At 70.2% G+C, this 917,340-nt stretch carries 845 protein-coding genes, 16 tRNA genes and 23 pseudogenes (2 of these 884 cut by a window edge); 305 read left to right on the forward strand and 579 right to left on the reverse strand.

Annotation, left to right across the window (positions count from 1 at the left end):
* From ribD to OVA21_RS07305, 27 genes and pseudogenes are all read right to left on the reverse strand, one after another.
* Positions 1-1,022, reverse strand: a pseudogene (ribD, locus tag OVA21_RS07175) (bifunctional diaminohydroxyphosphoribosylaminopyrimidine deaminase/5-amino-6-(5-phosphoribosylamino)uracil reductase RibD) (it extends 33 nt beyond the left edge of the window).
* Between the two features lie 119 nt (positions 1,023-1,141).
* Positions 1,142-1,810, reverse strand: coding sequence for a ribulose-phosphate 3-epimerase (rpe, locus tag OVA21_RS07180; protein WP_206473322.1), 669 nt, complete (start codon positions 1,808-1,810; stop codon positions 1,142-1,144).
* A gap of 66 nt (positions 1,811-1,876) precedes the next feature.
* Positions 1,877-2,791: an alpha/beta hydrolase gene (locus OVA21_RS07185; protein ID WP_268092127.1), complete on the reverse strand. Its 915-nt coding sequence runs from the start codon at positions 2,789-2,791 to the stop codon at positions 1,877-1,879.
* Complete coding sequence (locus OVA21_RS07190; RefSeq protein ID WP_268092128.1) at positions 2,784-4,301, reverse strand: RsmB/NOP family class I SAM-dependent RNA methyltransferase; 1,518 nt, start codon at positions 4,299-4,301, stop codon at positions 2,784-2,786. The genes OVA21_RS07185 and OVA21_RS07190 overlap by 8 nt, the downstream gene beginning before the upstream one ends.
* A pseudogene (fmt, locus tag OVA21_RS07195) lies at positions 4,298-5,229 on the reverse strand (methionyl-tRNA formyltransferase). Before fmt ends, OVA21_RS07190 begins: the two are co-directional and overlap by 4 nt.
* Positions 5,230-5,232: 3 nt before the next feature.
* Positions 5,233-5,787: a peptide deformylase gene (def, locus tag OVA21_RS07200; RefSeq protein ID WP_119192946.1), complete on the reverse strand. Its 555-nt coding sequence runs from the start codon at positions 5,785-5,787 to the stop codon at positions 5,233-5,235.
* 102 nt (positions 5,788-5,889) lie between these two features.
* On the reverse strand, positions 5,890-7,935 hold the full coding sequence (locus tag OVA21_RS07205) for a primosomal protein N' (RefSeq protein ID WP_268092129.1): 2,046 nt from the start codon (positions 7,933-7,935) through the stop codon (positions 5,890-5,892).
* Between the two features lie 44 nt (positions 7,936-7,979).
* Complete coding sequence (metK, locus tag OVA21_RS07210; RefSeq protein WP_173674754.1) at positions 7,980-9,191, reverse strand: methionine adenosyltransferase; 1,212 nt, start codon at positions 9,189-9,191, stop codon at positions 7,980-7,982.
* A gap of 60 nt (positions 9,192-9,251) precedes the next feature.
* Positions 9,252-10,532, reverse strand: coding sequence for a bifunctional phosphopantothenoylcysteine decarboxylase/phosphopantothenate--cysteine ligase CoaBC (gene coaBC / locus OVA21_RS07215; protein WP_268092130.1), 1,281 nt, complete (start codon positions 10,530-10,532; stop codon positions 9,252-9,254).
* Positions 10,529-10,813 (reverse strand): DNA-directed RNA polymerase subunit omega, encoded by a 285-nt coding sequence (gene rpoZ / locus OVA21_RS07220; RefSeq protein WP_061228655.1) that lies wholly within the window; start codon positions 10,811-10,813, stop codon positions 10,529-10,531. Before rpoZ ends, coaBC begins: the two co-directional genes overlap by 4 nt.
* Positions 10,814-10,885: 72 nt before the next feature.
* A complete protein-coding gene (gene gmk, locus OVA21_RS07225) occupies positions 10,886-11,488 on the reverse strand; it encodes a guanylate kinase (RefSeq protein WP_096905428.1) in 603 nt (200 codons plus the stop codon).
* Between the two features lie 7 nt (positions 11,489-11,495).
* Entirely contained in the window at positions 11,496-11,819 is a 324-nt protein-coding gene (gene mihF / locus OVA21_RS07230) for an integration host factor, actinobacterial type (protein WP_007631925.1), read from the reverse strand.
* A gap of 412 nt (positions 11,820-12,231) precedes the next feature.
* Positions 12,232-13,067: pseudogene (pyrF, locus tag OVA21_RS07235) on the reverse strand (orotidine-5'-phosphate decarboxylase).
* Between the two features lie 5 nt (positions 13,068-13,072).
* Positions 13,073-16,435 (reverse strand): carbamoyl-phosphate synthase large subunit, encoded by a 3,363-nt coding sequence (carB, locus tag OVA21_RS07240; RefSeq protein ID WP_268092133.1) that lies wholly within the window; start codon positions 16,433-16,435, stop codon positions 13,073-13,075.
* The gene (gene carA / locus OVA21_RS07245; protein ID WP_067717951.1) at positions 16,435-17,643 is read right to left on the reverse strand and encodes a glutamine-hydrolyzing carbamoyl-phosphate synthase small subunit; all 1,209 of its coding nucleotides are present in this window, start codon (positions 17,641-17,643) and stop codon (positions 16,435-16,437) included. The genes carB and carA overlap by 1 nt, the downstream gene beginning before the upstream one ends.
* Positions 17,640-18,188 carry a PH-like domain-containing protein gene (locus OVA21_RS07250; RefSeq protein WP_119192952.1) on the reverse strand — a complete coding sequence of 183 codons (549 nt, stop codon included), beginning with the start codon at positions 18,186-18,188 and terminating at the stop codon, positions 17,640-17,642. The genes carA and OVA21_RS07250 overlap by 4 nt, the downstream gene beginning before the upstream one ends.
* Positions 18,185-19,510, reverse strand: coding sequence for a dihydroorotase (locus tag OVA21_RS07255; RefSeq protein ID WP_268092134.1), 1,326 nt, complete (start codon positions 19,508-19,510; stop codon positions 18,185-18,187). The genes OVA21_RS07250 and OVA21_RS07255 overlap by 4 nt, the downstream gene beginning before the upstream one ends.
* The gene (locus tag OVA21_RS07260; RefSeq protein ID WP_067717943.1) at positions 19,507-20,448 is read right to left on the reverse strand and encodes an aspartate carbamoyltransferase catalytic subunit; all 942 of its coding nucleotides are present in this window, start codon (positions 20,446-20,448) and stop codon (positions 19,507-19,509) included. The genes OVA21_RS07255 and OVA21_RS07260 overlap by 4 nt, the downstream gene beginning before the upstream one ends.
* Positions 20,445-21,029 carry a bifunctional pyr operon transcriptional regulator/uracil phosphoribosyltransferase PyrR gene (gene pyrR, locus OVA21_RS07265; protein ID WP_067717941.1) on the reverse strand — a complete coding sequence of 195 codons (585 nt, stop codon included), beginning with the start codon at positions 21,027-21,029 and terminating at the stop codon, positions 20,445-20,447. The genes OVA21_RS07260 and pyrR overlap by 4 nt, the downstream gene beginning before the upstream one ends.
* 69 nt (positions 21,030-21,098) lie before the next feature.
* A complete protein-coding gene (gene nusB / locus OVA21_RS07270; protein ID WP_132061343.1) occupies positions 21,099-21,677 on the reverse strand; it encodes a transcription antitermination factor NusB in 579 nt (192 codons plus the stop codon).
* Positions 21,678-21,679: 2 nt separating this feature from the next.
* Positions 21,680-22,243: an elongation factor P gene (gene efp / locus OVA21_RS07275; protein WP_067717936.1), complete on the reverse strand. Its 564-nt coding sequence runs from the start codon at positions 22,241-22,243 to the stop codon at positions 21,680-21,682.
* Between the two features lie 75 nt (positions 22,244-22,318).
* Positions 22,319-23,419: an aminopeptidase P family protein gene (locus OVA21_RS07280; protein WP_268092135.1), complete on the reverse strand. Its 1,101-nt coding sequence runs from the start codon at positions 23,417-23,419 to the stop codon at positions 22,319-22,321.
* Positions 23,416-24,543 (reverse strand): 3-dehydroquinate synthase, encoded by a 1,128-nt coding sequence (aroB, locus tag OVA21_RS07285; RefSeq protein WP_067717930.1) that lies wholly within the window; start codon positions 24,541-24,543, stop codon positions 23,416-23,418. Before aroB ends, OVA21_RS07280 begins: the two co-directional genes overlap by 4 nt.
* Before the next feature lie 58 nt (positions 24,544-24,601).
* Positions 24,602-25,150: a shikimate kinase gene (locus tag OVA21_RS07290; RefSeq protein WP_096905423.1), complete on the reverse strand. Its 549-nt coding sequence runs from the start codon at positions 25,148-25,150 to the stop codon at positions 24,602-24,604.
* Positions 25,147-26,361, reverse strand: coding sequence for a chorismate synthase (gene aroC / locus OVA21_RS07295; RefSeq protein WP_067717925.1), 1,215 nt, complete (start codon positions 26,359-26,361; stop codon positions 25,147-25,149). Before aroC ends, OVA21_RS07290 begins: the two co-directional genes overlap by 4 nt.
* 26 nt (positions 26,362-26,387) lie before the next feature.
* Entirely contained in the window at positions 26,388-26,783 is a 396-nt protein-coding gene (locus OVA21_RS07300; RefSeq protein WP_268092136.1) for a helix-turn-helix transcriptional regulator, read from the reverse strand.
* The gene (locus OVA21_RS07305; RefSeq protein WP_268093122.1) at positions 26,780-27,346 is read right to left on the reverse strand and encodes an AraC family transcriptional regulator ligand-binding domain-containing protein; all 567 of its coding nucleotides are present in this window, start codon (positions 27,344-27,346) and stop codon (positions 26,780-26,782) included. Before OVA21_RS07305 ends, OVA21_RS07300 begins: the two co-directional genes overlap by 4 nt.
* 185 nt (positions 27,347-27,531) lie before the next feature.
* Between OVA21_RS07305 and OVA21_RS07310 the strand changes: the two genes are divergently transcribed.
* Positions 27,532-29,046 (forward strand): flavin-containing monooxygenase, encoded by a 1,515-nt coding sequence (locus OVA21_RS07310; protein WP_067717919.1) that lies wholly within the window; start codon positions 27,532-27,534, stop codon positions 29,044-29,046.
* A gap of 70 nt (positions 29,047-29,116) precedes the next feature.
* On the opposite strand, the gene OVA21_RS07315 is transcribed toward OVA21_RS07310, so the two are convergent.
* From OVA21_RS07315 to OVA21_RS07340, 6 genes are all read right to left on the reverse strand, one after another.
* Positions 29,117-29,956 carry a shikimate dehydrogenase gene (locus tag OVA21_RS07315; RefSeq protein WP_067717916.1) on the reverse strand — a complete coding sequence of 280 codons (840 nt, stop codon included), beginning with the start codon at positions 29,954-29,956 and terminating at the stop codon, positions 29,117-29,119.
* A complete protein-coding gene (locus OVA21_RS07320; protein ID WP_268092138.1) occupies positions 29,946-31,118 on the reverse strand; it encodes an endolytic transglycosylase MltG in 1,173 nt (390 codons plus the stop codon). Before OVA21_RS07320 ends, OVA21_RS07315 begins: the two co-directional genes overlap by 11 nt.
* 93 nt (positions 31,119-31,211) lie before the next feature.
* Complete coding sequence (gene ruvX / locus OVA21_RS07325) at positions 31,212-31,715, reverse strand: Holliday junction resolvase RuvX (RefSeq protein ID WP_268092139.1); 504 nt, start codon at positions 31,713-31,715, stop codon at positions 31,212-31,214.
* Positions 31,712-34,372 carry an alanine--tRNA ligase gene (gene alaS, locus OVA21_RS07330; RefSeq protein WP_268092140.1) on the reverse strand — a complete coding sequence of 887 codons (2,661 nt, stop codon included), beginning with the start codon at positions 34,370-34,372 and terminating at the stop codon, positions 31,712-31,714. Before alaS ends, ruvX begins: the two co-directional genes overlap by 4 nt.
* 203 nt (positions 34,373-34,575) lie before the next feature.
* Positions 34,576-34,722 carry a hypothetical protein gene (locus tag OVA21_RS07335; protein ID WP_167457804.1) on the reverse strand — a complete coding sequence of 49 codons (147 nt, stop codon included), beginning with the start codon at positions 34,720-34,722 and terminating at the stop codon, positions 34,576-34,578.
* An 82-nt stretch (positions 34,723-34,804) separates the two neighbouring features.
* Positions 34,805-36,205 (reverse strand): replication-associated recombination protein A, encoded by a 1,401-nt coding sequence (locus OVA21_RS07340; protein ID WP_082923987.1) that lies wholly within the window; start codon positions 36,203-36,205, stop codon positions 34,805-34,807.
* Between the two features lie 130 nt (positions 36,206-36,335).
* Here OVA21_RS07340 and OVA21_RS07345 point away from each other — a divergent pair, with 130 nt between their 5' ends.
* Positions 36,336-37,637, forward strand: a complete 1,302-nt coding sequence (locus tag OVA21_RS07345; protein WP_067717908.1) for an alkaline phosphatase family protein — start codon at positions 36,336-36,338, stop codon at positions 37,635-37,637.
* A gap of 27 nt (positions 37,638-37,664) precedes the next feature.
* Here the strand turns inward: OVA21_RS07345 and aspS are convergent, their stop codons facing one another.
* A complete protein-coding gene (aspS, locus tag OVA21_RS07350) occupies positions 37,665-39,464 on the reverse strand; it encodes an aspartate--tRNA ligase (protein WP_067717905.1) in 1,800 nt (599 codons plus the stop codon).
* A 235-nt stretch (positions 39,465-39,699) separates the two neighbouring features.
* Here aspS and ypfJ point away from each other — a divergent pair, with 235 nt between their 5' ends.
* Positions 39,700-40,623, forward strand: coding sequence for a KPN_02809 family neutral zinc metallopeptidase (ypfJ, locus tag OVA21_RS07355; protein WP_067717902.1), 924 nt, complete (start codon positions 39,700-39,702; stop codon positions 40,621-40,623).
* Positions 40,624-40,699: 76 nt separating this feature from the next.
* On the opposite strand, the gene hisS is transcribed toward ypfJ, so the two are convergent.
* Together hisS and OVA21_RS07365 are read right to left on the reverse strand one after the other, a co-directional pair.
* Positions 40,700-41,980: a histidine--tRNA ligase gene (gene hisS / locus OVA21_RS07360; protein WP_268092142.1), complete on the reverse strand. Its 1,281-nt coding sequence runs from the start codon at positions 41,978-41,980 to the stop codon at positions 40,700-40,702.
* 45 nt (positions 41,981-42,025) lie between these two features.
* On the reverse strand, positions 42,026-42,691 hold the full coding sequence (locus OVA21_RS07365; protein ID WP_096905410.1) for an MBL fold metallo-hydrolase: 666 nt from the start codon (positions 42,689-42,691) through the stop codon (positions 42,026-42,028).
* A gap of 210 nt (positions 42,692-42,901) precedes the next feature.
* Here OVA21_RS07365 and OVA21_RS07370 point away from each other — a divergent pair, with 210 nt between their 5' ends.
* Positions 42,902-43,825, forward strand: coding sequence for a peptidylprolyl isomerase (locus OVA21_RS07370; protein ID WP_120283356.1), 924 nt, complete (start codon positions 42,902-42,904; stop codon positions 43,823-43,825).
* A gap of 115 nt (positions 43,826-43,940) precedes the next feature.
* On the opposite strand, the gene OVA21_RS07375 is transcribed toward OVA21_RS07370, so the two are convergent.
* From OVA21_RS07375 to thrS, 18 genes and pseudogenes are all read right to left on the reverse strand, one after another.
* Positions 43,941-46,334 carry a RelA/SpoT family protein gene (locus OVA21_RS07375; RefSeq protein WP_120283358.1) on the reverse strand — a complete coding sequence of 798 codons (2,394 nt, stop codon included), beginning with the start codon at positions 46,332-46,334 and terminating at the stop codon, positions 43,941-43,943.
* Positions 46,335-46,380: 46 nt separating this feature from the next.
* A complete protein-coding gene (locus OVA21_RS07380) occupies positions 46,381-46,938 on the reverse strand; it encodes an adenine phosphoribosyltransferase (RefSeq protein ID WP_120283360.1) in 558 nt (185 codons plus the stop codon).
* Positions 46,935-47,996: a protein translocase subunit SecF gene (gene secF / locus OVA21_RS07385; RefSeq protein ID WP_253003643.1), complete on the reverse strand. Its 1,062-nt coding sequence runs from the start codon at positions 47,994-47,996 to the stop codon at positions 46,935-46,937. Before secF ends, OVA21_RS07380 begins: the two co-directional genes overlap by 4 nt.
* Positions 47,993-49,621: a protein translocase subunit SecD gene (secD, locus tag OVA21_RS07390; RefSeq protein ID WP_268093123.1), complete on the reverse strand. Its 1,629-nt coding sequence runs from the start codon at positions 49,619-49,621 to the stop codon at positions 47,993-47,995. Before secD ends, secF begins: the two co-directional genes overlap by 4 nt.
* Positions 49,622-49,765: 144 nt before the next feature.
* Entirely contained in the window at positions 49,766-50,074 is a 309-nt protein-coding gene (gene yajC, locus OVA21_RS07395; RefSeq protein ID WP_120283366.1) for a preprotein translocase subunit YajC, read from the reverse strand.
* An 89-nt stretch (positions 50,075-50,163) separates the two neighbouring features.
* Positions 50,164-51,282, reverse strand: a complete 1,119-nt coding sequence (gene ruvB / locus OVA21_RS07400; RefSeq protein WP_067717874.1) for a Holliday junction branch migration DNA helicase RuvB — start codon at positions 51,280-51,282, stop codon at positions 50,164-50,166.
* Positions 51,282-51,881, reverse strand: a complete 600-nt coding sequence (gene ruvA, locus OVA21_RS07405) for a Holliday junction branch migration protein RuvA (RefSeq protein WP_268092145.1) — start codon at positions 51,879-51,881, stop codon at positions 51,282-51,284. The genes ruvB and ruvA overlap by 1 nt, the downstream gene beginning before the upstream one ends.
* Positions 51,878-52,537: a crossover junction endodeoxyribonuclease RuvC gene (locus OVA21_RS07410; protein ID WP_268092146.1), complete on the reverse strand. Its 660-nt coding sequence runs from the start codon at positions 52,535-52,537 to the stop codon at positions 51,878-51,880. The genes ruvA and OVA21_RS07410 overlap by 4 nt, the downstream gene beginning before the upstream one ends.
* 61 nt (positions 52,538-52,598) lie before the next feature.
* The gene (locus OVA21_RS07415) at positions 52,599-53,351 is read right to left on the reverse strand and encodes a YebC/PmpR family DNA-binding transcriptional regulator (RefSeq protein WP_067717865.1); all 753 of its coding nucleotides are present in this window, start codon (positions 53,349-53,351) and stop codon (positions 52,599-52,601) included.
* 81 nt (positions 53,352-53,432) lie between these two features.
* Entirely contained in the window at positions 53,433-54,047 is a 615-nt protein-coding gene (gene pdxT, locus OVA21_RS07420) for a pyridoxal 5'-phosphate synthase glutaminase subunit PdxT (RefSeq protein ID WP_067717862.1), read from the reverse strand.
* Positions 54,044-54,917 (reverse strand): annotated as a pseudogene (locus OVA21_RS07425) (acyl-CoA thioesterase). Before OVA21_RS07425 ends, pdxT begins: the two are co-directional and overlap by 4 nt.
* Positions 54,918-54,924: 7 nt before the next feature.
* Positions 54,925-55,830, reverse strand: coding sequence for a pyridoxal 5'-phosphate synthase lyase subunit PdxS (gene pdxS / locus OVA21_RS07430; protein ID WP_120283374.1), 906 nt, complete (start codon positions 55,828-55,830; stop codon positions 54,925-54,927).
* Positions 55,831-55,925: 95 nt separating this feature from the next.
* Complete coding sequence (locus tag OVA21_RS07435) at positions 55,926-56,075, reverse strand: hypothetical protein (RefSeq protein WP_268092147.1); 150 nt, start codon at positions 56,073-56,075, stop codon at positions 55,926-55,928.
* Between the two features lie 438 nt (positions 56,076-56,513).
* Positions 56,514-57,629, reverse strand: a complete 1,116-nt coding sequence (locus tag OVA21_RS07440) for a glycosyltransferase family 4 protein (RefSeq protein WP_163376076.1) — start codon at positions 57,627-57,629, stop codon at positions 56,514-56,516.
* Positions 57,630-57,636: 7 nt separating this feature from the next.
* The gene (locus tag OVA21_RS07445; protein WP_163375823.1) at positions 57,637-58,545 is read right to left on the reverse strand and encodes a phosphatidylinositol mannoside acyltransferase; all 909 of its coding nucleotides are present in this window, start codon (positions 58,543-58,545) and stop codon (positions 57,637-57,639) included.
* Positions 58,542-59,186, reverse strand: a complete 645-nt coding sequence (pgsA, locus tag OVA21_RS07450) for a phosphatidylinositol phosphate synthase (protein WP_163375824.1) — start codon at positions 59,184-59,186, stop codon at positions 58,542-58,544. Before pgsA (OVA21_RS07450) ends, OVA21_RS07445 begins: the two co-directional genes overlap by 4 nt.
* Before the next feature lie 12 nt (positions 59,187-59,198).
* Positions 59,199-59,711: an HIT family protein gene (locus OVA21_RS07455; protein ID WP_240341336.1), complete on the reverse strand. Its 513-nt coding sequence runs from the start codon at positions 59,709-59,711 to the stop codon at positions 59,199-59,201.
* An 86-nt stretch (positions 59,712-59,797) separates the two neighbouring features.
* Positions 59,798-61,897: a threonine--tRNA ligase gene (gene thrS / locus OVA21_RS07460; RefSeq protein ID WP_268092148.1), complete on the reverse strand. Its 2,100-nt coding sequence runs from the start codon at positions 61,895-61,897 to the stop codon at positions 59,798-59,800.
* Between the two features lie 142 nt (positions 61,898-62,039).
* On the opposite strand from thrS, the gene OVA21_RS07465 reads away from it, so the two are divergent.
* On the forward strand, positions 62,040-62,699 hold the full coding sequence (locus OVA21_RS07465; RefSeq protein WP_268092149.1) for a DsbA family oxidoreductase: 660 nt from the start codon (positions 62,040-62,042) through the stop codon (positions 62,697-62,699).
* A gap of 409 nt (positions 62,700-63,108) precedes the next feature.
* On the opposite strand, the gene OVA21_RS07470 is transcribed toward OVA21_RS07465, so the two are convergent.
* Positions 63,109-63,180, reverse strand: a tRNA-Val gene (locus OVA21_RS07470).
* 470 nt (positions 63,181-63,650) lie between these two features.
* Between OVA21_RS07470 and OVA21_RS07475 the strand changes: the two genes are divergently transcribed.
* From OVA21_RS07475 to OVA21_RS07495, 5 genes are all read left to right on the forward strand, one after another.
* Positions 63,651-63,723 (forward strand) — tRNA-Gly (locus OVA21_RS07475).
* A gap of 49 nt (positions 63,724-63,772) precedes the next feature.
* Positions 63,773-63,846: transfer RNA gene (locus OVA21_RS07480), tRNA-Cys, on the forward strand.
* 28 nt (positions 63,847-63,874) lie between these two features.
* Positions 63,875-63,949 (forward strand) — tRNA-Val (locus OVA21_RS07485).
* Between the two features lie 105 nt (positions 63,950-64,054).
* Positions 64,055-64,285, forward strand: a complete 231-nt coding sequence (locus OVA21_RS07490; protein ID WP_268092150.1) for a hypothetical protein — start codon at positions 64,055-64,057, stop codon at positions 64,283-64,285.
* A gap of 23 nt (positions 64,286-64,308) precedes the next feature.
* Positions 64,309-64,842, forward strand: a complete 534-nt coding sequence (locus OVA21_RS07495) for a GNAT family N-acetyltransferase (protein ID WP_268092151.1) — start codon at positions 64,309-64,311, stop codon at positions 64,840-64,842.
* Between the two features lie 14 nt (positions 64,843-64,856).
* Here the strand turns inward: OVA21_RS07495 and zapE are convergent, their stop codons facing one another.
* Positions 64,857-65,873 (reverse strand): cell division protein ZapE, encoded by a 1,017-nt coding sequence (zapE, locus tag OVA21_RS07500; protein ID WP_268092152.1) that lies wholly within the window; start codon positions 65,871-65,873, stop codon positions 64,857-64,859.
* Between the two features lie 57 nt (positions 65,874-65,930).
* On the opposite strand from zapE, the gene OVA21_RS07505 reads away from it, so the two are divergent.
* The 4 genes from OVA21_RS07505 to msrB are packed head-to-tail and all read left to right on the forward strand — an operon-like array spanning position 65,931 to position 69,903.
* The gene (locus OVA21_RS07505; RefSeq protein WP_194307194.1) at positions 65,931-66,671 is read left to right on the forward strand and encodes a dihydrofolate reductase family protein; all 741 of its coding nucleotides are present in this window, start codon (positions 65,931-65,933) and stop codon (positions 66,669-66,671) included.
* The gene (locus OVA21_RS07510; protein WP_268092153.1) at positions 66,668-68,209 is read left to right on the forward strand and encodes an alpha/beta fold hydrolase; all 1,542 of its coding nucleotides are present in this window, start codon (positions 66,668-66,670) and stop codon (positions 68,207-68,209) included. Before OVA21_RS07505 ends, OVA21_RS07510 begins: the two co-directional genes overlap by 4 nt.
* Before the next feature lie 53 nt (positions 68,210-68,262).
* Positions 68,263-69,459, forward strand: coding sequence for a glycosyltransferase family 87 protein (locus OVA21_RS07515; protein ID WP_268092154.1), 1,197 nt, complete (start codon positions 68,263-68,265; stop codon positions 69,457-69,459).
* Positions 69,460-69,468: 9 nt separating this feature from the next.
* Positions 69,469-69,903 (forward strand): peptide-methionine (R)-S-oxide reductase MsrB, encoded by a 435-nt coding sequence (gene msrB, locus OVA21_RS07520; protein ID WP_069389058.1) that lies wholly within the window; start codon positions 69,469-69,471, stop codon positions 69,901-69,903.
* Positions 69,904-70,007: 104 nt separating this feature from the next.
* Here msrB and hemQ read toward each other — a convergent pair whose 3' ends face one another.
* From hemQ to hemE, 3 genes are read right to left on the reverse strand one after another with little or no spacing between them, the layout of a single operon-like run.
* Entirely contained in the window at positions 70,008-70,703 is a 696-nt protein-coding gene (gene hemQ / locus OVA21_RS07525) for a hydrogen peroxide-dependent heme synthase (RefSeq protein ID WP_069389059.1), read from the reverse strand.
* Between the two features lie 3 nt (positions 70,704-70,706).
* Positions 70,707-72,089 carry a protoporphyrinogen oxidase gene (hemG, locus tag OVA21_RS07530; RefSeq protein WP_268092156.1) on the reverse strand — a complete coding sequence of 461 codons (1,383 nt, stop codon included), beginning with the start codon at positions 72,087-72,089 and terminating at the stop codon, positions 70,707-70,709.
* A 2-nt stretch (positions 72,090-72,091) separates the two neighbouring features.
* A complete protein-coding gene (gene hemE / locus OVA21_RS07535; RefSeq protein ID WP_376780881.1) occupies positions 72,092-73,213 on the reverse strand; it encodes a uroporphyrinogen decarboxylase in 1,122 nt (373 codons plus the stop codon).
* A 98-nt stretch (positions 73,214-73,311) separates the two neighbouring features.
* Here hemE and OVA21_RS07540 point away from each other — a divergent pair, with 98 nt between their 5' ends.
* Complete coding sequence (locus OVA21_RS07540) at positions 73,312-75,132, forward strand: DUF3000 family protein (RefSeq protein WP_268092157.1); 1,821 nt, start codon at positions 73,312-73,314, stop codon at positions 75,130-75,132.
* An 87-nt stretch (positions 75,133-75,219) separates the two neighbouring features.
* Here OVA21_RS07540 and dxs read toward each other — a convergent pair whose 3' ends face one another.
* From dxs to OVA21_RS07555, 3 genes are all read right to left on the reverse strand, one after another.
* Entirely contained in the window at positions 75,220-77,094 is a 1,875-nt protein-coding gene (gene dxs / locus OVA21_RS07545; protein WP_268092158.1) for a 1-deoxy-D-xylulose-5-phosphate synthase, read from the reverse strand.
* 119 nt (positions 77,095-77,213) lie between these two features.
* Complete coding sequence (locus tag OVA21_RS07550) at positions 77,214-78,557, reverse strand: class I SAM-dependent RNA methyltransferase (protein WP_268092159.1); 1,344 nt, start codon at positions 78,555-78,557, stop codon at positions 77,214-77,216.
* Positions 78,554-80,560, reverse strand: coding sequence for an APC family permease (locus OVA21_RS07555; protein ID WP_371517740.1), 2,007 nt, complete (start codon positions 80,558-80,560; stop codon positions 78,554-78,556). The genes OVA21_RS07550 and OVA21_RS07555 overlap by 4 nt, the downstream gene beginning before the upstream one ends.
* Before the next feature lie 98 nt (positions 80,561-80,658).
* On the opposite strand from OVA21_RS07555, the gene OVA21_RS07560 reads away from it, so the two are divergent.
* Positions 80,659-81,321, forward strand: coding sequence for a potassium channel family protein (locus tag OVA21_RS07560; RefSeq protein WP_069389080.1), 663 nt, complete (start codon positions 80,659-80,661; stop codon positions 81,319-81,321).
* Between the two features lie 76 nt (positions 81,322-81,397).
* Positions 81,398-82,057, forward strand: coding sequence for a potassium channel family protein (locus OVA21_RS07565; protein WP_069389099.1), 660 nt, complete (start codon positions 81,398-81,400; stop codon positions 82,055-82,057).
* On the opposite strand, the gene OVA21_RS07570 is transcribed toward OVA21_RS07565, so the two are convergent.
* The gene (locus OVA21_RS07570; RefSeq protein ID WP_132061219.1) at positions 82,032-82,724 is read right to left on the reverse strand and encodes a hypothetical protein; all 693 of its coding nucleotides are present in this window, start codon (positions 82,722-82,724) and stop codon (positions 82,032-82,034) included. The two genes, OVA21_RS07565 and OVA21_RS07570, sit on opposite strands and share 26 nt — an antisense overlap.
* 49 nt (positions 82,725-82,773) lie before the next feature.
* Between OVA21_RS07570 and OVA21_RS07575 the strand changes: the two genes are divergently transcribed.
* Together OVA21_RS07575 and hrpA are read left to right on the forward strand one after the other, a co-directional pair.
* Positions 82,774-82,962 carry a hypothetical protein gene (locus tag OVA21_RS07575; protein ID WP_067717794.1) on the forward strand — a complete coding sequence of 63 codons (189 nt, stop codon included), beginning with the start codon at positions 82,774-82,776 and terminating at the stop codon, positions 82,960-82,962.
* Between the two features lie 51 nt (positions 82,963-83,013).
* Positions 83,014-86,928, forward strand: coding sequence for an ATP-dependent RNA helicase HrpA (gene hrpA, locus OVA21_RS07580; RefSeq protein ID WP_268092160.1), 3,915 nt, complete (start codon positions 83,014-83,016; stop codon positions 86,926-86,928).
* 10 nt (positions 86,929-86,938) lie between these two features.
* On the opposite strand, the gene nrdR is transcribed toward hrpA, so the two are convergent.
* Both nrdR and OVA21_RS07590 read right to left on the reverse strand, forming a co-directional pair.
* Complete coding sequence (gene nrdR / locus OVA21_RS07585; protein ID WP_067717789.1) at positions 86,939-87,394, reverse strand: transcriptional regulator NrdR; 456 nt, start codon at positions 87,392-87,394, stop codon at positions 86,939-86,941.
* A gap of 111 nt (positions 87,395-87,505) precedes the next feature.
* A complete protein-coding gene (locus OVA21_RS07590; RefSeq protein WP_268092161.1) occupies positions 87,506-87,940 on the reverse strand; it encodes a hypothetical protein in 435 nt (144 codons plus the stop codon).
* A 189-nt stretch (positions 87,941-88,129) separates the two neighbouring features.
* On the opposite strand from OVA21_RS07590, the gene lexA reads away from it, so the two are divergent.
* On the forward strand, positions 88,130-88,840 hold the full coding sequence (gene lexA / locus OVA21_RS07595; protein ID WP_371517770.1) for a transcriptional repressor LexA: 711 nt from the start codon (positions 88,130-88,132) through the stop codon (positions 88,838-88,840).
* A 39-nt stretch (positions 88,841-88,879) separates the two neighbouring features.
* Here the strand turns inward: lexA and hflX are convergent, their stop codons facing one another.
* Together hflX and dapF are read right to left on the reverse strand one after the other, a co-directional pair.
* A complete protein-coding gene (gene hflX / locus OVA21_RS07600; protein WP_069389084.1) occupies positions 88,880-90,328 on the reverse strand; it encodes a GTPase HflX in 1,449 nt (482 codons plus the stop codon).
* Between the two features lie 52 nt (positions 90,329-90,380).
* On the reverse strand, positions 90,381-91,271 hold the full coding sequence (gene dapF, locus OVA21_RS07605; protein ID WP_268092162.1) for a diaminopimelate epimerase: 891 nt from the start codon (positions 91,269-91,271) through the stop codon (positions 90,381-90,383).
* A 119-nt stretch (positions 91,272-91,390) separates the two neighbouring features.
* Between dapF and OVA21_RS07610 the strand changes: the two genes are divergently transcribed.
* The gene (locus OVA21_RS07610) at positions 91,391-93,571 is read left to right on the forward strand and encodes a malate synthase G (protein ID WP_120283419.1); all 2,181 of its coding nucleotides are present in this window, start codon (positions 91,391-91,393) and stop codon (positions 93,569-93,571) included.
* Between the two features lie 178 nt (positions 93,572-93,749).
* On the opposite strand, the gene OVA21_RS07615 is transcribed toward OVA21_RS07610, so the two are convergent.
* Genes OVA21_RS07615 through OVA21_RS07625 form a run of 3 tightly spaced genes read right to left on the reverse strand, consistent with a single transcriptional unit; the run spans position 93,750 to position 96,174 of the window.
* Positions 93,750-94,496 (reverse strand): IclR family transcriptional regulator, encoded by a 747-nt coding sequence (locus OVA21_RS07615; protein ID WP_268092163.1) that lies wholly within the window; start codon positions 94,494-94,496, stop codon positions 93,750-93,752.
* The gene (gene miaA, locus OVA21_RS07620; RefSeq protein WP_268092165.1) at positions 94,493-95,446 is read right to left on the reverse strand and encodes a tRNA (adenosine(37)-N6)-dimethylallyltransferase MiaA; all 954 of its coding nucleotides are present in this window, start codon (positions 95,444-95,446) and stop codon (positions 94,493-94,495) included. The genes OVA21_RS07615 and miaA overlap by 4 nt, the downstream gene beginning before the upstream one ends.
* Positions 95,443-96,174: a hypothetical protein gene (locus OVA21_RS07625; RefSeq protein ID WP_268092166.1), complete on the reverse strand. Its 732-nt coding sequence runs from the start codon at positions 96,172-96,174 to the stop codon at positions 95,443-95,445. The genes miaA and OVA21_RS07625 overlap by 4 nt, the downstream gene beginning before the upstream one ends.
* Positions 96,175-96,372: 198 nt before the next feature.
* Between OVA21_RS07625 and OVA21_RS07630 the strand changes: the two genes are divergently transcribed.
* Positions 96,373-97,746 (forward strand): DUF349 domain-containing protein, encoded by a 1,374-nt coding sequence (locus OVA21_RS07630; protein ID WP_268092167.1) that lies wholly within the window; start codon positions 96,373-96,375, stop codon positions 97,744-97,746.
* Positions 97,747-97,902: 156 nt separating this feature from the next.
* On the opposite strand, the gene OVA21_RS07635 is transcribed toward OVA21_RS07630, so the two are convergent.
* The 9 genes from OVA21_RS07635 to pgsA (OVA21_RS07675) form a co-directional block, all read right to left on the reverse strand.
* Positions 97,903-98,484 carry an Rv2732c family membrane protein gene (locus OVA21_RS07635; protein WP_096905355.1) on the reverse strand — a complete coding sequence of 194 codons (582 nt, stop codon included), beginning with the start codon at positions 98,482-98,484 and terminating at the stop codon, positions 97,903-97,905.
* Positions 98,472-100,043, reverse strand: coding sequence for a tRNA (N6-isopentenyl adenosine(37)-C2)-methylthiotransferase MiaB (miaB, locus tag OVA21_RS07640; RefSeq protein ID WP_163376085.1), 1,572 nt, complete (start codon positions 100,041-100,043; stop codon positions 98,472-98,474). Before miaB ends, OVA21_RS07635 begins: the two co-directional genes overlap by 13 nt.
* Before the next feature lie 26 nt (positions 100,044-100,069).
* Positions 100,070-100,678 (reverse strand): regulatory protein RecX, encoded by a 609-nt coding sequence (locus OVA21_RS07645; protein WP_069389091.1) that lies wholly within the window; start codon positions 100,676-100,678, stop codon positions 100,070-100,072.
* Positions 100,678-101,784 (reverse strand): recombinase RecA, encoded by a 1,107-nt coding sequence (gene recA, locus OVA21_RS07650; protein ID WP_163375852.1) that lies wholly within the window; start codon positions 101,782-101,784, stop codon positions 100,678-100,680. The genes OVA21_RS07645 and recA overlap by 1 nt, the downstream gene beginning before the upstream one ends.
* Positions 101,785-102,010: 226 nt before the next feature.
* The gene (locus OVA21_RS07655; protein ID WP_067717747.1) at positions 102,011-102,205 is read right to left on the reverse strand and encodes a DUF3046 domain-containing protein; all 195 of its coding nucleotides are present in this window, start codon (positions 102,203-102,205) and stop codon (positions 102,011-102,013) included.
* Between the two features lie 67 nt (positions 102,206-102,272).
* Positions 102,273-103,100, reverse strand: coding sequence for a phage shock protein PspA (gene pspA, locus OVA21_RS07660; RefSeq protein WP_163375853.1), 828 nt, complete (start codon positions 103,098-103,100; stop codon positions 102,273-102,275).
* A gap of 96 nt (positions 103,101-103,196) precedes the next feature.
* A complete protein-coding gene (locus OVA21_RS07665; protein ID WP_067717740.1) occupies positions 103,197-103,511 on the reverse strand; it encodes a helix-turn-helix domain-containing protein in 315 nt (104 codons plus the stop codon).
* 16 nt (positions 103,512-103,527) lie between these two features.
* Positions 103,528-104,064 (reverse strand): CinA family protein, encoded by a 537-nt coding sequence (locus OVA21_RS07670; protein ID WP_205475751.1) that lies wholly within the window; start codon positions 104,062-104,064, stop codon positions 103,528-103,530.
* Between the two features lie 5 nt (positions 104,065-104,069).
* Positions 104,070-104,657: a CDP-diacylglycerol--glycerol-3-phosphate 3-phosphatidyltransferase gene (pgsA, locus tag OVA21_RS07675; protein ID WP_163375854.1), complete on the reverse strand. Its 588-nt coding sequence runs from the start codon at positions 104,655-104,657 to the stop codon at positions 104,070-104,072.
* A gap of 82 nt (positions 104,658-104,739) precedes the next feature.
* Between pgsA (OVA21_RS07675) and OVA21_RS07680 the strand changes: the two genes are divergently transcribed.
* Complete coding sequence (locus OVA21_RS07680; RefSeq protein ID WP_069389096.1) at positions 104,740-105,021, forward strand: YciI family protein; 282 nt, start codon at positions 104,740-104,742, stop codon at positions 105,019-105,021.
* Positions 105,022-105,040: 19 nt separating this feature from the next.
* Here the strand turns inward: OVA21_RS07680 and OVA21_RS19335 are convergent.
* The 23 genes and pseudogenes from OVA21_RS19335 to rimP form a co-directional block, all read right to left on the reverse strand.
* Positions 105,041-106,573, reverse strand: a pseudogene (locus tag OVA21_RS19335) (DNA translocase FtsK); the annotation flags it as partial.
* Positions 106,574-106,581: 8 nt separating this feature from the next.
* Complete coding sequence (locus OVA21_RS19340; RefSeq protein WP_442778920.1) at positions 106,582-107,892, reverse strand: DNA translocase FtsK 4TM domain-containing protein; 1,311 nt, start codon at positions 107,890-107,892, stop codon at positions 106,582-106,584.
* 61 nt (positions 107,893-107,953) lie between these two features.
* A complete protein-coding gene (locus tag OVA21_RS07690) occupies positions 107,954-108,610 on the reverse strand; it encodes a TIGR03085 family metal-binding protein (RefSeq protein WP_119192155.1) in 657 nt (218 codons plus the stop codon).
* 5 nt (positions 108,611-108,615) lie between these two features.
* Positions 108,616-110,763: a ribonuclease J gene (locus OVA21_RS07695; RefSeq protein ID WP_163375856.1), complete on the reverse strand. Its 2,148-nt coding sequence runs from the start codon at positions 110,761-110,763 to the stop codon at positions 108,616-108,618.
* Complete coding sequence (dapA, locus tag OVA21_RS07700) at positions 110,760-111,719, reverse strand: 4-hydroxy-tetrahydrodipicolinate synthase (RefSeq protein ID WP_163375857.1); 960 nt, start codon at positions 111,717-111,719, stop codon at positions 110,760-110,762. The genes OVA21_RS07695 and dapA overlap by 4 nt, the downstream gene beginning before the upstream one ends.
* 58 nt (positions 111,720-111,777) lie before the next feature.
* Positions 111,778-112,530, reverse strand: a complete 753-nt coding sequence (gene thyX, locus OVA21_RS07705) for an FAD-dependent thymidylate synthase (RefSeq protein WP_067717719.1) — start codon at positions 112,528-112,530, stop codon at positions 111,778-111,780.
* A 32-nt stretch (positions 112,531-112,562) separates the two neighbouring features.
* Complete coding sequence (locus tag OVA21_RS07710; RefSeq protein ID WP_069388843.1) at positions 112,563-113,015, reverse strand: flavodoxin family protein; 453 nt, start codon at positions 113,013-113,015, stop codon at positions 112,563-112,565.
* A complete protein-coding gene (locus OVA21_RS07715; RefSeq protein WP_096905350.1) occupies positions 113,012-113,491 on the reverse strand; it encodes a hypothetical protein in 480 nt (159 codons plus the stop codon). The genes OVA21_RS07710 and OVA21_RS07715 overlap by 4 nt, the downstream gene beginning before the upstream one ends.
* Positions 113,492-113,501: 10 nt before the next feature.
* Entirely contained in the window at positions 113,502-114,251 is a 750-nt protein-coding gene (gene dapB / locus OVA21_RS07720) for a 4-hydroxy-tetrahydrodipicolinate reductase (protein ID WP_119192158.1), read from the reverse strand.
* Positions 114,252-114,287: 36 nt separating this feature from the next.
* Complete coding sequence (locus OVA21_RS07725) at positions 114,288-115,616, reverse strand: M16 family metallopeptidase (protein WP_268092172.1); 1,329 nt, start codon at positions 115,614-115,616, stop codon at positions 114,288-114,290.
* A gap of 99 nt (positions 115,617-115,715) precedes the next feature.
* Positions 115,716-117,983: a polyribonucleotide nucleotidyltransferase gene (locus tag OVA21_RS07730; RefSeq protein ID WP_268093124.1), complete on the reverse strand. Its 2,268-nt coding sequence runs from the start codon at positions 117,981-117,983 to the stop codon at positions 115,716-115,718.
* Between the two features lie 373 nt (positions 117,984-118,356).
* Entirely contained in the window at positions 118,357-118,626 is a 270-nt protein-coding gene (gene rpsO / locus OVA21_RS07735; protein WP_067717704.1) for a 30S ribosomal protein S15, read from the reverse strand.
* Between the two features lie 112 nt (positions 118,627-118,738).
* Positions 118,739-119,716: a bifunctional riboflavin kinase/FAD synthetase gene (locus tag OVA21_RS07740; protein WP_268092173.1), complete on the reverse strand. Its 978-nt coding sequence runs from the start codon at positions 119,714-119,716 to the stop codon at positions 118,739-118,741.
* Positions 119,717-119,739: 23 nt separating this feature from the next.
* The gene (gene truB, locus OVA21_RS07745; RefSeq protein ID WP_154827638.1) at positions 119,740-120,651 is read right to left on the reverse strand and encodes a tRNA pseudouridine(55) synthase TruB; all 912 of its coding nucleotides are present in this window, start codon (positions 120,649-120,651) and stop codon (positions 119,740-119,742) included.
* Entirely contained in the window at positions 120,648-121,367 is a 720-nt protein-coding gene (locus OVA21_RS07750) for a 4'-phosphopantetheinyl transferase family protein (RefSeq protein WP_154827640.1), read from the reverse strand. Before OVA21_RS07750 ends, truB begins: the two co-directional genes overlap by 4 nt.
* Positions 121,364-122,305, reverse strand: a complete 942-nt coding sequence (locus OVA21_RS07755) for a metallophosphoesterase family protein (protein ID WP_268092174.1) — start codon at positions 122,303-122,305, stop codon at positions 121,364-121,366. Before OVA21_RS07755 ends, OVA21_RS07750 begins: the two co-directional genes overlap by 4 nt.
* On the reverse strand, positions 122,302-123,723 hold the full coding sequence (locus OVA21_RS07760; RefSeq protein WP_372509903.1) for an MATE family efflux transporter: 1,422 nt from the start codon (positions 123,721-123,723) through the stop codon (positions 122,302-122,304). Before OVA21_RS07760 ends, OVA21_RS07755 begins: the two co-directional genes overlap by 4 nt.
* On the reverse strand, positions 123,680-124,678 hold the full coding sequence (locus OVA21_RS07765) for a DHH family phosphoesterase (protein ID WP_096905342.1): 999 nt from the start codon (positions 124,676-124,678) through the stop codon (positions 123,680-123,682). The genes OVA21_RS07760 and OVA21_RS07765 overlap by 44 nt, the downstream gene beginning before the upstream one ends.
* Positions 124,675-125,136: a 30S ribosome-binding factor RbfA gene (gene rbfA, locus OVA21_RS07770; RefSeq protein WP_067717687.1), complete on the reverse strand. Its 462-nt coding sequence runs from the start codon at positions 125,134-125,136 to the stop codon at positions 124,675-124,677. Before rbfA ends, OVA21_RS07765 begins: the two co-directional genes overlap by 4 nt.
* 112 nt (positions 125,137-125,248) lie before the next feature.
* Positions 125,249-128,065, reverse strand: a complete 2,817-nt coding sequence (gene infB / locus OVA21_RS07775) for a translation initiation factor IF-2 (RefSeq protein WP_268092176.1) — start codon at positions 128,063-128,065, stop codon at positions 125,249-125,251.
* Between the two features lie 69 nt (positions 128,066-128,134).
* Positions 128,135-128,533: a YlxR family protein gene (locus tag OVA21_RS07780; protein ID WP_268092177.1), complete on the reverse strand. Its 399-nt coding sequence runs from the start codon at positions 128,531-128,533 to the stop codon at positions 128,135-128,137.
* 140 nt (positions 128,534-128,673) lie between these two features.
* On the reverse strand, positions 128,674-129,660 hold the full coding sequence (nusA, locus tag OVA21_RS07785; RefSeq protein WP_069389518.1) for a transcription termination factor NusA: 987 nt from the start codon (positions 129,658-129,660) through the stop codon (positions 128,674-128,676).
* A complete protein-coding gene (rimP, locus tag OVA21_RS07790; RefSeq protein ID WP_268092178.1) occupies positions 129,657-130,202 on the reverse strand; it encodes a ribosome maturation factor RimP in 546 nt (181 codons plus the stop codon). Before rimP ends, nusA begins: the two co-directional genes overlap by 4 nt.
* 106 nt (positions 130,203-130,308) lie before the next feature.
* Between rimP and OVA21_RS07795 the strand changes: the two genes are divergently transcribed.
* Both OVA21_RS07795 and OVA21_RS07800 read left to right on the forward strand, forming a co-directional pair.
* Positions 130,309-130,779 (forward strand): hypothetical protein, encoded by a 471-nt coding sequence (locus tag OVA21_RS07795; protein WP_143337679.1) that lies wholly within the window; start codon positions 130,309-130,311, stop codon positions 130,777-130,779.
* The gene (locus OVA21_RS07800; RefSeq protein ID WP_082923979.1) at positions 130,776-131,180 is read left to right on the forward strand and encodes a DUF4439 domain-containing protein; all 405 of its coding nucleotides are present in this window, start codon (positions 130,776-130,778) and stop codon (positions 131,178-131,180) included. The genes OVA21_RS07795 and OVA21_RS07800 overlap by 4 nt, the downstream gene beginning before the upstream one ends.
* Before the next feature lie 3 nt (positions 131,181-131,183).
* On the opposite strand, the gene OVA21_RS07805 is transcribed toward OVA21_RS07800, so the two are convergent.
* The gene (locus OVA21_RS07805; RefSeq protein WP_268092179.1) at positions 131,184-132,938 is read right to left on the reverse strand and encodes a proline--tRNA ligase; all 1,755 of its coding nucleotides are present in this window, start codon (positions 132,936-132,938) and stop codon (positions 131,184-131,186) included.
* Positions 132,939-133,019: 81 nt separating this feature from the next.
* Between OVA21_RS07805 and OVA21_RS07810 the strand changes: the two genes are divergently transcribed.
* Together OVA21_RS07810 and OVA21_RS07815 are read left to right on the forward strand one after the other, a co-directional pair.
* Complete coding sequence (locus tag OVA21_RS07810) at positions 133,020-133,769, forward strand: YaaA family protein (protein ID WP_120283463.1); 750 nt, start codon at positions 133,020-133,022, stop codon at positions 133,767-133,769.
* Complete coding sequence (locus OVA21_RS07815) at positions 133,766-134,812, forward strand: hypothetical protein (RefSeq protein WP_268092181.1); 1,047 nt, start codon at positions 133,766-133,768, stop codon at positions 134,810-134,812. Before OVA21_RS07810 ends, OVA21_RS07815 begins: the two co-directional genes overlap by 4 nt.
* A 33-nt stretch (positions 134,813-134,845) precedes the next feature.
* Here the strand turns inward: OVA21_RS07815 and cobA are convergent, their stop codons facing one another.
* The gene (cobA, locus tag OVA21_RS07820) at positions 134,846-136,084 is read right to left on the reverse strand and encodes a uroporphyrinogen-III C-methyltransferase (RefSeq protein ID WP_268092182.1); all 1,239 of its coding nucleotides are present in this window, start codon (positions 136,082-136,084) and stop codon (positions 134,846-134,848) included.
* Positions 136,085-136,219: 135 nt separating this feature from the next.
* Positions 136,220-137,716, reverse strand: a complete 1,497-nt coding sequence (gene mqo / locus OVA21_RS07825) for a malate dehydrogenase (quinone) (protein WP_268092183.1) — start codon at positions 137,714-137,716, stop codon at positions 136,220-136,222.
* 133 nt (positions 137,717-137,849) lie between these two features.
* Here mqo and OVA21_RS07830 point away from each other — a divergent pair, with 133 nt between their 5' ends.
* Positions 137,850-138,887: an alpha/beta hydrolase gene (locus tag OVA21_RS07830; protein WP_268092184.1), complete on the forward strand. Its 1,038-nt coding sequence runs from the start codon at positions 137,850-137,852 to the stop codon at positions 138,885-138,887.
* 5 nt (positions 138,888-138,892) lie between these two features.
* Positions 138,893-140,293 (forward strand): mycothione reductase, encoded by a 1,401-nt coding sequence (mtr, locus tag OVA21_RS07835; protein ID WP_159148640.1) that lies wholly within the window; start codon positions 138,893-138,895, stop codon positions 140,291-140,293.
* A gap of 102 nt (positions 140,294-140,395) precedes the next feature.
* Here the strand turns inward: mtr and OVA21_RS07840 are convergent, their stop codons facing one another.
* From OVA21_RS07840 to dxr, 8 genes are all read right to left on the reverse strand, one after another.
* Positions 140,396-141,874, reverse strand: a complete 1,479-nt coding sequence (locus OVA21_RS07840) for a flavin-containing monooxygenase (protein ID WP_268092185.1) — start codon at positions 141,872-141,874, stop codon at positions 140,396-140,398.
* A 105-nt stretch (positions 141,875-141,979) separates the two neighbouring features.
* Positions 141,980-142,855, reverse strand: coding sequence for a type I methionyl aminopeptidase (map, locus tag OVA21_RS07845; protein ID WP_067717647.1), 876 nt, complete (start codon positions 142,853-142,855; stop codon positions 141,980-141,982).
* A 46-nt stretch (positions 142,856-142,901) separates the two neighbouring features.
* Positions 142,902-143,087 carry a hypothetical protein gene (locus OVA21_RS07850; RefSeq protein WP_096905330.1) on the reverse strand — a complete coding sequence of 62 codons (186 nt, stop codon included), beginning with the start codon at positions 143,085-143,087 and terminating at the stop codon, positions 142,902-142,904.
* Positions 143,087-143,572 (reverse strand): hypothetical protein, encoded by a 486-nt coding sequence (locus OVA21_RS07855; protein ID WP_241504568.1) that lies wholly within the window; start codon positions 143,570-143,572, stop codon positions 143,087-143,089. Before OVA21_RS07855 ends, OVA21_RS07850 begins: the two co-directional genes overlap by 1 nt.
* Before the next feature lie 173 nt (positions 143,573-143,745).
* The gene (locus tag OVA21_RS07860) at positions 143,746-144,600 is read right to left on the reverse strand and encodes a GNAT family N-acetyltransferase (protein WP_096905329.1); all 855 of its coding nucleotides are present in this window, start codon (positions 144,598-144,600) and stop codon (positions 143,746-143,748) included.
* Between the two features lie 3 nt (positions 144,601-144,603).
* Positions 144,604-145,752 carry a flavodoxin-dependent (E)-4-hydroxy-3-methylbut-2-enyl-diphosphate synthase gene (ispG, locus tag OVA21_RS07865; RefSeq protein WP_096907224.1) on the reverse strand — a complete coding sequence of 383 codons (1,149 nt, stop codon included), beginning with the start codon at positions 145,750-145,752 and terminating at the stop codon, positions 144,604-144,606.
* A gap of 135 nt (positions 145,753-145,887) precedes the next feature.
* Positions 145,888-147,108: a M50 family metallopeptidase gene (locus OVA21_RS07870; protein ID WP_256385622.1), complete on the reverse strand. Its 1,221-nt coding sequence runs from the start codon at positions 147,106-147,108 to the stop codon at positions 145,888-145,890.
* Positions 147,109-147,111: 3 nt separating this feature from the next.
* A complete protein-coding gene (gene dxr / locus OVA21_RS07875; RefSeq protein ID WP_268092187.1) occupies positions 147,112-148,275 on the reverse strand; it encodes a 1-deoxy-D-xylulose-5-phosphate reductoisomerase in 1,164 nt (387 codons plus the stop codon).
* A 163-nt stretch (positions 148,276-148,438) separates the two neighbouring features.
* On the opposite strand from dxr, the gene OVA21_RS07880 reads away from it, so the two are divergent.
* On the forward strand, positions 148,439-148,825 hold the full coding sequence (locus OVA21_RS07880) for a DUF2631 domain-containing protein (protein WP_096905327.1): 387 nt from the start codon (positions 148,439-148,441) through the stop codon (positions 148,823-148,825).
* Positions 148,826-148,984: 159 nt separating this feature from the next.
* Here the strand turns inward: OVA21_RS07880 and rlmN are convergent, their stop codons facing one another.
* On the reverse strand, positions 148,985-150,094 hold the full coding sequence (gene rlmN, locus OVA21_RS07885) for a 23S rRNA (adenine(2503)-C(2))-methyltransferase RlmN (protein WP_067717626.1): 1,110 nt from the start codon (positions 150,092-150,094) through the stop codon (positions 148,985-148,987).
* Positions 150,095-150,178: 84 nt separating this feature from the next.
* On the opposite strand from rlmN, the gene OVA21_RS07890 reads away from it, so the two are divergent.
* Complete coding sequence (locus OVA21_RS07890) at positions 150,179-150,604, forward strand: LapA family protein (RefSeq protein WP_132061113.1); 426 nt, start codon at positions 150,179-150,181, stop codon at positions 150,602-150,604.
* Positions 150,605-150,696: 92 nt separating this feature from the next.
* On the opposite strand, the gene OVA21_RS07895 is transcribed toward OVA21_RS07890, so the two are convergent.
* From OVA21_RS07895 to rpsB, 5 genes are all read right to left on the reverse strand, one after another.
* Positions 150,697-151,575 carry a phosphatidate cytidylyltransferase gene (locus OVA21_RS07895; RefSeq protein ID WP_268092190.1) on the reverse strand — a complete coding sequence of 293 codons (879 nt, stop codon included), beginning with the start codon at positions 151,573-151,575 and terminating at the stop codon, positions 150,697-150,699.
* A gap of 40 nt (positions 151,576-151,615) precedes the next feature.
* Positions 151,616-152,173 carry a ribosome recycling factor gene (gene frr, locus OVA21_RS07900; protein ID WP_067717618.1) on the reverse strand — a complete coding sequence of 186 codons (558 nt, stop codon included), beginning with the start codon at positions 152,171-152,173 and terminating at the stop codon, positions 151,616-151,618.
* Positions 152,174-152,223: 50 nt separating this feature from the next.
* Positions 152,224-152,949, reverse strand: a complete 726-nt coding sequence (pyrH, locus tag OVA21_RS07905) for a UMP kinase (protein WP_119192741.1) — start codon at positions 152,947-152,949, stop codon at positions 152,224-152,226.
* Between the two features lie 241 nt (positions 152,950-153,190).
* Positions 153,191-154,015: a translation elongation factor Ts gene (gene tsf / locus OVA21_RS07910; protein WP_154827686.1), complete on the reverse strand. Its 825-nt coding sequence runs from the start codon at positions 154,013-154,015 to the stop codon at positions 153,191-153,193.
* 206 nt (positions 154,016-154,221) lie between these two features.
* Complete coding sequence (gene rpsB, locus OVA21_RS07915; RefSeq protein ID WP_067717612.1) at positions 154,222-155,118, reverse strand: 30S ribosomal protein S2; 897 nt, start codon at positions 155,116-155,118, stop codon at positions 154,222-154,224.
* Between the two features lie 465 nt (positions 155,119-155,583).
* Here rpsB and OVA21_RS07920 point away from each other — a divergent pair, with 465 nt between their 5' ends.
* Positions 155,584-156,156: a M23 family metallopeptidase gene (locus tag OVA21_RS07920; protein WP_268092192.1), complete on the forward strand. Its 573-nt coding sequence runs from the start codon at positions 155,584-155,586 to the stop codon at positions 156,154-156,156.
* 21 nt (positions 156,157-156,177) lie between these two features.
* Here the strand turns inward: OVA21_RS07920 and OVA21_RS07925 are convergent, their stop codons facing one another.
* The 17 genes from OVA21_RS07925 to ftsY form a co-directional block, all read right to left on the reverse strand.
* Entirely contained in the window at positions 156,178-157,146 is a 969-nt protein-coding gene (locus OVA21_RS07925) for a tyrosine recombinase XerC (RefSeq protein WP_442778921.1), read from the reverse strand.
* Between the two features lie 130 nt (positions 157,147-157,276).
* Complete coding sequence (dprA, locus tag OVA21_RS07930; RefSeq protein ID WP_259823305.1) at positions 157,277-158,476, reverse strand: DNA-processing protein DprA; 1,200 nt, start codon at positions 158,474-158,476, stop codon at positions 157,277-157,279.
* 5 nt (positions 158,477-158,481) lie between these two features.
* A complete protein-coding gene (locus OVA21_RS07935; protein ID WP_268092193.1) occupies positions 158,482-159,999 on the reverse strand; it encodes a YifB family Mg chelatase-like AAA ATPase in 1,518 nt (505 codons plus the stop codon).
* A gap of 2 nt (positions 160,000-160,001) precedes the next feature.
* A complete protein-coding gene (locus tag OVA21_RS07940) occupies positions 160,002-160,406 on the reverse strand; it encodes a YraN family protein (protein WP_083249681.1) in 405 nt (134 codons plus the stop codon).
* Between the two features lie 143 nt (positions 160,407-160,549).
* Positions 160,550-160,855, reverse strand: a complete 306-nt coding sequence (locus tag OVA21_RS07945; protein ID WP_007632861.1) for a DUF2469 domain-containing protein — start codon at positions 160,853-160,855, stop codon at positions 160,550-160,552.
* Complete coding sequence (locus tag OVA21_RS07950) at positions 160,852-161,556, reverse strand: ribonuclease HII (RefSeq protein WP_185950417.1); 705 nt, start codon at positions 161,554-161,556, stop codon at positions 160,852-160,854. The genes OVA21_RS07945 and OVA21_RS07950 overlap by 4 nt, the downstream gene beginning before the upstream one ends.
* The gene (gene lepB, locus OVA21_RS07955) at positions 161,553-162,317 is read right to left on the reverse strand and encodes a signal peptidase I (RefSeq protein ID WP_185950416.1); all 765 of its coding nucleotides are present in this window, start codon (positions 162,315-162,317) and stop codon (positions 161,553-161,555) included. Before lepB ends, OVA21_RS07950 begins: the two co-directional genes overlap by 4 nt.
* A gap of 62 nt (positions 162,318-162,379) precedes the next feature.
* Entirely contained in the window at positions 162,380-162,721 is a 342-nt protein-coding gene (gene rplS, locus OVA21_RS07960; RefSeq protein WP_067717600.1) for a 50S ribosomal protein L19, read from the reverse strand.
* Positions 162,722-162,883: 162 nt separating this feature from the next.
* Positions 162,884-163,666, reverse strand: coding sequence for a tRNA (guanosine(37)-N1)-methyltransferase TrmD (trmD, locus tag OVA21_RS07965; protein ID WP_185950607.1), 783 nt, complete (start codon positions 163,664-163,666; stop codon positions 162,884-162,886).
* A 32-nt stretch (positions 163,667-163,698) separates the two neighbouring features.
* On the reverse strand, positions 163,699-164,232 hold the full coding sequence (gene rimM / locus OVA21_RS07970) for a ribosome maturation factor RimM (protein ID WP_185950415.1): 534 nt from the start codon (positions 164,230-164,232) through the stop codon (positions 163,699-163,701).
* Positions 164,233-164,273: 41 nt separating this feature from the next.
* Positions 164,274-164,516, reverse strand: coding sequence for an RNA-binding protein (locus OVA21_RS07975; protein WP_067717596.1), 243 nt, complete (start codon positions 164,514-164,516; stop codon positions 164,274-164,276).
* 5 nt (positions 164,517-164,521) lie between these two features.
* Entirely contained in the window at positions 164,522-165,016 is a 495-nt protein-coding gene (rpsP, locus tag OVA21_RS07980) for a 30S ribosomal protein S16 (protein ID WP_067717594.1), read from the reverse strand.
* Positions 165,017-165,208: 192 nt separating this feature from the next.
* Positions 165,209-166,789 carry a signal recognition particle protein gene (gene ffh / locus OVA21_RS07985; RefSeq protein WP_268092195.1) on the reverse strand — a complete coding sequence of 527 codons (1,581 nt, stop codon included), beginning with the start codon at positions 166,787-166,789 and terminating at the stop codon, positions 165,209-165,211.
* 66 nt (positions 166,790-166,855) lie between these two features.
* The gene (locus tag OVA21_RS07990) at positions 166,856-169,231 is read right to left on the reverse strand and encodes a [protein-PII] uridylyltransferase (RefSeq protein WP_268092196.1); all 2,376 of its coding nucleotides are present in this window, start codon (positions 169,229-169,231) and stop codon (positions 166,856-166,858) included.
* Positions 169,232-169,424: 193 nt separating this feature from the next.
* Complete coding sequence (locus OVA21_RS07995) at positions 169,425-169,763, reverse strand: P-II family nitrogen regulator (RefSeq protein WP_067717588.1); 339 nt, start codon at positions 169,761-169,763, stop codon at positions 169,425-169,427.
* 28 nt (positions 169,764-169,791) lie between these two features.
* A complete protein-coding gene (locus OVA21_RS08000; RefSeq protein WP_067717988.1) occupies positions 169,792-171,087 on the reverse strand; it encodes an ammonium transporter in 1,296 nt (431 codons plus the stop codon).
* A 256-nt stretch (positions 171,088-171,343) separates the two neighbouring features.
* Positions 171,344-172,813, reverse strand: a complete 1,470-nt coding sequence (ftsY, locus tag OVA21_RS08005; protein ID WP_206472297.1) for a signal recognition particle-docking protein FtsY — start codon at positions 172,811-172,813, stop codon at positions 171,344-171,346.
* A gap of 194 nt (positions 172,814-173,007) precedes the next feature.
* Here ftsY and OVA21_RS08010 point away from each other — a divergent pair, with 194 nt between their 5' ends.
* Genes OVA21_RS08010 through OVA21_RS08020 form a run of 3 tightly spaced genes read left to right on the forward strand, consistent with a single transcriptional unit; the run spans position 173,008 to position 176,355 of the window.
* Positions 173,008-173,643, forward strand: a complete 636-nt coding sequence (locus OVA21_RS08010; RefSeq protein WP_206472649.1) for a succinate dehydrogenase cytochrome b subunit — start codon at positions 173,008-173,010, stop codon at positions 173,641-173,643.
* 22 nt (positions 173,644-173,665) lie between these two features.
* Positions 173,666-175,615 carry a fumarate reductase/succinate dehydrogenase flavoprotein subunit gene (locus OVA21_RS08015; protein ID WP_268092198.1) on the forward strand — a complete coding sequence of 650 codons (1,950 nt, stop codon included), beginning with the start codon at positions 173,666-173,668 and terminating at the stop codon, positions 175,613-175,615.
* The gene (locus OVA21_RS08020; RefSeq protein ID WP_268092199.1) at positions 175,612-176,355 is read left to right on the forward strand and encodes a succinate dehydrogenase/fumarate reductase iron-sulfur subunit; all 744 of its coding nucleotides are present in this window, start codon (positions 175,612-175,614) and stop codon (positions 176,353-176,355) included. The genes OVA21_RS08015 and OVA21_RS08020 overlap by 4 nt, the downstream gene beginning before the upstream one ends.
* A 32-nt stretch (positions 176,356-176,387) precedes the next feature.
* Here the strand turns inward: OVA21_RS08020 and OVA21_RS08025 are convergent, their stop codons facing one another.
* The 12 genes from OVA21_RS08025 to OVA21_RS08080 all read right to left on the reverse strand — a co-directional run bounded on the left by OVA21_RS08025 (position 176,388) and on the right by OVA21_RS08080 (position 189,407).
* Positions 176,388-176,705: a hypothetical protein gene (locus OVA21_RS08025; RefSeq protein WP_268092200.1), complete on the reverse strand. Its 318-nt coding sequence runs from the start codon at positions 176,703-176,705 to the stop codon at positions 176,388-176,390.
* 44 nt (positions 176,706-176,749) lie between these two features.
* Entirely contained in the window at positions 176,750-180,316 is a 3,567-nt protein-coding gene (gene smc / locus OVA21_RS08030) for a chromosome segregation protein SMC (RefSeq protein WP_268092201.1), read from the reverse strand.
* 16 nt (positions 180,317-180,332) lie between these two features.
* Positions 180,333-180,623 carry an acylphosphatase gene (locus OVA21_RS08035; protein WP_067717574.1) on the reverse strand — a complete coding sequence of 97 codons (291 nt, stop codon included), beginning with the start codon at positions 180,621-180,623 and terminating at the stop codon, positions 180,333-180,335.
* Positions 180,620-181,150, reverse strand: a complete 531-nt coding sequence (locus OVA21_RS08040) for an OsmC family protein (RefSeq protein WP_268092202.1) — start codon at positions 181,148-181,150, stop codon at positions 180,620-180,622. Before OVA21_RS08040 ends, OVA21_RS08035 begins: the two co-directional genes overlap by 4 nt.
* A 32-nt stretch (positions 181,151-181,182) precedes the next feature.
* Positions 181,183-182,100 carry a bifunctional DNA-formamidopyrimidine glycosylase/DNA-(apurinic or apyrimidinic site) lyase gene (mutM, locus tag OVA21_RS08045; protein ID WP_268092203.1) on the reverse strand — a complete coding sequence of 306 codons (918 nt, stop codon included), beginning with the start codon at positions 182,098-182,100 and terminating at the stop codon, positions 181,183-181,185.
* 1 nt (position 182,101) lies between these two features.
* A complete protein-coding gene (gene rnc, locus OVA21_RS08050; RefSeq protein WP_268092204.1) occupies positions 182,102-182,800 on the reverse strand; it encodes a ribonuclease III in 699 nt (232 codons plus the stop codon).
* Positions 182,797-183,396 (reverse strand): YceD family protein, encoded by a 600-nt coding sequence (locus tag OVA21_RS08055; protein WP_268092205.1) that lies wholly within the window; start codon positions 183,394-183,396, stop codon positions 182,797-182,799. The genes rnc and OVA21_RS08055 overlap by 4 nt, the downstream gene beginning before the upstream one ends.
* A gap of 23 nt (positions 183,397-183,419) precedes the next feature.
* Positions 183,420-184,211 (reverse strand): DivIVA domain-containing protein, encoded by a 792-nt coding sequence (locus OVA21_RS08060; protein ID WP_096905308.1) that lies wholly within the window; start codon positions 184,209-184,211, stop codon positions 183,420-183,422.
* Between the two features lie 129 nt (positions 184,212-184,340).
* Positions 184,341-184,814 carry a pantetheine-phosphate adenylyltransferase gene (coaD, locus tag OVA21_RS08065; protein WP_096905307.1) on the reverse strand — a complete coding sequence of 158 codons (474 nt, stop codon included), beginning with the start codon at positions 184,812-184,814 and terminating at the stop codon, positions 184,341-184,343.
* A complete protein-coding gene (gene rsmD / locus OVA21_RS08070) occupies positions 184,811-185,416 on the reverse strand; it encodes a 16S rRNA (guanine(966)-N(2))-methyltransferase RsmD (protein ID WP_268092206.1) in 606 nt (201 codons plus the stop codon). The genes coaD and rsmD overlap by 4 nt, the downstream gene beginning before the upstream one ends.
* A 20-nt stretch (positions 185,417-185,436) precedes the next feature.
* Positions 185,437-187,692, reverse strand: a complete 2,256-nt coding sequence (gene recG, locus OVA21_RS08075; protein WP_268092207.1) for an ATP-dependent DNA helicase RecG — start codon at positions 187,690-187,692, stop codon at positions 185,437-185,439.
* Positions 187,689-189,407 (reverse strand): DAK2 domain-containing protein, encoded by a 1,719-nt coding sequence (locus OVA21_RS08080; RefSeq protein ID WP_268092208.1) that lies wholly within the window; start codon positions 189,405-189,407, stop codon positions 187,689-187,691. The genes recG and OVA21_RS08080 overlap by 4 nt, the downstream gene beginning before the upstream one ends.
* 127 nt (positions 189,408-189,534) lie before the next feature.
* Between OVA21_RS08080 and OVA21_RS08085 the strand changes: the two genes are divergently transcribed.
* On the forward strand, positions 189,535-190,329 hold the full coding sequence (locus tag OVA21_RS08085; RefSeq protein WP_067717547.1) for an enoyl-CoA hydratase/isomerase family protein: 795 nt from the start codon (positions 189,535-189,537) through the stop codon (positions 190,327-190,329).
* A gap of 35 nt (positions 190,330-190,364) precedes the next feature.
* Here the strand turns inward: OVA21_RS08085 and OVA21_RS08090 are convergent, their stop codons facing one another.
* The 3 genes from OVA21_RS08090 to thiL are packed head-to-tail and all read right to left on the reverse strand — an operon-like array spanning position 190,365 to position 192,588.
* Positions 190,365-191,075, reverse strand: coding sequence for a uracil-DNA glycosylase (locus OVA21_RS08090; protein ID WP_119192430.1), 711 nt, complete (start codon positions 191,073-191,075; stop codon positions 190,365-190,367).
* Positions 191,076-191,078: 3 nt separating this feature from the next.
* A complete protein-coding gene (locus OVA21_RS08095) occupies positions 191,079-191,600 on the reverse strand; it encodes a gamma carbonic anhydrase family protein (RefSeq protein WP_268092210.1) in 522 nt (173 codons plus the stop codon).
* Between the two features lie 10 nt (positions 191,601-191,610).
* On the reverse strand, positions 191,611-192,588 hold the full coding sequence (gene thiL, locus OVA21_RS08100; RefSeq protein ID WP_253001909.1) for a thiamine-phosphate kinase: 978 nt from the start codon (positions 192,586-192,588) through the stop codon (positions 191,611-191,613).
* Positions 192,589-192,712: 124 nt separating this feature from the next.
* Between thiL and OVA21_RS08105 the strand changes: the two genes are divergently transcribed.
* Positions 192,713-193,333 (forward strand): DUF3515 domain-containing protein, encoded by a 621-nt coding sequence (locus OVA21_RS08105; RefSeq protein WP_259820601.1) that lies wholly within the window; start codon positions 192,713-192,715, stop codon positions 193,331-193,333.
* A 30-nt stretch (positions 193,334-193,363) separates the two neighbouring features.
* Here the strand turns inward: OVA21_RS08105 and OVA21_RS08110 are convergent, their stop codons facing one another.
* The gene (locus OVA21_RS08110; RefSeq protein ID WP_268092211.1) at positions 193,364-194,470 is read right to left on the reverse strand and encodes a D-alanine--D-alanine ligase family protein; all 1,107 of its coding nucleotides are present in this window, start codon (positions 194,468-194,470) and stop codon (positions 193,364-193,366) included.
* Positions 194,471-194,480: 10 nt separating this feature from the next.
* Positions 194,481-195,479: an NAD(P)H-dependent glycerol-3-phosphate dehydrogenase gene (locus OVA21_RS08115; protein WP_069388469.1), complete on the reverse strand. Its 999-nt coding sequence runs from the start codon at positions 195,477-195,479 to the stop codon at positions 194,481-194,483.
* 111 nt (positions 195,480-195,590) lie between these two features.
* Here OVA21_RS08115 and cofC point away from each other — a divergent pair, with 111 nt between their 5' ends.
* From cofC to OVA21_RS08130, 3 genes are read left to right on the forward strand one after another with little or no spacing between them, the layout of a single operon-like run.
* A complete protein-coding gene (cofC, locus tag OVA21_RS08120; RefSeq protein ID WP_067717535.1) occupies positions 195,591-196,310 on the forward strand; it encodes a 2-phospho-L-lactate guanylyltransferase in 720 nt (239 codons plus the stop codon).
* Entirely contained in the window at positions 196,307-198,403 is a 2,097-nt protein-coding gene (locus OVA21_RS08125) for an RNA degradosome polyphosphate kinase (RefSeq protein WP_096905297.1), read from the forward strand. Before cofC ends, OVA21_RS08125 begins: the two co-directional genes overlap by 4 nt.
* Positions 198,400-199,305 (forward strand): NUDIX hydrolase, encoded by a 906-nt coding sequence (locus OVA21_RS08130; RefSeq protein WP_268092212.1) that lies wholly within the window; start codon positions 198,400-198,402, stop codon positions 199,303-199,305. Before OVA21_RS08125 ends, OVA21_RS08130 begins: the two co-directional genes overlap by 4 nt.
* A 22-nt stretch (positions 199,306-199,327) precedes the next feature.
* On the opposite strand, the gene OVA21_RS08135 is transcribed toward OVA21_RS08130, so the two are convergent.
* The 3 genes from OVA21_RS08135 to leuC all read right to left on the reverse strand — a co-directional run bounded on the left by OVA21_RS08135 (position 199,328) and on the right by leuC (position 201,912).
* Positions 199,328-199,708: an HU family DNA-binding protein gene (locus tag OVA21_RS08135; protein WP_067717527.1), complete on the reverse strand. Its 381-nt coding sequence runs from the start codon at positions 199,706-199,708 to the stop codon at positions 199,328-199,330.
* A 134-nt stretch (positions 199,709-199,842) separates the two neighbouring features.
* Positions 199,843-200,439 (reverse strand): 3-isopropylmalate dehydratase small subunit, encoded by a 597-nt coding sequence (gene leuD, locus OVA21_RS08140; RefSeq protein ID WP_096905295.1) that lies wholly within the window; start codon positions 200,437-200,439, stop codon positions 199,843-199,845.
* 6 nt (positions 200,440-200,445) lie between these two features.
* A complete protein-coding gene (leuC, locus tag OVA21_RS08145; protein WP_067717515.1) occupies positions 200,446-201,912 on the reverse strand; it encodes a 3-isopropylmalate dehydratase large subunit in 1,467 nt (488 codons plus the stop codon).
* 68 nt (positions 201,913-201,980) lie between these two features.
* Here leuC and OVA21_RS08150 point away from each other — a divergent pair, with 68 nt between their 5' ends.
* Positions 201,981-202,682, forward strand: coding sequence for an IclR family transcriptional regulator (locus OVA21_RS08150; RefSeq protein ID WP_067717512.1), 702 nt, complete (start codon positions 201,981-201,983; stop codon positions 202,680-202,682).
* A gap of 26 nt (positions 202,683-202,708) precedes the next feature.
* On the opposite strand, the gene OVA21_RS08155 is transcribed toward OVA21_RS08150, so the two are convergent.
* Both OVA21_RS08155 and OVA21_RS08160 read right to left on the reverse strand, forming a co-directional pair.
* A complete protein-coding gene (locus tag OVA21_RS08155) occupies positions 202,709-203,566 on the reverse strand; it encodes an ABC transporter substrate-binding protein (protein ID WP_096905294.1) in 858 nt (285 codons plus the stop codon).
* Positions 203,567-203,642: 76 nt separating this feature from the next.
* Positions 203,643-203,715: transfer RNA gene (locus OVA21_RS08160), tRNA-Glu, on the reverse strand.
* Positions 203,716-203,827: 112 nt separating this feature from the next.
* Between OVA21_RS08160 and OVA21_RS08165 the strand changes: the two genes are divergently transcribed.
* The 3 genes from OVA21_RS08165 (at position 203,828) to OVA21_RS08175 (ending at position 207,237) form a co-directional block, all read left to right on the forward strand.
* Positions 203,828-204,565: a TetR family transcriptional regulator gene (locus OVA21_RS08165; RefSeq protein WP_119192424.1), complete on the forward strand. Its 738-nt coding sequence runs from the start codon at positions 203,828-203,830 to the stop codon at positions 204,563-204,565.
* Complete coding sequence (locus tag OVA21_RS08170) at positions 204,562-206,166, forward strand: MDR family MFS transporter (RefSeq protein ID WP_268092213.1); 1,605 nt, start codon at positions 204,562-204,564, stop codon at positions 206,164-206,166. Before OVA21_RS08165 ends, OVA21_RS08170 begins: the two co-directional genes overlap by 4 nt.
* 120 nt (positions 206,167-206,286) lie before the next feature.
* Complete coding sequence (locus OVA21_RS08175; RefSeq protein ID WP_069390252.1) at positions 206,287-207,237, forward strand: acyl-CoA thioesterase; 951 nt, start codon at positions 206,287-206,289, stop codon at positions 207,235-207,237.
* Between the two features lie 111 nt (positions 207,238-207,348).
* Here OVA21_RS08175 and OVA21_RS08180 read toward each other — a convergent pair.
* The 3 genes from OVA21_RS08180 to gltX all read right to left on the reverse strand — a co-directional run bounded on the left by OVA21_RS08180 (position 207,349) and on the right by gltX (position 209,137).
* A tRNA-Glu gene (locus tag OVA21_RS08180) sits at positions 207,349-207,421 on the reverse strand.
* 53 nt (positions 207,422-207,474) lie between these two features.
* Positions 207,475-207,546, reverse strand: a tRNA-Gln gene (locus OVA21_RS08185).
* A gap of 106 nt (positions 207,547-207,652) precedes the next feature.
* Complete coding sequence (gltX, locus tag OVA21_RS08190) at positions 207,653-209,137, reverse strand: glutamate--tRNA ligase (RefSeq protein ID WP_268092215.1); 1,485 nt, start codon at positions 209,135-209,137, stop codon at positions 207,653-207,655.
* Between the two features lie 128 nt (positions 209,138-209,265).
* Here gltX and OVA21_RS08195 point away from each other — a divergent pair, with 128 nt between their 5' ends.
* Positions 209,266-210,396 carry an isochorismate synthase gene (locus tag OVA21_RS08195; RefSeq protein ID WP_096905290.1) on the forward strand — a complete coding sequence of 377 codons (1,131 nt, stop codon included), beginning with the start codon at positions 209,266-209,268 and terminating at the stop codon, positions 210,394-210,396.
* 28 nt (positions 210,397-210,424) lie between these two features.
* Here OVA21_RS08195 and OVA21_RS08200 read toward each other — a convergent pair whose 3' ends face one another.
* The 5 genes from OVA21_RS08200 to serA all read right to left on the reverse strand — a co-directional run bounded on the left by OVA21_RS08200 (position 210,425) and on the right by serA (position 216,538).
* On the reverse strand, positions 210,425-211,219 hold the full coding sequence (locus OVA21_RS08200) for a fumarylacetoacetate hydrolase family protein (RefSeq protein ID WP_067718227.1): 795 nt from the start codon (positions 211,217-211,219) through the stop codon (positions 210,425-210,427).
* Between the two features lie 10 nt (positions 211,220-211,229).
* Complete coding sequence (locus OVA21_RS08205) at positions 211,230-211,949, reverse strand: exonuclease domain-containing protein (protein WP_096905289.1); 720 nt, start codon at positions 211,947-211,949, stop codon at positions 211,230-211,232.
* On the reverse strand, positions 211,949-213,811 hold the full coding sequence (locus OVA21_RS08210; protein WP_096905288.1) for a putative nucleotidyltransferase substrate binding domain-containing protein: 1,863 nt from the start codon (positions 213,809-213,811) through the stop codon (positions 211,949-211,951). The genes OVA21_RS08205 and OVA21_RS08210 overlap by 1 nt, the downstream gene beginning before the upstream one ends.
* Positions 213,812-213,908: 97 nt before the next feature.
* A complete protein-coding gene (locus OVA21_RS08215; RefSeq protein ID WP_096905287.1) occupies positions 213,909-214,928 on the reverse strand; it encodes a 3-isopropylmalate dehydrogenase in 1,020 nt (339 codons plus the stop codon).
* A gap of 17 nt (positions 214,929-214,945) precedes the next feature.
* Positions 214,946-216,538 carry a phosphoglycerate dehydrogenase gene (serA, locus tag OVA21_RS08220; RefSeq protein WP_067718235.1) on the reverse strand — a complete coding sequence of 531 codons (1,593 nt, stop codon included), beginning with the start codon at positions 216,536-216,538 and terminating at the stop codon, positions 214,946-214,948.
* Positions 216,539-216,687: 149 nt separating this feature from the next.
* Here serA and OVA21_RS08225 point away from each other — a divergent pair, with 149 nt between their 5' ends.
* The 3 genes from OVA21_RS08225 to OVA21_RS08235 are packed head-to-tail and all read left to right on the forward strand — an operon-like array spanning position 216,688 to position 218,818.
* Positions 216,688-217,323 (forward strand): hypothetical protein, encoded by a 636-nt coding sequence (locus tag OVA21_RS08225; RefSeq protein WP_268092219.1) that lies wholly within the window; start codon positions 216,688-216,690, stop codon positions 217,321-217,323.
* Positions 217,320-218,399 carry a phytoene desaturase family protein gene (locus tag OVA21_RS08230; RefSeq protein ID WP_268092221.1) on the forward strand — a complete coding sequence of 360 codons (1,080 nt, stop codon included), beginning with the start codon at positions 217,320-217,322 and terminating at the stop codon, positions 218,397-218,399. The genes OVA21_RS08225 and OVA21_RS08230 overlap by 4 nt, the downstream gene beginning before the upstream one ends.
* Positions 218,396-218,818 carry a phytoene desaturase family protein gene (locus OVA21_RS08235; protein ID WP_268092223.1) on the forward strand — a complete coding sequence of 141 codons (423 nt, stop codon included), beginning with the start codon at positions 218,396-218,398 and terminating at the stop codon, positions 218,816-218,818. The genes OVA21_RS08230 and OVA21_RS08235 overlap by 4 nt, the downstream gene beginning before the upstream one ends.
* An 8-nt stretch (positions 218,819-218,826) precedes the next feature.
* Here the strand turns inward: OVA21_RS08235 and OVA21_RS08240 are convergent, their stop codons facing one another.
* The 4 genes from OVA21_RS08240 to OVA21_RS08255 all read right to left on the reverse strand — a co-directional run bounded on the left by OVA21_RS08240 (position 218,827) and on the right by OVA21_RS08255 (position 223,987).
* On the reverse strand, positions 218,827-220,443 hold the full coding sequence (locus tag OVA21_RS08240; RefSeq protein ID WP_268092224.1) for a hypothetical protein: 1,617 nt from the start codon (positions 220,441-220,443) through the stop codon (positions 218,827-218,829).
* Between the two features lie 77 nt (positions 220,444-220,520).
* On the reverse strand, positions 220,521-221,534 hold the full coding sequence (gene ilvC, locus OVA21_RS08245; RefSeq protein WP_096905283.1) for a ketol-acid reductoisomerase: 1,014 nt from the start codon (positions 221,532-221,534) through the stop codon (positions 220,521-220,523).
* 54 nt (positions 221,535-221,588) lie between these two features.
* The gene (gene ilvN / locus OVA21_RS08250) at positions 221,589-222,095 is read right to left on the reverse strand and encodes an acetolactate synthase small subunit (RefSeq protein ID WP_067718247.1); all 507 of its coding nucleotides are present in this window, start codon (positions 222,093-222,095) and stop codon (positions 221,589-221,591) included.
* Positions 222,092-223,987: an acetolactate synthase large subunit gene (locus OVA21_RS08255; RefSeq protein ID WP_096905282.1), complete on the reverse strand. Its 1,896-nt coding sequence runs from the start codon at positions 223,985-223,987 to the stop codon at positions 222,092-222,094. Before OVA21_RS08255 ends, ilvN begins: the two co-directional genes overlap by 4 nt.
* A gap of 287 nt (positions 223,988-224,274) precedes the next feature.
* On the opposite strand from OVA21_RS08255, the gene OVA21_RS08260 reads away from it, so the two are divergent.
* Entirely contained in the window at positions 224,275-224,709 is a 435-nt protein-coding gene (locus tag OVA21_RS08260; protein WP_083249449.1) for a PH domain-containing protein, read from the forward strand.
* On the opposite strand, the gene OVA21_RS08265 is transcribed toward OVA21_RS08260, so the two are convergent.
* The gene (locus tag OVA21_RS08265; protein ID WP_268092225.1) at positions 224,602-226,077 is read right to left on the reverse strand and encodes a YhgE/Pip domain-containing protein; all 1,476 of its coding nucleotides are present in this window, start codon (positions 226,075-226,077) and stop codon (positions 224,602-224,604) included. The genes OVA21_RS08260 and OVA21_RS08265 overlap by 108 nt on opposite strands.
* A 189-nt stretch (positions 226,078-226,266) precedes the next feature.
* Between OVA21_RS08265 and ilvD (OVA21_RS08270) the strand changes: the two genes are divergently transcribed.
* Positions 226,267-228,105 carry a dihydroxy-acid dehydratase gene (ilvD, locus tag OVA21_RS08270; protein ID WP_096905281.1) on the forward strand — a complete coding sequence of 613 codons (1,839 nt, stop codon included), beginning with the start codon at positions 226,267-226,269 and terminating at the stop codon, positions 228,103-228,105.
* Between the two features lie 39 nt (positions 228,106-228,144).
* Here the strand turns inward: ilvD (OVA21_RS08270) and OVA21_RS08275 are convergent, their stop codons facing one another.
* On the reverse strand, positions 228,145-228,963 hold the full coding sequence (locus OVA21_RS08275) for a DoxX family protein (RefSeq protein WP_069388420.1): 819 nt from the start codon (positions 228,961-228,963) through the stop codon (positions 228,145-228,147).
* A gap of 67 nt (positions 228,964-229,030) precedes the next feature.
* On the opposite strand from OVA21_RS08275, the gene OVA21_RS08280 reads away from it, so the two are divergent.
* On the forward strand, positions 229,031-229,570 hold the full coding sequence (locus tag OVA21_RS08280; RefSeq protein WP_268092226.1) for a hypothetical protein: 540 nt from the start codon (positions 229,031-229,033) through the stop codon (positions 229,568-229,570).
* A 71-nt stretch (positions 229,571-229,641) separates the two neighbouring features.
* The gene (locus OVA21_RS08285) at positions 229,642-230,052 is read left to right on the forward strand and encodes a hypothetical protein (RefSeq protein ID WP_268092227.1); all 411 of its coding nucleotides are present in this window, start codon (positions 229,642-229,644) and stop codon (positions 230,050-230,052) included.
* 96 nt (positions 230,053-230,148) lie between these two features.
* Here the strand turns inward: OVA21_RS08285 and gatB are convergent, their stop codons facing one another.
* The 5 genes and pseudogenes from gatB to gatC form a co-directional block, all read right to left on the reverse strand.
* Positions 230,149-231,630 (reverse strand): Asp-tRNA(Asn)/Glu-tRNA(Gln) amidotransferase subunit GatB, encoded by a 1,482-nt coding sequence (gene gatB / locus OVA21_RS08290; RefSeq protein ID WP_096907215.1) that lies wholly within the window; start codon positions 231,628-231,630, stop codon positions 230,149-230,151.
* A 10-nt stretch (positions 231,631-231,640) separates the two neighbouring features.
* Complete coding sequence (locus OVA21_RS08295) at positions 231,641-232,675, reverse strand: ATP-dependent 6-phosphofructokinase (RefSeq protein ID WP_096905279.1); 1,035 nt, start codon at positions 232,673-232,675, stop codon at positions 231,641-231,643.
* 57 nt (positions 232,676-232,732) lie between these two features.
* Positions 232,733-234,119: pseudogene (locus OVA21_RS08300) on the reverse strand (DHA2 family efflux MFS transporter permease subunit).
* Positions 234,116-235,570 (reverse strand): Asp-tRNA(Asn)/Glu-tRNA(Gln) amidotransferase subunit GatA, encoded by a 1,455-nt coding sequence (gene gatA / locus OVA21_RS08305; RefSeq protein WP_096905277.1) that lies wholly within the window; start codon positions 235,568-235,570, stop codon positions 234,116-234,118. The pseudogene OVA21_RS08300 and the gene gatA overlap by 4 nt, the downstream one beginning before the upstream one ends.
* The gene (gatC, locus tag OVA21_RS08310) at positions 235,567-235,866 is read right to left on the reverse strand and encodes an Asp-tRNA(Asn)/Glu-tRNA(Gln) amidotransferase subunit GatC (protein WP_067718272.1); all 300 of its coding nucleotides are present in this window, start codon (positions 235,864-235,866) and stop codon (positions 235,567-235,569) included. Before gatC ends, gatA begins: the two co-directional genes overlap by 4 nt.
* Positions 235,867-235,943: 77 nt before the next feature.
* Between gatC and OVA21_RS08315 the strand changes: the two genes are divergently transcribed.
* A complete protein-coding gene (locus tag OVA21_RS08315; protein WP_096907214.1) occupies positions 235,944-236,600 on the forward strand; it encodes an amino acid-binding protein in 657 nt (218 codons plus the stop codon).
* 48 nt (positions 236,601-236,648) lie between these two features.
* On the opposite strand, the gene OVA21_RS08320 is transcribed toward OVA21_RS08315, so the two are convergent.
* Both OVA21_RS08320 and ligA read right to left on the reverse strand, forming a co-directional pair.
* Positions 236,649-237,023, reverse strand: a complete 375-nt coding sequence (locus OVA21_RS08320; RefSeq protein WP_096905276.1) for a hypothetical protein — start codon at positions 237,021-237,023, stop codon at positions 236,649-236,651.
* Positions 237,020-239,218, reverse strand: a complete 2,199-nt coding sequence (gene ligA, locus OVA21_RS08325; RefSeq protein WP_096905275.1) for an NAD-dependent DNA ligase LigA — start codon at positions 239,216-239,218, stop codon at positions 237,020-237,022. Before ligA ends, OVA21_RS08320 begins: the two co-directional genes overlap by 4 nt.
* Positions 239,219-239,277: 59 nt before the next feature.
* On the opposite strand from ligA, the gene OVA21_RS08330 reads away from it, so the two are divergent.
* Positions 239,278-239,973, forward strand: coding sequence for an exonuclease domain-containing protein (locus OVA21_RS08330; RefSeq protein WP_096905274.1), 696 nt, complete (start codon positions 239,278-239,280; stop codon positions 239,971-239,973).
* A 31-nt stretch (positions 239,974-240,004) separates the two neighbouring features.
* Here OVA21_RS08330 and OVA21_RS08335 read toward each other — a convergent pair whose 3' ends face one another.
* From OVA21_RS08335 to OVA21_RS08360, 6 genes are all read right to left on the reverse strand, one after another.
* Positions 240,005-241,078 (reverse strand): cobalamin-independent methionine synthase, encoded by a 1,074-nt coding sequence (locus OVA21_RS08335; protein ID WP_240341310.1) that lies wholly within the window; start codon positions 241,076-241,078, stop codon positions 240,005-240,007.
* Between the two features lie 5 nt (positions 241,079-241,083).
* On the reverse strand, positions 241,084-242,214 hold the full coding sequence (gene mnmA / locus OVA21_RS08340) for a tRNA 2-thiouridine(34) synthase MnmA (RefSeq protein ID WP_096905272.1): 1,131 nt from the start codon (positions 242,212-242,214) through the stop codon (positions 241,084-241,086).
* Positions 242,211-243,422: a cysteine desulfurase family protein gene (locus tag OVA21_RS08345; protein WP_096905271.1), complete on the reverse strand. Its 1,212-nt coding sequence runs from the start codon at positions 243,420-243,422 to the stop codon at positions 242,211-242,213. The genes mnmA and OVA21_RS08345 overlap by 4 nt, the downstream gene beginning before the upstream one ends.
* Before the next feature lie 92 nt (positions 243,423-243,514).
* On the reverse strand, positions 243,515-244,465 hold the full coding sequence (locus tag OVA21_RS08350; RefSeq protein ID WP_096905270.1) for an electron transfer flavoprotein subunit alpha/FixB family protein: 951 nt from the start codon (positions 244,463-244,465) through the stop codon (positions 243,515-243,517).
* 52 nt (positions 244,466-244,517) lie between these two features.
* Positions 244,518-245,303 (reverse strand): electron transfer flavoprotein subunit beta/FixA family protein, encoded by a 786-nt coding sequence (locus OVA21_RS08355; protein WP_067718293.1) that lies wholly within the window; start codon positions 245,301-245,303, stop codon positions 244,518-244,520.
* A 175-nt stretch (positions 245,304-245,478) separates the two neighbouring features.
* The gene (locus OVA21_RS08360) at positions 245,479-247,110 is read right to left on the reverse strand and encodes an AMP-binding protein (RefSeq protein WP_096905269.1); all 1,632 of its coding nucleotides are present in this window, start codon (positions 247,108-247,110) and stop codon (positions 245,479-245,481) included.
* Positions 247,111-247,308: 198 nt separating this feature from the next.
* Between OVA21_RS08360 and OVA21_RS08365 the strand changes: the two genes are divergently transcribed.
* Positions 247,309-248,679, forward strand: coding sequence for an outer membrane protein assembly factor BamB family protein (locus OVA21_RS08365; protein ID WP_254050443.1), 1,371 nt, complete (start codon positions 247,309-247,311; stop codon positions 248,677-248,679).
* Here the strand turns inward: OVA21_RS08365 and OVA21_RS08370 are convergent.
* The 3 genes from OVA21_RS08370 to OVA21_RS08380 are packed head-to-tail and all read right to left on the reverse strand — an operon-like array spanning position 248,664 to position 251,486.
* Positions 248,664-249,881 carry a THUMP-like domain-containing protein gene (locus tag OVA21_RS08370; RefSeq protein ID WP_096905268.1) on the reverse strand — a complete coding sequence of 406 codons (1,218 nt, stop codon included), beginning with the start codon at positions 249,879-249,881 and terminating at the stop codon, positions 248,664-248,666. The two genes, OVA21_RS08365 and OVA21_RS08370, sit on opposite strands and share 16 nt — an antisense overlap.
* 10 nt (positions 249,882-249,891) lie before the next feature.
* On the reverse strand, positions 249,892-250,638 hold the full coding sequence (locus OVA21_RS08375; RefSeq protein WP_096905267.1) for an NUDIX hydrolase: 747 nt from the start codon (positions 250,636-250,638) through the stop codon (positions 249,892-249,894).
* Entirely contained in the window at positions 250,635-251,486 is an 852-nt protein-coding gene (locus OVA21_RS08380) for an ABC transporter ATP-binding protein (RefSeq protein WP_096905266.1), read from the reverse strand. The genes OVA21_RS08375 and OVA21_RS08380 overlap by 4 nt, the downstream gene beginning before the upstream one ends.
* A gap of 151 nt (positions 251,487-251,637) precedes the next feature.
* Between OVA21_RS08380 and OVA21_RS08385 the strand changes: the two genes are divergently transcribed.
* Both OVA21_RS08385 and glgB read left to right on the forward strand, forming a co-directional pair.
* Positions 251,638-253,656 carry a maltotransferase domain-containing protein gene (locus OVA21_RS08385; protein WP_096905265.1) on the forward strand — a complete coding sequence of 673 codons (2,019 nt, stop codon included), beginning with the start codon at positions 251,638-251,640 and terminating at the stop codon, positions 253,654-253,656.
* An 11-nt stretch (positions 253,657-253,667) separates the two neighbouring features.
* Positions 253,668-256,050: pseudogene (gene glgB / locus OVA21_RS08390) on the forward strand (1,4-alpha-glucan branching protein GlgB).
* An 18-nt stretch (positions 256,051-256,068) separates the two neighbouring features.
* On the opposite strand, the gene OVA21_RS08395 reads toward glgB, so the two are convergent.
* Positions 256,069-257,013, reverse strand: coding sequence for a tetratricopeptide repeat protein (locus OVA21_RS08395; RefSeq protein WP_096905264.1), 945 nt, complete (start codon positions 257,011-257,013; stop codon positions 256,069-256,071).
* A 35-nt stretch (positions 257,014-257,048) separates the two neighbouring features.
* Positions 257,049-258,248: an acetyl-CoA C-acetyltransferase gene (locus OVA21_RS08400; protein WP_096905263.1), complete on the reverse strand. Its 1,200-nt coding sequence runs from the start codon at positions 258,246-258,248 to the stop codon at positions 257,049-257,051.
* 76 nt (positions 258,249-258,324) lie between these two features.
* Here OVA21_RS08400 and mce point away from each other — a divergent pair, with 76 nt between their 5' ends.
* Positions 258,325-258,795: a methylmalonyl-CoA epimerase gene (gene mce / locus OVA21_RS08405; RefSeq protein WP_096907211.1), complete on the forward strand. Its 471-nt coding sequence runs from the start codon at positions 258,325-258,327 to the stop codon at positions 258,793-258,795.
* A gap of 34 nt (positions 258,796-258,829) precedes the next feature.
* Positions 258,830-259,708: a hypothetical protein gene (locus OVA21_RS08410; RefSeq protein WP_254050441.1), complete on the forward strand. Its 879-nt coding sequence runs from the start codon at positions 258,830-258,832 to the stop codon at positions 259,706-259,708.
* Here OVA21_RS08410 and OVA21_RS08415 read toward each other — a convergent pair.
* The 17 genes and pseudogenes from OVA21_RS08415 to rho form a co-directional block, all read right to left on the reverse strand.
* Positions 259,689-259,991, reverse strand: coding sequence for an ATP/GTP-binding protein (locus OVA21_RS08415; RefSeq protein WP_096905261.1), 303 nt, complete (start codon positions 259,989-259,991; stop codon positions 259,689-259,691). The two genes, OVA21_RS08410 and OVA21_RS08415, sit on opposite strands and share 20 nt — an antisense overlap.
* Before the next feature lie 15 nt (positions 259,992-260,006).
* On the reverse strand, positions 260,007-260,687 hold the full coding sequence (gene nucS / locus OVA21_RS08420) for an endonuclease NucS (protein ID WP_096905260.1): 681 nt from the start codon (positions 260,685-260,687) through the stop codon (positions 260,007-260,009).
* Between the two features lie 50 nt (positions 260,688-260,737).
* A complete protein-coding gene (locus tag OVA21_RS08425) occupies positions 260,738-261,187 on the reverse strand; it encodes a DUF2550 family protein (RefSeq protein ID WP_268092232.1) in 450 nt (149 codons plus the stop codon).
* A gap of 55 nt (positions 261,188-261,242) precedes the next feature.
* The gene (locus OVA21_RS08430) at positions 261,243-261,614 is read right to left on the reverse strand and encodes a F0F1 ATP synthase subunit epsilon (protein ID WP_067718322.1); all 372 of its coding nucleotides are present in this window, start codon (positions 261,612-261,614) and stop codon (positions 261,243-261,245) included.
* 9 nt (positions 261,615-261,623) lie between these two features.
* The gene (gene atpD / locus OVA21_RS08435; RefSeq protein WP_067718325.1) at positions 261,624-263,072 is read right to left on the reverse strand and encodes a F0F1 ATP synthase subunit beta; all 1,449 of its coding nucleotides are present in this window, start codon (positions 263,070-263,072) and stop codon (positions 261,624-261,626) included.
* Between the two features lie 3 nt (positions 263,073-263,075).
* Complete coding sequence (locus OVA21_RS08440) at positions 263,076-264,068, reverse strand: F0F1 ATP synthase subunit gamma (protein WP_096905258.1); 993 nt, start codon at positions 264,066-264,068, stop codon at positions 263,076-263,078.
* A gap of 54 nt (positions 264,069-264,122) precedes the next feature.
* Positions 264,123-265,760, reverse strand: a complete 1,638-nt coding sequence (gene atpA / locus OVA21_RS08445; protein ID WP_096905257.1) for a F0F1 ATP synthase subunit alpha — start codon at positions 265,758-265,760, stop codon at positions 264,123-264,125.
* Positions 265,761-265,850: 90 nt separating this feature from the next.
* The gene (locus OVA21_RS08450; protein ID WP_067718333.1) at positions 265,851-266,669 is read right to left on the reverse strand and encodes a F0F1 ATP synthase subunit delta; all 819 of its coding nucleotides are present in this window, start codon (positions 266,667-266,669) and stop codon (positions 265,851-265,853) included.
* 14 nt (positions 266,670-266,683) lie between these two features.
* A complete protein-coding gene (locus tag OVA21_RS08455) occupies positions 266,684-267,256 on the reverse strand; it encodes a F0F1 ATP synthase subunit B (RefSeq protein ID WP_096905256.1) in 573 nt (190 codons plus the stop codon).
* Between the two features lie 25 nt (positions 267,257-267,281).
* Positions 267,282-267,521 (reverse strand): ATP synthase F0 subunit C, encoded by a 240-nt coding sequence (locus OVA21_RS08460; RefSeq protein ID WP_067718337.1) that lies wholly within the window; start codon positions 267,519-267,521, stop codon positions 267,282-267,284.
* 98 nt (positions 267,522-267,619) lie between these two features.
* Positions 267,620-268,303 carry a F0F1 ATP synthase subunit A gene (gene atpB / locus OVA21_RS08465; protein ID WP_235027792.1) on the reverse strand — a complete coding sequence of 228 codons (684 nt, stop codon included), beginning with the start codon at positions 268,301-268,303 and terminating at the stop codon, positions 267,620-267,622.
* A 363-nt stretch (positions 268,304-268,666) separates the two neighbouring features.
* A complete protein-coding gene (locus OVA21_RS08470; RefSeq protein ID WP_096905254.1) occupies positions 268,667-269,110 on the reverse strand; it encodes a hypothetical protein in 444 nt (147 codons plus the stop codon).
* A 10-nt stretch (positions 269,111-269,120) separates the two neighbouring features.
* Entirely contained in the window at positions 269,121-270,287 is a 1,167-nt protein-coding gene (locus tag OVA21_RS08475; RefSeq protein ID WP_067718345.1) for a glycosyltransferase family 4 protein, read from the reverse strand.
* A gap of 3 nt (positions 270,288-270,290) precedes the next feature.
* The gene (locus OVA21_RS08480; RefSeq protein ID WP_067718348.1) at positions 270,291-270,944 is read right to left on the reverse strand and encodes an L-threonylcarbamoyladenylate synthase; all 654 of its coding nucleotides are present in this window, start codon (positions 270,942-270,944) and stop codon (positions 270,291-270,293) included.
* A gap of 327 nt (positions 270,945-271,271) precedes the next feature.
* Positions 271,272-271,904: pseudogene (locus tag OVA21_RS08485) on the reverse strand (N5-glutamine methyltransferase family protein); the annotation flags it as partial.
* 3 nt (positions 271,905-271,907) lie between these two features.
* On the reverse strand, positions 271,908-272,993 hold the full coding sequence (gene prfA, locus OVA21_RS08490) for a peptide chain release factor 1 (protein WP_067718354.1): 1,086 nt from the start codon (positions 272,991-272,993) through the stop codon (positions 271,908-271,910).
* Positions 272,990-274,942 (reverse strand): transcription termination factor Rho, encoded by a 1,953-nt coding sequence (gene rho, locus OVA21_RS08495; RefSeq protein WP_082924017.1) that lies wholly within the window; start codon positions 274,940-274,942, stop codon positions 272,990-272,992. The genes prfA and rho overlap by 4 nt, the downstream gene beginning before the upstream one ends.
* 433 nt (positions 274,943-275,375) lie before the next feature.
* Here rho and OVA21_RS08500 point away from each other — a divergent pair, with 433 nt between their 5' ends.
* Positions 275,376-277,037, forward strand: a complete 1,662-nt coding sequence (locus OVA21_RS08500; RefSeq protein WP_253702159.1) for a long-chain-fatty-acid--CoA ligase — start codon at positions 275,376-275,378, stop codon at positions 277,035-277,037.
* A gap of 64 nt (positions 277,038-277,101) precedes the next feature.
* On the opposite strand, the gene thrB is transcribed toward OVA21_RS08500, so the two are convergent.
* The 5 genes from thrB to argS are packed head-to-tail and all read right to left on the reverse strand — an operon-like array spanning position 277,102 to position 283,556.
* On the reverse strand, positions 277,102-278,064 hold the full coding sequence (thrB, locus tag OVA21_RS08505; RefSeq protein WP_067718358.1) for a homoserine kinase: 963 nt from the start codon (positions 278,062-278,064) through the stop codon (positions 277,102-277,104).
* Complete coding sequence (gene thrC, locus OVA21_RS08510) at positions 278,061-279,143, reverse strand: threonine synthase (RefSeq protein ID WP_069389615.1); 1,083 nt, start codon at positions 279,141-279,143, stop codon at positions 278,061-278,063. The genes thrB and thrC overlap by 4 nt, the downstream gene beginning before the upstream one ends.
* Positions 279,140-280,492, reverse strand: coding sequence for a homoserine dehydrogenase (locus tag OVA21_RS08515; protein ID WP_067718363.1), 1,353 nt, complete (start codon positions 280,490-280,492; stop codon positions 279,140-279,142). The genes thrC and OVA21_RS08515 overlap by 4 nt, the downstream gene beginning before the upstream one ends.
* Positions 280,489-281,907 carry a diaminopimelate decarboxylase gene (gene lysA, locus OVA21_RS08520; protein ID WP_268092234.1) on the reverse strand — a complete coding sequence of 473 codons (1,419 nt, stop codon included), beginning with the start codon at positions 281,905-281,907 and terminating at the stop codon, positions 280,489-280,491. Before lysA ends, OVA21_RS08515 begins: the two co-directional genes overlap by 4 nt.
* Complete coding sequence (argS, locus tag OVA21_RS08525; protein ID WP_096905247.1) at positions 281,904-283,556, reverse strand: arginine--tRNA ligase; 1,653 nt, start codon at positions 283,554-283,556, stop codon at positions 281,904-281,906. The genes lysA and argS overlap by 4 nt, the downstream gene beginning before the upstream one ends.
* Before the next feature lie 193 nt (positions 283,557-283,749).
* On the opposite strand from argS, the gene OVA21_RS08530 reads away from it, so the two are divergent.
* Positions 283,750-283,822, forward strand: a tRNA-Arg gene (locus OVA21_RS08530).
* Between the two features lie 61 nt (positions 283,823-283,883).
* Here OVA21_RS08530 and OVA21_RS08535 read toward each other — a convergent pair.
* The 5 genes from OVA21_RS08535 to OVA21_RS08555 all read right to left on the reverse strand — a co-directional run bounded on the left by OVA21_RS08535 (position 283,884) and on the right by OVA21_RS08555 (position 291,951).
* Positions 283,884-284,363, reverse strand: a complete 480-nt coding sequence (locus OVA21_RS08535) for a MarR family winged helix-turn-helix transcriptional regulator (RefSeq protein WP_254050437.1) — start codon at positions 284,361-284,363, stop codon at positions 283,884-283,886.
* A 76-nt stretch (positions 284,364-284,439) separates the two neighbouring features.
* On the reverse strand, positions 284,440-287,076 hold the full coding sequence (locus OVA21_RS08540; RefSeq protein ID WP_096905246.1) for an AAA family ATPase: 2,637 nt from the start codon (positions 287,074-287,076) through the stop codon (positions 284,440-284,442).
* Positions 287,073-288,260, reverse strand: a complete 1,188-nt coding sequence (locus OVA21_RS08545) for a metallophosphoesterase family protein (RefSeq protein ID WP_096905245.1) — start codon at positions 288,258-288,260, stop codon at positions 287,073-287,075. The genes OVA21_RS08540 and OVA21_RS08545 overlap by 4 nt, the downstream gene beginning before the upstream one ends.
* 50 nt (positions 288,261-288,310) lie before the next feature.
* Positions 288,311-289,066: a hypothetical protein gene (locus OVA21_RS08550; RefSeq protein ID WP_096905244.1), complete on the reverse strand. Its 756-nt coding sequence runs from the start codon at positions 289,064-289,066 to the stop codon at positions 288,311-288,313.
* The gene (locus OVA21_RS08555) at positions 289,063-291,951 is read right to left on the reverse strand and encodes a DEAD/DEAH box helicase (RefSeq protein WP_268092235.1); all 2,889 of its coding nucleotides are present in this window, start codon (positions 291,949-291,951) and stop codon (positions 289,063-289,065) included. The genes OVA21_RS08550 and OVA21_RS08555 overlap by 4 nt, the downstream gene beginning before the upstream one ends.
* Positions 291,952-292,154: 203 nt before the next feature.
* Here OVA21_RS08555 and OVA21_RS08560 point away from each other — a divergent pair, with 203 nt between their 5' ends.
* The gene (locus OVA21_RS08560) at positions 292,155-292,865 is read left to right on the forward strand and encodes an HNH endonuclease family protein (protein ID WP_268092236.1); all 711 of its coding nucleotides are present in this window, start codon (positions 292,155-292,157) and stop codon (positions 292,863-292,865) included.
* A gap of 9 nt (positions 292,866-292,874) precedes the next feature.
* On the opposite strand, the gene OVA21_RS08565 is transcribed toward OVA21_RS08560, so the two are convergent.
* The 5 genes from OVA21_RS08565 to OVA21_RS08585 are packed head-to-tail and all read right to left on the reverse strand — an operon-like array spanning position 292,875 to position 299,363.
* A complete protein-coding gene (locus OVA21_RS08565; protein WP_096905242.1) occupies positions 292,875-294,917 on the reverse strand; it encodes a DEAD/DEAH box helicase in 2,043 nt (680 codons plus the stop codon).
* Positions 294,918-294,972: 55 nt separating this feature from the next.
* On the reverse strand, positions 294,973-296,208 hold the full coding sequence (locus OVA21_RS08570; protein WP_067718383.1) for an MFS transporter: 1,236 nt from the start codon (positions 296,206-296,208) through the stop codon (positions 294,973-294,975).
* Positions 296,205-297,539 carry a M20/M25/M40 family metallo-hydrolase gene (locus OVA21_RS08575; RefSeq protein ID WP_096905241.1) on the reverse strand — a complete coding sequence of 445 codons (1,335 nt, stop codon included), beginning with the start codon at positions 297,537-297,539 and terminating at the stop codon, positions 296,205-296,207. The genes OVA21_RS08570 and OVA21_RS08575 overlap by 4 nt, the downstream gene beginning before the upstream one ends.
* Positions 297,536-298,732: an alanine racemase gene (locus OVA21_RS08580; protein ID WP_096905240.1), complete on the reverse strand. Its 1,197-nt coding sequence runs from the start codon at positions 298,730-298,732 to the stop codon at positions 297,536-297,538. The genes OVA21_RS08575 and OVA21_RS08580 overlap by 4 nt, the downstream gene beginning before the upstream one ends.
* A complete protein-coding gene (locus OVA21_RS08585) occupies positions 298,725-299,363 on the reverse strand; it encodes a TetR/AcrR family transcriptional regulator (protein ID WP_096905239.1) in 639 nt (212 codons plus the stop codon). Before OVA21_RS08585 ends, OVA21_RS08580 begins: the two co-directional genes overlap by 8 nt.
* A 142-nt stretch (positions 299,364-299,505) precedes the next feature.
* Here OVA21_RS08585 and OVA21_RS08590 point away from each other — a divergent pair, with 142 nt between their 5' ends.
* From OVA21_RS08590 to OVA21_RS08600, 3 genes are all read left to right on the forward strand, one after another.
* Positions 299,506-300,840 (forward strand): D-arabinono-1,4-lactone oxidase, encoded by a 1,335-nt coding sequence (locus tag OVA21_RS08590; RefSeq protein WP_096907208.1) that lies wholly within the window; start codon positions 299,506-299,508, stop codon positions 300,838-300,840.
* Positions 300,841-300,923: 83 nt separating this feature from the next.
* A complete protein-coding gene (locus OVA21_RS08595; protein WP_067718393.1) occupies positions 300,924-301,619 on the forward strand; it encodes a hypothetical protein in 696 nt (231 codons plus the stop codon).
* 129 nt (positions 301,620-301,748) lie between these two features.
* The gene (locus OVA21_RS08600) at positions 301,749-305,573 is read left to right on the forward strand and encodes a multifunctional oxoglutarate decarboxylase/oxoglutarate dehydrogenase thiamine pyrophosphate-binding subunit/dihydrolipoyllysine-residue succinyltransferase subunit (RefSeq protein WP_173674747.1); all 3,825 of its coding nucleotides are present in this window, start codon (positions 301,749-301,751) and stop codon (positions 305,571-305,573) included.
* Positions 305,574-305,671: 98 nt separating this feature from the next.
* Here the strand turns inward: OVA21_RS08600 and OVA21_RS08605 are convergent, their stop codons facing one another.
* Positions 305,672-306,658: a glycine betaine ABC transporter substrate-binding protein gene (locus OVA21_RS08605; protein WP_235027824.1), complete on the reverse strand. Its 987-nt coding sequence runs from the start codon at positions 306,656-306,658 to the stop codon at positions 305,672-305,674.
* A gap of 69 nt (positions 306,659-306,727) precedes the next feature.
* Here OVA21_RS08605 and OVA21_RS08610 point away from each other — a divergent pair, with 69 nt between their 5' ends.
* The gene (locus OVA21_RS08610; RefSeq protein ID WP_371606811.1) at positions 306,728-307,801 is read left to right on the forward strand and encodes a magnesium and cobalt transport protein CorA; all 1,074 of its coding nucleotides are present in this window, start codon (positions 306,728-306,730) and stop codon (positions 307,799-307,801) included.
* Here OVA21_RS08610 and OVA21_RS08615 read toward each other — a convergent pair whose 3' ends face one another.
* From OVA21_RS08615 to OVA21_RS08625, 3 genes are read right to left on the reverse strand one after another with little or no spacing between them, the layout of a single operon-like run.
* Positions 307,802-308,374: a suppressor of fused domain protein gene (locus tag OVA21_RS08615; protein WP_096907204.1), complete on the reverse strand. Its 573-nt coding sequence runs from the start codon at positions 308,372-308,374 to the stop codon at positions 307,802-307,804.
* Positions 308,375-308,406: 32 nt separating this feature from the next.
* A complete protein-coding gene (locus OVA21_RS08620; protein ID WP_173674746.1) occupies positions 308,407-308,913 on the reverse strand; it encodes a general stress protein in 507 nt (168 codons plus the stop codon).
* Positions 308,910-309,944, reverse strand: a complete 1,035-nt coding sequence (locus tag OVA21_RS08625) for an HpcH/HpaI aldolase/citrate lyase family protein (protein WP_096907203.1) — start codon at positions 309,942-309,944, stop codon at positions 308,910-308,912. Before OVA21_RS08625 ends, OVA21_RS08620 begins: the two co-directional genes overlap by 4 nt.
* A gap of 69 nt (positions 309,945-310,013) precedes the next feature.
* Between OVA21_RS08625 and OVA21_RS08630 the strand changes: the two genes are divergently transcribed.
* From OVA21_RS08630 to OVA21_RS08645, 4 genes are all read left to right on the forward strand, one after another.
* Positions 310,014-311,327, forward strand: coding sequence for a magnesium transporter MgtE N-terminal domain-containing protein (locus tag OVA21_RS08630; RefSeq protein WP_067718399.1), 1,314 nt, complete (start codon positions 310,014-310,016; stop codon positions 311,325-311,327).
* Positions 311,324-311,875, forward strand: a complete 552-nt coding sequence (locus tag OVA21_RS08635) for a DUF1003 domain-containing protein (protein ID WP_067718401.1) — start codon at positions 311,324-311,326, stop codon at positions 311,873-311,875. The genes OVA21_RS08630 and OVA21_RS08635 overlap by 4 nt, the downstream gene beginning before the upstream one ends.
* Before the next feature lie 168 nt (positions 311,876-312,043).
* The gene (locus OVA21_RS08640) at positions 312,044-313,099 is read left to right on the forward strand and encodes a lytic transglycosylase domain-containing protein (RefSeq protein ID WP_254050434.1); all 1,056 of its coding nucleotides are present in this window, start codon (positions 312,044-312,046) and stop codon (positions 313,097-313,099) included.
* Positions 313,100-313,138: 39 nt separating this feature from the next.
* On the forward strand, positions 313,139-314,302 hold the full coding sequence (locus tag OVA21_RS08645) for an Mrp/NBP35 family ATP-binding protein (RefSeq protein WP_268092237.1): 1,164 nt from the start codon (positions 313,139-313,141) through the stop codon (positions 314,300-314,302).
* A gap of 73 nt (positions 314,303-314,375) precedes the next feature.
* On the opposite strand, the gene tatB is transcribed toward OVA21_RS08645, so the two are convergent.
* The 4 genes from tatB to sigE all read right to left on the reverse strand — a co-directional run bounded on the left by tatB (position 314,376) and on the right by sigE (position 317,626).
* Complete coding sequence (tatB, locus tag OVA21_RS08650) at positions 314,376-314,846, reverse strand: Sec-independent protein translocase protein TatB (RefSeq protein WP_268092238.1); 471 nt, start codon at positions 314,844-314,846, stop codon at positions 314,376-314,378.
* 60 nt (positions 314,847-314,906) lie between these two features.
* Complete coding sequence (locus OVA21_RS08655; RefSeq protein WP_096907202.1) at positions 314,907-316,424, reverse strand: S1C family serine protease; 1,518 nt, start codon at positions 316,422-316,424, stop codon at positions 314,907-314,909.
* A gap of 10 nt (positions 316,425-316,434) precedes the next feature.
* Positions 316,435-316,866, reverse strand: a complete 432-nt coding sequence (locus tag OVA21_RS08660; RefSeq protein ID WP_119191776.1) for an anti-sigma factor family protein — start codon at positions 316,864-316,866, stop codon at positions 316,435-316,437.
* A 139-nt stretch (positions 316,867-317,005) separates the two neighbouring features.
* Positions 317,006-317,626, reverse strand: coding sequence for an RNA polymerase sigma factor SigE (gene sigE, locus OVA21_RS08665; protein WP_163375952.1), 621 nt, complete (start codon positions 317,624-317,626; stop codon positions 317,006-317,008).
* A 202-nt stretch (positions 317,627-317,828) separates the two neighbouring features.
* Here sigE and OVA21_RS08670 point away from each other — a divergent pair, with 202 nt between their 5' ends.
* Positions 317,829-318,437, forward strand: a complete 609-nt coding sequence (locus OVA21_RS08670; RefSeq protein ID WP_159148617.1) for a hypothetical protein — start codon at positions 317,829-317,831, stop codon at positions 318,435-318,437.
* 41 nt (positions 318,438-318,478) lie between these two features.
* Here OVA21_RS08670 and glgC read toward each other — a convergent pair whose 3' ends face one another.
* On the reverse strand, positions 318,479-319,705 hold the full coding sequence (gene glgC, locus OVA21_RS08675; protein WP_163375953.1) for a glucose-1-phosphate adenylyltransferase: 1,227 nt from the start codon (positions 319,703-319,705) through the stop codon (positions 318,479-318,481).
* Positions 319,706-319,848: 143 nt separating this feature from the next.
* Between glgC and glgA the strand changes: the two genes are divergently transcribed.
* The gene (gene glgA, locus OVA21_RS08680) at positions 319,849-321,015 is read left to right on the forward strand and encodes a glycogen synthase (RefSeq protein WP_167457807.1); all 1,167 of its coding nucleotides are present in this window, start codon (positions 319,849-319,851) and stop codon (positions 321,013-321,015) included.
* Here glgA and OVA21_RS08685 read toward each other — a convergent pair.
* From OVA21_RS08685 to OVA21_RS08725, 9 genes are all read right to left on the reverse strand, one after another.
* Entirely contained in the window at positions 321,004-321,969 is a 966-nt protein-coding gene (locus tag OVA21_RS08685) for a putative RNA methyltransferase (protein ID WP_268092239.1), read from the reverse strand. The genes glgA and OVA21_RS08685 overlap by 12 nt on opposite strands.
* The gene (locus OVA21_RS08690; protein WP_268092240.1) at positions 321,966-323,438 is read right to left on the reverse strand and encodes a leucyl aminopeptidase family protein; all 1,473 of its coding nucleotides are present in this window, start codon (positions 323,436-323,438) and stop codon (positions 321,966-321,968) included. Before OVA21_RS08690 ends, OVA21_RS08685 begins: the two co-directional genes overlap by 4 nt.
* Before the next feature lie 78 nt (positions 323,439-323,516).
* Positions 323,517-323,684: a DUF3117 domain-containing protein gene (locus OVA21_RS08695; RefSeq protein WP_067718434.1), complete on the reverse strand. Its 168-nt coding sequence runs from the start codon at positions 323,682-323,684 to the stop codon at positions 323,517-323,519.
* 92 nt (positions 323,685-323,776) lie between these two features.
* The gene (locus OVA21_RS08700; protein ID WP_067718436.1) at positions 323,777-324,145 is read right to left on the reverse strand and encodes a DivIVA domain-containing protein; all 369 of its coding nucleotides are present in this window, start codon (positions 324,143-324,145) and stop codon (positions 323,777-323,779) included.
* Between the two features lie 75 nt (positions 324,146-324,220).
* Positions 324,221-325,033 carry a dihydropteroate synthase gene (gene folP / locus OVA21_RS08705; protein ID WP_083249608.1) on the reverse strand — a complete coding sequence of 271 codons (813 nt, stop codon included), beginning with the start codon at positions 325,031-325,033 and terminating at the stop codon, positions 324,221-324,223.
* An 86-nt stretch (positions 325,034-325,119) separates the two neighbouring features.
* Positions 325,120-325,677, reverse strand: a complete 558-nt coding sequence (locus tag OVA21_RS08710) for a TIGR00730 family Rossman fold protein (protein ID WP_268092241.1) — start codon at positions 325,675-325,677, stop codon at positions 325,120-325,122.
* Positions 325,674-326,474 carry a TIGR00730 family Rossman fold protein gene (locus OVA21_RS08715; protein WP_268092242.1) on the reverse strand — a complete coding sequence of 267 codons (801 nt, stop codon included), beginning with the start codon at positions 326,472-326,474 and terminating at the stop codon, positions 325,674-325,676. The genes OVA21_RS08710 and OVA21_RS08715 overlap by 4 nt, the downstream gene beginning before the upstream one ends.
* Positions 326,475-326,560: 86 nt before the next feature.
* Positions 326,561-327,748 (reverse strand): succinyl-diaminopimelate desuccinylase, encoded by a 1,188-nt coding sequence (dapE, locus tag OVA21_RS08720; RefSeq protein WP_268092243.1) that lies wholly within the window; start codon positions 327,746-327,748, stop codon positions 326,561-326,563.
* Positions 327,735-328,832, reverse strand: a complete 1,098-nt coding sequence (locus OVA21_RS08725) for an IS630 family transposase (protein WP_081470573.1) — start codon at positions 328,830-328,832, stop codon at positions 327,735-327,737. The genes dapE and OVA21_RS08725 overlap by 14 nt, the downstream gene beginning before the upstream one ends.
* Positions 328,833-328,933: 101 nt before the next feature.
* Between OVA21_RS08725 and dapD the strand changes: the two genes are divergently transcribed.
* The gene (dapD, locus tag OVA21_RS08730; protein WP_256819714.1) at positions 328,934-329,902 is read left to right on the forward strand and encodes a 2,3,4,5-tetrahydropyridine-2,6-dicarboxylate N-succinyltransferase; all 969 of its coding nucleotides are present in this window, start codon (positions 328,934-328,936) and stop codon (positions 329,900-329,902) included.
* Between the two features lie 172 nt (positions 329,903-330,074).
* On the opposite strand, the gene dapC is transcribed toward dapD, so the two are convergent.
* From dapC to OVA21_RS08745, 3 genes are all read right to left on the reverse strand, one after another.
* Entirely contained in the window at positions 330,075-331,187 is a 1,113-nt protein-coding gene (gene dapC / locus OVA21_RS08735) for a succinyldiaminopimelate transaminase (protein ID WP_268092245.1), read from the reverse strand.
* A 5-nt stretch (positions 331,188-331,192) separates the two neighbouring features.
* Positions 331,193-331,516 carry a ferredoxin gene (gene fdxA, locus OVA21_RS08740; RefSeq protein ID WP_067718452.1) on the reverse strand — a complete coding sequence of 108 codons (324 nt, stop codon included), beginning with the start codon at positions 331,514-331,516 and terminating at the stop codon, positions 331,193-331,195.
* A gap of 86 nt (positions 331,517-331,602) precedes the next feature.
* The gene (locus OVA21_RS08745; protein ID WP_268092246.1) at positions 331,603-334,182 is read right to left on the reverse strand and encodes a bifunctional FO biosynthesis protein CofGH; all 2,580 of its coding nucleotides are present in this window, start codon (positions 334,180-334,182) and stop codon (positions 331,603-331,605) included.
* 99 nt (positions 334,183-334,281) lie between these two features.
* Here OVA21_RS08745 and OVA21_RS08750 point away from each other — a divergent pair, with 99 nt between their 5' ends.
* Together OVA21_RS08750 and OVA21_RS08755 are read left to right on the forward strand one after the other, a co-directional pair.
* Positions 334,282-334,938 (forward strand): PH domain-containing protein, encoded by a 657-nt coding sequence (locus tag OVA21_RS08750; RefSeq protein WP_096905226.1) that lies wholly within the window; start codon positions 334,282-334,284, stop codon positions 334,936-334,938.
* Positions 334,935-336,581 carry a PH domain-containing protein gene (locus OVA21_RS08755; protein WP_268092247.1) on the forward strand — a complete coding sequence of 549 codons (1,647 nt, stop codon included), beginning with the start codon at positions 334,935-334,937 and terminating at the stop codon, positions 336,579-336,581. Before OVA21_RS08750 ends, OVA21_RS08755 begins: the two co-directional genes overlap by 4 nt.
* Here OVA21_RS08755 and OVA21_RS08760 read toward each other — a convergent pair.
* From OVA21_RS08760 to typA, 4 genes are all read right to left on the reverse strand, one after another.
* Positions 336,552-336,980: a hypothetical protein gene (locus tag OVA21_RS08760; protein ID WP_268092248.1), complete on the reverse strand. Its 429-nt coding sequence runs from the start codon at positions 336,978-336,980 to the stop codon at positions 336,552-336,554. The two genes, OVA21_RS08755 and OVA21_RS08760, sit on opposite strands and share 30 nt — an antisense overlap.
* A complete protein-coding gene (gene mshB, locus OVA21_RS08765) occupies positions 336,977-337,873 on the reverse strand; it encodes an N-acetyl-1-D-myo-inositol-2-amino-2-deoxy-alpha-D-glucopyranoside deacetylase (RefSeq protein WP_268092249.1) in 897 nt (298 codons plus the stop codon). Before mshB ends, OVA21_RS08760 begins: the two co-directional genes overlap by 4 nt.
* An 85-nt stretch (positions 337,874-337,958) precedes the next feature.
* On the reverse strand, positions 337,959-339,731 hold the full coding sequence (locus tag OVA21_RS08770) for an ABC transporter family substrate-binding protein (protein ID WP_268092251.1): 1,773 nt from the start codon (positions 339,729-339,731) through the stop codon (positions 337,959-337,961).
* Between the two features lie 11 nt (positions 339,732-339,742).
* Entirely contained in the window at positions 339,743-341,665 is a 1,923-nt protein-coding gene (gene typA, locus OVA21_RS08775; RefSeq protein ID WP_067718464.1) for a translational GTPase TypA, read from the reverse strand.
* Positions 341,666-342,022: 357 nt separating this feature from the next.
* Between typA and OVA21_RS08780 the strand changes: the two genes are divergently transcribed.
* The 3 genes from OVA21_RS08780 (at position 342,023) to aqpZ (ending at position 344,411) form a co-directional block, all read left to right on the forward strand.
* Entirely contained in the window at positions 342,023-342,703 is a 681-nt protein-coding gene (locus OVA21_RS08780) for an Rv1157c family protein (RefSeq protein ID WP_082924021.1), read from the forward strand.
* Positions 342,700-343,473, forward strand: a complete 774-nt coding sequence (locus OVA21_RS08785; protein ID WP_442778922.1) for an SIR2 family NAD-dependent protein deacylase — start codon at positions 342,700-342,702, stop codon at positions 343,471-343,473. Before OVA21_RS08780 ends, OVA21_RS08785 begins: the two co-directional genes overlap by 4 nt.
* Before the next feature lie 149 nt (positions 343,474-343,622).
* Entirely contained in the window at positions 343,623-344,411 is a 789-nt protein-coding gene (gene aqpZ / locus OVA21_RS08790; protein WP_268092252.1) for an aquaporin Z, read from the forward strand.
* A 99-nt stretch (positions 344,412-344,510) separates the two neighbouring features.
* On the opposite strand, the gene OVA21_RS08795 is transcribed toward aqpZ, so the two are convergent.
* The 8 genes from OVA21_RS08795 to OVA21_RS08830 all read right to left on the reverse strand — a co-directional run bounded on the left by OVA21_RS08795 (position 344,511) and on the right by OVA21_RS08830 (position 353,237).
* Positions 344,511-345,437, reverse strand: coding sequence for a hypothetical protein (locus tag OVA21_RS08795; RefSeq protein WP_268092253.1), 927 nt, complete (start codon positions 345,435-345,437; stop codon positions 344,511-344,513).
* Between the two features lie 127 nt (positions 345,438-345,564).
* Positions 345,565-346,794, reverse strand: a complete 1,230-nt coding sequence (locus OVA21_RS08800; protein ID WP_268093127.1) for an acetyl-CoA hydrolase/transferase family protein — start codon at positions 346,792-346,794, stop codon at positions 345,565-345,567.
* Positions 346,795-346,916: 122 nt separating this feature from the next.
* On the reverse strand, positions 346,917-347,903 hold the full coding sequence (locus OVA21_RS08805; RefSeq protein ID WP_268092254.1) for an LLM class F420-dependent oxidoreductase: 987 nt from the start codon (positions 347,901-347,903) through the stop codon (positions 346,917-346,919).
* An 80-nt stretch (positions 347,904-347,983) separates the two neighbouring features.
* Positions 347,984-349,222, reverse strand: a complete 1,239-nt coding sequence (locus OVA21_RS08810) for a glucose-1-phosphate adenylyltransferase family protein (protein ID WP_268092255.1) — start codon at positions 349,220-349,222, stop codon at positions 347,984-347,986.
* A gap of 135 nt (positions 349,223-349,357) precedes the next feature.
* Positions 349,358-350,227 (reverse strand): iron ABC transporter ATP-binding protein, encoded by an 870-nt coding sequence (locus OVA21_RS08815; RefSeq protein ID WP_268092256.1) that lies wholly within the window; start codon positions 350,225-350,227, stop codon positions 349,358-349,360.
* 14 nt (positions 350,228-350,241) lie between these two features.
* A complete protein-coding gene (locus tag OVA21_RS08820; protein WP_268092257.1) occupies positions 350,242-351,291 on the reverse strand; it encodes an iron chelate uptake ABC transporter family permease subunit in 1,050 nt (349 codons plus the stop codon).
* Entirely contained in the window at positions 351,284-352,306 is a 1,023-nt protein-coding gene (locus OVA21_RS08825) for an ABC transporter permease (protein ID WP_268092258.1), read from the reverse strand. Before OVA21_RS08825 ends, OVA21_RS08820 begins: the two co-directional genes overlap by 8 nt.
* Before the next feature lie 19 nt (positions 352,307-352,325).
* On the reverse strand, positions 352,326-353,237 hold the full coding sequence (locus OVA21_RS08830; RefSeq protein ID WP_268092259.1) for a siderophore ABC transporter substrate-binding protein: 912 nt from the start codon (positions 353,235-353,237) through the stop codon (positions 352,326-352,328).
* Between the two features lie 198 nt (positions 353,238-353,435).
* Here OVA21_RS08830 and OVA21_RS08835 point away from each other — a divergent pair, with 198 nt between their 5' ends.
* From OVA21_RS08835 to OVA21_RS08845, 3 genes are all read left to right on the forward strand, one after another.
* Complete coding sequence (locus tag OVA21_RS08835) at positions 353,436-353,735, forward strand: hypothetical protein (protein WP_067718488.1); 300 nt, start codon at positions 353,436-353,438, stop codon at positions 353,733-353,735.
* Between the two features lie 55 nt (positions 353,736-353,790).
* Complete coding sequence (locus OVA21_RS08840) at positions 353,791-354,357, forward strand: protein-L-isoaspartate O-methyltransferase family protein (RefSeq protein ID WP_268092261.1); 567 nt, start codon at positions 353,791-353,793, stop codon at positions 354,355-354,357.
* A 62-nt stretch (positions 354,358-354,419) separates the two neighbouring features.
* Complete coding sequence (locus OVA21_RS08845) at positions 354,420-356,117, forward strand: fumarate hydratase (protein ID WP_268092262.1); 1,698 nt, start codon at positions 354,420-354,422, stop codon at positions 356,115-356,117.
* Between the two features lie 80 nt (positions 356,118-356,197).
* Here the strand turns inward: OVA21_RS08845 and OVA21_RS08850 are convergent, their stop codons facing one another.
* The 3 genes from OVA21_RS08850 to OVA21_RS08860 all read right to left on the reverse strand — a co-directional run bounded on the left by OVA21_RS08850 (position 356,198) and on the right by OVA21_RS08860 (position 358,256).
* Positions 356,198-357,328 (reverse strand): IS3 family transposase, encoded by a 1,131-nt coding sequence (locus OVA21_RS08850; RefSeq protein WP_326493479.1) that lies wholly within the window; start codon positions 357,326-357,328, stop codon positions 356,198-356,200.
* Positions 357,244-357,639, reverse strand: a complete 396-nt coding sequence (locus tag OVA21_RS08855) for a hypothetical protein (RefSeq protein ID WP_061917909.1) — start codon at positions 357,637-357,639, stop codon at positions 357,244-357,246. Before OVA21_RS08855 ends, OVA21_RS08850 begins: the two co-directional genes overlap by 85 nt.
* 131 nt (positions 357,640-357,770) lie before the next feature.
* Entirely contained in the window at positions 357,771-358,256 is a 486-nt protein-coding gene (locus OVA21_RS08860; RefSeq protein ID WP_268092263.1) for a VOC family protein, read from the reverse strand.
* A gap of 158 nt (positions 358,257-358,414) precedes the next feature.
* Here OVA21_RS08860 and OVA21_RS08865 point away from each other — a divergent pair, with 158 nt between their 5' ends.
* The 3 genes from OVA21_RS08865 to OVA21_RS08875 all read left to right on the forward strand — a co-directional run bounded on the left by OVA21_RS08865 (position 358,415) and on the right by OVA21_RS08875 (position 361,831).
* The gene (locus tag OVA21_RS08865) at positions 358,415-358,921 is read left to right on the forward strand and encodes an LGFP repeat-containing protein (RefSeq protein WP_268092264.1); all 507 of its coding nucleotides are present in this window, start codon (positions 358,415-358,417) and stop codon (positions 358,919-358,921) included.
* Positions 358,922-358,949: 28 nt separating this feature from the next.
* Entirely contained in the window at positions 358,950-360,533 is a 1,584-nt protein-coding gene (locus tag OVA21_RS08870) for a cation:proton antiporter family protein (protein WP_268092265.1), read from the forward strand.
* Positions 360,534-360,640: 107 nt separating this feature from the next.
* Positions 360,641-361,831 carry a multidrug effflux MFS transporter gene (locus OVA21_RS08875; protein ID WP_268092266.1) on the forward strand — a complete coding sequence of 397 codons (1,191 nt, stop codon included), beginning with the start codon at positions 360,641-360,643 and terminating at the stop codon, positions 361,829-361,831.
* Here the strand turns inward: OVA21_RS08875 and OVA21_RS08880 are convergent.
* Positions 361,806-362,543 (reverse strand): CPBP family intramembrane glutamic endopeptidase, encoded by a 738-nt coding sequence (locus OVA21_RS08880; RefSeq protein WP_268092268.1) that lies wholly within the window; start codon positions 362,541-362,543, stop codon positions 361,806-361,808. The two genes, OVA21_RS08875 and OVA21_RS08880, sit on opposite strands and share 26 nt — an antisense overlap.
* A gap of 83 nt (positions 362,544-362,626) precedes the next feature.
* Between OVA21_RS08880 and OVA21_RS08885 the strand changes: the two genes are divergently transcribed.
* From OVA21_RS08885 to OVA21_RS08900, 4 genes are all read left to right on the forward strand, one after another.
* Complete coding sequence (locus OVA21_RS08885; RefSeq protein ID WP_268093129.1) at positions 362,627-363,502, forward strand: oxygenase MpaB family protein; 876 nt, start codon at positions 362,627-362,629, stop codon at positions 363,500-363,502.
* Positions 363,503-363,590: 88 nt separating this feature from the next.
* Positions 363,591-364,631, forward strand: coding sequence for a DUF808 domain-containing protein (locus tag OVA21_RS08890; protein WP_268092269.1), 1,041 nt, complete (start codon positions 363,591-363,593; stop codon positions 364,629-364,631).
* On the forward strand, positions 364,631-365,158 hold the full coding sequence (locus tag OVA21_RS08895) for a DUF488 domain-containing protein (RefSeq protein WP_268092270.1): 528 nt from the start codon (positions 364,631-364,633) through the stop codon (positions 365,156-365,158). The genes OVA21_RS08890 and OVA21_RS08895 overlap by 1 nt, the downstream gene beginning before the upstream one ends.
* A 40-nt stretch (positions 365,159-365,198) precedes the next feature.
* Positions 365,199-365,681, forward strand: a complete 483-nt coding sequence (locus tag OVA21_RS08900) for an FABP family protein (protein ID WP_268092271.1) — start codon at positions 365,199-365,201, stop codon at positions 365,679-365,681.
* 88 nt (positions 365,682-365,769) lie between these two features.
* Here OVA21_RS08900 and OVA21_RS08905 read toward each other — a convergent pair.
* Positions 365,770-366,042: pseudogene (locus OVA21_RS08905) on the reverse strand (ABC transporter permease); the annotation flags it as partial.
* Between the two features lie 124 nt (positions 366,043-366,166).
* Here OVA21_RS08905 and OVA21_RS08910 point away from each other — a divergent pair.
* Complete coding sequence (locus tag OVA21_RS08910; RefSeq protein ID WP_096905210.1) at positions 366,167-366,853, forward strand: phosphate signaling complex PhoU family protein; 687 nt, start codon at positions 366,167-366,169, stop codon at positions 366,851-366,853.
* Positions 366,854-366,916: 63 nt separating this feature from the next.
* Entirely contained in the window at positions 366,917-367,321 is a 405-nt protein-coding gene (locus OVA21_RS08915) for a VOC family protein (protein WP_132063417.1), read from the forward strand.
* A gap of 85 nt (positions 367,322-367,406) precedes the next feature.
* Here OVA21_RS08915 and ilvD (OVA21_RS08920) read toward each other — a convergent pair whose 3' ends face one another.
* The 3 genes from ilvD (OVA21_RS08920) to OVA21_RS08930 form a co-directional block, all read right to left on the reverse strand.
* On the reverse strand, positions 367,407-369,146 hold the full coding sequence (ilvD, locus tag OVA21_RS08920) for a dihydroxy-acid dehydratase (RefSeq protein WP_268092272.1): 1,740 nt from the start codon (positions 369,144-369,146) through the stop codon (positions 367,407-367,409).
* A gap of 108 nt (positions 369,147-369,254) precedes the next feature.
* The gene (locus OVA21_RS08925) at positions 369,255-370,616 is read right to left on the reverse strand and encodes a cryptochrome/photolyase family protein (RefSeq protein WP_268093130.1); all 1,362 of its coding nucleotides are present in this window, start codon (positions 370,614-370,616) and stop codon (positions 369,255-369,257) included.
* Between the two features lie 99 nt (positions 370,617-370,715).
* Positions 370,716-371,783: an LLM class oxidoreductase gene (locus OVA21_RS08930; RefSeq protein ID WP_268092273.1), complete on the reverse strand. Its 1,068-nt coding sequence runs from the start codon at positions 371,781-371,783 to the stop codon at positions 370,716-370,718.
* A 102-nt stretch (positions 371,784-371,885) separates the two neighbouring features.
* Between OVA21_RS08930 and OVA21_RS08935 the strand changes: the two genes are divergently transcribed.
* Positions 371,886-373,169, forward strand: coding sequence for a cation:proton antiporter (locus OVA21_RS08935; RefSeq protein WP_259821209.1), 1,284 nt, complete (start codon positions 371,886-371,888; stop codon positions 373,167-373,169).
* A 218-nt stretch (positions 373,170-373,387) separates the two neighbouring features.
* On the opposite strand, the gene OVA21_RS08940 is transcribed toward OVA21_RS08935, so the two are convergent.
* Together OVA21_RS08940 and OVA21_RS08945 are read right to left on the reverse strand one after the other, a co-directional pair.
* On the reverse strand, positions 373,388-374,008 hold the full coding sequence (locus OVA21_RS08940; RefSeq protein ID WP_268092274.1) for a hypothetical protein: 621 nt from the start codon (positions 374,006-374,008) through the stop codon (positions 373,388-373,390).
* Complete coding sequence (locus OVA21_RS08945; protein WP_268092275.1) at positions 374,005-374,925, reverse strand: endonuclease/exonuclease/phosphatase family protein; 921 nt, start codon at positions 374,923-374,925, stop codon at positions 374,005-374,007. The genes OVA21_RS08940 and OVA21_RS08945 overlap by 4 nt, the downstream gene beginning before the upstream one ends.
* A gap of 142 nt (positions 374,926-375,067) precedes the next feature.
* Between OVA21_RS08945 and OVA21_RS08950 the strand changes: the two genes are divergently transcribed.
* Entirely contained in the window at positions 375,068-376,051 is a 984-nt protein-coding gene (locus OVA21_RS08950) for a pseudouridine synthase (RefSeq protein WP_154827970.1), read from the forward strand.
* Here OVA21_RS08950 and OVA21_RS08955 read toward each other — a convergent pair.
* The 3 genes from OVA21_RS08955 to OVA21_RS08965 form a co-directional block, all read right to left on the reverse strand.
* The gene (locus OVA21_RS08955) at positions 376,020-376,691 is read right to left on the reverse strand and encodes a dihydrofolate reductase family protein (RefSeq protein ID WP_154827972.1); all 672 of its coding nucleotides are present in this window, start codon (positions 376,689-376,691) and stop codon (positions 376,020-376,022) included. The two genes, OVA21_RS08950 and OVA21_RS08955, sit on opposite strands and share 32 nt — an antisense overlap.
* Positions 376,692-376,740: 49 nt before the next feature.
* A complete protein-coding gene (locus OVA21_RS08960; RefSeq protein WP_206472477.1) occupies positions 376,741-377,205 on the reverse strand; it encodes an SRPBCC domain-containing protein in 465 nt (154 codons plus the stop codon).
* A gap of 67 nt (positions 377,206-377,272) precedes the next feature.
* Positions 377,273-378,046 (reverse strand): isocitrate lyase/PEP mutase family protein, encoded by a 774-nt coding sequence (locus tag OVA21_RS08965; RefSeq protein ID WP_206472479.1) that lies wholly within the window; start codon positions 378,044-378,046, stop codon positions 377,273-377,275.
* Positions 378,047-378,144: 98 nt separating this feature from the next.
* Between OVA21_RS08965 and OVA21_RS08970 the strand changes: the two genes are divergently transcribed.
* The 6 genes from OVA21_RS08970 (at position 378,145) to OVA21_RS08995 (ending at position 386,101) form a co-directional block, all read left to right on the forward strand.
* Positions 378,145-378,351, forward strand: a complete 207-nt coding sequence (locus OVA21_RS08970) for a dodecin (protein WP_069390304.1) — start codon at positions 378,145-378,147, stop codon at positions 378,349-378,351.
* A 163-nt stretch (positions 378,352-378,514) separates the two neighbouring features.
* Positions 378,515-378,958, forward strand: coding sequence for a hypothetical protein (locus OVA21_RS08975; RefSeq protein ID WP_154827978.1), 444 nt, complete (start codon positions 378,515-378,517; stop codon positions 378,956-378,958).
* A gap of 11 nt (positions 378,959-378,969) precedes the next feature.
* On the forward strand, positions 378,970-380,562 hold the full coding sequence (locus OVA21_RS08980; protein WP_363424604.1) for an ABC transporter ATP-binding protein: 1,593 nt from the start codon (positions 378,970-378,972) through the stop codon (positions 380,560-380,562).
* A complete protein-coding gene (locus OVA21_RS08985; protein ID WP_268092276.1) occupies positions 380,559-382,409 on the forward strand; it encodes an ABC transporter ATP-binding protein in 1,851 nt (616 codons plus the stop codon). Before OVA21_RS08980 ends, OVA21_RS08985 begins: the two co-directional genes overlap by 4 nt.
* A 112-nt stretch (positions 382,410-382,521) precedes the next feature.
* On the forward strand, positions 382,522-384,756 hold the full coding sequence (locus OVA21_RS08990; RefSeq protein WP_069390307.1) for an NADP-dependent isocitrate dehydrogenase: 2,235 nt from the start codon (positions 382,522-382,524) through the stop codon (positions 384,754-384,756).
* 226 nt (positions 384,757-384,982) lie between these two features.
* Positions 384,983-386,101: a N(5)-(carboxyethyl)ornithine synthase gene (locus OVA21_RS08995; RefSeq protein WP_268093132.1), complete on the forward strand. Its 1,119-nt coding sequence runs from the start codon at positions 384,983-384,985 to the stop codon at positions 386,099-386,101.
* 58 nt (positions 386,102-386,159) lie between these two features.
* Here the strand turns inward: OVA21_RS08995 and OVA21_RS09000 are convergent, their stop codons facing one another.
* From OVA21_RS09000 to OVA21_RS09010, 3 genes are all read right to left on the reverse strand, one after another.
* Positions 386,160-386,489, reverse strand: coding sequence for a hypothetical protein (locus tag OVA21_RS09000; protein ID WP_206472482.1), 330 nt, complete (start codon positions 386,487-386,489; stop codon positions 386,160-386,162).
* Positions 386,490-386,582: 93 nt separating this feature from the next.
* On the reverse strand, positions 386,583-386,915 hold the full coding sequence (locus OVA21_RS09005; RefSeq protein ID WP_206472484.1) for a VOC family protein: 333 nt from the start codon (positions 386,913-386,915) through the stop codon (positions 386,583-386,585).
* A gap of 217 nt (positions 386,916-387,132) precedes the next feature.
* Complete coding sequence (locus OVA21_RS09010) at positions 387,133-387,786, reverse strand: mismatch-specific DNA-glycosylase (protein WP_206472486.1); 654 nt, start codon at positions 387,784-387,786, stop codon at positions 387,133-387,135.
* 174 nt (positions 387,787-387,960) lie between these two features.
* Here OVA21_RS09010 and OVA21_RS09015 point away from each other — a divergent pair, with 174 nt between their 5' ends.
* Positions 387,961-388,533 (forward strand): YdeI/OmpD-associated family protein, encoded by a 573-nt coding sequence (locus OVA21_RS09015; RefSeq protein WP_268092277.1) that lies wholly within the window; start codon positions 387,961-387,963, stop codon positions 388,531-388,533.
* 62 nt (positions 388,534-388,595) lie between these two features.
* On the opposite strand, the gene OVA21_RS09020 is transcribed toward OVA21_RS09015, so the two are convergent.
* Both OVA21_RS09020 and ychF read right to left on the reverse strand, forming a co-directional pair.
* On the reverse strand, positions 388,596-389,246 hold the full coding sequence (locus OVA21_RS09020; protein ID WP_256819770.1) for a DUF1877 domain-containing protein: 651 nt from the start codon (positions 389,244-389,246) through the stop codon (positions 388,596-388,598).
* A 122-nt stretch (positions 389,247-389,368) separates the two neighbouring features.
* The gene (gene ychF / locus OVA21_RS09025; protein ID WP_185950324.1) at positions 389,369-390,448 is read right to left on the reverse strand and encodes a redox-regulated ATPase YchF; all 1,080 of its coding nucleotides are present in this window, start codon (positions 390,446-390,448) and stop codon (positions 389,369-389,371) included.
* Between the two features lie 99 nt (positions 390,449-390,547).
* Between ychF and OVA21_RS09030 the strand changes: the two genes are divergently transcribed.
* A complete protein-coding gene (locus OVA21_RS09030) occupies positions 390,548-392,053 on the forward strand; it encodes an AI-2E family transporter (RefSeq protein ID WP_206472492.1) in 1,506 nt (501 codons plus the stop codon).
* Positions 392,054-392,064: 11 nt separating this feature from the next.
* Positions 392,065-392,562: a DUF6542 domain-containing protein gene (locus OVA21_RS09035; protein WP_208636639.1), complete on the forward strand. Its 498-nt coding sequence runs from the start codon at positions 392,065-392,067 to the stop codon at positions 392,560-392,562.
* Between the two features lie 71 nt (positions 392,563-392,633).
* On the opposite strand, the gene OVA21_RS09040 is transcribed toward OVA21_RS09035, so the two are convergent.
* On the reverse strand, positions 392,634-393,614 hold the full coding sequence (locus OVA21_RS09040; RefSeq protein ID WP_069390312.1) for a 4-hydroxy-3-methylbut-2-enyl diphosphate reductase: 981 nt from the start codon (positions 393,612-393,614) through the stop codon (positions 392,634-392,636).
* A 73-nt stretch (positions 393,615-393,687) separates the two neighbouring features.
* Between OVA21_RS09040 and OVA21_RS09045 the strand changes: the two genes are divergently transcribed.
* The 3 genes from OVA21_RS09045 to OVA21_RS09055 are packed head-to-tail and all read left to right on the forward strand — an operon-like array spanning position 393,688 to position 395,599.
* Positions 393,688-394,077 (forward strand): hypothetical protein, encoded by a 390-nt coding sequence (locus tag OVA21_RS09045; RefSeq protein WP_067715593.1) that lies wholly within the window; start codon positions 393,688-393,690, stop codon positions 394,075-394,077.
* The gene (gene xseA, locus OVA21_RS09050; protein ID WP_096905191.1) at positions 394,074-395,366 is read left to right on the forward strand and encodes an exodeoxyribonuclease VII large subunit; all 1,293 of its coding nucleotides are present in this window, start codon (positions 394,074-394,076) and stop codon (positions 395,364-395,366) included. The genes OVA21_RS09045 and xseA overlap by 4 nt, the downstream gene beginning before the upstream one ends.
* Positions 395,366-395,599, forward strand: a complete 234-nt coding sequence (locus tag OVA21_RS09055; RefSeq protein WP_067715599.1) for an exodeoxyribonuclease VII small subunit — start codon at positions 395,366-395,368, stop codon at positions 395,597-395,599. Before xseA ends, OVA21_RS09055 begins: the two co-directional genes overlap by 1 nt.
* A gap of 74 nt (positions 395,600-395,673) precedes the next feature.
* Here the strand turns inward: OVA21_RS09055 and OVA21_RS09060 are convergent, their stop codons facing one another.
* Positions 395,674-396,234 carry a DUF4245 domain-containing protein gene (locus OVA21_RS09060; RefSeq protein ID WP_119191745.1) on the reverse strand — a complete coding sequence of 187 codons (561 nt, stop codon included), beginning with the start codon at positions 396,232-396,234 and terminating at the stop codon, positions 395,674-395,676.
* A 165-nt stretch (positions 396,235-396,399) separates the two neighbouring features.
* Here OVA21_RS09060 and glpX point away from each other — a divergent pair, with 165 nt between their 5' ends.
* Together glpX and OVA21_RS09070 are read left to right on the forward strand one after the other, a co-directional pair.
* Positions 396,400-397,410, forward strand: coding sequence for a class II fructose-bisphosphatase (glpX, locus tag OVA21_RS09065; RefSeq protein WP_268092278.1), 1,011 nt, complete (start codon positions 396,400-396,402; stop codon positions 397,408-397,410).
* A gap of 73 nt (positions 397,411-397,483) precedes the next feature.
* Complete coding sequence (locus tag OVA21_RS09070; RefSeq protein WP_268092279.1) at positions 397,484-398,887, forward strand: class II fumarate hydratase; 1,404 nt, start codon at positions 397,484-397,486, stop codon at positions 398,885-398,887.
* 88 nt (positions 398,888-398,975) lie between these two features.
* On the opposite strand, the gene OVA21_RS09075 is transcribed toward OVA21_RS09070, so the two are convergent.
* From OVA21_RS09075 to OVA21_RS09095, 5 genes and pseudogenes are all read right to left on the reverse strand, one after another.
* Positions 398,976-399,584, reverse strand: coding sequence for an LGFP repeat-containing protein (locus tag OVA21_RS09075; protein ID WP_268092280.1), 609 nt, complete (start codon positions 399,582-399,584; stop codon positions 398,976-398,978).
* Positions 399,585-399,670: 86 nt separating this feature from the next.
* On the reverse strand, positions 399,671-401,026 hold the full coding sequence (locus OVA21_RS09080; protein ID WP_268092281.1) for a PhoH family protein: 1,356 nt from the start codon (positions 401,024-401,026) through the stop codon (positions 399,671-399,673).
* A gap of 210 nt (positions 401,027-401,236) precedes the next feature.
* Positions 401,237-402,475 (reverse strand): acetyl-CoA C-acetyltransferase, encoded by a 1,239-nt coding sequence (locus OVA21_RS09085; protein WP_268093133.1) that lies wholly within the window; start codon positions 402,473-402,475, stop codon positions 401,237-401,239.
* A gap of 41 nt (positions 402,476-402,516) precedes the next feature.
* Positions 402,517-402,969, reverse strand: coding sequence for a MaoC family dehydratase (locus OVA21_RS09090; protein WP_154828008.1), 453 nt, complete (start codon positions 402,967-402,969; stop codon positions 402,517-402,519).
* A 13-nt stretch (positions 402,970-402,982) separates the two neighbouring features.
* Positions 402,983-404,168 (reverse strand): annotated as a pseudogene (locus OVA21_RS09095) (acyl-CoA dehydrogenase family protein).
* A gap of 155 nt (positions 404,169-404,323) precedes the next feature.
* Between OVA21_RS09095 and OVA21_RS09100 the strand changes: the two are divergent.
* A complete protein-coding gene (locus tag OVA21_RS09100) occupies positions 404,324-405,340 on the forward strand; it encodes a MaoC family dehydratase (protein ID WP_268092282.1) in 1,017 nt (338 codons plus the stop codon).
* 26 nt (positions 405,341-405,366) lie between these two features.
* Entirely contained in the window at positions 405,367-406,125 is a 759-nt protein-coding gene (locus OVA21_RS09105) for a FadR/GntR family transcriptional regulator (protein WP_268092283.1), read from the forward strand.
* 18 nt (positions 406,126-406,143) lie between these two features.
* On the opposite strand, the gene fabG is transcribed toward OVA21_RS09105, so the two are convergent.
* The 3 genes from fabG to OVA21_RS09120 are packed head-to-tail and all read right to left on the reverse strand — an operon-like array spanning position 406,144 to position 409,326.
* Complete coding sequence (gene fabG / locus OVA21_RS09110) at positions 406,144-406,884, reverse strand: 3-oxoacyl-ACP reductase FabG (protein ID WP_069390322.1); 741 nt, start codon at positions 406,882-406,884, stop codon at positions 406,144-406,146.
* Complete coding sequence (locus tag OVA21_RS09115) at positions 406,871-408,076, reverse strand: CaiB/BaiF CoA transferase family protein (RefSeq protein ID WP_268092285.1); 1,206 nt, start codon at positions 408,074-408,076, stop codon at positions 406,871-406,873. The genes fabG and OVA21_RS09115 overlap by 14 nt, the downstream gene beginning before the upstream one ends.
* Entirely contained in the window at positions 408,073-409,326 is a 1,254-nt protein-coding gene (locus OVA21_RS09120) for an acyl-CoA dehydrogenase family protein (protein WP_268092287.1), read from the reverse strand. The genes OVA21_RS09115 and OVA21_RS09120 overlap by 4 nt, the downstream gene beginning before the upstream one ends.
* A 121-nt stretch (positions 409,327-409,447) precedes the next feature.
* Here OVA21_RS09120 and OVA21_RS09125 point away from each other — a divergent pair, with 121 nt between their 5' ends.
* The 3 genes from OVA21_RS09125 to OVA21_RS09135 are packed head-to-tail and all read left to right on the forward strand — an operon-like array spanning position 409,448 to position 412,917.
* Complete coding sequence (locus tag OVA21_RS09125; protein ID WP_268092288.1) at positions 409,448-410,614, forward strand: CoA transferase; 1,167 nt, start codon at positions 409,448-409,450, stop codon at positions 410,612-410,614.
* On the forward strand, positions 410,611-411,792 hold the full coding sequence (locus OVA21_RS09130) for an acyl-CoA dehydrogenase family protein (protein ID WP_268092289.1): 1,182 nt from the start codon (positions 410,611-410,613) through the stop codon (positions 411,790-411,792). Before OVA21_RS09125 ends, OVA21_RS09130 begins: the two co-directional genes overlap by 4 nt.
* Before the next feature lie 21 nt (positions 411,793-411,813).
* Positions 411,814-412,917 carry a zinc-binding dehydrogenase gene (locus tag OVA21_RS09135; protein ID WP_268092290.1) on the forward strand — a complete coding sequence of 368 codons (1,104 nt, stop codon included), beginning with the start codon at positions 411,814-411,816 and terminating at the stop codon, positions 412,915-412,917.
* Positions 412,918-413,122: 205 nt separating this feature from the next.
* On the opposite strand, the gene OVA21_RS09140 is transcribed toward OVA21_RS09135, so the two are convergent.
* The 6 genes from OVA21_RS09140 to OVA21_RS09165 form a co-directional block, all read right to left on the reverse strand.
* Positions 413,123-414,265, reverse strand: coding sequence for a thiolase family protein (locus tag OVA21_RS09140; protein WP_268092291.1), 1,143 nt, complete (start codon positions 414,263-414,265; stop codon positions 413,123-413,125).
* Between the two features lie 73 nt (positions 414,266-414,338).
* On the reverse strand, positions 414,339-415,544 hold the full coding sequence (locus OVA21_RS09145; RefSeq protein ID WP_268092292.1) for an acyl-CoA dehydrogenase family protein: 1,206 nt from the start codon (positions 415,542-415,544) through the stop codon (positions 414,339-414,341).
* A 132-nt stretch (positions 415,545-415,676) separates the two neighbouring features.
* Positions 415,677-416,438 carry an SDR family NAD(P)-dependent oxidoreductase gene (locus OVA21_RS09150; RefSeq protein WP_154828710.1) on the reverse strand — a complete coding sequence of 254 codons (762 nt, stop codon included), beginning with the start codon at positions 416,436-416,438 and terminating at the stop codon, positions 415,677-415,679.
* Positions 416,439-416,500: 62 nt separating this feature from the next.
* Complete coding sequence (locus tag OVA21_RS09155; RefSeq protein ID WP_268092293.1) at positions 416,501-417,574, reverse strand: phosphotransferase family protein; 1,074 nt, start codon at positions 417,572-417,574, stop codon at positions 416,501-416,503.
* A 67-nt stretch (positions 417,575-417,641) separates the two neighbouring features.
* Positions 417,642-419,009, reverse strand: a complete 1,368-nt coding sequence (locus OVA21_RS09160; RefSeq protein WP_268092294.1) for an MFS transporter — start codon at positions 419,007-419,009, stop codon at positions 417,642-417,644.
* A gap of 1 nt (position 419,010) precedes the next feature.
* Positions 419,011-420,699, reverse strand: coding sequence for a class I adenylate-forming enzyme family protein (locus OVA21_RS09165; protein ID WP_268092295.1), 1,689 nt, complete (start codon positions 420,697-420,699; stop codon positions 419,011-419,013).
* Positions 420,700-420,817: 118 nt separating this feature from the next.
* Here OVA21_RS09165 and OVA21_RS09170 point away from each other — a divergent pair, with 118 nt between their 5' ends.
* Positions 420,818-421,483 carry a TetR/AcrR family transcriptional regulator gene (locus OVA21_RS09170; protein WP_182634964.1) on the forward strand — a complete coding sequence of 222 codons (666 nt, stop codon included), beginning with the start codon at positions 420,818-420,820 and terminating at the stop codon, positions 421,481-421,483.
* Between the two features lie 61 nt (positions 421,484-421,544).
* Here OVA21_RS09170 and OVA21_RS09175 read toward each other — a convergent pair whose 3' ends face one another.
* Positions 421,545-422,264 carry a LysR family transcriptional regulator substrate-binding protein gene (locus OVA21_RS09175; RefSeq protein WP_268092296.1) on the reverse strand — a complete coding sequence of 240 codons (720 nt, stop codon included), beginning with the start codon at positions 422,262-422,264 and terminating at the stop codon, positions 421,545-421,547.
* 31 nt (positions 422,265-422,295) lie between these two features.
* A pseudogene (gene glyA / locus OVA21_RS09180) lies at positions 422,296-423,601 on the reverse strand (serine hydroxymethyltransferase).
* 133 nt (positions 423,602-423,734) lie between these two features.
* Here glyA and coaA point away from each other — a divergent pair.
* On the forward strand, positions 423,735-424,667 hold the full coding sequence (gene coaA, locus OVA21_RS09185; RefSeq protein ID WP_119191733.1) for a type I pantothenate kinase: 933 nt from the start codon (positions 423,735-423,737) through the stop codon (positions 424,665-424,667).
* Here coaA and OVA21_RS09190 read toward each other — a convergent pair.
* Positions 424,664-425,779: a tocopherol cyclase family protein gene (locus tag OVA21_RS09190; protein ID WP_268092297.1), complete on the reverse strand. Its 1,116-nt coding sequence runs from the start codon at positions 425,777-425,779 to the stop codon at positions 424,664-424,666. The two genes, coaA and OVA21_RS09190, sit on opposite strands and share 4 nt — an antisense overlap.
* 37 nt (positions 425,780-425,816) lie before the next feature.
* Here OVA21_RS09190 and OVA21_RS09195 point away from each other — a divergent pair, with 37 nt between their 5' ends.
* Entirely contained in the window at positions 425,817-426,305 is a 489-nt protein-coding gene (locus tag OVA21_RS09195) for a PH domain-containing protein (protein WP_163375994.1), read from the forward strand.
* Complete coding sequence (locus OVA21_RS09200; protein WP_268092298.1) at positions 426,302-427,861, forward strand: PH domain-containing protein; 1,560 nt, start codon at positions 426,302-426,304, stop codon at positions 427,859-427,861. The genes OVA21_RS09195 and OVA21_RS09200 overlap by 4 nt, the downstream gene beginning before the upstream one ends.
* A 42-nt stretch (positions 427,862-427,903) precedes the next feature.
* Here OVA21_RS09200 and OVA21_RS09205 read toward each other — a convergent pair whose 3' ends face one another.
* From OVA21_RS09205 to OVA21_RS09215, 3 genes are all read right to left on the reverse strand, one after another.
* Positions 427,904-428,596: an MOSC domain-containing protein gene (locus tag OVA21_RS09205; RefSeq protein WP_096905169.1), complete on the reverse strand. Its 693-nt coding sequence runs from the start codon at positions 428,594-428,596 to the stop codon at positions 427,904-427,906.
* Positions 428,596-429,363, reverse strand: coding sequence for an isoprenyl transferase (locus OVA21_RS09210; protein ID WP_067715669.1), 768 nt, complete (start codon positions 429,361-429,363; stop codon positions 428,596-428,598). Before OVA21_RS09210 ends, OVA21_RS09205 begins: the two co-directional genes overlap by 1 nt.
* 114 nt (positions 429,364-429,477) lie before the next feature.
* On the reverse strand, positions 429,478-430,551 hold the full coding sequence (locus tag OVA21_RS09215; protein WP_096905168.1) for a 3-deoxy-7-phosphoheptulonate synthase: 1,074 nt from the start codon (positions 430,549-430,551) through the stop codon (positions 429,478-429,480).
* A gap of 469 nt (positions 430,552-431,020) precedes the next feature.
* On the opposite strand from OVA21_RS09215, the gene OVA21_RS09220 reads away from it, so the two are divergent.
* Positions 431,021-432,556, forward strand: coding sequence for an HNH endonuclease signature motif containing protein (locus tag OVA21_RS09220; RefSeq protein ID WP_268092299.1), 1,536 nt, complete (start codon positions 431,021-431,023; stop codon positions 432,554-432,556).
* A 37-nt stretch (positions 432,557-432,593) separates the two neighbouring features.
* On the opposite strand, the gene OVA21_RS09225 is transcribed toward OVA21_RS09220, so the two are convergent.
* Positions 432,594-433,634: a nuclease-related domain-containing protein gene (locus tag OVA21_RS09225; protein ID WP_268092300.1), complete on the reverse strand. Its 1,041-nt coding sequence runs from the start codon at positions 433,632-433,634 to the stop codon at positions 432,594-432,596.
* 312 nt (positions 433,635-433,946) lie between these two features.
* On the opposite strand from OVA21_RS09225, the gene OVA21_RS09230 reads away from it, so the two are divergent.
* Both OVA21_RS09230 and OVA21_RS09235 read left to right on the forward strand, forming a co-directional pair.
* On the forward strand, positions 433,947-435,197 hold the full coding sequence (locus tag OVA21_RS09230) for an LLM class flavin-dependent oxidoreductase (protein WP_096905167.1): 1,251 nt from the start codon (positions 433,947-433,949) through the stop codon (positions 435,195-435,197).
* Positions 435,194-435,895, forward strand: a complete 702-nt coding sequence (locus OVA21_RS09235; protein ID WP_096905166.1) for a CE1759 family FMN reductase — start codon at positions 435,194-435,196, stop codon at positions 435,893-435,895. The genes OVA21_RS09230 and OVA21_RS09235 overlap by 4 nt, the downstream gene beginning before the upstream one ends.
* 166 nt (positions 435,896-436,061) lie before the next feature.
* Here OVA21_RS09235 and OVA21_RS09240 read toward each other — a convergent pair whose 3' ends face one another.
* Positions 436,062-436,388, reverse strand: a complete 327-nt coding sequence (locus OVA21_RS09240) for a hypothetical protein (RefSeq protein WP_182634178.1) — start codon at positions 436,386-436,388, stop codon at positions 436,062-436,064.
* Positions 436,385-437,308, reverse strand: coding sequence for a mycothiol conjugate amidase Mca (gene mca, locus OVA21_RS09245; protein WP_096905165.1), 924 nt, complete (start codon positions 437,306-437,308; stop codon positions 436,385-436,387). The genes OVA21_RS09240 and mca overlap by 4 nt, the downstream gene beginning before the upstream one ends.
* 137 nt (positions 437,309-437,445) lie before the next feature.
* On the opposite strand from mca, the gene OVA21_RS09250 reads away from it, so the two are divergent.
* From OVA21_RS09250 to OVA21_RS09275, 6 genes are all read left to right on the forward strand, one after another.
* Positions 437,446-437,904, forward strand: a complete 459-nt coding sequence (locus OVA21_RS09250) for a DUF4307 domain-containing protein (protein WP_268092304.1) — start codon at positions 437,446-437,448, stop codon at positions 437,902-437,904.
* 147 nt (positions 437,905-438,051) lie between these two features.
* Complete coding sequence (greA, locus tag OVA21_RS09255; protein ID WP_067715687.1) at positions 438,052-438,549, forward strand: transcription elongation factor GreA; 498 nt, start codon at positions 438,052-438,054, stop codon at positions 438,547-438,549.
* A gap of 94 nt (positions 438,550-438,643) precedes the next feature.
* Positions 438,644-440,884, forward strand: coding sequence for an AAA family ATPase (locus tag OVA21_RS09260; protein ID WP_067715690.1), 2,241 nt, complete (start codon positions 438,644-438,646; stop codon positions 440,882-440,884).
* Entirely contained in the window at positions 440,881-442,308 is a 1,428-nt protein-coding gene (locus OVA21_RS09265; RefSeq protein WP_254050430.1) for an McrC family protein, read from the forward strand. Before OVA21_RS09260 ends, OVA21_RS09265 begins: the two co-directional genes overlap by 4 nt.
* The gene (locus OVA21_RS09270) at positions 442,305-443,537 is read left to right on the forward strand and encodes an SGNH/GDSL hydrolase family protein (protein ID WP_096905163.1); all 1,233 of its coding nucleotides are present in this window, start codon (positions 442,305-442,307) and stop codon (positions 443,535-443,537) included. The genes OVA21_RS09265 and OVA21_RS09270 overlap by 4 nt, the downstream gene beginning before the upstream one ends.
* A gap of 41 nt (positions 443,538-443,578) precedes the next feature.
* A complete protein-coding gene (locus tag OVA21_RS09275; RefSeq protein ID WP_069389598.1) occupies positions 443,579-444,799 on the forward strand; it encodes an acetyl-CoA C-acetyltransferase in 1,221 nt (406 codons plus the stop codon).
* Between the two features lie 291 nt (positions 444,800-445,090).
* On the opposite strand, the gene OVA21_RS09280 is transcribed toward OVA21_RS09275, so the two are convergent.
* The 5 genes from OVA21_RS09280 to OVA21_RS09300 form a co-directional block, all read right to left on the reverse strand.
* A complete protein-coding gene (locus OVA21_RS09280) occupies positions 445,091-445,954 on the reverse strand; it encodes a Bax inhibitor-1/YccA family protein (RefSeq protein ID WP_096905162.1) in 864 nt (287 codons plus the stop codon).
* Between the two features lie 220 nt (positions 445,955-446,174).
* Positions 446,175-446,999: an excalibur calcium-binding domain-containing protein gene (locus OVA21_RS09285; protein ID WP_096905161.1), complete on the reverse strand. Its 825-nt coding sequence runs from the start codon at positions 446,997-446,999 to the stop codon at positions 446,175-446,177.
* Between the two features lie 140 nt (positions 447,000-447,139).
* The gene (locus OVA21_RS09290) at positions 447,140-447,973 is read right to left on the reverse strand and encodes a hypothetical protein (protein WP_096905160.1); all 834 of its coding nucleotides are present in this window, start codon (positions 447,971-447,973) and stop codon (positions 447,140-447,142) included.
* A complete protein-coding gene (locus tag OVA21_RS09295) occupies positions 447,970-448,701 on the reverse strand; it encodes an ABC transporter ATP-binding protein (protein WP_241724210.1) in 732 nt (243 codons plus the stop codon). Before OVA21_RS09295 ends, OVA21_RS09290 begins: the two co-directional genes overlap by 4 nt.
* Position 448,702: 1 nt before the next feature.
* Positions 448,703-449,098: a GntR family transcriptional regulator gene (locus tag OVA21_RS09300; RefSeq protein ID WP_268092307.1), complete on the reverse strand. Its 396-nt coding sequence runs from the start codon at positions 449,096-449,098 to the stop codon at positions 448,703-448,705.
* 147 nt (positions 449,099-449,245) lie between these two features.
* On the opposite strand from OVA21_RS09300, the gene OVA21_RS09305 reads away from it, so the two are divergent.
* From OVA21_RS09305 to OVA21_RS09315, 3 genes are all read left to right on the forward strand, one after another.
* The gene (locus OVA21_RS09305) at positions 449,246-449,650 is read left to right on the forward strand and encodes a flavodoxin family protein (protein ID WP_268092308.1); all 405 of its coding nucleotides are present in this window, start codon (positions 449,246-449,248) and stop codon (positions 449,648-449,650) included.
* A gap of 302 nt (positions 449,651-449,952) precedes the next feature.
* Positions 449,953-450,123 (forward strand): hypothetical protein, encoded by a 171-nt coding sequence (locus tag OVA21_RS09310; RefSeq protein ID WP_096905156.1) that lies wholly within the window; start codon positions 449,953-449,955, stop codon positions 450,121-450,123.
* 169 nt (positions 450,124-450,292) lie between these two features.
* A complete protein-coding gene (locus OVA21_RS09315; protein WP_268092310.1) occupies positions 450,293-451,663 on the forward strand; it encodes a flavin monoamine oxidase family protein in 1,371 nt (456 codons plus the stop codon).
* 209 nt (positions 451,664-451,872) lie between these two features.
* Here the strand turns inward: OVA21_RS09315 and OVA21_RS09320 are convergent, their stop codons facing one another.
* Positions 451,873-453,255 carry a family 1 glycosylhydrolase gene (locus OVA21_RS09320; RefSeq protein ID WP_268092311.1) on the reverse strand — a complete coding sequence of 461 codons (1,383 nt, stop codon included), beginning with the start codon at positions 453,253-453,255 and terminating at the stop codon, positions 451,873-451,875.
* A gap of 223 nt (positions 453,256-453,478) precedes the next feature.
* Here OVA21_RS09320 and OVA21_RS09325 point away from each other — a divergent pair, with 223 nt between their 5' ends.
* Positions 453,479-455,128 carry an MFS transporter gene (locus OVA21_RS09325; protein ID WP_268092312.1) on the forward strand — a complete coding sequence of 550 codons (1,650 nt, stop codon included), beginning with the start codon at positions 453,479-453,481 and terminating at the stop codon, positions 455,126-455,128.
* Positions 455,121-455,732: a TetR/AcrR family transcriptional regulator gene (locus OVA21_RS09330; protein ID WP_268092313.1), complete on the forward strand. Its 612-nt coding sequence runs from the start codon at positions 455,121-455,123 to the stop codon at positions 455,730-455,732. Before OVA21_RS09325 ends, OVA21_RS09330 begins: the two co-directional genes overlap by 8 nt.
* 19 nt (positions 455,733-455,751) lie before the next feature.
* On the opposite strand, the gene OVA21_RS09335 is transcribed toward OVA21_RS09330, so the two are convergent.
* From OVA21_RS09335 to OVA21_RS09355, 5 genes are all read right to left on the reverse strand, one after another.
* Positions 455,752-456,867, reverse strand: a complete 1,116-nt coding sequence (locus OVA21_RS09335) for a sterol desaturase family protein (RefSeq protein ID WP_096905152.1) — start codon at positions 456,865-456,867, stop codon at positions 455,752-455,754.
* Between the two features lie 46 nt (positions 456,868-456,913).
* Positions 456,914-458,446 (reverse strand): MDR family MFS transporter, encoded by a 1,533-nt coding sequence (locus OVA21_RS09340; protein WP_096905151.1) that lies wholly within the window; start codon positions 458,444-458,446, stop codon positions 456,914-456,916.
* A 105-nt stretch (positions 458,447-458,551) separates the two neighbouring features.
* A complete protein-coding gene (locus OVA21_RS09345) occupies positions 458,552-459,571 on the reverse strand; it encodes an arsenic resistance protein (protein WP_096907195.1) in 1,020 nt (339 codons plus the stop codon).
* A 188-nt stretch (positions 459,572-459,759) separates the two neighbouring features.
* Entirely contained in the window at positions 459,760-461,745 is a 1,986-nt protein-coding gene (locus OVA21_RS09350) for a hypothetical protein (protein ID WP_096905150.1), read from the reverse strand.
* Positions 461,746-461,860: 115 nt separating this feature from the next.
* Positions 461,861-463,159, reverse strand: coding sequence for an ATP-grasp domain-containing protein (locus OVA21_RS09355; RefSeq protein WP_253002037.1), 1,299 nt, complete (start codon positions 463,157-463,159; stop codon positions 461,861-461,863).
* 207 nt (positions 463,160-463,366) lie between these two features.
* Between OVA21_RS09355 and OVA21_RS09360 the strand changes: the two genes are divergently transcribed.
* Positions 463,367-463,756 (forward strand): DUF1622 domain-containing protein, encoded by a 390-nt coding sequence (locus OVA21_RS09360; protein ID WP_096905149.1) that lies wholly within the window; start codon positions 463,367-463,369, stop codon positions 463,754-463,756.
* Between the two features lie 2 nt (positions 463,757-463,758).
* Here the strand turns inward: OVA21_RS09360 and OVA21_RS09365 are convergent, their stop codons facing one another.
* Positions 463,759-465,066, reverse strand: coding sequence for a cytochrome P450 (locus tag OVA21_RS09365; RefSeq protein WP_442778949.1), 1,308 nt, complete (start codon positions 465,064-465,066; stop codon positions 463,759-463,761).
* A gap of 218 nt (positions 465,067-465,284) precedes the next feature.
* Here OVA21_RS09365 and OVA21_RS09370 point away from each other — a divergent pair, with 218 nt between their 5' ends.
* Positions 465,285-465,581, forward strand: coding sequence for a hypothetical protein (locus OVA21_RS09370; RefSeq protein ID WP_096905148.1), 297 nt, complete (start codon positions 465,285-465,287; stop codon positions 465,579-465,581).
* 48 nt (positions 465,582-465,629) lie between these two features.
* On the opposite strand, the gene OVA21_RS09375 is transcribed toward OVA21_RS09370, so the two are convergent.
* The 7 genes from OVA21_RS09375 to OVA21_RS09405 all read right to left on the reverse strand — a co-directional run bounded on the left by OVA21_RS09375 (position 465,630) and on the right by OVA21_RS09405 (position 476,581).
* A complete protein-coding gene (locus tag OVA21_RS09375) occupies positions 465,630-467,837 on the reverse strand; it encodes a DUF4357 domain-containing protein (protein ID WP_268092317.1) in 2,208 nt (735 codons plus the stop codon).
* Positions 467,838-467,979: 142 nt separating this feature from the next.
* Complete coding sequence (locus OVA21_RS09380) at positions 467,980-469,194, reverse strand: class I SAM-dependent methyltransferase (RefSeq protein WP_268092319.1); 1,215 nt, start codon at positions 469,192-469,194, stop codon at positions 467,980-467,982.
* Between the two features lie 109 nt (positions 469,195-469,303).
* Positions 469,304-469,624 (reverse strand): hypothetical protein, encoded by a 321-nt coding sequence (locus tag OVA21_RS09385; protein WP_268092320.1) that lies wholly within the window; start codon positions 469,622-469,624, stop codon positions 469,304-469,306.
* Positions 469,625-469,946: 322 nt separating this feature from the next.
* Positions 469,947-471,179, reverse strand: a complete 1,233-nt coding sequence (locus OVA21_RS09390) for a Wadjet anti-phage system protein JetD domain-containing protein (protein WP_268092321.1) — start codon at positions 471,177-471,179, stop codon at positions 469,947-469,949.
* Complete coding sequence (locus OVA21_RS09395; protein ID WP_268092322.1) at positions 471,179-474,568, reverse strand: ATP-binding protein; 3,390 nt, start codon at positions 474,566-474,568, stop codon at positions 471,179-471,181. Before OVA21_RS09395 ends, OVA21_RS09390 begins: the two co-directional genes overlap by 1 nt.
* Positions 474,561-475,151, reverse strand: a complete 591-nt coding sequence (locus OVA21_RS09400; RefSeq protein WP_268092323.1) for a DUF4194 domain-containing protein — start codon at positions 475,149-475,151, stop codon at positions 474,561-474,563. Before OVA21_RS09400 ends, OVA21_RS09395 begins: the two co-directional genes overlap by 8 nt.
* Positions 475,148-476,581 carry a DUF3375 domain-containing protein gene (locus tag OVA21_RS09405; RefSeq protein WP_067712882.1) on the reverse strand — a complete coding sequence of 478 codons (1,434 nt, stop codon included), beginning with the start codon at positions 476,579-476,581 and terminating at the stop codon, positions 475,148-475,150. The genes OVA21_RS09400 and OVA21_RS09405 overlap by 4 nt, the downstream gene beginning before the upstream one ends.
* A gap of 158 nt (positions 476,582-476,739) precedes the next feature.
* Here OVA21_RS09405 and OVA21_RS09410 point away from each other — a divergent pair, with 158 nt between their 5' ends.
* From OVA21_RS09410 to OVA21_RS09420, 3 genes are all read left to right on the forward strand, one after another.
* Positions 476,740-476,955 carry a hypothetical protein gene (locus tag OVA21_RS09410; RefSeq protein ID WP_067712880.1) on the forward strand — a complete coding sequence of 72 codons (216 nt, stop codon included), beginning with the start codon at positions 476,740-476,742 and terminating at the stop codon, positions 476,953-476,955.
* Positions 476,933-477,325 (forward strand): type II toxin-antitoxin system death-on-curing family toxin, encoded by a 393-nt coding sequence (locus OVA21_RS09415; protein WP_067712877.1) that lies wholly within the window; start codon positions 476,933-476,935, stop codon positions 477,323-477,325. Before OVA21_RS09410 ends, OVA21_RS09415 begins: the two co-directional genes overlap by 23 nt.
* 116 nt (positions 477,326-477,441) lie before the next feature.
* Positions 477,442-478,155, forward strand: a complete 714-nt coding sequence (locus OVA21_RS09420) for a hypothetical protein (protein ID WP_067712874.1) — start codon at positions 477,442-477,444, stop codon at positions 478,153-478,155.
* A 61-nt stretch (positions 478,156-478,216) separates the two neighbouring features.
* On the opposite strand, the gene OVA21_RS09425 is transcribed toward OVA21_RS09420, so the two are convergent.
* The 3 genes from OVA21_RS09425 to OVA21_RS09440 form a co-directional block, all read right to left on the reverse strand.
* Positions 478,217-480,322 (reverse strand): GmrSD restriction endonuclease domain-containing protein, encoded by a 2,106-nt coding sequence (locus OVA21_RS09425; RefSeq protein WP_268092325.1) that lies wholly within the window; start codon positions 480,320-480,322, stop codon positions 478,217-478,219.
* Positions 480,323-480,947: 625 nt separating this feature from the next.
* Positions 480,948-481,277, reverse strand: a complete 330-nt coding sequence (locus OVA21_RS09435; RefSeq protein WP_067712867.1) for a nucleotidyltransferase family protein — start codon at positions 481,275-481,277, stop codon at positions 480,948-480,950.
* Between the two features lie 278 nt (positions 481,278-481,555).
* Positions 481,556-481,632 (reverse strand) — tRNA-Met (locus OVA21_RS09440).
* A 236-nt stretch (positions 481,633-481,868) separates the two neighbouring features.
* Between OVA21_RS09440 and OVA21_RS09445 the strand changes: the two genes are divergently transcribed.
* Positions 481,869-482,327: a prevent-host-death protein gene (locus OVA21_RS09445; RefSeq protein WP_067712928.1), complete on the forward strand. Its 459-nt coding sequence runs from the start codon at positions 481,869-481,871 to the stop codon at positions 482,325-482,327.
* Positions 482,328-482,592: 265 nt separating this feature from the next.
* On the opposite strand, the gene OVA21_RS09450 is transcribed toward OVA21_RS09445, so the two are convergent.
* Positions 482,593-484,719: an NAD(P)/FAD-dependent oxidoreductase gene (locus OVA21_RS09450; RefSeq protein WP_067712864.1), complete on the reverse strand. Its 2,127-nt coding sequence runs from the start codon at positions 484,717-484,719 to the stop codon at positions 482,593-482,595.
* A 178-nt stretch (positions 484,720-484,897) separates the two neighbouring features.
* On the opposite strand from OVA21_RS09450, the gene OVA21_RS09455 reads away from it, so the two are divergent.
* On the forward strand, positions 484,898-487,897 hold the full coding sequence (locus OVA21_RS09455) for an AMP-binding protein (RefSeq protein WP_268092327.1): 3,000 nt from the start codon (positions 484,898-484,900) through the stop codon (positions 487,895-487,897).
* Here the strand turns inward: OVA21_RS09455 and OVA21_RS09460 are convergent.
* Positions 487,894-489,270: a DUF3375 domain-containing protein gene (locus OVA21_RS09460; RefSeq protein ID WP_268092328.1), complete on the reverse strand. Its 1,377-nt coding sequence runs from the start codon at positions 489,268-489,270 to the stop codon at positions 487,894-487,896. The two genes, OVA21_RS09455 and OVA21_RS09460, sit on opposite strands and share 4 nt — an antisense overlap.
* A gap of 500 nt (positions 489,271-489,770) precedes the next feature.
* Here OVA21_RS09460 and OVA21_RS09465 point away from each other — a divergent pair.
* From OVA21_RS09465 to OVA21_RS09495, 7 genes and pseudogenes are all read left to right on the forward strand, one after another.
* A pseudogene (locus OVA21_RS09465) lies at positions 489,771-490,741 on the forward strand (IS3 family transposase); the annotation flags it as partial.
* A gap of 101 nt (positions 490,742-490,842) precedes the next feature.
* Positions 490,843-491,931, forward strand: coding sequence for a tyrosine-type recombinase/integrase (locus OVA21_RS09470; RefSeq protein WP_096906459.1), 1,089 nt, complete (start codon positions 490,843-490,845; stop codon positions 491,929-491,931).
* A gap of 25 nt (positions 491,932-491,956) precedes the next feature.
* Entirely contained in the window at positions 491,957-492,886 is a 930-nt protein-coding gene (locus tag OVA21_RS09475; RefSeq protein ID WP_268092329.1) for a hypothetical protein, read from the forward strand.
* Positions 492,870-493,862: a tyrosine-type recombinase/integrase gene (locus OVA21_RS09480; protein WP_268092330.1), complete on the forward strand. Its 993-nt coding sequence runs from the start codon at positions 492,870-492,872 to the stop codon at positions 493,860-493,862. Before OVA21_RS09475 ends, OVA21_RS09480 begins: the two co-directional genes overlap by 17 nt.
* The gene (locus OVA21_RS09485; RefSeq protein ID WP_007632371.1) at positions 493,859-494,140 is read left to right on the forward strand and encodes a DUF6262 family protein; all 282 of its coding nucleotides are present in this window, start codon (positions 493,859-493,861) and stop codon (positions 494,138-494,140) included. Before OVA21_RS09480 ends, OVA21_RS09485 begins: the two co-directional genes overlap by 4 nt.
* Before the next feature lie 48 nt (positions 494,141-494,188).
* A pseudogene (locus OVA21_RS09490) lies at positions 494,189-494,401 on the forward strand (integrase core domain-containing protein); the annotation flags it as partial.
* 106 nt (positions 494,402-494,507) lie between these two features.
* Positions 494,508-495,830, forward strand: a complete 1,323-nt coding sequence (locus OVA21_RS09495; protein WP_268092331.1) for a phospholipase D family protein — start codon at positions 494,508-494,510, stop codon at positions 495,828-495,830.
* Here the strand turns inward: OVA21_RS09495 and OVA21_RS09500 are convergent.
* The 9 genes from OVA21_RS09500 to OVA21_RS09540 form a co-directional block, all read right to left on the reverse strand.
* Positions 495,827-496,663, reverse strand: a complete 837-nt coding sequence (locus OVA21_RS09500; protein WP_260488171.1) for a hypothetical protein — start codon at positions 496,661-496,663, stop codon at positions 495,827-495,829. The two genes, OVA21_RS09495 and OVA21_RS09500, sit on opposite strands and share 4 nt — an antisense overlap.
* A complete protein-coding gene (locus OVA21_RS09505; protein WP_260488173.1) occupies positions 496,660-497,970 on the reverse strand; it encodes a type II toxin-antitoxin system RelB/DinJ family antitoxin in 1,311 nt (436 codons plus the stop codon). Before OVA21_RS09505 ends, OVA21_RS09500 begins: the two co-directional genes overlap by 4 nt.
* A 271-nt stretch (positions 497,971-498,241) precedes the next feature.
* Positions 498,242-498,315 (reverse strand) — tRNA-Leu (locus OVA21_RS09510).
* A 52-nt stretch (positions 498,316-498,367) separates the two neighbouring features.
* Positions 498,368-499,351 carry a Ppx/GppA phosphatase family protein gene (locus OVA21_RS09515; RefSeq protein WP_268092333.1) on the reverse strand — a complete coding sequence of 328 codons (984 nt, stop codon included), beginning with the start codon at positions 499,349-499,351 and terminating at the stop codon, positions 498,368-498,370.
* A 32-nt stretch (positions 499,352-499,383) separates the two neighbouring features.
* Positions 499,384-499,935 (reverse strand): DUF501 domain-containing protein, encoded by a 552-nt coding sequence (locus OVA21_RS09520; RefSeq protein ID WP_268092334.1) that lies wholly within the window; start codon positions 499,933-499,935, stop codon positions 499,384-499,386.
* Positions 499,932-500,834 (reverse strand): FtsB family cell division protein, encoded by a 903-nt coding sequence (locus OVA21_RS09525; protein ID WP_268092335.1) that lies wholly within the window; start codon positions 500,832-500,834, stop codon positions 499,932-499,934. Before OVA21_RS09525 ends, OVA21_RS09520 begins: the two co-directional genes overlap by 4 nt.
* Positions 500,835-500,897: 63 nt before the next feature.
* On the reverse strand, positions 500,898-502,175 hold the full coding sequence (gene eno / locus OVA21_RS09530; protein WP_268092337.1) for a phosphopyruvate hydratase: 1,278 nt from the start codon (positions 502,173-502,175) through the stop codon (positions 500,898-500,900).
* A 395-nt stretch (positions 502,176-502,570) separates the two neighbouring features.
* A complete protein-coding gene (locus OVA21_RS09535; RefSeq protein WP_268092338.1) occupies positions 502,571-502,747 on the reverse strand; it encodes a hypothetical protein in 177 nt (58 codons plus the stop codon).
* A gap of 388 nt (positions 502,748-503,135) precedes the next feature.
* Positions 503,136-503,450 carry a heavy-metal-associated domain-containing protein gene (locus tag OVA21_RS09540; RefSeq protein ID WP_311200806.1) on the reverse strand — a complete coding sequence of 105 codons (315 nt, stop codon included), beginning with the start codon at positions 503,448-503,450 and terminating at the stop codon, positions 503,136-503,138.
* A 332-nt stretch (positions 503,451-503,782) separates the two neighbouring features.
* Here OVA21_RS09540 and OVA21_RS09545 point away from each other — a divergent pair, with 332 nt between their 5' ends.
* Positions 503,783-504,127: an NADH-quinone oxidoreductase subunit A gene (locus tag OVA21_RS09545; protein ID WP_007626392.1), complete on the forward strand. Its 345-nt coding sequence runs from the start codon at positions 503,783-503,785 to the stop codon at positions 504,125-504,127.
* Between the two features lie 95 nt (positions 504,128-504,222).
* On the opposite strand, the gene OVA21_RS09550 is transcribed toward OVA21_RS09545, so the two are convergent.
* Positions 504,223-504,672 (reverse strand): hypothetical protein, encoded by a 450-nt coding sequence (locus OVA21_RS09550; RefSeq protein WP_254050713.1) that lies wholly within the window; start codon positions 504,670-504,672, stop codon positions 504,223-504,225.
* A 21-nt stretch (positions 504,673-504,693) separates the two neighbouring features.
* Here OVA21_RS09550 and OVA21_RS09555 point away from each other — a divergent pair, with 21 nt between their 5' ends.
* From OVA21_RS09555 to OVA21_RS09585, 7 genes are read left to right on the forward strand one after another with little or no spacing between them, the layout of a single operon-like run.
* Positions 504,694-505,401, forward strand: a complete 708-nt coding sequence (locus OVA21_RS09555) for a hypothetical protein (RefSeq protein WP_223210110.1) — start codon at positions 504,694-504,696, stop codon at positions 505,399-505,401.
* Positions 505,394-506,329 (forward strand): complex I subunit 1 family protein, encoded by a 936-nt coding sequence (locus OVA21_RS09560; RefSeq protein ID WP_017836399.1) that lies wholly within the window; start codon positions 505,394-505,396, stop codon positions 506,327-506,329. The genes OVA21_RS09555 and OVA21_RS09560 overlap by 8 nt, the downstream gene beginning before the upstream one ends.
* Before the next feature lie 3 nt (positions 506,330-506,332).
* Complete coding sequence (locus OVA21_RS09565) at positions 506,333-506,896, forward strand: NADH-quinone oxidoreductase subunit J (RefSeq protein WP_268092340.1); 564 nt, start codon at positions 506,333-506,335, stop codon at positions 506,894-506,896.
* Entirely contained in the window at positions 506,893-507,195 is a 303-nt protein-coding gene (locus tag OVA21_RS09570) for an NADH-quinone oxidoreductase subunit NuoK (RefSeq protein WP_017836397.1), read from the forward strand. Before OVA21_RS09565 ends, OVA21_RS09570 begins: the two co-directional genes overlap by 4 nt.
* Positions 507,192-509,138 (forward strand): NADH-quinone oxidoreductase subunit 5 family protein, encoded by a 1,947-nt coding sequence (locus OVA21_RS09575; RefSeq protein ID WP_069389149.1) that lies wholly within the window; start codon positions 507,192-507,194, stop codon positions 509,136-509,138. The genes OVA21_RS09570 and OVA21_RS09575 overlap by 4 nt, the downstream gene beginning before the upstream one ends.
* A gap of 2 nt (positions 509,139-509,140) precedes the next feature.
* On the forward strand, positions 509,141-510,631 hold the full coding sequence (locus OVA21_RS09580; protein ID WP_007626381.1) for a complex I subunit 4 family protein: 1,491 nt from the start codon (positions 509,141-509,143) through the stop codon (positions 510,629-510,631).
* A 21-nt stretch (positions 510,632-510,652) separates the two neighbouring features.
* Positions 510,653-512,068, forward strand: coding sequence for an NADH-quinone oxidoreductase subunit N (locus tag OVA21_RS09585; protein WP_042329325.1), 1,416 nt, complete (start codon positions 510,653-510,655; stop codon positions 512,066-512,068).
* Positions 512,069-512,242: 174 nt separating this feature from the next.
* Here the strand turns inward: OVA21_RS09585 and OVA21_RS09590 are convergent, their stop codons facing one another.
* Positions 512,243-512,647, reverse strand: coding sequence for a four-helix bundle copper-binding protein (locus tag OVA21_RS09590; RefSeq protein WP_069389151.1), 405 nt, complete (start codon positions 512,645-512,647; stop codon positions 512,243-512,245).
* A 224-nt stretch (positions 512,648-512,871) separates the two neighbouring features.
* On the opposite strand from OVA21_RS09590, the gene OVA21_RS09595 reads away from it, so the two are divergent.
* Positions 512,872-513,252: an ArsR/SmtB family transcription factor gene (locus OVA21_RS09595; protein WP_268092342.1), complete on the forward strand. Its 381-nt coding sequence runs from the start codon at positions 512,872-512,874 to the stop codon at positions 513,250-513,252.
* Entirely contained in the window at positions 513,249-514,454 is a 1,206-nt protein-coding gene (locus OVA21_RS09600; protein WP_163377092.1) for an MFS transporter, read from the forward strand. Before OVA21_RS09595 ends, OVA21_RS09600 begins: the two co-directional genes overlap by 4 nt.
* 134 nt (positions 514,455-514,588) lie before the next feature.
* On the opposite strand, the gene OVA21_RS09605 is transcribed toward OVA21_RS09600, so the two are convergent.
* The 6 genes and pseudogenes from OVA21_RS09605 to resB form a co-directional block, all read right to left on the reverse strand.
* Positions 514,589-515,317, reverse strand: coding sequence for a hypothetical protein (locus OVA21_RS09605; protein WP_253695599.1), 729 nt, complete (start codon positions 515,315-515,317; stop codon positions 514,589-514,591).
* Positions 515,318-515,601: 284 nt separating this feature from the next.
* Positions 515,602-516,309: a GNAT family N-acetyltransferase gene (locus tag OVA21_RS09610; protein WP_240341539.1), complete on the reverse strand. Its 708-nt coding sequence runs from the start codon at positions 516,307-516,309 to the stop codon at positions 515,602-515,604.
* Positions 516,310-516,419: 110 nt separating this feature from the next.
* Positions 516,420-516,620, reverse strand: a pseudogene (locus OVA21_RS09615) (ATP-binding protein); the annotation flags it as partial.
* The gene (locus tag OVA21_RS09620) at positions 516,619-517,128 is read right to left on the reverse strand and encodes a DUF2771 family protein (protein WP_007626376.1); all 510 of its coding nucleotides are present in this window, start codon (positions 517,126-517,128) and stop codon (positions 516,619-516,621) included. The pseudogene OVA21_RS09615 and the gene OVA21_RS09620, both read right to left, overlap by 2 nt.
* 239 nt (positions 517,129-517,367) lie before the next feature.
* Complete coding sequence (gene ccsB, locus OVA21_RS09625; protein WP_017836393.1) at positions 517,368-518,372, reverse strand: c-type cytochrome biogenesis protein CcsB; 1,005 nt, start codon at positions 518,370-518,372, stop codon at positions 517,368-517,370.
* Positions 518,369-520,015: a cytochrome c biogenesis protein ResB gene (gene resB / locus OVA21_RS09630; RefSeq protein WP_268092344.1), complete on the reverse strand. Its 1,647-nt coding sequence runs from the start codon at positions 520,013-520,015 to the stop codon at positions 518,369-518,371. Before resB ends, ccsB begins: the two co-directional genes overlap by 4 nt.
* A 318-nt stretch (positions 520,016-520,333) precedes the next feature.
* On the opposite strand from resB, the gene OVA21_RS09635 reads away from it, so the two are divergent.
* Both OVA21_RS09635 and OVA21_RS09640 read left to right on the forward strand, forming a co-directional pair.
* Positions 520,334-521,032 carry a response regulator transcription factor gene (locus OVA21_RS09635; protein ID WP_069389154.1) on the forward strand — a complete coding sequence of 233 codons (699 nt, stop codon included), beginning with the start codon at positions 520,334-520,336 and terminating at the stop codon, positions 521,030-521,032.
* Entirely contained in the window at positions 521,029-522,186 is a 1,158-nt protein-coding gene (locus OVA21_RS09640; protein WP_069389155.1) for a sensor histidine kinase, read from the forward strand. Before OVA21_RS09635 ends, OVA21_RS09640 begins: the two co-directional genes overlap by 4 nt.
* A gap of 1 nt (position 522,187) precedes the next feature.
* Here OVA21_RS09640 and OVA21_RS09645 read toward each other — a convergent pair whose 3' ends face one another.
* Complete coding sequence (locus OVA21_RS09645; protein WP_227022435.1) at positions 522,188-522,688, reverse strand: M23 family metallopeptidase; 501 nt, start codon at positions 522,686-522,688, stop codon at positions 522,188-522,190.
* Positions 522,689-523,466: 778 nt separating this feature from the next.
* On the opposite strand from OVA21_RS09645, the gene OVA21_RS09650 reads away from it, so the two are divergent.
* From OVA21_RS09650 to lnt, 3 genes are all read left to right on the forward strand, one after another.
* Positions 523,467-523,895, forward strand: coding sequence for a hypothetical protein (locus OVA21_RS09650; RefSeq protein WP_256820656.1), 429 nt, complete (start codon positions 523,467-523,469; stop codon positions 523,893-523,895).
* Positions 523,892-524,257 carry a cytochrome b5 domain-containing protein gene (locus OVA21_RS09655; protein WP_007626850.1) on the forward strand — a complete coding sequence of 122 codons (366 nt, stop codon included), beginning with the start codon at positions 523,892-523,894 and terminating at the stop codon, positions 524,255-524,257. Before OVA21_RS09650 ends, OVA21_RS09655 begins: the two co-directional genes overlap by 4 nt.
* Before the next feature lie 313 nt (positions 524,258-524,570).
* Entirely contained in the window at positions 524,571-526,049 is a 1,479-nt protein-coding gene (gene lnt, locus OVA21_RS09660) for an apolipoprotein N-acyltransferase (RefSeq protein ID WP_241504717.1), read from the forward strand.
* A 158-nt stretch (positions 526,050-526,207) separates the two neighbouring features.
* Here the strand turns inward: lnt and OVA21_RS09665 are convergent, their stop codons facing one another.
* From OVA21_RS09665 to OVA21_RS09675, 3 genes are all read right to left on the reverse strand, one after another.
* Positions 526,208-527,167: an SURF1 family cytochrome oxidase biogenesis protein gene (locus OVA21_RS09665; protein WP_081615260.1), complete on the reverse strand. Its 960-nt coding sequence runs from the start codon at positions 527,165-527,167 to the stop codon at positions 526,208-526,210.
* A gap of 204 nt (positions 527,168-527,371) precedes the next feature.
* Positions 527,372-528,115 (reverse strand): M23 family metallopeptidase, encoded by a 744-nt coding sequence (locus tag OVA21_RS09670; protein ID WP_081615259.1) that lies wholly within the window; start codon positions 528,113-528,115, stop codon positions 527,372-527,374.
* A 270-nt stretch (positions 528,116-528,385) separates the two neighbouring features.
* A complete protein-coding gene (locus OVA21_RS09675; RefSeq protein WP_069389156.1) occupies positions 528,386-529,321 on the reverse strand; it encodes a cation diffusion facilitator family transporter in 936 nt (311 codons plus the stop codon).
* A 191-nt stretch (positions 529,322-529,512) separates the two neighbouring features.
* On the opposite strand from OVA21_RS09675, the gene OVA21_RS09680 reads away from it, so the two are divergent.
* From OVA21_RS09680 to OVA21_RS09730, 11 genes are all read left to right on the forward strand, one after another.
* Complete coding sequence (locus OVA21_RS09680; protein WP_235027362.1) at positions 529,513-530,166, forward strand: TlpA disulfide reductase family protein; 654 nt, start codon at positions 529,513-529,515, stop codon at positions 530,164-530,166.
* Positions 530,163-531,017, forward strand: coding sequence for a cytochrome c biogenesis CcdA family protein (locus OVA21_RS09685; protein ID WP_326493465.1), 855 nt, complete (start codon positions 530,163-530,165; stop codon positions 531,015-531,017). The genes OVA21_RS09680 and OVA21_RS09685 overlap by 4 nt, the downstream gene beginning before the upstream one ends.
* A 358-nt stretch (positions 531,018-531,375) precedes the next feature.
* Positions 531,376-532,923 (forward strand): multicopper oxidase family protein, encoded by a 1,548-nt coding sequence (locus tag OVA21_RS09690; RefSeq protein WP_268093135.1) that lies wholly within the window; start codon positions 531,376-531,378, stop codon positions 532,921-532,923.
* A gap of 56 nt (positions 532,924-532,979) precedes the next feature.
* On the forward strand, positions 532,980-533,627 hold the full coding sequence (locus tag OVA21_RS09695; RefSeq protein WP_268092348.1) for a DUF305 domain-containing protein: 648 nt from the start codon (positions 532,980-532,982) through the stop codon (positions 533,625-533,627).
* Between the two features lie 109 nt (positions 533,628-533,736).
* On the forward strand, positions 533,737-534,579 hold the full coding sequence (locus OVA21_RS09700) for a F510_1955 family glycosylhydrolase (RefSeq protein WP_240341484.1): 843 nt from the start codon (positions 533,737-533,739) through the stop codon (positions 534,577-534,579).
* Positions 534,580-534,680: 101 nt separating this feature from the next.
* The gene (locus tag OVA21_RS09705; RefSeq protein WP_442778950.1) at positions 534,681-535,895 is read left to right on the forward strand and encodes a L,D-transpeptidase; all 1,215 of its coding nucleotides are present in this window, start codon (positions 534,681-534,683) and stop codon (positions 535,893-535,895) included.
* 130 nt (positions 535,896-536,025) lie between these two features.
* Positions 536,026-536,181: a hypothetical protein gene (locus OVA21_RS09710; protein WP_156523497.1), complete on the forward strand. Its 156-nt coding sequence runs from the start codon at positions 536,026-536,028 to the stop codon at positions 536,179-536,181.
* Between the two features lie 667 nt (positions 536,182-536,848).
* Positions 536,849-537,115 (forward strand): SHOCT domain-containing protein, encoded by a 267-nt coding sequence (locus OVA21_RS09715; RefSeq protein ID WP_003862069.1) that lies wholly within the window; start codon positions 536,849-536,851, stop codon positions 537,113-537,115.
* The gene (locus OVA21_RS09720) at positions 537,112-538,593 is read left to right on the forward strand and encodes a multicopper oxidase family protein (protein ID WP_096905124.1); all 1,482 of its coding nucleotides are present in this window, start codon (positions 537,112-537,114) and stop codon (positions 538,591-538,593) included. Before OVA21_RS09715 ends, OVA21_RS09720 begins: the two co-directional genes overlap by 4 nt.
* A gap of 65 nt (positions 538,594-538,658) precedes the next feature.
* A complete protein-coding gene (locus tag OVA21_RS09725; RefSeq protein ID WP_096905123.1) occupies positions 538,659-539,960 on the forward strand; it encodes an APC family permease in 1,302 nt (433 codons plus the stop codon).
* Positions 539,961-540,196: 236 nt separating this feature from the next.
* Complete coding sequence (locus OVA21_RS09730; RefSeq protein WP_076599981.1) at positions 540,197-540,439, forward strand: YgaP family membrane protein; 243 nt, start codon at positions 540,197-540,199, stop codon at positions 540,437-540,439.
* A 299-nt stretch (positions 540,440-540,738) separates the two neighbouring features.
* Here OVA21_RS09730 and OVA21_RS09735 read toward each other — a convergent pair whose 3' ends face one another.
* Positions 540,739-541,482, reverse strand: coding sequence for an ATP-binding protein (locus OVA21_RS09735; protein WP_268092351.1), 744 nt, complete (start codon positions 541,480-541,482; stop codon positions 540,739-540,741).
* Positions 541,479-543,055: pseudogene (gene istA, locus OVA21_RS09740) on the reverse strand (IS21 family transposase). Before istA (OVA21_RS09740) ends, OVA21_RS09735 begins: the two are co-directional and overlap by 4 nt.
* Positions 543,056-543,112: 57 nt before the next feature.
* On the opposite strand from istA (OVA21_RS09740), the gene OVA21_RS09745 reads away from it, so the two are divergent.
* From OVA21_RS09745 to OVA21_RS09760, 4 genes are all read left to right on the forward strand, one after another.
* A complete protein-coding gene (locus OVA21_RS09745) occupies positions 543,113-543,349 on the forward strand; it encodes a hypothetical protein (RefSeq protein WP_268092352.1) in 237 nt (78 codons plus the stop codon).
* Between the two features lie 35 nt (positions 543,350-543,384).
* Positions 543,385-543,732, forward strand: a complete 348-nt coding sequence (locus OVA21_RS09750) for a YHS domain-containing protein (protein ID WP_096907174.1) — start codon at positions 543,385-543,387, stop codon at positions 543,730-543,732.
* A gap of 153 nt (positions 543,733-543,885) precedes the next feature.
* Positions 543,886-544,824, forward strand: a complete 939-nt coding sequence (locus tag OVA21_RS09755; RefSeq protein WP_096907173.1) for a cation diffusion facilitator family transporter — start codon at positions 543,886-543,888, stop codon at positions 544,822-544,824.
* Positions 544,821-545,129 carry a hypothetical protein gene (locus OVA21_RS09760; RefSeq protein WP_268092354.1) on the forward strand — a complete coding sequence of 103 codons (309 nt, stop codon included), beginning with the start codon at positions 544,821-544,823 and terminating at the stop codon, positions 545,127-545,129. The genes OVA21_RS09755 and OVA21_RS09760 overlap by 4 nt, the downstream gene beginning before the upstream one ends.
* A 51-nt stretch (positions 545,130-545,180) precedes the next feature.
* Here the strand turns inward: OVA21_RS09760 and OVA21_RS09765 are convergent, their stop codons facing one another.
* Positions 545,181-545,939: an ATP-binding protein gene (locus OVA21_RS09765; protein ID WP_007633699.1), complete on the reverse strand. Its 759-nt coding sequence runs from the start codon at positions 545,937-545,939 to the stop codon at positions 545,181-545,183.
* Positions 545,936-547,591, reverse strand: coding sequence for an IS21 family transposase (gene istA, locus OVA21_RS09770; protein ID WP_247848311.1), 1,656 nt, complete (start codon positions 547,589-547,591; stop codon positions 545,936-545,938). Before istA (OVA21_RS09770) ends, OVA21_RS09765 begins: the two co-directional genes overlap by 4 nt.
* Positions 547,592-547,740: 149 nt before the next feature.
* Between istA (OVA21_RS09770) and OVA21_RS09775 the strand changes: the two genes are divergently transcribed.
* On the forward strand, positions 547,741-548,406 hold the full coding sequence (locus OVA21_RS09775; protein WP_268092355.1) for a DMT family transporter: 666 nt from the start codon (positions 547,741-547,743) through the stop codon (positions 548,404-548,406).
* 49 nt (positions 548,407-548,455) lie between these two features.
* Here OVA21_RS09775 and OVA21_RS09780 read toward each other — a convergent pair whose 3' ends face one another.
* Complete coding sequence (locus OVA21_RS09780) at positions 548,456-549,976, reverse strand: ABC transporter permease (RefSeq protein WP_096907172.1); 1,521 nt, start codon at positions 549,974-549,976, stop codon at positions 548,456-548,458.
* Complete coding sequence (locus OVA21_RS09785) at positions 549,973-550,656, reverse strand: ATP-binding cassette domain-containing protein (RefSeq protein ID WP_096907171.1); 684 nt, start codon at positions 550,654-550,656, stop codon at positions 549,973-549,975. The genes OVA21_RS09780 and OVA21_RS09785 overlap by 4 nt, the downstream gene beginning before the upstream one ends.
* Before the next feature lie 831 nt (positions 550,657-551,487).
* Here OVA21_RS09785 and OVA21_RS09790 point away from each other — a divergent pair.
* From OVA21_RS09790 to OVA21_RS09805, 4 genes and pseudogenes are all read left to right on the forward strand, one after another.
* A pseudogene (locus OVA21_RS09790) lies at positions 551,488-551,853 on the forward strand (L,D-transpeptidase); the annotation flags it as partial.
* A gap of 377 nt (positions 551,854-552,230) precedes the next feature.
* On the forward strand, positions 552,231-552,440 hold the full coding sequence (locus OVA21_RS09795; protein ID WP_007625927.1) for a heavy-metal-associated domain-containing protein: 210 nt from the start codon (positions 552,231-552,233) through the stop codon (positions 552,438-552,440).
* Positions 552,441-552,526: 86 nt separating this feature from the next.
* Positions 552,527-554,899 (forward strand): heavy metal translocating P-type ATPase, encoded by a 2,373-nt coding sequence (locus tag OVA21_RS09800; protein ID WP_067718071.1) that lies wholly within the window; start codon positions 552,527-552,529, stop codon positions 554,897-554,899.
* Positions 554,896-555,252, forward strand: coding sequence for a metal-sensitive transcriptional regulator (locus OVA21_RS09805; protein ID WP_017838595.1), 357 nt, complete (start codon positions 554,896-554,898; stop codon positions 555,250-555,252). Before OVA21_RS09800 ends, OVA21_RS09805 begins: the two co-directional genes overlap by 4 nt.
* A gap of 840 nt (positions 555,253-556,092) precedes the next feature.
* Here the strand turns inward: OVA21_RS09805 and OVA21_RS09810 are convergent.
* Positions 556,093-556,320 carry a hypothetical protein gene (locus OVA21_RS09810; RefSeq protein WP_241737405.1) on the reverse strand — a complete coding sequence of 76 codons (228 nt, stop codon included), beginning with the start codon at positions 556,318-556,320 and terminating at the stop codon, positions 556,093-556,095.
* Positions 556,321-556,368: 48 nt separating this feature from the next.
* On the opposite strand from OVA21_RS09810, the gene OVA21_RS09815 reads away from it, so the two are divergent.
* Positions 556,369-558,306 (forward strand): heavy metal translocating P-type ATPase, encoded by a 1,938-nt coding sequence (locus OVA21_RS09815; protein ID WP_268092356.1) that lies wholly within the window; start codon positions 556,369-556,371, stop codon positions 558,304-558,306.
* 8 nt (positions 558,307-558,314) lie between these two features.
* The gene (locus OVA21_RS09820; protein WP_182642094.1) at positions 558,315-558,911 is read left to right on the forward strand and encodes a CueP family metal-binding protein; all 597 of its coding nucleotides are present in this window, start codon (positions 558,315-558,317) and stop codon (positions 558,909-558,911) included.
* 95 nt (positions 558,912-559,006) lie between these two features.
* Here the strand turns inward: OVA21_RS09820 and OVA21_RS09825 are convergent, their stop codons facing one another.
* Positions 559,007-559,396: a heavy metal-responsive transcriptional regulator gene (locus tag OVA21_RS09825; RefSeq protein ID WP_061230215.1), complete on the reverse strand. Its 390-nt coding sequence runs from the start codon at positions 559,394-559,396 to the stop codon at positions 559,007-559,009.
* Positions 559,397-559,488: 92 nt separating this feature from the next.
* Between OVA21_RS09825 and merA the strand changes: the two genes are divergently transcribed.
* The 6 genes from merA to OVA21_RS09855 all read left to right on the forward strand — a co-directional run bounded on the left by merA (position 559,489) and on the right by OVA21_RS09855 (position 565,333).
* On the forward strand, positions 559,489-560,883 hold the full coding sequence (gene merA, locus OVA21_RS09830; protein ID WP_268092357.1) for a mercury(II) reductase: 1,395 nt from the start codon (positions 559,489-559,491) through the stop codon (positions 560,881-560,883).
* Positions 560,884-560,964: 81 nt separating this feature from the next.
* The gene (lspA, locus tag OVA21_RS09835; RefSeq protein WP_268092358.1) at positions 560,965-561,528 is read left to right on the forward strand and encodes a signal peptidase II; all 564 of its coding nucleotides are present in this window, start codon (positions 560,965-560,967) and stop codon (positions 561,526-561,528) included.
* A gap of 582 nt (positions 561,529-562,110) precedes the next feature.
* A complete protein-coding gene (locus OVA21_RS09840; protein ID WP_096907166.1) occupies positions 562,111-562,698 on the forward strand; it encodes a copper chaperone PCu(A)C in 588 nt (195 codons plus the stop codon).
* A gap of 6 nt (positions 562,699-562,704) precedes the next feature.
* The gene (locus OVA21_RS09845; RefSeq protein WP_096907165.1) at positions 562,705-563,943 is read left to right on the forward strand and encodes a Dyp-type peroxidase; all 1,239 of its coding nucleotides are present in this window, start codon (positions 562,705-562,707) and stop codon (positions 563,941-563,943) included.
* A gap of 114 nt (positions 563,944-564,057) precedes the next feature.
* Positions 564,058-564,702, forward strand: a complete 645-nt coding sequence (locus OVA21_RS09850; protein WP_017838589.1) for a DsbA family protein — start codon at positions 564,058-564,060, stop codon at positions 564,700-564,702.
* On the forward strand, positions 564,686-565,333 hold the full coding sequence (locus OVA21_RS09855) for a vitamin K epoxide reductase family protein (protein WP_017838588.1): 648 nt from the start codon (positions 564,686-564,688) through the stop codon (positions 565,331-565,333). The genes OVA21_RS09850 and OVA21_RS09855 overlap by 17 nt, the downstream gene beginning before the upstream one ends.
* A 181-nt stretch (positions 565,334-565,514) precedes the next feature.
* On the opposite strand, the gene OVA21_RS09860 is transcribed toward OVA21_RS09855, so the two are convergent.
* From OVA21_RS09860 to OVA21_RS09870, 4 genes and pseudogenes are all read right to left on the reverse strand, one after another.
* Complete coding sequence (locus OVA21_RS09860) at positions 565,515-565,892, reverse strand: hypothetical protein (protein ID WP_268092360.1); 378 nt, start codon at positions 565,890-565,892, stop codon at positions 565,515-565,517.
* Between the two features lie 140 nt (positions 565,893-566,032).
* Positions 566,033-566,338, reverse strand: a pseudogene (locus tag OVA21_RS19345) (SURF1 family protein); the annotation flags it as partial.
* The gene (locus tag OVA21_RS09865) at positions 566,308-566,475 is read right to left on the reverse strand and encodes a hypothetical protein (protein WP_159981201.1); all 168 of its coding nucleotides are present in this window, start codon (positions 566,473-566,475) and stop codon (positions 566,308-566,310) included. The pseudogene OVA21_RS19345 and the gene OVA21_RS09865, both read right to left, overlap by 31 nt.
* A gap of 14 nt (positions 566,476-566,489) precedes the next feature.
* Positions 566,490-566,690 (reverse strand): hypothetical protein, encoded by a 201-nt coding sequence (locus OVA21_RS09870; RefSeq protein ID WP_017838586.1) that lies wholly within the window; start codon positions 566,688-566,690, stop codon positions 566,490-566,492.
* A 446-nt stretch (positions 566,691-567,136) separates the two neighbouring features.
* Here OVA21_RS09870 and OVA21_RS09875 point away from each other — a divergent pair, with 446 nt between their 5' ends.
* Entirely contained in the window at positions 567,137-567,514 is a 378-nt protein-coding gene (locus OVA21_RS09875) for a hypothetical protein (protein ID WP_017838585.1), read from the forward strand.
* 761 nt (positions 567,515-568,275) lie between these two features.
* Here OVA21_RS09875 and OVA21_RS09885 read toward each other — a convergent pair.
* Positions 568,276-569,046: a M23 family metallopeptidase gene (locus tag OVA21_RS09885; protein WP_268092361.1), complete on the reverse strand. Its 771-nt coding sequence runs from the start codon at positions 569,044-569,046 to the stop codon at positions 568,276-568,278.
* 481 nt (positions 569,047-569,527) lie between these two features.
* Here OVA21_RS09885 and OVA21_RS09890 point away from each other — a divergent pair, with 481 nt between their 5' ends.
* Complete coding sequence (locus OVA21_RS09890; protein WP_268092362.1) at positions 569,528-570,223, forward strand: M23 family metallopeptidase; 696 nt, start codon at positions 569,528-569,530, stop codon at positions 570,221-570,223.
* 73 nt (positions 570,224-570,296) lie between these two features.
* Here OVA21_RS09890 and OVA21_RS09895 read toward each other — a convergent pair whose 3' ends face one another.
* The 6 genes and pseudogenes from OVA21_RS09895 to OVA21_RS09920 all read right to left on the reverse strand — a co-directional run.
* A complete protein-coding gene (locus OVA21_RS09895; protein WP_017838581.1) occupies positions 570,297-570,938 on the reverse strand; it encodes a hypothetical protein in 642 nt (213 codons plus the stop codon).
* Between the two features lie 86 nt (positions 570,939-571,024).
* Positions 571,025-573,067: a cytochrome c oxidase assembly protein gene (locus tag OVA21_RS09900; protein ID WP_268092363.1), complete on the reverse strand. Its 2,043-nt coding sequence runs from the start codon at positions 573,065-573,067 to the stop codon at positions 571,025-571,027.
* Between the two features lie 349 nt (positions 573,068-573,416).
* Positions 573,417-574,364 carry a cation diffusion facilitator family transporter gene (locus OVA21_RS09905; protein ID WP_268092364.1) on the reverse strand — a complete coding sequence of 316 codons (948 nt, stop codon included), beginning with the start codon at positions 574,362-574,364 and terminating at the stop codon, positions 573,417-573,419.
* 6 nt (positions 574,365-574,370) lie between these two features.
* Positions 574,371-574,748 carry an ArsR/SmtB family transcription factor gene (locus OVA21_RS09910; RefSeq protein ID WP_259843191.1) on the reverse strand — a complete coding sequence of 126 codons (378 nt, stop codon included), beginning with the start codon at positions 574,746-574,748 and terminating at the stop codon, positions 574,371-574,373.
* A gap of 208 nt (positions 574,749-574,956) precedes the next feature.
* Entirely contained in the window at positions 574,957-576,912 is a 1,956-nt protein-coding gene (locus OVA21_RS09915; RefSeq protein WP_268092365.1) for a heavy metal translocating P-type ATPase, read from the reverse strand.
* 35 nt (positions 576,913-576,947) lie between these two features.
* Positions 576,948-577,136, reverse strand: a pseudogene (locus OVA21_RS09920) (Cd(II)/Pb(II)-sensing metalloregulatory transcriptional regulator CmtR); the annotation flags it as partial.
* A gap of 156 nt (positions 577,137-577,292) precedes the next feature.
* Between OVA21_RS09920 and OVA21_RS09925 the strand changes: the two are divergent.
* The 3 genes and pseudogenes from OVA21_RS09925 to OVA21_RS09935 all read left to right on the forward strand — a co-directional run.
* On the forward strand, positions 577,293-577,913 hold the full coding sequence (locus OVA21_RS09925) for a TlpA disulfide reductase family protein (RefSeq protein WP_268092366.1): 621 nt from the start codon (positions 577,293-577,295) through the stop codon (positions 577,911-577,913).
* A 41-nt stretch (positions 577,914-577,954) separates the two neighbouring features.
* Positions 577,955-578,809 carry a cytochrome c biogenesis CcdA family protein gene (locus OVA21_RS09930; protein WP_442778951.1) on the forward strand — a complete coding sequence of 285 codons (855 nt, stop codon included), beginning with the start codon at positions 577,955-577,957 and terminating at the stop codon, positions 578,807-578,809.
* 716 nt (positions 578,810-579,525) lie between these two features.
* Positions 579,526-579,920 (forward strand): annotated as a pseudogene (locus OVA21_RS09935) (PaaI family thioesterase); the annotation flags it as partial.
* Positions 579,921-580,010: 90 nt separating this feature from the next.
* Here the strand turns inward: OVA21_RS09935 and OVA21_RS09940 are convergent.
* The gene (locus OVA21_RS09940; protein ID WP_204719062.1) at positions 580,011-580,700 is read right to left on the reverse strand and encodes a TetR/AcrR family transcriptional regulator; all 690 of its coding nucleotides are present in this window, start codon (positions 580,698-580,700) and stop codon (positions 580,011-580,013) included.
* Positions 580,701-580,817: 117 nt separating this feature from the next.
* Between OVA21_RS09940 and OVA21_RS09945 the strand changes: the two genes are divergently transcribed.
* The gene (locus OVA21_RS09945) at positions 580,818-582,389 is read left to right on the forward strand and encodes an MFS transporter (protein WP_204719063.1); all 1,572 of its coding nucleotides are present in this window, start codon (positions 580,818-580,820) and stop codon (positions 582,387-582,389) included.
* A 131-nt stretch (positions 582,390-582,520) separates the two neighbouring features.
* Here the strand turns inward: OVA21_RS09945 and OVA21_RS09950 are convergent, their stop codons facing one another.
* The gene (locus tag OVA21_RS09950) at positions 582,521-582,625 is read right to left on the reverse strand and encodes a hypothetical protein (RefSeq protein ID WP_268092367.1); all 105 of its coding nucleotides are present in this window, start codon (positions 582,623-582,625) and stop codon (positions 582,521-582,523) included.
* A complete protein-coding gene (locus OVA21_RS09955; RefSeq protein WP_268092368.1) occupies positions 582,622-583,206 on the reverse strand; it encodes a recombinase family protein in 585 nt (194 codons plus the stop codon). Before OVA21_RS09955 ends, OVA21_RS09950 begins: the two co-directional genes overlap by 4 nt.
* 395 nt (positions 583,207-583,601) lie before the next feature.
* Between OVA21_RS09955 and OVA21_RS09960 the strand changes: the two genes are divergently transcribed.
* The 3 genes from OVA21_RS09960 to OVA21_RS09970 all read left to right on the forward strand — a co-directional run bounded on the left by OVA21_RS09960 (position 583,602) and on the right by OVA21_RS09970 (position 586,302).
* Positions 583,602-583,955 (forward strand): hypothetical protein, encoded by a 354-nt coding sequence (locus tag OVA21_RS09960; protein ID WP_017838553.1) that lies wholly within the window; start codon positions 583,602-583,604, stop codon positions 583,953-583,955.
* A gap of 89 nt (positions 583,956-584,044) precedes the next feature.
* Positions 584,045-584,404, forward strand: a complete 360-nt coding sequence (cmtR, locus tag OVA21_RS09965; RefSeq protein WP_154828184.1) for a Cd(II)/Pb(II)-sensing metalloregulatory transcriptional regulator CmtR — start codon at positions 584,045-584,047, stop codon at positions 584,402-584,404.
* Positions 584,401-586,302 (forward strand): heavy metal translocating P-type ATPase, encoded by a 1,902-nt coding sequence (locus tag OVA21_RS09970; protein ID WP_268092369.1) that lies wholly within the window; start codon positions 584,401-584,403, stop codon positions 586,300-586,302. The genes cmtR (OVA21_RS09965) and OVA21_RS09970 overlap by 4 nt, the downstream gene beginning before the upstream one ends.
* A gap of 214 nt (positions 586,303-586,516) precedes the next feature.
* On the opposite strand, the gene OVA21_RS09975 is transcribed toward OVA21_RS09970, so the two are convergent.
* Together OVA21_RS09975 and OVA21_RS09980 are read right to left on the reverse strand one after the other, a co-directional pair.
* Positions 586,517-586,918, reverse strand: coding sequence for a helix-turn-helix domain-containing protein (locus OVA21_RS09975; RefSeq protein ID WP_007633541.1), 402 nt, complete (start codon positions 586,916-586,918; stop codon positions 586,517-586,519).
* Positions 586,915-587,103 carry a hypothetical protein gene (locus OVA21_RS09980; RefSeq protein WP_017838548.1) on the reverse strand — a complete coding sequence of 63 codons (189 nt, stop codon included), beginning with the start codon at positions 587,101-587,103 and terminating at the stop codon, positions 586,915-586,917. The genes OVA21_RS09975 and OVA21_RS09980 overlap by 4 nt, the downstream gene beginning before the upstream one ends.
* Before the next feature lie 133 nt (positions 587,104-587,236).
* Here OVA21_RS09980 and OVA21_RS09985 point away from each other — a divergent pair, with 133 nt between their 5' ends.
* Positions 587,237-587,362 carry a hypothetical protein gene (locus tag OVA21_RS09985; RefSeq protein ID WP_268092370.1) on the forward strand — a complete coding sequence of 42 codons (126 nt, stop codon included), beginning with the start codon at positions 587,237-587,239 and terminating at the stop codon, positions 587,360-587,362.
* Positions 587,363-587,405: 43 nt separating this feature from the next.
* Here OVA21_RS09985 and OVA21_RS09990 read toward each other — a convergent pair whose 3' ends face one another.
* From OVA21_RS09990 to OVA21_RS10000, 3 genes are all read right to left on the reverse strand, one after another.
* Complete coding sequence (locus tag OVA21_RS09990) at positions 587,406-589,010, reverse strand: ABC transporter substrate-binding protein (protein ID WP_268092371.1); 1,605 nt, start codon at positions 589,008-589,010, stop codon at positions 587,406-587,408.
* A 262-nt stretch (positions 589,011-589,272) separates the two neighbouring features.
* Entirely contained in the window at positions 589,273-589,788 is a 516-nt protein-coding gene (locus OVA21_RS09995) for a hypothetical protein (protein WP_268092372.1), read from the reverse strand.
* A gap of 34 nt (positions 589,789-589,822) precedes the next feature.
* Positions 589,823-591,076, reverse strand: a complete 1,254-nt coding sequence (locus OVA21_RS10000) for an alpha/beta fold hydrolase (protein ID WP_268092373.1) — start codon at positions 591,074-591,076, stop codon at positions 589,823-589,825.
* A gap of 57 nt (positions 591,077-591,133) precedes the next feature.
* Here OVA21_RS10000 and OVA21_RS10005 point away from each other — a divergent pair, with 57 nt between their 5' ends.
* Positions 591,134-591,835, forward strand: coding sequence for a hypothetical protein (locus OVA21_RS10005; RefSeq protein ID WP_143337766.1), 702 nt, complete (start codon positions 591,134-591,136; stop codon positions 591,833-591,835).
* 86 nt (positions 591,836-591,921) lie between these two features.
* On the opposite strand, the gene OVA21_RS10010 is transcribed toward OVA21_RS10005, so the two are convergent.
* From OVA21_RS10010 to OVA21_RS10025, 4 genes are all read right to left on the reverse strand, one after another.
* Positions 591,922-593,787: an ABC transporter ATP-binding protein gene (locus tag OVA21_RS10010; RefSeq protein ID WP_254050641.1), complete on the reverse strand. Its 1,866-nt coding sequence runs from the start codon at positions 593,785-593,787 to the stop codon at positions 591,922-591,924.
* Complete coding sequence (locus OVA21_RS10015) at positions 593,784-595,625, reverse strand: ABC transporter transmembrane domain-containing protein (RefSeq protein ID WP_096907147.1); 1,842 nt, start codon at positions 595,623-595,625, stop codon at positions 593,784-593,786. The genes OVA21_RS10010 and OVA21_RS10015 overlap by 4 nt, the downstream gene beginning before the upstream one ends.
* A 204-nt stretch (positions 595,626-595,829) precedes the next feature.
* Positions 595,830-596,507: a lytic transglycosylase domain-containing protein gene (locus tag OVA21_RS10020; protein WP_268092374.1), complete on the reverse strand. Its 678-nt coding sequence runs from the start codon at positions 596,505-596,507 to the stop codon at positions 595,830-595,832.
* A 193-nt stretch (positions 596,508-596,700) separates the two neighbouring features.
* Positions 596,701-597,294, reverse strand: a complete 594-nt coding sequence (locus OVA21_RS10025) for a TetR/AcrR family transcriptional regulator (RefSeq protein WP_241261671.1) — start codon at positions 597,292-597,294, stop codon at positions 596,701-596,703.
* Between the two features lie 45 nt (positions 597,295-597,339).
* Here OVA21_RS10025 and OVA21_RS10030 point away from each other — a divergent pair, with 45 nt between their 5' ends.
* The 9 genes from OVA21_RS10030 to OVA21_RS10070 all read left to right on the forward strand — a co-directional run bounded on the left by OVA21_RS10030 (position 597,340) and on the right by OVA21_RS10070 (position 605,867).
* Positions 597,340-598,569, forward strand: a complete 1,230-nt coding sequence (locus OVA21_RS10030; RefSeq protein ID WP_096907144.1) for an oxygenase MpaB family protein — start codon at positions 597,340-597,342, stop codon at positions 598,567-598,569.
* A gap of 215 nt (positions 598,570-598,784) precedes the next feature.
* Positions 598,785-599,126, forward strand: coding sequence for a Cd(II)/Pb(II)-sensing metalloregulatory transcriptional regulator CmtR (cmtR, locus tag OVA21_RS10035; RefSeq protein WP_096907143.1), 342 nt, complete (start codon positions 598,785-598,787; stop codon positions 599,124-599,126).
* Positions 599,123-601,117, forward strand: a complete 1,995-nt coding sequence (locus tag OVA21_RS10040; RefSeq protein WP_268093137.1) for a heavy metal translocating P-type ATPase — start codon at positions 599,123-599,125, stop codon at positions 601,115-601,117. Before cmtR (OVA21_RS10035) ends, OVA21_RS10040 begins: the two co-directional genes overlap by 4 nt.
* A gap of 71 nt (positions 601,118-601,188) precedes the next feature.
* Positions 601,189-601,887, forward strand: a complete 699-nt coding sequence (locus OVA21_RS10045; RefSeq protein ID WP_096907142.1) for a hypothetical protein — start codon at positions 601,189-601,191, stop codon at positions 601,885-601,887.
* Positions 601,884-602,324, forward strand: a complete 441-nt coding sequence (locus tag OVA21_RS10050) for a hypothetical protein (RefSeq protein ID WP_268092375.1) — start codon at positions 601,884-601,886, stop codon at positions 602,322-602,324. The genes OVA21_RS10045 and OVA21_RS10050 overlap by 4 nt, the downstream gene beginning before the upstream one ends.
* A 35-nt stretch (positions 602,325-602,359) precedes the next feature.
* Positions 602,360-603,043 carry a DUF305 domain-containing protein gene (locus OVA21_RS10055; protein WP_096907140.1) on the forward strand — a complete coding sequence of 228 codons (684 nt, stop codon included), beginning with the start codon at positions 602,360-602,362 and terminating at the stop codon, positions 603,041-603,043.
* Between the two features lie 90 nt (positions 603,044-603,133).
* Positions 603,134-603,796: a CueP family metal-binding protein gene (locus tag OVA21_RS10060; protein WP_173674811.1), complete on the forward strand. Its 663-nt coding sequence runs from the start codon at positions 603,134-603,136 to the stop codon at positions 603,794-603,796.
* Between the two features lie 45 nt (positions 603,797-603,841).
* A complete protein-coding gene (locus tag OVA21_RS10065; protein WP_096907139.1) occupies positions 603,842-604,480 on the forward strand; it encodes a GNAT family N-acetyltransferase in 639 nt (212 codons plus the stop codon).
* Between the two features lie 58 nt (positions 604,481-604,538).
* The gene (locus OVA21_RS10070; RefSeq protein WP_096907138.1) at positions 604,539-605,867 is read left to right on the forward strand and encodes an alpha-hydroxy-acid oxidizing protein; all 1,329 of its coding nucleotides are present in this window, start codon (positions 604,539-604,541) and stop codon (positions 605,865-605,867) included.
* A gap of 152 nt (positions 605,868-606,019) precedes the next feature.
* On the opposite strand, the gene OVA21_RS10075 is transcribed toward OVA21_RS10070, so the two are convergent.
* The 4 genes from OVA21_RS10075 to mfd form a co-directional block, all read right to left on the reverse strand.
* Positions 606,020-606,151 carry a putative transporter small subunit gene (locus OVA21_RS10075; RefSeq protein ID WP_096907137.1) on the reverse strand — a complete coding sequence of 44 codons (132 nt, stop codon included), beginning with the start codon at positions 606,149-606,151 and terminating at the stop codon, positions 606,020-606,022.
* Between the two features lie 18 nt (positions 606,152-606,169).
* A complete protein-coding gene (locus tag OVA21_RS10080; protein ID WP_096907136.1) occupies positions 606,170-607,903 on the reverse strand; it encodes a sodium:solute symporter family protein in 1,734 nt (577 codons plus the stop codon).
* Between the two features lie 478 nt (positions 607,904-608,381).
* Positions 608,382-609,344: a MazG nucleotide pyrophosphohydrolase domain-containing protein gene (locus OVA21_RS10085; RefSeq protein WP_096907135.1), complete on the reverse strand. Its 963-nt coding sequence runs from the start codon at positions 609,342-609,344 to the stop codon at positions 608,382-608,384.
* Entirely contained in the window at positions 609,341-613,009 is a 3,669-nt protein-coding gene (gene mfd / locus OVA21_RS10090; RefSeq protein WP_096907134.1) for a transcription-repair coupling factor, read from the reverse strand. Before mfd ends, OVA21_RS10085 begins: the two co-directional genes overlap by 4 nt.
* Before the next feature lie 129 nt (positions 613,010-613,138).
* Between mfd and OVA21_RS10095 the strand changes: the two genes are divergently transcribed.
* The 5 genes from OVA21_RS10095 to OVA21_RS10115 are packed head-to-tail and all read left to right on the forward strand — an operon-like array spanning position 613,139 to position 617,045.
* Positions 613,139-613,870 (forward strand): vitamin K epoxide reductase family protein, encoded by a 732-nt coding sequence (locus OVA21_RS10095; RefSeq protein WP_096907133.1) that lies wholly within the window; start codon positions 613,139-613,141, stop codon positions 613,868-613,870.
* 6 nt (positions 613,871-613,876) lie between these two features.
* On the forward strand, positions 613,877-614,626 hold the full coding sequence (locus tag OVA21_RS10100; RefSeq protein WP_096907132.1) for a glycosyltransferase: 750 nt from the start codon (positions 613,877-613,879) through the stop codon (positions 614,624-614,626).
* Positions 614,627-614,653: 27 nt separating this feature from the next.
* The gene (locus OVA21_RS10105) at positions 614,654-615,688 is read left to right on the forward strand and encodes an acyl-CoA dehydrogenase family protein (RefSeq protein WP_442778923.1); all 1,035 of its coding nucleotides are present in this window, start codon (positions 614,654-614,656) and stop codon (positions 615,686-615,688) included.
* Positions 615,685-616,476 carry a PIG-L deacetylase family protein gene (locus OVA21_RS10110; protein ID WP_096907131.1) on the forward strand — a complete coding sequence of 264 codons (792 nt, stop codon included), beginning with the start codon at positions 615,685-615,687 and terminating at the stop codon, positions 616,474-616,476. The genes OVA21_RS10105 and OVA21_RS10110 overlap by 4 nt, the downstream gene beginning before the upstream one ends.
* Positions 616,473-617,045 (forward strand): class I SAM-dependent methyltransferase, encoded by a 573-nt coding sequence (locus OVA21_RS10115; protein WP_096907130.1) that lies wholly within the window; start codon positions 616,473-616,475, stop codon positions 617,043-617,045. The genes OVA21_RS10110 and OVA21_RS10115 overlap by 4 nt, the downstream gene beginning before the upstream one ends.
* 40 nt (positions 617,046-617,085) lie before the next feature.
* On the opposite strand, the gene OVA21_RS10120 is transcribed toward OVA21_RS10115, so the two are convergent.
* On the reverse strand, positions 617,086-617,748 hold the full coding sequence (locus OVA21_RS10120; protein WP_096907129.1) for a TetR/AcrR family transcriptional regulator: 663 nt from the start codon (positions 617,746-617,748) through the stop codon (positions 617,086-617,088).
* A gap of 117 nt (positions 617,749-617,865) precedes the next feature.
* Here OVA21_RS10120 and OVA21_RS10125 point away from each other — a divergent pair, with 117 nt between their 5' ends.
* The gene (locus tag OVA21_RS10125) at positions 617,866-618,432 is read left to right on the forward strand and encodes an HdeD family acid-resistance protein (protein WP_096907128.1); all 567 of its coding nucleotides are present in this window, start codon (positions 617,866-617,868) and stop codon (positions 618,430-618,432) included.
* 145 nt (positions 618,433-618,577) lie between these two features.
* Here OVA21_RS10125 and OVA21_RS10130 read toward each other — a convergent pair whose 3' ends face one another.
* Positions 618,578-619,249 (reverse strand): TetR/AcrR family transcriptional regulator, encoded by a 672-nt coding sequence (locus tag OVA21_RS10130; RefSeq protein ID WP_268092376.1) that lies wholly within the window; start codon positions 619,247-619,249, stop codon positions 618,578-618,580.
* Positions 619,250-619,453: 204 nt separating this feature from the next.
* Between OVA21_RS10130 and OVA21_RS10135 the strand changes: the two genes are divergently transcribed.
* Positions 619,454-619,525 (forward strand) — tRNA-Gln (locus OVA21_RS10135).
* On the opposite strand, the gene OVA21_RS10140 is transcribed toward OVA21_RS10135, so the two are convergent.
* Positions 619,526-619,696 carry a hypothetical protein gene (locus OVA21_RS10140; RefSeq protein WP_159147944.1) on the reverse strand — a complete coding sequence of 57 codons (171 nt, stop codon included), beginning with the start codon at positions 619,694-619,696 and terminating at the stop codon, positions 619,526-619,528.
* Positions 619,693-621,498 carry a thiamine pyrophosphate-requiring protein gene (locus tag OVA21_RS10145; protein ID WP_268092377.1) on the reverse strand — a complete coding sequence of 602 codons (1,806 nt, stop codon included), beginning with the start codon at positions 621,496-621,498 and terminating at the stop codon, positions 619,693-619,695. The genes OVA21_RS10140 and OVA21_RS10145 overlap by 4 nt, the downstream gene beginning before the upstream one ends.
* A 133-nt stretch (positions 621,499-621,631) precedes the next feature.
* Here OVA21_RS10145 and OVA21_RS10150 point away from each other — a divergent pair, with 133 nt between their 5' ends.
* Complete coding sequence (locus OVA21_RS10150) at positions 621,632-622,243, forward strand: flavodoxin family protein (protein WP_268092378.1); 612 nt, start codon at positions 621,632-621,634, stop codon at positions 622,241-622,243.
* On the opposite strand, the gene OVA21_RS10155 is transcribed toward OVA21_RS10150, so the two are convergent.
* Entirely contained in the window at positions 622,240-623,523 is a 1,284-nt protein-coding gene (locus OVA21_RS10155; RefSeq protein ID WP_163376115.1) for an MFS transporter, read from the reverse strand. The genes OVA21_RS10150 and OVA21_RS10155 overlap by 4 nt on opposite strands.
* 170 nt (positions 623,524-623,693) lie before the next feature.
* Between OVA21_RS10155 and glmU the strand changes: the two genes are divergently transcribed.
* The 4 genes from glmU (at position 623,694) to OVA21_RS10175 (ending at position 627,432) form a co-directional block, all read left to right on the forward strand.
* Positions 623,694-625,190 carry a bifunctional UDP-N-acetylglucosamine diphosphorylase/glucosamine-1-phosphate N-acetyltransferase GlmU gene (glmU, locus tag OVA21_RS10160; RefSeq protein ID WP_096907124.1) on the forward strand — a complete coding sequence of 499 codons (1,497 nt, stop codon included), beginning with the start codon at positions 623,694-623,696 and terminating at the stop codon, positions 625,188-625,190.
* The gene (locus tag OVA21_RS10165) at positions 625,187-626,164 is read left to right on the forward strand and encodes a ribose-phosphate diphosphokinase (RefSeq protein ID WP_067713365.1); all 978 of its coding nucleotides are present in this window, start codon (positions 625,187-625,189) and stop codon (positions 626,162-626,164) included. The genes glmU and OVA21_RS10165 overlap by 4 nt, the downstream gene beginning before the upstream one ends.
* A gap of 1 nt (position 626,165) precedes the next feature.
* Entirely contained in the window at positions 626,166-626,525 is a 360-nt protein-coding gene (gene arsC / locus OVA21_RS10170) for an arsenate reductase (glutaredoxin) (RefSeq protein WP_268092379.1), read from the forward strand.
* 274 nt (positions 626,526-626,799) lie between these two features.
* Complete coding sequence (locus OVA21_RS10175) at positions 626,800-627,432, forward strand: 50S ribosomal protein L25/general stress protein Ctc (RefSeq protein ID WP_069389953.1); 633 nt, start codon at positions 626,800-626,802, stop codon at positions 627,430-627,432.
* Between the two features lie 133 nt (positions 627,433-627,565).
* On the opposite strand, the gene OVA21_RS10180 is transcribed toward OVA21_RS10175, so the two are convergent.
* The gene (locus OVA21_RS10180) at positions 627,566-628,183 is read right to left on the reverse strand and encodes a LysE/ArgO family amino acid transporter (protein ID WP_096907122.1); all 618 of its coding nucleotides are present in this window, start codon (positions 628,181-628,183) and stop codon (positions 627,566-627,568) included.
* A gap of 68 nt (positions 628,184-628,251) precedes the next feature.
* Here OVA21_RS10180 and OVA21_RS10185 point away from each other — a divergent pair, with 68 nt between their 5' ends.
* Genes OVA21_RS10185 through OVA21_RS10195 form a run of 3 tightly spaced genes read left to right on the forward strand, consistent with a single transcriptional unit; the run spans position 628,252 to position 630,264 of the window.
* Entirely contained in the window at positions 628,252-629,148 is an 897-nt protein-coding gene (locus tag OVA21_RS10185; protein ID WP_096907121.1) for a LysR family transcriptional regulator ArgP, read from the forward strand.
* A gap of 49 nt (positions 629,149-629,197) precedes the next feature.
* Positions 629,198-629,809, forward strand: coding sequence for an aminoacyl-tRNA hydrolase (gene pth, locus OVA21_RS10190; RefSeq protein WP_096907120.1), 612 nt, complete (start codon positions 629,198-629,200; stop codon positions 629,807-629,809).
* On the forward strand, positions 629,806-630,264 hold the full coding sequence (locus OVA21_RS10195; protein ID WP_096907119.1) for a DUF1990 family protein: 459 nt from the start codon (positions 629,806-629,808) through the stop codon (positions 630,262-630,264). The genes pth and OVA21_RS10195 overlap by 4 nt, the downstream gene beginning before the upstream one ends.
* Positions 630,265-630,302: 38 nt before the next feature.
* On the opposite strand, the gene OVA21_RS10200 is transcribed toward OVA21_RS10195, so the two are convergent.
* Positions 630,303-630,734, reverse strand: coding sequence for a DUF6508 domain-containing protein (locus OVA21_RS10200; protein ID WP_096907118.1), 432 nt, complete (start codon positions 630,732-630,734; stop codon positions 630,303-630,305).
* A gap of 290 nt (positions 630,735-631,024) precedes the next feature.
* On the opposite strand from OVA21_RS10200, the gene OVA21_RS10205 reads away from it, so the two are divergent.
* The 5 genes from OVA21_RS10205 (at position 631,025) to OVA21_RS10225 (ending at position 637,203) form a co-directional block, all read left to right on the forward strand.
* A complete protein-coding gene (locus tag OVA21_RS10205) occupies positions 631,025-632,698 on the forward strand; it encodes a peptide chain release factor 3 (RefSeq protein WP_069389947.1) in 1,674 nt (557 codons plus the stop codon).
* 57 nt (positions 632,699-632,755) lie between these two features.
* Positions 632,756-633,700: an LLM class F420-dependent oxidoreductase gene (locus OVA21_RS10210; RefSeq protein ID WP_268092380.1), complete on the forward strand. Its 945-nt coding sequence runs from the start codon at positions 632,756-632,758 to the stop codon at positions 633,698-633,700.
* A 147-nt stretch (positions 633,701-633,847) separates the two neighbouring features.
* Positions 633,848-635,440, forward strand: a complete 1,593-nt coding sequence (locus OVA21_RS10215; RefSeq protein WP_268092381.1) for a hypothetical protein — start codon at positions 633,848-633,850, stop codon at positions 635,438-635,440.
* Between the two features lie 60 nt (positions 635,441-635,500).
* Entirely contained in the window at positions 635,501-636,391 is an 891-nt protein-coding gene (locus OVA21_RS10220; RefSeq protein WP_268092382.1) for a serine hydrolase domain-containing protein, read from the forward strand.
* A gap of 17 nt (positions 636,392-636,408) precedes the next feature.
* Positions 636,409-637,203: a serine hydrolase gene (locus OVA21_RS10225; protein ID WP_268092383.1), complete on the forward strand. Its 795-nt coding sequence runs from the start codon at positions 636,409-636,411 to the stop codon at positions 637,201-637,203.
* Positions 637,204-637,250: 47 nt separating this feature from the next.
* On the opposite strand, the gene OVA21_RS10230 is transcribed toward OVA21_RS10225, so the two are convergent.
* The 3 genes from OVA21_RS10230 to ppk2 all read right to left on the reverse strand — a co-directional run bounded on the left by OVA21_RS10230 (position 637,251) and on the right by ppk2 (position 640,511).
* Entirely contained in the window at positions 637,251-638,405 is a 1,155-nt protein-coding gene (locus OVA21_RS10230; protein WP_159147609.1) for an AI-2E family transporter, read from the reverse strand.
* 74 nt (positions 638,406-638,479) lie between these two features.
* Positions 638,480-639,523, reverse strand: coding sequence for an enoyl-CoA hydratase/isomerase family protein (locus OVA21_RS10235; protein ID WP_069390334.1), 1,044 nt, complete (start codon positions 639,521-639,523; stop codon positions 638,480-638,482).
* An 85-nt stretch (positions 639,524-639,608) separates the two neighbouring features.
* Positions 639,609-640,511 carry a polyphosphate kinase 2 gene (ppk2, locus tag OVA21_RS10240; protein WP_235027705.1) on the reverse strand — a complete coding sequence of 301 codons (903 nt, stop codon included), beginning with the start codon at positions 640,509-640,511 and terminating at the stop codon, positions 639,609-639,611.
* Between the two features lie 86 nt (positions 640,512-640,597).
* Here ppk2 and OVA21_RS10245 point away from each other — a divergent pair.
* From OVA21_RS10245 to OVA21_RS10260, 4 genes and pseudogenes are all read left to right on the forward strand, one after another.
* Positions 640,598-642,207: pseudogene (locus OVA21_RS10245) on the forward strand (GMC oxidoreductase).
* A gap of 51 nt (positions 642,208-642,258) precedes the next feature.
* Positions 642,259-642,612, forward strand: coding sequence for a TetR/AcrR family transcriptional regulator (locus tag OVA21_RS10250; RefSeq protein ID WP_096907114.1), 354 nt, complete (start codon positions 642,259-642,261; stop codon positions 642,610-642,612).
* Positions 642,609-643,310, forward strand: a complete 702-nt coding sequence (locus OVA21_RS10255; RefSeq protein WP_067713320.1) for an HAD hydrolase-like protein — start codon at positions 642,609-642,611, stop codon at positions 643,308-643,310. Before OVA21_RS10250 ends, OVA21_RS10255 begins: the two co-directional genes overlap by 4 nt.
* 322 nt (positions 643,311-643,632) lie before the next feature.
* Positions 643,633-645,156: an HNH endonuclease signature motif containing protein gene (locus OVA21_RS10260; RefSeq protein WP_268092384.1), complete on the forward strand. Its 1,524-nt coding sequence runs from the start codon at positions 643,633-643,635 to the stop codon at positions 645,154-645,156.
* Positions 645,157-645,174: 18 nt separating this feature from the next.
* On the opposite strand, the gene OVA21_RS10265 is transcribed toward OVA21_RS10260, so the two are convergent.
* The 7 genes from OVA21_RS10265 to OVA21_RS10295 form a co-directional block, all read right to left on the reverse strand.
* Complete coding sequence (locus OVA21_RS10265) at positions 645,175-647,022, reverse strand: ABC-F family ATP-binding cassette domain-containing protein (protein ID WP_268092385.1); 1,848 nt, start codon at positions 647,020-647,022, stop codon at positions 645,175-645,177.
* Between the two features lie 2 nt (positions 647,023-647,024).
* The gene (locus tag OVA21_RS10270; protein WP_268092386.1) at positions 647,025-648,002 is read right to left on the reverse strand and encodes a 4-(cytidine 5'-diphospho)-2-C-methyl-D-erythritol kinase; all 978 of its coding nucleotides are present in this window, start codon (positions 648,000-648,002) and stop codon (positions 647,025-647,027) included.
* 10 nt (positions 648,003-648,012) lie between these two features.
* Positions 648,013-648,942: a 16S rRNA (adenine(1518)-N(6)/adenine(1519)-N(6))-dimethyltransferase RsmA gene (gene rsmA / locus OVA21_RS10275; RefSeq protein ID WP_268093139.1), complete on the reverse strand. Its 930-nt coding sequence runs from the start codon at positions 648,940-648,942 to the stop codon at positions 648,013-648,015.
* Complete coding sequence (locus OVA21_RS10280; RefSeq protein ID WP_096907110.1) at positions 648,939-650,129, reverse strand: resuscitation-promoting factor; 1,191 nt, start codon at positions 650,127-650,129, stop codon at positions 648,939-648,941. Before OVA21_RS10280 ends, rsmA begins: the two co-directional genes overlap by 4 nt.
* Positions 650,130-650,353: 224 nt before the next feature.
* On the reverse strand, positions 650,354-651,220 hold the full coding sequence (locus OVA21_RS10285; RefSeq protein ID WP_268092387.1) for a TatD family hydrolase: 867 nt from the start codon (positions 651,218-651,220) through the stop codon (positions 650,354-650,356).
* 9 nt (positions 651,221-651,229) lie between these two features.
* A complete protein-coding gene (metG, locus tag OVA21_RS10290) occupies positions 651,230-653,068 on the reverse strand; it encodes a methionine--tRNA ligase (RefSeq protein ID WP_268092388.1) in 1,839 nt (612 codons plus the stop codon).
* A gap of 79 nt (positions 653,069-653,147) precedes the next feature.
* Positions 653,148-654,665, reverse strand: coding sequence for a BCCT family transporter (locus OVA21_RS10295; protein WP_244200750.1), 1,518 nt, complete (start codon positions 654,663-654,665; stop codon positions 653,148-653,150).
* A 156-nt stretch (positions 654,666-654,821) separates the two neighbouring features.
* Here OVA21_RS10295 and OVA21_RS10300 point away from each other — a divergent pair, with 156 nt between their 5' ends.
* Entirely contained in the window at positions 654,822-656,051 is a 1,230-nt protein-coding gene (locus tag OVA21_RS10300; RefSeq protein WP_268092389.1) for an aminodeoxychorismate synthase component I, read from the forward strand.
* Positions 656,052-656,065: 14 nt separating this feature from the next.
* Here OVA21_RS10300 and rsmI read toward each other — a convergent pair whose 3' ends face one another.
* Positions 656,066-656,905 (reverse strand): 16S rRNA (cytidine(1402)-2'-O)-methyltransferase, encoded by an 840-nt coding sequence (gene rsmI, locus OVA21_RS10305; RefSeq protein WP_096907529.1) that lies wholly within the window; start codon positions 656,903-656,905, stop codon positions 656,066-656,068.
* 66 nt (positions 656,906-656,971) lie between these two features.
* Here rsmI and OVA21_RS10310 point away from each other — a divergent pair, with 66 nt between their 5' ends.
* On the forward strand, positions 656,972-658,483 hold the full coding sequence (locus tag OVA21_RS10310) for a dolichyl-phosphate-mannose--protein mannosyltransferase (protein WP_067713301.1): 1,512 nt from the start codon (positions 656,972-656,974) through the stop codon (positions 658,481-658,483).
* A 181-nt stretch (positions 658,484-658,664) separates the two neighbouring features.
* A complete protein-coding gene (locus tag OVA21_RS10315; protein WP_069390418.1) occupies positions 658,665-659,693 on the forward strand; it encodes a mechanosensitive ion channel family protein in 1,029 nt (342 codons plus the stop codon).
* Between the two features lie 37 nt (positions 659,694-659,730).
* Here the strand turns inward: OVA21_RS10315 and OVA21_RS10320 are convergent, their stop codons facing one another.
* The 9 genes and pseudogenes from OVA21_RS10320 to OVA21_RS10360 form a co-directional block, all read right to left on the reverse strand.
* Entirely contained in the window at positions 659,731-660,129 is a 399-nt protein-coding gene (locus tag OVA21_RS10320) for a DoxX family protein (protein ID WP_096907104.1), read from the reverse strand.
* Between the two features lie 5 nt (positions 660,130-660,134).
* Positions 660,135-660,998 carry an SDR family oxidoreductase gene (locus OVA21_RS10325; RefSeq protein ID WP_069390420.1) on the reverse strand — a complete coding sequence of 288 codons (864 nt, stop codon included), beginning with the start codon at positions 660,996-660,998 and terminating at the stop codon, positions 660,135-660,137.
* A 108-nt stretch (positions 660,999-661,106) separates the two neighbouring features.
* A complete protein-coding gene (locus OVA21_RS10330) occupies positions 661,107-662,360 on the reverse strand; it encodes an NADH:flavin oxidoreductase (RefSeq protein ID WP_067713288.1) in 1,254 nt (417 codons plus the stop codon).
* Between the two features lie 200 nt (positions 662,361-662,560).
* Positions 662,561-663,814, reverse strand: coding sequence for an alpha/beta hydrolase fold domain-containing protein (locus tag OVA21_RS10335; RefSeq protein ID WP_067713286.1), 1,254 nt, complete (start codon positions 663,812-663,814; stop codon positions 662,561-662,563).
* A gap of 124 nt (positions 663,815-663,938) precedes the next feature.
* Positions 663,939-664,011: transfer RNA gene (locus OVA21_RS10340), tRNA-Ala, on the reverse strand.
* Between the two features lie 113 nt (positions 664,012-664,124).
* Positions 664,125-665,351: a divisome protein SepX/GlpR gene (gene sepX, locus OVA21_RS10345; protein ID WP_096907103.1), complete on the reverse strand. Its 1,227-nt coding sequence runs from the start codon at positions 665,349-665,351 to the stop codon at positions 664,125-664,127.
* 132 nt (positions 665,352-665,483) lie between these two features.
* Complete coding sequence (locus OVA21_RS10350) at positions 665,484-666,152, reverse strand: GNAT family N-acetyltransferase (protein ID WP_082923740.1); 669 nt, start codon at positions 666,150-666,152, stop codon at positions 665,484-665,486.
* Positions 666,153-666,165: 13 nt separating this feature from the next.
* A pseudogene (gene glp, locus OVA21_RS10355) lies at positions 666,166-667,423 on the reverse strand (molybdotransferase-like divisome protein Glp).
* Positions 667,424-667,487: 64 nt separating this feature from the next.
* A complete protein-coding gene (locus tag OVA21_RS10360) occupies positions 667,488-668,387 on the reverse strand; it encodes a UTP--glucose-1-phosphate uridylyltransferase (RefSeq protein WP_067713277.1) in 900 nt (299 codons plus the stop codon).
* 64 nt (positions 668,388-668,451) lie between these two features.
* Between OVA21_RS10360 and OVA21_RS10365 the strand changes: the two genes are divergently transcribed.
* The 4 genes from OVA21_RS10365 (at position 668,452) to mscL (ending at position 670,684) form a co-directional block, all read left to right on the forward strand.
* Positions 668,452-669,078, forward strand: a complete 627-nt coding sequence (locus OVA21_RS10365) for a 5-formyltetrahydrofolate cyclo-ligase (protein ID WP_067713276.1) — start codon at positions 668,452-668,454, stop codon at positions 669,076-669,078.
* Positions 669,079-669,116: 38 nt separating this feature from the next.
* Complete coding sequence (locus tag OVA21_RS10370; protein ID WP_082923739.1) at positions 669,117-669,494, forward strand: FmdB family zinc ribbon protein; 378 nt, start codon at positions 669,117-669,119, stop codon at positions 669,492-669,494.
* 253 nt (positions 669,495-669,747) lie between these two features.
* Positions 669,748-670,176, forward strand: a complete 429-nt coding sequence (locus OVA21_RS10375) for a hypothetical protein (RefSeq protein WP_268092390.1) — start codon at positions 669,748-669,750, stop codon at positions 670,174-670,176.
* 79 nt (positions 670,177-670,255) lie between these two features.
* Complete coding sequence (gene mscL, locus OVA21_RS10380) at positions 670,256-670,684, forward strand: large conductance mechanosensitive channel protein MscL (RefSeq protein WP_067713269.1); 429 nt, start codon at positions 670,256-670,258, stop codon at positions 670,682-670,684.
* Between the two features lie 106 nt (positions 670,685-670,790).
* Here mscL and OVA21_RS10385 read toward each other — a convergent pair whose 3' ends face one another.
* From OVA21_RS10385 to OVA21_RS10415, 7 genes are all read right to left on the reverse strand, one after another.
* On the reverse strand, positions 670,791-670,922 hold the full coding sequence (locus OVA21_RS10385; RefSeq protein ID WP_268092391.1) for a hypothetical protein: 132 nt from the start codon (positions 670,920-670,922) through the stop codon (positions 670,791-670,793).
* A 14-nt stretch (positions 670,923-670,936) separates the two neighbouring features.
* Positions 670,937-671,455 carry a MogA/MoaB family molybdenum cofactor biosynthesis protein gene (locus OVA21_RS10390; RefSeq protein WP_200841576.1) on the reverse strand — a complete coding sequence of 173 codons (519 nt, stop codon included), beginning with the start codon at positions 671,453-671,455 and terminating at the stop codon, positions 670,937-670,939.
* Positions 671,456-671,508: 53 nt separating this feature from the next.
* Positions 671,509-672,942, reverse strand: coding sequence for a S1C family serine protease (locus OVA21_RS10395; RefSeq protein ID WP_216824147.1), 1,434 nt, complete (start codon positions 672,940-672,942; stop codon positions 671,509-671,511).
* A 61-nt stretch (positions 672,943-673,003) separates the two neighbouring features.
* Entirely contained in the window at positions 673,004-674,395 is a 1,392-nt protein-coding gene (locus OVA21_RS10400) for a HAMP domain-containing sensor histidine kinase (protein WP_096907099.1), read from the reverse strand.
* A complete protein-coding gene (locus OVA21_RS10405) occupies positions 674,395-675,078 on the reverse strand; it encodes a response regulator transcription factor (protein WP_069388691.1) in 684 nt (227 codons plus the stop codon). Before OVA21_RS10405 ends, OVA21_RS10400 begins: the two co-directional genes overlap by 1 nt.
* A gap of 193 nt (positions 675,079-675,271) precedes the next feature.
* Positions 675,272-675,442, reverse strand: a complete 171-nt coding sequence (rpmF, locus tag OVA21_RS10410; protein ID WP_067713249.1) for a 50S ribosomal protein L32 — start codon at positions 675,440-675,442, stop codon at positions 675,272-675,274.
* A 53-nt stretch (positions 675,443-675,495) separates the two neighbouring features.
* Positions 675,496-675,753 carry a type B 50S ribosomal protein L31 gene (locus OVA21_RS10415; protein WP_067713246.1) on the reverse strand — a complete coding sequence of 86 codons (258 nt, stop codon included), beginning with the start codon at positions 675,751-675,753 and terminating at the stop codon, positions 675,496-675,498.
* A 385-nt stretch (positions 675,754-676,138) separates the two neighbouring features.
* On the opposite strand from OVA21_RS10415, the gene rpmB reads away from it, so the two are divergent.
* The 5 genes from rpmB to OVA21_RS10440 all read left to right on the forward strand — a co-directional run bounded on the left by rpmB (position 676,139) and on the right by OVA21_RS10440 (position 678,246).
* On the forward strand, positions 676,139-676,375 hold the full coding sequence (gene rpmB, locus OVA21_RS10420) for a 50S ribosomal protein L28 (RefSeq protein ID WP_010542299.1): 237 nt from the start codon (positions 676,139-676,141) through the stop codon (positions 676,373-676,375).
* A 1-nt stretch (position 676,376) separates the two neighbouring features.
* Entirely contained in the window at positions 676,377-676,541 is a 165-nt protein-coding gene (gene rpmG, locus OVA21_RS10425; RefSeq protein WP_010542298.1) for a 50S ribosomal protein L33, read from the forward strand.
* A 3-nt stretch (positions 676,542-676,544) separates the two neighbouring features.
* The gene (rpsN, locus tag OVA21_RS10430; protein WP_017836289.1) at positions 676,545-676,850 is read left to right on the forward strand and encodes a 30S ribosomal protein S14; all 306 of its coding nucleotides are present in this window, start codon (positions 676,545-676,547) and stop codon (positions 676,848-676,850) included.
* Between the two features lie 10 nt (positions 676,851-676,860).
* Complete coding sequence (gene rpsR, locus OVA21_RS10435) at positions 676,861-677,118, forward strand: 30S ribosomal protein S18 (protein WP_007632792.1); 258 nt, start codon at positions 676,861-676,863, stop codon at positions 677,116-677,118.
* A gap of 183 nt (positions 677,119-677,301) precedes the next feature.
* On the forward strand, positions 677,302-678,246 hold the full coding sequence (locus tag OVA21_RS10440) for an AEC family transporter (RefSeq protein ID WP_069388689.1): 945 nt from the start codon (positions 677,302-677,304) through the stop codon (positions 678,244-678,246).
* On the opposite strand, the gene OVA21_RS10445 is transcribed toward OVA21_RS10440, so the two are convergent.
* The 9 genes from OVA21_RS10445 to OVA21_RS10485 are packed head-to-tail and all read right to left on the reverse strand — an operon-like array spanning position 678,235 to position 688,353.
* Positions 678,235-678,984, reverse strand: a complete 750-nt coding sequence (locus tag OVA21_RS10445) for a CPBP family intramembrane glutamic endopeptidase (RefSeq protein WP_096907098.1) — start codon at positions 678,982-678,984, stop codon at positions 678,235-678,237. The two genes, OVA21_RS10440 and OVA21_RS10445, sit on opposite strands and share 12 nt — an antisense overlap.
* Positions 678,981-679,643, reverse strand: coding sequence for a 3-oxoacid CoA-transferase subunit B (locus OVA21_RS10450; RefSeq protein ID WP_096907097.1), 663 nt, complete (start codon positions 679,641-679,643; stop codon positions 678,981-678,983). Before OVA21_RS10450 ends, OVA21_RS10445 begins: the two co-directional genes overlap by 4 nt.
* Positions 679,643-680,419, reverse strand: coding sequence for a CoA transferase subunit A (locus OVA21_RS10455; protein WP_067713235.1), 777 nt, complete (start codon positions 680,417-680,419; stop codon positions 679,643-679,645). Before OVA21_RS10455 ends, OVA21_RS10450 begins: the two co-directional genes overlap by 1 nt.
* 27 nt (positions 680,420-680,446) lie before the next feature.
* A complete protein-coding gene (locus tag OVA21_RS10460) occupies positions 680,447-682,096 on the reverse strand; it encodes an AMP-binding protein (protein ID WP_096907096.1) in 1,650 nt (549 codons plus the stop codon).
* 54 nt (positions 682,097-682,150) lie between these two features.
* Positions 682,151-683,017, reverse strand: coding sequence for an HpcH/HpaI aldolase/citrate lyase family protein (locus tag OVA21_RS10465; protein ID WP_268092394.1), 867 nt, complete (start codon positions 683,015-683,017; stop codon positions 682,151-682,153).
* Entirely contained in the window at positions 683,014-683,529 is a 516-nt protein-coding gene (locus OVA21_RS10470) for a MaoC family dehydratase (RefSeq protein WP_096907094.1), read from the reverse strand. Before OVA21_RS10470 ends, OVA21_RS10465 begins: the two co-directional genes overlap by 4 nt.
* A gap of 3 nt (positions 683,530-683,532) precedes the next feature.
* Complete coding sequence (locus tag OVA21_RS10475; RefSeq protein WP_268092395.1) at positions 683,533-684,690, reverse strand: acyl-CoA dehydrogenase family protein; 1,158 nt, start codon at positions 684,688-684,690, stop codon at positions 683,533-683,535.
* On the reverse strand, positions 684,683-686,770 hold the full coding sequence (locus OVA21_RS10480; protein ID WP_096907092.1) for an acetyl/propionyl/methylcrotonyl-CoA carboxylase subunit alpha: 2,088 nt from the start codon (positions 686,768-686,770) through the stop codon (positions 684,683-684,685). Before OVA21_RS10480 ends, OVA21_RS10475 begins: the two co-directional genes overlap by 8 nt.
* Before the next feature lie 8 nt (positions 686,771-686,778).
* Positions 686,779-688,353 (reverse strand): carboxyl transferase domain-containing protein, encoded by a 1,575-nt coding sequence (locus OVA21_RS10485; RefSeq protein ID WP_096907091.1) that lies wholly within the window; start codon positions 688,351-688,353, stop codon positions 686,779-686,781.
* A gap of 356 nt (positions 688,354-688,709) precedes the next feature.
* Between OVA21_RS10485 and OVA21_RS10490 the strand changes: the two genes are divergently transcribed.
* Complete coding sequence (locus tag OVA21_RS10490; protein WP_067713210.1) at positions 688,710-689,000, forward strand: DUF1540 domain-containing protein; 291 nt, start codon at positions 688,710-688,712, stop codon at positions 688,998-689,000.
* Positions 689,001-689,028: 28 nt separating this feature from the next.
* On the opposite strand, the gene OVA21_RS10495 is transcribed toward OVA21_RS10490, so the two are convergent.
* A complete protein-coding gene (locus tag OVA21_RS10495; protein WP_096907090.1) occupies positions 689,029-689,706 on the reverse strand; it encodes a hypothetical protein in 678 nt (225 codons plus the stop codon).
* 141 nt (positions 689,707-689,847) lie between these two features.
* Here OVA21_RS10495 and OVA21_RS10500 point away from each other — a divergent pair, with 141 nt between their 5' ends.
* Entirely contained in the window at positions 689,848-691,338 is a 1,491-nt protein-coding gene (locus OVA21_RS10500; protein WP_096907089.1) for an amidase, read from the forward strand.
* A gap of 3 nt (positions 691,339-691,341) precedes the next feature.
* Here OVA21_RS10500 and OVA21_RS10505 read toward each other — a convergent pair whose 3' ends face one another.
* A complete protein-coding gene (locus OVA21_RS10505) occupies positions 691,342-691,809 on the reverse strand; it encodes an Lrp/AsnC family transcriptional regulator (protein ID WP_067717341.1) in 468 nt (155 codons plus the stop codon).
* Positions 691,810-691,976: 167 nt separating this feature from the next.
* Between OVA21_RS10505 and OVA21_RS10510 the strand changes: the two genes are divergently transcribed.
* Complete coding sequence (locus tag OVA21_RS10510) at positions 691,977-695,594, forward strand: indolepyruvate ferredoxin oxidoreductase family protein (RefSeq protein ID WP_096907088.1); 3,618 nt, start codon at positions 691,977-691,979, stop codon at positions 695,592-695,594.
* 23 nt (positions 695,595-695,617) lie between these two features.
* Here OVA21_RS10510 and OVA21_RS10515 read toward each other — a convergent pair whose 3' ends face one another.
* The 6 genes from OVA21_RS10515 to sucC form a co-directional block, all read right to left on the reverse strand.
* Positions 695,618-696,247 carry a TetR/AcrR family transcriptional regulator gene (locus OVA21_RS10515; protein ID WP_096907087.1) on the reverse strand — a complete coding sequence of 210 codons (630 nt, stop codon included), beginning with the start codon at positions 696,245-696,247 and terminating at the stop codon, positions 695,618-695,620.
* Positions 696,248-696,273: 26 nt separating this feature from the next.
* Positions 696,274-697,854 carry a bifunctional phosphoribosylaminoimidazolecarboxamide formyltransferase/IMP cyclohydrolase gene (gene purH / locus OVA21_RS10520; RefSeq protein ID WP_096907086.1) on the reverse strand — a complete coding sequence of 527 codons (1,581 nt, stop codon included), beginning with the start codon at positions 697,852-697,854 and terminating at the stop codon, positions 696,274-696,276.
* Complete coding sequence (purN, locus tag OVA21_RS10525; RefSeq protein ID WP_067717350.1) at positions 697,851-698,432, reverse strand: phosphoribosylglycinamide formyltransferase; 582 nt, start codon at positions 698,430-698,432, stop codon at positions 697,851-697,853. Before purN ends, purH begins: the two co-directional genes overlap by 4 nt.
* 163 nt (positions 698,433-698,595) lie before the next feature.
* Positions 698,596-700,281, reverse strand: coding sequence for a cell division protein PerM (locus tag OVA21_RS10530; RefSeq protein WP_067717329.1), 1,686 nt, complete (start codon positions 700,279-700,281; stop codon positions 698,596-698,598).
* 127 nt (positions 700,282-700,408) lie between these two features.
* Positions 700,409-701,311: a succinate--CoA ligase subunit alpha gene (gene sucD, locus OVA21_RS10535; RefSeq protein WP_067717326.1), complete on the reverse strand. Its 903-nt coding sequence runs from the start codon at positions 701,309-701,311 to the stop codon at positions 700,409-700,411.
* Positions 701,312-701,333: 22 nt separating this feature from the next.
* A complete protein-coding gene (gene sucC, locus OVA21_RS10540) occupies positions 701,334-702,500 on the reverse strand; it encodes an ADP-forming succinate--CoA ligase subunit beta (RefSeq protein WP_067717323.1) in 1,167 nt (388 codons plus the stop codon).
* A 318-nt stretch (positions 702,501-702,818) separates the two neighbouring features.
* Here sucC and OVA21_RS10545 point away from each other — a divergent pair, with 318 nt between their 5' ends.
* Entirely contained in the window at positions 702,819-703,667 is an 849-nt protein-coding gene (locus OVA21_RS10545) for a M23 family metallopeptidase (protein WP_227022049.1), read from the forward strand.
* A gap of 76 nt (positions 703,668-703,743) precedes the next feature.
* Here the strand turns inward: OVA21_RS10545 and OVA21_RS10550 are convergent, their stop codons facing one another.
* Positions 703,744-706,242, reverse strand: coding sequence for a UvrD-helicase domain-containing protein (locus OVA21_RS10550; protein WP_096907085.1), 2,499 nt, complete (start codon positions 706,240-706,242; stop codon positions 703,744-703,746).
* 39 nt (positions 706,243-706,281) lie between these two features.
* Positions 706,282-707,706, reverse strand: coding sequence for an alanine/glycine:cation symporter family protein (locus OVA21_RS10555; RefSeq protein WP_432613283.1), 1,425 nt, complete (start codon positions 707,704-707,706; stop codon positions 706,282-706,284).
* Between the two features lie 58 nt (positions 707,707-707,764).
* Between OVA21_RS10555 and OVA21_RS10560 the strand changes: the two genes are divergently transcribed.
* On the forward strand, positions 707,765-708,046 hold the full coding sequence (locus tag OVA21_RS10560) for a chorismate mutase (protein WP_069388780.1): 282 nt from the start codon (positions 707,765-707,767) through the stop codon (positions 708,044-708,046).
* 24 nt (positions 708,047-708,070) lie between these two features.
* Here the strand turns inward: OVA21_RS10560 and OVA21_RS10565 are convergent, their stop codons facing one another.
* A complete protein-coding gene (locus OVA21_RS10565) occupies positions 708,071-708,742 on the reverse strand; it encodes a DUF5701 family protein (protein ID WP_096907083.1) in 672 nt (223 codons plus the stop codon).
* Positions 708,743-708,793: 51 nt separating this feature from the next.
* On the opposite strand from OVA21_RS10565, the gene pgi reads away from it, so the two are divergent.
* The 3 genes from pgi (at position 708,794) to OVA21_RS10580 (ending at position 713,206) form a co-directional block, all read left to right on the forward strand.
* Complete coding sequence (pgi, locus tag OVA21_RS10570; RefSeq protein WP_069388782.1) at positions 708,794-710,452, forward strand: glucose-6-phosphate isomerase; 1,659 nt, start codon at positions 708,794-708,796, stop codon at positions 710,450-710,452.
* A gap of 104 nt (positions 710,453-710,556) precedes the next feature.
* The gene (locus tag OVA21_RS10575; protein ID WP_096907082.1) at positions 710,557-711,147 is read left to right on the forward strand and encodes a dihydrofolate reductase family protein; all 591 of its coding nucleotides are present in this window, start codon (positions 710,557-710,559) and stop codon (positions 711,145-711,147) included.
* A 136-nt stretch (positions 711,148-711,283) separates the two neighbouring features.
* Entirely contained in the window at positions 711,284-713,206 is a 1,923-nt protein-coding gene (locus OVA21_RS10580; protein ID WP_096907081.1) for an HNH endonuclease, read from the forward strand.
* 69 nt (positions 713,207-713,275) lie between these two features.
* On the opposite strand, the gene OVA21_RS10585 is transcribed toward OVA21_RS10580, so the two are convergent.
* From OVA21_RS10585 to OVA21_RS10600, 4 genes and pseudogenes are all read right to left on the reverse strand, one after another.
* Complete coding sequence (locus OVA21_RS10585; protein ID WP_096907080.1) at positions 713,276-714,031, reverse strand: SDR family oxidoreductase; 756 nt, start codon at positions 714,029-714,031, stop codon at positions 713,276-713,278.
* Positions 714,028-714,903 carry a DNA-formamidopyrimidine glycosylase family protein gene (locus OVA21_RS10590; protein ID WP_069389275.1) on the reverse strand — a complete coding sequence of 292 codons (876 nt, stop codon included), beginning with the start codon at positions 714,901-714,903 and terminating at the stop codon, positions 714,028-714,030. The genes OVA21_RS10585 and OVA21_RS10590 overlap by 4 nt, the downstream gene beginning before the upstream one ends.
* A gap of 3 nt (positions 714,904-714,906) precedes the next feature.
* Positions 714,907-715,818: a cation diffusion facilitator family transporter gene (locus OVA21_RS10595; RefSeq protein ID WP_096907078.1), complete on the reverse strand. Its 912-nt coding sequence runs from the start codon at positions 715,816-715,818 to the stop codon at positions 714,907-714,909.
* 78 nt (positions 715,819-715,896) lie between these two features.
* Positions 715,897-720,662 (reverse strand): annotated as a pseudogene (locus tag OVA21_RS10600) (ATP-dependent helicase).
* 66 nt (positions 720,663-720,728) lie between these two features.
* Here OVA21_RS10600 and OVA21_RS10605 point away from each other — a divergent pair.
* The 3 genes from OVA21_RS10605 to OVA21_RS10615 are packed head-to-tail and all read left to right on the forward strand — an operon-like array spanning position 720,729 to position 722,840.
* Positions 720,729-721,478: a 3'(2'),5'-bisphosphate nucleotidase CysQ gene (locus OVA21_RS10605; protein ID WP_268092396.1), complete on the forward strand. Its 750-nt coding sequence runs from the start codon at positions 720,729-720,731 to the stop codon at positions 721,476-721,478.
* A gap of 28 nt (positions 721,479-721,506) precedes the next feature.
* A complete protein-coding gene (locus tag OVA21_RS10610) occupies positions 721,507-722,307 on the forward strand; it encodes a thymidylate synthase (protein ID WP_268092397.1) in 801 nt (266 codons plus the stop codon).
* A 17-nt stretch (positions 722,308-722,324) separates the two neighbouring features.
* Positions 722,325-722,840, forward strand: a complete 516-nt coding sequence (locus OVA21_RS10615) for a dihydrofolate reductase (protein ID WP_326493466.1) — start codon at positions 722,325-722,327, stop codon at positions 722,838-722,840.
* Here OVA21_RS10615 and OVA21_RS10620 read toward each other — a convergent pair.
* The 14 genes from OVA21_RS10620 to mftA form a co-directional block, all read right to left on the reverse strand.
* Positions 722,837-723,475, reverse strand: coding sequence for a DUF1707 SHOCT-like domain-containing protein (locus OVA21_RS10620; protein WP_268092399.1), 639 nt, complete (start codon positions 723,473-723,475; stop codon positions 722,837-722,839). The genes OVA21_RS10615 and OVA21_RS10620 overlap by 4 nt on opposite strands.
* A 14-nt stretch (positions 723,476-723,489) precedes the next feature.
* Positions 723,490-723,876: a DUF302 domain-containing protein gene (locus OVA21_RS10625; RefSeq protein ID WP_007631133.1), complete on the reverse strand. Its 387-nt coding sequence runs from the start codon at positions 723,874-723,876 to the stop codon at positions 723,490-723,492.
* Between the two features lie 88 nt (positions 723,877-723,964).
* Positions 723,965-724,306 (reverse strand): metal-sensitive transcriptional regulator, encoded by a 342-nt coding sequence (locus tag OVA21_RS10630; RefSeq protein ID WP_404850362.1) that lies wholly within the window; start codon positions 724,304-724,306, stop codon positions 723,965-723,967.
* 143 nt (positions 724,307-724,449) lie between these two features.
* Entirely contained in the window at positions 724,450-725,571 is a 1,122-nt protein-coding gene (locus OVA21_RS10635; protein WP_119193304.1) for an NDMA-dependent alcohol dehydrogenase, read from the reverse strand.
* A gap of 159 nt (positions 725,572-725,730) precedes the next feature.
* A complete protein-coding gene (gene trxA / locus OVA21_RS10640; RefSeq protein ID WP_069388609.1) occupies positions 725,731-726,114 on the reverse strand; it encodes a thioredoxin in 384 nt (127 codons plus the stop codon).
* A 181-nt stretch (positions 726,115-726,295) separates the two neighbouring features.
* Entirely contained in the window at positions 726,296-727,225 is a 930-nt protein-coding gene (locus tag OVA21_RS10645; RefSeq protein WP_268092400.1) for an alpha/beta fold hydrolase, read from the reverse strand.
* Between the two features lie 57 nt (positions 727,226-727,282).
* Entirely contained in the window at positions 727,283-728,569 is a 1,287-nt protein-coding gene (gene mftG / locus OVA21_RS10650; RefSeq protein ID WP_245847280.1) for a mycofactocin system GMC family oxidoreductase MftG, read from the reverse strand.
* Entirely contained in the window at positions 728,566-730,053 is a 1,488-nt protein-coding gene (mftF, locus tag OVA21_RS10655) for a mycofactocin biosynthesis glycosyltransferase MftF (protein ID WP_096907075.1), read from the reverse strand. Before mftF ends, mftG begins: the two co-directional genes overlap by 4 nt.
* Complete coding sequence (mftE, locus tag OVA21_RS10660) at positions 730,050-730,739, reverse strand: mycofactocin biosynthesis peptidyl-dipeptidase MftE (protein ID WP_007633256.1); 690 nt, start codon at positions 730,737-730,739, stop codon at positions 730,050-730,052. Before mftE ends, mftF begins: the two co-directional genes overlap by 4 nt.
* Positions 730,740-730,745: 6 nt before the next feature.
* Positions 730,746-731,561 (reverse strand): mycofactocin-coupled SDR family oxidoreductase, encoded by an 816-nt coding sequence (locus OVA21_RS10665; RefSeq protein WP_067716570.1) that lies wholly within the window; start codon positions 731,559-731,561, stop codon positions 730,746-730,748.
* Between the two features lie 34 nt (positions 731,562-731,595).
* Positions 731,596-732,819, reverse strand: a complete 1,224-nt coding sequence (gene mftD / locus OVA21_RS10670) for a pre-mycofactocin synthase MftD (RefSeq protein WP_067716572.1) — start codon at positions 732,817-732,819, stop codon at positions 731,596-731,598.
* Positions 732,820-732,902: 83 nt separating this feature from the next.
* The gene (gene mftC, locus OVA21_RS10675; RefSeq protein ID WP_067716575.1) at positions 732,903-734,132 is read right to left on the reverse strand and encodes a mycofactocin radical SAM maturase; all 1,230 of its coding nucleotides are present in this window, start codon (positions 734,130-734,132) and stop codon (positions 732,903-732,905) included.
* Positions 734,129-734,455 carry a mycofactocin biosynthesis chaperone MftB gene (gene mftB, locus OVA21_RS10680; RefSeq protein WP_067716578.1) on the reverse strand — a complete coding sequence of 109 codons (327 nt, stop codon included), beginning with the start codon at positions 734,453-734,455 and terminating at the stop codon, positions 734,129-734,131. The genes mftC and mftB overlap by 4 nt, the downstream gene beginning before the upstream one ends.
* Position 734,456: 1 nt before the next feature.
* Positions 734,457-734,543, reverse strand: a complete 87-nt coding sequence (gene mftA, locus OVA21_RS10685) for a mycofactocin precursor MftA (RefSeq protein WP_067716580.1) — start codon at positions 734,541-734,543, stop codon at positions 734,457-734,459.
* Between the two features lie 113 nt (positions 734,544-734,656).
* On the opposite strand from mftA, the gene mftR reads away from it, so the two are divergent.
* Together mftR and OVA21_RS10695 are read left to right on the forward strand one after the other, a co-directional pair.
* A complete protein-coding gene (gene mftR, locus OVA21_RS10690) occupies positions 734,657-735,295 on the forward strand; it encodes a mycofactocin system transcriptional regulator (RefSeq protein WP_067716583.1) in 639 nt (212 codons plus the stop codon).
* Between the two features lie 26 nt (positions 735,296-735,321).
* A complete protein-coding gene (locus tag OVA21_RS10695; RefSeq protein WP_096907072.1) occupies positions 735,322-735,834 on the forward strand; it encodes a hotdog fold domain-containing protein in 513 nt (170 codons plus the stop codon).
* 51 nt (positions 735,835-735,885) lie between these two features.
* Here the strand turns inward: OVA21_RS10695 and OVA21_RS10700 are convergent, their stop codons facing one another.
* The gene (locus OVA21_RS10700; protein ID WP_069390277.1) at positions 735,886-736,752 is read right to left on the reverse strand and encodes an ABC transporter permease; all 867 of its coding nucleotides are present in this window, start codon (positions 736,750-736,752) and stop codon (positions 735,886-735,888) included.
* Positions 736,749-737,741 (reverse strand): ATP-binding cassette domain-containing protein, encoded by a 993-nt coding sequence (locus tag OVA21_RS10705; protein ID WP_069390276.1) that lies wholly within the window; start codon positions 737,739-737,741, stop codon positions 736,749-736,751. Before OVA21_RS10705 ends, OVA21_RS10700 begins: the two co-directional genes overlap by 4 nt.
* Positions 737,742-737,874: 133 nt before the next feature.
* Here OVA21_RS10705 and OVA21_RS10710 point away from each other — a divergent pair, with 133 nt between their 5' ends.
* Positions 737,875-738,270, forward strand: a complete 396-nt coding sequence (locus OVA21_RS10710; protein ID WP_120284022.1) for a VOC family protein — start codon at positions 737,875-737,877, stop codon at positions 738,268-738,270.
* 109 nt (positions 738,271-738,379) lie between these two features.
* Positions 738,380-739,201: an HpcH/HpaI aldolase/citrate lyase family protein gene (locus OVA21_RS10715; RefSeq protein ID WP_082923926.1), complete on the forward strand. Its 822-nt coding sequence runs from the start codon at positions 738,380-738,382 to the stop codon at positions 739,199-739,201.
* A gap of 84 nt (positions 739,202-739,285) precedes the next feature.
* Here OVA21_RS10715 and OVA21_RS10720 read toward each other — a convergent pair whose 3' ends face one another.
* The 5 genes from OVA21_RS10720 to eccCa all read right to left on the reverse strand — a co-directional run bounded on the left by OVA21_RS10720 (position 739,286) and on the right by eccCa (position 746,518).
* Positions 739,286-740,644: an NAD-dependent succinate-semialdehyde dehydrogenase gene (locus OVA21_RS10720; RefSeq protein WP_067716599.1), complete on the reverse strand. Its 1,359-nt coding sequence runs from the start codon at positions 740,642-740,644 to the stop codon at positions 739,286-739,288.
* A gap of 165 nt (positions 740,645-740,809) precedes the next feature.
* Positions 740,810-741,103: a WXG100 family type VII secretion target gene (locus OVA21_RS10725; protein WP_067716601.1), complete on the reverse strand. Its 294-nt coding sequence runs from the start codon at positions 741,101-741,103 to the stop codon at positions 740,810-740,812.
* Between the two features lie 43 nt (positions 741,104-741,146).
* On the reverse strand, positions 741,147-741,467 hold the full coding sequence (locus tag OVA21_RS10730; protein WP_067716986.1) for a WXG100 family type VII secretion target: 321 nt from the start codon (positions 741,465-741,467) through the stop codon (positions 741,147-741,149).
* A gap of 153 nt (positions 741,468-741,620) precedes the next feature.
* On the reverse strand, positions 741,621-742,442 hold the full coding sequence (locus tag OVA21_RS10735; protein ID WP_067716604.1) for a hypothetical protein: 822 nt from the start codon (positions 742,440-742,442) through the stop codon (positions 741,621-741,623).
* Entirely contained in the window at positions 742,439-746,518 is a 4,080-nt protein-coding gene (gene eccCa / locus OVA21_RS10740; protein WP_268093141.1) for a type VII secretion protein EccCa, read from the reverse strand. The genes OVA21_RS10735 and eccCa overlap by 4 nt, the downstream gene beginning before the upstream one ends.
* A gap of 187 nt (positions 746,519-746,705) precedes the next feature.
* Here eccCa and eccD point away from each other — a divergent pair, with 187 nt between their 5' ends.
* Positions 746,706-748,223 (forward strand): type VII secretion integral membrane protein EccD, encoded by a 1,518-nt coding sequence (gene eccD, locus OVA21_RS10745; protein ID WP_067716606.1) that lies wholly within the window; start codon positions 746,706-746,708, stop codon positions 748,221-748,223.
* Positions 748,220-749,650, forward strand: coding sequence for a type VII secretion-associated serine protease mycosin (mycP, locus tag OVA21_RS10750; protein ID WP_268092402.1), 1,431 nt, complete (start codon positions 748,220-748,222; stop codon positions 749,648-749,650). The genes eccD and mycP overlap by 4 nt, the downstream gene beginning before the upstream one ends.
* A gap of 9 nt (positions 749,651-749,659) precedes the next feature.
* Here mycP and eccB read toward each other — a convergent pair whose 3' ends face one another.
* Complete coding sequence (eccB, locus tag OVA21_RS10755) at positions 749,660-751,102, reverse strand: type VII secretion protein EccB (RefSeq protein ID WP_268092403.1); 1,443 nt, start codon at positions 751,100-751,102, stop codon at positions 749,660-749,662.
* Positions 751,103-751,250: 148 nt separating this feature from the next.
* Here eccB and OVA21_RS10760 point away from each other — a divergent pair, with 148 nt between their 5' ends.
* Entirely contained in the window at positions 751,251-752,459 is a 1,209-nt protein-coding gene (locus OVA21_RS10760) for a type VII secretion protein EccE (RefSeq protein ID WP_268092404.1), read from the forward strand.
* Positions 752,456-752,914 (forward strand): hypothetical protein, encoded by a 459-nt coding sequence (locus tag OVA21_RS10765; RefSeq protein ID WP_268092405.1) that lies wholly within the window; start codon positions 752,456-752,458, stop codon positions 752,912-752,914. The genes OVA21_RS10760 and OVA21_RS10765 overlap by 4 nt, the downstream gene beginning before the upstream one ends.
* Here OVA21_RS10765 and OVA21_RS10770 read toward each other — a convergent pair.
* Positions 752,868-753,953 carry a DUF695 domain-containing protein gene (locus OVA21_RS10770; RefSeq protein ID WP_096907068.1) on the reverse strand — a complete coding sequence of 362 codons (1,086 nt, stop codon included), beginning with the start codon at positions 753,951-753,953 and terminating at the stop codon, positions 752,868-752,870. The genes OVA21_RS10765 and OVA21_RS10770 overlap by 47 nt on opposite strands.
* A gap of 164 nt (positions 753,954-754,117) precedes the next feature.
* Between OVA21_RS10770 and OVA21_RS10775 the strand changes: the two genes are divergently transcribed.
* Positions 754,118-755,278, forward strand: coding sequence for an NAD(P)H-binding protein (locus OVA21_RS10775; protein ID WP_268092406.1), 1,161 nt, complete (start codon positions 754,118-754,120; stop codon positions 755,276-755,278).
* Entirely contained in the window at positions 755,275-755,994 is a 720-nt protein-coding gene (locus OVA21_RS10780) for a CPBP family intramembrane glutamic endopeptidase (RefSeq protein ID WP_227022047.1), read from the forward strand. Before OVA21_RS10775 ends, OVA21_RS10780 begins: the two co-directional genes overlap by 4 nt.
* Here the strand turns inward: OVA21_RS10780 and truA are convergent.
* A complete protein-coding gene (gene truA / locus OVA21_RS10785) occupies positions 755,991-756,929 on the reverse strand; it encodes a tRNA pseudouridine(38-40) synthase TruA (RefSeq protein ID WP_268092408.1) in 939 nt (312 codons plus the stop codon). The two genes, OVA21_RS10780 and truA, sit on opposite strands and share 4 nt — an antisense overlap.
* A gap of 77 nt (positions 756,930-757,006) precedes the next feature.
* On the opposite strand from truA, the gene OVA21_RS10790 reads away from it, so the two are divergent.
* Complete coding sequence (locus OVA21_RS10790) at positions 757,007-757,948, forward strand: SGNH/GDSL hydrolase family protein (RefSeq protein ID WP_096907065.1); 942 nt, start codon at positions 757,007-757,009, stop codon at positions 757,946-757,948.
* A 153-nt stretch (positions 757,949-758,101) separates the two neighbouring features.
* On the opposite strand, the gene rplQ is transcribed toward OVA21_RS10790, so the two are convergent.
* From rplQ to rpsJ, 31 genes are all read right to left on the reverse strand, one after another.
* Entirely contained in the window at positions 758,102-758,698 is a 597-nt protein-coding gene (gene rplQ, locus OVA21_RS10795; protein WP_067716624.1) for a 50S ribosomal protein L17, read from the reverse strand.
* 34 nt (positions 758,699-758,732) lie between these two features.
* Entirely contained in the window at positions 758,733-759,767 is a 1,035-nt protein-coding gene (locus OVA21_RS10800) for a DNA-directed RNA polymerase subunit alpha (protein WP_067716627.1), read from the reverse strand.
* Between the two features lie 106 nt (positions 759,768-759,873).
* A complete protein-coding gene (gene rpsD / locus OVA21_RS10805) occupies positions 759,874-760,479 on the reverse strand; it encodes a 30S ribosomal protein S4 (RefSeq protein ID WP_067716630.1) in 606 nt (201 codons plus the stop codon).
* 22 nt (positions 760,480-760,501) lie between these two features.
* Positions 760,502-760,909, reverse strand: coding sequence for a 30S ribosomal protein S11 (rpsK, locus tag OVA21_RS10810; protein WP_067716633.1), 408 nt, complete (start codon positions 760,907-760,909; stop codon positions 760,502-760,504).
* Positions 760,909-761,277, reverse strand: coding sequence for a 30S ribosomal protein S13 (rpsM, locus tag OVA21_RS10815; RefSeq protein WP_067716635.1), 369 nt, complete (start codon positions 761,275-761,277; stop codon positions 760,909-760,911). Before rpsM ends, rpsK begins: the two co-directional genes overlap by 1 nt.
* A 166-nt stretch (positions 761,278-761,443) precedes the next feature.
* On the reverse strand, positions 761,444-761,665 hold the full coding sequence (infA, locus tag OVA21_RS10820) for a translation initiation factor IF-1 (protein WP_005140011.1): 222 nt from the start codon (positions 761,663-761,665) through the stop codon (positions 761,444-761,446).
* Between the two features lie 171 nt (positions 761,666-761,836).
* A complete protein-coding gene (locus tag OVA21_RS10825) occupies positions 761,837-763,117 on the reverse strand; it encodes a lipase family protein (RefSeq protein ID WP_268092409.1) in 1,281 nt (426 codons plus the stop codon).
* 119 nt (positions 763,118-763,236) lie between these two features.
* On the reverse strand, positions 763,237-764,040 hold the full coding sequence (gene map / locus OVA21_RS10830; RefSeq protein WP_069388735.1) for a type I methionyl aminopeptidase: 804 nt from the start codon (positions 764,038-764,040) through the stop codon (positions 763,237-763,239).
* 8 nt (positions 764,041-764,048) lie between these two features.
* The gene (locus tag OVA21_RS10835; RefSeq protein WP_069388736.1) at positions 764,049-764,594 is read right to left on the reverse strand and encodes an adenylate kinase; all 546 of its coding nucleotides are present in this window, start codon (positions 764,592-764,594) and stop codon (positions 764,049-764,051) included.
* Positions 764,595-764,642: 48 nt separating this feature from the next.
* Positions 764,643-765,965, reverse strand: coding sequence for a preprotein translocase subunit SecY (gene secY / locus OVA21_RS10840; protein WP_067716644.1), 1,323 nt, complete (start codon positions 765,963-765,965; stop codon positions 764,643-764,645).
* 206 nt (positions 765,966-766,171) lie between these two features.
* Positions 766,172-766,621: a 50S ribosomal protein L15 gene (rplO, locus tag OVA21_RS10845; protein WP_067716646.1), complete on the reverse strand. Its 450-nt coding sequence runs from the start codon at positions 766,619-766,621 to the stop codon at positions 766,172-766,174.
* A gap of 2 nt (positions 766,622-766,623) precedes the next feature.
* A complete protein-coding gene (rpmD, locus tag OVA21_RS10850) occupies positions 766,624-766,806 on the reverse strand; it encodes a 50S ribosomal protein L30 (protein WP_067716649.1) in 183 nt (60 codons plus the stop codon).
* 2 nt (positions 766,807-766,808) lie between these two features.
* Positions 766,809-767,465 (reverse strand): 30S ribosomal protein S5, encoded by a 657-nt coding sequence (rpsE, locus tag OVA21_RS10855; protein ID WP_067716652.1) that lies wholly within the window; start codon positions 767,463-767,465, stop codon positions 766,809-766,811.
* Between the two features lie 43 nt (positions 767,466-767,508).
* The gene (rplR, locus tag OVA21_RS10860; protein ID WP_096907524.1) at positions 767,509-767,904 is read right to left on the reverse strand and encodes a 50S ribosomal protein L18; all 396 of its coding nucleotides are present in this window, start codon (positions 767,902-767,904) and stop codon (positions 767,509-767,511) included.
* Between the two features lie 2 nt (positions 767,905-767,906).
* The gene (gene rplF / locus OVA21_RS10865) at positions 767,907-768,443 is read right to left on the reverse strand and encodes a 50S ribosomal protein L6 (protein ID WP_067716654.1); all 537 of its coding nucleotides are present in this window, start codon (positions 768,441-768,443) and stop codon (positions 767,907-767,909) included.
* Between the two features lie 12 nt (positions 768,444-768,455).
* Entirely contained in the window at positions 768,456-768,854 is a 399-nt protein-coding gene (rpsH, locus tag OVA21_RS10870) for a 30S ribosomal protein S8 (protein WP_067716657.1), read from the reverse strand.
* A gap of 273 nt (positions 768,855-769,127) precedes the next feature.
* The gene (gene rplE / locus OVA21_RS10875; RefSeq protein WP_067716660.1) at positions 769,128-769,700 is read right to left on the reverse strand and encodes a 50S ribosomal protein L5; all 573 of its coding nucleotides are present in this window, start codon (positions 769,698-769,700) and stop codon (positions 769,128-769,130) included.
* Positions 769,701-769,702: 2 nt separating this feature from the next.
* Positions 769,703-770,017, reverse strand: coding sequence for a 50S ribosomal protein L24 (rplX, locus tag OVA21_RS10880; protein ID WP_007628110.1), 315 nt, complete (start codon positions 770,015-770,017; stop codon positions 769,703-769,705).
* A 1-nt stretch (position 770,018) separates the two neighbouring features.
* A complete protein-coding gene (gene rplN, locus OVA21_RS10885; protein ID WP_007628112.1) occupies positions 770,019-770,387 on the reverse strand; it encodes a 50S ribosomal protein L14 in 369 nt (122 codons plus the stop codon).
* 143 nt (positions 770,388-770,530) lie between these two features.
* Positions 770,531-771,586: an alpha/beta hydrolase gene (locus tag OVA21_RS10890; protein WP_254050637.1), complete on the reverse strand. Its 1,056-nt coding sequence runs from the start codon at positions 771,584-771,586 to the stop codon at positions 770,531-770,533.
* A 526-nt stretch (positions 771,587-772,112) separates the two neighbouring features.
* The gene (gene rpsQ / locus OVA21_RS10895; RefSeq protein ID WP_172812145.1) at positions 772,113-772,409 is read right to left on the reverse strand and encodes a 30S ribosomal protein S17; all 297 of its coding nucleotides are present in this window, start codon (positions 772,407-772,409) and stop codon (positions 772,113-772,115) included.
* Positions 772,406-772,636, reverse strand: a complete 231-nt coding sequence (gene rpmC, locus OVA21_RS10900) for a 50S ribosomal protein L29 (protein WP_017838199.1) — start codon at positions 772,634-772,636, stop codon at positions 772,406-772,408. The genes rpsQ and rpmC overlap by 4 nt, the downstream gene beginning before the upstream one ends.
* Positions 772,636-773,052, reverse strand: coding sequence for a 50S ribosomal protein L16 (gene rplP, locus OVA21_RS10905; protein WP_010541175.1), 417 nt, complete (start codon positions 773,050-773,052; stop codon positions 772,636-772,638). The genes rpmC and rplP overlap by 1 nt, the downstream gene beginning before the upstream one ends.
* A gap of 2 nt (positions 773,053-773,054) precedes the next feature.
* Positions 773,055-773,888: a 30S ribosomal protein S3 gene (rpsC, locus tag OVA21_RS10910; RefSeq protein WP_067716670.1), complete on the reverse strand. Its 834-nt coding sequence runs from the start codon at positions 773,886-773,888 to the stop codon at positions 773,055-773,057.
* A complete protein-coding gene (rplV, locus tag OVA21_RS10915; RefSeq protein ID WP_067716673.1) occupies positions 773,889-774,326 on the reverse strand; it encodes a 50S ribosomal protein L22 in 438 nt (145 codons plus the stop codon).
* On the reverse strand, positions 774,323-774,604 hold the full coding sequence (gene rpsS, locus OVA21_RS10920; RefSeq protein WP_007628126.1) for a 30S ribosomal protein S19: 282 nt from the start codon (positions 774,602-774,604) through the stop codon (positions 774,323-774,325). Before rpsS ends, rplV begins: the two co-directional genes overlap by 4 nt.
* A gap of 14 nt (positions 774,605-774,618) precedes the next feature.
* Positions 774,619-775,455 carry a 50S ribosomal protein L2 gene (gene rplB / locus OVA21_RS10925; RefSeq protein ID WP_067716676.1) on the reverse strand — a complete coding sequence of 279 codons (837 nt, stop codon included), beginning with the start codon at positions 775,453-775,455 and terminating at the stop codon, positions 774,619-774,621.
* Between the two features lie 31 nt (positions 775,456-775,486).
* Positions 775,487-775,789: a 50S ribosomal protein L23 gene (gene rplW, locus OVA21_RS10930; protein WP_067716678.1), complete on the reverse strand. Its 303-nt coding sequence runs from the start codon at positions 775,787-775,789 to the stop codon at positions 775,487-775,489.
* The gene (gene rplD, locus OVA21_RS10935; protein WP_067716681.1) at positions 775,786-776,475 is read right to left on the reverse strand and encodes a 50S ribosomal protein L4; all 690 of its coding nucleotides are present in this window, start codon (positions 776,473-776,475) and stop codon (positions 775,786-775,788) included. Before rplD ends, rplW begins: the two co-directional genes overlap by 4 nt.
* A complete protein-coding gene (gene rplC, locus OVA21_RS10940) occupies positions 776,472-777,137 on the reverse strand; it encodes a 50S ribosomal protein L3 (RefSeq protein WP_096907062.1) in 666 nt (221 codons plus the stop codon). The genes rplD and rplC overlap by 4 nt, the downstream gene beginning before the upstream one ends.
* Before the next feature lie 52 nt (positions 777,138-777,189).
* Entirely contained in the window at positions 777,190-777,495 is a 306-nt protein-coding gene (rpsJ, locus tag OVA21_RS10945) for a 30S ribosomal protein S10 (protein ID WP_003938093.1), read from the reverse strand.
* A 552-nt stretch (positions 777,496-778,047) separates the two neighbouring features.
* Here rpsJ and OVA21_RS10950 point away from each other — a divergent pair.
* Complete coding sequence (locus OVA21_RS10950) at positions 778,048-778,320, forward strand: hypothetical protein (RefSeq protein WP_069388740.1); 273 nt, start codon at positions 778,048-778,050, stop codon at positions 778,318-778,320.
* Between the two features lie 179 nt (positions 778,321-778,499).
* On the opposite strand, the gene tuf is transcribed toward OVA21_RS10950, so the two are convergent.
* The 13 genes from tuf to OVA21_RS11015 form a co-directional block, all read right to left on the reverse strand.
* Positions 778,500-779,690 (reverse strand): elongation factor Tu, encoded by a 1,191-nt coding sequence (gene tuf / locus OVA21_RS10955; RefSeq protein ID WP_067716691.1) that lies wholly within the window; start codon positions 779,688-779,690, stop codon positions 778,500-778,502.
* Between the two features lie 175 nt (positions 779,691-779,865).
* Positions 779,866-781,977 carry an elongation factor G gene (gene fusA, locus OVA21_RS10960; protein WP_067716694.1) on the reverse strand — a complete coding sequence of 704 codons (2,112 nt, stop codon included), beginning with the start codon at positions 781,975-781,977 and terminating at the stop codon, positions 779,866-779,868.
* Between the two features lie 195 nt (positions 781,978-782,172).
* Positions 782,173-782,643, reverse strand: a complete 471-nt coding sequence (gene rpsG, locus OVA21_RS10965; RefSeq protein WP_067716696.1) for a 30S ribosomal protein S7 — start codon at positions 782,641-782,643, stop codon at positions 782,173-782,175.
* Positions 782,643-783,014 carry a 30S ribosomal protein S12 gene (gene rpsL, locus OVA21_RS10970; RefSeq protein WP_010541164.1) on the reverse strand — a complete coding sequence of 124 codons (372 nt, stop codon included), beginning with the start codon at positions 783,012-783,014 and terminating at the stop codon, positions 782,643-782,645. The genes rpsG and rpsL overlap by 1 nt, the downstream gene beginning before the upstream one ends.
* A gap of 199 nt (positions 783,015-783,213) precedes the next feature.
* Positions 783,214-783,864, reverse strand: a complete 651-nt coding sequence (locus OVA21_RS10975; RefSeq protein WP_067716699.1) for a TetR/AcrR family transcriptional regulator — start codon at positions 783,862-783,864, stop codon at positions 783,214-783,216.
* An 11-nt stretch (positions 783,865-783,875) separates the two neighbouring features.
* Positions 783,876-785,009, reverse strand: coding sequence for an NDMA-dependent alcohol dehydrogenase (locus OVA21_RS10980; RefSeq protein ID WP_069388741.1), 1,134 nt, complete (start codon positions 785,007-785,009; stop codon positions 783,876-783,878).
* 78 nt (positions 785,010-785,087) lie between these two features.
* Positions 785,088-785,885 carry an enoyl-CoA hydratase family protein gene (locus OVA21_RS10985; protein WP_069388742.1) on the reverse strand — a complete coding sequence of 266 codons (798 nt, stop codon included), beginning with the start codon at positions 785,883-785,885 and terminating at the stop codon, positions 785,088-785,090.
* Between the two features lies 1 nt (position 785,886).
* The gene (locus tag OVA21_RS10990; RefSeq protein ID WP_119193299.1) at positions 785,887-787,068 is read right to left on the reverse strand and encodes an acyl-CoA dehydrogenase family protein; all 1,182 of its coding nucleotides are present in this window, start codon (positions 787,066-787,068) and stop codon (positions 785,887-785,889) included.
* Positions 787,065-789,116, reverse strand: a complete 2,052-nt coding sequence (locus OVA21_RS10995) for an acetyl/propionyl/methylcrotonyl-CoA carboxylase subunit alpha (protein WP_069388744.1) — start codon at positions 789,114-789,116, stop codon at positions 787,065-787,067. The genes OVA21_RS10990 and OVA21_RS10995 overlap by 4 nt, the downstream gene beginning before the upstream one ends.
* A gap of 11 nt (positions 789,117-789,127) precedes the next feature.
* Positions 789,128-790,726 carry an acyl-CoA carboxylase subunit beta gene (locus OVA21_RS11000; protein WP_067716709.1) on the reverse strand — a complete coding sequence of 533 codons (1,599 nt, stop codon included), beginning with the start codon at positions 790,724-790,726 and terminating at the stop codon, positions 789,128-789,130.
* A complete protein-coding gene (locus OVA21_RS11005; RefSeq protein ID WP_082923930.1) occupies positions 790,723-791,925 on the reverse strand; it encodes an acyl-CoA dehydrogenase family protein in 1,203 nt (400 codons plus the stop codon). The genes OVA21_RS11000 and OVA21_RS11005 overlap by 4 nt, the downstream gene beginning before the upstream one ends.
* Positions 791,922-793,745, reverse strand: a complete 1,824-nt coding sequence (locus OVA21_RS11010; RefSeq protein WP_067716712.1) for an acyclic terpene utilization AtuA family protein — start codon at positions 793,743-793,745, stop codon at positions 791,922-791,924. Before OVA21_RS11010 ends, OVA21_RS11005 begins: the two co-directional genes overlap by 4 nt.
* On the reverse strand, positions 793,742-794,560 hold the full coding sequence (locus OVA21_RS11015) for a TIGR03084 family metal-binding protein (RefSeq protein ID WP_067716716.1): 819 nt from the start codon (positions 794,558-794,560) through the stop codon (positions 793,742-793,744). The genes OVA21_RS11010 and OVA21_RS11015 overlap by 4 nt, the downstream gene beginning before the upstream one ends.
* A gap of 135 nt (positions 794,561-794,695) precedes the next feature.
* Here OVA21_RS11015 and OVA21_RS11020 point away from each other — a divergent pair, with 135 nt between their 5' ends.
* On the forward strand, positions 794,696-796,303 hold the full coding sequence (locus OVA21_RS11020) for a class I adenylate-forming enzyme family protein (RefSeq protein WP_268092412.1): 1,608 nt from the start codon (positions 794,696-794,698) through the stop codon (positions 796,301-796,303).
* Positions 796,304-796,313: 10 nt separating this feature from the next.
* Here OVA21_RS11020 and OVA21_RS11025 read toward each other — a convergent pair whose 3' ends face one another.
* Positions 796,314-797,723, reverse strand: coding sequence for an acyclic terpene utilization AtuA family protein (locus tag OVA21_RS11025; RefSeq protein WP_268092413.1), 1,410 nt, complete (start codon positions 797,721-797,723; stop codon positions 796,314-796,316).
* Between the two features lie 36 nt (positions 797,724-797,759).
* Entirely contained in the window at positions 797,760-799,310 is a 1,551-nt protein-coding gene (locus OVA21_RS11030; RefSeq protein ID WP_268092414.1) for a succinate CoA transferase, read from the reverse strand.
* A 162-nt stretch (positions 799,311-799,472) separates the two neighbouring features.
* Between OVA21_RS11030 and OVA21_RS11035 the strand changes: the two genes are divergently transcribed.
* The gene (locus OVA21_RS11035) at positions 799,473-799,979 is read left to right on the forward strand and encodes a MarR family winged helix-turn-helix transcriptional regulator (RefSeq protein WP_268092415.1); all 507 of its coding nucleotides are present in this window, start codon (positions 799,473-799,475) and stop codon (positions 799,977-799,979) included.
* A 175-nt stretch (positions 799,980-800,154) separates the two neighbouring features.
* Here OVA21_RS11035 and OVA21_RS11040 read toward each other — a convergent pair whose 3' ends face one another.
* The gene (locus tag OVA21_RS11040; RefSeq protein ID WP_096907058.1) at positions 800,155-801,624 is read right to left on the reverse strand and encodes an MFS transporter; all 1,470 of its coding nucleotides are present in this window, start codon (positions 801,622-801,624) and stop codon (positions 800,155-800,157) included.
* Between the two features lie 556 nt (positions 801,625-802,180).
* On the opposite strand from OVA21_RS11040, the gene OVA21_RS11045 reads away from it, so the two are divergent.
* Complete coding sequence (locus OVA21_RS11045; RefSeq protein ID WP_268092416.1) at positions 802,181-803,194, forward strand: cytochrome P450; 1,014 nt, start codon at positions 802,181-802,183, stop codon at positions 803,192-803,194.
* Positions 803,195-803,301: 107 nt separating this feature from the next.
* Here OVA21_RS11045 and OVA21_RS11050 read toward each other — a convergent pair whose 3' ends face one another.
* Genes OVA21_RS11050 through OVA21_RS11065 form a run of 4 tightly spaced genes read right to left on the reverse strand, consistent with a single transcriptional unit; the run spans position 803,302 to position 807,807 of the window.
* Positions 803,302-804,165 (reverse strand): LuxR C-terminal-related transcriptional regulator, encoded by an 864-nt coding sequence (locus OVA21_RS11050; protein ID WP_132063006.1) that lies wholly within the window; start codon positions 804,163-804,165, stop codon positions 803,302-803,304.
* 25 nt (positions 804,166-804,190) lie between these two features.
* Positions 804,191-805,075, reverse strand: coding sequence for a 3-hydroxyisobutyrate dehydrogenase (gene mmsB, locus OVA21_RS11055; RefSeq protein WP_120284398.1), 885 nt, complete (start codon positions 805,073-805,075; stop codon positions 804,191-804,193).
* Between the two features lie 14 nt (positions 805,076-805,089).
* Complete coding sequence (locus tag OVA21_RS11060) at positions 805,090-806,253, reverse strand: acyl-CoA dehydrogenase family protein (RefSeq protein ID WP_268092417.1); 1,164 nt, start codon at positions 806,251-806,253, stop codon at positions 805,090-805,092.
* A gap of 27 nt (positions 806,254-806,280) precedes the next feature.
* Positions 806,281-807,807: a CoA-acylating methylmalonate-semialdehyde dehydrogenase gene (locus OVA21_RS11065; protein WP_268092418.1), complete on the reverse strand. Its 1,527-nt coding sequence runs from the start codon at positions 807,805-807,807 to the stop codon at positions 806,281-806,283.
* A 208-nt stretch (positions 807,808-808,015) separates the two neighbouring features.
* Between OVA21_RS11065 and OVA21_RS11070 the strand changes: the two genes are divergently transcribed.
* Complete coding sequence (locus OVA21_RS11070) at positions 808,016-809,752, forward strand: AMP-binding protein (RefSeq protein WP_268092419.1); 1,737 nt, start codon at positions 808,016-808,018, stop codon at positions 809,750-809,752.
* Positions 809,753-809,863: 111 nt separating this feature from the next.
* Here OVA21_RS11070 and OVA21_RS11075 read toward each other — a convergent pair whose 3' ends face one another.
* The 9 genes from OVA21_RS11075 to OVA21_RS11120 form a co-directional block, all read right to left on the reverse strand.
* Positions 809,864-810,739 carry an SDR family NAD(P)-dependent oxidoreductase gene (locus OVA21_RS11075; protein ID WP_268092420.1) on the reverse strand — a complete coding sequence of 292 codons (876 nt, stop codon included), beginning with the start codon at positions 810,737-810,739 and terminating at the stop codon, positions 809,864-809,866.
* Positions 810,736-812,376 carry an AMP-binding protein gene (locus tag OVA21_RS11080; RefSeq protein WP_096907053.1) on the reverse strand — a complete coding sequence of 547 codons (1,641 nt, stop codon included), beginning with the start codon at positions 812,374-812,376 and terminating at the stop codon, positions 810,736-810,738. Before OVA21_RS11080 ends, OVA21_RS11075 begins: the two co-directional genes overlap by 4 nt.
* 58 nt (positions 812,377-812,434) lie before the next feature.
* Positions 812,435-813,709, reverse strand: a complete 1,275-nt coding sequence (locus tag OVA21_RS11085; RefSeq protein ID WP_096907052.1) for a hypothetical protein — start codon at positions 813,707-813,709, stop codon at positions 812,435-812,437.
* A gap of 5 nt (positions 813,710-813,714) precedes the next feature.
* Positions 813,715-814,290, reverse strand: a complete 576-nt coding sequence (locus OVA21_RS11095; protein ID WP_096907051.1) for a hypothetical protein — start codon at positions 814,288-814,290, stop codon at positions 813,715-813,717.
* Between the two features lies 1 nt (position 814,291).
* Entirely contained in the window at positions 814,292-814,543 is a 252-nt protein-coding gene (locus OVA21_RS11100; protein WP_371606999.1) for a ferredoxin, read from the reverse strand.
* Positions 814,543-815,841 carry a cytochrome P450 gene (locus OVA21_RS11105; protein ID WP_096907521.1) on the reverse strand — a complete coding sequence of 433 codons (1,299 nt, stop codon included), beginning with the start codon at positions 815,839-815,841 and terminating at the stop codon, positions 814,543-814,545. Before OVA21_RS11105 ends, OVA21_RS11100 begins: the two co-directional genes overlap by 1 nt.
* A 92-nt stretch (positions 815,842-815,933) precedes the next feature.
* Positions 815,934-816,728 (reverse strand): SDR family oxidoreductase, encoded by a 795-nt coding sequence (locus OVA21_RS11110; RefSeq protein WP_096907050.1) that lies wholly within the window; start codon positions 816,726-816,728, stop codon positions 815,934-815,936.
* Complete coding sequence (locus OVA21_RS11115; protein WP_096907049.1) at positions 816,728-817,942, reverse strand: cytochrome P450; 1,215 nt, start codon at positions 817,940-817,942, stop codon at positions 816,728-816,730. The genes OVA21_RS11110 and OVA21_RS11115 overlap by 1 nt, the downstream gene beginning before the upstream one ends.
* An 8-nt stretch (positions 817,943-817,950) precedes the next feature.
* Positions 817,951-818,523, reverse strand: a complete 573-nt coding sequence (locus tag OVA21_RS11120) for a TetR/AcrR family transcriptional regulator (protein ID WP_096907048.1) — start codon at positions 818,521-818,523, stop codon at positions 817,951-817,953.
* 89 nt (positions 818,524-818,612) lie between these two features.
* Between OVA21_RS11120 and OVA21_RS11125 the strand changes: the two genes are divergently transcribed.
* From OVA21_RS11125 to OVA21_RS11145, 5 genes are all read left to right on the forward strand, one after another.
* On the forward strand, positions 818,613-820,088 hold the full coding sequence (locus tag OVA21_RS11125) for an aldehyde dehydrogenase (RefSeq protein ID WP_096907047.1): 1,476 nt from the start codon (positions 818,613-818,615) through the stop codon (positions 820,086-820,088).
* 121 nt (positions 820,089-820,209) lie between these two features.
* Positions 820,210-820,962: an SDR family oxidoreductase gene (locus OVA21_RS11130; protein WP_096907046.1), complete on the forward strand. Its 753-nt coding sequence runs from the start codon at positions 820,210-820,212 to the stop codon at positions 820,960-820,962.
* Entirely contained in the window at positions 820,959-822,008 is a 1,050-nt protein-coding gene (locus tag OVA21_RS11135; protein WP_096907045.1) for an NAD(P)-dependent oxidoreductase, read from the forward strand. The genes OVA21_RS11130 and OVA21_RS11135 overlap by 4 nt, the downstream gene beginning before the upstream one ends.
* Positions 822,005-822,403 carry a carboxymuconolactone decarboxylase family protein gene (locus OVA21_RS11140; RefSeq protein ID WP_253702067.1) on the forward strand — a complete coding sequence of 133 codons (399 nt, stop codon included), beginning with the start codon at positions 822,005-822,007 and terminating at the stop codon, positions 822,401-822,403. Before OVA21_RS11135 ends, OVA21_RS11140 begins: the two co-directional genes overlap by 4 nt.
* A 24-nt stretch (positions 822,404-822,427) precedes the next feature.
* Positions 822,428-823,087, forward strand: coding sequence for a class I SAM-dependent methyltransferase (locus tag OVA21_RS11145; RefSeq protein WP_096907044.1), 660 nt, complete (start codon positions 822,428-822,430; stop codon positions 823,085-823,087).
* A gap of 137 nt (positions 823,088-823,224) precedes the next feature.
* Here OVA21_RS11145 and OVA21_RS11150 read toward each other — a convergent pair whose 3' ends face one another.
* Together OVA21_RS11150 and OVA21_RS11155 are read right to left on the reverse strand one after the other, a co-directional pair.
* Positions 823,225-825,243 (reverse strand): vWA domain-containing protein, encoded by a 2,019-nt coding sequence (locus OVA21_RS11150; protein WP_268092421.1) that lies wholly within the window; start codon positions 825,241-825,243, stop codon positions 823,225-823,227.
* A 44-nt stretch (positions 825,244-825,287) separates the two neighbouring features.
* Entirely contained in the window at positions 825,288-826,694 is a 1,407-nt protein-coding gene (locus OVA21_RS11155; RefSeq protein WP_216824146.1) for a sigma 54-interacting transcriptional regulator, read from the reverse strand.
* A 46-nt stretch (positions 826,695-826,740) separates the two neighbouring features.
* Here OVA21_RS11155 and OVA21_RS11160 point away from each other — a divergent pair, with 46 nt between their 5' ends.
* Positions 826,741-827,157 carry a YccF domain-containing protein gene (locus tag OVA21_RS11160; RefSeq protein WP_069389572.1) on the forward strand — a complete coding sequence of 139 codons (417 nt, stop codon included), beginning with the start codon at positions 826,741-826,743 and terminating at the stop codon, positions 827,155-827,157.
* Between the two features lie 53 nt (positions 827,158-827,210).
* On the opposite strand, the gene OVA21_RS11165 is transcribed toward OVA21_RS11160, so the two are convergent.
* The 24 genes and pseudogenes from OVA21_RS11165 to rplJ all read right to left on the reverse strand — a co-directional run bounded on the left by OVA21_RS11165 (position 827,211) and on the right by rplJ (position 855,160).
* Positions 827,211-827,666, reverse strand: a complete 456-nt coding sequence (locus OVA21_RS11165; RefSeq protein WP_268092422.1) for a carboxymuconolactone decarboxylase family protein — start codon at positions 827,664-827,666, stop codon at positions 827,211-827,213.
* Between the two features lies 1 nt (position 827,667).
* Entirely contained in the window at positions 827,668-828,024 is a 357-nt protein-coding gene (locus OVA21_RS11170; RefSeq protein WP_268092423.1) for a GNAT family N-acetyltransferase, read from the reverse strand.
* Between the two features lie 13 nt (positions 828,025-828,037).
* A complete protein-coding gene (locus OVA21_RS11175; RefSeq protein ID WP_268092424.1) occupies positions 828,038-829,084 on the reverse strand; it encodes a pirin family protein in 1,047 nt (348 codons plus the stop codon).
* Positions 829,081-829,974 carry an SDR family NAD(P)-dependent oxidoreductase gene (locus tag OVA21_RS11180; RefSeq protein ID WP_067716782.1) on the reverse strand — a complete coding sequence of 298 codons (894 nt, stop codon included), beginning with the start codon at positions 829,972-829,974 and terminating at the stop codon, positions 829,081-829,083. Before OVA21_RS11180 ends, OVA21_RS11175 begins: the two co-directional genes overlap by 4 nt.
* Positions 829,975-830,092: 118 nt before the next feature.
* Complete coding sequence (locus OVA21_RS11185; protein ID WP_067716785.1) at positions 830,093-830,950, reverse strand: LLM class F420-dependent oxidoreductase; 858 nt, start codon at positions 830,948-830,950, stop codon at positions 830,093-830,095.
* A gap of 79 nt (positions 830,951-831,029) precedes the next feature.
* A complete protein-coding gene (locus OVA21_RS11190) occupies positions 831,030-832,160 on the reverse strand; it encodes a prenyltransferase (RefSeq protein WP_268092425.1) in 1,131 nt (376 codons plus the stop codon).
* A gap of 6 nt (positions 832,161-832,166) precedes the next feature.
* Entirely contained in the window at positions 832,167-832,886 is a 720-nt protein-coding gene (locus OVA21_RS11195; RefSeq protein WP_206474854.1) for a class I SAM-dependent methyltransferase, read from the reverse strand.
* Positions 832,880-834,253 carry a glycosyltransferase family 4 protein gene (locus tag OVA21_RS11200; RefSeq protein ID WP_206475028.1) on the reverse strand — a complete coding sequence of 458 codons (1,374 nt, stop codon included), beginning with the start codon at positions 834,251-834,253 and terminating at the stop codon, positions 832,880-832,882. Before OVA21_RS11200 ends, OVA21_RS11195 begins: the two co-directional genes overlap by 7 nt.
* A gap of 201 nt (positions 834,254-834,454) precedes the next feature.
* Entirely contained in the window at positions 834,455-838,414 is a 3,960-nt protein-coding gene (locus tag OVA21_RS11205; protein WP_268092426.1) for a DNA-directed RNA polymerase subunit beta', read from the reverse strand.
* A 126-nt stretch (positions 838,415-838,540) separates the two neighbouring features.
* Positions 838,541-842,048 (reverse strand): annotated as a pseudogene (gene rpoB, locus OVA21_RS11210) (DNA-directed RNA polymerase subunit beta).
* Positions 842,049-842,482: 434 nt separating this feature from the next.
* On the reverse strand, positions 842,483-843,172 hold the full coding sequence (locus OVA21_RS11215) for a hypothetical protein (protein ID WP_096907032.1): 690 nt from the start codon (positions 843,170-843,172) through the stop codon (positions 842,483-842,485).
* A gap of 19 nt (positions 843,173-843,191) precedes the next feature.
* The gene (locus OVA21_RS11220; protein WP_268092427.1) at positions 843,192-843,800 is read right to left on the reverse strand and encodes a hypothetical protein; all 609 of its coding nucleotides are present in this window, start codon (positions 843,798-843,800) and stop codon (positions 843,192-843,194) included.
* A gap of 106 nt (positions 843,801-843,906) precedes the next feature.
* Positions 843,907-845,151, reverse strand: a complete 1,245-nt coding sequence (locus OVA21_RS11225) for an MCE family protein (protein ID WP_096907030.1) — start codon at positions 845,149-845,151, stop codon at positions 843,907-843,909.
* Positions 845,148-846,404 carry an MCE family protein gene (locus tag OVA21_RS11230; protein WP_063971834.1) on the reverse strand — a complete coding sequence of 419 codons (1,257 nt, stop codon included), beginning with the start codon at positions 846,402-846,404 and terminating at the stop codon, positions 845,148-845,150. Before OVA21_RS11230 ends, OVA21_RS11225 begins: the two co-directional genes overlap by 4 nt.
* Complete coding sequence (locus OVA21_RS11235) at positions 846,401-847,630, reverse strand: MCE family protein (protein ID WP_096907029.1); 1,230 nt, start codon at positions 847,628-847,630, stop codon at positions 846,401-846,403. The genes OVA21_RS11230 and OVA21_RS11235 overlap by 4 nt, the downstream gene beginning before the upstream one ends.
* Positions 847,630-848,652, reverse strand: coding sequence for an MCE family protein (locus OVA21_RS11240; RefSeq protein WP_096907028.1), 1,023 nt, complete (start codon positions 848,650-848,652; stop codon positions 847,630-847,632). Before OVA21_RS11240 ends, OVA21_RS11235 begins: the two co-directional genes overlap by 1 nt.
* Positions 848,649-849,740, reverse strand: coding sequence for an MCE family protein (locus OVA21_RS11245; RefSeq protein WP_096907027.1), 1,092 nt, complete (start codon positions 849,738-849,740; stop codon positions 848,649-848,651). Before OVA21_RS11245 ends, OVA21_RS11240 begins: the two co-directional genes overlap by 4 nt.
* Entirely contained in the window at positions 849,737-850,366 is a 630-nt protein-coding gene (locus tag OVA21_RS11250) for an MCE family protein (protein ID WP_268092428.1), read from the reverse strand. Before OVA21_RS11250 ends, OVA21_RS11245 begins: the two co-directional genes overlap by 4 nt.
* A complete protein-coding gene (locus OVA21_RS11255; protein WP_268092429.1) occupies positions 850,332-851,174 on the reverse strand; it encodes an MCE family protein in 843 nt (280 codons plus the stop codon). Before OVA21_RS11255 ends, OVA21_RS11250 begins: the two co-directional genes overlap by 35 nt.
* Positions 851,171-852,028 carry an MlaE family ABC transporter permease gene (locus tag OVA21_RS11260; RefSeq protein WP_096907025.1) on the reverse strand — a complete coding sequence of 286 codons (858 nt, stop codon included), beginning with the start codon at positions 852,026-852,028 and terminating at the stop codon, positions 851,171-851,173. Before OVA21_RS11260 ends, OVA21_RS11255 begins: the two co-directional genes overlap by 4 nt.
* Positions 852,028-852,816 carry an MlaE family ABC transporter permease gene (locus OVA21_RS11265; protein WP_173674808.1) on the reverse strand — a complete coding sequence of 263 codons (789 nt, stop codon included), beginning with the start codon at positions 852,814-852,816 and terminating at the stop codon, positions 852,028-852,030. The genes OVA21_RS11260 and OVA21_RS11265 overlap by 1 nt, the downstream gene beginning before the upstream one ends.
* Before the next feature lie 68 nt (positions 852,817-852,884).
* The gene (locus tag OVA21_RS11270) at positions 852,885-853,985 is read right to left on the reverse strand and encodes an ABC transporter ATP-binding protein (RefSeq protein WP_096907023.1); all 1,101 of its coding nucleotides are present in this window, start codon (positions 853,983-853,985) and stop codon (positions 852,885-852,887) included.
* Positions 853,986-854,201: 216 nt separating this feature from the next.
* On the reverse strand, positions 854,202-854,588 hold the full coding sequence (rplL, locus tag OVA21_RS11275) for a 50S ribosomal protein L7/L12 (protein WP_007631805.1): 387 nt from the start codon (positions 854,586-854,588) through the stop codon (positions 854,202-854,204).
* Between the two features lie 59 nt (positions 854,589-854,647).
* Positions 854,648-855,160, reverse strand: coding sequence for a 50S ribosomal protein L10 (gene rplJ / locus OVA21_RS11280; RefSeq protein ID WP_007631803.1), 513 nt, complete (start codon positions 855,158-855,160; stop codon positions 854,648-854,650).
* 345 nt (positions 855,161-855,505) lie between these two features.
* Here rplJ and OVA21_RS11285 point away from each other — a divergent pair, with 345 nt between their 5' ends.
* On the forward strand, positions 855,506-856,492 hold the full coding sequence (locus tag OVA21_RS11285) for a diacylglycerol/lipid kinase family protein (RefSeq protein ID WP_096907022.1): 987 nt from the start codon (positions 855,506-855,508) through the stop codon (positions 856,490-856,492).
* Positions 856,493-856,520: 28 nt separating this feature from the next.
* Here OVA21_RS11285 and OVA21_RS11290 read toward each other — a convergent pair whose 3' ends face one another.
* On the reverse strand, positions 856,521-857,111 hold the full coding sequence (locus OVA21_RS11290) for a TetR/AcrR family transcriptional regulator (RefSeq protein WP_096907021.1): 591 nt from the start codon (positions 857,109-857,111) through the stop codon (positions 856,521-856,523).
* A 39-nt stretch (positions 857,112-857,150) separates the two neighbouring features.
* Complete coding sequence (locus OVA21_RS11295; RefSeq protein WP_268092430.1) at positions 857,151-857,510, reverse strand: hypothetical protein; 360 nt, start codon at positions 857,508-857,510, stop codon at positions 857,151-857,153.
* Positions 857,511-857,833: 323 nt separating this feature from the next.
* Here OVA21_RS11295 and OVA21_RS19260 point away from each other — a divergent pair, with 323 nt between their 5' ends.
* The gene (locus OVA21_RS19260; RefSeq protein ID WP_159981194.1) at positions 857,834-858,124 is read left to right on the forward strand and encodes a hypothetical protein; all 291 of its coding nucleotides are present in this window, start codon (positions 857,834-857,836) and stop codon (positions 858,122-858,124) included.
* 457 nt (positions 858,125-858,581) lie between these two features.
* Here the strand turns inward: OVA21_RS19260 and OVA21_RS11305 are convergent, their stop codons facing one another.
* From OVA21_RS11305 to hadA, 9 genes are all read right to left on the reverse strand, one after another.
* Positions 858,582-859,652 (reverse strand): MCE family protein, encoded by a 1,071-nt coding sequence (locus OVA21_RS11305; RefSeq protein WP_326493467.1) that lies wholly within the window; start codon positions 859,650-859,652, stop codon positions 858,582-858,584.
* Entirely contained in the window at positions 859,649-860,428 is a 780-nt protein-coding gene (locus OVA21_RS11310; RefSeq protein ID WP_096907017.1) for an MCE family protein, read from the reverse strand. Before OVA21_RS11310 ends, OVA21_RS11305 begins: the two co-directional genes overlap by 4 nt.
* 464 nt (positions 860,429-860,892) lie before the next feature.
* On the reverse strand, positions 860,893-861,621 hold the full coding sequence (gene rplA / locus OVA21_RS11315) for a 50S ribosomal protein L1 (RefSeq protein ID WP_096907016.1): 729 nt from the start codon (positions 861,619-861,621) through the stop codon (positions 860,893-860,895).
* Positions 861,622-861,712: 91 nt separating this feature from the next.
* A complete protein-coding gene (gene rplK / locus OVA21_RS11320; RefSeq protein ID WP_096907015.1) occupies positions 861,713-862,147 on the reverse strand; it encodes a 50S ribosomal protein L11 in 435 nt (144 codons plus the stop codon).
* 249 nt (positions 862,148-862,396) lie between these two features.
* Complete coding sequence (gene nusG, locus OVA21_RS11325; protein ID WP_268092431.1) at positions 862,397-863,389, reverse strand: transcription termination/antitermination protein NusG; 993 nt, start codon at positions 863,387-863,389, stop codon at positions 862,397-862,399.
* Between the two features lie 63 nt (positions 863,390-863,452).
* Positions 863,453-863,794 (reverse strand): preprotein translocase subunit SecE, encoded by a 342-nt coding sequence (gene secE / locus OVA21_RS11330; RefSeq protein ID WP_082923934.1) that lies wholly within the window; start codon positions 863,792-863,794, stop codon positions 863,453-863,455.
* Between the two features lie 36 nt (positions 863,795-863,830).
* Positions 863,831-863,903: transfer RNA gene (locus OVA21_RS11335), tRNA-Trp, on the reverse strand.
* 164 nt (positions 863,904-864,067) lie between these two features.
* On the reverse strand, positions 864,068-864,550 hold the full coding sequence (locus tag OVA21_RS11340) for a MaoC/PaaZ C-terminal domain-containing protein (protein WP_268092432.1): 483 nt from the start codon (positions 864,548-864,550) through the stop codon (positions 864,068-864,070).
* On the reverse strand, positions 864,547-864,945 hold the full coding sequence (hadA, locus tag OVA21_RS11345) for a (3R)-hydroxyacyl-ACP dehydratase subunit HadA (RefSeq protein WP_132063040.1): 399 nt from the start codon (positions 864,943-864,945) through the stop codon (positions 864,547-864,549). Before hadA ends, OVA21_RS11340 begins: the two co-directional genes overlap by 4 nt.
* A 181-nt stretch (positions 864,946-865,126) precedes the next feature.
* Between hadA and OVA21_RS11350 the strand changes: the two genes are divergently transcribed.
* The 6 genes from OVA21_RS11350 to OVA21_RS11375 all read left to right on the forward strand — a co-directional run bounded on the left by OVA21_RS11350 (position 865,127) and on the right by OVA21_RS11375 (position 871,691).
* The gene (locus tag OVA21_RS11350; RefSeq protein ID WP_442778952.1) at positions 865,127-866,800 is read left to right on the forward strand and encodes an acetolactate synthase; all 1,674 of its coding nucleotides are present in this window, start codon (positions 865,127-865,129) and stop codon (positions 866,798-866,800) included.
* A gap of 6 nt (positions 866,801-866,806) precedes the next feature.
* Positions 866,807-868,327, forward strand: a complete 1,521-nt coding sequence (locus OVA21_RS11355) for a molybdopterin-dependent oxidoreductase (RefSeq protein ID WP_067716827.1) — start codon at positions 866,807-866,809, stop codon at positions 868,325-868,327.
* Position 868,328: 1 nt separating this feature from the next.
* Entirely contained in the window at positions 868,329-868,592 is a 264-nt protein-coding gene (locus OVA21_RS11360; protein WP_067716829.1) for a hypothetical protein, read from the forward strand.
* Positions 868,593-868,604: 12 nt separating this feature from the next.
* Positions 868,605-869,345: a Crp/Fnr family transcriptional regulator gene (locus OVA21_RS11365; RefSeq protein WP_082923936.1), complete on the forward strand. Its 741-nt coding sequence runs from the start codon at positions 868,605-868,607 to the stop codon at positions 869,343-869,345.
* Between the two features lie 136 nt (positions 869,346-869,481).
* Positions 869,482-869,718 (forward strand): heavy-metal-associated domain-containing protein, encoded by a 237-nt coding sequence (locus OVA21_RS11370; protein ID WP_154830594.1) that lies wholly within the window; start codon positions 869,482-869,484, stop codon positions 869,716-869,718.
* 47 nt (positions 869,719-869,765) lie between these two features.
* The gene (locus OVA21_RS11375) at positions 869,766-871,691 is read left to right on the forward strand and encodes a heavy metal translocating P-type ATPase (protein WP_268093143.1); all 1,926 of its coding nucleotides are present in this window, start codon (positions 869,766-869,768) and stop codon (positions 871,689-871,691) included.
* Between the two features lie 76 nt (positions 871,692-871,767).
* Here OVA21_RS11375 and OVA21_RS11380 read toward each other — a convergent pair.
* Positions 871,768-871,841 (reverse strand) — tRNA-Met (locus OVA21_RS11380).
* A gap of 42 nt (positions 871,842-871,883) precedes the next feature.
* Positions 871,884-871,956 (reverse strand) — tRNA-Thr (locus OVA21_RS11385).
* Positions 871,957-872,087: 131 nt separating this feature from the next.
* On the opposite strand from OVA21_RS11385, the gene OVA21_RS11390 reads away from it, so the two are divergent.
* Entirely contained in the window at positions 872,088-872,822 is a 735-nt protein-coding gene (locus tag OVA21_RS11390; RefSeq protein ID WP_067716838.1) for a glycosyltransferase family 2 protein, read from the forward strand.
* Between the two features lie 42 nt (positions 872,823-872,864).
* On the opposite strand, the gene OVA21_RS11395 is transcribed toward OVA21_RS11390, so the two are convergent.
* The 6 genes from OVA21_RS11395 to OVA21_RS11425 all read right to left on the reverse strand — a co-directional run bounded on the left by OVA21_RS11395 (position 872,865) and on the right by OVA21_RS11425 (position 878,505).
* Positions 872,865-874,166 carry a prenyltransferase gene (locus tag OVA21_RS11395; protein WP_326493468.1) on the reverse strand — a complete coding sequence of 434 codons (1,302 nt, stop codon included), beginning with the start codon at positions 874,164-874,166 and terminating at the stop codon, positions 872,865-872,867.
* A complete protein-coding gene (locus tag OVA21_RS11405) occupies positions 874,163-874,615 on the reverse strand; it encodes a lycopene cyclase domain-containing protein (RefSeq protein ID WP_268092434.1) in 453 nt (150 codons plus the stop codon). Before OVA21_RS11405 ends, OVA21_RS11395 begins: the two co-directional genes overlap by 4 nt.
* Positions 874,612-876,303, reverse strand: coding sequence for a phytoene desaturase family protein (gene crtI, locus OVA21_RS11410; RefSeq protein ID WP_268092435.1), 1,692 nt, complete (start codon positions 876,301-876,303; stop codon positions 874,612-874,614). The genes OVA21_RS11405 and crtI overlap by 4 nt, the downstream gene beginning before the upstream one ends.
* Positions 876,300-877,193 (reverse strand): phytoene/squalene synthase family protein, encoded by an 894-nt coding sequence (locus tag OVA21_RS11415; protein ID WP_096907005.1) that lies wholly within the window; start codon positions 877,191-877,193, stop codon positions 876,300-876,302. The genes crtI and OVA21_RS11415 overlap by 4 nt, the downstream gene beginning before the upstream one ends.
* Positions 877,190-878,224, reverse strand: coding sequence for a polyprenyl synthetase family protein (locus OVA21_RS11420; RefSeq protein ID WP_268092436.1), 1,035 nt, complete (start codon positions 878,222-878,224; stop codon positions 877,190-877,192). The genes OVA21_RS11415 and OVA21_RS11420 overlap by 4 nt, the downstream gene beginning before the upstream one ends.
* A gap of 199 nt (positions 878,225-878,423) precedes the next feature.
* Positions 878,424-878,505 (reverse strand) — tRNA-Tyr (locus OVA21_RS11425).
* 193 nt (positions 878,506-878,698) lie between these two features.
* On the opposite strand from OVA21_RS11425, the gene OVA21_RS11430 reads away from it, so the two are divergent.
* The 4 genes from OVA21_RS11430 to OVA21_RS11445 are packed head-to-tail and all read left to right on the forward strand — an operon-like array spanning position 878,699 to position 881,975.
* Positions 878,699-879,193 (forward strand): YajQ family cyclic di-GMP-binding protein, encoded by a 495-nt coding sequence (locus OVA21_RS11430; RefSeq protein WP_067716850.1) that lies wholly within the window; start codon positions 878,699-878,701, stop codon positions 879,191-879,193.
* A gap of 10 nt (positions 879,194-879,203) precedes the next feature.
* Positions 879,204-879,989, forward strand: a complete 786-nt coding sequence (gene modA, locus OVA21_RS11435) for a molybdate ABC transporter substrate-binding protein (protein WP_268092437.1) — start codon at positions 879,204-879,206, stop codon at positions 879,987-879,989.
* Positions 879,986-880,780 (forward strand): ABC transporter permease, encoded by a 795-nt coding sequence (locus OVA21_RS11440; protein ID WP_067716854.1) that lies wholly within the window; start codon positions 879,986-879,988, stop codon positions 880,778-880,780. Before modA ends, OVA21_RS11440 begins: the two co-directional genes overlap by 4 nt.
* Positions 880,773-881,975, forward strand: coding sequence for an ABC transporter ATP-binding protein (locus tag OVA21_RS11445; protein WP_268092438.1), 1,203 nt, complete (start codon positions 880,773-880,775; stop codon positions 881,973-881,975). The genes OVA21_RS11440 and OVA21_RS11445 overlap by 8 nt, the downstream gene beginning before the upstream one ends.
* 191 nt (positions 881,976-882,166) lie before the next feature.
* On the opposite strand, the gene OVA21_RS11450 is transcribed toward OVA21_RS11445, so the two are convergent.
* Positions 882,167-883,213 carry a polyprenyl synthetase family protein gene (locus tag OVA21_RS11450; RefSeq protein WP_268092439.1) on the reverse strand — a complete coding sequence of 349 codons (1,047 nt, stop codon included), beginning with the start codon at positions 883,211-883,213 and terminating at the stop codon, positions 882,167-882,169.
* Positions 883,214-883,349: 136 nt separating this feature from the next.
* On the opposite strand from OVA21_RS11450, the gene OVA21_RS11455 reads away from it, so the two are divergent.
* Entirely contained in the window at positions 883,350-884,669 is a 1,320-nt protein-coding gene (locus OVA21_RS11455; RefSeq protein WP_442778924.1) for a geranylgeranyl reductase family protein, read from the forward strand.
* A gap of 227 nt (positions 884,670-884,896) precedes the next feature.
* Here OVA21_RS11455 and OVA21_RS11460 read toward each other — a convergent pair whose 3' ends face one another.
* The 5 genes from OVA21_RS11460 to OVA21_RS11480 are packed head-to-tail and all read right to left on the reverse strand — an operon-like array spanning position 884,897 to position 890,230.
* Positions 884,897-885,586, reverse strand: coding sequence for a demethylmenaquinone methyltransferase (locus OVA21_RS11460; RefSeq protein ID WP_067716862.1), 690 nt, complete (start codon positions 885,584-885,586; stop codon positions 884,897-884,899).
* A 37-nt stretch (positions 885,587-885,623) separates the two neighbouring features.
* A complete protein-coding gene (locus tag OVA21_RS11465) occupies positions 885,624-886,949 on the reverse strand; it encodes a glycosyltransferase family 4 protein (RefSeq protein ID WP_442778925.1) in 1,326 nt (441 codons plus the stop codon).
* Positions 886,950-886,986: 37 nt separating this feature from the next.
* Positions 886,987-887,472 (reverse strand): DUF3592 domain-containing protein, encoded by a 486-nt coding sequence (locus OVA21_RS11470; protein ID WP_083249686.1) that lies wholly within the window; start codon positions 887,470-887,472, stop codon positions 886,987-886,989.
* Positions 887,469-889,220 (reverse strand): 2-succinyl-5-enolpyruvyl-6-hydroxy-3-cyclohexene-1-carboxylic-acid synthase, encoded by a 1,752-nt coding sequence (gene menD / locus OVA21_RS11475; protein ID WP_268092440.1) that lies wholly within the window; start codon positions 889,218-889,220, stop codon positions 887,469-887,471. The genes OVA21_RS11470 and menD overlap by 4 nt, the downstream gene beginning before the upstream one ends.
* An 11-nt stretch (positions 889,221-889,231) precedes the next feature.
* Positions 889,232-890,230: a helix-turn-helix transcriptional regulator gene (locus OVA21_RS11480; protein WP_096906989.1), complete on the reverse strand. Its 999-nt coding sequence runs from the start codon at positions 890,228-890,230 to the stop codon at positions 889,232-889,234.
* A gap of 107 nt (positions 890,231-890,337) precedes the next feature.
* Here OVA21_RS11480 and OVA21_RS11485 point away from each other — a divergent pair, with 107 nt between their 5' ends.
* Both OVA21_RS11485 and OVA21_RS11490 read left to right on the forward strand, forming a co-directional pair.
* Positions 890,338-890,895, forward strand: coding sequence for a DinB family protein (locus tag OVA21_RS11485; protein ID WP_069389110.1), 558 nt, complete (start codon positions 890,338-890,340; stop codon positions 890,893-890,895).
* A gap of 67 nt (positions 890,896-890,962) precedes the next feature.
* Positions 890,963-891,580 (forward strand): mycothiol transferase, encoded by a 618-nt coding sequence (locus OVA21_RS11490; protein ID WP_069389107.1) that lies wholly within the window; start codon positions 890,963-890,965, stop codon positions 891,578-891,580.
* A gap of 71 nt (positions 891,581-891,651) precedes the next feature.
* On the opposite strand, the gene OVA21_RS11495 is transcribed toward OVA21_RS11490, so the two are convergent.
* Positions 891,652-893,142 (reverse strand): WS/DGAT domain-containing protein, encoded by a 1,491-nt coding sequence (locus OVA21_RS11495; protein WP_227022221.1) that lies wholly within the window; start codon positions 893,140-893,142, stop codon positions 891,652-891,654.
* A gap of 159 nt (positions 893,143-893,301) precedes the next feature.
* Between OVA21_RS11495 and OVA21_RS11500 the strand changes: the two genes are divergently transcribed.
* Together OVA21_RS11500 and OVA21_RS11505 are read left to right on the forward strand one after the other, a co-directional pair.
* Positions 893,302-893,892, forward strand: a complete 591-nt coding sequence (locus OVA21_RS11500; RefSeq protein ID WP_069389108.1) for a flavin reductase family protein — start codon at positions 893,302-893,304, stop codon at positions 893,890-893,892.
* Between the two features lie 413 nt (positions 893,893-894,305).
* On the forward strand, positions 894,306-895,262 hold the full coding sequence (locus OVA21_RS11505; protein WP_096906988.1) for a type IV toxin-antitoxin system AbiEi family antitoxin domain-containing protein: 957 nt from the start codon (positions 894,306-894,308) through the stop codon (positions 895,260-895,262).
* Positions 895,263-895,567: 305 nt separating this feature from the next.
* Here the strand turns inward: OVA21_RS11505 and OVA21_RS11510 are convergent, their stop codons facing one another.
* Positions 895,568-896,668 carry an o-succinylbenzoate synthase gene (locus OVA21_RS11510; RefSeq protein WP_096906987.1) on the reverse strand — a complete coding sequence of 367 codons (1,101 nt, stop codon included), beginning with the start codon at positions 896,666-896,668 and terminating at the stop codon, positions 895,568-895,570.
* Positions 896,669-896,691: 23 nt separating this feature from the next.
* Here OVA21_RS11510 and OVA21_RS11515 point away from each other — a divergent pair, with 23 nt between their 5' ends.
* The 6 genes from OVA21_RS11515 to OVA21_RS11540 all read left to right on the forward strand — a co-directional run bounded on the left by OVA21_RS11515 (position 896,692) and on the right by OVA21_RS11540 (position 904,322).
* On the forward strand, positions 896,692-897,678 hold the full coding sequence (locus OVA21_RS11515; protein ID WP_096906986.1) for a 1,4-dihydroxy-2-naphthoyl-CoA synthase: 987 nt from the start codon (positions 896,692-896,694) through the stop codon (positions 897,676-897,678).
* 60 nt (positions 897,679-897,738) lie between these two features.
* Positions 897,739-900,147: an EcoAI/FtnUII family type I restriction enzme subunit R gene (gene hsdR / locus OVA21_RS11520; RefSeq protein WP_371607111.1), complete on the forward strand. Its 2,409-nt coding sequence runs from the start codon at positions 897,739-897,741 to the stop codon at positions 900,145-900,147.
* 84 nt (positions 900,148-900,231) lie between these two features.
* Positions 900,232-900,831, forward strand: a complete 600-nt coding sequence (locus OVA21_RS11525) for a type IV toxin-antitoxin system AbiEi family antitoxin domain-containing protein (RefSeq protein WP_067716886.1) — start codon at positions 900,232-900,234, stop codon at positions 900,829-900,831.
* Positions 900,824-901,684: a nucleotidyl transferase AbiEii/AbiGii toxin family protein gene (locus tag OVA21_RS11530; protein WP_067716888.1), complete on the forward strand. Its 861-nt coding sequence runs from the start codon at positions 900,824-900,826 to the stop codon at positions 901,682-901,684. Before OVA21_RS11525 ends, OVA21_RS11530 begins: the two co-directional genes overlap by 8 nt.
* Positions 901,681-903,171, forward strand: a complete 1,491-nt coding sequence (locus tag OVA21_RS11535) for a class I SAM-dependent DNA methyltransferase (RefSeq protein ID WP_067716891.1) — start codon at positions 901,681-901,683, stop codon at positions 903,169-903,171. The genes OVA21_RS11530 and OVA21_RS11535 overlap by 4 nt, the downstream gene beginning before the upstream one ends.
* Complete coding sequence (locus OVA21_RS11540; RefSeq protein WP_082923941.1) at positions 903,168-904,322, forward strand: restriction endonuclease subunit S; 1,155 nt, start codon at positions 903,168-903,170, stop codon at positions 904,320-904,322. Before OVA21_RS11535 ends, OVA21_RS11540 begins: the two co-directional genes overlap by 4 nt.
* On the opposite strand, the gene OVA21_RS11545 is transcribed toward OVA21_RS11540, so the two are convergent.
* A complete protein-coding gene (locus OVA21_RS11545; RefSeq protein ID WP_067716893.1) occupies positions 904,306-904,974 on the reverse strand; it encodes a JAB domain-containing protein in 669 nt (222 codons plus the stop codon). The two genes, OVA21_RS11540 and OVA21_RS11545, sit on opposite strands and share 17 nt — an antisense overlap.
* Before the next feature lie 452 nt (positions 904,975-905,426).
* Here OVA21_RS11545 and OVA21_RS11550 point away from each other — a divergent pair, with 452 nt between their 5' ends.
* Both OVA21_RS11550 and OVA21_RS11555 read left to right on the forward strand, forming a co-directional pair.
* On the forward strand, positions 905,427-906,695 hold the full coding sequence (locus OVA21_RS11550) for an AMP-binding protein (protein ID WP_067716896.1): 1,269 nt from the start codon (positions 905,427-905,429) through the stop codon (positions 906,693-906,695).
* Positions 906,692-907,651, forward strand: coding sequence for a 1,4-dihydroxy-2-naphthoate polyprenyltransferase (locus OVA21_RS11555; protein WP_253702082.1), 960 nt, complete (start codon positions 906,692-906,694; stop codon positions 907,649-907,651). The genes OVA21_RS11550 and OVA21_RS11555 overlap by 4 nt, the downstream gene beginning before the upstream one ends.
* Positions 907,652-907,825: 174 nt before the next feature.
* Here OVA21_RS11555 and OVA21_RS11560 read toward each other — a convergent pair whose 3' ends face one another.
* From OVA21_RS11560 to OVA21_RS11575, 4 genes are all read right to left on the reverse strand, one after another.
* Positions 907,826-908,455: a hypothetical protein gene (locus OVA21_RS11560; protein WP_096906983.1), complete on the reverse strand. Its 630-nt coding sequence runs from the start codon at positions 908,453-908,455 to the stop codon at positions 907,826-907,828.
* A gap of 150 nt (positions 908,456-908,605) precedes the next feature.
* Positions 908,606-909,958 (reverse strand): hypothetical protein, encoded by a 1,353-nt coding sequence (locus OVA21_RS11565; RefSeq protein WP_173674806.1) that lies wholly within the window; start codon positions 909,956-909,958, stop codon positions 908,606-908,608.
* A 287-nt stretch (positions 909,959-910,245) separates the two neighbouring features.
* Positions 910,246-911,088, reverse strand: a complete 843-nt coding sequence (locus OVA21_RS11570) for a hypothetical protein (protein ID WP_096906981.1) — start codon at positions 911,086-911,088, stop codon at positions 910,246-910,248.
* 135 nt (positions 911,089-911,223) lie between these two features.
* Positions 911,224-912,285, reverse strand: a complete 1,062-nt coding sequence (locus tag OVA21_RS11575; RefSeq protein ID WP_159981180.1) for a hypothetical protein — start codon at positions 912,283-912,285, stop codon at positions 911,224-911,226.
* Positions 912,286-912,459: 174 nt separating this feature from the next.
* On the opposite strand from OVA21_RS11575, the gene OVA21_RS11580 reads away from it, so the two are divergent.
* From OVA21_RS11580 to OVA21_RS11590, 3 genes are all read left to right on the forward strand, one after another.
* A complete protein-coding gene (locus OVA21_RS11580) occupies positions 912,460-913,215 on the forward strand; it encodes an ABC transporter ATP-binding protein (protein WP_096906980.1) in 756 nt (251 codons plus the stop codon).
* On the forward strand, positions 913,212-915,812 hold the full coding sequence (locus OVA21_RS11585; protein ID WP_096906979.1) for an ABC transporter permease: 2,601 nt from the start codon (positions 913,212-913,214) through the stop codon (positions 915,810-915,812). Before OVA21_RS11580 ends, OVA21_RS11585 begins: the two co-directional genes overlap by 4 nt.
* Positions 915,813-915,905: 93 nt before the next feature.
* The gene (locus tag OVA21_RS11590; RefSeq protein WP_254050630.1) at positions 915,906-916,769 is read left to right on the forward strand and encodes a hypothetical protein; all 864 of its coding nucleotides are present in this window, start codon (positions 915,906-915,908) and stop codon (positions 916,767-916,769) included.
* A 74-nt stretch (positions 916,770-916,843) separates the two neighbouring features.
* On the opposite strand, the gene OVA21_RS11595 is transcribed toward OVA21_RS11590, so the two are convergent.
* A complete protein-coding gene (locus OVA21_RS11595) occupies positions 916,844-917,194 on the reverse strand; it encodes a DUF4229 domain-containing protein (RefSeq protein ID WP_083249822.1) in 351 nt (116 codons plus the stop codon).
* Between the two features lie 39 nt (positions 917,195-917,233).
* On the opposite strand from OVA21_RS11595, the gene OVA21_RS11600 reads away from it, so the two are divergent.
* On the forward strand, positions 917,234-917,340 hold the 5' portion of the coding sequence (locus OVA21_RS11600; RefSeq protein ID WP_167457827.1) for a hypothetical protein. Its footprint extends 55 nt past the window's final position; only the first 107 of its 162 coding nucleotides appear in the window; its start codon is at positions 917,234-917,236; the stop codon falls past the right edge of the window.

A 917,340-nucleotide genomic window follows, 5' to 3' on the forward strand; every position in this document is an offset into this window, starting at 1 on the left:
GGTCGGTGTGGACGCGGTGGCGGGTCGTGTCAGGCCGGGTCGTGTCAAGCGCAGGTGGACGTCGTCGCCCAGGACGGTGGTCCCGCGGATCCGGAAACCGTGGGCGGCCGCGAGCGTGTCCACCCCGGCTCCGGAGACCGCCGACCGCCCGGCGCCGAGCACCAGGGGCGCGAGGTACGCGTCGATCTCGTCGACGAGTCCGGCGGCGAGGAACGCCCCCGCCAGCCTGGGGCCGCCCTCGACGAGGACGTGGGAGACCTCGCCGAGAAGTCCCAGCGCCTCGGCGGGATCGCGGGTGGCCAGGTGTCGGAACCGGCCGTCGGTGCCGCGCACCGTCGCGTTCGCGGGCACCGGGCTCAGCCCCATCACCGCCCGGAGGGGTTGGCGGGGGCGGGCCGGCCGTCGTCGGTGCGGGCGGTCAGTGCGGGGTCGTCGGCGCGCAGCGTTCCGGTGCCGACGACGAGGGCGTCGATCTCCTGCCGTCTGGCGTGGGCGTGGCGGCGCGAAACCGGCCCGGTGATCCACTTGCTCGACCCGTCCGCGGCCGCGACCCTGCCGTCCAGGCTCGCCGCGTACTTCCAGGTGACGAGGGGTCGGCCGTGGTCCTGACGGTGGAGCCACGCCCTCAGCGGGCCACTGCGGGCGGCGCCCACCTCGTCGTCGTCGGCTCGTGCCACCTCGACCCCCTCGCGCCGCAGGGTCCCGGCTCCGCCGGAGGCCACCGGATTGGGGTCGGACACCGCGTAGACCACGCGGGCGAGCCCGGCGGCGACGATGCGGGAGGTGCACGGACCGGTGCGCCCGTGGTGGTCACACGGCTCGAGGGTGACCACGATCGTCCCACCGCGCGCGCGGTCCCCGGCGGAGTCCAGCGCCACCACCTCGGCGTGCCGTCCGCCCGGGGCCTCGGTCGCGCCGATGCCCACGACCTCTCCGGCGGCGTCGAGCACCACCGCACCGACCGGCGGGTTGGGGGTGCACACCCCCAACGCGGAGGCGGACACGGCGATAGCCCGGGCCAGGGCGTCCCGCTCGCGACGACGGTCGGCGGGGTCGGCCCCGCCCGTCGCTGATACCCCGGGCCCGCTCGGCACCCCGGGCCCGTTCGGGCCCTGTGGCACTTCCGGCACGTCCGGCACCGTCACGCCCGCGCGGCGAGGGCCCCGGAGCGCAGGGTCCCGATCATCGCGTCGGGATCCGGGGCACCGTAGACGGCCGAACCGGCCACGAACACGTCGCACCCCGCCGCCGCGCACTCGGCGATCGTCCCCGCGTCGATGCCACCGTCGATCTGGATGTGCACGTCGAGGCCACGGCGGTCTATCTCGGCGCGCAGCGTGCGGACCTTGTCCAACACCCCGGGCATGAACTTCTGGCCGCCGAAGCCTGGCTCGACACTCATCACCAGGACCAGGTCCACGTGGTCGAGCAGGTCGAGGTACGGCTCGACGGCGGTCCCGGGCTTGATGGAGATACCCGCCTTGCACCCCTTGGCGTGCAGCAGGTCGGCGACGGCCTTCGGGTCGTCGGTGGCCTCCACGTGGAAGGTGACGTTGAACGCGCCGGCGTCCACGTAGTCACCGACCCAGCGCGCCGGGTCGGTGATCATGAGATGGCAGTCCATCGGCTTGTCCGTGACCTTCCCGACCGCCTTCGCGACCGGCGCACCGAAGGACAGGTTGGGAACGAAGTGACCGTCCATGACGTCCACGTGGATCCAGTCGGCGGACGGGATGCGCTCGATCTCGCGGTCCAGACGGGCGAAGTCGGCGGACAGGATCGACGGCGCGATGAGCGGCTGGTACGACATGACGACCAGTCTAGGCGGGCCCGTCCGGGCTGCTCCGCCGACATGGGACGGCGGCCCACGGACCGGTCAGTCGACGGAGCCGGTGACCGAGGTCAGGAACTCGAGCTGGTCGGCGACGATGCGTTCGAAGTGCGGCTCGACGTAGGGGTCGAAGTGTTCGCACGGGTACTCCAGGTACAGGCCGCCCGGAATCCGCTCCGCGGCCCGACGCGCGGTCGCCGCGGGGGTGATGGCGTCCTCCGTCGCGATCTGCACCAGCGTCGGGCAGGTGATCCGCCGCGTGTGCCGCATCGGCGAGTAGAAGCCGATCCGTGCCAGGATCCGTGCTGCGACGTCGTCGCGGAATTCACTGCGGCGCAGTCCCGAGTCGGCCGCGAGCCGATTCACCGCGGGATCGGCGTCCGGACTCGTCATGACCGCCGTGTCCCCCGGTCGTCCGACGAGACGCACGTACCGGGGTTCGCGACGCCGGAGCGAGCGCCACAGGTCGTCGAGGATGGCCGGGCCGAGTCGGAGCGCCGCGGCGAGCCCCGTCGCCCGGACCGCGGCCGGACCGCTCACGTGGGGGACCTGGGCGATGACTCCCGCCAGCCGCTCCCCCGTGCCGGCGAGGGTGAGGACGTGACCTCCAGAGAACGACGTGCCCCACGCGATGACGCGATCCGGATCGACGCCGGGCAGCGACCGGGTGAAGGCCAGCGCGGACCGCCAGTCGTCGAGTTGGCGGCCGATGTCGAGGAGTTGCCGGGGTTGTCCGTCGCTGGCGCCGAAATGCCGGTAGTCGAAGACCACCACGACGAAGCCCGCGTCCCGGAATCGCTCGGCGTACGCGGGTAGGCGCAGGTCCCGGATGCACCCGAAGCCGTGTGCCATGACGATGGCAGGTGCCGGGCTCGCAGGGCCGTCCGACGGCGCGTCCGGGCGATAGACCCAGGCCGAGCACCCTACCCCGTGCGAGCTGAACTGCGCGTCCTCACGCATCGCGACCCCGTCGTAGTGCCGCCATGAACATCGCGTCGGTGCCGTGCCGGTGCGGCCACAGCTGCACCCACGGGCCGTCGCCCAGTCCGTCGACCGGACGGCCGACCACCTCCGCGAGGATGTTACGCACGTCGAGGAGTTCGACGTCGTCACGCCGGGCGGCTTCGCGGATGACCGACACTGTCTCCGAGAGGTGGGGCGAGCAGGTCGCGTACAGCACCACCCCGCCCGGTCGGACCAGACGCAGGGCCGACTCGAGGAGTTCGCGCTGGAGCGTGACCAGGCCCGGGATGTCGGCGGCGGTCTTGCGCCACCGCGCCTCGGGTCGACGGCGGAGTGCGCCGAGGCCGGAACACGGGGCGTCGAGTAATACCCTGTCGAACCCCGGCTCCAGACCCGGGTCGCGTCCGTCGGCCGTGTGCACGGTCACCGGCAGGTCCTTGGTCGCGCCGCGGACCAGGTCGGCGCGGTGCTCGGAGATCTCCACCCCGGTGAGCGTCGCCTGCTCGATCTCCGCCAGCGCGCCCAGCAGGACCGCCTTCCCGCCGGGCCCGGCGGCCAGATCGAGCCACCTCCCGGAGTCCGGACCGCCCAGGGGGGCGCGGGCGGCGGCCAGCGCCACGAGCTGGCTGCCCTCGTCCTGGACCGCCGCGAGCCCTTCTCGTACGGCGTCGAGCGTTCCGGGGTCCCCGGAGTCCAGGTGGACCGCGTACGGGGACAGCTCACCCTCCGTACCGCCGGTGATCAGTGCCAGTTCCTCGCCCGTGATGGCACCGGGGCGGGCGGCCAGGTGGACCTTCGGCCGGGCGTCGTCGGCGGCGAGCAACTCGGGAAGCTCCCCGGCGGCGGCGCCGAGCGAGTCCGCGAACGCGCGGGCGATCCACTCCGGGTGCGCGGTGCCGATGGCCATCCGAGCCACCGGGTCGGTCACACCGTCACGCAGCGCGTCGACCCAGGAGTCGAGGTCGCGGGCGGCGACCTTGCGGAGGACCGCGTTGACGAACCCGCCCGCCCGGCCCAGGCCGGCGGTGCGCGCGGCCTCGACGGCGGTGTCGACGGCGGCGTGCGCACCGATCCGGGTGAACAGCAACTGGTAGGCGCCCAGCCGCACGAGATCGAGGACCGGCGGGTCGATCTCCTCGACGGGCCGGGACGCCGCGAGCACGATCACCCGGTCGAGCAGTCCTTGTGCGCGGAGCGTGCCGTAGGTCAACTCCGTGGCCAGCGCCGCGTCGCGTGTGTCCAGCTTGGCGCGGCGCAGTTCCGCCGGCAGGGCCAGGTTGGCGTAGGCGGCGCGTTCCCGCACGGCCGCCATGACCGCCAGCGCGACGGTCCTGGCGTCGGGACGGGGTTGCTTCTGCTGTTTCTGTTGTTTCTGCGGCCGGGTGTCCGGACGTCGCCGGCGGTCCGACTGCGGGCGGTTGCCTCCACCGCTCTTCGGGCGTCCCTGTCCGCCCCCGCGGCGGGGATCGGGCCCCTGCCCGCGGCCCCGTCGGTCGTCGGCGCTCACTCGAACACCGCGCCCTCGTCGAGCCGGGCGCCGCGCACCCAGTCCAGCGCGTTCATCATCTTCTTGCCGTGGGGCTGGATGGTCTCGATCGCCATCGGTACCGTCGCGGTGCCCACGAGGAACGACCGCTTGTCCCACGAGATGAGTCCGGGCCCGAGGTCCGTGGGCGCGTCCTCGGCGGGGCGGGCCGAGCCGATCTTCACCCGTTCGCCGCCGAGCGTCGTCCAGGCGCCCGGCGCAGGGGTGACCGACCGGATGTGCCGGTCGACGGCCAGGGCGGGATCGCTCCACCGCACCCGCGCGTCGTCGACCGTGAGCTTCGGTGCATGGGAGGCGCCGTCGGCCGGCTGGGGAACCGCGCGGAGCTCTCCCGCCTCGATCCCGTCCAGGGTCGCCGCGAGCAGCCCGGCGCCGGACACCGCGAGTCGGCCGAGGAGGTCCCCGGCCGTGTCGCGGGGCCGGACGGTCTCGGTCATCGTCCCCAGGACCGGGCCGGTGTCCATGCCCTCGTCCAGCAGGAAGGTGGTCGCGCCGGTGACCTCGTCACCGGCGGCGACGGCGGCGTTGACCGGGGCGGCCCCCGCCATGCGGGGAGCAGGGAGAAGTGCAGGTTGATCCACCCGTGGGTGGGGATGTCGAGGACGGGGCGCGGAACGAGGTGGCCGTAGGCGACCACCGGAACCGCGTCGGGTGTCAGCGCGCGCAGTCGCTCCGCGAACTCGGGGTCGCGGGCGCTCGGCGGGGTGAGGACCTCGATGCCCGCTGCGTCGGCCGCGGCCGCCACGGGGCTGCGGGACAGTCCCCGACCGCGGCCGGTGCGGGCGTCGGGACGCGAGACGACGGCGACGACCTCGTGACGGTCACTGTCGAGCAGCGCCTGCAGGGACGGGACGGCGACCTCCGGGGTGCCGGCGAAGACGAGACGCACTTCTCACCTCACCGCCATCGCGTCGGAGAGCGTGTCGTAGATGACGCCGCCGCTGACCGCCGCGCTGCCGAACCAGCTGGCCGAGCGGATCTCGGCCATCGCCTCGCGTCGGCGCTCCGGGGTGAGGCGCTGCAGGAACAGCACCCCGTCCAGGTGGTCGGTCTCATGCTGGACGGCGCGGGCGAGGATGCCCTCGGCCTCGAAGCTGACGGGCTCGCCGTGCACGTCGACTCCGCGGGCCCGGACGCGGGCGAACCGCTCGGTGGGCAGGGAGATCCCGGGGATGGACAGGCAGCCCTCGTTGACGTGGGTCTTCTCCTCGCCGATCGGCTCCCACTCGGGATTGACCAGGTGACCCTCCCGCCCGCCGCAGCTGTAGACGAACACGCGGGTGGACAACCCGATCTGGGGCGCCGCGAGCCCGGCGCCCTCCTCGTGCGCGACGGTGTCCATGAGGTCCGCCACGGTGCGTGCCAGCCTGTCGTCGAAGGAGGTGACGGGGTCGGCGGGGGTCCGGAGGACCGGGTCGCCGAAGAGCCGGACGGGATGGACGGACATGCGTATCGGGTCTCCTGGCAGGCGTCGGTGCTGAACGGCCATTCTAGGCGCTCCGTCGGCGTGCGCCGTCGTCGGCGGTCGGCCGGACGCACGGCGGGGCGGTCAACCGATGTGGACGGGGTCCAGACGAACCCGGACCGAGTGGCTGTGGCGGCGTCCGGAGCGCCGGAGGACCAGTGCCCGGAGCTCTGCCGCGACCTCGGCGAGGACGGGCGGGGGCACCCGGAACAGCACACGCTCCGGGTCCTCCACCTCGTCATGACCAGGGAGCTCCTCCCCGACGGGCAGATCCACCGGACCCAGTACCTCGACACGGTCCGTGAGGCGGAAGTCCTCGAGGACCTCGGCGAGCGCGGCGGCCGGCCCGTCGACCGCGATCATGTGCACCGCCGGCGGGAACCCGACCTCGGCGCGGTCCGCGAGCTCCCGTTCGGCCCAGCCCTGGGGATCCCACCGGACCAGCGCCTGGGCGACCGCGGACTCGGATTCGGCGGACAGGAACACCCTGCCCCCCTCGTCGGCGGGACGGACGAGACCGGCCGCCCCGATCCACAGGCGCAGGGCGTGCTGGACGGCCCGCAGGTCGGGTCGGCCGAGAAGCGCCCACGAGTCCAGGAGCAGTGCGGCCCCGTACCCGCCCTCGGCGACGGGTTCCGCTCCCGGGGTGGCGACGATGATCGCCGGGCTCGCGGGCACGGTGTCCAGGATCTCCCCTCCCCCGCTCGTGCGGATCCGGACACCGGGGAACATCCGGCCCAGCTCTTCCGCGGTGCGGCCTGCCCCCACCACCCCGGCCCGCAGCGCCCGCGATCCGCAGGCCACGCAGCGGAAGCTCGGCTCGGGGGCCCCGCACCACCCGCACGCCAATTCCACCGGCCCGTGGACCTCGTCCATCCGCCCGGCGCGGAGCGGGCCGTTGCACCGGCGACACCGCGCCGGGGTCCGGCACGACCCACACAGCAGCGTGGGGATGTACCCCTTGCGGGGCACCTGTACGAGGACCGGGGCGTCCACGTCGATCGCCTCCCGGGCCATCGTCAACGCCACGGCGGGCAGCCTCGTGCGGCCCCCCGCGACGTCGCGGGCCTGCACCGGGTCGGCGTCGGTCACGGCGACCACGCGGGGCGCGAGCTCGCGGGTCAGTCCGGGGCGCGGGCGGATCTCGTGTGCCCACCCGGAGCGGACGTACTCGGCGACCTCGGGGGTCCGGTCCACCGACGACAGCAACAGGGGTACGCCCTCGAGGGCCGATCGCTGCGCGGCAACGTCACGCGTGTGGGGGTACGGGGCGCGCGGCTCGACGAACGAGTCGTCCCCGTCGTCGTGCAGCACGATGAGCCCGAGCTCGGGCAGGGGGGCGAAGACCGCGCTCCGGGTCCCCACGACGATCCGGGCGTGGCCACGGATCGCCCGCAACCACCGTCGGTACCGGGCGGACGGCCCGACGCCGGCGGACAGATCCGTGACGAGGTCCCGACCGGCCGCGCCGCCCCCGACGACCTCGCGACAGGCCGCGGTGAGACGGTTGACGTCCCGCTGGTCCGGGACGATCAGGAGGACCTGGAGCCCACGACGGCGCAGGGAGTCGGCGAGCGTCGCCAGGGCACCGGCCCAGTCCCGGCCCGGTGGGACCGTCCACACCCCGCGGGCGGGGACGGCGCCGGTCGCGGCCTCGAGGAACCTCGCCACCATCGGGTGGTCGCCCCACCCCTCCGGCATCTCCACCGGCCCCACCGACACCCCCAGGGGCGGCCCCGGCTCGGGAACGGACTTCTCGGCGGCCGCATGGCGCGGCGGGATCGCCAACCGGATCACGTCCGAGCGCATGCCCACCCACCGCCGCGCCACCAGGTCGACCAACCGGAGCAGGGCCGGGGTGAGGACGGGCTCGGGTGAGACGACGCGTTCCAGCCAGGCGAGATCCCCCTGGTGATCGGTCTGCGCGCGCCGCTCGACGAGGAAACCGTCGACCAGCCGCCCGGCGAACCTCACCCTCACCCGCACGCCCGGGACCGCCTCGGCGGAGAGGGACTCGGGGACCAGGTAGTCGAACTCCCGGTCGAGATGGAAGACCCCGAGCAACGGCAGGACCCGGGCCACGGGGGCATCGGCCGCCGCGACCCGGGTCGCTGGGCGCGTGGTGGTCACGTCCGGAATACTCGCACCCCGCTACGACACACGGGGTGACGGCGTCAGAGTCCGGCGGCCTGCTTGAGTTCGTCGACGCGGTCGGTGCGCTCCCAGGGCAGGTCGATGTCGGTGCGGCCGAAGTGTCCGTAGGCGGCCGTGGGGGCGTAGATCGGACGCTTGAGGTCCAGGTCGCGGATGATCGCACCGGGCCGCAGGTCGAACACCTCGGTCACCGCCTGCTGGAGCCGGTCGATGTCGACCTTCTCGGTGCCGAACGCCTCGACGAACAGTCCGACCGGGGCGGCCTTGCCGATGGCGTAGGCGACCTGGACCTCGACGCGCTCGGCCAGGCCGGCGGCGACGATGTTCTTGGCGACCCAGCGCATGGCGTAGGCGGCGGAGCGGTCCACCTTCGACGGGTCCTTGCCGGAGAACGCGCCGCCACCGTGGCGGGCCATGCCGCCGTAGGTGTCGACGATGATCTTGCGTCCGGTCAGGCCGGCGTCGCCCATCGGGCCGCCGAGCACGAACCGGCCGGTCGGGTTGACCAGCAGTCGGAAGTCGGCGGTGTCGATCCCACCGGCGGCCTCGGCCAGGACCGGGTCGATCACGTGCTGCGTGAGGTCGTCGCGCAGGGTGGTCTCCAGGTCGATGCCGTCGGCGTGCTGGGTGGAGATGACGATGGTGTCCAGCCGGACCGCGCGGTCGCCGTCGTACTCGATGGTGACCTGGGTCTTGCCGTCCGGGCGCAGGTAGGCCAGCGTGCCGTCCTTGCGCACCTCGGTCAGCCGCCGCGAGAGGCGGTGGGCCAGCGCGATGGGCAGTGGCATGAGCTCGGGGGTGTCCGAGCAGGCGTAGCCGAACATCAGGCCCTGGTCGCCGGCACCCTGGCGGGCGATGGCGTCCTCGACCGAGTCTGTGGAGGTGCGGGCCTCGTGGGAGGTGTCCACGCCCTGGGCGATCTCCGGCGACTGCTGCCCGATCGAGATCGACACGCCGCAGGAGACGCCGTCGAAACCCTTGTCCGAGGAGTCGTAACCGATCTCGACGATCTTGTCGCGGATGAGCTGCGGGATCTCCACGTAACCGGTGGTCTTGACCTCGCCGGCCACGTGGACCATGCCGGTGGTGACCATCGTCTCCACGGCCACCCGGGCCGCCGGGTCCTGCTCCAGCATCGCGTCCAGGATCGAATCTGAGATCGCGTCACAGATCTTGTCCGGATGCCCCTCGGTCACGGACTCGCTGGTGAACAGCCGACGTGCCTGCGTCACAGTGGTTCTCTCTTCCATGGTGGGATCGCGTGTGATCGTTGCCGATCGCGTGGGGACAGACTAGTCGGTGCGGTCTGCGTCACTCCGCCCGGTCCGCCCGCGAGCGATCCCCACGATCGCGTCGAGTAGACGGTCGGCCAGGAGGTCCTTGCTGGCGCGCTGGAGGGCCGTCTCGCCGCCGCCCGAGTCGAGGATCCAGCCGCCGTTGACGTCCTGTCCGAAGGTGGTGCCCCGTCCCACCTCGTTGACGACGAGGAGGTCGCACCCCTTCCGCGCGAGCTTGGCGCGGCCGTGCTCGAGGACCGTGCCCGACGCGTCCCCGGTCTCGGCGGCGAAACCCACGAGCACGCAGTCGGCCGGGACGTCCCCCGCCGCACGCGCGGAGACCAGGTCGGCGAGGATGTCCGGGTTCCGCCGGAGGCGGATCTCCGCGGGCTCCGATCCGCTGCCCTTCTTGAGCTTGGAGTCGGAGACGTCGGTGGGCCGGAAGTCGGCGACGGCGGCGGCCTTGACGACCACGTCCGCCCGGGCCGCTGCGCGCAGGGTCTGCTCCCGCAGTTCGAGGGCGGACTCGATGTGGCCGACCTCGACGGCGGGCGGGGTGGGCCGATCGGAGGATGTCCCCAGGGTCACCCTGGCTCCCCGGGCGGCAGCGACCGCCGCGATCGCGTGGCCCTGCTTGCCCGAGCTGCGGTTACCGAGGAAGCGCACGGGGTCGATCTCCTCGAGGGTACCTCCGGAGGTGACGACGATGCGCGTGCCGGCGAGGTCCCACGCCAGTGATCCGCCGTCGAGGAGGAGCCGGGCCAACCGCGCGATGTCGGCGGGCTCCGGTAGTCGCCCCGCGCCGGTGTCGGCGCCGGTGAGCCGGCCGGACGCCGGCGGCATGACGTGGATGCCGTCGCCCCGGAGGGTGTCGACGTTGCGACGCGTCGCGGGATGCTCCCACATCTCGGTGTGCATGGCCGGCGCGAGGAGGACCGGGCACCGCGCGGTGAGGAGTGTGGAGGTGAGGAGGTCGTCGGCCCGCCCGCTCGCCGCGCGGGCCAGCAGGTCCGCGGTGGCGGGAGCGACGACGACGAGGTCCGCCCGCTGCCCGAGGGCGACGTGGCGGACCGAGGGCACGTCCGAGAACACCCCGGTGGACACCGGGTTCCCGGACAGCGCCTCGAACGTGGCGGACCCGACGAATCGCAGGGCCGCCTCTGTGGGGACGACGTCGACGTGGCATCCGGACTCGGTGAGCAACCGGATGAGGCCACATGCCTTGTAGGCGGCGATCCCGCCGCCGACTCCGACGACGACGCGCGGGCTGCGCATGTCGTCCCCGGAGGGGCTCACTCGCCCTCGGCGCAATCGAGCAGGTCGGAGTGCAGCTCACGCAGCGCGATGGTCAGGGGCTTCTCGTGCAGCCCCGGGTCGACCAGCGGGCCGACGTACTCGAGGATGCCCTCCTCGATCTGGTTGTAGTACGAGTTGATCTGGCGCGCCCGCTTGGCGGCGAAAATCACGAGTGCGTACTTCGAGGACGCCCGCTCGAGCAGCTCGTCGATCGGGGGGTTCGTGATGCCGATCGGGGTGTCGTACAGCGGGGTGGCCGCTGCGGCTTCGGTGGTGGCCACTATGGGTTCTCCTCTGGGGTACTGCCTGGGGTCGGTGTCGTCGATGACACCCTGGTGACGCTGGGCTCGCCGCTAGTCGCGGCCGACCAGCAATGATACCAACTCGTCCACGGCCTTTTCGAGTTCGTCGTTGACGACGACCTCGTCGAACTCTCCGCGGGCCTCCATCTCGACCTTCGCGGTCTCGAGTCGGCGGCCCACCACGTCCTGCGGTTCGGTGCCCCGGCCACGCAGCCGGACCTCGAGTTCCTCCCACGACGGCGGGGCGAGGAATACGGTCCTGCCCTCCGGGATCGACTCGCGGATCTGGCGCACCCCGGCGAGGTCCACCTCGATGAGGACCGGTCGTCCCGCCTCGAGCGCGCGGTGCACCGGATCGGCGGGGGTCCCGGAGAGCTGCAGGCCGCGGTGGATCTCCGCCCACTCCAACATCCGACCCTCGGATACCGCTTTCCGGAAGTCCTCGGTGGACACGAAGTAGTAGTCGCGGCCGTCGACCTCCCCGGGCCTCGGGTCCCGTGTGGTCATCGACACGCTGAAGTAGAGGTCGGGGACGCACTCGCGGAGACGGGCGACGACGGTTGACTTCCCGACGGCGGAGGGGCCGGCCAAGACGATCAGCCGGCCCCTCTTCGCCGTCGTCTCCGGGGTGGCCCCGGATGACGGTGTGTTCATGCGTCGATCAGTCGACCGTGAAGTCGAACCGCTCGAGCAGTGCGCGACGCTGGCGGTCACCGAGACCACGCAGACGACGCGTCGGCGCGATCTCGAGCTCGGTCATGATCTCCTGAGCCTTGACCTTGCCGACCTTGGGCAGGGCCTCGAGCAGCGCCGAGACCTTCATCTTGCCGAGGATCTCGTCGCTCTCGGCATCCTTGAGCACCTGCTTGAGGTCGGTGCCGCCACGCTTCAGGCGCTCCTTGAGCTCAGCCCGGGCGCGACGGGCGGCAGCCGCCTTCTCCAGAGCAGCAGCGCGCTGCTCATCGGTCAACTGGGGAAGGGCCACAATTCCTCCGTCTCGTTCGTGTGTGTCTCATGACTCACGCGGATGTCCACCGTAGGACACCCCCGCCTGGTGTGCGGTGACCGGCCCCGGCGCGTCCGCGGGCTGCGGAACACCTCCGGGAGCGGGCGCTCCCTCGTGCTCACCGTACCCGGGCGGTTCCGCCGCCCCCGAGGGGGACTTCCACGGCTCCGGGCCTGATGACCTCAGCAACAGTACGCGGCCGACCGGCCGGGTACCAGACGGGGTCCCGCTGTGGCACCCCGTCTGATCTGCGCATTGACGGTTCGAGGTTGTATGGCACCCTAGCGCCGCCCGTCCGGGGGCGCGACGCGAACCGCCCGATTCCCGCGAGCCCGGCTCCGGGCGGCCGTCACCGGTGGGACGCCGGTACACCCGTGTGGAACGCGGTGACTCAGGAGTCGTCGGAGAACCTGTACTGTGCGGCGAGTTCGACGACCGTCGCGCGCATCGCGTCGACGTCCGGCCCGGCGCGCAGCACGTGCCGCGAGACGTTGACCAGGGTGAGCGGGAGCGCGGGCCCGGCGATCCTGCGGACGTCGGCGAGGGTGCCGCCCTGCTCCCCCACCCCGGGCATGAGGACCGGGCCGGAGAGCTCGTCGAGCCTCGGGGGTCGGTCACCGTCGCCCCGACGACCACGCCGAAGGACCCCGGTGCATCATCCCCGGCGCCCGCGTTCCGGAGGGCCACCTCGTCGACGACGGACTGGGCGACCGTGCCGGTGGGGCCCGCCGAGCCCTGCAGGGGCCCGGCCTCGGGGTTGGAGGTCCGGGCCAGGACGAACAGGCCCCGGCCGGTGCCGGCCGCCGCCTCGAACGCCGCGTCCAGGGCGCCCACGCCCAGGTAGGGCGACACCGTGAGCGCGTCGCAGGCCAGCGGGGACCCGTTCCGTAGCCACGCCCGGGCGTACCCGGCCATGGTGGAGCCGATGTCTCCCCGTTTGGCGTCCGCCACCGACAGGGCACCGCGCTCGCCGATGGCGGACAGGAGCTCCTCCAGGACCCGGAACCCGGCGGACCCGTGCTCCTCGAAGAACGCGACCTGGGGCTTGACCGCGGGGACCAGGTCCCCGAAGGCCTCGAGGGACCGCCGCGAGAACTCCGCGACGCCCGCCGCGTCGACGCCCAGGCCCCACGCCTCCAGCAGCGCCGGGTGGGGGTCGATGCCCACGCAGAGGTTGCCCCGCTCGGCGACCGCCCTGCGCAGGCGGGCACCGAACGGGGCCGCGATCGACGTCACCGCGCCGCGTACCCGGCGTGCAGCTCCTGCAGGGGGCTGACGCTGACGTCGCCGCGCAGCATGGCCTCGATCCCGTGGACCGCCGCGGTGGCGCCCTGGACGGTGGTCACGCAGGGCACGCGGCGGGAGATCGCCGCGGAGCGGATCTCGTGGCCGTCGGCACGGGTGCCCCCGGTCGACGAGGCGATGTTGAGGATGAGGTCCACCTCGTCGGCGTTGATGCGGTCGACGATCGTGCGGATCGGCCGGCCGTCCTCGTCGACCGGGCCGGTGCCGGACTCGGTCAGCTTGGCCACGGTCTCACAGGCGATGCCGTACCGGCGGAGCATGAGCGCGGTGCCCTCGGTGGCCAGCACCGTGAACCCGAGCGCCGCCAGCCGCTGGGCCGGGAACACCATCGACCGCTTGTCCCGGTTGGCCACCGAGACGAACACGGTGCCCGACAGCGGCAGCACGCCGTCGGCGGACAGCTGGCCCTTGGCGAAGGCCACGGCGAAGTCCGGGCCGATGCCCATGACCTCACCCGTGGACTTCATCTCCGGGCTGAGCAGGGACTCCACGGTGTCGCCCTCCGGAGTGCGGAACCGGTTGAACGGCAGCACCGCCTCCTTGACGGCGACGGGGGCGTCCGCGGGCAGGGAGCCGCCGTCCCGGTCGGACGGGAGCAGCCCCTCCGCGCGCAGGTCGGCGATCGACTCGCCCAGCATGATGCGGGCACACGCCTTGGCCAGGTGCACCCCGGTCGCCTTGGACACGAAGGGCACCGTCCGGCTGGCCCGGGGGTTGGCCTCGAGGACGTAGAGCACGTCGTCCTTGAGGGCGTACTGCACGTTCATCAGGCCCTTGACGCCGATGCCCATGGCCAGCGCCTCGCTGGAGCGGCGGACCCTGTCGATGTCGTCCTGTCCGAGGGTGATCGGCGGCAGCGTGCACGCGGAGTCGCCGGAGTGGATGCCGGCCTCCTCGATGTGCTCCATGACGCCGCCCAGGTACACCTCGGTGCCGTCGCACAGGACGTCGACGTCGATCTCCACGGCGTCGTCGAGGAAGCGGTCCACCAGCACCGGACGGTCCGGGCTGATCTCGGTGGCGCGGTCGATGTACGAGCGCAGGGAGCCCTCGTCGTAGACGATCTCCATGCCCCGGCCGCCCAGCACGTAGGACGGGCGCACCAGTACCGGGTACCCGATATCGGCGGCGATGGCGGTCGCCTCGTCGGCGTTGATCGCGGTGCCGAACGCCGGGGCCGGCAGACCCGCCCGGACCAGCACCTCACCGAACTCGCGGCGGTCCTCGGCCAGGTCGATCGCGGACGGGCTGGTGCCCACGATGGGGACGCCGGCGGCCTCGAGCTGCGCGGCCAGCCCCAGCGGGGTCTGGCCACCGAGCTGCACCAGCACCCCGGCGACCGTGCCGGACTCGGACTCGGCGTGGTAGACCTCCATGACGTCCTCGAACGTCAGGGGCTCGAAGTACAGCCGGTCGGCCGTGTCGTAGTCGGTCGAGACCGTCTCCGGGTTGCAGTTGACCATGACCGTCTCGTACCCGGCCTCGGACAGCGTCAGGGCGGCGTGCACGCAGGAGTAGTCGAACTCGATGCCCTGGCCGATGCGGTTGGGCCCGGAACCGAGGATGATCACCTTCTCGCGCTCGGTCTGCGGGGCGACCTCGGACTCGGCGGCGGGGTCGAGCTCGTAGGTCGAGTAGTGGTACGGGGTCTTGGCCTCGAACTCCGCGGCACACGTGTCGACCGTCTTGTAGACGGGCCGGATCCCCAGCCGGTGGCGCAGGCGCTGCACGCCCTCGGCACCGGCGAACTCGGGCCGGAGGGCGGCGATCTGCGCGTCCGACAGACCGTTGTGCTTGGCCCGACGCAGCAGGTCCGCGCCCAGCACGGCGGCGTCGACGATCTGGCGGCGCAGGTCCACGAGCTCGGCCACCTCCTCGAGGAACCACGGGTCGATGCCGGAGGCCTCGTGGACCTGCTGGACCGTCGCCCCCAGGCGCAGCGCCAGCTCGACGTCGTACATCCGGCCCTCGGTCGGACGGACCAGGTCGGCGAGCACCGCATCCACGTCGGTGGAGCGCCCGGGTGCGATGGTCTCGTCGGGCAGGGTCCAGAATCCCGAGGCTTTGGTCTCCAGCGACCGCATGACCTTGCCGAGGGCCTCCCGGTAGTTGCGCCCCAGGCTCATGGCCTCACCCACCGACTTCATGGTGGTGGTGAGGGTGTCGTCGGCACCCGGGAACTTCTCGAAGGCGAACCGGGGCGCCTTGACCACCACGTAGTCGAGGGTCGGCTCGAAGCACGCGGGGGTCTCGCCGGTGATGTCGTTGGTGATCTCGTCGAGCGAGTACCCGATGGCCAGCCGTGCGGCGATCTTGGCGATCGGGAAGCCGGTGGCCTTGGAGGCCAGCGCGGAGGACCGCGAGACCCGGGGGTTCATCTCGATCACGACCAGGCGGCCGTCGACGGGGTTGATGGCGAACTGGATGTTGCAGCCACCGGTGTCCACGCCCACGGCGCGGATGATCGCGATGCCCAGGTCGCGCATGTTCTGGAACTCGCGGTCGGTCAGCGTCATCGACGGCGCGACGGTGACGGAGTCGCCGGTGTGCACACCCAGGGCGTCCACGTTCTCGATCGAGCAGATCACGACGACGTTGTCCTTGTTGTCGCGCATCAGCTCGAGCTCGTACTCCTTCCACCCGAGGATGGACTCCTCGATGAGAACGTTTGCGGTCGGCGAGGCGGACAGCCCGCCGCCGGCGATGCGCTCGAGGTCCTCGGTGGTGTAGGCCAGACCCGAGCCGAGGCCGCCCATGGTGAAGGAGGGCCGGACCACGACCGGCAGCCCCAGCTCGGCGACGGTGGCATGGACCTCCTCCATCGTGTGGCAGACGGCGCTGCGGGCCGACTCGCCGCCGACGCTGGCCACGATGTCCTTGAAGGTCTGCCGGTCCTCGCCGCGGTTGATGGCGGGGATGTCCGCGCCGATGAGCTCGACCCCGTGCTTGTCGAGGAGCCCCTGGGCGTCCAGCTGCATGGCCGCGTTCAGCGCGGTCTGCCCACCGAGGGTCGCGAGCACCGCGTCCACGGGGTGGCCGTCGGCGGCCTCCTTGGTCAGGATCTTGTCGATGAACTCGGGCGTGATGGGCTCGACGTAGGTGGCGTCGGCGAACTCCGGGTCGGTCATGATCGTGGCCGGGTTGGAGTTGACCAGGGTCACACGCAGGCCCTCGGACTTGAGCACGCGGCACGCCTGGGTGCCCGAGTAGTCGAACTCGCAGGCCTGGCCGATGACGATCGGCCCGGAGCCGATGACGAGGACGTGGTTGATGTCTGTGCGCCGGGGCATCAGTTCGAACCCTTTCTGGAGTCTGCGGAGCCGAGGTCGGAGGATTCGAGCAGGCTGACGAAGCGGTCGAAGAGGTCGGCGGCGTCCCGGGGGCCCGCCGCGGATTCGGGGTGGTACTGGACGGAGAAGGCGCTGCCGTCGACCAGGGCGACGCCCTCGACGGTGCCGTCGTTGGCGCACACGTGGGTCACGGCGGCCGTGCCCCACGGGGTCTGCCAGGTGTCACCCTCCGGGGCACGCAGCGCGAACCCGTGGTTCTGGGAGGTGATGGCCACGGCGCCGGTGGCCTTCTCGATCACCGGGATGTTGATGCCGCGGTGCCCGAACTGCATCTTGTAGGTCTCCAGCCCCAGAGCCCGGCCGAGGATCTGGTTTCCGAAGCAGATGCCGAAGAAGGGGATCCCCTGGCCCAGCACCTCCTTGGTGAGGTGCACCGCGTGGTCGGCCGTCGCCGGGTCGCCCGGACCGTTGGACAGGAACACCCCGTCGACGCCGAGGTCGAGGATGTCCTGCAGCGTCGAGTCGGCGGGCAGGACGTGGACGCGGACCCCGCGCTCGGTGAGCATCCGGGGGGTGTTGGTCTTGATCCCCAGGTCCAGTGCGGCGATCGTGTAGGACGCCTCGCCCTCCGGCTCCACCACGTAGGCCTCGCGCGTGGAGACCTCGTCGGACAACGACGCGCCGGCCATGGATTCCTGGGCCCGGACCGCGGTGAGCATGGTCTCGTCGTCGGTCAGGTCGTCGCCCGAGAAGATCCCGGCCTTCATGGCCCCGAGCTCCCGGATGTGGCGGACAACGGCGCGCGTGTCGATACCGGCGATGCCGACCACGCCCTGGGCGGCCATCTCGTCCTCGAGACTGCGGCTGGACCGGTGGTTGGAGGGCTGTCGCGACAGGTCGCGGATCACGAAGCCGGAGACCCAGATCCGCCCCCCGCGGGCCTCACCGTCGAGGAGGGACTCGCCGTCCTCGTCGTTCCATCCGGTGTTGCCGATCTGCGGCGCGGTGGCCACGACGATCTGCCGGCAGTAGGAGGGGTCGGTGAGGGTCTCCTGGTAGCCGGACATGCCGGTGGTGAACACGGCCTCCCCGAGGGTGGTCCCGGTCGCGCCGAACGACGTGCCGCGGTGGATGCGTCCGTCCTCGAGGACGAGCGCGGCGGGTTGCGGGCCCGCCTGCGGCGCGGGCGTGGTGCTGTGCGGTGTCACTGGTTCTCCTCGGTGGTGGAGCTGGAGTCGGTGGGCGTGTCGGAGGGGTCGGCGTCTCCGCGCAGCGCCTCCCAGCGGGGGTAGGTGTCCTTGTCGTCCGCCCGGAATCCCGAGTCGACGAGGGTGCGGCCGTCGGGGCCGGTGACCTGCCAGCGTGCGACGAGGATGCCGCCGCCGGGCACGGTCTTGTTGGCCAGTGCCGACGCGCGACGCACGTCGACGAGGTCGGCGCGGGGGATCCACACGACGGCGTCGGCCAGCTCGAGGCGTATGCCGCCGGTGTGGGCGGTCAGGGTGCCGGCGGAGCGGTGGCCGAGTGGCGGGCGGGCGATCCGGGCCTGCCAGTCCCCCGCGACGGTGCTGCCGATGTACACACCGGTGAGCGGCCCCAGGACGATCTCGCCCGGGTCGGCGGGCGGGGTGGGGAGCTCGTCGAAGAGCCCGGCCTGGGACCGGCTACGGTTCCGCCATCCCAGCGTCATCAGACCGATCAGCGCGAGCAGCACGGCGATGACGATGATGACGGTCCAGTAGTCCTGGGTCATGCGAGTACCTCTCCGTCGCGGGTGGTCAGGCGGCCCCGGTACACGGTGCCGACGACCCTGGCCGCGAATGTCATTCCCTCGTAGGGGGTGTTGGCGGACAGACTTGCGAGCGCGTCACCGACGACGGTCCACGGGGAGTCGGGATCGACGACGACGAGGTTCGCGGGCTCCCCTACGGCGATCGGTCGCCCCTGGTCCGACAGGCCGGCGATCTCGGCGGGCCGGGTGCTCATGACACGGGCGAGGTCCCGCCAGGTCATGTCCCCGGTCTCGACCAGCAGGGCGGCGACGATCGGCAGGGCGGTCTCGAGTCCGAGCATGCCCGGCCGGGCGGCGGCGAACTCGCAGCACTTCTCCTGCGCGGCGTGTGGGGCGTGGTCGGTGGCGACGCAGTCGATCACGCCGGACCTCAGCGCCTCGCGCAGCGCGAGGGTGTCGTGTGCCTCGCGCAGGGGCGGGTTGACCCGGTAGACGCCGTCGTAGGTCTCGAGACGGGAGTCGTCGAGGAGCAGGTGGTGCGGGGTGACCTCGGCGGTGATCGAGATCCCCTGGTCCTTGGCCCACCGCAGCAGCTCGACGGTGCCGGTCGTGGAGGCGTGGCAGATGTGCACGCGGGCGCCGGCGTCGCGGGCCAGGATCGCGTCCCGGGCGACGATCGACTCCTCCGCCGACCGCGGCCACCCGGTCAGTCCCAGGCGTGCGGCGTGGGGCCCCTCGTGGGCCACGGCGCCGCCGGTGAGCCGGGGTTCCTCGGCGTGCTGGGCGACGAGGACGCCCAATCCGGCCGAGTACTCCAGGGCTCGACGCATCACCAGTGGGTCGTGGACGCACATCCCGTCGTCGGAGAACACCCTGACGCGGGCCTCCCCCGCGGCCATCTGCCCCATCTCGGTGAGCTGCTCACCCTTGAGACCCACGGTGACGGCGCCGACGGGGTGCACGTCGCACAGTCCGACCTCGCGGCCGATCCGCCAGACCGAGTCGGTCACCGTCTGGTTGTCCTGCGGGGGTTGGGTGTTGGCCATGGCGAACACCGCCGTGTACCCCCCGCGGGCCGCGGCGGCCGAACCCGAGGCGATGGTCTCGGTGTCCTCGCGACCGGGTTCGCGGAGGTGGGTGTGCAGGTCGACGAACCCCGGCAGCAGCACGGCGCCGTCCGGATCGAGGACCTCGATGTCCGTCGCGGACAGGTCCACGGACTCGCCCGCGTCCGGACCGATCGCGGCGATGACGCCGTCGCGGACGAGGACGTCGACCGGGTCGCCTTCGCCGTAGGGACGCACCCGCCGTAGCAACAGGGTCGGTGTGTGGGGGGCGCTCACTCAGGGGTTCCTTCCGCCGTGACGAGAGTGTGGAGCAGTACCGACATGCGCACGTGCACGCCGTTGGTGACCTGCTGGAGGATCGCGGAGGACGGCGCGTCGGCGGTGTCGAAGCCGATCTCCATCCCACGGACCATCGGACCCGGGTGCAGGACCACGACGTCGTCGCGGAGCCGGGCGGCGCGCGTCGGCCCGAGCCCGTAGCGCACCGCGTATTCGCGGGCAGACGGGAAGAACCCACCGTTCATCCGCTCGGCCTGGACGCGCAGCATCATGACGGCGTCCGCACCGTCCAACTCCGCGTCGAGGTCGGTCGACGCGCGGACCGGCCAGCCGTCGACGCCCACCGGGAGCAGGGTCGGCGGGGCGACGAGGACCACCTCCGCGCCCAACGTGGACAGCAACAGGGCGTTGGACCGGGCGACGCGCGAGTGCAGGATGTCCCCGACGATCACCACCCGGCGCCCGTCTATCCCGCCGAGGCGTTCACGCAGGGTCATGGCGTCGAGCAGTGCCTGGGTGGGGTGCTCGTGCATCCCGTCACCGGCGTTGATGACCGACGGGCCGACGCCGCCCGGCGCGACCCACCCGGCGATCTGCTGAGCCGACCCCGAGGCCGGGTGGCGCACGATGAGGGCGTCCGCGCCGATGGCGGTCAGGGTGAGCGCCGTGTCGCGCAACGACTCGCCCTTCTGGACCGAGGAGGCGCTGGCGGAGACGTTGATGACGTCCGCGCTCATCCACTTACCGGCCGTCTCGAACGACACCCGCGTGCGGGTGGAGTTCTCGTAGAACACGGTGAGGACGGTCTTGCCCCGCAGCGTCGGCAACTTGCGGACCTCGCGACCGAGGAGCGTCTCCTTGAGTCGCTCCGCCTCGTCGAGGATGGACAGGGCCGAGTCGCGGTCGAGGTCGGCGGCCGAGAGCAGGTGCTTCATCTCGTCCTCTCCGCGTCCGGACGCCGCAGGACCACGGCGTCGACCCCGTCGACCTCGGTGAGCCGGACGGACACTCCCTCGTCGCGGGAGGTGGGGACGTTCTTGCCCACGTAGTCGGCCCGGATCGGCAGTTCACGATGCCCGCGGTCGACCAGCACGGCGAGCTGGACCCGCGCCGGTCGCCCGAGGTCGCGCAGGGCATCGAACGCCGCGCGGATGGTCCGGCCCGAGAACAGGACGTCATCCACGAGGATCACCGTCGCGCCGTCGATCCCGGCCGACGGGACCCGCGTGGGGTTCATCGGCCGGTGCGGGCCTCCGGCGAGGTCGTCGCGGTAGAGCGTGACGTCGAGGGCCCCGGCGTGGACGTCCGCGCCGCTGAACTCACGGATCCTCTCGGCGAGTCGGGCCGCGAGCGGCACCCCGCGGGTGGGGATTCCCAGCAGCACCACGGGGCCCGAGTCGGGCGCGTCCGCAGCAGTGCGTTCGATGATCTGATGTGCCAGGCGGGACACCGTCCTGGCGACGTCGTCGGACGTGAAGAGTGACACCGAGTTCTCTTGCGAACCGTCAGCGCTCACCGATCACCACCTCCTTGTCCGCCTCGCTGGACGGCTCGTTAAAGGGATAGCTTTCGGTCCTGAACTCTATCAGTCCCCGGTGTCCGTTCCGGGATCGGCGGACGTGGCCTCCGACACGTCTCCGGGCGCGTCGCCGGCGGCCTCGGAGGCAGCGTCGGCGGGCGGGGTGTCCAGGCCCGCCACGGCCCGCTCGGCGGCCCTGATGTGCTGGGCCAGGCCGGCCACGCGGTCGAGGACCGCGTTGACGTACGGAACCGATTTTTCCGCGGACAGGTCGGACACCAGAAGGACCGCCTGGTCGATCACGACGGCGGCGTCCACCTCGTCCGAGCTGAAGAGCAGTTCCCACGCACCTGCGCGCAGGACCGCGCGGTCGACGGCGGGCAGCCGCTCCAGCGTCCACTCCCTCAGGTGCTCGGTGATGGTGGAGTCGAGGCGGTCGAGCCGCTCGGCGACGCCGGTGACGATCTCCATCGTGTAGGGCGCGACGTCGTGGAACTCCTGGGAGTCCTCGCCCATCTGCCGACGCTCCTCGGCGAGCGCCACCACGTCCGCGTCACGTAGCTCCGCCTCGAACAGCAGCGAGACCGCGCGCCTGCGCGCCCGGTAGCGTGATCCGCGACGGCGGTGGTCGACGTCTTCCGACATGATCAGTCGTTCACCCGGCTGAGGTAGCGGCCGTCACGGGTGTCGATGCGCAGCTTGTCGCCGGTGTTGATGAACAGCGGCACCTGGACCTCGGCACCCGTCTCGAGGGTCGCCGGCTTGGTGCCACCGGTCGAACGGTCGCCCTGCAGGCCCGGGTCGGTGTGCTGGACCAGCAGGTCGACGGCGACCGGCATCTCGGCGAACAGCGGGACACCCTCGTGGATGGAGACCTGGACCGAGGTGTTCTCGAGCAGGAAGCGGGCACCGTCACCCATCACGGTCGGCGTGACGTTGATCTGCTCGAAGTCCTTCTCGTCCATGAGGACGTAGTCCTCGCCGTCGCGGTAGAGGAAGGTCATGTCGCGCCGGTCGACGGTCGCGGTCTCCACCTTCACGCCGGCACTGAACGTCTTGTCGATGGTCTTGCCGCTGACCACGTTCTTCATCTTGGTCCGCACGAACGCGGGGCCCTTGCCGGGCTTGACGTGCTGGAACTCGGTGATCTGCCAGAGTTGGCCCTCCTCCTTGAGGACGAGGCCGTTCTTGAAATCGGCGGTGGACGCCATAGTCGGTACTCCTTCGGGAAGTCGTCCGCGCCGCAGCCGGGGGCGGCGTCGCGCGCATGATCGTGGGTCGGATCCTCAGAGCACCCTGAGGTCCTTCGACGTGGTGGTCAGGGACCGTCCGCCACCGCCGGTGACGGCCACGGTGTCCTCGATTCGGATCCCGCCGAGGCCCGGGAGGTAGATCCCCGGCTCGATGGTGATCACATCGCCGTCGGACAGTGTACTCGTGGACCGGGTCGACACCGCGGGCGCTTCGTGCACGTCCAACCCCACCCCGTGCCCCAGCGAGTGGCCGAAGTGCTCGCCGAACCCGGCGTCGGTGATGATGTCGCGGCTGACGGCGTCGAGCTCGGCGCACGGGACGCCGGCGCGGACGGCCTCGACCCCCGCGATCTGAGCTCGGCGGACGACCTCGTAGGCCTCCACCAGACGGTCCGGGGCGGTCCCCAACGCGACCGTGCGGGTGCAGTCGGACGCGTACCCCGAGACCGTGGCTCCGAAGTCCACCACCACCAGGTCGCCCTCCGCCAAGACCCGGTCCCCGGGAACGTGGTGCGGGTGCGCTCCGTTGGGTCCGGAGGCCACGATCGTCTCGAACGCCACGCCGTCCGAACCGGCCCGCCGCATCGCGTGCTCCAGGTCCGCCGCGACCTCTCGTTCGGTCCGACCGGCCGCCACCAGGTCGCTGCCCAGCACGTGGGTCCACGCCTCGTCGACCACCGTGCACGCCCTGGCGATGAGGGCGAGCTCGTCGGGATCCTTGGCGCGGCGCACCGTCTCCACCAGCCCGCTGGTCTCCACCATCCGGGCGTCCGCTCCCCCGGTCGCCGCGAGTGCACGGCGCAGGCCGGCGGCCGCGGACAGGGTCAGCTGATCGGCCTCGACGGCGAGCGGGGCGTCCGCGGGTCCGCGACGACGACCGAGGACGCCGGCGACGTACTCGCGCGAGATCACGTGGCCCACGTCCGGGGCCTGCTCGACCACCTGGAGTTCGTAGCGGGAATCCGTGCAGAGGACCGCCTCGCCGTCGTCCTCCACCAGGACGGCCCCACCCGACCCGGAGAACCCGGTCAGGTAGGCGATGTTCCGTGGATCGGTCACCAACAGGGCGTCGGCACCGACGTCGGCGAGGGCGGCGGCGACGGCGCGGCGACGTGGGGCGGGACGCTCGATCACAGCAGGATCCCTCCACCGCTGGGCTTACGGCCCTCCGAGATGGTGGCGTACGCCGCCGTCATCAGCGACGGGTCCGGGGCCTCCATGCGCGACGGGCGGGCCAGTCCGTCCAGCACGACCAGCCGCAGGAAACCCGAGTGGTTCTTCTTGTCGCCGGCCATCAGCTCGAGCAACCGCGGGAAGGCGTCCTCGTCGTACCCGGTGGGAAGTCCGAGGGACGCGAGGACGGAGGCGTGACGGTCCGCCGTCGCGTCGTCCAGTCGGCCCGCCAGCCTGGCGAGCTCGGCGACGAAGCACATCCCGACGCTGATCGCCGCGCCGTGACGCCACCGGTACTGCTCGCGACGCTCCACGGCGTGGCCGAGGGTGTGGCCGTAGTTGAGGATCTCCCGCAGGCCGGACTCCTTGAGGTCCTGGCCGACCACGTCGGCCTTGACCTGCACGCTGCGGCGGATGAGCTCGACGATCGTCTCGCCGCCCGGATCGAGCGCCGCAGCGGGATCCGCCTCGATGAGGTCGAGGATCTCCGGGTCGGCGATGAAGCCGCACTTGACCACCTCGGCCATTCCGGAGACCAACTCGTTGTGCGGGACGGTCTCGAGCGTCGCGGTGTCGATGAACACGGCGGCGGGCTCGTGGAAGCAGCCCACCAGGTTCTTCCCGGCATCGGTGTTGATTCCGGTCTTACCACCGACCGCGGCGTCGACCATCGCCAGCAGGGTGGTGGGGATGTGTACGACCCGGACGCCACGCATCCAGGTGGCGGCGACGAAGCCCGCGAGGTCGGTGGCCGCGCCCCCGCCGAGGCTCACGACGGTGTCCTTGCGGTTCAACCCGATCTGGCCCAGGACGTCCCAGCAGTACCCGGCGACGGCGAGGTCCTTGCCGGCCTCCGCGTCCGGGATCTCGATCCGGTGGGCGTCGATGCCGGCGTCGGCGAGCTTCTCGCGGAGCGCCTCGGCGGTCTGGGCCAGCGGCGGTTGGTAGAAGATCGCCACGGTTCGCGAGGACGAACACGCCTCGAGGATCTCCGGGAGCAGGCCCCGGCCGATGACCACGGGGTACGGGTCCGCGGCGCGCACCTCCACGACGACGGGCTCGGTGGTGTTCTCGTCCTGGTTCATCTGCTGCTCCCGCTCATCGCTCGTGTCGCACTCGTATCGCTACGCGTCTGGTCGTCACTCATCTCCGAACGCCGCCCCGCAGGTGCGGGTCGCCGGAGTGGAGCCTGTCGACGATGTCCGTCACCACCTTGCCCGAACTGCGCCGCTCGGTGCTCACGGTGGTCCAGGCGACCTCCCGGTACAGCGGCGAGCGTTCGGTCAGCAGTGCCTGGTACCGGGCTGTGACGTCGCCCCCGGCCAGGAGCGGGCGACCCGGACCCTGGGATCGGCGCACCCCCTCGGCCACCCCGATCGTGAGGTGGACGACCCGGTGGCCTCGCAGGCGTCGCCGGGTCACCGCCGACAGGACCGCCCCGCCCCCCAGGGACAGGACGCCGTCGAACGACGTGAGCGCGTCACCGATGATCCGCTCCTCGATCTCGCGGAAGTGCGGCTCGCCGTCGGTGGCGAAGATCTCGGGGATGGACCGGCCCTCGGCCTCCTCGATGAGGTGGTCGGCGTCGCGGAACGGCACGTCGAGCCGCCGGGCGAGCTTGCGGCCGATGGTCGTCTTGCCGGCACCGGGTGGTCCCACGAGCACGGCGACCGGCCGTGCCGGCTCGCTCATGCCTCGTCCGTCGCCCAGTCCAGCCGCTCGGCGACCGCGTCGAGGTATCCGCCGACGTTCCGGCGGGTCTCCGCCAGCGAGTCGCCACCGAATTTCTGCAGGACCGCGCGGGCCAGCACGAGGGCGACCATCGACTCCGCGACGACGCCCGCCGCCGGAACCGCACACACGTCCGACCGCTGGTGGATGGCGGTGGCCGCGGATCCGTCCTCCATGTCCACCGTGCTCAGCGCACGGGGCACCGTGGAGATGGGCTTCATCGCTGCCCGTACCCGCAGGGGCTGACCGTTGGTCATGCCGCCCTCCAGGCCCCCGGCCCGGTTGCTACGACGCTCGACGCCGTCGTCACCGCGGACCATCTCGTCGTGGGCGACGCTGCCACGGCGGCGCGCGGTCTCGAAGCCGTCCCCCACCTCGACACCCTTGATGGCCTGGATGCCCATGAGGGCGCCGGCGAGCTGTGCGTCGAGACGATTGTCGCCGGACACGTGGGAGCCGAGACCGATCGGGAGGCCGTGGACGACCACCTCGACGACGCCCCCGAGGGTGTCCCCGGCCTTCTTCGCGGCCTCGATCTCGGCGATCATCGACTCCGCGGCGGCGGCATCGAAGGCCCGCACAGGGCTGGCGTCGATGTCCTCGAGGTCCGCGTACCCGGGTTCAGGACCGACGTACGGCTCGGACGCACCGATGGAGATGACGTGCGAGAGGACCTCGACGCCGAGGACGTCCCGCAGCACCGCACGGGCGACCGTCCCGGCCGCGACCCGGGCGGCGGTCTCCCGGGCGCTCGCGCGCTCGAGGACCATCCGGGCGTCGTCGAAGTCGTACTTGAGCATCCCGGAGAAGTCGGCGTGACCGGGCCGCGGGCGGGTCAGGCGGGCGGCGCGGGCCTTGTCGTCGATCGCCTCCGGGTCGACGGGGTCCGCCGACATGATCTGCTCCCACTTGGGCCACTCGGTGTTGCCGACCTCGATCGCCACCGGCGATCCCATGGTCCGGCCGTGGCGGACGCCGCCGAGGACCCGGACGGCGTCCGCCTCGAACTTCATCCGCGCCCCGCGGCCGTAGCCCAGGCGACGGCGGGCGAGTTGCGAGGCGATCTCGTCGCTCGTCACCTCGACCCCGGCGATCACGCCCTCGACGATCGTCACCAGGGCCTGGCCGTGCGATTCTCCGGCAGTGGTCCACTTCAGCACGTCGCCGATCATCCCACGTCGGGGTACGGCCCGGCACATCAGGCCCGGGTCGTCGCGGACCGCCGTGCCCGCGAGGCGACGACGGCCCGGTGCGGGGTGTCACCGGTGAGACGCCGGAACGCGTGAATGAAGCTCGAGGCCTCGGCATACCCCAGACGCAACGCGACGTCCTCCACCGACAGCAGACCGGTCGCCAGCATCCGCCTGGCCAGTTCCAGCCGGACGTCGTCGAGAAGCCGCTGGAACGACGTGCCCTCGTCCGACAGGTGCCTGCGCAGGGTCCGGGAACTGACCCCCAGCCCGGCGGCCACCGAAGACATGGAGGCCCCCTGCGTGAGACGACCGGCGATCTCGACGCGGACCCGGCTGCTCACCGGCCCCCGGGTCCGGCGGGTGGCGGCCAGGTCGCGGCACATGGCCTCGGCCACCGTCACCGCCGCCGGGCTCCCTGCGGGAGCGGTTCGTCGAGACGCGCGGCGTCGAGGACCATCGTGACGCCGGTGCCGTGGTCGGACTCCGACGGCACGAGGCCGAGCCGGTCCCCGTATGCGGTCAGGGTCCCGGATGACCGCCCCCCACCGAAGGAGATGTCGGTGAACGGGACACCTCCGGGGACGAGCTCGCCGAGGACGGAGTGGATCGCGAACAGGTCGCGGTCCACGAGGAACTCGCGGACGTCGTCCGGAAGCGCGGTGTCCTCCAGACGCACCACGATCCTGTCCCCCGTCGACTCCACACCGATCGTGCTGAAGATGTAGCTCAAGTCGATGAAGCGGAGCGTCACGGCGATCACGTCGCGGAGCGTCGGGCTCGACAGCAGGGCGTATCCGAAGATCCCGAAGGTGGTCAACCGGTAGGTGGCGCCCACCTCGGCGGCGAGGGCGGGCCGGTCGCCCGCGGCGGCGCGGAGGTTGCGGATCGCGGTCAGTTCCTGGTCCGGCGTCACGAGTAGATCGGGGGTGGCGAGGTCGGCCGGGGAGAGCGCGATCCCCTGCAGGACCCCGCCCGGCCTCCACGCCGAGCCGCTCCCCGGCCTCGACGAGCACGCCGATCCCGATGGCCGAGCGGGGGAAGTCCCAGTGTGGGACCGCGGGGTCGTCCCAGGTGGTCATGTCCGGAATTATGGATTATTCGTCCGTGAATGTCTGCGGCCACGCGGGGCCGGGGCACTACCGTCACGACATGACCTCTTCCTCCTCCCCCGGGACCCGGCGGCGACGACCGCGCGTGATCATCATCGGAGCCGGATTCGGTGGCCTCGGCGCCGCCTACGAGCTCACCCGTGACGGCCTGGCCGAGGTGACGATCCTGGAGAAGGCCGACGACGTCGGAGGGGTGTGGCGGGACAACACCTACCCCGGAGCGGCCTGCGACGTCCCGTCGAACCTCTACTCGTACTCCTTCCACCGCAGGACGGACTGGGGCCGTCGCTACGCCGAGCAACCCGACATCCTGTCCTACATCCGGGAGACCGCCGACAGGTACGGCCTGCGCGAACTCGTGCGCACCGGCATCGAGGTGACCTCCGCGGAGTTCGACGACGACAGCGCCACGTGGACGGTGCACACCGCCTCCGGCGAGTCGTTCGAGGCCGAGGTGCTCGTGCCCGCGGTGGGTCAGCTGTCCCGTCCGGCCTATCCGGACATCCCCGGGTCGGAGACGTTCGCCGGCCCGTCGTTCCACTCGGCCGAGTGGCGGCACGATGTCGATCTGACGGGTAAGCGGGTCGCGGTACTCGGCACCGGGGCCTCGGCCATCCAGTTCGTCCCCCGCATCCGCGAGGTGGCCGCGCACGTGACCGTCTACCAACGCTCAGCGCCGTGGGTGGTGCCCAAACCGGACCGCGCCTACACGGACGCCCACCGGGCGGCGTTCGCCCGTGTCCCCGGCCTCATGACCGCGATGCGCGGCACGATCTGGGAGACGACGGAGGTCATCGGCCTGGCATTGACCTCCGCGCGGCCGCTCGCCAGGATCCTCGGCGGGCTCGCCCGCGCCAATCTGCGGCTCACCGTCCGCGACCCCCGGTTGCGCGAGGCCCTCACCCCGACGGAACCGATCGGGTGCAAGCGGATGCTGTTCAGCAACCAGTGGTACCCCGCACTCGCGCAGCCGAACGTCGACGTGGTGACCGACACCGTCGCCGAGGTCGTCCCCGAGGGGATCGTCACCGCGGACGGACGGGTGCGTCCCGTCGATGTCGTGGTGTACGGCACGGGTTTCCGGGCCACCGACTTCCTGGCACCGATCACCGTGCGTGGCCGCGGCGGTCGGGACCTGCACGAGCAGTGGCGAGAGGGTGCGCGCGCGTATCTCGGGATGGCCGTGCCGGGCTTCCCCAACATGTTCGTGATCTACGGACCCAACACCAATCTCGGGAGCAGCTCGATCATCCTCATGATCGAACAGCAGGCGAGGTACATCCGCCAGGTGGTCGAGGAACTGGCTCGGGCGGATCGGACGGTGGCCGTGGACGTCCGTCGCGAGGTGCACGAGGCCTACGACGACGAGATCATGCGCCGCCTCGGTGCGTCGGTGTGGAGCGGTTGCGACTCCTGGTACAAGGCGGACTCAGGCCGGATCACGACGAACTGGCCGGGACTGGTGCACGAGTACCAGCGTCGCACCCGGACCGCGGACCCGGCCGACTTCGAGACGGTCGCCCCCCGTCGTGCCACGGAGCCCTCGGGCATCTGACCGATCATCCGGCCGTGCGGCTCCGGCACGGTGGGCGTCCCCGTGTCCCCGCGTCTCCATGTCCGCGCGGTCAGCGACCGAGTGCCCTAAAAAGCGCGGCGGCCATCTCCCCGCGCGGCGCCGGGTGCCCGGTGAACAGCTCCACCTGACCGAAGGCCTGGTGGAGCAACATCACGTCGCCACCGACCACGGGGATGCCCGCGGCCAGGGCTGCTGCGCCGGCCGCGGTGGGCCAGGGGTCGTAGAGGACGTCGAACACCCGTCGGGCGCCGGCGACCAGGTCCGTGAGCGCCCGCACGCCGGGTTCGGGGACGGTGTTGATCAGAACATCGGCCCGCGTGATCTCCCCGATCAGTTCCGGGTCGGTGAGTCCCATGGTGCGGACCCCGAGCCCGAGGGCCCGTCCGCAGTCGGCCGCCGGCCCGGCGTTGTCGCGCCTGGAGGCCAGGACCACCTGCGTGGCGCCGGCCTCGGCGAGTCCGGCGAGAACCGGTCTGGCGGTTCCCCCCACGCCCAGGACGACTGCCGTCGGATGGTCCGGGAGGTCCCCGAAGGCGGCGAGCGCCCCGGTCACACCGTCGACGTCCGTGCAGTCGGCGAACCAGCCGCCCGCCCGCCGGACGAGTGTGTTGGCGCTGCCGACGATGCGGGCGCGTTCACTCACCTCGTCGGCGTGGGCGAGGGCGGCGAACTTGCCGGGCATCGTGACCGAGTAACCGATGCGGTCGGCGGGCGACGAGTCGACCACAGACGGCAGTCGTTCGGCGTCGCAGTCGATGCGCTCGTAGGTCCAGTCGTCGAGGCCGAGCGCCCGGTACGCGGCACCGTGCAGGACCGGGGACAGCGAGTGGTCCACCGGGTGCCCCAGGACGGCCGCCGAGCGCGGTGCGCCCGTGGGATCAGCGACCACTGGCGAGGACCCCGTTGGCGATGGCCTCGCTCTGATAGCGCTCGTGCTCCGGGTATTCGTCCGCGAATCTGGTGGTGCCCTCCATGTCGACCGTGACGAAGTACTTCCACTGCCCGTCGGCAGGGTTCTCCATCGCGCGCAGTGCGTCGAGACCCGGTGAACCGATCGGCCCGTAGGGCAGTCCGTCCATCGCGTAGGTGTTCCACGGGGTGACCTCGGCCCGGTCGGCGTCGGTGGTGGCGATCTCCTGGTCGGCCAGAGCGTAGTTGACCGTGGAGTCGAACTGGAGACGCATGGGCTCGGCGAGGCGGTTGAGGATGACCCGTGCGACCTTGTCGAAGTCCTGGAGCTTGCCCTCCTTCTCCACCAGCGACGCGGCGGTGACCACCTCGTAGGGGGTGAGACCGATACGGTCGGCGGCCGGTACGAGTCCGGTCTCGTCGTAGGAGGCGGTCGAGGCGTCGATGAGCTGGCGCAGGATCTCGACGGGCTCGGACTGCGGGTTGATGTTGTGGACCCCCGGGGCGATCAACCCCTCGAGGCGACGGACCGGGTCAGGGGCGCCCCGTACCTCGTTGATGGCCCACTCGGGGACCGCGAGTTCCGCCGGGTCGGCCTGCACGGCCGCGTCGACCATCTCCTGGGGCTGCCGACACATCGGGGCGGCCTCGGGCTCGTCCAGATCGCGGAGGCACGTGGCGTCGGCGATCAGGGTGTAGATGCCCTTCTCCCTGCCGCCGCCCACCACGACCGTGTCGAGCAGCCGGCCGCCCGGTTTGACCTCGATGAACCCGACGCGGTTCTGCGGGTCCGCCAGTGCGTCCACGGCGGCGGCCGCGCTCATCTCCTGCCGGACCTGGTAGTAGCCGGGCTGGATGCCCTCCACGGTCGTTCCCGCCGCCGCTCCGGTGAAGGCGCGGGTACTGGCCACGGTGCCGATGTCGTAGAGGCGGTCCCCGACGACCCCCAGGGTGTCCCCCGGTTCCACGTGCAGCAGCGCGTTGCCGCTGCCCTGTCCGTCGAAGTCCGGCGCCGCCGCGACCTCGGTGTTCTGGTTGCGGTAGACCATCACGCCGAAGGCGAGGACCACCCCGATCACGGCCGCCAGGAGGATGAACCTCGTGGTGGCTCCTGTACGCGAGCGTCCTCGTGCCGCAGACATCGTGCTCCTCGGTCATGGTGTCAGGGGAGCTGTCACGCGGACAGCATCGTGCTCGTCGGCCAGTTTATCCAGGCGGGCAGGCCGAGGGGTCGCTCATCGGCGGGCGTGCCGCGAGTCGATCCAGGCCTGGAGCAGGACCACGGCGGCCGCCTGGTCGATCACGTCGCGCTGTTTCCGCGTGGTGCGGCCGGCGCCGTGCAGTGCCGAACTCGCGGTCACCGTCGTCAGCCTCTCGTCGACGAGGTCCACCGGCAGGTCCGGCGCCCCGGCCGTCAGGGCGGTGGCGAACGAGCGGGCCATCGCGGTGGACGCGGTCTCCCGGCCCTTGAGCGAGGTGGGCAGCCCGACCACCACTCCCACGGTGTCGTACTCCTCGACGAGCTCGGCGAGACGCCGGAGCTCACTGGCCCACCCGGGGTCGCCGTCGGTGACCTTGATGGTCTCGACGGGGGTGGCGAGGATCCCGTCGGGGTCACAGGAGGCCACACCGATGCGGGCGGTGCCCACGTCCAGTCCGAGCCGACGGCCGCGGGTCCATCCGCCGCCGGACGTGGCGGGCCCGGCCGGGTCGGCCGGTGCGCCCGGGGCGTCGGTCATCCGGCGTCCCGGACGGCGTCGCGCAGCGCGGACACCGCGGTGTCGATCCCGGCCGGGTCGGACCCGGCACCCTGCGCCATGTCCGGCTTGCCGCCGCCGCGAGCGCCGAGCGAGGGCGCGATGGCCTTGACGAGATCGCCGGCTTTGAGTCCGCGATCCTGCGCGGCGGGGCTGACGGCGATGACGAACGGGACCTTGTCCTGCGCCGGGGCGGTGAGGAACACGACCCCGGCGTCCGAGCCGAGCCGCCCCTTGAGATCGGAGGCGAGGGTGCGCAGGTCTCCCGCGGCGCCGCCGGGGGTGCTGTGCGCCAGGAACCGGATGCCACCGAGGTCCTCGGCCGAGTTCAGCAGGTCGCCGGCCTGGGCCGCGAGCTGGGAGGCCCGCAGGGATTCGAGCGCCCTCTCGGCCTCACGCAGTTTCGCGGTGAGGGCGGCGACGCGGTCGGGCAGCTCGTCGGTGGGCGCCTTGAGCGAGGCGGCCAGCCCGGACACGAGCGCCCGCTCCCGGGCCTGGTGGCGGTACGCGTCCATGCCCACATAGGCCTCGACACGCCGGATCCCGGAGCCGACGGACGCCTCCCCCAGCAGGCTGACGGGCCCGATCTGCGCGGAGCTGGACACGTGGGTCCCGCCGCACAGTTCCATGGAGAAGGGGCCACCGATCTCCACCACGCGGACCCGGGAGCCGTAGTTCTCGCCGAACAGGGCCATGGCGCCCATGCGCTTGGCCTCCTCGAGGGTGGTCTCGACGGTGTTGACCCCGTAGTCGGCGTCGACGGCGGTGTTGGTGACCTCCTCGACCTGCGCCAGGACGTCGGAGGGGATCGAACCCGACCAGTTGAAGTCGAACCGCATGTAGCCGGGCCTGTTGAGCGATCCGGCCTGGACGGCCTCCGGGCCGAGGATCTGCCGCAGTGCGGCGTGGACGAGATGGGTGGCGGAGTGTCCCTGGGTGGCGCCCTTGCGCCACTCGGGGTCGACGGCGGAGGTGACGAGCTGACCGGTCTCGGCCTCGCCGCCGGTGAGGACGCCCTTGTGGACCCAGAGCTTCTTGCCGATCTTCTGGACGTCGTCGACCCGCATCTGGAAGCCGGCGGTGGAGATCATGCCTCGGTCGCCCAGCTGTCCGCCGGACTCGGCGTAGAACGGGGTGCGGTCGAGAACGAACTCCACCGCGTCACCCTCGCGGGCGACGTGGACGGCCTCGCCGCCGGAGACGATGCCCAGCAGCCGCGACTCGTCGGTCAGGTCGGTGAAGCCGGTGAAGACGGTCTCCCCGGCGTCGAGGAAGTCACGGTAGACGGACAGGTCGGCATGGGCGTGTTTCTTGGCCCGGGAATCGGCCTTGGCGCGGGCCCGCTGCTCGGACATCAGGGAGCGGAAGCCCTCCTCGTCGACCTGCAGTCCGGCCTCGGACGCCATCTCGAGGGTGAGGTCGATCGGGAAACCGTGCGTGTCGTGCAGGGCGAACGCCTGGCGGCCGGTGAGCACCGCCGCGCCCGACGACCGGGCGTCGGAGACGGCGCGCTCGAACAGCTGTGTCCCGGACTCGAGGGTCTTGAGGAACGCGACCTCCTCGGCCACCGCGATCCGCTCGATCCGGTCGTACCCGGAGACGGTCTCGGGGAAGGACGGTCCGATCGCGTCGCGGACGGTCGCCATGAACTCGGCCATCGTCTCGCCGGTCGCCCCGAGCAAGCGCACGGAGCGGACGATGCGACGCAGTAGACGGCGCAGGATGTATCCGCGGCCCTCGTTGCCGGGCGTCACGCCGTCGGAGATGAGCATGTAGGCGGTGCGGGCATGGTCGGCGATCACGCGGAACCGCACGTCGGCGGCGCCGTCCGCACCGTACTTCGCGCCGGACAGTCGCTCGGCGGTCTCGATGACCGGGCGCAGCAGGTCCGTCTCATAGACGTTCTCCACGCCCTGGAGCAGGAACGCGACGCGCTCGACGCCCATGCCGGTGTCGATGTTCTGCTTGGGCAGCGGGCCGAGGATCTCGAAGGCGTCCTTGCCGGTGCCCTCCCCTCGCTCGTTCTGCATGAACACGAGGTTCCAGATCTCGATGTAGCGGTCCTCGTCGGCCTCGGGCCCGCCGTCCACCCCGTAGGCGGGCCCACGGTCGTAGAAGATCTCCGAGCACGGTCCGCACGGGCCGGGCACGCCCATGGACCAGTAGTTGTCCGCCATACCGCGGCGTTGGATGCGCTCCTCGGGCACCCCGATCACGTCCCGCCAGATGCCGTGGGCCTCGTCGTCGTCGAGGTACACGGTGACCCACAGCAGCGCGGGGTCGATCCCGAACCCGTCCTCCTCGACCGGGGTGGTCAGCAGCGACCACGCGTGCCGGATGGCGCCTTCCTTGAAGTAGTCGCCGAAGGAGAAGTTCCCGGCCATCTGGAAGAAGGTGTTATGGCGGGTGGTGATGCCCACCTCCTCGATGTCGAGGGTGCGCACGCACTTCTGGATGGAGGTCGCGGTGGCGTACGGCGGGGTCTCCTGGCCGAGGAAGTAGGGCTTGAACGGCACCATCCCGGCGTTGACGAACAGCAGGTTGGGATCGTCCAACACCAGAGACGCACTGGGGACCTCGGCGTGGCCGGCCCTGACGAAGTGCTCGAGGAAGCGGCGCCGGATCTCATGGGTCTGCACTGGGGGCCTCACTGGTCGTCTACTGGTGGTCTCGGGCGAGGTCCCAGCCTACCGCCGCGCCCGGGCGGGACCGGGAACGAGGTGGGCCGGGACGACCTGACGACGACGACGAGGTGGGCGGCCGCGTGAACGCCTGCGGGCGCCCACCCGGCCGAACCGGCGGATGGGCGCCCGGTGCAGGGCGGGCCCTGCCTGATGGGAGGTCAGCGCGGCATCGGGGGCAGGACGATGCCGAAGTTGGCGGCGGTGATGAACGCCTCCCGGGGCAGGAGCCCCATGCTGTGTGCCCCCGTGCCCCAGACCCCGATCGAGGTCGCGACACTGACGAGCGTGGACAGGAGATAGGCCATGGTTTCCTCCAGGGTGAGCGGCGTGGTCACAGTGCCTGGTCAAGCACTTATTAACGATACTCACATATTTCTCAAGAACTGGCTACGTCTCTGTTCGTATGATCTTCCGTAGCTTGTCCACCCGAGCACCCAGGTCCCGCTCGTGCCCGTGGGGGCTGGGCTCGTAGTAGTCACGCCCCACCAGTTCGTCGGGCGGGTACTGCTGCGCCACGACCCCGGCGGGCGCGTTGTGGGCGTAGCGGTAGCCCACCCCGTTGCCGAGGCCCTTCGCCCCGGCGTAGTGGCCGTCCCGCAGATGCTTGGGCACCTCGCCCACCCCGCCCGCGCGGACGTCGGCCATCGCGGCGTCGATCGCGGCGATGACCGCCTTGGACTTGGGGGCCGTGGCGAGGTGGATGGTGGCCTGCGCCAGCGCCAACCTGCACTCCGGCAGTCCGACCTTCTGCACGATCTCAGCGGCGGCCCCCGCGGCCAGCAGCGCGGTGGGGTCGGCCATCCCGATATCCTCACTGGCGTGGACCATGAGGCGCCGGGCGATGAACCGCGGGTCCTCCCCCGCGACCAGCATCCGCGCGAGGTAGTGTAGGGCGGCGTCCACGTCGGACCCGCGGATGGACTTGATGAACGCGCTCGTGACGTCGTAGTGCTGGTCCCCGTCGCGGTCGTAGCGCACCGGCGCGGCGTCCAGGCTCAGCTCCACGATCTCCGGGGTCACCACCCCGTCCTCCGCGGCCCCCGCCGCCGCCTCGAGGATCGTGAGGCTGCGTCTGGCGTCGCCCCCCGACAGTCTGACGATGTCCTCCACCGCCTCGTCCGTCAGCTCGACCTCGCCGGCCAGGCCCCGCTCCTCGGCCACCGCGCGCCTCAGGACGCCGGCGACACCCGCGTCGTCCAGCCCCCGGAGCTCGGCGATGAGGGATCGACTCAGCAACGGGGCGATCACGGAGAAGTGGGGGTTCTCCGTGGTGGCGGCGACCAGGAGGACGATGCCGTTCTCCACCGCGGCGAGCAGGGCGTCCTGCTGACTCTTGGAGAACCGGTGCACCTCGTCGATGAACAGGACCGTGCGCTGACCGTGCACCTGGCGGGTGCGGGCGTCGTCGATGACCGCGCGGACGTCCTTGACCCCCGCGCTCAACGCGGACAGCGCCACGAAGTGCCGACCCGAGGTGCTCGCGACGAGGTTCGCGAGCGTCGTCTTCCCGGTACCCGGCGGACCGTAGAGGATCAGCGAGGAGCCGCCGCGCCCCTCCACCAGCCGCCGCAGCGGGGAGTTGGGCCGCAGGAGGTGCTCCTGGCCGATCACCTCGTCGAGGGTCCGCGGCCGCATTCGCACGGCCAGCGGTGCGGACGGGTCCACGTCCCCCGCCGCGGGCGGGAGGGGCGCGTGTCCGCCCGCGTCCCCGGCGGCGAACAACCCGGCATCGTCTGTCACGCCGACCAGGCTACCGGCGGGCCCGGACTCCGACCCCCGGGTGAACATTCGGCGTCCGATCACCGAAAGTGCGGGCAGCCCTCGTCGTCGTCGGGTTCCCTGGTGGTCGGGTGTGTCACGTCCTACGCCGGGCACACCGCCCCGCCAGCCACCACCCGACCGTCAGGACCCCAGCCCCATGTGCCGCGACGACAACCCCACCCACGGACCCACACTCACCCGTCGTGAGGCGCTCGCCGGCGCCGGCATGGTCGCCGCCGGCGCCGTCGGGGTGACCCTGCTCGCCGACCCCGCCCCCGTGTGGGCGAACCCGGTGCGCCCGGTGGCCGACGACCTCGACGTCTACGTGATCGTCACCGACGGCATGAGGCCCGACGAACTCAACCCGGCCCAGGCGCCCACCCTGCACCGATGGGCCACCGAGGGGACGCGGTTCACCGACGCCTCCTCCGTGATGATCGCCGAGACCCTGCCCAACCACGCCGCCATGGTCACCGGGGTGCTGCCCGCGCGCAACGGGGTGCCCGCGAACGCCATCTGGGACCACGCGATCGGGGACGAGAGGACCCTCGACCGGCCCGACGACCTGCGGGCGGCCACCGTGCTGGACCGCATCCGGACCGAGGCGGGTCTGACCACCGCGAGCGTGCTCAGCAAGGACTACCTACACGGCCTGTTCGGCGGCCGCGCGAGCGTGCAGTGGGCACCCTTCCCGCTGGTGCCGGTCACCGACCACTCGCTCGACTGGTTCACCGTCGAGGCCCTCAAGCAGACCATCACCGACCACGCCCCGCGGATGACGTTCGTCAACCTCGGCGACATGGACCGCTTCGGCCACATGGACCTGTCCGGCACCTCACTGCGACTGGCCCGCAACCAGGCGGTGTACAACTCGGACCACAAACTCTGGGACCTCGAGCAGTACCTGCGGTCCACCGGCCGGTGGGAACGATCGGTGCTCATCGTGCTGGCCGATCACGGCATGGACTGGTCGGAGCCGCTGCGCCTCATCAGTGCCGCCGGCGCGATCGACGCCGACCCCGCGCTGCGCGGGCGCGTCGGGATCGCCCAGAACGGGGGCGCCGACACCTTCGCCCACCTCGGCCCCGCCGGAGAACGCGAGGCGACCCTGGCGCGCCTGCGTGAGGTGGTCGGCGCGCTCCCGGGCGTCAACCGCCTCTACGATCCGGCCGAACTCGACCTGGGCGAGCGCGGTGGCGACCTCGTGGCCACCTGTCATCCGGGATGGCGGTTCTCCGACCCCACCCCGTTCTCCAACCCCATCCCCGGCAACCACGGACACGAGGTCACGCTCGGCATCCCGTTCTTCATCGCCGGCGGGCACCGGATCGTCCGCCGGGGGCAGGTCGTCGACCGTCCCGTGCGCACCCTCGACGTGGCGCCGACGGTGGCCCGGCTGTTCGGACTCGACCACTCCGGGATGGACGGGCGCCCGGCGCTGGAGGCGTTCCACCTCTGAGACGCCCGGGGCCGCCCGCCCCGGGTACTACTCGGCTGCGGCCCCGTCCTGGGCGGCCTGCCCGCGCTGGACCGGCTTGGCGTCGATGCCGGACTCCTTGCGCTGCTGGGTGGTGATCGGCGCGGGAGCGTCGGTGAGCGGGTCGACCCCGCCGCCGGACTTGGGGAAGGCGATGACGTCGCGGATGGACTCGGTTCCGGCCAGCAGCGCACAGATGCGGTCCCAGCCGAAGGCGATGCCACCGTGCGGGGGGGCGCCGTAGGAGAAGGCGTCGAGCAGGAACCCGAACTTCTCCTGCGCCTCCTCCTGCGAGATGCCCATGACGCCGAAGACCCGCTCCTGGACGTCCTTGCGGTGGATACGGATCGACCCGCCACCGATCTCGTTGCCGTTGCACACGATGTCGTAGGCGTAGGCCAGCGCCGATCCCGGATCGGTGTCGAACGTGTCGAGGTGCTCGGGCTTGGGTGAGGTGAACGCGTGGTGCACGGCGGTCCACGCACCGGAACCGACGGCCACATCGCCGGCGGCGGTGGCGTCGTCCGCGGGCTCGAACATCGGGGCGTCGACGACCCAGGTGAACGCCCACCGGGTGGGGTCGATCAGGCCGAGCTTCTCGGCGATCTCGCCGCGTGCCGCACCGAGGAGCGCCCGGGTGGACTTGACCGCTCCGGCGCCGAAGAAGATGCAGTCCCCCGGCTCCGCGCCCACGTGCGCGGCGATCCCGGCGCGCTCGGAGTCCGACAGGTTCTTGGCGACGGGGCCGCCCAGCTCGCCGTTCTCACCGACGAGGATGTACGCCAGGCCCTTGGCGCCTCGCTGCTTGGCCCACTCCTGCCAGGCGTCGAGCTGACGACGGGGCTGCGACGCCCCGCCCTTCATGACGACCGCGCCGACGTATGGCGCCTTGAACACCCGGAACGGGGTGTCGGCGAAGAACTCCGTGCACTCGACCAGTTCGATGTCGAACCGCAGGTCGGGCTTGTCCGAACCGTAGCGACGCATCGCCTCGTCGTAGGTCATGCGCGGGATGGGGGTCGGGATCTGATGCCCGGCGGTGGCCCACACCTCGGTGAGGATCTCCTCGGCCACGGCGATCACGTCGTCCTGGTCGACGAAGCTCATCTCCACGTCCAGCTGCGTGAACTCCGGCTGCCGGTCGGCGCGGAAGTCCTCGTCCCGGTAGCAGCGGGCGAGCTGGTAGTACTTCTCCATCCCGGCCACCATGAGCAGCTGCTTGAACAGCTGCGGCGACTGCGGGAGAGCGTAGAACGTCCCCGGCTGCAGGCGGGCGGGCACGAGGAAGTCGCGGGCCCCCTCGGGCGTCGAGCGGGTCAGCGTGGGCGTCTCGATCTCCACGAAGTCGTGGCGCGCCATGACGTTGCGGGCGGCGGCGTTGACCTTCGACCGCAGGCGCAGTGCGGCGCCCGGGCCCTCGCGCCGCAGGTCGAGGTAACGATGGCGCAGACGCGCCTCCTCACCGACCTCGTCGTCCAACTGGAACGGCAGGGCCGCGGCCTCGCCGAGGACCTCGAACGAGGTCACGTCGACCTCGACCTCGCCCGAGGCGAGGTTGGGGTTCTCCGACCCCTCCGGGCGGCGGTCCACCACGCCGGTCACGGCCACGCAGTACTCGTTGCGGAGGCGGTGTGCGCGCTCAGCGACGTCCTCCGAGCGGAACACCACCTGGCAGACGCCGGTCGAGTCGCGGAGGTCGACGAAGATGACCCCGCCGTGATCCCGGCGGCGCGCGACCCAGCCGGCCAGGGTGATGGTCTCCCCTGCGTCGGCGGCTCGGAGCTGGCCGGCGGAATGGGTGCGCAGCACTGCGGTTGTCCTCTCGTCGGGAAAAGTCGTGTGGTCGGCGAACTCCGGAACGGACCCACCGCCGGATGAGCGGTCGGCCCCGGGTTCGGACGAGGGACAGTCTACGTCCACCCCCGGGTGTTCCCCGTGTCGGCTGTGACGGCGTACCGCCGGCCCATACAGTGATCCGACAAGCACCGTGGTGGTGCGGCGTGCCCGGGTGGACCGGCGGCCGGTGTGGACGAGAGGTGACGATATGACGTTCCGGCAGGGCGGGAGACTGGACACCAGCGGGGTCTCCGGCGGGGGCCGAGGGGGTCGCCGGGGGATGGCGGTCGGTGGGGGTGTCAGTGGCCTCGTCGTCGTCGTCATCGCGTTGTTCCTCGGCGTCGACCCCGGCCAGCTCGGACTCGACGGCGGTGGCACGGACCCGGGCGCCACCGGCGGCCGGGCACAGACCTCCGACTCGGCGCAGCAGTTCCAGGCCCACATCGACCAGTGCGACCTGCAGCAGGCCAACACCGACACCATCTGCCGCGTCGTCGCCACCACCGAGAGCCTCGAGGACGTGTGGAACACACAGTTGCCCGACCAGATCGGGATGCGCTGGGTCCAGCCCCACACCACCATCTTCACCGGTGCCGTCGACACCGGATGCGGTGGCGCCTCCTCCGACATCGGACCGTTCTACTGCCCGGCCGACGAGGGCGTCTACCTCGATCCGGCGTTCTTCGACCGGGTCCTCGTGCGCCAGCTCGGTGGCCCACCCTCCGGCGCGGCGCAGATGTACGTCGTCGCCCACGAGTTCGGCCACCACCTGCAGACCATGCTCGGCGACATCCGCCGGTCGCAGCAGGACCCGCAGGGCCCTTCCTCGGGTGCGGTCCGGGTCGAACTCCAGGCCGACTGCTACGCCGGCCTGTGGGCCCACTACGCCACCTCGACCCCGGCGCCCGACGGCGGCCCGCCGCTGCTGGAGAGCCTCACCGGGAGCGACGTGGACGCGATCGTCCGGACCGCCGAGGCGATCGGCGACGACCACATCCAGCGCACCGGCGGCGCCCGTGTCGACCCGGGCTCGTGGACCCACGGGTCATCGGAGATGCGCCGACAGTGGTTCCTGACGGGCTACGAGCAGGGCTCGATGCAGGCCTGCGACACCTTCCGCGCACAGCTCTGAGGCGCACAGCTCTGAGGCGCCCGGCTCTGGCGCGTGGGCGGGGCCCCGGTCGGTCAGTGCCGCCGGACCGCCGGGGTCACCGGGCGACGGCCCTGGTCACGTGGTCGACGAGACCCTCCAGGGGCACAGGTTCCTGCTCGCCGGTGGCCATCGTCTTGACGACGGCCGTGGAGGTGGCCAACTCGTTCTCCCCGACGACGACGGTGACCGCCGCTCCGGAGCGGTCCGCGGCCTTGAAGGCGCCCTTCATGCCGCGGTCCCCATATGCCATGTCCGCGCGGAGCCCGCTGCGGCGGAACTCGGCGAGGACGGGCACCAGGGTCGCCTTGGCCTGCGCGCCGAGAGCCACCGCGTACACGTCGACGCGCCCCTCGGCCGCCGGGTCGATCCCCTCGGCCTGCAGTGCCAACACCGTGCGGTCCACACCGATACCGAACCCGATGCCGGACAGCGCCTGGCCGCCGAGCTGCTCCATCAGGCCGTCGTAGCGGCCGCCGCCACCGATCCCGGACTGGGCGCCGAGGCCGTCGTGCACGAACTCGAAGGTCGTCTTGGTGTAGTAGTCCAGGCCCCGCACCATGCGGGGATTGACCTCGTACGCGACGCCCAGGGCGTCCAAGTGCGCCCGAACGGTCGCGAAGTGCTCGGCGCTCGCGTCCGACAGGTGATCGATCATCAGTGGAGCGCCCTCGAGCTGGGCACGCACCTCGGGGCGCTTGTCGTCCAGGACGCGCAGCGGATTGACCCGCGCGCGTTCCCGCGTCGCCTCGTCGAGGTCCAGCCCGGTGAGGAAATCCTGGAGCCGTTCCCGGTAGTCGGGGCGGCACGTCTCGTCTCCGAGTGAGGTGAGCTCGAGGCGGAACCCGGTGAGTCCGAGGGAGCGGAACGCCTCGTCCGCGACGGCGATCACCTCGGCGTCCAGCGCCGGGTCGTCGACGCCGATCGCCTCGATGCCCACCTGCTGGAGCTGGCGGTACCGGCCGGCCTGGGGGCGCTCGTACCGGAAGAAGGGCCCCGCGTAGCAGAGCTTGACCGGGAGCTGGCCTCGGTCCAGCCCGTGTTCGATCACCGCACGCATGACCCCGGCCGTGCCCTCGGGGCGCAGGGTGACGCTCCGGCCGCCCCTGTCGGAGAACGTGTACATCTCCTTGGACACCACGTCCGTCGACTCCCCCACGCCGCGCGCGAACAACGCCGTGTCCTCGAAGATCGGCAACTCGACGTGCCCGTACCCGGCGCGACGGGCGGCGGTGGTGATGGCGTCCCGGACCGTCACGAACCCGGCGGACGCCGGAGGCACGTAGTCGGGAACACCCTTCGGTGCCTTGAGTGCGGTCTTCTTGACGTTGCCGGTCACTGGTGAGGCGTCCTTGGGTCTCGAGGGGCGGGTGGGGTGGTGGGTCTAGAGGTCGCGTAGGAACGGATTCGACCGACGCTCACGACCGATGGTCGTGGACGGCCCGTGCCCGGGTAACACGACGGCGTCGTCGTCCAGGACGAGGAACTTCTTGGCGATGGACTGCATGAGCACCTCGGTGTCCCCCGCGGGCAGATCGGTGCGTCCCACACCGTCCTGGAACAGTACGTCCCCACCGAGCACGACCAGCCGGGGTCCGTCCTCGGTCTGCACGGTGATCCGGAACGAGACCGAGCCTGGGCTGTGACCCGGGACGTGGTCCACGTCGAAGGTCATCGAGCCGAGGGTGAGGGTGTCGCCGTCGAACACCTCGATGACCTCGGCCGGCTCCGTGAAGGTGACGCCCTTGAGCATCGCCGACAGGTCGAGCGAGAGGCCCTTGCCCGGATCGGAGAGCATCTCGCGGTCCTCGGGGTGGATGTAGGCGGGGACCCCGTAGTGATCCGCCACCTGCCGTGCGTTCCAGATGTGGTCGAGGTGCCCGTGCGTGAGCAGCACCGCGCGGGGCCGGAGCCCGGCCTCGGAGATCTGACGGCGGACCTGTTCCTCCGCGTCCTGCCCCGGGTCGACGACCACACAGTCGCCCGCGTCGTCCGCCACGATGTAGCAGTTGGTCTGGAACATCCCGGCGGGGAAACCGACGATCTGCACGTCCCGTACTCCCTTTCTCGACACTGTCGGCGCCGTTCGGCGCCCGGTGCCGGGCAACGGCGCCCGACACCGGAGTGGCGTTCGGCCGTCACTACCCGACCTGGTAGACAAGGACCCTGGGCTGGACCGCCGCGTGGGGCTCTTCACGGAGCCCCACCGTACGGGTCCGCCCGTGGAGTCCCAGCCTAGTCCAGGTCCCCAGGAGGGTCAGTGTCCACCAACCAGGAACGCCGAGCCGAGGCGCGCCAACGTCTGCGTGAGCAGATGGAGGCGCAGGCGCGCCGCGAGAAGCAGCTGAAGATCGCCGGTGCCTCGGTCGTGGTGGTGGTCCTCCTCGGCATCGTGGGCGTCGTGGTCTGGAACAAGGCGGAACAGTCCCGCGCCGAGCAGTACGCCGCCGACTGGGTGTCCTGCGAGTACCCGCAGGACACCAGTCCCATGGAGAAGGTCGACCCGGCGGAGTTCGAGGACCAGGGGCCCGAGATCGTCGCCGAGGCACGTCGTTTCAACGAGCAGGTCGACGAGATCGAGGAGTCCAAGCGCGAGATGGACCCCCCGACCGGGGACCAGCCCAGGAGAGGGACGGCCGAGATCGTGGTGACCACCGGTAGCGGCGAGATCCCCCTGACGCTCGATCGTGAGGGCGCCCCCTGCAACGTCGCGAGCTTCGTGCACCTCGCCGAGCAGGAGTACTTCGACGACACCGAGTGCCATCGACTGACGCAGGGCGGGGAGGGTTCGCAGCTCTCCGTCCTGCAGTGTGGTGACCCCACGGGGACCGGGCTCTCGGGCCCCGGGTACTCGATCGTGGACGAGCCGCCCACCGATCTCCCCGTGGCCGAGGACGGTTCGGGTATGTCGGTCTACCCGCGCGGCACGGTCGCCATGGCGAAGTCGCAGGCGCCGAACAGCGCCGGGAGTCAGTTCTTCCTCGTGTACGAGGACTCCATGCTGCCGCCCGAGTACTCCGTGATGGGCACGATCGGCGAGTCCGGTCTGGAGGTCCTCGACGAGATCGCCGAGGCCGGGACGAAGAGCGACGACCAGAGCGATCCGGACTACGAGGCACCGCGCCGACCGGTGGTGATCGAGAAGGTCACGGTCGGCGCCCAGGAGGGTCTGCCCGAGGCGTGAACCCGTAGCACCCGGCCGTGAGCACCGGCCCCGGCCTCCCGGCCGGGGCCGGTGTCGTCCCACCGGGTCCGCGACCGCCGGCCGCGGAGGGGTCGGTCAGCCGCGGAGGCGTCGGTCAGTTCGAGGTCATCCGGTAGACGTCGAAGACGCCTTCGACCTTGCGGACCGCACCGAGGACGTGACCCAGGTGTTTGGGGTCGGCCATCTCGAAGGTGAACCGGGAGATCGCCACCCTGTCGTCGCCCGCGGTCTGCACCGAGGCGGAGAGGATGTTGACCTTCTCGTCGGCCAGCACCTTGGTGATGTCGGAGAGCAGACGGTGACGGTCGAGGGCCTCCACCTGGATGGCCACGAGGAACACCGCGCCCGGCTGGGGCGCCCACTCGACCTTGACCAATCGCTCCGGCTCCCGGTGCAGGTCGGAGGCGTTGGTGCAGTCGGTGCGGTGCACGCTGACCGAGCCGCCGCGCGTGATGAAGCCCAGGACCTGGTCCCCCGGCACCGGGGTGCAGCAGCGGGCGAGCTTGGCGTGGACGTCCTCGACACCGCCCACGAGCACGCCGGCCCCGGAGGTCGTGGGGCGGGGCGGGGTCATGGTCTTGTCGCGGGAGCGGTCGGCCAGTTCCTCGGTGACCTCGTCCACGCCCCCGTGGGCGGCGATGAGACGACCGACCACGGTCTTGGCGGAGACGTGGTTCTCCCCGATCGCCGTGTAGAGCGCGGTGACGTCGGCGAATCCGAGTTCGCGGGACACGCCGGCGAGCGACTCGTTGGAGAAGATGCGGTGGACGGGGACCCCGCCGCGTCGGACCTCACGGGTGATGAGGTCCTTGCCCCGCTCCAGGGCCTCCTCGCGGCGCTCCTTGGCGAACCATTGCCGGATCGAGCTCTTGGCGCGGCCGGAGACCACGAACTTCTGCCAGTCCAGGCTGGGGCCGGCGTTGTGGTCCTTGGAGGTGAAGACCTCCACCACCTCGCCGTTCTCGAGCGGGCGCTCGAGGGCGACGAGTTTGCCGTTGACCCGTGCCCCGATGCAGCGGTGACCGACCTCGGTGTGGACCGCGTAGGCGAAGTCCACGGGCGTGGCGCCGACCGGCAGGTTGATGACGTCCCCCTTGGGGGTGAAGACGAAGATCTCCTTGCTGGTCATCTCGAAGCGCAGAGAATCCAGGAACTCGCCGGGATCGGCGGCCTCACGCTGCCAGCTGAGCAGTTGCCGCATCCACGCCATCTCGTCGACCTCGGCGGGGTCGCCGTTGTGCTTGCCGCGGGTCTCCTTGTAGCGCCAGTGCGCCGCGATGCCGTACTCCGCGTTGCGGTGCATCTCGTGGGTGCGGATCTGGATCTCGAGGGGTTTGCCGTCGGGTCCGATCACGGTGGTGTGCAACGACCGGTACACGCCGAAGCGGGGCTGGGCGATGTAGTCCTTGAACCTCCCCGGCATCGGCTTCCACGTCGAGTGGACGACCCCGATCGCGGCGTAGCAGTCGCGCACGTCCTCGCACAGGACACGGATGCCCACGAGGTCGTGGATCTCGTCGAACTCCCGACCGCGCACGATCATCTTCTGGTAGATCGACCAGTAGTGCTTGGGTCGGCCCTCGACCCGCGCCTGGATGTGCGCCTTCTCGAGGTCCGCCCTGACCCGGTTGGTCACCGTTTGCAGGTAGACGTCGCGGCTGGGGGCCCGGTCGGCGACGAGCCGCACGATCTCCTGGTACTTCTTCGGCTCTAGGATCGCGAAGGCGAGGTCCTCGAGTTCCCACTTGATGGTCGCCATCCCCAGCCGGTGCGCGAGCGGGGCGATCACCTCGAGGGTCTCCCGCGCTTTCTTGACCTGCTTCTCCGGCGGCAGGAACCGCATCGTCCGCATGTTGTGCAGGCGGTCGGCGACCTTGATCACCAGGACGCGGGGATCGTGTGCCATCGCGATGATCATCTTGCGGATGGTCTCCGCCTCGGCGGCCTCGCCGAACTCGACCTTGTCCAACTTGGTGACGCCGTCCACCAGATGGGCGACCTCACCGCCGAAGTCGGCTTCCAGCCGCGCGAGCGAGTAGTCGGTGTCCTCGACCGTGTCGTGCAGCAGCGCCGCCACGAGCGTCGTGGTGTCCATCCCCATCTCCGCGCAGATGGTCGCCACGGCGAGTGGATGGGTGATGTAGGGGTCGCCGGATTTGCGGTAGACGCCCTCGTGTTGCTTCTCGGCGAGCGTGTACGCGCGGGCCAGCAGACCGACGTCGGCCTTGGGGTGGTGTATCCGGTGGACGCGCACCAGCGGTTCGAGAACCGCCGGTGTGGAGGTGACGGTCAGTCCCGAGGTGAGGCGGCGCGCCCACCGCGCTCGCACCCGTCGACCGGCGGACGGGCGGTTGCCCGGGATCACGGGGAGCGGTTGGGTCGAGGGTTGGGGTGTCGGGGGCTGGGGTGTCGAGGGCTGGGGTTGAGCCGTCTGTCCGGGTTGCGCGCCCCCGTCCGGCTGCCCGGCGGGGTCCTGCCGTTGCGTCATCTCCGGCTCCTCCCTCCAGTTCCGGGCCGTCAGGAACGGCCGGCGGTCACGCGACCGTGAGGCAGGTCAGCGGTGTGGCGGCCAGTCTATCCCGCCCCCCGAGGCCGGGGACCTCGAGTACCACGGACAGCCCCGCGACGATCGCCCCACAGTCCTCCAGCAGACCGACCGCGGCGGTGAGGGTCCCCCCGGTGGCGAGGACGTCGTCGACGACGAGGACGCGCTTCCCCCCGAGATCGAGCCCGTCCGCGGGGAGTTCCAACGTGGCGGCGCCGTACTCGAGCTCGTAGGACCGCGAATGCACCGGTGGCGGGAGCTTGCCGGCCTTACGGATGGCCAGGACCCCGGTGTGTAGCCGCACGGCTGCCGCGCCGGCGAGCAGGAACCCCCGGGCGTCGAGCCCGGCGACGTAGTCCACACTGCCGATCTCGTGCCCGGCGATCAGCCCGGCGACGACGGCATCGAAGCCGTCGGCGTCCGCGAGGACCGGAGTGAGGTCGCAGAACTGGACGCCCGCGGAGGGGAAATCGTCGACGCGACGCATCAACCGCTCCACGGCCGAACTGATGGCAGGTGAGACGGGGCTGAGAGTTGGTTCGGTCATGCGGCGGCCTCGGCCTTCTCGCGTCGGGCCAGGACCTTGGCGGTCTGGCGTCTGATCTCCGGATCGCGGTTCTTGAGCGACACCAGCAGGGGTGTGGCGAGGAATACCGAGGAGAAGGTGCCGGTGATGATCCCCACCATCTGGACGAGTGCCAGATCCATGAGGGTGCCCACCCCGAGGATCCACACGGCGATCACGACCAGCGCCAGCAGGGGCAGCACGCCGATGATGGTGGTGTGGATCGAACGCATGAGGGTCTGGTTGACACCCAGGTTCGCCTCTTCGGCATAGGTGCGGCTCGTGGTGTGTCTGATGCCGCGGGTGTTCTCCTCGACCTTGTCGAACACGATCACCGTGTCGTACAGCGAGAAGCCGAGGATGGTCAGCAGACCGATCACGGTGGCCGGGGTGACCTCGAAGCCGACGAGAGAGTAGACACCGGCGGTGGTCAGTACGTCGAACAGCAGGGCGACGATGGCTGCGGTGGCCATCCGCCACTCGAAGCGGAACGCGATGTAGGCGAAGACGATGACGAGGAACACCCCGAGTGCGATCAGTGCGTTCTCGGTGACCTGTCCTCCCCAGCTCTCCGAGCGCGCGGAGTCGCCGATCGCCTCCACTGAGGCGTCACCGTCGGCCGTGACCGGCCGGAACTCCTCGAAGAGGGCGTTCTTGGCCGCACGGATCTCGTCGCTGGTGAGGAACCGCGTCTCCACCTCGACGATGCGCGCGTCCCCGGCTCCGACAATCTGCACCGTCTGCGGTTCCTCACCCACCGACTCCTCGACCACCGCGGCCACGCGGCTCTTGTCGTGGTCGGCTGCGGGCATGGTGAGCTTGGTGCCACCGGTGAAGTCGATACCGAAGCTGAAGCCACGGAAGATGATGCTCGCCAGGCAGATCGCCACGATCACGGTGGTGAGGACGTAGAACCTCCGGCGGTTCGGGACGATGCCGAACGCCCCGGTCCCCGTGTAGAGCCGCGTGAACAAACTGTCGGACCGGCCGGCGGGGGCGGCGGCGCCGCTCCCGGGCTCGGTGGTCGTGGGAGTGCTCATCGGCCCTCCTCCTCATCGGTGGCGGGACGCTCGGTGCGCGGTTCGGTGATGGTGTCGCCGCCCGGGCCGCGGATGGTCGCGGTGACCCCGCGGCCCTGGCCCTGCTCGAGATCGCTCTCGGTCTTCCGGTCGATGCGGCGCTGTTCCGCCGCGGCTGCCTGGAGGTTCTCCATCCGTCCCATCCCGTTCGCCCAGGTCTTGGCGAAGGTGGGTTTGGTGGAGGCGAGGTAGACGAGCGGCCAGGTCACGGTGAACGCGACGAAGACGTCCATGATGGTCGTGAGGCCCAGGGTGAACGCGAATCCGCGCACCTCGCCGCTGGCCAGCAGGTAGAGCACCAGCGCTCCGATGAGGCTGACCATGTTGCCGGTGACGATGGTGCGGCTGGCACTCTTCCAGGCCCGCGGCACCGCGGATCTGAAACGGTGGCCGTCCCGCAGTTCGTCCTTGATGCGCTCGAAGAACACGACGTAGGAATCGGCGGTCATGCCGATACCGATGACGAGGCCCGCGATGCCCGCGAGGTCGAGGCTGTAGTCGACGGTGTATCCGAGGAACACCAACAGGATGTAGGTGAGCAGGAACGACAGGGCCAGCGAGAGGAACGCCAGCACACCGAGCAGGCGGTAGAAGAAGGCCGAGTACGCCAGTACCAGCAGGAATCCGATGGCGCCCGCGAGCAGGCCCGCCTCGAGCGAGGCCAGACCGAGGGACGCCGGGACGTTGTCGACGTTGGGGTCCTCGAAGGAGATGGGCAGGGCACCGTAGCGCAGGTTCGCGGCGAGAGAGGCCGCCTCGTCCGTGCTGAAGTCACCGGTGATGGAGGTCGCCGAACCGACCGGCGTGACGCCCTGGACGACGGGCGCGCTGATGACCTCGCCGTCGAGGAGGATGGCGATCTGCCGCTGGAGGTTCTCCTGGGTCAAGCGGGACCAGGTGGCGCTGCCCTGCTCACCGGGTCCGGCGTTGAACCGGAAGGAGACCTCGTTCTTGGCGGCCTGCTGGTTGAACCCGGAACTGACGGAGTCCTTGACGATCTGTTGCCCGTCGAGCCGCTTCCCGTCCTCCGGTTCCCCGATGAGCAACGGGACCGGGCCGAGGACGTACTTGGCGCCCTCGCCGCAGGCGATGAGGGCCTGGGACGGGTCGTCGAAGCCGGCCAGGACATCGCGCTCCGGGCAGCGGAAGGTCGCGAGGGTCTCGGTGAGCTCCTGCGGGTCGCCCTGGCGGAGCTCGCGGGCCTCCTCGACCTCCCTGGCGACGGCGTCGCGGTCCCCCTTGGCGGCGGGCACGGGCTCGACGTCGCCCTCGGCGACGGGCTGGACCTGCAGCACGGGACGGATCGTCAGCTGTGAGGTGGTGCCGAGGTCACGGGCCTGGCTGGAGTCCTCACCGGGCACCGTGAGGACGATGTTGCTGCCCTCGATGACGACCGAGGTCCCGGCGACGCCGAGCCCGTCGACCCGGTCCCGGATGATGTCCTGGGCCAGTTGTAGGTCCGCCTCGTCGGGGTCTCCCTTGGGGATCAGCGTGACGCGGGTACCGCCCTGCAGATCGATGCCCAGCTTCGGCGTCAGGCCGCGCTCGGCGACGGCGAAGGCGCCGAGGAAGAAGATGAACAGCACCAGGAAGAACGCGGACAGCAGCGCCCACGGTCTGGGGCGGGCGTCGGCGCCTCGAGGACGAGCTGGTGACACAGGTGATCTCTCTCGGTCTTCGTCTGGGGCCTCCGGCCGGAGGGCCCCATTACACTACTCGCCGGTCGTGGCCTACAGGGAATCCGCGGCACCGGTGCCGGTGTCGGCTCCGGGGGGCGTACCGGCGTCGATCTTCTCGCGGATGACCCGACGGTCCCACTGGGTGTGGACACCCTCCGCGATCTCCAGTTCCACGGTCTCGTCTCCCACGGAGACGATGGTTGCGCGGAGGCCCGAGGTGGTGAGCACGCGATCACCCGCCGTCAGTGAGGCCTGCATCTCCCGCATGTCCTTCATCGCCCTGCGTTGTCTCGTGCTCTGCAGGACCATCAGCACGATCAGCACGACGATCATCAACGGCAGCAGCAGTTCCAGTCCCATTCGGGTCCTCCTGACATGGACCCGCCGGTTCCGGGTCGCTGGCGGGTCCGGGCTACGGACGGTCTCGTCCGAGGATGCCAGTCCGGGGCTCAGCCGCGCGCGCCGGGGCCCCGGTCGACCTCGACCGGCAGCATTGGCTGCCCGGCCGCGTTGTCGGAGCGGGTGAGCCCCAGGTGGTCCCACGCCGCGGCGGTGGCGATCCGCCCGCGCGGGGTGCGTGCGAGCAGACCGGCGCGGACGAGGAAGGGCTCGCAGACCTCCTCGAGGGTGGTGGACTCCTCCCCCACGGCCACCGCCAGAGTGCTCAGTCCGACGGGCCCGCCCTCGTGTTGGACGAGGAGCGCCCTCAGGACCGCGCGGTCGAGACGATCGAGCCCCAGTTCGTCCACTTCGTACACCTCGAGGGCGGCCCTGGCGACGGGCACGGTGATGCGACCGTCGGCCCGGACCTCGGCGAAGTCACGGACCCGCCGCAGGAGCCGGTTGGCGATACGGGGTGTGCCCCGCGACCGGCCGGCGATCTCCAGCGCGGCATCGGGCTCGACGGGGATGGCGAGGATGTCCGCGGCGCGGGTGACGATCCTGGCGAGGTCGGTGTCCGTGTAGAAGTCCATGTGCGCGGTGAACCCGAACCTGTCGCGCAGCGGACCGGTCAGCGCTCCGGATCGCGTGGTGGCACCGACCAGGGTGAACGGGGCGATCTCCAGCGGGATCGAGGTGGCACCGGGCCCCTTGCCGACCATGATGTCGATCCGGAAGTCCTCCATCGCGAGATAGAGCATCTCCTCGGCCGGGCGCGCGATGCGGTGGATCTCGTCGATGAACAGCACGTCGCCCTCAATGAGATTGGAGAGCATCGCGGCGAGGTCGCCGGGTCGTTCGAGGGCGGGACCGGAGGTGATCCGCAGCGATCCACCGAGTTCGGCCGCGACGATCATCGCGAGACTCGTCTTGCCCAGCCCGGGCGGCCCGGAGAAGAGCAGATGGTCGGGCACGACCCCACGGCGGGTGGCGGCGGTGAGCACGAGGTCCAGTTGTTCTCGGACCGTCTCCTGGCCGATGAACTCGCCCAGGCTGCGGGGTCGGAGGGCGCCCTCGACGTCGGTGTCGAACGGGGTCGCGGACGCGGACAGCTCGCCCTCCCGGTCCGTTCCGTCGTCGATGTTGGGGGAATACCCGTCGCCGGCCGCGTCGATCGGTCCCGCCATCAGCGCCTACCAAGTGATTTGAGGGCCAGCCGCAGGGCCTGCGCCGGGTCGAGGTCCGGTTCGGCGGCGAGCACCGCGGTGGCGGTCTTCTCGGCCTCCGCGGAGGAGAAACCCAGGCCCTCGAGTGCCTCTGCGACCTCGGTCGCAGCCGACCCGACGGTCGCGCCGCCCGGGATCCCCACGGAACCGCCGTCCGCCACGGGCCCGACCTTGTCCTTGAGTTCCAGCACCATGCGTTCGGCGGTTCGCTTACCGACGCCCGGGACCCGGGTCAACGCCTTGACGTCCCCGGTTCCGAGAGCCCGGACGAGGGCCTCCGGCTCGAGGGTCGCGACGATCGCCAGTGCCAGTCGTGGCCCGACGCCGGAGACGGTCTGGACGGTGAGGAACAACTGACGCGCGTCCACCGAGTCGAATCCGTACAGGGTGAGCGAGTCCTCGCGGACGACCAGCTCGGTGTGGAGCATTCCTTCCGCCCCGCGGCGGAGTCCGGCGAGCGCCGCGGGGGTCGCGTGCACGAGCACCCCGACTCCCCCGGTCTCCACCACGCAGCGGTCCAGGCCGATCTCGGCCACGGTTCCCCGGATCGAGGCGATCACCAGCGCACTCCCTTCGTCCGCGCCATGCCCCGGGCCGCGGCCCGGGCGCGCTCCTGATCGGCGGCCGCGTTGCGACCACCGTGTGCGTTCGACGTGGCCGCGTTCCGCGCGGCCGCCACCTTCGACTCGAACCCGGCGCGGGACCGCGCGACGTGGCCGTCGAGCGCGGCGACCCGACCCTGCATGGGTGCCCGCCAGCTGTGGCACACGGCCAGGGCGAGGGCGTCGGCCGCGTCCGCCGGGCTGGGGGGCTTCTGCAGGCCGAGGATCCGGGTGATCATCAGGGTCATCTGCTTCTTGTCCGCGCGCCCGCTGCCGGTGATGGCGGCCTTGACCTCGGAAGGCGTGTGGAAGGCCACCGGGATGTCGCGGTAGGCGGCGGCCAGTGCCACGACGCCGGCGGCCTGGGCGGTGCCCATGGCGGTGGAGACCTGGTTCTGGGCGAAGACCCGCTCGATGGCGACCACGTCCGGGCGGTGGATCTCCATCCACTCGTCCGCTACGGCGTGGACCGCCCGCAGGCGCCTCTCGAGTGGTTCCTGGGCGGTCGTCCGCACCACGTCCACGTCCAACGCCGTGACGGCCCGACCCGGCTCGGTCTCGATCAGCGCGAGCCCGCACCGGGTCAGTCCCGGGTCCACACCCATCACGCGCATAGCGACCTTTCGCCGACCAGTGGTAGAACCTACGTTCGAGACCCTACCAGTGGCCCGCCCGTCAGGCGTTGAGCGCCGCCAGCACGTCGTCCGGGACGTCGAGGTTGGAGTAGACGTTCTGGACGTCGTCGGAGTCCTCGAGCGCGTCGATGAGCTTGAAGACCTTGGTGGCGCCGTCGGCATCGACCGTCACCTCGACCGAGGCGCGGAACCCGGACTCGGCCGAGTCGTAGTCGATGCCGGCCTCCTGGAGCGCGGTGCGCACCCGGACGAGGTCGGTGGGTTCGCAGACCACCTCGAACTGCTCGCCGAGGTCGTTGACCTCCTCGGCCCCGGCCTCGAGTACGGCCATGAGGACGTCGTCCTCCTCGAGCTCACCCTTGTCCAGAACGATCTCGCCCTTGCGGGTGAACAGGTAGGCCACCGAACCGGGGTCGGCGAGGTTGCCGCCGTTGCGGGTCATCGCCGTGCGCACCTCGCCTGCGGCGCGGTTGCGGTTGTCGGTCAGACACTCGATGAGCAGGGCCACGCCGTTCGGGCCGTACCCCTCGTACATGATGGTCTCCCACTCGGCGCCGCCCGCCTCCTCGCCGGCGCCACGTCTGCGCGCGCGCTCGACGTTGTCGCCCGGGACAGAGTTCTTCTTGGCCTTCTGGATGGCGTCGTAGAGCGTGGGGTTGCCGGCTGGGTCACCGCCGCCCGTACGGGCCGCCACCTCGATGTTCTTGACGAGCTTGGCGAAGAGTTTGCCGCGCTTGGCGTCGATCGCGGCCTTCTTGTGCTTGGTGGTGGCCCACTTGGAATGGCCTGACATGGGATGTTCCGCCCTCCGGGGGTGTCAGTCCGGGCCGACCTCGGTTGGCCGCCCGGTGCGATGTGTCGCTGACTGGCCAGTCTACGAGGTCGACTGCCGCACCATGTCGACGAAGTACCGGTGAACGCGCACATCGTCGGTCACCTCGGGGTGGAAGGAGGTCGCCAGGGCGTTGCCCTGCCGCACCGCGACCACGTGATCGTGGCCGTCGGAGGCGCGGACGCGGGCGAGTACCTCCACGTCGGGGCCCACCGTCTCGACCCAGGGTGCGCGGATGAACACGGTCCGGACCGGGTCGGCGCCGAGGGCGTCGACGACGAGGTCGGCCTCGAACGAGTCGACCTGCCGTCCGAAGGCGTTCCGACGGACGGTCATGTCGATCGCGGAGAACCAGGTGGCGTCGGCCCGGGTGTCCAGGACGACCGACGCCAGCAGGATCATGCCCGCGCAGGAGCCGTAGACCGGCATGCCGCCGGAGATCCTCTCGGCCACCGGTTCGTACATGTCGTAGACGTCCAGAAGCCGACTCATCGCGGTGGATTCCCCGCCGGGCAGGATGAGTCCGTCCACGCCGTCGAGTTCGGAGCGCCGGCGGACGGCCACGGCCCGCGCGCCGACGGACTCGAGGTGGCGGACGTGTTCGGCGACATCGCCCTGGAGGGCGAGGACACCGACGGTCGGGGCGTCCGCGCTCACTTCTTCGACGGGTCGTCGGTGGTGCTCACCGGGAACGGCTGCGCACCCGGGCGCAGGCGCCGGGACAGTCCCTCCTGGGTGACGGCAGCGACGAGCCTGCCGGAGCGGTCGAAGATCCGCCCCTGGGTGAGGGCGCGCCCCCCGAACGCCGACGGCGAGGTCTGGTCGTACAGCAACCAGTCATCGGCCCGGAAGGGGCGCATGAACCACATGGCGTGGTCGAGCGAGGCGTCCTGGGTGGGGCTCGTCGGGGTGCGGGACCTTGGCCGAGCCCAACAGCGTCATGTCCGACATGTACGCGAGCGTGCACACGTGGAAGTTCGGATCGTCCGGCAGCGCGTCGACGCTCCGGAACCACACCCGCTGCTGCGAGGCCAGCACCGAACTCGTCTCCAGGCGGTCCCGGGGGACGATCCGGATGTCCCACTGGGCCCATTCCTCCACGAAGACGCGGTGGGCCTCGTCGAGGTCGTCGATCGTCGGGACGTCGATCTCCTCGGGCCCCACGACCCGGGGCATCGAGTCCTGGTGCTCGATGCCCTCCTGGTCGACCAGGTGGAAGGAGGCCGACATGGAGAAGATCGGCTCCCCCTCCTGGATGGCGGTGACACGGCGGGTGGCGAAGCTGCGACCGTCCCGGAGGCGGTCGACCTGGAAGACGGTCGGCACGTCGGGGATGCCCGGCCGGATGAAGTACCCGTGCAGGGAGTGGACGTGCTTGTCGGAGTCCACGGTCCGGACCGCGGCGACGAGGGTCTGACCGGCGACCTGGCCGCCGAAGGTCCGCTGCAGGTGCGTGCGGATGGCCGGTCCCCGGAAGAGGTCGCGGTCTATCCGCTCGATCTCGAGGATGTCCTCGATCTTCGCCACCGGCGGGTCACCAGCCCCGCTCGGCGAGCCGGTGGGGCTCGGGGATGTCGTCGACGTTGATGCCGACCATGGCCTCGCCGAGGCCGCGGGAGATGGTCGCGAGCATCTCCGGATCGTCGTGGAAGGTCGTCGCCTTGACGATCGCCTTGGCCCGCTCGGAGGGGTTGCCGGACTTGAAGATGCCGGAACCGACGAACACGCCCTCGGCACCGAGCTGCATCATCATCGCGGCGTCGGCCGGGGTGGCGATGCCGCCCGCGGTGAACAGCACCACGGGGAGCTTGCCCGTCTCGGCGACCTCCTTGACCAGCTCGTACGGCGCCTGCAGCTCCTTGGCGGCCACGTACAGCTCGTCGGACGGCAGGCTCTGGAGCTTGCGGATCTGCTGCCGGATCTGGCGCATGTGGGTGGTGGCGTTGGAGACGTCACCGGTACCGGCCTCGCCCTTGGAGCGGATCATCGCCGCGCCCTCGGTGATCCGGCGCAGGGCCTCGCCGAGGTTGGTGGCGCCACAGACGAACGGCACGGTGAAGCCGAACTTGTCGATGTGGTTGGCGTAGTCGGCCGGGGTGAGGACCTCGGACTCGTCGACGTAGTCCACGCCGAGGGCCTGGAGGATCTGCGCCTCGACGAAGTGCCCGATGCGGGCCTTGGCCATCACGGGGATGGAGACGGCCTCGATGATGCCGTCGATGAGGTCGGGGTCGCTCATGCGGGCGACGCCGCCCTGGGCCCGGATGTCGGCGGGGACGCGCTCGAGGGCCATCACGGCCACGGCGCCGGCGTCCTCGGCGATCTTCGCCTGCTCGGCGGTGACGACGTCCATGATGACGCCGCCCTTGAGCATCTCCGCCATACCTCGCTTGACGCGTGCGGTTCCGGTGGTGTTCTCGCTGGACTGCGGGTCGCTCACGAAATAGGCCTTTCCTGGCTCAGACGACGTGTGACAGGGGTCCAGTGTAGGTCTCCCTCACCCCGGCGCCCCAACCGCCGCCCCACCGGGGTTGGTCAGGCCTGCGGTGGCGGTGCGTCGACGAGTTCGACGTACCCGGGCATCGGGGCCCGGCCGGCCAGTCGCAGGAGGCGGACCGGGGCCTGTTCCCGCAGACTGCGGGTGTCGCGGACGGCGTCGTTGTAGAAGCGCCGGGCCATGGACACGCGATCCGAGGCGTCCTCCAGTTCGGCGGCGAGATCGTCGGGCAGGGCGTCCGTGTCGACCCCGGACAGGACGACGCCGAGGGTGTTCTGCGCGACCTCGGCGTCGGGCTCGGGGGCGTCGTCAGGCGCGCTGCCGTCGTTGCGACGGCGTCGGTGGTCGGGGTGCGGCGCGGGGTCCGGCCCGGCGATCGCCCCCGGGGGTGGGCGCGGGCGTGCGCGAGCGCCCGCACCAGGCGGTCCGCGCCCGCCGGGTCCCGCGCCGAGAGGTCGCTGGCGACGGCGGCGGCGACCGTGTGGCGTCGTTCGAGGGCCCCGGTCAGGGCGGCGCGGGCGAGGTCGGTGCGGATGTGGAGCCGGTCCAGGCGGTGGGCGGTGAGGTACGCGGTGAACAACGCCGCGAGCGCGGCGACGAGGACGACGACGACGAGGACGATCAGCTCAGCGGACACGCAGCGTCTCCCCCGGGCCGCGGATGGTCTCGTACACACGCACGACCCGGTCGGCGACGACGGGCCAGTCGTACTCCCGGACCGCCTGGAGACCGCGGGTGCGGAGGTCGGCGCGGCGCCCGGGGTCGGTGAGGACCCTCGTGAGGGCTGCGGCGAGGGCACCGGCGTCGCCGACCGTGGCGAGTTCCCCGCACTCGCCGTCCCGGAGGACACGGCGGAATGCGTCGAGGTCGGCGGCCACGACGGCGGTCCCGGCGGCCATGGCCTCCACGAGGACGATGCCGAAGCTCTCCCCTCCGGTGTTGGGTGCGCAGTAGACGTCCGCCGCGGCCAGCACCGCGGCCTTGCGGGTGTCGTCGACCCGGCCGAGGAACTCCACGTCCAACCCGGCCGGGAGGGCGGCGCGCAGTGTCCGCTCGTCGCCGTCGCCCATGACCCGCAGCCGCAGGCCCGGGACGTCCCGCAGGACGGCGGGGAGCGCTGCGGCGAGCACGCCCATCCCCTTGCGGGGTTCGTCGTAGCGGCCGAGGAACGCCACGGTCGGTGTGTCGGTCGGTTCGGCTGAGGTGTCGACGTCGGTGAACGCGGACACGTCGACGCCGTTGGGGATCTCGACGGCGTCGGAGCCCAGGGCCTCCATCTGCCAGCGGCGCGCCAGGGTCGACACCGCGATTCTCCCGCGGATCTTCTCGAGCAGCGGGGCCAGGACCCCGTCGGCGGCGCCGAGGATCATCGACCCCGTGGTGGAGGTGTGGAACGTGGCCGTGATGGGCCCAGAGGACATCGCCAGGGCGAACATGCCGACGCCCGGGGCGTTGGGCTCGTGGATGTGCAGGACGTCCAGCGGTTGCTCGCGGAGCCACTGTCGGGTGGCCCGCCAGGTGGAGGGGCCGAAGCTGAGCCGGGCCACGGACCCGTTGTAGGGGATCGGGACGCCCGGCCCCGTCAGGGTCATCCCGGAGACCGGCGCGCTGCCGGGACTGCCCGGGGCCAGGACACGGACAGTGTGTCCGCGGCGTCGCAGCTCCTCGGTCAGGTCCACGACGTGGGCCTGCACCCCGCCCGGGGCGTCGAACGAGTAGGGGCAGATCATGCCGATGCGCACGGCGGGGTCAGCGCTCGATCCGCGCACGCCGCTCGGCCGGCAGGTCGTCCAGCCACAGTGGCTGGAGCATGTGCCAGTCCGCGGGGTGCCGGGCGATCCCCTCGGCGAACAGGTCGGCCATCGCCTGGACCGCCGGTTCGATACCACCTGAGACGTCGATGGGCGGGGTGATGCGGACCCGCATCGTCTCCTCGTCGGCGTACCAGAACTGGGCGACCAGCAGCGGCGCGCCGGTCTCCACCGCGAGCCGGGCCGCACCCGCGGGCATGCGCGTCTGCTCGCCGAAGAACGTCACGGGCACCCCGGTCCGGCGCAGGTCCCGCTCCCCCGGTAGGCAGACGATCCCGCCCCCTGCGAGGTACTCGCGCAGGGCGTCCAGCGGCGGGGTGGGTCCGCCCGTGTGCGGGTAAATGGTGAAGCCCAGGCCCTCGCGGAAGTCCAGGAAGCGCTGGTACAGCGATTCCGGCTCGAGTCTCTCGGCGACGGTGGCGAACCCGCCGTAGCGTCGCGCCAGCCAGGTGCCGCCCAGGTCCCAGTTGGCCGAGTGCGGCAGCGCGACGACCACCCCGCGCCCCTGCTCGAGCGCCGCGTCGAGGTTCTCGACCCCGGCGATCGTCCGGTCCATCTCGCGGGCCACGGCCTCGCGGTCCATCGAGGGGAGACGGAAGGCCTCGCGCCAGTAGCGGGCATAGGAGCGGAAGGACTCCCTGATGAGGTCGTCGGGGACCTCGGCCGGGGCGACCCCGAGGACGCGGGCCAGGTTCCTGCGCAGCTGCGAGTCCGGACCCTGTCGGCGGGCCGCGAGATCGGCGCCCACACGGAAGAGGGCGCGCGCGGCCGGCTCCGGAAGGGCGCGCACCACTGCCCATCCGGCGGCGTACCCGAGATCGGAAAGGCGATCACCGAGCGCGCTCATCGGTCTCCCGCCGCGGGGGCGGCGCTACGCGCCACGCGTTCGAGGTAGTCGGTGCGTCCGCCCCACACCCGCTGGATCACCGTGACGAAACTGCCCGCCGCGACGGCGGTCAGCCCGACCTCGAGTGCCCACGGCACCCCCAGCCCCTCGAGGCCGGCGCCGAGCAGGATGAGGACCAGGCGATCGGCGCGCTCCATGAGCCCGCCCGGTGTGCGGAGTCCGCCCGCGTCGGCGCGGGCCTTGGAGTACGACACCACCTGGGACAGGATCAGGCAGGACAGGAGCATGACCAGCGCGTACCGGTTGTCGGGGTCGGTATAGACCAGCCACCACAACAGCGACGCCAGGATCACGCCGTCCGCGACCCGGTCGGAGACCGCGTCGACCAGGGCCCCGTACGGTGACCCGCCCCCGCTCGCGCGGGCGACCGCCCCGTCCACCAGATCGAACAGGGTGCACAGTGCGATGACGATCGCGCCGGCCACCAGGTGACCGGGTCCGAACAGGGTGATCGCCGCGGCGCAGGTCAGCAGGAGGCCGGCGAGGGTGATCCCGTTGGCGGTGACGCCGCTGCGGACGAGGAACGCCGCCAGGGGGTGGGCCACCCTGGCGACCCCCGACCTTCCGTACTCGCTGAGCATTCGACTCCCTGCCTACTTCGAGGTGCGGTCTGGTCCGGACACATCGCCCGGTGACATCGTGGTGGACCACGCCTCCGAGAGCAGCTGCCGCGTCTGTCGGAGGAGCTGCGGGAGCACCTTGGTTCCGCCGGTCACGGTAATGAAGTTCGCGTCTCCGATCCAGCGTGGCACGACGTGTTGGTGCAGATGCTCGGACAGGGACCCGCCGGCCGCGCCACCCAGATTGAGCCCCACGTTGAACGAGTCCGGGTTCGAGACCGCCTTGATGACCCGGATCAGGTGCTGCGTGTACGACATGAGTTCGCGGGACTCGTCGTCGTCGAGGTCCTCCAGGTCCGCCACCTTGCGGTACGGCACCACCATCGAGTGACCCGGGTTGTAGGGGAACAGGTTGAGCACGACGTAGACGTGCTCGCCCCGGGCGACCACCAGCCCGTCCTCGTCGCTCATCCTCGGGATGTCGAGGAACGGCTCCCCCGTCATCCCCTCGGCCGGCTCGGGACGGGACTCGGCGATATATGACATCCGGTAGGGCGCCCACAGCAACTGGAGGTGGTCCTCCCCCACCCCGAACTGGCGGTAGACGCCCGTCGAGGACGGATCTCCGGCCGTCACACGCGCTCCGCGGTCGGCACGTCGTTGCGTCGGGAGTTGACCCAGTACGAGATCTTGTCCATCGCGGCGTTCCGCGAGACCCCGTTGAGCTGCGTCCCGTCCGGGAACCGGAAGCTCACCGCGCCCGCCTCGACGTCGCGGTCACCGGCCAGGAGCATGAACGGGACCTTGCCGGTGGTGTGGTTGCGGATCTTCTTCTGCATCCGCTCGTCGGAGACGTCGAGCTCGGCGCGGATACCGCGCCCCCGGAGCTCGTCGATCACGTCCTCGAGATGCTTCTCGTGCGCCTCCGCCACGGGGATGCCCACCACCTGCACGGGCGCCAGCCACGCCGGGAACAGACCGGCGTAGTGCTCGAGCAGGACCGCGAAGAACCGCTCGATCGAGCCGAAGAGCGCGCGGTGGATCATCACCGGCCTCTTCTTGGTGCCGTCCGCGGCGTTGTAGGTCAGGTCGAACAGCTCGGGCAGGTTGAAGTCCAGCTGGACCGTCGACATCTGCCACGTACGCCCGATGGCGTCGCGTGCCTGGACGGAGATCTTGGGGCCGTAGAAGGCGGCCCCGCCCGGGTCCGGGACCAGCTCGAGGCCGGAGTTCGTGGCCACCCGACGCAGCGTGTCCGTCGCGCGCTCCCAGATCTCGTCGCCGCCGACGTACTTCTCCGGATCCTTGGTCGACAGCTCGAGGTAGAAGTCCTCGAGGCCGTAGTCGCGCAGGAGCGAGATGATGAAGGAGAGCACGGAGGCGATCTCGCCCTCCATCTGCTCCTCGGTGCAGTAGATGTGCGCGTCGTCCTGGGTGAAGCCGCGGGCGCGGGTGAGGCCGTGGATCACCCCGGACTTCTCGTACCGGTACACGGTGCCGAACTCGAACATTCGCAGCGGGAGCTCGCGGTACGAGCGGCCGCGGGAGTCGAAGACGAGGTTGTGCATGGGGCAGTTCATCGGCTTGACGTAGTAGTCCTGCCCCGGCTTGGTCTCCTTGCCGTCCGCGTCGTACTCCGCGTCCAGGACCATGGGGGGGAACATCCCCTCCGAGTACCAGCTCAGGTGCTGGGACTTGCGGAACAGGTCGCCCTTGGTCACGTGCGGGGTGTTGACGAGCGAGTACCCGGCGGACAGGTGGCGCCTGAGGGAGTGCTGCTCCATCTCGTTGCGGATGATCCCGCCGCGGGGGTGGAACACCGGGAACCCGGACCCGATCTCGTCGGGGAAGCTGAACAGGTCCAGCTCGGTCCCGAGCCGACGGTGATCCCGCTTCTCCGCCTCGGCCAGACGGTCGAGGTAGGCGTCCATGGCCTCGGTGCTCTCCCAGGCCGTGCCGTAGATCCGCTGGAGACCGGCGTTGTTCTGATCGCCCCGCCAGTAGGCGGCGGACGAGCGCGTGAGTGTGAACGCGGGGATGAACTTGGTGGTGGGCGTGTGCGGGCCGCGGCACAGATCCGACCAGATGACCTCGCCCGTGCGGGGGTTGAGGTTGTCGTAGGCGGTCAGCGCACCCGCGCCGACCTCCATGATCTCGGAGTCCTCGAGCGCCACCGCGCCGTCGGCGTCACCGGCGTCCGCCCGGCCCTTGTCCTCGACCAGTTCGAGCTTGTACGGCTCGCCCGCCAGCTCGGTGCGCGCCTCGTCGAGCGAGGCGTACTCCCGCCGCGAGAAGCGCTGGCCGGCCTTGATGATCTTCTTCATCCGCTTCTCGAGGTCCTTGAGGTCCTCGGGCGTGAAGGGCTCGGCCACGTCGAAGTCGTAGTAGAAGCCGTTCTCGATCGGCGGGCCGATCCCCAGCTTGGCCTCGGGGAACTTGTCCTGTACCGCCTGGGCGAGCACGTGTGCGCACGAATGCCGGATCACCGACCGCCCGTCCTCCGAATCGGCGCGGACCAGCTCGACCTCGGTGTCCTCGGCGGGCGCCCAGGACAGATCCCGCAGGGTCCCCTCCGGATCCCGCACCACGACGATCGTCTCCGGGCCGCTGCGCGACTGCAGCTCCCGCTCGGCGAGGATCTTGCCCGCGGGCTCACCGGCCGGGACGACGGTCGTCACAGGGGCCGCACCCGTCGCGTCGGCATCGGTTTCCGGAATGCGGTTCTCGGACACGGGGGGAGATCTCCTCGGGCAGTGGACGTCGGGTGCCAGTGGGCCACCCGGGCTGACACCGGTCCTCGACAGGGACCGGGCCGGTCCATGCTACCCGGGGCCCTGACGGAATCCCGGACCGCGGCGCGACGTTGCACCCGGCATGCGCATCGACATCTGGTCCGACGTCGTCTGTCCGTTCTGCTGGATCGGCAAGCGGCACCTCGAGGCGGCACTGGAAACGTTCAGTGCGCGACACCCCGAGATCGAGGTCGAAGTGGTGTGGCGGGCCTACGAACTCGACCCCTCCGCTCCCCGCGTCGTCGGCGACGAGCCGACCGAGACGAGCGCACAGATGCTCTCGCGCAAGTACGGGATGTCGCTCGCCGACGCGGAGGCCGGGCAGGAGCAGATGGCCGCCCGGTTAACCGAACTCGGTCTGGACTTCGACTGGCGGTCCGCGCGCATCTGTTCGACCTTCGACGCCCACCGCCTGGCCGCCCTGGCCGCCGAGCACGGACGGGCGGACGCGGTGGACGAGGCCCTGCGACGCGCCCACTTCAGCGAGGGACGGGCGATCTCGGACCCGGTGGTGCTGCGTGAGATCGGGGTCGGGGCCGGGTTACCGGCAGAGGAGGTCGACCGGGTGCTCCGGGGGGACGCGTTCGCCGACCTGGTGCACCGCGACGTCGAGACGGCCCGCGGTCTCGGGGTCCGGGGGGTGCCGTTCTTCGTGTTCGACGACCGACTCGCCGTCAGCGGGGCCCAGCCGGTCGAGGTGTTCGACGACGCACTGGAGCAGGCGGTGGCTGCGGAGGTCTGAGTCCCCGCCGAGTCCGTACACGCCATCGAGCCCGTACACACCACCGAGCGCCCGACCCGCTGTCTGCGGATCGGGCGCCCGGTCGCGCTGTACGCCGCTATGTCATGTCACATCGCCAGCGCCGCCGCGCCGAAACCGACGAGGGCCACGAGGCCCGAGCCAGAGGTTGTGCTACAGATGCGTGACGGCAAAGGCCCTCAGCTGTTTCATACCCTTGACAAACGTTAAGTTCTCGATCACTCGGTCAATTCAGGCGCACGATCGTTTGACACATGTAGAGGCAGGCGCGGTGGATGCGCCGCCGCGTCGTGGCGCTGCCAGCACGGTCCCGAACGGCTGAAATGCGGACGACCCCCGGTCTCCGTGATGGAGTCCGGGGGTCGTCGTGGGCTCTCGCCCGCTTCAAGGGTGGTCCTAACTGGGTTCGAACCAGTGACCTCTCCGGTGTGAACGGAGCGCTCTTCCGCTGAGCTATAGGACCTCGCGTTCCGGGCGGTCTCGCCTCGGCACCGGAACACTGTATCAAGACCCGGGCCGGGCCCCAATTCGGCCCCCCGAGGGGTGGGCGGATCGCTGACGGGGTATCCGGGACGCGGTCCGGCGGGCGGTGTGGGTGCCGGAGGGCGGGCCCTGAGGGGGCGGGCGCTTCGCGGGCCGTGAGGGTCTCGATGCGTGATGGCCCGCGCCCGGGTCGCGAGCTGTGCCGTGGGCCCTCGACCATCCGCCTCGACCATCCGCCTCCACCATCCGCACCGGCTGCGGCGGCCCGTGGGGCGTACGGGGCACCCGGGGTCGAGCGTGGCTCGGCGGGGCCGCCCGGTCGAGCGCCGTGCCGTGGCCGGGTCCGCACAGCTCAGGACTTGTTTCCGCCCCCCGATTTGTGTTCCCCGAAGACCGTCGGCTAATGTTCATTCTCGCAACGCGGTGAGCAACAGTGAGCCGGGGAGCGATGCGGATGTGGCGCAGCTGGTAGCGCATCACCTTGCCAAGGTGAGGGTCGCGGGTTCGAATCCCGTCATCCGCTCGGAGGGATCGAGGAGCCAGGACGTCCTCACCAGGCTCGATACCTTTGCGGTGGAGTGGCCGAGTGGTGAGGCAGCGGCCTGCAAAGCCGTCAACACGGGTTCGATTCCCGTCTCCACCTCCACGTCCGGATACGTCCGGACGGGAAGCCCGCGCGATTAGCTCAGCGGGAGAGCGCTTCCCTGACACGGAAGAGGTCACTGGTTCAATCCCAGTATCGCGCACCACACAACGCCCCGGCTCCGGCCGGGGCGTTCGTCGTTTCGCGGACTGTCGCTCGTTCGGTACCGGAACGTACTCCCGACGTGACGTCGGTCACTGATCATGATGGTATGTCCGCGATGCCCCACCTCCACTATTCGACGACGATCGACCAAGCCGACATCGCGACCATGCGCGGCCGCGTCGTCGACTTCCGGCACACCACCGGTGTCCTCGCTGATCTGCAGCGCACGGGAACCGATGAATTCGAGGTCACGCTCATCCTCGGTGGCGGCGACGACGCGGAGAAACTCGTCGTCAGAGGGGCACGGACGGGCGAGAGCCTGCACCTGCACGCCTGAACGGCGCCTTATAGGCTCGTGGGGTGACCGCCCGACTCAGTGACGCCTCGGTGGCCGATATCGACGCCGTCTCGGCCTTGGCGGCCCGGACGTTCCCGCTGGCGTGCCCTCCCGAACTGGGGCCGGTCGAGATCAGGGCCTTCATCGCCGAGCACCTCGGCCCGGAGGCGTTCAGAGCTCACCTCGTCACGCCGGGCCACGAGGTCCTGGTGGCCCGGGGCGACGACGGTGAGATGGTCGGGTACATCCTGCTGATCTCCGGGACCGAGATGGACCCGGGCTGCGCTGGACAGGTGATTCACCGACCCACGACCGGGGTCAGCAAGTTCTATGTGGATCCCGACCACCACGGCGGAGGGATCGCGTCGGACATGCTCGACGAGGTGTGCCGACGGTGCAGAGCGGCGGGCACGCGGAGCATCTGGCTGGCCACCAACGTCGCCAACGCCCGAGCCCGCAGGTTCTACGTCAAGCGTGGTTTCGAACCACGCGGGAACCGGACCTTCGACGTCGGAGGGGTCGCCAACACCGACGTCGTGTACGAACTGGCGCTCTGAGAGGGGCCTGCCGGTCAGCCGCCGACGGTCTCGAACCGGGACAGCGCCAGGAGTCGGGAAGTGGCACGAAGGTACTTCTTGCGGTAGCCGCCGGCGATCATCTCGTCGGTGAAGATCGCGTCCAGTTTGTCGCCGGAGTTGCGCACGGGAATCCCCGCGTCATAGAGCCGGTCGGCGAGGACGACGAGACGAAGCGCGATCGACTGATCCGGCAGCGGCTTGACCCCGCTGAGGCAGACCCGCGTGACGCCGTCGACGAGGCGGTTGTACTTGGACGGGTGAAGGGTCGACAGGTGCTCGCACAGGGCGTCGAAGTCGTCGAGCGTGGCACCCTCCACCGCCTCGGCCTCGGCCTCGAGTCCGCTGTCGTCCATCGGGTCCGGGGCGGGGGGCAGGTTACGGTGCCGGTAGTCCGGGCCGTCGACCCGGATCGACTCGAAGATCCCCGACATCGTGCGGATCTCCCGCATGAAGTCCTTGGCCGCGAACCGTCCCTCCCCCAGCTGCTCCGGCAGCGTGTTGGAAGTGGCCGCGACGCTGACACCGGCGGTGGTGAGCTCCGCGAGCAGTCTAGACACCAGCATGGTGTCGCCCGGATCGTCGAGCTCGAACTCGTCGATGCACAGGACGGAGTGCCCGGAGAGCTCCTCGACGGCCCGGTTGAAGCCGAGAGCACCCACGACGTGGGTCAGCTCGACGAACGTCCCGAACGCCTTGGGCTCGGGGCAATTGTGGTAAATCGACGTCAGCAGGTGGGTCTTGCCCACCCCGAAGCCGCCGTCGAGATAGATACCGGTCCCCTGCACCGCCTTCGGTCGCCGGCCGAACAGCCCCTTCTTGGGAGTGCGACGGGCCACCACGGACTCGGCGAACTCGCGACACGCCTTGACCGCGGCGGCCTGCGAGGGCTCGGCCGGGTCCGGGATGTAGGAGTCGAAACTGACATCGTCGAACATCGACGGGGGAACCATCTGTGCCACGAGCTGATCGGCAGGAACCACCGGGGTGACGTCAACGAGGCGAGAGACCATGGGCAGAGCCTATCGTGGGGACACCCGGCGTCAGAACGGAAGGAGTCCCCGGTGCACATGACACGGCCTACCGTGATCGACGACGACCCCGCCGCCCTCGAGGCCTTGTGGGCGGCGCTGGACCCCGAACCGGGTCTGCCCGTGCCGTGCATCCGCGCGGTGATGATCTCCTCCGTCGACGGCACGACCACCGTGGACGGCCGCAGCGGCGGGCTGGGGACCCCGACGGACCGGCTGGTCTACGACGCCATGCGGGCCCGGGCCGACCTGATCCTGGTGGGCTCGGGCACCGTTCTGGCCGAGGGGTACGGCCCCGCCCGGACCGCCGCCGTGTGGGCGGACAGACGACCCGGTCCCCCGCCCGTCGTCCTGGTGTTCACCCGCGCGCTGGGCGACGCGCTCATCGAGCACTGCGCCGACGCCGGCGACGGACTGCAGGTGGTCGCCGCCCACGGAGTGCCCGGCGACCGACTCGAGGCCGCCCGGGAGCGGGGTGTCACGGTGCACGTGCTCGATCCGGGTCCACTGCGCACCTCCGTCCGTTCCCTCGCCACACACTTCGGGGCCTCCGAGGTGACGTTCGAGGGCGGTCCGCAGCTGCTCGGGACGTTGTTGCGCGAGGGCGCGATCGACGAACTCGTCCTGTCGGTCGCCCCCGAGATCATCGTCGGCGGCGACGACTCGCGACTGGCCGTCGGAACCGACGCCACCCGGGTTCCGCTGCGCGTCGCCGCGGCCTTCACGTGCCCCCGCGGCGGGCTCTACACCCGCTGGGTCGTCACCGGGGCCGACGGGTGAGGAACCGTCGAGCGGGAACACGCGCGGTCACGCGGCACCGGCACGTACGGGCACTCGGCGTGGGGCTGGCGGCCCTGGCGGTGACGATCGCCGGGTGTGCGCCCCTGCCCGCGACGGGGCCGCGCCTGGCGACCGGCGACGGCCCCGGGGGATCCTCCGGCGGTGGCGAGGCGGCCGAGACCGCCGACCGACCCGACTGGCTCGCGCCGCGCAGCGACCTCACCTGGGTCCCGTGTGCCGACGGCCGGACCGGCGGGATACCGGAGGGCGCCGCCGTGGAGTGTTCCCGCCTCGGGGAGACCCCCGTCCTGCGGCTCACCGCGACGGGGACACCCGACGACGCGGCGCCCCTCGTCGTCGTCGCCGGTCCCGAGACACCGGCCGACACCCTCGCCTCCCGACTCGCCTCGTCCGGCCCCGAACTCATTGACACCCGACCGCTGGTCGTCGTGGACCACCGCGGACGGACCGGCCCGGCCGGTACGTGCCTGACCTTCCCGGCCCGCCGCACCCTCGACGGGCTCGCGGATCGGGGCACCGACCCCGATTCGCCCGCGCTGCGCGGCGACCTCGCCGACACCTCACAGTCCTGCACGGACCAGCTCCAGGGCCGCGAACTGGACTTCGGCTCCGCCGGCGCCGCCGAGGACCTCGAACGCCTACGCCAGCAGTGGGACGTGCCCGGGCTCGCCGTGATGGGGATCGGGACCGGGGCCCGCACCGCCCTCGCCTACGCCGGCGCACATCCGGGTCGCCTCTCCCTGCTCGTGCTCGACTCCCCCGCCCCCGCCGACGGGGACCAGGAGGCCGCGGCCCGCGCCGCCCTCGACGGCTCCGACGCGGCGCTGCGCCTGTGGGCCGCCTCGTGCACCCGGACCGAGTGCGGACCCGGCGACGCCGACGAGAAGGTCGAGGCCGTGACCCGCGCGCTCGACCGCGCCCGCGAACCCGGCGTGGCGGTCCCGGCGGCGTTGCTGTCCGACGTGGTCCGGTCGGCGTTGGCGGACCTGTCCGGCGCCTCCGCTGCCGACGCCTCCCCAGGCGACGTCATCCTGGGCGACCTCGCGGCCGCCGCCCCCGAGGACACCCCGGGCAGCGTCCGTGACCGCGCCGCCGAACTGGCCGGGACGTCGCTGCCGTACGTGGCCGGGTGCTCCGACCTGTCGCGCCGCGTCCCGGTCAACCGTGTCGGGGAACTGCGGGCCGAATGGGAGCAGACCCCGCCGTTCGGGGAGATCATCGCCGCGCAGCTCTCCGCCTGCTCCACCTGGCCCGTGCCCGGGCAGTCTCCGGTCTCCGTTCCCGCCGAGACGCCGGTACTCCTGGTCGGAGGGATCGCCGACCCCCGGGCCGGTGCCGCCGCACTCGAACCCACCGCCGGGGCCCTCAGCGCCGCCGGGGCCACCGACGTGCGGATCGTCACCTGGGGCGCCCCGGGCGCACAGGTGATCCTGCACTCCGGATGCGCCCGGGGCGCGGTCGTCGATTTCCTCGACGACCCGGATGCCGCTGAGCAGTCCACGGCCTGCCCGTCCTGACCGGCCGGGGTGCCTCACCGGGACGCGGGAGGCCAGGCGGTACCCTGCGAGTCGTGCCGCTGCCCACCCGAAGCACGTCGACCGTGCCCCGCGTCCTCACCCACGTGTTGTGGCCGCTGGCGATCATGACCGTCATCCACCGCGTCCTGATCAAGGCCGTCAACGGATCCATCACGAACGACTTCGGCACCGTCTACGCCGCCACCAGGCGTTTCCTGGCAGATGAGCCGGTGTACGTCGAGAACCTGCTGACGGTGCAACCGCACTATCTCTACGCCCCCAGCGGGACGTTCGTCCTCGCCCCGTTCGGCCTGATCGACAACTACACGCTGGCGCGCTGGCTGTTCATCGGAATCAACACCGCCGCGATCATCGCGGCGCTGTGGCTGCTCATGCGGCTGTTCGACCTCGACGTCCGCTCGTTCGCCGTCCCCGCCATCCTGCTGGCGGCGTTCTGCACCGAGGCGGTCACCAACACGCTGGTATTCACCAACGTCAACGGCGTGATCTTCCTGTGCCAGGTGGCGTTCCTCTACCTGCTGCACCGACGGCGCCTCTGGTGGGCCGGCGTGGCCATCGGCCTGTCCCTGGCCGTCAAACCGATGCTCGCTCCGCTGCTCGTGCTGCCTCTCATCCGCAAGCAGTGGCAGCCGTTCGTCACCGCGGCCGCGATCCCCGCCGTCACCATGGCCGCGGGGTGGGCCCTCACCGTCGACGCCCGCAGTTACCTCGACACCACGCTCACGTACATGGGTGAGGTGCGCGACTACTACAACAGCTCGATCGCGGGGATGGGCCTGTACTACGGCGTGCCCGAGCCGGTCATCCTGGTGGCCCGCATCCTGGTCGTGGTGGCCACCCTGGTCGCAGTGTGGCTGCTGTTGGACTACCGCCACAACCACGAGGTGCTGTGGTTGGCCACCACCTCCGGGGTCGTGCTCGCCGGCGTGTTCCTCGTCTCCACCCTCGGCCAGATGTACTACTCGATGATGCTCATCCCGATCATGCTCACGGTGGTGCTGGACAGGTCCCTGGTGCGCAACTGGCCGGCGTGGCTCGCGGCCTACGGGTTCTTCACCCTCGACTTCTGGGAGTCGGCGCGCTGGCCCTACTACGGGCGGCTACTCGAGTTCGCGCACCCGACCCTGGGATGGTTGCTGCTGCTGGCCACCGTGCTCGTGGTGCTGCTGTGGCGCCGAAGCGACCCCCGCCGACACGAGCGGATCGCACCGGCCGCCGCGTCGGCGTAGCCTGCGGGCATGAGCGAGCCCACCGATACCCACACCCCCCAGCCGGACTTCACGCTGGACGACACCGAGTGGCGTCGTCGACTCAGCCCGGAGGAGTACCAGGTCCTGCGGCAGGCCGGCACCGAGCGTCCCTTCACCGGTGAGTACAACGACACCAAGACCGAGGGCGTGTACCGCTGCCGCGGATGCGGTGCCGAACTGTTCCGCAGCGACGCCAAGTTCGAATCCAACTGCGGGTGGCCCTCGTTCTTCACGCCGCTGGCCGGCGGCGCCGTCATCGAGCGCACGGATTCCTCGCTCGGCATGACGCGCACCGAGGTGATCTGCGCGAACTGCCACGGTCACCTGGGGCACGTGTTCGCCGGGGAGGGCTACGGCACCCCCACCGACCTGCGGTACTGCATCAACTCCCTGAGCATGACGCTGGAGCCGGCCGAGAGCTGAACTCGACCGGCCGCATCCGGCCCACAGAGACGAGAGGGCCGACCGGGACTGCTCCCGGTCGGCCCTCTCTCGCGTCAAGTCGAGCTGTCGGCGCGCGGTGGACCTCAGGGCATCGATGCCGCCAGCTGCCCGGCGGTGACGCGCGGTCCGGTGAAGAACGGGATCTCCTCGCGCACGTGGCGGCGGGCCTCGGTCGCCCGCATCTCGCGCATCAGGTCGACGATCCGGTCGAGCTGCGGGGCCTCGAAGGCGAGGATCCACTCGTAGTCCCCCAGCGTGAAGGACGGCACGGTGTTGGCGCGGACGTCCGGGTACTCGCGGGCGGCGCGGCCGTGCTGGGCGAGGATCTGGCGCCGCTCCTCGTCGGGGAGCAGGTACCACTCGTAGGAGCGCACGAACGGGTACACCGAGACGTACGCCCCCGGCTCCTCCTCGGCGAGGAACGCCGGAATGTGGCTCTTGTTGAACTCCGCGGGGCGGTGCAGCGCGGTGTTGGACCAGTAGGCGGTGCTGGCCCGGCCCAGGAGGGTGGTGCGCCGGAACTCGTTGTAGAACCGCTGTAGGTCCTCGATGTGCTCGGAGTGGGTCCAGATCATGAAGTCGGCCTCGGCGCGCAGGCCCGAGATGTCGTAGAGACCCCGGACCACCACGTCGGTGCCGTCGTAGCGGGCGAGGAACTCCTCCAGGTCCGCGGCGACCGCGTCCCGGTCCTCCCCGAGCTGCCCCGGCGTCACCGTGAAGACGGAGAACATCAGGTAGCGCAGGGTCGAGTTGAGTTTCTTGTAGTCAAGGCGTGCCATGGCTCAATCCTGCCACCCCGAGGCGAGTCGCCGGGCCGCGGCCCGCGCCGAGCCGATACAGGCGGGTACCCCCACGCCCTCGGTCGCGCCGCCGACGAGCTCCACGCCGGGCAGCCGCTCGGCCAGTTCGGCGCGCACGCCCGAGATCCGCGTGTCGTGTCCGGGACCGATCTCGGCGAGGGCGTCGGACCAGCGGCGCACCCGCGAGTGCAGGACCGTCGGCGCGGAGCCGCACAGTCCCCCCAGCGCGGATTCGGCCATGCGGGTGAGGGTGGCGTCGTCGGCGGCGAGCACCTCGTCGTCGCCGATCCTCCCGAACGACACCCTGACCAGGTGCCCGGGCCGGGTGTCGAGGTGCGGCCACTTGCGACTGGTGAGGGTCATCGCCTTAAACGGCACCGGTTCGTCGGTCGCCACCAGGACCCCCGACCGCTCCGGGAGGTCCAGGGACCGGTCGACCTCCAACGCGACGACGGCCGAGGACGCCGTCCGGATCCCGGACAGGCCCCGGGTCGCGGCGTCGAGACCCCCGGCACCCTCCAGGAGCGGGGCGGCGTGGGGAACGGGGACGGCGACGACGACGAGGTCCGCCTCCTCGGACCACGACCCGCGGTCGCCGGCGACCGCCAACGAGTAGCCCGAACCGTCCCGGTGGACAGCGGTGCAGGTGGCGTGTGTACGGATCACGGCACCGGAGGCCCGGACGAGGGCGTCCACGAGGAGCCGGTAACCCCCGTCGAGGGTGGCGAACACCGGGCCCGGCACGCGGTGCGCGACGAGCTCCCGCGCGGCGGCTGTGAGGCTGGGAGCGCCGCGGTCCAACGCCTGCGCCAGCCCAGGGATCACCTGTCGCAGCCCGAGCCCGGTACTGGGCGCGGCGTACACGCCCCCGAGCATGGGGTCGACGAGCCGGGCGACGACCGCGTGCCCGAACCGCTCGGAGACCAACGAGCCGAGCGAGACGTCACCGCCGGGCTCCCAGTCCAGCGGCAGGTCGGCCTCGCGCGCGGCCGCAGCGCGCTCCCGCGGGCTCAGCACGTCCGCCAACGCCCCGACGTCGGACGGCAGACCCATCAGCGTGCCGACGGGCATGGGGACCATCCGACCCCCGGTGAGGATCGCCGGCCCGAGCGGCCCGGGATGACGCAGCGACCCGGTCAGGCCGAGTTCGGCGACGAGGTCGCTCGCCTCGGGTCGGCGGCCGATGAAGGCCTCCGCGCCGAGTTCCATCGGACCGGACGGGAAGTCGACGGTGTGGAGTGCCCCGCCCGGCCGGTCCGAGGCCTCGAGGACGGTGATGTGGGCGTCCGGCAGCTCGCGCGAGAGCTGATAGGCGGCCGTCAGCCCGCTGAGCCCGCCGCCCACCACGGCGACGCGAGGGCCCACCGTCACTTCCCGGTCAGCTCGTGGACGAGCTCCACCACGTGGGTCACCGCACCCGGGTCGGTGGTGGGCAGGACACCGTGGCCGAGGTTGAACACGTGGCCGCGTGCGCCGAGGTCGCGCGCCCGCTGGCCTTCGTCGAGGATGCGGCGGACCTCGCCGTCCAGCGCCGACCGGTCGGCGAAGAGCATCGCGGGGTCGAGATTGCCCTGCAGGACTTTGCCCGGCACCCGCCCGGCGGCGTCGTCCAGGGGGATGCGCCAGTCCACGCCGACGACCTCCGGGCCGGCCTCGCCCATCGCCCCGAGCAGCTCGCCGGTGCCCACGCCGAAGTGCGTGCGCGGAACCGTCGTGATGATCTCGTCGGCGAAGATGCGGGTCGAGTGCGGGAGTACCAGCGACCGGTAGTCCCGCAGGCTGAGCGCGCCCGCCCACGAATCGAAGAGCTGGACGGCGTCCACCCCGGCAGCGATCTGCGCGCGCAGGAACACCGTGGTCAGGTCCGCCAGCTTGGCCATGAGCGCGTTCCACACGTCGGGCCGCGAGTACATCAGTGACTTGGTGTGCTCGTGGTTGCGGCTCGGGCCGCCCTCGATGAGGTAGGACGCCAGGGTGAAGGGGGCCCCGGCGAAGCCGATGAGCGCCACCTGCGGGTCGAGTTCGGCCACGACCAGCCGCACGGCCTCCTCGATCTTCTCGAGGCGGTCCGGGGTGAGCTCGGGCAGGGCGGCGACACCGGCCTCGTCCCGGATCGGCTCCGCCACCACGGGCCCGGTCCCGGGCACGATGTCGATGTCCACCCCGGCCGCGGCCAACGGGATGACGATGTCGGAGAAGAAGATCGCGGCGTCCACCCCGTGGCGACGGACCGGCTGCAGGGTGATCTCACACGTCATCGCCGGGTCGAAACAGGCCTCCAACATGGTGGACCCGGCGCGGACCTCCTTGTACTCCGGAAGCGAGCGGCCCGCCTGGCGCATGAACCACACCGGCGTGTGGGCGCCACCGACTCCGGTCACCTCGTCGAGGTACGGGCCGGTCCCGGCGCGGCGGCCTGCGGCGGCACCGGTGGCGGGGTCGGTGGAACGGGAGGTCGAGGACGCATCAGAGTTCAACACGCCCCCCATCGTCCCATGACGCCGCCACCGCGGCCGGTCAGCCCACCCGGGCAGGCGACGGCGCGCCTCCTCGGGGCACGCCGGGGCGGTCGCTAGCGTGACGACCCGTGAGTACATCGGTCAATGACGGCGAGCCCGAGGTCTTCCGGGAGGCGGTCGAGTCGCTGTCGCGACTCGAGGTCCGCCCCGAGATCTCGGTCGGCCCGATCCGCCCGCCGCAGCGACTGGCGCCCTACAGTCACGCACTTGGTGTCGAGATCATCCCGCCCTCCGGCGACGACGTCCCGGAATTCTCCGACGGCGACGCCTTCGGCCGTCTCATCCTCCTGCACGACCCCTCCGGGGACGACGCGTGGAACGGCACCCTCCGACTCGTGGCCTACATCCAGGCCGACATGGAGGCCTCGCTGGCAGGTGACCCGCTCCTGCCCCAGGTGGCGTGGAGCTGGCTCACCGAGGCCCTCGGCGATCAGGCCGGGCCGTACACCTCGCTCGGTGGCACCGTCACCAGCACCGCCTCCGTCCGCTACGGCGACATCGCCGGTCCTCCCCAGTCCCACCAGCTCGAGCTGCGCGCGTCCTGGACCGCCCTCGAGCCCGACCTGACCGGCCACGCGTCCGCCTTCTGCACGACGCTCGCCCTGGCCGCCGGCCTCCCCCGTCGGCGTGACCTCCCTGCACCGGCGGTCGTGAGCGGGCGCCGCCGCGGCGAGACCCCGCCCGGGGCACAGCCACCCCCGGCCGAGTACGAGTTCGTCGACGCCCTCCCCGCCATCGAGGCGGTCGCCGACGCCCTGCGATCCTCGCCCGGCCCCGTCGCGGTCGACGTCGAACGCGCCTCGGGGATCCGGTATGCCGACCGGGCCTTCCTCCTACAGCTCCGCGCCCCCACCGGCCCCGCCCTGCTCGTGGACCCGGAGACCCCGGGTCGGACCATCGGCTCCCTCGCCGACGTCCTGTCGACCCGCCCCCTGCTGCTCCACGCCGCGAGTCAGGACCTCCCGTCGCTGCGTGAGCTGGGGGTCTCGCCGACCTCGCTCGTCGACACCGAGCTGGCCGGACGTTTCCTCGGCACCGAGCGGGTCAACCTCGGGGCGATGATCTCGGAGCACCTCGGGATCGGCCTGGCCAAGGCGCACTCCGCCGCCGACTGGTCCCGTCGCCCGTTGCCGGCGGCGTGGTTGGACTACGCAGCCTACGACGTGCTGTTCCTCCACGAACTGGCGGACGAGGTCCTGCCGCGGCTCGACGAGCTCGGCCGCCGTGAGTGGTTCGAGGCGGAGTGTCGGTACCTGGTGGAGTCCGGCCCGGCACCTGCCGCGCCGGACCCCTGGCGTCGACTGTCCCGGCTGTCGAGCCTGCGCGACGGCCGGCAACTGGCGCGCGCCAGGGAGTTGTGGATGGCCCGGGACCGGGTCGCGGCCGAGCGGGACATCGCCCCCAAGCGGCTCCTCGGTGACGCGGCGATCGTGGAGGCCGCCAGGGTGGGGCCGACGAACAGAACCGCACTGCTGGCGATCGAGGGGTTCGACGGCCCCCACCGCCGACGGCTCGTCGGGGAATGGCTCGCCGCCCTCGAATGGGCCGACGGGCTGGGGCGGGCCGACCTGCCCTCCCGGCAGGGGCCGCCCGCCGAACATCCGCCGCACGCGTCGTGGAAGCGCAACGAGCCCGAGGCGGCGGAGCTGCTCGAGATCGCCCGCGAACGGATCGGCGCACTCGCCGACGACCTGGGTCTGGAGCCCGGGCTCCTGCTCAAACCCTCGACGCTGAGACTGTGGGTGTGGCGCGCGGCGACGACCCGGTCCGGGGACGACGCGGAACTGCTCCACGACGTCCTGCTCACCGAGAGCGCCCGTGCCTGGCAGATCGAACTGGCCACCGACCCCCTGCTCGAGGCGGTGCGGAGCTTCCGCGCGGATTCCTGAGTCCGGGCCACCGGCACCGGCCGGCGCCGCCCCTGTCACGCGTGGGTACGGGCCCGCGTGTGCACGCGTCCGGCGATCCGGCCCGGGTCAGCCCAGTCGGGTCCGGATGCTGTCCGAGATCCCCTCGGGGGTCAGTCCTGCGTCGGCCAGGATCTCCCCCCGGGAGCCGTGGTCGAGGAACTCCTGCGGGATGCCCAGCGCGATCCGATCGACCCGCACCGCGGCGTTGTCCAGGCATGCCGCCACCGCCGACCCGACGCCACCGTGCAGACCATTGTCCTCGACCGTGACCACGAGACGGCGTCCACGGGCGGCGTCCAGGATCGACGCGGGAACCGGGTAGACCCATCTGGGGTCCACTACGTCGACCGAGATACCCTCTGTCCCGAGGGCACGGGCGGCGGCGATGGCGGGCGCGACCATCGACCCCACCGCGACGATGAGGACCTCGGCGTCACCGGATCCGTGCACGCGGTCGACCCCGTCCTCGGACGTGGCGAGGGCGGGCAGAGCATCACCGACCGACCCCTTCGGGAACCGGACGACGGTCGGACCGTCGTCGAAGGCCACCGCCTCGCGCAGTTCCTGCCGGAGGGTGGTCGCGTCCCGGGGAGCGGCCACGCGTACCCCGGGGATGATGCCGGTGAGCGACAGGTCCCACATCCCGTTGTGGCTCGCACCGTCCGGGCCGGTGACGCCGGACCGGTCCAGGACCATGGTGACCGGTTGTCGGAGTAGCGCGACGTCCATGAGCAGCTGGTCGAACGCCCGGTTGAGGAAGGTCGAATAGACCGCGACGACGGGGTGCAGCCCACCGAGCGCGAGCCCTGCCGCCGAGGCCACGGCGTGCTGCTCGGCGATACCCACGTCGTACATCCGTTCCGGGAACCGCTCCCCGAACGCGGCCAGACCGGTCGGCCCGGCCATCGCGGCCGTGATGGCCACGACGTCATCGCGTTCGGCACCGATCGCACACAGTTCCTCGGAGAAGACCGACGTCCAGTCCACGGCGGAGGAGGTCGCCAGCGGCTTTCCGGTCTCGGGATCGATGATCCCGGTGGCGTGCATCTGGTCCGCCTCGTTGTTCTCGGCGTGGACGTAGCCCATCCCCTTACGGGTGACGACGTGGACCACCACCGGGCCGCCGAAATCCTTCGCGAGGCGCAGGGCCGCCTCCGTGGCGGCGAGATTGTGTCCGTCGACCGGCCCCATGTACTTGAGCCCCAGGTCCGCGAACAACTCCTGCGGCGACACGACGTCCTTGACTCCCGTCTTGATGCCGTGGAGCACCGAGTAGACGGCCTTCCCCACGACGTCCTTGCGGCCCGTGAGCGCGTTCTTCGTGCGATCCATCGCCTTCTCGTACGCCGGCTGGAGCCGCAGCGCGCCGAGGCGGTCGGCGAGCCCTCCGATGGTCGGCGAGTACGAGCGGCCGTTGTCGTTGACGACGATGACCATGGGGCGGTCCTTGGCGGCGGCGATGTTGTTGAGGGCCTCCCATGCCATGCCACCGGTCATCGCGCCGTCGCCGATCACGGTGACGACGGTCCGATCGGACTCCCCGCGCAACGAGAACGCCTTGGCCATCCCGTCCGCGTACGACAGGGAGGCCGTGGCGTGCGAGGACTCCACCACGTCGTGCTCGCTCTCCGCGCGACACGGGTAACCGGACAACCCCCCGCGGGTGCGGAGCCCGTCGAACTGATCGCGACGACCGGTGAGGATCTTGTGGACGTAGGACTGGTGTCCGGTGTCGAAGATGACGGGGTCGCGGGGTGAGTCGAAGACACGGTGCAACGCCACGGTCAGTTCGACGACGCCGAGATTCGGGCCGAGGTGCCCGCCCGTCGCGGCGACCTTACGGATGAGGAATTCACGGATCTCCCCGCACAGCGCGGCCAACTCCCCGGGGCCGAGCCGCCGCAGATCGGAGGGGCCGTCAACCTGTTCGAGCACGCTCATTGCTGTCGACTGCCCCTTTCGTGACCGACACCCTGCTGGGTCGAATGGTCAGTCTACGGGCTGGCGCCGCGCGACCTCGCCCACGGGCGGACGTGTGGGCCCCTACCTGCGGTGCTGGATCAGGAGCGTCCCGGCGAGTCCAGTACGGCGATCCCCTCGACGTGATGGGTGCCCGGGAAGGCCGCCACCCCGTGGAGGTCCGTGAGCGTCCAGCCGGCGGCCACGAGGACGCCGATGTCCCGCGCCAGACTCGCCGGATCGCAGCCCACGTGCACGATCCGGGACGCACCTGTCGCCGCGAGCCGGCGCATGACCGGGATCCCCGCTCCGCCGCGCGGGGGATCGAGGATGATGACCTGCGGATCTGGGTGGACCCCCGGCGGGTCGTCGCGGTCCTCGAGGAACGTCTCGACCCGGGAACGCAGGGTCCTCACTCCCCCGCCGGAGCCGTCGCCGGGCGCGCCGCCGAGGGTGTCCGTGGCCGCATGCAGCGACGCCGTGGCGGCTTCGACGACCGTCACGCGGGCGCCCGGGATCGCGTCCCGAACCCCGGCGGCGAACAACCCGGCGCCTCCGTAGAGGTCCCAGATCTCGGGGATGTCGGTCAGGTCGGGGGTGCGCGTCACCGCGGTGCGTACCTCGTGGCTGTAGTGGCTCGCGGCGGAGCGGTGCGCCTGCCAGAACGCGTCGGGAGGCAACCGCCACTCGTGGCCGCCCACCCGTCTCACGACGGTCGGTCCCCCGGCGACGATCTCCCAGCCGACCGCCCGCGAATGACGCGCCCGGGCGCGGGTCGCAGAGGACCGGCGGGACCGGCCGCCCCGGCCGCGCGGGGCGTCGCCGACGGCCGGGCGGTGTGCGATGTGCACGGTCCCGTCGTCACCGAGCACCCCGAGCACCTCGCGGCCCGGGGCGAACGTGGCGGCGGCGACCGCATCACGGAGACGCGGATCGGGCTGGACGCAGGGCTCGGTCACCAGTTCGCGGGAGCGCGCCCTCCGCACCCCCGGCACACCGTCCGGGCCGGTGACCCAACGGGCGGCGGTACGCCAGCCGGACGTCGCGGGATCCGCGCCGGGGACCTCGACCCGGACCGGACCCTCCCGGAGTTCGACCCGGCCGATCCGGGACACCTGCTCGGCCAGGATCCTGCCGGCGAAGCCGCGGGCGGCATCGGACGCGATATGGGTCCAGTCGCAACAGCCGGCGCCGGCGGCGGCCGCCGGACACGTCGGGACCACCCGGTCCGGGGATGCCTCGACCACCGCCTGCACCGTCCCTCGACAGAACGCGCGGCCGGGGTCGTCGTCGATGAGGACGTCGACCAGCTCGCCGGTGATCCCACCGCGGCAGAACACCACCCGACCCTCGTGGCGCGCCACGAACTCGCCGCCGTGCGCCGGCCCCTCCATGCGCAGGCGCACCACACGGCCCGTCCAGTCGGTCGCTCGGTCCTGGGTCATCTTTCCTCCGGTCCACCCCAGCGTCCGACGATGGGCTCGTCGCGGGCCTGCTCAGCGCGGCCGTCCGAGGACGACAACTGCCACGGGACGCTGGTCACCATGACACCTCTCTCGTAGAGCAGGCGGGTCTTGAGCCGCAGCGCGCTCTGGTTGTGCAGTATCTGCTCCCACCAGTGGCCCACCACGTACTCGGGGATGTACACGGTCACCACGTCCCGTGGTGCCTGATCGCGCACGCGCTTCACGTAGTCCACCACGGGACGGTTGATCTCACGGTACGGGGACTCGACCACCTTGAGCGGAACCGAGATCCCGCGGCGATCCCATTCCCGTACGAGGGCCCGGGTCTCTGCGGTGTCGATGTTCACCGTCAACGCCTCGATGGAGTCCGGCCGGGCAGCTCGTGCGTAGGCCAGTGCCCGCAGGGTGGGCAGATGCAGCTTGGACACCAACACCACGCAGTGTGTCCGGCTGGGTAGGACGACCTCCCACGAGGAGTCGTCGAGCTCGCGGGCGACCGAGACGTAGTGCCGGTGGATGAGCCGCATGATCCCGAAGGCACCGAGCATGGCCAGGACCGCGATGTAGGCGCCGGAGAGGAATTTGGTCGCCATCACGATCACCAGGACTCCGGCCGTGAGGAGGAACCCGACGGCGTTGATCGATCGGGACCTGTGGATCCGCCGACGCACGGCGGGGACCCGCTCGTGGCCCAGGCGCCGGGTCCAGTGTCGGACCATGCCGAGCTGGCCGAGCGTGAAGGCGACGAACACGCCCACGATGTAGAGCTGGATGAGGAGCGACACCTGGGCGTCGAACGCCACGACCAACACGACCGCCGCGATCGCGAGGAGGACGATCCCGTTGGAGAACGCCAGCCTGTCCCCGCGGGTGGCGAGCTGACGGGGCAGGTACTTGTCGCGCGCGAGGACCGAGGCCAGTACCGGGAACCCGTTGAACGCGGTGTTGGCGGCGAGCGCCAGGATCAGCGCGGTGATGATGATGACGGCGTAGAACGCGATCGGCAACCCCGCGAAGACCGGCCGAGCCAACTGGGCGATCATCGTCTTCTGCCGGTATCCCTCCGGAGCCCCGATCAACTGTGCTGCGGGCTGCTCGGCGATACGGACCCCGAGTCGGCCGGCCAGGGCGATGAGCCCGAGTAGGAACGAGACCGCGAGGACCCCGAGGACGGCCAGCGTCACGGCGGCGTTGCGGGCCCGCGGCTTCCGGAAGGCCGGGACACCGTTGTGGATGGCTTCGATCCCGGTCAGGGCGGCACATCCGGACGCGAACGACTTGGCGACGACGAACGCGAGTGCGAGTCCGGCCACCTCCGCACCGTCCACGGGGACCAGTTCGAATCCCGCGGACTCGGCCCGGAGGTCGCGACCCAGGATCTCGACCTGGAACAACCCCCAGGCGATGAGTGCCGTCATGGACGCGAGGAACGCGTAGACGGGGACGGCGAACATCGCGCCGGTCTCACGGAGTCCACGCAGGTTGAGCGCCGCCAGGAGGATGATCGCCAGGACGGCGAACGGGACCTCCCTGGACTGGACGAACGGGATCGCCGATCCGATGGTCGCGGCGGCGGCCGAAATCGACACGGCCACCGTGAGGACGTAGTCGAACAGCAGGGCCGCGCCGACCGCCAGGCCCGCACGGGGGCCCAGATTGACGGTGGCGACCTCGTAGTCGCCTCCTCCCGACGGGTAGGCACGGACGTTCTGCCGGTAACAGGCGATGACGACCACAAGGACCGCCGCCACCGCCAGTCCCACCCACGGGGTGAACGTGAGTGCCGAGACCCCGGCGATGGAGAGCACGAGGAAGATCTCCTGCGGGGCGTAGGCCACCGAGGACAGCGCGTCGGACGCGAACACCGGCAACGCGATCCGTTTGCGGAGGCTGGTGGCACCGATGGTGTCGCTGCGCGAGGGACGCCCCACGAGGAGACGCTTGGTTCCCACGGAGACCTTCGAGATCCTGGACACCGACATATCGTAGGGCCCGCGAGCCCCGCCGGGCAGCATCCGTGGGTGTGAGTAGCGTGTCCGTCACTGGCTCACGTGCGTGGGCCGTGAGGAGTGGACTCGTCATGAGGGTCGTCGTCATGGGCTGTGGTCGTGTCGGGGCCGCGCTGTCCGTCGAACTCGACGCAGCCGGCCACCAGGTCGTGGTGATCGACCGCGACTCGGCTGCGTTCGCCAGATTGTCGGCCGAGTTCTCGGGGCGCACGGTGACCGGCCAGGGCTTCGACAAGACGGTGCTCACCGAGGCCGGGCTCGAGGGGGCCGACGCATTCGCCGCAGTGTCCTCCGGGGACAACTCGAACATCATCGCCGCGCGTGTCGCCCGGGAGACCTTCGGCGTCGACCGGGTGATAGCGCGCATCTACGACGCGGGGCGCGCAGAGGTCTACGAACGACTGGGGATCTCGACCATCGCCACGGTTCCGTGGGCCACCGGTCGTCTGGTCCGTTACATCACCGCCGGGTCGAGTCCCGTCGAGTGGCGGGACCAGACGGACTCCGTGTCCCTCGTCGCCCTCGACGCACCGGCGGCGTGGGTCGGGGTCCCGGTCGACCGGCTCGCGGCCGCGGTCGGAGGACGTGCTGCGGCCGTCACCCGCTTCGGCGAGAGCCGCCTCCCGGACGCTCACACGCTCGTCCAGGCCGACGATGTCCTCCATATCGTCGTGCCCTCGCAGACGGTGTCGGAACTGGACGACCTGGTGCAGGAAGGACCCTCCGATGTCTGAGAATTCCGTCCCCGACTACGCCGACGGCTCGGGATTGCTCGCCGGAGCCCCGGCCAGGACCGTGTACTCCGCGACCATGCGGGTGGTGGTGGCCGGAGCCGGTGTCGTCGGACGGTCGATCGCACGCGAACTCGTGACCGGCGGCCATGACGTCACGCTGATAGACAAGCGCTCCACCGTGTTCTCGGCCGACCCGGTCGACGGGGCGGATCAACAGGTCGGCGACGCCTGCGAGCTCAGTGTCCTCGAACGGTTGGACGTGCAGGCGGCGGACGTGGTGGTGGCCGCCACGGGTGATGACAAGGCCAATCTGGTGGTGAGCCTGTTGGCCAAGACCGAATTCGCGGTGTCCCGGGTCGTCGCCCGCGTCAACGATCCCCGCAACGAGTGGCTCTACGACGAGCGCTGGGGCGTCGACGTGGCGGTGTCGACGCCCCGGCTGATCGTCTCGGTCGTCGAGGAGGCGGTCTCCGTCGGCGACGTGGTCCGTCTGATGACCCTGCGCCGTGGAGGCGCGAACCTGGTGAGCGTGACGCTGCCGGACCAGACCCCGCTGGCGGGGCGGTCGGTGTCGCGGGTGCGGTTTCCCCGGGACGCCGCCCTCGTCGCGATCCTGCGCGGCGGGCGGGTGATCGTCCCCGAACCCGACGTTCCGTTCGAGCCCGGCGACGAACTGCTCGTGGTGGCCCCGGAGGAGGTCGAGGCCGATATCAGCGAGGTCGTCCTGGGCGGGTGACCGTCACCGCGATCTCCCGTCCGTAGTCCCATCCCGGTGCGAGGGGCAGGTCGTCGCCGCTCCAGAAACGGCCGGGGTCGTACCAACTCGCCTCACCCGCGGGCAGGAGTACACCCATCGCCTCCAGGGTGACCCCCACGACCTCCGCGCAGTAGGCCGCCTCCATACGCATCGCCGCGCCGGCATCGGACCCCGGTCGGTCACTGCGCCCCGTGACGCCCGGCCGCTTCCCGCGTGCCGCCCACCGTCCTCGTGCCCACCTCGCGGTGAGACGTCCCGCGGAGGGGAAGGACACCCCGTTCAACCGGGCGATCGACTCCAGTAGCGCGTCCTCGTGTTCCCCGCCCACCTCCGGGGAGATCTGGCGGAACCACGCTCGTTGGCCGTACGGCCCGGCCCACTGCCGGACAGCCGACTCGAGGTCATGCAGCTGCACCCCACGCTGGTGGCGACCCGTCCACACGTCCGGCAGCGCCCGTCCCATCTCGGCGTGCCACAGCAGCGGCGGCATGTCGTCCAGGACCACCGCGACGCCCACGTGGTTGACGGGCGCGTTCGTGAGGGTCTGGATCAACCGGTCCGCCGTGCTCCGGCCGCGGAAGAGCCAGAGGTCCCCGGTGCGGGTGCGGTGCGCCGCGGCGGCCAGGGGGACGGTGTCGACGCTCATACCGCGATCCTGCCAGGCCGCCCGTGCGTACCCGCCTAGTCTCGGCCGTATGGCTCCCAGAGGACGACAGTGGCTCAAGGTGATCGGCGCGGCGGGTGCGGCGGGGGTGGCCGCCACGGGGATCCTGGCGGCCCGTTCCGAGCGGCGTCGGCGGTCCTACGAGCCCGATGAGGTGCGGGAGCGGCTGCACGAGCGCTACGCGAGGATCCAGAGTCGGCGGGACGGCGTCGTCGACTAGGGACCGCGCCGGTCGGAGCCCGGGGATGCGAGTCGATATCCTTGCGGCACCATGCCGTCGTCCTCCTCAGCCGCCCCCGATCTCCGCCGAGCCCGAAACGACCTCCTCGCCCGTCTCGACGATGTCGGCACCCTCGACGCCCATCGTCTCCGGTCCAGGGTCCGTCGTGCCCGCGTCGACCAGCTGGATGACCTCGGACGGCGGATCGACGAGGCCGCCGAGCGCGTGCGGCGCCGAACCGAGTCGATCCCCACCCCCCGATACCCGGAACAGCTCCCGGTCAGCGCCCGCAAGGACGAGATCGCCGAGGCGATCCGGGACAACCAGGTGGTGGTGATCGCCGGCGAGACGGGGTCGGGCAAGACCACCCAGATCCCCAAGATCTGCCTGGAACTCGGGCGCGGGGTCAAGGGCATGATCGGCCACACCCAGCCGAGGAGGTTGGCCGCCCGCTCCGTCGCCGAGCGGATCGCGCACGAGCTCGGGGTGGAGATCGGTGGCCCGGTCGGGTCCGCCGTCCGCTTCGACGACCGCACCAGCCACGAGACCGCGGTCAAGCTCATGACCGACGGTGTGCTGCTCGCCGAGATCCGGCGTGACCGGCTGCTGCGGGCCTACGACACGATCATCATCGACGAGGCCCACGAACGCAGTCTCAACATCGACTTCCTGCTGGGGTATCTCAAGCAGATCCTGCCCCGTCGCCCGGACCTCAAACTCGTCATCACCTCCGCCACGATCGACCCGGACCGTTTCGCCCGTCACTTCGCCGGCGCGGAGGGGCGCCCGGCCCCGGTCATCGAGGTCTCGGGGCGCACTTATCCCGTGGAGGTCCGGTACCGGCCCCTTCAGGTCGTACACGCCGATCGCGTGGTCGACCTGGATCCCCTCGACGCGCTCGCCGACGCCGTTGCGGAGCTCCTACGCGAGGACGACGGTGACGTACTCGTGTTCCTCTCCGGTGAGCGTGAGATCCGCGACGCCGAGGAGGTGCTGCGGGGCCGGAAGTTCCCGGGCACCGAGATATTCCCGCTGTTCGCCCGCCTCACGGCAGCAGAACAGCAGCGCGCGTTCCGGGCCCATTCCACCCGGCGGGTGGTCCTGTCGACCAATATCGCCGAGACCTCGGTGACCGTGCCCGGCATCCGTTACGTCGTGGACACCGGCCTGGCGAGGATCTCCCGCTACTCCACCCGGACGAAGGTGCAGCGACTGCCCATCGAACCGGTGTCCCAGGCCTCCGCCGCGCAGCGCGCGGGACGCTGCGGCCGCGTCGCCGACGGGATCTGTATCCGCCTCTACTCCGAGGAGGACTTCGACTCGCGACCGGAGTTCACCGACCCGGAGATCCTGCGCACGAACCTCGCCTCGGTGATCCTGTCGATGGCGGATCTGGACCTCGGCCCCGTCGACGACTTCCCGTTCGTGGAACCCCCGGACCGCAAGGCCGTCCGGGACGGGCTCACTCTGCTCTCCGAACTCGGGGCGGTCAGGGTCGACGACGACGAGCGCCCTCACCTGACCGAGGTGGGCCGTGACATGGCGGCACTCCCCCTCGATCCCCGACTCGCCCGGATGGTGGTCGAGGGCCATCGCAACGGTTCGCTGTCGGACGTGCTGGTGGTGGTCGCGGCCCTGACGGTGCAGGACGTCCGCGAGCGTCCCGCGGAGGAGCGGGACAAGGCAGACCTGCTGCACCGCCGCTTCGCGGACAAGACCTCCGACTTCCTCGGATATCTCAATCTGTGGAGGTACATCACCGAGCAGCGCCGTGAGCTGTCCGGCAGCGCCTTCCGCAAGATGTGCAAGGCCGAGTATCTGCACTGGCTACGCATCCGAGAGTGGCAGGACCTCAACTCCCAGCTGCGGAGCATGTGCCGTGAACGAGGGTGGCATCCCGCGTCCGGACACGCCGCGGAGGACGACCTCCACAAGGCGGTCCTGACCGGTCTGCTCACCAATGTCGGTATGCGAGACGAGGAGACCCGCGAGTTCCGGGGCACCCGGGGCATCCGGTTCCAGGTGTTCCCCGGGTCGGACCTGTCCAGGAAGCCTCCCCGCTGGGTGATGGCATCCGAACTCGTCGAGACGTCCCGGTTGTGGGCGCGTGACGTCGCCCGGATCGATCCGGGGTGGATCGAACAACTCGGGGGTCACCTCACCCGCACCCAGTACTCCGAACCGCACTGGTCGGACGCCCAGGGTGCGGCGATGGCGTATGAGAAGGTGCTGCTGCTGGGATTGACCGTGGTGGAGGCGCGGCGGATCCTGCTCTCCAGGGTCGACGCCCCGCTCGCCCGCGAGATGCTCGTCCGCCACGGGATCGTGGAAGGACGCCTGGTCACCCGGGTCCCGGTCATCCGCGAGAACGCCGAGGCCGTGGAGCAGGCCCGTGAACTGGAGACGCGGAGCCGCCGTCGGGATCTGGTGATCGACGACGAGGCATTGGTGGCCTTCTATCTCGATCGCCTGCCCGAGGACATCACCTCCGGCCGGCATCTGGAGTCCTGGTGGAAGAAGCGTGGTCATCGCGACCAGGAGGCCCTCCGTCTCACCCCCGAGGACATACGCACCTCCGAGGCGGTGCCCGATGCCGCCGATTTCCCGCCCCTCTGGCGTCAGGGAGAGCGGAGTTTCGAACTGCGGTACGCGTTCGATCCGGGCGTCACCACCGACGGGATCACGGTGCGCATCCCGCTGCCGCAGCTGTCCTCGGTCACCACCGCCGGGTTCGAATGGCTGGTGCCGGGGCTGCGGGAGGAGCTCTACACGGAGATGCTCCGCACGCTCCCCAAGTATCTGCGCCGACTGTGTTCACCTCCCGCCGAATTCGCGTCCCTGTTGGCGGGAGACGTCTCGCCCCGGTCCGCCCCCTTGTCCGTGGCTCTCGCGCGAGCGCTGTCTGCCCGGATCGGTACCACGGTCGACCCGCGTGACTTCGATCAGAACCAGCTACCGGGCCACCTCCGGATGCGCTTCGAGGTGGTCGACGGCGACGAGGTCGTGGCGTCCGGAACGGATCTCGCGCAGTTGAGGACCCGGTTGGTGGACAGGGTACGGGCGACCCTCAACGCCCGTCTGGTACCCGACAAGGGGCCCTGCCGGGAGTGGACATCCGACACCATCGGCGACCTCCCGCAGTCGGTCACCGGCTCGGTGGACGGTGTCGAGGTGACCGTCTACCCCGCCCTGCGCGTCGGTGGGGACGGAATTCACCTCGTGGCGTGCGCCACGGAGGACGAGCGTCGATCCACCCAGGCGTCGGCGGTGCTCACGCTGGTCTCGGGCGGCCTGGTCTCGACGGCATCGATTCTGCGCGGTCGCCCGGTCCAGCAGCGGCTCGCGCTCACCCAGTACCCGCATGGCGGGATGGAATCCCTGGTCTCGGATGCGTCGCTCGCCGCGAGTGGGCGGATCATCGCCCGGCGAAAGGGCGCACCGGTTCTCACGGTCGCGGAGTTCCACGAACTCCAGGCCACTGCGCGGGCGGAGGTCCCCGGTGCGGTGGCGTCCGCGATCTCGTCGGCGGTTCCCGCGCTGATGGCCGCCCAGTCCGTGTCGGGCCGTCTGGCGGCGGCGCCGGCAGACGTCGCCGACGAGGTCCGTCCCTCGCTGGACTTCCTCGTCGGGCGCGGATTCCTCGCCCGCCATCCCTCGGATGTGCTTCCACATCTGGAGCGACATGTGCGGGCGGTCGGCCTCCGGTTGGACCTCGCGGAGAAGTCACCCGCCCGGCACGGCAAACTCACGGCGAAGCTGAACCGCTCCGAGTCGATCGTCGAGGAGGCGTGCGCCGCGCTGCGACGGCGGCCGGGTGGCGCACGGGCGTGCCGCGACCTGCGGTGGATGCTCGCCGAGTACCGGGTGGGGCTGTTCGCGCAGTCACTGGGTACCGCACGGCCGGTATCGGCAGAGCGGATCGACAAGGCGGTCGCGTCTGCGCTCGCCCCGCGGTCATCCCGATGACGCCGAGCGGTCAGCGGCTCGCGCGGCGCTCCCGGAGGGCGATGATCTCGCCTTCGAAGTCGTCGGCCGAGCTGAACTGCTTGTACACGGACGCGAACCGCAGGTAGGCGACCTCGTCCAGATCCTGCAGAGGGCCCAGGATGGCGAGCCCGATCTCGTGGGCGGGAACCTCGGACGCACCGCCGGATCGCACAGCGTCCTCGACCTGCTGGGCGAGGCGACGCAGAGCGTCCTCGTCAACCGATCGTCCCTGGCACGCGCGGCGGACACCCCGGACGACCTTGTCCCGACTGAACGCCTCGGTCACCCCGTTCCGCTTGAGAACCGTCAGCAGGGGCGTCTCCAGCGTCGTGAACCGGTGTCCACACCGGGGGCACTCCCGTCGACGCCGGATCGCCTGACCCTCGTCGACGGATCGTGAGTCGATTACCCGAGAGTCCTCGTGGTGGCATGTCGGGCAGTACATTCCCGTGGGGCCCTTCGTCGACCGGAGTTCACGCGTCCCGGATCGTGCCTGACGGAACGCGGGGGCGGTATACAACCGCCCACGGTCCATTCTAGGAGGCCCGCTGCCCGGTCACGCGTAGGCGGGTCCACCGAGGAAGGCCACTGCGAGAAGCATGATCACGCCGAATGCGATCCCGCACGCCAGTAGCACCCAGGCCGGCACGTCGTCGACGACCCCGGTGGACGCCGGGGCCTCGACATGGCACGCCCGCACGCGGTCCGTGGAGACCGGGCGCACGAGCACACGGCGACCCGGGGCGACCGACGTGACGGCGGCCGGACGGGCGGTCACCCGCGGCCGGACGAGATTCTCCGCACGCGAGGACGTGACGGCGGGCCGGCTGCCCTCCGGTCGGGCCAGGGGGCGTCGCGGCGCACGGGTGGACCGCGCCGACACGTCACCGGGCCGGTCGAGGTGCGCGACCCGTCCACGATGGTCGTCGGGGCAGACCTCGGTCCACCGCGCGGCCGGACGTGGGTGGGACTGAAGCTCGACAACGGTCATGGTGGCTCCCTACTCGATACGGTGTGCGATCGTGATTCGCACACCTGTATGTGTTTCTCAGTACATCTGTTCGAATCCGAACTCCCCTAGAGTTGTATCACGCGACTCCGACACAGTCACGATCCACGGAGGAATTTCTTCGAACACGTGTGTGGCGCGCCGCAGCCCGTGGCACTAGGGTGTAGACAGATCACAGCGTCGAACATCCATTCGCCGAAGGGACCACACGAGATGCCGAAGCCCGATTTCGAGTCACTGACGGACCGACAGAAGAGCGTTCTGCTCCACATCCACGACACCGTCAAGGAGCGTGGCTATCCGCCGAGCATCCGCGAGATCGGGGACGCGGTCGGCTTGCAGTCCACGTCGTCGGTGGCGCATCAACTCCGCACGCTGGAGAAGAAGGGCTTCCTGACGCGGGATCCGCACAAGCCGCGGGCGGTCGACGTCCACGGTGTCCCGGGGCAGAAGTCACGGGGCCGTCGGTCACCTGCTCCGGAGCCCCAGCGTCCGGGCGGCGCGGTCGAACCCGTCTACGTCCCCGTGCTCGGCCGGATCGCGGCGGGCGGGCCCATCCTCGCGGAGCAAGCCGTCGAGGAGATCTTCCCCCTGCCGTCGGACCTCGTCGGATCAGGCGATCTGTTCATGCTCAAGGTCGTCGGCGAGTCGATGATCGACGCCGCCATCTGCGACGGCGACTACGTGGTGGTCAGGCGGCAGAACGTCGCGGACAACGGGGAGATCGTCGCCGCCATGATCGACGGGGAGGCGACGGTCAAGACCTTCCGGAACGACTCGAGCGGAGTCTGGTTGCTGCCCCACAATCCGTCGTTCAGCCCGATTCCGGGCGAGCACGCGACGATCCTCGGCAAGGTCGTGACAGTGTTCCGGAAACTCTGAGTCCCGGTTCGAACGACGCGCCGCCCGTCCCCGAAGGGGTCAGGCGGCGCCGTCATGTGGACCGCGGGCGGCGAACTCGTCCAGTTCGCCGGCCACGGACGCGGGCAGGCGGACCACCAGCCGGGTTCCGTCCTGGGTGTGTTCCTCCTCGACCACCGCGCCCTCGGCGTGGACCCGCGACACCACGTCCCCGCGGGAGTACGGGACGGACAGGGTCACCTCGGTGTCCCCCGAGGCGACGATCTGCGTGATTCGCTCGAGGAGTTCGTCGACACCCTGCCCGGTGACCGCCGAGACGAACACGGCGTCGGGCAGCGCGTGGTGCAACTCGGTGAGGACCACGGGATCCGCGGCGTCGATCTTGTTGATCACCAGGAGTTCCCGAGGCCGCTCCGCGTTCTGCTCCTCGACCACCTCGTTGATCACCTTGCGCACCGCCTCGATCTGGCGGAGCGGGAAGGCATCCGAACCATCCACGACGTGGAGGAGCAACTCGGAGTCGACGACCTCTTCCAGTGTGGACCTGAACGCCTCGACCAACTGGGTCGGCAGGTGTCGGACGAATCCCACGGTGTCCGTGAAGACGACTGCTCTGCCGTCAGGCAACTCGGCCTTGCGCGTCGTCGGGTCGAGTGTGGCGAACAGGGCGTTCTGAACCAGGACGCCGGCTCCGGTGATCCTGTTAAGCAGGCTCGACTTCCCGGCGTTCGTGTAGCCGGCGATGGCGATGGACGGCACCGGAGTGGAACGCCGTCGGTGCCGTTTGGTGTCCCGGGCCTGCTTCATCCCCTTGATGTCCCGGCGCAGACGGGCCATCCGCTCGCGGATCCGACGCCGATCGGTCTCGATCTTGGTCTCACCCGGGCCACGGAGACCGACGCCGCCGTTGCTCCCGGCACGACCGCCCGCCTGGCGCGACAGCGACTCGCCCCACCCACGCAGACGGGGGAGCATGTACTCCATCTGGGCGAGGGTCACCTGGGCCTTGCCCTCACGGCTGGTGGCGTGCTGCGCGAAGATGTCGAGGATCAGCGCGGTACGGTCGATGACCTTCACGTTGACCGCCTTCTCCAGCGCGAGCAACTGTCCAGGGGTGAGTTCGCCGTCGCAGATGACGGTGTCCGCGCCGGTCGCGGCGATCACGTCCTTGAGGACGCTGACCTTGCCCGACCCGATGTAGGTGGCGGCATCGGGCTTGTCACGCCGCTGGATGAGCGCGTCGCACACCTCCGATCCCGCGGTCTCGGCGAGCTGGGCGAGCTCGGCCATCGCGGCGTCCGCCTGCGCGGCGGACCCTTCGGTCCAGACACCGACGAGCACGACCCGTTCGAGTCGGAGCTGGCGGTACTCGGCGTCGTTGACGTCCTGGAGTTCGGTGGAGAGCCCCGCCACCCGGCGCATCGAGGATCTCTCCTCGAGCTGAAAATCACCGATGGACGGATCGAGGTCGCGTGTCGGCCGGTCAGCGGCCGTGTGATCAGTAGTCATTCGGGTTCATCTTCTCACACCGGGCCCCCGGTGTCCCGTGCGAGACGGTGTGCTACCGACCACGGTGGTAATGACCGCGGGCGACGAGTGTGGACGGCCCAGTGAGCGAGGACCCGGCCTCGGTGAGTGAGACCTCCACCTCGCCGCCGGGGACCACCACGACGACGTCGCCCGTCGCCTCCCCCGAGTCGGCCAGCGCGGCGACCGCGGTCGCGACGATTCCGGTTCCGCAGGACATGGTCTCCCCTGATCCCCGCTCGTGGACCCGCATCGAGACCCGACCGTCCACCATCGGGGTGGCGATCTCGACGTTGACGCCGTCGGGGAAGAAGTCCCGGTCATACACCGGGGCCTCCTGCACCGGCAGCCCGGCGAGGCCCGCGGCGTCCAGATCGGGGACCACACAGGCGAGGTGCGGATTGCCCATGTCGACGGCGAGTCCCGCGAAGGTCCGGCCACCGACCTCCGCCGAGGACAGACCCAGCAGACGCGGCTCCCCCATGTCCACCCGCACCACCGCGTCAACACCCGAGTGTGAGAGGACCTCGGCGGGGCGGGCCCCTGACCGCGTGCCCACCGGGATCGAGCCGGCCTCCGCTCTCCCGGTCGCGACGAGGGCGTGGACGAAGACCCGGACCCCGTTGCCGCACATCTCCGCGATGGAACCATCGGCGTTGCGGTAGTCCATGAACCAGTCCGCACCGTCCACGCCGGGCGGCAGGGTCGCGAGCACGCCGCGGTCGACGAGGGCTCCGGCGGTCGCGATCCGCAGGACTCCGTCGGCGCCGATTCCGCCACGCCGATCGCACAGTGCTCGTACGAGGTACACGTCGAGGTCCAGGTCGGCCTGATCGTCCGGGAGGATCACGAAGTCGTTGAGGGTGCCGTGGCCCTTGAGGAAGGCGATACCGTCGGGCTGCGAGGCCTGGCGCGTCGAAGTCATGGCGAAATCGTACTCGCCGGCGGGGACCGTTCCGCACTGTGGAAATGTCGGATGATGCCGGACGGTACGCCCACTAGAGTCGACTTGGAGAACGGTCCCCTACCTCCAGGAGAGCATCGATGTCCGAACGCATCACTGTCGGCGGAATCCAGGTCGACGAGGTCCTGTACGACTTCGTCAACTCCCAGGCGATCCCGGGCACCGGGGTCGATCCCGACGCGTTCTGGGCGGGCGCCTCCGAGATCTTCACCGAGCTGGCCCCCCGCAATCGCGAACTGCTCGACACCCGCGACCGGTTGCAGTCCCAGATCGACGCCTGGCATCACGAGAACCCGGCGCCGATCGACCCGGGCGTCTACAAGGCGTTCCTGCAGGAGATCGGGTACCTGGTTCCCGAGCCCGAGTCCGTCTCCGTCACGACCGAGAACGTCGACGCGGAGATCGCCACGGTCGCCGGCCCGCAGCTCGTCGTGCCGGTCATGAACGCCCGGTTCGCGATCAACGCGGGTAACGCCCGCTGGGGTTCGCTCTACGACGCCCTCTACGGCACCGATGCGATCCCGGAGTCCGACGGCGCCGAGCAGGGCTCGGGGTACAACAAGGTCCGCGGCGACAAGGTCATCGACTGGGCCCGTGAGTTCCTCGACGACGCCGCACCGCTGGCGTCGGGCAGCCACGTGGGCTCCACGGCCTACGCCGTGGTCGACGGAGGCCTGCAGGTGACCGTGTCCGACGGGTCGAGCACCCGATTGGCGGCCCCGGAGAAGTTCGTGGGCTACCTCGGCGAGCCCTCGAGCCCGTCCTCGGTCCTGCTGTGCAACAACGGTCTGCACATCGAGATCCAGATCGACCCGGACTCCCCCATCGGCTCGACCGACGGCGCCGGCGTCAAGGACGTCGTCCTGGAGTCCGCCGTCTCCACCATCATGGATTTCGAGGACTCGGTCGCCGCCGTCGACGCCGAGGACAAGACCCAGGGCTACAGCAACTGGCTGGGGCTCATGAAGGGAGACCTGTCCGAGGAGATCACCAAGGGCGACAAGACCTTCACCCGTGTCCTCAACGACGACCGGGTCTTCACCGCGCCCGACGGTTCGGGTGAAGTCCGTCTCCACGGCCGCTCGATGCTGTTCGTGCGTAACGTCGGCCACCTGATGACCAACCCGGCCGTGCTCGACGCCGACGGCAACGAGATGCCCGAGGGCATCCTCGACGCACTGGTCACCTCGCTCGCCGGCATGCACGGGATCGCCGAGGGCAACGAGCGCCGGAACAGCCGACACGGGTCGATCTACATCGTGAAGCCCAAGCAGCACGGGCCGGAGGAGGTCGCGTTCACCACCGAGCTGTTCGGTCGTGTCGAGAAGCTCCTCGGGCTGCCCGAGAACACCCTCAAGGTGGGCATCATGGACGAGGAGCGTCGCACCTCGGTCAACCTCGCCGCCTGCATCGCCGAGGCCACCGAACGAGTCGTGTTCATCAACACCGGCTTCCTCGACCGGACCGGCGACGAGATCCACACCTCCATGGAGGCCGGGCCGATGATCCGCAAGGGCGAGATGAAGGGCGCCCGGTGGATGAACGCCTACGAGGACTTCAACGTCGACACGGGTCTGGCGTGCGGCCTGCGTGGCCGCGCCCAGATCGGCAAGGGCATGTGGGCCAAGACCGACCTCATGGCCGAGATGCTCGCCGAGAAGATCGGCCAGCCCGAGGCCGGCGCCAACACCGCGTGGGTGCCCTCCCCGACCGGCGCCACGCTGCACGCCACCCACTACCACCGGGTCAACGTCATGACCCGGCAGGAAGAGCTGCTCGCCGGGGGTGCCCGCGCGAGTGTCGACGACATCCTCACCGTCCCCCTGGCCCCGTCCACGGACTGGACGGACGAGGAGAAGAAGGAAGAGGTCGACAACTCCTGCCAGACCATCCTCGGCTACGTCGTGCGGTGGGTCGAGCAGGGCATCGGCGTCTCCAAGGTGCCGGACATCCACGACGTCAACCTCATGGAGGACCGCGCCACCCTGCGGATCTCCTCGCAGATGCTGGCCAACTGGATCCGCCACGACATCATCACCGCCGACGACGTCGAGGACTCGCTGCGCCGGATGGCCGAGATCGTCGACAAGCAGAACGCCGGCGACGACGCCTACCGGAACATGGCACCGGACTTCGAGAAGTCCATCGCCTGGCAGGCGGCCCGGGAACTGATCCTCGAGGGCACCAAGCAGCCGTCGGGCTACACCGAGCCGATCCTGCATCGCCGTCGTCGCGAATTCAAGGCCGCCAACGCGGGCTAGACCGGCGCCGGCCCACCCGCCGACCCGCAGAATCCGCCACCTCCGCCCGACCTCCGATCCCACGCCGGTGGGGCCGGATCCGGGCGGTGGGTGGCGGATTCGCCGCTCTAACGGCCGCGGGCGTCCTGCGCCCGGCCCGATGGCGTCCGGCGGGCGGGCGTGCTCGCCGGACGCGAGATCAGGGGACGAGCCCGGCCACGGCCGCACGAAGGATCGCGACGGCGGCGTCGCGGCGATCGCGCGTGAACCTGGCCTCGGGCCCGGATGCCGACACCGCGAAGGCGGCGTCCCCGGTACCCACCGCGATGGCGACGCAGCGGACGCCCTCCTCCTGCTCGGACTCATCGGTGGCGAACCCCGCCTGTCGCACCACACGCAGCTCCTCGATCAACCTGTCGGGCTCGACGATGGTCGAGTCGGTGAAGCGGCGCATGCCCGCCCTGGCGAGCATCCTGCGGACCTCGTCGTCGTCGTCGCCCGCGACCAGGGCCTTGCCCACCGCGGTGCAGTGCACGTCCACCCGTCGTCCCACCTCGGTGAACATCCGCATCGAGTGTGGGGACGGCACCTGGGCGAGGTAGACCACCCCGTCGCCCTCCCGGACGGCGAGGTTGGCGGTCTCCCCGGTGCCCTCGACCACGGCGGTGAGCACCGGCACGGCCCAGGACGCGGTGGCGCGTCCGGCGACGTCGCCGATCCGCTGGAGACGCGGTCCCAGCAGATAGTCGCGGCCCGCGTCGCGCCGGAGGTGACCGCTCTCCGCGAGCGTGCCGCACAACCGGTGGACGGTGGCGGCGGCCAGACCCGTGTCGGCGACGAGGTCCCCGAGGCTCGCCCGACCCCCGCGGATGCTCAGCGCGTCGAGTAGGTCGAAGGCCCGGTCGACGGACTGGACCCGCGGCCGCCCGGGTCCGGGGCTGCTCACCGCCGGCCCTCCCCGAGGATCCCCAGCGCAGCCTCGAGCGGGCGGGGTGCGTCGGCGTCGCGTCCGTGGGTGTCGGTGTCGATCCACCGGATCCGGTGATCCCGGCCGAACCACGACCGCTGGCGACGGACGTAGCGGCGGGTCCCGATCACCGTCCGTTCCTCGGCGCGGGCCGCCCCGGCGTCGTCGATCCGCTGCTGCCCGTCCATCTCGTCGAGCACCTGGGCGTACCCGATCGCGCGCCGTGCGGTGACGCCCCGGAGCAGTCCGACTCCCACGAGCCGGCGGACCTCCGGGACGAGCCCGTCGGCGAACATCGCGGCCGTACGCGTCGTCAGCCTCTCGTCCAGTTCCGGCAGACCGCAGCGCAGGCCCAGCATGCGCGTGCCCCAGCGCGGCTCCCCGATCGTCGGTCGGGAGGCGGAGAAGGGCTTGCCGGTGAGTTCCACGACCTCCAACGCGCGCACGGTGCGCCTGGGGTCGCTGGGGAGGATGGTCTGCGCGGCCTCGGGGTCCACCACGGCGAGTTCGGCGTGCAGGGCCTGCACCCCGATCTGTTCGAGGCGACGTTCGTAATGGGCCCGGACCTCCGGGTCCGTGTCCGGTATCGACCACCCGTCCACGAGCGCCTGGATGTACATCATCGACCCCCCGCACAGGATCGGCACGTGGCCGCGATCGCGGATCTCGCTGATCTCGCGTTCCGCCTCGGTACGGAAGTCCGCGACACTGGCGGTCTCGGTGACCTCCAGCACGTCGAGCCGATGGTGCGGGATCCCGCGCCGCTGAGCCGGCGCGAGCTTGGCGGTCCCGATGTCCATCCCGCGGTACTGCTGCATGGCGTCGCAGTTGACGATCTCCCCGCCGAGTCGCTCGGCGAGGCCGAGCGCCAGCTCGGACTTCCCCGTCCCGGTCGGCCCCACCACGGCGACGGGAACACGCCCGGTCATGACGGTGCCCCGGGTTCGCCGGGAGTGGCGGCCGGCGCGTCGTCACCCACCGCGGCGTGCGCGGCCGCCACCGGTGGCCACCACGCGCTGTGATACCCCACCCCGAACGGCGCCCAGGACAGGGCCTCGACAGCCGTGCGGTCCGCGACGAGCTCCGCCAGGACGCGCCACGCGGGCCGGCTCCACCAGCCGATCTCGTCGGCCACCGGCTCGCCGGGGTCCGGGAGCTCGCCGGAGGCGCGCAACCACCGGGCGAGCCGCCCGTCGAGGGCGATACCGCGGGGATCCTCCGGTACGGGAGCACGCGGAGTGAGGGAGGCGGGGCCGTCGGCGTCGACGACGACGAGGTCGTCCGACACCGGCGTGGGGACGGGCTGCGGTCCCCCGGTCACGCCGAAGAACCTCCTCGGGAGGTCGATACCCGCGAGGTCGAGCAGCCACCAGGCGATCAACGCCGGGTCGGGAACCGCCCCCTGCGGCGCCGGCGGGGAACCGGGCGGACCCACGGGCACGTCGACCCCCCACCTGGAGAGCGAGGAGCGCATCTCCCCCAGGCTTCTGCCCGCGCGGTCGGTCCCCAGGACGACGACCCGTGCCGCGCCGCGCCCGGCCCGGCGGAGCATCTCGCATATCGCGGCCACACCGCCCTCGGTCTCGGCGACCGCAGAGCCGGACAGCTCCGGCACGAGGACCGGCGCTCCGGGGACCAGGACGACAGAGGGGCTCACACCCGGAAACCCTACTGACCGCCCCCGACACCGCGGAACGGACCCGTCCGGGGATACCGCGGGGATACGCCGGACACCCGGGCGGAGGTTGGTACACACTAGGAGGATGCCGTCTCCTCGAAACGGGGCGGCGAGGCGATGACCGGTGCGATCCCGGTGATGGTGCCGTGACACGCGGCAGAAGGAAACGAGGACGACATGACCGAGCAGTCACCCACCGCCCAGAGCGGATCGAGTTCGGGCGGAGCGACCCCGATCCCCGGTCCGAGGCCGGGTGCGCCATCCCCCGCCGCGCTGGCACGCAAGGTGGTACCGCGGCCGACCCCCGCGGGTACCCCGGGGGTCACGCGCGCCTCGGACCCGTCGCAGTGGGGTCGCGTCGACGAGTCGGGCGCGGTGTTCGTCCGGACCTCCGACGGTGAGCGTCAGGTCGGGTCGTGGCAGGCCGGTGCTCCCGAGGAGGGCCTCGCGCACTTCGGTCTGCGCTTCGATGACCTCGCCGCCGAGGTCGCTCTGCTCGAGACCCGTCTCGAGTCCCATCCGCAGGACGCCAGGAAGACCCGCGCCTCGGCGGAGACCCTGGCGGAACAGATCCCCACCGCCGTCGCCGTGGGCGATCTCGATTCTCTCGCCGCGCGTGTGGCTGCGGTGATCGAGCGTTCCGGCGAGGTCGAGGCCGTGTCGAAGCAGCGCAAGGACGAGCAGCGGGCGGCCGCGATCGCGCGGAAGGAGGCGTTGGCGGACGAGGCCGAGGAGATCGGGGCGTCGTCGACTCAGTGGAAGTCCGCCGGGGACCGTCTGCGCGAGATCCTCGAGGAGTGGAAGACGATCCGGGGTATCGACCGCAAGACGGACGACGCCCTGTGGAAGAGGTTCTCCAAGGCCCGGGAGGCGTTCAACCGTCGCCGGGGCTCGCACTTCGCCGAACTTGACCGCAACCGCGCCTCCGTCAAGAAGGTCAAGGAGGACCTGGTGGAGAGGGCGGAGGCCCTGTCCGGGTCCACCGACTGGAACGACACGGCCACGGCGTTCCGTCGTCTCATGGACGAGTGGAAGGCCGCCGGCCGGGCCCCGCGGGAGGCCGATGAGGCCCTGTGGAAGCGGTTCAAGGCCGCCCAGGACACGTTCTTCGACGCCCGCCATGCCGCGGCTGCGGAACGGGACGCCGAGTTCGAGACCAACGCCCAGGCCAAGGAGGCCCTGCTCTCCGAGTACGAGGGCCGGATCGATCCTACGGCCGACCTGGGCGCCGCCCGGTCCGCTCTCCGGCAGCTGCAGTCGCGGTGGGAGGAGATCGGCAAGGTCCCGCGCGAGCGGATGGGTCAGTTGGAGGGGCGTATCCGGGCCCTGGAGAAGCGTGTCGCCGATGCGGCGGACACGGAGTGGCGTCGTACCGACCCGGAGGCCAAGGCCCGCGCCGGCCAGTTCTGGGACCGGGTCCATGACTTCGAGGAGCAGGCCGCGAAGGCGGAGGCTGCGGGCAAGAACAAGGACGCCGAGAGCGCACGGGCCCAGGCCGCGCAGTGGAAGGAGTGGGCGGAGGCAGCCGAGAAGGCGGTCGACACCCGCTGACGCGCCCCACCGGCGGACACCCGCCGACGCGCCCCACCTGCGGCCACCCGCCGACGGGCGACGAGAACCCGCAGACGAGAAGAGCCCGGCCCGTCACGACGGGGCCGGGCTCTTCTCGCGCCGGTCATCAGACGGCGCGACGTCCGGGAGGTCGGTTCAGCGCCCGTCTCCGTGACGGGCGTTCTCCTCGAGCGTGATCTGCTCCGGGGTCCGCGCCCACAGCACACTCGCCAGCGTGATCACCAGAGCGAACACGATGATCTCACTGACGTAGAGGCCGATGCCGGGCCCGCCGAAGTCCTGCACGTCGGGATTGGGGCCGCGACCGGACTGGCGGAGCCAGATCGCCAGCACGCCGTACACGGCGGACACGCACGTCGCGCTCCAGGCGATCCCGGCGGCCCACCACTTCTGCGTCATGATCATCGCTGCCCCGAACGCGATGGTGCCCACGGAGTACAGCAGGACGAACAGATGGGACGGCAGGGTCGTGTACTGCTCACGCGCCACGTCGGTGAAGAACAGGACGTCGAGGCCCCGCACCCCCTCGCTGTGCGGCAAGGCCAGGGCCACGGCCAACAGCACGATGAGGACGGCGGACGCCAGGTAGGCCCGCCCGATCACGAGGGTGCGCCCGAGGACGCGGTCACGGTCCCGCATCTCCGATTCCGCGTTCCGGGTGACTTCCATGATCCCCGCGATCGGATCGGGGCGCTCGTCGGTGCTCACGTGGGGCATCCCTTCTCGGTGGTGACTGGGGCGCTGACGGTGTCGCGCCGGAGCGTGGGAAGTCCGAGCCCGACCCCGATGGGCGGGGTCTCGGGCTTGTGGCCCGCCTCGTGACGATCGCCGGCCCGGGTTGCTCGGTGGCTGAGCACCCCGTCATCGGCGAGCAGGTGGTGCGGGGCCGCGGCGGTGACGCGGGTGGTCACCACATCTCCCGGACGCACCCGGTCGGCGTGGTCGCCGATGGGGGCGAAGTGTACGAGCCGACCGTCGCGGGCCCGGCCCGTCATCCGGGCGGTGGCCGCGTCCTTGCGACCCTCGTCGGCGGTCACGAGGAGCTCGACGACGCGCCCGACCTGCTTCTCGTTCTCCTCGAGCGTGATGTGCTCCTGGAGCTCGATCAGCCGCTCGTAGCGTTCCTGGACCACGGCCTTGGGGATCTGGTCCTCCATGGTGGCCGCGGGGGTCCCCGGGCGGGGCGAGTACTGGAAGGTGAACGCGCTGGAGAACCGCGCCTTCTCGACCACGTCGAGGGTGGCCTGGAAGTCCTCCTCGGTCTCCCCGGGGAACCCGACGATGATGTCGGTGGTGATGGCCGCGTGCGGCATGGCCGCGCGGACGCGCTCGATGATCCCGAGGAAGCGCTCGGACCGGTAGGAGCGTCGCATGGCGCGCAGGACGCGGTCGGACCCGGACTGCAGCGGCATGTGCAGCTGGGGGCAGACGGTCGGTGTGGAGGCCATGGCCTCGATCACGTCGTCGGTGAACTCCGCCGGGTGCGGCGAGGTGAAGCGGATCCGTTCGATCCCCTCGACCCGGCCGGCCGCCCGCAATAGTGAGGCGAAGGCGCCCTTGTCGGAGGGCTCGTCGGGGTCGTGGAAGGACCGCCCGTACGCGTTGACGTTCTGGCCGAGCAGCGTGACCTCGAGGACGCCCTCGTCGGCGAGCGCCTGCACCTCGGCCAGGACCTCGCCGGGCCGACGATCGACTTCCTTGCCGCGCAGGGACGGAACGATGCAGAACGTGCAGGTGTTGTTGCATCCCACGGACACCGAGACCCACCCGGCGTACGACGACTCGCGGGTGGCGGGCAGGGTCGACGGGAAGTGCTGCAGGGAGTCGGCGATCTCCACCTCGGCCCGCTCGTTGTGGCGGGAGCGGTCGAGGAGCGTCGGCAGGTGTCCGAGGTTGTGGGTGCCGAACACGACGTCGACCCACGGTGCGCGGGACACGACGACATCCTTGTCCTTCTGCGCGAGGCACCCCCCGACGGCGATCTGCAGGCGGGGGTTCGCGTCCTTCCACGGCCGCAGGTGACCGAGGGTGCCGTAGAGCCGGTTGTCGGCGTTCTCCCGGACCGCGCAGGTGTTGAACACGACCAGATCGGGAAGGTGACCTCCGGCCGGATCGGCGTCGCCCTCGAAGGGGACGTACCCCGCGGCGTCGAGGACCCCGGACAGACGCTCGGAGTCATGGACGTTCATCTGACATCCGAAGGTGCGAACCTGGTAGGTCCGGCGGGCGTCGCCCTCGGCATGCGCGTCCTGCGCCGCCGCCTGCAGGTCGGTCACGAGAGTATCCACGCAGGCCAGGGTACTCAGGGCGATGCGTGGGCCGCCAATTCGGCGTCCACGACTTTCACGGCCAACCCCGTCGGATAACCCCGCCGGGCCAGGAACGCGATGAGCCTGCGCCGCTCGCCCTGCACGTCCGGCCCGGACAGTGCGGCGCGCGGCCGGCGATCCAGCCGACCGCGAACCAGTTCGGCGGCCTGCCGGCGGTCATCCGACTCGTCGATCTCGCCGACCGCCCGGGCGATGTGCGCCTCGGCCACGCCCTTGTCCCGCAGCTCACGCTCGAGGGCGCCGCGCGAACGGCCGCGGCGTCTCCTGCGGCCACGCACCCACTCCTCGGCGAAGTCGGCATCGTCGACCAGACCCCACGCCCTGACCCTGCCGAGCGCCTCGTCGACGGCCTCCGCGGCGTACTCCTTGTCGAGCAGCCGCTCGCGCAACTCGTGCTCACTGCGCGGCCGGTAGCGCAGGAGCCGGAGCGCGGCGTTCGCGGCCTCGTGCGCTTCAGGGGCCAGGGGCGGCAGGTCCGAGGACCCGGAGGGCCTGGCTTCCACCGCGGCGATCGCCGTACGGAGTTCCTCCGCCCCGGGCGCCCCGGCGCCGTGGGGCCCGCGGGTGTCCCTGCCCGACATCAGAACTCGACGGGCACCACGTCGATCGGCGCGTCCTCGTCGGACTCCGCCTCGATCTCGGCGATCTCCGCCCCCGCGCCGATATTCAGCTTGTCGAGGATCTTGCGCTCGATCTCGTCCCGCACCGACAGGTTCTCCTTGAGGTACCGACGGGCGTTCTCCTTGCCCTGGCCCAACTGGTCCGGTCCGTAGGTGAACCAGGACCCCGACTTCTTGATGAAGCCGTTGTCCACGCCCATGTCGATGAGCGACCCCTCGCGGCTGATCCCCTCGCCGTAGAGGATGTCGAACTCCGCGATCTTGAACGGCGGCGCGACCTTGTTCTTGACGACCTTGCACTTGGTGCGGTTACCGACCGCGTCGGCACCGTCCTTGAGCGTCTCGATACGGCGCACGTCCAACCGCACCGACGCGTAGAACTTCAGCGCCTTACCACCGGTGGTGGTCTCCGGCGAGCCGAACATGACGCCGATCTTCTCGCGCAGCTGGTTGATGAAGATGGCGGTGGTGCCGGTGTTGTGCAGCGCGCCCGTCATCTTCCGCAGGGCCTGGCTCATGAGTCGCGCCTGCAGGCCGACGTGGCTGTCGCCCATCTCCCCCTCGATCTCGGCGCGCGGGACGAGCGCCGCCACGGAGTCGATCACCAGGATGTCGATCGACCCCGACCGGACGAGCATGTCCGCGATCTCCAGGGCCTGCTCACCCGTGTCCGGCTGGGAGACGATGAGGTTGTCCGTGTCCACGCCGAGCTTGCGGGCGTACTCCGGATCCAGGGCGTGCTCCGCGTCGATGAACGCCGCGATCCCGCCGGCCGCCTGCGCGTTGGCCACGGCGTGCAACGCGACCGTGGTCTTACCCGAGGACTCCGGGCCGTAGATCTCCACGACGCGTCCCCGGGGGAAGCCCCCCACGCCCAGTGCCACGTCGAGCGACAGCGCCCCGGTCGGGATGACCTGGACCGGCGGCCGGTTGTCGTCACCCAACCGCATGACCGAGCCCTTGCCGTAGGCCTTGTCGATCTGCGCGAGGGCCAGTTCCAGCGCCTGTTCGCGATTCTGGGCCACGCCCGTCTTGGTCCCCGACTTCGCGGTGGTCTTGGGTGCCATGGTGCTCTCCGTTCCTGCGCGACCCCCGGCGTCCGGCCGATCGGTCTGGGTGGTGATTCAGTTGCGGACGTTACGGGCCGGGTACGACACGAACGTCTGGCGCGAACCCGGCGACCGTTTTCCTGTGGAGGAAGGGCGCCCTGTGGACGGGGCGAACCGTCAGCACGTGACACCCAGTGTAGGCGAACGGGTGTTCGAGGTCGACCGACACGCCGCGGACGGAGCGCTAGTGCAGCTGTTCGGGTACCTCGAACTCGGCGCACAACGCCAACCACACGCGCTTGACGGGGAGGCCGGCGTCGATCGCCTCGAGGGCGGTCCTCCCGCCACACTCCGCGAGATGGTGCGATCTGGTCAGACTGTCGGCACGGAGTTCACCGAAGGCCTCCACGGTGCGTGCGCGGAACTCGGTCAGGGTCACGTCTCGCCCTCCCCTACGGACGACGACGGGCCGCCGGCGTGGTCGCCGACGGCCCGTTGCCGTGAGATCACTGCTGTTCGGTCTGCGCCTGCTGCTGCTGCGGCGGCGCGGCCGACTCGGACTGGCCCTGGCCGAGCTGGCCGGTGGCGCCGGTACCGGAACCGAGCTGGCCGCCCTCCGCCATCGACGCGCGGATCTGCTCGAGGCGGCTGTGGCCGGCCATCTGCGTCGAGGCCTGCTCGACCTCGAGCATGCGACCCTGCACCGAGTTCTGTGCGAGTTCGGCCGAGCCCAGGGCGTTGGCGTAGCGTCGCTCGATCTTGTCGCGGACCTGGTCGAGGTTCGGGGTGTTGCCACCCGAGGACATCTCCGACATCGACTGCAGGGACGCGCTGACCTGCTCCTGCATCTTGGCCTGCTCCAGCTGACTGAGCAGCTTGGTGCGCTCGGCCACGCGCTGCTGGAGGACCATCGCGTTCTGCTCGACGGCCTTCTTGGCCTGGGCCGCGGCCCGGAGTGACTGGTCGTGCAGGCCCTTGAGGTCCTCCACGCTCTGCTCGGCCGTGACCAACTGGGCCGCGAACGCCTCCGCGGCGTTCTCGTACTCCGTGGCCTTGGCCGCGTCGCCCTTCTGGCGCGCCTGCTCCGACATCTGCAACGCCTGCCGGGTGGAGCCCTGGAGCTTCTCGATCTCCGCGAGCTGCCGGTTGAGCTTCATCTCCAACTGGCGCTGGTTGCCGATGACCGCGGCAGCCTGCTGCGAGAGCTGCTGGTGCTGACGCTGCGCATCGGCGATGGCCTGCTGGATCTGGACCTTGGGATCGGCCTTCTCGTCGATCTTCGAATCGAACAACGCCATGAGGTAGCGCCATGCCTTGGTAAACGGATTGGCCATCGCTGCGTAGTGTCCTTCTGCCGATTCGGACGACGGGTCTGTTCAACGGTACCGAACAACGCACGGTTGCGACCACCGGGCGTGACGGGCGTGCGGTCAGGCGGCGAGCACCGGCTCGGTGAACGTGCCCGGAGGGGAGACCTCGAGGGCGGCGCGGATGAGGATCTCACCCAGGGAGACGTCGAGCGCCCCCGAGATGGAGGCGAGCAGTTCGCTCGAGGCCTCCTTGCGGCCGCGCTCGATCTCCGAGAGGTAGCCGGGGCTCACGCGGGCGGCGTCGGCCACGTCCCGCAGGGTCCGACCGGATTCCCCGCGCAGCCCGCGCAGGACCGTCCCGAGCGTCTCGCGTAGCAGAGGGGCACCGCCGGGCTGGTCCGGTCTGGGCAGGGTGGTCATCTGGATGTTCGGCATCACGGGGTACAACGCATCACGACCCGGATTCGTTCCCGTCGTCGTCGTCGTCACCGGTCCCCTCCCCCGTCGCCGCGGCGATGACCAGTTCCAGCGCCGCCGCGCACGCCGCCGTACGGATACGGCTCCGGTCACCGGTCAACGCGAGCGGCACGGACCAGGGCTCCATGCCGGGAACCGTCAGCCCGACGTGGACCGTCCCCACCGGCCTGCCCTCCTGGGGCTCGGGCCCCGCCACCCCCGTCAGGCCCACGCCGACGTCGGCGCCGCAGCGCAACGCCGCACCGCGCGCGAGTGCGCGGGCGGTCTCCGGGGACACCGCCCCGTGCCGCTCCAGGACCTCGGTCGGCACCCCGGCGAGCTCGTGCTTGAGATCCGTGGCGTAGACGATCAACCCGCCGCGGAGCACCGTACTGGCGCCCGGCACCTCGGCCACGGTGGCCGCGAGCAGCCCGGCCGTGAGGGACTCGGCCGTGGCCAGGGTCCATCCGCGGTCCCGCAGTGCGGTGACGGCGGCGGACGCCGGCGGGGACACCGCACCGGAGGGATCCACGGGGGTCAGTCCGCGGTGCGTGCGGCCCGGCGGGCCTTGACCAGGTAATCGATGCCGGTGAAGACGGTGAGCACCACGGCCGCACCGACGACGATCCACTCCACCGGCCACACCCAGTGCGGCAGCGGCAGGATGAGCATTCCCATGCCGACCGTCTGTGTGACGGTCTTGAGCTTGCCGCCCCTGCTCGCGGCCACGACGTAGTCCACCCCGAACAGGCGCCACAGCGTGATGCCCACCTCGCGGACCAGGATCACCACGGTCACCCACCAGAACAGCTCGTCCACCAGTGAGAGCGAGATGAGCGCGGCGGCGATGAGCGCCTTGTCGGCGATCGGGTCCGCGATCTTGCCGAAGTCGGTGACCAGCCCGAGCTTGCGGGCCAGGTAACCGTCGACGTAGTCGGTGAACATCGCCACGGCGAAGACGACGAACGCCCCCACCCGCCACCAGGGATCCTGGGCGTCGGCGACGAAGAACAGGACCACGAAGACGGGGACCAGGAGGATCCTCACCACCGTGAGCACGTTGGCGATGTTGAGGACGGGGACCTCGTCGGTCCGGCGCCCGTTCTCGCGCGTGGAAGCAGTCACCCCCTCACCTTAGCGAGGACGGCGGGAATACCCTTGGTCGCGACGCACCCCCGACCCCGATCCCGATCCCAGGAGATCCACGATGCCGCTCTTCGTCGTCACCTACCGCTACTCCGACGCCCAGACCGAGGAGCGGGAGGCCAACAAGCCCGCCCACCGCGAGTGGCTGTCCGCCCGCGTCGACGACGGGTCCGTCCGGTCCGTGGGACCGTTCGTCGACGGATCCGGGGCGTTGCTGGTGGTGGAGGCCGACGACGACGAGGCCGCACGATCGCTCGTGGGAGACGACCCCCACTGCCTGCGCGGAATGGTCTCGGAGATCACGGTCCGGGAGTGGACGCCGGTCTTCGGCGCCCTCGCCTGACGCGCACCCCGCCCGGCCGCTACCCCACCGGGGTCTCGGCCGGGTCGCGGAGGTCGGCCGGCTCGTCGTCCGGATCCTCCTCCGGCGGGGCCCCGCCCTTGATCATCCAGAGCACCGAGGCGAGTTCCTCGGGCTTGACCAGCACGTCGCGGGCCTTGGACCCCTCGGAGGGTCCGACGATGTCGCGCGACTCCATCAGGTCCATGAGTCGGCCGGCCTTGGCGAAGCCGACCCGGAGCTTGCGCTGCAGCATCGAGGTGGAGCCGAACTGGCTGGACACCACGAGCTCCACGGCGGCGAGCAGGTCGTCGAGGTCGTCGCCGATGTCGGCGTCGATGTCCTTCTTGCCGTCCTCCTTGGCGGCGGTGATGGACTCGTCGTACTCGGGCTCGGCCTGGTTCTTGGCGTAGTCGACGACCTCGTGGATCTCCTCGTCGGTGATGAACGCACCCTGCATACGGATGGGACGCGAGGCACCCATCGGGATGAAGAGGCCGTCGCCCATACCGATGAGCTTCTCCGCCCCGGCCTGGTCGAGGATGACCCGGGAATCGGTGAGCGAGGACGTGGCGAACGCCAGACGGGACGGCACGTTGGTCTTGATGAGGCCGGTGACCACGTCGACGGACGGCCGCTGCGTGGCCAGGACCAGGTGGATGCCGGCGGCGCGGGCCTTCTGGGTGATGCGGACGATCGCGTCCTCGATGTCGCGGGGCGCGGTCATCATGAGGTCGGCCAGCTCGTCGACCACCGCCACGATGTACGGGTAGGGCCGGTAGACGCGCTCGCTGCCGGGCGGCGTCGTGATGGCTCCCGACTTCACGCGCTCGTTGAAGTCGGTGATGTGGCGAACGCGGGTGGACTTCATGTCCTGGTAGCGCTGCTCCATCTCCTCGACGAGCCACGCGAGCGCCGCGGCCGCCTTCTTGGGTTGGGTGATGATCGGCGTGATGAGGTGCGGGATGCCCTCGTACGGCGTGAGCTCCACCATCTTGGGGTCGACGAGGATGAGGCGGACCTCGTCCGGGGTGGCCCGCGTGAGCAGGGACACGAGCATCGAGTTGACGAAGCTCGACTTGCCCGAACCGGTGGAGCCGGCCACCAGGAGGTGCGGCATCTTGGCCAGGTCGGCGGTGACGAAGTCACCCTCGATGTCCTTGCCCAGTCCGATGAGCATCGGATTGTGCTTGCTGGCGGTCTTGGGGTCGGTCAGCACGTCCGCCAGCCGCACCAGTTCGCGGTCGAGGTTGGGCACCTCGATGCCGACCGCGGACTTGCCGGGGATCGGCGCCAGCAGCCGCACGTTGTCCGTGGCGACCGCGTAGGCGATGTTGCGGTGCAGGGCGGTGATCTTCTCGACCTTCACGCCGGGGCCCAGTTCGACCTCATAGCGCGTGACGGTCGGGCCGCGGGTGAATCCGGTGACGGCCGCGTCGATCTTGAACTGCTCCAGGACGCCCTGGATGGCCTCGATCATCTGGTCGTTGGACTCGCTGCGCGCCTTGGGCGGGTCACCGGCCGTGAGCAGGCTGACGGGCGGCAGGGCGTAGTCCACGCCGTTCAGCAGCTGGGTCTGGGAGTCGAGCCGCTCCACGTCGCTCTCGGAGGCGGTGTGGGTGGACGGGACGTTGGTCTGCGGGACCGCGGAGGTGTCCACCGACGGTGTCGAGGCGGCACGTCCGGGCGCGGTGGCCGGCGAGGACGGGGTGGCCGAGGCCGGCGGGCCGGCGGGGGCCTCGTCGGCGTCGCCGCCCGCGGGCAGGACCTCGGTCCTGCGGGGGGTGCGCTTCGGGCGTGCCGGGGCCCGGGCCGGTTCCTCCGGGGGAGGTCGGCGACCTCCGGTGCCGCCTCGGGCTCGGCGGATGGCCGCGAGGCGCGGGGCATCTCGACCGTCTCGCCCGCCGTGGGGGTATCGGACCACGCGGCGATCCGGCGGCGGGAGCTGCGCCGCGTCGCCGAGCGCCCGGTCTCGGACGCCCGCGTCGTCTCCGCGATCGGGTACGCCGTGGTCATCTCGTCGTCCCAGTCCTCGTCGGAATCGACGTAGTCGTGGTCGACGATGTCGCCGCTGCCGTCCCAGCCGAAGAACCCGCGGACGATCCCGGGGATCTCGCGCGCGGGCCGCCCCACCATCACCAGGATCCCGAACGCGACGAGCAGCACGAGGAGCGGTACCGCGACGAAGACGGACAAGCCGGCTTCGAGCGTTCCACCGACGATCCGGCCGAGCACCCCGGCGCCGGACCGCACCCCGTCGGGATCGGTCGGCGAGCCGGACCCCAGGTGCCACAGTCCGAGCACACCGAGGGCGGCGACGGTCGTTCCGACCAGCCAGCGCGAGTGCACGTCGGGACGGGGTTCGCGGGCCATGACGAGCACGCCCCATCCGCCCAGCAGGAGCGGCAGGAGGGCACCGGGGGTACCGACCACCGTCCGGATCCCGGTGTCGATCCAGTGGCCGATCGGGCCGGCCGCGCCGAACCACACGGCGCCGACGAACACGATCGCCACGCCGATGAGGATCAGGCCGAGACCGTCACGGCGGTGCGGCGGGACCACCTTGTCGTCGTCGTCCCCACCCCCGAGGCCACGGACCCCGTGGCCGACACCCTTCGCCATCGCGGACCACCCTCCGCGCAGCCCACGCCCCACGGCACCGAACGCACCCGTGGTGCGTTCCGGCGCCGGGACGGCGGTACGAGGACCGCTGCGGGTCCCCTTCTTGGGGGTCGAGACGACCGCACCGCGACGGGAACCGCCACCCCGCGACGACGACGGGGCGGGTTTGGTCGATCGCTGTGCTCCCGAGGTCGAAGCCGGACGTCGTCCGCCGGGGGCACGGGTGGAGCGCGTGCTCGAGCTGGATGCCATGGCCGTCACTCTATCGTCTGGAGCACCACTGGTAACAGCAGCCACACGGGGGTGGGGTGGTTCAGATGCCGCGTGGGACGGCTTCGAGCGCGTCGATCCCCCGCTGGGCACCGGAGATGTCGATCTCGACCTCGTCGCGACCGAACGTCCACAGGAGGAACTCGACGGGATCCGCCGTGATGCTCACCAGCGGGGCGAGCGCCGCGCCCGTCGAGACCGACGCGATCGTGGCCGATCCCACGTGGGCCGGGGTGCGCAGGTCGACGCGGGCCGCGACCTTGCGCAGGAAGGTCTTCGCCACAGTCGTGGCGAGGGACCAGACCCGCTCGAGGTCGTCCACCTCGAACTCGCGGGGCGCCCACCCGGGGCGCCCCCTGCGCACGTCCTCGTGGTGGACGAGGTACTCGGCCAGGTTCGCGACCCGGTCCGCGTAGCGCAGCGGTGAGTACCAGGGGGCTCCCCCGGCGATCGTGTCGAGCAGGTCCTCCCACGGGCGCTCGGCCTCCCGCAGGCGCAGGTGCTCCATGCGGTCCGCGAGGGCGGGGACGACGATCCCCGCCGCGGCGTCGGGGCGGTACTCCCGCACGACGAGGTGTGCGGCCAGGTCCCTGGTCGTCCAGCCCTCGCACAGCGTCGGGGCATCGGGCCCGGTGGCACGCATGCTCTCCACGAGAGCGCTGCGCTCCCGCTGCGCGAGGGTCGGACGGCCGGGACTCACCGGACTCAGCCCTGCGCGACGGCGGAGGTGATGACCGTGGGCACGATCATCGGCTTGCGGCGCCACTTGTCCGACACCCACCGACCGACCACGCGTCGCACGGCCTGGGCGAGGCGGTACGGATCGGTCTCGCCCTCGCCGGCCAGGTCCCACAGGGCGTTCTCCACGAGTTCGACGACCGGGTCGAGTGCGCCGGGTTCGTCGGTGAAGCCCTTGCCGATGATCTGGGGCTTGCTCACCGGCCGGCCGGTACGCGGGTCCACCACGACTGTCGCGACGATGAAGCCGTCCTCGCCGAGCGCGGTGCGGTCCGCGAGGACCGTGTCGCCGACGTCGCCGGTGGACAGGCCGTCGACGTACAGGTTGCCGACCGGGATCTGACCGACCACGGACGCCTTGCCGTCCACGAGGTCGACCACGACGCCGTTCTGCGCGAGGACGACGTTCTCCTCCGGCACCCCGGTGGCGATCGCCAGGGCCTTGTTGGCGCGCAGGTGCCGCCACTCACCGTGGACCGGCATGGCGTTCTTCGGCCGTACGGCGTTGTAGACGAAGAGCAGCTCGCCCGCGTCCCCGTGGCCGGAGACGTGGATGTTGGCCTCGCGGCTGGTCACCACGTTCACACCCATCTGGGACAGGCTGTTCTGCACGCTGAAGACGGGCTCCTCGTTGCCCGGCACGATCGACGAGGAGAACAGCACGGTGTCGCCCTCGGAGAGGTTGATCTGCCGGTGCTCGCGGCGGGCCATCCGGGAGAGCCCCGCCATGGACTCACCCTGGGTCCCGGTCGTCATGACGACGACCTTCTCCGACGGGAGCTTGGCGGCCGTGTCCATGTCCACGATCACCTTGTTCGGATCGGTGAGCAGGCCCATCTCGAGGGCGATCTCCATGTTCCGGATCATCGACCGACCGGTGAGCGCGACCTTGCGACCGCTCGCGGCGGCGGCCGCGATGACGGACTGGACGCGGTAGACGTTGGAGGCGAAGCAGGCCACCACGACGAGCTGACGCGCGTCGGAGATGAGCCGCTGGAGCGCGGGACCGATCTCCGACTCCGAGCGACTGACCCCCGGAGTGGTGGCGTTGGTCGAATCCATCAGCAGCAGGTCGATGCCCTCGTCACCGAATCGCCCCATCTTGGGCAGGTCGGTGGGGCGCTTGTCCGTGGGCAGCTGGTCGAGCTTGATGTCGCCCGTCATCATCACCGACTGGCCACCGGCGCGGATGACCAGGCCGAGGCACTCGGGGATCGAGTGGTTGACGTCGAAGTAGCGCACCTCGAACTTGCCCAGGGTGCTCACGCTGGACTCGTCGACCTCGCGGAAGACCGGCTTGATGCGGTGCTCGCGGCACTTCGCGGCCACCAGCGCGAGCGTGAACCGCGATCCGATGACCGGGATGTCCGGGCGCAGCTTGAGCAGGAACGGGATCGCCCCGATGTGGTCCTCGTGGGCGTGGGTCAGCACGAGCGCCTCGACCTGGTCCAGGCGGTCCTCGATGTGGCCGAAGTCCGGGAGGATGAGGTCGACGCCGGGCTCGGTCGAGCTCGGGAAGAGGACGCCGCAGTCGACGATGAGCAGCTTCGAGTCGTACTCGAAGGTCATCATGTTGCGGCCGATCTCCGTGACGCCGCCGAGCGCCACCATGCGCAGCGCACCCTTGCGGGGCTTGGGTGGGCTGGGCAGGCGGACCGTCATGTCGCCGCCCTGCATGGTCTTCACACCACCGAACTCGGCGGTGGAGGTGTCGCCGCGACCGCGGCCGCGTCCGCTGCGACCACGACCGCCCTTCTGGCCGCCCGAGTTCTGGCCGCCGTTCTGGTCGCCGGTCGCGGGTCCGCCCTTGGCTCCCGAGGACGACCCCCTGCCCCGGCCACGCGATCCGCCCCTGGACGAATCCTTCTGGCCGCTGTCCTTCTGGCCGCTGTCCTTCGGGCCGTCGCCCTGCTGGTTCCTACCCTGCTGGGGCTGGTCCTGCCTACCCTTGGTCCGATCGGAGCGTCCCTGCCCCGCGTCTGCGGCGGGGGCGTCGGCTACCGAGGTGGGCTCGGTGAACTGCACGGCGGCCGTGGCCGCCGGCTCTCCCGAGGGCCGTCCTGCGGCACGTCGGGTGCGGCCGCGTCCGCGGCCGGTGGAGGTACTTTCCGTCATCTGGTGACTCCTGCTCTGTGCAGCAGCGCCGCGAGGGCGTCTCGCTGCTCGTCGGTTGGTGGTAACTGCGGGAGTCGCGGCACACCGGCCGGGACCCCGAGAAGTTCTAGTGCTGCTTTGGACATCGACACACCTCCGAGCGCCCGCTGGGCGTCGAAGAGAGGGAGGAGTCCGAGGTTGATACGTCGTGCCGTCTCGATGTCGCCACTCAGGTACGCACGGCGCAGGTCGACCAGCCGTGACGCGGCCACATGGCCGATCACACTGACGAACCCGGTCGCTCCGACGGCCAGCCACGGGAGGTTGAGTTGGTCGTCCCCCGAGTAGTAGACGAGGTCGCAGTGGGACATGACGGTGACGGCGTCGTGGAAGTCGCCCTTCGCGTCCTTGACCGCCACGATGTTCGGGTGGTCGGACAGACCGATCAGGGTGTCCGCCTGGATGGGGACCACCGATCTCGGCGGGATATCGTAGAGCATCACGGGCCGGTCGGTCGCGTCGGCGATCGTCCGGAAGTGGACGTCCAGACCTGCCTGGGTGGGCTTCGAGTAGTACGGCGTCACCACGAGCAGTCCGTGCGCCCCGGAGGCAGCGGCCTGCTTGGCCGCGTGCACCGAGTGCGCGGTGTCGTACGTACCGACACCCGCGACGATCGTCGCCCGGTCCCCCACTTCGGCGAGGACGGTCTCGAGGACCGCGATCTTCTCCGCGTCGGTGGTGGTGGGCGATTCCCCCGTGGTGCCGGAGACGACGAGACCGTCGCACCCCGAGTCCACGAGATGCCGCGCGACACGTGCGACGGCCTTCAGATCGACGTAACCGTCGGACCCGAACGGGGTCACCATCGCCGTGACGACCGTGCCGAACGGCGCAGGGCGCCCTGTATCGGCGGGGGCCCGGCCACGGTCGGTCGGCGATTGCCGACCGACAGGGCCCCCGGTGGTCACGTGTGTCATGGTCTCCCAGACTACCCGCAGTACCCGGCAGACCCCGATTCCCACCCTGGGGGCGTCGTCATCCCTCGAGAACGTAGGGGCTGACCGCGATCTCCGAGCCGTCCTCCAGCGTGGCGATCTCGAAGTCCGAGAACACCGCCGGCGCCGCCTCGCGGAGACGACGGAGTACGTCGATCGCCAGGCCCCGGATCTCGGTGTCGGCGTGCTCGGTGGCGCGCATCCCGATGAAGTGGCGCCACGAGCGGTAGTTCCCCGTCACGACGATCCGGGTCTCGGTGGCGTTCGGTAGCACGGAGCGGGCGGCCTGCCGGGCCTGCTTGTGCCGCAGCATGGGGTTGGGTACGTCCGCGAACCTGTCCTCGAGTTTCGCCAACATCTCCGCGTAGGCGTCACGGGAGGCGTCGGTCGCGCGCCGGAAGATCTCGACGAGCTCGGGATCGTCCGCTATCGCCGGTGGGGGCACCACCTTCGAGTCGTGCTCGGGGACGAAGCGCTGGGACAACTGGCTGTAGGAGAAGTGCCGGTGCCGGATCAGTTCGTGGGTGCACGAGCGGGAGATCCCGGTGATGTAGAACGACACACTCGCGTGCTCGAACACCGACAGGTGCCCGACCTCGAGGATGTGCCGTAGATACCCGGCGTTGGTCGCGGTGCGCGGATTCGGCTTCTCCCAGCTCTGGTAGCAGGCCCGCCCCGCGAACTCGGCCAGCGCCGATCCGCCCTCGGCGTCCGTCTCCCACTCGACCTCGTCGGGCGGGATGAACTCGGTGTGCGCGACCAGGCGGACCTGCCGCCGGACGAGCTCGGACATCGTGGGACTCCTTCGGTGATGTGCCCGGCGGTTCAGCCGAGCAGATGTGCGGCGACGGTGGCCGCGACCTCGGCGGCGGTGTCGAGATCCTGGCGTCCGGGTTCGCCGGTCAACCGGACTGCGGGGGCGACGGCCTGCAGTCCCCAGCCGGTGGCGATCCGTTCGACCGAGGTGACCGCTCCCGCGGTGTCGTTGTCCCCGTGCACGCACAGGGCGTACGGCCGGCCTGCCACCGCTCCTTCGCAGGTGTAGTAGGTGCGGTCGAAGAAATGCTTGAGCGCGCCGGACATGTACCCGAAATTGGCCGGGGTGAGCAGGACATAGCCGTCGGCACGCAGGACGTGGTCGTCGGTGGTGGCCAACGCGGGGACGGACTCGACCGCGATCCCTTCGAGTTCGGGATGGTCGAGACCGGTGACGAGTGCTTCGAGAATGCGTCGCAGGCGTGGTGACGGGGCGTGGTGCACGACCAGTACCGTGCTCATCCCAGCCCCTTCCCCGAGGTGAGTTCCGTCTCGCGCAGCCCGATGGCGGCCTTCATGACCTCCCGGGCGCGGACGCGGTCGCCGGCGTGGTCGTAGGCCCGCGCCAGCCGGTAGGTCGTCCGCCAGTCATCGGGGGCGGCCTGGTACTCGGCGCTGACCCGGTCGAACAGCGCGTCCGCCGCGTCATGCTGGAGCCGACCGGAGGGGCGTCGCTCCATGTCCGCGACATCGAGCTCGATCCCTTCCGCCGCGGCGGCGGCCGAGATCCTCTGGAGTTCGAGACCGTTGCGGACGATGGCCCAGGTTGCCCAGGCGCCGACGCCGGTGAGCAGGATGATCCCCGCCCCGAGCCCGCGCACGGCCAGATAGTCGGAGGCGCTGACCATCGACCAGCCGAGGTACAGCAGGTACCCGAAGGCCACGACCAGGCCCAGCGCCGTGAGGGCCATGACCAGGGGCTTGACGATGCGCTCCACGGCGGTGGTCCTAGAGGTCCATGAAGGAGTCGAGCCCGACGGTCAGGCCCGGGGCCCCGGCGATCGAGCGGACCCCCAGAAGCACCCCGGGCGCGAACGAGGTGCGGTCCAGCGAGTCGTGCCGGAGGGTGAGGGTCTCCCCCTGCGTCCCGAGCAGCACCTCTTGGTGGGCGACGAGGCCCGACAGTCGCACCGAGTGCACGCGGATCCCGTCGACGTCGGCGCCGCGGGCCCCGTCGAGTTCCGTGGACGTGGCATCGGGCGACGGCCCGAGCCCCGCCTCCCGGCGAGCCGCCGCCATCATGGCGGCGGTGCGGTGGGCCGTCCCCGACGGCGCGTCGGCCTTGTTGGGATGATGCAGCTCGACGATCTCGGCGGACGGGAAGTACTTCGCGGCCTGGACCGCGAACCGCATCATCAGAATGGCGCCGATGGCGAAATTGGGCGCGACCAGTACACCGGTCCCGGGACTGTCCTCCAGCCACCCCCTGAGGGTGGCGAGACGATCCTCGGTGAACCCGGTGGTGCCGACCACCGCGTGTATGCCGTTGGCCACGCAGTACTCGAGGTTGTCCATCACCACGTCCGGGTGGGTGAAGTCCACCACGACCTCGGCACCGGAGTCGACGAGCGCGTCCAGCGGATCGCCCTGGTCGACCTCCGCGACGAGTTCGAGGTCCTCCGCGTCACGGACGGCCTCACAGATCGCCGTTCCCACCTTGCCGCGTGCGCCGAGCACTCCGACCTTCGTCACCGTCATCGTCTCCTCACGTGGTCCTCGTCGAGCCCGTCCAGCCTATCCGCCGACGCGCCCGAGCAGTCCAGCCGCGCCGTCGCCGGGCATCCCGGGGCCGACCGCCGCCAGACACCACGGGGCGGACTCGTCGGTCCAGTAGGCGGCGACCTCGTCGCGGGTGACCCGACGGAGCCTGGCCACCGATTCCTCGACGGGGACCACCGTGTCGCGGTCCAGGAGGTGTCGACCGATCCGCGTCATGCGGGAGAGCGGATCGTCCAACCCGAGCCTGATCGACCCCGTGAGGTGGCCGATCGCCCGACCCACCTCGTCGGCGGCGGGCGGCGCGGCCAGCATCCCGGACACGACCTCGCCCACCTCGTCGCACAGTGCGTCCACACGGTCGACCGGGGCGCCGGCCACCACCGTGAGCAGACCGGTCGGCCGGAACTGGTCCATGCCCGCATAGACCGTGTACGCCAGACCGAGTTCCTCGCGGATGCGTTGGAACAACCGGGAGCTCAGTCCCCCGCCGAGAACCGCGGTGCCGACCTGCGCCGCGGCCCGGTCCCGGTGATCACGGGCCGGGGTTCTGCGGGCGAGGGCGATCAACGCCTGTTCGGAGTCGTCGTCCTCACCGGTGAGCACGGACGTCGCCGCCCACCCGGGGACCCCCGCGCCCGGTCCGGTGTCGCCACCGCCGGTCGCGGTCCCGAGATCGGCGCGGTCCCGCGACGTTCCGTGGCGGGAGACCGCCGCCGCCAGTGGCCCGGCGGCGATCCGGCGCACGATGGCGTCGTGGTCGAGACGCCCGGCCGCCGCGACAACGACGTCGCCGGCACCGAGCATGCGTCGGTGGAATGCCCGTAGGGTCTCGGCGTCCAGTGCTTCCACCGACTCCTCGGTCCCGATGATCGGGCGGGCGAGCGGGTCGCTACCGAGGGCCGCGGTGGCGACCAGTTCGCAGGCGAGGTCCTCCGGGTCGTCCGCACGGCCGGCGAGCTCGTCGAGCACGACGTCACGCTCGATCTCGACGTCGGCGGGGTCACAGGACCCGTTGGCGACGACGTCCACCAGGACGTCCACCGCGGTGTCCAGCCCCTCGGCGGGGACGTGGACGTGATAGCAGGTGTGCTCGCGTCCCGTGAAGGCGTTGAGGTCACCACCCAGCAGGTCGATACGCTGGGACAACTCCAGACCGGACGCCGAGCTGGTGCGCTTGAACAGGACGTGCTCCAGGAAGTGCGCGGCGCCGTGTTCCCCGGGGCCCTCGTCCGCGGATCCGGACCCTATCCAGACACCGACCGCCGCGGTGTGGCACCACGGTAGGTCCTCGGTCACCACACGCACGCCCGGGATCGACCGGTCCACGCGGATCGTCGGGTTCACGGTCCCTCCCTTCTGTCGACGAACGAGGCACGCACCCCGCGCGCGGGGTGCGTGCCTCGTGGGGTGCCGGGCGCCGTGGGGGGGCGGACCGGCGGGGTCTCAGTCGTCGGTGCCGGAGTCCGCGTCGGCTCCGCCGTCCGAGTCGTCACCGACCGGGACGAGACTGATCTTGCCGCGGTTGTCGATGTCGGCGATCTCGACCTGCATCTTGTCGCCGACGTTGACCACGTCCTCGACCTTGCCGACGCGCTTGCCCTGGCCCAGCTTGGAGATGTGGACCAGACCGTCGCGGCCCGGCAGCAGCGAGAGGAAGGCGCCGAACGGGGCGGTCTTCACGACCGTACCGAGGAAGCGCTCCCCGACCTTGGGCAGCTGCGGGTTGGCGATGGCGTTGATCTTGTCGATCGCGGCCTGGGCCGACTCGCCGTCCGTGGCCCCGATGTACACGGTGCCGTCGTCCTCGATCGAGACGGACGCGCCGGTCTCCTCGGTGATCGAGTTGATCATCTTGCCCTTGGGCCCGATGACCTCGCCGATCTTGTCGACCGGGACCTTGATCGCGATGATGCGGGGCGCGAACGGGCTGAGCTCGTCGGGCTCGTCGATCGCCTCGGCCATCACGTCGAGGATGGTGAGCCGGGCCTCGCGGGCCTGGGTCAGCGCGCCGGCCAGCACCTCGGACGGGATGCCGTCGAGCTTGGTGTCGAGCTGGAGCGCGGTGACGAACATGCCCGTGCCGGCGACCTTGAAGTCCATGTCGCCGAAGGCGTCCTCGGCCCCGAGGATGTCCGTCAGCGCGACAAAACGTCGTTCCGACTCACCGGCCTCGTTCGTGATCTCGTCGGAGACCAGGCCCATCGCGATACCCGCGACGGGGGCCTTGAGCGGCACACCCGCGTTGAGCAGCGACAGCGTCGAGGCGCAGACGGAGCCCATGGAGGTGGAGCCGTTGGAGCTGAGCGCCTCGGAGACCTGGCGGATCGCGTAGGGGAACTCCTCGACGCTCGGCAGGACCGGCATGAGCGCGCGCTCGGCGAGCGCGCCGTGGCCGATCTCGCGACGCTTGGGCGACCCCACGCGACCGGTCTCACCGGTGGAGTACGGCGGGAAGTTGTAGTGGTGCATGTAGCGCTTGCTGGTCTCGGGCCCGAGCGAGTCGATCTGCTGGGCCATCTTGACCATGTCGAGCGTGGTCACGCCGAGGATCTGGGTCTCACCGCGCTCGAACAGCGCCGAGCCGTGGGCGCGCGGGATGACCTCGACCTCGGCGGACAGCGCGCGGATGTCCCGCGTGCCGCGGCCGTCGATCCGGAAGTGGTCGGTGAGGATGCGGTGGCGCACGACCTTCTTGGTCAGCGACTTGAACGCGGCCCCCACCTGGCCGAGTCGGTCGGAGAACCGCTCGGTGAGCTGCTCGAGGACGGTCGCCTTGAGCTCGTCGGTCGCGACGTCGCGATCCTGCTTGTCGGCGATCTGCATGATCTCGGCGAGCTTGGTCTCGGCGATCTCGGCGACGGCGGCGTAGACGTCATCGGCGTACGGCGGGAACAGCGGGAACTCCCGCGGCGTGCCGGGCGCGGCGTCGGCCAGCGCCTGCTGTGCGGCGCACAGCTCGGCGATGAACGGCTTGGCGGCCTCGAGGCCCCGGGCCACGACGTCCTCGGTGGGGGCCTGCGCGCCGCCGGCGACCTTCTCGATCACGTCGTCGGTGGCCTCGGCCTCGACCATCATGATCGCGACATCGGCGGTGTCACCGGAGCCGACGACGCGGCCGGCGACGACCATGTCGAAGACGGCGTCGTCGAGCTGCTCGACGGTCGGGAAGGCGACCCACTGGCCGGCCGGGTCGGCGGCCGTCGGGATGAGCGCGACGCGCACGCCGCCGACCGGGCCCGAGAAGGGCAGGCCGGACAGCTGGGTGGAAGCGGACGCGGCGTTGATGGCCACCACGTCGTACAGGTCCTTGGGGTCGAGGCTCATGACTGTCACGACGACCTGGACCTCGTTGCGGACCCCGTCCGCGAAGGTGGGGCGGAGCGGCCGGTCGATGAGCCGGCAGGTGAGGATGGCGTCCGTGCTGGGACGCCCCTCGCGGCGGAAGAACGAACCGGGGATCCGTCCCGCGGCGTACATCCGCTCCTCGACGTCCACCGTCAGGGGGAAGAAGTCGAAGTGCTCCTTGGGGTGCTTGCCCGCCGTGGTGGCGGACAGCAGCATGGTGTCGTCGTCGAGGTAGGCGACGACCGCACCGGCGGCCTGCTTGGCCAGCCGGCCGGTCTCGAAGCGGAGCTCGCGGCGACCGAAGTCGCCGTTGTCGATGGTCGCGACGGTCTCGAAGACCCCGTCTTCGACCTCGACGGCCGTGATCTGTGGCATGTGTTTCCTGTCGTGTCGGGTGCATGGGCCGCACGGCGGAATCGTCCCGCCGGGGCCACCGGGCGTCACGTCAGGGGGTCCCGGTTCGACCTCGGTCTTCGATCGAAGCGGCCGGAACGCGTGCCACGGATGCTGATGCTCCCGGGCGTCGGGTTCCGGCGGCCACTACCGAGGACCGTCAATCGGACCTGTCGACCACCCCGGCACGTGTGCACCGGCTCCACCGAGGCTATCAGGGAAAACCGTCCGGGTCACCGGGCGCGCGCGGGTGACGCCCCCGACACCCGGCGGCCCGGTTCGCGGAAATGCACCGACCCCGCCCGGATGGACCGGGCGGGGTCGGTGACGCGGTCGTCGTCGTGCGTCAGCGACGCAGGCCGAGACGCTCGATCAGCGAGCGGTAGCGCGCGATGTCGGTCTTGGCGATGTACTTGAGCAGACGACGCCGACGGCCGACCATGAGGAGCAGGCCGCGCCGCGAGTGGTGGTCGTGCTGGTGGGTCTTGAGGTGCTCGGTGAGCTGGGAGATTCGCTTGGTGAGCATGGCGATCTGGGCCTCGGGCGAGCCGGTGTCGGTCTCGTGGAGGCCGTACTCGGCCAGGACGGCCTTCTTGTCTTCGGTGCTCAGCGCCATGGTGACTCCTGGTTGTTCCAGTCCGCGTGAATGTTGGGCCCCGCCGCCGCGGACCACAGGAGGGCCGACGCGAGACGTTACCAGTCCGCGGACGTGTCGGCCCAATCCGAGGTCACGGTCGGTCGGCGTCCGCACCGAGCACGGTCCGGGTCGTGGTGACGTCGCGGTCCATGGCCACGAGCAGCTCGTCGACGGAGGCGAACTTGACCATGTCGCGGACGTGGTCGACGAAGTCGACCGCCGCCAGGCGTCCGTACAGGTCGGCCGACTCGTCCAGGACGAACGCCTCGACGCTGCGGGCGGAGTCCCCGAACGTCGGGTTGGTGCCGACGGAGATCGCGGACGGGTAGCGCCGTCCCGGGAGGATCGTGCCGTCGACGGGGCCGTCGTCGAGCACGGTGAACCACCCGGCGTACACGCCGTCGACGGGCACGGCGGTGTACTCGGGAAGGTCGAGGTTGGCGGTGGGGTAACCCAGGTCCCGCCCCCCGCGCCCGGCACCGTGGATCACGACGCCCGAGACCCGGTGCGGTCGGCCGAGGACCTCGGCGGCGCCGGCCACGTCGGCCTCGGACAGCAACCGGCGGATACGGCTGGAGGAGACGGTCTCTCCCCCGGCCTCGAGCAGGTCGACGATCTCGCACACGATGCCGCGGTCGGCGCACAGATCGCGCAACGTCTCCGGGGTACCGGCCGCGCGTCGACCGAACGTGAAGTTCCGCCCCACGGTGACCGCGCGGGCCCGCAGGCCGCGGACGAGGACCCGGTCCACGAACTCGTCGGGCTCCCACGACGCCATCTCGCGGTCGAACGGCAACGCGAACACGGCGTCGATCCCGAACCCGCCCGCGAGCTCGGCACGCCGCTCGAGGGGGGTGAGGACCGACGGGTGGGTCCCCGGCCTGACGACCTCGACGGGGTGGGGGTCGAACGTCACGAGGACGGGACTCGCGCCCAGGTCCCGGCCGTGGCCGACGGCGCGGTCCACCAGGCTCCGATGACCCCGGTGGAGCCCGTCGAACACGCCGAGGGCGACGGAGGTCCCGCCGTCGGGGATCACGATCTCGTCGAACGTCCGCCACAATTGCACGGCGACCACCTTACGCGCGGCGTTCACAGGCCCGCCGGGCGCATGACCACGACCGGAGCGGCACGCCGCCCCGATTCCGAGACCAGCGCCGCGACCCGGCCATCCGGCCCGACGGCGGCGACGACCCCGGCGTCACCGCGGGCCTCGAGCCATCGGCCGTGGCGCAGTCCCTCCGCCTCGTCGGCGTCGATGTCGCGTCGGGGGAACGCGGTCAGCGCGGCGGAGTCGAGGTCCAGCGACAGTGTCGGATCGGTCTCCAGCTGGTCGAGGGTCCGTGCCACGTCGAGACCGAACGGCCCGACGTGGGTGCGGCGCAGCGCCGTGAGGTGACCGCCGACCCCGAGGGCGGAGCCGAGGTCCCGGGCGAGCGCGCGGATGTAGGTTCCGGTGGAGCAGTCGACGACGACGACGAGGTCGACCACCGCGCCGGAGCGGGTCCGCTCGAGCACGTCGAACCGGGAGACGGTGACCCGCCGTGGCCGGAGCTCGACCTCCTCCCCCGCCCGCACGCGGTCGTAGGCCCGCCTCCCGTCCACCTTGATCGCGCTCACCGCGGACGGGACCTGGTCGATCTCCCCGGTCAGGGCCGCGACGGCCGCGTCGATCGCCTCGTCGGTCACGGCGGAGGCGTCGGTGGTCGAGGTGGTCTCCCCCTCGGCGTCGTCGGTGGTCGTGGTCTGGCCGAGACGGATGGTGGCCTCGTAGGACTTGGTCTCCAGTGCCAGCAGTCCGAGCATCTTGGTGGCGCGTTCGATGCCCACCACGAGCACCCCGGTGGCCATCGGGTCGAGCGTTCCGGCGTGGCCGACCTTGCGGGTGCCGAAGTAGCGCCGGAGCCGTCCGACGACGTCGTGGCTACTCATGCCCCCCGGCTTGTCGACGACCACCAGGCCGGGGTCGGGAGCGGGGCGGGGGTCGGGTCTGCGCGGCGTCACGGGCCCACGCTATCGACCCCGGCGGGCCGCAGCACGATCGCCGAGGCCACGTACCCGTCCCGGACGGCCCAGCGGCCCCGGAACTCGACCAGATCGGGCCCCCCGTCCACGGCATGGCCGTCGACGAGGATCCGCGATCGCAACGTGCCGGTGACCACCTCGTCGTCGTCGCCGTCCGGGACCAGGGTGATGTGTGCGTCACCGAACCCCAACCACCGGTGGGTGAGCGGGAACCACGCCTTGTACGTCGCCTCCTTCGCCGTGAACAGCAGCGCATCCCAGGCGACGTCCGCGACCTCGGCGCGTGCCGCACGCACCCACGCCGCCTCCTCTGGCAGGGAGACCGCCTCGAGGACGCCCGCGGCCAGCGGTGCGTGTCGCTCCACGTCCAGCCCGAGCGACCGGACGCGGGCGGTCGGCGCCAGCGCGGCGGCCCGCAGCCCCTCCGTGTGCGTGAGCGTGCCCACCAGGCCCGGCGGCCACACCGGCATGCCCCGACCCCCGCGCAGGACGGGGCCGGCGGGGACGCCGAGCCTCGACATGGCCTCCCGGGCACACGCACGCGCGCCCGCGAAGTCGATCCGGCGCCGCTCGACGGCGGCCCCGATCTGCTCGACCTCCACCGGGTACAGCGAGGCCAACATCGCCGCGTCGTCCAGGCCCAGCTCGGCGTCGGTCACCCCCACCACATCGGGCGGGAACAGGTCGTCGATCACCGCTCGTCCTCCAGGTAGGGGCCGGGGTCACCGGGCCGGGCGATTCTCGGCAGGCCACCCTCGTCGCGGACCCACCGCACCTGCGGACCGTCCGGCGCCGGGAGGATCTGACGGGTGAGCGGATCGGGCCGCCCACGCCCGTTCCACTCCCTCGGGTATCCCAGGGAGACCTCCTCGAAGCGCACGCCGTCGTGGACCGTGGTCCGCGGGATGTGCAGGTGCCCGTAGACGGCCGCAGTGGCGCGGTACCGGCGGTGCCAGTCGGCGGTCTGATCGGTCCCGCACCACAGCGCGAAGTCCGGGTGTCGCAGGACCCGGGTGGGGTCCCGCAGCAGCGGCCAGTGGTTGACGAGCACCGTCGGGTGCGCGGGATCGAGGCGAGCCAGCCGCGTCGTCGTGCCCACGAGACGGTCCCGGCACCAGGCGACCGCGTCACCGTAGGGGGCGGGGTCGATGAGGAACTCGTCCGAGGCCACGACGCGACGCTCCCGTGCACCGGCCAGGGCCTCCGCCCGCGACTGCCCCGCGACCCGCGTCCAGCTGTAGTCGTAGAACAGGAACATCGGCACCACCCACGCGGGCCCGCCCGGTCCGGTCCACAGGGGGTACTCGTCCTCCGGGGTGTCGACCCCGATGGCCCGGCACGCCTCCACCAGCCGGTCGTACTTGGTGGTGGACGTGATCCCCGCGTCGTCGCGGCCGATCCACAGCTCGTGGTTACCGGGCGCCCAGATCACCCGTTCGAAACGCGCCGCCAGTCGCTCGAGCGCGTCCACGACGTGGTCGACCTTCTCGGCGACGTCACCGGCCACGATGAGCCAGTCCCCCGGGTGCGCGGGGTGGATCTCGTCCACGACGTCCGCGTTGCCCCGGTGTCCCACGTGCAGGTCGGACACCGCGCGCAGGCTCGGTTGCACGCCCGTCGCCCCGTCGGTCATCCGTCCACCTCCTGCAGGGCCCGTGCGCCCGGCGTCTGCGCTCCCAGCACCATCCACCGGTCGCCGCGCACCCGGGCCACCACGGCGATCAGTCGGAGACCGACGAACACCCCCATCCCGACCCAGATCCCCGGCAGCCCCCACCCGAGGTACCGGGTGACGAGCAGCACGGGCAGGAAACCCAGCAGCGCCGCGACCACGGTGCTGGTGCGCAGGTACGCCGCGTCACCGGCGCCCAGCAGCACGCCGTCGAGTCCGAACACCACCGCGGCCGGGATCACCACCACCGCCATCCCGATCAGGGCGACGACCAGGCGATCAGCCACCCCGGGATCCCCGGACAGCAGCGATGCCAGGGGTGCTCTGAAGACGATCGTCAGCAGGGCGAGGGCAGCACCCAGACCCAGTGACCACACGACCACGGCACGTGCCAGCGCCCGGCAGTGGGCGGCGAGTCCGGCGCCGAGCGCGGCGCCGACCAGCGACTGGGCCGCGATCGCGACCGAGTCCAACACGAGCGAGTACAGCGCCCACAATTGCTGTGCGAGGTGGTGCGCCGCGAGCGAGTCGACCCCGGCGGCTGCTGCCGCGGTGGTGGCGACGGCGAAGGTGATCTGGAACGACGCGGTGCGGATGATCAGGTCCACGCCCATGCGGAGCTGGCTGACGATCACGGCACGCCGTGGCCGCAGCGACCCCGGGCGCTCGAGGACGAGCGCGACGAGGAAACCGGCGGCCATGAGCAGTTGTCCCGCGAGATTCGCCCACGCACTCCCGACCAACCCCAGCGCCGGGGCCGGCCCCAGACCGGGGACCAACACCACGCACCCGGCGGTCGACACGCCGATGCCCACGCCGACGAGCACGAGCGGGGTGCGCAGGCGCTGGACGCCCCTCATCCACCCGTGGCCGGCTGACGCCACGAGGATGCACGGGATGCCCCACACGGCCACCCCGAGCCATTCGGCCGCGCCGGCGGCCACGTCCGGGTCCGCGGCGAGTACCCGGGTGATCGGCCCCCGCAACGCCAGTACGACGGCCACCACCAGCGCGCCGACGGCGACGGCGATCCACGTCGCCTGCACCCCCTCGGCCACGGCGTCGCCGCGGCGGCCCGCCCCGTGCAACCGCGCCGATCGGGCGGTGGTCCCGTAGGACAGGAAGTTCATCTGGGTACCCAGCACCAGGAGGACGAGGGCTCCCACGCCGAGCGCGGCCAGGTCCTCCGGTCCCTGGCGACCGACGATGATCCCGTCGACCAGGAGATAGACGGGCTCGGCGGACAGCACCGGCAGGACCGGCAGGGCGATCGACCAGAGTCGGCGTCCGATCGCTCCCAGCCCGACGGCCGGATCGGGCCCGGTGTGCGTCACGTCAGCCGAGGAGTTCACGGAGCCTCGTGCTGATGGTCTCCACATCACCGCGCATCGTGCAGCCGGCGGCCGACGGATGACCGCCGCCCCCGAGCGCGGCCGCGATGGCCGAGACGTCCACGACGTCCGCGGCGTCCACGACGCCTGCACCCGGGCCACCGGGTCGCGAGCGGAGGGAGACGGCCCACTCGCCGGGCAGGTACTCCTTGAGGAGAACCGCCACGCGGGCCTCCCGGACGCCGCGGAGGTGCGAGACGAGGGATTCCACGTCGTCCTCGTCCGCTACCGAGATCACCTCGTGCGGGACGGCCAGCCACACCGATCCGCGCCCGCCCACCGCGTCGGCTTCCAGACGCACCGTCCTCAACAGCCCGCCCAGCACCCGAAGCCAGGCGAACGAGTGCGCGTCGAGCAGGGCGTGGGTGAGTTCGGTGGTCTCCGCGCCCGCGGCCAGCAGTCGTCGGGCGGTCTCGTGCGAGTCCGCGCCGCCCCAACGGAAGGATCCGGTGTCGGTGACGAGCCCTGCGTAGAGGCTCGTGGCCGTCACGGCGTCCACGGGGAACCCGCCCGCGTCGAGGACGTCCAGGACGAGCGACGCCGTCGACGCGGCGTCCGGGTCGAGCAGCATGTGGGAACCGAATCCGGGATTGGACCGGTGATGGTCGACGACGAGGACCTCCGATGCCGCGTCGGCGAGCCTGCCCCACCGGCCCACCCGGTCCGGGCTCGCGCAGTCCAACGTCACGACGAGACCCCGATGGGCGGGGACCTGCGCGAGGGGGACCACCCGGTCGGTGCCCGGGATGGCCCCCATCGCCCCCGGGACGACGCCGGGATCGAACGAGTGGTGGACGGTCACGCCCCGCGCACGCAACGCCCGCGCGAGACCGGAGGAGCTACCGAGCGCATCCGCGTCCGGGCGGACGTGGCACAGCACGGTCACCTCGTGGTGACGGGCCAACACGTCCGCCGCGCCGGCGGCGTCCACCGGTTCGGTCACCGATCGTCGTCCTCCGGCCGGTCCGCCTCCTCCGGCTTGCGGTACGGGTCCTCGTCGCCCGCCGGACGGGCCCCCTCGGCCACGCGCCGGACCTGCTCGTCCTGCGCCCGGGCCTTGGCGAGCAGTTCTTCCATCTGGCGCGCCGCGTCCGGCACGGAGTCCAGCACGAAGGTCAACTCCGGGGTGAACTTCACCCCGGTCTGTTTGCCGACCATCGTGCGCAGGCGGCCCCGCGCGGCGGTCAACGCAGCCTCCGCGGCCTCGTGGTCCGGCTCCTCGTCGAGGGTCACGCCACGAACCGTGTAGTACAGCGTCGCCACCCGCAGATCCGCGGTGATCCGCGAATCGGTGATCGTGATGAACTCCAGCCGCGGGTCCTTGATCTCGTGCTCGATGGCCGTCGCGACGATCTCGCCGATCCGCTTACCGAGCCGTCCCGCGCGTCCCTTACCGGTCATGGGGATCCTCCTTGGCGTGATGCGGTCGCACGGCGACCACGGGTTGACGAGCATGCCGCGGGGGCAGGTCCGTCTCCAACGGATCCCGCCCCCACGACAATGCCCTGCGACGTCAGTCGCGCGGCTTCTCGACGAGCTCGTAGGTCTCGATGATGTCACCGATCTTGATGTCGGAGTACGTCACCGTCAGACCACACTCGAAGCCCTCGCGGACCTCGGTCGCGTCGTCCTTCTCGCGACGCAGCGAGGAGATGGTCATCTCCTCCGCCACGACCTTGCCGTCCCGGATGAGCCGGGCCTTGGCGTTGCGCCGCATGATGCCGTCGAGCACCATGCAACCCGCGATATTGCCCACCTTGGAGGAGCGGAACATGTTGCGGATCTCCGCCTGGCCGAGCTTCTTCTCCTCGTAGATCGGCTTGAGCATGCCCTTGAGCGCGCTCTCGATCTCGTCGATCGCCTGGTAGATGATCGAGTAGTACCGGATGTCCACGCCCTCGCGGTTGGCCAGCTCGGTGGCCTTGCCCTCCGCCCGGACGTTGAACCCGATGATCACCGCGTCGGAGGCGGCCGCCAGGTTGACGTTGGTCTCGGTGACGGCACCGACACCGCGGTCGATGACGCGCAGCTGCACCTCGTCGTCGATCTCGATCCCCAGGAGGGCCTCCTCGAGGGCCTCGACCGTACCGGAGTTGTCGCCCTTGATGATGAGGTTGAGCTGGCTCGTCTCCTTGAGATGCGAATCCAGGTCCTCGAGGCTGATCCGACGACGGCTACGGGCGGCCATCGCGTTGCGCTTGCGCGCGTTACGACGGTCGGCGATCTGCCGTGCGGTCCGATCCTCCTCGACCACCATCAGGGTGTCACCGGCGCCACACACGCTGGTCAGGCCGATGACCTGGACCGGACGCGACGGGGTCGCCTCGGTGACGTCCTCGCCGTGCTCGTCGACCATGCGTCGGACGCGGCCGTAGGCGTCGCCGGCGACGATCGAGTCGCCGACCCGCAGCGTGCCGCGCTGGATGAGCACCGTGGCGACGGGACCGCGACCGCGGTCCAGGTGCGCCTCGATGGCGACACCCTGCGCGTCCATGTCCGGGTTCGCCCGCAGGTCGAGAGACGCGTCGGCGGTCAGGACGACCGCCTCGAGCAACGACTCGATGTTGAGACCCTGCTTGGCGGAGATGTCGACGAACATCGTGTCGCCGCCGTACTCCTCCGGCACCAGGCCGTACTCGGTCATCTGGCCGCGGATCTTGTCGGGCTGAGCGCCCTCCTTGTCGATCTTGTTGACCGCGACCACGACCGGCACCTCTGCCGCCTGCGCGTGGTTGATCGCCTCGACCGTCTGCGGCATCACGCCGTCGTCCGCCGCGACCACGATGATCGCGATGTCCGTCGACTTCGCGCCGCGGGCACGCATGGCGGTGAACGCCTCGTGACCCGGCGTATCGATGAAGGTGATCGTGCGATCCACGTCGTCGACCGGCACCGTCACCTGGTAGGCGCCGATGTGCTGGGTGATGCCACCGGCCTCACCCTCGCCCACCTTCGCCGACCGGATGCTGTCGAGCAGGCGGGTCTTGCCGTGGTCGACGTGACCCATGACCGTGACGACCGCGGGACGGATCTCGAGATCGCTCTCGTCACCCTCGTCCTCACCGAAGGAGAGGTCGAACGAATCGAGCAGCTCGCGATCCTCGTCCTCGGGGCTGACGATCTGGACCTTGAAGCCCATCTCCTCACCGAGCAGCTGCAGCGTCTCCGGGGTGACCGACTGCGTGGCCGTGACCATCTCACCCAGGTTGAACAGGGCCTGGACCAGCTGCGCGGGGTTGACGTCGATCTTGTCCGCGAAATCGCTCAGCGAAGCACCCTGTGCCAGTCGCAGGACCTGCCCGCGACCGTCGGGAAGCCGGACGCCGCCGACCTCCGGGGCCCGCATCGAGTCGTATTCCTGACGCTTCTGCCGCTTCGACTTGCGACCACGACGCGGGGCGCCACCGGGACGACCGAACGCACCCGCGGCACCACCGCGGCCACGGTTGCCGCCCCCGGGACGACCCCGGAACCCGCCGCCACCGGCTGCGGGGGCACCGCCGCCGCCACCGGGACGGAAACCGCCGCCACCCGGACGGCCACCGGGGCCACCCGGACGGCCGCGACCCGCGGCGGGACGTGCGACCTGTCCCGGCATCTGACCGGGGCTGGGACGCGACGGCATGTTGCCGGGGTTGGGACGGGGACCGCCCTGGCCCGGTGCGCCCGACCGCTGCGGGGGACGGGGCCCGCCCTGACCGGTTGCGCCCGGACGGGCGCCTCCGGGACGGGGACCACCCTGGCCGGGTGCCGGGCGGGGGCCGCCCTGCGGACGCGGCGCGGGCGTGGTGCCGCTGGAGTACGGGTTGTTCCCGACGCGAGGCGCCTTGGGACCGGGCTTCGGCCCCGCCGCGCGCGGCCCGGGAGCCGGACGGGAGGCTGCGGCGGCCGCGCCGGGGGTCGCCCCCGGGGTCGGACGCTGGGAACCGGGCTTGGCGCCCGGAGTCGGACCGGCATCCGGCTTGGGAGCCGGCGTGGGGGCTGCGGGCTTGGCGCCCGGAGTCGGACCGGCATCCGGCTTGGGAGCCGGCGCGGGGGCCGCGGGCTTGGGAGCCGCCGAGCGCGGATCCGCGCCCGGACGGGGGCCCGGTGCCGGCTTCGAGGGTGCACCCGGCTTGGGCGCAGCGCCTCCTGCGGATTTAGACGGGGCGGGGGCGGAGTCGCCGCCTGCCGGTGAATGTGCCTCGCGCAGGCGCCGGACGACCGGGGCCTCCAACGTCGAGGACGCGGACTTGACGAACTCTCCCTGATCGCGGAGTTTCGTCAGAAGTTCTTTACTGGTGATACCGAACTCTTTTGCCAGCTCGTGTACCCGGGGCTTGCCTGCCACTGCTCTCCTCACTGCGAGGTCTCCACGGCAGGGCTGGCCGCGCGACCTCGGTCTACATTCGATGGACGTTCATCGCTGGAGCTTCACGGTGTGCTCATCGTGTCTGGTCCGTTCCTTCTCTTGTGCTCCCCCTGCCGAACCGAGCGGTCGGCGGGTGATCTCGTGCCCGAGGCGTAATGCCTCGAGTACCTCCGTGAGCGCGTCCTGGGACACGTTCCCGGCGATCCGCAGGGCCCTGGTGAAGGCCTTGCGGTCCAACGCTGTCGTGATGCACTGCGGTTCGCGATGCACCCAGGCTCCTCGTCCGACCGCCCGTCGGCGCGGATCGAGCGAGAGCGCGGCCGCCTCCGGATCGTGAACGATCCGGAGGAGTCGGGAATCGGTGTCCCGACCCCGGCAACCGACGCAGGTCCTGACCGGACCCACGGCCTCGGCGGTACCGAACCGCTGGTCCTTGCGTCCCTGCATCCGGCCACCTCGGTCTCTCGCCGCCCGGCCCGAGTGGACGGGTGGACGTGAAGTCACTGTGACAACTGATCAGTTTACAGACAATGCCGTGTCGACACTAACGGCGCGCCCGACCGCGTGGCGGCGGGCTGCGCAGCGCGTCACTCCGCGTCGCTGTGGATGTCGATCCGCCACTGGGTCAGGCGGTGTGCCAGACGTGCGTTCTGGCCTTCCTTGCCGATCGCCAGAGACAGCTGGTAGTCGGGGACGACGACGCGGGCCGCCCTGGTGGTGGCATCGGCGACGGTGACGGAGATCACCTTCGCCGGGGACAGGGCGTTGCCGACGAACACCGTCGGGTCGTCGTCGTAGTCGACGATGTCGATCTTCTCGTCGTTGAGCTCCGCCATGACCGCGCGCACACGGGCCCCGTTCGGTCCGATGCAGGCGCCCTTCGCGTTGAGTCCCGAGATGGTGGATTCCACCGCGATCTTCGTCCGGTGGCCCGCCTCACGCGCGATCGCCGCGATCCGCACCGAGCCGTCGTCGATCTCCGGGACCTCGAGCGCGAACAGCCCCCGGACCAGGTCCGGGTGGGTGCGGGAGAGCGAGACGGAGGCGCCGTGGGGCCCCTTGTGCACCCCGACGACGTGGCACTTGATGCGCTCCCCGTGCGTGTAGGTCTCACCCGGTACCTGCTCGGCCGGGGCGATGGTCCCCTCGGTGCCCCCGTTCTCGGGTCCGATGTGGACGACCACGATCCCACGGGCGTTGGCGCGGGAGTCGGACTGGATGACCCCACTGACCACCTCGCCCTCGCGCGCGACGAGATCACCGTAGATGCGGTCGGTCTCGGCTTCGCGCAGACGCTGCAGGATGATCTGCCGTGCCGTGGCCGCGGCCACCCTCCCGAAGTCGGAGGGGGTGGCGTCGAACTCCCCGATGCGGTTGCCGTCCTCGTCCACCTCGGCGGCCATGACGGCGACCGTGCCGGCCTTGCGGTCCAGCGCGATCCGGGCCACCCGATGCGAGCCCTCGGTCCGCTTGTAGGCGGTGAGCAGCGCGTTTTCGAGAGTGTGCACGAGGTCGTCCAGCGGGATCTCGCGCTCTCGGGACAGCATGTTCAGCGCTGCCATGTCGATGTTCAACGGTTTTCTCCTTCTCGCACGCCGTGCCCGGGGTTCTCCGGCTCGGACAACAGGTCCAGCTCCTCCTGTGGCGCTGGCCGGAACTCGACCCGGATCACGGCGCGGGCCACCCGATCCAACGCTACCGAGTCCACTCTGGTCCCCCGCCCCGCCCTGGACACGATGCGGACGGTCCCCGAGTCCTCGTCGAGGTCTCCGACCCGCCCCCGGGTCGGCCCGTCGGCGCCGTCGACGTAGAGCAGGTCGACCTGGCGTCCGCGGGCACGGGCCCAGTGACGGGGGTGCTCCAGCGGCGCGTCGACGCCCCTGCTGGTGACCTCCAGCGTGACCGGCTGGCCCGATCCCCCCCACTGCTCGGCGAGGGGGTCGAGATCGACGGAGAGTTCGGCGAGATCGTCGAGGGAGACGCCGGAGTCCCCGTCCACGACGACCGTCACGTGCCACGTGGACGAACGGGTGTCCTCCCGGAGGTCCTCGAGATCGAGGCTGCGGTCCGAGACCGCCTTGCGTATATGGGCCCGGTCGGGCTCGGGGACGATCACTGTGCTCCTGGAGTGCGGGCTGGCGGATTCCGTTCCGGGACGCGGACGGGCCGCATCACTGTACCGCCTCGTCGCCCCCTTCTCCGACCCCTGGCAGGATGTCGGAGTGCCCCATTCCGCCCCCGTCGCCCTCTCGCGCCGTCAGTTCGCCGTCGCGGCCGCCGGCGTCGCCGGGCTCGCAGTCGCCGGTGGCTGTGCCCTGCCCACGGTCACCGACCGCCCCGATCCCCTGCTCGGCCTGCTCGAGGCCGCCGAGCGCGACGCACGGGAACTCGCGGCCGCGGACGCCTCCCACGGCGATCGGGTGGGTGCCCTGCGTCGGCTCGCCGACACCCGGAGAGTTCACGCGGAACGGCTCGCCGGGCTCGTGGACCGCCCGCAGGACGACGAGCAGCAGCCGACCCCAGTGCCGACACCGGCGCCGGTCTGCCCGCCCGCCGAGGAGGTGCGCTCGCGACTCCGCGCCGACGCGGCCGACGCCGCCGGTGCGGCCGCGGCGACCGAGGGGGCCCGCGCGGAGATCGCCGGCGCGGTCTCGGCGGCGTGCACGGCGGCGGTCGAGGTGGAACTCGCGTGAGCGCTCCGGTCGGATTGGCCGCCGAGGACGCGGCGGTCTACGGGTACGGTCTCGTCCTGTCCCGGGCGGACGGCTCCATCCGAGCCGCGGTCAGGCGTGAGCTCGCTGCTCATCGAGCCCGTCGGGACGCGGCTGAGGTGTTGTGGCCGGCATCGCCCCCCGCGCCGGTCGGATACGTCCCCGATCCGGACGCCCCCGGCGCTCCCGTCCTTCTGGCGATCCGGATCGAATCGGACTGTTGCGAGGCCTGGCGCGTCGAACTCGGCCTCGCCCGGACGCCGGAGACCCGCCGTTTCTGCGTCGACGCCCTCACCGCGGCGGCGGTGCAACTCGCACGCTGGAGAACCCTGGTCCCGGGAGCGCCGTTCGAGGCGCTACCCGGGTTCCCGCCGCCGGCCTGAGGCTCAGGGGCGTCCGGCGCCGATCAACCGGACGATCTCCTCCGCGGCACCGTCCACCGGGACCTGGGTGACCTCGCCGGTGGCGCGCTCGCGCAGCTCGACGGTGCCCTCGGACCAGCCGCGACCCACCACGACCACCCACGGCACACCGATCAGCTCGGCGTCCTTGAACTTCACTCCGGGCGAGGCCTTCCGGTCGTCGAAGAGGACCTCGAGTCGGGCGCGGTCGAACGCCTCCACCAGCGTCGCGGCTCCCGAGATCGCGGCATCGTCCTTGTTGGCGATCACCACGTGGACGTCCGCGGGCGCGGCCTCAGCGGGCCAGACCAGGCCCTTGTCGTCGGCGAACTGCTCCGCGAGTACCGCCACGAGACGCGAGACCCCGATGCCGTAGGACCCCATGGTCACCCTCGCGGGCTTGCCGTTCTCGCCCAGCACGTCGAACCCGAAGGCGTCGGTGTACTTCCGGCCCAGCTGGAAGATGTGGCCGATCTCGATCCCGCGCGCCAGGGTCAGGGTGCCGTGCCCGTCCGGTGCCGGGTCGCCCTCCCTCACCTCGGCGACCTCGATGGTGCCGTCCGGGGTGAAGTCACGGCCGCACACCAGGTCCACCACGTGCTTGCCGGGCTCGTCGGCTCCGGTGATCCACGCCGTGCCGTCGACGACCCGGGGGTCGACGAGGTAGCGGACCTCGTTCTCCTGCAGCGCGCGCGGGCCGATGTACCCCTTCACGAGGAATGGGTTGGTCTTGAAATCCGCCTCGCCGAGGATCTCGACCTCCGCCGGCTCGAGCGCGGCCTCGACCCGCTTCATGTCGACCTCGCGGTCGCCCGGTAGGCCCACCGCCAACAGCTCCCAGTCCTGACCGGGCCGACGCACCTTGAACATGACGTTCTTGAGAGTGTCCGCGGCGGTGACCTCCCGGCCGAGGTTTGCGGAGTTCGCCCAGGCGACGAGCGTGTCGATGGTCGGCGCGTCCGGGGTCTCGTGCACGACCGCCCGCGGCGAACCCTCGATCGGGAGGGCGGGCGGCGCGGGGGTGACGACGGCCTCGACGTTGGCCGCGTACTGCCCGTCGGTGGATCGGACGAACGTGTCCTCGCCGGCGGCGGAGACGGCGAGGAACTCCTCGGAGGCGGAACCACCCATCGCGCCGGAGGTGGCGGCACAGATGACGTACTCGATCCCGAGACGGTCGAAGATGCGTCGGTACGCCTGTCGGTGCGCCTGGTAGGAGCGTTCGAGTCCGGCGTCGTCGACGTCGAACGAGTACGAGTCCTTCATGACGAACTCGCGACCGCGCAGGATCCCGGCACGGGGTCGTTCCTCGTCGCGGTACTTGGTCTGGATCTGGTACAGCGTGACGGGCAGGTCCTTGTACGAGGAGTACTCGCCCTGCACGGTGAGCGTGAAGATCTCCTCGTGGGTGGGGCCGAGCATCATGTCGTTGCCCTTGCGGTCCTTCAGTCGGAACAACGCCGGGCCGTACTCGGTCCACCGTCCGGTGGTCTCGTACGGTTCCCGCGGGAGGAGTGCGGGCAGGGTGATCTCCTGCGCGCCGAAGGCGTTCATCTCCTCGCGCACCACCTGCTCGACCCTGCGGAGGGTGCGCAGACCCAGCGGCAGCCAGGAGTACACGCCGGGAGCGACGCGGCGGACGTACCCGGCGCGGACCAGCAGTTTGTGGCTGAGGACCTCGGCATCGGCCGGGTCATCGCGGAGCGTGCGCAGGAAAAGGTGGGACAGACGCGTGATCACGATGCACCAGCCTAGCCGCCCCTGCTCGCGGACCCGCCGCCCGCCGTCGGGGCTGCCGGTGGCCTCGGTACCCTGAGCCGGGTGCGTATCCTCCTGTCCCCTTCCGAGACCAAATCCGTCGGCGGGTCCGGGGAGCCGCTCGACCTGGCCGCGCTCTCGCTCCCCGAGCTCGAAGGAACCCGCCGCGCCGTCGCCGACTCCCTCGTCTCGCTGTGCTCGGGGGAGGCGGCGGCAGCTCGCGACGCGCTCGGGCTGAGTGAGAAGCTCGGCGACGAGGTGACACTGAACGCCGACCTGTGGACCTCCCCCACCGCGTCGGCGCTGAGCCGCTACACCGGCGTCCTCTTCGACGCCCTGGACCCCGCCTCGTTCACCGCGGCCACCCGGTCACGAGCGGAGTCGCGGCTGTGGATCGGCTCGGCCCTGTTCGGCCTGCTCGGTGCTACCGACCCCATTCCGCACTACCGCCTCTCCGCCGGGACGCAGTTGCCCGGACTGGGCACCCTGCGTTCGACCTGGAAGCCGGCCCTCACCGCCGCCACCGCCGGGTGGGGCGACGACCTCGTGGTGGACCTGCGCTCCGGCGGCTACCACCAGCTGGGGCCGGTCCCGGGGGCGATCACCGTCGACGTCGTCACCGACTACCCCGACGGCACGCGCAAGGTGGTCTCGCACTTCTCCAAGCATCACAAGGGTCTCCTCGCCCGTACGCTCGCCACGTCCCGGGCCGAGATGGGTGACGTCGCCTCCCTCCTCCGGGTGGCCCGTCGGGCCGGGCACACCCTCGAGCGCACCTCGGAAACCGTTCTCACCATGGTCACGGAGCCGTGAGTTCGAGTCCCGATCCCGACGCCGACGCCGACGCCGACTCCGTCCCCGCCACGCCGCGGGTCCTTCCCTCGCACGGTTCCCGCGCGGCGTGGCGGCTGCAGGAGGAACCTGGGCTCGCCTCGTTGCCCCGTCTGTGCCTGTCGCCGGTCCAGTACTACGAGGCGCACCTCTTCGGATCGCCCTCCGCTTTCCCGCCCGGACATCGGCGCCACGACCAGGGCGTGGCCGCCGACCTCGACCTCCCCGGCGACCTGCGGGACGACATCGAGGCGTGGATCGACGAATGGAAAGAGAACTTCGTCCATCTCGGCGACCGCCCCGTCGACCAACCAGTGTGGCGCGAGGGCTTCGACGAGTTGGCCTGGCTCGACCGCGGCCACGAACTCGCCGATCGGCTTGAGGTGAGCCTGACCGGAACGGCGGTGTTCTGCACCGCGGAGCGGTATGTCGTGTGTGAGCTGGCCGCCGATCAACTGGACTACGTCCACCCTCTGCGGGGCGACTACGTGCGCACCGAGGGCTGGCGGGCGCCGGGCAACGGACCCGACCCCGACCGCACACCGACGATCCGGCTCATGCCCGAGTACGGCGTGACGTGGGGACTGTGGGCGGGACGGCTCCCCTACTACCAGCCTCCCCGCCTCCGGGACGGGTTCATGGACTTCGCCACGCCTCGCAGCCTTGGACTGACCGCTGATCTGGAGAGCCGGATCCTGCGATGGAATGACGACTGGCGGCGCGGATTCGCGGACTACGGGAGCAGCGTCGACGACAGCGGCGCCGCCCTCGGCCTTCTCGGCTACGGCTACGGCGTGCCCGTCTGGACCGACGGCGTCGATCCGGTCGACTGGTACCGCGAGGGACTGGCGATCGCGCGCCGCCTGGCGGAGGAACTGCCCGGCGTGGAAGTCGAGCTGGTGGCGATCCGCAACGTCTGTTCGGCGCGGCTGGTCATGCAGGACCACACCTCGCACCTACGCGGTCAGGATCCGGCCACCTTCTCGGACGTCTTCCTGACCGAGCGGCGCCGAGTCGGTTCCTGACGGGGCGCGCACCACGCCCGGCGCCGGAACGGGTCAGCGGTGCCGCAGGTCCGTGGACAGCGCCTGCGGTAGCCCGGCCACGTCGCCGACCACCACGATGGCCGGGGGCCTGACCTCGTGGGTCGCCAGGGTGTCGGTGAGGGTGCCGAGGGTGCAGCGATGGGTCGACTGCCCGTCGAGACTGCCGTCGACGATCACCGCGGCCGGGGTGTCCGACGAGCGACCCCCCGCCATGAGCGACTCGGCGATCGCCGGGGAGTTCTTGACCCCCATCAGCACCACCAGCGTCCCGCGCATACGTGCGAGGGCGTCCCAGTCGATGAGGGAGCCCGGGTGTCCGGGCGGGAGGTGCCCGGACACGACCGTCAGTTCGTGTGTCATCCCGCGGTTGGTCACGGGAATCCCCGCGAGGGCCGGTACCGCGAGGGCGCTGGAGACGCCCGGCACGACCGTGCACGGCACTCCCGCCTCCGCGCACGCCTGCGCCTCCTCGTAGCCACGCCCGTAGAGGAACGGGTCCCCGCCCTTGAGGCGTACCACGAACTTGCCGGCGCGTGCCCGGTCCACCAGCACCTCGTTGATCGCGTCCTGTGCCATGGCCCGCCCGTAGGGGATCTTGGCCGCATCGACGATCTCGACGTCCGCCCGCAGCTCGGCCAGCGGGCGCTGGGGGGCGAGACGGTCGGCCACGACCACGTCGGCGCGGGCGAGCAGTCGACGTCCACGCACCGTCATGAGGTCGTCGGCCCCCGGCCCGCCTCCGACCAACGCGACCGTGCCGCGGAGCGCCTCGTCGACCTCGGGTGCCTCCGCCCCCGCGTCGCTGAGGGCCCGCGCGACCACGTCCCGGGCCTCGGCGGTACGCGCGCGGTCGCCGGTGAGAACTGCGACGAGCATCTCGCCCCTGCGGACCACCGCCGGGGTCACCGCGGACCCCGACGTCACGGCGTCAGCCCGGACGCAGAAGGTGCGGTTCTGCTCGGCCTCGGCCGCGACCCGGGCGTTGACAAGAGAGTTCCGCGTCGCGGCGACCACGTACCACGCACCCTCGAGATCGCCTGATTCGTACTCTCGTGGATCCCACCAGATTCGTCCGGCGTCCACGAGTCCCTGGAGCGTGGGCGTGACGTCGGGGCTCACGAGGTGCACCACCGCACCCGCCTCGAGCAGGACGGGGATGCGTCGTTGCGCAACGGATCCTCCGCCGATCACCACGACACGACGGCCTTCGAGGTCCAGACCGACGGGGTACGGGTTCACAGGCCGGATCATGCAGCTGATCCTATCCGCCCACGGCTCCGCCCCCGGCCTCGGCCCATGGCCCGTGACACGACTCATCCCCCGGCCACCACGTCGGGTGAGCGGGGGATGAGGAATGGTGCGTGGTGGCGGATCAGGGCCGATCCGTCAGGCCTTCTGGTCGAGCTTCAGGGTGCGCGTCGAGCGCTCGAACTGCTCGGTGAACAGGGTCGGCTCCTCGGCGAGGTCCCGGCCGAGCGAGGGGATCATCTCCTCGAGGGCCGGGGTCCAGTCCGCGAACCGGCTCGGGAAGCAGCGCTTGAGCACGTCGACCATGGCGTCCACCGCGGTGGAGGCGCCCGGGGAGGCTCCGAGGAGACCCGCGATAGACCCGTCCGCCGCGTTGACCACGGCGGTGCCGAACTCGAGGGTTCCACCCCGTCCGCTGGGCTTGATCACCTGGACACGCTGTCCGGCGATGACCTTCTCCCACTCCCCGTCCTGCGCCGAGGGCACGAAGTCGCGCAGTGCGTCGACCCGTGCGCCGTGGTTCTTCGCGAGTTCGGTGATGAGGTACTTGACCAGGCTCATCTCGGTGAGGCCGATGTTGGCCATGGGCAGCAGGTTCCCGGCCCGGATGCTCGACGGCAGGTCGAGGAAGCTGCCCATCTTGAGGAACTTGGGGGTCCACCCGGCGAACGGCCCGAACAGCAGACCCTTCTTGCCGTCGATGACGCGGGTGTCCAGGTGCGGCACCGACATCGGCGGCGCGCCCACGGAGGCCTGGCTGTAGACCTTCGCCTGGTGCTGCTCGATGAGCTCGGGGTTGGTGCAGCGCAGCCACTGGCCGCCCACGGGGAAGCCGCCGATGCCCTTGATCTCCGGGATGCCGGACTTCTGTAGCAGGTGCAGGGCACCGCCACCCGCGCCGACGAACACGAACTTGGCGTCGACGGTGCGTTCGTCACCGGTGTGCCGGTTGGCCACGGTCAGCCGCCAGCTGCCGTCACTGTTGCGCTCGAGGTCCTTGACCTGGTTCTGGTAGTGCACCTCGGTGCCCGTGCGGGTGAGGTACTTGATGAGCTGCCGGGTGAGCGCACCGAAGTTGACGTCGGTGCCGTTCGAGAAGTGGCTCAGGGCGAAGGGCTGCTCGGGCGAGCGACCGCGGGCCATGAGCGGAACGAGCCGCTCCAGCTCGGAGAAGTCGGTGGTGTGACCCATTCCCGGGAAGAGCGGGTGCCCGGCGAGCTTGTCGTACCGCTTCCGGAGGTAGTCCTGACCGTCCTTGCCCGCCACGAAGCTCATGTGCGGGACGGGGCGGATCCACTCGGTGGGGTCGCCGAGGATGGTGTTCTCGACCGCATAGGACCAGAACTGCCGGGAGACCTGGAACTTCTCGTTGACGCTGACGGCCTTGGTGATGTCGACGTCGCCGCCGGCGGTCTTGGGCGAGTAGTTGAGCTCGCAGAGGGCGGAGTGCCCGGTGCCGGCGTTGTTCCAGGCGTCGGAGGATTCCAGTGCGGGTCCCTCGAGCCGTTCGAACACCTGGATGTCCCAGTCCGGTTGGAGCCGCCGCAGCAGGGCACCCAGAGTCGCGCTCATGGTGCCCGCGCCGATGAGCGCCACATCCGTCGTTCCGTGCTTTGCCACCTGGTCTGAAGTCACCGGCTACCCTCGCTCATTGGTCGTGGACCCGAATCTCTCGTCGACGCGGGTCGTCCCGACAGGCCCGCGCCCACAGGGTTGTCAGACTACTCACCGCGCCGGGCGTGGGACACACCGGACTAGGGTGGTCGTCGTGTCGACGCCCTCTCCAGATCCCGGCGCCCCCGACGGATCCGACCCGCAGTGGGCCCCGGATCTGCTGGGGCCGTCGTACACACGGCGCGCCCTGCCTCTCGGTGCCGATCCCGACGGTGAGGGGCAGATCTCCGCGACCCTCGTCCGCCACGAGGACGCCCCGACCGAGCCCACCGGCGTCGTCCTGGTCGTCCACGGCCTGTCGGACTACTTCTTCCACACCCATCTCGCCGAGTTCCTCGCGTCGAGCGGGTTCGCGACCTACGGGATCGACCTGCGCAAATGTGGCCGGTCCCGGAGGGAAGGTCTGACACCGCACTTCACCACCGACCTCGAGAGGTACGACGACGAGCTGGATCAGGCTCTCGACGTGATCGTCTCCGAGCACCCGGGAACGCCGGTCCTCGTGGCAGCCCACTCGACCGGGGGGCTGGTGGTGCCGTTGTGGCTGGGCAGGCGTCGCGACAGGGGCGCTCTCGCCCCCGTCGTGGGGGTGGTGCTGAACTCCCCGTGGTTCCAGCTCGACGTCCCGGAGCGCGCCCGCCCCGTGCTGGACCCCGTCATCCGCACGCTCGGATCCCTCCGGCCCTTCTACCGACTGCCGCTACCCACCTCGGACCGGTATGTGATCAGCACGCACGTCGACCACGACGGTGACTACCACTTCGACACCACGCTCAAGCCCCCCGGCGGGGTGGGTGTCCGGGCGGGGTGGCTGGCCGCGGTCCGGCGCGCCCAGAAGCGGCTACAGTCCGGGGTCGACCTACCGCTCCCGGTTCTGTTGCTCCGGTCGACGGCATCGTCGGTCGGGGCCCGCCCACGGGGCGCCGTGCTCGACGTGGACACCGATCTGATCCTGGACGTCCGGTCGATGGAGCGCTTCGCCGACCGTGTCTCCCGTGACGTCACCGACGTCCCCGTGCCGGGTGCCCGGCACGACGTCTTCCTCTCTCGCGCCGACGTCCTCGAGGTGGTCTTCGACCATCTCGGGCGCTGGCTGGACCAGACCCTGTCCTCACACACCAAGGAGTCCTGAACCCCATGACCCAGACCCCCTCCCGCCACTTCGACCTGGTCGTCATCGGCACGGGCAGCGGCAACTCGCTGATCGACGAATCGTTCGCCGACAAGTCCGTGGCGATCTGCGAGAAGGGGACGTTCGGTGGCACCTGCCTCAACGTCGGCTGCATCCCCACCAAGATGTTCGTCTACGCCGCCGACACGGCCACCTCCATCCGGCACTCGTCCGCCTACGGTGTCGATTCGACTCTGGACGGGGTCCGGTGGCCGGACATCGTCTCGCGGGTCTTCGACCGGCGCATCGACCCGATCGCGTCGAGCGGGGAGGACTACCGGCGCAACCGTTGCGACAACGTCACGGTGTTCGACGGTCACGCGACATTCGTCGGCCCGCGCACCATCGACACGGGAACCGGGGAGATCATCACCGCGGACTCCGTCGTGATCGCCGCGGGGGCACGGCCGTCGATCCCCGAGATCGTCACCGAGGCCGGCGTCGCCTACCACACCAGCGACGACGTCATGCGGATCGCCGAGTTGCCGAAGTCCATGGTCATCCAGGGCTCCGGGTTCATCGCCTGCGAGTTCGCGCACGTGTTCTCCGCGCTGGGCGTCGAGGTCACCGTCATCGGCCGGTCGGACGTACTGCTCAAGCATCTCGATCGCGAACTCGCGGAGCGGTTCACGGACGCCGCCCGGGGGCGATGGGACGTCCGCCTCGGCCAGCACGTCACCTCGATGACCGCGACCGGTGACGACCGCCGGGGCGTGGAGATCACCTTCGAGGACGGGTCGACCTGCGCGGGCGACGCGCTGCTGGTCGCCACGGGTCGGACACCGAACGGGGACCTGCTCGATCTGGACGCGGCCGGGGTGGAGATGGACGGCGAGCGGGTCCGCGTGGACGAGTTCGGCCGCACCACGGCGGAGGGCGTCTGGGCGCTGGGCGACGTGAGCTCGCCGTTCCAGCTCAAGCACGTGGCCAACCACGAGCAGCGGGTGTTGGGCCACAACCTCAACCACCCGGAGAACCTGCAGCCGTTCCACCACAGTCACGTGCCGTACGCGGTGTTCAGCTGGCCACAGATCGCGTCGGTCGGGCTGACGGAAGCAGAGGCCCGCGCGGCCGGGTACGACGTGACCGTGAAGACCCAGGACTACGGCGACGTGGCGTACGGCTGGGCGATGGAGGACTCGGTCGGGTGCTGCAAGCTCATCGCCGACCGCGCCACCGGGTTGCTCCTCGGCGCCCACCTCATGGGCGCCCACGCCCCGTCTCTCGTGCAGATCCTCATCCAGGCCATGGAGTTCGAGATCACGGTGCCGGACCTCGCTCGCAAGCAGTACTGGATCCACCCGGCGATGGCCGAGGTCGTCGAGAACGCATTGCTGGGTCTGGACTTCCCGGACCGCGGCTTCTAGCTACCAAACGATGCCGGAAGGCAGACGACCGGGGGGCGACATCGGTGGGCCGACGATCGGGGGCGGGGCCGCGAGGCGCGTGACACCCGCTCCCCGCCGGCTTCAGGCGAGGACGAACTCGTCCGGATCGACGGTGCGGACCTGCTCGCGGTACCGGAAGGTGAACGTCGGCCACTGCAGGGAATTACGTCCCCGCGAGTCGATGTACCAGCTCGAGCAGCCCCCCTGGTTCCACACCGTGTGCGCCAGTTCGCGGTCCATCCGGGCGGCGTAGGACTCCTCCACCTCCGGACGCACCTCGATGGTGCGTCGGGCCTCCCGCCCGGCGAGGTCGAGCAACCGCAGAACGTGATCAGCCTGGGACTCGAGCATGTACACGATCGACGAGTGCCCCAGGTTGGTGTTGGGGCCGTACAGCAGGAACAGGTTGGGGAACCCCGCCACGGTGATGCCGCTGTGCGCTCGCGGACTGCCATCCCAGTGCTCGGCGAGGGTGCGCCCGTCCGCGCCGGTGATCACGCGGGAGATGGGCGGCTCGGTCGGCTGGAAGCCCGTACCGAAGATGATGACGTCCGCCGGATGCTCCGTGCCGTCGTCGGCCACGAGCCCGCGCGGGGTGACAGCCGACGCCGCGCCGGACACCAGGGTCACATCGGACCGGCTGAGGGCGCGGAGCCACTGACTGGTGAGCAACACCCGTTTGCACCCGATCGAGAAGTCGGGGGTGAGCGCACGGCGCATCCCGCGGTCCCGCACCTTGAGGAAGAGGTAGAACCGTGCGAACCACTCGAAGAACCGCAAGAGGAACTGGGCTCGCGTGAACACCACGACGTAGAGCTCACGCCCCAGGTAGATACGACCCCGGACCAGCCGCTGTACCAACGGGAAGCGTCGGTAGAGCCGCTGACGGCGTCCGGAGATCGATCGGTCCAGCCTGGGCAGGATCCAGCCCGGGGTCCGCTGGAAGACCGTGACGTGCTCGGCGGGCCCGGCGATCTCGGGGACGAACTGGACCGCGGAGGCCCCCGTCCCGACGACGGCGACCCTCCGGCCCTCGAGCGCGATGTCGTGGCGCCACCTCGCGGAGTGGAACACCTGGCCCTCGAACGACTCCAGACCGGGTAGCCGGGGGATCGAGGGGGCGGACAGCGCCCCCGAGGCCACCACGAGATCGCGCGCCCGGATCCGCCCGCGGCTCGTGTCGACGACCCAGTGCGCCGACTCGGTGTCCCACACCGCCGCGGTCACCTCGCAGGAGGTGACGAGTCGGTCACGGAGACCGATGCGGTCCGTCACGGACTCGAGATAGGCCCGGATCTCTGGTTGCCTCCCGAACGAGTGGGACCACCCGGGGTGGGCGTGTCGGGACAGCGAGTAGAGAGCGGTGGGGACGTCGCAGGCGCACCCCGGGTAGGTGTTGTCGCGCCAGGTGCCCCCCACCGAGTCCGCGGCCTCCACGACGAGGAAGTCCCGGCCACGCCCCTCCCCCAACAGACGGTCGGCCATGGCGATGCCGCCGAAGCCGGCGCCCACCACCACCAGGTCGATCTGCTCCACGGGTCCACGAGGGGTATCGATCATGGTGGACAGTATGCCCCGGATTGTCCACGACCGAGGGGCGCATCAGGACGATCGTCCACACACTTTTCCCGGCCGGCCGGGGGGCGCACGGGACGCCGGACGCGCTCAAGAGCCGGACGGCAGGGTGAGGATCTCGTACCCGTCCTCGGTGACGACGACGGTGTGCTCGAACTGGGCGGTCCACGCCTTGTCGGCCGTGGTCACGGTCCAGTCGTCGTCCCAGACGTCGAACCCCGGCCCGCCGAGGGAGATCATCGGTTCGACGGTCAACGTCATACCCGGCTCGAGGACCTCGGTCCGGGACGGCTCGTCGTAGTGGAGCACGACCAGACCGTTGTGGAAGGTCGGGCCGACACCGTGGCCGGTGAACTCCCGCACGACCGTGTAGTCGAAGCGTCGGGCATAGGATTCGATGACCCGCCCGATGACGTTGACCTCGCGCCCGGGTCGGATGGCCCTGATCCCCCGGTTCATCGCCTCTTCAGTGCGCTCGACCAGGAGCCTGACCTCCTCGCTGACATCCCCGGCCAGGAACGTCGCGTTGGTGTCACCGTGGACGCCGTGGATGAACGCCGTGACGTCGACGTTGACGATGTCCCCGTCACGGATCACCGTGGTGTCGGGGATACCGTGGCAGATCACCTCGTTGAGCGAGACGCAGCTCGACTTGGGGAACGACTTGTACCCCAGGGTCGACGGGTACGCCCCGTTGTCGCACAGGAACTCGTGTACGACCCGGTCGATCTCGTCGGTCGTCACGCCGGGCGCGACCGCCTCGCCGGCGAGCACGAGAGCGTCCGCGGCCAGCCTCGAGGCCACGCGCATCGCGTCGATGACCTCAGCCGGCTGAACCCACGCCTCCCCGTTGGCCTCGTCGACGCTGTCGCGCCAGACGTACTCCGGCCGCGGGATCGATTCGGGAACGGTCCGGATCGGGGTGGGTTCACCTGGGACGAGAGGCTGACGGGTGGAGGTGGTCATGCCCCCAGGATAGGCCCGCCCGGCGCGACCGGTCGCCCCGGTCCGGTCACCAGATGACGAAGCACACCGAGGCGATGAGCACCATCGCCCCGAACAGGCACATCGTGATCACGTCCGCGGACGACTCGCCGAGCTCTCCCTTCGCGGGCGGGCCGGCATCGTCGGGCGTCACCGGGGCCGTCTCGTCAGCCGCGGTGTCCACACCGGGGTCGGAGTCCTGGCGCGGATCCATCAGATCACCCCCAGACGGTGGAACTCGGAGACCATCGCCACGGCGAGGATCGCGAACACGACCGCCATGAAGCCGGTGTACATCCAGCGCTTGGCGTGGTCGGACGCCCAGAACCGGCGGACGCTGACCACGCCGTTCACCACGGCGACCACACACAACGCGATACCGACGGGCGCCGCGACCCAGCCGGACAGGCTGAGCAGCGGCACGAGAATCGGGATCGCGAGGTAGGTGATGAGGCACCGCACGGCCGAGACCATCACCGAGATCCGGAATGCCCGGTGGGCGCCGGAGCCGGCCTTGCGGTCGACGCCCCGGACGCCGAGCAGACGCCGCATGGCCCGGTCGGCCGGCCGCAGCGAACGGAAGCCCGGGTCGACAGCCGCGTCCCGTACCGGGCCCGTCGTGGTCACCGGCGCCACCACCGTCGGCCCCGTCGCGGCCGCGGGCGCCCGGGTGACCGGTGCTGTCATCGGGGTACTCACACGGCCCTCCCCCGGAGGGCGCCACCCACGGCGCGCACTGCCGCACTGTCTGTCATCGGATTACACCTTCCGGGGTCCGTGGTCTGACTACGCTCCACTTTCCCACAGGCGTGGCCGATCCCGTAGCCGCCGGCCGGGGGTACCCCGCTCTGGGTCGGTGCGGGCGAGATGACTCACAGCAGGACCGTCGCGTACTCGACGGAGTCGACCATGCCCACCCGCCGATAAGCGGCGCGGGCTGCACCGTTCGACCCGTTCACCACCAGGGAAGGTCGGAGCCCCCGTGAGCAAAGGGCGGCGCACACCGCGGCGGTACCGCCGGACCCCAGCCCGGCGTCCCGTCGGTCTCGGTGTACCCATACGCCCTGGATCTGGGCGACCTCCGGGGAGATCGCGGCGACATCGGCCTTGAAGACCACCTCGCCGTCGTCGATCCCCACCCAGGTCCTCCCCCGCGCGAGGGACCGCGCCACGCGGCGCCGGAACGGAATCCCGGAGCCCACGGCGAACGGGTCGGCGCGCAGTTCCTCGCGGTACATCGCCGCGGCGGCGGCGAGCACCGGTTCGAACTCCTCCACGGTCGCGGGCCGGATGCCGGCCAGGACGAGCGCCGGATCGAGCGGGCCCTCGAGCGCCATGAGGAACTGGTGAGCCCGGTACTCCCGGGCCTCGCCCCAGCGTTCTCGCAGGGCCGGCCACATGCCGGCGACCAGGTCGCGCCGACCGTGCACCGACATGGGCCCGAGTCCCAGTCGCGCCACCGCGTCACCGAGAGCGCGCTGATCCGCAGCGTCGCCCCGGAGCGGCAACACCGAACTGCCGACGAACGCGAGGGACCGCTCAGGCCCGCCCAAGGTGAGGAACCGTCCGTCGGTGCCGGCGGCGACACCCGACGTGGCGAACTTCTCCGCCGCCGGCGCGGAGACCAACGGGTCGGCGGCGAGCACGTCGCCAAGCGCCCGCGACTCTCCCCGACCGACCGCCCGGCACCCGCCGAGCCCGGCCTCCGGGGCAGCCGTGTCGGTCACGGTCTATCGCGTGACCTTGACCTGGGGCCCCTGGCCCTCGGCGGCGTCTCCCACGGGCTCGCCCATCTCCTCGGCGATCCGCATGGCCTCCTCGATGAGGGTCTCCACGATCATCGCCTCCGGCACGGTCTTGATGACCTCGCCCTTGACGAAGATCTGGCCCTTGCCGTTTCCGGACGCGACACCCAGATCGGCCTCGCGGGCCTCGCCGGGCCCGTTGACGACACAGCCCATGACGGCCACCCGCAAGGGGACGCTCATCCCCTCCAGTCCGGCCGTGACCTCGTCGGCGAGCTTGTACACGTCCACCTGGGCGCGCCCACACGACGGGCACGAGACGATCTCGAGCTTGCGCGGACGCAGGTTGAGCGACTGCAGGATCTGCGTGCCGACCTTGACTTCCTCCACCGGCGGGGCGGAGAGGGAGACCCGGATGGTGTCGCCGATCCCCTCGGAGAGCAGTGCACCGAACGCCACGGCCGACTTGATCGTGCCCTGGAACGCGGGCCCGGCCTCGGTCACGCCGAGGTGTAACGGGTAATCGGTCTGCGCGGCGAGCCGGCGGTAGGCCTCGACCATGATCACCGGGTCGTTGTGCTTGACCGAGATCTTGATGTCGCCGAAGCCGTGTTCCTCGAACAACGAGGCCTCCCACATCGCCGACTCGACGAGCGCTTCCGGGGTCGCCTTGCCGTACTTGGCCAACAGGCGCGGGTCCAGCGACCCGGCGTTGACACCGATGCGGATGGGGATGCCCGCGTCACCGGCGGCCTTGGCGACCTCCTTGACGCGTCCGTCGAACTCCTTGATGTTGCCCGGGTTGACGCGCACCGCGGCACACCCGGCATCGATCGCCGCGAAGATGTACTTGGGTTGGAAGTGAATGTCCGCGATCACGGGGATCGGGGACTTGCGTGCGATGGTCTCCAGCGCGTCGGCGTCCTCCTGCCGGGGACACGCCACGCGGACGATGTCACACCCGGACGCCGTGAGCTCGGCGATCTGCTGGAGGGTGGAGTTGACGTCGTGGGTCTTGGTGGTGGTCATGGACTGGACCGAGACCGGATGATCACTGCCCACGCCCACCTGGCCCACGAACAGCTGCCGGGTCGTGCGCCGGGGCGCGAGGACCGGCGGCGGGCCGTCGGGCATGCCCAGTCCCACTGGGATCGAGGAGGAGTCGTTCACTTCAGGCCTTCCGTAGGGGCTGCCAGCCGGGTGCGGGCAGGTCCCGCGTCCCATTATCCGGGTAACCGGGCGCGGGTGCGAGGTGGGTGTGCGCCCGGCTCAGCCGGGCAGCAGGATCGGGTTGACGAAGTCGGCGGTGATCACGATCGCGGAGACGCCGATGAGGAGTACGAACACCCCCATCGTCAGTGGCGCCAGCTTCTCGTAGTCCGCCGGGCCGCCCGGCGCGAGGCCGCGAAGCCGGCGGACGGCGTCCCGGATCTTCTCGTAGAACACCACCGCGATGTGGCCGCCGTCGAACGGGGTCAGGGGCACGAGGTTGAACGCCCCCAGGAACAGGTTGAGGCCGGCCAGGAACAGGAGGAACAGGCTCCACAGGCCCTGCTCGACCGCCTGCCCGCCGATGTAGCTGGCCCCCACCACGGACACCGGGGAGTCGTCCGCCCGCTCGCCCCCGAAGATCGACGCGGCCACCGCCGGGATCTTGGCCGGGAACGAGATCAGCCCATCGACGGTCGCCTCGACCATCTCCCCGGTGAAGACGAAGGTCGCGGGCACCGCGCTGAGGGCGTCGTAGGTGTTGACGGTCTGATAGGCCGGATCATCGAGGATCTCCCGGGGGATCCCGTCTTCCGAGAGTCGGACCCCGAGCGCACCCCGCTGCTCGCCGTCCACGCCCGTTGACGTCAACGTCGTCGTCGTCGTGATCGTCTCACCGCCGCGTTCCACCGCAACCGGCACGGTCTCACCGGGCCGCGCCGAGACCACGGTGGACAGGTCGTCCCAACTGACCACCGGCACCCCGTCGACCGACGTGATCCGGTCGCCCGGCAGGATCCCCGCCTCGCCGGCCGGGCCCACTCCGACCCCGCACCGGTCCGCCCCCGCGCAGGTGTCCCCCACGACGGCCGCGACGCGGTCGGTGGGGATCGGCTGGACGTCCCGGTTCACCAGGCCCCAGCCGAGGGCGACCGTGTAGAACAACGCGATCGCCAGGACGACGTTCATGAAGGGCCCGGCCAGCAACACCGCGACGCGCTTCCACCACGCCTGGCGCCACATCGCCCTCGGCTCGTCCTCCGGGGACAGCTGGTCGTACGCGGTCATCCCCGCGATGTCACAGAACCCGCCGAGCGGGATCGCCTTGAGCCCGTACTCGATCCCACCACGCCGGACGGACCACAGGGTGGGGCCGAACCCGACGAAGAACCGACGGACCCGCATCCCCGACCACAGCGCGACCCGCATGTGGCCGTACTCGTGCAGCACGATGGACACCATGATCCCCAGGGCGAACAGCACGATCCCGAACACCAACACGGCTCAGCCCTCCAGGCTCGTGACGAGGGCTGCGGCGTGCCGCCGCGCCCAGGACTCCGCCGCCGCGACGTCATCCGGATCCCGGGGATCGGATGACCACTGATCGGCTGCGCCCACGGTCTCCGCCACGACGTCGACGATGGCGGTGAACCCGATCCGGCCGTCCAGGAACGCCGGGGCGGCCTCCTCGTTGGCCGCGTTGAACACCGCGGTCCTCAGACCCCCCGCCTCGCCCGCCGTCCGCGCCACCGAGATCGCCGGGAACGTCTCAGAGTCCACCGGCTCGAAGGTCCAGGTGTGTGACTGCGAGAAGTCCAACGGGGTCGACGCCCCGGGAATCCGTGACGGCCACCCCAGGGCCAACGCGATGGGCAGCTTCATCGACGGCGGGGAGGCCTTCGCCACGGTCGCGCCGTCGACGAAGGTCACCGCCGAGTGCACCACCGACTGGGGGTGGACGGTCACATCGATCCGATCGTAGGGAACCCCGAACAGCAGGTGTGCCTCGATGAGCTCCAGGGACTTGTTCACCAGGGTCGCGGAGTTCAGGGTGATCATCCTGCCCATCGCCCACGTGGGGTGCTGCAGCGCCTGCTCCGCGGTGACACCTTCCAGTTCGGCGCGGGTACGGCCCCGGAAGGGCCCGCCGGAGGCGGTCAACACCAGTGACGCCACCTCGTCCGCCGTCCCCGCCCGCAGACACTGCGCCATCGCTGAGTGCTCGGAGTCGACGGGGATGAGCTGGCCCGGGGCCGCGGCGCCGGTGACGAGGGCGCCCCCGGCCACGAGTGACTCCTTGTTCGCCAGCGCCAGCCGCGCACCCGTGCGCAATGCGGCCAGGGTGGGCCCTAGGCCGATGGACCCGTCGATTCCGTTGAGCACCACGTCGGCCTCCACCGCCCCCACGAGCTCGGTGGCGGCCCCGGGACCGTCGAGAACCGTCGCCTCCGGGAACGCCGACCGTATCCGCTCGGCCGCGGCCGGGGCGGACACCGCGACGAACCGGACGCCGGTCCGGCGGATCTGCTCCGCCAGCAGATCGATCCGGCCACCGCCGGCCGCCAGACCGACGACCTCGAAACGGCCGGGTCCGGCCTCCGAGGTCACCTCGAGGGCCTGGGTACCGATCGAGCCGGTACTGCCGAGGACGAGAACGCGCGTGGTCACCCCGCCATTGTCCACGCCGGAGCCACCTGATGCCGCATCAGCGGCCCCAGGTGTGGCGGGGACCGGCGGGTTACCCGTCGACCGCCGGACGGCGTGTGACAAACTGGGCACGATGTCGGCGGCCCGCAGGGCTGCCAGCGAGCCGTGAGGAGAACCGGGGAGCATGAGCGCGGACGGGCACCACACCAGCAAGGAGATCGTCGTCGACGGGATCAGCACCCTCGACGAGCCCTCGGTCGAGTGGGGCTGGCACCAGCACAGCAGGAAGGTCGGCCTCGTCACGGGCGGCTTCTTCGTCCTGTTCCTGTTGGCCATGCTGTTCGGCAACCACATCGGACGGGTGGAGGACATCTGGCTGGTGGCGGTCGCCGTGTTCCTCGCGATCTGGATGTTCCTGTCGCTGCGACCCAAGAAGGACGACACCCTCAAGCGGAACCGTGTCTTCGAGGTCTCCTCGGACCACTACGCGGTGGTCGGCGCCGCCGCCTCGGGTCACGTAGGGGCCGAGGCCGCCCGGAACCCGCAGGGCCGGGCGCCGGCCAGGCACTGACCCCGGTCGACCCGAGAAGGGCCGCCACCACTCGATGGAGTGGTGGCGGCCCTTCTCGTCGTCCGTAGCTCTCAGTGGGTGGCCCAGTGGTCACTCGCCAGTGGTCACTCCCCAGCGATGACTCCCCCGCGATCACTCCCCACGCTCACTCCCCCGCGCTCACCCCTCGGCCGCGAGCTGACCACACGCCGCGTCGATCTCCTGGCCGCGGGTGTCGCGGACCGTGCACGAGACCCCGGCCGCGCGCACGGCGGCGACGAAGGCGTCCTGCTGATGGCGGGGGCTCGCGTCCCACTCGCTGCCCGGCGTCGGGTTGAGCGGGATGAGGTTCACGTGCGCCATGGGCCCGAGACGCTGGGCGAGCAGTCGACCGAGCATCTCGCCCCGCCAGGTCTGATCATTGACGTCACGGATCAACGCGTACTCGATGGACACCCGCCGCCCCGTGGCATCGGCGTAGTGACGGGCCGCGTCCATGACCTCGGAGACCGGCCACCGGTTGTTGACGGGCACCAGGGTGTCCCGGAGTTCGTCGTCCGGGGTGTGTAAGGACACCGCCAGGGTGACCTGGAGCCCCTCCTCTGCCAGCTTGTGGATGGCGGGGACCAGGCCCACCGTCGACACGGTGACCGCGCGTTGCGACAGACCGAATCCCGACGGCGGCGGGGCGATGATGCCTCGCACGGCGGTCATGACGCGCTTGTAGTTGGCGAGCGGCTCCCCCATGCCCATGAACACGACGTTGGACAGTCGCCCCGGCCCGCCCGGGATCTCACCGTCGCGCATGGCGCGGGCGGCGACCCTGACCTGCTCCAGGATCTCGGCTGCCGAGAGGTTGCGTTGCAGACCGCCCTGCCCCGTCGCGCAGAACGGGCACGCCATCCCGCAGCCGGCCTGACTCGAGATGCACACGGTCGCCCGGTCGGGGTAACGCATGAGAACGCTCTCGACCAACGAACCGTCGTGCAGTTTCCACAGGGTCTTACGCGTGGTGCCCTCGTCGGTGGTGACGTGTCGTAGCGACGAGGTCAGCGAGGGGAACAGTTCTTCTCCGACCTTCTCCCGCAGGCCGGCCGGCAGGTCGGTCATCTCGCGGGTGTCCGCCTCGAGGCGCCCGAAGTACTGGTTGGCCAGCTGCTTGCCGCGGAATGCGGGAACTCCGAGCTCACCCATCGCCGCCTCGCGACCGTCGGCGTCGAGGTCGGCGAAGTGACGAGGGGGCAGCCCTCGGCGGGGGGCGTCAAAAACGAGCGGGAGAGGTTCAGCCATGATGCGGCCATTGTGTCAGAAACGGGCGACCGCAACACATCGCGAGCGGTGCCGTCCGACGCCGCCAGCGCATACAGTCCAGGTATGGCACAACGATCACACGACCCGACAGACCGTCGTCACGCCGCCCCCGTCGAGGGGCGCGACGAGATCCCCCTCGAGGACACCCACGCGGACTCCACCCTCGTTCCCGCCGACGAGTCGACCCCTGCGACACGCACCCACGAGCAGGATGCTGTCCCCGATTCGTCGGGGGGACTTCTGGGCTCCGCGTGGGTGGGTCTGGTCCTGGGCGCGCTCGTCACCATCCTGCTGTTGATCTTCATCGCGCAGAACACGACCTCGACCGACGTCCGTTTTCTCGGGTTGGAGTTCACCCTCCCGCTTGGGGTGCTGATCCTCTTCGCCGCGATCGCCGGCGCGTTGATCATGGCCCTGTTCGCCGGCTTCCGGATCCTCCAACTGCGGATGCGCGCACGCAAGGCGCGCAAACTGACCGCCCGACACTGACGCGCGACCCCCGGCGCGGGTCGGAGGGTCCGGTCACTTCGCGGCTTCGCCCCGTGCCGACGTCACCCGTGCCAACGGAGGTGGTCGACGACTCAGGTCGGCACGACGTAGGTGAAGATGACCCAGACGACCACCGCGGTGGGCAGCACGGAGTCGAGGCGGTCCATGAATCCGCCGTGCCCCGGCAGGAGCGTGCCCATGTCCTTGATTCCGAGGTCCCGCTTCACCTGGGATTCCACCAGGTCGCCCAGCGTCGCGGTGAAGACCGTCAGGACGCCGAGCAACAGGCCCTTCCAAATGCTGTCGTCGAAGAGCAGGGCGACCACGAGTGCGCCACCGACCGTGGCGAACAGGATCGACCCGGCGAATCCCTCCCAGGACTTCTTGGGGCTGATCGCCGGGGCCATGGGGTGCCTACCGAAAAGCACCCCCGCCACGTACCCCCCGACGTCGGAGCACACGACCAGCAGGATGAGGGCCACGACCCGTTGCGCGCCGTAGTCACCATCCGACAGCATCGCGCCGAGGGCTCCCGGAACCGCGATCCACACCAACACGAACACCGCGACCGACACGTCGCGCAGGTAGTTCTTCGGTGCGGTGGTCAGACCGGCCATGAGCAGACGCCAGACCAGGACGACCACGCCGGTGACGGCGAACGCGGCGAACGCGCCTTCCGCCCCGTTGAGGTAACCCGCCCAGACCATGGCCTGCCCGCCTGCGAGCAGCGGGAACAGGGGAAGCGCGAACCGGGCCTGCCGTAGGCGTTTGAAGACCTCCCAGGTGCCGACGGCGACGGCGCCAGCGGCGACCAGATACCACGCGCGGGGGGTGAAGGCGATACTGGCGATCACGAGCGCGCCCAGGCCGACCCCGACCGGGATCGCCCGGGTCAGGTCACGGCCGGCGCGCGACGGAGGTGCGGCGGCCGCGGCGGTGGGCCCGGGCGGGCCCTGGGGTGCGGGGTCCACGGCATACTCCTCGGTTCTCGGGTGATGGGTGTCGCGGAGGTCAGACCTCCATCAGGTCGCCTTCCTTGGCCTTGACGAGTTCGTCCACCTCGCCGACGAATCGCTGGGTGAGCTTGTCCAGCTCCTTCTCCGCGGCGTTGACCTCGTCCTCGCCGGCCTCGCCGTCCTTGTCGATCCGCTTGAGCTCGTCCATCGCCTTGCGCCGGACGCCACGGACCGCGATGCGTCCGTCCTCGGCCTTGGCCTTGGCCTGCTTGACCAGATCGCGACGCCGTTCCTCGGTGAGCTGCGGCACGGTCACGCGGAGGACCTGGCCGTCGTTGGTCGGGTTGACGCCCAGATCCGAGTTGCGGATGGCGTTCTCGATCGGACCGATCTGCGACATCTCGTACGGCTTGATGATGAGCATGCGCGGCTCGGGTGCCGAGATGGTCGCCATCTGGGTGATGGGAGTCATGCTCCCGTAGTACTCACAGAACACGCGGTTGAACATGCCCGGGTTGGCGCGGCCGGTGCGGATGGCGGAGAGCTCGTCGCGAACGTGCTCGATCGCCTTCTCCATCTTGTCCTCGGCCTCGAGCAGAGTGTCGTCGATCATGTCTGTCCCTTTTCGTTGGGGTCGGTGTCGGTGGTCGGGTCGAGGACGTGTCAGGCCGTGCTGGCCACCAGCGTCCCGATCTGCTCACCGGCGACGGCGCGCGCGATGTTGCCCTCGGTGAGGAGGTTGAACACGAGGATGGGCATGTCGTTGTCCATGCAGAGGCTGAACGCCGTGGCATCAGCTACCTTCAGGCCCCGCTCGAGGCATTCGCGGTGCTCGATCCGGCTGAAGAGCTCGGCGTCGGGATTGGTACGGGGGTCGTCCGAGTAGACGCCGTCCACCGCCTTGGCCATGAGCAGCACGTCGGCCTTGATCTCCAGTGCGCGCTGGGCTGCGGTGGTATCGGTCGAGAAGTAGGGCATGCCCATCCCGGCCCCGAAGATCACGACGCGGCCCTTCTCCAGGTGCCGTTCCGCGCGTAGTGGGATGTACGGCTCCGCGACCTGCCCCATGTGGATGGCGGTCTGGACCCGCGTCGACACCCCCTCCTGCTCGAGGAAGTCCTGCAGGGCCAGACAGTTCATGACGGTGCCGAGCATCCCCATGTAGTCGCTGCGCGCCCGGTCGAGTCCTCGCTGCTGCAGCTGAGCACCCCGGAAGAAGTTGCCTCCACCGATCACGATCGCGATCTGCGCCCCCGTCCGGGAGACATCGGCGATCTGCCGGGCGACGGACTGCACCACGTCCGGGTCGATCCCCACGCCGCCGCCGCCGAACATCTCGCCGCCGAGCTTGAGCATCACACGTTTGTAGCCGTCCCGCGGGTCGGTCATCCCTCTCCTCGTCCCGGGCGGATCCAGCCCGTGTCGCGCGCGTTCACACCCCCGACGTCGATTGGCCGGAGTGGCGTGTGGTCCGTGGTGGGACCGGGTTCATTCTGCCCTATCGCCACGACCGCCACACTCCAGCCCGCCGGGTACGGGCACACCCGACCGTGCAGACGGCGACGGCGGTACCCGGGAAACCGGGTACCGCCGTCGTTCGGGAACCCGCTACGGCGGGTTCGGGCCGTGGTCAGGCCTGACCGACCTCGAAACGCAGGAACGCCGAGACCTTGGCGCCAGCCTCGTCCAGCAGGGCGCCGACGGTCTTCTTGTTGTCGGTCACCGACGGCTGGTCGAGCAGACAGACATCCTTGTAGAAGCCGTTGAGGCGTCCCTCGACGATCTTCTGCAGCGCCTGCTCGGGCTTGCCCTCCTCGCGGGCGGTGGCCTCGGCGATCTCGCGTTCCTTGGCGACGATGTCGGCGGGCACCTCCTCGCGGGAGACGTACTGGGCCTTCAGCGCGGCGACCTGCATCGCGGCGGAACGGGCGGCGGCCTCGGCGGCCTCGCCCTCACCGGAGTAGGCGACCATGACGCCGACGGCGGGCGGCAGGTCGGAGGAGCGCTTGTGGAGGTAGACGGCCACGGGACCGTCGAGCTTGCCCACGCGGCGCAGGACGAGCTTCTCACCGGACTTGGCGGAGAAGGACACGACCGAGTCGGCCACGGTGGTGCCGTCGAGCTCGGCGGCGTTCAGCGCGTCGAGGTCGGAGATGCCCTGGGTCGCGGCGACCTCGACGATCTTGTCGGCCAGCGCGATGAACTCGGCGCTCTTGGCGACGAAGTCGGTCTCGGAGTTGAGCTCGATCATGACGCCGTCCTTGATGGCGACCAGGCCCTCGGCCGTGGTGCGCTCGGCGCGCTTGCCCACGTCCTTGGCGCCCTTGATGCGCAGCACCTCGACGGCCTTGTCGAAGTCGCCGTCGGTCTCCTCCAGAGCCTTCTTGCAGTCCATCATCCCGGAGCCGGTGAGCTCACGCAGACGCTTGACGTCGGCAGCGGTGTAGTTCGCCATGGTGGGGCGACCCTCCTTAAAGGGGTTCGTGATCAGTCGGAAAAGTGTTGAAGAGTCGGTCGGCGGGCGATCGCCTCCACCCTAGACGCCGGGGCGTCGGTGGATGGTCCGCCCACCGCCTCCGACACCTCGGGCCCGGCCCCCGGATGATCCCCGTGGGGATCGTGGGCGGCCGGGCCCGACGGTGCTCGAGCTGGTGGTGAGGATCAGGCCTCGGTGGCCGGCGCCTCGGAGGTGGCGGCCGCGATCTCCTGGGCGTCGGCCTCGGGGGCCTCGGCCACGGGGGACTCGGTGCCGGTGACCTCGGCGGGTGCCTCGGCACCCTCTGCCGTGGCGGCGCCGGTGACCTGGTCCAGCTGCTCGGTCTCCCACTCTGCGAGCGGCTCGGCCTCTTCGCCGGTGGCCTTGCCGGCCTGCGAGCGGGCCTTGAGGCCCTCGGCGACGGCGGAGGCGATGACGCGGGTCAACACGGTGACCGAGCGGATGGCGTCGTCGTTCGCCGGGATCGGGTAGTCGACGACGTCCGGATCACAGTTGGTGTCGAGCAGCGCGACGACGGGGATGTTCAGCTTGCGGGCCTCGCCGACGGCGATGTGCTCCTTGTTGGTGTCGACGACCCACACCACGGAGGGGACCTTGCTCATGTCACGCATACCGCCGAGCGTGCGCTCGAGCTTGTTCTTCTCACGCGTGAGCATGAGGATTTCCTTCTTGGTGCGACCCTCGAATCCGCCCGACTGCTCCATGGACTCGAGCTCCTTGAGGCGGACGAGCCGCTGGTGCACGGTCTGGAAGTTGGTGAGCATGCCACCCAGCCAACGCTGGTTGACGTACGGCATACCGACCTTGGCGGCCTCCTCGGCGATGGCCTCCTGGGCCTGCTTCTTGGTGCCGACGAACAGGACGGTGCCGCCGTGGGCGACGGACTCCTTGACGAACTCGTACGCCTGGTCGATGTACGTCAGGGTCTGCTGCAGGTCGATGATGTAGATGCCGTTGCGGTCGGTGAAGATGAACCGACGCATCTTCGGGTTCCAGCGGCGGGTCTGGTGGCCGAAGTGGGCACCTGCGTCGAGCAGTTGCTTCATGGAGATGACTGCCATGATGGGTTGAGGGCTCGTCCGGCTTGGAAGCAGCCGGACCGCGAGGCCCTCGTCCTCGCTTTCTGTGTATCGGGTTTCGCCCTCGAGCCGGGTGGCCGCGGGCCCTGGTGTCCGCGCCGGGCCGGACCCCCGTCGGGCGGGGGCACCTGCTGGTCCGGCGTCCGGGGGCCGGGGCTCATGGCCCCGGGGCCCGGATGCGGCTCCCGGGAACCGGGCTGCCGCAGGACACGCGAAGTCGATCGACGCAGAGTCGACCGCACCGGAAGCATAACCCCTCGGGCGCGCCCCTCCAAGGCGGCCCACCCGACCGGTATCCGGGCACCGCGCACCGCGGTCGTGGCTCCGCCCGTGCGCGGGGGCTCCCGGGGGTGCCGGTGCACGTCTGGTCTGGGGATGGTCGTCCATTCCGTCCACAGGTGCCGATCTCCCGTGGCGAACGCGGGGTGCGTGCGGTGGACTCACGGTATGCAGTCAAACCGGGTCGATCGACGACGGCTCCGCCACCGCGCCTGTGCCGGCCTGGCAGCGGGGATCCTCGCCGTCGTCCCCGTGGCCGACGCCGCGCCGTTCGGGTCACGGGTGGGCATGGGCAGCCCCCTGCCGGGTCCGGTCTCGGTCTCGACCCCGTTCGATCCGCCCGCCCAGCGATGGCTCCGGGGGCACCGTGGGGTCGATCTGGTCGGCACGGTGCTCGCCCCGGTGCGGGCGCCCGCGGACGGGACGGTCCTGTTCGCCGGGGCCGTGGGAGGTCGACCCGTCTTGTCGATCGACCACGGTGGCGGCCTTCGCACCACCTACGAGCCGGTGCGTGCCACCGTCCGGGCCGGTGATCGCGTCATCGCGGGCGGGGAGGTGGGCCGGCTCCTCGCCGGCCACCCCGGGTGTCCGGTCGAAGCGTGCCTGCACTGGGGCGCGCGTGTGACGTCGGGTGACCCGTCCGGTGACGACGACGACTACGTCGATCCGCTGTCACTGCTCGCGGACTCCGAACGGCCGATCCGCCTCAAGCCCACACGTCCCGGAGACGGAGCCGGCTGACGCCCGGGCCGCGCTCCCCGCTCAGGCGCGGGGGTGGGCTCCGCGGTAGGCGGCCCGGAGGCGATCCGCCGAGACGTGCGTGTAGATCTGGGTGGTCGCCGGGGTGGAGTGCCCGAGGAGCTCCTGTACGTGCCGCAGGTCCGCGCCGCCCTCCAGCAGATGTGTCGCCGAACTGTGTCTCAGCGCGTGGGGCGAGACCCGGGGGGCGCCCGGCGTGGCCGCGGTGACCTCGTTGACGATCCGCCGCGCGGCCCGGGGGTCGAGTCGCCCCCCGCGCGCCCCGAGCAACAGGGACGGGCCGGACCGGGCGGTGGCCAACGTCGGGCGGCCGCCGTCGAGCCAGGAACGCAGTGCCCGGTCCGCGGGCGGGCCGTACGGGACGGCGCGCTCCCGGTCGCCCTTGCCCACCACCCGCAGCAGGCGACGCTCGGTGTCGACGTCGTCCACGTCGAGCCCGCACAGTTCGGCGACCCGGATACCGCAGGAGTACAGCAGTTCCACGACCAGCCGGTCGCGCAGGGCGATCGGGTCCCCCTCGGCCGCGGCGAGCTCGGTGGTACGGATCGTCTCGGCCGCCTGGTCAAGATCGAGCACCTCGGGCAGATGGCGACGGGCGCGGGGCGCCTCGAGCCGGGCCGCGACATCGGTCGGTACGAGGCCGGTCCGTGCGGCCCACCCGCTGAAGGATCGGGCTGCCGCGACACGGCGGGCGACGGTCGACCTGGCGGCCCCCGCACCGACCTGGGCGGCGAGCCACCCGCGCAGGGCGGGGAGGGTGAGTGCCCCGCGCAGGTCCGCCGCGGTGGAGGGTCCGTCGGTGTCCAGGACGAGGTGGGCGAGCAGGCCGCGGACGTCGGATCGGTAAGAGCGGACCGTCGCCTCGGACCGGGAGCGACCGGTACGCAGGTAGTCCGCGAAGTCGTCGACCACGCCCCCGAACGGCTCGGACCGAGCGTCCCCATCACTCTCAGACGTGCTCACCGGCCCCATGGGTACCAATTGTCTCCCTCGCGTGGGGCCGGCGCAAGCACGCCGGGCCGGGCCAGCCGGGCCGTGCCAGCCGGGCCGGGCCAGCCGGGCCGGGCCAGCCGGGCCGGGCCAGCCGGACCACGCGACGGGGTCACGACACGGGGAAAGTCATCTGCACCCCGCCATCCCGGCACCTGCGCCACCCCTCCGGGCCCCGTACAGCCGCCCCGGAGGCCAGGAGCCGGCCGAGGACGGCCCTCGCCGTGACGGGTGCGATTCCCGCCGAGGCCGCGATCTCGGCGGGCTCGGCGCCACCCGAGGTGGGCAGTGCCTCGAGGATCCGCCTGGTCGCGTCGTCCAACCCGTCCCACGCGCCGGGCTCACCCCTGGGGGGCGGCGCCGTCTCCCCCATCCGACCTGCGAGCTCGACCACGTCCGACGTCCGAGAGACCAGCACCGCACCCCGCTCCCGGAGCAGCAGGTGACACCCGACCGACGCGACCGACGTGACCGGCCCCGGTACCGCGCCGACCGGGCGGTCCAGCGCGGTGGCCCACGCCGCCGTGCTCAGCGCACCGCTCCGGGCAGCCGCCTCCACCACCACGGAGGCGCCGGTCAACGCCGCGATGATCCGGTTCCGGTCGAGGAAGCGATACCGCGTCACCCCGGTCCCGGGGGGCTGCGCGGAGATCACCGCGCCGGTCTCCGCGATCTCGCGCAGCATCGCGTCGTTCCCGCGCGGGTAGAGCCGATCCACGCCACCGGCGAGGACCGCGATCGTGGTGCCGCGAACCCCGAGGACGGCGCGGTGCGCTGCCGCATCGATCCCGAAGGCCCCACCCGAGACGACCGTGAACCCCTCGGCGGACACCCCGGCACCCAGGTCGGCGGTCACCGCCCTCCCGTACGGAGTGGGCGCCCTGGTCCCGACGAGAGCGACCGACCTGCCCAACACCCTGACCGGGTCTGCGGGGCCACGCCACCACAGCCCAAGCGGGCGCAACGCGGTGGGCACCCCGCCCGTCCCGGCGCGACGTCGTCCGCGTGGACGGTCCAGGGGCTCGAGGGCGAACCCCGGCCAACCCGGGTCCCCGGGCACGAGGAGCCGGGCGTCCACCTCGTGGGCCGCCTCGAGCAGCCGCTCCCCGTCGACGAGGTCCCGCCGTGCCTCGGCCTGGGCCGCCACCGCGTCACCGGCCCGACCGGCGCGGATCAATTCCCGTGCCCGCACCGGCCCCACCGAGTCCACCAGGTCCCACAGCTGCGCGGTCGGGCGCTCGGTCACCGCCCCCAGGTAGGCGTAGGCCGCGCGCACCTCCGACGACACCACCGATCCCTGCTCCCGTTCCACCGGCATCACTCCTCCCCTCTCAGCACGAGCGCCTCCGCCACGTGCGGCTCCCCCGGCACTGTGGCCCCGTCCAGGTCGGCGACCGTCCACGCGAGGCGCAGACACCGGTCGACCCCGCGGGGTGACAACACCCCGTGTGCCAGTGCCCGGTCCAGGGGGTGCAGCGCCCGACGATCGAGCCCCCATACGGATCGCAGGACGCGGCCGGGGACCTCGGCGTTCGCCCGCGCACCGGCGGCCTCCGGGCACCCCGCCCACCTCTCGGCGGCGGCCGCCCTCGCCGTCGACACCCTCGTCCGTACCGCGGCGGTGTCCTCACCCTCGTCCACGGCGAACAGCCCGGACCCGAGCGGCAGCGTCCGTGCGGCGATGTCGATCCGGTCGCGCAACGGCCCGGTCAGCGACCGTCCGTAGCGCCGCCGGGCATCGGGGGTGCACGTACAGGCATCGGGCCGTGCACTGCCACACGGGCAGTCGTTCGCCGCCAGCACCAGCTGAAATCGGGCCGGGAAGACGGAGATGCCGTCGCGCCTGGCGATCCGCACCTCGCCGTCCTCGAGCGGAGTGCGGAGGCTGTCCAGAACCCGGCCGGGGAACTCGGCGCACTCATCGAGGAACAACACCCCGCGATGCGCCAGCGTCACCGCCCCCGGGCGTGCGACGTTGTTGCCGCCGCCGACGAGGGCGGCCACCGACGCCGAGTGGTGGGGAGCCACGAACGGCGGGCGACGTAGCAGCGGATCCCGCGGCGCGAGCCGTCCCATCACCGAGTGGATGGCCGTCGCCTCGAGTGCGTCCCGCTCCCCCAGATCAGGCAACAACCCCGGGAGGCGACGCGCGAGCATGGTCTTGCCGGTCCCCGGAGCCCCGCGCAGGAGCACGGCGTGCCCCCCGGCGGCAGCCACCTCGACAGCCCGCCGACAGTCGTCCTGCCCGTGCACCTCCGCCAGGTCGGTGTGGGACCGCGCGCCCACGGCGCGGACCTCCGGGGCGTCCGTGACCAGGGCTCCCCGGCCCCGGCACCATGACGCGAGCATCGCGAGTGAGTCGACCCCCGCGGTGTCGATACCGCTGACCAGCCGGGCCTCCGCGAGGTTCGCGGCGGGAACGATCGCCCGGGACAGTCCGGCGTCCCGCGCCGCGAGCACGGCGGGCAGCACCCCGCGCACCGACCGGACCCGACCGTCCAACGCCAGCTCGCCCACCAGCAGGGTGCCGTCGAAGCCCGCCCCGGGCAGCTCCCCTGACGCGGTCAACGTGCCCACCGCGAGCGCCAGGTCGAACCCCGAGCCCCGCTTCGGCAACGCCGCCGGGGACAGGGACAGCACGACCTTGCCCGACGGCCAGGTCAGACCACTGTTGATCACGGCCGCCCGCATCCGCTCCCGCGCCTGCAACACCGCCGAGTCCGGCAACCCCACGATGCTGACCCCGGGCAACCCGCGGCCCACGTCGGCCTCGACCTCCACCAGCTGTCCACCGACTCCCTGCAGTGTGACAGCCCACGTCCGACCGAGCGCCACGGCTACAGCACGTCCTCGAACAGCTCGAGACGAGGCCTAGTCGGGTCCGCCAGGTCCACGCCCACCACGTCGAAGCAGACCTGGCGCCACCGGCCCGGGTTCTCCGAGAGCCAGTGGGCGGCCAACCGCCGCAGACGCCGCTGCTTGTCCGGGGTCACCGACTCGGCGGGAGTGCCGAAGCCCGTCCCCGTCCGCGCCCGGACCTCGACGAATCGCAGCCGCCCCCCGGCATCCAACACCACCAGGTCGAGCTCGCCGGCCCGGCACCGCCAGTTCCGGCTGATGACCACCCCGCCCCGGGCCTGCATCAGTCCCGCCGCGTGTTCCTCACCGAGTCGCCCCGTCCGTCGGCGTGGATCCACACCGTCCCCGGCCGCCTCGCCGCCCACCGCCTCGTCCCCCGTCATCGCCAGCCCTCCCGGCCGCCCGGTCCGTCCGGGCCCGCCGGGGCTCACCCTGCCGGACGGAAACGGCCCGACCCGCTGGTCGCGGATCGGGCCGGGGGCGCCCTGTGGAAGCGGCGCGGGCTGTGGAGAACGGGGGCCGGGTGCTACTCCGGGAGCCGCAGTTCAGGCTTGTCGAGTTCCTCGATGTTGACGTCCTTAAAGGTCAGCACCCGAACGTACTTGACGAAACGTGCAGGTCGGTACATATCCCATACCCACGCGTCGGACATCCTCACGTCGAAGTAGACCTCGCCGTCCGCCGACCGGGGGATCAGCTCGACGGCGTTGGCGAGGTAGAAGCGCCGCTCCGTCTCGACGACGTAGGTGAACTGGCCGACGATGTCGCGGTACTCGCGGTAGAGCGAGAGCTCCATCTCGGTCTCGTAGTTCTCCAGATCCTCGGCGCTCATCTCGTGCTGCTCCTCGAATGCGCCTGCGCGGCGCGACGGACGTTGGCGTACGACATCCGATGGATGCCGCTGGGACCGAGCTGCTCGATCGCCCTGGCGTGACTCACGGTGCTGTACCCCTTGTGGGCGGCGAAACCGTACCCCGGGTACCGCGAGTCGAGGTCCACCATAATCCGATCCCGCGTGACCTTCGCGAGGACACTCGCGGCGGCGATGGATGCGACCACTGCATCCCCCCCGATCACGGACGTGGACTGACATCCGAGCCCGTCGACCGCGAAGCCGTCGGTCAGCACGAAACCGGGTGCCGGGTCGAGGGCGGCGACCGCCCGGCGCATCCCCTCCAGATTGCACCGGTGGATCCCGCGCATGTCGATCCGGTCCGGCTCGATCACCACCACACTCAGCGCCGACGCCCTGCGCAGGATCACGTCGTGCAGTCGCTCACGGGTGGCGGCGGTGAGCTTCTTCGAGTCATCCAGGTCGGCCAGGTCGGGGTGGAGCCGATTCCCCAACACGCAGGCCGCCACCACCAGTGGGCCCGCACAGGAACCGCGTCCGGCCTCGTCGACACCGGCGACCGGGCCGAGACCTCGACGGGCGAGGGCTGCCTCCAACGCCAGGCGGCCGTCGCGACGGGTCACCCGGACCCGGCCGGGAAGGGCGACATCCCGGGGCCGCTGCGGTCGTGCCCGGCTCACCCCGCGTTGATATCCGGGGAGGACACCGTCCCGATCCGGCTGAACGGGAGGATGATCGCCCGGACCTTGCCGATGATGTTCTCCTCGGGCACGGTTCCCTGGAACTCGTCACCCATGTGGAAGCGAGAGTCCGCGGAGTTACCGCGGTTGTCCCCCATCACCCAGTAGTTGCCCTCGGGGACCGTGACCGGACCGAAGGCACAGTTGAGCGGGTTCCCCGCCGGCGACGGGGTCTCGTTGAGGTACGGCTCGTCCAGCGGCTGACCGTCGACGAGCAGTGCGCCATCCGGGGAGCAGCCGCCGACTGTCTGGCCCCCCACCGCGACGACGCGCTTGACCATGTCGTTCTGATCGGGTGGGACGATGCCGATCACGCCGCCGATGTTCTGCAGGGTCCTGATGACCTGATTGTCCGACCGGATGGACTGGTAGCCCTCGTTCCACGAATCGGGACCCTCGAAGACCACCACGTCCCCGGGTTCGGGGTCTCCGAACCGGTAGGTGATCTTGTCGACGAAGATGCGGTCCCCCGTGCAGCCCGCGCAGCCGTGCAGGGTGGGTTCCATGGACTCCGACGGGATCTGGTAGACGCGTCCGACGAAGGTCTGGAAGACGAACACCAGGACGAGTGCGATCACCACCAGCAGCGGGATCTCGATGTACCAGGGCTGGCCCTTCTTCTCGACGCGGCGAGCCGGGGCCCCGTCGTTACGGGACCCCGGCTCGGCGGCGTCATGTCCAGGCGTATCGGTGCTGCTCACCCGGATGAGCGTAGTCGATCCCGCACCGCCGACGGCGGCCGAGTCCGACCGGCTCTACACGGTCAGCGCTTCTCCTTGATCTTCGCGGCCTTGCCACGGAGTGCACGCAGGTAGTACAGCTTCGCGCGACGCACGTCGCCGCGGACCAGGACGTCGATGCGGTCGATCGTGGGCGAGTGCACGGGGAACGTGCGCTCGACGCCGACGCCGAACGAGACCTTGCGGACGGTGAAGGTCTCGCGGACGCCACCGCCCTGGCGACGGATCACGACGCCCTTGAAGACCTGGACGCGCTCCTTCGAGCCCTCGATGACCTTGACGTGCACGTCGAGCGTGTCGCCGGGGCGGAAGTCCGGGATGTCGTCGCGGAGCGACTTGTTGTCGATGAAGTCGAGAGTGTTCATTGCGTTCCTTGCATGTCAGGAATGAGGACAGAGGACCCTGGCGCCCGCCCGCAGGCGGGACGACCGGTTCGTGCCCCGGATCAGCGCGACCGTCAGCGGACACACGTGGTGCCCGGAAGGTCAACCTCGCTAGTGTGCCATCCGCTACTCGGCGGACTCAAATCACCCGGCCGGAGGAACCCAACCGAAGTCCGAGAGCGTCGCCAGGTCGGCCTTGTCCAGCTCGGCCGACCCGAGGAGATCGGGCCTCCGCTCGGCTGTGCGCCTCAGCGACTCGTCGCGGCGCCACCGCGCGATCCTGGCGTGATCGCCACTCTTGAGGACTTCGGGCACCGGCCGGTCGCGCCACACCTCGGGCCGGGTGAAACTGGGGCCCTCGAGCAGGCCGTCGGAGAAGGAGTCCTCCTCATGGCTGCGCCGGTTCCCCAGCACCCCGGGTAGGAGGCGGATGACGGCCTCCGCGATGACGAGCACCGCCACCTCGCCCCCGATGAGGACGTAGTCGCCGATGCTGACCTCCTCGACGTCCATCCGCGTGGACGCCTCGTCGACGACGCGCTGGTCTATGCCCTCGTAGCGACCACACGCGAACAGCAGGTGGCGTCGGCGGGCGTAGCGGTGCGCGTCGGACTGGGAGAACGGTCGTCCGGCGGGCGTCGGGACTATCAGGAGTGGGCGGATCTGACCGTCCCCCGGCTCGCCCATCGCCGTCCCCGGCGGCGGCACGAGGTCGTCCAGCGCTTCGCCCCACACCGTCGGGCGCATGACCATGCCCGGCCCACCACCGAACGGGGTGTCGTCGACCGACTTGTGGACGTCGTGGGTCCAGCCCCGGAGGTCGTGAACGGCGACGTCGACTATGCCCCGGTCGGTGGCCCGACCGATCAACGCCAACTGCAGCGGAGCGAGGTACTCGGGGAAGACCGTGATGACGTCGAGGTGCATGAGCGGCCCGTCCCCACCATCGGGGAGAGCGGTCACGACGTCCCCAGGTCGAGCAGCCCCTCCGGCGGGTCGATGACGCACGTCCGCGCGACGATGTCCACCTCGGGGACCATCTCGGAGACGAACGGGACCAGTGCATCGCCTCCGTCGGCCAGCCGGATGGCCAGGAGTTCGCCGGCCGCGGTGTGCACGATCTCGGTCACCTCGCCGAGGGTGGCACCCGAGGTGTCGAGTACCCGCAGTCCCACCAGTTGATGGTCGTGGTACTCGTCCGGGTCCTCCGGATCCTCCAGCGCATCCGAGTCGACGAGCAGCAGCATGCCGCGGAGTGCGTCCGCGGTGTCCCGATCGCCGACGCCTTCCAGACGCACCAGAAGCCGCCCGGAATGCTGCCGGGCGGCTTCGATGGTGACGTCGCGGTCGGTGGCCCGATCACCCCGACCGACCCGCCCGACGAGTCGGGTCCCGACGGCGAATCGCTCCTCGGGTGAATCGGTGCGAACCTCCACCACCAGTTCGCCGCGGACGCCGTGCGATTTGACGACGCGTCCCACGACGAGCTCCATAATGGTCCAGGTCCTCCGATTGCCGACGTGTACGGGCGGGGTCAGCGGTCGGTGTCGACCACGTCGACCCGGACACCGTCGCCGCCGACGGCGGAGACGATGGTCCGGATCGCGGAGGCGGTACGGCCACCCCGACCGATGACACGGCCGAGATCCTCGGGCGCGACGGCCACACGGATCACGGTGCCGCGCCGACCACCACTCGACCGGACGGACACCGCGTCGGGGTCCGACACGATTCCGCGGACGAGGTGGTCGACGGCGTCGACGACCATGTCATTCATCTCTCTCAGGCCTCGGCGGTCTCGGCGTCAGCCGACGCGGCCTCGCCCTCGCCGGACTCGGCGGCCTTCGCGGCCTCCTGCTCGGCCTTCTTGGCCTCGTCCTTCTTCGCCTTCTCGGCCTTGCGCTTGGCGGTGATGGCCTCAGCGGACGGCTCGCCCTGGGCGTCCTCGAGGGCCTTGTTGAACAGGTCCAGCTTCGAGGGCTTGGGCTCGGCGGTCTTCAGGGTGCCCTCGGCGCCCTCGATCCCCTTGAACTTCTGCCAGTCGCCGGTGATCTTGAGCAGCTGCTCGACGGCCTCGGTGGGCAGGGCGCCGACACCGAGCCAGTACTGCGCGCGCTCGGAGTCGATCTGGATGAAGCTCGGCTCCTCCTTGGGGCGGTAGAGACCGATGGTCTCGATGGCGCGCCCGTCGCGGCGGGTGCGGGCGTCGGCGACGACGACCCGGTACTGCGGGTTACGGATCTTGCCGAGGCGGGTGAGCTTGATCTTGACGGCCATGAGGCGTCTCGCTTTCTGTTGCGGGTCACGTGGCGATTCAGCGGCGCCCGCCCTGCTGGCGGGGCCCGGTTTCGCCTTCCGGGTGACCGCCGTTCGGCACGGACCCACGAGGGTCCACCGGTGACGGCGTCCAGCGGACCAGTCTAGACAGGCCGGGACGGTGGGCACCAATCGACGCGTCGGGCGGACCGGTCAGCGCTTGGGGAACTTCAGGTCGTTGAGGTCGATCCCCTCCAGCCCCTGCGGGAGCTGGTCGAGTCCGGGCGGCAACTGGGACAGGTCGGGCATCCCGCCGGGCGGCATACCGGGCATCCCGGGCGGCATCCCCGGCATCCCCCCGGGCATCATCCCCCGCTGCTTGGGCGGGGTGGGACCGCGGCCCTTCCCCTTGCCCTTGCCCTTCTTGCCCTTGCGCTGGTTCTTGCGTCCCGCCCCGGGCATCCCCATCTGGCCCGCCATGCGGCTCATCATCTTGCGGGCCTCGAAGAACCGGTCGACCAACTGGTTGACGTCGGTGACCGTGACCCCCGAACCGTTCGCGATGCGCTGGCGGCGCGAGCCGTTGATGATCTTCGGGTCCGCGCGCTCCTCGGGGGTCATGCCGCGGATGATCGCCTGGATGCGGTCCAGGTACTTCTCGTCGATGTCGCCGACGGCGGCCTTCATCTCCTTGCCGCCGGGCAGCATGCCGAGCAGGTTCCCGATGGGCCCCATCTTGCGGATCATCAACATCTGGTCGAGGAAGTCCTCGAGCGTGAGCTCGCCGGAGCCGATCTTCGCGGCGGTCTTCTCCGCTTCCTGCGCGTCGAAGACCGTCTCCGCCTGCTCGATGAGCGAGAGCACGTCGCCCATCCCGAGGATGCGGCTGGCCATGCGGTCGGGGTGGAAGACGTCGAAGTCTTCGAGCTTCTCGCCGTCGGACGCGAACATGATCGGCGTCCCGGTGAGCTCGCGGACGCTCAGCGCGGCGCCACCGCGGGCGTCACCATCGAGCTTGGTGAGCACGACACCGGTGAAGCCGACGCCCTCACGGAAGGCCTCGGCCGTGACCACCGCGTCCTGACCGATCATCGCGTCCAGGACAAAGAAGGTCTCGTGGGGCTGGACGGCATCCCGGATCCCCCGGGCCTGGGCCATCATCTCCTCGTCGATGCCGAGTCGACCGGCGGTGTCGACGATCACGACGTCGTGCATCTTGGCGCGGGCGTGAGCCAATCCGCGCTGCGCGACGGACACCGGCTCCTGGACACCGATCACCTCGCCGTCGCCCCCGACGGAGGTCCCGGGGTGCGGGGCGAAGGTGGGTACTCCGGCACGCTCACCGACGATCTGCAGCTGGTCGACCGCTCCCGGCCGCTGCAGGTCACAGGCCACCAGGAGCGGTGTGTGCCCCTGCCCCTTGAGCCAGTGCGCCAGTTTGCCCGCCAGGGTGGTCTTACCCGCGCCCTGCAGACCCGCCAGCATGATGACCGTCGGGGGCTGCTTGGCGAACTCGATCCGCCGCTCCTCCCCGCCGAGGATGGCGGTGAGTTCGGCGTCGACGATCTTGACGACCTGCTGGGCGGGGTTGAGCGCCTCGGAGACCTCCGCGCCCTTGGCACGCTCCTTGACCCGCGCGATGAACTCGCGCACCACCGGCAGGGCGACGTCGGCCTCGAGCAGTGCCAGGCGGATCTCGCGGGCCGTCGCGTCGATGTCGGCGTCGCTGAGCCGACCTTTTCCGCGCAGGTCCTTGAGCGCACCTGTGAGGCGGTCGGACAAGGATTCGAACACGGCAACAGCTCCCTGGTTCGCGGCCCGGGAGCGCGCACGGTTCCCGGTGTCGTCGGCGACGACTGATCACAGGGTATCGGCATGCGCCGCGGCGGGCGTCGTGGGATCACGTCGTGGCAGCAACGCCTCCACCTGACCGGCCGTACTCAACACCGCTCCGGGGCCGGAGAGCGCGAACACGTCCTCCACGGCCGCTCCCCTGGTGCGCACCACCACCCAGTCGATGCGGGCGCCGGCTTCGATGATCGCGGCCACGACCCGTGCGAACAGGCCGGGCCGGTCCTCCGACCGCACCTCCATCAGCACGCCGTCGGCGTCGGTCCGGTGCGAGATCAGGACGGAGGATCTGGCCTGCGGGGGTCCGATCGCCAGCGCCGCCCCCCGGGACAGCGCGGCGCGAAGCGGCCCGGGGAGCCCGGAGTCGATCGAGCGGCGCAGATCCTGCCGGAGTACGCGTCCGTCCACCGGGTCTCCGAAGCGGGTGGAGACCGTCATCCTCGCGCGCATCCCGCCCGGGGGACGCAGGTCGATCTCCGCGTCCACGATCTCCAGCCTGTGGGCGGCCAGGACCTCCGCGGTCACCGCGAGCGAGCGGCCCCCGCCGGGGACGACGAGAGTGACCTCGTGTGTGGTGCCGGTGTCCGCCGCCCGGAGGTCCACCACGACGTCCGGCGGACCGTGCCGCCGAGAGGCGTTCACAGTCGGCGCCTGCACCGCGGCGGGACGGGGGCCGAGCGCCTTGCCGCAGGCCGCCACGAGCGCGGCGTGGGCCCCGGCACGGCCTGTGGTCCAGACCGTCGGCCCGGTCGCGAGCGAGTCCGCCTCGGTGAGCGCGGCCAACACGTCGAGGGAGACGGCGTCCCGGTCCAGCGCGGTGAGCACGGCCTCGGCGGTGGCGGGGTCGGCGGGGTCGCGTCTCGCGGCGGTCGCGGGGAGCAGCAGATGGTGCCTCACGATGCGCGTGAGGGTCTCGGTGTCGCGGCCCCCGAGGCCCATCCGCGCGCAGATCGGGCGGATCATGTCCGCCCCGTTCTCGCTGTGGTCGCCGTCCCGGCTCTTCCCGAGGTCGTGCAGGAGCGCCGCGAGCAGCAGGAGGTCCGCGCGTGCGACGGAGGTGGTGAGTCGGGACGCCTCCACGGCCGTCTGCACCAGGTGCCTGTCGACCGTGTAGATGTGCGCGCGGTCGCGGGCGGGCAGATCCCGCACCCCCGCCCATTCCGGTAGCAGCCGTTCCCACAACCCGCACCGGTCGAGCGCCTCGTGCACGGGGATCTGCGCCTCACCCGAGCCCAGGAGCACGAGCAGGTCCGACAGGGCCTCCGCCGGCCACTGACCGTCCGGGACGGGGCAGCGTTCGGCGAGGACACCGAGGGTGGAGGTCGCGATCGGCAGCCCGAACCGGGCCGCGGCCGCGGCCACCCGCAGCGCCAGCCAGGGGTCGTCGGCCGCGCGGGCCGCGCGGGCGAGCGTCACCTCCCCCGCATGTTCCACCACCCCGTCGTCGAGGGGCCGACGGACAGGCGACCTCCGCAGCAGGCCGGTCAGTCCCCGGGAGGACAGCGCCGCGCACGAGCCACGGATCGCCTGGTCCGCGGTGAACGCGATCGTCCGGGAGGCGTCACTCAGCGCCCGGGCGAGATCGAACCGGTCCCCCAGGCCCAGCGCCTCGCCGACCTCGTCCCCGTACTCGGCGTGCAGCACCTCGCGGGGGCGTCCGCTCACCCGGTGTAGTTCGGTCCGGGCGTCCAGCACCAGCCGGTGCGCGCGCGCCATCCCACCGGGGACCACGGGCCGACCGTCGCTGAGGTGGGCCAGGCCCAGGGCCGCGACCAGCTGCGCGTCGCGGAGCCCACCGGCCCCGTTCTTCAGGTCGGGTTCGCTGCGGTGCGCGATCACCCCGGCCCGGTGGCGCCGGGCGGCCGCCGCGTCGACGAGGTCGTCGAAGCGGGAGGCGATCTGGTCCCGCCACTGCCGGCGGGCGCCGTCCACGACGAGCGCTCCCAGATCCGCGTCGCCAGCGATCACGCGCGCGTCCAGCAGACTCAGCCCGACGGAGACGTCGGCAGCGGCCACGGCCAGGCACTGGTCGACCGTGCGGACACTGTGGTCGAGTCCGACGCCGGAATCCCACAGCGGGTACCACAGTGCGTCGGCCAGCTCGCCCACGTCACGGTCCGGCCGCCGCTCGTGAACCAGGACGAGGTCCAGATCCGAGTGTGGCAGAACCTCCCGGCGTCCCAACCCGCCAAACGCGATGAGGGCGAACCCCGACCCCGGGCCGATCCCGGCCTCGTCGGCGAGCCGTCCCAGCTCCATCTCGTAGAGCTCGCACAGGGCGTCCCTCAACGGCGCGGCGGGCAGGCTCTCACGCGGGGCGGAGAGGATCCGCTCGCGTCCCGCCCGCAGCGCCGTGGCGCGCTCGCCGTCGGCCGTGACCGCCATGGCACTCCCCTTCCCTCATCCGTCGGGTCCACAATGTCGCCTCCATGTCACCGCCTCGGGGCGTACAGGTTTCACCTTTGTGAACGGCTGCGCACGGTCTGCGCGGGACCGGGCGAGGGTGGCGTCCGCAGTACACGACGGCGCGCGGCCGCCCCTGTGACGGGGCGACCGCGCGCCGGGTTCTGCCCGAGGGTCAGATCGCGGACGTGCCCTCCTCACCGGTGCGGACGCGCACGATGCTCTCGACGGGGGTCACCCAGACCTTGCCGTCGCCGATCTTTCCGGTCCGGGCCGCGTCGACGATCAGTTGGACCGCGGTGCCGGCGGTCTCGTCGTCGACCACCACCTCCACCCTGATCTTGGGGACGAAGTCCACGGCGTACTCGGCGCCGCGGTAGACCTCGGTGTGGCCCTTCTGGCGTCCGTATCCCTGGACCTCGCTGATGGTGAGGCCGTGGATACCGGCCTGCTCCAGTGCTGCCTTGACGTCGTCGATCGTGAACGGTTTGACGATCGCGGTGACGAGCTTCATGTCGTGGGTTCCTTTCGAAGGGGTCGGCTCAGCGGATGAGCGCGTTGGTGGAGGCCTCGTACGCGCTCTCGGCGTGCTGGGCACCGTCGATGCCCGCCTGCTCGTCGGCCTTGTCGATCCTCCAGCCGAGCGGCCGGCAGATCGCCCAGGCGATCGCGGTCATGATCGCGGTGAACACGAGGGCGGCCACGGCGATCACGATCTGGACCACCAGGAGTCGCCAGCCATCCGCGGAGTAGAACATTCCCGCGTCCGTTCCGAAGGTGCCGGTGGCGAACAGGCCAATGGCGATGGTGCCCCAGAGTCCTGCGACCAGGTGCACGCCCACCACGTCCAGGGCGTCGTCGTAGCCGAAGCGGTGCTTGAGGCCCACGGCCAGCGCGGACAGCACGCCCGCGATCGCACCGAGGGCGATCGCGCCGAGCGGGTGGACGGAACCGGCGGCGGGGGTGATGGCCACGAGGCCGGCGACCACGCCGGATGCGGCACCGAGGCTGGTGGCGTGGCCGTCACGGATACGCTCCGCGAGGAGCCAGCCGAGCATCGCGGCGGCGGTGGCGGCGGTGGTGTTGACCCACGCCAGGCCCGCCGCACCGTTGGCACCGAACGCGGAGCCCGCGTTGAACCCGAACCAGCCGAACCACAGCAGGGCGGCGCCGAGCATGACCAGCGGCAGGTTGTGCGGGCGGTAGGCGGTGCGACCGAACTCGAGCCGCTTGCCGATGAGCAGGACCAGGACGAGCGCGGCCATACCGGCGTTGATGTGCACGACGGTTCCGCCGGCGAAGTCGACGGGCGCCACGGCAGCGGTCAGCCCGCCCTCGCCGTCGTCGACGGTCCCGAAGATCATGGCCGCCAGTCCGCTGTCCGAGTGGGAGAGCAGTCCGCCGCCCCACACCATGTGGGCGAGCGGGAAGTACGCCAGGGTCACCCAGACGCCGACGAACGCCAGCCAGGTGCCGAACCGGGCGCGCTCGGCGATCGCGCCCGAGATGAGCGCGACGGTGATGATCGCGAAGGTCACCTGGAAGGCGACGTCGACGACCTGCGGGTAGGCGCCGGAGCCGGAGACCGCCCATTCGGTGGCGTCACCGATCACCCCGGAGAGCCCGAACATTTCGAAGGGGTTGGCGAACAGCCCCAGGACCGACTCGCTGCCGTAGGACATCGACCATCCCCACAGCAGGTAGATCACGCCGACCACGCCCATCGCGCCGAACGACATCATCATCATGTTCAGCACGGACTTCTGCCGGGACATGCCGCCGTAGAAGAGCGCCAGGGCGGGCGTCATGAGCAGTACCAGGGATGCTGCGATGAGCATCCAGGCCGTGTCTCCCGTATCGATCTCCGGCGTCGCCTCCTGGGCGAGCAACGCGACACTGTCACCTATCACGGTGCGGTCCTCCTCGTCTCGTACGTGGTGAGCGACTCTTCGCTCCCCGTCGACATGAAGATTTCCTTGGTCGTGTTGCACCGGATGCGCCGTGATGTTTCGGGGCTGTAACGCGCCCGGGTCCCCGGTTCCGGTCGTGTGTCCTGGCCGCCCGGTCGCGTATCCCGGTCGCGAATCCCGGGACCTACGTGCCGAGCAGTGCGTCGACGAACGCCTCGGGGGTGAACGGCGCGAGGTCGTCGGCGCCCTCGCCCAGTCCGACGAGCTTCACCGGCACCCCCAACTCGTGCTGGACCTGGAACACGATGCCGCCCTTGGCGGTGCCGTCGAGCTTGGTGAGCACGACGCCGGTGATGTCGACGACCTCCTTGAACACGCGCGCCTGCATGAGCCCGTTCTGTCCGGTGGTGGCGTCGATCACCAACAGGACCTCGTCGACGGGGGTCTTCTTCTCCACCACTCGTTTGACCTTGCCGAGCTCGTCCATGAGGCCGGTCTTGGTGTGGAGCCGACCGGCGGTGTCCACGAGCACGGCGTCCACGCCGGTCTCGACCCCGCGGGTCACCGCGTCGAAGGCGACGGAGGCGGGATCCGCGCCCTCCTTGCCGCGGACGACCTCGGCGCCCACCCGCTCGGCCCAGGTCTGGAGCTGATCCGCCGCGGCGGCGCGGAACGTGTCCGCCGCGCCGAGGAGGATCTCGCGACCGTCGGCGACGAGGACGCGGGCGAGTTTGCCGGTTGTGGTGGTCTTGCCGGTGCCGTTGACGCCGACGACGAGGAGGACGGCCGGCGTCCCGTCGTTCGGCAGCGCACGCAGCGAGCGGTCGAGTTCGGGGTGGAGGTTGTCGATGAGGGTCTGCCGCAGCAGATCGCGCACCTCGGCCTCGGTGCGGACCTGTCGGGTGGCGATCTCCGCCCGCAGGCGGTCCACGACGAGCTCGGTGGTGGCCGAACCGAGGTCGGCCATGATCAGCGTGTCCTCGATCTCCTCCCAGGCGTCCTCGTCGAGATCGCCGGCGCCGAGGAGACCCAGCAGGCCCTGGCCCACGGTGTTCTGCGACCGCGCGAGGCGGCCCCGCAGGCGGTCGAGGCGGCCGGCGGCCGGGTCGATGCGCTCGACCGGGGCGACCGGCTCCGGGGTCCCGGTCACCGTCTCCGGGGGCGCCGGGATCTCCTCGTCGGGCACCTCGGGCGGGACCACGACGGGCTCGACCGGGGCGGGCTCGACGACCTCGGTGGCCTCGGTCGGGCCGGGATCGACGTCCGGCTCGGGCGCGGGGACGGCTGTCTCGGGCGCGGTGTCCGGCGCGGTCGCAGGTTCGGCGGCGGGGGCCGCCCCCGTCGCAGCGGACGGCGGCGCGGGGGGCCGTGGGGCCGGTGTCGCCGGCGGCAGGTCCTCCCGCGGCGTCGGGTCACGGCGCACCGGCTCCCTGGGCGGGGCCGCCGTGGCGCCGCCCCCTCCCTGGGCGAACGAGAACCCCGTCCCGGCCTGATAGTTGCCGGAGCGCTCCTCGCGGGTGAGCTCCTTGCGCTCGGCGGCCCTGGTGAGGGAGATCTGCCGCTTCTTGCGCAGCTGCAGACCCACGACGAGGGCGATGATGGCCAGCAGCAGCACCGCGGCGACGGCGATGATGATCCAGGTGGTGGTAGTCACGGTGCCCAGTATGGCCGACCGCACCCGTTGCCATCTCGGTCCCGGGGGGCTGTGGCGGACCTAGACTGGCGCCTGTCGTCGTCCGGGGAGGAGCCCACGTGGTCGAGCTCGCCGCCCAGCCAGGGGGTACGTCCGTACGCCAGCGCCCCCTCCGCCGGGCCCCGGCCCCGCCCACCTGGCTCGCCAAGACCATCATGGCGGTGACGGGGTTGCTCTTCACCGCCTTCGTGGTGGTGCACATGGTCGGCAATCTCAAAGTGTTCGGCGGGGCCACGGGTTTCGACGCCTACGCCGCGTGGCTGCGGACGTTGCTGTACCCCCTCGTCCCCCACGAGGGCGTCCTGTGGGCGTTGCGCGTCGTGCTGGTCCTGGGTCTGGTGGCGCACGTCTGGTGCGCGGTGGTGTTGGTGCGGCGCTCCCACGCGTCCGCGGGCCCGCACCGCCGGCGGACGGGGCTGACGGCGGGCTCGTTCGGCGCCCGCTCGATGCTGCTCACCGGAGTGGTGCTGCTGCTCTTCGTCGTCTTCCACGTCCTCGACATGACCACGGGCACCGCCCCCGCCGCGTCGGAGGCGTTCGAGCCCGGTACGGCGTACGCCAATCTGGTCGCCAGCTTCTCGCGGCCCTGGGTCGCGGCCTTCTACGGCATCACCATGGTGCTGCTGGCCCTGCACGTCGCCCACGGGGTCCGCACGGCGGCCGGCGACCTCGGGGTGACCGGCGTCCGGAGCCGGGCGGTGATCACGACCGTGGGCGGGATCGCCGCGGTGGCCGTGCTGCTGGGCAACGCCGCTATCCCGATCGCGGTCCAGGCCGGGTGGCTGACGTGACCTTCACCCCGCCCCCGTCCTCGTGCCCGACGCACGACAGGGACACGTGCTGAGCTCCGGCACACCCGGGGGCGACCCGGCCTCCGCTTGGGCGAGGCGTCGCGACGCCTACCGCCTGGTCGCACCGGCCAACCGCCGCCACCTCCACGTGGTGGTGATCGGCACGGGCCTGGCCGGGGCCGGCGCGGCGGCCGCCCTCGGCGAACTCGGCTACCGGGTCACCGCGTTCACCTACCACGACGCCGCCCGGCGCGCGCATTCCGTGGCCGCCCAGGGCGGGATCAACGCCGCCCGCGGCCGCCGGGTGGACGGAGACTCCGTGGCCCGGTTCGTCGCCGACACCGTCTCGGGCGGGGACTTCCGTGGGCGGGAGGCCGAGGCGTTCCGGCTGGGCGAGGAATCCGCGCGGGTGATCGATCATTTCTCCGCCATCGGGACCCCCTTCGCACGCGAGTACGGCGGCGTCCTGTCGACCCGGTCCTTCGGCGGCGTGCAGGTCTCGCGCACGTACTACTCCCGCGGTCAGACCGGCCAACAACTCCAGCTCGCGGGCGTCTCGGCGCTGCAGCGGCAGATCCGTGCCGGCGCCGTCACGCTGCACACCCGCCACGAGATGCTCGACCTCGTCGTCGACGATTCGGGGTGCCACGGTGTGGTGGTCCGCGACCTGGTGTCCGGCCACATCCGGGCCGAGACCGCGCACGCGGTCGTCCTCGCGACCGGCGGCTACGGGACCGTCTTCCACGACTCCACGCTCGCGATCCACTCCAACGCGTCGGCGGTGTGGCGCGCGCACCAGCGGGGGGCCCTGTTCGCCTCACCGTCGTTCGTGCAGTTCCACCCCACCGCGCTGCCCAAGGACAACGACTGGCAGGCCAAGACGATCCTCATGAGCGAGTCGTTGCGCAACGACGGCCGCGTCTGGGTCCCGCTCCACGACGGCGACGACCGGCCGCCCGGTGAGATCCCGGACGCCGACCGCGACTTCTTCCTCGAGCGCCGCTATCCCGCCTTCGGCAACCTCGTGCCCCGCGACGTGGCCTCCCGGGCGATCACCGCCGAGATCCGAGCCGGGCGAGGGGTGGGGCCACGCCGCAACTCCGTCTACCTGGACTTCCGTGACGCCCTGGCCCGCGACGGCCGGGGGACGATCACCGAGCGCTACGGCAACCTGTTCGAGATGTACGCCCACGCCACCGGCGAGGACCCGTACGCCGTACCCATGCGCATCGCGCCGACGTGCCACTTCACGATGGGCGGGCTGTGGAGCGACTTCGACCTGCAGACGTCGATCCCCGGCCTGTTCGTCGGCGGCGAATGCGGCTGGGCGTATCACGGCGCGAACCGGCTCGGCGCCAACTCCCTGCTCAGCGCGAGCGTCGACGGGTGGTTCACCCTTCCCTACTCGGTGCCGGCGCACCTGGCCACCCGCCTCGGGGACGACCTACCGGGCGACGACGACGAGGTGGTCGTGGCCGCCGTGGCCCGCGCCCGGTCGCGGGTGCGGAACCTGCTCGCGGTGGGCGGCTCGACCGGGCCCGAGCACTTCCACCGTGAGCTCGGCGAGATCCTCTACTCGGGGTGCGGCGTCACACGGACGGCCGACGGCCTGACCCGGGCGATCGAGCGCATCCGTGACCTGCGGACCCGGTTCTGGACCGACCTGCGGGTCACGGGCACAGGCGGTCACCTCAACCAGGTGCTCGAACTGGCCGGGCGGGTCGCCGACTTCCTCGAACTGGCGGAACTGATGTGCGTGGATGCGCTGGACCGGGACGAATCGTGCGGCGCCCACTTCCGCGACGAGCACCAGACGCCCGACGGCGAGGCCCGGCGGGACGACCGTCGGTGGGCCTTCACCTCCGCCTGGGCCTCCGAGGGCGATGACCGTGGCGGGCCCCGGTCCTTCACCCGACACGCCGAACCGCTGGAGTTCTCGGCGGTCGCCCCCACCGCGAGGGATTACCGATGAGACTGACCCTGCGCATCTGGCGGCAGTCCGGGCCACACGAGGCCGGACGGTACGAGGAGTTCGAGGTCCGCGACGCACGGCCGGAGATGAGTGTGCTGGAGCTGCTCGACGTACTCAATGCCGACCTGGTGGACGCGGGCATTGAACCGGTGGCGTTCGACTCCGACTGCCGCGAGGGGATCTGCGGGGCCTGCGGGGTCACCGTCGACGGGCGCCCGCACGGACCCGCGGAGAACACCCCGTCGTGTCACCAGCGGCTGAGCCCCTACTCAGACGGGGATACTCTGCGCATCGAACCACTTCGCGCCGCCGTGTTCCCGGTCATCCGCGACCTCGTGGTGGACCGCTCCGCTCTGGACGGGGTCGTCGAGGCCGGGGCTTACGTGGGGATCCCGGCCGGCGCCGCCCCGGACGCGGACTCGACACTGCAGGGCCACGACACGGCGGAGACCGCACTGGACTTCGCGGCGTGCATCGGGTGCGGGGCGTGTGTGGCGGCCTGCCCCAACGGCTCGGCCAACCTGTTCGTGGGGGCCAAGCTCGGGCACCTCGCCCTCATGCCCGTCGCGGGCGCCGACCGCTCGGCCCGCGCCCGCGAGATGGTCGGCGCGGCCGACGAGGAGTTCGGTCCCTGTTCGCTCTACGGGGAGTGCTCGCGGGTGTGCCCGGCGGGGATCCCGCTGCGGGCGATCGGCGCGGTCAACCGGGAACGGCTCCGTGCGGTGTTCAGGCGCTCCTGAGTGCGTCCGCCGGCGGCTGGGGCTCCCGCACCCTAGACGTCGTCCTCCCCGACCGGTCCGCCCTCGCCCTCCCACGTCTCGATCATCCTGACCTTGGTCCGGGTGAACTTGCGGCGCACGCCCACTCCCCCGCGGTCGCTCTCCGGGATGAAGCGCGCACCGAAATGGGTCAGGGCGTCGGTGAGGGCCTGCACCTCGGCCTCGTCGAGGTCGCCCGCCCCGTGCTCGTAGTCCCGGATCCTCTCCTCGTTCACCCCGGAGCGAAGGGCGACGACCTTGGTGGAGACCAGGCACAACGCTCGCGCGGCACGCGCGAGACCGGGGTCCATGAACAGTTCTGAATGAGTCATGGCCCCATCCTGCCAGCGCGACGCCGGGGGGCGCCGTCGACGGGTCAGCGCATGCGTTGGGAGATGACCTTGGAGATGCCGTCGCCCTGCATCGACACGCCGTAGAGCACGTCGGCCACGTCCATGGTGGGCTTCTGGTGCGTGATGACGATGAGCTGGCTGGTCTCCCGCAGCTGTTCGAACAGCCCGATGAGGCGCCGCAGGTTGGTGTCGTCGAGCGCCGCCTCGACCTCGTCCATGACGTAGAACGGGCTGGGGCGGGCCTTGAAGATCGCCACCAGCATGGCGACCGCGGTGAGCGACTTCTCGCCGCCGGACAGCAGCGACAACCGCTTCACCTTCTTTCCCGGTGGCCGCGCCTCCACCTCGATCCCGGTGGCGAGCATGTCCTCCGGCTCGGTGAGGATCAGTCGCCCCTCCCCTCCGGGGAAGAGCGTGGAGAAGACACCCCGGAACTCGCGCTCGACGTCGACCCACGCCTCGGTGAAGATCTGCTCGATGCGCTCGTCGACGTCGTCGATCACCCCCTCGAGGTCGGACCGGGCCTTCTTCACGTCGTCGAGCTGGGTGGACAGGAACGCGTAGCGCTCCTCCAGCGCCGCGAACTCCTCCAACGCCAGCGGGTTGACCTTGCCCAGGGTGGCCAGGTCCTTCTGCGCCGACCTGAGACGACGCTCCTGTTCGGCGCGCACGAACGGCATCGGCGGCGGCGGGGTCACGTCCTCGCCTCGCTCGCGAGCCGCCTCGTACTCCTGCATCTCCAACGCCGACGGCGGCAGGTCCACGTCCGGGCCGTACTCCTCGACGAGGGCCTGCGGTTCGATACCGTGACGCTCGAGCACCGCCGCCTCGAGCTCCGAGACCTTGACCTCGAGCTGCGCCCGGACGATCTCGTCGCGGTGGGCGGCGTCGCCGAGCCTCGAGACCTCGGACTCGGCCGCCGCGAGATCACCGCGCAGCGCGGCGACACCGGCGGTGGCCTCGGCGCGCGGGGCGGGGAGCGGGTCCCGCTCGGTTCCGGCGGCGGTGATGAGTTCGTCGAGCCGCGAGAGCAGCCGCCCGCTGAGTTCGTCGACCACGCCGGCGACCTCCGCGCCGCGGCGCCGCTGCGCCGCCGCCCTGGCGGCCCGGGCCCGGGACTCGCGCTCCGCCTGCGCGGCCCGCCGCAGGGACGCCGACTTGCCGCGGACGCCGGCGGCCCGTTCCTCGGCGGACCGGTGGGCGAGCCTGGCCTCGAGTTCCGCGGCCCGGGCCGAGGCCACCGCGGCCTGCGCGGCACCACGCCCGTCGTCCTCGGGTGGCCGGACCTCGTCGTCGTCGTCCCCGGCCCTGGCGAGTCGGTCGGTCAGCTCGGCGTGTTCGGCGCGCGCGGCGTCGAGCTTGTCCACCGAGATCCGGCGGGTCTGCTCCAGGCGCCGCACCTCGGCCTCGGCGCGACGGCGCCGCTGGCCGATACGGGCGAGCTCCGCGTAGATCTCCTCGATCGCGGCGTCGGACTCGCTGATGGCGGCGAGCGTCTCGCAGAACCGGTCCGCCCGCTCGGTGTCCTCGGCCGACGCGCCGGCCAACTCGGCGCGGGTGGTCTCGATCTCGGCCCGAACGGCGTCGCGCTCGACGACCGCGGCGTCGATCGCCGACTGGATCTCCAACCCGGTGCGCCCCGACGCGGACCCGCCCACGGTCCACCCCGCACCGGCCAGCTCACCGTCGCGGGTGACCGCGCGCACGCGGCGGTCCGCCTCGACCTGGGCGTGGGCGGCGGCGAGGTCGTCGACCACGACCACGTCGACCAACAGGGCGGTCACCGCCGCCACGAGGTCCTCCGGGACGTCCACCACGTCCAGCGCCCAGCATGCCCCGCCGACCAGGTCGACCTCCAGTCGGTAGTCGCCACCCGGCGTCCCGGCTCCCACGAGACCCGCCCGGCCCGCGTCGGCCTCCCGCAGGGCCGCCAGGACCTGCCGGCGGTTCACGGAGGTGTCCACGACCACCGCGTCGACGGCCGGCCCGAGGGCGACCCCCACGGCGCGTTCCCACCCGTCGCGGACGCCGAGCATCTCCCCCACCGTCCCGGCGACGGCGTCGGCCCCGAGATGCCGCAGGACCCACTCGGCGCCGTCCCCGGCGCCCTTGTTCTGCTCGAGAGTCTCGATCCGGGCGGCCAGCCGCGCGATCCGCTGGTCGGCCTCCCGCTCGATCCCCTGCAACTCCGCGAGCCGGGCCCGTGCCGCGAGGTGGGCGCGCTCGGCCCGCCCCAGGTGTTCGTCGAGGGTCCGTTCGCTCTGCTCGTGCGCCCCCACCCTGGCGTGGACGGCGTCGAACTCGGCCTCGGCGTCGACCACGGCGGTGCGCGCGACCTCCGCCTCGGCGTCCACGCGCGCGATCTCCGCCTGGGTGGACTCCACTCTCGCGGCGAGGGTCTCGACCTTGCCCGCGAGCCTGGCCACGCCCTCCCGGCGGTCCGCGATCGCCCGGACGGCCTTGAGGTGCTCGGCCTCGAGCGCGGCGAGCGTCGACTCGGCCCGTCCCAACGCCTCGGTCGCCAGACGGGCCTTCTCGGCGGCGGCGTCGACCTGAGCGGCGAGGTCCTCCTCGTGCGCGGCGGCCCGCTCGGCCTGGCGGTCGAGCTCGTCCGGGTCGGTGCCGTGGTGCACGGCGACCTCGGCGGCCAGCGACCGCGCGCGGTCGGCGGCGATCCGGGCGGTGGCGCGGGCCCGCTCGGCCAACGTCGACAGGGCGAACCACCGCTGCTGCGCAGCGTCGGCGTCCGGGGTCAACCGATCGAGCTCGGCCTGGGTGTCTGCGACGGCCCGCACCAGCTCGTCCCTGCGGTCGACCGCCTGCGCGACCTGGTCCGCCAACCGGGAGCGGACACTCTCGGCATCCGCGAGCTCGCGTCGACGGGTGACCAGGTCGTCGGCGGCGAGGCGGAACGTGGCGTCGCGCAGGTCCGCCTGGATGGTCTGCGCCCGGCGCGCGACCTCGGCCTGCCGCCCCAGCGGCTTGAGCTGGCGCCGCAGTTCGGTGGTGAGATCGTTCAACCGGTCCAGGTTGCCCTGCATCCCGGCGAGCTTGCGCTGGGCCTTCTCCTTGCGGCGCCGGTGCTTGAGGATGCCGGCGGCCTCCTCGATGAACGCCCGGCGCTCCTCCGGCTTGGACTCGAGGATCTCGGCGAGCTTGCCCTGGCCGACGATGACGTGCATCTCGCGGCCTATCCCTGAGTCCGACAACAGTTCCTGCACGTCCATGAGTCGGGCGCGGTCGCCGTTGATCTCGTACTCCGCGGCGCCGTCGCGGAACATCCGGCGGGTGATCGACACCTCGGCGTAGTCGATCGGCAGCACGGCGTCGGAGTTGTCCAGGGTGAGGGTGACCTCGGCGCGGCCGAGCGGCTGCTTTCCCGTGGTCCCCGCGAAGATGACGTCCTGCATCTTGCCGCCGCGCAGCGATTTGGCACTGTGCTCGCCCATGACCCAGGTCAGGGCGTCGACGACGTTGGACTTGCCCGACCCGTTGGGCCCCACCACGCAGCAGATTCCGGGCTCGAATCTCAGGGTCGTCGGCGCCGCGAAGGACTTGAAGCCCTTGAGCGTCAGCGACTTGAGATACACGGTTGTCGATCCTAGGTCAGCGTTCGACGAATCCCGGGAGTCCGCCCCGGGCCGGCTCCCAGGTGTCGACGACGAGGTCCACGTGGCCGGGGGTCCCGCCGCCGCGGAGAAGTTCCACCAGGTCACGGCACGCCGACTCCGGTCCCTCCGCCACCACGTGGACGCGACCGTCCGGCTTGTTGGCCGCGTACCCGCTCAGGCCCAGTTCGAGTGCCCGACTGCGGGTCCACCAGCGGAAGCCCACGCCCTGGACGCGGCCGTGGACCCAGGCGACCAACCGGACCTGGTCGGGATCCGGTGCGCTCATGCCGCGCCGCCCCCGTTTCCGGCGTCAGCGCCGCCGGTCTCGGAGTCGGCGCCGCCGGTCTCGAACCCCAGCGCGATCTCGGTCCCCGCGGTCAGGGTCCGGCCGACGGTGCACGCCTTGTCCACCGAGCGCCGGATCATCGCCACCAGTCGCTCGGCCATCGCCGGGTCTAGCCCGGACAGGTCGAGCTCGTAGCTCTCCTCCAGCAGCGGGTATCGCTCGTTCTCGCGGTCGGCGTCTCCGGAGACGCGAACGGTCGCGGCGTAGTCGTCACCCAACCGGCGGGAGATCGTGAAGTCGGAGGCCATGGCCGTGCAGGCCCCGAGCGCGATCTTGAGCAACTCCCCCGGGGTGAACACCCCCTCGACGTCGGCCGAGCCGATCTCGACCCGGGCTCCCCGGGAAGATGTCCCCACGTAGCGTCGGGTCCCGGTGCGTTCGACACGGAGATCGGGAGCGGGGTGCGCCGCCCGCGGGGCGGCCGGCGCGGGCGTCTGCGTGGGGGTGGGGGGCGTCGACTCAGTCATGCGGTCATCGTACGACCGGTCCGCGGGCCACCTCAGCCCCGCCGCGGCGCGCGGGACCGACGTGGCGGGCGGGACCGGCGTGGCGCGGGCTGGCAGACCGGGCAGAAGTGCGAACCGCGGTTCATGAAGTCCTCCCGCCCCCCGGCCGTCCCACACCGCGCGCACGGCAGGCCCGCCCGTCCGTAGACATCGAGGGAGCGATCGAAGTACCCCGAGGCGCCGTTGACGTTGACGTACAGCGCGTCGAATGAGGTGCCGCCGGCCGCCAGCGCGTCCGCCATCACCTCGCGGGCGTGCTCGAGGACCCCGGTCACGGCGCGGAGTGTCACGGCGCCGGACCGCCGGCGGCCGTGGAGACCGGAGCGCCACAAGGCCTCGTCGGCGTAGATGTTGCCGATCCCCGAGACCACGGTCTGATCCAGCAGGAGGCGCTTGATCTCGGTGTCCCGGCGTCGGATCGTCCGGGCGGCGACGAGGGGGTCGAACCCGGGCTCGAACGGGTCCGCCGCGATGTGGGCGGCCGGCGCGGGCACGAGCTCCCCCGTGCCGTCGAGAGCCTCCGCCAGTGGGACGACGGTCCACCCGCCGAACGTCCGCTGATCGACGAAACGCAGCTCCCTGCCGTCGTCGAGCTCGGCTCGCGCGTGCAGATGGCGTACCGGCGGCGCACCGCCCTCGGCGACCAACATCTGCCCGCTCATCCCCAGGTGTACGAGCAGGCAGTCCGCTCCCGCCGCGTGGTCGGAGTCCAGGGTGAGCCACAGGTACTTGCCGCGACGCCGGGCGCCGCTGACGGTGCGGCCGGTCAGACGCGCGACGATCTCGGGGGCGCCGCCCGGCTGCCGGCGCGCGGTGCGGGCGCCGGTGACCTCCACGGACGTGATCACACGACCGACGACGTGATCGGCCAGGCCCCTGCGGACGACCTCGACCTCGGGTAGCTCGGGCACGTCAGCGTGTGGTCCCGTCCAGGGCGGTCCACGCCTGCTCGGCGGCCTTCTGCTCGGCCTCTTTCTTGGTGCGACCGGTCCCCTCGCCCAGGGACTCGTCGCCCACGAACACCACCGCGGAGAAGGTCTTGTCGTGGTCCGGCCCGGTGGAGGTGATCTCGTACCGCACCCTGGGCCTGCCCGTCGACGCGCACTTCTCCTGCAGACTGGTCTTCCAGTCGAGGGCCGCCCCCAGATGCGGGACCACCTGCAGTCGGTCGCCGATGATCCGTTCGATCAGACCCCGGGCCGTCTCGAGCCCGTGGGTCAGATAGACCGACCCGAACACCGCCTCGAGGGTGTCGGCGAGGATCGAGTGCTTGTCGCGACCGCCCGTCAGTTCCTCACCGCGGCCGAGCCGCAGGTGATCTCCCAGGCCGCCGGGGCCGATCTCGCGCGCGATGTCGGCCAGGACGTAGGTGTTGACCAGGCTCGCGCGGATCTTGGCGAGGTCCCCCTCAGGACGGTCCGGGTACGCCGTGTAGAGGTACTCCGTCACGACCAACTCGAGCACCGCGTCGCCGAGGAACTCCAACCTCTCGTTGTGGGGCAGACCGCCGTGCTCATAGGCGTACGACCTGTGGGTCAGAGCCTGGGTGGCGAGGTCGGCGGGGAGGGCGACCCCCAGGACAGAGTCCAGGGGCGACGGCTGCTCCGTCACGCGCGGTCCTCACCGGCGTCGCCGGCTCCGGTGGACCCGAACTTCTCCGCCAACCCGGCCCAGCGCGGGTCGATCCGGCCCTCGGCGTCGCCGGAGACGCCGTCGGGAGCGGGGGTGTCCGGGTTGATGCACTCGTCGTGTCCGTAGTCGGTGCACGTCGGCGACATGGGGAACTCCAGACCGAACGCGTCGACGAGCGCGGGCTCGAGGTCGAGCAGGTCGCCGTCCAGCAGGCGGACCTCGTCCTGCTCGGCGGCCTCGGCCGCGGCGGTGCCCTCGGCCGCGTACATGTCGGTCAGGTCCACGCCCACCGGGGCGGAGAACTCGCCCAGGCAGCGCGCGCACTCGACCTCGGCCCGACCGGTGACCGAGCCGGTGACGAGCACACCCTCGTCGACGTAGGTCAGCATGAGGTCGAGGTCCACCTCGGAGCCCTCGGGGATCCGGATGAACTCCACGCCGATGGCCGAGGGGAGGACGGCGACACGCTGCACCGGCACCATCGAGCCGGGGGCGCGTCCGAGGACGCGGGTGTCGAGGACGAGCGAATCGGCGGCGGGCCGGCCGTGGCGGGGGGTACGGGAGGTGGTGGACACGCCCAGCAGACTACCCGCCGGGGTCAGTAGTCCCCGTACCCGTCGCCCGGGCGCTCGTCCTCGCGGACCCCCCGCCGGCCGGTGGGCTCCCGTCGCCCGACCGGGGCGACACCGTGCAGCTCCTCGCGACCCCGGCTGACGGTGCGGAGGGTGGTGCCGAGGAACTCCTCGAACCGGGCCATCTTCTCGTCGATGTAGGCGTCGCATTCCTCGCGCCGACGCTCGCTCTCGGCGTGCGCGGCGTCTCGCACCCGCGCGGCTTCCTCGTCGGCGATGCGGACGACCTCGGACTCGGACAGCATCCGCTGCTGCTCCTGCCGGGCTTCGGTGATCGTGCGGTCGTAGAGGATGTTGGCCTGTTCGACGAGCCGGTCTGCCTCCGCGCGGGCGCGGCTCGTGGTGGACTCGGCGTCCCGACGCGAGCGGTCGAGGAGCTCCGCCGACTCGGCGCGGGCGTCGCCCACCAGCCCGTCGGCGTGGGTGGTCGCCTCGGCGACCATGCGGTCGGCGCGGGCCTTGGCGTCGGCGAGCATGGCGTCCGCGTCCTCGCGCGCCTCGCGCAGGGTGCGGTCCGCCTCGGCGTCGGCGGCGGCGACCGTCTCGCGGGCGGTGGCATCGGCCTCCGCGAGCACCCTGTCGCGCTGGTCCAGCACGTCCTGGGCGTCGTCGAGTTCGCCGGGGAACGAGTCACGGATGTCGTCGAGCAACAGCAGGGACTCGTGCCGGGGCACCACGCAGTTCGCGGTCATGGGCAGACTGCGGGCGTCCTCAATCATCGCGTTCAGCTCGTCGAGGGCCTGGAACACTCGGTACACGCTCGTCCCTTCACCGGATCGTCACTCTTGCCCCACCAGTGTGCCCGCAACACAGGTCGCCGGGCCGGTGCGTGGGCGGTGTGTCCGGTAGGTCCGGCGGGCCGACGCCGCTTGCCCCGCCCCTCCCCGTCAGCCCAGGCGCTCCGTCAGGGCGCGGGCGACCGGCTCCGGCAGCAGGTGGGACACGTCGCCGCCGAGTCGGGTGACCTCGCGGCACAGCGAGGAGGAGACGAACGCCAGGTCGGCCCGGGTGGGCAGGAAGACGGTGTCGATCTCGGCGATCGAACGGTTCATGTGGGCCATCGGCAACTCGTAGTCGTAGTCGGTGGAGTCGCGCAGGCCCTTGATCACCGCGGTGGCACCCTGATCGCGGCAGTAGTCCACGAGCAGTCCGTAGAAGCTGTCCACCCGCACCCCGGGAATGTCGGCGCAGACCTCGTCGATCATCGCCTTGCGCTCGTCGATCGAGAAGGTGCCCTGTTTGTTGGGGTTGGCGACCACGCACACGATCACGTCGTCGAACAGCGCGGCGGCTCGCCGGATGATGTCGAGGTGCCCGAGGGTCACCGGATCGAAGGAACCTGGGCACACGACGGTGGTCATGGGGCGACCGTATCAACACGCCGGGCCATCTCCACGGCGGTCTCGCCGTAGGTGCGCTCGAACACGACCTCGTACCCGCCCGGCCACCGCACGGCCGGGTCCCGCTTCGACCGCTCCCACACGACGAGCGCGTCCTCCGCGAGCCACCCCCCGGCGAGCAGGGCGTCCAGCACCGGTTCGTCCAGCTCCGCGGAGCGCTCGTACGGGGGGTCGGCCAGGACGAGGTGGAATCCGCCCTCGACGGGGCACCGGCCACGGACCGCGGCGGGCAACGCCGCGCGCTTCACGGTGAGGCGGAACGGGGACGACGACGAGGACGACGACAACGACGACGACGCGCCCGCCGTGTTCTTCTTCAGGCACGCCACCGCGCGCTGGTTCTCCTCGACGAACCACGCCACGTCGACTCCCCTCGAGACCGCCTCGAGCCCGAGTGCGCCGGAGCCTGCGAACAGGTCGAGAACGGCCGCGCCGTCCAGGTCGACCCGGCTTCCGATGGCACTGAAGAGCGCCTCGCGGACGCGGTCCGTGGTGGGCCTGGTGCCGGCTGGCGGCACGGTGATCGACAGCCCGCGCAGGCGGCCGGAGATGATGCGGGTCATGTCTTCCCTGTGGTCGTGGGTCAGTATCTGAACAGGTAGTCGGATTCCTCGGAGCCGGCCAGGCGGCGGACCCGCTCCGCGAGCGCCGGATGAGCGTGCAGCCCCGGGTCGGTCTCCAGGATCTGTTCGGCGTGGCGTCGGGCGATCTCGATCACCTCACCGTCGTCGACCACCGACAGCAGCCGCAACGCCGAAAGGGCACCGGACTGTGCGTCCCCGAGGACGTCGCCCTCGCGACGCTGCACCAGGTCCAGCTGCGCGAGCACGAAGCCGTCCGTCGTGGCCGCCACCGCGTCGAGCCGCTCCATCGAGCGGCCCCCGGTGCGGGAGTTGGTCACCAGCAGGCACAGGCCGGGCAGTCCGCCCCGGCCTACGCGGCCACGCAGCTGGTGCAGCTGGCTCACGCCGAAGCGCTCGGCATCCATGACCACCATGACGGTGGCCTGGGGAACGTCCACGCCGACCTCGATCACGGTCGTGGAGACGAGGACGTCGAGTGCGCCGGTCGCGAACGCCGCCATGGTGGCGTCCTTCTCCTCCGGCGGGAGTCGGCCGTGCATGAGTCCGATCCTCAGTCCCGCCAGGGGCCCGGTGGAGAGGTGCTCGTGCAGGTCCACGGCAGCGGCCAACGGCGGTCGGTCGCTGCCGTTGTCGTCGTCGCCCTTCTCGGGGTCGTCGGCGTCGATCCTGGCGCACACGACGTACGCACGGTGGCCGGCCTCCACCTCCTCGCGGACCCGCTCCCAGGTCCGCTCGAGCCAGCGCGGCTTCTCCCTCGCCGGGACGACGGAGGTGGAGATGGGGCGACGCCCACCGGGGAGCTCCTGGAGTTCGGAGACCTCCAGGTCCCCGAACACGGTCATGGCGATGGTCCGCGGGATCGGGGTCGCGGTCATCACCAACAGGTGGGGAACCAGTCCCTCGCGCCCCTTGGCGCGCAGTCGGTCGCGTTGTCGAACGCCGAAGCGGTGCTGTTCGTCGACCACCACCAGTCCCAGGTCGAAGAAGTCCACCGAGTCCTGGATCAACGCGTGGGTCCCCACGATGATCCCGGCCTCCCCGGTGACGATGTCGAGCAGGGCCGCGCGCCGCTGGGCCGTGGACATCGACCCGGTGAGCAGCACCACGCGGGTGGCCTGCTCGGCCGCTCCCAACCTGCCGCGCTCACCGAGATCGCCGAGCATCGCCGTCAGTGAACGGTGGTGCTGGACCGCCAGGACCTCGGTGGGGGCCAGCATCACGCACTGCCGCCCGGCGTCGACCACCTGGAGCATCGCCAACAACGCCACCACGGTCTTGCCCGAGCCGACCTCGCCCTGCAGGAGCCGGTTCATGGGCTCGTCACGGGTCAGGTCCGCCGAGATCTCCTCCAGTACCGACGCCTGTCCGCCGGTGAGCTCGAACGGCATCCGGGCCTCCATGGCCGCGCGGAGCCCGTCCCCGCGCACCGGGCTGGCCGGCGCCGGGTCCCGCGCGACGAACCGGCGCCTGGCGCCGAGCAGCAACTGCAGCGCGAGTGCCTCGTCGAAGCGCAGCCGGTACCCGGCCCGATCCTTGTCCCGGGAGTTCTCGGGCAGGTGGGCCTTACGCAGTGCCTCGTCGAGGTCCATGAGGCCCGCAACCGACCGGACCGTGTCGTCGAGCGGGTCGACCACCGGCACCAACGCCCGCAGGGTGGTGACCACCGCGCCGAGCAGGTCCCAGGAGGTGACCCCCTCCTTGGCGGCGTACACGGGCAACAGTGGCCGGTCGAACAGGCTCGGTCCGCCCTCGGCGTCGATCTCCGCGGCCAGGCGTGCCAGCGCCGCGAGGTCGCCGGACCCCTTGAGCTGGCCGCCCGGGCCGGTCACCGGACGCAGGACGAGGAACTCGGGATGCTTGAGGTCCAGTGACCGGCGGAAGCGGGAGACGGTGCCGTCGAACATCGCCAGCGTCCCCACCGGGAGCATGAACTTGATCTTGCGCCCGGCGAAGAACACGACCCGGAACGTGGTGTCGCCGTCCTCCACCGTCAGCGTGAGCATCTCCCGCGTCTGCCGCTGCTTGGTCTGGTACGTGCGGGTCTGCGCGGTGGTGACCTTGCCGATCACCGTGACCCGCTCGCCGTCGACCAGTTCCCGCTTGTCGTAGCGCTGTCCGTGCTGACGGTAGCGGCGCGGCAGGGTGTGCAACAGGTCGCCGACGCTGCGGTGCCCGAACGCCGCGGTGATGCGCTCCGCCAGCCCGGGGTCGAGGACCTCGGCGAGCGGGGTGTCCGTGGTGGCCAGAGAGGTCATTCGACCCCGACGTGGGCCACGGCCCGCCCGGGGCCGGCGGCGTATCCGACCACCTCGATGTCGGGGTGGCGGGACCGCACGCGGGACAGCGCCGACTCGGTCGCCGCCTCGTCGTAGGCGTCACTGAACAGCACGGTGACGAGTTCGCCTCCGGAGGACAGCACCCGGTCGACGAGCGCACACACCGCGTCGACCGCGTCGGACTCGATCAGTGCGACGTCGTGCCCAACCACGCCGAGCAGGTCGCCGGCCGTGCACCGACCCACCAGGGTCAGCGCGTCCTGCTCAGCCCGGATCAGGTGGGCGTGCCGGGTCCCGGCCGCGGCGTCGGCCATGGAGAACCCGTCCAGCGACAGGGTGGTCGTGGGGTCGTGCACCGCCAGGGCGGCCAGGCCCTGGACCACGGATCCGGTCGGCAGGATCAGTGCGTGACCCTCGCCGTCGCGCAGCGCGGCATCGATGGCGCCGATCTGGTCGCGGGACAGTTCGCCGTTGGGTAGGACGAGGAGCTCGTCGGCGTCGACGGCGAGCACTGCGTCGATCACGCCCTCCCCGTCGTCCCCGGGGTCGACGGTCTCCGCCCCGGCCTCGGAGAACAGGTCGGCCAGAGGCCCCTCCGGCACGATGGCGACGACCTTGCGCAGCCCGGGGTCGCCGGTTCGCTGGTCCGAACCGTGCGGGTCCCCGGCGTCGTGGGCCCGGTGCTGCCCGGGTCGATCGCCCGCGGGGTCGAGCATGTCGGTCACCCGGATCTCGGTGACCCGCCCGAGCGACAGGGCCGCCTCGATCGCGGCGCCGATGTCGTCGGTGTGGACGTGCACCGCCCACCTGGCGTTGGCTCCGGAGCCACCGTCGCCGACGACACCCACGCTGTCTCCCACCATCCGGAGTGCGGTCCGCAGCTCGTCGGCGCGCGCGTCGTCGGAGTGGGTGAGGGAGTACATCACCTCGTAGCGGGTCCCGGCGTCCTCGTGCGGTTCGTCCGTATCGTGCCCGGGCGTTGACGACGCCTCTGCGCCGTCCTTCGGGATGAAGTAGTCCGGCCGTTCGGGGGTCTGACCCGCCAGGATCTCGACCATGGCGTCCAGCAGGACGAGCAGCCCACGCCCGCCGGCGTCGACGACGCCGGCCCTGCTCAGCGCGGGCAGTTGTGACGTGGTCCTGTCGAGCGCCTCGGCGCCGGCGTCGGCGGCCACGCGGGCCACCTCGACCAACGAGGAGGCGGAGGACCGTCCGGCCGCGGTCGCGGCCTCCCGCAGAACCGTGACGATGGTCCCCTCGACCGGCTCGCTCAACGCGTGGTCCACGAGGGTCACCGCGGTCCGCAGTGCGCGCCGGTAGGTGGAGGCGTCGACCACGGTGAAGGTCGCCGCCTCGCCGACCGCCCGCAACACCTGCGATAAAATCACGCCGGAGTTCCCCCGCGCACCGTGCACGGCCCCGTGGCCCAGCGCGACGGCGATCTCGCGGGCGCCGGCGGTGCCCCCGCCCTCGGAGATCCACGCGTCCTCGCCCTCGGCCCGGTCCACGGCCGCCCGCATGGTGTAGAGCAGGTTCGTTCCGGTGTCGGCGTCGGGGACCGGGAAGACGTTGAGGGCGTTGATCTCCTCGCGGCGGGCGGCGAGCTGCTCGACGCACCGCCGGGCCCACGTGAGCAGCCCGTGCGCGTCGAGGGTCGACGGACGTTCCTCGACACGTGTCGACTCCTGCGTCATCACCCCTCCTCACCGCGCGCCCACCCCTGCGGCCATCTTCCCTGTCGGCCCGGCCAAGCCTAGTACCCTCTGCACTCGACAGCCGTCCGACTAGCCGAGACGGCCGACACGCCCCGGGAGCACCACGATGACCGCAGACCTCACCGCCACCCCCCTCGTCACTCTCACCGACGGGGTACTCACGCTCCCGGTCTCGCTGGAGGGCAAGGGCAACTCACTCGATTCCGACGCGGTCGACCAGGCGGCCATCGCCCTCCGTGCGCTCCTCGACGGCGAGATCGACGCCGGGTCGGTCCTGCTGGTGGGCCTGGGCAAGAATTTCTGCAACGGCGGCAACGTCCCGGGCTTCGCCGCGGCCGAGGACCGTTCGGAGCACGTGCGGGAGCTCGCGGACCGGCTGCACGGGGTCGTCCGGATGCTCGACGAGGTGACCGTGCCCGTGGTCGCCGCGGTCGCGGGGTGGGCGGCCGGCGCCGGCGCCTCGCTGGCCATGGCCGCGGACTTCTCGGTCGGCGGGCCCGACACCCGACTGCTCGCGGCCTACCCGGGCATCGGGCTGTCGCCGGACGGAGGGATGTCGTGGCGCCTGCCGCGCGCGGTCGGTCAGCCCGCGGCGCGGGCGTTCATCCTCGGCAACGAGCCGATGGACGGTGAGCGCGCCTTCCAGTTGGGCGTGCTCACGACCTTCGTCGACGGCGACGTCCGGGAGGCCGCCCGGTCTCTGGCTGTGCGTCTCGCGGCCGGACCGCGCGAATCCCACGCCGCCGCGAAGGCGCTCCTGCGTGCCTCCGAGAACGCCACGCTGTCGGATCAACTCGACGCCGAGCGCGAGTCGATCGCCCGCCTCGCCGTCTCGCCGGACGGCATCGAGGGCGTGGATGCGTTCGTCGCCAAACGCCGTCCGGAGTTCGGACGGGGCTGAGCCGGGAACGCCACGTCGTGGACCGGCCGGGTCCGCTACATCTGTAGCGGATCCGTTGGCAGTCGCCAGTCCATCGGCTCGGCACCGAGTCGCCTCAGTTCCTCGTCGGCGCGGCTGAACGGCCGTGAGCCGAAGAACCCGCGCGACGCCGAGAGCGGCGAGGGGTGCGCGGAGGCGATCACGGGGGTGTCCCCCAGCATCGGCGCCAGCGACTGCGCATGGCGCCCCCACAGGATCGCCACCATCGGGCGATCCCGCTCGACCAGGGCCTCGATCGCCCGCCCGGTGACCTCCTCCCACCCCTTGCGGCGGTGGGAGGCGGGCTCCCCGGGCGCGACGGTGAGCACCCTGTTGAGCAACAGGACCCCTGCCCGGCTCCAGGCCCCGAGGTCGCCGTGGCCGGGGGCCGCCAGTCCCAGGTCGTCGGTGTACTCGCGATAGATGTTGACCAGGCTTCGCGGGAGCGGACGCACGTCGCCATTCACCGCGAAGCTCAGTCCGACCGCGTGGCCGGGCGTCGGGTACGGGTCCTGCCCCACGATCAGCACGCGCACGTCGTCGAACGGCTGGGTGAACGCGCGCAGCACCCGGTCGGCGGCGGGGAGGTATCCCCGGCCCGCCGCGTTCTCTGCGCGGAGGAAATCACCCATCCGGTGGATCCGTTCCTCGACCGGCGCGAGCGCGCGTGCCCAGCCGGGGTCGAGGAGGTCGGACAACGGTGCGGGCGGGGTGTGTCGGTCGTCCACCGGTCAGTCGAGCCGACGCAGGTCGGCGCGGTAGCGCATGGCGTTGTCGTGGTACATCTGTGTGTTGCCCTCGAGCATCGCGGGGTCCACCTTGACGCCCTCGCGGATCTTCGCCGGCGTCCCCATCGCCATGCGTCGGGCGGGGAGGTCGAACCGGGGCGGGACCAGGCAGCCGGCGGCCACGACCGCCCCGTCCCCGATCACGGAACCGTTGAGCACGATCGAGCCCGACGAGATGAGGACGCCGTTCCCGATGGTGGCCCCCTCGATGTGCGCGTTGTGGCCCACCACGCAATGTTCACCGATGATCGTCGGTTCGGTGGCCGTGCAGTGGACGATCGTGCCGTCCTGGATATTGCTCATCGCGCCGATCTCGATGCGCCCGTAGTCGCCGCGCAGGACGGCGGTGGGCCACACCGAGGCGCCGGCGCCGAGTGTCACCCGGCCGATGACCACCGCATCGGGGTGCACCCAGGCGTCGGGTGCGATGTCGGGTTCGAGGTCTCCCAGTGCGTAGACAGCCATGCGGATCACCCTAGTTCGCGCCGCGGGCGGAGTCCCAGCCTCCCGGCGTGCGGGGCTCACCGTCGAGGGTGACCAGGCCGGGTTCTCCCGACCGGACGGTGCCGATCGCCGTGAACCCGGGCGGGATCACCGCCCCGGGTGGGAACGTCCCGAGCAGTCCGTGGTCCTCGCCACCGTCGAGGACCCAGTCCAGCACCTGACGCCCGGGGTCCGCGACGCCCAGTGTTCCCGCGGCCTCGGCCAGGACCGGGTCGACGGGCAGCGCGTCGGTGACGAGGTCGGCCGCGACGCCCGATGCCCGCGCGAGCCCCGACAGGTCGCGCAGCAGCCCGTCGCTGACGTCGGTGAGAGCCCGCGCGCCTGCGAGCCGGGCGGCGGTGCCGGAGCCGATCGGCGGTACGGGTACCCGGTGCGACCGCTGGAGCGGGCCGTCGGCGTGCCCGGCCAGGAGCAGCGCCAGCCCGGCGGCCGAGCGTCCGGGCGCGCCGGTGAGCGCGACCGTGTCGCCGGGCTCCGCCCCGTCGATCCGCAGGGGGCGGGCGCCGTCCGGGAGGGTGCCGATCGCCGTCACGCCGACGACGACGAGGTCCGCTCTGGTGAGATCCCCGCCGACCACGACGGCGCCGGATCGCGCGGCCTCCCCGTGAACACCCTCCGCAAGGTCCGCGATCTGCCCCATCGTCGTCGCGGCCGGTACGGCGAGGGCGACCAGGACACGTGTGCACTCGGCCCCCATCGCCAGGACGTCGGAGACGTTCTGCGCCACCGCGCGCCTGCCCACGTCGCCCCAGCCGGTGAGGTCGAGACGGAAGTGGGTGCCCTCGACGAGCATGTCGGTGGTGACCACGGTGGCGGCGGCGGGTCCCAGGACCGCGGCGTCGTCGCCGTTGCCGACCGGGTCGTCCACGGCGTGCCCGGCCGCGCCGCTCAGGACGGCGAGCACCGCGGCCTCGCCCGCCTCGGCGACGGTGAGGGCGCGGTCGGACACGGCGGCCACCTCTGCTTCCCGTGGTGTCTCGTCGCCGGGCACACCGGCGGGGGTCTGTAGCGTTGCCGTCAGGTTAGCGGCCGCCTGAGTCGGCGGCCGATCGTGGGAGGAAGGACGACACGACGTGGCTTCGACGGATTCGGACCCGGCCGGGCGGTATGACGCCGGCCCGCGGGACACCGGTACCCCGGGTGCGCGGGCGGTCCCCGTGTCGACCATCGTGGTGGTCCTCGCGGTGGTCGTCCCGCTGGTCATGCTCGCCGTCGTGTTGGTGCTGTTCCGCTCGGTGGGTGAGGAGGCCACGGAGGCGGCCGCGAGCGAGCCGGTGGCCGCGGTGCCCATCCCCTCGCCCGGAGCCGGGTCTGACGAGTGCGCCGCATTGATCGAGTCGCTCCCGGAGTCCCTCGGGGAGGCCGGCCGCGTCGCTCTGGCCGAACCGGCGCCGGAGGGGACGGCGGCATACCGGATGCCCGATGCCGAACCGGTGATCGTCCGCTGCGGACTGCCGGCTCCGCCGACCTTCACGGTGGGGGTGGGCCTGCAGGAGGTCAACGGCGTCCAGTGGTTCAACGAGCCCGATCCGGACCCGGCGGTCACCGCGTCGACCTGGGTCGCCGTCGACCGTCCGCAGTTCGTCGCGGTGACACTGCCCGACGGCAGTGGAACCGGCCCGATCCAGGACCTGTCCGACGCGCTCACCGCGAGCCTCGAGGCCGTCGAGCCGGACCCCGCACCGATCGGTTGACCCGGCCGACGGGGCCGGGGTGCGGCCGTCTCAGCCGCGGGCGAGTGCGGTCCGCACCAGGGTGTCGAGCAGGGTCGGGTAGTCGACGCCCGTCGCCGCCCACATCTGCGGGTACATGGAGATCGGGGTGAACCCGGGAATGGTGTTGACCTCGTTGATCACCGGCCCGTCGGCGGTGACGAAGAAGTCCACCCGACTCAGCCCCCGGGCTTCCAACGCGTGGAACGCCTCCACCGCCAGTGCGCGCAGTCGCCCGGTCTCCTCGTCCGACAGATCGGCGGGCAGGTCGAAGGTGGTCACGTCGTCGAGGTACTTGGTGTCGAAATCGTAAAAGGCGTCACCCTCGGTCCCACCCTCCCCGCCGGTGGGCTCGCCGGGGATGTGCAGTTCGGCGGGCAGACTCGCCTCCACCCGGCCATCGGGGTACTCGAGGACCCCGCACTCGACCTCGCGTCCGACTATCGCGGCCTCGACGATCACCTTCGGGTCGAAGCGTCGCGCCTCGGTGATCGCCGCATCGAGTTCCTCCGCCCGCGACACCTTGGTGATGCCGATGGACGAGCCGCCGCGGGCCGGCTTGACGAACAAGGGAAGCCCCAAGCGGTCGAGGTCCGGCGCCGGGAGCGTCGCGGTGCCCGGCCGGAGCACGACCTGCTGACCGATCGGCAGGCCCGCTGCGCCGAGGACGACCTTGGTGAACTCCTTGTCCATGCCGGCGGCACTGGCGAACACGCCCGGGCCGACATAGGGGATGCCCGAGAGTTCGAGCAACCCCTGGACGGTCCCGTCCTCCGCGTGGGTGCCGTGCATGACGGGGAAGACGACGTCCACCCGAGCGAGTTCCTCCCCGGCCCGGTCACCGCCCGAGAACCGCAGCACCCCGCGGTCGTCGGTGGACAGCCCCAGTGCGACCCCGGGGCGGTGCGGGTCGACGACCGGCATGCTGCGATCGACGATCCGCAGGTCGGACACGTCCTCCGGGCCGAGCGTCCACGTCCCGGATTCGGTGATCCCGACGGGGATGACCTCATAGATCGCGGGGTCGAGGTGCGACATGACGGCGCCGGCGGAGACGCAGCTCACTGAGTGCTCCGAGCTGCGACCGCCGTAGAGGACGGCAACGGTGATGCGATTCACCGGGCCGAGGCTACTCGGGCTTGGTGCTCCGCCTCATGAGGCGCACCGCCACCTCGACGGCGTCGCCCCCCTCGTGACAGATCTCGTGGATCGCCTCCGTCAACGGCATCTCCACCCCGACCCTACGGGACAGCTCGCGGATCGACGTGCACGACTTGACCCCCTCGGCGACCTGACCGTTGGTGGCCTGCTGGGCCTGTTCCAGGGTCTCTCCCCTGCCCAGACGCTCGCCGAAGGTCCGGTTGCGGGACAGGGGCGAGGTGCAGGTCGCCACGAGGTCCCCGAGGCCCGCCAGCCCCGCGAAGGTCATCTGGTTGGCGCCCAGCGCCACGCCGAGCCTGGTGGTCTCGGCCAGCCCTCGGGTGACGAGGGTGGCCATGGTGTTGTCGCCCAGCCCCATCCCGGTGGCGATGCCGCACACGAGGGCGATGACGTTCTTGGTGGCGCCACCGATCTCGCAGCCCACGACGTCGGTGTTGGTGTACGGGCGGAAGTAGGGCGTGGAGAAGGCGTCCTGGAGCCGGGCCGCGCGCTCGTCGTCCGTGCAGGCGATCACGGTCGCCGCGGGCTGCCCCTCCGCGATCTCCCTCGCGAGGTTGGGGCCGGACAGCGCGGCGATCCGGCGATCGTCGAGCCCGGTGACCTCCGCGACGACCTCGCTGATGCGCATCAGGGTCCCTGTCTCGATGCCCTTGGCCAGCGAGATCACCCCGGCCTCCGGCTCGAGGTGGTCGACCCAGTGCTCGAGGTTGCCCCGCAGACTCTGGGACGGGACCGCCAGCACGACCTCCTCGGCGCCGGCCAGGACCCGCGCCGGGTCGGTCGACGCGGTGACCGTCGCCGGCAGCACGATGCCGGGGAGGTATTTGGAGTTGCAGTGCGCGTCGTTGATCCCGGCTGCCACCTCGTCCCGACGGGCCCACATCACGACCTCGGATCCGGCGTCGGCGAGAACCTTGCCGACCGCAGTCCCCCAGGACCCCGCACCCATCACCGCGATCCGCGCCATCATCGCCTCCCGACCGTCGACCTGCTCCCGACCGCCACCCTCAGGCGGATCGTGGTCAAACGCTACCCGGCGGAGGACGCTCGTGAGGCCCGGCTGGCAGGATGGCGGGCGATGAGCACAGCGGGGCACGGCGGGTCGACGGCTGACGGGTGGACGATCGTCGTCCCCGTCAAGGCGCTCGAGCGCGCCAAGAGCCGGTTGGTGCCCGCACTCACCGCGGACGGCAGGAGGGCTCTCGTGGTGGCGATGGCCGTGGACGTCCTGGCCGCCTGCCGGGAGACCCCGGGAGTCGCCCGCGTTCGCGTCGTCTCCGCCGACCCCCGTGTGGAGGAACTGGCCTCGGGGGCGGGGGCGGAGTTCGTCGACGAACCCGCCCGTACGGACCCCCGCCACGGTGACCCCCTCAATTTCGCCCTGGACAACGCACTCGCCGACGTCCCGGGTCCGGTCGGAGTGGTCGCGGCGGATCTCCCGGAACTGCGACCCGAGCACCTCGCGCGGATCCTGGATATCGCCGGCCGGCACCCGCACGCCACGGTCACGGACCACCGCGGAGCCGGGACCACGATGGCGTTCTGGACGGGCGCGCCCGCTCCCCGTGTCTGCCGGTTCGGTGTCGATTCGGCCGCCCGGTACCGCGACGAGGGCGGCGCGGTACAGATCGCGGCGGTGGGCGATCTGGCCGCCGCCGCCCGGGATGTCGACGTCCCGGAGGATCTCGCGAGGTTGCCGGGGCGGTCCGTCGGTCCCGCCACCGCCGGGGCCCTCCGTGACCCCTCCGTCCGCCTCCTCGCCCACGCGACCGGGGTATCGGCCACAATGGTCCCGTGACCGCCGAACCGACCGCCCTCCAGGGATTGCCCCGGCCCCGCGACCGCTACCTCAACCGCGAACTGAGCTGGCTCGACTTCAACGCCCGGGTCCTCGCACTCGCCGGGGAGAAGGACCTCCCGCTGCTGGAGAGAGCCAAGTTCCTCGCGATCTTCGCCTCGAACCTCGACGAGTTCTACATGGTCCGCGTGGCCGGTCTCCAGCGCCGCGACAAGACGGGACTGTCCGTACGCTCCGCGGACGGCCAGACCCCCGCCGAACAGCTGGGCCGCATCAGCCGACGGACGCGGGAACTGTGCGACGAACAGACCCGCTTGTTCGAGGACGAGATCCGCCCGGCGCTGGAGGAGCACGGGATCCGGATCCTGCCCTGGGCCGACCTCACGGCCGAGGAACGTTTCACCCTCGCGGAGCTGTTCCGTAACTCGATCTTCCCCGTCCTCACGCCCCTCGCTGTGGATCCCGCCCACCCGTTCCCGTACATCTCCGGGCTGAGCCTGAACCTCGCGGTGATCATCCGCGACCTGGACTCGGGCCAGGAGCACTTCGCCCGGGTGAAGATCCCGCACAACGTCCCGCGCTTCGTCCGGGTCGACCGCGGCGGCCCGGACGAGTACGCGTTCGTCCCCGCCGAGGACATCATCGCCGCGCACCTCCAGGATCTGTTCCAGGGCATGGAGGTCGTCGAGCACCACGTGTTCCGGGTGACCCGCAACGCGGACATGGAGGTCGAGGAGGACCGCGACGAGGACCTGCTGCAGGCACTCGAGCGCGAACTCGCCCGCCGGCGCTTCGGATCGGCCGTGCGGCTGGAGATCGCGGAGGACACCACCCCGCGGATGCTCCGCATCCTGCAGCGTGAGCTCGACGTGGACTCGGCCGACGTCATCCGGTTCTCGGGCCTGCTGGACCTCACGGGGCTCTGGCAGATCCACGGGCTGGACCTGCCGGATCTCAAGGACCCGCCCATGGTGCCGGCCACTCCCCCGGCGTTCGGTGAGAGGGAGACGGCCCGCAACATCTTCGCCTCCCTCCAGGAGGGCGACGTCCTCGTCGAGCACCCCTACGAGTCGTTCGCCACCACGGTCCAGCGGTTCATCGAGCAGGCCGCTGCCGACGACGACGTCCTGGCGATCAAGCAGACCCTGTACCGGACCTCCGGCGACTCCCCCATCGTCAACGCGCTGGTCGATGCCGCCGCGGCCGGCAAACAGGTCGTCGCGCTGGTGGAGATCAAGGCCCGTTTCGACGAGCAGAACAACATCCGGTGGGCCCGCGAACTCGAGCAGGCCGGAGTCCACGTCGTGTACGGCCTCCTGGGCCTGAAGACCCACTGCAAGACCTGCCTCGTGGTGCGCAAGGAGGGCGACCGGCTCCAGCGCTACGCACACATCGGTACCGGCAACTACAACCCCAAGACGGCGCGCCTGTACGAGGACGTCGGCCTGTTCACCGCCGACGAGGACGTCGTGTCGGACCTGACGGATCTGTTCAACCACCTGACCGGGTTCTCCAACGTGAGCAAGTACCGCCGCCTCCTCGTGGCGCCGGAGGGCATCCGGTCGGGGATCGTCGAGCGGATCGACCGCGAGATCGAGCTGGCCGCCGAGGGACGCGAGGCCGGTATCCGGCTCAAGGCGAACGCCCTGGTCGACGAGCAGGTCATCGATGCCCTGTACCGCGCATCCCAGGCCGGGGTTCCGGTCGACATCGTGGTCCGTGGCATCTGTTCCCTCCGGGCGGGCGTCCCCGGCCTGAGCGAGAACATCCACGTCCGCTCGATTCTCGGGCGCTTCCTCGAGCACTCCCGGATCCTGCACTTCCGGGGCGCCGACGAGGCCCTCATCGGCAGTGCGGACATGATGCACCGCAATCTGGACCGCCGCGTAGAGGTGATGGTCACCGTCACCGATCCCCGGCTCAAGGCCCAGATCCACCGCATCTTCGACTCGGCCCTCGATCCGGCCACGCGCAGCTTCCATCTCCGGCACGACGCCAGCTGGGCCCGTATGCCCGCCCCGGAGGACTGGGCCGAGTCGGTCGACCATCAGGAGCGGTCGGCCTCACTGCACGCGGGATTCCGGGACCGATGAGCAAGAAGGCCACGGTCCGGGTGGTGCCGGCGGCGGGTGCGGTCCTGTACCTCACGGACGGCGACTCGCGCCTGTGTGCGGTGGTCCACCGCCCGCGCTACGACGACTGGTCCCTGCCCAAGGGCAAGGTCGACGCGGGCGAATCGTTGCCGGTCACCGCTGTCCGGGAGATCGCCGAGGAGACGGGATTCACCGCCGTCCTGCAGTCCCGCATCGGCACCACCGGCTACCCCCTCAAGGAGAACACCCGCAAGGAGGTCACGTACTGGTCGGCGATGGCCCGCGAGGGGACCTTCGAGCCGAACTCGGAGGTCGACGAGATCCGGTGGCTCCCGGTGGAGCAGGCCAAGGATCTGGTCTCCTACCCGTTGGACCGTAAGATCCTCACCCGCTTCTGCGCGGCCCCGCCCGAGGGAAAGACCCTGCTCGTCGTCCGGCACGCCAAGGCCGGCAGCAGGAGCCAGTGGAGCGGGAACGACGACCTGCGTCCCCTCGACAAGTCCGGACGGGCGCAGGCCGAGATGCTCGTGCCGATGCTCCGGGCGTTCGGCGTGACCCGGTTGTACAGCGCGCCCAGGGTCCGGTGCGAACAGACACTCGCGCCACTGGCGGACGAGCTCGGGGTGGGGATCGCGATCGAACCGGCGCTGAGCGACGAGGCGTACCTCGACGACCCGGCAGCCGCCGTGGCCCGGCTGGCCGCCATCGCCCCGGGCGACGGCGTCGCCGTGGTGTCCTCGCAGGGAACCGCCATCCCCGGGATGATCCGGGACCTGGCGCGCTCGACCGACATCGACGTCGGCGAGGCCGCCACCAAGAAGGCCGGCGTGTGGGCCCTGGGGTTCGACGGCACGCGGCCGACCTACGCCGACTACTACCCCAGCCCGCTACCGCTGTTCTGAGCTGCGGTAGCGGGCCGGTCGGTCAGCTGACCTTCTCGCGGTGGTTCACACCATTCTTGCGCAGGCCCCCGAACGACTGGTGGGAGCTGGAGCGCTTCGCGGCGAGCCGGTCCTCGGGGAGCGACTCGGTGCCCTGGATGACGGACTTGAAGTACTGGCCCGGCCGGAACACCGGTGAGTGGGTCGGCGGTACCGGGATCGACTCGCCGGTATGGGGGTTACGGGCGACCCGGGCCGCACGGGACTTCTTCTCGAAGATGCCGAAACCCATGATGGTGATGGATTCCCCGGACGCGACGGTCCGGACGATGATGTCGAGAGTGTTCTCCAGGGCCTCGGTGGCGAGTTGGTGATCTCCGCCCATCCGGTCCGCCAGTTCGGCGATCAGGTCGGCTTTGTTCACGTGGGGATCCCCCTTCGGGTGAGGTATGCGGGCGCGGTACCTGTCCGCGCCGAACTAGACATAAGCATACTCACATGGTTTCGCCACACGGGGGTGTTTCGGAGGTTGCTCCGAAACGACTTCTTATCCCACGATCAGCGCGGGGTCGTGACCGGCTTGAACGCGGGCCGCCGACTCTCGAACTCCTCGATCCGGTGGGCTTCGCGCAGCGTGAGGCCGATGTCGTCGAGCCCCTCCATGAGACGCCACCGGGTGTTGTCGTCGATGTCGAACGGTACCGTGACGTCACCGGCCGTGACGGTGCGCGACCCCAGGTCGACGGTCAGCTCGATACCCGGTCGCTCGTCCATGACCTTCCACAGGAGTTCGACGTTCTCCTGCTCGACCTGGGCGGCCACGAGACCGGACTTCCCCGAGTTACCGCGGAAGATGTCGGCGAACCGCGAGGAGATGACCACACGGAACCCGAAATCCATCAGGGCCCACACTGCGTGCTCGCGCGAGGACCCGGTTCCGAAGTCCGGTCCGGCGACCAGGACGGAGGCGCGGTCGTAGGGCGCCCGGTTGAGGACGAAGTCGGGCTCGCCTCCCCGCCAGGAGGAGAAGAGTCCGTCCTCGAAGCCGGTGCGCGTGACGCGCTTGAGGTACTCGGCCGGGATGATCTGGTCGGTGTCCACGTTGGAGCGGCGCAGCGGGGCGCCGATGCCGGTGTGGGTGGTGATCGGCTCCATGAGGTGTCAGGCCCCCTTCGCGGGCTCGAGGTCGACGGGTGAGGCGAAGTGTCCGAGCACCGCGGTGGCCGCGGCGACCGACGGACTGACCAGATGGGTGCGGGCCCCCTTGCCCTGGCGGCCCTCGAAATTGCGGTTCGATGTGGACGCGCACCGCTGGCCCGGCAGCAACGAGTCCGGGTTCATGCCCAGGCACATCGAACAGCCGGGTTGGCGCCATTCGGCGCCGAAGGCGGTGAAGACCTTGTCCAGCCCCTCCGCCTCGGCCTGTTCGCGCACGCGCATGGAGCCGGGCACGATGAGCATCCGGACCCCGTCGGCCACCGTGTGACCGTCGACGACCTCGGCGACGGCGCGCAGGTCCTCGATGCGACCGTTGGTGCACGAGCCGACGAACACGACGTCGACGGGCACGTCCCGCATCGGGGTGCCGGCCTCGAGGTCCATGTACTCCAGTGCGCTCTCGGCGGCGATGCGCGCGCTCTCGTCCGTGAACGACTCGGGGTCGGGGACGGCCGCACCCAGGGGCACGCCCTGGCCGGGGTTGGTGCCCCACGTGACGAAGGGGGTGAGGGCGGCACCGTCGATGACGACCTCGGTGTCGAACACCGCGTCCTCGTCGGTCCGGAGCCCGTCCCAGTACCGCACGGCCTCGTCCCACTCGTCACCCGCGGGCGCGTGCGGGCGACCGCGCAGGTAGTCGTAGGTGATCTGGTCCGGGGCGACCATGCCGGCCCTGGCACCGGCCTCGATGCTCATGTTGCAGATGGTCATCCGCGCCTCCATCGACAGCTTCTCGATGGCCTCGCCGCGGTACTCGATGATGTAGCCCTGCCCGCCGCCGGTGCCGATCTGGGCGATGACGGCCAGGATGAGGTCCTTGGCGGTGACGCCGGGCTGCAGCTCGCCGGTGACGGTGACGGCCATGGTCTTGAACGGGCGCAGGGCCAGCGTCTGGGTGGCCATGACGTGCTCGACCTCGGAGGTGCCGATGCCCATCGCGATGGAACCGAACGCCCCGTGCGTCGAGGTGTGCGAGTCACCGCATACCACGGTCATGCCCGGCTGGGTCAGGCCGAGTTGCGGACCCACGACGTGGACGATCCCCTGCTCGAGGTCGCCCATCGGGTACAGCCGGACACCGAACTCCTCGCAGTTGGAACGCAGCGTCTCGATCTGGATCCGCGAGGTCTGGTCGGCGATGAGGTTGACCGCGCCGCCGACGATGTCGGTCGGGACGTTGTGGTCCTCGGTCGCCAGGGTCAGGTCCGGGCGGCGGAGCCGGCGTCCGGCCAGGCGGAGACCGTCGAAGGCCTGAGGGCTGGTGACCTCGTGGACGAGGTGGAGATCGATGAACAGCAGGTCGGGCCCCCGGGACCCGCCCTCGCCCTCGCCCTCGACCACCACGTGGTCGTCCCAGACCTTCTCGGCCAGGGTCCGCGGTCGCGTGCCGCCGGACACGGTCTCGTTCATCACGCCTCCACTCCACGTCCTGATGGGATCCGATGGATTCTCACCATGTAGGACGATATAGTCGAACTGTGAGACAGTATAGCGGGATCGGGGTCCTCGACAAAGCGATGACGGTGCTCCACGCCGTGGCCGAGCAACCGTGCGTCCTGGCCGACCTCTGCGAGCGGACGGGCCTGCCTCGCGCGACCGCCCACCGGCTCGCGGTGGGGCTCGAGATCCACCAACTCCTCTCCCGTGACGACGCCGGGGTGTGGAGCCTGGGGCCCGGTCTGGCCAAGCTCGCCGCGCACGTGTCGGACTCCCTGGCCGAGGCCGCGTCCTCCGTGCTGCCCCGCCTGCGCGAGGTGACCGAGGAGAGCGTGCAGGTGTACCGGCGCGACGGTGACCGCCGGATCTGTGTGGCCTCCGCGGAACCACCGACGGGACTGCGGGACACGGTGCCCGTCGGGGCGATCCTGCCCATGACACGGGGCTCGGGCGCGAAGGTGTTGGCGGCGTGGGCCGACCCCGCCACCCAGCGCACCCTGCTCGCCGACGCCACGTACACCGAGCGCCAGCTCGCCGACGTCCGGCGGCGCGGCTGGGCGCAGTCGGTCGCCGAGCGGGAGGCGGGCGTGGCCTCGATCTCCGCGCCGATCCGGGATGCCGCCGGCACGGTGGTCGCCGCGATCTCCGTGTCGGGCCCGGTCGACCGCATCGGTCGCCGCCCCGGCGTGAAGTGGGCGGCCGATCTGCTCGCCGCCGCCGATGCGATCCACAAACGGCTCTAGTCGACAGGGACGCCGCCGCGCCGGCCCTACGCGGGCCGCCGGCCGCGGGTGAGCCGCTCGAGCGCCCACGGCAGGCTGGCCACGCTTGGTTGGCGCGCCGCGGCCACGAGATCATCGTCACGCGGGTCCACCCGCACCACCTGCACGCCCGGCCGCCGGAGGTCCCGGTACGGAACGGGGTCGGGGCGCGAGTCCACGTCGAAGCCCAGCGCACGGATCTCGGCGCCGAGTGGCGACGTCGCCGCGAGGGTGGCGACGGGGGTGTCGGGCCGCGCGCCGGTGCCGATGACGACGACGAGGGCGTCCACCCCGAGGCGACGCTGCCCCTCCGACCACTCCTCGAGCGCCTTCTTGGCCGTCTCGGCTGCCGGGGTGGGATCGCGGTCGACGGCCCCGGCCACGAGATCGAGGTGGTCCCGCCACCCGGGTCTCCCCTGCGGGTCGACGATCACCGTGGCGAGCTGCTCGTACCCACGGAGCTCGGGCCCGGTGACGTCGGCCGCGACCAGGACGAACGCGTCCACCCCGAACGGCAGCAGCGACCGCAGGCTCGGCAGTCCGGGGCCGTCCCACTCCGGCGACGGCGGTGCCGGGTGGTCGCGCCACGGTCGCGGGCCCGTCCCGTCGACGGCCCACGCGGCGGTGGGCTCACGGTCGAGGGCGTGCAGGACGTCGAGGTCGGCCGAGGAGAGCGCGATGAGGCGGCGTGGCGGAGCGTCCGGTGTGGGGGTACGGATCGGACTGGGGGGAGTCAGCGGGTCGCTCGCCGTCGGAGCCGGTGTCGTCGTCGTCGTCGACCCCCCTCCCGGGCCGCACGCGGTGAGCCCCGCGAGGGTCAACCCGCCACCGACGGCCAGGCGGAGGAGGTCACGGCGAGAGATCACCCCGGTGATCCTGCCACGGCCACAAATGCGAGATGTCCCGGCTCGTCGTTGCCGACGAACCGGGACATCTCCCCTGTACCCCCGATGGGATTCGAACCCACGCTACCGCCGTGAGAGGGCGGCGTCCTAGGCCGCTAGACGACGGGGGCTTGGCGCTCGACCACTATATCCGGATGGTGGACGACGAACCAAATCGCGACATCACCCCGTGCACCGGGTGTAAAGATGCACTCGGTGAAGTAAGCGGCTATCGTGACCGGAATGTCCTCTCCCCCCGACCCCGACTCGCTGCGCGACCGGAAGCGTCGCGCGACCATGGTGTCCATCGAGAACGCGGCGACCTCCCTGGTGCTCGAGTACGGCTTCGACGCGGTGACGGTCGACCAGATCTGCGCGGCCGCCGAGATCTCCAAGCGGACGTTCTTCAACTACGTGCCCTCCAAGGAGGCCGCCGTCATCGGCGCCACGCCCGAGGACGTCTCCGAGGCCGACCGCGCCGCCTTCCTCGACCGCGGCGAGGAGGGCGTTCTCGACGCGCTACTCCGTCTCTACCTCGCCGCCTTCGCGGCGACCCGTACCGCCGACAGGGACCAGACCGCCACGCTGGCCCAGCGCCGCCGGGCCATCTTCCGCGCCGAGCCCGAGCTGGCGGCCGCGCGGATGACCGCCTCGTCGCGCTTCCAACTCCGCCTGACCGACCTGGTCATCGTGCACCTCGACCGGCACCCGTCGCTGCGTCGGCTGGCCGGGGTGGCGGTCGAGGCCGAGGCCCGGGCCTGCGTGGCCCTGGTCGCGGCATCGGCGAACCTCGGGCTCTCCGCGTGGCTCGCCCGCGACTCCGCCACCTTCGAGGACCTCGACGGTGACTGCGCCACCGCGCTGCGGCAACTCGCCCTGCTCGCGGGAGCACCCGACACCACCGCACCCGACACCACCGCACCCCCCGCCACGGCGCCCACCGCACCCTCCGCCTCACATCCCGCCGGGAGTCCCGCATGAGCGACACCGATATCCGCACTACCGCGCCCTCCCCCGGCGCCCATCCGGGAACCACGACCTCCGCGGCTCCGGCGCCGGTGACCCACAACGTGCCGCTGGTGTTCACCTCCCTGCTGCTCGGGATGCTCATCGTCTCCCTGGGCCAGATGATCTTCGCCACGGCACTGCCGACCATCGTGGCCGACCTCGGTGGGGTCGACCGGATGAGCTGGGTCATCACCGTCTACCTGCTCACCATGACGATCGGCCTGCCGGTCTACGGCAAACTCGGCGACCAGATCGGCCGCAAGCCGCTCTTCGTGACCGCGATCCTCCTGTTCTCCGCGGGCTCTCTTCTGGGGGCGGTCGCGTGGGACATCGACCTGCTCATCGTGGCCCGCGCGATCCAGGGCCTCGGTGGCGGTGGTCTCATGGTGCTCTCCCAGGCGATCGTCGCCGACGTCGTCCCCGCCCGGCAGCGCGGCCGGTACATGGGCGTGCTGGGCGCCGTCTTCGGACTGTCCTCCGTTCTGGGCCCCCTGCTCGGCGGGTTCTTCACCGAGGGCCCCGGCTGGCGCTGGGCCCTGTGGTTCAACCTCCCCGTGTGCCTGGTCGCCCTCGTCGTGGCCGTGGTCTGGCTCCGTCTGCCGAATCGTGGCGCGGGTCGACGAACCGACTGGCCCGGCACGGTCCTCATGGCCACCGGCACCACCGCTCTGATCCTCATCTCCTCCTGGGGCGGCAACCGGTACGACTGGACGGACCCGATGATCCTCGGCATGGGCGCCCTGTTCGTCGTGTGCGCGGTCGCGTTCGTCCTGGTGGAGTTGCGCTCGGAACACCCGCTGATCCCCATGACGCTGTTCGCCGAGCGGAACTTCTCGCTCTCGACCGGCGCCGGGCTCCTGGTCGGTGTCGCGATGTTCGGCTGCATGGCGTACCTGCCCACCTACATCCAGATGGTCCACGGGCTCGGCCCCACCGCCGCCGGACTGATGATGACGCCGATGATGGCCGGCATGATGGGCACGTCCATCATCGTGGGCAACATCGTCAGCCGGACCGGCCGATACAAGTGGTACCCGGTGGTCGGCACCGTGATCATGGCCGCGGGCCTGTGGCTCATCGGTTCGCTGGAGGCCGGAGACACCCTGGTGCACCTGGGCGTGGTGCTGTTCGTGTTCGGCTTCGGTCTCGGATTGTGCATGCAACTGCTCGTACTGATCGTGCAGAACACCTTCCCGATCACGATGGTCGGCACCGCCACCGCGTCCAACAACTTCTTCCGCCAGATCGGCGGCACCATGGGTTCGGCGATCGTGGGTTCGCTGTTCGTCAGCCGGCTCGCCGATCTCATGGGCGAGCGGGCCCCCGCCGCGGCCGCGGAACTCGGTCCCGAGGGCGCCGCGGTGGCCGAGACCTTCTCGAACGGTTCGGGTGCGGCCAACTCCATGAGCCCGGAGATCCTGGCCGCGTTGCCCGGGCCCCTGCACGACGCGATCGTCAGCTCCTACAACGACGCGTTGGTGCCGATCTACCACGTCGTGGTGCCGCTCATCCTGGTCGCCACGGTGCTGCTGCTGTTCGTGCGCGAGGACACCCTCAAAGAGACGGTGGACTGATTCTCCTCCCACGCCCCCGCGTCCCGGCTCACCGTCCGTCGGCGCGGGGGTGAGGAGTCCGTCACGGAATCCGTACGCGCGGCAACCGTCCCGTCACGCGCCGTCACTAGCGTGCGGAGCGTGACCACACCTCGTCAGACCGTCCTGCGGTTCCTCGCCGCGCCCACCGATGTCGGCACGGGCACGCAGGTGCACACCGGCCGCATCCTCGAGTGGATCGACAAGGCCGCCTACGCCCTGGCGGCGGGGTGGTCCGGCGGATACGCCGTCACCGCCTATGTCGGGAACATCCGCTTCTCCCGCCCGGTCGTCTCCGGCGAACTCATCGAGGTCTCGGCCCGACTCGTCCACACGGGTTCGACGTCGATGCACATCCAGTGCGACGTCCGGGCCTGCGATCCCGTGACGCTCGACTACCGGCACTGCGCCGAGTGCCTCGTGGTCTTCATCGCCGTCCGCGACGGCGCACCCACCCCCGTACCTCCCTGGACGCCCGCGTCCCGCCTGGAGGTCCACGAGTCCGACGAGGCTGTCATGCGCATCGGGCTGCGCAAGGACATCGAACGGGCGATGGCGGAGCAGACCTATTCCGCCGCGGGCACAGCGCCTCGTTCGACCCTGCGGTTCCTCGCGGCACCCGGGGACGTCAACTGGGGCGGCAACGCGCACGGCGGGCGCATCATGTCCTGGATCGACGACGCGGCGAACCTCTGCGCCACCCGGTGGTCGGGTACCCCCTGCACCTCGGTGTACGCCGGCGGTGTCCGGTTCTACCACCCGGTGAAGATCGGCCACGTCGTGGAGGTGGAGGCCCGTCTGCTGCACACGGGTCACGAGACCATGCACGTCTCGGTCCATGTGAGCTCCGGAGAGGCCACCTCTCCGGAGAGGACGCTCACCACCCACTGCCTGACCGTCTGTGCGGCACTCGGGCCGGACGGGAGACCCACCCCGGTGCCCCGGTGGGCCCCGGTGTCCGCCGAGGACCACGCACTGGACGAGCACGCCCGCCATCTCATCCGCCTCCGGGGGCGGGGCAGGGTTACCGGGCCGGTCCGGGCCCCGGCCTGAACGGCGACGCGAATGCGGGGGCCGACGGCCGACCGCGATCCCTGGAATCCGCCCCCGTCCCCCGCAACGAGGAAGGCGCCCGGAGCGTTGTGCTCCGGGCGCCTTCTGCTGTACCCCCGATGGGATTCGAACCCACGCTACCGCCGTGAGAGGGCGGCGTCCTAGGCCGCTAGACGACGGGGGCTAGGACACGGATCCGCGTGGGATCCGCTGTAGCGAGCGCTGCGACGCGCTCAGCTGGCCTACCAGGACTCGAACCTAGAACGACGGTACCAGAAACCGCTGTGTTGCCAATTACACCATAGGCCACTGCATTCACTTTTCCGCCCCTCGCGGGGCGCCTCGAAGAGACTATCAAACCACCGAGGGTGAATAGCAAATCGCCTGGTCAATCCGTCTGTTTCCGGACCCCGAGCTAGTCGGCGACGGGAGCGGACCGCAGCCGCGACAGTGTGGCCTCCCGACCGAGCAGCTCCAACGACTCGAACAGCGGCGGCGAGATGTGCGATCCCGTGACCGCCACGCGCACGGGGCCGTAGGCCTTTCGGGGCTTGATGCCCAGGTTCTCCACCAGCGCGCCGGACAGTGCGGCCTCGATGGCCGGGGTCGTCCACTCCTCGACTGCTTCCAGCGCCGCGATCGCCGCGTCCACGACCTCTCGGGATTCCGCCTTGAGGTTCTTGGCCGCAGACTGGGCGTCGACGGTGAACCCGGCCTCGTCCACGAGGAGGAACCGGATGAGCTTCCACGCATCCGACAGGACGACGATGCGGGTCTGGAGGAGATCTGCCACGATCGCCCACCGCTGGGCGTCGAAACTCTCCGGCAGGGTCACCCCGTCCTCGTCGGGGTGCACGACGAGGTACTCGCGAAGGCGGCGGGCGAACTCCTCGGCCGGCAGCTGCCGGATGTGCTCGGCGTTGATCGCGTCGGCCTTCTTCTGGTCGAAGCGGGCCGGGTTGGCGTTCACCTGGCGCACGTCGAACGCCTCGATCATCTCCTGCAGGGAGAACACGTCGCGGTCATCCGACAGCCCCCACCCGAGCAGGGCCAGGTAGTTGAGCAACCCCTCCGGCAACATCCCGCGGTCGCGGTGGAGGAACAGGTCCGACTCGGGGTCACGCTTGGACAGCTTCTTGTTGCCGTCGCCCATGACGAACGGCAGATGCCCGAACGCGGGGACGTCATCCGCCACCCCGATCCGCATCAGGGCACGGTAGAGGGCGATCTGTCGGGGGGTGGAGCTGAGCAGATCCTCGCCCCGGAGGACGTGGGTGATCTTCATCAGTGCGTCGTCGACCGGATTGACCAACGTGTAGAGCGGGATCCCGTTGGCCCGCGTGAGCGCGAAGTCCGGCACGGTGCCCGCCCTGAACACGGTCTCCCCGCGGACCAGGTCGTCCCAGGCGAGATCCTCGTCCGGCATCCGCAACCGGATCACCGCGCCGCGCCCCTCGTCACGGAACGCCTGCTTCTGGTCCTCCGTGAGGTCGCGATCGAACCCGTCGTACCCGAGTTTGGGGTCCCGCCCGGCGGCCCGGTGGCGGGCCTCGACCTCCTCGGGGGTGGAGAACGACTCGTACGCCTCCCCCGCCTCGACCAGCCTGCGCACCACGTCCAGGTGCAGATCGCGCCGCTCGGACTGGCGGTACGGCGCGTACGGGCCACCCACCTCGGGACCCTCGTCCCAGTCGAGGCCCAGCCACCGGAGGGCGTCGAGGAGCGACTGGTACGACTCCTCCGAATCCCGGGCGGCGTCGGTGTCCTCGATGCGGAAGACGAACGTGCCGCCCGTGTGCCGGGCGTGGGCCCAGTTGAACAGGGCCGTACGGACGAGACCCACATGGGGTGTGCCGGTGGGGGACGGGCAGAAGCGGACGCGGACGTTCGAGGCGGTCATGGAGCCCATCCTAGTGACGGTCCCGGCTCGCACCCCCGGCGAGGACCGGCCTAGGATCGGCGGGTACCCGTGGCCGCCGTCCGAGGAGGCGCGATCCACGCAGGAGTCCGAATCGAGGGAGGCGTGCCGTGGCGTCTGGGCACCAACCCGACGTCGCGCGCCCGGTGACCGCCCCGGACTTCCTGCTGTCCCGTCCGACGGGCTCGCTGCGCACCCAGGGTGCCCTGAACTCGTTCACGGATCCGGCGGACGCGGCCCTGGCCCTGCGGTCCGGCGCCAGTGGTCTGATCGTGGGCGCGATCGGTTTCGAGCCCGACGCGCCCGCGGCCCTCGTCGAACCCGACGTGGTGGTGCGCGTCGACGGCCCACTGGAGCCCCCCGCCTACTTCCGCCGGATGCGCACCCGCACCCACGTCACCCGGGAGATCCCCTCGTCCTCGGAGCACCGCGCCAGGGTGTCGACCGCGATCGCGGGGGTGCGCTCCGGCGAGATCGACAAGGTGGTGCTGGCCAGGGCGGTCCGGCTGTCGGCCGATCAGCCCATCGACCCCCACGCCGTGTGCGCAGCACTCATCGACTCCAGCCCGGCGGCGGACGGGTACCTCGTCGACCTCTCCCCCGCCGGCGGGCTCCACGCCGGGCGCGTCCTGGTGGGGTCGAGCCCCGAACTCCTCGTGCGCCGCCGCGGCGATCTGGTGGAATGCCACCCGCTGGCCGGCTCCGCGCCCCGCTCCACCGACCCTGTCGCGGACCAGGCCGCGGGCCGCGCCCTGCGGGCGTCGGGCAAGGACGCCTCGGAGCATGCCTTCGTGGTGGAGTCGCTGGCACGGGCCCTGCAACCACTGTGCACGGATCTGGAGATCCCCGACCGCCCCACTCTCACGTCCACCCGCGAGATGTGGCACCTCGGGACCCGTATCCGGGGCCGTGTCGCCGACCCCCGCACCACCTCGCTGGACCTCGCCCTCGCCGTGCACCCCACGCCGGCGGTGTGCGGGACACCGACGGACGAGGCCCGGAGGCTCATCGCCGCGATAGAAGGGGAACGGGGATTCTACGCCGGGGCCGTCGGGTGGTCGGACGCCGGCGGAGACGGCGACTGGATGGTCACCATCCGGTGCGCCGAGATCGACGCGGACCGGTCGGGAGCGATCGCCTGGGCCGGCGGCGGCCTGGTCGCGGACTCGCAACCCGACGACGAGGTCGCCGAGACCGGCGCCAAACTCCGCACCATCCTGAGGGCGTTCGGAGCGTCCTAGAGCGATGGTCGGCGCCGGTCGCCCGGACCTACCGGTCGACGACGGGGTTCGTCAGCGAGCCGATGCCCTCGATCTCGACTGTCACACGGTCGCCGGGCAGCATCGGGCCGACCCCTGCCGGGGTACCCGTGAGGATCACATCGCCGGGAAGGAGGGTCATGACCCGGCTGACGTACTCGACGATCTCGCCGACGGTGTGCATGAACTGGGAGGTGTTGCCGTCCTGCCGCACCTCGGACGTGCCGTCGGGGTGGGTGAGGGTGACCCGGACGTCGAGCCCGTTGGGGTCCAGGTCGGTGACGATCCACGGACCCAGCGGGCAGAAGGTGTCGTACCCCTTGCCCCGCGTCCACTGACCGTCCGAGAGCTGCTGGTCGCGGGCGGTGACGTCGTTGGCGCAGGTGTAGCCGAGGATGACCTCGTGGGCCCGCGCGGCGGCGACGTCCCGGCACGGCTGCCCGATCACCACGGCCAGCTCGCCCTCGTGGTCGACCCGCTCCGAACTCGGCGGGTAGGCGATCGACGCCTCGGGGCCGACGACCGACGTGTTGGGCTTGAGGAAGATCAGGGGCTCGGCCGGGGCCTCCGACCCCATCTCCTCGGCGTGGTCGGCGTAGTTCTTACCGACGCACACGATCTTGGAGGCCAGGATCGGGGCGAGCAGACGCACGTCGGCCAGCGGCCATTCGCGGCCGGTGAACTCGGGGGTACCGAAGGGGTGCTCGGAGATCTCGGCACAGGTCAGCGAGGACGGGTCGGACATGTCTCCGCGGACCTCGACGAAGGCGAATCCCTGCGGGTGGGCGATACGGGCGAGACGCATACCCGCGATCCTAGGCGGTCCGCAGGTCCCGCAGCGTTCGCGCCCCACGGTCGCGGAGCTCGGTGACCTGTGCGAGGTACAGCTCGGCGCAGGCGAGGGCGTCGACCAGCGGGTCGTGTGCGCGGTACTGCGGCAACCCGTACCTCTCGCGAGCACCCCAGAGCCGCAGCCTCTCGGGCGACGGGTCGGCGGTGAAGCCCATGTCGACGCCCCCGCCCAGGACCCGCCGGTGCAGTTCCAGGGTGTCGACGGACTCCAGTGGTGGCCGGATGCCGAACGTGCGCCGACACAACGCTCGCAGGAAGTCGACCTCTATCGGGCAGTAGTGCGCGACCAACACCCGCCCGGTCAGAGCCGTGAACACCCGGTCCAGGACGTCCTCGACATCCTCCCCGGTGGCCATCGTGTCGTCCATGAGTCCGTGCACGGTGGCACTCTGCCCCACCCCGTCGTCGTCGTCCGGACCGTGATCGGGACGCAGCAGCACCGATCCCGCTCCGCCCAGGACGATCCGGTCCCCGTCGACGGGGACGAACCCGACCGCCAGGACCCGGTCGTGCCGGGGATCGAGCCCGGTGGTCTCGACGTCCACCGCGAGGAGGGACAGGTCCTCGAGCGGAGTGGTCGGATCCGGCGGCGGTGTCTCCAGAAATCGCCGCAGTGGCCCGTCGGGGGCCCGGCGGGCGGCACTCCTCCGGCGGCCGGCCGCGGTCAGCCGTGGCAGGACCATCACATCTGTCCGACCCGGTATCGGATCTGCAGCGCGCTCTGCGCTCCCGCGATGATCCGGAACGCCGCCCGGAGCCGATGGCGGTCCTTGGTGCCGAGGGTCGACGGGTCCACGTTGTTGTCGAGGTCCGAGTGCTCCTGGATCTGACGTGCGTGGTGGCGCAAGGCCAGCCCGCGCAGGAACCGGAACGCCTCGATGAGGTTCTCGGCATCCGAGCGGGCGATCACCCCGGCGGTGGCCGCCGCGTCGAGCCGGCCGAGGGTCGACACCTCGTCCAGTCCCGCGGACAGGGCGTACAGACGCGCGATCTGGACGACGGGCGCGATCCCCCCGGCCTTGAGGTCCAGGGTGTTGCGGTACTCGCCCCGGCTCGCGACGACGAGTCCGCGCAGGAAACCGAGTGGCGGCTGCCACTCACACGCGATCCGGGCCAGATGCGCCTGGAAGCGCGGGCTGCCCTTCGAGCGGACGAGCATCTCGCGCTGGACGCGGGCGGCGAGTCCGCTTTCACCGTGGACGGGACGGAGGTCGAAGAACACCTGACTGTGCAGCACCGCGTCGGCTTCGGGGGCCCCGACCCAGTCCCGTACCGTCCCCTCCCACTCCGCGCAGGTCCGGCGCCACCGGGGGTTGGTCGCCATCACCCCACCGGGGCAGAGCGGGAAGCCCGCCCGGTCGAGTCCCGTGCAGACGCGGTCGGCGAGTTCCGCGAAGTACTCGTCGGAGCCGGGGACCCCGCCTGCCCTGTCGTCGAGGATCAGCGCGTTGTCCTGGTCGCTGGACACCCCGAGCTCACCCCGGGCCTGGGAACCGAGTCCCACCCAGCAGTACGGCACGGGAGGCCGTCCGAGTTCGGCCTCCGCCAGCGCTATCAGGCGCCGCGTCGCCGCGTCGGCGGTGGCGGTGACGACCCGGCCGATATCCCGCGGCGTGGTGCCCCGCCGGATGAACTCGCCGACCAGCGGCAGCAACCGGGCGGACAGTTCCGCCACCGTCTCGGTGTCGGGGGCCCGCGAGATCCGCGCGGCCAGATAGACGGGGTCCGCCTGCGCCAGACGGAGCAGGTCCCCGCTCGTGACCATGCCCGCGGGGGCGCCCTCCTCGCACACCGGCAGGTGATGGACGCCGCGTTCGATCTGGAGCAGGGTCGCGTCGAACGCGCGGGTCCGGGCGTCCACCGAGACCGGGTCGTGGGTCATGATCGTCGACACCGGCGCCGCGGTGTCACCGCCGACCGCGACCACCTTCGAGCGCAGGTCGCGATCGGTGAAGATGCCGACCACGCGTCCGTCCTCCACCACGAGCAGCGCGGAGACGCGTTCCCGCGACATGATCTGCGCCGCCTCGAGGATGGTGGTCCCGGGCCCCGTGGTGACCGCGTCGCGGGTGAGGAGATCGCCCACCGGTGTGCTCAGCGGGTCTCCCCCGGCCGCGGCGACCCGGGCGGAGGCGAGGTCCTGGCGGATCCGATCGCTCCGCGCACCGAAAAAGTCGCGGATACCGGGGTGGGCGGCCGCGAGCTCGTCGAACACCTCGCGCGGCATCTCGAGCAGCAGGGTGTCCGCGACCGCCTCCATGCGGTACCGCGACGGGCCGGAACCGGTCAGCGTCGAGTAGCCGAAGCAGTCACCCTCGTCGCGCGCGTCGAGCAGGGCACCGCCCGGGTCGCACACCTCGACGGCGCCCGTGCGGATGATGTGGAGGGTGTCGTTCGCGTCCCCCGCCTCCAGAATGACGGTCCCCCGCCGGTGGTAGCGCTGACTGAGCCGCGCGGGCAGGCGGTCGAGCACCTCTCCGGGCAGCTCGTCGAAAGGAGCGCAGCGCGCGAGGAAGTCCCGCACCTCGGCGAGTTCGACGTCCATTCCACCACTGTGGACGCCGACGGCCCGCGGTGTGATCACTTCTCGCGATTCACACCCGCGGGCCGGGGTCCGGACGTGGGGTCAGCGGGGCGGTGGTCTACCCGCTGACGGCCGCGACGATCCGGTCGCCCACCTCGGAGGTGACGATCGGGGCGTCGCCGCGCGAGCCGAGGTCCGCCTCGACGGCCGCCTCCACTCGATCGGCCTCGGCCGTGTGACCGAGGTGGCGCAGCAGCAGTGCCACGGACAGGATGGCGGCGGTGGGGTCGGCCTTGCCCTGTCCGGCGATGTCCGGGGCCGAACCGTGGACGGGCTCGAACATGGACGGGTTGGTCCCGGAGGCGTCGATGTTGCCCGACGCCGCGGTGCCGATGCCTCCGGTGACCGCGGCCGCGAGGTCGGTGATGATGTCGCCGAAGAGGTTGTCGGTGACGATCACGTCGAACCGGGACGGATCGGTGACCATGTAGATGGTGGCGGCGTCGATGTGGCAGTAGTCCACCTCGACCCCGGGGAACTCCGGAGCCACCTCGTCGATGGTGCGCTGCCACAGCCCACCGGCGTTGACGAGCACGTTGGTCTTGTGGACCAGGGTGAGCTTGTTGCGACGCGACTGCGCACGGGAGAACGCGTCGCGGACCACGCGCTCCACGCCGTACCGGGTGTTGACCGAGGTCTCGGTACCGATCTCGTGCGGTGTCCCCACACGGATCGCACCGCCGTTACCGGTGTAGAGCCCCTCGGTGCCCTCGCGGACGACGACGAAGTCGATCTCGCCCGGGTCCTTCAGCGGGGTGGCCGACCCTGGGAAGAGCCGGGAGGGCCGCAGGTTGACGTGGTGGTCGAGTGCGAACCGCAGCGGGAGCAGCATGCCCCGCTCGAGCACGCCGGCCGGCACGGAGCGGGGATCACCGATGGCACCCAGCAGGATCGCGTCGTGGCCTCGGAGGCTCTCCACGTCCGCGTCCGTCAGGGTCTCGCCGTTGCGGAGGTACCGGCGCGCGCCGAGGTCGTAGTCGGTCTTCTCGACACCGGGGACCAGCGCGTCGAGCACCTTCAGTGCCTCGGCCGTGACCTCGACGCCGATACCGTCGCCGGGGATGACTGCGAGCTTCATGATGTCGTCGTCCCCGCTCAGACCAGGTTGATCTGGGTCGCGGTGGCGTCGAGCTCGGAGACGATCCGGTCGACGGTCGGCTCGGCGACCGTGCGGTCGACCCGCAGGATCAGCGACGCGCCCTCGCCGGAGGCGTCCTGGCTCAGTGCGGCGGCCTGGATGTCGATGCCCTCCCCGCCGAGGATGGAGCCCACCTTGCCGAGCACGCCCGGGCGGTCGGAGTAGTGGACGAACAGGTTCTGGCCCTCGGCGCGCAGGTCGAACCCGCGCTCGTTGATCCGGACGATCTTCTGCACCTGGTCCAGGCCGGCCAGCGTGCCGGTGACATCGGCCGACGCGCCATCCGCGGCCACGGCCGTGACGGTGACGGTGCTGCGGTAGGACTTGGACTCGCTGTGGGTCTCCACCGAGTGGGTGACCCCCCGCTGCTCGGCCATCTGGCCGACGTTGACGAAGGTCGCGGGCTCGTCGGTGATCGCGGAGAACATGCCGCGCAGGGCGGCCAGCCCGAGAACGTCGACCTGCTCGGATGCGAGCTCGCCGGCGACGTCGATCCGGACGGTCGTCGGGATACCCGGGCACAGGTGGCCGGCGACCAGTCCGAGCTTGCGGACGAGGTCGAGCCAGGGTGCGACCTCGTCGCCGACGGGACCACCGGTGACGTTGACGGCGTCGGGGACGAACTCCCCGCGCAGGGCGAGCAGCACACTGCGGGCGACGTCGGTGCCGGCGCGGTCCTGCGCCTCGCTGGTGGAGGCGCCGAGGTGCGGCGTGACGACGGTGTTCTCGAGCTCGAAGAGCGGCGAGTCGGTGCACGGCTCGGTGTCGAACACGTCGAGCGCCGCGGAGCGGACCTTGCCGGACTTCAGGGCGTCGACGAGCGCGTCCTCGACGATCAGACCGCCGCGGGCGGCGTTGACGATCACGACGCCGTCCTTGGCACGGGCCAGCCGCTCGGCGTCGAAGAGACCGGCGGTCTCCTTGGTCTTGGGCAGGTGCATCGTGATGATGTCGGCGCGGGAGACCAGCTCGTCGATGTCGACCAGCTCGATACCCAGCTGCGCCGCGCGGGCGGCGGGCAGGTAGGGGTCGTAGGCGATGAGGTTGGTCTCGAAGGCGGCGAGTCGCTGCGCCACGAGCTGGCCGATGCGGCCCAGGCCCACGACGCCGACGGTCTTGCCGAGCAGTTCGACGCCGTTGAAGGAACTGCGCTTCCAGGTGTGCTCGCGCAGGGTGCGGTCCGCGGCCGGGATCTGGCGGCAGGCGGACATGAGCAGCGCGACCGCGTGCTCGGCGGCCGAGTGGATGTTGGAGGTGGGCGCGTTGACCACCATGACGCCGCGCTCGGTGGCGGCGGGGATCTCGACGTTGTCCAGGCCGACGCCCGCGCGCCCGATGATCTTGAGGTTCGGCGCGGCGGCGAGCACCTCGGCGTCGACGGTGGTGGCCGAGCGCACGAGCAGTGCGTCGGCGTCGGCGACCGCCTCGAGCAGCTTGGGGCGATCCGGGCCGTCCACCCAGCGGACCTCCACGGCGTCGCCGAGCGCGTCGACGGTCGACTGGGCGAGCTTGTCGGCGATGAGGACGACGGGCCGTCCGGATGCTGTCACAGTGGGTTCTCCTCGGTGTCTTTTCGGGCACGGCCAGTCTAGGGCACCTGTCACCGGCGCCGAGCAGTGGCCGGTACGCGCCCGGACGCCTACCGTGACGAGGGTCGGCGACCCGACGTGACCACCGCCGCGCGACGAACGGAGCACCGATGCCCCGCACTCCCCGGTCGGCCCAGCCGACGGTCCGCTTCCCCGACCCCTGGTTGCCCGTGCTGGCCCCGGCACGCGGCCCGACGGCGGTGGCGATGTATCTGCGGGCCCACCTGTACGGCGCCGCGGTGGGGCGCAGCGTCCTGGACCGCTGCATCAGTGCGGTCGATCCGGAGGACCGGGTGCGGTTGGTTCCGCTGCGCCGAGAGTTCGAGGAGGAGATCGACACCGCCGCCCGCCTGTTGGCGGTGCTCTCACCTCTGGGGGCCCCGGGCCGTCGGCTGGTGCGGTGGTCCGCCGCGGTCAGCCTCACCGCACTGCCGGTGGGCACGGTGGTGCGCGATCCTCTGGCCCGGCTCGCGGTCCTGGAGGCGCTGCGCACCCTCGTGGTTGCGAAGCGCTCGATGTGGGAGTTGCTCGCCGCGTCGTGGGTCGCGGACGGCCCGACGTCCGCTGCCGGGAGATCCGGTGGGGAGCCCGACGACAGCAGCGACGACGAAGACAGCGGCGACGACGACGACCCCGGCGGTCCCGACACCGGCCGGCTGCTGCTGGGACTGGCCGAACAGGCCCGGTCACAGGAGGACCTGCTGGAGCAACTGCGACGCGCCTACGGTCTGGCGGTCTTCGAATGAGCGCGGCGGGGACCGTGCGTGCGGACGTCGTCGTGGTGGGCTCCGGCCCCAACGGCCTGGCTGCCGCGCTGTTGTGTGCGCGGGCCGGGCGGCGGGTGGTGGTGCTGGAAGCCCAGGAGACCATCGGTGGCGGGTGCCGAACCCTGCCGATGGGCGATATCGCGACCGGCATCCCGGAGGACGTCGTGAACGGGTTGCTGGTGGATCCGTGCTCGGCCGTGCACCCCATGGCGGGGGCATCCCCGTTCTTCCGTGGGTTCGACCTGCCGGCCCGCGGGGTCGAGATGCTCACTCCCCCCGTTCAACTGGCTCACGCACTGCCGGCCCGCGACGCGATCGTCGTTCCCGCGTCCCCATCCCCCGCCGCCCTCGCAGAGGGCCTGGGGTCGCGCGCGGAGGCCGACCGGTGGTGGAGCCTCATGGGCCCCCTGGGTCGCAGGGCGGAGGACGTCGTCGCCACGGCCCTGTCCGATCAGCGCTCGGTCCCGCCCCTCGGGGCGCCCGCCGCGCTCGGCGCGGCGTTCGTCCGCGCCCACCCCCGCGGTGTGGTCGGCGATCCCCTCGGTCCGGACGGACGGACGCTGCTGTCCGGGATCTCGGCCCACGCGATCACCCCGCTGTCCTCCCCCGCCGCGACGGGGGTCGGCCTCGTCCTGGGCTCGTTGCTCCACTCGCCGCTCGGCTGGACGCTGCCGGTCGGCGGCAGCGGGGCCATCACCGCCGCACTGGCCGAGGCGATCCGGGATGCCGGGGGGAGATCCGCACCGGGGTCGGCGTGGATTCGCTGGCACGGCTCGACGCCCGGGACGTCGTCTTCAACACGTCCTCCCGGATCCTCGGCGAGATCCTCATGGCATCCTCGCCCTCTCCGGCCGTGGCCCGCCGCGCACGCAGACTCCTGGAGGCGCCGGTCGGCGGGGCCGCGGCGAAGGTCGACCTGGTCCTGTCTGGCCCGGTTCCGTGGCGCGACGGCCGGCTCGCCGACGCCGGCACTGTCCACCTGGGTGGGGATTCCCATGCCATCGCGGCCGCCGAGCGCGAGGTCGCCGCCGGTCGGCACGCCGATCGGCCCATGATCCTCGTCTCCCAGCCGTGGGTGACCGACCCGGGACGAATCGCCCCGGACGGTCGACGTCCACTGTGGACCTACGCGCACGTGCCCGCGTTCTCCGACCGTGACCAGACCGAGCAGGTGCTCGCCGCGCTCGAGGCGGTCGCGCCGGGGGTGCGGGACGTGGTCGTGGCCGCCCACTGCACGCCCGCGGACCGGATGGCCGAGCACAATGCCAATAACGCCGGTGGGGACATCGCGGCGGGACGCGTGGACCTGCGGGGGCTCATCGCCCGCCCGGTGCCGCGGGCCGACCCGTTCGCGACCGGCATTCCCGGGGTGTGGCACGCCTCCGGCTCGACCCCTCCCGGCCCGGGCGTGCACGGCATGGCCGGGCAGCACGTGGCGGAGCGCATCCTCGGCGGGTTACCGACTCGCTGGTAGGAAGCGAATCACTGGTAGGACACGAACCACGGCCGGGGCTCGACCGCCATGGTCTGCTCGGGCGTGAACGTGGGGGTGTCCTCGTCATAGAAGTTCTTCCACGCCATCCGGATGCCGGACGGCAGCCCGCTGCGCAGGACGTCCCACGTCTCCATCTTCAGGTCCGGGGTGCCGTGACCGTCGGCGTGCAGGACGATTGACACCTCCGGCCTGGAGGTGTCGATCTGGTCGCGGTCGTCGATCATGGCCATGCTGAACTGGTGGAGGATGAGGAGCTTCTGTGGCCCTCCGCTGTCCCGGGTCAGGTCCGCCAGCCAGTCGGTGACCCGGTTGATCTCCTCGGCGTCCACCGACCCGATCTGCGCGCCCGGCTGTTGTCCCGGCTCGAGCTTCCACTCGGGGTCGAGCGCGAGTCCGACGTTCGGGCGGGTGAGCAACTCCTCGAAGATCCTCGCCTGATCGAGGAGGTCGGCCATGCCGGGCTGGAGGTCGATCACCGCGTACCCGCCGGCGTCGGTGATGGCGTCGATCAGCGGGACGAACTCCTGCGGGTCCCACTCGTTGGTGTAGTTGCCGTCGGGTCCGGCGGACGTCGAGGCGACCGTCGCGATGATCTCGAACGCCGGGATGACCGGTTCCGGGGAGTGCGGCTGGTACTCCCCGACCAACTGCTGAACCCGCGCCACGCTCTCCTCTGGTCCCTGCTCGCCGAGGATCCCCAGGGCAGGGGTGATCGGCGACCCGTAGGCGGCCACGAACCGCCGGCCCGGGAACAGCAGCTGTCCGCCGCCCGGCAGTTCGGGAACCGTCCGCGCCGTCTCCACCCGGTCCTCGAGTTCGTCCTCGGTGCCCCACCCGGGCCCGAGCGCGTAGACCGCCTCGGCGTCCCGCACCGCCTCCACGGACCCGCCGTCGACCCGCGGGTCCGGGGTACGGAGGTGGGACACCGCCGCCCCGACGGCCACTGCCGTCGCGACCGCCGCGACCGGCGTCTCGTCGTACACGAGCACGCTGGGTGCGCCCTCGCCGTCCCATGCGGGTTCGCCGCTGTCGAACGGATCGGGGGCCGCGCCCGCGCCGTCGGCAGCGGTGATCTCCCCGGCCGTCATCAGCGCAGGCGTACCCGGCACCTGGTGGACGGTGACGTCGTCGATCCGCCCCGGCGGGACCTCGACCTCGGAGTCGAACGTGATCCCGGTCAGCTCCTCGAGCTCCGGCCGACCTCCCGGGGCGTCGACCACCTCGCCGTCGACGGGTGTGAAGGCCACCTGCCCGACCCGCAACACCCGCTCGGCGCCGAGTCGCGACACCTCGTCGGCCAATGCCGCGTCCCCGCCCTCGACGGCGGTGAGCATCGGTGCGTGCAACCCGACCGCGACGGAGGCGGCGCGCGCCTGCGCGGCGGCGTCCGGGGCTGCCACCACGACCACCGGGGCGGACTCGATGAGCAGTCTCGTGGTCTCCACGCCGGACCCGTCGGCGTCGGCGGCGACCCGCGTGCCCTCCACCGGGGCGGCTTCGGTTCTCGGTCCGCCGTCACCGGGGTCGGACGTACACGCCACGGTCGTCCCCACCAGGGAAACGGCGAGGACCGCCGCACCCACTCCTCGGTTGAAGTGGCGCACGGCGGTCCTCCTGCTGAAGTCGGGAATCGATCCCGGTGGACCCTACAGGGGCTTCACCGGGTCGGACCCGCGGACCCTCAGGCAGTCTCCGTGATCGGCCGGTCGACCCAGCTCATGAGGTCGCGCAGCTTCTGGCCGGTGACCTCGATCGGGTGCTCGGCGTTCTCCTTGCGGAGCTGCTCAAGCTCCTTATTGCCGCCCTCGACGTTGGCCACGAGGCGCTTGGTGAAGGTGCCGTCCTGGATGTCGGACAGGATCTCCTTCATGCGCTCCTTGGTGCCGGCGTCGATGACCCGCGGGCCGGAGAGGTAGCCGCCGAACTCCGCGGTGTCGGACACCGAGTAGTTCATGCGCGCGATGCCGCCCTCGTACATGAGATCGACGATGAGCTTGAGCTCGTGGAGCACCTCGAAGTAGGCGAGCTCCGGCTCGTAGCCGGCCTCGACCATGACCTCGAAGCCCGTCTTGACGAGCTCCTCGGTGCCGCCGCACAGCACGGCCTGCTCACCGAACAGGTCGGTCTCGGTCTCGTCCTTGAAGGTGGTCTTGATCACGCCGGCGCGGGTGCCGCCGATGGCCTTTGCGTAGGACAGCGCGAGCGCCTCGCCCTCGCCCTTCGGGTCCTGCTCGACGGCGATGAGCGCCGGGACGCCCTTGCCGTCGACGAACTGACGACGCACGAGGTGACCGGGGCCCTTGGGGGCGACCATCGCGATGGTGATGTTCTCCGCCGGCTTGATGAGGCCGAAGTGGATGTTGAGGCCGTGACCGAAGAACAGCGCGTCGCCGTCGCTCAGGTTGGGCTCGATGTCCTCGGTGAAGATCTGCGCCTGCGAGGTGTCGGGGGCGAGCAGCATGATGACGTCGGCCCACTTGGTGGCCTCGGCGGCGGTCATGACCTTGAGGCCGGCCTCTTCGGCCTTCGCGCGGGACTTGGAGCCCTCACGCAGGCCGATCGCGACCTCGACTCCGGAGTCGCGCAGGCTGAGCGAGTGCGCGTGCCCCTGCGAGCCGTACCCGATGACGGCGACCTTGCGGCCCTGGATCAGCGACAGATCCGCCGAGTCGTCGTAGAACATCTCCACTGCCATGGTGGATTCCCTTCGTGTTGTTTCGTGAAGTCGAGACTTGTGTAGGAGTCGAGACTATCGAGTGGTGTTGATGGACTTAGGGCCGCGTCCGAGCGCGACCATGCCGGACTGCACGATCTCGCGGATCCCGTAGCCGTCGAGCATCCGCAGCAGCGCGTCGAGCTTGTCGGGGGTACCCGTGGCCTCGAGAGTGAGCGACTCGGGTGAGACGTCCACGATGTGTGCGCGGAATAGACTCGCGATCTCCACGATCTGACCGCGGTTGGTGGCGTCGGCGCGGACCTTGACGAGAGTGAGCTCGCGGGCCACCGAGCCGGCCGGATCCTGCTCGACGATCTTGATGACGTTGACGAGCTTGTTGAGCTGTTTGGTCACCTGCTCGAGCGGGAAGTCCTCGACGTTCACGACGATGGTCATGCGCGACAGGCCTTCGGTCTCGGTCGGGCCCACGGCCAGCGACTCGATGTTGAACCCGCGCCGGGAGAACAGCGACGAGACGCGCGCGAGCACGCCAGGCTTGTCCTCCACCAGCACGCTCAGGGTGTGGGAGCGAGCGCTCACTGGTCCTCCTCCTCGGCGGCGATCACCGCGGCGTCGATCCGCTCGGTCGCCTCGTGGATGTCCGCGGCGTCGTCCGCCACGGAGTCGGTGTCGTCGAACAGCGGCCGGATGTCCCGGGCCGCCATGATCTCGTCGTTGGACGTGCCCGCCGCGACCATCGGCCACACCTGGGCGTCCTTGCCCACGATGAAGTCGATGAGGACCGGGCGGTCGTTGATCGCGCGGGCCTGTGCGATCACGTCGTCGACGTCCTCGGCGCGCTCACACCGCAGCGCCACGCAGCCCAGGGCCTCGCCGAGCTTGACGAAGTCCGGGATGTGCATGGAGTGGGTCGACAGGTCGGTCTGCGAGTACCGCTCCTCGTAGAACAGTGTCTGCCACTGACGGACCATGCCGAGGTTGCCGTTGTTGATCAGCGCCACCTTGATGGGTGCGCCCTCGATGGCGCAGGTGGCCAGCTCCTGGTTCGTCATCTGGAAGCAGCCGTCGCCGTCGATGGCCCAGACCTCGGCGTCCTGACGGCCGAACTTGGCACCCATCGCCGCGGGGACCGCGTACCCCATGGTCCCCAGGCCGCCCGAGTTCAGCCACGTGCGCGGCTTCTCGTACTGGACGAACTGGGCCGCCCACATCTGGTGCTGGCCGACGCCCGCGCAGTACACGGCGTCCGGGCCGGCGGCGGCGCTCAGCCGCTCGATGACGTACTCGGGAGACAGGGAGCCGTCCGACTGCGGGCCGTAGCCAAGCGGGAACTCACTGCGGATCTCGTCCAGCTCACCGACCCACACGGCGGGCTCGCCCAGCGTGCCGGATTCGCGCGCGCCGCGCAGCGTCTCGACGAGCTCGACGAGGACCTCCTTGATGTCGCCGACGATCGGCACGTCGACGGCTCGGTTCTTGCCGATCTCGGCCGGGTCGATGTCGGCGTGGATGACCTTGGCGTCCGGGGCGAAGGTGTCGAGACGACCGGTGACCCGGTCGTCGAACCGGGCGCCCAGGGTGACCAGCAGGTCGGACCGCTGCAGCGCCGCGACGGCGGCGACGGTTCCGTGCATCCCCGGCATGCCGTAGTGCAGCCGGTGGGAATCCGGGAACGCCCCGCGCGCCATGAGCGTGGTCACGACCGGGATGCCGGTCAGCTCGGCGAGCGCCATGAGCTCCGCGGAGGCGTCGGCCTTGATGACGCCGCCGCCGACATACAGCACCGGGCGCCTGGCCTTGCCGATCATCCGGGCGGCCTCACGGATCTGCTTGCCGTGCGGCTTGGTGACGGGCCGGTAGCCGGGCAGCTTCATCTCCGGCGGCCACGAGAACGTCATCTCGGCCTGCAGGACGTCCTTGGGGATGTCCACGAGCACAGCGCCGGGGCGACCGGTCTGCGCGATGTGGAACGCCTCGGCGATCATCCGCGGGATGTCCTCGCCGTGGGACACGAGGAAGTTGTGCTTGGTGATCGGCATGGTGATGCCCGAGATGTCGGCTTCCTGGAAACCGTCCGTGCCGATGAGTGCGGTCCCGACCTGACCCGTGATCGCCACGATCGGGACCGAGTCCATCTGCGCGTCCGCGAGCGGGGTCACCAGGTTGGTGGCGCCGGGGCCCGAGGTCGCCATGCAGACGCCGACCCTTCCGGTCGCCTGGGCGTAGCCGGTCGCTGCGTGACCGGCGCCCTGCTCGTGCCGGACCAGGACGTGCCGGACCTTGGCCGAGTCGTAGAGCGGGTCGTAGACCGGCAGGATGGCCCCGCCGGGGATGCCGAAGACGACCTCGGTGCCGATCTCCTCGAGGGACCGGACGACGGCCTGGGCCCCCGTCATCCGCTCTGGGGCCGCGGACCGGGCCTTCTGCTCTGCACCCGGACGGGGTCCGGGCTGTGCCGTTGGTGCGCTCACTTCAACTGTCCTTCATGCTGGTCGTGGAGCCGTGGTTCGTGGTCGGGCGTGATCGTGGATTTCTCTGACCGCGGTCTGACCCGGCAACAAAAAACCCCCGTCGGCCACGAAAGGCCGGCGAGGGTGCGCGTCGACGGAAAGCCAGGTAGGGCTCAGGCGCCGACGCGCCGGCCGAGTACGAGACCGTTCCAGGTGTTCACGAGGCCCAGACTAGGCCGCGGCCGACGGCAGCGTCAACTCGTGGAACATCGATCCCACTATGTGGGCCATGCCAGACTGGAGGCATCATGAGTGCCCCTTTCAGAGCTCCCGTCCCGGAGTCGAGCCCCCGCGATCACGCCCTCTTCCGGGTCAACCCGATGTCGTACGTCGTCATCGCCATTTTCGTGCTGGCGATTCTCTGGCCCGTCACGTCCTACCCCGTCGCCCTGGGCTGGCTGGTGCTGCTCCCCGTCGCCTTCGGTTGGTGGGTGGCCCGGACCTGGACCCGACTGGACGAGGACGGTGTCCACCTGTCGTCCTGGCGCTCCCGACGGTCCGTGCCGTGGGACGAGGTCAGGGGTGTGATGTTCCCCAAGCGTGGGTTCGCCCGGCTCGTGACCACCTCTGACACGTCACTCCCGATGGGCGGGGTCTCGTTCCACGACCTCCCGCGGCTGTCCGGCGCCAGCCGTGGCCGTATCCGCGACCCGTACGCCGCGAGCGGACCCGAGTCCGCCTGACCCTTGCGCTCCGCCTGACCCTCCCGCTCCGCCGGTCACCCCGCGGCCGGCGGGGACCCGGTCGGCCACGGCCTGGCGTCGCATACCCATCCGCTCGTAGACGACGGTGACCGCCACACCCACGACGAGTCCTGCGACCGCCCAGCCGCCGAGGACCCGGACCGCGTGTCCGAGACCCGCCTCCCACCCGGAGTCGAAGAACATGATCGACCGCAGCCCGAGGTAGGCCTGGTGCATCGGCTGCAGTGTCCCGATGGCGACGAACACCCGCGGGAGCATCTCGGTCGGGGTGGCGCCGCCCGAGGTGGGGATGCCCAGCACCACGAACACCACGAGGTTCACGAGCAGACCGGCGTTGCCGACAGCAGCGATGATCGTGTGCGCACACACCCCGACCGCGACGATGACCAGGTTCGAGAACCAGAACATGTCCCACGGGTCGTACCCGGTGACACCGATGATGTCCGCCACCCACAGGACGAGCCCCGAGACGAGCGGCGCCGTGATCAGCGTGACCACCCACTTGCGGGCCAGTGTCTGGAGCCGCCCGAACGGCGCCACGTGGACATGGAGCGCCACCGGCCCGATCTCCAGCGGGATGAAGCCGAGACGGGCGTCGAGGAGGGCGGAGATGATCATCGCCCCGGTGAATCCCGCCAGGATCACGACCAGCGCGTAGAACATCGGGAGCGACGCGTTCGACACCCCGTCCGGCAGCGGGTTCCACGCGACGACGTCGATCGCCACCGGATCGGAGAGCGCGACCGCGGCCGCGGCGCCGACGGTCCTGCCCTCGGCCTCGGCCAGCAGCCGGGACTGCGACAGCAGTTCGGTCCCCATCCGGTCGTGGAACGATTCCTGCATCGCGTCCGCCATGGTGTTCATGACCTGACCGGAGACGATGGACACGCGTGGCGAGTACTCGAGTGAGATGCGGGCGCGTTCGGGTGGCCCCGCCGCGTCGCCCGCCTCCGTCGCCGCGGCCTCGACGAGCCCGGCCACCCGCCCGCTCAGTTCGGGTGGGATACGGACCGCACCGAAGTACGTGCCGTCCCGGAGGCCCTCCTCGGCGGCCTCCGGATCCACCACGTGCAGCCGGACCCTCCCCCAGTCGTTGTTCTGGAGCAGCCCCGCGGTGATACGCGACCCCATGTCGAGACCACGCGGACCGATCGGGGTCTTCAGGGTCGCGGCGACGTCCTCGTCCACCACCGCCACGGGGATGTACCTCGCGTGGGACTGCGGATCCGCGGTGCCCCCCAGGTACATGAACGACAGGAGGAAGAACAGTCCACAGACCAGGGCCACCGCCCCCGCCGAGTGCGAGAGGAACTCACGTAGCCCACCCGTGTGACCGGAGTCGGTCATGTCCATCCCCATTCGCGTCACGTCGAGGCCGGCCGGATGGCCGACCGTGAGAAGAGTAGACCCACATCGGGGCGTATTGTGTGGTGGTCACGGCGCGATCGGGTGTCGCCGCGGGGCGCGCGCACACCGCGGCCCCGTACGGCACGACTCCCGGAATGCGCCCTCCCCATCGAGTCGGAGCGAGGTCCCATGCCGCCCCTGAGGTCACGAACCAGTACCGCCGGACGCAACGCCGCGGGGGCGCGTGCCCTCTGGCGCGCGACCGGCATGACGGACTCGGACTTCGGTAAGCCGATCATCGCGATCGCGAACTCGTACACCCAGTTCGTGCCGGGCCACGTCCACCTGAAGAACGTCGGTGAGATCGTCGCCGAGCAGATCGCGACGTCGGGCGGCGTGGCCCGGGAGTTCCACACCATCGCGGTGGACGACGGGATCGCGATGGGCCACGCGGGCATGCTCTACTCGCTGCCCAGCCGGGAGATCATCGCGGACTCGGTGGAGTACATGGTCAACGCCCACACGGCGGACGCCCTGGTGTGCATCTCGAACTGCGACAAGATCACCCCGGGCATGCTCAACGCCGCGATGCGGTTGAACATCCCCACCGTGTTCGTCTCCGGCGGGCCGATGGAGTCGGGGTTCTCCGTCGTCGTCGACGGCGTGGTCAAGGCGGGCTCGGACCTCATCACGGCGATCTCCGCGTCCGCCAACTCGGCCGTGGACGACGAGGGCCTCGACGCCATCGAGCGCTCGGCCTGCCCGACGTGCGGGTCCTGCTCCGGGATGTTCACCGCCAACTCCATGAACTGCCTCACCGAGGCCCTGGGGCTGTCGCTGCCCGGCAACGGCTCGACCCTGGCCACCCACAGTGCGCGGCGTGAACTGTTCGCCGAGGCCGGCCGGGTCATCGTCGACCTGTGCACCCGCTACTACCGGGACGAGGACTCCTCGGTGCTCCCCCGTTCGGTCGCCACCAGGTCGGCGTTCACCAACGCCATGGCGCTGGACGTCGCGATGGGCGGCTCCACCAACACCGTGCTCCACATCCTCGCCGCCGCGCAGGAGGGCGAGGTCGACTTCGACCTGGGCGACATCGAGCAGATCTCCCGCCGGATCCCCTGCCTGGCCAAGGTCGCGCCCAACTCGGACTACTACATGGAGCACGTCCACCGGGCCGGCGGCATCCCCGCGATCCTGGGCGAGCTGTACCGCGGGGGCCTGCTAAGGACGGACGTCCACTCGGTCCACTCCCCGTCGCTCGAGCAGTACGTCGCGGACTGGGATATCCGCAGCGGCACCGCGACCGAGAAGGCGATCGAGTTGTTCCACGCGGCCCCGGGCGGGGTGCGGACGATCGAGCCGTTCTCGACCGACAACCGCTGGGAGTCGCTCGACACGGACGCCGAGAACGGCTGCATCCACTCGGTCGAGCACCCGGCGACCGCGGAGGGCGGGCTCGCGGTCCTGCGCGGGAACATCGCGCCGGACGGGTCCGTCTTCAAGACCGCCGGCGTGTCCGAGGACAATTTCCACTTCTCCGGTCCGGCCAGGGTGGTCGAGTCCCAGGAGGAGGCCGTCTCGGTCATCCTGGACAAGACGCTGCAGGCCGGCGAGGTGCTGGTGGTGCTCTTCGAGGGCCCGGCCGGCGGTCCGGGGATGCAGGAGATGCTGCACCCCACGGCGTTCATCAAGGGCGCCGGCCTCGGGACGAAATGCGCGCTCATCACCGACGGCCGCTTCTCGGGCGGGTCGTCCGGGCTGTCCATCGGTCACATCGCCCCGGAGGCCGCCTCGGGCGGCCCGATCGGCCTGGTGCGTGACGGTGACATCGTGACCATCGATGTCGCCACGCGGTCCATCTCGGTGGATGTCGACGACGACGAGCTGTCCCGCCGCCGCGCCGAGAGGGGCCCTCTCCCGTGGCGGCCGGTCAAGCGTGATCGGAAAGTGTCCACCGCTCTCCGCGCGTACGCCTCGATGGCGTCCTCGGCGGACAAGGGTGCCGTGCGCATCCTGCCCGACTGACGCGCCTGGTCAGGGCCGCGCGCCCCGGCTCCCGAGCTCTCAGCCCGCGGTGACCGGGGCGCTGTCGGCTGAGGAGGTCAGCGGGTTGGTGCCGTTGAGGAAGTACCACACCAGACCGGCGATGACCGCCACGACGATCACCCACACGACGCCGCTGAAGCGGGGACGGTGGGACCATGCCCACTTGCGGTCGGCGGACCATCGCCCCGGTCCGGAGAAGAGGAGGGTCACCAGCGCCGCGGCGTAGAGGATCGACACCTCGAGTCCGCGGGTGGTGTCACTCAGCACGGGGATGGGGTCGGTCCCGGTCAGTCGGATCGCTATCCCCAGTCCGATGAGCCCCAGCAGACCCGCCGCCGCCACCGGGGTCGCGAGTCCCACCACGAGCATGACGCCCGCCACCAGTTCGACGGCGCCGCCGGCGATCGCCAGGATGCGGGCCTGGTCGAATCCGGAGTCGGTGAGGGTCTGCGTGAACCCGTCGATCCCGGGCCCGCCGAACAGTCCGAAGAGCTTCTGCAGTCCCCGCATCGCGAGGAGGACGCCCACGGCCAGTCTCAGGACGAACAGCCCGAAATCGGCCGTTCCCCGGCGGCCGATCGTGTCCCGCGACGCGGGCGCGATGGTGGTGGGCTGGTCACCGAAGGGCAGGGGCGAGGACACGTCGTACCCCCCGGACTCGGCGAACTGCGAGTAGTCGGTGCGCCCGGCCGCGGGGAACGCGGTGGTCGCGCCGTCCCCCGAGCCGCCCCGCGAACCGGCGCCCGCGCCCTGGGCGTTGGGGACGTCGAGCGGGTAATCGACGTCGTGGATGATCTCGGTACGGGCGTCGTCGTCTCCGCGCTTTGAGGAAGTCACGGATCGACTGTAGGCCGATTCCGGTGCCCGGACGCTGAAGGACACGGCGCGCCGTAGTCTGGTCGGCATGAGATCGCTCCCGCTGCTGCTGGCACTGGCCGTCGCCGTGTCCGGTTGCGCGAGGTTCGACGACCGCCTCGAGGACCCGTTCACGCCCGCGGCCGGGCCGGGAATGGGTGCCGCTCCGCCGAGCCCTCCCGGCGCACCGACCCCGCCCCCGACGTCGCGCCGCGGGGAGCCGGAGCCCCCGGCCGAGACGGGCCCCTGCGTCGATCCCGACCCCGCCGTCATCGCGACCTGCCTCGAGCCGGCCGTCGCGGTGGCCGGGCTCGGTGAGCGAGCGCTGGTCGCCGAGTCCACGGGCGGGGTGAAGATCGTCTCCGCCGATGCCGACCCCGAGCAGTTCGGCAGGGTGGATCCCCGGTCCGGCCGGGTGGCCGCGGTCGCGCCGTCCCCGGATTTCGCCCAGGACCGGTTGGTGTATCTCCTCGTCGTCGGCGACGGACCCACCCGGGTCGAACGACTGGCGCGCGGCGACGCCCCCGCACGATCGCGGAGCTCGCACCCGCGGACAGCGGTGGCCTCGCGTTCGTCGACGACATCCTGACCGTCGGCGCCGGCTCCGAGGTCGTCCGGTTCCCGACGTTCACCGGGATCGGTCGCGCGGAGGACCCCCAGGTGATCGGACGCGACCTCGGGCGCATCCAGGCGTTGTGTCCTCTCGGCGAGGATCTCTTCCTCTCCACGGTCACCGACCGCGGTGCGGCGATCCGGACACCCGATCGCACGGTGTGGACGTGGCCGGACCAGCGTTCCGCCGGTGGGTGCGCCGCATCCGAGGGCACGCTCGCCATCGCCCTCCCGGACGCCGAGCGGGTCGACACCCTCCAGACCGCCGGCGGCGCGGCTCGCGGTCAACCCGAGGCGCTGGCCGAGGGCCGGTACGGGCGACTGACCGGGTTGTCCGTCGTCGGCGAGGGCGTCCTGCTGGCGGGCACCACCAACAAGGATGGTGCATCACCGGTGCCCACCGATGACCGGGCCGTGATCCTCCCCCAGTCCGGTGGTGGCGGCGACGCCCGTACGTAGCCGCGGTTCGACGCCACGCGCGAGCGCGCGCGTGTGGCGTACGGTCGGTCCCCGTGGTCGAGCCACGCACAGCTCACCGCGCGGACAGCGCATCGCCTAGTTGCAGGCGGCGATCACCAGTTCCTTCACCCGGGCCGGGTCGGCCTGACCGCGCGTCGCCTTCATGACGGCACCGACGATCGCGCCGGCGGCCTGGACCTTGCCCGAACGGATCTTCTCCGCGATGTCGGGCTGCGCGGCCAGGGCGTCGTCGACGGCCTTCTGCAGCGCCGAGTCGTCGCGCACCACCTCGAGGCCCTTGTCGGCGACGATCTGGTCCGGCTCGCCCTCGCCGTCGAGGACGGCGTCGACGACCTGGCGGCCGAGCTTGTTGGTGAGCTTGCCGTCGGCGACCAACTCGATCACGCGCGCCAGCTGCACCGGCGAGATCTCGAGTTCGGTGAGCGCGACGCCGCGCTTGTTGGACTGCTGCGTCAGGTACGACACCCACCACGAGCGGGCCTCGGCGGCCGGAGCGCCCGCGTCGACCGTGGCGAGGATCAGGTCGAGGGCCCCGGCGTTGACGAGGTCCCGCATCTCCTCGTCCGAGACCCCCCAGTCCGCCTGGACCCGGGCGCGGCGAACCCACGGCAGCTCCGGCAGCGTCGCGCGGATCTCCTCGATGAGCTCCTCGGTCGGCTCGACGGGCGCGAGATCCGGCTCGGGAAAGTAGCGGTAGTCCTCCGCCGACTCCTTCGGCCGGCCGGAGGTGGTGGTGCCGTCCGACTCGTGGAAGTGCCGGGTCTCGAGCACGACCTCGTCACCCGCGGTGAGCACGTCCGCCTGGCGGCACATCTCGTGGCGGACCGCGATCTCGACGCTGCGGAGGGAGTTGACATTCTTGGTCTCGGTGCGGGTGCCGAACTCGGTGGCGCCCTTCGGCATCAACGAGACGTTCGCATCGCAGCGCATCGAGCCCTGGTCCATCCGGACGTCGGACACGTCGAGGCTCCGGAGCAGATCACGCAGCGTCGTGACGTAGGCGCGCGCGATCTCGGGTGCCCGCTCCCCCGCACCGACGATCGGCTTGGAGACGATCTCGATGAGCGGCACGCCCGCGCGGTTGAAGTCGAGCAGCGAGTGGGTGGCGCCGTGGATGCGACCGGTGGCGGACCCGACGTGGGTGGACTTGCCGGTGTCCTCCTCCATGTGCGCGCGCTCGACCTCCACGCGCCACGTGCTGCCGTCCTCGAGCTGCACGTCGAGGAAGCCGTCATGGGCGATCGGCTCGTCGTACTGCGAGATCTGGTAGTTCTTCGGCTGGTCCGGGTAGAAATAGTTCTTCCGGGCGAACCGACTGTACGGCGCGATAGAGCAATTCAGCGCCAGACCGATCTTGATGGCCCACTCCACCGCCTGGCGGTTGGCCACCGGCAACGCGCCCGGCAGGCCGATGCACACCGGACACACCTGGGTGTTGGGATCCGCCCCGAACGCGGTGGGACACCCGCAGAACATCTTGGTGTTGGTGTGCAGCTCTACGTGCACCTCCATGCCCATGACGGGATCGAAACGTGACACGACCTCGGTGAACTCCATGCGGAACAATCTAGCCGAAGAGGCAGGCGGCCTCGCGGTAGCGGTCCTCCGGGACGGTCTTGAGCACCGCGACCGCGTCCTCTACCGGCACCATCTCGATCGACTCCCCACGGAGCGCGACGATCTGTCCGAAATCCCCCCGGTGCGCGGCGTGCGCCGCGTGTACCCCGAAACGGGTCGCGAGCACGCGGTCGTACGCGGTCGGCGTACCGCCGCGCTGGATGTGGCCCAACACGGTCGTCCGGACGTCGCGGTTCATGCGCTCGGCGATCGCGGACGCCATCTGGTCGGCCACCCCGGTGAACACCTCGTGGCCGAACTGGTCGGTGCCGCCCCGGCGCAGCGTCATGCCGGAACCCTCGACCGGCGTCGCGCCCTCGGCCACCACGCAGATCCCGTACGCCTCCCCCATCTGGAACCGGCGCTTCATCACCTTGCATACGTAGTCGATATCGAACGGGACCTCGGGGATCACGATCATGTGCGCACCGGACGCCAGGCCCGCGTGCAGTGCGATCCACCCGGCGTGCCTGCCCATCACCTCGACGAGCATGACCCGCTCGTGCGACTCCGCCGTCGTGTGCAGCCGGTCGATGGCATCGGAGGCGATCGAGACGGCGGTGTCGAATCCGAAGGTGTAGTCGGTGCCTCCGACGTCGTTGTCGATGGTCTTGGGCACACCCACCACGGGGATGCAGTTCTCGGTCAACCAGCGGGCCGCCTTGAGCGTGCCGTCGCCACCGATCGCGACGAGCGCGTCGATCGCGTGGCGCTCGAGGGTCTGGCGGATCACCGGCAGACTCGCCGTCAGGACGTCGGGGTTCAGGCGGCCGGTTCCGAGGATCGTGCCACCGCGGAGCAGGATGCGATCGATGCCCTCGTCGTCGAACAGCGGTACGGCACGGTCGTTCACCAGCCCGGCCCACCCGTCCTGGAACCCCAGGACCGGGGAGTCGTACTCCGAGTTGGCGGTGCGGACCAGGGCGCGGATGACCGCGTTGAGTCCCGGACAGTCGCCGCCGGCGGTCAGTACACCTATACGCACGTCGAGCTCCTCTCGGTTACCCCGCAGTCTAGGTCCGCCCGCCCCGCATCGCGGCGGTCACCGCCCCGGGCTCACCGACTGTTCACCGGTACGGAACGCCATGGTGGCCAGCCCTCCCAGCAGGACGACCACGGCGGGGGAGGAACATCGCGTCGGCCACCGCCTGACCGATGTCACCGTGGGCGACGAACCGGGCCTGGACCACCGCGCCGATCGCGGCGGACCCCAGCACCGCCCCGACCTGGCGGGTGGTGTTGTAGACACCGGAGCCCGCGCCCGCCGACGCCAATTCGAGGCGCCGCATCGCGGTCGATGACGTCGGCGCCCACACACACCCGTTGGCCACCCCCATGAGGGCGATCGGACCGAGCAGGACGGGGATCGAGGTCTGGGCATCCATCACCAGCGCGAGCCAGAACAGGGAGACCGCATACGAGAAGTACCCGATGCCCGTGAAGATCCGCGGATCGAGACGATCCGCCCAGCGTCCGACCAACGGCGCCAGCACACCCGCGATCAGGGCCATGGGCAGCAGCATCATCCCCGCGCGGGTCGGGCTGAGTTCCTTGACCCCCTGGAGGTAGAACATGAGCGGCACCATCGTTCCGGCGGTGACGAAGCCGATCGTCGAGACGCCGAACGTCCCGATCGAGAAGTTGCGATCCCGGAACAGTCGTAGAGGAACGAGCGGCTCGGTGCGGACGCGGGACTGCCACCACACGAACACGGCGAGACCCACCACGCCCGCCGCGATGAACCCGGCGGTGGTCCCGCCCCATCCGTGTTCCTCGCCCTGCTGGATCCCGAACACCAGCAGGAACATGCCCACGGCCGACAGGACGATCCCGGCTACGTCATACGAGCGCGACCTCGTCTCCAGTACAGGGACCCAGAGCCATACCAACACCACCGCGAGGACACCGAACGGGATGTTGACGAAGAAGATCCACCGCCAGTCGAACGCGTCGATGAGCACCCCGCCGAAGACCGGACCCACCACGGAGGCGATACCCGCGACCGCACCCCACGCACCCATGGCCGCGCCGCGGCGCGCGGGTGCGAACACGCGCGTGATGACGCTGAGCGACTGAGGGGTGAGCAGTGCCGCGCCGAATCCCTGGAACACCCGCGCCACGATGAGGGTCTCGATGTCGGGCGCCAACCCGCACCACAGGGAGGCGCCGGTGAACAGCACCAGGCCCGAGATCGACACCCGTCGCGGCCCGATCTGGTCCCCCAGCCGACCGGTGAACAGCAACGGCACCACGTAGGCGAGCAGATACGCGCTGGTCACCCAGATGACCTGGTTGGTCGTGGCGCCGAGCTGGGTGACGAACGCGTCGGTGGCCACCGCCACGATCGTCTGGTCCACCAGGATCATGAAGAACCCGATGACGAGTGCCGCGAGCGCCTTCCATGCGTCCCTCTCGGGGACGGTCGTCACGCTATCGCGCCTCTCGCGGCCTCGTAGGCGGCCCCGACCCGGTAGAGACGGTCGTCGGCGAGTGCCGGTGCCATGATCTGCAGACCGGCGGGCAGGCCCTCCACCAGACCGGACGGCACGGACATCCCGCAGTGACCGGCCAGGTTCAGCGGCAGGGTGCACAGGTCGAACTGGTACATCGCGACCGGGTCCTCCACCTTGTCCCCGAGCGGGAACGCGGTCGTCGGCGTGGTCGGCGAGATCAGGACGTCGACCTTTTCGTAGGCGGCATCGAAGTCGCGCGCGATCAGCGTGCGTACCTTCTGGGCCTGACCGTAGAACGCGTCGTAGTAGCCGGCCGACAGCGCGTAGGTGCCGAGCATGATGCGGCGCTTGACCTCGGGGCCGAAGCCCGCCTCGCGGCTGGCGGCCATGACCTGGTCGGCCGACCCGTCACCGGTCCGCAGGCCGTAGCGCATGGCGTCGAAGCGTGCCAGGTTGCTGGAGACCTCGGACGGGAGGATGAGGTAGTAGGCGGGCAGCGCGTAGCGGAAGTTGGGGCACGAGACCTCGACGATCTCGGCACCCAGGTCGCGCAGGGTGTCCACCGCGCCGCGGAACGACTCCTCGACGCCGGGCTGGTAGCCCTCGCCGGAGAACTCCGTGACCACGCCCACCCGCAGGCCCGTCAGGTCACCCTTCCCGCCCTCACGCGCGGCGGCGACGACGTCCGGGAACGCCACGTCGAGGCTCGTCGAGTCGCGCGGGTCGTGCCCCGCGATGACCTGGTGCAGCAGCGCGGTGTCCTCGACCGTGCGGCCGCAGGGCCCGCCCTGGTCGAGCGACGACGCGCAGGCGACGAGCCCGTAGCGCGAGACCGTCCCGTAGGTGGGCTTGACACCGACCGTCGCGGTGAGCGCGGCGGGCTGGCGGATCGACCCGCCGGTGTCGGTACCGATGGCGATCGGGGCCTGGTGCGAGGCCAGCGCCGCGGCCGAACCACCGCCGGAACCACCGGGGGTGCGGCTCGGATCCCACGGGTTGCGGGTGGGGCCGTAGGCCGAGTTCTCGGTCGACGACCCCATGGCGAACTCGTCCATGTTGGTCTTGCCGAGGATCGGGATCCCCGCCTCGCGCAGTCGCGCGGTGACCGTGGCGTCGTACGGCGAACGGTAACCCTCGAGGATCCGTGAGCCACAGGTGGTGGGGGCGTCGGTGGTGGTGAACACGTCCTTGAGGGCGATGGGCACGCCCGCCAGGGGTCCGAGCTCCTCGCCGGCCGCCAGTCGGGTGTCGACGTCTTGGGCCGCCCGGAGAGCCTCGTCCGCGCCCACGTGGAGGAACGCGTTGATCTCGCCGTCGACCTCGTCGATACGGTCCAGGTGCGCCCGGGTGACCTCCTCCGAGGACACCTCCCGCGCGGCGATCCGCCCGGCCAGCTCGGCGGCGGTGGCGGTGGTGAGCTCGGTCATGCGTCCTCCCCCAGGATCTGCGGAACCTCGAAGCGCTGTTCGTCGGCTGCCGGGGCCTGGTCGAGTGCCTGCTCCGGGGTGAGGCCGGGCGTGACCACGTCGTCGCGGTAGACGTTGGTGATCGCGGTGGGGTGGCTCATCGCGGGCACGTCCTCCGCGGCGACCTCGGACACCGCCTGCACGTGGTCGAGGATGTCGGTGAGCTGCTGTGCGAACGAGTCCAGCTCGGAGTCGCTCAGTTCCAGGCGGGAGAGCCTGGCCAGATGCGCGACGTCCCCGCGTGAGATCGAGGTCACGTGCCTGCCCCTTTCCGTGACGTGGTCGGTACCGGCCCAGCCTAGTCAGCCCGAATGCGTGCGGCACAATGGGCGTCATGTCTTATCTGCTCCGTGTCATGCTGCCCGACCGACCGGGCAGTCTCGGCTCCCTCGCGGTGGCGCTGGGGACCGTGGACGCGGACATCATCAGCCTCGACGTGGTGGACCGGTTCGACGGGGTCGCCGTCGACGACATCGTCGTGGAGGTCCCGCACGGCACCTTCCCGGACGCCCTCATCACCGCCGCCGAGCGCCTGGACGGCGTGATGGTGGACTCCCTCCGGCCGTTCGGCGGGATCCTCGACGCGCATCGGGAACTCGAACTCATCGACGCCGTCGCCGGGGCGGGTGCCGGGGCTTCCCAACTGCTCGCCGACGAGCTCCCGGCCGCGCTGCGCGTCGGCTGGGCGCTGGTCGTGGAGGTGACCGCGGACGCGCGGTGCCGTCTGATCGCGCGGGGCGAGTCCGCACCGATGTGGGAGGGCGGCGAGGTCTCCGTGCTGTGCGGCCTGGAGCGGGTGACCGCACTGGACGACGACGACGACGGCGTGCCGGCGGAGTGGACGGCCATGGACACCTCGCTCGCGGCCGCGCCGTTGAACTCGGGACACATCCTCGTGGTGGGCCGACCGGGCGGTCCCTCGTTCAGGCCGTCCGAGGTCGCTCGGCTGGGGTACCTCACGGGGATCCTGCGGTCCCTCGACGCCGGCTGACCGGGCGGGCCCGCCGCTCCCTCGACGCCGGTCCGGCACGGATGTCGGTCAGCGGCGGGGTCCGCGTCGCCACGGCCACACCGCGACCGCCGCGAAGAGGAACGCCGTGACCGGCAGGACCCATGCCAGGTCCGTCATGAGGACGATCTGACGGAACTGTTCGTTCGACAGGAACTGCGCGACTTCGTTACAGGAGTAGAGGCAGGAGACCGGGTTCGACATCGGGCCGACCCAGAGCCACACCAGTCCGGCGAACGCTCCGGTCGATGCCCCCGCCACGGCGGAGGCCGACACCGCGAGGATGCGCCGGCGACGCTCGCTCCGCAGACCACGGAGGGAGACACCGACCGCGAGCGCGAGACCGACGCCCGCTCCGAGGAACAACGGCCAGGGGAACTGGACGAGGGGCGTCATCGGGGTCACGGGTCGGTCTGCTCCGGTTCCGCGTCCACCTCCGGGTCCAGGTCCCCTTCCCCCGCCCCGGCCGGACCGTTGTCCATCAGGTCGACGAAGCCGGCCTCGTCCAGGATCGTCAGGCCCAACTCCTCGGCCTTGGCCGCTTTGGACCCCGGGTTGTCGCCCACCACGACGTAGTCGGTCTTCTTGGAGACCGACCCGGAGGCCTTGCCGCCGCGAGCGATGATCGCCTCCTTGATGCCGTCGCGCGTGAAGCCCTCGAGTGAGCCGGTCGCCACGATCGTCAGTCCCTCCAGCGTCCGCGGGATCGATTCGTCACGCTCGTCGGCCATCGAGACACCTGCGGCGGTCCAGCGGTCGACGATCTCGCGGTGCCAGTCGACGTCGAACCACTCGACCACCGAGGCCGCGATGGTCGACCCGACCCCGTCCGTCTCCGCCAGTTCCTCCTCGGACGCGGCGCGGATGGCCTCCATGGTCCCGAACCGGGTCGCCAGGGCGCGCGCGGCCGTGGGGCCCACGTGTCGGATCGACAGCGCGACCAGTACCCGCCAGAGCGGTCGGTCCCGGGCGGTGGCGAGGTTGGCCAGCAGCTTGCGACCGTTCTCGGTGAGCACGGTGCGTTCGGGTTCGGCCCCCGCCTCGATCTGCTTGCGGGTGGCCTTGTCGACGCGGGTGTAGAGGTCTGTCCTGAGCAGGTCGGCTTCGGTGAGATCGAACAGTCCGGCCTCGTTGACCAGCACCCCGCTGGTCAGCAGATCCGAGGCGCCCTCGTACCCGAGCGCCTCGATGTCCAGGGCGTTGCGCGAGGCCAGATAGAACAGCCGCTCCCGCAGCTGGGCGGGACACGAACGCTGGTTGGGGCAGCGCCAGTCGGCGTCGCCCTCCTTCGCCGGGGCCAGGACCGTATCGCACTCCGGACAACGTTCGGGGAAGACGAACTCGCGCTCGGTGCCGTCGCGCCGCTCGACCACCGGGCCGAGGACCTCGGGGATCACGTCACCGGCCTTGCGGATCACCACGGTGTCGCCGATCAACACGCCCTTGCGGATCACCTCGGTCTGGTTGTGGAGGGTGGCCAACGAGACCGTCGAACCGGCGACCGTGACCGGCTGCATGTGGGCGAAGGGGGTGACCCGCCCGGTGCGCCCGACGGAGACCCGGATGTCCAGGAGTTCCGTCATGACCTCCTCCGGTGGGTACTTGTAGGCGATCGCCCACCGCGGCGCGCGGGAGGTCTGACCGAGTCGCCGTTGGACCGCGCGGTCGTCGATCTTCACGACGAGACCGTCGATCTCGTGTTCGGGGTCGCTGCGGTGCTCACCCCAGAACCTCATCCGCTCGACCACCTCCTCCACCCCGGTGGCGGGCGCGGTGTGCGGTGAGACGGGCAGGCCCCACTCGGCGAGGGCGAGGTAGACGTCGTGGAGGCTCTCGAAGGTCGCGCCCTCGACCGCGCCGAGACCGTGGCAGTACATGCCGAGTCGACGTTGGGCGGTGATGGCGGGGTTCTTCTGGCGCAGTGACCCGGCCGCACTGTTGCGCGGGTTGGCGAACGGTGCCTTGCCCTCGGCCACGAGACGAGCGTTGAGCTCGGCGAAGTCCTCGAGCCGGAAGAACACCTCGCCCCGCACCTCGATGAGCGAAGGCAGCGGGCGGTCGTCCGACGGGGTGAGCGTGACCGGGATGTCGTCGATGGTCCGCGCGTTGAGGGTCACGTCCTCCCCCGTACGCCCGTCACCGCGGGTGGCGGCGCTGACCAACCTCCCGTCGCGGTAGACCAGGTCCAGGGCCACCCCGTCGATCTTGACCTCGCACAGGAACGGCAGCCGGTCCTCCGATACTCCCGCCTGCTCGACGGCGGAGGCGACCCAGTCGCGCAGCTCCTCCTCGGAGAACACGTTGTCCAGGCTGGTCATCCGCTCGAGGTGCTCGACCGGGGCGAAATCCGTCGAGAAGCCACCGCCGACCAGTTGGGTCGGCGAATCGGCGGTCCGCAGCCCCGGGTGCGTCACCTCGAGCGCCTGCAACTCCTCGAAGAGCCGGTCGAACTCGGCGTCGGAGACGATGGGCGCGTCCTTGACGTAGTAGCGGAACTGGTGATCGCGGACCGTCTCCGCGAGCTCGGTCCACTCCTGCCGCACCTCGGGCGGGATGTCCCCCGTGCCGACGGGCTGACTGTTGTCATCGGGAAGGCTCACGAGGACAGGGTAATGCCGGGCAGGGCCTCGATGTCGGAGCGCTGCCCTACGGTGAGCCCATGACAACCCACACACAGCCACCCCTCGCCATCGACCGGAACCGACTGCTCGCGTTCGACCTCGAGACCACGGGCCCGGACCCCCGGACCGCCCACGTCGTCTCCTCCGCCCTCATCGCGATAGACGGGCAGCACAAGAAGGAACGGAACTGGCTCGCCGACCCGGGCATAGAGATTCCCGAGGGGGCGACGGCGGTCCACGGCATCACCACGGCCCATGCCCGCGAGAACGGCCGCCCCCACGCCGAGGTCATCGCCGAGACGGTGGCGGCCATCCGCCGCGGATGGGGCGAGGGACGCACGCTGGTGGTGTTCAACGCTTGCTACGACCTGACGATCCTGCGCCGGTGGGACCCGTCGTTCGAGATTCTGGGACCCGTGATCGACCCGTACGTCGTGGACCGCGCGGTGGATCCCTACCGGAAAGGCAAGCGGACGCTCGAGGCCCTGTGCGGTCTACACGGGGTACGACTGGACAGCGCCCACGAGGCCGCGGCGGATGCGCTCGCCGCCGCCCGGCTGGCGTGGAAGATGCTCGGCGGACAGCCGGAGTTGTCGGGTCCGGACTGGCGGGAGGTCAATGCGCGCCAGGCGAGCTGGCACGAGACGCGCCAGCGGGACTTCGTCGCGTACCTCGAGCGGTCCGGCAAGGACTCGTCCGACGTCAACACCCTCTGGCCGATGGCAGTGCTGTAGCGCCGCGTTGTCTGTTACTCCGCGTCGTCTGTTACTCCGCCACCCGCGGGGTGGTCTCGGCCACCAGACGGGCGCCCCGGAGGGCGGCCGCGGCTCGGCCCTCACCGGTCGAGGTCTCCTCGGCGGTGGGCGTGAGGATGACGCGGTCCAGGGTGGAGTACCTGGGCGCGCTCAGTCGGTCGAGCAGAGCCAGCAGTCCCACTGCGGTGTCCTCGGCCTCCGCCACGGTGCGTGGCGGCGGGCCGCCGCCGGGTAGACCCTCCAGGTGGAGGATCCCGCCGTTACCGAGGACCGTCCCGGCTGCATCCAGCGCGGCATGCGACCGGGCTGTGTGCAGCGGCGCGGTCGCCAGGCACACCCCGTCGAGAGGCGTCTCACCCCGCGGGGGGTCGCTGACGACCTCCCAGACCGGAGGTGCCCCAGGGTCGGAGGTGACCGGGAGCCGGATCAGGACCTCTGCGGCCCCGGCGTCGCGGAGCGCAGCGGCGAACCGGCAGAGCGACAGGGCGAGTCGATCGGGCGGGACGGCCGCGATCGGGTCGAGACGGCTGGGCGAGCGGACCGTCCCGGCGGCGACATGCCAGAGCAGGGGCTCGTCCACCAGGATCCGTGCGCCTGCCCCTATCCGGCCCGCCAGCCGCACGGCTCGCGCACTCGCGCCCTCCGCCAGGGAGGCGGCCAGGTCTCGCCGGGCGCCGCGATCGCTGAGCACGGGGAATCCGCCGGGCAGTTCCACCCCGGCCGCGAGAGACCACGGGCCCACCACACGGACCTGCAGGCGGCGGGAGTCGATGGCGGGGTCCCCCTCGGGATCACGGGCCCGCTCGTCGGCCTCCTCGAGGGCGTCGGCGTCCCGGTCGAGGAAGTCGGCGGCACGACGGGCGAGGCGGCCCGGGGCGTCGGCGAGTCGCCATCCGCGTGGCGAGACGTCGACCGGCAGGTCGGCGAGCATCGCCAGCGTGCGGCCGACCTGGTCGGCCCCGGGGCCGCGATCCGGAAGCTCGGGCAGGAACGGCAGCGCGTGGCATTCCCCCATGATCACCCGCGCCGATTCCCGCGGGTCGGTGCCGGGCATGGGGCCGGCCCCGGTGCTGGACGGTCCCACCGGCGTCACTCGGTTCCCGCGGCCGGACGGGACGCGGAGATGGTGCCGCTGCCCAGAACGCGGTCGCCGTCCGGTTCGGGCCGGTACAGCACGGCGGCCTGCCCGGGGGCGACGCCGCGGATCGGCTTCTCGAGCGTGATCTCGAGCCGGGCATCCGGTCCGTCGCCGAGGCGGCGGACGTGGCCCGGGGTCGCTTCGCCGTGGGCGCGGATCTGCACCAGGCAGTCGGTCTCGTGGATGTCGTCGTCGACGAGCCAGTAGGGCGAGGACGCGGTCATGCCGGACGAGAGCAGATGGTCCGCGCCACCGACGGTGACGGTGCCACTGTCGGCGTCGATCGCGGTGACGTAGCGGGGGCGGCCGTCCGCCGCGGGTCCGCTGACCCCGAGGCCCTTGCGCTGGCCGATGGTGAACCCGTGGATGCCCTCGTGGCGGCCGAGCTCGTCGCCGGTGTCGGCGTCGACGACCGCTCCGGGACGCATGCCGATGCGCGCCCCGAGAAAGGCGCGGGTGTCGCCCGAGGGGATGAAGCAGATGTCATGGCTGTCGGGCTTGGAGGCGACGGGCAGCCCGGCGGCCTCGGCCTCGGCGCGGACCTGCGACTTGAGTGAACCCCCAAGGGGGAACATCGAGTGCGCGAGCTGCTCCGGGGTGAGCACGCCGAGGACGTACGACTGGTCCTTGGCGTCGTCCACGGCGCGTCGTAGGACCGGCCGTCGGGTGCCGTCGGGCAGTTCCTCGGACGACAACCGCGCGTAGTGGCCGGTGGCGACGGCGTCGAAGCCGAGCGCCATGCCCCGGTCGAGGAGGGCCTCGAACTTGATCCGCTCGTTGCACCGGAGGCACGGGTTGGGGGTCTCGCCTCGGGCGTAGGACGCGACGAAGTCGTCGATCACGTCGGCACGGAAGCGCTCGGCGAAATCCCACACGTAGAACGGGATGCCCAGCAGATCGGCGACCCGGCGGGCGTCCCCCGCGTCCTCCCGCGAACAGCACCCGCGCGAACCCGTTCGCAGGGTCGCCGGATCCGCGCTGAGTGCGAGGTGGACGCCCACGACGTCGTGTCCGGCGGCGACGGCTCGGGCAGCGGCAACGGCGGAGTCCACTCCCCCGCTCATGGCGGCGAGGACCCTCATGACGCGGCCACCCCGGTGCGGGCCATCCCGGTACGGGCGAGCCCGAGGCCGGCGACGCGGGCGCGTTCGGCCGCGGGCCCGATGGCCGCGACGGCGGCGTCGACGTCGTCCTCTGTGGTGGTGTGCCCCAGGCTCAGGCGCAGACTGCTGCGGGCAGCGGCCTCGTCGGCACCGAGGGCCAGCAGGACGTGACTCGGCTCTGCCACACCGGCCGTACAGGCCGAGCCCGTGGAGCATTCGATCCCCGCGGCGTCGAGCAGCAGGATGAGTGACTCGCCGGAACAACCCGGGAAGGTGAGGTTGGCGATGCCCGGCAGGCGCTCCCCGCCCCCGTTGGCGATCGCGCCGGGGACCTCGGCGAGCACACCTGCGACGAGCCGATCGCGCAACCGGCTCAGACGCCGGGACTCGGACTCCATCTCGCGGACCGCTTCCTCGAGCGCGGCGGCCATCGCGACGACCCCCGGCACGTCCACGGATCCGGACCGCAGGTCCCGCTCCTGGCCACCCCCGTACCCGATCGGCACGCAGTCGGCACCGCGGTCGAGGAGCAACGCACCGACGCCGAGCGGTCCACCGAACTTGTGCGCGGAGAGACTGAGAGAGGTCACGCCCAGGGCGGAGAAGTCGACCGGGACGTGCCCGACGGCCTGGACGGCATCGGTGTGGACGGCCGCGCCCACCGCGCGGGCCGGGCCGGCCGCCGCCGCGACATCCGTGAGGGTGCCGATCTCGTTGTTGCCGAGCATCACCGCGACGAGGGCCAGTCGCGGGCCGAGCTCGTCGGCGAGGTCGCGGACCGTTGCCGGGGTGACGGCGCCGCGGGGGTCCACGGGCAACACCCGGACGGCCTTCCGACCGCCACGGTCGGTCGCCAGGTGGGCGGCGGCGTCGAGGACGGAGTGGTGCTCGGTCGCCCCCACGGCCACCACGTCGCCCGCCGAGGCACCCACCTGCCCGAGAACGGCGAGATTGTCGGACTCCGTCCCGCCTGAGGTGAACACCACCTCGGACGGTCGACAGCCGAGGTGGTGCGCGAGGGACTCGCGGGCCTCCTCGACGCGGCGGCGGGCGCGGCGTCCGGAGCCGTGGAGCGAGGACGCGTTGCCGACCGAGGAGGACGCCTCGGCGTAGGCGTCGACGGCCGCCGCGCGCATCGGGGTGGTCGCGGCGTGGTCGAGATAGTGCACAGAGCGGGTGGTGGGCATATCGCTGGCAAGGATACGCACGAACGCGCCGGACCCCGGCACCGCAGGGGTGCCGGGGTCCGGGCGACGCTGGTGGACGCGGTGCGTCCTGCTCACTTACGAGCGTTGATGGCCTCGGTGAGCTGCGGGGCGACGTTGAACAGGTCGCCGACGATGCCGTAGTCCGCGATCTCGAAGATCGGGGCCTCCTCGTCCTTGTTGACGGCGACGATGGTCTTCGACGTCTGCATGCCGGCGCGGTGCTGGATGGCGCCCGAGATACCGAGGGCGATGTACAGCTGCGGCGACACGGTCTTGCCGGTCTGGCCGACCTGGAACTGGCCCGGGTAGTAGCCCGAGTCCACAGCGGCGCGCGACGCGCCGACGGCGGCCTTGAGCGAGTCGGCGAGCGGCTCGACGACCTTCTCGAAGTTGTCCGCGGAGCCGACGCCACGACCACCTGAGACGACGACGGTCGCCTCGGTGAGCTCGGGGCGGTCGCCGCCCACGATCGGGTTGCGCGAGATGACCTTGGCGGCGTTCTCGGGCTCGGGGACCTGCACCTCGACGACCTCGCCGGCGCCGGCGGCCGGGGCGGCCTCGACGGAGCCCGGACGCAGCGTGTAGATCGGGGTCTCGCCGGAGACGGTCGCCTCGACGGTGAAGGCGCCACCGAAGATCGAGTGGACGGCCGAACCGTCGGACTTGATCTCCACGACGTCACACAGGGTGCCGGAGCCGGTGCGGGCCGCGAGACGACCCGCGACCTCCTTGCCCTCGAACGTGGCGGCCAGGACGATCGCGGCCGCACCCTGCTCGGCGAGGCCGGCCAGGACGTCGACCTTGGGGGTGACGAGGTAGTTTTGGACCGCGTCACCCTCGGCGACGTAGATCTTCTCCGCGCCGGCCTCCTTGAGGGCATCGGTGAGCGCGGCGGCGGTGCCGGTCTCACCGAAGACGACCGCGGAGGGCTCTCCGAGGGCACGAGCGGCGGTCAGCAGCTCGAGGGACACCTTCTTGAGTTCGCCGTCGACGTGCTCGACCGCGACGAGGACTTCAGCCATGGTGGATTCTCCTTGAAAAAGACTGGGATGAGTCGGTCGGGGTGAGTTCGCGTCAGATGAGCTTCTGCGACACGAGGTACTTGGCGACGTCGTTGCCGCCTTCGCCCTCGTCGGTGACCTTCTCGCCGGCGGCGCGCGGCGGCTTGGGGCTCGCGGAGGTGACGCTGGACGCGGCGTTGTCCTTGCCCACCTGGGCGGCCTCGACGCCGGCGTCGGCCAGCGTGAGGGACTCGACCGGCTTCTTCTTGGCGGCCATGATGCCCTTGAAGGACGGGAACCGCGGCTCGTTGATCTTCTCGCCGACGGAGACGACGCACGGCAGGGTGGCCTCGACCTCGAAGATGCCCTCGTCGGTCTCACGCTCGCCCTTGGCGACGCCGTCGGCGATCTCCAGGGTGCGCATGTGCGTCAGCTGCGGGAGGCCGAGGTACTCGGCGAGGATGGCCGGGACGGCACCCATGCGGCCGTCGGTGGCCTCGTTGCCGGCGATGACCAGCTCGGTGCCCTCGATGGTGCCCAGCACGTTGGCCAGCGCCCACGAGGTCTGGACGACGTCGGAACCGTGCAGGGCCTCGTCGTTGAGGTGGACGGCCTTGTCGGCGCCCATGGATAGGGCCTTGCGGATGGCCTCGGTGGCGCGGTCCGGACCGGCGCACAGGACGGTCACCTCGCCGCCGTGGGCCTCCTTGATCTGGAGCGCCTGCTCGACGGCCTTCTCGTTGATCTCGTCCAGGACCGCGTCCGCGGCCTCGCGGTCCAGGGTGTAGTCCCCGTCCGTGAGCTTGCGCTCGGAATAGGTGTCGGGAACCTGCTTGATCAGTACGACGATGTTCGTCATGGGCCTGCGTCGACCTCCTGCGAGTCGGGGCGGGGTGCGCCCCCGTCTAGACCGGGCGCACCGGATTGTGGTCCTGCCAGACACAATAACGCGGCCGTGGCCGCGGTGACGGTGCCGGGGCGGTCGGTGGCGGGGCACGGCGCCCGGTCGGCGGCCACCGGGTGGGGCGGGTGGTTCAGTTGATGCGCTTGTCCCAGCCGGACCAGGCGGCGTCGCGCAGTTCGTTCTTGCGGACCTTTCCGGTCGACGTCCGGGGCAGGGCCTCGGTCAACTCCACCGCACCGGGCACCTTGTAGCGCGCGATCCTGGTCCGGCAGTGCTCGATCACGGCGGCCTCGTCGAGCGTGGAGCCCGGCCGGACCACGACGTAGGCCTTGGGACGCTCGCCCCACTTCTCGTCGGGCATGGACACGACCGCGCAGTCGACCACGTCGGGGTGGGACACGACCGCCTGCTCGACCTCGATGGTGGAGATGTTCTCGCCGCCGGAGACCACGACGTCCTTGGCGCGGTCCAGCAGTTGCACGTATCCGTCCGGGTGCATGACGCCCAGGTCGCCGGAGTGGAACCACCCGCCGGCGAACGCGGTGGCCGTGGCCTCGGGGTCGCCGAAGTACCCCTTCATGACCCCGTTGCCGGTCATGACGACCTCGCCCATGGTCACGCCGTCGGCGGGGACGTCGACCAGCCGGCTCTCCCCCGGTGAGGTGCGCTCGACCACACGCACGGTGTCGGCGTGGATCATGGCGACGCCCTGGCGCGACTTGAGCCCGGCCCGCTCGTCCGGATCCAGGTCGGCCCATCCGGGCTGCGGGGTGCACACCGTGAACGGGCCGTAGGTCTCGGTCAGTCCGTACACCTGGGTGACGTCGATGCCGAGGTCCTCGAAGCGGCGCAGGATGGTCGGCGAGGGCGGCGCCCCGGCGGTGACCATGCGGATCCCGTCGATCGGCCGGGCGGCCGGGTCGTCGGCGATGGTGGACAACACGGCTGGTGCACCGGCCAGGCGGTTGACCCCCTCGTCGTCGAACAGTCTCCAGATCTCGTCCCCGCGGACGGCGCGCAGACACACGTGGGTCCCCCTCGCACCGGTCAGCGCCCAGGTCGTGCACCACCCGTTGCAGTGGAACATGGGCAGCGTCCAGAGGTACTTCGAGTCGGCGTCCAGGCCCTGGGTGACGATCTCGCCGAGGGAGTTGAGGTAGGCGCCCCGGTGCGTGTACATGACGCCCTTGGGTCGGCCGGTGGTGCCGGAGGTGTAGTTGACCGCGATGACGGAGTCCTCGTCGGCGACCGTCCACGAGACCGGCTGCGGGGAGGCGGACGCGAGGGCGTCCTCCATGGCCTCGGCGCGCGGGCCGAAGCGGGCCGGGTCGGGTTGCGTGCCGTCGGCGTCCGGGGCGACCAGGACGAGACGCAGCGCGTCGGGGACCTCGTCGCCCAGCCCCGCGAGGAGTTCCGCGTCGGCGATGAGGACGGCGATCCCGGCGTGCTCCACGATGTAGGCGATCTCGGCCGGGGCGAGGCGGGTGTTGAGGGCGACCACGGCGCCGCCCGCGAGGGGGACGCCGAACTGCGCGAGCAGCGCCTCGGCCGAGTTCGGCGCCAGGACGCCCACCCGGTCACCGCGCGCCACGCCGCGCATCTTCAGCAGGGAGGCCAGCCGGGTGGCCCGGTCGGCGAACTCGGCGTAGGTCTGACGGCGCGGGCCGTCGACGACCGCGGTGGCGTCGGGTGAGACGCGCGCGGCCTTCTCGAGGAAGCTCAGCGGGGTGATCGCGGTGTCGAGTCCGGAGTTCGCTGTCATCGGGGTGTGGCCGCCTTCCGTGGGCACGGGTGATGCCCGTCACGGTAGCCGCGGAGTGCACTCCGAGATCCGTGATTCCCCCGCCCCGCACCCCTGCCCGTCGGTCCCCGCGTCCGCCACGTCGGAGCGCCGGTCGGGTGGGCGGCGGGCGGCGGACTACTCTCTCGTGTGACTGTCTCGACTCGACGGGGGGGACCTGTGGCACCGGCACCGACACCGGCACTGACACCGCGCACCGCGCGGGCCTTGGTCGCCGTCGCGCTGGCGGCGGGGGTGGCCGCCGGCTGCGCCTCGGATACGGAGAGCGGCGGCGCCCGCCTGGGCCAGGCCGCGAGCTGGTCCTCGCTCGCGGGTGGCCCGCCGAACTCCGGTCGCGCACACTCCGGGGTCTCGGACGCCCCCGGACTGCTGTGGTCACGCGCCCTCGGTGCGCCCGCGGTCGGCGTGGCCTCCTCGGACGGCATCGGCACGTCGTTCCAGGCCACGATCTCCGAGCGCGGGTGCAACCTCTTCGCACTGACCGCCGACGACGGCCGCAAGCGGTGGTGTCTGCGCCTGCCGACCGACGGGCCGCGGATCACCGCGACAGTCGACGGGCGCGGTTCGCTGTTCGTGCCCCTCTACGGCGGGGTCGGCGCCCTGACGGCCGAGGGCGAGAACCGATGGACCGCCGCGACCCGGGGCGTGCCCACGACCGTGACGTTGCTGGACGGACGCCACCTGCTGCTCGTGTCGCACCTGGGGGCGGCACGGGTGATCAACGCCCACACCGGTCTGGACGTCACGCCCGAACTGCGGATCGCCGGCGACATCTCCACGGACGACCCGGCGTACGGGCTCCCGTGGTGCGCGACCGGCGCGCGGGGTTGCCCGGTCCCCGCCCCCGCGGCCGTGGACACGGACACGGCCACCGCCTACCTCACCGCGTGGACGCCGGGCGCCGACGATCCGGAGTTGGTGGCGGTGCGACTGGTCGCCGGTGAAGTCACTGCCCTCGACGTGCTGTGGCGTGCACCCCTGCCCGACGGGCGCCTGGGGACGCCGGTGGTGCTGTCGAACGACCGGGACGAGGTCTACGTCCACGCGGCCGACGGCGATCTCGCCGCGTACTCGACGTCCGACGGCACGGCACTGTGGACCGCCCCCGTCGGGTACCGGCCGGACACGCCGCCCGCCCTGTTGCCCGACGGCACCGTGGTCAGCGGCGGTCGCACGACGACCGTGTGGAGGGGACCCGACGACGACCACGACGACGACGCGGGCCCGGCGCCGGTGGTGGCCGTTCGCGGGCAGGACGGAACCGGCCGGGTGGTCTGGCGCCGGGACGACCTGCGCCAGCTCACCAACCCCGCCGCGACGCCGGACGGGCGGGTGCTGGTGGCCGTGCGCTCGGGCGGATCCGACGACGAGCCCGGCATCGCGGTCCACCTGCTCGACGGCGCCGACGGCGCCACCCTCCACCGGATCGAGGTGCCCGCCGCGACGGGCCCGGTCTCGGGACTCAGCGTCGACGCGGACGGCCGGATCGCGCTGACGACCGCGGTGGGCGCCCTCTACGTGTTCGAGTGAGCGGTGCGCGGCCCGCACACGAACACCACGGCGGAGCTGCCGATCCGGGTCACCACCAGCGCGAGTGGCCGTGACCCGCTGAGCGAGAGCGAGCGTCGCAGCACGTCCGGGTCGGTGTCGACGCCGCGGACGAGGATCTCCAACGACCCGCACTCTCGCCGGCGCAGCACGCGGCGCAGCTGCTTGCGGTCGAGCCTGCACTTCTCGAGCACCTCGAACCCGGTGTAGCCGTCCGGGACCCGTGGCCCGGTCAGATGGGCGATCCTCGGGTCGAGCTGGCGGAGCCCGTGGCGGCGGGCCCAGTGCCGTACGAGTCCGGCGCGGACGACCGCCCCGTCGGGGTCCACGATGAACCGCTCGGCCTCCTCGTGGGCGTCCACCTCGTCGTCGTCGCCGTCGGTCACCTCCTCCACGTGGACCGCGACCCCGTCCGCGACGAGGCGCGGTGGTCCCCACGGTCCGGCCGCGTCGGCGGCGGTGGTGCGGACCACGGTCGCACGGCGGCGCACACCCGCGGACAGGCCCGGCGACCACAGGCACGCCTCCCGCACCGAGCCGTCGAGGGACACCAGTTCGACCTCCCCGCAGTGGTCGAGCACCGAGGTGTCGAGGCCCGGGGCGCACTTGATGACGTGATCGCGGTCGGCGGCGACGGCGAGCAGGTCGGGCAGCGGCGGGCTGAGCCGCGCCGGGTCGTGGACCCGACGGCCCCTGGACCGGCGGGCGGGGTCCGCCACCAGGACGGCGTCGCGGCTGGGCGGGGCGAGCGCGTCGGCCACGCACACGAGTGCTCCGGGGACGTTGTGGGCCGCCATCCGCGCGCGGACCGGATCCAGATCCGAGCCGATCACCCGGTCGGCCGTCCGGACGAGTTCGGTGAGCTCGGCGCCGACGGAACAGGTGACGTCGTGGACGTCCCGTCCTGCCAGGCGCCCGGCCCGCAGGGCCGCGACGGGCCACGCGGTGGCCTGCTGGACGGCCTCGTCGGTGAGCAGCATCGCCCCGGCACCCCGGATTCGACCCCTCGCGCGCGCCCGGGCGGTGACGACGTCGATCGCCGCCGCCGCATGCACGGGATCCGCGCGCCGGACGGCCGCTGTCGAGGCCACGAGGTCCGCGCGGGACCACGCCAGGCCGGCGACGAGGTCGAGCAGGTCGCGTCCGGCGGCGGTGCGCAGGAACTCCAGGTCCTCGGGGGTCACCGACGCAACGTTAGTTCCCGCCCGGAGCGATGGCCCGCGGGGTGGCCAGGACCTCGTCGACATCGGCGGCGGCGGCCAGATCGGACAGCACGTCGAGGGTCGGGCGCAGCATGCCGAGCCGGCCGAGGGTCCCCGCCTGCGCGGCGTCGTCGGCGCGGATCCACTCGGTCGCGCGCGCCTCGGTCGTGCCGCCGTCCGGCTCGACGCCGTGGGGCAGGGCCGCCACGAAGAACAAGGTGTCGTACCGGCGCGGGGGTCCGACCGGGGTGGTCCACCGGTCCCACGGGCGCAGCAGGTGCGCGGACAGCACCAGCCCGTGCGCGGCGAGCAGCGAATCCAGGTCGCCCTCCCCCGCGTCGAGTGCGCGCCGCTCGTCGGGGCCCGGCGGGTCGGCCGGTGCGGCGGCTCCCGGCCCGGTCGCCGGCTCGGCGAGCAGCACCCCGGTCTCCTCGAACAGTTCCCGCGCCACCCCGCGGACGGCCGCGGCGGCGCGGTCCGCCTCGATCCCGAACCGCCCGGCCCACCACTCCGGCTCGGGCCCGCGCCAGGGGCGGGTGCCGTGGTAGTCCCGCGGTTCGACGCCTCCGCCGGGGAACACCGACATCCCGGCGGCGAACTGCATGGTCGCCACCCGGTGCTGCAGGAAGACCTCCACTCCCCCGCCGACCCGCGCGTCGCGGACCAGGGCGACCGTAGCGGCCTCGCGGACCGGCACGGACTCCGGCGCGAACGCCGCGGGAGCCTCACGTGCCGTCATGCCCGTGGTGTCCGCCGGTGCCGGCCCGAGCGGCGCGCCCGGCGCGCGAAGTAGCGTCCGTCGATCGCGTCCACGACGATCGACTGGGAGAAGGCCCTGCTGAGATTGTCGGAGGTGATCACCTCGTCGATCAGCCCCATCGCGGTGACCTCGCCCTCCGCCAGGAGCATGGCGTGGGTGAACCCCGGGGGGATCTCCTCCACGTGGTGGGTGACCAGGACCGTGGCGGGGGCGTCCGGATCCATCGCCATGTCCCCGAGGCGGGCGACCAGGTCCTCCCGGCCGCCCAGGTCCAGCCCCGCCCCCGGCTCGTCGAGGAGCAGCAGTTCGGGATCGGTCATCATGGCGCGGGCGATGAGCACGCGCTTGCGCTCCCCCTCGGAGAGGGTGCCCCAGGTTCGCTCGGCCAGGTGCTCCGCCCCGATCGACTCGAGGGTGTCCGCGGCGCGCTCGAAATCCTCCGGGTCGTACTTCTCCCGCCAGCGGCCCAGCACGGCGTATCCGGCGGAGATGACCAGATCCTGCACCACCTCGTCGCCGGGGATGCGACCGGCCACCGCGACCGACGACAGGCCGACACGGCTGCGCAGCTCGGTCACCTCCGTCCGGCCCAGCTGCTCCCCGAGGATGACGGCCGTCCCCGTGCTCGGGTACTCCAGGGCCGAGGCGATCCGCAGCAACGAGGTCTTGCCCGCGCCGTTGGGGCCGAGCACCACCCACCTCTCGTCCAGTTCCACCTGCCAGGACAGGGGCCCCACGAGGGACGTGCCGTCCCGCCGGAGCGAGACGTCGCGGAGGTCGAGGACGAGGTCGGGGTCGATGTCGATCAGGGTGCTCACGACGCCCATCTAACCGGTAATCGGGAGGACGGGTGGCGAAGAACACGGCCGTGCAGGTGAACGCCGACTCGGGCACCCCTGAAGGATCGGCCCGACTTCGCTAGCGTCGTGGAGGTGACGCCGCCCACCGCGGCGCCCACCCGCCGAGAGGAGCACCGACGTGAACGACCGTCTGGCCATCGATGAGGTCCGCCCCCTCGTCTCCTGCGGGAGGTTCCCGTCCAAGTCCGTGGTCGGGGAGATCCTGCCCGTCTCCGCGATCGTCTGGCGCGAGGGCCACGACGCCCTGTCCGCCAGCCTGGTCGTCCGCCGACCCGGCGGCGCGTCCTCCCGCACCACGATGGTGCCCGGCACCGAGCCGGACACCGTCCACGCGCTGCTGCCCACGGATGTGGCGGGGATGTGGTCGTTCCGGGTGGAGGCGTGGTCCGACCCGTTCGCCACGTGGCGCAGCGGCATCGTCAAGAAGATGGCCGCGGGCCTGGACTCGGGCGAGCTGGGCAACGAGTTCGAGGTGGGCGCCCGCGTGCTCGACACCGCGATCGCCCGGGCGACGGTCGCCGGCGCCGCCGCCCGGGTCGACCTGCTGACCGGGGCCGCCGCCGCGCTGCGCGGCCCGGGCGACGCGGCCACCCGGACCGCCCCGGCGCTGTCGGACGAGGTCGCGGCCGCGCTGGCCGACGATCCCGTGCGCGAACTGGTGACCGTCGGTCAGACCCACCGCGTGTGGGTGGACCGTCGCGAGGCGCAGTTCAGCTCCTGGTACGAGTTCTTCCCCCGCTCCACCGGCGGGTGGGACGACGAGGGCCGTCCCGTCCACGGGACGTTCACCACCTCGCGCTCCTACGTCGATCACGCGGCCGACCTCGGGTTCGACGTCGTGTACCTGCCGCCGATCCACCCCATCGGCGAAATCAACCGCAAGGGCCGCAACAACACCCTGACCCCCGGGCCCGACGACGTCGGGTCACCGTGGGCCATCGGCTCCGCCGAGGGCGGACACGACGCGGTCCACCCCGACCTCGGCACCGTCGACGACTTCCGGGACCTGGTGACCTACGCCGGGGAGCGCGGCGTCGAGGTCGCACTGGACCTGGCCCTGCAGTGCGCGCCCGACCACCCGTGGGCCGCCGAACACCCCGAGTGGTTCACAGTGCTGCCCGACGGGCACATCGCCTACGCCGAGAACCCGCCCAAGAAGTACCAGGACATCTACCCGGTCAACTTCGACACCGACCCCGAGGGCATCTACGCCGAGGTGCTGCGTGTCGTCCGGCTGTGGACGTCCCTCGGGGTACGGATCTTCCGGGTGGACAACCCGCACACCAAGCCGGCCGACTTCTGGAACCGCCTCATCAGCGAGGTGAAGCGGACCGAGCCGGACGTGCTGTTCCTGGCGGAGGCCTTCACCCGGCCGGCCCGGCTGTTCGGACTGGCCAAGCGCGGGTTCTCGCAGTCCTACACCTACTTCACGTGGAAGACCACGAAGGCCGAGTTGGTGGAGTTCTGCGAGCAGCTGCTGGCCCACGTCGACGAAGCCCGCCCCAACATGTTCACCAACACCCCGGACATCCTCCACGAGTCGCTCCAACGTGGCGGCCCGGCGATGTTCGCGATCCGGGCGGTGCTCGCCGCGACGCTCTCGCCCGCGTGGGGCGTGTACTCCGGCTACGAGCTCTACGAATGGCAGCCCGTCGCCGACGGCAGCGAGGAGTACCTCGACTCGGAGAAGTACGAGCTGCGGCCCCGTGACTTCGCCGCCGCGGAGGCCGCCGGGCAGTCGCTCGCCCCGTGGCTGCGCACCCTCAACCGGGTCCGCCGCGAGCACCCCGCCCTGCAGCAGCTGCGCACCCTGACGTTCCACGACGTGGACAACGACCAGATCATCGCCTACTCCAAGGTCGACCCGGCCACCGGAGACTGCGTTCTCACGGTGGTCTCCCTGGACTCCCTCGGCGTCCAGGAGGGCACCCTCCACCTCGACATGGCGGCCCTGGGGTACGACGCCGACGCCCGGTTCAGCGTCCGCGACGAGGTGACGGGCTCCGAGTTCCACTGGGGGTCGAGCAACTACGTCCGGCTCGAGCCGTGGACCGCCGTCGCACACATCATCGCGATCCCGCCCTGCGACGAAGCACGTAGGGTCGAACTGTCCTACCGCACGCACACCGTGGATTGAGGCGAACGGCCATGGCACAGCACAAGAAGAAGGACCGCTCTACCGACCGGCTCCAGCCGGAGCAGACCTCGTCGTCGTCGCCCTCGTCGTCGTCGCCGCCGTCTTCATCACCGCCGTCACCGCCGTCACCGACACCGCCCGCGCCGGCCACGGCGCCCGTCGCGTCCCCCGGGCCCGTCACTCCCACGGAACCGACGCCGATCCCGCACGACGTCCTCGGCCGGCTCCGGTCCGGTACCCACCACGACCCGCACTCCGTCTACGGCGCGCACCGCGACGGCGACGGCTCGGTCGTCCGCACCGTCCAGCCGGGCGCGGTGGAGGTGGAGATCGTGTTCGACGACCGCACCGTCCCCATGACCCCGGTCGGCGACGGACTGTTCCACGCGGCGGTGCCCGAGACGGAGGTGCCCGACTACCGTTTCCGGGTCCGCTACCCCGACGGCCACACGCGCACCGTCGCGGACGGCTACCGCTTCCTCCCGACGCTGGGCGAGGTCGACCTGCACCTCATCGGCGAAGGGCGCCACGAACGACTGTGGGATGTCCTCGGCGCCCACGTGCGCACCTACGAGACCGCGGGCGGACCGGTCACCGGCACGTCATTCGCCGTGTGGGCGCCCAACGCCCGCGGGATGAGCGTCGTCGGCGACTTCTGCGGATGGAATCCCACCGCGCTGCCCATGCGCTCGATCGGGTCCTCCGGGGTGTGGGAGTTGTTCGTCCCCGACGTCGCCGACGGCGCCGTCTACAAGTACTGCGTCCGCGGGGCCGACGGCCGGACCATCGACCACGCCGACCCCATGGCGGTGGCCACCGAGGTGCCGCCCTCGACCGGGTCGAAGGTGTTCACCTCCGGCTACGAGTGGAACGACGACGAGTGGATCGCCGCCCGCGCGACCCGCGACCACTCGCACTCCCCGATGACCGTCCTCGAGGTCCACGTCGGCTCCTGGCGGCCCGGCCTCGACTACCGCGAGTTCGCGCACGAACTCGCCGACCACATCATCGAGACCGGGTTCACCCACGTGGAGTTGATGCCGGTCGCCGAGCACCCCTTCGGCGGCTCGTGGGGCTACCAGGTCTCGTCGTACTTCGCCCCGACCAGCCGGTTCGGCACCCCGGACGACCTGCGCTACGTCATCGATCACCTCCACTCCCGCGGTATTGGAGTCCTGGTGGACTGGGTACCCGCCCACTTCCCCAAGGACGAGTGGTCGCTCGGCCGGTTCGACGGCACCCCGCTCTACGAGCACGCCGACCCCCGACGCGGCGAACAGCCCGACTGGGGCACCTACGTCTTCGACTTCGGCCGCCACGAGGTGCGCAACTTCCTCGTCGCCAACGCCCTGTACTGGGCCGAGGAGTTCCACATCGACGGACTGCGGGTGGACGCCGTGGCCTCGATGCTCTACCTCGACTACTCCCGCGAGGCCGGCGAGTGGACCCCCAACATCCACGGTGGACGGGAGAACCTCGAGGCCATCTCGTTCCTCCAGGAGGTCAACGCCACCCTGGCCCGGGAGCACCCCGGTTTCCTCACCGTGGCCGAGGAATCCACGTCCTGGGGCGGCGTCACCTCGCCCACCTACACGGGCGGCCTCGGGTTCTCCATGAAGTGGAACATGGGCTGGATGAACGACACCCTGCGCTACGTGGGGGCTCGACCCGATCTACCGTGGCTTCCACCACGGCGAGATCACATTCTCGATGATGTACGCCTGGAGCGAGCGGTTCGTCCTCCCCCTGAGCCACGACGAGGTGGTCCACGGCAAGGGATCGATGTGGGAGCGTATGCCCGGCACCTCGTGGGACCGTGCGGCCGGCATCCGCAGCCTGTACGCCTACATGTGGGCGCACCCCGGCAAGAAGCTGCTCTTCCAGGGCCTCGAGTTCGGGCAGACCACCGAGTGGGACGCCGACAAGGGTGTCGCCTGGGAGAATCTCGAGGGCTGGGAGGGCGAGTATCACCGTGGCATCCTCGCCTGCGTGCGGGACCTCAACGCCCGCTACGCCGACAATCCCGGCCTGTGGTCGCTCGACGACGACCCCTCCGGCTTCTCGTGGATCGACGCCAACGACGCCGCCCACAACACGCTGTCCTTCCTGCGGACCGACCACGCCGGCAACACCGTCGCGTGCGTGGTCAACTTCTCCGGCGCCGCACTCGGCGATTACCGCATCGGGCTCCCCGAGGACGGGTACTGGGAGGAGATCCTCAACACCGACGCCTCGGCCTACGAGGGCTCGGGCGCGGGCAACCTCGGCGGTGTCCACGCCGAGCCGGCACCCCACCACGGACGGCCCTATTCCGCGGCGATCACGGTCGGCCCCCGCGCCACCGTGTGGTTCCGACACACGGCACCGACGACGACGGAGATCGCGGGAGCCTGACCGGCCGGGAGCCGAGCGTCAGTAGAGCGCGCTCGCGAGGTCCCGGCGCGCGGCCAGCACGCGTGCATCGTCCACCGGCAGCGCCTCGAGGAGCTCGAGCAGGCGCGCACGCAACGTGGCCCGCTCGTCACCACCGTGGACACGGATCGCGTTCACCAGCGTCGCGAACGCGGCCTCGTACTCGCCGCCCACCAGGGCGGCGTCGGCGGCCCGCAGGGCGTCGGGGACGGCCCCCTCGCCCGTGTCGGCCGCCTCCACCGAGCGGCGAGAGGCCTGGACGTAGCGCAGCGCCTCCACCAGGGAGTGCTCTCCCGGGCGGGAGTCCACGAGCGCCGTGAAGCGCTCCTCCGCGGCCGCCAGGTCGCCCTCGGCGAGCGCGTCCTCGGCGGCATCCCGCTCGGGGTCGGTGGGCTCCTCCGGCTCCACGTCGTCGGTGTCCGGTGCGGGCCCACCCAACTTGCCCTCGGTCGCCCGGAGCACGGCCGCGAGCCACTGACGTAGGGCCTCCTCCGGCTGCTCACCCTCGAAGTCGGCGAGCGGGCGGCCCGCCGCCACCGCGTACACGGTCGGCACCGCCCGGGCCTGCAGCGCCTGCGCGATGCCCGGGGAGACGTCGACGTCGACGGTCGCATGGACCCACTGACCGCCGGCCTCCATCGCCAGTGCGTCCAGCAGGCTGGTCAGCGCGGTCGGCGCCCGCTGGGACACCAGCTCGAGGATCACGGGAACCTGGGCGGACCGGGCCAGGACCTCCTGCTCGAAGGAGGCCTCGTCCACCTCCACCAGGACCGCCGGACCGGAGCCCGGCGGCGGGCCGCCCTGCCCCGGGGCGCGACCGGTCTCGGTCGCGCCCCGGCGGGTCTCGGCCCGCTTCTTCAGACCGGACAGGTCGACGGCGCCTGCGAGCGACGCCGCGAGCTTCTGTTCGGCGGCGGACGGGGGTCGGTTACCTGGTCTCGTCACGGCTCCGATCCTGCCACGACGGGCGCGCGGGGGTGTCAGCCGGCCGCGGGCACCCGGATGATCAGGGCGTCACCCTGGCCGCCGCCGCCGCACAGGGCAGCCGCTCCGAGCCCGCCGCCGCGGCGTGCGAGCTCGAGGGCCAGGGTCAGCACCACGCGGTTGCCGGACACCCCGATCGGGTGACCGATCGAGATGGCGCCGCCGTTCACGTTCACCTTGTCGGGGGTCAGGTCGAGCATGCGGGTCGAGTGCAGTCCGACGGAGGCGAAGGCCTCGTTGAACTCGAACAGGTCGATGTCGGAGACGTCGACTCCCGCCCGCTCGCACGCGTTCAGCACCGCGTCGGCGGGCTGGTGCTGGAGGGTCGAGTCGGGGCCCGCGACGGTGCCGTAGCCGACGATCTCGGCGAGCACGGGCCAGCCCTCGGCCTCGGCACGGGCCGCGGACGTGATGATGGTCGCCGAGGCGCCGTCCGAGATCTGCGACGACGAACCGGCGGTGATGGTCCCGTCCTTCGAGAAGGCCGGACGGAGCTTGCTCATCGACTCGGGGGTCGAGTCGGCGCGCACGCCCTCGTCGGTGTCCACGACGGTGTCGCCCTTGCGGCCCTTGACCGTCACCGGCACGATCTCGTCGGCGAACCGCCCCTCCTTCGCCGCCGCGGCCGCGCGCTGGTGGGAGGTCGCCGCGAACTCGTCCTGGTGCTCACGGGTAATCTCCAGCTCGACGTTGCGCGCCTCGGTGAGCGCACCCATGGGCTGGTCGGTCGGAACGTCGTGCAGGCCGTCGTACGCCATGTGATCGAGGACCTCGATCGACCCGTACTTATACCCGGCGCGGCTCTTGGGCAGCAGGTGCGGAGCCTGGGACATCGACTCCTGGCCGCCGGCAACGATGACCTCGGAGTACCCGGACCGGATCGCCTGGTCCGCCAGCGCGATCGCGGTCATACCGGACAGGCACATCTTGTTGATGCTCAGCGCGTCGACGCGCTTGGGCAGCCCGGCGGCGAGCGAGGCCTGACGCGCGGGCATCTGGCCGTTGCCGGCCGAGAGCACCTGTCCCATGATCACCTGATCGACGGCCTCCGGGGAGACGCCGCCCCGCTCGAGGGCCGCACTGATCGCGATGCCGCCGAGCTCCGGGGCGGACAGCGAGGACAGGCCGCCCTGCAGGCGGCCGAACGGGGTGCGGGCGCCGGAGACGATGACGGTACGGGTGGGGTCGGCGGTCATGAGACACCTTCCGATGGAGGGGATGAGACTGTGGTCACCAAACTACCGCGAGCACCGACCGACTAACGTGATGGGCATGACGACTACCCCAGCCGGCCAACCCCTCCTGCCCTCCGAACTCGTCGTGGCGATCGACCACGTCGGGGTCGCCGTGCCCGATTTCGACGCCGCCGTCGACTGGTATCGCGAGAACCTGGGGATGGAGAACCTCCATGAGGAGGTGAACGAGGAGCAGGGCGTGCGCGAGGCCATGCTCGGCTCCCCCGGTCGCCCGGAAGGCGGCGCCCTGCTGCAGATCCTCGCACCGCTGGACGAGTCCTCCACCATCGCCAAGTTCATCGACCGCAACGGCCCCGGCATCCAGCAGATGGCCGTCCGCGTGACCGACATCGACGCGATCACCGCCCATCTCACGGGCCGGGGCGTCAGGGTCCTCTACCCGGCACCCAAGAGGGGCACCGCGGACTCGCGGATCAACTTCGTCCACCCCAAGGACGCGGGCGGCGTGCTCCTTGAGCTCGTCGAGCCGGCCGACGGGCAGCACTAGTCGCTCGCCCGGCTCCCGCCGCTAGGGTGGGGACATGTCGAGCATGCACACGTCACCCACCACCGCGGAGTCCTTCGCGGTGGTGCGCAGGGGATTTGACCGTGAGCAGGTGATGGGCGCCCTCACCCGACTCGAGTCCGAGACGGGGGTCCTGCGCGCTGACCGGGATGCCGCCGTCGCCCGGGCCGAGCGGGCCGCGGCGGACGCAGACCGGGAACGAGCACGGGTGGCACACCTCGAGGCCAGGGTCGCCGAACTCGGTCGGGCTCCCGTGACCAGCGGTCAGATGTCGGACAGGTTGTCGACGATGCTCTCGCTGGCCACCGCCGAAGCGGAGTCCATCCGTGACTCCGCGCACGCCACGGCCGACCGGATTCGCGCGGAGGCCGAGGAGGACGCGTGGCGGCTACGGGAGACCGCGGGCGCCGAATTGGCCGCGGTCCGCAGGAGTGCCGAGGCGGTCCGCACCGAGCACTCGTCCGTCCTCGATGCGGCACGCGCCCGCGCCCGGGAGATCATCCTCGCCGCGGAACGAGAGGCCCGGCGACTGGACGACGAGGCGGCGCGCCGGCGGCACGAGATCGATGAGGACCACCGACTGGCCTCGGATCTGCGCCGGAGCGAGGAGCTGCGCGCGGCAACGCAACGCCATGACGCCTCGCTGGCGGCCGCGGAGTCCACGCGTCGCGAGGCCGAGGAGGAGGCCCGTCGGCTCGTCGACGACGCCCGCCGCCGGGCGGAGCGTCTGGTCTCCCGTGCACGACGGCATGTGGACGACCTGCGCGTGCTCCGCGAGCGTGTGCTGGACGAGCTCGGCGCCATCCGGGCGACACTCGAACCCATCCCCGGGGCGCGCGACGACGGGGAGTACGACCTGCCGGAGGAACCGAACCTCAACTCCAGCGACGGGTGAGCCCCCTCCGGCCACGACCGGACCAGCACCCCGTGTGCCAGTGGCGACGTTCCTCGTCTCCACCGGGACGGTCCGGCCACGCCACGATGTGCGCGGTCCCGGACATCACCACGTGATCGCAACCGGGGCACCGGTAGTCCTTGCCCGCTCTGGCCCCGGGGATCCGCCGTACGTGGTACGAATCGGGGTCACCGGCCGGCCCGGGTTCGAGCGCCGAGCCCCCGAGTCCGTGCCGCGGCGGTAGCGGCCGGTCGGCGTCGCCGCGTCGGTGTCGCCTGGGCATCCCGATGGCCTGCGGTCAGAAGAGTCGGAGATCGGTGGACTCGATCCCGCGCAGCGAGTCGTAGTCCAGGGTCACGCATCGGATCCCGCGGACCTCGGCAAGCGTGCGCGCCTGGGGCTTGATGATCTGGGCGGCGAAGATCCCACTGACCGGCGCGAGCAACGGGTCGCGGTTGAGCAGTTCCAGATAGCGGGTCAGCTGCTCCACGCCGTCGATCTCACCGCGGCGTTTGATCTCGACGGCGACCGTCGTCCCCGTACCGTCGCGGCCGAGGATGTCGACGGGGCCGATCGCCGTCATGTACTCCCGGCGGACCAGGCTGTACCCCTGCCCGAGCGTCTCGATGTGCTCGGCGAGCAGTTCCTGCAGGTGTGCCTCGACGCCGTCCTTCACCAGTCCCGGGTCCACGCCCAGTTCGTGTCGGGAGTCGTGGTGCACCTCGGCGACGGTGATCCGTAGCTGCTCCCCCGCCTTGTTCTCCACCACCCACAGCTGCTGCTCCGGGTTCTCCGGGTGATCTCCCTCCACGAGGGAACAGGGTGGGGTCATCCAGTTGAGCGGCTTGTAGGCACGGTCGTCCGCGTGGACGCTCACCGACCCGTCGGCCTTGACCAGCAACAACCGCGGGGCCATCGGAAGATGAGCCGTGAGGCGACCGACGTAGTCGACCTGGCACGTGGCTACGACGAGACGCAACGGTTCCTCCTGGGTACGGGCACCGCCCCCGGCACGCGGCGCGGATGGTGTCAGCGGTGGGGACGCCGGGGGCGGACCTGCTCGGTGGAGCAGGCCTCGACCCACGCGAGCATCCCGGTCAGTTTTGCGAGGGCCACGCAGAGTTCACCTTCGACCGGACGGTCGCGGCGGTCGTGTCCGGAGAACGGAACGATCACCTCGCCCTCCTCTGCCACGTCGAGCTCCGGACCGGTGGGCTGTCGACGCGGGCCCAGCACGAGGGTCCGCCGGTCCAACCGCACGTCGGCACCGAACTTCACGCTCAGCAGACGATATAACGCGACCTCGGTATCCGAGTACCGGACGGCGCCGTATCCCCACGCATCCTCCCCGGCCCTGCGAACGAGGACCGACGTGGAATTACGACGCACGACGACCAGTCGATACACGACGGCCGCGACCACCGGGACGAGCACGAGCAGGATGACGAGCCCGAGAATGATCTCGATGGGAGCCGTCACTCTGCTCATCCCCTTCCGGCGGTCGCGGCCGTGTGTGACGGGCGGACCGTGCGTACTAGGCGCCGGCCTTCTCGATGGCGAGGAGTCGGCCCCGGGCGGTGGCCGCGGCGGAGGCGTCATCGCCGGCCTCGGACAGCTGCCGCTCCGCGGCGGCGCGATCGATCGCGTCCGACCACTCTGCGGACTCCCCGAGGATGCTGACCTTGTTCGCGGTCACCGACAGGAAGCCGCCCTGGACGGCAGCGACCTTGCGCCCCTCGTCCGTGTACACCGTGACGGTACCGGCGGCATCCAGCTCACCGAGCAGAGGCTCGTGACCGGCCTGGATACCGATCTCACCCTCGCTGGTCTTGGCGACCACCATGGATGCGGTCCCGGACCAGAACCTGCGCTCGACGGTGACGAACTCGACTTCGATCTCAGCCATGGACGACCGTCACTTCCCGGAGAGCTTCTTGGCGTTGGCCTCGACATCGTCGAGACCGCCGATGCCGTTGAACGCCTGCTCCGGAAGGTGGTCCAGCTCGCCCTTGCAGAGCTTGTCGAACGCCTCGATGGTGTCCGACAGCGGGACGACCGAACCGACCTGACCGGTGAACTTCTCGGCGACCAGGAAGTTCTGGCCGAGGAAGCGCTCGAGGCGACGGGCACGCTGAACCGTGACCTTGTCCTCCTCGGACAGCTCGTCCATACCGAGGATGGCGATGATGTCTTGGAGTTCCTTGTACTTCTGGAGGATCTGGATGACCTCCTGGGCGACGCGGTAGTGCTCCTCGCCCACGATGCCCGGCTCGAGGATCCGAGAGGTCGAGGTGAGCGGGTCGACGGCCGGGTAGATGCCCTTCGACGCGATGGAGCGGGAGAGCTCCGTGGTGGCGTCGAGGTGGGCGAACGTCGTGGCCGGCGCCGGGTCGGTGTAGTCGTCGGCGGGGACGTAGATCGCCTGCAGCGACGTGATCGAGCGACCACGCGTCGAGGTGATTCGCTCCTGCAGCTGACCCATCTCGTCCGCGAGGGTCGGCTGGTAACCGACGGCGGACGGCATGCGGCCGAGCAGCGTCGAGACCTCGGAACCGGCCTGCGTGAAGCGGAAGATGTTGTCGATGAACAGGAGGACGTCCTGGCCCTGCACGTCGCGGAAGTACTCGGCCATGGTGAGGGCCGAGAGGGCGACGCGCATACGCGTCCCCGGCGGCTCGTCCATCTGACCGAACACCAGGGCGGTGTCCTGGAGGACGCCCATCTCCTCCATCTCGAGGAAGAGGTCGGTGCCCTCACGGGTGCGCTCACCGACGCCGGCGAACACCGACGTACCGGAGAACTCACGCGCGATACGGGTGATCATCTCCTGGATGAGCACCGTCTTGCCGACACCGGCACCACCGAACAGACCGATCTTGCCGCCCTTGACGTACGGGGTCAGCAGGTCGATCACCTTGACGCCGGTCTCGAGGATCTCGGTCTTGCCCTCGAGCTGGTCGAAGGCCGGCGGCTCGCGGTGAATACCCCACTGCTCGCCGTCCCGGCCGGTGCCGGGCGCGTCGAGGCAGTCGCCCAGGGCGTTGAAGACGTGGCCCTTGACGACGTCGCCGACCGGAACCGAGATCGGCTGACCGGAGTCGACCACCTCGGCACCGCGGACGAGTCCGTCGGTGGACTGCATCGAGATGCAGCGCACCATGTTGTCGCCCAGGTGCTGGGCGACCTCGAACGTCACGGTCTTGGCGACCGCCGCGAGGGTGATCTCGGCGGTGAGGGCGTTGAAGAGGGCCGGGAGGGCGCCGCGCGGGAACTCCACGTCGACGACCGCACCCAGGACGCGGGCGACCCGACCGGTGAGACCGGCCGTGCCCGTCGTGCTCTGATCGGTAACAGCTGTGGTCATTGCTTAGTCACTTCCTGCGCTAGCGGCGAGCGCACCAGCGCCACCGACAATCTCGCTGATTTCCTGGGTGATCTGTGCCTGGCGTGCCTGGTTCGCCTCGCGGCTCAGGCCCTCCACCAGCTCGGTGGCGTTGTCGGTCGCCGACTTCATGGCGGTCCGTCGTGCCGCCGACTCCGACGCCGCCGCCTCGAGGAGCGAGGCGAAGGCACGGGTCGACATGTACCTCGGGAGGATGTTGTCCAGGAGGGTGTCCGCATCCGGCTCGAAGGAGACCTCCGGCTTGAATTCGGACTCCGACCTGGGGCTGTCGTCCATCATGCCGTCGCCCAGGTCCAGCTCCTCGATCTCGACCTCGGTCTCGATCGGGGCCAGTCGACGCGCCCGCGGGGTCTGCGTGAGCATCGACTTGAACTGGGTGTAGACGATGTGGACCTCGTCGACGCCCTTGCGGGTGGTGTCCGTGCCGTCCCCCTCGAGGAACTCGGAGGCGTCGAACGTCGACTCGCCGCCGGCCTTGAAAGCCGCCGACAGGAGCTGAAACGCCGGACGCGCTTCCTGGTAGTCCGGCTTCTGCGAATGCCCGTGCCAGGCACCGGCGAGCTCGACCTCGCGGAACGTGTAGTACACGATCCCCTTGTTGCCCATCACGTAGATGTCGACCTCACGCCCCTCGCTCTCGAGGTAGGCGATGAGCTCGGCGGCCTCCTTGAGCACGTTGTGGTTGTAACCACCACACATGCCCCGGTCGGAGGTCACCACCAGCACGGCGGACCGCTTCGGGTTCTCCGGCTCGTTGAGCATCGGGTGCTTGAGCGACGAGGCACTCGCGAGATCGGTGAGGATCGCGGTGATCTGGTCCGCGAAGGGCTTGGCCTCCGCGACCCGGGCCTGGGCCTTGGAGATCTGCGAGGTCGCGATCAGCTCCTGGGCCTTGGTGATCTTCTTGGTCGAGTTGACCGACTTGATCCGGTCGCGTAGTTCACGCATGTTGGCCATGGGCGTGGATCACTCTCCTCTCGACCTTGAATCGGATGGCTGTCATCGCAGGCCTCAGGCCTTCTTCTTGGTGACCGTGAGCTTCTCACGATCGATCTCGTCCTCGGACAGCGCCTCGGCCTCGGGCTCGTTGACCACCCGGGAACCGTCGGTGGCGACGAAGCCCTCCTTGAACTCGTTGGTCTTGGCCTCGAGGGTCGACTTGGACTCGTCGGAGAGCGCGGCTCCCCCCTCGATCTGGCTGTAGACGTCGGAGGCGGAGTGCCGCAGGGTCTCGAGCAGCTCGCCCTCGAAGCGACGGACGTCCTCGACCGGGACGGAGTCGTAGAAACCCTCACCGGCGAGGTAGATCGAGACGATCTGGTCCTCCACGGCGACCGGCGAGTTCTGGTCCTGCTTGAGGATCTCGACCAGACGCTGGCCACGCTCGAGCTGCGCCTTCGAGGCGGCGTCGAGGTCGGACGCGAACGTCGCGAACGACTCGAGGTCGCGGTACGCGGCCAGGTCCAGACGCAGCGAGCCGGAGACCTTCTTCATGCCCTTGGTCTGCGCGGCACCGCCGACTCGGGAGACGGAGATACCGACGTTGACGGCCGGACGCACACCGCGGTTGAACAGGTCGGACTCGAGGAAGACCTGACCGTCGGTGATCGAGATGACGTTGGTCGGGATGAACGCCGAGACGTCATTGGCCTTGGTCTCGATGATCGGGAGACCCGTCAGCGACCCACCGCCCATCTCATCCGAGAGCTTGGCGCACCGCTCGAGCAGGCGGGAGTGCAGGTAGAAGACGTCACCGGGGTACGCCTCACGACCCGGCGGACGACGGAGCAGCAGCGAGATCGCACGGTAGGCATCCGCCTGCTTGGACAGGTCGTCGAACACGACGAGGACGTGCGCACCGTCGTACATCCAGTGCTGCCCGATGGCCGAACCGGTGAACGGCGCGAGCCACTTGAAGCCGGCCGAGTCAGAGGCGGGGGCAGCGACGATGGTGGTGTACTCCATCGCGCCGTTCTCCTCGAGCGTCGCCTTGACGCCCGCGATGGTGGAGCCCTTCTGGCCAATCGCGACGTAGATGCACCGCAGCTGCTTGGTCTTGTCGCCCGACTCCCAGTTGGCCTTCTGGTTGAGGATCGCGTCGATGCAGACCGCGGTCTTGCCCGTCTTGCGGTCACCGATGATGAGCTGACGCTGTCCGCGGCCGATCGGCGTCATGGCGTCGATGGCCTTGATACCGGTCTGCATCGGCTCCTCGACCGGCTGGCGCTCCAGAACGGACGGCGCCTGCAGCTCGAGGGCGCGGGTGCCCTCCGACTCGATGTCGCCGAGGCCGTCGATGGGCTGCCCGAGCGGGTTGACGACGCGACCGAGGAAGCCGTCGCCGACCGGAACGGAGAGGACCTCCCCGGTGCGACGCACCTCCTGGCCCTGGGCGATCTCGTCGAAGTTACCGAGGACGACCGCACCGATCTCGCGGTCCTCGAGGTTCAGTGCGACGCCGAGGATGCCGCCCGGGAACTCCAGCAGCTCGTTGGCCATCGCGGACGGCAGTCCGCTGATGTGGGCGATACCGTCGCCCGTGTCGGTGACGATTCCGACCTCCTCGCGCGACGCCTCGTTGGAGACCGTCGAGGTGTAATTCGCAATCGCACTGCGGATCTCGTCGGAGGAGATAGTCAGCTCCGCCATGTCATTCCTGCTCTCACTAAGTGTGGTCTGGATGTGTCTTGTCAGGTGAGCATCGACCGAGTGCGACCGTTGCTCGTCGGGTGTCGAAGCCTAGGGAAGCGCCCGTCGTACGGCCGAGAGCCGCCCGGCGACGGAACCGTCGATGATCTCGTCACCGACGCGGATCACCATGCCGCCGAGGACCGCCTGGTCGACCTGGACGTGGACCGCCATCTCCCGTCCGTAGATCTCGGCGAGCTTGCCCTCGAGTGCGGCCCGCTGCTCGGTGGTGAGTTCCGTGGCACTGGTGACCACGGCCACCGACTGTCCCTGGAGTTCGGCCGCCTGCCTGGACAGCGCGTCCAGATCGTCGGCGGGCATGGCGTCCGGCCGGGCGATCGCCTGCCCGGCGAGCGCCTCGGTGACCGCGGTCACCTTGCCGTAGAGGACCTGACCGAGGAGTGCGCGCTTGGACTCCGTGGTAGTCGTGCGGTCGGACAGAGCCTGCTCGAACTCCGCGTCGCCGGCGACAATGCGGCCCAGTCTGAACAGTTCGTCCTCGACCGTCCCGAGCTGACCCTGCTCCCGGGCCGAGAGCAGGAGCGCTTCCCGGCCGAGGGTGACGAGGCCCTCACGGAGATCCCGCGGGGTGGACCAGGACAGTGCGACCGCAGCAAGCACGACCGCGAGGGTCGACTCGTCGATCTTCCAGCCGAACACCGAACGGGCGAGGTCCTCGCGGGCCTCGACCGGTGCGGACGAGTCCGCGACGGCGACCCGCAGGGAGCGGTCACCCTCCAGGACGTCGACGACCCGGAAGAGCTCGGCACCGACCTTGGCGCCCGTGGCGCCCCCGGCCGGGTTCGCGGAGAGCGTGGACTGCAGGACCGACCGGGACTGCTCGAGGGCGTCGCGGCTTGCTGCGTGCATAGTCTGCTTCTTCCTTACTTCTGGCCCGCCCCGGCGACCTTGTCCAGGTCGGCGAGGAAACGGTCGATGGTGCCCGAACGGCGGACCGGATCGGACAGCTGCTCACCCATGAGCCGCTCGGCGAGCTCGACCGACTGGCGTCCGAGGTCGCCACGGAGCTCCGTGACGATCTGCTGACGCTGCGCGGCGAGCTGCTGCTGCCCGGCGGCGACGATGCGGTCGCTCTCGGCCTGGGCCTCCGCCTTCATGTCGGCGAGGATCTGCTGCCCCTGCGCACGCGCGTCGTCGCGGATCTTCGCGGCTTCGCCACGCGCCTCGGCGAGCTGGGCGTTGTACTTGTTCAGGGCCGCCTTCGCCTCGGCCTGTGCGGCCTCCGCCTTCTCGATGCCGCCCTCGATGCGCTGGGTGCGCTCGTCCAGGACCCGCTTGAACATCGGGAGGACGAACTTCCAGAACACGAACAGGACGACAGCGAACGGGATCAGCGACCAGACGATGTCGTACAGCGCCGGCGAGAGGACGTTGGGCGTCTCCTCCAGCGGGAGCCCCTCGGTCTCGCTCGCGGCGAGAATGTGGATCGGATTCATGTCGTTGACCTTCGCCAGCCGGCGATCAGAAAATGAAGCCGGTGACGATACCGATGAGCGCCAGGGCCTCGGTGAAGGCGATGCCCAGGAACATCGTGGTGCGCAGCTGGCCGGCCATCTCGGGCTGGCGGGCCATGCCCTCGATCGCCTTGCCGACGACGATGCCGATGCCGATGCCGGGGCCGATCGCGGCGAGGCCGTAGCCGATGGCGCCGTAACCGCGGGCGGTCGTCTCGGTTGCCTGGGCGAGAGTGACGATATCCATGTGGGTTTCCGTTCCCTTTCAGATGGCCGGTGCGGGATGTCCGCACTCGGTCGTCGGTGTGGTCTGGGTGTCCCGGCGCTCGCGGCGCCGGAAGTCTTTTAGTGACTGTCGGCGTGCAACGACAGGTCGATGTACACCGCGGTGAGCAGCGCGAAGATGTACGCCTGCAGGAAGATCACCAGCAGCTCGAAGAACGTGAACGCCACCGACACGATGATGGTCACGAGGCTGACCGCGGTCCACCCGTTGAACTGCCAGAAGAAGAAGTTCGTGGCGGAGAACAGCAGCACGATCATGATGTGCCCGGCCAGCATGTTGGCCATCAGACGGATGGTCAGCGTGGCCGGCCGCAGGATGAAGGTCGACACGAACTCGATCGGCACGACCAGCAGGTGCAGCGCCGGGGGAAGGTTCGGCACGACGACCGACTTGCCCACGAAGGAGAAGAAGCCGTACTTCTTGGCTCCCGCATAGATGAAGACCACATACGCGACCGCCGCCATGACCAGCGGCATGCCGATCCGCGCGTTGGGCGAGATGTTGAAGCCCGGGATCACGGCGGGCAGGTTCATGAACAGCGTGAGGAAGAAGATCGTCGCGATGACCGGGAGGAACCGGTCACCGTCCTTCTTCCCGATGATCTCGTCCGAGATGTTGTTCTTGACGAAGTCCAGCGCGATCTCGCCGACGTTCTGCAGTCCGCGCGGCACGACGGCCGACCGGCGCATCGCCAGGTAGAACAGCACCGCGACGACGGCCGCCGCGATCAGCCGGATGATCATCAGCCGGTCCAGAGCGAACGGAGTCCCCTCGAAGAGCACGGCCGGCGGGAAGAAGTCATTTAGTGACGGCGGATGGAACTCGCCCTTGAATGCCAGCAGTGACGTGCTCAGCGCTCTCTCCCCTGTTCGGGCCGCCTGCAGAGACGGTGGTCATGTCCAGTGTTTCGTTCCGACCTGCGGAACCCGGGAGGGCCCGGGGATTCTCGCGGCGTGTACCGCCGCACCCTTTTCCGGTTTCCCTCCGCAGAGCATCGTAGCAAAGGCCATCCCCTGCGGACCCCTGGGGGCACCTCACGCCGTTATCAGCTCCACATCTCCCCGAAACCAGTCCGTGACCGATCGGGAGTGCCGGAAAATCCCAGCTCAGGGCTCCACGTACGGGGCGCGCGTGCGCAGAATGGCCACCGTCTCCGACGCGAGGACCACGACCATGGCCACGACGATGGTCGTGGCGAACGCGGGCTTGGAGTAGAAGTCGAGCGGCTCGAGAGCCGCGACGACCCCGATCGCCACGATGAGCTTGAGGAGCCACGTTCCCAACAGGACGGCTCCGGTCACCTGGGGTGAGGTTCGGGCCGTGGCGATCACCACCACCGCGGTGAGGAGGACGAACACGCCACCGATCGCGGCCCCGAGCAGGGCGCCCCACAGGCCGGAGCGACCATCCACCGCCCACCACAGCCCTGCGCTGATCACCATGAGCACGGCGAGCGCGGCGGCGCCGAGGGTCACCGCCCTGCGTAGTCCGATGGTGTGGGCGCTCTCGACCTGGTGTCCGGGGGCGTCGTGTCCGGGGGTGTCGTCCATACCCCGCAGCCTAGTCGCCCGGGGATCGGGGCCCGTCGGCCGTCCGGTGCTTCCCGCGCGAACTGCGGAGGCGAGGGACGAGGGTCGCCGCCAGGACGGAGAGGAGACCGGCCGCGATCGCGGGGACGATCACCTCGGTGGGCAGCATCGTCGCCCCGACGGCCCCGAACGCGATGAGGGAGACCCACGCGTAGATGACCAGCGCGACCCTCCGGTGGGAGTGCCCCAGCGCGAGCAGCCGGTGGTGCAGGTGCATCTTGTCGGGTGCGAAGGGGCTACGGCCGGCCCCGACCCGCCGCACCACCGCCATGACCAGGTCGAGCATCGGCACGAACATCGCGGCCGCGACCACGATCACCGGCGAGAGCAGGACGATCATGTCCTGGGGCCCGTACAGGCTCTGCGAGATCTTCCCGGAGGCGCTCGTCGAGGCCGCGGCGAGGACCAGTCCGATCAGCATGGACCCGGAGTCGCCCATGAAGATCCGGGCGGGTTGGAAATTGTGGGGCAGGAACCCGATGAGCGCCCCGGCCAGGACCGCGGTGACCAGTGCCGGCGGGTAGGCCCCGACGGTCCCGCCCTGGTCCAGCATGATGCCCACGGAGAACACGCAGATCGCCGTGGCCGCGATGGCCCCGAGTCCGGCGGCGAGCCCGTCGAGTCCGTCCACGAAGTTCATCGCGTTGACGATCGTCAGTGTGAACACGACCGTGAGCAGTCCGGCCTGGAGCTGGTCGAGGACGAGGATGTTGCCGTCCCCGAAGGGGATGTACAGCAGCGTCCACGACACGCCCATCGCGACCAGGACCCCGGCCGCGGCGGCCTGGCCCGCGAGTTTGGTGACGGCCCCGAGCCCGAGGATGTCGTCCACGATCCCCACCAGCACGATCACCCCGCCGGCGACGATGGTGGCCTCCACGTCGGGGGCGAAGGGCGGGAAGGCCCGGTTCAGGGCCGGCAGCTGCGCGGCGAGGTAGACGGCGATGAGCATCCCGGTGAAGATGCCCACCCCGCCGAGCCGGGGGGTGGGGACCTGGTGCACGTCCCGCTCCCGCGGGTAGGCGAGCCCGCCGATCGCGGGTGCCACTCCCCTGACCAGACCGGTGACGACGAAGGTGACCAGTCCGGCGGTGACCGCGATGAGCAGCAGCTCCCGGAACGGGACCCCGGCACCCATGGTTCAGCCGCGCAGGACCGCGGGGTCGACGCCGAGGACCTCTCCCACGCGCTCGGCGGTCACCGCGCCCTCGCGGACGATGCGCGGACCGGGCCCGGTGAGGTCGACGATCGTGGAGGGCTGGCCGATCGCACATGGGCCGCCGTCGAGGTACACGGCCACCGAGTCGCCGAGCTGCTCCCGGGCCTGGGCCACGGTGGTGGCCGGCGGTTGACCGGAGACGTTGGCACTGGACACCGCGAGCGGGCCGACCTCGCGCAGGAGTTCGATGGCGACGGGGTGCAGCGGCATCCGGAGCATGACCGTGCCGCGGGTCTGGCCGAGGTCCCAGCCCAGGGACGGTGCCTGGTGCACGATGAGACTCAAGCCCCCCGGCCAGAAGGCGCGGATGAGGTCGCGGGCGGCGGCCGGGGTGCTCACGACGAGGCCGTCGATGGTCTCCCACGAGCCGACCAGGACCGGCACCGGCATGTCCGGGCCACGGCGCTTGGCCGACAGCAGCGAGACCACCGCGTCCGGGTCGAAGGCATCGGCGGCGATGCCGTAGAGCGTGTCGGTGGGGGTCACGACCAGCCGGCCCGAGCGCAGGGCGCCGGCAGCGGAACTGAGACCGACTTCGCGGCCGGTGTCCTCGGTGCAGTCGTAGGTGATGGTCACCGGGTGGTCCCCTTCCGGACTGTCGTGTCGACCTTGTCGTCGTCGCGGTCGTCGTCGTCGTGCGTGTCGTCGTGGCCCGCGTCGAGTCGCGTCGCGGTGACGAATCGCGGTCGGCCGGCGAGGTCGGTGTGCTGCTCCACGGTACCGAAGCCCCCTGCGCGGCCACGACCGCGGCGACCGCGGCGCCGGTGGTGTCGTCGTGCTCGACGGCGAGGTGCCCTCCCGGCGCGAGGAGGGCGGCGGCCACGCCGACGAGGGGGTGACGACGACGAGGCCGTCCCGCCCCCCGAACAGCGCCGTCGCCGGCTCGTGCTCGAGGACGTCGGCGGGGAGATCATCGGTGACCGGGATGTACGGGGGGTTGGACACCACGGCGGCGGCGCTGCCCCGCAGGTCCGAGAGGACGTCCGCGTCGGTGGCGTCGGCGTGGTGGACCTCGATCGGGGTGTCCCCGGCGGCGGCGCGCTCGGCGGCGTTGCGGCGCAGCCACTCCAGCGCGGCCTCGTGCAGTTCGACGGCGTGGACGCGGGCGTCGGGCCGGGCGTGGGCGATCTCCAACGCGAGGGTGCCGCTGCCGGCGCAGAGGTCCACCACGACCGGGCCGGGGCCGGGGCCCGGTGCGGGCAGGGCCGCGAGCGTCGACTCGACCAGCAACTCGGTCTCCGGTCGCGGGATGAACACCCCCGGCCCGACGGCCAACTCGAGCCGTCCGGAGACCGCGCGGCCGAGCAGGTACTGCAGGGGGGTCCGGTCGCGGGCGCGGGCGGCGACGATCCGCTCGACCTCGCTCACCGCGGCGGCGTCGAGGTCGTCGGCGAGCATGAGCCGGGTGCGGTCGATGCCGAGCACGTGCGCACAGATGAGCTGGGCCTCGACGTGCGCGGAGTCGACGCCCGCCGCGCCGAGCGCCTGCGCGGCCGAACGCACGACCCCGGTCACCCCGGCCGAGCGCGGGTTCACGGCCTAGGCCTCTTCCATTCGTCGCCGCCGCTCCTCGGTGGCGAGGGCGTCGAGCACCGCGTCGAGGTCACCGTCCAGCACGGCGTCGAGATTGTGCGCCTTGAACCCCACCCGGTGGTCGGCGATGCGGTTCTCCGGGAAGTTGTAGGTGCGGATGCGCTCCGACCGGTCGACGGTGCGGACCTGGGTGGCCCGGCCCTCAGACGCCTCGGCGTTGGCGGCCTCCTCGGCGGCGGCCTGGAGTCGCGCCGCGAGCACCTGTAGCGCGCGTTGCTTGTTCTGCAGCTGACTGCGTTCGTTCTGACACGTGACGACCGTGCCGGTGGGCAGGTGGGTGATCCGCACCGCGGAGTCGGTGGTGTTGACGCCCTGCCCGCCCTTGCCGGATGAGCGGTAGACGTCGATGCGCAGGTCGGACTCGTCGATCTCGACCGGACCCACGTCCTCGGGCTCCGGGTAGACGAACACGCCCGCGGCCGAGGTGTGGACCCGGCCCTGGGACTCGGTGACCGGCACCCGCTGGACCCGGTGCACCCCGCCCTCGAACTTGAGGCGGGACCACACCCCGTCGCGAGACGGCTGGCGAGCCCGGATGGAGAAGGTCGCGTCCTTGTACCCGCCGAGGTCGGACTCCGTGAGGCCGAGGACCTCGATCACCCATCCGTGTTTCTCGGCGTACCGCGTGTACATGCGGGCGAGGTCGGCGGCGAACAGTGCGGACTCCTCGCCGCCCTCCCCCGACTTGATCTCCATGACCACGTCGTCCGCATCGTGTGGGTCGCGGGGCGCCAGCAGGTCGGCCAGGCGGGTCTCGAGCTCGGCCGCCTCAGCCTCCAGCTCCTCGGCCTCCCCGGCGAACGAGGAATCGTCGCCGGCGAGCTCCCGCGCCGCGGCGGCGTCCTCGCGCGTGGACACCAGCGCACGGTGACACTGCACGATCGGGGTGAGCTCGGCGAAGCGTTTGCCCACCCGGCGGGCGGCGGTGGCGTCCTCGTGCAGAGCGGGGTCGGACAACTGCGTCTCGAGGCCCCCGTACTCGGCCAGGACGTCGTCGATCGAGGACGGCGACCGTCCCTCGCTCCCGGTCACTCCTCGTCCTGCGGCAGGGTGGGCGTCGTCTTGGCCACCTGCAGCAGGAATTCGTAGTTGTTGTTGGTCTTGCGCAACTGCGACATGAGCAGGTCGATGGCCTGGTGGGAGTCCAGCCCCGAGAGCACGCGGCGCAACTTGTGCATGATCCCGGCTTCCTCGGGGGTCATGAGCAGCTCTTCCTTGCGCGTCCCCGAGGGTCCCACGTCGACCGCGGGGAACACCCGCCGCTCGGCGATGCGACGGTCCAGTTTGAGCTCGGCGTTGCCGGTGCCCTTGAACTCCTCGAAGATCACCGTGTCGCCGGCCGAGCCGGTCTCCACCATCGCGGTGGAGATGATCGTCAGCGATCCACCGTTCTCGATGTTGCGCGCCGCGCCGAGGAACCGCTTGGGCGGGTACAGGGCCGTGGAGTCGACGCCGCCGGACAGGATGCGACCCGAGGCGGGCGAGGAGTTGTTGTAGGCGCGGCCGAGTCGCGTGATGGAGTCGAGGAGGACGACGACGTCCTGCCCCATCTCCACCAGACGCTTGGCCCGCTCGATCGCGAGCTCCGCGACCTGGGTGTGGTCCGACGGCGGACGGTCGAAGGTCGAGGCGATGACCTCGCCCTTCACCGAACGCTGCATGTCGGTGACCTCCTCCGGCCGCTCGTCGACGAGGACGACCATGAGGTGGCACTCCGGGTTGTTGACCGCGATCGAGTTGGCGATGTTCTGCAGGATCGTGGTCTTACCGGCCTTGGGCGGGGAGACGATCAGCGCGCGCTGCCCCTTGCCGATCGGCATGATCAGGTCGATCACGCGGGTCGAGATGATGTTCTTCTCGGTCTCGAGGCGCAGTCGCTGGTTGGGGTACAGCGGGGTGAGCTTCGCGAAGTCCGGGCGGTTGCGAACCTGGTCCACCGGGCCACCGTTGACGGTGTCGATGCGGACCAGCGGGTTGAACTTCTGACGGTTCTTGCCGCCACCCTGGCCCCCGCCGCCGCCTTGGCCGCCGCCCTGGCCGTCGTTCTGGCCGTCGCGGGGCATCTTCACCGCGCCGGTGATCGCGTCACCGCGACGCAGGCCGTGACGACGGATCATGTTCATGGAGACGTAGACGTCGTTGGGTCCCGCGAGGTAGCCGGACGTGCGGACGAACGCGTAGTTGTCCAGCACGTCGAGGATGCCCGCGACCGGCTGCAGGACGTCGTCGTCCCGCACCTCCGTCTCACCCTCGGCCGGGCGCCCCCCGCCGCGATTGCGCTCGCGGCGCCGGCGGCTGCGACGGCCGCGGCCTCCTCCGTCGTCATCCCGGTTCTGACCGTCACCGCGGGGGCCGTTGTCGCCGCCGCCCTGGTCGGACTGGTCGTTGCGGCCGCTCTGCTGATCGCGGTTGCCGCCCTGGTTGCCCTGGTCGTTGCGCGCGCCCTGCTGATCGCGGTTGCGGCCGCCCTGCTGATCCCGGTTCTGCTGGTTACGCCCCTGTCGCTGCCCGCCACCGCGGTTGCCGTCCTCGCGACGGGACCGGTCCCCCTGGCGACCGGAGTCGGAGTCATCCGACCCGCCCCGGGGGTTCTCCGCACCGCCCCCGGCCCTGTCGCCACGATCCCGTCGGCCGGACTCGGCCTGCGGGGCGGGCGCCCCGCTCCGTGCAGACGCCTCGTCTCGTGCAGACGCCTCATCGCGGTCCGGCGCCTTCTCCGGAGCCGACTCGGCCTTCGCCGCGGGCTCGCCGGCCACCGGGGGTTCGGTTTCCGGGGCGGGCGCGGTCTTCGGGGCGGGCTCACGGGCCGGCGCGGGCCTGCCACCCCGGGCGCCCTCGATCATCGCGACGAGGTCGCCCTTGCGCTTACCCGACAGGCCTTTGAGGCCCATCTGCTGGGCCAGCGACTTGAGATCGTTCAGGCGCATCGCCGACAGCGAGGCACCCTGTGCTGGCGTGGAAGTGGTGTCCGTCGAGGTCACGGGGATCCTTTCTGGGCCCGGGGCCGGGGCGGCGTACGCCGCCTCGCATCGAGCAGGTGTCCGGGAAGCGGACTCGGCGTCCCGGGGTGGCCGCTGGGGCCTTCCGTGGCGGCAACGTGGCCGGACACGGATCTTTCGTCTGAGGGGGATCCTCGTGAGGGGAGAACCGCTCGATAGTGGGGATCCCTGTACGCCACTCGCCGATCGGCCTGTCCCACCGAGTCCGATCCACACCACACCGACCTGGTGCGGAGGGTGCTGCGAGGATCGACTCGGAATGCTGGGACGACCGGGCGCCCGTGGCTGGGTCCAAGCATACTACTCTGTGGCCGATCGCGCGCAGGTCCCCCTTCCGCGAGTCGCGACTGGCGCTCACCGCGTCGGATGCGGGCGGTAACGTACAGCACACGACAAGGGCCACACGACCTCGGAGGTGACCGTGCTCGGAACGATGCTGGACACGCCACTGCTCGTGTCCCGGATCCTCGAGCACGCGGCGGAACGACACGGTGGGTCCACTGTCACCGGATTCGTCGGCGACCTGGAACCCCGTCCGGTGCGATACGACGTGCTGGCCTCCCGCGCGGCCGCCACCGCGCACGCCCTCGCCGGGCTCGGGGTACGACCCGGCGATGTGGTGGGCATCCTGTCCGGCAGCCGCACCGAGGTCGTCGAGGCGATGTTCGCCCTCCCCGCGATGGGCGCGGTCGCCCTCCCGGTGAACGTCCTCCGCTCGCGGGAGTTCATGCTCTCCGTCCTGAGCGACAACCGGGTGTCGGTCGTACTCGTCGACCCGGAGCTGCTCTCCTCGGCACTCCTGGTGGCCGCGCAGCTCGATTCGCTGCGCCACCTCGTCGTCGTCGACGGTCAGGTACCCCCAGACCTCGGCGAGCTCGATGCCGACGTCCACGCCCTCGAGACCCTCCTCGACGGCCAACCCACCGCCTACCCGTGGCCCGACCTCGATGAACGCTCCGCCGCGGCGATCGCCTACACCTCCGGCACCACCGGCGCGTCCAAGGGCGTCGCCTACACCCACCGGTCCATCTGGCTGCACTCCATGCAGATGTCCATGGCCGAGAGCGCGGCCCTGCGCAGCGGCGACACCGTCCTGACCACCGTGCCGATGTACCACGTTATGTCCTGGGGGCTGCCGTACGCCGCCTTCATGACCGGCGCCGGCCTCGTCACCGCGCGACCACGGCCCGGCCGGGTGCTCACCACCGGCCACGACATGGCCGACCTGCTGCGCACATACAGGCCGAACAAGATGGCCACCACACCGGCCACCCTCCAACGGCTACTCCGGCGGCTGGAGAACCATCCGCAATCGATCGCGCATCTCAGCGAGGTCCTCGTCGGCGGATCACCCGTCCCCGAGGCCCTGTTCGACGCGTTCGTCGAGCGTCACGGGGTCACGATCATGCAGGCCTACGGACTCACCGAGTCCAGCCCCATCGCGACGTTCGCGCGACCGGACCCCCACTCCTCCGCGACCCGGCGACGCGCACAGATGCTCGGTCAGGGACGGTTCCCCGCCGGAGTGAAGGCACGCATCGTGGACGGCGGCCGGGTCCAGCACAACGACGGGTGGTCCGTCGGCGAACTCCAGATCCGCGGCCCGTGGGTGACGGCCCGCTACCTCGGCGACGAGGCCTCCGATCGCTTCGTCGACGGATGGCTACGCACCGGGGACGTGGCCAGCATCTCCCCCAAGGGCTACCTCGACGTGGTGGACCGGGTCGACGACATCATCGCCTCCGGCGGTGAACTGATCTCGACGGTCGAACTCGAACACGCGGTCCTGCTCGACGACCGGGTCGCAGAGGTGGCCGTGGTCGGCGTCCCGGACGAACGCTGGGGCAACCGGCCGCTCGTCCTGGTCCAGCTCAAGACCGGGGCGACCGCGTCCGCCCGCGCCCTCTGGGAGGGTCTCGAGGGCGTCGTGGAGAACTGGAAGCGCCCGGATCACTGGGCTTTCGTCGACCACATCCCGCAGACCACGGTCGGAAAGTTCGACAAGATCAGGATCCGGGCGCGCCACGCCGCGGGCGACTACGAGATCACGACGATCGCCCCGGAGGCGTCCGACTGAATCCCTCAGACGGGGTCTCGAAGGGACGCTCTACCGATCGGACGGGGCGTCGCCCGACCGGGTGTCAGTCTCCGGCCACGACCCGGGCACCGTCCGCGATCTGCAGGTCCAGCACCGTCCATCCCTGCGCCTCGGCATCGGCGCGCAGGTCGGTCGGCAACCCGTCGGTGCCCAACACCAGCACGGTCGGGCCGGCGCCGGAGACCGTCGCCGCGAGACCCCGCTCACGCAGTCTGGTGACCCACTCGGTGGTGCCGACCAGGGCCGGGGCCCGGTAGGACTGGTGGAGCCGATCCTCGGTCGCGGCCAGCAGGAACTCCGGATGGGCCGCGAGCGCGACCGACATCAGCGCGGCGCGGCTCGCGTTGAAGGCCGCGTCCTCGTGCGGGACGGTGGCCGGGAGCAGGCCGCGGGTCTGCGCGGTCGACGACGTCTCGGACGGCACCAGAACGGTGGCGACGATCGAGGGATCCACCTCCATGCGGACCGCACGGTAGTGCACGCTTGTCGCCGAGCGCTCCGTCCACGACACCACGACCCCGCCGAGGACACTGGCCGCCGCGTTGTCCGGGTGGCCCTCGAACTCGCTCGAGAGCTGGACCAGGTGGTCGTTCGTCAGCACCCCGCCCATCAGACCGTTCGCCGCGACCAGTCCGCCGACCGCGGCGGACGCCGACGACCCGAGACCGCGGGAGTGCGGGATCGCGTTCCGGCAGGAGATCCGTACGCCCGGCACACCCACACCACCGGCACGCAGCCCGGCCTCGACGGCCTTGGCCACCAGGTGCGAGGCGTCCTCGGGAACCTGACCGGCGCCCTCCCCCGACACCTCCAGCTCGAGGCCGGAGTCGATCGTGGTCACCGTGATCGTGTCGTACAGCCCCAGGGCCACCCCGAGAGCGTCGAAACCCGGCCCGAGGTTCGCGCTGGACGCCGGTACCTCGATCGTGACCGTGCGCCCGACCGGCAGGATGTGCCCACCCGAGCTGCCGAAGACCTCCGGGCCGGGACCGCTCACCTCGCTCACTGCAGGCCGAGGGCGCCGGCGACGGCCGACGGATCCACCGGGATGGCCTCGACCTCGGGCATCCCCAGCAGGGCGGTGTCGGGGTCCTTGAGTCCGTTGCCGGTCACGGTGCACACGATGGTCTGTCCCGCCTCCAGCTCACCGCCCGCGTGCGCGTCGAGCAACCCCGCCACCGAGGCCGCGGAGGCGGGCTCGACATAGACGGCATCCTTGCCGGCGACCATGCGGTACGCCTCGAGGATCTGCTCGTCGGTGCGCTTGCGGAACGTCCCCCCGGACTCGTCGCGGGCGGTCACCGCGCCGTCCCACGACGCCGGGGAGCCGATCCGGATGGCGGTGGCGATGGTCTCGGGGTTCTTGACCGGGGCGCCGTCGACCAGCGGTGCGGCGCCGGCGGCCTGCACACCCATCATCCGCGGGCGGGACGAGATGATCCCGTCGGCGTGGTACTCGGTGTAACCCTTCCAGTACGCGGTGATGTTGCCCGCGTTGCCGACGGGCAGGAAGTGCAGGTCGGGGGCGCGCCCGAGAACATCGACGATCTCGAACGCCGCCGTCTTCTGTCCCTCGATCCGGACCGGGTTGACCGAGTTGACCAACCCGATCTCGGCGTAGGTGGCGGTGGTCTTGCGCGCCAACTCCAGACAGTCGTCGAAGTTGCCGTCGACCTGGATGATGGTGGCCCCGTGCATCACGGCCTGGGCGAGCTTGCCGGCGGCGATCTTGCCCTGCGGGATGAGCACGGCGCACTCCATCCCGGCGCGAGTGGCATAGGCGGCCGCCGATGCGGACGTGTTGCCCGTCGACGCGCAGAGGACGGCCTTCTGGCCGCGAGCCTTGGCATCCGTCACCGCCATCGTCATGCCCCGGTCCTTGAAGGATCCGGTCGGGTTGAGGCCCTCGACCTTGAGGTACACCTCGCAACCCGTCACGGCGGACAGGTGGGTCGCGCGAATGAGCGGGGTCCCGCCCTCGTAGAGCGTCACCGGCTCCCAGTCGTCCCCGATCGGGAGTCGGTCGCGGTAGGCCTCGATGAGGCCGGGCCACCGGCTGTGCACGGGCTGGTGGGTGTTGCTCATTCGGTGTCCACTCCCTCGAGACGGATGACGCTGGTGATGGCCGTGACGGCGTCCTGATCCGACAGTGCTGCCACGGTGTCGGAGAGCGCGCGCTCCGACGCCCGGTGGGTCAGGACGGTGAGCTCCGCGGAGGGCTCGACATCGTCGAGCTCGGTCTCCGGCAGTTCGACCTCGGTCTGTCGCACCTGTGCGATGGAGACGCCGTGCCGCGAGAACTCGGCGGCGACGAGGGCGAGTACGCCCGGCTTGTCGGCGACCCGCATGCGCACGTGATAGCGCGTCGAGATCTCGTCCATGGAGGCGACCGGAAGAGCGGCGTACGTCGACTCCCCCGGGGCGCGACCCGCACCGACCTTGTTGCGGGCGGCGGCGACCATGTCGCCCAGGACCGCGGAGGCGGTCGGGGAACCTCCCGCACCCTGACCGTAGAACATGAGTCGACCGGCGGCCTCCGCCTCGACGACGACGGCGTTGAACGCCCCGTTCACCGTGGCGAGCGGGTGGGTGTTGGGCAGCAGCGCCGGGTACACGCGCGCCGACACGGCCTCGGACCCGTCCGACTGGGTGAGCTTCTCGCAGATGGCGAGCAGCTTGATGGTGCAGTCCATGTCGCGGGCCGACTCGAAGTCGTCCGGCGAGATCCGCGAGATGCCCTCGCGGTAGACATCCCCGGCGGTGACGCGGCTGTGGAACGCGATCGACGCGAGGATGGCGGCCTTGGCGGCCGCGTCATACCCCTCGACATCGGCCGTGGGGTCGGCCTCGGCGTACCCGAGACGGGAGGCCTCCGCGAGGGTCTCCGAGTAGTCGGCCCCGGTCGAACCCATCTCCGACAGGATGTAGTTGGTGGTGCCGTTGACGATCCCCAGCACGCGCTCCACCTGGTCGCCGGCCATCGATCGGCGCAGCGGGCCGATCACCGGGATAGCACCGGCCACGGCCGCCTCGAAGTACAGATCGGTGTGCGTGGAGTCGGCCACCGCCGCCAGTTCGTCCGTGTACTCCGCGAGCAGCGCCTTGTTGGCCGTCACCACGGCCTTGCCGTGGCGCAGCGCCTCGAGGAGGAGCGGACGCGGCACGTCGATGCCGCCCATGAGCTCCACGACGACGTCGACGTCGTCGCGCGCGACCAACGACGACGGGTCCGCGGTGAGCAGGTCCGGATCGAGCCCGCGATCCTTGGTGAGATCGCGCACCGCCACGCCGCGGAGGGCCAGGGGCGCGCCGATGCGGGCCGCCAGTGCGTCGGCGTTCTCGGTCATGTAGCGGATGACCTCGGATCCGACGGTGCCCATCCCGAGCACCGCCACCCCCACGGGTCGCACGCCTGACGCGCTTGCGTCGCTCACTGTCCCACCTCCAGGCTCGTCAGATCGTCCAGGGTCTCACGGCGCAGCACCAATCGTGCCCGCCCGTCGCGCACCGCCACCACGGCGGGTCGCCCGATCATGTTGTATCGGCTCGACATGGAGTAGCAGTATGCGCCCGTGGCCGCGACGGCCACCAGGTCACCGCCACCCACGTCCTCCGGCATCCACAGGTCGCGCACCACCACGTCGCCGCTTTCGCAGTGTTTGCCGACCAGCCTGGACACCACTGGCTCGGCGTCTGACGAGCGTCCCACCAGCCGGGCGTCGTAGACGGCGTCGTACAGGGCCGTGCGGATGTTGTCACTCATCCCGCCGTCGACACTGATGTAGCGCCGGTTCTCCCCGCCCGCGAGCTCGACGTCCTTGACCACGCCCACCTCGTACAGCGTGACCGTGCCCGGGCCGGCGATGGCACGACCGGGCTCGACGACCAGCGTCGGAGGGACGAGGCCGGCATCCCGGGCGAAACCCTCGACGATCTCCCGCAGGGACGCCGCCAACTGGGCCACCGGCGGCGGATCGTCCGACGAGACGTAGCTGATGCCGAGACCGCCGCCGAGATCGAGGTGGTCGAGCTGAGCTGTCCGCTCGGCGCCGAACTCGTCGACGATCTCGCGCAGCAGTCCGATCACCCGTCGCGCCGCGAGTTCGAACCCGTCGATATCGAAGATCTGGGACCCGATGTGACTGTGCAGCCCGGTCAGCCGGATGTTCGGCGCGTCGAACACCGCGCGGACGGCCTGCATCGCCGCACCGCCCGCGAGCGAGAAGCCGAACTTCTGGTCCTCGTGGGCGGTCGCGATGAATTCGTGGGTGTGGGCCTCGACGCCGACCGTGACCCGGATGAACACGTCCTGGACGACGCCCTCCTCACCGGCGATCCGGTCGAGCATCTCGATCTCCGACATCGCGTCGATCACGACGTGGGCGACGCCACTGCGGACGGCCAGGCGCAGCTCGTCCGCTGACTTGTTGTTTCCGTGGACGGTGATCCGTTCGGGCGGGAACCCGGCCCTCAGCGCGATCGCGAGCTCGCCGCCCGAGGCGACGTCCAGCCCCAGCCCCTCCTCGGCGACCCAGCGAGCAGTCTCCGTGGTCAGGAACGCCTTGGATGCGTAGTGCACGCGGTCCGCCCCGCCGAACGCTTCCGCCATCTCGCGGCACCGGGAGCGGAAATCGTCCTCGTCGATCACGAGCAGTGGCGTACCGAACTCCGCGGCGAGCTCGCTCGCGGTGACACCCGCGAACTCCACCACTCCGTCGTCGCGCCGGTCGGCACCGCGTGGCCACACGGAGGGCGCCAGTGCCATGACGTCGTTCGCGTCGGCGGGCCGCTCACCGATCCCCGGCGCGTGCGGGACCTCGTGCCGGGCCCCGGCGGGGTGGGCGCTCACATCTTCTCCGGTGCGCTGACGCCGATCAGGCGGAGGCCGTTCGCGAGGGTCTGCCGGGTGGCCGTACTCAACGCGAACCGGGCGGCGTGCAGCGGGCCCGGCTCCTCGTCCCCCATCGGCAGCACACGACAGGTGTCGTAGAAGCGGTGATACGCGGCGGCCAACTCCTCGAGGTAGCGCGCGATACGGTGGGGCTCGCGCAGGTCCGCGGCGCTGGCGACGACCCGGGGGAATTCACCGATGGTGCGGATGAGCGCGCCCTCCCGGTCCTCGGTGAGCAGCGCCAGGTCCGCGCCCTCGGGGGTGACCCCCAGATCGGCGGCGTTGCGCGCCAGGGAGCAGAGACGGGCGTGCGCGTACTGCACGTAGAAGACGGGGTTGTCGTTCGTCGCCGACGTCCACAGCGCCAGGTCGATGTCCATCGTCTGGTCGACCGAGGACCGGATCAGCGCGTACCGCGCGGCATCGACGCCGATGGCGTCGACGAGGTCGTCGAGCGTGATGACGGTTCCCGCCCGCTTGCTCATCTTGACCGGGGCGCCGTCCCTGACGAGGTTGACCATCTGACCGATGAGCACCTCGATCGTCGCCGGGTCATCGCCCAGGGCCGCTGCGGCGGCCTTGAGCCGGGCGATGTACCCGTGGTGGTCGGCTCCCAACATGTAGATGCACAGGTCGAAGCCGCGTTCGCGCTTGTCCAGGAAGTAGGCGATGTCACCGGCGATGTAGGCGGCGTCGCCGTCGGACTTGAGAACCACGCGGTCCTTGTCGTCACCGAACGCGGTGGACCGGAGCCACCAGGCTCCCTCGGATTCGTAGAGGTTCCCGTTGCCCTTGAGCGTCTCGATCGCGCGGTCCACCGCACCGGAGGTGAACATCGAGTTCTCGTGGGTGTAGACGTCGAAGACGGTTCCGAACTCGGCCAGCGAGTTCTTGATGTGGCTGAACATCAGGTCCACGCCGACCGCTCGGAACGTCTCGAGGGCCTCGGACTCCGGCTGCTCCAGCACGTCCGGGTGCTCGGCGACCACGTTCGACGCGATGTCCTGGATGTACGCCCCCGCGTAGCCGTCCTCGGGGGTCGCCTCGCCGCGGGCAGCCGCGGCCAGCGAACGGCTGAAGCGGTCGATCTGCGCCCCGTGGTCGTTGAAGTAGTACTCACGCGTGACCGCTGCGCCGGAGGCCTCGATCACACGACCGAGGGCGTCACCGACCGCCGCCCAGCGTGTACCGCCCAGGTGGATGGGCCCGGTGGGGTTCGCGGAGACGAACTCCAGGTTCACCCGGCGGCCGGCCATCGCGTCCCCGTTGCCGTACTCCTCGCCCGCGGAGAGCACTGTGGCGACGAGCGAGCCCTGGGCCCCGGAATCGAGACAGATGTTGAGGAACCCCGGTCCGGCGATCTCGGCCGAGGCCACGCCCGGGTCGGCCACCAGCGCGGTCGCGAGATCCTGCGCCAACTCGCGAGGGGCCGACCCCACCTTCTTGGCCAGTTGGAGAGCGATGTTCGTCGCGTAGTCCCCGTGCTCGGGGTTGCGCGGCCGCTCCACCGTCACCGACTCCGGAACGACCGACGTGTCGGCCCCGCGGTCGGCGAGAACGGAGATGAGGGCGGCGCGGATGACGGCGGCGAGATCGGCGGGAGTCACGTCTTCCTATCCTAGGTGTCGGCACGTCGCGGGGGGAATCGGACGTCTGTCCGGGCGACCCGTCCGAGCCCCGACGGGCCCGATGCGGCCCTGCCCGACCGCCGGTGCTACGATCAGTCTCGCTGTTCGAGCGATCCCCGCCAGTGCGGGGCGTCCGCTGGAGCGGCCTCCGGCCCGTAAGGGTCGGTATCCCGCCCTCGTAGCTCAGGGGATAGAGCGTTGGTTTCCGGTACCAAAGGTCAGGGGTTCGATTCCCTTCGGGGGCACAAGCAAAACGAGAAGGGCCCGGGCGATTGCCCGGGCCCTTCTCGTCTCTCCCGCTCCGCGTCAGGTGGGCCGGGTGATTCCGTCCACCTCACCGATGCGGTCGACGATTCGCTCGTAGATGTCGGTGAGTGCGAGTACCTCGTGCTCGGAGAGCACGTCGATGAACAGCTCCCGGACCTTCTCGACGTGCTTGGGGGCCACTGACGCGATCGCCTGGGCGCCCGCCTCGGTGAGGGTGACGACGGTCCCGCGACCGTCCTCCGCGCATTCTCCCTTGGCCACCAGGCCGCGCCCCTCCATACGCCGGACCTGGTGAGAGACCCGGCTGCGGTCCCAGCCGAGCGCGGCGCCGAGTTCCCTCGCCCGGAGTCCCCGGTTGTCGGCCTCACTGAGGCTCACGAGAACCGAGTAATCGGATTGAGACATCGAGGCGTCCCGCTGGAGTTGGCGCTCCATGGCGAGTTCCAGCAGTTGGTTCACATCGCGGTACCGGCGCCACATGCGCTGCTCTTCATCGCTCAACCAGCGTGTCTCCGTCATGGGGCTATTACAGCACGACGACCCACTCGGCATTCCTCCACCACCGCTCCGGGGCGCCCGCCGCCGTCAACGGCGTTCACTCGCGATCGGCGCCAGACCTCTGCATGACGTGGGTGTGTGCGCCCCCGATGCCCGCGAACCGGGCGCGGTCGCACGTGAGCACGATGACCTGTGACGTCGCCGCAGCCGCGGCGATGACCGCTCCCATGGTGAGTCGGCGAGAGGGATCCGTATAGCCCATGGTGTCGTCGAGGAAAACGGGGACGCCGTCGTCACCGACGAGTCGCGCACAGGCGATCCGGACGATCACCGCCAACTGCTCCCTGGCGCCCCCGGACAGCGATTCGTAGTCGACGGTCACATCCCCGACCCGCCTGGACAGGATGGTCAGATCCTCGCCGAGCCTCACGTCGAAGTCACGCCCGTACACGAGGGAACCGAGTTCGACGACCGCCCTGTGGAACGGGGCCTGGTACGCGAGCAGAGCCTCCGATCGACGCGCCGCGAGTGTGCGGTGGAGCAGGTCCGCCGCACGGGCTCGGCGCCACAGCGCTGCGTTCTCCCTCTCCGCCGCCTCGAGTTCGCGCTCGGCGGAAGCGACCCCCTCGAGCCGGCCCTGGTCGCCGATCGCGTTGACCCGGCCCATCGACGTGGCGACGGCAGCAGCCGATTCGCGTTCCTCGGCGGCCAGTGAGGACAGTGAGGCCCGGGCGTTGTCCAGCAGACCGGGCGGCGCGTCGGCGAGCGCCTCGTCCAATTCCGCCTTCGCCTCCCGTGCCTTCTCACGGGCGGTCTCTGCGCGGAGGCGCGCCTCCCCCGCCCTCTCGTCGAGGCTGAGATCCGGGGTGGCGTCACGCGCGGCCGACAGCGCCTCCCCGCACTCACCGTGCCGGCCGGCTGCCTCGTCTGCCAGTGCGATACGGGTCGCGTACTCGGTGCGGAGTGTTTCGGCCTCGGCGGATGCGGCGCGATCCTCCGCCCTGCAGCGGACGACCGATTCCTCCGCGGCGGCGTACTCGGTCTCCGGATCGTCCTCCCCCTCCGCGACGGCTCCGCCTTCCCGCCCCTCCGCGACCTGGCCGGACGGCACGGTCCCGGCCGGGACCCGTGAGCGCAGGTCGTCCCGCCTCGCGGTGAGATCATCCGCCGTCTCGCCGCCGAGGAGGTCCGATCGCCGTCGACGCAGTGCCTCGATCTCGGCACGCAGCGCGCCCGTCCGCCGGGAGCGTTCCTCCGCCTCCGTGGGGTTCTCCACGCCGAGCTCCGCGAGAAGGTGGTCCAGCCGGAGGCGAGCGGACTGCTCGTCCCGTCGGACGGAGTCCGTGTCACCCGCGGGGACGACAGTCAGCGAGACCGCCCCGACCTCGAAGACGGTGTCCTCCACGATCTCGTGCGTCCACCCCGCAGACGCATCGAGGCCCTCCCCTCCGACCCGGAACTCGCCCTCCCCGGTGATCTCCACCCGGGGAGCACTGGCTGCGGACCGGATGACGGCCTCCCGCAGCGTCTCGTCCGCGCGGCGGATGGCGTCGACCGAGTCATCGGCGACGTCGACCGCGGCGAGCTCCGCCTCCTTGCGGCGCAGCTCGTCCCCCACCTCTGTCAGGGTCCCGAGCAGTCGTTCCAGGTGCTCGAGGTCCGCACGCCTGCGGTCGCCCTCCTCGACCGCGCGTGCGGCATCGAGGCGGGTGCGGGCCCGGATCACTCGCTTCTCGGCCGCCTCCAGTTCGGCCCGCGCCCGACGGGCCCGCTGCTGGGCGGGTTCCAGCCTCTCGGCCGCGGTGGCGGCAGCCGCCCGCAGATCGGTCTCCCTCCGCTGTTCGGTCATCGCCCTGTCGATGAGTTCCCGACGCTCTCGTTGCTCGCGCAGCGCGGCGTCATGCGCGGCCACCGCCCGGTCGACCTCGGCGTCGGCGGATGCGCTGACCCCTCTGAGGTCCGCGACTGCCCGGCCCGCGGCCTCGAGACGCCCGACTTCCTTCTCGAGCGTGGCGAGCGAGTCGAGTCGCGCGCGATGGACTGCGGACCGGGCTTCGTGGTCCGCGACCGCCGCGTCGAGTTCCGCGTGCCGGGCGCGTGCCTCGGACAGCGCGGCCCGCGCCTCGGTGAGCCGGGACTCCGACCGCGCCAGGTCACCGGTCGGCTCGCCCCGCCGCGCAGTGAGATAGCGATTGCGTTCCTCCGCGACGCGCTCGACCAGCGAGTCGTCACCGGTCGGGTCCTCACCGCCCGCCGCGGCGTCCAACGCGCGGCGGAGAGAGTCCATACCCTTGGCCGCGTCGACCTGGCCCAGAGGTTCGTCCTGGGCTATGCGCAGGGCGCGCCACAGTGACCTGTCGACCTGACGGTCCAACAGGTCGCGGACGAAGTCGTGGGCGTCGTCTCCCGCCATCGCCGTGCGTGCCGAACCCGGGAACTCGAGGGAGGTGCGCTTGCCGCGGACGAACTCCTTGCGGTAGCGCATCCGTTCGCCGTCGACGGAGAACTCGGCCTCCACCACCACGGGGACGTCCCTGCCGACAGGGCTGGCGGCCTTGATCTCGGCACGCCCGGACGAGGCCTTGTGCTCGAGCAGCATCTCGAGGGCGTCCATGAGGCTGGTCTTCCCCGACTCGTTGGGGCCCTCGATCACCAGCACCCCACGTGGGGGCAGGTCGACCTCTTCGCGCATCACCCCGCGGAAGTCCTCGATCGTCAACCGGTGCAGGATCATCGCGTTCCCCCGTCCACGAGCCGGTACAGCAAGCTCAGGGCGTGCCCGGCATCCTCGGCGTCCACCCCCCCGGTGGCCGCCATGTCGACGAGGTCCGCGACCGCTCGACCCGCGTACCCGTCCACGAGATCCGTGAAGTCCGAGTCCTCCGCGCGGACCACGAGGTGGGTGCGTGACTGGCGCAGGTACGCGGAGGCGAACACCGCGTCCCAGGTCTCCAGGAGCGCATCGATCCGCGCGCGCAGGGCCACCCCGACGGTGCCGGTCAGCCCCAGTTTCAGCACGGTGCGCGGCTTGTCCTGCACCGCCTCGATCCGCTCGGCGAGGGAGTCGAGGTCCCCGTCCGTATCGATCTCCGCGTCCACCGCCAGGAAGGACCACCGGCCCGTCGCCAGCGGGGTGACCTCGCACGCTCGCCTCTCCCCCGACGGACCTCTCCCACCGAGCTCGACCAGCAGGACGTTGCCGGAGTCCTTCTCCACGTCGTCGAAGTCCGTGGTCTCCGGACTCCCCGAGAACCAGATGCGCCCGCCGGAGCCCACGCGGGTGACCGAGTGCCTGTCCCCGAGCGCCACGTAGTCCAGGCGGCGGGACTCGATCGCCTCCTCCAGCGAAGCCACGGCGATCGCCTCCACCGACGGGGAGTGCCCGCCGTAGATCTCGTCGGTACCCCCGTGCGCCACGAGGACCCGCACGGAGTCAGTGGGTTCGAGAGACGCCAGAAGCGCCGGTAACCGCGAGGGGTCCGGGCGCTTGGACGTCCACGGGACGCCGACCACCTCGACGCCGGGGACGATCTCGACCGGGCCCGAACCGTCGAGGACCACGACGGCCCCGCCCTCGAGCGCCGGGGAGAAGTCCCTGCACCGGAACACCGAGGACACGTCCAGTGGATCGTGATTGCCCGGCAGCACCAGCACCGGCACCGGGAATGCGGACAGGGCCTCGACCGCGCGGAGTACCACCGACCGGGGTACCGCGTTGTCCTCGAACACGTCGCCCGCGACCACCACGAACTGTGCCCCGTGTCGCTCCGCCAACCCACCGAGTGCCTCCACGGCCGCGAGCCTGTCCGCCGTGAAGACGGCCTGGGACTCGTCTCCGAGGAACCGCCGGGTCATACCGAGCTGCCAATCGGCTGAGTGGAGGAATCGGATGGCGTCGCCGTCCCGTGGGTTGGTCATGGCCGCATCGTAGGACGCGGGTCCGACAGGCTACGCATCGGCGGCCCGCCTCACCGCGGTCGGTACCGGCCGAACGCGTCGAGGAAGTCCTCGAGGTCCGCCACCACCCGGAGTTGCTCGAGCGCGTCGTTGGTCGCCGCCGCGGCGAGCCTGCGGGTGACGGGCGCGTCCAGCAGGTCCTCGAGACCGGCCGGTCCGGGTGACGGCGACGCCGGCAGGATCGGCTCACCACCCCACAGCGCCTCCTCCACGTCGAAGGACACCTCGTCGTCGTCCCCTCCGCCCCGGAGGACGGCGCCGAGTTGCTCGGGTCGCAGACCCCTGAGCTCGAACAACACCTCCGGCCGGGAGTCCCACCACTCGACCATGATGTAGGCGGCCGCCAGCACGTGTCGGCAGGGGCCGGGTTGCACCGGACAGTGGCAGGTGAACGCGGTTGCCCCGTGCACCGCGGGCAGGAGGAGGAACCCGACGGTGTCGGAGAAGTCCCCGGCCAGGGCGCCGAGCACGCCCCGTTCCTCCCGCCTGAGGGCGGTGCGCAGGGCGTCGGAGTCGGTGTCGTCAAGCGGGGCGAACGTGAACTCCACTGTGAAGGGTTCCGGTCTGCTCCCGTCGACGTCGATCCGGACCGACCGGCCCGAGTGGTGCAGGGAGAGGACCTTGTCCTTGCGGGCGTCCTGTCGGGCCATGTGGGCGTCACCCCGGGAGACCCCGGATTCGATGTCACTCGCCCAGCGTCTGCTCCACATGTGTGCGCCGAACTGCCCGGCCCGGGACCTCGCCCGGATGCCCGCTTCGCCGCTCACGGTTCGTCCCGCCCCACGTCGGTGAACTCGACGAGTGCCGCCAGGTCCGCGTCCGCGAGCTCGGTCAGCGCGCCTGCCAACGGTCCCAGCGTCAACTCCGCGAGGTCCCGCTTGGCTTCGAGGAGTTCGTCGATACGGTCCTCGACCGTGCCCGGTGCGACGAGCGTGCGCACCTGGACCACCCGGGTCTGGCCGATGCGGTGGACCCGGTCGGTGGCCTGGTTCTCCACCGCCGGGTTCCACCAGCGATCCAGGTGTACGACGTGGTTGGCCTCGGTGAGGGTCAGTCCGGTCCCTCCCGCGCGTAGCGACGCGAGCATCACCGGTGGGCCGTGCGATGCCTGGAACTCCTCGACCATCTGAGCCCGTCCGGCCGCGGTGACCCCGCCGTGCAGGAATGGCACGGCGGTGGCGGCCCGACGCTCGAGTAGGGGCAGGATCAGATCGCCGAACGCCCGGTACTGGGTGAACAGCAGCACCTTCTCCCCCGCGTCGAGGATCTCGGTGAGGACCTCGTCGAGTGCGGCGAGTTTGCCCGAACGGTGGCGGCCGCCGCGCAGGAGTGCGGACCCGTCCCCGAGGTAGTGGGCGGGGTGGTTGCACACCTGCTTCAGGGCTGTGAGCCCCGAGAGGATGGCGCCCTTGCGGGCGGCCCCCTCGGACTCCTTGACCTGTTCCATCATGTCCTTGACGACCGCCCGGTACAGGGTCGCCTGCTCACGGGTCAGCGGCGAATCGACCCTGATGTGTTGCTTGTCCGGGAGATCGGCGACCACGCGGGGGTCGGATTTGAGGCGGCGCAGCACGAACGGTGCGGCGAGTGCCCGGAGCCTCGATGCCGCGGCCTCGTCGCGGTGGGACTCGATGGGGATCGCGAACCGGGCACGGAAGGTGCTGGCCGAACCCAACATCCCCGGATTGGCGAAGTCCAGGACGGCGCGGAGCTCGTCCAACCGGTTCTCCACCGGTGTCCCGGTCAGCGCGATCCGGTGCTCCGCCGGGATCGAGACGACGGCGCGCGCGACCGAGGTGGAGGGGTTCTTGATGGTCTGGGCCTCGTCGGCGACCAGCCGCCGCCAGGCCACCCGGGCGAGGAGTTCCGCGTCCCGGGACGCCGTCCCGTAGGAGGTCAGCACGAGGTCGGCGGCTCCGAGTAGTGTGGCCGCGTCGTCACCCCGTTCGCGGGCCGGTCCGTGATGGACGTGGATCCGCAGCTCCGGGGCGAACGTCGCCGACTCCCGGGCCCAGGTGGCCACCAGGGTGAGCGGCGCCACGACGAGAGTGGGGCCGGTCCGGCCCGCCGCGTGCTCGGACGCGGTGAGCGCGAGCACCTGCATGGTCTTTCCGAGCCCCATGTCATCGGCCAGCACGGCGCCGACATCGGCGCTGGACAGCGCGGTCAACCACCGCACCCCCTCCAGTTGGTACGGACGGAGCGTGGCGCGGAACCAGGGTGGGAGGTCGACCGGGATCGACGACGACGAGGGGATCCAGTCGATGGTCGTGGGCGCCTCCACCTCGACGCCCTCGCCTTCCTCGGACATCAGGGCGGCGACCAGTGCGGGTGCCGTGACCCGCCCCCCGCGCCGCGCGGCGAGGAAGCGGGCCGCCCGACGCAGTGCACCGGGGTCCGCCCGGACCCATTGGCCGCGGAGCTTGACCAGATCGGACGCGGCGTCGAGGAGCATCTGGGCCTCGGCGGGGTCGAGGGGGACGTCGTCGACGACCATCTCCCAGTTCACGTCCGCCAGCTGATCGAGCCCGAGCCGGCGACCCGAGTCGACGTTCTCGGTGCCCGGCTCCGTGACCGAGACCCGGACGGCGGTCCGCACCCTGGTCCAGGCTCGCGGCAGGAGGATCTCGACACCTCTCCCCCGTAGTGCCTCCACCCCCTCGTCGACCAACTGCACCACCAGGTCGGTGGGCATCATCAGGTCCGGACTGCCGGCGGTGTGGGTGGCACGCCCCAGCGGTGGCCACGACCGGACCGCCCGGTCGACGACGTCGCGCACCGCGTCACCCACGGCCGACGTATCGGGCAGCTCGGTGAAGGGCCGAAGGGAATCGTTGCCCGTGCGCACCAGCGTCTCCAGCCGCCACAGGATCTCCCCGGGCGCGGCGTGCCCGGCCCCGCCGTCGGAATCGCCCGGGCCCTCGTCGTCACCGCCGGTCGGCTCGACGATCCGGAACACCACCTCGACGTCCCGCGCCGCCGCCGCCCGTCCGAACTCGCCGATCGCTTCCGCCAACGCCTGGCCCCCGGACGTCACGCCCCCGCCCGTGATCAAGGCCGTGCCCAGGTCGCTCCGGCGATCGCCCGCCAGGGGCGCCAGGGCCATCCGCGCGTGCTGGTCCGCCAGGGCGGCGAGTAGTCGGTCGAGGTCCTCGCGGTTCGCCACCAGCCCGTGGCACCGGGACAGGCTCTCCGCTGCCCACGCCGACACCACGGGTGAGGCGGCGAGAGTCCATGACGCGTCCCATGCGCCCTCCGAACGGCCGAGGACGGGGACGACGTGCCCCGCACGCACGAAGGCGGCCACGCCCGACGAGAGCGCCGCGAGGGCCCGCAGCCCGGATCCGACCCAGTGGTCGGTGGCGTCGACCATCCCGCACAGATCCACTGCCGCGCCGACCGAGACCCGGATCCCCGGCACCGTCGCGGTCCGGACCCGGCCCTCGACCGGGGCACGAACCCCGATCCGGTGCGTCAGCGAGTAGCGCTCCAGGAACCGGATCACCTCAGGCGGGGCTCCGGCCCGGCCCACAGCCGTGACCTCGGCGGCGGGGGCGATCGATACCGGCCTACGCAATCCCGTCTCGCACCACAAGCCGACGACCCCGGACTGCCACACGGCGTGTAGTCGGGGTGCGGCGGTCGGGGTCACGTGCACATGTAAGCACGTGGGTCCGACAGCGGGCCGGCGTGCTCCCCTGAGAGGTACGGGCGAGGCCGCCGTCCACAGGCGCCCACCTGTCCACAGTCCCGCCCTGCCGCCCCCCTCGGCGGGCGGGAGCCGGCGACCCCCCGCGTCAGACTCGATGCGTGGGCCATGATCCCCGTACCCGGAGGCACCTTGCTGGCCGAGTCGTGCCGCCGCCCGCACCCCGGGCGCTCGCCCTGGCCCTCGTCGTGCTCGGCGTGCTGGCCGCCGTGTGGTGGTCCGGCCAACCGCCCCGCTCCGTCCCGGGCAGCCCACCGCGGGACGCGGTGGAGGCACTGCTCGACGCGGTCGAGGTGGTGGAGTCGCGGAACCCCGCTCCCGGGTACGAGCGGGACTGCTCGGGCGCGTCAGGGTGCGTGTTCGGCCCGGCCTGGAGTGACACGACCGGGGCGCCGGGTGCCGGAAACGGGTGCTCCACCCGTCACGATGTCCTGGCCCGCGACCTCGTCGGCGGCACCAGGACACCCGGGGCACGGTGCGAGGTGTCTGGCGGAGTCCTGACCGATCCGTACACCGGCAGGCTCGTCGACGCGGGCACCACGGGGGTGCGCGGCATCCACGTCGACCACGTCTACCCGCTCTCGGCGGCGTGGGACCTGGGGGCGTGGTCGTGGCCGGCCGGGCGCCGTGCCGCGTTCGCCAACGACATCGACCGGAACCTGCTCGCCGTCACAGCGTCGGTCAACACCGGCAAGAGCGACTCGACCCCGGCGGACTGGCTACCCCCGGATCCCGGTCGACACTGCTTCTACGCCTCCCGGTACCTCACCGCGGCCGTCGCCTACGGCCTGCCGGTGACGAGGGCCGACCATGACGCTCTCGCCGGTGCGGTCCGGCGGTGCCCGACCGGCCCGTAGGGCCCGGCGTCAGTGGCGGTCCGGGCCCCCGCCGGAACGCCCGCGGAACCCGCCACCGCGGCGGTCGTCGTCACCGCGGCGGAAGCCCCCACGGTCGTCGCGCTTCTCGTCACGGCCGCCGCGCCGGTCACCACGGTCACCTCGGTCGCCACGGTCATCGCGACGGGGTCCGCCGCCACGCGGCTTGCCGCCCCTGTCGTCCCGGAACGACGACGGACGACCCGTCGGAGCGCCGGAGTCGGGGCGGATGTCGATCTCGGAACCCCCGACCCGGATTCCCTTCATCGAGTTGAGCTGGTCCGCGGGGAGATCCGCCGGCAGCTCGACGATCGAGTGGTCGAACCGGATCGAGATGCGTCCGATGTCACCGCCCCGGAGCCCGGCCTCGTTGGCCAGGGCGCCCATGATCGAGCCGGGCTTGACGTTGTTCCGCTTACCCACGGCGATCCGGTACTGCCCCATGTTCTTCCCCGACCGCGACGGACGCGGCCCGTCCGAGAAGTCGCGTGCCGGCCGCTCGCGACGGTCGTCCCGGCGCGGCGGGCGCTCGGGCTCCCGCATGAGGAAGTCGTCCGAGTTCCGCGACTGGGTCGCCAGAGCGGCGGCGATGTCGGACATCGAGACCGAGTGCTCGGAGGCGTACTCCTCCACCAGTCGGCGGAAGAGCGCGATGCTCGGGTCCTCGAGGCTCTCGGTGATCGACTGTGCGAACTTGGCCATCCGCATCTCGTTGACGTCGTCCACGCTCGGGAGCTGGATCTCGGTCAACGGTTGGCGGGTGGCCCGCTCGATCTGGGAGAGGAGCCGGCGCTCGCGCGGGGTGACGAAGAGCAGCGCCTCACCGCTCCTACCGGCGCGACCGGTCCGGCCGATCCGGTGGATGTAGGACTCGGTGTCGTGCGGGATGTCGTAGTTGACGACATGGCTGATCCGGGGGACGTCGAGACCCCGGGCGGCCACGTCGGTGGCGACGAGGATGTCCGTGCGACCGTCCTTCAGCGCCTCGATCGTGCGCTCACGCAGGTTCTGCGGGATGTCGCCGTTGATGGGCGCGGCGGAGAACCCCCGTGCACGGAGTCGCTCTGCCAGCTCCTCGGTGGCGGACTTCGTCCGGACGAACAGGATCATCGCGTCGAAGTCCTCGACCTCGAAGATCCTCGTCAGAGCGTCGAGCTTGTCCCGGTGGTTGACCAGGACGTAGCGCTGCGTGATGTTCGGCGCGGTCGACGTCTTCGACGCCACCTTCACCTCGGTCGGATTGGTGAGGTACTTCTGCGAGATCCGCCGGATGGCGGCGGGCATGGTCGCCGAGAACAGGGCCACCTGGGTCGTCTCCGGGGTGTCCGACAGGATCCGCTCGACGTCCTCCTGGAACCCCATCGCGAGCATCTCGTCGGCCTCGTCCAGGACGAGGTGCCGCAGACCCGACAGGTCCAACGTGCCCTTCTTCAGGTGGTCGATCACACGCCCCGGGGTGCCGACGATGATCTGCGCACCGCGCCGCAGCCCCGAGAGCTGGATGCCGTAGGCCTGCCCGCCGTAGATGGGCAAGACGTTCACCTGCGGCATGTTCGCCGAGTACGTGACACAGGCCTCGGCGACCTGGAGGGCGAGCTCTCGGGTCGGCGCCAGGATGAGGGCCTGGGGGCTCTTCACCGCCGGGTCGATCAGCGACAGGATGGGCAGCGCGAACGCGGCGGTCTTACCGGTGCCGGTCTGTGCCAGGCCGACCACGTCACGCCCCTCGAGGACCAGCGGGATCGTCGCGGCCTGGATGGCGGAGGGGACTTCGTAACCCACGTCCCTGACCGCCTGCGCGACCGCGGGGGCCAGCCCCATGTCGGCGAACGTCACCTCGGGCTCGTCCTCACCGCCGGCTGCAGGGGCGGCGGCGCCGGTGCGCGCGGGCGCGGCCGTGTCCGCAGCGCCGTTGTCCGCGGCGCCATTGTTCGCGGCGCCGTTGTCCGCGGCGGAGGCTGGTTCGGGATTGCTGGCGTCGGTGTCGACCTCGTCGCCGGCGGTGGCGGTACGGTCCTCGTCGTTGTTCTCCATGAGGTTTTACATTCTACGGCGTCCGGGGGCTGTTGAGCGACACGGCTGCCGCAGGTCACTCCCCCGTGGTCACCGGGTTCGTGGCCTCACGGGTCTCCTCGGCGATGATCCACGGGATCGCGGCCCCCAATAGGAGCACACCGGACACCGCGAACCCCGCCTTGTAGCCCAGCAGGTCCACCACCAGCCCCACCACGACCGGTCCCAGGATCGCTCCGGAGTCGCTGGCCATCTGGAAGGTGGCGAGGACCTTGCCGCCTGCCCGGTCCGCGCCGATCACGTCCGCGACAGCGGCCTGTTGCGACGGGTTGAGGATCCCGGCGCCCATCCCGGCGATGACCGAGGCCGCCACGAGCAACGGCACGGTGTCACACCAGCCCAGGACGAGGGTGGTGACACCGGAGATCACCAGACCAAGGATCACCATCGGACGTCGCCCGTACCTGTCGGACAACCACCCGGCCGCGGAGACCACCGAGGCGGTCCCCACCGCGAACGACGCCAGCGCGGTGCCGGCGATACCGGCGCCGGCATCGAAGTTGGCCGCGGCGAACAGCGGGACGATGGCGACCCGCACACCGAACGAGGTCCACCCGTTGACGAAGCTGGAGATCAGCGCGGCACGGTACCCGCTGTGCCGTAGCGCCTCGGCGACCGGGAGGGGTTCCTGCTCGGGGGACCCGTCGTCGGGTGAGGGCCGTCGGCCCCCGCGGAGGAAGACCGCCACCACGCCGGTCGCCACCAGCAGCGTGCCGGCGTAGACGAAGAACGGGATGCGCATGCCGAAGCCCGCCAACAATCCGCCCAGAACCGGACCGCCGATATTGCCGATGAGGAACGCGGTCGCGTACAGGCCGGCGATCCGTCCCCGGGCGCCGGGCGGGGACAATCTGGTGAGCAGGGCCATCGCGGAGATCGTGAACATCGTCGACCCGAGACCGCCGAGACCGCGGAAGACCAGGAGCTGCCAGTAGTTCTGCGCCAGCCCGGTCGCCAACGTGGAGACCACCACGATGAGGAGACCGGACATGTAGACCCACCGCTCGCCGAGTTTGTCGACGAGGAACCCACCGGCCGGCGCGAACACCAACCTGAAGAACGCGAATGCGCTGACGATGACCGACGCCGCCGTGACCGACACGTCGAAGCTGCGGGCGAACTGCGGCAGCACCGGGGCGACCAGACCGTAGCCGATCGCCACGGCGAACGCGGCCGCGACGAGGACCCAGACGTCCGCGGGCAGGCGGGTCCGCGCAGACGGCGTCGGATGTCCGGTGAGCGCGCCCCTCACGCGGATCGGAGCACTCGGGCGAGCACGTCGGCACCGAAATGCAGTGCGTCCACCGGTACCCGCTCGTCCACGGCGTGGAAATGGCCGAAGACGTCGAACTCGTCGGGCACGCGCAGTGGGACGAACCCGTAGCCGTCGATCCCGAGCGGGGCCAGATGCTTGTTGTCCGTGCTGGCGGGCAACAGGTACGGCACGACCATGGCATCGGGGTCGGATTGCCTGACGGCCTCGCGGATCACCTCCACGAACGGGGCGTCGGCCGGTGCGGCGATCGGTGGTTCCCAGATCCACTCGACCGTCACGTCGGGGCCGAGCTCCTGCTCGATCTCGGCACGGAACGTGTCCTCACCTCCGGGGAGTACTCTGCAGTCGATCTCCGCGCGTGCCTCGGTGGGGATGACGTTGGTCTTGTACCCGGCGGACAGGACCGTCGGTGAGGCGGTGTGGGACAGCGAGGCGGAGACGAGGGGCCCGAAGTGCCCGAGGACCTCGAGCCGATCCGGCAGTTCGGCGACCTCGCCGCTTCCTCCGGCCAGCCGACCGACCGCCGCGGCCAGCGCGGTGTTTGCCTCGGTCGGCTGCACCGGAAAGTCGAGATCGGCCACGCGATGAACCGCCCCGGCGATCGCGGCGACGGCGTTGTCCCCGGTCGGGCGGGACGCGTGTGCGGCGGTCCCGTGTGCGGTCACCGTGGCCCAGGCGACGCCCTTCTCGGCGACGGCGATCGGGTAGAGGCGGCGGCCGTCGACCGGTACCGACCAGCCCCCGACCTCGCTGAGCGCCTGGGTCATGCCGTCGAAGATCTCGGGCCGCTCCCGGACCACCCACTTGGCACCCATGATCCCCGCGGCCTCCTCATCCGCGAAGAACGCGAGCAGCAGCGGCCGCCGGGGCACGATCCCCTCCCGGCGGTAGTGGCGGACCACCGCGAGCATCATGCCGATCATGTTCTTCATGTCGACGGTGCCTCGTCCGTAGAGCCAGCCGTCGCGGATCTCACCGGCGAACGGCGGGACGGTCCAGTCCTCGGCGACCGCGGGGACGACGTCGACGTGTCCGTGCACGACCAGTCCGCCCGCGTCCGGGTCGGCTCCCTCGACCCGGGCGAACAGGCTCCCTCGTCCGGGAACAGACTCCACGAGTTCGCTGGAGATGCCGACCTCGTCGAGGTACTCGGCGATCCGGCGGCACACCCTCGTCTCGCCGTCGCCGATCGTCGCGGGGTCACCGGTGTTGGTCGAGTCGATCGACACGAGGTTCGCCGTGATCGCGACGGCCTCGGCATGCATCCGCTCCCGCGCCTGCCCGGACATCTGCTGGGCGTCGGTCATCCGAAACACTTCCCTTCACCACGGTAGGTGGGCCAGCGATCCACCACGACGGGCCCGTCAGCAGTCTCGTCCACCACGTGGAGAGTGTCGAACCGCTCGCACAGTTCCCCCGCCTTCGCGTGACGCCACCATGCGCTCTCGCCGATGGCCACCTGCCCCCGCACGGGCGTCTGGACCTCTCCGGCCCCCTCCCGACCGAGGTATCGCAACCCCGCCGGGGCGGCGGGCACCGGGAGCCGGTCGCGCCCCGGGACGCCGGACGCGACGTATCCCCCGTACAGGAACGTGGTGAGACCACGGGCCGGCGTCCGCACGGCGGGCAGTGCGAACAGCAGCGCCGGCCGCGGGGTGAAGGTCCGATAGGCGTCGAACAGCCCCGGCACGTACAGTCCCGATCCCGCGGTGACCTCGGTGACGGCGGGCGCTCCGGCGCTCTCGGCGACGGACCCGGATCCCCCGGAGTTGATGATCTCCGGCGGTGTCCCGGTGATCGACTCGATCGTGGACGCCACCGCCGGTCGCACATCCCGCAGCCGCCGCATCGAGAGCCGTTTGACGACGCCGATCCCCGGTACGTCATCGGGCACCCCGGCCACCTGCGCCTCGTAGAACATCGCGCCCACCACGCGGAAGCCGGTGGCGACGGCCCGCCGTACCAGCGGCTCGACGTCGTCCGGTCCGCGTAGCGGGGAGCGGCGCACGCCCAGGTGGACGGGCCCCAGCCGGAGGGAGCAGTCGACGTCGATGCACACCCGCGCCCCGGACGCCCCCGCCTCCCGTGCGATCTCCAGCTGGCGCGGATGGTCGATCATGAGTGTCACGCAGTCCGGCGCCTGCGGATCTGCTCCGAGGCGTCCCAGGGCCGAGCGGTCGACGGTGGGGTACCCCATCAGGACGTCGTCGCACCCCGATTCCACCAACCACAACGCCTCGTCCAGCGAGTAGGCCATGATCCCGCGGACGGAGTCGTCGCCGCGCAGCCGGTCGCCGAGCACCTCCCGCAGCACGCCTCGGGATCTCACTGACTTGCTCGCCACCCGGATCCTGGTGCCCCCTGCCCGACGGCGTAGGTCGTCCACGTTCGCCCGCAGACTCGGCAGGTGCAGAGCGGCGAGGGGCGCGTCGAGGCCCGCGGTCGCGACCCGGAGCGCGTCGACGACCACGGGGAGGCCGTCCGCCTCCCTGCTAGGCACCGTCGACCGGTCGCGCGTCCCGTACGACGAGGTCGACCGCCCGGTGGAGGAGGTCGTTGGCCTCGTCGTCGTTCCGGTAGATCTGCCACCGCAGGCTGATGCCGGTGATGATCGACAGGACGACGCGCACCATGTCGTCGAGGCCCATCGCCCACTGCACGTCGGCGGACTGCGCCGTGCGCTCGAGCACCGAACGCACGATGGCCTCGTTGGATTCCTGCTGGTCGCGGGCCAGGCCGACTTCGGGCAGCCCGTGGGTCCTCAGCGAGTACGACACGATCTCGTAGGTGAGGAGCTGCCGGTCGGGCGATGCGGAGATCACCGCCCAGATCAGGTCGATCGCCTCGTACAGCCGTCGCCGCAGGCCCTCGGTGCCCCGGATCCCGGAATCGAAGTCAACACTCACGAAGGCCCGGGCGGCCTGGTGGACCTCCGAGTTGACGGCGCCGATGACCTCGCGGAGAAGCTCTTCCTTATCCGTGTAGCAGTAGTGGACGACCCCCAGCGACACGCCCGCCCGTTCGGCCACGCCGCGGACGGTCACCGCACCCAGTCCGTCGTGTTCGGCGATCTCGAGGGCGGCCTCGAGGAGCTGCGCCCGGCGCTGATCGGCAGGAAGTCGTCTGGTCACCCGTCCATGGTACGACGACGAGGTGGACGTGCACACCGTTCACCGCACCCGCTCCCCCGGCGTGCCGGGCGTCCGCCCCCACTCCGGGTCGATGGTCCAGGACCGCCTCCCGCCCCGCCTCGCGCGGGTACCCTCTCCTGCCATGACGACCTCGGTGGCCCCCTGGCAGAACTGGGCCGGCAATGTCCTGGCCTCTCCCTCGGGCCGGTCGCTCCCGACGACCGTTGCCGAGGTGAGCGACGTGGTCACGCGGGCGGCCGAGCGCGGAACCAGGGTCAAGTGTGTCGGCGCGGGCCATTCCTTCACGCCGGCGGCCGCGACGGACGGCGTGCTCGTGTCCCTGGACGACCTGGCCGGCGTGGAATCGATCGTGCCGACCCGCGGCGCTGACGGTCGCGTCGACGGCGCGGACGTGACCGTCTGGGCGGGTACCCGGCTGCACCGACTGGGACCGCTGCTGTGGGAGCTCGGTCTGGCACAGCCGAACCTCGGGGACTTCGCCGAACAGTCCCTCGCCGGGGCGGTGTCGACCGGGACCCACGGCACCGGATGTGCGGCACCGGGCCTACCCGCCACGGTCGTCGGCCTCCAGCTCGTCACCGCCGACGGCGCCGTCCTCACCTGTTCCCGCGAGTCCGACCCCGAGGTGTTCGAGGCGGCCCGCCTCGGGATCGGCGCACTGGGGATCATCACCAAGATGACGATCCGATGCGTCCCGGCCTTCGCACTGCAGGCCGAGGAGCGTCCGTGGACCCTGACCGCCGCACTGGCGGACCTGGAGGGTTTCGCACGTTCCGCCGACCACGCCGAGTTCTTCTGGTTCCCCCACACCGACGCGATCAACGTCAAACGCAACACCCGGTTGCCCGGGGACGCCGAGCTGCACCCGGTGGGACGCATCCGGGGTCTGATCGGCGACGAACTCCTCTCCAACGAGGTCTTCGACGTGGTGTGCCGAGCCGCGACCCGACGTCCGGCGCTGACCCCCCGGCTCAACCGGGTCGCCTCACGGGCTCTGTCCGCACGGGACTTCACCGACCGGAGCTACCGGGTCTTCGCCTCCCCGCGGCGGGTCCGCTTCCGGGAGATGGAGTACGCCGTGCCCGTCGCGGCGGCGGCCGGGGTGTTGCGCGACCTCCGCGACACCATCGACCGCTCCGGCATCGTCACCCCGTTCCCCGTGGAGGTGCGGTTCGCCGCCGCCGACGACGTGTGGATGTCCACGGCGTACGGGCGCGAGGTCTGCTACATCGCCGTGCACCAGTACCACCTGATGGATCACACCGAACTGTTCCGTCTCGCGGAAGGGATCTTCCTCGCCGCCGGCGGGCGACCGCACTGGGGAAAGATGCACACCCGCACCGCGGAGGACCTGTCCGCCATGGTGGACCGCTTCGACGACTTCGTCTCCGTCCGTGACCGTCTCGACCCGGAGCGTGTCTTTGGCAACGACTACACCGAGCGTGTGCTGCCCTGAGCCACCACCCCGCGCGCCTTACGTACGGTGGAGGTTCGAGCCCGGCCCGCCCCCCGCGCCGCCTTGACCTCCAGGAGTGCCCAGTGCCCGATCGAGTGCCCGCTGAATCCGACGTCTCCGGCCCGGCCGCGGGGGTGATCACTGCCGCCCTGCGCCGGGCGATCCGGAGCCAGACCGGTGCCGCCCGTGCCTACGTACGCACACTCCGGGCCCATCACCCCGACGAGAGCCCGGCCCGGATCCGCGAGCGTCTCGACGCGCGGTTCCTGAACACCGTCACCGCGTCCGGTGCGGCCGTGGGCGCCACGGCCGCGGTGCCGGGTCTCGGAACCATCGTCGCCTTCGGCGCGATCGGCGCGGAGTCGCTGGTGTTCCTCGAGGCCGCCGCGTTCTACACGCTCGCTGTGGCCGAGGTCCACGGCGTGGACGTCCGCCACGACGAGCACGAGGAACTGCTGGTCATGACAGTCATGTTGGGAGCGTCCGGCACCGCCATCCTGGCCAACGCGGTCAGCTCGTCGGGAGGGGCGGCCACGGGCGGCTCGTTGGCCGGCCGTGCACTCCGGGTACCCGGGCTGAAGGAGATCAACCGTCGGATGATGACCCGCTTCGTCAGGAAGTTCGCCGTGAAGCGGGCAGGGCTCGCCGTGGGCAAACTGGCACCCGCGGGGCTCGGCGCCGCCGTGGGTGGATGGGGCAACCGGAAGCTGGGGCGGACGGTCGTGGAGACCGCTGATGCCGCGTTCGGCACGCCACCGGACTCGTGGCCCGCCACGTGACCCTGCCGTGACGGGCCGGGGGCATCCCCCTGTCAGGTGAGATCGGAGAGCCCGGCTCGGGCAGAAGGTCTAGCCTGGATCCATTGACGTGTGAAACCCACCACAGAACCAGAGAGGCACCAAGAGATCGTGAGCAACAACGTCTCACAGTTCGGACAGAACCAGTGGCTCGTAGACGAGATGTACGAGCGGTTCGCCAAGGACCCGTCCTCCGTGGACAAGTCCTGGCACGAGTTCTTCGACGCCAACCCGGAGGCCGCCTCCTCCTCCGGTGGTGACTCGACCAACGGCACCTCCCCCGGCAGCTCGGGCGGGAAATCCGGCAAGAGCAGTCGGCCCCGATCGGGAGGTGGGAGCAGTGGGGAATCGGTCACATCAGACAAGAAGCCGTCCGAGATCACCGTCGACGATTCCACCCCCGAGGCGTCCGTTAAGGACATCGCGGCGAAGCCCGCTGCCGACGCCTCGCCCAAGCGCAAGGCCCGCGGGGAGGGGGTGCCCGCCCCGGAGCACAAGTCGGAGGCGCGGAAGAAGTCCGACACCGCGGCGACGAAGAAGCCGTCACGCCCCGAGTACGAGCCCCCCGCGGAGCAGGAGAGCAAGGTCATCCGGGGCGCGGCCAACGCGATCGTCAAGAACATGAACGCGTCGCTGTCCCTCCCCACCGCGACCTCGGTCCGCGCGGTCCCGGCGAAACTGATGGTCGACAACCGGGTGGTCATCAACAACCACCTCAAGCGCACCCACGGCGGGAAGATCTCCTTCACCCACCTCATCGGGTACGCCATGGTCCAGGCCGTCAAGGCCTACCCGAACCTGAACAACCACTACGAGGAGGTCGACGGCAAGCCGAACGTCGTCACCCCGAACGGGATCAACCTCGGTCTGGCGATCGACATGAAGACCAAGGCCGGCCGGTCCTTGGTCGTGGCCGCGATCCGCAACTGCGAGAAGCTCGACTTCCGCGGATTCCTCGACGCCTATGAGGACATCGTCGCCCGCGCCCGCGAGGGCAAGCTGACGATGGACGACTTCTCCGGCGTCACGATCTCGCTGACGAACCCCGGCGGAATCGGCACGGTGCACTCGGTCCCGCGCCTCACCGTGGGCCAGGGCGCCATTCTCGGCGTGGGCGCGATGGAGTACCCCGCCGAGTTCCAGGGCGCGAGTGACGAGCAGTTGGCCAACAACGCCATCGGCAAGATCACCACTCTCACCTCCACGTATGATCACCGGATCATCCAGGGCGCCGAATCCGGCGAGTTCCTGCGTGAGATCCACCGCCTGCTGATCGCGGACGAGTTCTATGACGAGATCTTCGACGTACTCGGCATCCCCTACGAGCCGGTCCGGTGGCGTCAGGACATCACCGACCCGCGGGTGGACAAGGACGCACGCGTCCTCGAGCTGATCGCCGCCTACCGCGACCGCGGCCACCTCATGGCCGACATCGACCCGCTCGACGGGAAGCACGCCAAGCGGCGTCGCACGTTCCACCCGGACCTCGACGTCAACTCCCACGAGCTCACCCTGTGGGACCTCGACCGCAAGTTCTCCGTCGGCGGGTTCGTCGGCAAGGACAAGATGCGGTTGCGGGACGTACTGTCCGCGTTGCGTGCGGCCTACTGCCGCAAGATCGGTATCGAGTACACCCACATCCTCGAGAACGAGCAGCGCCAGTGGATCCAGGAGCGCCTCGAGGGGGTCGACGACAAGCCGACCGTCGCCGAGCAGAAGTACATCCTGTCCAAGGTGAACGCCGCGGAGGCCTTCGAGACGTTCCTGCAGACCAAGTATGTCGGCCAGAAGCGCTTCTCCCTCGAGGGCGCCGAGTCCGTCATCCCGATGATGGACGCGGTGATCGACGAGGCCGCCGAGTTCGGCCTCGACGAGGTCGTGATCGGCATGCCCCACCGCGGGCGGCTCAACGTGCTCGCCAACATCGTGGGCAAGCCCTACCGGCAGATCTTCACCGAGTTCGAGGGCAACATGGACCCCTCCGCCGCGCACGGGTCGGGTGACGTCAAGTACCACCTCGGGGCCGAGGGCATCCAGTACCAGATGTTCGGCGAGAACGAGATCAAGGTGTCGCTCACCGCCAACCCGTCGCACCTCGAGGCCGTCGATCCGGTCCTGGAGGGAATCGTCCGCGCCAAGCAGGACCTCATCGAGGATCCGGAATGGCGCTCCGAGTACCCGGTCGTGCCGCTCATGCTGCACGGTGACGCGGCATTCGCCGGACAGGGAGTGGTCGCGGAGACCCTGAACCTCTCTCAGATCGACGGTTACCGCACCGGCGGCACGATCCACATCGTCGTCAACAACCAGATCGGGTTCACCACGGCGCCCGAGGCCGGGCGCTCCAGCCAGTACTCCACGGACGTCGCCAAGATGATCGGCTCGCCGATCTTCCACGTGAACGGTGACGATCCCGAGGCATGCGTGCGGGTCGCCCGGCTGGCGATGGACTTCCGCCAGCAGTTCAAGAAGGACGTCGTGATCGACCTCGTCTGCTACCGCCGCCGCGGTCACAACGAGGCCGACGACCCGTCGATGACGCAGCCGCGGATGTACGAGGTCATCGACGACAAGAAGAGCGTCCGTCAGTCCTACACCGAGGATCTGGTCGGTCGCGGCGACATCACCGAGAAGGAGGCCGAGAACGCTCTCCGCGACTTCCAGGGTCAGCTCGAGCGGGTCTTCAACGAGGTCCGCGAGCTCGAGAAGCACCCGGTGAAGGCATCCGAGTCGATCCTGCCCAACCAGCCGCTGCCCAAGCGCCTGGTGACGGCGGTGGACGAGTCGGTCGTCCACGCCATCGGCGACGCCTTCGGCAACCTGCCCGCGGACTTCCACATCCACTCGCGGGTGAAGCCGGTCTACGAGGCGCGCCAGAAGATGGCCTACAACGGCAACATCGACTGGGCGTTCGCCGAGCTGCTGGCGATCGGTTCCCTCGTCCTGGAGGGCCGGACCGTGCGTCTCGCAGGTCAGGACTCGCAACGCGGAACCTTCACGCAACGCCACGCCGTGGTGGTCGACAAGACCACGTCGGAGCCCTACTCGCCCCTGCAGAACCTCGAGGACGCCGAGGGCCGCTTCGAGGTGTGGAACTCCGCACTCACCGAGTACGCGGGCGTCGGATTCGAGTACGGCTACTCGGTCGGGGACCCGGAGGCACTGGTGCTGTGGGAGGCGCAGTTCGGTGACTTCGTCAACGGCGCGCAGACCATCATCGACGAGTACATCTCCTCCGGTGAGGCCAAGTGGGGTCAGAAGTCCTCCGTCACCCTTCTCCTGCCGCACGGGCACGAGGGGATGGGCCCGGACCACACGTCCGGCCGCATCGAGCGGTTCCTCCAGCTGTGTGCCGAGGGCTCGATGACCGTCGCGCAGCCGTCGACCCCGGCGAACTACTTCCACCTCATGCGTCGTCATGCCACCGACGGCATCAAGCGGCCGCAGGTGGTCTTCACGCCGAAGTCGATGCTGCGGAACAAGAAGGCCGTCAGCGCGATCTCGGACTTCACCAACGGCAAGTTCCGTTCGGTTCTCGACGACCCGACGTTCGCCGACGGTTCGAAGGACCCGGGCAAGGTCAAGACCATGCTGCTGGTGTCCGGGAAGCTCTACTACGAGCTCGCCGCCCGCCAGGAGAAGGAGGGCCGCGACGACATCGCGATCGTCCGGGTCGAACAGATCCACCCGGTGCCGCACCGCCGGCTGCGCGAGGCGCTGGACCACTACCCGAACCTCACCGAGGTCCGGTGGGTTCAGGAGGAGCCGGCGAACCAGGGAGCGTGGAGCTTCCTCGCCCTGGAGCTGCCCGAGCGCATCGAGGACTTCCCGCCGCTCAAGCGGGTCTCGCGTCGCCCGATGGCCGCGACCTCGACGGGTCTGAGCAAGGTCCACGCCGTCGAGCAGAAGGCGCTGGTGGACCAGGCGTTCGAGTAACCGCCGAATCGGAGGACCGCGGACCTCGAGTGACCGCGTAGGAGGAAGGGCCCGACCACCAGGTCGGGCCCTTCCTCGTGTTCCACCCCTCGCGGAGGTCAGTAACCGTGCTCGTCCAACCAGTAGTTCGCCAACGCGACGGGGGTCGCGGAACCGAATTCGACCCCCAGCAGGAGCTCGCGGACGTCCTCGGTGGTCAGCTCCCCGCTGATCCGGTTCACCAGGGCGAGCTGATCCTCCGAGAGCGAGCCCTTGCGGAACACGGGCACGAGGTGCTGGGCGAGGACGGCGTCCTCGTCGTCGTCCAACGCGACGATGTCCTCCGGATGGAGGACGGGGTCGGCCGACTGGACCAGACCCACCCCGATCTCCCCTTCCCGCAGGGCGTCGAACACCGCGCGGGGGTTGGGCCCCAACGCCACGCGACGGCCGAAACCGCAGTCGTAGGTGGTACCGACGGATGTGGCGAGCTCCCGGTCCGCGAGCGCCTCCTCGCGTGCGCCGAGGGTGAAGTCACCGCACCTCCCGGCCAGGTCGGACATCGTCCGCAGGTCTCGCGATTCCGAGGTGTGCCGGGTGACCGCGTACACGGGGGCGTCCTCGGCGGGCGCAGGATCCGCCGCGGTCACGCCCTCCGGGAGGGCGGCCATCATGGCGGTGTACACCTCATCGGCCTCGACCTCGGTGGAGTTCTCGTCGAAGGTCCGGAGCAACTCACCGGTGAACCCGATCGTGAACGTCGCCTCCCCGGTCACCACGGACTCCACGACCTCGTCCTGGGTCCCGGCCTGCGGGCGGGCGGTCACCCGCGACCCCGACCGCACCAGGGCGTTGCCGTAGATATGACCGACGATCTCGACCTCGCCGAAGGATGCGGTCTCGACGACCACCACCGGATCGTCCCGGTGCGCGGGAACGATCGAGGACTGCGCCTGGCAGCCGGACAGTGCCATCGCGCCGACCCCCGCGAGCACCATCGCGCACCGCCCCGCCCGATCCCCCGTCCGCAGCATCCGACCACGCCCTTCCTCACCCCGGCCGCGCCGGTCGGCGCGGATCACCTCGAGGGACAGTCTCCCAGCCACGCCAGCCGGTCGTCACTCCGAGGGCCCGCACGGCGGATATTGTCAGGCGAGACGAGGAAAGGGGACCGGGTGCCCGCGATCCCACCACGACGGCCGTCGACAACCCGAGCAGATGCCACGCCACGAGGCCCGGCCGGGTCGGCGCACCACGCGACCGTGGACTGCGTCGTCTACATCAACGGTGTCGGTGAACGCGGCCGGGTCCCGCACCGGGAGGCGATCCGCCGCGTGCGCGACAGCGGTCGAGGCTTCGTCTGGGTCAGCCTCGACGCCCCGGGGCACGACCAGATGGAAGCGCTGTCCCGGGACCTGGGGCTGCACGAGCTCATCACCGAGGACGCGACCAGTGGCCGGCAGCGTCCCAAGTTGGAGGCCTACGACGACGCTCTCGTGCTCAACATGTCGACCGTGCGGTACCTGGCCCACGAGACGGTCACGCAGGTCAGCGACATCGTGTCCACCGGCGAGCTGATGGTGGTCCTGGGCCGGGACTTCGTGGTGACCGTCCGTCACGGGGACCAGATCACCCCCACCGACCTCGTCGGCGCGCCCGGGTACTCGCCGGAACGGTTCGCGATCGGGCCGGCGGCGGTGATGCACGCCGTGGCGGACCGTGTCGTCGACAGCTACATCGAGGCCGCCGAGGGGATGGCCGCGGACATCGACGAACTCGAGTCGGCGCTCTTCACACCGCGCACCCGGGTGGACATCGAACAGATCTACGTCCTCAAGCGGGAGCTACTCGAACTCAAACACGTCATCGGGCCGTTGACCACGCCCCTGCGACGCCTGTCGGTCGATCATCTCGACCTCGTCCCTGCCGAGGCCCGCCACTACTTCCGCGACGTCCAGGACCACCACGCACAGGCGGCAGCGGTGGTCGCGACCCTGGACGAGCAGAGCACCTCGCTCGTCAGCGCGGCGGCGGCGATAGTCGGGGTCCAACAGAACACCGACATGCGCAAGATCTCCGCCTGGGTCGCCATCGCGGCCGTACCGACGATGATCGCGGGCGTCTACGGCATGAATTTCCGCCACATGCCGGAGCTCGAGGCGCGATACGGGTACTTCGTGGTGCTGGGGATCATGGTGGCGATGTGCGCCGGGCTCTTCCTGCTGTTTCGCCGGAACCGCTGGTTGTGATCAGCGGTTCAGCCCGGGGTTGACCGCCGAGCGCCCGGGATCGGTGACATCGATGCCGGCCTCCGCCCACGCCTCCTCCAGTTCCGCCGCGCCCTTCATCCGTACCCACGCCGCCTCCGTGTGGGTGACCGGAACGGCCCGGAACACGGTGACCGGCGCGGCGTCACCGGGCAACGGCACGTCCGGGATCTCCGGAGCCCGCAGGACGACCCCCGTGAACGACGCGCCCGGCCAGAGCGGCTCGCCCAGGTCGATCAGTGCTCCCTCCGACAGGACGAGGCCCTCCACCGCGGGTGCGGCCGCGAGCACCGCCAGCGCGCGGACCAGACCGTCCACCCCGCCACGCAGGATCAGACTCAGCTCCGCCCGCGGCGCGGTGGGGTCGGGAACGAGGGCCGAGGGGTCCCCCATCGGTTCGGCTGAGCACCCCAGCGAGACATACCGCACCACGCCGGACTCGATGTCCACGAACCGCAGGATCCTGATCGGTGACGCGCCGAGGAATGTCACCGACGCCTCCTGGGGCTCCGGGCCGTGGTGCTCGATCAGATGCGCCCGCACCGCGGAGAGCACGTCCGAGGAGCTCGTCGGACCGCCGGGCAGCACTACTTCAGCCCGAGGCGGGCGAGCTCGTCGCGCACCCGTTCCGCGTTGGCGGGCTCGCACAGGACGTCGTACCGTCCCGCGACGAGCTGCGAGGTGGACGCGAAGTCACGCTTGCCGCGGGTGGCCGCGTAGGACAGCGAGGCCGAGACGACCCCGAACACCGACCCGCCCACCAGGCCCGTCAGGACGACTCCCCACATGGGCTGCGTGAAGATGCCGAGCAACAGGCCGATGAACAGCCCGAGCCAGGCGCCGGTGGCCAGGCCACCGAGCAGGACCTTGGGCCATGTGAGCCGGCCGGTCACCCGCTCGACCTGCATCAGGTCCACTCCCACGATCGTGACCTCGTGGACGGGGAACTCCTCGTCCGCGAGATGATCGACCGCGGCCTGGGCCTGCGCGTAGGTGGGGTACGACCCGACCACCCAACCGGTCGGCGGCGTGGGCAGGCCCGGGGTCTGACCAGCCCGGGTCCTACCGCCTGCCGGATTCACGGGAGAGCTCATGATGTCCGTCCTTCCGGGTCCGTTCCTACGTCGGCCTGATCCGTCACGGTCATCCCGCCCGCACGACCCCGCGCGGACACGACCAGCGCCATCTTACGACTGGCCTCGTCGAGCATCTCGTCGCCGAACATCACCGCACCGCGAGCACCTCCCTCGACGGACGTCGACCGCGCGTAGGCGGCGAGGATGGCCTCGGCCTGGTCGAACTCCTCCTGGCGGGGGCTGAACACCTCGTTGCCCGCGTCGACCTGGGCCGGGTGCAACACCCACTTGCCGTCGAAGCCGAGTGCTGCGGTGCGGGCGGCCGCACGGCGGAACCCCTCCACGTCCCGCACCTTGAGGAAGGGCCCGTCGATCGCCTGGAGGCCGTGGGCGCGGGCGGCGACGAGGATGGTCATGAGTACGTGGTGGTAGGCGTCACCCGGGGCGTAACCCTGGGGTTGCTCCCCGACCGTGAGGGTGCGCATCCCGACGGAGGCCATGAAATCGGCCGGACCGAACACCAGCGTCAGGACACGCGGACTGGCCGTCGCGATCTGATCGATGTTGGTCAGCCCCAGGGCGTCCTCGATCTGGGGTTCGATGCCGATGTGCCCGACCGGTAGGCCCGCCGCCTTCTCGACCTGGGTCAGCACCAGGTCGAGGGCCACGACCTCCGCCGCGGAGCGCGCCTTCGGCAGCAACAGTGCGTCGACGCGGGCACCCGCGCGACCGACTATCTCGGTGACGTCCCGCACCGTGTACTCGGTGTCCCACGCGTTGACGCGCACCACCACCGTGGGTGCGGCGAAGTCCCCGCCGTTCAGGGCGGCCACCACGTTCTGGCGGGCCTCCTCCTTGGCGGGACCCGCCACCGCGTCCTCGAGATCCAGGAAGACCTCGTCCACCGGCAGTCCCCTGGCCTTGTCGATCATCTTGACACTGCTGCCGGGCACGGCCAGTACCGTGCGCCGGGGACGGGCACGGAGTTCGGCGAGCGCCGTGGCGGCGTCCTCCGATGGCGCGGGTGTCGCGTGGGGGGCTGCGGTCATCGTGAGTGGCACTCCCTTACGTCCGGTATGGCGGGCGGGCGCCGCCCGTGGGTGACTAGCCTGGTCGACATGGCGAACCTCAACAAGGCCTTCGTCGCCAGGCTAGCCGGACTACCGGTGATCGGCCCTGACGGGGACGACATCGGACGGATCCGGGACGTCGTGGTGACGATGCGGTCTCGGCACAAGCCCCCCCGGGTGATCGGACTCGTGGTCGAACTACCCACGCGTCGCAGGATCTTCGTGCCGATGCTCAGGGTCGCCTCGATCGACCCCCGGTCCGTCTCCCTGGTCTCGGGCACCATCAATCTGCACCGGTTCCAGTCCCGACCCGGGGAGAACCTGGTGCTCGGGGCGTTGGTGGACTCCGTGATCGGAGTCGAGCGGGACCAGGTCGGTTCGGAGAAGTCGGGCGGTGACCAGAAGGACATCCGTTACCAGGTGGTCGACGTGGAGATCGAGCGTCAGCGCTCGAGGGACTGGCTCGTCTCCCGACTCGCCGTACGCGCACGACGCGGGCGCGCCTCGCTCGGCCGCCGCGGCGAGGTGTCGATCCATCCGTGGAGCCGGATCCGGGGACTCGACGACGACGCGATCGGCACCCCGGAACACAGTGCCGAGAGCCTGGTCGAGCACTATGCCGACATGCGCCCGGCCGACGTCGCGAACGCCCTGCGGGAACTGCCGGAGGTCCGTCGGCTGGAGGTCGCCCGGACACTGGACGACGAGCGATTGGCCGACATCCTGCAGGAGCTGCCCCACGACGAGCAGACCGAGATCGTCACCCGGCTCGAGCTGGAGCGCGCGGCGGACGTGCTCGAGGCGATGGACCCCGACGACGTGGCCGATCTGCTCGGCGAGTTGCCGGAGCAGGACGCCGAGTCATTCTTGGAACGCATGAACCCCGAGGACTCGGCTCCCGTCCGGCGTCTGCTCACGTTCGACGCGGACACCGCGGGCGGGCTCATGACCCCCGAGCCGATCATCCTGTCTCCGCAGACGACGGTGGCCGAGGCCCTCGCCCACTGCCGCAACCCCGACCTCAGCCCGGCCCTGGCCAGCCTCGTCTTCGTCGTGAGGCCCCCCACCGCGACACCGACGGGCAAGTACCTCGGATGCGTCCACATCCAGGCGCTGTTGCGGGAGCTGCCGTCGATGATGGTGGCCGAGACCGTCGACACCAGCCTGTCCACGCTGCGCCCGTCCGACTCGACGGACGCCGTGACCAGGTTCTTCGCCACCTACAATCTCGTGTGCGGGCCGGTGGTCGACGACGAGGGACACCTGCTCGGCGCGGTGGCGGTCGACGATCTGCTAGACCATGTCCTCCCGGACGACTGGCGGGACATGGACCTGCACGACGACAGGGAGGCGACCCGATGAGCGAGCCCACCGTGCGGTCCTCGCTCTCGATGCCGGTGACCTCGCGCAGACCGAGGATCAGCTTCGACGCAGACGCGGTCGGCCGCTACAGCGAGTCCGTCGCGCGGTTCTTCGGGACCGGCACATATCTGCTGATCCAGACGATCATCGTGATCGTCTGGATCATCATCAACGTCGCGGTGGTCGCCCTGCGCTTCGACCCGTATCCCTTCATCCTGCTCAACCTCGCGTTCTCGACGCAGGCCGCCTACGCCGCTCCGCTGATCCTGCTCGCACAGAACCGGCAGGAGGACCGCGACAAGGAGTCCGTCAGGGAGGATCGCCTCCGCGCCACGCAGACCAAGGCGGACACCGAGTTCCTCGCCCGGGAACTCGCCTCGGTCCGGCTCTCCGTCGGTGAGACGGTCACCCGCGACTACCTCCGGCGGGAGCTCGACGACCTCCGTGATTCCGTCGAGCGGATCGAGACCCTCCTCTCCGGCCTCGAACCCGGGACGTGTAACGCCGATCACAACAAAACCGATTCAGACGTCAAGGGCCGGGGGTAGCCTCGGCCGGGACGGAACGTCGTGGGGCGCAGCACGTTCGCTGGGCCGACCGGGAAGTCGTAGGGGGAAGTCTTGCGCCGTTTTGCGCACAACGCCGATCGCCGGGTTCTGACCAGTGCCGCCGTTACCGCCAGCGCGATCGCTGTGCTGTCGGCCGTGGGACTGAACATGGACACCAGTCGCCCCGCGCCGCCGGACATCACTCCGCTGGCCGAGTACGCGCCCAGCACGCCGACGGTGACCGAGGCTCCCGCCACCTCCCGCACCACAGAGCCGTCCCCGGAGGAGGAACCGGCCGCACCGGAGGACCCCGGCGCCGCCCACATCGAGCCGGCGACCATCCCGGACGGGCCGCTGGGCATCCCCGGCATCGCCCTCGACGCCTATCACCGCGCCGCGGACCGCCTCGATGCGGAGAAGCCCGCCTGCGAGATGGACTGGACTCTCCTGGCCGGTATCGGCCAGGTCGAGTCCAACCAGGGACGTGGTCGGTTCGACGTCCACGGCAACACCATCGGCCGCATCCTGGGCCCCCGCCTCGATGGGAGCCTTCCGGGAACCGCCGTCATCACCGACACGGACGGGGGCCGGTTCGACGGCGATGCGGAGTTCGACCGCGCGGTGGGCCCCGTGCAGTTCATCCCCTCGACCTGGGCCGGTCTCGGTCGCGACGCCAACGACGACGGGGTGGCCGATCCGAACAACATCTACGACGGCGCGCTGTCGGCGGCGTCCCTGCTGTGTGGGCAGGGGGGATCGATGGCCGATCCCGCCGCCCGCACCCGGGCGGTCCTGGCCTACAACAACTCGCTGGCCTATGTCGCCAACGTGAACGCCTGGGCCCACGGCTATGCGGTCAACGCCGTCCCGCTGCCGTCGGACCTGCCGGAGATCCACCAGCCCGAACCCACCATCGAACCCCCGGAGCCGCCCGAGCGATGCCCCGAGGGGTGGGAGGGCGAGCCCACCGAGGCACCCGAGCCCGTTGCTCCGGGTGAGCCCGAGGCCCCGGTGCCCGGTTGCACGGAGGTCGAGCCCCCGACGACTCCGGCCCCGCCCGCGCCCAGCGCCTCTCCTTCGCCGTCGGCGACGCCGACTCCGACGCCGTCGCCCGAACGCCCGGCGCCTCCGGCGGTGGCGCCCCCGGCTCCGGCGCTACCGGGTTTGCCCGTGATCGAGTTGCCCTGCATACCTCCGTTCTGCGTGCCGTCGCCGCCTGCCTGAATCGTCACCCGGTGCCGTGACGCCTAGACTCGGGGCATCATGAGTGCACCCAGCGAAGAACTGATCCGGGCCGCCCTGGCGAAGGTCGACGACCCGGAGATCCGGAAGCCGCTCACGGAGCTCGGCATGGTCAAGGGTGTCGAGGTGGACCCCGCCACGGGCCGGGTCGACATCGGCATCTACCTGACCGTCGCCACCTGTCCGATGCGGGACACCATCACCGACCGTGTCCGCACGGCGGTGGCCGACGTCCCGGGCGTCGGCGAGATCGCTGTCGAGCTCGACGTGATGAGCGACGAGCAGCGCACCGAACTGCGCAAGCACCTGCGCGGGGATGCCGCGGAGCCCGTCATCCCGTTCGCCCAGCCCGGCAACCTGACCCGCGTCTACGCGGTCGCCTCGGGCAAGGGAGGGGTCGGCAAGTCCACCGCGACGGTCAACCTCGCCACGGCCCTCGCCTCGCGGGGGCTCTCCGTGGGTGTACTGGACGCCGACATCTACGGCCACTCGATCCCTCGGATGCTGGGGACCGACGCGCGACCGACCCAGGTGGAGCAGATGATCCTGCCGCCCGTCGCGCACGACGTGAAGGTCATCTCGATCGCACAGTTCACGAAGGGCAACACCCCGGTTGTGTGGCGCGGGCCCATGCTCCACCGGGCGTTGCAGCAGTTCCTCGCGGACGTCTACTGGGGTGATCTCGACGTCCTGCTGATGGACCTGCCCCCCGGCACGGGCGATGTGGCGATCTCGATCGCGCAGCTCATCCCCTCCGCGGAGATCCTCGTGGTCACCACGCCCCAGCAGGCTGCCGCAGAGGTGGCCGAGCGGGCCGGATCGATCGCGCTGCAGACCCGTCAGCGCATCGCGGGTGTCATCGAGAACATGTCATGGCTCGAGCTGCCCGACGGCACCAGGATGGATGTCTTCGGCACCGGCGGCGGTGCCGAGGTGGCGGCCAATCTGTCCCGCTCGGTCGGTGCACCCGTCACGTTGCTCGGTCAGGTCCCCCTGGAGCAGGCCGTGCGCGAGCACGGGGACGAGGGCACGCCCATCGTCCTCGCCGAGCCGGATTCGCCGTCCGGGCGCGCATACCGCGAGATCGCGGACGGTCTGGCCGTGCGCCCCCGGGGCCTGGCGGGGATGAACCTCGGGATCGACACCACCCGGCACCTCTGGCGGACGGCGACGGCCGGGGGCTGAGCCCCCGGCCGTTCGTGCCGTCTGTCCGCCGCGGGTCGGGCCGGACGCGCGCCGGACCGGTCGTGAGGGCGGGTCAGGTGGCGTCGCTGTCCCACACGGGTCCCGATGACGAGGGCGGCGGCGCCGGGGTGTCCTGGACGGGTGCGGTGCCGGCGGTCCGCGGCGCCGTCGACCGGCGGGGGTCGGCGGAGGCCGTTCCCGCGGTTCCCGCCCCGGCGGCGACCGCGGGAGCGCCCGCCGGCGCAGCGGCTCCGAAGTCCCCGGAGAACAGGGAGTCGTCACCGTCAAGGAGATGCTTGGTGACCATCGCGCGCGGACTCAGCCCACGCAGGTCGTTGAGCTGCTTGAGGGGCTCCCGGAACTCCTCGAACTCAGTCCCGTAGTCATCCCGGAGCTGCTGCTGGGCGTTGCTGGCGAACTCACGGACCTTGCGGATCGCCGAGGCCAGCCAACGGGCGGCCTCGGGTAGGCGCTCGGGCCCCAGGACCACCAACGCCACCACGCCGAGCACCAGGAGCTCGGACCACCCCACGTTTGTGAACATCGCAGCCAGGATACGTCGCCGGGCTCACCGGTGGGAACCCGAGTTGTCCGGTGCCCCCGGTCAGCCCAGCGCGGGGCGCACGGTCAGTTCGACCCGCGTTCCACCGCGGATGACCTGGACCGGGACGTCGACGTCCGCCCCGGCGCGACGGACGGCCACCACCAGTTCATCGGAGGAACGCACCTGCCGGTCACCGACCCTGGTCACGACGTCCCCTTCCCGGAGTCCGCCCTCCTCGGCGGGCGAGCCCTCACGCACGTTGACGATCTCGGCGCCCTCCACCGACCCGTTGTCCGCCTTGCGGGCGTTGACGCCGATCGTGGCGTGGCGGACCGCCCCGTCGGTCATGAGCGACGTCGCAATCTCGCGGACGTCGTTGACCGGGATGGCGAAGCCGAGACCGATGGAACCCCCGGACTGGGTGAAGATGGAGGTGTTGATACCGATGACCGCTCCGGTCCCGTCGATGAGCGGTCCCCCGGAGTTACCGGGGTTGATGGCGGCGTCCGTCTGGATCGCGTCGATCACCACGTCGCCGTCCGAGGTGGCCTCCCCGAGGGCGATCGGGCGCCGGGTCGCCGAGACGATGCCCTCGGTGACGGTCCGGGCGAGTCCGAGGGGCGAGCCGATGGCGATGACCTGCTCCCCCACCTGGACGTCGTCCGAATCGCCCAGGGTGGCGACGGTGAGGTTCTGGACGTCGTCGACCTTGAGGACCGCGAGGTCGGTGGCGGGGTCGCGCCCCACCATCTCGGCCGAGGCCCTGGAGCCGTCGGGGAAGATGACGTCGATGTCCGCGCGGTCGGCGGCGCCGTCCATGGTGACGACGTGGTTGTTCGTCACGATGTAGCCCTGTGGGTCGATGACGATGCCGGAGCCCTCCCCCTGGGCCGACGCCGTGGACACCGAGATGTTGACTACGGCGGGTTGGACGCGCTGAGCGACCTCACCGACCGGGTTGTCGGATCGGACGACGTTCTCCGGGGCGTCGGCGATCCGGACGGTGGAGGTGGTGAGGACGCGCGCGGAGTCCGCCACGACGGCGCCGATGGCGCCCGCGACGAGGGCGACGACGGCGACGGCCGCGGTCGCGCCGGCCACGGCCTGACTGCTCAGCCGACGTTCGAACAGTGCCTCGGACAGCGAGAGCCTGGCAGCGGGGGCCGCGGCCGCGCCCGACAGGTCGACCGGCTCATGGTCGGCAGTGGCGGGCACCGCGGGTGCGCCGTACCCGACCGGAGCGTCGGGGTCGCGCCACGGGTCCGGAGCGGGCGGCGGTGGAACCTCGGACTCGTCCTGCCACGCCGGATGCCGCTCTATACCCCGAGCGGCTCCCGGGGCCGGGGCGAAGGCCTGCTCGAGGACCGGATCGGCGTCGCTGCCGAGGAGCGGGCCGGGGTGCGCGGCGGCACCGACTCGGGACGGGTCGAATCCACCGGTGACCCCGTCTGGTCGGGCGAACCGTGCGACATCGTCCTCGCCCACGGCCGGCCGATCGATCGGGGCGGGTTCACGAAGCGGGCGGTCCGGTTCCCCGTCCCGCGCCGCGGGCCCGGCCGCGCCTGTGTCGTCCTCCACCCGGCCCACCCTAGTTGCCGCGTCGCCACAGCCGGCGAAGCAGTCTCGACCAACCGTGGGTCTCCTCGGACCCGGCCACCGGATCGGGGCCCGTCCGCGTGGCCGGATCGGGTGCGTCCTCGAGTGACCGCAGCCGTTCGAGGAGTTCGCGGGGCATCTGGATGGGGCCGGATCCGCGCAGTGCGCGGCGTGCCTCACGCTGGACCTCGACCTCCCGACGACAGTGCGGACACCGGGCCAGGTGGGCGTCGGCCCGGGACTGCCCCGAGGGCGGTAGCCGACCGTCGACATAGGCTGCCGCGGCTTCCGTGGAGAGGTGGTCGGTGGACAGGAAGCTCTCCCTGGCGCGGGGCGGGCCGGTCCTGTCGACCACTTTCCGCGCCGAGTCGAACGACAGCGTGAACTCGGGGCCGGGTCCGCGTCCGTGGAGGTGTCTGTCCACGCCCCTCCCCTTCTCCGGTCATCTCGTGGGCTCGTCCGAGTCCCCGTCGAGGTGTCAACGTCCGGCGTACTCGCAGGGTTCCCCCACCGCCACCCGCTGTTCCCGGTACGGACGCGGGTTGTGCCGATCGCCCGCGGGATCAGTCGATGCGCTGGTGGGCGCCGGTGACCCCGGCCGCCTCGAGTTCCGCACGCAACGCGGCCCGTCCGCGGTGGATCCGGCTCCTGACCGTGCCCATCTTGACGCCCAGGATGCGTCCGACCTCCTCGTAGCTGAGGTCCTCGATGTCACTGAGGACCACGGCGGCGCGGAACTCCGGGGACAGGTTGGCCAGCGCGGTCTGCAGGACGGGGTCGAACGTCTCCTCCGAGATCACCTGCTCCGGGCTGCGTTCACGACCGGGCACCCTTTCGGCGTCCTCGGGCAGCGCCTCGAAGCGGATGCGCCCGCGCCGGCGTGCGGAATCGAGGAACAGGTTGGTGACGATGCGGTGCATCCAGCCCTCGAAGGTCCCCGGCTTGTAGCGGTCCAGCGAGCGGAACACCCTGATGAACGCCTCCTGGGTGATGTCCTCGGCGTCGTGGGCGTTCCCGCAGAGGCGGTACGCCAGGCGGTAGACATGGTCACCGTGCTGCGCGACGAGCTCGGACCAGGACGGCATGTCCGTAGCCTCGCCGGTGGCGTCGAAACGAGCGGTCCCGGCCGCCTCGCCGAGGGCGACCGGTGCGATCGCCGTCCCGTGCACGGTTCGTGAGTACATGCGCTGCCGCCGCCTTCCGGCCCGGGCCTGTGGGAGCCCGCGCGGTGGTGGCCGCGCCCTCGTGGCGCGACGTGTGCCCACCCTTCCCTACGGGGCTGTCCTCACGGTATACGCGTACTGAGACAGCCCTGAGAGTCTGATACCGATCCGATCACCGCGCGTTGGTCACCGCTGCCTCCCCGGTCGGGGATACGCTGCTCAGGTGTCCGATTCCTCTGATGTCCCCGCCACCGATCGCTCCGGTCTCGACGGGATGGCGCAACGCAGCGCCGCCCTCGTCGACGACTCGCTCTACGCCTCCGCACGGGCCGAGGCCGAGGAACTCGGGGCCGCCTCGCCGGACGCCCTGACCGCGGACGCGATCCGCCTGGTGGCCCGCTTGAACGGCACCCGCGCCGCCGTGTGCATCACCCCCGCGCCGGGAGTCCCCGCTCTGGCGATCCTCGCGGCGGCCGCGCCCGGCTCCGGAACCGTGGTCACCTGCATCACCGACGACCCGCATCACCTCGAGGCGGCGCGATCGGCCGTCCGCGGCGCGGGCCATCCCGCCTCCTCCGCCCGCTACATCGCCGCCCGGCCGCTCGAGGTGGCGGACAAGCTCGCGGACGGCGCCTACGACCTCGTGGTCGCGGACGTCCCGGCACATTCGGTGCCGCGCGTGATCTCCCGATCCCACCAGCTGTTGCGCGCCGGCGGCGCGCTGGTCCTGATGGGTGAGCACGCCCCGCTGCCCGAGGACGCGGGGCTGCCCGAGCGCGCGCACGTCACGGTGCTCCCCGTGGGGACCGGCCTGACCGTGGTCACCCTCTGAGCGGTCGTCCCCTCCCGAGGGTTCACCCCCCGGGCGCGAGGTCAACCCGGCAGTGAGGTGGTGGTGTTCTTGGCGACGCTCACCACGCCGCCCGCGCTGACCGGGAACCGGCTGCGATCGCGTTCGTGATCCACACCGATCAGGTCCCCGTCGCCGATGTGGCAGTTCTTGTCGACGATCGCCTTGCGGACCACGGCCCCGCGACCGATGCGGACGCCCGGCATGAGGACACTGCCCTCGACGACCGCCCCGTCCTCGACGATGACGTTGTTCGACAACACCGAGTTGCGCACGGTGGCGGCGGAGACGATCGTCCCCGAGCCGACCATGGACTCCTGGGACATGCCGCCGTTGACGAACTTCGCCGGCGGCAGGTTGTCCTGCTGGGTCCGGATGGGCCACAGGGAGTTGTAGAGGTTGAACACGGGGTGCACCGACACCAGGTCCATATGCGCGTCGTAGAACGCGTCGATGGTGCCCACGTCGCGCCAGTACCCGGCATCGCGCTCCGTCTCGCCGGGGACGTTGTTCAGGGCGAAGTCGTAGACGTAGGCCCGCTCCTGCTCGACGAGGGCCGGGATGATGTCGCCGCCCATGTCGTGGGTGGAGTCGGGCTTCTCCGCGTCCGCCTTGAGCGCCTCGATGAGGGCGTCGGTGGTGAAGATGTAGTTGCCCATGGAGGCGAAGGTCGCGTCCGGATCATCCGGCGTTCCCGGGGGGTCGGAGGGCTTCTCGACCCAGCCGCGGATCAGGTCGTCGTCGCCGGCGTCGATGCAGCCGAACGCGAACGCCTCGCTGCGCGGGACGCGGATCCCCGCGACGGTCACGGCGGCGCCGGTGGAGATGTGGTGGTCCAGCATCTGCCTGGGGTCCATCCGGTACACGTGGTCCGCGCCGAACACGACGATGTGGTCCGGCTTCTCGTCGTAGACCAGGTTGAGCGACTGCAGGATCGCGTCGGCCGACCCGGTGTACCAGCGGGGGCCCAGACGTTGCTGGGCGGGGACCGGTGCGACGTACTCGCCGCCCATCCCGCGCATGTGCCACACCTGGGCGATGTGGCGGTCCAGCGAGTGGGACTTGTACTGGGTGAGGACGAAGATCTGCATGAACCCCGCGTTGACGAGGTTGCTGAGCACGAAGTCGATGAGACGGTAGGACCCCCCGAACGGCACCGCGGGTTTGGCCCGGTCCGCCGTGAGCGGGAAGAGTCGCTTGCCCTCGCCACCGGCGAGGACGATTGCTAGGACGTGCGGCTGATTCCTCACGCCCCCACCGTATCGACTCCGCCCTCACCCGGACCGGTCATCGTGGGGTTTGCCCCCGCCCAGTACCGAACCGTAACCCCGCGGTCGGGCGGTGTTCGCCGGGCACGCCTCGGGCGGGGGCCCGAGCGACTACCTTGGCCGGTGTGCGAGTAGCGATGATGACGAGGGAGTACCCGCCGGAGGTCTACGGCGGTGCCGGAGTGCACGTGACCGAACTGGTGGCCAACCTACGGCCGCTGTGCGAGGTGGACGTGCTGTGCATGGGGGCCGACCGCGACACCGCCCGCGCTTTCCGACCGGATCCCGAGTTGGGCGCGGACGCCAACCCCGCGATCCAGACTCTCTCCGCCGGGTTGCGCATGAGCGTCGCGGCCGAGGGCGCGGACCTCGTCCACTCCCACACCTGGTACACGGGGCTCGCCGGGCACCTCGCGGGGCAGCTCTACGGCATCCCGCACGTCGTGTCCGCGCATTCACTGGAACCCAGCCGGCCGTGGAAGGCCGAGCAGCTCGGCGGCGGATACCGGGTCTCGTCGTGGTCGGAGCGCACCGCCTTCGCGGGAGCCGACGCGGTGGTCGCGGTGAGCGCCCGGATGAAGGACGAGATCCTGCGCGTCTACCCCGAGATCGACCCGGACCGCATCCACGTGATCCTCAACGGCATCGACACCTCCGTGTGGTCACCCGTCGAGACCTTCGCCGGCGAGGGTTCGGTCCTGCGCCGGAACGGGGTGGACCCGGACCGGCCGATCGTGGCGTTCGTCGGACGGATCACCCGGCAGAAGGGCGTGCCGCATCTGGTGCGCGCCGCCCGGGACTTCCACCCTGACGCCCAGCTGGTGCTGTGCGCCGGCGCCCCGGACACCCCCGAGATCGCCGCCGAGATGGAGTCGCTGGTGGCGGAGCTGCAGTCCACCCGCGACGGTGTGTTCTGGCTGCGCGACATGCTGCCGCGCGAGGAGGTCATCGAGATCCTCTCCGCCGCGACGGTCTTCGCCTGCCCGTCGGTCTACGAGCCACTGGGCATCGTCAACCTGGAGGCGATGGCGTGCGACACGGCGGTCGTGGCGTCCGATGTCGGCGGGATCCCCGAGGTGGTCGTCGACGGCGAGACGGGCACCCTCGTCCACTACGACGCATCCGCGACCGACGCATTCGAGGCCGGGCTCGCGGCTGCCGTCAACGACCTGGTGGCGGACCCGGGCGAGGCCGCCCGGATGGGGCTGGCGGGCAAGGAGCGGGCCCGTACCCGGTTCTCGTGGGAGGCGATCGCCGAGCAGACCCATCGGATGTACGCCTCACTGCTGTAGAGGCTCCCGCGGCCGTGGAGGCGGCCTCCCGGCCGGCAGCGCCCGGTAGGTGTGCACCTCGACGTGTATCCGGACCGGGCGGTCCTGCGGGCCCAACCGGGCCTCGAGCCCGGACCTGTCGAGGTGGACGCCGCTCGGCCCCATGAGCGCCAGGTCCACGGCCACCGGGGCGGGGACCTCGGTGAGCACGTCGACGGTACGCACCTCGCCGGGGCGGAAGTGGTCGGCGAGGTCCGCGTCCAGGCGGTCCGACTTGTCCGGGGCCGGTTCCAGCATGCCGCCGGCCGAACGCAGTGGCTCGAGATGGCCCGGCCCGGGAACGGCGACGACCAACGTGCCACCCGGCCGGAGCACCCGGGCGAACTCCGCCGGGTTCCTCGGGGCGAAGACCACCTGCACCAGGTCGACGCAGTCGTCCGCGAGCGGGAGTCCGTCCCAGGTGTCCGCGACCAGGGCCGCGACGTCATCGTGGACCCTGGCGAGTCGGCGCGCCGCCGCGGTGGAGATCTCCGTGCCGACCCCGAGCGCGCCGGCCGGTCGCCCGGCCCCCGCCAGCGCGTCGACGACCCCGGCGAGGTAGAAGCCCGTGCCGGCGCCGGGCTCGAGCACCACCGGTCGGGCCGATCCCGAGCGGACGCCGCAGGCCCCGGGCCCGAGCGCCTCCCGGGCGACTCCGGCGAGGATCGCCACGAGGGGGTCGAACAGTCCCGAGCCGAGGACCCGGTCGCGCGCCGCGACCTGGTCCGCGCCGTCGCCGGGGAAGCGCCGGCCGCGGGGACCGAAGAGGCTGAGGTGCCCCTGCCGGGCCCGGTCGAACGAATGCCCGGCAGCGCACACCACCGCCCGGTCCACGGCCTCCATACCCTGTCCGCAGACCGGACAGCGCAACAGCGGCACGACGCGGTCGAGGGCGGCCGGCCCCGAGCCCGCAGGTGCTGACGGGGAGGAACTCACGGGCGGGGCCGGTCCGCGAGGTCGCGGAGCAACGCCATGAGCGTGCGCGTCGCGAACCCCGTGGCCACCGGCCCGACCTCATCGATCTCCTCGGACGAGCGGGCCGGCCCCGCGATGTCGAGGTGCGCCCACGGCCGACCGTCCACGAAGCCCTCGAGGAACAGCGCCGCGGTGATGGCACCCGGCCCCGTGGGTGCCTGCCGACGGTCGGCGATGTCGGAGCGGACCGCCGGGCGCAGATCGTCGGGGAGCGGCAGCCGCCACCATCGCTCCCCCGCCGCGGCCCCCGCCGCGGCGACCCGGTCGGCGAGGTCGTCGTCGTTCCCCATGACCGCTCCCGTGCGCATCCCCAGCGCGACCTTCATCGCACCCGTGAGGGTGGCCACGTCGACGACGACCTCCGGGTCGCACTCGGCGATGCCGTGGGCGAGCGCGTCGGCGAGGACCATCCGGCCCTCCGCGTCCGTGTTCGTGACCTCGGACGTCGTTCCGCCCACGTGCGTGACGACGTCACCCGGGCGGTAGGCGGAACCGGACAGCATGTTCTCGGCGGAGGGCACCACCACGGTCAGGTCGACGTCGGCGTACCCGGGCGACCCGTCCGAACAGAACGCCGCGGCCGCCGCCACGACCGCGGCCGAGCCCGCCATGTCCGTGCGCATGAGGTGCATCCCGTCGGCGGGCTTGACCGAGATCCCCCCGGTGTCGAAGGTGATGCCCTTGCCCACCAGCAGCACCCGCGGGCCCGGGCCGGGGCGGCGGGCCACCAGGACGCGCGGGCCGGCCGCCGAGCCCCCGCCCACCGCGAGCACGCCGCCGAACCCGCCGGAGACGAGCCCCTCTCCCTCGATGACCTCGGTCCGCATGCCCGCCTCGCCCAGTGCCTCGGCCATCCGGGCCACCAGCCACTCGGGTGTCTTCAGATCGGAGGGGGCCCCGGCGAGATCGCGCGCCATCGCCGTGGCCCGGGCTTCCTCCTCGGCCGCCGCCACCGCGCGGGCGACGATCACCTCGTCGTCGCCACTGCCCGGACCGGCCGCCACCTCCACGACCAGATCGGGAACGACCGGTGCGGGGTCCGCGGCGAAGACGTCCTGGCCCCGCGCACCCAGGAGGTACCCGATGACCAGATCGCCTACCCGGTCCGCCGGTAGGGCCCCGGGCACGGCCACGGTCACCGGCCCCTCCGCCCGCGAGTCCCGTAGGTGGCGGGCCAACGCGGCGCCCGCCCGCCGGTGCCCCAGCGCGTGATCCACCGCCCCCGACCAGCCCGGACGGGGCGCGGAGTCGGCCAACTCGACCTCGACCACCGGTCGCCCGTCGTGGACGGAGACCCGCGCCTCGTCGGCGTGCCCCAGCGGCACGCGACCGGGCTCGGGAGCGCGGGTGACGACCGCCAGCGCGGCATCGGGGGCGGGACCGGAGACGACACGGAGCGAGGGCAGGGGACGGCCGGGGACGGCGGACATCGACGAGGACCTTCCGGGATATGAGTCGGCGCACCCGCCACGAGGGTCGGATGCGCCGGCATCGGTGGGGCGACGAGATCAGGAGATGGCCTGCGACAGCTCCTCGCTGAGCGACTTGGCCTCATCGGGGGTCAGCTCGACGACGAGACGCCCGCCACCCTCCAGAGGGACGCGCATGACGATCCCACGGCCTTCCTTGGCCGCCTCCATCGGTCCGTCACCGGTCCTGGGCTTCATAGCCGCCATCGAGTCGTTTCCCTTCGTCCTTGTCCGCGGGTTGGCGCACTGTACGAGCGCCCGTGCCCACGATCGGTACTGCTGAGTGGATGATGTCGATTCTAGCGCGTCCGGCCGCGTCCGGACGCCGTAGCGGGACGACCGTCCACCCCGTTCTGCGCCCCGTTCGCCGCGGCGTCCCCGGCCACGGTGACGTCCTCGCCCAACCGGGCCCGGAGCCGGTCGATCTCCACCGCCGCCTGCTCGAGTGCCCAGTCGACCTCTGCCATGGTGTATCCACGGGCCGACATGCCGAATCGCACCGACCGGAGATCATCACCGGCCAGGGCCCCGTCCGGCAGGTGGGTGACCGTGTGGTCCCGGGCCACGGGCGGCAACACCTCGGAACGGCCGAACACCACGAGCGACAGCCCGAACAGCCCCGCTGCGACGACCAGGGTGACGACCACGTAGACGACGATGGTGAGCATTCCCGTGCTCCCCTCCTGTAGTGACTAGCGCCGCGACCAGTCTGGCACACGGCCCGCCCCTGGCGGTGTGGCAAGTCACGCCAGGCCGCGTACGGTTCGCGCAGGTCGGCGCGTCCCCACGATCGACGACACCATCTCGAGGGCGCGCAGTGTGCCCGGGACGTCGTGGGTGCGGAAGACCCGCGCCCCGAGGTAGGCCGCAACCGAGGTCGCTGCGAGGGTGCCCTCCGCGCGGTCGTCCACGCCCGCGTCCAGGGTCTCGCCGATGAAGTCCTTGTTGCTCAGCGCCATGAGGACCGGGTGCCCGACCGCCACGATCTCGTCCATCCGTCGCAACAACTCGAGGCCGTGGAAGGTGTTCTTGCCGAAGTCGTGGGTGGGGTCGATGAGGATGCCGTCCGGCGGGACACCGGCCGCCAGCGCGCGGTCGGCAGCTGCCGAGAGTTCGTCGACCACGTCGCGGACGACGTCGGCATACCCCACGCGGAACGGCCGCGTCCGGGGCACCGCGCCGCCCGTGTGCGAACAGACGAACCCGGCGCGCGCCTCCCCCGCCGCGGTCAGGACGCCGGGATCGTGCCCCGCCCACGTGTCGTTGACCAGGTCCGCCCCGGCCGCCAACGCGCGCCGGGCGACCTCGCCCCGCCAGGTGTCGATCGAGATCAGCACGTCCGGGTGACGGACCCGCACCGCCTCCACGAACGGCACGACCCTGCGGGTCTCCTCCGCGGCATCGACGAGGTCGCCGGGCCCGGCCTTGACGCCGCCGATGTCGAGGATGTCCGCCCCGGCCGCCACCACCTCGTCGACCCGCGCCATCGCCGCCGTGTCGGTGAACGTGGCCCCACGGTCGTAGAAGGAGTCCGGCGTACGGTTGACGATCGCCATCACCAGCGGGCGGTCGACCGGGACCGGGCGGCCACACAGGGTGGGCGCGGGGACAGGCGCCGGGCCGACACCGGGACCGGCGGCGATCACCGGCGACCTCCACAGGCGTCTAGCGCGGCCTCGAGGTCGTCGCACACGACCAGGTGCGCCAGCGCCTCGGGTTTGACCAATCCGCCTTCCGCCAACCCTCCGACCCAGTCCAGCAAGGGGCGGTAGAAGCCGATCGGGTCATAGAGCACCACCGGCTTGTGGTGGAAGCCCAGGGAGGCCGAGGTCCACATCTCGAACATCTCCTCCATGGTCCCGATCCCGCCGGGCAGGGTGAGGAAGGCGTCGGATCGCTCCTCCATCTCCCGCTTGCGTTCCCTCATTGTGGTGACGACGACGAGTTCGTCGGCCGCGGTGTCGGCGACCTCGCGGACCCGCAGCCCCTCGGGGATCACACCGACGGTGCGTGCGCCGCCGGCTCGTGCCGCCTCGGCGAGCGCACCCATCATCGAGACGTTGCCGCCGCCGGACACGAGCGACCACCCTCGTCGGGCGATGCCCTCCCCCACGTCCGTCGCGATGGCCAGCAACTCCGGGTCGTAGGTGGAGGAGGCGCAGTAGACGCAGACACGGCGACCGGCGACCGGGGCCGTCACCGCTCGACCCCGCGGTGCTCCTCGCCGTACAGGTCCTCCCGCTCCTCGGACGTCAGCGCCGCCCTGTGGTGGGCCTCGCGGATGTACTCCACGGTCTCCGACACGGAGTCCGTCACCAGGAACAGGTCGGGATCGGACGCGGAGATCATCCCCTCCTCGGCCAGAGTGCCGCGGATCCAGTCGGTCAGTGGGGCCCAGAAGTCCACGCCGAGCAGCACGATCGGGAACCTCGTGATCTTGTCCGTCTGGACGAGGGTGATGGCCTCGAAGAACTCGTCGAGGGTGCCGAACCCACCCGGCGTGCACACGAAGGCCTGCGTGTACTTGACGAACATCGTCTTGCGGATGAAGAAGTAGCGAAAGTGCAGACCCAGGCCCACCCACCGGTTCAGGCCCTGCTCGTGGGGCAACTCGATCCCGAGACCGACAGACTCACCATCCGCCTCCCACGCCCCCTTGTTCGCTGCCTCCATCTGTCCGGGCCCGCCACCGGTCACGACTGCGTAGCCGGCCTCCACCAGCGCACGGCCCAACTCCACGGCCTGCTCGTACGCCGGGTCCCCGGGCCGGGTGCGGGCCGAACCGAACACACTGACGGCGTCCGACAGTTCGGCCAGCGCGCCGAAGCCGTTGACGAACTCGCTCTGGATGCGCAGCACCCGCCACGGGTCGGTGTGCAGCCAGTCGGTGTCCTGGTTCTTGTCCAGCAGCCGCTGGTCGGTGGTGGTGTGTTCGCCACCCTTCTCACGACGGACGAGGACGGGGCCTCGCATGTGCACGGGGTCGTTGGGGGCCATGGGCCGGGGGTCTCCTTCGATGATCTGGGGATGGGGCCGGGAGTGGCGGTACCCGGGACATGGGCGATCCCGGGGCTCCCGCCGCCCTAGCCGGTGAGGTAGGTGCGCAGCACCCTGCCGACCTCGGTGATCTGTGCCGCCGGACAGTACTCGTCACGCTTGTGGGCCATGCCGGGGTCGCCGGGGCCAAGGTTGACCGCCGGAATGCCCAGGGCCGCGAAACGGGACACGTCGGTCCACCCGTACTTCGCACGGACCCGCCCGCCGGCCGCGCGGACGAGTTCCGCCGCGGCCGGGGCCCCCAGACCGGGCAGCGCCCCCGGCGAGAGGTCCGTGAGTTCCCAGTACAGACCGGGCTCGGCGGGCGGGGTCTCCCCTTCCGCCACACGTGGGAGACCGGTCAGCCCCAGTGCGTCGAGGGCGTGCGCGAGGGCGGCATCGGTGTCCCTGTCCGGGGCGGATCGGAAGTTCACGTCGAGCCAGGCCTCGTCCGGGACCGTGTTGCCGGCGACCCCCGCCGACATGCGGACGGCCTGCAGCCCCTCGCGGTAGACACACCCGTCGATGTCCACCGACCGGGCCTCGTAGGCCGCGAGCGCCCCCAGCACCGGCGCGAGTCGATGCACGGCGTTGTCGCCCAGCCAGCTCCGCGCCGAATGGGCCCGCACGCCGCGGGCGTGGACCCGGATCCGCAGGGTCCCCTGGCAGCCGGCCTCGATGAGCCCGCCGGTCGGCTCTCCGAGGATCGCCACGTCTCCCGTCAACCAGTCGCGGTGCGTGCGTTCGAGGACACCCAGACCGTTGGCCGTGGCCTCGATCTCCTCGCAGTCGTAGAGCACCAGGGTGAGATCGTGCGCCAGCTCGTCGGAGTCCGCCAGCGCGGCGAACAGGTGCAGGAACACCGCGTCCCCGGACTTCATGTCCACTGTCCCGCACCCGTGCAGGACCGTATCCGTCCCCTCGCCGGTGACCCGGCACGGGACGTTGTGGGCCAGGGGGACCGTGTCGAGGTGTCCGGCGAGCACGACCCGGGTCGGGAGGCCCCGGGAGGTACGGGCGAGGACCCGGTTGCCGTCGCGGACCACCTCCGTCCGGTCGGCGGCGGGCCCGGTGAACCCGGCGACGGTCGCGACGAGAGCGTCGTGGACCGCGGCGGCGATCGCATCCTCCTCCCGTGAGGGACTGGGGATGTCGACGAGGGCGCGGGTGAGGTCGACCGGGTCGGCGGTCAGATCGAGGGCGGCGGTCACGGCCCCCACCCTAGTGGTCCGCATTTGAAGTCTTCTTACGGTTGGCTTTCTTGAGGACTTCGTCGGCGGTTTTCGTCCAGACGAAGGGGTGGGATCGGTGGTTCCAGCCGTCGATGAAGGCGCGGATCTTCGCGTTGAGGTCCTTGACGGATGTAAAGATCCCACGGCGGATGGCCTGGCGTTCGACGATGCCGAACCACACCTCGACCAGGTTCATCCACGACGCGTGGGTGGGTGTGAAGTGGACCTTGAACCGGGGATTTTCGGCCAGCCAGGCCTTGACGTTTGCGTGCTTGTGGGCGGCGTAGTTGTCCATCACCAGGTGCAGCTCAACTGGCTGACCGTCGGCATCGACGACATGACGGTACGCCCGCTCGATCTGCTTCAAAAACGCCAGGAACTCCTGGTTCCGGTGACGCGGTTTGAGTGCGGCGGTGACCTGACCGGTGGCGATGTCCAGCGCCGCGAACAGGGTGCTGGTGCCGTGCCGGACGTAGTCGTGGCTGCGCCGCTCGATCAGGCCGGGCTGCATCGGCAAGATCGGCTGAGTACGATCCAGTGCCTGGATCTGGGACTTCTCATCCACGCACAACACGATCGCGTTCTCCGGCGGCGCCAGGTACAGGCCGCAGATGTCGGTGACTTTGCCGACCAGCTCAGGATCGGTGGAGAACCGGAACGACTCCGAGCGCCACGGCTTGATCCCGTAGGCACGCCACGCCGTGACCACCGTCGAGGCCGAGACCTTCAACCGGGACGCCAGCAGCCGCGACGACCAGTGGGTCACGCCCAGAGACTTCGGCGGCGGCATCAAGGTCGCCGTCACGATCTCCGCGTGATCGATCGTGCGCGGCCGACCAGAACGCTTCTCATCAGCCAGGCCCCCGATGCCCTTGTCCTCGTACCTGGACCGCCAGAGGTTCACCTTCGGCCGCGACGCCCCGGCCAACTCGGCGATCTCCGCATTACGCCGGCCCTCCGAAGCCAGCAGCACGATGCGAGCTCGCTGCACCATGCCTGCCGACATCGACTGCGAGCGCGTCATTCTCTCAAGCTTCTCGCGATCGCCGGGACGCAACATCAATGCCGGGGCAGGTCGATTCGCCATGCCCCATGATTTCACAAACCCAACTGTAAAACTACTTCACACGCACGACACTAGTTGCCCGTGACCCGTGCCCGTCGGGGCAGACCGCTAGCATCGGGGCCATGAGTGCACATGGAGCCGTGGCCACCGGAATCGCCACCCTGACGTCCGACCACACCGTTCTCGACGTGTGGTACCCCGAGCCGGAGCTGGGCGCCGCGTCCGCCGGCGGTCACCGGGTGCTGTCCGGCGACGAGGTACCCGCCGAACTGTCGCCGCTGACCGGCCCCGACGCCGACCGGGGGGTCGAGACGGTGGCCGTGCGGGTGGAGATCGAGGACCTGACCCAGCCGCCGGCCGACGCCTACGACGCCTACCTCCGGCTCCACCTCATCAGCCACCGCCTCATCAAGCCGCACTTCGCGAACATGGACGGCTTGTTCGGCAAGCTCAGCAACGTCGTGTGGACCAACTTCGGACCGTGCGCGGTCCCGGGTTTCGAGCTGGTGCGCGCCAAGCTGCGGGCCCGCGGCCCGGTCACGGTGTACGGCGTGGACAAGTTCCCGCGCATGGTGGACTACGTGGTCCCGTCGGGCGTCCGCATCGCCGACGCCGACCGCGTCCGCCTGGGCGCCCACCTGGCCGAGGGCACCACGGTCATGCACGAGGGGTTCGTCAACTTCAACGCCGGCACGCTGGGCGCGTCGATGGTCGAGGGTCGCATCTCCGCGGGCGTCGTGGTCGGCACCGATTCCGATGTCGGCGGCGGGGCCTCCATCATGGGCACGCTCTCCGGCGGCGGCAAGGAGACCATCTCGATCGGTGAGCGCTGCCTGCTCGGGGCCAACTCGGGTGTCGGTATCTCGCTGGGCGACGACTGCGTGGTCGAGGCCGGACTGTACGTCACCGCCGGCACGAAGGTGGACGTCCGGGCGGGCGCCTGGGCCGAGCGGGAGCCCGTGAAGGCCGGCCAGCTCTCGGGCATGGACAACCTGCTCTTCCGGCGCAACTCACTGACCGGTTCCGTCGAGGCGGTGCCGTGGAAGCGCGAGGGCGTCGAGCTCAACGCGGATCTGCACGCCAACGACTGACGCCGACGCCCGCCGGCGGTGTCACCCTCCGTCGATCAGGACGTTCCGCCCACATCGCCCGAGAGGCGGGTGCGCGGAACGTCCTTCTCTATGGGGCGGCCGGGCGACACGGGCGGCCGGGCGACGCCGGACGCCGGACGAGGCGGGACGCCGGGTGACGCGGGCGGCCTGCTCAGCCCAGTCGGCGCACGGCCTCGTCCACCGTGGCGTCGGTGGCGGTCAGCGCGATGCGGACGTGCCGCGCCCCGGCGGGTCCGTAGAACTCGCCCGGCGCGACGAGCACGCCGCGCTCGGCGAACCAGTCCACGGTGTCGCGGCAGGCCTCGTCGCGGCTGGCCCACAGGTACAGGCCGGCCTCGGAGTGGTCGATCCGGAACCCGGCCGCCTCGACCGCCGGCAGCAGGCGTTCCCTTCGGGCCCGGTACCGCTCACGCTGCTCGGCCTCGTGGGCGTCATCGCCCAGGGCAGCCGTCATGGCCGACTGGACGGGCAGCGGCATCATCATCCCGGCGTGCTTGCGCACCTCGAGCAGCTCGGCGACCAGGCCGGGGTCGCCGGCGACGAACCCGGCGCGGTAGGACGCGAGGTTCGAGGTCTTGGACAGCGAGTGCAGTGCGAGGAGACCGGTGTGGTCGCCGTCGCAGACACGCGGATCGAGGATCGAGGGTGCCTCGCCCTCCCACACCAGTCCGAGGTAGCACTCGTCGGAGGCGACGATCACGCCGCGGTCGCGGGCCCAGCCGACCACCTTGCGCAGGTGGTCCACGCCGAGCACCTTGCCACTGGGGTTCGACGGCGAGTTGAGGTACAGCAACGTCGGCGAGGACGGGCCGAGCTGCATGAGCGAGTCGGCGCGAACCACCGTGGCCCCCGCCAGCAGTGCGCCGACCTCATAGGTCGGGTAGGCGACCTCGGGCACGACGACCGTGTGGCCCGGCCCCAGTCCGAGCTGGGCGGGCAGGCCCGCGATGAGTTCTTTTGTGCCGATCGCCGGTAGCACGGCGTCGGGAGTGAGCCCCGTGATGCCGTACCGGCGCTCGAGCGCGTCGACCGCGGCCCGCCGCAGATCGGGGGTGCCGACGGTCGTGGGGTACCCGGGCCGGTCCGAGCCTGCGGCGAGCGCCTCGCGGATCACCGGGGCGACCGGGTCCACGGGCGTGCCGACGGTGAGGTCGACGAGACCGTCCGGGTGGGCGGAGGCGCGCGAGCGGGCGTCCGAGAGGGTGTCCCAGGGGAACACCGGGAGCGCGCGCCCGGGCGGTCGACGCTCCGGGCGCGACACCACCGGGGTCACTCCTGGTTCATGGGCGGGAGCGCCTTGACCATCGGGTGGTCGTAATCGACCTTGCCGACCTTGGCCGCGCCGCCCGGCGATCCGAGCTCGACGAAGAAGTCCGCGTTCGCGGCGTTGTACTCGGTCCACTCGTCCGGGACGTCGTCCTCGTAGAAGATGGCCTCCACGGGGCAGACCGGCTCACACGCCCCGCAGTCGACGCACTCGTCGGGGTGGATGTACAACATCCGTCCACCCTCGTAGATGCAGTCGACAGGACACTCCTCGACGCAGGACTTGTCCATCACGTCGACGCACGGCTCTGCGATCGTGTAGGTCACGTCAGCCACCTTCCTCGTAGCGGTATGACCTGAATCGTATGTCACAGGCCACGCGGATGCGGAAGCCGCCCCGCGAGACGATCGACCTATGTGACGACGGTCACCCCGACGGGTCGGTGGGCGGGTCCGTAGACGGTGTCACGACGGCGGACCGGGCGTCCGATCCCGGTGGCGATCTCCTCGATCTCCTCCGGGGTCTTGGCCGAGCCGTTCTCGGCGCCGGCCATCCGCGAGATGGTCTCCTCCATCAGGGTCCCGCCCAGGTCGTCGGCGCCGGATCGCAACATGGTCCGCGTCCCCGCGACCCCGAGCTTGACCCAGCTCGTCTGCACGTGGTCGATCGCCCCGTGCAGCATGATGCGGGCCAGGGCGTGGACCGCGACGTTCTCCTCCCGGGTCGGACCGGGCCGTGAGGCGCCGGCCAGGTACAGCGGCGCGCTGCGGTGCACGAAGGGCAGCGGGACGAACTCGGTGAAGCCGCCCGTGCGTTCCTGGATCCCACGGAGGGTCCGCAGGTGGGCCACCCAGTGGCGCGGGGTGTCCACGTGGCCGTACATCATCGTCGAACTCGACCGCAGCCCCACCTCGTGGGCGGTGGTGACGATGTCGATCCACTCGGAAGCGGGGAGTTTGCCCTTGGTCAGCACCCAGCGCACTTCGTCGTCGAGGATCTCCGCCGCGGTACCGGGGATGGTGTCCAGCCCCGCCGCACGGAGCTCGGTGAGCCACTCCCGGACCCCCACGCCCGATCGCGAGGCGCCGTTGGAGATCTCCATGGGGCTGAACGCGTGCACGTGCATGGACGGCACCCGCTCCTTGACCGCGCGGACCAGGTCGGCGTACCCGGACACCGGCAGGTCCGGGTCGATGCCACCCTGCATGCACACCTCGGATGCGCCGGAGACGTACGCCTCGTACGCGCGGTCGGCGACCTCGGCGGCGGACAACGAGAACGCGTCGGCATCACCCTTGCGCTGGGCGAAGGCGCAGAAGCGGCATCCGGTGTAGCAGATGTTGGAGAAATTGATGTTCCGGTTGACGACGTAGGTGACGGTGTCCCCCACCACGTCCGCGCGGATCCGGTCGGCGAGCCCCGCGACGGCCGCCAGGCCGTCCCCGGTGGCGGTGGCCAGCGCGAGGTACTGCTCATCGGTGAGGCCGGCGGGGTCCGCCTCGGCGGCGCGCAGCGCGGCCACGACCTCGGCGTCGGCCCGCTCGGGGACGAGTGCCGCCGCCCCCAGTTCCGCCGCGCGGGCCCGGATGACGTCCCAGTTGCCGAAGGCCTCGCCGATGTCCGACCGGGTGTCCGTATTGCGGCCCTCGGAGTCGATCGCCGTGTGCAGATCGGTCCGTCCGCTCGAGTCCCAGTCGTCGTCGGGCTCCTGCCAGGGCCGTCCCTGCGGCTGCACCACCTCGTCGTCGTCCCCCACCACGGCGAGCCCGCTCGACGGGTCCGCCAGCGCACGGACGTGGCCCGCCACCCGCGGGTCGATCCACGCGTCTCCCGCACCGACGTAGCGGGGATGCGCGGTGAGTCGTTCGGTGAGCGTCCACCCGCGCGCGGCGAGGTCGGCGGTGAGCTCGTCGAGGTGCGGCCACGGCCGCTCGGGGTTGACGTGGTCCGGGGTGAGCGGAGAGATGCCGCCCAGATCGTCCGCACCGGCGTCGATCAGGGCCAGTACGTCGTCGCGGTCGACGAGGTTGGGCGGGGCCTGCACCGCCACTCGCGGGTCGAGCACCAGTCGGGCGACGGCGATCGCGGCGAGGAACTCGTCGGTGTCCGCGTCGTCCGCGGCGCGCATCGCGGTGTCCGGCTTGGCGCGGAAGTTCTGGACGATCACCTCCTGCAGGTGACCGAACTCGCGGGCGAGCCCGGCCAGCGCGAGCAGGCTCTCGGCGCGCTCGGTGCGGTTCTCGCCGATCCCCACGAGGATCCCGGTGGTGAACGGCACGGCGAGGCGACCCGCGTCGGTGAGGGTGCGCAGGCGGACGGCCGGGTCCTTGTCCGGGCTGCCGTGGTGGCACTCGCCCGGGGTGGTGAACAACCGGCTCGCGGTGGTCTCGAGCATCATGCCCATCGACGGGGCGACCGGCTTGAGGGTGGACAGTTCGGACCAGCTCATCACGCCCGGGTTGAGGTGCGGCAGCAGCCCGGTCTCCTCGAGCACCCGGATCGCCATCGCGCGCACGTAGTCCAGCGTCGAGGAGAAGCCGCGGGACTCGAGCCATTCCCGGGCCTCGGGCCACCGGTCCTCCGGACGGTCGCCGAGCGTGAACAGGGCCTCCTTGCACCCGGCCTCCGCGCCGCGGCGGCACAGGTCGATGACCTCGTCGGGGTCGAGGAACATACCCTCGCCCGCCGCCCGGAGCTTGCCGGGGACGGTGACGAACGTGCAGTAGTGGCAGCGGTCCCGGCACAGGCGGGTCAGCGGGACGAACACCTTGCGGGAGTACGTCACCACCCCGGGGCGCCCCTCGTCGACGAGGCGGGCGTCCCGGCGGCCGGCGGCGAGGGAGGTCAGCCGCGCCAGGTCCTCGCCCCGCGCGGCGAGCAGCACGGCAGCCTCGGTGACGTCCAGGGTGAGCCCGTCGGAGGCCCGGCGCAGGGCGCGCCGCATGGCCGACGCCGTGGGCCGGGGATCGGCGGGGTTCGGTGCGTGATCCATGCCCGTGATGATGCCCCACCTCGCGTGCGTGGCGAGCGGCCGGTGCTCCACGGGTGGTCAGGGGCCTGACGCGTGCTCCCGCCCACTAGTCTTACCGTCATGCCCGATCACGCAGTCCCCCTCCGCACGAACGGGGACCCCCTGGTGTCCAGCCCGGCCGCAGCCGACGGGGGTGCACACGCGCTCCGCGCGCCGCGCCCGACGCTCGACGAGCGGGACGCCGGCGGCGAACTGCCGGACACCGGCGATGCACTGCTGACGAACAACCGGGTGCTGGTCACCGCGCCGCGGCACCGGATCGAGAAGCGCACGCCGCTGCTCTTCGTGATCGAGGGGATCTGGTCCTGGGCGGTCCTCGCGGGCCTGCAGGTCGGCTGGTATTTCTGGGGCGACAACGTCATGGCGTTCTGGAACTGGGTGGCGCTGGCGGTGACGGTGCCGTTCGCGTTCATGGGCATCGTCGTGGCGCCGTGGTGGCGTTACATCGTGGCCCGGTGGGACGTCTCGGACACGGCGGTGTGCTCACGCAAGGGGTGGTGGACCACCCAGTTCCGCATCGCGCCGCTGGCCCGTCTGCAGACCGTCTACACGACGCGCACGCTGTTCGAGCGGTGGTTCGGCCTGGCGACCGTCAACGCCTCCACCGCGTCCGCCCAGGGCACGGTGGAGATCCGGGGGCTCAACCTGGCCGACGCCGAGGCGTTGGCCCAGCACCTCATCGCGATCGCGAACCTGGACTCGGAGGACGGGACGTGACCGGGCCCGAGACGGCGCCCGGGGTGACGGCGGCCGGGGTGACGGCGGCCGAACCGGCGGAGGAGGTCTCCGGCACCGACGAACCCGCGGTCGCCGAGAAGATCGACCCGGAGGCCCCGTGGCAACGCCTGTCCTGGCGCATGCTGCTCGTGTACCCGCTGGGCATGCTCACGCGCCTGCTCCCGCTGTTCCTCATCTCCCTGTGGTTGGGCTCCAACCGGAGCAACTACTGGTTCGAGATTATCGTGGTCTCGCTGGTGATCCTCAGCGGTGTCCTGCGGTGGCTGTCGACCAGCTATCAGGTCGGCCGCACCCACATCATCCTGAAGAAGGGCTTCTTCAGTCGACAGGTGGTCACTGTCGCCCGTCAGCGCATCCGGAGCGTCGACACCGAGTCCGACCTGTTCCACCGGGTCCTCAAGGTCTCGATCGTGGAGGTGGGGACCGGGCGGGCCGACTCCGGGAAGTCGGACGCCGAGCGGTTCCGCCTCGACGCCATTGACACCACGCTCGTCGACCCGCTGCGGGACGAGCTCCTCAAACACCGACGCGCCATGGACCCCTCGCTCGACGTGGAGGACGAGGAGCAGTGGGGGTCGAAATACGGGGAGGACATCGCCCGGTGGAAGGTCACCTGGTCGCGGTTCGCGCCGTTCTCCTTCATCGGGTTCGGCGTGCTGTTCTCCCTGTGGCTCATCACCTGGCAGATGGGCGACATGCACGACCGCATCATGGACCTGGCGGTGGTCGAGGGGACCATCGACTGGCTGGATTCACTGGGGCAACCCTGGGCGTTCGTCGGCAAGGGGGTCGCGATCTGGCTGGTCGCCGGGGTGCTGGCGATCATCACCTACGCCATCCGGTACGGCAAGTACGCGCTGACCGACCGGGGCCAGCTGCTCTACGTCCAGAACGGCATCCTGCGGCGCAAGCACATCGCCCTCGACAAGGCGCGGTTGCGCGGCGTGGAGATGCGGCTGCCGGTCTACCTGCGGATGCTCGGCGGCGGCCGGCTGGAACCCATCATGACGGGCACCAAGAAGGGCGCCACCGCGTCGACCCTGCTGCCGCAGGCGCCGATCGCGGACGTGCGTCGGGTGGCGATCCGCATCCTCGGTGACTCGACGCCGGTGACCGTCCCGCTGCGGCGGCACCCGTGGAAGGCCTCCCGTCGGCGGATCACCCGGGGCCTGCTCCCGTTCTGGATCGTCGCCGGGATCATCGTGCTGGTGCGGATCGACTCGGGCCCGTCGGCGGACATCTGGGTGCACTGGGGCATCCCCGCCGCACTGGTGTTCTTCGTGGTGCTGTCGGTGGACCGTATCCGCATGCTCGGACACGCGCTGCTGCCGGAGATGTTGGTGACCTCGAACGGGTCGTGGACCGCCAAGCGGTCCGTTCTCGAGGCGGACGGGATCATCGGCTGGACCGTCACCCAGTCGGTGTTCCAGCGCACGGCGCGCGTCGCGACCGTCTCCGCGGCCACCCCGGCGGGGAACGGCGTCTACTCGGTGGTCGACATCGACGCCGACGAGGCGTGGGCGCTCGCCGAGGCGCTGACGCCGGGCATCACCGACGTGTGGCACCACACCGGAGAGCCCGGGGGCCGTGTCTCACCGTCGATGGGCGTCCGACGCGGGTGACGGCCACAGCGTGGCCATCCACAGGGGGACCAGACCCCCGAACACCAGGAGCGCGAGCCCGCGCAGTCCGATCGGCACGGGCATGTCTCCCCCGGGGCCCAGGTTGATCGCGACCAACGTGAGGATCCAGACGAGGGCGGGGAACGCCGCCACGATCTTCCGCTGCGACCACATCGACCCGACCCTCACCAGGAACAGCGACCACGCCCCGGCGGCGAGGACACTGATCGGGACCGGCACGAGATTGACATACATGGTCAGCCACGTCGAGGCGAGCACGCAGCTTGCCACCGCACCGATCGCGAGCAGCACCAGCGCAGTCCCCAACCCGGCGACGGAAGCCGCCCGCGCACGCGGTACCACGGAGACCCCCTGCGCGCCCTGCGCCGCGGCTGTCATGGTCGCTCCCCGCCCAGCCCGTCGAGCAGGTGCGCCGACCCGGCCGGGCCCGTGACGTACGGTCCGTCGTCCTCGGCGCGGTCACGGGCGATGTACCACTCCACCTGGGGGACGGACTGCAGGACCCCGTTGGTCAGGGCGAGGAACCAGGGCTCCCCCTCCGGGCCGGGCACCAGCTCGAGCTGGGTGGCGTGTCCGGTCAGGGCGGCCAGTTTGGCGGCGTAGTCGGCGTCGTCCAGCGGGACGCGATGGGTCAGTCTCGAGTCCGGGACGGACGGCAGTTCGCCGGACTCCGGGTGCCGCAGGTGCGCGGGCGGCGCAGGGTGGGTCCGGGTGGTCTCCGACCGCGCGGTGACCGTCCAGGCCACACGCTCCGGCCGGTGGGCGGCGTCCTCGATGGCGGCGTGCACCACCTCGTGGGCCCGGATGTGGTCGGGGTGGCCGTAGCCGCCCCGCGGGTCGTAGGTCACCACGAGATGGGGCCTGAAGTCGTCGAGGACGGCCACCACCTCGTCCACCGCCTCCCTGCCCGACTGCACGAACGCACGCGGGTGGTCGGCCGAGGGGGTCCCCGCCATCCCGGAGTCGCGCCACCGGCCGGCGCCGCCGAGGAAGCGGGTGCGGTCGACCCCGAGGGCACGCAGGGCACCCGCCAGCTCGCCGATCCGGTATCCGCCGAGTTGGTCGGCGCGGTCCGCGACGAGGCCGGCGAACTCCTCGCCGAGTACCTCGCCCTCCTCCCCGAGCGTGCAGGTGACGACCCGGACGTCGGCACCGGCGGCGACCAGCGCGGCGATCGTGCCGCCGGTCGTGATCGCCTCGTCGTCGGGATGGGCGTGGACGAACAGGGCGCGCACGCCGTCGGCGGGCGGGGTCGCGGTGGTCGGTGTCATCCGGTCCTCCTCCAGGCGGGTGCGGTGTCGAACACGTCGGTGGCCGGCCTCTGGTCCGGGTCGTCGCGGGCCGGCTCCGTCCCGCTCACATCGACCCCGTCGGCCGCCAGAAGCAGGGCCGGCCGAACGAGCGGCACCCGCAGGGCCAGTTCGGCGACCCTGTCGCCCGCGGCGGCGAGATCGACCGCGGCACCCGGGGCGGGCGGGGCGCCCTGACCGGACGGACCTCCCGGCCCCGCCACGCCGAGCGCCCGGTTGATCTCGGGGTCACAGACTCCGGTGACGTCACCGGCCCGCGCGGCCGCGCCGCGGCCGAGTGTGCGCGAGGGGGTGGTGGGCGTCGTGGTGACGGTGGTGGTGGCACTCGTCCGTCGATCGGGGGTCTCCCCCGTGTCCGGGTCGGGCGGGATGAGGCTCGACACGGTCGTCGGCGTGCGGGACGGGACCGCGGTCGTCGTCCCGGTGGCGGCCGGGGGGTCGCGCAGGCGAAGCGCGACACCGCGGCGACCTCGGGCCGTCCGTCGGTCCGCTGCCAGCCCACGACGCCGTCGACGAGCCCGTGCGGGAGGGCGTCCGCGTACAGGGCGGTCGCGTCCAGCTCCCACACCCGGGCGCCTATCCCCGCAGAGCGCAGTTGGTCGGCGACGGTGTAGGCAGCGGTCACGGCCCGCTCGTCCGCGCCCTCGACCCCCAGGGTCACGGCCAGCGGGGTCCCGTCACGTCGCCAGCGCGTGCCCGTGCGGGTGAAGCCGGCGTCGCCCAGCGCGCGCTCGACGGCGTCCGCGTCAGCGGTGACGGTATCGGCCGATCCCGCGGGGAACGGGAAGGACGACACGGACGGATCGGCCTCCCGCGTGACGATGCGCCCCACCACCTCGGGGTCGATCGCCGCGGCCACCGCGCGACGGACCGCCGGATCGGCCACCGCCGGCGCGACCGTGTTCAGCCCGAGTTCGAGCTGGGCCGCGCTCTCCAGGGGCGCGGTGGTCACTCCCGGGACCGTGGCGGCCACGTCCGCCGCCACCGGGTTCGCCGAGACGATCGCCATCACCCCGGGACCGCCCCTCAGCGACTCCCCGAGCTGGCCGGCTCCGGTGGCCCGTCGCACGACGATCTGGTCGACCTCGGGCGCGCGGGCCCAGTACCGGTCGTTGCGCACGAATTCGATCTGCCCCCGACCGATGTCGGCCGTGCGGACCATGAACGGACCCGCGCTCGTCACGGGCAGGAACTGCATCGAACCCTGGAACCCGTCGGGCGCACCCTTGAGGATGTGCGCGGGGAGGAGGTGGGTGAACAGGCCCCGCCAGTGCTCCGGCACGACGTCGAACTCCACGTCGACGACCTTGCCGCCAGCACCGGAACGGACCTCCACGATCCTCTCGTACCCGGCCGGATCGACCACGCCGGGCTGGGTGGTCATCTGCCGCCAGAGGTACTCGAAGTCCTCGGCCGCGACGGGGACACCGTCAGACCACTGCGCCTGCTGATCGATCGTGTACCGGATGGTCGAGGGGGCCCCGGGGACCCGCGCGGCGGAGACCAGGAGATCCCGGTTGAGCGTCCGTTCGCCACCGGGGCCCGGGACGAACGCGCTGGGCAGCAGCAGCGAGGCCACGAGGTCGGTGTCCACGCCCTGGTCGGCCAGGAGGTGCGGGTTGAACCCCGGGTCCACCCGGTTCAGTGCGAGCAGGAGACCTTCCTCCGTGAGGGTGACCGACGCGCCGTCGGTGCGCTCCTCGCCCACCACCGCCGGCGGGGGCGGGTCGGCGACGCACCCGGTGACGACGACGAGGGCCAGCGCGGCGCACACCGCGGCGGCACCCCGCCGGCGCACCGACGCCCCCCTCGTCGTCATCTGGTTCCGGTCTAGCCGACCGTCTGCTGGTCGCGCGACTTGGACCGGCTGCGGGCCTTGGCCCGCTCGTTGGCGGTGAGCAGGACCTTGCGCACGCGGACCACCTCGGGGGCCACCTCGACACACTCGTCGACGGCACAGAACTCCATGGCCTCCTCGAGGGAGAGGTTCTTGTGCTTGGACAGCGTCTCAGTGGCGTCGGAGGAGGCCGCACGCATGTTCGTGAGCTTCTTCTCCTTGGTGATGTTGACGTCCATGTCCTCCGAGCGCGGGTTCTCCCCCACGACGACACCCTCGTAGACCTCGGAGCCGGGCTCGATGAAGAAGTCACCGCGGTCGGCCAACCCGAGCAGCGCGAACGTGGTCGCCTTGCCCGCACGGTCCGCGACCAGCGAACCGGTGTGCCGGGCCCGGATCTCCCCGGCCCACGGCTCGTACCCGGCGGAGTACGAGTTGGCGATCCCCGCACCCCGGGTATCGGTCATGAAGGTGGTCCGGAAGCCGATGAGGCCGCGTGCGGGGACGGTGAACTCCATGCGCACCCAGCCGGAGCCGTGGTTGCTCATCTGCTCCATGCGGCCCTTGCGGGCGGCCATGAGCTGGGTGACCGCGCCGAGGTGCTCCTCGGGGACGTCGATGGTCATGTGCTCGAACGGCTCGTGGAGCTTGCCGTCGATCGTCTTGGTGACCACCTGCGGCTTGCCGACGGTGAGCTCGAACCCCTCGCGGCGCATGGTCTCGACGAGGATGGACAGCGCCATCTCGCCACGACCCTGCACCTCCCAGTCGTCGGGCCGCTCGGTGTCGAGCACCTTGAGCGAGACGTTGCCCACGAGCTCCTGGTCGAGGCGCGCCTTGACCATGCGCGCGGTGAGCTTCTTGCCGCCGTTCCGGCCGGCCAGGGGCGAGGTGTTGACGCCGATGGTCATGGAGATGGCGGGCTCGTCGACCGTGATGGCCGGGAGGGCGACCGGGTTCTCCGGATCCGCCAGCGTGTCACCGATCATGATGTCGCTGATACCGGCGACCGCGACGATGTCACCGGCGACGGCCTCCTCGGTGGGCACCCGCTCGACACCGTCGGTCTTGAGCAGCTCCGAGATCTTGACGGACTTGGTCTCCTGCTCGCCGCCCGGCAGATTGTGGATCCACGCGACCTGCTGCCCCTTGCGCAGACGGCCGTTGTGGATGCGCACCAGACCGATACGGCCGAGGAAGTTGGAGGCGTCCAGGTTGGTGACGTGGGCCTGCAGCGGGGCGTCGGCGTCCCCGCGGGGGGCGGGGATCACGTCGTAGAGGAGCGCGAACAGCTCGTCGAGGTTCTCCCCCTCCGGCTCCTGGCCGTTGGCCGGCTGGGTGGTGGACGCCTTGCCGGCGCGGCCGGAGGCGAAGACCACGGGCAGCTCGAGCGCGTGTTCGGCGGCGGCCTGGGCGGCGGGGTCCTCCAGATCGGCCGCGAGATCGAGGAGCAGGTCCTGGGCCTCCTCGACGACCTCGTCGATCCGCGCGTCCGGCCGGTCGGTCTTGTTGACGACGATGATGACCGGCAGGGAGGCGGCGAGCGCCTTGCGGAGCACGAAGCGGGTCTGCGGCAGCGGCCCCTCGGAGGAGTCGATGAGCAGGACGACCCCGTCGACCATGTTCAGGCCACGCTCGACCTCGCCGCCGAAGTCCGCGTGGCCCGGGGTGTCGATGATGTTGAAGACGAGGTCGGCGCCACCCGCACCCGCGCCGTGTCGTCGCACGGAGGTGTTCTTGGCGAGGATCGTGATGCCCTTCTCACGCTCGAGGTCGCCCGAGTCCATGACCCGGTCCACGAGCTCCGCGCGTTCGTCGAACGCGCCGGACTGGCGCAGCATCGCGTCGACGAGTGTCGTCTTCCCGTGGTCGACGTGGGCGACGATTGCGACGTTGCGGAACTCGGTCAAGGCCATACGCTGGGTTCTCCCTCGGAGGCTTACGGGCGCCCGGGGCGGCTCGTGGGCCGCCGGGCTGGTGGTGGGAATCGACGGCGCTAGTCAGCCGCGATCCACAGGCGCGTCCGGTCGAGCGCGCGTGCGGATCCACTTTACCCGCTGATCCGGACGATCCCCCCATCCTGAGACCACCCCGACAGTGCGGACGCCCTGTGTGTTATTTACATCACGAATAACTTCTGTAACATCAGCACCAGAACGCTCCTCTTCCCGACTCCCGGTGCCCGTGACTCGGGACACTTATGAGAATATCTAGCGGTCGACCGGTCGGCCCGTCCGCCGGTCCGCCCGCCCATCCGAAGAATGGACTCGCCAGTGATCCGCCACTCGCTCAGGACCTCGTTCCGGACCATCGGTCTCGGGGCCGTCGCCGCCGTCGCGGTCGGTCTCGCCGCACCCGCCACCGCCAGCGCGCAGTCGCTCGACGAACTGGGACGCCCGACCGAGCCCGTGCTCCAGGCGATCGAGAACCTCGCCGAGCAGCAGTGGATCCCCGAGGAGACCCGGGGCACCATCGCCCGCGCCGTCGGGTTCTTCCGTGGCACCGGCGAACCCGGCACCCCGATTCCCGAGAACGGCCCGGTCATCGCGCAGTTCGCCTACCCCACGATCATGCAGCAGTGCATCGGCGGTGAGCAGACCGCCGTCGGTGCCGCGACCGCCGTGCCCGGCCCGGCCGATCTGCCGCTGCCCGGCATCGCCCCCGGCCATCTCGGTTTCATCTTCACCGCCCTGGGCACCGAGGGTGTCGCGGCCCAGCAGGCCCAGCCCATGACCGTCGACTGGATCAACGTCAACAACGGTCGTCGCGGTACCACCGTCCTCGGGTACAACGGCCTCAACGAGGGTGGCCCCGCCACCGTCAACGGGGTCGCCGACACGGGCCCGGGCCAGGTTCTCATGCTCCTGCAGGGTGGCGTCACCACGAACCTGGAGGAGGGCGGGACCGCCAACTGCGTCGCCTTCCCCACCGTGGGGACCGCGTTCGTCCGGTGACCGCCGACGGTAGCGGGCCCCACCCCGTCGCCGACCAGGACCTGACCGAGGCCCGTCTCGCCCTCACCGGCGACGGGCCTCTGGTCGTTCTCAGCGGCGCCGGGATGAGCGCCGAGAGTGGTGTGCCCACCTTCCGCGACGCCCAGACCGGCCTGTGGGAGCGGTACGACCCGTCCGCACTGGCCACGCCGGAGGCCTGGGCACGCGACCGGGACACCGTCTGGGCCTGGTACCGCTGGCGTGAGCGCCTGGTCTCCGGCGCGGAGCCGAATGCCGGGCACGTCGCGGTGGCCCGCGCCCAGGCCCACCGTGACGTCGTGGTGGTCACGCAGAACGTCGACGACCTCCACGAGCGCGCCGGATCGAGCCGGGTGCACCACGTTCACGGGAGTCTGTTCGCCCACCACTGCGACACCTGCGACGCTCCGATGGAGGTCGGCCCTCCTCCCGCCGAGCCCGTCGACAGCCTCACCCCGCCGAGCTGCGACCGGTGTGGCGGGCGCGCCCGACCGGGCGTCGTGTGGTTCGGCGAGATGCTCCCGGGCCGGCCCTGGGACGCGGCAGTCGACGCGGTCACCTCGGCCGCGGCGGTGCTCGTCGTCGGCACCTCCGGCCTGGTCCACCCCGCGGCGTCACTACCCGGACTCGCCGCCGACGCCCGGATCCCGGTGGTCGAGGTGAACCCGGGCCCCTCGGGACTCGGCTCCGAGGTCTCGGTTCACGTCCGGGCCACCGCAGGGCAGGCGCTTCCTCACCTCTTGGCACCCTGATCCCCTCGGGCCGCCTTACGGCCCTGCCACACACCGGCTGGCGGAAACCTCTCTGGGGCCGATAGAGCACGCTAGCGTAGCGCGCAGGGACCCACGCCCGGAGTTCCCGCTCCTCCGTTCGAACGGAGGCCAGGACCGGAGGTCACCTCATGTCTGATTCGCCCCCGGCAACCTCGTCTACCGCCCCGGCCACCACCGCGGTCATCGCCGCCGAGCTGATCGGCACCTTCTGGCTCGTCCTCGGCGGTTGCGGCACCGCCGTGTTCGCGGCCGTCCAGATCGCCACCGCCGATACCGGCGACGTCCCCGTCGGCGTGGGATACCTCGGGGTCGCGATCGCGTTCGGACTGACCGTCCTCACGGGTGCGTACGCGTTCGGCCACATCTCGGGCGGTCACTTCAACCCCGCGGTGACCATCGGCGCCGCGGTCGCGGGCCGACTTCCCTGGGCGAAAGTGCCCGTCTACATCGTCAGTCAGGTCGTCGGGGGTCTGGTCGCGGGCGCGCTGATCCTCGTCGTGGCGAGCGGAAAAGACGGATTCGAGGCCACCGGCAGCATGGCCGCCAACGGCTACGGGGCCAACTCGCCCGACGGCTACGGCCTGCTCTCGGCGCTGCTCATCGAGATCGTGCTCACGGCCCTCTTCGTTTGGGTCATCCTCGGCGCCACCGATCACCGGGCCCCCGCCGGCTTCGCGCCCGCGGCCATCGGCCTCACACTGACGCTCATCCACCTCATTTCCATCCCGATCACCAACACATCGGTGAACCCGGCACGGTCGACGGCCGTGGCGTTCTTCAACGGGGGCGGCGCACCGGGCCAGCTGTGGCTGTTCTGGGTGGCACCGGTCGTCGGTGCCCTGATCGCCGGAATCCTGTACGGCCCGTTGTTCGGCGCTCACGGGCTCAACGGTCGATCCGTGGCCGTCTCGGCCTGACGCACCGCCGACGGGGTCAACACGAAGGGCCCGAGGGAGAACTTCCTCCCACGGGCCCCTCATCGATGCGGCCGCTCCGAGGCGCGAGGCCTCCTCCGGTCAGTGGCGGGGTTCATCCCCGCGGGTCCGGCCCAGCATCTTGTCCACGATGCCCGGCTTGTCGTCAGGATGACGGTCCGGATCGACGGTGTCGCCGGGCGTCCCGGTCCGGTGCCCCGACCTCGCCTGCGGATCAGAACCACCGGGGACATCGTCGGTCCGGGCATGACGCCCGCCGGCGTCACCCACTCCGGCGCCGGGTGCTCCCGCGGCCGCGGCACCCGCTCCGTGGCGGCCCCGGTCACCGGGGTCGTTACCGGACCCGGAAGTGGCGGACGAGCCCATACCGGTCCCGGTGGCCATCCCTCCGTGGTCGGTGCCACGGCCACGCCCCTCGTCGGGGACCCGGTCGCCGCGCAACGCACCGCGGTCGTGATCGTGACCGCGGTCGCGATCATGGCTCAGGTCGCCGCCATGGTCGCGATCGTGCGTGAGACCCCGGTCGCCACCGTGGTCGCGATCGTGCGTGAGACCCCGGTCGCCACCGTGGTCGCGATCGTGCGTGAGACCCCGGTCGCCACCGTGGTCGCGATCGTGCGTGAGACCCCGGTCGCCGTGGTCGCGACCGCGGTCGAGGTCATCAGCACGGCCCTTGGGATCGAGCTTCTCGGCGGTCTGTTCCATCCGCCGGACATCATGCTTCTGCTCGTCGACGGTGCCGCGCTGCCGCTCGGCCTCCACCCGGAGCTTGTCTGCCTCGGCGGCCTTCGCACGGGCCTCCTGCTCGGCTACGCCCGCCCTGTGCTCCTGCTCGCGGACGACCGCGTCCTGCTGCTCGAGCTGCTGCTCGCGTTCTCGTGCGCTGCGCCGCAGTTCCGCGGCCTCGGTGAGCTTCTTCCGGTTGCTGCTCTTGACGGCCATCGCGATGAGCGCGATCACGATGATCAGCGCGATCACCCCGATGATGATCCAGATGATGGGGTCCACAGCTGCCTCCCTTTCAGGGGTCGGGTTGCGTCTGGAACGTAACCCCGCCCCCAGACGGGTGCCACCGGTCGCGCCTGCGGCGGCAACCGCCCGGCACCCGCGGCACCGGCCCGGCGCCCGGGGGCGACTAGTGGTGAGCCCGCGGGAGCAGTCCCGCCTCCCGCGCCTCCCGGCTGAGCCGCTCCCGGTGATCCGGGTGCGCCACAGCGATCAGCGCCGCGGCCCGCCCGGCGACCGACTTGCCCCTCAGCTCCGCGATACCGAATTCGGTGACGACGTTCTCGATGATGTTCTTGTGGGTGGTGACCGGACTGCCGGGCGTGAGCGACAGGGAGATCCTGCTGACGCCCTTGGAGGTCTGCGACGGGGTGACGATGAACCCGTGGCCTCCCGGGGAGAAGGTGCAGCCCCGGGCGAAGTCCGCCTGTCCCCCGGCCCCCGACCAGTACCGGCCGCCGATGGTCTCCGAGGCCGCCTGCCCGAACAGGTCCACCTCGCTGGTCGCGTTGATCGAGTAGAGATTGTGCTCCTGGCCGATCACCCTCGGGTCGTTGACGATGTCCACGGGGAGCATCGCCACCGACGGGTTGTTGTGGAGCCAGTCCATGAGTCGCTGCGACCCGAGGGCGAAGGTGGTGACGTGCTTGAACGGCCGCCCCGTCTTGCGCGACCCGTCGATCACCCCGGCCTCGACGAGGTCCATCACCCCGTCGGACAACGCCTCGGTGTGGATCCCCAGATGACGGTGATCCGTCAGCCGGGACAGGAATGCGTTCGGCAACCTGCCGACCCCGAGTTGGAGACAGGCCCCGTCGGGGACACGCTCGGCGATGACGTCCGCTATTGCGTTGTCCGTCTCCCCCGGTGGCGGCGCCTCCATGGTGATCATCGGGGTGTCGTTGCGGGTCACGCCCACCACCTGGGAGATGTGGATGTGGTTGCGCCCGAAGGTGCGGGGCATGTGGGAGTTGACCTCGACGAAGAACGGCACCTGGCCGATGAACGAGGCCACGTAGTCGGCGTTCGTGCCCATCGAGAAGAAACCGTGCTCGTCGATCTCCGACACTGTGGCGATTGCCAGACCGGGAGGAGAGAACTCGCGCAGCGTGGCCGGCACCTGCGCGAAATCGACGGGGATGAGGTCGCAGTGGCCCCGGTGGAAGTTCTCCCGCGACCCGCGACCCAGGAAGTAGTCGACATGCCGGAGCCTGCCCGGGTAGGCCCCCTCCATGAACGGCAGCGACTCCCAGGGATCCATGTGGTGGACCGTCACGTCCTCCAGTCCGGCGGCCCCGGCGTCCAGCGCCCGCAGCAGCGCGGGCGGGGCGGCGTTCTGGATGGGCACGATGACGTGCATCCCCGGCGTGATGTGGTCGAGGACCGCCTCGGCCGGACGCTCCTCGTACTCGACGTTCCTCGTCACTGACACCTGCTCTCGTCGATCCGGACCCCGCGGTGCGGCGGCACACCCAGGCGGTTTCAGGACAGGGCCGGGATGACCTCGCGCTCGAACAACTCGAGTCCGGAGGTGTCGGTGGCGATCTCGGGGAAGTAGAAGATGCCGTACTCCATTCCCAACGCCTTGATCTCGGTCAGCTTCTCGACGATCTGCTCCGGCGTCCCCACCGCCGGGAGCCCGCGGTACGCGCCGAGCTGGAGCTCTGCCTCGTCCTCACCGACGTGCGTCGCCATCCGGTCCTTCAGGTACGCCAGCCGATCCGCGACGTCCTTCTCGGTCTCCCCGATCGCCACGTTGTAGTTCGCGGTCCGGGTGATCTCCGCCGGGTCACGACCGATGTCCCGACAGTGTCCGAACAGCACCTTCGACTTATGGTCGAAGCCCTCGGCGGTGCCGTCGAAATTGGTGTAATCCGCGTACCTCGCGGCGGTGCGGAGGGTCTTGCGCTCGCCCCCGCCCGCGATCCACAGGGGTATGCCGCTCTCCTGCAGAGGCGTCGGCTGCACGATCGCCCCGTCGACCCGGTAGTGCTCGCCGTCGAGTGAGACCACACCGTCGGACCACGCCTCGGACAGGATGCGCACACCCTCGTCGAGCATGGCCAACCGCTCACCCGCGGAAGGGAATCCGTAGCCGTACGCTCGCCATTCGTGCTCGTACCAGCCCGCGCCGATCCCCATCTCCACCCGGCCGCCGGAGATGTGGTCGACCGTCGCGGCGACCTTCGCCAGCAATGCCGGGTTGCGGTATCCGAGGCACGTGCACATCTGACCCAGCCGGACCCGGGAAGTGGTCGCACCGAGCGCCGACATCAGGCTCCATGCCTCGTGCGTCGCCTCGGTCGAGGTGAGGGGCGCGGTGTGCATGTGGTCGTACACCCACAGCGACTCCCACTGCCCGGCGTCGGCGCGGGCTGCCAGGTCGGAGATGACGGGCCAGTGACGGGCGGCCGGCACGTCGACCAGATCGAGGCGCCACCCCTGGGGCAGGAAGAGTCCGAATCGCATGTGCGCGAGCCTAGCCCGACGACAGGTCCCGGGTGGCCGACCTCACCACCGGTTCGGACCGGGGATCCGACGCCGCCGTATCAGACGGTGCGGTCCTCGTCGTCGTCGTCGGGCGGATCGAGGGTCCCCGGGTCCAGGGTGAACCCCGGCGGACGGGGACCGTCCGGCGCGGTCCCCAACAGCGCGACGCGCACCGTCGCCTCGGTCGGACCGGCCTGATGCTCGCCGATCCTCGCGTCGACGGGGACCTCCACGTCGGCGTCGACGACCGCGGTCTCCACGCGCGCCCCGGACCGGACCACGGCACCCGGCAGGATGACACTGTCGCGGACCCTCGCACCCGCTTCGATGACCGCCCCGGGCCCCACGACGGAATGCTCGACCGTCCCGTGGACCACCGCGCCGTGGCCGAGCAGTGACCCGACGACCTGCGCCGCCTCCCCGGTCCGGGCGGGACCGCTGAAGGCTGACGCGGTCCGCAGGGACCACCCCGGGACGTCCAGCTCGTGGACCGGGGACTCGCCGAGGAGGTCCATGTGGCCGGCCCAGTAGGACTCGACGGTCCCCACGTCCCGCCAGTACCCCTCGTGCCGCCACTCCCGGGCGTGCCCCGCCCCGACCATGGCGGGCAGGATGTTGTCCCCGATGTCGCCCAGGTCCCCGGCGCCGCCGGCGGTGACGACGTCCTCGTGGGCCCGCTCGAGGTAGCTGATGAGGGCGGTCGTGTTGAAGACGAAGATCTCCGCGCAGATCAGATCGCCGTCCGGATCGTCCGGCTTGTAGCGGTACTCGGTGACGGCCCCGTCCTCGCCCACCCGGACCACGCCGTAGCGGGAGGCGTCCTCGGGGGCCACCCGAGTGGTGACCATGGTGAGCTCGGCGAACGAGTCCAGGTGGTCACGGACCAACTCGTCGTAGTCGAGGCGGTACACCGCGTCCGCACTGACCACGACCGTGACGTCCGGGGCCGCCTCGCGCAGGGGCTCGATCTGCTTCCACAGTGCGTCCGCGGTCCCCGAGTGGAACCCGTCCCGGCCCGTGCCCTGCGACGGGTGCAGCACCAGCAGCCCGCCGTCGAGTCGATCGAGATCCCACGGGCGGCCGCTCCGCAGATGGGACCCCAGGGACACCGGGTGGAACTGCTGCACCACCCAGACATCCCTCAGGCCCGAGTTCGCGGCATTGCTCAGGGAGAAGTCCACCAGCTGGTACCCGGCCCCGTAGGGGACGGCCGGCTTGGCCCGGTCCCGGGTGAGCGCGCGGAGCCGGGAACCGGCTCCACCTGCGAGGACTATGGTGACGACCGACAGCGGCGCCATGCGAGGTCTCCTCTCCGGTCAGGCGTGGGACTACCCACCCCTTGCGAGTACGACACTCTAACCGGACTGCGGCGTCATCCCACCGGTCGCCCGGCACCGTGTGGCCGGATCAGGCAGCGGCATCAGGCCGGGGGCTCAGGCGGTGGACAACGCCGCGCCACACTCCTCCAACTCGTCCTCCCCGTCGAAGTACAGGGCCACGTACCGCCCGGCGACCTCGGCGACCTGCATCTCCATGTCGTAGACAGCCTTGAGGACATCGGTGCGCATGATCTCGGCCGGGGTGCCGTCGGAGACGATCCGCCCGTCCTTCATGGCGATGATCCGGTCCGAGTACGCGGCGGCGATGTTGATGTCGTGGATGACGAGCACGATGGTCTTGCCCCGCTCCGCGGCGGTGCGACGCAGCAACCGCATGATCGAGGTGGCGTGCCGGAGATCGAGGTTGTTCAGAGGCTCGTCCAGCAGGACGTAGTCCGTGTCCTGTGCCAGCACCATCGCTATGTGCGCCCGTTGGCGCTGGCCACCGGACAACTCGTCGAGATACCGGTCGGCGAGGTCCTCGAGTTCCATCGCCCCCAGGGCGTAGTCGACGTGCTCGGCGTCGTCTGGGCCGGGCCTGCCACCGTTGTGGGGGAACCGGCCGAATCCGACCAGCTCCCGCACGGTGAGTCGGATGGAGACGGCGTTCTCCTGGCGGAGCACCGCGAGGCGGCGGGCCAGCTCACGCCCACCGTTGACCGACACGTCGACGCCGTCGACGAGCACCGTTCCGGAATCCGCCGCCTGGAGCCGGCTCATGACACCCAGCAGCGTCGACTTTCCTGCGCCGTTGGGCCCGATGAGAGACGTCACGCCACCGTGCGCGAAGCACGCGGTCACGTCGTGCAGGACCCGGGTGTCGCCGTAGGACGAACACACCGACCGCGCCTCGATACCGCACCCGGCCGACCACCGGTTCTCACCGGATCGGTCGTCGCGGCGTCGGAACGGGACAAGGGACATGATGTGCCTCTCTTTCAGCGTGCGCGGTTGGTCAGGAGCAGGAACAGGAACAGCAGGCCGCCGGCGAATTCGATGACGATGCTCAGGGCGGACTCGACGCCGAGGGCGCCGAGGACCATCTCGCCCCCAGCCAGGGCGATCACGCCCAGCAGCGAGGCCACCGGCAGGGTGAACCGGTGCAGGGTGGTGCCGAGCAGGGCGTAGGCCGCGTTGGCGACGATGAGCCCGAAGAACATCACCGGCCCGATCAGGGCCGTGGAGGCGGACACCAGGAAGGAGACCACCACCAGGACCACGATGGTGACCCGGCGGTGGTTGACGCCGAGCGCGACGGCGGGATCGCGCCCCAGCAGCATCACGTCGAGTCGACGGCCGAGGATCGCCACGGCGACGAGTCCACCCACCACGATGACCCCGCACGCCACCAGTACGTCGAGTTGGACGCCGCGGAAACTCGCGAACATGGCGTCCTGGATCTGCAGGTAGGCAGCCGGGTCCAGCAGGCGCTGGAAGAACGAGGAGGCGGAGCGGAAGAACACGCCGAACACCACACCCACCAGCAGCAGCAGGTGGATATCGGTTCTCCGACCGCCGAGCAGCCACAGGTACAGCGAGGTCGACGCGACCACCATGATCGCGGTCTGACCGAGGAACCCGGAGAGACCGCCGCTCGTCAGGCCCCCGATGACGGCGGCATCGCGCGGGATCATGAAGAACACGAGCATGGTCTGGATGAGCAGGTACAGCGAGTCGAAACCCATCAGCGCCGGCGTGAGGATCCGGTTGCCGGTGACGGTCTGGAAGATCACCGTCGAGACCCCGACCGCGACCGAGACCAGGACGATCGCCACCGCGTGGCGCGACAGTCGGTCGAGGGAGTAGGACCACGCCCTGGAACCGACGGTGTCCGGCAGCCCGGAGAGGACGAGTGCGGCGAGCGCCGCGATGGCCGCGACAGCACACACGAGGGTCACGATCCACCGTCGACGGCGGTCGGCTTCCGCTCTCGTCCGCCCCCGGGTGAGGCTCTCCGGCGGTGCGACGAGGATGGCGGTCTCAGGCATTGCGCACCCCTCTCAGCATCATGGCCAGGAACACGGCGCCGCCGAGGATCCCGACGATCGTCCCGACGGGGATCTCGCCGGCACCGGGGGCGCCGCCGGCGAACAGCCCGGGCAGCGACCGGCCCACCATGTCGCAGATCAGGACGGTGACCGCGCCGAGCAGTGCCACGAGGGGCAGTCCCCGACGGGCGTCGTCCCCGACCAGTCGTGAGACGACGTTGGGAACGACGAGCCCGAGGAGCGGGAGGGCACCGACGGTGACCACGACGACGGCGGCGACCGCGGCCACGATCGCCATCCCGGCGGCGACGACGGTCTTGTGGTCGAGCCCGAGACCGGTCGAGACGTCCTCACCCAGTCCCGCCACGGTGAAGCGGTCAGCGGCGATGTAGGCGAGGACACCGAGGACCGCCACCAGCCACAGCAGCTCGTACCGCCCGGCCAGGACCGCCGAGAAGTCGGCGAGCATCCACGAGTTGAGCATCTGGAGAAGGTCGCGCGACAGGGCCAGGAAGGCTGCGACCGCCCCGATCACGGACCCGAGCATGATGCCGATGAGCGGCACCACGAAGGAGTCCGAGACGGGGACGCGACGGATGCAGGCGAGGAACAGGGCGGTCCCGGCGAGCGCGAACACCATGGCCACGAGCATCTTGGCCACGATCGGGGCGCCCGGTGCGATGATCGCCACCACCACCAGGCCCAGCCCCGCCGATTCGACGGTCCCCGCGGTCGACGGTTCGACGAAGCGGTTGCGGGTGAGCAACTGCATGAGCAGACCGGCGATCGCCAGCGGCGCCCCCGCGAGGGCGGCGGCGGCGGTGCGGGGCAGACGGGCCTCGACGAGATAGACGCGGTGCGCCTCGGTGAGCCCGCCGGTGAGCGCGTCCCACACGGTGATGTCGGCCGCGCCGACGAACACGCTCGCGACGAGCGAGAGCACGAGCGCGACGACGCCGAGCGCCGGCCACAGCGAGGTGCGCTGCGGTCGGCGCTCGACCAGGGTCGTCGTCATGAGAAGTGGACTCCCACCGTCAGGAGACGGCGGAGTCGATCTCGTCGATCATCGACTCGAGGACGCCGATGCCGCCTCCGACGAGGTACCAGTTCTGGCCGTCCAGGAAGTGGACGTTGTCGTTGGTCGCGGCGTTGGTCCGGTTGAACAGCGGGTTGTCGAGCAGGGCGGTCGCGGCCTCTCCCTCGGCGCCGATCGCGGCGTCGCGGTCGATGACGAAGACGTGGTCGGGGTTCAGCTCGGCGATCTGCTCCCAGCTCAGCGGCGCGCCGTGGCTGCCCTCGGACTCGAGCTCACCGGCGGGCGTCATGCCGAGCTCGTTGAAGATGAGGTCGAAGCGTGAACCCGGTCCGTACCCCGTGACCTTGCCACCGGAGGTCATGAGCACCAGCGCTGTGCCCGCGCCCTCGGCCTTGGCGCGGGTCTCGGTGACCATCTCGTCGATCTCGGCGAGCTCGTCCGCGGCCTTGTCCTCGGCCCCGAACAGCGCGGCGATCTCCTCCACCTTGGCGCGGTTGGAGGCGATCGTCTCGGCGGTGTCCGGATCGCCGGCGATCACCTGGTCGGAGATCTTGGCGAACTCGGGCTCCATCGCGCGGGTGCGGTTGCCGAACAGGATGAGGTCGGGCCCCAGTTCCGCGATCACATCCATCTTCGGCTCCTTGAGGCTGCCGATGTCCGAGTACTCGTCGCCCGCGTAGGCGTCCAGCGCCTCCGGGAAGACCCCGGTCTTGACCAGGCCGACGACGCGATCCTCGAGATCGAGCTCATCCAGCGTGTCGGCCGCGGCGTGGCTGGTGAGCACGACGCGGGTCGGCCCCTCACCCTCGTTCCCGGCGGACTGTGCATCCGAGCTCCCGCAGGCGGTCAATGCGCCACCGGTCAGGGCGATGGCGGCCGTCGCTGCGACGATCTTGGGGAATCGCTTCATGTCACTCCAAGGTTGGTTCGGAAGGTTAGGCTCACCTTAAACACCCTCGCGGCTCCTGGGCAAGTCTTAAGTATGGCTTACCTCACTTGGAGAGCATCGTCCGCCCCGCAGCCCTCGGTTAGCGGGTGGCTCTCCGGCTCCCCGGGGGTATGGGGCGACCGGATGCGAAGAGCTGGCGGACGACGCACAATCGACGGCATGAGCACCGAACGCGAGTACGACCAGGACACCGACGGCGACTACGACGAGAACACGCTCGACGGCAGCGAAGGACTCGACGCCGACACCATCTCGACCGACGGTGAGGACCTCACCGTCGACGCGCCGGAGTCGTGGAAGCCCGTCGAGGAGAACGACACCCTCGACGAGAAGCTGTCTGCCGAGCGCCCCGACGTCGACACCGCGGAGCCCGAGGACAAGGGCGTCGCCGAGGAGCCCCGCGACCAGATCGACGACCTCGACCCCGACGGCGAGACGCGCGTCCTCGGCGAGGCATAGAGCCCGGGCGGGGCGATCAGCCTTGCCGCCATGCCCGGGGGGAGGAGGTCTCGCGGTGAGCACCCCGAGCATCCCGGAGGCGATGCGCGCGCAGGATCGCCGTCGATTCCTCCCGCCGGAGGTCGTGGCCGACCACGAACTCGACGCCCCGCTACCGATCGGGTTCGGGCAGACCAACTCACAGCCGTCGACGGTCGCGGCGATGCTCTCGCTCCTCGAGCCGTTCCCCGGGATGCGGGTGCTCGACGTGGGCTCGGGCAGCGGGTGGACCTCGGCGATCCTCGGCGAACTCGGGGGGCCCGATTCCTCCGTGTCCGCTGTCGAACTCGTCCCCGAGTTGGTCGAACGCTCCCGGGCGGCGATACGACAACCCTGGGTACGTGTCCACCCCGCCAAGCCCGGGACGCTGGGCCTCCCCTCCCTCGCCCCGTTCGACCGCATCCTCGTCTCCGCGATGGCCGACGACCTCCCCTCGGAGCTCGTCGACCAGCTCACCGTGGACGGCGTCATGGTGGCGCCCTGGGCCGGGGTGATGCACCGCGTACGCCGGACCGATGACGGCATCGATGTGACCGAGCACGGCGGGTACCGGTTCGTCCCCCTGCTCCACACCCGATTCTGACCCCGTGACCCCGGCCACTATCCTGGGGGAAGTTTGTCCACCTCCAGAAATAGGAGCCCCTGATGGCCGACTTCCTCTACGAGGACCTTCTTCCCGTCGGGGAGGACACCACCGAGTACCGCCTCCTCACCACCGAGGGCGTGTCGACGGTCGAGGGCCCCGACGGGATGACCTTCCTGCGGGTGGATCCCGAGGCCATCCGTCTGCTCACCGAGACGGCGATGCACGACATCTCCCACTACCTCCGTAGTGACCACCTGGCCCAGGTCGCCAAGATCCTCGACGACCCCGAGGCCAGCGACAACGACAAGTTCGTCGCCCTGGACCTGCTCAAGAACGCCAACATCGCCGCGGGCGGCGTGCTCCCGATGTGCCAGGACACCGGTACGGCCATCGTCAAGGGCGAGCGCGGCCAGCACGTGCTCACGCCCGGTCCGGACGAGAAGGCCGTCGCCCGCGGCGTGTACGACGCCTTCACCCGGCTCAATCTGCGCTACTCGCAGAACGCCCCCCTCACCATGTGGGACGAGAAGAACACCGGGTCCAACCTGCCCGCGCAGATCGAGATCGGCGCCAACACCACCCCGGGCGGCGAGAACGCCTACAAGTTCCTCTTCATGGCGAAGGGTGGCGGGTCGGCCAACAAGTCGTTCCTGTACCAGGAGACCAAGGCGATCCTGAACCCCGACCGGATGATGCAGTTCATCGAGGAGAAGATCCGCTCCATCGGCACCGCCGCGTGCCCGCCGTACCACCTGGCGATCGTCGTGGGCGGTACCTCGGCGGAGTTCGCGCTGAAGACCGCCAAGCTCGCCTCGGCGCACTACCTGGACGAGCTCCCCCGCGAGGGCGCGATGACCGGGCGTGGCTTCCGCGACGTCGGGCTCGAGGAAAAGGTCTTCGAGCTCACCCAGCAGATCGGGATCGGCGCGCAGTTCGGCGGCAAGTACTTCTGCCACGACGTCCGCGTGGTCCGCCTGCCCCGCCACGGCGCGTCCCTGCCGGTGGCGCTCGCGGTGTCGTGCTCGGCCGACCGTCAGGCCAAGGCCAAGATCACCCCCGAGGGCGTGTTCCTCGAGCAGCTCGAGTTCAACCCGGGTCAGTACCTGCCCGCCACCACCGACGCCGAGCTCGACGCCGCCACCGACGGCATCTCCGGTACCGGCAAGGGCGCCGCGGTGAAGATCGACCTCAACAAGCCCATGCCGGAGATCCTCGCCGAGCTGAGCAAGCACCCGGTGAAGACCCGCCTGTCGCTCACCGGCCCGCTCGTCGTGGCCCGCGACATCGCCCACGCCAAGATCAAGGAGCGCCTCGACGCCGGCGAGGAGATGCCGCAGTACCTCAAGGACCACCCCGTGTACTACGCGGGCCCGGCCAAGACCCCGGAGGGCATGCCGTCGGGGTCGTTCGGGCCCACCACCGCCGGCCGGATGGACTCCTACGTCGAGCAGTTCCAGGCGGCGGGCGGATCCATGGTGATGCTGGCCAAGGGCAACCGGTCCAAGCAGGTCACCGACGCGTGCGCGACCCACGGCGGGTTCTACCTGGGCTCGATCGGTGGTCCGGCCGCTCGCCTGGCGCAGGACTGCATCAAGCACGTGGAGATCCTCGAGTACGAGGAGCTCGGCATGGAGGCGGTGTGGAAGATCGACGTCGAGGACTTCCCCGCCTTCATCGTGGTGGACGACAAGGGCGAGGACTTCTTCGCCCACACCGGCGAGGTCACGCTGACGATCGGCAAGCGCCCCGGCCTCTGACCTGCCCGCGTTCCCGGGTTCCCGCAGATCTGCTACCCGTTTTCCGGATCCGCGGTGATTGTCAACCTGTTGTGAGTCATTCAGGCGGCGATGAGGGTTGCGGCGATCGGTGGGATCGTCAGTCGTGAGCCATCGTTTGCCAGGTTGATCGTGACGGTGGTGTTCGGGGTGGGGATCTGGGGTCGTTTGCGGTAGCGGCCCGCGTGCTGGCGGTAGTGCTCATCGAGCCTGGTCTGCCGGGCGCGGGCCGTGTCGACCCAGGTGCCGTCGTGAACGGACGCCGGGGTGTAGCCGGCCAGTCCGCCGTGATGGTGTCGATGGTTGTAGTACTCAACCCATTCGGCGATCCACTCGGTGGCATGATCGAGGTCACGGAAGGCCCGCGGGTAGGCGTGCGCGCTCTTGACCGTGGCGAACCACGATTCGATGTAGGCGTTGTCGTTACTGACCCCGGGCCGGATGTACGAGCAGGTCACGCTTCTGTTCTCGAGTTCGCCGCGTACGTGCTTGGAGGTCATGGCCGAGCCGTTGTCGGAGTGAACGATTTCGACCTTGCCGCCTGAGGCATCGACGATGGTGGTCAGAAGTTCAGCGGCGATGTAGCGGTCTTCGCGGGTCTGGATCGTCCATCCGACGATCTTGCGGGAGTACAGGTCGATTACCGAGTACAGCGCAAAGCTCTGTCTGGTTGTGCGTCCGGGCAGGAACGAGATGTCCCAACACAACACCTGATCGGGCCGGCGGGCCTGCAGTGTGGGGCTATCCCGGGGCGCGTTGGGGCGTCGTCGTCGACGGACAGGGGTGGTGCGCACCTTGGCGGCCACCCGCTGAAAGGTCGCCTGACTGGCCAGCACCGGTCCGGTATCGATGTGCTCGTACCAGGCCTGCCGCACACTACGCCCCTTCGCCAGCGAGGCGTTGACCGTATCGGCGACCTGCGCTGATTCTGCCTCAGTCAACGCATGGGGCTGCTTGCGATCGGCGTGGGCGATCGGCTCCGCCACCCGGGGTCGGGGCTTGCGCCGAACATGAAACGAGCCCCGGGACAGGCCGATCATTGCCAGCGCCGACCGCTGACTTCGGCCTGCCGCCTTGAGTTCCTCCAGCAGGGCGTTCTCGGCCGCGATCAGCTCCTCGTGCTCTCGCCGCTGCTGCTCGGTCCAGTCGGGTCCTCCCCGTCGTCGGCCACGCCAAGTGAGTGCATGACCGATATAGCTTTTCCCAGCGCATCAACGACCTTGCGCTCGGAATCCAATTCCGTTTCCAGCTTGGCGATTCTGGCGTTCAGACGCCTAACCTCAGCTGCATCTTCCCTGGTCATCTCCCCAGTCTGACGCGGGATGACGTTCCCGTCGAGGTCACCGTCAGCCAACGCGGCCACCCACCGCCGCATCTGCCACTCAGCGATCCGGTGCTCCTGCAGAAACGCGGCCTTGGTGCCATACCGGCACTCGACATACTCAAGCGCCAACCGCCGCCTCTCCTCAACGCTGCGCTCGCGTGATGGAACAACCACCGTCATCTCGACACCCTCCCGCCAGCGCCCATCGCCGACTCACAACCAGCCTGAGTCACAGGGCGCTACTCCAATTCGAGTAGCGGATCCGGAATGCGAATAGCGAATTTCGTAGGGCTGGCGGGCGGGAGTCCGAGTCAGGCGTCGGTGCCCGCAGCCGCCGCCTCGAGGGCCGACACGTCCAGCTTCACCATGTCCATCATCACCGCGAACGCGCGCGCCGCCGCCTCCCGGTCCTCGCCGCGCCACAGATCGTAGAGGGACTGCGGCGCGACCTGCCACCGCACTCCGAAGCGGTCGATCAGCCACCCGCACTGCACCTCACGGCCCCCTCCCGCGAGCAGGCCGTTCCAGTAGTGGTCGATCTCCGCCTGGTCGGCGCACCGGATCTCCAGGGAGATCGCGTCGGTGTACTCGGGGTCCGAGCCGCCGTTGAGCGCGATGAACGGCCGCCCGTCGAGCTCGAACTCCACGGTGAGCACGTCCCCCGCCCTCGGCCCGGGCGTGTCGACGGGGCTGGTGTCCACGGCGACCACGCGCGAGTCGGGGAACACCGAGCAGTAGAACTCGGCGGCCTCCTCCGCCTGGGTGGCGAACCACAGGCACGTGGTCATCACGGCCATCGCGGCCTCCTCCCGGGGCTCGCCCGGTCGGACGGGTCGCCCGCTCCCAGTGTCCACCCCGCCCGGCGCCCCCGGAAAGGACTCGGGCATCACGGTTCGGCATCGGCGGCGGCGGTGGGCGGGGTGGGCCCGGTGGGCGGGCGGCTAGGATCACCGGCATGGACAGGATCACGCGTGTCCTCGCCCCCCTCGCTCTCGCCGTCGCCCTCGGTACCGGCCTGGTCGCCTGCTCCGCCGACGACGGTGGCGGTGCCGGTGAGTCCGCCGCACCGGTGTCCACGACGGAGGCGGCGACGACGACGAGGTCGACCCCCGTCCCGGGGCCCGTGGACTCGGGCGTCGACATCCCGGTGGCCGTTGCGGACCGCTGGAACGAGCTCGGCGGCGAGCAGGGCGATCTCGGCCGGGTGACGGGGCCGCCGACGGCTGTGGAGGGCGGCTCGGTCACCGACTTCGAGCGGGGGGCGATCGTGCTCACACCGTCCGGGAACGCGTTCGTGGTCCAGGGCGAGATCCTCGCCGCCTATCGCGAGGCGGGCGGCCCCGCCGGTGAGCTGGGCTTCCCCGTCTCGGACGAGACGACGACCGACGGCGGGTGGATCTCGGCGTTCGAGAACGGCACGATCGCGTTCCTGGACGGTCGGCCGGTCGTCGAGGTGCGGTGACGACCACCGCGCCGGGCGAGTAGCACCGGTGGAGACCGTCGCGATCTACCTCGTCGTGGTGTTCGGGTGCGGGTTCGTCGCCCGGATGATGCGCCTGCCCACCCTCATCGGCTATCTGGCCTCGGGGTTCATCCTCCACGCGCCCGGCATCGAGGCCCTGCCCGTGGTGGACTCACTCGCCGACCTCGGCGTGACGATCCTGCTCTTCACCATCGGGCTCAAACTCGACGTGCGGATGCTCCTGCGGCGTGAGGTCCTCGCCACGACGGCCGCCAACCTCCTGGCGGTCGCGGGAGTGACCGCCGGCTTCCTGGGGATGCTGTCCATCATCGGGGTGCGGTTGCTGGCCGAAGCGGACTGGCAGGTGGTGGCCCTGCTGGGCTTCGCGCTGTCGTTCTCCAGCACCGTCTTCGTCGTCCAGGTGCTCGACGTGCGGTCCGACTCCCACACCCTCTACGGTCGGGTCGCGATCGGGATCCTCGTCCTGCAGGACGTGGTGGCGGTCGCGTTCCTCACCGCGATGACGGGCGCCCCGCCGAGCCCGTGGGCGTTGGCGTTGCCACTGTTGCTCCCCGCGGTGTGGCTCGTGCGCCGGGCCTGGAGCAGGCTGGGTCACGGTGAACTGCAGGCGTTGTTCGGGATCACCATGGCGCTGGTGCCGGGGTACTGGTTGTTCGAGAGCGTCGGCATCAAGGGCGACTTCGGGGCGATGGTGGTGGGAGTCCTCCTCGCCTCGCACCCGCGCGCCGCCGAGCTGTCCCGGACCCTCTTCGGCCTCCGCGAGCTCCTGCTCGTGGGCTTCTTCGTCTCGATCGGTCTCCACGTCACACCCACCCCGGAGACCCTGTTGCTGGGCCTCCTGCTCGTGGTGTTGCTCCCCCTGGAGGCCGCCGTGTTCACCCTGGTGCTGGCGGCGTTCGGGCTACGCAAACGGACCTCGATCCTCGCGGGTCTCGCGCTGGCCAACTTCTCGGAGTTCGGGCTCATCGTCACCGCGACCGGGGTCGATGCGGGGATCGTCGAGCAGGACTGGCTCGTGGTGGTGTCGGTCGCGGTCGCCGCGAGCTTCGTGATCTCGACACTGGTCAACCACCGCGGGACGCGGCTCGTGGCGCGGTTGTCCTCGCTCGTGCCCACCCTGCGGGACGAGCGCACCCACCCGGAGGACGCCCCGCTCGACATCGGTCACGCCCGGGTGCTGGTCCTGGGGGTGGGCCGGGTGGGCCGCGCGGTGCGGGACCGTCTGACCGAGGAGTACGGTCTGACGGTCGTCGGGGTGGAGAACGACCCCGTGAAGGTCGCCAGGCTCCGCGAGCAGGATGTCCACGTGATCGAGGCCGACGCGACCGACGACGACTTCTGGGACCGCTGTGTGAACGACGAGAAGGTGGACATCATCGTGCTGGCCATGCCGTTCCACGGCTCGAACCTCATCGCCCTCGAGCAGGTGGACGCGCGGGATTTCGAGGGCACCGTCGCGGTGGTCGCCCAGTACGACGACGAGAGGGACGAACTCATCGCACGGGGAGCGGACGTGGCCTTCCACATCTTCGAGGGCACCGGGGTCGGCCTGGCGGACAGTGCCGCCGAGGCCGCGGGGGTGCGGGAATGAGGTCTGCCGGCCGACGACCCTCCGCCGCGCCCCCCACACCACCCACCCGCCCACCCACCGCACCGCCCACCGCGCCGCCGATCCCCACACCCACACCCACCGCGTCGGTGCCCGCCACGATGCTCCTCGCACTCGCGCTCACCGGGGCGATCGGGCCGTTCGCGACCGACACCTATTTGCCCGCGCTGCCGCTGATCGTCGAGGAGTTCGGGATCACGGCCTCCACCGCCCAACTCACCCTCACGGCGTTCATGGTCTCGCTGGCGGCGGGGCAGCTCGTGATCGGGCCGCTCTCCGACCGGGTGGGGCGGCGGACGCTGCTCGTCCTGGGCTCGGTGGGCACCGCACTCGCGGCGGTGGTGTGCGCGCTGGCCCCGTCCATCTGGATCCTGGTGCTCGGACGCGTCGCGCAGGGCTTCGCCGGTGCGGCCGGGATCGTCCTGAGCAAGGCCGTCGTGGTGGACGTCGGGCGCGGCGCGGGCGTGGCCAAGGCGTTCGCCACCCTCATGGCGATCCAGTCCGTCGCCCCGGTCATCGCACCGCTCATCGGCGGCGCGGTCGTGCCGTTCGGCGGCTGGCGGGGCGTGTTCTGGCTACTGGCCGGCCTGTCCGCCATCACGGTCGTCGGGGTCCTCGTCGCGGTGCCGGAGTCGCTCCCGGCCGCGTCCCGCCGTAGTGGGGGCGTGCTGTCCACCGTGTCGGACATGCGGGGCGTGTCCACCCATGGCCCGTTCATCGCGCGCGTGTCCGTATTCGTCTTCACCTTCGGCGTCCTGTTCGCCTACATCTCCGCCAGCCCGTTCATCTACCAGGACATGGTGGGCCTGTCCCCCACCGCGTACTCGGTGGCGTTCACCGTCAACGCGCTGGGGATCCTGGTCTCGAACCTCGCGGGCGCCCGGCTGATCGGCCGGTTCGCCCCGGAGAAGATCATGCACACCGGCGTGGTGGGCATGGTGACGGCGATCGTCCACCTCGTCGTCGTCGTCGCCCTCTCCCCCGCCGGCACCCTGGGGTTGGCACCGGTCACCGTGGGGTTCGTCCTGCTCACCCTGTCGGTCGGGTTGGTCCTGCCCCACGCCGCGGCACTGTCCATGCAGGCCACCCGGGGCCACTCGGGCTCCGGGTCGGCGCTCCTCGGCGCCGCCCAGTTCGGACTCGCCGCCGTGGTCTCCCCCCTCACCGGCCTCGCGGGCCCGAACTCGGCGATCCCGTTGCTCGTCGTGATGGGGGCGTGCGCCGTCCTGGTCGTCGCGGCGACGTGGGCGGTGATCAGCCGGCCAATGCGCGCCACGTGAGCGCCGCGGCGAGCGCCCCGACGGCGTTGAACGCCCAGTGCAACCCGATCGGGGCCAGCAGGCTGCTGCTGCGGCGACGGATCCAGATGAACCCGGCCCCGGCCACCGAGGTCGCGGTCACCGCCAGGCCGATCCCCGCGAGCTGACCCGCCACACCGGTACCGAGGACCTGTGCGAGGCCGGCGTTGCCGGCCGTGAGCCCCAGCGACGACGTGACGTGCCACAGGCCGAAGGCCAGTGACCCGATCACGAACACCCCGGTGGTGCCGAAGGTCCGCTCGAGAGCGCCCTGGAGGACCCCACGGAACGCGAATTCCTCCGGCAGGACCGTCATCAGCGGGATCAGGACCAGCGCCGAGAACACCGCCATCCGCAGATCCGAGTAGCGCTCGGACAGGAAGAACGGACTCGTCAGCGGGATCAGGCACCCGGCCGTGACCACGGCCGCAACCACCACCGTCGCCGCGAGACCGTACCCAAGCCCGCGGGGCATGTGCCGCGCCGCCAGCCCCAGGTCCGACCACCGCATCCACCGCGCCTTGGCGACCACGACCAGCACGAGAACGGCCAGCGGCACGATCCACTCGCGGAAGGGCAGACCCGCCAGGTTGGCGGTGAGATTGATGGCGACCAGCGTGGCCAGGACCGCGGCGACGCCCGCCACCCCGCGCACACGGGAGCGGCCGGGCGGGGACGTCGACGGCGTGGTCATCAGTCGCGACGATACCGCGCGGCCCGTCCGTACCAGGGGTATGGTGACACGGACGACCACGTCACGTGATGGGGGTGTCCACCATGGCAACGGTGACGACGACCGCGTCCCGCGTCCTGACCGGCGCCCGCCGCAGGGCGGGCCTCGTGGTCCGTTCCCGGGTGGCGGGTGACGACGCCGACGCGAGACGCCAGCAGATCTGGCACTCCGAGGGCGAACGCTGGAACTCCCCCGACGACGCCATCTGCCGCGTCAACGGAGACGCCTCCATGTTCGCCGGCGGACTCACCGCACTCCTCCTACAGTCCCTGCACCCGCTGGCCATGGCCGGGGTGGCCGACCACAGCGACTACCGCGGCGACCCGTGGGGGCGCCTCCAGCGCACCTCGCAGTTCATCGCCACCACGACCTTCGGCACGATCACCGACGCCTCCCGGCTCATCCGGGAGATCAACGGTGCGCACCGCGCGGTATTGGGCACCGACTACCGGGGGCGCCCCTACGACGCCCGCGACCCCCACCTCCTGCGCTGGGTCCACGTCGCCGAGATCTGGAGCTTCCTCGAATGCCACCGCCTCTACGGGCGCGAGCCGCTGACGCCGGCCGAACGAGACGACTACGTACGACAGGCCTCGAGAACCGGCCTCATGATGGGCGCCGGGGAGGTCCCCCTCACCGTGCGCGAACTCGACGCGGCGTTGGAGGGGTACCGGCCCGAACTCGAGGCCTCGCCCGCCGCGCTCGACGCGCGCCACTTCCTGCTCGACGGGCCACCGATGGGACTGGCCGACCGGCCCGCCTACGCGCTGCTGCGGGAGGGAGCCGTCGCGGCGCTGCCGGGGTGGGCCCGGACGATGCTCGAACTCCCCGACGGGCCGCTCGGATCCAGCGGACTCGGACGGGCATTGGGACGCGCCGGTGTCTCCTCACTGCGCTGGGTCCTCGACGCGATCGAGTGACGCGGCGCTACCCTGTGACGATCCGACCCTCCGGGGTCGGCCCTGTCGTCCGCGGGTTCCCCCCGCCCGTTGAGAAGTGAGGTCTGTGATGGCCGGTGGACTCGCCGCCCTGCTCGATGACGTCGCGGTGCTCGCGCGCATGGCAGCGGCCAGTACCGACGACGTCGCCGCCGCCGCAGGCCGCGCCGGCGTGAAGGCCGCCGGCGTGGTGGTCGACGACACCGCCGTGACCCCCCAGTACGTCCGCGACGTCGACCCGTCCCGCGAACTGCCCATGATCCGCAAGATCGCCATCGGGTCACTGGGCAACAAGGCGATCATCATCGTCTTTGCACTCCTGCTCAGCCAGTTCGTGCCGTGGATCCTCACCCCGATCCTCATGCTGGGCGGGCTCTACCTCTGCTTCGAGGGGGCGGAGAAGGTTTGGGAGCGGGTCTCCGGACACCACGAGGAGGCCGCCCCCGTCGTGGACCGGGGCCCGGACGCCGAGGCGAAGATGGTCCGCGGCGCCGTGACCACCGACTTCATCCTCAGCGCCGAGATCATGGTGATCTCCCTCAACGAGGTCGCGTCGGAGTCCTTCTGGTCCCGGGCGATCATCCTGGTCGTCGTGGGGCTGGGCATCACCGCGCTCGTCTACGGCGTCGTCGCGGTGATCGTGAAGATGGACGACGTCGGCCTCCACCTGGCGGGGAGGGAGTCCCCGGGTGTGCAGCGGTTCGGCCACGGCCTGGTCAAGGCCATGCCGACGGTACTCGAGGTGATCTCCTTCGTCGGCATGCTGGCCATGCTGTGGGTCGGTGGCCACATCCTCCTCGTGGGGCTCGACGAACTCGGCGTGACGGGGCCGTACCACCTCGTACACGTCCTGACCGAGCCCGCGGCGGGCGTCGCGGGCGTCGGCGCGGTACTCGCCTGGCTCGTCGACACGGCGTGCGCACTGGTCTTCGGCCTCGCGGTGGGCGCGGTGGTCGTGGCGATCATGCACCTGATCCCGCGACGGAGCTCCGGGTCGCACGCCGGGGCGGACGCCGACTCCGACGCCGGGTCCGGCACCGACGCCGGGGGCGCGCGCGGTGACCACGGCGGGGCGACCCGAACGAGGACGGGAGAGGACACCGACCACTGATGCTGTTCACGGTGGGGCACGGCAGGTTGGATCGCGACGAGCTGGCACGGTTGCTCACCGGCGCCGGCGTCGAACTCCTCGTGGACATCCGGCGCTTTCCCGGGAGCCGCGCGAACTCCGCCGCTGCCAAGGGCGCGGTGCCCGAGATCGTCTGCGAGGCGGGGATCGACTACCGCTGGGAAGAGGACCTCGGCGGCCGCCGCAGCCTCACCGCCGACCGGCGCCGGGCCTCCCCCGACACCTGGTGGCGGGTCGAGGCGTTCCGCGCCTACAGCGCCTGGACCCGGGACCCTGCATTCCGCGCCGCCCTGGATCGGGTCGTGGCCGACGCCCGATCGCGACAGGTCGCGGTCATGTGCTCGGAGTCGGTGTGGTGGCGCTGCCATCGTCGGATCGTCGCCGACGTCGTCGCCACGGTCCACGGTCTGCCCGTGGGGCATCTGATGCACACCGGAAAGATCACCGAGCACAGTCCGAGCGAGGGCCTGCGGCTCGACGAGCACGGCGAACCGGTCTGGGATGGCTGACCCCGCGCGGCCGGCGTCACCGATGGCCTAGTCTCGCGCCATGTATCCCGCCTCGACGCCCGCCGCCAACCTGACCCCCGTCGCCGCCCTGCTGGGCACCTGGCGAGGCGAGGGGGCCGGTTCGTACCCGACGATCGACGACTTCACCTACACCGAGGAGATCACGTTCACCGACGTGGGCAAGCCCTTCCTGCACTACGTGCAGCGTACGTGGAGCCCCACCGGATCCCCCATGCACACCGAGACCGGGTACCTCCGGGTCCCGGGTGACGGTACGGCCGAGTTCGTCCTGGCCCAGCCCACCGGGCAGACCGAACTCTGCGAGGGGACGCTCGTCGCCGAGGCGGACGCCCTGGTGCTGGAGTTCCACTCACGCGTGCACAACAGTGCGAGCGCAAAACAGGTCGACACCACGCACCGCCGCTACGAGACCGTCGGCGACCGGATCACCACCACGTTCGCCATGGCAGCGGTCGGCCAGCCCCTCACCCACCACCTGCGTTCCGAGCTGCGCAGGGCCTAGACCGCAGCACAGGGCCGGTCGGTCACGAGGAACGACGAACTGATCCGGGCGCTGCGCGACCACCGACCGCCGGGGCCAGCCGCGAGCGTCAGCGCGCGGCGCGGTCGCGCAGAACCAGCCGTGACAGCCCATCCAGCGCGAATCCGAGGATGCCGATCACGAGGATCACCGCCATGACCTGGTCGTAGGCCAACTGGTCGCGGGCGTTGAGGATCTGATAACCCAGGCCGGACCGCACGCCGAGCATCTCCGCGGGCACCAACACGATCCAGGCCGTCCCGAGCGCGAGGCGGATGCCGCCCAGGATCGCCGGCCGGACCGCGGGGATGACGACCCGGGTCAGGCGCTCCCAGCCGCTGGCGACCCTGGTCGGGGACCGTTCTGTCTATTCATTCCCGGGCCGGGTCCCCCTTTCCGGAGGGCGGCGCGGTGAACAGTGGGAGAACGGAAGCCGTCCGTTACCGCACCGGCACTACAGTCGTGTCATGCGCACTGTCTTCCATTCCAAGCTCGATGAATTCTCGGACCAGCTGGTTCGCTTCTGCGAGACCAACATCCGCCTGCTCGACCGAGCCACCGCGGCACTGCTCGACGGCGACGAACTCGCCGCCATCGAGGTGATCGACGGCGCCGCGGAACTGGAGGATCTCCGTGAGGCCAGTGAGCAGCATGCGTTCGAGCTTCTCCTGCTCGAGTCCCCGGTGGCCGGCGATCTACGTCAGGTGGTCTCGGGGATCTACATCGTCGAGCACTTCACCCGCATGGCCGCGCTGGCCGGCCACATCGCGCGGGTCGCCCGCCGACGCCACCCGCTCCCCGTGGTGCCCGCCCCGCTCGTCCCGCTCATCCGGGAACTGTCGCAGCACGACGGTCGGATGGCCCGCGAGCTCACCGCCCTGCTCGTCGAGAAGGATGCGGACAGGGCCCGCACCCTGGACGCCGAGGACGACGCCGTCGACCGCCTCCACGCGGACCTCATGAAGCAGATCTCCGCCGAGGACTGGCCGCACGGTTCGGTCGCGGCCGTGGACCTGGCCCTACTCGCCCGTTACTACGAGCGTTTCGGCGACCACACCGTGAGCATCGCCAACCGGGTCGTGTACCTGGCCACCGGCGAGCGCCCCGAGGGCGGGTCGCTGTCCCATCTCGATGACGGCACGGTTCTGGACTGAGTACTGCCGGACGGTTCCGCGCGGCGATATCCTGGGGTCCCGCGACCCGATGAGGAGACCGCCATGTCCCGACCGGTCCATTTCGAGATCCACGCCTCCGACCCGGCCCGGGCCTGCACGTTCTACGGAGACGCGCTGGGCTGGACGTTCGAGGACTGGAGCGAGTACGCCGGGAGCCCCTACTTCGGGGTGACCACCGGACCCGAGGACGCCCCCGGCATCAACGGGGCCATCATGGCCCGGCCGGGGGACGCGCCGGAGCCCGGCTCCCCCGTCCGGGGCGCCGTGCTCACTGTGGGGTGCGAGGACTTCGACGTCACCGCCGGCAGGATCCTGGCCGCCGGGGGCGAGGTGGCCCTGGAGAAGCACGCCCTCCCCGGCATGGCGTGGCAGGGGTATTTCCTCGACACCGAGGGCAATGTGTTCGGTCTCCACCAGCCCGACCCCCGGGCCGGCGAGGAGGCCTGACCCCCGCGGGGGACGACCTCGGCCCACCCGAGACCGCCCCCGCGGGCGTCGACGGTCCGCACCGCCCCCGTCGACGCCGTCCCGGTCAGCGGCAGATCGCCCCGGTGGACGCCGACTGCACCAACTTGGAGTACTTGGCCAGGACACCGCGGGTGTAGCGCGGAGGGAGCGGCTCCCAGCCCTCACGCCTGGTCTGTAGCTCCGACTCGTCCACGAGCAGCTCCAGGGTGCCCTGCGAGACGTCGAGCCGAATCCGGTCGCCGTCCCGCACCAGGGCGATCGGCCCGCCGTCCACGGCCTCGGGCGCGATATGGCCCACGCACAGTCCGGTGGTTCCGCCGGAGAACCGGCCGTCGGTCATCAGGAGCACGTCCTTGCCCAGGCCCGCGCCCTTGATCGCGCCGGTGATGGCGAGCATCTCGCGCATGCCGGGACCACCCTTGGGACCCTCGTACCGGATCACCACCACGTCGCCCGCGGTGATGGTCCCGTCCTCGAGTGCGTCCATCGCGGCGCGCTCCCGCTCGAAGACGCGGGCGGTGCCCTCGAAGACGTCGGAGTCGAAGCCGGCGGACTTGACCACGGCGCCCTCCGGGGCGAGCGATCCGTGGAGAATGGTGATGCCGCCGGTCGAATGGATGGGCTCCCCCATGGCGCGCAGCACCTTGCCGTCCGGGTCCGGCGGGGCGATGTCGGCGAGGTTCTCGGCGACGGTGCGGCCGGTGACGGTGAGGCAGTCGCCGTGGAGCAGACCGGCGTCGAGCAGGGCCCGCATGACCACGGGGACGCCACCGATCTTGTCCACGTCGGTCATGACGTGGGCGCCGAACGGCTTGACGTCCGCCAGATGCGGGACCTTGGCGCCGATGCGGGCGAAGTCATCGAGGCTGAGCTCGACCTCGGCCTCGCTGGCGATCGCGAGCAGGTGAAGCACCGCGTTGGTGGACCCCCCGAAGGCCATGACCACGGCGATCGCGTTCTCGAACGCCTCCTTGGTCATGATGTCGCGCGCGGTGATGCCCTTGCGCAGGAGTTCCACCACTGCCTCACCGCTGGCCTTGGCGTAGTCGTCACGCCGACGGTCCGGGGCCGGCGGCGACGCGCTCCCGGGCAGCGACATGCCCAGTGCCTCGGCCGCGCTGGCCATGGTGTTGGCGGTGTACATGCCGCCGCAGGCGCCCTCGCCCGGGCAGATCGCGCGCTCGATGGTGTCGACGTCCTCGCGGCTCATCAGACCCCGCGAACAGGCCCCGACGGCCTCGAACGCGTCGATGATCGTGACCTGCTTCTCGGTCCCGTCGGAGAGCCTCGCGAACCCGGGCAGGGTCGACCCCGCGTAGAGGAAGACGCTCGCCAGGTCGAGGCGGGCGGCGGCCATGAGCATGCCGGGCAGGGACTTGTCGCAGCCGGCGAGCAGCACAGAGCCGTCGAGCCGCTCGGCGCTCATGACGGTCTCGACGCTGTCGGCGATCACCTCACGCGAGACCAGCGAGAAGTGCATCCCCTCGTGGCCCATCGAGATGCCGTCGGACACCGAGATGGTGCCGAACTCCAGCGGGTAACCGCCTCCGGCGTGAGTCCCCTCCTTGACGGCCTTGGCCAGCCGGTCGAGCGAGAGGTTGCACGGGGTGATCTCGTTCCACGAGGAGGCCACACCGATCTGCGGCTTGACCCAGTCGTCGTCGCCCATTCCCACGGCGCGCAGCATCCCGCGCGCGGCCGTCTTCTCCAGGCCGTCGGTCACATCGCGGCTTCGGGGCTTGATGTCGGCCTCACGGCCGGTGGTCGTGTTATCGGAGCGGGGGGTGTCGGTGCCGGAGGTCATGGGGCCAGCCTAGGCACTCCCCGCGGTCGGCGCCCTCGGACCCTCCCGGGGGCCGACGATCGAGCGGGGCCCGGATCGGGCGTGACGGCCGGCGGCCCCACGGCCCGGTCAGCGATCGGCGTCCCTGGCCAGGTCGTACCGACGTAGGGCCTCGCGGCGTTCCTCGGCGTGGTCGACGATCGGCGACGGGTAGCCACCGTCGTAGCCGCCCGGGGCGCGCCACGGCTCGTGGGCGGTGGCCCCGGACAGGTGAGCGAGTTCGGGCACCCATCGCCGGACGTACTCCCCGTCGGGGTCGAATCTCCGCCCCTGAGTCACCGGGTTGAACACCCGGAAGTACGGGGAGGCGTCGGTTCCCGTGCCGGCCACCCACTGCCACCCGTGGTTGTTGGAGGCGAGATCACCGTCGACGAGGTGGTCGAGGAAGTGCCGCGCCCCGACCGGCCACCAGACGTGGAGGTCCTTGACGAGGAAACTGGCCGTGACCATCCGCACCCGGTTGTGCATCCACCCCTCGGCGAGTAGTTGCCGCATCCCGGCGTCGACGAACGGGTACCCGGTCCGGCCCTGCCGCCACGCCTCGACGAGGTCCTCCACCCCGGGGCCGTGGTCGTAGGGCATGCCCGCGAGCGGGTCGCGCAGGTCGCGCCACGCGGATCGTGGCCGGTGCCACAGGACGTCGGCGTAGAACTCACGCCATGCGAGTTCGGTGACGAAGCGGCGGGCTCCCTCCCCGCCCGCGGCCGGGTGGTCGGCGAGTTCGGCCAGGATCGTGCGTGGGTGGATCTCCCCGTACTTCAGGTACGCGGACAACCGACTGGTGGTGTCGAGGTCCGGTCGGTCCCGCTGCTCGTCGTATGCCTGGAGATCGTCGTGGAGGAACTCCCGCCACCGGGTGAGAGCCGCGGCCTCCCCCGCTGCTGCGGTCCCGCCCGCTCGTGCCGGGACCTCAGGTGGGCCTTCCCCGGACGCGGTGGTCCACGGGATGTGGTCGGGCCGCTCGCCGGGCGGGGGCCACCCGTGCTCGTGCCAGGCGCGGGAGAACGGTGTGAAGACCTTGTACGGCTCCCCGCTGCCGCTCAGGACCCGGCCCGGACCGACGGCGTAGGGAGACCCGGTGGTCACCAGTTCGCGACCGTCGGCGTCGAGTGCGGCGCGTACGCGGTCGTCGCGACATCGTCCGTAGGGGGTGGATTCCCGGCTGATGTGGACGCGGCCGGCGCCGACCTCGCGGGCGAGCCCCGCGATCACCTCGGCGGGGTCTCCGGTCCGCACGACCAGTGCACCGCCCGTGTCCCCCGAGAGCGCGGCGAGGGAGGCCGCCAACCGCCCCGCCCGTACACCGGCCCGCCGCAGGAGCGCGGGGTCCCGGACGAAGACCGGCAGGACCTCGTCCCCGGAGGCGACGGCCTCGAGGAGGGCGGGGTGATCGGTCAGCCGCAAATCACGTCGGAACCACAGGATCGAGATCCCCACAGGGCCTCCCTCGTCGACGGGCACGACCGCCCCCGGGGCGGCGGGCGGCGCAGTGATCTCCCGAGTGTGGCAGACCCGGGCCGGGGATCCCGTTCAGTCGAGCGCGGGGAAACGGGGCACGACGTACTCGGCCAACTCGGCGATCACCTCGAGGACCGGTCGGCGGCAGGCCCCCAGCCCCAGCTGTACGTGGTTGACACCGATCCCCCGCAGGTCCTCCAGGTGGTCGACCAGTCGCCGACGACCGATCCGGAAACCGAAGTCGATCGGGGAGGCGGTCTCGTCGGGGTTCTCCGCCAGGTCGATGCGGAGCGACTGTGCGAAGGGTTTGAACACCTCGCCGTCGTTCCCACCGCCCTCGTTCCCACCACCGCCGTCGCTCCCGGCTCCCCCGGCCGCGGCGCCGTCGCTCCCGGCTCCCCCGGCCGCGGCGACCACCATCTCCCGCCACTGCTCGACCGTGCGCCGCTGGACGTCGAAGTCCCGCGGGTAGGTCATCCACCCGTCGCCGTGGGCGGCGAGGTACGCCACGCTCTGCTGACACGAGCCGATCATGATCGTCGGCACCGACGCGGCGCTGGGCTTGGGCACCACGTCCGCGCTGTGCATCCATCCGCCGGACCACCGGATCCCGCGCATCTCGGTGGTCAGGGCGTGCGTCATCACGCGGAGGTTCTCGCGGAACCGCTCACCGCGCTCGCCCTGCTCGAGGCCGAACGCGCGGAACTCCTCGGGCCTGTCGCCGGACGCCAGGCCCAGGAGGAACCGCCCCCCGGAGATCCGGTCGAGGCTGGCGGCGGATTTGGCGACGTGGAGCGGATGCCGGACGGGCAGGACGATGCCGGCGGTGCCCAGCGCGATCCGCGAGGTGTGCGCGGCCATGTGGGTGAGGAACACCCACGGGTCGTAGATTTGGCCGACATCGCCGAACGACGGCACCCGCAGCGGAATGTCACGGGCGTAGAGGGCGGCGACGCCACCGGCCTCGGCCGCCTGCGCGATCCGCGCCTGGACGGCCGGGTCGCCCACCTCGTCGCCGTCGGCCCGGGTCCGCAGGGGAAATCCCAGTCCCAGGGTGAGGCGGCCGGGCGCGTACGTGCGCCGGAATCCCGGCAGTTCGCGTGGGTCGCCGTCGGAGCGGGTGCACGGCGAGTCGGTCATGCCCCCACCCTCGCACGCCGTCTCCGCCGCCGGCCCCCTGCCCGGCGCACACGGGGCCACTCGACTAAGCTCTCCCTCATCCGTCGAGCGGAAGGCTGAGCGTTGACCACGACCCTGCTGGCCGCGGAAGCCTCCTCGACCGAGCTGATCTCGCTGTTCTGGGTCGTCCTGGCCGTCTTCGCCGCCCCGCTGCTGTCCTCGCTGACGCGGTCGCTGGTCCCCGGCGTGGTGATGCTCCTCGTGGGCGGGATGCTGGTGGGCCCGAACGGGTTCGGTCTGGCGGTGGAGACCGGCGGGGTGGCGATGCTCGCCGAGCTGGGCCTGGGAATGCTCTTCCTGCTGGCCGGGTTCGAACTCGAGGTGTCGTCGGTGACGGGCCGGGGTGGTCGGCGCGCCGCCGGGACGTGGGCGGCGAGCATGGTCCTGGCCGCGGGCGTGGGGTGGCTGGTGTCGGGGCGGTGGGAGACCGCGGTGGCGATCGGGTTGCTGCTCACGTCCACGGCGGTCGGCACCCTGTTGCCGATCCTCAAGGGCGCGGGTCACGACACCACACCGGTCGGCCGGGCGGTCCTCACACACGGCGCCATCGGAGAGCTGGGGCCGGTCCTGGTGATGGCCGTCCTGCTCGGCACCCGCAGCATCGGCTCCTCCCTGGTCGCGGTGGGGTTGTTCTTCGCGGCCGCGCTGGTCGTCCTGGTGGTGCCGGCCCGGCTGCTCCGCGTGCCCGGCCTGGGTCGGGCACTGGTTCGCGGTACCTCCACGACGAGCCAGCTCGCGATGCGCACCGTCCTGCTGCTGCTGGCCGCGATGATGGTCGTGGCCACGGTCTTCGGGTTGGACGTGGTGCTGGGTGCGTTCGCGGCGGGCATCATCCTGCGTCGGCTGGTAGATGTGCTCGCCGACCAGCTCCGCGCGAGCGACGAGGACCCCGACCGGGGCCTGGCCGAGGTGCTCACGCACCAGCTGGAGACCGTCGGTTACAGCGTGTTCATCCCCGTGTTCTTCGTGGTCTCCGGGATGGCGATCAGCGTGGCCGCGGTCGCCGATGCGCCGTGGATCCTGGTGGCGGCGGTGGCGAGCATGCTCGTGATCCGTGGTGGCGGGGTGTGGCTGTCCGAGCGCGTCCTGCGCACGAGCCCGGGCCTGACCACGACGCGCGAGCGCGCCAGGGTGGGCCTCTACGCGGCGACGGGCCTGCCGATCATCGTCGCCGTCACCCAGGTCGCCGTGGACAACGGCCTCATGGCCGCCAGGATCTCCTCGGTGCTGGTGGCCGCGGGCGCGGTCACCGTGCTGCTGTTCCCGCTGCTGGCAGAACTGGTGCGCGCCGGGACGACGACGGAGACGGAGGAGACCAAAGAGACCGAGGAGACGACGACGAGGTGAGGTACCTGGGAAGCTGACAGTCATTGGGGTTTCCCAGGGGACAGGGGCGTACGTGGCCGAGCTCGCACGGCGGGCCGGTCACGAGGTGACGGTCGTCTCGCGCTGCGGCCGCCACCGGGGCCCGACGGCTCGTGGTGCAGTCCTCCCTGGGTGCCGGTGACTCCGGGAGTCAGCTGCCGCTGCCGCTACGGCTGCTGATGAAGGTCGTGCTGGCCGGCCTACCTGCTCGAGGTGGTCTCGGACGACTCCCTCGTCCGCAGGGCGGTCGGCGTCAGCAACTGAGGCCCGCGGGCCATGAGCACGGCGGCGACCAGGGCGCCCAGTCCGCCTGCCGCCATGTCGCCGACGGTGTCCCCGTAGGTCACGTAGATGTCGTCGGTGAGGTAGGCGTAACCGAACCACTCGACCATCTCCCACAGGGCGCCCAGCGCCAGCCCCAGCACCGTGGTCAACACGATCCCCCCGGCGGTGGTGAACCCGCGGGCGCCGGGCGACCGCACGATCCCCCGGTGCGCCAGGAACAGATAGGCCACCACCGCCATCCAGCCTGCGAGGACGACGTGGACGGGCACGTCCCACCACCGCAGGACCCGGTACAGGTCGACGACGTTGCTCCACGCCGCCACGAGCAGGGCGGTCGAGACGGAGATGTCGGCCCACGCGCGCATCCCGATGAACCTGGGCAACATGAGCGCCGGCAGCGTGAATGCCACGATGGCCGCATCGGTGAGCTCGTGGAACAGCAGCGCCAGCAGGACGCTGAGGACACCGAGGAGGCGCAGGGCGTCCGCGACTCGCTGCGCCCCGGTCTCGGCGGGCCGGAGGAAGTTGTCGATCACGTCGCACCGGCCCCTTCCTGGTCTCGTCCCGGGTCTCGCGGCTCGTCCCGCCCGGGGTCCGGACGGACCACGGCCTGCACAGGCAGGTGGTCCGACGGCCAAGCACCGCCGTACCGCAGCGGGTTGATCGCGGCGTCGGTGACCCTAACCCGTGATGTGGCAAGTATCCAGTCGATCCGGGTGCCGTCCCTGCGCGGCTCGCGGTACGCGGCGTACGTGCCCCACGGGTCGGTCCGCCGGTTCTCCGCGGCGCCCCAGCTGTCCACCAGTGCCCCCTCCGCGAGCAGGGTTCGCACCGCGGCATCGGACGGGCCCGCGTTGAGGTCCCCCGCGACGACGGCCGGTACGTCGCGCGCGGCCACCAGATCGCGGACCGCCCGGGCCGAACGGACGCGGGATCGTCGTGACAGTGGGTCGAGGTGGGTGTTGACCACCAGCAACTCGTGGCCGGTGTCGCGATCCCGGAAGTGCGCCGACACGAGCACCCGGGGGAACAGGTTGCCCCAGGACATCGATCCGGGGCGGCCCGGGGTGTCCGACAGCGCCGACTGATCCCACCCCAGCAGGTCGAGCCTGGTCGTGTCGTAGAAGATCGGGCAGGCCTCGCCGCCGCCGTTCGCTCCCCTACCCCGACCGAGGTGGTCGAACCGCTGGCCGAGCCCGTCGCGGACGTCCGTGATCTGCTCGGCGACCACCTCCTGGGCGCACAGCACGGTCGGCTGCTCGGCGCTCAGCAGCGCCCGCACTCGCGGGGCCCGGGCGGTCCACCGGTCGGCCGCACGGGTCAATGGGGCGGGGACCGGTCGACGGATGTTCCAACTCATGACGTGGATCCCGGGCGCCCCGACCCGGCCGAGGACAGGCGTCAGCCCCGGACGCGCGGCGTCCGGGGCGGATGCGGAGCCGTGCGGTGGCATGTCGGACGTCCTCCGCTCTCGCCGTCGATCGGACATGGCCGGGATCGTTTCTCCCACTGTATTCGGCGCGCAGGCCGGCGCGGACCGGTCGCGGGGCGGCACGAGATCGCGTCCACGGCGACGCGGGTGGGAGGATGACCGCATGTCGACGCAGCCGCCCCTGCCCGTCAGGGACGGCGTGGGACCCACGCGGTTGCGGGTGCCGACCACCGGCCCCTGGGCGGGTATCCCCGGGTTCCTCGTGGCCAGGTTCGACCACCTCGACCCGGGGGAACTGCACCGCCGGATCGAGGCCGGCGAGATCGTCGGTGCCGACGGCCGGGCGATCGCCCTCGACACCCCACTGGGCACCCACGAGTTCGTCTGGTACCACCGCGACCTGCCGGAGGAGACAGTTCTGCCGTACCGGGAGGAGATCTTGTACCGCGACGACCACCTCGTCGTCGTCGACAAACCGCACTTCCTCCCCACCACCCCGTCGGGGAGGTTCCTCCGGGAGACCGCACTCGTGAGGCTGCGAACCCGCCTCGGCAACGACGCCCTGACACCGATCCACCGGCTGGACCGCGAGACGGCGGGCCTGGTGATGTTCTCCGCCCGCCCCGACACCCGCGGCGCGTACCAGTCGATGTTCGAACGACGCGAGGTCGCCAAGGTCTACGAGGCGGTATCGGCACGGCCGCGGGGATGGGACCCTCGCGGCCCGACGATCGGGGGCCGCCCGCTGCCGATCATCCACCGGGCCCACATCCGCTCCCGGCGCGGCGACCTGCGCGTCACGGTCGACCCCTCACTCCCGACGAACTCCGAGACCCTCATCGACGTGCTCGCGGCCGGGCCCGGTGTCACCGGCCGACAAGTGCTGCACACGATCCTTCGGCCGCGCACCGGCCGGCCGCATCAACTGCGGGTGCACCTCGCGGCGCTGGGCATCCCCATCCTCGGTGACCGGCGTTACCCCGACCTACTCCCCGAATCGCCCGACGACCCTCACCTGCCGCTGCAGTTGCTCGCCAGCGCACTCGAGTTCACCGATCCCGTCACGGGCGCACCGCGGCGGTTCGTCACCCGGCGAACCCTGCGCCACGCCCCCGTCAGCGGTCGCGCCGGAAACTCAGGTGGATGACGCCGCTGGGCGACGCGGCGGCCTCGATGTGGAACCGCTCCTCGAGCCCCTCCAGTCCGTCCCACAACCGCTCGCCCCTGCCCAGGAGGACCGGGACCACCGCGACGTGCATCTCATCGATGAGGTCGGCTTCGAGGAACTGCCGGATCGTCGTGGTGCCGCCCCCGATCCTCACGTCGCCTCCCGCCGCCAGACCGCGGGCGTAGTCCAGCGCCTCGGCGGGCGAGGCGTCGAGGAAGTGGAAGCTGTTCCCGCCGTCCAGTTCGAGGACCGGGCGCGGGTGATGGGTGAGCACGACCACCGGGGTGTGGAAGGGCGGATCGTCCCCCCACCATCCGCGCCACCGCTCGTCCCACGGCCCCCGCGACGGGGCGAACTTGTTGCGGCCCATGATCTCCACGCCCACGCCGGTGTTCCACCGGCTGGCGAACGCCTCGTCCACGCCCACCGTGGGCGACTGGGCGTCGTGGAAGCCCATCTCCTGGAAGGTCCGCGTGGGCAGGGCCCACTCGAGGAGGCGGTGGTCGGCGTGGCCGAACGGCGCCTCGAGGCTCTGCCCCTCGCCGGTTCCGAACCCGTCGAGCGAGACCGAGAAGTTGTGGACCCGCACCCTCGATGCGGGTCCGTCCGCGACCGTCATCGCTCGATCGTATGCCGATTCCCGGGGGCGTCAAGGCGTGGTCGGCCCCTCACTCCACGAATCGCGCGAGTTGTCCCGTGACGAGGGTCCAGCCCTCCACCAAACCGAGCTCGTCATGTGTGGCGCGCCCCTCCTCGTCCGCGTGGCGCGCGGTGATCCGGTATGTCGTGCCGTCCGGATGGTCCAGCAGAGCCACCTCTCCGGTCACGGCCACCGGTGCCGGAGTCGTCGGACGCAGGGTGCTGTCCACTGCATTGGTGAACACCAGACGTTCGCACTCGTCGACAACCAGAAATGCGGCGTCCATGTGAGGCGAGAAGTGCGACCCGTCCTCGCTCATCGACGTGATGAAGCCGCCGCCGGCGTGCGGGGCGAAGTGGTCCACCCGACAGAGGTACGGATCGGGGATCCACCACTGCGCGAACGCGGCCGGGGTGGTCCAGGCGTCCCAGACGGCCCGGCGCGATGCCCGGATCACCCTCTCGATGGTCAGGTCGTCATACTGCGGGTTCATGGGTGGCTCCCGTCCGCCAGGTCCGGCGATGAGGGGCGGTCGACCAGCGCCCGGCCACGGTGAGGCCTCAGCTCACAGGGCTCCACTCGGCGAGCTGTTTCGCCGAGACCTCCGCGAGCCACATCTGCCACAGCGGGCCGAACGACACCCGTCGCACCCCGAGGCCCCGCAGCGCGGAGGCGTCACCGGCGCCGTTGCCCTTGACCGGATGAGCGGTGACGTTGAGCGGGATGGTCACCGCCTGCACGAGTCGCCCGACCTGGTCAGCGGTCGAGAGCCCGACCGGGTAGACCGAACGCGCCCCGGCGTCCTCCATCAGCCGGATGCGCGCCTCGGCCTCCTCCAGGGGGTCCGCGAACACGTCGGTGCCGAGCTTGACCGCGTCCGTACGCCCGTTGATGACGAACGGGACCCCCGCCTCGTCCGCCGCGCGTCGGGCGCCGGCGATGTAGTCGGCGTGCTCCTGCCGCTCACGGACGCGCTTGCCCTCACCGTGGACCACGTCCTCGATGTTGGTGCCGACCGCACCCGCCTCGATCAGGCGGTTGATCAACTCACGCGGTTCCAGCCCGTACCCGGACTCGATATCCACGCTCACCGGGACGTCGACCGAGTCGGTGATCCGCTTGACCACACCGAGGTACTCGGTGAGATCCATGTTCTCGCCATCGGCGCTGCCGAGGGAGTCGGCGACAGGATGGCTGCCCACGGTGAGGCCGCCGAAACCCGCGTCCACCGCGATCCGGGCGCTCCACACGTCCCAGACCGTCGGCAGGACGAGCAGGTCGCCGGATCCGTGCCGTTCAGCGAATTCGCTCGCGCGCTCGGTGACATCAGTCATGGGGACCTCCTGGTGACGTTGGTGCCCCGACCCTACGGGATGCACCCCTCCACCAGACCACCGTAGAGTGATGCGGGTCACACGAAAAGGAGGTCATCGTGAATCACGTCTACAGCATCACCGAAATCGTCGGCTCATCCCCCGACGGCACGGACCAGGCCATCGCCAACGCGGTCGCGGAAGCGTCCAGGACGCTCCGGAACCTCGAGTGGTTCGAAGTGCAGTCCGTCCGCGGCAAACTCGACGCGGACAAGGTCACCCACTGGCAGGTCACCATCAAGGTGGGGTTCCGGCACGAGTCCTGAGCCCGGTCGGTCGCACCCGGAATCGTCCCGCCACACGCGTTCACGACGTCCCGGGCGGCCGTCCGGATCCCCCGGCTCTCTCCCTCCACAGGCGAGAACGGCCATTCCACGGATCCCTGACCAGGCCTGTTCCCGGGCGGCGGGGTGCCGAAGACTCAGGGCCATGCGATTCGAACAACTCCCAGAGAACTGGTCCGATCTCCCGCTCGACGACGCGCCGCTCGCCGCCGGCGTCATCGACCTGCTCATCGGTCACCGCGACCGCCATCGCGACACGATGCTCATCCTGCCGTGCGACGAGTACGACGTCGGTCTGCCCTCGCCGATCCTCGTCGGTGACACGCACTGGCTGGCGGCCCCGGCCGCGCGGCGCGAGGCCATGTCCGTGTTGTCCCGGATCCCGGTGCCCGGGTTCGTCGTGGGCATCTCGGCCAGACGTCGGCTGCCGGGCAAGGTGGTCCGGGGCTGGCTACGGACGGTCGAGGACGAACTGGACGCCTCAGGCCAGGCCCTGCTCGCGTTCGGTGTGGCCGATCTCGACGGGGTGGAGATCGTCGGCGGTCGCGCGGCTCGCAACGGAAGTCCCGGTGCTGCTGCTGCCGGGTAACATCGCACCTCGTGCCCGACAACTCACCCACCCCGGAGCCGGGCAGCATCGTCGACTATTCGGCGCTTCCCGGGCCGGGCGGGCGCAGGTCGAGGCTCCCCGCCGTCGACGCGCCCCGGTGGACGCTCAAGGTCGCGCTGGCGCAGCGCCCGTGGAGCTTCATCGCCTCCGGCGCCATGGCCGTGGCGTTCCTGTGCAACGGACTGACCCCGGTCGTGGTCGGACGGGCCGTCGACGATGCGATCGCCGCGTCCTCCGCCGACCGGCTGTGGTTCTGGATCGCGATCCTGGGTTGCGTGTTCCTCATGGCGATCGCCGCCAACTGGACCGCTCGTTTCATGCTGGTGCGGAGCCAGCAGTTGGTCAGCCACGACCTGCGGACCGCGGTCACCGACCGCATCCAGGATCCGCGCGGGTTCGCCGGTCGCGATCGCACCGCCGGCGGCCTCCTGTCCGTCGCGTCCTCGGACACCACCCGGGTCGGCGACATCGTCATGATGACGGTCATGCCGGTCGCCGAGGCCGCCGCCATCACCTACGCCGCGGCGATGATGTTCACCATCAATCCCTGGCTGAGCCTCGCCACGCTGGTAGGTGGTCCGCTGCTGGTGGTGGTGGCACTGTGGGTGGCGCGCCCGCTGCAGGAGCGGTCGGTCGAGCGGCAACACGCGATCGCCAGGGCCGCCGCCACCGCCACGGACGTCGTGCAGGGCCTGCGCATCCTCAAGGGACTGGGCGCCATCGTCACCGTCCGCGGTCGCTACGACGAGGTCTCCGGCACCGCGTACCGCAAGACGGTCCACGCCGACGCCGCCGAGGCCCGCCTCAACGGCGCCACCGAGGCCGCGGGCGCCCTCTTCGTCTCCACGCTCGGCATCTCCGCCGGTGCGTTGGCGCTCGCGGGTCGTATCACGATCGGCGACCTCATCACCGTTGTCGGTCTGACCCAGTTCCTCGTCGTGCCGATGACCATGTTCGGCCGCAATCTCGCCTCCCGCTGGGCGTCGGCCGAGGCGTCGGGCAGGCGGATCCGTGAGGTCCTCGGCGCCGACTTCGAACGCCTCTCGGACGTCGAGGCCACCACGACCCAGCACTTCATCGACGCCCTACCGTCCGGTCTGACCGCCGTCGACGGCACGGATCACGAACTGGTCCACCTGCTCGAATCCCTGCCCCGCACCCGGGTGGTGGTCGCGCCGCACGCGGCCGACCTGTTCGACGGCAGCGTGGCCGACAACGTCCACCCGGACCGGGGCATCGCGGAGCGGGCGCTCGACGTGGCCTGCTGCGACGACATTCCCGAGGGCCCCGACAAGCGCGTCGGCGAGAGCGGGCGGATGCTCTCCGGAGGCCAGCGCCAACGCGTCGCCCTCGCCCGCGCCGTCGCCTGGGACCCGGAGGTCCTCGTGCTGCAGGACCCCTCCACCGCGGTCGACTCGGTCACCGAGCAGAACCTCGCCGACAACGTGGCCCGTCACCGGGCCGGCCGGAGGACCCTGGTGTTCAGCCAGGCCCCCGCATGGAGCGCGGTGGCCGATTCCCGTCTGACCGTGGACGGGCTCCGCGCGGTGGCGGAGGGTCTGCTCGTGGGGGCCGGGAGATGACGACGACGATCCCGACACCCCCCGTCAAGACCGACAGCGGCCTGAGGTTCCCGGTCGCCTCCGCGGGCGAGGTCCGCCGCGAGGTGGCCCGGCAGTTGCGTGGGGTCCGCCATGCGAGGCGGTGGCTGGCTCTGGCCGTGGTTCTGCTCAGCCTCGGTGCCTACGCGGGGGTGCTCATCCCCCAGCTGATGGGGCGGATCGTGGACCTGGTCTCCGGACAGGCCTCGGGTTCGCTGTGGCATATCGGTGCGCAGTTGCTAGCCGCGGCCGTCGTCGGCGCGGTGTCGAGTGCCGCCGGCTTCTATCTGGTGGCCAGGTTGTCCGAGCGGGTGATCGCCACTCTGCGCCAGGACATGGTCGGCACCGCACTGGGGCTGCCCTCCCACCGCGTCGAGGACGCCGGGTCGGGAGACCTGGTCAGCCGGTCCACCGACGACGTCGCCGAACTGTCCTCGGCGGTCACGGAAACCGTCCCGACACTGTCCACGTCCGTTCTGACGGTCGTGGCCACGGTGATCGCCCTGTTCGCACTGGACTGGCAGTTCGTCGTCATCCCGCTCGTCGTCGCGCCTCTGTACTACGTCGCCGCACGCCGCTACCTGGCCAAGGCCCCGCAGCGCTACGCCGCGGAGCGGGCCGCGATGGCCGAGCGGGCCCGGCGCGTGCTCGAGGCCATCCGCGGTCGCGCGACGGTGCGCGCGTTCTCCCTCGAGGACCGGATGCACACCCTGACCGGGAACGCGTCCTGGGACGTGGTCCGCAAGGGGATCCGGGCCCGGACCACCATGCTCGTGCTGAACGTGTGGATGCTCATCGGCGAGTTCCTCATGCTGGCGATAGCGCTGGCGGTCGGGTACCACCTCGTCGCCACGGAAGCCCTGACGGTCGGCGCGGTGACGGGCGCTGTCCTCATGATCATCCGACTGCGGGGGCCGCTGAACACCTTCATGCGCATCCTGGACGTTGTGCAGTCGGGATACGCCTCGCTCGCCCGCATCGTGGGCGTCGTCGTGGACCCGCCCGTGTCCGTACCCGACAGCGGAGTGGACGCGCCGCAGGGTCGCGTCGAACTCCGCGGCGTCGGCTTCAGTTACGGCGGGTCCTGGGCCGTGCGCGACGTCGACTTCGCCATCTCGCCCGGTGAGACGGTCGCGGTCGTCGGCGCGTCCGGGGCGGGGAAGACCACCGTCGCGGCGCTCGTGGCCGGACTGCTCGTCCCCGACGCCGGCGAGGTCCTGGTCGACGGCCATCCGGTCTCATCGCTGTCCGACTCCGAGCGCATCGCCCGCCTGGCCACGGTCAGCCAGGAGGTCCACATCTTCTCGGGCACCCTGCGCCAGGACCTGACGCTGGCCAAACCAGCCGCCACCGACGAGGAACTGCGTCTCGTCCTCGAACGCGTCCATGCCACCGCATGGTTCCGCCGTCTGCCGGACGGGCTCGACACCGTGGTGGGGGCACGCGGCATCCAACTCGACCCCGTCGCCGCCCAGCAGCTTGCGCTGGCCCGGGTGCTGCTGCTCGACCCTGCCGTCATCGTCATGGACGAGGCCACCGCGGAAGCCGGGTCCGCGGGTGCCGGGGCACTCGAGCTCGCCGCCGACGAGATCACCCGTGATCGTTCGGCCCTGGTCATCGCCCATCGCCTCGATCAGGCGTCACGCGCCGACACGATCCTCGTGATGGACGGGGGCGCGATCGTCGAACGCGGCTCGCACGCCGCGCTGATCGAGCGGGACGGCATCTACGCCCGTCAGTGGTCGGCATGGTCCGCCGGCCGGCAGGGGCAGGCCTCCCGGGCGTCCGCGACATCCCAGGCCGGCCCCGGGTCCGCCCGACCGGGGTAGATGACTCCGGGAAACGGCGCACAGGTGTCCGACTCGGGTGATGATGGAGTCGGCGAATTGACCCCGTTCCACAAGAACTCGCTCAGCCACGAGACGAAAAGAGTCGACATCCATGACCTCAGACAGACAGACGATCATCTACACGCTCACCGATGAGGCCCCGCGCCTGGCGACGGAGGCGTTCCTCCCGGTCGTGCGCACCTTTGCCGACGCGGCCGGCATCGACGTCACGACGAGCGACATCTCGGTGGCCGCTCGCATCCTGGCAGCCTTCCCCGAGCGGCTCACCGATGAGCAGAAGGTCCCGGACAACCTCGGTGAACTGGGCCGGATGACCCAGGACCCGCACACCAACATCATCAAGCTCCCGAACATCAGCGCCTCGGTCAACCAGCTGACCAACGCGATCGCCGAGCTCCAGTCCAAGGGATACGACATCCCGGACTACCCGTACGAACCCAAGACCCCCGACGAGGTCGAGATCGTCGAGCGCTACGGCAGCTGCCTCGGCAGCGCCGTCAACCCGGTGCTCCGCCAGGGCAACTCGGACCGCCGCGCCCCGAAGGCGGTCAAGGAGTACGCCCGGGCCAACCCGCACTCCATGGGCAAGTGGTCGATGGCCTCACAGACCCACGTCGCCCACATGACACACGGCGACTTCTACGCGGGCGAGAAGTCGATCATCCTCGACCGCGCGTGCGACGCGCGCATGGAGGTCGTGACCCCGGACGGCGAGACCCACGTGCTCAAGACCGTGCCGCTCGAGGCCGGCGAGGTCGTCGACTCGATGTACATGAGCAAGAAGGCGCTCATGGACTTCTACGAGGAGCAGCTCAATGACGCCAAGGAGACCGGCGTCATGTTCTCGCTCCACGTCAAGGCCACCATGATGAAGGTGAGCCACCCGATCGTGTTCGGCCACGCCGTGCGGGTCTTCTACAAGGATGCCTTCGCCAAGCACGAGGAGCTGTTCCACGAGCTGGGCATCAACGTCAACAACGGCATGGCCGACCTGTACAACAAGATCGAGAATCTCCCCAGCTCCAAGAAGGAGGAGATCATCGAGGATCTCCACCGCTGCCACGAGCAGCGGCCGGAGCTGGCGATGGTCGACTCGGCGCGCGGTATCACCAACTTCCACTCCCCCTCGGATGTCATCGTCGACGCCTCGATGCCCGCGATGATCCGCATCGGCGGGAAGATGTACGGCGCCGACGGCCGCAAGAAGGACACCAAGGCCGTCATCCCGGAGTCCACGTTCGCGCGGATCTACCAGGAGATCATCAACTTCTGCAAGACCAACGGGGCCTTCGATCCGACCACGATGGGCACTGTGCCGAACGTCGGCCTCATGGCCCAGAAGGCCGAAGAGTACGGCAGTCACGACAAGACCTTCGAGGTCCAGTACGACGGTGTGGCCAACATCGTCGACGCCGCCACCGGCGAGGTCCTGCTGTCCCAGGATGTCGAAGCCGGTGACATCTGGCGCATGTGTACCGTCAAGGACGCGCCGATCCGCGACTGGGTGAAGCTGGCCGTGGACCGCGCCCGCGCCTCCGAGATGCCGGCGGTGTTCTGGCTGGACCCGTACCGGCCCCACGAGAACAACCTGATCACCCTGGTGAACAAGTACCTCGCCGAGCACGACACCGAGGGTCTGGACATCCAGATCATGTCGCAGGTGCGCGCCATGCGGTACACGCTCGAGCGCGCCTGGCGGGGCCTAGACACCATCTCGGTGACCGGCAACATCCTGCGCGACTACCTCACCGACCTGTTCCCGATCCTCGAGCTCGGGACCAGCGCCAAGATGCTGTCCATCGTCCCGCTGATGGCCGGCGGTGGACTGTACGAGACCGGTGCGGGCGGCTCGGCACCGAAGCACGTCCAGCAGTTGGTCGAGGAGAACCACCTGCGCTGGGACTCGCTCGGTGAATTCCTCGCACTAGGGGCGAGCCTGGACGATCTCGGGCGGAAGTACGACAACCCCAAGGCCACGATCCTGGCCAAAACGCTCGACACGGCGACCGGGAAGCTGCTGGAGAACCGGAAGTCGCCGTCCCGCACGACCGGTGAGCTGGACAACCGGGGGAGCCAGTTCTGGCTCGCGATGTACTGGGCGCAGGAACTGGCCGAGCAGTCCGACGACGCGGAGCTGGCAGCACACTTCGGCCCGCTCGCGGAGAAGCTGACCGCGGACCGGGACACCATCCTCGACGAGCTGCTCGCGGTGCAGGGCACCCCGGTCGAGCTGGGCGGCTACTTCCAGCCCGCCATCGACAAGCTGAGGGAGGCGATGCGGCCGAGCGAGACGCTCAACGCCGCTCTCGAGGACACCCGCGCCTGACCCACCCGGCCCACAACACCGCACCCACCGGCCGTCGGCTGGTGGGTGCGGTGCTGTATCGGCCTACACTCAAGTCGGAGCTGGTCCCGGTTCCCCGATGATGGGAGCCCGGATGTCCGGCACCGCTCAACCGTCCCGTTTCCCCTCCGATCCGAAGGACTCCCCACACTCCCCGGAGACCGGGGCGCGACCCCTCCTGACGCTCGGAGTCCTCGCGACCTCCACGATGGAGAACGAGCGGCGCCTGCCCCTTCATCCGCATCACCTGGATCGGATCGATCCGGACGTTCGGGCTCGGATGGTCGTCGAACGCGGGTACGCTGCGGACTTCCAGCTCGAACCCGGGTACGTGGAGTCGAGGGTGGGCAGGGTCGCAGAGCGGTCGGAAGTCATCCAGGCCGCCGATCTCCTCCTGCTCCCCAAGCCCCAGGCGGCGGACGTGAACGAGATCCCTGCCGGTCGCACCCTCTGGGGGTGGCCCCACTGTGTGCAGGACACCGAGCTGACGCAGACCGCGATCGATCGACGACTCACCCTCATCGCCTTCGAGGCGATGAACCACTGGACACGGCAGGGTGACTTCAGCCTGCACGTGCTCCACAAGAACAACGAGCTCGCCGGGTACTCCTCCGTGATCCACGCCCTGAGTCTCACGGGGACCACCGGAGACTACGGCCCCCGTCGCAGCGCGGTCGTGATCGGTTTCGGCGCGACGGCCCGAGGAGCCGTCACCGCACTGAGCGCCCACGGGATCCACGACATCCAGGTCCTCACACAGCGCGGGGCGACGGCAGTCGGTTCACCGATCCACAGCGCTCACATCACCCAGCTCCACACCGGCGGCGGTCCAGCCCACCTCGGCACGGTGCCCACCGAGGATGGTGACGTCCCTCTCCCGGTATTCCTCGCCGCACACGACATCGTCGTCAACTGCACCCTCCAAGACGTGGACGCGCCGATGACCTACCTGCGCACCCACGACCTGGAGGGGTTCGCCCCGGGCAGTCTGATCATCGATGTCTCGTGCGACGCAGGCATGGGGTTCGAGTGGGCCGAACCCACCGGGTTCGACGATCCGATGTTCACTGTCGGCCACGGGGTGCACTACTACGCCGTCGACCACAGCCCCTCCTACCTGTGGAACTCGGCGACGTGGGAGATCAGCGAGGCACTACTTCCGTTCCTGCGCACCGTCATGGAGGGCCCCGCCGCGTGGGACGAGAACCTCACCATCTCCCGCGCCATCGAGATCCGTGGCGGGGTGATCGTTAACCCGAGAATCCTGAGCTTCCAGGGCCGTGACACCGAGTATCCCCACGCCCTGGCCGGGTCGCGTCCCGCATAGCCGGCTCATAGCGCTCACGGGTCCGGGGCGACGGCGAGCGGCTGGGGGCCGTCGACGGTCACGGGACGTCGGGGCACTCGATGACGTCGATCGAGTTGCCCGGGAACAGCGCGAGAAACGGGTGCCCACGCACGAGGTCGACCGCCGACTCGTGCGAGGGCGCTGAGAGCAGCATGTAGGCGACCCTGTCGTCCTCGAAGACCTCGACACCCTGGCTGGTGACGCGCCGCTTGCGGTACAGCGGACGTCCGGGATCCACGAGCGCCGGGCCCGCCTCCTCCGCCCACCGGGACCACGCCGCCATGAACTCTGCCTGCTCCGCCTCGGTGAGTTGAGGCTCGGTCGCCAGGTCGGCCGCGCCGTTGAGTATTCCGAGGAAGATGCCCATCCGGGAAGCGTTTCCGCGGGGGACGCACTGCGGAACGGTCCCGACGAGTCACTCTCCTCTGACCAGGCGCCCGGCCCCGCGTCGTGCGCGCGATTAGTCTCCTGCGAAGACGACGCGGTTGCCCTCGGGGTCCTCCACCACGAGAATCCTCCGACCGCCGCCGGGTTGCGGACCGTGATTGTCGACCCCGGCCGCAACGAGGCGACCGACCACCGAGTCCAGGTCGTCGACCTCGATCACCACCGACGAGTGCCCTGCCCGATCCGGTTCGGCCCAGACCTGGAGCCCGAAACCGTCTCCGAGATGCCATTCGAGCAACTCCGGCATCGGCCGGCTGTCCGGCCCCCGGTCGAGATGGCGGGAGTACCACGCGTCCCCCACCGATTCGTCGGAAACCGTGCAGTTCGCCATCAACAATCTGAACATCGTCGCTCCTCGGTCCGGTCTGCTGTGATCCCTGGGCGTCGCGCACGGAGTCGCGGCGCTTACCGATCGTCCCGGGAGCGCCAGATGGCCCGGGCGAACGCCGGGCTCGTCGTCGCGATGGCCCCGGATCCTATCTCCTCGCGTAGCGCGCGAGCAGGCACAGGAGGAACGTCCTTCCGCGGTGACCGGCCCACCCCCGCGCTGAACGTGCAGCTCGTCAGCCGTCGCTCGACCCGTGACGCTCCTCGACCGCCTCCCAGACCCGACGCCAGTGGTCGGCCAGCGAGTCGATGGTCTCGTGAGCGTTCAACCCGCTCGGCTGGGGCACTACCCAGAGTGCGACATCGTCGGGCCACCCTGGGACCGGGGTGGTGTCCTGTTCTCCGTACGTCGCTTTCGGCATCGCGAAGGCGGTACGGAAGGCGGTGATTCCTGCGACCGATACCACTGCGGGCCCCAGCTCCCCGGCCAGCGCGGCCAGGCGTTCGGCACCTGAGCGAAGCTCGTCGCGAGAGAGCTCATCGGCCCGCGCGGTGGCCCTTCCGACGAGATTCGTCATGCCGATCCCGCGGGAGAGCAGTTGCGCCTCATCCTCCGCCGACAATCCTGTCGAGGCGTCCACGAGGTGGTTGGTCAGCCCGGCCCGGTGCAGTGAGGGCCAGAATCGGTTTCCCGGCCGCGCGAACGGCGCATTGACGGCCGCGGTCCACAATCCCGGATTGACTCCCACGATGAGCAGGCGCAGCCGGCCGGGATCGGCGGGGAGGACGGCGTCGACACCGTTCGGATCATCGGTCGCGAATGCGGCGAGTTCCTCCCGCCTCGGGCGGCGACCACCCAGAGGTGAGGGCCGCCGCGGTACCCCGGTCACGATGTGCCGACGTCGAGCGCACCCCGACACTCTTCGCCCCTCTTCACCTTCTCAACCATGGGAGGAGGCTAGCGCGACGAGATCCCCGCGATCTCGACCGGCGGGGTCGGACAGACTCACCACCGTCTCCACCTGAGGACAGCGTGCGTCCGTAGTGCCTGAAAGGCTGGGCCCATGAGCGCAAAGGAAGGCCCGGCGTCCCCTGTCGTCTTGGCCGGCAGAGCCCAATGGCGCGAGTGGCTCTGCACGAACGAGGACAGTTCCGACGGCATCTGGCTGATGCTCGCGAAGAAGGGGGTGACGACTCCGACCTCCCTCAGCTATGGGGAGGCTCTCGACGAGGCTCGGTGCAGCGGATGGATCGACGGCCAGCGCAACGGCTCTGACGAGCGGACCTACCTGCAGAGGTTCACCCCACGCCGGGCGCGTTCGCTCTGGTCACGGCGAAACGTCGAGATCGCGGAGCGCCTCGCCGCCGATGGTCGACTTCGACCGCGGGGCATCGCCGAGATCGAGAGGGCGAGATCCGACGGACGCTGGGACCGCGCCTACCCCGGGCAAGCGACCGCGCAGCCTCCGGATGCTCTTCGCACTGCCCTCGAGGCGGCACCAGCCGCGAAAGCGGCCTTCTCCCGGCTCACCCGGCCCGAGCGCTTCAGCGCGCTCCTCCCACTGCTCACGGCTACGAACGAGGATGCCCTCGAGCGACGCGTCGCGCACCTGATATCGCGGCTCACGCCGCCGTGATCCACCCCTTCTCCATGATCCCCCCCGCGACCAGATGCGACGACGAGGGGCCAGCCGTGCTGTCACCCGATCAAGTACGCGAATCCTCGACCGGATGTAACGAGCCCGCGGAGAAAATGTCTCGCCCGGCCTAAGAAGTGATCGACGTAGTCTGCTTCCGCTTCGTGGTCTTCCCCGAACGGTCCGCTGTGCCGACTGAACCAGGGAACGAAGTCCGCGCGGGTGATCGCGTCCAGATCGTCCGCGATCCAAGCGACGTCTTCGGGCGGTATCGCCCGTACCCACGGCAACCAGCCCTCCCAGTTCCCGAGCGGAGTCACGGCGCCTTCGAACATCCGGTAGGCGGGGCGCGCTCGCTCATCCGGATCGGATGGCTGCGTCATCATCTGCAGGTTTCTCCACGACTTGTCGAGGTAGAGCATGTCCTCCACTGGTGGCCCCTGTTGGAAGTCGGTCGTCCCCATTGCGAAGCCGTGCGGCAGTCCGAAGGCGTCCGCGAGCGGGTCCGCGCTGATGTAGGCGCGTGGATCGGCGAGCACCACCTGTGTGATCTCGCTGTCGAATGCGTATGCGTAGTACCTGATTCCCATGCACCCAGCATCGACCTCCACGCGGGACCCGATAACCCCCCACGACCGATCTGTGGATAGGAAGTGTCGATCGCACTCGCCTGTGGAGAAACTCCTAGCGCCCACGGACAGCCTCGCCAGCACGAACGAGTCCAGAAAGCCCTAGCGCAGGCGAGTTCACGCCGTCCGGATGCACGAGCCGCACGCGCCCACCGCTCTCTGAGATTAGTCAGTAGAGCCGACAAGCCCCGCCTAGCAGGCAGTCCCTAGACGTTGAAGCGGAACTCCACCACGTCGCCGTCGGCCATCACGTAGTCCTTGCCCTCCATGCGCACCTTGCCGGCGGCCTTGGCTGCGGCCATCGACCCGGCGGCGTCGAGGTCGTCAAAGGAGACGATCTCGGCCTTGATGAAACCCTTCTCGAAGTCCGTGTGGATCACGCCGGCGGCCTTGGGGGCGGTGTCGCCCTTGCGGATGGTCCAGGCGCGCGACTCCTTGGGGCCGGCGGTGAGGTAGGTCTGCAGGCCCAGGGTGTGGAACCCGGCGCGGGCGAGCGAGTTGAGGCCCGGCTCGTGCTGGCCGATCGACTCCAGCAGCTCCATGGCGTCGTCCTCCTCCAGCTCGAGGAGCTCGGCCTCGACCTTCGCATCGAGGAAGACCGCGTCGGCGGGGGCGACCGCGGCGCGGAGTTCGGCCTGACGCTCCTCGCTGGTCAATACGGACTCGTCGGCGTTGAACACATAGAGGAACGGCTTGGCGGTCATCAGGTGCAGGTCACGCAGCAGGGTGCGGTCCACCTCGTCCTGCGCCCTGAACAGGGTCCGCCCGTCCTCGAGCACGGCCTGCGCCTTGCGGACCTCGTCCAACAACGCCACGAGGGACTTGTCCTTGCGCGAGTCCTTCTCGAGCCGCGGGATGGCCTTCTCGATGGTCTCCAGGTCGGCCAGGATCAGCTCGGTGGCGATCACCTCGATGTCGGCCATCGGGTCGACCTTGCCGTCGACGTGGATGACGTCCGGGTCGTCGAAGACGCGGACGACCTGGCAGATCGCGTCGGCCTCACGGATGTTGGCGAGGAACTTGTTGCCCATCCCCTCACCGGTGCTGGCGCCCTTGACGATGCCCGCGATGTCGACGAACGACACGACGGCGGGCAGGATCCGCTCGGAGCCGAAGATCTCCGCGAGTCGGTTCAGGCGTGGGTCCGGCAGATCGACCACGCCGACGTTGGGCTCGATGGTGGCGAACGGGTAGTTCGCCGCGAGGACGTCGTTGTTCGTCAGGGCGTTGAACAGGGTCGACTTACCGACGTTGGGCAGTCCGACGATTCCGAGGGTGAGGCTCACGAGGGCACAGTCTACGGACAGCACCCCGGCTCCTCCCCCGCGGCCGTCGGGCGCCTCGTCAGGGAGCACACCACCGTGACCTCTGACATCATGTGACCCATGACCGACGAGCCGAAACCGCGTCCCCCCGTCGAGGACCAGGAGCAGCACGTCGACCGTTCCGTCCTCATCGGACTGGGCGGGCGCTGGGTCACCGACTGGGCCCTGCGACTGGCCATCCTTCTCGTCGCGGGCTGGTTGGTATCGAGGATCGGTGGCGCCCTGTGGGTCGGCATCCTCCCGATCCTGTTGGCGCTCATCGTCTCCACGGTGCTGTGGCCGCCGACGGGGTGGATGGTGCGGCACAGGGTCCCCAAGACGCTGGCCTCGCTGTTGTCCATCATCGCGTCACTCGGCCTCGTCTCGGGCGTGGTCGCCCTCATCGCCCCGTCGATCGTCGAGCAGAGCGTGCAGCTCGCCGACCAGACCTCGGAGGCGATCACCCAGGTCCAGGACTGGTTGCGCGGACCGCCGCTGAACATCCGGGACGAGCAGCTCGACGGGGTCCTCGAGCAGCTCAGCTCCACCCTGCAGGACCGCGGTGACCAGATCGCCTCGGGTGTGTTCAGCGGTGTCAGCGCGGTGGGGTCCTTCGTGATCACCCTCGTACTGGTTCTGGTCCTGACGTTCTTCTTCATCAAGGACGGGCCGAGGTTCCTCCCGTTCGTCCGCCGCATCTCCGGGCGCACCGCCGGCCGTCACCTGACCGAGGTCCTGACCCGCGCCTGGAACACCCTCGGCGGCTACATCCGCGCCCAGGCGATCGTGTCGTTCGTCGACGCGGTGCTCATCGGTCTGGCTCTGGTGATCCTGGGCGTACCGCTGGCGTGGGCGTTGGCCGTCATCACGTTCATCGCCGGGTTCATCCCCATCGTCGGCGCCTTCACCGCGGGTGCGCTCGCGGTCCTCATCGCCCTGGTCGCCAACGGCTTCACGACCGCGATCATCGTCCTCGTCGTGATCATTCTGGTGCAGCAACTCGAGGGCAACGTGCTCCAGCCGATCGTCCAGTCGCGCGCGATGAACCTCCACCCTGGGGTCATCCTGCTCGGCGTGGCCGCGGGTAGCACGCTGTTCGGCATCATCGGCGCGTTCCTGGCCGTCCCGCTCCTCGCGGTACTGGCGGTCGCGCTGCGCTACATCAACGAGCAGATCGATCTGCGTACCGGTGATGTGACCGCGTCGGATCTGGCGTCAGCGACAGACGAGGGACGTCTGACCGCGTGGCTCGCCGAGCTGTCGAGCTCGCGCTTCGCACCTCTGCGCAAGAGCAGCACCGCGATCATGGCCGGGATGATCGACGAGCGCCCCGACATCGCCGGGCCCCGGCGCCCGGTCCCCACCCGTGCGGGTGCAGGGGTCACCGTGGAGGCCGACGACGACGAGGTGGGCGGCGGCTCCACCACCGCCGCACCGGGGTTGTCGGATGAACCCCCGCCGGCGGCGGGCCCCGTCGATCCGAAGGCGGTCGACGGCTACCGCCCGTCCTCGCAGGAGCAGGAGGCGGAGAAGCCCAACCCGCTACGGCGGTTCGGCCGTTTCCTCGCCCGCCGACTGGGAGGTTAGAGTCTTCTCCCGTGACTAGACGCAGGAGTGGGCGGGTACCCGCGGACGAGCGGTCCGTGCTGTCCTCGACGCGGGGGCTGCCGGCCTGGACCGCGGTCCTCCTGGCGGTGGCGATCTCGCTGACCGGCGTGGCCATCGACTCGGTCTCCGGGGACCTCGGCGCGGGCTTCACCGTGGCGTTCTTCCTCGGCTGCGTGGTGTCCGTGCTCGCGGTCGCGCGGCGCTCGGTGTTCGTCGCGGGGGTGCAGCCACCGATCATCATGGCCCTGCTGGTCCCGCTGGTCTACGTCGTCTCCGGGGTCGGTTCGGGCGCGGACGTCTTCTCGCGGTCCCAGCTCGTGGCGATCATCCTGCCGCTGGCGACCCGCTTCCCGCTGATGATCACCACGACCGTCGTGGTGGTGGCGATCGCCCTGATCCGTGCCCTGGTGCTGGAGCCGCGGCCGCGGGTCGCCCGCCCCGCGGCGCCGCCCGTCCAGCGCAGCGCCCCGGCACACGCCCGCCGTTGAGGCGGGGTGCGCCGGGGCGCTGACGGCTACCGCGTCCTCCCCCGCCACCTACCGGCGGGCGGGGGCGCGTATCAGACCTTCTTGGGGACCCGCAGTTCGCGGGGCAGCGAGAACGTGATGGTCTCCTGCGCCGTCCGGACGGTGGAGACGTCGCCGAAGCCGTGGTCGGCGAGCAGGTCCACCACCCCGCGGACGAGGATCTCCGGCACGGACGCGCCCGAGGTCACGCCGACGGTGGTGACGCCCTCGAACCAGGACGTGTCGATCTCCTTGGCGTAGTCCACCAGGTGCGCGTCGCGGGCTCCCGCCTGCAGCGCGACCTCCACCAGTCGCACGGAGTTGGACGAGTTCTGTGACCCCACCACGATCACCAGGTCGCACTGCGGGGCCATGGTCTTGACCGCGACCTGACGGTTCTGCGTGGCGTAGCAGATGTCGTCAGACGGCGGGTCGATGAGCGTGGGGTACTTCTGCTTGAGACGGCGCACCGTCTCCATGGTCTCGTCCACGCTGAGCGTGGTCTGCGAGAGCCAGATCAGCTTCTCGGTGTCCACGGGAATGTCCAGCGCGTCCACGGACTCGGGACCGTCGACCAGCGTCACCACGTCGGGCGCCTCACCGGCGGTCCCCTCGACCTCCTCGTGGCCCTCGTGGCCCACCAGCAGGATGAGGTAGCCCTCGCGCGCGAAGCGCTTGACCTCGGTGTGGACCTTGGTCACCAGGGGGCAGGTGGCGTCGAACGTCTTGAGTTCGAGCTGGAGAGCGCTCTCCCGGACGGCGGGCGAGACGCCGTGCGCGGAGAACACCAGGTTCGCGCCGTGCGGGACCTCGTCGGTCTCGTCGACGAAGATCACGCCCTGGTCGGTGAAGGACTCGACCACGTGCTTGTTGTGGACGATCTCCTTACGGACGTACAGCGGCGCCCCATGCTTGGCCAGGGCTTTCTCGACCGTCTCGACGGCTCGGTCGACGCCGGCACAGTAGCCGCGCGGTTCCGCGAGAAGTACCCGCTTGGTTGCCGGTTCGGCGATCATGTCGGTCTGCTCGGTCATGTCCCCAGGGTACGGTTCATACTGGATTTCGACCATTACGCCTCCCTTCACGCCCCCCGGCAGAGAGGTCCGCATGCTCCGACCCCTATTCCTGACCCGTGCCTCGATCGGTCTCGCCGCCACCGCGGCGGAGCGTGTCGTGGCCCTGCCCGGCCGTGCGGTCGAGGCGGTCACCACGCTGCCCGCGATCCCCGTGCGGGTCGCCGGCGGCCTGGTCCAGTCCTATCTCCACGCCGGTCAGACCCTCACGGACCTGGCCGTCAAGGGCGACAAGGTACTCGCCTCGGTGTTCCCGGCGCGGTCCGACCAGCCGGAGTGGGCGACGTTCGACGAGGACGAGGCCGACCCCGACGAGGTCCTGGACGTGTCCTACCGGGTCTACGGGTCGTCCTCGAGAGCCGCCCGCGACCGGGACGACGACCCCGACGTGCCGACCGGCCGCGTCGCCCCCCGCGACGCGTGACGGCCTCGTCCCCGCGCACGCCGAGCAGCGCCGAGCAGCCGTGGCCGGTCCGGGTGGTCTCGGACCAGATCGCCGCGTGGATCCACCGACTCGGGGCGGTGTGGGTCGAGGGTCAGATCACCCAGCTGAGCCTGCGCCCCGGCACCCGCACCGCGTTCCTCACCCTGCGTGACCCCTCCGTCGACAACTCGCTGACGCTCACGTGTCCACCCAGGCTCATCTCGGAGTCGCCGGTGCCGGTCACCGAGGGCAGCCGGGTGGTCGTGCGGGGGACGCCCCGCTTCTATACGGGCCGCGGGTCGTTCTCCCTCCAGGTTTCGGAGATCCGGCCCGTCGGCGTGGGCGAGCTCCTCGCCCGCATCGAGCGGCTCAAGCAGGCGCTGTCGGCGGAGGGGTTGTTCGACCCCCGACTCAAGCGGCCCCTGCCGTTCCTGCCCACGTGCGTCGGTCTGATCACCGGCCGGGCGAGCGCCGCCGAACGGGACGTCGTCGAGGTGGCCCGCGGCCGCTGGCCGGACGTGCATTTCGCCGTGCGCAACACCCCGGTGCAGGGGGTGTCGGCCGTGCCCCAGATCCTGGACGCGCTGGCCGAGCTCGACGCCGACCCCGTCGTCGACGTCATCATCCTCGCCCGCGGCGGCGGGTCGGTCGAGGACCTGCTCCCCTTCTCCGATGAGGCTCTCATCCGCGCGATCTCGCGCTGCCGCACCCCGGTGGTCTCCGCGATCGGCCACGAGCCCGATTCGCCGCTGTCGGATCTCGTCGCCGACCTGCGGGCGGCCACCCCGACCGATGCGGCCAAACGGGTCGTGCCCGACGTGATCGAGGAGCGTCGTCGTATCGCCGAGGCCCGGTCCCGTACCGCCCGGGCGCTGCGCGGTTGGGTGGACCGGGAGCGCAACCAGCTGGCGGCCGTGCGGTCGCGGCCGTGCATGGCGAACCCGTACGGGATCGTCGAATCGCGGGCGGAGATCGTCGCCGAGGCACTGCGCGCGGCCCGACGCGACATCACCCGGATCATCGACTCGGAGTCCACGTCGCTGGGCCACCTGTCGGCGCGTCTCACCACGCTCGGTCCCGCCGCCACCCTGGCCCGTGGCTATGCCGTGGTGCAGTCCGTCGCCGGGAGCCACGACGGCCGGGTGGTCTCGTCGATCGCCGACGCCCCACCCGGATCGCAGCTGCGGATCCGCGTCTCCGACGGCTCCATCTCCGCGGCCGCACTCGGGTCGACACCCGCCGCCGGCCGACCCACCCCTTCCACCGAACCGACCGAGGAGCAGTCCTGATGTCCGACGAGCAGACCCCCGTCTCCGAGCTGGGATACGAGCAGGCCCGCGACGAGTTGATCGAGGTGGTCCGCATCCTCGAGGCCGGCGGTCAGGATCTGGACGCCTCACTGGCGTTGTGGGAGCGGGGCGAGGAACTCGCCGAGCGGTGCACCGAACACCTCGACGGCGCGCGTGCGCGCATCGACGCCGTCCTGGGTGACGACGACGAGGGCGACTCCGGCCGGGGGTGATCCCGTCGCCCGGCCGGGCGCGAACGCCTACCGCCGCCCCGGTGCGATCACCGCGGGCACGGCACGCCGGGCGTCTACGGCGCGGGCAGCGGCTCGACGTCCTGAACGGCGGCGGCGAGTGCCTCGAAGTCGGACGTCGGCGCGGAGCCGGTGACGGCCACCCGGACGTCCTCGAGGTCGAGCACCCACACCGGCCGGACGTCGTCCCCGGTGAGGACGGCCCACTCGCGCCCGGAGACGGGCACCATGGTCCGGCTGGGCCGCGGCCCACCGCCGAGTGACCGGAACGCGTCCTCGGGGGCGTCGGACTGGACGAGTTCGATGTAGCTGCGCTCGCCCGTCACCCAGCCGACGTGGCTGGAGGTGGTCCCGGCGAAGCCCTGGACACGGCCGGAGTTGGGGGTCCACCCCTCCGGGACCTCGGGCGAGCGGATCGGGAAGTCCAGGCTCCGGGCGTCCTGTTCCAGCGAGGCCCGCGCGTCGAAGTCGGGGATCTGTCCCTGCTGCGGGCCGGACGGGCTGAAAGTGCACAGTCCGGCCACTCCGGCGAAGACGCCGCAGATCACCATGAGCACCACCACCGACCAGAACATGTCGCGGTTGCCCTGCAGGATTCTCGGTTTCGCCTCGGCCACGCCTGCGAGTATCCCACCCACCCGGGGAGAGTCCGGCGCGTGGCCCCCGGCGGGGTGGCCGAGGTGGAACAATGGGCGCCGACACCCCACCGCGGCCGTGCGCGACCCCGTCGCGCCCGTGCCACCCACAACCCCAGCCAGCGTTCACGAGGAGCCAGACCACCTATGTCACCCACCAAGCGTCCCGATCGAAACCTCGCAATGGAGCTGGTCCGTGTGACCGAGGCCGCCGCCCTGGCCGCCGGGCGGTGGGTCGGTCGTGGCGACAAGAACGGTGGCGACGGCGCCGCGGTGGACGCGATGCGCGAGCTCATCTCCACCGTCGACATGGATGGCGTCGTGGTGATCGGTGAGGGCGAGAAGGACGAGGCGCCCATGCTCTACAACGGTGAGAAGGTCGGCACCGGCGAGGGGCCGGCCGTCGACGTGGCCGTGGACCCCATCGACGGCACGCGGCTCATGGCGGAGGGCCGGCCCAACTCGATCGCGGTGATCGCGGTCGCCGAGCGCGGGTCGATGTTCGATCCGTCCGCCGTGTTCTACATGCGCAAGATCGCCGTCGGCGCGGACGCCGTGGGCAGGATCGACCTCGCCAAGTCCACCGAGTGGAACATCCGCTCGGTCGCGGAGGCCAAGAACATCGATGTCGGGGACATGACGGTGTGCGTGCTCGACCGGCCGCGTCACGCCGAGCTCATCGCCGAGATCCGGGCCGCGGGCGCCAAGGTCCGGCTCATCATGGACGGCGACGTCGCCGGCGGTGTGGCGGCGGCCTCCGACGACAGCTCGGTGGACATGCTCATGGGCATCGGCGGTACCCCGGAGGGGATCATCACCGCGTGCGCGCTGAAGTGCATGGGCGGCGAGATCCAGGGCCAGCTGTGGCCGCAGGACGAGGCGGAGCGCCAGAAGGCGGTCGACGCCGGACTCGACGTCGACGCGATCCTCGGCACGGACGACCTGGTCAAGGGCGACAACTGCTTCTTCGCCGCCACCGGCATCACCAACGGCGACATGGTCCGCGGTGTGAGCTACCGCGCCAACGGTGCCGTCACCCGCTCGCTGGTGATGCGGTCCAAGTCGGGCACCGTCCGCCACGTCGAGGGGCGCCACAAGATGGAGAAGCTCCGCGAGTTCTCCGCCGTCGACTACGGCCAGGCCGCCGGCGGCAACTGATCCCTCCCGGCACCCCGCGCCCGCCGCTTCCGTCCTCCTGCACGGTGCGGCGGGCGCGCCTAGTCTGACCGGTATGGCCGATCAGACTGAATTCCGTATCGAACACGACACGATGGGCGAGGTCCGGGTCCCCGTCGACGCTCTCTGGCGGGCACAGACCCAGCGTGCCGTCGAGAACTTCCCCGTCTCGGGCAGCGGGCTCGAACGAGCGCAGATCCGCGCGCTCGGTCTGCTCAAGTCCGCGTGTGCGACGGTCAACGGTCGGCTGGGACTGCTCGACCGGGGCAAGGTCGACGCGATCGTCGCCGCAGCCGGCCGCATCGCCGAGGGTGAACTGGACGAGCACTTCCCCGTCGACGTGTTCCAGACCGGCTCGGGCACGAGTTCCAACATGAACACCAACGAGGTCATCGCCTCGCTCTGCGCGGCAGAGGGCGTCACCGTGCACCCCAACGACGACGTGAACATGTCGCAGTCGTCCAACGACACCTTCCCGACGGCGACCCACGTCGCGGCCACGGAGGTCGTGATCGCCGATCTCGTCCCCGCGCTGAACACCCTCGCCGAGTCCTTCGAGACCAAGGCCGGTCAGTGGCGCGAGGTTGTCAAGCCCGGGCGCACCCACCTGATGGACGCCGTGCCGGTGACGCTCGGACAGGAGTTCGCCGGCTACGCCCGGCAGATCCGCGCCGGGGTCGAGCGCGTCTGCGGAACGCTGCCCCGTGTCGGCGAGTTGCCGATCGGTGGGACCGCCGCCGGCACGGGCCTCAACGCCCCCGACGGCTTCGGCTCCGCCGTGGTCGAGGAGCTGCGCTCCCTCACCGGCCTGGAGGAGCTCCGTCTGGCGGCGGATCCGTTCGAGGCCCAGGCCGCCCGAGACGGCCTTGTCGAGCTGTCCGGGGCCCTGCGTTCCGTCGCCGTCTCGCTCACCAAGATCGCGAACGACGTCCGGTGGATGGGGTCGGGCCCCATGACCGGGCTGTCGGAGATCCACCTTCCGGACCTGCAGCCGGGGTCGTCGATCATGCCCGGCAAGGTCAACCCGGTGCTGTGTGAGACGGTCGCGCAGGTCGCCGCCCAGGTCGTGGGGAACGACGCGGCCGTGGCGTGGGCCGGGGCCAGCGGTGCCTTCGAGCTCAACACCGCGATCCCGGTGATGGCGCGCAACGTGCTCGAGTCGGTCCGGATCCTCGCGAACTCGTCCACGCTGTTCGCCGAGCGCTGCATCGACGGGATCGAGCCGGACACCGATCGCATGCGGCGGCTCGCCGAGTCCTCCCCCTCGATCGTCACGCCGTTGAACTCGGCGATCGGCTACGAGGAGGCCGCCCGGGTCGCCAAGCACGCCCTCGCCGAGGGGATCACCATCCGCGAGGCCGTCATCGCGCTCGGCTTCGTCCCCGATCCACTGTCCGAGTCCGAGCTCGACCGGCGCCTCGACGTCCTGGGGATGACGGGCCTCGACCGCGAGCGCTGACCCGACGGTCTCGCCCTGAGTGCGCACCGCGATGTGCGCCGCGGACCGGGCTCGGCGCGCCCGGCCCGCGGCGCGTCGCGTTCCGGGGTCAGCCGGAGTGCTCGACCACCCGGATGGCCTGGTCCTCGAGGCGGATCTGTCCGCGTTGGAAGTCCGAGTAGATGACCTCGTCCTCGACGAGCTCGTCGCTCACGGGCCACCCCAACCGGCCGGCGGGTCCGCCGTTGTCGAGGTAGGTGGCGAGGATCTGCCCGCGGACGATCTGGGCACCGGTCTGCGGTGACCAGTAGATGGCCCCGTCGGCGAAGTCCTGCTTCTTGCCACCCTCGAGCACCTCTGCCGGGGCCACCGGCGCCCCGAGCGCGAGCGCGGTCTCCTTGGCATCGTCGTACCGGCGATAGATGGCCATGTTCGTGAGGAACTCGTCCTCGCCGATCTTCACCACGATCGGGTCGTCCGCGTCGGACCCGGCGGCGGGGCCGATCGCGCCCGGGCCCGCACCGGTCTGGTCACCAGCGCCCTGGTCCCCACCGATCTGGTCCGTAGCAGGTTGCTCCGTAGCAGCCTGTCCCGCAGCGGTCTGGGACTGCGCCTCGGCCGGCATGCCACCGGGGACCTGCTCGCCACACGCGGCCAGCCCCAGGACGCAGGCGGTGAGCAGCCAGAGCGCGGGCGCCGGCGACGAGCGTCGGGACATGGGGAACCTCCGTAACGGCATGCACGATGCGGGCCCGGGCTCGCTCGCCCGGACCCGTATCATCCCACGCTGCCCGGAGCCTGAAGTCAGGCGGCGTGGATCCGTCGCAGCTCCCCGGAGGAACCCTCGGGGTGGAATTCCTCCAGCATCGTGGTGACGAGTTCGGCGATGGCGGAACGTTCCGAGCGGTTGAGGGTGACGTGCGCGAAGAGTGGATGCCCCTTGAGCTTCTCCACGACCGCCTGGATGCCGTCGTGGCGCCCCACCCGGAGGTTGTCCCGCTGCGCGACGTCGTGGGTGAGCACGACCCGCGACCCGGTCCCCAGCCGCGAGAGCACGGTGAGCAGCACGTTCCGCTCGAGTGACTGCGCCTCGTCGACGATCACGAACGAGTCGTGCAGACTCCTGCCGCGGATGTGGGTCAGCGGCAGCACCTCGAGGATGTCGCGGTCCATGACCTCGTCGATGACGTTCTCGCTGACCAGTCCCTCGAGGGTGTCGAACACGGCCTGGGACCAGGGGGACATCTTCTCCGACTCACTGCCCGGCAGGTACCCCAGTTCCTGCCCGCCCACGGCGTAGAGCGGGCGGAACACGACGATCTTGCGGTGCCGACGCCGCTCCAGCACCGACTCGAGTCCCGCGCACAGCGCGAGCGCCGACTTGCCGGTGCCCGCCCGGCCGCCGAGGGAGACGATCCCGATCGACTCGTCGAGCAGACAGTCGATCGCGATGCGCTGCTCGGCGGAGCGGCCACGCAGGCCGAAGACCTCGACGTCTCCGCGGACCAGCCGGAGCCCGCCGTCGTCGGCGACGCGGGCCAGAGCCGACGAGGACTCGGTCTGGACACGCACGCCGCAGTGCACCGGGGTCCCGCTGTCCAGCCCTGCGGCCCGGGCTGCGAGGCCCGAGGCGCGGCCCTCCGAGAACAGGGTGTCGACGAGATCCTGGGTGGCCGGCAGGTCGGCGACCCCGCTGTACCCGGTCAGCACGACGTCCTGGGCGTGGTACTCGTCGGCCGGCAGACCCACCGAACCCGCCTTGACCCGCAGCGGGACGTCCTTGGACACGAGCACGGTGTCGGCGCCCCCGGCCCGCAGGTTGAGCGCACACGCCAGGATCCGGGAGTCGTTGCCGGTGTCGCGGAATCCGGACGGCAGCACCGCCTGGTCGGTGTGGTTGAGCTCGACCCGCAGGGTGCCGCCGACGTCGGTGACGGTGATGTCGCCGTCGAGGCGCCCGTGCCGCAGCCGCAGGTCCTCGAGCAGCCTGAGGGCCTCACGGGCGAAGTAGCCCAGCTCGGGATGATTGCGTTTGCCCTCCAGCTCGCTGATGACCGCGATGGGGAGCACAACGCGGTGCTCGGCGAAGCGGGTGACGGCCCACGGATCGGACAGCAGAACCGAGGTGTCGAGGACGTAGGTACGTACGGTGTCGGTCACGGCGCGCTCCTCGCCCGCGGCACCCGCGAGCGTGTTGGGATGGACCGGCCGGCCCAGGTCACCTGGTGGTGACGGGGCCGGGTGCCGGCCCCCTCCCGATCGAGACAGACGATCATCGGCTGGGACCTCCCGACGGTCGGCTTCCCCACCGACCGTTGCCGATGACGCTACGCCCGAATCACATCCCTGTAGTTAAGTCCGCATGAATTGTCAGGTACCGCCCACGCCCACCCGCTCGAAGACAGCGGCCAGCCCCTGCCCACCGCCGAGGCACATCGTCTCCAGGGCGAGCCGGCCCTCCCGGCGCGCCAGTTCGCGCGCCATGGTGGTGAGGATGCGCGTACCGGTGGCCCCCACGGGATGCCCGAGCGAGATGCCGGAACCGTGGACGTTGAGCCGCTCGCGATCGGCGGCGGTGAACCCGTGGCCCGACTCCCACTCCCGCAGGCACGCGAGCACCTGCGCGGCGAACGCCTCGTTGAGTTCGATGAGGTCGAAGTCCGCCAGCCGCAGGTCGAGTTGCCGGAGTAACCGGGCCGTCGCGGGAACGGGGCCGATGCCCATCCGCGCGGGGTGGACGCCGGTCACCGCCCACCCGAGCGGTCGGACATAGGCGCGCAGCCCCAGCTCCTCCGCGCGACTGCGGGTGGTCACCACGCACACCGCCGCGCCGTCGTTCTCCCCCGACGCGTTGCCGGCCGTCACCGTCGCGTCGGGGTCGACGCGGGAGCGGATGGGTCGCAGGTCGGCGAGGGAGGCAGCCGTGACGCCTCGCCGGGGGTGTTCGTCGGTGTCGACGACGACGAGCTCTTCCTTCCGCTGAAGGACCTGCACCGACACGATCTCCTCGTCGAACACCCCCGAGTCCTGGGCGGCGATCGCGCGCCGCTGGCTCTCGGCCGCCAGTTCGTCCTGCTCCGTCCGGGAGATGGAGTACTCCGCGCGGAGGTTCTCGGCGGTCTCGAGCATGCCGCCCGCCACCGGGTGGTCGCGGCCGCCGGAGGTCACCCGGCCACGAGCGATGCGGTCGATGAACTCGACCCGGTCGCTGCGGACCCCGCCGCGCAGACCCAGGGAGTAGAACTCACTGTTCGACATCGACTCCGCGCCACCGGCGATCACCACCTCGCTCACGCCGACGCCGACCTGCATCGCCGCGTTGAGCACGGCCTGGAGACCCGATCCGCAGCGGCGGTCGATCTGAATCCCCGGCGTGCTGATGTCGAGCCCGGCGTCGAGTGCCGCCACCCGCCCGATCGCGGGCGCCTCACCGTTGGGGTAGCACTGGCCCAGGATCACGTCGTCGATGTCCGTCGTTCCGAGGCCGGTGCGGTCGACGAGTCCGGCGATCGCGGCCGCGGCGAGGTCGGCGGCCTGCAGTGGCGCCAGGACACCGCCCCGGCGGCCCACCGCGGTCCGGACGGGTTCACAGACCACCACGTCGGCCAGCGCCTCGGCCATCCTGGATCCGGGCACCGGGGCCTGTCGCCTCACTCGACCATCATCCGGACGGTCTCGGCCACGACCGCCGGCCGGTCGGAGCCCTCGACCTCGACGGTCACCAGACTGTTGAGCTGGACTCCGGACGACTTCCGCTCGAGCGACGTCAACTCGATCCCCGCACGGATACGTGACCCGACCGGCACCGGCGCGGGGAACCGCACCTTGTCGACCCCGTAGTTGATCATCATGGCGAAGCCCCGGATCTCCATCACCTCGGCGCCGAGCACCGGCAGCAGCGACAGGGTGAGGTACCCGTGCGCGATGGTGCGGCCGTACGGTCCCTCGGCCGCCCGCGCCGGATCGACGTGGATCCACTGGTGGTCCCCGGTGGCGTCGGCGAACGCGTCGATGCGCTCCTGGGTGATCTCCATCCAGTCGCTGTACCCGACATGCCGGCCGAGCTCGGCCTCGAGCTGCTCCAGCCCCTCGAACACCTTCATGACAGTCCTCTCCTCATTCCAACCCGCCACGTGCCACCAGTTGCGATGCGATGACGTTGCGCTGGATCTCGTTGGTCCCCTCGCCCACGATCATGAGCGGGGCGTCGCGGAAGTACCGCTCGATGTCGTACTCCGTGGAATACCCGTAGCCGCCGTGGATCCGGACGGCGTCGAGCGCGATCTCCATCCCCACCTCCGAGGCGAAGAGCTTGGCCATCCCCGCCTCCATGTCGCAGCGCTCGCCGGCGTCGGCCTTCGCGGCGGCGAACAGGGTGAGCTGGCGGGCGGCGGTGAGCTTGGTGGCCATGTCGGCCAGGTGATGCCCGACGGCCTGGTGCTTCCAGATGGGCTGTCCGAAGGATTCGCGCTGCTGCGCGTACGCGAGGGAGTCCTCGAGCGCCGCGGCCGCGACGCCCAGCGCGCGGCTGGCCACCTGGATCCGGCCGGTCTCCAGGCCCTTCATCATCTGCGCGAAGCCCCTTCCCGGTTCGCCGCCGAGGATCCGGGTCGCCGGGGTGCGGTACCCGTCGAAGGCGAGCTCGCAGGTCTCGACTCCCTTGTACCCGAGTTTGGACAGGTCCTCGGAGACCGTCAGTCCGGGACCGTGCTCGACCAGGACGATAGAGATGCCCTGGTGTCTGGGCGTCGCGGACGGGTCGGTCTTGCACAGCAGCGCGATGAGGCCGGAGCGTCGCGCGTTGGAGATCCACGTCTTGGTGCCCGTGATCACGAGCTCCTCGCCCTGAGTCGTGGCGGTGGTGGTCATCGCCTGGAGATCGGATCCCCCGCCGGGCTCCGTCAGCGCCATGGTGGCCCGGATCTCACCGGTCGCCAACCGGGGAAGGTAGGTGGCCTTCTGCTCCTCGGGTGCCGAACTCGGCGAGCAGTGTGGCGACCACGGTGTGCCCGCCCATGGCGCCGGCGAGTGACATCCACCCGCGGGCGAGTTCCTCGGTGACCCGCACGTAGCACGGCATCGAGACCGGCGTCCCCCCGAATTCCTCGGGCACCGCCAGACCGTAGATGCCGATCGCCTTCATCTGCTCGATCCAGCGTTCGGGGTACTCGTTCGCGTGTTCCATCTCGCGCACGGACGGCTTGACCTCGCGATCGATGAACCGACGCACGGTCGCGACGAGGTAGGCCTCGTCATCGTTCAGGTCCGGCACCGCAGAACACCTCGTCGTCGTCGTCGTCATCTCGATCCGCCGGTCAGGCGGGCTCCGGACCTCATCGTCGCAACGCATCGCCCAATAGTCAATAATGATGCGCATGGTTTTGTGTAGAGTGTGATCGGTCAGCCGTCGGCGCGCGGCCGCGCGACGCACGCCACCCGCGCCGGAAGGAGGCCGCGATGACCGAGAACCCCGCCCCGCAGGGACCCGTCGTGGAGATCGGCGGCCCCTATTTCGACCAGCTCGAGGTGGGACAGGTCGTCGACACGGCCCCCGCGGTCACCCTGACAGACGGGCTGGCGGCCGCGCACCAGGCCGTCCTCGGCGACCGCCTGCGCCTTCCCCTGGACCGCCACCTGTCCCACGCGGTCACCGGCGTCGCGGTGGCGCACCCCGGGCTGGTGACCGACATCGCGATCGGTCAGTCCACCGTGGTGACCCACCGGGTGAAGGCCAACCTGTTCTATCGGGGCCTGCGCCTACTCACGGCTCCCCGGATCGGTGACACCCTCTCGACGCGGACCGAGGTGGTCGGTCTCAGGACCAACTCCCCCAGACCCGGCCGCGCGGCCACCGGATTGGCCGCGCTCCGGATCACCACCACCGACCAGGACGGCCGGACAGTCCTGGACTTCTACCGCTGCGCGATGCTGCCGCTGTCGCCGGGTGTCGATCCCGGGTCCTGCGTCCACGAATACGACCTGTCGGCCATCGGCGGCGACCACCGGCAGCCGTGGGCGTCGCCGCAGGGCTGGGACCTCGACGCCTACCGAGCCGCGCTCCCGCGCGGACTCACGCCGATCCCCGCGGCCGGCACCGTACTGCGCGTCGGCGCCGACGTGGTGTCCGACGCGCCGGCGCTGGCGCGACTGACGATGAACATCGCGCAGACGCATCACGACGGCCGCGCCTCGGGCTCCGGTCGGTTGGTCTACGGCGGCCACACCATCGGGCTCGCGCTCTCGCAGGCCACGCGCGCCCTGCCGTCCATGCTCACGGTGCTCGGGTGGCACTCGTGCGACCACGTCGGCTCAGTTCGCGAGGGCGACACCCTGAGCAGCGACATCGTGGTGGGCGCTGCGGTGGAGGCGGCAGGCGGTGGCACGGCGCTCGACCTCCGGTCGCTCGTCACCGCGCACCGGCAGGACGGCGACGCGCCCGTCCTGGACTGGACCTACACCGTGCTCATGCCCTGAGCCGGGAGACGGGGATAATGGTTGTCATGAGTTCAGGCAGCGGCGGCGGTCGCCCGGGGGTCGGCAGGCCCAAGAAGACGGCCCTGCTCGTCGCCCAGCAGATCGTCGAGGACATCTCCCGCCGCGGGAACACCGTCGGCGACCGGCTGCCCCCCGAGCACCTCATGTTGGAGGAGTACGGGGTCGGGCGCGGCACCCTCCGGGAATCGCTGCGCTACCTGGAGCTCCAGGGCGTCATCATGCTCAAGCCCGGCCCGGGCGGCGGCCCCGTCGTGCAGCAGCCCGACGGCGGCACCCTCGCCGCCACCCTGAGCCTGCTCCTGCAGTTCGGCAGCGCCCCGTTCTCGACGATCATGGAGGCCCGCGCGGCCCTCGAGCCGGGTATCGCGCGGCTGGCCACCACGCGGATCGACGACGCCGGCCTGGAACGACTCGCGGAGAACCTGCGTCAGACCCGGGACCAATTGGGCGACCCGGCGGTCTTCTCGGCGCACTCCGAGCGGTTCCACGAACTCATCGCCTGGAGCTCCGGCAACGCCCTCTTCGGGTACCTCTTCGACGCGCTGACGGGCCTCATCGCCGGCGCCTCGATGGGGATCAGCTACCCGAAGCGCCAGCGCGAACTGACCTGCGACATCCACGGGGACATCTACGCCGCGATCGCCGATCGCGACGCGGACACCGCCTCCCGGTTGATGTCCGTGCACATCGACGAGCACACCACGTACCTCGAGAAGCGGTTCCACTCCGAGCTCGCCCAGCCGATCCGCTGGGACCTCGGCTGAGCGGCCCGGCCCGCGCGCTCAGATGTGCCGCCCGCCCGTGATCTCCAGGACGGTGCCGGTCATGTAGCTGGACATGTCGCTGGCGAGGAACAGCACCACCTGGGCGACCTCGCTCGGCTCGGCTGCGCGCCCCATGGGGATCTCGGCCAACTTCTCCTCCCAGACGTGCTCGGGCATGGCCAGGGTCATGGCGGTGCGGATGAGCCCCGGCTGGACCGCGTTGACGCGCACCCCCGCGAACGCCACCTCCTTGGCCGCCGCCTTGGTGAGCCCCACGATCCCGGCCTTGGCTGCGGAGTAGTTGGTCTGGCCGACGAGACCGACCTTGCCGGAGATCGACGAGATGTTGACGATCGCCCCTCCCCCGTGCCCGCGCATCCGGCCGGCGGCGGCGCGGGTGCCGTTCCACGTGCCCTTGAGGTGGATGGCGATGATGTCGTCGAACTGCTGCTCGGTCATCTTGCGCATGGTCGCGTCACGGGTGATGCCCGCGTTGTTGACGAACACCCCCAGCGGCCCGAACGCCCCCTCGGCCACGTCGATCATCGCCTCGACCGCCGCTCCGTCCCGGACGTCGCAGTGGACGTAGCGCGCGGTGTCCTGCCCGCCCAGGTCGGCGACGGCCGCGGCGCCCGCCTCGTCGTCGATGTCGCCGATCACCACCCGCGCGCCCTGGTCGATGAACGTCCGGGCGATCTCCAACCCGATGCCGCGCGCGGCCCCGGTGACGACTGCGGTCTTGCCCTCAAGTAGTCCCATGATGCGTGTCCTCTTCTCGTGCGTTCGCGCCCAGTTCCGCCAGGATCGCGTCGGTGTGCTGCCCCAGTGCGGGAACGGGCCCCATGGGCAGCTCTACATCGGTAAAGGTCATCGGCGGGAGCAGGCCGCGGACCGGACCCGCCGGCGTCTCGACGTCCCGCCACCGGTCCCGCGCCGCGAGTTGCGGGTGGTCGACCAGCCCGGCGACGTCATTGAGCCGCCCCGCCGGGACGTCGAACTCGTCGAGTCGCTCGGCCAGCTCCACCGAGCCGAACTCCCCGGTCAGGGAGGCGATCAGCGCGTACACTTCGGCCCTCCGGGCGACGCGGGCGATGTTGGTGGAGTACCTCTCGTCGTCGACCAGCTCCGGCCGCCCCAACACGTCGCGCACCAGTGCGGCCCACCCGCGATCGTTCTGGACGCCGATCAGCACCTGCCCATCGCGGGTCGGGAACGCGTCGTACGGGCAGATCGACGCGTGGGACAGTCCCATCCGCTCGACTTGCCTCCCCGCGTACATCCGGGTGTACATGGGGTGGCCCATCCACTCGGCGGTGGCCTCGAACATGGACACCTCGACGGTGGCCCCGCGCCCGGTCCGTTCCCGCCGGAAGAGCGCCGACTGGATCGCCGACAGGGCGTACATCCCGGTCGCGATGTCGGACACCGGGACCCCGGTCTTGGTGGCGGCCTCGGGGGTGCCGGTGATCGAGCACAGCCCGGACTCGGCCTGCACGAGCATGTCGTAGGCCTTGCGACCGGTGTACGGGCCGGTGTCGCCGTAGCCGGAGATGGTGACGACGACGAGGTCCTCCCGTCGCTCACGCAGCGCCGTCGCCCCGAGTCCCAACCGGTCCATCGCCCCGGGCGCCAGGTTGCTGATCACCACGTCCGCCCGGTCTGCCAGGGCCAGCGCGGTCTCCCTGCCGCCCGGCGAGGCGAGGTCGAGTTCGATCGACTCCTTGCCCCGGCCCAGCCACACGAAGTGGGAGGCCAGCCCGTGCACGGCGTCGTCGTAGGCGCGGGCGAAGTCACCCTCCCCCGGGCGTTCGATCTTGATGACGCGCGCGCCGAGGTCGGCCAGGTGCCGGGTCGCCAGCGGGGCGGCCACGGCCTGCTCCACGGCGATCACCGTGATGCCCTCGAGCGGGAGCGGCTCGCCGGTGGGCGTTCCGCGCGTCGGGTCCGTCATCGGGCACCCGCGTCCCGCTGCGCACCCTTCACGAGGCCACCGCCGATGATGAGGCGCTGGATCTCACTCGTGCCCTCGTACAGGCGGAGCAGGCGGACGTCACGGTAGATCCGCTCCACCGCCACGCCCCGCATGTAGCCCGTGCCGCCGTGGATCTGGACCGCCTTGTCCGCGACATCGGCGACCATCTCGGTGCAGTACAGCTTGGCCACCGAGGGGGCGATCCGTCGGTCCTCGCCGGAGACGTACTTGGCGGCGGCCTCGCGGACGAGGGCACGGCCCGCCATGACGCCGGTCTGCTGGTCGGCGAGCATCCCCTGGACCAACTGGAATCCGCCGATGGCCTCGCCACCCTGGGTGGTGGTCGCCGCGAAGGCGAGCGACTCGTCGAGCGCCCGCTGCGCCGATCCCACGGCGACGGCGGCGATATGGATGCGGCCGCGGGCCAAGGAGGTCATCGCCGCGCGGTATCCGGCCTCCTCGTCGCCACCCACCAGGGCGGTGGCGGGCACGCGCACGCCGCGGAAGTCCACCTCGGCGGTCCACGCGCCCTCCTGCCCCATCTTCTTGTCCCTGGGGCCGACACTCACGCCCGGGGCGTCCGCAGGGACGAGGAACACGGCGATCCCCGTCCCGCTGTGGTCGGCGGGACGGGTACGTGCGAACACGATGAACAGATCCGCCAGCGGGGCGTTGGTGATGAAGCGCTTGGTGCCGTCGATGATCCAGTCACCGCCCTCACCGCCCTCACTGCCCGCACCGCCGTCCCGCACGGCCTTCGTGGCCAGTCCGGCGGGGTTCGAGCCGGCGCCGTCCTCGGTCAGGGCGAAGGAGGCGATGACGTCGCCGGAGGCGATCCGCTCGAGCCATTCGGCCTTCTGGGCATCGGTGCCGAAGTTCACGAGGACCTGCCCGGCGATCCCGTTGTTGGTCCCGAACAGCGACCTCATGGCCAGTGTCGTGTAGCCGAACTCCATCGCCAGTTCGACATCCTGGGTCAGGCCGAGGCCCAACCCACCCCACCGTTGCGGGATCGCGTAGCCGAACAGGCCCATGTCAGCCAGGTCTGCACGGATGTCGTCCGGGACCGCGTCGGTGTCGGCGATCTCCCGCTCGCGGGGCACGACCACCGAACGGATGTACTCACGCGTGGTCGCGAGGATGTCCGCGAAGTCCTCCGCGCCGACTTCCGTGTCGCTCTCCGTGTCTGTGTCGACCACGGGGGTCGCGCTGCTCGGCTGCTCGCTCATGGTCTCGCCCCTGTCCGCCGGCGATGGGTGTCGCGGAACACAATCCACGCTGTATGCTTCAAACTATTATCATGATTTGCACTGCGGGGCAACCGGCCCGCCGCACCACCGGGAGCCGTTGATGACAGAGCCCTCCGCGTCCCGACCGCTGGACGGGATACGCGTCGTCGAACTCTCGAGCTTCGTCGCCTCACCCTTGTGCGGACTCACGTTGGCGCAGCTCGGCGCCGAGGTCATCCGGGTCGATCCGGTGGGTGGCGCGGCGGACGTGAACCGGTGGCCCCTGGCGCCCGACGGGACGTCGATCTACTGGACCGGGCTCAACCGGGGCAAGGCCTCGGTCACTCTCGATCTGCGCTCCGACGACGGCCGGCGGGCGTTCCGCGAGCTCGTCACCGCGCCCGGCGAGGGTGGGGGGATCCTCGTGACGAACTCGGGCGGGCGGTCGTGGATGAGTCACGACGTCCTGGCCGCCGACCGCGAGGACGTCATCACCCTCGAACTGCTCGGCCGCCGCGACGGCCGGCCCGGGGTGGACTACACGGTCAACGCCGCCCTCGGTTTCCCCGCCATCACCGGCCCCGGCTCGGGCCGCGTCGTCAACCACGCCCTGCCGGCCTGGGACGTGGCCGCCGGACTGCACGCGGCGCTGGCCGTGGTGGCCGCCGTCCGCGAACGTGAGCGGACCGGCCGCGGGCGGCGGATCGTCCTGCCCCTCGATGACGTCGCCCTGGCCACCGCCGGGACGCTCGGATACCTCACCGAACCACAGCTCGACGGGTCGTCGCGGCCTGCCGTGGGCAATCACGTCTACGGGACCTTCGGCACGGACTTCACCACCTGCGACGGAGGTCGGTTCATGATCGTCGCCCTGACCACCCGGCACTTCCACGACCTGGCTCGCGTCACGGGCACCCTGGAGGCCGTCGACGCGCTCGAGACCGCGGCCGGCGCCGACTTCACGGAAGAGGCCGACCGCTACTCCTATCGCGAGGTCCTCGCCGCGCTGTTCGCCCGCTGGTTCTCCGCTCGCACCACCGACGAGGTCGCGCGGGCCCTGGACGACTCGGTGGTGCTGCACGAGCGCTACCGCACGTTCGCCGAGGTCGTCTCGGAGGGCGAGCTCCGGAACAACCCCCTCTTCTCCCGCCTCGACCAACCCGGCATCGGCCCCTATCTGGCCGCCGCGCACCCCGCGACGTTCGACGGGGACCACCTCGCCACGGGCCCGGCGCCCTCCCTCGGCGCGGACAACGACCGACTCACACCGGGAGGACGATCCGGATGACCCACAAACCCACCGCCCGCGAGGACGTTCCCGTCTACCTCACGGAGGAGCGCCTCGCGATCCGGGACCTCGCACGCGACTTCACCGCCAGAGAGGTCCTCCCGGTCGCGAACCGCCTGGACCCGGAGAAAGGCGACATCCCGGACGAGCTACGGCAGAAGATGGCCGACATGGGATTCTTCGGGATCATGATCGACGAGGAGCACGGCGGCCTGGGACTGGGCGTCTTCGAGTACTGCCTGGTCGCCGAAGAGCTGGCCCGCGGGTGGCTGTCGGTGTCCGGTCTGCTCGCGCGGGGAAACGGCATGGGCGGCGGCTTCACCGCCGAGCAGCAGGCCCGCCTGCTCCCCCGCGTCGCCCGCGGCGAATGGCTGGGCGCGTACGCGCTCTCGGAGGCCGAGGCGGGGTCCGACGTCGCCAACATCTCGTGCCGCGCCGTCCGCGACGGCGACGCCTGGGTGATCAACGGGACCAAGATGTGGTGCACCTACGCAGACCAGGCCGACTACCTCGTCCTGTTCGCCCGCACCGATCCGGACCGCGACCCGGACAAGCCGCACCGGGGCATCTCGACCTTCCTGGTGGAGAAGGAGCGCGGCTCCTTCCCCTCCGGCATCAGCGGCAACCCGGTCCGCAAGATCGGTTACTTCGGCTGGCAGACCTGGGAGTTGTCCTTCGACGACTTCCGGATCCCCGCGTCGTCGCTGCTCGGCGAGGAGGGCAGGGGCTTCTACATGGCCGTCTCCGGTCTCGAGGTGGGCCGAGCGCACACCGCGGCCCGCGCGATCGGACTCGCCCGCGCCGCACTGGAGGACTCGATCGCGTACGTCGCCACCCGGGAGCAGTTCGGTCAGCCGATCGGCCAGTTCCAGTACCTGCGCTTCAAGATCGCCAAGATGGCCGCGGACATCGAGGCCGCGCGTCAGCTCATGTACTCGGTGGCCACCGCGATCGACTCGGGACGGCGGTGTTCGCTCGAGGCCGCCATGTGCAAGCTCGTGGCGACCGAGATGGCCGAGTGGGTCACGTCGCAGGGCGTTCAGATCCACGGGGGTGCCGGTTACACCACCGACTTCCAGGTGGAACGGCACTGGCGCGACGCCCGCCTCACCAGGATCTTCGAGGGCACCAGCGAGATCCAGATGCGGATCATCTCGGACGAGCTCCTCGGCCGCTGAACGCTGCGTACAGTCGGCCCCATGAGAGCTGCGGTGTGCGTTGAGACCGGGTCCCCGCTGGTGATCGAGGACATCCCGATCCCGGAACCGCGCGCCGGCGAGGTCCTGGTCCACAACCACGCCTGCGGGGTCTGCCACACGGACCTGCACGTGATGAAGGGCGAGGTCGGGTTCCCGCTGCCGGGAGTCCTGGGCCACGAGATCTCCGGCGTCGTCGCCGAGGTCGGCGCCGGGGTCACCCACGTCCGGCCCGGCGACCGGGTGGTCGGCTCGTTCATCATGCCGTGCGGATCGTGCGAGAACTGCGCCCGCGGCATGGAGGACATCTGCTCCACGTTCTTCGAGTACAACCGCCTGCGCGGCACCCTGTACGACGGCGAGACGCGCCTGCACCGGGCCTCCGGCGAACCGTTGTCCATGTACTCGATGGGCGGGCTGGCCGAGTACAGCGTCACGCCCGCCACCGCGGTGTTCGCCCTCCCCGAGCAGCTCGACCTCACCGATTCCGCCATCCTCGGGTGTTCGATGTTCACCGCCTACGGCGCGGTCCGCAACGTGGGCGACGTCCGGACCGGGGAATCCGTTGCGGTGGTGGCGGTCGGTGGGGTCGGTCAGAACATCGTCCAGCTGTCGGCGGTCAGTGGCGCGGAGTCGGTGATCGCGATCGACGTGGACGACGACAAGCTCGCCCTCGCGCGCCGCATGGGCGCCACCCACACCATCAATTCGCGGGAGGTCGAAGCCGCCGAGGCCGTCATGGAGATCACCGGCGGACGCGGGGTGGACGTCGCGTTCGAGGCGCTGGGGTCGGCGGCCACCACCCGGCAGGCGACCGACATCGCCCGCGAAGGCGGACGGGTCGTGGTCGTGGGCATTCCCCCCGCGGGCACCACGCTCGACGTGGACCTGGCCCGCATCGTGCGTCGCAAGATCCAGATCAAGGGCTCGTACGGCGCCCGCGCCCGTCAGGACGTCCCGGCGCTCGTGCGCCTGTTGGCGGCGGGGAAGCTCGACCTGGGCGGCATGATCTCCCGGCGGGTCCCGCTGGCCGAGGCTCCGGAGACCTACCAGGCGCTCGACCGCGGTGAGGTGCTCGGCCGGGCGGTCGTCCTCACCGGCGACTGAGACACGCGCCCCGAGTGCCCCCGGCCGCCGCCGGACCGGGCCTGTACGCCCACAACACGGCCGCACGCGCGCAAGTACGCCCACAGCGCAGCCGCCCCCGACGATGGCGTCTGGCGTGCGCAGATGCGCAGGCCGGAGTTCATCGCGGGGGGCGGCTGTGAGTCACCGGGCAGCCGCTCGCGCGGCTGCCCGGCGGGGGCTCGGATCAGAGCAGTTCGATGATGGTGGCGTTGGCCTGGCCGCCGCCCTCACACATCGTCTGCAGGCCGTACTTGATGCCCTCGTTCTTCATGTGATGGACGAGGTCGGCGAAGATCCGGGCGCCGGAGCCACCGAGCGGGTGCCCGAGGGCGATGGCGCCGCCGTTCGGGTTGAGCTTCGCCGGGTCCGCCCCGGTCTCGGCCAGCCACGCCATCGGCACGGACGCGAACGCCTCGTTGACCTCGTACACGCCGATGTCGTCGATGGACAGTCCGGACTTGGCCAGCGCCTTGGCGGTGGCGGGGATCGGAGCGGTGAGCATGATGACCGGATCGTCACCGGCGAGCGTGGCGGTGTGCACCCGCGCGATCGGGGTGCACCCGTACTTGGCGGCCGCCTCCTCGCTCATCACGAGGATCGCCGCGGCGCCGTCCGAGATCTGCGAGGCGTTGCCGGCGTGGATGACGCCGTCTTCCTTGAACGGCGTCTTCAGCCCGGCCAGTCCCTCGACGGTGCTGCCGCGGCGGATGCCCTGGTCGGTGTCGAAGACGCCGTCCGGGGTGGTCACCGGCACGATGTGCCCGGCGAAGAAGCCGGCGTCCTGCGCGGCGGCGGCCTTCTCGTGCGACGCCACGGCGAACTCGTCGAGCTGCGTGCGGTCAAAGCCCCACCGCTCGGCGATCATCTCGGCACCCACGCCCTGGTTGGGGGCCGTGCCGTCGTAGCGGTCGAGGAACGCCTGACCGTAGGGGAACGACTCGGAGGAGACGTGCGAGCCCATCGGCACCCGCGTCATCGACTCGACGCCGCCGGCCACCACCACGTCGTGGAAGCCTGCCTCCACCACGGCCACCGCGAAACTCAGCGCCTGCTGCGACGAGCCACACTGCCGGTCGATCGTCACGCCGTTGACCGTCTCCGGCCATCCCGCCGACAGGGCGGCGGTCCGGGCAATGTCCCCGGCCTGCTCGCCGGCCTGGGTGACGCAGCCCCAGATGACGTCCTCGACGATCGCTCCGTCGATCCCGGCGCGCTCGGCCAGCGCCTTGAGAACGGTCCCCGACAGATCGGCGGGATGCACCCCGGCCAGTCCACCCTTGCGCTTGCCCACCGCGCTGCGCACGGCCTCCACGATCACTGCACCCATGTGCGTGTTCCTCTCTCGAACGGTGAGTATCCGGTCCGGGAAGACCGGGTGTTGTCAGTGTTGCGCATCACGCTCAGCCGACGTACGGCGGAGTGCGCTTGAGCTCTCCCCGCGCGATGGTGCGGCGGTGGACGGCGTCCGGGCCGTCGACGATCCGCAGCGCTCGCGCCCAGGCGTAGAAGTACGCCAGCGGGGTGTCGCCGGAGACGCCGGCGCCGCCGAAGATCTCGATGGCCCGGTCGATCACGGCACAGGCGACCTGCGGGGCGATCACCTTGATGGCGGAGATCTCGAACCGCGCCTCCTTGGCGCCGACGGTGTCGATCATCCACGCGCAGTGCTGCACCTGCAGCCGTGCCTGGTCGATCTCGATGCGCGAGTTGGCGATGTGCTCCTGCACCACGCCCTGGCTCGCCAGCGACCCGCCGAACGCGTGCCGGGACTTGGCGCGGTCGACCATCAGGGCCAGCGCCCGCTCGGCCATGCCGATGGCGCGCATCGCGTGGTGGATCCGGCCCGGCCCGAGGCGGGCCTGGGCGATCGCGAACCCGGCGCCCTCCTCGCCGAGAAGGTTCGACACGGGCACCCGCACGTCGGAGAACACGATCTCACAGTGACCGTGCTGGTCCTGGTAGCCGAACAGCGGCAGGTTGCGCTCGATGGTCAGGCCCGGGGTGTCACGGGGCACGAGGACCATCGACTGCTGCCGGTGGGTCTCGGCGGACTCGTCGGTCTTACCCATGACGATGAGGATCTCGCAGCGGGTGTCGGCGATCCCGGTGATCCACCACTTGCGGCCGTTGATCACGTACTCGTCGCCCTCGCGCCGGATGACGGTCTGGATGTTCGTGGCATCCGAGGAGGCGACGTCGGGCTCGGTCATGGCGTACGCCGAGCGGATCCTGCCCTCCTTGAGCGGCTCGAGGTACTTGTCCTTCTGCTCGTCGGTGCCGAACAGGTGGAAGGTCTCCATGTTCCCGGTGTCCGGGGCCTGCGAGTTGATCGCCTCCGGGGCGATGACGGGCGACCACCCGGTGATCTCCGAGACGGCGGCGAACTCGAGGTTGGAGATCCCGGACCACTCGGGCAGGAAGAGGTTCCACAGCCCACGGCGCCGGGCCTCGGCCTTGAGGTCCTCCATGACCGGCGGGTAGGCGTTATCCCCGTGCTCACGCAGGTACTCGGCCCAGACGGGCTCGGCGGGAAAGACGTGCTCCCGCATGAACTCCCACATGTTCTCCTGCAGCTCGATGCTGCGCTGACTGTGAGCGAATTCCATGTCTTTACTCCTGTAGAAGCGTGCCGCGGCGGCCCGCCGCGGGCGGGATGAGTGAAGTGGTGCCTGCGTCAGTGCTGAGTTGGTTCAGTGCTGAGTCGGTTCAGTGCTGAGTTGGTTCAGTGCTGAGTCGGTTCAATGCATAGTCATCCCACCGTCGACCACGAGCGTGGTCCCGGTGATGAACGACGATGCGTCGGAGGCGAGGAAGAGCAGCGCGGAGTCGAGCTCGGGCTGGAGCCCCAGGCGACCGAAGATGGTGCTGCCGGTGATGTCGGCGAGCATCTTCTCCGGGATCTCGTCGGTCATCTCGGAGGCGAAGTACCCGGGGGCCAGCGCGTTGACGCGGATACCGCGGCGGCTGCCCCACTGCGCGGCGAGGTCGCGGGTCAGCCCGAGCACGGCCGCTTTGGTCGCCGAGTAGGCGGCCTGCGGTGCGAAGCCGGCGGTCAGGCCCAGGACGCTCGCGACGTTGACGATGCTCGATCCGGGCCCCATGACGGCCGCGCACTCCTTGGCCGCCCAGTAGGCGCCGTTCAGGTTGACGTCCACCACGCCGCGGAACTGCTCGGGGGTCTCCTTGAGCGCGGGCACGGCGGTCCCGATGCCGGCGTTGTTGACCAGCACGTCGATGCGCCCGTGGGTCTCCATCGTGTCGCGGACCATCGCCGCGCACGCCGCGGGGTCCGCGACGTCGCACGCCACGGTCGAAGCGGTGCCGCCGGCGGCACGCAGTTCCTCGGCGAGGGCGTCGAGCCGCTCGCGGCGTCGGGCGGCCAGCACGACCGTGGCGCCGGCCGAGGACAGGGCCCGCGCGAAGCCGGCCCCGAGCCCCGACGACGAGCCCGTGATCACCACGACGCGGCCGTCCAGCCGGAAGCGGTCGAGCACGGGCAGCGCGGCCTGCGGACCCGTCCGGGGATCGACCGGGGTGGGCGCTGCGGATGAGGAGTCGGCCATCAGTTGGTCACCTTCCTGGAGTCGAGGATCGAGTGGCCGTGGTCGACCAGCTCGCGGATCTGCGGGCCGATGTCGCCGAAGTTCTGACCGGCCATGTCACCGGCCTCGGAGCGCGTCGCCACGCCCTGGGCGATCGCCGCGAACTTGAACGTGGCGAACGCCAGGTACCACGGCATGTGGGACGGATCGGTGCCGGTGGCCGCGCAGTACCGGTCGAGCAGCCGCTGCGGTCCGGGCCAGCCCGGTTCGGTGGTGATGCTGGGGATGAGCGGCACCGTCGGCCCATCCGGGTCACCCCAGTACAGAACCGTCTGCGCGAGGTCGGCGACCGGATCGCCGAGGGTGGACAGCTCCCAGTCGAGGATCGCCTTGATGCGGCCCGGGTCGTCGGGGTCGACGACGTAGTTGTCGAGCCGGTAGTCACCGTGGATGATCCGCGACGACGGCGAGGTGGGCATGCTCTCGCCGAGACGCGCGGCCAGCTCGGGCAGACGGTCCGCCCGGACGGAGGCACTGGATTTCTCCGACTGGCCCAGCCAGCGTCGCAGCTGCCGCTCCAGATAGCCGTCCGGGCGACCGAGATCCCCCAGGCCCACCGCGTTCTGGTCCACGGCGTGGAGCGCGACCATCGCGTCGATCTGGGCGTCCGCCATGGCCGCCTTGTCGTCGTCGGACTCGGCGAAGCCCGCCGGCAACGCGTCACGGATGACGTGGCCGACCACCTTCTCCATCACGTAGTACGGCACGCCCAGGTCCTCACCGGTGGTCTCATTGAGCACCACCTTCGCGACCGGCACGTCCGTGTCCGCCAACCCGAGCTGGATCCGCGCCTCGCGGCCCATGTCGTGCGCGCTGGGCAGCAGCTCGCCCGTCGGCGGTCGCCGCAGGATCAGCTCCCCCGCGTCGGAGCGGAGCGTGAACGTGAGGTTGGACTTGCCACCGGCGATGAGGTCGGCGTCGAAGTCCGCCCAGGCCTGGTCACCGGTGGCCTCGGCGATCTTCGGCCCCACGACGTCGGGGCGGAGCAACTGGTCGACGGACAGTCCCGTGGACTCGGACGATGAAGTGGTCATGGCGTGGATCCTCGCGGTTGATGGGCGACCGGGCGGGCGGTTCGGGTGGATCAGTTGTGGCCGACGCTCAGTTGTGGCCGACACGGTGCAGGTCGTGACCCCGGGTCTCCTTCATGAAGGCGGTCGCGACCATCGTCGCCACGCAGAGGGCGATGATGTAGGCGCTGATCATCCAGTACAGGTCCCACTCGATGAACTGCGCGTTGAGGTACGGCGCACTGCCGCCGAAGACCGCCACCGACAGGGAGTACGCGAACCCGATGCCCGCGGTACGCATCTTGGTGGGGAACGCCTCGGACATGAACGAGGACAGGATCGAGCCGGCGGCGGCGACCAGGGTCATGGCGACGAGCGAGGCGAGGAACAGCGTCCACGGGCGGTCGTCGATCATCCCCATGAGCATCGGCGTGGTGATGATCGTGCCGATGGCGAAGATGAAGATGACCGGGCGCCGGCCGATGTGGTCCGAGAGCAGACCCCACAGCGGGAGGGTGCACAGGGCGATGAGCTGGCTGCCGAAGATCGCCCAGAACGCGGCCTCCGAGTCCATGTCACGCTGCGTGATGGCGAACGTCGAGGCGTAGGAGCTCCAGGTGTAGTGCGCGACGGTGATGCCGGAGACCATGGCCACGACCAGCGCGATGGCACCGGCGAGCTTGCGGCGCGAGAACGTGGCGACCGGGGAGGTCGGGTCGGCGGCGGCGGCCTCGGCGGCCTTGTCGAAGACGTCGGACTCCTCCATGCCGGACCGCAGGTACAGCACGAACAGCGCGAACACGGCGCCGAGCAGGAACGGCACGCGCCAGCCCCACTCGCCGACGGCGGACTCGGAGAGCACGGCGGTGATGCCGCCGCCGATGCCGTAGGCGATCACGGTGCCGCCCATGATGGCGACGAACACGAGGCTGCCCCACATGCCGCGACGGTGCGGCGGTGCGATCTCGGCGACGTAGCTGTAGGCGGTGGCCGACTCGCCACCGTGGGCGAAGCCCTGGATCATGCGGCACAGGAGCAGCAACGCCGAGGCGAAGATCCCGAGCGTCTCGTAGCTCGGGAGCAGGCCGATGAGCAGGCTGGCGCCGGCCATCATGAGCATGGTGGTGATGAGGACGAACTTGCGTCCGCGCACGTCCGCGATCCGGCCGAAGACGATCCCGCCCAGCGGGCGCATGAGGAACCCGACCGCGAAGACGGCGAACGTGGCCAGCAGCGCCGAGACCGGGTTCTCGTTGTTGAACATCACCGCGGCGATGTACGGGGCGAAGACCGCATAGGCGGTCCACTCGTACCACTCGAACAGCTGCCCGATGGTACTGGCGGCCAACGAGCGGACGCTGCCACGGTTCGCCTTGTCGGACTGGTGTGGGGCTGCGGTGGCGGCGGTGGTGGCGCCGGCCCGCCCGCGGTCGTCGGGGTCGATGGTGGCCTCGGCCATGTCAGTTCCCTTCGGTGGGAGTGGAGGAGTGGGAGGGGGTGTGTTCGTCGCGGAGTTCGCGACGGCGGATCTTTCCGGTCTGGGTTTTGGGGAGCTCGCCGACGACGTGGACCTCGCCCGGCCGCTTGTAGGCGGCGAGCCGATCCGAGGCGAACGCGATCAGCTCGTCCTCGGTCGCAGTCTGCCCGGCCTTGAGCGAGACGAACGCGACGACCTTCTCGCCGCGGTACTCGTCCGGCAGTCCCACGACGGCGGCCTCGAACACCGCGTCGTGCTCGTACAGGGCGTCCTCGACCTCCCGCGGCCAGACTTTGTAACCGGAGGCGTTGATCTGGTCCTTGAGGCGGTCCACGAGGTACACCCAGCCGTCGGCGTCCATGACAGCGACATCGCCGGTGTGCAGCCGGCCGCCGGGCATGGTCGAGGCCGTAGCGGCCTCGTTGCGCCAGTAGCCGGACACGATCTGCGGTCCCGACAGGACGAGCTCGCCCTGTTCGCCCGGGGCGACCGGCTGGTCGTCGACGCCGACGACCTCGGCGCCGATCCCCGGCAGCGGCACGCCGATGGACAGGGTGCCGCTGGTCTCGTCGACCGGCGCCCGCGACCCGGGCGGCACCGCGATGACCCCGGAGGTCGTCTCGGTCATGCCGTATCCGTTGTGGATGTAGTGGCCGAACCGCTCCGCGAAGCGCTCGACCGTCGACGGCGGGATGGGCGCGCCCCCGCTGTAGAGGGTCTTGACCGACGCGAAGTGCTCCGGTCCCGCCTCGTCGAGGCGCATGAGCGCGTTGTACGCGGTGATGGAACCGATGGTGAAGGTGACCCCGTGTTCGCGGAACGCGTCCAGCATGACACCGGGCCGGAAACGTCCGGCGAAGACGAGGGTGGAGTCGGTGACCAGCGCGACGGTGGCGTTGATGACGGCGCCGGTGATGTGGAACAGCGGGGCGATCGCCAGCACCACGTCGCCCGGCACGAGACCGACGAAGTCGGCGAAGCTCCGCGCGACCGCGATGACGTTGCCATGCGAGTTCATCGCCCCCTTGGGCGGCCCGGTGGTTCCCGAGGTGTAGGTGAGAAGCGCGAGGTCGTCGGGGGTGACCTCCGCCGGCTCCGGGGTGCGTCCCTCGAACTCGCGGATCAGGGAGATCAGGTCGCCGTCCGGCGAGGGCTCGACCTGCTGGTCGTCGCCGAACGCGCGGGGGTCGTTCCGGGTCTGCAGGTCGCACTCGCTCGTACTGACGACCCATGCGACGTCCGTACCGCTCACGGCGTCGCGGATCGCCGTGGCGTCCCGGTCGGTGGCGATGATCCCCACCGCACCGGAGTCCTCCACGGGCAGCCTGAGTTCCCGGCCGAAGTACATCGGGTTGAGCACCACGGCGGCGGCGCCGATCTTCCACAGCGCCAGCATCGCCAGCGCGTACTGCGGGATGTTCTGCAGGTGGATGCCGACGCGGTCACCGGGCGCCACCCCGCGGACCTGCAGTGCGGTGGCGAGCGCATCCGCCATCGCGTCGACCTCGCGGGCCGACAGCGTGGTGTCGAAGTACGCGACGGCGGCCCTGTCCGGCGAGGAGTCGACACGCTCACGCCAGGCGTCCACGAGCGTCGACCGCCGCGTCACGAGACTCTCGTCGAGCCCCGGTCGGTACAGCGTGCGCCACGGCCGCGGGTCTTCCTGGCTCATCCTCGCTCCTCTCGTTCACGATTGTTGTGCGATTCACCGACCGATCGATCGCTCGGTGTGTCATAGTGTTACCCACACCACAACCGGTGTCAAGCGAAGGGTGGCTAGTGTTGTGACGATGAGTGAGGAGACCGCGACGTTGGAGACCGCGACGTTGGAGGCCGCGTCGTTGGAGGCCGCGACGTTGGCGCAGTGGCGCGAGTTCGGCACCGACGAACTCTCCCCTCCGCTCCGCGCGGCCCTGCAAGTCTTCGCCCGGCACGGTTATCACGGTGCCTCGATCCGGTCGATCGCCGAGGCCGCCGGACTGTCCGTGCCGGGCCTCTACCATCACTACCGATCGAAGCAGGCCATCCTCGCAGCGGTCGTCGACCAGGCCATGGCGGAGATGCTCACGCACACTCAGGCCGCGGCCGACGACGCCGGCGACCGCACCGTCACCAGGTTCGAGAACATCGTGGAGTGCCTCGCCCGCTTCCACATGGCACGGCGCGACCACGCGTTCGTGGCGTCCACCGAGATGCGCAGCATGGACCCGGACGTGCGCGCACGCCACATCGCGCAGCGCGATGCGCAGCAGAAGATGCTCGAGGACGCCATCCGCGCCGGTGTCGACTCCGGGGAGTTCTCCTGCGCCCACCCCGAGGACGCGGCCCGCGCCATCGCCTCACTGTGTGTGTCGATCGCGTCCTGGTACCGGCCCGACGGGCCGCTGTCGGCCGACGACGTCGTCGCCCGCCACCTCGAGTTCGCCCGCGGGATGGTCGGCGCGGCACGCGGCTGAGATCGACCGCGCCGCACGCGGCTGAGATCGACCGCGCCGCACGCGGCTGAGACCCACCCGGTCAGCGTCTGCGCTGCGCCCGACCCACCGGCTTCGGCGCACGTTCGGAGCGGGCCTTCGCCTTGGCGGCGGCCTTCTCCTTCGCGGTCCGCTTCTCGCGCGGGGGCTCGCCCGCTGCTCCGCGCGAGGTGCCCGCCCTGCGACCCCGCACGATCCCCACGAACTCGTCGATCAACTCATCGGTCTCCCTCGCGGGCGACCAGGCGATGCCCATCCGGGTCGCGGGGACCCCGTCGACGGGCCGCGCCACCACGTCCCGCCGACTCAGCGCCCTCGCGTACGGCGCCGGCAGGACGAGCAACCCCACGCCGGCGGCGACGAGGTCCACCGCGGCGGACACCTCCTCGGGCGATGCCGTGATGGGGTCCACCGGCTCGAGCCACCGCTCCCCCTCGAGGTCGGCGATCCCCAGCGAGTCGAAGGCGGCGAGTTCGTGGTCCTTCTCGGCGAGAACGGCCATCGTCTCGGTGTACAGCGGGACCCGGAGCAGGCCGGCGGGCGCCGAGCGCGGTGCATCGTCGGGCTCGCGGAGGAAGATCACGTCGAAGCCGTCGTCGCCGGCGGAGTCCGCGAGCTCCGCGCGTGGGTCACCGGCGCGCCGGGCCGAGATCGGCACGCGCGGATTCCGCTCGCGCCACCGCGCGAGCCACTTGTCCGGCTGGACACCGGGGACGTAGCCAACCCGTAGACGGGGGCCGTTGCCCGTGTTCTCGTCGGTCATCGGCCCCCGCCCGTCGTTTTCTCGACCCGCCTCAGCCCAGGATCTTCCAGTCCTCGAGTCCCTCGTACAGCGGCTTCGACGTGGCCAGCGCAGACACGCGCTCACGCAGGGCGGTGACGTCGGCGCCCGTCCCCGCGGCCAGCGCGGTGCCGATGATGTCCGCGACCTCACGGAAGTCCTCGGCCTCGAACCCGCGGGTGGCCAGGGCGGGCGTGCCGATGCGCAGGCCGGAGGTCACCATCGGCGGACGCGGGTCGAACGGCACCGCGTTGCGGTTCACCGTGATCCCGACCTCGTGGAGGAGGTCCTCCGCCTGCTGGCCGTCGAGCTCGGAGTCACGCAGGTCCACCAGGACGAGGTGCACGTCCGTGCCGCCGGTGAGCACGGAGACGCCGGCGTCCTTGCAGTCCTGGGCCGTGAGCCGCTCGGCGAGGATCTGGGCACCCTCGATCGTGCGCTGCTGACGCTCGCGGAACTGCTCCGTCCCGGCGATCTTCATGGCGGTGGCCTTGGCGGCGATCGCGTGCATGAGCGGTCCGCCCTGCTGGCCCGGGAACACCGACGAGTTGAGCTTCTTGAACAGCTCGAGGTCGTTGGTGAGGATCATGCCGGAGCGCGGCCCGCCGAGCGTCTTGTGGACGGTAGTGGACACGACGTCGGCGTGCGGGACGGGGCTCGGGTGCAGGCCGGCGGCGACCAGTCCGGCGAAATGGGCCATGTCCACCCACAGCTTGGCGCCGACCTCGTCGGCGATCTCGCGGAACTTCGCGAAATCCAGGGTCCGCGGGTAGGCCGACCAGCCGGCGATGATGACATCCGGCTTCTCCGCCAGCGCCATCTCCCGGACGGTGTCCATGTTGACCTGCATGGTCTCCGGATCCACCTCGTAGGCGGCGACCTCGTAGAGCTGGCCGGAGAAGTTGAGCTTCATGCCGTGCGTGAGGTGCCCTCCGTGGGCGAGCGACAGGCCCATGATCTTGGACCCCGGCTTCGCGAGCGCCATGAGCACCGCGGCATTGGCCTGGGCGCCGGCGTGCGGCTGGACGTTCGCGTACTTGGCGCCGAAGACCTCCCTTGGCGCGGTCACGAGCCAGGTTCTCCACCACGTCCACGTGCTCGCAGCCGCCGTAGTAACGGCGACCCGGGTACCCCTCGGCGTACTTGTTCGTGAGCACGGAGCCCTGCGCCTGCAGGACCGAGCGCGGCACGAAGTTCTCCGACGCGATCATCTCGAGCGTGTCTCGCTGTCGGGCGAGCTCGCCGGCCATCGCCTCGGCGACCTCCGGATCGAGCTCGGACAGGGAGGCGGTGAACACGTCGGTGTTCGGGTCGGTCATCGTTGCTCCTCGCACGTGGGCTTTGCACTTCGTACGAATCGTGTGGGGCCACGGCTCGTCTCGTCGTCGTCAGTCTAGTGCCACGCCACCCTGACACCCCCTCCCCCGTGGCCACCTGCCACAATCGGGAACCGTGAGCAGACAAGCCGGCGACTACACGCCGTACGTCGAGTTCGACCGTCGGAGCTGGCGGCGCCTGCGGCGTGCGATGCCCATGGTGCTCACCGAACAGGACCTCGAGGGCCTCCGGGGCCTGGGCGAACACCTCGACCTCGACGAGATCGCGGAGATCTACCTGCCGCTGAGCCGGCTCATCCACCTGCAGGTATCCGCCAGACAGCGGTTGTTCCAGTCGACCAATCTGTTCCTCGGCGAGACCGTGGACGCCCCCATGCCGTTCGTGATCGGCGTGGCCGGATCGGTGGCGGTCGGCAAGTCCACCTCCGCCCGTGTGCTGCGCGCGCTGCTCACCCGCTGGGACTCCCACCCCCGGGTGGACCTCATCACCACCGACGGCTTCCTCCACCCCAACCGCGAACTCCAGCGGCGCGGACTGATGCACCGCAAGGGCTACCCCGAGTCGTACGACCGGCGCGCGCTGCTGCGGTTCGTCACGGAGGTCAAATCCGGCGCCCCGGTCGTGCGCGCGCCGGTGTACTCGCACACCAAGTACGACATCGTGCCCGGCGAGTTCATCGAGGTCCGCCGACCCGACATCCTCATCGTGGAGGGCCTCAACGTCCTGCAGACGGGTCCGCGCCTCATGGTCTCGGACCTGTTCGACTTCTCGCTCTACGTCGATGCGCGGATCGAGGACATCGAACAGTGGTACGTCGAGCGGTTCCTCGAACTGCGGAGCACGTCGTTCTCCAACCCCAACTCGCACTTCGCGCACTACGCCGACCTGTCCGACCAGGCGGCCCGGCTCGCCGCCCGCGAGATCTGGATGTCGATCAACCGGCCGAACCTGGTGGAGAACATCCTGCCCACCCGGCCGCGCGCGACGCTGGTGCTCCGTAAGAACTCGGACCACTCCATCCAGCGGCTGCGCCTGCGCAAGATCTAGAGCGGCGGCGCGCCCGTCTCCCCCTCCGGAACACCGCGCCGCCGCAGCTCGGCCTCGGCGCGGTCGAGTCCGCCGTGTTCGAGCGCGGCCAGGGCGCTGCGGTCCGACCACACTAGTCGCCCGTGCCGTCGCACCTCCACCTCGAGCTCGCCCGCGAGGTGTTCGATCGACCCGGCGGAGTTCCGCTTGTCCGACGGCAGCGGGACCGGAAGCACGTGCGCGCGGTCCAGGGGCGAACGCCCGCTGATCCGGACCTGCCAGCCGTAACCGCGGCCCTGGAACTCCCACCGCTCGTCGGTCACCTCGGCGCGGACCGGCGAGACGACAGGGTTGCCCAGCCGGATGACCTTCCCGCCGGGCAGTCGCACGACAACTGCGGTCACCTCGGTGCGCAGCGGCCCGGAGTGGATCTGCCCGCCGGCGAACGCCACGCACGTGTTCGGCTCGGAGAACGCCTGCGCCTGGCCCCACCACCACGAGTCGGGGAAGCCCTCGGCGCCCCAGTTCTTCTCGCCGTACACCTCGGCGCCGTCGAACTCCCAGTGCTCGCCGTCGAGTTCGGCCCATCCGCTCGCGCGGCCGCCGAGCAGCCAGGGGTGCCAGTACTGGTTGAGGGCGGGGACGGACTGGAAGATGCTCGAACCGCCGACGGCGTGGTGCGGCCACTGCACCGGGTCGGTGATGTTCACGTGAAGGCGAGCGCCCTCCCCCATGTCCACGCGGACCCTGTCGGGTCGGTACTCGAACAGTTCGCCGGAGCGGGCGCCGATCCGGTCCGGGTCGGCCCAGCCGTCGGGCGCGGCCATGAGGCGCAGGGTGGACGACGACGAGGACGACGAGGAGAAAGACGACGACAACGAAGAGCCCCCGTCTCCGTCCCGGCGCGATCCACCGGCCTCGATCGGGATGGGCGCCTCGTCGGAGGCGAGCCCGAGCGTCGCCCAGTGCCCGTCGGGTCCCCGGTTGACCCCGATGAGGGCGATCACCACGCGCCCGCGCTCGCGATCGGTGACGCGGAGGAAGTACCCCTCCATGGCCACGTCGTGTGCGCGCAGCGGATCGCCGAAGGGCAGGTCTGCGCCGGTCGCCCGGTATCGCCGGAGGAGTCCCATGGGGTTCAGCGTCCCATAATCGGCTTAGGGTGAAGCCGTGAATGCGACTCAACTCGGCCTCCGTCCGCCTCGGGAACGGGTCGATCCCCGGTGCCGACGATGGTGGACGGCGCAGGTCGCCCTGTGGATGGTCGGGCCACTGCTCGTGCTGGCGGCATCGACGCTGATCGTGGGCCCGTGGATGCTCCTCGCCACCGCCGGGTGGGCGTTGCTGACAGCAGCGGCGCTGGTAGTGGTGCCCCGGGTGCGGTGGGCGATCCACCGCTGGGAGGCCACCGACACCGCCGTCTACAGCCGTAGTGGACTGTTCTGGGAGGAGTGGCGGGCGGCTCCCCTGTCGCGCGTCCAGACCGTCGACAAGACCCGCGGCCCGCTGCAGCGACAGTTCGGCCTCGCCACCGTCGTGGTCACCACCGCCTCGTCGAAGGGCGCGGTGCGCATCAGCGCCCTCGACGCCACGCAGGCCGAGGAGATGGCCGACCGCCTCACCCTCCTCGCCGAGGACGATCAGCGGGACGCCACATGACCGGCCCGGCCGGCGCGGACCATGACGACTGGCTGCCGCTGGACCGTCGGACGATCACCTCCACGACCGTGGTGGTCGCCGCGGCACTCGTCGCCGCCGCGATGCCGACGGCGATCGGCATGCTGGTGGGCGGGCTGGCCACCGGCTGGGTCCTCCTCTGGACGGTGGGCGGGGTGGTAGTCGGTACCGTCGCCACCGCGATCGCCGAGTCCGCCCGCCTGACGGTGACCCGCTACCGCGTCGACGCCCACCGGATCGAGCGCCGGGTCCGCTTCCTGTCGAGCACCACCTCGACGCTCTCGACGCACCGGGTCCGCAACGTGGAGATCACCGCCGACGTCATCCAGCGTCGCCTCGGTATCGCCACCCTCAAGCTGGCCAGCGGTGAGACAGACGGGTCGAGGATGACGTTGGCCGCCCTCGACCGCGCCGAGGCCGAAGACCTGCGCCGCCGACTGCTGGCCGACCGCGCCGACGCGGACACGCGCGAACTCGCCCGCCTCGATCCCCGGTGGGTCCGCTACGCCCCGGCCAGCCTCATGACGCCGGTGTTCGGCCTGGTGGGCTTCGGCATCGTGCTCCAGGTGGCCGACTGGTTCAACGCGGTGCCGACGGTGCTGGAGTGGGTGTGGGACCGCGTCGGCGGGCTGCCGCTGCCCGTCCTCGCCATCGGCGTGGTGGCCCTGACCCTGGCCATCGGGACAGTCGCCGCCACAGTGCTGTTCGTGGAGAACTGGTGGGGCATGCGCCTGGAACGTCACCGCGACGGTTCTCTCGAGCTGCGCCGAGGCCTGGTCGTGGGCCGGCACGCGACATTCGACGGCCGACGCGTCCGTGGCGTGACGCTGCACGAGCCGCCGGGGTTCCGCGCGGTCGGGGCCGCCCGGCTGGACGTGATCGCCACCGGCGTGGGTATCGGCAACGACGAGAACGGCAAGCCCAAGCAGAGCCCTGCGCTGGTCCCGGCCTCGCCGCGCGACGTGGCCGCTGGCGTGGCGGCGGAGATGCTCGGGACACCGGTGCCGGGTACGGCGGCGGGCACGGCAGCCGTGAGGACGGAGGCCGCGAAGACGGCGGCGGCGGGCACACCGGGGCCGGACGCGCTGCGCTCCCATCCGCCTGTGGCGCGACGACGACGAGCCGTCCGCGCGGTGGCCGCCACCCTCGCCCTCGCCGGGATCGCCCTCGTACTCGCGCTCGTGTGGCCGTGGCTGTGGTGGGTTCCCGTCACCGTGGCCGCGGTCGGTGGGACGGTCGCCGCGTGGGCCGCGGTCGACAACTACCGCGGACTCGGCCACGCGGTGGGCGGCACGGTGGTCACGGTCCGTAAGGGTTCGCTCCTGAGACGGACCGATGTCCTGTACCGCGATGGGGTCCTCGGCTGGAACGTGCGGCGCACCCCGTTCCAGCGCCGGGCCGGGCTGGTGACGCTGGTGGCGACCTCGGCCGGCGGCGGCGGTGCGTTCCGACTGCCGGACGTCGCAGAGGCCGAGGCGCACGAGGTGTGGTCGACCGCCGGCGACGTGTGGGACCACCTGGCCGAGCCCCGCGACTGAGCGACTCCGCGGCCGAGCCACCCCGCACGGGCGCAGGCCCGGTCAGTCGGCGTCCACGGGCCTGTCGTCGGTGGCCGGATCCAGCTTCCGGACCAGACTGGGCGCCAGGTCGGAAAGCGCGTACTCGTCGAGGAGCCGCCGGGCCTCGTCGTCGTCGACCCCGGCGAAGACCCGCCCGATCGTGACCCCGTGCGTGGGCACGGCGACCACCCGTATCTCATCCCCGGCCTCGACGGGGCCCGCGGCGAGGACCCGCGCGTACGCGCCCGGGCGCCCGCCCTCTGTGAAGCGCCGCACCCAGCGCGGCTTGCCCACGTGGTGGCCGAAGGTCTGACACGGGATCCGCGGCGTCGTGACCTCCATGCGCAGGCGGCCCACCTCCAGCACGGTGCCGATCTGCAACTGCGAGGTGTCGACCCCCGCCACGCGCAGGTTCTCGCCGAAGTACCCGGGCGGGATCGGGCCGCCGAACTCGGGCTCCCACTGCTCGACGTCGGAGTCCGAGAGCAGGTAGACGGCCTTCCACACCCCGCCGTGATGCTGGCGGTCAGCCTGGACGTCGCCGTGGAGGCCGTACTCGCGCACCTGGACGGGGCCGTCGACGGGCCGCTTGTCGATCGCGGTGACGCCGACCCGGCCGGGCACCTCGAGCAGCTGGTCCACCACGCACACCGCGCGGACGGTGAACACCTCGCCCACGGTGATCGGCGCGCGCTCGGTTTCCGTGCCGGCCATCACTGACCGAACCGACGGTTGCGGGCTCCGTACTCGCGCATCGCCCGGAGGAAGTCCACCCGGCGGAACGCCGGCCAGTACGCCTCGGTGAACCAGATCTCCGAATACGCGCTCTGCCACAGCAGGAAGCCCGAGAGCCGCTGCTCGCCGGAGGTGCGGATCACGAGGTCCGGGTCGGGCTGGCCCGAGGTGTAGAGGTGCTCGCCGATGCCGTCGACGGTGATCGCGTCGACCAGCTCCTGTCCGCTGCAGCCCTTGTCGATCAGCTCCTGGACCAGCTCGCGGGCGGCGTCGGCGATCTCCTGCCGCCCGCCGTACCCCACCGCGACGTTGACCTTGACGCCCGGCCGGCCCCTGCTCACCTGCTCGGCGTGGCGCAGTCGCTCGGCGAGCCAGTCCGGCAGCACCTCGAGACGCCCGACGATCCGGACCTCCCAGTTCTTCCCCGGGCCGGTGATCTCGTCCACCACGTCCGCGATGATCTGCAGCAGTTCATCGAGTTCCTCGGCGTCGCGACCGAGGTTCTCCGTGCTGAGCAGGTAAATGGTGGCAACGTCTACACCGAGGTCGTCACACCACCCCAGCATCTCGGCGATCTTGACCGCGCCCGCCCGGTGACCGTGCGCGACGTCGGTGAACCCCGCCTCGCGTGCCCACCGGCGGTTCCCGTCCGCCATCACGGCGATGTGCCGCGGCAGCCTCGACTCGTCCAACGAGGCGCGGAGGCGCGCTTCGTACAGCGAGTACAGGGGGAAGGAGACGGCCACGCGGAAAGGGTACCGCGCGCCGTCGCCCGCCCAGTGGTGCCCCTCGGGCCGCCGACCCCGGGCCGACCGCACCGGCGACGGGGGCGGCGGCGTGGGCGGCGGGGCCAGCGGCGGTCAGCCCCGTCGGCCCTGTCGGACGGCCGCGGCGAGCGCGCGCAGGCTGTCGGCGGTGGTGTCCCAGCCGATGCACGCGTCCGTCACGGACCGGCCGTACACCAGCTCGTCGGCCTCGACGGACTGGGCGCCGGGCTCGAGGAAGCTCTCGATCATCAGTCCGGAGATGCCCTGCTCCCCCGCGCCGATCCGCTCGGCCAGCTCGGCCACGACCTCGGCCTGACGCTCGTGCGACTTGCCCGAGTTGGCGTGGCTCGCGTCCACCATCACCAGACCGGGCAGGCCGACCTTGCCGACCGCCGCGACGGCCGACGCGACGGACTCGGCGTCGTGGTTGGGTCCACCGGTCCCGCCGCGGAGGATGACGTGGCAGTCGGTGTTGCCGGCGGTCTCCACGACCGCGGCACGCCCGTCGGCGTCGGTGCCGAAGAACACGTGCCGCGCCGCCGACGACCGGCAGCCGTCGACCGCGACCTGGACCTCGCCGTCGGTCCCGTTCTTGAAGCCCACCGGCATCGACAGTCCCGACACCAGCTGACGATGTACCTGGCTCTCCGTGGTGCGGGCGCCGATCGCGCCCCACGAGACGGCGTCGGCGATGTACTGCGGGCTGGTCGGCTCGAGGAACTCGGTCCCCACGGGTAGCCCCAGGTCGAGCACGTCGAGCAGCAGGGTGCGGGCGGTGCGCAGGCCGCGCGGGATGTCGTAGCTCCCGTCGAGCGCGGGGTCGTTGATGAGGCCCTTCCACCCGACGGTGGTCCGGGGCTTCTCGAAGTACACGCGCATCACGATGAGCAGGTCCTCGGCCGTCTCCTCCGCGAGCGCGGCGAGTCGCGCCGCGTAGTCGAGGGCCGCCTCGGTGTCGTGGACCGAACACGGGCCGACCACCACGAGCAGGCGGTCATCGCGCCCGGCGAGCACGTCGGCGACCTCGGCGCGGCTGCGCTCGACCAGCGCCTCGCGGGCCTCGCCCAGCGGGAGCTCGCCGAGGATCTCGGTCGGCGTCGGCAGCGGGGAGTAGGACAGGACTCGCCTGTCGGCGGTCTGGGTGGGGTTCTCGGCGGTGACGGTCACGGCTGTGCACTCCTGGCGATGTGGTCATGGCGGGCCGGGTGCCGTGATCTCGTGGTGCCCTGTATCTCGCGCACCCGGATCCGCCGTCTGGAAAGGCGGAAGGCGGCGACCATGGTGGTCACCGCCTCTGGGCTCCGGGTGTCGAGACGTCCGTCTAGCGGACGCGTGCGCTCGCGGCGCGGGCTCCACCCGGAGCCCACATAAAGCGCCAATAAGCGCGAGCGTTCGACATGCCGGACACGATAACAGAATCGGATCGTCTCGGGTCACCCACCTCCCCGCCGAGGGGCGGCCACGGGGTTCGTCGCCACCACCTCTCGCTATGTGTGGGACCGGACGTTCTCCACCTCCGCCCGCGCGGCGACAGTCCTCCCAATCGAACACTTGCGCTAGTTTCTCATAGCCGGTATAGTCGAACTTATATTCGAGTGCGAGCCCAGCACGCGTGAGGCGCAGGAAGGACGGGGTCATGAACACGACGACGATGAGCCTTTCCGACTTCGGGGCGCTGCGCGCGGTGGATGAGCCGTTGGAGTCGTTGGACGCGTCAGCGCTCAGCGAGGTGGCCCGGTCGGTGACGCTGGCGCAGAACCTCGCCGCGGCGAGGCGGCTGCACGCCGCGTACCTGCTGGTGGAGAGCTTCCGCCGCCTGGACGAGGCCACCCACGGCGACACGCAAGACGACACCCGCCCCGCCCACGCCCGCCTGGATCCGGCCGGCCGGGCCCGCGACCACCTGGCCGCGGCCATGTCACTGACCTGCTGGCACGCCGGCCACCTGGTCACCGCCGCCATCCAGGCCCACACCCGGCTCCCGCTACTGCGGGGCGCCCTCGAACGCGGCCTGCTGCCCGAGCAACTCGCCATCGACGCCGCCTGCCGCCTGGCCGGCGTGCCCGATGAGGTCGTCGGCGCCGTCGAGTCCGATGTCATCGGCCGCCTCACCCGGGCCCTTGCCGGTGGCCACCGGCCCAGCCGCTCCGCACTGGACACCTCCGTCGACAACGCGGTCGCACGCCACGCCCCACAAGCCGCCCAGGACGCCGCAGACGCCGCCGCCGAAGAACGGACCGTGCGGTTCCGCCCCGGACGCAACGGCATGACCTCCATGTGGGCCAACCTGCCCTCCGGTGACGCCGAGAAGCTGCGCCGCCGCATCGAGGCCGCCGCCCGTGCCGCCGCAGACCTGTGCCATCCCCGCAGCCGCAACCAACTCCGCGCCGACGCCCTCATCGCCCTGGGCGACCCCAACACCACCGACATCGCCGACCCCGCACACCACCCCGAGGACACCGCGAACACCGTCGACGGCGACCGCGGACACCTGCCCCCGCTGGGCGCCTCATGGGGCACCGACAAGCCCGTCCGCATCTCGGTCATCAACACCATCGCCCAAGGACTGCCCAACCAGGTCCAGTTCGTCAACGGCGCCTACGCCAGCTTCGACTGGCTGTGCGAGGAGATCCTCTCCGGTGGCGACACCACCGTCCGGTTCGAACTCATCGACCCCGCCCCCGGCACCCTCGACGCCCCCGAAGCACTCCTCAAATACTTCATCACCCCGGCCCTGGCCGAACGGATCCGACTACGCGACGGAACCTGCCGCCACCCCGGATGCACCGTCGATGCCCACGACTGTGAAATCGACCACGTCATCGCGTTCGACCACCGGCGCCCCGAACTGGGCGGCCCCACCGCCGAGTGGAACCTGATGTGCCTCTGCCGCAAACACCACCGCGAGAAGACCTTCGGCCACTGCGCCTACCGCCCCGGCCCCCTCGGCGAGCTGACCATCATCACCGAAACCGGCCACGAACACCACACCAACCCCACCGGCCCCCTGGCCCAGGCACGCAACCACATCCTCGAACACCAATGGCGAGAACACCTCGACCGCCTCACCGCCGACGACGGCCACCTCACCAACCCGCCAGGCACCACCCGGCGCCGCTGCGAGCCGCCACGCCACGAACCACCGCCCCGCGACGCCTCCCACACGGCGTAGCGTCGCCGCCTCCTACAGACTGGCCGCCCTCTGGGGTTCAGCGCTGCCAGGTGCTCGATCGCCTGGCCACCTCGTGGATCGCGTCGATCTCGCGCAATCTCAGGCGTGGCGGTTGAGCCTTGAGAAATCGGCCGATCCCCCGCCGCGGGACAACGGCAACCGCACCGTCTGCAGGCTGGGCCCTCACCGTGAACCCTCGTCGCGCGCCCACGACCGCTATCAACCCGATCACCGGCACCGGGAACCCGACGTGCTCCGCGAGCATTCGTGACGCCCGCTTCGCCTCGAACCTGCTGTTACGGACATAGGGGACTCGTCGACCGTTCACCATGACGATGTCTCCGCCGACCCACACCGATGCCTTCGGGTGGTTCTTCGCATTCACGGTGAACACGCCACCCGGGCCGACCACCACGTGGTCGATATCCGCACCACGCTCGCCGACGCGAACGGCATGGAGCACCCTCCACTCCGCGCCGAGCCTGCCGAGCTGCTCGGCGACGGCGTGCTCGCCGTCCGCGCCGATCCGCCATGCCCGCTCGTCCGTCTTCGCGTCGAGCATCCGGGCGAACAGGTGCCGCATCAGCCCCTGCGCCTCGCGCTCCGCCAGCGCCCGCTCACGCGCTGCAGCCCCGGCTCGCACGTCCGCGAGATCGTGCCATCCGGATGGCACGGCCGGCACGGCTGGCTCGGCTGATGACGTTGATGGCGGCGCTACTGGCGCCGGGGCGGTCCGAGTCGAGCGCGACACTGGCTGTGCGTTCGACTCCCGGTCCGATACCTCGCACTCCGGCGCAGTCGACGCAGTGGGAGACGCCGACGCCAACGGAGACGACGGAGACGACTCGTGTGCCGAAGCTGACTGCCGGGGCGCAGGCGAATTCCGGCAGGAAGACGGCTCGTTCGTGTCGAGATGTTCCTCGATCGCTCGGCGCAACAGAGGGAGGTTCGACAAGTCGTCGGAGTGGAATCTCCCGCTGGCCACGTCGAGGTACCCGAGGTCGGTGCCGCCGGGGGTGGATGCATAGAGCCTGTCGTGCCCGAACCGCTTCCACCTGCGGACGATCCAATCGGTCACGAGCCCTCCGGTGGTCAGCCGAGTTGTGTACGTCGACGAATGGTCACACCTCGGCGTGCCGGGCCGCAGATGTTCGACCGAAGTCGTTCCGCGCGACGGGGGTCACCGGCGTCGCTCACAGGCGAGGCCGGGTGGGGCGCGCGCTGCGGGCAGCCGGCAGCCGGCAGCGGGCAGGGGGCAGCGGGCAGCGGTGCCCCGCCCGCGGCCCGCTGCCGTGCACCCGCCATGTGAGGGGGAATACCGCCCCACGTTCTTTTGTTTGACATGTCAGCAAGTTAAGATCGGGACACCACCAGACGAGAGGCCACCATCATGCAGTTCGGAATCTTCAGCATCGCCGACATCACCCCGGACCCCACCACCGGGCGGATACCCACCGAGCACGAGCGACTGGAGGCGGTCGTCGAGTACGCCACTCTGGCCGAGCAGGTGGGCCTCGACGTCTTCGCGCTGGGTGAACACCACAACCCGCCGTTCGTGACGTCCTCCCCCACCACGACGTTGGGCTACATCGCGGGCAGGACCTCCGAGATCATCCTGTCGACGGCCACCACCCTGATCACCACCAACGACCCGGTGAAGATCGCCGAGGACTACGCCATGCTGCAGCACCTGGCAGGCGGCCGGGTGGACCTGACGATGGGCCGTGGCAACACCGGCCCGGTCTACCCGTGGTTCGGGCAGGACATCCGGCAGGGCCTGCCGATCGCGATCGAGAACTACGAACTGCTCCACCGCCTGTGGCACGAGGACGTCGTGGACTGGGAGGGCAAGTTCCGCACGGCCCTGCAGCAGTTCACCTCGACCCCGCGCCCGCTGGACGGCGTCGCGCCCTTCGTGTGGCACGGCTCGATCCGCTCGCCGCAGATCGCCGAGCAGGCCGCGTTCTACGGAGACGGCTTCTTCCACAACAACATCTTCTGGCCGATCCACCACACCAAGCAGATGGTCGAGCTGTACCGCCGCCGCTACGAGCACTACGGCCACGGCTCGGCGGACCAGGCGATCGTCGGCCTGGGCGGGCAGTTCTTCGCCCGCACCAACAGTCAGGACGCGGTCGACGAGTTCCGCCCCTACTTCGACAACGCCCCGGTCTACGGCCACGGCCCGTCGCTGGAGGACTTCACGGCCCAGACCCCGCTGACCGTCGGCTCGCCGCAGCAGATCATCGACCGATACATGACCATGCGCGAGCACGTGGGCGACTACCAGCGTCAGCTGTTCCTCATCGACCACGCCGGCCTGCCCCGCAAGACCGTTCTCGAGCAGATCGAGATCCTGGGCACCGAGATCGTGCCGACCCTGCGACGGGAACTCGACGCACTGCGCCCGGCCCACGTCCCGGACGGGCCGACCCACGCCGGGCGAGTGGCCGCCCGCGACGCCGACCTGGCCGCCGCCGGCGATCCCACCTATTCCGACGCGTACCGCTTCGGCACCGGCGACAACTGGACGGGCCTCACCGCCGAGGGCGGTCAGCGCGCCCAGGAGCAGTCGCTGGCCCGCGCCCGCCGCAACCAGGCCCGCCTCGCCGAGGCGCCGGCCGGGAAGGACTCCAAGTGACCGACCCCCACAACAGCCACTCCGCCGGGCGGCCGCTCAACCTCGTCGTCGTCGCCGCCGGAACCTCGGTGCCCTCCAGCACCCGGATGCTCGCCGACCAGCTCACCGCCGCGACCCGCGACGCGCTCGCGCGGCACGGCCAGAGGGTCGACGTGACGGTTCTCGAGGCGCGCGAACTGGCGCACGAGGTCGTCGACGCCACCTTCACCAGGTTCCCCGGGGAGAAACTGGCCGCGGCGATCGACGAGATCAACCGGGCGGACGGACTGATCGCGGTGACGCCCATCTACAACCAGTCGTTCTCGGGCCTGTTCAAGTCGCTGTTCGACGTCATCAAACCCGGCACGATCGCCGGCGTGCCGGTGGCGTTGGGCGCGACCGGCGGCACCGCTCGGCACTCGCTGGCGGTCGACTACGCGCTGCGGCCGATGTTCGCCTACCTCAAGGCCGACATCGTGCCCACGACCGTGTTCGCGGCGGCCGAGGACTTCGGCGCCGTGGCCACCGACGGCGACGAGGACTCGCTGCGCGCCCGTACCGCGCGAGTGGGGACCGAACTGTCGGACTACATGCTGCGGTTCGCCGGGGTCACCGCCGGCGCGGTGGCGCCGACGCGCGCGGACTCCGGTCGGGGACGGAAGACCGACGACGACGAGTTCAGCGACTTCGTCCCGATGGGCGACCTCTTGGGCCGCTGAACCGGCGGGCGGGTTCGCCCTCACCACGGTCCGCCCTTCGGAGGTCGATCCGCCCGCGGGACCCGCAACGCGGATCGACATCCGAGGGGCGGACCGTGTGCTGGATTCGGGGCGGGCTCAGCGGAGGTCGGGCTCAGCCGGGGGGCGGACTCAGCGGGGGGCCGGCTCAGCGGGGGTCGGGCTGCCCGTCGGTCTGCTCCAGGGGCGGGACCGCCCCGCGGTCGGTGCCCTCGTCGGCGAGCTGATCCGGCTCGGGATGCTCGGTGTCGAAGCTCTCCGGCAGGTTCTTGATGTGCTTGTTCATGTTGCGGATGAGCAGCACGGTGGCGATGAGCAACAGCAGGATCACCGGGATACCGATCGGCGATGCCTTGCCGAACTCCGGCCCCACCGGGTTGTCGTTGTACCCGGGCGTACCGGGCGACTGGTTCTGCGCGAGGACCATCGCCGACTGGTACGCCAGGATCTGGACGTCCGGTCCCAGGGTGATCATCGTGGGTCCTCACTCGTGCTCGGGCCGACGGGGAGAGCGACGTACGGGTCGACTCCCTCGAACAGGTCTGTCTCGTATTCTCCCTCACCGAGCTCGGGAAAGCCCACCCGGCTGGCGGCGAGCTCGAACTCCTCGGTGGGCCACACCCGCTGCTGCATCTCCACGGGTGCGGCGAAGAACCAGCCGTTGGGGTCGATCTGGGTGGCGTGGGCCAGCAGTGCCGAGTTGCGCTGCTCGAAGTAGTCAGCGCACTCGACCCGCGTGGTGACCCGCTCCATGATGTCGGGGCGGTCCCCCCAGCGCGACAGGAACTCCTCGAAGTGGCGCACACCGTCGCGGGCGAACAGCTCGTCGTCCAGCAGCTGGAGGCGGCTCTTGGGGAACCCGTGGGTGTAGTAGACCTTGGCGATCGCCCACGGCTCACCGGCGTCCGGATACCGGGCGGGGTCGGCGGCGGCCTCGTACGCGGCCATCGACGCCGAGTGCACCTTCAGGTGATCCGGATGGGGATACCCACCGTTCTCGTCGTAGGTGATCATCACGTGGGGACGGAACTCCCGGATCCTGCGGACCAGGGACTCGGTGACCTCGTCGTCGTCGGCCAGGGCGAAACATCCCTCCGGCAGGGGTGGCGTGGGGTCACCCTCCGGCAACCCCGAGTCCACATATCCCAGCCAGTGGTGGTCGACCCCCAGGATGTCGGCCGCGCGCGCCATCTCACGCACCCGGACGCCCGTCAGGTCCGCGACGATGTCGGGGCGGTCCATCGCGGGGTTGAGGATGTCGCCCCGCTCGCCCCCGGTGCACGTCTCCACCAGCACGTGGACGCCCTCGGCGACGTACCTGGCCATGGTTGCCGACCCCTTAGACGACTCGTCGTCGGGGTGGGCGTGGACCGCCATCAGCCGCAGACCGGCCATCGGGAGCACCTGCCGTTCTTCTCACGTGAGTGGATGACCGCACCATTCTATGGGCGTCGGCCCAGGCGCCGCCCCCGGCGGGGCCCGCCGGCGACCCCCGGCCGTCCCCGCCAGCGTGCCCCGATACCCTGGCTCCCATGAGTGAGCCGAGGTCGGACGCCCCGTCGCAGCCCCCCGTGGGCCCGCCCGCGGACCGGTACGCGACCGCCGACCGCGGCTCGAACCTGACCGGCAAGGTCGTCGCCGTCATCCTGGCGCTGCTCGTGGGCGGCCTGGTGATCGCCGGCGTCTACACGACGTGGCGTCTCAACCAGACGCCGGACATCACGGGCGAGGCGATCGGAGTCGAGGTCGTCGACGAGTCGCGGGTCGACCTGACGTTCACCGTGACGCGCGAGGAGCCGGGCACGCCCGCCTACTGCATCATCCGGGCCCAGGAGGAGTCCAAGGGCGAACTCGGCCGGCGCGAGGTCTACGTCCCACCGTCGGAGAACACCACGATCCAGATCGACGCGTCCATCTTCACCACCGCCCGCGCGTTCGCCGCGGACGTCTACGGCTGTGGTGACGACGTCCCCGACTACCTGCGCAGGTAGAGCCGCAGACGGCGCGGCCGTCAGGGCCGCGCGTATCGGCCGGCGGGCCACGGCGCCTGTGTTAGAATCGGCGCTTCAGCACGGCTCCCTTTTTCGCGGGGCCGTGTTTTTCTTACATCACGCACGCGAACAGATTGGAGTGCGCTCATGGCGAACGACACCCAGGTCCACTGGTTGACCCAGGAATCGTACGACCGCCTCATGGCCGAGAAGGAGGCGCTGATCGCCAACCGTCCGGTCATCGCCGCCGAGATCAACGAGCGGCGCGAGGAGGGTGACCTCAAGGAGAACGCCGGCTACCACGCCGCGCGTGAGCAGCAGGGCCAGGAGGAGGCCCGCATCCGGACCATCGACGACCTGCTGGCCAACGCCCAGGTCGGCGAGACGCCCACCGAGTCCGGTGTCGCGCTCATCGGCTCCGTCGTCCGCGCCTACTACAACGGCAACGAGGACACCAAGGAGACCTTCCTCATCGGTACCCGCGGCGAGGGTTCCGGCAAGGACGATCTGGAGATCTACTCCCCCGAGTCCCCGCTCGGCAAGGCCGTCCTCGGCGCCAAGAACGGGGAGAGCCGCGAGTACACCGCCCCCAACGGCAAGAAGGTCGCCGTCACCATCGTGACCGCGGAGCCGTACCACAGCTGACCGGCTGAATACGGGGGCCGGTGGTAGGTTCTTCACGAATGTCGGGTCGCCTCCAGGCGGGCCCGAATCCGCCCCGGCGTAGCAGGAGTTCCACGTGTCAGACGGTTCCCAGGACAGGCCCCACGGCCCGGCCCCGACTATCGAAGCGGCGGCCGGGCGGGTCCTGGGACCGGCACTGCGGACGGGTCAGTCCCCCTTCGAGGACGACCTCTACACGTGGACGCCCGAGGTGGCCGAGGAACTGGCCCGCCGTCTGGACTCCGACCCCGAGGAAGGGGCCGCCGGCGCGGCGCCCGGGTCGACACGCTCCCCCGTGATGCAGGCGCTGCACGACCAGCTCGAGGGCGCACCACGGCCCGTGGTCCTGCTCGCCGCCGAGCTGCTCTTCATCCAACAGCTCCCCCTATCCACGGTCACGGCCCGCCTCAAGCGCGGCCGCGTCCGCGACGTGCTCTCCTGGATCGAGGACGCGCCCGGGATCCCCACCGATCTCGACGAGGTCCTCAGCGAGAAGGGCCCGCTCACCGGCGGCCTGGGTTTCAACGTGCAGATGCGCGAGCACCTACGCTGGCTGTGCTCGTTTGTCATCCACTGGGCCGAGCTCGACGCGTCCGTCCGGGACGCCGCGCTGTCGGACCCGTGGGAATTCCAGCGCGCGGCCCGCTCCACCCCCGGCGACTGGCGGGCCATCCGCTACAGCCTCCAGTACCTCGTGTGGCCCGGCTACTTCCAGCCGATCGTCAAGCACGAGCACAAGACCCGCATCCGCGACGCGTTCGCCGACCTCATCGGCGGCCCGTCCGGCATCGACGAGCTGGACATCGACCAGGACCTGCACCGCATCTCCGAGGTGCTCTCCGCGCAGCTCGGCCAGCCCGTCGACTGGTACCGCGGCTCCGTGGCCAACCAGTGGCAGCGCCACCGCGACGACCACTCCCGGCGTGCCTGGCTCGTGCGGCCCGGCCGCGGCGGCGTCGGCCAGGCCGGCCAGTGGGTCGCCCAGAACCGCATCGCCCTGCCCGCCTCGCACCTGCCGCGGATCCCCGCGCACGCCAGCCGCCTCGAGGTGTCCCAGGCCGTCGAGCAGGGCTACCCGCACTTGGACTACCAGGCCCGGTTCCAGCTCACCGCCGAGCTGCACACCTTCCTGTCCCGGATGAACCCGCAGGACGTGGTGGCCACTGTCGCCGACGCCAAACTGCATCTGGGCACCCTCACCGACGACCTCGGCTACGTCGACGACGGCGGACAGCAACTCGAGCGCTCGGTGCTGTGGAGCACCGTCACCCTCGACCTGGAGACCCTGCCCAGTCCCCTGTCCGAGCTGATCGGCGAGCCCGGCACGGTCGTCGACCTCACCGACGGCCTGGACGCGATGCTCTCGGCGATGCACCCCGGGCGCCACTCCGCGGAGTCGCAGGTCGCCGAGGCCCCCGCCGCCGGGGCGGTGCCGACCCTGCCCGAGGTCACCGACGAGCTGGCCGACGGCCTGCACATGCCCCGCGAGGAGTTGCAGGAGATCGTCGACACCCTGCAGCAGCGTCAGCAGATCGTGTTCTACGGCCCGCCCGGCACCGGCAAGACCTTCCTCGCCCAGGAACTGGCCCGCTTCCTCGCCGGCCCCGACGACCCCAGCCGGGTCCAGCTGGTGCAGTTCCACCCCAGCTACGCTTACGAGGATTTCTTCGAGGGTTACCGACCCACGCTCACCGAGTCCGGGCAGCCCGGCTTCGCTCTCCAGGCCGGGCCGCTGCGGCGCCAGGCCGCGCGGGCGACCTCGGAGTCGGGCCGCGAGCACCCGAGCTTCCTCATCATCGACGAGATGAACCGCGCCGACCTGGCCCGCGTGTTCGGCGAGATGTACTTCCTGCTGGAGTACCGGGACCGGACCGTGCTGCCGCAGTACTCCCCCGACACCTCGTTCCGGCTGCCGCGCAACCTGTTCATCATCGGGACCATGAACACCGCCGACCGGTCGATCGCCATGGTCGACGCCGCCATCCGCCGACGCTTCGCGTTCATGGAACTGCACCCCGACACCCCGCCGGTGGCCGGCGTGCTCCGACGCCACCTCGAGGCGCGCGGCGTGACGACCGAGCCCGCGGAGCTGCTCGAGGCGCTCAACTCCGAGATCGACGACTCCGACCGCGACCTGCGGATCGGGCCGTCGTACTTCATGAAGGACCGGGCCACCGAGCCGGGCGGCCTCGAGGCCATCTGGCGGTTCGACCTCCTCCCACTGCTCGAGGAGCACTACTACGGGCGGCTCACCCGCGCCGAGGTGCACGAGCGGTTCGGCCTCGCGGCACTGCGCCGCAAGATCGGGCGGGCGTGACCGCAACTCCGACTCGCGCCGGCACGCCGGCGTCGGCACAGCCGCCGGCGTCGCCGGTGGCCCTCGAGTTCGACGAGTTCGATCGCCGCGGCCGCCTCGTCAACCTGAGCTGGGAGGGGGCGCAACACCTGTCGCAGACCGGCCTCGTGGAGGTGCTGCCCGCCGGCCGCGACACGTGGCGACTCATCCCCTGCGGTGCGGTGGGTTCGGTCCGCGTCGAAGGTCTGTCGGTGCGGGTCATGCCCGCCGCCAGCCTCGGCCTGACGCAGTTGTTCTTCCTGCTCGACCACGCGGCCGACGACCCCTTCCTGTCCTCATCGGTGCAGGCCAGGGACGACGACGAGCTGTGGACCTCCGTCGCCGAGTCCATGGCCCGGTTGGCGCACCGGGCCCTGTCCGCCGGACTGCTGCGCGGGTACCGCAGGGTCGATGAGTCACTGACCACCGTGCGCGGCCGGATCCGACTGGGTGACCAGATCCGCCGCCACCCGGGCATGACCATCCCACTCGAGGTCACCTACTCCGAGTTCACCCCGGACATCCCCGAGAACCGCATCCTGCGCACGGCCGCCCACCGCCTGCAGTTCCTGCCCGAACTGCCCGACGCCACCCGCCGCCGGCTGGCCATGGTCGACGCCCGGTTGTCGGACGCGACGCTCATCGGCCAGGGCGCGCCCGTGCCGGCGTGGACTCGCAGCAGGCTCAACGCCCGCTACCAGGACGCGCTCGCGTTGGCGGACCGCATCGTGCGGCGGATCTCGGTGGAGGTCGAGGACGGCCACGCAGCGTCGGCGGCCTTCGTCACCGAGATGCCGGCACTGTTCGAACGCTTCGTGGAAGCCGAGCTGACCGCCGCCCTCGACGGCCGGGGTGGTCGGCTGCTGCAGAACCCCGTCGTCAACCTGGATTCCGGTGCCGAGGCGGACGACGCGCCGTCGGGTCGTCACAGCGCGCCGTCCGACGACGGTGACCACATCTCCGTGCGCACGGGGTTGGTGTACGAGGTCGACGGCGCGCCCGTCACCACGTTCGTCCCGACCTATCCCACGGACCGCCGGGCCCGCGCCGCCGAGCACTACCGACTGTTGGCCGCCTGCACCGCGCTCGGGGTGGACCGCGCGTACCTGGTCTACCCGGCCCAGCGGCGCGACGATTCCCCCCAGCCCCGACGGATCGTCCACACCGACATCTCGATCGTGGAGTACCCGATCGACCTCTCCCGCGGGCCGACCGAGAGCAGGAGGGCTATCGTCGAGTTGGCCCAGCACGCCCGTGAGCTGGCCGCTCCGTCCGCCGCACGCCACCGGACGGGCTCACGCCACGACGCCGGGTCCCACCACAGCGCCGGGTCCCACCACAACGCAGAGTTCGACCACAACCCAGAGTCCGACCACAACCCAGAGGGGAGACGACACGCCCGATGACCGACGCCGACGACGCCTCCCGACGCCTCTGGATGAGCCTCGGGCTGGCTGCCGTCGGCACGGTCGGGGCGTTCCGCGGCGCCCAGGAGGTGCTCACGCAGCAGGCCCGGATCGCGCGCCGGGTGATCCCCAAGCCGACGTCGCGGCCCTACTCCGGCGACGGGCTCTACCGGCCCGGGGCCCGGTCACCCGAGCCGTGGCGACCCGGAATGACGTGCGATGTGCACATGATGATCTTCGGCGACTCGCTCGCCGCCGGCCTCGGCGCCGACTCCCCTGACGAGTTGCCCGGCGTCCTGCTGGCGCGGGGTCTGGCCGAGGAGTCCGGCTGGGACGTGCGGCTGAGCATCAAGGCGATCGTCGGCGCCACCTCCAAGGGACTGCCCGGGCAGATCGAGGCGATGCAGATCGCGCACGGCGACCCCGACATCTCGGTGATCCTCATCGGCGGCAACGACATCACCTCCCGCAACGCGATCGGCCCGTCCGCACGCCGCGTGGGCGACGCCGTGCGGGCGCTCCGGGAGAACGGTTCACACGTCGTGGTGGGCACCTGCCCCGACCTGAGCATCATCAAGCCGGTCCCCCAGCCGTTGCGATCGATCATGTCGGGCCTGAGCCGGCGCCTGGCCGGCGCGCAAGCCGTGCAGGCCCGCAGGGCCGGCGGCGTCCCCGTCTCCCTGGCGGAGACCCTCGCGCCCGAGTTCCACCGTCGTGGCGAGAGCCTGTTCTCGCCCGACCGATTCCATCCCAACTCGGCCGGGTACGAACTCGCCGCCGGTCTGCTGCTGCCCGCCGTGTGTGTGGCGCTGGGCGTGTGGGAGGACGTGCCCGAGGAGCAGCTGCCGCACGACGCAGAGGAGCCCGCCGCCTCACTGGAGGCCGCCGAGAGCGCCGCCGACCTCGCCGACTCCCGCGACGCCGCCGACACCGGCGCGCCCGCCGACACTGCCGACACCGGCGCGCCCGCCGACGCTCCCGACTCCGGCGCGCCCGCCGAGCACCGCGAGTCTGTGGTGGCCCGGCTGACCAAGCGCCTGACCGACTTCGTCCGCACTCACGAGGATGCGGACGACGGTGACCGAAACACGTTCCTGCATAATGAGGACGTGGACGGTGACCCCGAGAGCACGGGCGAGGCCCGTGAGGCCGCGGACACCCTCCGACGCCGTAGCCGGATCCTGACACCGGCCCGCTCGACGCGGGACGACCCGGATCCCCAGGACTGACCCGACCACACCAGCACTCACCCGCAACGAAGGAGCTTTCCATGCCGGAAGCCGTGATCGTCTCGTACGCCCGTTCCCCCATCGGGCGCGCCAACAAGGGTTCCCTCGTGGGCATCCGCTCCGACGACCTCACCGCCCAGATGGTCAAGGCCGCGCTGGACAAGATCCCCGCGCTCGACCCCACCGAGATCGACGACCTCATGCTGGGCTGCGGCCTGCCGGGCGGCGAGCAGGGCTTCAACATGGGCCGTGTCGTCTCCGTGCTCGCCGGCCTGGACACCGTCCCGGGCACCACCGTGAACCGCTACTGCTCCTCCTCGCTGCAGACCACCCGTATGGCGCTGCACGCGATCAAGGCCGGTGAGGGTGACGTGTTCATCTCCGCCGGTGTGGAGACCGTCTCCAACTTCTCCAAGGGCACCGCCGACCACTGGCCGGACACACACAACCCGATCTTCGCCGACGCCGAGGCCCGCACCGCCACGCGCGCAGAGGGCGGCGCCGAGACCTGGACCGACCCGCGGGTGAACGGCCAGCTCCCCGACGTCTACATCCCCATGGGCCAGACCGCCGAGAACGTCGCCCAGATGACCGGCATCACCCGCGAGGACCAGGACCACTGGGGCGTGCGCTCGCACTCCCGCGCCCTCGACGCGATCGAGCGTGGCCACTTCGCCAACGAGATCGCCCCGGTCACCATGCCCGACGGCACCGTCGTCTCCACCGACGACGGCCCGCGCGCCGGCACGACCTACGAGAAGGTCTCGCAGCTCAACCCGGTCTTCCGCCCCGATGGCACCATCACCGCCGGCAACTGCTGCCCGCTCAACGACGGTGCCGCCGCCCTGGTGATCATGTCCGACACCAAGGCCAAGGAGCTGGGCCTGACCCCGCTCGCGCGCGTCGTCTCCACCGGCGTGTCCGGCCTGTCGCCCGAGATCATGGGCCTGGGGCCGATCGAGGCCGTCAAGAACGCCCTGCGGATCGCCGGCAAGTCGATCTCCGACATCGACCTGTTCGAGATCAACGAGGCGTTCGCCGTGCAGGTGCTCGGCTCGGCCCGCGAGCTCGGCATCGAGGAGGACAAGCTCAACATCAACGGCGGTGCCATCGCGCTCGGCCACCCCTTCGGTATGACGGGCGCCCGCATCACCGCGTCGCTGCTCAACAACCTGCAGGCCGAGGACAAGCAGTTCGGCGTCGAGACCATGTGCGTCGGCGGCGGCCAGGGCATGGCGATGGTGCTCGAGCGCCTCAGCTGATCCCACCCGGCGCGGCCTGAGCCCGCGCCACCCCGCGGCACTGCGAGCGCCCCGGGCACGCTTCTCTCGAGGAAGTGTGCCCGGGGCGCTCTCGCCGTTGGTCCTGCAGCCGGCTACCCCGGCGGCGCCCGCGGGGTGTACGAGGCGGGCCGGGCACGCCGGCCGCTGCCGGAACCCCATCGCCGCCACACCCGAAATGCCGACGACCCCGGCTCCCCTCGCGGGGGCCGGGGCCGTGGGATTCGCCGGAACCTGACCTGATCAGTCAGGCAGCGCTACAGCTCGCGCCGGTCAGTCGCGGAAGTAGCTCATGAGGCGGAGGACCTCGACGTACAGCCACACCAGGGTGACCGTGAGGCCGAGCGCGACGCCCCACGCCATCTTGGACGGGGCACCGGCGCGCACGAGGCGGTCGGCGTTGTCGAAGTCCATCAGGAAGCTGAACGCGGCCAGGCCGATGCACAGGAGGCAGAAACCGATCGCGATCGGGCCACCGTCGTACAGCGGGTTGGTGCCGGTGAACAGGCTCAGCACGATGCTGCCCAGGGCCGCGAACAGCACGCCGACGATCGCGGCGGACATGAAGCGGGTGAACTTGGGCGTCACGCGCACGGCGCCGGTCTTGTAGACGAACAGCATGCCCACGAAGACGCCGATGGTGCCGAGGATCGCGGCACCCACCGCGCCGAGGACGCCGCCGGTCCCCTGCAGGTCGATGGTGAACAGGTACGTCGCCGCGCCGACGAACAGCCCCTCGAGGGCGCCGTAGGTCAGGGTGACGGGCGCGGAGTCCATCTTGCGCGCGAAGGTGGCGATCAGAACGGTGATCAGGCCGCCGATGCCGCCGACCAGGATGAACGGGAACAGCAGCCCCGGGTTCATCGTGATCAGGTAGAAGGAGATCGTGCCGACGATGGCGAGCAGGCCGAGGGTCGTGCCGGTCTTCGCGACCACATCATCGATCGTCATGGGCCGCGTGTCGGCGGCGAACTGCGGGTGCGCCTGCGGAGCACCGTAACCGGCCTGGGCACCGAAGCCCTGCTGGCCGTACTGGCCCTGCTGGAAGGCGCCACGGCCGGCACCACCGAGGTGGGTGGCGCCGCGGGCACTGTCCGTGGACAGTGAACTGAAGACCGGGTTGCTGCTGGTGCGCATCGAGGTCCCTTCGGAATTGTCGGGGAAGGTCGTTGGTCGAGAGTCCCCGCCGGGTCACCGACGAATCACTCGTACATGTGCAACGCGCGGGCTCACCTGTGTGTTCCCGGCGCCGATACACATCTTGCCCGATCCGTTCGCCCGGCCCGGAACGACTCACGGGAACGACGACGACGAGGTTTTCAGCGCCGAGCGATCCTGCGGTCCCCGGCGGCGCGGATCATTCGCAGGCGACACCGTCGTCGTCGCGGTCCAGTTTCGAGGCGTACCCCGGCTGCCCGCGGTACAGCGGCGCGACGCCGGCGGCCCGGGCCGCCGAACAGTTGGGGTAGTACGCCGCCTGCGGAACCGGCTCGGCGACCGGGGCGGGCGCGTAGGTCTGCGGCGGGGCGTACGTCTGGACCGGGGCGGGCGCATACGTGGGCTCGGGGGCCACGGGCTGCCGGGGCGCGGACTCCGACTCGACGGCGACTGGCGTGACCGAGGTCGCCGAGGCCGGTGAACTCGTGGGGGCTTGCGTCACGGTGGTCGTCGGCGCTGCGGCCCGGGCCGTGGTGGTGACGGTGCTGGTCGCGGCCACCGGGCTCGAGGCCGGGGTCGGCGAGGGCGCGGGGGTGGGCATCAGTACCGCCCCGACGATGAACATGGCCACCGAGACGGAGCCGACCACCGGCCAGCGACGGGTGAACGGGCTCAACGGGGTGTTCCAGGTCAGCGGGCTCAGCGCGTCCGGGGCGACGAAGCCGGACATCGACTGCGCGGCGAGAGCGGCCTGCCGGTCGAGTTGGAAGTCCTCCTCGGCGTGGGTGCGGTCCTCACGCTCGCAGAAGACCCACCACCCGCCCGCCACGGCCATGGCCAGACCGATGAGCGCCATCGCCACCGACTCGAGAACGCCGCTGCCGAGCGTTCCGAGCGCCCCCACCACCATGAGTCCACCCATGACCAGGCCGGCCCAGGCGAGGACCGGCTTCCAGACGGGAGGCGTGAGGTAGGTGGGCTCGGTCAGGGTCGGACGGGCCATGGAGGGCAGGACGATCGGCATGCTCGCGGTCTTTCGAGGGAGGTGAGGGGCCCGCGGCGGCCAACGGACGACGCGCGGTGAGGATGTGAACACTACTCCACCGCGCGCCGCCCGCCAAAGAAATCCTCATCCAGACCGGGGTCGGCCCCGCGCAGGGTCCACTACCCCAGCGCCACCTTGTGGTTCCACGATCGCGCGGTGCGCCAGAGGCAGAACGCCGCCACCGCGACCAGGGAGACCACGAACCCGACCGGCATGACCTCGCTGGCCGTGCGCCCCGCGGCGAGCTCGCCGACAAGGTCGAACCGGACGAGGCCCAGGGTCTCGCCCTCTGCCTCCCCCACCCCGAACGGGATTACGAGCATGCCGAGCAGGGCAAGGGCCTGGCTGGCGATGTAGACCGCGACGAACACCACCACGGGCCCGCCGGCACCGAGTCCGGCCAGTCGCCGCTCGTGCCCCACCGAGACGGCGAAGTAGTAGTACACCGGCCAGACGAGGAACCAGGCCAGCACCAGTGCCAACCCGGCGGCGATCATCCACCCCGGGGTCACGGCGGTGACCGTGGACCACGCCTCGGTCAGCGTCGACCACGACGGCGCGGTGCCCCCGGACCGCTGCGAGTTCGCCCACCACGCGAGCAGCGCGAGCACGACGGTCAGGACGATCGCCGCCAGCGAGGCGAGCATCGCCCACGCCAGCTTGGCCCGGAAGATGCGGGCTCCGCGGACCGGGATCGAGTGCGTGAAGTAGCCCGTCCGGCCGTAACCGGAGCGCCAGTAGTCGGCGGCGAGGGCCAACTGGACGGCCGGGACCGCCACGACCGCGGCGAGCATGCCCGCGGCCAGCCCGAGCTCGGACAGGAGCGGCCATCCCGAGGCACCGAGCAGGCTGCCCAGCACGCCGACCAGCGCGATCAACCCGAAGAGGGTCGCGAGCGGACCGCGCGTGCGCAGCCACTCGTGCTTGAGGAGTGTTGTCGTCGTCGCTCTCATCGGTAGGTCTCCCTGAAGATCTGATCGAGGCTGGCGCCGCGGCTGCCGCGGAGGTCGTCGGCGTCGCCGGAGAGCAGGACGCGGCCGTGGCGCATCATGACGGCGGCGTCGAGGATCGGCTCGAGGTCGTGGACGAGGTGGGTGGTGATGAGCAGGAGCGAGTCCTCGGAGAGGTTGCGTACGATCCCGTCGAGGATCACCTGACGCGCGGCCGGGTCGACGCCCGAGATGGGCTCGTCGAGGAGGAACACGCGCGCGTCGCGGGACATGGCCAGTGCGATCTGGACCTTCTCGCGCATGCCCTTGGACATCTGCTTGAGCCGCGCGGACTCGCTCAGGCCGAAGAAGCCGATGAGGTCGCGCGCCTTCTCGGGCTGGAAATCGGCGAAGAAGTCCGTGTACAGCTCGAGGCAGTAGCTCACCCGCGCGGCGTCGGGGAGGAAGCTCGTGTCGGGCAGGTAGGACACGAGGGCCTTGGATTCCGGGCCGGGGACGTGACCGGCGATCCGCACGTCGCCGGAGTACCCGGCCAGGGCGCCGGCGAGGATCTTGAGCAGCGTGGTCTTCCCGCAGCCGTTCTCGCCCAGCAGGCCCACGATCTGCCCCGGGGTCAGGGTCATGTCCAGGCCGTCGAGGGCGGTGGTGGCGCCGTACGTCATGCGGAGACCAGTGGCCTCGACGAGTGTAGTGGCAGGGCTCGCGGTGGCGGCGTGGTCGGTGGCGCTCATGTCAGGCACCTCCGTCGTGCTCATCGGTAGTGGCGTGTTCATGGGTGTCCCATCTGTGATCGAGCAGCGTTCGGGCTTTGGCGTGCGCCATTCCCAGGCCGCGGACGCGCCGGATGAAGGCGTCGGCGGCATCGGTCGCGAGATCGGCGCGGACCTCGTCGATCCGTTCCTCGTCGTGCGTCACGAACCGCCCGGTGGCCCGCTCGGACCGGCACAGTTCGAGCCGTTCGAGCTCGGCGAGCGCGCGTTGGGCGGTGTTGGGGTTGACGCCGAGATCGGCCGCCAACTCCCGGACGCCGGGCATCTTCTCCCCGGCCGCCCACTCCCCGGTCACGATGCGCCGCGAGAACTCCCCGACGAGCTGCACCCAGATCGGGGACGAGTTGTCGAACTGCATCGCCGCCCCGCTTCCGTGTCACTGTATTAGGTGCTTAATACAGTGACATCAGACGGGGCGCTTGTCAATGAGCGGATGCTGACGAGCCGTTGTGCGGGGCGGTCCGGAGGCGCAGACTGAGGGCAGGACCTGCGGAAAGGGCCGGCCATGAACGCACTCGTCGTGTACGAATCCGCGTGGGGGAACACCAGGCTCGTCGCCGAGGCGATCAGCGACGGCCTGTCCCCTCACCTGACCGCCGAGGTGGTGGCCGCACACGAGGCGCCGCCGCTCGCCGAACTCAGGGTGGACCTCCTCGTGGTGGGCGCGCCGACCCACGCGTTCGGGCTACCCCGCGACGGCACCCGCGAGGACGCCCACGCCCGCGGCGGCGAGCTGATCCCGTCGGGAGTGCGCGAGTGGCTCGACGCCGCCGGACCCGCCTCCCTCGCGGTGGCCACCTTCGACACCCACGTCCGCCATCCCGACCTCCCCGGCCATGCAGGCAAGAAGGCCGCAAAGAAGCTGCGCAAGCTCGGCTGCCACCCGGTGACGGATCCCGAGACCTTCTAGGTGGACGGCTACGAGGGCCCGCTCCTGCCCGGCGAGCTGGAACGTGCGCGGGAATGGGGCGACGGCCTGACCCGCAGCGACTGGTGAGCCGGGCCGGACGCCAGCGGGGTGGGCTCCGAGGGAAACGACGACGACGAGGTCGACCACCCCGCCCACGCCGCAGGTGCAGGGCGTGCCGAACCGGCAGGGTTGACCGATACCCCTAGGGGTATGTAATCTCGGGGCATCAGCCAGTCGGATCATCGGCCGGCGGTCGGCGCGATTCACGCCGACGACAACCCCACCCCCTGAGGAGTCTCATCATGTGCCGTCCCGCCACCTGCAAGAAGTGCGGCAAGACCACCTGGGCCGGATGCGGAATGCACGTCGACCAGGTGATGGCCGGTGTACCCAAGGCCGACCGCTGCCCGGGCCACGAGTCGGACGTCCCCGCCGTCAAGGACGGCTTCTTCGCCAAGATGTTCAGCAGGTAATCCCAGCCGCCCACCCGACTCACCTGTCGGATTGCGACTCACCTAGGGGGACCCCGTAGATCAGGCGCAATCCGACAGGTGAGTTTCGCATTGCCAGGGTGCAGGTATCCCGATCCGTCGCCGTCGACCTCCCGCGCCTGATACACATCGACGTGACGGGAGGCCTGGCATGGAGCAATCGGTGGACATCGTGGTGGTGGGCGCCGGAATCGCGGGGCTGGTCGCGGCCCGGGAACTCACCCGGGCCGGTCTCGAGGTTCTCGTGCTCGAGGCCCGGGACCGCGTGGGCGGGCGCCTGCTCAACGCCGACCTGCCCGACGGGAGCCCCATCGACGTCGGCGGGCAATGGGTGGGCCCCACCCAGCACCGGATCCACGAACTGATCCGGGAGCTGGGCCTGGAGACCTTTCCGACGCACACCGCCGGCCGGCACATCGCCGAGCTCGGCGGGACCCGGTCCGAGTACACCGGCGCGATCCCCCACATCGATCCCCGTACGCTGGCCGACATCGTCCGGGCCCGGTCGCGGCTCGATCGCATGGCCGCCGCCATCCCGCCGGACGAGCCGTGGCGCGCGGCCGATGCCGAGCGACTAGACAGTCAGACGTTCGAGACCTGGCTCCGGCGCGCTGCTTGGACCCGCCGCGGTCGGGCCTACTTCCGTTCGGTCACCGAGGCCGTGTTCGCGGCCGGCCCCGAAGACCTCTCCGCGCTGTGGGCGGGGTTCTACATCGGCGCCGCCGGTGGGCTCGACGCCCTGATCGACACCGCCGGCGGTGCCCAGCAGGACCGGGTCGTGGGCGGGGCGCAGGCCATCGCACTGGCGGTCGCTCGCGAACTCGGCGAGCGGGTGGTCCTGGACAGCCCGGTCATCGGGATCGAGTGGAGCGACGCGGGAGCCCACGTACGCAGCCACCGCGGCGTGGTCAGCGCCCGCCACGTGGTGATCGCGGTCCCCCCGCCGCTGGCCTCGAGGATCAGCTACTCCCCCGGCGTGCCCGGCGATCGGGATCAGTTGGTCCAGCGCATGCCGATGGGCCGGGTCATCAAGATCAATGTGGTCTACCCGGAGCCGTTCTGGCGCACCGACGGCTGGAGCGGCCAGGCCAACAGCACGTCGCGACCGCTGGGCACCGTCTTCGACAACACCCCTCACGAGGGCGGACCCGGGGTCCTGGTCGGATTCCTCGAGGGCCGCCACGCGGATGCCGGCGCGCGGATGACTGCCGAGGACCGCCACGCACTGGTGCTCGAGGACCTGGCCGGCTACTACGGACCTCGCGCCCGAGACCCTCTCGCCGTCATCGACCACGACTGGGCCGGGGAGGAGTACAGCCGCGGCTGCTACGGAGCGTTCGCCACGCCCGGTACCCTGACCCGCTTCGGCGAGCACCTCCGCCGCCCCGTCGGTCCACTGCACTGGGCCGGGACGGAGACCGCCACCGAGTGGGCCGGATACATGGACGGTGCGGTCGAGTCGGGGAAGCGGGTGGCTGCCGAGATCGCTCGCCCCGACCGGCAAGGACCCGTGCGTGCGTGAGCCCTAGCTGGGGATACCGAACCGGGAGGCCAGATACGGGATCAGGCCCATGCACTCCGGTGTGAGAGCGAGGCACGCGGGCTCATCCGGCCCGGGGCCGAACAGAAAACGCAGCGGATTCTCGATCGAGCCGGCGGGAAACATCTCATCGGTCCTCTCGTCGTCAACGGGCGGGTCCACTAGGGAAATCGCGTGTGAGGTCGATCCTGTTATCGCCCTGCCAGCGTCGTCAAGGGCCCTTCTGCCGGCACCGGCCCGATGCAGCTGTCCGGGATCGTGGCCAGCGAACACCACGCAGACGGCAGCACCGGACGGTATCCGTCGGGCACTCCCCCGCCCGCGATGATCTCGCGGTAGGCGTCGACGCCCGACGTGGGTTGGCGTGTCAGCGTCGGGTCGGTGAGCACGTCCACCCGGTACAGCCCGAACCGCGCCGAGTAGTCGCCCCATTCGTAGTTGTCGACCAGTGACCAGTGGTTGTAACCGATCACGGGGTACCCGTCCGCCACGGCCCGCTGCAGCCAGAAGACCGTGTCGCGCAGGAAGTCGCCCCGCTCGATCCCGTCGGCGCGCCCACCGTTGAGAGTCGGCATCCCGTTCTCCACGATGTAGATCGGCTTGCCCGGGTAGGCGTGCGCGTAGTGCGTGACCGCCTCGTAGATACCCTCCGGCTGCGGTCGCACGGCCGCGAAGTCGTCCCACGCCGCGTTGATGGCGGTGAGGTTATTCAGCGCGACGCCGTAGTAGTAGTCGATGCCCACGTAGTCCACGACGTCGGCCACCCGGTCCCCGATCAGCGTGTCGGTGAACTCTGTGGCCAGCGGCAGGTAGGCCTCGTTCATGGTGACCATCGCGGCCGGGTCGGACCGGTGGGCGGCCGCGTAGCCGAGCCGGTGGGCGGCCTCGATGGCGTCGAGGAAACGGGAGAAGTCGGTGAAGGCCACCCGGCCGATGGTCATCTCGTGCTTGAAGAACACCAGGGGTTCGTTGAATGTCACCCACATAGTGCCGTCGCCGGCCCACCGGTCGGTGATGAGGTCGGCGAAGCGGCCGAACGACTCCACCGCGTTGTCCGCGAGCATTCCGCCCCGGTCGGCCAGCCACCCGGGGTAGACGAAGTGCACCATCGTGATCATGGGGGTCATGCCATGTCGGCGGACCGAGTCGATGATTCGGTCGTAGTGTCTGAGGACCTCGTCGTCGTACTCCCCCGGCGCGGGCTCGATCCGCGCCCACTCCACGCTCAGCCGGAAGGTGTTCACGCCCATCGCCGCGGCGTTGGCGATGTCCTCCTCATAGCGGTTCCAGAAGTCCACCGCCTCACCCACCGGGTCGGCCTGACCCGTCGGCGCGGTCGCGTCGACATACCGCTTCCAGTTGGAGTCCGGGTTCGAGCCCTCCACCTGGAAGCCCGACGTGGCGACGCCCCAGTGGAAGCCGGAGCCCGGTGCGGCCGGTCGCCCACCAGGCTGGGCCGCTGCGCTCGGCTGCAGCTGCGGGGCCACCGCCACGGCGAGGACGAGCGCCAGGAGCAGTCGAAGCGCCCTCCGGATGATCGTCGGATGTCCTGCCCCTCGCGCGCGTCCGCTCATGGGTGAACCCTAGGAAGCACCCTCGCGGACGGCAGCGGAATGACCCAAGTGCGCGAACCGCGAGCGTTCCCGACGGTGGCACTCCCCACGGTTCTGGCCACCTGGCCAAGAAGGGTTGGCCAGGTGGCCAACCCCGTGTCAGGATGGTCTTCGCCGGGTGCGGATCTCCCCGGCATCGCTGCGTGCACACCGCCCGCAGTCCGACCGCCCTGGAGAGGCACCCGTGTCCCCCGCACGCCGCTGGACGGCCCTGCTCGTCCTCGTCCTTCCCGTTCTACTGATCTCGATCGACATGTCCGTGCTCGGCATCGCCGTGCCCGCGCTGTCCGCAGACCTGCAGCCGACGTCGAACCAACTGCTGTGGATCATCGACCTCTACTCGTTCCTGCTCGCGGGCCTGCTGATCTTCACGGGCTCGCTCGGGGACCGGATCGGCCGCAAACGGATCCTCATGATCGGCGCACCCCTGTTCGGCGTCGCCTCCCTCGTGGCCGCGTTCTCCACCAGTCCGGAGATGCTGATCCTCGGCCGTGCGCTCCTCGGCATCGGCGGTGCGACCCTCATGCCCTCCACCCTCGGCCTGATCCGCGCGATCTTCCCGGACCGCACCGAGCGACGCACCGCCATCGCCGTGTGGGCCACCGCGTTCTCCGGCGGCGCCGCACTGGGCCCCGTGGTCGGCGGGCTGCTGCTGGAGAACTTCTGGTGGGGCTCGGTCTTCCTCCTGAACGTCCCGGTCATCGCACTGTTCCTCCTCACCGCCCCGTTCCTGCTCCCCGAGGCGAAGGACCCCAACCCGGGCCCGTTCGACCCGACCTCCGTCATACTCTCGATCGCGGGAATGATCTCCCTGGTCTACGCCCTCAAGACCGGCGTGAAGGGAATCGACGGGGCGGTGCTCGTCGCCTTCGTTCTGGGTGCTGCCGCGCTGGTCTGGTTCGTGTCCCGTCAGCGCCGCCGCGAGAACCCCATGATCGACGTGTCCCTGTTCGGGAACTTCGCGTTCTCCTCGGCGGTGTCGATCAACGTGATCTCGGTGTTCGCGTTCATGGGGCTGATGTTCTTCCTCCCGCAGTACCTCATGCTCGTGCGCGGCATGGGCTCGGCCGAGGCCGGTCTGTGGATGCTGCCGCTCGCGGTGGCCGCCGTCGTCGGAACCCTTCTGGCCCCGGTCCTGGCGCGGACGGTCTCGGTGCGCACCGTGATCATGACGGGTCTGTCCCTCGTGATCGTCGGGTTCGTCATCGGCACCCGGTTGGACACCGCCGAGACGATGCTCCTCTTCACGCTCCTGTCGGCCCTGTTCGGCATCGGCGTGGGCCTCGCCGAGACCCTCACGAACGACGTCATCCTCACTGCCGCCCCGAGTGACCGCGCCGGCGCCGCCGCGGCGATCTCCGAGACCGGCTACGAGTTCGGCGGCGCGATGGGCACCGCCGTGCTCGGCACCGCGGGGATGGCCGTGTACTCGAGCCGCGTGGTCGAGACCGCTACCCTGCCCGGCATGGATGCCGACTCCGCGAACGCCGCCTCCCAGACCCTGGCTGGCGCCCACGAGATCGCGGAAACGTTGCCCGGCGGCGGCGCTCGTCTGCTGGAGATCGCCGATTCCGCCTTCCTGGCGGGCATGGACCTCGTGGCCGCGATCGGCATCGGGACGGCGGCGATCACCTTGGTGCTGGCCTGGCGCGGCCTGCGTTCGGAGTCGCGAGCGGCCGGAGCGGTCGGAGCAGCCGGAGCAGCCGGGGCGGCGCCGGTAGAGGCGCACGACGCCGCGGCCACCGCAGCTGCGGGCGCGCAGGAGGCGAACCTGCCGTACATGCCACCAGCCGCGCGTGCGGACTCCGCCACGTCGGAGGTGAACCGTGGCTGACTCTCGCCGAGCACAGGTCCCGATCGAACAGCGCCGCCGGGAACTCACCGAGACCGCGGTGACGGTGATGGCGCGGGACGGGGCGTGGGCGCTCACGACTCGAGCCCTGGCGAAGGAGGCCGGGGTGCCCCACGGGTCCGTCCACTACGCGTTCAAGGACGAGCTGATGCGTTCGGTGCTGCGTGTGGACCTGACGCACCTGTCGGACCTGGTCCAGACGCAGCAGGACCGGCCGGTACACGGACCCGACGACGTGACCGCCGCCGTGGCCGAACTCTTCGCGGCCTACGCGGATTCCGTCCTCGCCGATCCGATGACCGAGATCGCCTACTTCGAGTTGTCTCTGATGGCGGCCCGCGACGAGCAGCTGCGGGCTCTCGCCGCGCAGTCCCACCAGGAGTACCGACGGATCATCGTGACCCTGCTCAGCAGCCTGGCCGAGCGTGCGGGCCTGCGGTGGGACGCCGACGTGGTGCTGGTGGCCGAGCAGGCGATGACGCTGATGTTCGGGGCGGCGCTGGGGTGGTTCGAACTGCGCGACGACGCCCTGTTCCGGGCTGTGCTCGACGATGCCGCCGGGATGGTCGGTCGCCGACTCGTCTGAGTCCGCGTTGCACCGGGCCCTACGCCCTCCGCGCCCCGGCCCACCCCGGCCCGCGCACCAGGTACCCCGCGCGGTCGCGCCAGGTCTGCGCGCGGAAGATGTCGCGCCCGATCGCGACCCATTCATGCGTGGCGATCCGTAGCGGGTTGAACGTGTCGATGTTGGTGGTCAGCCCGTAGACCACGTCCTCGCGCTCGGGTTCGTAGGTACCGAACAGCCGGTCCCAGATGATCAGGATGCTGCCGTGGTTGCGGTCGAGGTACCGCCGGTTGCTGCCGTGGTGCACGCGGTGGTGCGAGGGCGAGTTGAGCACTTTCTCCAGCGGCCCGATCGACCGCACCGCCTCGGTGTGGACCCAGAACTGGTAGATGAGGTTGATCGCGCGGGCGTCCATGACGATCGCCGGCCGCACCCCGAGCAGCGAGAGCAACCCGTACGGCACGTAGATCGTCAGCGCCTCGGCGACGGGCTGGCGCAGCGCCGTCGACAGGTTGTAGCGCTCGCTCGAGTGATGCACGACGTGCATGGCCCAGAGCCAACGCGATTCGTGGGCGAGGCGGTGGTTGCAGTAGTAGATGAGGTCCCAACCGAGGATCCCTACCGCGTACGCCAGCGGCCCGGACCCCAGGTCAAGCGGGGACGTCCGGAAGAGCCGCGAACTCGCGGTCTGCGCGCTCCACAGCGTGGAGACCATCACCACGGTGGAGGCCACCGCGGTGACCGCCGAGCCGCCGGTGATCCGACGCAGGGCGGGCGGGACCGCCGCGCCGGTGTCACCGTCTGCGTCGGGACCGGGGCCGGAGGACGACGACAACGACCCCGCCTCACCCAGACCCGACCCGCGATGGCGTCGGAGAACGTCTCCGGCGGTGGCCACGGCCGCCGCCCCGAGGGACAGGCCCATCACGCCTTTCGCGAATCGGCCTGTCCGCGGGGTGAGCGGCGAGAGCACCGTGGCGGAGATGTAGGGGGCGAGCAGACTTCCCACGCCCATCGAGAGGCTCGCCATGGTGTCGGCGAACTCGTAGTCCCCCGCCCGCTCCCCGACGGCCGGGTTGCGCTTCTGCCACGCGTATTCGGCCGCCATCGCCCCGACGAACGCCGGGATGGCCAGGACCGTCAGATCAACCTTCACGCCATCCAGGGTATGGCGTGGGTCACTGCGGCGGGCGTTCGGCCGGTTACGCCGAGGCGGTCTCCTGCGCCGTGGCGTTCTCGGACCCTTCGGCCTTCGGCGCCGAGGCCGGCCCCTCGGTCTGCGCGCTGTTGCGGACGAACCACACGCCGACCACGGTGATGAGCGAGATGCACGCGCCCAGCAGCAACGCGTTGTGGACGCCGGTCATCTGCGCGGCGACGTCGCCCAGGCCTGACTCGGCGCCGGAGACGATGCCCAGCGTCATGACGGTGATGAACAGCGCCGTGCCCGCGGCGGCGGCGACCTGCTGCAGGGTGTTGAGCAGCGCCGAGCCGTGCGAGTACAGGTGCGGCGGCAGGGAGCCGAGCGCGGAGGTCATGAGCGGCGAGAAGAGGAACGCCAGGCCCACGCTGAGCACGATGTGCCAGACGACGACCGTGACCAGGGAGCTGTCCGCGGAGAAGAACGTGTACATCCCCCACAGGCCGGCGGACGCGAGCACGGAGCCGGGGATGATGAGCGGCCGGGGGCCGATCCGGTCGAACGCGCGGCCGACGAACCAGCCGAGCACGCCCATGATCAGGCCGCCGGGCAGCAGCGCCAGCCCGGAGTTCAGGGTGCTGGTGCCCACGACCTGCTGCATGTAGAGCGGCAGCAGGATGAGGGTGCCGAACAGCGACATCATCGAGATGAGCATGAGGGCCAGGCTCACTGTGAAGGTCGGGAACGCGAACGCCCGCACGTCGAGCAGCGCGTAATCCTTGAGCGAGAGCTGGCGCCAGACGAACACGGCCAGGGCGACCACGCCGATCGCCACGGGGATCCACGGCGAGATGAGGGCGTTGTCGCTGGCGGCCTCGCCGATCGAGCTGAGGCCGAAGATGAGGCCGGCGAACCCGATCGCCGAGAGGACGCCGGAGAGGATGTCGAGCGGGATGCGCCGGGGCTCGGTGACGTTGCGGATCAGCACCGCTCCGGCCACGAGTGCCAGCACACCGATGGGCAGCACCGACCAGAACATCCAGCGCCAGCTGAGCACGTCGAGCACCAGGCCACCCACGGTGGGGCCGATGGCCGGGGCGACGGCGATCACGATGGAGATGACGCCCATGGTGCGGCCGCGACGGTCGGCGGGCACCACGTTGAGCACGGTGGTCATGAGCAGCGGGATCATGATGGCGGTGCCGACCGCCTGGACGACCCGGCCGGCGACGAGCATGGGGAACACCATGGCCAGCGACGCCAGCAGGGTGCCGGCGGTGAACGTGCTCATCGCGATGACGAACACGGACCGCAGCGGCAGGCGCACGAGCAGCCACCCGGTGAACGGGATGACCACGGCCATCGTGAGCATGAACGCGGTGGTCAGCCACTGCGCGGTGGCGGCGGTGACCGCGAACTCGCCCATGAGCTCGGGCAGTGCCACGGACATGATGGTCTCGTTGAGGATCACCACGAACGCGGCGCCGACGAGCAGGGCGATGAGCCGCACGGTGGCGGCGGGCATCGGCGGGGAGCCCTGCGGGGCCTGGGCCGCCTCTGCGGCATGGGGGGTGGCGGAGACTTCAGACGTCACGGTCGTCCTCTGGGATTGCGGTGTGAGCAGAGAGCAGAATCCGGCGCCGGCGGAGTCGCGCACGGGAACCCTATGAAGCTACCGGAACCACGCGCCCGACGCCCGTCAAGTGACCGGCGTTACCTCGGGGATGAGTCGCGGGACGAGCCGGACGAGGACGACCATGGCGACGAGCTCGACGAGGGTCTGGGTGACGACGACGAGGGCTGCCAGATCGAACGCCGCGGGCAGTGCCAGGACCAGCGGGAGGACGACCAGGGAATTTCGGGTCGCGCCACTGAACGCGATCGCCCGCCTGCCCGGCACATCGAGGCCCGCCAGCCGCCCGGCCGCCATGCCCACCGGCACCATGACCATGACGAACGCCACGTACACCGGGACCACCTGCACCAGTCCGCCGAGCCGCTCGCTGACCGCGCTGATCTGGGAGGCGACCACGAGCGCGAGCGTGGCGACCATGAGCGGGACCATCGCCGCGGCCGCGCCCTGCGCCACCGCCCGACCGACTCGGTTGGCCCGGGCGGCCCGGGCGGCCCGGGCGGCCCGGGTGGGCTCACCGCGGCCGGCGACGAACTGCGTCAGCGCCGCGGCCGCGAGAGGCAGCGCGATGAGCAGCACGAACGCCTCGACGAATGGCTCGAGCTCCACCGCCGCGACGAATTCGGATCCGACGAACAGCCACAGGTACAGCGGCAGCAGCGCCACCTGGGCGGCCATGAGCAGCGGGGTCGCGGCCAGGAGTCGGTGGACGTCAGCGCCGGCGAGGCCGGCAAAGACGAGGACGTAGTCGATGCACGGGGTCAGCAGGACGAACAGCACGCCCACCAGAAGGACTTGGTCGTGGGCGACGATCCGCGTGAGCAGCCAGACGATCGGCGGGACCGCCACGAAGTTGACCGCGAGGATCGTGCCGAGGAAGCGCCAGTCGCGGAGGGACCGGCCGACGCGCGCGAACGGGATGCCGAGGAAAGTCGCGTACAACAGCAGCGCGAGCACGGGCTGGATCGCGAGCTCCGCCGGGCCGGCCACCGCCGGCGCGAGCACCCCGACGACCCCGCCCAGGACGAGACCCGCCAGGTAGAGCGACACCTGGTGCCGCTCCATCCACTCCACGCTCGCGCGCATGCTCCCCCTCACGCCCATCCCTCTCAGGCTTGTGCGTCCTCTTTGCACACCTTGTCGGCAGTTGTGCGCGCGGATTGGACCATTCCCGCAGCGCATCCACTCGGCACCCCGGCGTCGGGACGCCTTACGCCGCTCTCGGCGCGTAAGCCGGATCAGCCGAGCCGAGCCGGGCCGGGCCGCGGCAGCCCTTAGAGCTCCGGTAGCCGGTCGGCGCCCCAACTGCCGTGGATCAGCCCGGTCACACGGGCGATCTCCTCCGCGGAGACTGTCTCGGTCTCGCCGGGCTCGAGGGCGTCGAAGTGGAAGATGTACAGCCGGGAGGCGAACTCCTCGAAGGGCAGCGACGACTCGCCGAACCGCTCGCCGTTGCCGGCGGTGCTCACCACCACGCCGTTGCCCCAGTCCTGCCCGCTGTCGTTGTTGGGGTTGAAGAAGTAGACGCGCATGGTCTCGTCCGGGTCCAGCGCGACCCGCAGGATGGTGATGGCGTGCCACCCGACGAACCGCGCGGAGGAATCGGTGACGGCGACGCCGGCGGGCTGCGGGTGGATGAGCGGCTGGTTGCCGTTGTGGAACGGGTGGTAGCTGCCGTAGAAGTGCCGCAGGAAGTCCTCGAGCCCGGTCAGCCTGCCGGACTCGACGTCCACGTTGATGCTGAAGCCGCGGGCCGACCACCAGCCGTGGAACTCGGGGTTGACCCACCGGTGGGGGTCACCCGGACGGTCCGAGCACAGACGGCCCATCTCGGCGTAGATCCGATCCAGGTGCGGCACCACGAGCAGCGACACGGGGTCGAGGTCCACCGGCAGCGTGGTGGCCAGGCCCGCGTCGAGTTCGCGGGAGGAGATCGGCCGGCCCTCGAAGTGCATGACCACCTCGTTGTCGCGCGCCGCCCACGCGATGATCTGCAGCAGGTAGTCGGGGTCGTTGTACGCCCACATCGACAGCGCCCGGGCGGACTGGCAGGTGGGGTTGTCGCCCTGCCCCACGCCCAGCGGCTGACCGAGCATCGACAGCGTCCCGGCGAGAAGCCAGACGCGCACCTCGTGGGCGGGGCCGCACGAGAGGGCGAGCCGCTCGGCCGCGTAGCCGGACAGCGGCAGTGCCAGCAGCCGCCACAGCGCGGGGGCGGCGGGCGGTTGGAAGAGGATCCCCCGCTCGAGCAGCAGCGCCAGCCCGTAGACGGACTGCGCGGTCTCGGGGTGCACGGCCGCGTCGATCAGGGCGTCGACCAGACCGTGGAAGCACAGCAGGCTCTCCCGGCCCGTGCTGGACAGCCCGAGCGCCTCGCTCAGCAGGAAGCTGCCCTTCTCCCGCAGGAACCGCACGAGCACCGGGTGGTACGGCGACACCAGGCCGGTGTCGTGCATTGACCGCGCGAACCCGGCCGCCTCGTACTGCAGGGTCCCCTCGTCCATGGACTCCAGTCGGGAGAGGTAGACGTCCACGCCGGGGTCCTCGCGGCTGGCCTCTGTGGTGCCGTAGATGCTGCTGATGAGCCGATCGATGCCCACGCCGCCGCCGGTGTCGACCCCCGGGTCCTGGCGCGCGATCGCGATCTGGGTGATGGTCTGCTTGACCTGGTCCACCTGGATGGGGCGTTGGCGCAGGATGCGCCAGATCTCCTCGACCAGTTGATCGAGCACACCGTCCAGGCCGATCTCCGAGGCGATGTGCGCCAAGGCCGTGCGGGTGACGGTCGCCATCCGGCCCTGTTGCGTGCGCTCGGCCTCGGTGGCCACGCCGAACAGCAGGGACGTGTTGTTGGCGAGCACCTCGGTGAGATGCTGCCGCGCCTGCTCGGCCGTCACCTCGGGGTGGGTGTACTGCCCCTGCGCCACGGCGACCAGCCGCAGGTCGCTGACGATCTCGGTGACCACCTTGTCCGCATCGGAGCTGCGAAGGGTACCGGCGCTCAGGGCCGGGATGAGGGCCGCGGGCGAGTCCCAGTCGGTGCCCTCGAAGATCCCCGCGGCCTCGAGGTCGGCGGCCATCTCCTGCACGGCGGCGGGACCGCCGTCCTGCAGCAGCACCAGCCGCGCCCCGTCCAGGACGCGCCGCAGACGGGACGCCTTGGTCACGTCACCCGCCTCGGCGAGCGCCCGGGTCGCGTCGGTCAGGGAGGCGACGCGCTTGTCCAGTACCCGCGTCGTACCGGGTTCGTCGTTTCCCACTTCAGTCCACTCTCCGTCTCCCACCGCGCCTCGTTCCAGACCGCGCAGGTCCGTCCCGCGTCAGTCCACGCCCACCAGCCCGTACCGTACCCGCGGGCCGGTACCGGCAGAGCCGTCACACGTAGAAGTCGAGGTCCTCCTGGGCGCGCAGGACCGATCGCATCTCGTAGGCGTCGTCGCCGAAGAAGTAGACCAGGCCCCAGTGGGTGCCGAAGGCGGTGCGCTTGGTGACCGTCTCCTCGAGCGGGGCGGTGAGCTCGTGGGATTCGAAGTACTCGTGGTCCTCGGTCGCCTCCGGGATCTCGAGCGTGGACACGACACGGCGCCGCGGGTAGACGCCGAAGCACCCGGCGTGCCCCTTCGCGTCGACGACCTCGCGCGGGAAGAACGCGGCGATCTCCTCCTCGGTGGTCTTAGGGTCGAACGCCAGCACCAGGCCCTGGTAGGCGTTGAACCCGTAGGTCCGCTCGAGCAGTTCGAAGACCTTGAACCCCGGCGGCCGGTAGGCGACCTCGCCGAAGTACATCTCGCCGTCGCTGGTGACGAAGTACTCGGGGTGGACGAACCCGAACTTGATGTCGAAGGTCTTGATGAGCTTCTCGATCTGCCGGGTGATCTCCGGGCGGTACTTCTCCAGCTCTGGCGAGGCCGGCACGAACACCGAGTAGCCGAGCGTGACGTACTCGGAGATGTTGAGGAACACGATCTTCCCGTTGTGGACCCAGGCCTCCACGGCGAACTCCCAGCCGTCGAGGTGGGACTCCATGAGGACGGGGAACTCCTCGTCGGGGATCGTGTCGACCTCGTCCGGAGTACGGATGACGCGGTGGCCGAGGCACCCGGCCTTGTCGAAGGCCTTGAGGTGGATCGGGTCGTTGGGGTCGCCGTCGAGCTTGAGCAGGGTCTGGTTGACGCGCTTGAGGAACCGGATCACGTCGTCCCGCTCGTGCGCTTCCTCGAAGATGCCCACCCGGATGCCGCCCAGCTGGGCGCGCCGCTTCATCAGCGCCTTGTCCCGCAGCAGCAGCGACTGCCCGTACAGGGTGGGGTTGTCGAGCAGCATCGAGTTGATGGCGCCCGCCCACTCGACGGTCTCCTCGAACAGCGGGATCGCCACGTCGACGCCCATGTCCCGCAGCGTCTCGGCGATCTCCATGGACCGGTCGTTGAGCCGCTCGAAGTCCCACGGGACGTACGGGATCTGGTGCTGACTGCAGTACTCCTCGGCCCAGGGCGGTGCCACCACGACGTAGCGGCGGTCGAACTTGTCGAGCGCGTCGATGGCGTTGGGCACCCAGCCCAGCAGTGCGACGTATCCCTTGTCGGGGTCGCGCAGGTGCTCGTTGGGGTCGTGGGTCGGGTTCGGACGTAGGTCCGTGGCTCCGGTGGTCGATTCTGCGGTAGGCGTCTGCAAGTGCGGTGCCTCCTCGAGTTGGCGCGGGTTCGATCTGCGTGGGCCGATCAATCCAGGGCGGTGGGCCACAAACGTACCCAAGACCCGTCTCAGTGCAACTGGTTACGGGATCGGCGAACGCCCGGGCGCGCGGCGGGAGGCCCCTAGGCTCGTCGGACAACGCCGTCCGGGTCGCCCCGGTGCGGATCCGGGTGAGAGGAGTCCAGGGTGCCTTCCAAGGAGTACATCGAGGCGGTCGGCGAGGTGATCGACGCGCTCGGTGTGGCGGCGATCGTCATCGGCATCGTGGCGGCCACGGTCATCGCGGGGTGGCGCCTGCTCAGCCGGCAGCCGGACACCTATCGGCACTTCCGCCGGTTCCTCGGTCGGTCGATCCTGTTGGGGCTGGAGATCTTGGTGGCGGCGGACATCATCAAGACGGTCGCGGTGACCCCGACGCTGGAGAGCGTGGCGGTGCTGGCGGCGATCGTCGTGATCAGGACCTTCCTCAGTTGGTCGTTGGAGCTGGAGATCTCGGGCCGGTGGCCGTGGCAGAAGTCGAGGGCCCCGGAGGCCAAGCCCCGCGACCCCGCCGCGTCACCGGTGCCGTCCGACTAGCGTCACCGACGCCGGACGGTGATCCGCCCGCCGCGACGGGGTGCGAACGCGACCCCCCGCGAATGCCATTTCTCGTCAGGCTCGGTCGTGGGGACGATCTCGTACATGCTCAGCACGGTGCGCAACACGACATCCATTTCCATGGCCGCGAACGCCGCCCCGATGCACCGCCGGGTCCCGCCGCCTAACGGCAGCCACGCCGGCGGTGGCGTGGTGCCGAGGAAGCGGGTCGGGTCGAAGCGTTCGGGTTCGGCGAAGTGCGTGCTGTCGTCGTGCAGTAGCGAGATCGCGACCAGCACGTTGTATCCGCGCGGGATCCGCCACGGGCCCAGGTCGAGCTGCGGGACCTGCACGTTGCGTCCGGCGAGATCGATCACCGGCCGGCTGCGCTGGACCTCGAGGATCGTGGCGCTGCGGTAGTCGGTTCCCCCGGCATCGACCTCGGCGACCAGCTCGCGTAGCACCGCGGGGGTGCGGCTGAGCCGCTCCAGCGCCCAGGCGAGTGTCGTCGCCGTGGTCTCGTGCCCGGCCACGAGGAGTGCGGTGAGCTCGTCGCGGATCTCGTCATCCGTCATGGACGATCCGTCGTCGTAGGTGCTCTGCAGCATCATCGCGAGGATGTCGTCGCGCTCGTCGAGCCGGTCGTCGCGGCGCCCCCGGGTGATGAGGGCGCCGATCGCCTCGTCGTACACCGTCTTGTATCGGGTGAACCGGGCGCGCGGGCCCACTGTGCCGAGCCGTACCGGCAGCTCCGGGGTGATCACCACCGCCGAGCCGGCCTCGACCATGGGCGGGATGACGCGGCGCAGGGTGTCGAGCTCGTCGTCCCGGGCGCCGAACACGGTCCGGAGGATGACGTCCAGCGTGATGCGGGTCATCGAGGGCATGGAGGCGAACGGTCGGCCGGCGACCCACGAGTCGAGCTCGCGACGGGTCTCCTCCTCGACGATCGCCTCGTAGGCCTTGATGCCTCTGCCGTGCAGTGGCGGGGTGAGCAGTTTCCGGCGCCGGCGGTGGTCGGTGCCCTCGAGCGCGAACATCGAGTTCTCCCCCAGGACCCGGCCCAGGTTGGGGTCGACGTTGGTCAGCGACTCCTGCGGGGCGGTGAACAGCTCCTTGGCGAGCGCGGGGTCCGAGATCACCACCGCGCGATCGTAGATGGGGAGGTGCACGGTGAACGCGGTGCCGTACCGCCGGTGCAGTAGTCGGAGAGTCTCCCGCCGGGCGATCCCGAAGCCCACCCCCTGGACCGGCCTGGGCAGCCGCGGCCCGGGTGGGAGGTGGGGGGGCGCGCTCGTCCTCGGTGGGATGTCCGTCGCCAGCGGCGGGAGCCGACCTGTCCGTCATGCTGTCCATGGCATCCTCGGCCTCGGATGTGGTGCGGGCCCCGCCAGCCTACGTTCCGGGATCGCCGTGATGACGGGGTAAGTGCGACGACGACGAGGTGCACCACTGCCGCCGGAGACCCGCCGTCTCCTCGCCCGGCCGAACCGGCCATCCGGCCCGCCAGCCGCGACGAACCCCTGTCATGCACTCCGCCTCGCAGTCCCCTCGGCCCGCCGACTTCCCACTGACGGCGGACAGCTCTGACGTTGAAGGGCTGTGGGCGGGCTCTTCACACGACGACCCCGAGCTCGCCGCCCCCGGGCACTGCGCACCCGAACAGACTGATCCCGAGCGCCGCGACTTCCTCGCCGCCATGCGCGCGTCGTGGGACGACTGGGTGCCCGTCGCCACCACGGGCTGGGGCGCGGTGGTGCTCATCGCCCCGTTACTCGCGGTGCACGCGCTGGTCTGGGCACTGGGTGGGCGCGGCCCCCGCTAGGGCATCGCACACACGCTGATCCACGTTGCGCAGTATCGAGCGTCTGGTCTAGACCTTCCTTCTGAACTTGGGACCACCGAGCAAGTCGTTGATGCTGCGTCCCTGTGAATCCTTCCATTCGGCGCGTCCGCCAGCCGTCCGTCCCGCGACCAGACATGCAGCAGACGAAACGCTCCTGAAGCGACAGTCACGAGTGAAGACATAGCGACCTGCTACTTCCCGAATTATCCCTCGGGCCAGCAAGTCTCGCCGAATCGATCGTGATTCAGCGGGCATCGACTCAAGCGTGGCCTTACGAGCAGCTGATCCTGCCTTCACGATGATGGTGTCCCCGTCCCAGTCCGCTCGAGCCGAGTAATACGGGCTCTCCAAGGAGAGCCTGATCGGCGGCGCGAAGTGGGCCTCCCCTCCTGTACTGGCATCGTCGTTGGCGCTCGCGCCCCGCCTCTCTCGCGCGTCGGCCACGTCGGACCCACTCGATGGACCCGTGGACTTGATCGTGTTGCCCCTGTGCGGTTCGACACCAGCTTCAATCGCTAGTGCGTGAACCTTCTCCCACAAGTTTCGAACTCTCTCGGAAACTTCACGACCACTGCGGTTGCCCATGGCGGTTAGCAGGTCCTGATGAGAACCAGGACCGAGGCCACTTTCGGCCTCCCTCTCGAGAACGAGCCGGAGGTTCTGCATGAGCTGGGCGTTGTGGCCACCGAACTCGACTATCACCGCATTCGTCCACAGCTTGCCTGCGACCGTTTGATCCGAGATCTCTTCGTTGGCCGCGATGACTGAAACGGATTCCCAGCGTCTGCCTTTCTTGAACTCAGACACCGTGACGACGAATACCTCGGAAACGTGTTGGCGCTCGCGGTTGTACTTACGAACAGACGCCTGGGGCACAACCGTGACTGCGCAATCGCCGAGATCTGACCAAAGGGTTCTAACTCCTGCGAGCGCTCGGGTGTGCTCTTCATGATCAACATCGGGAGGTTCCGGCATAGAACCAGGAGAAGCAGCTACAACCGGATTGGTCGCTTCGACGGGCCCCGCCTTCTCGCTACCTATCCGATCTCGATCTGCCTGCTCCGCGCTCTGGCCGTCTCCATTCGTTTCCTGTTCGCCCGCTTGAGTCATTTCCAGGGGGTCGTTCTCCCACGTGTCGACAACCCCAGTCCCATCGAGGCGGTAGACGATGCCGTCGTCGGCGCTGCCAGCCGAATTGTGTTCGACCAGCAACTCGCCCTCTTCCAGGTAGATGCGGAAGAAGTGGCCACTGCCCGTCAGATCGAATTCGATTTCGCCACCGACCTCCGCGATAACGGCGACCTGAGGTGCTCGGAATCGCGGAACGGCATCCTCTTTTGTAATTTCCGCCAAGAGCTTATCGAGCCTATAAGTCAGGACTCGAAAAAGAGCCACCTCCACTTCACGGTTCACCTTGGGTGCAAGGGCCCCAACTAACTCGGAGCGACCATGGAGTATCGCCAAGTCGACAGGTAGCCATCCTCTGGCATCCGCTAGCGATCGCCAAGCCCCGAGCGCAATGAGCCTCTCGACTACCTCTACATCGGCTCCGTTGATTGCTGCTTGGTGCAGTGGAGCCACCATTGATACTCCACCCGGGCGCCAGGTGTTTACCAAGCTCCTTGATCTCACATCTGACGAATCGAGGGTCTCGAGAACTGCTTCCCAGTCACCCACCGCTGCAGCATCAGCGAGTTGGTGATTTCCCGCCGCGAGTTCGGCATCCAGAATCCCCGGCCAAGAGGGGCGGGTAACCGCCACATCTTCGATCTCTAGATCGAAGTGATCCAAAGCGAATCCGTAGAGAAGGTCGTCGCGATCTCCACCAGCGGGCAGCAACTCGACCAGCGCGCGCACGGCCTCACCACACTGGAAATCATCACGCACAAGACTCAAGCGACTTAGTGCCAATCCGCCAGCAGGGTTGCTGCGGATAATCTCGGCTTTGCCGAGCGGAACATCAGGCGGCACATCCGAAGCCCACCACGTTGATGCTCTTACTGCCGACCAGGCATCCGCGGAGTCCGGTGCAGCATCACCATCCGCGAACGGCGCCAAGTACTCATCGAGGTGGGCTTGTTCGGCGAGATACCTGGTAGTCGTATCGTGGCCAATCCTGGCACGGGAGATCGCCCATAGGAGCAGGACTGCAAGCTGCCGTTTCTCCTGCTCTGGCAGATTTGCCAAGTCCAGACCATTCAGCGGCGAATCGGGGGAAGGCCCACCATTTGTCATAGAGTGAAAGCTATCAACTCGGTCCGACTTCAAGGATCCGCATTCACAGGGACGTGGGCGGAGCCCACTCCTCACGCAGGTATCGGATGGGAGAGTTTCCCCGTCGAGTCCGCGCCGGGGGTTCGTTCCTCCATCGGACCTTTCATCTCTGCCGAGCCAGTCGCCACAGGATCGTCCGCTCCTGTGAGCGTGCCGCGTGGAGTGGGTCGGCGTCGTCGGCCGCCCGTGGGTGGCGAGGCGTCGTCTCGTGCGCTCCCAGAACCGTCAGCCCGGCGTCGGCGATGCGCTGCAGGAGTTCGTCGCGGCTGCGCAGCCCGAGCTGCTCGGCGAGGTCGGACAGGATCAGCCACCCTTCGCCCTGCGGCGTGAGGTGCTGCACGAGCCCGTCCAGGAAGCGGTTGAGGACGTCCGAGCCCGGGTCGTAAATTCCCTGCTCCAGAGCGGACGTCGGACGACCGGGGATCCATGGCGGGTTGCACACCACCACGTCGGCCCGCCCGGAGTCGCCCACCACCTCGTCGTCGTCATCGTAAGGCCACAGGTCGGCCTCCACCACGTCCACCCGGTCCGCCGACCCCAGCCGACCCACGTTGTCGCGCGCGCACTGCACGGCCCGCGGGTTGACGTCGGTCGCCACCACTGTCCGGGCCCCGCGCCGGGCCAGCACCGCGGCGAGCACGCCGGTGCCGGTGCCGATGTCCCACACGATCGGATCCTCGATGCCCTGCGGCCAGGGGGCGTCGGCGACCAGGTCGATGTACTCGTCGCGGGTGGGAGCGAACACGCCGTAGGCGGGATGGATCCGGGCCCCCAACGCGGCCACCTCGATGCCGCCCAGGTGCCACTCGTAGGCACTGATGACGCCGAGGAGCTCGGGCAGCGAGACCAGCGTCTCCCGACCGGTGGAGTCGTTGCCCGCGTCGGTCGGCGGCCCGAAGGCATGGGTGCAGGCGTCGCTCACGTCGGGCGCTCGGCGCAGCCGAACCGAGTAGTCCTGCTCCAGTGGGATGAGGACCTTTCCCAGCGTCTTCGCCCGCTGCGCGCGTGCCTTCCGGTTGGCGAGGAACACGTCGCCGGGGTCGGAGCTCTGCGGCGCCCGGGACGCCCTCTTCTGCAGACGCCGGTCGAGGGCGCGCATGAGCTGGCGTGCGTTGTGGAAGTCGCCCCGCCACAGCAGGCCGGTGCCCCGCCGGATCATCCGTAGCGCCTTGTCCGCGGCGATGTCGTCGTGGATCACCACGATGTCCCGCGGTGGCGGCGCGCCGTTCTCGGAATGCCAGCCCGCGGTGAGGTCCTCGCCCTTCTCGCGCCAGCTGATGGTGGTCGCAGGCGACCAGGGGGCGGCAGGAGAAGACACGTGAGTCCTTCGGACGGGCGCGCACTCGACCGTGGGGAGGAATGACGCGCGAGAGCCAGTTGCCCGCGAACCGGGCCGCACCCAGTGTCTCAGCTCCGCCGCCGAACGCTCACGGCCAGTCGACCTCATACCCCTCGGCGCGCGCCGCGTGCAACTGGCCCCCGCTGGTGAAGTAGCCGTCGGTGTAGGTGGCCGTGTCGGACGGGATGCCGTGGGCGAGGGCGTACAGCTGGGCCGCGAGATCGTCGGCATCGAACGCGCCGGAGCTGTCGCGATGGGGGGTGATGATCGCGGTCCTGTCGGCGAAGACCCCGCGCGCTCCCTTCAGCGTGATTCGGCGGGCGCGGTAGTCCCCGGCGCGAACGTACGCAAGGGCCTGGCGGAGCACCGTGTCGTAGCGGGTGCCGGTGATGGGTGTGGCGATGTCCATGGCCGAGATCGTCACACCTCTCGACGCGGCACTCTCCCGTGCCACGGTCCCCGGCACGGGAGCCTGTGAGCAGGCGCGGGCCCTGTGAAATCCGTGACATCGCAGGCCGACCTCTGGAGTGGTCCCGTCGGGCAGTCGTGGGTGCGCAACGCGCTCGCGTACGACACGATTCTCGAGCCATTGGGGCGCGCGGCGCTCGACCACCTGGGCCGCGGCCCACCGCAGCGGGTGCTGGACATCGGACGCGGGACCGGGACCACGAACGAGGCCACCCTGAGTCGTGGAAGCCGCCCGGGGCGTAGCGCCGTGTAGGCGCCCCACCTCAGGACCAGTCCACCTGGTCCAGTGGGATGGCGGAACCGTCTGACTGCTCGAACTCCTCCAGTCGCTGCTGGGCCAGGGACCTGTCGTAGGGCAGCTTGTCCAGCGTCCAGGCCCAGTTGATCCGCTCCTGCTCCAGGCGAACCCGCTCGCCGAAGCGATCGGAGACGAGGTCGTCGTAGACAGCGGCCTCGTCGGCGGCGAGCCGGTCGAGCACTGCGCTGGTCGGGGCGTTCTCGCGGCCCCACCGGTCGCGATGGGCGTCCAGGGTCTCCGCGTCCATCAGGAAGGACCGGGTCTGCGGGAGGTGGGTCCGCAACCGATGAAGGATCGCGAAACCGTGCGTGTCGAGGTCGCCCCAGTAATGCACCGCCGCGTCCTGCAGCGCCGCCCAGCGCCCGAGTCGCGCCACGTCGAAGCCCTTGCCCCAGATCACCACCCCGTCGGCGGGCACGGGCAGCGTGAGATAGGTGATCTCGTTCTCCACCACTACGGCTGTAGGGAATCGTATGTCGAGATCGTCGAGCTCGCCCACCCGCACGCTCAGCTCCGACACGGGGACCGGGGCGACGGAGGCGGCGAGGCGGATCCGCACGTATTCCGGTTTGGTGCGCAGCCCGAGGTCGGTCAGGAACGGACCGGCCTGCCGGGATACCCCGAGCAGGTCGGCGAGCACCGACCTGCGGGTCTCCACGAACTTGGTGTCCACGCCCGGGGCGTCGATCTGCCGCAGGTACTTCCCGCTCCGCCGGGCCGCATCGAGCCACCGGTAGGCCGTCAGGAGCTGCGACCACTCCGCGTGGTGGCCAAGCGCGGGGACCGGCCTCGCGCGCAACCACTCGCGCACGCGCTGGTCTGGGGCCGAGAGCATCATCTGCTCGAAAGCAGATACCTGCCCGCGGACTCCGAGCAGGTCCCATGCCTGTTCCAGCCGAGAGACCACGGCATGCGTCGGGATCTGGTTGCGCCCAACCGCCCGGCCGCCGATGGTCTTGTACCGCAGCTCGTAGCGCGACCCGTCGCGGCTGCCTGCCTCGAGCGCCCCAATCCAGTCCTGGACCTCTCCGAGCCGGTCTCCGACCTCGGAGACCCGGGGCCCGCTGAGCGGCACCTCGAGGGGCGCCATCGGTTCACCCAGGGCCTGTGTCCGGAGCAGGGTGCCGTCGTCCCACCGGCGACGCACCTTCGCCCGGACGGTGTCCGGGGTGGCCCACTGTTGCCCGCCGGCGGCCATCAGGCCTCGCCGCTTTGCCGGTGGTACTCCTCGGTGGACATCATGACCAGGCGTGAATACCGCCCCTCGACATTGTCGACGTAGCCGATGGACCGGACGTACGGCGCGATCACATGCACCTTCTGCAGCGGCGTCACGATGAGCAACTGGATACCGAGTTTGGCGAACAGCTCAAGTGCGTAGCGGGTGGAGGCATCGGATCCGCGGCCGAACGCCTCGTCGATCACCGCGAACCGGAAGTCGCGGGCCTTGTCCGCGCCCCATTCAAGCCCGAACTGGTACGCCAGCGAGGCGGCGAGGATCGTGTAGGCGAGCTTCTCCTTCTGCCCGCCGGATTTTCCGTCCGAGTCGCGGTAGTGCTCCCACTCCTCGTCGGTCTCGCGGCCACGCTCCGAGGCGGAGAAGGTGTACCAGTTGCGCACGTCCGTGACGCGGGATCGCCAGGTCCGGTCGGTCTCGCTGTGCCCCTCGCGACCGCGGAGGCGCTCGAGGATCGCGCGCACGTCCTGGTAGCGCCGTTCGGAGTACTGGTCGTCTCCGCCGCCGAGCGCGTCGTCGGTGACGGCCCGCAGGTCCGCGCGGAACTGCCGCACGTCCTGGTTGACCGTGTTCTCGCGGTCCAGCCGGATGTATCTCCCGGGATTGAAGTCGATCGCCCCGAGCGCCTCGTTGATCTTCTCGACCTTCTGCCCGATCTCGTCAGCCTGGCGCAGGAGCCAATTGCGGAAGCCGGCAAGCTCGCGAATCGTGTTCTTGCGCAGCTGGTCCTCGAACTCGTCCACGAACCGCGGCAGGTCGTCGCCGGCCACCCGGTCGTGGAACCGCACGTATTCGTCGCGCGCTTCGACGGAGGCGTCCATCTCGGTGGTCTGCTCGGGCCACCGCCGCCGGATCTCGGCCATGGCCTGCTGGATGCTGGTGGTGTAGCCGTTGAGTTCACGCTGGGTGCGGTCGGTCTCGGAGTCGATCGCGTCGGACAGCGCTCGCTCTTGCCGGTGGGCCTCGTCCGCGCTCGTCGCCACCGCGCGGCCCTGCCGGTCGCGCAGGCGCGGGTATACGGCCCGGGCCGCCTCACGGATCGCCTCGTCCAGCTCGTCGAGACCGCGCTGGTCGTTCTGCATCTGTTCGGTCTCGTGCTCGATGCGGCTCTGCCACCGACTGTGCTTGTCCGCCAGCGCTCGTTCGTCCGCTCCCAGGCCCCGGACCCGCTCGTCGACGTCCGCGAGACGTCGGTCGATCTCGGCGAGCTCGCTGCTGCCCTCGACCAGGCGGCGTCGCTCTGCGTCGGCGGCCTCAGCGCGGGCCCGGGCCTCCTCCCAGTCCAGATCCCGCCACGACGGGTAGTCGGCCAGGCGCGCGAGCGCGGTGTGCCGTGCGCCCGCCTCGTGCTGCTCGCGGGACGCGGCCTCGAGCCGGGTGCCCAGCTCGGCTACCGCGGAGTCGAGCTGCGCGCGGCGCTCCTGCAGAGCGGCGACCTTCTGCTCGTTGCGCCAACCCAGCACCCAGCCCCGCGGGTCGGACGCCGACCGCCGGTCGTCCTTGACGTGCCGGTCGCGGGACCGGACCTGCCCCTCGCGGGTCACCGCGCGGTCTGCGGCCCGGAACTCCTCGAGGGTCTCCGCGCAGCGGTGGTCCGCGCGGGCGAACAGCTCTTTGTACAGGTACCCGCGTAGGGGCGTGTCGGCGATCTCGATGGTGTCGGCCAGCAACAGACCCTTGATCTGTGGGCGCTGGAGCGAGACATGCCTGTCCGGGACGCGCTCGTACTGCAGTCTGACGCCCACCGTGCGCCCGTCGGTGCGCCGGGCGGTCAGACGACGGTCGTTGACCCACCGGGCGACGTCCGCGTAGTGCCGCTGAGGGACCAGCAGGGACACGGCGAATCCGCGCAGCACGCGCTCGGCGGCGCCGCGCCACTGCGCGTAGTCCTCGGACACGTCGAGCAGCTCGCCCGCGAACGGCAGGTCCGCCTGGTCCACCCCGAGCTCCGCGCAGAGTTCAGCGCGCAACTGGAGCTGGTCATCCGGGAGGTTGCTGCGACGGCCCGCGAGACTGGCCAGCTCCTCCTGCACCTCACGCAGCTGCTTCTTCTGTTCCCCGTGCTCCAGCACCAGGGCGTCATGCTGGCTCCTGAGCTCGGCGGCCTCGGCCTCGAGCTCTGCCCGTCGGCGGGCGACGTGGGCCGCGAGGTCGGCGAACCCCGCGGAGTCGCCCACCGGGTCCAGTCCGGCCCCGGCCACGGCGTCGTCGAATCTCTCGCGCCGGCGAAGCCGCTCCTCGGCCTGCTCCCCCGCCTGCCGGGCCTCGCGCTCCAACTCGCCCACGCGGTTGCCGCCGGCCTCGGCGCGCGCGGTGACCAGCTGATCGCCCTCGGCGGCCAGGTCTGAAGCCTCGGCCCGCATCTGTTCCAGTCGGGCGGCCGCGGCCTCGACGTCCGCGTCGATCCGGTCGATCTCGGCCTGCCGCAGCTCGATCCGCAGCTCGGCGAAGTACGGGCGGATCGCCACCCGTTCCTCGTGGAGACTCCCCCGACGTTCGAGCGCGGCGTCGTACTTGTTGATCGACTGGACCAGCGGTTCCAGCGCCTCGAGCTGTGCCCGGGCCCGCTGGACGGCGTCGTAGGCGCGGGTGAGGTCCTCGAAGTGCCGGATGATTCCCTCGATGCGCTCGGACGCATCGGCCGGCTCGAGCATGTGGGTGCGGACGAAGTCGTTGAGGTCGCCGACGGCCTTCATGGAGATGGTCTGGTGGAACAGTTCCATCGCCTGCTCGGAGCGGATCCCCAGCAGGCGGCGCATGGTGCGCCCGTAGGTCGGGAAGTCCTTCTCCACCGTCGCCCCTCCGGAGCGCAACCGCTTGAGCAGGACATTCAGGTCCGAGCCGAAGTCGGTGAAGTCGGCCTCGATCGACAAGGCCCTGTCGGCGGTGACGAAACGACGCCACGGCTGGCCCGTAGTGTCCTGCTGCTGGAACACCTGGGCGAGGGTCACCTCGTCGCTGTATCCCTCGTTGACAAAGACGCCGAGGATCACCGAGTACGAACGCCGGTCCCGCAGCGCCACCGGGCGGACACTGCCGGTGGCCTCGTTGCGCTCGGTTTTGTGATGGCCCTCGACGTACGACCGGAGGGTGCGCTCCTTGCGCGCGGCGCCGGCGGCCTTGTTGTAGTCGATCCGATGCGACGGGAGCATGAGGGTGCTCACCGCGTCGACCAGCGTCGATTTGCCGCTGCCGATGTCGCCGGTCAGCAGCAGGGTCTCGCCGCCTGGATCCAACTGCCAGACCCGGGAGTCGAAGGTCCCCCAGTTGAGTACCTCGAGCCGGGCCAGACGGAAGCCGGGGCGTCCGCTCGCCTCCAATTCGACAGCGGAGAACAGGCCGTCACTCATCGCCTGCCTCCGCATTTCCCGCTCCCGCGTCGGCGTACTCGGCGAGCTTGGCCGAGAAATCGGACAGGGTCTCGGCGTCCACGTAGGCCTTGAGGATCCTGCGGACCTCCCAGGTGTCCTTGCGTCCCCGGAGTTGGCGGAGGAAACCCATGGTGACCAGCCGGTTGATGGAGGTGTCGACCTGCTTTAGCGTGCGGGCCTCGTCGGTGCTGCGGGCCAGGAAGAGCTGGACCGTCTCCACGATCTCCTCGTGGGTGAGCACCAACTGGCCCTGGTCGCCCGCCGACTCGAACTCCACGAGCCTTTTGCGCAGCAGCACCAACAGGAGGCTGTCGGAGTAGGTCAGCGCTCGGCGTCTGATCACCCGCGGGAGCGGCTCTTCGCCATCGGGGGTCTCTGCTGTGCGTAGGTAGGCGTACCCCTCGTCGTCGTCGATAACGACGTCCAGTCCGACCACGGCGAAGTGGTCACGCACGGCGCCCCGGTGACGCAGGAGGTCACCCCACGCGTCGGATTCCTGGTAGACGACTCCCTGCATGAGTCGGATGGCGCTGGTCGCGATCGCGCGTTCCTCCGGTGTCACCGGCGCTTCACCTCCACCCGCGGCATGCGCGCCCGCATCGTTCGTCCGGCCTCGTCGTACTCGATCACCGTCTCCTCACGCTCGTCGGTGGTCACCTCGAGCTCGTCATGATCCAACGCCAGGTAGCCGACGAGTTCCGCGGCGCCGTGCTCGACCGGGTACATATCGATGATGTCCTCGAGCAGTGCCGTGCCGCGCGCCGGGATGAGGGAGCGCAGTCGGGCGGCGAGCCTGGCGGGATCGACGATCACCTGGTCGGTCAGCACGGAAGTGTCCACGTCCTCCTGCTCCGCCGGCGGCAGGAGGCTGTCCACCTCGGCGGCGGGCCGCACACTGTGCAGGGGTCGTTCGGTGGGCAGGGAGATCTCGACGCTCGTCTCCTCCAGCTCCAGCCCGAAGCCGGGTGAGGCGCCGTCACGCAGACGCAGCGCGGTGCCCTCGATCTCGCGGACCAGGTCCAGGACGCGACGGTTCTCCAGCCAGATCTGGTCGTCGGTGAACCGGCGGAGTTGCTCGGAGATCTGCCGCACCGTCAGCTGGGTGCGTTCGGCGGCCTCGGCCCAGCTGTGGTGCACGGTGCGGATGCGGCGATCCGCCCCCAGCTCGTCGATCGACGTGAGCCGCTCGAGGAGCGTCGACAGTTCCTCCTGACTGGACGCCGACAGCAGCAGGTCGTAGAACGCTTGGAAGCTGCGTCCCTGGTCGGAGGAGTCGATGCGGCTGCGCCCGCTGACGAGCTCCGCCAGCAGCTCACCTTTGCTCCCCTCCCAGGTGGCGATGCGTTCGCGGGCGGACCGGTCGAGCGCGCGGAAGTTTTCCTCGACCTCGCGGAAGTCGGCGAGCAGCTCGCGGGCGGTGGAGGCGAACTGTTGGTAGCGATCGCGCACGGCCGTCATGTCGAGCAGTCCGGCCTCTGGGTCCTGGTTGATCTGTTCGATCTCCCGCTCGATCTCCCGCTTGCGCCGCTCCAGCTCGTCCAGCCGCACCGCCGGGTCGGCCTCGGTGCCCTGAGCGATCTGCCGGAGTAACTCGACTGCGGTCTGCAGCCTCGATTCGGTTCCGACGAAGGACCGCTCGGCCAGGCTCTGTACCCACGCGTAGGCCTTCTCCAGCGCCGGGGTGGCGTCGTAGTGGATCTCGTCTGTGCCCAGCGGGTAGAAGCGCCGCAGAAACCCGGACTCGGGCGCCGCCCATTCGGCGAGGTAGTCGGAGGCCGATCGCGGGAACCGCGGATGGTCCGGATCGTCCGCGTTGAGCGCGTAGAGCTGATCGTCCAGAGCGTCGATGAGATGCCCCTCCGGGCTCGCGCCTCGCCCCTCGTCCACGAAGTAGCGCCCGAGGAACGACAGCAGCAGCGGCGCGTGGGTGGCGCGCAGCATCCGCCAGGCGGGGTGCCGCTCGCGCAGCGCCTCGATCTGGGCGTAGTCCACGCGGTCTCCTCGGGTCTGCGGTACTCGGGTCGGGGTTCCTCGGTGCCGACAGTCTAGGAGTGGCCTCCGACACGGCGCCCATGAGGCTGGCGCGTAAGAGCGCCTTGCCCACAACCCCACCACGTATATACTCTGTATATTCGTCTCAGGAGGAAATTGTGGCGAAGCGACTCATCAGTATCCCTGACGATGTGGACCGTCGACTTGCAGAAGCCGTCCCCTCCGGGCAGATCAGCGGCTTCGTCACCGAACAGATCAAGCGCGGGCTTGACGAGCAGGGCCTGCGCTCTATGGATGACGCCATCGCCCATATCGCCAGAAACAGCAAGCCGCTACTGGACCGTCTCGGGAATGTCAGTGATCTGGACGCCTGAGATCATCGACATTTTCCGGACCTACGCGGCGATCTACCCTGAGCATCCTGAGGTGCGTGACACGGGGCTTCTGCAGAGTTCGGTCGATCGGCCCCGAACGACCCTGTTCGGGACCGAACAGTATCCAAGCATCCACGACAAGGCTGCATCGATTCTCGACTCGTTCTGCCGAAATTACTCACTTGTGGACGGCAACAAGCGATGTGCGTGGATCGCTGTCGAACTGATCTACTTCCGAAACCTCGGGGCGATATGGGTGGCCGGCGATGTCGCGGCCTACGATCTGGTGATCCGCGCAAGCGATTCCCACCTCGATGTCTCCGACATCGCTCACGACTTGCGGGCAGGATTCAGCCAAACTCAGAGCTGACCCCGAAGTATCCACTCACGCCAGTCCCGAACGTGGACTCTGATTGCCTCCCCTTCTCAAGTTATAGCTGGTAGGGGCCTTGCGGCAATACCCCGGTGGGGGCGCACACTTGCGCAATGTCCCCCGAGACACCCGGCATTTTCGCCCTCCCCGACCACCTCGCCCACAAGGCCGACCCGGCGCACATCGCCGACGACGAGCGCCACCTCGCCGCCATCTCCCACGCCCTCGACCAGAAGGTCGCGTTGCTCTCCGCCCGTCTGGACGCCCGCCGCCGCGACCCGGCCGGCCGCGGCGCACAGACCATCGAGCGCGACGCCGACATCCGCCGCCTGGTCGCCGAGCTCGCCACGCTGCGCCGGTTCGGGCTGGACGTATGCATCGGCCACTACACCGTGGGCATTTCAGACCCCGCCGACCCGAGCCCCACAGCACCCGAGGCCGCGCCGGTGTACGTGGGCCGCATCGGCCTCACCGATGCGGCCGGCACTCCCCTCCTCGTGGATTGGCGCACCCCGGCCGCGGAGCCGTTCTTCGCCGCGACGCTCGCCGATCCGAGGGGCGTGACGTACCGCCGTCGGTACCGGTGGTCGGGCGGGCGCATCGTGGGCTGCTGGGATGAAGTCTTTGGTGACGACGACGAGGTCGCCTCCCACGTCAGCCCCGACGACCTCTCGGCGTTCGTCTCGAGCTTGTCCGAGGCGCGGACCGGCCGAATGCGCGATGTGCTCACCACGATCCAGGCCGATCAGGACGCCAGCCTCTATCGCCCCCATCAGACCTATGCCGCACTCTGTCCAACGCGGGCGGTCACGTTCGCCGTGGCTTGAGTTGTAAGACTCTCGGTGCCGGTCGACGCACGAGCGCTGCTGCACGACCTCGGCATCGTGGTTATCGAATGGGCTGCTCTCGTCGGGGCCCAGCGCTCACGACCTCCGATAAAGGCGCGACACCCCCGTCCTGTTCCAACGCCCAGAACTCGAATCCGCTGACGTTGGTCACCTCGAGAAATCGTGCCGCCTCATCGAGCGAATCAAATTCGTGCACCCCATCGATCTGGACGGTGCCGTCCTCGGTGACCACGGCATCGACGACCCACTCCGGGTCGACCGGGTCCAATTGATCACCTGGGATGAGATAGCCCTCGTCGAACAGTGTCACCAGGCTCACCTCGTCGTAGGTCACCTCGTCGGGGATCTCGTTGGACAGCTCGGGATGGTGAAGTCCGTCTCGGGCCAACTGCTCGAACGCGTCGCGGATGACGACGGCGATCAGTGTGCGGCGCTGACCCAGGAACTCGTCGTAGGGCAGCAAGTGCCACCCTGCGGGAAGGGCGTGCCAGTAGTGCTGCTTGGCCAGCCAGTCCTCGTCAGAGTCTCCTCCGCGCTCACGAACGAGCTCGGGCCAATACTCTGCGGGGGCGCGATCAGAGATGAGGATATTGGTCTGCCAATCGGTCGGTGCAAAGTTCGCGACCTGATTGATCCGCTTGGTGTCCACGATGCCCAGGACCGATTCCTGGTACCGGCGGGGGAACAGGTGGTGGCCTTCCTGCCCCTTGATCGCCGGGATGGTGGGATCCATCCACTCGCGCACCTTCATCCGCAGCATGAACATCTCGGCGTCGAGATAGTTGAGCGCGGCGAGATAGCACTGATAGACGGGCGAGAGCTTGTAGCTTGAGGACACTAGCGCCTGCGGTGCGTTGAACTCCCAGTAGTCCTTGGTCACGGTGATCGCGATCGTGTGGTCGACGAGGCGCGCGAATGCATCCGCGTCGCCCACCGGGACCTCCGCGAGCATATCGAGGTCCTTCTGGATCTGGGACTCGCTCGAGCCGGTGTACCTACCGGTCAGCTGCGACATGAAGAACCAGCGCGCGATGAGGGTCCGCAAGCGGGTGAGTTCGACGGAGAATCGAGTACGGCCGAGCAAAAACAGAACGTAGCTTGCGACCAGATTCATGTTGGACGTGATGCCCGAGTGCGAGCGGAATCCGGCGGCTTGGATCGACCGTATGAACTCGGTCCAGTTCACCCTGTCGGTCACGATCGGCAGGGCCTGGCGTAACTTGTCGAGTTCGCGTTCTTGCTTGTCGCCGTCAACCTGTCCGGTTGCGCGGTCCTTGGCCTGGAGATTCGCGTACGCGTCTATGAGTTTCGCGCGGTTTTGCCCGACCGCCACCATGGCGCGCACGATGTGTCCAGTTTCAACGGCCAAGTAAGGATTCTTGGGGGTCCAGGTGACCCGCTCCCCGGCGATCTCGGAGGCGCGTTCGGGCGTCATCCGGGAGGCGCGGGCGAAGTGCTCGATCTGATCACGCCCCTCCGGCCAGAAGACGCTCAACCAAGTAAGGATGTAGTCGTACGCCTTGAGATTCATCCCCTCGGAGTTGATGCGGACAAAGATGTCTGCCACCAGCCGCTTGTCCACGTCCTTCTGGATATGAACTACCTCAAACTGGTACTTCCTCAGGTCGTCGAGCTTGCCGAACACCCCTCGGAGCCGACGTTTCTGATCACGGTCAAGCTCGCGCCCGGCCTCCTCGAACCCATCGATGAAGTCTTCCTGCGCATCGATTGGGGAGCTGAACATGTCGGCGACGTCATTGACCCATTCGATCGACCGCGCCGTGGCCGCTGTGGCGACCTCAAATCTCTCGGTGAAAGGATGAAACGCAATCTTGATCGACTTCTGCCGGTAGTTGTCGTCCTGGACGGTCAGGCCCTTCATCGCCGCGTAGAGACTGGTCAACCGTTGCTGTCCGTCGACGATCTGGTGACTCGCGGTGATCTCCGACGACGTCGAGATCGCGCGCGTCGAGTCGTTATCTGAGACGTCCCAGAACATCAGCGTGCCGACCGGGTAGCCGCGGTACATCGAGTCGAACAGATCACGCACTTTTGTGCTTGACCACACGAAGGGGCGCTGGAGGTCGGGGAGGCTGATGCTCCCCTGCTGTACTCCAGACACGAGCTGTTCGACCTGCCACGACACGGTCTTGAAAATGGCGGCCCACCAGCGACTCCTCACTAGATTCTTGCTCTGGCAATACCGGGCAGCCGAGACGCACCGGCCACACAAAGATCCTAACGATCCCGACAGCGAACGTTCATCAGACGCGTCGGCGCCGCAGGGGTCAGTCCCCCGGTGTGGTGGAGTTTGAGGTGACGACGGTGTATCCACCAGCCGGGGAGTGGGCCACATCGACTGCTGCACGCCAGCCGAGACCATGGAGGCCACCGCTCCGGCGATCGGGTCGTGCGGCCCGACACGAACGTGCCCGAGTCGGTGCGCCAAAGCGGGCTCCCCATCCACGACGACCGCATCGACCGGGGCTGAGACACGAGAGGTCAACGAGTGGATCGCCACTCACTCCGAGAGTCTGTCCGCCATCATCTGTGCGCCCGGGACAAGTTCTCCGGACTTCAGCGGTTCGGGCCGCATCCGTTCGCTGACCCCCGCACAGGCCAAGGGACTCGAATTCGACCTGGTGGTCCTTGTCGACCCGGGTTCGGTTGGGTCGGGCGTCACCGGTGCAGTTGACCGCTATGTGGCGATGACGCGGGCGACGCAACAGTTGGTCGTCCTCAGGTCGTAGATCTTCTCCCGGCCCGCGGCCTCACAACTCGGACGCCTCCCTCAGCGCTGCGTCCGCGATAGGTCGCTTGAGCAACTGCTCGGGGAAGATGTCGATGTCCTCGCGACCGAAGAGCGTACGAACTTCCTCCAACAAGCCGGAGGCTCGCATGAGGAGGTTGCCGTCGGCTGGGTCCATATCGACCACGATGTCCACGTCGCTCCCGTCATTCGCAGTACCACGGGCGACTGATCCGAACAGCATCGGATTCGTCGCAGCGTACTTGGCAAGGAGGGCTCGGAACTCGTCTCGACGCGCCTCGATGAGCTCACGCAGGGCGAGCGATTCGGGAGTCGGGGCGGTGCTCGGCACAGCCTCAGGATATCGGCTGCACAGACTGACCAAAGACCCATTCGGTCTACCGCCCTTGCCGCCGTCGCGGGTATTGCGCGAGGCCGCTGACCAGGGGCGCCCTGAAAGCATCGTTCAGGGCATCCCTGGTCAGACGCGGTTTTCAGCTTTCCGGGATAGCGCGCGCCGCAATCGTCTCTCATTGCTTTCGCCGCCCGCCTCCGCTCGTTGGTAGATCGGGGCCCTGAGCGCGGAAAGCACTCAAGCCCGGCTCCCTCTCGGGAACCGGGCTTGGTACGTGGTAGCGGGGACAGGATTTGAACCTGCGACCTCTGGGTTATGAGCCCAGCGAGCTACCGAGCTGCTCCACCCCGCGTCGATTGCTTCACCGACAGTACGTGCGACCGTTCGAAGCTCCAAATCGACAGACGAGTGGACGGGCATCGCTGCGCCCTCGCCGGCGGTCCAGGCGGCCGGGCGGGCGCATCGTGGAGTAGTGGGATGAGGTTCTTCGCGACGACGACGAGGTCGCCTTCCACGTCAGCACCGACGGCCTCGCGGCCGGTCTTGGATACCGTCGACTTCCGAATACATTCCGAATACGCTTGGCGTATGCCCATCCCACCGAACCACACCCCGGGGGTTCGCCGGTCGTCAGATCTGAGCAAACACTCCGCCGAGGTTTTCGCCGAGGCGGAGTTGCACCCGGTCACGGTTACCCGCCGCGACGGCGAAGCGTTGGTGCTGATGACGCAGCGCGAAGCAGAGGATCGCTCTCGACTCTTGGAATTCGCGGCGCAACTCATCACGGTCGCACTGGATGGCGAGGGGTCGCTCGCGGAGCGGATGGCGAAACCCTTCCCGTGGATTCTCGCGCTGTCCCCCACAGACCAAGAGGCCTGCGCGCAGGATCTGATGGATGCCGCGCGTGCCTCATTCTCTACCACACAACCACACCTGGCGATTGCTGAACTGACGTCGTGGAAGGAAACTGCAACGGCTGTCGCTGCCGGGCTCGGCCACGCCGACCTCGAATGGCTCGACGTGGATGAGTCCGTAGAGCGCCCCTGATCGTGTCTGCGGCGACGAAGGGTGTGCTCGGCACAGTCCTCCGAGGCGGAACCGCGCACGAGCGCTGGCAGCACAAGCCGACGGCTAAGGGCACTGCGCGCATCTGGTTCTACGTCGATGAACGCACGGTCTACCTGGAGCAGATCCACACGAGCCACCCGAACCAGACGAAGTGAGACCTCTGGATCATCACCGCAACCACCGGGAACCACTGTGACCCCAGTCCTCCCCGGGGAACGGTGGTCCGCTGCTCCAGAGCCGGCCGTCAGCCGGCAGCCGCAGCCTTCCACGCCGAGTGGATGGCGCCGTGGATGTAGCCCACCTCGCCGGCGTCGCCGATGACCTCGCAGTCGATGCCCGCAGCGCGCAGCGCGTCGGCCAGGGGCGCGGCGGCGGTGGTGCCGTCGGCGTAGATGACCATGTCGGCAGCGGCGGACTGGGCGCGACCCTTGGCATCGGTCCAGGCGACCGTGGATTCGGTGATGTGGCTAACCTTCACGCGGCGCTGGATGTCGACGCCGTGCTCCTTGGCGTGGCGCACCGCAGTCCAGCGGCGCGGCATAGCCAGCGGCAACCCGAGCTGCTGGGACTCGTGCAGGAGGGTGACCTTGCGGCCGCGCTCGGCGAGGTACTCCGCGAGCTCCAGGCCCACCAGCGAGCCGCCGATCACCACGACGTTCTTGCCCATCGGCAGTGCGATCTTGGTCAGTCGCCGGATCCACGAGGGGCGTTTGGTGATGGTTGAGAGCCGGCCCAGCTTGCCGACCGTCCGGAGAAAGACCCCGGCCTCGTCGGCGGTTGCAGTGCCCAGCATGGTGGCGCGCAGCGAGTCGCCTGTGTGTACGTGCGGCAGGTCCCCGCCCGGGATGGCCGGGGCCGGACGCTTGGCGCCGGTCGCGACGATCACCCGGTCGGCGCCGAGGGCACGGATCGACTCCACCGTGGCTTCGGTGTTCAACCGCACGTCGACGCCCAGTCGCTTGACCTCGGCCTCGAAGAAGCGGATGAGCGGCTCGTTGTCAGGCGTGGTGAGGCTCGAGAACCACATCGTGCCGCCCAGGCGGTCGGCCTTGTCCAGCACGGTGACACGGTGTCCGCGCTCGGTCAGGACCAGGGCCGACTCGAGGCCGGCGGGTCCGGCGCCCACCACCACGACGTGCTCGCGCTTGGGTGCGGGCGTCAGCGGCAGCAGGGTCTCGTTGCCCAGCGCCGGGTTGACCGCGCAGAACGGGGTGTCGTCGAAGAAGTTCTCCGCCACGCAGAGGTAGCAGTTGATGCACGGGCGCACGCGCTCCGGCGTGCCGGCGGCCAACTTGTTGGGCAGGTTCGGATCGGCGAGCAACTGCCGGCCCATGGCGGCGAAGTCGACCTTGTCGTCGTCGATCGCCCTTTCCGCCACCTCCGGCAACATGCGGCCCACGGCGATGACGGGGATCGACACGGCCTTCTTGATGGCCGCGGCGTTGTCCACGTACGCGCCGATGGTGTCCGGGAGGGGGCCGTCGGTGAAGTTGTCGAAGGGGTTGCGGCCCCAGCCGGTCACGTGGATGGCGTCGGCGCCGGCGCGCTGGAAAAGCTGGGAGGCGAGGACCGCCTCATGCTGTTCCAGCCCACCCTCCTGGCCGTACTCCTCGCCGGACACGCGCACGATCACTGCGAGCCGATCCCCCACGCGCTTCTTGACGGCCTCGATCACCTCGCACGTCAGCCGCGCCCGGTTGGCCAGCGACCCGCCGTAGGAATCGGTGCGCAGGTTGTCGCGGCGGTTGAGGAACACGCCCAGGATGTAGCCGTGCGCCACGTGGATCTCGATCGCGTCCGCGCCGGCCTTGGCGATCCGCTCGGCGGCGTCGGCCCACGTCTCGATGAGCCACGCGATGTCGCTGTGGTCCATCTCCTTGTAGACCGTCTTCTTGCCGCCGGTCGCCGCGCCCATCCGACCCAACTCCTCGCCCGTGCTGTCGGCCAGGGCGGAGTAGTCGTAGTCGTAGTCCGGGGTGCTCGGCGCGATGAGGGGGCGGTCGTTGGCGATGTCCACGCGCGCGACCTTGCCGTGGTGCGTGGACTGCACGCACAGCTTGGACCCGGCCGCATGCACCGCGTCGGCCAGCGCCTTGAGGCCCGGGATGTACTTGTCATCCGACAGGCCCGGCTCCTTCATGGACGCCGCGCCCACGGGGAACGCGATCGCGCACGCGCCGGTGATGATCAGCCCGGCGCCGCCGGCGGCGCGGGCGACGTAGTGGTCGATCTCCCGCTGCTCGATCTCGCCGTCCTCGGACACGTTCATGTCCATCGCGGGCAGGACGATGCGGTTGGGCGTCTCCATGGGGCCGATGCGGCCGGGCGACATGAGGCGAGGGAATGAGGTGAGGGTCGTCACGCCGATCATGATACGCCCGAGTTGACGGGTGTCTATAACAGGTTCCAGTTTTTGGGGCGGTGCGTGGTGGTCACCGGGGGGCAAGGGACGACGACGACAACGTCGGCACGGCGGGCGGGTTCCCCCGCTGGGCTATCCGCTGGATCGTCTCGGTGCCCGTGCCGCACCCTCTACCCTCGGAAGCACCATGCCGCCCAACCATGACATCGTCTCGGCCGCGCTCAAGACAGCGACGTCGTTCGTCCTGAACGCGGTCGAAGTCGTGCGTTTCGGTGGCCTTCAGACAGACGAAGAGCAGTCTCCGTTCGAGATCGTCGCACGGCGCCCGATGTTCCGGTTGCGCCGCTACTACCCGCCGGCGGCGGGGGACGCTGGCCAAAGTGCGGTCCACATCGAGGAGGAGGAGCCGTCGAGGCCGCCGATCGTGCTCGTTCCGCCGATGATGATCTCCGCGGAGGTCTGGGACGTGTCCCCCTCGACCAGCGCCGTGGCCGCACTGCACGGGGCAGGTATGGACCCGTGGGTGATCGACTTCGGCGCCCCGGACCTCGAGGCCGGCGGTCTCGAGCGCACTCTCACCGACCATGTGGTGGCCGTGAGCGACGCCGTCGACCTCGTCACCGCGGCCACCGGCCGTTCGGTGCATCTCGGTGGGTACAGCCAGGGCGGCATGTTCTGCTACCAGGCCGCGGCCTACCGGCGCTCACGCGACCTGGAGAGCATCGTGACGTTCGGTTCCCCCGTTGACTGGCGCGGCAATGCCCCGCTCGGCATTCCCGAGCAGGTGGTCGTCACCATCGCGCGCCTTGTCGCCGACTACGTCTTCAACGAACGCCCACTGCCCGGGTGGTTGGCCTCGACGGCATTCCGCCTGCTCGATCCGATCAAGACCGCCCGCTCCCAGGTGGACTTCCTGCGCCAGCTTCACGACCGCGATGCACTTCTCGGCCACGAACGGCAGCGCCGCTTCATCGGGGGCGAGGGATTCGTAGCCTGGTCCGGCCCGGCGCTCGTCGACATGTTGCAGCAGGTGATCGTCCAGAACCGGATGATGGTCGGCGGCTTCGTCGTCGGCGACCACGTCGTCTCCCTCGCCGACATCACCTGCCCCGTCCTCGCCGTCTTCGGCGAGGTCGACGAAATCGGCGTCCCGGCCGGCGTCCGCAAGATCGCGTCCGTCGCTCCCGCGGCCGATGTCTACGATTTTCCGGTCCGCGCCGGGCACTTCGGCCTCGTCGTGGGCTCGACCGCCGCCTCGCTGACGTGGCCCACCGTCGCCAAGTGGGTCGACTGGATCGAAGACCGAGGGACTCGACCGGACGGCATTACCGAGGTCGACCCCGACTCCGTCATCGACTCCTCCCCCACCAAAGCGATCATGCTCGCGGCAGATGGCGCGTTCCAGGCCGCCGGACTCGGGGTCGGCGTGGTGCGCGGTGCGGGGCAGCTCGCCTTGGGCGCCCTGCGGACGACGCGAGCTGTCGGATACGAAGCGGTGCGTGCGGCACCGCGTCTCATCCGGCTGGGGCAGATCCAGCCCGCGACCCGGATCTCGTTCGCCAAGATCATCGGCGAACGCGCCCGGAACCAGCCGAACGACGCGTGCTTCCTGTTCTCCGACCGCGTCCACACGTACTCGGCCGTCGACACCCGGATCACGAACGTGGTCAAGGGCCTCATCACGGTCGGCGTGCGCCAGGGCGACCACGTCGGCGTGGTCATGGAGACGCGGCCCTCGGCGCTGGTCGCGATCGCCGCGCTGTCGCGTCTCGGTGCCGTGGCCGTGCTGCTGCCCCCGTCCCAGTCACTGCCCGAACTACTCCAGCTCAGTTCCGTGACCGACGTGGTCGCCGACCCCGAGCACGCGTCCAAGGTCACCGATGCCGGAGCGCGGGCGCTCGTGCTCGGCGGTGGTGGCGGTGAGCGCGACCTGCCCGGGCACCTCGGCGAGGACGTCGTCGACCTCGAGCGCATCGACCCCGAGGCGGTGGAGTTGCCCCGCTGGTACCGGCCGAATCCCGGCCGAGGGGGCGACCTGGCCTTTGTGTTCTTCACCCGCTCCACGGGCACGTGGCAGACCAAGCTCGTCACCAACCACCGGTGGGCGGCGTCCGCGTTCGGCACCGCCAGCGCTGCGCGTCTCACCACCGAGTCCACCGTCTACTGCCTCAGCCCTCTCCACCACCCATCGGGCCTGCTCACCACCGTCGGCGGCGCAGTGGCAGGAGGAGCCCGAATCGCGCTGTCCCGCGGTTTCGATCCGGCGACCTTCGACGAGGAGATCCGCCGCTACGGCGTGACGGTGGTGTCCTACACCTGGGCGATGATGCGCGAGTTGGTGCGCGGGCCAGTGCATCCCCGCGAGACGCTCCCGACACTCTCCCTCTTCATGGGGTCAGGCATGCCCCGTGGACTGTGGCGGCGGGTCCTGGACCGCTACCCGGGCACACGGGTCCTTGAGTTCTATGCCGGCACCGAGTCCGATGTGGTCCTGGCCAACCTCACCACCTCCAAGCCGGGCGCGCGCGGACGTCCACTGCCCGGCACCGCCGACGTGCGTCTCGTCGAGGCCGACCCCGACACCGGCGCGATCCTCGCCGGCCCCGATGGCTTCGCCATACCCAGTGAGGTCGACGCACCCGGCGTACTTCTCACCCGGCCCAGGCTCGGATTGGACGCTTCCGTGCGCCAACTCCGTGGGGTGTTCCGCCCCGGCGACACGTGGGTGTCGACCAATGACATCTTCGAGCGTGACAGGGACGGCGACTTCTGGCTGCTCGGCTCAGCGAGCTCGGTCGTCCACACCGAGCACGGTCCCGTCTACCCGATCCAGGTCGCCGACGCACTCGGGGATCTGCCCGAGGTGGACCTCGCCGTGCTGTACGAAGTGGATGGCGCTATGGGCCCGGTCGCCGTCGCCGCGGTGAACCTATGGGGCTCAGATCCCATTACCGCGGCCGACATCGGTGGCGCGCTGGCCTCGGTCCCGCCCGCCGGACAACCGGACATCGTCCACGTCGTCAAAGACATCCGGGTGACCAACTGGTACCGGCCGGACCCAAGGGCGCTCGCAGCCCGGGGGCTGCCGAAGGCCGGCCCGCGTACCTGGATCCGCGATCCCGACACGGGCGGGTACGTACGGCTGACCAAGGCTGTGCGGGACAAGCTGGCTCCGCCGACTTCCTAGACCAGTATCACGGTCTCCTCGTGCGCGTTGGTGGTCACCTCGAGGTCGTCGTCCTTGAGCGCCAGGTAGCCGACGATCTCGGCCGCCCCGTGCTGTAGGGGGTACATGGTGACGATGTCCTCCAGGCGGGCGGTGCCGCGGGCCGGGATCAGCGCCCGGATGCGGGAGGCCAGGCGTGCGGGGTCGACGACGACCTGGTCGGTCAGCACCGAGGTGTCGACCTCCTCGGTGTCCACAGGATCGAGCAGGCTGTTGACCTCCGCGGCGGGCCGGGCGGTGAACAGCGGACGATCGGTGGGCAGCGCCACGTCGATGCTGGTCTCCTCCAGCTCCAGCCCGAGGTCCGGCAGCTCGCCCTCGCAGACCTGCAGCGCCGACGTCTCGATCTGGCGCACCAGGTCCAGCACCCGGCGGTTCTCCAGCCACACCTGGTCGTCGGTGAAGCGGCGCAGCTGCTCGGAGATGTTGCGGACCGTCTGCTGGGTGCGCTCCGCGGCCTCCGCCCAGCCGTGGTGCACGGTGCGCAGGCGCCGGTCCGCGCCGAGCTCGTCGATGCCGGTGAGGCGCTCGAGCAGCATGGACAGCTCCTCCTGGCCCGAGGTGGACAGCAGCAGGTCGTAGAAGGCCTGGAAGCTGCGGCCCTGGTCGGAGGAGTCGATCATGCTGCGGCCGTGGACGAGCTCGGCCAGCAGCTCTCCCTTGCTGCCCTGCCACGTGGCGATGCGTTCGCGCGCCGAGCGGTCCAGGGCGCGGAAGTTCTCCTCCACCTGGCGGAAGTCGGCCAGCAGCTCGCGGGCGGTGGTGGCGAACTGCTGGTAGCGCTCGCGCACCGCGGTGCGGTCCAGCAGGCCGGAGGCCGGGTCCTGGCGGAGCTGGTCGATCTCCCGCTCGATGTCCTGCTTGCGGCGCTCGAGTTGGTCCAGGCGCTTGGCGGGGTCGGACTCGGTGCCCTGGGCGATCTGGCGCAGCAGGTCCACCGCGGTCTGCAGGCGCGACTCAGTGCCCACGAAAGAGGTCTCGGACAGGCCCTGCACCCAGGCGTAGGCCTTCTCCAGGGCCGGGGTGGCGTCGTAGTGGATCTCGTCGGCGCCCAGCGGATAGAAACGGCGCAGGAAACCCGCCTCCGGGCCGGCCCAGTCCGCCAGGTACTCGGCGGCCGTGCGCAGGAAGCGCGGGTTCTGTGGATCCTGGGCGTTGATGGCGTAGAGCTGGTCGTCCAGCGCCGCCACCAGCTCGCCCTCCGAGCTGGCGCCCCGGCCCTCCTCCACGAAGAACCGACCCAGCACCGTGAGCAGCAGCGGCGCGTGCGTGGCGCGCAGCATCCGCCAGGCGGGATGCCGCTCGCGCAGCGCTTCGATCTGCGCGTACTCCACGTGGGGCTCCTCGGGGTGGGTGACTGTCGGTGACGGCGGGCCGTGCGCCGAGGGGACAGTCTAGGAGTGCGCGTGCGGGGGCAGAGGTGGTGGGAGGCGGTCACCGCCGTGTGTACGACGACGACAACGTCAGGCCGGCGGGCGCCCACCCGTCGCGGGGCTATGGGCGGGACGGCCCTGAAGTTCGTAATGGATCCCTCCGGAGTCGCCCTCGCCGGCGCGCTGGCCTCGGGCTCCGACTACCGACAATCGGACGTCGCCCACGTCGTTGGCGACCTCCCGGTGACCACCTGGGACCGGCCGGACCCCAGAAGGCTCGCCACCCAGCACCTGCACCGGTGGATCCCAACTACGCACTCTGAATCCCGAGGGCCAATTGACTAGCTGTCTAAATCGCCAAGCCCGAACCCGCGGCCTCCAACCCTTACGCTGGCCTGCTGCGGTGATCTCGGACGGTGGACCCTCCTAAAGTGAGGGACCTACCGAAATGAGACCCAGCAGTGAGTGCATCACGCAGGCGGTTCAGCCAGGAGTTCAAGGATGAGCTGTGCCAGGAGGTCATCACGACCTCGAAGACGATCAAGGACGTCGCGGTGGCCTACGGCGTGGGCCCCGAGACATTGCGGAACTGGTTGAACAAGTACCGCGAGACCCACGGCGGCACGGAGACCGAGGTGACGCTCGATGAGCGGGCGCGACTCAAGGAGCTGGAGCGGGAGAACTCCGAGCTTCGCGCTGAGACGGCGTTCCTGAAAAAAGCAGCGGCTTACTTCGCGCGGGAGCAGCGACCGTGAGCCGATACGAGTACATCGACTCCTGCAGGAACGACCCGTCCGAGACCAACCCGCTCTACAAGATGTGCGCCTGGCTGGCCGTGTCGACCTCTGGGTTCTACAACTGGCTCTCGCGCCCGACCTCGGCCACCGCGGCCCGCAGACAGGCGCTGACGGCCAGGGTGAGGCACTTCTTCGCCGCCACCGACGGCACGTACGGGTATCGGCGGATCCACGCCGACCTGGTCGACGAGGGCACCGAGTGCTCACCGGAGTTGGTGCGTCAGATCATGCGCTCCGAAGGCCTGGTGGCCTGCCAGCCGAGGCCATTTCGGGTCACCACTGAAGCTGACGACGCTGCTGCAGCCGACATGCCTGACCTGGTGGAACGCGACTTCACCGCCGATCGCGCCGGCGTCAAGTTCGTCGGAGATATTACGTACATCCACACGTGGCAGGGGTTCGTCTACCTGGCGACGGTGATCGACTGCTACTCCAAGAAGGTCGTGGGCTGGTCGATCGCCGATCACATGCGCACCGAGCTCGTTGAGACGGCGCTGAAGAACGCTGCCGCGACGACGGTGATCGAGCCGCGGGCGATCTTCCATTCCGACCGCGGCAGCGTCTATACCTCAGGCGACTACCGCAAGCTGGTCACGGACCTGGGGATGCGTTCCTCGATGGGCAGAACGGGCGTGTCCCTCTTAACCGGCTAATTCGATAATCATTGCTGGTCAGCGACACGCCACGAAGTAGCTAATCATCTGTGATGTGAGTCACAAGTGCTACACCTGTTTCCATGAACAGCAGACTCGGCCTTCGGATTGAACGAGATGACCACGGTTGGGTGCTGGCTGGGTCGGAGGCCTCCCGGTTCCAGCTCGTGAATGAGTATCTGCTCTATCTGCTGGATCGGAACTACTCGCCGGCGACGGTTCGAGCGTATGGGTATGACCTGCTGGCCTTTTGCCGGTGGTTGCTCGATCAGGACCTCGACCTCGCGTCGGTGATAACCAATGACCTGCTCGACTATCTCAGGGTCTGCCGGGAGGCGACGGTCCCGGGCCGGGTGGGGACGAACGTGGTGACGATGACTGGCGAGCGAGTGGACCGGTACGCGGCCACGACGATCAATCGGCGCCTGGCGGCGATCTCGGGCCTGTACTCCTTCACTGGGCTCAGGGATCCGAACGCCATCAATCCCGTCCCGCGAGGTCGCGAGGCGCGGTGGCTGGTCGCTGGGGAGAGGTCTGGGATGCTCGCCCACACCAGGAGACGTCGACAGCCCCGCTCGGCGCTGCGACTGCGGGAGGCGAGAACGTTGCCGGTGGCGTTGTCTGCGCCGGATGCGGCGGCCCTGGTCGCGAGTCTGCGGACGTGGCGAGACCGGGCGATCGCGGGACTGATGCTGTGGTGCGGCCTGCGATCTTGCGAAGTGCTGGGGCTGAACGTCACCGACGTCGACATTGGAGGGCGGTGGATCACCGTCACCGGCAAGGGCGCCAAGCAGCGTCGCGTGCCCCTGGATCCCGACGTCGGGGCAGTGATTGATGTGTATCTGCTGGCAGAACGTCCCGAATCCGATTCGGATCGGCTGTTTCTGGTGGCTAAGGGCGCCACCCGCGGGCAGGGGCTGACTCCGGCGGGCCTGCGCACGATCTTTCGGTACCACCGGGAGATCTCCGGAGTCACCGGTGGACATCCACACGCGTTGCGGCACACCTTCGGCACCGTGTTGGCCGAGGCCGGCGTCGACCTGGCGGTGATGCAGGCCCTGCTCGGGCACGCCCACGTCGATACCACTGCCCGCTACGTTCATCTGGCTCCGGTCCACGTGAAAGGGGAGTTCGATGCCGCACGTGCACGCCTTCGCAACCAGGCCCGGTGACGCCGCCGTCACCGGTTCGGGGTTGGTGGCCGAGGACCTGTTGCAGGCCTACCTCGATCGCCTCGCCGCTACGGGCCGGGGAAACGCGGTCTACGAGCGCGCCGCACGGAAGTTCTTGCGCACCTGGCCCGACCCCGAGGCCTGGGCCCAGCAGCCACTTGCCGACCGGCTCGCCGCGGGAAGTCAGACCCGCCCGCTGATCACGTACCTGATGGTTCACCAGGGCCTTCGTCCCGGCTTTGACTATCTGCTCGAACGCAAGCTGTCCTCGATCTGGAGAGAAATCCAGTCCAGCTGGCTGCAGCCGGAGATCGATCGATTTCTGTCTGCATCCGAGGACCTGGGGTTCTCACTGCGGGTGCGGCTGGCGACCGGGTCGCAGGTGCCGGTGCGGCTACTGATCCAGACTGGCCGCCCGATCACCGAGCTGACCCAAAGCGACCTCGATGCGTTCGCCGCAGCCTGCCATGAACGAGGACGGCGTACCGGGACCAGCCACAGCCACTACCTATCGGCGATCAGCACCACCCAGACGGTGCTGTACCACCTGGGCGTGGTCGACCAGCTGCCCCGCGCCGGGGGCCCGATCCCGCTGGCTGAGCGACTGGCCGAGATCACCCCATCGATCCGGGACGAAATGGTCGCCTACCTGGAGCGAAAGAAGGCAACCTGCCAGGTCAAGACCGTCTCGACCATGGCCACCCGACTCAAGCACTTCGGTGTGTTCTTGACCGGCATCGATCCTGACCTTGCCAGCGTGGCCGACCTGGATCGGCGCCACCATATCGAGCCCTGGCTGTCCTCGCTGCCCGACTCGGTCAGCGACAAGGACGGAAAACCGATCAGCAACGGCGACCGCAACCGACGCGTGATCGCCGTGATGACGTTCCTGACCGATATCACCGAGTGGGGGCTGGGACGCGGCCCCCGGCAGGAAAGTGCTCTTCCGCGATGACATCCCCAAACTCCCGCAGGTGCTGCCACGGTACCTACCGATCGACGCTGATCGGCGCCTGCAACAAGCACTGACCACCCATCCCGCGAACGAGCTCGCTGCGCTGGCTCTGCGCCTGCAGCGAGCCTGTGGACTACGTATCGGCGAGCTGCTCGACCTGGAACTGGACTGCGTCCACGAGATCGACGGCAATGGCTCCTGGCTCAAGGTTCCCCTGGGCAAGATGGCCACCGAGCGGATGGTCCCACTCGATGATCAGACCCTCGAACTGATCGACAGGGTCATCCAGATTCGCTCCCACTGCCAGCCGTTGCCTCACCCGCGGTACCGGCGCCGAGCACAGTTTCTGTTCACCTACCTCGGACGCCGACTGACCCAACAGGGCGTGCGCGCCGAACTCAACCACGCCGCCGATATCGCCGGACTCGACCACATCACCTCCCACCAGCTGCGCCACACCTACGCGACCGCACTGGTCAACGCTGGCGTCTCCCTGCAAGCACTGATGGCCCTACTCGGTCACGTCAGCGCCGAGATGAGCTTGCGCTACGGCCGACTCTTCGACACCACCATCCGCGAGGAATACGAACGAGCCCTGGACCTGGCCAAACAGAACACCCCGCCCCAGAACCCGGCACCGGGCAGCCCCGGTGGCCGGATCCAAATTCCGCTGGCCGACATCACCGGCGGACGTCCCTGGCAGGACACGCCGCTGCTCAAATCGCGCATGGCAGGAGGATTCTGTCTACGAGCCCCAGCCCAGGGCGCCTGCACCTACGCCAACATTTGCGAACACTGCCCCAGCTACCGCACAGAGCCTTCATCATTGCCGATCCTGGCGGCCCAACGCATAGACGCCGAAGCACTTGCCCGCGACGCCGAAAGCCGAGGGTGGATCGACGAAGCCGACCGCCACCACAAGCTCCTGAACCGCCTCGATGCGCTCATCGCCGACACGGAAGCGGCCGCAGGATGACCGCCCGCGGCAAGATCAACCTCGTCGAACGCGCCTGCACAGACCTGGCCCGCGAAGGCCAACCGATCACGGTCGTCGCCATCGCAGCCGCCACCGGACTGAGCCGCTCGACGATCTATCGCAGCACTGAACTGCGCACCATCGTCGAGCACCACAAGCACCCCGAAACTCCGATGGCCTCGCTCACAGATGAACTCGCGACCCTGCGAACCGCGGTCAACTGCCTCGCAGAGCAAGTGCGCCGCCACGACGAGCAACTCCGCCGCATGCGCCGCTGACCGCGTTATCCGGCCAACGGCCCATCAGGCCCCCGATTAGCCGGATAATGCTGGGACAACGCGATGGCAGAGTCGTTCTTCTCCGCGCTCAAGAACGAACGCGTCCACCGCACCGTCTACGCCACGAAGCGGCAGGCCAGGCGCGACGTCATCAGCTACATCGAGGGGTTCTACAACACCCGACGACGCCATTCAGCGCTCGGCTACAAGCGCCCGAACGAGGTGCACTACGCTGGCCTCCAGCCGGCAACGGCAGCGTAGAGAAACCATCAACTCCGCTGTCCGAAATCAACGCGGCAGGTCACGCCGACTAAATTGTCCGGGCGTTCGTGCCCCGGCTAGCTTGGTCTCATTTAAGATCGACGCAATGATCCTACTGTCCCAACCCTCTGACGGTCAGCTTGGCGAGTACCTTTCAGAAACCCTCGAATCTGGCGAATTCGACACACTGAGCGTTGTAGTTGCCTTTGCGAAGAACAACGGCGTCTTGCGGTTGCGGGAATCTATGCGGAGATTCCGAGACAGCGGTGGAGACCTGCACTTCTATGTAGGTCTAGACATGAACGGGACATCATACGAGGCTCTAGTAAACCTGCTCGCCGTCGCGACCAGTCTCCGCGTCATTCATGACGAGAACGGTCAGACTTTTCACACAAAGCTATACAACTTTGAGGCGCCGGAGCGGTCGGTGCTCGTTGTCGGCTCTCACAACTTCACTGCGGGAGGGTTGTGGTCCAATTTTGAGACCTCGATTCGGCTGAGCCTGGAAAGCGGGACTCCGGATCACTTGCAAATGCGCCGATCTGTCGACGCCCACCTCAAGCGCCTGCGCGCTCTCACGGATACGACTAAGCTAATCGAAAACGAGGAGGACATCCACACGCTGCTGTCCAACCAATACGTCGAAAAGGAAGTTAAGACGCAGATCCGGCGCCGCCAAGCCGCGGAAGCGACGGCACCCGGCCAACCACTCTTCGGTACCGGGCCGCGTGCGTACTTGCCCTCGCTGCCACGAATTTCTCCTACGGCGCAGGAGGAGCGCACGACGGTGCGGGAGAAATCTGTGACCGCGCCCGGGGAGCCCGAGATAGTCCGGGAGGAACCTGCGAAGGTGCGGGAGGAACCTAGGACCGTGCCGGAGGAATCCACGATCCCGGTTCTCGACGCTAACAAGTCCGGCGACCCAACGCTGTGGCTGGAAACGCGAAAAATGACCGGCGGTTCGCGTAACATTCTCGACCTCTCCAAAACCTCGCTTCTGCACAGCGGCGATGTTGCAGGCACACACTATGAACACACTGAGCCGGGCTTTATGCGCGGGGCAGTCGAGTTCTTCGGAGTCGACCCAGAAAACACCGCGCACGAGAAGGAAATAGTAATTAACTTCGAAGGTATTGACTATTTTGGTAACACCATTAAGTTCCCTGAAGGCGAGCACGCCAATGGCACCTGGAGGGTGCAGATTAAGGGCAAGTCGGCCGACGGAGTGAGGATAACCAAGGTCTTTTCTGAGCTTGCCAGCGGCGGCTACTTCCTACCGCAAAAAATCGTGACCTTCACGCGTGTGCGGGACGACTATTATTACCTATCTGTCTTCAGCGAATCTGACCTAAACGATTTCGTAGATGCCGCGGTGGTAACCGCATACAACGGCCGTACCCAGAACGCCAAGCTGCTCGGCATCTTCTAGAAGCGCGTCAGCCACTCGCGGTGTTTGCTGGCACGATTGCCTGATATTCCGCCGTTGGCCCCGCCAAAGCGCAGCTCGACGGCAACCTCGCTCAGCGCACGACCCTCGGAGACAAACAGGGCGGCGTCGGTCCGGGCACGAAAGGCTTGAGTGAAACCAAGAATATCGAAGTCGAAGCCGTAGTTTGTCGTCCCCGAATAGGGCGGATCAATGTAGACAACTGCGTCTGCAGGAACCTCACCGTCCAAGATCGAGGCGATATCCGTGCGTAACCCGGTGACGCCAGCCATGCGTAGCGTGATCTCACGGACCCGCCGGTACAGCTCTTCCGGCCGGGGCTGCATTGGGTTTGCAGGGCTGCGGCGCACGCTCGTGGCAGTGGGTTGCCAATAGTCTCGGAAAAACGCATTCTTCCAGGCGACGCCGTCCCACCAGAGCTGCTTCCCTCCGAAAGAACAAGACTGCAGGATCGGATAGATTTCCGCCTCAAATTCGGCAGGGTGCTGGCGTGACAGCTCTGCCATGTGTGCTTTTACTCGGCACTTTTCCTCGGGGATGCGGGCGAGATGCTTCTCGAACACCTCGATGCGGAACGTACTCGTACCGACCGCAGCCCAGAAGGCGCCCCACGAACTCGAGTCGAGCATCGTGATGCGCTCAGGAGCAACTCCTCGGTTCACTAGTTCGACGGAGATGGCACCGGACCCGCAGCACAGGTCGAAAAACTGGCTATTCGCGTGTGGTGCGGCATTAAGCAGTATGTCCGCGATCTGCGCGGCGACGCGTTGCTTGCCCCCTTGATAGGTACATGGGACTTTCAGAGGCGGCGTCAAGCTGCGACCCGACGTACGAGGATGCGCGCGTATGAGCGCTGTCCGTCGATCATCCCGACCCCGCCCTTGTCGCCTGGGTCCGGAACGTACCCTACGGCGCTGAGAGTCTCGGCCGTGACGTTCGTTCTAGCGTTACCGTTGGCGAGCATCACAATCTCGAACTGGCTCGGATTGTATCGGTCAAGGTAGGTAATGGGTACTCCAATAAGCCCGTCGTAGTCCGCTGGAATGTCCATCGTGCGACTTACCTCGATCGCGTCGTAATTATCGAACCGCGGATAATCGGAGGGATTGAACTTTCGGGTCAATATCAATTCTTCGTGTCGCCGCGCGTTATCAAGGTTGGTAAACCAGCGCACGCCCTTAACGCGAATAAAGCGCCTCCCGGACTCATCAATGCCGCAGTTCGAGGCACCCAAAGGATAGGAGTCTGGCACGTGGAACTTCCGGTCTCCCGAACGGATGGACACTCCGTACCAGACTTTATTGTCGCGGAAGAGAGGAAAAACCTCGCGGTACGTCGCCGCGTTCATGTTCCCGAGGATAAGAAACTTTTTGTTGTGTTCGACCAGTTGGGCCATGTACTCACGAAAAAGACTGAATGGCGGGTTGGTGACGACGATGTCCGCCTCCTTCAGAAGGTCGACGCACTCCGCGGAGCGAAAGTCCCCGTCCCCCTCCAACCAAGAAATCTCGTTGCCCTCCATGTCGAAGACGGTCTCAAGGTCGAGCGAATCATCGGGCAGGATTAGGTCTCCGTCTGGCGTTCGCGTCACGACAGCGATGTATGGCCATTGGCCCGTCTCTAGCTGGTACTCCTGCCCGGCCACCGGGGAGGATGAATAGCACGTCGACGTTAGACTTGCGAGCCCCAGCTCGTCGAAGTGCAAAAGGAAATACCGGAAGAATGCGGACTCAAAGGGGTCATCGCAGTTACATAGCACGTGCTTGCCGTTGAACTGGCCAGGGTAGTGAGCGAGTTCTTTGTCAACATCTTCGTACTGCGTATAAAATTCGTCCTTCTTTGCCCGAAACGCGCGGTTGAGTGCAGCATTCCTCGGCAAGTCTGACGAAGAGGGTCGGTTGTGCCCCGAGGTCGATGGCTGTGAGATTTCGAGATCAAAGGGTATGCGACCGGTGCGGACCACTGCGGCGAGGAAGGCGTTTACGGCGGTGCTCATGGTGATCCCCAGCTCTTTGAAGACCGCGTTGGCTTCGAGCTTGAGCGGCGGCGCGATGCGGATGGTGGTGGTCGGGTTGTAGTTGATCGTTCTCTCCCAACGCGAACTAGAAGTCTTGTAGCACATTGTAGCACAGCGTCTCTTGCGAGAGAGCGTCCATCAAGAGACGCCACAGTGAGTTCGGACTTCCTCTGGCCCTTCTGAATTGGACGAGCCCCATTGCGCTAGGCGGGCAGATTTCGGAACGCCTTCGGTGGTTCTTAAGACCGAGCCACCTTCGGCGAATTCCTCGCACTAACCAGAATTTTCGGGGAACGTGTCATGGTCCCGAACTTTGCGAATTGAACGTCACAGCTATCTCAGTTCACAGCATTAACGGTGTGTGTGTGAGATAGAGTGCCCCCAGTCGGACTCGAACCGACACTGAAACGGTTTTAAGCCGTCTGCCTCTGCCAATTGGGCTATGGGGGCTCGTTGGCCCCGCCGAAGAGGGGCCGCGTGGCGCGAAGGAAGCCTGGTCGGGCTAGCCGGCCAGGCGGGTCAGCACCGACATCGCGATGCCGTCCAAGATGTCCTTCTCACTCACCGTGAGCTCGGACAACCCCGCGCGCTCTGCCATCACATCACACAGCGCCTGGACCACTATGGAGCCCCCGCCGATTACGTCCGCGCGGCCCGGGTGCATCGGCCCGAGGCTGCGGCGTTCAGTGACCGTCGACGCCACCAGGCGGTCGCACACCTCGCGCATGCGATCCAGCGCGATGACGCTGCCGTGGATCCGCTCGGGGTCGTACTCCCCCAACCCCTGCGCCAACGCAGAGAGCGTCGTGAAGGTGCCGGCCACGCCCACCCAGCGGGCGGCGCGGCCGACCGGGACGTCGCCGGCCTCGGCCAGCGCGTCGGCGATCACGGCCCGTGCCTCGGCGATCTCGTCCTCAGTCGGCGGATCCGAGTGCAGCACCCGCTCGGTGATCCGCACGCAGCCCACGTCGAGGCTGCGGGCGCCGAGTATCTTCACCTCGCCGCGGACTAGCTCGCCCACGACGATCTCCGTGGAACCGCCGCCGAGGTCGGTCACCACAAACGGGCCGTCGGTAGGCGACAGGTCCGACACCCCGCCGGCGAAGGTCAGCTCCGCCTCGGTCTGCCCGGAGATCACCTCGGCCTGCGCGCCCGGGAAGTGCTCGCCGAGCACCTCGGCGGTCATGTGGAAGAACTCGTCCTTGTTGTCCGCGTCGCGGGTGGCGGAGGTGGCCACCATGCGCACCGCCTGCACGCCGAGCTCGGCCATGGTCGCCGCGTAGTCGGTGAGCGCGGTGCGGCAGCGGGAGATCGCGCCCTCGGACAGCCGTCCGGTCGCGTCCACGCCCTCGCCCAGGCGGATGATCCGCATCTCGCGCACCACGTCGGTCAGCCCGGCCTCGCCGGGGGCGCCCTCGGCGACGAGCAGCCGGATGGAGTTGGTGCCGCAGTCGACAGCTCCGACCCGAACACGGCCAACTCGCACTGAGCCGCTGCGTTCCTCTCCGGCAGCCGAACTCACTGCTGGTCCATGGCCATGTAGTCCGGGATCCCCAGTTCCTCGGGAGTCGGCCACTCCTGCGGGAGCGCCGTGCCGCGCAGCCCGGCCTCGCAGGCCAGCGCCACGGACTCGTCGCCCAGCCAGACCACGCCCGGCCCCTCCGCGAGCGCGTACGCCATGAGCACGTGCAGGCATTTGACGCGCTCGGGCATGCCGCCACCGCTGAAGTCCGTGCCGAGGTCCTCGATCTCGTTGCGCTTGGCGAGGAACCGCTCGTGCGCCTGCACGTAGTTGGCGGCCAGCTCGGGCTCCTGGGCCAACCTCGTCGTCATCCCCCTCATGATCCCCGCAGACTCCTGCCGACTCGCCTCGGCGGTGAGCCGCGGATCGGTGAGGTAGTACAGCGTGGGGAACGGGGTGCCGTCCTCCAGCCGCGGCGCGGTCTTGACCACCCCGGGCTGACCATCGGGACTGCGGTAGGACACCTCCAACACGCCCCGCGGCGGCCGGCCCAGCTGGGCCTGGATCGCGTCGAGGTCTTCGCTGGTCACGCTCTGCTCGGCGCTCACGCTGGGGGGTCCTCCTGTGATTGATCTTGGACGCCGCCCGGGATGGGGGCGGCGGGGTCATCGGCGCCGGGCACGCCGGGCACGACCGGCACCGGCGGGGTGTCGGGGCCACCGGGGATGGACGTGCCCTGGAGCACCGCCGAGTCCTCCGGCATGATCGGGTCGGCGGGCTCGGCGATGGAGTTCCACACGCGCGTCTGCCACGGCTGCGCCGCCAGCTCGGCGGCCTTCTGCTCGGCCACAGCCTGTTCGATCGGGTCGACCATCGACACGCGGTACGGGGTCTCCCCCGGCTTCACGGCGCCAAAGCGGATGCGGGCCTGCTGCTCGATGTACGCCGGATCCGAGAGCATCTGCTCCTCGGCCTCGAGCTCGGCGATCGTCGCCTCGAGCGCGGCCCGCTCCTGCGCCACGGTCTTCTCGTCGCGCAGGAACTGGTAGTGATTGCGCAACGGGAACGACACGGTGACCAGCAGGATGATGGCGACGACGGCGAGGAGTCCGATCCGCCGCGGGGTGTAGTTCCGCGGGCCCAACAGGGTGTCGGACAGGTCCGTGCGCGTGGTGAGGCGGTGGGCCTCCGGATGCGCGGTGGTGCCGACCCGGCCGGAGCGGGCAGAGGCCGGGACGGGCCGGTCCCGTTCGCGGCTCGGCGTCCGCCGACGCGTCGGCTCCCGGCGGGTGGGGTCGGCGGGCTGGTCGTTACCGCCCTGCCCGTCGACCCCGTCGCGGCCGACAGCGCCAGGGCCACGGCCGGTGCTACTCCCCCGGTCGGCGGATCCCCGGCCCGTCCCGTTCGCACGGCGACGGATGGCACCCGACGCCTCCCCGGGCCGCCGGGACGCCGCACGATCGCGTGCGTCTCCCCGGCGGTCCGAGGGGCGGGGCGGGCGGGCCATGCGCCTTCCTTTCCGACTACGTGCCCGTCAGCGGTGACCTGCCGACGGGCGGTGTTGGTGCCGTCAGGCGTTGAAGCGCGGGAACGCCTCGGCGCCGGCGTACCGGGCGGCGTCGCCGAGCATCTCCTCGATGCGCAGCAGCTGGTTGTACTTGGCCACGCGCTCCGAGCGGGCCGGGGCGCCGGTCTTGATCTGGCCACAGTTGCAGGCCACGGCGAGGTCGGCGATGGTCGTGTCCTCGGTCTCGCCGGAGCGGTGCGACATCATCGAGGCGTAGCGGTTGCGGTGGGCCAGGTCCACGGCGTCCAGCGTCTCGGTGAGGGTGCCGATCTGGTTGACCTTGACCAGCAGGGCGTTCGCCAGGCCCTTCTCGATGCCCTCGGCCAGGCGCTGCGGGTTGGTGACGAAGAGGTCATCGCCGACCAGCTGGACCTTGTCGCCGATCATGTCGGTCAGCGTCTTCCAGCCGTCCCAGTCGTCCTCGTCGAGCGGGTCCTCGATGGAGACCAGCGCGTACTTGTTGACGAGCTCGGCGTAGACGTCGGCCATCTCGGCGGCGGAGAGCTGCTTGCCCTCGAAGTGGTACTTGCCGCCGGAGTAGAACTCGGTGGCCGCGACGTCCAGCGCGAGCGCGACGTCGGTGCCGAGCGAGTAGCCGGCCTTCTCGATGGCCTCGGCGATGAGGTCGAGCGCGGCGGTGGTGGACTCGACGGAGGGGGCGAACCCGCCCTCGTCGCCCAGGCCGGTCGACAGGCCGCGGTCCTTGATGACGGTCTTGAGGTGGTGGTACACCTCGGTGCCCATGCGCAGGGCCTCACGGAACGTGGGCGCGCCGATGGGGGCGATCATGAACTCCTGCACGTCGACGCCCGAGTCGGCGTGGGCGCCACCGTTGAGGATGTTCATCATCGGCACGGGCAGTACGTGGGCATTGGCACCGCCGATGAAGCGGTACAGCTCGAGGCCGGACGACTCGGCGGCGGCGCGGGCGACGGCCAGCGAGACGCCGAGGACAGCGTTGGCGCCGACGGTCGACTTGTTGGGGGTGCCGTCGGCGTCGAGGAGGGCCTCGTCCACGACGCGCTGATCCTCGGCGGGGATGCCGATGACGGCGGGGGCGAGGACGTCCAGCACGGCCTCGACGGCCTTGGTGACGCCCTTGCCCATGTAGCGCTCGTCCTCGTCACGCAGCTCCACGGCCTCGTGGGCGCCAGTGGACGCACCCGAGGGCACCGCGGCGCGGCCGAACGAGCCGTCGTCCAGAAGCACCTCCACCTCGACGGTGGGGTTGCCTCGCGAATCGAGGATCTCCCGGGCTCCGACCTGCTCGATAAGCGCCATCTGTGCTCCTAGGGGGAAGTTCGTGGGTTCGTGTGCGTGGCCGGCGCCGCTAGGCGGGCGCAGTCCGCTGGCCATTGTTCCACGTCGGTCTACAGGGCGGGACGAGGCTGGGCCGGGGGCGCTCACCCCGCCCCCGCCTGGCCGGCCTTCGCCCCCTCCGGGGTTGCGCGTCCCCTATGTACGCCGCCGGCCCGGGTACGCACCCGGTCTGGTCCATTCCGGGCGCATACCTCTCCCCAGCCGCCCTCGCTCAGCTCCACACGTGAGCAGGATCGACGTGCTGGCCCACGTCCATCGCGTCGTGGAGAACCCCGCCCACCACGAGCATGTCCGGGTCGAAACGGCAGACCAGACAGACTTTTCACCCGCGCTCACCGTGAGGCGGAATGTCGCCGTCACCCAGGTGACCGACCGTCGGCCACTGCTCGTGCGCGGATGTACGCGGTGGCGTCGTCCAGGTCCGAGTCGCCGACATCCACGTAGCGGCCCGCCGCCACGTCAGCCCAGCCCAGCTCGACTGCTGCACGAAGTGTCGCGAGCCTGACTGCGTCCTCACCATCCCGGCTCTGCATACTCATCACCCCTGTCGAGAAACTATGCCAATCCTGCGGGTCCGGCACGGCCTGCGTGAATACGAACCAGCCCGCAACCAGAACTCTGGCCGCCGCGGGCCCGTGTCGTCGTCGCCATCGTCATGGACTTCGTCCCGAACGCGCCGCACGCCGGCTCCCCACGCTCGCCCCCGGCGGCTCGGCGGCCCGGCGTCTCGGCAGCTCGGCGGGTTGCCCGCCAGCGGGCGCCGACGGTGACGTACCCGGCCCCTAGAGTGAGCCCGACCCCGCCAGGACCATCCAGGAGGACTCAGTGGACTCACCCGCCCTCATCACCGCCCGCAACCGGGGCGGCAACTGATGGCGACCCGGTCCCCACGCAAGACCTCCGCCAGGCGCAAGACAAGCGTCAGCTGCAGCAGCAGCCACCCGTTCCACTCGCCATGGGCAAGGAGACACCGACCGTCTGATCTGCGGAGACTATCGCGTATCCGGCGTCGGCCACGGCTTGGGATACGGCCTGGGTAGTCGCGGTTCCGGTCGTTGTCATACTTCCTGCCTGCAAGTTGACTTCGACGCCGATCACGCCGGGCAATGCACCAACAGCGGCTTTCACGGACGAAACGCAATGCCCGCAGGTCATCCCCTGAACTTGGTATGTGGTGGCCGTCATCGTCTTAATCCTTTCGCCGAACGCCGTGGGGCGATCCCACACCAGAATCATATACCCCCGGTGGGTACATGATTCGAGTCGTCAGGTTTCTTCACGAGATCTTGACCTTGGCACCGAGGGAGCGAGGTGGGCGCCCCAGGACACGTTGCCCGAGGCTGGTCGATCGGGCTCGGAGAACCGCGGTTTTCGGACTGGCCCCTGAAAGCACCCTCTGCCGGTGCCCTACAGCGCCCATCATTTCCTGCTGCTCTGCGGAGCCGGCCCCGGTCACGGCTGACCGCCGAGCTGGAACGAGATTATCGATCGCGGTAATCCGTTAAGGTGACTCCCATCGCTCAGCGACCGGCCTCGATGTTCGACCGCGAGAAAGGGGAGAGACCGTCATGTCCTCAGGGATCGTGTCCGTGGCTCTGGTGGCGCTGTCTGTCGTTGCTCTCTTCTATGCACTCCACCGCGTGGCCAGCATTACCTCCGACCCGTTGACAGTCCTGCCGGCCCAATCCGGGTGGGCACCGCAGGAGCACGCCCTGTCGCGGTTCCACGCACGCTGGTACCTCGCCTCGATCGTGTTTCTGGCCTTCGACGTCGAGATGCTCTTTATGTACCCGTGGGCCGTGGTGGTGATCGAGAAGGGGCTCTCTGCGGTGGTGGAGATGTTCCTGTTCCTTGGTGCCCTGCTAGTCGCCGTGGCCTGGGCACGGCGAGAAGGCGCATTCCGATGGGCTTGAGCCCGTTTCTCGCCCGCCTCGCCGTCCAGGCCACCCGGGTGCTCGTCGTCGAGGCCCCGGGCCAGTGGGCGACTCGGATGGAGCTTGAGCAACAGCTACTCCGTCGCGGGTGGCGGATAGCCAGTAGTCCGGCTCAGGGGGACGTGCTCGTCGTGTGTGGTGCGCCGGGCCCTGAGCTGTCGGATCTGGCGAACCGCCTCTGGGAGCAGATGCCCGGCCCTCGGGTGCGCATCGGCATCGCCTCGCCCGGAGCGGTGGTTCCCGCCCTCGACAATGCCACTGCGCTCCTGCTCGACACTTCCCATCACCGGACCGACGCCCGCGAACGGGCGCAGGAGCCCTCGATGTCCGATCACGCGAACAATGCTGATGGCGAAGGGCACGAAGGGCACGTGGGCCACGAAGGACACGAGGAACACCAGGGCCACGGTGGACACTCGGACCACGAAGAGCACGCGGATCGCCAGGCGCACGAGGGCCACGAAGACCATGGCGGGCATGGTGGCCACGAGGGCCACGCAGACCACGGCGGGCACGAGGGCCATGAAGGCCACGGGGATATGGACATGGCTCCCGCCGGGATTCCCTTGGCCGAAGGCGGGGAGGACCGCGACGGCCTGGAGATGGATGTTCTCCATCTGCCGCTCGGTCCGGTATTGCCGTTCTGGCCGGCCGGGCTCGTGCTGCACTGCTCGCTACAGGGGGACGTTGTCGTCGACGCCACCGCCTCGGTGATCGACGCGACGGAGCACAGGGCCGGAGCACCCGGTCGGCCCACGGACCACGCGTCTGCCACGGTGACCCAATGTGATCAGGTCATGGCACTGCTGGCACTGGCCGGTGCCGAAGACCTGGCGGACTGCGCCCGCCGTGCCCGGGACGGGATTCTGACGGGCGATCCCGGTGCCGCCCGTGACGCCGTCGAGCGTCTGCACCGGAAGGTTCGCAGGTCGCGGCTGCTGCGCTGGTCATTGCGGGGCGTGCTGCCGCTCGGCCCGGCCGATCTGGAGCGCCACGGCTTGCCGGGGCACTGCCTCGGGGATGCCCACGACCGGTTGCTGGCCCAACTGGAACGGATCCGCGTCGAGGTCGGCGGCGCAACGCCGGACCGGGCGGATGGCGGCTCAGCGCAGGAATCTGCGGACAAACTAACTGTGCCGTGGGCGGTGGTGCCGGACCTGGTGACCGGTTTGGAGCTGGGCACTGTGCGCTTGGCGGTGGCGAGCCTTGATCTGGGCTCGCATCCTGCCGTCCGGGAGGTGGGGCATGTCTGAGACCGTGGTGACGACCGTGTCCGGTGGGTGGGCCGTGCTGGCCGGGGTGATCCTGTGTGGGCTGGCGTTGTTCGCGGTGGCGCTGGACGGGGTGCTCTCGTCGCCGGCGCGGGGCGGCGGTCGTGGCGGGCCCACTCCCCTGGCCCGTGCGGCCCGTCTGTTGCGGCAGCGTCGCCGCACGACGGTCGCCGCGGACACCCTGCTGTGGCGGATCGGCGGCGCGGGCATGCTGGTCGGGGCGTTCCTGATGATCGCCGTGATCCCGCTGGGCCGCTGGACACTGGCGGACCTCGACGTGGGAGTCGTGTGGTTCAACGCCGTCGACGTCATGGTGTGGGCCCTGGTCTGGCTGGCGGGGTGGGGCGCCAACTCCATCCACGGTCTGGTGGGCGGTTACCGCTTCCTCGCGCACGGGCTGGCCTATGAGCTGCCGCTGATGTTCGCATTGGTGGCCCCGGCGATCGCCGCCGGCAGTCTGGCGGTGGGCGACGTCGCGGCCGCGCAGGACGGCGTGTGGTTTGTGGTGTGGATGCCGGTGGCGTTCCTGGTCTTCCTGATCGGCGTGACCGGCTTCTCTGTATGGGGTCCATTCGCCCCGGCCCTGTCCGCGGACATCGTCGGCGGGGTGACGGCCGAACTCTCGGGGGTCGATCGGCTGGTCCTGCAGGCCGGGCGCTACCTGTTCCTCACCGCCGGGGCGGCGTTCTCGGTGCCGCTCTTCCTCGGCGGTGGTGCCGGGCCCGTCCTGCCCGACTGGGCGTGGGTGCTGGTCAAGACAGCGCTGGTGCTGACGGTTCTGGTGTGGGCGCGGCGCAAACTTCCGCTGCTGCGACCGGATCGGTTCATGGAGATCGGCTGGACTGTCTTGCTCCCGGCCGTCGTGGCCCAGGATCTGCTTGTGTCCCTCGTCGTGGTCTGGAAGGGCTGAGCCGTGCTGGTCGGGATCGTGTTCTGGGTACTCGCTGTGGTGGCGGTGACCGCGGGGACGGCCGTGTTCGTGGTGGACTCGATGGCCCGGGCCACCTACGCGCTGGCGGCATCGTTCATCGCCGTGGGGGTGATGATTTTGCTGCTGGGTCAGAGCTACCTGGGCATCATCACGATTCTGATGATGGTCATGGAGATGGCGGTGATGGCGGTCTACATGGTGATGTTCATGGGCATGAACCCGGCGCTGATGCCGATGGACATGACCCACGGGAAGAAGACCGCGATCGGCACCTCGGTCGGGGTCTTTGTGCTGCTGGCCGCCGGGGCGCTGCTGATCCCGTGGCCCGAGCGACGTGGCGCCCCACTCGAGGACCTCACCAACGCACTGGGCCTGGAGATCATGGGCGAAAAGATGTTGGTGATGGCCGTGGTGGGCGCGGTCATGGTGGCCACCATCGTGGCCGGGATCGTCCTGGCCGCCGGGCGCACCCGCTACGACCGGCTCGGCGACGATCTGCGGCGCCGCCCGGCCGACGACCCCCAGCCGGGAGGTGTGGGTCGATGACCCTGGAGGCCGTTCTGGTGGTGGCCGCCGCCCTGTTCGCCGTCGGGCTCTACGGGGCCCTGTCCCAGCAGGTGGTGGTGATGGTGATGATGGGCCTGGAGTTGATGATCAACGGGGTGCTCCTGGCCGCCGCGGGGTTCTGGTGGTTCCTGGCCCCGGGCCCCTCCGGGCAGGTGCTGCTGCTGGTGGTGCTGGCGGCCATGACCGTGGAGATGGCCATGGGCTTTGCCGTGGCGACGCTGTTGCACCGCAAGCGGCAGACCGACATGACCGACATGGCCGAGGATCTCTCCGGATGACCGCCGACCAGACCTTGCTGCTGACCCTGGTGGTGCTCCCGGCTGCCGTGGGTGCGGTGCTCGCGCTGACCCGGGCGGAGCGGGTTGCGGCCCCGATCGCGGTATCGACCGCTGCCGTGACCGCGCTGCTGGCGGCTGTCGTCGCCGTTGCGCGGCCTGCGGTGGCGTTCCCGTTCATCGCCGGCGTCGACGTGGCATTGGAGGTCGACGCCCTGGCGGCGCTGACCCTGCCGATGGTCGCAGTGGTGACCCTTTTGGTGCTGGTTTTTGCGGCCGGCAACATCCGGGCGGCCCGGCCCCGCTTCCACGGGCTGATGCTGCTCTTCGCCGCCGCGGCCCTGATCACGGCCTCGGCCGCCAGCCTGCCGGCGCTGCTGTTTGCCTGGGAGTTGATGGGCGCGACCTCGTACGCGTTGATCGGGTTCTGGTGGCGGGACACCGACCGCGTCTCGGCCGGGCTCACGGCCTTCCTCACCACCCGTACCGCCGACCTGGGTCTCTACCTGGCCGCCGGCGCTGCCTTGGCCGGCGGCGCCGGTATGGGCCTGTCCGAGTTGCCGGCGGCCGAGAGCCCGTGGCGGCACGTGGTGGCGGCCGGGATCCTGGTGGCGGCACTGGGCAAGGCCGCGCAGCTGCCGTTCTCGTTCTGGCTCTCCGGCGCGATGAAGGGCCCCAGTCCGGTCAGCGCACTGCTGCACTCGGCGGCGATGGTGGCAATGGGCGGTTACCTGCTGCTGCGCGTGGAGCCGCTGCTCGCCTCCACCGGGTGGGCGGGCCCGGCCGCCGCGTGGATCGGGCTACTGACCGCGGTGGCGATGGGGATCGTGGCGTTGGCCCAACGGGATCTCAAACAGTTGCTGGCGGCGTCCACTGTGGCGCAGATGGGATTTGTGGTGCTGGCCGCCGGAGTGGGCGCGGTGAGCGGAGGTGCCGCCCAACTGGTGGCCCATGCCTCCACCAAGGCGCTGCTGTTCCTCGCTGCCGGGGCGTGGCTCACCGCGTTGGGCACCGAGAAGCTCACGGAACTGCGCGGGGCGGGCCGCCGATGGCCGGTGGTGGGCGTGACCGCGACCGTGGGAGCCCTGGCCCTGGCCGGGATCGCACCGCTGTCCCTGTGGGCGACCAAAGACGCGGTGCTGGCTGGGGCCCTGGAGACCTCGGCCTGGCTCTACGCCACAGGACTGGTGGCGGCGGCCCTGTCGGCGGCCTACTCCGGCAAGGTCCTATGGACGATCTGGCACCGCGGGGCCCAGGCCCGGGTCGAGGAGCCCACCGCCGGGCGGGAGGTCGGCGCAACGCAAGAGCTCGGCACCGGGCAGGTGGGGGCGCTCGAGCAGGCCCCGCTGGTCGTGCTGGCCGCGGGGGCGGCCGGGCTGTCGGTGTTGGCGCTGCCCCCGCTCAGCGGCGCCCTCGCCCAGGCGATGGGCGGGCACGGCGAGGTGACGGCGCTCGAGCTCGTGGTCTCGGCCGCCATCGCCCTGGCCGTGGTGCTGCTGATGCGACGTCTACGCGCCCCGGAACTCGGGTGGGCCGAGCGGTGGCTGGGGCTGGAGGCTGCTGCGCACGTTGTCGTCGTCGTTCCCGTCATGCGGTTGGCGCACCTCCTGGCCCGGTTCGACGACGCGGTCCTGGACCGCGCCGTGACCTCCGTGGCCGGGGCCGTCCCGATGCTGGCACGGTCCGTGGCGCGGTTCGACGACGAGGTCCTCGACGCCGGAGTCGGAGCAGCCGCACGGGCCGCCCATACGGCCGGGCAGGGCGCGGCCCGCCTCGATGACGCCGTGGTCGACGGCGCCGTCGAGGGCCTGGCCGGTTGGGTTCGCCGACTCGGGCACCTGGCCCGCACCCCGCAGACCGGGGCCGTCCACCAGTACCTCCTGCAGGCCGTCGCGGTGCTCACCGTGGCCGTGGTGGCCTGGACCGTCTACGCAGTGATGGGATGAGCATGCTCAGTCTGATCGTCTTTCTCCCCTTGGCCGCCGCCGCCGTCCTGGCCGCGGTGCCGGCGATCGGGCCGGCGGCCGCGCGATGGGCGTGGATAGCGGTGAGCGTGCTGGAAGTGCTGCTGGTTGCCGTGGTGTGGGCCGGCTACAAGGACCCGGGACCGAACGGGCTGGCGTTCGAGGAGCAGGTGCCGTGGATCCCGGGGGTGGGCAGCAGTTACCACGTGGGCATCGACGGGCTGTCCCTGCCGCTGGTGGCGATGACGGTCGTGGTGTTCTTGGCGTGCGCTGTGTACTGCCTGCGGGATTCGGACCGGCCGCGCGTGCAGGCGGCGCTATTTTTGTTCCTGCAGAGCATGAGCCTCGGCGTGTTCGTTTCGGCCGACCTGATCCTGTTCTTCGTCTTTTTTGACCTGTCGATCGTGGGAATGTACTTCATCATCGCCGGGTGGGGCCACGGCAATGCGGCCCGGTCGGCGCTGAAGTTCTTCCTCTACACGTTCCTGGGGTCGCTGGCCCTGCTGCTGGGTTTCATCGGGCTGTATGTGTTCTCGGCGCCCCACACCTTTGACATCCCCGAGCTGGTCGCCGCACCCCCGCTGGCCGGTGAGCCGCTCGCCGGGGGGCTGGTGCTGGCGGCGATCCTGGTGGGCTTGGCCGTCAAGACCCCCACCGTGCCGTTCCACACCTGGCTTCCCCCGGCCCACACCGACGCCCCGGCCGCCGGCTCGGCCGTCCTGGCGGGGGTGTTGCTGAAGATGGGCGCGTACGGCTTCGTGCGGATCGCCATGCCGATGCTGCCCGAGGTCTGGCGGGCGTGGGCCTGGGTGATCGTGGCCGTGGGAATCGTCTCCGTGCTCTACGGCGCACTGGTGGCGCTTGCCCAGACCGACCTCAAGCGGATGATCGCCTACACCTCCGTCAACCACATGGGCTACATCGTCCTGGCCCTGGGTGCGGCCGGGCTGCTGGTGGAGGGTGCCGAGCAGGCCCGGTCCGTGGCGGTCACCGGCGCGATGGTGCAGATGGTCAGCCACGGACTGATCACCGCCGCCCTGTTCTTGCTGGCCGGGGTCATGCAGAGCCGGGCCGGGACCTACGACCTGGGTTCCTATGGCGGGCTGGCCGGCCCCGCCCCGCGGTACGCGGCGCTGTTCGCGATCGGCGCCTTTGCCTCCCTGGGCCTGCCCGGATTCTCCGGGTTCATAGCCGAGTTCCAGATCTTCGCCGGCAGCGTGGCCGTGGCCCCGGTGACCGCAGTGGCGCTAGTGGGCATCGTGATCACCGCCGCCCTGTTCCTGCGGGCCCTGCAGCGGGTCTTCACCGGGCCCGCCGCCGGGCGCTCCCCCGGGTTCGCGGACCTGCGGGCGCACGAGCTGTGGTCGGCCGGCCCTCTGCTGGCGCTGTCCGTGCTGATCGGAGTGCTGCCGCTGGTGCTGCTCGGGGTGATCGAGCCGAGCTCGGCCGCCCTCGTGGAACTGGTGGGACGGTAACCCGTGGACGCCTCCATGCAGATGAGCCCCGGGCTGCTGCTGCCCGAGATCATCGTCTTTACCGGCGGATTGGCGGTGCTACTGGGCGGATCGTTCCTCCCCCGGCAGCGCCAGTGGATCGCCCGCGCCGCGGCCGCCCTGGCGCTACTGGGCGCCGCGACCGCCGCCGCGGTGGCTATGGCCGGGCCTGCGCAAAGCGCCTTTGCGGGTACCTTTGCCGTGGACACCGCCACCGGCGCCGCACGGGTGATAGCCACCCTGGCCACCCTGCTGATCCTGGGGGTGGCCTCCGGGGAGCTCAAGGACTCCCCGCGCGAATCCGACACCTACGCCCTGCTGCTCTTCGCCACCGCCGGGGTGATGGTCCTGGCCGGGATCACCGACCTGTTGGTGCTGATCGTGGGATTCCTGCTGGCCAGTATCCCGCTGTACGGGATCATCGGACTCACCGGCGGCCGCTTGGGCGCCGAGGCGGCGGTCAAGACCTACCTCATGGGGGCGCTGTCCGGGATCCTGCTGATGCTGGGCGTCACCGTGCTCTATGCCCTGGCCGGAGGCACCGACTACGCCCTGCTCCGGGAGGCGTTGCCCACCGCACCGGACGCCGCCGTGGGGACAGGCATCCTGGGGGTGCTGGCCGGGCTGCTGTTCAAGGCCGGCGGGGTGCCGATGCACTTCTGGGTGCCCGACGCCGCCCAGGGCTCCGGGGTCACCGCCGCCACGTTCCTCACCACCGTGCCCAAGGTGGGCGCGCTGGTGGCCGTGTACCGGTTGGTGGCCACGGTCTCCGCCGAAGAGCACTCCTGGTTGCTCGTCGCCGCCCTACTGGCCACCGCCTCGATGTTCCTGGGCAACCTGGCCGCCTACTGGCAGACCGATCCCCGCCGGCTACTGGGCTGGTCGACCGTGGCGCAGGTGGGGTTCCTGCTGGTGCCCGTGGCCGCAGCCGGGCGCAGCGACCTGGCCCTGCCCTCGCTGTTGTTCTACCTGGCCGCCTACGCCGTGACCAACGTCGCCGCCTTTGCCGTGACCGCTGCCCTGCCCGAGCACCGGACGCTCGCCGAATACCGCGGGCTGGCCCGCTCCCGCCCAGGGTTGGGACTGACCGTGCTGGTGGCGCTGCTGGGGCTGGTGGGCACCCCGCCCCTGGCGATCTTCGTGGGCAAACTGACCACCGCCACCGCCGCCTGGGACGGCGGTCACGGGTGGCTGGCTCTGGTGGTGGTGGTCAACAGCGTGATCAGCCTCTTCTACTACCTGCGCTGGTTCGCCCCCGTCTTCGCCCGACCCGACTCCCAAGCCGCCGAGTTCCCCGGACGCGGCGGGATGGCCGCCTGGCCGGCCGTCACGGCCGCGGTCGCCGCGACCGCGAGCCTGGCGCTGGGCGTCCTGGCCGGTGTCCTGTGGGCTGCCCTCGACGGCCCCGGGATCCTGTAGGGCTGGGAGCGGCAGCCTTCCCCAGCCGGAAGGGGCGTCGAGTAGGTGCGGGAGGGAGCCGGGGGCCGTACAGGAGAGCCCGCTTATAGGAGAGAACCCCCTAGATCGTCGGTTGTCGCCGTAGGACCTAAGTCGCACACCCAGTCGAGCAACGACTACAGCGGCGCCGCGGGTTCAGCCAATGGCGCTGAGGAGGTCGCTGCAGGCCTTTTCGCAACGACGGCAGGCGTCAGCACACAGCTTGCAGTGCTCGTGCATGTCGGCGTGAGCCTCGCAGTCTTCGGCGCAAGTAGCGCACGCGGCACGGCAGGCCTTGAGCAACTCGGTGACCACGGTCAGGTTGCTGCCCGTTCGGCGACTCAGGACGGAAGCGGTGGCGACGCAGACATCGGCGCAGTCGAGATTGGTACGGATGCAGTTCCGCAGGTCGGCAACCGCCTCTTCTGCCAAGCAGGCGTCCGCGCACGCAGTGCAGGACTGCGCGCAGGCCAGCGCCGCGTCGATCGCCTCGGCGAGGCGGTCCACGTCCAGACCACTGGTGGGATTGGGGTGGGAGTTGATCATGGCGGTGGTGCTCATTGTTCCTCCGTAGTCGATGTCGTCTAGAACGCCTCCGACGGGCGGCGCAGTGGGTCTCCCTGCCGCAGGCCGTACCCGTCACCGTAGCCATCGCCGCCGCCCAGTTGGGAGATCGTCTCCGAAGAAACCAAATCGTTAGGCGCCCTGTCCTTGCCAGGCTGTCCAGCCGAATGCCGCAGCGTCGAGACCTTGATCCCTGGGAGTCGACATGCCATTATCTGCGTATGAATGCAGATGCTAAGTGTGGCTTGACGGCGCAGAGTTCGTACGTTGAGCTAGCTGTCGAGGTGTTCGCCATGCTGGCGGATGCGACGCGAGTGCGGATCATTCTGGCCCTTCGCGACGGGGAGCTGTCGGTAAACCAGCTGGCCGAGATCGTCGACAAGTCCCCGGCGTCGGTATCTCAGCACTTGGCCAAACTCCGCCTGGCGCGAATGGTCTCAGCACGCCAAGACGGGCAACGAGTGTTCTACCGCCTGACTGACGAGCACGCCCGCCAGCTTGTCGCCGACGCGATTTTCCAGGCGCAGCACGCGGTGGACAGTCACCCCGCGCATCATGACCGCGACCGTCTGGGCCACGGGAAGATCACCGGCCTATCGTGATCGGTGTCCTTCGGAACAGCACCTATGCCAGGCTCTTCAGCGCTCAGATAGTCGCCCTTCTCGGCACCGGTCTGCTCACCGTGGCGCTCGGGTTATTGGCCTTCGACATCGCCGGGCAAGACGCTGGTGTAGTGCTCGGAACGGCGCTGACGATCAAGATGGTCGCGTACGTCGCCGTGTCACCGGTGATGGCGGCTATGGCCACCCGGTGGCGACGAAAGGCCGTTCTTGTCAGCGCGGACGCAGTCCGCGCTGCAGTGGCGTTGTCCCTGCCCTGGGTCAGTGAGGCCTGGCAGATTTATGTCCTGATCTTTGCGCTGCAAGCGGCGTCGGCGACCTTCACTCCGGTGTTCCAGGCAGTGATTCCCGATGTCCTTCCCGACGAAGCGCAGTACACCCGCGCATTGTCACTATCCCGCCTGGCGTACGACACCGAATCGCTACTGAGCCCCGTACTGGCTGCGGCGCTGCTGGCGATCATGTCCTACAACAATCTATTTCTGGGCACGGTGCTGGGATTTCTCGCCTCCGGCGCGCTCGTCCTGGTCACCGAAATTCCCGATGGCGCACGGTCCGAAGCCGCATCGTTTCGAGAACGACTGACCCGGGGCGTCCGGGTCATGCTGCGCACCACGGAGCTGCGCAGTCTGCTGGTGATGAACCTCATCGTGGCCACCTCCACCGCCATGGTGATCGTCAACACCGTCGTCGTGGTCAGAGGATCTTTGGATCGCTCCGAGAGCGACGTCGCGCTTCTGCTGGCCGCCTTCGGCGCCGGTTCCATGCTCGTCGCCCTCGTTGTTCCCCGAGTCCTCGACAAGATCGCCGATCGGCCCGTCATGCTCACCGGCTCAGCGATTATCCCGCCCGCCCTGGCCGCATCAGCAGCAGTGATCGCTCTACCGGCCGGCAGTGGGCAGTGGGCCTTGCTGATCACACTGTGGGCGATCCTTGGAGCCGCGACGTCGCTGATTCTGACCCCGTCAGCCCGCCTGCTGCGACGCGCCTCCGACCAAGTATCTCGACCTGCGGTCTTCGCCGCGCAGTTCTCCCTGTCCCACGCCTGCTTCATGCTCACCTACCCAATCGCCGGCGTTCTTGGCGCGATGCTCGGTCTACCTCAGACCGCGCTGATCCTCTCGGCTCTCGGAGTTCTCGGGGCCTTCGGTGCCTTCGCTCTCTGGACACGACCCGTCGCGTGAGCCGGGCGCACTGCCAGTCTGCGCCGCACGGTGCTCGTCAAGGGTGCGACTTGGTCCGAAACGGTTGGACCGCTGCGGAGCTGACTGGCTCACGCCGCCGGTGACCTCGTGCCCCACCCGCACGCACGTGCGCCCTACCGCAGGTGCGCCGGCGCGTCGCCGGGAGTGATACCGAGATGGATGTGATCTTGGTGGACGTCGTCGGAGAAGAACCCCTTGCGCGGTCCGTTAAGGTCGGCAGGTCCACCGACCTCGGTCGCCCCCAACTCGGCAGCTCGCCGCATCAACCGAAGCACACGATCGTCGCCGGGTCGGACGTCCACCACCGGCCGACCGTCGATCTCGCGGATGTCTACTGCTCGTCCCACGGCGTGATTGGACATTCGCGCGGTGGGATAGACCGTCTGGATGTGGCCTGTGTGCATTACCTGGATCGCCAGGGTGAACTCCCGGGACAGTGCGTGCAGTATCGCCAGCAGTCGGTTGTCCATCCTGCCGGTGCTGACATCGCTGCGGGCTGGGCCGGGCAGGATGATCTTCGGCTCGGCGAGCACCGCTGCCGCCGTGTCGGTCAACGGCAGCGACGGGCCCAGTGAGGTCGGCGCGACGAGCCGCTCGACGGCCCAACTCCCACCGGGGGGTCGAGCCAATCGCACGTCCACGACCAGTTCGCGGTTCCACGGTCCCGAGACGGTGTGCAGGTTCTGCTCCACCAGGGCGATGACGGCAGCGGTATCCGAGGCGAGCCCGCCGTACTGCGGATAGACGACGGTCAGTTCCCCGGCGCGGGCGTCCGGCAGTTGAAGTATCGACGCTGTCGACGCCACCGGCGGCGACGCGCCGGCGCGGATGAGGGTGCCCACGGCCGTTTCGCCGTCGCTCCAGTTTCCGGCGTTTTCCAGAAACGCCGCTGCGGTGCGCTTGATCTCCGGGCGTACTTCACCCGGCGCCGGCTGCCATCGGCTCGCCGCGGCGGACAACGGGGAACGAGGGGAACCGAGTTCGGCTCCACCCAGGTGAGGTGGCTGCGGTGTCGGCGTAATCACCGAGGGCGCAGGCCGTGGCGGGGCGGGGCCGAGGGTGCAGGACGCCACGGTGGCGGCTGACCCCGCAGTCAGCACCGTCAGCAATTGGCGCCGGGTCAGCTTCATCGGGGATCTGCCCCACCCTTGTCGCAGAACGTGCCGTGGCGGGCCGGAGGCACCACGGGGTGACGATAGCTGCGCACCATGTCGCCGTCGCGCGTGCGGTACTCGCTCCCCGGGCTCCATCCCAAGCGTTCATAGAACGCGCCGGCCCCGTCCGAGCCGGCGCTGGTGAACAACTCGGCGGTAGCACAGCCGCCCTCGTGCGCGTGGCTGAGAAACAGCTCGACCAGGCGGGCACCGACGCCGCTGCCCCGCAGCGACGGGCGAACGGTGACCGCGGCCAGCACGGCTACCGGCGCAGAATCGGTCCCTGCCGGGGGTGCGGCAGTCTGGTAGGTGAGTGTGCCAAGCAGGCGACGCGTCCACGGCCTGGCTCGGGTGCGCACGAACCGCACCGCCAGTGACGGGTGGCGCAGCAGTGACACGGCGGCGACCGCTGCCAGGACCAGCAGACAGCGGCGGTCGGCCAGCACCGCCCGCATATGTGCCGCTTCGTCGATCGAACCGAACAAGAAACCGCACACGTGCCCGCGGGCGTCGCACCGACAGACTGCGACCAGCGCCACGCCGTGCGGGGAATCAAGGTAGGTCCGGTGCCAGCGACGCATGAATCGTGGCCCCAGGCCGGGGAAGAAACCGGCCGGTAGCTGTTCAACGTGCAACTGCGCGGTCGCGCCGAGATCAGCGATCGTGGCGTACCGCAGCACGAGATCGTCCTCCGTCGCCGGTCCCGGCCGTGGGCAAGGCGCCGTCCGCGCACGGTAGAGCAGGCGGTAGCGCCACGTCGGTCGACACATAAGCTGACTCCCTTCTTCGGTCAAATCAGACCGGGCCCGGCCACTTGCGCGCCGGAAATGCCGGCTCGGTTAGTGGGAGAGCGGCCAGAGCTCGGAAACTCGACAGTGAAACTTGCATCTCGGCCGGGCCCGTCACTGTGCGCTCGAATGTTCCCGCCGTGGGCTTCGACGAGTGCGCGAGTGATGGTCAGGCCGATACCGCTGCCGCCACTGGGGCGCTCAGTCCTCGTAGACGAAGGACACGGACCATTCGCCGTTGAGGATCGACGGCTCACCGGCTTTATCATAGAAGATCGGGACCGACCGGATGGCTAGGCCCTCGATGGGGCCATGCTCCGGGGTGCTCACCGGAATGAGTAGCTCGCCGGCACCGCCAGCCTCGACGATGTACTCGTTGGTACCGCCCTGACGCACCTCGTAGACGTTCATCGTCGACTCGCGCAGCTCGGTGGACAATCGGACGGTCAGTGTGTGCTCGCTGCGCACCACGAATTCGGGCACCGGGTTGGTGAAGGAGTTGCCGTCCAGGTCGGTCGCGGTGAAGGGCAGAGCCTTGACGGTGCTGCGGTCGGTGGCCACGGTGATCTCCGACAGCACACCGAACCGGGCTTCCGACCCCTTCCACGCCCCCAGGATGGCGGCGATCATGATGATCATCCACGCCAGGATCGCCCAGGTGGCCGGGCGGACACGGCGGCCGGTCAGTTCGGATTCATTGCGGGAGCTCACAGTTTCGTTCTGCCGATCTCTTCGTAGTCGGACTCAGGGAGCCACCGGCTTCCCCGAGGTGCCGCGAACGGTTCCACCTAGCCCAGTGTGGTTACCCGGCTCGCCTCGCACGGTGCCAAAAAGCGTCTCCTGCCCGAGTCGGACCGGGGCGATAGCCGGCCCCGTTTCTTTCATTTCGCGGAGTTGGATGCTGCGCTTTCTAAAGCAGATATCGAGGCTGCGAAGTGCTCCTCAACCGTTCAGTTCAGGCCAGCATAGGAGTGCAGACCGGAGACCACGATGTTGATAAAGAACAGATTGAAGATGAGCACCGCAAACCCGGCGAGGTTGATCCAAGCGGCCTTCTTGGGGCCCCAGCCACTGGTGGCACGGGCGTGCAGATAGCCGGCGTAAAGGACCCAAGAGACGAAGGAGGCAGTCTCTTTGGGGTCCCAGCCCCAGAAGCGACCCCACGCGCCCTCGGCCCAGACAGCGCCCAGCAGGATGCCCACGCTGTAGATCGGGAATGCGATCACAGCGGTGCGATAGGCCAGTCGGTCGAGAGTGTCGGCATGCGGTAGTGGGCGGGAAAGCCCAGAGCTCCAGCCCGTTTCCTGACCCTGCGGTTGCCACACCCGGATCAGGTACATGATCGAGGCGACGCCGGATATCAGCAGTATGGCCGATCCCAGCGAGATGATCGAGACGTGGATGGGCAGCCAGTACGACTGCAGTGCCGGCACGACGGGAGAGGCTTCGGAATACAGGTTGGTGCCGCCGAAAAACAGCAGGATCAGAACCGGTACCAGTACGAATGGCCAGGCCACCTGTAGGGCCGGCTTGCGCAGAAAAATCAGCCCGGCGCCCACTCCCAGCAGCGTGGTGGCCAGAATGAACTCGTACATGTTGCCCCACGGGAAGCGACCTGTGGCCACCCCGCGCAGGATCAGCGCAGCCGCTTGGAAGAGGAAGGCGATGATGATGAATAGCTGTGCGATCCGTGCCCAGCGGACACTGCCTGCGGACTCACGGTCCTCGTCTCCGGTGTCGGTGAGAGAGGTTGATTCTGTGAGCCCGGGCCCACCGGCACCCACTAGGTTCCGGCTTGATTTAGTCACCTTGGCTACCCGGAATCCGGCGTAGTAGATCAACGATGCGACAAGCGCCAGCACGTATAGACCGAACGCGGACCTATACGCCAGGTCGCTGTAGGTGGAGAGCGTCTCGTTGACAGGCAGTCCCTGCGCGAGAATTACAGTGTTCACCGGATGTTGTCCTTCCACGAAGCGTCGGGGTCGTCGCCTCGACTAGATGCAGTGTCGCCAGGTTCGGGCAAGACGGGTGTAGCAGTAGCAATGGTGGCCAGCCGGTCCCGGAGGTCGTCGAATTCCCGGCCCCAGCCCGATCTGTCCGTCTTGGCGAGGCCGCCCAGGTCGACGCGGGTCGCCTGGGCCTCGTCGACAATGATCCGTGCCCAGATCCTTCGGCGACGGACCATCAATGACAGGACGAGTCCACCCACCATGACGGCAGCGAACACGCCAACCCAGATCTGAGTAGGGTCCTCCGAGACCTGGATGTTGATGAACTCGTCGGCTCCGTCGAAGCGGACCTCGGTGCCATCGGGCAGGGTCGTGGATTCGCCGGGCATGAGGTTGACGCGGGCCCTACGCTCCAACGCGCCCGACTCCATTAGGTCGGGGTCCAGCGAGAAGATCGACTGTGCGCCGCCATTGTCCAGGCCGGCGTTGCCCTGGTAGACGTCGATCGCCACCGCCGGGTCGTCCATCCGCGGGAAACGGGAGCTGAGTATGTTGCCGTCGAACGAGGCGGTCGGGGCGAACAGCCCCTGGATGGCGATCTGCTGCTCAAGGCGGTCGTCGATGTCCGGGTACATGCCGGCTGGCGGATCAAAGCGCATGATGCCGGAGGAGAGAAAAGTCAACAGGTCCGTCGGTTGCCACTGCACTGTGTCTGTACGGGTCTCGCCGTTGGGGAACGTGACCGTGAACGTGGGCGCGAAGCCGTGACCTTGGAGGTAGACACGGGTGCCGCCGATGCGCAGCGGGTGGTTGACCTGCAATGTGTAGGGCTCCCATGTGTCTGGATCGGTGGTGGTGACCTCCTCGCTGAAGCGAATGTTGGAGGTGAACATCTCCGCCTGGCCATTGGGTAGATAGTCGGTACGGAAGTCTTCGACCTTGATACAGAACGGCGCCAAGTCAGTGCCGTCTACCAGCAGACCTGCCCGGAACGAGTCGTACGCACTAGGCGTGGTGTTGCAGAAGGCCGGCGATTCCTCGTTGGCGATGATCACCCGCATGCCCTCCGCGTACACGAACTTGCCGGCCGCGAACGCGATCAGCAGGAACAGCAAGCCGAAGTGGAATACGATGTTGCCCACCTCGCGCGCATACCCGCGCTCCGCGGACAACTCGATGCTGCCCGACACGCGACCGTCCCCGTTGTTGCGACGGACCCGCCAGCCCTTGAGGCTCTTTTGGACCTGGTCCGCGGCCTGCTCCGGCGTGGCCGTGGTCCGGTACGCCGCATGATGCGGCAGGCGTGCAAGGTTACGCGGGGCAAGCGGCGGCGGGGCCTTGAGTTGTTTGACCAGATCAATCGACCGCGGTGTCAGGCAGCCCACCAGCGATATAAACAGCAACACGTACACGGCTGTGAACCACCAGCTGGAGAACACGTCGAACAGCTGGAGCTTGTCGAAGAACTCCCCCAGCCAGCCGTTGTCCGCGATGTACTGATTGACGTTTCCTTGGTTGAGGCTGCGCTGCGGCAGGAGTGCCCCCGGTATCGCCGCCACTGCCAGCAGAAATAGCAGAATCAATGCCGTGCGCATCGCGGTGAGAGTGCGCCATGAGTTGCGCAGGAACGCGGTGACCGGAGCCATCCTAGGCACTGATATGAGTCCCCTCTGCCGTTCCCGGTGCGACGAACCGGAACGAGGGGCAGCTTCGGTGGGGCGTCACCGGCTTCATAGCATCATCAGCACCGCTGTAGCACGCATAGTCACATCTGGAGATTGTCCTTCGCCGACCCCATTGATTCGGTGGGGGTTTGATGAAGGTCTGATCAAGATCAAGCATGCGATAGGCGCCAGTGGCAGACCTACGACGATGATTGAGGCCTTATGTTCACATCCGATTCTCGAGACGCCGGACCTGAAGGTGAGTCACCGACCACGCGCGCGACCACAGGGCTGCGGGCGATGGTCATCGAAGATGAGCGTGAGCTCGCCGATCTCATCGGTACCTATCTGACCCGCGAGGGCTTCGACATCACGATCGTTCACGACGGGCAGGATGCAGTCGACCTGATCCGGCAGATTGATCCCGACGTCGTCGTGCTAGACCTCGGCCTTCCGCGACTGGACGGCGTCGAAGTGTGCCGCCAGTTGCGCACCTTTTCCGATGCGTATGTCGTCATGCTCACCGCCCGCACCGAGGAGGTCGACACCCTCATCGGACTGTCCGTGGGAGCCGACGACTACATGACCAAACCGTTCAGCCCACGAGAGCTCATGGCCCGCATCCAGGTCATGCTGCGCCGTCCTCGATCGTCTACAGCCTTACGCTCCCCGTCCGCGGCCTCCGAACACAGAGAGCTGCGAAGGATTGGGGCACTGGCGATCGACGTCGAAGGCCGCGAGGTCACCGTCGACACCACCCCGGTTCAGTTGACCAGGACCGAGTTCGACCTCTTGGCGGCACTGACGCGAGACCCCGGCTTGGTGCTGTCCCGGACGCAGTTGATCAGTGCCATCTGGGGGCCTGACTGGGTCGGCGACACGCACCTGGTTGATGTCCACATCGGGCACCTGAGACGCAAGCTCGGAGACACTGCGTCCCGGGGCGCGTACATCCGCACCGTCCGCGGTGTCGGCTACCGCACCGGAGATGGTCAGTGAGCCGGATCGACCTGGGTGACAACGTGACGCGCCTCAAGCGGTGGTTCACCACTGCCACCTTCGGTACCCGGCTACTGGCGGCGCTCGCTTTTGTGATGATCGGTTTCGCAGTCAGTGCCTGGGTCGTCGCCGCAATACTTGCCCCCGGGATCTTCCACGAGCATCTGGAGCTGGCCGGACTGTCACAGAACTCCTCCGAAGCAGCCCATATGGAGGAGGCATTCAACTCGTCAATGATGCTGTCTTGGTCGATCGCACTGGCGGTATCGGTGATCTTGTCGCTGGCTGTCAGCGGCTACATCGCCCGCCGCGTTCAACGATCGATCACCCCGGTCACCCGATCAGTCCAGCAGATCTCCGGTGGACAATACGACTCACGAGTGCACGAGCCGAGAATAGGTCGTGAATTCGACGATCTTGTCGTCAGCTTCAACGAACTGGCACGACGACTAGATGCCACCGAAACCACACGCCGACGGATGCTTTCAGATCTCGCACACGAGTTGCGGACTCCCCTGGCCACGCTCGAATCCCACCTTGAGGCGATCGAAGACGGTGTCCGTGCACTCGACGACGACACGCTGCGCATTCTGCGAACCGCGACTGGTCGGCTAGGCCGGCTCGCTCACGACGTCAGCGCGGTGTCCCGAGCCGAAGAACACCTCACGCGTCTCATCCCCATCGGTACCGACACTCGCAGCATCATCGCGGCCGCGATCGACGCCCTGCGCCCCGAGTACTCGCACAAGAATGTGATGCTCCAAGCGCGTATTGATCAGGCAGTACCGATCACTGTCGACAGTGATCGAATCAACCAGGTCCTGACCAACCTTTTGCACAACGCGCTCCGCCACACCGATTCAGGTGGGATGGTCACCGTCACCAGTCGCCTACACAACGGGAACGTGGAGATCACTATCGCCGACACTGGTGAAGGCATCGCAGCGCAGCACCTCGACCACATTTTTGACCGCTTCTACCGCGTCGACACCGCACGCGACCGGGCACACGGAGGAAGCGGCATCGGACTCACCATCACCCGTGCACTCGTCGAAGCCCACGAAGGCCATATCCGCGTTCACAGTGACGGGCTCGGCCGCGGCGCCCGATTCACGATCTCCTTACCGCAGACCCCGGCTCATTCCAAGGGCTGACTCAGTTGGTCGCGATACCGTTTTGCCGGAGCCACTCGATGGGGTCGGCGCGCTCCCGTCCCTCGTTCAACCACACCTCGAAGTGCAAGTGTGAACCGGTGGAAAAGCCACGACTTCCCATGAGGGCAATCGTCTGTCCAGCCTGTATACGCTGGCCCGTGGACACGAGAACCTCTTCCATGTGTCCATAAACGGTCATCGTGCCCTCATCCGACAGCAGTCGGACCCAATTGCCGAACCCTTGCGCCGGGCCGGCATCGATGACGGTCCCGTCAGTGGCCGCCACGATCGGGGTTCCGATCGCGTTTGCGATATCGATGCCGCCGTGGAGCGAGCCCCAGCGTTGGCCGAACTCAGACGTGAGGGTCCCGACTGTCGGCATCGCTGCTGTTGGACGGCGCGCGGTCTCCTCGGCAACTTGCCGGCGAGCGTCGATTTCGGTGCCTGCCGCCAATGACGACACCATGGCGGCAGCGCTCTCCAGCGGGAGGTCGCCTTGCACCGCAACGGGCCCAGGCAGTTCAGCCGGGGGAAGGGCTATGTCTCCAGACTGGCCAGCAGGACTGATCGACTCCTCGTGCGCGATTAGGTGAATGTGCTCACCACCAGCCTCTGTGTGCTGGTCCACTAGAAAACTTATCGAGGACACGATGGCCCCGGCGGCGACCGTGACGACGACGACCTGATCGCGTAACTCGGGCCGGGCGGAGGGTTGGCGATGCGTACCGCCACCTCGAGGGCGACCAGAACTCGCCCAGATGTCGACAGTTGAAGGGTGTTCCTTGCGGTGTGCACGTCTTCGCTCCACTGCCGCCGTGTCTCCCCTGCCGCTATATCGTGATGGTTTCGTGATGTGACTTCTGCTCGAACTTAGACGAGCAGAGTCCGCCGTCGCAAGAAGTGGGGGCCTCGTCACCCGTGTCGAAGAACGACCGGGAGCGGCCCCCACCAGCGTGCATCGTGCCTAGAGTCTCCCTCTGACCACAGCCTCTGGCAGCGTTCATCAAGCTGCCTGTTGCGAGTGTCAGGGACTACGTGGGCGACATGGGAAGGCCTTCGGAAGCTGGACGTCCTGACAGGCTTCACCCAGGTTCACCCCAACTGGCCGCGCACCAAATCAGCACCGCGTCAGCGACCGTCACGTCCGGGATCTTGATCAGACCTTCATCAAACCCCGACCGAATCAAGAGGTCAGTACAGCACAATCTCCAGATGTGACAGTGCGTGCGGCATTGGGGGACAAGTGGGGCGGGTCGCCGGCCGCCTCCCACCACGAAGAAGTGGACGAGCAGCTCGAGAAAGGGAAAGTGTCGCGATCACAAGATTTACAGATTTCCGGACGATTGTTGTTGCTCGCACGAGCGGTGGCGTTAGTGACAGTCAGCGCCCTCGGACTCCTCTTCACTTCGGCAGGGGTGCTGGTCCAGGACGGCACCAGTCTGGACGTCCACAGCTCGGCCGCCATCGCCCTTCATCTCCTCACCGGCGTGCTGGCTCTGGTTCTAGGGTGGCGCGCGTGGGCTACACGGCGAGGTCGCTGGGCTGCAGTCGTCGCCCTCGTCCTGTTCGGGGCCACGTTCGCCCAAGCGAGCTTAGGGGGCAGCTCGACCTTGGCATTCCACATCGGCGTAGCCCTGGTGCTCACGGTCCTGTGTACGTGGCTGGCCGCCTGGACTTTCGGTAGATCACTATACGAGGAGATCGAATGAGACTGCGCAGGACACTCACCGCCTCCGGCACCACCGCCGCCCTGCTCCTAGCTGTGGGCTGCGCCGGGAACGACACGGGCGCGCCAGAGCAGGCAGAGCAGCTCCAGACGGGCGAGAGAGCCGAGAAACAGGTCACGATGGCCGAGGTCCAGCAGAACGATTCGACCGACTCGTGTTGGACCGTGATCGAGAACATCGTCTACGACCTCACCGCGTGGGTCGACCAACACCCGGGCGGGCCGGACCGGATCGAGCAGCTGTGCGGCACAGACGGGACAGAGAGTTTCACCGACCAGCACAGTGGAGCGTCCCAGCCACAATCGCGGCTCGCCGAGTTCCAGATCGGCCAGCTCGCCGGGTGACCCGGCAGATATGCTTCCGATTCGCTCTGTGCGTCCCGGTCGGAGGCATGTGCCGGGCCCCGCTCCGGGGCCGCGCGCGTGGACTCAGCGAGGCCGTGAACGGGTTCGATTCGCTCCCCCCGCGACCTCTGCGGAAGACGAGAGCACACCTCGCGAGCGTGACATGACAACACGACAGAAGAACCGTGGGCCGCAATCGGTGGTACTGCCAGCAGTCGGCCTCAGGATGGGCGGGGTTACCCGAAATCAACCGCGGTCAACGCCTTCTCGGCGGTGGCTAAATAGTCACCCCGTCGGCCGTGCGCTTGGTCGAATGGTGTCGTCATTGGGCGCAGGAATACTGCTGTACACCAGTTTCCCGCCTCTATCCTTGTGGTTTCTCGCCCCGGCCGGTCTTGCCATTTTGGTTCTGTCGGTCCGAGGGATCGGCGTGCGCGGCGCGTTCGGATTGGGATACCTGGCTGGTCTCGGGTTCTTCGTACCTTTACTGCCCTGGGTGGGGGTTTATGTCGGCGCTGTCCCCTGGCTAGCATTAGCGGCGCTACAGGCCGTGGCAGTCGCTGTCTTCGCTGGGGCCACCGCACTGGTGGCGCGGCTGCCCGGGGCTGCACTGTGGATCGCGTGCTGCTGGGTGGCCACCGAAGCGGTTCGAGCGCGCCTGCCCTTCGGTGGGTTTCCCTGGGGCCGGCTGGCGTTCGGTCAGACTGATGGACCATTGCTGGCGATCGCTCAGATCGCTGGGGCGCCAGGGGTGAGCCTGTCCGTTGCACTGGTGGGCAGCGCGACGGCTGCAGTGGTCGTCGGACTTGCTCGGCGCTCCGCCTGGCGCTCGGTGTCGCTGCTCGGGTCGGTGCTTGTGACCGCCTCTGCACTCGGCTCGATGCCCGTCCCTACCGCAGCGGTCACCACCCCCTCTAAAACGGTTGCCCTAGTCCAGGGCAACGTGCCCCGACTCGGTCTGGATTTCAACGCGCAACGGCGCGCTGTACTGGACAATCATGTGGCTCGTACCGACGCTCTCGCCGCCGAGGTCGCCGCGGGAGTGAAGCCCGCACCAGATCTGGTAATCTGGCCGGAGAACGCATCAGACATCGACCCGTTTCGCAATGCCGACGCTGCAGAGCGGATCGATGCGGCCACAGAGACGATCGGCGCTCCGATCCTTGTGGGGGCGGTGGTGTCCACTGGCTCCGGTACCACCCGAAATACAGCGCTGGTGTGGGAGCAAGGAACAGGACCTGGCGATGCGCACGACAAAAGACGACTGGTTCCATTTGGTGAATATCTGCCAATGCGATCGATCGTGAGCAAGCTTTCGCCTTATGCCGCGCAGGCGGGCAACTTCGTGCCCGGTAACGGCGATGGTGTGGTGACCATCGATGAGACACCGCTCGCTGTGGCCACCTGTTATGAGGTCGCGTTCGATGATCTGGTGGCCGAGTCGGTTCGGTCGGGGGCGCAGTTGATCGCGGTACCAACGAACAATGCAACCTTCGGCGATACCGACATGACCTATCAGCAGCTGGCGATGTCGCGGCTGCGCGCTGTCGAACACAACCGCACGGTGGTGGTAGCGGCCACCAGCGGTGTCAGCGCGATTATCGCGGCGAATGGCGATGTCCTCGAGCAGACCGAAATGTTCACTGCCGATGCCCTCGTCGCACAGGTCCCGCTCAATACCGAGTTCACACTTGCCACCCGATTACGTTCAATTCCTGAACTCATCATCACGGTCACCGCAGTATTCGCGATGCTGGTGGGGTGGATTGCTAGCCGCCGTCGGCGGGGCTGAGATCCCCGGCCATGAGTGCGCGCCGATATCGGGAGCGGACCCGTCGTCGGCCGGGCCGGCTGCAGGCGCTCAACGTGAGCATGTCGGGCAGGGCGCCGAGGGCGAGAAATTGATGAGCTCCCGCGAGGTAAGGGCGAGAGCCAGCTCGAGGATTGGACTCAGTAATCGAGCCTATTTCTCGGACGTAGACGCCGTCGGCGTTCAGCCTCAAATCTGGTGCCGTAGCGATCACGAACGGTCATCGTTACGAGGCGGTCATGGGCCACTGCCTCCGTGGCCGCATCCACCTCAGCAATATGACCGGATACGACATCAGGATCGATATCCCTGTCACCAGGTCCCACAGCACCGTCGCCTAGGCTGCCTTGCTCGTCGTTGCCCTGGCTACGTTGGCGGCGCCGCTCCCGGATTTCACTCCACAGAAAGTAGCCAAGCCCAATTGGCGCTAGAACTCCGAATGCAAGCCATTGAAGCCCATAGGACAGGTACGAACCCGCCTCGACTTCCGGTATCGGAGTTGGCTCGAGTGATCCTGGTTGACCTCCGGGGAGCTGGAGATGATAGCCAGCAAGATCGAGATCCAGAACCCGACCGATCGTCGAGGTTTCAATGGAGCGCACCATGTGACGATCGTGCAGAACTATCGGTTCGGCCGGGGTGTCGGTGGGCATTCTGAGCCTGGCGGTGATGGTCACTGGATCGGCTACCGCGGCCGGGTAGGTCGGCACCGTGTTGTTCTCGCCAACGCGAACCCATCCACGATTAATAAGCAGATCATCGCCGCCCTCGGTCCGAAATGCGGTGAGAACTTGGTAAACCTGTTCCCCGTCGACAGCTTGCTGCCGCAAGAGCACTTCGTCTTCGGGCAGATAGCGACCGGTTACTGTGACCCGATGCCACTCGGATTCGTCCAACGGCGCGTCCCGCGCCGTCAATTCCGTCAACGGCACTGGATCGGCTTCGACGCTGTGAAGAAGTTGGGAATTGCGCGTCTTCAAATCCTCGTTCTTGCCTAACTGCCATGGCGCCAACAGTGTGAAGCACGTATAGACGAACAGTGCGACGGCGATGAAGGAAATCAACCACCCCGGCGTCATCACGCGAAAGACCCTCTGCACGCCGTTCATGGTAGGCGTGATGGCAAGACGGTCGGCATCGGGGCCCTCCTGCCGGCACCAGCTCCGGCGATCATTAATCGTGCCCGCCTCCCGCCACTGTCGGCAGGGATGGTTCCGATCCGGCGAGATCAGCGTGTTGCGTGCCGAATTGTGGCATCCGGGCCTGGATCGGAAGTGTCGAGCAGCAGGTCGTTGTCTACGTCCTCAGATGACGACGCCGTTCGCGGCCAACCATGACACCGAGTCGATCCACTGGCCGGCGGGATTCTGTACGCCGAAGTGCACATGCGGACCAGTCGAGTAGCCACGGTTACCGACTTCACCGATCACCTGGCCGGCGGTGACCTGCTGGCCTTCGGTGACGTAGTTGGCATTGTTGTGGCCATACTCCAAGAGATAGCCGTCATCGGTCTTGATGCGAATCCATAACCCATAACCGGAAGCGGGGCCGGAGGCCACGACCGTGCCGGACTTGGCTGCATACAAGGGTGTGCCGATCGGCGCAGCGATGTCGGTGCCATTGTGGTTAGCGCCCCACCGCGAGCCGAAGCCAGAGGTGATCGTTCCATCAGTCGGCCTGTGAGCTTGGCTGGCGACCGAAAACGCCGAAGACGACGACTGAGCAGTATCGAATCCGAGCGCCTGGCTCAGCCCGGGGGCCTGACTTGCATACTGGCGGACCGCGTCAGCTCCGATGCCATAGCGGGCGGCAGCCTCTTCGACCATCTGTCCGACGTGCTCGGGATCAGACGATTGGGCAGCGGCCACAGGGGCGACACTAAGCGCCGCGCCACCGGCGATTGCGGCGCCAGCCAGCGTGGTGGCGGCGATCCGGCCCACTCCCCTGGATCGGTTGGCGCGATGACGCCCACCAGCAGAGATGCGGTGGCCCACACCAAGCGAGTCCATGAGATCGGCGAACGGAACGCTCTTGGAGGAGCTCGACATGATTGATTCCTTCAACTTAAGCGATGGTCGCAGCTTCATACCGACGACCACTGGAGACTCCCGAAACGGTAACAGTTGCATATCATCCTGTCACGGAGAGTTTCCTGAGAATCCAGAAATCAGCAGTTCATACGCCATTTGTTATTCATCTACGGCATCGCCCGACCGTTACCCCGACGTGATTTTTGGTTCGAACGCGGGCCGGCCGGAGCCACCCCGCAATCGTCCCGGGTGACTAAACCGCGATCAACGCAAGCAGGATCAAGGTCCTTACTCCTGCCCCCTCCTCGTACCCGCCGCACGTGTGATGTCGATCGCTGCTGCCGCAGACTCATCGGGACAGTCGGTCTCCACCTGCACAGTAGAAAAGAAGAAGCCGTACCGATCCTGAAGCAAGTTGGAGGCGGATTGGAGAACGATCTGCGGATCGGCGCTTGCGGAGGTGCGCAGGTGGCCGGAGAACACGAAACGTCCACTGGTTAGTGCCCAAGCATGGGCATGATGGACGTCTTCCACCCCATCTATCGCTGCCAGGTCTTCAGTCACGTCAGACAGGTAGACCTCGTCGGGTGTGCCCTCCATGAGCAGATGGGTGGCGTCGCGCAGGATGCTCCAGCTTGCCCATACAAGCACGAAGCCGAACGCCAAACCGAGCAGCGGATCGATCACCAAGAACCCGGTGAACTTGATCACTAGTGCGGTGACGATGATGAGCAGGCTGCCGACGAAGGTCTGGATGATGTGCCACAACGCGCCACGAACGTTCATGTCGCTGCGGCTTTGTTTCCAGATCAGGCTCAGGGCGACGATTTCGGTAAGCAAGCCTCCCGCGGCTGCCCACAGCATGGGCGTCGTGGGCAGGTCAACCGGAGCACTCATGCGCATGGCAGCCATCACGATCACCACCATCGCCATGATTAGCAGGAAACCGCCATTGACCAGCGCGCCTACGATCTCGGCGCGGTACCAGCCAAAGCTGCGATTTTCGTCTGCGGGGCGGCGGGCGAGTCGAGCAGCGAAGATGGCGACTAGGACACCACCGACCGCCGAGAAGGTGTGAAAAGCGTCCGAGATCACCGCAACCGAGCCGGTCCACAGCCCGATCGCCAACTCGATGACGAAGTAGATTCCCGTCAGCCAAGCCGAGATAGCCATGCCCCACCCACGAGCCTGCACCTGCCCGTGTCCACCATGCCCATGCGCCATGGGGGTCTCCTTTTTTGCACTCGGAATCCGGTTCTCGTGTCAGCGGCACACTATGCATCGGTCTCGCGGTGCCCACAGCTTCTCTTGGGAATCTTGATCAGACCTTCATCGAACCCCGACCGAACCAATGGGGTAGGGGCGGCACAATCGTCCGGTGTGACTGTGCAGGCAAGAGTGGTGCTGATGCTGTGATGACGACGGATGTGTTCGGCAAGGGTGCGCAGCCCGGTAGCTGGGGCAGACGGGCAAGATGCCAACTGGCCGCAGTGGTGGTGAGTTCGCTTGTACTTACTGGCTGCGCTAGCGGCACTGATGCCGTCGCTTCAGGTGAGACGTTCGATTTTGTCAGCCCGGGCGGCCAGATTGAGATCTTCTATGATCCGCCGGCGGACCGCCAGAAGATCGCTCCGATGTCTGGCCCGGAAGTAGTAGATCCGGAGGCCACTGTGGCGGTCGCAGACTTTCCTGGCGAGGTGGTGCTGATCAACCTGTGGGGTCAGTGGTGTGCGCCCTGCCGGACGGAAACCGACGACCTGCAGCGACTGCAGGACAAGTACCAGGCGCAAGGCTTCACCAATCTCGGCGTCAACTTGCGGGACCCGAATCGGCAAAAGCCTGTCGACTTCATCGAGGACAACGGGGTCACCTATCCCTCAATTTGGGACCCGTCGCAGGCCGCGGTGGCGGCGCTACATGGTTTCCCCACCTCGGTGGTGCCAGCGACACTGATTCTCGACAAACAGCACCGAGTCGCTGCGGTGTATCTAGCAGAGGTCACCGACACCCAGTTGGAGCCGGTCATCGAGAGACTGCTGGCCGAGCCTGCTGAAAGCGACGCTGCATGAACACGGTGCTGATTGCGCAATCTATTGGCCAGACGTTCCAACAAACTGCTGCCTCCGGACCTCTGCTGCTCGCGTTGGGAGCATGTGTCCTCGCTGGACTCGTCTCGTTCGCCTCGCCGTGCGTAGTCCCGCTCGTGCCCGGGTATCTGGCATATATGGCCAGCATCGTGGGTGCAGAGCGCCCGGCGGTGACTGTGCAGGCCGCCGAGCAACGCCGCGCCGAAGCCAGCTCGCTCACTCTTGAACAGCAGCGTCAGCGGGTGTCATCGCGACGACGAGTCGTCCTCGCCGCGGTGCTATTCGTTGCTGGATTCACGGTGGTCTTCGTACTGCTGTCGGCGATGGTGCTGGGCACCGTGCAATACCTCGCCCCCCAGCAAGAATTGCTGCAGCGGCTCGGCGGTGTGGTGACCATCTTGATGGGTCTGGTGTTCATCGGGGCCATACCCGCCCTCCAGAGGGACACTCGAATGCAGCCGAAAGCGCTTTCCACCTGGGCGGGCGCGCCGCTACTTGGCGCCGTCTTCGCCCTGGGATGGACGCCGTGTCTCGGACCGACGCTGGCAGCGGCGTTGTCGGTGGCCGCCGGAACCGGACTCGACGCCGCACGCGGAGTACTGCTCATCGTGGCGTACTGCCTGGGGCTCGGACTGCCTTTTATCGTGGTGGCCTTCGGTTCGACGAGAGCCATCCGCACGGTGGGCTGGCTGCAACGACACACGCGAACGATTCAGATCGTCGGCGGCATCATGCTCATTGTCGTCGGAATCTTGCTGCTCAGCGGCATATGGACGCAGTTCGTGTACTGGCTCCGCGACTTCGCCGTCTCAGACACCACTTTGCCGATCTGACAGTGCTCCGATGGTCTCTCCTAACTCGAGTCGAGTCTGTCTGTCCGAAAAGAACCTTGATCGGATCTTGACGAAACGATGACCCAGATCTCGCATTTCGCCCCGCAGAATCGAGTTTCTAATACAGGCAAGGAGTTGAGTCTGATGGGGTGGTTTTACGGTATGAACTGGATCGACATCGTCCTGTTGATCGCGTTCGTACTCGGTTTCTGGGCGATGGTTCTGTCCTTGACGACCAGTCTTTTCGGAGGGCATCGGCACCTACGCGGGTCTCACTCTCCTGCTACTGGGGTCGTCTCTTCCGGTATCTCTTTCGGATCTCACGTAGGGACCGCGACTTCGCGAAACGCCGATCATGATGAACGCTGACGCCACGGGGCGGGCAGGTGCGCTAAGACGTGCGCCGCGCGTGCTGGTCTCCCGCCGGTCTTTCTTGGCCGGATCGCTTCTCGCCGGCGCCGGCGCTCTGACTGCATGTTCTGGTTCCGGAGCAGCCACGGGCAGTCCCGTGGGAGCCTCGTCAGATCTCGTGAGGCGGCTTGAGCAGGAGCGACGCTCCCCCGGCCAAACGGTGGTATCTGCGCATTTGACCCCCCGTCCGGTCGACGTTGATCTGGGTGGCCGAGTCGTCTCAACGTGGGGATACGACCAACAATTGCCAGGCCCACTGGTGCGGGCCCAAGCTGGAGAGCGGCTGCAGATCACCGTGGACAACCAGCTGCCCCAGGAGACCAGCGTGCACTGGCACGGGATCGCCATGAGCAACGACATGGACGGGGTTCCCGGGTTGACGCAGGACCCGATCGCACCGGGCACCACGTTCACCTACGACTTCACCGCCCCAGACCCGGGCACGTACTTCTACCACTCACATTCGGGTCTGCAACTCGATCGGGGCTTGTACGGAGTGGTGATCATCGATGATCCGGGCGAGCCCGGCGACTACGACCATGAATGGCTCGTGGTCCTTGACGACTGGGTCGACGGGACCGGTCGGACTCCCGACGATGTCGCCCGTGATCTGGGCATCGGTGCCGACACCGCAGATGCCGGGATGCAGGGGATGGACCACGACATGATGGACATGCACGGGGGTGAGGGGTCGACGATGTCCCCCATCCTCGGCAGCGCCGGGGATGTCACCTACCCGCACTTTCTGATCAATGGTCGACTCCCTGTCGACCCCTACGTTTGGAGAGCGTCGCGGGGCCAACGCGTGCGCATCCGGTTCGTCAATGCCGGCGCCGACACCGCGTTCCGGGTCGCGCTTGGCGGGCACCGGATGACCGTCACTCACACTGACGGCTTTCCCGTGCTTCCCGAGGACACCGATTCTCTTCTGATCGGTATGGGTGAACGGTTCGATGTTGTGGTCACGCTCGGCGACGGCGTGTTCCCGTTGTTCGCTCAGCCCGAAGGCAAGGATGGCCACGCGCAGGCCCTTGTACGTACAGCAGCGGGCGATCTCCCGACGAATTCCCGACCAGTCGAAGTGGACCGGCGTCCGCTATTGGGTACCGACTTATCCCCCAGCGAGGCAGTACGTCTGTCTAGCCAAAGTCATGATCGGTACCACAGTGTTGACCTGGGCGGGACGATGTCGCCGTACCGGTGGACCCTCAACAGCCAAGTCCACCCGGATTCGGCGCCGCTGGAGGTCAACAGTGGGGAGCGGGTGCGGATGCGGATGCGGAACATGTCCGACATGTTCCACCCGATGCACCTGCACGGACATACGTTCGCGCTCGCGGACAGCGGGCTTCGCAAAGATACCGTCACGATTCGGCCGATGCGCACCATTGAGATCGAGTTCGACACCGATAATCCTGGCCAGTGGGCGTTGCACTGCCACAACGCCTATCACCAAGAGGCCGGGATGATGACCACTCTGTCCTACCTCGCCTGACCGGCAAGGTAATCCACCCGCGGGCCCAAAGGTCCGCAGAAGAAAAGGAACCTCAGATGAATCGAAAGAAGCTTGTGATCACCGCCGCTGCCGCCGCGGTCCTGCTGGGACTGTCCGCCTGCACCAGCGACGAGACCGACACGGCCAGCAAGACCACGACCGCCGTCGAGACCACTGCGACCAGCGGGAGTTCGACCACCGAGCAGGCAGAGGAATCAGCTCAGCATTCCGAGGCTGACGTGATGTTCGCCCAGATGATGATCCCCCACCATGAGCAAGCCATCGAGATGAGCGACATCATCTTGTCCAAGGATGATGTCCCCGCCGACGTCACCTCGCTGGCCGAGGAGATCAAGGCGGCCCAGGGGCCCGAGATCGCGCAGCTGACCGACTGGCTTGAGCAGTGGGGCGAGCCGACGCAGCCCGAAGGCATGGACATGGACATGGGCGGTGACCATGACATGGCGCAGATGGAGGGCATGCTCTCCGATGAGGAATTGCAGCAGTTGTCCGACGCTCCCGGCCCTGAGGCTGCCGAGTTGTTCCTTAACCAGATGATCGCCCACCACGAAGGTGCCGTGGCCATGGCCGAAGACCAGGTGGAGAACGGCACGTACCCGCCGGCTGTCGATCTGGCGCAAACCATCATCGACACCCAGCAGCAGGAAATCGACACCATGCGGCAGTTGCTTGACCCCATGTAGAAAACGAAGCCTTGTATACCCGGCGGGGTCGATGGCAGTCCGACCCCGCCGGAGACCGTCTGGGCATCAACACATTTTCTTGTCCCTGCCAGAAACGAGATACGCATTCATGCTTTCGCACCGAAAGCGGGCCTGGGCCTCAATAGCCATCCTTGCATCGGCTCTCATCGCGACCGCGTGTTCGAGCCCGCAGCAGACGCCAGCACCCGAATCCGGGGACGCCTCATCGACGGTCGGCACCGCATTAACACCCGCGCTTGACCATGTGCACGGACTCCACCTCGATGCTGAGGGCAGGGTGCTGGCCGGCACGCATACGGGGCTTTTCGTCCTCAACCCCGATGGCGCGACCACCCGCGTCGGCGACGCCGACGACGACTTCATGGGGCTCACAGGCGCGCCCGGGACGGATAACCTCTACGCCTCGGGCCATCCTGGCCCGTCAAGCTCCGCCCCCAATCCTCTCGGACTCATCGAGAGTGTCGACGGCGGCCAGTCGTGGGCGACGAAATCCCTCTCCGGCGAAGTCGACTTTCACGCCCTGACCACTGACGGAAACACCCTTGTCGGATTCGACACCGCCAACGGAATTCGAACGTCCACCGACTCGGGCGTCAGTTGGACCGACGGCATCGAGATAGCCGCGAGAGCATTGGCGATTACCGACGAGGGCATCTGGGCCACAACCGCAGGAGGCCTACAACTCAGCACCGACATCGGGCGCACATTCGCATCAGTACCAGCTGCTCCCGAACTCCTGCTGATATCTGCAGCCGAAGACGGCACCCTCTGGGGGATCGATACCGACGGCACCGCCTGGCGCAAGAACGTCAACGACGATGAGTGGCAGCAGGGACCAGTTGTCGGTGATGTCGAAGCCATCATCGCCGCGGACCAGGACACTGCCTACGCTGCTGATGGACGGTCATTTCATACATTAACGATTCCCTGAAACGTCGTCGGCGGCGCAAACCAAGGCCGACCGAAGACGGAATGGAAACTACCGGTCAGAACGCATACGAACTCGAGGGAGAAGTGGTGAGGAAAGAAGCGATGCTCGCAGGCGGAGCCGCACCAGAGCGCACACCGGCGAAACGGCTTGCCTCGGTCGCGGTGGCCTTGGTGGCCGCAGTAGGACTGAGCGCGTGCACGATCGGGGACACCGAGGACGCCTCGACGGCCGCTGCACCGAAAGAAGCCCCCGCCGCTGCGGCCGTCATTCACACCTCGTTCGAAGATGGGACAGTGGCCGCGACGCCGCGGGAACCGATCGTCTTGGATGTGACAGACGGTGCGTTCGACGATGTCACGGTCACAAACGAAGAAGGCCGCGAGGTCGAAGGCGAGTTCAACGCGGAACGCTCCCAGTGGCGCACCACCGAGACTCTGGGCTACAACCGGGATTACTCGATCGAGGCGAGCGCTACTAACGACGACGGTGAGACGATTACAGACTCGTCCTCGTTCAGCACCGTGGTCCCGAACTCGACCACCAGCGCGAGCCTGGTGACCGGTCAGGGCCACACGGTAGGTATCGCGCAGCCGGTCGCGGTGCGTTTCGAGTCCGCCGTCGGCGACCGTAAGGCCGTCCAGGACGCCATCGAGGTCACCACGACCCCCGCCGTCGAAGGAGCCTTCTACTGGGTGTCGCCCTCGGAGGTTCGCTGGCGCCCCGCCGAATTCTGGGCACCGGGCACCGAGGTCGACGTCGACGTCAACATCTACGGCACCGATATGGGCGAAGGCCTTTACGGAGCCCAGGACGCAAACAGCAACTTCACGATCGGCGACGAGGTCATCACCACGATCGACGACAACACCAAGACAATGACGACCCGAATCAATGGCGAGGTCGTCAGCAGTAGCCCGGTCTCACTAGGAAAGGCATCGACACCCACCCCGAACGGCACCTACTACATCGGCGACCGATACGAATCGCTCATCATGGATTCATCGACGTTTGGTGTGCCGGTCGACTCGGCCGACGGCTACCGGCTTTCAGTCAACTGGGCCACCCAGATGTCCTACAGCGGGATCTACGTCCATGCCGCCCCATGGTCCGTTGAACAACAGGGCTTCACCAACGTCAGTAACGGCTGTATCAATGTCACCGACGCCTACGCCAAGTCGTTCCAGAACAACAGCAACCGTGGCGACGTGGTCGAAGTCATCAATACCGTCGGACCAACACTTCCTGGGACCGACGGACTGGGCGACTGGAACATCCCGTGGGAGACCTGGCGTGCCGGAAATGCCGATCAGGCCTGAGGGGTCCAGTCACTATTCTGACCTCGACCAAAGGCCAGGCCAAAATCGTCCGGCGAGCACGGGAATAGCCAAAATGCACACTCTTCCGTGGTCATTGATCGACGTTTGAATTTCCTGACATTCGACGTTCATGGACGAGGGAGTCTCGCCGGATTCGTTTTTGGCGGCCCCACCGGCACAAACGAACAATGGCAGCCAGCAGGTGCGCAAGATGGTGCGCGACATCTGGTGCAACCAGCCGGTGGACGCGAATACGCCCGGAGCTAATACGCAGACCTTCCACTAAACGGGCCCTTCACTATGAAGGGCCACTAAACGATGCCGAGCTGTAGTTTCTGCGAACTCACCCTTCCCCAAATTTCCCCCATCTTCGAGGGCACGAGGGTTCTCCACCATGGTCTCGATCGTTCCAGCCTGTCCTGAGTGTCAGCTCGCCAGCGGAAATTCTTGATCAGACCTCCACCTGATCTCCACACAAATACGCGGGCGTACCGGCCAATGTGGAACTCGACCGGAAGGCAGGGGCGCGGTATGGAGTGGGCGAGTGTAACCGTGGTGGCCATTGGCCTGGGCGTGTTCTGGGCCAGCGTGCTCTGCCTCATTGTCGCCCTGACAGGGACCGCTCCCCAGGCGTGAGACACCCAGGGACCAATCGATGGGTGAGCCGGGTTCAACCACCTACCCCACATACCCCATAGGGGTATAATTGGAGGTGTTCCAGTGAGCACCAGCAACGAATATGAAGAGGAGAAGATGTCTATCCAGCCTCGCAGTAACCTTCCGTTGGAAGCGATCGCTGAATCCTGCACGTGCTGCTCCACACCCAGACCCTCGGTGCCGATGCCGATCCACGGTCTCCAGACCGACCGCCACGCCCCGCACCCGGCGCCACCACCCCCCAGACACCGGCGGGCCACACGCTCGGGACTGAGAAGTAGCGAAGGACGATCGCGATGATGTGGAACAACGGGATGGGTTCGGGAATGGGCTGGATGTGGATCTTCTGGCTCTTGGTCATTCTGGGCACGGTGGTGGTCACCGTCGTCCTGGCGAAAGCGTTCACCGGCGGCCGGGGCCAGACCGGAGGGCATGAGCATGTCAAAACCGGGGAACGCCCGCGCCAGCCGCGAGAGATCCTGGACGAACGCTACGCCCGTGGAGAGCTAACCACCGAGGAGTACCGGGAGCGACTACACACTCTGGGCGAGGGACGGCAGTGAGCGAGCTGACCCGACGGCAGCTCCTCGCACTGGGTTTGGCAGGGGCCGGCACCGCCGCCGTGGGCGGGGCCGGCCTGTGGTGGACCGTCAGTGAGGGCAACACCACGAACAGTGGTGGCTTCTCCGACGGTGGTGACGACCTTCTCGAGCCGGACGTGGTGGCCAGTCGGGACGGTGTGCTCGATCTGGAGTTGGTCGCCGCCCCCGCCCGGGTCAAGATCGGCGGGCGAAACGCAAACGTGCAGGCGTTCAACGGCACACTCCCAGGCCCCACCCTGCGCGTTCGGGGCGGAGACACGATCCGAGTGGCGATTGCCAACGAACTCGACACCCCGACCAACCTGCACGTACACGGGTTGCACGTCTCCCCCGAGGGCAATGGCGACAACCCCTTCGTCAGCATCTCCCCCGGCGAGTCCTTCGACTACGAAATCGTCCTGCCAAACGACCACCCGCCCGGGACTTTCTGGTACCACCCCCACCACCACGGCCATGTCGCTGACCAACTGGCGGCCGGACTCTACGGAGCGATCGTTGTTGAGGACCCCGAGCCGGTCCCGGTGTCCCGTGAGCGCACCTTGGTCGTCTCCGACATCACCCTCGACGGCACTGGCAACCCGGCTGCCGCGTCCCCGCCCGAGAAGATGATGGGCCGTCAAGGCGAGATAGTGATGGTCAACGGCCAGGTTCGGCCCCGGGCCACCGCTTCGCCGGGAGAGCGAGAGCAGTGGCGGATCGTCAACGCCTGCCCGTCCCGCTACCTGCGCCTGACCCTGGATGGTCAGTCTCTGCGCCTGCTCGGCCGTGACACCGGCCGCCTACCCGAACCTGTCGACCTCACCGAGGTGACGCTGGCTCCCGGAAACAGAGTCGAACTCCTGGTGGACGCTCGCCAGGGCACCTCCACTCTGCTCAGCATCCCGGTGGACCGCGGCGCCATGCCTGGCATGATGGGCGGACCCATGGCCGGTGCGTTCCCGGCGGACGACGAGCCGATCGGTCTGCTCACGCTGGACGTGACTGGGCCCCCGGCGGACGAACCCGATCCCGTGCCCGCAGGACCGGCCCTGCGGGACCTGCGCACCGCACCGGTAACTGCCCGTCGAACCCTGGAATTCGCCATGGGCATGGGCATGGGCCGTGGGATGCGCGGAGCCGAATCGATGATGTCGTTCACCATCAACGGCCGACAGTTCGACGCCGACCGAAACGACATCACGGTCCGCGCCAGAACTGTGGAGGAATGGACCCTGACCAACACCAGCCCCATGGACCACCCAATGCACCTGCACGTGTGGCCCATGCAAGTCCTCGACGACGGCGAGTCACCCACCTGGCAGGACGTGGTCAACATTCCGGCCTTCGGCCGCGTCACCATCCGCGTGGCCTTCGACGACATCGTCGGCCGCACCGTCTACCACTGTCACATCCTCGACCACGAGGACCTCGGCATGATGGGCACGATCCTGGCCCGCTGAACTCGGCGCACCCGACCGCAAGCACACCGCCAACCCCGCCCGACGAGAAGAAAGTACGGTACCGCATGGATCGCAGCGCCCAGTCCTCGAACTCACTGACCCTCACTGGATCCGTTGCGCTCGGGACGGGGGTGATGATCGGGGCGGGCATTTTCGCCCTGGTAGGGCAGGTCGCCGAGCTGGCCGGGGGGTGGATGCCGTGGGCCTTCCTTGCCGGGGCAGTGGTGGTGGCCTTCAGCTCCTACTCCTACATCCGCTACTCAGCCACCAACCCTTCCTCGGGCGGAATCGCGATGCAACTCAAAGCCGCGTATGGACCCGGGGTCGTGGCTGGCTCGGTTTCGCTGTTCATGTACGTGTCGATGATCCTCGCCGAGTCCCTTCTCGGCCGAACCTTCGGTACCTACATGCTGCGACCGTTCGGGATGCAGGACTCCGACGTGTGGGTCCCGGTGCTGGCCGTCCTCGCCATCGCCGGCGCCGCACTGGTGAACCTGGTGGGCAACCAACTAGTGGAGCGCTCTGCCACGGTCACCGCAGCGCTCAAGATCGTCGGCATCGCGGTGCTGGCGATCGCGGGAATCCTCGCCGCGGGACTCTCCTCCCTGCCCCGGCTCATTACCGCCGCTGGACGCACGCCACCAGACCAGGGATGGGTGGGCTTTCTCGCCGGTGTCACCCTATGCATCCTGGCGTACAAGGGGTTCACCACGATCACCAACCACGGCGGGGATCTGAAGAACCCCAAGCGCAATATCGGCCGCTCAATCATTATTTCCATCGCCCTGTGCACGGCGCTCTATCTATTGATCACCGTCGCAGTCACTGCGAGCCTGACCGTGCCAGAGATCATCGAGGCCCGCGACTACGCACTGGCCGAAGCAGCCCAGCCGATGTTCGGCGACTGGGGCATGAGAATAACCGTGCTTATCGCGGTGGTCGCCACACTGTCTGGACTGATCGCGAGCCTATTCTCAGTCTCGAAGCTCTACGACATGCTCCGAGAAATGGGCCAAGCCCCGGGCCTGCCCGGCCGGCCAGGACATCAGTCGCTCTACATCACCGCCGGGCTGGCGATCGTGATGGCCGCCTTCTTCGACCTCTCCCAGATCGCCTCCCTTGGCGCTATCTTGTATTTGGCCATGGACATTGCCATCCACTTCGGGATCATCCGCCGTCTCAAAAACGACGTCGCCGCCAACTCCTGGATCCCGTTGCTCGCGATCATCCTTGACCTCGCGGTACTGGTGCCCTTCCTGCTCACCAAGAGCCAATCGGACCCGTTCACCCTCGTCATCACCGCGCTAGTGGCCCTAGCCATCGTCCTCGCCCAGTGGCTCGCCGTGCGACACCACCAACACCAGTGAGAACACAGAGCACACCAGAGACTCCAACCAACCCAGCGCGATTCAGGCCGCACGACGCGCGTCCGCTGAGCGCGTTGAGGCGCGCATCTCCCCACACTTGTGGCACACGCCGTACCGGCTTCGCCGAACCTTCACGTGAAGGACAGTTCGTCCTTCACAAACACTTGGCAGATTGGGGGTGTACCGATCAATGGTCCCGTGCACTCGGGGCTGGATCGAGCACCCAGGAGGAAACGATGCAGGCGAGATGGAGTATCAACATCACCCCTATCGAAAGGGGCGCTCGCATCGTGTTGGGTCTTCTCGGTGTCGTTGGCGGAGGAATTCTGCTCAGCCAGGCGGACTCCACGGGCGCGGTGATCGTGGAGCTGTTGTTGATCGTGGCTGGTCTGGACCTGATCGTCACTGGTGGGACCGGGCACTGTCCACTGTACAAAAAATTGGGCCGCCTCCCGCTTCGGAAAGGACACCCCTCATGAGCGAGCAATCACCCCAGGAGCGACGGCGCCAGCCACTAGACGCGCCCCCTGATCAGCCCCCCGTTGCGGGGTCGGCTTCCCCCTACAGCGATGGGCCTCTGGAAGAGCAGTACCCGCCCGAGCCCTCGAAGCCCGGACGCTCCGGTCATCGTTGGATGATGCTCGCGTGTTGTGTCCCGATGAGTATTTGAGGGTTTGGGAGCCACTGGATATTGAGGTTGGGAGCCACCGTTATTGGCTTTGAGAGCCGGTGGCCGATGGGGTCGGAGCCACCGGCTCCCGTGCGCGGTCCCGTGGGGTTAATTCACGGCGGTGTGTTCGCGCATGTTGAAGGTGCCGGTCTCGATCCAGAGGGTGTTGTGGACGATACGGTCCATGATGGCGTCGGCGTGTACGGCGGAGCCGAGGCGCTGGTGCCAGTCCTTCTGCGCGTACTGCGTGCAGAACACCGTCGAGGCGTTCCCATAGCGGCGCTCGAGGAGTTCGAGCAGCATGCTGCGCATGCCCTCGTCGGGCGGGTCGAGGAGCCATTCATCGAGCACAAGCAACGTGAAGGCGGCGTACTTCTTCAAGAACGTCGTCTTGCCATTCGGCTTGTCCTGCGCCAACGCCCACGCCTCGGCCAGGTCCGGCATCCGAATGTAGTGCGCCCGGATCCGGTGGGTGCAGGCCTGTTTGGCCAGGGCGCAGCCGAGGTAGGACTTTCCGGAGCCGGTGAAGCCCTGGAATACGACGTTCTGGTGCCGGTCGATGAACGAGCAGGCGCCGAGCTGGGCGATCACGCCCTGGTCCAGTCCGCGCTCGTGGAGCATATCCAGCCGCCGCAGGTCGGCGTTCGGATAGCGCAGGCCGGCTCGCCGGATCAGCCCCTCGACCTTGGCGTGGGTGTACGTGGAGTGGGCCTCGTCGACGACGATCTTGACCTGGTCCTCGAACCCCATTCCCAGCATGAGGGTCTCGTCGCGGGCCTCGAACGCCTCCAGCATCGCGGTGGCGCCCATCTCGCGTAGCTTGCGGCGGGTCTCGGGATCGAGCCTGGTCATCGGGCACCTCCTGCCGCGTAGTAGTCGGCCCCACGCACATATCCGCCGGCGTCCTGGGCGGGCCGGTCCTGGCTGGCCCTGCCGGTCGGTGGTGCGGGTTTGTCCTGACCTGTTTCCAGGATCGGACGCAGGTGGGCGTACCGCGGGGAGCGGATCGGCCCGGCCAACGCGATCCGGCACGCAGCCTCGACCCGCTCGGCCGAATAGCGGCGGGTCAACCGCAGCACCGCCAGAGCGGGGTTGATGCCCTGCTCGGCGACGGGCACCGATTCAAAGATCCGATCGGTCACGACCAGCGCCGAGGGGCCGACTCGTTCGGCCCATTCGCGGACCCTGCTCTGGTCCCACTGCCGGTATTTCGGCCCGGTCGGCATGTCCGCATCGTTCGTGCGGTAGGCGTTGACCACGGTCTCGGGCCACAGCACGTGGCTCGATAGCCGCTGGTGACCGCGGTGCACCTCGAGCAGCGACTCGGTGATCCTCAGGTCGACCTTGGCGCCCACGTGCGGGTACGGCACGGAGTAGTAGTTACGGGCGAACGACACGTGCCCGTTGCGCCCGACCTTCCGGCCGTAGACCCAGCGACTGATCTCGTACCCGGTGGCCGGCAACGGCCGCAGCAGCTCCTTCTCCTCCGAGGTGAACACGCTGCCCCGTGAGCCTGCTCGTTTCTGGAACGGCTCGGCGTTGTACGCCTCGAGCTGACCGGAGATCGCCGACTTGAGCTCAGGCAGCGTCGCGAACTGCCGCGCCCGCAGGGCGGCGATGACCCACGTGGCCACGTGCGCCACGGTGTTCTCCACGCTCGCCTTGTCCTTGGGCTTGCGCACCCGGCCAGGCAGGACCGCGGCCGAATAATGAGCGGCCATCTCCCGGTAGGCGTCATTGAGGACGATCTCGCCCTCGCGGGGATGTGTGATCACGCCGGTCTTGAGGTTGTCGCACGCGATGCGCGGCACTGACCCGCCGAAGAACTCGAACATCGCCACGTGGGCCCGTAGCCAGGTGTCCTGCTTCATGTCCAATGTCGGTTCGACGAAGGCGTACCGGGAGAACGGCAGGCACGCCACGAACAGATACACCCGCCTCGCCTGGCCAGTGACGGGGTCGGTCAGCTGCATCGTCGGGCCAGACCAGTCCACCTCGACGGTCTGCCCGGCCTTGTGCCCGACCCGAGAGGCCAACCCAGCGACCAGTACATGCTGCTGGTACTGCTTACAGAACCGGTCGTACCCCATCGCCGGCGAACCCGAGCCCGCGCACCGGTCGATGTACTCGCCGTGCAAAAGCTTCATCGTCACCCCGACCCGGGCCATCTCCCGATGCACTTCAGCCCAGTCGGGCTCGGCGAACACGCTCTCGCGTGCTCACCCCGGCCCGGGAACAACAGCGAGTACACCTCGCCGTCCGGTAGATCTGCGACATCGTCCCAGCCGAGCTTGGCGGCATCGGCGGCCTCCAGCACCGCAGCGACGCTGTTGCGTGAGATCTGCTGCGAGGCCGCGATCGCCCGCCCCGACAGGCCCTCGGCCCGCAACTGCAAGACGAGTTTCGCCTTGATCTTCCTTACCATTGGGAACTGCTCCTTCCGCCAGGTGCCCGTTACACCCAGCGGGAGGAGCCTAAGAAGGTGGCTCCGAACGCGAATAACAGTGGCTCCGACGACGTCCAAACCGTCAAGCAGCTACCGGCTCCCAGACCCAATACGACTGGCCCTCAGAAGAGCGAATACTCACCGATGCTCGTTCTTGTCGGGGTCCTGCTGGTGACCGGGGTCGCAGGCACCGGAGTGATCGTGTTTGGCGCGCTGTGCGTGGCGATGATGGGCCTGATGATGTTCGCAATGCCCGGTGGCCACGGCCATTAACCCGCCACTACACGCTCCTGGGATCCATCAGCCCGATGATTGCCGCTGCGGCGATGGCATTGTCCTCCCTGTCGGTCGTGGTCAACGCCAACCGACTCCGGGGCTTCACTGCCGAACGGGCCGCTGATGACACCGCGGTGTCGCTCGCCTCCGAACCTGTGGTGGAAGTCGGCGACGACCGCCACGATCCTGGATCAGAGCCAACTCCCCATGCCACTGACCCGGTATGCGGCATGAGCGTGGACCCGGCCTTTGCCACTGCCAGCGCCACCCACGAGGGCCACACCTACTACTTCTGTTCCGGCCACTGCGCGAGAGTATTCGACACCCGACCCACAGACTTCGCCGCCACCACCGAGCGAGGAAGCGCCCCGCCGCAATGACCTCCACCAGAGATGCTCTCCTCCAGACGCGAGCACTAACTCGCACTGACCCGATCAGATCCTCAATTTCGACCATATTTCGCCCTGCCGGTTGCTCCCGGTGGGGATGAGCAATCACACCAGAACTGACCTTGCGGTCAGGAGGAGGGGTTCATGACTCACGGACACGGAGGCCACAGTTACACGGACGGTGCGCGCGGCCCTGGGTGGGGACTGGCCATCTCGGCGTGGCTGACGGGAATTTACTTCTTCATTGAAATTAGCATCGGGTTATGGACCGGTTCGGTCGCGGTGATCTCAGATGCCTTCCACACTTTCTCGGCCGTCGGTGGCGTACTGGTGGCCATCATTGCTGCACGGCTCGCTCGCCGGCCAGCAGATGAAGACCGCAGCTTCGGCTGGTATCGCGCGGAAATTGTCGGCGCATTGGTCAACGGCGGTTTCCTGCTGGTGATGGCGCTGGTAGTGATCGTGATGGGCGGGATGCGGCTAACTGCCCCGATCGACCTGTCCACTACGCCGATGTTGTGGGCAGCCGCGGGCGGTTTGCTCACTGAAGTCATCTCGTTGGGTCTGATATGGAAACAAAGTCGCACTGATCTGAACGTCCGCGGCGCACTGTGGCACATTCTTCAGACCTTTGTGGGCAGCCTCCTGATCATCGTCACCGCACTCGTGATCCGCTTTACCGGTTTCTTGCTGATCGACCCACTCTTGGGCATTGCTTTCGGTGTGGTATTGCTGTGGGCGAGCTGGGGCATCTTGCGGGATGCTGCCCATCTACTGATGGCGGGCACACCGACCGACCTCAGCCTTCCCGAGATCACGGCAGCACTGGAGGACACCGAGGGGGTCCAAGGGGTGCACCACGTTCACGCGTCAGCACTGACCAGCGGACGCTATATCTTCTCCGGACACCTTCGAGTGGTCGAGGGCGCCGATCCACAAACCGTCCTGCAAACAGCCTCCACTGTGCTCGAAAACAAGTTCGGGTTCTTCTTCACCACCTTGCAAGTGGAGACCGGCCACCTTGATGAGGCTGGCGCCGAAGCGATCGACATCACGCGGCCCGCGCCGAAAAATAGAACATGAAGGCGCTACTGCTGCTGGCTTTGATCACCGTGTCTGAAGCGACTATCGGCGTATTTGTCAAGCTTAGCGACGGGTTGATTCCCGTCCAGACGCTGACGTTTTACGCGATGGCCTTCGCGGCGGTGTTTCTGTTCATTGCGCGGGCACTGGCGAGCCGGGAATGGCCCCGGTTCCCGCGCGGGAACGTAAAGGACACGGTCATCATCGGCGCGCTGATCGCGGCCCAGGGCGGAGTGTTCAACTACGCCATGACGTTGGTGTGTTTGGGACGCCTTTCGGAAAGCGCGGTTCTGATGATCGGGTAGCGGTCGGACGGGTATCGGATAGCGGAGTTCACCCGTCCGACCGCTGGGCCGCTATGGCGTTGCCGTGGCGAGGTGTCGTCTCATGTTCGGGCCGTCGAGGGCGATGATCTCGGCGCCGGCGACGATCCGGTTGAGGATCGATTCGGCGATGACCGCGTCTTGGAGCGACTTGTACCAATCTGGCGGATCGAACTGCGAGGTCACCAGCGTCGAGCCCCGCCCCTCCCGAGCGGCAAGGATGTTGAGCAGCTCCGCCGCGGTGTGCGGGGCCACCGGCGTGGTCAGGAAATCGTCCAGCACTAGCAGGTCGCAGTTGTGCAGATCAGTGAGGAAGTCCAGCCTGCGCTGCGAGGTCGGCTCCAGCACGGCGAGCCGGTTGGCCAGGTCGTCGAGCCGGAAGAACCTCGCGGTGTAGTACTTTCGGCACGCGGCATTGAGAAGCGCCTGGGCGAGGTAGGTCTTGCCCACGCTGGATTGGCCGAGCACGACGAGATTGCGAGTGGCGTCGATCCATTGACAGCTGGAAAGTCGTGCGATTAGCTCGCGGTTGACGTTGCGGTCAGGCAGGTAGCGGATCTCTTCTACGCAGGCGTCAGGGTTTGGCGATCTGGAGGCCTTGAGTAGTTTCTGGGTCCGGCGTTCCTGCCTGGCCGTGATCTCTTTGTCCAGGGCGTGGAAGATCTTCTCCGAGAAGGTCCACTCGTCGCAGGCGGGATCGTTGGCCAGGTCAATGACGGTCTGGCCGAACGCGGTCATCCGCAGCTGCGTGAACAGCGGCATGTCGGCGTCGGTGAGATGACGATCAGTCACTGCAGCTCCTCCTGCCCCGCAGTGCCGCTGCTCGGGCCTCCGGTGAGGGCGGCGAGGCTGAACTGCTCGGGCCCGGCCAGATGCGCCCCGGTGGTATCTCGCCGACCCGGCGGCGGCTCCAGCCGGTCCGTCGTAGCCGCCACCGCCGGCTGCGTGGTGGTGGGCCGGGCGGCGGCCTGGGTCCTCAGGGCCGCCAGCTGCTGCTTGACGGCGGTGTAGCTGATCGCCCGGCGTGAGGTCTCGGAGACGAGTTGGCCACAGGCCCGCTCGAGCAGCATCTTGTTGTCCCCGCGGGCCAGGGCGAGGATGTTCTGGCACGAACGGTAGCCCTGAGCCTCGATCCGCTGGCGATCCAGGACCTCACTGATCGCAGCCACGGTGTGCGGTCCGATCTTGTGGGCCTGGCGCACGAAATACGCCCGCGACCACAGGTCCGATGACTGCAGATGCTGCGCGGGAACATGGTCGGGATCGGTGACGAAGGCGTGCCGCCTACCGGAGACGGTGTGGGAGGCGATGATCTCGCCGCCAGCCATGACCACCAGTGTGGGGCCGGTGATCTTCACGTCGACGTGCTGGCCGGTGAAGGTGTAGGGCACCGAGTACTTCACCGTGGCGATCTCCACGTGATAGTCCCGGTTGACCTTGGACTTCTTCCAGATGACCGGCTGCCAGCGGACCTCGGGCAGAGCGATCAGCTCCGACTGCTCGTGCTCGGTGAACAGCTCGCGGCGGCTGGTCTTCTGGCCGCGGAACGGGATCCGGTCGTTGATCGCCTCCACCTCGGCGGCGATCGCCTCGTTCAGATCGTCCAGGCTGGCGAAGCGCCGATCGGCCAGCCGTCCGATCACCCAGTTCGTCACCACCTTCACCCCGGCCTCGACGTTGCCCTTGTCCGTCGGGCGCACCGGCCGAGTGGGCACGGCGGCGGTGTGGTGGTACTCGAGGAAGTCACGGTATTCACGGTTGACCTCGCGGGCCCGGTCGCCGCGGGCGATCTGGTTCGATGCCGTCGAGGCGTTGTCCGGGACGATCACTTGCGCCGCGCCGCCGAAGTACTCGAAGGCCTGCAGGTGCGCGTCGAGCCAGTTCGCCATCTTCTCGTCCACGCAGCCGCACGCGAAGACCATCCCCGAGTACGGCAGCGACGCAACGAACACCGAGACCGTGGTCTTGGTACCGAGGACGGGGTCGAAGATCGCCATCTTTGTGCCCGCCCAGTCGACCTGCATCGTGTGCCCGGGCACGTGCGCGATCCGCATCGTCAGCTCGTTGACCTCGACGTACTCGCCGACGATCTGGCAGAACCGCTGATAGCTGTAGTGCCGCTGCCCCGGCGATCCGTCGCTGTCGAGGTAGTTGGCCCACAGCACCCGCAGCGGCAGCTTGTTCTTGCCCGTGCGCTTCTTCACGGTCGCCGCCACGTCGAAGGCGACGAACTCCTTCGACGGCGTCTTGCGCCCATCTGCGAACAAGACGTCGATCTCCTCGCCGCTGAGCGCCTCGACCTGGCTCGTGGCGGTCAACCCGTGCTCGTGGCAGACCTTCTTCGCCTTCGCGACAGTGCGATGCGAGCAACCCGCGATCGCCTCGATGTCCCGGTAGGACCTGTCCTGCAGCAGTAGCGACATCACCAATCGGTAATCAGTCACCCGTGCCTCCTGTTCGGATCCACGCGCAGCCTTGTTGCCACGCGTAGAACCGACACGAGCACACGAGGACCGGCACCGCTATCCGATGCTCATACTCGCGCTACCCGATCATCAGAACCCTGCTTTCCGAAGCACGTCCCTAACAGTTGGTGCCCATCGCCAATGCGGTGATATTCTGGAGTATTGCCCCGTTCTTCGTGTTCATTTTTTCTGCACTGTTTCTTGGCGAGAAGGCGCACAAGCGCTACATCGGGATTTTCGTCATTGCGTTGGCCGGTATCGCCGTGGCTAACCCGCTCAGCGGCGGTCACACCCTGGGCAATCTTGTGGCGTTGGCAACCGGGGCGATCTATGCGGCGATGATCACCTACATGCGTTATGAGGGCAAGACCGAGACGGGTAACGACATAGCCTGGTCGCTCCTGGCCGCGGCACTGGTGCTGTCGCCCTCGCTGCTGCTCGTCGGGCCCGGCAAGGTCTCAGCCACAATCTCCTATCCCGGGCTAGGTATCTCCGTGCCGGTGATGCTTTGGGTGGGGGGTTTGGGCGTGATTTCCACAGGATTCGCCAATTTCGGCATCTCCATCGTTTTGAAAGTTCTCAACGCCAATGTTTACTCGCTGGTCGATATCATTGTCTCCCCTGTGGTAGCCACGACATTGGGGTATCTGGTCTTCGCCGAAGTTCCGGCGCGGAGCACGATTTACGGGGCTGTACTGCTGCTCGGCGCCGGATTCTGGTTGACACGGGAGATGTCGCGGGGGGCAGAAAATCGAGCCGCGCACCCCTGTCAAATTGCCTCCCACCACACTTGAGAGTCCAGGGGTTCGTGCACGAGGTGAACCACGACGTCGTCTTCGACGTTTAGCTGGCTGTCCTCAGTGGGGTGCGGCCCGGTGCGGCAATCCGGTGGAACACCATGGCTGCCGCGAGCGTGATCCCAGCTAGCCAGCCAAGGGCCAGTAACGCCCCGGCGGTCTCGTCGAAACTGGGGGTGAACGCTGCGTCGGTCAAGACGCGAACAGCTCCATGGGAGGGCATCCAAGTCGCCCAGTCGGGTGGGGCGGCGTCGAACATGATGTTCTGGGCCAACCCGACATCAAGGAAAGGCAGCATGAACATCAAGTACAGGCCGCCCAGGCGCCCGACTATAGGTCCGATCAGCACTCCGAGCATGGCGTAGGTCAGGGCAACCGCCAGGGTCGCGAGCGCGAACGCCACCCACGAACGCGGTTGGAAGCTGAAGCTGGTCACGCCCAGGGAGACTGCGCTGACCAACACTGCGGCCAAGAGGATCACCCCGAGACGAGCCGCGAGCACCTCTGCGGTGCGGTAGCCGGCCACAACGAGTCGCCGGTCGGCCTCGAGTGATCCGAGCACGACGAACAGGCCAGCCAGGCCGGCCAGGAAGGCCACGGTGATCGGCACCATGATCGCTCCGTGCACATCGATCATCGAGACAATGGCGATCGTGTCCTGGCCGCGCTCGGTGAGTGCAACGGGGGTGGGCTGATCAGGGGTGATGGCGATCGACAGAGAGATGAAAAAGAAGGGAAGACCGACAAGCAGAACCCACAGTGCGACGTTGCGTCGATACTCGCGCCAGGCGAACCGCGACGCCACCCGTGTGCGCCCCCAGGTCGACTCGGGTGCACGACGACTGGTGCGGCGGTGGCCGGTAGTCAACACGAGGACACCGAACGCGAGCACCAGCCCGCCAAGGGTCCAGACCGCTGCGGCGCCAAGGTCACTGAGCGGGCCCGCGTGGCCAGTGCTGGCATCGAGCATCACCAACGTCGGAAAGTGAGAAGGGAACACGCGGGTAATCCATGAGTCGGACGGACCCATCGCCGGTCCGAGGAATACATCGAACATCCACACGAAGACGATCACCAAAGAGCCGTTGACTTCGGAGCGCACTAGCGCACCCACCGCTGTGCCGAGTCCCAGGTATATGAGGGCAAACATGACGGTGGCTGTCACTGTGCGGCCCACGTCAACGATGTCGGTACGAAGCGCCAGCGCCAGAAGTGAACCGGCAACCGCCACGCCCGCCAACGCCAGAGACGACGCCAGCCTGGCCAGCACGACCCTCGTCGGGGAGGAATCCGTGGCAGCCAGTCGTCGATCTGCCTGACGGGACCCGCTGACGTGGAAGAACCCCGCCACGCCAGCCAGAAATGCTGAGGCCCAGCCGGCGGTCACCGCCTCCAACTGTCCGAGGCTGGCTTGCCCACCCAGGATCCGGGCGAACTCGGCAATCGTGTCCGCTGTCAAGGTCACAAACACCAGGGGCACGACGCCCAGTAGCACCAAATTTATTGGACGGCGGGCATACTCGACCAGATACCGCCACGTCAACGACACAGTGAATGGGGTCGTCATCGTAAGATCGTCCTGCCGTCGACCAGGTCGTAGATGCGGTCGAAGCGCTCGGCGTCAGTGATGAAATGGCTGATGATCAACAGACTGCGCCCGGACTCGCGTCGGTCTCGGGTCAACTGCCAGAACCGCTGGTAGGTGTCCCAGTCGAACCCGGCGTAGGGCTCATCCAGTAGCAGCAGGTCAGGGTCCGGAAGCAGCGCCAAGCCGAGGTTGAGCTTGGCCCGAGTCCCCCCGGACAGCGCCTCAACGCGAGCGTGCCTCCACGCGACAAAGCCCAACGTGGTGTAGATGTCGTCTTTGGACCGCTCGATCTCGTCGTCGTCCATGCGGTAGGCCCGACCGAACAGGTCGAAGTGCTCGTCGCAGGTCAGCCTCTCGTACAGGATCGGCTCCTGCGGACAGAATCCGATGGGCCCAGTGTGGCTAATGGTGCCGCTATCTCGGGGTAAAGCACCCACTAAAATTTTCATCAGAGTTGATTTCCCCGACCCATTTTCGCCCACTAGACCCACGATCTCGCCAGGTCGAAGCTCGATGTCCGCGCCGCGCAGCACGCGTCGGGTGCGCCGTCGTGGCCACCACCCGGTTCGGTAGGACTTAGCCACACCGTGAGCGGCCAACACCACCGTCTCCCCAATAGGGCTTTCAGGCAGGCCGGTAATTGGATCCTGGTCCGTCACATCTGCTCCTCATTCAAATACTGGTAATGATCTCGCAAAAAGATGAAGTTTGGAGTCACCTCCGATGAAGGTTCAATAAACATTCTGAAAGAGCACTCCGGGATTATGGCGGTGGCATTCTTCACATTCATACTTTGAGGGAGGCTCTGCCCAACTCCGGCCGTAACACCGCATACAGTCACATTGGATGCGAGCTAGAAAATCGCGGGCCACCCACCGCGGCGAGGAGGCTACCGATGTCCGACAGAACAGAAGAGGCGATGACCTTCCAGGCAGTGCATACATGGATCGCGTCCTCTCCCGCCGCCGGTGCAGCCACCGCTGCCGAAGTAGGGGTCACCGACGCGATGAGGTGCTCTGAGCTACACCACACCCTGGTGAGGTTGCCCCTCGGTCGCGGTACGGGTGGCACAAATCGGCAGAATTCCCACTGGGCAGGCAAGGACCACCCGCTCGCCGGCCTGCCCGCCAGCGGGCTCGTCGATCCGCTCGTCAACCTATTGCTTCGCTCGCAGCTCCTTGCGTGGGCCAAACCCAGCGGGCTCTTCGCGACCCTTCCCCTTGAAAGCGTCACCTCTCCCCTCCCGCGCCGATTGAGTTCTTGTAGCTCAAGACCCCCGGACCGGATGGCCAGCCCGAGCGACAAATCGGCAGACAGTCAACCGCGGGGGCGTCGATGACCTCCCCGCGAGCCGAAGGCGGATCCCCTGCGTTAACCGGCAAACCGTCCCCGCTTCGGATGTTATGGATCACCGCCGCCCTGGCTGCCTGCTTCCTCGGTATCAAATGGGGACTGCGCGATGCGCCGCTGCTGTGGTTTGCGGCCCTGCGAACGGCACCTACTACATCGGCGACCGATACGAATCGCTCATCATGGATTCATCGACGTTTGGTGTGCCGGTCGACTCGGCCGACGGCTACCGGCTTTCAGTCAACTGGGCCACCCAGATGTCCTACAGCGGGATCTACGTCCATGCCGCCCCATGGTCCGTTGAACAACAGGGCTTCACCAACGTCAGTAACGGCTGTATCAATGTCACCGACGCCTACGCCAAGTCGTTCCAGCACAGCAGCAACCGGGGCGACGTGGTCAAGGTCATCAATACCGTCGGACCGACGCTTCCCGGGACCGACGGGCTGGGCGACTGGAACATCCCGTGGGAAACCTGGCGTGCTGGAAATGCCGACCTAGCCTAAGAGGCCCTCGGCCAGGGTTCCGAACAATTGGTTGCGGATACAGACATGGCCGGGTGTTGGCCTGCGTTAATACGCGTCGCCCGTCTCTATGACGAACTGCTCGACTGCGGCAGCAAGGGCCTGGTTCGCGCTGCACCGCCAGCACGGTGAGCTCGTCTCCGCGCTTCCAAAGACCTTGCCGCCACGGCTCTTGCGCCCGCCTACTGGTCAATCCATACGGCGTCCGGGCGATCAGAGTGCAGGCGGAGTGAGCCGCGGACACAAGCGAACATCACCCTTGACCAATACCCCTACGGGGTATAGGTTCATTGGTGTTCGGATTGATCCGAGCCATCGGATGTCTCAACGAACTACACCCGTCAACGGAAGGAGCCGTCATGGCTACCAGCACCAAGGAGTACACCGTCCAGGGCATGACCTGCGGACACTGTGAGTCGTCGGTCAAGGAGGAAGTCGGCGAAATCGCGGGCGTCTCCATGGTGGAGGCCTCGAGCAAGACCGGAACGGTTTCGGTCTCCGGCGAGGGCTTCACCGACGAGCAGGTCGTCGCCGCCGTCAAGGAAGCCGGCTACACCGTCACCTCTTGACGCGAAGCGATCTCGCCAGCCCCAGCAGCTGGCGAGATCCCTGGCCCCGAGCACACCACCCGTTCACCGTGAAGGATTGATCCTCGATGACCCAGACTCAACCCTCCCAGATGCACCCCGCGGTGGATCTGATCGACATAGATCTGGGCGTCACGGGCATGACCTGCACTTCGTGCTCGGGGCGGGTCGAGCGCAAGCTCAACAAGCTCGACGGGGTGGACGCCACGGTCAACTTCGCCACCGAGTCCGCGTCCATCTCCTTCGACCCGAGCAAGGTCGACACGGACGCGCTCATCGAGACCGTGCGCGGTGCGGGATACGACGCGTTCACGATGAAGAATGACGACGACCAGGCTGTGGACGCAACTTCCGCAGGTGGCGGCGCCGGTCCCCGAGACCAGATCGAGGAGGCCAGGGAACGCGAGACCGCAGACCTCAAACACCGTCTGATTGTCTCGGCTGCACTCACGGTCCCGGTGGTCTTGCTGAGCATGATCCCGGCACTGCAGTTCACCAATTGGCAGTGGGCCGTGCTGACCATGGCCACCCCCATCTTCTTCTGGGGAGGCGCACCCTTCCACAAGGCCACCCTCGCCAACCTGCGGCACGGCTCGTTCACCATGGACACCCTGGTCTCCATGGGCACGGCGGCCGCCTACCTCTGGTCACTGTGGGCACTGTTCCTCGGCAACGCCGGCATGCCCGGCATGACCATGGAAGTGCATCTGCTGCCCACAAACTCCACGATGGACGAGATCTATCTGGAGACCGCCGCCGTGGTGATCTCCTTCCTGCTGCTGGGCCGCTGGTTTGAAACCAAGGCCAAGGGGCAGTCCTCCGCCGCACTCAAGGCGCTCCTCGACATGGGAGCCAAGGACGCCGCCGTCCTCCGCGACGGCGTCGAGGTCCGCATCCCCGTGGGTCAGTTGAAGGTCGGCGACATCGTCGTGGTGCGCCCGGGCGAAAAGATCGCCACCGACGGTCGCGTCACCGAGGGTTCGTCCGCGATCGACGAGTCCATGCTCACCGGCGAATCCGTCCCGGTTGAGGTCACGTCCGGCTCCACGGTGACCGGCGCAACCATGAACACCTCGGGAAGACTGCTGATCGAGGTCACCCGCACCGGCGAGAACACCACACTGTCCCAGATGGCCAAGCTGGTCACCGAGGCGCAGTCCAAGAAGGCCCCGGTCCAACGACTGGTCGACCGCATCTCGCAGGTCTTCGTGCCCATCGTGATCGTCATCGCGATCATCACCCTGCTCGTGCACTTGTTTGTGGTGGGAGCGGGACTGGCCACCGCGTTCACCGCCGCCGTGGCCGTGCTCATCATCGCCTGCCCGTGCGCACTGGGCCTGGCCACTCCCACCGCACTCCTGGTCGGTACCGGCCGCGGCGCCCAGATGGGACTGCTCATCAAGGGGCCCGAGGTCCTAGAGTCCACCCGGCGCGTCGACACCATCGTCATGGACAAGACCGGCACCGTCACCTCCGGAGTGATGTCCGTCAGCCAGGTCACCACTGCCGCCGGATTCGACCGGACGGATCTGCTGGTCAAGGCCGCTGCGGTGGAGGCCGCGTCCGAGCACCCGATCGCCCAGGCCATCGCCCGCGAGGGTGCAAAGAGTCTGGCGGGCGAGGGCCCCGTGGCCGACAGGGAGGCCGGATCCGCCATTCTGCCGGAGGTCACCGGGTTCACCAATACTGCAGGCCGTGGCGTCACGGGCACCGTCGACGGTGCCGTGGTGACCATTGGTCGCCCTGAGGGCTCCCTGCCGGCGGACCTGCGGACCGCGTTCGACGATGCCCAGAAGCAGGGCGGCACCCCTGTGGTCGCCCAGATCGACGGCACCGTCGCGGGCGTGATCACCGTCCGCGACACCGTCAAGCCCACCTCCGCCGAGGCGGTAGCCGGACTCAAAGCTCTCGGATTGACCCCGTGGCTGCTCACCGGCGACAACGCCGGAGCCGCACGTGTCGTGGCCAGCGAGGTCGGCATTGATCCGGCCAACGTGATCGCCGAGGTCATGCCCCACGACAAGGTCGCCCAGATCGAGAAACTGCAGGCCAAGGGCAAGAACGTCGCCATGGTCGGCGACGGCGTCAACGACGCGGCAGCTCTCGCCCGGGCCGAGCTCGGACTGGCGATGGGCGCCGGCACGGACGTGGCGATCGAAGCCTCCGACATCACTCTGATGAACGACGACCTGCGATCCGCCGTGGACGCGATCAGGCTGTCACGCCGGACCCTGGGCACCATCAAGGGCAACCTATTCTGGGCGTTCGCCTACAACCTCGCACTGATCCCCGTCGCTGCGATCGGACTGCTCAACCCCATACTCGCAGGCGTCGCAATGGCGTTCTCGAGTGTGTTCGTGGTGACCAACTCCCTACGCCTGCGCGGGTTCACCTCAAGCCACGCGACCCCCAACCACGACCAGACCAGGAGCCAGTCATGACGGATACCCCGGACCTCGCCATCGACCCTGCAGCCGAGCACGATGCCGAAGCCGCTGGCTGCGAGACCCACAGTCACCACGGCTACATGAAGGAAAAGGACCGCTACAAGGCCCGGCTCAAGCGGATCGAGGGCCAGGTGCGGGGCATCCACCGCATGATCGATGAGGAGCAGTACTGCATCGACATCCTCACCCAGGTCAGCGCCATCAATTCCGCACTGCGCAACGTCGCCCTCGGCCTGCTCGACGACCACATGCGCCACTGCGTCGCCGACGCAGTGAACGAGTCCGACGAGGCCGCAGAGATCAAATTCAAGGAAGTGGCCGACGCCATCGCCCGCTTCTCCCGCTAAGCGGGGGCGGGTAGGTGCATGGGAGGCCCCGGCAAGGTCGCGAGCAGGATGCTTCGCGGATGTAGCCGAGCCCCGAAATTCGGTGAACACGCCTCACCAACATACCCCGTTGGGGTATAGTTTGCGGGTGGGAAAGCCAATGAACTCGCACGGCAGAAACCAGGAGAGAACATGACATCTGATCGAATTCAGGATCCGGTCGACGCCGCCGGTTAGCTCGACGAACTCGCGGGCCCTATCCCGGGCTGGCAACCCGGTTGTTCCAATCGTGCCAGGCCATCACCGCAGGTCGTCACCGAAAAAGCCTTCGGGTTCGAGCAATGTGGCTACGAAGTCGGGCCAAAGGCAGCTCACCCTGGCCCACGCCCTTGGGCGCCCGAAAGACCAGCAGCGGCGGAGGGTGCTTCCATCGTTCCGAGCGCCCTAGAAGGGAGCCGCCATCATCGTGGCGCCAGCCCGAACCACTCCCCTGACGAACATCTTGAGCAAACCTTCACACAATCTCCACCACAATCCGCTGGCTCACCCACGATCCTGACTGTCGGCCGGACCCCAGAACGCCAGGACGTGCGTCATCACCGACGGGAACGGCGATCCTGGGATGGGCGGTGTCACGAACGTGGTCGGCCGAGCACAGATGTCAGCACGATTCGATACCCTGCGGCGGTATCGGCTCGTGGCCCGGAGCAACTGCTACTTGGCCCCACGGGAAGAGATGTCCATGACCCCTAGAACACATCATGCGCTAGGGCTCACCGCTGTCAGGGAATCATGTTCTTGCTGTTTCACTCCCTCGAAACTCCTGCATATCGAAGCTGCCGGACGCATGCCGCTCGAAGATCACGCCAACCAGGTGGCAATGGACAAGACGGAAGGGACCAAATGAATCAGTCGCACGATCATCATGACCACGCCCACAGTCACGGATCCGGCGGAGCCGCGGCCGGGCACCTCAACGAGCGAGACACGGCGGTAGCTGAGCACCATCACCCGGACGGGCCCCAGGAGACGACGGGCCACGCCCATGCGGGGCAGCATCACGCTGGCCATGAAGACCATGGCGGTCATGCCGGGCACGGAGACCATGTCGGGCAGTTCCGACGGCTGTTCTGGATCATGCTCGTCTTGGCGGTGCCGGTGGTCGGCTTCAATGACATGTTCGCCGACCTCATCGGTTACCAGCTGCCCGACGCCGGATGGGTGTGGTGGGTCTCCCCCGCCCTGGGCACAGTGATCTACCTCTGGGGCGGCCGGCCGTTCCTGACCGGCGCTCTCTCCGAGGTCCGCGCTCGGCAGCCCGGCATGATGCTGCTCATCGGCTTGGCGATCACCGTGGCGTTCATCGCCTCCTGGGGCGCAAGCCTGAGCTTGTTGGATCATGAGCTGAACTTCTGGTGGGAACTGGCGCTGCTGGTAGTCATCATGCTGCTGGGCCACTGGATCGAGATGCGCTCCCTGGCGCACACCACCTCTGCACTCGACTCCCTGGCGGCACTGCTACCCGATGAGGCCGAGAAGGTCGACGGCGACGACGTGGTCACCGTCGCACCGGCCGATCTGCTGGTCGGCGACGTCGTAATTGTCCGCCCCGGTGCTTCTGTGCCCGCCGACGGCAAGATCATCGACGGCTCGGCCAGCATGGACGAATCCATGGTCACCGGCGAATCCAAGGCGGTCCGCCGTGAGATCGGCGAGCAAGTGGTCGCCGGCACGGTGGCCACCGACTCCGGCTTACGCGTCGAGGTCTCCGCAATCGGTGACGACACTGCCCTGGCCGGAATTCAGAAGCTGGTGGCCGACGCGCAGGCATCCTCCTCGCGGGCCCAGCGCATCGCTGACACCGCGGCCGGCTGGTTGTTCTGGTTCGCCCTCGCATCGGCCGTGATCACCGCGGTCATCTGGAGTGTTCTGGGGATGCCGGATGCGGGGGTGGTGCGCACGATCACCGTGCTGGTCATCGCCTGCCCGCACGCGCTGGGATTGGCGATCCCGCTGGTGGTCTCCATCGCCACCGAACGCGCCGCCCGCGGCGGCGTACTGATCAAGGACCGCCTCGCGCTCGAGTCGATGCGCACCGTCGACGCCGTCCTGTTCGACAAGACCGGCACCCTGACCAAGGGCGAACCCACCGTCACCGGAATCGAACCGATCGAGGGACACACCCAAGACGAGGTACTCGCCCTCGCCGCGGCGGCCGAGAGCGACAGTGAGCACCCGCTGGCCAGAGCCGTGGTCGGGGCCGCAAGGGCCCGCGAACTGACCGTGTCGAAGGCGACCGACTTCTCCTCCTCGCCAGCTGTGGGCGTGAAGGCCACGGTGGAGGGCACCGTGGTCGAGGTCGGCGGCCCCTATCTCCTCGACCAGCACGATCGCGACGAACTCCCCGTCGCCGATCAGTGGCGTACCGAGGGCGCGATCATCCTGCACGTCCTCGCCGAGGGCCGGGTGATCGGCGCGCTGCGGTTGGCCGATGAGATCCGGCCCGAGTCCCGTGACGCCGTCGACGCGCTCCATGCTGCCGGTGCGCAGGTCGTCATGATCACCGGCGATGCTCAGGCCGTCGCTGACACCGTCGCCGCCGAGCTCGGCATCGACCGGGTCTTCGCCGGGGTCCGGCCCGAAGACAAGGCCGCCAAGGTCGCCCAACTCCAGCACGAGGGCCGCAAGGTCGCCATGGTCGGCGACGGGGTCAACGACGCGCCCGCACTGGCCCAAGCCGATGTGGGCATCGCCATCGGCGCCGGGACCGACGTGGCGATCGGCTCCGCCGGCGTCATCCTGGCCTCATCGGATCCCCGCTCTGTGCTCTCGGTCATCGAACTCTCCCGGGCGAGCTACCGCAAGATGAAGCAGAACCTGTGGTGGGCCGCCGGCTACAACCTCGCCGCCGTGCCTCTCGCCGCCGGCGTGTTGGCCCCGGTCGGATTCGTGCTGCCCATGAGCGTCGGCGCCATCCTCATGTCGCTGTCAACAGTCGTTGTCGCTCTCAACGCCCAGCTGCTACGCCGCCTCGACCTGAGCCCAGAATCCGTCACAAGAGCGATGGAGCGATGATAAACACGATGACCATCAGACACCACTCGCGGCGACGAGTCGCGTCCGCGTTCCTTGCTGCCGCCGCGTTAACTTTCGCCGGCTGCTCGACCGGGCCGTCCGAGAACGCTTCGACAGAACCACCCAACCCGTCGTTGGAGTCCTACGGCCTCGCCGGTCTCGACGCGCCCCAGATCATCAACAAACTCGACACCATGCCGGTGGCCGATAGGCCGGATGATCTGATCGCCTCGGCGCAGCCGACCGAACTGGTCTTGACCAGTAGCGATGAGGGCCTGGCAACGATGCCTATGCCAGATGACCAGTTCTATCTGTCAGTGGCGCCCTACAACACCAGCACCCACCCCTGCCAGTTCCACAGCCTGACCACCTGCCGCGGCGAGATGGCCACCGAAGAGGTGCACGTCACCGTCACCGATACCGCCACCGGAGACATCCTCATCGACGAACCACGCACCACCTACGACAACGGCTTCCTCGGATTCTGGCTACCGCGAGACATCACTGCCACGCTCACCATCGACTACGACGACAAGTCGGCCACTGTTCCGATCGCCACCGGAGACCAGGACCTCACCTGCCTGACCACCATGAGACTCACCTGACAACCCCCCTCCCCGCATCAACAACCCCCCGCCGGGTCGCGGCCACCGGCCGGCAGGGAAGGCGGTGCGTCCCGCATGGACCACAGCACCGCCAGTCAGAGGTAGCGGCAGATCGTCTCGGCTTGGCAGGTCGCAGGGTCCACTGTGCGGCTGGCGGACTGGAGCTGGGCGACTGCCTGACGCAGCTGCAAGAGATCGGCTATCTGCTGGTCGATCTCGTCCAGTCGAGTCACCAGGAGCGTGTCGACGTGAGCGCAAGGTGCCTGTCCGTCATCGCGAATCCGGAGGATCTCACCGATGCGGGCAAGCGATAGTCCCGCGCTCTGGCCCCGCCGGATGAAATCGAGCCGGGAGATCACGTGCTCGGGGTAGTCACGGTAGCCGTTGAGGGTTCGTTGTGGGGGCGGGAGCAGGCCCACGGATTCGTAGTAGCGAAGGGTTTTCGGAGTGGTGCCCGCCGTGGCAGCCAGTTCGCCGATCCTCATTGGAATTACCGCTCCTTCGAGACCGCCTGGGTTGACCTTCCAGTGCGCTGGAAGGTCCATCCTAATGAGCGAAGAAAGAGAGGGGCCATCTGATGGAACCGGGTTTCGAATTCGATTTGGCGGTAGTGGGCTCCGGCGGGGCAGCCATGGCGGCCGCTATCACCGCTCGCCAGGCCGGCAGGACGGTGCTGATGATCGAGCGCGGCACCATCGGCGGCACCTGCGTAAACATCGGGTGCGTCCCGTCCAAGGCGCTGCTGGCCGCTGCCGGCACCCGCCAGGCCGCACTGACCAATCCCTTCCCCGGGGTCCCCACCCTCGCCCGGGACGTTGATCTGGGAGCGCTGGTCAAGCAGAAGGACCAGCTCGTCACTCGACTGCGAGAGACCAAATACGCCGACGTCGCGAACGCCCATGGCTTCGAAATCCGCCGTGGGGAGGCTTCCTTCCTCGATCCCGACACTCTGGTGATGGATGGGGATCCGGTGGCGGCCGGTTCGGTGGTACTGGCCACCGGAGCAGAACCGGCACTACCGAAGGAGGTAACCGGGCTGGACGAGGTGGAGCATCTGACCTCGACCACCGCCATGGAATTAACTGAACTGCCCGACTCCATGATCGTCATCGGCGGTGGCTACGTCGGTATCGAACAGGCCCAACTCTTCGCCCATCTGGGCACCCGGGTGACCATCATCGGCAGGATCACCCCTGCTGCCGAGCCGGAAATGGTCGCCATCCTTCGCCAGGCCCTGGCCCAGGACGGGATCACGGTGATCGAGGAGCACGCCACCTCTGTCGACCGGCAGAACGCACAGGTCACAGTCCGCACCGCTTCGGGCCGCAACCTCTGCGCAGAACGGCTACTAGTGGCCACCGGGCGTCGCCCGTCCACAGACCGCCTCAACCTGCCAGCCGCAGGAATCACCGCCGACCCGGACGGATTCATCCTCGTCGACGAGCATCAACGCACCACCAACCGGCGCGTCTTCGCCGCCGGTGACGCCACCTCGGCACCCCAGTTCGTCTACGTCGCTGCTGCCACCGGGAAAGCCGCCGCCGTCAACGCTCTTCGCACCGATCCGCAGGGCCCAGCCGAGGTCGTCGACTACACCGGACTGCCGACGGTGATCTTCTCCCGCCCCCACCTGGCCACCGCCGGGCTCACCGAAGCCGCAGCCCGGGCCGCCGGGCACCGCTGCCAATCCCGGGTGATGAGCTTCGAGGACCTGCCGCGCGCCTTGATCGACCAGGACACCCGCGGGGCGATCAAGATGGTCGCCGAAACAGAAACCGGAAGAATCCTCGGACTCAGCGCCATCGGAGACCACGCCGGAGAAATCATGCTCGCGGCCACCTACGCCATCACAGCCGGGATGACCACCCGCCAGATCGCCGACACCTGGGCTCCCTATTTGACCACTTCCGAAGCCCTGCGCCTGGTCGCAGGCACCTTCCACACCGAACTACCCACCTCCTGCTGCGCCTGAACACCGCCTCCACGTGGGGGCTTGGTCGGTCGCGTTCGAGGTTTCCTGCCGTCTCGGTTTCGAGTCGAGGAGGATGATGCCATGTCGAAGGACGTCAATCCCGTTACTGAACCACCCCGACAAAGCGAACAAGGCGCCCGGGCGCGAACTGTTCTGGTCGTCTCCGTCGTACTGCTGGCCGCGGCGGACCTCGGAGCTAAGGCTTGGGCGGGCGGAGCACTGGCCGACGGCCATACGGTGGACCTGGGACTAATGCAGCTGCGCCTGGGTTTCAACTCCGGGGTGGCGTTCAGCCTCGGCGATGGCCTTCCCGCCGGCGTCGTTCTCGGCATCACTGGACTCATCATCGGTGCGCTGGCGATCTTCGCCTGGCGGGCCACCGGCACCGCAACGCGCACAGTACGACTGGCGTTGGCCCTGGTCTTGGGCGGAGCTGTGGCCAACTTCATCGATCGCGCCACCGACGGGGTGGTGACTGACTACCTGCACACCGGTTGGTTCCCTACTTTCAACCTCGCCGATGTCTTCATCACCGGTGGCGCCGTGGTGCTGATCGTGGCCACCCTCACCGGTCGCGACAAGGCCGAGGCCTTGGAGATGCCAGCAGCTTCGGCCCGGCAAGCCAGGGGACCTCATGACCACTGAGGTGGCCGTAGCAGCGTTGGCTCTATATTTGTTCGGCCTGGTGGCCGCTGTCGGGGTGCGCTCCTAGCGCCACCATCAGAGCACCGGTTCCACCGCTTGCGCGGCCTGAGCGGTGCGCGCCCGGATCAGTCGGGAGGTGGGGTGAGATCTGGTGGCGGGTCAGCGACGATCACGACGCGCGATGTCAGGACCTGCGCGCCTTCCGCGACAGAGAGTCCGAGTTGCACCGATATTCTGCGGCAGATGCCTGGCAGCGGCTGACCCGGCAGGTCTATCCCCCGCCCGCAGAGCGCGAGCCCGCTTGGTCGGCAGCCAGTCGATGACGTCGCGCTCGCCTCTAGTTCGGTCGTACCTGTCCGACTAGGTGACGACGCGGCCGTACCCGGCCGATGCGGCCCGGCTCTGTCTCTTCCACCGCACGCCACGACCGGTGGGCCGGACCGAAGCGCCACATTATAGACTCTTGGCTAGCCGTTGCAGTCCGAACTGCGCCGTAACTTTTCCACGCCGGTGCGGCGCTCCGTTTGGAGATAGGGGTTGTCTCGGTTCAAGTGCGTGGAGCTAGATGGATGCGAGTGAGCTATGCGTAGGACCCCCTTCGTCGCGGTGATCGCCGCGGTCGCCCTGGGCCTGGCCGGGTGCACCTCGGAGAACACCGAGACCGAGACGGAGACGACCGCAGCCGCGACCGCTGGCGCGGCGCCCATTGTGGTGGAGGATGCGTGGGTCAAGGCCACTGACGTCAATGGGGGTACTGACCACGGCGAGGTCACTGGTGACCCCGGTTCCGGTGATTCGAACGCGCACGGCGACGGCGGCGCGATGGCACCGGTGTTTGGAATCGTGCGAAATCAATCCGATGCGGATGTCCGCCTGGTCGAGGTGACCTCCGCGGTTTCCGGTGAGGCCGAGTTGCACGAGACCGTCTCGGGGGCGGCGGGTGGCTCGATGATGCGGGCGCGAGAGGGCGGCTTTGTCATCCCGGCGGGCGGAGAGCTTGTGTTCGAGCCTGGCGGGAATCACATCATGCTGATGGGAGTGCACGAAGCGATCCGCACGGGCCAGGAAGTCACCGTGACCCTCACATTGGAGAACGGCGATACGAGCGAGATCGTCGCCTCGGCACGGTCGTTCGAGGGGGGCAATGAGCAGTACCAGGGCGGGGAGTGACGGGACATGGGCGACCAAAACCATCGCTCGGCGTTGAATCGCAGATCCTTCCTGGTCGGCGGGGCCGCCGTCGCCGGAGGTGCGGCGGGGTGGGGAGTTGGTGAGCGTACCGCCACTGCTCGGACCCCTGATCGCGACGCGGTGGCCAACTCCCGGGCCGTCGGCGCGGCCACCGAGCCCTTCTATGGTGACCGTCAGTCCGGCGTCACCACGGCGCCGCAGGCGCATGCGGCGTATGTGGCATTCGATCTGCGAGAGGGTGTTCGCGGCACCGACCTCATCGGCGTACTGCGAGCCTGGACCCAGGACGCGGCCCGGCTCACGCAGGGGCGCGGCGGTCTCGCCGACCTGCAACACGAGTTGGCTGAAGGACCGTCCCGGTTGACGGTCACCATCGGTTTCGGCACGGAGCTGCTCGGCAAGGTCGGGCTTGGCCGCCGCACCCCGGAGTGGTTGCAGCCGCTGCCGGACTTCCCACAGATCGACCGGCTCGAGGACCGGTGGTCCGGCGGCGATCTGCTGTTGCAGGTCTGTGCCGACGACCCGCTCACCGTCGCACACTCGGCCCGAATTCTGTCCTCAGGTGTTCGCGACGCGGTCACTCAGCGGTGGGCGCAGCGAGGGTTCCGCCGTGCCGTGGGCACCGACCCGTCCGGGCAGACACAACGCAACCTCTTCGGTCAGATTGACGGCACCGCCAATCCCTCACCGGCCGATGCCGACTACGACCAGTTGCTCTATTCCGATGGCGCCGACCGGCGATGGATGCGGGGCGGCACCTCCCTGGTGCTGCGCCGTATCCGGATGACGATGGACACCTGGGAGGAGATCGAACGGAGCTCCCGTGAGCTCTCGATCGGACGGAAACTCGACTCGGGCGCGCCACTGACCGGTACTACAGAACACGACCCCGCTGATTTCGAGGCAATGGACCGCACCGGGTTGACCGTCATCCCCACCGAGTCACACATCGCCCGGGCCCGGCCACGGGTCCGGGCCGAGACGATCCTGCGACGACCGTACAACTATGACGATGTCCCGGAGTCCGGCCAGATCAGCAACTCCGGTCTGTTGTTCGCTTCCTACCAGGCCGACCCGGTACGCCAGTTCGTGCCGATCCAGCAGCGACTGGCAGAGCAGGACATGCTCAACACCTGGACGGTTCCGATCGGCTCCGCCGTGTTCGCGATCCCACCGGGGTGCCACGAGGGCGGCTACGTCGGAGAGAGCGCATTGGAGGGATAGCCGCACGCAACCACCGGGGGTCATGGTCACCGCCTCACCGCCGAAGCAACGGCTGCCCGATTATCATCCAGTGATCACGTCGGGGCACGCATGAGTTAGAAAGCGGACAATCTGTTGAGTAAGAATCTGAAGCTCTCGCTAGCGCTGATCACGGCTGCGCTGGTCGTCCTGGTGGTGGCCTTACTGGCTGCCGGGAACGATTCCGGCTCCGAGCAGGCACGTCCTGATGACAGTCCGGGCACCGGAGTGTTGGTGCGTGAGGACAGTCCCCGACTGTCTGAGGGCGGTGACGCCGTCTTCGTTGAGTTCCTCGATTTCGAATGCGAAGCCTGCATCGCGCTCTATCCGACAATTGAGGACCTCCGCGAGCAGTACGGAGACCGGGTGACGTTCGTGGTGCGCCACATGCCCCTGCACGACAACTCTATGGCGGCGGCCCTGGCCGCCGAGGCCGCCGCCGAGCAAGGCCGGTTCGAGGCCATGTACCGCAAGTTGTTTGACACTCCCGAGCAGTGGGGCCACCAACAAACCCCGCAAATGGACACATTTTTCGGCTATGCCGAGGAACTGGGGTTAGATATGGAGCGCTTCGAGAGCGCATACAACGACCCGGCCACCCTCGAGCGCATCGAGCAGAGCAAGCAGGACGGTCAGAGCCTCGGGGTCAGTGGCACGCCGACCTTCTTCCTGGACGGGGAGCGCCTCGAGCCGACCAGCGTCACCGATCTCGAGAACAGCATCAATGCTGCCCTCGAATAGCTCAGCCACCCCGGTCGCACACTCCACCAACGCCGGCCCGGATCAGTACCCCCACCGCAGGCTCGCGGTGGTGCTGATCGTTGGTGGGCTCATCGGCCTGGTCGCGGCGGTAGTGCTGCTGGTGGAGAAGATCGCGCTGATCGAGAACCCGGGCTACGTCCCGTCCTGCAGCATCAACCCTGTCCTGTCCTGCGGGTCGGTGATGACCACCGCGCAGGCCGAGGCCTTTGGCATCCCCAATCCGATCATCGGCATCGCCGGATTCGCCGCCACCACGGCCCTGGGTGCTGCGCTCCTGGCGGGGGGAGCATTTCAGCGCTGGCTGTGGGCCAGCATCCAAGTAGGCGTCACCTTCGCGGTGGTGTTCATCCACTGGCTCATCTACCAAAGCTTGTACAGCATCGGTGCCCTGTGCCCGTACTGCATGATCGTCTGGGCGGTGACCATACCGATCTTCTGGTACTGCACCCTGTGCAATCTTCAGCCACTACGCCGCAGCGATTCGGCGGGTCTTGCGCGCCTCATCGCCGTAGTTACCGAATACCGGGGCGCGATACTTACCGCCTGGTACCTACTTGTCCTGCTGCTCATCACGCACCGCTTCTGGGACTACTGGACCACCCTCGTCTAGAAACGCTCGCCGAACAGCAGATCGCGTTCCGCGAGTCAGTCCTCGGCTCACTCGGGGGCGGCACACCGCAGTCTGCGCAGGCGCTCCCAGATCAAAGCAGCGCACGCCGGATGGCTCTCGGACCCGGTCCCCCGCCCGCTGTCCAACTCCTCGTACAGCTATCGACTGCTGTCGCAGACGATCAGGCGCGGTTGCCTCCACGCGAGCTGCGTCGATACTCGGATGCGAACCGGTCACCGTAGCGATCACGCATGGCCGCCGCTACGAGCCGGTCTGAGTCCGCGGCCTCGTCCGATGGACCATCGTCTCCAACCGTGGCCGCGGGAGGGCCCGACGGGGCCTGCGACGCTGTGGTGTCCTGCCCGGGACCTGCTGCCCGGTTCCCGCCCTTGCGTGGCCGCGCCGCGGCGGCATCGTTGTCCTCGTCGTCCAGACGACGGCGCTGACGTATCTCGCTCCACACGAAGTAGCCCAGGCCGATGGGAGCGAGGACCCCGAAGGCCATCCACTGCAGGCCGTACGACAAGTACGGACCCGACTCGGTGGACGGCACTGGCATCGGTTCCAAAGACCCGGGCTGCCCACCGGCGAGCTGGAGATAATAGGGCGACAAGTCGGTGCCGAGGAGGTCCCCGATGACGGGGGGGGGTCGATGTTGCGCACCATGTTCCAATCGTGCAGAACGATGGGTTGGGCGGGAGCATCCATCGGGATCCTGAGGCGGGCGATGATGGTCAGCTGGCCCGTCGGCGCGGACGGGAAGTCCGGGACCGCGTTGTCGTCGCCGACGCGGACCCATCCGCGGTTGACGAGCAGGGAGTCACCACTGTCGGTGCGGAATGCACGAAGTGCCTGGTACACGAGTTCACCGTCGACGGACTGCATCCGCAACAGGACATCCTCCATGGGCAGGTAACTTCCGCGCGCAGTAACCAGATGCCACTCGGAATCACCGAGAAATCCCTCCCGCCGGATCACTTCGTCCAACGGAACCGGCCCTGCCACGCTGCTCTCAACGAGCTGGCATTGCGTGCCTTGAGATCCTCGTACTTGTTCAACTGCCAGGGGGCAAGCATCGTGAAGCACAGGTAGGCGAAGAGGCTGATGAACAGAAGGGTGATCAACCATCCCGGCTTGAGCATGCGAGAGAACCGTTTCACCTGCCAAACAGTAATCGTGCCGGCTGTCCGATCACCCTGCGCATCACCACGGCGACGGGAGCCGGCTGCACGGGCCTGTCGGAAAACTGGGCTGACCGGGGGGCGCGCACCTCATTTACGACCTGTCCGGTGCCCTGGTGGTCCGTGATCAGCGTCGTCAGGTTTTCGACCTCCCGCCGATCGAACATGCTCGCCATCGAGCACCGCGCCCAGCGGCGCGCATGTTCATGCGGAGTAGTGACTACCGCTGCGTTCCCGGCCGAGGCCAGAGCCCCGGTGTGTTACGGGCCCGGCGTGGCTGCGCTGGGCGCCTACCTACTGGGCCGCCAGCACCTTCCGGTTGACCGGCGTTCCGCAGAATTCGGTGGTTCTGAAGCCATTCCGGGGTGTTCGCAACGCTGTGCCCTGCACGGGCATGTTGAGGTCTAGCAATTCGTGTCGACTCTGCCCGTGTCACCTAACCCCCCAAGCAGAAACGCGGGACTCATGACCGAATGGGACACTTGAAGAGCGCCCTGGAGTCTCGCCCCCAGCAGCGTCCGGGACCGTAGCCTGATTAGGCGTCGTTGGAGCCGATGACTGCTCGCAGAGCAACGGGCGTGCCAGCCTAGCTGCAATCAGATACCGACCTAGGAGATCAGCAATGATCGCATTGACCACGTGGACGGGCGGCATCCTCACCGCCACCGGACTCATCGCCTACTTCACCACCGGGATGGAGAGTGCCACCTCGCTGATACCGGCGTTTATCGGTGTGCTGCTGCTCATCGCGGCGTTCATCGCGAGCCGCGTCCCGAACGCCAGCCGAGGGGTGATGATCGCAGCGCTCGTCATCGCCGTGCTCGGGGCACTGGGATCTCTCATGCCGCTTGCCGACCTCGGCGCGTTGTTCGCCGGAGATGCAGAGCGGCCTGCTGCGGTAATCGTCAGCGGGATCATGCTGATCGTGCTCGTCGTGTACTTCGTGGCGGGCCTTCGTCAGATCCTGACCACTCGCGAAACGGGGCCAAAAGCAAATTGACAAAGACCCCGGCCTTTCGCGGTGGGGTGAACATCGGGAGGAAGATTCCCGCGGATCGTGAATCGGGGCGCTCGCCTCGCACCGCGGCTGACGCGGGTTGCCGGGGTCGAGAGCGTTCAGGACGTAGTCGGGGGCGCGGGGATCGGCCACGGCAACGTGCTCGGAGAGGTTCTGCTCGCAGCCGTCCTGGACCACCACGTTGGTCGCCATCGAACCGGGGGCCAGGCCCGACGTGTACGGCAGGACGACCTCGACGTACCGGGTAGCCCGTTGAGGTACCGCACGCCCGGCGCGTACGGAGTCCCGTCGGCCCACAACTCCTGCAGCACGAGCGAGCCCGGCAGCATCTGCGTGAGGAGCACCGCAACCAACTCGACGCCGCCGGTGGAGGCGGTAAGCATCTGGTCCGGTCACCGGCCTGCTGATCGAATCCCGTACGACTCAGCTCAATGACCGCGATATCAAGACGGTCCGCGGAACCCCGGTTTTCGCTCCCAGCCGGGACACGCTTCCACGTCGCGCACGCGGCCGGAAACCAGGAACCACTCCTGCCAGCGTTCCGGAGAATTCTCCGGTTCTGGAGTCATTTCGGAGTGGGCGCAACGCCGTGACCTGCAGGGGCTTGTTTGAGATCTAGTAAGTCGGGGATTCCCCGAAGAAATGCACTACCGCGCGGGGTTGCAACGCCGGCCCGGAAATTGGCGAACACCAGCACGCGCTCCCCCGCGGGGAGGCGGTCGGCACGCCCGAAGTGGACGGTGCTAGACGAGGACTCCTTGGGCCGCGAGCCACGGCACCGGGTCGACCCACTGACCGGCGGCGTTCTGTACGCGAAAGTGCAGGTGGGGGCCGGTGGAGTCTCCGCGGTTGCCGACGGTTCCGATCACTTCACCGGCGTTGACCCGCTGGCCGACGCTGACGTAGTTCTGGTCGTTGTGGCCATATTCCAGCAGTTCGCCGTCATCGGTTCGGATGCGGATCCAGATGCCGTACCCGGCGGCGGGGCCAGCGGCTTCGACAACGCCGCTCTTGGCGGCGTAGAGCGGCGTACCAATCGGCGCTCCAAAGTCGGTGCCGTTATGGAAGCTGCCCCAACGCGAGCCGAACCCCGAGGTGATCACGGCCTCCGTAGGGGCATGCGCACCACCGATCTGCGGACTACCGGCGCTGTCGCCGAGGGAACCGAGCCCGAGCCCGGCGGCGTACTGCCGGACCTCACTTGGGGCCACGCCGAACTGGTCCCCAATCCTTTGGATCTCGGCTGGTCCGATGCCGAACTGGTCGGCCGCGGCCTGGATCGCCTCGACGACCTGGGCCTGATCGATCGCGACGGGTTGAGCGGCGGCGGCGGGGGCAAAAGCCAGACCAAGGCCGCCCGAGAGGGCTACGCCGACGACGGCGCCACCAACAAACCGCGACACCGTCGCGGTTTCGCTGGCCACACGATGGCGACCGCCGGCCAACGTCGCGCTGCGCACGCCCAAACGCTCGGTGAGCTCGGCTACGGTCACGGACCGGGTGGAGTCGATCATGGGGCTGTCTCCATCGTTCGGGGTGATGTGTTCCCGCGACGTCTAGGCGATGCGGGTGACCGATTTCGTCGGCAACACGACCCAATATAACAACTCGGTATCGATCGTGTCACCCCTCAGCGCGTAATTCGTGATCATCGCCAGCCCCAGTGCGCCCAGATCGACTCCCGGTCGGGGAGAAGTCGTCTCCACCTCGGAAGCTCAGCCAGCGCCTAACCCTGGCGGAGCTGTCACCTCACTGGTCCTCTCTGTGACGGTCGTCTCGGCCGTGCATCTGCCTTGCGACCCGGTTGGTCAGCCACTACCTTTAACCGGGGTCAGGTCACGAAACGATTACGGTTAGAGGACGACGGGAGTCGGTAGCGCAGTGGAGAAGCGAGCAGGACCGAAGCACGCCTCTCAGTCGACCAGCTCCCCGCGGCGGCGCCGGGGAGCCCATCGCCGGGTTTCACCGAATAACCACCGCAGTATCGCCGCGGTCGTGGCCCTAGCCGCGGGTGCCTCTATCGCCGCGGCGGCCCCCACCGATGATCAGCGGATCGTCCTCCTCGCCACCGACGAGCACCCGACCGGTAACGCTGATGACGCGCACTCCAAAGATGCCCAGGCCGCGACCCCCTCGGCTCCGCTCCCCCTCACCTCCGATGACACGAACGTGGCAGGCGAGCCAGGACCCACCTCCGCGGCATTCGTCGGCAGTTTGCAAAGCGGCACCGAACTCAACTACCAGCGTGAGATCGCCGAAGAGCAGGCGCGGCGCCCCACTGTGGCCCTCCCGGCAGTGGGCATCTCAACGTCCTCCTTCGGCCCCCGGTGGGGAACGTCCCATTCAGGTCTCGATGTCGCCAACGCCATCGGCACGCCGCTCTTCGCCGCGACCGACGGAATCGTCATCGATTCAGGCCCCGCCTCCGGGTACGGCAACTGGATCCGGATCATGTCGCCGGACGGTTTCATGACCGTCTACGGCCACAATGAGAGCAATACAGTTCAGGTCGGTGACACTGTCGTCGCTGGTCAGCAGATTGGCGTGATGGGCAACCGCGGCTTTTCTACCGGCCCACACGTGCACTTCGAGGTTTGGGCCGACGGCGGCTCGCGGGCTGTCGATCCCTCGGCGTGGCTGGCAGAACGGGGCATCGTGGTCAACTCGGGGTCAAACAGCAGCGCCCTATGACACCGGAACTCTGACAGCGCAGACTGGCCGACAAGGGACTGCTCTCCCGGTCTCCCCCGGTGGTACTGGGCTTTTAGCTGTGACGAACAACTGACAAGACGACGCCCACCGGCACACTCACTGCGAGGCTGGCAATGACAATCCGGTAGAGCACGAGATACCACGTACGCGGGCGCGCGTGACGCACAGTGGCCAGGAACAACGTGAGCGATATCAGCAACAGCACACCGCCCGCGGCCACCACGATCACGGAGCCGGTCAGGGTGCCACCGAGTACCGCACTGTTGGCCAAGTTGTAGGCGAGAAGCTGGACAACACGCAGGCGACCGAACAGTGTGCCGCCAGTAAGCAGTGCCTGTCCGACGCCCAGCCCTACCTGGGCCACCCCCGCAACTAGCACCAGGTAGGCCGCCACCCAGGAACCCTCATCGAAACCGGTGGGACCGGTGACCGCGGCGACAAGGCCGCCCGCGATGATGGCGGTGAGGCCGACGAGCACGAATTCTCGCATCGCCCGCCAGTGCGAGCGTGTGAACTCGGCCTGATTACGTGCGCTGTGACTCAGTTCGTCGCCCATTCTCTGTTTCCCCTCGCCGTGATCGGTGTCGTGGTCCTGGTAGCGGGGTTGCTCGCCACTGAGGTGGAGACCACCGGGTTGTCGCACCCGCCGGTTGGTGGGGTTGGGGATGTTGCGGCGGGCGGCCATCTCGTTCATGGGCTCGCTCCTATCGCCGACGTGCCTGGGGGACGAACAAGGGGGTGTGAGGGAACCATCCTCGACGACGAGGGTCCGCTTGTCCCCTACTTCCGGTCGGTCTGGGACATTTCGCGGAGCATGTCGTTGTAGGCCTTGAGCTCGGCGTCGTCGTCGCGCTCGGCCTGCCGCTCCCCGCGCCAAGCCTCACGCATGTCCGTCTGGAACCACTGCCAGGCCAGGGCGAGCATGACGATGAACAGCGGGATCTCCCCCGCCGCCCACGCCACCCCGCCGCCGACCTGCTGGCTCTGGAGGAGATCCGGGACCCAGGGCAGCCCGATCCCCGAGTACCAGCCCTCGGCCAGCACGGTCTTGTAGTTCATGAGCATGATGCCGAAGAACGCGTGGAACGGCAGCGAACCGAGCAGCACCATCAGCTTGTAGAAGGGCGAGAAGTGCCGCGGCGCCGCGTCCACGCCGATGATCACCCAGTAGAACAGGTAGCCGCTGATGAGGAAGTGCACGTTCATGAACATGTGGCCCAGGTGCTCGGAGGCCAGCGTCTCGTAGAACCCCCCGAAGTAGATCAGGTAGAACCCGGCCACGAACTGCACCGATGCGACGATCGGGTGGGTGAGGAATCGGGAGAGCGGGTTGTTGATGAACTCCACGATCCACTCGCGTGGTCCCGGCGGGTTGGCGCGGCCCGCCGCCGGCAGGGCCCGCAGCGCCAGTGTCAGCGGCCCGCCTAGGGCGAGCAGGACCGGAACGAGCATCGAGATGAGCATGTGCCCGACCATGTGGCTGGAGAAGTCGGCCATCATGTACATCCCCATGCCGGAGCTGGTGGTCAGGAACAGCAGCACGCACCCGAGCACCCACGCCACGGTCCGTCCCGCCGGCCAGGCGTCGCCGCGTCGGCGCAGGGTGATCAGCCCCCACACGTAGAGCCCGAGCAGGATCACCGAGGCCAGACCCAGCACCAGGTCGAAGCGCCACAGACCGAACACCGTCTCGAAGGAGAACGGCCCCGGCAACTCAAAACCCAGCAGCGACTCCTGCCGGGTGGGCACGTAGAGCGGTGCCGGTGGTGGGGTGCGGCCGAGCGAGACTGACAGGCCCAGGGTGCCCGCCATGATCACCGTTTCGACCAGTCCGATTCGCAGCAGCGTTCCGCGGTCCACCGGGGCGTTGGCCGACGTTCCCTCGATCCGGTTGATGATGCGCCGGCGCACCGCCAGCCCGAACACCGCCAACAGTGCCAGGCACAACGCTTTGGCCACGATCAGCAGCCCGTAGGTCGAGGTCAGCAGGTCGGCGGGGTGCAGACGGACCAGCCCGTTGATGATCCCGGTCAGCCCGAGCGCGACGATCGCCACCGTGGCCACCACCGAATAGCGGCGCAGGGCCAGCGCGACGCGCGAGCCACCGCGCAGCGCGTGCGCGATCACCGCGACGAGCCCGCCGACGTAAAACGCGGCAGCGAACAGATGGATGATCAGCGCGTTGACGGCAATGTCGTGGGCGGTGCCGCCTGAGGCGTGGCCCGTCGCGGCAACCGGCAGGAGCGAGAGCACCGTGACCCCCAGCCAGATGACCGACCAGCGCCAGCTCAGGGTGAACCGCTGACCGATCCCGGCGGCCAGTGCAATGATCGCGGCCCAGCGCCACGAGGACGCCACCTCGATCTCGGTGATCGCCACGATCCACTGGTCCGGCGGCAGGGACTGCCAGAGCGTGCGCCCGGACACATCCGACAGGGTCAGCGGAATGAGCAAGGCCGCGGCGATTGCCCAGGCGATGTTGGCCCACGAGGAGATCTGCTGCGCGCGGTAGCCGTCAACGTCGAGGGTCTTGTCCTGCTGCGGCGGGGTGAAGAACGCGGCGAACAGCGCCATTCCCACCGCCACCGATGCCAGCAGCTCGGCGATCGCGCGGACCGCCGGGAGCCCGGCGGTGGTGAGCAGGCCCGGGTCCGGGACCCCGATCAGCTCGAGCGCCAGGGCCGTGGAGATCCGCGAGAGCGGGATCACCACACCTGCCGCCACCACCGCGAGCAGCAGCACGACCGGCACCACACCGCGGGTACGCAGCGCTCTGACGGTGACGGGGGCCTTGGACGAGGGTGCCTTCGACGGCGGCGACATGATCACTATCGTAGGAAGCGGGTGCCGCCCGGTCCGATTCGCGCCTGTTCTGCGCACCCCCGCGCCCAGCGACGCCTCATGCGGGCCGTCCACCCGCCGACGAACTAGCGTACCGCTCGCATGCGCCCACTCGGCCGCCGCTCCTTCGGACTCCGGGTCCCAGCTGAGCAGTCTCGGGTTCGGGCGGTCATCACGGCGGCCGGATAGCCTGCCGAGGCTTTCAGGGTCGCACGTTCACCCGTAGTGGTGGCCGCGCCCGCCGATCCCTTCATTCCCGCCACGACGAGCCAGTCCGCTGACTGATATGTACTACCCAACGGTCAAAAATGGGAACCGTTCATCTAGCGGGTCAGGCGTGTCGGACTGCGGGAGATTCCCGGTCACGCACGGCGGCGGTCTCCAGTTGAATGGTGGCATGGTCGATGGAGACGGGGAAATGCTCCTTGACGCAGGTGAGGATCTCCTCCAGGATCTGCGGTGCGTGACCGGATTCGAAGCACTGATCATCGATCACGACATGAGCGGAGATGACCGGCAGGCCGGTCCCGATCATGGATGCGTGCAAGTCGTGCACGTCCCGAACGTGATCCAGCTCCAGAAGGTGTTCTCGGACCTCATCCAGATCGAGTCCCACGGGGGCGTACTCCATCAGCACCCGAACCGTCTGCCGCAGAAGCGTGAACGCGCGCGGGATGATCAAGGCGGCGATGAACAGCGCGGCAATGGTGTCGGCTCGCTGGAAACCGGTGGTGTTGATGACGATCGCTGCAACGATCACCCCCACCGACCCCAGAGCGTCGTTGAGCACCTCCAGAAATGCCGCCCGCATGTTGAAGTTGTCGCCTCGCCTGGAGGCCAGCACCACAATGGCGGCGATATTGGCGATCAGGCCGATCACGCCGAACACCAGCAGTTCGGTACCGGGCACGTCCGCGGGCTCGAAGAGTCTGCGGACGCCTTCGATCGCGGCATAGCTACCGACGACGATCAGCAGGACAGCTTGCCCTAGTGCGGCGATGACTTCGATCCGGGCGAATCCCCAGGTCCGTTTACTGCTCGGTGGCCGCAGCATCATCGTCGCGGCTATGACCGCAACCAGCAATCCCGACGCATCAGCCAATGCATGAGCGGTGTCGGTCAACAGCGCGAGACTGCCAGTGACCACGCTGCCCACCGCTTGGGCCACCACGATGCTCGCGGTGATGCAGAACGCGATCAGCAGCCGACGACGCCTCCCGCGATCGGTCTGCTGAGAAGGACCCCCAGCACCATGGTCGTGACCGTGGCTATGCGCCATCTCGACTCACTCCTGCCCGAGGTCAAGGTCGGGGTGGTCCTGGTGATCGCGCAGCGACGGCGACACCCCGGACGCACTCAATAGCGCATCGGCGGCTTCTACCAGGTCCGCCAGCCGGGCCGGCTCAGCCAGCGAGAACCACGAGGAGCGCCCCTCGATCCGCATTTGGACCAGCCCGCAATCCCGCAGGCAAGCCAGGTGCTTGCTCACCGTGGACTGCGCCAGATGCATGTGATCGACCAGATCACGAACCCGATGCTCACCATTGACCAGATGCTCCAACAACGCCAGTCGAGTTGGTTCTGCCAGAGCATGGAACAACGCTGCATAGGTGTTTCGATCCTCGAACGTCACTGAATCGAGCACCCCATAATTAATCGTCATAGAGCGATGTTAGCATGAACCGGCGATAAGTTCGGGTGGGTCTCGGTCCTCGGCGTACGCATTGTTCTTGCTCAGTCGTGCCGGCAGCTGATGCCACCCGTCGAAGCCGGGGCGCAGCACAAGGCCGTCCGGTTGATACCGAGTTGCTGTGGTGGTTGCCGCCCGTCTTTCCCGGCGGCGATGCGGCGCGGGATACGCGGGCGCAGGGTCAATGAGGCAGCGGTGCCGGCCGGTGAATGTGTCGACTGTCTTTGTGGTCGGCAGTTGTTGTGCTCGGGGGTCGCTCGAGCTGCCTGGTGCGTGCGGCACGCAGTCCGTTGAGTATGACGAAGACTTCGGCGACCTCGTGGACCAGGACGACGGCTGCGAGTCCCAGCATTCCGGTGATCGCCAGTGGAAGCAGAACGACGATGATCGCCAAAGACAGGAGGATGTTCTGATTGATGACGCGACGACCGCGGCGGGCGTGGTCTATGGCGCGCGGGATCAGTAGCAAGTCATCGCCGGTGAACGCGACATCCGCTGACTCGATCGCTGCGTCGGAGCCGGTGGCCCCCATGGCGATTCCGATGTCTGCCGAGGCGAGCGCGGGGGCGTCGTTGACACCATCGCCGATCATCGCCACTGGCCCCCGGCCGTCGCCGCGCAACTCGGCGATTGCCTGCGCCTTGTCCTGCGGGCGCAGCTCGGCACGCACGTCGGTGATCCCCGCCTCGGCGGCCAGTGCATCAGCGGTGCGGGTGTTGTCGCCGGTAAGCATCGTCACGCCCGTACCCCTCGCCGCCAGCGACGTCATGGCCTCGCCGGCCTCTGGACGCAGCTCGTCGCGCACCCCGATGGCCCCGACCGGGTGGTCGTCGCGGTGGACGACCACCACGGTGATGCCGCGGGCCTCCATCGCGTGAACGTGATCTGCCAGAGGACCTGGGTCGAGCCAGCGCGGGCTGCCGACGGCGATGTGCGCGCCATCGATAAGGCCGGCGATTCCCGCGCCCGCGGACTCGGTGACCGCCGATGCGGCGGGGACCTCGGTAGCTGCGGCGGTGATCGCTGCGGCCAGCGGGTGGGTGCTGTGGGTTTCCAGAGCGGCCGCCCAGCTCAGGACCTCGTCCTGGGCAGCGTTGCCAGTGGTGAGGACCTGCGTGACGGTGGGCTGGTTTCGGGTCAAGGTGCCGGTCTTGTCCACTGCCACATGCCGGAGGTAGCCCATGCGCTCGAACGCGGCACCGGATTTGATGATCACCCCGAACTTGCTGGCCGCACCGAAAGCGGAGATGACCGTGATCGGCACCGAGATCGCCAGTGCGCACGGCGAAGCGGCGACCAGTACCACCAGTGCTCGCTCGATCCACAGTCCGGAATCTCCGAAGATCGAGCCGATCAGGGCGACCAGAGCAGCCAGGATGAGAACACCCGGCACCAGCGGGCGGGCCAGGCGGTCGGCGATACGTGCCCGCTCCCCCTTCTCTGTCTGTGCCTGCTCAACCAGTTCGACCACTGTGGTCAAGGAATTGTCTGTCCCTGCGGCGGTGGCCTCGACCTCCAGGACGCCGGAGGTGTTGATCGAGCCGGCCAACACCGCGTCACCGGGCCCGACCTCGACGGGAATGGATTCACCCGTGATCGCCGAGACATCCAGGCTGCCCTGTCCGACACGAACGATCCCGTCGGTGGCCAAACGTTCGCCGGCGACCAGACGCAGCACATCGCCGCGTTCTAGAGACTCAACGGGCACGGTGCGGGTGCCCCCGGTGGCGCCGAGGACGGTGGCACTGGAGGGAATCAGCGCCAGCAGAGCCCGCAAGCCCGAGCGGGCCTTGTCCATCGCCCGATCCTCCAGCGCCTCGACGATGGAGTACAAGAAGGCCAGAGCGGCGGCCTCCTCGATGAACCCGAGCCCGACCGCACCGGCGGCGCTGATCGTCATCAGCAGCCCGATACTCAACCGACCCCGGACGAGCAGACCCCGCACCGCGCCTGGAACAAACTGCGAGGCGCCCAGAAGGAGAGCGGTCCAGAACAGCCACGCCGCTGCAGTCTCCGCCCCGGGACCGTTGGCGAGCCACTCGAGGATCACACCCAGCAATAGCGTCAGGCCAGAGAACACCGGGATGAGGACGGCACCGTTGCGCCACCACGAAGCGGACTCGTCAGGGCCGGCCACTGGCCCGGCCGGCTCACAACCACACGCGGACGTTGTCACCGCCGACCCCCTTCCGAACTGCAGCAACCCTCGACCGGACACTGCATGTCCAGACAGGGCGCGTTCTCGTCAACGGCAAGAGTCGTCTCGACCAAGGCGTTCAACGCACGTGCCAGATGGGCATCGACGATCTCGTACCGATTCTGTCGACCCTCACGTTCAACCACGGCGATCCCGCAATCTCTGGTTCACAGGGCGGATATTGGCTATGGCACGATCGGACAGCGGGACCATCTCGCCAGTGCCGGTCACGTCACTGGCGTTCGAGAGAGCCACCCCGTGCGGCACCGCCGGTTCGGAGCCGAGGGGGCAATGGCCCGTCGCAGACCGGAGTGAAAAGCATGGGCAGTATCCGAGCCATCGGTTTCCGCGCGCGCCTCTGGGCGGCCCTGTGTGCGGGCGCCTTAGCCCTCTCCGGTTGTGGCAGTGGCACCGATGCGGTCGCGCAAGGCGGCACGTTCGAGTTCGTCAGTCCAGATGGACAGCTGGAAATCCACTACCCCGAGGAAGAACGGAAACCGGTTGCCGAACTCGCCGGTCCGGATCTGCTTGACCCAGACCAGACCATCGGGCTCGCTGACTACAAAGGCGAGGTGGTCATCCTCAATACGTGGGGCCAATGGTGTGGGCCTTGCCGCACCGAGGTCGACGATCTTCAGCGCCTTCATGAGGAGTTCGAATCCCAGGGTGCCACCGTGCTCGGAATCAACGTGCGTGATCCCAATCGCGACAAGCCGGTCGACTTCGTGCGCGACAACGGCCTTACCTACCCGTCGATCTGGGACCCGAGCAACGCGGCCGTAGGTGCACTTCGCGGCTTTCCCACCTCGATCGTGCCGACAACCCTCGTGCTTGACCGGCAACACCGCGTGGCCGCCGTGTATCTGGCGGCGGTCACCGATTATCAACTTCGGGACGTCATAGCCGAACTGGTGGCCGACGACGAGAGTGCCACGCCGTGACGAATACTGCCGACCTCGTCTTCGCCGGTGCCATGCCGCCGATGGACGGCCTGGTGCTCGCGCAGGGTATCGGCTCCGCGTTCCAACAGACAGCGGCCAGCGGACCCCTTCTGCTCGCCCTCGGCGCCTGCCTACTAGCCGGTCTGGTCTCGTTCGCCTCGCCATGTGTGGTCCCGCTCATCCCCGGCTATCTCGCCTACCTCGCTAGCGTCGTCGGCGCTGAGCGACCACCGGTCACCGTTGCGCAGGCCGAACAGCACCACAGCGAGTCGCGAACGATCACTCTCGAGGAAAAGAAGGCCAGACAAAGCTCGCGCTACCGGGTCGTGGGGGCATCGCTGCTCTTCGTTGGCGGGTTCACCGTTGTGTTCGTCTCGCTTAGCGCAATGGTCCTCGGAACGGTTCAATACCTCGCACCACAAGAGGAGTTGCTCCAGCGCATCGGCGGGGTCATCACCATCCTCATGGGTTTGGTCTTCATCGGCTTCGTACCGGTGCTGCAACGAGATACCCGATTCCAGCCGAAGGCTGTCTCTACCTGGGTCGGCGCGCCTCTCCTCGGCGGGGTGTTCGCCCTCGGATGGACGCCCTGCCTCGGACCAACGCTCGCCGCCGCACTGTCCGTCGCCGCCGGAAGCGGATTTAGCGGCACGCGCGGCGTCATGCTCATCGTCGCCTACTGCCTCGGGCTGGGGTTGCCATTCATCCTCGTCGCCTGGAGTTCCACCTGGGCAATCCGAACCGTCGGCTGGCTACAACGCAACACTCGACGAATCCAGATCATCGGCGGCCTCCTACTCATCGCAGTGGGCATAGCACTGTTCAGTGGCGTGTGGGCACTCTTCATCAGTTGGCTACGGGACTTCGCAATCACCGGCACGACGCTCCCGATTTAGCCTTTCCTGCGGCGCTTCGCGGGCGGCCACAACCGTTCAGCGCCCACCGGGTACCGGAAGTCACACCTCAGCGGGTCGTTGAGGCTGTTGCTTTTGACGATCCTCTACCAAGACACATCGCGAAGCGGACTGGACGGCGACCCGGCCGAGGCTTGGCGTCTCATATGCGTGTCGCACCAGAGAGGAGCGTGAAGCACGACCAAGTGCGACAGATGAATCCGGCGAGCTCTCCGCTAACTGACTCCACGCGGGCCGCTCCCCTCCCCTGGGCCGGCGATGACTTCCTCCAGCACGCGGTTTTCGAGTCGCACCGGTAACCGGACGTTATGACAAGTAAAAGGTGTCGAGGTGTCGATTGTGCGAACTCGACACCTCCCCGAATGGCTCGCAGCTCGTTCGAACTCGGGCTGCGCCTGACCTGCGAGCAGGTGCGCATCGCGCAGATGATCCGAGGTCTGTCCGACATGGCGAACCCGGGCCGCAGACAGTATGCGAACTACTGCTCTGACCTGCGGTCCTTCATCAGGATTCGCATTTCCTGCGACACATTCGCAAATTCTGCGAAGCACATAAAAATCAGCCGGAACCCAAACCCGCCCCCACTCCCAGGGTCGGCGTAAAGGAAGCCGTGCGCCATGGCGTCTTGGCCGGGCCACAGCCGGGAACTCGACACCTCGCAACCCGGCACTTGATCAGTAGGCGTGGTGGGCGCGACTGGACCAGAGAACCCGAATGGACATTTCCTCTCGGTACGGCGTGACGGAGACGGCGTCGTCGCACACCACCAGTTCGACCAGCGTCACGTTGGGGCACCCGGCATTGCACACGGCGGCGCGGTAGCGACCGTGATTGACGACCTATTCGGCTTCTTGCTGTATTCGGTCGGCGAGCTCGCCGTGACGCGCCGTCTCGCGCTCGACTATCTTGCGCCAGCATTACTCGACACCCCGTACATCCTGCGCGTGCAGTTCGGTCTCGCGATGGCCGGAAATTGGACCTTAGGTCCACGATGGAGGATGCAGAGGGCCGGACTGTTATTACTGCCACTGCCCTGTTCATCGCGGTCGAGGTTGAGCACTTTTTGCAGTCACAGAGAAACTCGAGGACTTAGGCCAAACTCACCGCCGCGGGAGGCCACCTCCGAGTCGGCGACCTCGGCGGCGAGCGGTCCCACCTATCGAACAACAAGGACCGCCTTGATTCAGCAAGGTCCGCCGACGGCGCCTGGGCGGTTCAGATCGTGGCCGAACTCGGCCGGGATGGGTTTGTCTCCCTGCTTGCGGGCAGCAAGAAAATCATCAACAAGTTGCACGCATCCGTCGTGGTCGACCGTGCAGAGCCCAGTAAGGCGAGCGAACACGACGGGGCCCAGGAGTTGAACGATCGCGAAGGTGGTGTCGATGTTGCCGAGCTGTGCCTGTACGTCAGGCTGTGTGAGGATGCGGTCAAAGGGCTGCCGGTACTCCTCGATGACTCGACTGCGCAGTGAGGTGATCGCGGCCGAATCGGCAGGATCGCCGCCGACTGATCCGATTGACAGCCAAGCCAGAGTCGTAATGTTCAGCGGCGCCTGGTCAATCAGGTCGGCTTGGGCCGTGAGAAGCGCGATGAGTTGGTCTCGTACCGACCCACTGTCGGCAGAGACCTCGACGCGAGGCAACAGCCGCTCGAAGGTCGCCGCAAGCAACTGGGCGGTCCCGCCGAAATGCCGATAGAGCGTGGCCCGCGCAACCTTTGACATTCGAGTGACCGCCTCGACGGTAACCGCCTCTACACCACCAGTGCTCAGGAGATGCGTGGCAGCGTCGAGCAATCGTTTTCGTGAGCGCAGCAGTCGCGGATCGAGCTGATCGTCGTCCGTAGCGGGCCGGTCAGCACTCCAGTCGTTCACGCTCTCCCCTTCGGCCGACGGTCACTTCTCGTCCAAGCTAACCTGTCCAGCCAGCCGGATACTGTGATACTACTTGTCTCAGACCAAGACCGATCATCTCACAGCAAGGGGCCGGCGATGCACTCACCCCAACAGACCATCACCGAGTCATCCCGGTGGACCCGAGCCGAATGGTGGATGCTCACGGTGTCGTGCCTAGCCGTGGCGTTGGTGGTCGCGGCCATGGCCGCGCTGTATTCGGCATTACCGGAGATTGCGGTAGAGACTGGAGCGACGCAAGCCCAGCTGACCTGGATCGTCGACGGCTACACGCTGGTACTGGCGTGCCTGGTCCTGCCCGCTGGAGCGATCGGTGACCGCTATGGCAGACGCGCAGTTCTCGTAATAGGCCTGGCGATATTCACCATGGCATCCGCACTTCCCCTGCTGCTGTCTGACCCGGCCTGGTTGATCGCTGCGCGAGCGATTGCCGGGGCGGGCGCTGCACTGGTAATGCCCTCGACGCTATCGATTCTGACTGCTGGTTTCGCCGCCGTTCATCGCGGCCGAGCAGTAGGTGTGTGGGCTGGAGTCGCCGGCTCCGGAGCAGTGTTAGGCATCCTCGGCGCCGGGGTGCTGCTTGAGCGCTGGTCGTGGGTGTCGGTATTTGTCGGACTGACCGCAGCGGGAGCCCTACTGGCCGCGCTGGCATGCACGATCGCTGAGTCCAGCCAGCATGATCACCCTCCCGTGGACTGGGTGGGCGCGGCGGCAGCTGCAGTCGCGGTTGCGGGAATCGTATTCGCCACGATCGAGTTTCCCGCGCGGGGCTGGGCCGACCCGATCGTTCTCGCCAGCGCCGGGGCCGGCATGTTGGCGACAGCCTTTTTTATCCTGATTGAGCTGCGATCCTCGGCCCCCTTGTTGGATGTTCGGTTGTTCGCCAAGCGCGGCTTCAGCGCCGGCTCGTTGTCGGTGGCCATCCAATTCTTGGTCACTTTCGGGGTATTCCTACTCCTGGTGCAGTACCTGCAACTGATCCTGGGATACGGACCGCTGGCCTCGGCGTTGGGATTGGTGCCGATGACGGTCCCCCTGATCGTGATCTCTGTGATCGCCCCCCGACTGTCACAGCGATTTGGACTACGAGTGATGACCGTCGCCGGTCTGGTGACCATCGCAGTTGGCCTGATGCTGGTCAGCCGGATGACCGTCGACGCACGTTACCTCGACCTGCTATGGCCGCTGTTGATCATGAGCGCAGGGCTCGGACTATGCACAGCCCCAGCGACCTACGCGATCATCGCCGAAACTCCGGAGAGCAAACACGGGGTCGCCGCCGCAGTCAACGATGCGGCCCGCGAGATCGGCGCTGCGATGGGGATCGCAGTGGCCGGCAGTGTGCTGGCCGCCGGATACACCCGCCACATCCAACCCGCCCTGCCTCAGTTACCCGAACCTGCCCGCGGTCCGGTCTCCGACTCCCTGGCCGCCGCCCTAGAGATCGCCGCACAAGCCGGACCAATGGCGCAACCATTGGTCGACTACGCCAAAGAGGCATTTGTCAACGGCAGCAGTCAGGCCACACTTACGTTGGCAATCCTCACCGCCGCAGCCGCAGTCTTGCTAGCGATCCTTGCCCCTGGCACTGCTCCGCGTGACCACAAGACCAGTTCCACAGCACCGGCACACCGGGACAGCGTCGGATAGGTGGCCCGTCCGGCTTCCGGCTGCACTGACTCGTGCCTGGAGAAACTGCGCAAGGTCAGCAAGAACCGCGGTCCCTCCCGAGTGCCGAATCTCGGCGGTCGAGCTGCTGTGGCTAGCGATACCCACCATCTTCAGGGCGGGGGCCAGTGGCTGGTGCGTCCACGCCCGCCCGCTTCAACGCGCTGTAGTGCGCGGTAGAGCGTGGATCGGCCAACTCCGAGATTGCGGGCGATCACTGATGGCCCCTCCCCTGCCTCGATGCGGGCCCGGGCTTGTCGACCTGCTCGGCGGTCAGGACTCGCTTACGACCCTTGTACTTGCCCTTCGCCTTAGCGATGGCAATGCCCTCGGCCTGACGTTCACGAATGATGGCCCGCTCGAACTCGGCGAACGCCCCGAGCAGCGAGAGCATCAGATCGGCTCGAGGATCTTGGGCGCCGGCGGCGTAGGTAGCCCGTTCATGGACAAACTCCACACTCGCGCCCTTGGCAGTGACCTCACCAACGATCTGCTTGAGATCGACCAGGGAACGAGCGAGTCTGTCCATTGACGCGACCACCAGCTCGTCACCGTCCCGGAGATACCTAATGCACTCTTCGAGCTTCACGCGATCGGCACGCGAGCGAGCGGACTGTTTCTCGACGTAGACCCGGTCGCACTCCCCCACCGCCTCGAGCTGACGCGCCTCATTCTGATCCGCAGCCGACACCCGCACATACGCCACCCTCTGCCCGCGCGGACGCGAGGCCCGGCGAACCGACGTCGGATCCGGCTTCGGCTTCTCCTCGACGATGTTCTCCGAGTCCGTTGACTCCACCCGAAGGCTCCAGTCCAACTCGTCTCGGCGACGGAACCGAGTCCGCATCTTCCCGCGGCTGACGATGAGCACCTCCTCGCCACCGTCACCCGAACGGTCAAGCAATGTCCCGATCCGATCAGCCACCAGAAGACCCTTTCGCCGAGCAGATGTATCAATACACCCTAGACCCAACGGGACGACGTTTCATAAATAGCAAAACACACCCTGCGACACAGCGCCGATGGCGGCCTCTCGGCCGTCCCGCACGGGTGTACCCCAGATGGACAGCCTGCTCTCCCTGTAAGGCTGCGGGCAGCTCGGGCCAGGGATTCTGTAGGGAACACCGCCCTATCGGGGCGCTAGGGGTCATGGCGGGGCCGTCAGGAGGGCCCGCCGGGGATGCCTCGACCACGATGACGGCGAACCTCGACGCCGCGAACGAGCGGGCCGAGCGGATCATCGCCGCGACAGCGAAGGTTGAGGCGCGCCAGCTCTGGAGCGCCGCCGCCGCGATGCTCCTCGCGCTCGTGCCGCTCGCGATGCTGGTCGCGGGCGTCTGGATGGCCGCAGCGGGCCTCATCACGGGTGCTCAGTGGGCGCTGGACGTGGACGGGAGCGTGTGGCTCGGCATCGGGCGGTGGCTCGTAGTCGGCGCTGGCCTCGCCGGGGCCGGCTACGCCCTCTTCGCCTCCGCCCGCTGGGTCGTCGGCCTCGCGGAGACGTGGAAGGGCCGCGGGATGCCGTCATGGCCCCGCTGGCGGAGGTGACCCCAGCTCCCGAGGGCAAGCGCGCGGAGCGCGTGCGGCAGAACTCCCCAGAGTGACAATAGGTCAGCCACTACTGTATAGTTCAGTGCATGCTGACTATTGCTTCTCGCGTCGACGTCATGAACCGGCTGGGCCGGGCCATGGCGGACCCGACGCGCTCCCGGATCCTGATGACCCTGCTGGACGGGCCGAGCTACCCGGCCGTGCTCTCGCGCGAGCTGGAGCTGACGCGCTCGAACGTGTCGAACCACCTGACGTGCCTGCGCGACTGCGGGATCGTGGTCGCCGAGCCCGAGGGTCGGCAGACGCGCTACGAGATCGCCGACCCGCACCTCGCGGCGGCGCTCACGGCGCTGGTGGACGTGACGCTGGCCGTGGACGAGCACGCGCCGTGCGTGGACGCCGAGTGCACTGTGCCGGGCTGCTGCGGGACGGGAGCGGGCGCGTGAGCGCGGCGTGCGGCTGCGACGAGCCGGAGACCCGGGTCGGCGAGGAGGCCGAGGAGAAGCGGGAGCGTCCGTGGTGGCGTGACCGCGGGATCATGGTCCCGGTGCTCTCCGGCGTCGCCTTCGGCACGGGCCTGGTCCTGGAATGGACAGGGGCAGAGGTCCCGGCGCTGGTGGCGTTCTGGATCGGCCTGCTGCTGGGCGCGTCGACGTTCACGCCCGGCGCGATCCGCAAGCTGTTCAAGGGCAAGCTGGGCATCGGCCTGCTAATGACGATCAGCGCGGTCGGCGCGGTGATTCTCGGCTACGTCGAGGAGGCCGCCGCCTTGGCGTTCCTGTACTCCATCGCCGAAGCGCTGGAGGACAAGGCCATGGACCGCGCCCGCGGCGGGCTGAGGGCTCTCCTCAAGCTCGTCCCGGAGACCGCGACCATCCGGCGGGACGGCGCGCCCGCGGAGGTCGCCGCGAAGGACCTCCAGGTCGGGCTGCTCATGCTGGTGCGCCCCGGTGAGCGGATCGCGACCGACGGCATCGTCCGCACAGGCCGGTCGAGCCTGGACACCTCCGCGATCACCGGCGAGTCGATCCCGGTCGAGGTCGAGCCCGGCGACGCGGTGTCGGCCGGGGCGATCAACACCGCCGGTGCCCTGGAGGTCGAGACGACCGCGGCGGGCACGGACAACTCGCTGACCACGATCGTGGAGCTGGTCGAGCAGGCGCAGGCCGAGAAGGGCGACCGCGCCCGCCTGGCCGACCGCATCGCCCGGCCGCGCGTGCCTGGCGTGCTGATCCTCGCCGCTCTTGTCGCGGTCATCGGCTCGCTGCTGGGCGACCCCGAGCTGTGGATCACCCGCGCCCTCGTGGTGCTCGTCGCCGCGTCGCCGTGCGCGCTGGCGATCTCGGTCCCGCTGACCGTCGTCGCCGCGATCGGCTCGGCGAGCAGATTCGGCGTGATCATCAAGTCCGGCGCGGTCTTCGAACGGTTCGGCGTGATCCGCCACGTCGCCGTCGACAAGACCGGCACCCTCACCCGCAACGAGCCCGCCGTCACCGCCGTGCTCACCACGGACGGCGTGGACGAGGCGCAGGCGTTGGCGTGGGCGGCGTCGCTGGAGCAGCACAGCACCCACCCGCTGGCCGCCGCGATCACCGCCGCCTCGCCCGGAGCTCCCGCCGCCCTGGAGGTCACCGAGCAGGCCGGGCACGGCATCGAAGGCACCCTCGACGGGGCCCGGGTCACCGTCGGCAGCCCTCGCTGGCTGGACGCGGGGACGCTTAAGGACCAGGTCGCGGGACTGGAGGAGCAGGGCATGACCGTCGTGATCGTGCACCGCGACGGGGTCCCGGTCGCCGCGATCGGGGTCCGTGACGAGCTGCGCCCCGAGGTTCCCGAGGTCGTGCGCACCCTCGCGGCCCAGGGCGTCGGGGTGACCATGCTCACCGGCGACAACGCCCGCACCGCCCGCGCGCTGGCCGCGCAGGCAGGGATCGAAAACGTGCGCGCGGAGCTGCGTCCCGAGGACAAGGCCGCCGCCATCAGCGAGCTGAGCAGGCACGGCTCGGTCGCGATGATCGGCGACGGCATCAACGACGCCCCCGCCCTGGCCGCCGCGGACATCGGCATCGCCATGGGCGCGACCGGCTCCGACGCCGCGATCGAGTCCGCCGACGTCGCCTTCACCGGCCACGACCTGCGACTCCTCCCGCGCGCGTTCGACCACGCCCGCCGCGGCAGGCACATCATCAACCAGAACATCATCCTGTCCCTGCTGATCATTACCGCGCTGCTGCCGCTGGCCCTGTTCGGCGTACTCGGCCTCGCAGCGGTGGTGCTCGTGCACGAGATCGCCGAGGTGATAGTGATCCTCAACGGGCTCCGCGCCGCCAGGACGAGGAAGTAGGAGGGATCATCGAGTGCTATAACTCCGACATGTGCTATGGCGATCCGGTAGGCGCCGCGGGCGCCCCAGTCGGGTTCGCCGAGGCCGGCGACGACGCGGTGCCAGCGCAGCAGCTCGAGGAAGTGCGCCTCGCCTGTCTGGTCGGCCGCGTGTCGGATTCGGTCCACCAGCTCGTCCACGCCGGCACCGTAGCCGGGGCCTCCGACACCGGTTGTCAGTGCAGGTCGCGGGCGGCGATGAGGCCGGAGATGAAGTCGGCGGCCCTGTCTGCTTCGGCGTCGGTGAGGTCGTATGCGATCCCCGCAACGAGAGTGCGGGAGGGGCCGAGCGGTTGAAGGCCGAGACTCACTCGAGTGGTGGCCGACAGGGCTGCGCGGTCGGCGATGTACGCAGCGGTGCAACCCAGAGCATCGGCGATGGCTGCGAACTGCTCGCGGTTCATTGTCGGAGGGTGAGCCGGACGGCCTCGGGCGGCGGGGACCTGGCCCCGTTCACAAATGCTCATGTGGCTCCCGCTTACGCCGACGGCGAGCGCCAGCCTGAGCTGCGTCAGCCCGGCTTCCAGACGAACGGTGCGGATGGCCCGCCCCAGTGACCTCGCCTCAGTTGGCGTCATTGCCCCTCCCCCTCCGTGTCGGGTCGGATCTCAGCTACGACCGACCAGTGCCCGTCCTCCTGGGCGGCCGACACCACGGACGCCTCGGCCCCGTCGAGGAGTCCGAGGTTTTGCAGGCGACGGTCGAGGTCGATGTGAGCGTGCAACTCACTCGGCCCGGTCCCGATGAGGTACATGGTCGCCATCGTGCCCGTGCTACGACTGTGCGGGCACCGCTCCTGCCGGGTACGCAGATCTGCAAGCACCCAACAGTTCTAAAATAGTCACATAACGCTTCTGGCGGCGGCCGGCACGATCGAGGAACGCGCGGGAGCAGTGATGCTGTCCCGTCTCATCGCCTCGGCGACCAGCACCGATGCGGACTCCTCCACCTTCGCCGAGGTGGCACGGGTGTTCGGGATCGACTGGATCCCGGCCGTCCGATTGGCGGACGAGCTCGGCTAGGGCGGGCCAGTCGCGTCGACCGGCCCCGCCCCGGCACGGTTGGCTACTCCTCGATGAACGCACCGTCGAAGAGCATCGTCGACGAGATCGTCGGACTGATGCCCTTGACCGACTCGTCGATCGTCACCAGCTCGACGCCGTTACCGAAGACCGCATACGGCGCCACCTCATTGTGGACCTCCTGCAGCTCGGCGTACGCCTGCTTCTGGGACTCGACGTCCGGGGCGGCCTTGAGCGCAGAGAGGGCGTCCGCGAACGCGGGATCGTCCACGCCCGAAACGTTGAGGGCACCGCCCGGAATCAGCGAGCTGGCCAGGGTCGACGCCGGGTCGGCATCCGAGGTCGCCAGGCCGCCGATCGCCATCTCGTAGTCGCCCGTGAACTGGCGGGCGCTCGCCGTGGAGGCCGGGGCGACCTCCACCGTCACGTCGAAGCCGACCGCGTCGAGCATCGCCTTGATGACGATCCCCGCCTCCCGGTTCTCCGGCACGTCGGACACGAGCAGAGTGAGCGAGCCGTCCCAGCCCGTGTCCTGCTTCACCTCCGCCACCAGCTCGGCGGCGCGGGCGACGTCCAGCGCGGGCCCCTCCTGCCCGGCATAGAACCGCGAAGAGTCGGCCAGCAGCGCCGATGTGGCCTGGGCGGTGTCGTCGCCCAACCGGCCGAGCAGCAGCTCCCTGTCGATCGCGTGCGTCACGGCCTGACGGGCGCGCTGATCGGTGAGGATCCCGTCGTACCCCGCGGCCCCGTTGTTCATGTAGACCAGCCGGCCGGCGCTGGTGATCTCCTCATACCCCCGGGCGTCGGCCTCGCGGGCCATGTCGGCGAACTTGGACCCACGAAGGAAGCCCACCTCGACCTCTCCGTTCTGGAACGCCTCGAACGTGGCCTGCGAACCGGGGATCTGGATGAACTGCAGCGTCGGGCACACCGGGCCGCCGTAGTAGGTCGGGTTCGGCTTCAGCACGATCTCCTGGTTGGGGGCGTAGTCGGCCACCGTGAACGCGCCGGCGCCCACCGGCTCGCGCGCCCACCTCTCCGGGCCCGCCGCCTCGTACGCCTTCTCGGGGATCACCTCGCCCGCGGAACCGGCGAGCAGCACCGGGAACGTGGACCAGGGCTCGGCGAGCGTGAACTCGATGGTCAGCGGATCCACCACCCGGGTCCGCTCGATCTGCTGCACGTCGGTCATGGCGGTCGAGCGCGTCGCCGGATCCTTGTGCAGGTCCATCGTGAAGGCCACGTCCTGTGCGGTGAGCGGGTCACCGTTGGAGAACGTCACGCCGTCGCGCAGGGTCAGCGTCCACACGGTGTGGTTCTCCGAGCTCTCGAGCGACTCGGCGAGCTTGGGCTCGAAGGTCTCGGTCCGGGCGTTCCACCGCATGAGCCGGTCGTAGACGGCCGCCGACTCCGCGCCACCCCGCACGCCCACCTGCCCTTGTCCGGGCGAGAACGACGGCAGCATCACGTAGGTGCCCATCGTGATGGTGCCCCCGGCCTTGTCCTCCGTGCACCGGGACTCGTCGGCGGGCATGGTCAGCGTGGCCCGCTCTCCCGTGCCGTCCGGGTCGGCCTCGCTCGTACCGCACGCGGACAGTGCGAGGGCGGTGATCGCCATGGCGGCGGCAGCGGTGGGGATGCGTCTCATCGGGTCTCCTGAGGGGTTGCGATTGCACTCGAAGTCCAACCAAGTGACACGTGTCACTTTCTCAGGAACCTAGGTGACGCCCAACACACACCGGGCGTGAATGACCGAACCCGTGGGGCACACGGACCGGCATTCCCGGTGGGAGAGATACCGCCGGGAGCAGAGCCGCCAGAGTGATAGGGCGCAGCGCTTGAAGCACCCGGCGGGCCGAGGCAGGCCACGGGCGGCAGCCGGTCTGCGGTCCCCGGCGTGCTCGTTCACCTCAGCGCAACGACGGCCCGGCGGCCCCGGCGGCCCCGAGGATCCGCCGCGTCGACGGCGCGAACGCCAGGAGTAGATTCGCCGTGCTCAGCACCCCGAACACCCACCAGAACCCGTAGAAGAACGTTCTCTGGTCAGACGGCAGCGTCGACACGACGGTCCACATCAAGACGACCTCGCCCGCGATCCATCCGAACTGCCCGAGCACCACGATCAGCGCGAAGTACCACTGCCAGGCGGAGGGTGCGCCCTGACGCCTCCCCCGCCGCCCCGGTGCGCGCAGTCCACGGACCAGAAGCCCGGTGGCGGCGGCCCCGCCCACACCGAGGAGGCCGAGGATCACGCCCGGGAGGAGGTAGTCGCTGAAGGGCGTGTCCTGCAACCACGCGGTGTCGAATCCCATCGCCGACCCGTCGGGCGAGGACGCCAGGCCGACGCTGCCCCCGAACGCCATCACAGTCCAGAACGCGATCCCGGCGGTGACTGAATACGTGGCCCATGGGCGTCTGGTTCTCACCGAGGCGCTCCTTTCTCTCGATTCGTTGCAGGTCTCACCGCGACAGCGGCCGCACCTGAGCGAGCATCACGTCGACAAACAGGTCCTTGTTCTCCGCACTGCCGAGACCGTGCCCACCCTCGAGCCAGATCAGTTCCTTCTCCGGCGCCGAGAGCATCTCGTAATACTCCTCCACTAGGCTCGGCATCGCATTGACGTCGTCGCGGCCGACGAAGAAGAACACCGGCACCTCCAGCGACGGGGCCTGTTCGACGAAGTCCAGGTCCTCCAGTTGCGGATAGACGGCGTTGAACGAGTCAATCAAGCCGCGGGTGTGATTGATCGTGTCGACGTAGCCGTACTCGGGCACGAGGAACCCGAGCAGCGGCACGACCACCGTGTAGCGGGGAACCCCCATGATCTCGTTGAGCACATCGAGAAAGTCCACGTACGGCCACACCACAGCGTCACCGTGGTACGGCGGCGGCCCGTTCTCGCGGAGCTTCTCCGCTCGCCCGGTCTCCCCCTGTTCCTCCAGGTGCGCCAACGCCAGCTCGTAGCCCATCCGGTCGTTCTCGCCTGTGTTGACCATCTGACCGCTGCTGATGAAGGCGTGGAAGAGCTCGGGATGCTCCTGCACCAGCCAGATGCCGATGATGCTCGACCACGACACCCCGTAGATGTAGATCTTGTCCTGCCCGAATCGCTCGCGGAGATGATTGGTGAGGGCGGTGGCGTCGTCCACGAACCGCTCCCGGTCGAGTTCGTCGAACGGCACGGCGCCATAGGACTTGCCGGTGCCCGGCTCGTCCCAGTTCACCACCGTGAAGTGCTCCTCCAGCGGCCGGAACTCGCTCGAATTGAAGAACCCCCCGCCCCCGGGCCCGCCCATCCCGAGGTTGAGCAGGACCGGATTGGACTCGTCATGGCCGCGGATGGTGATCCACTGCTCGCTGCCGCCCAGGTCCACCTGCTCCATCGACGCGATACTGCCGGGCACCCGCTCGCCGTCCGGCCCGGTGATCGGCGGCGTCACCGCCAGCGTCTGCGAGGCGACGACCGCCCCGATCGCGGCAAGGGCCACCACTGCCACCGCGGCCGGCCTGACCCATCGCCGCCGGCGCCCGATGACGAGCCAGATCAGCGCGGCCACGCCGACCACGAGCAGTGGAAGCCACGCCCAGATCGGGACCGAGGTGGTGAGGGGCAACAGGAGGACGGGGAGGAAGACGACGACGGCGACGACCACGGCGGCCGCGGTAACCCAGGCGTGGGCCCGGCCTTTCGGTTCCCGCGTGCGACTGGTCACGATGACTCCTCCGCCTACACTTCACACAATACGAGTCCGACAGAGTGGATGTCCGCGATGACGCCGATCGACGATGCCGCAGTCCGCGCGGACGTCCGGAGCTGGCGTGGTCTCGTCCGGACCGGTGCGTGGGCGGCGTTGGCCAGCGTGGCGCTCATCGCGGTGCAGATCATCGTCTACCTCCTCTGGCCTTTCCCGGACACCGTCGAGGGCTTCTTCCTCGTGCTCGCCGACAATCCCGTCGCGGGGCTGCTCATGCTGGACCTGCTTTACCCGGTGAGCAACCTGCTGACCCTCCTGCTCTACGCCGCTCTGGCGGTCGTGCTGTGGCGGGTCAGCCGGTCCGCGGTCGTGATCGCGCTGGGGCTGGGCGGGATCGGAATGGCGGCCTACATGTCCTCTCCCCGCCCGATCGAGATGCTCCACTTGGCCCGCGCCTACGCGGAGGCCGGCCCCGCTGAGGGGGCTGCGCTGCTGGCGACCGGGGAGGGCATGCTCGCCACGTGGACGGGCACCGCCTTCGACGTCTACTACGTCCTCAACTTCGCCGCCCTGCTCATCTTCGGCATCCTCATCTACCGCAGCACCGTGTTCAGTCGCGCCACCGCGGTGTGGGGTCTCGCGGCCGCGGTCCTCATGGCGGTGCCGTCGAACGTCGGGACGATCGGACTCGCCTTTGCCCTCGCCTCGCTGCTGCCCTGGTCGGTGTTCGCCGTCCTCACCGCCCGGCGGCTCCTCGCGCTGTGCCGCGGGCTCTGAGGACGCCGACCGGTTCGAACGATCGCCCTCGTCGTCGTCGCTGTTGTTGTCGTCGTTGTCGCTGACGCCACCGACGCACGCCTACGTCACGCGCCCCCGAACCACGCCCGGCTGAGCTCGGCGTACCGCCCGTCCGCCCGGAGCAGCTCGTCGTGCGTGCCGGATTCGACGATCCGGCCGTGGTCCATCACCAGGATGCGGTCGGCGGCCGCGGCCTGGCTCAGCCGGTGCGCCACCACCAGACCCGCCCGGTCGCGGAGCACCGCAGCGGCAGCCGCGTCGAGGCGACGGGCTCCGGCGGACCCGGCCTCGGCGGTGGCCTCATCGAGGATCACCACGTCCGGGCCGGCCAACTCGACGCGGGCCAGGGCGATCTTCTGGCTCTGCATGGGATCGAGCGCATGTCCACCCTCACCGATGAGAGTGTCGACGCCGTCGGGCAGGTCGTCGACCCAGTCCGCGCCGACGGTCCGGAGTGCGGCGCGCACCTCGGCGAGACCGGCCTCAGGCCGGGGCGCGCGGACGTTCTCGGCCACGGTGGCGGCGAAGGTGTGCACCTCCTGCGAGACCATCGTGACGTGCTGCCTCAGCGCTACCGGGTCGACGTCGGTCAGCCGGACCCCGCCCAGTCGCGCACTCCCCCGCGTCGGCACCACCGAGCCGGCGGCGACCAGCGCCAGGGTGCTCTTGCCGGCGCCCGTGGACCCGACCACCGCGACCACCTCGCCCGGCGCGACCGTGAGGTCCACGTCGATGAGCGCCGGAGCGCCCTCGCCATAGGTATGGGTGATGCCGGTGAGCTCGAGCGGGCCGGGCCCGGCGGCGGTGGAGTGCAGCGTAGCGGTGCTCTCGGGCACGGGCATGGTGATGACCCCGACCATCCGCACCAGCGAGGCACCGGCGGACTGGACCTGATCGACCATGCCGACCAGCGCACCGATCGGGTTGAACAGCCGATGGAACAGCAACGCGGCCGTGGTCACGGCGCCGGCGGTGATGGCGCCGGAGTCCACGAGGAAGAACCCCACGACCAGCAGCAGCCCGAGGACGGTGACCTCGGCGCGGTTGTTGCGGCTGAAGGCTCGGGTGACGAAGTGGAACACCTCGATGGACAGGTCGCGGGCGCGGGCGGAGGCGGCGGTGATCCGCTCCAGCTCGGAGTCCTGGGCGTCGTAGGCGTGCAGGGTGCGGGACCCGGAGATGCCCCCGAGGAGACGGCTGGCCCGGGTGCCGAAGGCGGCGCGCTCGGCGGCATAGATGGGGCCGGACCGGGGCAGGTACCAGCGCAGGGTCGTCCAGTACATCGGCAGCGCGAGCAGCCCCACCAGCCCGAGCCGCCAGTCGACCGTCGCGAGCCCGACCCCGGACACGATCACCGTGAACGCCGACTGCACGACCAGCGGGATGACGGCAGTGGCGGCCTGGCTGATCTCGCGGGCGTCCTCGGCGACGCGGGAGACGAGGTCGCCGGTCTCGGTCGTCTCCATCTGAGCGGCGCCGAGGCGCAGGGAGCAGTCCATCACCATCTCGCGCAGGCGGGCGACGGTCGGTTCGGTGAGCCGGGCGAGCCACGCCTGCCCGGCCCAGGTGCAGCCGGCGCCCACGATGCCGGCCACGGCGATGGCGCCCGCGCCGATCCACACCGCTGTGTAGTCCTCGCTGCCGGGCAGGTCGTCGACGAGCCGGCCGATCACCCACGGTGCGACGAGGCCAGCCACGGACCCGATCAGCCCGGCCAGGCACACCAGCGCCAGGTATCCGCGCCGCTGCCGGAGCAGCGGCCACAGGACGGCGAGGGACTCGCGGCCCGTCGCCAGCGGCAGCGCGCCTGACGAGCCCGCCGCGTCCGGGCCGTCCGCGGCGGTGCCGGCGGTGGCGGTGGCGGTGGCGGTGGCGGTGGCGGTGGCGGTGTTCGTCATCCCGCGGGTCGTCCCCGTCTCGGTGGTGCTCATCGGTCGACCGCCGTCCGGTAGGAGGCTGATGCCTCGCGCAGTTCCAGGTGGGTGCCCGTGCGCGCCTCGCCGCTGCGGGGCAGGTGGACCACCCGATCGGCGGTCGCGAGGAACGGCGGCGACGACGTGACGATCAGCGTGGCCTGCCGCGGCCGACTCGTCCGCAGTCGGCGGACGGCCTGGGCGATCTCCCACTCGGTGACGGCGTCGACCGCACTGGTCGGTTCGTGGAGCACCAGCACGTCCGGGTCCGCGTGAAGGGCGCGGGCGAGCGCGATCCGCTGCCGCTGACCGCCGGAGAGGTTCCGGCCGCCTTCCTGCACCGCGTAGTCGAGCCCGTCGGGCAGGTGCTCGATGATCTCCGCGACCGCCGAGGCCCGCAGGACCTCATGCGAGATCGGGGTGGCGGCCACGCCACCGGCGGCGGGGTCACCGTGCTCGTCGTCGTCCCCCGGGCCGCCATGTCCCGAACCGCCGCCCCCCGGGCCACCGAGCTCGTCGTCGTCCCCCGCGCCGACGTGCTTCATCGCGATGTTGGAACGGATGGTGCCGACGAACAGGTCCACTCGGTGCGGCGCGGCGACGAGATGCTCGGCGATGGCGGGTGCCAGGTGACTGCGTCGGTGCCCGCCCACCAGGACGGCGTCGGCCCCGTCGCCGTGCCCGGCGATCGCCAGGGTGATGGCGTTCGCGGCGGCGGGCTGATCGGCCACGAGCGCGACGACCGCCCCCTCGGCGACCTCCAGGTCGAGGGAGCGACCATCGGGCAGCGCCAGCCCGCGTACCTCCAACCGCGCCCCCGCGGGGACCTCGTCGCCGGAGTCGTCGACCGGCGCCGACCCCAGCAGGTCGACGAGCCGCTGCGCCGCGCCGTGGGACCGGGCGGAGATCGACACCATCTGGGTGATCATCCGGACCGGCTCCTCGAAGAAGACGGCCACGCCCACCACGGAGACGAGCGTGCCGATCTCCATCTCGCCGGCCAGGACGCGGTAGCCGGCGGCCAGCAGCACCAGCGCCAGGACCACGGCCATCCCGAGCGAGCCGATCCCCTGGACCCGCCCCGTCCGCTCGGCGGTGACGATCCCCGCCGCGGCCGCCTCCTCGGACGCCGTGCGGTACTGCTCAGCGGCCCAGCGCTCCCCGCCGCCGGCCTTGAGCACGCGCAGGCCCGCCATGATGTCGGTCGCGCGGCTGCTCGCCCGCCCGATCGCGGCCTGCTGGGCGGTGCTGTGCCGGGAGATGGTGCGGCTGGGCAGGGCGACCAGCACGAGGCTGAGCGGGACGCCGATGAGCACGATGAGCCCGACCAGCCAGTCGGTCCACAACAGGTAGACCGAGATCCCCACGATGCTGATCACCGCGGACCCGCCGAGCGCGATCTGCCGGAATACCAGCGCGGCGACGTCGGCGTCGGCCGAGCACACCGAGAGCACGTCACCGGAGCTCGCACCGTCCATCGCGCGCCGCCGGGTCAACGGGACCCGCGTCACCTCGACCCGCAGGTCGTGCGCCTCCTCCTGCAGGGCCCGATTGCTCATCCGGGCGCCGAACCGGTAGCCGAGGCTGAGCACGGTGAACAGCGCGATGAGCCCGACGACCGACCACAGCAGGGCCCACCGGTCGAGCGGGATGATCGCGACGTCGACGATCACGCCGATCGCGATGGGCACCAGCGCCTCACACAGCTGCCACAGGGTCATGAGCACCAGGCCGGGGACCACCAGGTGCCGGCGGCGCCGGACCGCGCGGAGCAGGAGCCCGTTGGCGGTGGTCGGCGCATCCGCCGTGGTCGGGGCGCCCGCGGGCTGCCGGCGCGTCGACGTCGGTGCTGACATGGGTGTGGGACTCCCGCCGTTGGTGATCTCGCCTGCAAACTCGGCCGACTCAGCAGCGTAGTTCGCGGGGCCCGCGCAGCGGCGCCCACACCTCACCTGTCGGATTGCGCCTCACCTGCGGGGCCCCGTAGGTCAAGCGCATCCCAATGGGTGAGGCAGCATTCAGCGTGGCGTCCCCCTACGACGCCCGCCTACGTAGCCCGCCTACGGCGCGGTCGTCCCCACCGAGTAGGCGGCCGCCGCGTCGCGCACGTCCATGACGTATTCGCGCGACGCGTTATAGGACAGCACGGCCCGCTGCCAGTTCTCGGCCTGAGAGAGGTCTCCCCCGTTCGTGCACAGCAGGCGCGCGGCGGACACGGCGGCGTCGTCGATCTGGTTCGGATCGGCGCGCCCGTCTCCGTTGGCGTCGACGCCGTACTTGCGCCACGATTCGGGGATGAACTGCATCGGCCCGACGGCCCGGTCGTTCTCGGTGTCACCGTCCAGCTCGCCGCCGTCGGTGTCGGGGATGTCGGCGAAGCCGGGCGAGCCGTCGAGTTTGATGCCGATGATCGGCGGGAGCGCGTAGCCGTCGTCACTCAATGACGCCCCGCGGTACCGGCCGTGCCGCGTCTCCACGTGCCCGATCCCGGCGAGCGTCGTCCAGGCGAGGTTGCACTCGGGACGGGTCTGCCGCATGGTCTCGGCGGCGTTGCCGTAGGCAGCGAGTGCGGCGACGGGGATGTTCATCGGCTCGTTGAGGCCCGCCGCCCACTCGCGCAGCTGGTCGGAGGTGCGGCCGGGCGCGTTGATGTCGACGCTCGGCACCGGGGCCCCGGCGGCGGGCGGGATGCCCGGGGGATGGGGGTCGGCGCCTCGCGGGTGGGCCCGTAGGAACACGACGACGACAACACGGCAACGGCGACCAGGCCCGCGAGACTCGCGGTGGCGCGGGGGGTCAGGGTGGGCATCGCGCTCAAGTCTGCCCGAGCGGGGCCCGGCAGCGCGTCGGGGTATCCCCCGATTCCCGGCGGGCCGGCGCCGCGCGCGTCCGGGCAGCCGCGGGCGCCGAGGTAAGCGGCGGGCGACCGTGTCAGCCGCGCCCACCGAATCCCCCGGCCAGCGCGGTGAGCTCGTCGAGCAGCGCGTCCCGGCTGATGGCGGGACGGTCCAGCACCCACCGCACGGCGATGTTCTCCACCGCCATGACGATCACCCACGCCCGGGCCGCCGGGTCCCCGCTCGTGGCGCCGGCGGCCGCGAGGTAGACCGCCAGGAGTTCGCGGACCCGCTGCTCGAGGGCGTGCTGCGCCGCCCGGTGTCGTACCGCGGGCAGTTCCTCCCACATGATGCGCAGCAGTCCGGCGTCGGCCTCGAGCGCGGTGAGCAGGGCGTCGGCGATCGACCGGGCCGTCGCCGGGCTCTTCACGTCGACCGGGCCCGTGGCCGAGAGCGATGCCGCGACCCGGTCGGAGATCTCGGCCGACCACCGGTCCATGACCACCGCGACCAGCGCGGACTTGTCCGGGAAGTACTGGTACAGCGAGCCGGGGCTGACCTCCGCCTCGTCGGCGACGCGGTTGGTGGTGAACGACTCGTAGCCGTCGCGCACGAGCACAACGCGAGCAGCCTCCACGATTCGCTCCACCATCGCGCGGGATCTGGCCTGCTTGGGCACCCTTCTCATAAACGCGAATTGTATGCGAGTAAAAACTCGCGTCATAGTCATGGCATGACTGCTACGTCCGAAAAGACAGCATCCGTGATGCCGTACCCCCAGCGCTTCCGCGAGGGTGAGGAGCGTGGCCGTCGCCTCGGACGCGCCCTCAAGCCCATCGCCGGCGTGGGCCACCTCGATGAGAAGCTCATGGACCGGATCGGCCGCGACTACTTCGAACGCGACGATCTAGGCGATCAGCTCGCCCGCGCCATGCGGCTGCGGTCCGGCGAGCCCGGCGCGGTGACCCGCCGCCAGCTCGATGAGGCGCTGCACTCCGGCTCGGCCGGCCTGCCCGACGACGCGCCTCAGATCCTGCGGGACTACATCGCGCACCTCGAGGGCACCCCGGACTGGGTCGACTGGGACAAGGTCGAACGAGGACAGAAGGCCTATCTGCGCTTCGGCCAGAACGCCGCCGACATCCTGCTACAGCTGTCCCTCATCGGCGGCTACCGGTTCGGCGGACCCACCGACCTGCTGGTGGCGACCGGCGGCCTGACCGGCGAGACCACGCTGCGCCGCCTGGCCGAGACCAGCCACTGGACCATGTCGCTGTCCATCCCGGACGGGCTGCGGCCGGGCGGTGAGGCGTGGCGACTGACCGGCCACGTGCGGGCCATGCACGCGGTGGTCAACAACGCCATGGAGCCGCGCTGGGACAGCCAGCGCTGGGGCCTGCCCATCAACCAGAGCGACCTGGCCTCGACCCTCGGCCTGTTCGACGCCGTGGTCCTGCTCGGGGTGCGCACCCTCGGCGTGCCTGTGAGCCGCAGGGACTCGGACGCGGTGATGCACATGTGGCGCTACGTCGGCTGGCTCATGGGCGTGGCCGACCACTACCTGGTCGAGGGTGAGCGCGAACGCCACCGCGTCAACTACCACATCCTGCTGTCCCAGGCCGGCATCTCCGAGGCCGGGCCGAAGCTCACGCAGGCACTGGTGGAGTCCCAACGACGCCGCCACCGCAGCGGGCCGCTGCCCCGCCTACGCGCCCGGGTGGGTCATGAGCGGCTTTTGAGCATGCTCACCGTGCTCCTCGGCCCGGAATCGATGCGGGAGTTCGGCCTGCCGGTCCGCCCGCCGTGGGCGCACGCCTACCTCGTCCCGCTCAACACCCTGCGCTACCGCACGCCGTGGGGCCGGGCCCGGCTCGAGTCGTGGGGCGAGAAGGTCCGGGCCCGCGAGCGCAAGGAGACCTTCGGCGACTCCCGGCCCGACATCGGCCGCCCCGCCACCACCTGACGCCGGACTCCCCCCGAGGGGCCCGCCCCGACCCGCGCCCGCCTGCCCTCCCGCCTGCCTGCCTTCCTGCCTGCCTGCCGAGCAGAGGATTTCGCGCGTATCGCCCGAGAGACGGGTGCACGAATTCCTCTTGTCGGCGGGCTATGGCGGCGAGGAGGTCAGACAGCCGCCTGGTGGCTCAGCGTCAGTTCAGCGCGCGCTGTACAGTTCAGCGCATGCTGACACGTGCCACCCGCCTCGACATGATGCATCGGCTCGGCCGGGCGATGGCCGACCCCACCCGGTCCCGGATCCTGCTGTGCCTGCTCGAGGGGCCCCGGTACCCGGCCGACCTCGCCCGCGAACTCGAACTGACCCGGCCCAACGTCTCCAACCACCTCGGGTGCCTGCGGGACTGCGGGATCGTCGTGGCCGCGGCCGAGGGTCGGCAGATGCGCTACGAGATCGCCGACCCACACCTCGAGGCCGCACTCACCGCGCTGCTCGACGTCACGCTCGCCGTGGACCGCGACGCCGAGTGCGCGGTCTCCGACTGCCCCACCTGCGCGGCATCATGACGTCCGCGTGCGGGTGCGAGGCGACCTCGCCCGACGAGCCCGAGGAGCAGGACCGGCCGTGGTGGCGGGACCCGGCGATCCTCATCCCGGCCGCGTCCGGCGTCGCGTTCGTCTCGGGCCTGGCCGCGGAATGGACGGGCGCCGGACCGGCCGGCCAGACCCTGTTTTGGATCGGCCTCATCCTCGGCGGCTCGACGTTCGCACCGGGCGCGATCCGCGGGTTGCTCACCAGCGGCCGGCTCGGCATCGGGCTGCTCATGACCATCAGCGCCGTGGGCGCCGTGATCCTCGGCTACGTCGAGGAGGCCGCCGCCCTGGCCTTCCTCTACTCCATCGCCGAGGCGCTCGAGGACAAGGCGATGGACCGCGCCCGCTCCGGCCTGCGTTCTCTCCTACGCCTGGTCCCGGACACCGCCACCGTCCGCCGGGGCGCCGACACCACCGAGATCCCGACCGCCGAACTCCGGGTCGGAGAGACGCTCGTCGTGGCGCCGGGCGAGCGCGTCGCCACCGACGGGATCGTGGCCCACGGCCGCAGCAGCGTCGACACCTCCGCGGTCACGGGCGAGTCGATGCCCGTCGAGGTGGCGCCCGGCGACCGCGTCCTCGCCGGGTCGATCAACACCTCCGGCCTCCTCGACCTCACCGCCACCGCCCCGGGCACCGACAACACACTCACCACGATCGTCGACCTCGTCGAGCGCGCCCAGACCGAGAAGGGCGACCGGTCCCGCCTGGCCGACCGGATCGCCCGACCGCTGATCCCCGGGGTGCTCGTGCTGGCCCTGCTCGTCGCGGGCATCGGCTCGCTGCTCGGCGACCCGGAGCTGTGGATCACCCGCGCGCTGATCGTCCTGGTCGCCGCCTCGCCCTGCGCCCTGGCGATCTCGGTGCCCGTCACCGTGGTTTCCGCGATCGGCGCGGCCAGCCGGTTCGGTGTCATCGTGAAGTCCGGGGCGGCGTTCGAACGGCTCGGCACCATCCGTCACCTCGCGGTGGACAAGACCGGGACCCTCACCCGCAACGAACCGTCGGTCGTCCGAGTCCTCACCACCCCGGGCACCAGCGAGTCCGAGGTGCTCTCCCTGGCCGCGGCCGTCGAGCGCCACAGCACCCACCCGCTGGCGGCCGCCATCACCTCCGCCGCCCTCGCCGGAGCCGCCCGGCAGGACCCGGCAGGCCAGCGGGTCTCCGGGCCGGGAACCACAGACGCCGAGCACGTCGAGGAGGCCGCCGGGCACGGGATCTGCGGCACCGTCGACGGACACCTCGTCACCGTGGGCTCACCACGCCGGCTCGCCGCCGGACAGCTCACCGGGCAGATCACGGCCCTGGAGCACGAGGGCATGACCGTGGTGGTGGTCCACCGCGACGGCCGCCCGATCGGCGCCATCGGCATCCGCGACGAACTGCGGCCGGAGGTCCTCGTCGTCGTCGCCACCCTGACCGACCACCACATCGGCGTGAGCATGCTGACCGGCGACAACCCGCGCACGGCGGCCGCGCTCGGCGCGCAGGCCGGCATCGGTGACATCCGCGCCGACCTCTCGCCCGGCGACAAGGCCGACGCGATCGCCGAGCTCGCCCGCACCCGGCGCACGGCGATGATCGGCGACGGCATCAATGACGCCCCGGCACTGGCCACCGCGGACGTCGGAATCGCGATGGGCGCGACCGGATCCGACGCCGCCATCGAGTCCGCGGACGTGGCCTTCACCGGCACCGACCTGCGGCTCCTCCCCCGGGCCCTCGCGCATGCCCGCCGGGGCAGCCGGATCATCAACCAGAACATCGTCCTCTCACTGATCCTCATCACGACCCTGGTCCCGCTGGCGATCACCGGGGTTCTCGGGCTCGCCGCGGTGGTCCTCGTCCACGAGATCGCCGAGGTCATCGTGATCCTCAACGGGCTGCGGGCGGCGCGGACGCCGTCGACACCTGCGGCGACGGCGCCCGTGCGTGAGGCCCGAACGCCTCAGATCGTCAAATGAGCCGATAACGGCTAATTTGCCGGTTTTAGGTGTTTTCACCTTATGTCGGCGGTGTGTGGCACGATCGCCTCATGTACGTGGTGACCATCGACCAACGCCGCAGCCGCAGCAGCGCCGACCGGGTACCCGCCCTGATCGACGCACTGGCGGACATCCCGACCGCGGCCGCGTTCGAGCGCACGGCCGGAGACGAGGTCCAGGGCCTGCTCGACGACCCTGCCGCGGTGCGGTCGGCGCTGCTCGTCGCCCTGCGCGAAGGTGACTGGCACTGCGGTGTCGGGGCGGGAGACGTCGACGACGAGTCCTACTCCTCCGGGACCAGAGCCGGACGTGGGGACGCCTACCTCGCCGCCCGCGACGCCGTCGACGCCGCGAAGGGCCTCCCCGGCTCGGTGGCCATACGGGTGCCGGGCGACCCCGGATCGCGGGACGACCGCGGCTCGGCGACGGCGTGGGCCGCCGACTGCGAGGCGGTGTGGGCACTGGTCGCGCCACTCGTGCTCGGACGCACCGAGCCGCAGTGGCGGGTGGTGGACGCCGTCGATCGCTCCCCCACTCAGGTGGCGGCCGCCGAGGAGCTGGGCATCACGCCCGCCTCGGTCACCGGGGCGCTGCGGCTGTCGGAGATCCGCGAAGAGCGCGCCGCGTACCCGGTGCTCGACCGGCTGCTCGCCGGCGCGCACGACGCGGCCGTGGGCGAGTCCGGCAGCCCGGCGAGCGGCCAGCGCGGGAAGGCCGCGGACGGCGGGCGTGGGAAGGCCGACCGATGAGCAGCTGGCCCGACTGGATCCTCGTCGCGATCGTCGTGGCGCTGAGCCTGATCGCCTCCGTCGCACTCGGCTCGCCCATCGCGTCGCTCGTCCTGCGCTCGGCGCGGGTGCCAGAACCCCTGACCGTCGAGGTCAGCGGCGACGCGCGGACCCCGGTGATGCGCCGACGCGACGACCCCGCCCCCGCGGTCCGCGAGGTCCTGCGCGGCGGGATGTGGATCGGCATCCTCGAACGCGTCGGCCTCACCGCCGCCATCCTCGCCGGACGCTTCGAACTCGCCGCGGTGGTCGTGGCCATCAAGGCCCTCGGCCGCTACCCCGAGATCCGCGAGAACCCGGCGGTGAGCGAGCGGTTCATCATCGGCACGCTCGCCTCCCTGCTCGTCGCCGCCGCGTGCGGGGCGCTCGGACTCGCGGTTCTGCATACCCTGGGCTGAGCACGGTACCGATCCCCGAGGAGAGGACACCCGCCATGACCCGCACGAAGCTCCTGGTCTCCGCCGCGGTGGCCGCGTCCGCGCTGGCCCTGACCGCCTGCGCCGGGGGCGGAGACGACACCGCAACCGCCCCGGCCGGCACCGCCGCCGACGCCAGCGCGGAGTCCGGCACGAACGCTCCGCCCGAACCCGGCGCCGACGCTCCCGCCGATGAGGGTGAGCGCTCGGCCGCCGACGTGATGTTCGTGCGGATGATGATCCCGCACCACGAGCAGGCGATCGAGATGAGCGACATCATGCTCGCCAAGCCCGACGTGCCCGCCGACGTTACCGCCCTCGCCGAGGAGATCAAGGCCGGACAGAACCCCGAGATCGATCAGATGGAAGCGTGGCTCGATCAATGGGGCCAGCCGCCCGGACCGCGCGACGACCACCGGGGTCACGGGGGCGGCGGCATGCCCGTGATGGGCAACGACATGTCGATGATGGACGGCATGCTCTCCGCCGACGAGCTCCAGCAGTTGTTCGACGCCGAGGGCACCGACGCCGCGCGGTTGTACCTGGAGCAGATGATCGCCCACCACGAGGGCGCCATCGACATGGCACAGGGGGAGGTATCGGACGGTACCTATCAGCCGACCGTCGACCTGGCCCGGTCGATCATCGACACCCAGCAGCAGGAGATCGCGCGCATGCGTGAGATGCTCGCCGCGATGTGAGGCCTGCGCATTGTGAGGCCTGACAGGCCACGCGGCACCCGGCAGCGTGATACCCGACAGCGTGATACCCGACAAGGAGCCCGCCCAGCAATGACCACCACCCCTCGACTGCGTCGCCGGGCCCTGGCCGCGGCCCTCACCGCGAGCTGGCTCACCCTCACCGCCTGCGGCGCCACCCCACCCGGCCAGGCGGACCAGAGCCCCAGCGGGCAGAACCAGAGCGGGCAGAACCACAGCGGGCAGAACCAGAGCGAGTCGAGCCAGGCCGCGGCGACCGAGGTCCTCGACCGGTACGGCCTGACCGACATGGACGCCCGCGGGGTGATCGAGCGGCTCGACACCATGCCCGTCGCCGAGCGCCCCGACACCCTCCTCGCCTCGGTCCAGCCGACCGAGCTCGTCCTCACCGACACCGCCGCCGGCTCCATCGCGACCCTGCCGATGCCGGACGAGCAGTTCTACCTGTCCGTCGCGCCCTACGAGGACCAGACCCATGACTGTCTCTTCCACAGTCTGACGACCTGCCTCGGCGAGATGGCCGGCGAGCCCGTCGACATCACCGTGACCGACGAGACGGGGCGGACGGTCGTCGACGAGACCCGCACGGCCTACAACAACGGATTTGTCGGCCTGTGGCTCACCCGCGACCTCACCGGCACCCTCACCGTCGAGCACGACGGAAAGTCCTCGACGGTGCCGATCGCCACCGGCGACGACGACCTCACCTGCCTGACCACGGCGCACCTGACGTAAGAGCCCGACGCCGCACCCGACCCGCACCCGCCAGGAGCCCCGCCCATGGTCACCGTCCGAACCGCCACGCGCGCCGACGCACCCGCGATCGCCCGCATCCTCAGCGAGGCGTTCCGCGACGACCCCGCATGGTCGGTCACGCTGCCCGAGGACGAGACCCGGCACACCAAACTCACCTTGTACTACCTCCGCCGGGTGCGGCGACACCCCCAGTGGGCCGACATCGCGATGGACGACGGCCGCGTCGTCGGCGCCGTCCTGTGGCAGCCCCCTGCCGCGCCCGGCGCTCTGGGCACCGCCCGGCGAGCGATCTCCGGTGCGGCCCTGTGGACGCTGGGCCGGCTCCCCCTGGGCCGCGGCGCACGGCACACTCTCCAGATCGAGGCCTATCGGCCCACCGAACCGCACTGGTACATCCGCGACATCGGCACCGGTCCCCAGGCCCGCGGCAAGGGCGTCGGATCGGCACTGCTGGCGCACCGCCTGAGGGTCGTCGACCACTCCGCGAACCCGCTGGCGTTCCTCGAATCCACCACCCCGGCGAGCCGTCGCCTCTACGAGCGGTTCGGGTTCGAGGCAGTGGGCTCCGTGCCGACGCTTCCCGGACAGTCCTCGACCGCCATGGTCCGTCGGCTCGTCGACAGCGCGGACCGGTCCGACCGGCCCGACGGACGCGCGGAGTAGACCCGCCGGGCGGCACCTCCTCCGCGCACGCGATGAAGGCCTCAGTACGCTCACGGCTATGACGGCAGACTTCGTGACCCCCATCACAGGCACCCTCGGCCGCGCGCGCCAGAACATCATCTACCGCTCCGGCGTCTCCGGGATCACCCCCGCGGTACCGACCGGCGCCGAGAAGCTCGAAGCCGCCGCCCGCCGCGCGCTCCTGCGACGACCCGGCGGCAAGAAGGCCTGGGCCTACGTCTACGGAGGCGCCGGCTCGGGGCAGACGATGGCCGCCAACCGCGAGGCCTTCGACCGCCGGCGACTGGTGCCGCGCATGCTCCGCAACACCTCCCGGCGCGACATCTCCACCACGGTGCTCGGGCAGACGCTCCCCGCGCCCGTCCTGGTGGCTCCGATCGGCGCCGCCGGACTCATCCGTCGCGACGCCGACGTCATGGTCGGCCGGGCCGCCGCCCGGCGCGGACTTCCGTACATCTTCTCTTCGCAGGGTTCCTCGCCCATGGAGGCCACGGCCGCGGCGATGCAGGACAGCCCCCGCTGGTTCCAGCTGTACTGGAGCAGCGACGAGCAGCTGGTCGACAGCTTCATCGCCCGCGCCGAGGCGATCGACGCCGGGGCCCTGGTCGTCACGCTCGACACCACCACGCTGGGCTGGCGGCCGTGGGACCTCGACCTCGGTTCGCTGCCGTTCACCCGCGGCGTCGGGATAGCGCAGTACACCTCGGACCCGCGTTTCCGGCAGTTGGTCGCCGAGCGGGTCGAGCGCGAGGCCGCGGCGGGCGCCGATGCCGATGCCGATGCCGCTGCCGTCAAGGTCACCCCGCAGGCGGCGCTGACGCTGCTCGAGATGGCGCGCAACCACCCGGGCTCGACGCGGGAGAATCTGCGCGCCCCCGAGACCCGCGCCGCCGTGCAGACGTTCCTCGACACGTTCTCCAACCCGGCACTGAGCTGGGACCACCTGGCGACCCTGCGGGACCGGACGAGGCTGCCGATCGTCCTCAAGGGCGTCCTGCACCCCGATGACGCCCGGCAGGCGTTCGATGCCGGTGTCGACGCGGTCATGGTGTCCAACCACGGCGGCCGCCAGGTCGACGGGTCGATCGGCACCCTCGACTCCCTCGTGGCGATCCGCGAGGCGGTCGGCCCGGAGCCGACACTGCTGCTCGACTCCGGCATCCGCAACGGCACCGACGTCGTCAAGGCCATGGCGTGCGGCGCGAACGCGGTGACGATCGGCCGGCCCCACGTCTACGGCCTGGCCATCGCCGGCGAACACGGCGTCGGCGAGGTGCTCGACAACCTGCTCGCCGAGATCGACCTCACCATGTCGCTGAGCGGCGCCAGCTCGTGGGACGAGGTAGACGCCTCACTCCTGGCCTGAGACTCGCGCCCGGCCCGGGGCTCGCTCTCGGCGTGGTCGTGGTTCGGGCATGAGCAGAGCCCCCGGTCGGCGACTGCCTACCGGGGGCTCTGCTCTGCAACGGGCCAGCTCCGTGGCTGGCCAGCTCTGCAACGTGCCAGCTCTGTGGCGACCTAGATGATCGGGTCGCCTTCGCGCCTGGCCTCGGCGGCCTCCTTGACGAAGCCACGGACGAGGACGGCGAGGACGCCGGCCACGATGACGGGCCAGATCAGGACGTAGATCGTGAGAAGGATCGGTGTCATTGTCAGCTGCCTTCCTTCCTAGACGCGGACGAGGTCGTCGTCGTCGTCATCGGTTCGGACGTTCTGGTCGCGGCCGTCGTCGTCGGACTGCGCCTCGAGGGCCTCCGCCGACTCCGCCGTGTCGTAGTCGGCGGTGCGGGCGGCGATCTTGGCGAAGTCGAAGTCCATCGAGCTACGGAAGGACATCGCGGCACAGACGATCGTGCTCACCGCGTACGCCACGAGCGAGGCGGTCAGGGTGTCGTAGTCACGCAGGAAGCCGAAGATGAACGGCGCACTGCCCAGGGCTGCTATCGCGCCGACGACCAGCGCCGGGCGCAGGCCGAAGAACCCGAAGACCATCAGCCCGAGCACCACGCCCACGCCGACCACTGCCAGCGCCTCGATGCCGTACGCGAGCACGCCGCTGTCCGGGATGGCACCGAAACGGGTCGGCAGGAACACCGCGAGCGCCGCGAGCACGGACACGGTGAAGGCCATGTTGGTGACCTTCTTCCAGTAGAAGCTCGCGATCACCGGGAACACCAGGGCACCCCACAGGGCACCCACGAAGACCAACAGGTCGAGGATGTTGAAGCGGATGTTGGCGAACACCAGCGCCGCAGCGGTGGCGACGACCATCGTGAGCCGGCCCACGATGAGCATCGTGCGCGGGTTGGGCACCTTGCCCTTGCTGCGCAGGCTCTGCCCGTAGACGTCGGTCATGGCGATCGACGACATGGCCGACAGGTCGGAGTCCGCGGTCGACGACAGCGAACCGATGATCATGATGAAGAACACCGCGACCAGGACGCCCGGCAGGTACTCCGCGGCCACCTGCGGCAGGATGTTGTTGGGGTCGCCGTCCACGGGATCGATACCCGCGTACAGGGCGAGCACGCCCACCATGCCGATGCCGATGATCGTGGCGCCGTAGCCGATCGTCGCCGTGATGAACGTCGGCTTGATCAGGTCCTCGCGCACCGCGAACAGGCGCTGGGCGATGGTCTGGTTGCCGATCGCGTAGGCCAGCACGGCAGCGATGTAGGGCGCGCCCTGGTTGAGGAACGCGTCCGAGGAGAAAAAGTTGCTCTGCTGCGGGGTGAGGTTGGCCGCACCGCTCGAGAACACCTCGACACCGCCGAGGAAGAAGAACATCGACGGCACGATGATGATGACCGCGCCGAGCATGGCCAGCACCTGGGCGAAGTCCGTGAGCACCGAGGCGCGGAAGCCGGACCACAGTGTGTAGAGCAGCACACCGGCGGCGATCACGACGATGCCCTGCATGAAGCTGAACGGGCTGAGCATGGCGATCAGGGCGCCACCGGCGATGAAGTTCGACGTCAGCGAGATGACCGAGCCCAGGATGTTGGAGCCGGCCAGCATCAGCTGGGAGGAGCGCCCGTGGCGCGCGAACATGACCTCGGCCAGGGTGTGAGCCTGGGGCGCGACCTTACGGATGCGTCGACCGAAGGGGTAGATGAACAGGATCATCAGGGCACCCCAGAGCCCGTAGTGGATCGGTCCCGACACACCGTAGAGGTAGCCGGAGTTGACCGAGGCGTACATCGACGAGGCCCAGATCCAGGTGGCCGTCATCGACGCCGCCGAGATGCCGAATCCGATCCGGTGACCGGCCGTCATGTAGTTGTCAGCGTTCTCGTCCTTGCGCGCGATCCGCATGGACATGACCATGGTGCCGCCGTAGAACAGCAGCAGTAGCAATACAAGCGCAGTCGCACTCAGCGCGGGAGAGCCGAGCAAATCCATATCTGCCTTTCTCTCTCTTATTGTCAGAACAACGGGCCCAGCATAGAGAACCCTGACGGGAAACTGAGAATCACCAAGGTAAGAGGCATTGTCGGGAGGTCCAAAATGGAGCCCGCTCCCCACCGTTCGACGGCCTGCGACCCGGCCACAAGATGGAGGAAAACCCCAAACGGGCCTCGGGGCCGAGGCCGATGCTCAGGGAATGTTGTGGATGAACGTTGCCAGATCACCGACCCCAGAAAGTTGCGAACGGATGCAAACATTGCGGGTCCTGCCTGCGCCGATGGCCCAAGATCAAGCGGCAGCGGTCGACCCCGGCGAGCGTGCGCTCCGCGGACTGAGCGCCGTCAACTTAAGAGTGGGCTCACATCCCTCAGCAGGTGACTGCGAGGACCACCCCTCGGCCGGGCGCACCCGTGGGCGGGTCGGCGGCGGGCTGGTCGGCGGCGTGCGGGAGGCGGGTGTTCCGAGGTGTGGATCAGTGCCGGTCGGTGCGGCGGTGCCACGCGGCACGCCACTCATCCGCGCCGGCCTCGGCCGCGGGCACGGGCAGCCGCGACTCCGCGGCCCTGACGGTCTCGGCGAACTCGCGGACCACCCGTCGGTACTCGACCTCCGCCGAGCCGGAGCCGTCGGCGTCGGAGGCCTCGTCGGCGGCGTGGGCGGCAGCGTCGGCGTCGGCAGCGGTGTCGCTGGCGGCGGCGCGGAACAACCCCCCGGCACCGACGTGGACGACCCGCATCCGATCGGGCACGAGATCGTCGGGGATCCCGGCCGACCGGGCGCGCTCGAGAACCTTCTGCCCCAGTGCCAGTGCGGGCATGTCCCAGGAGATTCCCTCGACCACACCGCGCGGTAGGCGACCGGCGCGCTCGGCGGCTTTGGCCTCCTGCCACAGTCGGTCCTGCTCGGCGGCATCGAGGGCCCCGGGCCCACGACCGGGCCCGTCGGTGAACCAGTACGGCGCCCGGCGTCGGAGCTTGTCGAGCAACGCCCCGGCCACGTCCTGCACGTCGAACGGCGACTCGTCCCGCTCGGCCCCGATCGCGGCATGGAACAGCACCTGGAGCAGCAGGTCGCCGAGCTCCGAGACCAGCTCGTCGCGGTCGCCGTCCGCCACTGCGTCGACCAGCTCCCACGACTCCTCGAGCAGATACGGCAGGAGGGAGGCGTGGGTCTGGGCGGACTCCCACTCGCCGTCGCGGCGGATGCGGGCCATCACCTCGATGGCTTCGGCCAGCCGGTCCCCGGCGCCCGTCGAGAAGAGGGTTTCGCTCGTATCGGTCGAGTGGACTCGTGCGAAATCCTCTTCTCGGCGGGGATCGCGGGCGCCGCCGGGGCCGCTGGGGCCACTGGGGCCGCGGGCGCCGCCGGGGCTTCCGTGCCCGCCCCCGCCGCCCGGGTCCGCGTCTGAGTCGGGCCGCCCGCCGCCCGGGCTCATCGCGCGGGCACCGTCTCCGGCTGGATCACCGGGTTCGACCCCTCCGGATCCCCGGCCATCGCGGTGAGGAAGTCGGCGGCGTACTGCAGCATCTCGTCGTCGCGCGCCTTCTCCCCGCCGGCACCCGCACGCGCGCCTGCGGCCTTGGGCAGCGGGAGCAGCACGGTCTTCTGCGTGGCCCGGTACTGCGCGGCCGGGTACATGCGCTTGAGCCGCATCTGCTGCGAGTCCAGCAGGTCGAGCGGCCCCACGCGCAGGCGCGAGCCGGCCAGGACGATCTCGCGGACCCGGTATTTCTGCGCGACCAACCGCAGCCGCGAGACGGACACCACGCGGCGGGCCTCGGCGGGAAGCGGCCCGTAGCGGTCGAGCAGCTCCTCGACCACCGCGTCGATATCGGCGGCCTCCCTAGCCTGCGACAGCTTGCGGTACGCCTCCAGCCGCAGCCTGTCGCCGTCGACGTACTCCACGGGGATGTACGCGTCGACGGGCAGCTCGATGCGGATCTCGCCGACCTCCTCCTCGACCTCGACCTTCTCCCCGTCGGCGATCGCGCGGTAGGCCTCCACCGCCTCGCCCACGAGACGGATGTAGAGGTCGAACCCGACGCCCGCGATGTGCCCCGACTGCTCGGCACCCAGAACGTTGCCGGCGCCGCGCAGCTCGAGGTCCTTCATCGCCACGGCCATGCCGGCGCCGAGGTCGTTGTTCTGCGCGATCGTCGCGAGCCGGTCGTACGCGGTCTCGGTGAGCGGCTTCTCCGGGTCGTAGAGGAAGTAGGCGTACCCGCGCTCACGCGACCGGCCCACGCGGCCTCGCAGCTGGTGCATCTGCGACAGGCCAAGCTGGTCGGAGCGGTCCACGATGAGCGTGTTGGCGTTGGAGATGTCCAGGCCCGTCTCGACGATGGTCGTACACACCAGCACGTCATAGTCGCGGTTCCAGAAGCCGCCGACCGTCTGCTCGAGCTGCTCCTCCCCCATCTGCCCGTGCGCCACCACGACGCGCGCCTCGGGCACCAGGTCGCGGATCTTCGCGGCGGTGGAGTCGATGGTCCGCACGCGGTTGTGGACGTAGAAGATCTGCCCCTCGCGCAGCAGCTCGCGCCGGATGGCGGCGGCGACGTGCTTGTCCGAGTGCGCGCCCACGTACGTCAGGACCGGCAGGCGCTCCTCGGGCGGGGTGAGGATCTGGCTCATCTCGCGGATGCCCGCCAGCGACATCTCCAGGGTGCGCGGGATCGGGGTGGCGGACATGGTGAGCACGTCCACGTGGGTGCGCAGGGAGGTGATGTGCTCTTTGTGCTCCACGCCGAAGCGCTGCTCCTCGTCCACGATCACCAGGCCGAGGTTCTTCCACCTCACGCCCGTGGCGAGCAGCCGGTGTGTCCCGATCACCACGTCCACTGTCCCGTCCGCCAACCCGGCGAGGATCTTCCTGGCCTCGGCGTCGGAGGTGAAACGGCTCAGTCCACGGATCGTCACGGGGAAACCGGTCATCCGCTCGGCGAACGTGGCCAGGTGCTGCTGCGCGAGCAGCGTGGTCGGCACCAGCACCGCGACCTGGGTGCCGTCCTGCACGGCCTTGAACGCGGCGCGCACGGCGACCTCGGTCTTGCCGTAGCCGACGTCGCCCACCACCACGCGGTCCATGGGGGCGGTCTTCTCCATGTCGCCCTTGACGTCCTCGATCGCCGTGAGCTGGTCGACGGTCTCGGTGAAGGGGAACGCGTCCTCCATCTCGCGCTGCCACGGGGTGTCGGGGCCGAAGGCGCGCCCGGGCGCGGACTGCCGCTTGGCGTACAGCTGGACCAGCTCGGTCGCGATCTCGCGGACGGCCTTGCGGGCCTTGCGCTTGGTGTTCTGCCAGTCGGCGCCGCCTATCTTGGACAGCGTCGGGGCCTCGCCGCCGACGTAGCGGCTGAGCTGCCCGAGCGACTCCATGGGCACGTAGAGCCGGTCGCCGGCCGCGCCCCGCTTGCCGGGCGCATACTCGATCACCAGGTACTCGCGCCGGGAGGAGCCGTCGCCGCCGCGGACCTGCCGCTCGACCATCTCGACGAACTTGCCGATGCCGTGCTGGTCGTGCACCACCCAGTCGCCGGCCTTCAGTGCCAGCGGGTCGACCTGGTTGCGGCGCTTGGAGTGGCGGGCCTTGGGGCGGGTGGTGGAGCCGAGGCGGTTGCCGGTGAGGTCCGTCTCGGAGACGACGACGAGGTCGTCCGCCACCCCGGCGGCGCCCTCGGTGAGCGAGAACCCGCCGTGCAGGACCGCCTCATAGACCGACACGAGCCCGGAGGCCGGTGCGGATCCCGCCGTCGCGGCCGTGGCGGGGACCTCGGTCTCGGACAGGCGTTCCAGGATTCGGGCGACGGTGCCGTGGCCGGGCACGACCATCGCGGCCCGTCCGCCGCCGCCGACGAGGGCGCGGAGCCGGACGAACATGGCCTCCATCTCGGAGTCCTTGCCGCGGGGGGCGGGCGGGTCACCGGCGGGGACGGTGATGACCGCGCCGTCCTCGGGGTCGGTGAGGAACCCGGGCGGGACGAGCTGCCACCACGCACGGCCCGCCTCGGTGGCCTCGGAGCGGACGGCCGAGAAGGTGCGGTAGCCCGAGCCGGACAGGTCCAGCGTCTCGCTGTCCACGGGGGCGTCGCCGCCCATGGTGGCCGCGGTCCACGAGGCCTCGAGGAACTCCCGGCCGGCGGAGGCCAGGTCGGCGGCGCGGCGGCGAACCTTGTCCGGGTCGCACACCACCACGCGGGTGTCGGCGGGCATGAGCATCGGCAGGGTCGTCATGTCCTCCGGCACGAGCACCGAGGTCAGGGCCTCCATGCCGTCGCGCGGGATGCCCTCGGCCAGCGAGTCGAGCAGCTCGGCGAGCGTCGGGTTGGCGCGGTGCTCGGCCGCCAGCTCCCCCGCCCTGGCCCGCACGGCGTCGTCCAGCAGGAGCTCGCGGCACGGGAACAGCACCGCGGACTCCACCTCGCCGTCGGGCAGGGAGCGCTGGTCGGCCACGGAGAACTCGCGGATCTCGGCGATCGTGTCCCCGTCGAACTCGATGCGCAGCGGGTGATCGGCGGTGGTCGGGAAGACGTCCACGATGCCGCCGCGCACCGCCACGTCACCGCGCCGGGCCACCATGTCCTCGCGCAGGTAGGCGAACTCGGCCAGCCGAACCAGGAGGTCGGTGGGGTCCAGCTCGGCGCCCCTGGCCAGCCGCACCGGCTCCCGGCGGGCCGCGCCGGGCGAGATCGGCTGCACCACCGACCGCGCCGCCGCCACGACGATCCCCGGCGGCCGCCCCGACAACACCGAGTTCAGCACCTCGAGCCGGCGACCGATCGTGTCCGCCGCCGGCGAGAGACGCTCGTGGGGCAAGGTCTCCCAGCTCGGGAACTGCGCGACCTCGTCGTCGTACAGCCCCGACAGCTCGTCGGCCAGTTCCTCACTCTCGCGTTCCGTGGCCGTCACCACCAACAAGGGGGCGCGCTGCGCCACCGCGGCGACGAGGAACGGCCGCAGCGCCTCGGGCGCGCGGACCACCGCCATGTCCCGGTCCAGACCGTCGCGCAGGTCGGCCAGCGCCGGGTTGGCCAGGACCGCACCCGCCAGACCGGACAGTGCGGCGGTCGCGGGAGTGGTGGCGGTGGCGGTGGTGGTCACGCGTGTGGATCCTCCGGGTAGGGGGTTCGTCGAGCGGGGGTGTGCGGGTCGCACGGGTGGTGGGACGCACACCTGAAGGGCCGCAGATCCACCACTCTAACCGCGCGCCCGCCCCGGTAGCCTGTGCGTATGCGCGAGACCACAGACGCCGAGCACGTCGACCCCCGGCCCGTCGCCCCCGGGCACGGCGACACCCAGGGCGCCCCCGCGGGCCCGGTGACGATCTCCCCCGCCCCGGCCACCGCCGACGACGCCGCCCACGACACGATCGGCGCGCGCGTGTTCACCGACCGGTGGATCGGCGTGCTCCTCACCCTCGGTTCGGCCCTCGCGCTGGTCGCGTCGTTCCAGCTCAGCCTGGACAAGATCCGGCTGCTGGAGAACCCGGACTACACGCCGGCGTGCAACTTCTCCATCCTCATGAGCTGCAAGAGCGTCATCAACTCCGAGCAGGGGGCGGCGTTCGGGTTCCCCAACCCGTTCATCGGGCTGATCGGGTTCGGCATCGTGATCGCGATCGGCGTCGCCGCCGCCACGGGTGTGCGGTTCCCGCGCTGGTACTGGGTGGGCGCGCTGCTCGGGCTGACGTTCGCCGCCGGATTCGTCCACTGGCTGGCCTACCAGTCGATCTTCCAGATCCAGGTGCTGTGCCCGTGGTGCATGGTCGTGTGGGCGGCCACCATCCCCATGTTCTGGTACACGCTGCTGCACGTGCTGGCCAAGCTCACCCGGGCGCGGTGGGTGCGCGCACTGCAGCGGTGGCACCTGGTGCCCGTGGTGGTCTGGTACCTCGCGGTGGCCGGGGTCATCCTGTGGGCGTTCTGGGACTTCTACTGGGCCGACTTCTTCGCCAACCTCTGACCGGCCGTGGAGTACACCGGGGTCGACGTCGTGATCCCCGCCCACGATGAGCAGGACCTGCTGGCGGGCTGCCTCGACGCGCTCGAGGACTGCATCGCCGCCACCCCGGTCCCGGTGACCGTGACGGTCGTGCTGGACTCCTGCCGCGATGCCACCGAGGAGATCGCGCGGGGGCGGGCCCGGATCGTGCGGACGAGCGCCCGCAACGTCGGCATCGCCCGCGCGCGCGGGTTCGACTCGCTGCGGCGGCCCCCATCGTCGTCGCCCGGCTCCGTGCCGTCCCCCTCGCGGCGCTGGTACGCGACCACCGACGCCGACTCCCGCGTGCCCCGCACGTGGCTCACCGACCAGCTGGCGGTCGCCCGCTCCGGCGCCGACGTGGTGGCGGGCCTGATCGCGGTCGACGACTGGTCGGACTGGACCCCCGCCACCCGGCTGAGCTACCTCGAGGGCTACCACCCGGGTCCCGGCCACCGGCACATCCACGGCGCCAACATCGGCATCTCCGCCCGCGCCTACCGGCAGCTCGGCGGCTTCGACCCGCTCCCCGTGCACGAGGACGTCCAGCTGGTCCGGCGCGCGCAGGCGGCCGGGCTGACGGTCGCGTGGTCCACCGCCGCGCCGGTGATGACCTCGGCCCGCCGGACCGCGCGCGCCCCCGGTGGCTTCGCCGGTCACCTCGCCGCCACGGAGAGCGCCGCGACCGAACGCGCCGCCACCGAACGCGCCGCCAGCGCAGGGACCACCGCGTCATGACCGCGTGTCCGCGAGCAAGGAGGCCCCGTGAGCAACACTGACGTGCCCCCCGGCGGCTCCCCGGACGCCGCTTCGTCCGCCGACCTGGCCCGCGAATGGGTCCGCGCCGGCCGCGCCGACCTGCCCCTGCCCGCCCGCGGCGACACCCGGACGAGATGGTCCGAGCTCACCGCGATGTGCACCCGGGACGTCTCCGCCGGCCGCCTGGTCGAGGCCCACGCCGACGCCGACGCGATCCTCGCCGAGATCTCCGGCACCCGCGTGGGGCGCGACGGACTGTGGGGCGTGTGGGCTGCCGAACCGCCGATGCCCGTGCTCCGCGCCCGGCGCGTGGGCGGGGGCTCGGGCGGGGGCTCGGGCGGAGACTCGGGCGGCGGGTGGGTGCTCGACGGGGTCAAGGCCTGGTGCTCCGGCGGCGACGTGTGCACGCACGCCCTGGTCACCGCGTTCGACGACGACGAGCCGCGCCTCTTCGCCGTCGACCTGCGCCAGCCCGGTGTCGCGCCCCGGGCGGGCGGCTGGGCGCACCCGGGGATGGCGGGCAGCCGTACCACCTCCGTCGAATTCACCGACGTGCCGGCCCGCTCCGTCGGGGACCACCGCTCCTACCTCGAGCGGGCCGGGTTCTGGCACGGTGGGATCGGGGTTGCCGCCTGCTGGCTGGGCGCCGGGATCGCCGTGGCCCGGCCCCTGATCGCGCGGGCGACCCGGCCCGACGTCGACCCCCACGCGCTGGCCCACCTCGGCGCCGTGGACGTGGCCCTGGGAGGGGCGTCGTGGGCGCTGGACGCCGCCGCCGCGGAAGTCGATCGCGACGGACCCGGCGCCGACCTCACCGTCGCGCGCCACCGGGCCGTGCGCGTGCGGGCGATGGTCGAGGCCGCGGTGGACGAGACCATCCGACGCGTCGGCCGGGCGCTCGGCCCGGGACCGCTCGCGATGGACCCGCGCCACGGGCAGAACGTCCTCGACGCCGAGGTGTACATCCGGCAGTTCCACGCCGAGCGTGACCTCGCCGGGCTGGGCGCCACCGCCAGCACCCACGGCGGGTGGGCGCGATGACCACCGATCCCGCCGAGGGCGGTTCCACCCACTGGACCGGCATCGGGCTCGACGACCGCGGCACTCCCCGCGCCGCCTGGGACGCCTGGTTCGGCGGGCGTGCCGCCGACCCGGAGCTGACCGTACCGTCCGGGGTCCGGCGGGTGGTCGTGGTCGCGCCGCATCCCGACGACGAGATCCTCGGCGTGGGCGTCACCGCCGCCCGGTTCGCCGCAGCCGGGGTGGAGGTGGTGATCGTGGCCGTCACCGACGGCGACGCCTCGCACCCCGACTCCCCCACGGTGACGCCCGCGCGGCTCGCCGCGCTGCGGATCTCCGAGAGCCGGCGCGCCTGCGCGGCGCTGGGCCTTCCCGAGCCGGTGCGGGTCGGCCTGCCAGACGGCGGCGTTCACGGGCACGAGACGCGTCTGGCCGACGCGCTCGCCGAGGCGATCGGTGACGTCCCCGGCGAGGACTGCGTGGTGCTCAGCACGTGGCGCGGCGACGGCCACCCCGATCACGAGGCCTCCGGACGCGCGGCCGCCCGGTCCTGCGCCGCCACCGGAGCGCGACTGGCGGAGTACCCGGTGTGGACCTGGCACTGGGCCGAGCCCGGCGATCGGCGCGTGCCCTGGGACCGGCGGCGTCGCGTCGTGCTCACCGACGCCGAGCTCGCCGCCAAGCAGGCGGCGGTGGCGGAGTTCGTCACCCAGGTCGCTCCGCTGTCCGATCGGCCGGGGGACGAGGCGATCCTGCCCGACTGGATCCTCGACCGCCTGGTCACGCGCTCCGAGACGGTGTTCTGGTGAGCACCCCGGGCCACTACTTCGAGGAGATGTACTCCGGGTCGGCAGACCCCTGGGACTTCGCCGGCTCGTGGTACGAACTGCGGCGCTACGGGCTCCTCGTCGCCTCTCTCCCCGAACAGCGGTACCGCGTGTGCTTCGAGCCCGCCTGCTCGGTGGGGGTGCTCACCGAGATGCTCGCCGGGCGGTGCGACGAGGTGCACGCGGTGGACGTCGTCGACACCGCCGCCGGGCAGGCCCGCGCGCGCATCGACCGCGCGGGGTTGGACCACGTGCACGTGCGCACCGCCGACGCGTCGGACCCGTGGCCCGGGCGGTCCTGCGACCTGTTGGTGCTCTCGGAGTTCCTCTACTACACGCCGGTCGACGGGCTCGACGACCTACTCACGGCGCTGCTGCGGCTGGCCGAACCCGGCGGGACCGTCGCGGCCTGCCACTGGCTGGGGCGGTCGGACGACCACGCCTGCCACGGCGAGGACGTCCACGCCGCACTCGCACGCCGCGTCGACCTCACGCGGCTCGTCCACCACCGCGAGGAGGGTTTCGTCCTCGAGGTCTTCCGTCGCACCTGATGGCCGGCTGCAACTAGTCCGCCTGCGTCTCCGGCGTCGACTACGGCTGCGGTTTCGAAGCCGACTCGGACGCCGACGCCTCAGCCTCCGCCTCGGCCCGAGTGACGAGGTGCACTATCGCCTCGGTATGGAGCCGGAACAGTTCGGTCACGTCGGCGTCCCCGGTCAGGGACGCGAGGAAAATCCCGTCGCCGCCGGCGAGTGCATAGGTGGCGAGCACCCGGGCATCCGCCTCGGGTAGCCGCGGACGGACCCGCCGGAACTCCGCCGCGATGCGCTCCAGGGCGTCCCCGCGCAGACGCAGATAGATTCCCCGGGCGGCCGGCTCCACGGGACGCTGCTCCAGCGCCAGCATCAGGCCCAGCCGGAGGAAGTCCGGGGACTCGCGGAACGTCCGGGCCACGCCCAGGCAGAAGGCGGTCACGCGCTCCCGCAGGGCTTCGCCCTCCCCGCGGGTGACCTGGCCCAGCCACAGCTCGACGCTCTCCTCGACAACCGCCGCCAGCAGCGCGTCCTTGTCCGCGAAATGCCAGTAGATCGAGCTCGCCGGGAGCCCGCTCGCCTTACTGACCTGCGCGATCGAGGTCCCCTCATACCCGCGTTCACCGGCCACCTCGGCGGCCGCCTCGATGATCCGGCGCCGGGACTCCCGGCCCTTGGCACGGGTGCGCCTGCCAGTGGACCCCGTCGGCTTCCCCGCCATCCGCTCCCCCGCTCCCTGTGTCCGGCGACTCATTGCGAATCGCCCCGGATCAGACTTACCGTAGTGATCACTACAGTACCGCGCGACGGCAGACGCCAGCGCAGGAAAGGTGGAGAAATGATCGAATCACTGACCCGGAACTGGTGGGTCCAACTCATCCGCGGAGCACTGGCGATCGCCCTGGGCGCGACCGCACTGGCCTCCCCCACCACGGGCATGACGCTCGCGGTGTTCCTCGTGGCGGCCTTCGCCATCGGTGACGGCGCCATGACCATGACGACCGGAGTGGCACTTCCGGAACGGACCCCCGGCCGCGGTGGCCTCATCCTCGCCGGCGCCGGATTCATGATTCTCGGGCTGGTCGTCCTGTTCTGGCCCGGCATCTCGACCACCGCGTTGATCCTGCTGTTCGCCGCCTGGCTGGTGGCCTCCGGCGCCCTCGTCGCCTACGGAGCCCAGACCCTGCGCTCCGAGATCCCCGACTCGTGGGTCATGGTGACGCTCGGCGTGGTCCTGGCGGTGGTGGGACTCGGGCTGGGCGTCGTGGGCCCCGCAGCGGTAGACACGTTCGTCACCTTCGCCGGCTGGTTCGGTCTCGCCGTCGGCGCGGTCATGGCCGCCGTGGCGTTCCGACTCCGCGCCGACTCCGACCGGCTCGAGCGCCGGGTGGCCGTGGCAGCCTGAACCGCGCCACCCTCATCCCCCGGCAAGGGCCGGGCGTCGCGAGTGCGACGCCCGGCCCTCCTGCACCGTGACCGTGCCCCGCCAGGTGACCGAGTCCGTCGCCCGACCGTGCTGGGCCCGGCCTCGCGCGACGGGGAGCGACCTACTACGGGCTTCCGGGCCCCGGGCGCATGTCGCGCCCCTGCGGCGTGCCACCGGGGTGGCTCGGCACGCTGTACTTCTCGAGGACGTCGACCTCCAGCGTCGGCGAGGGATCGAGGTGCGAGAGCCCGTTGAAACAGAGGTTGACGATGTGCGCGGCGACCTCTTCCTTGGGCGGCGTGCGGGCGTCGAGCCACCACTGGGCGGTCCCGGAGACCATCCCGACCAGGGCCTGCGCGTACACACTGGTGGTGATGGGGTCGAACCCGCGGGCGACGAACTCCTCCTCGAGGATGTAGGTCACGCTGGCGGTGGCGTCGTTGAGCAGGGTCGAATACGAGCCCCCACCCACCGGGGACGATTCGCGCACAAGGATGCGGAAGCCGTCCGTGCGCTCCTCGACGTAGCGCAGCAGCGCCATCGCGGCGCGCTCGATGCGGCGGCGCGACCCCTCGCCCTCCAATGCCTCGGTGATCTCGGCACCCAGATAGGCCAGCTCGCGGTCACACACCACCGCGTACAGGCCCTCCTTGCCGCCGAAGTGCTCGTAGACGACCGGCTTGGACACGCCTGCGACCGACGCGATCTCCTCGACAGTGGCCGCGTCGTAGCCGTACTCGGCGAAGATCCGTCGGCCGACCTCCACCAGCTGCTGCCGCCGCTTGGCGGCGGACATCCTGGTCCTCGGTGTCGGTACGCCCGCGCCCGTCATGCCCCACCCCTTTTTCTGATACCCCGAGGATAGCCACGCGCGAATTCCGCTCCCCCCGACCGGCGGCAACACTGCTGCTCACGGCGGCCAGGGCCCATCGGTGCGCAGGTGCGCACCGATGGGCCCGATCTCATGTGCCAGACTGGTGACGGCCCGTTCGCGGGCCGTTCCCCCGTGGTGTAATCGGCAACACTCCTGATTTTGGTTCAGGCATTTCAGGTTCGAGTCCTGGCGGGGGAGCTAGAAGATCCCGCCGAAGATCCCCACGGCCAGCACCAGCAACAGGATCGCGATGATCGCGAACACCGCCAACGCCGGTTGCCGTGCGCGCCGCGGCTTCTTCTCCACCTCGGCATCGGGCTGGAAGGCCGGGTCCTGCCCGGGCTGCCCGGGTCCGTTCATTCCGGTCACGTGAATCGCTCCTCTTCCATCCGGGCGTAGGCCTCCAGCAGCTCGAGGGCGTGCTCTCCGGCAGCACCCTCCGCGCGCAGGCCCGTACGCATCGACTCCACCATCTCCCTACCGTGCGGGAACGGCGGCAGCAACGGCATGTCCGGGTCGGTGATCGCGTCGATCACGGTCGGCCGGTCCGCCAGGACCGCCTCCTCCAAGGCGGGCACGAGCTGCTCGGGGTCCTCGACGCGCACCCCGCGCAGCCCCAGCAGTTCGGCGTAGCCGGCCACGTCGAACGGCGGCACGTCCTGCGACCGGGCGAACCGCGGCTGGGCCTCGCTCTCGCGCTGCTCCCAGCTCACCTCCGCCAGGTCCCGGTTGCTGAGCACCACGATCACCATCGTCGGGTCCTCCCAGCTCGGCCACGCCTCGGAGACGGTGATGAGCTCGTTGATCCCGAGCATCTGGATGGCCCCGTCACCGGCCAGGACCGCGACGGGCTTGGCGGGCGCGGTGGCCTTGGCGGCGATCGCGTACGGGATCCCGCAGCCCATCGACGCCAGCGTGCTCGACAGGTGCGCAGGGACGGTCGTCGGCAGGCTGATCTGCCGGACGTAGTGGTAGACGCTGCTGCCCACGTCCACGGCGAGGCGCGCATCGTGCGGCAGGCGCTCGCCCAGTCGCCGCGCGACCAGCTCCGGGTTCAGCCCGCGCGCCGGCACCTCGGAGCGCATGCGGGAGATCTCCCACCACTGCCCCACCCACTTCTCCACGTCGCCGCGCCAGGCGGAGCGGTCGCGGTCGGCCACGCGTCCGGTGAGTTCGCGTAGTGCGGCCGCGGCGTCGCCCACCATGCCGACCTCGATCTGATACCGGTTGGCCAGGTGCACCGGGTCGAGGTCGATCTGCACCGCCCGCGCCCGCCCGGGCTCCGGGTAGAACTCGGTCCAGGGGTCGTTCGATCCGACGATGAGGAGGGTGTCGCAGTTCTGGAGGATGCGCGCGCTCGCCGTCGTCCCCAGATGGCCCATGGTCCCGCCCACCACCGGCGAGGACTCGTCCACGTAGGGCTTACCCAACAGGCTCATCGTCACGCCGGCGTCCAGGCGCTCGGCGAGTTCCATCAGCTCGGCCTGCGCACCGGCGACGCCGCGCCCGGCCAGGATCGCGATCCGCTCCCCCGCGTCGAGCACCTCCACGGCGCGCGCCACGTCGTCGTCGCGGGGGGTGGTGACCCCGTGGGTCCATTCGGGGGCGGTGACCACCACCCCGTGCTCCTGGTCGAGGTCCTCGCCCAGCTCCGGGGCCTCGGCGTTCTGCACGTCGTGGGGAAGGATGACGACGACGGGGGTCCGGTGCGTCAACGCGGAGCGGAACGCCCGGTCGATCACCATGGGCGCCTGCTCGGCCGACGACACCGTCTGCAGGTACGGCCCGGCCACGTCCGCGAAGACGTTGCCGAGGTTGATCTCCTGCTGGTACCCCGAACCGAGCACGCTGGTGTGCTGCTGCGCGACGAGCGCCACCACGGGCACGCTGTCGAGCTTGGCGTCATAGAGCCCATTTAGCAGGTGTATCGCGCCGGGGCCCTGCGTGGAGGTCATCACCCCGACCGCGCCGGAATACTTGGCGTCGGCCACCGCCATGAACGCCGCCGACTCCTCGTGGCGGGCCCGCCCGAACGTCGGGGCGATCTCGGCGCGCTGCAACGCGCCGAGCAGGGGGTTGTTGCCGTCCCCGGCGTAGCCGTAGATCCGTTCGACATCCCAGGCCACCAGTCGTTCGACGACGAGGTCGGCCACCGTCCTGTCCGTGGTCATACGCGTGCCCCTTCCGCTCGTCAGCCGTAGTGGCCCCACCGTAGGGGGCGCACCCGCGGCCCTCCACCGGTCATGGTGGCGTGGGCCCGCGGAACCGGTTGTCCGGCGGGTGGGGTGGTCCTATCGTCCGGGCATGGACACCGATCTGAAGGCACTCGCCCTGGTGTGCTCGCTCAAGGCCTCGCCCGCCGAGTCGAGCAGCGACCTCATCGCCCGGCAGGTCCTCGACGAGCTCGCCGGTCACGGCGTGACCGGGGAGACCGTCCGGGTCGCGGACTTCGACGTCCGTCCGGGGGTCGACGACGACATGGGCGACGGCGACGAGTGGCCCGCCATCCTCGAGAAGGTCCGAACCGCCGACGTCCTCGTGTTGTCCACGCCGACGTGGCTCGGCAATCCGTCCAGCATCGCGCAGCGGGTGCTGGAGCGTCTCGACGCGCAACTGTCGGCCACCGACGACGAGGGCCGTCCCGCGATGTTCGGCAAGGTCGCCGTGGTCGCGGTGGTGGGCAACGAGGACGGCGCCCACAAGATCGTCGCCGACATGTTCCAGGGCCTGAACGACATCGGGTTCACGATCCCGGCGCAGGGCTGCACCTACTGGAACAACGAGGCCATGAACCCGGTGGACTACAAGGACCTCGACTCCACTCCGACGGCCGTGGCCTCGACCATCACCACGCTGTCGTCCAACGCGGTGCACCTGGCGCGGTTCCTCCGCAGCGAGCAGTACCCGGCGGTCTAACCCTTGGTGCTCCGCTCGACCGCGCTGCGGACGGTGTAGCGCAGGAACGCCGGGAAAGCGATCGCGCAGATCACCACGCCGATCACCACCAGCACGCCACCACCCGACGCGGCGACCGCCGTGCCGACCGAGGCCGCCGCCACGCCGTGCGCGACGTCGCCGATCCGCGGGCCACCGGCCACGACCACGATGAACACGCCCTGCAGACGGCCGCGCATCTCGTCGGTGGCCGAATCCAGCAGGATCGCCTGGCGGAACGCGGCCGAGATCATGTCGACGGCTCCGCCGAACGCCAGCGCGGCGAGCGCCAGCCACAGCCACCACGCGGAGCCGCCGGGCGAGGCCGCGCCCACGAACACCCCGAACGCGACCATCGCCGCGCCCCACAGCGCCACGCACACCAGCACCGCCAGGCCCTGCCGCCGCACGCGAGGGATCCACCCGGAGAACACCCCGCCGGCCACGGCGCCCACGCTCATCGCGGCGAACAACAGACCGAGGGCGGTCCCGCCCGTCGCGGGGTCGCCGAAGGACTCGGTGGCGATCTGCGGGAACAGTGCCCGCGGCATGCCGAAGACCATCGCGACGATGTCCACGAGGAACGAGGCCAGGAGGATGCGGCGGGTGGCCAGGTACGCGAACCCGTCGATCACCGACCGCAGCCCCACGGATCCGCGCTCCCCCGCCACCGGCTGCGGCGGGAGCCGGAACACCGCGTACAGGGTGGCCAGAAGCGCGACGGCGGTGAACAGGTACATCGTGGACAGTCCCAGGACCGGGATGAGGATGCCCGCGGACAGGGGCCCGACGATCGCCCCGAACTGCATCACGGTCATGTTCAGGGCCGAGGCGGAGGCCAACTGGTCGGAGGGGACGATCCGGGGGATGATCGCCGAGCGGGTGGGCTGGTTGACCGCGAAGAACGCCTGCTGCACGGACAGGAGCACCATCACCACCCAGACGTTCCGGTTGCCCGCCGCGGCCTGCGCCCAGAACAGCAGTGAGGTCACGATCAGCCCGGTGGTGGTGACCATGAGCAGGCGACGCCGGTCGAGGGCGTCGGCCAGCGCACCGCCCCACAGGCCGAACACCACGAGCGGCACCAGCGCGAACACGCCGGTGAGCCCCACATACGCAGAGCTGCGGGTGATCTCGAAGACCTGCTGCGGCACCGCGACGATCGACAACTGCGCCCCGATGACCGTGACGATGTTGGCGAGCCACAGCCTGCGGAAGTCCGGCTGCCGCAGTGGCCGCGTATCCGCCAACTGGCGCCTCAGGACTGACACGCGGGGCAGGCTACTCCGCCTCAAGACGGTTCGAATCGTCGGAGTCACACTCGATCCCGCATAGGGGTCCGCGCTACTTTGACAGTGAGTTGACGCAAAGTTGACCTAACGTTGCACTACGCCCATCCCCCACACGGCGCTGCCACGCCCGAGGAGACTTGATGACCACACCCGAGACCGACCGTTCAGCGCCCGAACACACGCAGACCGCGGTCATCGTCCTGGCCGCCGGCTCCGGCACCCGCATGAAGAGCGCCACGCCCAAGATGCTGCACCGAGTGTGCGGGCGGACGATGCTCGGCCACGCACTGCACGCCGCGGCGGGGCTCGAACCGGACGCGATCGTCGTGGTCGTCGGCCATCAGCGCGACCAGGTCTCGGCGGCGGTCGACGAGTTGTCGGCCGAGCTCGGCGTGCCGGTCTCCACCGCGGTGCAGGAGGAGCAGAACGGGACGGGCGACGCCGTCGCTGCCGGGATGTCGGGACTGCCCGCCGACTTCTCCGGCACCGTGCTCGTCACCACCTCGGACATCCCCCTGCTCGACGCCGACACCCTGCGCGAGGTCGTGACGCGCCACGACCTGCGACCGCGCGCCGCGGTCACCGTCCTGACGTCGACGGCGCCCGACCCCACGGGCTACGGCCGCATCGTGAGGAACGACGACGGCGAGGTGCTGCGGATCGTCGAGCACAAGGACGCCTCGGAGGACGAGCGGGCGATCGACGAGGTCAACTCCGGCATCTACGCCTTCGACGCCCTCGTCCTGCGGGACAAGCTCGGGCAGCTGAGCACGGACAATTCGCAGGGCGAGCTGTACCTCACGGACGTCATCCAGCTCGCGCGACGCGACAACGGCCTCATCCGCGGGCACCGTGTCGAGGACCCCGATCTGGTCGCCGGCGTCAATGATCGCGTGCAGCTCGCGGCCCTGTCCGGCGAGATGAACCGTCGCCTGTGCGAGTCGGCGATGCGGGGCGGCGCGACGATCGTCGACCCGTCCAGCACGTGGCTCGACGTCGGCGTGGCCACTGGCCGCGACGTGACGATCCTGCCGGGCACCCACCTGACGGGCGCCACCGAGATCGGCGACGGTGCGACCGTCGGGCCGGACACCACGCTGCAGGACACCGTGGTCGGCGACGGCGCCACGGTCGTGCGTTCACATGCGGTGCGCGCCACAATCGGGGCTGGCGCGGAGGTGGGCCCGTTCGCCTACCTGCGGCCCGAGGCGGACCTGGGCGAGCGGAGCAAGATCGGCACGTTCGTCGAGGTCAAGAAGTCGACGATCGGGGCGAACACCAAGGTGCCGCACCTGACCTACGTGGGCGACGCGACGATCGGCGAGCACACCAACATCGGGGCGTCGAGCGTGTTCGTCAATTACGACGGGGTGAACAAGAACCGTACAGTGATCGGCGATCACTGCCGCACCGGTTCGGACACCATGTTCGTCGCACCTGTGACCGTCGGAGACGGGGCCTATTCGGGCGCGGGTACCGTGATCAAGGACGACGTCCCACCCGGAGCCCTCGCGGTCTCGGGCGGACGGCAGAGGAACATCGACGACTGGGTGATCGAGAACCGGCCCGATTCCGGTTCTGCAGAGGCCGCCCGTCGTGCCCGGAACGACTCCCAGAAGGACGGACTCACGCAGTGAGCGAGTGGATCGACAACCAGAAGAACCTGATGTTTTTCGCGGGGCGCGCGCACCCCGAACTCTCCGACCAGGTCGCCGCCGAACTGGGCGTCGAGGTCACCCCCCAGACCGCCAGGGACTTCGCCAACGGCGAGATCTTCGTCCGCTTCGAGGAGTCCGTCCGCGGCTGTGACGCGTTCGTGCTGCAGAGTGCCCCGGCGCCGCTGAACAAGTGGATCATGGAGCAGCTCATCATGATCGACGCGCTCAAGCGGGGAAGCGCCAAGCGGATCACCGCTGTCCTGCCGTTCTACCCGTACGCGCGGCAGGACAAGAAGCACCGCGGCCGCGAGCCGATCTCGGCCCGTCTCATCGCGGACCTGCTCAAGGCCGCCGGCGCGGACCGCATCATCACGGTCGACCTGCACACCGACCAGATCCAGGGCTTCTTCGACGGTCCCGTGGACCACATGCACGCCCAGGGCCAGCTCTCGGACTACGTCCGGCAGCACTACGGGACGGACAACATCGTCGTGGTCTCCCCCGACGCCGGCCGCGTCAAGGTGGGCGAGAAGTGGGCCGATGCCCTCGACGGCGCGCCGCTCGCGTTCGTCCACAAGACCCGCGATCCCAACGTGCCCAACCAGGTGAAGTCCAACCGCGTGGTCGGTGACGTGGAGGGCAAGACCTGCGTCCTGATGGACGACATGATCGACACCGGTGGCACCATCGCCGGCGCCGTCAAGGTCCTCAAGGACGCCGGTGCCGGGGACGTCATCATCGCCACCACCCACGGCATCTTCTCCGATCCGGCCGCCGAGCGTCTCGCCAACTGCGGGGCCAAGGAGGTCATCACCACCGACACGCTGCCGATCCCGCCGGAGAAGCGGTTCGAGAACCTCACCGTGCTGTCCATCGCGCCGCTGCTGGCCCGGACCATCCACGAGGTCTTCGAGAACGGGTCGGTGACCAGCCTCTTCAACGGGAACGCCTGACATGACCGCGGACCCGGCGGGGCGCGCCACGATCTACCACAACCCCCGCTGCTCCAAGTCCCGGCAGGCGCTGGAGCTGCTCCGCGAGCGGGGTGCGGAGCCGACCGTCATCAAGTATCTCGACACTCCCCCGGGCGTCGAGCAGCTGCGCACCCTCATCTCCGACGCCGGTCTGACGGTGCGGGAGGCGGTGCGCGTCAAGGAGGCCGAGTTCACCGAGCTCGGCCTCATCGACGCCTCCGATGACGACCTGCTCGCCGCGATGGTCGCCCACCCCCGGCTCATCGAGCGGCCCTTCGTCGTCACCGACAAGGGCACCCGCCTCGCGCGTCCCACGGCGGCGGTCGAGGAGATCCTCTGACGTCCCGCCGCTGACGGCGCGTCGCCTGCGTCGAGCCCGCTGCGCTCTCATCCGAGAGCGGCGGGCTCGACGCGATTTTGGGCCCCGCACCCCTCGGCGCTAGGCTGGTCGGGTCATCTCGGCGAGGGAGGACCCGCATCAACCCGGGTTACTCCGTTATCGACGCGATCATTGTCGGCGTGGTCCCGGTGGACCGGCCCGGCGATCGTCTCGATCGCCGAGGAGGTCATCACCCGCAGGGCGTCCCGCTCTCCCACCCGACGAAAAGGCGATCATGGCCAAGGAAATCAACAACCTCAAGACCTCCACCCGCACCGAGTTCGGCAAGGGCTCCGCCCGCCGCGCCCGTCGTGAGGGCAAGGTCCCCGCGGTGCTGTACGGCCACCACACCGAGCCCCGCCACCTGCTGCTCGACGCGCTCGAGTTCGCCGCCGTGCTCCGCGCGCACGGCACCAACTCCCTGCTCACCCTCGACATCGAGGGCGAGGAGCAGCTCGCGCTGCCCAAGCAGATCGACGTGCACCCGCTGACCCGCATCATCGAGCACACCGACCTGCTCGTCGTGCGCAAGGGCGAGAAGGTCGTCGTCGAGGTCTACGTCGTCCTCGAGGGTGAGGCCGCCCCCGGCACCCTGGTCACGACGGACGCCGACTACATCGAGATCGAGGTCGAGGCCACCGACATCCCCGAGGAGTTCACGCTCTCGGTGGAGGACGTCGAGGCCGGCACCCAGTTCACCGCCGCCGACATCACGCTGCCCGCCGGCGCCACGCTGGTCTCCGATCCGGAGACCCTGCTGGTCAACGTGATCGAGGCGCCGTCCGAGTCCGACCTCGAGGAAGACGAGGAGGCTGCGCCCCAGGGCGAGGCCGCCGAGGACGCCGCGAAGGCCGCCGAGGAGGGCTGATCCTCCCCCGCGTGAATCAGGCGGACGCCGCCTGACCGGCGGCACCCGGACACGGGCCCGGAACGACCACAGCGTCGTGCCGGGCCCGTCCCGTATTTCGCCGGCCCGGCCCCTCCCCGCCGAGGGCTCGGCATCAGCCGCGGACGAGGCCGATCGCCAGGACCAGCATCATCACGGCGATGCCGGCGTCGAGCACCCGCCACGCCCCGGGCCTGGCGAACAGCCCCCGCAACGCCTTGCCACCGAACCCGATGAGCGAGAACCACAGCACGCCCGCGATGAAGGCCCCGGCCGCGAACACCCAGCGCAGGTCGGTCCCCTGTTGGTTGGCGAGCGTGCCGAGGAACACCACGCAGTCGAGGTAGGCGTGCGGGTTGAGCCAGGTGAACGCCGCGCACGCCGCCAGCGCCCCGAGCGTCGACGGGACCCGCGCGTTGCCGTCGACCTGCAACCCGTCGCCGGGCCGGATCGCGCGGGACGCGGCGAACGCCCCGTAGGCCAGCAGGAACACGACCCCGATCCACTTCATGACCGTGATCGCCGCCGGCGCCGATTCGATGAGCACCCCCACGCCCGCCACCCCGAGCAGGATGAGCGCGGCCTCGGACACCACGCAGAAGGCGACGATGGGAACCATCGCCACATCGCCACGGATCGAACGCTGGAGGACGTAGGCGTTCTGCGCGCCGACGGCGGCGATGAGCCCGAGGCCCATGCCGACGCCCGTGAGAAGTGAGCAAGTAGCGGTCACGATGTCACCGTAGGCCCGGTTTCATCAGTAGTGCCACTGTACTTTCTGCACTAGCATTAGCCATGCTTATGAACACCCTGCAGCTGGATCACCTCCGCACCCTCGCCGCCGTCGTGGACCTCGGCTCGTTCGAGGCCGCCGCCGCCCACCTGCACATCACCCAGTCGGCGGTGTCCCAGCGGGTCCGCGCACTCGAGGAGTCCGCGGGACGGATCCTCGTCCGTCGCGAGCGGCCGATCTCCGCCACCGCCTCCGGCGAGATCGTGCTGCGCACTGCGCGGCAGATGCTCCACCTCGAGGAATCCCTCGCCGGCGAACTCGACGACCCGGCGTCGGCCCAGGAACACGTGATCTTGGCCGTGGCGTGCAACTCCGACTCGCTGGCGACCTGGTTCCTCGATGCCATGACCGAGGTCCACGCGGCCGGCCGGGTGGTCTTCGACATCCGCCGCGAGGACGAGTCCCTGTCCAGCGAGTTGCTGCGGCGCGGCGAGGTGATGGCCGCGGTGACCAGCCAGTCCCGGCCGGTCCAGGGTTGCCGCTCGCAGCCCCTGGGATCCATGCGGTACCTGGCCTGCGCGAGCCCCGGGTTCGTCGCCCGGCACCTGCGTGACGGCTCGACCACCGCCGCGCTCGGCCGGGCGCCCATCGTCGACTTCGACCGCAGCGACGGCCACCAGAACAACCACTATCGCCGCCTGGCCCGCCGGGAACCCACCGGGCCGCGGCACTTCATCCCCAGCTCGCACGATCACGTCCGGGCGATCGTCGCCGGGCTGGGCTGGGGCCTGATCCCCGAGCACCTCGCCACCCCATGGCTGGTCTCCGGCGAGATCGTCGACGTCTCCCCCGACCACTTCCTCGACGTCCCCCTGTTCTGGCAGCACTGGAAACTGCAGTCACCCGACCTCGACGCCCTCACCGCCGCCGTCCTCGACACCGCCCGCACCGAGCTGCGGAACTGATCGGACAGGTGCGCCCGGGCGGGCCGGCGCCGTCTGGGATCATGGGCCCGTGACTACCGCTTCCACGCCCGGCCCCACGCCCGGCCCCACGCTCATCGTGGGTCTGGCCAACCCCGGACCCGACTACGAGGGCACCCGCCACAACATCGGCTGGGACGTCCTGCAGGAGTTGGCGTCCCGCGCCCTGCCGATGCCGGCGAGCTTCTCCACCCACAAGCGGACCAACTGCGAGATCGCCCAGACCAGGCTCGCCGACAAGCCCGTGGTCCTGGCCCGCCCCCGCAGCTACATGAACCTCTCGGGCGGGCCTGTCGCCGCGGTCGCCAAGTACTTCTCGGTCACGCCCACCGACATCATCGTGATCCACGACGAGATCGACATCGACTTCGGACAGGTCCGCCTCAAGCGCGGCGGCGGCGAGGGCGGCCACAACGGCCTGCGCTCGCTGTCCGGCTCCCTCGGCACCCGCGACTACATCCGCGTCCGCGCCGGGGTCGGCCGTCCGCCGGGCCGCATGGCGGTGGCCGACTTCGTACTCAAGCGCTTCTCCAAGCTCGAGCAACCCGATGTGCCGTTCCTCATCCAGGACGCCGCCGACGCCGTGGAACTCCTCCTCAAGCACGGGCTGGAGACGGCCCAGAACCAGGTCCACTCCGCGTGACGCGTTCCCGGCGGTTCGAGCGCGAGGCCCACCTGGGCTCCGGTGCCGATCTCTTCCGCCGCGCGAGTGCAGCACTCGTCAGCTGGGACCTGCACCGGCGGGCGGGCCTCGCCGTCGTCGCCACCGGGCCCGCCACCCCCGGCCGCACCGTCATCCTCCGGCCGCGATCAGGCCCCGGGGCGTGGCTGCGACTGGCCGCCCCCTGCGAGGTCACGGAGGTCGTGGACCGCCCCGACGCGCGGGGGTTCACCTACCGCGCCCTACCCGGCCACCCCGAGCGCGGATGGGAGACGTTCCTCGTCCGGCACGATTCCGTCACCGGCGCCGTCGCGCTCACCCTCACCGGTGAATCCACGCACGCCACCCTGCTCGCCCGGCTGGGTGCACCCATCGCCCGACTCGAACAGGAGCGGATCACCCGCCGCTACCTCGCCGCCCTGCGCGACCGGCCCTGACCCGCGGCGCCCGGCGTGGACATCACAGTTCAGCAACGTCACAGTTCATAGAGCTCCCGCAGCCGGTCGAGGAGCGCCACGAGCGATCCCTCCCTCAGCGCCTCCGCGACGGCACCGTCGACGAACCGGTCGGACCGGACCACCCAGGTGAGCAGCGCGCGGGTCAGGTCCTCGTCCGACCGCTCGGCCAGCCCGGTGAGGTCGGTCAGCGAGCCGTCCGACAACCCGCGCCGCTCCAACTCGTCGAGGTACCCGTGCCGGGTGAGCACGCCCCCGCCGAACGCCTCCATCACGGCCAGGGTGTCCTCGTCGTAGGTCGGGTAGCGCACCAGGTATGCGCCGTTGCGGTGTCGCTGCCCGCCCGCCCGCGTCACTCCGTCCAGCCCGCGCAACCGCTCGACCACGGGCAGCAGCCGCAGGAGCGCGGCCCTGCGCTCCTCCAGCTCGTGCCGGTCACTGCCCTCGCCCATTCCAGTCCCCGCCTCTGCGCGTCGTCCGACGCGGCTCGCGCGCACCGTAGCGACCGGGTACGACACCCGGCCGCGCGTAGCGTCGTTCACGGTTCATCGGTCGGGGCACGCGCACTCGTTACGAAAGCTATCGACTGGCGCGCTCGATCCCTGCCAGCGCCGCGCCTGACCTCGCCTTTCACGCACCACACCGACCTCGTGGGTCGCACCGCCGGATTGTGTGCTCACCCGTGGGCGGACGTACGCTGGGTGACGACGACGAGGGCCGTCGACTGCCAGAAGGAGTGCGCGTGACCGAGACCGCCGAGGACACCGGAACGGGCGGGCACGCCACGGGTGCGGACGCCGCCGGGGACGTCACGTCCGAAGTCGCGCGCCGCAGGACGTTCGCCGTGATCGCCCACCCGGACGCCGGCAAGTCCACGCTCACGGAGGCGCTCGCGCTGCACGCGCGGGTGATCACCGAGGCCGGCGCCGTCCACGGCAAGTCGGGCCGCCGGTCCACCGTGTCGGACTGGATGGAGATGGAGAAGGCCCGCGGCATCTCCGTCAGCTCCACCGCGCTGCAGTTCACCTACGCACCGGAGGGCTCGAACCCGGGCGACGACCCGTACGTCATCAACCTGGTCGACACCCCCGGCCACGCCGACTTCTCCGAAGACACCTACCGCGTCCTCACCGCGGTCGACGCGGCGGTCATGCTCATCGACGCCGCCAAGGGTCTCGAGCCGCAGACCCTCAAGCTCTTCCAGGTGTGCAAGCACAACGGTCTGCCGATCATCACGGTGATCAACAAGTGGGACCGGCCCGGCCGGGCGCCGCTCGAACTGCTCGACGAGATCACCGAGCAGATCGGCCTCGTGCCCACCCCCCTGTTCATGCCCGTGGGCATCGCCGGCGACTACCGCGGCCTGCTGCGGCGCGGCGACGACGGCGCCCCCGAGGAGTACGTGCACTTCACCCGCACCGCCGGCGGGTCGACGATCGCCCCCGAGGAGCACTACGACCCGGACACCGCCGCCGAGCGTGAGGGCGACGTGTGGGAGACCGCGGTCGAGGAGTCCGAGCTGCTCTCGGCGATGGGCCAGGACCACGACCAGGAGCTATACCTGGCCGGTGAGACCAGCCCGGTGATCTTCGCCTCGGCGATGCTCAACTTCGGTGTCCACCAGATCCTCGACGCGCTCGTCGAGTTGGCCCCGCCGCCGCGCGAGTGGCCGACCGTCTCGGGCGAGCCCCGCAAGACCTCGGAGCCGTTCTCCGCCATGGTGTTCAAGGTGCAGGCCGGCATGGACGCCGCGCACCGCGACCGCCTGGCGTTCATGCGCGTGGTCTCCGGCGAGTTCGAGCGCGGCATGGTGGTCCAGCACGCCCAGACGGGCAAGCCGTTCACCACCAAGTACGCGCTGACGGTGTTCGGCCGCGACCGCACCACCGTGGAGACCGCCTACCCCGGCGACGTGGTGGGCCTGGTCAACGCCACGGCCCTCGCCCCCGGCGACACCCTCTACAGCGGTAGGAAGGTGCAGTTCCCGCCGATCCCACAGTTCGCCCCCGAGCACTTCGCGGTGGTCCGCGCCCAGTCGCTGGGCAAGTACAAGCAGTTCCGCAAGGCCATCGACCAGCTGGCCGCCGAGGGCGTCGTGCAGATCCTGCGCAACGACACCCGCGGCGACGCCAACCCGGTCATGGCCGCGGTCGGCCCCATGCAGTTCGAGGTGGTCACGGCCCGGATGAAGGCCGAGTTCAACGTCGAGGTCGTGGTGGACAACCTGCCGTACACGATCGCCCGCCGCACCGACGCCGAGTCGGCCGGCGAACTCGGCCGCCAGCGCGGAGTCGAGGTTTTCCAGCGCACCGACGGCGAACTGTTGGCCCTGTTCGGTGACAAGTGGCGGCTGCAGTACATCACCAAGGAGATGGAACACCTCACCATCGAGCCGCTGGTCGCCGACACCAACTAGCCCTGACGCGGGCCGGCGGTTGGCGCGGGCGGGTCACCCGGCGGCATGCTGGAGGGCATGCCCAGTGATTCTCCGGTCAGCCTCCGCGTCTTCGTCGAGCCCCAGCAGGGCGCGACGTATGCCGACCAGCTCGCCGTCGCCCGCGCGGCGGAAGACCTCGGCTACGAGGCCTTCTTCCGGTCGGACCACTACCTCAAGATGGGCGACATCAGCGGACTGCCCGGCCCCACCGACGCGTGGCTGACCCTCGCCGCCCTGGCCCGCGAGACCTCGACCATCCGGCTCGGCACGCTGCTCACCTCGGTGACGTTCCGCCACCCGGGCCCGCTGGCGATCTCGATGGCCCAGGTCGACGAGATGTCCGGTGGCCGCCTCGACGTGGGACTCGGCGCCGGCTGGTACGCCGACGAGCACACCGCCTACGGCATCCCCTTCCCGCCGCTGGGCGAGCGGTTCGACCTGCTGGAGGACACCCTCGGGGCACTGGAGAGCTTCTGGTCCACGCCCGCAGGCGAGACGGTCTCCGTCCACGGGAAGCGTATGGAGATGCTGGACTCCCCCGGCCTCCCCAAGCCCGTGCAGCAGCGCCCGCCGGTGATCGTCGGCGGTCACGGCAGGAAGCGGACCCCGGCGCTGGCCGCCCGGTTCGCCGACGAGTTCAACGTGCCGTTCGCCGACCTCGACACCGTGGCGACGCAGTACCGACGGGTCGACGAGGCCTGCGCCGCGCGCGGCCGCGCCCCCGAGGAGATCATCCGCTCGGCCGCGCTCGTCCTGTGCTGCGGGCGCGACGAGGCGCAGGTCGCCCGGCGGGCGGACGCCATCGGCCGCGAGGTCGACGAACTGCGGGCCAACGGCGCCGCCGGGACCCCGGACGAGGTCGTGGACACGATCGGCCGGTACGCGGCGATCGGGGCCCGGCGCATCTACCTGCAGGTGCTCGACATGTCCGACCTGGACCACCTCGACCTGGTCGCCTCCGAGGTGGCGCGCCAGCTCTGACGCGAGCCCTGCCCGGCCGGCCGGTCGCCCCGCCGGCCGGGCGAAACCCCTCCCCTGCCCGAGGAGTGGGATTAGTGTCACGCCATGGTGGCACAAGGGACGACGACAACGAGGTCCGCACATCCCGGAGGCCGTGCGTGGGCCGCGATGGCACTCCTCGTCGTCGTCGCCCTACTCGCCCCCCTGAACGCCGCACCGTCCCGGGCGGCGACCCCAGCCGGCGGCTCCCCCATCAGCGGCATGGTCGACGCCCACGCGCACCTCGCGGCGTCGCAGGCATTCGGCGGCGCCCTGCGCTGCGGCGAGCCGTTCTCCCCCGGCGGCATCGGCGAGGCGCTGGCGGACTGCCCGAGCCACTCGGGCACCGGGCACTTCGCGCTGCTCGAATCGGTCCTCGGGGGCACCGCCCTGCCCGGCGGGACCCAGGGCTTCCCCACCTTCGCGCAGTGGCCGTCGCACGAGTCCCAACTGCACGAACAGGCCTACTACACCGGTATAGAGCGGGCGTGGCGCGGTGGACTGCGGGTGCTCACCAACCATCTGGTGGCCAACCGCGTGCTCTGCGAGGCCCTCGCCGGGATCGGGGTACCCGCGCGCTCCCCGTGCGACGAGATGGAGCAACTGCGCCGGCAGGTGGACTACCTCGAGCGGATGGAGGCCCACATCGACGCCGAGCACGGCGGTCCCGGGCGGGGCTGGTTCCGGATCGCCCGCTCGCCGGAGGACGTCCGCGCGATCGCGGCCGACGGGAAACTCGCGGTCACGCTGGGCGTCGAGGCATCCGAGCCGTTCGGGTGCCGGGTGGTCGACGACGTGCCGATGTGCACGACCGAGGACATCGACCGGGGGCTCGACGAGTTCGCCTCGTGGGGCGTGTCGACCGTGTTCCCGGTACACAAGTTCGACAACGCCCTCGGTGGCGCCCGCATGGACGAGGAACTGGCCGGCCTCGCGGTCAACATCGGCAACAAACTGGGCACCCAGCGGTTCTGGGAGACCGAGCCGTGCACCGGTCCCGACGCCGACCACGCCCAACCCCTGGCCTCCACGCCCGTCGCCGACGGCCTGGCGGTGGCCTCCTCGGACGCCCCGGCGGGCGCGGCACTGCCCGTCTACCCCGAGGCTCCGCTGTGCAACGTGCGCGGGCTGACGCCGCTGGGCGAGCACGCGATCCGCGGGATGATGGCCCGCGGCATGGTGATCAACATCGACCACATGGGCGTCGAGACCGCCCACCGCACCCTCGACATCGCCGCTGAGGCGGGGTACACAGGCCTGGTCGTGGACCACGCCTGGGCCACGCAGGGCAACACTCGCCGGGTCCACGAGCAGGGCGGGTTCGTGGCCGCGTTCGCCTGGCCCGCCGAGGCCACCGAGAACTTCGAGACCGGCTTCCTCGAGCAGTGGCGCACGAACACCGCCGGCGCCGCCCGGCCGTTCACCGGCTACGGCTTCGGCTCCGACGTCAACGGCCTGGCCGCCCTCGCCGAGCCCCGGCCGAGCGCGGCGAGCGACCCGCTCGTGTACCCGTTCACCGCGCCCAGCGGCGAGGTGATGGACCGGTGGCGGTTCGGTGACCGCGAGTACGACCTCAACACCGACGGGGTCGCCCAGTACGGCCTCTACGCCGATTGGGCCGCCGACGTGCTGCACCGCGCCGGGCCCGACCGGGCCGAGCTGGAGCGTCAGCTCATGGGCGGCGCCGAGGCGTGGACCGCCAACTGGGAACGGGCGCGCTGACCACCGGCTCGTCCTGCGCTGTTGCGGCGATTCGCGGCGCCGGACGACTAACCTGAGGCAATGACCCCGGACCCGTCCCCTCCCCGTCGCTCGCGCCGCCCGCGGATCGCCGGAGCAGCGGCGCTCGGGCTCACCGTGGCCATGTCCGCCTCGGCGTGCGGCACCCCGGTCCCCGACCCGGAGCCCGGCCAGAGTCCCGCGGCCTACTCCGGACTGGAGGTCTCGGACGACCGGGTCGAGTACGCGATCGGCAAGGTGACCGACATCGTCGAGGAGGAGCTCGAGGCCTCGGGCATCCCGGGCGTCGCAGTGGCGGTGGTGCACGGTGGCGAGGTGGCGTTGGCCGAGGGGTTCGGCGTGCGCAGCACCGAGACCGGCGAGGAGGTGGACGCGCGGACGGTCTTCCCCATGGCGTCGGTCTCCAAGCCGGTCAGCGCCACCGTCGTGGCCGCGGAGACCGCCGAGAGCGAGATCGACTGGTCGACTCCCGTGCGCGAGCACCTCCCGTGGTTCGCCCTGTCCGATCCGGGCGTGACCGCCGACGTGACGGTGGGCGACCTGTTCGCGCACCGCTCCGGGTTGCCCGAGCACGCAGGCGACGATATCGAGGACCTCGGGTACGACCGCCCGGCGATCCTGCACGGGCTGCGCCACCTGCCGCTGGAGCCGTTCCGCGCCTCGTACGCGTACACCAACTTCGGGCTCACCGCCGGAGCCGAAGCCGTGGCCGTCGCGGCCGGCACCCCCTGGCCCGAGCTGGCCCGCGAGCGGCTCTTCGACCCCCTCGACATGGACGACACCTCCTACTCCTACGAGGACCTGCTCGACCGCCACAACCGCGTCGTCGGCCACGTCCGCGCTGCTGCCGACGAGTCGGGCGAGTCGTCCGGCGACTGGGTCCCGGCCGATCCCGCGCGTGACCCGGACGCCCAGGCCCCCGCGGGGGCCTGAGCTCGTCGGTCACGGACATGGCGCGGTGGATGTCGATGGTGCTCGCCGACGGCGCCGGGCCCGGCGGCTCGCAGGTCGTCCCCTCCGACGCACTCCGACAGGCTCTGACCCCGCAGGCCGTGTCCTCACCCCCGCAGTCCGCGGCGGACCGGACCGGGACCTACGGCTACGGGTTCAACATCTCCACCAGCTCCTCCGGCCGCGTCGAGTGGAGTCACTCCGGGGCGTTCGCGCTCGGCGCCGGAACTGCGATGCTCATGATGCCGTCGCTGGACCTCGGCATCATCACCCTGACCAACGCCTCGCCCGTCGGGGTGGCCGAGACGATCAATTCGCGCTTCGCGGACTACGCGCAGTTCGGCGACCCCACCCTGAAGTGGCGGGAGCTGTACGGCGAGGCGTTCGGCCCACTGCTGGCCCCCGTCGGCGACCTGGTCTCCACTCGGCAACCCTCCGCCCCCGCACCGCCGCGCCCGGCGGACGAGCTGGTGGGCGTCTACCGCAACGACTACTTCGGCGAGATCGAGATCCGCCGCGTCGCCTCACAGCCTGACCGGGGATCGGACGGGGATCCGGACGATCCGCCGGACGCCGGCCCCGCACTCGCGCTGGACGTGGGCCCGGGACCGCAGGTCTGGCCGCTCGAACACTGGGACGGCGACACCTTCGCCGTGAGTCCGGTCGGTGAGAACTGGCCGCCCGGCTCCCGCGGCAGCGTCACCTTCGACGGCGATACGGTGACGGTGGAGCTCCTCGACGGCAACGGCCTGGGCACCTTCACCCGCGTCGGAGAGGACGAGACGGGCGACTGACCGCGGGGCCGCCAGGGTCCACCGGCTGGTGCCGACGCCGGCGGGACCTACCCCTCGTGGGCCGCCTCCAGCCGCGCCGCGCGCCGCCGGTCCCGCTTGGCGTCCGCGTCCGGGGTCGTGAGGAACGTGGAGAACCAGGCCATCCGGGGATCAGCGTCCACGAGGAACGCCTTGACCGCCAACGTCAGCGGGACGGCGAGGATGGCGCCCAGCGCCCCGGCGATCGCCGACCAGAACACCAGTGACAGGAACGTCACCGTGGGGGTCAGCCCCACCGCGTCGCCCGTGAACTTGGGCTGGATGAAGCTCTGCATGACCAGGTTGACGACGCTGTAGATCACCACCACCCAGATGGCCTCGACCGGCCCCCCGGTGAGCAGCGCGAACAATGCCGGCGGCACCAGCCCCAGCACGAAGCCGATGTTGGGGATGTAGTTGGTGACGAACGCCAGCACGCCCCACACCAGCGCCAGCGGCACGCCGAGGATCATCAGTGCCACCGTGTCGATCACCGCCACGAGGAGACCGAAGACCGTGGAAACGATCCAGTACGACTTCACGCCGTCGGTGAACGACCCGAGGGCGTCGGCGAGCCGGGGCCGCTGCCGGGCGATCACCGCGCGACGCCTCGTGATGCCGGGGACGTCGAACACGAGGAACGTCAGCGCGATGACCAGGACGGTGAGCTGACCGCCGGCCGAGGACAACTGACCGGCGACGTTCTGCAGGGTACCGACGATCGTGGTGGGGTCCACGCCCTGGAGGCTCGAGGTGACCTGATCCTCGCTCACGCCGAAAGTGCCGAGGAACGCGATCGTCTGCTCGTACAGCTCGATGAACTTGTCCTGGTACTGCGGGATCTCCTCGGCTGCGACCCACAATGCCCACACCAGCATCCCGACCAGCGCGGCCAGCAGCAGGTAGAGCACCAGCAGGACGATGATCATCGCCCCCCAGCGGGGCAGCCCGGCCCGCTGCAGCAGCCGCTGCAGGGGCTGGGCGGCGATGACCAGGTTCAGCGCCAGAAACGCCGGCATCAGCAGACTCGCATGTTCGGACAGTCCCCACACCACCACGAACAGGGCCGCGAGGGACACCGCCGTGACGCCGGCGATGCCCCAGCCCTTGGGTTCCTCGTGGGGGGCGAGCGCCTCCGGCGTCGGCGCCGCCGGAGGGCCCACGTTGTCTCCGCTGCTAGTCATGACGCTCCTCACGAGTGGCGCCCCGTGCGCCGGACGCCGCTCAGCGTATCCCGATCAGTCCGCGGAGAAACCGCTCAGCTCCCGGCGAGCGCCGAACGGATGGCGTCGACGTCCACCGAATCGAGATCCGCCGGATCCCAGGTGGGGTTGCGGTCCTTGTCGATCACGACGGCCCGCACGCCCTCGACGAAGTCCGGGCGGGCGGTGATCCAGGCGCCCAGGGCCAGCTCGTTGTCCAGGCACTCCCGCAGGTCCTCCGCCTTCGCCCCGGCGCGCAGCAGCTCGATGGTGGCGACGATCGACGTGGGGCAGTGCGACCGCAACATCTCGAGAGTGGACGTGGCCCACTCGTCCTGCTCACCGGACTCCAGCGCCGCGATCATCTCCTGCGCGGTGTCGCGGGAGAAGACGTCCTCGATGCGCTCGATACGGGCCTCGACGGCGGACTCCCCCGCCTCGGCGCGCTCGAGACCGAACCTCTTCAGCGCGTCGGCCAAGCCGATGGCAGCGACGGCGTCGACGAAGGCGTTGCGCTCGTCGTCGTCGATCAGGTGGGTGGCCAGGCCGGTGAAGAGGGCGTCGGCGGAGTTCATCCGCACGCCCGTCGTGCCCAGGTAGATCGCCACGGCCAGGCCGCGTGCGCCGCCGCCGCACAGGCGCGGAAGGAAGTGGCTGGCGCCGACGTCCGGGATGAAGCCGATCGCCGTCTCCGGCATGGCCATCATGACCTTCTTGGTCACCACGCGGTGCGAACCGTTGATCGAGACTCCCAGGCCTCCGCCCATGGCCACCCCGTGGATCACGGCGACCGTGGGGACGCGGTGCGTGTGGTACGCCAGATCCATCGCGTACTCCTCGGAGAAGAACTCGTGGTTCCTCTCGTGCTCACCGGCCGCCGCGGCGTCGCGCAGCGCGCGGATGTCGCCACCCGCACAGAACGCCTTCTCCGAGGTGCTGGTGGTGACGACGGCCTCGACGTCCTCGTCCTTGGACGCCTGGTCCAGCGCCGTGTGCAGGGCCCGGCACATGGACAGGTCCAGCGAGTTCAGGGCCTTGGGGCGGTCCAGGACGATGTGCTGTATCCGGCCATCACGCCGGCTGCTGACGAATTCGCTCATGACCCCATAGTGTCAGGCCGCCCACCGACCGTCGCACGGATACTAGGAATTCCTACTTCACTGCCCCCGATGCGGGCCCGCCGCCTCAGCCCTCCAACAACTGCGAGGCCACGTCCGGCACGTACCTGAACTCCTCGCGCGGCGGGCGGTCGTAGCTCGAGTCCGCACCCTTCGGCCGCTCGGGGATCTCCAGCTCCGGCGGGTCGAGCTTCTCCCACGGCACGGTCGACAGCAGGTGCGAGATGACGTTGATCCGCGAGCGCTTCTTGTCCTCGGACTCGACCGTGAACCACGGCGCCTCGGGGATGTCGGTGTGGACGAACATCTCGTCCTTGGCCCGGCTGTAGTCCTCCCACCGGGTGATGGACTCCAGGTCCATCGGCGAGAGCTTCCAGCGGCGCATCGGGTCGTCATGGCGCGACCGGAACCGGCGCTCCTGCTCCTCGTCGGACACGGAGAACCAGTACTTGCGGAGCATGATCCCGTCCTCCACCAGCAGCCGCTCGAAGATCGGAGCCTGGTGCAGGAACCGCCGGTACTCGTCGGGTGTGCAGAAACCCATCACCCGCTCCACCCCGGCCCGGTTGTACCAGGACCGGTCGAAGATCACGATCTCCCCGGCCGCCGGCAGGTGCTCGATGTAGCGCTGGAAGTACCACTGCGTCTTGTGCACCTCCGTCGGGGCGGGCAATGCCACGATCCGGGCGTGCCTCGGGTTGAGGTACTGCGTGATCCGCTTGATGGCCGAGCCCTTGCCCGCGGCGTCGCGCCCCTCGAAGACCACCACCATCCGGTTGCCGGTCTCCCGGAGCCAGGCCTGCATCTCGACCAGCTCCGCCTGCAGCCGCTCGAGCTCGGCCTCGTAGGCCTTCTTCGGCAGCTTCTCCAGACCGCTGGGCAGGAGGTCCTTCTTCTTCGCACCGCTCTTGGCACCGCTCTTGGACGCGCTCTTGCTGCCGCTCTTGCCGGAGGGTTTCTTGCTGCTCATGGCCTGAGCCTACGGACCCGACCCGGCCTCCTCGACCGGGACGACGATATTGACAGTTTTCGTCAACACTGTCTAGTTTCACGCCCATGCGGCACATCTCCCGCCGGGGCTTCCTCGGCACCGTCGCCGCCGCCGGGGTCGCCGCCCTGGCCACCGACCCCGCGGCTGCCGCCCGGCCGAGCGACTCCGCCGGCGCCGCGACCGACTCCCCCGCACCCGGACGGATCCCCCACGATGCGCAGGACCACCGGTGCATCGTGGTCGGGAGCGGATTCGGCGGCGGCATCTCAGCGCTTCGTCTCGCTGAGGCGGGTGTCGTCGTCGTCGAACGAGGCCGTCGCTGGCCCACCGGACCGGGCTCCACCACCTTCCCCAGCGCCACCTCCCCCGACGAGCGCGCCCCGTGGTTCCGCCCGCCGGCCGAGGTGTTCGGCCGCCCCGTGGACCTCCCGCGCCACACCGGCCTGCTCGAGGCGTCCGTCGGCGAGAACATGACGTCCGTCTGCGCCACCGGCGTCGGCGGCGGCTCCCTCATCTACCAGGGCATGGCACTACAACCCACCGAGGAGCTGTTCCACACGTGGTCCCCCGGCGCGATCGACTGGCGCGAGATGGAGCGCGAGTACTACCCACGCGTCTCCCGGATGCTGCGCCTCGCCGAGGCCCCCGACGAGCTCGTCGCCGCGCCCCGGTACGCCGCCTCCCGCGTTTTCGCCCAGCGCGTCCGCGACGCCGGGCTGCCCCTGCGCAAGATCCCCATGCCGATGGACTGGGACTACGCCCTGGCGGAACTGCGCGGCGAGATGCGCCCGTCCTACACCAACGGCGACAGCTCCCTGGGGGTCAACAACGGTGGCAAACACTCCGTCGACGTCACCTAACTCGCCCGCGCCGAGGCCACGGGCCTGGTCGACGTCCGGCCTCTGCACGATGTGCGCGCGATGCGCCGCCTCCCGACGGCCGCTGGGAGCTGGACGTGGAGGTCCTCGACACCGCCGGACGGCTCGTCCGGACGCTGTCGATGCGGGCCCCGGCACTGATCATGGCCGCCGGCTCGGTGGGCACCTCCACCCTGCTCACCCGCGCCGCCGCCACCGACGCCGTCACCGACCTGCCCGACGCCGTCGGCAGCGGCTGGGGCTCCAACGCCGACCGCATCTACCTGTGGACCGACCCCACCGCCGGGTTCGGCGCCGTCCAGGGCGGGCCCGTGGTCTACGGCAGTCTCAACTGGTCCGACCCCGCCACCGCCCACACCGTCATCCAGGCCTCGCTCCCGCCGTTCGGACCGGACCCCCACACCACGGTGATGGTTGGCTACGGCGTCAGCGCCGACCGCGGTCGGGTCGTCTACGACTCCGCGCAGGACCGCGGGATCATCCGATGGCCGGCCGGCGGCGGCTCCAACATCCTCACCCACGTCGACCGCACCGCACGCGACATCGCCGGCCCGACCGACCACCTCACGGACACCAACCGCATGCTCAACTCCACCTGGCACCCGCTCGGCGGCGCCGTCATGGGACAGGTCTGCGACCTCGACGGCCGCGTCCCGGGCCAGCGCGGGCTGTACGTCGTCGACGGCGCGCTCATCCCCGGCACGACCGCCGCGTGCAACCCGTCGCTGACCATCGCCGCGATCGCCGAGCGCCCGCTGGACAGGATCGTGCGGCAGGACGTGGGCGCTGTATTCTAGGGGCGCCGTCTTTTAGGCACGGCGTCCGGCGGCGTCCGGGATACTGGCGGGGTGCGCTCCCGCGACTCCATCCTCGACGCCACCCGAGCCGTCATCGGGCGCGCCGGTTTCGGGGGCGTCACGATCGCCGCGGTCGCCAAGCGGGCCGAGGTCAGCCGCCAGACCGTCTACTCCATCTTCGGCAGCCGCGAGGACCTGGTCTCGCAGGCCGTCTCCGAGCGACTCACCATGCTCACCGGCGCGTTCACCGATGTGCTCGACGCCGCGACGACGCCCCTTGAGGTGGGCGTGCACGTGGGCTGGTCGGTGCTGTGCCTGGACTCGCCCGAGGCCCGCTCCGACGACGACCTCCGCACCTTCCTCACCACCTGGCTGGCGCCGCTGCTGGAGACGTTCGGGACGTGAGCGACGTACTCGTCCTGTGGGACCTCGACCTCACCCTCCTCGACCCCGCCGGCTTCGGGACCCGCATGATCACCCCGGCGCTCGCCGACCTCCTCGGCCGCGACCCCGTCATGGGCGTGTCCTTCGCCGGACGGACCGACCGCGCGATCCTCACCGATCTGCTCGAGATCAACGGGATAGGTGTCGACGACGACGAGGTGGTCCATTCCCTCATGGACGCCGTGGCCCGGCGCTGCGAAACGTTCGGGGACGATCTCCTGGCCGGAGGTGGCGGTCCCCTGCCCGGCGCCCACGAAGCTGTCGCCGCCCTGGCCGCGGACCCGCGACTGCACCAGGGGATCGTCACGGGCAACATGCGGCGGACGGCGCTGCTCAAGCTGCGGCTCTGTGGCTTCGACGGGCTGCCCGATCCCGGACTCGGCGCGTTCGGTGATCACCACGCGGACCGCGCCCACCTCGTCCGCGACGCCCTCGCCGCCGCCCGGGCCCGCGGTGTGGACGTGACCCCCGGGCGGTCGGTGGTCGTGGGCGATCACGTGCACGATGTCCGCGGGGCGCGCGCCGCGGGTGCCGTCTGCGTGGCTGTCGCCACCGGCAGGGTTTCCGCCGACGACCTCCGCGCCGCCGGCGCCCACGGCGTCCTGCCGGATCTCACAGATCCCGGCGCCCTGCTGGCCGCGATCCACGCCACCGTCTGAACCGCGGTGCCGTCCGACCTGCGGTGCCCTGGACGGGGCATCCAGGGCACCGCAGGTCACGAGGCTGCAGACGCCGCCCGGGCCCACGGCCTGGCGGTATCCATAGAGCGCCCGGGCGCGGTGGCACGCCGTACCGCCATGCCTCACCTACGCCGACGCACTTCTGGCTGCCGTCCACGCCTCCGTCTGAACCGCAGTGCCGTCTGAACCGCAGTGCCGTCTGACCTGCGCCGCCCTGAACGGGGCATCCAGGGCACCGCAGGTCACGGCCGTGACAGCCACTTCTTCCGACCATGTCGTACCTCGAACATACAGTCGAACCATGAGCCCAACAGACACCGCCCACTCGCCGTTCGTGACCCCGCCGGGATTCACGACGGTGCCTACCCCCGCCACCGACGTCGTCGTCCCTGAGGCCTTCAGCCGATGGGACCCCGGACAGCGACGCGGCTATCTCGCGCAGCGGGCGATCAACGCTGCCGAAGGCCGCACTGTGGCCTATGCGTACGACTGCGTATCCAGGTCAACCCAGAACGACCAGCGACGCGATCCCCTGGACACGGCGGCGACCATGGTGAGCGCCTCGATGGCTTTGTCCCGCCGCGGGGCATTTCGGCTGGTGGCCACCGCCATAGAACTGACCGAGCGGCTGCCTCTCACCGCGACACTGCTGACGACTGGGTGGATCGGAGTCGACGCGGCCCACGCCATCGCCGAGGAGACCGCCCTGGTGGAGGACCGTCTCATGCCGGAACTCGACCGCCGCATCAGCGAGGGACTCGCACCGACGAGGCGCCGAACCCACCCTCCCAGGATCGGGCCACTGCGCAAGATGCTCAGCAAGCACGTCGCGAGCTGCGACCCCGTGGGAGCGGACGCCCGCGCACAACAGGCTCGGCGAGAGCAGAACGTGAAGATGACGCCGGTCACCGGCGATCTCGCGCTGCTCACCGCGACCCTCTCAGCCGTCGACGGCCTGGAGATCACCGAGCGGATCGAAGCCCTGGTCCGCACCGCCGCAACAGACGACCCCCGGTCGATCGGGCAACTCAGGGCCGCCGGCCTCCTCGCCCTGAGCCGCGGCTGGACCTGTCTGCCCGCACCCGACGGAGACCACCCCACGGACCCGGACGCGATGGCCGCGGCCCGCCGGGTCGTGATCCACGCCTACGACGACGGGGACGCGGACTTCCGGGGCCTGTTCGTGGCAGGTTACGGCCCCGTCAGTCGCTTCACGTCCGATGAACTGCAGCGATTCGCCAGGCGCAGACTCGACGCGATCGACACGCTCGCGGACCCGGACAGTGAGGCCTCCCGCCGGTACAACCCCTCGGAGGCACTGGCCCGCTTCTGTCGGGGTCGCGACGGCACCTGCGTTTTCCCCGGCTGCCAGACCCCGGCGGACAAGACGGACCTCGACCACATCATCCCCTTCGACCACGACGATCCCCAACGCGGCGGATACACCACCAGCGACGACCTCGGCAGCATCTGCCGCACCCACCATCGCCTCAAGACCGATGGCATCTGGGCCTACTACCGGAGCACTGACGAGGACTACGTGTGGATACATGGTCCGAACCATCCCGACAAGGACCCCGGGACACGCGTCATCACCACCCCCACCGGCCCATTGGCGGAGTTCGGCGCACCGCGACACCCCGAACGCTCCCGGCTACAGAAGGAGGCCGCCGAAGCCGGCAGAACCGGAGACGGCATACCCGGATCGCAGCGCCAACCGCACACCCGGCACCGTCGCGCCTCCGAACGGAGGTACCTGCGCGCTCAGGCGGAACAGCGACTCCACGCTGCAGAGCGCGAACCGGGGTCGCAGTCGGCTGCCTAGGTCGGCCGGCCGGGCGCCTCAACCCTCGATTTGCTCGCCCAGTTCCATCCAGCGCTCCTCGAGCGTGTCCTTCTCCACGGAGACGTCCTTGAGCTCGCGGTCCAGGGCGGCCAGCTTCTCGGTGTCCATCGCCCCTGCCGAGACATCGGCCATGGCCTTGTGGAGCTCGGCCTCGCGCTTGTCGAGCTTGCCCATCTGCCGCTCGATCTTCGACATCTCCTTGGTGAGTGCCCGCTCCTCGGCGGCGGAGAGGGCGGGAGCCGTGGCACTACCACCCGCGGCACCGGCCCCAGAGCCGCCAGCCGAAGCAGACGCGGCGCGCGGCGTGGAGCGCGACACCTTGCCCGAGTCGCCAGCCGCCCCGGCGACGCGACGGCGCTCGAGGTATTCGTCGATGCCGCGCGGGAGGTTGGTGAGCTGGCCGTCGCCGAACAGCGCCCACACCGAGTCACAGATGCGCTCGACGAGGTAGCGGTCGTGCGAGATGACGACCATCGTGCCGGGCCAGCCGTCGAGCAGGTCCTCGAGTTGACGCAGCGTGTCGATGTCGAGGTCGTTGGTGGGCTCGTCGAGCAGCAGGACGTTGGGCTCGGCCATGAGCACGCGCGTGAGCTGCAGGCGCCGTCGCTCGCCGCCGGACAGGTCGCCGACGGGCGTGCGCTGACGGGCCGGCGAAAAGCCCAGCCGCTCGGCCAGCTGGGAGGCGGTGAGCTCGTCCTTGCCGAATGCCACCCGGGCGGCGACGTCCTCGATCGCCTCGAGCACCCGCTGGTCCAGCGGCAGGTCGTCGAGTTCCTGCCGCAACCACCCGATCCGGATGGTCTTGCCCTCCTTGCGGCTGCCCGCGGCGAGAGGGGCCTCACCGGCGAGCGCCCGCAGGAGCGTGGTCTTGCCGGAACCGTTGACGCCGACGAGGCCCACTCGCTCGCCGGGGGCCAGTCGCCAGGTGAGGTCGTCGACGAGGGTGCGGCCGTCGGGGGCGTCGAGGCGCACGTCCTCCAGCTCGATCACGACCTTGCCGAGGCGCCGCGCGGCGAAGCTCGACAGTTGTAGTGAGTCGCGGGGCGGCGGCACGTCCTTGATCAGCGCCTCCGCCGCCTCGATGCGATAGCGCGGCTTGGACGTCCGCGCGGGGGCGCCGCGGCGCAGCCACGCGAGTTCTTTGCGCATGAGGTTCTGACGACGCGACTCGGTGGCCGCGGCCTGGCGGTCGCGCTCGGCGCGCGCGAACACCCAGTCGTTGTAGCCACCCTCGTACTGCTCGACGTGGCCGTCGACCACCTCCCAGGTGTGGGTGGCGATCGTGTCGAGGAACCACCGGTCGTGGGTGACGACGACGAGCGCACTCGATCGCGCGACGAGGTGGTCCGCCAACCACTGGACCCCCTCGACGTCGAGATGGTTGGTCGGCTCGTCCAACACGAGCAGGTCCAAATCCTGCACGAGGGCCGCGGCGAGCGACACCCGGCGCCGCTCACCGCCGGACAGATCCGCGACGGGCGTGTCCAGTCCCAGGTCGTGGATCCCGATGCCGTCGAGCACCGCGCGGACGCGGGCGTCACCGGCCCACTCGTGGACCGCGAGGCCGAGCCTGCCGACCACGGCCTGGCCCACGGTGTCGGCGGCGAGCTCCGTGCGCTGCGTGACCACGGCGATCCGCAGACCGCTGACCTGCGAGACGCGCCCGGAGTCGGGCTCGGCCACGCCGGTGAGGATCTCCAGCAGGGTGGTCTTGCCGCCCCCGTTGAGGCCGACGACGCCGATGCGGTCGCCGGCGTTGACGCCCAGTGAGACGTTGTCGAGCACCTGCCGGATCCCGAAGGAGACCGAGCACTGCTCGAGGTTGATGAGGTTGGTGGGGGCCATCTCTACTTTCCTGTGGGGTCGTCGACGATGTGCGCACCGCCGACCGGGCCGCGGGTCACGCGGACCTCGCGGGCGACGCCGTGCTCGCTGATCTCGGCGGCGACGGCGATCGCGTGGTCACGGTCGGTGCAGAAGAACAGGCAGGTGGGGCCGGAGCCGGAGACCATGCCGTGCAGGGCCCCGGCCTCCCGGCCGACGCGCAGGGTCCGGCGGAGGGCGGGCATGAGCGAGAGCGCGGCGGCCTCCATGTCGTTGGCGAGCAGCCCGGCCACGGCGGCGGGATCGTCGCCGGCGAGGGCCGCCACGAGCGGGTCGACCCCGCCCGCGCGCGGTAGGCCGCGCCCGGGATCAGCAGGGTCGCGCTCGGCGCGCAGCCGGTCGAGCTCGGCGAACACCGTCGGGGTGGACAGTCCCCCGTCGGCCAGGGCCACCACGATGTGCTGCTCGGCACGGGCGTGCAGCAGCGTCGCGAGCTTCTCGCCGCGCCCGGTACCCAGCGCCGTGCCGCCGCGGATGCAGAAGGGCACGTCGCTGCCCAGCCTCGCGGCCCGCTCCTCCAGCGCCGCCCGGCCGAGTCCCAGACCGAGCAGCCGGTCCGTGGCCACGAGCGCGGCGGCGGCGTCCGCGCTGCCGCCGGCCATCCCGCCGGCCACGGGGACGCCCTTGTGGATCCGGATGGCGATCCGGGCGTCCGATCCCGCCTCCTCGCGGAGCAGGTCGACGGCCCGGGCGGCGAGATTGGTCCGATCGGTCGGCACCTGCGGGGCCCCGGGCCCGGTGACGACGACCTCGCTGTCGTCGTCGGCGTCGTCCAGCGACACGGTGACCCGCTCCCACAGGTCCACGGCCCGGTACACGGTGAGCAGGTCGTGGTAACCGTCGCCGCGGACGTCACCGACGCCGAGGTGGAGGTTGATCTTGGCGGGGGCGACGGCCGTCACGGCGCGCGCGCCGGCGGGGGTGGAGGCGTCGCGGGGCATGACCACCAGCCTACGGCTCCCGGTGCGCCGGTCCGATCCCGAGCCGCACCGCCGCCTCGGCGATCCGGACGAAGTCGGCGGTGGTGAGTTGTTCACCGCGGGCCTTGGGGTCGACGTCGGCCTCGGTCAGCGCGAGTTCGGCGTTCGCGCCGGAGCCCGCCCACCCGGACAGGGCGGCGCGCAGGGTCTTGCGACGCTGGGCGAACGCGGCGTCGGCCACCGCGAACACCCGCTTCCGGTGTGCCTCGCCCAGGTCCCACGGGGCCTCGGGGTAGGCGTCGATCCGCACCAGGCCCGACTCGACGTTGGGGACGGGCCAGAAGACGTTGCGGCCGACGGTGCCGGTCCGGCGGACGGTGCCGAAGAACCCGGCCTTGACGCTGGGCACCCCGTAGACGCGCGAGCCGGGGGCGGCGGCCAGGCGGTCGGCCACCTCGAGCTGCACCATCACCAGCGCGGTCCGCAGGGTCGGCACCTCGGCGAGCATGTGCAGGAGCACGGGCACCGAGACGTTGTAGGGCAGGTTGGCCACCAGGGCGGTCGGCGGCGGGATCCCCGGGCCGCCCAGGTCGGCGCCGGAGACCGCGAGCGCGTCGGCGCCCACGACGGTCAGTGCGTCGGCGAGCTGCGGGGCCCGCTCGGCGACGGTCCGGGGCAGGCGCCCTGCCAGCACGGGGTCGATCTCCACGGCCACCACGTGGCCGGCGGCGTCGAGGAGCGGCAGCGTCAGCGACCCGAGGCCGGGCCCGACCTCGATGACCGTGTCGTCGCGGCCCACGCCGGAGGCGGTGACGATCTTGCGGACCGTGTTGGCGTCGTGAACGAAGTTCTGTCCGAGGGTCTTGGTGGGCTTGATGCCCAGTTCCTCCGCGAGCGCGCGCACCTCCTGCGGGCCGAGTGGGTCGGCCTGCCCGCGGAAGGTCGCGTCCGGGCCGGTCAGCGCAGACCCAGCTTGGAGGTGCAGGCGGGCCAGGCGCCCCAGCCCTGCGAGGCCCGGACCTTCTCGGCGATCGCGATCTGCTGTTCACGCGTGGCGAGGTGCGCGCTGGGCGCGTACTGGCCGCCGCCGTGGCCGGTCCAGGTGCCGGCGGCGAACTGCAGTCCGCCGGAGTACCCGTTGCCGGTGTTGATGCTCCAGTTGCCGCCCGACTCGCACTGGGCGATCGAGTCCCACACGCCGCCGTTCGAGACGGCCGGCGCGGCGGGCTTGGGCTTGGTGCCCACGCGGACGACGGCGGGGCGGGCCTCGGTGAGGACCTTCTCCGCGCCGCGGGCGCGCTCGGTCTCGACACCGTTGACGCGGGTGATCGTGTAGACGACCTCGCGCTCGCCGGGGGCACCGGGATCGACGACCGTGCGCTCGCCCTCGGTGGCCTCGGGGTCCTCGGTGGTCTGTTCGGGGGCCTCGAACTGCTCGACCGCGGTCTCCTCGGCGACGGCCACGCGGGTGATGGTGACCTCGGTGCCGGGCTCGACGGGGGCGTCCGGGGCCGGGGTGACAGTGTCCAGCGGGCCGAGGGTGATGCCGGCGCGCTCGAGGAACTGCCCGACCGTCTCACCGGGTGAGGCCATCGGGGTGGCGGGGCCGCCGTGGTCGGACAGCAGCGCCTCGCGCGGGGTCACCACGGAGACGGTGGTGCCGTCGAGCGGGACGTCCGCGTCGATGCGCGGGCTGACGTAGCTGCGGGGAGGGACGTCGTCGCGCTCGGCCACGAGGTCGGCGACGGTGGTGGCGGTGGTCCAGACCTGCTCGCTGCGACCGTCGACCTCGACGGTGACGGGCCGGGCGCGCAGCAGGGTGACGGTGTCGCCGTCGTCGATGCTGTCGCCGGGCGCGATCACCACGTCCCGGTCGTCGACGCTGTAGCCGGCGTCGGCGAGCGCGGCGCGCACGTCGGAGCTGAAGGTGACCAGTTCGACCTGCTCGCCGTCGACCTCGAGGGTGTACTGCGTGCGCTGGTCGAGCGCCGCCACCCCACCCACCACGAGGGTGGTGAGCATCCCGGCGACGGACAGCCGCAGCATGGTGGAGCGGGACTCGTGGAGTCGCTTGACGGGGGCGAGCATGCCCCGGGTCGCGGTGGGTCGGGCGCCCGTGGGGGTGTCGGTCCGTGCGTCGTCAACCACTTGTCGGTTCTCTCCTCGGGTAGCTCCGCGAACTGCCGTACAGCCGTTCGCGTTTCATCACGATAGCGTAACGAGCGGACAGCGCCGGGGCAACGTGACCCTCGTGACATGCGGGAACGAGTCGACGACGACGAGGTATTCAGGTCACGTTTCGTTACATTCGCCACTCAGCCCTCACGAGTACCACGCGCCACACCGGTCGTCGGCCCGGGCGGGCCCGCCCGTCAGACGGTCAGGCCGAACACGGCGCGGGCGGTGTCGGCGACCTCTGCCGCGAGGTCCTCGGGCGTCTGCCCCCGGACCTCGGCGATCGCCCGCGCCGTGTAGCCCACCAGACCGGGCTCGTTGCGGGCGCCCCGGAACGGCTCGGGAGCCATGTACGGGGCGTCGGTCTCCACGAGCAGTTGCCCGGCCGGGGCCAGGCGGGCCGCCTCGCGCAGGTGGTCGTTGGCCTTGAAGGTGACGTTGCCGGTGAACGACAGCACGTAGCCGCGGTCCAGGGCCTCCTCGGCGACCTCCAGCGGCGAGGAGAAGCAGTGGAGCATCACGTGCGGGATGCCCGAGCCCGGGCCGGCGACCTCCGCGAGCACACGCAGCAGGTCGTCATCGGCCTCGCGATTGTGGATCATCAGGCATTTGCCCAGCTCGGCGGCGAGCCCGGCGTGCCAGCGCAGCGACTCCTCCTGCTCGGCCGGGTCGGCGCAGCCGTCCATCTTCCCCACCCAGTAGTGGTCGAGGCCGGTCTCCCCCACCGCGACGACCCGCGGATGGGCGGCGAGTTCGCGCAGGCGCGCCCGCACCTGCTCGCCGCGCTCGGGGTCGGTGATCTCGGCGGCTCGGGTGGGGTGCACGGCCACGGCTGCGTACACCCGCTCGTCGGCTTCGGCGGCGGCCACGACGGCCTCGGACTCGGCGAGGTCGTCGCCCACCGTGACCAGGGCCGCGACCCCGGCGAGTGCGGCGCGGTCGGCGGCGGCGCGCACCTCGTCGGCGGTGCGGTGACCGCAGGAGTAGAGGTGCGTGTGTGCGTCGACGAGCCCGGGTAGCGACTCGGGCAGGACGGGAGTGGGGCGGGGCTTGCGCTTACCCATACGGTCGCCTCAGTCCTCCTGCTGGATCGGCGCCCAGCTCGGCCCGGTCTCGGCCAACTCGGGGTCGACCTTGGCGAACAGCGGGCTGGGCTTGGCCAGCGGGGTGCCCGGGGTGATCTCGGTGCGCGCCCACCGCGCCTGCTCGGCGGCGTAGTCACCCATGATCACCGGGTAGCTGCGGCCAGCGTCGGGCAGCCCGACCCCGACGAGCTCGACCGGCATGTCGTCGGTGACCTCGTGCACCTGCGGGGCGGCGGCCCACACGCCCTGCCCGCCGATCGCGCCGTGGATCTGCTGCGCGGCGGACGGCAGGTAGGGGGTGAGCAGCGTGTTGGCGTCGGAGACGACCTGCAGCGCGGTGTGCAGGACGGTGCCCAGACGCTCGCGCTGGTCGGGCTCCTTGGCCAGCTTCCACGGCTCAGTGGCGGCGATGTAGCGGTTGGCGGCGCCGACGATGCGCATGGCCTCGGTGGCGCCGGCCTTGAACCGCGAGCGCTCGAGGTGCGCGCCGACGGTGGCGAAGGCCGACTCCGCCTCGCGCAGCAGCTCGGCGTCGACGTCGGTCAGGGTGCCGGGCCGCGGGATCTCGCCGAAGTTCTTGTGTGCCATCGACACGGTGCGGTTGACGAGGTTGCCCCAGCCGCCGACCAGCTCGGAGTTGGTGCGGCGCACGTACTCGTCCCAGGTGAAGTCGGTGTCGTGGTTCTCCGGGCCCGCGACCGAGATGAAGTAGCGCAGCGCGTCGGGGCCGAACTCGGCCAGGAAGTCGCGTACGTAGATCACCACGCCGCGCGAGGACGAGAACTTGGACCCGGACATGGTGAGGAACTCGGATGAGACCACCTCGGTGGGCAGATTCAGTGCGCCCAGCGCCCCGGGCTCGCCGCCGTGGGCGCCCCGGCCGTCGTAGCCGATGAGCTCGGCCGGCCAGATCTGGGAGTGGAAGGTGATGTTGTCCTTGCCCATGAAGTAGTGGGACACGGCCTCGGGGTCGGTCCACCAGCGCCGCCACGCCTCGGGCTCCCCGGAACGCCACGCCCACTCGATGGAAGCGGACAGGTAGCCGACCACGGCGTCGAACCACACGTAGAGCTTCTTGTCGCCGCGGTCCTGCCACCCCTCCACCGGGATGGGGATCCCCCAGTCGATGTCGCGGCTCATGGCGCGCGGGCGCAGGTCCTCGAGCAGGTTGAGCGAGAACTTGAGGACGTTGGGTCGCCAGTCCTTCCGCCCCTTGAGCCAGTCCCCCAGCGAGTCCGCGAGCGCGGGCAGGTCGAGGAACCAGTGCTCGGTCTCGATGAACTTCGGCGTCTCACCGTTGATCTTGGAGACCGGGTTCTTCAGGTCCGCCGGGTCGAGCTGGTTGCCGCAGTTGTCGCACTGGTCCCCGCGGGCGCCGTCGTCACCACAGATGGGGCAGGTGCCCTCGATGTAGCGGTCCGGCAGGGTCCGCCCGGTGGACGGGCTCACCGCACCGGTGGTGGTCTTGGCGACCATGTAGCCGTTCGCGTGCAGGCCCCGGAACAGTTCCTGCACCACCGCGTAGTGGTTGCGCGTGGTGGTGCGGGTGAACAGGTCGTAGCTCAGCCCCAGGCCGGCGAGATCGTCCACGATCACCCGGTTGTAGCGGTCCGCGAGCTCCTGGACAGGCACGCCCTCCTTCTCGGCCTGCACGAGCAGCGGCGTGCCGTGCTCGTCCGTGCCCGAGATCATGAGGACGTCGTTGCCTGCCATCCGCTGGTAGCGCGAGAAGACGTCCGACGGCACCCCGAACCCCGAGACGTGTCCGATGTGCCGGGGGCCGTTCGCGTACGGCCATGCGACCGCGGTCAGGACTGTCTTCGCCATGGGTTACAGACTAGTGGTCACGTCCGCGGGGGCCGTGCCGGGCGTACACCCGCACGCCCGGCGCGCCCCCGGGGTCGCGTCAGGCCGCCTCGGCCGCGGGATCTCGCGAGAGCGATTTGTGGATGGACACGCACAGCGCGATCAGCACCAGTACGAACGGCGAGGCGGCGATGATCGTCATGTTCTGCAGGCTCGACAGGGCGTCGCCGCCACCGTCACCGGCCACCAACATGATGATCGCCACGGCGGCGGTGAACGATCCCATGAGCATGACGAGCCAGCGGGTCGGCTCCTCCACGCCGCGCTGGGCCATTCCGCCCATGACGATCGACGCCGAGTCCGCGGAGGTGATGAAGAAGATGGCGATGAGGACCATCGCCACCACCATGAGCACGGGCGCGAGCGGCAGCTCGCGGAGCAGGTTGAACAGCTGCGGCTCGAGTGACCCGTCGCCGAAGACGCTGCGTCCGGCCTCCTCGAGATACAGCGCGAAGCCTCCGAAGATAGAGAACCAGATCACCGACAGGGTGCTGGGGATCAGGACCACGCCGATGATGAACTCGCGCACGGTGCGCCCACGGCTGATACGTGCCAGGAACATGCCCACGAACGGCGACCAGGAGATCCACCACGCCCAGTAGAAGACCGTCCACCCGGAGAGCCATTCGGCGGCCTCACCGTTCTCGCTCACCGCGGTGCGCGAGGCCATGTCGAAGAAGTTCGAGAAGTAGGTGCCGATCGTGGTGGGGATGAGGTCGAGCATGAAGAACAGGGCGCCGGAGAAGATCGCCACGAACAGCGCGAGCGACACGGCCAGGATGAGGTTGATGTTCGACAGCAGCTGGATGCCGCGGCTGATCCCGGAGGCGGCCGAGGCGAGGAACACCAGGCCCAGGACCACGATGACGCCCACGACCAGGGCGATGCCGCCACCGCTGACCGCGCCGGTCTCGTTGAGCCCGGCGCGGATCTGCAGGGCGCCCAGGCCGAGCGAGGCGGCGGTGCCGAAGATCGTCGCGAGGATGGTCGCGATGTCGAGGACTCTCCCCATCCACCCCGCGGCCCGCTTCTCGCCGATGAGCGGGACGAAGGCCTGGGAGATGAGGTGGCCGCGCTTGAAGCGGTAGGCGGCCAACGCGAGCGCGAGCCCGACGATCGCGTACATCGACCACGGGTGCAGGGTCCAGTGGAACGTCGTCGTGGCCATGGCCACGTCGTACTGCTGCTCCTGCCCCGGCGGCGGCTCCTGGAAGTGGGTGAGCGGCTCGGACACGCCGTAGAACATCAGCCCGATGCCCATACCCGCGGCGAACATCATGGCGATCCACGACCGCGTGGAGAATTCCGGCTTCTCGTCGTCACCGCCCAGGCGGATGCCGCCGAACCGGGACAGGGCCAGGTAGATCGCGTAGACCACGACTGTGGTCGAGACGAGGATGAACAGCCATCCCACCGTGTCCACGACGACGGAGAACGCCTCACCGGCGGCGTTCTCGAACGAGTTCGTGTAGAACGAGCCCCAGATCACCACGATGAGCGCGATGATCGTGGTGGGCACGAGGACCGTGAAGTCGACGCCCGGACGGGGCCCGCGCACAGGGTCCTCTGGGCCGTCATTCGACGCGTCGAAAGCTTTCTCTCGTGACTTTGGCATACGTCGAACCCTGTCAACAATCCGAGGTGAGCGCAAGATATTAAAACGCTTATCGGGCCCTGGCGTGGATTCGACGCCCCGGGGTGGCACGATCGGACGGTGCCCGATTCCACCCCCGCCGTGCCGGCGCTCCTGCGCGCTCTCCACGTGCGGGCGCGGGCCCTCGGGATCGGTCCCCCGGCGGCGTTCCTCGGCGACTGGCGTGACTCCCCGGCGGTGATCATCCCGTCCGTGGACCTACGGCCGACCCGGACCGAGCAGGTCTTCTCGGCGGACGGCGACCTCGTCGTCGTCGGGTTCCGCTCCTTCCCCGACCACGTGGCGGGCGACGCCCCCCTCCTGCCCGCGGCGGTCCGCGGCACGGCCACGGGCATGCTCACGCTCGACCCGGACGGCCGGTGGCGGGGCGACGGCACCGCCCCCGACCCGCACGAGGTGGTCCGACGGTACGGGCCGCCGTCATCCGGGGGCGCCGGTGACGACGAGGGCGTTGGCGACGACGGTGGCGACGACGACGAGGTCGGCATCCCCCTCACCTGGGCCGCCCCCGACCGACGCGCGCACAGACGTGCCGTGGTGGACTGCCTCGAGGCGATCCGCGCCGGCGAGGTCTACCAGACCTGCCTGAGCACCCGCCTCGACGGCAGGCTCCGCGCGGACCCGCTCGAGACGTTCCTCTCCCTGGCCCGCCGCGCCCCCGCCGCGCGGTCGGCGTACCTCGAGGGCGAGTGGGGCGCGGTGCTGGCCTTCTCCCCCGAGGAGTTCCTCGTGCGCACCGGCGACGACGTCCGCACCAGCCCCATCAAGGGCACGGTGCCCGCCGACCGCGACCCCGCCGAGCTCCTCGCCTCCGCCAAGGACGTCGCGGAGAACATCATGATCGTCGACCTCGCGCGCAACGACCTCGGACGAGTGGCGGACGTGGGCTCGGTGAGGGTGTCCGACCTGCTCGCCGTCCGTCCCGCGCCCGGCGTCCACCATCTGGTCTCCACCGTCACGGCGCGCACCTCGGTGGACCACGACGCCCTCGTGGCCGCCACCTTCCCACCCGCCTCGGTCACCGGGACCCCCAAGCAGCGTGCCCGGGAACTCATCGCCAGCTGGGAGCCGCGGTCCCGCGGCCTGCACTGCGGCACCTACGGGTTCGCGACCGCCGACACCCTCGACCTGGCGGTGGCCATCCGCACCCTCGAGGTGGCGCCGGACGGCCGCTGCGAACTCGGGGTGGGCGGCGGGATCACCATCGACTCCGACCCGGACGCCGAATGGGACGAATGCGTGCACAAGGCGGCGTTCACCTGGGGCGGCGGTCCCGCGCCCTGGCTCTGAGCCGCCGCGCCCCCTCAGGCGCGTGAGTCGAGCACGGCCTGGTAGAGGTCCCGCTTGGTCACCGCCGACCCCTCGGCCACGGCGGCGCAGGCCTCCTTGAGCCGCTCCCCCGCCTCGACCCGCTCCTCGACGATCTCCACGAGGTCCTCGAGGGTGGCGGTCGACCCGGCGGCGTCGGCACCCTCGACCACCACGACGATCTCCCCCAGCACGCCGCCGGCGGTCCGCTCGGCCAGCTCACCCAGGGTGCCGCGCAGGACCTCCTCGTAGGTCTTGGTCAACTCCCGGCACACCGCCGCCCGGCGATCGGCGCCCAGGACCTGCGCCGCCTCGGCGAGCGTGTCGGCCAGGCGGTGCGGGGACTCGAAGAACACACAGGTGCGCTCCTCCGCCGCCAGCCGGGCCAACCACGTCCGGCGTCGGCCCGGGCGCCGCGGCGGGAACCCGTCGAAGCAGAAGCGGTCGACCGGCAGCCCGCTGAGCACCAACGCCGTGGTGACCGCCGACGGTCCCGGCAGACACGTCACCGGGAGCCCGGCCTCGATGCACGCCACGACCAGCGAGTACCCCGGGTCCGACACCGCCGGCATCCCGGCGTCGGTCACCACCGCCACCACGTCCCCGGCGCGGACCCGCTCGACCAACTGGGGCACGCGACCGGCCTCGTTGTGCTCGAAGAAACTCATCACCCGGCCCCCGATGGTCACCCCGAGAGCCGTCGAGAGGGAACGCAGCCGGCGGGTGTCCTCCGCGGCCACGATGTCGGCGGTCGCCAGGACCTGCCGCAGCCGGTCCGAGGCGTCAGCCGGGTTCCCGATGGGGGTGGCCGCCAACACGACACGTCCGGACGTCATGACGACCACCCTATCTGTGGCCGGGCGCATCCCCGCCCGGCGCTCGGCCCCCACTATGCTCTGCCTGTGACCTCGACCATCGGCGTGCGCTCACCAGGACGCCCGCTGCCCGCCCCCGACACCGGCCCGGTCGACACGACCCGCGACCTGATCGCCACCGGCGCCATCCTGGTCCTGGCGTTCCTCTCCCGCTTCTGGGGCCTGACCTCGGCCACGGACAAGGGCACCCCGGTCTTCGACGAGAAGCACTACGCACCGCAGTCGTACAACGTCGCCCAACTCGGCATCGAGGAGAACCCCGCCTACGGCCTGGTCGTCCACCCGCCCGTCGCCAAGCAGATCCAGTCCATCGGCGGCATGCTCTTCGACTACTCGCCCCTGGGCTGGCGGTTCACCGCGGCTCTGGCCGGGGTGCTCGTGGTGCTCATGGTCATGCGCATCACCCGGCGCCTGACCCGGTCCACCCAGCTCGGCCTCGTCGCCGGGCTGCTGCTGTGCCTCGACGGCGTCAGCTTCGTGACCTCTCGAATCGGCATGCTGGACATCTACCAGGTGCTCTTCGTCGTCGCCGCCGCCGGCGCCCTGCTGGTGGACCGCGACCGGATGCGCGCCCGCATGCATCGGGCCGCCCTCGAGGGCAGGCTCCACCTGTCGAGCCTGGGACCGCGACTGGGATTCCGCTGGTGGCGCTTCGCCGCCGGCGTCATGCTGGGCCTCGCACTGGGGGTCAAGTGGTCCGGCCTGTACTTCATCGCCTTCTTCGGTCTGATGACCGTGGCGTGGGACTGGGCCCTGCGCAGCCGCTACGGGGTCCAGCGCCCAATCGCGGGCGCACTGCTACGCGACGCGGTGCCGGCCTTCCTCACCCTCGTCCTCTGGCCGGCGATCCTGCACATGTTCACCTGGCTGCCCTGGTTCGCGAACGAGAACTCCGTGTACCGGCACGTCGTGGGCGACGAGGTCGAGGACAACTGGCTGCCCGACGCGGTGCAGTCGTGGCTGTACTACCAGTCGTCGGTCCTGGACTTCCACTCCACGCTGACCACCTCCGCCGGGAACCGACACCCCTGGGAGTCCAAACCGTGGACCTGGCCCATGAGTCTGCGGCCGATGCTCTACTACGTCGAGCAGGGCGAGGGCATCGCCGGCTGCGGGGAGACCTCGTGCGTGCGCGCGATCATGCTCCTGGGCACGCCCGCCATCTGGTGGCTGGCCATCCCCGTCCTGGCGTGGGCGTTCTGGCGCGCCGTCATCTGCCGCGACGGCCGCTACGCGTTCCCACTGGTGGGCTACATGGCCGGCTACCTGCCGTGGTTCTTCCAGCACGACCGCCAGATGTATTTCTTCTACGCCTCGGTCATGGCGCCGTTCTTCGTCATGATCATCGCGCTGGTGTTGGGCGAGATCGCCGGCAGGGCCACCGACTCCCCCCGGCGGCAGCTCATCGGCCGCGCGATCGTCAGCCTGTACCTGGCGCTGGTCGCGGTGAACTTCATCTATGCGCTGCCCATCCTCTCGGGGATGCCCATCACCCAGACCGAGTGGAGCCACCAGCTCTGGCTGCCGTCCTGGCGCTAGCGCGGTCGACCACGCGCGGACCCGACCCGTACTGAGCCCGGCCGCTGAGCGCTCGCTTATCACCGGCTTGGCGCAGCCTGATCCCCCCGCCCCGCGGCCGGGGACGAGGTGTCGCCGACGGTGTGCGGTCAGTACCGTCGCGGCAGTGAACGAGCTATCCCTTCCCTTCGCCGATCTCCCGATGAGCGACGTGACCCAACAGTGGCTGGTCGAGAAGCCGGCCATGATCGCCCTGTACCTCGTGCTGGCGCTGCTGGTGCGGTGGGTGCTCCACCGGGGCATCGACCGGATCACCGCCCCGTCGAAGAACGCGTCCCCGTCCTCGTGGCGGCGCCGCCGACAGGAACGGGCCGACCGGCGCGCCGGCGCGCACACGGTCGAACTCGACCCCGACGGCGACCGCGGTGAGGTCACCGCCGACGAGAGTGGCGGTCTCACCGCCGCGAGTCTGAAGAAGAACAGTCGACGACGCTCCGCGGAGCACGTGCGGACCGAGCATCGACGCGCGGAACGGCGGGCACAGCGGATGGCCACCATCGGGTCGGTGCTCAAGTCGATCGTCTCGTTCGCCGTGCTCGTGTGGGTGGTGCTGCAGACCCTGGCCATCGTCGGCGTCAACGTGGCGCCCTTCATCGCGTCCGCCGGGATCGTCGGCGTCGCGCTGGGCTTCGGCGCCCAGGCCCTCGTCCGGGACTTCCTCTCCGGTCTGTTCATGCTCTTCGAGGACCAGTACGGCGTCGGTGACTGGGTCGACCTGGGCGAGGCCGAGGGCACGGTCGAGCACGTGGGACTGCGCGTCACCTCACTGCGGGACCTGCACGGGACGCTCTGGTACTGCCGCAACGGCGACATCGCCCGGGTCGGGAACTACAGCCAGGACTTCGGCGTCGCGTTCCTCGAGATCCCCGTGTCCTACACCGCCGACGTCGACCGGGCGTGCACCGTGGCCATCGAGACCGCCAGGCAGGCGGCGGCCGAGGAGCCGATCGCGTCGAACCTCATCTCGGGCCCGGAGCTCCAGGGCGTGAACGCGCTGGACGCGGACTTCTGGTCGCTGCGGATGACCGCGGTGACGCAGGCCAACACCCAGTGGGCCACCGAGCGGGAGCTGCGGCGCCGCATCCGCAACGCCTTCGACGAGGCCGGCATCGACGCCCCGTACCCGGACGGCCTCCCGGTGTCCGCGATGCGCGCGATGGCCTCGGGGTGAGGCCCGGGCGGCGACAGCCGTCCGCGCCCGGTCGGCGCTAGCCGCCCAGCACCCTGTCGATGCTGAACCGGCCGGCGCCGACCGCCGCCACGAGCAGCGCCCCCACCCCGAGCGCCACCACGAGCTCCCAGCCGTTCTGCGTGATGAACGGGCCGTTGGTGGCGTGGACGAAGTAGAACGCGCCGGCCATGTCCACGCCGAGCAGGATGCCCGCGAGCGGGGTGAGGAGCCCGGCGATGAGGGCGGCCCCCGCCACCAACTCCACCCCGGCGACGATCGCGGCGGTGACGGCCGGCTGCGGGATGCCGTAGCTCGAGAACTGCTCGGCCACCCGGCTCAGGCCGAGGGTGAAGAACTTCTGCCACCCGTGGGCCGCGAACACCACCCCGAGCCCGACACGGGCCAGGAGGATCGCGGCGTCCCGGAGGGTCTCCATCCCCCTCACGGGAGGATGCCCCGGCCGGCCTTGGCGAGTCGGCGGTGGAGGGCCGTCATCGCGATCTGGTAGAGCGGCGGGGCGAACTTCTGCGCGGCGAAGCCGATGCGGACGTCCGGGGAGGTGTAGACGAGGTAGCGCCCCTTGCGCACGCCCTCGAGCATCTTCTCGGCGGCCTGGTCCGGGGTGACCGCGTGGCGCCGGAACTGGTCGACGGTCCTGGCCACCTCGGGATCGGACCTGTCGACGCCCGCGATCTCGACGGTCTCCACGAGCGGGGTGTCGACGCCGCCGGGGCAGACGAGGTGCACACCGATGTCGTACGGCGCCAGGTCGAAGCGCAGGACCTCGGCGACGCCGCGGATCCCGAACTTGGCGGCACTGTAGGCGGCGTGCCACGGCAGGCCGAGCAGACCGGCGGCGGACGAGACCAGGACGAGCGCGGCGGGCTTGCGGGCGGTCATCATCGAGGGCACGAACGCCTCCACCACGTGGATGGTGCCCATGAGATTGACCTCGACCATCGACCGCCAGATCCGGTGCTCGAGCAGATCCGGGCGGCCCCAGGCCGAGTTGCCGGCCACGTGGAAGATCGCGTCGGGCGCACCGCTGTCGGCCACGACGCGCTCCCCGAACGCCATCACGGCCTCGTGGTCGGTGAGATCGAGCGCCTCGGCCACGAGCACGGGCGCACCGGCGTCCCGGCAGGCCTGCTCGGCGGAGGCCAGCCCCTCGGCGTTGAGGTCGGTGAGCACCAAGCGGGCGCCCTCATCCGCGAGCCGGAGGGCCGCCGCGCGACCGATCCCGCTGGCCGCGCCGGTCACCACGCAGACCCTGCCCCGGTAGTTCTTGATCCGTCGCCTCGACATCTACTCCCCCACGTCCGGGCCCGGATCGAAAAGCGGCGGGCCACCCGATGTGATCACCGTAGCGGCCCGACGGGGCACGTGAGGCGGGGACGGGCGGGCGCGTCCGCTCTACACGGGTGGCGTGGGGCTCGTCGCCTGGAGGGTGTCGTGGCCGCCGCGGGCGGGGATCGGCGGGACGTACTCGCGCAGCACGCAGCGGCTGCCGCTGTAGATGGTGGCCATACAGCGGTTGCAGTGCACGCAGAGCGACCGACGCCGGTCGTCCTCCTTGAGCTTGTTGGGTAGGTCGGGCTCACGCAGCAGGCCTCGGCCCATGGCGACGAACTCGAAACCGGCCCCCATCGCCTTGTCGATGGACGGCCGGTCGACGATCCCGCCGAGCAGCATCATCGGCAGGTCCACGGCCTCGCGGATCTGCCGGGCGTCGTCGAACATGTACGCGTCGGTGTACGGGTACTCCTTGAACATCTTCGGACCCACGACCTTCATGCCCATCTTGATCACCGCGGGCTGGGTGGCGGCGAACTCCTCCAGGGGCGCGGCGCCCTTGAACAGGTAGATGGGGTTGAGCAGGGAGCTGCCGACTGTCATCACCAGCGCGTCGGCGGAGCCGTCCTGCTCGAGCCACTGGGCGACCTGGCGGGCCTCGTCGATCCAGAACCCACCGGGCACGCCGTCGTCCATGTTGAGTTTGATCGTCACCGCGATCTTGTCGCCCATGGCGTCGCGGATGGCGCGGCCGATGCGGCGGGCGAAGCGGGCGCGGTTCTCCAGCGATCCGCCGTAGGAATCCTTGCGCCGGTTGAGCTTGGGGCTGAGGAACTCGCTGACGAGGTAGTTGTGACCGAAGTGCACCTCGATGGCGTCGAAACCGGCCTCATACGCACCGCGGGCGGCGCGGACGTGGTCGGACACGATCCGGTCGATGTCCGCCTCCGTGCACGCCTTGGTGATCGCCAGGCCGGTGGGCGCCGGGATCCGGGACGGCCCGAGCGGGGGCAGCCCGTTGGACGACCCGTTGGCGACGGCCCCGGCGTGACCGACCTGGGCGGAGATCGCGGCGCCCTCGGCGTGCACGGCGTCGGTGAGCTTGCGCAGCATGCCACCGTCGTCCATTCCCCAGTGGTATTGGTGCTTGTCGGTGCGGCCCTCGGGGGAGGTCGCGAGGTAGGCCACGGTCGTCATGCCCACGCCGCCGCGCGCGTACTCGGCGTGGAACTCGATGAGCTCGTCGGTGATGCGCCCCTTGGGACAGCGCCCCTCGAAGGTCGCGGCCTTGACGATGCGGTTGCGCAGCGTCACGTTGCCGATCTTGCCGGGGCTGAAGACATCGGGTGCGGGTGTTCCGGGCGCGAGACTCATGAGCAGAACTATAACCTGTTCCACCCGCCCCGTCCCCTGTCTGGCCAGCGCATTTGTCGTGATTCGCCGCAGGCACCCTACGCCGGGCGGCGCTACCGCCCGCCACCTGCAGACCATAGGTTGGCCTTACCCGCTTCAGACGCCCGCACCGATCTCCACGAGCGATACGCCGCAGGCGGTCGTCACGATCCCCGATCCCATCAGTCCTCCCGTCGGGGATCCGAGGCACCGCCGACCGCGCTCCCGATGTGGACCGCGAGCACGGCCAGCGCTGAGGCGCCCTCCGGGGTGCCCGCCACGACCGGAAAGCAATGGATCATCCCGGGCCAGACCCTCAGGTCGATCGTCGCGCCACGCGAGCGACTGGCCTCGACGAAGCGGCGGACGTCGTCGACCACGAAGTCGTCGCCGCCGCACACGATCGCGGTCGGTGGCGCCGACGCGTCGAGGGGGCGCCGGGCGGGTGAGACCCCCGGGTCGTCGACCGGGACGTTCCCGGCATAGGCGTCGCGACAGGCGCGGGCCAGCCTCGGCGGCGTGCGCGGGTCGAACGCGCCACTCCACCGGGCCGCGCCGGCCTGCCGCCCCGGGCCGGTGCGCCCGGCCAGGTCGACCCAGGGGCTGACCAACGCCAGGGCGGCCGGACGCTCCCCACTGCGGCGGAGGCGGTCGAGCAGCCCGAGGGCGAGGGCGCCGCCCGCGGAGTCCCCGGCGACGGCGACGCGCGCTGCGCCACCGACACGCTCGGCGAGATGACGGAACGCCACCTCGGCGTCGTCGAGGGCGGCCGGGTACCGGTGCTCGGGCGCGAGTCGGTAGTCGGGGACGTAGGCGGTCGATCCGGACAGCCGGGCGAGCGTGGTCGCCATGGTGGCGTGCGTGTCCGCTGAGCCGGCGACATAGCCACCACCGTGCAACACGAGCAGCCCCGGGGCATCCGCCGGCCCGTCGATCCAGAGCCCGGGGACGGGAGCACCGTCGGCCGGTCGGGCCACCCGGCGGGATCCCGTGGCCCGCGACGCGCCCGTGGCCACCGCGCGCATCGCCCGGATCCACCTCCGGTCGAACGGTGCGACGGTCAGCACGGGGCGGATGACCAGCTGCAGGCCGAGGCGTTGGAGGCGTGCCGGGAGGCTCGGCCGGCGGGTGAGCGTGATCCGACGGTCGGCCTCGGTGACCAGACGACGCGCCAGCAGGGCGACGAGCGCCGCGATGACACGGGCGACGACCGTGCCGACGACCCGATCGGACGTCCGGATGGAGCACTCCCACTCGAGCTCGCCACCACCGCCTGGCAGGGCGCGCACGGTGACGGCGCCGGGGTGACGTCGGCCGAGCCCGCGCAACAGCGCAGGCGCCCACTCCTGCCACCGCGCGGCGTCGGAGGCGAGGGAGAGCACGTCACCGGGCTCGGCCGAGAAGCGTTCGACGATCGTGAAGGAGTGAACGGCCACTGCCCCAGCTCACCACAGCGCCAACTCACCACAGCGCCAACTCACCACAGCGCCAACTCACCACAAAGCGGAAAGGCCGTCCCCGCTTGCGCGGAAACGGCCTTGAGAACTCGTAGTCCTTGGGTGGAGCTAAGGGGAATCGAACCCCTGACCTTCTCGATGCGAACGAGACGCGCTACCAACTGCGCTATAGCCCCTCGCCGCCCTGGCGGGCGACGATGTCACCCTCGCGGGCGACGCTGCCGCCCTCTCGAGCAGCGTGGAACACCTTACCAGGATGGTCGGTCCCCCGACCAAACCGGGCCGCCGATCAGCCCACCGCGCGCCGCAGCGGTGCGTGCTGCCGACGCCTGTGATCGTGGTGCCCGGGGTCGGAGTCCAGATGATCGTCGAACGTATCGAGGACGTCGAACGCCGGGTCCTCGTCGTCGATCTCCAGCACGACCGCACCGGGACGCCGCAGGCGGGGCGGCACCACGGACAGCTCGTCGTCCTCGCGGGACTCCACACCGAGCCGGGCGCGACGCATCCTCTCGACGCGGCGCCGGCGCAGGCTCTCCTCGAGCTTGACCTGGCGGCGCAGGTAGGTCAGGTAGGCGGCGAGCAGCAGTACCGAGCCACCCGCGAACCACCAGACGGCGGGCACGGTGAGCAGCGCGGCGATCACGGTGACGACGGACAACGCCACGAGGATGAGCGCGGTGCGCTGGCGCGCGTGGGCCCGCTGCTCGGCGGCCTCGCGGTCCGCCATCGGGTCGTAGGCCCCGCGCCCGCGACGCCGCTCGGCGAAGCTCAGATCGGCGTCGGTGAGCTCGACCTCGGGCTCGGCCGGGCGTCGGCGCCCACGATGGGTGAGCACGGCCTCCTCGTCGATGCCCGCGGCGTCCTCGGCGTGATCGGTCCGAGCCGCGGTCCGCCCCCCCGCCGTGCCCTCGACGAGCTCGCCGTCGACGACCACCGGTCGCCGGGTCTCGTCGTCCGCCTCTGCGCCCGACACGTCCGAGTCCGCGGCCGCCGCGCCCACGCCGTTCGAGCGGAGGTCGCCGACCCGGGCGCCCACAGCCGAGGCGGACCGCTCGTCCACCCCTGCGACCGCCCTGGCCGGGTCGTGCTCGTCGACAACGGGGACAGCCGGGATCTCGGAGGTGACCTCCTCGGCGGCCGGGTCCCCGGCCACCGCGGCGCGCCGCTCCTCCATCGCCCGGCGGACGGCCTCGCCCCGACGGCCGGCGGCCTCACGGCGCAGGGTCTGCTCGAGCAGGTGCTCCCACGTCTCGGTGTCGAGCAACTCGGCGTCCGTCGCGCCCGCCCCGGAGGGCAGACCGAAAAGGGAGTCCTCGTCCTCGGCCTGGACCGGGTCGGCGGCGGCACGGCCACGACTGGGTACCAGACGGCCGGAACCGCCGGAGTAGAGCGTGCGCGTCTGGGCCAGTGCGTCACCGGTGCGGCGGATGGGATTCCGCGACCGGATGAGCATCGGCGCGAGGACGAACAGCCAGACCACCACCAGCAGGATGATCAGCAGCGAGCTCGACATCGATCAGGCCTCCTCGAGCGTCTACCCCGACACGGGACGTCGTGGTGAGGTCCCAACCGTATCGGGGCCCGAGCCCCGTCCAGTGACGGCGCGCCGCAGGTCACGATGCTCAGGACATACTCAGACGCGCGGTCACGCGCGTCGCGCCAGACCCGCCTGCACCAGAGCCGCGACGGCGCCCCGGCCGTGCTCCTCGCGGGTCCGTGCCACCAGGAGATGATCGCGCCACGCCCCGTCGACGTGGAGGTAGCGCCGCAGCAGCCCCTCCTCGCGGAAACCGCACCGGTCCAGCACCACGCGGCTGGCGGTGTTCTCCGGCCGGACGGTGGCGTCGACCCGGTGCAGTGCTCCCGGACCCAACGCGTGGTCGACACCCAGCGCCAGGGCGGCGGTGGCCACCCCGCCACCGAGGAAGGGTCGCCCCACCCAGTAGCCGATCCAGCCGGAGTGCAGCGCGCCGCGGACGATCCCGCCCACGGTGAGCTGCCCGCAGAAGCGGCCGTCCAACTCGATGGCGGCGGGCAGGCTAGCGCCGGCGCGGGCGTAACGCTTGAGCTGGGCGTGGATGGGGGGCCAGGCGCGCGCGGAGTTGTTCTCGTGCCAGCTCCCCTCAACGGTGGGCTCCCACGGTTCGAGGTGGTCCCGCTCGAACAACCGCAGCGCCGCCCAGTCCCGGGCGTCGCGGCGGCGGACCGGGCGCAGGGTCACGACCCCTGCGCGCACCCGCACCGGCCCGGCCTCGATCGGCCACCCGGGGCGGGTCACCGTGTCGGCGGCGAACGCGCTCCACGGTCCGCTCACGTCGCCGGCCCGGTCACCCGCGCTGGGCGAGGAACATCACGTCGACCTCGTCACCCGTACGAACCGCGGTGACGCCGGGGTCGATCACGACGAGGCAGTTCGCCTCCGCCAGCGAGGCCAGCAGGTGGGTGGACGACCCCTGGGCGCCGCCGAGGGCGCGGACCAGGTACTCGCCGGTGTCGGTGTCGCGCATCAGTTGTCCGCGCAGGTAGCCGCGCCGACCCTCGACCGACGAGATCGGCGCGACGGTCCGTGCGCGGACGGTGCGGCGCATGGGCTGGCGCTTGCCGAGGGCGATCCGGATGAGTGGGCGGACCATGATCTCGAAGACCACCAGGGCGCTCACCGGGTTGGACGGCAGGAGGAAGGTGGGGACCTCGTCGCGTCCGAGCCGCCCGAACCCCTGGACCGACCCGGGATGCATCGCCACCCGGTTGACCTCGATCTGGCCGAGCTCGGCCATGACCTGGCGGATGCGGGTGGTCGCCTCACCGCCGGCGGCGCCCGAGACCACGACGAGCTCGCTGCGCACGAGTTGACCCTCGAGGACCTCGCGCAGGCGGGACGGTTCGTTACTGGCGATGCCCACGCGGTGGACGTCGGCGCCGGCGTCCCGGCCGGCCGCGGTGAGGGCGTAGGAGTTGACGTCGTAGACCTGTCCGGTGCCGGGCCGGCCGTCGACGTCGACGAGTTCGTCGCCGACGGAGATGACCGCCATCCGCGGCTTGGGGTGCACCAATACCTTCGCGCGCCCGACCGAGGCGAGCAGGCCGACCTGCGCCGGTCCGATGATGCTGCCCGCGCGCACCGCCACGTCCCCGGGCTGCACGTCGTCGCCGACCCGTCGGACGTAGTCCCCGGTGCGGACGGCGCGGGAGGGGTGATGTGACGCCCGTCGGCGGTGGCCCATCCGATCGGCAGGACCGCGTCCGCGAGCGTGGGCAGCGGCGCGCCGGTGTCCACCCGGACGGTCTGGCCGGGCTGGAGGCGGGTCGGCTGGCGGGATCCGGCGGTGATCTGACCGACCACGGGCAGTGTCGCCGGTCCGGCCGGGCCGTCCCCGCCCTGGGGGTGGGTCCGCCGGCGCGCACGTCGACGCTGCGCACCGCGTACCCGTCGATCGCGGCCTGGTCGAACGCCGGCAGCGGCCGCTCCGCCACGACCTCCTCGGCGCACAACAGACCCTGCGCCTCGGAGATCGCCACACGGACCGGGCGCGGGGCGACCGCGGCCGCCGTCACCAGCGCCAGCTGTTCCTCGACGGAGCGCACCCAGTGTCCCCTTCCCGTACCAGTCACCGCCCGCCGAGCGGGCCCGCCTCACCTACGGTGCTCGTCAGGAACCCAGTCGGTCCGAGAGCCACTCGCGCAGATCGTCCGCGTACGCCGGGTTGTCCAGAGCGAAGTCCACGCAGGCCTTGATGTAGCCGCCCGGGTTGCCCAGGTCGTGCCGCGTACCGTCGTGGACCACCACGTGCACGGGATGTCCCTCGCCGATGAGCAGGTCGATCGCGTCGGTGAGCTGGAGCTCGCCGCCCGCACCCGGCTCGATCCGGCGCAGCGCGTCGAAGATCGCCCGGTCGAGCACGTACCGCCCGGCCGCGGCGAGGTTGGACGGAGCGTCCTCGGCGGCGGGTTTCTCGACCATGCCGAGCACCTTCTTCACCGACGGGTCATCGGTGTCCTCGACGCGGAACACGCCGTAGGACGACACGTCCTCCGGATCCACCTCGAACGCGCACAGCACGCTGCCGCCGCGGGCCGCGCGGACCGCCGACATCCGGCCGAGGATCCCGAACGGCAGGACGAGGTCGTCCGGCAGCAGTACGGCCACCGCCTTCTCCTCGTCGCCGAGCACCGACTCCACCTGCGCGACCGCGTGACCGAGCCCCAGCGGCTCGTCCTGGCGCACGTCCACGACCTCGATGAGCCCGGGGGCGCGCTGGACCTTGTGCAGCAGGACGTCCTTGCCGCGGTCGGACAGCGTGTCCTCGAGGACCTGGTCCTCGGAGAAGTGCGCCATCACGCCGACCTTGCGCTCGGAGGTGACGATCGCGAGTCGGCCGGCGCCGGCCTCGGTGGCCTCCTCGGCGATGAGCTCGATGCCCGGGGTGTCCACGACCGGTAGCAGTTCCTTGGGCACCGTCTTGGTGGCGGGCAGGAACCTGGTCCCCAGGCCGGCCGCCGGCACGACGGCGGTCCGGAACTGCGGGTCGACAGAGGTACTGGACGTCATGGCGACCACCTTAGACCTCGCACCCGCCCCCTCGGGGTGGCGCCACGCGCGGCAGACTGGGGTCATGCAGTCCGACCGGCCCGATCGTACCGACGAGACCGTCGCCCTCTCGGTCGCCAAGACGCGGTTGCGCCGCGAGGCCCTCGATCGCCGGGCCGCGGTGCCGGCGCCGGTGCGCGCCGAACGCGACCGGAGGATCCTCGGGCGCCTGGGGGGCGTCGTCACCGCCGGGATGGTGGTCTGCGCGTACGTCCCCGACGACGACGAGGCCGGCGGACGGGGTCTGGCAGAGGAACTCACCCGGTGCGGTGCGCGGGTGTTCCTGCCGGTCTCGCCGGTGGTCGGCCCGTTGCAGTGGGCGGCGTACGCGGGGCCGGCGGACCTGGTCCCGGGACGGTTCGGCATCCCCGTCCCGTCGGCCCCGCCCGCCGGGCCGGAGTTCATCTCGGGTGCCGATCTCGTCCTCGTCCCCGCCGTCGCCGTGGACCGGTCCGGGAACCGGCTCGGCCGGGGCGGTGGCTACTACGACCGGTCCCTCGCGTTGACCGGCCCGCGCACGAGGATGCTCGCGCTGCTGGACTCCGAGAACGTCGTCGACCACGTCCCCGCCGAGCCACACGACCGGCCGGTCGACGGCGTCATCACCCCGGAGGCGGTTCTCGACTTCGGAACTTGGCACTCGCCGGAGTAGAGTGCCAAGGCGTTATCCGATACTCCTCGGGAGGCCCGATGCCCACCTACTCCTACCGGTGCCGCGACTGCGACGTCGCCTTCGACATCCAGCAGTCCTTCGACGAGGACTCGCTGACGGTCTGCCCCCGGTGCGACGGCACGCTGCGCAAGCTCTTCAACACGGTCGGCGTCGTCTTCAAGGGCTCCGGCTTCTACCGCACCGACAGCCGGGCCTCCGGCGACAGCGGCTCGGCCGGCAAGGGATCGGCCGGCAAGGGATCGGGCGGCAGTTCGTCCGGCAGCGGTTCCTCGGGCTCCGGCTCGTCGGACAGTAGCTCCTCGACGTCCGGCTCCTCGGGATCCGGCTCGGGCTCCGGCTCCGGCGCATCCACCGGCTCGGGCTCCTCCTCGGGGTCGTCGACCTCGTCGTCGTAACCGGCACCGTCGTCACCGGCACCGTCATCATCACCTGCCGGGGCACCGCCCGCCGGTTCTCCCCGCGCGGTTATCCACACCCCCGGCCATCTCCACAGGCGTCGCACCTCCACGCGCCCGGAGCGGCATGGCCGCCCCGCCGCGCCGCTACGGTCTGATCGAACGGCACCGGCCCGCCCGGCGCCCACCGATCCGGCGCTCGAGTCGAGCGCACCGACCGACGGGGGACCCCATGCGCCGCACCATCGCCTCGGTGACCACACCCGGGCGGTGGCGGCGGCGCCGCGCGGTTCGGATCGGGCTCGCGGCCGCGCTCGTCGTGGCCGCCCCGTTCGTGGACCGATCCGGCGCCCCGGATCCGGCGGAGCTCACCGCCCCGGCCGCCGCCGCGGGACCCGGCGACGATCCCGCTCGCGGGCCGGTCCGGGTGGTGCCCGTCCCGCTCGCCGACCCGACCGTGGCCGATCTGCTCCGGCCCGGCGACCTGGTCGATCTCGTCGGCACCGCCGAACTCGCCCCGGGGCAGCCGCCCGCGCTCGTCGCCCACGCCGCCCGGGTACGGGACGCCCCCGTGGGACGGTCGGGCGCGCGATCCCTCCTCGTCGAGGTCCCCGCGGCCGACGCCGCCCGCCTCGCCGCGACGGCCGCCGGGACCCCGCTGGCCGTCGTGGTCCACGGTTGAGATGCCCGGAAGCGGCACGGCCGGGTGGTATCGTCACCGGATCCGGTGAGAAGACCCGTCTGGGAAAGGGGCGCCACGAATGCTCAAGGGCTTCAAGGAATTCATCATGCAGGGCAACGTGATCGATCTGGCGGTCGCCGTCGTGATCGGCACCGCGTTCGCCTCCATCGTCGACGCGTTCACCAGCGCGATCATCAACCCGCTGATCGCGCTGCTCGGAGGGGACCGCGAGATCGGATTCGCCGTCCAGCTCCTGGACGGCAATCCCGAGACGGTCATGGACTTCGGGATGCTCATCACCGCGATCATCAACTTCCTGCTGATCGCGGCCATCATCTACTTCGTCCTGGTCGGGCCGATGAACAAGATGAAGGAGGCCGCCGCCAAGCGCAAGGGCATCGAGGCCCCCGCCTCGGACAACGACCTCCTCGTGGAGATCCGCGACCTGCTCGCCGGCCGCCCGCTCACGCACCCGTCCGAGCCGGACAGCCCGTCGAGCAACGCCTGATCGACTCCGGTCCGCGTTCCACGGTCTACGTTCCACGCCCCGTCGGCGCCGTCATGGCCGGCGGGGCGTCGGCGTCTGCCGGAGGTGGCGCTGCGTCGCCGTGGAGTCAGCCGTGATGCGGCGGACGCTGATCGCGCCACCAGTCGTCGTCGATCCGACTGTCCGCGGTGCGCGCCTCGTCCGAGGTCGTCTCGGGCAGGATCTCCCCGAACACCTCGTCGAGTCGCGCCCGGTCCACCGGCCGCGGATCCGTCACAGTTCGTCGAAGGCGGACAACTGCGCCACCACGTACGAGACGAGCGGGCACAGGGTCGCCATCCCGTCGCGGATGGCCGCGCGGCTCGGCGCGAGGTTGGCGACCACCGTGCTTCCGGACACCCCCACGTAACCGCGCGAGACGATCGAGTCCACCGCGCCGGCCGTGAGACCCGACGACCGGATGGCCTCGGCGATGCCGGGCAGTCGCTGGTCGAGGATCTCCTCGGTGACCTCGGGCGTGATGTCCCGGGGACCGACCCCGGTGCCCCCCACCGTCACGACGAAGTCGAATCCACCGACCACCGCCGTCTCGAGGGCCTTGCGCACCTCCGCCTCGTCCGACGCCACGCCCACGACACCGCCGACGAGGAACCCCTCCTCCTCGAGGAGCTCCGTGACCAGCGGACCGATGGAGTCCTCCCGCTCGTTGAGGCGGTCGGTCACCACCACGACCATGGCGCGTCCGGCGATCTGCGGCTCGACCGGCTCGACGGCCGCGGGGTCGAAGTCCATACCGGTGGGGAGCTTGCGGCCCCCGGGCAGAGCCCGCGGGTCAAATCTGGTGCTCATCTGGCCTCTCCCAGCATCACGTCTACGGTGTTCGGCGAATCGCCCTCACGAGAAGCATAGGTGACGGTCACGGTGTCCCCCGGCGCCTGGGACCGGATGGCCGCGACGAGCGCGTCGCCGCCCTCGATGAGCCGATCCCCCACCCCGGTGATGACCGCGCCCTGCTCGATCCCCGCGCGCTCGGCGGGCCCACCCGGCTCGACGGCACGCACCAGCGCGCCGTCGCCCTCCGGCGAGTCGCTGACCGAGACCCCGAGCACCGCGCGGGTCGCGTACTGCTGCTTGATCAGCTGGTCGGCGATCCGCCTGGCCTGGTCCACCGGGATGGCGAAGCCCAGGCCGATCGATCCCGAATTGCCCGATCCCAACGACGCGATGGCCGAGTTGATCCCGACCAGTTCGCCGTTCATGTTGACCAGCGCGCCGCCCGAGTTGCCCGGGTTCACGGCTGCGTCGGTCTGGATGGCGTCGATCACCGTGCTCTGGTCCGACTGGGCGCCGCCGGCCCGCACCGGGCGGTTCAGCGCGGAGACGATGCCGGTCGTGACGGTACCCGACAACCCCAGTGGCGACCCCACCGCGGCCACGGCCTGTCCCTCGGTCAACGTCGCCGAGGTGCCCAGGGCGATGGGGGTGAGCGGGCGGGAGGTCTCCGCCTTGATGACCGCGATGTCGGTGGCCGGGTCCGTGCCGACGACGCTCGCGGGAGCCTTGGAGCCGTCGTCGAAACGCACCTGGATCTGGCCCCCGGCGAGAGCTGCGCCGATGACGTGGCTGTTGGTGATGATGAGGCCGTCGGCGGTCAGCACCACCCCGGACCCCTCGCCGCGGCCCGTCTGGGAACGCACGTCGATCGACACGACGCTCGGCAGCACCTTGTCCGCCACCGCCTCGACGGTGCCGTCGGGCGCCGTCCCCTCGGGCTGGGTCGCGCTGATGGGCGAGGACAACCCCGCCGCGGACCCACCGGCGACCGTCGCACCGATCCACCCACCGAGCCCACCGGAGACGAGCATGGCGGCCACGATGCCGGCCGCGAGCAGGCCCCGGCCCGACTTCCGTTGGCCCTGCGGCGTCCCGGGCTCCACACCCGGCCCGGCCCCGGGGTGGGGCGGCGGGCCCGAGGGGGGCATGGCGTCCGCGGGTCGCCACGGTCCGGCCTGCCCCTGCCCCTGCCCCTGTGCGGGGTGCTGCCCCTGCCCCTGCGCCTGTGCGGGGGGCTGTGCGGGGTGCTGTGCGGGGAAGGCCGTGGTGGGCCGATCGGTTCCACCCCACCCCTGGGCCATGCCGTAGGGATTCTTGGCGGCGTAGGGGTTCTGGCCGGAGGGTCCGTGTGCGGGTCCTTCGAGACCTGCACCCGATCTACCGGCCCACTCGTCCGGGGACCCGGGTTCGCCCCTGCCCCGGCCGTTCTCGTTCTCGTTCTCCATGAGTCCCATGGTTCCCGATGGCGCTGTGTGCCCGCTGAGACGGTGCGCGCCACCCCGGGACTCACCCGGTCGGCTGCTCGCTTCCGGGGATGGTCACCCGCACCAGTGCGCCGCCGCCCTCGGCGTCGCTGATCTCGACGGTTCCGCCGTGTCGGGTCGTGACCTGTCGGACGATGGCCAGCCCCAGACCCGACCCCGGCATCGCGCGCGCCTCGTGCGAGCGATGGAAGCGCTCGAAGACCAGCTCGCGGTCCTGTTCGGGGATGCCGGGCCCCTGGTCGGCGACAGTCAGTTCCATCACCGCGTCGGAGATGGGCCGCATCCGCACCGTCACCGTCCCGCCGGTGGGACTCCACTTGGCCGCGTTGTCGCACACGTTCAGCACCGCACGCTCGATCCCGGCCGAGTCGCCGAAGGAGTACCAGGGCATCAACTCGACGTCGAAGTCCACGTCGTGCCGGCGACGCCGGACCCGCTCGAGGGCCCGTTCGACCGCGTCGGAGACGGCCACCGGCTCCAGCTCGACCTCCCCGGAGTCCTCGCGGGCGAGCTCGACCAGATCCCCGACGAGCTGACTGAGTTCCGAGATCTGCCCCACGACGTCTGCCTCGAGTTCGTTCCGGTCGGCGTCGGGGATCGTCCGCGCGCCGGGGCGACTGGCCGCGATGAGCAACTCGACGTTCGTCCGCAGACTCGTCAGTGGCGTCTTGAGTTCGTGCCCGGCGTCCGCGACGAGCCGCGCCTGTCTCTCCCGGCTCTCCCCCAGCGCGACGAGCATCTGGTTGAAACTGCTCGTCAGGCGGGCGATCTCGTCGTCACCGGCCACGGGGATCGGCCGCAGATCATCGGTGCGGGCGATGCGTTCCACGGCCCTGGTCAGCCGGGCCACCGGCGCCAACCCGGTGCGGCCGACGGCCGTCCCGGCCACCGCGGCCAGGGCGATGCCCGCTGCCCCGACGAGCGTGAGCACGATCGCCAGACGGTTCAACGCAGCACGGGTGGGGCTGAGGTCCTGGGCCAGGATGAGGGTCGAGCCGTCTCGGACCCCGACCGCGTAGATCTGCTTGCCCCCGGAGGTACGCAGGCTCGACTCGGCCTCGCCGTGCACGACCGCGATCTCCGGGCCACCGATCTGGAAGGGCTCCCCGGTCGCGGTGCGCACCCCGGAGGGAGCGACGATCTGCGCGTCCAGGTTCGGGTTGAACGCCCGCAGTGCGATCAGCGTGCTGCGCGACTGCAGGGCGAACTCGGAGGCGAGTTGGCTGTTGACCAACTGGTCGGCCTGCTGCTGCAGGCGGTTGTTGACATCGCTGTACATCGACCCCGACACGACGAAGTACGCCGCGACGGCCATGAGGGCGACCGCGACACCCACCGAGCTCGCCGCCAGCAGCGTCACCCGCTGGTGCAGGGAGATCGGTGCGGACCCCGTCCGCATCGTGCGGGCGGGCACTACGGCGTCTCGCGCAGCACGTAACCCACACCGCGCACGGTGTGGATCAACCGGCTCTCACCCTCCCCTTCCGTCTTACGCCGTAGGTAGCCGATGTAGACCTCGAGAGCGTTACCCGAGGTCGGGAAGTCGTAGCCCCACACCTCCTCGAGGATGTGGCTCCGGGTGAGGACCCGGCGTGGGTGGTGCATGAGGAGCTCGAGCAGGGAGAACTCGGTGCGGGTCAGCTGGATCCGGCGCTCGCCGCGGGTGACCTCGCGGGTCGCGATATCCATCCGCAGGTCCTCGAACTCCAGCACCTCGTCGACCTCCTCGGCGTCCGTGCCGCGACGACGCAGCAGAGCCCGCAGGCGGGCGAGGAGTTCCTCCAACGCGAAGGGTTTGGGCAGGTAGTCGTCGGCCCCCGCGTCCAGACCAGCGACCCGCTCGGAGACGGCGTCCCTCGCGGTGAGCATGAGCACCGGCAGGTCGTCCCCCCTGCTGCGCAGGATCCGGCACACCTCGAGCCCGTCCCGACGGGGCATCATCACGTCGAGGATGACCGCGTCGGGCCGGTTGGTGTCGACCCTCTCGATCGCCTCGATGCCATCGCCGGCGAGCTCCACGTCGTAGCCGTTGAAAGTCAGGGAGCGCCGGAGCGATTCGCGCACGGCCTGGTCGTCGTCGACAACGAGAATCTTCATGACGGGATTCTCGCCCACCCGACTGAAGCGCGGCTGAGGATCCGCCCCGGAGGGCCGCCGCCACGCGCGCCACAGACGCCGACGAGCCCGACGGGTCCGTGTGGACCCGCCGGGCTCGTGACCGGGCGTGTGCGTGCGGCGCCCGCGGCGCCGCCGTGCTCAGCTGCGCCCCGGGGGCGGCAGCCGACGCGGCTCAGCGGTCGAGGTTGACCAGGCCGAGCTGAGCGGCCTTGACCAGACGACGCGGCAGCGCCACGGGGCGGCCGTCGATCTTGGTCTCCTGGAGGGCGACGTTGTCGGCCTTCCACTGGGACCGGCGGGAGTGGGTGTTGGCACGCGAGAGGCGGCGCTTCGGAACTGCCATGATTATCGTCCTCGGGGTCTAGGAGGGTGGTCGGGGCGCGGACGCCCCGCTGCTCACTTGCGGCGGGTGCGGTTGCCGTAGCGACGCTGGAACTTCTCGACGCGGCCGGCGGTGTCCATGACGCGCTGCGCGCCGGTCCAGAACGGGTGCGACTCGCTGGTCACGTCCACGACGATGAGCGGGTACGTCTGACCGTCCTCCCACTCGACAGTGCGGCTGCTGGTCGCGGTGGAACGGGTGAGGAACTTGGTGCCCGTGCCCGAGTCCTGGAAGACCACCGGGTGGTAGTCGGGGTGAATGTCGTTCTTCATACTGGATCCCTCTAGCTCGGTAGAAGTCTGTGGGTCTGGCGCTCGCTCCTGCAAGAGCGCGCAACTGCCAGTGGCCGAACCGGGGATCCCGGTGTCAGCACACGCATCGGTAGATCGTACCCGTAGGATGGCCGGGCACCCAATTCGTGCGGCGCGGACATCCGGCCGCCGGAGCCGGTCCGGCCGCCTTTATGCCCACTGACGTGCCGATTACCGTTTCACGCGGTCGGGCCGTAAACTAGACCATCGCTGTTGTCTGCACGTTTGCTATCGCCTCTCACGGTGCTCGCGACGTGGCGGTAAGCCCCCCGTACGGCCCAGGCCGACCGAGGGTGCCCCCTCCGCCGCGCGCCACCGCAGGACGGGGCGGAAGGAGAACCACGCCATGTCGGCGCATTGCCAGGTAACGGGACGGAAGCCGGGTTTCGGCAAGTCCGTCTCGCACTCACACCGCAGGACCAACCGTCGCTGGAACCCGAACATCCAGCGCCGTAGCTACTTCGTGCCCTCCGAGGGTCGTCGCGTCACGCTGACGGTCTCGACCAAGGGCATCAAGACCATCGACCGCGATGGCATCGAGGCCGTCGTGGCCCGCATCCGCGCCCGTGGGGAGAAGATCTGAGATGGCTCGTAACGACATCCGCCCCATCATCAAGCTGAAGTCCACGGCCGGTACCGGGTTCACGTACGTGACCCGCAAGAACCGTCGCAACAATCCGGACCGCATCGTCCTCAAGAAGTTCGACCCGGTCGTCCGTAAGCACGTCGAATTCCGAGAGGAGCGCTGACTCGTGGCCAAGAAGTCCAAGATCGCGCGCAACGAGCAGCGCAAGGCCAAGGTCGCCCGGTTCGCCGAGCGTCGCGCCGAGCTCAAGGCAATCATCAAGAACCCCGAGAGCACGGACGAGGCACGTATGGATGCCCAGACCGCTCTCAACAAGATGCCGCGTGACGCCTCGCCCGTGCGGGTGCGTAACCGCGACGTCGCCGACGGTCGCCCCCGCGGCTACCTCCGCAAGTTCGGCCTCTCCCGCGTCCGCATGCGCGAGATGGCCCACCGTGGCGAGCTGCCCGGTGTCACGAAGTCGAGTTGGTGAGTAGGTAACCATGGCTAAAGCACGTAGCACCCCGTCCAAGAAGATCCGCGCCCAGGAGGGCCGTCGACCCAAGAAGAACCCGTTGAAGGTGGCGGGTATCGAGACGGTCGACTACAAGGACGTCAACACCCTCCGTACGTTCATCTCCGATCGCGGCAAGATCCGTTCGCGTCGGGTCACCGGCCTCACGCCGCAGCAGCAGCGTCAGGTCGCCGTCGCGGTCAAGAACGCCCGCGAGATGGCCCTGCTGCCGTTCACCAGCCGCTGAGTCACCACTCGGCGCGGGTGAACCGGACCGCCCGTCCCGCCTGCGGCCTCTAGCCGCCGACTCAGGCAACAGCAACCCGATCGGGGTCGTGCCTCCTCACGCAGGAGTGCGCGACCCCGATCGGCGTTACCGCGCCTACCGCTCCCCTCTCCCCCTCCCCTCCCCGACACCAGGAGTCCACCCGTGGCCGGCGTCCTCAACGGCTTCGCCGTCATCGTCGCGCTGGTCGCGCTGGGCTGGATACTCGCCCGCACCCTGGTCCTCGGCACGGACGCGCACCTGGTGCTCAACCGGCTCGTCTTCTACGTCGCCACCCCGGCACTGCTGTTCGACTCCCTCGCCCGCACCACCCTCGACCAGGTCTTCACCGGCGTGTTCGTGGTGTCCGCGGTGTCGGCGATCATCGTCGCGGTCCTGTACGTGGCGATCGCCCGGCTGTGGCTCAAGCGCCCGGCGGCGGACCTCGTGGTGGGTGCCCTGTCCGCCGGCTACGTCAACTCCGCCAACCTCGGCATCCCCATCGCGCTGTACGTCCTCGGGGACCTCGGGTTCGTCATGCCGCTGCTGCTCTTCCAGGTGGTGGTCCTCCAACCGGTCGCCATCGCCGTGCTGGAGCGGGCCGCGCGGGCCGAGGGGTCGGACGGCGGCGGGGACGGGGGCGCGCTCGGTGCGCTACTGCAGTCGGTCCGCACCCCGATCGTCCTCGCTGCGCTCGCGGGCGTCGTCGTCGCCGCCCTGCCCTGGACGCCGCCCGAGACTCTCCTGGAGCCCGTGCACCTGGTCGGCCAGATCTCCGTCCCCGGCGCCCTGCTGGTGTTCGGCATGTCGCTCTACGGAGTCAAGGTGCTCGAGGCCGGCGCCTCGCCCCGCCGGGAGATCTTCCTCGCGAGCGCACTCAAGCTCGTCGCCCACCCCGTGCTCGCGTACGCCATCGGCGCCGGGCTGATGGGCATGCAGGGTCACGAGCTTCTCACGGTGGTGGTCGCCGCCGCGTTGCCCACCGCGCAGAACGTCCTCGTGGTCGCGACCCGGTACGGACACGGGACACTGCTGGCCCGGGACTCCGCCGTCCTCACGACCCTCGGCGCGCTGCCGGTCCTCCTGCTGGTCTCGGCGCTACTGGCCTGACCCGGCGGCGATCACGCCGGTGAACACGATCGCGTTGTTGACGCCGTGGAGCACGATGCCGGGCACGATCGACCGGTACCACTCTGCCATCGCGCACAGTGAGATCCCCACCACCAGCAGGTACGGCAGCGCCGGGGGCAGCAGGTGCACGGCGGCGAACACCGCTCCCGCGAGCGTGATCCCCGCGACGGCCCGCAGCCGCGCCCGCAGGGCCGGCAGCACGATGCCGCGGAACACGACCTCCTCCGCCACCGGGATGAGCACGGCGACGGTCAGCAGCCCGAGGGCGGCGAACACCGGCCCGCCGGCCGCCAGGTCCGCGATCGCCGCATCGGCCTCATCCCCCGTCGACTCGGCGCCCGCCCCCAGGGGGATGAGCACGATCATCGAGGCGGTGACGCCGGCCGCCATCACCGCGGGGATCTGCCACGCCAGGTGCCAGGGAGAGCGGTCCGGTGGCCGGAGGCCGACGTCCGCCCACCCGAGACCGCGCCGGCGCAGGAGGTGGATCCGCACCGCGAGCAGCGCGGCCACGGCGGTGCCGGCGAGGACGACCAGGGCGAGGAGCGCGGTGTCGGGGCGGCCGGCCCCGAGGGTCCGTGCCGTGACCAGGCCGAGGAGGACGACGACGACGAGGGAGGCCCCGTACACGAGGACCCACGCCAACGCCGAGAGCGCCGCCCGGCCCCGGACCGGTGTGGTCCAGAGGCCGGGCGGCGCCGGCGGCGGCGGGGTCACCTGAGGTGCTCGGCCACCCGGAACGGCGCGTCGGTGGCCGCCTCGATCTGCTCGACGGTGACCCCGTCGACGATCTCGATGAGGGTCAGCCCGTCGGCGTCCCGGTCGAACACGCCCAGCTCGGTGATGATCCGGTCGACGCAGCCCAGGCCGGTCAGCGGCAGGGAGATCTCGGAGACGATCTTGGAGGAACCGTCCTTGGCGACCTGGTCCATGACCACGACGATCCGGCGGGCGCCCACCACGAGGTCCATGGCCCCGCCCATGCCCTTGACCATCGCGCCGGGGACCATCCAGTTGGCGATGTCACCGGCCGGGTTGACCTCCATCGCGCCGAGGATCGCCACGTCGATCTTGCCCGAGCGGATCATGCCGAAGCTCATCGCCGAGTCGAAGATCGCCGACCCCGGCAGGGTCGTGACGGTCTCCTTGCCGGCGTTGATGAGGTCCGGGTCGACGTGGTCGGGGTGCGGGTACGGCCCGATGCCCAGCAGCCCGTTCTCGGACTGCAGAGTCACGTTGACGCCCTCGGGGACGTAGTTGGGGACCAGGGTCGGCAGGCCGATTCCGAGGTTGACGTACTGGCCGTCCTCCAGTTCCAGGGCCGCGCGGGCGGCCATGGCCTTGCGGTCGCGTCCGAGTCGTGCGGGCGTGCTCATCAGCGCTGTCCTTCCGAGGGCGGGTTGGTGGTGGTCTTCTCGATCCACTTGGTCTGGGCGACCTGCTCCGGGGTCAGTTCCACCAGGCGGTGGACGAAGATGCCCGGGAGGTGGATGTCGTCGGGGGCGAGCTCTCCGACCTCGACGATCTTCTCGGCCTCGACGATGCACACCCGGCCGGCCATCGCCGCGAGCGGTGAGAAGTTGCGGGCCGTGAGGTTGAACCGGAGATTGCCGTTGCGGTCGGCCACCGCGGCGCGCACCAGCGAGTAGTCGGCCTCGATGGCCTGCTCGAGCACGTAGGTCTCGCCGCGGATCTCGCGGGTCTCCTTGGGCGGGGAGGCCACCGCGATCCCGCCGGCCGAGTCGTACTTCCACGGCATGCCGCCGTCGGCGACGAACGTGCCGACGCCGGTGCGGGTGAAGAACGCCCCGATGCCGGACCCGCCCGCACGCATCCGCTCGGCGAGCGTGCCCTGCGGGGTGAGCTCCACCTCGAGCTCACCGGACAGGTACTGGCGGGCGAACTCCTTGTTCTCCCCGACGTAGGAGGAGACGATGCGCCGGAGCTTGCCGCTCTCCAGCAGGATGCCGAGGCCCTTGCCGTCGACGCCGGCGTTGTTGGAGAACACCTCGAAGTCCCCGACGTCGCGGGCGGCGAGGGCCTCGATGACGATCTGCGGGATCCCGCTCAGGCCGAACCCGCCGGCGGCGATGGACGCCCCGTCGGGGATGTCCGCGACGGCCTCCGCCGCGGTCATGATCTTGCTGGACATACACGCACTCCTTGGGTGTGGGGGCGGTCAGGCGATGCCGAGGATCTCGATGGCGCTCTTGCGCATGTCGACCTTGCGGACCTTGCCGGTGACGGTCATGGGGAACTCGTCGACCACGTGGACGTACTTCGGGATCTTGTGGCGGGCGAGCTTGCCGGTGGCGAACTCGCGGACCTCCTCGGCCGTGAGATCGTCGCGTCCCGGCTTGAGCCGGACCCAGGCCATGAGCTCCTCGCCGTACTTGGGGTCGGGCACGCCGATCACCTGGGCGTCGAGGATGTCCGGGTGGGTGTAGAGGAACTCCTCGACCTCCCGCGGGTAGATGTTCTCGCCACCGCGGATAACCATGTCCTTGATGCGGCCGGTGATGCGGACGTAACCGGCGTCGTCCATCTCCCCGATGTCGCCGGTGTGCATCCAGCCCTCGGGGTCGATCGCCTCGGCGGTCTTGTCCGGCTGGTCCCAGTAGCCCAGCATGACGCTGTAGCCCTTCGTGCAGAACTCGCCGGCCTCGCCGCGCGGCAGGGTGGCACCGGTCGACGGGTCGACGATCTTGATCTCGAGGTGCGGCCCGACCCGGCCGACCGTGGACACGCGCCGGTCCAGCGAATCGTCCCGACGGGTCTGGGTGGACACCGGCGAGGTCTCCGTCATGCCGTAGCAGATGGAGACCTCCTCCATGTTCATCCTGTCGATCACCTGACGCATGGTGGATTCGGGGCACGGCGAGCCGGCCATGATCCCGGTGCGCAGCGTGGACAGGTCGTAGGAGTCGAAATCCTCCAGCGCGAGCTCGGCGATGAACATCGTGGGCACGCCGTAGAGACTCGTGCACTTCTCCTGCTCCACCGCGCGCAGCGAGGCCGCGGGGTCGAACGCGGGCGCCGGGATGACCATTGCCGATCCGTGGCTGGTGCACGCGAGGTTGCCCATCACCATGCCGAAGCAGTGGTAGAAGGGCACCGGGATGCACACCCGGTCGACCTCCGTGTAGTTGACGAGCTCGCCGACGAAGTACCCGTTGTTGAGGATGTTCGAGTGCGAGAGCGTGGCGCCCTTGGGGAAGCCCGTGGTGCCGGAGGTGTACTGGATGTTGATCGGGTCGCCCGGCTGCAGTGCGGCGCGGATCGACGCCAGTTCCTCGGCGTGGGTGGGGCCCGAGACCAGCGACTCCCACTCCTCGTCGCCGAAGAGCACGACCAGTTCGAGGTCGGGGCAGTTCGGCTGGACCTGCGCGAGCATCCCGGTGTAGTCGGAATCCTTGAACTGGGGGGCGGCGACGACGGCCTTGATCCCCGCCTGCTTGAGCACGTACTCCAGCTCGTGGACCCGGTAGGACGGGTTGATGTTGACCAGCACCGCGCCGATCTCGGCGGTGGCGTACTGGACCATCACCCACTCCCACCGGTTGGGCGACCAGATCCCCACCCGGTCGCCCGCACGGATGCCGAGGCGGTGCAGTCCGGAGGCGAGGCGGCGGACGTCGGCGAGGAACTCGGCGTAGGTCCACCGCCGGTCGGCCTGCACGTCGACGAGCGCGTCGCGGTCGCCGAACCTCTCGACGGTCGCCGCGAGGTTCTCGGGGATCGTCTGGGTGAGCAGGGGGACGTCGGTCTCTCCGCGCGTGTGGGACCCGGCGGGGTCGAGGGTCGTGGAATCGAGATCGGTGGTGGTCATCTCGGTACTCCTTGGGGGTGGGGCCGGACGGCCCACGGGGTGGGGATTGCGGTATCAGGTGGCGCCGGCCGCGGCGCGACGCATCGTCGCCTCGGCCTGGCGGAAGACGGGACCGTCGACCATGCGACCGTCCAGCCGGAACACGCCCTGGTTGTGTTCCGCGGCGGCGAGGACCTTCCGGGCCCAGGCCACCTCGTCGTCGTCGGGGGCGTAGGCCTCGCGGACCACCGCGACCTGGGACGGGTGGATACACGCGGTGGCCACGAATCCCAGCGCGACGGCGTCGAGCGCCTCGGCGCGCTGACCGGAGGAGTCGGCGATGTCCAGGTGCACGGAGTCGACCGCCCACCGACCGAACGCGGCCGCGGCGAGCGCGACCCGCGCCCGGGCGTGACGGGGCACGTCGCGGTACTCCCCCGCCTCGCGGGGGCCACCGGCCTCGGCGGAGGAGAACCGGCTGGTCGATCCGCCCATCGCGGCCAGGAGGTCCTCGGCGCCCCACATCATCCCGGCGCACCCGGGCGCGGCGGCGATCTCCTCCGCGCGGACGACGCCGAGCGGGGTCTCGACCAACGCCAGCACAGCGGCGCCGGTCGTCGAGTGCAGATCCGTGACCTGCGCGGCGGACTCGGTCTTGGCCAGCATCACGCAGCGGTAGTCCGTGTCGGCCAGGGCCTCGAGGTCAGCCGCGTGGTCGTCGGTGCCGGTCGGGTTGACCCGCACGATCGTCCGGTCCGGATCGAGTGTCGAGGCCCGCAGCGCCTCACGGGCCGCGGGGCGGTCCGCCGGTGCGACGGCGTCCTCAAGGTCGACGATCACGACGTCCGCGCGGTCCGCCGCCTTGCCGTAGCGCTCCGGCCGGTCGGCCGGGCAGAACAGCAGTGCCGGGCCGGGCGGGATCCAGGCGGGTGCGGGGGTCATGCCGTGGCCTCCTCGCCCGGGCCCGACTCCGTCGGCCGCTTGCGGACGAGCGTCTTGCGGACCGCCTTGGCCACGATGTCGCCGTGCTGGTTGCGGCCGATGTGCTCGAGGGTCACGATGCCCTCGCCCGGCCGCGACTTCGACTCGCGCTTGTCGGTGCACACGGTCTCCGCGTACAGCGTGTCACCGTGCAGGACCGGCTTGGGGAAGCTGACCTCGGAGAAGCCGAGGTTCGCCACGATCGTGCCCTGGGTGAGCTGGGCGACCGACAGTCCCACGAGCGTCGACAGCGTGTGCATCGAGTTCATGAGCCGCTCGCCGCCGAAGCCCGGCTGCTCGGCCGACCACGCCGCGTCCAGGTGCAGGGCCTGCGTGTTCATCGTCAGCGTGGTGAACAGGACGTTGTCCGTCTCGGTCATCGTGCGCCCGGGGCGGTGGAGGTAGGCGGTCCCCACCTCGTACTCCTCGAACCACAGGCCACGCTGGACGACCTCTCTGCGCTGGTCTGTCATCGCCTACAGCCCCAGACCGCGCGCGATGAGCATGAGCTGCACCTCGGTGGTGCCCTCGCCGATCTCGAGGATCTTGGAGTCGCGGTAGTGCCGCGCCACCGGGTACTCGTTCATGAAGCCGTAGCCACCGTGGATCTGGGTGGCGTCGCGGGCGTTGTCCATAGCCGCCTCGGAGGCGATCATCTTGGCGATGGCGGCCTCCTTCTTGAACTCCTTGCCGGCCAGCATGAGTCGCGCGGCCTCGTAGTAGGCGCAACGCGCCGTGTGGGCGCGGGCCTCCATGCGGGCGATCTTGAACGCGATGGCCTGGAACTCGCCGATCTTGCGGCCCATGGACTCGCGCTCACGGGCGTACTTCACGGACTCGTCGACGCACCCCTGCGCGGCACCGGTGGCCACGGCGGCGATCGCGATGCGTCCCTCGTCGAGGATCGACAGGAAGTTCGCGTACCCGCGCCCCTCCTCGCCGAGGAGGTTCTCCGCCGGCACCCGGGCGTCGGCGAAGGTCAGCGGGTGCGTGTCGGAGGAGTTCCACCCGACCTTGTCGTACGCGGGCTCCGCGGTGAATCCGGGGGTGTCGGCCGGGACAATGATCGTCGAGATGGCCTTCTTCACAGAACCGTCCGCGGCCCGCCGCTCTCCCGTCACCGCGGTCACGGTGACCAGCGAGGTGATGTCGGTGCCGGAGTTGGTGATGAACTGCTTGTTGCCGTTGACCACCCACTCGTCGCCGTCACGCTTCGCGGTGGTCTTGGTGGCGCCGGCGTCCGAGCCCGCGCCGGGCTCGGTCAGGCCGAAGCCGGCGAGCGTGCGGCCGGCGGCCAGGTCGGGGAGCCACTTGGCGCGCTGCTCGTCGTTGCCGAAGTGGTAGATGGGCATGGCGCCCAGGCCCACGCCGGCCTCGAGGGTCATGGCGGTCGACTGGTCGACGCGGCCGAGCTCCTCCAGGGCGAGCGACAGGGCGAAGTAGTCGCCGCCCATCCCGCCGAACTCCTCGGGGAACGGCAGACCGAACAGGCCCATGTCGCCCATCTGGGCGACGACCTCGTAGGGGAAGGTGTGGTTGCGATCGTGCTCGGCCGAGGCCGGGGCGACCACCTTGTCGGCGAAGTCCGCGACCGTCGACTTCAGGTCGGCGTAGTGCTCTTCCAACTCAGGCATTGCCTTCTCCTTCGGATTCCTCGGTGGAGGGGTGGGGCTCGACGGTCGCGAGCAGGTGGTCGGCGGGCACCTGCTCGCCGGTGGTGACGTGCACGCGGACCACACCGTCGATCGGCGCGGGCAGTGCGTGTTCCATCTTCATGGCCTCGACGGCCAGGATGTTCTGTCCGGCGGTGACCTCGTCGCCGTCGGCGACGAAGCACGCGATCACCGAACCGGGCATGGGGCTGACGATCTGGCCGTCCGACATCCCGGCGTCGTGGATCCGGGAGTCGATGAGCGGGAGCATCCGCAGGTCCCAGGTCCCGCCGTCGCCGGCCACCCAGAAGGTGTCGGCGGCCTTGGGGTCCGCCGAGCGCACGACGGTCCAGCGCTGCTGGGTGCCGTCGACGGTCAGCCGGAGGGAGGCGCCGTCCCGGGCGACCCGCGCACGATGTCGGGAGGAGACCTCGGGCGCCTCGGTGGATCCGATCGTGGCGTCGGTGATGGTCACCTCGGCGTCGTCGGGGGTCCCCCGCAGTCCCACGGTGACCGCGTCGGACCCGGCGCCGGCGTCCAGGCGGGTCCACACCTCGGCGCGCCCGCCGATCCGCCACCCGTTGGGAACGTCCCACGGGCCGCGGCGCCCAGCGGGCACCCGGGCCCAGCGCTCCTCGGTGCGGTGCATGGCCACGGCGATCAGTCCGCCCTCGGGGGCGGGCGTCGCGGTGTAGTCGTCGACGGACCGGTCGAGCAGGCCCGTGTCCAGCTCGCCGGAGACGACCTCCGGCCGCGAGAGCAGGAACCGGCAGAAGTCGACGTTCGTGCGCAGACCCAGCACGTGGGTGCCGGCGAGCGCGGCGTCGAGCCGGGCCAGTGCCTCGGCGCGGTCGGCGCCGTGCGCGATGACCTTGCCGAGCATCGGGTCGTAGTCGCTGCCGACGACCGTGCCCACACGGAGGCCGGAGTCCACGCGGATGCCGTCGCCGGAGGGCTCCTCGAGCCCGACCACGGTGCCGCCGGTGGGCAGGAAGCCCTTGGCCGGGTCCTCGGCATAGACTCGGGCCTCGATCGCGTGGCCGGTGAGGGTGATGTCCTCCTGGCGCAGGGTGAGCTCCTGGCCCGCGGCGATGCGGACCTGCCAGTCGACCAGGTCGACACCGGTGACCATCTCGGTGACCGGGTGCTCGACCTGCAGGCGGGTGTTCATCTCCATGAAGAAGAACTCGTCCGGGGCGTGCGCGGAGACGATGAACTCCACCGTGCCCGCGCCCACGTACCCCACCGACCGGGCGGCGTCGCACGCCGCCTGACCGATGCGCTGACGGGTGACCTCGTCGAGCAGTGCGCTGGGCGCCTCCTCGATGACCTTCTGATGGCGGCGCTGCAGTGAGCACTCCCGCTCACCCAGGTGGATGACGTTGCCGTGGGTGTCGGCCAGGACCTGCACCTCGATGTGGCGCGGGGTGTCGACGAACCGCTCGAGGAACAGGGTGTCGTCGCCGAAGGCGCCTGCCGACTCCCGTCGCGAGGACTCCAGTGCCGCCGGCAGATCGGCGGGATCGGTGACGCGGCGCATCCCCTTGCCGCCACCACCGGCCGAGGGCTTGACGAGGACCGGGTAGCCGACCTCGGCGGCACCGGCGATCAGTTCGTCGTCGGTCAGGCCCGGACGCGAGATCCCGGGCACGGTGGGGACGTCACGTGCGGACACCGCCGCCTTGGCGGTGATCTTGTCGCCCATGGTCTCGATCGCCGAGGCCGGCGGTCCGACGAAGATCAGGCCGGCCTCGTCGAGTGCCCGCGCGAACCGCGAGTTCTCGGACAGGAAACCGTAACCCGGGTGCACGGCCTGCGCCCCGGTCTGGCGGCACGCGTCGATCACCTTGTCGATGTCGAGGTACGACTGCGAGGCCTGGGCCGGGCCGAGACGGACGGCGGCGTCGGCCATGCGCACGTGCAGCGCGTCGGCGTCCGCGTCCGAGTAGACGGCGACCGAGCGGATACCCGCTGCCCGCAGCGAACGGATCACGCGGCACGCGATCTCCCCGCGGTTGGCCACCAGGACGGTGTGGAGTTTCTGTGACAGTTGTTCTGACATGGAGCTGCTCACATCCTGAAGACGCCGTTGTTGACCGGCTCGAGGGGGGCGTTGGCCGCGGCCGCCAGGGCCAGACCGAGGACAGTGCGGGTGTCTGCGGGGTCGATGATCCCGTCGTCCCACAGGCGGGCAGTGGAGTAGTACGCGGTGGACTGCTCCTCGAACTGCTCACGGATCGGCGCGGTGAACTCGGACTGCTGCTCGTCGGTCCACTCCCCGCCCGACTTGGTGACCTGGGCGGCACGGACCGACGCGAGGGTGTCGGCTGCCTGGGGCCCGCCCATCACGGCGATCTTGGCATTGGGCCACATCCAGAGGAACCGCGGCGAATAGGCACGGCCGCACATGGAGTAGTTGCCGGCACCGAAGGACCCGCCCACGACGATGGTGAACTTGGGGACCCGGGCGCACGCCACGGCGGTGACCATCTTGGCGCCGTTCTTGGCGATGCCGCCCGCCTCGTACTGCCGGCCCACCATGAAGCCGGTGATGTTCTGCAGGAAGACCAGCGGGATCTTGCGGCGGTCACACAGCTCGATGAAGTGGGCGCCCTTAAGCGCGGACTCGGAGAAGATGACGCCGTTGTTGCCGATGATGCCGACCGGATGCCCGTGGATGTGGGCGAACGCGGTCACCATGGAGGTGCCGTAGTTCTCCTTGAACTCGGTGTACTCGCCGCCGTCGACGATCGTGCCGATGATGTCGCGCACGTCGTAGGGCTGGCGCGAGTCGACCGGCACCAGGTCGTACAGGTCGGACTGCGCGCGGACGGGCTCGCGGGGCTCGAGCACCTCCCAGTCCGGCTCGGGCGCCGGCGGGCAGGTCGCCACGATCCGGCGGACCTTCATGAGGGCGTCGTAGTCGTCGTCCGCCAGGTGGTCCACCACACCGGAGGTCTTGGCGTGCAGGTCGCCGCCACCGAGCTCCTCGGCGGTGACCTCCTCGCCCGTCGCGGCCTTCACCAGCGGCGGGCCGGCGAGGAAGATCGTGCCCTGGTTCCGGACGATCACGGCCTCGTCGCTCATCGCGGGAACGTACGCGCCACCGGCGGTGCAGGACCCCATGACCGCGGCGATCTGCGGGATGCCCTTGGCGGACATGTTCGCCTGGTTGTAGAAGATCCGGCCGAAGTGGTCGCGGTCCGGGAAGACCTCGTCCTGCTGCAGCAGCATCGCGCCGCCGGAGTCCACGAGGTAGATGCACGGCAGGTGGTTGGCCAGCGCCACCTCCTGACCGCGCAGGTGCTTCTTCACCGTCATCGGGTAGTAGGTGCCGCCGGAGACGGTCGCGTCGTTGGCGATGATCAGGCACTCGCGGCCCGACACCCGGCCGATCCCGGCGACGACGCCGGCGGCGGGGGCCTTGCCCCCGTACATCTCCTCCGCGGCGAGCGGCGAGAGCTCGAGGAACGGGCTGCCCGGGTCGAGCAGCACGTCCACGCGCTGGCGGGCGAGCAGCTTGCCGCGCTCGAGGTGGCGCGCACGGGCCTTCTCACCGCCGCCCAGCGCGGCCCGCTCGAGGCGCTCGCGGAGGTCGGCGAGAAGTTCCTCGTGGGCCTGGCGATTGGTGGTCGCGGAAGTCATCGGTGCCGCTCCCTTTCAGTTAAGTCGGATTAACTGAAATCGACGATAGTGCTGCGCCTCACAAATGTCCAGATCGGATTCGGGATCACCCACCGGGGACCCGGACCCGCGCTCCTCCACCCCGCGGACCCGACGACGCGCACGGCCGGCGACCCGACGGGGGACTGCAACTCCCGGTCGTCGCGCAGCCGATCCGGCCGAGAACACCGCGGGGGACGCCGACATTCCCGCCATCCGCGCAGGTAGCCAGCTTAGGCTGGCCTGAATTAGCACAGCCTCAACTTGCTTGCAAGCCGGGGGGATCCGGTGTTGACTCTGGGGCACACCACGCCACCGTCATACGAGGAGCGATCATCATGGCCACACTCACCGGAATCAGCGCCTGCACCGTCACGGCGTGCTCGTTCAACAGCGAGCAGAGCTGCAACGCGGGCGCCATCACCGTCGCCGGAACCCCGGATCACGCCGAGTGCGGCACCTTCATCTCGCTGGACGTCCGCGGCGGACTACCCACCGCCAGCGCACACGTGGGCGCCTGCCAACGGGTGGAGTGCACCCACAACAAGGACCTGCTCTGCTCGGCGGACTCCGTCGAGATCGGCTCCGGCGCCGACACCGCCGATTGCCTCACCTACAGCCCGGCCTGATCGGCCCGGTCCGCGCCATCGCGGGAAGCTAGCTGGCGCGGGCCACGTACTGACCCATCTCACGGACGACGTCATTGACGCACTCCGCGCGGGTCAGGAACGGCAGGTGGATGACATCGGCGTGGGTACCGAGCGCCGTCAGCAGATGCAGGCCGTCGGGATCGACGCCCAGGACATACGGCGGCTGCGCCGGGTCGGCGGACCCGGCCAGCATGGCCAAGTCAGAGCCGAAGCGCGCCCGGATCTCGTCCGCGAGGCCGGGCGCCTCGCATGCCAGGGGATCCGACGGCACCGCGTCCAGGCAGCCCGCGTGGACGGTGCCCTCGTGCCCCAGCCGGCGGATGTCGAGGTCGCCGAGTTCGATCTCGATCTCGACCACCCAGCCCTCACCCTGCCGTGCCGCACGCGCCACGCCGAAGCCGTACAGGCTCGCGACGTGGACCTTGGCCTCGACGATCGGGGCGAACTCGTCGATCATGACGACCACCTCGACCGACTCTCCCGGCGCGACCATCAGTGCGGACCAGGGGGCCGGGGTCCCGGTGACGATGATCGCCCCCTCCCCGACCCAGCGATGGCCGGCGGAGACCATGACATCCGACCGGTTCTTGGTCCCGCGTACGGCGACCGTAGCGATGCCGGCTCCGTCGAGCAGACGGCGCGCGCCGGTGGTGATCGGATCCGACACGACCGGGTGCGCTGCCATCGATTGCCTCCAGAGACCGGCCCCGCCCGCCGATGCGTTAGGTGACCCTCGCCTTACTTAGGTACCCCTAAAGTGCCCGACGATGCGGAACCTGTCAAGAGGGCCACCGATTTTCACACCCCCTCGCCCTACAGTGGGGGGGTGACCGACGCCACAACCGACGCCACGACCGATGCCACAACCGATGACACCGCCCCTGCCCGGCCCCACCCCGACACCGCGCGGGTCCACGCCTTCCGTGACGACGCACTCGGGTACGACGACGCCACCGCCCTCGCCGAGCGGGTCCGCGGCGGCGAGGTGTCACCGACCGAGCTCGTCGAGGCCGCCATCGAACGATGCCAGCAGGTGGATCCGGCGCTCGGCGCCCTGGTCTTCACCTCCTTCGACAGGGCCCGCGAGCACGCACGCCGGACCGCGGACTCGCGCCTGTCCTCGCCGTTCGCCGGCGTGCCGTCGGCTTTCAAGGACGCGGTGCAGGTCGAGGGCGCCCCGATGCGGCTCGGCTCCCCCGCCGTTCCCGACTCCCCCGCCCTCCACGACGGTGACTACGCACGTGCGTTCCGCGCCACCGGCCTGATCCCGTTGGGCATCACCGCCATGCCCCCGTTCGGCTGGACCGCCGCAACCGAACGGCAGGGCGGCCTGGTGACCCGCAACCCGTGGAACACCGGCCGCACCAGTGGCGGCTCCTCGGGTGGTTCCGCGGCCCTCGTGGCCGCGGGGGCGTTGCCGATCGCGCACGCCAACGACGGCGGGGGGTCGATCCGGATACCCGCGGCGGTCACCGGGCTGGTCGGGTTCAAGCCGAGCCGGGGTAGGCACACCGACGAGAAGTTCTCCCGGGGCATGCCGATCCCCATCGTGTCGCAGTCGGTGGTCTCCCGGTCCGTCCGGGACACCGCCACGTTCCTCACCGCGTTCGAGGCGAGCCACCTCCCGGTCGGCGTCCCCCCGGTGGGCCCCGTCGCCCCCGCCCCGGCACGGCGCCTGCGCATCGGACTCGTGGAGCAGAGCCCGGCGGGCGGTGCGACCGATGCCGCGACCCTGGCGGTCCTCCGCGAGACCGCCGTGCGGCTGGCCGGACTGGGCCACGAGGTGGTGCCGACCGAGGCGCCCGTCCCGACGGGGTTCCGGGACGATTTCATCGCCTACTGGGGGCTGCTCGCGCTGAGCACGTCATCGTCCGGGCGCAGGCTCTTCGACCCCGATTTCGACCCCGCCGAGCTCGACCCCTTCACGGTCGGGCTCGCTCGGATGGCCCGACGGAACATCGCCTCGCTTCCCCTGCACCTACTGCGGTTGGCGAGGACCCGGCGGCAGTTCGACGCCCGGTTCGGCGACATCGACGTGTACATCAACCCGGTGGTCGCCCACGAGACCCCGGAGGTCGGGTACCTGGACGCGGACCTGCCGTTCGAGACCCACCTCGAGCGGGTCTCCAACTGGGTCACCTTCACCCCGCTACAGAACATCGCGGGGTCCCCGGCCGTCTCGCTGCCCACCGGACATGCGCCGGACGGGATGCCCGTCGGCGTGCACTTCTCCGCCCGCAGGGGGCAGGACCGACTCCTGCTCGAGCTGGCCTCGGAGTACGAGGCCGCCCATCCGTTCGCCCGGATCTGGGAGTGAGGCTCACTCCCCCAGCAGCTGGGTGACGCGCGGCCCGACCCGCTGACGCAGGATCACCTCGGTGCGGGTGCGCAGGACGCCGGGCGTGGAGATGATGGCGCTGAACACCTCCTCGAGGTGGGCGTGGTCCCGCGCGACGACCCGGCAGACGACGTCGAACTCGCCGGCGATGCTCACCACCTCGAGCACCTCGCGCACCTGCGCCAGCCCCGCACACGTCTCGTCGAGCCTGGCCTGCGCCACCTGGATGTGGACGAGCGCGCCCAGCGGGTACCCGAGGGCGGCGGGGTCGAGCCTCGGCGCCCACGAGGCGAGCACACCGCGCGCCTCCAACTTGTCGAGCCGGGCCTGGGCGGTGCCCCTGGCCACCCCGAGTCGTCGCGAGAACTCGCGGACCCCGACGCGCGGGTCGGACAGGACGATGTCAAGGAGCCGCCGGTCGGTGTCGTCCAGGTTGGGTGAAGGGTCCATGTGTCCACGGTATACGACGAAGAGGTGGACAGATGGTCCAGTCATGACGCACAGACGGGACCCCGAATGTGCAGACTGTTCGATCTCGGACTGGCCGCGTGACGCGCCTCACAGTTCGTCCTAGCCTGGGGGCACATAGTTCGTATCGCGAAGGCCAGGTGTTGATCATGACCTCTCTCCTCCACTCCACGGACGGCACGCATGACGACCTGCCGCGGACCGGGCAAGCGGACGCCGGATCGTTCTCCCTCTCCGATCGCTACACGCGCGAGAGCGGCACGGTCTTCCTCTCCGGGATCCAGGCACTGGTCCGGACGGTCCGCGACCGGGCACGGCTCGACCGCAGGCAGAATCTGCTCACCGCGAGCCTGGTCAGCGGTTACGAGGGATCGCCGCTCGCGGGGTACGACCTCGAACTGGCCAGGCGTCGCGAGTTCCTCGGGCCGTTCGACATCGTGCACCGCCCCGCCCTCAACGAGGAGGCGGGCGCCACGGCGGTGATGGGGTCCCAGCTCGCCCGGCGCACGGGCACCCTGCGCTCCACCGCCAACACCGGCGGCGCCGCCCTCCAGGGGGTCGTGGGGTACTGGTACGGCAAGGCGCCCGGCCTGGACCGTGCCACCGACGCGTTGCGGCACGCCAACCTGATAGGCACCGATCCGAACGGCGGCGCGGTGGTGCTGGTCGGCGACGATCCGGGCGCCAAGTCCTCCACCGTGCCGTGCGCGTCCGAGTTGGCACTCGCGGACCTGTACATGCCGACGCTCTACCCCGCGGACCCGCAGGACGTCCTGGACTTCGGCGTCCACGCCGCGATCCTGTCCCGGGTCTCCGGCCTGTGGTCCGCGATGAAGATCTCGGCGCACGTCGCGGACGCCTCGGCGACCGCCCTCGTCGATCCCGACCGGATCCTGCCCGTGTACGGCGACCTCGGGACGAGCCCGCACGTGCCGTCCGGTCGGCTCCTGGGGGCCAGCCTCATGGAGCTCGAGCAGAACCAGCTCACCATCCGCCTTCCCCGCGCGCTGGAGTACGCCCGCCTCAACCGTCTCAACCGGATCGTGCAGTCGACCCCCGACGACCGGATCGGCGTCGTCGCGGCCGGGAAGACCTACCTGGACGTCCGCGAGTCACTGCGCCGCCTCGGGATCGGCGACGACGAGCTGGGCCGCCGCGGGATCCGCATCCTCAAGCTGGGCATGATCTACCCCCTGGAGCGCACGATCCTCGACGAGTTCATGTCCGGTCTCGACGAGGTGATCGTGGTGGAGGAGAAGCGCGACTTCATCGAGACCATGATCCGGGACATCCAGTTCCGCAAGCCCGGGGTGGCGAACGTGGTCGGCAAGGCGCACGAGGACGGGTCCACCCTGTTCAGCCGGTTCGGCGAGCTCGACGTCGATTCCGTCACCCGCGGCCTGGCGCAGCGTCTCGGCCCGGTCCACGGAATCGAATCGGCTCGGGCCTGGCTCGACGGCCCGGGACGCGGACGCTCCCGGATCGCGCTGCCGCTCGCCACGAGCCGCACCCCGTACTTCTGCTCGGGGTGCCCCCACAACAGCTCGACCAAGGTCGCCGACGGCACGCTCGTCGGCGGGGGCATCGGCTGTCACGCGATGGTGCTCATGATGGACGAGGAGCAGGTCGGCCACGTCACCGGAGTCACCCAGATGGGCGGCGAGGGGATCCAGTGGACCGGGATGGCGCCGTTCCTCACCGAGCAGCACATGGTGCAGAACGTCGGCGACGGCACCTTCATGCACTCGGCCTCCCTGGCGCTCCGGGCCGCCGTGGCCTCCGGCGACAACATCACCTACAAGCTCCTCTACAACGGGACGGTGGCGATGACCGGCGGGCAGGACCCGGTCGGCGAGATGACCCTGCCCGAGATCCTCCGGCTCCTGCAGGCCGAGAAGGTCGCGAGGATCGTCGTCACCACCGACGACGTCAGGGCGACCCGGTCCCGGGGCCTGCCGAGGGGCGTGGAGGTCCGCGACCGGGTGGACACCCTCGAGGTGCAGCGGGAACTCGCGGCCTTTCCGGGGGTCACGGTTCTCGTGCACGACCAGTACTGCGCGGCCGAGAAGCGCCGCCACCGCAAGCGTGGCACCTTCCCCACGCCGGACGCGCGGGTGGTGATCAACGAGCGCATCTGCGAGGGATGCGGGGACTGCGGCCGGAAGTCCAACTGCCTGTCGGTCCATCCGGTGGAGACCGAGTTCGGCCGGAAGACGCAGATCGACCAGTCCACCTGCAACTTCGATTTCTCGTGCCTGGAGGGTGACTGCCCCGCGTTCGTCACCGTCGTCCCCGGTGAGAAGTCCCGGCGGGTGGCGTCCGCACCTGCCCTGGCGGCCGACGCGATCCCGGAACCGGCCCGCGCCGGGGTCGCGCCCGACCGCGGTTTCTCCCTGCGGCTGACCGGGATCGGCGGCACCGGCATCGTCACCGTCTCGGCGATCCTCGCCACCGCGGCCGTCCTCGACGGCCACTCGGCGCGCACCCTGGACATGACCGGGCTCGCCCAGAAGGGCGGCGCGGTGGTCTCTGACGTCCGCGTGACCCGCACGCCGACCGAACAGCCCCCGAAGATCGGGGCCGGCGACTGCGACCTCTACCTGTGCTGTGACGGCCTGGTCGGCGCGGACAGCACCCACCTGAAGGTGGCCGCTCCCGATCGCACCACGGCGGTGGTGTCCACCACTCAGATACCCACCGGGAAGATGGTGATCGACACCTCCGAGCACTACCCGACCACCTCGGACATCCAGGCGATCATCGACCCGACCACCTCGCGCGGGCTGTACCTCGACCCGGGGGCGCTCACCGAGCAGCTCTTCGGGTCCACCCAGACCGCCAACATGCTCATGGTCGGGGCGGCGTACCAGAGCGGGGCCCTGCCGATCTCGGCGCAGTCGATCGAGCGGGCGATCGAGCTCAACGGGGTGGCCGTCGACGCTAACCTGCAGGCCTTCCGTCGCGGCCGGCAGGCGGTCGCCGAGCCGAACGCCCTGGCGGCGTTGGCGGCCGGGTTGCACCGCCCGGCCGGAACGGCCACGGCGGGCCGGCACGTGCCCTCCCCCGCGGCGGAGCGATTGCTGACCCACCTCGACGCCGACGCCTCCGACGAGCTCCGCGACGTGGTCGCGCTCCGGGTCGACGAACTGATCGGCTACCAGGACGAGGCGTACGCGGCCGACTATGTCCGGCGCGTAGAGGAGGTCCGCGCCGCCGGGTCCCCCGAGGACGGCGACCCGGCCGGGCCGACCTCCGAGCAGCTCAGCCTCGCCGTGGCCCGCAACCTGTTCAAGGTGATGGCCTACAAGGACGAGTACGAGGTCGCCCGCCTGGCCGTGGATCCACAGTTCGCGACGCAGCTCGACGAGGACTGGGGCGAAGGGGCGGTGGCCAGACTGAAGTTGCATCCCCCGGTGCTGCGCGCGATGGGAATGAAGAAGAAGATCTCGATCGGCCCGCGGGCCATGCCGGCGATGAAGGCGTTGGCCCGGATGAAGCGACTGCGCGGCACGCGGATGGACCTCTTCGGCTACGCGGAGGTCCGCCGCGTCGAGCGTGAGCTGCTGGCCGGGTACCGGGATCTCGTCGCCGACCTGGCCTCGGAGTTGCGGCGCGCGGGCCCGGTGGGCAAGGACGCCACCTGGCGGGCGACCGCGGTGGCGCTCGCGGAGCTGCCGGACATGGTCCGCGGCTACGAGCACGTCAAGCTCGCGAACGTCGAGCGCTACCGGGAGGAGATGGCCCGCCTCCGGTCCGCCCTGACCTGATCGGCACACACCCGGGCAGGCGCTCAGGACCGCAGCGCAGCCGAGGCCATCGCCGTGAGCACGCGCCGAAGGTCGGCCTCGGCCATGGCCGGCAGCCGGGGGCTCGAGTTGAGGAGCCCGAACACCGCGTGGACGTGGGCCCGCGCCTCGATCGACGAGAGCTCCGGACGCACCCGCACGAGGGCGTCCACCCACAACTGCGCGTACTCCCGCTGCAGGGTGCGCACCTCGTGCCGGGGAGCGGCCGGCAGGGAACCGAGGTCACGGAACTGCACGCTGATGAGATCGGGCTCCGTGGCGACGAAGTCCACGTGCACCCCGAGCAGGGCATCGAGCACGTCCGCCGGCTCGCCGGCCCGCTCGACCGCCGCCCGCCCGCCGTCTCGCAGGCGCCGGGAGATGTCGAGCAGCATCTCGGCCAGTACGTCCTCCTTGGAGGTGAAGTACCGGTACATGCCCGGCCCGGAGATCCCGACCTCGGCACCGATGTCGTCCAGCCGCACGGCGTGGAATCCGCGCCGGGCCATGAGGCGGGCGGCGGCCACGAGGATCTCGTCGCGGCGCCGGGCCTTGGCCCGGGCGCGCGGGGTCAGCGGGGCCGCGGCGTCCTGCCGCTCGCCCACGCCGCTGCCCCCGGCCCCGGTCTCCGTCATCTCAGTGCCATCTCAGAAGCGCCGTCTCAGTGGAAGAAGTGCCGGGCGCCGGTGAAGTACATGGTGATCCCCGCCTTCTCCGCGGCCTCGATCACCTCGGCGTCCCGCACGGACCCGCCGGGCTGGACCACGGCGCGCACGCCCGCCTCGGCGAGCACCTCGAGACCGTCCGCGAAGGGGAAGAACGCGTCCGACGCGGCGACCGACCCGGTGACCCGCTCCCCCGCGCGCTGCACGGCGAGCCGGGCGGAGTCGACGCGGTTGACCTGGCCCATGCCCACGCCCACGGTGGCCCCGGACTGCGCGAGCAGGATGGCGTTGGACTTCACCGCGCGGCACGCGCGCCACGCGAACAGCAGGTCGCGCAGGGTCTGCTCGTCGGCGTCGTCGCCGCACGCCTTGGTCCAGCCGGCGACCACGTCGCCGTCCGCGTCGAGTGAGTCACGTTGCTGGACCAGCACGCCGCCGGAGATCTGCTTGCGCTCGAACTCGCCCTCGGCGGGCGCCTGCGCGGAGAGGATGCGGATGTTCTTCTTGCGCTGCAGGATCTCCACGGCACCGTCCGCGTAGGACGGGGCGATGATCACCTCGGTGAAGATCTCGGCGACCTGCTCGGCCATCTCCACCGTGACCTCGCGGTTGGCCGCGATCACGCCACCGAACGCGCTGACGGGGTCGCACTCGTGCGCGGCGCGGTGGGCGGCCGCGATGTCGGCGTCGATCGCGATGCCGCACGGGTTGGCGTGCTTGATGATCGCCACGCACGGCTCGGCGTGATCGAAGGCGGAGCGCCACGCGGCGTCGCCGTCGACGTAGTTGTTGTAGCTCATCTCCTTGCCGTGCACCTGGGTGGCCTGGGCGAGGCCGGGCGCGGCGGCCGCGTCGGTGTAGAGAGCGGCGCTCTGGTGCGGGTTCTCGCCGTAGCGCAGGGTCGCGGCGAGGTCGAGGCTCTGCCCCTGCCAGACCGGGAACTCGCCGGAGCCGCCCGCTGCCCCGTCGCCCGCGCCGTCCGCGGTCTGTGCGGTCATCCACGTGGCCACGGCGACGTCGTAGGCCCCGGTGTGGCGGAACGCGGCGGCGGCCAGGCTGCGGCGCTTCTCGAGGGTGAAGCCACCGGCCGCGACGGCCTCGAGCGCCTCGCCGTATCCGGCGGGGTCGACGAGCACAGCCACCGACGGGTGGTTCTTCGCGGCCGCGCGGACCATCGACGGTCCGCCGATGTCGATCTGCTCGACGCAGGCGTCGTAATCGGCGCCGGAGGCGACGGTGTCGGTGAAGGGATAGAGGTTGACGACGACGAGCTCGAACGGCTGCACACCGAGGTCGGCGATCTGCTCGAGGTGCTCGGGCTTGCGGGTGTCTGCGAGGATGCCGGCGTGAACCCGCGGATGCAGGGTCTTGACGCGGCCTTCGAGGCATTCCGGGAACCCGGTCAGCGCGTCGACGGGCGTCACGGCGACCCCGGCGTCGGCGATACGCTGCGCGGTCGAGCCGGTGGAGACGATCTCGACCCCGGCGTCGGCGAGCCCCCGGGCGAGCTCGGTGAGCCCGGTCTTGTCGTAGACGCTGATGAGTGCGCGGCGGACGGGCCTGCGGGAATCGGTCACGTTAGGTGCACCTTTCGACCTTCGATGTGGAGTCGGCCACGGGCGGCGGCCGCGAGGACGTCGACGAGCATCTCGCGCTCGACGACTTTGATGCGTTCATGGAGGGTGGCCTCGGTGTCGTCCGGGTGGACGTCGACGGCACGCTGGGCGATCACGGGTCCGGTGTCGACGCCGGCGTCGACCAGGTGGACGGTGCTGCCGGTGACGGTCACCCCGTAGGCGAGCGCGTCGCGCACCGCATGGGCGCCGGGGAACGACGGCAGCAACGCCGGGTGGGTGTTGAGCACGCGACCGTCGAACCGTCCGAGGAACGCGGCGCCGAGGATGCGCATGAAGCCCGCCGAGACCACCCAGTCGGGATCGAACCCGCTCACCACGTCGGCGAGGGCGCGGTCCCAGTCGGCGCGGTCGGCGTGGTCGCCGGGCCGGACGACGGCCGTCGGGAGGTCGGCGCGGCCGGCCCTGGCGACGGCCTCGCAGTCGCGGTCGGAGACCAGCGCGACGATGCGGTACGGGCAGCCGGGGGCGTCGGCGGCGTCGAGCACGCTCTGCGCGAGGGTCCCGGAACCGGACGCCATCACCACGACGCGGCGGGCACCGGCAGGGTCGGCATCAGGGGAGCCGGCGCTGGGTGGAGAGGCGCTGGGTGGAGAGGCGCTGGGGGTCTCGCTACCGACCACGTCCGGCTCTCCTACCCGTCGATCCTCAGACCCACCGGGAGCGCGGGCCACGGCTGGGAGTCTAGTCGGCCGCCCCTCTGCCCTCGGCAGGCAGACCGGTCGGATCGTCGGAGTCGGACTGTGCATCGCCGGGTTCGGCATCGTCGGCCACCGCGTCCCCACGCCGGGTGTCCTCGGACTCGCCCTCGTCGACCCGGACCTCCTCGGACTGATCCTCGGCGGGCTGACCCTCCGCGGGCTGCTCCTCCGCCGGCCGTGGGTCCTCGACCACCGCCGGAGATGGCGGACCCCCGGCAACCGTGGCGTCCTCGTCGGCAGCCGGGTCGAGGTCTGGCTGCGCGTCCACCTCGGCTTCCGCGGCGGTGTCGGAAGCGGCGACCTCGTCGTCGACCCCGGCGCTGTCGACCCCGGCGTCCTCGACACCAGCGTCCTCGACACCGGACGTGCTGGCCTCGCCGACCTCGCCCACCCCGCTCCCGGTCGGGTCCTCGACCGGATACTCCGCCGGGTCCTCGACCGGGTCCTCGACCACCGGGGCGGTCCCGGCGCGGCGACGACGCCGCTCGAGTTCGCTCTCGGCCCGCTCGCGGCGCCGAGTCAGGCCCGCCAACGACAAGGCGATCGTCGCCGACCCGATGATGCCGAACAGCACCAGGGCCATCGACGCCGCGATGAGCGAGCCCGTCCCGACCATGCCGAGCATCCCCAGCCGACCGCCCGCGATGACCGGGCTCACCGCGATCACCAGGGCCACGATCCCCGCGGCCAGCCACGTCGCCTTGACGGCGTCGCCGGTTGTGCGGAACCAGTGCGCGACCGACCTCGCGAGCCCGGCCGCCACGAACACCGTCACGAGCAACAGGCCCTGCACGACCCAGTGCGGGTTGGTGGTGGGCAGGACGGCCGCCAACGGCACCTCCGGCATCGGCCCCCGGGACACCGCGAACACGCTGTACGAGGCCTCGCCCAGGTGCGCCTCCCCGCCGACCATGAGCGCGGCCCCCGTCATCACCACATTGGGCAGGTACGCCACCGAGATGCCCGCGAGCGCGGCCGCGCCCACGACGCCCTTGCCGATCTCCAGGACCGACCCCACCGGCTCCCACGCCATCACCAGTCCGACCAGCACCAGCAGTGTCGCGACGGCCCACGTCGCGGCGACGAACGCGGCGCCCAGGTGGATCCCCCCGCGCACCCACAGCGGCAGTATCTCGCGCAGGTCGCGACGGAAGTACAGCCACACCCCCAGCCCCGAACCCACGATCCCCACACCTGCGGTCCACAGCAACGCCGTCGGCAGGGCCGACTCGCGCACCGCGAAATCCGAGGCGGCCGACCCGACCAGCAGCGTCGCCAGCCCGGTCAACAGCAGCCCCGCCAGCGTCACACCGGCCATCGCCGCCCCCGCCTCGCGCGGGCCCGGCTGCTCGACGTCCGCCAGCACCGCACGGGTCTGCCGGGCCAGGACCGCCACATAGATCAGCGCGGGCAACAACGGCAGGAACCCCAGCTCGACCCGGTCCACGGTCAGCGGCACCCGGTTGACCACCAGCCACTCCACCGCGACCACCGCGAACAGCGAGTCGAATCCGTCGGCGGTGAACAGCAGAACCGCCAGGGTGAGCGCCGCCAGCACCAGTACGGAGACGATGACGGGCAGCGCCGCGGCGGCCGCCGTCCACAACAACGAGCGGGCACCCGCGGGCGACCGTCTCGCAGCGGGCCGGATGACGCGTGGGGGACTCACTCTGACAACCGTAGATACCCGCCGGCGCGGGGCACCCCCGGCACGCCGCGACCCCCGCCATCCGGGGATGACGGGGGTCGCTGGGGCCTGCTCACTCGCGGTGGCCGGGAGGGCCACCGCGGGCGGATCACATGGCGTCGAGAAGATCCTTGGCCAGCTGCGCGGTCTCGGACGGCGTCTTGCCGACCTTGACGCCCGCGGCCTCGAGGGCCTCCTTCTTGGCCTGCGCGGTGCCCGCGGAGCCGGAGACGATGGCGCCGGCATGGCCCATCGTCTTGCCCTCGGGGGCGGTGAAGCCGGCCACGTAGCCGACGACCGGCTTGGTGACGTTGGCCTTGATGTAATCGGCCGCGCGCTCCTCGGCGTCGCCGCCGATCTCGCCGATCATGACGATGACCTTGGTCTCCGGGTCGTTCTCGAAGGCCTCGATGCAGTCGATGTGCGTGGTGCCGACGATCGGGTCGCCACCGATGCCGATGGCGGTCGAGAAACCGTAGTCGGCCAGCTCGTACATCATCTGGTAGGTCAGGGTGCCCGACTTGGACACCAGACCGACCGGCCCCTTGCCCGCGATGTTGGCCGGGGTGATACCGACCAGCGACTCGCCCGGCGTGATGATGCCCGGGCAGTTGGGGCCGATGATGCGGGTCTTGCCGCCCTTGGCGACGTTGTAGTTCCACGCGGTGGCGGTGTCCAGCACCGGGGCGCCCTCGGTGATGACCACGGCGAGCCCGATCTCCGCGTCCACGGCCTCAATGATCGCGTCCTTGGTGAACGGCGGCGGGACGAACAGAATCGTCGTGTCGGCGCCGGTGGCCTCCATGGCCTCCTTCACGGAACCGAACACGGGCAGCTCGACGTCGTTACCGTCGGCGTCCTTGTGGGACACCGTCGTGCCGGCCTTGCGGGCGTTGACGCCGCCGACGATCTGGGTACCGGCCGCGAGCATGCGGGCGGTGTGCTTGCTGCCCTCGCCGCCGGTGATGCCCTGGACGATGACCTTGTTGTCCTTGTTGAGGAAAATCGACATGTGTGTAAGGTCCTTTAGCTTCTTACTTGGCGGCCAGCTCGGCGGCCTTGTCGGCGCCGGAGTCCATGTTGTCGGCCAGGGTCACGAGCGGGTGGTTCGCCTCGGCGAGGATCTTGCGACCCTCCTCGACGTTGTTGCCGTCGAGCCGGACCACGAGGGGCTTGTTGGCCTCGTCGCCCAGGATCTCCAGGGCCTTGACGATGCCGTTCGCGACCGCGTCACACGCGGTGATGCCGCCGAAGACGTTGACGAACACGCTCTTGACCTGCTCGTCATTGAGGATGACGTCGAGACCGTTGGCCATGACCTCGGCAGAGGCACCGCCGCCGATGTCGAGGAAGTTGGCGGGCTTGACGCCGCCGTGGTTCTCGCCCGCGTAGGCGACGACGTCGAGAGTCGACATGACCAGACCGGCGCCGTTGCCGATGATGCCGACCTGTCCGTCCAGCTTGACGTAGTTGAGGTCGTTCTCCGCGGCCTTCTGCTCGAGCGGATCCGTGGTGCCCGCGTCGGCGAAGTCGGCGAAGGTCTCCTTGTGACGGAACTCGGCGTTCTCGTCCAGGGTGACCTTGCCGTCGAGGGCGAGGATCTCGTCATTCGGCGTACGGACGAGCGGGTTCACCTCGACCAGCGTGGCGTCCTCCTTGATGAAGACGTCGTACAGCTTGGCGATGGTCACCGCAGCGGCGTCCAGCACCTCCTCCGGCAGGTGGCCGGCCTTCGCGATCTCGCGGGCCTTGGCCTCGTCGACACCGACCGTGGGGTCGATGTTGATCCGGGCGAGGCGGTCCGGGGACTCCTCGGCGACCTGCTCGATCTCGACGCCGCCCTCGACCGAGCACATGGCCAGGTAATTGCGGTTCGACCGATCGACCAGGAAGGAGATGTAGTACTCCTCCGCGATGTCGCTGGCCTCGGCGACCAGCAGGTTCTTGACGATGTGGCCCTTGATGTCCAGGCCCAGGATGTCCTCGGCCCGGGCGCGGGCCTCCTTGGCATCCTCCGCCAGCTTCACGCCGCCGGCCTTGCCACGGCCTCCGACCTTGACCTGCGCCTTGACGACGACAGGCTTGCCGATCTCGGCCGCAACCTTCTCGGCCTCTTCCGCGGTGTCCGCGACGCGCCCCGGGGTGGTGGGCACGTCATGCTTCGCGAAAAGAGCCTTTGCCTGGTATTCAAAGAGATCCATCAGCTCACCATCTTGACGTGGGTAGATTCGCCCGGCCCTGTCGAAAGCCGAGTCCTGCCTCATCCTAGGCGCGTGGTGTGTCCCCCGTCGCACACTGGGGGTAGCTGTGTGTAGTGGATCACACCGGACGGCAGTCCGAACCGTCACACCCCACACATGCGCACCCCGGAGCCCCTCGGGCACCACGAGTCGCACCGGTGTGACGCACCCCTCCCCCACGCGCCGCCGACAACCTTGCGGCACCGTTGCCGATCCGTTACGTTGGACGACGTTCATCACGAAAAGATCACGGCGCGAACGCAGAGGGGAAACGACACGGTGCAGAAGTCGCAATTCGAGGAAGCCGCGACTCCCGTCGTCATCCCCCCTGTCGGTGCGCACCGGGTCGGCCGTCACCGGATGCCCGCGCCGCCGCACGCACTGCGCGGTCGCGCAGCCGTCCTGGCCGTCGCGGCCGGCGCCGCGGTGACCGCGGCTTCGGCCGGCTCCGCCATGAGCGACACGAGCACCCACTCGGCCGAGGCCGGGGACATCGCCCTGCTCGCCAACGGGGAGCCCGCCCCCGCCACCTCCGCGCCCGGTGCACCGTCGACCTCGGCGCCGGCGACGCCCTCGGCCCCGGCGCCGGTCGTCCTGCCGGCCGCTGCCGACGGCTCGTCCACCGATGACATCAGCTCGACGATGCTGTACGCGGGCACCGAGATCAACGCCCAGCGCGAGATCGCCGAGGAGCAGGCGCGACGGCCGAAGGTCGTCATCCCCGCGATCGGCGCGTTCACCTCCCCCTACGCGATGCGGTGGGGCGTGATGCACTCGGGCATCGACATCGCCAACGTCAACGGCACGCCCATCCTGGCTGCCACGGACGGCGTCGTGGTCGACGCGGGCCCCGCCCAGGGCTACGGCAACTGGGTTCGGATCATGTCCGACGACGGCACCATGACGGTCTACGGCCACATGGAGACCGTCGACGTCCAGAAGGGCCAGCGCGTCTACGCCGGTCAGAAGATCGCCGGTATGGGCAACCTCGGTTTCTCGACCGGCACCCACCTGCACTTCGAGGTGCTCGTCAACGACGGCCAGCAGCACGTCGATCCCGTCATCTGGCTGGCCGAGCACGGTCTCGACGTGCTCGCGGGCAGCGTCGCCTCCGCCTTCGGTAGCTGACAGTTCGACCTGTTCCGGCCGGGCCCACTCGATAGTTCGAGAGGCCCGGCCCCGGCGGCGCCATGACGCCTCTGCTCTAGAGCTTCTGCATGGGGACGCCCCCGATGAGCATCAGCCGGACCTTGCCCGACGCACCGAAGTCGATCGTCGCAGTGGCCCGCGGCCCACTGCCGTCGCAGGACAGCACCTTGCCGAGTCCGTACTTGTCATGGGTGACCCGGTCCCCCGGCGCCAGCTCGAGGGCGGGGGCGGACGCCTTCGCGCGGGGGATCCCGGACGACCGTCCACTCGCGGACCCGGCTCCACCTGAGCCGTACCCGCCCGAACCGTACCCGCCCGAACCGCCTCCGAAGCGGCGGCGCGGGACATACGAGTCGTCATCCCCGAATCCGCCACCACCGGCCGGCTCCTCGCGCTGCCATTCGATCGCCTCGGTGGGGATCTCCTCGAGGAACCGCGATCCGGGATTGGTCATGGGTTGCCCCCAGGACGAGCGCATCATCGCGCGGGTCAGGTATAGGCGCTTGCGGGCGCGCGTGATCCCCACGTAGGCGAGCCTGCGCTCCTCGGACAGCTCCGCCGGGTCCCCCAGCGCCCGCATGTGCGGGAAGAGTCCGTCCTCCATGCCGATGAGGAACACCACCGGGAACTCCAGCCCCTTGGCGGTGTGCAGGGTCATCAGAGTGACCTGCCCCTGATCCTCGTCCGGGATCTGGTCGGCGTCGGCGACCAACGAGACCCGTTCGAGGAACGCCGCCAGCGACCCGGGCTCCGCCAAACCCTCGTCGAGGTCGGCATCCGTCTGGTCGGGCACCGCACCCGCGGCCTCCCCGGCGTCCTCGATCCCGAAGCCCTGCTCCCGCGCGGAGCGCTGCAGTGCGGCCTCCGAGGAGAACTCCCGGCCCACGCCGACGAGCTCGTTGAGGTTGTCCAACCGGGCGGCGTCCTGCGGATCGTTGGACGCCTCCAGCTCGGCGCGGTAGCCGGTGCTCTCCAGCACGGCCTCCACCAGTGCCCCGACATCGGGCGCCGAGTCCTCCCCGGCGGCGTGACCGCTGCCGTCCAGCCGCCCCCGCAGGTCGTCGAGCATCTGCACGAACCCGGCGATCGCCTTGACGGACCTCGTCGGCAGCAGCGCCACCTTTCCCTCGGCCGCGTCCCGCAACGCGCGGCCGAACCCGATCCCCCGCTGCTCGGCGTGGACCACTACGCACGCCTCGGCACGATCCCCGATCCCTCGTCGGGGGGTGTTGAGGATCCGGCGCAGCGCCACGGTGTCGTCCGGGTTACCCAGCACCTTGAGGTAGGCGACGATGTCGCGCACCTCCTTGCGCTCGTAGAACCGGGTGCCGCCCACGACCTTGTAGGGCAGGCCCAGTCGGACGAACACGTCCTCGACCACGCGGGAGGAGTTGTTGGTCCGGTAGAACACGGCCATGTCGGAGTAGGAGGCCTCACCCGAGTCGACCAACCTGTCGATCTCCCCGGCGATGAACCTCGCCTCGTCGTGCTCGTTGTCCGCCACGTAGCCGACCAACAGCTCACCCGCGCCCTCGGAAGTCCACAGGTTCTTCTCCCGGCGGCCCGGGTTGCGCGAGATCACGGCGTTGGCGGCCGTGAGGATGGTCTGCGTGGAACGGTAGTTCTGCTCCAACAGGATGGAACGTGCATCGGGGTAGTCGTGCTCGAAGTCCTCGATGTTCCTGATCGTGGCCCCGCGGAACGCGTAGATCGACTGGTCGGCGTCACCGACAACGCAGAGTTCGGCCGGGGGGACGCCCACCTCGTCGTCGTCGTTCCCGGCCGCCCCGCCGACGAGCGTGCGCACCAGGACGTACTGGGCGTGGTTGGTGTCCTGGTACTCGTCCACCATGACGTGACGGAACCGCCGCCGGTAGTACGCCGAGACCTCGGGGTGGGCACGCAGCAGCGCGACCGTCTCCCCGATCAGATCGTCGAAATCGAAGGCGTTGGCCGCCTGCAACCTCGACTGGTACTCCGTGTAGACGGCCGCGACGGTCTGCCCGGTGCGGTCGGAGTCCTCCATCGCCCGGTCCATCGCCTCGGACGGCTCGCGCAACTCGTTCTTGTGGTTGGAGATGGCCGTGGCCAGCATCCGGGGGGTGAACTTCTTGACCTCGAGCTGCTGCTCCTTGGCGATCATCCCCAGCAGCCGCCGGGAGTCGTCCGAGTCGTAGATCGTGAAGTTCGAGTTCCGCGTCCCGAGCAGCGCGGACTGGGCGCGAAGGATCCGCACACAGATCGAGTGGAACGTCGCCACCCACATCCGCTCGGCGTGCGGGCCGACCAGTGTGGCGACCCTCTCGCGCATCTCGGCGGCGGCCTTGTTGGTGAACGTGATGGCCAGGATCTGCCCCGGGTGCGCGCCACCCTCGGCCAGCAGGTACGCGATCCGCCGCGTGAGCACGCTGGTCTTGCCCGAGCCCGCGCCGGCCACGATCAACAACGGGCCGCCGCGGTGTGTGACCGCGGCGGCCTGCTGTGGGTTGAGCCCGTCCAGGAGGGGCGAGTGGGGCGTGGTCGGTCGGGCGGAAGCGTGTGCGGTGTCGGTCATCGTGGGTCCAATCTACCCACTCGGTCCGACACCCCGGGATCAGCGCTGACCGGCCCCCGTGAACTCCTTCACCTGGGACGCCGTGGCGGTCAGGCCGGGGTCGTTGTCCAGGTAGTGGCGCGTCTCGCGGACGATGAGGCCGGAGAGGACCAGGAGGCCGATGAGGTTGGGGATGGCCATGAGGCCGTTCATGACGTCGGCGAAATTCCACACCACCTCGAGCTCGGTGACCGCCCCCACGAACACCACGCAGGTGAACACCATGCGGTACGGGATGACGCCGCGCGCGCCCACGAGCCGTTCCATGCAGCGCTCGCCGTAGTACGACCAGCCGAGGATGGTGGAGAAGGCGAAGAACGCGATGGACACCGCCACCAGCTTGTCGCCCTCGGGGATCGCGGAGCCGAAGGCGTCTGCGGTCATCGTCCCGGCGCTGTCGCTGCCCTCCTGCCACACACCCGTGGTCACCAGCACCAGACCGGTGAACGTCACGACGATGATGGTGTCGATGAACGTCTGGGTCATCGACACCAGGCCCTGCCGGGTGGGGTGCGTGGTCTTGGCGGCCGCCGCCGCGATGGCGGCGGATCCCATGCCGGACTCGTTGGAGAAGATGCCGCGGGCGACACCCATCTGGATGGCGTAGAGGATCGCCGAGCCGACGAAGCCGCCGACCGCCGAGGTGCCGGTGAACGCGTCCGAGAAGATCTGGCCGAACGCCGACGGGATCTGGCCGGCGTTGACCACGAGCACGACGGTCCCGCCGACGAGGTAGAGCACGATCATCAGCGGCACGAACCCGGCGGTGACGCGGCCGATCGCTTTGATACCGCCGAGGAGGACCGCACCGGTGAGGACGAACATCACGATGCCGGTGGTGACGTGCGGGACGCCGAACGAGTTGTCCAGCTGGGTGGCCACCGCGTTGCCCTGCGTCATGTTGCCGATGCCGAAGCTGGCCAGCACGGCGAACACCGCGAACACGATGGACAGGACGAGGCCGATCCTGCCGCCGGTGCGCCCGAAGAGTTCCGCGAACCCCCGGTGCAGGTAGTACTGCGGGCCGCCGGACTGCTCGCCGCGGGCGTCGGTGACGCGGAAGCGCACCCCGAGGAACGCCTCGGAGTACTTGGACGCCATGCCGACGAGCGCGGTGATCCACATCCAGAAGAGGGCACCCGGTCCGCCCAGCGCGATGGCCGTGGCGACACCGACGATGTTGCCCACGCCGACGGTCGCGGCCAGGGCGGTGGTCAACGCCTGGTACTGCGAGATGTCACCCTCGCCGCCGTCGTCCTTCCGTTTCAGCAGCCCCAGCCTGAGGGCGGGGACCAGCTTGCGGAACTGCAGCATCCGCAGCCGGATCGTCAGGAACAGGCCGGTGCCCAGCAGCAGCGGGATGAGGACGAACGGTCCCCAGATCACCGATCCGATGTCGGCGAGAAACGTGTTGATATCTTCCACGGGCGGAAACATTAGACGGTCATTCGTCCGGTTCGGGGCGCAGTGGGATAATTCGGTCATGAGCATCGATCCCGCCGGCACCGACGACCCGCTGTCAGAGTCCGAAATCCAGGAACTGCGATTGGAGATCGACCGCCTGGACGCCGAGATCCTCGATGCGATCGTCCGCCGCAGCGAGATCTCCAAGCGCATCGGCCGCACCCGCATGAAGTCGGGCGGCACGAAGCTCGTCCACACCCGGGAGCTCAAGGTCTACGAGCGGTTCTCCTCGCTCGGCGAGGAAGGGCAGACCCTCGCCGGCATGCTGCTGCGTCTCGGCCGGGGCCGCCTGGGCTACTAGCTGTACTGACAACCAGGGCCCCGGCTACTCTTCCGGCCCGACCCTGCCCGCCGTGGACGCGAAGCCCAGCCAGGTGTGGTGATTGTTCGCCCAGCACCACCCCACCTTGGGTGCGCCCTTGTTCGCTTTGCCATCGCGGCCGGTCCCGCCACTGATCCACAGTGCGGGCGTCAGCGAGTCCAGCCCGCCGCCCTTCTTGGGTTTGCGTGAGCCGATGCACATGAAGCACTTCCCGGGCTCCAGTAGGTCGGGGCGCTGAAGCAGCCAGCTGATCCCCTCGGAGACGGTGAGCGGGGTACGACCCCGGGCGCCCATCTCGGTGTGTGCGTCGGTGGGCGTCCAGTCCAGCATGTCGTCGTCGCGTGTCACGTCCCCCACCAGGTATAACGGGGCGTCCGGGACGTGGACGTCGTCGGTGGGCACGAACTCGGCCAGGTCGGTCATGTCGACGACGACGAAGCCCGCCTTACCGTGGCGGCGCATGAGGGTGGCCAGTCGCGCGGTGGGCACCAGGGACGGGTGGACGGCCAGCACGGACCCGCCACCGCCTTCGCTGTCGCCGGGTCCGGCAGGCAGTGCGCGGGCGTGGGCCCGCAGTTGATCGGCCGTGATTCCGGCGAGCTCGGGCACCCCGAGCTCGACGAGGCGCTCGACCTGGCGGGCGATGGGGGCTTCGGGCGGAACTCCGGGGGTCACATCGCTGGAACGGCCCGCGGCCCGCCGTTATTCCCGGTTAGCCTCGAAGCCATGACCGACATCAGCACGACGAAGCAGTGGACAGCGGTGGAGAACCTGGTTCCGTCGATCGGCGAGGTGTCTCTGCGGGAGCTGTTCGACGCCGACCCGGACCGCGGCCGCCGGATGTCGGTCACCGCGGGCGATCTGCACGTGGACCTGTCCAAACATCTGGTCACCGACGAGATCCTGTCCGCCCTGCTCGAACTCGCCCACGCCGCCCGGCTGCCGGCGCAGCGGGCCGCGATGTTCCGGGGCGACCGCATCAACACGACCGAGGATCGCGCGGTTCTCCACACTGCGCTCCGTCTTCCGCCCGATGCCGAACTCGTCGTCGACGACCGGAACGTGGTGGCCGACGTCCACGCGGTACTCACACGCATGGCCGACTTCTCCGACCGCGTCCGCTCCGGCGAGTGGACCGGACACACGGGCGAGCGGATCGACACGGTGCTCAACATCGGCATCGGGGGCTCCGACCTTGGCCCGGTGATGGTCGACAGCGCCCTGCGGCAGTTCCGGACGGCCGGCATCAGCGCCAGGTACGTCTCCAACGTCGACCCCGCCGACCTCTCGGCCACCCTCGCGGAGATCAACCCGGCAACGACCTTGGTGGTGGTCGCCTCCAAGACGTTCACCACCCAGGAGACCATGGCCAACGCGCACGCGGCGCGCCGGCACTTCGTGGAGGCCCTCGGCTCCGAGGACGCGATCGCCTCGCACTTCGTCGCCGTCTCCACCGCCGCCGAGAAGGTCGCCGACTTCGGCATCGCGGCGGACAACATGTTCGAGTTCTGGGACTGGGTCGGTGGACGATATTCCGTCTCCTCCGCCATCGGGCTGTCGGTGATGATCACGGTGGGGCCACCGGCGTTCATCGAACTGCTCGAGGGCTTCCACACGATGGATGAGCACTTCGCCACCGAGGCGCCCGAGCACAACGCACCGGTCCTCATGGCGCTGCTGGGGATCTGGTACACGTGCTTCCTCGGGTCGCAGTCCAAGGCCGTGATCCCCTACACCCAGGACCTCCGACGGTTCCCGGCCTACCTGCAGCAGCTGACCATGGAGTCGCTCGGCAAGTCGGTCCGGCTCGACGGCTCCGATGTCACCTACCCCACCGGCGAGGTCTACTGGGGCGAGCCCGGCACCAACGGCCAGCACGCGTTCTTCCAGCTCCTCCACCAGGGCACCCAGCTGGTTCCCGTCGATTTCATCGGGATCGCCCGCCCGGGCACGGACCTGGACGCCCACCCCACCGATGGGTCGGACGCGGTGTCCATGCACGACCTGCTCATGGCCAACCTGTTCGCGCAGTCGCGGGTCCTGGCGTTCGGCAAGACCGAGGAGGAGGTCCTCGCCGACGGCGTCGACCCGACTCTCGCGCCCCACAAGGTCATGCCCGGGAACCGGCCGTCCACCACGATCCTCGCGCCGTCGCTCTCGCCGGGTGTCCTCGGCCAGCTCATCGCACTGTACGAACACATCGTGTTCACCCAGGCCGCGATCCTCGGCATCAACGCGTTCGATCAGTGGGGCGTCGAGCTGGGCAAGGCCCAGGCCGGCGAGTTGCTGGGCGCCCTCACCGCCGACACCCACCCGGGCCCCACCTTCGATTCCTCCACGGACTCCCTGGTCGAGATCTACCGCGAGGCACGCGGCCGGCGCTGACGCCCGCACCGGCGCCGTCTCCCGCGCCGGCTCGTGCGCCCGGCCCGCTCAGCGGGGTGCGCCGTCCCCCTCGCGCGGGGCGCGCCACCGTGCGATTCTTGAGCATGGCCACGATTTACTGCACCGCGACGAGCCTCGACGGGTACATCGCCGACGACGACGAAAGCCTCTCCTGGCTGTTCGCCACTCCCGGAGGCGCCGCGCCGGGGTCGACTGCCGGGGCCGATGACGAGTCGGTGCCCGAGCTCCACTTCGACCGGTTCTTCGCCGGCGTCGGCTCGATCGTCTGCGGTGCGAACACCTTCGAGTGGGTCCGCCGGGATCTCACCAAGGACGGCCAGCCGTTCGTCTGGCCGTACTCCCAGCCCACCTGGGTCGTCACCCACCGGGACCTCGACCCCGTCGACGGCGTGGAATACTTCGCCGGCGATATCGCCGACCTGCACCCCCGCCTCGTCGAGGCCGCGGAGGGGCGGGACGTCTGGGTGGTCGGCGGCGGCGACCTCGCCGGGCAGTTCGCCGACCTCGGTCTGCTCGACCGGGTGTGGATCCATCAGTGCGCGGTCGTCCTCGGCTCCGGCCGACCCCTGCTGCCCCGTCGGCTCCGCCTCCACCGTCGTCAAGTCGACACCGACGGGCAGTTCACCGCCATGCTCTTCGACGTCGTCGGCCCGGAACCACGCGATTCGGCCTAGCTGCTCGACCCCCGGTGCGCCCCCGGTGCTCCCCCGGTGCGCCGGGGGAAAACCCTTGCCTAGTCGAATGTGTGTGCGTATTATAGAACACAGATTCGACACCGGGTAGGCGGCGCACGGTCAGGGGGTGGGGCACATGGGCGGTAACGCAGACCGTTCGTCCGGCGGCTCGTTCCCGTCCGGTGGTTCGTCGTCGCCGGGCGGCAGTGCGGCCGGCGCCTCCTCGTCTTCCGCCTCGCCCTCTTCACTGTCGGAGCTGCGGGCGGCGGCGCGTGAGGGGTGGATGGGCGAGAATCGCGCGGCGGCGCGCCGGTTCGTGGCCTGCTACGAGCTATTTGTCGAATGCCAACGCCGGGAGGAGTCCGGGGCGGGCAGCGGTGAGTGTCGGCCCGGTCATGCGGTGCTCGATCCGATCGATGTCGCGGCCGGGTACGTGGTGTCGGCGATGGCGATCTCGACGGGCCGGGCCGAACGGATGATCACTTTCGCTGTCGATCTGCACTTGCGGTATCCGGAGATCCTGTCCGCGATGGCGCAGGGGCGGCTGGATCTGCAGGCCGCGAAGATACTGGCCTCGCAGATGGCCACCGTCCACGTCGATGTGCTCGAGGCGGTGCAGCGGCGGGTCGTCGAGGAGTATCTCGCCGCGATCGAGGGCGGGGTGCGCCTTGGTGAGAAAGCCATCCGCGGCAACGTCGATGCGATCATCGCCCGCTACGACGCCGACGGGATCCGCCTGCGCCGCCAGGAGGCGGCCCGCACCCGCGGGGTGCGGTTCCACAAGGGCGTCGATGGCATGTCGAGCGTGTCGGCGATCCTGGCCACCGAGGAAGCCGCCGTCCTGGCCGAGGCCCTCGACCAGCGCGTGAAAGACCACAAGTACGCCGACGCCCAAGCCGCCGCCAGCACCCAAGCCGACACCGCCAACGCCGACACCGCCAACGCGGGCGATCGCGCGGCCGCTGGCGAGGTCGAGGACTACTCGATCGCCGAGCGGCGCGCCGACGCCCTGATGTCCCTGGTGTGCGGCGACGCCGGCCTAGCTGGCGCCGCTGGTCGCGCCGGTCGGCCCGGTCAGCCCGGCGCGCCTGGTGCCGGGGTGGCGTTGCGGCCGAAGGTCACCGTCATCGCCACCGGCAACACCGCCCGCGACGCCGGCGGCGCCCGGGTGGAGTTCACCCGCACCGGCCAGGCCGCCCTGCAGGCCCTGCTCGACATGCTCGCCACCAGCGACGGGGCCACCTTCGAGCCCATCGACCCGCGCATCGGGGCCGCCGACGACTCCCGGGCCGCCCTGAAATACCGGCCCAGCGCCCAGTTGGCCCGCCGGATCCGGCTGCGCGATGGCACCTGCCGCCACCCCGGCTGCGCGATCCCGGCCGAGGCCTGTGATCTGGATCATGTGGTGCCGTTTGATCACGCCGACCCCCGTCGGGGCGGGCACACCATCGAGGCCAACCTGGCCGCGATGTGCCGGCGTCATCACCGGTTCAAGACCTTCTCGGACTGGATCTACGAACTGCAGCCCGACGGCACCCTGACCGTGCGCACCCCGGACGGCTCGACCATGCTCACCCGACCCTCCGGCCCACTTGCCAAGTACCGGCGCGAACAGGCCCACGCCGAAACCGAGGCGTGGACCCGGCAGCAACGCCGCAGCCCCGACCCCACCGGCGACGAGAAGGCCGACGCCGAGCCGACGTTCTGGTCCCGCCGCGCCTCCCGCCACCGCACCGAACGCCGCAACACCGAACGCCGCAAGGCCGAACGCGCCCGCACCTACGACCCCGCCCCACCCGCCCCCGGCACCGGGACGGGCACCTCCGGGAACGGCAAGGCCACCGGGAACGGCACAGGCACGGACGCCGCCGGCGCCGCCGCCACCACCAGCGCGGCCACCGACACCACGCCCGAGAAAGCCACTCCCGCCAGCGCCACCCCCGAGAGCGCCAGCCGCTGGTGGGCCCGCAACAAACCCCACCACAGCGACATCGAAAAAGGCATCCGCGCCCTACTCCACGAACGCCTCGACGAACTCATCGACCCACCACCCTTCTGACACCACGAGGGCCGCGCCGGGCATGACCGGCGCGGCCCTCGTCGGGGCCCGGGTGGGGCCACCAGTGGGTCAGACGAAGCGGCGGCTGACCTTCTCGGGCAGGAGCGTCAGCAGCGGGCCGATCGCCTTCCACGGCTTGGCGGGAACCAGCGCGCGGGTGGGCTCGGCGTCGATCGTCTTGACCAGCGCGTCGACGCCCTCGTCGAACTCGGTCATCAACGCGGTCTTCACCGACCGGTTGATGTCCGTGCGGATATACCCCGGGAGAATGTCCGTCACCTTGATCCGGCTACCGGCACTGTCGAGCTCGGCGTACAGGCCCTGCGCCAGGGCCGAGACGAACGCCTTGGTCGCGCCGTAGGTGTTCTGCGCCTTCGGCATGCCGCGCAACGAGCTCACGGACGAGATGAACACCAGGTGCCCCTCACCTCGAGTGAAGAGCCGCTCCATCGCCGCCTCTGCCTGGTTCAGCGTGCCCACCACGTTCACCATCGCGGTCTCCCGGTTGGCGTGCGCCTTCCCCGTGCCGATCGAGGCGCCCTTGCCCAGCCCGGCGTTGAGTACGAACCGGTCGATGCCGCCGAGCTCGGCGTCCAGCTCGCCGAACACCCGCTCCACCGCGTCACCGTCAGCCACATCGAGCTCGCGGACCGCCACCGTGATCGAGGGATTCGCCGCCAGCAGTTCGGCTCGGAGCTCCTCCAGGCGGTCCAGGCGCCGCGCGCACAGCGCGAGGTTCTTCTCCTGCGCGGCCCAGCGGCGGGCCATTCCCTCCCCGAGGCCAGAGCTGGCACCGGTGATCAGAATCGTTTTGCGGTCGGTCACGAGTTCTCCTCCGTTGGCGATGCGCCCAGTGTGGCACGACGCGGCTGGCAGGACGGGCAACGGTAGGCGATGCGATCCAGGGAGTCGCTCGGTTCGTCCGGGTCCGCGAGTCCTCCGAGACGGAACGTCTCCACCTCGGTCCCGCACCGGCGGCACGGCTTGCCGTCGCGGCCGTACACCCACAGCTCGCGCCCGCGCCGGGTGTCGCCGGTCGTCACCCGGACTGTGCGGTCGGCGTTGGCCACCAGCATCCGCCGCGCCAGTGTGACCATCGCACGGAGGTCCGGCACGACCTCGACCGGATCCCGCGGGTCCACCCCGCGCAGGAAACACAGCTCCGCCCGGTAGACGGTCCCGATCCCGGCCAGATTGCGCTGGTCGAGCAACGCCTCGCCGATCGTACGAGTGGGTCGCTCGCTGATCCTCCGCACGACCTCGTCTGTGCTCGTCACCGGGTCCCAATCCGCGCTGAGGAGATCGGGCCCGAGGTGGCTGACGGCGCGGTCGGCCTCGGCGGGGGTCAGTGCGCGGAGCAGTCCGAGTTCCGTGCCCACCACCTCGACGTCACCGGCACGCAGGAGCAGCCGGACGGTGTGCGCGGGGAACCGCCACCGGTCCCCCGCACGCAGGACGTGGATGCGGCCCTCCATCTTGAGGTGGATGTGGAGGGTGACGGGGTCACGGCCCTCATCGTCGGGGCCGACGACGACGAAGAGGTGCTTCCCCCGGGACCGGGCCGTCACCACCGACCTGCCCGCGAGATCGACGGCGGCGAATCTCGGTACACGGAGCTCGCTCCTGTCCAGGGTGCGGCCGGCGAGGGCCTCGCGGACCCGCGCCGCAGCCCGGTGCACCGAATCACCCTCGGGCACGGTTCACCACCCCAGTTCGCGGCAACCGACGACCCCGGCGGTCTCGATCTGCACCGTCACGTGCTCGATCCCGTGCTCCTCCAGGAGGACGCGCCGAGCCTCGCCGAGCACCTCTGAGTGATCTGCGACCGAGTCGACCACCAGGTGCACGGTACCCACGTCCATTCCCGAGGTCAGTGTCCACAGGTGCAGGTCATGGACCTCCTCGACGTCACGCAGGGCTCCGAGCTGGGCCTCCACCTCCACCGGATCGACGCCGGCGGGCGCGTGCTGGGCGAGGACGGCGACCACCTGCCGTCCGAGCGCCACCGCCCGCACCACGATGAACACGGCGATCGCCACCGCGACCACCAGATCCCACACCGTCGACCCGGTCGCCCGCATGAGCAGCGCCGCCACGATCACCCCGACGGAGCCTGCCGCATCGGCGAGCACCTCGAGGTACGCGCCACGCACTGCCAGGCTTTCGCCGGACCCGCTGCGCAACAACAGCAGGGAGATGACGTTGACCACGAGCCCGAGCGCGCCGACGACGAGCATCGTCCCGGCGGCGACGGAGGAGTCGGAGCCGAGCCGACCGACAGCTTCGATCAGCACGTACACGCCCATGCCGAGCATGATGAGCACCGCCAGGCCGGAGGCGAAGATCTCCACGCGGTAGTGGCCGAACGTCCGGCGGCCTGATGCGTCGGGCCGGGTGGCGACCACCGTGGCCAGGAGGGCCGCGCCGAGTGCCACCACGTCCGCGCCCATGTGGCCGGCGTCGGAGAGGAGGGCGAGGGAGCCGGAGACCAGGCCGGCGACCAGTTCGACCCCGAAGAACGCCGCCGTCAGGGCGAACGCACCCCCGAGGCGCGCCCGGTATCGCCCACCGGCGTGGCCGGAGGGACGACCATGGGAATGGCCCGCACCCATTCGACAACACCCCTTCCAACACATGCACTAATGCGCATACTCTAACTATTCGCCGCGGCCGACTCAAGATGTGGATGTTCAGCGGCGGATCCGCAGCCCCTTGGGAGTGATGCCGAAGCCGGCGGCCTCGAACGCCGCGGCATGGGACGAGGTGTGGACGGGCTCGCCACCGAGGGTGGTGACGGTGAGCGCGCCGACCGCGCCGGACTTCACGGTTCCGGCGAGCGCCGTCGCAGCGGCCGGGACGGCACCGGCGCGGTCGTCGAGGACCAGGACGGTTCGCCCGCCGCGTTCGACGAACAGCACACACACTCCGTCGACCAGCACCACCAGAGCTCCCGCCTTGCGACCGGGGCGGTGTCCGGACCCGTTCCCCGTCCCCTCGCCGCCCATGTCCCCGTCGCTGCGGGTGCGTGCGGCGGGCCAGGGCAGGGCGGCCCCGTAGGGGTTGGCGGGGTCGGTCGCGGCGAGGACCCGAACGGCGGGCTCGTCCGCACCGGATGGCCAGTGGGCGTCGTCGGCGGTGTCGTCGAAGGTCCGCAGCCGATCGATGGTGTTGCCGGCGGCGAACTGGGCGGCACCGAGGCCGTCGACGAAATACCCGCGCCGACAGCGGCCCGAGTCCTCCATCTGCGCCAGTACCTTGTACACGGCCGCGAACCCGCCGGGGATCTCCTCGGCCTCCACCGCGCCCCGCGTGACCACACCATGACGCAGTAGCAGAGTCTCGGCCCAGGCGTGGGCCCGCAGCGTCGCGTCGGTGACCGGCTCCGGCACCAGCGACCAGCGGCCGGCGAGCAGGGGCGGCGTCCTCGTACCCGCGGCGACGGAGTCGTTCAGTTGGGCCATGGTCGTCCTGCCCAGCCGGGCACGGCGCGGTCGAGCGGAGGACCTGGGCGAACGATGCGCGGTCCCCGACCCCGAGGATCCGCCGCCGGCCAGCACCGCGCGCAGCGGCGCGAAGGTGTCATTGGTGACCGCTCCGTCCCACACCAGATCCCACAGTGCGTCACGGACCGCGGCCTCGGTGATGGTGAGCACGGGGTCTGTAGTCGCAGGGTCTGTGTTCGCAGGGTCTGTAGGTGCAGGGTCTGTAGGCGCGGGGGCGGCCGCGTCTTTCACCTTGGCGACGATGTCGCGGAAGAACAGGGCGCCGCCGCGCAGGGACTCGACGACGGCGAGGTGGACCGGCCCCTCCGGCTTCGGTCGATCGAGGGGCAGGGTCGCACCGGCCGAATCGGCTGGGTGCAGGGAGACCCAGCCGTCGCGTGAGCCCGCCCGACCACGCCCGCTCCAGATGACCTCTCCCCCGGCCAGGAGTTCGTCGAGCATCGTCGGTGAGTAGTCCCGCACCCGGGGTGCCAGGATCAGCGGTTCGAGAGCGGAGGCGGGCACCGCGAGTCCGTCGAGCTGCTCGACCACGGCGAGCACCCCGTCCACGCCTGACTCGGCGCCGGGCCCTGTGCCCGCACCCGCTCCGGTGCCGAGGCTCTGCCAGCCGGGCAGGAAGCGGCCCAGCCCGGAGTGCGAGACCGGTTCGATCTGCGATCGCAGTGCGGCCAGCGAGCGGCGGCGGATGTGCCGCAGGACCTCGGCGTCGCACCACTCGGGGCCCGTCGCGCCCGGACGGAACTCGCCGGCCAGCAGCGCCCCGGAAGACGTGAGTCGATCGAGAACGCCGCGGGCGACGGCCACCCCGAGCCCGAAACGCTCGGCGACCGCGTCGACGGTGAACGGGCCGTGGGTGCGCGCATAGCGCCGGATGAGCTCGCCGAGGGGGTCGGTGACATCGCCGAGGAACGCCGACGGCACCCCGGGCGGCGGCGGGACACCCAGCCCGTCGCGGAGCCTGGACACGTCTTCGACGCCGGCCCACCACGTCCGGCCGGAATGCTCGACGGTGACCACGCGCCACGCCTCGGCCAGGGAGGCGAGCCAGGCGGGGGCGGCGTCGGGGTCGGTGGACCGGGCCGCGACCTCCTCGGCCGTGAGCGGGCCCAGCAGGCGCAGGAGATCGACCACGGCCTCGGCGTCGCGGGCGGCGCGATCGGGCTCGAGGTGCTGCAGCCGCCGTTCGATCGAGTCCAGGACCTCGATGTCGAGCAGCTCGCGCAACTCGACGCGACCGAGGAGCTGCCCGAGCAGCGACGGGTCGATCGCGAGCGCCGCCGCCCGCTTCTCCGCCAACGGGGAGTCGCCCTCGTAGAGGAACGCCCCGACGTAGTCGAACAGCAGCGACTGCGCGAACGGCGAGGCACTGGGTGTGTCCACCTCGACGATCCGCACGGTGCGCGACTCGATCTCGGTCAGGATCCGCTCGAGCGCCGGGACGTCGTAGACGTCCTGCAGACACTCGCGCACCGCCTCGAGGATCATCGGGAAGTCCGGGTAGCGGCGGGCGACGTCGAGCAGCTGCGCCGACTTCTGCCGCTGCTGCCACAACGGCGCCCGCCGGCCGGGGTCGAGCCGGGGGAACAGCAGGGCGCGCGCCGAACACTCACGGAAGCGGGAGGCGAACAGTGCGGACCCGCCCACGTGCCGGGTGACCAGGTCCACCGCCTCCTCGGCCCCGATGGCGAACGTCTCGGCTCCCGGGCGTGCGCCCACCTCGCCGTCGTCGCCCATGTCCGGTACCCGGAGGATGATGCCGTCGTCGGACACCACCGGCACCGCGTCGAATCCGTGCGCGGCGGCGAGCCGGGCGCGCACGGCCTCCGCCCACGGCCAGTGCACCCGCGCCCCGAACGGCGAGTGGAGAACCACCCGCCAGTCGCCGACCTCGTCGCGGAAACGCTCCACGACGAGCGTGGTGTCGCTGGGTACATGACCGGTGGCCTCGCGCTGTTCGGACAGGAAGCGCCGGAGATTGGTGGCGGCGTTGGCGTCGAGGCCGGCGGCGTCCAGCCGGGCGGTGGCCTCCGCGTCCGTGCCGCCCGCGACCTCCCGCAGGAAGCCGCCCAGCGCGCGGCCGAGCTCGGCGGGCCGACCCTGGTCGTCACCGAGCCAGAACGGCAGCCGACCGGTGCCGCCGGGCGCGGGGGTGACCAGCACCCGGTCATGGGTGATCTCCTCGACGCGCCAGCTCGAGGCCCCGAGCGCGAACACGTCACCGACGCGGGACTCGTAGACCATCTCCTCGTCCAGCTCCCCGACGCGGGTGGCCTTCTCCCCCACCATGAACACGCCGAACAGTCCGCGGTCCGGGATCGTGCCGCCCGAGGTGACGGCCAGCCGCTGGGCGCCGGGGCGGCCGGTGAGCGTCCCCGCGTCGCGGTCCCAGACCAACCGCGGCCGCAATTCCGCGAAGTCCGCCGACGGGTACTTACCGGCGAGCATGTCGAGTGTGGCCTCGAACGCCGACCGCGGCAGCCCCTGGTACGGGGCCGTGCGCCGGACGGCCGAGAACCACTCCTCCACGTCGATCGGCTCCAGCGCACACGCCGCCACCGTCTGCTGGGCCAGGACGTCGAGGGGGTTGGCGACAACCGACAACTCCTCGATCGCACCGAGGAGCATCCGCTCCACGGTCACCGCGCTGTGGACCAGGTCCGCACGGTGCTTGGGGAACACCACCGCCCGGGAGACCTCGCCGACCTGGTGACCGGCACGGCCGACGCGCTGCAGCCCCGACGCCACCGACGGCGGTGACTCGACCTGCACCACCAGGTCCACCGACCCCATGTCGATGCCCAACTCGAGGGACGAGGTGGCCACCACCGCCCGGAGCCGGCCCGACTTCAACGCGTCCTCGATGAGCGCCCGGCGCTCCTTGGACACCGACCCGTGGTGCGCCATCGCCAACTCCGGCGGTGCGCCCCGCGTGACCTCCGAGGGCACCATCACCTGCGCTGGCGGTCGGGCCGGGGGCTCGGGCAGGGACCCGGGGTCGGTGTCCTCGGCGTAGATCTCGTTGAGGCGGGCGGTGAGCCGTTCGGCCAGGCGACGGGAGTTGACGAAGACGATCGTCGAGCGGTGCGCGGTGACCAGGTCCACCACCTGCCGCTCGACGTGCGGCCAGATCGACCCCTGCCCCGGCGTGCCCGCTGGTGCGGACACATCCGGGGCGGCCGAGGACAGGTCGGTCATGTCCTCCACCGGGACCCGGACGGACAGCTCGAAGCTCTTGTCCGACCGCGGTGCCACCACGGTGACCGGGCGCTCACCCGCCAGGAAGCGGGCCACCTCGGAGTGCGGCCGGACCGTCGCCGACAACCCCACCCGCTGCGCGGGCGCGTCGAGCAGCTCGTCCAGACGCTCGAGGCTCAGCGCGAGGTGCGCGCCGCGCTTGCTGCCGGCGACCGCGTGGATCTCGTCGATGATGACCGTGTCCACGTCCGTCAGGGTCTCGCGGGCGGCCGAGGTCAGCAGCAGGAACAATGACTCGGGCGTGGTGACCAGGATGTGCGGTGGCCTGGCCCGCTGGCGGCGTCGCTCGTCCGGCGGGGTGTCACCGGTCCGGATCCCCACGGACACCTCCGGCGTCTCCGTGCCCAGCGCCGCGGCCTCCCGGGCGATCCCCGCCAGCGGAGCCCGGAGGTTGCGCTCGACGTCCACGGCCAGCGCCTTGAGGGGGAGATGTAGAGGACACGGGTGCCGGGGCCGGACGCGCGGGCACTCCCGGCCGCACTGCCCGGGTCGGGTTCGGCCGGGCCCAGGAGCAGTCCGTCGAGCGCGGCGAGGAACGCCGACAGCGTCTTGCCCGAGCCCGTCGGTGCGACGACCAGGGTGTGGGCGCCCCCGGCGAGGGCCGCCCACGCACCGGACTGCGCGGCGGTCGGCGCGCCGAACGCACCACGGAACCAGGAGGCGGTGGCCGGGTGGAACCGGTCCAGGGCGACGGACATGAACACATGATGTCGTACGGCTACGACACACGCCGTGACACGGACGTGGCTCCGTAGAGTGTGCCCATGCGCGATCTCGACGACCACGACCTGGCTTCCCACCTCGCCACCGGCATCGGGGACATCGTCCGGGGCACCCGCGCGGGCGGCCTGCTGCACGGACGTTCGCTCGCGCGTGTGGCGAACGACGTCGCCGAGGACTGGACCGGCGAGGTACTCGCCGTGCACCGACCGGACGACGGGATCCTCTCGGAGGGGGTCGCCGACGATCGCAGCCGCCTCGCCAAGTCACGGGTGTGGATCATCGACGTGATCGACGGCACCAAGGAGTTCTCCACCGGCCGGTCGGACTGGTCGGTCCACGTCGCGCTCGTCGTCGACGGCCGGCCCACCGTCGCCGCCGTCGGACTCCCCGACGCCGGCCGGGTGTTCCGGTCGGACCAGGTCGACCACGTCGACGGCCCGAGCTCGGGGACCATGGTCATCAGTCGCAACAACCCGCCCGCCGGGATCCACGGGGTCGCCGACGAGCTCGGGCTGCACGTGCGGCCGATGGGGTCGGCCGGCGCCAAGATGCTCTCCGTCCTGCTCGGCGACGCCGATGTCTATCTCCATGCCGGCGGCCAGAACGAGTGGGACCAGGCGGCGCCCGTCGGCGTGGCGCTCGCCGCCGGCCTGCACGCCTCCCGGATCGACGGGTCGCCCCTCGAGTTCAACAAGTCGGACACCTACTCCCCGGACATCCTCGTGTGCCGCCCCGACCTCACGGAGAAGGTGCTGGCCGTCACGGCGGGGCACCCGGTCTGGACGGCGTGACCGGACCGCTTGAGTAGACTTCAGCCCCATGACCGTCCCCACCCCGTACGAGGACCTGCTCCGGTTGGTCCTGGAGCAGGGCACCCCCAAGGCGGACCGCACCGGCACGGGCACACGCAGCCTGTTCGGCCACCAGCTGCGCTACGACCTCGCGCAGGGGTTTCCGCTGATCACCACCAAGCGCGTGCACTTCAAGTCAGTGGCCTACGAGCTGCTGTGGTTCCTGCGCGGCGACTCGAACATCGGGTGGCTCCGCGAGAACGGTGTGACGATCTGGGACGAGTGGGCGGACTCCGACGGCGAGCTGGGGCCCGTCTACGGGGTGCAGTGGCGCTCGTGGCCGACCCCCGACGGCGCTCACATCGACCAGATCGCCTCGGCGGTGGAGTTGCTGAGGACCGACCCGGACTCGCGGCGCAACATCGTCTCCGCGTGGAACGTCAGCGAGTTGTCGGAGATGGCCCTGCCGCCCTGCCACCTGCTGTTCCAGTTCTACGTGGCCGACGGCAAGCTCAGCTGTCAGCTGTACCAGCGCAGCGCCGACCTCTTCCTGGGCGTGCCGTTCAACATCGCCTCCTATTCCCTGCTCACCCACATGATGGCGCAGCAGGTGGGTCTCGAAGTGGGTGAGTTCATCTGGACCGGCGGCGACTGTCACATCTACGACAACCACGTCGAGCAGGTCCGCACACAGCTCTCGCGGGAGCCGTACCCCTACCCCGAGCTGCGGCTGAACCGCGCCCCGTCGATCTTCGACTACACCTTCGAGGATTTCGAGGTCGTCGGCTACGAGCACCACCCGGGCATCAAGGCCCCGGTCGCGGTCTGATCCGGCGGACGGCTGCGGTGACCGTGCGGATGGTGTGGGCGCAGGCCCGCGGCGGGGTGATCGGTGACGGCCGAGACATGCCGTGGCACATCCCCGAGGACCTCGCGTTCTTCAAGCAGGCCACCGTCGGGCGTCCCGTGGTGATGGGCCGCGCGACGTGGGACTCGATCCCGGAGCGGTTCCGCCCCCTGCCCGGCCGTCGCAACGTCGTGTGCACGCGGGACGCCGACTGGTCGGCCGACGGCGCGGAACGCGCCGGGTCCGTGGAGCGCGCCCTGGAACTCGCGGGCCCGGAGGCCGCGGTGATGGGCGGCGGCCAGATCTACGCCGCGGCGCTGTCCGCCGCGGACGAGTGTCTGGTGACCGAGATCGACGCCGAGGCGCCGGGCACCGTGCTGGCGCCCGAACTGGACGACGCCTGGGAACTGGTCGAGGTCGGCGAATGGATCACCGACCCACGGAGTCGGGTCGAGGGGTACGACGACGAGGTGCGGCACCGGCACACCGTGTGGCGTCGCCGGAGAATCTCCTAGAACCACTTCCAGGTCTTGGGGATCTTCTCCCCCGCGGCGAGGATCTTGATCTTCGTGCCCGCCATGAACCCGTTGATCTCGATGTCCAGGTGGGGACCGCCGTGGACGTCGTAGCGCCCCTCGTCGATCTTCAGCTCGCTCATGGTCCGGTTGCCGGTGATCGACACCGAGACCCCGGGCGGGAGAAGGATCTTGGCGTTGGCGCCCCACAGATCCAGTTGGAGGTGGGTGCGCGGGCGGTCGACGACGGCCTCTCGGGCGTCGAGGTAGATCTCACCCAGCCACGACGTCAGTCGGTAGTCGTCCGGCAGCATCCAGCGGCCCTCGCGCTTGAGGGTGTCGAAGACGGAGGTCCTCTTCTGGCTCTCGTCCACGGTGATCGCACTGCCGGGACGGGTGGCCGGCGGCGCGGAATGCACCGGGCCGACCGGCGCCGGTCGGGCGTGCTGTGCCGGGCCGGGCCGGTCGGCGGGGAGACCGCTCAGCGCCACCTCGAGTTCGGCGGGGCAGGTCGCGGCCCAGATCTTGGCCGCGCGGTCCGAGAACTCGGCGAGCGACAACTCCCCCCGCCCCACCATCGCCTCGAGTCGCCGCTGGGCCAGGGTGCGTGGGTCGTTGTCCTGCTCCGGGTTCATGCCCCCCAGGTTACTCAGCGCGTGAGGTCCTTCATCATCGAGCGCATGTCGGTGGTCAGTTCGTCGGCGAGGTCCTGCAGGCCACCGGAGATGACCTGCGAGAGGAGATCCGGGTTCTGGGCCTCGATCACGCAGCCGCCGCCGGACTCGCGGATCACCACATTGCAGGGGATCATCAGGGCGACGTCCTTGCTCACGTCGAACGCCTTCCCCGCGAACCCGGGATTGCAGGCGCCGAGGATGAGGACACGCTCGATGTCCTTGTCGATCTTGTTCTTCAGGGTGGCCGTGAGGTCGATCTCGTGGAGGATCCCGAACCCGCGGTCGGCGAGCGCGGCCCGGGTCGCCTCCACCGCCTCGTCGAACTCCATCTCGGTGAACGTGCCGATTCCGATGTCCATGTCGACTACCTCCGGTGTTGTCGGTTCTGGTGTTGTCGGTTCTGGTCTCCCGTGTCGTCACCCAGCCTGCCACGGGGCCGGCCGGTGGTCAGGCGAGCGAGAGGAACAGCTTCTCGAGCTCGGGCAGGTCGACCCCGTCCGCGCCGGGTTCGCCGTCGCGGGTGATGCACTCCTGGATGTTCTCGCTGATGATCTTGAACCCCGCACGGTCCAGTGCCTTGGACACCGCCGCGAGTTGGGTGACGATCTCCTTGCACGAGCGTTCCTGCTCGACCATGTCGATCACCGCGTTGAGCTGGCCGCGCGCGCGGCGCAGCCTGTTGAGGACCTGCTGCCTGGGCTCGGACACGGCTTTTGCGGACACGGCTTTGTAGGACACTGCTTTGTCGGACACTGCTTTGTCGGACACAGCCCGCTCGGTTGCTGACATCGTCGTCCCTCTCGTGGGTCACTGATGGTCTCGGATGGTGAAGGCGGACTGACGCGAGACCCCCGTGGGTCCACCGGATGTCTCCAGTGTACCCGCGGGGGTATATTTTCGCGAGTGCCGGTTTCTGCCGGCCCAGCTGACGGTCAGTCGTCGTGGACGATGATCCCGCGGACCATGCCCTCGCCGCCGCGCTCCATGATCTCGTAGCCCTCGTTCACCTGGTCGAGGGTGAAGCGGTGGGTGATGAGCTCGTCCAGCTTGAGCTGCTTCTCGTCCCACAGGCGCAGGATGTTGGGGATGTCGTGGAAGGCGTTGGCGGAGCCGAAGAGCGAGCCCTTGATGACCTTCTCGTACTGCGAGACGAACAGGCCGGGCAGGGAGATCGACTGGTTGTCGAGGCCGCCCATCGAGGTGAGCACGACGACGCCGCGCTTGCCGACCATGTCGGTCGCGTCGGCGGTGACCTTCGCGTCGGCCACGCCGATGGTGATGATGGCCTTCTCCGCCATCGTGCCCCAGGTCAGGCCCGGCAGCTCGGCCTTGGCCTCGTCGACGTCCGTGTAGACGTGGGTGGCGCCGAACTCCTTGGCCTTGGCCAGCTTCGACTCGTCGGTGTCGATGGCGAGGATGAACCGGGCGCCCGCATGCTTGGCGCCCTGGATGGCGTTGATGCCGATGCCACCGATGCCGAAGACGACGACGGTGTCGCCGGCCCGGACGTCGGCGGAGTAGACGGCGGAACCCCAGCCGGTGGTGACGCCGCAGCCCACCAGGGCCGCGACCTCGAAGGGGATCCAGTCCTGGACCTTGACCACCGAGTTCATGTTGGCGACGGTGTACTGCGAGAACGTACCCAGGGTGCACATCGCACCGGCGGTCTCACCGTTGTCCAGCTTGAACGGGTAGCGGCCGTCGGCCATCTCACCGATGGTGCCGTTGAGGCCGCCGTCGCAGAGGTTGGTCATCCCGCGCGCGCAGGCCGAACACTTGCCACAGGCGGGGATGAACGACCCCACCACGTGGTCGCCGGGCTGGACGTGGGTGACGCCGTCACCGACCGCCTCGACGACGCCCGCACCCTCGTGGCCACCGACGATCGGCAGGCGACCCGGCAGGTCACCGCTGGTGATGTGCAGGTCCGAGTGGCAGAGGCCGGCGACCTTCCACTTGACGAGCACCTCGCCGAAGTTGGGTCCGTCGAGCTCGGCCTCGACGATCTCGAACGGCTTGCCGAGCTCTCGGGCGATGGCGGCCTTGGTCTTCATTGAACTCCCTCCGGGCGCGACGGAGCGAAGCCCGCCACTGGAACGTGTTCTAGCAACGTTAGCCCCATGGGTGAAACCTGTGGGGTGGTTACCCGAACGTGTTCCGGGGGGACCTCGCCGCCGCCGTCGTCCCGTCAGGAGAGTGGATCGACCCGCCGATCAGGGCTGCGCGTCGCCCTGCTGCGCCTGCGCGTCCTCGACGGCCTTGCGGACCTCGTCCATGTCGAGCCCCTTGATCTGCTCGACCAGGTCGTCCAGAGCCTGCTCCGGGATGGCACCCGAGTGGCGGAACACCGCGATGCCCTCGCGGAACGCCATGAGCGTCGGGATGGACTGGATCTGCAGCATCGCTCCGAGCTGCTGCTCGGCGTCGGTATCCACCTTGGCGAAGGTCAGCTCGGGGTTCTTGCCCGAGACCTTCTCGTAGACCGGACCGAACGCCTTGCACGGGCCACACCACTCGGCCCAGAAGTCCACCAGGACGATGTCGTTCTCGGTGACGGTCTTCTCGAACTCGGCGGTCGTGATGTCGACGGTGCTCATACGAATGCCCTCCTAGCGCGGACGGGGCGGCTCTCGTCCCGTCTCGTTACGCCGCCAGCCTACGGACAGCCCGCGCCGGCGACGACCTTCCGCGACGATCCATACCTCTGGGGGTATGGATGCCGCGCGTAGTCAGTGACAACGTCGCCGGAGGCAGGTTATTCCCCGCTCCCCCCTGGCCTCACGCCTCCCGGGACGTCTCCCGGCGGGGCGGCGAGTCGAGGACCTCGGCGAGGAACTTCTCGAGCTGGTCGAGGAAGACCGCGTTGTCGTCGCCCGCGACCATGTGCCCGGCGTCGGGCACCTCCATCGTGTACGCGTGCGGGAGCAGCCCCCGCAGGTGCCGCACCGACTCGTCACTGACGATGTCCGACGCCGAGCCCCGGATGAGCAGGGTCGGTTGCGTGATGTGCGGGACGAGCTCCTCGAAGAAGGCGTTGCCGAGTTCCGCGTTGTCGGCCGAGGCGCCACCGGCGAAGCGGGGGTCCCAGTGCCAGTGCCACCGTCCGTCCTCGCGCAGCCGGAGGTTCTTGCGCAGGCCCTCGGGATTAGGCGGTCGCTTGCGCTGCGGCTGGTAGGCGGCGATCGCGTCGGCGGCCTCCTCGAGACTGGCGAACCCGTTGAACCCGGAGCGCATGAACTCCCCGACCCGCTCGACCCCCTTGGCCTCGAGCTTCGGGGTGACGTCCACCAGGACGAGCGCACGGGCGACGTCCTTGCCGGTGCCCAGCGAGAGCATCGCGGTCATCCCGCCGAGGGACGCGCCGACGATCACCGGGCGCCGGGAGGGGAACCGCTCGGCGACGATCGCCTCGAGGTCCGCGGCCAGCCGGTGGATGTCGTAGTCACCCTCCGGATCCCAGTCGCTGTCCCCGTGACCACGGGCGTCCATCGCGGTGACCCTGTACCCCTCCCCCGACAGCCGGCGGGCGGCGCGGCTCCACGCGTGGCGGGTCTGGGCACCCCCGTGCAGCATGAGGATCTCCTCGACCGGGTCGAGCGAGTCGCCCGCCGGATCCACCGGATCCCACACCTCGCCGACCAGCGTGACACCGCCGTCGCGTTCCACCGTGAACTGCCGCGGTTCGCAGATCGTCTCGGTACTCGACATGTACGGGCCTCCCGGGATGCCGCCCACCCCATCGGTGGAACGTGTTCTCGTGCCGTTCTACCACGCCCGCTCGGCGATCACCCGCGTAGCGAGGTCCTCGGCCACCGCGAGGACCGTGTAGTAGGGGCCGCACCGCGGCAGCGAGGGCAGCGCCGACGCATCGGCGACCCGCAGTCCCGGCACCCCCAGGACACGTCCGGAGTCGTCGAGCACCTCCCCGATCCGCGCGGTGCCGGACAGGTGCTGCGAGGTCGAGACCGTGACGTCCCCGTCCAGGCCCATCCGCTCCGCCACCCTCGCGGCGGCCTCGGCGAGGACGGCCGCGTCGTGCGGATCGTCGGCCAGGTGCACGGTCCCGTCGTCACCGATCCGGCCACGACCGACCGGGGTCATCAGGGCGACCCCGATCCGGCGCGGCGCCGGCACCAGGCCGGGGATGACGTGGTGCAGGGGGACGGCATAGGGACGGATCTCGACCTCGGCCGCCGCGGACAGCTGCAGCCGGACGACATGGGAGAGCAGGGGTGGCAGCCCCCCGGGCGCGTCCGGGCCGGGACGCGGGTACGGGTCCCGGCCCGACAGGACGTCCGCGGGAAGGTCCAACAGCAGCTCCGGATGCTCCTGCACCCCGTGGCCCACCGGGTGTCCAGTGGACGGTCCGATCCCGGACCCCATCAGCAGGGCGGCCGTCCCGATCGCCCCCGCACACAGCACCACCTGTCCGGCACCGATCTCCTCGTCGTCGTCGAGCACCACGCCGTCACACCGTCCGGCGACGCGCCCGCCCTCCCACCGGAGCGACCGGACCTGCGCCCCGGTGCGCACCCGGGCCCCCGCGCCGGACGGGTCCCAGGCGTCGAACGCGGTGACGCGCCGCGGGCCCCGGCGCGCCTGACCGATCGCGGACACGCGGCCGGGGAACGCGGCGGCCACCTGCGCGGCGACCGGCCCCATCGGCGCCAGGCCGGGTCGGAGGCGCTCGGCGGCCCGGGCCAGTCCCACCGCGTACCGCCGCGGCCAGTCCGGACCCCACTCCGCGAGGTCCGCCGGCCGGGCCGGGGTGCAGTACCCGCCGTTGACCGCTCCGGACCCGCCGAGGGTGCGGCCGCGGGGCAGGTCGAGTCTCGCCTCGCCGAGTGTGGCGCGATGACGGGCGACGACCTGCGACCCCGGACCCACGTCGAGCAGGCCCGCGCGCGGCGAGGCGCTCGCGGTGCCGGACTCCACCAGGAGGACGTCGGCACCGGCCTCGGCGAGGCGGCGGCCCATCACGCAGCCGGCCGGGCCCGCGCCGACCACCACCACGTCGGCCCTCGCGGCTCGGGATCCCTCTCCGCCGCTCACCGCGTGACGTCCGGTCGCAGTGCGTCGAGCGAGCGCGCGGCCCACGCCGAGCGCCACACACCGACCCCGTAGGCCAGGTCGTCGAGACGGTGGAGAAGGACGTGCCCGAGGGGTTCGTCGATCGGCAGCCGTCCGGGTTCCCGGGCGGTCCACCAGTGCCACAGACCCTCGGCCACCGCCGCGGCGAGGAGACGCTGGCGCAGGCCGCGAGCCGCGTGGGAACGGGACCGGGCGGTGGCGGCGAGCGCGGCCGCCGTGACCGGCCAATACGGGCGTAGTAGTGCCTGCGGTAGCTGACGGACCGACGCCCCGGCTCCCCGGGTGACCAACCCGGCGGCCGCGCGACCGTCCCCGGTGAGGCCGCGGGTCCGCCACCACGCTCTCCCGATCGCACCGGCCGCGACCAGCGACCCCACCGGCGTGGCGCTCCACACCCCGATCGCCACGGCGAGGGACCACGGTGCGGCCACCGCGGGCGCCACGGCGGCCCCGTGGCGGTCGGCGAGCGGCGCCGCTCCACGCCCGTAGAACGCGCGCCGCGCCACCACCGCGCCGAGCGACGTGCGATGCCGGTGCGCCACCCTGGCGGCCGGCTCGTAGCGCAGATGGCTCCCCGCGGCATCGGTGCGCCAGCACAGGTCCACGTCCTCGGCGACGCGCATGCGTTCGTCGAACGGGCCGATTCCCCCGCCCTCGGGAGGGGGCGGCAACCGGTCGGGTCGTACCGCGAGCGCCGCGCTGGGGACGTACGCCACCCGTGTGCGGGGTCGGACCCTCGCAGGCTCGGGCCCCATGTCCAACGCGGAGCGGGCCGTCTCGTACCCGCGTACCCAGAACCGCCCCGGTTCGGCGGCCACGATGCGGGGCGCGACCGCGGCGACCCGGGGGTCGTCGAGGCGGGCGAGCAGGACGTCGAGCCACCCGGGCAGCGGGATCACATCGGCGTCGAGGTAGACCACCACCTGCGCCCCGGCCCCGACGGCCGCGGCGGTGCCCGCGTTGCGGGCGGCGGCGGGTCCCCTCGACTCGTCGTGGCGCAGGATTGTGGTGGCGGCCGGGGTGACGGAGGTGGCCGGGGTGGCGGGGGTGGTCAGGGAGGCGGAGGTGGTCAGGGGCGGCGTGGAGCCGTCGTCGACGACGACGAGGTGCAGTCCGCGGGCGAGTTCCGGCGCGAGCGCCTTCGAGAGCGCGGCGACCCCGGCGGCGTCGTCACGGACGGGGACCACCACCGCGACGGCCGCCAGCGGACGGGTGCCCGTCGCGGTGCCGGCGGGGTGGGCCATCCCCCGGTCCGTGAGGGCACGCGCGAGGGCCGCACCCGCGGGGGTGTCGGTGGCGACCGTCTCGCCGCCGTCCAGGAGAGCCGACACGGCCGGCGACGGCGTGATCAGGGTGACCGGGTCGCCACCCAGCACCCGCACGACGTCGCCACGGCGCAATACCCGGGTACGACGGTCGAGCAGAACGTGGGGGACCTCGCTCATCGCAGCATCCCGTCCTCCCCCGGCCGCCAGCGTCCGAGGCGGCCGCGGGCGTCGTCGAGCAGCGCCTCCCACAGGCGCCGGCCCTCGTCGGCGGAGGCGGTGGTGGGGTCGCCCAGCACCCCGTTCGGGCTCACCGCCGCGACGCCACCCTCGCGGAGGGCGGGCAGGATCCGCGGCAACGGTTCGACACATCCGGGCGCGGCGAGGTCGACCCGCACGAGGTCGGGGTGCAGATGCAGCAGGAGCGAGGTCTCGGCGTGACCGGCGTGGGTGTCCGTGGGGTCCTCGCTCGTGCGGCAGGGCAGCCAGGCGGCGTCGCGGCCCTCGTAGCGGAGTCGGGGTACCGCGAGGCGCAGTGCGTCGACGTTGCCGCCGTGCCCGTTGACCACGACGAGCCGGTCCGCCCAGGCGCTCACCGACCGGCCGAGCTCGATGATCGTCCCGGCGAGGGCCTCGGTGCCGATCGACACGGTCCCGTCGAACGCCTGGTGCTCCCCGCTCGCACCGTAGGCGAGGCCGGGGAGCACACGGACGTCACCGGGGGCGAGGGCGCGGGCGGTCGCGGTGGCCAGGAGGGTGTCCGTCTCCGGCGGCAGGTGCGGGCCGTGTTGCTCGGTCGCCCCGAGGGGCAGCACCGCAAGCACTCCCGCACCGGCCCGGCCGGTCGCGCCGATCGCGCCCGTCACGTCGGGTCAGACCTTGATCGCGCCCATGTCGACGGTGAAGGTCGAGGCGGTGATGGTCCGCGAGGCGTCCGAGGCGAGGAACATCACCGAGTCCGAGATGTCGTCGGTGGTGGCCATGCCCATCCCCAGGATCGGCGTGAAGTGCGGCAGGAACTGCGGCATGGTGTTGAACACCTCGAGCGCGTCGGGGTCCTCCGCGCCCATCGGCGTCTGGACACCGTAGGGGTGGATCGTGTTGACCCGGATACCGTGCTCGCCGAGCTCCTTCGCCGCGGTCTGGGCCAGGCCCACCACGCCGTACTTGGACGCCGAGTAGGGCGACTGCACCGGCATGGCCTTGAGACCGGCCACCGAGCTCACCAGGATGATCGACCCGCCGTTACCGGCGGAGAGCATGTGCGGGATCGCCGCACGCAGCGTCTTCCAGTACCCCGTGAGGTTGATGTCGAGGGTGTCCTGCCACTGCTGCTCGTCGAGCTCCCAGACCTTGCCCCAGTTGCAGATGCCCGCGTTGGCGATCACCACGTCCAGGCGGCCACCGAAGCGCTCCACGCCGCGGGCCACGAGGGCCTGCTGGAACGCCAGGTCGCGGACGTCACCGACCTCGGCGAGGATCTCCCCTCCCTCGGCCTCCACGCGCTCGATGGTGGTGGCCAGGTCGTCCTCGGTGGCGGCCCGGTACTTCACGTACTCGGACGGCGAGTCACACAGGTCCAGGCCGATGATCCTGGCGCCCTCGCGCGCGAAGCGGATCGCGTGCTTGCGGCCCTGGCCGCGGGCCACACCGGTGATGTAGACGACCTTGCCGTCGAAATCTCCCACTACAGGGGGTGTCCTTCTCTTCCGTGGTGGTGGGTCAGACGCCGAGACGGCGCATGAAGTCGTCGGGGATGACGTAGTCGTCGCGGTTCAGCTCGGAGATCGAGGACTTGCTCAGCCCGATGAGGCTCGAGTCGAGTCCGGAACGCATGATGTCGAGGACGTTCTCCACTCCCGCCTGGCCGTTGGCCCCGAGCCCCCACAGGTACGCGCGACCGATCATCACGGCCCGGGCACCGAGCGCGAGTGCCTTGGCCACGTCCGAACCGCGACGGATGCCGCCGTCGAGCAGGACCTCTACCTGATCGCCCACCTCGTCGGCGATCGGCGCGAGGCACCGGATGGACGCCGGGGTGGCGTCGAGGTTGTTGCCGCCGTGGTTGGAGACGGAGATCGCGGTGACCCCGGCGTCGACGGCCCGCTTGGCGTCGTCGACCCGGGTGATGCCCTTGAGCATGACCGGTCCGTCGTAGTTCTCCACGACCCAGGCGATGTCCTCCCACGTGGCCGGCGGGGTGCCCATCCACTCGCCGTAGGCACCGAAGAACGTCGGGCCCATCTCGCCCTTGCCCACCAGGTTGGGGGTCGTCAGATCGGGGAACCGCTTGTTGACCACCACGTCGCGGGCCCATTCGGCGGCCCAGCGGGGACGCACGGCGATCTGCGGGGCGAGGGTGATCATGGCCCTGGCGTCGAGCTTCTCCGGGATGGCCGGGCTGCCCCAGTCACGGCCCATCGAGAACGACCAGTCGGTGGTGAGGATGACGCCCGCCGCCCCGGCGGCCTTGGCGCGCTCCAGCCGCTCCAGCACCTTCTCCTTGCCGCCGAGCCAGTACACCTGGAAGAAGGTCTGCGGGTTGGCCGCGATGACCTCCTCAATCGGCTTGGACGCGAACGAGCTCAGTCCCATCGCCGTGCCGCGGGCGGCCGCGGCGCGGGCCACGTCCACCTCGCCGTCCGGCGTGACGGCCTGGACGCCGGTCGGCGAGATCATCACCGGCAGGCTGATGGGCTGGCCCATCACCGTGGTGGCCATCTCGCGGTCCTGCTTGGCGCCGATCACGTGGGGCTTGGGCTCGAGCTCGGTGAAGGCGTCCATGTTGTCGCGGATGGTCACCCCCGCTTCGCTTCCGCCGACGAGCGCCATGTACACGCTCTTGGGCAGCTTCTTCTTCGCGCGGCGCTGGGCCTCCGCGACCGACTCGAACCACGGGTTCTGGCGCCAGGGGTTGGCCTCGGCGATCTTCGACAGGCGGGACACGGTGGTGGGTGCTCCTTCTAGGGGGTTCGTCCGGTCTTGCGGGGTTGGTCCGGGCCAGCGGGGTTCGTCCGGGCGGGCCGGTTTCAGATCGGGGACTCGTCGCACAGGCTGGTGGGCCGGCGCGGTGGTGTCGTGACGAGGGTCAGCGGCACCGGGCCGGTGGGCTGCTTACGCGCCGCGAGTCCCATGGGCCGGGTGTGGTCCTGCGACGGGTCGGGGATGCTGCGCTCAGCCGCGAGCAGTCCCTCTCCGTACCCCTGGACGCACTCGGGGTCCGGGCCGTCCATCGGCAGCCCGGTGAAGAACTTGGCCGCCATGCAGCCACCCCGGCAACTGTCATAGAAGTCGCAGGACGCACACGCCCCGGCCGACTGCGGCTCGCGCAGCTCACGGAACAACTCCGAGGTCTGCCACACCGTCTCGAACCCGCCGTCGGCGACGACGTTGCCGGCGAGGAACTCCTCGTGGATGGCGAACGGACAGGCGTAGACGTCGCCGATCGGGTCGATCAGGCACACCACACGGCCGGCACCGCACAGGTTGAGCCCGGGAAGCGAGCCCTGGCCTTCACCGAACGCCGACAGGTGGAAGAAGCTGTCACCCGTGAGCACGTCGGAGCCGTTCGCGACCAGCCAGTCGTACAGGTCCCTCTGCTGCTCGGGCAGCGGGTGCAGGTCGTCCCACACGTCGGCGCCGCGGCCCGACGGGCGCAGGCGGGTGATGCGCAGGGTCGCGTCGTACTTGTCGGCCAGCGCCTTGAACTCGTCCAGCTGGGTGACGTTCTCGCGCGTCACCACCACCGAGATCTTGGCGTCGGTGAAGCCGGCGTCCTTGAGGTTCTGCAGCGCACGGCAGGCCATGTCGAAGGACCCCGGGCCGCGGACCGCGTCGTTGACCTCCGCGGTCGCACCGTCGATGGAGATCTGGACGTCCACGTAGTCGCTCGCGGCCAGGCGCCTGGCGACCTTCTCGTCGATACGGACACCGTTGGTGGAGAACTTCACGCCCACCTGATGGCTGGTGGCGTAGTCGACCAGCTCCCAGAAATCGGAGCGGACCGTGGGCTCGCCACCGCCGATGTTGACGTAGAAGACCTGCATCTTCTGCAGCTCGTCGATGATCGCCTTGCACTGCTCGGTGCTGAGCTCGCGCGGGTCACGGCGACCGGAGGAGCTCAGGCAGTGCACGCAGGCGAGGTTGCAGGCGTAGGTGAGTTCCCAGGTCAGGCAGATCGGCGCGTCGAGCCCGCGCTCGAACTGGTCGACGAGGCGGCCGACGGGCGCCGGGACGGGACGGTCGAGCATGCTGGTCATGAGGTCTCCTCGATCATGCGCGAGGCGGCGAGCTGGCCGAGCGCGTGCAGGTACAGCCGCGCTGTCGCCGGATCATCGATCGACACCCCGGCGGCGGCACAGGCGGCGCGCGCAGTGGGGTGGTCGGCGAGGGTGCGGACCACCTCGACGATGGTCGGCGACTTGAGGAAGCTGAGCTTGCGGGTGTGGAAGTGGTAGAGCAGTGCCCCGAACGGCTCGGGCCGGAGCGCCACCCCGGGGTGCAGGCGCCAGCCGGCGTCGAGGTCGAATTCCGCCGGGGCGGCTGACTGCTCGGCGTCGGCCGGCGCTGCTGCGGAGGTCATCTCAGTAGACCCCACACATGCCGTCGATGGAGACCTCCTCGATGAGGGCCTCCTCCAGCACGACCTCGGTGTTCTGCGTGTTCTCCATGACGTGTCCTCTCGTCTGGCACTCCGGCGACATCCCACCGGTTTCCGGTGAGATCTGCATCATATTGGCACTTAGTGCCAGTGGCAAGGGTCACTCATCTAGGCTCTCGTGTCATGGGAATGCCGGAACTGCCCGGAACCGGGACACGGCCCCCGGGACGTCGGCCGTCGACCACGCGCGCCTCCATCGTCGACGTGGCCCTCGACCTGTTCGCCCGGCAGGGCTACGACGCGACCAGCGTCGACCAGATCGCCGAGGCCGCGCACATCTCCCGCCGCACGCTGTTCCGCTATTTCCCCGGCAAGGCCGCCATCGCCTGGGGCGAGTTCGACGAGCAGATCGACCTCATGCTGGAGTACCTCGCCGACGTGCCCGAGCAGACGCCACTGCGCGACGCCCTCGCCGACGCACTCATCGCGTTCAACACGTTCCCCCGCGAGCAGACGGAGGCGCACCGACTACGGATGCGCCTCCTGCTCGGCGTGGACGAACTGCAGGCGCACTCGACCCTCGTGTACGCCGACTGGCGCCGGGCCGTGGCCGGGTTCGTCGCCGCCAGGCTCGGCCAGGCGGTGGACGATCTCGTGCCCGCCGCGACCGCGCACGCCGCGCTGGGGATCGGGCTGTCGGCCTACCGCCTGTGGGTGGCCGAGCCCGGAGCCGACCAGGATCGCCTCCACGAGCTCCTGCGTCACGGGACACAGATCCTCGCCCGAGAGGACGCGTTCGAGCCCAGTGGGCGACCGCGCTGAACTTACCGGCGGGTAACCTCGTCGTCGTGACCGACTCCGACACCTCCCCCACCCACCACGCCGACACCTCCACCTACCGGCTGTGGAAGACCGCCACCCGGCTCCCGTTCGGCTCCCGCCTGTTCAGCGCGGCGGTGAGCCTCAAGGCCCCGTACTTCCGCACGGCGTACCCGCACGTCGTCGAACTCCGACCGGGCCGCTGCGTCGTCCGCGGACCCGGCTGGTGGGGCAACCGCAACCACATCGGCACCTTCCACGTGATCGCGGCGTGCAACCTCGCCGAGATGGCCATGGGCATGCTCGCCGAGGCCACGGTTCCCACCACCCACCGATGGATCCCCGTCGGGATGAACGTGCGCTACCCCGCCATGTCGACCGGCGGCATGACCGTCACCGCCGAGTGGACGGACATGCCGGACTTCTCGACTTTCACCAGCGGACAGGACGTCGAGGTCCCGCTGACGTTCGTCGACGACGCCGGGGTCGAGCCCATCACCGGCTCGATCACCATCCGCGTCTCGCCCGGGAAGAAGCGCTGAGACGGTACCGGCTCTCCCGTCGGCGGGCTCGTCGGCGGGCTGACCGGCGCGCTAATCGCGGGTGCGGGCGTCGAAGGCCTTGATCGCTATCGGGGCGATCACCACCGTCAGGCCGACGATCCACAACAGTGACGCCAGCACCGGGTGCTGCAACGGCAGGGCGGCGTCCGGACCGACCGCCGGAGCGTTCCCCCAGAGCTCACGCATCGCCTGCACGACCGAGGAGAGCGGGTTCCACTCCGCGATCGCCCGCAACCACACGGGCATCGACTCCGGCGGGGCGAAGGTGTTGGCGACGAACGTGATGGGGAACGTCGTGGTGAACATGACGCCGTTCACCGCCTCGATCGTCTTGAGCCTCGAGCCCACGACGATGCCGATCCAGATCATGACGAAGCCGAAGCCCAGCAGGATGAGGTACCCCAGCAGCGCGTCGAGGAGCCCGCTGCGGATCCTCCACCCCACGATGAGGCCCGTCAGCGACATGACGACCACGCCGATCGAGGAGTGGATGAGGCTGGACGCACTGCGCGCGATGAGGATCGACGATCGCTGGATGGGCAGCGTCCGGAAGCGGTCGATGATCCCCTTGTTGAGGTCGTTGCACAGCCCGGAGGCCACGACGAACGACGAGAACGCCATGGTCTGCGCCATGATCCCCGGCAGCAGCCACTCCCGGTAGTCCCCGCTGCCCGCCACGGCGATCGCACCGCCGAAGACGAACGCGAACAGCAGGACGAACATCACCGGCTGGATGGTGACGTCGGCGAGGTTCTCCGGCTGGCGCCTGATGTGGAAGAGGTTGCGGCGCACCAGCGCGGAGATCTGCCGGCCGAACGAGGGCCCGTCGGGACGGACCGGGACGGAGAAGTGCTCCCGCTCGGGGGACGTGGTGGCGGGGTCGGCGACGGTGCTCATACCCGGGTCTCCTGATCGGTCGTGTCGGTCTGCGGGTCCTCCGCCTTGCGGCCCGTGAGGGAGAGGAAGACGTCGTCGAGACTCGGCCGTTGCAGGCCGATGTCGTCGAGTTCGATACCCGCCTCGGTGAAGTCCGCCGCGATCGCGGCCAGGGCCGAGACCCCCTCCGACGGCGCGGTGAGACGGCGCGCGTCCCGGTCGACGTGCAGATCCTCGATGCGCCCCGCCAGGACGCGGGCGGCCTCGTCCACGTCGTCCGGGCGGGACACCGTGACCACCAGGCTCGCCGCGCCCGAACGATCCTTGAGTTGCAGCGGCGTCCCGTCGGCGATGACGCTGCCGTGGTCGATGACGATGACCCGGTCGGCCAGCTGGTCGGCCTCGTCGAGGTACTGCGTGGTCAGCAGCAACGTCGTGCCGTCCCGCACGAGGCCCCGCAGGACGTCCCATAGTTCATTGCGCGACCGCGGGTCGAGCCCCGTGGTCGGCTCGTCCAGGAACAACACGGGCGGGGCGGCGACGAGGCTCGCCGCGAGGTCGAGCCGACGCCGCATTCCGCCGGAGTAGCTCTTCGCGACCCTGGTGGCGGCGTCGGCCAGGGAGAACTTCTCGAGCAGTTCGTCCGCGCGCGCCTTGACCGCCCTCTTGGGCAGGCCGTAGAGGTCGCCGATGAGGCGGAGGTTCTCGCGTCCGGTGAGCAACTCGTCCACCGTGGCCGACTGCGCCGTCAGGCCCATGGCCTTGCGGACCTGCGCCGGCTCACGCAGCACATCGTGCCCGGCGACCCGGGCGGTTCCCGAGGTCGGCGGGCTCAGCGTGGTCATCATCCGGATGGTGGTCGTCTTGCCGGAGCCGTTGGGGCCGAGCAGCCCGAGGACGGTTCCGGTGGGGACCGTGAACGAGATGTCGTCCACGGCGGTGAAATCACCGAAGCGCTTCACGAGGTGTTCTGCTTCTATCGCCGGCGCGGAAGAGGATCGGGTGCTCACCTAGAAAGGGTGTCCCCCGCCCGCGTCCCAGTCAACACTCACCGCTCGCTTTGCGGACAGTTCCTGTCAGCAATGGGCTCCGGCGGCCGCGGAGCGGATGCCGACGGACGCCCACCGACCTACCGTGGAGAGTATGCCGCGCATCACAGTGACCTCCGTCCACGTCGATGACCAGACCCGCGCACTGGCCTTCTACACCGAGGTCCTGGGCTTCGTGATCAAGCACGATCTCCCGGCCGGGGACTTCCGCTGGCTGACGGTGGTGGACCCGGGCGACCCGGGTGGCACGCAGCTGCTGCTCGAGCCCGACCAGCACCCCGCGGCACGCGCGTACGCCACCGCCCTGCACGCCGACGGCATCCCTGCCGCGCAGTTCGAGGTGGACGACATCCACCGGGTGCACGACGAACTGAAGGAGCGGGGCGCCCGGATCGTGCAGCCCCCCACCGAGATGGGCCCGGTGTGGGCACTGGTCCTCGACGACACCTGCGGCAACCTGATCCAGCTGGTCACCGCCCCCGAGATGTGAGAGTCGTTCCCGCATGGGCCCGCCGGGGGTGCCCGGCGTATCGTGGGGAGGTTGCCAGCGCGATCGTCGCCGCCTCACGACCAAAGGATGACCGGTACCCATGAGCCCCATGTCGACCATCCCACCGACCATCGCCCGTTCGTGGCTGCTGCTGCCCGCGGACAAGTCCGAGCGCTTCGACGCCGCCGTCAACTCGGAGATGGACGTGGTGGTCCTCGACGTGGAGGACGGGTGTCGGCAGTCCGAGAAGGAACGGGCCCGTCGCGAGGTCCGTCAGTGGCTCGAGGCCGGGAACCACGCGTGGATCCGCATCAACGACGTCCGGTCCCCCGAATGGGAGAAGGACCTCATGGCGCTCGGGCACTGCCCCGGACTGGACGGCGTGATGCTGGCCAAGACCGAGAACGCCGAGCACGTCTCCCTCACTGCCGCGCGTCTGGCCGAGAACACCCCGATCGTCGCGCTGGTGGAGTCGGCCGACGGTCTCGCCCAGGCCGCCGAGATCGCCAAGTCCGAGCAGGTGGTGCGGCTGGCGTTCGGCGTCGGTGACTTCCGTCGCGACACGGGCATCGGGTCGTCGCAGATCGCACTGGCGTACACGCGCTCGCAGTTCGTGGTGGCCAGCCGGATCGCGCGCGTGGCCCCGCCCATCGACGGGCCGACCATCTCCAATGACACGCAGGTCCTCAAGGACGCCGCCGAGCACGCGGTCGAGATGGGCATGACCGGCAAGCTGTGCCTCCGCGTGGACCAGGCGCCCTACATCAACGAGGTTCTCTCCCCCTCCGCGGCCGACGTCTCGTGGGCCGAGTCCGTGATCGATGAGCTCGGTCCCGGCGGTGAGCGCGCCCGCGACGGCGCCGACCTGCCGCGCCTGGCCCGGGCCCAGAAGATCGCGCGACTCGCGCAGGCGTACGCCGGGGCTCGCTGACGCGACCTCGCGCGCGAACAGGGCCCCGGCTGCGTTGTGCAGCCGGGGCCCTGTCGTCGTTCGCGGGGTGGGCGTGTTGCCGGGTCAGTGCACCCGCTGGAGCCGGACGTTGGCGAACTCGGTCAGTCCCCAGCGGCCGAGCTCGCGGCCGTAGCCCGAACGCTTGACGCCGCCGAACGGCAGGCCGGGCATCGTCGTGCCGTGTTCGTTGACGTAGGCCATCCCCACCTCGAGCCGCTCGGCCACCTCGGAGGCGCGGTCGACGTCGGTTCCCCACACCGAGCCGGACAGACCGAACGGGGTGTCGTTGGCGATCCGCACGGCCTCGTCGACGGAGTCGTAGCCGTACACCATGGCGACGGGGCCGAAGATCTCCTCGCGGTAGGCGTCCATCTCCGGGGTGATGTCGGTGAGGACGGCGGGCTGCATGAATGCGCCGGGGCGATCGATCGCCGCGCCGCCCGTGACGAGCGTCGCCCCCTGCTCCGCGGCGCGCTGGACCTGCTCGACCACGCCGTCGCGCGCGTCCTCGGAGGACAGCGGGCCCAGCTCGGTGCCCTCGTCGGCGGCGGGCCCGACGGCCAGTTCCTCGTAGAGGTTCTTCAGCCGCCCGACGAAGTCGTCCTTCATCTGCGCGGGCACGAAGATCCGCTTGGGCGAGTTGCAGGCCTGCCCGCAGTTCGACAGCCGCGCCCGGCCCACGGTCTCGACCAGTTCGTCGAGGTCGTCGGCGTCCAGGACGACGAGCGGGTCCGAGCCGCCGAGCTCCAGGACGCTGGGCTTGAGGTTCTTCGCGGCGACGGTGGCCACCGCGGCGCCGGCGCCCTCGCTGCCGGTGAGGGAGACGCCCTTGATCCTGGGGTCGGCGATCATCTCGGCCACCGTGTCACTGGAGGCGTACACGTTGACGTAGGCGTCCTCGGGGAGGCCGGCTCCGCGCTGGACCTTCTCGATCGCCGCCGACGAGCGGGCGCAGATGCTCGCGTGCTTGAGCACGATGGTGTTGCCCAGCAGCAGGTTGGGCGCCGCGAACCGGGCCACCTGGTAGTAGGGGTAGTTCCACGGCATGATGCCGACCAGCGGGCCGACCGGCTCGTAGGTCACCCGGTTGAGGCGGGCGTCCGGCACATCGAGGGTGTCGGACTCGAGCAGCGCGGGACCGTGCTCGCCGTACCAGCGGTAGATCGACGCCGCGAGGGCCACCTCGCCGCGGGCCTGCGCGGGGAGCTTGCCCATCTCGGTGGTGATCGCCTTGCCGAGCTCCTCTTGGTGCTCCTCGAAGGCGTCGGCGATCGCCAGGAGGATCCGTGCCCGCTCGGACACCTCCGTCGCGCGCCAGGCGGTGAACCCCTCGGTGACGGTGCTCAGGATGGCGTCGACGTCCTCGGTCTGCTCGTACTCGCGGTCGGTCCGGCCGGTCGACGGATCGTGCGTGACGTACATGCGGTCCCCCTTCGTGTGGCGTTCTCCACGTGGCGTTCACCGGGATCGTTCCCGGGTCGTGCCGCGACGGTAGGACGCCCGCGGGCCGGACGCATCCGGTCGACACGCCACGACCCCGCCGTCGTCGCGGGACGTCGGCGGGGTCGGGGTGCCCGTCGAGCCGGTTCAGCCCCAGCCCTGGGCGGCGCGACGATCGGCGTCGGCCATACCCTGATTGCCCTGGCCGGCGGCGCGGGAGATCTCGGCGAGCATCGACTGGAGCGCGGCCGCGGCCTGATCCCAGTCGTTCTGGTGCGCCTGGTAGGCGACGGCGGCGTCGCCCTCCCACTCGGCGACCAGCGGTGCGAGGTAGGCCTTGAGATCGTCGAGAGTGGTGCGCAGGTTGACCGAGGCCTGCGTGACCTGGCCGACGAGTGCCTCGATCGGGCCGTGGTTGTAGGTGATCTGTCCTGAGGTCATGGGGGTACCCTTCCGGTGCTGGCGGTGCTGGCGGTGCTGGTGGTCAGAGGTTGAGAGGCCCGGCGGCGCCGGCGCGGTTGATGAGCGCGGCCGAATCCTGGTCCGCTGCGTCGAACGATGTGCTGTTGGTGCGCATCGTCTCCGAGATCCCCGCCAGCGCGGTGTTGAGCTTGGTGCTCTGCTGCTGCCATTCGGTCATGATCTGGGTGAAGCGGGCCTGCGCGGCGCCCCTCCACACCGAGCCGCCGAGTTGGGACACCGAGTCCCGCACGGTGCCGAGCAGGCGGTCGATCTCCAGGTTCACGTCGTCGACCCTCCTGGCCGCGGTGTCCATGGTCCCGATGTGGGTGTTGAACCCGGTCATCTCGTCCTCCACTGTGGTCGGTGCGGAATCCCCTTCTGGGTCCGTCACAGTGTTCGACGCGCCCGCGGGGCGGTTCGGTTCCGCAGGATCGGTAAAAACTCGTCCGTCCCGCTCGTGTCCGGGCCGCCCGCGCGGTCCGGTCACGCGACCCGGTCACGCGGTCGCGTACAGGCGCCACGCCGCCTCGACCGGTGAGATCGCGGGGACCACGAAGGACAGCAGTCGGGCCCGGTCGCAGGCGTCCACGACGCGCTCGGCGAGGCGACCGCGCACCAGCACCTCGGTCGACCCGGTGCCCGCCTCACGCCGGCGACGGCGCACCTCGGCGACGGCGTCGAGGACCCGCGGCACCTCATCGTCGACCGCGGTGTCGCGACAGGGGTCCCGCCGGTGCACCACGGCCCGGTCGACGAGTACGAGTCCGCCACGGGTCCGCTCGACGAGTCCCACGGTGGTCCGCGTGTGGCAGGACTCCACGCAGAGCGCCCACCGTGCGGAGGACGACGGCAGGGCCTCGGCGGTGACCAGCGCGGACCTGACCACGTGGGCGGTGACCCCCGCGCCGTGGGCGGCGCCGACGAGCCGCGTGGTGCGGCTGGTCCCCCAGTCGGTGGGTACGACCAGCACCACGGCGTCGCCCTCGCGGGCCCCTCCCCACCGCAGTGCCCGGGTCACGGGGGCACCGAGGAGTTCTGAGACCGGGACCGACAGGCCCGCGACCTCGACGCGGTCACGGTGGGCGTGCGCGACCGGATCGGCCAGGCAGCGGTCCGGGAAGCGGCCGGCGGCGACCTCCACGCGGGCGGAGCACTCGAGGCGATCGCCCCCCGGCGGGAGCGCCGAGCCGTCCAACCCGGCGAGCACCGATGCCGGAGCGACCACCGGGGACAGCACCGCGGAGGCGGACGCCGCCGCCACCGTCAGCCCCGAGCAGGACAGGTCGACGGCCAGGGTCGCCGCCCGCGTGTCGGTCACACCTCGCCGCCCTGTCCCGGCTCGGACAGGGCGGTCTGCACCAGCCGGACGCCGCCGTCGCGGGTGATGAGTCGGCCCCGGCCCGCCGGCAGCGGCCCCGGCCGGATACCGCCGAGCAGTGGGCCCTCCTCCCGACTGCCGGACATGAGGAACCCGGCCCCGCCGAGATCCCGGATGCGGGCGACGAACGGGTCGAACATCGCCCGCGACGCCCCGGCGCTGCGCCGTGCCAGGACCACCGTCAGACCGATGTCGCGGGCGTGGGGCAAGAACCGGGTGAGCGGTTGCAGCGGGTTGCCCCCGCCGGTGATGACCAGATCGAGGTCGTCGACGAGCAGGTGGATCCGCGGGCCGCTCCACCACGACCGCGCCCGCAGTTCCTCCGGGGTGACGTCGGCGCCCGGCATGCGCTCGTCGAGGACGCGGACGAGGTGCTCGACCATCGGGGCCAGGGCGGTCTCGGTGGGCGCGTACCCCGCGAGGTGGTCTCCCTTGATCTCGCCGAGCATGGTGCGTCGGTAGTCGACCACGATGAGTCTGGCGTGCTCGGGGCCGTTTCCGGCTACCAGTCCGCGAGCCAGCGAGCGCAGCAGCGAGGTCTTGCCGCATTCGGAGTCACCGAGTACCAGCATCAGCGGGTCGCCCTCGAGGTCGGCGTAGACCGCCGTGAGGTCGGCCTCGTCCACCCCGAGCGGGACCCGGGTGCGGCGTCCGTCCGGGCCGGGGCGCGACAGACTCGCCAGCTGCGAGTACGGGAGCACCTCCGGCAGCATCCGGACCGGCGCCGCGGCGACGTCGCCCACCCGCGCCCGCCACCTGCGCGCGAGATGGCGGGACGCCTCGGCGGTCGCGTCGGCCATGCCGTCCGCGTCGACCCGCCCGTCGAGGCGGGGCTGGTGGACGAGCATGTGGTGACGGTCCGGCGTGAGCCCGCGGCCCGGGGCGGCGGGCACGGTCATCGCGGCCCGCCGATCGATCATCGAGTCGGTGGGATCCCCCAGTCGCAGTTCGACCCGGGTGCCGAGGGCGTCACGCAACGCCGGTCGGAGGTCCGCCCACCGGGACGCGGACAGCACCACGTGGATCCCGTAGGACAGCCCGTCCGCGGCCAGCCCCAGCACGGTCTGCTCGAGATCCTCGAACTCGGTGCGCAGGGCCTGCCAGCCGTCGATCACCAGGAGCACGTCGGGGTACTCCGCCACAGGGCGGCCGTCCCGGTCGACCACCCGGCGCCGCGCCTGGTCGACGGAGGCCACGCCGTCCTCGCGGAACGCGGTCTCGCGGCGACGGCGCTCGGCGTCCACCTCGGCGATCGTGCGGCGGATCTTCTCGTCCTCACCACGACGGGCGACCCCGCCGACGTGGGGCAGGTCCGCGACCGACTGCAGCGCCCCGCCACCCAGGTCCACGACGTACACCGACAGGCGGCCGGGGTCGTTCGTGGCCGCCGCGGACAGCACGAGCGTGCACAGCGTGGTCGACTTGCCGGATCGCGTCCCGCCCACCACGGCGACGTTGCCGTCCGCCCCGGAGAGGTCCGCGTGCCAGATGGCGCGGCGCTGTTCGAACGGCAGGTCCACCTCGGCCAGCGGGAACCTCAGGCGGGCCGGCCGACCGGCCGTCGGGGTCGCTCCGGAGCCCTCGGGTCCGGCCCCGGCGCGCTCGTCCGTCGGTTCGGTACCTACCGCGGCGTCGAGCGGCGCCCCCTCCCCGAGCGGCGCCAGCCACACCTCGTGCGCGGGCCTGCCGTGCCCGGCGAGTCGCCCCACCAGGACCTCGAGGAGGCTCGCGGACCCGTCGGCGGGCCCCTCGTCCGCGGCGCCGGAGGACGGGCGGGCCTCGTCGTCGTCGACCCCGGACGCCGCCGGAGTAGGGGCCGGCACGGGCATGTACCAGGACGTGAACGGGCGGACCGCCGCGCGCGCGACCGGTGCGGCCACCGACGACCCGTCGAGTCGACGGTCCTTCCGGTACGGCCCGGAGACGTAGGCGGCGTCGAAGCGCACCGGGTCGCCGGCGTCCACTTTGAGGTACCCGGCGCCCGGGGTGGCGGGGAGGTGGTAGGCATCGGTGACCCCGAGAACCGTGCGCGACTCGGTGGCGGAGAACGTCTTGAGCGCGATCCGGTAGGACAGGTGGCTGTCCAACCCGCGCAGCCGCCCCTCCTCGAGCCGCTGCGACGCGAGAAGCAGGTGGATGTGCAGGCTTCGGCCCAGGCGACCGATGGTGAGGAACAGTTCCGCGAACTCGGGTTTGGACGACAGGAGTTCCGAGAACTCGTCGACCACGATCACCAGCGCCGGGAGCGGTTCGAGCGGGGCTCCTTTGGCACGGGCGGCCTCGTACTGGCCGACGCCTCCGTAGTTGCCCGCGGCACGCAGCACCTCCTGGCGGCGGGTGAGCTCGCCCTCGAGCGCGTCGCGCATCCGGTCGACCATGGTGATCTCGGCCTGGAGGTTGGTGATGACGGCGGCGACGTGCGCCAGCGACTCCAGCCCGAGGAACGTGGCACCGCCCTTGAAGTCCACCAGGACGAGGTTGAGCGAGTCCGGGTCGTGGGTGGCGACCAGGCCCAGCACGAGGGTGCGCAGGAACTCGGACTTCCCCGAACCCGTCGCGCCGATGCACAGACCGTGCGGTCCCATGCCTCCGTGCGCGGCCTCCTTGAGGTCCAACTCGACGGGGGCACCGTCCGGGCTGACCCCCACCGGCACGCGCAGCCGGTCGCGTTCGCCGCGCCGCCGCCACGCCACCGCGGGATCGACCTGAGTGGCCACGCCGATGCCCAGCAGGTCCGGAAGCCCGGGCGCGCGGCGGGTCGTGGTGGAGCCGTCGGCGTGGGTCACCGTGTCGGCGGGTCGGTACCGGGACAGGGCCATGGCCAACCGCTCGGCCTCCGGCGGGCTCATCGCGTCGACCCGGGCGATGTCCTCGTCCCCGGCCTCGCTGCGCACGCGGGCCACGCGGTCGTCGTCGACCCGGATGCACAGGCCGCGGCGCAGCGCGAGGTCGCGCAGTTGCCCCGCGCGGCTGCCGGAGACCTCGAGCACCGTGACCCCGTCCAGTCCGTCCTCCGCCAGGAGACGTTCCGCGCCGGTGACGCCCACACCGTCGACGACGACGACGAGGTGCGCCCGTCCCGGCACGACCGGGGCACTCGGTGAGAACGCCGAACGGTCGGAGATGCCCGTTCCCAGCATCGACTCCGCCCCGGCGAGAGAGAACTCGGTGAGCCGGACCCGACCACCGCCGTCGGTGTAGTCGGGGTGTTCGTGGTGCGGGAGCCATTTGAGCCACTCCCAGGCCTGACGGGCGTCGCCCTCGCTCGCGGCCACCGCGACCCGGACCCTGTCGGGCCCGTGGGCCACGACGAGCCCGGCGATCATCGCGCGTACCGCGGAACGCACCACCTCCACCTCACCGTCGAGCGACAGCGCGGCGAACGCGCGCAGCTCCAGCGCCACGGGCAGGTCGTCGACCACCGAGTGCACGCGGACGAAGCGGCGCATGCCCACCACCGAGACCGGCTCCAGGTCGTCGACCGGGCCGGTGTCGGGCGCGTCCACCCGGGTCGCCAGTGCCTGACGGCCCGGGCCCACCCGGATGGTGAGGTCCTCGGGATCCGACTCGTCGCGTTCCCACATCCGGGGCGTGCCCACCAACGCGGGCAGCTCCACCGGATCCGGGTGACGCCACAGGGCGGCGGCGCGCTGGGCGGATGCGGTCGCGCGCACGGTGTCGCGGGTCTGGCCGAGATAGCGCAGGTAGTCCTTCCGCAGTTCGTCGGTCTCGGCGGTCTTGTTACCGCCGCTCAGAGTCCCCGCGAGCATGCCGACGGCGGAGACCGCCATCATCACCGGGAAGAGCATGAACATGGGATTGCGCATCATGCCGGTCCGCATCATCACCACGACCATCCCGCCCACGGCCACCACCAGCACGATCGGCAGGATGATCTGGACGAGGGGCCGGGGCGTGGGCCGGGGCAGGGCGGGCGGTGCCTGCAGCGCCAGCTCCCCACCGGGCATCGGCGGCGCGTCGAGCTTCTCCGCGCGGGTGAACACCACATCACCCATGAACGTCACCCGTGCACGTCACCAGTGATCGATCCCTTCGCTCCCGCCGGGTGTGACCCCGCCGCCGGGAGATGGCGTCCCCACGAGCGCCCGTCCGACCCGACAATATCGGCGTATCGGAAGGCGATGTTAGGGCAGTACACGTCCTGGCGGGGACACCATCCGGGCGGGATCGGGAGGATCTGGAGTGTCGCAACGTAGTGGGATCCGGGAGGTCGCGGCGGGCGTCGATCCCCTGGACCAGCGTCGGGTGTCGATCGTGTGCCGTTCCACCCGGGTGGACCTGAGTCTGCCCGCCCACCTCGCATTGGTCGCGGTGATCCCGGAGGTCGTGGACCTGATCCGGGAGCACATCCGCGCGGTCGCCGGTCCGGCCTCCGGCGTCGATGTCGACGCCCGGATGGGCGGTGACACCGGCGGGTCCTGGCAGCTCTCCCGACTCGCCGGCGGGCCCCTGGCGGTCTCGGAGACGCTCGCGCAGCAGCGGGTGCACGACGGGGAGATCCTCGTCCTCGACCACCGCCCCGTCCCCACGCCGGCGCCGCTCTTCGACGACGTCCTGCAGGGTCTCACCGAACCGGACGTGGCTCGCTCCCCCACCTGGGACCGGCGCGACGCGGTCACCACCGCGACCGCGACGGCGGCGGTGGCGGCGGCGGCGGCCACGGTGGCGTTGGTGCGCCAGTGGACGACCGGAGGCGGGCCCGCGGTCCCCCTGGTCGCGCTCCTGGCCGCCCTGCTCGGCCTGGCGGCCGTGGTGGCTCTGCGCCGCACCCCGGCGCCCGGCGCGGCCCACGCGGTCGCGGGGGCGTGCGCGGTCGGGTTCACCGTGCTGGCCGGCGCCACCGTCGGGGGCCCGCCCGGCGGGGCCGGCCACCTCGTGGGCGGGCTGACCGCCGGAGCGGTCCTCGCGGGCGTCCTCCGGTGGACCGTGTTCCGCCCGGGTCCGCACACGTACGCCACGGGCGCCGGTTACCTGGCCGCGGCCGTCTCACTGGCGGCCGGGGCGGTCGGCTCGACGGTGGTCGCCACGACCCGCGTCCCGGCCGCGGCGGCGGGAGCCGGGGCCGTCCTCGTCGCGCTCGTGTTGCTCACCGCCGCGCCGCGGATCGCGGTCTGGGCCGCCCGGATCCCCATCCCGCCCGTGCCCGCCCCCGGCGAGGACGTCGAGGCCGGGGACCTCGAGGAGATCGACCACGACGTGCGGGGCCGGGCCGGCGGGCCCCTGCCGACCCCGGACGTGCTGCGGCACCGGTTCCACACCTCGCGCTCATGGCTCACCGGCCTGCTGGCGGCGGCGGGGGCGGTCTGCACCATCGGGTCGCTCACGTCCCTGACCGGGAACGCCGGTGCGACCCGCTGGGCGGCACCGCTCGCATTGGTCCTCATCGTCGTCCTGGTGCTGCGCGGCCTCGGCTACGCGGACCGCGTACACACCGCCGTGCTGCTCGCGTCCGCGCTCGTCCTCACCGCCGGGGTACTGGTGGGCGCGGGGATCACCGTCGCGTCCCCGGTGGGCGTGGTGGTGCCGGCGGCCGTCGCGGTGGCGGCGGCGGTCGTGGTGGCCGCCTCGGTGGTACCCCACGTCGACCTCTCGCCCGCCGCCCTGCGGGCCGTGGGCGTGATCGAGGCGATCGGGATCTGCGTGGTCGTCCCCCTCGCCGTGGGCGCGATGGAGGTCTACTCGCTCGTCCGGCAGCGATGAGGATCCGACGCACCTCCGACACGAGCGGGGGCGGGCCCGGGTCCCGCGCCGCGCACAGTGCAGCCGCGCCCGGGGCCGCCGCCGTACTGCTGGTCGCCGTCCTCGCCGGGCAGCTCTCCGGGGCGCCCGTCGCGGCCGCACTGGAGCCCCCGGCGATCGATGGACCGGTCCCGGCGGCCACCGGGCTCGACGCCGGCCCCCTGCGCCTGGACGGCCCCTGCCGGACCACCGCGGCCTTCCTCGATCCCGGGGTGTCGCCCCCGTCCGCCACGGCGGCCGAGCTGGGCGGGGCCTGGATCCACGGCCGCGGCGAGGGGCAGGTCGTGGCCGTGATCGACACCGGCGTCAACCCCGGTCCACGCCTGCCCCGGGTACGGGGCGTCGGCGACGTGGTCCCCGGTCGCGACGGCACCGAGGACTGCGACGCACACGGCACCCTGGTGGCGGGAGTGCTCGCCGCCACCGAGGACGAGACCGGACACTCGGGGGTCGCGCCCGGGGTCGAGATCGTCTCCATCCGCCAGTCCAGCAGCGTTCTGCGCCCCGAGGCCCGTGACCGGAGCCGCGGACCGGACGGCCCGACCGTCGGTGCCGGGGTCGGCACGCTGTCCTCCCTGGCCCGCGCGATCCGGGCCGCCGTCGATGCGGGCGCGGACGTCATCAACATCTCCGAGGTGGCGTGCGTGCCGGCCGGCACGGTGCTCGCCGACGCGACCCTCGGCGGCGCGATCCGCTATGCCGCCGTGGACCACGACGTGGTGCTGGTCGCCGCCGCCGGCAACGTCGGCGACGCGTGCGGGGACCAGAACCCCGGTGCCGCCGACCCCTCGGTTCCGGGCGACGACGGCTGGGGCGACGTGGTCACCGTCGCCTCCCCCGCCTGGTACGACGAGCACGTCCTCACCGTCGCCGGCGTCGACGCCGACGGCGCCCCCGCCGACTTCTCCCTGCGCGGCCCGTGGGTGGACGTCGCCGCGCCGGCAGTGGGCCTGCGGTCCGTCGGTGCGGACGGGGCCGGGGTGTCCGACGTCGTGGTGGCCGGGGACGGGTCGCGCACGCCCGTCACCGGGACCAGCTTCGCCGCGCCGTTCGTCGCCGGCACCGCCGCGTTGGTCCGGCAGGCCCACCCCGGGCTCACGGCACGCCAGGTGATCGCGCGGATCGAGAACACCGCGATCCCCGCCGCCGGCGGGCACGACTTCGCGGTGGGGCACGGAGTGGTCGACCCCGTGGCGGCGGTGACGGGGGTTCGCAGGATCGGACGCCCCGCGCCCGCGACCACCGCGATCGCCGCACCCCCGGCCGAGCCGGGCCCTCCGGGTGCCGGCGTCGGCGCGGCCGTGGCGGCGGGTTCTCTCGCTCTGGGAACGATCGCCCTCGTCGTCGTCCTACTCCGGCCCCGCGACGACCGGGACACCCGGGCCTGACCCCGCGGGTCACCCGGCCGCGGTGGCCTGTCCCACGACCTCCGCGTCGACACCGTCGCGAGCGACCAGCGCCGCCCCGCGATCCAGGCGCGGCCCGGCCGGGAGCCGGTCGAGGACACCCCCGTCCACCGGCACCGGCGTCCCGCCCAGTCCCAGCATGGCGGCGGTCGGGGCGTCGGGGACGTCGAACCTCACGCCGGTGTCGGAGACGATGGTCGTCACGGCACTGCGTGTGGTCGTGCCGCGGCCCGTCGCCGCCACCAGTAGCCCGCCACCCGGGATTCCCACCGCGTCCACCGCGGGCCCGCCCCCGTCGGCCCCGGCCACCTCCCGCACGTCGCCCGGGCCCGGGGCGGTCGCCCCCGCCACGAGCGTGACGCGACGCGTGGCGGAGTCCCTGCTGCCCCCGTCGCGGACGCACAGCACCGGTGAGCCGGCGGTGTCCAACACCGTCGGGCGCCGGCCCGGGAACGCCTCGGTGTCCAGCGCGACCGACCTCGGCACACCCATTCGGTCCGGCGGCACCCTGACGACCGACCCGACCGTCGACGTCGACCGGATGACGTCCGCCAGCACGGGCCCCACCTCCTGTACCCCGTCCGCCAGAGCCACGTGGGTGCGCGTGCCGGTGGCCGTGTCGACGGTGAACACCTGCCCGATCCGGAGCCCGTCCAGGCCGTAGTCCACCGGCTCACCGGCCATGTCGATCACCGGGCGACGCACCGGGTCGACCTCGGGCAGCGGATCCACCAGCGCCGCCGTGACCGGGCGCGGGTCGACCCCGGCCAGGCCGAGGATCGACAGCAGGTCCCCGTCCTCCAGATCGATCCGCGCGCGGGTGCCGTCGCGCAACAGCCAGCCGGTCCCGTCCTGATCGGCCAACACGACCTCGTCGGCGCCCGTGTCCCGGCCCGGCCCGGCATCCTCGCGGGCGACGATGCTCGTGGCAGAGACGCGCGGGCGCCCACGCTCGGCGTCGGCCACCTCGTCACACACCGTCCACGACACGGCGGCCGCCGCACCGGCGTCGCGGTGGGCGGGCAACGCGGACGGTGCCCCGGGGATGCCGAGCAGTCCGCCCCGCTGCGTTCCCGCGACGTCGGCGTCGCGCACGGTGCGGGGCTCGGCGGGCTCACCCAGCACGAGCCGCGCCGACGCGAGGTTGTGGACGGGGTGGACGGTCTCGCCGGCGCGGACGTACATCTGCCCGGAGTCCCGCCCCACCATGATCGTCGTGGCGTCGACGTCCGGGGCGGGGTCGAGCAGCGCCAGAACGGCGGCCCCGGCGACCCCGATCACGGCGCCGACCACACCCACCGTCAGCCCGGTGGTCTGGCGTTTGAGGGGGTCGTGCAGCATCCGGACATCGCGGGCGACCACGGCGTGTCGGGCCCGGCGGGTGAGGAAACGATGCCCGTCCACCTGCGCCCTTGTCGTCGGCTTGAGCGGCACGGCCCCGGCTCCCTCCCCTGATGTGACACCACCGCGACCGGGGGCACCGGGGGTAGGGTACGCCACGATCCGGCCCCCGTGGCCGGTCTTCCGAGGCCGCCGACCGGGCGCGGCCGGGGTGTCGCGGGCGTCGCGGAGGGGCGGGGATATGACGGCGGTTCCGACCTTCGCGGGACTGTCGGCCGTCCTCCTCACGACACTCGTGCTCACCGTGGTGTGTCCGCCGTCCTGGCAACCATGGGTGCAGTTCCTCGTGGCCGCGCTGGTGGCCGCCGTGATCACCGCGCGGCGCGCTGGGCGGCCACTGGTGGCGCGCGAGCGGGCCCCGCGGCGGCGGTCCGTGGACGTGGTGGACCTCGTCGCCCCCGACCGATCGACCGTTGGGTGCGTCGAGGGTGACCGGGTCGTCACCACGGCCGTCGAGATCTCGGCTGGCGCGCTCGTGGCCACCGAGGTGGGGCACGACGACCCGGCCGACCACCGCGGCGTCCGCCTGCCCCTGGCCGTCGTGGCGCGACAACTCGACCAGGGTGGGGTGGTCCTGGAGGGGATCGACGTGGTGGTCGACGGTCGCCGTGCGGCGGACGGCGACGACGGCGAGGTCTACGACTCCCTGGTCGGGCCGCTGGCTCTGATCTCGCACCGGCGCGTGCACCTCCTGGTGCGGTTCGATCTGGCCCGGCTGGCGACGGGGACGGGTTCTGCCTCGTGGACCGCGGGAGCGGGCGCCTTGCTGGAGCAGGTGGTCGCGGTGGCCACGGAGCGGCTGCGGCGCGCACTGGTCCACCACGGGGTGCCGTGCCGCGTCCTCGACGCCGCCGAGCTCGCCGAGGTCTACCTGGACGCCGAGGCCGACCCGGGGCCCGGGACGGGGCTGGTGGTCCGGCCGTCGGCGGATCCACGGGCCGTGATCGACGGGCTCACCGCCGTCCGGGCGGCCCGCCTCACCGAGGTCGTCCGGTTGCGACGGGTGGAGGGGCGCGACGACGTGGTGGACATGGTCACCACGGTGGGCCTGGCCGGGGTGTCGGAGCGGGGGTGGCGGGTGGGATCCCGCCGACCGCCACCGCCGCCTGCCACCCGCTTGCGTCGGGGCGGGTGTCGCCCGTACCCGGCGAGACCCTGCCCGATGCGATCGCCGGATCCCTCGCCCGGCGGGCGGTCGACGATCTCTCCGACCTCGCTCCGCCCGCCCACGGCTGCGGCCAGATCCTCGGCGCGACCCGCACCGGCGCCGCAGCCGCCATCCAGCTCGCCGGCCCCCACCTGCGGTCGGTGCTGCTCGCCGCCCGGCCCGCCGTCTGCCGGCAGGTCGCGTTCCGCGCGGTCGCGGCCGGGTACCGGGTGGCCGTGGTGACCGATGTCCCCGACCGGTGGAGCCCGCTGACCGCGATCGGTGACGAGACCCGCTACCGGATCGTCGACCCCGATTCCTCCGACGTGGGTGCCCCTGTCGACGCCGTGATGTGGGACGTCGACGGCCCGCTGACGGAGGGCAGGATCGACGCGCTCGCCGGGCCGGGCGGCCCGGATGTCACCCCGCCCACCGTCATCCGGGTGGACGCCGACTGGGAGCTGCGCGGCACCAGCCGCCTGTCCTCGGCCGCCGCGACACCCGATCTCGTCCTGGACGGTCGGATCGACGGGTGGATCTCCGTGGAGCCGCGGGACGGCGAACCCCGCCGCGTCTCGGTCGTGGCGGGGCCGGGCGAGGACCCGTTCGTCGGGCCGCTCGCGTCACCGGACGGTAGCGCGACAGACGGTCTCACACCCTCAGGTGCTGCACCTTCCGCCACCCCGGATCATCGGTGACGGTGACGGACACCTCGCCCTGGTCCCACCCGGACGCGGCCACCCGCAGCTGCTCGTGCGCCGGGGTGGTGGAGTCCACGTAGAAGTGCAGGAGGCGACGGCCGTCGCAGCTCTCCGCTCCGACGCATTCCCCGTTGCCCTCAAGGCGCTCGACCAGGTGGTCCTCCAGGTCCCGTAGGCCCGGCAGGGACAGGGACCCGGGCAACCCGCCGTCCTCTACATCCGTATACGGGACGTGGACCGCGACGTGGCGGTCGAACTCCGGCGCCGACAGCGCGACCAGCGGGACCCGGACCACGGCCACGAGCGGTCCGCGGCCCGTCTCCCCGTGGAGGATCTGCCACGCCGGGTCGCCCAGCTCATCGGTGTTGTCCGCCGCGAGCTCGCAGAGGATCTCCGGCAGTTCCCAGAGCGGGACCGCCTCGATGCCGGGCGCGGTGGCGTTGGCCCGGATCAGTCCGACCCAGGTCTCCACCTGCTCCTCTCCGCACAGCGCGTCCAGCAGCAGGTATGCGGCGATCCCCAGGTCCGCGCCGGACAGCCCGGTGAACGCCGGGTGGTGCACGGTGACGTCGGCGCGGGACAGGCCCAGGTCCACCACCACCTCCGCCTGGTCGAAATCCAGCCGGTGGTCCCGGAAGTACATCGCGCAGCCCCGCACGGGCTCGCGCAGGTCGGCGAAGGACCACGACTCATCGGCGTCCGGCGCCGCCGCCAGCCACCGGCGCGCGGCACCACGCAGCTCGGGGACCCCGGCCGCGGTAACGGTGAGGCGGTGCGGTCCGCCCTCACGAGCCGGGACGAACTCCCACGACAGTCGCGGGTCGATGGCCTCGATGAGCGAGGTGATCTCCGGAACCACCCGGCGGGCGTCACCCGAGTCGAGCGCTGCCGTCGCGCGGCGCCTGCCGCCCTCGGCCCACCATCGCCAGAAGGTGGTCACGGCCCGGTCCGACCGCAGCCGGGCCGTCTCGACACGGACGCCGGAGAAGTCCAGCGACCGCGAGAGCTGCCGGGGTCGCGCCGCTCGAATCGCCATCTGTTCTCCTCCCGTCACCGCGGTCCTCGTGAACATGTCTCCACCCCAGTATCCGGATAACCCGACGATCGTGCCCGCGCCGACACACCCGCCGGGTGCCGAGCGGGCACTCCCGGGGCCTGAAGCGGGTGCGCCTGCGCGCCCACGCTGGCAGTGTCGTGGGTATGACCACCCCACATGATCTGGCCCGGCTCTCCTCCGGTAAGCCCGAGGGCACGGAGCCGACGCGGCGGCCCGGCCCGCAGCTCCGTCCCGGCCACGACGGCCGGAGCGGCCCGCGGGTGCTCGTGATCGGCGCGACCGGGTACATCGGGTCGCGTCTCGTTCCCCGGCTACTGGCCGACGGCGCCGAGGTATCCGTGCTGGCCCGGACGCCGAAGCGCCTCGACGACGTGCCGTGGCGCGACGAGGTGACCATCCACTCCGGCGGCCTCGGGGACGCCGACGCGCTGCGCTCCGCCCTGCGCGACGTCGACGTCGCCTGTCACCTCGTGCACTCGATGGGTGACTCCAAGGACTTCGAGCGGGAGGAGCGCGAGACCACCGAGGCGTTCGTCCGGGCCGCCGAGGAGGCGGGCATCGAGCGCATCGTCCACCTGTCCGGCCTCCACCCGGAGGACGAGACGGACCTCTCCCCGCACCTGCGCTCCCGAGCCGACGTCGCCCGGATCATGCTGGAGTCCACCGTTCCCGCGCTCGTGATCCAGGCCGGGGTGGTGATCGGGTCGGGCTCCGCCTCGTTCGAGATGATCCGCCACCTCACCACCCGGCTGCCGGGGATGGTCACGCCCAAGTGGGTCAGCAACCGGATCCAACCCATCGCCGTGCGCGATGTGGTGCACTACCTCGCCGCGGCCACCACGGTGCCCCTGGAGGGCGACCTCGCCCGCGGACGGGCCATCGACGTGGGCGGCCCGGACGTGCTGACGTACGGCCAGATGATGCAGATCTACGCCGAGGAGGCCGGCCTGCGTCGCCGCCTCATGGTCCCGGTCCCCGTCCTCACGCCCAAGCTGTCCTCCCTGTGGATGGGACTGGTCACCCCGCTCGAGCCCGGCCTGGCCAAGCCCCTGGTGGAGTCGCTGCGCTGCGAGGCCGTGGTGCTGGTCGACGATGCCGACGAGGTGCTCGGACCCCCGCCCGGCGGCCGGACCAGCTACCGGGACGCGCTGCGCGAGGCCCTGCGGGTCCCCCACGGCCCGGCTCGCCCGCCGCTGTGGGACGGGGCCGACCCGCTGGACGATCCCGCGCGCCTGCTGCCCTCGGACGCCGACTGGGCCGGCGTCCGCCCGCCCACCATCGGGCGTGTGCGCGGCGGGCGATGAGCGACCAGCGAGAGGTGCCCGCCTCGCCCACCCACCGGTACCTGCGGGCGCTGCGATCGGGCGAGATGGACACCGCGCCCTCGCGGCCGGGTCGGAGGCGTGTCCTCGTCGTCGTCGTCACCCTCGTCGTCGGCGCGGCGGTGAACGCGTGGGCGCTACGGATACCCGCCGGCGACGCCATGTTCTACCCCGCCACCGCACTGCTGGCCGCGGTGTGGCTGGGCGGGGCGTTCGCCTCCGGACCGATCCGGGTGGGCTGCGAACCGTACCGGCCCCGCCGGCCCGTCCTGTCGTCGGTGCTCACCGCCGCCGCGCTCGCCGTGGTGTTCTGCCTCGGCGGGCTCGTGGTGGCGAGGATCGAGCCGCTGCGCGACCCCGTCGACGCCCTGCTCGACCACGCCACCGTGGGCAACCTCGTCCTGGTGGCACTCCTCACCGCGGTCAACGGCGTCGCCGAGGAGTGCTTCCACCGCGGCGCCGTGTACTCGGCCGTCGCCAACCTGCGGCCCATCCTCACGACGACGGTGATCTACGCGACCGTCACCGCCACCGCGGGGATCCCACTCCTCGTCCTCGCGGCCGTCATCCTGGGACTGGTCACCGCCGTCCAGCGGCGGGCCACCGGCGGAGTGCTGGGCCCGGCGATCACCCACGTGGCGTGGTCGATGGTCATGCTGTTCGCCCTGGGCCCGATCCTCGACGCGGCGCCGGTCTAGTCCCCACAGCAGCCCGCGCCGGACCCCGTCCCGGACGCCGCGCCCGGCCCGGCTCCGTCATCGGTGCCCGCCGCCCCGCCCAGCCCCGGCCGCACCTCGCGGGTGACGAGGTTGCGCGCCGCCAGGTCGTCGTCAGCCGGGTAGTCCACCCCCACCAGGGCGAGTCCGCACGCCGGCGCGACCGGAACCGCGGATGACCGCTCGGTCTCGGTGAGCAGCCCGCTGATCCAGTCGGGGCTGCGCCGGCCCTCCCCCACGGCCATCACGGCGCCCACGAGGCTGCGCACCATCGACCAGCAGAACGCGTCCGCACTCACCGACGCCGTCCACACCTCGGCGGCCCCCGGCGCGTCCTCGCCGCGCGGGTCCGGCTCGGCACGCCAGTCGAAGCGTTGCAGCTCACGGATGGTGGTGGCGCCCTCCCGGCGACGGCAGAACGCAGCGAAGTCGTGTAGCCCCAGCAGCCGTTCGGACGCGTCGCGGACCGCGTCGAGGTCGGCGCCGCGCTGCCAGGCGGCGGTGTCGCGGGCGCGGGTCGGCTCGGGCCCCCACGGCGCCGTGGTGAGGCGGTACTCGTAGTGCCGGCGCAGCGCGGAGAACCGGGCGTCGAACGCGTCCGGGACCCACCGGGCGTCCATCACCGCGATGTCCGCCGGCAGTAGCCGCGCGAGCCGACGCACGAGCGCCTCGGGGCGTCCCTCCAGCGAGCGCTGGTCCAACCACTGCGGGTCCACGTCGAGATGGCACACCTGCGCTCGCGCGTGCACCCCGGCGTCGGTGCGACCGGCGACCGTGAGGACGACGGGATTGCGCAGGATCTTCGCGAGTTCGGCCTCGAGCACCCCGCACACGGTCCTCAGCCCGGGCTGGCGCGCCCAGCCGGAGAAATCGGTGCCGTCGTAGGCGACGTCCAGGCGGATCTGGCGAATGCTCACGGCCTACAGACGCTAGACCACCGCCGCGCGTGCCCGCCACACCGCCCGCCGCGGGCCGTTCCGGCACGATGGGGACCATGTCCACGTCCCCGTCCCCGTCCCCTTACCGCGCCGCGCTCCTCGCCGTCGGCGCGGCCGTCGCCCTCGCCCTGTCCTCCTGTGCCCCCGGCGACGACGACGAGGCCCCGCCCGCCGCGGCCGGTGCCGCCGCCACCGGCACCACCACCACCGACACCACAAGTACCGACACCGCCAGCGAGGCCGGGCCGGCGATCGGGAGATACGTGGCGCTGGGCGACTCGTTCGCCGCCCTGGGCCCGACCGGCGCCCCCACGAGCGGGCCGGCGGGGTGCCTGCGTTCGTCGCTCAACTACCCGTCGGTGCTCGCCGAGCAGCTGGACGTCGCCGAGTTCGTGGACGTCACGTGTGGCGGCGCGAGGACCGTGGACATGACGGTGCCCCAGATCGCGCAGACACCACCGCAGTTCGATGCCCTCACCGCGGACACCGACCTGGTGACGCTCTCCATCGGCGGCAACGACATCGGGTTCGGCGCGATCGCCGGGTGCGTGGTGCAGACGCCCAGGGCCACCGACGGGGCGCCGTGTCGCGAGCGGTTGGACGCGGGGGTCTCGTCGTCACTCGAGGGGCTCGGGGCCCGTCTCGACGCGGTCCACGCCGGGATCCGGGAGCGGTCCCCCGCGGCCCGCATCGTGGTGACCGCGTACATGCCACTCGTACCGCCGGACGGCGGCTGCGACTTCACCGAACGCGTCAGCCCCGGCGACGTCACCTGGACGCGGGCCGTCACCGACCGGGTCAACAGCGCGGTGACCGACGCGGCCGTCCGGGCCGGCGCCGAGATCGTCGTCCCCGACGACGCCGGGGAACGCCACGCCTGCGCCCCGGCGGACGAGCGGTACACCAGCTTCACCGGTGCGGAGACCGGCTCGCATCCGATGCACCCGACCGCGGCCGGCCAGCGCGCGATGGCCGCGGCGGTGGCAGACAGACTCTGACCCCACCGCGCCTGTGCGCCCGCGCCTGGAATCCCGATCCCACGCGCCGATCCCACGCGTCGCTCCCACGCGGCCACCCCGGATCGACGACGAGGGCCCCGCCACCGCGTGATGCGGTGGCGGGGCCCTGACGGCGTGATCCGATGCTGGCGATCAGGCCTTGTCGGCGTCCTCGCCCTCGGCGTGCGTGGTGTCCTCGGACACGGCCTCGGCGGTCTCTTCCGCGGCGTCGACCTGTGCGTCGTCGGCGGCCTCGACCTGATCGGCGATCGGGCTGTTGGCCTCGGCCTCGGCCGTGACGTCGTCGGTGGACTCCGCGGGGGCCGCGGCCGGCGCGGTGGCCGCCTTGGACGCCGCGGCGCGGGTGGCGCGCGAGGCCTCGGCGGAGGCGAGCTCCTCGGTGACGAGCGCGATCATCGCCATGGGCGCGTTGTCGCCCTTGCGGTTCTCGAGCTTGACGATCCGGGTGTAGCCACCATCGCGGTTCGCGACCCGGGGGCCGATCTCGGCGAACAGCTTGTGCAGGACGTCCTTGTCGCGGATGACCTTGGCGGCCTCACGACGGTCGGCCAGCGTGCCACGACGCGCCTTGGTGATGAGCTTCTCCGCGTAGGGGCGCAGCAGCTTCGCCTTGGTCTCCGTGGTGCGGATCGCGTCGTGCTCGAACAGCTGGGTGGCCAGGTTCGAGAGGATGAGCCGCTGGTGGGCGGCGGATCCGCCGAGGCGGGCGCCCTTCTTGGGCTTGGGCATCAGATTCTCCTAGGAATGGTGTTCCGGGCGCTCGTCAGAGCTGCTCGGTCTCGGCGTAATCCTCGCCGCCCTCGTCGGTCCACGTGCCGGTCTCGGCGTCGTAGCCGGCGACCGAGGCGGGATCGAATCCGGGGGGCGCGTCCTTGAGGGACAGGCCGAGCTCCACGAGCTTGACCTTGACCTCGTCGATCGACTTCTGTCCGAAGTTCCGGATGTCGAGCAGGTCCGACTCACTGCGGGCCACGAGCTCGCCCACGGTGTGGACGCCCTCGCGCTTGAGGCAGTTGTAGGACCGGACCGACAGGTCCAGGTCGTCGATCGGCATACCGTAGGCGGCGATGTGGTCGGCCTCGGCCGGGCTCGGCCCGATCTCGATGCCCTCCGCCTCGTCGTTGAGCTCACGGGCGAGGCCGAAGAGCTCGACGAGGGTCTTGCCGGCGGACGCCAGGGCGTCCCGGGCGGTCATCGAGTTCTTGGTCTCGACGTCCAGGACCAGACGGTCGAAGTCGGTGCGCTGGTGCACACGGGTGGCCTCGACCTTGTAGGTCACCTTGAGCACGGGCGAGTAGATCGAGTCGACCGGGATCCGGCCGATCTCGTGGCCCGCGTCCTTGTTGAGCCCGGCGGGAACGTAGCCGCGGCCACGCTCGACGACCAGCTCGATCTCCAGCCGACCCTTCTCGTTGAGGGTGGCGATGTGCAGGTCCGGGTTGTGCACCTCGACGCCGGAGGGCGGGACGATGTCACCGGCGGTGACGGCTCCCGGACCCTGCTTCTTGAGGTACATGGTGACCGGCTCGTCCTCGACGGACGAGACGACCAGGCCCTTGAGGTTGAGGATGATGTCGGTGACATCCTCCTTCACGCCAGGCACGGTGGTGAACTCGTGCAGGACGCCCTCGATGCGGATGCTGGTCACGGCCGCGCCCGGGATGGACGACAGCAGCGTGCGCCGCAGCGAGTTGCCGATGGTGTAGCCGAAACCGGGCTCGAGGGGCTCGAGCACGAACCGCGAGCGGTTCTCGGAGACGACCTCCTCGGTGAGGGTGGGCCGCTGGGAGATGAGCATGTGCTACCTCTTTCGATTCTCGACGCCCGCTATTTGACGCCGTGGGAACCCACCGTCGCCGGGCGGGCCGCGGTGTGCGGCCCGCCCGGCGACGAGGGGGGACAGATCACTTCGAGTAGAGCTCGACGATCAACTGCTCCTGCAGCGGCACATCGATCTGCGCGCGCTCGGGGAGCTGGTGGACGAGGACCCGCAGGGTCGTCGGGACGACCTGCAGCCACGCCGGGACGGGACGCTCGCCGAGGGTCTCCTGGGCGATCTCGAACCAGTCCATCTTGGTGGACTTGGGACGGACGTCGACGATGTCGTACTGCGAGACCCGGTAGCTCGGGATGGTGACCTTCTGGTCGTTGACCAGGAAGTGACCGTGGGCCACGAGCTGACGGGCCTGGCGACGCGTCCGCGCGAGACCCGCGCGGTACACGACGTTGTCCAGTCGCGACTCGAGGATCTGCAGGAGGTTCTCACCGGTCTTGCCGGCGCGGCGGTTCGCCTCCTCGTAGTAACGACGGAACTGCTTCTCCATCACGCCGTAGGTGAAGCGGGCCTTCTGCTTCTCCTGCAGCTGGGTGCGGTACTCGGACTCCTTGATCCGCGCGCGGCCGTGGTGACCGGGCGGGAAGGGCCGACGCTCGAATGCGGTGTCTCCACCCACGAGGTCCACGCCCAGACGGCGGGACTTGCGGGTGACGGGGCCGGTGTAACGTGCCATGATTTAGTGCGTTCCTTCCGGCTCAGACTCGACGCCGCTTGGGCGGACGACAGCCGTTGTGGGGCTGGGGGGTGACATCGGAGATCGTGCCCACCTCGAGGCCGGCGGCCTGGAGCGAGCGGATCGCGGTCTCACGTCCCGAGCCGGGGCCCTTGACGAACACGTCGACCTTCTTGACGCCGTGTTCCTGCGCCTTGCGGGCCGCGTTCTCGGCGGCGAGCTGGGCGGCGAAGGGCGTCGACTTGCGCGAGCCCTTGAAGCCGACGTGGCCGGAGGACGCCCATGCGAGGACGCCACCGGACGGGTCGGTGATCGAGACGATCGTGTTGTTGAACGTGCTCTTGATGTGGGCCTGGCCCAGGGGCACGTTCTTCTTTTCCTTGCGACGGCCCGTCTTCTTGGGGCCCGCAGCGCGTGACTTGGGGGGCATTACTTCTTCTTTCCGGCGACGGTCTTCTTCGGACCCTTACGGGTACGGGCGTTGGTCTTGGTGCGCTGTCCACGGACCGGCAGGCCACGGCGGTGGCGCAGGCCCTGGTAGCTACCGATCTCGATCTTCCGGCGGATGTCGCCCTGGACCTCGCGGCGGAGGTCACCCTCCACCTTGTAGTTGCCCTCGATGTCGTCACGAAGGACGGTCAACTGCTCGTCGGTGAGGTCCTTGGTGCGCAGATCCGGGCTGATGCCCGTGCGCCCCAGGATCTCCAGCGACCGGGTGCGACCGATGCCGAAAATGTAGGTGAGCGCGATCTCCATGCGCTTGTCGCGCGGGAGATCAACGCCGGCTAGACGTGCCATGTGGCGTTTCTCTTTCGTCGTGCGGTAGGTCTGCTCCCCGACCGTCCCCGTTGTCGGATGGTCATCTCACGATGAGCAACCGTCCGGGGCCCCGGCCTCCGCTTCCGAGGGTGTGATCCCGCCGGCCCCTGTGGGGCTCGGCGGCTGGTGCGGGGAGTTGAGCGTCTTACTTGTACCGGTAGACGATCCGGCCGCGGGTCAGGTCGTAGGGCGAGAGCTCCACGACCACGCGGTCCTCGGGGAGGATGCGGATGTAGTGCTGCCGCATCTTCCCACTGATGTGTGCGAGGACCTTGTGCCCGTTCTCGAGTTCGATGCGGAACATTGCGTTCGGCAACGGCTCAACGACACGGCCCTCGACCTCGATGGCTCCGTCTTTCTTTGCCATGCTGGTTACGGTCCTCCACGATTCCCCGGGTGACGTCTACCGGATTGTCGGTGCACTGGTGGGCACACCGACGTATAAGCCTACGTCAGGTGATGGATCTGCGCCAATCGGGCACCGACAGGGCCCTCGCCGCCCGCTCGGCGTCCCCTCGGCGGTCCCGGTGACCGACGGTCAGACGTAGCAGGCCCGCCCCGCGGGCACCCCGTCGAAGCGCTGCTGGAGCCAGTTCATCGCCGCGGGCAGTTTCTCCACCGCGCCCATGAGGTGCTCCGGCGCGAGTCCCGGCTCCCACGTCAGCGGCGCGCCCTCTCGGCAGTACCGCTTGGCGGTCTCCTCCGCGTCCCAGAACGGCACGAGCGGGTCGGTCCCGGAATGCCACATGAACACCGGGACCCGGGGCACGTCCGGGCTCTGACGGATGCTGTTCTCCGCGAACGCCCGCATCAGCCCCTCCTCTGCCAGGAGGTCGCCTCCCCGGAGGACCATCGGGACGGACCGGAACGCCCCGACCGTCAACAGGGTCGCGGTGCAGCGCCCCTTCAGCTGGCTGTAGAGCGCCCACCCGTCCGGCGTGAGCTTCTCCTCGAGCCGGATCGCCTCCGGGTACTCCCGCGCCATGCCGACAGCCGCGGCGAACGCCAGGCCGAACGCCGGGTGCGGCCAGTTGCCGACCATCCGCGCCATCGTGGTCATGTCGGTCGGGACACCGCCCTGCGCCACCCCGACGAGATTCACGTCCGGGGCGTAGTCGTCGTGCAGGAGCGACACCCACGCGCTCGCGATGCCGCCCCCAGAGTAGCCGAGGGCGCCGAACCGGCTGTGCCTGGAATCGAAGCGGGGGTCGTCCCGCACCGCACGCATCCCGTCCAACACGATCCGGCCCGACAACTGACCGCCGGGATAGGCGACCTTCGGACCGAGGTGGTCCGGGATGATGACCGTCCATCCCTGGTCCAGACGCGTCCGCAGGAACACCATCGCGTTGTCCTGCACGGTCTCCAGCGTCGGGTGGACGAGGGTCTCGGTGGGCGCGCATCGCTGTCCGAGCGCATTGAGGTAGTGCTGGTAGCTCAACACCGGACCGTCGGGGCGGGCGTGGTGCGGCCGGACGACCGTCGCGGTGGCCAGTAGCGGCCGATCGCGGGAGTCGGTCGACCGGTAGGCGATCTCGGTGACCCGGTATCCGAGGAACGCCGGCATGGTCACGTCCCGGGAGTTGATCACCTCACCGAGAGGGGCGTCCGCGAGGTGTTGCGGATCCGCGTGATAGAACGGCCCCGGCTGGGGATCCGCCTCGATCGACCCCGCGCCCCCCTCCATCACCGACTGGGCGGTGGAGGGGGTGACGCCCGGGCCCGAGATGTGGACGAGGGCGACAGCGAGCGTCACGACCAGCGCGACGGCTCCCCGCAAGACTGATCGACGCGCGACGGACTCCTGCTCAGCGAGCATGCCGGGACCTTTCGAAGCAGATGTTCACTACCGGCACACACTGTAACCCGGTGTGGGCGACCGTCAGCGGTCGACCCGCTCCGATTCCCCGGAGTGGCGACCCCGGTCGCGGTGCGTCCTCAGCTGCGCGGGCGGGGCGTGAGGATCCGGGGGCCGTCCACCGTCACGGCGACCGTGTGTTCCCAGTGCGCCGCCGGCGACCCGTCGACGGTGACGACCGTCCAGTCATCGGACAGAGTCCGGGTATCGGTCTCGCCGCCCAGCACGAGCATCGGCTCGACCGCCAGGACCGACCCCTCCTGCAGCCGGGGCCCGCGGCCGGGCTTGCCCTCGTTGGCGAGGAACGGCCATTCGTGCATCTCGCGGCCGATCCCGTGCCCGCCGAAGCCGTCGACGATGCCCAGGCTGACGCCGTGACGCTCCTCCGCCCTCCGCGTCGCCACCTCGAGGGCGTGCGAGACGTCGGTGAGCTTGTTCCCGGGCAGCATCGCCAGGATGCCCTCGTCGAGGACCTCCCGCGTGGCGTCGTTGAGGGTCGCGACCTCCGGGGCGAGAGTCCCCACCCCGAATGACCACGCGGAGTCCCCGTGCCACCCGTCGAGGATGGCGCCGCAGTCGACGGAGACGAGGTCCCCGTCCCCCAGGACGGTGTCGGGCCCGGGGATCCCGTGCACCACGACGTCGTTGACCGAGGAGCAGATCGATCCCGGGAACCCCTCGTACCCCTTGAAGGACGGCACGGCCCCGGCGTCCCGGATCAGTTGCTCGACGACCTCGTCCAGGTCACCGGTGGTGGCACCCGGGACAGCGGCCTCACGGGCGGCGATCAACGCCCGTCCGACGATACGACCGGCCGCCTCCATGGCGTCCAACTCACCCGGGGTACGCGCGGTGACCACGCCCTTGCGGGACCGTCCGAACACGGCGGGCGTCAGCGACCCAGCGCGGCGAGCGCGCGTGCGTTGATCTCGTCGACCTCACCGACGGCGTCGATGCTCTTGACCTCACCGGCGTAGTACTCGAGCAGCGGGGCCGTCTCCGACCGGTAGACCGACATGCGGTTCCGGATGACGTCCTCGGTGTCGTCCTCGCGCCCCCGGGCGAGCATGCGCTTGACCACGGTGTCGTCGTCGACCTTGAACTCCAGGACCGCGTCGAGGGTGTGGCCGGCCTCGCCGAGCATCTCCTTGAGCGCGTCCGCCTGCGCTGCACTGCGGGGGTATCCGTCCAAGAGGAAGCCCTCGGTGGCGTCGGGCTCGGCGATGCGCGCGGCGACCATGCGGTTCGTCACCTCGGCGGGGACGAGGTTGCCGGCGTCGATGTAGCTCTTGGCCTCCTTCCCGAGGTCGGTGCCCTGGGAGATGTTGGCGCGGAACAGATCACCGGTCGAGATGTGTGGGACGCCGAGCTTCTCCGAGAGCAGAGCAGCCTGGGTGCCCTTGCCGGCTCCGGGAGGGCCGAGGAGGACGAGACGCATGGTGGGGACCAGCCTTTCTACAGTTGGTGTGCTCGGACGAGGCCGCGCCTACTTGAGGAAGCCCTCGTAGTTGCGCTGCATCAGCTGCGCCTCGACCTGCTTCACGGTATCGAGGCCCACGGAGACCATGATGAGCACAGCGGTGCCGCCGAACGGCATGTTCTGCAGATCTCCACCCCCGCTGCCCATGTCGAGGAAGACGTTGGGGAGTACCGCGATCAGACCGAGGTACAGCGAACCGAACAGCAGGATCCGGTTGAGGACATAGCCCAGGTATTCGGCCGTCGGGCGGCCCGGGCGGATGCCCGGGATGAACCCGCCGTACTTCTTCATGTTCTCGGCCTGCTCCATCGGGTCGAACTGGATGGCCACGTAGAAGTACGCGAAGAAGATGATGAGGGCGAAGTACAGGAGGATGTAGCCCCAGCTGGAGGGGTTCTGCAGGTACTGCATGACGTACCGCTGCCAGAACCCGTCGCTCGACGGCTCGGGCCCCTGGATCAGCTGGGTGATGAGGATCGGCACGTACATCAGCGACGACGCGAAGATCACCGGGATGACGCCGGCCTGGTTGACCTTGAGCGGCAGGTAGGTGGAGGTGCCGCCGTACTGGCGGCGGCCGACCATGCGCTTGGCGTACTGGACGGGGATGCGGCGCTGACCCTGCTCGACGAAGACGACGGCGACGACGATGAGGACGACCGCGAACATGACGGCCGCGAACTTCATGGTCGACGAGTTCTGGTAGATGTTAACGCCCTCGGCCGGGATGCGGGACGCGATACCGGCGAAGATGAGCAGCGACATGCCGTTACCGACGCCACGGTCGGTGATCAGTTCACCGAACCACATGACGAGTGCGGCGCCCGCGGTCATGACGATGACGATGGTGAGCAGCGTGAGGATGTTGTCGTCCATCAGGACGGACTGGCCGTTGCCGAGGAGCTGCCCCCGGTCGGCCAGCGCGACGATGCCGGCGGACTGCAGGACGGCGAGCGCGATGGTGAGATAACGCGTGTACTGCGTCATCTTCGCCTGGCCGGACTGCCCCTCCTTCTTCAACTGCTCGAAGTACGGGATCACCACCGTGAGCAGTTGGACGATGATGCTCGCGGTGATGAAGGGCATGATGCCGATCGCGAAGACCGACAACTGCAGCAGGGCGCCACCGGAGAAGAGGTTCACCAGGGAGAACAACTGTGCGTTGTCCCCGGTCATCGCCGTGTCGAGCAGACCCCGGAGCTTGGGGTAGTCGACGCCGGGCGACGGGATCTGCGCGCCGATCCGGTAGAGGATGATGATCCCCAGGGTGAAGAAGATCTTCTTCCTCAGATCCCGGTCCTTGATCGCGGACGCGAGTGCGGAGAGCACATGTCCTCCTGGTCGTGGTCGGCCGTCGGGCCGCCGGTCGTCGAAAGCAGATGCGCCGGGGGAAGTCGGGCCGACCTTCCGGCGGGCGCCGACCCCGAAACGCACAACGGGAAAACTCTATCAAGACGAGCGCAGGGGCCGGATCCGAGACTCTCGGACCCGACCCCTGCACCCGTCATCGACCCGTGAACGGGCCGGGCGGGGTATCAGGCCCCGGCCTCCGACACGCTTCCGCCGGCGGCCTCGATCTTGCTCTTGGCCGAGGCGGAGACCTTGTCGGCGGTCACGGTGACGGCCACGGAGATGTCCCCGTCGCCCAGCACCTTGACCGGCTGGTTCTTCCGGACCGCGCCCGCGGCCACGAGCTCGGACACGCCGACCTCGCCGCCCTGCGGGAACAGCCGCTGGATGTCGGACACGTTGACGACCTGGAAGACGACCTTGTTGCGGTTCTTGAAGCCCTTGAGCTTCGGGAGCCGCATGTGGATCGGCATCTGGCCGCCCTCGAACGCCGCGGGGACGTTCTTACGCGCCTTGGTGCCCTTGGTACCGCGGCCGGCGGTCTTGCCGCGCTTGCCGCCCTCGCCGCGACCCACACGGATCTTCTCGGCGTGCGACCCGGGAGCCGGGCGCAGGTGATGCAACTTGATGGTCATTCTCACTCCGTCTCTTCGACCACGACGAGGTGGTTCACGACGTTGATGAGACCCCGGGTCTGCGCGTTGTCCTCACGCACGACCGTCTTCCGGATGCCCTTGAGGCCGAGCGTACGCAGGGAGTCCCGCTGGTTCTTCTTGGTCCCCACGGTCCCGCGGACCTGGGTGATCTTGAGGCTAGCCATGATCAGGCCCCCTGTCCGGCACGCGCACGGAGCATGCCCGCGGGCGCGACGTCCTCGATCGGCAGGCCGCGACGAGCCGCGACTTCCTCGGGACGATGCAGACCCTTGAGCGCCGCCACGGTCGCGTGGACCACGTTGATGGCGTTGTCCGACCCCAGAGACTTGCACAGGATGTCGTTGACTCCGGCACACTCGAGCACCGCGCGAGCGGCGCCACCGGCGATGACACCGGTACCCGGCGAGGCGGGGCGGAGCATGACGACGCCGGCAGCAGCCTCACCCTGGATCGGGTGGGGGATGGTGGAGGCGATGAGCGGAACGCGGAAGAAGTTCTTCCGTGCCTCCTCCGATCCCTTCTGGATCGCCGCCGGCACCTCCTTGGCCTTGCCGTACCCGACGCCGACCATGCCGTTGCCGTCACCCAGGATCACCAGGGCGGTGAAGCTGAAGCGCCGACCACCCTTGACGACCTTGGAGACACGGTTGATGGTGACGACGCGCTCGATGTACTGCGACTTCTCCTCGTCGCGGCCGCGACGATCGTCGCGACCCCGGCCACGACCGCGGTCTCCGCCGCGGCCCTGGGCGTTGTCGGTGGTGGTCTTGTTGTCTGCGGCGGGGCCGTTGCTTCCGCCGTCACGACGCTGACGTCCCGGCATCAGACGGTCCTTCCGTTAGCGAACAGTGCAGTGGTGTTGGTCATCAGAACTCCAGCCCACCCTCGCGGGCGGCGTCGGCGAGGGACGCGATCCGGCCGTGGTACTTGTTACCACCACGGTCGAACACGACGGCGTCGATGCCGGCGGCCTTGGCGCGCTCGGCCAGGAGCTGGCCGACCTTCGCGCTGCGGGCCTTCTTGTCGCCCTCAAGGGAGCGCACATCCGCCTCGATGGTGGAGGCTGCGGCCAGCGTGTGGCCGGCCAGATCGTCGATGATCTGGGCGTGGATGTGACGCGAGGACCGGTTGACGACCAACCGCGGACGCTCCGGCGTACCGGAGACCTTCTTGCGGAGTCGGTAATGGCGCCGGGCGCGACCCTCGCGACGTGCGGTGGAGACATCGGTGCCCAGCGGTGAACGCTTCCTGGTGCTGCTCATGATCACTTACCCGTCTTTCCGACCTTGCGACGGACCTGTTCGCCGGCGTAGCGGATGCCCTTGCCCTTGTACGGGTCGTGCTTCCGCAGTCGCTTGATGTTGGCGGCGATCTGGCCCACCTGCTGCTTGTCGATCCCGGAGATCGAGAACTTGGTCGCACCGTCGACGGCGAACGTGATGCCGTCGGGAGCGGTGACCGGAACCGGATGCGAGTAGCCCAGGGCGAACTCGAGATCCTGGCCCTTGGCCACGACGCGGTAACCGACGCCGAAGATCTCCATGTCCTGCTTGTAGCCCTCGGTGACGCCGACGATCATGTTGTTGACCAGCGAGCGGGACAGGCCGTGCAGTGACCGGTTGTCGCGGTGGTCGTCGGGACGGTTCACCGTGACGGTGCCGTCCTCGATCGAGACCGAGATCGCCCCGGGCAGAACCTGCGAGAGCTCGCCCTTGGGACCCTTGACGGTGACGGTCTGGCCGTCGACCCTGATGTCGACACCGGACGGGACGGTGATCGGAGCCTTGCCGATACGTGACATTTCTCGCCCCCCTTACCAGACGTGGGCGAGGACTTCCCCGCCCACCTTCTTGTTGTTCGCCTGGCGGTCCGTGAGCAGACCCTGGGACGTCGAGATGATCGCGACGCCCAGGCCACCGAGGACCTTGGGCAGTTCGGTGGACTTGGCGTACACGCGCAGACCCGGCTTCGAGATGCGCTTGATGCCCTGGATGCTGCGCTGGCGCGAGGGGCCGTACTTGAGGTCGATGGTGAGCTTCTTGCCCACCTCTGCGTCCTCGACGTTGTAGCCCGCGATGTAACCCTCCTGCTGGAGGATGGCAGCGATGTTGCCCTTGAGCTTCGAATGCGGCATCGACACGGTGTCGTGGTACGCCGAATTGGCGTTACGCACACGCGTCAGCATGTCCGCGATGGGATCGGTCATCGACATGGATGGACCATGTTCCTTTCTCGTAACGGTTCCCATGCAACACGTCCCGTACGGCGACCTGTGGGCCGCCCACGTGACGTCGTGGGCCTATCACGAAGAGTGCGAATGTTCTCTTGTATGGGATCCGGCGCCCCTCGGGGCATCCCGGTGTTCCCGCCGCGGCCGGTGCTCTTCTCACCGGGGCGCGACCAGACGACTGGGCCGTCTGCCCGCCGCCGGGGAACCGCGATGCGGTGCCCCGGCGGGGACGGCCGGTCCGGCCGGTGGAGGAGGTCAGTCCTCCTTGAAGGGGAATCCGAGCTGCTTGAGCAGTGCCCGGCCCTCTTCGTCGTTCGTTGCGGTCGTGACGACCGTGATGTCCATGCCCCGGGGGCGGTCGACCTTGTCGACATCGATCTCGTAGAACATCGTCTGCTCGTTGAGGCCGAACGTGTAGTTGCCGTGGCCGTCGAACTGCTTGCCCGAGAGTCCGCGGAAGTCACGGATACGCGGGAGCGCGACGGTCGTCAGGCGATCGAGGAACTCCCACATGCGGTCGCCGCGCAGGGTGACGCGCGCACCGATCGGCATGCCCTCACGCAGCTTGAACTGTGCGATGGACTTGCGGGCCCGACGGACCTCCGGCTTCTGGCCGGTGATCAGCGTGAGGTCGTTGATGGCGCCGTTGATGAGCTTGGCGTCGCGGGCGGCGTCACCGACACCCATGTTGACGACGACCTTCGCGACGCCCGGGATCTGCATGACGTTGGCGTACTCGAACGTCTCGTTGAGTGCCGGCCGGATCTCGCTGCGGTACTTGTCCTTGAGGCGAGGGGTGTACCCGGAGGGAAGAGCGGTCTCAGTCATGGTCACAGGTCCTTCCCGGTCTTGCGCGAGACACGGACGCGCTTGCCGTTCTCGTCGGTGCGGATTCCGACCCGGGTCGGGGTGCCGTCGGCGTCCACGACCATCACGTTGGACACGTGGATCGGGGCCTCCTGGGTGACGATGCCGCCCGAGGAGGCGCCGCGCTCGGCAGCCGAGTTGGAGGTGTGCTTCTTGATGCGGTTGACGCCCTCGACGAGGACCTTCTCCTGAGCCGGGAAAGCCTGGATGACCTTGCCCTTGGCGCCCTTGTCCTTACCGGAGATGACCAGCACCGTGTCGCCCTTGTGAACCTTCATGTCAGAGCACCTCCGGAGCCAGCGAGACGATCCGCATGAACTTCTTGTCGCGCAGTTCGCGGCCGACGGGCCCGAAGATGCGCGTTCCGCGCGGATCGTTGTCGTTCTTGATGATGACGGCGGCGTTCTCGTCGAACTTGATGTACGAGCCGTCCGGGCGACGGCGCTCCTTGGCGGTGCGCACGATGACGGCCTTGACGACCTCACCCTTCTTGACGTTGCCACCGGGGATGGCGTCCTTGACGGTGGCGACGATGATGTCGCCCACGCCTGCGTAGCGGCGCTTGGAACCGCCGAGAACGCGGATGCAGAGAATCTCCTTGGCACCCGTGTTGTCGGCGACCTTCAGCCGCGACTCCTGCTGGATCATGGTTCTCCTGACCAGGTCTGTTCAATGTGTGCCGGATACCGACCCGACACACGCGGTCATGCCACCCGTCGACACGTCGAGACGTGCCAGGTCGGGCAACTGGTCCAGTGTAGGGTGCGCATGCACCGGGACCCAAATCCCGGTCAGCTACCGCTCGAACCGGCCGATCCGGATCCACGCAGGGAACCCGTCGAACCGCTCGATCCCGATGAGCTGGCAGCGCTAGCCCCGGAGTCCGCCACTCCCCCGGTCGTCCTCCGCCCGTTGGGCGCGGCGTCGGGCAGTCCGGAGAGGACGTGATCCATCCCCGGCCGCATCTCGGTGACGAAGACCGGCCAGTTGTGGATCCCGGAGGGCATGTAGTTCATCCTCAGGTCGACCCCGGGAACCGAGGCGAGCGCGGCCTCGAGTGCACGGGTGCTCTCGTAGGAGCCCTTCTCGAGGACATGTCCGTCGATGAGCACGAGTTCGTTGCTGCCGAAGCGGCCGAGCTCGCTGGAGCCCACCAGCCCGGTCGCGGCGCTGAGGTAGACCGCCTTGCCCTCGAGCCCGGAGGGGTCCGCCACGGTGTCGTGCTCCACCCACTCCCGGGACCCGCGCGGCCCCCACATGTTGGTGACGTCCCCGTGGCGAGCGGCCACGGTGAGTCGCGCGTACTGGTAGCCGAGCTCGTCGGTGGTCGAATAGGCGCCGCTGATACCGGCGGCGCCTCCGAACATCTCGTTCCTGTTGGCCAGATGAAGCGCCGCGGACGCCCCCATCGACACGCCCATGACCCCCCAGCTCCCGTTGTGGGCGAGCGGCCCCGCGGCCCCGGGTAAACCGGCCTCGAGCAGCGGCGGCAACTCCTCGGTGAGGAACGTCTCCCAGTTGTTGGGGCCCAGGACGGGATCGTCCGCCTGCCAGTCGGACCACATCGACGCCGGGCCGCCCGTCGGAACGATCACGTTCACCGCGCGGTCGCGCAGCGCGGGATCGCCCCAGCCCATACCCGTGCTCCACCCGGACGGGACCTCGGAACCGACGCCGTCGAGGAAGTACACGTTGGGCGCGTCGACGCCCGCCGGGGCGCGGTAGACCTCGACGCGGACCGTCCGTTGCATGGATTCAGACGTCACGGCCCACACCTCGGCGCGACGATCGACCGCCTCCGTCGACGCCGGGAAGAGAGGCTCGATCCGCTGCACGGTGGAGGACACGATGGACCCGTCCCGTGTCGCGCGGGGCCCGGCCGGGGGTTGGGAGCTTCCCGGACGGGGGAAATCGCTGGAACCGATGGCGCCGACGGATCCGAGGACGGACGTGACCGGGATCGGGGCACCGAGCTGGGTCGACGCGGCGATACTGAGCGATGGTGCGCCCAACAGGCTCCCGGGCGCCACGCTGGGAACGAGGGATCCCGGATCGACTGACCCCGGGCCCGTGCTCTGGGCGCCGGCGACGGGAAGCCCCGTGGCCGTCGTCGTGATCACGACCGCGCCGATCGCGAGCGCACTCAGACCACGACGGCGATCGCCCCGCCCACTCCCCCGTCGGCCGAAATGTGGTTCGTTCCCCATATGACGATTCTGTCCTCTCGGCCAGCGTCGGACGCTGACACACTACTCAAAATTCGTTACACCACGGTGATCCGTTACATTCGGCCGTCCCGTGCGCCCCCGCAACGCGAAACGGCCCGGTCCCGGAGTCCCGGGGCCGGGCCGCTCGCATATGTCGAGTGGGGGCTTACTTGGCCCGCTCGAGCACCTCGACGAGGCGGTACCGCTTGGAGGCGGACAGCGGGCGGGTCTCCATGATCCGCACGCGGTCGCCGACTCCGGCGGTGTTGGTCTCGTCGTGGGCCTTGACCCGCTCGGTACGGCGCATGATCTTGCCGTACAGCGGGTGCTTCACGCGGTCCTCGAGCTCGACGATGATGGTCTTCTCCATCTTGTCGGACACGACGTACCCGATGCGCACCTTGCGGCTGTTGCGCTCGGTGTTCTCGTTGGACTCAGTCACAACTGCTTCCTTGTCACTCACTTGGCATCACCCGGCGCCGCCGACAGACCGAGCTCGCGCTCGCGAATGACGGTGTAGATGCGAGCGATGTCGTGGCGGACGACACGCAGGCGACGGTTGTTGGTCAGCTGACCGGTGGCCATCTGGAAGCGCAGGTTGAACAGCTCTTCCTTGGCCTCACGCAGACGCGCGGTCAGCGCATCCGCATCGAGCTCACGCAGCTCGGGGGCGGTGGTTCCACTAGCCATCAGAACTGCTCCTCCCGGGTCACGATGCGGGTCTTGCACGGGAGCTTGTGCTGCGCGCGGCGAAGGGCCTCGCGAGCGGTCTCCTCGTTCGGGTACGACATCTCGAACAGGATGCGGCCCGGCTTGACATTGGCCACCCACCACTCGACCGAGCCCTTACCGGAACCCATCCGCACCTCGGCGGGCTTCTTGGTCAGGGGACGATCCGGATAGATGTTGATCCACACCTTGCCACCACGCTTGATGTGGCGGTTGATGGCGATACGTGCGGACTCGATCTGACGGTTGGTGACGTAGGCCGGCTCGAGAGCCTGGATGCCGTAGTCACCGAATGTCACCTTGGTGCCACCCTTTGCCCCGCCCTTACGGCCGGGGTGGTGCTGCTTGCGGTGCTTGACGCGCTTGGGGATAAGCACTGTCACGCCTCCCTGGTCTGGTTCTGCGGTGCCTCGGCAGGAGCCTCGGCGGCCGAGCCGGAACCGGCGCGGCCGGTCTCGGTGCTGGTCGCAGTGGTGCCCTGGGCCCCGGAGCGACGCGGACGACCGGCGCCACGCTCGCGGCGGGGACCGCGGTCGGCACCGCCACGGTTGCTGGACTGGGCGTACTGGTCGGACTCGCGACGGCCGCCGACCACGTCACCCTTGTAGATCCACACCTTGACACCGATACGACCGAAGGTCGTCTTGGCCTCGTAGGTGCCGTAGTCGATCTCGGCACGCAGGGTGTGCAGGGGGACGCGCCCCTCGTGGTAGCGCTCCGAACGGGACATCTCGGCACCGCCGAGACGACCCGAACAGACCACCTTGATGCCCTTGACCTGGGGCTGACGCATGGCCGACTGGATGCCCTTGCGCATCGCGCGACGGAACGCCACACGATTCGAGAGCTGCTCGGCGATCCCCTGGGCGACGAGCTGGGCGTCGGCCTCGGTGTTCTTGATCTCGAGGATGTTGAGGTGGACCTGCTTGGCGGTGAGCTTCTCGAGCTCCCCGCGAAGACGGTCCGCCTCGGCGCCCCGACGGCCGATCACGATGCCCGGGCGGGCCGTGTGAATGTCCACGTGGACCCGGTCACGGGTCCGCGAGATGTCGACCCCGGAGATACCGGCCCGCTCCATGCCCTTGGACAGGAGCTGACGGATCTTGATGTCCTCGGCGACGTAGTCGGCGTACTGCTTGTCGGCGAACCACTTGGACGTCCAGTCCGAGGTGATGCCGAGACGGAAGCCGTGCGGCTGGATCTTCTGTCCCATTTAGCGGGCACCTCCCTGGTTGCGACGTGCCCGACCGGAGCCGGTCTTCTCGGGCACGCTGGTCACCTCGATGGTGATGTGGCTCGTACGCTTACGCACGCGGAACGCACGACCCTGGGCACGCGGGCGGAAACGCTTGAGGGTCGGCCCCTCGTCGGCGTAGGCCGCCGTGACCACGAGGGTCCGGGGGTCCAGGTCGAGGTTGTTCTCGGCGTTGGCCATCGCGGAGGCGAGGACCTTGGCGACCGGCTCGCTGGCGGCCTGCGGGGCGAACCGCAGCGTGTTCAGCGCGTCGGCGGCGTCCTTGCCGCGGATGAGGTCGATCACACGACGCGCCTTCATGGGCGTGACGCGGACGAACTTGGCGGTGGCACGCGCGGAGAGCTGCTGCTCGGCCGTCGCCGTGCCGTCGTCGGTCTTCTTCGTATCAGTGCTCATCGACGCTTACTCTTCCGATCGTCCTTGATGTGCCCCTTGAACGTGCGCGTCGGCGCGAACTCGCCGAGCTTGTGACCCACCATCGAGTCGGACACGAATACGGGCACATGCTTGCGGCCGTCATGGACGGCGAACGTGTGGCCGATGAAATCGGGCAGGATCGTCGAGCGCCGCGACCAGGTCTTGATGACCTGATGCGTGCCCTTGTCGTTCTGCACGTCCACCTTCGCGAGGAGGTGTTCGTCGACGAACGGACCCTTCTTGAGACTACGAGGCATCCTAGTTTCCCTCCTTAACGCTTCTTACCGGTGCGACGGCGACGGACGATCATGCTGTCACTCGCCTTGTTGGGCTTGCGGGTCCGGCCCTCGGGCTGGCCCCACGGGCTGACGGGGTGACGTCCACCGGACGTCTTACCCTCGCCACCACCATGCGGGTGGTCGACGGGGTTCATGACCACGCCACGGACGGTCGGGCGAACGCCCTTCCACCGCATGCGGCCGGCCTTACCCCAGTTGATGTTGGCCTGCTCGGCGTTGCCGACCTCGCCGATCGTGGCGCGGCACCGCACGTCGACCCGACGGATCTCACCGGAGGGCATGCGGAGGGAGGCGTAGGTCCCCTCCTTACCGAGCAGCTGGATGCCCGCGCCGGCGGCGCGGGCCATCTTGGCGCCGCCGCCCGGACGGAGCTCCACCGCGTGCACCACGGTGCCTGCGGGGATGTTCCGGAGCGGGAGGTTGTTGCCGGTCTTGATGTCGGCGCCTGCACCCGACTCGACCTTCATGCCCTGCTTCAGGTTGCGCGGGGCGAGGATGTACCGCTTCTCGCCGTCCGCGTAGTGCAGGAGGGCGATGTTGGCGGTGCGGTTCGGGTCGTACTCGATGTGCGCGACGGTGGCGAGCACGCCGTCCTTGTCATTACGACGGAAGTCGATGACGCGGTACTGGCGCTTGTGGCCACCGCCCTTGTGGCGGCTGGTGATACGGCCGTGACCGTTGCGGCCGCCGGTCTTGCTCAGCGGGCGCAGCAGCGACTTCTCGGGCGTCGAGCGGGTGATCTCGGCGAAGTCCGAGACGCTCGAGCCGCGACGACCGGGGGTCGTGGGCTTGTACTTGCGGATAGCCATGAGGTTCTCTCGTCCTTAACTCTTCCCGCCGTCAGGCGGTCAGACCCGGGATCTCGATGGGCTTGCTGTCGGCCGCGAGGGTCACGATGGCGCGCTTGGTGCTCTTGCGCTGTCCGTACCCGGTGCGGGTGCGCTTGCGCTTGCCCTGACGGTTGGCGGTGTTCACGGACTCAACGGTGACGCCGAAGATCTCCTGGATGGCGATCTTGATCTGCGTCTTGTTGGCGCCCGGGGCGACCTGGAACGTGTACACGCCCTGCTCGAGCAGGCCGTAGGCCTTCTCGGAGACGACCGGGGCGAGGATCACGTCCCGGGGATCGGCGACGGTGCTCACTTGTCGGCCTCCTTCGCTGCCTTGCCGGCGAACGCACGGCTCGCCTGCGTGACGAACGCGTCCAGAGCCTCGACCGAGAACACGACGTCGTCAGCGTGGAGCACGTCGTAGGTGTTGAGCTGATCCGGAGCGATCGGATGGACGTGATCGAGGTTGGCCACGGAACGCCATGCGGCGACGTCCTCACGACCGACGACGATCAGGATCTTCTTGCGGTCGGACAGGGTGCCCAGGAAGTCGCGGACACCGGCCGTCGACGGCTTCTGTCCCTCGACGAACTCGGTCACCACGTGGAGGCGATCGGCCGAGACCCGGTCGGAGAGGGCACCGCGGAGCGCGGCGGCCTTCATCTTCTTGGGGGTGCGCTGCGAGTAGTCACGCGGCTTCGGGCCGTGGACGGTGCCGCCGCCGGTGTAGGCGGGGGCGCGGGTCGAACCCTGACGGGCGCGGCCGGTGCCCTTCTGGCGGAACGGCTTGCGGCCGCCGCCGCGGACCTCGCCACGGGTCTTGGTCGAGTGCGTGCCCTGACGCGCCGCGGCGAGCTGAGCCACCACGACCTGGTGCATCAGGGGCAGGTTGGGCTCGACGCCGAAGATCTCGGCGGGGAGCTCGACCGAACCGTCGGTCTTGCCCGCCGGGGTACGGACGTCCAGCTTGAGGTTCACGGTGTTCTCCGTGGTGGTCATGCGCGCGCACCGCCCTTCACTGCGGAACGGACCATCACGAGGCCGCCGTTACGACCCGGGATGGCTCCCTTGATGAGGAGGACGCCGGCCTCGGCGTCCACCTTGTGGACCTTGAGGTTCATGGTGGTCACGCGATCGTTGCCCATGCGGCCGGCCATCGACTTGCCCTTGAAGACGCGGCCCGGGGTCGATGCCCCGCCGATGGAACCCGGCTTGCGGTGTACGGCCTGCGTACCGTGCGAGGCACCCTGGCCGGCGAAGCCGTGGCGCTTCATGGTACCGGCGAAGCCCTTGCCCTTGGAGGTGCCGGTGACGTCGACGAACGCGCCGTCCTCGAACACGTCGGCGCCGATCTCCTGGCCGATCTCGAACCCGGCGGCCTGCTCGGCGTTGTCGAGTCGGATCTCGGCGAGGTGACGACGGGGGGTGACCCCGGCCTTATCGAACTGGCCGGCCACCGGCTTGGTGACCTTGCGGGGGTCGATCGCGCCGAACGCGATCTGGACGGCGTCGTAGCCGTCGGTCTCTTGGGTACGGATCCCGGTCACGACGCACGGCCCGGCCTTGACGACGGTAACCGGAACCACCCGGTTGTTCTCGTCGAAGACCTGGGTCATGCCGAGCTTGGCGCCCAGGATTCCCTTGATCTCGGTGTTAGTCATCTGTTCACTGTCTCCGCTGCACGTTGCTTGCTGACCGCTACGCGGTCGGAGGTCACTGGATGTTGACGTCGACGCTGGCAGGCAGGTCGATACGCATGAGAGCGTCCACGGTCTTCGGCGTGGGGTCGAGAATGTCGATCAACCGCTTGTGGGTACGCATCTCGAAGTGCTCACGCGAATCCTTGTACTTGTGCGGCGAGCGGATGACGCAGTAGACGTTCTTCTCGGTGGGCAGCGGCACGGGACCGACGACACGAGCACCCGTACGGGTCACCGTCTCGACGATCTTGCGGGCCGAGGCGTCGATAGCTTCATGGTCGTAGGCCTTGAGCCGGATGCGGATCTTTTGTCCCGCCACTTCGTCCTCTTCTCCTCCCGCCCGTGAGGGCGGCTGTCGTAAGCGCCCTCGCTGCGCGGGGACACTGTGTGTTCGCTTGTCATGTGTGACACCGTCAGACCGTCTACCACCCGGTCCCGTGCATCGGTGCTCCATCGTGGAGGACCCCGCCGCGCGCCCACGGGCATGACACGACTAGGAGACCTCCAGAGGACGGAGTGCCACATCACTCGCGCGAGGCGAGGATGACGGCGGACCGATCCGCTGCCGCTGTTGACGTGTCACGACGCGTCCACGCGGTCGGGCGTGTCGCCCTCCCGCTTTTCCGGCGGGTGATCACTCACCCGCCCCGGTCGTGCTCGCCCGACCAACCCGACACTCCCCGGGGCCCATCGGGCCCATACGGGATCGCCGCCTTGTCCGGGCAACTTGACCAGTATGCAGTACATCGGCCGGAAGGGCAAAATCCCGGACGTCCCGGCGTCCTCGGGTGCGTCACGGACCCCGGCACGACGACCGGGTACTTCGGTAGCGTCGGGAAGACCAGAGTTCACACTCGGAGGAGACCACATCGTGAACAGCAGACGCGAGCCGCGGGACCCCGCCGCCTACAAACGGGACAGGCGGCAGGCGGTCCTGCGCCACCATCCGGACGCGGGCGGCGATCCCGATGAACTCTTCCGGGCACTCGCGGAAGTCGACCGCCGGCACGGGGTATCCGGTCCCGGGTACGACGCGCACGGCGCGAGTGCCGAACAGGTCGCCGCCGTCGCCGCGGCCGCGCTCGCCGGGGTCGCCGCGGTGGGGTTGTCGATCGCGATGACCATCCTCGGTCGTCGCAGGTAGTTCGGTCGCCGCAGGTAGCTCGCTCGTCGCACGAAACTCGGTCGCCTCAGATAAACCGGTCGTCCACTCCCCCGGGCACGCGTGAACCACCGCGAAATGCGGGAAGGGCGCCCCACCTGACGGTGGGGCGCCCTTCCTCGATCGACCCGGGGATTCACCCGGACCGAGCGGTCAGTGGATCACTTGATGATCTTGGTGACCTGTCCGGCGCCGACGGTGCGGCCACCCTCGCGGATCGCGAAGCGCAGGCCCTCATCCATGGCGACCGGCTGGATGAGCTCGACGCTCATCTCGGTGTTGTCGCCCGGCATGACCATCTCGGTGCCCTCGGGGAGGGTCACGACGCCGGTCACGTCCGTGGTACGGAAGTAGAACTGCGGGCGGTAGTTGTTGAAGAACGGCGTGTGACGGCCGCCCTCGTCCTTGGACAGGATGTACGCCTGGCCCTCGAACGTGGTGTGCGGGGTGTAGGCGCCCGGCTTGATGACGACCTGGCCACGCTCGACGTCCTCGCGCTTGAGACCACGGACGAGCAGACCGACGTTGTCGCCGGCCTCGCCGTAGTCGAGCAGCTTACGGAACATCTCGATGCCCGTGATGGTGGTCTTGGTGGCCTTCTCCTTGATGCCGATGAGCTCGACATCCTCGTTCACGTTGATCTGGCCACGCTCGATACGACCGGTGACGACGGTGCCACGACCGGTGATCGTGAAGACATCCTCGACGGGCATGAGGAACGGCTTGTCGGTCTCACGCTCGGGATCCGGGACGGAGTCGTCGCAGGCCTGCATGAGGTCGACGATGGCCTGGACCCACTTCGGGTCACCCTCGAGCGCCTTGAGCGCCGAGATGTGGACGACCGGAGCGTCCTCGTCGAAGTCCTGCGACGCCAGCAGCTCGCGGACCTCCATCTCGACGAGCTCGAGGATCTCCTCGTCGTCGACCATGTCGCACTTGTTCAGGGCGACGAGGATGTAGGGCACACCGACCTGACGGGCGAGCAGCACGTGCTCACGGGTCTGCGGCATGGGGCCGTCGGTGGCCGCCACGACGAGGATCGCGCCGTCCATCTGGGCGGCACCGGTGATCATGTTCTTGATGTAGTCGGCGTGACCGGGGGCGTCGACGTGCGCGTAGTGGCGCTTCTCGGTCTGGTACTCGACGTGGGAGATGTTGATCGTGATACCACGAGCCTTCTCCTCCGGCGCCTTGTCGATCTCGTCGAACGCGAACGCGTCGTTGAGGTCGGGGTAGGTGTCCGCCAGAACCTTGGTGATGGCCGCGGTGGTGGTGGTCTTGCCGTGGTCGACGTGACCGATGGTGCCGATGTTTACGTGCGGTTTGGTCCGCTCGAACTTCGCCTTCGCCACTTGGTGTCCTCCTGGACTGGTCTGTCCCCACCTGGAGGTGGGCACTGCTTTGTGTGGGATCTGATCTTACTCATCGTGCCGTGTTGAGCACGAACCGGCGGCCACCCGGAGGTTCGACCGTGCGCCGCCGGCATCGGCCCCACCCCGCCTGACGGCGGGGCGGGACCAGTACCGGTTACTCGCCGGTCGCCTTGGCGATGATCTCCTTGGCCACGCCCGCCGGAACCTCGGCGTAGTGGGAGAAGACCATCGAGTAGTTGGCCCGGCCCTGCGTCTTCGACCGGAGGTCGCCGACGTAGCCGAACATCTCGGAGAGCGGCACGTGGGCCTTGACGACGCGGGCGCCGGAGCGCTCCTCCATCGCCTGGATCTGGCCGCGGCGGGAGTTGATGTCGCCGATGACGTCACCCATGTAGTCCTCGGGCGTGACGACCTCCACGGCCATCAGCGGCTCCAGGATCACGGGCTGGCACTTACGGGCGGCCTCCTTGAAGGCCATGGAGCCCGCGACCTTGAACGCCATCTCGGACGAGTCGACCTCGTGGTACGCGCCGTCGACGAGCGTCGCCTTGACGTTGACCATCGGGTAGCCGGCGAGGATGCCGTACTGCATGGCGTCCTTGATGCCGGCGTCCACGGAGGGGATGTACTCCTTGGGCACGCGGCCACCGGTGACCTTGTCGCTGAACTCGTAGGTCTCGCCGGCTTCGACGGCCTCCTGGTCCAGCGGGCCGAGCGCGATCTGCACCTTCGCGAACTGACCGGAACCACCGGTCTGCTTCTTGTGGGTGTAGTCGAACTTGTCGATCGAGCCCTTGATGGTCTCGCGGTACGCGACCTGCGGCTTGCCGACGTTGGCCTCGACCTTGAACTCGCGCTTCATCCGGTCGACGAGCACGTCCAGGTGGAGCTCGCCCATTCCGCCGATGACGGTCTGCCCGGTCTCCTCGTCCAGCCGCACGGAGAACGTCGGATCCTCACGGGCCAGCTTCTGGATGGCCGTGCCGAGCTTCTCCTGGTCGGCCTTGGTCTTGGGCTCGATGGAGACGTCGATGACCGGGTCCGGGAAGGTCATGGACTCGAGGATGACCTGGTTGTTCAGGTCACACAGTGTGTCACCCGTCGTGGTGTCCTTCAGCCCGATGAACGCGTAGATGTGGCCGGCGACGGCCTCCTCCACGGGCATCTCCTTGTTGGCGTGCATCTGGAAGAGCTTGCCGACGCGCTCCTTCTTCCCCTTGGTCGCGTTCTGCACCTGGGTGCTCGGGTCGATGCGGCCCGAGTAGACACGGACGAAGGTCAGCTCTCCGAAGAACGGGTGCACGGCGATCTTGAACGCGAGCGCCGCGAACGGCTCGTCCTTGGACGGCTTGCGGAGGATCTCCGTCTCCTCGTCCCCGACCTTGTGGCCGTGGACCTCGCCGACGTCCAGCGGGTTGGGGAGGTAGGCGATGACGGCGTCGAGCAGCGGCTGGATGCCCTTGTTCTTGTACGCCGAACCACACAGCACCGGGTAGATCTCGGCGTTGACGACCATCTTGCGGATCGCCGCCTGGATCTCGTCCTTCGTCAGCTCCTCGCCACCGAAGTACTTCTCCATCAGCGCCTCGTCGCTCTCGGCGACGGTCTCGAGGAGCTTCTCGCGGTACTCCTCGGCCTTCTCCTGCAGGTCGGCCGGGATGTCCTGCACCTGCGCCTCGGTGCCGATGTCGGTCTTGCCTGGCCAGACGAGCGCCTTCATCTCGACGAGGTCGACGACACCGTCGAACTCGTCCTCGGCGCCGATCGGGAGCTGCAGGACCAGCGGCTTCGCGCCGAGACGGTCGACGATGGTCTGGACCGTGTAGAAGAAGTCCGCGCCCATCTTGTCCATCTTGTTGACGAAGCAGATGCGGGGCACATCGTACTTCTCGGCCTGACGCCAGACCTGCTCGGACTGGGGCTCGACGCCCTCCTTGCCGTCGAAGACGGCGACGGCGCCGTCCAGGACGCGCAGGGACCGCTCCACCTCGACGGTGAAGTCGACGTGGCCCGGGGTGTCGATGATGTTGATCTGGTTGTTGGACCAGAAACAGGTGACGGCGGCGGACGTGATCGTGATGCCGCGCTCTTTCTCCTGCTCCATCCAGTCGGTGGTCGACGCACCGTCGTGCGTCTCGCCTGCCTTGCGGTTGACACCCGTGTAGAACAGGATGCGCTCGGTGACGGTGGTCTTACCGGCGTCGATGTGCGCCATGATGCCGATGTTGCGGACCTTGTTGAGGTCGGTCAGCACGTCCTGTGCCACGGATTCTCCCGAATGTGAGTCGTCGGTGGCCCGTGCGGTCGCTGTCGACCGTCCGAACCGGGTCGGTAGTGCTGCCGGTACCTGCACGCGGGGCGTGAGGTACGGGCCTTGATCAATGATGCCACCCGGCGGGTGACAACGGGACCCTGGCCGGGGGGACGTGGATACCCACGCCCCGGCCCGGGTCCCGACGCGTCACCAGCGGTAGTGAGCGAACGCCCGGTTTGCCTCGGCCATCTTGTGGGTGTCCTCGCGGCGCTTGACCGCGGCACCCAGACCGTTGGAGGCGTCCAGGATCTCGTTGGCCAGACGCTCGACCATCGTGTTCTCACGACGCTGCCGGGAGAACGTCACCAGCCAGCGCATCGCCAGGGTCGTCGAACGACCGGGGCGGACCTCGACGGGCACCTGGTAGGTGGCGCCGCCGACACGACGGGAGCGGACCTCGAGAGCCGGCTTGACGTTGTCGAGCGCCTTCTTGAGGGTGATGACCGGATCGGTTCCGGTCTTCTCGCGGCAGATCTCCAGCGCGGAGTAGACGATGCGCTCGGCGGTCGTCTTCTTGCCGTCGAGGAGGATCTTGTTCACGAGCTGGGTGACCAGCGGCGACCCGTAGACCGGGTCGTTGATCAGCTGGCGCTTGGGGGCGGGACCCTTACGAGGCATTACTTCTCCTTCTTGGCGCCGTAGCGGGAGCGGGCCTGCTTGCGGTCCTTCACACCCTGGGTGTCGAGCGAGCCGCGGATGATCTTGTAGCGCACACCCGGGAGGTCCTTCACACGCCCGCCACGCACGAGCACCATGGAGTGCTCCTGCAGGTTGTGGCCCTCACCGGGGATGTAGGCGGAGACCTCGATACCGGTGGTCAGGCGCACACGGGCGACCTTACGGAGCGCGGAGTTCGGCTTCTTGGGGGTCGTGGTGTACACACGGGTGCACACGCCACGACGCTGAGGCGAACCCTTGAGGGCAGCCGTCGACGTCGCCGACTTCTTGTCCTGGCGGCCCTTGCGGACCAGCTGGTTGATGGTTGGCATGAACCGACTTTCTCTAGCTGGCGGCCTCCACGGGGGCGACCACCGGTCACTGGGACGTTGCTCGTATCCGGACTCTCGCGCGCCTGTCGCCGCGCACGGCCGACCATGTCAGCCGCTCTCGCTGGCCTACCGGGCACGATCGTCCAGCTCGCGCACTGCGAGCACGATGGTGAAGCCTAACCGCCGGGGGATGCAGCGGTCAAAATGGGCCGGTCGCGGCATCTCCCGCGGGCGGGGCTCCGGCCGCATCGAGGACCGTGTCCAGGGTATGGGCCCAGAATCTCACGATCTTGTCACGTCGCGCCGAGTCGTCGGACAGGACGTCCGCGAGCCCCAGCCCCCTAGCGAGGTCCAGGGTGGTCTGGAGTGCGCGCCGGATTCGCGCGTCACCCGGATCGCGACCCAGGGCGGCCGCGGCGATGGACAGGACCTCACGGGACATGTGGTTCTCGAGCGGGAGCACGCGGTCCCTGAGGGCCGGGTCTGAGGCCGCCGCGGTCCATACGTGGAGCGCGGCCTTGAACAGGTCGGACGTGTAGTGCCCGACTATGAGCCGGACCACCGCGACCGTTCGCTCGGGTCCGGGCTCGGGAAGGTCGAGGCCCACGGTCCGGACGTCCTCGAGTCGCTGTTCGATCATGTGCCCGAGCGCGGCGGTGATGAGGTCCTCGCGCGTCGGGAAGTGGTGCTGGGCGGCGCCCCGTGAGACGCCGGCGGCGGCGGCCACCGCACCCACGGTGGTCGCCGCCCAGCCCTGCGTCGCGAGGAGGTCGATCGAGGCACCGAGCAGACGCTCCCGCGTGATACGGCTCCTGTCCTGCTTGGGGGCGCGCTGCTCGGGTGCCGTCATGTGTCCTCCTGTTACCAGTCCTGCTCGTCGTAGATGATCACACCGCGGATGTTCTTGCCGTCGCGCATGTCCTGGTACCCCTGGTTGATCTCCTCGAGCCGGTACGTCTTGGTGACGAGCTCGTCCAGTTTGAGGTTCCCGGCGCGGTACTGGTGCAGCAGGTGCGGGATCTGCTTGCGCGGGCCGGTGCCACCGAAGATGGCGCCCTGGAGGGTCTTCTGCTGCATCGCCAGGTCCATGATTGACACCTGGGCGTCGACGGCCATCATGTCCCCCAGGCCCACCACGACACACCGGCGGCCCTTGCCCGTGAGGAGCAGACCGGGGAGCAGGTCTTTGCCCTCGACCACGCCCATCGTGAGGATGACCAGATCGGCCATCCGACCCCAGCTGATCTCTCCGACCAGTGCCATCGCCTCGTCCATGGAGCTGCAGGTGTGGGTGGCCCCGAACTCCTTGGCCTTCTCGCGCTTGAACTCGACCGGGTCGACGGCGACGATCGCGCGAGCTCCCGCGGCAGCCGCGCCCTGCACCGAGTTGATGCCGATGCCGCCGACGCCCACTACGACGACGATGTCGCCTTCCTTCGCCCCACCGATCTCGGTGGCCGATCCCCAGCCCGTGGCGACGCCGCAGCCCAGCAGGGCGGCCTTGTCGAGCGGGATGTCCTTCTCGATCTTGACGACGGAGGACTGGTGGACGGTCACGTACGGCGAGAATGTCCCGAGAACACACATCGAGGCGACCGGCTCGCCCGCGGTGGTGTGGACCCGGTAGGTGTCATCGCTGATCGCGCGGCCGGTCAGCAGGCCGGCACCGTTGTCACAGAGGTTCTGGAGCCCCTCTGCGCAGGGCGGGCAGGTGCCACAGGCGGGAATGAACGCCAGGACGACGTGGTCACCCTCCTCGATCCCGGTGACGCCCTCACCGACCTTGGTGACGACACCGGCACCCTCGTGTCCGCCGAGGATGGGGTAGGTCTCGAACTGCAGGTCGCCGGTGAGGAGGTGCTCGTCCGAATGGCAGAGGCCCGATGCGGCCAACTTGACCTGGACCTCACCGACCCTGGGATCGCCCAGATCGACCTCGACGACCTCCCAGCCGTCCTGCTTTGGCTCCCTGATGATGGCGGCCTTGGTACGCATGCATGTACTCCTAGTGTGAAGGGGTGATGTGGCGCTGGTGATGTGGCTCTGGTCACGTGACCAGCGCCACATCCCACGCTACTCCGTGTCGGTCGCCCAGGAGGGCTGTCTGCGTTCCAGGAACGCGGTCATTCCCTCGGCGACCTCGGGGGTCGTGAACAGACGGGCGGTGACTCCCGCCAGCTCCTCCCCACGCGCTTCGAGCTCGGCGAGCACGGGCGCCGCGAGCAGGGCCTTGTTCTCCTCGAGCCCCTGGGGTGAGCAGGGCCGGAAGGCGGCCACAAGCTCGCCGACCGCACCCTGGACATCTTCGACCGAATCGGAGAGCAACCCGATCCGCAGCGCGTGCCCGGAGTCGAACTTCTCCCCCGTCAGCAGGGCTCGAGCGAGGTCCCTCGAGTTCACGCGTGCGGCCAGGGGCACGGAGATCATCGCGGCCGCCAGTCCGAGGCGGACCTCGGTGAGCGCGAAGGACGAGGACGGACCGGCGATCGCGAAATCGCAGGCCGACACCAGACCCATTCCGCCCGCGCGTACGTGGCCGTCGACCGCGGCGATCACCGGCTTCGGGTGGGAGAGGATCGCGGACAGCACGCCCAGGAAGATCCGGGTCCGCTCGGCGGCCTGCTCTTCGGGGCTCCCCTGGTTCGCGGACGCCTCGGACAGATCCGCACCGGCGCAGAACGTCCCGCCGGCGTGCCCGAGGACGACGACGCGGGCGGTGTCGTCCCCGGCGGCCCGGTCGAGCGCCGCGTGGAGTTGCTCGATCAGGGGGGTCGAGAGGGCGTTGCGGTTGTGTTGCGAGTCCAGGGTGAGGCGGGCTGCGCCCCCATGGACCTCGTAGTGCACCAGCGTCTGGTCTTCCACCGCGCTCACCTCAGTAGCTCTTCGGCAGCCCGAGCGAGTGCTGGGCCACGTAGTTGAGGATCATCTCCCGACTGACCGGGGCGATACGGGGCAGACGCGACGCGGCGAGCATGCCGGCCAGTCCGTACTCGACCGACAGACCGTTGCCACCGAGGGTCTGGATGGCCTGGTCCACGGTGCGGGCCGAGACCTCACCGGAGGCGTACTTCGCCATGTTGGCGGCCTCGCCGGCCAGGTCGTCCCTGCCGGCGTCCACCAGGGCCGCGGCCTTGCGCATCATCAACCGCGCCAGCTCGAGTTCGATCTTGCATTGCGCCAGCGGGTGTGACACGCCCTGGTGGGCGCCGATCGGGGTCTTCCACACCTGCCGCTCGTTGGCGTACTTGGTCGCCCGGTCCATGGCGAAACGGGCGATGCCCACAGCCATGCCCGAGGCCATGATGCGCTCCGGGTTGAGACCGGCGAAGAGCATGAGCAGCGCCGTGTCGCCGTCGCCGATGAGCGCCTCGGCCGGCAGCCGGACATCGTCGAAGTACAGCTGGAACTGCCGCTCGGGGGTCCGCACCTCGGTGGGGATGTGCGTCTTGGCGAGGCCCGGGGCGTCCGTGGGCACCATCAACAAGGCCGGCTGGAGCTTGCCGCTGGTCGCGCCCTCGAGGCGGGCGACGACGAGGATGGCGTCGGCCTGGTCGACACCGGAGATGTAGGTCTTCTGCCCGCTGAGCAGGAAATCGGAGCCGTCGCGGCGGGCCGTGGTGGTGATCGCGTGCGAGTTGGACCCGGCGTCGGGCTCGGTGATCGCGAAGGAGGTGATGGTCTCACCGGAGGCGATGCCCGGCAGCCACCTCTTCTTCTGCTCCTCGGTGCCGAAGCGCGAGATGATCGTGCCGTTGATGGCCGGCGAGACGACCATCATGAGCAGGCCGGCGCCCGCCGCGGAGAGCTCCTCCTCCACGATGGCGAGCTCGGTCATCCCGGCTCCGCCGCCACCGTACTCCGCCGGCAGGTTCACGCCGAGCAGGCCGAGCTTGCCGGCCTCGGTCCACAACTCGTTGGTGGTCTCGCCGGTGTCGGACTTGTCCCGCATGTACTCGATGCCGTACCGCGAGCCCAGCTCGAAGGCCACCTGGCGGAGCTGCGTCTGCTCCTCCGTGTCGATGACGGGATTGGGGATCTGTGAGATGTCGGTCATCGTGATCGGTCCTGTTCGGTGTCGGTATCGGTGTCGAGATCGGAGAGGACGGCGAGGACCGTTCCCGATTCGACCTGTGTGCCGACCTCCACGGGGAGCTCGGCGACGATGCCGTCGACGGCGGCGGCGATGGTGTGTTCCATCTTCATGGCCTCCATCCAGAGCAACGGCTGTCCGGCGGTGACGGTGTCGCCGACGGCGACCGCGACGCGGATGACCGCGCCCGGCATAGGTGCGAGCAGCGACCCCGCGGCGACCTCGGCGGCGGGGTCGGTATAGCGCGGCGGCTCGACGAGTGAGACGGGACCGAGCGGGGAGTCGACCTCGACGACGGTGTCCGCACCCGGGGTCTCGTAGCGGGCCACGGTGAAGACGCGACGCACTCCCCTGACCTCGAAGACGGCGGAGTCGGGGGCCACCGCCTCGACGGTGACGATCCCGGCGAGGTCTCCGTCCGGGCGGGCGCCGGAACGCTCGCGGATGTAGGCCACCTCGAACTCGTCCTCACCGTGGCGGAACGTCCGCTTCTGCAGCGTGCGCCCGACGTTGCGGAACCCGGCCTGGGCCAGCGCCACCGGTCCGGCGAGGTGGTCGGCGGTTCCGGAGACCACCGCCGCGGCCAGCGCGGAGATCGCGACGGCCTCGGGGCCGGCGAGCGGCGCGGCGAGCGACTCGGCGCCGTGGTCGTCGAGGAACGTCGTCGACAGGTTGCCGGCGATGAACTCCGGGTGCCGGAGCACGCGGACGAGTTGGGCGCGGTTGGTGACCAGACCGTGGACCCGCGCACGAGCCAGGGCACCGGCGAGGGAGGCACAGGCCTCAGCGCGCGTGCGGCCGTAGGAGATGACCTTGGCGAGCATCGGGTCGTAGTGCACTCCGATGAGGGCACCGTCGGCGCCCGGCTCGACGCCGCTGTCCAGCCGGATTCCCGGGCGGTGGGGGCCCTCGAAGCTCGAGGAGACCCCGCGGACGTCGAGCGCCCAGAGGGTTCCCGACCCCGGCGTGTAGTCGCCTGCGGGATCCTCTGCGTAGAGGCGGGCCTCCAGTGACCAGCCGTGGGTGGCCGGTGGCTCCGCGGACGGCAGCGGCAGGCCCGCCGCCACGTCGAACTGCAGGGCGACCAGATCGAGTCCGGTGGTGGCCTCGGTGACCGGGTGCTCCACCTGGAGGCGGGTGTTCATCTCGAGGAAGAAGAACTCGCCGTCGTCGGTGGCCAGGAACTCGACCGTGCCGGCGCCGGTGTACCCGATCGCGGAGGCGGCGTCGCGGGCTGCCTTGTAGAGCGCCTCCCGCATTCCCGGAGTCCGCTCGACGAGGGGACTGGGGGCCTCCTCGATGACCTTCTGGTGGCGGCGCTGGATGGAACACTCGCGCTCCCCCACCGCCCAGACGGTGCCGTGCGAGTCGGCCATGATCTGGACCTCGATGTGACGTCCACGCTCGAGGTAGCGCTCGCAGAACACCGCGTCGTCGCCGAAGGCGGACTTCGCCTCGCGCTGCGCGCCTTCGATCTCGTCGTGCAGCGAGTCGAGGGTGCGGACGATCCGCATGCCGCGACCTCCGCCACCGGCGGACGCCTTGACGAGCACCGGGAGCATGTCCTCGGTGAGGTCGGCGGGCTCGAGGTCGGTGAGCATCGGCACGCCGGCCTCGCCCATAATCTTCTTGGCCTCGATCTTGGAGCCCATGGCCTCGATGGCCGCGACCGGCGGGCCGACCCAGGTCAGGCCCGCGTCGATCACGTCGCGGGCGAACCCGGCGTTCTCAGACAGGAACCCGTATCCGGGGTGGATGGCGTCGGCGCCGGCCGCCTCGGCCGCGGCGATGACCAGATCACCGCGCAGGTAGGTCTCGGCGGGGGTGTTGCCGGGCAGGCGGACGGCGGCGTCGGCCTCGCGGGTGTGGGGCGCCTCGGCATCGGCGTCGGAGAACACGGCGACAGTGGTCATGCCGAGTAACCGCGCGGTGTGGTGGACGCGTCGGGCGATCTCGCCGCGGTTGGCCACCAGGACTGAAGTGATCGGAGTCGGGATTGATGAATTCTCCATGATTTCGTTCCTCACATCCGGAAGACGCCGAAGCGGTCGGTTCCGGCGACTTCTCCGGAGTGGATCGCGGACAGGCTGAGGCCCAGCACCGTCCGGGTGTCGCGGGGGTCGATGACGCCGTCGTCGTAGAGCATCCCCGACAGGAAGGCGGGCAGGGACTCCTTCTCGATCTGGTCGGCGATCGCAGTCTTGAGTCCGTCGATGGTCTCCTGGTCCATCTCCTGACCGCGGGCGGCGCTGGCGGCCGCGGCGACGGAGGTGACCACGTCGGCGAGCTGCTGCCCACCCATGACGGCGGACTTGGCGCTGGGCCAGGTGTAGAGGAACCGGGGGTCGAACGCGCGGCCACACATGCCGTAGTGGCCGGCACCGTAGGAGGCGGCCGTGATGAGCGACAGGTGCGGGACCTCGGAGTTGGAGACCGCGTTGATCATCATCGCGCCGTGCTTGATGATGCCGCCGCGCTCGTACTCCGACCCGACCATGTAGCCGGTGGTGTTGTGCATGAACAGCAGGGGTGTGTCGTATCGATTGGCCAGCTCGATGAACTGGGTTGCCTTCTGGGCCTCCTCGCTGAACAGCACGCCGCGCGCGTTGGCGATGATCCCGACCGGGTAACCGTGGAGCTCGGCCCAACCGGTGACGAGACTCGCGCCGTACAGCGGCTTGAACTCGTCGAAGACCGAGCCGTCGACGATCCGGGCGATGATCTCGCGCGGGTCGAACGGGATCCTGAGGTCCTCCGGGACGATCCCGAGCAGCTCGTCGGTGCCGTACAGCGGCTCCGCGACCTGGGCACGCGGGGCGCGCCCGGCCTTGGTCCAGTTGAGACGGCGGACGATACCCCGGGTCAAGCGGGCAGCGTCGGCCTCGTCCACCGCCAGGTGGTCGGCCAGGCCGGAGACTCGGGCGTGCATGTCGGCGCCACCGAGGGTCTCCTCGTCGGCGATCTCACCGGTGGCGGCCTTGACCAGCGGCGGGCCGGCGAGGAAGACCTTGGAACGTTCCTCGATCATGACGACGTGATCGCTCATGCCGGGCACGTACGCGCCACCGGCGGTGGAGTTTCCGTAGACCACGGCGATGGTGGGGATGCCGGCCTTGGACAGGCGGGTCAGGTCGCGGAAGAGCGCGCCGCCGGGGACGAACACCTCCTTCTGCGTGGGCAGGTCGGCGCCACCGGACTCCACGAGGCTGATGACCGGGATCCGGTTCTTCATGGCCACGTCGTTGAGACGGAGGACCTTGCGCAGCGTCCACGGGTTGGAGGTGCCGCCCTTGACCGTCGGATCGTTGGCGATGAGCAGGCACTCGACGCCCTCGACCACACCGATCCCGGCCACCACGGAGGCACCGGTCTGGAAGTCGGAGCCCCACGCGGCGAGCGCGCACAACTCCAGGAACGGGGACTCCGGGTCGAGGATCATGTCGATCCGCTCGCGGGCGGTGAACTTGCCGCGCTCGCGGTGGCGGGCGACCTTGCGCTCGCCACCGCCGGACAGTGCCGGCTCGAGATCCGTGGCGAGCTGGTCGAGCTTGCCCTCCATGGCCTGCCTCGCGGCACCGAACTCGGCGCTGGTGGTGTCCAGTGTGGAACGGAGGATTGTCATGCCGTGAACCCCAAACGTCGTCCGGCGAGGGTGGTCAGGATCTCGGTCGTGCCGCCCCCGATGCCCAGGAGCCGGACATCGCGGTACTGGCGGCTGACCTCGGACTCCGACATGAAGCCGAGTCCTCCGAACAGCTGCACCGCCTGGTTGGCGACCCATTCGGCGCACTCGACGGCGGTGTTCTTGGCGAAGCAGACCTCGGCGATGGCGTCCTGCCCCGACACCGCCAGGTTCACACAGTGGTGCGTGTAGGTGCGGGCGAGATCGATCCGACGGGCCATCTCGGTGACCGTGTTCTGCACGCCCTGCCGGGACAGCAGCGGGCGTCCGAAGGTCTCCCGCTCGCGGACCCAGTCCAGCGTGAGATCGAGGCAGCGCTGTGCCTGGGAGTATCCCTGGGCGGCCAGCGCGGCGCGCTCGCCGACGAAGCCGATCCCGATCTGCGCGAAGCCGTCGTTCTCCGCGCCGACGAGGTTCTCCACCGGCACCCGACAGTCGGTGAACGTCAGCTCGGCGGTGTCGGAGGCGCGCCAGCCGAGCTTGTCGAGCGGCGCCGAGATGTGGAAGCCCGGGGTGTCCGTGGGGATGACGAGCAGGCTCACACCGGCGGCGCCCTTGAGCTCCTCGCCGCCGGTACGGACGGCGGCGACGACGAAGTCGGCGCGCGTCGCGGAGGTGATGTACGTCTTGGCACCGTTGACGACGTAGTGATCGCCGTCCCGCCGGGCCGTGGTGGTGAGGTGGCCGACGTCCGATCCGCCACCGGGTTCGGTGATGGCCAGGGAGCCGATCATCTCGCCGGCGAGGGTGGGCTTGACCCAGCGCTCGATCTGTTCCGGGGTGCCGGACTGGGCCAGGTGCGGGATCGCGATGCCGCAGGTGAAGAGTGACGCGAACACGCCGCCGGACACTCCGGCCTCGTGCAGCGCCTCGCACACGATCATCGAATCGATCGCGTCGCCGCCACCGCCGCCGACCTCCTCGGGGAACGAGACCCCGAGCAGTCCCAGCTCGCCTGCCTTGCGGTGGAGCTCGCGCGGGATCGAGCCCGCGGCCTCCCACTCGTCGAGGTGGGGCAGGATCTCCCGCTCGGCGAAGCGGGTCGTGGCCTCGCGCAGCGCGAGACGCTCCTCGGAGTACCAGGGGTCGCCTGGCACATGGGGTGGGACGGCGGGGACGGTACGGCGTGGGATGGTCACTCGTTCTCCTTCGCTTGGGCCGGTGCGGCGGTCACGGGGGCGTTGATGTGGTCGGGGATGTCGACGACCCGGGAGCGGAGCCACTCCGCCAGGCCCTTGGCCTGCGGGTCCCAGCGGTAACCGTGCGCCACGCCCTTGCCGAGCAGTCCGTCGATGACGAAGTTGACCGCGCCCAGCTTCGGCAGCTCATAGCGCTCGATCGGCAACTCCGCGGCCTCGGGCAGGAGGCGTCTCAGCTCGTCGACGGTGAGGGTGTCTCGCATCCAGGCGTAGGCCTCGGCGTCACCGGCCCACAGTCCGATGTTGGCGGTGCCGCCCTTGTCGCCGGAGCGGGCCCCGAGGACGTCGCCCAGCGGGCGCCGGCGGGTCGACCCCGTCACCGGCACTGCGGAAACGAGCGGGTTGCCGTCGGCGTCCAGTCCGTCGGAGGCGTGGCCGTCGCCCATCTCCTCCGTCCTGGCGGGGGGGTCGATGTCGACCCGGGTCCCGTCGGGCAGGACCGCGATGTGCGGCACCTCGTTTTGGTCCAGGTAGGCGGGGATGTACACGCCGTACGGTCCCCCGCGGCCGGGCGGCGCGCTGGGGGTGGCGCCCGGATAGCTGGACAAGGTCATGGCGACCGCGGCATCGGAGAACGCTCGACCGACCACGTCGGAGTCCGGGTCCCAGGCGACGATGGTCATCAGCGCGGTCGCGGCGGCCTGGGTGTCGGCGTCGGGGTGGTCGGTGCGGTGCAGGCGGAAGTCCAGCTGCGCCGGCTCGCGCTCGAGCCCGGCCAGGAGCTGGCGCTCGACCAGGGCCGCCTTGTCCTCGATGTCCAAGCCCGTGAGCAGGAACGTGATCTCGTTGCGGAAGCCGCCGAGGCAGGTGACGGACACCTTGGTGGTGGGCGGTGCCGTCTCGCCCACGACGCCGGAGATCCGGACGCGGTCGGCACCCTCCTGCTCGAGCACGGCGGTGTCGAGTCGGGTGACGACGTCGGGTCCGCCGTAGCGCGCGCCGGTCACCTCGTAGAGCAGCTGCGAGGTGACGGTGCCGACGGTGACCGCGCCCCCGGTTCCCGCATGCTTGGTGATGACGGAGGTGCCGTCGGCGGCGATCTCGGCGATCGGGAAGCCGGGCTTCACCGGGTCGGCGATCTCGCCGCGGTTGAAGAAGGCGTAGTTTCCGCCGGTGGCCTGCGTGCCGCACTCGATGACGTGGCCCGCGGCGGTGGCGCCGGCGAGTGCGTCCAGGTCGTCGCGTCCCCAACCGAAGTGACTGATCGCCGGGCCGACGATCACGGACGCGTCCGTGACGCGGCCGGTGACCACGATGTCGGCCCCCGCGTCGAGGCACCGTGCGATGCCGAAGGCGCCCAGGTAGGCGTTGGCCGTGACCGGGAACCCGGCGTCCTCTGGGACGTCGAGCTCCCCGATCCGGGCGATGAGGTCGTCGCCCTCGACGTGGGCGACCTTCGCCGGCAGCCCCTGCCGATCCGCGAGTTGGCGGATGGCGTCGGCCAGCGCGGCCGGGTTGACCCCACCCGCGTTGGCCACGATCTTGACGTTCTTCTCGAGTGCCAGAGCGAGGCAGTCCTCGAGCTGGCGCAGGAAGGTCTTGGCGTAACCGAGCTCGGCGCTCTTCATCCGGTCGCGGCCGAGGATGAGCATGGTCAGCTCGGCCAGGTAGTCACCGGTGAGGACGTCGAGTTCGCCGCCGGAGAGCATCTCGCGCATCGCGGAGATGCGGTCGCCGTAGAACCCGGACATGTTGCCGACGCGCAGTGGCGCGGGGGTGGACGGTCCGGGGGTGGACGGCGTGGACGTGGACGAGGTCATGCTCGTGCTCCCTTCTCACGGCCGCTGCCGGGGAGTCCGGCGAACGCCTGGGCGATGCGGAGCCATCCCAGCGCGTCCTCGCCGTCCGCCTCCAGAGCGGTGTCGTCGAGGTGCACACGCTGGGTGACCAGCAGACAGAAGTCGAGGATCGGGCCCGTGACCCGCTGCTCGGCGTCGGCGGGGCCGAACTCGAGGACGGTGCCGTCGGCCTGTGTGAGGGCGACGTGGACCTCGGAGGCGGGTGCCTCCAGCCCGTTCATCATGTAGGCGAACGCGCGGGTCTTCCAGCCCAGACGGGCGACGTGCGGGAGGGCGCCGAGGAAAGCCGGGTCGGTGTCGACGCCCACGCCCAGGGCGTCCGCGACGTCCACGCCGTGCGCCCAGGTCTCCATGATCCGGGCGGTGGTCATGGACTTGGACCGCATGGGCGGGCCGAACCACGGGATCTTCTCCCCCGGGTCGGCGGCCTTGAGCGCGTCGGCGAGTTCGCCCCGGGCGAGGCGCCAGCGCGCGAGGACCTCGTCGCGACCGGTGGCGGCGATCTCGGCCGCGCCGGCGTCGACGAAGCCTGTGGGGTCTGACGAGGCCTTGTCCACCACGGCCTGGAAGGCTTCCGCGTCGCGGATGGCGGTGACGGAGACCTCGTCGGTCCAGGCCAGGTGGGCGATCTGCATCGCGACGTCCCAGCCCTCGGCCGGGGTATCGGTGTTCCAGCGATCGGCCCCGACGGTCTCGACGAGCTCGTCCACCCGGGCGTTGAGTGCGGCGAGGGCCGCGTGCGGATCCTCCGTCTCGGAGGGCTGGGGCTTGGTCATGGCGAGAACGATCCCACCTCCCCACGAATAAAGCAAGCGTGCTTGCTTGCTTTTGTCCGCCACCCCTGGAAGTCTTTGCCGTGGTGATCCCCGTCACTTCTGATGCGGGAGGCCCCGACCCCTTACGGAGACACCGTGCGACTAGATCTGACCGGGATCGACCCCGTCGACCACGCCCTGGCCCGCCGCTGCTCGGTGGGTGACCTCCCCACCCGGGCGGCGGCCACGTTCGCGGGCCGGACCGCCCTCACGGACGACGCGGGATCGTGGACGTATCTCGAGCTCGAGGCCGTGTCCAACCGGTTCGCCCACGGGTTGACCGCGCACGGGATCGAGGCGGAGGAACCGGTCGCGCTCCTGTCGATGAACTGCCGCGAGTTCGTCGCCACCTACTTCGGGACGGCCAAGGCGGGGATGGTCTCGCTGCCCATCAACCTCCTGTCCGGGTTGGACAACATCGAGCACGCCCTGACCGACTCGGGGACCCGCATCCTCGTGGTCCACGGTTCACTCGCGGAATTGGTGATGGGAGCGGTCACCGCCATTCCCGCGATCCGCACCGTCGTCGTCGTCGGAGGCGTGCCCGACGGCCTGGAGGCCCCCGCCGACGGTCCCGCGCTGATCGGGTGGGACGACCTCCTGGCCGACGACGACACCAATCCCGACACGGTGATCGGCGACCGCCAGGTCGTGCAGTGCCTCTACTCTTCCGGGACCACCTCACGCCCCAAGGGCGTCCTCACCTCGCACCTCGCGGTGACCATGGCCGCGCTCGGCAACGGGGCCGTCTTCGGCCTCAACTGGGGAGCCGAGGCCTCGGTCACGGTCTGCCCGCTCCCCCTCTTCCACACCGCCGGCCTCAACGGGGTCCTGTTGTCCGCCGTCACCATGGGCGCGACCGTCCACCTCCTGCCGGGCTTCGACCCGGTCCAATACGCCGACACGGTCGCCCGGGTCCACGCCACCCACCTGGTCGGCCTGCCTCTCATGCTGGAGGCCCTCGCCGACGGCAGGGACCGCGGCCTCGACCTGTCCTCGATCCGGTTCCTGCTCTACGCCATGGCCCCGATGTCCGAGGAGATGCGCAGACGCCTGGAGTCCGCGCTCCCGGACGCCAGGATGGCGCTGGCCTCGGGGATGAGCGAGTGCACCCCGGCCACCGTGATGCAGTGGCCCGAGCTCAATCCGGACAAGTCCGACTCCTGGGGTTACCCCACCCCGATCGCGGAGAACCGGATCAGCGAACCGGGCGGTGCCGAGCTCATGCCCGTCGGCCAGGAAGGCGAGATCGTCTACCGCGGACCGACGGTGATGGAGGGCTACTGGAACAACCCCGAGGCCAACGCCGCGGCGTTCGTGGGCGGCCGCCTGCACTCCGGCGATCTGGGGCGTATCGACCGGGAGGGGGTCGTGTGGTTCGCCGACCGCGTCAAGGACATCGTCAAGTCCGGCGGCGAGAACGTCTCCTCGATGCACGTGGAGCGGGTCCTCATGGACCACCCGCACGTCGCCGAGGTCGCCTGCGTCGGGCGCCCGGACCCCAAGTGGGGCGAGCTCGTGGTCGCAGTCGTGGTGCCCGCCGAGGGCGCACCGGCCGAGGACGATCTCAAGGGCTCGGTCATGGAGTTCGGCGCGGAGCGGCTCTCCCCCTCGCACCGGCCGCGCGACGTCGTGGTGGTCGACTCCATCCCCCGCACGGCGACCGGGAAGATCCGAAAGGCCGAGCTGCGGGCGGCGCAATGACAGGGCGGGGTCAGGGGCCCACCTCGAGCAGCTCTCCGGGGATCTCCAGGCGGGCCGCGGCGAGGTCCGCGCCGAGCCCGGGCCGCAGGACCTCGCCCCGCGGCGGACGGGCGACGAGGTTGACAGCCCGGAGGTTGGGGAGGAGGTAACGCCGGGTGTCCATGCCCTCCAGGCCCGGGATGAGCTCCCGGAACCGCTCGTCGGTGAGTTCGGCGGCCAGCCAGGCGAACGCCGAGTCGTCCCACGTCCACACCGCGATGTTGACCCCGCGGCCGACCACCCCACGCCGCACGCTCGCCACCGAACCCAGGACCGCCGTGACGGGTTCCCCGCCCGGGACGGTGCCCGGCGTCCACGGGGTCGGCAACTCCCCCGGGCCGATGGGCGCGGTCTCCGGGGGGACCGGGACCACGACGCGCGTGCCGTCGGGCATGACGACGGAGTGCCCCGACTCCCCCTGTGCCAGCGGGCGCGCCACCCGCGCGGGGCGCCGGTCGTCCCCGGAACCCCGGGTCATGGCGACCACCGCGACGACCGGCGGGGCCGGTTCACCACGGGCACCGCTGATCCGGACCCGGTCGGTGCCCTCCTGCGCAAGCCTGAGGGAGTCGAGCCGCAGCACCACGTCGGGCGCCGCGTACCGCGCCCCGGCGACGCCGTCGAGGAGCTGATCGGTGACGGTCCCGACGGTGACCGACCCGAAGGCCGAGGGATGGCGCGTGACGACCGCGCACCCGTCGTCGGCGATCTCCGCGATGGGGTAACCCCCGGTGACCGGATCGGTGGTGCGGGTGACATCGGTCGTGGAGTCGACGACCCCCGTCGCGCCGGGGCCACCGGAGAGCACGTGCCCCACCGCGACCGATCCGGCGAGGGAGTCCAGGGCGGACGGCGTCCAGCCGTGGTGGGCCGCCGCGGCGCCGGCGACGAGGGCCTCGCGACTGACGCGCCCGGTGACGACGACGACGGCGCCGGCCGCCAACGCCCGGGAGATGCCGAACGCCCCGTGACGCACCGTCGCGACATCGGCCCCACCGAGACCGAGTTCGGTCGTCCGGTCCGTCACGTCACCGGCATCGACGCAGGCCACTGCCAGGTCCAGACCCGCGTCCCGGGCGACGGACCGCAATTCGGCGGCGAGGCCCTCGGGGTCCAGTGCGCCCGCGTTGGTGACGATCCGCACGCCCCCGGCGCCGAGCTGCCCGAGACACTCGCCGATCTGGACCAGCGCCGCCCGTTCGTAACCCGGTCCGCCCGCGGACCGCTGCTCGGCCAGATCGAGCATCGCCTCGTCGGAGAGCATGTCGAGCGCGAGCACGTCCAGCGCCGCGGCCGCGAGGAACTCGGCCGTCGCCGTGGCACGGTCTGCCCGCGACGCCGAGACGTTACCTATGCGCAGGGGGCTCTGGGTGCTCGTCATCGATCCTCGGACTCCTAGTCGATCTGGGGCGGACGCCTACCCCAGCATGCTCCCCGTGGCAGCGAGGCGCGTGTGGAACGAGAAGGCGTCCTCGAGGATATGCGGCGTGTTGCCGGCACCCGGACGGGCCTCGGCCCGATCAAGGTAGTCGTGCAGAAGTGGTCGGAAGACGGGGTCCGCGCACCGGTCCACGATGAGACGCGACCTCTTGCGTGGGCTCAATGCGCGCAGGTCGGCGAGGCCGTGCTCGGTGACGATCACCTGGACGTCGTGCTCGGTGTGGTCGACGTGCGGGACCATCGGCACGATCGCCGAGACCGCCCCGTCCTTGGCCGTTGACGGGCTGAGGAACATCGACACGTACCCGTTGCGGGTGAAATCGCCGGACCCGCCGATGCCGTTCATGATGCGGGTCCCGCCCACATGGGTGGAGTTGACGTTGCCGTAGACGTCCGCCTCGAGCATGCCGTTCATCCCGACTATCCCCAGTCGCCGGACGATCTCCGGGTGGTTGCTGATCTCCTGCGGCCGCAGCGTGATGTGGTCGCGGTAGAGGTCGAAGTTGTCCACCAGTTCCGTCAGTCCGTCCGCGGACAACGCCAGCGCGGTGGCCGAGGCGTGGGCGACCGTGCCCTCCCGGATGAGCTGGAGCATCGAGTCCTGGATGACCTCGGAGTAGCAGCTCAGGTCCGAGAACGACCCCGCCGCCAGCCCGGCCAGGACGGCGTTGGCCACATTGCCGATCCCGGCCTGCAACGGGAGGAGGCTCCCCGCGGGCATCCGACCGGACGCGACCTCGTGGTGGAAGAACTCCAGCACGTGGCCCGCGATCGCGTTGCTCACCTCGTCGGGCTTGGTCAGAGCGCTGGCGGAGTCCCGCTGATCGGTGGGCACCACCGCGATGACCTTGGCCGGGTCCACCTCGAGCAGGGGCTGACCGATCCGGTCGTCGGCCCGCGAGAGCAGGATCGGCCTGCGATGCGGCGGGAGCGCCGTGCCGTAGTAGACGTCGTGGATGCCCTCGACGCCCTCCGGGATCCAGGAGTTCACCTCGAGGATCACCTTGTCGGCCACGTCGAGCCACGTCTTGCTGTTACCCACCGACATCGCCGGGACGAGTCCGCCGTCCTCCGTGATGGCCGCGACCTCCACCACCGCGACGTCCACGTCGCCGTAATGGCCCTGCCACACCTGCTGGGCCACGTGAGAGAGGTGGACGTCCACGTAGTCCATCTCGCCCGAGTTGATCTTGCCGCGGGCGGTGGGCTCGCTCTGGTACGGCATCCGCAGCGCGATGCCGTCGACCTCGGCGAGCATCGCCTCGGCCTCGTTCGCCACCGACGCGCCGGTGAGCAGGTTGACACTGAAGTCACCACCGGCCGCCCGGACGGCGCGGATCCGGTCCGCGAGCGCAGGGGCGAACGCTTTCGGGGTGCCCGCGCTGGCGAACCCGCTGATCGCCACCGTGTCGCCGTCGGCGATCCGCTCCACCGCGGAGGCTGCGTCGGTGACCAGTCCCCGGAAATGGGGATGGCGGATGCGTGAGGGGTCGTACGCGGCGCCCCGCTGCTGGACGGAGGTGCTCATACGGGGAGCCTATCGCCGGTGTCGGGTGATCCCATTTTCGCCAGGACGTGACCACCCCCACTCGGTACGTCTCGTCTTCCCAGGTCTGCCGGTCGCGCGGCGCCCCTGCGGATAGACTCGCCTGATCGCCCCCCCGCCCGTCGTGCAATCCAGGAGTGAGCCTTGCCCCCCAGGACCGCCCCGATCCCCGATCGCATCGACCAGGCCCGCGCCAACTGGGAGCGAGAGGGCTGGGCGGATGCCGCCCAGGGGATGACGGTGGTGACCTCCGTGATGCGGGCGCACCAGATTCTCCTGGCCCGGGTCGAGGACACCCTGCGTCCGTGGAACCTGTCGTTCCCCCGCTACGAACTCCTCCGACTGCTGGCCTTTTCCCGCTCCGGGGCGCTGCCCATCACCAAGGCCTCGGAGCGCCTCCAGGTGCACGTCACCAGCGTCACCAGCGCCATGAAGCGCCTCCTTGACGCGGGCCTCGTGGAGCGACGGCCGCATCCGACGGACGGGCGAACGACCCTCGTGGAGATCACGGCCGAGGGCAGAAAGGTGGTGGCCGAGGCGACCGCGGCGCTGAACTCCGGCGTGTTCGCCGACCCGGGGATGGACGAGAGCGAGCAAGTGGCGCTCATCGAGGCCATCGCCTCGCTGCGCCGGTCCGCCGGCGACTTCTGACCGACCCGGCCCGGCCGGGCGACCCTCCCCCGCCTTTGCCGGTCGGCGTGCCCGGGGCGATCGCCGGGCCCCGGACACGACACCGCGCCCGGCCCCCTCTCGGGTGGGGCCGGGCGCGGCTGTTCGTGGGGTACCGCCGTGTGGCGGTGGGTGACGCGAGGGCGTCAGGATCGGGTCACGGTACCTCGGAGGCGAAGGCGTCGGTCCTGGCGATGTCCTCGGTATCGGCGTGCATGACGTTCTTGCTCGACTCCTTCATGAGCAGGATGCAGATGAAGGACATCACGGACAGAGCGCACAGCATGATGCCGACGCCGAGCGTGTTCCCGTCACCGATCATCTTGGCGGCGGCCAGTGGCGGCAGCGCACCACCGAGGATGCCCGCCAGGTTGTAGCCGAGGCCGGCGCCGGTGTAGCGGTAGCGGGACATGAACAGCTCGGGGAGCAGCGCACCGGCTGGGCCGTAGGCGATACCGAAGATGATCAGCGTGACGAACAGGACCAGCCCGAACGCGAAGGCCGAACCGGTGTCGAGGATCGGGAAGATGAACATGGTCCAGAGCACCGCCAGCCCGACCGAGGTCCCGATGACCTTCCGTCGACCGATGCGGTCCGAGAACAGCGAGGACACCGCGATGGCGGCACCGAAGACGAGGGCCGCGATCATGCCCATGGCGAGGACGAACGGGCGCGAGTGTCCGAGGGTCCCGGTGGCGTAGCTCGTGAGGAACGAGGTGCCCATGTAGAAGAGGGAGAACAGCGAGGTGAGCGCGCCACCCGCTATGAGGATCTCCTTCCACTGGTAGCGGAGTGCGTCCGCGAACGGCAGCGTCTTGGGGGCCGAGGCCCTGTTCGCGGCCTTGTCCGCGGCCAGCGTCGCGGCCGCCTCCCTGGCGTCGCGCTCCTGGTTCTGACGGAAGACCGGGGTCTCCTCGACCGAGATGCGGATCCACAGACCGATCAGGACCAGCACGGCGGATAGCAGGAACGGGATGCGCCAGCCGTACTGCATGAACGGGCTGTCGACGTCTGCGCCGGAACCGGCGATGAGGGAGAACAGCAGGAACGTTCCCGAGGACAGGAAGAACGCGAAGGCCACGCCCAGCTGCGGCCACATACCCATCATCCCGCGCTTGCCCTCGGGGGCGTACTCCGCAGTGAGCAGTGTCGCTCCGGCCCACTCGCCACCGACAGCGAAACCCTGGAAGAAGCGGCACAGGACGAGCATCGTCGGCGCCAAGATCCCGATGCCGTCCTCGAAGACACCGAACGCGCCGGTCTCGTAGCCGGGCAGCAGACCGATGAACACGGTCGCGACGCCCATGATGATCAGCGTCCAGACCAGGGTGCGCTTGCGGCCGATCCGGTCACCGAAGTGGCCGAAGATGGCGGCGCCCACGGGGCGCGCGAAGAACGCGACGGCGAACGTCGCGAACGAGGACAACGTCGCGGCGGCGGGGTCCTGGCCCGGGAAGAACAGGGTCGGGAAGACGAGCGCGGCGGCGGTGCCGTAGATGAAGAAGTCGTACCACTCGATCGTGGTGCCGATCGAGGACGCCGCGGCGACCTTCTTCAGCGAGGTCTTCGGCTTGACCGGTGGCACCGCGGAGGACCGCGGTGCCGCGTTCCCCGGTGAGGTGTTCATGGACTGCGTCAAGACAAACTCCAGTCTTGTCGGGTTCGCCGGGTATCGGACCTCCGGCGAGGCGGGTGATCGCCGACGCATCAACGTCGATTGAGGAAAAAGTATGTGACTGGGGCCACACCCGATACACCCGAAAGTGGATGGTCGGTGATCTGGATCACGTCACGGCCGGGCGAACCCGGCACCGCCGGACCGACTGCGCAACGCTGCGGGTGCCCCTGGGGTGACGGGCGAGACGCCGACCACGAGTCCGACGGAGCGCGCCCGATGCCTCGACCCACCCCACGAGTGATCAGCGACCAGTCCCTCGACTTCCTCCGGTCCGGATACCTCTTCGCCTCGCGGGTGCGGCAGCGCGCGGGGGTCTCCCCCGATTCGCAGGCCCCTGTCCGACTGCGGCTCATGGGACGCAGCGCCGTTCTGTTGCGGGGCGTGGAGGGCGTACGGAGCTTCTACGACGCCGACAAGGTGGAGCGCGACGGCGCCATGCCCGGGTTCATCCGGTTCCCCTTTTCGGCCCGGCGCGGTCCACGGACTCGACGGGTGCGCGCACGAGGTGCGCAGGAACGCGCTGGCCGACATGGCTTACGACGACGAGCGCGCCGCACAGTTCCCCGAACTCGTCGCCGACGAGCTCGAGGGGATGCTCGGCGACTGGGCGCGCAGCGGTGCCGGCACGGTGTACGGCGGCACCACCACGGCGTTCGGTCGGACGGCATTCCGCCGGGCGGACCCACCGCTCACTCCGTCGGAAACCGATCGCCGGGCCCGCCAGATGAACAGGCTGCTCGACTCGTTCGGCCGCATCGCGACCAATCCGGTCGGCGAGGTCGAACGCGTCCGGTTGGACACCTGGGCCACCGGCCTGATCCGCGGTGCGGGCCGGCGGACTGCGCGCGGAACCCGAGTCGGTCCGGGCGGCCATGGCCAATCTGCGGGACCCGACGGCGCTGCAGTCGACGACCGGGCCGCCGCCGTGGAACTGCAGAACCTCACCCGCCCGACGGTGGCGGTGGCGCGATTCGCCGCGTTCGCGGCAGTGGCACTGACGGAGAATCCCGGGTGGGCCGCACGGATCCGGGAGGCCTCGTCGGCCGCGTGTCGACTCTCCGACATCCCGGAAGCCGTCGCGTTCGCCCAGGAGGTCCGGCGGGTCTACCCGTTCGTGCCGATGCTGCCGGCGATGGCCACCTCGGATTTCGAGGTGCACGGATGCCCGGTGCACAGGGGCGAACGGGTGCTGTTGGATCTCCTCGGCACCGACACCGATCCCAACCACTGGGACGACGCCTCGACGTTCGACCCCGAGAGGTTCATGGGGGTCGCAGACGCCGAGAAGCTCGAGGCGTTCGTCCCGCAGGGCGGGGCGGGTGTCCGCACCGGACACCGTTGCCCCGGCGAGAAGCTCGCGGTGGCCGCCCTGTCCGCCGCGGTGGCCGCGCTGTGCCGTCCGGAGGTGCGCATCAGTCGGGATCCCGACGATCTCACCTTCCCGTGGACGAGGATGCTCACCCGTCCCGCGACGGGCGTGCGGGTCGCGTGGCAGGACCGGGAGACCGCGGCGCCGTAGAACCGCCCTAGCCAGCGCGTCGGCGCGCGACGAGAAGAGCGTTCCGCACACTGCCCTCGGGCGATGTGTGCGGAACGCTCTTCGCGACGCGGGGCGGTCGGGTCGACTCAGGGCAGCACGCCGAGGAGCCGGGCGCGCGCCACGGACTCCATCCGCGACCGCGTGCCGAGCTTGGTGCCGATGTTGCGAAGGTACGCCTTGATGGTCTCCGGCGACAGCGACAACCGCGCCCCCACCTCGGCGTTCGAGCAGCCGAGCGCGACCTGGGCCAGCACGTCGATCTCGCGCGGCGAGAGCACCGACTTCGCGGGTACCGGGATGTCCCCGGCGTCGGGCGCCCGTCCCACGCCGGCGAGAGCGGACCCGGCGGCCAGGAGACGATCGCGCAGGGCCGGGTCGCCCAGCTCCGCAGCGATCGCCCGCAGCTCTCCGTGGAGGACCCGCAGCTGCTCGCGGTCCGCGGCCTCGAAGCCGACGGAGTGTTCCGCGGCGGCGAGGTCCGCCATCCGCAGCCGGCGGTCGACCTCGTCCCTGACCTGGAACTCGGCGGCCAGGTCCGAGGCGACCGAGTTGAACGTCTTGACGACGTGGTCGCCGAGCTGCGTGGCCACCCGGGCCGACCCGTAGAGGATCGTCCGCGCGACGCCGGAGACCATCACCGGCACCGAGATGATGGCCCGCAGACCCTCCTGCTCCACCGCATCGGCGTAGTCGCGGGTGATGGCCGAGCACTCCTCGTAGTCGCGGACCGTGGCGGGACGCCCCGACGCCATGACGTGCCCACCGAGCCCGCGCCCCTTGGCCACGGCCAGACCCTGCATGGAGTTCGTGCGGGCGCCGATGAAGCGGGTGAGCTTCGCCGTCTCGCCGTCGGCCTGCCCCGCGAACACGATCGGCAGCGCGGACTCCTGCCGCGCGCGGCGCAAGGCTCCGAGGACGGCGTCCGAATCACTGGGTCGAAGGGTGGTCATGGTCAGCTCCCGAGAGTGGAGACGGTCAGCTCCGCGCGGAATCGCGGATGCTGGTGATGATGGCGCTGAAGTCCTTGCCACCGTTGTCCTGCGCGAACTCGTCGTACAGGGCCGCGGCCGCCGCACCGAGCGGCGCGACCGTACCGGTGCTCTCCAGCGCGGCCAGGGCCAGTCCCAGATCCTTGTTCATCAGGGCCGTGGCGAAGCCGGGCGTGAAGTCGTTGTTCGCCGGGGAGGTGGGCACCGGGCCGGGCACGGGGCAGTTGGTGTGAAGGGCCCAGCTGTTGCCGGTCGCCCCGGTGACGACGTCGTACAGGGCCTGGTGCTCGAGCCCCAGCCGCTCCGCGAGCACGAACGCCTCGCCGATCGCGATCTGGTGGACGGCCAGCACCATGTTGTTGCAGACCTTGGCGGCCTGGCCGGCCCCCGCGGCGCCGCAGTGGATGACCTTGCCCGCCATGGGCTCGAGCACCGGCTGCGCCGCGGCGAAGGCCTCGTCCTCCCCGCCCACCATGAACGCCAGCGTCCCCGCGGTCGCGCCCTTCACCCCGCCCGAGACCGGGGCGTCCACCTGGAGCATCCCCGCCTCGACGGCCTTGGCGTGCACCGCCCGGGCGTCGTCGACCGAGATGGTGGACGAGTCGATGAACAGCGTTCCAGCCTCCGCCTCACCCAGGACGTCGTCGTAGGTCGAGGTGACCAGCGCGCCGTTGGGGAGCATCGTGATGACGACCGCGGCACCACGGACCGCCTCGGCCGGCGTCCCGCACACGGTCACACCGGCCGAACGCGCGGCTTCCTGCGCCGCGGCGACCGGGTCGAAACCGCGAACCTCGTGGCCGGCGCCGACCAGGTTGGCAGCCATGGGACCTCCCATGTTGCCCAGGCCGAGGAAAGCGACGGTCGGCAGTTCGTTGGTCATTCCTACGCTCCCAGTCCGCGCGCGGCGACGGCCCTGCCGACGACGACGCGCATGATCTCGTTCGTGCCCTCAAGGATGCGGTGCACCCGCAGATCCCGCACGATCTTCTCGATTCCGTATTCGGATAGATACCCGTAGCCGCCGAACAGCTGCAGCGACCGGTCGGCGATGTCGAAGCAGCGGTCGGTGACGAACAGCTTCGCCATGGCACACAGCTCGACGTGGTCCGGCTCCTTGGCATCCAACGCGGCGGCGGCGCGCCACAGCAGGAGCCGACTGGCCTCCAGCTCGGTGGCCAGCTCGGCCAGGGTGAACCGGATGGTCGGCTCGTCGATGAGCGCACCCCCGAACGCCTCGCGGTCCCGCACGTGGGCCACGGCCCGCGAGTACGCCTCCTGGGCTCCACCCAGCGAGCAGGCGGCGATGTTGATGCGCCCACCGTTGAGTCCGCGCATCGCGATGGTGAAGCCGAGCCCCTCCCCGCCGGAGTCCGCGCCGCCGATGAGGTTCGCGGCCGGAACCCGGACGCCTTCCATGATCACCTGCGCCGTCGGCTGGGCGTTCCAGCCCATCTTCCGCTCGTCGGGGCCGAAGCTCAGCCCGTCCGAGTCGGCCGGGACCAGGAACGCCGAGATGCCCTTGGCCCCGGCGTCCCCGGTCCGCGCCATCACCAGGTAGACGTCCGACTGGCCGCCGCCGGAGATGAACTGCTTGGTGCCGGTGAGCACATAGTGGTCGCCGTCCCGGACCGCCTTCGTCCGCAGCGCCGCCGCATCCGAGCCCGCGCCAGGCTCGGTCAGGCAGTAGCTGGCGAACAGCTCCATCGACGCCAGCCGCGGGATCCACTCGCGCCGCTGCTCGTCGGTGCCGAACTCGTCGACCATCCACACGCACATGTTGTGGATCGACAGGTACGCCGCCACCGACGGGCACCCGCGCGCGAGCTGCTCGAAGATGCGGACGCCGTCCAGGCGACGCATGCCGCTGCCCCCGACGTCCTCCGAGACATAGATCGCGCCCATGCCCATCCCGGCGGCCTCGCGCAGGACGTCCTTGGGGAAGTGGTGGGTCTCGTCCCACTCTTGCGCCATGGGCCCGACCCGCTTGTCCGAGAAGTCGCGTGCGGCGTCGACGATGACCTTGTCGTCGTCATCAAGGGTGAACATGGGTGTTCCTCTCCTGGGGCGAGCCGGTCAGTCCATCGTGGGGATGTTGAAGTCGGCCCCGTCCTTGATCCCCGAGGGCCACCGCTGCGTGACCGTCTTGACCTTGGAGTAGAACTTGATCGACTCCGGGCCGTGCTGGTTGAGGTCCCCGAAGCCGGACTTCTTCCAGCCGCCGAACGTGTGGTAGGCGATCGGCACCGGGATCGGGACGTTCACGCCGACCATGCCCACCTCGACGCGGGAGACGAACTCGCGGGCCGCGTCACCGTCGCGGGTGAAGATGGCCACGCCGTTGCCGTACTCGTGGTCGCTGGGCAGCGCGAGGGCCTCCTCGAAGTCCTTGGCGTGGACGATGGTGAGGACCGGGCCGAAGATCTCGTCGGTGTAGACGCTCATGTCGGTGGTGACCTTGTCCAGCAGGGTCGGCCCCACGTAGTAGCCGCCCGAGATGTCCTCGCCGTTGAAGGAGTCGGTGTAGGCGCCCACGCCGCGGCCGTCGACGAGCACGTCCGCGCCCGCGTCCGCACCCTGGGAGATGTAGTCGAGCACGCGCTCCTTGGACTCCGGGGTCACCAGCGGGCCGTAGTCGGACTGCGGATCGTGGCTGTGGCCGACCTTGAGCTCCTTGACCTTGGGCAGGAGCTTCTCGATCAGCTTCTCGGCGGTGCCCTCACCGACCGGCACGGCCACCGAGATCGCCATGCAGCGCTCGCCGGCGGAACCGAAACCGGCCCCGACCAGGGCATCCGCGACCTGGTCCATGTCGGCGTCCGGCATGATGATCGCGTGGTTCTTGGCGCCACCGAAGCACTGGGCGCGCTTCCCGGTGCGCGCGGCGTTCTCGTAGATGTACTGCGCGATCGGGGTCGAGCCGACGAAGCCGACCGCCTGGATCGTGTCGTTGTTCAGGATGGCGTCCACGGCCTCCTTGTCGCCGTGCACCACCTGGAAGATGCCGTCCGGCAGACCGGCCTCGGTGAAGAGCTCCGCGAGGCGGACCGGCACCGACGGGTCGCGCTCGGACGGCTTGAGGACGAACGCGTTGCCGCACGCGATGGCCGGGCCGGCCTTCCACAGCGGGATCATGGCCGGGAAGTTGAACGGCGTGATGCCGGCGACGACGCCGAGCGGCTGGCGCATGGAGTAGACGTCCACGCCGGTGCCGGCGTTCTCGGTGTACTCGCCCTTGAGCAGGTGCGGGATGCCGATCGCGAACTCGATGACCTCGAGGCCGCGCTGGATGTCGCCCTTCGCGTCCGGGGTGGTCTTGCCGTGCTCGATCGCCAGCAGCTCCGCGAGCTCCTGCATGTTCTGGTTGACCAGGTCGACGAACCGCATGAGCACTCGAGCCCGCTTCTGCGGGTTCTGCGCGGCCCACGCCTTCTGCGCGGCGGCGGCCTTGGCGATGACGTCGTCGACCTCGGCCGTCGTGGCCAGCGGCACGACCGCCTGCGCCTTACCCGTGCTGGGGTTGAGCACCTCCTGGGTGCGTCCGCCCGTGGCCGCGACGCGCGCGCCGTTGATGTAGTGCTCGACCTGCCTGAGATCCGACATGAACGTCCCTTCCTCAGTGGGGCGGCGCGCTGTTCTCGCCCGCTCACCCCTGTCCCGTGATGCCCATCACCATATACTTGCAACTCCTAGTAATCCATAGCCGGGCCCCGGTCGACCCCGGACCCTCCCCTTTCGGGTGTACCGCCAGCCCTCGCGGCAGCCTTACTGTGAGCTGACTCACTCATACGTTCCGTCGACAGGAGCATCCATGCCCCCGCTGCCCACCGAGGCCACCGTCCGGTTCCGCGCCGCCCGCGACTTCCTCCAGGCACACGCGCTGGACTACGACGCCGCGCGGGACGGATTCGCCTGGCCCGAACTCGACGAGTGGAACTGGGCCCTGAACTGGTTCGACGTCCAGGCCGAGGGCAACGACGACCCCGCCCTGTGGATCGTCGAGGAGAACGACGGCGGCGGTGCACCCACGGAGGCCAAGTACTCGTTCGACGAGGTGCGGATCCGATCCGACCGCACGGCCAACTGGTTGCGGGAGCGGGGGGTCGAGCCCGGTGACCGCATCCTGCTCATGCTCGCCAACCAGGTCGAGCTCTGGGACGTCATGCTGGCGGTGATCAAGCTCGGTGCCGTGGTCATCCCGGCCACCACGCTGCTCGCCGAGGGCGACCTGCGGGACCGCATCGCGCGCGGCGGCATCAAGCACGTCATCGCGCGCGGCGAGCTGGCCGAGCGCTTCGCCGACATCTCCGGTGACTACCAGCGCATCTCGGTCGGCGGGGACGAGCGGGGTGGCGCGCCGGAGGGCTGGACCGACCTGGCCGGAGCGATGGACGCCTCCCCCGACTTCGAACCGACCCACACCACCCACGCCGACGACACCCTGCTCCTGTACTTCACCTCCGGCACCACCAGCAAGCCCAAGCTCGTCGAGCACACGCACGCCTCCTACCCGGCGGGTCACCTGTCGACCATGTACTGGATCGGCCTCCAGCCCGGCGACGTCCACCTCAACGTCTCCTCCCCCGGCTGGGCCAAGCACGCCTGGTCGAACGTCTTCACCCCGTGGATCGCCGGGTCGTGCGTGTTCATCTACAACTACTCGCGCTTCGACGCCGCGGCGATGATGCGCGAGATGGACCGCTGCGGCGTGACGAGCCTGTGCTGCCCCCCGACCGTGTGGCGGATGCTCATCCAGGCCGACCTGACCCAGCTGCAGGTCCCGCCCCGCCTGGCGGTGGGCGCGGGCGAGCCGCTCAACCCCGAGGTCATCGGCCGGGTCCGGGACGCGTGGGGGGTGACGATCCGCGACGGGTTCGGCCAGACCGAGACCACCGTGCAGATCGCCAACACCCCGGGCCAGCCCATCAAGGACGGCTCGATGGGCCGGCCGTGCCCCGGCTTCGACGTGGTGCTGGTCGACCCGGCCACCGGGCAGGAGGTCGCCGGCGACGGCGCGGAGGGCGAGATCTGCCTGAGCCTCGATCCCCGCCCGCTGGGACTGATGGTCGGTTACCACGGTGATGCCGAGCGCACCGACGCCGCCTACGCGGACGGCTTCTACCACACCGGTGACGTGGGGTCCCGGGACGCGGAGGGTTACATCACCTACGTCGGGCGCACCGACGACGTGTTCAAGTCCTCCGACTACCGGATCTCGCCGTTCGAGCTGGAATCGGTGCTGCTCGAGCACCCGGCCGTCGCCGAGGCCGCCGTCGTCCCCTCCCCTGACCCGGTGCGGCTGAGCGTGCCCAAGGCCTTCGTCGTCCTGGCCGGCGGCTGGGAGCCCACCGAGGCCACGGCGCGCGAGATCTTCGAGTACTCGCGCACCCACCTGGCCGGCTACAAGCGGGTCCGGCGCCTGCAGTTCACCGACCTGCCCAAGACAATCTCCGGCAAGATCAGGCGGGTGGAGCTGCGCCGCGGCGAGGTCGACAACGGTCCGTCGGTGGACTTCCCCGGTGAGTTCCGCGAGGACGCACTGCGCTGACGGTGGACGCCGTCCGGGGCGTGCGAGGACGGGCGACGACGACGAGGTGGTCGTCCCCGTCCGGTGCGCGGTCCGCGGGCGGCCGCCACGCGACGCGGGTCCCGAGGCGGCTCACGTCCGGAGGAGGCCGTCGATCTCCTCGGGCGTCCACGGCGCATGCGAGTGGAAATCGCGGTACGCCAGGATCTGCGCCTCCGGCGTGGGGAATCGTCCGACGAAGCCGCCCGATCCGGCGAAGACTCCCCCGGTGATCCCCGCGGAGAGGTCGGAGACGAGATAGGTGTAGAGGGGTGCGACGTACTCCGGGCCCGCCGGGTCCAGTGCCCCGGCCACACTCAGCTCGTCGAGCATTCCCCGGCGCCCCAGGTCCCGGATCTGCTCCTCGTAGGCCCCCCCACTGGACAGACGGGTGCGCGCGCCGGGGCACACGACGTTCGCCCGGACCCCGTGCTCGGCCAGTTCCGCCGCGATCGCCATGGTGAGTGAGGTGACGGCGCCCTTGCCGGCCGGGTAGCCGGTCCCGCCGTAGTCGCCCTTCCAGGCGAACGACGACGTGGTGACGATCGCACCCGTTCCCGCCTCCACCAGGTGTGGCGCGAAGACGCGACACGGGGCGAACACAGTGCCCAGGTGGGCGTCGATGAGGTCGGCGAAGTCGGCGTGGGACACCGTGAGCATCGACGACCCCGCCGGTTCGGGCACCCCGGCGCACGTGATGAGCCCGCCCACGACCGAGTCCCCCTCCCTCGCCCGGGCGAGCAGCTCCTCGGCGACGGCGGGCTCGTGCGCCGACCCGGCGACGCCGCGGATCCGGCCGGTCGACCGTGCCGCGAGGTCGTCGACGTGCTCGGCCAGCGCCCGTGGATCCCGGCCGTTGAGCACGACGTCGGCGCCGCGGGCCGCCAGGTCCTCGGCCACCGCGGCCCCGATCCCGCGAGAGGATCCGGTGACGGCGTACGCCCGCCCGCCCAGGTGGAGCGCGGTCACTGCCGGCGGTCGTGGTCTGGTCCACGGGCGGCGAGGGTCCGCTTGGCCCACCCGTAGTCCGTCTTGCTGCTGGGGTGCCGCTCCACCTTGTCGACGACCCAGAACGCGACCGGGATCTTGAACCCTGCCAGGGTCGCGCGCAGCGCCTCCTCCAGGGCTGCGAAATCCCCGGTGTGGCCGTCATCCCACTGGAGCACCGCCCCGACCCGGTGGCCGAACCGCTCGTCGGGCACGCCCAGCGCCACGGCGTCCTGCACGCCCTCGGCGGCCTTGAGCGCCGACTCGACCTCCTCGGCGAAGATCTTCTCGCCACCGGAGTTGATCACCTGGCTGCCCCGGCCGAGCATGATGATCGTGTCCGGGCCGTCGTACCTGCCGCGATCGCCGGTGAAGACCCGCCGGGTCCCGGCGATCTCGCGGAACGTCTCCGCCGACTTGGCGGCGTCCTTGTAGTAGCCACTGGGCTGGTAGCCGGCCTTGACGATCCAGCCGATCTCGGTGGAGTCGTCGGGCAGCGGCTCGTCGAAGTCGTCCACCAGTTGCAGGCCGCTGCCCCGGGGGATGCGGGGGCCGTGGTCTGCGAACAGGGACCCGTCGTCGACGTTCGCCCTCGTCACGACTCCCAGGCCGCCGAAGCCGCTCTCGGACGACCCGAACGCGTCCATGATCATGAGATCGGGGCGTAGCTCGAAGAGTTCGGCCTTGACCGACGGCGAGAACAAGGCCGCACCGGAGCTGACCATGAACACGCTCGAGGTGTCGGCACCGGTGTTGCGCATCCGTTCGAGCATCGGCCGCACCATGGCGTCGCCGGCGAGGACGACGATCTGGATCTTCTCGCTCTCGATCTCCTCGAGCACGTCGTCCGCCCGGAAGTGCGGCAGGTAGTGGCACGTGCCCCCGGAGAACAGCGCGGTGAACGAGGGCATGAGCCCGGAGGTGTGGATGAGCGGGAGCAGCACGAGATAGCGTGCGGGGTCCCCGCCCAGTCCGGCACGGGACTGGTGGTACTCGTCGGGCACCGGCTCCCCGGTGTAGTAATCACTGCCGCCGCCGAGGCTGCGCCACAGGTCCTCCTGCCGCCACATCACGCCCTTCGGCTTGCCGGTGGTACCGCCCGTGAAGACGAGGAACAGGTCGTCCGCACTGCGTTCAGCCGGTGCCCGGTCCGGCGAGGCCGCGGCGAGGAGCTCCCGGGCGTCGAGCGTGCCGGACGGCAGCTCCCCCGCCCCGGATCCGTCCTCGACCACGATGAGGTGACGCAGCCGCTCCGCGTCCCCGACCGCACCCGCCACCGCCGGGGTGAACTCGCGATGGAAGACCAGGGCGCAGGAGTCGGAGTAGTCGTACAGGTACCCCAGCTCGGATCCCGCGTAGCGGTAGTTGATGCTGACGGCCACGGCGCGGAGCTTGAGGACGCCGAGGAACAGCGCGATGCAGTCCACCCCGTTGCGCAGGTGGATCGCCACGTGATCGCCGGGACCCACCCCCCGGGAGGCCAGCCCGTCCGCCCACCGATTGGCCTCGGCCTCCAGGTCCGCGTACGTGAGCCGGCGGTCGTCCTCCACCACCGCGAGCCGGTCGCGTCCGTACGCGTCGACCGCGTGCTCGAAGAGATCTGCCAGGGTGTGTGCCATTGCGGGGTCCTCCGGGGCGGGCTACTCGGGTGGAGCGGACTCGTCGGGTGGGGTCGGTTCAGACGGGGGTGATGGGGAGCGGGGTGCGGGTGGGTCCGAAGGTGAACGCCGCGCCGGTGCTGATGCGGGTGACGGCGACCTCCTCGCCCTCCGTGGCCGGCTCGTCGCCCAACCGCAGGACCGCCTCCACGTGCGAGCCGTCCGTCGGGACTCGCTCCACGGTCCAGTGCGGGTCGACGGCCTGCGCGGCGGCGGCGAGGGGCCGGAGTCCGTCGCGGGCGAGCAGCGGGAGCCAGGTGTCGTCGGCGAACCCGTCGGCGGCGGTGTCCCAGCGGACTTTCAGCTCGGTACCGTCCGCGGACACCTCCGATGAGTAGCCGGTGTAGGCGGTCGGCCCCGCCATCGGGTGCAGATCGAGCACGGTGGCGAGGCCGAGCGTGTCGGGGCCCACGCCCAGGACCTCGCGGATCCGTCCCGCCGCGACACCGGCGATGCCGGTGGCCTGATAGGCGAGGAGCCGGTCGGCGGTCTCGGTGTCCGACCGACGCCGCACCGACTGGTGGAAACCGACGGCGAGCAGGTGCATCTGGAGATAGACCTCGCGGGTGATCCGGATGAGTGCGGCGGAGGTGAACTCGGTGAAGACCAGGTCGGTCAGCAGTGGTCCCGCGTAGTCGTCGCGCGGGCCCTCGCCGGCGGTGTCCCGGGGCGCCGGGGGGTCGAACCGGAAGCCGATGATCCGGCTGGACGCGGACTCGAGCGCGGGTCCGGGCACCGGGAACGGCTCGCCGTCCGGGTCGATCCGCACCCGCCAGTGGCAGTGCGGGGTGCGGCCCTCCGGGGCGCGGGGCGGGCGGTGGATGGGTTCGACGACCGCGAGCGGGTTGGTGGCCAGCGCGGTGGCGGGAAAGGTGGGGTCCTCGATGTCGTGGCACATGGTGGTGACCAGCCGGTCCCCCATCGGCTCGACGTCCATGAGGGCGCCGCAGTGGTCCAGCCAGAACTCACCGTTGTCGTGGTCGGTCACCGAGTACCGGAAGTCCATGAACTCCGGCGGGGCGCCGACGTCCAGTTGGAAGCCCTTGAAGATCTCGGCGACCCCGTCGCCGGTGATCGACAGTGCGTCCTTCATGCGGCGGGCGTAGTGGGGACTGGCGGCCTGCCACTCCTCGATCGCCACGTCCCTCATGCCGTCGACGCCGAACTCGCCGAGCAGGGCCGGCATGCCGGCCCGGTCGATGAGCTGGCCGATGAGCAGCAGGTCGGGCAGGAGCCGGGCGAGCGTGGCGTGGTCGAGGGCGTCCAGGGGATCGGGCGGCGGGGAGATGCTCACGGGACTCAGACCTCCTCCGGGGAGGAGACCGGCCACAGCGGGGCCGGGCTGTCCTCGATGCGGTACCACCCCGCCGGCTTGTCGCCGGCCGCCTCGAACCGCTGCTTCATGGAATCGGTGAGTGCGTCGGCCTCGTACATGCGCATGAACAGGTCGACGACGTTGCCGAAGTCGAAGAAGTCGCGGTGCCACGCCCACTGCTGGTTCCCGTTGTAGAGGAACCACGATCCGCCCAGACCGTGGACCTCGTACGGCTCGCCCGTCTTGGGGTCGACCGTGTCGCGCGCGATCTGCTTCCACAGGCACAACACGTCCCCGGTCTCCGGGTCGATGATCGTGCGGATGTACGGGTACTCCCAGCCGTCGAGTCCGGCCATCTCCTGCCCGAGCGCGATGTCGCGGATCTCGTCCCGGCCGACCGCCATGAAGTCGTCCTTGGTGCCGTAGTTCCACCCGTAGGTGGCGTCCTCGGCGTAGAAGTCGGCCAGCGGCGTCCAGTCCTTGTTCCGCTCGCACTCCGCGTTGGCCTCGATCCAGCGCTCCACGAACTCGGCGATCTCGGCGCGGTCGTATCGGGTCACGTCACTCACTCCTGGGGCTCTCTTGCGTGGGGTCTGGGGTGTCGACCAGGCGCAGTGCCTGTGTCGGGCAGTACTTGACGGCGGCCTTGACGGCCTCGAGTTGGCTGTCGGGTATCCGGCCCCGCTTGGCCCGTACCTTCGCCTCGGGCCCCTTGGGCACCGTGAACCATTCGGGCGCCTCGGCCTGACACTCGGCGTGGGCCTGGCACAGGTCGAAGTCGACCTCGACCCGCATCGGCGACTCCCCGCCCATCAGCGCCGCCTCCTCCGGTAGCGGACGGTGCACGGCTGGGCCAGCTGGACGACCATCTTCGAGTGGTCGTTGTGGTAGCTCTCCGCCGGCTGGGCGAGCTCGAACTCGAACTCCCGCAACAGGACCGAGAAGATGGCCTTGATCTGCAGCTGGGCGAACGCCGCGCCCACGCAGCGGTGCCTGCCGGCGCCGAAGGGGATCCAGGTCCAGCGGTTGACGATGTCCTCCTGCCGCGGTTCCGCGTACCGGTCCGGGTCGAACGCGTCCGCGTCGGGAAAGTCCTCCGGCAGCCGGTTGGACACCGCCGGCGAGGCGGCGACGGTCTGGCCGGCGTGGACGACGTAGTCCCCGATCCGCACGTCCTCCTGGGCGACGCGCATGAGGATGATGAGCGGCGGGTGGAGCCGCAGCGTCTCCTTGAGGGCGTTCTCCACCTTGGGCATCTGGCGCAGTGCGCCGAAGCTGTACTCGGCCCCGTCCGCGTACACCTCGTCGAGTTCCGCCACGACCTGCGAGAGGTACTCGGGATGCTTGAGCAGTTCGATGAGCATCCAGGCGCTCGTCCCCGAGGTCGTGTGGTGCCCGGCGAACATCATCGAGATGAAGATGCCGGTGACCTCGTCCGGGGTGAACCGGTGCGTGCCGTCGTCGTTCTTCACCGAGACCAGCACGTCGAGCAGGTCCCGGTCCTCCTTGTCGGCGGGCGGGTTGGCGACGCGGTCGTCCATGATCGCGGAGACGAGCTCGACCAGCCCGGCGCGGGCCTCGTCACGCTTGCGGAACGCGGGGATGTCGGCGTAGGCGTCGATGTAGGCGTGGGGGTCGGTCCCCTGTTCCAGGTCGTGGTACAGGTGGGCGAACCGGGAATCGAGCTGCTCGCGGAACTTGGGGCCGATGAGGCACGCCGACGAGGTGTAGATGGTGAGTTCGGAGAACCACTCGAGCAGGTCGATCTCGCCCTCGTCGCCCCACTCGGCCACCATGCGCTGGACCTCGTGCGGGATGGTGACGGCGTGCTGGCGCATGTGGTCACCGCGCAGCGCGGTGTTGTGGAGCATCTCCGAGCGGCGCTCGGGGCTGGCGTCGAAGACGACGCCCTCACCGAACACCGGGGTCATGAAGGGGTAGGCGGCCGCCTGGTCCAGCGCCTCGTCGGGCGCCCGGAAGAACGCCTCGTTCGCGGCGGCACCCGAGGCCAGGCAGATGTCGCGGTCGGCGATCCGGAACACGCCCAGGTCGCCGCACTCCTGTCGGACCCGCCAGAACAGGCTGATCGGGTCGGTGCGTAGCTCGTCCATGTGGCCGAGTTCGCCCTCTCCGCCGGACACGCGCTGCGGCTCGTCCAGGCCCGAGAAGTCGGTGGGCTCGTCTGTGGAACTGTCGATGCTGGTCACGAGTAGTCCTCCTCGATGGGGGCCTCCGGCTGGATCTCCAGCTCGGTGATCTGGGCGCCGCGGGGCATGGACACCATGGCGGTGACCCCGCGCGCGAGGTCGGCGGGTTTGCACATCCGGGGATGACGACCGAATCCGTGCCTCACCCATTCGTTGATGACGGCCTCGGCCGTGTCCTGGTCGAAGTCCGTGCCCATCTCGGTCATCACCGGACCGGGCCGGACCACGCCGAGCCGCACCCCGGTGCCCTCGAGCTCCCGGCGGGCCTGCTTGGCCATGGTCTCCAGTCCGGCCTTGGCCGCCACGTACGCGCCGGAGCGCGGCCGGGCCGTGTAGGCCACGTCGGAGCCGATGAGCACGACGTCCCCGCGGCGGCGGTCGATCATGCCGGGCAGTACCGCGTGCAGCAGGCGGTGGACGGCGAGCAGGTGGATGTCGATTTGGGCGGCGAAGTCGTCCGGGTCCATCTCCCAGACCCGCGCCATCTTCAGGCTCCCCGCGCTGGAGACCAGCACCTCTGCGGGGCCGTACGCATCGGCAGCCGCGGCGACGAACCCGGCGACGGAGTCGGCGTCGGTGACGTCGACCTCCCGGGCCGTGGCCTCGCCCCCGGCCTCGCGGATGGTGCGCACCAGGTCGTCGAGCCGATCCGCGCGGCGCGCGCCCACGACGACCGGGTGCCCGAGTGCCGCGAGGGACTCGGCACTCGCGCGGCCGATGCCCGAGGAGGCGCCGGTGACCAGGGCTGGACGTTCGGAGGCGTCCGGGTGGGACGGGAACCGCAGGCTCATCAGCGCGCCACCTCGACCCGCATGGGCAGATGGGCGAAGCCGCGGACGTTGGAGGAGTGGACGCGCTCGGCCCCGGGGAGCAGTTCGTAGCCGGTGATCGTGCGGGCGATCATGTCCAGCGCGATGCGGCCCTCGAGCCGGGCGAGGTGCGCCCCCAGACAGAAGTGGGGTCCCTGACCGAAACTCAGGCTCGCCGTGGTGTCCCGCGCGAGATCGAAGGCGTCGCCGCGGTCGAAGACCTCCTCGTCGCGGTTCGCGGACCCGATGAGCAACAGGACCTTCTGGTCGGCGGGGATGGTGACACCCTGGACCGTGGCGGGCTCGGTGGTGGTACGCAGGACCATCTGACTCGAGGTGTCGAAGCGCAGCGTCTCCTCAACCCAGGCCGGCGCCAGGGCGGGATCGTCGAGCACGGCCCGCGACTGGCCGGGGTACTCGTGGCCCCAGAACAGGGCGTTGGCCAGAAGCTTGGTCGTGGTCTCGTTGCCGGCCACCACCATGAGGAACAGGAAGGACAGGATCTCGTCGTCGTCCAGCTTCTCGCCGTCGATCTCGGCATCGAGCAGTGCGGAGGTGAGGTCCTCGGTCCGGGCGGTACGACGCTCGGCGACCATCCCCTGGTAGTAGGTGATGAGGTCGAGCGCGGCCACCATGGAGTCCTCCGGCACGTCCTGCACGCCCTCCTCGCGGTGCATGACGAGGTCGGCCAGCCGACGCAGTTCGGCCCGGTCGACCTCCGGTACGCCCATGAGATCCGAGATGACGTCCATGGGCAGCTTGCCCGCGTAGTCGTCGACGAAGTCGATGGTCTCCCCGTCTCGGGACCGTGCCAGGCACTCGTCCCAGTACTGCCGCGAGATCCTCGAGATCCCGTCGGACAGGGCGTCCACGCGCCTGGAGGTGAACCCCTTGCTCACCAGTTTGCGCAGGCGGGCGTGGCGGGGATCGTCCATCGCGAGGAAGGACATCGTCTTGTAGGCGTGCGGCCCGTACGCGGCGGGGTCCAGCGAGACCCCCATGGCGTTGGAGAACACGTCCGGCGCGCGGAACGCCTCGCGGACGTCCGCGTGCCTGCTCAGCGCCCAGAAGTCGAGGTCCGGGTTGTGGTAGACGGGCGCCTCGGCGCGGAGACGGGCGTAGAACGGGTAGGGATCCTCGTGCACCGCGTAGTCGTACGGGCTGAACACGAGCGGAGCGGGCGTCGCGGTGGTCATCTCAGGGGTCACCTCAGGATCAGTCGTGCTGCGGATTCGATCGCGTCTGCCATGTCCGAGTAGGAGCCGTAGCCCATGCCCGCCCGGACGAGTGCCCCGGCGTAGACCATCTCCAGCGCCTGGACCACCTCGTCGTCGTTCCGGTCCCCCAACGCCGCCACGAGGCGACGCCGGATGTCGGCACCGATCCGGACCCGCAGGTGGGAGACCTCGGGGTCGTCGCCCAACAGGGCGGCGGTGACGGCCGACGACAGTTCCGGTTCGTCGGCGAGGAGGAGCGCGACGTCGCGCAACACGGCGACCACCCGGTCTGCGGTGGAGCCACCGTCGGCGGCCTCGGTCACGTGGTCGTCCAGACGGCGCCAGAACACCTCCGCGATGAGGTGGCCCTTGGAGGAGAAGTACGTGTAGGCGGTCGCCGGTGCGACGCCGGCCCTGGCGGCCACGGCACGGACGGCCAGGCCCCCGGGACCCTTCTCCCGCAGCACCTCGACCGCCGCGCTGGTCAGGCGGTCGACGGTCTCGGCCTGCTGGCCGTTGAGCCTGCGCCGCGTCGATTCGAACCGAAGATCACTGGACATGTGTCTGGACAGTACACCACCGTCCGGACTATCGTCTAGACAGCTGTCCACCCATTCTGGATCGATCCACCGCGACGGAAGGCTCCGAAGTGACGACGAGCATCACCGACACCGCCCCCCTGCTGATCGGCGGTGAGCTGCGACCCGCGACCGGGGGCGCCACGTTCGACGTCCTCAACCCGGCCACCGAGGAGGTCATCGGCCGGGCCGCCGACGCCGGGCGCGAGGACATGGACGCGGCCATCGCCGCCGCGCGCACCGCGTTCGACACCACCGACTGGTCCTGGGACCACGCGTTCCGTGCGCGGTGCCTGCGCCAGCTCCGCGATGCACTTCAGGGACACATCGAGGAGCTGCGGGCACTGACCATCGCCGAGGTCGGCGCGCCCCACATGTTCACGACCGGCCCCCAGCTGGAGGGGCCCGTCGCGGACCTGGGCTGGCTCGCCGACCTGGTGGAGGCCTACGAGTGGGTCACCGAGCTCGGGGAGTCCGAGATCATGGGCGTGCGCTCCAACCGCTCGACCCGGCGCGAGGCGGTCGGCGTGGTCGGCGCCATCACCCCGTGGAACTTCCCCAACCAGATCAACTTCGCCAAGATCGGCCCCGCGCTGGCCGCCGGCTGCACCGTGGTGCTCAAGCCCGCCCCCGACACCCCGCTCATCGCCGCGGCCGTGGCCCGGATCGCCGCCGAGGAGACGGACATCCCCGCCGGCGTACTCAACGTGGTCTCGTCGTCCGACCACGGCCTCGGCGAACAGCTGACCACCGACCCGCGCGTCGACCTGGTCTCCTTCACCGGATCCACCGCGACCGGCAAGAAGATCATGGCCGCCGCCGCCGAGACGCTGAAGAAGGTCTTCCTCGAGCTCGGCGGCAAGTCCGCCGCCGTTGTGCTGGACGACGCCGACCTGAACTCGGCGTGCTTCATGACGGCCCTCAACGCGTGTACGCACGCCGGACAGGGCTGCGCACTGACCACCCGCCTCGTCGTGCCCCGCGAGAGGTACGACGAGGCGGTCGAGGCGGCCAAGGGCGCCATGGCGGCGTTCGCCCCGAAGGACCCCAACGACCCGGGTGCCTTCTGCGGCCCGGTCATCTCCGCCGTCCAGCGCGAGCGCATCGAGGGTTACATCGCCCTGGCGCGCCAGGAAGGCGGCACCATCGAGATCGGTGGCGGCCGCCCCACCGGCGAGGGCATGGAGCGCGGGTTCTGGGTGGAGCCGACCCTCATCTCCGGTCTCGACAACTCGGCGCGGGTGGCACAGGAGGAGATCTTCGGCCCCGTCCTGGTGGTCATCCCCCACGATGGCGATTCCGATGCGATCCGGATCGCCAACGACTCCCCCTACGGACTGTCCGGAGCCGTGTGGGGCACCGACCCCGAGCGGATCGAGAAGGTCGTGGCCGGCATCCGCACCGGCACCCTCGGCGTCAACGGCGGCCAGTGGTACGGCGCCGACGTGCCGTTCGGCGGGTACAAGCAGTCGGGCATCGGCCGCGAGATGGGCCGCGAGGGCTTCGAGGAGTACCTCGAGATCAAGTCCGTCGCCACCCCGGCCTGAGGCCCCGGACAGCACCGGAGAGCCCGGGCACCCGGCACCACTGGCCCGGCACCTGGCCCCACACCACTCACCAGCACCACCCCATCCAGCATCACCACGCCGACAGGAAGAGACACACGACATGGGACGTTTCGACGGTAGGACCGCCATCGTGACCGGAGCCGCCGGCGGCATCGGCGAGGAGTACGCCAAGGCCCTCGCGGCCGAGGGCGCGAACGTGGTGGTCGCCGACGTGTCGACCGAGAACGGGGAGCGCGTCGCCGCGGACATCGTCGCCGCGGGCGGCCGGGCGGTCTTCCGGCACACGGACGTCTCCGACCCCGACTCGGCCAACGCCTGCGCCGAGGCCGCAGTCGAGGAGTTCGGCCGCCTGGACATCCTGGTCAACAACGCCGCGATCTTCGGCGGCATGAAGCTCGACTTCCTCATCACCGTGCCGTGGGACTACTACGAGAAGTTCATGTCGGTGAACCTCAACGGTCAGCTGCTCATGGTCCGCGCCTGCTGGGAGAAGATGGCCGCCGCCGGCGGTGGCGCGATCGTCAACCAGTCCTCCACCGCGGCGTGGCTGTACTCGGGCTTCTACGGCCTGGCCAAGGTCGGCGTCAACGGCCTCACCCAGCAACTCGCCACCGAGCTGGGCGGCTCGAACATCCGCATCAACGCCATCGCTCCCGGGCCGATCGACACCGAGGCCAACCGCTCCTCGACCCCGCAGTCGATCGTCAAGGAGATGGTCGACAAGCTGCCCATCAAGCGCATGGGTCAGCCGGAGGACCTGGTGGGGATGCTGCTGTTCCTGCTGTCGGACGAGGCGTCGTGGATCACCGGGCAGATCTTCAACGTCGACGGCGGACAGATCATCCGGTCATGAGCGGACATCCGATCACGAGCGACCCGGCCCCGGCCCCCGAACAGGACCCCGCACCCGGGATCGGCCCCGGCGGTCCCGGCGACTCCCCCGCCCCGGTCGGGTTCATCGGCCTGGGCAACATGGGTGCGCCGATCGCGAAGCGCCTCCTGGCCTGGCCGGGCGGGCTCGTGGTGTGCGACGTGCGCCCGGAGACGACCGAGCCGTTCGTCGTCGAGGGCGCCACCGCCGCCGCCACCGGCGCCGAGGTCGCCCGCACGGCGCGCCTGGTGTCGGTGACGGTGCTGGACGACGCCCAGGTGCGTGACGTCGTCGACGGACCCGAGGGGATCCTGCGCACCGCCGCACCGGGGACCGTGATCGCGGTCCACTCCACCATCGCCGACTCGACGGCTGTTGAGCTGGCCGAGGTGTGTGCGGCCGCCGGGGTCCACCTGGTGGACGCGCCGGTGTCGGGTGGCGCGCAGGGGGCGGAATCGGGTCAGCTCGCCGTGATGGTCGGTGCGCCGCGCGAGGTCTACGAGGCGTGCAAGCCGGTGTTCGCGCTGTGGGCGGGCATGCCCGTGCACGCCGGGGAAGTGGGTGCGGGCACGCGGATGAAACTGGCCCGCAACCTCCTGCACTTCATCTCGTTCACCGCCACCGCCGAGGCCTCCCGGCTGGCCGAGGCCGCGGGCATCGACATCACCAAGCTGGGCCGGGTGGTCCGCCACACCGACGCCATCACCGGCGGCGCCGGGGCCGTGATGCTGCGGGACACCACCGCGCCGATCGCGGCCGACGACTTCTGGCACGGCGTGTTCACCCACGTCCGTGGCCTGGGCGAGAAGGACCTGTCCCTCGCCCTGGGACTGGCCGACCGGCTGGGTGTGGACCTGCCCCTGGGCACCATCGCGCTGCGCGACCTGGGCACCGGGTTCGGTGTCGGGCCGGGTGAGCTCGCCCGCTGCGCGGACGTCCGTGCGGCGGGCGGTGTGTCCGGCGATGCGGGCGGGACCGGACGAGACCACGACGACGACCACGACGACGACGACGAGGAGAACCGATGAGCGACGCCGCGGACGCCGGGATGAGCCCGGAGCGCGAGCACGGTCTGGCCATGATGACCGAGGTGTACGGCTTCGAGATGTCCGACGGGCCGGGTGATTACTTCGCCGAGACCGCGGACCACCTGTTCGGCAGGATCTGGTCCCGCCCGGGCCTGAGTCACCGCGATCGCCGGTTGCTGCTCCTGGGGGCGCTGACGGCCCAGGGCAACACCGACATCGCGGACATCCAGGTGGGGGCGGCGCTCGGCAACGACGAGCTGACGCCCGAGGAACTGGAGGAGATCGTGGTGTTCCTCTGCTACTACGCGGGTTGGCCCAACGGGACCAAACTCGGCAACGTGGTGGGCCCGCACGTGGCGCGTGCCCGCAAGGCCGCCCGCCGCGCCGAGGGCTGAGGGGCGGGCGCTAGGTTGAAACCCATGACCGCACCCGAGATCGAACCCGCGCTGCTCGCCGTAGCGCTCGCCGCCCCCGGCTTCATGCCGCTGGAGGAGGGCATCACCTTGTACGACATCGCCTGCGAGTTCCTGGGCGACGGTGTGGGCGTGGAGATCGGCACCTACTGCGGCCGCTCCACCGTGTTCCTCGGCGCGGCCGCCCGCGTGACCGGCGGCAGCATCGTCACCGTGGACCACCACCGCGGTTCCGAGGAGCACCAGCCCGGCTGGGAGTACCACGACACCTCGCTGGTGGACGCGCACACCGGCCGCCTGGAGACACTCGGCGCGTTCCGCCACACCATGTGGGACGCCCGGCTCGACGACGTGGTGACCGCCGCGGTGGGCACGTCGACCCAGGTTGCACGCGTCTGGGGCAGGCCCGCGTCGTTCGTCTTCATCGACGGAGGCCACTCCTCCGAGGCGGCGCAGGCCGACTACGAGGGCTGGGCCCCGTGGGTGGAGATCGGCGGGGCGCTGCTCATCCACGACGTGTTCCCGAACCCGGAGGACGGTGGCCGTCCCCCGTACGAGATCTACTGCCGCGCGCTCGAGTCGGGCCAGTTCACCGAGGTCCGGGCCGTGGACTCGCTGCGCGTGCTGCGCCGCGACTCCGGCGAGGTCGGCGCGCCGATGCCCTGAGCCCCCAACCGCCCCGCATCCGCTACCCGGAATCCGGATCCGCTCCCCCGATACGAGTAGCGGATCCGGATTCGGAGTAGCGGATCTCGCGGTTGCGGGGTGCCCGAGTCTGGCGGTCGGGGCAGCGGCGGGGTGGGTCACACCGCCCAGCGGCCGCCGGCGCTCCACGGGTCGCCGGGCGAGGGCCGACCGCGCCGTGAGTGCAAGAACCGCCCGACCACGGCCGCGCCCAGGTCGTCGACGTCCGGCGCCACCACCGTGCCGTCGACCCTCCGGGCCAGCGCGTCGAGGAACCGGGACAGACCCGGGTCGTCGCCCAGCCGGAAGAAGGTCGTCTGAGCCCCGGTGCGGGCGACCCGGTCCAACTCGTCGACAGTGATCCGGATGGTGTCGGGGTCCGGCGGGTAGGCGAACCACGGCTCCCCGCCGCTGAGCAGGTGAGCGGTGGGTTCGCCGTCGGTGACGATGAGCAACACCGGCTGCATCGTCGGGTGCTCACGGAAGTACCGCCCGGCGAGCAGGAGCGCATGATGCAGGTTCGTGCCGGCCTCGTACTGCGCGTCCAGGGAGAGCAGGTCCTCCACGGTCCGGGTCTGGGCGAAGCGGCCGAACGAGATGAGCTGCAGCCGGTCCTGCCGGAAACGGGTGCTCACCAGGTGGTGGAGGGCCAGGGCCGTACGCTTCATCGGGACCCACCGCCCCTCCATGGCCATGGAGAACGACGTGTCCACCAGCAGCGCCACTGCGGCCTGGGTTCGCGCTTCGGTCTCCCTGACCTCGATGTCCTCGGGCAGGAGCCGGATCCCCGCACCCGTCTCGCCCCCCTCCGCGGCGATCCGGGAGATCGCATTGCCCACGGTCCTGGGCACGTCCCAGGACTCGACGTCACCGAACTCCCAGGCCCGGCTCGACCCCGTCTGCTCCCCCGCGGCCCCCGACAGCCTGGTCTCGCGCGCACCGGTCCGGCCGGACAACCGCTGTGCGGCGTCGCGGAGCAGTGACCTCCCGAGTTTGCGCAGCGCGGCCGGGGAGAGTCGGAGGTCCCCGTCCGGTCGGCGACTGAGGTAGCCGGACTCGCGCATCTGCTGCTCGAGCCGCGACAGCGTCTGCACGGACACCGCCGCCTCGCGACCGAGATGGCGGGCCACCGCCTCCAGGTCGAGTTCGGACAGCGGGGACCTGTCGCTCCGGGAGAGCTGTTCGGCCAGCCGGTCGAGGTCCCCGAGTTCGGCCATGGCCGCGGTCCCCTCGGACATCCCCAGCCCCTCGGAGCCCTCGAAGTCCTCCGAGCCGTCCCAGTCCTCGCCCGGACGCAGGGACTGCAGCAGCCCGTCCAACCGGCCCAGCTGCTCCATCAACTCGGGCGAACCGAACGCCTGCTGCGACAGGGCCATGAGCTCCTCCCGCTGCTCCGGGGTCATCGAGCGCATCATCCGCTGGGCCGCGGCCGCACGCTCGGCGAGGGTGTCGATCAGCTCCTCGACGTCCTTCGGCTGCTCCGGGAACGCGTCGGAGTGCTTGTCCATGAACTCACGGAAGTCCTCGGGGGTGTCCTCTCCGCGGGCGTGCTTGTCGAGCAGTTCGGTCAGGTCCGACAGCATCTCCGACACCGCCGCCCGGTCGGCGTCGGTCGCGTTCTCCAGCGCCTGTTTCATCCCGGCGAATCGGGCGTCGAGCGCCTCGGCGCCCATGAGGTCCTGGATGCGGCGGTACGCCTCGCGGGCGTCGGACGAGGCCCAGTCGTAGTCCTTGAGTTCCCCGACCGCGGCGGCCGGCGAGTCGGGCAGGTTCTCGATGGTCATCTCCCGCAGGGTGCGGTCCATGGGATCCATGGCGGTGTCGCGGGCGAGCTGTCCCCGCTCGGCGAGCAGCGCCTCGTCGAGCAGCCGGGAGACCTCCTCGAGGGTGCCGCCCAGGTGGTTCCGCTGCAGCAGTTCGCGACGTCGACGCTGGATGCGTCCGGCCAGCTCGTCGAGGCCCGTCTGGTCGCGGCCGCCGGTGCGGAGGAACTCCCGCATGGACTGCTCCGGGGAGTACCCGGCCATGACGCCCTCGGAGACCGCGTCGAGCGCCTCGGACAGGTCGAGCGGGGGCGCGAGCGGGTCCGGCCCGCCGATGTATCGCCCGTAGCGGGCGCGGGGCTCTGGTCGCGACATCGCGCACCTCCTGCTCCGGCGGCGCTCGGCAGCCGCCGATGGTGTCAGCCGTAGACGGCGGCGCCGTCCCCGGTCTCCTTGGACAGACGCCGTGAGAGGTAGAGCCCCTCCAGCGCCAGTTCGATCCCGCCGGCCCGCTGGCCGACGTTGGACGCCCCGACCCTGTCGGCGATCTCGTCGTAGAGCCCCGGTTCGGACAGCTCGGGCAGGGCGGCGAGGAATTCGGCGGCGGTGACGCTCGCGCCGGTCGTGAGGGTCACCGACCCGTCGAACGCGTCGACCAGCGGGGTCATGTCGATCCCCCGGAACAGTCCGCGGACGACGTCCACCGTGGCGATGCGCAGCAGGTACCGCAGGATCTCGGTCTCGCGCCCCTCCTCGCCGGGCTCGAACTCGATCTTGCCGCGCAGGACCTCGACGGCGGCGTCCACGTCGACGAGCCGTGCCACGGACTCACCCGGGTCGTCGGCACCCCGCACGGCCGCCCGCCGTCGGGCCGCCGCCGCGACGGTCTCCGCGCCGGCGATGGCGAAGCGGGCGGAGACGCCGGAGGCCTGGTTGATCGAGTCGGAGGTGCGCAGCTCGCGCGTGAACCGGGCGAGCAGTTCCATCAGCGGATCCGGCACCTCGGCGGTCAGCTCGGCTTCCTGCCGCACGACCTCGATCTCGTCGGCCAGGTCGAGCGGGTAGTGGGTGCGGATCTCGGCGCCGAACCGGTCCTTGAGCGGGGTGATGATCCGTCCGCGGTTGGTGTAGTCCTCCGGGTTGGCCGAGGCCACCACCAGCACGTCCAGCGGCAGACGCAGGACGTAGCCGCGGATCTGGACGTCCCGCTCCTCCATGACGTTGAGCAACGCCACCTGGATCCTCTCGGCCAGGTCGGGCAGTTCGTTGAGCGCCACGATCCCGCGGTTCGCGCGCGGCACCAACCCGTAGTGGATGGTCTCCGGGTCACCCAGTCGGCGGCCCTCGGCCACCCTCATGGGATCGACGTCGCCGATCATGTCGGCGACGGAGGTGTCCGGGGTGGACAGCTTCTCCACATAGCGCTCGTCACGGTGGCGCCACTGTACGGGCAGCGCATCCCCCTCACGGGCGATCCGCTCGCGCGTGGGTTCGGTGATCGGCGCGAGCGGGTCCTCGCCCAGCTCGGACCCGGCCACGACGGGCGACCACTCGTCCAGCAACCCGACGAGCGTGCGCAGCAGACGGGTCTTGCCCTGCCCGCGTTCTCCGAGCAGGACGATGTCGTGGCCGGCGATGATCGCCCGCTCGACCTGTGGGATCACCGTCGTGTCGAAGCCGTGCATGCCGGGCCACGGATCGCGTCCGGCGGCCAGGGCCGCGAGCAGGTTCTCGCGCAGCTCCTCCCGGAGGGTGCGGCTGGTGTATCCGGCGGCGCGCAGCTCGCCGAGGGTCTGCACGTTCGGCTTATCGCTCACACCGCCCACCGTAGCCCTGCGATGCCACTTCCGCTTCCGGCATAGGGTGGGCACCATGCGTGCAGTGTTGACCCTCGTCCTCAACATCATCTGGCTGCTGACCGCGGGCATCTGGCTGTTCCTCGGCTATGTGCTGGCCGGGATCCTCGCCTGCATCCTCATCATCACGATCCCGTTCGGGGTCGCGAGTTTCCGGATCGCCGCCTACGTGCTGTGGCCGTTCGGCCGGGAGGTCGTCGACCGGGGCCGTCCCGGCGGGGTGAGCACGGTCGCCAACGTCATCTGGTTCCTGGTGGCCGGACTGTGGCTGGCGATCGGCCACGTCGCCACCGCCGTCGCGCAGGCGGTGACGATCATCGGCCTGCCCCTGGCGTGGGCCAATCTCAAGCTCATCCCGGTCACGTGCTTCCCGTTCGGCAAGGAGATCGTCCGCTCCGACCGGGCGGCGATGGTGCCGGTCGCCACCCGCTGACCGCCCGGTCGCCACCAGCTGACCGCGCACCCCCGCACCGCGGCCGGGCCGGGTCAGTCCTCGATCCTCGGCTGGTGGTGGCTGGCGATCGACACCCGGTTGAAGGCGTTGATCAGCACGATCGTCCACTCGAGCGCCGAGAGCTGCTCGTCGGAGAAGTGGTCGGCGGCGGCTGCGGTCGCGGCGGCGCGTTCCTCGGCGTCGTCCAGCCGGGTCAGCGTCTCGGCCAGTCGTAGTGCCGCCCTCTCCGGGTCACCGAACGCATCGATCTCCCGCCACGCGGGCAGCAGGTCGAGCCGGTCCTGGGAGACCCCGGCCTTGCGGGCCGCCGGCACGTGGGTGGCCAGGCAGGCCGCGCAGCCGTTGAGCTGCGAGACGCGCACGTTGACCAGTTCGAGCAGCGACTCCTCCAGCCCGGCCTCGCCGGAGGCCTCCCGCGAGGCGACGGCGGTGCGGACGAACCGCTTGTAGACCTCCCGCTGGGCGCGGTCCAACTGCGGGACCCCCATGTCAGCCGTCCTCCCCGCCGAATCGCGCCCGGTCGGCGTCCGTGGCCTCCCGGTACGCGCCGGCGAACTCGTCCGCGTTCTTGCCGAGGAAACCCTCCACCATCGAACACACCGGCACGATGGTGACCCCCTCCTCGCGCGTGGCCTCCACCGCGCCGCGCACGAGGGCGGTGCCGATGCCCCGGCCACCGAACTGCTCGTCGACCACGGTGTGGTGGAAGACGCGCTCGCCGGCGTGGTCGCGGAAGTCGGCGTGGCCGGCGACCTCGCCGGAGGCGTCCCGGACCTCGAACGCCTCGGTGGACTCGGCTCGGTCCACGGTCACGGTCGCGCCGGTCTTGTCGGTGTACTCGGTCATCTGCGGTGTCCTCTCACATCGGGGTCGACTGCGCGCGCGGGTCCGGGTTGACCCGCGGTTTGATGGTGGTGGTGGGCAGGGTGGGCGCGGGGAGCCGGGGCAGCCCCCGCGGGTCGTGGCCGATGTACCCGTCCACGCGTCCGAAGCGCTCCGATCCGGCCTCCCACTGCTCGCGGTAGCCCGCGATCTCGTCGTGGGTTCGGCCGATGAAGTTCCACCACATGATGATGTCCTCCTCGAACGGGGTGCCACCGATGAGGACCGCCCGTCCGGCGGTGGTGCCGGTGTTGCGGATCGTCAGGGTGGTCTCGCCGACGCCGGTGTACGCGAGGTGGCTGACCTCCACGTCGACGCCCTCGAGGGTCAGATCACCGGAGTCGACGAGCAGCCCGTGCTCGAAGGCCGGGTCGACGTCCAGTCGCAGTTCGGCGCCGGGGTCGAGCCGGAGCTCCGCGGCGACGAGGGGGGTGTAGGTGGTGACCGACGACGACGAGCCCAGCAGGGACCCCATGAAGACCCGCGCCGATCCGCCGGCGAATCCGACGGGGTCGGGCACGTGGTGATCGAACCTGCGGCCGCTGCTCTCGCGGTGTTCCTCGGGTAGCACGGTCCACAGCTGCACGCCGTGCAGGACGGTGGTGTCCTGGGTCGAGACCTCGGTGTGGCAGATGCCGGCGCCGGAGGTCATGAGGTTGACCTCCCCCGGGCGCACCACCGCATGGTTGTCCCCGGAGTCGTGATGGGTGACGCTGCCCTCGAAGAGCCAGCTCACGGTCTGCAGGCCGGTGTGCGGGTGCGAGGGCACGTCCATGCCGCCGGTGGCCGAGACGTCATCGGGTCCGTAGTGGTCGACAAAGCAGAAGGCGCCGATGAGCGAGCGCTGGCGCTGCGGCAGCGTCCGGCGGACCGTCATCGCCCGCGGCCCGCCCAGGGGCACCTCGCGAGAGGTGATGATCTCCACGACGGCCCCGCCGGGCTGCGCTTCTGCCGAACGGGGCCCGCCCGGCGCACCGCCGGCCTCGCACTCGATCTCGGGCGGGTCGGGGTCGAGGTTGCTCATTCGACGACCTCGCTCATCTCGGCGCGGGCGTCGACGGCCTCGCGGCGCAGCTCCAGCTTCTTGGCGTTGATCTTCCCGCCCAGCGCCAGGACGAGCGCCTTGTCCACGACCGCCACCGGCAGGTGGTCGAGGAGACGTCGGCCGAGGTCCCATCGCACGGCGTAGCGGCGGCGGGGGCGCGCGGTGGTACCGGCGGTCCACACCGCCTCGGCGAGGACGGACGGGTCGGTGGCCTTGTCGTCCTCGCCGGCGGCCATCTCCCCCATCACCGCGGCCATCGCGGCGAACGGCGAACCGGGGGCGGTCGATTCCTGGAAGCGCCGCCGGATCGAGGCGGTCATCCCGGTGCGGAACGGACCCGGTTGGACGAGCACGACGTCCAGGCCGAGGAACATCAGCTCGCGCCGCAGCGCGTCACCGTAGGCCTCGATCGCGTGCTTGCTCATGGCGTAGGCGCCGTTCATCGGCATGCCGTGCTGCGGGCCGGTCTCGGAGCTGATGAGCACTACCCTCCCGCGGGTCTCCCGGAGGAGGTCCCACAGGGCGTGGACGGTGCGCACGGTGCCCATGACGTTGACGTCCAGGACCTGCTGCACCCGGTCCGGATCGGTCTCGGCCAGCGGCCCGATCCCGAGGACGCCCGCGAACGTGACGAGCGCGTCGAGGCGGCCGTGCTCGCGTCGGACCCGGTCGGCCAGGGCGGTGAGCGAGGCGGAGTCGGTGACGTCGGCGGCGAGGGGCGTGATTCGGTCACCGCCGGGCGGCGCCTGGAGGTCGACGGCCACGACGTGCCAGCCCCGGGAGGCGTAGAGCGCGGTGGTGGCGGCCCCGAGGCCGCCCCCGGCTCCGGTGACGACGACGACGGGGGCGGCGGGCGCGCTGGTGTCCATACCCTGACGGTACCGGCGTGCGGAGTCCCGGTGGGGCGCTCCCGGGAGCCCGGCTGCTCCGATCACGGGAGCCCGCCTGCATGACCCCGGCGGGGCGCTCCCGGTGGCCCCGCCCGCGTCAGACCAGGGCGTCGAGGCCGAGTTTGCCGGCGAGGCGGTCGATGTAGGCCAGGACCTCGTCCTCGGTCCGGTCCGGGGTGCCGTAGACGAGTTCGTGGACGCCGAGCTCGCGGTAGGCGTCGATCTTCTCGTGATCCGGTTTCCCGTCGAGGACGACGATGTAGGGCTCGCCCTCCCGGCCGGCCTCGGCCCACAGTTCCCGCAGGGTCCGTACGCTGCCGGCGATGTCCTGGGAGATCGGGGTGGTCATCCAGCCGTCGGCGCTGCGGCAGATCCACTTGAGGTTCTTCTCGGTGCCGGCCGCTCCCACGAGGGTGAGCGGGCCGGGCGTGCGGGCGGTCTTGGGCCAGGCCCAGCTGGGACCGAAGTCGACGAACTCTCCGTGGTACTCGGCCTCGTCGTGCGTCCACAGCTCCCGCATGGCCTCGAGGTACTCGCGGAGCATGGTGCGCCGACGCTGCGGCGGCACGTTGTGGTCGGCCATCTCGTCCAGATTCCAGCCGTACCCCACGCCGAGCACGGTGCGCCCGTCGGAGAGGTGGTCGACCGAGGCGATGGTCTTGGCCAGCGTGAGGGGGTCGCTCTCCACCGGGATGGACACGGCGGTCCCGAGACGGATGGTCGACGTGACAGCCGCGGCGGCGCCGAGGGCGACCCACGGGTCCAGGGTGCGGCTGTACCGCTCGTCGGGGAGCTCGGCGCCGCCGGTACCCGGGTGCGCGGCCTCGCGCCGCACCGGGATGTGCGTGTGCTCGGGAACGTAGAACGCGGAGAACCCGGCGCGTTCGGCGGCCACGGCGGCCGTGGTCGGCCGGATGCCCCGGTCACTGGTGAACAGGGTCAGTCCGAATTCCATGCGTTCTCCCTCGTGCGCTGCGTCGACCCACCGCCTGACACCTGATCAGACAGGTGTCCAGCGGCGGTGTCGCCACAGACTAGCGCACGACGGCGGCGGGTGGGCAGACCTCGCCCGCCACGCACTCGGCCGGATCGCCCGGCTGGGACTGCAGACGCTGCATGGTGTGGTGCGAGACGTAGCGGAAGATCTCGTTGCCCGGGGTGGTGCGCGAGAGGGCGTCCGCCGCCAGCAGCATGACGGCCGCTGTCCAGGTACTCAGCTCGACCGGCCACCGCTTGCCGTCGGCGAAGACGAGTCCGGTCCAGTAGGAACCGTCGGTGTCCCGCAGGTGCTGCATGTTGGTGAACTGCGCGAGCGCCTGATCGTGTCGCCCGGCCGCCTCCAGGGCGAGCACCAGCTCGCACGTCTCGGCCCCGGTGACCCACGGCCGGTGGTCGACGCAGCGGATGCCCAGTCCGTCCACCACGAAGTCGTCCCACCGGGAGTCGAGCCGCGCCTGCGCCTGCTCCCCCACCATCACGCCGGCCAGGACCGGGTAGTACCAGTCCATGGAGAACTCGTCCTTGGGCGTGAAGAGCTCGGGGTGGGCGCGCAGCGCATGGCCCAACCGGTCGGGGGCGGCGTCCCAGTCCGGCGCGCTCCCGCCGAGCTCCTCGGCGATCGCGACGCCGCAGCGCAGCGCGTGGTGGATGCTGGACGAGCCGGTGACCAGCGCCTCCTCGCAGAAGCCCTCGGGACCGGCGCCCCACCACATCTGCCCCTCGGGCCCCTGGAACGTCAACACCAGGTCGAGTGCCCGGCGCACCGTCGGCCACATCGACTCGAGGAAACCGGGCCTGCCGCTCACCAGGTGGTGGTGCCACACGCCCACCGCGACGTACGCGCAGAAGTTGGAGTCGACGTCGCCGTCGGCGACGTGGTCGTCCTGCCACTTCATCGGCCACGACCCGTCGCCCCGCTGGGTGTCCCGGAGGAACCCGTACGCCCTCTCGGCGGCCTCCCACTGGCCCGCGACGGACAGGCCCATCGCCGACTCGACGTGATCCCAGGGGTCGGTGTGACCGCCGGTGAACCACGGGATCTCACCGCTGGGCTTCTGGACGGACGCGAGCCACTCGCCGGTGGCGCGGACCGCGTCGGCGTCGAGGACCCCGGGCACGGTGGGGACCGGACGATGGCTGGTGACTCCGGTGTTGGGCGTCTGCACGGACGATCAGGCCTCCACGGGCTTACGCAGGTAGAACACGATGGACTTGCCCATCACCGGGTTGAGCACCTTCTCGGCGGTCCGGGTGACCCAGGGCCCCTTCATCAGGTCCCAGACGAGCAGCTTGTGGTACGCCTTCGGCAACGGGTGGTCGTCGTTCTCCGTGCCCACCGCGCACTTGAGCCACCAGTACGGGGCGTGCAGCGCGTGGGCGAACCCGGTGCCGGTGACCTCCAGCCCCGCCGCGCGGAGCTTGAACCCCAACTCCTCGGCGGTGTAGATCCGGCAGTGCCCACCCGGGTTGGAGTGGTAGGCGTCGGACAGCTTCCAGCAGAGCTTCTCCGGCCACTCACGCGGCACGGTCACCGCGGCGACGCCGCCCGGCTTGAGGATCCGCACGAGTTCGGCGATGGCCTTGGTGTCCTCCGGGACGTGCTCGAGCACCTCGGAGATGAGCACCAGATCGAAGGTCGCGTCCTCGTACGGCATGTTGAGCGCGTCCCCGGTGACGGCCTCCCCCTTCGAGGAGGGCAGCCCCTCGCCCTCGGCCTCCATGGCGGCGAGCATGTCGGAGACCTGCTGCATCTCGTCGGCGTTCTGGTCGAACGCCGTGACGTCCGCGCCACGCCGGTAGAGCTCGAAGGTGTGACGACCGAGGCCGGCCCCCACGTCGATGGCTCGCATACCGGGGGTGACCCCGAGACGGTCGAAATCAGCGGTCAGCATGCGGCGTCCTCCTGCTCACGGATGGTGTACTCACCGGACTCCGGGAGCACCTCGGGCACGTCGTCGGTGACGTGCTCGTCGATCTCTGTCTGATCCGGCCCGAGGACCGGCCCGGCCGTCAGGTCCGGCAGCGCGTCGCCGCGGACCCGGGCGATCGCCGCCTCGTAGACCTCGACGGTCCGGCGGGCGACGGCGGCCCAGCTGTAGCGCTCCATGACCCGGGCACGGCCGCCCTGCGAGAGGCGTTGCCGCTCGGCCGGGTCGGACAGCAGCGCGCTGATCTCACGGGCCAACGCGTCGACGTCGCCCGGCTCGACCAGGCGGGCCGCCGAGTCGTCCGTGCCGACGACCTCCGGCAGCGCGCCGGCACGCGTCGCGACGAGTGCGCAGCCGCTGGACATGGCCTCCACCGCCGGCAGGGAGAATCCCTCGTACATACTCGGCACGACCGCGATCTCGGCCGACCCGACGAGATCGGCGAGCTCGTCGTCGTCGACCCCGGACACCAGGTCCACCGCGTCCCGCAGGCCCAGCTTGTCGAGCAGCCTGGCGGCCTCGCCCTTGCGCTTGAGCTTGGACACCAGCGTCAGACGCACGCCCGGGTGCTCCTCGCGGACCCTGGCCAGCGCGCGCAACAGGACCGGCACCCCCTTGAGCGGCTGATCGGCACTGGCCACGCAGACCAGGCGGCCGGGCTCGCGCACGCGACGATGGTGGAACCGGTCGGTGTCCACGCCCAGCGGGATGGTGACGATGCGGTCCGGGTCCACGCCGAAGTCGGTGGCGATGTCGTCGGCGGAGTTGCTGGAGACCGTGATGATCTCCTGCAGCTTGCGGGAGACCCGCATCTGCATGCCCAGGAACCCGAACCAGCGCCACGTGGTGATCTTCTTGCGCAGCGGGGCCTCCTTCATGGCCAGCGCGCGATCCCGCGTGATGGGGTGGTGCACCGTGGCCACGACGGGGAAACCCGCCTTCTCCAGGTCCAGCAGGCCGGATCCCAGGCACTGGTTGTCGTGCACCACGTCGAAGTCGTTTAGACGTTCCCGGAGTGTGCGCGCGGCCCGCATGCTGAACGTCCGCGGCTCCGGGAACCCGGCGGTCCACATGGTGACCACCTCGAGAACGTCGATGAGGTCGCGGATCTCCCGCGGGTGCGGCGTGCGGAACGGGTTCGCGTCGTTGTACAGGTCCAGACTCGGGACCTCGGTGAGCGTGGGGCCCGGGTCGAGTTCCGGGTAGGGCTGACCGGAGAACACCTCGACCGTGTGTCCGAGTGCTGCCAACTCGCGGCTGAGGTGACGGACGTAGACGCCCTGGCCCCCGCCGTGTGGCTTGCTCCGGTACGAGAGCAGCGCGATCCGCACTTCTCGATCGCCTCCTTCATGGTCGTCGGCCCGCCGTCGGCGAGTGTCGCGGGCCGCGACGGGCACATCGGGAAAGTCTAGAACACGTTCGCCCCGGTCCCACACACGGCCGGACGAACGCACCGGACCCCCGGCGCGAGAGGCGCTCGGGGGTCCGGTGTCGGTGTCACTCCACGGTCGGTTCGTCGCCGTGGGGCCTGCTCAGTAGCCCAGGTCGTCCAGGCGGACCGAGGCGCCGGTGGCGTCCCCGAACCCGTCCTCGGGACCGTAGAAACCATCGCCGTAGTCCGGGATGGAGTACGCGGCGGCGCGGGCCTCCTCGGTGGGCTCGACCGTCGAGTTCCGGTAGCGGTTGATACCGGTACCCGCCGGGATGAGCTTACCGATGATGACGTTCTCCTTGAGGCCCACGAGCTTGTCCGACCGCTTGTTGATGGCGGCGTCGGTGAGCACGCGGGTGGTCTCCTGGAAGGAGGCAGCCGAGAGCCACGAGTCCGTGGCCAGCGAGGCCTTGGTGATGCCCATGAGGACCGGACGCGCCGAGGCCGGCGAGCCGCCCTCGGTGAGCACGCGGCGGTTCTCCGCCGTGAGCTCGGCACGCTCCACGAGCGCACCGGGCAGGAACTCGGTGCTGTTCGAGTCGTTGATCGCGACTCGACGCATCATCTGACGGACGATGACCTCGAGGTGCTTGTCGTGGATCGACACACCCTGCGCACGGTAGACCTTCTGCACCTCGTCGACGAGGAACTTCTGGACACCGTTGGGGCCGAGGATGGCCAGCACCTCGTGCGGATCGGCCGGGCCCTCGAGGAGGGCCTGCCCGCGCTCGAGGTGATCGCCGTCCGCGATCGGGCGGGAGGAGCCGTCCTCCAGCTCGATATGGGCCAGGCCCTGGCGCTTCGACAGCTTCTCGTAGACGATCTCGTCCGCACCGTTGTCCGGCACGATCGTGATCGTGTAGAAGCGCTCCTCCTCCTCGAGACGGATCCGGCCCGCCTCCTCGGCGATCGGCGCCTTGCCCTTGGGCACGCGGGCCTCGAAGAGCTCCTGCACGCGCGGGAGACCGCCGGTGATGTCGTCACCGACGCCACCCTGGTGGAAGGTACGCATCGTCAGCTGGGTGCCCGGCTCACCGATCGACTGGGCGGCGACGATGCCGACGGCCTCGCCGATATCCACCAGGAGACCGGTGGCCATCGAGCGGCCGTAACAGGTCGCACAGACGCCGGTACCGGTGGTGCAGGTGAGGACCGACCGGACCTTGACCTTCTCGATGCCGGCGACGATCAGCGCCTCGATGTTCGGGTCACCGAGGTCGGTGCCCGCGGCGACGATCACGTTGCCGTCGGCGTCGAGCGCATCCTCCGCGAGCGTCCGGGCGAACGTCGAGGTCTCGACGTGCTCGTCGCGCTCGAGGGACCCGGTCGGGCTGCCGTGGACGTCCATCACCGGGCGGGCGATGGTCGTCTCGACACCCTTCGACGTCCCACAGTCGGTCTCGCGCACGATGACGTCCTGCGAGACGTCGACGAGACGACGGGTGAGGTAACCCGAGTCGGCGGTACGCAGGGCGGTGTCGGCCAGACCCTTACGGGCGCCGTGCGTGTTCATGAAGTACTCGAGCACGGTCAGGCCCTCGCGGAACGAGGACTTGATCGGCTGCGGGATGAACTCGCCGTTCGGACGCGTCACCAGACCCTTCATGCCCGCGAGCGAGCGGATCTGGGTCATGTTGCCCGCCGCGCCCGACTTCACGATCGTCGGGATCGGGTTGGAGTCCGGATAGTTCTCCTCCATGGCCTGACCGATCTCGTCGGTGGCCTCCTGCCAGAGCTTCACCAGGTCCGACTTGCGCTCCTCGTCGGTGATCTTGCCGAGGTCGTACTGCGACTCCAGGCGCGCGGCCTTCGCGTCGTACGAGGCGAGGATCTCCTTCTTGGCCGGCGGGACCAGCACGTCAGACATGGCGATGGTGACACCCGAGCGGGTGGCCCAGTAGAAACCGGTGTCCTTGAGCTTGTCCACCGTCTGCGCCACGACGATCATCGGGTAGCGCTCGGCCAGGTCGTTGATGATGACGGCCTGACGCTTCTTGGGCATCTGCTCGTTGACGAACGGGTAGTCCGCCGGGAGCAGTTCGTTGAACATCACGCGACCGAGGGTGGTCACGGTCAGCCACTCCTGGCCCTGCGTCCAGCCCTCGGGGAACTGCTCGGCCTCGACGTCGGCCGGCGGACGCTGGTGCGTCAGTCGGACCTGGATCGGGGCGTGGATGTCCAGCACGCCGAGGTCGACGGCCATGATGGCCTCCGACGGCGTCGAGTACACGCCCACGGCGGGGGTGTCCTCGGAGGCCGGGACGTACGAGCCGGTCGCACCCTCGTCCAGACGGGTGAGGTAGTACAGGCCGGTCACCATGTCCAGACGCGGCATGGCGAGCGGACGACCCGACGCCGGCGACAGGATGTTGTTCGAGGCGAGCATGAGGATGCGCGCCTCGGCCTGCGCCTCCGCGGACAGCGGGAGGTGCACGGCCATCTGGTCACCGTCGAAGTCGGCGTTGAAGGCCTCACACACGAGCGGGTGCAGCTGGATGGCCTTGCCCTCGACGAGCTGCGGCTCGAACGCCTGGATGCCGAGGCGGTGCAGCGTGGGCGCACGGTTGAGCATCACCGGGTGTTCGGCGATGACCTCTTCGAGCACGTCCCACACCTGGTCGCGCTGACGCTCGACCATGCGCTTGGCGGACTTGATGTTCTGCGCGTGGTTGAGGTCCACCAGACGCTTCATGACGAAGGGCTTGAACAGCTCGAGCGCCATCAGCTTGGGCAGACCACACTGGTGCAGCTGCAGCTGCGGGCCCACGACGATCACGGAACGACCGGAGTAGTCGACGCGCTTGCCGAGCAGGTTCTGACGGAACCGGCCCTGCTTGCCCTTGAGCAGATCCGAGAGCGACTTGAGCGGGCGGTTGCCCGGGCCCGTGACGGGCCGGCCACGACGGCCGTTGTCGAACAGCGCGTCGACGGACTCCTGCAGCATCCGCTTCTCGTTGTTGACGATGATCTCGGGGGCACCGAGATCCATCAGACGCTTGAGGCGGTTGTTGCGGTTGATCACACGACGGTAGAGGTCGTTGAGGTCCGAGGTGGCGAAGCGGCCACCGTCGAGCTGGACCATCGGACGCAGCTCCGGCGGGATCACCGGGACGGCCCCGAGGACCATCGCGGCCGGGTGGTTGCCCGACTGCAGGAACGCGGAGACGACCTTGAGCCGCTTCAGGGCGCGGATCTTCTTCTGACCCTTGCCGTTGCGGATGATCTCGCGCAGCGACTCGGCCTCGGCGGAGAGGTCGAAGTTCAGCAGCAGCGCCTGGATCGCCTCGGCGCCCATGCCGCCCTCGAAGTACTCGCCGAAGCGGTCCTCGAGCTCGCGGTAGATGCCCTCGTCCACGATGATCTGGTTGACGTCGAGCTTCGTGAAGGTGGTCCAGATCTCGTCGAGACGGTCCAGCTCGCGCTGGGCCGACTCGCGGATCTTCTTCATCTCCTTCTCGCCGCCGTCCTTGACCTTGCGGCGCTGGTCGGCCTTGGCCCCCTCGGCCTCGAGCTCGGCGAGATCGGCCTCGAGCTTCCGCGCGCGGGCCTCGATGTCGGAGTCGCGCTCGTCCTCGATGATCTTGCGCTCCTCGAGGACCTGGGCCTCGAGGGTGCTCAGCTCGTTGTGACGCAGCTCGGTGTCGACGCCGGTGATGACGTAGGCGGCGAAGTAGATGATCTTGTCGAGATCCTTGGGCGCCAGGTCCAGCAGGTAGCCCAGACGCGACGGGACGCCCTTGAAGTACCAGATGTGGGTGACGGGCGCGGCGAGCTCGATGTGGCCCATGCGCTCGCGACGGACCTTGGCGCGGGTCACCTCGACGCCACAGCGCTCACAGATGATGCCCTTGAAGCGCACGCGCTTGTACTTGCCGCAGTAGCACTCCCAGTCCCGGGTGGGGCCGAAGATCTTCTCGCAGAACAGGCCCTCCTTCTCCGGCTTGAGGGTGCGGTAATTGATGGTCTCCGGCTTCTTGACCTCGCCGTAGGACCAGTTACGGATGTCCTCGGCCGTCGCGAGGCTGATGACCAGCTCGTCGAAGTAGTTGACGTCCTGCACGTAGGCGTCCTTTCCCGGGTGGGATGATGGCGGGCCCCTCGCGGGGTGGGGCCGGTGTGGGGCCCGCCGAGGTGGAACTCGAATCTGTCGGGTGCGGGGTTCGGGCGGCGTGGGCCGCCCTCCCGCCTACTGGGCCAGCTCGTCGGCCGCCGATGACTCGTCGCGCGAGAGGTTGATCCCCAGGTTCGCGGCGGTGCGGTCGAGATCGTCGTCGTCGCCCTCACCCAGGGAGACGGCCTGGCCGTCGCTGGAGAGCACCTCCACGTTGAGGCAGAGCGACTGCAGCTCCTTGAGAAGCACCTTGAAGGACTCCGGGATACCCGGCTCCGGGATGTTCTCGCCCTTGACGATCGCCTCGTAGACCTTCACACGGCCCACGACGTCGTCGGACTTGATGGTCAGCAGCTCCTGCAGCGTGTACGCGGCGCCGTAGGCCTGCATCGCCCAGCACTCCATCTCACCGAAACGCTGGCCACCGAACTGGGCCTTACCGCCGAGCGGCTGCTGGGTGATCATCGAGTACGGACCGGTCGAACGCGCGTGGATCTTGTCATCCACGAGGTGGTGCAACTTGAGGATGTACATGTAGCCCACGGACACCGGGTACGGGAACGGCTCGCCGGAGCGACCGTCGAAGAGGGTCGCCTTGCCGTCGGCCTGCACCATGCGCTCGCCGTCACGGTTCGGCAGGGTGCAGCCGAGCAGACCGGTGATCTCCGTGTCCGCCGCGCCGTCGAAGACGGGCGTGGCCGTGTTGGTACCGGCCTCGACGCTGTGGATCTCCTCCGGCAGCTTGGTCGCCCAGTCGGGCAGGGAGCCGTCCGCCTCACGCGGGACCTCCCAGCCGGCCTTGGCCAGCCAGCCGAGGTGGGTCTCCATGATCTGACCGATGTTCATACGACGCGGGACACCGTGCGTGTTCAGGATGATGTCCACCGGCGTGCCGTCGGGCATGAACGGCATGTCCTCGGCGGGGAGGATCTTGCCGATGACGCCCTTGTTGCCGTGACGACCGGCGAGCTTGTCGCCGTCCTGGATCTTGCGCTTCTGCGCCACGTACACGCGCACCAACTCGTTGACGCCGGGGGGCAGGTCGTCGTCGTCGTCCCGCGAGAAGACGCGGACGCCGATGACCTTGCCGGACTCACCGTGGGGCACCTTGAGCGAGGTGTCGCGCACCTCGCGCGCCTTCTCACCGAAGATGGCGCGCAGCAGACGCTCCTCCGGGGTCAGCTCGGTCTCACCCTTCGGGGTGACCTTGCCGACGAGGACGTCGCCGTCACGGACCTCGGCGCCGATGCGCACGATGCCGCGGTCGTCGAGGTCCGCCAGGACCTCATCGGAGACGTTGGGGATGTCCCGCGTGATCTCCTCGGCGCCCAGCTTGGTGTCGCGGGCGTCGATCTCGTGCTCCTCGATGTGGATGGACGTGAGCACGTCCTCCTCCACCAGGCGCTGCGAGAGGATGATCGCGTCCTCGTAGTTGTGGCCCTCCCACGGCATGATCGCGACGAGCAGGTTCTTGCCCAGCGCCATCTCGCCGTTCTCGGTGCAGGGGCCGTCGGCCAGGACCTGCCCGACCTCGACGCGGTCACCCTCGTCGACGATCGGACGCTGGTTGGAGCAGGTGCCCTGGTTCGAGCGCGCGAACTTCGACAGGCGGTAGGTCTGACGCCCGCCGTCGTCGTCCATCACGGTGATGAAGTCGGCCGAGACCTCCTCCACCATGCCCGGGGCGGTGTTGACGACCACGTCGCCGGCGTCCACGGCCGCGCGCAGCTCCATACCGGTGCCGACGAGCGGCGCCTCGGAACGCACGAGCGGCACGGACTGCCGCTGCATGTTCGCCCCCATCAGGGCACGGTTGGCGTCATCATGCTCGAGGAACGGGATCATCGCGGTGGCCACGGAGACCATCTGTCGCGGCGAGACGTCCATGTAGTCGACATCGCCCGGCTCGACCATCTCGACGTCACCGTGCTTCTTGCGCACGAGGATGCGGTCCTCGACGAAGCGGCCGTCGGCGTCGATCTCCGAGTTGGCCTGCGCCACGACGTAGCGGTCCTCCTCGTCGGCCGTGAGGTAGTCCACCTGATCGGTGACGACGCCCTCGTAGACGCGGCGGTACGGCGTCTCGATGAAACCGAACGGGTTGACCCGCGCGTACACCGAGAGCGAACCGATCAGACCGATGTTCGGACCCTCGGGGGTCTCGATCGGGCACATGCGGCCGTAGTGCGAGGCGTGCACGTCGCGGACCTCGAGCCCGGCGCGCTCACGCGACAGACCACCGGGGCCCAGCGCGGACAGACGACGCTTATGGGTCAGACCCGACAACGGGTTGTTCTGGTCCATGAACTGCGACATCTGGGAGGTTCCGAAGAACTCCTTGAGCGCCGCCGTGATGGGCCGGATGTTGATCAGCGACTGCGGGGTGATCGCCTCGGAGTCCTGCGTGGGTCATGCGCTCGCGGACGACACGCTCCATGCGGGACAGGCCGACGCGGACCTGGTTCTGGATGAGCTCACCGACGGTACGCAGACGACGGTTGCCGAAGTGGTCGATGTCGTCGACCTCGACCGGCACCTCGCGGCCACCGGCCACCTGCATCGAGTCGTCGCCCGCGTGGAGGCGCACGAGGTACTCGATGGTGGCGGCGATGTCCTCGCGGGTGAGCGTCGTGGTGGCGTCACCCTCGGGGTCGGGCAGACCGAGCTTGCGGTTGACCTTGTACCGACCGACGCGGGCCAGGTCGTAACGCTTCTCCTTGAAGAACAGGTTCTCCAGGAGCGCCTCCGCGGACTCGCGGGTCGGCGGCTCGCCCGGGCGCAGCTTGCGGTAGATCTCGAGCAGGGCCTGGTCGGTGTCCTCGACCGTGTCCTTCTCGAGCGTGGACATCATGATCTCGGAGAAGCCGTAACGCTCCTTGATCTCGGTGGTCGTCCACCCGAGGGCCTTGAGCAGGACGGTGACCGACTGGCGACGCTTGCGGTCGATGCGGACGCCGACGGTGTCGCGCTTGTCGACGTCGAACTCGAGCCACGCGCCACGCGACGGGATGACCTTGACGGAGTGGACGTCCCGCTCCGTGGACTTGTCACGCGAGCGATCGAAGTACACGCCCGGCGACCGGACGAGCTGGGAGACGACGACCCGCTCGGTGCCGTTGATGATGAACGTGCCCTTGTCGGTCATCATGGGGAAATCACCCATGAAGACCGTCTGGGACTTGATCTCACCGGTCTCGGTGTTCTCGAACTCGGCCGTGACGAACAGGGGCGCCTCGTAGGTGCGATCCTTTTCGCGGCAGTCCTCGAGGGACGCCTTGACCTCTTCGAAGTAGGGCTCCGAGAACGAGAGCGACATCGATCCGGAGAAGTCCTCGATCGGGGAGATCTCCTTGAGGATGGACTCCAGGCCTCCCTCGAGGTTCGTGGTACCGCGCGAGGCGGCCCTCTCTTGCCACTCCTCCGAGCCGATGAACCACTCGAACGACTCCGTCTGGAGGTCGAGCAGCCCCGGGACCGGCAACGGCTCGGAGAGTTTCGCGAACGAAACCCTCCGGGGCGCACCGGGAACGGTGGAGACTGACGTGGTCTGGCGGGAGACTGCCAAGATGGGTCCTTCCAGCACCTCACGTGATCACCACGGGCGGTGACCACAGATGTATCTGCGAGCGGTCCGCCGACGGGTATCCACCCAGGTCCGCCGCGATATCGAGGGCTCGGAAAGCACCCGGCGGAACCGGGAGTGAGCCGTCACGGACGGACGGGAGGGCAAATAGCAGCCAGCGCAACGACCTAATCTAGCGGAAGGCGGCGACAAAGTCCAGCCTTCAACGGAGTGTCCCCCGGAGGCTGGTCCCGTGCGTGGTGCGGCGTCCGTCTCTGCGCTGGTTGCCCTCGTGGCTCTCGCCTCATCGGCCCCGGTCGGGACGTCGCACCCGGGCCGCGTCGCACTCGACTTCTGCGGCACTCGCCCGATGCACCTAAAGGGTGACGGGTGAAAGCACTTTCGTCAAGGATCCGACCCGGTCGGTTGCCGGATCGGGTCCAGACCCGCCCTCGTCAGGAGGGCAGATCCGGGATCCTCGACAGTTTCCACACGCCGTCGATCTTGTCCAGACCGACGAGATAGGTGCCGCTGGTGCTTCCCGCAGCCGTGCCGTCCCTGGTCATCGACACATCCTGGACCAGCAACACCTCGGCCTTGTCACCCTGCAGGTAGGCCAGACCGGCCTCGCGGACCTCCGCGTCGACGCTCGTCGCGGACTGCTCGTAGCTGTCACGCAACGCGGGCCAGTTCTCGTCCAGCTCGTTCACGAGCTTCGGGGTGAGGAATTCCCCCAGGGAATCGTGGTACTCGTCGAGGGTCTCGTGATCGATGGCCACGAGCCGCTGGACGTTGGTCGTCGCCGCCGAGAGGACCTCCTCGGTGGCCTTCCGGTCAACGAACGCCCTGTTGTCCACGTCGACGCCGGGTTCTGTCGCCAGGAACGCCCCGACGGCCGCGGCGACCAGCCCCACCGCGATGGCGGAGTACGCGATCGTCCGCCCACCGGGACGTCGGCCGGCACGCCGCTCCCCGCGATCCGCCCGGGTTCCGGTGCCGCCCACCTCGTCGTCGTCGTCTCGTCCGTCCCACGTCGTGGGGCGCGCGGCGCTCCCGCCCTCGGGTCGGGTCTGTCCGGCGTGTCCGGCCAGTCGCCTACGCGGCGCCGGAGTGACCGACTTCTGTGTCCTCTTGATCGGTGGCATCAGCGACTGTCGTCCTTCGTCATCGTCCGGCGGAGGTGGTCGGCGCGGGGGTCGACTCCTCCTCGGTGGCCGGGGCGTCCTGTTCCTCCGGCGTGTTGAGCTCCTCCACGGACCGGCTGGACTCGCCCACCGGGACCGTCACGCCCACCTGGTTGACCGCGTCGGCCTTCCAGGTGCCGTCCTCTCGCGTCAGGTCCACGCGCATCGCCTGACGGCCGGTGATGTCATCCTGGCCCTCCCGCTCGGAGTGGGCGGTGAACACCACCAGGACGGCGGCGTCGCCGGCCTCGAGGTCCAGGGTCTCGACAGCGGTGTGCGAGACCGTGGCCGTGGTGACCGCCTTCTGCTCCACGACGCGCGTCCGCACATCGTCGGCCCACTGCTCCTGCTCGGTGAGGAACTCGCCGGTCGAGGCCTCTGCCAGCTGCTCCAGCGAATCGTCGACGTTCCGGTGGTCGAAGCTGAACGCGTTGATGATCACCTGGGCGGCGACGTCGGCGGCCGCCTCGCGCTCGGACGCCACCTCCTGTGCCGACCGCGCCTGGGCGTAACGCACCCCGAACACCCCCAACGTCGCCAGCCCCGCCACGAGGATGATCGCCGCGAGGACCACCAGCCATCTCGGCACGGTCCCCGTCCCCGCGGGGCGGCGCGCGCCCCCTCCGTTCCCTGCGAACTCATGGCGGTGACGCTACCGGACCCGCCGTCCGCCGGGTCGCCGCCCGGCCGCGCGGTCACCGGGGAATCAGCCCCTGCAGGACCGCGAGCTGCGTGGCCGCCACGGACAGGTTGGCCTTGTCGGGGTCGATCTTGGGCTTGGTGTCCCACGGCTGCGGCACGTCCGGGTGCGCGTACTCCACCCGGTCGGCACCGCGGACCGCGGTGGGGCTGCCGAAGGGCACGGTGCACTGCGCGTCGTAGTTGGGCGGGAAGTTCTGTTCCTGCCAGTCGAAGGACGGGTCCTGCGCCTTCATCTGGTCGATGATCTCCCACGTACCTTCGTACCCCTGCGTACACGCTGGTGGGTTGTTCGTCTCGAGGGACAGACCGAAGTGGATTGTCCCGTCCCCCGGGGCGACGGACATCCCGCCGGCGGCCAGTGCCGGCAACAGCTGCAGGAGCACCTTGAACGACGGCGCCAGTGGATCTATCGTCTTCATCGTCGCCGACAGGTTCCGCACGGCTCCAGAGAGCGGGGCGCCGGAGTTCTCCACCAGATAGCGGGTCTCGTCGGCGAACTCCGGTCCCGTGGTGATCAGCCGTTCCAGGTCGGAGTCCGAGTCACGCAACGCCTCGGTGACCGTCCTGAGATCGCGGGAGAAACTGACGATCTCGCCGGACTGGTCGGCCTGCGTCTCCAGGACGGTCGCCCCGTCGCGGATCAGCGTCTGCAACTGCGGCATGGTGCGGATACCGGACTCGGAAATGCGGATGAGGGAGTCCGAGAGTCGCTCCAGTTGGGGTCCCCGGCCCTGGAACGCCTTGCCGAGTTCATCGACGGTCACCTCGAGATCGTCCAAGGGGACCGATCGGGAAAGGTCGTCGACGGAGGCCAACAGGTTCTCGACGGGTACCGGCAACGCCTCACGTCCGGCGGAGACCACGTCCCCGTCCTCGAGATACGGCGCCGAGCTGCTGTTGGGTCGCAAGTCCACGTACTGCTCTCCGATGGCGGAGCGGTTGGCGACCACGGCCTCGGTGTCCGCCGGGACGTCGGGGGCGCTCGAGTCGAGGTCGAGCTCGACTCGCACACCGTCGTCGGTGAGCGAGAGCTCGCCCACCCGTCCGATCGCCGTGCCGCGGTAGTTGACGGCCGCGTTGGTGAACACCCCGCCGGTCTCGGGTAGGTCCAGATAGACCTGGTACTGGCCGATCCCGAACAGCGAAGGTAAGCGAACGTAGTTGGCACCTACATAGGTGATCCCGACCGCGGCGATCACACAGAAGGCGATGAGCTGGGTGCGGAGTGTCTTGCTCATCGGTTTCCTGGCTCTCCTGGTTCGGGCAGGTAGTTCTCGGAGAACTCCGAGACTCCTGGTGCGGGCTTGGGCACCACCGCCCGGTCCATGACCGGCGGGACCGGCAGGAGCGGCAGCACGATGGTCGTCCGCCGGTCCGGGCCGTTGTCGCCGACCCACGGGTTCTGCGGGTCCACGACGTAGGGCCCGCTCGTGGTGTTCGGACGGCGAACCACCGGTTCGCCCTGATTCGCCCCCAGATTCCGGAGCGTCTCAGAGATCGTCGCGTCCACGGAGAGAAAGATGTTGGCCGCGCCGCCGACGGTCGCCGGGATAGACGAGTCCGGGAACGGGAAGGTGGGGACGAAACCGATCAGTTCGATGAGCTCCGGAGTCGACTCGCCGAGGGACTGCAGCACAGGGCGCAGCGCCCGCAGGTCGGCGATGAGGTCCTCCCTGCTGGTGAGCAGGACTTCCGAGCCGACCTGGCCCAGTGTGTCGACCCGGCGCAGCATCTCCACGAACTGCGAGCGCTGCTCCTCGAGCACCGCCACCCCGGCGGGCAGCTCGTCGAGCGCCGCCTCGATCTGCTGGCGCTGATCGTTGGCACGCGACGTCATGAGGTTCACGCCCTCGAGGGCTTCGGTGATGCTGTCGCGCTGCCGGTTCAGGCCCCCGATGAGCTCCTCCGCCGATCGCAGGGTCCGGGTGAGATCCTCCTCGCGGCCGTCGGTGGCCTTGCGCAGTTCGGCCACGATCGGTTGCAGTTGGTCCACGCCGCCGCCGTTGAGCAACAGCGACAGCGCGCCGAGAACCTGCTCGATGTCGGTAGCCGTGCGGGTGTCCGAACTGGCGATGACGTCACCGCCGGACAGCTCTCCGGTGGGCGGCTCGTCCTCCGGCGGGCTGAGCTGCACGAACTTCTCGCCAAGGAGATTGGTCTGCTGGATCGAGGCCTCGACGTTGGCGGGGAGCTCCATGTCGCCGCGGAGGACGATGTCCACCTCTGCGGTCCACCCGTCCTCCGCCAGCGAGATACCGGACACGCGACCGGCGTCAAGACCATTGACCTTGACCGACGACTGCAGGACCAGGTCCAACACATCGTCGAAGCGGACGGCCACGTGCATGGGGTCCTCACCCAGGTCCGCGCCACCCGGCAGAGTGTAGTCCTCCAGATTCAACGAGCACCCCGCCGCGACGGCGGCCACGAGCGCGCTGGCACCGACCGCGCGGACGGCGCGACCGAGGATGGGCGTGGTCGGCCGGATCATCCCCGTCCCCCTTCCGAGGCGGGCGTCATCGGCCACCCGCGATTGCCCTGGACCGTCCCGGGAACCGGGACAGACTGATTCATCTCGCCAGCGAGGATGCCCAACGGCAGATCCGGGTTCGACGCTTGTAGATCGGCGTTGCGCTGCGGCGCGAGAGCCTCGCAGGCCTCGATATCGGCGCGCCGGAGGTTGTCGAGTTCGGCCAGCATCTGGTCCCCGGGGTTCAGGCGGCCAAGTGTCATGAGCTGGCACAGGACGCCGGCCGGGTCCTGCAACTCCGGGATGCCGAGACGTAAGGACAACAGCCCGGCCTCGGGGTCGTAGGCGCCGATGAGGTTGGACAGAGCCAACGGAGCAGTCTTGAGGATCTCCTCGATGTCGCCCCTCTGGTCCGCGGTGATCTGACTGAGTCTCACCAAACGGTCCGCATTGCTGCGGATCACGTCCTGGTTGTCCCGCACGACACGCGCGACGTCCGCGAGGGCGTAGCTCAGTTCGGCGAGGGCGCCCTGGAGGTCCTCGCGCTGACCAGCGACAGTCTGGTTGAAGGTCGACATCTGGGAGTTGAACTGCCTCACCTGGGCATCGTTCTGCGCGAGCATCGTGACGAACGACTGCAGATTGACCACGGTCTCGCTGATGTCCTGACTCGAATCCGCCAGCGTCGTCGCGGCCTGCGACAACTCGTCGATCGACCGCCCGAGTGCGGCACCGTTGCCTCCGAGCGTGTCCGCGGACGCGGTGACGAACCGGTCGAGAGCGCCGTCCTTGTTGGCACCCTCCGGGCCGAGAGCATCGGTCAGTTCCTCCACCGAGGCGTAGAGCTTGTCCACCTCGACCGGTGTCGCGGTCCGCTCGAGGGGGATGTGCGCGCCCGATTCCATCTTGGGGCCGCCTGAGTAGGCGGGCAGTAGTTGGACGTTACGGTCAGGGACGACCGAGGGCGTCACCTGGACCGCCTTGGCGTCCGCCGGGACGTCCACGCCCCGGCGGACGTGGAACTCGACCTCGACGGTCTCCCCCATCGGGGTCACCTTGTCGACGGAACCCACCGTGACCCCCAGGATCCGGACATCGGAGCCCTCCGATATTCCGACGGCTGTCGGGAAGGTGGCGGTGATGCTGGTGCGTCCGAACCCCGTGACGGCGAGGAAAATCACAGTCACGGCGGCCACGACGACGACGAGCAGCAGCCCGACGAACGAGTACGGCATCTTCTTGTGCATCAGTTGATCCCACTCTGTCTGGCCGGCGCGCGGGCGCCGGGATAGAAGGGCGGCTCAGGAATACCCGGCGGGACGAGGTTGGTGACCACGGTGTCGAACCATCTGCCCGAGCCCAGAATGTTGGAGTACAGCCGATAGAAGGGCCCGAGGTTGTGGATGGATGCCCTCAGCTCTTCCTCGTGGTCGGTCAACACCGCCAGGGCGGAGTCGAGACTATCCAGGGTCGGCTTGAACTCGGCCTCGTTCTCCGCGACGAACCGGCGGAGTTCGATCGACAGTCCGCGCGTGGAGGCCAACACCAGCTTGAGACTCTCGGCGCGGTCGTTGAGTTCGCCCAACAACTGTCCGGTGCCGATGATCAGGCGCCGGAAGTCGTCATTACGGTCCGCCACGATCTGGGAGCTCGTACGCGTGGCCTCGAGTAGGTTCCGCAATTCGGCGTCCCGGCTGGACACGGTCTGCGACAGACGCGCCATGCCGTCGACCGCGCCCCGGAACTCCTCGGGCGACGCCTGCATCGTATCGGTGAGGGTGTCCAGGCTCGCTGCCAATTTGGCGTCATCGATCTCGTCGAGCGTCTCCGCTGCGGAGGAGAAAGCTGTGACCACGTCGTACGGGGCCACCGTCCGCTCAAGCGGGATCGGCTCCGACGTGTCGAGTTCCCCGGTTCCCGCCGGGCTCAGCGCGAGGTACTTCTGGCCGAGCACGGTCTTGAGTTGGATGCTCGCCCGGGTGTCGTCGCCGAGCCAGGCGTCCTTGGCCCGGAAGCCCACGGCCACCTTGTCGCCGTCGAGCGCCACGTCGGTCACGACGCCAACCTTGACGCCGGCCACGCGGACCTCGCTACCGTCCGCTAGCCCGGCGGCCTCGGAAAAGTAGGCTGTGTATTTGGGTCCCGCCCCGACGATCGGTAGCGCGTCGAGTCTGAACGACACGGCGGTCAGGGCGAGGATCACCAGGACCCCGATCGCTCCGATGGTGGCGTTGCTGAACCTCGGCTCGTTCGCACTGCGCTTGCTCATGGGATTCCCCCTGCGTGGCACCGGGGCGCGACGTTGGTGTACACCGGCTGGTTGATCGCGGGACCGCCGCTCGGAAGAAGGTTGGGCACGTTGGTGCCCGGGCCGTGCACCACGTCGAGTCCACAGAGATAGAACTGGAGCCAGGACCCGAACGAACCCATCCTGATGAGGTTGTCGGTCTTGCGCGGCAGGTTGATGAGAACCTCGCTGAGCGTGTCGCGGTTCGTCGTGATCTGGTCGCTGACCACCTTGAGGTGGTCGAGCGAATCCGTGACGGCGGGCCGCGTGGCGGTGACGATGTTCTCCGCCGACGAGGTCAGATCCGCCATCGAGTCGAGCGAACTGCCGATAGCGTCGCGCTCGTCGGCGAGTCCCTCGACGAGTTGCCTGGTGGTCACCACGAGCTGCTGGAACTGCACGTCCCGCTCGTTGATGGTCTCGAGGACCCGGGTGAGGTTGTCGATGACTTCGCCGATCACCTGATCCCGATCGGCCAGGTGGTTGGTCAGCTCACCAGTCTGGCGGACCAGGCTCGTCACGGTGCCGCCCTCCCCTTGCAGTACCCGCACCAGCGAGTCGGCGAGCGCGTTGACGTCCTCCGGCTGCAGGGTCGTGAAGAGCGGGCGGAAACCGTTGAACAGCGCCGTGAGATCGACCGCGGGCGAGGTCTTCTCGATTCCGATCGTGCTCCCTTCCTCCAGGGCCGATTGGACGGGTCCGGGCTCCCGGGAGATGTTCAGGTACCGCTGGCCGATCATGTTCCGGAACCGCAGTGCCAGGTGCACGTTGGCCGGCAGCGTGCGGTCGCCGACCAGGGTGAAGTCCACCTTAGCCAGGTCGCGTTCGTGGATCTCCATCCCGGTGATGTTGCCCACCACGACGCCGGCTATCCGGACGTCGTCGCCCTCCTCCAGCATGGTCACGTCGGAGAAGATCGCAGAGTACTCCGTACCTTCCGCCCGGGTGCCGCCCCTGATGGTCACGGCGAGGACCGAACTGAGCAGCACTGTGACCACGATGAAGACCACCAGTTTGACGAATGACCCCAGCAGGCCGCCACGGAATAGGGCCTTCAGTTTGGCGTTCATCGGAAACCGACCTCCGTTCCGCGAAGCGCCGGGGCGCCGATCTGGCCGATCCAGGCAGGGATCTCCTGCGCGCCGCGCGAGGACGCGACCCCCAGGACGGTTCGGACGGTGTCGGTCTCCAGCGGCGAGCCGGCGTAGGCCATAGCCACCACGTCGGTGTCCTGACCCGCGGTCACGGTTGACGGAAACGGCATATTGGGCTGCTCGGGCACCGCCCGCCCGGGAGCCGGGGGAACCGAGCCACGGTTACGGAGTGCCGGAACCGGCCCGTCCCGGAGAAGCGGATTGGGCAGAGTCGGGATGAACGCGGGCCCCGGATTGCGGGTGGGGATCTGGTAGCTCCCGTCGGCGATCGCCCCGCCGGGGGCCCCGCCGAAGATGAACGGCTCCTGCGCCGGGTCGTAACAGCGGGGACCGCGGGTGTCGAAGAACCGCGGCTCGTCCTGGTTGGGCACGTAACGCCCTCTGGGATTGACGAGCTCGAGCGTCACCCGGATGGCGGGGTGCTCGGTGCCCACGCCCAGGATGGCGTCGGACCGGTCCAGAAGAGTCATGAAATTCCCCACCGAGCACGGCAGTGCTGGCGAATACTCAGCCAGGTACTCCAGGGAGGTGCGCGAGTCCACCGCCAGGGGAGATGAGGTCGTCGCGGTTCGCGGCGAGGAAACCGGTAAGGACCTCGGACGACTCGCTGATCCGCCGCAGTCCGTCGGCGATGTCGGGGCGGCGCTGGACCACCGTGTCGCCGGTGGTGCGCAGAGCGTCCAGAGCGTTGATGAGATCAGGCAGCGCCTCGGAATAGGTCTGGGAGAATGTCGCCAGATCCTCCAGCCCGGATTCCAGAGCGGGCAACTCCTGGTTGATGCCGTCGAAGACCTGTCCGATCTCGACCAGGCTGGCGCCGATCTCGTCCCCACGGCCTGACAACGCCTGGTTGATCGCGCCGAGCGTGCCCGCCAGTTTCTCCGGCGGGACCGCCTCGAGAACGGGGAGTAGCCCGTCCAGGACGCGCCCCAACTCGATCGCGTTGCCGCGGGTGTCCTGCTCGATGGTCGCTCCCGGTTCGAGCGTCCCCACGGGCTGATCGGGGAACCCCAGGTCGACGAACCGCTCACCGAACAACGTCTTGGGGAGCAGGCGGCCACTGACGTTGGCCGGCAGTTGTTCCATGAGCGCCGGGTCGAACTCCATGTTGATCTGCACGCGGTCCCCGTCGGGTTCGACACCGGAGACGCGGCCCACGAGGACACCGCGCGCCTTGACGTCGGCGTCGTTCGGCAGCGCGTAGGCCAGCTGGTCGGTGTTCAGGGTGACGGTGTCCGACGCGGTGAACGCGCGGTTGTAGATCGCGATGGTCGTGCCGACGAAGGCCAGCACGATGACGATGAACAGGGCGGCCAGCAGCCGCTTCGAGAGCGCCGAGAGTTCGTTCATCCCGCCACCCGCACAGTCGTGGTCGTGCCCCAGAGGGCGAGTCCGACGAAGAAGTTGAGGATCGCCACCACGACGATCGTGGTGCGGACGGCCCGCCCCACAGCCACGCCGACGCCGGCCGGACCGCCGGTGGCGGTGAAGCCGTAGAAGCAGTGGATCATCACCAGCACGAACGCGAAGATGATCACCTTGACGAACGAGTAGATCACGTCTTCCGGTGGCAGGAACAGGTGGAAGTAGTGGTCGAACGAGCCGGTGGACTGGCCCTGCACGATGGTGTTGACGCCCCTCGTGGCGAGGTACGAGGACAGCAGGCCGACGACGTACAGCGGGATGACCGCGATGAATCCGGCGATCACCCGGGTGGTGACCAGATAGGGCACGCTCGGGATCGCCATGACCTCCAGGGCGTCGATCTCCTCGGAGATCCGCATCGCGCCGAGTTGGGCCGTGAAGCCGCAACCGACGGTGGCGGACAGGGCGAGTGACGCCACGATGGGGGCGACCTCACGGGTGTTGACGTAGGCGGACAGGAAGCCGGTGAGGACCGAGCTGCCGATCTGGTCCAGTGCCGCGTAACCCTGCAGCCCCACGACCACGCCGGTGAACCCGCTCATCATGACGATCACGCCGATGGTCCCGCCGAGCACCGCCAGGGTGCCGACGCCGAATGTCACCTCGGCGATCAACCGCAGTACCTCTTTCCGGTAGTGCACGATCGTCTGCGGGATCCACCGAATCGCTCGCAGGTGGAACGCGAGCTGGTCTCCCAAGGAATCGAACGAGCTGATCGGGCCGCGGACGAGGGCCCTCAGACGGGCCCTCGTGGGTCCGACATCTGTATGGATCGCCATCACGACCCCTTCGGAGGAACGATCTGCAGGTACATCGCCGTGAGGATGAGGTTGGCGAAGAACAGCAGGAGGAAAGTCAGGACGACGCCGAGGTTTACAGCGTCGCCGACCCCCTTCGGCCCGCCCTTGGGATTCATGCCGCAGTATGAGGAGACGACCCCGGCGATGAGCCCAAAAATGAGGGCCTTGATCGAGGACATGATGAAGTCGGGCAGCTGGGCGAGGGCACCGAACGACATCAGGTAGGCGCCCGGTGTGCCGCCCTGCAGCATGATGTTGAACACGTATCCGCCGGAGATCCCGACGATGGAGACGAGTCCGTTCAGGAGCACCGCGACGAGCATCATGCCGAGCACCCGGGGGACGACGAGTCGTTGGATGGGGTCGATCCCCAGGACGCGCATCGCGTCGAGTTCCTCGCGGATGGAGCGGGCGCCCAGATCAGCGGCCACCGCCGACCCGGCGGCGCCCGCGATAAGCAGCGAGGTCACCAGCGGCGCGCCCTGCTGCACGACGGCGAGGACGCCGGTCGCTCCCGTATAGGCCTCAGCCCCGAGCTGTTGGACCAGCGAGCCCGTCTGCATCGCCACGACCGCCCCGAAGGGGATCGCCACCAGTGCCGACGGGAGGATCGTCACCGAGGCGATGAACCAGGACTGCTCTATGAACTCACGGAACTGGAACGGTCGCCTGAAGACCCCTCGTAGCACGTCGAGGAACAGTCGGAATACCTCGCCGGCCCCGCCCACCGCGGCCCGGAAGCCTCCTCCGACATCGGCCGGTGACATACCGGCCCGTCCTTCTGGATGCTGGGTCGTACTCTCCGCCATCAAATCCCCCCGGTTCGGTCGACGCGTCAGTTCTCGTCGGACCCGTAGTGCTCGTCCACTCCGGACGAGTTGGAGCCCGCGTCCGACTGCGACGAGGTGGCCCCTGCAGGCGCCGACGCGGCGACCTTACCGTTGCCGTGACCGCGAGAGGCCCATTCCTCGCGGATGGCCTGCTGCGCACCCTCCGGCAGCGTGTCGAGCATCTCGGCCACCCTCTCCTCACGCCGGACCTCACCCTTGCGCTCCGGGCTGCCCGGAGTCGGCTGCATCTGCGGCGGCACTCCCTTGAGCTCGTCCTCGCCCGGGGATCCGTCGTTGTGCCCGGCCTCCGCATGCTTCATCTCCTCGCGCATCTGCGCGTCGTCCTTCTCCTCGGACATACCGATGGGACCGAGCTTGGAGCCGCGCAGGAACTGGCGGACGGACGGTTCCTCGCTGGTGAGCAGCACCTCGCGGGGTCCGAACATCACGAGCTTCTTGCGGTAGAGCATTCCGAGGTTGTCCGGCACGGTGCGGGCGAGGTTGATGTTGTGCGTGACGATGAGGATCGTCGCGTCGATCTGGGCGTTGATGTCGATGAGCAGCTGAGCCAGGTAGGTGGTGCGGACCGGGTCGAGACCCGAGTCGGGCTCGTCGACGAGGATGATCTCCGGGTCCAGCACCAGGGCGCGGGCCAGGCCTGCGCGCTTACGCATACCGCCGGATATCTCGCCGGGCAGTTTGCCCTCCGCCCCGGTGAGACCGGTGAGCTCGAGCTTCTCCATGACGATGTCACGGATCTCACTCTCCGACTTCTTCGTGTGCTCGCGCAGCGGGAACGCGACGTTGTCGTAGAGGTCCATGGACCCGAACAGTGCGCCGTCCTGGAACAGGACGCCGAACAGCTTGCGGATCTCGTAGAGCTCCTTGGCGGTGCACTGCAGGATGTCGGTGCCGTCGATGATGATCTTGCCGCGCTCCGGGCGCAGCAGCCCGATAAGGGACTTGAGGAACACCGACTTGCCGGTACCCGACGGACCGAGCAGCGCACTGACCTCGCCCTCGGGAAGGGTGAACGTGACGTCCTCCCAGATCTTCTGCGAACCGAAGGACTTGGTCAGACCCTCGACGGAAACCTCGACACCCACGTCAACCACTCCTCACTGCGGCCCTGATCTGTGGCCACGGTCACTGTAAACTACCGCTCCGGAGGCGTGCTTTGTTACATCCCGACCAAAAGTGTTCCGCTATCGCAGCCGGAGGGCAGGCGGGCGTGGGGAAATGGCGCGAGTGGAACGCAAATGGGACAGGGACGGCCCGGCGATATCGCCGGGCCGTCCCTGGTGAAGCGGTGGTGCGTCAGATCACTTGAGGGTGACCGTCGCGCCGGCCTCCTCGAGCTTGGTCTTGGCGGCCTCGGCGGCCTCCTTGTCGACCTTCTCGACGATCGCCTTGGGGGCGGACTCGACGAGATCCTTGGCCTCCTTGAGGCCCAGGCCCGACACGAGCTCGCGCACGACCTTGATGACGCCGATCTTCTTGTCGCCGGCCGACTCGAGGACGACATCGAACTCGTCCTGCTCGGCGGCGGCCTCGCCACCGGCAGCCGGGGCGCCGGCAGCGGCGACGGCGACCGGAGCGGCCGCGGTGACCTCGAAGGTGTCCTCGAAGAGCTTCACGAACTCGGAGAGCTCCAGAAGAGTCATCTCCTTGAAGGCCTCGAGCAGCTCGTCGTTGCTGAGCTTCGCCATGGTGGCGTCCTTTCTGTTGGTCCCGGTGCCGTCAGACGGCCCGGAAGCATGTGGGGTTATCAGTTCTTCTTGTCCTCGAGCGCCGCGAACAGACGTGCCAGCTGCGAAGCGGGCGCGTTGAACAGGCCGGCGGCCTTGGTCTGGTTACCCTTGAGGGCACCGGCCATCTTCGCGAGCAGGACCTCGCGGGACTCGAGATCAGCGATCTTGTCGAGTTCGGTGGCGGACAGCGGTGAGCCGTCCATGACACCGCCCTTGATGACGAGCGCCTTGTTGTCCTTGGCGAAGTTCTTGAGCGCCTTGGCGGCGTCCACGACCTCACCGGTGACGAACGCGATGGCGGTGGGACCGGACAGGAGGTCGTCGAGACCCTCGACTCCGGCTTCCTCAGCCGCACGCTTGACCAGGGTGTTCTTGGCCACGGTGTACGTGGCCGCGTCACCCAGCGTCTTGCGCAGTTCGGTGACCTGCGGGACGGAGAGTCCGCGGTACTCGGTGACCACGGCGGTCGTGGAGTTCTGGAAGTGCTGCTTGATCTCCTCGACGGCCTGGACCTTTGCGGGCTTTGCCATGTTTCGCCTCCTTTCTGCATCATCTCGCCCGAGAAAACACGAACGCCCCGTGCGCAGGTGGCACGGGGCGTGGAGGAACTGGCACGGGCCCCTGGGGACCCACGGCACATCCGACGCTGACCGGTGTTCTCCTGCGCGGGCCGTCCGGGCGCTCCCGGACCCTTCGACCACCCCCGGCGGGAGCGGCGACCTGCGGTCTTCGGTGAAACTTGATCAGATGCCCGAGAGCAGAGCTCCCAGGCGTTCAAACTTCGGAACCAAGGATATAGGCGGCCGCCGTCGCATACCAAATCGGCCCGGGGGCGACGAATGGCGGGCCGGTCGGCTTTCTGACACATTGGTGCGGTGTCCCCAGCCCCGTCTCGCCTCGCCGTCGTCTACAACCCCACCAAGGTCGGAATCGACGAGGTCCGCCGCCTCGCCGAGGAGCGGGCGTCCAGGCACGGGTGGACGGATCCCGTCTTCTACGAGACCACCGAGGAGGACCCGGGCACCGGTCAGGCGGCACGGGCGGCCGCCGACGGTGTCGGACTGGTGATCGCGTGCGGCGGCGACGGCACCGTACGGTCGGTGGCGCAGGGCCTGCTCGGCACCTCGGTGCCGATGGGAGTCGTCCCCCTGGGAACCGGGAACCTGCTCGCCCGCAACCTCGACGTCCCGTTGGACGATGTCGACCGTGCGTTGCGTGTCGCCATGAGCGGTCGGAGCCGCGCGATCGACCTCGGCGAGGTCCACTACACCGACGGCGACGGCGTGTCCCACGATGACGTGTTCCTCGTGATGCTCGGCGCCGGGATGGACGCCGACATGATCGCGGGCACCGACGACAAACTGAAGGCACGGGTGGGCTGGCTCGCGTACGTCGGCGCGTTCGCCAACACGCTGTTGCGCGGCCACCGGATCCGGGTCGAGTACGCCCTCGACGACGGATCGCCGATCCAGACCCGCGCGCGCACCCTCCTGGTGGCCAACTGCGGGATGCTGCAGGCGGGGATGGTGCTGTTGCCCGACGCCGTCATCGACGACGGACTCCTGGACGTTCTCGCTCTGCGCGCCAAGGGCCCTCTCGGGTGGGCGCAGGCGGGTGCGGTGCTGGCCCATCACACGTTCCAGCACCGGCTCAAGCCGATACTGCGGAGGAACTCCACCCCGGAGAGCGGGAAAGAAGAGCATCGGACCCGGCCACTGGATTTCCGCCAGGGCGTGGGGATCACCGCCCGCGTGTTGGAGAAACCGGCCGCGTTCCAGATCGACGGCGAGGACTGCGGCACCGTGACCGAGTTCTCGGCGCGGATCAAGCGGAGGGGGCTCACGGTCCGGGTGGCGGTCTGACCCGCGCTCCCCGACCTGGCCCCGGAGGTCAGGTCTCGGGCTTCACCAGCAGCGCCAGCACGTCGTGGATCTCCTCCACGGTGGGCACGGGCAGCGCTGAGCGCCCGTAGACGAACCCGATGCCGGCGTACACCAAGACGCCGGCGCGGATCCTCGCCCCCCGTTCGGAGAACCCGAGTTCGACGAACGCGTCGTGGACCACCCGCAGGATGCGTTGGTCCAGTTCGGCAACCGCCTCGGCGACGGTCTCGTCCGCCCTGGCCCATTCGCGGATCGCGGCCTCCCCCTCCCAGGCGCGGGATTCCACGAGCATCGCGCTCATGGTCTCCAGCCGTGCGTCGGGTGGCATCTCCTCCATGGTGACCAGACCACGGGCGGCGTCCATCTCCTGCGAGAAGTAGAGCCTAGCGATGGCGGCCATGAGCGCGTCGAAGTCGGCGAAATGCCAGTAGAAGCTGCCCTTCGTGACGCCGAAGTCGGCGCAGAGTCTGCTGATCTTGACCGCGGACCTGCCCTCGGTCATGAGCAGGTCCAGCCCGGCGCGGGCCCAGTCCCCCGCCGAGAGGCGCCCCGTGCGCGGACCGCTCGGCCGGGCGGACCATGTCGACCCCCGGGTCATCGGCCCGCGGCACCGTGTCGTGTCGTCATCGTCGTCACCCTACGTCGGACCGAGGGCCTCCATGACCAGAGCGCGCGAGTCCGGGTCGCGCCCGGGTTCGCCGTGCCACACGGGCCGGCTGCCCGCGAACGGCTGGACGACCCGCACCTCTGTGCCGGGCGGGGACTGTTCCAGCGGTGGGTGCACGAGCAGGTCGACCGTCGAGACGATGTCGGTGTAGACCACCCCGCGCGCCCGGAGGCCGTCCGCGTGGAGCCGGACGAGCAGGTCCGAGCCACGTACGGCCTCCCGAAACCCCTCGCAGATCGGGTCCATCCAGGCGCGTTCCCACGCGAGGATCGTGTCGTGGGTCCTCAGCCCGCGGCTGAGGTTCTCGACGTCGCCGACCCCCTTGGCCACCACCGCCAAGGCACCTGCGACGGCGCGGTGGCGATCCCGGGAACGGGCACGGCCGCGCCTGCATCCGCTTCGGCACTCGCGGATATCCAACCCCGGTGACCCCACGTGAAGCAGTGCCACGCCCACGGCTCTCACCCTCGGGAGTCGGCTCATGTCCCGTCGGGCCATCTCTCCCCCGGTCACTCGGTGATCCCCACCCCCAAACCATACCGTAGGGTACTGAGACTCGCGTCATAGCAGCGGGAGGTCTCTTGGTCGGGTTCGGTGGCGGCGCTCGCGGGCCCGTGGTGACGAGGCGAAGGCTCCTCGGCACGGTGGCCGGTGTGGCGGGCATGGGACTCGTCGGCGCGTCCGCCACCCGCGCACAGGTCGGCCCGGGATCGCTTGGTCCGAGCCCGCTGTTGTTCCACTCCCCCGTCCTCGAGCCCTACGTGGACGAACTCCCGCGTCCGGACGTCCTGCCCGGAGAGTCCCTGGAACTGTCCGCGCGGACGGGCACCCACCGGTTCCACCGCGACCTCCCCGCGACGATGACCTTGGGTTACGGCGCGGCCAGTTACCTGGGTCCGGTGATCGCACGCCGGAGTGCGGACGACGCTGACCTACCGCAATGAGATCTCAGTCCACCCACACGCCGCGGACATCGACACGAGCCTGCACGGACTGTCGGAGTCGGTGCGTACCCGGGTACCCACGTCGCTACACCTGCACGGCGGGGTCACCGAGCCCGCCAGCGATGGCCACCCGGAGCAGTCGTCCTTCCCCCGGGCAGGGCCACCTCCACCACTTCGACAACCGGCAGGAGGCGGCCGGGCTCTGGTACCACGACCACGCCATGGCCATCACCCGCCTCAACGTCTACGGCGGTCTCGCGGGCGGCTACCTCCTACGCGACCGGTTCGACACCGGACGTCCCGACAATCCGTTGGGACTGCCCGCCGGCGAGTTCGAGATCCCGCTAGTCCTGCAGGAGAAGAGTCGTCCGCCCCGACGGCGCGGCGTCCATGCGCTCCACCCCGATCGTCCCGGAAGGCCATTGGGAAGGCGGGGCGGTGGGCGACGTCGGACTGGTCAACGGGGTGGGGCGGGTACGCCCAGGATGGTGTCGAGCAACGCCAGCGCCCCCTCGAACGGTGTGCCGATGAGCAGCGCGGTGTCCAGGACCGGCAGCCGAAGGTCGAGGATGACCGTGCCGTTGGCGTAGTCCCCGCGCACCGCGTTGCGGTAGGTGTCCAGCGGGAACGGGAAGGTGGCCAGGTAGCGGGGGGACTCGGTGAGCGAGTCCCCCGAATCCGCCAGTCCCTGCAGGACGGGGTCGAGGGACTCCAGACCGGCACGGAGGTCACCGCCGGAGGCCTCGACGACACGGCCCGCGGTCGCGGTGACGGTGTCCACCGCGCGGGTGGCCTCGACGAGCCGCTGCCGCCGCTGCGCGAGGACCTGGAGTGCGGGCCCGAGGTCGGCGACCCCGCCCTCCACCTCGTCGCTGCGGATCGCGAGTTCGGTCGAGAGCCTCTCCAGTGACTCCAACGCCACCACGATGTCCTCCTTCTGCGCCTCGAGCCCGGTGAGCAGCTCGCTGAGGCGTCCCGCCACCGCCCGGACCTCGTCGGTGCGGCCGGTCATCGCGACGTCGAGTTCCCCGAAGACCTCCGCCGCCTCGGCCAGGCCGCTGCCGCCGAGGGCCGCCGCGAGCGTGGCCAGCGTCTGCTCGGTGGTGGGGTACCCGCCGCTGCGTTCCACCGGGACGAGGTCGCCGTCGGACAGCGTGCCCACGGCGGGTTCGCCCGGAGGTGCCGACAGCTCGAGGTGGGACGCACCGAGGAGACTGCTCTGCCCCACCCGGGCCGTGGCGTTGCGCGGCAGGCGGACCTCCCCGTCGGGGTCGACCGTCACCTCGGCGAACCCCGGGCCGAGGCGGATGTCGGCGATGCGGCCCACCGTCACGTCGCCGACCCGGACACGGGCATTGCGGTCCAGGGTGGTGACGTCGGCGAGCTGCACCGTCACCGAGTAGCCGTCCGGCCCGCCCCCGGCCGTCCCGGGCAGCGGGAGACTGTTGGGCCCCTTCCAGTCGCAACCGCTCATCGTCGTCGTCGACACGACCAGCAGCGCCGTGCCCACGGCGCGCCGCCCGGTCACCGGACGCCCTCGGTGAGCAGGTCGGTCACGCCGACGCGACCGTCCGCCGGCCCGGCGGGGGTCGGGGACGCGTCGGCGGGGGTCGCGAGGGCGGGAGCCGGCCGCAGGTGGTCGTGGGTGTAGTCGAGCTGGTGCGGCAGCGCCCCGACGCCGCGGCTGGGATTGATCGCCACGGGCGGGTAGTCCACCGCCAGCGCGGTGAGCGTGGGGCCGAGCAGTCGCACGCACTCCTCGGAGGCGGTGTGCACGTCGGTCTCCTCTGCAGCGGCCAGAGCGGAGCAGATGAACTGCATCGGGTTCGCGAAGTCGGTCAGCGCGAGGGACGAGATCACCGCGTTCTGCGACGGCTGGTAGATCCCCTGCAGGTTCGACAGCGCGGTGGGTGCGGCGTGCAGGATCTGGGCGATGTCGTCGCGCTGCTCGGCCAGCACCGTCAGCAGGTCGGTGGTCGTCCGGGCGGCCTCGATGCCCACCTGCCGGTTGTCGCGGACGAAGTCGCGGACCTCGTCGACTGCCAGGTCGAGCTCGGTGAGCGCCGGGCCGATCTCCCCCCGGCCGCGGGACACCGAGACGGTCACCGCCGCCATCACCTCGTTGAAGGTGGTGATCTGCTCGCCGGAACCCTCCATCGCGGCGGTGAAGGCCTCGAGGTTGCGGACGGTGGCGAAGAGGTCGTCGCGGCCGTCGGAGACGGTCTGCAGCGCCGCGCTGAGCTGACGGACCGTGTCGCGGACGTCGTCACCGCGATCGTCGAGCACCTCGTCCGCGGCGGCCACCGCGGGTGGTCCGGTCGACCCCGATCGTGGCCCCCTCCGGTAGCGGGGCGGGCGTGCCGACGGCGACCGCGTGACCGAACCATACCCGAGGGTATTGTCATGCGGGTGAGCTAGGTCACAGTGTGCTCCGGGCTGCCGTACCGCGCGTGCGAACGCGAGGGAATCCGTGCCCGCGGCCGCTCGTTGCGATGGCGTCTCGCCCTCGCCGCAGCCCCATCTCCCCCACAGCCGCGCCCGAACATGGCGTCTCGCACGCCCCGAAGCGACGGCGAGACGCCATCGCGAGGAGCGGCTGCGTGGGGGCGGGCATGCCGGCACGCGAGACGCCATCGGGAGGAGCGGCTGCGGACCGGTCGGCCGGCGACTGGCCGCTCACGGCATGCCGGGAAATGCGGGAAGGCCCCGCGTCCGGATAACCGGTCGCGGGGCCTTCAGCCGAGCTTGTGGCGTCTCAGCCGAGCAGATCAGCTCGCTTCGGAGTCGGAACCCGCCTCGAGGAGCTTGGAGATCGCCGACGGATCGACCGGGATGCCGGGGCCGGTCGTCGTGGAGATGGTGACCTTCTGCATGTAGCGGCCCTTGGAGGAGGACGGCTTGAGGCGCATGACCTCGTCGACCGCGGCCTGGTAGTTCTCCGTGAGCTGCTCCGTGGAGAAGGAGGCCTTGCCCACGATGAAGTGCAGGTTGTTGGCCTTGTCGGTGCGGAAGGTGATCTTGCCGCCCTTGATGTCGCCCACGGCCTTGGTCACGTCCATCGTGACGGTGCCCGTCTTGGGGTTGGGCATGAGGCCACGCGGGCCGAGCACGCGGGCCACACGGCCGACCTTGGCCATCTGGTCCGGGGTGGCGATCGCGGCGTCGAAGTCGAGCCAGCCGCCCTGGATGCGCTCGATGAGGTCCTCGGAGCCAACGACGTCGGCGCCGGCGGCCTCGGCCTCGGTGGCCTTCTCGCCCGCGGCGAAGACGATGACGCGGGCGGTCTTACCGGTACCGTGCGGAAGGTTCACGGTGCCACGGACCATCTGGTCCGCCTTGCGGGAGTCGACGCCAAGTCGCATGGCGACCTCGACGGTGGCATCCATCTTCGTCGAGCCGGTCTCCTTGGCCAGGGCCAGGGCGTCCAGAGGCGAGTACAGCTTGGTGCGGTCGACCTTCTCAGCTGCGGCCTTGAAGGCCTTGCTGTTCTTGCTCATGTCAGTTCCATTCCTGCCGCGTCTTCACGCGCGACGGTCGGGTGTGGTGCGGGCCTGAGCTGCCCTCCCACAGATGTTCGGGGGGTGGAGGTCAGGCCTCGACCGTGATGCCCATGGAACGGGCGGTGCCGGCGATGATCTTCGCGGCCTGGTCGATGTCGCTGGCGTTGAGGTCCTCCAACTTGGTCTGCGCGATCTCGCGGACCTGGTCCATGGAGACCTTGCCGACCTTGGCGGAGTGCGGGGTGCCGGAGCCCTTCTGCAGGCCGGCGGCCTTGAGCAGGAGCTTGGCGGCCGGCGGCGTCTTCAGCTTGAAGTCGAACGACCGGTCCTCGTAGACCGTGATCTCGACCGGCACGACGTTTCCGCGCTGGTTCTCGGTAGCGGCGTTGTAGGCCTTGCAGAACTCCATGATGTTGACACCATGGGCACCCAGAGCCGGACCGACCGGCGGGGCCGGGTTGGCTGCGCCGGCCTGGATCTGGAGCTTGATGAGCCCTGAGACCTTCTTCTTCTTCGGAGGCATCGTCTTCCTCAGTCTTCCTGATTCTTCGACTGGATCTCGGCTCCGCGCTGTACACGCGGGAGGCCGACTGTCGTGTGCACCCGCGTCCCCTGCACGACCCCGGAAGGGCAGGCGGGAACACAGGCGCAACCTTGGAGAGTCTACGCGCGCGGCCGGTCGGAACCCTAATCGCCGACACCGGCCGTGCTGAGAGACGAGCGACCCGCCCCACGCCGGGCGCGGGACGGGTCGTCGTGGGAGTTCTGCGGGTCAGTCGATCTTCTCGACCTGCGTGAAGCCGAGCTCGACCGGGGTCTCGCGACCGAAGATCGACACGAGGACCTTGAGCTTCTGCGCGGCCGGATCCACCTCGGAGATGGACGCGGGCAGCGTGGCGAACGGGCCGTCCATGACGGTGACCGACTCGCCGACCTCGAACTCCACCTCGACGGCCTGCGGGGCGAAGCCCTGGTCGTCGGCGGTGCCCGCGGCGGCGGACTTCTTCTCCGGCTTGGGGGCCAGGAACTTGGCCACGTCGCTCAGCGAGAGCGGGGTGGGCTTGCCGGCGGCGCCACCGGTCGCGCTGACGAACCCGGTCACGCCCGGGGTGTTGCGCACGACGCCCCACGACTCGTCGTCGAGTTCCATCCGCACCAGCACGTAGCCGGGTAGGACCTTGCGGTTGGCGACCTTCTTCTGGCCGTTCTTGACCTCGGTGAACTCCTCGACCGGGACCTCGACCTGGAAGATCTTGTCCTCGGCGCCGAGGGTCACGGCGCGGGTCTCGAGGTTGGCCTTCACCTTGTTCTCGTACCCGGCGTAGGAGTGGATGACGAACCAGTCGCCGGGAAGCTTGCGCAGCTGACGCTTGAAGGCGATGATCGGGTCGATCGCGGGCGCGGCCGCCTCGTCGGCCGCGGCCTCCTCGGCCGGAGCCCCCTCGGGCGCCTCGCCGGAAGTCTCGAGCGCCGACTCGGCGAGCTCGTCCTCCGCAACGGTCTCGTCGCCCTCGGGGACGGTCTCACCCTCGACATCCTCGTCGAGCTCGGTCTCGACCGCGTCGGTGGCGGCGTCCTGGTCGAGCTCGGCACCTGCCGCGGCGGTGTCGGCGGCGTCAGCCTCGGCGTCGGCGGTATCAGCCTCGGCGGTATCGGCGTCGACGGTGCCGGTGGGGTCCGCAGCCGTGTCACCGAGCACCGCGTCCGCCTCGGTCGCGGCCTGCTCGGCGCCCTCGGCCTCGGGGCTCTGATCGATGTCGCTCACGGAAATGCGGTCCTCTCGAAGTTCGGCGGTCCGGATCTCGCCCCGGACCCCAGCGGCAGGTCTCTAGCGGTCGAAGACGAGCTCGACGAGCTTGCCCGCGCCGAAGTCGACGCCCGAGACCAGCGCGGTCATGAAGATGAGGAACAGGAACACCACGATGGTGTAGGTGACCATCTGGTTGCGCGTGGGCCAGATGACCTTGCGCAGCTCCTCGACGACCTGCCCGATGTACTGGAACGGATTCGTGCGGGCGGTCCGCGTGTCCTCCGGCTTGTCCGCGTCCGTACGGACCCGTCCGGCCACGGCGGTGTCGCCGCGCCCCGCCTTGCCGGTGGGGACGGCGGCAGCGGCGTCGGAATCGCGGACGCCGTTGACGTCGACGTCGTCGTCGCGATCCTGGCTCACGCGGCTACCTCCGGGTCGTCTGGTGTGCGGTAAGTGCAGGGGCGACAGGACTTGAACCTGCAACCTGCGGTTTTGGAGACCGCTGCTCTGCCAATTGAGCTACGCCCCTTCGGCCGGTCTCCCGGCCACCCGTGCCCTCCCGCGCCTGCGGGCCGCACGAACGCCTCGACTCTACAGTGTCGGCGACTGCCTGGCGGCAGCGCGGTCCGCGACCGCGTTCGGTCGGGCGTCCCAGTGTACGACAGGCGGCCGGTGGCCCGAAATCGCGCGGCGTCACCCCGCGAGCGAGACCGTGACGATCGCCTTGCCGAACACCTTCGCCCCGTCGCAGGTCACCGCGAGGGCGACGTCGGCGGTCGACCCGTCGTCGGCCACCTTCTTCACCGTCCCCGCCACCTCGAGCCGCGCCGGCGCATCGACCGGGACGACCACGGGCCCGGCGAACCGGAACGAGGTCGCCAGCACGCGGTCGGCGCCCCCGGCCCACTCGGCCACGACCCCGATCGCCAGCGCGGAGGTGAGCATCCCGTGCGCCACCACCCCGGGCAGCCCGAGCGCCTGCGCCGCGTCATCGTCCAGGTGGATGGGGTTGTGGTCCCCCGACGCCTCGGCGTAGCGGCGCAGGTCGTCCCGCGAGATCGGCAGGGTCCGCGACGGCAGGACCTCCCCGGCGACCGCGGTCCTCGTCGTCGTCACGTCCTGCGCGGCCGCGCCTCGCGCGGCCGTGCCCTGCCCATGCACCTCCCGCCCGGTCATGCCTCCACCTCCGCGGTGAGCAGCGCACTGGTCAGGGTCTGGACGGGCTCGCCGGCGGCGTCGCGCAGCACGGTGTCGAACCCGATCATCCGCCCGCCGCGCGCCGACCGCACCCCGGTGACCGTGGCGGTGGCGGTGAGGACGTCGCCGACGCGGATCGGCCGGTGGTGCTCGCTGGACTGCGCGGTGTGGAGGGTGCGCGCGAGGTCGATGCGCAGGGCGGGGTGCTCCATCACCGCGCGTTGGACCGGCGCGGTCAGGGCGGCCGCGAGGGTGGCGGGGACCTGGCCGGTCGGCGCGCCCACCGCCTCGGCGAAGCGCGTCACCACCGTGTCGGTGACCGTGACCGGATCCCCGACGACGACGACGAGGTCATCAGCGTTGTCTGTGCTCACAGGCGCCGACGCTACCCGAGGGCGAGTCCGCCGAACCGCTGATACGACCCGTCCGCGCCTCCTACGGTGGGGGCAGTCGAGCAGGGAGTGCGATGTGAGCCACGACGAGCCGGCCCCGCGGGCCGGGCACGAGAAAGCTGGGCGATCGCCGGGCGGGCCCGGCGGAGACGCCCCCACACCGGTGGAGGGGCACGGCGGATCCCACGCCACGGCCGTCGCCGCCGCGCACGGCGTGCGGACGATGTTCACCCTCTCCGGGGCGCACGTGTTCCCCATGTACGACGCCGCGGAGAAGGAGGACCACGGCGTGGCACTGCTCGACGTGCGGCACGAGCAGACGGCCGCATTCGCCGCCGAGGCCACCGGCAAGCTCACCCGCTCGCCCGGCCTGACCGTCCTCACCGCCGGTCCGGGGGTGACCAACGGCGTGTCCGCGCTGGCGCAGGCCTCGTTCTCCGGCGCCCCGATGGTGGTCCTCGGCGGGCGCGCGCCGGCCGACCGCTGGGGCACCGGCAGCCTGCAGGAGTTCGACCACGTCCCGGTGGTGCGGTCGGTGACCGTGTCCGCCGAGACCGCCCGCGACACGGCCGATATCGCCGCCGCCACCCACCGCGCGTTCACCGCCGCCCGCACCGCGCACCGCGGGCCGGCGTTCCTCGACGTGCACATGGACCACTTCTTCGACCGGTGCGACTCCGTCCGGCCCGGACCGGGGCGGGCCGGCGACGGCTCCCCCGCCGCCGCGCCGGACCGCTCCCCCGACACCGACGCCGTCGACCGGATCGCCGACCTGCTCGTCGGCGCCGAGCGTCCCGTGCTGGTGCTGGGCTCCGACGTGTGGGCAGATCGCGGCGAAGACGCAGCGCTGCGGTGCGTCGAGTCGCTGGGCCTGCCCGTCATCCCCAACGGCATGGGCCGCGGGATCGTCCCGGCCGGGCACCGGCTACTGGTGACCAAGGCGCGCGGGACGGCGTTCGGCGCGGCCGACGTGGTGCTCGTCGTGGGCACGCCCCTGGACTTCCGGCTCGGCTACGGGGTGTTCGGCGGCAAGGAGGGCGCGACGCCGGCGAAAGTGGTGCACATCGCGGACTCCCCCGGGCAACTCGGCCACCACGCGTCACCGGCCGTGGCCACCGCGGGCGACCTGGGGCTCGTGCTGGACGCGGTCGTCGAGGCCGTACAGCGCCGATCGGGGGCGGCGCGCCCGGACTGGTCGACCTGGGCGACCACGCTGCGGGAGAAGGCCGATGCCACCCACGCCGCCGACCTGCAGCTCCTGGGCGCCTCGGCCGACCCCGTCCATCCCGCGCGGATCTACGGCGAGCTGCTGCCGCGCCTGGCCGAGGACGCCGTGGTGATCGGCGACGGCGGCGACTTCGTCTCCTATGCCGGCAAGTTCATCGAACCCGCCCGGCCGGGCAACTGGCTGGACCCCGGCCCGTTCGGGTGCCTCGGCGCGGGACTGGGCGCGGCCATCGCGGCCCGCATCGCCCGACCGTCAAGTCAGGTGGTCCTGCTGCTGGGCGACGGTGCTGCGGGGTTCTCCCTCATCGACGTGGACACCCTCGTCAGGCACCGACTGCCCGTGGTGATGGTGATGGGTAACAACGGGGCGTGGGGCCTGGAGAAGGGCCCCATGCAGATGCTCTACGGCTACGACGTGATCGCCGACCTCGCGCCGCGGACCCGCTACGACGAGGTGGTGAAGGCCCTCGGCGGGGCCGGCGAGATGGTCACCGATCCCGCGCAGATCGGCCCGGCGATGGACCGGGCGTTCGCCAGCGGCGTGCCGTACCTGGTGAACGTGATAACCGATGTAGAGGCCATGTATCCCCGCTCGACATTTGGAGTCTGAACTGACGTGATCAACCCTGATTTCCCGCTGTGGCTACGGGCCTCCCACCTGATCAACTTCATCCTGATCGGCATGTTGCTCCGCTCGGGCTGGGAGATCCTGTCCTCGATGCCGCGACTGTGGTGGCGCAACGACTGCAAGCCCGGGACCGAGTGGTTGCGCTTCACCCGCCGGAAACTGCCACGGGAGGAGGGCGTGTACACCTCCCTGATGGACGAGAAATCCCTGTCACCGTTGATCGGCCTACCGGGTCGGGAGAACATCGGGCTGGGCCGGCACTGGCACGGGATCTCGGTGATGCTGTGGGTGCTCAACGGCCTGGTGTACGTGGTGCTGCTGTTCGCGACCGGACTGTGGCGCCGCATCATCCCCACCTCGTGGAGCGTGTTCGGCGAGGCGTGGGAGTCGATCCGGATGTACCTCGGGTTCCGGGCTCCGGCGATCGAACACTTCGACCCGTATGACGCCGCACAGATGCTGGCCTACACCGCCGTCATCTTCGTCCTCGCTCCGCTGCTCATCCTCACCGGCGTGGCCATGGCGCCGGCGGTGCGCTCGCGGTTCCCCTGGTACGTCAAGCTCTGGGGCGGCCACCAGGGCGCCCGGTCGCTGCACTTCATCCTCATGGTGCTCATCTCCGCGTTCATCGTCATGCATGTCGGGCTGGTGTTCCTGGTGCACGCCGAGCACAACGTCGTGCACATGGTGTTCGGCACCACCGACACGGCACGATCCGCCCAGGCCTTCACCATCACGATCGCCACCGTCGTGGCCGTGGTCCTGTTCTGGATCGCCCTGAGTTACTGGTCGCTGGCCGACCGCGCCCGGGCGCAGCGGTTCACCGCCGGGGTGTCCGAGATCGGCCGCCGCCTCTTCCTCAACCGGATGCGACCGCGGATGGGGCGGCAGAACACCTACACCGACGACGACATCTCCGAGTTCCACTGGACCAACGGCCTGCCGCCCACCGAGGACGAGTCGCCGGAGTGGGTCGAGGCTCGCGACGATGCCTGGCGCGGCTATTCCTTGACCATCGGCGACGACCTCTCGGGCGCCGAGAAGACCCTGGCCCTGGACGAGCTCACGGAGCTGCCGCGCACCTCTTATGTAGCGGTGCACACCTGCATGCAGGGCTGGTCCGCCACGTCCCGGTGGACCGGCGTACGACTGCGGGATCTGCTCGAGGTCCTCGGCCCCCAGCCGGAGGGAGCCCACTACGTGCTGATCGACTCCTACGGTCTGGCCCAGAAGATGTATGACAACCGGCCGCGGGAGCCGTTCTACGCGGTACTCGACCTCGACACGGTCTACGAGGACGACACGATTCTGGCCTACGAGCGCAACGGAACCCCTCTCGAGACGCACCTCGGCGCCCCCGCCCGCCTGCGGGTGGAGTCAAACCACGGCTACAAGCACGTCAAGTGGGTGCGCTCGATCCGGTGGATAGCCGACTACGCGGAGTACGGTGACGGCCGAGGCGGGACCCGCGAGGATTCCGCGCTGCAGGCGTTCAACGGAAGGATCTGACGTGTCCCACATCGTCTCGTGCCGCTTCGAGGTCAGCGGCGTCCGGAACGACAGGGACGTCAAGAAGGCCCTCCAGGCGCTCTACGACATCTTCGCCGAGCACGGACTGGGCCAGGCGACCTTCGAACTCACCGGGGCCGAACACGCGCAGCTGTACGTCAAACACCCGGACACGGTCCGCCCGGACCCGGCGATCATCGAGAAGGCCCTCGCCCGCGCGGGAGACTTCCGGGTGGTCTCTACCCATCTGCACTCCTCGAACTGAATCGCTGCACCGATGTCCCGAAACCCGGTTCGGCGCAACTGCGCACACCCGCACTCCTGCTCGGACGAGACCCGGCTGCGGGTACTAGCCGATGCCCCACTGACCCGGGAGCTCTCACCTGATGACCGGCGCGACCTCAACGGGCACCTGACCGCCTGGTCCTGGGCCGAGGGCGATCCGATGGTGCTCGCCGGGGATGAAATCCCCGGTTCGTATCTCGTCGTCTCCGGCCGCGCGCGGGTTACCCGGGACACCGCCGATGGCCGGGAGCTCACCGTGGACATCGCCGCCCCCGGAGACACCGTGGGGCCGTTGCACACGGAGGCTGCCGTCGCGACCGAGTCCGCCTGGGCGATGGAGACGACCTGTGCGCTCTTCCTGCCCGCTCACGCGCTGGCGGAGGTGGTCGGCGACCACCCGAGCCTCGCCCTGGGCCTGATCCGAATGCAACAGGATCGGCTCGCGCAGGCCCGGGAACAGGAGATCGGGCACACCACGCAGTCGGTGGAGCAGCGGGTCGGCTCGACGCTGCGGCACCTCGACCGCAAGCTCGGAAGCCTCCAGCGGGACGGCTCGAGTCTCCTCCAGGTCCGACTGCGCCGCGACGACATTGCGGGGATGGCCGGCACCACAGTGGAATCCGCCTCGCGCGCGATGGCGCGGATGAAGAAGGCGGGCGTCATCGACTCCGGCCGCGAATGGGTCTCGGTCCTCGACCGCGCCGCACTCGAGAGGCTGATCGCGGGCGATTAACTGGTCGGCGCCGCTTTCCCGTTGATTGATTGGCGTCAAGGAAGTCTTCTCCGGTTGCTCCTAGGTTCGGAGATGCACGTAAGGAACGTGCACCGTTCCCCCGAGGAACAGCAACCGTAGAGGAGCTGGGATCACCATGAGTGTCCGCGAACAGGTCAAGAGCATCGTTCTGCGTTCGGATGAATTCTCGTGCCCGTCGTGTGTGGCGAAGATCGAGAACAAGTTGAACGGTCTGGACGGTGTCGAGTCCGCGGAGGTCAAGTTCGCCTCCGGACGAGTACTGGTCGACTACGACCCCGCGAAGGTCTCGGTACGTGACCTCGTCGCCGCGGTCGCCGAGGTCGGCTACGCGGTCAAGCCGTCGGCGTTCTGACGCGACCGCACCGACCGCACGTCGAAACCGAGGGAGACAGGACAATGCTGAAATCATGGAAGACCTGGGGCGTGGTGGCGGCCTCCGGCCTGCTCATCGTCGCCTCGTGGCTCGTCGGCCGACTCACCTCGGCCGACGCGGTGGCGGACGGATTGATGATCATCGCCGCTCTCGTGGCCGGCTACCGGATCGCCGTCTCGGCGGTTCAGGCGCTTCGGATCCGGATGATCTCGATCGATCTGCTGGTCGTGGTCGCCGCCGTCGGGGCCATGTTCATCGACAACTACTGGGAGTCTGCGGCGGTCACTTTCCTCTTCGCCCTCGGCAAGGCCCTGGAGAAGGCGACTCTCAACCGCACTCGCCGGGCCCTGTCCGACCTCGTCGACTCGGCGCCCGAGACCGCCACCATCCTTCGTGACGGCGAGCCGGAGACCGTCGAGGTCTGGGAACTCGAACCCGGCGACCTCGTGCTGGTGCGCAACGGGGAGCAGGTCCCCGTCGACGGCCGGGTGCTCTCCGGCAACGGCGGCGTGGACGAGGCCACCATCACCGGCGAGTCCGTCCCGGCCGAGAAGTCCGAGGGCTCCGAGGTGTTCGCCGGCACCTGGCTACGGTCGGGAGTCCTGCGTATCGAGGCCGTCGGCATCGGTGCCGACACCACCCTCGCCCGGATCGTCCACCGGGTGGAGGACGCCCAGGACGACAAGGCCCGCACCCAGACCTTCATGGAACGGTTCTCGACCTGGTACACCCCCGCCGTGATGATCTCGGCGCTGGTGGTGGCCCTGATCCCCTGGTCGTTGGTCGCCACCATGGGCAACATCGAGCTCGCGCTCGCCCTCCTGGTGATCGGCTGCCCCGGCGCCCTGGTGATCTCGATCCCCGTGTCGATCGTCGCCGGGATCGGCCGCTCCGCCAAGGACGGTGTTCTCATCAAGGGCGGCGAGTACCTCGAGAGTGCGGCCCGGATCGACGCGGTCGTCGTCGACAAGACCGGCACCCTCACCAACGGTCGGCCGGTCCTGACCGACGTGGACGTGCTCGACGACGACTATTCGCGTGAGGACGTCCTGAGGCTGGCCGCCCGAGCCGAGACCGCGTCCGAGCATCCGCTCGCCGAGGCGATCATCTCGGGTGCCCGGGAGGCGGGACTGGAGATCGACCTGGTCGAAGCGGCCGAGCCCGTCGCCGGCAAGGGCATCCGCGCCGAGGTGGATGGCCGAGTGGTCGCGGTGGGCTCCGCGGATCTACTCGACCACCGGCCTGACAACGCACGGATCTTCGAACTCAACGACCAGGGCAGGACCGCGATGTTTGTCGGGGTCGACGGACGGGCGGTCGGGATCGTCACCGTCGCCGACACCATCCGTGACGACGCCCCGGCAGCGGTCAGGGCACTGCACGACGCAGGGATCAGGGTCGTCATGGCGACCGGCGATGCCCAGCGGGTGGCCCGTAATGTCGGCGCCGAACTCGGGGTCGACGAGATCCGTGCCGAGCTCATGCCGGAGGACAAGGTCGAGATCGTGCGCGAGCTGCAGTCCCGCGGCCACACCGTGGCCATGGTCGGTGACGGGGTCAACGACACCCCTGCATTGGCACTGGCCGACATCGGGGTGGCGATGGGAGCCGCCGGCTCGCCGGCCGCGATCGAAACCGCCGACATCGCGTTGATGGCGGACAGGCTCCCGCGGCTCCCGTACGCGCTCTCCCTGGCCAAGCGGACCGTCCGCACCATGCGACTCAACATCGCCATCGCCCTGGTGACCGTTGCCGCGCTTCTTGCCGGGCTGTTCCTCGGGGGCGTGACCATGTCGATCGGGATGCTGGTCCACGAGGTGTCCGTTCTCGCGGTGATCGCGATCGCGATGCTCCTCCTGCGGCCGACCCTCGAGAAGGACGGAACCGGGATCCCGGGACACGCGGGGGACCTCGTCCTCGGGACCGGAGCACGGGACGTGAGCCGGGTGTGATCAGACCCTGATGCCGTAGGAGTCGAGAAGACGACGAAGGCCGCCCGCGGCGAGCGGGCGGCCTTCGTGTTGAGAGTACCGGTGGGGGGACTCGATCCCCCGACCTCACGATTATGAGTCGTGCGCTCTAACCAGCTGAGCTACACCGGCATGCCCTGCCAGTCGGACGATCGAGCCGCCCCGCACAGTGCGAGCCCCCTGTCGGAATCGAACCGACGACCTTTTCCTTACCATGGAAACGCTCTGCCGACTGAGCTAAGGGGGCGGGCCGCGCTTCGCTGTTGGTCACCCAACCGCTTGGCGCGTAAGCCTTTAGCAGATTACACACACGGCCGAACGCGGCACAAATCGCCCGGTGGGGCGCTGTCCCGCCGGGCCCGCTGGCAGGATGGCCGGGTGCGCATCTCCGTGGTGATCCCCGTCCTCGACGACGCCCGCGAACTCGAGGGCGCCCTGGCCTCCCTCGCCACACAGACGCGGCTGCCCGACGAGGTCGTGGTGGTGGACAACGGGTGCTCGGACGACAGCGTCGCGGTGGCATTGGCCGCGGATGCGCGGATCGGGGTCCGGGTGGCCGTCGAGCCCGTGCGGGGCATCCCCGCAGCGGCCGCGGCAGGCTACGACTCCGCGACGGGCGACATCATCGCCCGACTCGACGCCGACTCCCGGCCCGGACCCGGGTGGCTCGCCCGGATCGAGGCCGCGTTCACCGCCGATCCCGAACTCGTGGCCATCTCCGGCCCAGGCGAGTTCATCGGACTCGAGGGGTGGCGGGCCCGCGCAGCGAAACTGCTCTACATGGACGCGTTCTTCGTCTCCGTCGGCGCCGCCATGGCCCACCCCGTCCTGTTCGGCTCGAACCTGGCGATGCGCCGCAGCGCCTGGGAGCGGGTGCGCGACGGGGTCAACCGGACCGACCCGGAGCTGCACGACGACATCGACCTGTCGTTCCAGTTCGGCGCCGACGACCGCCTGCTGGTCGACCGTTCCCTGACCGTGGGGATCTCGGCCCGACCCTTCGACGACCCCGCGGCCATGCGGCGACGCTTCTCGCGGGCATTCCGGACGATCTTCCTCAACTGGCGGTCGAGCCCGCCGTCGCGGCGGTGGCTGGAGCGCGTCCAGCGCTGACCCGGCCCGGTCGGCCGAATCAGCCGGTGAGGCGGCGCGGGCTCACGCCCAGACGAGCACCGACCAGAGGATGAGCTGGGTGACGCAGAACCCGGCCAGCATATTGAGCACCAGGAAGCGCTTCCAGCCCTCGTTGGTCGCCTCGGCGGTGGCGTCGGTGACACGCGTGTAGGCGGCCACCGTGGCGAGGTACGGCAGGATCGCGAACGCCGCCCCCGACGCCGGCCACGGCGCGGCGATCAGCAGTACCAGGACCGCCGCGGCGTAGCAGGCCAGCGCGAACCACACGGCTGCCCGGGCTCCGAGCACGGTGGCGACCGATTTCAGGCCGGCCTCGCGGTCGAAGCGCACGTCCTGCACGGCGCCGAACGCCTGGGACGCCGCGCCCCACAGCATGAACGCGATGAGACACGCCCACACCCCGCCGCCGAGGTCCGCGCCGGCGATGGTCCACCCGACGATCGCCGGTGAGACGAAGTGGAACGCCGAGGTGACGGAGTCCAGGAACGGGATCTCCTTGAACCGCAGCCCCTTGGCGCTGTAGGCGATCACCGCGAACGCACTGGCCGCCAGCCACAGCGACGACTCGAGCGTCCCGACCACCACGAGGTAGACCAGGAACGGCACGGTCGTCACGGCCGAGGCCACGAGCGTCGCCGTGTGGCGCGACCGCTCGAGGACCGACCCCTCCACGCCGCCCTTGCGGGGGTTGCGCAGGTCCGACTCGTAGTCGAAGACGTCGTTGATCCCGTACATCGCGAGGTTGTACGGCACCAGGAAGAAGAGCGTGCCGATCACGCCCAACAGGTCGAACCCGCCCGTGGCCAGGAAGTACGCCAGCGCGAACGGGGCGGCGGTGTTCACCCACGAGACCGGGCGAGACGACCAGAACAGGGTGGTGACTAGACCCGGTGTCGCCGGCCGCTCGGGGGTGCGGACCTTGTCGTCGTCGTCCTCTCCCGGTTCCGGGGTGCCCGCCAGCGCCACGTCCCCCCGGCCCGACACCGTCGGACTGCCCGCCACGGCACCGGCCCGCGGCCGGGCGGTGAGCACGAACCACACCGAGGGCATGAACACGGCCACGGCGACGGCATAGGCGAAGTCCTCGATGGGCGCCACGCCCAGGCGGATGCCGCTGGTCAGCGCGTCGTCGTAGGCCACGAGTCCGGCGGAGATCATGATGTTGTCGAAGATCGCCGTGAGGACGAGCAGCACCACGAGCGAGCCGCCGACCCCGATCAGCCAGCGTCGGCGGTCGGCCCCCCGCAGGCGCCACAGCGCGATGAGGGCGGCCGCGATGACGGGGATGGCCATGGTGGCGTTGATGGTCGAGTAGATGCTCACGGGCGCGCCCCCGCCCCGTCGTTCTGCGCTCCGCCGTTCTGGGCCCCGTCGTTCTGGGCCCCGTTGTTATGCGCCCCGTCGTTCTGGGCGCCGCCGGACCGCGCGCCGCCGGACCGCGCGCCCCGCCGCCGCGAGATGTGCTCGACGGCCGTGACCACGCCCGTCGCGCACACCAGTGCGAGGTGCGACAGGAACGCGAGGAACACGACCTCCTCGAGCGGGATCTCCGGCGCGACCAGCAGGCCGGTCATGAAGTCGGTCTGGCCGCGGAAGAACACCCCGCTGCGCACCCCGAGGACGTCCCACGTGAGCAGCAACGCCACCGCCGCGGTCACGGCGAGTGCGGTCGCGGCCGGCGCGCGGAACGCCGCGAGCTTCCAACGGTGGTCGATGACGAGGATGCCGGCGAACGAGATGACCTGGACCGCCAGGTAGGCCAGCCCGATCACCGGTCGAACACCGTGCCCCGATCGAACACCGTGCCCCGATCGAACACCGTGCCCCGATCGAACACCGTGCCCCCGCCGGGCTCCGCCACGGGCGCGGTGCCCGTGTCGCCGCGCACGTGCTTGAGGATCAGCTCGGCGCTGATGAGACACATCGGCAGCCCGATCCCGGGGATGGTCGAGGCGCCGGCGTAGTACAACCCGTCGACGTGCGTGCTGACGTTGCGGGTGCGGAAGAACGCGCTCTGCGCCAGGGTGTGCGCGGGCCCGAGGGCGGTGCCGCGCCACGCGCCGAGGTCGTCCTGGAGGTCGGCGGGGGCGATGGTGCGCCGCACGACGATCCGCTCGGCCAGGTCGTCGATCCCGGTCCAGTCGGCGATCTGGGCGATGGCCCGGTCGGCGGCCGCCTCGATCGTGGCGTCCCCCGCACCGTCGACGCCGCCGTGGCCCAGCGAGGGGTCCGCGGGGATGGGCACCAGGACGAAGAGGTTCTCGTGCCCCTCCGGCGCGATGCCCGCGTCCGGGTCGGTATCGGTGGCACTGGGGCGACAGACGTAGAGCGACGCCGGGTCGGGGATGTGCGGCTGCTCGCCGAAGATGGCGTCGAACCCCTCCTCCCACCGGTCGGTGAACAGCAGCGTGTGATGGGCCAGTTGCGGAAGCTCACCGCGCACACCGAGCAGCATGAGCAGTGCTCCGGGCCCGGGGGTACGCGAGTCCCAGTAGGACTGTGGGTAGGTGCGGAGGTGCTCGGGGAGCCACCGGGTCTCGAGGTGGTGGAGGTCCGCGGCCCCGACGACGAGGCCGGCCGGCAGCGTCCGCTCCGCCCCGGCCCGGTCGCGCACCCGGACGCCCCTGATCTGCGCCTTCGACCGGCGGGACCCGCGCGCGCGGGCGCCCTCGGATGTGGTGACCAGTTCGATCGCCTCGGTGCCCGTGTGGATGACCACACCCTGCTGCTCGGCGACCCTGCGGACCGCGGCGATCACCTCGGTGAACCCTCCGCGCGGGTAGAGGACACCGTCGGTGAGGTCGAGGTGGCTCATGAGGTGGTAGATCGACGGCGCCAGGTACGGCGAGGACCCGAGGAACACCGCGGGGTAGCCGAGGATCTGCTGGATGCGGCGGTCGCTGAACCGGCGGGCCACGAACGAGTGCAGCGGCTGGACGAGGCGGGCCACCAGCGAACCGGCCCGGGCCACCACGTCGGGGCGCACCAGGGCCGGGTACGAGGTGAAGTTGGTGTAGAGGAACCGCTTGAGCGCGAGGTCGTAGGTCGTCCGCGCCGAGTCGAGGTACCTGCCCAGCACGCGGCCGGCGCCGGGTTCGAGCGACTCGAACAAGGCGGTCGAGGCCGCGCGATCCGAGCGGATGTCGACCGACTCGGGGCGGTTCTCGAAGTACACGCGGTACCCGGGGTCCAGGCGCACCAGGTCCAGCTGCTCGTCGGCGGAGGTACCGCAGAGGCGGAAGAAGTGGTCGAACACTTCCGGCATGAGGTACCAGGAGGGGCCGGTGTCGAAGCGGAACCCGCCCGCCGACCAGCTGCCCGCGCGCCCGCCGACGGAGTCGGTGGCCTCGACGAGCGTGACGTCGCGCCCCTCGTGGGCCAATAGCGCAGCGGTCGCCAGGCCGGCGATGCCGCCGCCCACCACGACGACGGGCCCCTCCGGGGCGTGCCGGCGGCTCATCGGGCCACCGCCCCACCGCGCGCGGCACCGGGGCGGGCGCCGGACCGGCCGCGCCCGGCTGCAGCGCGGCCGATCACCGCGAGCTTCACCGGATCGGGCACCCGCACCCGGCCCGCGCTCACCCCGGATGCCCCGGCCGCCCGTAGGCGATCGTTGAGCTCGGCGAACAGGTCGTGGGCTGCGGCCACCGCCAGGCGGTCGCGGCCCGGGATCCGGTTGATCGCCGCCCGCGCGATGCGCAGGTCCGCGTCCACGTCGTCGGCCAACTCGCGTACGTCCTTCTCCGTCAGTGCCCGCGGGTCACGGCCCGGCAGGTAGTTGCGACCGAGTTCCGTGAAGTCTTCCCGGATGTCCCGGAGGAAGTTCACCTTCTGGAACGCCGCTCCGAGTGCGCGCGCTCCGGCGGCCATCTCGTCGTCGTCACCCAGTCCCCCACCGGCGAACGTCCGCAGGCACATCTCCCCGATGACCTCCGCCGACCCGTGGATGTACCGACGCAGCGACTCCTCGGTGTGTTCGGTGACGTCGATGTCGGCCTCCATCGAGTCGTAGAACGGATCCACCAGGCGCGCGTCGATCCCGAACCGACGCGCGGTGTCGGCGAAGGCGTGCGTCACCGGATCGGGGTCCAACCCGCGCTCGATGGCGCGGTGCGTCCGGCGGCGCGCCTCGGCGATGAGCTCGCGCGCGGCGACCGGGTCGTCCATCGCCCCGTCGACGACCTCGTCCCCGACCCGCGCCCACGCGTAGATCGCGGCGACGTGCGGGCGGGTGGCGGGTGCGAGCAGTCGGCAGGCCAGTGCGAACGACGTGGAGTACCGGCGCAGGATCACCTCGCTGCACCGGCGGGCGGCGTCGGTGAACTCCGCGTGGGGGCTCTGCTGGGTCATCGGGTCCTCTCCAGGGCGGTGGCCAGGTGGGGGCCGAGCGCGGCCCGGACGTCGTGCGGCACGGCCGGGGAGTCCAGCGCGGCGCGGGCGGCGGTGATGAGGTCCTCGGCGATGCCCACCGCGTGCTCGCGGGCGCCGCACTCGCGTAGTAGCTCGCGCGCGGTGTCGGGGTCGGGCGTGTGGCCGTTCATCGTCGCGGGGTCGGCGGCCGGACGACCGAGGGCGGCGTCGATCCGCGGCCAGGCGTCGGTGGTGGCGGCGTGGGCCAGCAGGACGGTCGGTGCGCGCCGGAGCAGGTCGCCCTCGTTGGACTTGCCGGTCACGGCCGGATCCCCGAACACGCCCAGCACGTCGTCGATCACCTGGTAGGCGGTCCCCAGGTGGCGGCCGGCCTCACGCAGCGGGGGGATGACCTCGTCGGGCGCGCCGCCGAGCATCGCGCCCAGCACGAGGGGCAGGCACACGGAGTAGGCGGCGGTCTTGGCCGCGCCGATCGCCAGCGCCCGCTCGCGGTCGGCGGGCTCGCGCTCGACACAGCCGTGGACGTCCGCGTACTCCCCGGCGATCGACGCGACGACCGCGCCCTGCACCTCGTCGAGTACACGGTGCAGCAGTGGCGCCGGCACGGGCAGGCGGGCGAAGTCGGCCATCGCGGCCACGAGCAGCAGGTCGCCGCCGAGCAGCCCGCCGACCTGTCCGAGGTGCCCGGCGGCCTCGGTCCCGATCCCCCCGGCGGTGGCCCGCGCGGTGGTGCGGCCCTGCAGGTTGGGCTGGCCGCGGCGCTGGTCGTCCCCGTCCGCCAGGTCGTCATGGACGAGGAACGCCTCGTGCAGCAGTTCCAGAGCCCGGCCCGCGGCGGCCCGCACGGCCTCGTCGGCGCCCCCGGAGGTGGTGTACACCGCGTCGAAGAGCGCGGAGCGCATCCCCTTGCCGGAGCGGGTGGTCCGCCCCAGGTCATCGGCCCATTCTTCCACTGCGGAACCCAGGCCGGCCGGCAGGTCGCCGGCCGTCATCCGATGTGCGGCGATCATCGAAAGGAGTGTCATGTCCGGTGGTTCGGAGCCGGGGCCGTCGTGGATACGTCTCACCTCGATTCTTCTCGACGAGATGCGGCGTGACAGGTCGTGAGGCCGTGACTCTGGGGACCGCGCGTGGTCATACTTTCACGGATCCTCGGGCGACGAGTCCCGAAATGCACGAAGACCCCCGCTTGTGGCGGGGGTCTCCGAGTGCCAGATGATGGATTCGAACCAACGTAGGCTAAGCCGACGGATTTACAATCCGCTCCCTTTGGCCGCTCGGGCAATCTGGCGTGCACCTCAAGGGCGCTACGACACGATACAACGGCTGTGACCCCTGGTGCCAAATCGGGGTGCTCAGGGGTGGTGCGGCGGCGGCCTCCCGGGCCCGCCCGAGGCCGCCTCGAGCCCTGGCCGTGGCCGCCTCGGGCCCCGGCCGTGGCGGGTAGCCTGGCCGGGACATCCCCCAACGACAGGAGTACGTCAATGGCCTCGGAGTCCTCGTTCGACATCGTCTCGGAGTTCGACCGCCAGGAGGTGGACAACGCCCTGAACCAGGCCGCCAAGGAGCTGGGCACCCGCTACGACTTCCGCGGGACCGACGCGAGCATCGAGTGGAAGGGCGAGGACGCGGTGGAGATCGTCGCGAACTCCGAGGACCGCGTGCTGGCCGCCAAGGACGTCTTCGTGGAGAAGTTGGTGCGCCGCGGGCTGAGCATGAAGGCGCTCGAGGTGGGCGACCCGATGCCGTCGGGCAAGTCGTTCCGCCTGGTCGGCTCGCTCAAGCAGGGCATCGACAAGGAGAACGCCAAGAAGATCACCAAGCTGCTGCGCGACGAGGGCCCCAAGGGCGTCAAGGCGCAGATCCAGGGCGAGGAGATCCGTGTGTCGTCCAAGAAGCGCGACGACCTGCAGGAGTGCATCTCGCTGCTCAAGGGTGCCGACTTCGAGGTCGCGCTGCAGTTCACCAACTACCGCTGACCCGCCGACGGTGCCGTTCCGCATAGGCGGGGGTAGACGTCGGCTCCGCGCCGCCGCGCTGGTCGCCGCCGTGGGCCTGTCCACGCTGGTGGGGTGCGCGTCCGGGGGCGACGACGACGAGGTCGCGCAGCAGCTGACCGTCTTCGCCGCCGCGTCGCTCAGCGGGGCGTTCACCGAGATCGCCGAGGAGTTCGAGGGGGCGCATCCCGGTGTGTCGATCCGACTGGGTTTCGACGGCTCCTCCGGCCTGGTGGACCAGCTGGCCGGCGGTGCCCCGGCGGACGTGTTCGCCTCCGCCGACGTCCGGACGATGGACCGCGCCGTCGCCGAGGGCCTGGTCGCCGGCGAGCCGACACCGCTGGCCACCAACGTGCTCACCCTCATCACCCCGCCCGGCAATCCGGCGGGGATCACCGGTCTCGACGGCTCGCTGGACGGCGCACGACTCGTGGTGTGCGCGGCCGTCGTGCCGTGTGGTGCGGCGGCCCGCACGCTGGCGGACACCGCGGGGATCGACCTGGCCCCGGTGAGCGAGGAGTCCACCGTCACCGACGTGCGCGGCAAGGTCACCTCCGGCGAGGCCGACGCGGGGATCGTCTACGCGACCGACGCCCGCGCCGTCGCCGACCGTGTCGAGCGGGTCCCGATCGCCGGTGCCGACGCGGTGCCGAACGTCTACCCGGTGGCCGTTCTCGACCGCGCCGCGGATGCCGAGCTGGCCCGGCGGTTCGTCGACGCCGTCACCGGCCCCGAGGGTCGCGCGGTCCTCGCCGAGCACGGTTTCGGCCCGCCATGACCCGGCCCCCGCTCCCCCGCTGGCTGCTCGCGGCCGCAGTGCTCGCCGTCCTGCTGGCGGCCCTGCCCCTGGCGGGCACGGCCGCGCGCGTCCCGTGGGCGCGGGTTCCCGAACTCCTCGGCTCGGAGGCCGCCCGCGACGCCCTGCTGCTGAGCCTGCGTACGTGCGCGCTCTCCACCGTCCTGTGCATCCTGCTCGGCACCCCGCTGGCGGTGGTGCTGTCCCGCAGCAGCGGGCCGATGGCGGCACTGGCCCGGACGGTCACCGCGCTGCCCATGGTCCTTCCCCCGGTCGTGGCCGGCCTGGCCCTGCTCATCACGCTCGGGCGCACCGGCGTCGTGGGACAGCACCTGTCCGTGCTGGGCATCGAGATCGGGTTCACGACCGCGGCCGTGGTGATCGCGCAGACGTTCGTGGCGATGCCGTTCCTGGTGGTGGCGCTCGAGGGCGCACTGCGCTCGGTGGACTCCGGCCTCGAGCGGACCGCCGCCTCACTGGGCGCCTCCCCGACCCGGGTCCTGACGACCGTGACGTTGCCGCTGGTCCTGCCGGCCCTCGTCGCCGGCGCGACCATGTCGTTCGCCCGCGCTCTCGGGGAGTTCGGCGCCACCCTGACCTTCGCCGGTTCCCTGCAGGGCACCACGCGCACCCTGCCGCTGGAGATCTACCTCAGCCGGGAGGCGGACACCGAGACCGCCCTCGCCCTGGCCGTGGTGCTCATCGCGGTGGCCGCCGCGCTCATGGCGGTCTCCGCGCTCGTCGCCCGCAGGGCGGTGGTGGGCCGTGGCTGACCACCGCGACGCGTCGCGTCCCGCCGCGTCGCATCCCGCAGCGTCGCATCCCGCCGCCGAGCTGGCCTGCCGGGTCGCCGCCCGCGACGTCGACCTCCACCTCAGCGTGCCCGCGGGCCGCCGGGTCGCGATCGTCGGGCCCAACGGGGCGGGTAAGTCCACGGCCCTGTCGCTGCTCGCCGGGCACCTGCGGCCCGACTCGGGTGAGGTCCGGCTCGACGGCCGCGTCGTCGGCTCGCCCCGCACCCACCTGCCCGCCCACCGCCGCCGCGTGGTGGCTCTCGAGCAGCGTCCCGGCCTGCTGCCCCACCTATCGGCCGTGGACAACGTCGCGTACGGCCCACGCGCCCGTGGCGTCGGCAGGCGGGCCGCGCTCGACCGTGCCCGCACCGAGCTCGAGGCCGTGGGGTGCGGCGACCTCGCCGACCGCAGGCCGCACGAGTTGTCCGGCGGGCAGGCGCAGCGCGTCGCCCTGGCCCGGGCCCTCGCCGTGGATCCGGAGCTCGTCCTGCTCGATGAGCCCCTGGCCGCGCTCGACGTGGAGGTCGCCCCCGCGATCCGGCGTCTCCTCGCTGATCGGCTCACCGGACGGGCCGTGGTCCTGGTGACCCATGATCCGCTGGACCTCTGGGCGTTGGCCGACGATGTCGTCGTCGTCGCCTCCGGCCGCGTCGCCCAGTCCGGCACGGTCGAGGAGGTCCTGGCCCGGCCCGGTTCCGACTTCGCCGCGCGCCTGGCCGGGGTCTCACTGGTCGAGGGGATCGTCGACGACGACGACGACGACCTGCGCACCCCCGGCGGCGACCTCGTCTCGGGGGTCCGCACGAGCGCGGCGGCGGGATGGCGGCCGGGGGCGCGGGCGGTGGCGACCGTCGACCCACGGGCGGTGGCCGTCCACACCGACCCCGCACCCACCGGCTCCACTCAGGCCCCGACTTCGGCTCCGGCTCCCACGAGCCCCACGCAGCCATCCGCGCACGCGCCTGCAACGAACCCGCGAAACTCCTGGCCCGCGCGGGTGGTCTCGCTGGCTCCCGCCGGGGCGCTGACACGGGTATCGGCGGAACTCCGGGACGGTCAGCGCGTCGATGCCGAGATCACCAGCCGTTCGGTCGCCGAACTCGCGCTGGCCCCGGGTTCGCCCGTGACCCTCGTGGTCAAGGCTGCGCAGGTCGCGCTGTACCCGCGCCGCTGACCCCGGCGTCACTGAATCCCGCGCCGCTGACCCGCTGTCTGCCCTCGGCCACAGCCGCTCCTCGCGACGGCGTTTCGCCGTCACCGATGAGCACGCCAGACGCCATGGCAGCGAGCGGCTGTGATGGGGACTGGCAGGCGCGGGAGCGAGACGCCAGGCCCGGGGGCGGCTGCCGGGCCGTTGGGGGAAGGTCAGCCGACGCGGTCGACGGTGAAGCGCACGAGCCGACGCAGCGCCTCGTTCGCCGGGCCGGCGGGCAGCACGTCGAGCTCGGTCATGGCGTCATCAACGTACTTCTCGAGCGTGGCCCGCGCGCGCCGCATACCGTCGGACGCGCGCAGCAACTCGAGGGCTTCCGCCACCTCGGCGTCGTCGGTCAGCGGCTCGGCGAGCAGGTCGCGCAGCCGCGCGCTGTCCGACGAACCCGCCTCCATGGCGTAGATCATCGGCAGGGTGTGGACGCCCTCGCGCAAGTCCGTACCGGGCGTCTTGCCCGACTCGGTGGACGGCGAGGCGATGTCGATGATGTCGTCGGCGATCTGGAACGCGATCCCCACGGCGTCACCGAGGCGGCGCAGGCTCCCGATCTGCTCGGCGGTCGCCCCCGAGTACTCGCCGCCGAACTGGGCGGCCGCGGCGATGAGCGAGCCGGTCTTCTCCCAGATCACCCGCAGGTAGTGCTCGGCGGCACCCTCGTCACGACCGCCGACGCCCGGGCCGACGGTCTCGCGCATCTGCCCGGTGACCAGCTCGGCGAACGTCTGGGCGATGAGCTGCACGGCCTCGGGTCCGAGGTCGGCCAGGAGCATCGAGGAGTGCGCGAAGAGGAAGTCGCCGGCGAGGATCGCGGTGGAGTTGTCCCAGCGGCTGTTGGCCGACTCGACACCGCGGCGCATGGCGGCCTCGTCCATGACGTCGTCGTGGTACAGCGTGGCCAGGTGGATCATCTCGCACACCACCGCGGCCTTGACCAGCCGCTCGCGGTCGGGCGCGGGGCCCAGCGAGCCCGAGAGCAGGGTGACGACGGGCCGGAACCGCTTGCCGCCGGCGGTGACGAGGTGCAGGGCGACCTCGGAGAGGAAGTCCTCGCCGGTCTGGAGTCGGCTGACGAGCAGCTTCTCGACCTCGTCGAGCCGTTCGCGCAGGTCGGCTGCGAGGTCGGCGTCGCCGACGTCCACGCCCGCCACCGTGTGGTCGGTCGCCGTCTCCGCGGTGCCGGTCACTGAATCGCTCGACATCCCCACTCGTCCTCGTCGCCTGGTGAAGGGTCGGCGTGGCCCGCCCTTCCCGACAGACTACGTTCCCGCGTCGCGGGCGGTGGCACCCCACCCCGCCCGAGGTCCCGGCGACCGCCGCACCCGCCGACCTGCCACCATGGAGCGCATGGAGTCAGGTATGGGTCTGCCCGCGTCGACGGACGTCCTCGTGGTGGGCTGCGGCCCGGCCGGTTCGGCGACCGCGACGTGGTTGGCGCGTGCAGGTCGCGAGGTCACCGTGCTCGACGCGGCGCGGTTCCCGCGCAACAAGACCTGCGGCGACGGGCTCACGCCGCGGGCGATGTTGGAGGTCGACCGGCTGGGTCTCGGCGGGTGGGCGCGGGATCGGATCACCATCCGCGGGCTCGAGTTGCGGGGCTTCGGCCACTCCCGGCGGGTGCCGTGGCCAGCCGGTGAACACGGTGGGACCGGGTCGGCGGTGCGACGGACGGTGTTCGATGACCGGCTACGGCAGGCGGCCGTAGAGGCGGGCGCCGTGGTGCATGACGGCGTGCGCGTGACCGACGTGGAGAGAGGCGACGACGGCGAGGTGACCGCCGTCCGGACCGAGGGCGGTCGCGTGGAGTGCCGAACCCTCGTGGTGGCCGATGGCGTGCGGTCGCCGGTGGGTCGTCTGCTCGGCCGGACCTGGCATCGCGACACGGTGTATGCCGTGGCCGCGCGATCCTATGTCCGGTCCGGGCGTCATGATCATCCGTGGATCGGCTCCGATCTCGAGCTCCGCGACGAGGCGTGCGCCATCCAGCCCGGCTACGGCTGGGTGTTCCCGCTCGGCGACGGCGAGGTCAACCTCGGGGTGGGTGCGCTGGCGACCTCGGCGCGGCCGGCGAACGTCGCGGTCAAGGAGCTACTGCAGCACTACGCCCGTAGCGTCCGCGGCGACTGGGGCCTGGCCGGCGAGCCGAGGGCGGTGACGTCCGCGTTGTTGCCGATGGGCGGGGCGGTCTCGACGGTGGCCGGTCCCAACTGGGCGGCGGTCGGCGACGCCGCGGCGTGCGTGAACCCGCTCAACGGCGAGGGGATCGACTACGCGCTCGAGGGCGGCCGCCTGCTTGCGGAGTTAATCCTGGCGGGAGCGGGTGTCGGCCGAGGAGGCCCGGGCTCGAGAGTGGGCGCGGCCGGTTCGCACTCGCGCACCACTGCCGGTGACCTGACGCATGCGTGGCCCGCGGTGCTCCGCGAGACCTACGGCGAGTCGTTCGCGATCGCCCGGGACGCCGCGCGTCTGCTCACCTATCCGAAGTTCCTGCCGCTGGCGGGACCGGTCGGGATGCGTTCGCAGGCGCTGATGACCGCGGCGGTGCGGTGCATGTCCAACACGGTCGCCGATTCGGACCGCGATGTGGTGGCCCGCGGCTGGCGGGCAGCGGGGTCGATCGCCCGCAGGCTGGACCGTCGGCCCCTCTTCGCCGACTGACCCGCCGGGCCTCCGCCCCGGGCCTCCGTCCCGCCCGGATTACGCGTAGGGCCTCTGCCCCGCCCGGGTTACGCGTCGGGAATGGACCAGAGCGGCAGCGCAAGCGGCCGGAAAACGTACAAAGACGGCGCGCACCCCGGGAGGACGGCGCAGCGCGCCCGGGGTGGCGCCGCGTTCGCTGCGGCCGCGCCGGGGTCAGGCCGCGCCGGGGTCAGGCGGAGCCGGGGTCAGGCGGGGCGGCGCGCCAGGTGGATGGCCGCGATGCCGCCGGTGAGGTTGGTGACGCTGCCGCGCTCCCAGCCGCTGGCCTCGATGATCTCGAGCAGTGCCTGCTGGTCCGGCCAGTCGCGGATGGACTCGGCCAGGTAGACGTACGCGTCCGGGTTGGACGAGACGCTGGTGGCGATCTTCGGCAGCGCCCGCATGAGGTAGTTCATGTACAGCGCGCGGAAGGGCGGGAACACGGGCGTGGAGAACTCCACCACGGCCAGTCGCCCTCCGGGCCTGACGACGCGGGCCATCTCCCGCAGTCCGGCAGCGGTGTCCTGCACGTTGCGCAGCCCGAAGCTGATGGTGGCGGCGTCGAAGGAGTCGTCGGCGAACGGCAGCTTCATGGCGTCGCCCGCGACCTTGGGCACGTCCCGGCCGGCGCCCGCCCGCAGCATTCCCAGCGAGAAGTCCGCGGCCACGCACCACGCGCCGGACTTGGCGAGCTCGACGGTCGACACGGCGGTGCCTGCGGCCAGGTCGAGGATCCGCTCCCCGGGGCGCGGCGCGAGCAACGAGCGGGCCCGCCGCCGCCACACGTGGTCCATGCCCCCGGAGAGGACGGTGTTGGTCAGGTCGTAGCGCTTGGCGACACCGTCGAACATCGACGCGACGTCACGGGGCTGCTTGTCGAGATTGGCGCGGGACACGCCGTCGACGCTACCCGCCCCCGGCGCGCGTGGCCGATCAGGCCACCACACGTGGGGCTCGGCTCGTGCCCACACCACGCGCGTCCGTCCGGTCCACCACGATCGTGCGCGCGCGGACCCTGTACATGCCACCCCTGCCCACGCCGACCCTGCCCGAATCGGACCGGGCGCCCGCCGCCGCGTAGTGGTCGAAGAGCTGGGCGCAGATCGCGTCCCAGGTCCGACCGAGGACGGTGGCGCGGGCGCCGGCGGCCAGTCGCTCGTGGTCGGCGAGCACCGCGTCCACGGCCGGCGACACCTCGGCGGCGTACCGGCGCGGGTCGAGCAGGACGCCGTTGACCCCGGTCTGCACGAGGTCGCGGGGCCCGCCCTGGTCCGGGCCGACGACGGGCACGCCGGACGCCTGCGCCTCCTGGATGGACTGGCAGAACGTCTCGAACTCACCGGGGTGGCAGAACACGTCCATCGTGGCGTAGGCTTGCCCGAGCCGGTCGCCGTGGAGTTCGCCGGTGAAGATCGCGTGGGGCATGGCGGCCTGGAGTGCGGGGCGGTCGGGGCCGTCTCCGACGACGACGAGGTGGAGGTCTCCCCCCGGGCCCGACCGGTCGGCCAGCGACTGAAGGCGCTCGACGTGCTTCTCCGGGGCGAGCCTGCCGACGAACCCCACGACGGGCCGCCCCTGCGGGGACCACAGCGCGTGCAGGGCCGCACTGCGTCGGGAGGGCGAGAAGCGCTCGGTGTCGACGCCCCGCCCCCACCGGTACAGGCGCGGGATCCCGTGGGCCGCGAGATCCTCCATCGCGGCGGTCGACGGGGCGAGGGTGCGGTCGCAGCTCGCGTGGATGGCCCGGGTCCAGGTCCAGGCCGCATCGGCGACGACACCGATCCCGTAGGCATCGGCGAACCCGGCCACGTCGGTCTGGTAGACGGCCACCGAGGGCACGTCCAGGGCGCGGGCCGCGGCGGCACCGGCGGCACCGAGCACGAACGGCGACGCCAGGTGCACCACGTCGGGGCCGAAGTCGCGCAGGGCGCCGAACACGCTCGGGCTGGGTGCGCCGACCGGCAGCGACGACACCACCGGCACCCTCACCGCGGTGACCCGGTGGACGGGGTACCCCAGGTGGTGGTCGGGTCCGCTGGTGTCCGCCCCGGGCCCGCCGAGCAGCGGCGCGACCGCACTGACCAGCGGGTGCGCCCGAACGGCACCGGCGGCGCCCTGCCAGAAGCCGACCTGCCCGGACGGGGCCACCACCAGACAGTCATGCCCGTGCCGGCGCGCGTACTCCAGCACGCGCAGGACAGAGTTGGTGACGCCGTTGACGTTCGGCAGGAACGATTCGGTGACGATGGCTACGCGCACGACCCCACTGTCGCCGGGCCGGGACACGGGCCGGTGATCAGCGAGAAACGGTGCGTCGAATTCGTAGTGCCGCCCGGTGAACCCTCGGTGACGCGGCGGCGTAGGCGAGCGCCGCCAACGGGACGACCACCGCGGGCACGGACAGGGCGGGCACGACGGCGACGGTCCAGCTGCGTCCCGAGACCCGCACCAGATCCGGGTTCGCGCGCCGGAACTCGACCTGCACCCGCTGCCCCTCGACGAGCCCGGTCGGGTAGAACACGCCGGTCACCGGTCGGACGGTCCGCCCGCCGCCGGCGTCGAACTCCACGGCGGCCCGCCGATCGGTGACCTCGGTGACGAACGCGGTGGCGCTGCCCATGTCCCGGTCGATCCGCTGGTCGTTGATGAAGCACGCCAGCACGAGGAGCACGGCTGTGAGCAGTGAGAACACTCCCGCGGTCACGGCCACCACCCGCACGCCCCACCGGATACGGCGAGCGCGACGGATCTGCCGGGCAGAGACCGGGGCCGTCGCGGTCACCCGTCCGCCACGGCTTCCGAGCGCAGGGCCGCGTGGAGGTCGCGCAATCCCTGCCGGTCGGTCGGGACGCGCACCACCCGCAGGCCCTCGGGCACGACGTCGCGGTGCCCGTTCGGGAACGCGGGCTGCGCGAGCAGGGCCTCGAGTCCGGCCGGGTCGGTGTCGGTGAAGGGCACCCCGGCGCCCGCGCACAGGGCGCCCAGGTCGGCGCCGTGGGGGGTGCCGAAGACGCGCTCGAAGTCGGCGGCCAGGCGCGGGTCCCCCTGTTCGAGCAGGGAGAAGATGCCACCGCCGTCGTCGTCGGCCACGACGATCGTCAGGTCGTCGGGGTGCCGCTCCCGCGGCCCGAGCAGCAGGCCGGACACGTCGTGCAGGAACGTCAGGTCGCCCAGCAACGCGACGGTCCGCCCCGGCGCCGACAACGCGACCCCGATCGCGGTGGAGACCGTGCCGTCGATCCCCGACGCCCCGCGGTTGGCGTACATCGCCACATCCGGATCGAGCGGGCCCACGAACGACAGGTCCCGCACGGCATTGGAGGCACCCACCACGAGGTTGTCCCCGGCCCGGACGCCGCGGGCCACGGCACGCGCCACGTGCAGTCCCGTCGGCGCACCGGTCTCGAGATGCCGGTCCAGCAGCCGGTCCACGGCGGCGCGGGCACGGGCGTCGGCGCGGGCCGTGGTCTCGGTCCACTCGGGGTCCACGCCCCACCCGGTGAGGACGGAGTCGGCGAGCTCGGCGGCGCTACCGGTCGGGTTGGGCGAGCGCGGGCCGGCGTCGAGGATCACGAGGTCGACGTCCGGGTCCGCCAGCAGGCGCGTGACGGCGCGGTGCAGCGTCGGCCGCCCGGTGACCACCACCTGCTCGGGCCGCAGCGCCGGGATCGCCAACGGGTGCACCGGGTGCAGCGGGACGGGGGCGCCGGGCTCGGCCACCGTCGGCACCGCCACCAGCCCCGACACCGGTGCCGCCCCGACCCCCGAGACGACCAACGTGGGGCGCGTGAGATCCACCGCCACGGCCGAATCGGCGGGCGCCGAGTCGACCCCCGCCCCCGCTCGCTGCACCCACGGACGACCGTCCGCACGCCCCTCCGGCAGACGACATGCCTCCGGGCCGCCGCCGACCTCGTCGTCGTCGTACTCCGGTGAGTCTCCCCCGAGGGCGAAATCCTCGTCGCCCTCGCCCGGCACGAGCGGCTCGCGGAACGCGATGTCGACCTGCACCGGACCCGGGTCGGCCGCCGCGGTGGCGGTGAGGATGGCCCGGCCGATCGCGCTGCGCCAGTGCCGGTGCTCGGACTCGGGGTCCCCGGCCGCGCCGAGCTCGACGACCGCGCGCGCGTGCGGGCCGAACAATCCCACCTGGTCGATGGTCTGATTGGCGCCGGTACCGCGCAGCTCGGGCGGCCGGTTGGCCGTGAGCGCGAGGATCGGTACGCCCGAGTGGGCCGCCTCCACCATCGCCGGATGGAGGTTGGCCACCGCGGTGCCGGAGGTGACGACGACGGGGACCGGCCGCCTCGAGCCCAGCGCGAGCCCCAGCGCGGTGAACCCGGCGCCGCGCTCGTCGATCCGCACGTGCAGGGCGAGCCGGCCGGACCGCTCGGCGGCGGCCAACGCCAGGGCCAACGGGGCGCTGCGCGATCCCGGGCACAGGACCACGTCGGTGATCCCGTGGCGGATCAACTCGTCGACGAGGACACGGGCCTGCGCGGTGCTCGGGTTGCTCACGGTGGGGTTCATCGCCCCCCAGCCTAGTCGGGGGAGGTGCCCGGGTCGGCCGCATGCGCGAGCCGCCCGGCCAACCCCGCCAGCCGCTCCCGCAGCCCGTCCGGCGACTCCACGGCGAACGGGCCCGGTAACCGCGCGAGGTACCAGGCCAGCACGTCGAGGTCGGCGGCCCCGGTCTCCAGCCGGCAGGCCGGGCCGTCCGGATGGTCCTCGGCGCGCAGCTCGGTGACCGTCCCGTAGGTGGGCGGGAACTGCTCGACCACCTCCGCCGCGGGTGCGAACACCACCACCCGCGCCAGGTGTTGGTACGGCGCCGCGGTCACCGCGTGCTGCACGTGCGCGGCCGGATCGGGCACGTCGGGGCGGGGGGTGAAGCGCCAGCGGCTGCGGTGGACGGCCCGGATGCGGTCGAGGCGGAAGGTGCGCCAGTCCGCGCGGTCGAGGTCGTAGGACAGCAGGTACCAGCGCCGGCCCAGCACGACGATCCGGTACGGCTCCACCCGCCGCTCGGTGTCGCGGCCCGCGCGGTCGCGGTACTCCAGTCGCACCTGCTCGGTGCCGCGGACCGCGTGGCCCAGGTCGATGAGCAGCTCCGGCTCCACCGGGGTGTCCGAGCCGGGGACCGCGACCATCGACTCGGTGACGTCGGCGACCCGCTCGCGCAACCGGCCGGGCATGACCTGGTCCAGTTTGGTCAGGGCGCGCAGCGCGTGTTCGCCGACGCCCGCCACCGCGCCGCCCGCGGCCAGCCGCAGGGCGATCGCCACCGCCACGGCTTCGCGGTCGTCGAGCAACAGCGGCGGCAGTCGCCGGCCCGAGCCCATCCTGTACCCACCACCCGCGCCGCGCTCGGATTCCACCGGATACCCCAGGTCACGGAGCCGGTCGACATCACGGCGGATGGACCGCGTGGTCACCCCCAGCTCGGCCGCCAGCTCGTCGCCCGTCCACACCGATCGCCGCTGCAGCAGGTCGAGCAGCCCCAGCACGCGCTGGGTGGTGGGCATCCTGTCCTCGGTCATGCCAGCAGTGTCCCACCCTCAGCGGACCGATCCTGTCCGGATGGGCTGACACGCTGGGCGGACACCACCATCGTCAGGAGACCACCGTGACCACCACGACCCGCCCCATCGACTGGACAGCCCAGCTCGTCGACCAACTCGACTTCCACTGGAACGGCCAACTGCGGCCTCGCCTGGAGGGCATGACCGACGACGAATACCACTTCTCTCCCGCCGCCGACGAGCGCACCTGGGACGTCCGACCCCGTGGGACCGGCACCGCGCCCATGCAGGGCGGCGAGGGCGAGTACACCATCGACTTCGAGTTCCCGGAGCCGGTGCCCGCCCCGCTGACGACCATCGCGTGGCGGATCGGCCACGTCGTCGTCGGCGTCCTCGGCGCCCGGTGGCACTCCCACTTCGGCGGACCGCCCCACGACTACATGACCCACACCTACGCCGGCGACGCCGCGGGCGGACTCGCCCAACTCGATCGCACCTACGCGGGCTGGATGGAGGGCGTGCGGGCGCTCGACGCCGAGGCCCTGGCCGCCCCCGTGGGCGAGGCCGAGGGCCCGTGGGCCGAGTACTCCATGGCTGCCCTGGTCCTGCACATCAACCGTGAGGTCATCCACCACAGCGCCGAGATGTGCCTGCTCCGCGACCTGTACGCCCACACCCGCTGACCCGACCGAAACCGCCCTGACACACCCGAACCCGCCCTGACCCACCCGAACCCGTCGAGGAGTCGTCATGCCCCTGTTCCCCACCACCCGCGTCACCGAGCGGGAGAACCTGCTCGAGTGGATCGACGCCGAGCTGGTCAACGCCCGGTCGATCGTCCACAGCCTCACCGGTGACCAGCTGCGCACCTGCCCCGTGCCGTCGAGCGAACTGACGCTGGGCTGGCTCATCCTGCACATCGGCGAGGTCGCCGAGAGCTGGACGGCCCGCGCCGCCGCCGCACCCGACGCGCCCGCGACCGGACGGTCACTGCCGGAGGCGTTCGCCTGGGCCGAGACCGTCAACCGGGTCGACCCCGACGCCACCGTCGAGGAGATCCTCGCCGAATTCGACCGGCGGCGCTCCGCCGCGCTCGACAACCTCCGGACCTGCGACCTCGACGCCCCGGTGCCGGTACCCGCCGAGATGCCGTGGTTCCCGCCCGGCCAGCCGTCGTTCAACGGACGCTGGGCGGCGATGCACGCGCTGAACGAGATCGCCCGCCACTCCGGACACGCCGACATCCTGCGCGAGGCGATCGACAGCCGGACGATGTACGAGCTGATCGCCGAGGACCAGGGCATCGACATGTCCTACATCGGAGCCTGGTTCGCCGCGCACCCTGAGGTGCCGGCCCCGCAGTGGTGACCGGCGCAGTGGTGACCGACGCAGTGGTGAACGGCGAAGTGGTGGCCGGCCCTCGGTGGCCGGCGGCGGGCTCAGTCCTCGTCGTACCAGCCGTCGAACGTGGTGAACTGGCCCTCGATCATCCCGGCGACCGCTCCCGGTTCGGGGATGAGTTCGGCGTCGGTGGCGATCCCCACGGAGACCGTGCCGTCGTAGCTGAAAATGCAGATCCCCAACGCCTGGTCGCCGCTCATCGGCACCCACCCGAGCATCCCCGACACCGGCGTGCCGGCCAGCGAGACGGTGGAGACGGGCCCGGGCACCGAGGTCAGCTGGCCGACGGTCTTGTTGGCGAACAGGTCGATCACCGCGTGCGCCACCGGGCCGGGCGTGACGGCCACGGTGAGCATGGTGGCGAAGTTGACGTGCGGCTCGAGGGAATAGCGCACCCGCGTCATCGACGTGGTGATCGCCTCGATGAGCTCGTCGGTGTCGTCGACCCACAACGGGAGTCTCATGAGGATGAGCGTGATGTGGTTACCCAGTTCCTCCGGCAACTCGTCACCGACCGGGGAGACCGCCATCGGCACCATGAGATTGATGTCGGAGACCCGCCGGTCGCCCTGGGTGTCGAGGTACTCGGTGAGCGCCTTGGACACGGCGGCCAGCATCACGGTGGTGACGGTCGTGTCGTGCACCTTCGCCACCCGCTTGACCGCCGCCAGGTCGAGCCCCGCGATCCAGGAGACCTTCTTCTCCGCGTGCGCCTTTCCGCTCCAGGACAGTTCGGGGGATCGCGGCTCGAACAGCAGCCGGAAGACGCCCCGGTAGGTGTTGGCGGTCCGGTTCTCCGCGTTGATGTTGTCCGTCAACGACTCCACGACGCGCGTCGGGACCCGCGTCAGCGTCCGACCGGGTGCCGCGACGTCCCGCGCCAGGCGGGCCAGCGTCAGCGGGAACCGGAGTGTGGCGCCGGTCACGCCCCGGGCGATCCCCCACGAGTCCTTGGCCAGTCCGGCACCCGCGCCGGTGACCGCCCCGAGGATGCCGCCGCCGGAGGGCGCGAGATCCCGGCCGACGCTGGGCAGGGACGAGTCGTCCTCGTGTTCGCACAGACCCAGCACGAGCTGGGTGAGCCGGATCCCGTCGACGACGCCGTGCTGGACGCGGAACAGGATCAGCGCCCCCTCCTGCTCGCCCTCGTGCCCGTGGTAGCCCTCGATGAACTCGGCCCGCCACAACGGTTGCCCCTTCGGCAACTGCACCGCCATCTGCTCGGCGATGTAGGCCTCGGCCTCGGCGCGACCGCCCGGCTCGGGAAGCCGGCTGCGCACGAGGTGGTTCGAGATGTCGTAGTCGGGGTCGTCGACCCAGTACCAGCGGCGGCCCCGGCGGACCGGGATGCGGTGGAACACCGGGTGCGCCTCGACCATCCGCGTCTGGATGGCCCGGGTGACCTCGTCCCAGTCGGGGATCTCGGCGAACCACACCAGACAGTTGATGTACATGAGGTTGTCCGGGCGGTCCATGAGCAGCCACAGCTGGTCGCGCAGGGGGATCCGGATCCCGTCGTTCGCCGCCATAGCCCCGGCTCCTCTCGCTCGCCGACCACTCACCGCCGACCACTCTCCGCCGACTGCTCACTGTTGCACCCGTCGATTCGTCCCCACGCTAGAGCAGCGTCGACATGCCCCACCGGGCTATGACCGAAACGGCAACGCAGACGGCGGCACAATGGGCGGATGCGCATCGTTCACACCCCGGATGATCCCCCGGCCAAGGGCATGTACGCCCTGCTCACCGCGTCGATCACACCGCGCCCGATCGCGTGGGTGTCGACGATCTCGGCCGACGGGGTGCCCAACCTCGCGCCGTATTCGTTCTTCACCGTCGCCTGCGCCGACCCGGCGATCCTGTCCGTGACCTCGATCGGGCGAAAGGACACCTATCGCAACGTCGTGGGGACGGGCGAGTTCGTGGTGAACATCGGCACCGAGTCGCTGATGGAGGTCATGAACGCCACCTCGGCGCCCGTCGGCCCGGAGGTCGACGAGTTCGAGATGCAGGGGCTGACCGCCGACCCCTCGGACGTCGTCGCGCCGCCACGGGTCGCCGAGGCGCCGATCGCGTTCGAGTGCGTGCGCCATGACGTGATCGACCTGGGCACCAGCGCGATGCTGCTCGGACGCGTGGTGAGCGTGACGATCGATGACGAGATGCTCGCCGACGACGGTCTGCCCGACTTCGGATCCCTGCTGCCGCCGTCGCGGTTGGGCCGCCACCAGTGGGGGTACGCCCCGCGCACGCGCGAACTGCCCCGGCCGAGGAGGTGAGTGGGTCCCGGAGGTGACCGGTCCCGCGTCCGGCCGCGCCTCCAGCAGCAGCCCGTGCGTCGGCCGCCCTTGCGGCGCCCGCCCCAGTCGCACTAGCCCTGTCGCAGTAGCTCTGCCGCAGCTGCCCCTGTTGCAGCCGCCCCTGACCATGGCGTCTCGCGTGCACCGCGGTGTGGGCGGGACGCCATGGTGGCACGCGGCTGGGCCGCGCGGCTGGGGCGCGGGCGGTGCATAGCCGGTCAAGTAGCCGGCAGTCCGTCAAGTAGACGACAGTCCGTCGAGCTCTTTCCGACGCGCCTGCACACGACCGCCCGTGCCCCGGAATCCACAACCCCGGCCGTCTCCACAGGCCGAGCCGGAAGCGGCCCCCGCTGCGGCGATCCCCGCCTCCCCCAGCGCAATACTGCTTGGACATGAGCACCGATCACTCCCGCCCAGTCGTCATGTCCGCAGCCGAACTCCTCGCGCGCGGGTACAGCCGCCGAGCACGAGAACACGCCGAACGAACGGGTCAGCTCTACCGCGTTCGCCACGGCGTCTACGCGCTCACATCGGACGTCCCCACCGGCCCCGACCAGGCCGAGGCCATACTCGAGATGCGCTCGCGGGCCGCGGCGGGGAGCATCAGCCCGGGGACTGCGATGTCCCACACGTCGGCCCTCGTGTTGCACGGCCTCCCCGTCCACGGAATGGATACCCTGCGGGTCACCACCACCAGGCACCGCCCCGGGAGCGGGAGCAGGCGCAGGAAGAACACGATCTGCCACAATCTCGATCTCGCCGACGTCGTGACCGAGGTGGACGGGATCCCGGTGACGACCCCGGCGCGGACGATCGTCGACGTCGCGCGGTCGAGTCCCTTCACCGGCGCGGTGTGTGCGGCGGACGAGGCGTTGCGTCGCAATCTGTGCAGCTCGGGCGACCTGGCGTCAGAGCTCGAGGCAGCTGCCGGCAGGGTCGGCATCGCGAGGGCCCGGGCGGTGGTGGCGTTCGCCGATCCGGGCGCCCAGTCTGTCCTCGAATCGGTCAGCAGGGTCACCATCAGCCGCGCCGGTCTGCCGATGCCGCAACTCCAGCGGGAGTTCATCTTCCCGGACGGGACCTCGACCTTCGTAGACATGTACTGGGAAGAATGGGGGCTCGTCGGCGAGGCCGACGGGTCGGGGAAGTACGGGATCGACGACGGCGAGGGGTCCGTCCGCCAGAAGCTGCGCGACGAGAAGAAGCGGCAGAACAACATCGAAGCACTGGGCAACATCTTCCGGCGTTGGCAGTGGGAGGACTATCTGCGCGGCAGGATCGTGCCCATCATCCGCGAGGCGATGAGGATCCAGAATTCCCTCGGACGGGGCCCGGGCCGCGCAGCGTGACCTCGGGCCAGCGCCCGGCGCCCCCGCCCCCACCGATGGCGTCTCGCTCCCGGGCAAGGCGTCTCGCTTCCGGACCTGGCGTCTCGCGCCCGGCGCGGCGTCGAAATCCCCCGCCAGCCGCTCCTGGATCTGGCGTCGTGCTCCTGCCGTTGTCCGCGATGGGCGTCCCCGCGCCTGGCCATGGCGTCTCGCCCTCCCCGCGGTGCGTGCGAGACGCCATGGCCAGGCGCGGCTGCGGCGGGGCGGCTGCGGCGGAGCGGCGGGGCAGCTGCGGCGGAGCGGCGGGGCAGCTGCGGCGGGGCCGCTCAGAGAAGTTCGTAGCAGCGGCGGATCCGGTCCAGCCACCAGTCGCGGACCTCACCGCTCACACGCAGGCCCTCCAGCCTCGCCGGGTCCGGCGCCACCGGGCGGACCGGGAGACAGCCGTCCTCGAGGGCGAACGTGCCCGGTTCGACCACGTCCTCGACGAAGAACCCGCCGGTGCCCAGACCTGCGGCGGGAATAGCGTTGTCGTCGTCGTCGTCGGGTCCGGGACGGCCACGCCCGGCACCACCGGGCAGCGCCGCTGCGGCGGCGACACCCGCGGCGACGCCCACCGCCGAGTCGAGGGCGCTGGACACGGTGACCGGCACCCCGAGCTCTGCGGCCACCGCGAGCAGGCAACGCGGCCCGCCCAGCGGCGCGACCTTGACCACCGCCCGGTCGGCGCCGCCCGCCCGCACGACGCGCAGGGGGTCGGAGGCGCGGCGGATGGACTCGTCGGCGGCGACGTCCACGTGCACCCCGTCGGCGGCGAGACGCTCCCGCAGCGCGACCAGCTCCTCCACCGTCGCGCAGGGCTGTTCGGCGTACTCCAGGCCCGGCCCATCCAGTGAGACCGGGCCGGTGCCGGGGCCACGCGCGACGTCGTCCGCACGCACCGCCTGGTCCAGCACCCGGATCGCGTGGGCCGCCTCGGCGACCGACCACGCCCCGTTGGCGTCCACCCGCACGCGCGCGCCGGGGCGGGCCTGGAGGACGGCGGCGACGCGGGCGACGTCGTCGACGAGCTGCTGCCCGGACTCGGCCACCTTGACCTTGACCGTCATACAGCCCGGGAAGCGGTCGAGGATCGCCGCGACGTCCCCGGCCGCGACCGCCGGGACCGTGGCGTTGACCGGGACCCGGGAACGCAGCGCCGGCGGCGGGCCCTGCCACGCCATCTCCAGCGCGGAGGCCAGCCAGTGGGTGGACTCGAGATCGTCGTACTCTCCGAACGGACCGAATTCGCCCCACCCGGCGGGGCCCTCGATCAGCGCGACCTCACGTTCGGTGACGCCGCGGAACCGCACCCTCATCGGCAGGGCCACCACGTGCACGCGGGCGAGCAGATCGTCGATCGACTCGGGGCCCGGTACGGATGTCATGGCTCCACGCTAACGTCGAACCCATGACCGAGAGCAGCGCACCGCAGGACCAGGCCACCGGAAACCCGTTCGACCCGTCGCAGTGGCGGGAGGTCGAGGGCTTCCGGAACGGGGAGGACCTGACCGACCTGACCTACCACCGCCACGTGGGCGAGGGCCGTGTCAACGGGACCGTGCGGATCGCGTTCGACCGCCCCGACGTGCGCAACGCGTTCCGCCCGCACACCGTGGACGAGCTGTACCGCGTCTTCGACCACGCGCGCCGCTCCCCCGACGTCGGCACCATCCTGTTCACCGGCAACGGGCCCAGCACTCGCGACGGCGGGTGGGCGTTCTGCTCGGGTGGCGACCAACGGATCCGTGGCCGGTCCGGATACCAGTACTCGACCGAGCACGACTCGGACGTCGCCGGCGCCACGGCCGACAAAGTCGACGAGGCGCGCGTCAAGGCCGAGGGCGGGCGGCTGCACATCCTCGAGGTGCAGCGGCTCATCCGCACCATGCCGAAGGTCGTGATCTGCCTGGTCAACGGGTGGGCGGCCGGCGGTGGGCACTCGCTGCACGTGGTGAGCGACCTGACCCTGGCCTCCCGCGAGCACGCCCGGTTCAAGCAGACCGACGCCGACGTGGGCTCCTTCGACGCCGGCTACGGCAGCGCCTACCTGGCCAAGCAGGTGGGCCAGAAGTTCGCGCGCGAGATCTTCTTCCTCGGCCAGGCGTACACGGCCGAGGAGATGTTCCACATGGGTGCCGTCAACCGGGTGGTGGACCACGCCGAGCTGGAGAACACCGCCATCGAGTGGGCGCGGCAGATCAACGGCAAGTCGCCCACCGCGCAGCGGATGCTCAAGTTCGCGTTCAACCTCACCGACGACGGACTCATGGGCCAGCAGGTGTTCGCCGGTGAGGCCACGCGGCTGGCGTACATGACCGACGAGGCGGTGGAGGGCCGCGACGCGTTCCTCGAGAAGCGCGAGCCCAACTGGGACGACTACCCGTACTACTACTGAGCAGGCGGCGACGCGAGCCGCGGATACAGTGCTCACACGACGAGTAAACAGCGCGGTCCACTGGAGCGCGACACATGTCGCGACCTCGTGGTGCCCGCCCTCCGCACGGCTGGCTGGGCGGCAGAGGCGATCACGCCGGAGTATGCGCTCGCTCAGACGATGCGAACAGGGCCGGATGGCACGGTCCAGGCGCTCCCCGGTCGGCGCGTGGATTATGTTCTCGAGATCGCCCCGGGTCAGCCGGTCGCAGTCGTCGAAGCCAAGCGTGCGTACCGCTCGGCTCGAGATGGGCTCCAACAGGCACTCGATTACGCCAAGAAGCTCGAGGTCCCCCTCGCCATCGCGACGAACGGGTCCGAGATCATCGTCCATGACCGCTCGGCCGGGACTGAACGGAAGGTGGACGGATTCCCCACGCCTGTCGAGGCGTGGGACTCCTACCGCACATTCATGAAGCTCGAAGGGCCGGAGGCCGACCTCCTCCTCGAGCCACTCAGTAGGAGGAAGGTCTCGACTGACGGAACGATCCACGAACCCCGCTACTACCAGGCGCTGGCGATCAGCGCGGTCCTCCGGGCGATCGCCCGAGGTGATCAGCGGATCCTGCTCCTCATGGCCACTGGCACGGGCAAGACGTTCACCGCCATGCAGATCGTCGCCAAAATTCTCGGATACCAGGAGAAAGTGCGGCCCGAGGAAAACTACAGGGTGCTCTACCTGGCCGACCGGGACGTGCTCCTCACTCAGCCGATGCGTAACGACTTCGGTCCGGCCTTCGGCAACGAGCGGCTGCAACGTGTCCGGCTGGGCGCCGACCAGAGCGGGGAGCTGTACTTCGCGAGCTACCAGGCGCTGCACCAGGGGGCTGCCGGTGAGGAACTCCTCGAGCAGTTTCCCCGAGACTTCTTCGACCTCGTCATTGTCGACGAGTGCCATCGCGGAAGTGCCACCGCCAACTCCCGATGGCGCGGCACCCTCGACCACTTCGCCTCAGCGATCCACCTCGGACTCACTGCCACTCCGCGCGACGACACGGTCCACAGCTACGAGTATTTCGGCAACCCGGTCTATCGCTACTCCCTCCGCGACGGGATCGAGGACGGCTACCTCGCCCCCTACCGAATTCGGCGGGTGATCCTCGACGCCGACGCAGAGGGCTGGACGCCCGACCCCGGGCAGCGGGATCTCTACGGACGCGAGATACCTGCGGGGGTGTACACCACTCGCGACTACGAGCGCGCCCTCTCACTCCTGCCTCGCACCAAGGCCATGGCCCACCACCTGTCCGGGCTACTTCGGCAGAACCCTGAGCACAAGGCGATCGTCTTCTGTGTGAGCACGCAGCATGCCGACGACGTTCGGTCCGCACTCGTCGTCGAGAACCCGGACCTCGTCCGCGCGGATCCTGAATGGGTCGTCCGGATCGTCGGCGTGGAGGAGGAGAAGGCGCGTCTACTCGAGGCGTTCTGCGACACGGAGTCGGCGTCGCCCGTCGTCGCCACCACCTCCCGGCTCCTGTCCACCGGCGTTGACGTTCCCGACCTGCGGTACGTCGTGATCTTCCGACCGGTGGGCTCGTCCATCGAGTTCAAGCAGATCGTCGGCCGAGGCACCAGGCTCTTCCCCGAGGGCGGAAAATCGGTATTCGAGGTGGTCGACTACGTCGGTGCCTCTCAGCATTTCAGTGACCCGGACTTCGACGGCACGCCCCCCGACATCACGATAGAGACGACGGACGGCAGTGGCGACGTCGTCGAATCGATTTCCGAGCCCGGTAGCGACTCGACCGGAACCGGCGCCCCCGCCCCCGCGCCCGCCGACCCGACGCTGAACGAGCCCGAACCCGAGTTTCGGACCGAGGACCCTGACGACGTCGACAACCCCGGCGGGACCAGAGAGCCCCGAACTACTTACGTCGTGGTCGACGGCGTCGTGACGGTGACCTCGGAGGCGGCGATGGTGATCGACAGGTCGACCGGCGAGCCACGGATGGTCGAGGTACGGACTGTGGTCGAGGGCACCATGTCCGGTTACGGGGACGCCGCCTCGCTCGGCACGCTGTGGGCGGACGAGTCCACCCGCCATGAGATCCTCGAGTCCCTGGCGGGGCGGGGAATCGACCTTGACGGACTCAGGGCACTTGCAGACGAGTCGGGTTCCGACTTGTTCGACGTGCTGCTCTCGATGGCGTTCCAGACGCCGGTCCGGACCCGGGCCGAGCGGGCCCGCCGTGCACGGGAATCGCACGCCGAGGAGATCCGCGCCCAGAGCGAGGCCGGCCGAGCCGTTCTCGTCGGGCTCCTCCAGCGGTACGAGGAATTCGGCATCGACGACATCTCGATGCGCACCGTCCGGCTCCGGCCGATCTCTAACGCGGGGAGCATTACCGAGATCGCCAGTGCGATGGGCGGCCCAGACGCCCTGCGCGAGGCAGTTCGCCAGGTTCCCGACTGGCTATATGGCGCCTAGCTACATAGTAACTTTAGTTTTGCGCATAAGTGCATGGTATAACTATATGGTTCTTTGATTTCGCGCTGATGGTAGGCTCATTGCATGACCGCCTCCTCGCTCGACCTACGCCGCCGCCTACACGCGGTCGCGTTCGGTCAGGCGGGCTATTTCTCGTCCGCCCAGGCCGTAGAGGCCGGGTACTCGCACCAGGCGCAGAAGTACCACGTGGACGCCGGGAACTGGACCAGGGTCGACCGTGGCATCTTCCGACTCCCCGACTGGCCGCCTAGTCCCGAGGACGAGTATGTCCGGTGGACCCTGTGGAGCCGGGGTCGCGGAGTTGTCTCGCACGAGTCGGCTCTTCGCGCCCACAGCCTCTCAGACGCCAACCCGGCGCGCCTGCACTTGACGGTGCCCCCGGGGTTCCGCGCCCAGGACGATTTCGTGGTCACCCACATCGGTGAGCTCGATCCAGCCGACCGAATCGATTACCACGGGTGGTCGGTCACCTCGATCCCACGCACTCTCGCCGACGTCGCGGGGACCGAATCAGTTTCGCAGGAAATCGTCGACGACGCGGTCCGTGGCGCCCTCGCCGGCGGGAACACCACGGAGCGCCGACTCCGCCGCCTCGCGCACGACCTGCCCGCCGTCGCCGCACTCCGTCTCGAGCGCGCGTTGGGAACCGTGGCCCGTGACTGACGCCCGCGCCCGGAGCGTCAATCACCGGCTGCGCAACCTCGCCGCCGAGCACCGAGTTGATCCGCTCCGCCTACGCAACCGCGTGCTCTTCCAGCTCGTCCTGCGGCGTCTCGCGGCCGACCGTCGCTGGGTCCTCAAGGGCGGATTCGCCTTGGAGACCCGTCTCTGGCTTGACGCCCGCAGCACCAAGGACCTCGACCTGGCTCGACTCAGCGCCGGATCTCCCGACGCCGACGAGCTGCACGACCTCCTCGACGAGGCATTGGACCACGATCCGGGAGACGGCTTCCGTCTAGTCGCGCGGGCGCCCCGGCCCGTCCGCGCGGAGGACGAGCTTCCCACCACGTGGCGGGTGGTGATCGAGGCCTATCTCGGTTCGACCGAGTTTGGGGTCGTCACTCTCGACGTCGTCACCGCCGACCACCTTGACGACGACGAGGTGGAGCACCTGCTCGTCGAACCGCTCCTGCTGGGCGAGCCGTTCACCGTTCCCGCCGTGGACGTAGACCGGCACGCAGCCGAGAAGCTGCATGCCTACTCGCGGATCTACGCGCACAACCGCCCGTCGTCCCGAGTCAAAGACCTCGTCGACCTCGCATTGCTCCTAGACCGTGGCCTCGTCGATCCGACGCGGTTGGGTGTGCGACTCACCGCGGTCTTCACCGATCGTGACGGCGAAGCGCCGCCGGCCGACCTCGAACCACCGCCCGGGTCGTGGGCCGAGCCGTTCGCCGCGATGGCGGCTGATCTCGGGCTCACCCACCCCGACCACGCCTCCGCGTTCCGCGCCGTCCGCGAGACGTACCTGACCGCACTGTCCCGCATGCCCCCGACCGAGAAAGACCTCCCATGAGCGCCCGCGTCACCGCGAAGGAACCCACCACCCAGGCCCGGCTCCAGTCGGTCATCAAGACCTCCCGGCAGATCATGCGCAAAGACGCGGGGCTGAACGGCGAGTTGGACCGCCTGCCCCAGCTGGCGTGGCTGTTGTTCCTCAAAGCCTTCGACGACCTCGAAGAGGAGCGCGCGCTGGTCAACGAGGCCTACGAGCCCGCACTCCCCCAGGCGCTCCGCTGGTCCACCTGGGCGCACGAGAAGTCCGTCACCGGCGACCCCCTGATCGCCTTCATAAACGAGCGGTTGATTCCACACCTGCGCACCGTCCACGGATCGGGTCGGCCAGGGGACCCCCACGACACGCTGGGGCACGTCTTCGCCGACGTTCGGAACCGGATGCAGTCCGGGCACCTTCTCCGGCAGCTGGTCGACCAGGTGGACAAGATCAGCTTCACCTCCCGTGACGAGGTGCACACCATGGCCATGTTCTACGAGACCATGCTCAAGGAGATGCGGGACGCCGCCGGTGACTCCGGCGAGTTCTACACCCCGCGTCCGGTGATCAGGTTCGTGGTGGACCAGGTCGACCCGAGGCCCGGCGAGAAGGTCCTCGACCCAGCGTGCGGGACGGGCGGGTTTCTCTCCGAGGCCTACCGGCACATGACCGCCGGGGACGTCTCGGCCGCCGATCACGAGAAGGTCTCCGCCGGGTTGCGCGGGATCGAGAAGAAAGGCTTGCCCTACCTGCTGTGCCAGATGAACCTCCTGCTCCACGGCGTGGATCGGCCCAACGTCACCGAGGGCAACGCTCTCATCCACCCGCTTTCTGAGGTCAAGCGGGACGGCGTGGACGTGGTGGTGACCAACCCACCGTTCGGTGGCGAGGAGGAGCGGCTGATTCTCGAGAACTTCCCCACCACCTTCCGCACGGCCGAGACGGTGTGGCTCTTCTTGCAGTCCGTCATGGCTCGCATCGAGAAGAGCCCGCGCGGGCGATGCGGGATCGTCGTGCCCAACTCGGTGCTCTTCGACACCGGCGTGGGTGGGCGAATCAAGAAGGACCTTATGACGCGGTTCAACCTGCACACCGTGGTCCGCCTCCCCAACGGCGTCTTTGCTCCGTATACCCTCATCCCCTCGAACATCCTGTTCTTCGAGAAGGGCGGGCAGGGCCCCGTGTGGTTCTACGAGGTGCCGCCGCCGGAGGGGCGCAAGAACTACACCAAGACCAAGCCCATGCGCTACGAGGAGTTCGAGACCTGCCAGCGGTGGTGGGGCGGCGCGAGCCGCGAGGGCAGAGTCGAGAACGAACAGGCGTGGAAGGTCGATTACGCAGATATCGAGGCCGGCGGATTCAACCTCGACCTACACAACCCCCACCGCCCCGACGCGCTGGACCAGCGGCCTCCCGCCGAGCTGATTGCCGATTTGATCCAAACGGAGAAGGAACTCCTGGCGGTCTATGAGGAAATGCAGGCGGCCATCGCGGAGTTCGAGCTGTGAAGGTCGATTGGGTGCCGCTTGGGGAGGTTGCCTCCCTCCGCCGATCTCCTGTCGACGTCGACCCGACAGCTTCCTATCGCGAGATCGGGATTCGGTCCTTCGGCAAGGGTTGCTTCATCAAGGAGCCGGTATCCGGCACCGAGATCGGCGACAAGAAGATTTTTCAGATCAAGTCCGGCGATCTGTTATTCAGCAATGTCTTCGCATGGGAGGGCGCGGTCGCAGTTTCCGACGAGCGACACGAGGATCTAGTTGGCTCGCACCGTTTCATGACGTGGGAATGCACCCCAGAGAGGGCGAGCGCAGAGTTTCTCCGTGACTATTTCCTCTCCGATCGCGGGCTCGCGGAACTTAGGAAGGCATCTCCGGGCTCCGCCGGACGCAATAAGACACTGTCGATCAAGAACCTCGAGCGCCTGAGAGTTCCCCTCCCCTCGCTCGCCGAACAGACCCGAATCGCCGAGCACCTGAGACAAATCGGACGCGAACACAAGAGCACCACTCGCCAAGATCCCTCGAGAGTCGCACTCGACTCGACCTTGTCCGCGTGGTTGGGCCAGCTTCCTGCGGCACCACTTGGCGAGCTGATTGAGTTCGCTCCAAAGCCAAGAAAGGTCGACAGTGCCGATGAAGTGCAGTTCGTACCTATGGCAGCAGTCGACCCTATTACAGGAACTATCACCAATGTTGAGGTGAAGTCTCGCGGCGAAGTCGGAACCGGCTACAGGCAGTTCATTCCTGGTGATGTGATATTCGCCCGGATCACACCGTGCATGCAGAACGGCAACTGTGCGATATACGTAGACGAGCTGGGTCGCACCGGATACGGGTCTTCCGAGTTCTTTGTCCTCCGCGCTTCTTCACCGGAATTTGCAGAGTGGGTGTGGCGCGTCCTCAGAACTGAGTGGTTTACATCGCAGGCAAGAAGGGCCTTCACTGGTACCGCCGGACAACAGCGCGTTCCCGCCGATTTTGTGAAGACTGTTGCCTTTCCTCTGCCGGGCGACGATGAGCTCGCGGGCGCAATCGAACGGATTCGCACCATCCAGGAGCTTCGCCTCACGTCGGCAAGTCTCCACGGCAAGCGCAACGAGCTCGCCGTCGCCGTCCTGCCCGCCGCCCGGAACGAGATCTTCACCGCGATGCACTGACGCTCCGCCACGCCTCGCCGGCCACCACCACGTGGTCAAGGAACCGAAGTCCCACCTCCTCCGCGGCGGACCGGATCCGGTCGGTGGCGGCGCGGTCGGCGGCACTCGGAGTGGGATCCCCCGCCGGGTGATTGTGCGCGAGCGCCAAGGCGGCCCCATCGTGACGCAACGCGACGGCCAACACTTCACGGATCGGCAGGCTCGTCGTCGTCGACCCTCCCCGCGCCACGGACTCCACACGCGTCACCCGGTTGCGGCCGTCGGCCACCACCACCAGGACCTCCTCGCGCGTGGCAGAGCCGATCAAGGGGATGGCGACGGTAGCAATATCAGCCGACGAGCCGAGGATTCGCCCCTCGGCCGGGCCCTGGACGCGGCCGGCGAGTGCGAACGCGGCCACGATCCTGCATGCCTTGGCCGGGCCAATCCCGGGCAACCGGCCGAGGTCCGCCGCGGTGGCCCGGGCCAGTCCGGCGAGCGAGCCGAACTCTGCCACGAGCCGCGTGGCCAGGGCGACGGCGTTCTGCCCCGCTACACCAGAGCCGACATGGATGGCGATCAGTTCGGTGTCGCTGAGAGCCGACGGGCCGAATCGCACAAGCCGCTCACGAGGGAGGTCGTGGGCGGGGAGATCCCTGAACGGGGTGGCCATGGCACCGACCGTAGGTAGCCGGCCACCGAAGCGTCCACCCCTTGAAGCGCTCTGTGGAAAAGGTCGACAACCATCCACAGGACTATGACTATGACTCCGACCCGACTGTGCGGGCACTAAGACGCCCGGCGGGTCGTCGCGCATCCGGAGCGCAAGTCTGGGGTTGTCGCCGAGCGCGGCGGCCATACGGCGCCCTTCCCACCGGACCGCGGGGGCTGGCCGCGACCGGGGTCATCGGCGCAGCGGACGGCGGCGGGGCCAGACGCGAGTCCCGGCTCGCGAGCACCCTATGTAGGGCCCAAATGCCACAGCATCGGCTCAGGCGTGGACATCGCGATGGGCATCTGCGGGCGCTCGACAGTCAGTCCGGGCTACGCGGCGCAACGGCGTAGTGGCGCGGCTCGCGACGGAGTGGCTCGGAGGGGCACAGCTGCGGATAGGGTCTGCAGACCATGGCCAAACCCCGCGACACGCGCGCCTGCCGCGAACTGCGCACCCTGCCCGTCCCCGGCGGCCCGGCGGTCGCCGAGGTGTTCCCGGCACTCGCGCGGATGCTCGCCGACCGCGGGCCGGCGCTGCTGCCGGTGCCGGCCGACGACCCGGTGCGCTCCCGGATCCTCGTCGACAGCCAGCGCCCCGGCGACCCGATCGACGACCGCACCGCCCTGGTGGTGAGCACCTCCGGGTCGACCGGAACACCCAAGGGCGCGATGCTCTCCGCCGCCGCGCTCGCCGCCTCCGCCGAATCGACCGACACCGTGCTCGGCGGGCCCGGCCGGTGGCTGCTCGCGCTGCCCGCGCACCACATCGCCGGGTTGCAGGTGATCCTGCGGTCGCTGCGCGCCGGGCACGAGCCGGTCGTGATGGACGTGACCCGCGGGTTCGACCCCGCGTCCCTGCCCGACGCTGTGGCCGCGTGCCGGGCGGGGGCCGGGACCGGGACCGGAGGGCCCGCGACCGGGGGCGGGACCGGAGGGCCCGCGACCGGGGGCGGCAGCCCGCGCGCGTACACCTCGCTCGTCCCGGGTCAGCTGGCCAAGGTCCTCGACGACGGCCCGCCCGACGCCGTGGCCGCGCTCGCCGAGCTCGACGCGGTCCTGCTCGGCGGGGCCGCGGCCGCACCGGAGCTGCTCGCCCGCGCCGCGGACGCCGGCATCCGGGTAGTCCGGACCTACGGCATGAGCGAGACCGCGGGCGGATGTGTCTACGACGGCGCCCCGCTCCCGGGGGTGACGGTGGAGGTCGACGACGACGAGGGCCGCGTCTGGCTGGCCGGCCCGCAGCTCGCGTCGGGGTACAGGAACGCACCGGATCACCCCGCGTTCGCCCGGGCGGGATGGTTTCGCACCGACGATGCCGGGACGCTCGACCCCGGGGGCGGGCTCCGGATCCTCGGCAGGGTCGACGAGGCGTTGAGCGTCGGTGGGCTCACGCTCCTCCCGCAGACCGTGGAGGATGCACTCCGCACGCATCCTGCGGTGGTCGACGTCGTCGTCGTCGGGATCCCGGACGAACGGCTCGGGACCAGGCCCGTCGCGGCGGTCACGCTCCGCTCCTCCGCGTCGCCGGACGACCTGCGCGCACACGTGGCCGCGTCTCTGGGGGCGCACTCGGCCCCTGCGATCGTCGCCGTGCTGGACGCGTTGCCCATGCTGCCGGGCGGCAAGGTGGACCGACGCGGCGTCGCCGCGGGCTTCCTCGATGGGACAATCGGGGCATGAGCCGCGAGACCGATCCCGTCATCCACCGCGAGACCCCTCCCGCCAGCGACGCCGACGCCGCCACCACCGAGCCCGGGGGCGCCACGTTCTCCCACTGGCTCGAGGGCGCCCGCCCCCGCACCTGGCCCAACGCGTTCGCCCCAGTGCTCGTCGGCTCGGCGGCCGCGGCGCTCGCGGGCGGGTTGGTGTGGTGGCAGGCGATCCTGGCGCTCGTGGTGGCGTGGTCGTTCATCGTGGGCGTCAACTACGCCAACGACTACTCGGACGGCATCCGCGGCACCGACGACGACCGCGTGGGCCCGCTGCGACTGGTGGGCTCGGGACTGGCCCGGCCGACGACGGTCAAGCGCGCCGCGTTCGGGTTCCTCGGACTGGGCGGACTCGCCGGGCTGGTGCTCAGTGCGACGTCGGCACCGTGGCTGATCCTGGTCGGGGTGGCCTGCATCCTGGCGGCCTGGTTCTACACGGGCGGCAGGTCCCCGTACGGCTACCGCGGTTTCGGCGAGGTCGCGGTGTTCGTGTTCTTCGGCCTGGTCGCCGTGATCGGTACGCAGTTCACGCAGCTCGGGTCGGTCACCTGGTACGCGGTGGTGGCGGCCGTGGCGGTGGGGAGCTTCTCCTGCGCGGTGAACCTCACCAACAACCTGCGGGACATCCCCTCGGACACCGAGTCCGGCAAGATCACGCTGGCCGTGCGCCTGGGCGACTCGCGGACCCGCGGCCTGCACGCGGTCCTGGAACTGCTGGTGCCGCTGTTGGCGACGCTCGCACTGATCCCGGCGACGCCCTGGGCGCTGCTGGGGCTGCTGTCGTTGCCGGTGGCGTGGAAGGCCAACGCGCCGGTGCGCGCACGGGCGACGGGTGCCGGACTCATCCCCGCGCTGACGATGGCCGGGATGGCAATGCTCGCGTGGAGCGTGCTGGTCAGCGCCGGGTTCGTGATCGCCTCGCTGTGACACGGCGGTGCGCGTTCACCCCGGCGGTCCGCGGAGGCCCGGCGACGAGCCCCCGCGCCCGGCGCGGTACAGACGACGGCGGCCGGCCCCCACCTCGGGGACCGGCCGCCGTCGATGTACGTGCGGACTACCTGCCGGATGTACTGAGTGCCGAATGTGCTGAGCGCCGGGTGGCTACTTGCCGAGTGAGCCCTCGGGCACGGCGTTCCAGGCGGACTGGATCCCGTTGTTGAGGGCCAGGGCGGCACCGCGGAGGGCGTCCTTGACCTGCTCGGGCACCGGCAGCGTGTCGATATCGGCGATGGTGACCGTGCCGGGGGCCGGAGGGGCCACCGGCGCGGCCACGGGCGCCGGAGCCGGGGCCGGGGCGGGACGCGGTGCCGGGGCGCCGCCGCCACCGGTACCGCCGGTGGTCCCGCCCGCACCGCCGGTGACGGTGACCGTGGTCGTCTCGGTGCGTACCGGGACCCCGAAGATGAAGGCGGTCGCCACGGGCTCGTACACGCCCGCGACGGTGGGGGTGCCCCTGATCGCGGTGGTGGCCGGATCGTAGGTCAACCCGGGCGGCAGGCCCCGGAACTGGATCGAGGCGCCGGGGGGCGGTGTCACGTAATCGCTGACCCGCCGCTCGAAGTACTGTCCGACCCGCATCGACAGGGACGGCAGCGCCGCGGGCGCCACGTCGGTGGCCTCGACGACCAGGGGCGCATGGTCGGGCGCCTCCGCCTGGCCGGACGCGACCCCGACCGCGGCCATGGCGGCGAGTGCGAGGGAGGAGGCGACGACAGGACGGGAGATACGCATACAGGCCTTCCAGTGGGTGACACCGCGAGATCGCGACCGTCCCAAGGTAACCCACGAGAGCACCACACCCCGGGGCCATCTCACGAAGTGAGACGACCCCGGGGTGGAGGTGGTCACCGGCGACCTACCCGGCCGCCGGGAGTCTGTCGGTCAGCCGCGACCGTTGGCGACCGTCGGGCCAGGGGCCTGGACCCTGTTCGGGGCGCCGGCGGCCACGGTCGGCGCACCGGCGGCCACGGTCGGGGCGACCGACCCGGAGGAGCCACCGTTTCCGGTGTCGCTCGATCCGCCGGTGGTGGTGCCACCCGTGGTGGTCGACCCGGGCAGGGCCGGCAGGATCGCGGTCGAGCCCGGGATCGAGGAGCCGCCGCCCAGCGCCAGGCTCAGCCCGGCGATGCCGAGGAGCGCTGCGCCCGTCAGCGCCAGCCCCGGGGCCAGGGCCCCGAGGGAACCGGTGTCCGCGGGGAAGGACGATCCCGGGACGGTGATCTCGCCGCCGCCGGTCAGGTCCCCGCCGGTGACGATCTCGGTACCGGTCTGGGTTCCGCCGGTGGTGGTGGAGCCGGGGATCGTGGAGCCGGTGGTCTCGGTGTCGCCGTCGGCGGTCGAGCCGGTCTGGGCGTCCGAGTCGATCAGGGAGCCGAGCGGGGCCAGCGGTCCCAGGCTCTGGGTGTCCAGGCCACCGGTGGCGTCACCGCTCACCTCGCCCTCGGCGGTGGAACCCGGCATGCCGAGCGAGCCGTTGGCCGGGGCGTCGGTTCCGGGACCGTCGGCGTCCGGCGCGTCCGGGGTCTCCGGCGCGCCGTTCGACAGGCTGCCGAGGCCGAACTCACCGTTGGCCGCGCTGCCGAGCGGGCCGGTCGGCGCATCCGTGGCGTCCGGGCTCTCGGGGGTGACCCCACCCTGTCCCGTCGAACCGGCGGCGAGGTCGGCGACCGAACCGGCGTCGCCGCCGAGGGAGGAGACGATGCCCGCCACGGCGCCGAGGATCGCGTCCGTGCCGTCGGAGCCCGTGGTGATCTGGCCACCGGCCTGCGCCTCGCCGCCCAGGCTGCCCTCGACTGCGGCCGTCCCCTCGCCCGAGGCGCCGGCCGGCGCGGAACCATTGGCGTTGTTGATCGTCAGGGTGACGGGAATCGTGACTAGTCCGCCCATGCCCCGACCGGTCACCTGAATGGTGTACACGCCCGGAGTGGTCACCGCGCCCGAGATGCGGCCGTTGCCGTCATACTCCAGCCCTTCCGGAAGTCCGGTGACGTCCTCAATGACGAACCCGGCCGACTGGGTGGCCTGGACCAGCGTCCCGGCGTCGAAGGAGAACTCCGCGCCAGCGTTGAACGATGGGGCAGCCACGGCGACCGTCTGGATGTCGCTACGGACGGTGGGCGCATCGGGAGCGGCGATGACCATTCCGCCCACGAGCGCGACCGCTGCTGCGGCTGCGACGGGGGCGGCAAGGCGACCCCGGACGATACGACGAGGACGGGCGAGGCGAGCACGCATCGGCTGGTTCCTTCCGGAGGGGTTCAGATCGCTCACTCCGCGGAACGGGAGGGCAGACCATTACGAGTGCCACTCTAACCACATGCACACCGACTGTCTACTTCTGTCACATAATTCACTCGGTTCTCATAAGTCACACCAGTAACACACCCCCTGGGTATATTCGCGCGCGCGGATCCGCGCTCACCGCTTCGGCATGCGCAGCGCCGCAGGGAGACGGCCGCGGGAAAATCACGGCGGCCCGGCCCCCGTGTCGGGGCCGGGCCGCAGGAGACCGAGAGGCGGGGTCAGGCGCCGGGGACCGGGACCGAGGTCGCGAGCGCCGCCTCACCGGCATCCGCGTCGTCCGGGTCGCCACCGTCCCGGTTCGCACCGTCGGTGCTCGCATCGTCGGAGGCGGCGATCGAAGTTCCGGTTCCGGCCTCGTCGGCGGAGGTCGTGGTGGTGGCCGGGGCGGACGTGGTGGAGCTGGCGGTGGCCGTGCCGGTGACCGTGCTGACAGGATTGCCGTCACCGTCGACGATCACCGTGACCGGCGGCGGGACCATCTCGCCGCCGAAGACCAGCGAGCACAGCCCCTCGCTGAGCGAGCCGGCCTCGCCGACGAGCGCCGACCCGCGCCCCTCCCCCGCGACCATGTCGAGCAGATTCGGGAAGGAATCCAACGCCGAGGTGATCAGATCGATGACGCCGGTGGGCACACCGTCGATCCCGAACAGCGGGTAGAACTTGGCGACCGAGCCGCCTAGGGCGGGCAGCTCGCAGACCTCATCGGTCTCGGGCGCGAGGTCACCGACGCTGGTGTCGTCCCCACTGCCGGAATCGAGACTGTCCGACTCGAGACTTCCCGGCGAACCGCCACCGAGCGAACCCGAATCGGCACCCTCACCGTCAGCTCCGCCCTCACCGTCGACTCCGTCCTCGCCGGAGGCGTCGTTCGAGGCGCCCTCGGACCCTCCGGCGAGGCTGGACGCGTCGGGGTCGCCCCCCTCGAGACTGCCGAGCGAGATGCTGCCGGACGTGGTCTCACCGGGGAGGGCACCGTCGTCCTGCGCGTTGACGACGGGGACGGACAGGGTGACCAGCGCGAGTGCAGCGGCGGCGGCGGTGACGACCTTGCGGGTGAACATGTGTGATGGACCCTCTTCGACGGCGACGGAGGTAATCGAGCCACTGCGCCCCACCGGGCCGCCTGAGGTCGACAGGGGGACTCTATCGCCCCGACCCGCGCCCCGTGGGGACATTGCCCGGGGGCGCGGGGAAGGTCACTGCCCGAGGCTGCCCGCGCCGGTCGTGAGCAGACCCAGCAGCGCGGCGGGGCCGTCGCCCGGAACAGCCGCACCGGTCGTCGCCCCGCCCGTGGTGGCATCGCCGCCCTCAGTGGTCGTCGCCCCGCCCGTGGCGGTCTCTCCACCGGTCAGGCCGCCGAGCAGCGACGGGGAGATCGTGCAGAGGATCTGACCCACCGAGCCGAGGCTCTCGACCGAGCCGCCCTCGCCGAGCACGGACGGGAGCAGGTTGACGACCGTGTTGAGCAGAACCATCACGAGTCCGGCCGATTCGGCATCGTCGCCACCGGTCACCAGCGGCAGCAGCTGGACCAGCGAGGCACCGTCCATCTGCCCGTCCCCGATGACCGCGCACAGATCCGGGGTGGCGCCGACCTCGTCGTCGTCCCCGGTCGTCTCACCGTCGCCGGCGCCCGTTCCGTCACCCTCATCGCCGGCGAGGGTGTCGTCCTCGGCGGTCGGATCACCGGGGACCGCCGAGAGCGTGGGGTCGGACTGCGTGGCGGTCGTCGTGGTCTCGGCCGTGGTGGCCGGGCTGGTGGTGGCCGGGCTGGTGGTGGCCGGGCTCGTGATGGCCGGGCTCGTCGTCGCCTCCTCGTCCTCCGACGGGGCACCCGCGCCGTCGGTGACGGTGATGGCGACCTTCTCCGACTGCGAGATCCCCGAGTTGGAGACGGTGACGAGCACCTCGTACTCGCCCGCGCTGGTGGGCGTGCCGGAGATGACCCAGCCGTTCTGGGTCAGACCGTCGGGCAGGCCGGTGACCTGCACCGTCGTCCCGGGCGGGATGGTGCCGCCGGCGGCCTGGGCGACGACGGGCTCGAGGTCGAGGTTGACGGCCGTGCCGAGCGGGAGCTCCTGCGCACCGGCCTGGCCGGTCGCGTTCTGGGTCAGCTGGATGTCGCCGGCGTCGACGGCGGCGGGCGCACCCACCGCGGCGACGGTGCCACCACCGACCACGGCGAGCGCGGCCAGGGCGCCGCCGAGGGCGAGGGAACGGGCACGGGGGGCGGTGCGGTGCGAGCGTCGCTGGAACATGAGGTCACCTTGTCGTCCGGGAGCTGGGCACGACCGGGTCCGGCCCAGTCACACAGGTACCATACGTCACATCAGTCACATGGGCCACAGGTGCGGTGTCGTGTCGGACCGGGTCTCCACAACCGGGGTCCCTACACTCACCTCCGGACGCCACGCCGCGACGGAAGGACCCACGTGACCCCACCCCCCGAGATCGCGATCCGGGCCCACGGCCTGCGCAAGACCTATTCCCACGGGCGGGTGAAGGTACGCGCACTGGACGGCGTGGACGTGGCGATCGACAAGGGGCGCTGGACCGCGGTCATGGGCCCGTCAGGCAGCGGCAAATCCACCCTCATGCACTGCCTGGCCGGCCTGGACACGCCCGACCACGGCACGGTATCGATCGGATCGACCGAGATCACCCGCCTGGGTGACGCGGGACGTACCCGGCTGCGACGCACCCGGGTGGGCTTCGTGTTCCAGTCCTTCAACCTCGTGCCGGCGCTCTCGGTACGCGAGAACATCGCGCTCCCCGTGCGGATGGCGCTGCGTCGCCCGGACCGGTCGCGCCTCGACTCGCTGGTCGGCGAGCTCGGGATCGGCGACCTGCTGAAGCGGCGCCCGCACGAACTGTCCGGCGGCCAGCAGCAGCGGGTGGCCATCGCCCGCGCCCTCCTGCCGCGCCCGGACGTGGTGTTCGCCGACGAGCCGACCGGCAACCTCGACTCCGAGTCCGGCGAGTCGGTGCTGGGACTGCTCGGCGCGTGTGTCCGCGAGGCCGGCCAGACCGTCGTCATGGTCACCCACGACGCGCACGCCGCCGCCCACACCGACACCGTGGTGGTACTGGCGGACGGACGGATCGCCGACGAGGTCCCCTCCCCCACCCCCGAGGCCGTCCACACGGCCATGCGCTCGCTCACCGGCCGCCGGCCGGCCACCACGTGAGCCCCCACCTGGTCCTGGGTCAGCTGCGCGCACACGCGGGCCGCTACCTCGGCACCATCCTGGCGATCGCCGTGGCCGTCGGCTTCGTCCTGGCCTCGGTGGGCGTACTCCGCACGATGACCGCCAGCGCCGACGCGACCTTCGGGATGCGGTACTCGGGCACCGCCGTGCTCGTGCAGAACCTCGGCGACCGCACCTCCGCCGGCACCGACGCCGCGCGCGAGGAAGCGGCCGAGGCCCAGCGGCTCGGCCTGGGGGCCATCGCCGCCACCCCCGGGGTGCGGGCCGTCACCGTGGACGCCCAGACCTACGTGCGGGTCCGCGCCGAGGGACGCGCCCAACAGGTGACGACGACGACGGCGCTCGCCACCGACGACGGTCTGCGCTGGCAACCGCTGGCCGACGGGCGGCTCCCCGCCGCTCCCGGTGAGGTGGCGATCCGCAGTGACGCGGACCTCCCGCTGGGCGCCACGTTCGAGGTGCTGCCGAGCGGCGCCGGTGATCCCGTCCCCGTCACGGTGGTGGGGCTGTTCGACCTTGCAGGGCAACCGGACATGAACTCGGCGTTCCCCCTCTACACCGTCGACGAGCAGGTACAGCAGTGGGCGCCGAACGGGGCCGGGGGCGATATCCGTGTGGCCGGCGACGGCACGGTGTCGGACGAGGCGCTGGCGGCGGAGATCGAGCAGCGCCTGGACCGGATCCCGGGCACGTCCGCCGTCGAGGTGTCCACCGGCGCGGCCGAGGCGGACGCTCTCGCGGAGTCCTTCATCGGCAGCCGCGACGTCTACACCCGGGCCCTGCTGGCCTTCACCCTGCTGGCCGTCGCGGTGGCCGCCCTGGTCATCGGCACGACCTTCGCGGTGGTGTTCGCCGCGCGCGTCCGGGAGACGGCACTGTTGCGCTGCCTGGGCGCCTCGCGGCTGCAGTTGCGACTGTCCGGGATGGCCGAAGCCCTGGTTGTCGGCGCCGTGGCGACCGCCGCGGGGTTGGCGTTGGGTCGGTTCGCGGTCTCACTCGCGGCCCGGGAGGCCCCCCGGCTCGGCGTGACGATTCCCCTGCAGGAGGTCAGCGTCCCCGGATCCGCCTATCTGCTCGCCGCCGCGGTGGGCGTGGGCGTCACCCTCGTCACCGCTCTCCCGCCCCTGTGGCGCGCCACCTCCGGCAGCCCACTGGAGGCGCTGCGCCCGGCCGATGTACGGCCCGACCCGTGGTGGCGGCGGCTGGCTATGGTCGCGGTGGGTGCCGTGGTGGGCGCCTTCGGCTGGCACTCGATGTCGGCGGCCGTCGAGGCGGGGGCCGTCGTCCAGGCCGGCGCGTGGGGCGTTCTCGCGTTCCTGGGGATCCTGGCCGTGGTCGCCGGTGCCCTGCCCACCCTGCTCGGGGCGCTCGGCAGCGTGGTGGGAGTGCTGCTCGGCCCGGTGGGTCTGCTCGGCGCTCGGAACATCGCCCGCAGTCCGCGCCGCACCGCCGCCACCTCGGCGGCCGTACTGGTGGGCGTGACTCTCACCGCGACGATGGTGACCGGCATCGCCCTGCTCGGACCGGCCATCCAGGCACGGCTCGTCGACCGCGTCCCGCTGGACATCGCCGTGACCGCATCGAGCGGCGGCACCCTGCCCGAGGGACTGCCGGGGACGCTGGCGGAGCTCCCGGGCGTGGACGAGTCCCTGGTCGTGACCGACATGTACGCGGAGGGCCCCGGGGGAAAGCGCACGGTCCTCAGGGTCGCCGACCCGGAGCGGGTCGGCGACGTGATGCGCCGCGACGTCGTATTGCCCGGGCCCGGGGAGATCGTGCTCCCGGAGTCCTCCCCCGTGGCCGCCGGTGCCCGCGACGGCGAGACCGTCCGGTTCACCTTCTTCTCCGACGACGACGGTCGCGACCTGGTCGTGCGTCGGACGAGCGATCAGTGGGCCCTGGCCGCGCCCGGGAGCGTGCCCGCCTGGCCCGTGGCGCAGTTGCCCGACGGGTCCCCGTGGCCGGAGGGCGTGGAGGTGCCCACCCAGTTCGTCCCACGCACCGAGGTCTGGCTGCGCATGGATGACTCCCTGGCCGGTCAGCAACTCGAGTCGGCACTGCAGGGCGTGCGTTCCGCCGTCGTGGACGCCGCGCCCGATGCGGCCGTGACCGAGAGCTTCGCCTCCCGCGAGCAGATCGCCACCTCTGTCCGGACCGTCCTCACCTCCAGCTCGTTGTTGCTGGCGGTGGCGGTCGCACTGGCCCTGGTGGGGGTCGCCAACACGCTCACGCTGGCGGTCCGGGAACGGACCCGGGAGATCACCCTGCTCAGAGGCGTCGGGGTCACCCGCTTCGGCGTGTGGCTCATGCTTGTCCTCGAGACCGCGTTGGTGGCCGCCTGCGCCGCAGCCCTGGGCGTGCTGCTGGGGGCGGCCTTCGGCACGGCCGGGGCGGCCGCGCTCACGGGGACCGGTTCCGGCGCGGGAGGCATCTTCAGTGACCTCGGTGGGGTCGGTAACGATGGTGTACCCGTGGCCGATCTGGTGAAGGTGGGGTTCGGGGGCGTCCTCGCGGCTGTCCTCGCCGCCGCCGTCGCCTCCGTCGGGGCGGTCCGATCCCGGGTCGCGTCGGACTAGATGCTCGCGCTTCCCGACCGTCCTCCGGGGTGAAAAAGATTCCACCCCGTCCGTCCGGTAGCCATCCTTTGACAGAACTGAGACACTATCGTTATGAGAACTCGGGTGCTCCTCGCCGCCGGCGCAACAGCGCTGGTGGCCGCGTCCTGCGCGCAGCCGGAGCCACAGGTGCTCTCCGAGGCTCCGCGCTCTGCGTCCGCGACGGAGATCACGTCGCCGACCACCACCGAGCGTGACGAGCAGCCCGGGAAGTTCATCGCGCGATGTGCGACCGAGGCCGACGGCGGGACGCCCGGCCTCACCATCTTCACCGACGGATCGCAGAACGTCACCGATCACTGCCTGAGCAGGTACTACATCGGGGTCCAGCCCGCTCCCGGGGCACTGTACGTACCCGACGAGGAGGCCGGTACCTACGCGCCTCCCAGCGAGACCGCACCCGTCGAGACGACGGGCGAACAGTGGACGCCCGCCCAGCCGCGAACCGATATCGGGTTCGAGGATGATCAGGAGCTCCTCGGCGACGGGGAGACGACCGAGAATCCGGATGAGCCGGGCACCGAGGATCCCGACACGGACGATCCGGATACCCCGACGAGCCCGACCGACGGGACGTCGCCCACCTCGCCCACGACGCCGCCCACGACCGAGCCGGGCGGTACCGAGCCCGTCGTGACGGATCCGACCACTCCCGGGACCAGCACTCCCGGCACCACCGAACCCGGCGACACCACCCCCACGGGGACCGGCTCGTCCGAGCAGCCGACGACGGTGCCCACCGTGACCGAGGCGCCGCAGGAACCGCAGCCGGGCCCGCTGACATCCGTGATGTCCGCCGCCCCGTCGGGGTCGGTCGGCCCCACCGGGTCGCAGACCCCCACCGAGTCGGGGACGTCAGTGGGGCTCCCCGCATTCCGCTGGCCCGGGTCGTTCTGGCCGGGCGGCCCGCAGGGCTGACCTTCCGAGGGCATGCCCTCCGACCGGGTGTGAACTCCGGCCGGACACCGCACGCCGGTCTGGTGCGACGAGCGTCAGGCCTCGTTCATCCGACGGCGCAGGTCCTCGCGCTTCTCCCGTCGTCCGGCGTCGACCGCCGCGATATCGGAGTTGATCTGCGCGCGCATCCGGCTGAACAGCACCATCGACAGGGGCAACGCGATCAACACAGAGATGATCGCGGCGACGAGCACGGGGACCTGCACACCCGCCAGGCTGCCGATCCCGATGATGAGCAGCGTCAACGCCACCACCAGCAGAAGTCGGACGACGGTGTAGACGACCATGTTGCGGGCCAGTCGCGCGCCGGGCGCGGACCCCTCCGGTCTGGCCGCCGGGCTGGCCGTCCCCTCCGCGGGGTGTGTTGTCTCGTCTCGCTCGCTCATGGTCCCCAGGATACGTATCGTGGTGGGAAGGAGGTTCGAGTGATCTGGCTGTTCGCACTCATCGGAGTGGTGACCGTGGCGATCCTGCTGTGGCGGGCCTTCGGGCCCGGGTCACGGCCGGCTCCCCCACGGGTGATCGCCCCGGA

The sequence above is a fragment of the Dietzia sp. SL131 genome (assembly GCF_026672565.1).
GTDB lineage: Bacteria > Actinomycetota > Actinomycetes > Mycobacteriales > Mycobacteriaceae > Dietzia > Dietzia kunjamensis.

What these genes read in the sequence shown, in the direction of transcription:
- rpe (WP_206473322.1), bottom strand. Translation starts at nt 1,810, where the DNA reads ATGTCGTACCAGCCGCTCATCGCGCCGTCGATCCTGTCCGCCGACTTC.
- OVA21_RS07185 (WP_268092127.1), bottom strand. Translation starts at nt 2,791, where the DNA reads ATGCGTGAGGACGCGCAGTTCAGCTCGCACGGGGTAGGGTGCTCGGCC.
- def (WP_119192946.1), bottom strand. Translation starts at nt 5,787, where the DNA reads ATGTCCGTCCATCCCGTCCGGCTCTTCGGCGACCCGGTCCTCCGGACC.
- gmk (WP_096905428.1), bottom strand. Translation starts at nt 11,488, where the DNA reads ATGAACACACCGTCATCCGGGGCCACCCCGGAGACGACGGCGAAGAGG.
- carB (WP_268092133.1), bottom strand. Translation starts at nt 16,435, where the DNA reads ATGCCCCGGCGCACAGACATCAACCACGTCCTCGTCATCGGCTCCGGG.
- OVA21_RS07250 (WP_119192952.1), bottom strand. Translation starts at nt 18,188, where the DNA reads ATGACCCAGGACTACTGGACCGTCATCATCGTCATCGCCGTGCTGCTC.
- OVA21_RS07260 (WP_067717943.1), bottom strand. Translation starts at nt 20,448, where the DNA reads ATGAAGCACCTGCTCTCGGCCGCCGACCTCGACCGCGACTCGGCCCTG.
- nusB (WP_132061343.1), bottom strand. Translation starts at nt 21,677, where the DNA reads ATGTCGGAAGACGTCGACCACCGCCGTCGCGGATCACGCTACCGGGCG.
- efp (WP_067717936.1), bottom strand. Translation starts at nt 22,243, where the DNA reads ATGGCGTCCACCGCCGATTTCAAGAACGGCCTCGTCCTCAAGGAGGAG.
- aroB (WP_067717930.1), bottom strand. Translation starts at nt 24,543, where the DNA reads ATGAACCAGGACGAGAACACCACCGAGCCCGTCGTCGTGGAGGTGCGC.
- OVA21_RS07290 (WP_096905423.1), bottom strand. Translation starts at nt 25,150, where the DNA reads ATGAGCGAGCCGGCACGGCCGGTCGCCGTGCTCGTGGGACCACCCGGT.
- aroC (WP_067717925.1), bottom strand. Translation starts at nt 26,361, where the DNA reads ATGATCGGCGACGTGCTGAAGTGGACCACTGCCGGAGAATCGCACGGC.
- OVA21_RS07310 (WP_067717919.1), top strand. Translation starts at nt 27,532, where the DNA reads ATGACCTCTTCCTCCTCCCCCGGGACCCGGCGGCGACGACCGCGCGTG.
- OVA21_RS07320 (WP_268092138.1), bottom strand. Translation starts at nt 31,118, where the DNA reads ATGTCTGCGGCACGAGGACGCTCGCGTACAGGAGCCACCACGAGGTTC.
- ruvX (WP_268092139.1), bottom strand. Translation starts at nt 31,715, where the DNA reads ATGACCGACGCCCCGGGCGCACCGGCCGACCCGGCCGGGCCCGCCACG.
- OVA21_RS07335 (WP_167457804.1), bottom strand. Translation starts at nt 34,722, where the DNA reads ATGGCCTATCTCCTGTCCACGCTCGTCAGTGTCGCGACCTCGATCGGG.
- OVA21_RS07340 (WP_082923987.1), bottom strand. Translation starts at nt 36,205, where the DNA reads ATGTTCACCCGGGGGTCGGAGTCCGGGCCCGCCGGTAGCCTGGTCGGC.
- OVA21_RS07345 (WP_067717908.1), top strand. Translation starts at nt 36,336, where the DNA reads ATGTGCCGCGACGACAACCCCACCCACGGACCCACACTCACCCGTCGT.
- ypfJ (WP_067717902.1), top strand. Translation starts at nt 39,700, where the DNA reads ATGACGTTCCGGCAGGGCGGGAGACTGGACACCAGCGGGGTCTCCGGC.
- OVA21_RS07375 (WP_120283358.1), bottom strand. Translation starts at nt 46,334, where the DNA reads ATGACGCAACGGCAGGACCCCGCCGGGCAGCCGGACGGGGGCGCGCAA.
- OVA21_RS07380 (WP_120283360.1), bottom strand. Translation starts at nt 46,938, where the DNA reads ATGACCGAACCAACTCTCAGCCCCGTCTCACCTGCCATCAGTTCGGCC.
- secF (WP_253003643.1), bottom strand. Translation starts at nt 47,996, where the DNA reads ATGAGCACTCCCACGACCACCGAGCCCGGGAGCGGCGCCGCCGCCCCC.
- yajC (WP_120283366.1), bottom strand. Translation starts at nt 50,074, where the DNA reads ATGGGACTGGAACTGCTGCTGCCGTTGATGATCGTCGTGCTGATCGTG.
- ruvB (WP_067717874.1), bottom strand. Translation starts at nt 51,282, where the DNA reads ATGGCGGGACCGATCGACGCGGCCGGCGACGGGTATTCCCCCAACATC.
- OVA21_RS07410 (WP_268092146.1), bottom strand. Translation starts at nt 52,537, where the DNA reads ATGCGCGTGATGGGTGTGGACCCGGGACTGACCCGGTGCGGGCTCGCG.
- OVA21_RS07415 (WP_067717865.1), bottom strand. Translation starts at nt 53,351, where the DNA reads ATGTCAGGCCATTCCAAGTGGGCCACCACCAAGCACAAGAAGGCCGCG.
- OVA21_RS07445 (WP_163375823.1), bottom strand. Translation starts at nt 58,545, where the DNA reads ATGAGCGCGCTCGGTGATCGCCTTTCCGATCTCGGGTACGCCGCCGGA.
- pgsA (WP_163375824.1), bottom strand. Translation starts at nt 59,186, where the DNA reads ATGCTCAGCGAGTACGGAAGGTCGGGGGTCGCCAGGGTGGCCCACCCC.
- OVA21_RS07455 (WP_240341336.1), bottom strand. Translation starts at nt 59,711, where the DNA reads ATGTCATATATCGCCGAGTCCCGTCCCGAGCCGGCCGAGGGGATGACG.
- OVA21_RS07465 (WP_268092149.1), top strand. Translation starts at nt 62,040, where the DNA reads ATGCGCATCGACATCTGGTCCGACGTCGTCTGTCCGTTCTGCTGGATC.
- OVA21_RS07490 (WP_268092150.1), top strand. Translation starts at nt 64,055, where the DNA reads ATGTCCGCGATGCCCCACCTCCACTATTCGACGACGATCGACCAAGCC.
- zapE (WP_268092152.1), bottom strand. Translation starts at nt 65,873, where the DNA reads ATGGTCTCTCGCCTCGTTGACGTCACCCCGGTGGTTCCTGCCGATCAG.
- OVA21_RS07505 (WP_194307194.1), top strand. Translation starts at nt 65,931, where the DNA reads ATGACACGGCCTACCGTGATCGACGACGACCCCGCCGCCCTCGAGGCC.
- msrB (WP_069389058.1), top strand. Translation starts at nt 69,469, where the DNA reads ATGAGCGAGCCCACCGATACCCACACCCCCCAGCCGGACTTCACGCTG.
- hemQ (WP_069389059.1), bottom strand. Translation starts at nt 70,703, where the DNA reads ATGGCACGCCTTGACTACAAGAAACTCAACTCGACCCTGCGCTACCTG.
- hemE (WP_376780881.1), bottom strand. Translation starts at nt 73,213, where the DNA reads ATGGGGGGCGTGTTGAACTCTGATGCGTCCTCGACCTCCCGTTCCACC.
- dxs (WP_268092158.1), bottom strand. Translation starts at nt 77,094, where the DNA reads ATGAGCGTGCTCGAACAGGTTGACGGCCCCTCCGATCTGCGGCGGCTC.
- OVA21_RS07550 (WP_268092159.1), bottom strand. Translation starts at nt 78,557, where the DNA reads ATGACCCAGGACCGAGCGACCGACTGGACGGGCCGTGTGGTGCGCCTG.
- OVA21_RS07555 (WP_371517740.1), bottom strand. Translation starts at nt 80,560, where the DNA reads ATGTCGGTGTCCAGGATCTCGAAGGTCTCCGTGGGAACCAAGCGTCTC.
- OVA21_RS07560 (WP_069389080.1), top strand. Translation starts at nt 80,659, where the DNA reads ATGAGGGTCGTCGTCATGGGCTGTGGTCGTGTCGGGGCCGCGCTGTCC.
- OVA21_RS07565 (WP_069389099.1), top strand. Translation starts at nt 81,398, where the DNA reads ATGCGGGTGGTGGTGGCCGGAGCCGGTGTCGTCGGACGGTCGATCGCA.
- OVA21_RS07570 (WP_132061219.1), bottom strand. Translation starts at nt 82,724, where the DNA reads ATGAGCGTCGACACCGTCCCCCTGGCCGCCGCGGCGCACCGCACCCGC.
- OVA21_RS07575 (WP_067717794.1), top strand. Translation starts at nt 82,774, where the DNA reads ATGGCTCCCAGAGGACGACAGTGGCTCAAGGTGATCGGCGCGGCGGGT.
- hrpA (WP_268092160.1), top strand. Translation starts at nt 83,014, where the DNA reads ATGCCGTCGTCCTCCTCAGCCGCCCCCGATCTCCGCCGAGCCCGAAAC.
- nrdR (WP_067717789.1), bottom strand. Translation starts at nt 87,394, where the DNA reads ATGTACTGCCCGACATGCCACCACGAGGACTCTCGGGTAATCGACTCA.
- OVA21_RS07590 (WP_268092161.1), bottom strand. Translation starts at nt 87,940, where the DNA reads ATGACCGTTGTCGAGCTTCAGTCCCACCCACGTCCGGCCGCGCGGTGG.
- hflX (WP_069389084.1), bottom strand. Translation starts at nt 90,328, where the DNA reads ATGACTACTGATCACACGGCCGCTGACCGGCCGACACGCGACCTCGAT.
- dapF (WP_268092162.1), bottom strand. Translation starts at nt 91,271, where the DNA reads ATGACTTCGACGCGCCAGGCCTCGCAGCCCGACGGTATCGCCTTCCTC.
- OVA21_RS07610 (WP_120283419.1), top strand. Translation starts at nt 91,391, where the DNA reads ATGTCCGAACGCATCACTGTCGGCGGAATCCAGGTCGACGAGGTCCTG.
- miaA (WP_268092165.1), bottom strand. Translation starts at nt 95,446, where the DNA reads ATGACCGGGCGTGTTCCCGTCGCCGTGGTGGGGCCGACCGGGACGGGG.
- OVA21_RS07630 (WP_268092167.1), top strand. Translation starts at nt 96,373, where the DNA reads ATGACCGAGCAGTCACCCACCGCCCAGAGCGGATCGAGTTCGGGCGGA.
- OVA21_RS07635 (WP_096905355.1), bottom strand. Translation starts at nt 98,484, where the DNA reads ATGCCCCACGTGAGCACCGACGAGCGCCCCGATCCGATCGCGGGGATC.
- OVA21_RS07645 (WP_069389091.1), bottom strand. Translation starts at nt 100,678, where the DNA reads ATGTCGGGCAGGGACACCCGCGGGCCCCACGGCGCCGGGGCGCCCGGG.
- recA (WP_163375852.1), bottom strand. Translation starts at nt 101,784, where the DNA reads ATGGCACCCAAGACCACCGCGAAGTCGGGGACCAAGACGGGCGTGGCC.
- pspA (WP_163375853.1), bottom strand. Translation starts at nt 103,100, where the DNA reads ATGGCCAATCCGTTTACCAAGGCATGGCGCTACCTCATGGCGTTGTTC.
- OVA21_RS07665 (WP_067717740.1), bottom strand. Translation starts at nt 103,511, where the DNA reads ATGCCGAACATCCAGATGACCACCCTGCCCAGACCGGACCAGCCCGGC.
- OVA21_RS07680 (WP_069389096.1), top strand. Translation starts at nt 104,740, where the DNA reads ATGCCGCTCTTCGTCGTCACCTACCGCTACTCCGACGCCCAGACCGAG.
- OVA21_RS19340 (WP_442778920.1), bottom strand. Translation starts at nt 107,892, where the DNA reads ATGGCATCCAGCTCGAGCACGCGCTCCACCCGTGCCCCCGGCGGACGA.
- OVA21_RS07695 (WP_163375856.1), bottom strand. Translation starts at nt 110,763, where the DNA reads ATGACGGAAAGTACCTCCACCGGCCGCGGACGCGGCCGCACCCGACGT.
- dapA (WP_163375857.1), bottom strand. Translation starts at nt 111,719, where the DNA reads ATGACACACGTGACCACCGGGGGCCCTGTCGGTCGGCAATCGCCGACC.
- thyX (WP_067717719.1), bottom strand. Translation starts at nt 112,530, where the DNA reads ATGTCCGAGCTCGTCCGGCGGCAGGTCCGCCTGGTCGCGCACACCGAG.
- OVA21_RS07710 (WP_069388843.1), bottom strand. Translation starts at nt 113,015, where the DNA reads ATGAGCACGGTACTGGTCGTGCACCACGCCCCGTCACCACGCCTGCGA.
- dapB (WP_119192158.1), bottom strand. Translation starts at nt 114,251, where the DNA reads ATGACGGTGACGAAGGTCGGAGTGCTCGGCGCACGCGGCAAGGTGGGA.
- rpsO (WP_067717704.1), bottom strand. Translation starts at nt 118,626, where the DNA reads ATGGCGCTGAGCACCGAAGACAAGAAGGCCGTCCTGGCCGAGTACGGC.
- OVA21_RS07755 (WP_268092174.1), bottom strand. Translation starts at nt 122,305, where the DNA reads ATGACCGACGGGGCGACGGGCGTGCAACCGAGCCTGCGCGCGGTGTCC.
- OVA21_RS07760 (WP_372509903.1), bottom strand. Translation starts at nt 123,723, where the DNA reads ATGTGGAGACCATCAGCACGAGGCTCCGTGAACTCCTCGGCTGACGTG.
- rbfA (WP_067717687.1), bottom strand. Translation starts at nt 125,136, where the DNA reads ATGACCGGTAAGGGACGCGCGGGACGGCTCGGTAAGCGGATCGGCGAG.
- OVA21_RS07780 (WP_268092177.1), bottom strand. Translation starts at nt 128,533, where the DNA reads ATGCAGGGACGCAAGGACCAGCGGTTCGGTACCGCCGAGGCCGTGGGT.
- cobA (WP_268092182.1), bottom strand. Translation starts at nt 136,084, where the DNA reads ATGATCCGGCCTGTGAACCCGTACCCCGTCGGTCTGGACCTCGAAGGC.
- mtr (WP_159148640.1), top strand. Translation starts at nt 138,893, where the DNA reads ATGACCCAGACCCCCTCCCGCCACTTCGACCTGGTCGTCATCGGCACG.
- OVA21_RS07840 (WP_268092185.1), bottom strand. Translation starts at nt 141,874, where the DNA reads ATGATCGATACCCCTCGTGGACCCGTGGAGCAGATCGACCTGGTGGTG.
- map (WP_067717647.1), bottom strand. Translation starts at nt 142,855, where the DNA reads ATGACCACCTCCACCCGTCAGCCTCTCGTCCCAGGTGAACCCACCCCG.
- OVA21_RS07850 (WP_096905330.1), bottom strand. Translation starts at nt 143,087, where the DNA reads ATGGATCCGCGCCAGGACTCCGACCCCGGTGTGGACACCGCGGCTGAC.
- ispG (WP_096907224.1), bottom strand. Translation starts at nt 145,752, where the DNA reads ATGCCCGACGGCCCGCCGCCGGTCCTCGCGCCCCGGCGCACGACCCGG.
- OVA21_RS07880 (WP_096905327.1), top strand. Translation starts at nt 148,439, where the DNA reads ATGAGCGCGGACGGGCACCACACCAGCAAGGAGATCGTCGTCGACGGG.
- rlmN (WP_067717626.1), bottom strand. Translation starts at nt 150,094, where the DNA reads ATGGCTGAACCTCTCCCGCTCGTTTTTGACGCCCCCCGCCGAGGGCTG.
- OVA21_RS07890 (WP_132061113.1), top strand. Translation starts at nt 150,179, where the DNA reads ATGGCACAACGATCACACGACCCGACAGACCGTCGTCACGCCGCCCCC.
- frr (WP_067717618.1), bottom strand. Translation starts at nt 152,173, where the DNA reads ATGATCGACGACACTCTGCTCGAGGCCGAGGACAAGATGGAGAAGGCG.
- pyrH (WP_119192741.1), bottom strand. Translation starts at nt 152,949, where the DNA reads ATGACCGACCCGCGGGACGGCTACAAACGTGTGATGCTCAAGCTCGGC.
- tsf (WP_154827686.1), bottom strand. Translation starts at nt 154,015, where the DNA reads ATGGCGAACTACACCGCTGCCGACGTCAAGCGTCTGCGTGAGCTCACC.
- rpsB (WP_067717612.1), bottom strand. Translation starts at nt 155,118, where the DNA reads ATGGCAGTCATCTCCATGAAGCAACTGCTCGACGCAGGTGCCCACTTC.
- OVA21_RS07920 (WP_268092192.1), top strand. Translation starts at nt 155,584, where the DNA reads ATGCAGTCAAACCGGGTCGATCGACGACGGCTCCGCCACCGCGCCTGT.
- OVA21_RS07925 (WP_442778921.1), bottom strand. Translation starts at nt 157,146, where the DNA reads ATGGGGCCGGTGAGCACGTCTGAGAGTGATGGGGACGCTCGGTCCGAG.
- OVA21_RS07940 (WP_083249681.1), bottom strand. Translation starts at nt 160,406, where the DNA reads ATGACGGGGGACGAGGCGGTGGGCGGCGAGGCGGCCGGGGACGGTGTG.
- OVA21_RS07945 (WP_007632861.1), bottom strand. Translation starts at nt 160,855, where the DNA reads ATGAGCGCCGAGGATCTGGAGAACTACGAGACCGAGATGGAGCTCTCG.
- rplS (WP_067717600.1), bottom strand. Translation starts at nt 162,721, where the DNA reads ATGAACACTCTCGACTTCATCGACAACAAGTCGCTCCGCGACGACATC.
- trmD (WP_185950607.1), bottom strand. Translation starts at nt 163,666, where the DNA reads ATGCACCTCGACGTCATCACGGTCTTCCCCGAGTACCTCGCTCCGCTG.
- rimM (WP_185950415.1), bottom strand. Translation starts at nt 164,232, where the DNA reads ATGGAGCTCGTCGTGGGACGCGTCGTCAAATCGCACGGCGTCCGCGGC.
- OVA21_RS07975 (WP_067717596.1), bottom strand. Translation starts at nt 164,516, where the DNA reads ATGAATGACATGGTCGTCGACGCCGTCGACCACCTCGTCCGCGGAATC.
- rpsP (WP_067717594.1), bottom strand. Translation starts at nt 165,016, where the DNA reads ATGGCCGTCAAGATCAAGCTCACCCGCCTCGGCAAGATCCGTAACCCG.
- OVA21_RS07990 (WP_268092196.1), bottom strand. Translation starts at nt 169,231, where the DNA reads ATGGCGGTCACGGCCGACGGCGAGCGCGCCACGGCGCTGCGGGCGGGA.
- OVA21_RS07995 (WP_067717588.1), bottom strand. Translation starts at nt 169,763, where the DNA reads ATGAAGCTCGTCACCGCGATCGTCAAACCGTTCACGATCGACGACGTC.
- OVA21_RS08000 (WP_067717988.1), bottom strand. Translation starts at nt 171,087, where the DNA reads ATGCTCATCGCAGCATCCCTGGTACTGCTCATGACGCCCGCCCTGGCG.
- OVA21_RS08010 (WP_206472649.1), top strand. Translation starts at nt 173,008, where the DNA reads ATGGCGGTGACGGGGTTGCTCTTCACCGCCTTCGTGGTGGTGCACATG.
- OVA21_RS08020 (WP_268092199.1), top strand. Translation starts at nt 175,612, where the DNA reads ATGAGACTGACCCTGCGCATCTGGCGGCAGTCCGGGCCACACGAGGCC.
- OVA21_RS08025 (WP_268092200.1), bottom strand. Translation starts at nt 176,705, where the DNA reads ATGACTCATTCAGAACTGTTCATGGACCCCGGTCTCGCGCGTGCCGCG.
- OVA21_RS08035 (WP_067717574.1), bottom strand. Translation starts at nt 180,623, where the DNA reads ATGAGCGCACCGGATCCCGACCAGGTCCGGTTGGTCGCCTGGGTCCAC.
- OVA21_RS08040 (WP_268092202.1), bottom strand. Translation starts at nt 181,150, where the DNA reads ATGACTGAGTCGACGCCCCCCACCCCCACGCAGACGCCCGCGCCGGCC.
- coaD (WP_096905307.1), bottom strand. Translation starts at nt 184,814, where the DNA reads ATGACCACCGTCGTGTGCCCAGGTTCCTTCGATCCGGTGACCCTCGGG.
- rsmD (WP_268092206.1), bottom strand. Translation starts at nt 185,416, where the DNA reads ATGACCCGCATCATCTCCGGCCGCCTGCGCGGGCTGTCGATCACCGTG.
- recG (WP_268092207.1), bottom strand. Translation starts at nt 187,692, where the DNA reads ATGACCTCTCTGGCCACCACGGACACCCCGCTCGCCGAGGTCCTCGAC.
- OVA21_RS08080 (WP_268092208.1), bottom strand. Translation starts at nt 189,407, where the DNA reads ATGACGCAGGAGTCGACACGTGTCGAGGAACGTCCGTCGACCCTCGAC.
- OVA21_RS08085 (WP_067717547.1), top strand. Translation starts at nt 189,535, where the DNA reads ATGACCGCAGACCTCACCGCCACCCCCCTCGTCACTCTCACCGACGGG.
- OVA21_RS08095 (WP_268092210.1), bottom strand. Translation starts at nt 191,600, where the DNA reads ATGGCTGTCTACGCACTGGGAGACCTCGAACCCGACATCGCACCCGAC.
- OVA21_RS08115 (WP_069388469.1), bottom strand. Translation starts at nt 195,479, where the DNA reads ATGGCGCGGATCGCGGTGATGGGTGCGGGGTCCTGGGGGACTGCGGTC.
- cofC (WP_067717535.1), top strand. Translation starts at nt 195,591, where the DNA reads ATGAGCACAGCGGGGCACGGCGGGTCGACGGCTGACGGGTGGACGATC.
- OVA21_RS08130 (WP_268092212.1), top strand. Translation starts at nt 198,400, where the DNA reads ATGAGCAAGAAGGCCACGGTCCGGGTGGTGCCGGCGGCGGGTGCGGTC.
- leuD (WP_096905295.1), bottom strand. Translation starts at nt 200,439, where the DNA reads ATGGAGCCGATCACCACCCACACCGGCATCGGCGCCCCGCTGCGCCGC.
- leuC (WP_067717515.1), bottom strand. Translation starts at nt 201,912, where the DNA reads ATGAACGAGACCGTGTCCGGCGGCACGCGACCGCGGACCCTGGCCGAG.
- OVA21_RS08165 (WP_119192424.1), top strand. Translation starts at nt 203,828, where the DNA reads ATGTCCTCTCCCCCCGACCCCGACTCGCTGCGCGACCGGAAGCGTCGC.
- OVA21_RS08170 (WP_268092213.1), top strand. Translation starts at nt 204,562, where the DNA reads ATGAGCGACACCGATATCCGCACTACCGCGCCCTCCCCCGGCGCCCAT.
- gltX (WP_268092215.1), bottom strand. Translation starts at nt 209,137, where the DNA reads ATGACCGCCTCGAACGTCCGCGTCCGCTTCTGCCCGTCCCCCACCGGC.
- OVA21_RS08200 (WP_067718227.1), bottom strand. Translation starts at nt 211,219, where the DNA reads ATGCGTCTCGCCCGTATCGCCCACCCGCAGGGATTCGCCTTCGTCGAG.
- OVA21_RS08205 (WP_096905289.1), bottom strand. Translation starts at nt 211,949, where the DNA reads ATGGTCCTGCCACGGCTGACCGCGGCCGGCCGCCGGAGGAGTGCCGCC.
- OVA21_RS08210 (WP_096905288.1), bottom strand. Translation starts at nt 213,811, where the DNA reads ATGGACGTCGAACTCGCCGAGGTGCGGGACTTCCTCGCGCGCTGCGCT.
- OVA21_RS08215 (WP_096905287.1), bottom strand. Translation starts at nt 214,928, where the DNA reads ATGAAGCTCGCAGTCATCCCCGGCGACGGTATCGGCGTCGAGGTCACG.
- OVA21_RS08225 (WP_268092219.1), top strand. Translation starts at nt 216,688, where the DNA reads ATGCCCCGCACTCCCCGGTCGGCCCAGCCGACGGTCCGCTTCCCCGAC.
- OVA21_RS08230 (WP_268092221.1), top strand. Translation starts at nt 217,320, where the DNA reads ATGAGCGCGGCGGGGACCGTGCGTGCGGACGTCGTCGTGGTGGGCTCC.
- OVA21_RS08235 (WP_268092223.1), top strand. Translation starts at nt 218,396, where the DNA reads ATGATCCTCGTCTCCCAGCCGTGGGTGACCGACCCGGGACGAATCGCC.
- ilvC (WP_096905283.1), bottom strand. Translation starts at nt 221,534, where the DNA reads ATGGCAGTGGAGATGTTCTACGACGACTCGGCGGATCTGTCGCTGATC.
- OVA21_RS08260 (WP_083249449.1), top strand. Translation starts at nt 224,275, where the DNA reads ATGAGTGCCCCTTTCAGAGCTCCCGTCCCGGAGTCGAGCCCCCGCGAT.
- OVA21_RS08265 (WP_268092225.1), bottom strand. Translation starts at nt 226,077, where the DNA reads ATGACCGACTCCGGTCACACGGGTGGGCTACGTGAGTTCCTCTCGCAC.
- ilvD (WP_096905281.1), top strand. Translation starts at nt 226,267, where the DNA reads ATGCCGCCCCTGAGGTCACGAACCAGTACCGCCGGACGCAACGCCGCG.
- OVA21_RS08280 (WP_268092226.1), top strand. Translation starts at nt 229,031, where the DNA reads ATGAGATCGCTCCCGCTGCTGCTGGCACTGGCCGTCGCCGTGTCCGGT.
- gatB (WP_096907215.1), bottom strand. Translation starts at nt 231,630, where the DNA reads ATGGAGTTCACCGAGGTCGTGTCACGTTTCGATCCCGTCATGGGCATG.
- gatA (WP_096905277.1), bottom strand. Translation starts at nt 235,570, where the DNA reads ATGACCGAGCTCACCACCGCCACCGCCGCCGAGCTGGCCGGGCGGATC.
- OVA21_RS08315 (WP_096907214.1), top strand. Translation starts at nt 235,944, where the DNA reads ATGTCTTATCTGCTCCGTGTCATGCTGCCCGACCGACCGGGCAGTCTC.
- OVA21_RS08330 (WP_096905274.1), top strand. Translation starts at nt 239,278, where the DNA reads ATGACAACCCACACACAGCCACCCCTCGCCATCGACCGGAACCGACTG.
- mnmA (WP_096905272.1), bottom strand. Translation starts at nt 242,214, where the DNA reads ATGAGGGTCCTCGCCGCCATGAGCGGGGGAGTGGACTCCGCCGTTGCC.
- OVA21_RS08345 (WP_096905271.1), bottom strand. Translation starts at nt 243,422, where the DNA reads ATGCCCACCACCCGCTCTGTGCACTATCTCGACCACGCCGCGACCACC.
- OVA21_RS08350 (WP_096905270.1), bottom strand. Translation starts at nt 244,465, where the DNA reads ATGGCTGAAGTCCTCGTCGCGGTCGAGCACGTCGACGGCGAACTCAAG.
- OVA21_RS08355 (WP_067718293.1), bottom strand. Translation starts at nt 245,303, where the DNA reads ATGACGAACATCGTCGTACTGATCAAGCAGGTTCCCGACACCTATTCC.
- OVA21_RS08360 (WP_096905269.1), bottom strand. Translation starts at nt 247,110, where the DNA reads ATGACAGCGAACTCCGGACTCGACACCGCGATCACCCCGCTGAGCTTC.
- OVA21_RS08375 (WP_096905267.1), bottom strand. Translation starts at nt 250,638, where the DNA reads ATGACGGCACGTGAGGCTCCCGCGGCGTTCGCGCCGGAGTCCGTGCCG.
- OVA21_RS08380 (WP_096905266.1), bottom strand. Translation starts at nt 251,486, where the DNA reads ATGGGCGTCGTGAGCACCCTGATCGACATCGACCCCGACCTCGTCCTC.
- OVA21_RS08400 (WP_096905263.1), bottom strand. Translation starts at nt 258,248, where the DNA reads ATGACCGCCGACCCCACCCGTACCGTCATCGTCTCCGGCGCCCGCACC.
- mce (WP_096907211.1), top strand. Translation starts at nt 258,325, where the DNA reads ATGACGACTACCCCAGCCGGCCAACCCCTCCTGCCCTCCGAACTCGTC.
- OVA21_RS08410 (WP_254050441.1), top strand. Translation starts at nt 258,830, where the DNA reads ATGTCGAGCATGCACACGTCACCCACCACCGCGGAGTCCTTCGCGGTG.
- OVA21_RS08415 (WP_096905261.1), bottom strand. Translation starts at nt 259,991, where the DNA reads ATGCCCAGGCGACACCGACGCGGCGACGCCGACCGGCCGCTACCGCCG.
- OVA21_RS08430 (WP_067718322.1), bottom strand. Translation starts at nt 261,614, where the DNA reads ATGGCTGAGATCGAAGTCGAGTTCGTCACCGTCGAGCGCAGGTTCTGG.
- atpD (WP_067718325.1), bottom strand. Translation starts at nt 263,072, where the DNA reads ATGACCACAGCTGTTACCGATCAGAGCACGACGGGCACGGCCGGTCTC.
- OVA21_RS08440 (WP_096905258.1), bottom strand. Translation starts at nt 264,068, where the DNA reads ATGGCCAACATGCGTGAACTACGCGACCGGATCAAGTCGGTCAACTCG.
- atpA (WP_096905257.1), bottom strand. Translation starts at nt 265,760, where the DNA reads ATGGCGGAGCTGACTATCTCCTCCGACGAGATCCGCAGTGCGATTGCG.
- OVA21_RS08450 (WP_067718333.1), bottom strand. Translation starts at nt 266,669, where the DNA reads ATGCACGCAGCAAGCCGCGACGCCCTCGAGCAGTCCCGGTCGGTCCTG.
- OVA21_RS08455 (WP_096905256.1), bottom strand. Translation starts at nt 267,256, where the DNA reads ATGAATCCGATCCACATTCTCGCCGCGAGCGAGACCGAGGGGCTCCCG.
- OVA21_RS08460 (WP_067718337.1), bottom strand. Translation starts at nt 267,521, where the DNA reads ATGGATATCGTCACTCTCGCCCAGGCAACCGAGACGACCGCCCGCGGT.
- atpB (WP_235027792.1), bottom strand. Translation starts at nt 268,303, where the DNA reads ATGATCATCCGGCTGATCGCGGCGGCCGTCGTCGCGGTGCTGTTCTAC.
- OVA21_RS08470 (WP_096905254.1), bottom strand. Translation starts at nt 269,110, where the DNA reads ATGGACGACACCCCCGGACACGACGCCCCCGGACACCAGGTCGAGAGC.
- OVA21_RS08475 (WP_067718345.1), bottom strand. Translation starts at nt 270,287, where the DNA reads ATGGGTGCCGGGGTCCCGTTCCGGGAGCTGCTGCTCATCGCGGTCACC.
- thrC (WP_069389615.1), bottom strand. Translation starts at nt 279,143, where the DNA reads ATGAGCAACACCCACCAGCCCGTGCACAGCCGGTGGCCCGGCCTCATC.
- OVA21_RS08535 (WP_254050437.1), bottom strand. Translation starts at nt 284,363, where the DNA reads ATGACGGAGACACGCTGGTTGAGCGATGAAGAGCAGCGCATGTGGCGC.
- OVA21_RS08540 (WP_096905246.1), bottom strand. Translation starts at nt 287,076, where the DNA reads ATGATCCTGCACCGGTTGACGATCGAGGACTTCCGCGGGGTGATGCGC.
- OVA21_RS08545 (WP_096905245.1), bottom strand. Translation starts at nt 288,260, where the DNA reads ATGACCAACCCACGGGACGGCGACGCCATCCGATTCCTCCACTCAGCC.
- OVA21_RS08565 (WP_096905242.1), bottom strand. Translation starts at nt 294,917, where the DNA reads ATGGAGAACAACGACGAGGACCGTACCGCCACCGCCGGCGACGAGGTC.
- OVA21_RS08575 (WP_096905241.1), bottom strand. Translation starts at nt 297,539, where the DNA reads ATGACCGACGCCCAGCAGATGTCCGGGCAGGCGCGGGAGCGGATGCAT.
- OVA21_RS08590 (WP_096907208.1), top strand. Translation starts at nt 299,506, where the DNA reads ATGACGACCTCGGTGGCCCCCTGGCAGAACTGGGCCGGCAATGTCCTG.
- OVA21_RS08620 (WP_173674746.1), bottom strand. Translation starts at nt 308,913, where the DNA reads ATGAGCTCTCCCGTGAATCCGGCAGGCGGTAGGACCCGGGCTGGTCAG.
- OVA21_RS08625 (WP_096907203.1), bottom strand. Translation starts at nt 309,944, where the DNA reads ATGACCGCAGCCCCCCACGCGACACCCGCGCCATCGGAGGACGCCGCC.
- OVA21_RS08630 (WP_067718399.1), top strand. Translation starts at nt 310,014, where the DNA reads ATGGCGAACCTCAACAAGGCCTTCGTCGCCAGGCTAGCCGGACTACCG.
- OVA21_RS08635 (WP_067718401.1), top strand. Translation starts at nt 311,324, where the DNA reads ATGAGCGAGCCCACCGTGCGGTCCTCGCTCTCGATGCCGGTGACCTCG.
- OVA21_RS08640 (WP_254050434.1), top strand. Translation starts at nt 312,044, where the DNA reads ATGGACACCAGTCGCCCCGCGCCGCCGGACATCACTCCGCTGGCCGAG.
- OVA21_RS08645 (WP_268092237.1), top strand. Translation starts at nt 313,139, where the DNA reads ATGAGTGCACCCAGCGAAGAACTGATCCGGGCCGCCCTGGCGAAGGTC.
- tatB (WP_268092238.1), bottom strand. Translation starts at nt 314,846, where the DNA reads ATGTTCACAAACGTGGGGTGGTCCGAGCTCCTGGTGCTCGGCGTGGTG.
- sigE (WP_163375952.1), bottom strand. Translation starts at nt 317,626, where the DNA reads ATGTACTCACGAACCGTGCACGGGACGGCGATCGCACCGGTCGCCCTC.
- OVA21_RS08690 (WP_268092240.1), bottom strand. Translation starts at nt 323,438, where the DNA reads ATGTCCGCCGTCCCCGGCCGTCCCCTGCCCTCGCTCCGTGTCGTCTCC.
- OVA21_RS08695 (WP_067718434.1), bottom strand. Translation starts at nt 323,684, where the DNA reads ATGGCGGCTATGAAGCCCAGGACCGGTGACGGACCGATGGAGGCGGCC.
- OVA21_RS08700 (WP_067718436.1), bottom strand. Translation starts at nt 324,145, where the DNA reads ATGCTCACCATCGTCGTCTACGTGGTCGTCACCCTGGTCGTCGCAGCG.
- folP (WP_083249608.1), bottom strand. Translation starts at nt 325,033, where the DNA reads ATGGCGATCGTCAACCGTACGCCGGACTCCTTCTACGACCGTGGGGCC.
- OVA21_RS08715 (WP_268092242.1), bottom strand. Translation starts at nt 326,474, where the DNA reads ATGGCCCCCAACGACCCCGTGCACATGCGAGGCCCCGTCCTCGTCCGT.
- dapE (WP_268092243.1), bottom strand. Translation starts at nt 327,748, where the DNA reads ATGCGGACCACTAGGGTGGGGGCCGTGACCGCCGCCCTCGATCTGACC.
- OVA21_RS08725 (WP_081470573.1), bottom strand. Translation starts at nt 328,832, where the DNA reads ATGGCGAATCGACCTGCCCCGGCATTGATGTTGCGTCCCGGCGATCGC.
- dapD (WP_256819714.1), top strand. Translation starts at nt 328,934, where the DNA reads ATGAGTGCACATGGAGCCGTGGCCACCGGAATCGCCACCCTGACGTCC.
- OVA21_RS08745 (WP_268092246.1), bottom strand. Translation starts at nt 334,182, where the DNA reads ATGGATCACGCACCGAACCCCGCCGATCCCCGGCCCACGGCGTCGGCC.
- OVA21_RS08750 (WP_096905226.1), top strand. Translation starts at nt 334,282, where the DNA reads ATGCCCGATCACGCAGTCCCCCTCCGCACGAACGGGGACCCCCTGGTG.
- OVA21_RS08760 (WP_268092248.1), bottom strand. Translation starts at nt 336,980, where the DNA reads ATGACAGCCGCGGCGCAGGGCGCGCAGGGGGTCTCCGTGGTACCGCGT.
- mshB (WP_268092249.1), bottom strand. Translation starts at nt 337,873, where the DNA reads ATGACACCGACCACCGCGACCCCGCCCGCCGACGGCGTGCGCGCCCTG.
- OVA21_RS08770 (WP_268092251.1), bottom strand. Translation starts at nt 339,731, where the DNA reads ATGACGACGAGGGGGGCGTCGGTGCGCCGGCGGGGTGCCGCCGCGGTG.
- typA (WP_067718464.1), bottom strand. Translation starts at nt 341,665, where the DNA reads ATGGCCTTGACCGAGTTCCGCAACGTCGCAATCGTCGCCCACGTCGAC.
- aqpZ (WP_268092252.1), top strand. Translation starts at nt 343,623, where the DNA reads ATGTCTGATTCGCCCCCGGCAACCTCGTCTACCGCCCCGGCCACCACC.
- OVA21_RS08800 (WP_268093127.1), bottom strand. Translation starts at nt 346,794, where the DNA reads ATGCACGTCATCGTGCCCATCCAGAACGCCGCCCCGCCCGCGCTGCTG.
- OVA21_RS08805 (WP_268092254.1), bottom strand. Translation starts at nt 347,903, where the DNA reads ATGCGATTCGGACTCTTCCTGCCCCAGGGGTGGCGCCTCGATCTGGTC.
- OVA21_RS08810 (WP_268092255.1), bottom strand. Translation starts at nt 349,222, where the DNA reads ATGGCGCCGCTGTCGGTCGTCACCATAGTCCTCGCAGGTGGAGCCGGT.
- OVA21_RS08815 (WP_268092256.1), bottom strand. Translation starts at nt 350,227, where the DNA reads ATGTCCCTTGTCCCGTTCCGACGCCGCGACGACCGATCCGGTGAGAAC.
- OVA21_RS08820 (WP_268092257.1), bottom strand. Translation starts at nt 351,291, where the DNA reads ATGCCTGAGACCGCCATCCTCGTCGCACCGCCGGAGAGCCTCACCCGG.
- OVA21_RS08825 (WP_268092258.1), bottom strand. Translation starts at nt 352,306, where the DNA reads ATGACGACGACCCTGGTCGAGCGCCGACCGCAGCGCACCTCGCTGTGG.
- OVA21_RS08830 (WP_268092259.1), bottom strand. Translation starts at nt 353,237, where the DNA reads ATGAAGCGATTCCCCAAGATCGTCGCAGCGACGGCCGCCATCGCCCTG.
- OVA21_RS08835 (WP_067718488.1), top strand. Translation starts at nt 353,436, where the DNA reads ATGAGCACCGAACGCGAGTACGACCAGGACACCGACGGCGACTACGAC.
- OVA21_RS08845 (WP_268092262.1), top strand. Translation starts at nt 354,420, where the DNA reads ATGGCCGACTTCCTCTACGAGGACCTTCTTCCCGTCGGGGAGGACACC.
- OVA21_RS08855 (WP_061917909.1), bottom strand. Translation starts at nt 357,639, where the DNA reads ATGACGGTGGTTGTTCCATCACGCGAGCGCAGCGTTGAGGAGAGGCGG.
- OVA21_RS08860 (WP_268092263.1), bottom strand. Translation starts at nt 358,256, where the DNA reads ATGGCCGTGATGACCACGTGCCTGTGGTTCGCCACCCAGGCGGAGGAG.
- OVA21_RS08865 (WP_268092264.1), top strand. Translation starts at nt 358,415, where the DNA reads ATGGACAGGATCACGCGTGTCCTCGCCCCCCTCGCTCTCGCCGTCGCC.
- OVA21_RS08880 (WP_268092268.1), bottom strand. Translation starts at nt 362,543, where the DNA reads ATGACCACGCCGTCGACGTCCCCGCCCGGCCGCTCCCGTGTGCGCGGG.
- OVA21_RS08885 (WP_268093129.1), top strand. Translation starts at nt 362,627, where the DNA reads ATGGCAACGGTGACGACGACCGCGTCCCGCGTCCTGACCGGCGCCCGC.
- OVA21_RS08890 (WP_268092269.1), top strand. Translation starts at nt 363,591, where the DNA reads ATGGCCGGTGGACTCGCCGCCCTGCTCGATGACGTCGCGGTGCTCGCG.
- OVA21_RS08895 (WP_268092270.1), top strand. Translation starts at nt 364,631, where the DNA reads ATGCTGTTCACGGTGGGGCACGGCAGGTTGGATCGCGACGAGCTGGCA.
- OVA21_RS08900 (WP_268092271.1), top strand. Translation starts at nt 365,199, where the DNA reads ATGTATCCCGCCTCGACGCCCGCCGCCAACCTGACCCCCGTCGCCGCC.
- OVA21_RS08910 (WP_096905210.1), top strand. Translation starts at nt 366,167, where the DNA reads ATGCGCACTGTCTTCCATTCCAAGCTCGATGAATTCTCGGACCAGCTG.
- OVA21_RS08915 (WP_132063417.1), top strand. Translation starts at nt 366,917, where the DNA reads ATGTCCCGACCGGTCCATTTCGAGATCCACGCCTCCGACCCGGCCCGG.
- ilvD (WP_268092272.1), bottom strand. Translation starts at nt 369,146, where the DNA reads ATGACCTCCGGCACCGACACCCCCCGCTCCGATAACACGACCACCGGC.
- OVA21_RS08930 (WP_268092273.1), bottom strand. Translation starts at nt 371,783, where the DNA reads ATGACCGACTCGCCGTGCACCCGCTCCGACGGCGACCCACGCGAACTG.
- OVA21_RS08945 (WP_268092275.1), bottom strand. Translation starts at nt 374,925, where the DNA reads ATGCCACCGCACGGCTCCGCATCCGCCCCGGACGCCGCGCGTCCGGGG.
- OVA21_RS08950 (WP_154827970.1), top strand. Translation starts at nt 375,068, where the DNA reads ATGTCGACGCAGCCGCCCCTGCCCGTCAGGGACGGCGTGGGACCCACG.
- OVA21_RS08955 (WP_154827972.1), bottom strand. Translation starts at nt 376,691, where the DNA reads ATGACGGTCGCGGACGGACCCGCATCGAGGGTGCGGGTCCACAACTTC.
- OVA21_RS08960 (WP_206472477.1), bottom strand. Translation starts at nt 377,205, where the DNA reads ATGAACCCGCAGTATGACGACCTGACCATCGAGAGGGTGATCCGGGCA.
- OVA21_RS08965 (WP_206472479.1), bottom strand. Translation starts at nt 378,046, where the DNA reads ATGACTGATGTCACCGAGCGCGCGAGCGAATTCGCTGAACGGCACGGA.
- OVA21_RS08975 (WP_154827978.1), top strand. Translation starts at nt 378,515, where the DNA reads ATGCGATTCGAACAACTCCCAGAGAACTGGTCCGATCTCCCGCTCGAC.
- OVA21_RS08985 (WP_268092276.1), top strand. Translation starts at nt 380,559, where the DNA reads ATGACGACGACGATCCCGACACCCCCCGTCAAGACCGACAGCGGCCTG.
- OVA21_RS08990 (WP_069390307.1), top strand. Translation starts at nt 382,522, where the DNA reads ATGACCTCAGACAGACAGACGATCATCTACACGCTCACCGATGAGGCC.
- OVA21_RS08995 (WP_268093132.1), top strand. Translation starts at nt 384,983, where the DNA reads ATGGAGAACGAGCGGCGCCTGCCCCTTCATCCGCATCACCTGGATCGG.
- OVA21_RS09000 (WP_206472482.1), bottom strand. Translation starts at nt 386,489, where the DNA reads ATGGGCATCTTCCTCGGAATACTCAACGGCGCGGCCGACCTGGCGACC.
- OVA21_RS09005 (WP_206472484.1), bottom strand. Translation starts at nt 386,915, where the DNA reads ATGTTCAGATTGTTGATGGCGAACTGCACGGTTTCCGACGAATCGGTG.
- OVA21_RS09015 (WP_268092277.1), top strand. Translation starts at nt 387,961, where the DNA reads ATGAGCGCAAAGGAAGGCCCGGCGTCCCCTGTCGTCTTGGCCGGCAGA.
- OVA21_RS09030 (WP_206472492.1), top strand. Translation starts at nt 390,548, where the DNA reads ATGACCGACGAGCCGAAACCGCGTCCCCCCGTCGAGGACCAGGAGCAG.
- OVA21_RS09040 (WP_069390312.1), bottom strand. Translation starts at nt 393,614, where the DNA reads ATGACCGAGCAGACCGACATGATCGCCGAACCGGCAACCAAGCGGGTA.
- OVA21_RS09045 (WP_067715593.1), top strand. Translation starts at nt 393,688, where the DNA reads ATGCTCCGACCCCTATTCCTGACCCGTGCCTCGATCGGTCTCGCCGCC.
- OVA21_RS09055 (WP_067715599.1), top strand. Translation starts at nt 395,366, where the DNA reads ATGTCCGACGAGCAGACCCCCGTCTCCGAGCTGGGATACGAGCAGGCC.
- glpX (WP_268092278.1), top strand. Translation starts at nt 396,400, where the DNA reads ATGTCACCCACCAAGCGTCCCGATCGAAACCTCGCAATGGAGCTGGTC.
- OVA21_RS09070 (WP_268092279.1), top strand. Translation starts at nt 397,484, where the DNA reads ATGGCCGATCAGACTGAATTCCGTATCGAACACGACACGATGGGCGAG.
- OVA21_RS09075 (WP_268092280.1), bottom strand. Translation starts at nt 399,584, where the DNA reads ATGTCCCGACGCTCGTCGCCGGCGCCCGCGCTCTGGCTGCTCACCGCC.
- OVA21_RS09090 (WP_154828008.1), bottom strand. Translation starts at nt 402,969, where the DNA reads ATGAAGGTGTTCGAGGGGCTGGAGCAGCTCGAGGCCGAGCTCGGCCGG.
- OVA21_RS09100 (WP_268092282.1), top strand. Translation starts at nt 404,324, where the DNA reads ATGACCGAGAACCCCGCCCCGCAGGGACCCGTCGTGGAGATCGGCGGC.
- OVA21_RS09105 (WP_268092283.1), top strand. Translation starts at nt 405,367, where the DNA reads ATGAGTTCAGGCAGCGGCGGCGGTCGCCCGGGGGTCGGCAGGCCCAAG.
- fabG (WP_069390322.1), bottom strand. Translation starts at nt 406,884, where the DNA reads ATGGGACTACTTGAGGGCAAGACCGCAGTCGTCACCGGGGCCGCGCGC.
- OVA21_RS09115 (WP_268092285.1), bottom strand. Translation starts at nt 408,076, where the DNA reads ATGACGGACCCGACGCGCGGAACGCCCACCGGCGAGCCGCTCCCGCTC.
- OVA21_RS09120 (WP_268092287.1), bottom strand. Translation starts at nt 409,326, where the DNA reads ATGAGCGAGCAGCCGAGCAGCGCGACCCCCGTGGTCGACACAGACACG.
- OVA21_RS09125 (WP_268092288.1), top strand. Translation starts at nt 409,448, where the DNA reads ATGACAGAGCCCTCCGCGTCCCGACCGCTGGACGGGATACGCGTCGTC.
- OVA21_RS09130 (WP_268092289.1), top strand. Translation starts at nt 410,611, where the DNA reads ATGACCCACAAACCCACCGCCCGCGAGGACGTTCCCGTCTACCTCACG.
- OVA21_RS09135 (WP_268092290.1), top strand. Translation starts at nt 411,814, where the DNA reads ATGAGAGCTGCGGTGTGCGTTGAGACCGGGTCCCCGCTGGTGATCGAG.
- OVA21_RS09140 (WP_268092291.1), bottom strand. Translation starts at nt 414,265, where the DNA reads ATGGGTGCAGTGATCGTGGAGGCCGTGCGCAGCGCGGTGGGCAAGCGC.
- OVA21_RS09145 (WP_268092292.1), bottom strand. Translation starts at nt 415,544, where the DNA reads ATGGAATTCGCTCACAGTCAGCGCAGCATCGAGCTGCAGGAGAACATG.
- OVA21_RS09155 (WP_268092293.1), bottom strand. Translation starts at nt 417,574, where the DNA reads ATGACCACTTCATCGTCCGAGTCCACGGGACTGTCCGTCGACCAGTTG.
- OVA21_RS09160 (WP_268092294.1), bottom strand. Translation starts at nt 419,009, where the DNA reads ATGGCCGAGGCCACCATCGACCCCGACGACCGCGGGCGGGCCGGCGCC.
- OVA21_RS09165 (WP_268092295.1), bottom strand. Translation starts at nt 420,699, where the DNA reads ATGAGCCAGGAAGACCCGCGGCCGTGGCGCACGCTGTACCGACCGGGG.
- OVA21_RS09170 (WP_182634964.1), top strand. Translation starts at nt 420,818, where the DNA reads ATGAGTGAGGAGACCGCGACGTTGGAGACCGCGACGTTGGAGGCCGCG.
- OVA21_RS09175 (WP_268092296.1), bottom strand. Translation starts at nt 422,264, where the DNA reads ATGACCGACGAGAACACGGGCAACGGCCCCCGTCTACGGGTTGGCTAC.
- OVA21_RS09190 (WP_268092297.1), bottom strand. Translation starts at nt 425,779, where the DNA reads ATGGGACTCCTCCGGCGATACCGGGCGACCGGCGCAGACCTGCCCTTC.
- OVA21_RS09200 (WP_268092298.1), top strand. Translation starts at nt 426,302, where the DNA reads ATGACCGGCCCGGCCGGCGCGGACCATGACGACTGGCTGCCGCTGGAC.
- OVA21_RS09205 (WP_096905169.1), bottom strand. Translation starts at nt 428,596, where the DNA reads ATGGCCGGCACGGAAACCGAGCGCGCGCCGATCACCGTGGGCGAGGTG.
- OVA21_RS09220 (WP_268092299.1), top strand. Translation starts at nt 431,021, where the DNA reads ATGAACACGACGACGATGAGCCTTTCCGACTTCGGGGCGCTGCGCGCG.
- OVA21_RS09230 (WP_096905167.1), top strand. Translation starts at nt 433,947, where the DNA reads ATGCAGTTCGGAATCTTCAGCATCGCCGACATCACCCCGGACCCCACC.
- OVA21_RS09240 (WP_182634178.1), bottom strand. Translation starts at nt 436,388, where the DNA reads ATGATCACCCTGGGACCGGACGTCCAGATCCTGGCGTACCAGTCGGCG.
- mca (WP_096905165.1), bottom strand. Translation starts at nt 437,308, where the DNA reads ATGGCCGGTCTGCGGCTGATGGCGGTCCACGCCCACCCCGACGACGAG.
- OVA21_RS09250 (WP_268092304.1), top strand. Translation starts at nt 437,446, where the DNA reads ATGAGTGAGCCGAGGTCGGACGCCCCGTCGCAGCCCCCCGTGGGCCCG.
- greA (WP_067715687.1), top strand. Translation starts at nt 438,052, where the DNA reads ATGGCGAACGACACCCAGGTCCACTGGTTGACCCAGGAATCGTACGAC.
- OVA21_RS09270 (WP_096905163.1), top strand. Translation starts at nt 442,305, where the DNA reads ATGACCGACGCCGACGACGCCTCCCGACGCCTCTGGATGAGCCTCGGG.
- OVA21_RS09275 (WP_069389598.1), top strand. Translation starts at nt 443,579, where the DNA reads ATGCCGGAAGCCGTGATCGTCTCGTACGCCCGTTCCCCCATCGGGCGC.
- OVA21_RS09280 (WP_096905162.1), bottom strand. Translation starts at nt 445,954, where the DNA reads ATGCGCACCAGCAGCAACCCGGTCTTCAGTTCACTGTCCACGGACAGT.
- OVA21_RS09285 (WP_096905161.1), bottom strand. Translation starts at nt 446,999, where the DNA reads ATGCCGATCGTCCTGCCCTCCATGGCCCGTCCGACCCTGACCGAGCCC.
- OVA21_RS09290 (WP_096905160.1), bottom strand. Translation starts at nt 447,973, where the DNA reads ATGAGAGCGACGACGACAACACTCCTCAAGCACGAGTGGCTGCGCACG.
- OVA21_RS09295 (WP_241724210.1), bottom strand. Translation starts at nt 448,701, where the DNA reads ATGAGCGCCACCGACCACGCCGCCACCGCGAGCCCTGCCACTACACTC.
- OVA21_RS09300 (WP_268092307.1), bottom strand. Translation starts at nt 449,098, where the DNA reads ATGCAGTTCGACAACTCGTCCCCGATCTGGGTGCAGCTCGTCGGGGAG.
- OVA21_RS09305 (WP_268092308.1), top strand. Translation starts at nt 449,246, where the DNA reads ATGAACGCACTCGTCGTGTACGAATCCGCGTGGGGGAACACCAGGCTC.
- OVA21_RS09310 (WP_096905156.1), top strand. Translation starts at nt 449,953, where the DNA reads ATGTGCCGTCCCGCCACCTGCAAGAAGTGCGGCAAGACCACCTGGGCC.
- OVA21_RS09315 (WP_268092310.1), top strand. Translation starts at nt 450,293, where the DNA reads ATGGAGCAATCGGTGGACATCGTGGTGGTGGGCGCCGGAATCGCGGGG.
- OVA21_RS09320 (WP_268092311.1), bottom strand. Translation starts at nt 453,255, where the DNA reads ATGAGCGGACGCGCGCGAGGGGCAGGACATCCGACGATCATCCGGAGG.
- OVA21_RS09345 (WP_096907195.1), bottom strand. Translation starts at nt 459,571, where the DNA reads ATGCGCGCGAGCGTGGAGTGGATGGAGCGGCACCAGGTGTCGCTCTAC.
- OVA21_RS09370 (WP_096905148.1), top strand. Translation starts at nt 465,285, where the DNA reads ATGCACTCCGCCTCGCAGTCCCCTCGGCCCGCCGACTTCCCACTGACG.
- OVA21_RS09375 (WP_268092317.1), bottom strand. Translation starts at nt 467,837, where the DNA reads ATGACAAATGGTGGGCCTTCCCCCGATTCGCCGCTGAATGGTCTGGAC.
- OVA21_RS09385 (WP_268092320.1), bottom strand. Translation starts at nt 469,624, where the DNA reads ATGGACATCGCCACACCCATCACCGGCACCCGCTACGACACGGTGCTC.
- OVA21_RS09390 (WP_268092321.1), bottom strand. Translation starts at nt 471,179, where the DNA reads ATGGCCGCCGGCGGGCAACAGTGGGCCACCCCGGACACCGTCCGGGCG.
- OVA21_RS09395 (WP_268092322.1), bottom strand. Translation starts at nt 474,568, where the DNA reads ATGAGTGACGGCCTGTTCTCCGCTGTCGAATTGGAGGCGAGCGGACGC.
- OVA21_RS09415 (WP_067712877.1), top strand. Translation starts at nt 476,933, where the DNA reads ATGTCAGTGATCTGGACGCCTGAGATCATCGACATTTTCCGGACCTAC.
- OVA21_RS09420 (WP_067712874.1), top strand. Translation starts at nt 477,442, where the DNA reads ATGTCCCCCGAGACACCCGGCATTTTCGCCCTCCCCGACCACCTCGCC.
- OVA21_RS09445 (WP_067712928.1), top strand. Translation starts at nt 481,869, where the DNA reads ATGCCCATCCCACCGAACCACACCCCGGGGGTTCGCCGGTCGTCAGAT.
- OVA21_RS09450 (WP_067712864.1), bottom strand. Translation starts at nt 484,719, where the DNA reads ATGATCGGCGTGACGACCCTCACCTCATTCCCTCGCCTCATGTCGCCC.
- OVA21_RS09455 (WP_268092327.1), top strand. Translation starts at nt 484,898, where the DNA reads ATGCCGCCCAACCATGACATCGTCTCGGCCGCGCTCAAGACAGCGACG.
- OVA21_RS09470 (WP_096906459.1), top strand. Translation starts at nt 490,843, where the DNA reads ATGAACAGCAGACTCGGCCTTCGGATTGAACGAGATGACCACGGTTGG.
- OVA21_RS09485 (WP_007632371.1), top strand. Translation starts at nt 493,859, where the DNA reads ATGACCGCCCGCGGCAAGATCAACCTCGTCGAACGCGCCTGCACAGAC.
- OVA21_RS09495 (WP_268092331.1), top strand. Translation starts at nt 494,508, where the DNA reads ATGATCCTACTGTCCCAACCCTCTGACGGTCAGCTTGGCGAGTACCTT.
- OVA21_RS09505 (WP_260488173.1), bottom strand. Translation starts at nt 497,970, where the DNA reads ATGTGCTACAAGACTTCTAGTTCGCGTTGGGAGAGAACGATCAACTAC.
- OVA21_RS09525 (WP_268092335.1), bottom strand. Translation starts at nt 500,834, where the DNA reads ATGGCCCGCCCGCCCCGCCCCTCGGACCGCCGGGGAGACGCACGCGAT.
- eno (WP_268092337.1), bottom strand. Translation starts at nt 502,175, where the DNA reads ATGGCGCTTATCGAGCAGGTCGGAGCCCGGGAGATCCTCGATTCGCGA.
- OVA21_RS09535 (WP_268092338.1), bottom strand. Translation starts at nt 502,747, where the DNA reads ATGCAGAGCCGGGATGGTGAGGACGCAGTCAGGCTCGCGACACTTCGT.
- OVA21_RS09540 (WP_311200806.1), bottom strand. Translation starts at nt 503,450, where the DNA reads ATGATTCTGGTGTGGGATCGCCCCACGGCGTTCGGCGAAAGGATTAAG.
- OVA21_RS09545 (WP_007626392.1), top strand. Translation starts at nt 503,783, where the DNA reads ATGTCCTCAGGGATCGTGTCCGTGGCTCTGGTGGCGCTGTCTGTCGTT.
- OVA21_RS09550 (WP_254050713.1), bottom strand. Translation starts at nt 504,672, where the DNA reads ATGGCCCTCGTGCCCGCCGTGGTCTGCGTGGCCCTCGTGGCCACCATG.
- OVA21_RS09555 (WP_223210110.1), top strand. Translation starts at nt 504,694, where the DNA reads ATGGCTCCCGCCGGGATTCCCTTGGCCGAAGGCGGGGAGGACCGCGAC.
- OVA21_RS09560 (WP_017836399.1), top strand. Translation starts at nt 505,394, where the DNA reads ATGTCTGAGACCGTGGTGACGACCGTGTCCGGTGGGTGGGCCGTGCTG.
- OVA21_RS09570 (WP_017836397.1), top strand. Translation starts at nt 506,893, where the DNA reads ATGACCCTGGAGGCCGTTCTGGTGGTGGCCGCCGCCCTGTTCGCCGTC.
- OVA21_RS09575 (WP_069389149.1), top strand. Translation starts at nt 507,192, where the DNA reads ATGACCGCCGACCAGACCTTGCTGCTGACCCTGGTGGTGCTCCCGGCT.
- OVA21_RS09580 (WP_007626381.1), top strand. Translation starts at nt 509,141, where the DNA reads ATGCTCAGTCTGATCGTCTTTCTCCCCTTGGCCGCCGCCGCCGTCCTG.
- OVA21_RS09585 (WP_042329325.1), top strand. Translation starts at nt 510,653, where the DNA reads ATGAGCCCCGGGCTGCTGCTGCCCGAGATCATCGTCTTTACCGGCGGA.
- OVA21_RS09590 (WP_069389151.1), bottom strand. Translation starts at nt 512,647, where the DNA reads ATGAGCACCACCGCCATGATCAACTCCCACCCCAATCCCACCAGTGGT.
- OVA21_RS09595 (WP_268092342.1), top strand. Translation starts at nt 512,872, where the DNA reads ATGAATGCAGATGCTAAGTGTGGCTTGACGGCGCAGAGTTCGTACGTT.
- resB (WP_268092344.1), bottom strand. Translation starts at nt 520,015, where the DNA reads ATGGCTCCGGTCACCGCGTTCCTGCGCAACTCATGGCGCACTCTCACC.
- OVA21_RS09635 (WP_069389154.1), top strand. Translation starts at nt 520,334, where the DNA reads ATGGTCATCGAAGATGAGCGTGAGCTCGCCGATCTCATCGGTACCTAT.
- OVA21_RS09655 (WP_007626850.1), top strand. Translation starts at nt 523,892, where the DNA reads ATGAGACTGCGCAGGACACTCACCGCCTCCGGCACCACCGCCGCCCTG.
- lnt (WP_241504717.1), top strand. Translation starts at nt 524,571, where the DNA reads ATGGTGTCGTCATTGGGCGCAGGAATACTGCTGTACACCAGTTTCCCG.
- OVA21_RS09670 (WP_081615259.1), bottom strand. Translation starts at nt 528,115, where the DNA reads ATGTCGAGCTCCTCCAAGAGCGTTCCGTTCGCCGATCTCATGGACTCG.
- OVA21_RS09675 (WP_069389156.1), bottom strand. Translation starts at nt 529,321, where the DNA reads ATGGCGCATGGGCATGGTGGACACGGGCAGGTGCAGGCTCGTGGGTGG.
- OVA21_RS09680 (WP_235027362.1), top strand. Translation starts at nt 529,513, where the DNA reads ATGACGACGGATGTGTTCGGCAAGGGTGCGCAGCCCGGTAGCTGGGGC.
- OVA21_RS09685 (WP_326493465.1), top strand. Translation starts at nt 530,163, where the DNA reads ATGAACACGGTGCTGATTGCGCAATCTATTGGCCAGACGTTCCAACAA.
- OVA21_RS09690 (WP_268093135.1), top strand. Translation starts at nt 531,376, where the DNA reads ATGAACGCTGACGCCACGGGGCGGGCAGGTGCGCTAAGACGTGCGCCG.
- OVA21_RS09695 (WP_268092348.1), top strand. Translation starts at nt 532,980, where the DNA reads ATGAATCGAAAGAAGCTTGTGATCACCGCCGCTGCCGCCGCGGTCCTG.
- OVA21_RS09700 (WP_240341484.1), top strand. Translation starts at nt 533,737, where the DNA reads ATGCTTTCGCACCGAAAGCGGGCCTGGGCCTCAATAGCCATCCTTGCA.
- OVA21_RS09705 (WP_442778950.1), top strand. Translation starts at nt 534,681, where the DNA reads ATGCTCGCAGGCGGAGCCGCACCAGAGCGCACACCGGCGAAACGGCTT.
- OVA21_RS09710 (WP_156523497.1), top strand. Translation starts at nt 536,026, where the DNA reads ATGGACGAGGGAGTCTCGCCGGATTCGTTTTTGGCGGCCCCACCGGCA.
- OVA21_RS09715 (WP_003862069.1), top strand. Translation starts at nt 536,849, where the DNA reads ATGATGTGGAACAACGGGATGGGTTCGGGAATGGGCTGGATGTGGATC.
- OVA21_RS09725 (WP_096905123.1), top strand. Translation starts at nt 538,659, where the DNA reads ATGGATCGCAGCGCCCAGTCCTCGAACTCACTGACCCTCACTGGATCC.
- OVA21_RS09730 (WP_076599981.1), top strand. Translation starts at nt 540,197, where the DNA reads ATGCAGGCGAGATGGAGTATCAACATCACCCCTATCGAAAGGGGCGCT.
- OVA21_RS09735 (WP_268092351.1), bottom strand. Translation starts at nt 541,482, where the DNA reads ATGACCAGGCTCGATCCCGAGACCCGCCGCAAGCTACGCGAGATGGGC.
- OVA21_RS09750 (WP_096907174.1), top strand. Translation starts at nt 543,385, where the DNA reads ATGATTGCCGCTGCGGCGATGGCATTGTCCTCCCTGTCGGTCGTGGTC.
- OVA21_RS09755 (WP_096907173.1), top strand. Translation starts at nt 543,886, where the DNA reads ATGACTCACGGACACGGAGGCCACAGTTACACGGACGGTGCGCGCGGC.
- OVA21_RS09760 (WP_268092354.1), top strand. Translation starts at nt 544,821, where the DNA reads ATGAAGGCGCTACTGCTGCTGGCTTTGATCACCGTGTCTGAAGCGACT.
- OVA21_RS09780 (WP_096907172.1), bottom strand. Translation starts at nt 549,976, where the DNA reads ATGACGACCCCATTCACTGTGTCGTTGACGTGGCGGTATCTGGTCGAG.
- OVA21_RS09795 (WP_007625927.1), top strand. Translation starts at nt 552,231, where the DNA reads ATGGCTACCAGCACCAAGGAGTACACCGTCCAGGGCATGACCTGCGGA.
- OVA21_RS09800 (WP_067718071.1), top strand. Translation starts at nt 552,527, where the DNA reads ATGACCCAGACTCAACCCTCCCAGATGCACCCCGCGGTGGATCTGATC.
- OVA21_RS09805 (WP_017838595.1), top strand. Translation starts at nt 554,896, where the DNA reads ATGACGGATACCCCGGACCTCGCCATCGACCCTGCAGCCGAGCACGAT.
- OVA21_RS09810 (WP_241737405.1), bottom strand. Translation starts at nt 556,320, where the DNA reads ATGACCGCCATGGTCTTCATGGCCAGCGTGATGCTGCCCCGCATGGGC.
- OVA21_RS09815 (WP_268092356.1), top strand. Translation starts at nt 556,369, where the DNA reads ATGCTCGTCTTGGCGGTGCCGGTGGTCGGCTTCAATGACATGTTCGCC.
- OVA21_RS09820 (WP_182642094.1), top strand. Translation starts at nt 558,315, where the DNA reads ATGACCATCAGACACCACTCGCGGCGACGAGTCGCGTCCGCGTTCCTT.
- OVA21_RS09825 (WP_061230215.1), bottom strand. Translation starts at nt 559,396, where the DNA reads ATGAGGATCGGCGAACTGGCTGCCACGGCGGGCACCACTCCGAAAACC.
- merA (WP_268092357.1), top strand. Translation starts at nt 559,489, where the DNA reads ATGGAACCGGGTTTCGAATTCGATTTGGCGGTAGTGGGCTCCGGCGGG.
- lspA (WP_268092358.1), top strand. Translation starts at nt 560,965, where the DNA reads ATGTCGAAGGACGTCAATCCCGTTACTGAACCACCCCGACAAAGCGAA.
- OVA21_RS09840 (WP_096907166.1), top strand. Translation starts at nt 562,111, where the DNA reads ATGCGTAGGACCCCCTTCGTCGCGGTGATCGCCGCGGTCGCCCTGGGC.
- OVA21_RS09845 (WP_096907165.1), top strand. Translation starts at nt 562,705, where the DNA reads ATGGGCGACCAAAACCATCGCTCGGCGTTGAATCGCAGATCCTTCCTG.
- OVA21_RS09855 (WP_017838588.1), top strand. Translation starts at nt 564,686, where the DNA reads ATGCTGCCCTCGAATAGCTCAGCCACCCCGGTCGCACACTCCACCAAC.
- OVA21_RS09860 (WP_268092360.1), bottom strand. Translation starts at nt 565,892, where the DNA reads ATGCCAGTGCCGTCCACCGAGTCGGGTCCGTACTTGTCGTACGGCCTG.
- OVA21_RS09865 (WP_159981201.1), bottom strand. Translation starts at nt 566,475, where the DNA reads ATGCTCAAGCCGGGATGGTTGATCACCCTTCTGTTCATCAGCCTCTTC.
- OVA21_RS09870 (WP_017838586.1), bottom strand. Translation starts at nt 566,690, where the DNA reads ATGGCGAGCATGTTCGATCGGCGGGAGGTCGAAAACCTGACGACGCTG.
- OVA21_RS09875 (WP_017838585.1), top strand. Translation starts at nt 567,137, where the DNA reads ATGATCGCATTGACCACGTGGACGGGCGGCATCCTCACCGCCACCGGA.
- OVA21_RS09885 (WP_268092361.1), bottom strand. Translation starts at nt 569,046, where the DNA reads ATGATCGACTCCACCCGGTCCGTGACCGTAGCCGAGCTCACCGAGCGT.
- OVA21_RS09895 (WP_017838581.1), bottom strand. Translation starts at nt 570,938, where the DNA reads ATGAACGAGATGGCCGCCCGCCGCAACATCCCCAACCCCACCAACCGG.
- OVA21_RS09900 (WP_268092363.1), bottom strand. Translation starts at nt 573,067, where the DNA reads ATGTCGCCGCCGTCGAAGGCACCCTCGTCCAAGGCCCCCGTCACCGTC.
- OVA21_RS09905 (WP_268092364.1), bottom strand. Translation starts at nt 574,364, where the DNA reads ATGGCGCATAGCCACGGTCACGACCATGGTGCTGGGGGTCCTTCTCAG.
- OVA21_RS09910 (WP_259843191.1), bottom strand. Translation starts at nt 574,748, where the DNA reads ATGACGATTAATTATGGGGTGCTCGATTCAGTGACGTTCGAGGATCGA.
- OVA21_RS09925 (WP_268092366.1), top strand. Translation starts at nt 577,293, where the DNA reads ATGGGCAGTATCCGAGCCATCGGTTTCCGCGCGCGCCTCTGGGCGGCC.
- OVA21_RS09930 (WP_442778951.1), top strand. Translation starts at nt 577,955, where the DNA reads ATGGACGGCCTGGTGCTCGCGCAGGGTATCGGCTCCGCGTTCCAACAG.
- OVA21_RS09945 (WP_204719063.1), top strand. Translation starts at nt 580,818, where the DNA reads ATGCACTCACCCCAACAGACCATCACCGAGTCATCCCGGTGGACCCGA.
- OVA21_RS09960 (WP_017838553.1), top strand. Translation starts at nt 583,602, where the DNA reads ATGACGGCGAACCTCGACGCCGCGAACGAGCGGGCCGAGCGGATCATC.
- cmtR (WP_154828184.1), top strand. Translation starts at nt 584,045, where the DNA reads ATGCTGACTATTGCTTCTCGCGTCGACGTCATGAACCGGCTGGGCCGG.
- OVA21_RS09975 (WP_007633541.1), bottom strand. Translation starts at nt 586,918, where the DNA reads ATGACGCCAACTGAGGCGAGGTCACTGGGGCGGGCCATCCGCACCGTT.
- OVA21_RS09980 (WP_017838548.1), bottom strand. Translation starts at nt 587,103, where the DNA reads ATGGCGACCATGTACCTCATCGGGACCGGGCCGAGTGAGTTGCACGCT.
- OVA21_RS09985 (WP_268092370.1), top strand. Translation starts at nt 587,237, where the DNA reads ATGCTGTCCCGTCTCATCGCCTCGGCGACCAGCACCGATGCGGACTCC.
- OVA21_RS09990 (WP_268092371.1), bottom strand. Translation starts at nt 589,010, where the DNA reads ATGAGACGCATCCCCACCGCTGCCGCCGCCATGGCGATCACCGCCCTC.
- OVA21_RS10005 (WP_143337766.1), top strand. Translation starts at nt 591,134, where the DNA reads ATGACGCCGATCGACGATGCCGCAGTCCGCGCGGACGTCCGGAGCTGG.
- OVA21_RS10010 (WP_254050641.1), bottom strand. Translation starts at nt 593,787, where the DNA reads ATGAGCACCACCGAGACGGGGACGACCCGCGGGATGACGAACACCGCC.
- OVA21_RS10015 (WP_096907147.1), bottom strand. Translation starts at nt 595,625, where the DNA reads ATGTCAGCACCGACGTCGACGCGCCGGCAGCCCGCGGGCGCCCCGACC.
- OVA21_RS10025 (WP_241261671.1), bottom strand. Translation starts at nt 597,294, where the DNA reads ATGAGAAGGGTGCCCAAGCAGGCCAGATCCCGCGCGATGGTGGAGCGA.
- OVA21_RS10030 (WP_096907144.1), top strand. Translation starts at nt 597,340, where the DNA reads ATGACTGCTACGTCCGAAAAGACAGCATCCGTGATGCCGTACCCCCAG.
- cmtR (WP_096907143.1), top strand. Translation starts at nt 598,785, where the DNA reads ATGCTGACACGTGCCACCCGCCTCGACATGATGCATCGGCTCGGCCGG.
- OVA21_RS10040 (WP_268093137.1), top strand. Translation starts at nt 599,123, where the DNA reads ATGACGTCCGCGTGCGGGTGCGAGGCGACCTCGCCCGACGAGCCCGAG.
- OVA21_RS10045 (WP_096907142.1), top strand. Translation starts at nt 601,189, where the DNA reads ATGTACGTGGTGACCATCGACCAACGCCGCAGCCGCAGCAGCGCCGAC.
- OVA21_RS10050 (WP_268092375.1), top strand. Translation starts at nt 601,884, where the DNA reads ATGAGCAGCTGGCCCGACTGGATCCTCGTCGCGATCGTCGTGGCGCTG.
- OVA21_RS10055 (WP_096907140.1), top strand. Translation starts at nt 602,360, where the DNA reads ATGACCCGCACGAAGCTCCTGGTCTCCGCCGCGGTGGCCGCGTCCGCG.
- OVA21_RS10060 (WP_173674811.1), top strand. Translation starts at nt 603,134, where the DNA reads ATGACCACCACCCCTCGACTGCGTCGCCGGGCCCTGGCCGCGGCCCTC.
- OVA21_RS10065 (WP_096907139.1), top strand. Translation starts at nt 603,842, where the DNA reads ATGGTCACCGTCCGAACCGCCACGCGCGCCGACGCACCCGCGATCGCC.
- OVA21_RS10070 (WP_096907138.1), top strand. Translation starts at nt 604,539, where the DNA reads ATGACGGCAGACTTCGTGACCCCCATCACAGGCACCCTCGGCCGCGCG.
- OVA21_RS10075 (WP_096907137.1), bottom strand. Translation starts at nt 606,151, where the DNA reads ATGACACCGATCCTTCTCACGATCTACGTCCTGATCTGGCCCGTCATC.
- OVA21_RS10080 (WP_096907136.1), bottom strand. Translation starts at nt 607,903, where the DNA reads ATGGATTTGCTCGGCTCTCCCGCGCTGAGTGCGACTGCGCTTGTATTG.
- OVA21_RS10085 (WP_096907135.1), bottom strand. Translation starts at nt 609,344, where the DNA reads ATGAGCCCGGGCGGCGGGCGGCCCGACTCAGACGCGGACCCGGGCGGC.
- OVA21_RS10095 (WP_096907133.1), top strand. Translation starts at nt 613,139, where the DNA reads ATGCGCGAGACCACAGACGCCGAGCACGTCGACCCCCGGCCCGTCGCC.
- OVA21_RS10110 (WP_096907131.1), top strand. Translation starts at nt 615,685, where the DNA reads ATGACCACCGATCCCGCCGAGGGCGGTTCCACCCACTGGACCGGCATC.
- OVA21_RS10120 (WP_096907129.1), bottom strand. Translation starts at nt 617,748, where the DNA reads ATGGCGGGGAAGCCGACGGGGTCCACTGGCAGGCGCACCCGTGCCAAG.
- OVA21_RS10125 (WP_096907128.1), top strand. Translation starts at nt 617,866, where the DNA reads ATGATCGAATCACTGACCCGGAACTGGTGGGTCCAACTCATCCGCGGA.
- OVA21_RS10130 (WP_268092376.1), bottom strand. Translation starts at nt 619,249, where the DNA reads ATGTCCGCCGCCAAGCGGCGGCAGCAGCTGGTGGAGGTCGGCCGACGG.
- OVA21_RS10145 (WP_268092377.1), bottom strand. Translation starts at nt 621,498, where the DNA reads ATGACCACGGACAGGACGGTGGCCGACCTCGTCGTCGAACGACTGGTG.
- OVA21_RS10150 (WP_268092378.1), top strand. Translation starts at nt 621,632, where the DNA reads ATGGACACCGATCTGAAGGCACTCGCCCTGGTGTGCTCGCTCAAGGCC.
- glmU (WP_096907124.1), top strand. Translation starts at nt 623,694, where the DNA reads ATGACCACACCCGAGACCGACCGTTCAGCGCCCGAACACACGCAGACC.
- arsC (WP_268092379.1), top strand. Translation starts at nt 626,166, where the DNA reads ATGACCGCGGACCCGGCGGGGCGCGCCACGATCTACCACAACCCCCGC.
- OVA21_RS10175 (WP_069389953.1), top strand. Translation starts at nt 626,800, where the DNA reads ATGGCCAAGGAAATCAACAACCTCAAGACCTCCACCCGCACCGAGTTC.
- OVA21_RS10185 (WP_096907121.1), top strand. Translation starts at nt 628,252, where the DNA reads ATGAACACCCTGCAGCTGGATCACCTCCGCACCCTCGCCGCCGTCGTG.
- OVA21_RS10200 (WP_096907118.1), bottom strand. Translation starts at nt 630,734, where the DNA reads ATGGGCGAGGGCAGTGACCGGCACGAGCTGGAGGAGCGCAGGGCCGCG.
- OVA21_RS10210 (WP_268092380.1), top strand. Translation starts at nt 632,756, where the DNA reads ATGCCCAGTGATTCTCCGGTCAGCCTCCGCGTCTTCGTCGAGCCCCAG.
- OVA21_RS10215 (WP_268092381.1), top strand. Translation starts at nt 633,848, where the DNA reads ATGGCACTCCTCGTCGTCGTCGCCCTACTCGCCCCCCTGAACGCCGCA.
- OVA21_RS10220 (WP_268092382.1), top strand. Translation starts at nt 635,501, where the DNA reads ATGACCCCGGACCCGTCCCCTCCCCGTCGCTCGCGCCGCCCGCGGATC.
- OVA21_RS10225 (WP_268092383.1), top strand. Translation starts at nt 636,409, where the DNA reads ATGGCGCGGTGGATGTCGATGGTGCTCGCCGACGGCGCCGGGCCCGGC.
- OVA21_RS10230 (WP_159147609.1), bottom strand. Translation starts at nt 638,405, where the DNA reads ATGACTAGCAGCGGAGACAACGTGGGCCCTCCGGCGGCGCCGACGCCG.
- OVA21_RS10235 (WP_069390334.1), bottom strand. Translation starts at nt 639,523, where the DNA reads ATGAGCGAATTCGTCAGCAGCCGGCGTGATGGCCGGATACAGCACATC.
- ppk2 (WP_235027705.1), bottom strand. Translation starts at nt 640,511, where the DNA reads ATGAGCAGCAAGAAACCCTCCGGCAAGAGCGGCAGCAAGAGCGCGTCC.
- OVA21_RS10260 (WP_268092384.1), top strand. Translation starts at nt 643,633, where the DNA reads ATGAGCCCAACAGACACCGCCCACTCGCCGTTCGTGACCCCGCCGGGA.
- OVA21_RS10265 (WP_268092385.1), bottom strand. Translation starts at nt 647,022, where the DNA reads ATGGCCCCCACCAACCTCATCAACCTCGAGCAGTGCTCGGTCTCCTTC.
- OVA21_RS10270 (WP_268092386.1), bottom strand. Translation starts at nt 648,002, where the DNA reads ATGCCCCGCGACGCCTCCACCCCCGCCGGCGCGCGCGCCGTGACGGCC.
- OVA21_RS10285 (WP_268092387.1), bottom strand. Translation starts at nt 651,220, where the DNA reads ATGGGTAAGCGCAAGCCCCGCCCCACTCCCGTCCTGCCCGAGTCGCTA.
- metG (WP_268092388.1), bottom strand. Translation starts at nt 653,068, where the DNA reads ATGGCGAAGACAGTCCTGACCGCGGTCGCATGGCCGTACGCGAACGGC.
- rsmI (WP_096907529.1), bottom strand. Translation starts at nt 656,905, where the DNA reads ATGACGTCCGGACGTGTCGTGTTGGCGGCCACCCCCATCGGGAACCCG.
- OVA21_RS10315 (WP_069390418.1), top strand. Translation starts at nt 658,665, where the DNA reads ATGAGCGACGTGACCCAACAGTGGCTGGTCGAGAAGCCGGCCATGATC.
- OVA21_RS10320 (WP_096907104.1), bottom strand. Translation starts at nt 660,129, where the DNA reads ATGGAGACCCTCCGGGACGCCGCGATCCTCCTGGCCCGTGTCGGGCTC.
- OVA21_RS10325 (WP_069390420.1), bottom strand. Translation starts at nt 660,998, where the DNA reads ATGTCGAGGCGACGGATCAAGAACTACCGGGGCAGGGTCTGCGTGGTG.
- OVA21_RS10330 (WP_067713288.1), bottom strand. Translation starts at nt 662,360, where the DNA reads ATGAGTCTCGCGCCCGGAACACCCGCACCCGATGTCTTCAGCCCCGGC.
- sepX (WP_096907103.1), bottom strand. Translation starts at nt 665,351, where the DNA reads ATGTCGAGCTCGCTGCTGATCATCCTGCTGGTGGTGGTCTGGCTGTTC.
- OVA21_RS10360 (WP_067713277.1), bottom strand. Translation starts at nt 668,387, where the DNA reads ATGACGTCCAGTACCTCTGTCGACCCGCAGTTCCGGACCGCCGTCGTG.
- OVA21_RS10365 (WP_067713276.1), top strand. Translation starts at nt 668,452, where the DNA reads ATGCAGTCCGACCGGCCCGATCGTACCGACGAGACCGTCGCCCTCTCG.
- OVA21_RS10370 (WP_082923739.1), top strand. Translation starts at nt 669,117, where the DNA reads ATGCCCACCTACTCCTACCGGTGCCGCGACTGCGACGTCGCCTTCGAC.
- mscL (WP_067713269.1), top strand. Translation starts at nt 670,256, where the DNA reads ATGCTCAAGGGCTTCAAGGAATTCATCATGCAGGGCAACGTGATCGAT.
- OVA21_RS10390 (WP_200841576.1), bottom strand. Translation starts at nt 671,455, where the DNA reads ATGGACTTCGACCCCGCGGCCGTCGAGCCGGTCGAGCCGCAGATCGCC.
- OVA21_RS10395 (WP_216824147.1), bottom strand. Translation starts at nt 672,942, where the DNA reads ATGGAGAACGAGAACGAGAACGGCCGGGGCAGGGGCGAACCCGGGTCC.
- OVA21_RS10405 (WP_069388691.1), bottom strand. Translation starts at nt 675,078, where the DNA reads ATGAAGATTCTCGTTGTCGACGACGACCAGGCCGTGCGCGAATCGCTC.
- rpmF (WP_067713249.1), bottom strand. Translation starts at nt 675,442, where the DNA reads ATGGCAGTTCCGAAGCGCCGCCTCTCGCGTGCCAACACCCACTCCCGC.
- OVA21_RS10415 (WP_067713246.1), bottom strand. Translation starts at nt 675,753, where the DNA reads ATGAAGAACGACATTCACCCCGACTACCACCCGGTGGTCTTCCAGGAC.
- rpmB (WP_010542299.1), top strand. Translation starts at nt 676,139, where the DNA reads ATGTCGGCGCATTGCCAGGTAACGGGACGGAAGCCGGGTTTCGGCAAG.
- rpmG (WP_010542298.1), top strand. Translation starts at nt 676,377, where the DNA reads ATGGCTCGTAACGACATCCGCCCCATCATCAAGCTGAAGTCCACGGCC.
- rpsR (WP_007632792.1), top strand. Translation starts at nt 676,861, where the DNA reads ATGGCTAAAGCACGTAGCACCCCGTCCAAGAAGATCCGCGCCCAGGAG.
- OVA21_RS10450 (WP_096907097.1), bottom strand. Translation starts at nt 679,643, where the DNA reads ATGAGCACGCCCGCACGACTCGGACGCGACCGCAAGGCCATGGCCGCC.
- OVA21_RS10455 (WP_067713235.1), bottom strand. Translation starts at nt 680,419, where the DNA reads ATGTCCAGCAAGATCATGACCGCGGCGGAGGCCGTCGCGGACATCCCC.
- OVA21_RS10460 (WP_096907096.1), bottom strand. Translation starts at nt 682,096, where the DNA reads ATGACCACCACCGATCTCGATTCCACGACCCTCGACCCCGCCGGGTCC.
- OVA21_RS10465 (WP_268092394.1), bottom strand. Translation starts at nt 683,017, where the DNA reads ATGACCCCCGCACCCGCCTGGATCCCGCCCGGCCCGGCACTGCTGTTC.
- OVA21_RS10470 (WP_096907094.1), bottom strand. Translation starts at nt 683,529, where the DNA reads ATGACAGACCAGCGCAGAGAGGTCGTCCAGCGTGGCCTGTGGTTCGAG.
- OVA21_RS10475 (WP_268092395.1), bottom strand. Translation starts at nt 684,690, where the DNA reads ATGCCTGAGTTGGAAGAGCACTACGCCGACCTGAAGTCGACGGTCGCG.
- OVA21_RS10480 (WP_096907092.1), bottom strand. Translation starts at nt 686,770, where the DNA reads ATGTCAGAACAACTGTCACAGAAACTCCACACCGTCCTGGTGGCCAAC.
- OVA21_RS10485 (WP_096907091.1), bottom strand. Translation starts at nt 688,353, where the DNA reads ATGACTTCCGCGACCACCAATCGCCAGGCCCACGAGGAACTTCTCGCC.
- OVA21_RS10490 (WP_067713210.1), top strand. Translation starts at nt 688,710, where the DNA reads ATGGCCACACTCACCGGAATCAGCGCCTGCACCGTCACGGCGTGCTCG.
- OVA21_RS10495 (WP_096907090.1), bottom strand. Translation starts at nt 689,706, where the DNA reads ATGGCAGCGCACCCGGTCGTGTCGGATCCGATCACCACCGGCGCGCGC.
- OVA21_RS10505 (WP_067717341.1), bottom strand. Translation starts at nt 691,809, where the DNA reads ATGGACCCTTCACCCAACCTGGACGACACCGACCGGCGGCTCCTTGAC.
- OVA21_RS10510 (WP_096907088.1), top strand. Translation starts at nt 691,977, where the DNA reads ATGACCTCTCTCCTCCACTCCACGGACGGCACGCATGACGACCTGCCG.
- OVA21_RS10515 (WP_096907087.1), bottom strand. Translation starts at nt 696,247, where the DNA reads ATGACGGAGACCGGGGCCGGGGGCAGCGGCGTGGGCGAGCGGCAGGAC.
- purN (WP_067717350.1), bottom strand. Translation starts at nt 698,432, where the DNA reads ATGGCGTCCGGTTCCGGGACCCTCGCGCAGAGCGTGCTCGACGCCGCC.
- sucD (WP_067717326.1), bottom strand. Translation starts at nt 701,311, where the DNA reads ATGTCGATTTTCCTCAACAAGGACAACAAGGTCATCGTCCAGGGCATC.
- sucC (WP_067717323.1), bottom strand. Translation starts at nt 702,500, where the DNA reads ATGGATCTCTTTGAATACCAGGCAAAGGCTCTTTTCGCGAAGCATGAC.
- OVA21_RS10550 (WP_096907085.1), bottom strand. Translation starts at nt 706,242, where the DNA reads ATGACCGACACCGCACACGCTTCCGCCCGACCGACCACGCCCCACTCG.
- OVA21_RS10560 (WP_069388780.1), top strand. Translation starts at nt 707,765, where the DNA reads ATGAGCATCGATCCCGCCGGCACCGACGACCCGCTGTCAGAGTCCGAA.
- pgi (WP_069388782.1), top strand. Translation starts at nt 708,794, where the DNA reads ATGACCGACATCAGCACGACGAAGCAGTGGACAGCGGTGGAGAACCTG.
- OVA21_RS10575 (WP_096907082.1), top strand. Translation starts at nt 710,557, where the DNA reads ATGGCCACGATTTACTGCACCGCGACGAGCCTCGACGGGTACATCGCC.
- OVA21_RS10580 (WP_096907081.1), top strand. Translation starts at nt 711,284, where the DNA reads ATGGGCGGTAACGCAGACCGTTCGTCCGGCGGCTCGTTCCCGTCCGGT.
- OVA21_RS10595 (WP_096907078.1), bottom strand. Translation starts at nt 715,818, where the DNA reads ATGGGTGCGGGCCATTCCCATGGTCGTCCCTCCGGCCACGCCGGTGGG.
- OVA21_RS10605 (WP_268092396.1), top strand. Translation starts at nt 720,729, where the DNA reads ATGCGCGATCTCGACGACCACGACCTGGCTTCCCACCTCGCCACCGGC.
- OVA21_RS10610 (WP_268092397.1), top strand. Translation starts at nt 721,507, where the DNA reads ATGACCGTCCCCACCCCGTACGAGGACCTGCTCCGGTTGGTCCTGGAG.
- OVA21_RS10620 (WP_268092399.1), bottom strand. Translation starts at nt 723,475, where the DNA reads ATGAACCCGGAGCAGGACAACGACCCACGCACCCTGGCCCAGCGGCGA.
- OVA21_RS10625 (WP_007631133.1), bottom strand. Translation starts at nt 723,876, where the DNA reads ATGGACATCGGAATCGGCACGTTCACCGAGATGGAGTTCGACGAGGCG.
- OVA21_RS10630 (WP_404850362.1), bottom strand. Translation starts at nt 724,306, where the DNA reads ATGTCAGCAACCGAGCGGGCTGTGTCCGACAAAGCAGTGTCCGACAAA.
- OVA21_RS10635 (WP_119193304.1), bottom strand. Translation starts at nt 725,571, where the DNA reads ATGAAGACCAAGGCCGCCATCGCCCGAGAGCTCGGCAAGCCGTTCGAG.
- trxA (WP_069388609.1), bottom strand. Translation starts at nt 726,114, where the DNA reads ATGAGCACCGTCGACATCACGACCGCCGAGTTCGAGAAGACCGTCACC.
- OVA21_RS10645 (WP_268092400.1), bottom strand. Translation starts at nt 727,225, where the DNA reads ATGTCGAGTACCGAGACGATCTGCGAACCGCGGCAGTTCACGGTGGAA.
- mftF (WP_096907075.1), bottom strand. Translation starts at nt 730,053, where the DNA reads ATGAGCGAGGTCCCCCACGTTCTGCTCGACCGTCGTACCCGGGTATTG.
- mftC (WP_067716575.1), bottom strand. Translation starts at nt 734,132, where the DNA reads ATGACCAGCATGCTCGACCGTCCCGTCCCGGCGCCCGTCGGCCGCCTC.
- mftB (WP_067716578.1), bottom strand. Translation starts at nt 734,455, where the DNA reads ATGACCTCCGCAGCAGCGCCGGCCGACGCCGAGCAGTCAGCCGCCCCG.
- mftA (WP_067716580.1), bottom strand. Translation starts at nt 734,543, where the DNA reads ATGGAGAACACGCAGAACACCGAGGTCGTGCTGGAGGAGGCCCTCATC.
- mftR (WP_067716583.1), top strand. Translation starts at nt 734,657, where the DNA reads ATGGGAATGCCGGAACTGCCCGGAACCGGGACACGGCCCCCGGGACGT.
- OVA21_RS10700 (WP_069390277.1), bottom strand. Translation starts at nt 736,752, where the DNA reads ATGAGCACCGTCGCCGACCCCGCCACCACGTCCCCCGAGCGGGAGCAC.
- OVA21_RS10710 (WP_120284022.1), top strand. Translation starts at nt 737,875, where the DNA reads ATGCCGCGCATCACAGTGACCTCCGTCCACGTCGATGACCAGACCCGC.
- OVA21_RS10715 (WP_082923926.1), top strand. Translation starts at nt 738,380, where the DNA reads ATGTCGACCATCCCACCGACCATCGCCCGTTCGTGGCTGCTGCTGCCC.
- OVA21_RS10720 (WP_067716599.1), bottom strand. Translation starts at nt 740,644, where the DNA reads ATGTACGTCACGCACGATCCGTCGACCGGCCGGACCGACCGCGAGTAC.
- OVA21_RS10725 (WP_067716601.1), bottom strand. Translation starts at nt 741,103, where the DNA reads ATGACCTCAGGACAGATCACCTACAACCACGGCCCGATCGAGGCACTC.
- OVA21_RS10730 (WP_067716986.1), bottom strand. Translation starts at nt 741,467, where the DNA reads ATGACCGGGTTCAACACCCACATCGGGACCATGGACACCGCGGCCAGG.
- eccCa (WP_268093141.1), bottom strand. Translation starts at nt 746,518, where the DNA reads ATGGGTGATGTGGTGTTCACCCGCGCGGAGAAGCTCGACGCGCCGCCG.
- mycP (WP_268092402.1), top strand. Translation starts at nt 748,220, where the DNA reads ATGAGGATCCGACGCACCTCCGACACGAGCGGGGGCGGGCCCGGGTCC.
- OVA21_RS10760 (WP_268092404.1), top strand. Translation starts at nt 751,251, where the DNA reads ATGACGGCGGTTCCGACCTTCGCGGGACTGTCGGCCGTCCTCCTCACG.
- OVA21_RS10770 (WP_096907068.1), bottom strand. Translation starts at nt 753,953, where the DNA reads ATGGCGATTCGAGCGGCGCGACCCCGGCAGCTCTCGCGGTCGCTGGAC.
- OVA21_RS10775 (WP_268092406.1), top strand. Translation starts at nt 754,118, where the DNA reads ATGACCACCCCACATGATCTGGCCCGGCTCTCCTCCGGTAAGCCCGAG.
- OVA21_RS10780 (WP_227022047.1), top strand. Translation starts at nt 755,275, where the DNA reads ATGAGCGACCAGCGAGAGGTGCCCGCCTCGCCCACCCACCGGTACCTG.
- OVA21_RS10790 (WP_096907065.1), top strand. Translation starts at nt 757,007, where the DNA reads ATGTCCACGTCCCCGTCCCCGTCCCCTTACCGCGCCGCGCTCCTCGCC.
- rplQ (WP_067716624.1), bottom strand. Translation starts at nt 758,698, where the DNA reads ATGCCCAAGCCCAAGAAGGGCGCCCGCCTCGGCGGATCCGCCGCCCAC.
- OVA21_RS10800 (WP_067716627.1), bottom strand. Translation starts at nt 759,767, where the DNA reads ATGCTCATCTCCCAGCGGCCCACCCTCACCGAGGAGGTCGTCTCCGAG.
- rpsD (WP_067716630.1), bottom strand. Translation starts at nt 760,479, where the DNA reads ATGGCACGTTACACCGGCCCCGTCACCCGCAAGTCCCGCCGTCTGGGC.
- rpsK (WP_067716633.1), bottom strand. Translation starts at nt 760,909, where the DNA reads ATGCCCCCCAAGTCACGCGCTGCGGGCCCCAAGAAGACGGGCCGTCGC.
- rpsM (WP_067716635.1), bottom strand. Translation starts at nt 761,277, where the DNA reads ATGGCACGTCTAGCCGGCGTTGATCTCCCGCGCGACAAGCGCATGGAG.
- infA (WP_005140011.1), bottom strand. Translation starts at nt 761,665, where the DNA reads ATGGCAAAGAAAGACGGAGCCATCGAGGTCGAGGGCCGTGTCGTTGAG.
- OVA21_RS10825 (WP_268092409.1), bottom strand. Translation starts at nt 763,117, where the DNA reads ATGCTCGCTGAGCAGGAGTCCGTCGCGCGTCGATCAGTCTTGCGGGGA.
- OVA21_RS10835 (WP_069388736.1), bottom strand. Translation starts at nt 764,594, where the DNA reads ATGCGTCTCGTCCTCCTCGGCCCTCCCGGAGCCGGCAAGGGCACCCAG.
- rplO (WP_067716646.1), bottom strand. Translation starts at nt 766,621, where the DNA reads ATGACCATCAAGTTGCATCACCTGCGCCCGGCTCCCGGGTCGCACGCC.
- rpmD (WP_067716649.1), bottom strand. Translation starts at nt 766,806, where the DNA reads ATGGCTAGCCTCAAGATCACCCAGGTCCGCGGGACCGTGGGGACCAAG.
- rpsE (WP_067716652.1), bottom strand. Translation starts at nt 767,465, where the DNA reads ATGCCGGGACGTCAGCGTCGTGACGGCGGAAGCAACGGCCCCGCCGCA.
- rplR (WP_096907524.1), bottom strand. Translation starts at nt 767,904, where the DNA reads ATGAGCAGCACCAGGAAGCGTTCACCGCTGGGCACCGATGTCTCCACC.
- rplF (WP_067716654.1), bottom strand. Translation starts at nt 768,443, where the DNA reads ATGTCACGTATCGGCAAGGCTCCGATCACCGTCCCGTCCGGTGTCGAC.
- rpsH (WP_067716657.1), bottom strand. Translation starts at nt 768,854, where the DNA reads ATGTCGATGACCGATCCCATCGCGGACATGCTGACGCGTGTGCGTAAC.
- rplE (WP_067716660.1), bottom strand. Translation starts at nt 769,700, where the DNA reads ATGACTGAGACCGCTCTTCCCTCCGGGTACACCCCTCGCCTCAAGGAC.
- rplX (WP_007628110.1), bottom strand. Translation starts at nt 770,017, where the DNA reads ATGAAGGTTCACAAGGGCGACACGGTGCTGGTCATCTCCGGTAAGGAC.
- rplN (WP_007628112.1), bottom strand. Translation starts at nt 770,387, where the DNA reads ATGATCCAGCAGGAGTCGCGGCTGAAGGTCGCCGACAACACGGGTGCC.
- rpmC (WP_017838199.1), bottom strand. Translation starts at nt 772,636, where the DNA reads ATGGCTAGTGGAACCACCGCCCCCGAGCTGCGTGAGCTCGATGCGGAT.
- rpsC (WP_067716670.1), bottom strand. Translation starts at nt 773,888, where the DNA reads ATGGGACAGAAGATCCAGCCGCACGGCTTCCGTCTCGGCATCACCTCG.
- rplV (WP_067716673.1), bottom strand. Translation starts at nt 774,326, where the DNA reads ATGAGCACTGATACGAAGAAGACCGACGACGGCACGGCGACGGCCGAG.
- rpsS (WP_007628126.1), bottom strand. Translation starts at nt 774,604, where the DNA reads ATGCCTCGTAGTCTCAAGAAGGGTCCGTTCGTCGACGAACACCTCCTC.
- rplB (WP_067716676.1), bottom strand. Translation starts at nt 775,455, where the DNA reads ATGGCTATCCGCAAGTACAAGCCCACGACCCCCGGTCGTCGCGGCTCG.
- rplD (WP_067716681.1), bottom strand. Translation starts at nt 776,475, where the DNA reads ATGACCACCACGGAGAACACCGTGAACCTCAAGCTGGACGTCCGTACC.
- rplC (WP_096907062.1), bottom strand. Translation starts at nt 777,137, where the DNA reads ATGACTAACACCGAGATCAAGGGAATCCTGGGCGCCAAGCTCGGCATG.
- rpsG (WP_067716696.1), bottom strand. Translation starts at nt 782,643, where the DNA reads ATGCCTCGTAAGGGTCCCGCCCCCAAGCGCCAGCTGATCAACGACCCG.
- rpsL (WP_010541164.1), bottom strand. Translation starts at nt 783,014, where the DNA reads ATGCCAACCATCAACCAGCTGGTCCGCAAGGGCCGCCAGGACAAGAAG.
- OVA21_RS10975 (WP_067716699.1), bottom strand. Translation starts at nt 783,864, where the DNA reads ATGACGGCACCCGAGCAGCGCGCCCCCAAGCAGGACAGGAGCCGTATC.
- OVA21_RS10980 (WP_069388741.1), bottom strand. Translation starts at nt 785,009, where the DNA reads ATGCGTACCAAGGCCGCCATCATCAGGGAGCCAAAGCAGGACGGCTGG.
- OVA21_RS10990 (WP_119193299.1), bottom strand. Translation starts at nt 787,068, where the DNA reads ATGACCGACATCTCACAGATCCCCAATCCCGTCATCGACACGGAGGAG.
- OVA21_RS10995 (WP_069388744.1), bottom strand. Translation starts at nt 789,116, where the DNA reads ATGGAGAATTCATCAATCCCGACTCCGATCACTTCAGTCCTGGTGGCC.
- OVA21_RS11000 (WP_067716709.1), bottom strand. Translation starts at nt 790,726, where the DNA reads ATGACAATCCTCCGTTCCACACTGGACACCACCAGCGCCGAGTTCGGT.
- OVA21_RS11010 (WP_067716712.1), bottom strand. Translation starts at nt 793,745, where the DNA reads ATGACCTCGTCCACGTCCACGCCGTCCACCCCCGGACCGTCCACCCCC.
- OVA21_RS11015 (WP_067716716.1), bottom strand. Translation starts at nt 794,560, where the DNA reads ATGACCAAGCCCCAGCCCTCCGAGACGGAGGATCCGCACGCGGCCCTC.
- OVA21_RS11025 (WP_268092413.1), bottom strand. Translation starts at nt 797,723, where the DNA reads ATGACGAGCACCCAGAGCCCCCTGCGCATAGGTAACGTCTCGGCGTCG.
- OVA21_RS11030 (WP_268092414.1), bottom strand. Translation starts at nt 799,310, where the DNA reads ATGAGCACCTCCGTCCAGCAGCGGGGCGCCGCGTACGACCCCTCACGC.
- OVA21_RS11040 (WP_096907058.1), bottom strand. Translation starts at nt 801,624, where the DNA reads ATGAACACCTCACCGGGGAACGCGGCACCGCGGTCCTCCGCGGTGCCA.
- OVA21_RS11050 (WP_132063006.1), bottom strand. Translation starts at nt 804,165, where the DNA reads ATGACCACCCTTCGACCCAGTGATTCGGACGCCGTCCTCGGAGCCTTG.
- OVA21_RS11060 (WP_268092417.1), bottom strand. Translation starts at nt 806,253, where the DNA reads ATGTTCACCCTTGATGACGACGACAAGGTCATCGTCGACGCCGCACGC.
- OVA21_RS11065 (WP_268092418.1), bottom strand. Translation starts at nt 807,807, where the DNA reads ATGTCGGATCTCAGGCAGGTCGAGCACTACATCAACGGCGCGCGCGTC.
- OVA21_RS11070 (WP_268092419.1), top strand. Translation starts at nt 808,016, where the DNA reads ATGCCCCCGCTGCCCACCGAGGCCACCGTCCGGTTCCGCGCCGCCCGC.
- OVA21_RS11080 (WP_096907053.1), bottom strand. Translation starts at nt 812,376, where the DNA reads ATGGCACACACCCTGGCAGATCTCTTCGAGCACGCGGTCGACGCGTAC.
- OVA21_RS11100 (WP_371606999.1), bottom strand. Translation starts at nt 814,543, where the DNA reads ATGGGCGGGGAGTCGCCGATGCGGGTCGAGGTCGACTTCGACCTGTGC.
- OVA21_RS11105 (WP_096907521.1), bottom strand. Translation starts at nt 815,841, where the DNA reads ATGGACGAGCTACGCACCGACCCGATCAGCCTGTTCTGGCGGGTCCGA.
- OVA21_RS11110 (WP_096907050.1), bottom strand. Translation starts at nt 816,728, where the DNA reads ATGAGCCTGCGGTTCCCGTCCCACCCGGACGCCTCCGAACGTCCAGCC.
- OVA21_RS11115 (WP_096907049.1), bottom strand. Translation starts at nt 817,942, where the DNA reads ATGACCACCGCGACGCCCGCTCCGCTCGTGTTCAGCCCGTACGACTAC.
- OVA21_RS11120 (WP_096907048.1), bottom strand. Translation starts at nt 818,523, where the DNA reads ATGTCCAGTGATCTTCGGTTCGAATCGACGCGGCGCAGGCTCAACGGC.
- OVA21_RS11130 (WP_096907046.1), top strand. Translation starts at nt 820,210, where the DNA reads ATGGGACGTTTCGACGGTAGGACCGCCATCGTGACCGGAGCCGCCGGC.
- OVA21_RS11135 (WP_096907045.1), top strand. Translation starts at nt 820,959, where the DNA reads ATGAGCGGACATCCGATCACGAGCGACCCGGCCCCGGCCCCCGAACAG.
- OVA21_RS11140 (WP_253702067.1), top strand. Translation starts at nt 822,005, where the DNA reads ATGAGCGACGCCGCGGACGCCGGGATGAGCCCGGAGCGCGAGCACGGT.
- OVA21_RS11145 (WP_096907044.1), top strand. Translation starts at nt 822,428, where the DNA reads ATGACCGCACCCGAGATCGAACCCGCGCTGCTCGCCGTAGCGCTCGCC.
- OVA21_RS11150 (WP_268092421.1), bottom strand. Translation starts at nt 825,243, where the DNA reads ATGTCGCGACCAGAGCCCCGCGCCCGCTACGGGCGATACATCGGCGGG.
- OVA21_RS11160 (WP_069389572.1), top strand. Translation starts at nt 826,741, where the DNA reads ATGCGTGCAGTGTTGACCCTCGTCCTCAACATCATCTGGCTGCTGACC.
- OVA21_RS11165 (WP_268092422.1), bottom strand. Translation starts at nt 827,666, where the DNA reads ATGGGGGTCCCGCAGTTGGACCGCGCCCAGCGGGAGGTCTACAAGCGG.
- OVA21_RS11170 (WP_268092423.1), bottom strand. Translation starts at nt 828,024, where the DNA reads ATGACCGAGTACACCGACAAGACCGGCGCGACCGTGACCGTGGACCGA.
- OVA21_RS11175 (WP_268092424.1), bottom strand. Translation starts at nt 829,084, where the DNA reads ATGAGCAACCTCGACCCCGACCCGCCCGAGATCGAGTGCGAGGCCGGC.
- OVA21_RS11180 (WP_067716782.1), bottom strand. Translation starts at nt 829,974, where the DNA reads ATGGACACCAGCGCGCCCGCCGCCCCCGTCGTCGTCGTCACCGGAGCC.
- OVA21_RS11185 (WP_067716785.1), bottom strand. Translation starts at nt 830,950, where the DNA reads ATGGAATTCGGACTGACCCTGTTCACCAGTGACCGGGGCATCCGGCCG.
- OVA21_RS11195 (WP_206474854.1), bottom strand. Translation starts at nt 832,886, where the DNA reads ATGCTGACCGCTGATTTCGACCGTCTCGGGGTCACCCCCGGTATGCGA.
- OVA21_RS11215 (WP_096907032.1), bottom strand. Translation starts at nt 843,172, where the DNA reads ATGCCACCGATCAAGAGGACACAGAAGTCGGTCACTCCGGCGCCGCGT.
- OVA21_RS11225 (WP_096907030.1), bottom strand. Translation starts at nt 845,151, where the DNA reads ATGAGCAAGACACTCCGCACCCAGCTCATCGCCTTCTGTGTGATCGCC.
- OVA21_RS11230 (WP_063971834.1), bottom strand. Translation starts at nt 846,404, where the DNA reads ATGATCCGGCCGACCACGCCCATCCTCGGTCGCGCCGTCCGCGCGGTC.
- OVA21_RS11235 (WP_096907029.1), bottom strand. Translation starts at nt 847,630, where the DNA reads ATGCACAAGAAGATGCCGTACTCGTTCGTCGGGCTGCTGCTCGTCGTC.
- OVA21_RS11240 (WP_096907028.1), bottom strand. Translation starts at nt 848,652, where the DNA reads ATGAGCAAGCGCAGTGCGAACGAGCCGAGGTTCAGCAACGCCACCATC.
- OVA21_RS11245 (WP_096907027.1), bottom strand. Translation starts at nt 849,740, where the DNA reads ATGAACGCCAAACTGAAGGCCCTATTCCGTGGCGGCCTGCTGGGGTCA.
- OVA21_RS11255 (WP_268092429.1), bottom strand. Translation starts at nt 851,174, where the DNA reads ATGAACGAACTCTCGGCGCTCTCGAAGCGGCTGCTGGCCGCCCTGTTC.
- OVA21_RS11260 (WP_096907025.1), bottom strand. Translation starts at nt 852,028, where the DNA reads ATGGCGATCCATACAGATGTCGGACCCACGAGGGCCCGTCTGAGGGCC.
- OVA21_RS11265 (WP_173674808.1), bottom strand. Translation starts at nt 852,816, where the DNA reads ATGTCACCGGCCGATGTCGGAGGAGGCTTCCGGGCCGCGGTGGGCGGG.
- rplL (WP_007631805.1), bottom strand. Translation starts at nt 854,588, where the DNA reads ATGGCGAAGCTCAGCAACGACGAGCTGCTCGAGGCCTTCAAGGAGATG.
- rplJ (WP_007631803.1), bottom strand. Translation starts at nt 855,160, where the DNA reads ATGGCAAAGCCCGCAAAGGTCCAGGCCGTCGAGGAGATCAAGCAGCAC.
- OVA21_RS11290 (WP_096907021.1), bottom strand. Translation starts at nt 857,111, where the DNA reads ATGACCCGGGGGTCGACATGGTCCGCCCGGCCGAGCGGTCCGCGCACG.
- rplA (WP_096907016.1), bottom strand. Translation starts at nt 861,621, where the DNA reads ATGAGCAAGAACAGCAAGGCCTTCAAGGCCGCAGCTGAGAAGGTCGAC.
- rplK (WP_096907015.1), bottom strand. Translation starts at nt 862,147, where the DNA reads ATGCCTCCGAAGAAGAAGAAGGTCTCAGGGCTCATCAAGCTCCAGATC.
- OVA21_RS11340 (WP_268092432.1), bottom strand. Translation starts at nt 864,550, where the DNA reads ATGACCGGGCGGGAGGTGCATGGGCAGGGCACGGCCGCGCGAGGCGCG.
- OVA21_RS11365 (WP_082923936.1), top strand. Translation starts at nt 868,605, where the DNA reads ATGTCCCGAAACCCGGTTCGGCGCAACTGCGCACACCCGCACTCCTGC.
- OVA21_RS11370 (WP_154830594.1), top strand. Translation starts at nt 869,482, where the DNA reads ATGAGTGTCCGCGAACAGGTCAAGAGCATCGTTCTGCGTTCGGATGAA.
- crtI (WP_268092435.1), bottom strand. Translation starts at nt 876,303, where the DNA reads ATGAGCCGCCGGCACGCCCCGGAGGGGCCCGTCGTCGTGGTGGGCGGC.
- OVA21_RS11415 (WP_096907005.1), bottom strand. Translation starts at nt 877,193, where the DNA reads ATGACCCAGCAGAGCCCCCACGCGGAGTTCACCGACGCCGCCCGCCGG.
- OVA21_RS11420 (WP_268092436.1), bottom strand. Translation starts at nt 878,224, where the DNA reads ATGATCGCCGCACATCGGATGACGGCCGGCGACCTGCCGGCCGGCCTG.
- OVA21_RS11430 (WP_067716850.1), top strand. Translation starts at nt 878,699, where the DNA reads ATGGCCTCGGAGTCCTCGTTCGACATCGTCTCGGAGTTCGACCGCCAG.
- OVA21_RS11440 (WP_067716854.1), top strand. Translation starts at nt 879,986, where the DNA reads ATGACCCGGCCCCCGCTCCCCCGCTGGCTGCTCGCGGCCGCAGTGCTC.
- OVA21_RS11450 (WP_268092439.1), bottom strand. Translation starts at nt 883,213, where the DNA reads ATGTCGAGCGATTCAGTGACCGGCACCGCGGAGACGGCGACCGACCAC.
- OVA21_RS11455 (WP_442778924.1), top strand. Translation starts at nt 883,350, where the DNA reads ATGGAGCGCATGGAGTCAGGTATGGGTCTGCCCGCGTCGACGGACGTC.
- menD (WP_268092440.1), bottom strand. Translation starts at nt 889,220, where the DNA reads ATGAACCCCACCGTGAGCAACCCGAGCACCGCGCAGGCCCGTGTCCTC.
- OVA21_RS11480 (WP_096906989.1), bottom strand. Translation starts at nt 890,230, where the DNA reads ATGACCGAGGACAGGATGCCCACCACCCAGCGCGTGCTGGGGCTGCTC.
- OVA21_RS11490 (WP_069389107.1), top strand. Translation starts at nt 890,963, where the DNA reads ATGCCCCTGTTCCCCACCACCCGCGTCACCGAGCGGGAGAACCTGCTC.
- OVA21_RS11495 (WP_227022221.1), bottom strand. Translation starts at nt 893,142, where the DNA reads ATGGCGGCGAACGACGGGATCCGGATCCCCCTGCGCGACCAGCTGTGG.
- OVA21_RS11500 (WP_069389108.1), top strand. Translation starts at nt 893,302, where the DNA reads ATGCGCATCGTTCACACCCCGGATGATCCCCCGGCCAAGGGCATGTAC.
- OVA21_RS11505 (WP_096906988.1), top strand. Translation starts at nt 894,306, where the DNA reads ATGAGCACCGATCACTCCCGCCCAGTCGTCATGTCCGCAGCCGAACTC.
- OVA21_RS11510 (WP_096906987.1), bottom strand. Translation starts at nt 896,668, where the DNA reads ATGACATCCGTACCGGGCCCCGAGTCGATCGACGATCTGCTCGCCCGC.
- OVA21_RS11515 (WP_096906986.1), top strand. Translation starts at nt 896,692, where the DNA reads ATGACCGAGAGCAGCGCACCGCAGGACCAGGCCACCGGAAACCCGTTC.
- OVA21_RS11525 (WP_067716886.1), top strand. Translation starts at nt 900,232, where the DNA reads ATGACCGCCTCCTCGCTCGACCTACGCCGCCGCCTACACGCGGTCGCG.
- OVA21_RS11535 (WP_067716891.1), top strand. Translation starts at nt 901,681, where the DNA reads ATGAGCGCCCGCGTCACCGCGAAGGAACCCACCACCCAGGCCCGGCTC.
- OVA21_RS11545 (WP_067716893.1), bottom strand. Translation starts at nt 904,974, where the DNA reads ATGGCCACCCCGTTCAGGGATCTCCCCGCCCACGACCTCCCTCGTGAG.
- OVA21_RS11550 (WP_067716896.1), top strand. Translation starts at nt 905,427, where the DNA reads ATGGCCAAACCCCGCGACACGCGCGCCTGCCGCGAACTGCGCACCCTG.
- OVA21_RS11555 (WP_253702082.1), top strand. Translation starts at nt 906,692, where the DNA reads ATGAGCCGCGAGACCGATCCCGTCATCCACCGCGAGACCCCTCCCGCC.
- OVA21_RS11560 (WP_096906983.1), bottom strand. Translation starts at nt 908,455, where the DNA reads ATGCGTATCTCCCGTCCTGTCGTCGCCTCCTCCCTCGCACTCGCCGCC.
- OVA21_RS11565 (WP_173674806.1), bottom strand. Translation starts at nt 909,958, where the DNA reads ATGCGTGCTCGCCTCGCCCGTCCTCGTCGTATCGTCCGGGGTCGCCTT.
- OVA21_RS11570 (WP_096906981.1), bottom strand. Translation starts at nt 911,088, where the DNA reads ATGTTCACCCGCAAGGTCGTCACCGCCGCCGCCGCTGCACTCGCGCTG.
- OVA21_RS11575 (WP_159981180.1), bottom strand. Translation starts at nt 912,285, where the DNA reads ATGTTCCAGCGACGCTCGCACCGCACCGCCCCCCGTGCCCGTTCCCTC.
- OVA21_RS11590 (WP_254050630.1), top strand. Translation starts at nt 915,906, where the DNA reads ATGAGAACTCGGGTGCTCCTCGCCGCCGGCGCAACAGCGCTGGTGGCC.
- OVA21_RS11595 (WP_083249822.1), bottom strand. Translation starts at nt 917,194, where the DNA reads ATGAGCGAGCGAGACGAGACAACACACCCCGCGGAGGGGACGGCCAGC.